The sequence below is a fragment of the Roseateles sp. GW821-FHT02E12 genome (genome assembly GCF_059421665.1).
Genome location: NZ_JBWKVK010000001.1, coordinates 389,868 through 1,269,788, shown reverse-complemented (window position 1 = coordinate 1,269,788; position 879,921 = coordinate 389,868). Strand labels below are relative to the sequence as shown.

Genomic DNA, 879,921 nt, shown 5'->3' with positions numbered 1-879,921 from the left:
ATGGACTTCAGGCGCAGCGTGTGGTTGCCGGCCGCCATGGTGAAGGGGGTGCTGGCCTGGGTGACCCAGGTTTGCCAGCCACCGGTGTTGGGCACGGCCATCACGTCCACGGCCTTCACGCCGTCCACCCAGACCTCGAAGCCGGTGCTGCCGTTGGCGGTTGCCAGGCGGTAGTCGAGGGTGAACTTGCCGGCGGTGGCGACGCTGATCTTGAACTCGATGTAGTCGTCCGGGTCGAAGTGGCCCACGTCCTGGCCGCCGCCGGTGTCGCTGCAGTTCTCCAGTTCCACGCCGCTCATGGCCGTGAAGGCTTCGGCCTGGATCGTTGCCGGCACCGCCACGTAGGCGATGGTGGTGCTGGCGGCGTCGCTGTAGAAGCTTTCGTTGGCGGCCGTGAGTGAGGTCACCACGTAGAAGTAGGTGGTGCCAGGCGCTGCGGAGGCGTCGGTGTACGTGCGGACGGCAACCTTGTCGGCGAGCTTGGTGTAGTTGCCTGCCGCGCCGGTGGCGCGATAGACGTTGTAGCCCGTGACCTTGGCGTCGGTGCTGGCGTTCCAGCTGAGCGCGTTGCCGCCGGCACCCTCGGTGAGCTTCAGGCCGGCCGGGCGTTCTGGCAGCTGGAAGACCTCCGGCGCCGTGGCGCTCACCAACCATTGGGCCAGGCCGGAATGCGGCTCGTTGGCCTGCGTGGCGTAGCTCTTGAACAGGCTCTCGATCTCCGCCACGGTGGCGGTGGTGAAGTCGACCTTGCCGTTCATGTCGATGACGTCCTTGCCTTGCACGGGCGGCTTGTCGAGCAGGTACATCTCGGCCCAGGTGTTGGCGCTGCCGTTGTCCTTGAACACGCCGCTGAGCGTGTAGCTCTTGCCGCCTTCGAGCGTGATGGCCTGGTAGACACCGCCGTTGACTTCACCGGTGGCGCCGGCCGGGCGCGTCACGCGCAGCACGGCGCCGTCGCTGCCGGTGGGGGCCTTGCCGGCGTTGGTGTCGTTGAAGTCGAGGTTCAGGCTGCCGCTGATGGTCAGCGGCGTCCAACCCGTGCTGGAACCGAAGCCGCCGTTGGTGACGACTTCCGCGTTGGTGGTGGTGTTGACGATGCTGATCTTGTCGAAGCTCACGTCCGGGTTGCTGCCCGCCACCGCGCCGCTCTTGATGACGAAGTAGTAGGTCTTGGTGCCCGTGCCGCCCACCTTGATGGTGGGCGCCTTCACGGCGCAGGCGTTGGCGAAGCTGACGTTCCAGCCGGCGCAATCCCAGGTGCTGGCCTTGGCCACCATGCCGACGCCGGTGTCGAAGTTGGCGTTGACCGCGTTGGTGACCATGCCCCACGTGCCCTTGCCGGAGCCACCGGCTGGGCTGACCAGCTTGTACGACCAGGAGGTGGAGGCCCAGCCATAGCTGGCGTAGGTGTCGTAGGTGGCGCGGCCGATCTGGCCGCCCAGGTCCAGGCCCGCGCCCTGCCAGGGCTGGAACTCGCCCACGAGCAGCGGGACTTTCAGGTCGCTCATCTGCTTGTTGTAGGCGCACACGCCGGTGGTGCCGCTAGCGCCGCAGCGCAGCCAGTCGCGGTGGATCATGTAGGCCGAGTCCCCGGGCCGGTCGCCGAAGAGGCCGGGGTAGGGGTGGATCTCGAAGGCGACGTTGGTGAAGCCCTTGGCGGTCGGGTTGCCGTAGGCGTCGATGCTGCCGTAATGGCTGGGCAACAGCACGATGTGCTTGGCGTCTGCGGCGCGGATGGTTTTGTAGAGATCCTCAACCCGCGTCACCATGGCCTCGGCCGTGGAGCCCCAGGGCTCGTTGAGCGGGTCGTAGGCGGCCACCACCGGCTCGTCCTTGTACTTGGTGGCGATCTGCTGCCACAGCCAGCGAGCGCGCTCCTGCGCGTCGGCATCGGTCCAGTACTTGTTCTGGCCGGCGCAGCCGGTGTGGTCGTTGGGCGTCTGGCCACCGGGGGCACCGTGCAGGTCGAGGATCACGTAGATGCCGCGCTTCTTGGCTTCGGCAATGCTCCAGTCCAGGTATTTCCAGGCATCGGCGCGCAGCGTCTTGGGCTTCTTCTCGTCTTCGATGACGCTCCACAGGATGGGCAGGCGCACGACGTTGAAGCCGAAGGCCTTGAGCTGATCCCAGTCGCGCTCGGTGATCCAGCTGTCGCGGAAGAGCTTGATCAGGCGTTCCTTCTCGTCATAGCCGAAGCGCTCGGTCAGCTTGGCTTCCAGCGTGCATTGGTCGGTCACGCCGTTGCCGCCCTGGCCCATCATCCAGAACTCCTGCACCAGCCAGTTGCCCAGGTTGGTGCCCTTCAGCAGCACCTGCTTGCCGCTGGCATCCACCCACTTCGTGCCGTCGGTCTTCAGCAGGGTGGGGCCCTCCGGGGCGGGGGTGGGGGTGGGGGCCGGTGTGACCGGCGACGCATTGGCGGCATCGCCGCCCGAGCCGCCACAGCCCACCAGAACTGCCGCGCCCATCAGGCTGCCCAGCAGCGCGCCGCGCACCGAACGCCCGATGCCGGCAGCAGCACCTTTCACGAACCATCGTTTCACCACGTCTTGTCTCCGTTGTTGATTTGGAACCGGTTCCAATTCAGTATCGGAGAGGCGCGGAGGGCGTGTCAACTTCCTGAACCCGTGCTTTGCTTCGGCAGCGCTTGATGCGGGTCAAGGGGAGCGCAGGTGCGGCCCTGCCTCCACAAACCTTGGGTCGGCGCCGTCACACGGAGCTGGCATGCTTCGCCCCTCCCGTCCGCAGTTCCAGACGACCATGTTGCACACCGCCCCCACCCCCGACCGCCCCCAGACCCTCGGCGAGGAGATCGCCAACGCCATCAGCCACGGCCTGGGCGTGGTGCTGGCCATCGCGGCCCTGCCCATCCTCGTGACGCGCGCCGTGGGCCATGGCGGCGCGGGCGATGTGGTGGCCGCGGCGATCTTCGCGGCGACGATGATCCTGCTCTACGGCGTCTCCACGCTGTACCACGCGCTGCCCGAGGGCCGCGCCAAGGCGGTGCTGCTGCGGCTGGACCATGCGGCCATCTATGTGTTCATCGCCGGCAGCTACACGCCGTTCACGCTGGGCGTGCTGCACACCGGCCCGGGCGTGACGCTGCTGATCGCCGTCTGGGCGGCGGCGGCTTTCGGCGTAGCGATCAAGCTGCTGAACCGGCTCAAGCACCGCTTCGTGTCCACGGGGCTGTACCTGGCCATGGGCTGGGTGGTGGTGTTTGCGGCCGGCCCGCTGATGGACCGCCTGCCGGCTGCGGGCCTGACGCTGCTGGTGGCCGGGGGCCTGAGCTACACGCTGGGTGCGTTCGTCTTCCTGCTGGACAACAAAGTGCGCTACTCGCACTTCGTCTGGCATCTGTTCGTGCTGGGCGGCACCGTGTGCCACTTCTTCGCGGCGCTCTGGTACGCCTACGGCTGAAGTCAGGCCGGTGCCAGCGCCGGCAGGGGCCCGAAGAAGCTCAGCACCGTGGCGATGCGCCCGTTGTCATCCAGCTCGACGACGTCGTAGCCGCTGAGCCTCCGGTCGCCGACGCGCAGCTCCCAGGCATAGCGGTGCAGGTGGTGGTGCGAGTCGATGCCTGAGGCCCAGGTGATGGTGGCGTCTGGCGACTCGGCACGGAAGGCCCACAGGCAGGCCGCGACCTCGTCGACGCCAGTTGCGCGGCGGTGCGGGTCGAAGTAGCGGGTGTTCTCGCCGAAGGCTTCACCGAGGTGGCGGTGGATGGAGGCGGCATCGCGCGCATTCCACGCGGCGAAGTAGCTGTCGAGACTGGCGGGGTGGGAACTCATGGGTCTCCTGACGTGAAAGGGTCATGCGGCTGCCTATGCTCGGTTTCAAGGCGACTTGAAGGTCAAGCAGGGCACACATGAAGATTGGCGAACTCGCGACGCGCACCGGCCTCGCCCCATCGGCGATCCGCTTCTACGAAAGCCAGGGCCTGCTGCCTGTAGCCAGGCGCGCGAGCAATGGCTATCGCGTCTATGGCGAAGACGCCGTGCAGCGCCTGCAGATCGTCACGCTGTCGCAATCGTTTGGCCTGTCGCTGGACAGCTTGCGCGCCGTGTTCGACGCCGGCCAGGGCTTCTCGAAGGAAATGATGCTTGCCAGGCTGGGGGAGCGCCTCGGGGAGATCGACGCGCTGATCCACATGCTCGTGGCCCAGCGCCGGGAGCTGCATGAGGTGCATGGCACGCTGCGCGACAGCTGGGCGGCCGGGCGGTGTGTGGCGCCTGCCTCCCTGGCTCGGCGCGGGGCGCGCAGGAACCCAAACCGGTTGCGCCCCGAGATCGCCGGCGGCGACGACCTGGCCCCGAAAGACCGGCCCGTGCGCCCGTGACGGGCTCAGGCGCACACTGCCGCCTGACTCAACCCGCCGACTGGACCCCCAATGCCCAAGGCCTACTGGATCGCCCGCGTCGACGTCAGCGACGCCGAGCAATACAAGCTCTATGTGCAGCGCAACGACGCGGTGTTCGCCAAATTCGGTGGCCGCTTTCTCGTGCGCGCCGGGCAGTTCGAGAACCCGGAGGGCACCAGCCGCAGCCGCCAGGTGGTGATCGAGTTCCCGAGCTACGAGGTGGCGCTGGCCTGCTACCGCTCGCCCGAGTACGCGCCCCAGATCACGCTGCGCCAAGCCTCGGCCGAAGCGGACATCGTCATCGTCGAGGGCTATGACGGGCCGCAGCCCGGTTGATTCGGCGCCCGCGGCGGCGGCGCAGCATCGCCAACCCGCCCAGACCGCCCAGCAGCAGGCCGCCGGCGAACCCGGCCAGGCGCATGCGCGTGTTGAATCTCATGTCGGCCTCCCTGGCCCGGCTAAAGAACCAACTTAGGCGGGGGCTGTAGCGGCCGCCATCCCCAGATGCACAGGGCCGGCCTGCCCCGCACGTTCCGGCCACAACCGTGACCTAACGACGCTGCAGGCAGGCCTGCTGCCCCCGTCCTACAAGGGATTTGGAGCGGCGTGGTACATTCGGCGCCATAGATTCGCACAAGACCGTTTCCTCAAGGTCTTATCTGCAGCCCCGCTGGCCACCCCCTGGCCCTTCTTGCGAGCGGCTCGCTACAGCTTCAACTCCCGGTGAGTGTTCTTGAGTGTTTCTGTCTCCGCGCGGCATGACGCCAGCGGAGGGTATTTATCCATCTACAAATTTCCTAAGGAAACTCCATGACTACAGAAACCGGCACCGTGAAGTGGTTCGACGACGGCAAGGGCTTCGGCTTCATTACGCCTGACAACGGCGGCAAGGACCTCTTCGCCCACCACAGCGAAATCAAGAACGCTGGCGGCTTCCGCTCGCTGGCCGAAGGCGCCAAGGTGTCGTTCGAAGCGACTCAAGGTGCCAAGGGCCCGCAAGCCTCGAACATCCGCACGCTGTAATTCGTGCAGGGCGCCTGGTGCGCCCACCGCCGCGACCGGCATGAGCCGGCGCGGCAACCACCTAAAAAGAAGAACAACATGCATACAAACAAGAACAGAATCGAGGTGGGACGTTTTCTCGTTTCGCCCATGACCCAGGCCCGCGAGGGTGGCGGTTTCGACGCATTGGTGTCGATCCGCTCCGGATGCGGCATGGCCAGCGTGGATCGCGTCATGCGCTTCACGCCGCAGTTCATCAGCCCGCAGGCAGCGTTGCGCTACGCCCGGGCCGAAGGCCTCGCCTGGGCAAGCTGCCATTGAGCAGCGTTCGCGGTCACCGGCCGCACTACGCGCCGGCACGGCCACGTGCCCGGCCTCCCGTCTAACTTTCGCAACGGAGCCCCACACTTGGCCAAAGAAGAACTGATCGAAATGCAAGGCGTCGTGGATGAAATCCTGCCCGACTCGCGCTTCCGCGTGACGCTGTCGAATGGCCACAAGGTCATCGCGTACACGGGCGGCAAGATGCGCAAGCATCACATCCGCATCCTGGCCGGCGACAACGTGTCGCTGGAAATGTCGCCCTATGACCTGAGCAAGGGCCGCATCACCTTCCGCCATCTGGAACGCCGCGGTCCGCCGCCGTCCGGTGGCGGCAGCCAACAGCGCCGCTGAGCCTCACGGCTCGCAACCCTCGATCGGCCGCCATGACATACCCTGGCGGCCGATTGCTTTGGCGGGTCGCATCCATGCGGGCGCGGCCTGCGTAGGCTCGGCATGGCTCTGTTGAAGATCGGCTTGGCCTTGCTCGCTGCCTGCGTGCTCGCAGGTGCACTGGTGGCCTGCTCGCCCGTGACGGCGCTGAACGCGCTCGCATCCAGCAACACGCACACGCGCACGGTCGGCGTGGCCTACGGGCCGGGCCCGCGCCAGCAGCTGGATATCTACCAACCCGCCCGCGCCGCACCGCGCGGTGGTTGGCCGGTGGTGGTGTTCTTCTACGGCGGCTCCTGGAACCGCGGCAAGCGAGGCGACTTCGCCTTCGTCGGCGAAGCGCTGGCTTCGCGCGGCATCCTGACGCTGGTGGCCGACTACCGCCTCTATCCGGAGGTGCGCTACCCCGACTTCCTGCGTGACAGCGCCACAGCCCTGGCCTGGGGCCTGAGCCATGCCGAAGGCCTGGGCGGCAACCCACGGCGGGTCTTCGTCATGGGCCACAGCGCTGGCGCCTACAACGCCGCCATGCTGGCGCTGGACGCGCGCTGGCTGCAACAGACTCCGGGCGGAGGCCGCACGCCGCGCGAACTGGCCGGCTTCATCGGCCTGGCCGGGCCCTACGACTTCCTGCCCATCGACAACCCCGACGCCAAACCGGTGTTCTTCCACCCCGACTACCCGCCCGGCACGCAGCCGCTGCAGCACGCCAGCAAGGCCGCGCCGCGCAGTTTTCTGGGGGCAGCCAAGGACGACACGCTGGTCAACCCACAGCGCAACACGCAGGGCCTGGCGACAAAGCTGCGGGGTCTAGGCACGCCGGTGACGCTGAAGTTCTACGACCGTGTCGGGCACGCGACGCTGATCGCCGCCTTCGGCGTGCCGCTGCGCTGGCTGGCGCCCGTGCTGGACGACGTGGCGGCCTTCGTCAACGGGCCGCCCGAGCTCTGATCAGGCCGACGCGGCCGCCACCGCCCGCCGCAGCGCATCCACGGCCTCGCCGTCGCGCCAGCCCTCGGCCGCATCGCCGATGACGACCTCCACCATCGCGCCGCCTTCCAGCAGGTGCGACGCCACGGCCCGCGCGCCGAGCCAGAAGCCGTCGCGCCGCGCCACTTCGAGAAGACCCTCGCGCAGCGCCTCGGGCGCGGCCGGCAGGTGCAGCTGGAAGGCGTTGACCTGGGGCACCTCCGGCGCCACGCGCCAGCCGGGCTCGGCCGCCAGCACGGCAGCCAATGCCTGCGCGCGCTCGCGGTAGGCGGGCATGCGTGGCAGCTGCGTGCGCAGGCCTTGCAGCGCGCTCAGCACGAAGGGGTAGGCGGTGAACAGATTGCAGGCCAGCCGCGTCTGCCAGGGCGCGATCTGGGCGATGAAGTCCTCGCTACCGGCCAGCACGCAACCAGCCAGGCCGCCCAGGCCCTTGTAGAAGGACACATAGACCGAATCGGCCAACGCCGCGATCTCGGCCAGCGGCCGGCCGTAGTGAGCTGAAGCTTCCCACAGCCGGGCGCCGTCGAAGTGCAGCGGCACGCCCGCCTCGCGGCACCAGCGGCTGATGTCCACCAGCTCATCCCAGGCGGGCAGCCGGTAGCCGCCACGGCGCAGCGGCAATTCGACGGTGACGACAGCCGGCCGGCCCGGCAGCGACGCCAGCTGCGCGGTGTTGAAGGGCGCGTCCGTCATGCCGACGCGCAGGCCGCGCAGGCCCAGCAGCTTCTCGAAGGCCTCGGCCTCGTCGATGGCGATATGGCTTTGCGGGTGCAGCGCCACCGGGCCATCGCCGTCGCCGCAGTACACGCGCAGTGCCGCGAGCTGCGCCGCCACGCCCTTGTGCATGAAGCGTGCGGCCGGTTTGCCCAGCAAGGCGGCCACCTCAGCCTCCAGCGCCTGGAAGGCCTGGCCCTGGCCGTAGACGTCCAGCGGCAGCTCGGCATCGGGCAGCTCGGCCAGCGCCAGCAACGACTCGCGCATGGACAGCGCCGGCCGGTGGCCGTTGAGCCAGCGGGTGCAGCGCTTGCGCAGTTCGACGTCGGCGTTGGGGGCAGTGTTGGCGTAGGGGGCGGTGGCCATCAGTGGTCAGCTTCGCATTGGTGAATTTCGATGGTGACGTGCACGATCTCCTCGTGCACGCTCAGCCAGTCGCGCACCTGGCGCGGCGTCAGCGCCGGTTGGTGGGTGACGAGGCTGATGGCACAGGCATAGGTGGCACGGCCAACGCGCCAGACATGCAGGTCGGCGATCAACGTCTCGCCGTCTGCGCCGTGCTGCTGGATGATCTCGCGGATCTCGTCGACGACGGGATGGTCCATCTCCCGGTCCAGCAGCACCTTCGCCGTCTCGGCGATCAGGCCCTTGGCCCAGACGGCCACGATGACGGCGCCGACGATGCCCATGACCGGGTCCAGCCAGGCCCAGCCCAGCCACCAGCCACCCGCCAGCGCCGCGATGGCGGCCACCGATGTGGCGGCGTCGGCCACCACATGCAGGTAGGCCGACTTCAGGTTGAGGTCGTGGTGGTGATGGTGCTCGTGCGAGTATTGGTGATCATGGCCGTGGTGGTGATGCCCATGGTCATGCGCCTTACCCAGGATCAGCGCGCACACGAGGTTGACGCCCAGCCCCAGCACGGCAATCGCCATCGCCTCGGGATAGTGGATGGGCTCGGGCCTGAACAGCCGCTCGACCGAGCCGTAGACCATCAGCGCCACGATGACGAGCAGGAAGACGGCGCTCGCGAAGCCGCCCAGCACCTCGATCTTCCAGGTGCCGAAGGCGTAGCGCGGGTCCTGCGCATGGCGGCGCGCGGTGGCGTAGGCAAAGGCGCTCAGGCCGATGGCGACGGCGTGGCTGCTCATGTGGAAGCCGTCGGCCAGCAGCGCCATGGAGTTGTAGAACCAGCCCGCGGCGATCTCGACGAGCATCATCGCGGCGGTGATCCACATCACCACCCGCGTGCCGCGCTCGCCGGCCGCGTTGCCGGTGTCGAAGACATGGTCATGCCGCCACTCGGCGAGGTCATGGGAGTGCATGCGGGGCATTCTGCGCCGGGCCCATGACGGCAGCTCGCGGCGCCACCGGATCGGGCCGCAAGGCCCGTCCCGACGGGGTTCACTAAACTCTCGCCCTTTTTCCTCGCGCGCCCGCATAGGCGCGCCAGCCCGATGCAAGCCCTCCAACCGCAGCAATCCGCACCCGAGCCGCTGGCCCGGCTGCTGCTGCAATGGGGCGTGGCGCCGGTGCCCGCCGCACCTGTCGCCCAGCGCCTGGGCGGCTGGCTGGGCTGGGCAGACGCCATCGGGCTGTCCCAGGTGCTGGCCACGCCGCCGGCGGCCGGCACCAACGCCACTGCACGCAGGGAAGCCCTGGACTGGGCCGGCGCCGCGCTGGAGCGGCTGCAAGCCGACCTGACCGCCGCCTTCGACGACGCGCTGCTGGCTCGCGAATCCGCCGAAACCGCGCCCGAGGGCGTGCCGCTCGCCGACCTGCTGGCGCCCTACCGCCTGCACCACGCCCAGCAGCAGCGCAGCATGGCCGCCCGCGTCGCCACGCTGCGCGAACGCCTGCGTCCGCGGCTGGCCGAAGCCTCGGGAGCGCTGGCCCGCCTGGCGCAGCTGGACGCGATGTTCGAGCGCGCCATTGCCGCGCAGGAGCGCCCGCTGCTCGCCACCCTGCCCGTGCTGCTGACCCGGCGCGCGGCCGACCACCACACCGCCGACCCGCGCCGCTGGCGCGCCCGCTTCTGGGCCGACCTGCAGCGTGCGCTGCGGGCCGAACTGGACCTGAGATTGCAACCGGTGCAGGGGCTCGTCGAAGCCCTGCGCCAAGCCGAAGCCTGATGAACCGTTTCCTGAACGCTCTCTACCCCCTCGCCCTGGCCGCCGGCCTCGCGGGCATTGCCGGCGCTGCGCTGGCCGCCGCCCGCCACCACCCGGTGGCGCTGGCCATGACCGTGCTGATCGCAGCCTTCTTCGTCATCGGCGCGTGGGAGCTGGCCGCCTTCCGCCGCGCCAGCCGCGAGCTGGGCACCGCGCTGGACGCCGAGCCGGGCGAAGCCTGGGTGGGCACGCTGCCGGCCGCGCTACGCGCCGCCGTGCAGCAGCGCCTGGATGGCCTGCGCGTGGCGCTGCCCGGCCTGGCGCTTGCGCCGGCGCTGGCCGGCCTGCTGGTGCTGCTGGGCATGCTGGGCACCTTCATCGGCCTCGTCATCACGCTGGGCAGCACGGCCAGCGCCTTGGGCGCCACGGCCGACCTCGCCGCGCTGCGCACGGCACTCGGCGCGCCGGTGCAGGGCCTGGGCCTGGCCTTCAGCGCCAGCGTGGCCGGCGTGACAGGCTCGGCCATGCTGGGCCTGATGGTGGCGCTGGCGCGGCGTGAGCGCGCCGCCGTCGCAGGCCTGCTGGACACCGCCGTGCTCGGCCGCCTGCGCCCGCTGACCGCGGCCTACCGCCGCGAACTGGCGCAGCAGGCTGCCGAGGCTGCCGCCGCCGAAGCTGCGCAGCGTCGCCAGCAGGAACTCGTCGCCCAGCTGCAGCAGTACGCTGAAGCGATGGCCGGCCAGCTCGCCGCGCAGAACACCCGCTTCAACGAGGCGCAAGCCGCCGCGCAAAACCGATTCCACGGCGAAACGCGCGAGGCCTACCAGGCCCTGGCCGCCAGCGTGGACACAACGCTGCGCACCAGCCTTTCCGAGAGCGCCCGCCTGGCCGGCGCGGCCATTCAACCCGCCGCCGAGGCCGCGATGGCCGGCATCGCCCGCGAGGCCGCGGCCCTGCACGAGCGCGTGGGCGCACAGGTGGGCCAGCAGCTCGGCGCCCTCGGCCAGCGCTTCGAGGCCGGCGTGGCCCAGATCGCCAGCCAAGGCGAAGCCGCCGCGCGCGCGCAGACCGAAGGCCTGGCCCTGCAACGCGAAGCCGCCCTGACGCTGATGGCCGACACGGGCATGGCAACGCAACAGGCCGTTGAACGCCTGGGTGACCGCTGGGCCGTCGAAGCCCAAGCCCTGCTGGCCGCACTGAACAGCGCCACCGCGCAACAGCAGGCCGCGCAGACGCAGGCCGACACCGCCCGCGCCGCCATGCTGCAGAGCCAGATCGACGCGCTGGCAGAACAGCGCGCCGCTGCTCAGCAAGCCGTGGCCGACACGGCCGAGCGCTTCGCCGTGCAGACGCAGACCCTGCTCGACCGTGCCGCCGAAGCGCAGGCCCGCCAGCAGGCCGCCCAGGCCGAGCAGGACACCCAGCGCCGCGCCGAGGCCCGCGCCGACAGCCTGGCCCTGGCCCAGCAGCGCGAAGCCAACGAACAGCTGCTTGCCGCCCAGCGCGACGCCGCACAACAGCTGCTGGCCGACAGCGGCGCCCGTGCCCAGAACGCGCTGACCGAGCTGACTACCGGCTTCGCCGCGCAGACCAAGGACTTGCTCGACCGCATTGCCGACACGCAGACCCGCCACGCGGCCCTGCAGGCCGAGCTGGATGCCCAGCAACGCGCCGAGGCGCGCGCCGAAGCGCTGGCCCTGGCCGAGCAGCGCGAGGCCAACGAGAAGCTGCTGACCGCCCAGCGCGAAGCCGCGCAGCAGTTGCTGGCCGCCAGTGGCCAACGCGCGCAGGACGCGCTGACCGAGCTGACGGCCGGCTTCGCCCACCAGACCCAAACCGCCATCACCGCGCTGGCGGAGGCGCATGGCCAGCTGCAATCCGCCCACGCCAGCCACGACGCCGAACGCCTGGCCACCTGGCGCGCCGAGTTGCAAGCCGCAGGCGCCGCGCAGACGGCCCAGCAGCAGCAGCTCGCCGACAGCCTGCTGCAGAACACGCGTGACCTGGTGGCGCAGACCGAAGCCCAGGCGAAAACGACGCTGACCGAAGCCGGCGCGCTGCTGAAGGCAGCCGGCGAGGCGCCGCGCGCCGCGGTCGAGGTCGTTGCCGCGATGCGCGAGCAACTGGCCCAGAGCCAGGCTCAGGACCGCACCGCCCTGGCCGAGCGCGCCGAGCTGATGCAGACCGTGTCGACGCTGCTGGCGTCGCTGCAGCAGGCCTCTGGCGAGCAGCGCGCGGCCATCGATGCGCTGGTCGGCAGCACGGCGTCGCAGGTGGACGCACTGGTCGGCAGCTCGGCCACCCAGCTCGACGCCCTGGGCCAGCGCTTCGCCGCGCAGGCCGACGCGACCGGCCAGACGCTGGCCGAGGCGGCCACGACGCTTGCGGCCAGCGCCGCCGAGATGGGCAGCCTGGGCGAGGGCTTTGGCGCCGCGGTGGAGCAGTTCCAAGGCGCCAACGCCGAGCTGGTGCGGCACCTGGCCGCGCTGGAGGAACGCCTGGCCGGCGCGATGACGCGCAGCGACGAGCAGCTGGGCTACTACGTGGCCCAGGCACGCGAGGTCATCGACCTGTGCATCGGCTCGCAAAAAGCAGTGCTGGACGCGCTGCAGACCACGGCGGCCGCGAATGGATGAGCCGCTGGACATGGAGCAGGAAGGCGTCGGGGCGCCCGCATGGGCGGCCTTTGGCGACCTGATGGCGGGCGTGCTCGGTGCCTTCGTGCTGGTGCTGGCCGCGGCCCTCGTCGGCCAGCTGGACCTGGCCACCAAGCTCGAAGCCGAGGTGGCGCAACGCCAGGCCGAGCAGGCTCGCCGCGAGGCGCTGGAGCGCGCACTCGCCGGCCCGCTGGCCGATGGGCGCATCACGCTCATCGAAGGCCGCATCGGCATCAGCGGTGCGGTGCTGTTCGCCATCGGCTCGGACCAGCTGCACGCCGACGGCCGCGCGCTGATCAAGAGCCTGGCCCTGCCGCTGCGCACCTATCTCGCGCAGCGGGACGAGATCCTGATGGTCAGCGGCTTCACCGATGACCGCGGCCTGATCGGCGGCAAGGGCGCGCCCAAGTTTGCGGACAACTGGGAGCTGTCGGCCCAACGGGCGCTGAACGTCGCGCGTGCGCTGATGGCCGAGGGCCTGCCGCCGGATGCCGTCTTTGCCGCGGCCTTCGGGCCGCAGCAGCCGGTAGCCTCCAACGACGACGCGGCCGGCCGCGCGCTGAACCGGCGCGTGGAGATCGCGCCCACGCCGCGGCCGCGGCGGGCGGCTGCATCGGCACCGTGATGACGGACGCGCTGCACGACCCGCTCGCCTGGCTGCAGGCCCGCGCCGAGGCCGACCCGGTGCGCCGGCGCGTGCTGGAAGGCCTCGCGCAGCGCGCGTCAGCGCAGTCGGGCGCGCTGCGCGAGCGGCTGGTGGCCAAGCTCGTGCAGCGGGCCGAAGCCGCGCCGATCGCACTGCCGGCGCCGCGGCCCGCGAGTGCGCCCAGTCCGCTGGCCGAACTGGTCGCCCAACTCCAGGCCGGCCCCGAGCTGCGCAACGTGCAGGTGCACCGCCGCACCTGGAGCGCGCTGCGCCTGACACGCCGCATGGCCGAGGTCAGCGCGCCGGTGCCCGAGCACCTGGGGCCGTTGAACAGCCAGGTGCTGGTGGCCCGCGCGCTGCAGCAGCTGAAAGACCTGTCGCCCGACTATCTGCAGCGCCTGCTGACCCAGCTGGACGCGCTGGCCGCCCTGGCGCCGCTGCAGGCCGCCGAAGCGGGGGCCGACAAGCCCGGCCGCAAGCCAGCCGCCCCGCGCCGACGCTGAAACGACGGCGGCCAGGTCACGCGCCGCGCGCCTTTGCCACCGCCAAGAAACGCCCCAAGCCGCCTGAACCTGTCTCAGGCAAATACTCATTGGAATGGCGTTTCAAAAAAATGAACATGCGTTTCGTTTAGCGCAATCCGCCTCACCTGGAGGCCTCGACCGTCCATGCCGACGGGCCGGAGTTGCTGTTCCAAGCTCCCGCTGACCTTGCTTGTTGATGCCCTGCTGGCCTCGACGCTGCGCTGACGCCCTGCCGCCGCTCCCGCGGCGGCCGACATCAAAAAGCATCGATAGGAGACAAGGTATGAACAGCACTCTGACGAGCCATCTGCTGCGCCGCAACATGCATCGCATCTGGCAAGGTTTTCTGGGTCTGGCCCTCGTGGCCGTGGCCGGCAGCGCCGCCGCCGCACCGGGCGTGCGCACGGTGCCAGCCTGCACCAAGGTCAACATCAGCGCCACCATCGACGTGCCCGCGGGCACGACCTGGGACGGCGTGGCGAAGTACGGCAAATGGGTCTGCCTGGTGGGCACGGCCTCCAACATGAAGGGCACGCAGAGCGAGAGCCAGGTCCCGATGTTCAAGCTGAACAACGGCGCGACGGTGAAGAACGTCGTCATCGGCGACGGATCCCTCGGCAGCGGCACCAACCTGGCCGCCGGCGGTGCCGACGGCGTGCACTGCTACGGCGTGTGCAACATCACCAACGTCTACTGGGCCGATGTGGGCGAGGACGGCGCCACGGTGAAGAAGCTCAGCGGCGTGACCAGCAAGCTGACCATCAGCGGCGGCGCGGCCTTCAAGGCGGCCGACAAGCTGTTCCAGCACAACGGCGACGGCACGCTGGTGATCCAGGACTTCTACGCCGACAACATCGGCAAGCTCTACCGCTCCTGCGGCAACTGCTCGACCCAGTACGCCCGCAAGCTGACGGTGACGGGCGTGCGCCTGGGCACGGTCAACTCGGCCGGCGTGGGCATGAACAGCAGCTACGACAGCAAGTCGGGCATCGCCGGCAAGTACGACGTGGCCACCATCACCGACCTGGTCTACGGCGGCTCCAAGACCAAGTGCGAGGGCTTTGTCGGCACCGGCTCGGGCAATGAACCGGTGAAGGACACCAACGCCAGCAACGTCGCCCGCGCCTGCGTGTTCAAGTGATGGCCACCCGTCCGCTGGCCTGGCTGCTCGCGGCGGCGGCTGGGCTGGCAGTGCTCGCATGGGCGCTGCCGGGCACCGAGCCCGCTCCGTTGGCAGCCGCGGCGGACGGGCCCACGGATCAGCGGCCCTTCCTGCCGCTGATCGCGCTGGCTGCACCGGCCGCCAATGCGGTCGCGCCCATCGACACCAATGCCCTGCTGCGCGAGTTGTTAGGGCGCGACGGCCAGGCCGCCCTGCCCAGGCTCGAAGCCCTAGCGGCCCAATGGCCCGACCGCGCCCTGCCTCTGTACGAACAGCTGCTGAATCGCTGGGCCGACCTGCGCCAGCACGCGCAGGCCATGCTGGCACTTGCGCGCGCGCCGCTGGACGCCGACGCCAAGGAGCGGCTGCAGCAACGGCTGCTGGGCCGCTGGGCGGAGGCCGCACCCGACCAGGCCGCGCGCTGGGCACTCAACACCCCCGGCCAGGCCGCGCTGCTGGCCCCGCTGCACGACCGCTGGCTGCAGCAAGACGCGCGCTCCGCCACCGTCTTCGCCAGCACGCTGCCGCGCGGTGAGCAGCGCCAGACGCTGCTGGACGAGGGCCTGTCGCGCTGGACGGCGCAGGACGGCCCCGGCGCGCGCGACTGGCTGCGCTCGATGGCCCCGCTGCCCGAGCTGGACGACGCCATAGCCCGCCACGCCAGCGCCGACGAACTGGCCCGCCACGCGCCCTACGAGGCCATGGACCTGGTGGCCCGCATCGCCGCGCCCGAACGCCGCTGGCAGGCTTGGCAGGCCCTGGCTCGCAGCCTGCACGACATCGACCCCGAACAGGTGGCGCCGCTGCTGGCCGGGGCACCCGGCCTCAGTCCGGCAGACCGCGCCCGCCTGCTCGACGAGCTTCAGTGAAGCGGCCACCTTGGCGCCGAGTACCGAAACGCCGAGACTGCGCGCCATGCAGCCCATCCTCTACTTCTCCCGCAACCCCAACCCGCGCCTGGCAGTTGCGGTGGCCAGGCATCTGGCGGCGCCGGTGACGTATGAATTCGCCGCGCCGCTGGCACCGGGCCAGGCGGACAAGTACCGCCACCTCAACCCCTCGCTGCGCCTGCCCATCCTGGCCGAGGCTGATGGCGGCTCGCTGTTCGAGGCGGACGCCATCGCCTGCCGGCTGTCGCAGCTGGTGGGCTCCGAGTTCTGGCGCACGGGGCCTGAGCTGCCGGACATGATTCGCTGGGTGAGCTGGAGCCGCGACAACTTCATGCAGGCCTGCGACAGGGTGCATTTCGAGCGCGGCACCAAGCAGCGCTATGGCATCGGCCCGCTGGACGAGGCCTTGGTCAAGAGCGGGCTGGAGCGCTTCCACGAGACGGCCACCATCCTGCAAGCCCATCTCGCCAGGCAGGACTGGCTGCTTGCCAGCGGCCTCAGCTATGCCGATTTCCGCATGGCCGTCTTCCTGCCCTACAACGATGTAGCCCGGCTGCCGCTGGCCGACTACCCGGCGCTGGCCGCCTGGCATGAAAGGCTGATGGCGCTGCCCGCCTGGGCCGATCCGTTCGAGGGCTTGAGCGCGCCGGAGCTGCCGCCGGTCTGAACGAGAGAAATGAAAAGGCCCGGCAGAACCGGGCCTTTGCAGTGCGTGGGGCCAAGGCCCCGGCCATCACTTGGATTCGGCGAGCTTGCTCTCGTTGACGCCCTTCTTGCCTTCGTCCTCGCCGACGAGGGACAGCTTGGTGCGTGCCGACATGATGCCCATCTTCACCTCTTGCCAGATGAAGTACAGCGCGCCCGGCTTGGCATCGACTTCAAGCTTGTCGGTGTTCTCGGCGCGGGACTCGATGGTGTGCTTGCCCGGTGCGACTTCCTTGTACAGGAAGGTCTTGGCCGCGGTCTCGCCCACGCGCTGGCCATCAACGGACACATCCATCTTGATGGCGGCGCCCATGGTCTCGTTGCGATAGACGTAGATCGCGGCCTTGTCGGCCGGGGCCTTGAAGGTCTTGGCAGCGGCGTCCTGCTGGGCGCTGCCCATGTTGACCGAGGCGCAACCGACGAGGTTCATCGCGATGACGCTGGCCAGCAAAAGCTTCTTCATTTTTCGAATTCCTGAGTTGAGTCGTTGTTTGCGTCGCCGCACGGCCCTGACCGTGCGGCGCCTCCTTCCGTTGACATCCTCCGCGCGCCCATGAAGGAGGCGCCCGAAACCGACGACGGAACGGGCGCGGATTGTGGCAACGCTTGATGAGGGTGCCGGGGCGCGTTTGCCATGACTGGTCAGATTCACCTGGGCCTGCTCTCGGGTCCAGGGCTCGGCGATCAGGAAGCAGCAGCTTCAGGCGGCAGGCCGCTTCCAGGCCATGCCCACCGTGCGGGGCGCCGTGTGCACAAAGCCGAACTGGGTGTAAAGGCCGTCGGCCGGCACATCGGCCAGCAGGCTCACGTAGCCGGTCTCCGGCACGTTGTCGCGCAGCCAGGCGGCGATCTCCGCCATGACGCGCTTGCCCAGGCCCTTGCCCTGGTGCTCGGGCAGCACGGCGATGTCGACAACCTGGAAAGCCGTGCCGCCGTCGCCGGTGACACGGCCCATGCCGACGGGCTCGTCGTCGCACAGGATCTGCACCGCGAACAAGGTGTTGGGCAGGCCACGCGCGGCGGCTTCGGTGGACTTGGGGCTGAGCCCGGAGGCCGTGCGCAGGCGCTGGTAGGTATCGACGTCGGGCGTGGCGTGCAGGGTCGTGTAGGGCATGGCGGAGCGGGCAAGCGGGAACACATTCTGTCGCCAGCTCCCCAAGGAGGCGGACACCTTTCGACACGAACGCCCGGTACATTGGCATTCGATCAGTCAGGGCGTCATGTTGAAAATGAATTGGCTCGGAAATGGCGCATGGGCGCTGGCGCTGCTGTCGCTGGCGGCGTGTGGCGGCGGTGGTGGTGGCAACGGCCCCCCCGAGCCGCCGGTCGCCGTGAATCACAACCCCGTGGCCAGCGTGGCCGCAGCGGCATCCGCCGTGTTGGGCGTACCGCTGGTGGTGGATGGCTCCGCGAGCAGCGACCCCGACGCTGATGCGCTCACCTACAGCTGGGCGCTCACGTCCTCCCCGCAGGGCAGCGCCGCAACGGTTGGCGACGCGACCGCGGCCAAGGCCACGTTGACGCCGGACCTGCCCGGCAGCTACGGCCTCTCGCTCACCGTGCGCGATGGCAAGGGCGGCACAGCGACGGCGGCCACCACGGCGACGGCCATCGCCGCGGCCACCGCCTTCAGCATCGCCGCCACACCTGACGCCCAGCGCCCGACCCTGCAGTCGCTGACCCTGACCCCTCTTGCGGGCATTGCCCTGCCGGCGCAGGTGACCTGGCTCGTCGACCTCCGCGAAATCGGCACCACCACGGCAGCCGGCGGCCACACCCTCAACTGGGATGCCACCTCGGCCGCCGCTGGCGATCACCAGGTGCTGGCCCGCCTGCGCACACCGGCCACGGCGGCGACCTTCCAGGATGTCATCCGCGTCGTGCGCCTGGAGAGCAGCGACATCACGCTGACCGGCGGTCCGTTGGGCTTTGTCGCGCCCTACTACGTGCAGGTGCGTGCCAGTGCGCCGTCGGGCATCCGCTCGGTCAATGCGCGCCTGGATGGCGTCGACATCGGCAGCCTGAGCGCCCCCAACGCCTGCGCCATCGGCTGCTACCAGCCGTACGACGTGTTCCGCTTCCCCGTCACCGCGGTGAGCGGCACGCACCGCGTGGACGTCGTGGCCACGGACATGAACGGGCTGACCCGCTCGATCAACTTCAGCATGAACGTCTACAACGCGCCCCAGCTGCAGCTGAGCAGCCCGGCCGACGGCGTGATGGTGTCCGGCAGCCTGCGGATCACCGGCACGATGAGCAGCGACGTGAGCGGAACGACCGTCACGGCGAAGTTCACCGGCGGCGGCCCGGACGCCGAGGTTTTCTCCACCAAGGAGAAGACCTTCGATACCACCGTGGACCTGAGCGGCCTGACCGCGGGCGAATATGTCCTGACGGTGAGTTCCGGGGTCGGTTTCGCCAACTCGGAAATCCGTCGCACCGTCTACGTCGCGCCGGACGCGGCCCATGCCTTCACACCCGCTACGACGCTGCCAGCTCCAACCACCGTGCTGGGCTTCGACGGCCGACGGATGCTGGCCCGCACGACCAATGGCGGCGGCGCCTATGTGCGCGACCTGGTGTCAGGCACCGAAGTAGCGCTGGCAGGCAGCGCCGCCCTGCCGACGCTGACGGACTGGCAGCTGACCGGCACCGACGTCTTCGCGAGCAGCACCGGTGCGAGTTGCGCTTCGACCTGCATCTATCGCTGGAATGCCAGCGGCACCCTCACCAATTTGACGGCGGCGAATCCGTTCTCTCGCAACACCGCGACGCCCGGCGGCTGGACCACTGACGTCGAGCCCATGGCCAAGGGCGACTTCGTGGTCTGGCGCAACAAGGGCGCAGTGAGCGCCGGCGGCAGCGGGACGGTCCAGTACACCGTCTATCGCCCGTCGACCGGCCTGTACAGCGTCGTCCAGGCACCAGCCGGCGTGAACGACGGCGTCTCGATCGGCGCGGACCTGTTCGTCAATGCGTCCGGCGTTGCACAGCTCCAGTTTGGAGCTCCGATCTACGTCAATTCGGGAGCCCAGGCGATCTACGACATCTACCAGTGGCGCTCCGACACGGGGGCCGTGCGCATGCTGACGGACAGCGCACGCAACAACCTTTTCCCCTTGACGGACGGTGCCCGCGTTGCCTGGCGTGCGATGCCGATCAGCACGGTCAACGCCCTGCCCTTCTGGCTGGTGTCGAAGACGCTGCCGGCCGGCACGGCCGGCATGGTTTCCAGCTCGGCCATCAAGTTCCTCTTGCAGGACGGCGTGCTGGCCTTTCAGGAAGGCAGCATCGTGGCGACGACACTGAAAGCCTCGGTGCTGGAGAACGGCGTCGAGAAAATCACCAGCATCTCGGCACAGCCACGCCTGCTGCTTCGCGCCGTTTCGAACGGCTACGTGCTCTACAGCGCCGGTGTCGTCGGCCCGGGGGTGGACAAGCTTTACAGCTGGAATGCGGCCACCTCGACCTCGGCGCTGCTGCTGCACACCATGCCGTCCTCCCTTTTCGTCAGCAACGGATGGCTGTTCTTCTCGATTGGCAGTTCGGCATACCGCGTGCCCCTGCAGTAGCCCGCCGCAGCGGCGCATAAGCCGGCGGCATACCCGTCGGCGTGTCAGGCATGGGAGCAAGAGCCGGCCGCACTGCAACAATCGCGCACTTCGCGATGACTGCCGTTCGATGAAACAAGCCGTTCTTGCCTTCAGCCTGGCCCTGCTGCTCAGCGCCTGCGCCAGCGTGGCCCCCACGCCGCCTGCCTCGGTGCCGTCCCAACAGCCAGCGCCGCCCATGCCTGCCGCGCCCGCGGCGCCCGGCATTGCCGTGCGCGCGCCCAACATCGACCGCAGCTACACCTCGCAGAACCAGGACAGCCGGGCCCTCTACATCGTGCTGCACTACACGGTGCTGGACTGGGAGAAGTCGCTCAAGGTGCTGACGACCGGCGGCCAGGTCTCGGCGCACTACCTGGTGCGCGACAACCCCGTGGCCAGCTACGCGCTGGTGGACGAGAACCGCCGCTCCTGGCACGCCGGCGCCAGCTTCTGGGCCGGCAACACCAACCTGAACTCGGCCTCCATCGGCATCGAGATCGTCAACGCGGGCTATGTGGACGGCCCCGGCGGCCGCGTCTACGCGCCCTTCCCGCAGGCCCAGGTGGAGGAAGTGGTCGCCCTGGTGCGCGACATCCAGAAGCGCCACAACGTGCGGCCCGAACGCATCATCGGCCACGCCGACATCGCCCCCGGCCGCAAGCAGGACCCCGGCCCCAACTTCCCGTGGAAGGCCTTGGCCGACGCCGGGCTGATCCCGTGGCCGGACGGCCCGTCGGTCATCGTCAAGACGCTGGAGCACGAGGTCGCGCCGCGCGACGTGGGTTGGCTGCAGGAGCGGCTGGCGCGCATCGGCTACAACGTGTCGCGCTCCGGCCAGCTGGATGTGCTGACGAAGGAAGTGATCTCCACCTTCCAGATGAAGTACCGGCCGCGCGACATCTCGGGCACGCCCGACGCCGAAACGGCCGCGCTGATCGAGGTGGTGTCCACGCCAAGCGTGATGCGCGTGGCCGGTGCGACCGACACCGAGACGCGGCCCTACACCTCGCGCTGGTAAGGATTCGTGCTCGCCTTCCTGCTCAAACGCCTGGCCACGCTGGTGCCGACGCTGATCGGCATCACCCTCGTCGCCTTCGGCCTGATCCGCCTCGTGCCCGGCGACCCCATCGAGGTGATGATGGGCGAGCGCCGGCTGGACCCGGAAGCCCACGCCGCGCTGGTCAAGCGCATGGGGCTGGACCGGCCGCTGCCGGTGCAGTACGCGGACTACGTCGGCAAGCTCTTGCACGGTGACCTCGGCCAGAGCCTGGTCAGCCGCGAGCCGGTCAGCAAGGAGTTCGCGGCGCTGTTCCCGGCGACGGTCGAACTGGCCACGGCGGCGTTGATCTTCGCGGTGGGCTTCGGCCTGCTGCTGGGCGTCAGCGCGGGGCTCAAACGCGGCTCGCTGCTGGACCAGGGCGTCATGGGTGTGGCCACCGTGGGCTATTCCATGCCGGTGTTCTGGTGGGGGCTGATCCTCATCATGTTCTTCTCGGTCAACCTCGGCTGGACGCCGGTGTCGGGCCGCATCGGCATCGAGTTCGACCCCGAGCGCGTGACCGGCTTCATGCTGATCGACGCCTGGCTCAGCGGCGAGGAAGGCGCGTTCAGGTCGGCGCTGATGCACCTCATCCTGCCCACGCTGGTGCTGGGCACCAGCACGCTGGCGGTGGTGGCGCGCATGACGCGATCCAGCATGCTCGAAGTGCTGCGCGAGGACTATGTGCGCACCGCCCGCGCCAAGGGCCTGTCGCCCACGCGTGTGGTCGTCGTGCATGCGCTGCGCAACGCGCTGATCCCGGTGCTGACCGTGGTGGGCCTGCAGACCGGCAGCCTGCTGGCGGGCGCCGTGCTGACCGAAACCATCTTCTCGTGGCCCGGCATCGGCAAGTGGCTGATCGACTCCATCGGGCGGCGCGATTACCCGGTCGTGCAGGCGGGCATCCTGATCTCGGCGCTGACGTTCATCGGCGTGAACCTGATCGTGGACGTGCTGTACGGGGTTGTGAACCCGCGCATCCGGGGAGGCGGTCACTGATGAGCGCCGTCCTCGACAAACCCATCGAGCCGCCCGGCCCGCTGCGCGAGTTCTGGCTCGGCTTCTCGGCCAACCGCGGCGCGTTGGTGGCGCTGATCGTGTTCGCGGTCATTGCCATCGCCTCCCTGTTCGCACCGCTGATCGCGCCGCACGACCCCATCGAGCAGTACCGCGACTTCATGCTGACGCCGCCCATCTGGGCCGAAGGCGGCAGCACGCGCTTCCTGCTGGGCACGGACGAACTCGGCCGCGACATGCTGAGCCGGCTGCTGCACGGCGGCCGCGTGTCGCTGGGCATCGGCCTGGCGGCGGTCACGATGTCGCTGCTGCCGGGCGTGCTGCTGGGCCTGCTGGCGGCCTTCTTTCAGCGCTGGCTGTCGCCGGCCATCATGCGCGTGATGGACATCGTGCTGGCGCTGCCGGCGCTGCTGCTGGCCATCTGCGTCATCACCATCCTCGGCCCCGGCCTGGTCAACACCGTCATCGCCATCGCCATCGGTGCGCTGCCGGGCTATGTGCGCCTCACGCGCGCCGCGGCGCTGGCCGAGACCGGACGCGACTACGTGACGGCCAGCCGCGTGGCCGGCGCCGGCGTGTGGCGGCTGATGTTCATCACCGTGCTGCCCAACTGCATGGCGCCGCTGATCGTCAACGCGACGCTGAGCTTCTCGTCGGCCATCCTGGAGACGGCGGGCCTGGGCTTCCTGGGCCTGGGCGTGCAGGCGCCGACACCCGAGTGGGGCACGATGCTGTCGGCCGCGCGGGACTACATCACGCGGGCGCCCTGGGTCGTCACGCTGCCGGGCCTGACCATCCTCGTGTCGGTGCTGGCGATCAACCTGATGGGCGACGGCCTGCGCGATGCGCTGGACCCGAAGCTGAAGAAGGTGGCCTGATGCCTTTGCTGAACATCAGGAATCTCAAGGTCCAGTTCGGCAACTTCCCCGCCGTCGATGGCGTGGACCTGACGCTGGACGCGGGCGAGCTGCTCGGCATCGTCGGCGAGTCGGGTTCGGGCAAGTCGGTCACGATGCTGGCGCTGATGGGCCTCATCGACGCGCCGGGCAAGGTCACCGCCGACGCGCTGGAGTTCCAGGGCCGCGACCTGCTCAAGCTCAACGCCACCGAGCGCCGCGCGCTGATCGGCCGCGACGTGGCCATGGTGTTCCAGGACGCGCTGAGCAGCCTGAACCCGAGCTACACCGTCGGCGCGCAGATTGCCGAGGTGCTGAAGGCGCATCTGGGCCTGCGCGGCGCGGCGGCGAAGCAACGCGTCATCGAGTTGCTGGAGCTGGTCGAGATCCCCGACGCGGCCAGCCGCGCCAGCGCCTACCCGCACCAGCTCTCCGGCGGCATGAACCAGCGCGTGATGATCGCGATGGCCATTGCCTGCGGGCCGAAGCTGCTGATCGCCGACGAGCCGACCACGGCGCTGGACGTGACCATCCAGGCCCAGATCATGGCGCTGCTCTTGAAGCTGCAGCGCGAGCAGGGCATGGGGCTGATCATGATCACGCACGACCTCGCCATCGTGGCCGAGATGGCCCAGCGCATCGCCGTGATGTACGCCGGCCAGATCGTCGAGACCGGCCCCGTGCCCGACCTGTTCGACGCGCCGCGCCACCCGTACACCAACGCCTTGCTTGCCGCGATCCCTGAGCACAACAAGGGCGCAAAGCGCCTGTCTGCGCTGCCCGGCATCGTGCCCGGCGCGCTGGACCGGCCCACGGGCTGCCTGCTGTCGCCGCGCTGCCCGCGCGTGCAGCCACGTTGCGTGGCCGAGCGGCCGGCCTTGGAGAGCGGCGTGCGCTGCTTCTTCCCGGTCGAGGAGGCGGCGCATGTCTGAGCTCCTCCTCGAAGCCACCGACCTCGCCCGGCACTACAGCGTCAGCCGCGGCCTTTTCAAAGCCAAGGCCACCGTCAAGGCGCTCAACGGCGTCAGCTTCACCCTCGCGCCGAAGAAGACGTTGGCCGTCGTTGGCGAATCGGGCTGCGGCAAGAGCACGCTGGCGCGGCAGTTGACGCTGATCGAGCCGCCCACACGCGGCTCGCTGAAGATCCGCGGCACCGACGCCGCGACCGCCGACAACGCCACGCTGAAGACGCTGCGCCGTTACGTGCAGATGGTGTTCCAGAACCCGTTCGCATCGCTGAACCCGCGCAAGACCGTGGCGACGACGCTGGCCGAGCCGCTGCTGATCAACACGCCGCTGAGCGCTGCCGAGCGCCAGGAGCGCGTCGAGGCGCTGTCCACCAAGGTGGGCCTGCGGCCCGAGCATCTGCGCCGCTACCCCCACATGTTCTCCGGCGGCCAGCGCCAGCGCATCGCCATCGCGCGGGCCATGATCCTGAACCCGGGCATCGTCGTTGCCGACGAGCCGGTGAGCGCGCTGGACGTGTCCATCCAGGCCCAGATCCTGAATCTGTTCATGGACCTGCAGGACGAGTTCGGCACGGGCTATGTGTTCATCTCACACAACCTCAGCGTCGTCGAGCACGTGGCCGACGAGGTGATGGTGATGTACCTCGGCGCGGCCGTGGAGGTGGGCGAAAAAGCCCGTCTCTTCAGCACCCCGCTGCACCCCTACACGCGGGCACTGATGAGCGCGACGCCGGCCCTGCGCAAGGCCGACCGGCGCGAGCGCATCGTCATCCACGGCGAGCTGCCCAGCCCGCTGAATCCACCGAGCGGTTGCGCCTTTCACAAGCGCTGCCCGCTGGCCGTGCCACGCTGCAGCGAAGAGGTGCCGCTGCTGCGCGAGGTGGATGGGCGGCGCGTCGCCTGCCACGTCGTGTGAGCTGACTCGCAGCGGGGCATAACCACGGCACATGCCCCGCCGCCATTCCGTGATGCGCGGAGTGTTGCTCCGGTGCCAACTTCGCGGGCTTGGCCCCTGATGGGGTGTGACTTGCATCGCAAGAATCTTTGCATTCGGCAACGCAAGGACAAGATCATGAGATTCCAGCCCACACCCATCGCCTGCGGCCTGGCCGGCCTGCTGTTGAGCCTGCAGGGCGCGGCGCTTGCCCAGCAGGACGCCGCCAAGGCCAAGGCCGATGCGCAGGCCCTGGAGAAGGTCGTCATCACCGGCATCCGCGCGTCCACCGAGGCCTCGCTGAACGCCAAGCGCGATGCGTCGGCCAACGTCGAAGTCATCACCGCCGTGGACGTGGGCAAGATGCCCGACAAGAACCTGGCCGACTCGCTGCAGCGCGTGGCCGGCGTGGCGGTGCGCACCGACTACGACGAGGCCGAGAAGGTGGCCATGCGCGGCACCAACCCGGACATGACGCTGATCCTGTTCAACGGCCACACGGTCAGCGGCGGCGACTGGTACATCTCCGACCAGACCTCCAGCAGCCGCTCCACGTCGCTGAGCCTGATGCCCAGCTCGGTGCTGAACTCGGCCACCGTCTACAAGACCTCGCAGGCCAACATCCTGGACGGCGGCCTGGCCGGCACCGTCAACGTGACCACGCGCAGGCCGCTGGACGAGAAGCAGCGCTTCGGCGGCGTCGTCAGCGTGGGCGGCGTGCACGCCACGCTGCCCGACAAGACCAGCCCGCAGCTCAGCGCCACGCTGAACTGGAAGAGCGACGACGACCGCATCGGCGTCATCGGCCAGGTGTTCGCCGAGAAGCGCTACGTGCGCCGCGACTCGGCCTCGCGCTTCGCCTACGGCGCCAGCAGCGGCTGGGACGTCATCAACACGGCGACGATGAAGGGCATCACCGACGCGTCGCTGGCCGGCACGCCCTACAAGGCCGCCGACCTGAACGGCGTGCGCCTGCCGGGCAGCATGTCCACCGAGTTCGTCGAAGGCGTGCGCGACCGCAAGGGCGGCATGCTGTCCGCCCAGTGGCGGCCCACGGAGAAGCTGGACATCGGCATCACGGGCTTTCACTCCAAGATGGACTCGGACAACTACGGCCGACTCACCGCAGGGGCGATGTACTCCATGCTGGTGGGCAAGGCCGAACCGTTTGGCGCGGTGACGGCCGCGGCGGCCAACACCAGCTCCAACGGCCAGCAGGTGTTCGCGTCCATCAAGAACCCGCAGATCGTCGAGGAGACGACGATCTACGGCGACAAGATCCGCGTGCTGCGCGGCGCCACCATCGCGTTCGCGCCGGGCACGACGCCGCAGTACGTCGGCAACTCCGAAGGCTTCTTCCGCAGCGGCGCCAGCGCCAGCAGCGGTTTCCTGGACCTGGACGCCACCTACAAGTTCAGCAACGACCTGAAGGTGAAGGGCTTGTTCAGCACCACGCGCGGCGTGGGCACGACCGACCAGGACCGCGGCGTCACCTACGCCCGCTACGGCACCGGCGTGACCTACCAGCTGCAGGGCGTCAACGAGGCACCGACCTGGAGCTACCAGGGCGCTGGCGACGGCAGCAAGCCCGTGCTGGCCGCCGACGGCAGCGGCTACGCGCTGATCGCGCGCTCCGTGCCGACCCGCTACCTCACCATCGACCGCGAGAAGAGCCTGGCGGTGGATGCCGAGTACCAGCAGAACAGCGGCATCTTCCAGAGCCTGGAGTTCGGCGCACGCCATGCCGACCACCGCCGCGACCACCGCCGCTCGGCGCCCGCACTCAAGAGCGCCTCCACCGTGGCGCCCGACCCGGCGCTGGCCGTGTCCTACCCGGGCGACTTCGGCGCCGACCTGGGGAGCGGCTTCGAGAACACCGGCTTCTACTACCCACGCGAGGTGCTGCGCTCGTTCTACAACGGCATCACCAAGGCCACCACGCCCGAGTTCGAGCGCCGTGTGGCCGCCGAGATCGAGATGCGCGAGCGCCAGAGCGCGCTGTACTTCCAGCAGAACCTGGAGACGGCCGACGGCATGCTGGGCGGCAACATCGGCCTGCGCTACACGCGCACCATCGTCGACGCGCAGATCGCCACGCCCGTGCCCACCGGCAAGTGCCTGCGCATCGAGCCCGGCAAGACCGAGGTGCCGTGCGCGGCCTTCCCGACGGCCATCGTCACGGCCGGTGACGGCGCGAACTACTTCGACGGCGTGCCCTTCAACCCCAGCACCGGCACCATCTACTACAAGGTGCCCAGCCACAAGGTGTTCGACGACATCCTGCCCAGCCTGAACCTGCGCTGGCAGGTGGCGCCGGGCTGGATTGCACGCCTGGGCCTGTCCAAGACCCTGGGCCGCCAGAACTACAACCTGTACGGCGCCGGCTTCACCGGCCAGGCCTGCGTCGCCGCCGGCTGCACGGTCAACGGCCCCAACCCGTCGCTGGAGCCGATGACGGCGGCCAACACCGACCTGTCGCTGGGCTGGTACTACGCCAAGCGCTCGGCCGTGGTGCTGAGCCTGTTCGACTCGCTGGTGCGCGGCTACGCCAAGACCGGCACGGTGCGGCAAGGCGTCACGGTCGACCTGCTGGACAACCAGAACGTGGTGCAGACCTACCAGATCAACTCCACCGGCCAGCAGCGTGCGCGCATCCAGGGCGCCGAGCTGAGCTGGGAGCAACCCATCTGGGGTGGCTTCGGCTTCCAGTCCAACCTCAGCTATGCCGACACCAGCGTGGAGGACGGCCGGCCGATGGTGGGGGCGTCGCGCAAGAGCGCCAACCTGGTGGGCTACTTCGAGACCGACACCTTCAGCGTGCGCCTGGCCTGGAACTACCGCAGCCAGTACATCAACAGCACGACGGCGCCGGCGCCCACGGCCAACAGCCAGGGCTTGTCGGTGGTGCAGGGCATCACGATGCCCACGGCGCCCACGATCCAGGCCCCCGTCACCAACGTCGCGCTGACGTTGAACTACACAGTGATGCCTGGGCTGGAGCTGTCGTTCAGCGGCACCAACCTGACCAACCCGTCCCGCGGCCAGTACCGCTACAGCGAACTGGAACCGCAGAAGGTGGACTCGTCCGGGCGCCAGTACTACGTGGAAGCCCGCTACAAGTTCTGAGCGCTGGCGACAGCACTCATCAAAGCCGGCTCACGCCGGCTTTTTTAGTGGCGCCTCAGCGGTCGCGCTTCTTCGCCACTTCGTTGCCGATGACGCCACCCGCTGCGGCGCCGACGGCGGCTCCGGCCGTCGTGCCGGTCACCACGCCGCCCACGACGGCACCGGCCGTCGCGCCGACAACGGTGCTCGTCTCACGCGCCGACATGCCGGCGCAAGCAGTCAGCGTCAGCGTGGCCGCTGCGGCGAGGGACAGCAGGGTCAGCCGAAAGTAGGCAGTGCCGGCGCTGGGGGTCATGTGGTGGTTGTTCATGGTGTGCTCCTGAAGGGTTGGCATCTCGTAAGTCAACTATCAGTGCTCGAGGCTCCGGCCGGAACCGGCGCACCACCCGCTGCGATGTCGGACACAACCTACCGCCCAAAGCAAAGAGCCACCCGTGGGTGGCTCTCGTCCTACAGGCTTTGTCGGCCGATCGGCTGGGTGATTACTTGGGCGCCGAGGCTGCGTCGGCCATGCATTTCTTGATGTGACTCTTGGCGGCGGCGCCGTGGAGCTTCTTGTCGGCGGCGGACTTCTCGCAGACGGGCGATGCCGGCGCAGCGGCAGCCGGCTTGGCGGCCAGGCATTCCTTCATGAAGGCCTTGCGGTCGTCGCCCTTCTTGTCCTTCTCCTTGGCCTCGACATTGCAGGCCTTCATCTTGTCCTGTTGCGGTGTGGCCTGGGCGCCGAAAGCGACGGCGGTACAAGCCAGCAGGATGGCGAATCGTTTCATCGGGGACTCCTTCCTCGGGAGGTGGGTGGGCGATTGATTCAAGCATGCCCCCATGACGGTGCCAAGCCGTGTTTCATCGGCGTCACAGAATTCTTCGCGGATGGTGCAAGGACTCGTGGGCGGCGTGCAGGCGGCGTACCAGCACCCGGATGAAGCCGCGGTCGAAGCGGTGCTGGCATTCGGGGCTCAACTGGCCGACGGACTCGGGCGTGAAGCAGATCGTCGTGCACTCCTGGCTGACCTTGATGTCGGCGCTGTGCAGGCGCAGGGCGGGGTTGGGCGCGAGGTAGGCCATCTCGCCCACCGACGTGCCCTGGCCCAGCTTGGCCACCAGCCGCCCCTCGCGGAAGACCTCGACCTCACCCTGGGCAATGATGTGAAAGCTGTTGCCCTCCTGGCCACGCCGGAACAGCGAATGACCCAGCGGGTAGCGCTTCCAGCGCGCACGCCGCACCACCTCCCACAGTTGCACGTCGCCGAAGTCGGCGAAGAACTCCAGCGAGCGCAGCAGGTTGAAACGCTCGGAGTCGCGCACCTCGCCCAGGCGGTTCAGCGGCACCTGCTGGCTGGCGACCAGCGCCGACAGGGCCTGCGCGAAGCTCTCCCAGTCGGCGTAGCGCTCGTGCGGGCTCTTGGCCAGCGCGCGCAGCACGACCGCATCCAGCCCGTCCGTGACGCCTTGGCGCTGGCCCACCAGGGGCAGCGGCGGCTGGTGGTAGATCTGATGCATCAGCGCCATCTGGTGCGGCGCGTCGAAGGGCGGGCGGCCGCTGATCAGGTGGTAGAGCACGGCGCCCAGCGCATAGATGTCGGCACGGCAGTCCACGTCGCCGCCTTCGATCTGCTCGGGCGGCATGTAGGCGAGCGACCCGACGCGGTGGATCTGCGTCGCATCGGCGTTCAGGTTCAACGCTGAGCCGAAGTCGCTGACCTTGACGTCGACGAGCTGGCCGCCGGGATCCAGCACGGCCAGCAGGTTGGCCGGCTTCACGTCGCGGTGGATGACGCCCTGGCGATAGACGTAGGAGAGCGCCATCGCGCACTTGAAACCCAGCTCGACGATCTGGTCCAGCGGCAGCAGGCGGTCGCTACGGCAGAAGTGCTTCAGCGTGACGCCGGGCACGTACTCCATGACGAGGTAGGGCGAGGCCTCCTCGGACACGGCGTCGAGGATGGCGACGACGTTCGGATGGTGCAGCCGCCCGGCCAGGGCCGCCTCGGCGCTGAAGAAGCGGTTGCTGAAGTCGCTCGAGGGCGCATCCGCCGGCGGTGCCCAGGCGCGCATGCGCTTGATGGCCACGTCCTTGTCCTGGAAGGGGTCGCGGGCCAGGAAGACATCACTGGTCGCCCCTTCGCCCAGGCGCTTGAGCACCTGGTAGCGGCCGATATGGGCGGGCAGATCATCGGCGGGAGCGGTCATCGCAGGGCATGATACGGGCCGCTCCCGGAGGTGCAGCGCCTTGTTCTCCCACGTATTTCTCGGCACGCGTGACTTCGAGCGCGCCTTGGCCTTCTACCGGCCGTTGATGGCCTTGCTGGGCCAGCCCGAGCGTTTCTGCAATCCGGCCGAGGGCTGGGCCGGCTGGCAGAGCACCCCCGGGCCACGCCCGCTGCTGGTGCTGGGCCGCCCCTTCGACGGCGAGCATGAACCCGGCAACGGCCAGATGGTGGCGCTGCTGGGCGCCAGTCGCACCCTGGTGGACCAGGCCCATGCGCTGGCCCTTGCCCATGGCGGCCGCTGCGAAGGCCCGCCCGGCCTGCGGCCGCATTACCACCCGAACTATTACGGCGCCTACTTCCGCGACCCGGACGGCAACAAGCTTTGTGTGGCATGTCACGACGCGCCCTAGCCTTGAGTCAGCCGAACGCGCGACCCATGCGTTCTGGATGGACGAGGCCCGCCTCCTAAAATCGCCCCCATGATCCAAGCCAAGCAGGCGCTGCTCGCCGCACTCGCCGACTCTCTCCAGGAAATCGCCCCCGGCTCCAACGCCGCCGTGGCCTTCGAATCCCCCAAGCAGGCCGCCCATGGCGACTTCGCCTGCACGGCCGCCATGCAGCTGGCCAAGCCGCTGAAGGCCAACCCGCGCGAGCTGGCCACCCGCCTGATCGCCGCCCTCGAAGCCAAGCCCGCTTTCCAGACCTGGGTGCAGGCGCTGGAAATCGCCGGCCCCGGCTTCATCAACATCCGCCTGAAGCCCGAGGCCAAGCAGGCCGTCGTCGGCGAGGTGCTGGCCGCCGGCACCAAGTTCGGCCACCGCCCAGCCACGGGCAAGCACGTGATGATCGAGTTCGTGTCGGCCAACCCGACCGGCCCGCTGCACGTGGGCCATGCCCGCCAGGCCGCCCTGGGCGATTCGCTGTGCTCGGTCTTCCAGAGCCAGGGCCACGACGTGACCCGCGAGTTCTATTACAACGACGCCGGCGTGCAGATCGCCACGCTGGCCAAGTCCACGCAGATGCGCCTGAAGGGCTTCAAGCCCGGCGACGCCGTCTGGCCGACCGATCCGGACAACCCGGAGAGCAAGAAGTTCTACAACGGCGACTACATCCAGGACATCGCCGATGCCTTCCTGAAGAAGGAAACCGTCAAGGCCGACGACCGCGAGTTCACGGCCTCGGGCGACATCGACGACCTGGACAGCATCCGCCAGTTCGCCGTGGCCTATCTGCGCCACGAGCAGGATCTGGACCTGCAGGCCTTCGGTCTGAAGTTCGACAACTACTTCCTGGAGACCAGCGTCTACGCGGGCGGCCAGCTGGAGAAGGCGGTCGAGCGCATCGTCGCCAGCGGCAAGACCTACGAGGAAGGCGGCGCGCTGTGGTTCCGCTCCACCGACTACGGTGACGACAAGGACCGCGTGATGCGCAAGTCCGAGGGCGGTTTCACCTACTTCGTGCCGGACGTGGCCTATCACGTCAACAAGTTCGAGCGTGGCTACACGCAGTGCATCAACATCCAGGGCACCGACCACCACGGCACCATCGCCCGTGTGCGCGGCGGCCTGCAGGCGCAGAACCTGGGCATCCCGCAGGGCTTCCCGGACTATGTGCTGCACAAGATGGTCACGGTGATGAAGGGCGGCGAGGAGGTCAAGATCTCCAAGCGCGCCGGCAGCTATGTGACGCTGCGCGACCTGATCGACTGGACCAGCCGCGACGCGGTGCGCTTCTTCCTGATCAGCCGCAAGGCCGACACCGAGTTCATCTTCGACATCGACCTGGCGCTGAAGGCCAACGACGAGAACCCGGTGTTCTACGTGCAGTACGCGCATGCCCGCATCTGCTCGGTGATCCGCAAGTGGGGCGGCGACGTGTCGACCATCGCCGGCGCCGACCTCAGCCTGCTGACCGCACCGACCGAAGAGGCGCTGATGCTCAAGCTCGCCGCCTACCCCGACATGCTGGCTGGCGCCGCCGCCGGCATCGCGCCGCACGACGTGGCCTTCTACGCCCGCGACCTGGCCGGTGCCTATCACTCCTACTACGGCGCCGAGCGCGTGATGGACCAGGCTCCCGAGCTCAGCCGCGCCCGCGTGGCGCTGCTGGCCGCCACGCGCCAGGTGCTGGCCAATGCCCTGGGCATGCTGGGCGTCAGCGCGCCTGAACAGATGAACCGCGACACTGCTGAAACCCATTCGGAAACCCCGGAGAACGAATGACTGCTGCCTCCAAACCCGCCGGCCACAAGAACCAGAAAGGCGGCTTCGTCCTCGGCCTCATCGTCGGCCTGCTGGTCGGCCTGGCCGTTGCGCTGGGCGTGGCCCTGTACATCACCAAGGTGCCCATTCCCTTCGTGAACAAGGTGCCCCAGCGCACCGCCGAGCAGGACGCGCAGGAAGCCGAGCGCAACCGCAACTGGGACCCGAACGCGCCGCTGGCCGGCAAGGCCGCCGCGCGCAGCGCGAGCGGTGTTGTCAACGCCCCGGCCTTGACCGCCCCGCCGCCGCCGAGCACCACGGCCAGCGCCGCTGCCGCAACGGCGAGCGCCGCGGCCACCGCGACGCTGCCGCCGGCCCAGCCCAAGCAGCCGGCCGCCAAGACCGAAGCGCCCGCCGCCACGCCGGCACCACCCGCGGCCACCGCCGGCGCCGAGGCCTACGTCTACTTCGTGCAGGCCGGTGCCTTCACCCGCCCCGAAGAGGCCGAGAGCCAGAAGGCCAAGCTGGCCATCCAGGGCTTCACGGCCAAGGTCATGGAGCGCGAGCAGAACGGCCGCACCGTCTTCCGCGTGCGCCTCGGGCCCATGGACTCGCGCGACGAGGCCGAAGGCCTGCAGCGCAAGATTGAGGGGGCTGGCTTCGAGGCCAACCTCGTTCGTGTACAACGTTGATCACGTCTGATATCTAAGGAAGCCTGACGCCATGAAGCGCCGCGATTTCTCCGCCCTGCTCGCCACCACCCCTCTCGCTGGCGCCGCCGGCACCGCCCTCGCCCAGGGTGGCCCCGTCGAGGGCCGCCACTACATGGTGCTGAACCCGCCGCTGGCAACCACGCCGGGCAAGATCGAGGTGGTCGAGTTCTTCTGGTACGGCTGCCCGCACTGCTTTGCCTTCGAGCCCGCCATCGAGGCCTGGGCCAAGCAGCTGCCGGCCGACATCGCCTTCCGCAAGGTGCACGTGGCCTTCCGCGCCAACGTCAAGATCCACCAGCGCATGTTCTACACGCTGGAAGCCTTGGGCAAGGAAGCCGCCACCCGGCCCGCCATCTTCAACGCCATGCACCAGCAGGGCCAGGCGCTGGACGACGCCAAGAGCCAGGCCAAGTTCCTCGCCCCCCTGGGCGTTGATCCGGCCAAGTACCAGGAGACCTACAACTCCTTCGGCGTGCAGACCAAATGCACCCAGGCCGAGAAGCTGTCCGAGGCCTACCGCATCGACGGCGTGCCCAGCATCGGCATCGGCGGCCGCTTCCTGACCTCGCCCGGCCAGGCCGGCGCCGGCCAGCGCGTGTCCGAGCTGGAACTGGGCCAGCGCGCCCTGCAGATCACTGACTTCCTGATCCAGCGCGCACGTAATAAGGCATGAGCGCCGCGCCGGGCCGTCCCAAGCAAGCTCGCTCCCGCTTGGCGAGACAGGCCGCAGGCCGAAGGGTGCACACATGAGGCGCCGCGACGCCACCCTTGCGCTGACGACGGCTGCTCTGGCACCCGCTGTCTGGGCGCAGGGCGGCCCGGTCGAAGGCAGGCACTACGCGCGCCTGGGCCAGTCGCTGCCAGGCACGCCCGGCAAGATCGAGGTCATCGAGTTTTTCTACTGCTACGCCCTTGATCCCTTGATCGAGGCGTGGGTGCACCAGTTGCCGGCTGACGTGAGCTTCCGACGCGTGCCGGTGGGTGCCCAAGCGGTGCTGAAGCTGCACCAGCGCATGTTCTACGCGCTCGAAGCTATGGCAGCACTGACGCCGGCCGTGCATGCCGGCATCTTCAACGCCTTCCACCGCGCCGGTGTCGAGGCCAATGACGAGGCGGCGGTCGTCGCCCTCGTCGGCAAGCTGGGCGTGGACACCGCCAAGTTCAAGCTGGCCCTCGGTTCCTTCGGCGTGCAGACCAAGGTGAGCCAGGGCATGAAGCTGGCCGAGCTCAGCGGCGCGGACACCGTGCCCGCCCTGGTCGTGGCGGGGCGCTGGCGCACCGGCCCAGGCATGGGCGGCACGCCGGGGCAGAGCGAGGCCGCTCAAGGCCAGCAGGCGCTGGCCGTGGCGGACTTCCTCATCAAACAGGCGCGCAGCGGCAAAACTTCATGAGCTTTTGCTGACGCACTTGCCGCGAAGGAAAGGCTGATGACGGCAGCAGGCCCCTAGAATGGCCTGCAACTTCCGTGCCGCCATGCAACGCCTCCTGATCCCGCTCGCTCTCGTGCTCGCCCTCCCTGCCGCCCAGGCAGAGAAGGCCGACCGGCTCAAGCCCATGATCTTCACGGCCGAGAAGCAGGGTCGGCTGGACGGCGTGAACCAGCGCACCGAGCTGCTGGGTAACGTCATCATCACCAAGGGCAGCCTGCTGCTGAAAGCCGAGAAGGTGGACGTGCGCGAAACCCGCGACGGCTACCACCAGGCCTATGCCAGCGGCGTCGCCGGCCAGCCGGTCAGCTTCCGCCAGGCGCGCGACCTGCCCGGCGAGGCCGTTGACGGCGTGGCCGACCAGCTCGAATACGACACCAAGACCGAGACCGTGCGCTTCATCGGCAACGCCACCGTGCGCCGCCTGCGCGGCACGGCCGTGGCCGAGGAAGTGACGGGCGCGGTCATCGTCTATGACAGCCGCACCGAGGTCTTCACGCTGGAGGGTGGCAGTGCGTCGCCCAACCCCAACGGCCGCACCCGCATCGTCATGATGCCGCGCCTGCAGCCGGGCGACGAAGCGGCCTCCGCGCCGGCAGCGCCCCTGCCGCTGAAGCCGTCGACGACGCTGCAGCCGGGCAAGCCTTCGTGATGGCAGACGCGTCCGTCAACCCCACGGGGGCGACGCCCGCCTGCGGCAGCCGGCTCGAAGCCGAGGGCCTGGCCAAGAGCTACGGCGTGCGCAAGGTCGTCAAGAACGTGCATTTGCGCGTCGACTGCGGCGAGGTCGTCGGCCTGCTGGGCCCCAACGGCGCCGGCAAGACGACCAGCTTCTACATGATCGTCGGCCTCGTCCGCTCGGACGCCGGCATCATCCGCATCGACGGTGCCGAGGTGCAGCGCCTGCCCATCCATTCGCGTGCACGCCTGGGCCTGAGCTACCTGCCGCAGGAAGCGTCCATCTTCCGCAAGCTGACTGTCGAGCAGAACATCCGCGCCGTGCTGGAGCTGCAGCAGGACGATCGCGGCAAGGCGCTGTCCAAGGGCCGCATCGACGAGCTGCTGAATGGCCTGCTGCACGACCTCTCCATCGAAGGCCTGCGCGACAGCCCGGCGCCGGCGCTGTCGGGCGGCGAGCGCCGCCGCGTCGAGATCGCCCGGGCGCTGGCCACACAGCCGCGCTTCATCCTGCTGGACGAGCCGTTTGCCGGCGTGGACCCCATCGCGGTGCTGGAGATCCAGCGCATCATCGGCTTCCTGAAGAGCCGCAGCATCGGCGTGCTGATCACCGATCACAACGTGCGCGAGACCCTGGGGATTTGCGACCGCGCCTACATCATCAGCGAGGGCGCCGTGCTCGCTGAAGGTACGCCCGACGAGATCGTGGCCAACGCCGACGTGCGCAAGGTCTATCTCGGCGAACACTTCCGCATGTGACCATGAAGCAAACGCTTCAGGTCCGCCTCAGTCAGCACCTTGCGCTGACGCCCCAGCTTCAGCAATCCATTCGCCTGCTGCAGCTGTCGACGCTGGAGCTGCACCAGGAAGTCGAGCAGATGCTGGCCAGCAACCCGCTGCTCGACACGGAGGAAGAGTTCTCCGTCAGCACGCCCGAGCTGGCCTCGAATGCGCCGGCCGAGAGTGGCACCGAGGCTTCTGCGGGTGAATCGGAAAGCAGCGGTGAGGTCGCCGAGGCGCCCGAACTGAGCGCCGAGGACTTCGGCGGCACCGAGCGCGAGGACTGGGAGAACGGCACCGAGCGTGACGACTTCGACGGCATCCGCGAGCTGCCCTCCAGCAGTGGCAGCGGCAGCGGCGAGGACGACGGCGAGCGCGAGAGCCAGGAGTCGGCCGAACTGACCCTGGCCGAGCACCTTGCCCAGCAGCTGGCGGGCCACTACCTGTCGGCCGAGGACCGCGCCGTCATCCAGGTTCTCATCGAATCCCTGAACGAAAACGGCTACCTCGAAGACCCGCTGGAAGAGATCGCCGCGGCCCTGACCGAGGACGACGAGATGCGCGAGGAGCTGCTGGACCGCCTGCGCATCGGGCTGCACCTGCTGCAGAGCCTGGAGCCCGCTGGCATCGGCGCGCGCAACCTGTCCGAATGCCTGGTGCTGCAGCTGCGCGCGTCACGCCCCTGCCCGGCCCAGGCCCTCGCCGTCGTGATCTGCAAGGGTCATCTCGAACTGCTGGCCCGCCGCGACATGCGCCGGCTGATGGCCGAGACCGGTGCCGACGAGACGCTGCTGCGCGAGGCGCAAGGGCTGATCACCAAGCTCGAACCCAAGCCCGGCCGCCGCTTCGCGCAGGGCGCCGCCGCGGCCATCGTGCCCGACGTCATCGTGCGCAAGGTGGGCCGCGAGTTCCGCGTCATGCTCAACCCCGAGGTGGCGCCCAAGCTGCGCATCAACGATCTCTACGCCAACGCGCTGCGCGCCACGCGCGGTGGCATCAGCAACTCGCCGCTGGGTGGGCAGTTGCAGGAGGCGCGCTGGTTCATCAAGAACATCCAGCAGCGCTTCGACACCATCCTGCGCGTCAGCACGGCCATCGTCGAGCGCCAGCGCGGCTTCTTCACGCATGGCGCACTGGCCATGAAGCCACTGGTGCTGCGCGAGATCGCCGACGAACTGGGCCTGCACGAATCCACCATCTCGCGCGTGACGACGGCCAAGTACATGGCCACGAGCTGGGGCACCTTCGAGCTGAAGTATTTCTTCGGCTCGGGGCTGTCGACGGAAGCCGGCGGCGAGGCCTCCAGTACGGCCGTGCGCGCGCTGATCAAGCAGTTCGTCGCGGCCGAGGACATCAAGAAGCCGCTGTCCGACAGCGCGCTGGCGGCGATGCTGGAAGAGCAAGGCATCCAGTGCGCGCGGCGCACGGTGGCCAAGTACCGCGAAGCGATGAAGATCGCGCCGGCGAATTTGCGCAAGGCGCTCTAGGCGCCGCTGCGGCTTCAGCCCTGCGGCATGGCCTCCTTGCGCCACTCCCGCGGCGACTGCCCCGTGTGGGCGCGGAAGGCGCGTGACAACGCAGCCTCGCCGCCGTAGCCCACATCCGCCGCGATGTGCTTGAGGGCCCGGCCCTCGCGCAGCCCCTTCTGCGCCAGGCCGATGCGCCAGCGCTGCAGGTAGACGCCCGGCGTGCAGCCCACCACGTCGCGGAAGGTGTTGGCGAACACGGTGCGTGACATGCCCGCCGCCGCCGCCAGCTCTTCCAGCGGCCACTCGCGTTGCGGCGCCTCGTGCAGGGCCACGAGGGCGCTGCGCAGCTTGGGATGAGACAGCCCGGCCAGCATGCCGGATTCCACCTGACCCTGCGTCATCAGCTCGCGCAGCACCCAGATCAGCAGCACCTCGAAGAGCCGGTCCAGCATCAGCTGGCGACCGCAGTGGGTGGCCTCAGCCTCCGCAAATAGTTGCTCCAGCACTGGCGCACAGCCAGGCACCGAGGCCAGCGGCAGGCAGACCCACGGCGGCAGCGCCGCTGCGATGGGGTGGCTGGCGCCGCCCTCGAAGGCCATGTGGGCACACAGGAACTGCGCGCCGCAGCTCGGGTCCGTCACGAAGCGGTGCGCCAGCGGGCGGGGGTAGAGCAGCAGGCTGGGCTCGGCGATGCGCAGCGGCTCGGGCGTGCCGTGGTGCACCTCCACGCCGCCCTCGCGGATCAGGTGCAACTGCCCGCGCCCCGCCTGGGGCTCCAGGCTGTTGACGCCGCACAGCGGCCCGGTCTGGAAGGTCTCGGCGCGCACGGCGAAGTGCGTGAACAGGGCGGCAAGTCGGTCGGCCATGGTCAGTACGGAATGCAAAGTTAAAAGTACTTTATGGCATTTCAGGTACGCGCATCGTCGGCACAGTTCGTTCTGTCGCAAGACCACTCGAACCCCCACCCTCAACGACGCCCCCCAGGAGCCCACCATGACCCGCCAACCCGCTTTCAACCGTGCCCTGCTGCAACTGCTGACCGGCGCCGCCGTGTTCGTCGGCGCCTCGGCCCAGGCCCAGTCCTATGTGACCGACCCCGAGTCGGGCCAGGGCGTCAGCGTGCAGTCCACCGTGTCGCGCGCCGAGGTGCTGGCCGACCTGAAGATCTACCAGGAGTCCGGCCTGGCTGCCGCCGAGCGCACGGCCGCCGAGACCGGCCACAACCCCGCCGAACTGCAGGCCGCCCGCGCGCGCTATGCCGCGCTGCGCCAAGGCGAGCGCTATGCCGCCCTGGTGGCCGAGTACGCCGCACGCCGCGGCGAGACCGTCCGCGCCCCGGCCAAGGCCTGATCGCCGCCACGCCATCGCACCCCATCACCCTCGGAGCCCCACCATGAACGCCTTCACCCGCCTCGCCCTCGCCGCCACCATTGCCATCGGTGGATTCGCCGTCCAGACCCAGGCCATCGCCGCCCCGACAGCCGCCGCCGCGGTGGCCAGCCAGTACGTGGCCGCCGCCGACGGCACGCCTCTCTACGTCAAGGACTGGGGCCCCAAGACCGGCCCGGTCGTCGTCTTCAGCCACGGCTGGCCGCTGAACGCCGACAGCTGGGAATCGCAGATGCAGTTCCTGGCCGAGCGCGGCTTTCGCGTCATCGCCCATGACCGCCGCGGCCACGGCCGCTCGGGCCAGCCCTGGGCCGGCAACACCATGGACCAGTACGCCGACGACCTCGACGCCGTGCTGCGCACCCTGGACGTGAAGCGCGCCACGCTGGTGGGCTTCTCCACCGGCGGGGGCGAGGTGGCCCGCTACATCGGCCGCCATGGCACGGCGCGCGTCGCCAAGGCCGTGCTGGTGAGCGCCGTGACGCCCATCCTGGGCGCGAGCCCCACCAACCCCAACGGCGTGCCCGAAGCCGTGTTCGACAGCCTGCGCAAGGCCTCGCTGGACAACCGCGCCCAGCTCTACAAGGACATCGCCGGCGGCCCCTTCTTCGGCTTCAACCGCCCGGGCGCCAAGCCGTCAGCGGGGCAGGCGGACAGCTTCTATGTGCAAGGCATGCAGGCCGGCAGCAAAGCCACCTACGACAGCATCGAGGCCTTCTTCCATTCCGACTTCCGCGAGGACCTGAAGAAGTTCACCATCCCGACGCTGGTCATCCATGGCGCGGACGACCAGATCGTGCCCATCGAGACCACCGGCCGCGCGACAGCCAAGCTGGTCAAGGGTGCCCGCCTGATCGAGTACGCCGGCGGCCCGCACGGCATCACCGACACGCACAAGGACCGCCTCAACCAGGACCTGCTGGACTTCGTGCGCCAGTAAGCAAGACGATGCCGCCGGACTGAACCCGGCGGCATTCAGTCCTTGGAAGGCCCAGTCTCCGGCGCCAGCGGCTCGAAGACGAACCGCATCCCCCGCGTGTAGCTCTCCGCCTTGGTCCCCGCATGCCGCTCGCCGTCGATGGTGCGGTTCTGGAACACCAGCCCCGGATGCTTCAGCTCCGGCAGCAGCGCCTGGTAGCGCTTGATGCCGGCCAGGAAGCCGGGCCACTCGTACTCCGCACCTGTCACATAAAGCCGTGCCTTGATGGGCTTGCCGGTGGCGGCATAGGCCTTGGCCTGGCCGATGATCCAGTCACCCCCCACCACCACCGCCGGGCTGGCCGCGATATAGCCCTTGAAGAGATCGGGCTTGGCATACATCGCGTGCAGCACGAACAGACCGCCCAGCGAGCTGCCGGCCACGTAGCGCTGGGCCGGGTCGGCGCGGTAGTCGCGCTCCACGAGCGGGAAGATGTCCTTCTCCAGCGACGCGATGAATTTGTCGGCGTTGCCGGTGCCGAAGGCCAGCGGCCCCAGGCGCACCGGCGACAGCTCCCAGCCGCGCAGGTCGCCGTAGTCGAGGTTGTCGCCCGCATAGCCCAAGCCCACGATGATGAACTCCGGCACCACCTTGTCGTAGTTCAAGTTGCTGTAGGAGCTGACGACTGTCGAGAAATCCCAGTAGCCGTCGGTCACGTAGAGCACCGGGTAGCGGCGCTTGGGGTCCTTGGCGAAGGACGCCGGCAGGTGGACGTGCAGCTGATAGCTGCGGCCATCGGCGTTCTTGGGCAGGGCGCGCAGCTGCGTGTTCGGAACCGCGTGCGGCGGGTAGCTCGGCGGGCTCTGCGCTTGCGCCTGGAACGCAGTGAACAGGAAGGCGAGGGTCAGGACGAATCGCTTCATGGCAGGCGGCGCACGCGGAGGATGGCAACGCTGTCAGTTTAGAGGGCGGCGACAATACGCTCGTGAGCCTGCCCAACAAACTTTCCCTGTTCGTGTCCTGTGCCGGTGGCGTCGAGCCGCTGCTCGAGGAAGAGCTGAAACGCTTCCTGCCGCCCGGCGTGCGCAGCAAGGTGGAACCTCTGCGTGGCGGTTGCGGCCTGGTCGGCAGCCTTGAAGACGCGATGCAGATCAACCTGGAGAGCCGCCTCGCGCAGCGCGTGCTCATCGAGCTGATCGAAGGCCCCTACCGCCACGAGGACGATCTCTACGTGCTCGCCGGTCGCGTCGACTGGAGCGACTGGATCACGCCCCGGCACACCATCCGCATCGACACCATCGCGCAGCGCTCACCGCTGAAGAGCCTGAACTTCACGACGCTGCGCATCAAGGACGCGATCTGCGACCAGCTGCGCGAGCAGACCGGCGAGCGCCCCAGCGTGGACACGCATTCGCCCGACCTGCCCGTGCTGCTGCACGTCGGCCCCGAGCGCGCGGCGCTGTACGTGGACACCTCGGGCGAGCCGCTGTTCAAGCGCGGCTGGCGCATCGACAAGGGCGACGCACCGCTGAAGGAGACGCTGGCCGCCGCGATGCTGGCCGCCGCCGGCTGGCGCGGTGAGAGCGCCCTGCACGACCCCTGCTGCGGCTCCGGCACCATTCCCATCGAGGCGGCGCTGATCGCCTGCGACTCCGCACCCGGCCTCACGCGCCGCTTCGCCTTCGAGCGCCAGATCCCGTTCTCGACGCCCGCGATGAAGACGACCTGGGCGGCGTTGACGCAGGCCGCCCGCGCGCGCATCCACGCGCCGGCCGTGCCGATTTACGCCAGCGACGTGGCCTTCCGCATGGTCGACTTCGCGCGCCGCAACGCCGAGCGCGCGGGCGTGGCCGCCTACATCCAGTTCAACGGCGGCGACGCGCTGGAGCGGCCCGCGCCCCAGTTGCCGGAAGGCATGGCCGGCAGCATCCTGATGAACCCGCCGTACGGCGAGCGCATCGAGGTGCGCGGCAAGGCGGCCATGTCCCGGGACGCGCAGGGTTCCGAAGAACTGGACGCCGGCGACGACTTCTTCCCGCGCTTGGCCTCCCACTGGAAGCGCCAGTACACCGGCAACCCGGCCGGCTGGACGGCCTGGATGCTGAGCCCCGACATGAAGCTGCCCAACAAGATGCGGCTGAAGGAGTCGCGCCGCGTGCCGATGTGGAACGGCCCCATCGAATGCCGCCTGTTCCGCTTCGACCTCGTGAAGGGCTCGGCGCGCAAGCCGACCGAAGGCGATGCGCCTGCGTGAGCTGATTGCCGCGACGGCACTGGCGCTCACGGCCGTCGCCGTGCAGGCTGAACCCTGCACGCTGGTCTTCGGCCAGGGCCGCAACCCACCCATGAAGGGCGGCCCAGACTGGGACGGGCTGAATCAGCGCTTCAACGCCGCCGTGGCCAACGCGCTGGATGCCGATGGCCGGCGCGTCATCCCGATGACGGCGTCTGCCGTGCAGATCGACCCCGAGGCCGCCGGCATCGCGCTGCTGCGGGAGGCCGACCGCCTGAACTGCGCCACCCTCGTGGAGACCGCCGCATTTGCCGACGAGCAGGACACGCTGGTGCTGCGCCTGCGCGTGTACCCGCTGCTGCCGACGCTTGGCGACGGCGGCGCCATCGTTGGCCTGCGCATCGGGACGCCGCTGTTCGTGACGCAGCGCGACCTGGACCTGAAGGCGCTGCTACGCCTGAAGCCTGAGCTGGTCGGCCAGCAGATGGCCGCCGAGTACGTTCAGCACGACCGTCGCTGATAAAGCGCCAGACCGGCAAGAGCCGCCGCGCACAGCGCGATGGGCACGAGGCTGGCCCAGTTCATCCATTGCCAGCCACCCGTCGTCACCAGCGCGCCGGATGAGAACGAGGTCAGCGTCATCGTTGCGTAGACGCCGGTGTCCAGCAGGCCTTGCGCACGCGTCTTCTCTTCCGGGCGATAGGCCTGCGTGAACAGCGTCGTGCCGCCGATGTAGAGGAAGTTCCAGCCCACGCCGAGCAGCAGCAACGCGCCGAGGAAGTGGTGCAGATCCTGCCCTGACAACGCGAAGGCGACGCAGCCCAGATTGAGCGCCACGCCGGCCCACATGACGGGGAGAACCCCCACGCGCTTGATCAGCGCCCCGGTGAAGAAGCTCGGCACGAACATGCCGAGCACATGCCACTGCAGCACCATGCCGGCATCCGAGAACGGCAGGCCGCACTGGCCCATCGCGATCGGCGTGGCCGCCATCAGCAGGTTCATGACGCCGTAACCCAGCGCACTCGCCGCCAGCGCCACCAGGAAGACCGGTTGCCGCGCCAGCTCGGCGCTGCTGCGGCCGCCGGCGCCAGGCGCGGGCTGGGCGAGCGCCGGGAAGTCGATCAACGAGATCAGCACCAGGCCGGTCAGCGCGACGCCCATCAGCAGCAGATAGGCACCCGCAAAAGGCGCCACGAGCAGGTTCTTGCTCGCCCCGGCCAGCCAGGGCCCGAGGATGGCACCCAGGCAGCCGCCGCCCAGTACCCAGGAGATCGCGGCCTCGCGCTTGGCCGGCGCGACGAGTTCGGTCGCCGCAAAGCGGTAGAGCGCGGCGTTGGCCGTGTAGTAGCCGGCGATCAGCGTCGCCAAGACCACGCCCCAGAACTGCTGGTTCAGCACGCTCCACAGCGACATCGCACAGCTGACGAGGGCGACGCACAACCCAATCTGAAAGCCACGCCGGCGCCCGAAGCGCAGCTGGTGGCGGCCGACCATGCGCGCCATCAGCGCGCCCCCGGTCACATAGGCGCAGATCGGCAGCGTCGCCATCCACGGCCGCGGCGCCAGCGACAGCCCCACGAGGCCATTGATGGCCATGAAGCAGATGTTGTTGGTGAGGAAGAGGCCCTGGGCGAGGACGAGAAGAGCCAGCTTACGGTTCACGCCAGCACCGCCCGGCCGCCCGAAGGCGCTGGAGCACTCCCTTGGGGGGCAGCGCGCGAATGCGCGCGTGGGGGCCTCATGTCAAAGCGAGCCAGGACAGGACGGCCAGCGGTGCCGTGTCGGCGCGCAGGATGCGCGGGCCGAGGGTGACGGCAGCAAATCCGCGGGCGCGGGCGGCGTCTTCTTCGGCATCACCCAAGCCGCCTTCGGGGCCGCTGAGAAAGAGGGCGCGCTGCTGCGGAAAGTTGCTCAGCGGTACGGCGGCACGCGGGCTCAGCAGGCCACGCCATTCGTCGTCGCGTTGTGGAAGCGCGGCAAGCCAGGCCGCCAAAGGCATGACGGGTTCGACGCGCATCGGCACGGTGCGCCCGCTCTGCTCGGCCGCGGCGATGGCCACGCCCTGCCAATGCGCGCGCTTCTTGTCGGCGCGCTCGCCGGACAGGCGCAGTACCGAGCGATCGGACACGAGCGGCTGCAGCGCCGCAGCGCCGAGCTCCGTGGCCTTCTCGACGATGAAGTCCATGCGGTCATTGGCCGGCATGACGACGGCCAGCGTCACCGCACGGGCCAGTTCGCGCTGCGGCTGCTCGGCCTGGATCAGCTTGACGCGCACCTCGCTGCGGCCCATGGCCGTGACCTCGGCCCGCCATTCAGGGCCGCTGCCGTCGAACAAGGTCAGCGCGTCGCCCGGCTGCAGACGCAGCACCTGGACGTGGCGCGCCGCACCGGGTGGCAGGGCGATGTCGCCATCGGTGGCGGCGAGGGGCTGATCGACAAAGAAGCGGGGCAAGGCGGAACGGGCTGGGCTGATGGCCCGCCAGTGTCCCAGATCAGCGCAGGCCGAGTGCGTCGCGCACGGCGGCGGCGGCAGCGTCGCCCTTGGCCTTCTGCACGCGCTCGACGAGCTGCAGCGCCAGCGCCTGGAGTGCCCCCAGGCTGTCGGCGCGCTCGACTTCCAGCGCGAAGGCGTAGCCCTTGAAGGGGCCGAGCAGCTTGGTCGCCTCGCCGCTCAGATAGGTGTACAGGGCGGCACGGTCCAGCAGCGGTGAACCGCCGGCAATGGCCGGGCTGCCCGATGCGGGCGCGGCGACGGGCGCCGCGGGAGCAGCTGCCGGCGCCGGTGCGGGCTGGGGCGCCAGCGGCTGGCCGCCCGCATTCTGCGGCGCGATCAGCCCGTGCTGGCGCAAGGTTTCGAGATCGGCCTCGGTCGCCCCGGTGACCATGCGCACCCAATCACCCGCCGCCTTGCTGGCATCCAGCACGAGCAGCAGATTGCGCGCGGTGCGGGACAGCGGGAGGGTGCGCGCGCGGATTTCCGCGCGGCCGGCGTCAGTTTTGGAATGCAGCTGGTCGAGCACGTTGTCAGACCTCGCCCACGGACGGGATCACCGGCCGCAGGCCATCGGGGGGAAGCTTCAGCTCTTGTCCCGCAATTCCCTGCGCAGGATTTTGCCCACGGGCGTCTTGGGCAGCTCGGTGCGGAACTCAACAATCTTGGGCCGTTTGTAGCCCGTCAGGTTGGCCTCGCAATAGGCCCGCACGTCGGCCTCGCTGACATTCGGGTCTTTCTTCACGATGACGACCTTCACGGCCTCGCCAGCCTTGGCGTCCGGCACGCCCACGGCGGCGCATTCGAGGATGCCGGGCATCTGCGTGAGCACATCCTCGACCTCGTTCGGATACACGTTGAACCCGCTGACGAGGATCATGTCCTTCTTGCGGTCGACGATCTTGAAATAACCGCGTTCGTCGACGGTGCCGATGTCGCCGGTGCGGAAATAGCCGTCGGCCGTCATGACCTTGGCCGTCTCATCCGGGCGCTGCCAGTAGCCGGCCATGACCTGCGGGCCCTTGATGGCGATCTCGCCGGGCTGGCCCATGGGCACTTCGTTGCCGTCGTCGTCCAGCAGCTGCAGCTCGGTCAGCGGCATGGGCAGGCCGATGGTGCCGCTGTAGGCGGTGCTGTCGGTCGGGTTGCAAGTAGCCGACGGCGAGGTCTCCGAGAGGCCATAGCCCTCGACGATGGGGCAGCCCGTCTTCTCGAGCCACAGCTTGGCCGTGGCCTGCTGCACGGCCATGCCGCCACCCACGGAGATGACCAGCTTGCTCCAGTCCACCGTGCCGAACTCGGCATGGTTGGCCATCGCCATGAACAGCGTGTTGACGGCCGGGAAGCTGTGGAAGCGGTGTTGGGCCAGTTCCTTGAACACGGCCGGCAGGTCGCGTGGGTTCGGGATCAACACATTGGCGCCGCCCATGTGCATGGACAGCATCATGTTCGTGTTGAAACCGAAGATGTGATAAATCGGCAGCGCGCAGATGGTGACGACCTGTTCGCCCTTCGGAATCTTCTTGAGCGCAGGCTGGTACCATGCTTCGCTTTGCAGGATGTTGGCGACGAGGTTGCGATGCAGCAGCACCGCGCCCTTGGACACGCCCGTCGTGCCGCCGGTGTACTGCAGCACGGCGATGTCCTCGGGGCCGAGCTTGGGCGCCTTGTAGGTCAGCCCGCGGCCCTTGGAGATGGCGTCGTTGAAGCGCACGGCGCCGGGCAGATCGAACGCCGGCACCATCTTCTTCACCTTGCGCACGACGTAGTTGACGATGCTGCCCTTGACCAAGCCCAGCATGTCGCCCATAGCGGCGAGGATGACGTGCTTCGTCGGCACGTTCTTGATGACCTGCTGCAGCACCGAGGCGAAGTTCTCGATGATGACGATGGCCTTGGCGCCGGAGTCCTTGAGCTGATGCTCCAGCTCGCGCGGCGTGTACAGCGGGTTCACGTTGACGACGACATAACCCGCTCTCAGCACGGCGGCCACGGCCACTGGGTACTGGAACAGGTTGGGCATCATCAGCGCGACGCGGTCGCCCTTCTCCAGGCCCAGGCTCTGCAGATAGGCGGCCAGCGCGCGCGAGGCCTCGTCCACCTGCGCGAAGCTGACGCTCTTGCCCATCATCAGATAGGCAGGCTTGGCGGCGTTCTTCTTGAACGAGGTGTCGAGCAGATCAACCAGGCTGGGGTACAGCGACAGGTTGATGTCACGCGGCACCTCGGCCGGGTAGTGCTTCAGCCAGATCGGCTCCATGCCTTGTCTCCTTCTATTTGTTGAGCCGATTCTGACCGAAGGCTGACAGTGGGCGGGTCAGGGGATTCGATAGCGCGGCCTAGGGGGCCGCGCCTAAGTCAGGCCGCGGTTGTTTATTCGACCGCCTTCAGCATGTCCTCGACGACCTTCTTCGCGTCGCCGAACACCATCATGGTCTTGTCCATGTAGAACAGCTCGTTGTCCAGGCCAGCATAGCCGGCCGCCATCGAGCGCTTGTTGACGATGATGGTCTTGGCCTTGTAGGCCTCGAGGATGGGCATGCCGTAGATGGCGCTGCCCTTCACGTGGGCAGCGGGGTTCACGACGTCGTTGGCGCCCAGGATGATGGCCACGTCGACCTGGCCGAACTCGCCGTTGATGTCTTCCATCTCGAAGACCTGGTCGTAAGGCACCTCGGCCTCGGCCAGCAGCACGTTCATGTGGCCGGGCATGCGGCCCGCCACCGGGTGGATGGCGTACTTGACGGTGATGCCCTTCTCGGTAAGCTTGGCGGCCAGTTCCTTCACGGCGTGCTGGGCGCGCGCCACGGCCAGGCCGTAGCCCGGCACGATGACGACGCTCTCGGCATTACCCAGCACGAAGGCCGCGTCGTCGGCGCTGCCGCTCTTGACCGGGCGGGCCTTGCCGTCACCCACGGCCGCCGTGCCGGCCTCGCCACCGAAGCCGCCCAGGATGACGTTGAAGAACGAGCGGTTCATCGCCTTGCACATGATGTAGCTCAGGATCGCGCCCGAGCTGCCCACCAACGAGCCGGAGATGATCAGCATGCTGTTGTTCAGCGAGAAGCCGATGCCTGCCGCCGCCCAGCCGGAGTAGCTGTTCAACATCGAGACGACCACCGGCATGTCGGCGCCGCCGATCGGGATGATCAGCAGCACGCCCAGCAGGAAGCCCAGCGCCACGATCAGTCCGAAGTCGATCGGCGACTGCGAGTGCCAGAAGCCGAACACAAAGAAGGCCGAGGCCAGGCCCAGCACGGCGTTCAGCGCATGCTGGCCCTTGAACGTGACCGGCGCGCCCTGGAACAGGCGGAACTTGCTGCCGCCGGACAGCTTGCCCCACGCAATGACCGAACCAGTGAAGGTGATGGCGCCGATGAACGCCCCCAGGGCCAGCTCGATGCGGTTGCCGCCGGGAATCGCGTGCCCGCCCGCCTCGGCGATGCCGAAGGCTGCGGGCTCCGCAACCGCTGAAACCGCGATCGCGACGGCGGCCAGACCGATCATGCTGTGGAAGAAGGCGACCAGCTCGGGCATCTTGGTCATCTCGACCGTCTTGGCCCGCCAGGCACCGTAGCCACCGCCGACCACCAGGCCCAGCAGCACCCAGGCCAGGCCCATGCCGTGGCCGGCCAGCTTGACGATGAGCGCCGCCGTCGTGAGCACGGCGATGGCCATGCCCACCATGCCGAAGAGATTGCCGCGGATGGACGTCGTCGGATGCGACAGGCCCTTGAGCGCCTGGATGAAGCAGATGCTCGCGATCAGGTAGAGCAGCGTGACGAGATTGAGGCTCATTGCTTGGCCTCCACGCTGGTCTTCTTTTCCTTCTTCTTGAACATCTCCAGCATCCGCCTCGTGACGAGGAAGCCGCCGAAGATGTTGACCGCGGCCAGCGCGACGGCCAGCACGCCCATGCCCTTGGCGAAGGGCGTTTCGGTCAGCGCCGCCGCCAGCATGGCGCCGACGATGACGATGGCCGAGATCGCGTTCGTGACGGCCATCAGCGGCGTGTGCAGCGCGGGCGTCACGGTCCAGACCACGTGGTAGCCCACGTAGATGGCCAGCACGAAGATGATCAGGTTGATGATGGTGTGGTCAACGATTTCCATGGTCAGTTCCTCGTGACTTGGCCGTCTTGCGTGACGCGGCAGGCCGCGACGATGTCGTCATCCAGCGGCACGTTGAACGTGCCCTCCTTGGTGATGACGAGCTTCAGGAAATCGAGCACGTTGCGCGCGTACAGCGCCGACGCATCGGCCGCGACCAGCGCCGGCAGGTTGGTCTCGCCGACGATGACGACGCCATGCTTGGTGACCGTCTTGCCGGCCTCCGTCAGCGGGCAGTTGCCGCCGGCAGGGGCCGCGATGTCGACGATGACCGAGCCGGGCTTCATGCTCTTCACCATGTCCTCGGTGACCAGCACCGGCGCCGCGCGGCCCGGGATCAGCGCCGTCGTGACAACGATGTCGGCCGCCGCTACGCGCTTGGCAACCTCGGCCTTCTGCCGGTCCAGCCAGCTCTGTGGCATCGGGCGCGCGTAGCCGCCCACGCCCTCGGCCGCTTCCTTCTCCTCGGCAGTCTCGTAGGGCACGTCGATGAACTTGCCGCCCAGGGACTCAACCTGCTCCTTCACCGAGGGCCGCACGTCGCTGGCCTCGATGACGGCGCCCAGCCGCTTGGCCGTCGCGATGGCCTGCAGGCCCGCCACACCCACGCCGAGGATGACGACGCGCGCCGCCTTCACGGTGCCGGCGGCCGTCATCAGCATCGGGAAAAAGCGCTGGTAGCGGTCCGCCGCGATCATGACGGCCTTGTAGCCGGCGATGTTGGCTTGGCTGGACAGCACGTCCATGCTCTGCGCGCGCGTCGTGCGCGGCGCGGCTTCGAGGGCGAAGCTCGTCAGCCCGGCGCCAGCCATGGCCGTGAGGCCGTCGCGGTCGAAGGGATTGAGCATGCCGACGAGGGCCGTGCCGGGCTTCATCAGCGGCAGCTCGTCGGCGCCGGGCGCGCGCACCTTCAGCACCAGCTCGCTGCCTAGGGCTGCGGCCTGGTCGACGATTTCGCAGCCCACGGCCTCGTAGGCGGCGTCGGTCACGCTGGCGCTGATGCCAGCGCCCGATTCAATGCGCAGCGTGTGGCCGGCAGCCTTCAACTTCTTGGCCGTCTCTGGCGTCACAGCCACACGGGTCTCTCCGGCCGCGCGTTCGCGCGGTACGCCGATCTGCATGGGGTCTCCTCCGAGGAACGGGGTCGCGGCAGCTTACACAATGCCCGTGCCCGCCCACTGCGGGAATTCGCGAGGAGGTTTCATGACTGCCACAGCCCGGTTTCGTCCCAGCGTCACTGTCGCCGCCGTGATTGCCCGCGCCGGCCGCTATCTGCTGGTCGAGGAAGAGACCCCCGAGGGCCTGAGGCTGAACAACCCGGCGGGCCATCTGGAGCTGGGCGAAACGCCGATAGCGGCCGTCGTGCGCGAGGCGCTGGAGGAGACGGCGCGGGCCTTCAGCCCCGAGGCTTTCCTGGGCGTCTACCTGGCCCGCTTCGTGCGGCCGGCTCGATTAGAGGATGTCACCTATGTGCGGCTGGCCTTCTGCGGCTCGGTTGGTGAGGAGATTGCCGGGCGCACGCTGGACGAAGGCATACGCCGCACACTGTGGCTGAGCCTGGACGAGATCCGAGCCAGCCAGGAGCGCCACCGCAGCCCGCTGGTGTTGCGCTGCATCGAGGATCACGCTGCAGGCCGCCGGCTGCCTTTGGACAGCGTGGACGCCGACACATCGCTGGGCGAGCCGCGGCAGCTGGGCTAGCGTCACAATCTTTCGCCCTCCCCGCCACACGATGCCCCACACGCCTTCCCGCTTTCACCGCCAGCGCGTGGCCGCCTGCCTGGCGCTGCTGGGCCATGTCGTGGGAGCGCCTGCCCAGCCGCAGCCGCTGCAGGTCGCGAGCTGGGACCGCAGCACCAACCCGCTGATCGGCGTCAGCGAAGCGGTGCTGACGCGCCTGTACGCCGACATCGGCCAGCCCATGCAGTTCATCGACCTGCCGGCCCGCCGCGCGGGCCTGATGCTGGCCAGCGGCGAGGTGGATGCCAACACGCACCGGGCGCGTGACTATCTGGACGCCAACCCGGGCGTTGTCGCCGTGCCCACGCCGCTGGGCCAGGCGGTGCTGCGCGCCTACACGCGCGACCCGGCTCTCAGGCTTTCGGGCTGGGCCGACCTGCCGCGCTGGCGTGTCGCCCACCTGCGCGGCATCGTGCGTGTCGAACAGCTGATGCCTGCCGGCGTGCAACGCGTCGAGGCCGGCAGCCTGCGCGAGCTGTGGCGGCTGCTGGCCAGCGAGGCGGCCGACGTGGCCATCCTCAGCGAACTGGCCGGCAGCCCCGCCCAGAGGCCCGTCGGCATCTCGGGCCTGCAGCGCCTGGACATCGTGCTGGACGAGCACCCCGTTCACCACGTGCTGGCCGGCCGCCACGCGGCGCTGGCCCTGAAGCTCAACGCCGCTTTGCTGCGCCTGCAGGCCAGCGGCGAGCTCGAGGCCCTGCGCCAGTCCACGCTGCAGGCCCTGCTCAAGCGCCAGGGCGGCGGCTGAAAATGCCGGCATGACGCAGCCCCCTGATTTCATCGAGGTCTACGACCAGACCCTGAGCCCCGAAGCCTGCCGCGCGCTGATCGAGCGCTTCCAGGCCAGCCACCGCCTGCAGCGCGGCGAGACCGGCAGCGGCGTCGACGTGACGATGAAGGACAGCTGGGACATCGCCATCAGCCGCCACCCCGAGTGGGCCGATGCCTGCGAGCAGCTCAACAACGCCGTCATCGCCGGCTTCAGGCACTACCTGCGCCGCTATGCGCATCTGGCGCTGGCGCCGCTGAAGCTGCAGATGCAAAAGCCCGACGGCAGCATGACGCTGCTGGATGCAGACGGTGTTGCCGCGCTGAACGACGACCTGCTGATGGGCCTGGTCGCCAAGGTCTTCCGCCCCGGTGCCATCAATCTGCAGCGCTACACGGCCGACCAGGGCGGCTACCCCTACTGGCATTGCGAGCAATACCCCAAGCTCGACCAGGGTGAAGCCTTGCACCGCGCGGTGCTGTGGACGATCTACCTGAACGACGACTTTGCCGAAGGCGAGACCGAGTTCCTGTACCAGGGCCGCAAGATTGCGCCGCGCACCGGCAGCCTCTTGATCGCGCCAGGTGGCTTCACGCACACCCACCGCGGCAACCGGCCCAAGGGCGGCGACAAGTTCATCGCCACCTCCTGGGTGCTCTACCAGCGCGCGGAAAGCCTGTTCGGCCCGGGTTGAAGGGGCGTTTGGGACAATCGGCCCCATGAGCTCCGCCAAGAAACATCGAGTCGTCGTCGGCCTGTCCGGCGGCGTGGACTCGGCCGTGACCGCCCACCTGCTGAAGCAACAGGGCCATGAGGTCATCGGCATCTTCATGAAGAACTGGGAAGACGATGACGACGACGAGTACTGCTCGACGCGGCAGGACTTCCTGGACGCCGCCTCCGTGGCCGACGTGCTGGGCATCGAGATCGAGCACGTCAACTTCGCCGCCGAGTACAAGGACCGTGTCTTCGAGAGCTTCCTGCGCGAGTACCAGGCCGGCCGCACGCCCAACCCGGACGTGCTGTGCAATGCCGAGATCAAGTTCAAGGCTTTTCTCGACCATGCGATGCGGCTGGGCGCCGAGAAGATCGCCACGGGGCATTACGCGCGAGTTCGTGAGCTTGATGGCGAGTTCCAGCTGCTCAAAGGCCAGGACCCGCTGAAGGATCAGAGCTACTTTCTGCACCGCCTCAGCCAGGCGCAGCTGAGCAAGACGATGTTCCCGGTGGGTGACCTGCCCAAGACCGAGGTGCGCCGCATCGCCGCCGAGATCGCGCTGCCGAATGCGAAGAAGAAGGACTCGACCGGCATCTGCTTCATCGGGGAGCGGCCGTTCCGGGAGTTCCTGAACAAATACCTGTCCCACCAACCCGGCCCGATCAAGGACGAGCGCGGCCGCAAGCTGGGCGAGCACGTGGGCCTGTCCTTCTACACGCTGGGCCAGCGCCAGGGCCTGGGCATCGGCGGCGTGAAGGACAAGGGCGCCCCACGCGGAGGTGGTGAGCACGAACCCTGGTTCGTTGCCGCCAAGGACATTCCGAGCAACACCCTCATCGCTGTGCAAGGCCACGACCACCCGCTGCTGCAGAGCCCGGCCCTCGTCGCCGACGACCTGAGCTGGATCGCCGGCCGTTCGCCTGCCACCCGCACCGCCGCAGCCAAGACACGCTACCGCCAGGCCGATGCGGCCTGCAACGTCAGCTTCGACGCAGCCGACCACCTGACGCTGCGCTTCACCGACCCGCAATGGGCCGTCACGCCGGGGCAGAGCGCGGTGGTCTACGACGGTGACGTGTGCCTGGGTGGCGGCGTGATCGCTGCGGCTCTCACTGAATGACGAAGTTCGACCGCCTGCTCGCCCGCCTCGCCGAACCCGGCGTCGTGCTGCGGCTGGCAGCCCTGGTCGTCTGCGCGATGGAGCTCGTCAGTGCCGGGGCGGCGTTGCTGGGCGCCCGCACCGAACCCTACGACGGCCTGGTCGCCTGGGTCTGGCGCGCGGGCGGCGGTGGCGCGAACGACCGCGGCCTGCTGCTGCTGTGTGTGGGCCTGCTGCTGGCCTTCGTCGCGCTGATGTGGCGCCTGGCCAGCCAGGGCGGCAGCGTCGTCACCGTGAACCGCCGCCTGGCCTGGCTGCTGCTCGTGGACCTGCTGGCCTTCGGCGTGACGCCAGGCCTCCCTTTCCTCGTCACGGCGCTCGCTGCCGTGCTGCTGCCGGCGCGGCTGGCGCTGGGCTTCGGCTTCGCGCAGGTGCTGCTGAACACGGGCATCTACGCCGTCCCTCAGGCTGCGGCCTGGCTGGATCAGTTCGGCCTGCTGTCCTCCATGCTGGCCCTGCACGGCCTGGCCTTTGGCCTGGGCCGCATGGCTGCCGCCGAGGGCGAGAAGCGCCGCTGGCTGCAGGCGGTGCTGGCCGAACAGATGTCCGGCGAGCATCTGCTGGCCGAGCAGATGCGCTACAGCGAGCGCATGCAGATCGCCCGCGAACTGCACGACCTGATGGGCCACCACCTGACCGCGCTGAACCTGCAGCTGCAGCTGGGCGGCGCGCTGCTGGCCCGCGAGGATGCCGGCGGCGCCGGCCAGGCGATGGGCCGGGCCGAGAGCGTGGCGGCGCAGTTGCTGGCGGACGTGCGCGAGGCCGTCTCGCAGCAGCGCAGTTCGCAGCGCATCGATCTGTCCGCTGCACTGCGGGCGCTGGCCGAAGGCATTGCCAGCATGCGCATCGAGCTGATGCTGGACGACGCCGCGCGTGACCTGGGGCCCCGTGCGGCCCACGCGCTGCTGCGCTGCGTGCAGGAGGGCGTGACCAACAGCGTGCGCCACGCCGGCGCGCGTCGCGTTCAGGTTGAACTGCGCGGCGAGGGTGATGAGATCGCCGTCAGCATCGACGATGATGGGCGAGGCGCGCCGAACTGGCACGAAGGCCGTGCTGGCAATGGCCTCTCGGGCATGGCAGAGCGCATGACCGAACTGGGCGGGCAGATGCGCGTGACGCGCACGAGCCCTGGATTTCGAATCGAGCTGAGATGTCCGCGATGGGTGTGATCAAGATCCTGCTGGTCGAGGACCAGCAACTGGTGCGTGAAGGCCTCAAGGGCCTGCTCGCGCTGCAGGGCGACGTGCAGGTCGTCGGCGAGGCCAGCGATGGCGCCGAGGCGCTGGAGTGGCTGTCCGCCGCCGCGGCCGACGATATGCCCGACGTCATCCTCTCCGACATGCGCATGCCGCGCCTGGACGGCATCGGCCTGATCCGCGCGCTGGCCGCGCGTGCGCTGCGCCTGCCGGTCATCCTGCTGACCACCTTCGACGACACCGCCGCCTTCGACGAGGCCGTGCGCGCCGGTGCCCGCGGCTTCCTGCTCAAGGCCATCAGCCCCGAGACGCTGGCCCAGGCGCTGCGCGACGTGCACGCCGGCGGCACGGCGCTGCGGCCGTCCCTCACCACGCGCATGGAAGCCAAGGGCGGCGAACGCGCCTTCACGGCGGCCGACCATCCCGATCCATTGAGCCCCAAGGAGCTGCAGGTGCTGCGCCTGGTGGCCAGCGGCCGCAGCAACACCGAGATCGCCGGCCTGCTGGGCAACAGCGAAGGCGTCATCAAGAACCATTGCTCGGCCATCTTTTCCAAGATGGGCGTGCGCGACCGCACGCAGGCGGTGCTCAGGGCGATTGATCTGGGCTGGATCTAGGCTGCCGAGCGGGCGCCGAGGCCGGGGCTGCAACATGCAGCACCCAGTAGCGCTGGAAGCGCCCCGGCCCGTTCACGCAAGCCAGGCCGAACTCCTGGAAGTCGGCCAGCATCAGGTTCTCACAGTGAGCCGGGCTCGCCAGCCACTGGGCCAGGGCCTCATCCAGGGTCTCGGGGCCACCGGCCAGGTTCTCGCCCGACAGGCGCATCGCATAGCCCACGTCGCGCAACCGTGCGCGTAGGGACGCGCCGGCCGAGGCCACGTGATCGACGCGGTCGCGCGCGGCAAGCTCCTGTGCGTAACGACGCGCCGAAGCCGCCAGCAGCGAGTTGAAGCGCAGCGCGGGTGCGGCCGGCCAGAGGCTCTCCCCGCACTGCTGGGCCTGGGCACGCAAGGCGTTCAGTGCCACCCGCGCTGCGTCGCTCGCAGGCTGGCAGTCGGGTTGGGCCAGAGCCACCGGTGCGAACAGCAGCAGGGACAGGCAGGCACGCATACCGGCATCCTAGTTGCCAAGCCGCGGTGGCGGCCGCAACATGGCCCACCATGAAACCACTTCAACATCTGCTGACGGCCCTGCTGGCCGCCTCTGCGCTGGCCAGCTGCGCCCAGACACCGGCCGAGCCGGAGTCGCAACGGCTGGCCCGCGAGCTGCGCACGCTGATCGGGCCGGCCGCCTGCACGACCGACAGCCAATGCCGCAGCCTGCCGGTGGGCGCCAAGGCCTGCGGCGGGCCAGCCGGGTATTGGGCCTGGTCCACCGAGGGCACGGACGCCAAGCGCCTGGCAGAGCTGGCCAAGCGCCAGTCTGAAGCGCACAAGCGCGAGATCGAGGCCAGCGGCATGCTCTCCAACTGCGCGATGGTGGCCGACCCGGGCGCGGCCTGCGTGGCGCGCCGCTGCGAGATCGCCAGCACGGCGGGCGCCTCGGCCCGCTGACGACGGCCAAACCCAACGAAAAAGGCCGCATAACTTTCGGCATGCGGCCATCGTGCTGAGACCGGGCGGCCGGAGCCGCCCTTTCATCGACGCTTACTGTGCAGCGACGGTGGTGGCCTTGGACTTGACGGACGTCGGGTTGGGCTCGTTGAGCACCGGCACGCTGCCGTCGGTCGAGATGCGCAGCGTCGTGGTGGCCTGCGTGGTACCGCCGGCATCCTGGAACTGCACACCGCCAACGTAGCGCTTGCCAGTGGCAAGGCCAGACCAGCTCAGGCCGACCGTGGACGAACCGCCCGCGTAGACCGTAGAAGGCACCAGGGCGTTCAGGCCAGCACCGTCACCGGTCTTGACGATCCAGCTCGACAGCGAGTGGGTCATCGCGGCGGCGCCGTCATAGGCCTGCACGCAAGCCTTGTAGTTGCCGGCTGCCGGGGCAACCAGTTGCACCTGCTCTTGCGAGGTCGAACCACCCGACGAGCCCAGCACGGTGTTGGCCGGACCGACGACAACGAGGTCGTGGTCGCTGGCAACCGGCAGCACGTCGGCATTGCGCAGAGCCCAGCGGGCGACGATGGTGCCGGCCGGCACGGCGAAGCTGTAGACCTTCACAGCAGCCGTGTCGGTACCAGCCTGGCAGGCAGCAACGAGGTCGGCGTTCTGATCGGACGTCAGAACCACCGGTGCACCCATCGTCACGTCCTTCATGCCACCCTTGGTCACGCCCATCTTGCCGGCGAAGCCGGTGCGGACCGTGAACAGCTTGCTGCCGGACGTCTTGGTGTCGGTGAACTCGGTCGGTGCCGAGATCGGCTTGCCGATCTTGGCCTGCACCGGGGCGCGGACGCTGTGCGTGCCATCGCTCCAGACCAGTTGGCCGTAGTTCCAGACGCCATCGGCGGCCGTCGTCGCGGTCAGCTTGACCGTGAAGGAGCCGGTCGCACCCGGGGCCAGGGTCAACGACGACGGCGTCACGACGGTCGTGAAGCCGGGCACGCTGGCGGTGGCCGTGTAGGTGGCGCTGGCGGCACCGACGTTGGTCACCGTACGCGGCACCGTAGCGCTGCCGAGCACGTTGCCGACGGTGATGCTGGCCAGGTTCAGCTCGTAGGAGTCATTCAGCGTGCCGATGGTCGTGCAGTCGCTGGCCGGCGAGACCGCTGCGCGGTTCACCTTGCACTGGTACTTGACCCAGTCGTTCTTGCCAGCGTTGTAGACCAGGCCAGGGTCCGTGGCCTTGTTCGGGTCGATGTGGCCGGCACCTTGCGACCAGGGCAGCAGGCCGTTGGACAGACCAGCAAGGCCGTCGTTCAGCGTGCTGTAGGCGGTCGTCATCAGCGCCGACTTGATCGCGGCGGGGCCCCAGGTCGGGTGAGCCTGCTTCAGCAGCAGTGCGATGCCAGCCACGTGCGGGCTGGACATCGACGTGCCCTGGTAGGAAGCCCAGGCCGGTCCCGGCACCAGCGTGCCTGCGGCGACGGCGTCGCGGTCGACTTGGCTCAGAGCCGGGGTCACCTGAGCGATGACGTCAACGCCAGGGGCGGTGAGGTCAGGCTTCAGGATGTTGCTGTCACCCTGGTTGGGGCCACGCGACGAGAAGTTGGCCATGATCGGCGCCGCGGTGGTGCCGATGTAGAACTGGCTGATGCTGGAGGTCGCGCCGGCCGTCTGGGCGTAGGCCTTGATGGCCGTGCCGTCGGCGGTCGTGACGTGAACTGTCGGCACCGAGTGGGCTTCGGCAACCAGGCCGCTGCCGTTGTCCATCATGATCATGCCAACGCCACCGGCGTTCAGCACAGCCAAGCTCTTGTCGACACGGGCGTTGTTGCCGCGCGTGCAGATCACGATCTTGCCGGCCACCTTGGCGGGGTCCAGTTCGAGCGGGTTGCTGAAGCACAGGTTCAGGTTGGCGCTGGCGCCGGCGATACCGGCGTCTTCCGCGCGGATCAGCGAGGCCGAGGCCAGGGCCGTCTGGTTCACCGAGGCGCCGGTGTACTTGGCGGCATTGCCCAGCGTCGCGTCGGCCGAGAAGGCGCGATCGTGCGTGGAGGCAGCGATCGTCGACAGCCACGGGCTGATGTGGGCGACGGCCGTACCCGGGCCGCTGTTGCCAGCGGAGGCGGCGACGAACACACCGGCCAGGGCGGCACGGTAGAAGGCCTGCTCGACGGGGTCGTTGACCGAAGTCTGCGAGCCGCTGATCGAGTAGTTGATGACGTTGACGCCGTCAGCCACGGCCGCATCGATGGCGGCGACCGAGTCGGAGTTGAAGCAGCTGTTCTGGCTGCCAGTGCCGTCGGTCGCGGCGGCGTTCACATACGTGTAGCAGACCTTGTAGGACGCAACGCGAGCACGCGGCGCCATGCCGGAAGCCTGGCCCAGCACGATGCCGTTCACGATGGCGCCGACATTGGAGTTGCCAGCCGCCGTCGAGGCGGTGTGGTCGCCGTGGCCGCCGTGGCCGGTGGCACCACCCAGGTCATCCCGGCCAGACGCGAAGGAGGTCCAGTGCGGGGTGTTGCCGGAAGCGATGAAGCCAGCGTTGAAGTGCTTGATGGCGACCAGCTTGTTGTTGCAATGCTTGGCCGGGTCGATGCCAGGGCCGGCCATGCAGCTACCGGTGAAGGTGGCGGGCTTGGGACCGAAAACCTGGGTGTCGGCCGGGTTGTTGCTCGGCACGCCATTGGCGTCAACGCGGTCGAAGAAGGCGGGGTTCTCGGGCCAGATGCCCAGGTCGACCACACCGATCACCATGTTCTCGCCCTTGTTGGCGAAGCCACCCACGGTCTGCGACCACAGGCCGCCCGGCGCCGTCAGGCCCAGGAACTTGCTGGTGGAGATGGTGTCGAGTTGACGGGCTTCGTCTTCCCAGATGCCGGCGACCTGGCTGTTGCCAACCAGTTGGCGGGCCTGGTCTTCGGTCAGGCTGAGCGCCATGCCGTTGAAGACGTTGGTGTAGCGGGCCAGCACGGGTGCGTTGCCGATGGCTGCAGCGACGGTGGCCTGGCTTTGCTCCAGGTAGGCCGTGTAGGCCAGCACTTCGGGGCGGGCGTAGCGGAAGGACTCACCGGCGGCGGGCGCGGTGGCATCCAGGCCAGCGACGGTGCCCTTGTAGGTGACGGCCGGCTCATCCTTGAGTTGGACGATGTAGGTCTTGCGGGCCTGGGCGTGTGCGCCGGCGGCCAGTGTGGACAGCAGCACCAGGGTGGCCAGAGCTGCGGGCTTGAGTTTCATCATGTTGGGTTCCTTTGCGTTTGGACGTGTCGACGGCTTAGGCGTCGCGACGACGGCGCGAATAGGCGAGCAGGCCAACCACGCCCAGGCCCATCAGGCCGAAGGTAGCGGGCTCGGGAACCGCGGTGACGTTGAGATCGTCCAGTGCGAACTGGGCCTTGTCATTGCCGTTGGCCAGGCAAGAGCCGGAAGCATCGCAAGCGTAGGCGCGGATGCGGATGAAGTCGGCTTGGGCGGCCTGCAGCGCGGCGTTGCCGGTCAGGGTCGCGAAGCTCAGCACGCCACCAGTGAGGCCGGCGATGTTGAAGTTCTGGGTTGCCAGCACGGTGCCGGCGTTGTTGTAGGCGGACACCTGCAGGAGGGCGGCCACGGCAGGAATCGTGTCGCCGGAGGCGCCGATAAACGAAGCCTTGACGCTCGAGAACTTGACCTTGTCACCGGTCATGGAACCGACGTAGAAGTAGCCGTCGTTCAGCATCGCCATGAAATGCGAGCTGTTGTTGGTCGGGCAGGTGATGCCGACGCAGGTGCCTGCCAGATCGGTGCCGTCGATCAACGCGCCGACGATGTCGGTGTCAACCGCGCCAGCCTTGGCCGACAGGGTGTCGATCCAGAAGTTGCCTTGGTAGAACTCGTTGTTGTGGGTGAACAGCGGCGCGAACGGCGCGAACGGCGAGTTGATCGGCTCCTCGAAATCGATGACGGCGGCCTGGGCAATGCCCAGACTCAAGAGGGTGACCGCGGCCAGCGCGGACTTTTTCCAGAAATGCTTCATGTGTGGGACCCCAATCGAAAACCAATGATGTTGGTGTTGCGCACCTTGATACGGTGGAGGCCAGGGGCCGGGCTGTACCCGAACACCGACCAGCAAGCCGCTTGCCGGCCAACTCCGTGAAGGAATGGACAGGGATCCGATTCTTCTGACGGGGGGCTAAGGGGGGCATCCCGACTTGCCCTTCCCGCGCTTGAGGGGGTCACGGGTATTCCCTGACCGACAAGCATCGCGAAGGGTTTTTCTTTCTAGTAAGACAGACCGTTAGCGGGGCACGGATGCAGGTGCGCTGGCACCCGGCGCGGCGACCGCGGGTTTCTGGCGCCCCTCAAGCGGAGGGGCAACGAACAACCAGTCGCTGGCCTTGCGCAACACCGTGCCGTCCGGCGCCTGCTCGCGCAGCAACGCGTGGGCGGAGCGGCTGCGCACTGCACCGAAGCGCGACTTGTCGGCATCCTGGGGCACGAGCTCCCAGTCCGCCTCGCCGGTGAAGGGGTCGACATAGCGCTGGCGCAGGTGATGCCGCACCGCAGCGCCGCGGCGGTCCTCGAGCAGATCGTCCAGGCTGCGCGGCAGCTCGGGCAGCGCCGTCACGCCTGCCTTCTGGTAACGCGTGATCGCGTCGGCAATCGCCTCGCCGCGGAACTGCAGCTCACGCTCGCGTTCACGCTGCGCCGCCGTGCTCCAGGCCTGGCCTAGGCCGGCCAGCGCGGCGGCCGTCACCGCGACGAGGAAAAGAACGGCCAAGTAGCTGTAGCCGCGCTGGCCCCCAGGAGTCTGCGCGGCAGAGAGCCTAGCCATCACCAATCAGCGTAAAGCCGCCCATCGGCGCTGCGCCCGGCGGCGCCGCTGCGCACGTCCCAGACGCGGCCGGTGGCCTGCATGTCGGCCGGCGGCGGCAATTCGACCCAACTCTCGCGGCTGGCTGTCAGCGGGTCCTCCGGGATGTCGCGGATGTAGCGCGCCGCGGCCAGCTCCTGCAGCGAGTCCGGGTAGCGGCCCTTGTCGGCGGCGTACTGGTCGATCGCGTCGCGCATCGTCGTCAGCGACTGCAGCAGCGCCGTCTCCTTGCTCTTGTGCAGCGACGCGAAATAGCGCGGCGCGGCGATGGAGGCCAGCAGGGCCACGATGGCCATGACGACGATGAGCTCGATAAGCGTGAAGCCACGGTTGCGCCGCATCACCAGTCCTTCAGGCGCGAGCCGTCCAGCGCCTTGCGCTCGGAGCGCGAGAACACGTCGAACACGTCCTTGCCCGCACGCGGGCCGTCGGGCGGGCTGTCGTAGGCGCGCAGGCCCCAGCTCTCCGCGGCACGCAGCTCCGGCGGCGCGAAGGGGTCGCGCGGCAGGCGGCGCAGGAAATAGAGCTTGCGGCCATTGGGCGACTTCGCATCGGCCACGCCGTCCACCAACTGCTCCAGCTTCTGCGGGTAGCCGCTGTCCTCCGGGCTTTGCGCGACGCTCCCGGCCTCGACGGCATGTTTGTAGGCGTCCAGGGCCTCGCGCAGCGTGCGCAGCGACTGCCGCAGCTCATGCTCACGGCTGCGCTGCACCGACAGCTCCAGCAGCGGCCGCGCCGCGGACGCCAGCACGCCCAGCATGGCCAGCACGACCAGCATCTCGATCAGCGTGAAGCCCCGGGTGCGCATGGCCTCGATCTACTTCGCCGCCTCGACGGCCAGCAGCCCCGTGCCATCCACCCGCACCGGTGCCGACTCGCCGTTCAGGCCCGAGGCGGACAGGCTGCTCAAGTTGATGTTGAGCACCTGGCCCGCGGCCGCCGGCAAGGCGCGCAGCGCAACGACGCGCTCGCCCCGCGGCGGCAGCTCGATGGGATAGCGGCCCGGTGCCGCGCCCGGCATCGGCTGCGCCGGCGCCAGCTTGGCCGGGTCATATTCCAGCTCGCCCTTGATCTGCAGGCCGCTGTCGTTCTTCAGCGCGACCGACACTGTGCCGCCGGCCGGCACCTGGGGCGTCACGTCCAGCTTCAGCGCGGCCTCGGCGGGTGCCGCAGCGGGCTGGGCCGCAGCCGCAGCAGGGGCCATCGGGGTCACCGTGCCGCTGCTCGGCGCCACACCCACCCTGGCCTCGCGCCGCAGCAGGCTGCTGAACGCGCCGGGGCTGCCGTCCGTGCCGCTGGCCAGGCGCGTCAGCGACGCATCCGGCACGGCCAGGTTGCGCACGACACGTGGCGTGATCAGCAGCACCACCTCGGTCTTGTTGCGCGTGTCGGTCTGCGTGCCGAACAGGCGGCCCAGCACCGGGATGCGCGACAGGCCCGGGATGCCGGCGCCGCTCTTGCGGTCCTCGTCATTGATGAGGCCGGCCAGCACCTGCGTTTCGCCATCGGCCAGGCGCAGCACGGTGGAGGTCTTGCGCGTGCCGATCTCGTAGGCTGTCGTGCCACCCGGGCCGGAGACCTGGCGGATCAGGTTGCTGACCTCCAGGCCGATCTTGATGACGACGTCGTTGTCGAGCTGGATGGTCGGCTCGACATCGAGCTTCAAGCCGACGTCCAGATAGTTCACCGATGCGGCGACTGAGGTCTGGCCGGTGAAGTTGGTGGTGGTGGTGAAGACGGGCAGCCTCTGGCCGATATGAACATTGGCCTTGTCGCGGCTGCGCACGCGGATCTTGGGGTTGGCCAGGATGTTGGAGTTGCCCGCCGTGCCGCGCAGCGTGGCAATGACGCTCGGGTTGGCAATGCTGGCGCGGAAGTTGATGGGGTTCCTGCCGCCGATGAAGACGCGCGACGGGACCGCGCCCGACGCATCGCTGATACCGAGCTGCACTTCCTCGGGCCACTGCAGACCCAGCGTGTCGACCTGGTCGGTGGCCAGCTCCATCACCTCGACCTCCAACATCACCTCGGGCTCGGGCAGGTCGACCGATGCGATCAGCTTCTCCACCAGGCGCAGCACCTCCGGCGTGTCGCGCACGACGAGCAGGTTCAGGCGCTCGTCGATGTGGATGTCGCGCACCTTGGCAATCGTGCGCACCAGCGCCTGCACCTGCTTCACGTCGGCGTTGGTGAGGTACAGCGTGCGGGTGATCAGCTCCTGGTGCTCGCGTTGCTTGGCGGCCGTGTTCGGGAAGATCAGCACCGAGGTCTCGTTGAGCAGCTTGCGGTCGAGCTGCTGGGTGTTGAGGATGACGCGCATGGCCTCGTCCATCGTCACGTTGCGCAGGAAAATCGTCACGCGTGCATCGGCGCGCACGTCCTTGTCGAAGACGAAGTTCACGCCGCTGGAACGCGCCAGCGCCTCGAACACCTGGCGCAGCGGCGCCTCGCGGAATTCCAGCGTGACCGGCTTCTGGAAGGCCGGACCCAGCTCGCCGACCGCCGACTCCAGCGGCCGCGACTGCGCGACCTGGCTGGCCAGCAGGCGGGCGCCGGGGTGCTGGGGCGACTCGGCCAGGATCTCGCGCGCCACGGCGTCGGCGCGCTCGATGCGGCCTTCCTTCAGCGCGGCGCGGCCGCTGGCGAGCTGCGCATCCTGGCGGCGGCTGCGTTCAACCTCGGCCGTCAGCGCGGCCAGGCGCGGGTGCCTGGCGTCGGCCAAGGCCAGCTGGCTCAGCAGCGCCGCGGCCTCGTCCCAGCGGCCGGCGCCGCGCAGCGCCTCGATCTGCAGGATGAGCCGGGCCGTGGCCTGCTCGCGAGCGCGCACCTGGGCGGCGCGCAGCTGCGGGTCGCTCGGGTCCTTGGCGCGGGCGTCATCCAGCACGCGCAGCGCGACCGGCCACTGGTTGCTGCGGCCGAGGTCTTCGGCCTCGCGCAGCGCCGGGTTGGCGCAGGCCACGAGCAGCACGACGCTGAAGAGAATGAGGAGCTGCTTCATGGGATGGGCCTGAAGACGATGTTCTGGGGGAGCTGGCCGGGCAGCCAGGTCAGGCGCACGCCGCTGTCGGACACCTGCTCGACGCGCCACTGGCCGTCGATGACGTCGCCGCGCTTGGCACTCAAGGCCTTGTTCGGGCCGGTCAGCAGCGCAACCTCGACGGCTTTGCTGCCCTCGCCTTCGACAACGCGGCCGATCATCTGGTAGGGCAGCGGCGGTGCGACGGGCGGCGGCGGTGGCCCGGCCACAGCGGGTGGCGGCGCAGGGGGCGGTGGCGGGGGAGGCGGTGGTTGCCAGGCCGCGAGCTGGGCGGCGGGCGCCTCGGCCCAAGGCTGACGGGTTCCGTCCACCGGCGCGGGCGCGGCGGGCGTGGATGAAGCGACGGCAGCCGGGCGGCGAGCCGGCGCGGCGACCGTGGTGGCTGCCTCGTCGTCGGGGCGTGTAGCGACCCAGGCAGTCGCCACCAGCGTCGCGACAAGGGCGCCGCCGAGCATGAGCTGACGTCGCTGAATCACGGCGCGGCCCTCCCGTGCAGCGACCACTGCAACTCAGCGTCCACATCGGCGCTCATCGGACTGACGCGGCGCAGCTTGATCGCGTCCAGGCTCAGCGCCGGGTCGTGCTCCAGCGCTGCGGCGATGAAGCGGCGCACCTGGGCGTAGCTGCCGGTCACCGGCATCGTCACGCGCAGCCTTTCCAGGCCCTCGCTGGTGGACAAACGGTGCTCGGTGCGGGCGCCGTTGAGGTCGAGGCGGATGCCAAGCTCCAGCAGGTCGGCCAGGCGCTGCTGACGGCCCGCGGAAGACGGCAAGGTGGCCTGCCATTGCTGCACGCTGATCGGCGCCGCCGTGGCTGCAGCGGCGGGCCGGGCCTTGGCACGCAACTCGCGGGCTTCGGCCTGCAGCTTGACGGCCTGGGCGTCCCAGCGCTGGCCCAGCACGACGGCGGCCACCGCGAGCAGCAGCGCGGCGAGGCCGGCGAAACCGGGCCATCCGAGGGCTTTGATGACGACAGCGGGCCGGTTCACGAGCCGCCTCCGTTCACCACGCGGGCATTGATCTCGAAGCGCTGGCCGGTCAGGCCCGTCTCGGCCGCCGAGAAGCGCGACAGCACGACCTGGCGCCAGCCCGGCGTGGTGCCGAGCTGCTCGGCCAGTTGCAGGGCCAGCAGCTTGTCGGGCGTCAGGCCTTCCAGGCGCAGCTCGCCGCGGCCGGCGCTGGCTTCCAGGCCAAGCCAGGCGATGGTCTTGGCGTCGGCGCCTGCGGTCTCGACACGGGTCAGCAGCGGCTCCCAGGGCATGGCCAGCAAGGCGCGGGCTTCGAGGGCGGCACGGTTCTCGGCAGGCTCGGTGCGGCTGCGTGCGGCGGGCTTGGGCGTTGCCGCAGGCCGCAGCGTGGCAACGCGGTCGCGCGCGGCCTGGGCGGCATCCAGCGTGCGGTGGCTGTCGACGGCGCTCCACGCGGCCGTGGCCAGCACCAGGGCGCCGGTCGCGGCCAGCGGCCAAGCCAGTGGCGACCGGCCCGAGCGCGGCAGGAAATCGGGCTGCGGCGTTGCGGGCCCGGGTTGGGGAATGAGTTCGTCGGCGGGCGTGCCGATGGCGAGTGGCGCGTCACTGCCGAGGTCGGCCAGGCTCTGCACGCGGCGCGATTGCAGGCCCGTCACCCGACCGCGGTCGAGCTGGATGACGACGGCAACGTCACCTTCATGCCAGACCGCGCGGCCGGAGCCGGCGCGGGTTGCGGCCGGCAGCGAAGCCAGCCACGCGCTCCAGGCGGGCCGCACAGCGGCGAGGCGCACGCGGGCGGCGTCGGCCTGGGCGCGCAGCGCGGCCAGGTCCAGGCCATGCAGAGCCGACGCACCGGCTGCCTCACCGAGCCGCCAAGGCGCGATGGCAAAGCGCTGCGCGGTGGCGCCAAAGTAGTGGGCGAACTGCTGCTGGGCATAGGCTTGCACGGCGTCCAGGTCGGCCAGCGGCAGGCCGGGCTCGGCGACCAATTCATGCAGCGCCTTGGCGCTGACGACCAGCTCGACCGCGGTGCCGGGCATGTCGCGACACCAGGCCGCGAACTCGTCCCCGCCGGGCGTGACGAAGAGCCGCCGCGGCTTGGCGAGCCGCGCGGAAAGTTGCTGGCGCAGGCGCTCACTCATCGAGGGTGACACGTTCCAGCTCCTCGAAAGTGGTGTCGCCGCGGCAGACGGCGGCCAGCGCCATCTCGCGCAGCGACTTCATGCCACGCGCCTTGGCGGCAGCCTTGATCTCGGACATCGGCGCACGCGCAGCAATCAGGTCGCGCAGGCCGTCGTCCAGCTTGAGCAGCTCAGCCACCGCGCGCCGGCCCTTGTAGCCGGTACCGCGGCAGTGGCCGCAGCCCTCACCCTTCAGGAAGTTGCCGTTGATGACACCGTGTCGGGCCAGGGTCACGGCGTCGGGCTCGAACGGCTGCGCGCAGTGCTTGCACGTCAAGCGCACGAGGCGCTGGGCCAGCACTGCGTTCAAGGCCGACACGACGTTGTAGAGGTCCAGCCCCATGTGCATGAAGCGGCCGATGACGTCGAAGGCGTTGTTCGCGTGGACGGTGCTGAACACCAGGTGGCCCGTCAGCGCGGCCTGCACGGCGATCTGTGCGGTCTCGGCATCGCGGATCTCGCCGACCATGACGCGGTCGGGGTCGTGGCGCAGGATGGAGCGCAGGCCTCGCGAGAAGGTCAGGCCCTTTTTTTCGTTGACGGGGATCTGCACGACGCCGCTGAGCTGGTACTCGACCGGGTCTTCGATCGTGATGATCTTGTCGGCACCGGTGTGGATCTCGGCCAGCGTCGCGTACAGCGTGGTCGTCTTGCCGGAGCCGGTCGGGCCGGTCACCAGCAGCATGCCGTGGGGCTGGCGGGCCTGGTGGCGGATGGCGGCGCGCTCGTCGTCGCCGAAGCCCAGCGAGTCCAGCGTCAGCGAGCCGGCGCGAGCGATGGCCGCGCGGTCCAGGATACGGATGACGGCGTCCTCGCCGAACACGCTGGGCATCACACTCAAGCGGAAGTCGATCTCGCGGCCCTGCACGCGCAGCTTGAAGCGGCCGTCCTGCGGCAGGCGGCGCTCACCGATGTCGAGTTCGGCCATCACCTTCAGGCGCGACACCAGCTGCTCGGCCACCTGCGGGCTCTCCACCTGGCGCACGACGGCCATCACGCCGTCGACACGGAAGCGGATCGCCGCGCCGCGTGCCGTGCATTCGATGTGGATGTCGGAGGCGGTGTCTTGCAACGCGTCGTAGATCGTCGCGTTGAGCAGGCGCACGACGGGGCTGGCCTGTTCGGACATCGCGAGAGCGGACAGCTCCTCGGTATGGTCCTCGACAGCGGTCAGTGCGTCCTCGACGTCGGACAGCGCGCGGAAGTCGGCCTCGCCGGCGCCGAGGAAGTGCGTCACGGCCTCGGCCGACGCACGCTGCCAGCCCACCGGCGCGTTCAGCCGCGACTCGACGCTTTGCAGCAGCATCGCGTCCTCATCGCGCTCGGCAAGCAGCACGCGCTTGTTGTCGGCACCCACGGCCAGCACGGCGCGCCAGCGCTGGGCCTGGGCTTGGGGCCATTGCTCGAAGTCGAGGTGCCAAGGGCCTTGCTCGGCCGGCAGCCAGTCCGCCAGGGAGGTCGTCATTGCACCTGCTCCACCAGCTGGAAGATCGGCAAGTACATCAGCACGATGATCCCGCCGATCAAGACACCCATGATCAGCATCAGCGCCGGGTTCACCAGGCGCGACAGCAGGTCGGTCAGCCGCGCCGCCTCTTCGTCGTGGAAGGCGGCAGCGCGCTCCAACATGGCCGCCACCTCGCCGCTGCGCTCACCCACGCGCAGCATGCGGCGCGCCACCGGCGTTGCGAGATCTTGTGAATCGAAGGCAGCCGACAAGCGCTCGCCGCGCTCGATCTGCGCGGCCGCGGCCTGCACGGCGGCGCGCCAGGGTGCGGCCACCACGTCGACAACGATGCGCAGCGCCGCCAGTGCTGGCACACCCGAGGCCAGCAGCATGGCCAGCGACCGGTAAAGCCGCGCCAGCGCCAGCACGCGCAGCCGCGGGCCCAGGCCGGGCAACGTCCACAGCGCCGCCTGTGCGCGCTGGCGCACCACCGGTTGGCGCAGCAGCGTGAAGATCGCAAAGCCCACGGCCACGATGCCGCCGATGACCAGGCCCGGATGCGCACCGGCCGTCTGGCCAAACTCGATCAGCACGCGCGAGGCCCAGGGCAGGTCGCCACTGGTCTGCTCCAGGATGCCGGCAAAGCGCGGCAGCACGTACAGCAGCAGGAAGAGGATGACGAGCGAGCCGACGCCCAGCAGCATCAGCGGATAGACCAGCGCCGCCACCAGCCGCGAGCGCAATGCGTCGACCCAGCCGAGGTAGCGCGCGTGCTGGGCCAGCGCGGTGGACAACTGGCCGGTGCGCTCGTTGGCCGCGACGATGGCGCAGATCAGCTCATCAAACGCCTGCGGTTGCTGGCGCAGCGCGACAGACAGCGGCTGGCCCTGCTCGATCTGACCGATGACGGCGTCCAGCGCGGCGCGCACGCCGGGCTGGCCTTCCTTTTCGCGCAGCGTGTTCAGCGCCTCGAGCAGCGCGATGCCGGCATCCAGCAGCACGGCGAGTTCCTGGCTGAAGAGCTGCAGCGGGAATCGGGCGTTGCGACGCCAGGGCTTCTTGCTCTCGACCGCCGCAACCTCGCGGACCTCCAACACGTGCTGGGGCGGCACGCCCAAAACCGCGGCCACGGCGGCGCGGTCGGGGGCCTCTACTCGTTCTGCGCTGACGGCGCCCGCGCGCAGCACGCGGGTTTGGAATTGAGGCACGGTCAGGGTCACCAGGAGGTGAGGTCGGCGTCCTCACCCTCGCCACCGGGGCGCCCGTCCTTGCCCAGGCTCAGCAGGTCGTATTCGCCATGTTCGCCAGGGCTGCGGTATTGGTATTCATTGCCCCAGGGATCCTTGGGCACCGCCTTGGAGAGATACGGCCCGGCCCACTTGGGCTCGTCGGCCGGCTTGGTGACGAGCACCGCCAGGCCCTGCTCGGTGCTGGGATAGCGGCCGACGTCCAGGCGGTACTGGTCCAGCGATTTGGTCAGCGCGTCGATCTGGGCCCGGGTCGCCTTGACCTCGCTCTTGCCGATCTGGCCGAAGAACTTCGGCCCGACGTAACCGGCCAGCAGGCCGATGATGATCATGACGACCAGCAGTTCAAGCAGGGTGAAGCCGCGCGGGCGAGCAAAGAAAGGGCGGGACATGGTCGGGCAGGGTACAGCGGGAGGGCGACTGTTCAACGGCAGGCGCCGCTGGGCAATCGGGATTTGACCGACCCGCATTCTCAGGGTCGGATGTGAACGGGTCTCAGGACGACTGGGCCAGCGTACAGGTATTGGCGGCGTTGTCCGGGCAGGGGCCTTGCCAGCGGATGCGCGTGGCCGCAGACGGCGGCAGCGGCGCGCGGCCGTCGAGAAGCTGGCCGCGCACGCCTGTAAAGCTGGCCAGCGTCGTCCAGGTCGAGCCCTGCAGGTATTGCAGGCTGTAGCGGCTGTTCGGGCGCAGGCTGCGCGTCTTGATCTGGTACTCGCCGGCCACGATGGCGAAGCTGGGCGCGTCGCGGAAGGGCTGGGCCAGCGGTTCGCCGACGAACAGGCCCTGCCCCGGCCACTGCACGGCCTTCCAGTAGGCCTCGATAGCCGTCGCGCCACGCCAGTACTGGTCGATGAGCACGGAGGCGCGCGAGAACTTCTGCTGCAGATTGCAGGGCTCCTCGACGGTGCCATAGCTGGCGGTGGCGCCGGCATCCAGCCAGGCGGTGATGGGCATCTGGCCGTTGCCGGCGGGCAGCACGCCGCCGCTGGAGGTCAGCGTGTCGGCCAGCGCGCCCGGGCGGAACTGCAGCGTCGACAGATTGCCGACGCTGGCCAGGCCCGTCAGATAGAAGAGCACGCCGCTCTTACCGGACAGCGAATTGGCGCTGGCCGGGCCGGCGCTGTTGTCGACGTAGTTCAGCGCCAGCGCGCCGCTCCAGGCCGAGGGCAGCCCGACGAAATCGTTCGAGCGCGCGCTGCGGTCGGTATCGGTCGTGCGCACCAGCCAACCCTCGCCGGCCGGGCGGCTGGCGTCGGCGGCAACACCACGGTTGATCAAGGCCTGGGCCGCCGCCAGCGTGCGCGCCCCCAGCAGCATGGACGGGCGCATCTGCAGTTCGCCCTGGGGCCGGCGCGCCTCGCTGTCGTAAAGCGGCGACGCAGCGGTGTTGGCGCACAGGTCAGTCGACGGGCTGGGGTTGCAGTAGCGGGCGTCGAAGCCAAAGGCCATCGCGCTCGTGATGCCCATGCTGCAGGTGCCAAAAACGCGGCTGGGCGCGGCCCAGGTCAGCAGGGTGGCCTGGGCGCCGGCCGGCAATTTGGCGTCGATGTCGGCTTTAAGCAACGCAAAGTCGGCGGCCGAGATCACGTCGAGGGCGGTGTTCACCCGTACGCGGACGAGGTTGGCGGCCGGCACGCCACGCGCCGCCAGGTAGGCCGCGCTCACCGCTTCGCTGAGGGCATCGCCCTCGGCCACGACGACCGCCAGATCGGCCGGCGCCAGGCCAGTGGCGGGCAGGGTCAACGTCAACGTCTGCCCTATGCCACCACCCCCGTCATCGCCTCCACCACTGCTGCCGCCTCCACCGCCCCCGCAGGCGTTCAGCAGGGTCAGCAACAGGGTCAGCAGCACAGGGAAGAAGCGGCGCATGAGCTGGATTCTCACAGCCCCGACGGCCCGCGGAATGCACTCATTTGGGGCGCAAACGCACCTTTCGTAGCCAGCGAACCCGGGCTTACCCCAGTTTCATGCACCGTGGCGGGGCAATACATTCTCGGCACTCGACGCGGTTCCGGACTCCGGTTCAGGACCGCCGGGCGGGTTGTGAGGAGACAAGACAAGCGACAAGCGCACAAGGTTGCTTCGTAACCCCGAAGACAATCACACCGGCCACCAAGGCACCCCTTGGTGGCCGTTTTCTTTTGGCCCCTCGTCCAGTCTCGCCCCGCTGAACGCGGGCGTGCCTAGCCGGTCCCCCGAGGGGACGGCGATTGACCTGGCATCGAGCCCGGTCAACATCGCCTGACGGGCCGGCTTGGGAGCGGCCCGGCGCTCGGCCCGATGAAGGCACGGCGGCCGCGTCGCACGTTCTGATAGAACCAAAGACATGCTCGATCTCGCTATCGTCGCCTTCGCCTCCCTGCTCGCAGGTTTCATCGACGCCGTGGCCGGCGGCGGCGGCCTTGTCCTCACGCCAGCCCTGTTCAGCACCTTCCCGAACGCGCCGCCAGCCACGCTGATGGGCTCGAACAAGGCCGCGGCTATCTGGGGCACGGGCTGGGCGACGGTGCAGTACGTGAAACGCGTCTCCCTGCCCTGGCGCCGCCTGATGCCCGCCGCCGTGCTGGCCGGCCTGGGCAGCTTCACCGGCGCCTGGGTGCTGACCCTCGTCAGCCCCGACGGCCTGCGCAAGGCGCTGCCACTGGTGCTGCTGGCGGTGTTCCTCTACACGCTGGCCAAGAAAGACCTCGGCCGCGAGCACCGCCCGCGCTTCACCGGCCGGGCCGAGGCCCTGGTGGCCGGCGGCATCGCGCTGACGGTGGGTTTCTACGACGGCTTCTTCGGCCCCGGCACCGGTAGCTTCTTCGTCTTCCTGTTCGTGCGACTGCTGGGTTACGACTTCCTGCACGCGTCGGCCACGGCCAAGCTGATGAACCTGCTGACCAATGCGTTCGCGATCGTGCTCTTCGTCAGCAAGGGCCACATCTGGTGGCACGTCGCCGGGGTGATGGCCGTCACCAACGTCATCGGCAGCCTGGCCGGCACGCGGCTGGCGCTCAAGCATGGCGCCGGCTTCGTGCGTGGCGTCTTCATCACGGTCGTCGGCGCTCTCATCCTCAAAACAGCCTGGGACGCCTTCTTCCGCTGATCTACCATCAAGCATTCCCCAGCGCCCCACATTCACCATGCCCGTCGATCCTCAACTGCGTAATCTGGACATCGAGATCCCGACCCAGCCCGAGGTCCTGGTCAAGCTCTCGCTGCTGATGGCAGCCGAGGACATCGACCTGCAGGCCATGTCCTCCCTGGTCGAGACCGACATGGCCTTGGCGGCCGCCGTCATGAAGGCGGTCAACTCCTCGCTCTACGGCCTGCGCGGCCGGGTGCAGACCGTGCACCAGGCGCTCACCTACCTCGGCATGCGCGAGGTGGCAGCCATCACCTTCGAGATGGGCCTGCGCGCCGCCTTCCCGGCCGCGGCCGAGCTGGAACAGGTCTGGACGCGCGCCTCGCAGCGCGGCCTGCTGATGGGCCGCATGGGCCAGATGCTGGGCGTGGACCCCTGGGCCGCCCACTCGGCCGGCCTGTTCGAGGAATGCGGCAAGGCGGTGCTGTACCGCCACGCACCGACCCACTACCCGGCCATGCTGCGCGCGGCGCCGCGCGACGCCGAGCTCGTGGAGCTAGAGCGGACTGCCTTCGGCGTCAGCCATGACGCGCTGGGCGCGGCGCTGTGCGAGAGCTGGGGCCTGGCCCCTGCGGCGGTGGCCAGCGTGCGCCACCACGTCGACATCCAGGCCTCGCTGACCATGCCCGAGGCCCTCGCGCGCCGCAGCGTCGCGGCGATCTCGACGGTGGCCTGGGCGCTGCTGAGCCACCCCGATCAGCTCGACGACATCGCCAGCCAGATCGCGCCCCAGGCGCAGCTCGACGAGACGCTGGTGCTGCGCGCGGCGCGGCGCGTCAACGAGCAGCTGATGGCCGCCCAGGAACACGGGCGCTGAATCTCAAGCTGCGAGGCTGAGGCGATCCCGCCCGGCGTGCTTGGCGATGTACAGCGCCTCGTCGGCCGCCTGCAGCAGCGCCTGAGCGCTCAGGTACGGGTGAGCCGGGCTGACGGCCGCCAGGCCGACGCTCAGCGTCAAGCCGCCCTGCCCATCCGGCAGCCGCAGCGCGCGCAGATCGTCGCGCAGTGACTCCAGCACGCCCTGGGCCTCGGCCATGCCGAAGCCGGGCAGCAGCGCGACGAACTCCTCGCCGCCCAGCCGGGCGACGACATCGGTGTCGCGCTTGAAGCGGTCGTTGAGCAGCGACGCCACGCGCTGCAGCGCCGCGTCGCCAGCAGCCGTGCCGTGGGCGAGGTTGAACTGCTTGAACTGATCCAGATCCAGCACGGCCACGGCCATCAGGCCGCGCAGCCGCTGGGCACGCTTGAACTCGCGGCGCAGGGCCTCGTCGAAGGCGCGCTGGTTGGCGATGCCGGTCAGCGCATCGGTGCGCGCCAGGCTGGCCAGCTCGCGCTGGTTGGCCTCCAGCGCCGCATGGGCCTCCTGCAGCTGATGCCGCTGCTGAGCCAGCTCGCGGCGCAACTCGCGGGCGTCCTGGTCCTGCTGCCACAGCGAGCCACGGGCGCGTAGCATGGCGTGGCCGATGCGGTCCAGCTCGACGGTGAGGCCGGGCGTCGGCACCGCGGCCTCGGGTGTCAACGGCACGGGGGCCGATTCCATCGCCTCGCAGCCGGCCGCCAGCTGGCGCAGCGGCCGCAGCAGCAGGGCTTCGATGAGCATGAGCTGTGCAGCGCTGATCAGCAGCACCAGCCAGGCCGTGCGGGCCAGGCCCTCAGTCGGCGACTCGTAGCCGCCCAGGCTCCACTCGAAGACGGCGACGATCAGGGCCGTCAGCAGCGGCACCGCCAGCGTCAGCCGCAACCGCAGCGAACCCAGCCTGCGCGGGCTGACGTGGCTCAAGGGTTCGGCGAGGGAATCGGTGCTCATCGGAGAGGCGGACTGCTGAACAAATTGTCACGGCCACAGCGCGCCCTGTGCGGGCTGTTGTCTCGGGGTTTGTCAGGGGGCGCGACGCTCGGCTCAATAAGGCACTTGATCCGAGGGGTATTTCCAGAAGTCCTTGAGCAGGTAGTTCATCGGCAGGTTGAGCGCCGTGTTCTTGGGCGGGATGGGCTTCATGAACCAGCGCTCGTAGAGCGCGTGCGCCTCGCGGCTGCCGATGAGGCGCTTCATCTCTTCGTCGACGATGGCCTTGAGCTCGGCGTCGCCCTTGGGCAGCACGATGGACAGGGGCTCGATGGTCAGGAACTTGCCGACGACGCGGAACTTGGCCGCGTCGGGGCGGCCGGCAACGATGCCGTAGAGCAGCACGTCGTCCATGACAAAACCATCGGCCTGGCCGGCGGCCAGCATCTCCATGGCCTTGGCGTGGTCCGGCGCCTCGACGATATTGATCCGCAGCCCGCGCTCATTGTTGGCCTGGGTGATGGACTTCAGGGGGGTCGTGCCCTTGCTGGACACCAGCGTCTTGCCCTCCAGCTGCGCCAGTTCGGTGATGCCGCTGTCGGCTCTGACAAGGTAGCGCGCGCCGGTGATGTAGTGGGGCACCGTGAAGGCCACCTTCTCGCGGCGCTCGGCGTTGTTGGTCGTCGAGCCGCATTCCAGGTCGGCCTTGCCGTCGGCCACCATCTGGATGCGGTTGGCCGGCGTCACCAGCAGGAACTGCGGGTTCAGCGTGCCCATCTTGAGCTTCTTGCGCACCGCTTCGGCCACCTTCAGGCAGAGGTCCACGGCGTAGCCGACCGGGCGGCCGTCCGGCAGCAGATAGCTGAAGGGCACGGAGGACTCGCGGTGGGCGAGCACGATGCGACCGCTTGACTGGATGCGTTCCAGCGCCGGGCCGGCATGGGCAGCGGCAGCAAGACCCATGGCGAGGAGGAACGGCGGCAGGGTTTTCATGGCCGAGCCATTGTGATTCAGCCCCCTAGAGTCTGCTCATGCGAAGTTGGCTTTGGTTGATGCTTGCAGCACTTTCCAGCCCGGCCGCGGCCGACCCTGGGTACTACATCGTCACGCCCTATGACCAGGCCGGCCGCGTCGGCACTGAGGCACGCTACTGGACCGTCAAGTCGCCGGGCGAGGAGGCCACGCTCTGGCCCGAGTTGGGCTTGAGCTACGGGGTCAACACGCGCTGGACGACACGGCTGCTGGCCAGCTGGATCGGCTACGGCGCGTCCGACCAGGTGCTGTCGACGCTGAACTGGCAGAACGTCGTGCTGCTGACCCAGGGCGAGAAACCCTATGACCTCGGCATCCACGCCCAACTGACGCGCAACCGCGGCGAGAGCAATGCGCTGGAGCTGGGCCCGGTCTGGCAGACCGACTTAGGGCGGCTCAAGCTCAATGCCGGCGTGTTCTGGGAGTACGACAGCGCCAAGCACGACACGCGGCTCAAGCTGCAGTGGCGCGGTGTCTACCGCGTGGCCCCGGGCTGGCGCGTCGGTGTCGAGGGCTTCAGCGAGGTGGGCCAGTGGAACCACTGGGCGCCGCGGGCGCGCCGCTCACACCGCGCCGGGCCGGCCCTGCTGGCCACGCTGTGGGACCAGGGGCCGGACACGGTGACGCTGAACGCGGCCTATGTGTTCGGCAAGACCTACGGCAGCCGCGGCGACATGTTCACGATGCAACTGCAGTGGCTGCGCTGATCGGCTCACCGCCTTCAGCGGCCACGGTGCGGTTGCGGCCTGCGCGCTTGGCCTCGTAGACAGCCCGGTCGGCCGCCGACAGCAGCTCGGCAAAACTCGTCGCGCCGGCCGGCAGCATGGCCAGGCCGACCGACAGCGTCGCGCCGACGGTGCCACCGTCCGGCGTGATGAACGGCGCCTCCTGCACCATCAGCCGGATGCGCTCCGCCACCTCGCAGGCACCGGTCAGGTCGGTGCGCGGCAGCAGCACGACGAACTCCTCGCCGCCATAGCGCGCGGCCAGGTCGCCGGTGCGCAGGGACCGCAGGATCAGCCCCCCGACCTGGCGCAGCACCTCGTCACCGGCCGGGTGGCCGTGTTGGTCGTTGATGGCCTTGAAGTGGTCGATGTCCAGGAACAGGCAGGCCAGCGGATAGCGGTGGCGCACGGCCTGGCTGAATTCGATGAGGCTGCGGTGGTCGAAGTAGCGCCGGTTGTGCACGCCGGTCAGGCCGTCAGTCATGCCGGCACGGCGCAGGCGCTCGCGGTTGAGCATGCTCTCGATGGCGATGGCAGCGATGGCGCACAGGCGATCCAGGAACTTGGTGCCCGAGGCGGCGTCGTAGCGCTCCGGGTCACGCGAGCCCAGGTGCAGGCTGCCGATCAGCAGGCCCTGGCGGATCAGCGGCAGCAGGGCCGCCGAGCGCACGCCGGCTTCCGGCGCGAAGGCCTTGGCGAGCAGCCCCTCGTCCGGCCCGGGGCCGATGAGGCGGGTCGTGCGCGCGGCGCCGAACAAGTCCTTCAGCGGGCCATGGCCGTCCAGCAGCTGGGGCGCCTTGACCATGGGCAGGGCCGGCAGCGCGCGGCGCAACTCCTCGTCGGGGTCCAGCAGCCAGAGCTCGGCGGCGTCCAGGCCGAAGTCGGCGCGGCAATCAACGAGCAGCAGGTTGACCAGCTCCTCCATCGACGTCACGGCGATCAGGCGGCGCTCCAGCGCGTCGAAGCGGTCCAGCTTGCGCTCGTTGGCCGTGGCAGCGTCGAGCAGGGACTGCAGCTGGCGGCGCAGCTCCTGGACTTGGGCTTGGGGGGTGGCGGCGGTCATGGCTGCGCGATTGTCGCGGTGCCGCGTTGGAAGGCTCGCGACAGGCCGGTGACGGGGTCCGTGAACGAGATCGCGCGGGCCACCAGCTGCAGCGGCGCGTCGAAGCTCGGCGGGTTCTCGTGCGGCTGCAGCACGGGGTAGATGCGGTCGCCCACCAGCGGCAGGCCCAGCGCATTCATCTGGGCGCGCAGCTGGTGGCGCAGGCCGGTGTGCGGGCGCAGCTCGTAGCGCGCCAGGCCGCCGGAAAGGGGCTCGATGAGATCGACCCAGGTTTCCGCGTTGGGCTCACCGTCGACGACCTGCATCTGCATGAAGCCCTCACCGCCGGGCTCCACGAGGCGATGGCGCAGGACGCGCGGCCAGGGTCCGGCGCCGAGCGGCGCGATGGCTTCGTAGACCTTCTCGACGGCACGGTCGCGGAACAGGCGGTGGTAGGCATCACGCTCCTCGCGCCGCAGGTTGAACACCACCAGACCGGCCGTCTCGCGGTCCAGCCGGTGCACGGGGTTGAGGTCCACCAGGCCGGTGGCGTGGCGCAGCCGGGACATCAGCGTCTGCCGGGCGTAGATGCCGCTGGGCGTGACGGGCAGGAAGTGGGGCTTGTCGGCCACCAGCAGGTGCTCGTCCTGGAAGACGATGCGCGCCTCGAACGGCACCTCGGGCTCCACATCGAGGTGGCGCCAGTAGTAGACGCGGCACCCAGCGACGTAGGGCGCCGCGGGCAGTGGCACGCCGGCATCGTCCACCACGTCGCCACGCGCGATGCGATCGGCCCAGTCCAGCACGCGCGGCAGGCGCTCGTCGAGGAAAGCCGTCAGCGTAGGCCAGGGGCCTGCGGGGCAGTACACCGCGCTGGCCGCCACGCCCTCGCGCAGCGGCAGCGCCGGCTTGGGGGGGCGGCTCACTCGATGCGAGCCCCGCCGCGGGCGCGCTCATCCATGTAGGCGTTCAAGCGCCTCATGTCCTGCGGGTCGGAGCGCTCGCCGCGCCACTCCCGCACCCAGGCCTCGCGTCTGGGCTCGCGCGCCAGTTCGCGCACGGCGGCGTCGATGGCCTCGATGTGGCGCCGGCCTTCGGGCGTGCGGCTGCAGGACACGGTGGCCAGCAGCGTGCTCAGGCCCTCGGCCACCGGCAGGGCCACCAACGCGCCGGGGTCGCCGACGCGGCCGAGGTAGTCCTTGACGACGGACGGGTACTCCAGCGTGTAGTCCATGCGGCCGGCACGCAGCATGTCCAGCAGCTGGCTGCTGAGCTGCGCGCCGACGGCCATGCGCGGCACGGTGTACTGGGACAGCAGGCTGTCGATCTGCGCACCGAAGGCGCGGTCGCGCGCCACCAGCAGGCGCAGCTCGGAGCGCTTCAGCAGCTCGGACAGCAGCAGGCGGCCATCCTGCGGCCGCCCCTGAGACAGCTTGTCCATCAGGTCGCGCCGCACGATGACGTGGAGCTCGCGCGAGATCAGCGGCGGGTAGAGGTGGGAGAAATAGGCCCACTGCAGGCGCTCGGGCGTGCGCACGTGCATGGTCGAGCACAGCGTCTGGCCGCGCCGGCTCTCGGCCTCGTAGCGGGCCGTGCTGGACTCGACGAACTCATGCCGGTACGCGGGCATGCGCGCCAGCAGCACGCGCATGAAGCCGTCCACCTCGCCATGCCCCAGCTCGGCGATGGAGCGCGGCGGGCGGCCCTGCACGAAGCTGAAGTGGGGCGGCACGTCCTGGGCCACCCAGCGGATGGTGTCGACGGGCGGCGCGGCCTCAGCAGCCGAAGCCACCAGGCATGCGGCCGCGAGCCAGCAGCGCAACACTCAATCTCCCTCGACCCACTCCATGCGCGCGCCCAGTTCGCCGATGTGCTCGACGAAGTTGGGGTGGGCGCGGCGGATCGGTGTCGCGTTCTTGATCACGCTCTTGCCCGGGATGCTGGCCGCCACCATCAGCAGCGCGATGGCGACGCGGATGATGTAGGGACTCTCGACCTCGGCCGGGCTCAGCGGCTTGCCGCCGAAGGTGATCATGCGGTGCGGGTCGCTCAGGAAGGCGTGCGCGCCGAACTTGGCCAGCTCGCTGGTCCAGCCCATCGCGCCGTCGTAGACCTTGTTCCAGAACATCACGCTGCCCTCGGCCTTGACGCCCAGCGCCACGAAGATGGGCAGCAGGTCCACCGGCACATAGGGCCAGGGCGCCGCCTCGACCTTTTGCAGGATGTTGCGCGTGAAGGGCTCCTTCACCTTGAGCGGGCCCGTCGTCACGCAGCGGCTCCAGCCGTCCTCGTGCACGATCTGCACGCCGAACTTGGCGAAGGTGCGGTCCAGCAGCGGGAACATCTCCGGCGCGCTGTTCTTCACGCGCACGTCGCCGCCCGTGATGGCGCCCAAGGCCAGGAAGGTGACGATCTCGTGGAAGTCTTCCGTGAAGGTGTAGTCCGCGCCACCGAGCGCTTCGACGCCGGTGATCTTCAGCTTGGACGTGCCGTGGCCTTCGATCTTCGCGCCCAGCAGCGACATGAAGTTGCAGAACTCCTGCACGTGCGGTTCGCTGGCAGCGTTGGTCAGCGTGGACACGCCGTCTGCCAGGGCCGCGCAGAGCACGAAGTTCTCGGTCGTCGTGACGGAGGCGTAGTCGGTCCAATGGGCATTGGCCGTCAGCGGGCGGTGAACGCGCAGCACCAGACCGTCCGGCAGGCGTTGCACCTGGGCACCGAAGCGCTCAAACACCTCCACGTGCGGGTCGATCTCGCGCGCGCCCAGCGTGCAGCCCTTGACGTCGTCCTCGATGCGCGCCGCGCCGAAGCGCGCCATCAGGCCGGGCACCAGCATGATGGACGAACGCATTTCCTCGGGCAGGCGGTCGGTCGCCGGGTCGAAGTGGGTGTCGCGGTGGTGCACGTCAAGGATGCCGGTCTTGAAGTCCAGCTCCACCTGGGAGCCGAGCTTGCGGAAGACCTCGACGATCTTCTTCACGTCGGTGATCTCGGGCACCCCGCGCAGGCGCACGGGCTGCCGGGTGAGCAGCGTTGCGCAGAGGATGGGCAGGACGGCGTTCTTGTTGGCCGAGGGGACGATGCGGCCGGACAGGGGTGTGCCGCCGTGGACGATCAGATGGGACATCGAATGACTGGATTTCAGTGCGCGCAAGCGGCGCGCAGTGGCATTGTCGGCGTTTGCGGCGCGGCGCATCGGCCGCGGCCCGGAAGCTTTGTTCCGAGCTGTGGGAATCATGCCGGCCGCCCTGCATGGCGGCCGTCCTTCGGCAGGCGTCGAACAGGCCGCAGGGCCTGTTCTCGGTCCAGCCTCAGTCCTCCGCAGCCGGGTCCAGCCGCCTGGCCCGCGCCAGCCGCCAGGCGTCCGCCGGATCGCTGAACACCTGCTCGGCCGTCGTGCCGGTCTCGCGGGCCTGGGCGTCGATCGCGATGCGCTTGTCGAAGACATAGCACTCGCCCTGCCAGTCCGCTGCGGCGTCGGGGAAGGCCTCAAGGAAGTTCAGGATGCCGCCATCGAGCTGCGCCACCTTCAGGCCGCGCTCCTGCATCCAGGCCGCCGTCTTCTCGCAGCGGATGCCGCCGGTGCAGTACATCGCCACCGTCTTGCCCTGCCACTCGTCGCGGTGCGCCTCGACATAGGCCGGAAAGTCGCGGAAGTGCGCCACGCCGGGGTCGATGGCGCCCCGAAAACGGCCGAGCTTGAACTCGAAGCTGTTGCGGTTGTCGAGGACGACGGTGTCGGGGTCGGCCAGCAGTTCACGCCAGCGCTGCGGGCTGACGTGGGTGCCCGTGTCCTCTCCGCTCACGCCGGGCACACCGAAGGCGACGATCTCGCGCTTGACCGAGACCTTCAGCAGGCTGAACGGCGGTCGTTCGCAGGCGTTGTGCTTGAAATGCAGGCCGGCAAAGCCCGGTTGCTGCTGCAGCGCGGTCTCGAAGCGGGTCAGCACCTCGGCCGGGCCGGCAACGGCGGCGCTCAGGCCCTCCCCGGCCACCAGCACCACGCCGCCCAGCCCCCGTGCCGCCTCGCGCACCCAGGCGGCAAACTGCACCGGATCAGCGATCAGGGTGAAGCGATAGAAGGAGCTGTGGACTTGACCGGGATTCACCCGGCCATTTTTACCGAAGGCGGCGCGCCAGCCTGCCCACGCCGACCAGGCCGGCGAACATGAGTCCCCACGTGGCCGGCTCGGGCACGGGGCTCGGCACATAGGTCAACGTCAACGCCGACGGGCTCGGCTTCGAGTCCGTGCAGTAGACCGGGTTCGGGCAGCTGGTGATGATCATCGAAGGCGCAACGACCTGCTGAAAACCGTTCGACGGCAGCCCTGGTGCGACCGGCCCGCCGAAGAAGAACCTGAATGCCTCGAAGGTCACCGACTGACCCGGCGCAACCAAACCGGAGCGGTCGCGGAGGGTCGCCGTCAGCACGCTGCCGTTGGACGGGTCGACAAGGACCCCGTACGTGCCAAGGGTCATGAAATCGATACGCGCATCGGTGATGCTTTCGTCCGACGTCGCCAAGTTGGTGAGCGTCAGATAGACCGAGGGGCTGAGTGCAAGATTGACGGTGGCCTGCGTGAACGACCATTCCCAGTCCACGCTCGCCCAGGTAGCGGGTGCCAACAAAAGGGCGCAGAAGCCTGCGGCGACTCTGTTTCGATACATCTGTGATCTCCCTGTGTTGCTTGTTTTCCGTGGCCCGTGAATGCAAGGGCAACCGGCAGCCAACAGGATAGCGGCCGGATCCTGCGTTGCCTTCTGGTTTCCTCGTGGCTCGGGGCACTCGGATTAGCGAGTGGCGCTCGGATAATCCGCACGCCCGCAGCAGCACCGTCGCGGTGCGCCGACCTTCATCGCCCATGTCCGACAGCCTCAAAGTCCTGCCCCAATACCTGATGCCCAAGCTGGCGATGACGCGCCTGGCCGGGTATTTGGCGTCCAAGCCCCTGGGCGGCGTGACGACGTCGACCATCCAACGTTTCGTTGCGCGATACGGCGTCAACATGGCCGAGGCGGCCGAGCCGGACATCACGACCTACGCGACCTTCAACGATTTCTTCACGCGGGCGCTGAAACCCGGCGTGCGGCCGCTCACGCAGGCGCCGTTGATCTGCCCGGTGGACGGCGCGATCAGCCAGGTCGGCCGCATCCAGGGCGACCAGATCTACCAGGCCAAGGGCCAGGCGTTCACGACGACGGCGCTCGTCGGTGGCGACGCGGCACTCGCTGCGCAGTTCCAGGACGGCCTGTTCGCCAACCTCTACCTCAGCCCCAAGGACTACCACCGCATCCACATGCCCGCCGCCGGGCGGCTGGTGCGCATGGTGCACGTGCCGGGTGAGTTGTTCTCAGTGAACCCGACGACGGCCCGCGGCGTGCCAGGCCTCTTCGCGCGCAACGAGCGCGTCGTCTGCGTGTTCGATGACGACACCTTGGGCCGTTGGGTGCTGGTGCTGGTGGGCGCCACCATCGTCGGCAGCATGGCCACGCCCTGGCATGGCCTCATCAAGCGCAGCGGCCCGGTGCGGGAGTGGGACTACGCCCCTGGCCAGGTCACGCTGGCCCAGGGCGACGAGATGGGCCGCTTCCTGCTCGGCTCCACCGTCGTCATGCTGTTCGAGAAGAGCGGCCTGCAGTTCAACCCGGCGTGGCAGCCGGGTGGCTCGATCCGGATGGGTGAGCTGATGGCGCGCTGAGCAAGGCCGCCGCCGCCTCGGCCAGCAAGGGCCGGGACAGCAGCCAGCCCTGCAGATGCGTGCAGCCCAGGGCCTCCACGGCGGTGGCCTGCACTTCGGTCTCCACGCCCTCGGCGACGATGGACAGGCCCAGCGCCTGGGCCAGCACGCAGGCCGCGCGCACGACGGCACCGGCCGAGGGCTCGGGCAGCGGGTCGATCATGCTGCGATCGAGCTTGAGCGTGGTGATGGGCAGGCGGCGCAGCAGCGTCAACGAGCTCTGGCCGGTGCCGAAGTCGTCAAACGCCACGCCCACGCCGGCCTCGCGCAGCCGCGCCAACTGGGGCAGCACGCGGTCCATGTGCGTCATCGCGGCGGTCTCGGTGATCTCGACCTCGATCAGCGTCGGGTCCACGCCATGGGCGCGCACCAGTGCCAGCAGCCAGTCGGCAAACCCGGCGTCCTCGAACTGCAGCGGCGACACATTGACGGCCACCGGCATCACGGCCAGGCCCTGCTGCTGCCAGGCGCGCAGCTGCTGGGCCGCCTGGCGCAGGATCAACGCGCCCAGCGGCACGATCTGGCCGGTGCGCTCGGCGGCGGGGATGAAGTCCGCCGGGCTGACACGGCCACGCCCGGGCCGCTGCCAGCGCACCAGGGCCTCGAAGCCGGTCAGGCGCCGGCTGACGGCTTCGAACTTGGGCTGGTAGTCGAGCTGGAACTCCTGCTGCTCGATGGCAGCGGCCAGGGCCTGCTCGATCTCCAGCAGGCCACCGGCGCTCGCGGCCATGCCGGGATGAAACACGACGACGGCCGCGCCGGCCTGCTGCTTGGCCTGGTGCATGGCCATGTCGGCCGCGCGCAGCAGGGCCGCGCCGTCCTGGCCGTGGGCCGGGAAGCGCGCCACGCCGACCGACAGATGGACATAGAGCTCCCGGTGCGCGACGGCGAACGGCGCATTCATCAGCGCCAGCACGCGCTGGCCGGTCAGCAGCGCGCCCGCGTCGTCGACAACGCCGGGCTGCAGCAGCAGGAACTGGTCTTCGCCCAGGCGCGCCAGCAGCGCCTCGGGCGGCAGGGCCTCGCGCAGCCGGGCGGCGATGGCCTGCAGCAGCGCGTCGCCGGTCTCGTGCCCCAGGCTCTCGTTGACGAGCTGGAAGCGGTCCAGGTCGGCCGACAGCAGCGCAAAACCCGGCGCCCCGGGCGCCGTCAGCTCGGTCAGGCGGGCCAGCGCCGCGTGGCGGTTGGGGAGGTCGGTCAGCTCATCGTGCAGGGCCTGGCGGCGCAGCGCTTCGGTGGCGCGCTGGCGCTCGGTCTCGTCCAGGATCAGCACGAGCAGGGCCGGGCCGCCCTCCCATTCGATGTAGCTGGAGCTGCCGCGCAGGTAGATGGCGCTGCCGTCGCGCCGGTAGCGCTCGCCTTCCCAGGCGATCTGGCCACTGCGCTCCTGCAGAAGGCGCTGATAGCGGCCCCGCGCGGCCTCGATGTCGGATGAGGCGATCAGCGGGCCGATGGCGCCAATGGCCTCCACGCCACTGAAGCCGAACATGGCCAGCGCGGCCGGGTTGGCGTAGACGGCCTGGCCCTCGCGCACCACCAGCAGGCCTTGCATGGACTGCTCGTAGAGCTGGCCCAGCCGCTCGCTCATGCGCTTGGCCTCGCGGTGCGCGCGCCGCACCGACAGCAGGATCAACGCCATCGCCAGCGTGCCCTGCACATAGGTGCCGACGACATGGGTGGCCGGGGAGCGCGCCAGCGGGTCCAGCAGCGGGCCGCTCAGGTGGACGAAGCCCAGGCCCGTGTAGCAGACGGCGACGAAGCGCTCGTCCGGTGCACCGCCGCGCCACAGCCACCAGGCCGCCAGCCAGGCGCCACCGGTCAGGATGGCCGCCGCCGCCAAGACGCCCAGCCGCTGCTGCACGATGGCCAGCGCCAGGATGAAGCCCAGCAGCGCGATGAAAAGCGGCGTGGTCTGCTTCCAGTGCCAGGGCCGGCCGCGGTAGTGGCTGGCGCCGGCCAGTTGCCAGGCCAGCGACGCGATGATGCAGGCGGTGGCCACCGTGGCCTGCAGCTTGTAGTGCAGGGACTGCGAGTCCGGCGGCACCAGGGCCACGCCCAGCGCCAGGCCGAAAGCGAGAAAGATCTGGCTCCAGCCCCAATCGCTGATGTGGTTATGCGCCGGCTCCAGCTTGGCCAGCACGAGCATTGCAACCCCGAGCATCAGCAGGAGGCTGGAGCTGATCAGCAGCAGCCAGGTCATCGCGCCATCCTAGCGAGGATGGGGCGTGGAACGCGAGCGTGTGCAGGCTCCGTGTCGTTAGAACTCCGGACGAATGTCACGCGTGGCCAGCGGCCAGGCGTCGCTGCGCCAGGGCGTGGCCGGCAGGCCGGCGCCGTCGACGAGGTTGGCTTGCAGCGGTGTGTCGCCCCAGGCGTAGCGCACGGCGGCGGGCCTGGGCACCGCCTCGCTCCAGACGCGGATGCGGTCCTTGCCGACGATTTCGGCCCGGGCCGGCACGAAGCGCTGGTCGTCGCCCGCGACGGCAAAACCCAGCACCGGCCCGCCACCCCGCGTGGCCAGGCCGCCGGCGATGTCGCCGAAGACCAGCTCGAAGCGGCCCTCCGGCAGCACGCGGCTCGTGCGCAGCGTCGGGCCCTTGAAAGGCATGGGCTTGCCGTAGGCCTGGGCCAGCGCGATGCGGGCCAGGCGCTCGCCCACCGTGCGCTTGTCGCGCGGGTGGATGTCGTTGGCGTCGCCCACGTCGATGCTGACGGCCATGCCGGTGGCGGGCAGGGCCAGCGTCTGGCGCTGGGCGTCGCGCAGCTCGGCGAAGGCGCTGCCTTCGGGCAAAGGCGGGCGCGGGCCGTAGGAAGAGAGCTGCACGAAGTAGAAGGGCATGGCCGGCTGCTGCCACTGCGCGCGCCAGTCCTCGATGAGACGCGGGAAGGCCTGGGCATAGCGGGCCGCGCGCGGCGCGTTGGTCTCGCCCTGGTACCAGATCACGCCCTTGGTTGCGAACGGCGTGAAGGGCTGGACCATGCCGTTGAAGAGCAGGCTGGGCAGATCGTTGGGGCCGGGTTCCTGCACGGGCTGCAGAGACTCGACGCGAGCCTGCCAGCGGCCGGCGAGGGGCTTGGAGCCGGCGGCCGTGTCCAGCCGCAGGTTCGCGGCGGAGCCGTGGATGCCGCCATCGCCGCCGGTGTCGGTCACGCGCACGGCGATGAGGTTGTCGCCCGCGCGCAGCAGGCCGGCGGCCAGGGCGTAGGCGCGTGGCGTCTCCCAGCCGCAGGTCTTGCCAACGGGCTGGCCGTTGACGAAGCTCTCGTCGCAGTCGTCGACGGCGCCGAGGTGCAGCGTGGCGACACCGGCGGCCTCCGCCGCTGTCAGCGTGACATGGCGGCGCAGCCAGACGCGGCCATCGATGCCGGGCAGGCCCTGCGTCTCCCAGACCTGGGGCGCATTCAGCGTCGGCCAGGCAGCATCAACCAGCGTGGGGTCGGCCCCGGCCACCTCGGACATCTCGCCCTGGAAGCGGCGCACGCGCGCCAGCATCAGGTCGCGGCGGCTTTGCACGAAGGCGGCCGCATCGGCCGGCATCGCGCGCAGGGTGTCGGCCAGATCGGGGTCTGTCGCTGCGGCACGCGGGCTGGTCCAGGTCTCGACATGGGTGCCGCCCCAGCTGAGGTTCAGGATGCCGATGGGCACCTTGACGTCCGCCTGAACGCGACGCGCGAAGTGCCAGGCCACGGCGCTGAAGTCGCCCGCCGTGGCGCGGCTGCTGACGTCCCAACGCAGCGGCGGCGCGTCGCGCAGCGGGGTGAGGCTGATGCGATGCGGCATCTTGGCGTGGCGGATCTGCGGATGCGCACCCGCAGCGGCGATCTCGGCGGCGGCGTTGCTGGAATCGGCCAGCCGCCATTCCATGTTCGACTGCCCCGAGGCGATCCAGACGTCACCGATCAGCACGTCGTCGAGGGCGCGCTGATCGCCGCCCGCGCTGACCTGCAATCGGTGCGGGCCGCCGGCCTTCAGCGGCGCGAGCGTCGCCTGCCAGCGACCGTCCTTGCCTGCCGTTGCGGCAGCTGCGCGGCCAGCGATCTGCACACGCACGTGCTGGCCCGGCTCCGCCTGGCCCCAGACGCGCAGTGGCGCGTCGCGCTGCAGCACCATGTGGTCGGCAAACACGCCCGCGAGTTCCAACGCCTGGGCCGTACTGCCGGCGGCCAGCAAAGCAGCGATGAGGAGCGTGCGCATGGGAGTCACCAGGTGAAGGTGACGACGCCACTGGCCGGCAGCTCATAGCTGAAGCGCTGGCCCGGTGCCTGCACCGTGAAGCGGCGCGGCTCGGCGGCGGAGTTGCTGACGATGAGGGCGCTGCTGCCGTCGGGATTGGTGAAGGCGACATGATCCAGCCCCTTGGCACCGCCTTCCGAATCGACGCGCCGCGCACCCTGCTGCACAAAGCGGCTGGCGTGGCCGAAGGCGTAGTACTCGATGTTGCGTGTGACCTTGCCGGTCTTGGGGTCGATGGTGACGACGCCACGGCAGTCCTTGCAGCCGCCCAGGTGCGGGCCGTAGGCCGGGTCCAGGGCGAGGTTCCACATCAGCACGCCACGCGCGCCATGGCGGGTGCTGCCGATGATGAGGTTGCGCGTGATCCAGGGCAGGGTCTCGTTCCACTGCGGCTTCCATTCGCCGCCGGAGCATTCGGTGAACCAGACGTCCAGCTCGGGAAAGTGCTGGGCCACCTGTGACTGCGCCGACACGTCGCCCGCGTAGCAGTGCCAGGCCACGCCCGACACGTATTTGCGCGCGGTGGCGTCGGACAGCATGGCCAGCGGGCTCCAGGGCTCGTCCCAGTTGTGGTCCCACTCCAGGATCTGCGTCTTCATGCCTTTGCTCTTCAGCAGCGGGCCGAGGTGCTGGCCGACGACGGCGGCGCGCGTGGCGGGCGGCACGCGCATGCCGGGGTAGTCCGGCGGCTCGAAGTGGGGCTCGTTCTGCAGCGTCAGCGCAAAGATGGGCACGCCCTCGGCCTGCATCGCCTCGACGTAGCGCACCATGTACTTCGCAAAGGCACCATAGAACTCGGGCTTGAGCTGCCCCTGCACGAGGCTGTCGGTCGTCTTCATCCAGCCCGGTGCGCTCCAGGGCGAAGCCATGACCTGCAGCTTGGGGTTCAGCGCCAGCGCCTGCTTGGTGGCGGGGACGACGTCGTCGCGCTCGGGCGCCAGCGAGAAGTGCTTCAGCTCGGGGTCGGTCTGGCCCGGCGGCATGTCGTCCAGGCTGTAGTGGCGACGCGAGAAGTCCGACGCGCCGATGGTCAAGCGCGTCAGCTCGAAACCGAGGCCATTGCCTTCGCGGGTGAACAGCTCGCGCATCAATGCGTCGCGCTGAGGTTGGCTCATGCCGTTCCTGATCAGCCAGGCCGAACCTTCGGTGATGGCGGCGCCAAAGCCGGCGATGCGCTGATGCTGACGCGCGGGGTCGATGCGGATGACGGCGCCGGCCTTGGCCGAGGCCGTGACGGCGCTGGGCGCGAGCAGGTGCTGCTGGTCGGCCGTGGTCAGGAAAGCCCGTACAGTTGCAGCGTTAGCAATGCCGGCGAGGGCGGCCGTCAGGGTCAGAAGCAGTGTCTTCATGGTCTCTGGCTTATGGAGCCGCGCAGTGGGCGGCGATGAAATCGGCGTGTGCGGGCATCACGTCCACGCAGCGGCGCACGACTCGGTGCGTGTCATCGATGAATGCCTGGGCCTGCTCGCGCGAGCAGGTGGCGGCCAACGGGTGGTGGCCGCGCGGCATCGAGCCCTGGCCGAGCAGCACCTGCAGCCAGCTCGGCTCGGAGAACAGCTCCTGGCCCTGGCGGTAGAGGCGCCCGTTGCTGGCGAACAGGTCCATGCGGTGCTGCAACGATTCAGGCACGGCCATCGCGCGGCAGTGGCGCCAGAAGGCCGAGTCGTCACGGCGCGTCAGCTTGTAGTGCAGGATGATGAAGTCACGCACCGCGGCCATCTCGGCGGCGGTCTGGCGGTTGTATTCGGCGATGTCGGCGGCGTCCAGACCTGCGCTGGGGAACAGCTCGATCAGGCGCAGCACGGCGCTCTGGATCAGGTGGATGCTGGTCGACTCCAGTGGCTCCAGGAAACCGCTGGAGAGCCCGATGGCGACGCAGTTGCCGGCCCAGGACTGCTGGCGGCGGCCGGTGCGGAAGCGGATCAACCTCGGCTCGGCGAGCGGCGCGCTTTCCAGGTTCTTCAGCAGCGTGTCGCGCGCCGTGGCCTCGTCGACAAAGGCGCCGGCAAAGACATGGCCGTTGCCGGTGCGGTGCTGCAGCGGGATGCGCCATTGCCAGCCGGCGTCGTGCGCCGTGGCGCGCGTGTAGGGCAGCAGCGGGCCGGTGTAGGGCGTCGGCACGGCCCAGGCGCGGTCGCAGGGCAGCCAGTTGGACCAGTCCTCGAACGGCACGCCCAGCGTCTTGCCGATCAACAGTGCGTGCAGGCCGGAGCAGTCGAGGAAGAAGTCGCCTTCGACCGCGGCGCCATCGTGCAGATGCAGTCGACGGATGCCGGCCTCATCGCGATCGACGCGGTCGATGCGGCCTTCGATGCGCTGAACACCCAGCTTTTCCGAATGCCGGCGCAACAGCGCGGCGTAGCGCGACGCGTCGAAGTGAAAGGCGTAGTTGATCTCCGCCAGCGGCGAGCCGGCCATGTCCGGCCGCGGCCGCATGAAGCGGCCGGCCAGCGCGGCCTGGTTGTTGATGGAGAACTCGGCCAGCGGCAGTGCAGCGCCCTGACGCAACCAGTGCTGGTGGAAGGGCAGGCCGTCCAGCGGCCGGCCGATGTCGCCGAAGGCGTGCATGTAGCGCTCGCCCTGCGCGCCCCAGTTCACGAACTCGATGCCCAGCTTGAACGTGCCGCCGGTCTCGCGCAGGAACTCGTCTTCGTCCAGCCCGATCAGCGCATTGAAGCCGCGGATGGGCGGGATGGTGGCTTCGCCGACACCGACGATGCCGATGTCATCGGACTCCATCAGCGTGATCTGCCAGCGCCCCTGCCCCAGCCGCGCCGCCAGCGCCGCCGCGCACATCCAGCCGGCGCTGCCGCCGCCCACGATGACGATGCGGCGCAGGGCGTCCATCAGGCCAGGCGCTGCTCGGTGGCGGCGTCGAAGACGCTGAGCGCGGTCTCGTCGATGTCGAAGGCCAGCTCGTCGCCCGCGGCGACACGGCGGCCGTCATGGATGAGGACGGAGAAGCCCTGCTCGCCCAGCTTCATCCAGACAACCTGGTGGTTGCCCATGGGCTCGACGAGCTGCACGGTCGCGCGCCAGCGGCCGTCGGATTGCAGGCGCACATGCTCGGGGCGCACGCCCAGCACGACGCTCTGGCCGGCCTTCACGCGGCCCTCGGCCAGTTGCAGCGGCAGCGCGCCTTCCAGGGACCGACCATCGGCACCGACCTTCGCAGGCACCAGGTTGATGGCCGGCGCACCGAGGAAACCGGCGACGAAGAGATTGGCCGGGCGCTCGTAGACCTCGCTGGGCGTGCCGATCTGCTGGATGACGCCGCTCTTCATGACGACGATGCGCGAGGCCAGCGTCATCGCTTCGACCTGGTCGTGGGTCACGTAGATCATCGTGTTGCCCAGCGTCTGGTGCAGCAGCTTCAACTCGCGGCGCAGCTCGGCGCGCAGCTTGGCATCGAGGTTGGACAGCGGCTCGTCGAACAGGAACACGCCGGCCTCGCGCACCAGTGCGCGGCCGATGGCGACGCGCTGGCGCTGGCCGCCGGACAGTTGCGCGGGCTTGCGGTTCAGCAGCTGCGTGAGTTGCAGCATCTCGGCTGCGCGCGTCACGCGGCGTTCGATCTCGGCCTTGGGCACACCGGCCACGCGCGGGCCGAAGGACATGTTGCGCTCCACCGTCATCGTCGGGTACAGCGCATAGCTCTGGAAGACCATGCCGATGCCGCGCTCGGAGGGCTCGGCGTCGGTCATGTCCTGGCCGCCGATGTGGATGCTGCCGCCGCTGACGTCGATGAGGCCGGCGATGCTGTGCAGCAGCGTCGACTTGCCGCAGCCCGAGGGGCCGAGCAGCACGAGGAATTCGCCTTCGATGACCTGGAGGTCCAGGCCCTTGATGACTTCGTTGTGGCCGAAGCGGATGCTTAAGGCCTGGATGTTCACGCCACTCATTTGACGGCTCCTGCCGCGATGCCCCGGACGAACCAGCGCCCGGAAATCAGATAGACCAACAGGGGCACCGCCGACGTCAGGATCGTGGCTGCCATGTTGAGGTTGTAGAGACGCTCGCCCGTCGTCGTGTTGATGACGTTGTTGAGCTGCACCGTCATCGGCTGGTTCTCGCGGCCGGCGAAGGTCAGGCCCAGGATGTAGTCGTTCCACACGCCGGTGATCTGCATGATGGCCGCGACGATCAGCATGGGCGTGGACATCGGCAGCACCAGCTGGATGAAGATGCGCCAGAAGCCGCCGCCATCCACGCGCGCCGCCTTGAAGAGCTCCATCGGCAGGCTGGCGTAGTAGTTGCGGAACAGCAGCGTCATCACCGGCATCGCGAACACGAGGTGGACGACGACGATGCCCGGCAGGCTGCTGTAGATGCCGACCGCGGCCTCCAGCTTCACGAGCGGGAAGATCATCACCTGGATGGGGATGAACGCGCCCATCATCAGGATGCCGAACAGCCACTGGCTGCCCTTGGGCTTCCACCAGCTCAGCGCATAGCCGTTGATGGCGCCGAGCAGGATGGGCAGGATGACCGACGGCACCGTGATGGCCACCGAGTTCCAGAAGCCGCCGCGGATGCCCTCGCAGCTGACGCCCGTGCAGGCCTCGCTCCAGGCGGCGCGCCAGGCGTCCAGCGTGACGGACGACGGCAGCGCGAAGATCTGGCCGAGCCGGATCTCTTCCATGCTCTTGAACGAGGTCGTCAGCATGACGTACAGCGGCAGCAGGAAGAAGGCCGCGGCGAACAGCAGGAAGGCGTAGACGCCCATGCGCGCCCATTGGGCTGTGGCCTTGCGCTTCATGCGTGGCCTCCCTTCGCCACTTGCCGGCTGCGCGCATAGGCGAGCGGCGCGACGAGTGCGAGCACGGTGATCAGCAGCACCACGGCACCCGCCGACGCCAGCGCCAGATTCGCGCGGCCGAACAAGTGGTCCATGATGAACTTGGCTGGCACGTCACTCGCCGTGCCGGGGCCGCCCTGGGTCATCGCGACGACGGTGTCGAAGACCTTCACCACGCCGGTGGCCAGCAGCGTGAAGACGGTGGCTAACGTCGGGCCCATCATCGGCAGCACGACGGACAGGTAGACGCGCCAAGTGGGGATGCCGTCCAGCTTGGTGGCTTTCCAGATCTCCTCGTCGATGCCGCGCAGGCCGGCCAGCATCAGCGCCATCACGAGGCCCGCGCCTTGCCAGGTGCCGGCGATGACGACCGTGTAGATGACCATGTCCTGGTCGACGATCCAGTCGAACTGGAAGTCTTTCCAGCCCATTTGCTGCATCGCGTTCTGCAGGCCGCTGTCGGGGTTGAGCACCCACTGCCAGACCAGGCCCGTCGCGACGAAGGACATCGCGTACGGGTACAGGAAGGCCGTGCGCAGCGCGCCCTCGCCACGCACCTTCTGGTCGATGAAGACGGCGAGCAGGAAGCCGATCAGCATCGCCGCGACGATGTAGAGCACGCCGTAGACGGCGAGGTTGTGGATGGCGTGCTGCCAGCGGTCGTTGTCGAGCAGGCGCTCGAACTGCTGCAGGCCGACGAAGTCGTCCTTGGGGAAGGTGCGCGAGCTGGACACCGAGGTGCGCAGCGTCCACAGCACCGTGCCGACATAGCCGACGAAGACGACGAGGGCCAGGGGCAGCAACGCACCCCAGGCCGCGAGAGAGCGGCGGCGCATGTCAGGACTTCAGTGCGTTGACGATGTCCTTCTGGACCTTCTCGACCGGCAGGTTGCGGTTCCAGTAGCTCGTCAGCACGTCCTGCAGGGCGCCGTTCTGGTCGGGCGTGATGTAGATCTCGCCGTTGCCGAGCTGGCGCGACTTGTCCTTCATCGCCGCCACGCCCATCTGCGCGCACAGGTCCATCTTGCTGACGTCCACGTCGGTGCGGATGGGAATGGAGCCCTTCTTCATGCTGAAGGCGACCTGCGTGGCCGGCTGCGTGATGACGCTGGCCAACAGCTGCTGAGCCTTGACCTGGTCGGGCTTGGTGGTCTTGGGGAAGACCATCACGTCGCCCTGGATGATGTAGGGCGCGTTCGGGCCGAAGCCGGGGGCGCAGCCGTAGTCCTTGCCGGCTTCCTGCTTGGCCTGGGCGAACTCGCCCTTGGCCCAGTCGCCCATGATCTGCACGCCGCCGCGGCCACTGATCAGCATGGCGGTGGCGTCGTTCCAGTTGCGGCCCGGCGAGCCCTTGTCGGTGTAGCTCTGCAGGCGCTTGAAGGCGAGCAGCACCTTCTTGAAGTCCTCGCCCAGGATGGCCTTGGGGTCGCGGTCGCGGAAGACCTTCAGGTAGAGGTCGCGGCCGCCGAAGTGGGCCAGCGTGGCGGTGAAGACGATGCCGTCCTGCCAGGGCTGGCCGCCATGCGCGAGCGGCACGAGGCCGGCGGCCTTGAGCTTGTCCAGCGCGGCGAAGAGCTCGTCGAAGTTCTTGGGCTCTTCCGCGATGCCGGCCTTCTTGAAGGCGGCCTTGGAGAACCAGAACCAGGTCATGTTGTGGATGTTGACCGGGGCGGCGTAGTAGTGGCCGTTGACGCGGATGGCGCTCAACACGGTCTCGGGCAGGAACTTGTCCCAGCCGTCGCGCTTGGCGACTTCGTCGACGTTGTTCAGCAGGCCCTGGTCGACGATGTCGCGGAACTGCTGGGTCGTGTTGAACTGCGCGGCGGTGGGCGGGTTGCCGCCGGCGATGCGGTTGATGGCGACCGAGCGCGCCTGCTCGCCCAGTGCGATGGCCGTGTCCACCCAGATGCCGCCCTGGGCCTTGTAGGCCTCGGCCAGGGTCTTGGCCGCGGCAGATTCACCGCCGGAAGTCCACCAGTGGATGACCTCGGCCTTGAGCGGCTGGGCGGGCTGGGCGAAGGCAGGGAAAGCCGCGGCGACAAGCGCAGCGGCAGCCAGGGCATGGCGGGGGAACTTCATCTTGTCTCCGGATCTTGTCGTTTGGCGAACGCAGTGTCGCGCGGTCAGCCTCGGCGCGCCTGAGGGCTGACCCTGTAATATTTCATTTAGAAACCGCCTGTACCCAGCATCAGGCGGCTTGCAGGCCGTTAATTATTTGTTCAGAAACCGGCCGTACCAGAGGCCGCTGTCCTTCAGCGTGCGCTGCTGCGTCGCGTAATCCACGTAGGCGATGCCGAAGCGGCGCAGATAGCCCTCGGCCCACTCGAAGTTGTCGAGCAGGCTCCAGGCGAAGTAGCCCTTGACCGGCACGCCGGCGTCCATGGCCTGCCGCACGGCGCTCAGGTGGCGCTGCAGATAGCTCAGGCGCTCGGCGTCGTGAACGCGGCCGTCGGGGGTCAGCACGTCCTCGAAGGTGGAACCGTTCTCGGTCAGCTGGACGACGGGCGGGTTGTAGTCGCGCTGGATGCGGGTCAGCAGGTCGACCAGGCCTTGCGGCGACACCTCCCAGCCGAAGCCCGTGCGCTCGACGCCTTCGCGCTCGACGAGGCTGGCACGCATCGGGCCGCCCTTGTCGCTGGGGTCGTTGCCCACCATCTCGGGGAAGTAGTAGTTCACGCCGAGGAAGTCGGTCGTCGTCGCAATGGCATCGAGATCGCCGGCCTCGACCTTGGGCGAGGCGTCGCCCAGCAGTTCCAGCGTGTCGGCGGGGTAGCCGCGGCCGAACAGCGGGTCGAGGAACCAGCGGTTGCGCAGGCCGTCGTGGCGCTTCAGCGCGGCAATGTCTTCGGCGCTGTCGGACGCCGCGGCGATGGGGTGCAGGCTCAGCGTGATGCCAACCTGGGCGTTGGCCGAGTTGTTGCGGATGACTGGAATGGCCTGGCCGTGGGACAGCAGCACGTGGTGGCAGGCCTGCATCGCGTCGGCCAGGCTCTTGCCGCCGGGGGCGTGCACGCCCTCCCAGTAGCCCATCATGCAGGAGCACCAGGGTTCGTTGTGCGTGATCCAGTGCTTGACGCGGTCGCCCAGGCGGCGGGTCACGACGTCGGTGTATTCGAGGAAAGCGCCGACGGTGTCGCGGTTGACCCAGCCGCCCTGCTCCTGCAGCAGCTGCGGCAGATCCCAGTGGTAGAGCGTGGCCCAGGGGTCCAGGCCGCGCTCCAGCATGCCGTCCACCAGGCGGTCGTAGAAGGCGAGGCCCGCTTCGTTCACGGCACCACGCCCTTGCGGGAGGATGCGCGGCCAGGCGATGGAGAAGCGGTAGGCGTTGACGCCCAGCTGCTTGGCCATGTCCAGATCCTGCGGGAACAGGTGGTAGTGGTCGCAGGCGACCAGCGCGTTGGAGCCGTCGCGGATGCGGCCGGGTTCGCTGCAGAAGCGGTCCCAGATGGACTCGCCCTTGCCATCCTCATGGCCGGCGCCTTCGATCTGGAAGGAGGAGGTGGACACGCCCCAACGGAAGTCGGCGGGGAAGTCTTGGCGTTTCGGGGCGGTGTGGGAGCTCATGCTTCGGATGTGAGGGCGCCGGCCACGAGAGCCGGCGCGGTTTCAGGAACTAAAAGACTCAGAACTTGTAGCTGCCACCGATCAGGTACTGGCGGCCATAGGACGTGTAGCGCTCCGGCAGGGTGGCCGTGGGATCGGCGGAACCTGTGGAGATGCCCACCCGGGTGCGGTAGGGCTCATCGCGCAGATTGTTGACCTGTAGCGTCAACGACAGGCCCTTGAACATGCCGGACTCGAAGGAATAGCCAATCTGCGCGTCCATGACGGTTTCGCTGGAGATCATGCTCGGCACGTTCTCGCCGAAGGTGCCCCGCACCGTCGTCACGAACGGCGAGCGGTGACGGCTGCCGATGCGCGCCGAGAAGTTGTCGCGTTCGTAGTAGACGGTGAAATTGGTCACCACACCCGACATGCCGTCCAACGGCTTGGTGAGGTCGTTGCCCTCGTGCAGCGAGCTGCGCGTCTTGGAGAAGCCCAACTGCACGCCGATGCCGTCCAGCGACTTGTTGATCAACGAGCCGTCGAGCACGCCGCTGACCTCGGAGCCGGCAATCATGCCGCCCGTGCCGTTGGACTGCGTGCTCAGCGTGCCGATGTTGCTGTAGGGCGTGAAGGCCGTCGGGTTGGGGAAGCCGGTGAAGTCGAAGTTGATGGACTGCGAGTAGACGAAGTTCTTGATGTTGCGATGGAAGGCCGCCAGCGCCACATAGCTGCGCTTGTCGATGTAATGCTCCAGCGACAGGTCCACCGCGTCCGCGCGCCAGGGTTCCAGCTTGGGATTGCCGCCGTTGGCCGACCACAGATGCGGCTCGGTCGTGCTGACGCCGATGCCCGCGAAGCCGGCGCGCATGTCCTCCATGTTCGGGCGCGCCATGACCTTGGCCAGGCCGAAGCGCAGCATGGTGTTGGGCGTCAGGTCGACCACGACGTTCAGGTTGGGCAGCACGTCGGTGTAGCTCGTGCCGCCGGAGGCCGGCTCGGTGGTGCTGGTCTTGCTGTTCCACAGCAGGCCGTTGCTCCACTGCTTGGCATGCACGGCACGCAGGCCCAGGTTGCCGTGGATGGGCAGGCCCCAATCAAACTCGAAGCCCAGCTTGGCGTAGGCCGTCGTGACCTTCTCGTGCACCTGCCAGATGCGACCCGGCGCCTGATCGGCGGCCGTCGGCACGACGTCGTACAGGCCCAGCGCGCTTGGCAGGTCGAAGTTCACCATGCGGATGTTGCTGCCGGCGAAGCTGAGGTCGGTCGGCTCGCGCAGCAGGTTGGACGGCACCAGCATCGGTGCGCGGCCGTTCTTGAGGTTGTAGTTCACCTCGGTGCGGTTCATGTCCTTGTCGCGCTCTGAGTAGAGCAGGCCGCCCTCGACACTGGAGAGCCAGCTGTCGAAGACGCGGCTGGCGCTGAGCCTGACCGCCTTGGCCTCATCGCTGACCTTGGGGAACTGGCTGCGGCCCTCGCGGCCCCAGTTGGCGGGGTCGCGCAGGTAGACGTTCTTGGCGTCGGCAAAGTCGAAGGTCGGCGCGAAGGTCGAGCGGCCGTCACCGGTGACGATGTTGACCTGACCCAGGCTCACGCGGTTCAGCGAACCCGCCTGCAGTTCGGCGTTCTGCTCGTCGCGCCTGGCCTTGGACCAGCTCAGGTCGCCCACCAGCTTCCAGTCCGCCAGCTTCAACTCGTTGTTCCAGCCAATGGCGCGCACGTCGTCCTGGCGCTTGTTGAAGGTCGTCAGCGCCACCGGCGTGGTGTTGTTGACGATGCCGCTGGTGACGATCTTGTCTCCGTTGACATTGGTCGTCTGCGCATTGGCCCAGGTCGCACCCGACCAGGTCGACATGTCCGACATCACCGTGCGGCGCGCCTCGGTCTGGTCGAACTTGGAGTAGTACAGGTCCAGCGTGCTGTGGAAGTCGCCGTTGGGCTTGTACTCCAGCACGCCCATCAGGCCGTCACGCTTCTGGCGCGACGAGGCCGCACCCAGCTCGAAGCCCTGCAGCGCGACGGCGTCCGTCGGCACCCCGGGCAGCGGCGCGCCCCAGTTGTTGGTGTTGGCCCACCACCAGCTCTTGTAGTGCTTCTCCTGGCTGGGCGAATCCAGGTGGGCGAAGCCGACGGCCACACCCCAGGTGCGGTCCGCCGACTGCGTCACATAGGAGGCGCTCAGCCGGTTGCCGGTGCCCGAGATCTCGGGGTTCAGCGAACCATTGGAATTGCGCTCCATGCGGCCGCTGACGACGGCTTGCGTCCTGCCGAAGTCCAGCGGGCGCAGCGTCTTCATGTTGATCGTGCCGGACAGGCCCTGCACGGACAGGCTCGGATCCGGCGTCTTCAAGACGTCCGCGCCGTTGATCAGCTCGGACGGAAACTGGTCGAACTCCACCGAGCGGTTGTCGCCGGTGCTGACGATCTCACGGCCGTTCAGCAGCGTCACGCCATAGCGCGGCGCCATGCCACGGATGCTGATGACCGAGGCGCGGCCGCCCACGCGCTGGGCGGTGAGGCCGGGCAGGCGCGAGATGGCATCGGCGATGGACACGTCGGGCAGCTTGCCGATGTCCTCCGCCGACACGGACTCGACGATGGAATCCGAATTGCGCTTGGTGCTGAGCGAGGACTCCAGGCTGGCGCGGAAGCCCGTGACCGTCACGGTCTCGAGCTTCTGGTCGTTGGCCGGCGCAGGCGCGGTTTGGGCCAACGCCAGCAGCGGCGCGCTCAGCAGGCCGGCGCAGACGGCGGCAACGGGCGTGAGGCGCCGTCGGGATGGGATGGACGTGAAGGCGCGCCCTGCGGCGTGCAGATTGAAGTTGGGCATTTTTCTGTCTCCTGGTTCGATCTTGTTCGCTGCTTGGGAGGCCCTCGATGACGTGCAACCACTGTTGGGCGCATCGCATAATGGAACCGGTTCCAAACGCGACGCAAATCTAATGCGTCACAGTTCGCGTTGTCAATCTCGTCGGCCCAGGGGTTGACGTTTTTTTGTCTCACCCACTACCGTCGCGCTCCCAACCGACCGCTCACGATGACCCGCACAACCCCCATCCTTGCTGCCCTGCTTGCCCTGGCCACCACCGCGGGCGCCGCGGAAACCGAAGCCATCGTGCAAGCCTGGCCCGCGCGAAAGCCTGTTCGTGACGCGGCGTTGGAGGCGCGTGTCGAAGCGGCGCTGAAGACATTGACGCTGCGCCAGAAGATCGGCCAGATGACCCAGCCCGAGATCCGCGCGATCACGCCGGAGCAGGTGCGCGAATACGCCATCGGCACCATCCTGAACGGCGGTGGCGGCTGGCCGGGGCAGGACCGCGCGTCCACGCCGGCGCAGTGGCGCGAGCTGTCCGAGAAGTTCCAGGCCGCGGCCCTGCAGGCCACGCCGGGCATCCCGCTGATCTGGGGCACCGACGCCGTCCATGGCCACAACAACGTGCGCGGCGCGACGCTCTTCCCGCACAACATCGCGCTCGGTGCCACGCGTGACGCCGACCTCGTGCGCGACATCGGCCGCGCCACCGCACGGGCCATCCGCGCCTCGGGCCTGCACTGGGCGTTCGCACCGACGCTGGCCGTCGTGCAGGACGTGCGCTGGGGTCGAACCTATGAGAGCTTCGGCGCTGACCCGGCGCTGGTGAAGCGCCTGGGCCAGGCCTCGGTCGAAGGCCTGCAGGACGGCATGAAGGAAGGCCGCGGCGTGCTCGCCACCGCCAAGCACTACATCGCGGATGGCGGCACCCGCCGTGGCATCGACCAGGGCGTCAGCGCCGCGACGCCGAGCGAACTCGCCCAGGTGCACGGCGCCGGCTACCTCGGCGCGCTGGACGCCGGCGTGCTGACCGTCATGGCGTCCTTCAACAGCTGGACTGACAGCGCTGGCTATGTCGAGCACGGCAAGATGCATGGCAACCAGGTCCTGCTGACCAGCGTGCTCAAGGAACGCCTGGCCTTCGACGGCCTGATCGTCAGCGACTGGGACGGCGTCGGCCAGGTGCCCGGCTGCCGCAATGACGATTGCCCGGCGGCCATCAACGCCGGCATCGATGTCGTCATGGTGCCCTTCCACTGGAAGGCCTTCTTCAACAACACGCTGCGCGATGTCGAGCAGGGCAAGATCCCGATGGCCCGCATCGACGACGCCGTGCGTCGCATCCTGCGTGTGAAGTTCAGCATCGGCATGCAGCCCGCCGCGCCGGCCACCGTCGAGGCCATGCAGGCGCCCGAGCTGGCGCGCCGCGCGGTGCGCGAGTCCCTGGTGCTGCTGAAGAGCACGCCGGGGCTGCTGCCGCTCAAGGGCACGGCGCGCGTGCTCGTCGTCGGCCCCGCGGCCGACAGCCTGGCCCACCAGAGCGGTGGCTGGAGCGTGACCTGGCAGGGCCGTGACACGACCAATGTCGACTACCCGCAGGGCACCTCGCTGCTGGCCGCCTTGCGCCAGCGCCTGGGTGCGGCCAACGTCAGCTTCGATGCCGATGGCAGCAAGAGCGACCCCAAGAACTTCGACGCCGTCGTTGCCGTGCTGGCCGAGACGCCGTACGCCGAGGGCGAGGGCGATGTGCGCATCACCGAAAACCTGCGCCACAGCCGCCGCCACCCCGCCGACCTGGCCGTGCTGCAACGGGTGGCCGGCCGCGGCACGCCGGTCGTCACGCTGCTGTACTCGGGCCGGCCTCTCTATGTGAACGACCTGGCCAACAAGAGCGACGCCTTCATCGCCGCCTGGCAGCCGGGCACCGAGGGTGCAGGCCTGGCCGATGTGCTCGTCGCGCCGGCCGATGGCAAGGCCTGGCCCGGCTTCACCGGCCGCCTCTCCTTCCCCTGGCCTGCCGGCCCCTGCCAGTTCAGCAGCCATGAAGCCAAGCCCTGGTGGCCCGTCGGCGGTGGGCTGAGCGGCAAGGAGCCCCAGGCAAACACCAAGCCCCTGCCCGAGCCGGCGGACCCCCAACCCATCTGCCCCCTGTGATTCAATCCGCCCCTGTAAAAGCAGAGGGCGAATGGCAACGATCAAGGATGTGGCGCGGCTGGCTGGCGTGGGCGTGGGCACCGCGTCCCGCGTCATCAGCGGAAACGGTTCCGTCGCACCGGCCACGGCCGAGCGCGTGCGCAAGGTCATCGCCCAGCTGAAGTTCCGGCCCTCGCACACGGCGCGGTCCCTGGGTGCCGGCACGTCCAAGCTGATCGGGGTCTACATCCCCTTCCTGCGCGGCACCTACTACACGCCCATCCTGCGCGCCATCGACCTGGTGCTGCGCTCGCAAGGCCTGCACATGGTGGTGGCCTTCGGCGAGGGCATCGAGGACGAGCGTGTCGAGACCAACGACGGCATGCGCTTCCTGCTGGACCGCGACTGCGACGGCCTCATCGTGCTGTCCAACGCGCTGCAGGACGAGGACATCAAGGCCCTCGGCCCGGCGGCCCGCCAGGTCGTCGTGCTGAATCGGCACTTCGACCGCATCAAGGACCAGTGCTTCACGGCCGACCACGTGCAGGGCGGCGTGCAGGCCGCGCGTGCGTTGCTGCAGCACAAGCACAAGGACATCGCCGTCGTCTCCGGCCCGTCCACCTCGCCCGACAACGTCGCACGGCTGGCCGGCTTCATGGGCGAGTTGGCGCTGCGCGGGCTGGACACCGCCAAGATCCTGACTGTGCCCGGCGACTTCTCCAACCAGGCCGGCTGGGACGCCGCCGACGTGTTGTTGAAGCTCAAGCGCCTGCCCACCGCGGTGTTCTGTGCCAACGACGAGATGGCCATCGGCCTGCTGGCCCACTTCCAGGAGCGCGGCGTGTCGGTGCCGCGCGAGGTTTCGGTGCTGGGCTATGACGACTCTCCCAGCGCCGAATTCGCTGCCCCTAGGTTGACCTCGGTGCACATCCCCAGCCACGAGGTGACGCTGGCCGGCCTGCACTGGCTGCTGAACCGCTGCTACGGGCAGGAGCTGCCCATTTCCCGGCAGTTCGACATCACCGTCACCTGGCGCGCCTCGGTAGCAGCACCCCCTTCGCGCAAACGAAGCTGAGGCCACAATCCGGTTTGGTTACTTTTCACCAAACCGAATTCCCTAGCCCCCACGCTCGTTGCACTCATGGCCCCCCGAGGGGGTGCGTCAGTGACTTCGGACGGCCGGGCGCCACTGACATGACCCAACGCGTCCTGACCGGTATTACAACGACCGGCACCCTGCATCTCGGCAATTACGTCGGCGCCATCCGCCCGGCGATCGAAGCCAGCCGCGCGCCCGGCGTGGAGAGCTTCTTCTTCATGGCCGACTTCCACGCGCTGATCAAGTGCGACGAGCCGGATCGCCTGGCCCACTCCAGCCGCGCCATCGCCGCCACCTGGCTGGCCGCCGGCCTGGACGCTGACCGTGTCACCTTCTACCGCCAGAGCGACGTTCCCGAGATCCCCGAGCTGACCTGGCTGCTGACCTGCGTCACCGCCAAGGGCCAGATGAACCGGGCGCACGCCTACAAAGCCGCCGTGGATGCGGCCGTGGCCGCCGGCGAGGAACCCGATGCCAACGTGACCATGGGCCTGTTCAGCTACCCGGTGCTGATGGCCGCCGACATCCTGATGTTCAACGCGCACAAGGTGCCGGTGGGCAAGGACCAGGTCCAGCACATCGAGATGGCGCGCGACGTGGCACAGCGCTTCAACCATCTGTTCGGCCGAGGCCAGGAGCTGTTCACGCTGCCCGAAGCCGTGACCGACGCCGAGATGGAGCTGCTGCCCGGGCTGGACGGCCGCAAGATGAGCAAGAGCTATGACAACGTCATCCCGCTCTTCGAAGGCGGCAGCGCGGCGCTGAAGGACGCGGTTGCGCGCATCGTCACCGACTCCAAGCTGCCCGGCGAGCCCAAGGATCCGCAGGGCCAGGCCCTGGTCACCATCTACGACGCCTTCGCGACGACCGAGCAGCGCGCCGCCTTCCGCGCCGCACTGCGCGGCGGCCTGGGCTGGGGCGAGGCCAAGCAGCAGTTGGTCGCGCTCATCGAAGGCCAGATCGGCCCGATGCGCGAGCGCTATGCCGAGCTGATGGCTCACCCCGAGAAGCTCGAGGCCACGCTGCAGGCTGGCGCCGCCAAGGCCCGCGCCGTCGCCGTGCCCTTCCTCAGGACCCTGCGCGAGGCCTGCGGCCTGCGGCCCTACACGTCCACCGCTACGACGGCCGTGGGCAAGGCCGAGAAGGCCGCGCTGCCGGTGTTCAAGCAGTACCGCGAGGCAGACGGCAAGTTCTACTTCAAGCTGCTGTCGGCCGGCGGCGAGCTGCTGCTGCAAAGCAGCGGCTTCGAGCAGGGCCGCGACGCCGGCCAATGGGTGGCACGCCTGAAGCGGGAAGGGCTGCCCACGGATGCCCCCGTGCAGCGCGAAGCCAGCGATGCCGACATCGCCGCGGCCCTGGCCGCCTTCCAGGACGCTTGAGCCGCTGACATGGCCGACATCACCCAACTGCTGATCGGCACCTCGCGCGGCGATGCGGCCTCGCTGCAGCAGCTCTACGCGCTGCTCTACCCCGAGATCAAGCGCGTCGCGCGCATCCGTCTCGCACAGTGCGGCCCCGGCGGCAGGTCGGCCGGCCTGAACACCACGGCCCTCGTCCACGAGGGCTTCCTGCGCATGGCCGACCAGCAAGGCCTGCAGGGCGAGACGCGCGGCCAGTTCTTCGCCTACGTCGGCCGCGTGCTGCGCTCCGTCGTCATCGACCACCTGCGCACGGAAGGGCGAGACAAGCGCGGCGGCGACGCCCTCATGGTCACGCTGTCTGCCGCCGACGACGTGGCCTCCGTGCAGAGCCAGGCCGTGGACATGATCGGCCTGGACCAGGCGCTGGAGCGCATGCGGGCGCTGGACACCGGGCTGTACGAACTCATCGAGATGATCGGCTTCGCCGGCCTGACCATCGCCGAGGTCGCGGTGCTGCGCGGCCTGTCCACACGCAGCATCAACCGCGAGCTGCTGAAGGCGCGGGCGCTGCTGCAGGAGCTCCTGGGCGACAAGCCTGACACGGTCTACTGATGGACTCGGGCTTGCAGGCCGACGACTGGCAGCGCCTGTCCGCGCTGTTCGACGAGTTCGCCGACCTGCCCACCCGCGAACGCGAGGCCCGCCTGGCCACCGTGCAGCCGCCCGAGCTGGCCGTGCGGCTGGCCCGCATGCTCGCCTCGCTGCCCGACGACGACGCCACCGTGCTGGCCGCGCTGCCGGGCTTCGACGCCCACCTGGCCGTGGCGCTGGCCGAGCCCACCGGCCTGCCACCGCCGCAGGCCGGCGACCGCTTCGGTGCCTGGTGCCTGGCTGAACTGCTGGGCGAAGGCGGCATGGGCCAGGTCTGGCGCGCCGAGCGGGCCGACGGCCTCTACCAGGGCGAGGCGGCCATCAAGCTGCTGCGCGACGACCTCGCCAGCCCCGGCCTGGCGGCCCGCTTCGCCCGCGAGCGCGCCCTGCTCGGCCGCCTGACCCACCCCGGCATCGCCCGCCTGCTGGACGCCGGCGAACAGAACGGCCGCGCCTTCCTCGTGCTGGAGTACGTGGCCGGCCGCACGCTGTCCGAGCATGTGCGAGAGAAGGACCTGCCACTGGCCGCCCGCGTGAAGCTGCTCGTCGACGTGGCACGTGCCGTCGAGCACGCCCACGCCCAGCTCATCGTGCACCGCGACCTCAAGCCCAGCAACGTCATGCTGGACGAGAGCGGCTGCACCAAGCTGCTCGACTTCGGCATTGCCGGCCTGCTGGACGACTCGGGCCTGCAGTCCGACCACCAGCTGACCATGGTCACCGGCCGGCGGCTCACGCCGGCCTACGCCGCGCCCGAGCAGATCACCGGCGAGGCGGTCGGCGTCGCCAGCGACATCTATTCGCTGGGCGTCATGCTCTACGAGCTGGCCAGCGGCGAACTGCCCTTCGGCAAGCGCGGCCTGGGCCGCACGGCGCTGGAGCATGCGGTGCTGCACGGCGAGGCCAAGCGCATTGCGCGCACCACCGTTGGCGATGAACCCGGCGCCGAAGCCGGCCCCGGGCCCGGCCGCCCGCTGGACGCCGGCCGCGCCAGCGGCGACCTGGAGGCCGTGGTCGCCAAGGCCATGCGCAAGAACCCGGCGGAGCGCTACGCCAGCGTTGGCAGCTTCGTCGACGACCTGGAGCACTGGCTGGCCCAGCGCCCGGTCAGCGTGCGCGCCGAGGACTGGCGCCACCGCGTGCGGCTGTGGACACGACGCAATGCCGCGCTGGCCTTCGGCAGCGCCCTGGTGCTGGCCGCGCTGAGCCTGGGCCTGGGCGTGAGCCTGTGGCAGCGCAACCAGGCCCAGTCCGCGGCACGCCAGAGCGAGGAGGTCACGCGTTACCTGACCGAGCTGCTGGCCTCGGCCAACCCCGACAAGCATGGCGGCCACATCCCGACCATCTTCGAGGTGCTGGAGAAGAGCCGCGCCGAACTGCGCCAGCGCTTTGCCGGCGACGACCTGACCTACGCCCGCGTGCTGGACGTGATGGTGGCGACCTACTCGGACATGAACCGCCACGACATCGCCATCCCGCTGGCCAAGGAGCTGATCGAGGTCAGCGGTCGGCACTGGGGCGAGGCCGACGAGCACACGCTGATCGCCAAGCTGCGCCTGGCGCGCATCTACACGGCGCTGAAATCGCCGCTGGAGGTCATCGCGCTGGGCGAGCCCATGCTGCCGGCCTTCGCCGCCGCGCTGCCAGGCACCGTGATGGAAGACGAGTACGAGAGCCTGCTCTACCAGCTCATCGTTGCCTACGCCGGCACGGCGCGCGTTGCCGACGCCGAGGCCATCCACGCACGCGCCTGGCCGATGGTGCAGCGCTTCTACAAGCCCAGCGACTACGAATACCCCTACTACAACAACTACCTCTACCAGCTGCGCGTCGCCGAGGGTCGGCTGCTGGAGGCCGAGAAGCTGGTCGAAGCGATGCGTGCCTCCTGGGCCACGGCGCCCGCGCACCGCGCGCGCTTCGTGCTGAGTTCCCGCCAGAACCTGTGGAACATCCAGGCCCGGCTCGGCCGGCCCGAGGGCAGCGTCGACAACGCACGCCAGCTGATCGCCGACATGGACGCGCTGCTGGGGCCCGGCAACTCCAGCAGCCAGCGCATGCGTGCTGACCTGGCCCGGCAGTTCGTCGAGTTGGGCGACTACGCCCAGGCCGTGCAGGCCTACGAGGACCTGGAGACCTGGCTGCCGCCCGAGGCCGCCGGCCACCCGACGCTGCGCCTGCCGCGCGAGAGCGCCGCGCTGCTGGCGCGGGCGCTGGCCCGGCCCGAACGGGCGTCCGACTGGCTGCCCCAGGCGCGCCGCATGGTGGACGAGCTCGCGCGCAGCCCCGACATCAGCGGCCCGCCCTGGGCCGAGGCCGGCCTGGCCCTCGTGCGGGTGGGCCTGCGTCTGGGTGACCTGCGCCTGGCCGAGCGGGCGCTCGCGCCGCTGCTGGACCTGCAGACCCAGCCCTGGCTGGCCGCACACCAGCAGCTGCGCAGCCGCATCGGCCAGCTGGCCGGCGAACTGGCCCGTGCCCGCGGCCAGCCCGAGGCCAGCCTGCCCGCGCTGCGCCAGCGCGTCGCCGTGCTCGACGCGCTGCCCTCGCCGCAAGGCCTGCCCCATTGGCGCGCCCAGCTCGACCTGGCGGCCAGCCTGGCCGGCACGCCGGACGCCGCCGAGGCCCTGAAGCGCGCCGACGCGCTGCGCCCCGACTGGCTGCAGCCCCACCCGCTGGACGGCCTGCGTGCCGAGCTGGGCCGCGGGCAGTGGAAGGCGCAGTGGGCCGGCCAGTTCTAGAGCCACCGCTCTAGGCGCTCTGGGCAGAGCATCACGCCGCAGGGTGTTTTCCCGTAGCAGCGGGCGGTTTACACGCGGTTAACTTTCGGGATCCGAAAAGATCCTCCGAGGAGACAGCCCATGGCCACCATCGCCGCCGACCAACTTGCATTGCAACGCCTCTATCACTGGGAGCGCACGGCAGGCAGTGCGGTCACGCTGACACAGCCCATGGGCGGGCCTGACGTCAAGAACTTCACCTGGGCCCAGGTCAGCGACCAGGTGCGCCGCATGGCTGCCTTCCTGAAGGCCCGCGGGGCTGCCGAGGGCTGGCCGGCAGACGCCAAGGTGGCGATGCTGTCCAAGAACTGCGCCTGGTGGCTGATGACCGACCTCGCCATCTGGATGGCCGGTTATGTGTCCGTGCCGCTGTACCCGACGCTGGCGGCCGAGACCATCACGCAGATCCTCACGCACAGCGAGGCGCGCTTCATCTTCATCGGCAAGCTCGACGGCTGGGAGGGCATGAAGCCCGGCGTGCCGCCCAGCCTGGCCGGTGCCAGCTACGCGCTGTCGCCCGACGACGTGAAGAAGAAGTACGAAGGCTGGGACGCCATCTGCGCCCGCACCGAGCCGCTGAAGGGCGAGCCCACGCGCGCCGCCGACGAGCTCTGCACGCTGATCTACACCTCGGGCACGACGGGCAACCCCAAGGGCGTGATGCACAACTTCGGCGCCTTCGCGTGGGCCATCGCCGAGGGCCTGGCGCGCTTCCCGATGAGCGCCAATGACCGCATGATGTCCTACCTGCCGCTGGCCCACGTGGCCGAGCGCGTGCTCGTCGAGCACAGCTGGCTGAAGGTCGGCCTCAAGGTGTTCTTCGCCGAATCCCTGGACACCTTCACCATCGACCTGCAGCGCTCGCGGCCCACCATCTTCTTCAGCGTGCCGCGCCTGTGGGTCAAGTTCCAGCAGGGCGTGCAGGCCAAGATGCCGCCGCAGAAGATGAACAAGCTGCTGCGCCTGCCCATCATCGGCGGCCTGGTGCGCAAGAAGGTGCTCAAGGCGCTGGGGCTGGACCAATGCCGCATCGCCGTCGGCGGCGCTGCACCCATGCCGGTGGCGCTGTTGGAGTGGTACGGCACGCTGGGCCTGCACATCAACGAGGGCTACGGCATGACCGAGAACCTGGCGCTGTCGCACATGACGATGCCGGGCAAGAACCAGCGCGGCACCGTCGGCCCGGCCTACGGCGGCGTGCAGACGCGCATCGACCCGGCAAATGGCGAACTGCAGATGCGCAGCCCCGCGCTGATGCTGGGCTACTACAAGGAGCCCGGCCTGACGGCAGACGCGCTGACGCCCGATGGCTGGCTGCACACCGGCGACAAGGTCACGCAGGACGCCGACGGCTGCGTGCGCATCACCGGCCGCGTGAAGGACTTGTTCAAGACGAGCAAGGGCAAGTACGTTGCTCCCGCGCCCATCGAGGACCGGCTGGGCATGAACCCCAACATCGAGGCCTGCTGCGTGGCCGGTGCCAACATGGGCCAGCCCCTGGGCATCGCCATGCTGTCGCCGCAGGGCTTGCAACGCGCCAGCTCCGAGGCCGAGCGCACCGCGCTGATGGCCGAACTGAGCAAGCACCTGGACGACGTCAACGCGCGGCTTGACCCGCACGAGCAGCTCGACACGCTCGTGCTGATCAAGACGCCCTGGACGGTGGACAACGGCTTCATCACGCCGACCTTCAAGGTCAAGCGCAACCGCATCGAGGAGGCCTATGCGCCCAAGTTCGACGCGTGGGCAGGCAAGCGCGCCAAGGTCCAGTTGGGGGACTGAGCAGGCACCGAGGACAAGCCCTGCGGCTTGTCCGACGGCCTGCGAAGGACTGCCGGCATGCAGGCCGGCAGGCATGAGTGAGCACCGAAGATCGGTATGCGCGAGCTAAGCTCGCCGCATGCCCTCGCCCACCCTGTTCTTCCTGTGCGGCAAGATGGCCGCGGGCAAGTCCACGCTGTCCCGTGAGCTGGCCACGCGGCATGACGCCGTGCTGCTGGTGCAGGACGACTGGCTGGAGAAGCTCTTCCCCGGCGAGATCCTGAGCATCCCGGACTACGTGCGCTGCTCGGCGCGGCTGCGCGATGTGCTGCAGCCGCACGTGCTGGCCCTGCTGGGCCGTGGCTTGTCCGTCGTGTTGGACTTCCCCGCCAACACGCGCGTCCACCGGGCCTGGTTCCGCGCGCTGTTCGAGCAGGCCGGCGTCACCCACGAGCTGCATTTCATCGATGCGCCGGACGAGCTCTGCAAACGACAGCTGCGCCGGCGCAGCCAGGGCCTGCCCGAGGGCGCGCCCTGGACCACGGAGGCGGAGTTCGACGCCATCACCGCCTATTTCCAGCCACCGGACGACGACGAGGGCTTCGTCGTCATCCGGCATTCACGCTAGACGGCTCAGTCGGGCACCGTGAAGGCGTAGAGCTTGCTGTTCGGCGTGCCGAAGCCGAAGTTGCTGTAGCCCGAGCCCCAGTAGAGCGTGCCGTCCGCGATGGCCGCACCCGACAGGCAGGAGCCGCCGCTCGGATAGCTCCACAGGACGGCGCCGTTCGCGCCGTTGAGCGCGTACATGCGGCCGCTGGCGTCCAGCGAGCAGCCGTAGACGACGCCATTGGCCGTCGTCACCGGACCCGAGGGGCCGCCGCCGATGCCGCCCGGCGGCAGCGGATCGGGCGTCTGCCACAGCATGGCGCCGGTGGCGGCATCCAGGCCGAACCAGGCGCCGCGTGTCGTCGACGCGCCGGCGCCCATGGGCACCCAGGGCACCCCGTTGCTGTTGGCATTGGCCGTGTAGATGCGCGTGCCATCGGTCGCCGAGCCCCACTGCAGGCCGCCCGCCGTGCCGCCCGGGCCGGCCTGGGTGACCCAGGCCACGGCGCCGGTGTCGGGGTTCAGCGCCCAGTACTGGCCACTCTTCTGCCCGAGGCCGAGCAGCTCCACCGGCTTGCCCTTGCCGGCCTTGGACTTGAACAGCGCCGGCGCCTGGCCGAAGTCGTAGTCGGGGCCTGCCGGCGACGGACAGTTGCTGCCGTCGCCGAAGAAGGGGATGCAGTCCACCGTCCAGGCGTCGTAGGGGATGGCGCGGGTCGCCCAGCGCACCGCACCTGTCTTCATGTCGAGGGAGAGGACGCTGTCGAAATAGTCGTTCGCCGGCAGGCAGGCGGCCTTGGCCACCGGATCGGCGCCTGCGGCCGACACGCAGGCCAGCACGGCCGGCGGCACCGAGTAGTTGTTGCCGGTGGCGATGAAGACCGCGCCGCGCGAGGTGTCGACGGCGGGCGAGCTGCCCCAGACCGCGTTGCCCGTGTAGCCGGCCGGCGCGAGCGTCGTCTTCCAGCGGATGGCGCCGGTGTTCAGGTCCAGGGCCAGCATGCTGCCGCGGAAGGACAGCTGGTAGCCCGGCACGAAGGCGGCCAGCGCCTCTTCCTGCGAGGCGACGCCGACGAAGACCTGGTTGCCGTGGATGGTGGCCGACTGCGTAATGATGGCCGCGATGTGCGGGTCCGCCTGCGTGCTCCACACGAGGGCGCCGGTGTCCTTGTCGAAGGCCAGCACCTTGCCGCCGGGGCCGCCGCCCGACAGGATGGACCCCTGGGTGCCGACGACCACCTTGCCGCCGCCCAGCGCCGGTGTGGCGCGGGCCTTGTCGCGCGGGATGCCCGTCACCGAGGGCAGGTAGACGGCCCAACGCACGCTGCCATTGCTGCGGTTGACGGCATAGAGATAGCCGGCCCAGTCGGGCACATAGACCGTGTCGCCATCGACGGCCGGCGTGGCCGACACATCGCCTGCCGTCGTCAACGCCCATTTGACGGCCAGCTGGTTGACATTGCCGACGCCGAGCTTGTGCTCGGACGGTTGGCTGCGTGTGTTCTCGCGGTCGCCCCCCGCATTGCTCCATTCACTGCCCTGCGCCGCTGCTGCCATCAGCGGCAGGGCCATGGCCACCGCCGCGAGGATGGTGCGCCGCGGCGCGGTCCGCTCTCGAAAACCGGTCGTCTTCTTCATGGAAATTCTCCGTTCCTTAGCTGCGACGCCCGATGCACGGGCCGTGGCAGGTGGGCATCGCGCAACCCGCCACAGCAGACGCCTGGTGCCACGTGGCCACCAGGCGAAAGGGCATCAGAGGACTCGGCAACAGCCGCTGCATCGGGGCATACCCGTCGCCGTCCCCAGGGTTGAGGACGGTGGCTAGCTGCGCCAGTAGTCGGCTCGCCCGTAGTGGGCGCGCAGATGCTCCACCCACAGCCGCGTGCGCAGCGGCAGATGGCGTGACTGCGGGAAGATGGCGTAGATGCCGTTGGGCGGCGCCGCGAAGTCGTCCAGCACGCTGACGAGCCGCCCGGCGGCCAGGTCGGCCTCGACCTCCCAGGTGCTGCGCCAGGCCAGGCCCAGGCCTTCCACGCACCAGTCGTGCAGCACCTGGCCGTCGCTGCAGTCCAGCCGGCCCTGCATCCTGGTCTCGGGCCGCAGATGCTGCACCGCACCGTCGATCTGGAAGGCCCAGCCGCGCGTCTGGCTGGCCTCCGAGCTCAGCGTCAGGCAGGCGTGGCGGCCGAGCTCGTCGGGATGCTTGGGCACGCCTGCACGCTTCAGATAGCTGGGCGCCGCCACGCACAGCCGGCGGTTGTCGGCCAGCCGGGTGCTGACGAGGCTGGAGTCCGGCAGGTCGCCCACGCGCACGGCGCAGTCGAAGCCCTCGTGGACGATGTCGACGACGCGGTCGCTGAGGTTGAGCGACAGGCTGAGATCGGCATGCTCGGCGAGAAAAGCGGGCACCAGCGGCGCGACATGCCGGCGGCCGAAGCCGGCCGGGGCCGTTACGCGCAGATGGCCGCTGGCCTTGAGGCCGCCGGCGCTGACCGCGGCCTCGGCGTCGGCCAGCGTAGCGATGAGGCGCTGGCAGTCCTCCAGGAAGGCCTGGCCCTCGGGCGTCAGCGTCAGGCGCCGCGTCGTGCGCAGCATCAGCTTGACACCGAGACGCGCCTCCAGCGCGTCCAGCCGCCGGCCCATGACGGCCGGCGCGAGCCCTTCCACCTGCGCCGCCGCCGTCAGGCTGCCCTTGGCGGCGACGAGGACGAAGGACTCCATCTGCTTGAGCTTGTCCATGCCGGCATTGTGCTGGGCCAGCGACGCAAAGACAGCGGTTTCAGCCCGCACCTTTGCGTTTTAGTCACAGATGAATGGCGCGGCGAACAACGAATCCGACACGCCGCGCAGCTAGATTGGGAGCATCTGTTCTTGCCTGGAGTCCGCCCCATGTCCACCACCAGCCGCACCACTCTCCACCGCCTGCAGGTCGATGCCAACCTGGCCCGCTTCATCGACACCGAAGTGCTGCCCGGCACCGGCATTGCGGCCGATGCCTTCTGGGCCGGCTTCAGCCAGCTGGCCCACGAGCTGGCGCCGATGAACCGCGCGCTGCTGGCCGAGCGCGACCGCCTGCAGGCAGAACTGGACGCCTGGCACGAGGCCCATCCCGGCCCCATCGCCGACATGCCGGCCTACCGCGCCTTCCTGACCCGCATCGGCTACCTCGTCGAGCCGCCGGCCCAGGTGAAGGCCAGCACCGCCAACGTCGACGCCGAGCTGGCCCTGCAGGCCGGCCCGCAGCTCGTCGTGCCCATCCTGAACGCCCGCTACGCGCTGAACGCGGCCAACGCACGCTGGGGCTCGCTGTACGACGCTCTCTACGGCACCGACGCCATCTCCGAAGCCGATGGCGCCACGCGTGACGGCGCCTACAACCCGGTGCGCGGCGCCAAGGTGATCGCCTTCGCTCGCCAGGTGCTGGATCAAGCCGCGCCGCTGGCCAGCGGCTCCCACGCCCAGGCGACCGGCTATCGCATCGACGGCGGCAAGCTCGCCATCACGCTGGCCTCCGGTGAGACGACCGGCCTGCAGGACCCGACCGCGTTTGCCGGCTACCAGGGCGACGCCGCCGCGCCGACCAGCGTGCTGCTGGTCCACCACGGCCTGCACCTGGACATCCGCATCGACCGCAGCACGCCCATCGGCAAGACCGACGCGGCCGGCGTGGCCGACGTCATCGTCGAGTCGGCGCTGTCGACCATCCTCGACCTGGAGGACTCTGTTGCCGCCGTTGACGCCGAGGACAAACTGCTGGCCTACCGCAACTGGCTGGGCATCCAGCAGGGCACGCTGACCGAGGAAGTGGCCAAGGGCGGCAAGAGCTTCACGCGCCGCCTGAACGCCGATCGCGTCTACACGGCCCCGAACGGCGGCACGCTGGCGCTGCATGGCCGCTCCCTCATGTTCGTGCGCAACGTGGGCCACCTGATGACCAACCCGGCCATCCTGCTGGCCGACAGCAGCGAGATCCCCGAAGGGATCATGGACGCCGTCGTCACGACGACGATCGCGATGCATGACCTGAAGCGCCGCGGCAACAGCCGCACCGGCTCGGTCTACATCGTGAAGCCCAAGATGCATGGCCCGGCCGAGGTGGCCTTCGCGTCCGAGCTGTTCAGCCGCGTCGAGCAGCTGCTGGGCCTGCCCGACAGCACCGTCAAGCTGGGCATCATGGACGAGGAGCGCCGCACGTCCGTCAACCTCAAGGCCTGCATCGCCGCCGCTGCCAGCCGCGTGGCCTTCATCAACACCGGCTTCCTGGACCGCACCGGCGACGAGATGCACACCGCCATGCGCGCCGGCCCCATGCTGCGCAAGGGCGATATGAAGACGTCGAGCTGGATCCAGGCCTACGAGCGCAGCAACGTGCTGACCGGCCTGGCCTGCGGCCTGCGTGGCCGTGCGCAGATCGGCAAGGGCATGTGGGCCATGCCCGACCTGATGGCCGCGATGCTGGAACAGAAGATCGGCCACCCCAAGGCCGGGGCGAACACGGCCTGGGTGCCCTCGCCCACGGCCGCGACGCTGCATGCCCTGCACTACCACCAGGTCAGCGTCGCCGCCGTGCAGCAGGAGCTGGAGAAGGTCGACTTCGCTGCCGAGCGCGACGGCATCCTGAACGCACTGCTGACCATCCCCGTGGCACCCGAGGCCAACTGGACGCCCGAGCAGCGCCAGCAGGAGCTGGACAACAACGTGCAGGGCATCCTGGGCTATGTGGTGCGCTGGGTGGACCAGGGCGTGGGTTGCTCCAAGGTGCCCGACATCAACGGCATCGGCCTGATGGAAGACCGCGCCACGCTGCGCATCAGCAGCCAGCACATCGCCAACTGGCTGCGCCACGGCGTCGTGTCAGCCGACCAGGTGCGCGCCACCTTCACGCGCATGGCCCAGGTCGTGGATGGCCAGAACGCAGGCGATACGGCGTACCAGTCGCTGGCTGCCAACCCGCAGGGCGCGGCCATGCAGGCGGCGCTGGACCTGGTCTTCAAGGGCGAGGCCCAGCCGAGCGGCTACACCGAGCCGCTGCTGCATGCCTGGCGCCTGAAAGTGAAGGCCGCGCACTGAGCCCGCGCGCGACGGTTCACGGCCGCCAATCCCAGTGTCTGGCGGCTCTTTCGTGGCCGACTGCTGCTAGGCTTGACCCATGCGTACCTTCACCTTGATCGCCCTTTCGCTCGCTGCCATGCCGGCCCTGGCGCAGGACAGCCTGCAACGCTGCCGCGCGATGACGGACGGCGCCGCCCGACTGGTTTGCTACGACGCGCTGGCCGACGCGGCACGCGTGCCCGTGCAGCCGGTACCTCCTGCCAAGCCCGCCGCACCGGCCGCAGTCGCGCGAACCGCGGCACCTGCAACGGCCGTGGCTACCGCAGCGGCGCCGGCCCGTGTGGGTGAGGCAACCTTCGGCCTGCCCGAATCCAGGCGCCCCGAGGCCGTGGAGTCGGTCGAGAGCTCGGTCGGCCCGAGCTTCGAAGGCTGGGGGCCCAACTCGCGCATCCGCCTTGCCAATGGCCAGGTCTGGCAGGTCGTCGACGGCACGTCCGTCTCGCTGCCTGAAGGCCCGCGCAAGGTCAGCGTGAAGCGCGGCGCGCTGTCATCCTTCTACCTGGACATCGAAGGCCTGAAGACCTCGCCGCGGGTGCGCCGCGTGGAGTGAGGCCCTAGTCGGGCAGCACGTCGAAGGCCACCGTCAAGCGGTAGGCCTCGTCCTGGAAGGGCGTGGTGCCATGCCACAGATAGGACGGGAACAGCGCGAGCCGCCCCGGTTGCGGCGCCTCCATGCGCCCCGCGGGCAGGCTTGAGCGCAGCGGCTCGGGCAGGTCGGGCTCGCCGAACTTGATCCAGCCGTCGCGGCTGCCCTCGCGCAAGGCGCTGGGCGGTGTCGAGACGTAGTAGCAGCTGCTCAGCCAGCCGTGGCTGTGGATGTGGTTAGTGTGGAAGCCGCTGCGGCGCAGCCGCGAACTCCAGCTGTCGGTGAAATGCCAGGCCTGCGGGGGCGACGGCAGGCGGCCGAGGAAGGGGTGGTCCGGCTCGGCCGGCAGGGTCGCCAGCCAAACCGTGATGGCAGCGGTGATCTGGCCTTTCAGCGCCTGCACCAGCGGCAGGTCGAGATCGAAGATGTCGCCACGCGTCTGCGTGCCGTGGCGCAGCGTCTGGTCGATGGGCGCCTCGGCGTCGGTGTGCAGCCGCGTGAGTTCCTCGGCCAGCGCGGCGTTGAAGCGGGCCATATCGGCCCAGCCCGGCGGCGGCTCGATGTCGATGACGGCCACGCAGCGGTCCAGGTCGTTCAGCCAGTCGGCACGCGGGTCGCCCGTCAGCCGCCAGCCCGTGCCAACGAGGGCCAGCGCATGCTGGTTTTTCGGTGCCAGCGCGAAGGCGCGCTCGGCCAGGGCCAGGCCCTCGGCGGACTGACCCGCCGTGTAGAGGCTGCGTGCGGCGTTGCCGAGCACGGCCACGTCTTCGGGCGCGAGCGAGACCGCCTGCCGGTGGGCGGCGCACGATTCCTCGTGGCGGCCCTGCAGGCACAAGGCCTGGCCCAAGCCGTCGGCATAGGCGGCATTGCCGGGCGCCAGCGCCGCGGCGCGGCGGTAGGCCGCGGCCGCAGCTTCGCCCCGTTCAGCGCGCAGCAGCAGCAGGCCGAGCAGGCTGGGCGGCACCTCGGACTCGGGCGCGATGTGCGCGGCGGTTTCCAGCTCGGCCGTGAAATCGGCGTGCCCCAGCGCCCAGCGCAACTTGGCCAGGTCGTAGAGGCTCAGGGAATGAAGCGGCTGCAGCGCGAGTGCACGGCGGTAGGCAGCGAGCGCCGCATCGGCTCGGCCCAGGGCTTGCAGCGTGTTGCCGAGGTTGTAGTGCGCCTCGGCGACGTCCAGCCCCAGCCCAAGCGCGCGTTCATGCGCCGCCAGCGCGTCGGCATGGCGGCCCAGGCGGTGCAGTACGACGCCGCGGTTGTGGTGCAGGGCGGGCCGTTCGGGTGCCAGCCGCAGCGCGGCGTCCAGCGTCGGCAACGCGGCCGCCAGCTCTCCGCCTTCCTCCTGCAGCATCGCCAGGAGTTGCAGCGCGTTGGCGTCCTGCGGCGCCAGGCGAACGGCCTGGTGGGCCGCCTGCAGTGCGCGCTCGCGCTCGCCCAGCTCGCGCCTCAACCTGGCGTGCTGGTAGTGCGCAGCGGCCAGGTCGGGTTGATGCTCGGCGGCCTGGGCGAAGGCCTCGGCCGCGGCGGCCGGGCGTTGCAGCATCTCCAGCATCTGGCCCCGCGCCAGCCAGACGCGCGGCTGGCGGGCATGCAGCTGCAGCGAGCGCAGGAACCAGGCCTCGGCCTGGGCCCATTGCTGGCGCTGGGCGGCCAATTGGCCCAGGGCGGCGGGCGCCTCGGGCGCGGCCGGTGATTCGCGCAGTGCGCGTTGCAGCAGGGTGTGGGCGGCGTCGGCTTGGCCGGCGGCCAGCGCGCGCAGGCCCTGGCCCAGCGAGGAGGCCGGATGGATGGCTGCCATGGGTCGGTGCAGGGATGAAGCCGGAATTGTCGGCGCCAATGAAAAACGGGCCCCGAAGGGCCCGTTCGACAACACCACCCCGAGGGGTGGCTAAGCCAGACTTGGTTTAGAAGTTGGCCTGGACGGTCGCGGTGTAGCGGCGGCCGATGATGTCGTAGGCGGTCGGGAAGGTGTTGCCGAAGTTGACCGAGCCCGGGCCGATGCCCGTGCCGACCAACGGAGGCGCCTTGTCGAACAGGTTGTTGACCGTCAGGGACAGCTTGAGGTTCTTCGTGACCTGCCAGGTACCGTTCAGGTCGAAGTAGTCGTAGGCCTTGATGGTCTCGTTCTGCGGCAGGTAGCTACCGGCGGCGTCAGGTTGAACCTTGGACGCGCCAATGTGACGCCAGCTCAGACCTGCCGAGTAGTCGCCCATCGTCCAGCTGGTGCGCTGGTTGAAGCGGACCTTGCTGTACGGGGTACCCACGTCGACGCCGTAGAAGCCGGCCTGCTCCAGGGTTGCCGTCGTCGGCAGCGACTTGAAGTCAGCGCGCTTGAGGTAGGCAAGCTGCATGCTCAGGTCGATACGACCCCAGTTGGCGAAGCCGATCTTCTTCAGCGGCAGGCGATAGTTCGCGCCCAGGTCGATACCCGAGAAGTTGTACAAGCCGAGGTTGGACGACTGGGTGCTCACGCCCTTGCTGCCCGTGCCGTTCAAGCCGCCGTTCAGCGGATCACGTTGGATCAGCTGGCAGAAGGCGTTGTAGGTCAGGCCCGGGTTCAGCGCGGCCGTGTAGCAGCCGTCGATCACCTGGTTGCTGGTCGGGGCCGACACAGCGCCATTGATCTTGATCTTCCAGTAGTCCAGGGTCACCGACAGGCTGTCGATGAAGTCCGGTTCCCACACGACACCCAGGGTGGTCGTGTTGGCCTTTTCAGGGCCAAGGTTGGGGTTGCCGCCGCCGGTGTTGTTGATCTGGTTGGACGAAGGAGCCGCCACATTGCCGATCTGAGAGACGGGAACGCCGGTCAGTTGGCAAAGGTTGGTCAGCGAGCCAGCCACGCCAGCCGAAGCCGCCGAGATCTGACCAGCCTGGCAGGGGTCATTGGAGCGGGTGGACAGGCCCGTGGTGACCGGAGCGTAGAGCTCGTTCACGTTCGGAGCGCGGGTAGCGCGCTGGCTTTCGCCGCGCAGACGCAGACCCTTGATGGGCGCGTAGTCGAAGGACTTCTTCCAGCTGCCGTAGCTCTTCACGCCGCCGATCGAGTCGAACTCGGTGTCGCGGTAGCCGTAGCCGACATTCAAGGCATGGATGAAAGGCTTGCCCTGGATCAGCGGCATCGTGGCTTCGCCGTACATCTCACGGAACTTCAGCGTACCGCTACGGTCAGGGGTCGGAGCGCCCGAGCCCAGCAGTTCGCCTTGGGTCTGCACGACCGCGTCGGACGCGTTGCCGCCGAACACCGTGCGGTCTTCGTAGCCGATAGCGACGCCCAGCGGGTTCTTGGCCCAGGGGCTCTTGGCGATAGCGACTTCACCGCTGGCGGAACCAGCCATGACCTTCTGGTCGACGCGCGTGGTCTGGAAGGTCGGCGTCGCGATGAACGCCAGCATTTCCGGCGTGATCGTGCCGGCAGCGCCGAACAGGTTGATCGGCACGCAACCACCGGTGGTCACCGTGCAGGCGCCAGCGGTCGTGGCGCGAGCAGCTTGCTGCAGCTTGGTGGCCGAGAAGCCGTTGCCGGTACGCTGGATCTGGTCCGAACGGCCAGACTGGAAGTAGGCGTCGTAGCTCCAGCCTTCGAACATCGGGATGTCGCCACGCACACCGGCGGTGTACTGGGTCGTCGCGTTGTCGTAGCTGTAGATACGCGGGCCGGCTTCGACGAAGCGGCGGGCGACGTTGGCACGGAACTCGGTGGCGCTGCCAGGCACGCAGTTGGCGGCCGAGATGTTGTAGGCCGCGCACAGCTGGGCGCGGACGGCCGGCGTGATGTACGGGTTGCCGATGGGGATGTTCAGCGCCACACCGAAGGTACCCGACGGCGCCAGGTTCAGCGTCACGTTGGACTTGGTGTGGAAGATTTCCGCGTAGACCTCGGCGTACTCGTTGATCTGGTAGCGGCCCAGAGCCGTGACCTGGGTGCGGGTCAGCGGCGTTTCGAAGTAGTTCGGCGGGTTGGTGTTGTAGCCATCCGGCGGGCCGGAGGTCACGGCGGCGCGCAGCAGACCGGTGGTGCCGTCGACAACGCGGCTGCCAGCGATCGGTGCGGGCATGCCCGAGAACACGGCCGGCACGGCGGTACCGGAGAAGCCGCCGGGGTTGCCGGTCGACGAGGAGATCACGGTGCCGGAGTAGTCGCGGTCGGCGAGCTTCAGCGGGCTGGTACGCGTGTTGCCGATGTGCAGCACGACGTTGCCCTTGCCGTCGGCCAGGTTGGCGCCAACGGTCAGGTCGTTCTTGTAGCGCTGGGCGTCACCCTTTTCAGAGGCGCTGTACAGCGAGGTGGCTTCAACGCCGGAGAAATTGCGCTTGGTGATGAAGTTCACCACGCCCGACACGGCGTCAGCGCCGTACACGGCAGACGCGCCACCGGTCACCAGGTCGACGCGCTCAAGCAGCGAGACCGGGATGGTGTTGGTGTCGACGACACCGCCCAGGGTGGCGGGCACGATACGACGGCTGTTGATCAGCACCAGCGTACGGTTGGAACCCAGGCCGCGCAGGTCGATCGACGCGGTGCCGTTCGAACCGTTGTTCACGTTCGGGCCGATGGCCGGGTAGGCGGAGGGCAGGCCGCGCACCAGTTCTTCAACAGCGACGGGCTGCTTGATGCTGATGTCTTCCTTGCCGACCGAGGTGATCGGGCTGCTGGATTCGGCGCCCACGGACTTGATCCGCGAACCGGTGATCTCGATGCGCTCGAGCTTCTCCGGCGAGGCCTCTTGGGCCATTGCCGAGACGGCGCTCAGCGTGCCGATCATCGCCAGCGCAGCTGCGCTTCGGGCGTTTCGTTTAAACATGACTACTCCTTCGTGAGGACGTTCTCGACGCTGTGTTGCAGGTGATTTGGAAGTACGAATCCCTCGCGGGGAAACGCGTTTTCGCGGGGCGAGTCTGGCGACTGCGGGCAACCCGGCCGATCCGGGTAGGCCCCAATAGACTCAGCAACCAGGGGGTCTGTGTGCTTTACATGGCGGAAACCTAGGGCAATCACCGCCCCAACCGGGGGGTGACGGACGGCACGGGCGTTGTCACATGACCACACAAATCCAAATCCCCTAAATGAGTCAGGGCAGCCCCGCGGGTGCTATTTGGGCTGCCGGCCACTTCCAGGAGGCTGTCGGGCTTTGGGCCGCGTGCGCGCCGGGGCGAGTTGCGGGGCGAGGCAAGGCGCCAGCGAGGACAGCCTCCTAGAATCGCCGACCTCCTCGAAATACCCCATCGAATTGACTGCTGAGACACAGGCGGGCGCCAAGCCCGCCGGACCGGGCTGCGAGGTCCTGATCGTTGGCGCCGGCCCCGCGGGCAGCGCGTGCGCCCGCTTGCTGGCTCGCGCTGGCGTCGATGTGCTGCTGGTTGACCAGCAGCCGCCCGGCCGGGACAAGATCTGCGGCGACGGCCTCATTCCCGATGCGCACAAGGCCCTGGCCCGCCTCGGCCTGCTGGACGAGGTCATGCGGCTGGCCCAGGCCGTGACCCATGTCGGCTGCATCGGCCCGCGCGGCGGGCGCATCGATGTGCCGGGGTCGCTGGCCGTGCTGCCGCGGCGCGAGCTGGACGCGCTGCTGCTGCGTGCGGCCCGTGACGCGGGTGCCCGCTTCGAGCAGGCGCGCTTCGAGGCGCCGCTGGAGCAGGATGGCCGCGTCATCGGCGCGCGGCTCAAGCGCGGTGACGAGATCGTCGAAGTGGCGGCGCGCTGGGTGGTGCTCGCCACCGGCGCGGTGCCCAAGGCGCTGACCGCGGCCGGCATGTGCGAGCGCCACACGCCCAGCGGTGTCGCGCTGCGCGGCTACGTGAAGGCGCCGCAGATGGTGGGCAAGATCAAGGCGCTGGAAGTCGTCTGGGACAAGTCGGTGCGGCCGGGCTATGGCTGGATCTTCCCGGCGCCGGACGGCCACTTCAACATCGGCGTGGGCGTCACCGACAGCCACAAGGACCTCGGCGGCGGCAAAGGGCAGAAGAAAGACATCAACCTGCGTGCCATCTTCGATGCCTTCGTCGCCAAGTACGCGCCGGCCGCCGAGCTGATGCGCGTGGGCGAACTGGTGGGCGAGCTCAAAGGCGCGCCGTTGCGCTGCACGCTGACCGGTGCCAAGTGGACCCGGCCCGGGCTGCTCGTCACCGGCGAGGCCGCGGGCAGCACCTATTCCTTCACCGGCGAAGGCATTGGCAAGGCGATGGAGACCGGCATGCTGGCGGCCGACGCCATCCTCGGGCACACCGATGACACGGCCGCACGCGCGGCGTACGAGGCCGGCCTGACTGCGCTCAAGCCGAAGTTCGATCTCTACGAGCGTGCCAACCGCGTCAACGCCCACCCCTGGCTGGCCGACCTGTTGATCTGGCGCGCCAAGAAGAGCCCGCGGCTGCTCAAGCGCATGAGCGGCGTGCTCAACGAGACCAGCAACCCGGGCAATCTGGTCAGCCTGAAGGGCATCTCCAGGCTGTTCTTCGAGTAGCTAGACCCGCTCGACGATGAGCGCGATCCCCTGCCCGACACCGATGCACATCGTGCACAGCGCATAACGGCCACCCGTCACTTCAAGCTGGTTGATCGCCGTCGTCACCAGGCGCGCGCCACTGGCGCCGAGCGGGTGGCCCAGCGCGATCGCGCCGCCGTTCGGGTTCACGCGGGCGTCGTCGTCCGCCAGGCCCAGGTCGCGCAGCACGGCCAGGCCCTGGGCGGCAAACGCCTCGTTCAACTCGATGACGTCCATCTGCGCCAGCGTCAGGCCCGTCAGCGCCAGCACCTTGCGCGTCGCCGGCGCCGGGCCGATGCCCATGATGCGCGGCGCCACGCCGGCCGTGGCCATGCCGACGACACGGGCGCGGGGCTTCAGTCCATGGCGCGCAGCCTCGGCCTCGCTGGCCAGCAGCAGCGCACAGGCGCCGTCGTTGACGCCGCTGGCGTTGCCCGCCGTCACGCTGCCGTCGGGCTTCACGACGCCCTTGAGCTTGGCCAGCGCCTCCAGGCTCGTCTCGCGCGGATGTTCGTCCAGCAGCACGCGCAACGGGTCGCCCTTCTTCTGCGGCACCTCGACCGGCACGATCTCGCGCTCGAAGAAGCCGCGCTTCTGCGCCGCGATGGCCTTCATCTGGGACGCCAGCGCCATGCGGTCCTGGGCCTCGCGCTCGATGCCGAAGTCGGCCGCGACGTTCTCCGCCGTCTCCGGCATGGCGTCCACGCCGTACTGCGCCTTCATCGCCTTGTTGATGAAGCGCCAGCCGATGGTGGTGTCGTAGATCGCGTTCGCGCGGCTGAAGGCGCTCTCGGCCTTGGGCATGACGAAGGGCGCGCGGCTCATGCTCTCCACGCCGCCGGCGATCATCAGCCCGGCCTCGCCAGCGCGGATGGCCCGCGCGGCCGTGCCGACCGCATCCAGGCCCGAGCCGCACAGGCGGTTCACGGTGCTGCCCGGCACATCCACCGGCAGGCCGGCCAGCAGCGCGGCCATACGGGCGACGTTGCGGTTGTCCTCGCCGGCCTGGTTGGCGCAGCCGTAGATGACGTCGGCAACCTGGGCCCAGTCCACGCCGGCATTGCGCGCCATCAAGGCCTTGATCGGCAGCGCCCCGAGGTCGTCGGTGCGGATGGAGGACAGCGCGCCACCGTAGCGGCCGAAGGGGGTGCGAATCGCGTCGCAGATGAAGGCGTGGGTCATGACGTGAGTCTCAGATAGGGGCTGACGCGGTAGCGTTCGCCACGGTAGTAGGTGTCGAGTCGGTCCAGCAGGGCCACGATGGGCCCGGCGCCCCACTGCCCCTGCCACTCGAACGGCCCGGCCGGGTAGTTGACGCCCAGCTTCATGGCCGCGTCGGCGCCTGCCTCGTCGCAGACACCTTGCTGCACGGCGTCGTTGGCCTCGTTGACCAGCATGGCGATGGTGCGGGCGACGATGAGACCCGGCGTGTCGACCATTTCGAGCGGCTTGAATCCGAGCGCCGCCAGCCAGCCCACCGGATCACTGAAATTGCCGGACTTGGCATAGGCCAGGTCCGAAGCAGCGCCCAGCGGCAGGTCGAAGACGACGACCGGCGCCTGCAGATCGCGCTCGGCGGCGATCTCCCGGGCCGTGCGCCCGTCCGTCAGCCGGATCTGGGCGCGATCGGCCTCCAGGCCGACCCAGTCGCTGGCGGGCTGACGCTCGGCCTGCGGAAAGGCGGCAGCGAAGCGCTCCGCGACAGCGCCCTGGCCATGCACGACCAGGCGCTTCGCGCTCGGTTGCGGATAGCTGTGGTGATGCACCGCTGGCGCGCCCTCGGGGTAGCGGTAGAAGCCGCGCCCGCTCTTGCGGCCCAGGAAGCCCGCGTCCACCAGCTCCTGCTGCACCAGCGACGGCGTGAAGCGGCGGTCGAAGAAGTTGGCGGCGAAGACCGAGTTCGTCACCGCGAAATTGGTGTCGTGGCCGATCAGGTCCATCAGCTCGCACGGGCCCATGCGGAAGCCCGCCGCGCGCAGGCAGGCATCGATGAGCTCGGGCGTGGCCGCGTGGTCCTGCAGCAGCATCAGCGCCTCGGCGTAGTAGGGCCGGGCGATGCGGTTGACGATGAAGCCGGGGGTGGAGCGGGTGTGCACCGCGGTCTTGCCCCAGCGGCCGGCGAGGTCGAAGACAGCCTGCGCGATGGCCGGGTCGGTGCCCAGGCCCGACACCACCTCGACCAGCTTCATCAGCGGCACGGGGTTGAAGAAGTGCATGCCCACCAGCCGCTCCGGCTTCTTCATGCCACGCGCCAGCGCCGTCACGGAGATCGACGAGGTGTTGGTCGCGATGACGGCCTCCGTCGGCAGCAGCGCCTCCAGCTCGGCGAACAGCGCACGCTTGATGTCGAGGTTCTCGACGATGGCCTCGACGACGAGGTCCACCGGCACCAGGGCCTCCACCGGCGTGATGCGGGCCAGCGTCGCGGCGGCAGCCTCGGCCGTCAGCTTGCCTTTGGCGACGAGGCCTTCCAGCGTCTGCACGAGCTTGGCCTTGGCAGCCTCGGCCACACCGGCGCGGGCGTCGAACAGGGCGACCTGATGGCCGGCTTGGGCGGCCACCTGGGCAATGCCGGCGCCCATCAGGCCGGCGCCGACGACGAGGATGCGGGAGTCGTTCAGGTTCATTCGTTCGATGTCCAGTTGGGCTTGCGCTTGCCAAGGAAGGCGGCAAAGCCTTCACGGGCCTCAGGCGTCTTGCGCACGCGGGCAATGGTGTGAGCCGTCAGCTCACGCACTTCCAATGTGACCGGGCCGGGCGCGAGCCGCGCGTAGAGCTGCTTGATCTCGGCCTGGGCGGCGGGGCCGCAGGCGAGCAGGTCGGCGACGAAGGCCTCCACCGCGGCATCCAGCCCCTCGGCGGGCACCACGCGCTGCACGAGGCCCACGCGCTGCGCCTCGGCGGCGTCGATGCGGGCAGCCGTCAGCGCCAGCCGTCGCGCCTCGCGCAGGCCCACGGCGTTGACGAGATGCGGCCCGATGACGGCGGGCAGGATGCCCATGCGGGCCTCGCTGACCGAGAAGCTCGCCGCGTCGGACGCGACGGCCATGTCGCAGGCCGCCGCCAGCCCCACGCCGCCGCCGAGCGCCGCGCCCTGCACGCGGGCGAGGGTCGGCTTCGGGCATTCGGCGATGCGGGCCAGCATGGCCGAGAAGCGGCGCGCGTCAGCCAGGTTGTCGTCCTGAGACGCGGCCGCCGCGCGCTGCATCCACTGCAGGTCGGCGCCGGCGCTGAAGTGCTTGCCGGCACCGGCCAGCACGATGACGCGCACGCTGGCGTCACCGCCGAGCAGCGCAAAGGCCGCGTCCAGTTCGGCGATCAAGGTCTCGTCGAAGGCGTTGAAGACGGCCGGCCGACTCATGGTCAGCACCGCCACGCCGGTGTCGCTGCGCTGGAGGTCGAGGGAGGTCCAGGAAGGCATGGGCGGCATTCTGCACTTTTCCCGACCGATCGGTCGACTGAGCCGTTCAGGCGTCCCAGCCTGCCATTCGCCGCCGCCCGCCGCCGTCGGCGTTGAGCGCCTCCTAGACTGTGTGCCATGTCAGCTTCAAGCCCCAAGCCGCGCCATTTCCTGCTGGACTGGCAGCAATGGCTCTACCCCGGCTCGCGCCGCGTCTTCACGCCGGACGAGCTGGCGCGTGCCGGCAATCAGCCTTGGCCGCAGGCCATCGACCAATGCGTCTACGGCAATCTCGTGATGCTGCTGGCGGTCAACACGGCGCCGATGATGCGTCATCACATCCCGTGGCTCTGGCCCATCGTGCTGGGGCTGGCCTGGGCCGTACTGACGGCGGCTCACTGGCTCTGGCGCAAGCCGACGCGCCACCGGCTCAATGCCGCTTGCTACGCCCTCTTCGCGGTGGTCATCGCCGTCTCCATCGCCGCCGCCAAGCTGGGCTGGCGCGAGCAGGTGCTGGAGCTGCTGCCGCTGCAGCTCGCCATCCTGACGGCCATCGTCTCGATCTGGTGGATCCTGACCCTCTACCGCGTCGACCAGATCGAGGCGCGGCTGCGCGAGCTGGCCGAGCAGGAAGCGGCGCTGCGGCTGCAGACCCGCCTGGCCGCCGCCCAGATCCAGCCGCATTTCCTGTTCAACACGCTGGCCTCGCTGCAGCACTGGGTGGACACCGGTGACGCCCGCGCGGCGCCGCTGCTGCGCGATTTCACGGCCTACCTGCGTGCCACGCTGCCGATGTTCGAACGCGAGCTGCAGCCACTGGCCGATGAGGCGGAGATGGTGCGCCGCTACCTGACCATCATGCAGGCGCGGCTGGGTGCGCGGCTGGCCTTCACCATCGACGTGCCGGCCGATCTGGATGCGCCGTTGCCGCCCGGCATCGTGCTGACGCTGGTGGAGAACGCCATCGCCCACGGCATCGAACCGCAGCTGCGTGGCGGCCATGTCGAGATCGCCGCACGCCGCGAGGCCGATCGCCTCGTGCTGACCATCCGCGACGACGGCCCGGGCCTGGCGCCCGGCTGGGCCGAGGACGTGGGCCTGTCCAACACCCGCCGCCGGCTGCTGAGCGCCTTCCCCAACGCCACGTTGACCCTGGCCGATGCCGCGCCCGGCTGCATCGCCACACTGACCCTGCCGACCCCCCCTCTCACATGACGACCCTCACCGCCCTGATTGCCGACGACGAGGAAGCCCCGCGCGAACAGCTGCGCGCCGCCCTCACCCGCCTCTGGCCCGAGCTGAACATCGTGGCCGCCAGCACCAACGGCGTCGAAGCCTGGGACGACTGCCTGGCGCACGAGCCGGCCATCGCCTTCCTCGACATCCGCATGCCGGGCCTCACCGGCCTGGAGGTTGCGCGCCGCCTGTCGGCCCTGGCCACGCCGCCGCTCATCATCTTCGTGACGGCCTATGACGACCACGCGCTGGCCGCCTTCGACGCCGGCGCCGTCGACTACGTGCTCAAGCCGGTCGACGACGAGCGGCTGGCACAGACGCTGGCCCGGTTGCGCGCCCGCCTGGCTCAACCGGCGCCCGACACGACGGCCCTGCAGCGCCTGCTCGCCAGCTTCGCGGCGCCGAAGCCCGCGCCCCGCCCCATCCAGGCCGGCGTCGGCCGCGAGGTGCTGCTGATCCAGCCGGACGAGGTCATCTATTTCGAGGCCGACCAGCGTTACACCCGCGTCGTCCACCAAGGCGGCGATGCGCTGATCCGCACGCCGCTGCGCGAGCTGCTGACGCAGTTCGACCCGGACCAGTTCTGGCAGATCCACCGCAGCGTGCTCGTCAACAGCCGCTGCATCGCGCGCGCCATCCGCATCGACGAGGGCAGCATGGTCGTCACGCTGCGCGGCCGGGACGAGAAGCTGCCGGTATCGCGGCAGTTCCAGGCTCTGTTCAAGGGTCAATAGACAGACGCCGAGGGCAAACCCTGGCCTGGGCGGCGGGGCGAGTTCCGACAATCCGCGCCACACAGAGACCCCTAGATCTTGGGACCCCGTACCCAGGACAACGCCGCCATGCCCACCCCATTGCCCAACCCGCGCTTCGACCACTTCTACCGCCACGACGAACTGACTGCCCTGCTGTTCGCCTATGCCGAGGCGCGGCCCAACCTGGTGTCCGTGCGCTCCATCGGCAAGAGCTACGAGGGCCGCGACATCTGGGTGGTCGTCGTCACGAATCTCGCCAGCGGCACGGACATCGACAAGCCGGCGCTGTGGGTGGACGGCAATATCCACGCGGCCGAGCTGACCGCGTCGACCACCTGCCTCTACTACCTGCACCAGCTGCTCAACCTGCACGGCAGTGCGTCGCCTGAGGCCGCCCAGGTCAACCGCCTGCTCGACACGCGCGCCATCTACCTCGTGCCGCGCCTGAATCCCGACGGCGCCGAGCTGGCGCTGGCCGACCGGCCGCGCCACATCCGCAGCTCCACGCGGCCCTACCCCTACACCGAGGAGCCGGTGGAAGGCCTGACTGCCGAAGACATCGACGGCGACGGCCGCATCCTGACGATGCGCGTGCCCGACCCGCACGGCGGCTACAAGAAATATGCCGCTGACCCGCGGCTGATGGTGGCGCGCGAGCCGGGCGAGTTCGGTGGCGAGTACTTCCGCCTCATCCCCGAGGGCTTCATCAAGAACCACGACGGGCTGACGGTCAAGGTCAACGCCGACCGCGAAGGGCTGGACCTGAACCGCAACTTCCCCGGCGAATGGCGCCAGGAGTTCGAACAGCTCGGCGCCGGGCCCTACCCCACCAGCGAGCCCGAGGTGCGGGCCATGGTGGACTTCATCACCCAGCATCCCAACATCGGCGCGGCCGTCAGCTTCCACACCCACAGCGGCGTCATCCTGCGCCCCTGCGGCACGCGCAGCGACAAGGACATGACGCCCGAGGACCTGTGGCTGATCCAGAACCTCTCGGCCCTGGGCGAAAAGCACACGGGCTACCCGGCCATCAGCATCTACGAAGAGTTCCGCTACCACCCCAAGGACGTCATCACCGGCACGCAGGACTGGGTCTACGAGCACCTGGGCGCGCTGTTCTGGGTCGTGGAGCTGTGGTCGCCGAACAAGGAGGCCGGCGTCGAGGCCGAGAAGTGGATCGACTGGTACCGCGAGCACCCCGTCGAGGACGACCTCAAGCTCTTGAAGTGGAGCGACGAGAAGTGCGGTGGCAAGGCCCACGTGGACTGGACGCCCTTCCAGCATCCGCAGCTCGGCTCGGTGGAGATCGGCGGCTGGGACAAGATGAACTACTGGCGCAACCCGCCGCCCGCCCTGCGCGAGCGTGAGGCCGCGCGCTTCCCTGGCTGGTTATCTCAGATTGCGATGAGCCTGCCCAAGCTCGAGCTGATCCGCACCGAGGTTCGGGCGCTGGGGCCGGACATGTGGCGGGTGCGCTTGGCTGTGGCCAATGCCGGCTATCTGCCGGCCTATGTGACGCAGCGGGCGCTGGAGCGCAAGACGGTGCGCGGCGTCATGTTCGAGATCCACATGCCCGTGAACGACCCGGCCATCAGCCTGGTCAGCGGCAAGGAGCGCATGGAAGGCCCGCAGCTCGAAGGCCATGCGCCCAAGCAAAGCCAACTCGCCTTCCTGTTCAACAAGCACCCCACCGGAGACCGCGCCGTGGCGGAGTGGGTGGTGCGCGCGCCCGTGGGCACGCGACTGGCGCTGTCGGCCAGCGCGGAGCGCGCCGGCGTGATTCGTACGGAAGTCGTGCTGGACTGAGCCGCGCAAACGGCTGGCTCAACCGGCTTGCCGCCGGTCAAGCCGCTTTTTGTTCGAGCACGTAGTTCGCGCCGTCGTACTGGCCCAGCTTCTCCACCAGCACCGGCAGGCATTCGGCCAGCTCGTCGTGCAGCGTGAACGGCGGGTTGGCGATGAACATGCCGCTGCCCAGCATGCCCAGGCCCTTGCCGTCCGGGCGGTCCGCGGGTGCGGCCACGGTCAGGCGGACATGCAGCCAGCCCTTCTTGGCGTTCGTGTCCGCGCTGCCCTTCAGTCGTGCGGCCAGCTGGCTCGACTCCAGCAACTGCAGTTGCGGGTACCAGACCATGACGACCGTGTCGGCCGCGCGCTCCAGCGCCTCGCGCAGCGCCGTCAGCACCTTGCCGTAGTCGCTCTTGATCTCGTAGGACGGGTCCATCAGCAGCGCGGCGCGGCGGGTGGGCGAGGGCAGCTCGGCCTTGATGGCGGCAAAGCCGTCGGTGTCCCGCACCTGGGTCTGCGGGCGGGTGTCGAGGTAGCTGGCCAGGATGCGGTGGTCCGTCGAGTGCAGCTCGTAGACGCGCAGCCGGTCAGTCTCGCGCAACAGCATGTTGGCGATGGCCGGCGAGCCGGGGTACTGGCGCAGCTGGCCGTCGGGGTTGAAGGCGCGCACCAGGTCCAGGTAGTCGGCCAGCGGCGCGGGCAGGTCCTTGCGGTCGTACAGCCGCGCAACGCCCTCGGCGTACTCGCCTTTCTTCTGCGCGTAGCGGCCCTCGACCGAGTAGCCGCCGGCGCCGGCGTGGGTGTCGATCAGCGTGAAAGGCTTGTCCTTTTCAGCCATGTAGCGCAGCACGCGGGTCAGCACCAGGTGCTTGAGAACGTCGGCATGGTTGCCGGCATGGAAGGCGTGGCGGTAGGCGAGCATGGGGCGATTGTCGCTAACACAACCCGGATCAACCCCGCCGAACCGGGGAAAGCGAGGCAGGACTAGCCTTGCAGTCATCGTTTCTGCCCCTATTTCACTGCCATGCCTACCCTTTTCGACCCCGTCCGCTTCGGCGATATCCAGCTCGCCAACCGCGTCGTCATGGCGCCCCTGACGCGCAACCGCGCGACGCGCCAGACACCGCACGACCTCCACGTCGAGTACTACCGCCAACGCGCCGGTGCCGGCCTGCTGATCACCGAAGCCACCCAGATCCGCCCCGACGGCCAGGGCTATTTCGACACGCCCGGCATCCACACGCCCGAACAGATCGCCGCCTGGAAGCAGGTGACCGATGCCGTGCACGCCGAGGGCGGCAAGATCGTCGTGCAGCTCTGGCACGTGGGCCGCATCTCGCTGAACAGCCTGCAGCCGGGCGGCCAGCAGCCGGTGTCGTCCACCAACCGCGCGGCCAAGACCAAGACCTACGCCGCCTACGGCGAGCTGGTGCCGACCGACGTGCCGCGCGCGCTCGCCACCCACGAGATCCCGCAGCTGATCGCCGACTACGTGCAGGCCGCCAAGAACGCCATCGCAGCCGGCTTCGACGGCGTCGAGATCCACAGCGCCAATGGCTATCTGCTGGACCAGTTCCTGCGCGACAGCGCCAACGACCGCACCGATGAATACGGCGGCTCCATCGAGAACCGCGCGCGGCTGCTGATCGAGGTGATGACGGCCGTGGCCGGCACCATCGGCGCCGGCCGCACCGCGCTGCGCCTGAGCCCGGTGACGCCCAGCAACGACATCGGCCAGGACAGCAATCCGCAGGCGCTTTTCAACTACGTGGCCGAGCAGCTCAGCCCGCTGAAGCTGGCCTTCCTGGAAGTGGTGGAAGGCGCCACCGGTGGCGCGCGCGACGTGGCCCCGTTCGACTACGCCGAGCTGCGCCGCCGCTTCAACGGCCCCTGGATCGTCAACAACGGCTATGACCGCACGATGGCGCTGGACGCCGTCGCCAGCGGCCATGCCGACGCGGTGGCCATCGGCCGGCCCTTCATCGCCAACCCCGACCTGGTCGAGCGCCTGCGCGACAACCTGCCCTGGGCCGCACCGCAGAAGGAGACCTTCTACGGCGGTGGTGCCGAGGGCTACACGGACTACCCCGTGGCGGCCGAGCTCCAGCGAGCCTGACGCTCGCGCCGCCCATCCTCAAGTTCGAGGATGGCGGCGACTCCCAGGCTCACTATCTTGCGCGCGAGCCGGCACGGTGCCGGCGCGAACGGAGATGCGCATGATCAGCCTGGGATGTGTGGACGATGGCGTGTCGGATGCGCAGTGCAGCGCCTACCTCAAAGAGGTCGAGACCCTGACGCGCCGGCCGCTGACCGAGATCCAGGCCGGCAGCGACCACCTCCAGGTGCAGCGCCTGCCTGCGGCAGCCGCCGGCACGATGAGCGTGAAGGAGGTGCAGCAGGCGCTCAAGACCCTCGGCTTCTTCCCCGGCGGCCAGGTGGACGGCATCTGCGGCTACCGCACGCAGTCGGCCATCCGGCTCTTCCAGGAGCAGGTGCGCAGCGTCGAGAAGCTGGCCTGCACGCCCGACGGCCAGTTCGGCCCCCAGTCGCAGGAGCACCTGCGGCGCTGGCTGGCCGGCGGCCTGCGCCCGAGCTGGGACGGGGCCGTCGCGGCCTGGGCGGCGGGCAAACCGACGGGAGAGTTCGACGACTGGCTGACGTGGCTGAACGCCGTCAAGGCCAAGTACCAGGCCGCACCCAGCCCCGTGCTGGCGCTCGTCAACGCCGCCAGCAGGACCGGCGACACGCGCAAGGTCGCGGACTGGGACTTCTCGCCCCAGGCGGGCATCCACCTCATCGGCATCCGCCGCGAGGTGATGTCCGGCAAGTTCGACGACATCTTCGTGCTGCTCATCAAGGGCCTGGTCTACAAGTTCCAGGGCACCACCGACCCCGGCGCCACCGAGAACCCCGCCGGCATGCCCTTCCTCGTGCCCGGCCAGCACAACTACCACTTTGGCTGGCACAAGAGCACCTACCTCGCGCTCAAGCCCGAGGGCGCGGGCGTGCTCGTCGTGCGCGCAGGCGCTGACGCCAAGCTCACGCCCGACGACCTGGCGCGCGGCCTGGAGGTCAACGCCACCATCAACGTCCACTGGGGCGGCCGCGGCCTGCTGGGGCAGGTGAACAACTGGTCCGAAGGCTGCCAGGTCATCACCGGCTCGGTCTACGTCGACCCCGCCAACCGTCTCGTCAGCTGCCAGCCCTTCGCCGCCGTCACGCCCGCCGAGCCGCGCGACCCGGCTTCGAAGAAGACGCGTGGCGCCTACAACATGCTGCTGGACCTCGTCACCGCGCTGGGCAGCGACGTGGGCGACGGCCGCGTGAAGTACACGCTGGTGGAGGCGGCGGACCTGGCGCTGCTGCCAGAGCAGCTCCGGCAGGACCTGGCGAGGGTGGGCAAGGAAGTGGTGGCCCTGGCGGGAGGGTGAGGGGGGCGGGGGCAGGCCCCTAGTCCAAAGCGCCGCCTTCATCACTGCTGCGGATGACCTCGGCCCACACCCGGCGCCTACTGCCAGCACAGCGGTAACGTGCCGCCTCGGCCGCCGCATCCGCCCCGAACTGCATCGCACCGACCAGGAGTTCACCATGGCCACAACCAAGCCCGCATCCAAGTCCGCGCCCAAGCCGGCGGCCAAGACCGTTGCAACGCCTGCCGCGGCCCCCAAGCCAAAACCCACGGCCGTGGCTGCGGCCACGCCCATGCCCGCAGCCAAGAAGGTCGTCGTCAACATCAAGGTCGACCTGGTGGTGAACACCGAGGACGACCTGCGCCAGATCGTCTTCGGGCTGGAGAAGAGCACCGACGAGAACGGCCTGCCGAAGTGGGTCATCCACTTCAAGCTCTTCAAGCGCAACAGCACGTCCGTCGACTACACCAAGCCGCGCGTGAGCCTGGATGTCGTGGTGGACAAGGACCTGCACGACAAGGCGGCCGAAACGGCCAAGAACGGCCTCAACACGGCCCAGGAGGCCCACCTGTCCGGCCCCGTCGCCGATGCCGCGGAGGAAAGCACTCAGCCCGGCGGCACGCCGCCCACGGAAGAGGTGAAGGACACCCTGAACCAGACGGAGTGAGGCCGGCGCACGGCTGCCACCCCACCCCGTACCGCGAGGGCCGCCCCATGCAACCTGCCGCGCGACTGATGGCGGCCGGCGTTCTGCTGGCCGCGCTGGCGCCCGCCCGGGCCGAGGGAGACGAGCCGCCCGAGCCTGCCGAAGCGAAGCAGGAAGACAAGGCCGTCATCCCGCAGGGCTGCCCGGCCAACAAGGCCTTCGGCGGCTGGCGCATCCAGTCGGTGGACGTGCGCACGCCGCTGGCCTTCCTGCCCTGGATCGCCGCCGACCTGAAGCAGGCCCGGGGGCTGGCCCAGCGCCTGGTCGGCCAGCCCTACGACGCCAATCGCATCAGCGAGGTGCAGGACCAGATCGGCGACCTGCCTTTCGCCCGGCTGGACCGCGAAGCCCGCGTGGGGGGGCGCGTGCTCGCAGCGGTGGTGACTTGCCAGCCCGGCGAGACGCTGGACCTGACGTTCCACGTGCATGCCATCAAGGCCTCGCTGTCCATCGCCACCACCTGGGAGGCGCGCCAGCGCGAGCTTGCCGCGCCCGAGCAGCAGGCGGGCCAGGAAGCGCTGCGCAAGGGCCTGCGCCTGCAGCCCCGCGCGGGCTATCAGGCCGGCGAAGGCCTGGGGGCCGGCGCGGCGGCGCTGTACAAGCGCATCGACGCCGGCGCCGACGCCTACTGGCGCACGCTGGCCGTCGACGGCTACGTCAGCGACCGGCTGCGCGACCTGAGCCTGGCGGCGGAGGGCTGGCACGACCCCAAGAGCGGCACCTGGGCCCATCTGTCCTGGCGGCTGGGCTATGCCGACCAATCCGCCCCCGCCAAGGCCGTGTCGCGCCTGGGGCAGAGCGGCCTGCAGGCGCAACTGCTGGCCCAGACCCGGCCCCTGGGCGACTGGAGCCTGCCTTTGCGCCTGGGTGCCGCACTGGACGCCGGCGAGCACCGCAGCGGCGGCCAGGACAACCCGGCGGCCGGCCTCACGGCCAACCAGCACACCCAGTCCCTCAAGCTCATGGCCGGCACCACCGCGCGGCTGGATCGCCAGAGCCTGGCGGCCAGCTACGCGGTCGAGTTCGGCGCCGGCAACGGCGGCGCGGGCAGCATCGACTGGGTCAAGCAGATCGTCGACGTCGCGCACCAGGGCCGCTGGCGCGTGGGAGACCACCGCTTCCTGTCGGTCGACACCCGGCTCAGCTTCGGCCAGCTCAGCGAGCGCGGCGTCGTGCCCCACAGCGCGCGCTTCTACGCCGGCGGGCGCGAGCAGCGCTTCATCGGCGGTGAGGAGTGGCAGATCCGCGCCGCCCCGCTGCTGCGCAGCCTGGGCACCAACGCGCTGGCCAACGTGGCCGCCAGCCCGGGCTACCAGCGCTTCGCGGCGCTCAACCTCACGGCCTCGGCACCCGTCTACAACACGCCGCTCGTGCCCAAGGAGCTTTACGACAGCCCCGATCAGGTCGAGGACCTGCTGCAAGGCCAGCTCAATTCGGCCGCGAGCTCGCTGGCCAACGACATGCGGCCCGACCTGCCCGCCTTCCGCCAAGCCATCGCCCACCTGCCGCAGGTGCAGCAGACGCTGGCCGCGCTGGACAGCGCCGCGGTGGCCGCCCAGCCGCCGGCGGGCGCCCCGGCCGGCGCGGCCTTCACCGCGTGCCGGGCCCAGGTGGCCAAGGCCCAGTCCAACACGGTGAAGGTGCTGGAGCGCACGGGCTCCGCCCAGGTGGGCTATTTCAGGATGCTGCTGCCCGCCGGGAGCAACCTGCTCGTGAAAGCGGCGGCGGCGTGCGCCGACGTCTTCAACGCCACGGCCCACAGCCCGCAGATTGCCCAACTGGGTGCCGCCCTGCGGGCTTCCGCCGATCAACTGGCGGCCTGGTTCGTCGCCGACACCGACGTGGCCAAGGCCGCGGCGGAGCGCGAGATCCAGCCCGTGCGCCGCATCGTCCACACGCTGTTCAACGAGATGAACATCGTCGCCGTCAGCCCCCTGCTGCTGCTGGACGTCGTCACCCTCGGCCCCCGCCCGGCCGGCGCGCCGCGCACCCGCATCGGCCTGGGCACGGGGCTGCGCGCCACGCTGGTGGACAGCGTGGACTTCAGCCTGGGCTACATGGTCAACATGCGTCGCCAGGCCGGCGAGGCCCGCGGCGCCTTCTTCCTCACGATGGAATTCAAGGACCCGTTCTGAACGCGGGCCATGCACGCACCGAAGACAACGACTGACGAAGGGAGGCCCCATGGCCCAGATCGACGACATGATTGCCAACGCCTCGCGGCTCGCGGCCTTTGCCCAGCAGCGCAACGTCCAGCTGACGCCCGCGCAACTGACGGCCTTGCTGGGTGCCACGGCCAACGCAGCGGCGCTGCAGATGCCCGGCGCCGCCCAGGAGGAGTTCTTCGCGGCCTACAACGCCACCATCCACGCCATCACCCTGCCCGTCTACGCCGGTTTCGTGCGCTGCGAAGTGGTGCGGCCGCTGCAGGCCGACGCCGACCTGCTGCTGGCCTTTGCCGGCGGCAACGGCAGGAAGATCGACGACACCATCCGCGACGGCATCGTCAACACGGGCGTCGCAGTGAACACGGGTGCGCTGACCGCCACCGACGAGCAGCAGTTCCGGGAGGCCTACGAGGGCCTCACCGTCGCGCTGGCCCCCGTCAACGTGCAGACGCTGGCCGCCTCCGAGACGGTGCTGCCCGGCTGGTCGAGGGCGATCCTCGATCTGCGGAGCTGGTCGTTTGGCCGCCTCTTCAACGTCGCCGTATTCCTGGTCGTGCTGATCGTCACCTGCGTCACGCTCAGCTACTACGCCGAAGGCACCTTCGGCCTGAACCGCTACCAGGAACTGACCAAGATCATTGCCGAAGCCAACAAGGACGTGACCGCCAAGACGAGCGCCAAGGCCGGCACCGCCCTGGCGCTGGCCGCCGCCGAGAAGAAGCCTGCCGACGGCGCCGCGCTGGCCGCGGCCAGGAAGGCCGATGACGACGCAGACGCCGCCCTGAAGCTCGCGCAGGACGCTCAGAAACTCGCCAAGGCCGAGCAGGACGCCATCCCCGACCGGGTCAGCACCTGGGCCGCCCGGCCCTGCAGCCCGAGCGCCACCTTGATACAGCAGTACTTCCTGTGCAGCGAATCCCAGAAGACGGCCGCGCAGTCCAAGCTCACCCTCGCCGACAAGCTCGACGCCGCCCGCGCCGTGGCTGCGCGGCTCAGCGGCGTGTACCTGCTGCTGCTGATGGGCTGGCTGGGCGCGCACGCCTTCATCCTGCGCAGCATGAGCAAGGCCATCGGCGAACGCAGCTTCGCGCCCAACGCCGGTTTCGGCCACATCGTGCGCGTCGGCATGGGTGCCCTGGCGGGCATCGCGTCCAGCTGGCTGCTCAAGCCCGAGGACGTGGGCGGCGCGCAATGGGCCAACCTGCCCGTGTGGGCCCTGGCCTTCGTGGCCGGCTACAGCACCGAGCTGGTGTTCGCCTTCATGGACCGCATCCTCGGCGCCTTCCTCGACAAGAAGACCTGAGCTTGCATTCCGGCCCTCAGGACTGGAAGGCGCCCGGGCTGGCCGCCGGCGCGGCAAGGGCCACCGTGCCGCGCGGGTGCCGGTACTCGCGCGTCGGCGTGAGCTTCATGCCCTCGGCCTCGCCCGCGTCCTGCGCCTTGCCGCGCAGCGATGAGCCGGGCTTGAGCCGGTAGTCGTCGCGCGCCGCGCGCACGAACTCGTCCCAATCGGCGCTGAAGTTGGCGCGCCGCGTCCAGTGCCCTTCGGCCGCAAGCTTGGGCGCACCGACGAGCAGGTTGTTGGCCAGCACCACCTCGGTCTGCGTCGGCGTCACGCGCAGCCAGATGCCGCCGCTGGGGCGTTGGTCCACCAGCGTGTTGTTGACGAGGTAGAGCGCCTGCCTTGGCCATTTCGCGCCTTCGACGCCAAAGGAGATGACGTGGGGGTTCTCCGTCGTCGAGCTCTGCATGATGAGGTTGCCCATGACGACGGCGACGCCCCCGTTGGCAAACTCCAGTTCATAGCTCGCGCGGCCGCCGATCTCGTCAGACAGGCGGTTGTAGAGGATGTGGTTCAGCGCCGCACGGCTCTTCAGCAAGTGGCCGTGCAGGCCGTGGTGGAAGTAGCTGCCGCTGACGGCCAGGCGCTTGATGGCACCGGCGTAGAGGTTATGCGTCTTGCCATCACGCGGCAGGATGGCACCGAAGTCGCAGTCGACGATGTCCAGCTCGATGCTCTCGTCGTTGGCCGTCAGCACGCCGTTCTCGTTGTCGCTGAACGTGCAGTCCACCAGCGTCAGCGAGCCGGCCTCCAGCCGGATGCCGGCGCCATTGCCGTCGGGCACCGCGGCGCCGGAGAAGTCGAAGCCCTCGATGCGCTGGCGCCGGCCCGTCGTCACGAACAGGCCCTTGCTCTGGGCATGGGCACCGGCCGCCACCAGCTTCACGCGACCGCCTACGGCGCGCAGCGTCAGCTCGTGCTGGGGCCAGGTGGCGGCGTCGGCCCGGTACTCGCCCGCATCCACCTCGACGAGCGTGCCGTCCTTCGCCTGGCGTGCTGCGGCGGCCAGCGACTTCACGGCGCGCCGCGGGCCCACCTGCAGCACCGGCCCGGCATGCGCCAGCGCGGGTGCCAGGCCGGCGATCAGCAGGGCACGTCGCCGCAGCGGCGAGACATCGAGACGGGGCATGCGCGGTGCACGTTCCAGCTGTTGAGGATGGCGGCGATTGAATCACGCACCCCACAATCGCCGGCATTCGTAACGCGAGGGCCCACGCCATGAAGGACTTGCTCGAAGACGCGGCCCGGCGTGCCATCGCCTATCTCGACGGCATGGCCGAACGCAGCGTGGCCCCCAGTGACGAGGCGGTGGCCGCCCTCGCAAGCCTGCGCGTGCCGTTGCCCGCGGGCCCGCAGCCGGCGCAGCAAACGCTGCGCGAGCTGGACGAACTGGGCTCGCCGGCCACGCTGGGCATGAACGGCGGACGCTTCTTCGGCTTCGTCATCGGCGCCTCGCTGCCGGTCAGCATCGCCAGCAACTGGCTCACCACCGCCTGGGACCAGAACGCCGCGCTGCATGCCGCGTCGCCCGGCGCCGCCACCCTGGAGAGCGTGGCCCTGGGCTGGCTGCTGGACCTGCTGCACCTGCCCGCCACGGCCGGCGGCGCCTTCGTGACCGGCGCGACGATGGCCAACTTCTCGGCACTGGCCGCGGCCCGCCATGCGCTGCTCAAACGCGAGGGCTGGAACGTGGAGGCCGAGGGCCTGTTCGGCGCGCCGCCCATCACCGTCGTCATCGGCGACGAGGCCCACCCGACGCTGCTGAAATCGCTCGGCATGCTGGGCCTGGGGCGCAGCCGCGTCGTGCGCGTGCCCGTGGACGGGCAGGGCCGCATGCGCGCCGACCAATTGCCTGCGTTGCGCGGCCCCACCATCCTGTGCACCCAGGCCGGCAACGTGAACACCGGTGCGTTCGATCCCTTCGAGCCGCTGGTGGCCGCCGCGCACGAGCGGGGCGCCTGGGTGCATGTGGACGGCGCGTTCGGCCTGTGGGCCGCAGCCAGCCCGGCGCACGCACACCTGGTGCGCGGCATGGCCGAGGCCGACTCCTGGGCCACGGATGCGCACAAATGGCTCAACGTGCCCTACGACAGCGGCCTGGCGCTGGTGCGCGATGCGCAGCCGCTGCGCGCGGCCATGGCCATCTCGGCCGACTACCTGCCCACCGAGAGCGAGTTCCGCAACCCGTCCGACTACACACCCGAGCTGTCGCGCCGCGCGCGCGGTGTGGACGTGTGGGCCGCGCTGCGCACGCTGGGCCGCAGCGGCGTGGCCGAGCTGGTGGCGCGCTGCTGTGCGCATGCGCGCCGCTTCGCCGAGGAGCTGTCGGCCGCCGGCTGCCCGGTGCTGAACGAGGTGGTGCTGAACCAGGTGCTGGTGAGCTTTGGCGATGCCGGCATGACGCGGCGCGTTATCGCGGCGCTGCAGCAGGAAGGCAGCTGCTGGGCCGGCCCCACCGTCTGGCAGGGGCAGACGGCGATGCGCCTGAGCGTCAGCTCCTGGGCCACGACGGACGAGGACGTGACGCGCAGCCTCGCCGCCGTCCGGCGCGTGCTCAGCGCTTGCGCATCTTCGCCTTGAACAGCTCGACGATGCCGACCTCGCGCGGCCCCGCGATCACCTCGAAGGCCTGGCCGGCCGCGATCGTGCCCTCGCGCTTCACGGCCAGATAGAAGCCGCAGTAGCCGCTCTGCACCATCAGCTTGGCGGCCTGGTTGAAACCCATGTGGGCGTTGAACTTGAAGCAGGGGTAGCGCGGCTCGGAGACGACGAGTTCGCAGTCCGGAAAGCGCAGCACGTCGCCGATCCACGCCTTGCTCTCCAGCAGGCCGGCGAGCGTCAGGTTCTCGCCGCAATCCCCCGGTTGAAGTTCCACGGGCACCTTGGCCTGGCCGCGCACCGTCTGCCAGAACGCGTAGTGCTCCTGCGGGTAGGCGTAGATGGCCTTGGCCAAGCCACCGTGCACCGTCGGGTCGGCCTGCTCGTCGCCCTCCAGGCCCAGCGGCCCGACGGCGACCGCACCCGCGCGCGGACGCTTGCGGATGGCAGAGGCGAGGGTCTGGCCATCGGTGGCGGTGAAGTGCTCGACGCGGGCCGTGTTGACGCTGAGAAGTTGCATGCCGCCATTCTCCGGGAGAGCGCTTTCAGCATGGTTTTCGGCGTCTTGGCCTACACGCCCCGTCACGGTGCCCCTCTAGGCTTATCCGCAAAACTTCAGAACCTCCAAGGGGAGACATGAACGCACTCGACACCGGTGCCCGGGTCTGGGCCGGCTTGGCCGTCCCGCCGTCCAGCGGGCTGATGTTCGTCGTCGGCGTGTTGCTGGCCGGCGCGCTGGCCGGCGAATTCATCGCCGCGACGACGCGGCTGCCGCGCGTGGTCGGCTACACGCTGGCGGGCTGCGTCGCGGCCGCCTTCGGCCACGGCGTTGCCATGCCGCTGGCCGGCGCCGCGCAGACCGTCACCGACCTGGCGCTGGGCCTGCTGCTGTTCGAGATCGGCAGCCGCGTGCACCTGCGCTGGCTGGCCCGCAACCCGGGCCTGGCCGTGACGAGCCTGGCCGAAGCACTGCTCAGTGCGGTGGCAGTGGCTTTGGTGCTCCGCCTGTTCGATCTCGGCTGGCAGACGGCCATCGCCTGCGCCATCCTGGCCATGCCGGCACCGGCCGCCGTGTCCGGCCGCGTCGCGATGGAGCTGGGCGCCGAGGGTCAAGTCACGCAACGGGCCTCGCTGTTGACGGCCTTGAACACGCTCTACGCCGTCGTCGCACTGACGCTGATGCGCACCTGGTGGGCCGCCGACGATGGCGGCAGCCTGTCGCAGGCGCTGGCCGGGCTGGCGATCTCGCTGCTGACGACGCTGGGCTTGGCCGCGCTGCTGGCGGGCGCCGTCTACCTCGTCGCACGGCGGCTGGATCTGCGCAATGAGAGCGCCGTGCTGCTGCTGTTCGGCCTCGTGGCCTTCGCCATCGTCGCGGCGCGCGCCATCGGCGTGTCCACGCTGCTGATGCCGCTGCTGGCCGGCCTCTTGCTGCGCAACACCAGTGAACGGCCGTGGGTGTGGCCACGCCACTTCGGCACTTCGGGCGGGGCGCTGGTGCTGATGCTCTTCGTCATCGTCGGCTCGGCCTGGTCGCCCAAGATCCTGGTGGCCGGCGGCTTTGCGGCGCTGGCCCTGCTGGCGGCGCGCTTCATCGCCAAGACCATCGCCATCGTGGCCCTCGCGCCGCTGGCCAAGGCGAGTTGGCGCCAGGGCCTGGCGCTGTCCATCACCATGACGCCGCTGTCGGCCACGGCCCTGGTCATGCTCAGCGAGCTGATGCGGGCCGAGCCCGAACTGGCCGCCGGCGCCGTGCCCATCATCCTGGCCAGCATCGCGGTGCTGGAGCTGATCGGCCCCATCGCCGTGCAGTTCGCGCTGCGCCTGGCCGGCGAGCTGCCGCCGGCGCCCAAACCCGCCTCGCGCAACAAGGAGGCCCGCGAATGAGCCTGGGTGCATTCTCCAAATCGCAACCGCTGACGCTGGGCGTCGAGCTGGAACTGCAGATCGTCAACAGCGCCGACTACGACCTGGCGCCCGTCTCGGCCGACCTGCTGCGGCTGATGGAAAAGCGCAGCATCCCGGGCGACGTGAAGCCCGAGATCACCAGCAGCATGATCGAGCTGGCCACCGGCGTGTGCGCGGGCTACGGCCAGGTGCTGTCGGAGCTGGGCCAGATCCGCGACGCGCTGGTGGGCTGCGCCGAGCAGCTGGACGTGGGCCTGTGCGGCGGCGGCACCCACCCCTTCCAGCACTGGAAGCGCCAGCGCATCTTCGAGACGCCGCGCTTTCACGAGCTGTCGTCGCTGTACGGCTATCTGTCTAAGCAGTTCACCATCTTCGGCCAGCACGTGCACATCGGCTGCCCCAGCGCCGACGAGGCCCTGGTGCTGCTGCACGGCATGAGCCGCTTCATCCCGCACCTGATCGCGCTGGCGGCCTCGTCGCCCTTTGTGCAGGGCGAGGACACCGGCTTCGACTCGGCGCGGTTGAACTCGGTCTTCGCCTTCCCGCTGAGTGGCCGCGCGCCCTTCGTGCAGACCTGGGACGACTTCGAGGCCTACTTCGCCAAGATGACCCGCACCGGCGTCGTCTCGGGCATGAAGGATTTCTACTGGGACATCCGCCCCAAGCCCGAGTTCGGCACCATCGAGGTCCGCGTGCTGGACACGCCGCTGACCATCGAGAAGGCCGCGGCACTGGCCGGCTTCATCCAGTGCCTGGCGCGCTGGATCACGGTGGAGAAGCCGTTCACGCTCAGCGAGGACGACTACCTGCCCTACACCTTCAACCGCTTCCAGGCCTGCCGCTTCGGCCTGGACGGCACCTTCGTCGACCCCGAGACCGGCGAGCACCGCGTGCTGCGCGACGACCTCATCACCGTGCTGAGCCGCCTGGACACCCACGCCGGCGACCTGCGCGCCGAGGCCGCGCTGCAACTGCTGCGCCGTGAGATCAATGGCATGGGCAACGACGCGACCTGGCTGCGGTGCATCGAGGAAGAAAACCACCTGCTGCCCGAGATGGTGCGGCGCGCCACCCGCCGCTGGCATGGCCGCTGACGTCAGGCCAGCAGGTAGTGGTCGCCCAGCAAGGCGGCGAACAGGCCGAACAGGTAGACGATGGAGAACCTGAAGGTGGGCATGCCCCAGCGGGCGTCCTGCTTCAGTCGCCAGGCGTGGCCGATGAAGCGCAGGCCCAGCAGCGATGCAGCCACGAGATAAGGCAGCCCGCTCATGCCGATGGCGACCGGCAGCAGGCTGATCGGCAACAGCGCCACGGCGTAGATGAACACGCGGCGGGCCGTGAACGGCACGCCGTGCGTGACCGGCAGCATGGGCACGTCGGCCTTGGCGTAGTCGTCGCGGCGGTGGATGGCCAGGGCCCAGAAGTGCGGTGGCGTCCAGACGAAGATGATGAGGAACAGCAGCAGCGCGCCGCCGTCGACTTGGCCCGTGATCGCCACCCAGCCGAGCAGCGGCGGCGCGGCGCCGGCGGCACCGCCGATGACGATGTTCTGCGGCGTGGCGTGCTTGAGGAACAGGCTGTAGACGACGGCGTAGCCGAGCAGCGAGGCGAAGGTCAGCAGCGCGCAGAGCAGATTGGTGAAGACCAGCAGCAGCGCCATGCCGGCCACGCACAGCGCCGCGGCGAACAGCGAGACGCTGCCCAGCCCGAGCGCGCCGCGCGGCAGCGGCCGGCCGCGGGTGCGGGCCATCAGCGCGTCGAGCCGGCGGTCCACCAGGTGGTTGATGGCCGCGGCGGCGCCGGCCACCAGCGCGATGCCCAGCGTGCCAAACAGCATCGGCTGCCAGGGCAGCAGCCCGCGCGAGGACAGCAGCATGCCGACGACGACGGTGAAGACCATCAGCGCGACGACGCGCGGCTTGGTCAGCTCCAGGTAGTCGCGCCAGCGCGGGCGGGCGGCCGGCAGCGGCTTGGCGAGTTCGGCGGTGGTCATGGGCTACTTGAAGAACAGCAGCCGGCTGAGCAGCGTGTGACTGGCCTCGGAGGCCATCAGCCCCACCAGCACCAGCAGCGCCAGCGGCGGCAGCAGGATGGCGCAGATCAGCGCCAGCCGCTCCCAGGCCATGTGCATGAAGATGGCCACGATGAAACCGGCCTTGAGCATCATCAGCACGAGGATGAGGCTCCAGCGCAGGAGGCCCTGGACGTGGAAGTAGTCGACGCCATAGGACATCGCGCTGAGCACGAACAGCAGCAGCCAGACCTTGAGGTACAGGCCAATGGGATGTTGCTGGTGTTGTTGAGGGGTTCCGGGGCTGCTCATGCTGCACCTCACCAGAGATAGAAGAACGCGAAGATGAAGACCCAGACCAGGTCGACGAAGTGCCAGTACAGGCCGGCGATCTCGACGATCTGGTAGTTGCCGCGCTTCTCGTAGCGCCCGCGCAGCAAGCGTGTCGCAACGACGCTGAGGTAGATGACGCCCGCGCTGACATGCAGGCCGTGGAAGCCCGTGATCATGAAGAAGCAGGAGCCGAACTGCGCGGCCCCCATCGGGTTGCTCCAGGGCCTCACGCCCTCCATGATGAGCTTGGTCCATTCGAAGGCCTGCATGGACACGAACACCACGCCGAACGCGGCCGTCGCGAACATCAGCAGCGCGGCCTTGCGGCGGTCACGCTGGTAGGCGAAGTTCACGGCCATGGCCATGGTGCCGCTGCTGCTGATCAGCACGAAGGTCATGATGGCGATCAGGATCAGCGGCAGGTTGGTGCCGCCTATGTGCAGCGCGAACACCTCGCTCGGGTTGGGCCAGGGCACCGTGGTCGACGCGCGCACCGTCATGTAGCCGGTCAGGAAGCTGCCGAAGATGAAGGTGTCGCTGAGCAGGAAGATCCACATCATCACCTTGCCCCAGGCGACGTGGAAGGCCTGGCGGTCGGACGACCAGTCGGCCACCAGGCCGCGCAGGCCGAGCGGCATGGCCGCTGAGCTGGGAATGGCACTCATGGTGGTGGGTCCTCCTCAGCGGGTGCCGCAGATCTGGGCGGCGATGGCGGGGTCGATGAAGCGCAGCATGGCGAACAGCGCGACCCAGACGAACAGCAGGAAGTGCCAGTAGCGCGCGCACAGCGCGATGCGCCAGGCCGCCGGCTCGGGAGAGCGCTGCACCCACGCCCAGGCCACCAGGCCGCCGGCCACGTGCAGCGCATGCAGGGCCGTCAGCACGAAGAAGAAACTGCCGGCCGGATTGCCGGCGAACGACACCTTGGCGCCGAGCAATGCCTGCCAGGCCCAGCCCTGCGTTGCCACGAAGGCCAGCGCGCAGGCACCACCGGCCAGCAGCGGCGCCCGCGCCGCCAGGCCACGCTGCGCGCGCCACGCAGCCCGCTGCAGCGCCACGCTGCCCGCCAGCAACCAGGCGGTGCTGAGCCAGAGCTGCCAGGGCATGCCGATGGCGGTGGCGTCGCTGGCGCTCAGCCGCATCACATAGGCCACACCGAACAGCGAGAACAGCGCCGTCGCGACGCCCATGAAAGCCCACAGGCCGATGCTCTGGGCCGCGCCCGGTCGCAGGCGCAGCGCCACCGGTGGGGTCAGGGCGGCGGCAGTCATGCGGGCGCTCCCTTCGAGGCTGTTGGTGTGCTCGCGGCGTGGTCCGCTTCGGGTTCGAGCCCGCCGGCCGCCAGCGGTGCGTTCTGCGGAATGAAGTCCTCGGCCGCGCCGGGCACGCTGTAGGCATAGGCCCAGCGGTGCACCACCGGCAGCCGCGGCCCCCAGTTGCCGTGCACCGGCGGCGTCTGCGGCGTGAACCATTCCAGCGACGCGGCGCGCCAGGGGTTGGGGTCGGCCACGCGGCCGCGGAAGGTGCTCCACACCAGGTTGAAGACGTACACCAGCTGCGCAGCGCCGACGACCAACGCGACGACGGTGATGAACGCGTTCAGGTCATGGGCCGACTGCGGGATGAACTGGTAGCCATCGAAGTTGTAGTAGCGCCGTGGCATGCCGATCATGCCGAGGTAGTGCATCGGGAAATAGATCAGATAGGTGCCGATGAAGGTGACCCAGAAGTGCAGGTGGCCGAGCCTGTCGTCCAGCATGCGGCCGGTGACCTTGGGGAACCAGTGATAGATGGCGCCGAACACCACCAGCAGCGGCGCCACGCCCATGACCATGTGGAAGTGGGCGACGACGAAGTAGGTGCCCGACAGCGGGATGTCGACGCTGACATTGCCGAGGAAGAGGCCGGTCAGCCCGCCCGACAGGAAGGTCAGGATGAAGGCCAGCGTGAACAGCATGGGCACCGACAGATGGATGTCGCCGCGCCACAGCGTCAGCACCCAGTTGTAGACCTTGATGGCGGTGGGCACCGCGATGATCAGCGTGCTGGTGGCGAAGAAGAAGCCAAACCACGGGTTCATGCCGCTGACGAACATGTGGTGGGCCCAGACGACGAAGCTCAGCGCGCCGATGATGACGATGGCCCACACCATCATGCGGTAGCCGAAGATGGCCTTGCGCGCATGCACGCTGATCAGGTCGGACACGATGCCGAAGGCCGGCAGGGCGACGATGTAGACCTCGGGGTGGCCGAAGAACCAGAACAGGTGCTGGAACAGCAGCGGGGTGCCGCCCTTGTAGCCGGCCAGCTGCCCCATCGACACCAGGGCCGGCATGAAGAAGCTGGTGCCCAGCGTCTTGTCCAGCAGCATCATCACGCCGCTGACGAACAGCGCCGGGAAGGCCAGCAGCGCCAGCACCGTGGCCGTGAAGATGCCCCACACCGACAGCGGCATGCGCAGCAGCGTCATGCCCTCGCAGCGCGCCTGCAGCACGGTGGTGACGTAGTTGAGTCCCCCCATCGTCGTCGCGACGATGAAGATCACCAGCGACACCAGCATCAGGATGATGCCCCAGTCATGCCCCGGCGTGCCGGGCAGGATGGCCTGGGGCGGGTACAGCGTCCAGCCCGCGCCGGTGGGGCCGCCGGGCGCGAAGAAGCTGGCCAGCAGCACGATGACCGACAGCAGATAGACCCAGAAGCTCAGCATGTTCATGTAGGGGAACACCATGTCCCGCGAGCCGACCATCAGCGGGATCAGGTAGTTGCCGAAGCCGCCGAGGAAGAGCGCCGTCAGCAGGTAGATCACCATGATCATTCCGTGCATGGTGACGAACTGGTAGTAGCGCTCGGGCGTGATGAAGGCGAAGTGGCCGGGGAAGCCGATCTGCAGCCGCATCAGGTTGGACAGCAGCACGCCGATCAGGCCCACGACGATGGCCGTGCTGGCGTACTGCACGGCAATCACCTTGTGGTCCTGGCTCCAGACGTATTTGGTGATGAAGGTGGTGGGCGCGTGGTGCCCTTCGTCATCGGAGTCGTCGGCAGCGTCGTGGGCCATGGCAGTCCTTCGCAAGCACTGGGTCTTCAACGGGGCTGGGCCTGGGTCTGGGCTTGGATGTACGCGACCAGCGCGTCGAGTTCATCGTCCTTGAGGTCGAGCTTGGGCATCAACGGCGAAAAGCCCTTGACCACGCGCGACTGCGGATCGCGGATCTCCTGCTTCAACCCCGCGGCGTCCATCAGCGCGGTCGAGCCGTCAACGAAGGCCTCCGTCCTGCCGGCCAGCCCCTTCCAGGTCGGGCCCACGCCCGCGCTGCCGTCCACCGAGTGGCAACCCACGCAGCCCTTGCCCTGCGCCAGCGCCTTGCCCAGGGCGATCAGGTCGCCGCCGGTCGCGTGGGCTGCTGGTGCAGCCGGTGCCAGCGTGGCCGCAAAGGTGGGTTGCGTCGCAAGCCAGGCCTTGAAGGCGGCCTCGTCCTCCACCACCACGGTGCCGCGCATGTTGGGGTGGCCGATGCCGCAGAGCTGGGCGCACATGGCCTCGTAGCGCCCGGCGACGGTGGGCGTGAACCAGAAGCTGCTCACCTGGCCGGGCACGATGTTCATGCGCGCGCGCATCGGCGGCACGAAGAAGTCGTGCAGCACGTCGTGCGAACGCGCCAGCACCTTGACCGGCACGTTCAGCGGCAGGTGGACCTCGTTGCCGGTGACCACGATGTTGGCGCGCGCCGCCGCGTCGTCGGGGTCCAGCCCGAGGGGATTTGCGCCGCTGACGAAACGGGCGTCGCTGGCGCCGAGCTTGCCGGCCTCGCCAATGAAGCGGAAGCGCCATTGCCACTGCTGGCCGACCACCTCGAGCACCAGCGCGTCGGCCGGCGGGTTCACATAGCTCGCGTAGACCGACAGCCCCGGCGCCAGCAACGCGGCAATGCCCACCGTCGTGACGCCGATCAGCCAGCGCTCCAGGCGTTTGTTCTCGGGCTGGTAGGCGGCACGCTGGCCTGCGCGGTGGCGAAAGCGCAGCAGGCAGTAGACGACGAACAGGTTGATGACGACGAAGAAGATGCTGGTGATGACGACCGTGATCGTCAGCGTGTCGTCCATCTGCTTCCAGTTCGAAGCCAGCGCGGTCGTCCACCACGGGCTCATGAAGTGGAACAACAGCGAGCCGCCGATGATGGCGAGCAGAACGATGACCATCCACATGAGCTGCTGCTCCTCGTTGATGGGTGGGGGGCGCTCAGGTCGTCGTTGGCGCGCGGCTCAGCTTGCGGTAGATCAGCGCAGCGCTGACCCCGAACGCCAGTTGCCCCAGGAAGGTGGCCTCGCCCCGCATTTCCTGGAACCACGGGAACAGCGACGCCAGCACGTAGAAGTTCACGATGTAGACGACGACGCCGAACACGTAGCCGATCACCTGCGTGATGACCAGGCCGGGTTCGCGGCCCACACCGGCGATGGCGGCGCCGATGACCAGGCCCGAGAAGATGCCCAGCGCGTAATGGATCAGCAACGCGGTGGCCACGACGTCGAACTCGAAGCCCGATGACTGCAAGGCCTGCTGGCCCAGCAGCAGCGCGGCGATCTTGTGCGACGTGGCCCAGGGGTTGCCGTCGCCGTACATCAGTGGCCAGAGCAGGTCCAGCACCATCAACACGGCGCCAGCGGCGAGGCCGGCCACCACCGCGGCCGTCCAATCGGGCGTACGCCGCGTCCAGTCGCGCAAAGGCAATTGGAGCTCCATGACTATCTCCTTCTCAAGCCGGGCCTCTATGGGAAGGCCGGGATGCTCGGTTCTCCTGCTTCAAGGCAGGGCTCAGGATGCGTAGCCTGTGCCGGCTTGACCTGGTGAGCGCCCGTGCGGCGCGTCAACCGTAGGCAAGACCTGGTGCTGTGCGAGCCGCAAAACCTCCCGGTTTCGCGCGCACTCTGGGCATTCGGCGGCAGCCTGTCGATGCGAGGAGTCATCGTGACCTCCCGTTACTCGCAATCAGTGAGACAAGGTGATGTTCCGGGGTTTTATACACCCGCCCCAACGGCGTCGCAACGCTCCGCGGTCTTGCCGCGAACCTGAGGCCCGAGGCAAGAACTCCGGCCCCAGGGCCTTGGGCAACTCATACCGACATCGGTAATTGAGCCCAAAAGTTGCGGCCAATTTCACGCTGACTTCGCGCAAACCCTAGGACGCCTTCGCAACTGCCGTGAGCCTCCCAGCCGCGCCAGCATGGCGTTATTCCGGTTTTGCATGACCCCACCGATCTCGGTGGTTACGGCGTGATTACATTGGATTCGACAATCCACCTCCCCAGGTTCGGTGTGCTTCGGCCAGCTTGCCAGCTGCCCCAAACACATTCCCATGATTGGAGCTTTCGCCATGAACCAACCCGCCATGCAGGGGCTGCGGCTGAACCTGCCCGCCTATGTCAAGAACGCCCGGCTGATCGCCTGGGTGGCCGAGATCGCGGCCCTCACCGAAGCCGCCGACGTCTACTGGTGCGACGGCAGCGCCGACGAGTACCAGCGCCTGTGCGATCAGCTCGTCGCGGCCGGTACCTTCAAGAAACTCAACCCCGCGCTGCGCCCCGGCAGCTACCTGGCCAATTCCGACCCGAGCGACGTCGCCCGCGTGGAAGACCGCACCTTCATCTGCTCGGCCAACAAGGAAGACGCCGGCCCGACCAACAACTGGATGGCCCCAGCCGAGATGCGCGACCTGCTGCAGACCGGTGACAAGGCGCTGTTCAAGGGCTGCATGCGCGGCCGCACGCTGTACGTGGTGCCCTTCAGCATGGGCCCGCTGGGCAGCCCCATCGCCCACATCGGCGTGGAACTGAGCGACAGCCCCTACGTGGCCGTCAACATGCGCACGATGACGCGCATGGGCCGTGCCGTCATCGAGCTGCTGGGCACGGATGGCGACTTTGTGCCCTGCGTGCACACGGTGGGCGCACCGCTTGAGGCCGACCAGACTGACGTGAGCTGGCCCTGCAACAAGACCAAGTACATCGTCCATTTCCCCGAAACGCGCGAGATCTGGAGCTATGGCTCGGGTTACGGCGGCAACGCGCTGCTGGGCAAGAAGTGCTTCGCGCTGCGCATCGCCTCGACCATGGGCCGCGACCAGGGTTGGCTGGCCGAGCACATGCTGGTGTTGGGCGTTGAAAGCCCTGCCGGCAAGAAGATGCACGTCGCCGCCGCCTTCCCCAGCGCCTGCGGCAAGACCAACTTCGCGATGCTGATCCCGCCCGCCGCGTTCGACGGCTGGAAGATCACGACCATCGGCGACGACATCGCCTGGATCAAGCCGGGCGCCGACGGCAAGCTGTATGCCATCAACCCCGAGGCCGGCTATTTCGGCGTCGCTCCGGGCACGAACTCGCACACCAACCCGAACTGCATGGACAGCCTGCAGCGCGACGTGATCTTCACGAACGTGGCGCTGACCGACGACGGTGATGTCTGGTGGGAAGGCATGAGCGACACGCCGCCTGCCCACGCCATCGACTGGCAGGGCAAGGACTGGACGCCGGCCATCGCCAAGGAAACGGGCGCCAAGGCCGCCCACCCCAACGCTCGCTTCACGGTGAGCGCGACCAACAACCCCGCGCTGGACGCCAACTGGGACAACCCGGCCGGTGTCGCCATCGACGCCTTCATCTTCGGCGGCCGCCGCTCGACGACCGTGCCGCTGGTGACCGAGGCGCGCGACTGGACCGAGGGCGTCTACATGGCCGCAACCATGGGCAGTGAAACCACTGCCGCAGCCGCCGGCCAGCAGGGCATCGTGCGCCGTGACCCGTTCGCGATGCTGCCGTTCATGGGCTACAACATGGCCGACTACTTCCAGCACTGGCTGGATCTGGGCGCCAAGCTCGAGGCCTCGGGTGCCAAGCTGCCCGCCATCTACTGCGTCAACTGGTTCCGCAAGGGCGCCGACGGCAAGTTCGTCTGGCCCGGCTACGGCGAGAACATGCGCGTGCTGAAGTGGATGCTGGACCGCTTGGAAGGCCAGGGCGGCGGCAGCGAGCACGTCTTCGGCGTGTCGCCCGGCTATGCCGACCTGAACTGGGACGGCCTCGACTTCTCGCAGGAGAAGTTCGAAACCGTCACCCGCATCGACGCCGCCGAATGGCAGGCCGAGATGAAGCTGCATGACGAGCTGTTTGCCCAGCTCGCCTTCCATCTGCCCGCCGCGCTGCCCGCCGTCAAGGCGCGCATCGAAGAGCGCCTCGCGAAAGAGGCCGGCTGAACGTGTTCCTTTGACCCTTCGGTAGCACCTTGAACGGGCGCCTTCGGGCGCCCGACTTTTTTCTAGCGGCGGCTACCGAACACCAGCAGCAGGCCGCCGATGGCGATGGCGCCCACGCCCAGCCAGACCGGCACGTTGACCTGCTCCTTCTCCTTGGCCGAGACCTCGAGCGAGCCGAGCTTCACGACGGTGGTGTCCTTGGTGTAGCTGAAACCGCCCATCGCGAGGCTGGCCGCGCCAACGACGAGCAGCAGGATGGCAATGATCTTGGTCGCGCCCATGGCGGTCTCCTTGGCTTTGAGGTGCGCTCAGGCTAAGGCCGGCAGCTTGTGACAAACGGTGTCCAACGGCGCAACCCGCTGTCAGACAAGGCCGACACCCCAACGCTCAGGGATAGTCCTTCAACGTGACCGTGTTGCTGCCGCCCTTGCAGCGCGCCGGCTCGCCGGCGTCGTTGATGACGCGCTCGATGCTGCCCTTGTCCACCAGGCACACGGTGATCATGTGGTGGAAGCGCACGCCCGGTGCCTTGGGTGCCTCGATGGCGCGGTCCAGCACCACGTCGGGCTTCAGGAACACGCTGTAGACGCCCAGGCCCCAGGCCTCGTGGCGCGTCACCGTGTCGGCCACCTTGTAGGCCGCGTAGCCGCGGCCCGTGGCGCTCGTCCACTCCGGCTGCGTGGGCGGGTCGTACGGGATCTCGGACTGGTAGAAGTAGACCCGCCCGCCGTTGCCCTGCCAGACGACCTGCTCCTTCTGGAAATGCTCGGCGAAGAGGCCGTAGATGGTCACGTCCTCGCCGTTGACCCACAGGCCGTGGGCCGACGGGTTGCTCGCCCAGCCGACGCCGGCGCCATGGTCGGCGCGCCAGAGCCAGGTGTGGTCCACCAGCGTGTCGTGCGCGTTGATGCGCAGCGCCGTCGTGACCTGTCCGGGCGCCGCGCCGCCGATGCGGAAGAACACGTCGTGCAGCACGATGGGGTCGGCCTTGTGCCGCGCCTTGGCGCCTGCGGGGGCCACCTCCATCAGCACGCCGGAATCCTCCTTGCCCGCATCCAGGAACAGGCCGGCAATCGTCAGCCCGTCCACGTCCGCCGTCTTCACCAGGGGCTGGCCGTTGTCGGAGCGCAGCGTCGGGAAGCCGATGCCCAGCACGACGGTGCCGGGGCGCTTGACCTGCAGCGTCTCGGTCAGCAGGTACTCGCCCGGTGTGAGCAGCAGGTGCTTGCCGGCGGCCAGTTGGGCGTTCATCGCGGCCGCTGTGTCGCCCGGCCTGGCAATGAAGAAGCGTGCGATGGGCAGCGTCTTGCCAGGCGCCGTGACAGGCTTCCCAGCGCCGTTCGCCCAAGACACCCCCACGCTGTCGCGCCGCAGCGCCGGCACGCGCACGGCGTACCGGCCCTTGGCGTCGACGAAGAGATACGGCTTCTCGCGCACCCAGGGCGTCTTCTCGACCTTGGTGTAGCGCTGGCCCGGCGTCGGGAACTCGCCCGCCGGCGGGTTGGGCACGCCGACGAAGACCATGTTCCAGTTCGAGCCCGTCCAGCTACCCCACTCGCTGTTGCGCGACAGCCATTGCTGCTGCGTGGCCGAGTTGACCTGGCCGTCCACCCGCACGTCCGAGAACCAGCCGCCGCTGGCCCAGCCATTGTTCTGGTTCAGCCGGATGTTGCCGCGCACATGCATGCGCCGGAACGGGATGGCCTGGGACACCGCCCACTGCATGGTGTTGTTGCCGATGCCCAGCGACGGCGTCACGGAGAAGTTCTCGGCGCCGCGCCAGAAGTTCTGCGTCGCGTTGTCGTTGTCCAGCAGCGCGGTGGAGCGCAGGTCGCCGATGACGTGGACATCGTCGGGGTGCGCGCCCAGGCCCAGCACCTGGGTGAAGAAGCCCACCGGGATGCGCAGGTCGGGGTAGGTGCCGGGCCGCAGCAGGATGGCATCGCGGCGCGCGCCGAAGTGGTTGGCCTGCTGGGTGGCGTAGACCTCGTCGATGCGTTGCTGCAGGCCCGGGGTTGCCGGGTCGAAGATGTGGACGTTGGGACCGAAGTCCGGCTGGTCAGCCGCCACGGCCACAGCCGTCAGGCCCACGGCCAGCACGGCCGCCATCGCTCGTTTGCACTGCATGTCTCATCCCCGCCAGACCTCTGGCTGTCGTTTGTTGGAATCGGTTCCACTTTCCCGATTGGATCACGCGCCACGAAGCACGGCCTTCAGGGTTACTCCTGCGCAGGGGCGGCGCACAATGGCTCGACTTGCGCAAGGAGCCCCGATGAGTCAAGGCTTTGGTCATGAAATGCCGGCACGGCATGTGCAGCAGGAGCACCGCAAGGTCTCCCGTTACCTGATCGTCATCGAGTCGGGTGCCGGCCCGGTTGCCAAGCTCTTTCTCGACAGCCGCGAGCCGGCGGGTGAATTCGACGTCGGCACCGAGGAGGTTGCCGTCATGACGCGCAGCGCCACGGCATCGTCGAGCGCCAGCGGTGCGGAGTGGGACAAGGCCCTCGCCGGCCACAGCGCCGAGGAACGCGCGGCCGCCACGGTCTATCTGCTCGACGTCTAGAAGCTCGACCCCGGCTGCATCAGGAAGACCTCTTCCTCCGGCGTCGACACGCGGCCGAGGATGGCGTTGCGGTGCGGGTAGCGCCCGAAGCGGTCGACTATTGTTTTGTGCTTGAGCTCGAACTCGTGCGTGTGCTGCGGCGCCCGCTCCTTCATCAGCGGCTCCCCCGCCGCGTGGATGGCGGCAGACTCGCTGTGCATGAAAGGCATGTAGAGGAAGGCTCGCTGCTCGATGGGCAGCTGGAGATCGTCACCGGCCGCGACGGCTTCCTGGGCCAACGCCAACGCCAGCGGATCGGCCGCGAAAGCCCCCGGCGCGCCGCGAAAGATGTTGCGGGCGAACTGGTCCAGCACGATGACCTCGGCCAGCCGGCCCTCGGGTGTCGTGCGCCAGGCGAAGAGCTCGCAGCGCTTGGCCTGTTCATGCAGCGCGCCGAAGCGGCTGCGGACCAGTTCGTCGAAAGCCGGGTCGACCTTCCACCACTGGGCGGGCTGGATCTCCTCGAACCAGAAGCGCAGGATGGCCTCGGGCACGGTCAACCCTTGCGCCCGCCGAACACCAGCAGCAGGCCGCCCACGGCAATCGCGCCCACGCCCAGCCACACCGGCAGGTTGACCTCCTCCTTCTGCTTGGCCGACAGCTCCAGCGGCCCGAGCTTCACGACGGTGCTGTCCTTGGTATAGCTGAAGCCGCCCGTGGCCAGACTGACGGCGCCGGCGATGAGGAACAGCACGCCGACGATCTTGGTGAAGTTCATAGCTCGCTTCCTGAATGCGGAAAAGCGCCGAGCTTAGGCGCTTCACCACGCGTAGCTCGCCCCCAGCAACCCGTAGTTCACGCTCTCGCCCTGGGGCCCGCGGCTGCGGCCGATGCCGGGCGTCAGCGTCCAGCCCGCGCCGGCCGCGATGGCTGCCTTCATCTGCACGCTGCGCAGATCGCCGCCGCCATGCAGGCGGTCCTGCTGCAGCTCGCCGTTCAGGGCGATGTTCTCGCTGACGCGATAGGTCACGCCGAGCTGGTGGCTGCGGTCCAGCGCCGCTTCGTCGCGGTTGACGGCGCTGACGCGGCTGCCCAGCAGCGGCACACCCGCCAGCAGGCCGCCGCCGTTCGTCGCCTGCGTCGTGGTGGTGCTGTAGCGGTTGTGCATCGTGGCGCCGTAGACGGTCAGGCGCTGCGTCACGGCCACGGCCCCATGCACACCCGCACCATGCCCCTTGACCCGCTGCTCAACCGGCGTTCCAGCACTCGTGCCGCGCGCGCGGGCCGTGCGCTTGACGGCTTCCACACCGATGTTCACGCCCTCGGCCGGCCGCCAATCCGCCGCCGCGGCCAAGTCTGTCTGGCGCAGCGCGTCGCCATCACGGCGCTGGCTGGCGTTCACGCTGGCCTGCCAGGCCTTGCCGGCCACGCCGCCGCCCACCGACACCTGCCTGGGCTTGTACGTGATGCCGCTGGCCGCATCACGGCTGCGCGACTGGCCGACGCCGGCCTGCACCCAGGCGCTCTGCCCCACCGGCAGGCTGACGGCAGCGGCGGCGCTCTGGTTGCGCTGGCCATCGCGCTGCACGGCGAGGTTGAGTGCGCGTTTGTCGGCGTTGGGCGCGGGCTCCTCGGCCTGGGCGAGGGTGGTCAGCAGCAGGGCGGTCAACAGCAGGGGCGATTTCATGGGCGGCTCGAGTTCTGTCGGAGGGCTGGCCGATCCAGCCCCTTCAACCCGACAACGCCGCCCGAGCCGGTTTCCTTCCCGCGCAGATGTAACCAGCCGCAGCGCGCCGCATACTTGCGCCAACCACTCATACGTGAGGCCCGCCGTGCTCGACCCCGCCCCGGCCAGCATCGACGCCATTGCCAACGGCCTGCAGGCCCAGGCCTATCTGCCTTCGCGCGAGCTCGCCACGGCCGCTTTCCTGGCACTGCGCCTGTCGCGCCCCCTGCTGCTGGAGGGCGCGCCCGGCACCGGCAAGACGGCCATTGCCGCCGCGCTGGCCGCGGCGCTGCAACGGCCGCTGATCCGCCTGCAGTGCTACGAAGGCCTGGACCTGGCCGCCGCCGCCTACGAGTGGAACTACGCGCGCCAGATGCTGGAGATCCGCCTGGCGCAGGCCGGTGAACACCAGCGCACGGCGGACGAACTCTTCGCGCGCCGCTTCCTCATCGAGCGCCCGCTGCTGCAGGCCCTCACCACCACGCCGGCGCCCGTGCTGCTCATCGATGAACTCGACCGCGCCGACGCACCCTTCGAGGCCTTTCTGCTGGAGTTCCTGGCCGACTTCCAGATCACCATCCCCGAGCTCGGCACGATCGCGGCCGCCACGCCGCCGCTGGTCATCCTCACCAGCAACCGCAGCCGCGAGGTCCACGACGCCGTCAAGCGCCGCTGCCTCTACCACTGGCTGGACTTCCCGGACGCCGCGCGCGAGCTGGCCATCGTGCGCGCCCGCCTGCCGCAGATCGACGCGCGCCTGGCCGCCCAGGTCGTCGCCTTCGTGCAGGGGCTGCGCCAGCTCGACCTCTACAAGCTGCCCGGCCTGGCCGAAACGCTGGACTGGTCGCGCGCGCTCGTCGAGCTGAACGCCGTCAGCCTCGACCCCGCCGCCGTGCAGTCCACGTTGGGCGTGCTGCTCAAGTACCAAGACGACATCGCCCGCGTGCAGGGCAGCGAGGCGGCGCGGCTGCTGACGGAGATGCGCGAGGTCGCCCGGGCCTGAAGCCATGGACAGGCTGGCCGAGAACGTCCTCCACTTCGGCCGCGTGCTTCGCACGGCCGGCTTGCCGGTGGGTACGGACCGCCTGCTGCTCGCCACCCAGGCGCTGGAGGCCGGCGGCCTGGCCTCGCGTGCCGACTTCAAGGCCACGCTGGCCGCCTGCCTTGTCGACCGCCCCGAGCACCGGCCGCTGTTCGACCAGGCCTTCCACGTCTTCTGGCGCGACCCCGATCTGCTCGGCCGCATCATGGCCTTGCTGCTGCCCCAGGCCCAGGGCCGCACGGCCGCGCCGCCACCGCCCGAGAACCGGCGCCTGGCGGACGCCCTCTTCCCCGCACCGGCGCAGGAACTCCAGCCGCGCACCGAGCAGATCGACATCGAGGCGCGGCTGGACGCCGGCAACCGCGAGCTGCTGCAGCGGCGCGACTTCGACACGATGACGGCCACCGAATGGGCTGCCGCGCGCCGCGCCCTGGCGGCGCTGCAACCGCGCCTGGCACAGCAGCTCACGCGCCGCCACGCGGCCGCTCCCCAGGGCCGCATTGCGTGGCGCGCCACGCTGCGTGCACAAGGCCGCAGCGACTTCGCGCTGCCCACGCGCGAACGCGCCCGCCGCCGCCCCACGCCGCTGGTGCTGCTGGCCGACATCTCGGGCTCCATGGGCCGCTACTCGCGCGTGCTGCTGCATCTGGCCCAGGGCCTGCTCAACCCTGGCGCAGGCCTGCGTGACGCGCCCGTCGTCGAGGCCTTCGTCTTCGGCACCCGCCTCACACGCATCACCCGCCAGCTGAAGAGCCGCGACCCCGACGCGGCCCTGGCCGCCGTGTCCGCCGCCGTGCCCGACTGGGCCGGAGGCACGCGCATCAGCCAGAGCCTGCACGCCTTCAACCGCGATTGGGCGCGCCGCGTGCTGGGCGGCGGTGCAGCTACGGTGCTGCTCGTCACCGACGGCCTGGAGCGTGATGCGCAGGACGGCTCACATCTGGCCTTCGAGGCCGAGCGGCTGCGCCTGAACTGCCGCGAGCTGATCTGGTTGAACCCGTTGCTGCGCTTCGACGGCTTCGAGCCCCGCGCCGCCGGCGTGAAGGCGCTGCTGCCCGAAGTGACTCGCCATCTGCCCGTGCACGACCTGAACAGCATCGGCCGGCTGCTGGACGCGTTAGGCCGGTAAGCCACCGTCCTACACACGGGCGGCGCACCGTCCGCCGCGTGCCACCCCGAGCCTTGCTTAGATTTCGGTTTCGGCGATGCGCATCCGGCGCTACCGCCTCCGCTGAAAGGAACTGCTATGAAGATCTCGAAACTCGCTTCCCTGGTTGTCATCGGCGCTCTGGCGGCTCCTCTGGCCAGCTATGCCGCGGACAAGCCCGCCGGCCCCGCCAAGGTCTGGGTCAAGGACTCGCTCGTCACCGCCAAGGTCAAGACCCAGCTGGCCACCAGCAAGGTCTCGTCGCTGGCCATGGTCCACGTCGAGACCGATGCCGACGGCTGGGTGCAGCTGACCGGCAAGGTCGCCAGCCAGGTCGAAAAAGACCGCGCCGAAGCCATCGCCAAGGCGGTCGAAGGCGTGAAGTCGGTCGACAACCAGTTGGTCATCACCGCCAAGTAATCGCGCGCCAGCCCTTCGAACCGCACGGCCCGCCAGGCCCGCCCTGGCGGGCCGTGTCTTTTTCCGCCGCCGGCCGTCAGAATGACACGATGAACCTGACCGGCCAGCAGACCCTGCCCGTCTCCCAGGCCCAGGCCTGGGCCGCGCTGAACGACACCACGGTGCTGCAGGCCGCCGTGCCGGGCTGCGAGGCCATCACGCCGGCGGGCGAGCACGCCTTCGACGTGCTGATGGCCGTGTCCATCGGCCCCGTCAAGGCCAAGTTCAAGGGCAGGCTGCAGCTGTCCGACCTGGTGCCACCGCAGCGCTACCGCCTCAGCTTCGAGGGCACGGGCGGCGCGGCCGGGCATGGCAAGGGCCAGGCGATGGTCGCGCTGGAAGCGCTGTCCGCCCAGCAGACGCGGCTGAGCTACGAGGTGACGGCCAGCGTCGGCGGCAAGCTGGCCCAGATCGGCTCCCGCCTCGTCGACCTGGCGGCACAGAAGCTGGCCGAGGACTTCTTCGCGCGCTTCCAGGCGGCGCTCGTGGAGCGGCATCCGCCGGCCCAGGCTGCACCTGCAGCGGAGCCTGCACCCACGCTGTCACCGAGCCGCCTGCGCCGCCTGCGCGACTGGCTGCGCCGGCTCTTCCGCTGAACTTGCCGTTCACCGCGCCGGCTGTCGATTCGTCGCCAGGCCGCTGACCCGGCGCGCCGCGTTGGCCAGACTGCGTCCATCGATTCCCAAGGAGACCCCGATGAGCACGCTGGACCAAGAACTCTCCCTGTTCCGCCAACGCCGTTTCCTGGCCATGCCGCTGGCCGGCACCCTCGCCTGGGGCGCTGTCGGCGTGGCCGGCGCGCTGCTGCCGCTGCAGGCGGCGTGCATCGCCCTCTTCATCTGCACCGGCTGCATCGTCTACCTGGGCATGGGGCTGTCCAGGCTGACCGGCGAGAACTTCATGGACAAGTCGCGGCCGAAGAACCGCTTCGACAGCCTTTTCATGACGGGCGTGGCCCAGGCCGTGCTGGTCTACGCCATCGCGTTGCCCTTCTACGCCCTGGACCGCAGTTCGCTGCCGCTGACGGTCGGCATCCTGACCGGGCTGATGTGGCTGCCCTTCGGCTGGATCATCGGCCACTGGGTGCCGGCCGCCCACACCCTCGTGCGCACGGTCGCCATCCTCGCGGTGTGGTGGGCCTTCCCGACCCAGCGCATGGTGCTCATCCCCCTCGTCATCGTCGCCGCCTACCTGCCCACGATGTGGTGGCTGGAGCGCCGTTGGCGCGGTGCCACGAGCCGCGAGGCCGTGTTGGTGACCACCTGAAACCGATGGGGTTTTCCCAGGGAGCACACCGGTACAATTTCACCAATCCGAAGCAACGGGCCTGCGCCGAGCAGGCCCGTTCCTTTTGTACCCACTCATGTCTACCTCTTCCCGCCGCCTGCCCCACATCGACGCCCTCAAGGCGTTCGCGGCCCAGGCCATCGTGCTGCACCACCTCGTCAGCTACGGGCCTATCGCCCGTGCCGCGCACGAGGTGTTGCCGTGGCTGGCCGGTGCCATGCATCAGTACGGGCGCATGGCGGTGCAGATCTTCCTCGTCGTCGGTGGCTTCCTCAGCGCGCGCGGCCTGTCGCCGCGCGGCAAGGCCCTGCAGGCCGCCGTGCCGGAGCTGCTGTGGCGGCGCTATCTGCGCCTGGTGCTGCCCTTCCTCGCCGCGCTGGCGTTGACGCTGGGCGCATCGGGCCTGATCGCCTCTTCCTCGCCCGAACTGGTGCCCACCGACATCAGCCTGGGCCAGCTCCTCGCCCACGCACTGCTGCTGCACGGCGTGCTGGGCTACGAGGCGCTCACGGTGGGCGCCTGGTATGTGGCCATCGACCTGCAGCTGTTCGCCCTGCTCGTCGGGCTGCTGTGGCTGGCGCGGCGCGGCTGGCGGCACCCGAGCCGGCTGGTCGTCGGGCCGGTGCTCGTCGCAGCGGGCGCGCTGGCCTCGGCCTTCGTCTTCAACCGCCAGCCGGAGCTTGACGCCTGGGCTCCTTATTTCTTCGCGGCCTACGGCCTGGGCGCGCTGGTGCACTGGCTGGGCCTGTGGCGCCACCGCCGCGCCGGCCTCCTGCTGCTGGCCGTGGCCATGGCCGCCGCGCTGATGCTGGACTGGCGCGACCGCCTGGCCCTGGCGCTGCTGACGGCGCTGTGCCTGGCCTGGGCGCAGCAGCGCCATGCCGAAGGCCGGCCGCTGGTGCCCACCGCCTGGGCGGCCAAGCTGGCCAGCGGCTCGACGACGTCCTACTCCCTCTTCCTGCTGCACTTCCCGGTGCTGCTGCTGACCAACGCGCTGCTGGCTCATCTTCCCGATGCGACGCCGGCCGTGGGCATGCTGCTGCTCGTGGCCACCTGGCTGCTGGCCAACTGCCTGGCCGTGCCCTTCCAACGCTGGGTGGAGGCGCCGGCCGCACGCCTGGATCCGCTGGCCTGGCTGCCGCGCCTGCGCACGGCCTGAGAAACCACGGGGCCTCCGGCCGCGACTGCGTGCTAATGTCGCGCGCAGCCAGTCAGCCAGCCTCAGGACGCGCTCCCATGACGACTCCCACCCAGGTCGCGCCGCCGAGTCGCGAGCAACTGCTGCACTGCCTCTATGAGGCCGCCGAGCTGGAGCACAACCTGATGTGCACCTATCTCTACGCGGCCTTCAGCCTGAAGCAGGGCGAGGCCGAGGGCCTCGAGCAGGGTGAAGCCGAGGCCACCGAGCGCTGGCGGCGCGAGATCACCGCCGTCGCCGTGGAGGAGATGGGCCACCTCGTCGCGGTCTGGAATATCACGGCCGCCCTGGGCGGCGCACCGCGCATCGGCCGCGGCAACTTCCCGCTGGACCCGGGCTATCTGCCGGCCAGCGTGGTCGTTAAGCTCGCCCCGTTCAGCGAGGCGACGCTGCAGCACTTCATCTTCCTGGAGCGCCCCGAGGGCAGCACCGAGCAGGACGGCGAGGGCTTCGCGGCGGACCGCCTGTTCACACGCGGCTCGGACGTGCCGCGCGTGACGCCCATGGCCTGCGACTACGACACCGTGGGCCACTTCTACCAGCAGCTCAGCGCGGACCTGCGCAGCTTCGTCGAGCTGCACGGCGAGGCTGCCGCCTTCAGCGGCGATCGCTGGCTGCAGCTGGGGCCGGACGAGCTCAACCTCTGCGGCGCCCGCCATGTGCTGTGCTCCAAGACGGCGCTGGCCGCCTTCGACGCCATCGTGCGCCAGGGCGAGGGTGCGCCCACCGACAGCGACCGCTCCCACTACCACCGCTTCGCCGCCATCCGCACCGAGCTGGCCGCGCTGCGCCAGGCCAACCCGGCTTTCGAGCCCGCCTGGCCGGCCGCCACCAACCCGGTGCTGCGCCGCCCGCCCCGGCCCGAGGGCCGGGTGTGGCTGGAGAACCCCGACGCCAGTGCCACCGTGGACGTGGCCAACGCCAGCTACGGCCTGATGCTTCGCCTGCTGGCCCAAAGCTATCTGATGCCCGGCCCCTCGGCCGAGAAGAGCCTCATCGTCGACCTCGGCATCGGCCTGATGCGCGCCTTCACGCCGCTGGCCGAGCATGCCGCACGTCTGCCAGCCGGCCCCAGCAACCCCGGTTGCCACGCCGGCGCCAGCTTCACCGCGCTGCGCGATGCGGCCGGCATGCCGCCGGGCCCGGCGGCGCGGCGCTACGTCATCGAAAGGCTGGGCCAGCTCTCTGACGCCGCCGCGAGCCTGCATGCCCAGCTGGGCGCCGACCGCAGCGGCCGCGCCGCGCGCCAACTGCAGGCGCTGCGCGAACGCGCCGAGCGCGGGCTGGACCTGAACGCGCCGGCCCCGGCGCCCGCCGCCAAGCCCGTTGCCGCACCACCTCCACCCGCACCGCCGACGGAGAACGTCGACGGCGTCGAGATCGTTCAGGGCGAGAAGCTCGAACTCCGCTTCGAGGCCCAGCGCTGCATCCATGCGCGCTTCTGCGTGACGGGCGCGCCCAAGGTCTTCCTCGCCAATGTGCAGGGGCCCTGGCTCCACCCCGACGCGATGCCGGTCGAGCGCCTCGCCGACATCGCCCACGCCTGCCCGTCCGGCGCCATCCAGTACCGCCGCAAGGACGGTGAGGCCGACGAAGCCGCGCCGCCGGTCAACCTGCTGTCGGTGCGCGAGTCCGGCCCCTACGCCATCCGGGGTGCGCTCACGCTGCGCGGCCAGGCCATCGGCATGCGCGCCACGCTGTGCCGCTGCGGCGCGAGCAAGAACAAGCCCTTCTGCGACGGCAGCCACCACGACATCCACTTCGCCGCCACCGGCGAGCCCGAGACCGGCATGCTGGGCCTCTCCACCGACATGCCCGCGGTACGCGACGGCGCCGTCGAGATCGAGCCCGAGCCCAACGGCCCGCTGCAGCTGCGCGGCCACGTCGAGGTGCTGAGTGGCACCGGCCGCATGGTCTGCCGCATCACGCAGGCGCGGCTGTGCCGCTGCGGCGGCAGCCAGACCAAACCCTTCTGTGACGGTACCCACGCACGCAATGGCTTCAGCGCGGACTGACCCCCTCGTCGGCCGCGAAGCGCTGCAGGACAAGGCCGCGCGCACGCTGGTCTGGATCCTCGCCAGCGTGGGCGCCATCACCTTGGTGGTGGGCATCGTCATGGCGAGCATGGGCGGCCGTGTGCCCTGGGAGAGCCAGCGCGTCATCGTCGGCGCCATGCTGCTCGGCCTGGGTGGCGTGGCCGAGCTGCTGCGCCGGGCCGGCCAGCAGCGCGCCGCGATGACGCTGGTGCTTGGTGGCACCCTGCTCGTGCTGATCGGCAACGCCGTGCAGGGCGGCCTGGGGGTGCACACCTTCGCGCTCGCGGCCGGGCCGGTGCTGGTGGCCGTGGCTGGCGGCGTGGCCGGCAACGCCGCGGCCTGCGCGCTGGCCCTGCTGCACATCGTCGCCATCTTCGGGCTGGCCGCGCTCGAGGCCCAGGGCGTGCTGCCCGGCCGGCTCGCCGCCGTGCAGCCCACGCTGGAAGGCCGCGTCAGCGCCCACCTGCTGCTCACCGTCGGCGGCCTGGCCTCGGCCCTGCTGCTCAACCGCATCCTCGGCGCGGCGCTGCGGCGCGCCATCGGCGAGGAAGCCCGCCTGGCGCGCCTCGTGCAGGCCGCGCACAACTGGGCCTGGGAGGCCGACGCCAGGTTCCGCGTGACGATGCTCTCCGACGAGTTCGAGGCGCTGTCGGGCCACAAGCGCGAGGACTACCTGCGCATGGGCGAGCCCGGCGGCGCCATGCTCGTGCGCGATGCCGAGTACCAGGCCCTGCTGGAGGACATCCGCGCCAAGCGCGCCTACCGCGACCGCATCAACGGCTTTCGCGCGCCCGACGGCCGGCTGCTGTGGACGCTGAGCTCGGGAGAGCCCGTGTTTGACGCCGCCGGCCGCCACACCGGCTGGCGCGGCGTCAGCCACAACATCACCGGCGAGCGCCTGGCGCTGCAGCAGCACCAGCGCACGGCCAACATGCTGGACCGCGTGCTGCGCGCCAGCCCCGACGCCATCTGCGTGGCCCACGCCGGGGACGGCCGTATCCGTTTCGCGAACTCGGGCTTCTGCACGCTGGTGGGCCTGAGCCGCGATGAGCTGATGGGCCGTTCGGGCCGCGAGCTGGGCTTGTGGCCCGACAGCAGCGAGCCGCTGCGGCTGGCTGCCGAGCTGGCCGAGTCGGGCCTGGTGCGCGACTTCCGCTCGGCCATCCTCGTCGACGGCCAGTGGCGCGACCTGCTCGTGTCGGCCGCGTCGCTGGACTGGGACGGCGAGCCCGCGACGATGCTGATCGCGCGCGACATTACCGAGCGCGAGCTCGCCCGCATCGAGGCCGAGGCCATCCTCGACCACGCCAGCGTCGGCATCGCGCTGACGCGCGGCGAGCGCTTCGAACGCGTGAACCGCCACTGGCAGGAGATCTTCGGCGGCACCGAGCCCCAGCTCGCCGACGCGCAGGCCAGCCTGCCCTCGGCCCAGCAGGTCGCGGGCGCCGCGCTGGCCTTCGAGCGCGACTTCATCCGCCCCGACGGCCGGTGCATCACCGTGCAGTTCAACGCGCGTGGCCTGCCGGCCGCGCTGCCGGGCCGCAGCGAAGGCCGCACCGACCCGGACAGCGACCGCGCAACGCTATGGGTGGCCGAGGACGTCACCGAGCGCCGTCGCCAGGAACGCGAGCTGCAGGACGCCAAGCTGCAGGCCGAAGGCGCCAGCCACGCCAAGAGCGCCTTCCTGGCCACGATGAGCCACGAGATCCGCACACCGCTGAACGGCGTGCTCGGCCTGGCGCGCCTGCTGCAGCAGGCCGGGCCCGACGAGCGCCGGCCGCAATACCTGGCCCATCTCGTCGCGGCTGCGGAGTCCCTCAACGAGATCGTCTCCAACGTGCTGGACCTGTCCAAGATCGAGGCAGGTCACCTGGAGATGGAGAAGATCGAGTTCGACCTGCATGCGCTGGCCCAGGCCAGCTTCGAGGGCAGTGCGGCACTGGGCCGCGAGCGCGGTCTGGACATGCAGATCGAGCTTGCGCCCGGCGTGCCGCGCCTCGTCATCGGCGACCCGCTGCGGGTGCGCCAGATCATGGCCAACTTCCTCGTCAACGCGCTCAAGTTCACCGAGCGGGGCTACATCCGCCTGAAGCTGTCGCGGGCCGACCATGACCGCGTGCGCATCGTGGTTGCGGACAGCGGCATCGGCGTGTCGGCGGAGCTGCAGGAAAGGCTCTTCCGCCCTTTCGCGCAGGCCGACGACTCGACGACACGCCGCTTTGGCGGCACGGGCCTGGGCCTGTCCATCTGCCGCGAGCTGGCCACCCGCATGGACGGCCGCGTCGGCGTGCAGAGCGACGGCGTGAACGGCTCCAACTTCTGGGCCGAACTGGCGCTGCCCACCGCGCTCACCATCGACGACACCGCCGCCCGCAAACGCATCCCGCTGCCGCCGCGCTACCCGCTGGCCGGCCAGCGCCTGCTGGTGGCCGAGGACAACCCGGTCAACCGCCTCATCATCACGGCGCTGCTGCAGCGCCTGGGCGCCGAGGTTGTCGAGGCCGAGGACGGCGAGCAGGCAGTTCGCCTCGCGCGCGACCAGGCCGGGCGCCTGGACGGCGTGCTGATGGACCTGCACATGCCCAAGGTCGACGGCCTGGAGGCGACGGCGCTGCTGCGCGCCGACCCCACCACCGCCCAGCTGCCCATCCACGCCTTCACCGCCGCCGTGCTCGACCAGGAACGCCAGGCGGCGCTGGCCGCGGGCATGAACGGCTTCATCGCCAAGCCGGTGGCCGAGGACGACGTCATCCGCGTGCTGGGCCGCCACTGAGCAGGAGAGCAGCCATGGCCATCCGCATCGTCAGGCTCGGCACCCCGCGTGCCGCAGACGAGGGCACCCGCATCGGCACCGTGCGCCGCCCACCGCGCGGCGTGCCCAAGGCCGAGTTCGCATCGCGCGACTTCTACGACGTCTGGTTCCCCAACCTCGCACCGAGCGTTGAGACGATGAAGCTGGGGCAGGCCGCCGAGAGCGCGGCCGACTGGACGGCCTTCACGAAGAAATACCGCACCGAAATGGCCGAGCCCGAGGCCCAGCACGCGCTGACCCTGCTGGCCACGCTGTCGGCGCAGACGAATTTCTCGGTGGGCTGCTATTGCGAGGACGAGGCGCGGTGCCATCGGTCGGTGCTGCGCGCGCTGCTGGCGGACAAGGGCGCGCACTTCACCTGACGGCTTCAACCGCCAGGGGATTTGAGCAGCTGACGAGCCATCCAAAGGAATATCCCGGCGCCGCCAAGGTAGAGCGCGATTCCCAAGCCAAATGGCCACCCGGCACGGATGGGAATCGTTGCGTCGCCCATGGCACGGGACGCGACAACGACCTCACCGATGAACAGCGCATAAGCGGCATAGGCGAGGAATCCCATGCCAACGGCAAGCGCTCCCCAGCCGACGAAAAAGAGCGCCCGTTTGAGATGCGCGGGTTGCATGGCGTTGCTGGATGGACTCAAGCGCCGCCGTTGTCCTGCGCCTCGCGCTGGCGATTCATGTCGGCCAGCGTCTTGCCCGGCTCGTCGCGGAAGGCGTCCTCCAGCACTTCCAGCGTCTCGACACGGTCGACGCGGAAGCTGCGGAAGTCGTTGCGCAGCTCGCACCAGGCGGCCAGCGTCCAGACCGGGCCCCAGAACAGGCAGGCCAGCGGGCGCACGATGCGCTCGCTCTTCACGCCGCCCAGGTCCAGATAGCCCACCTTCAGCTTGCGGCGGGCCTCGGTGGCTTCGCGCATGGCCGTCAGGTGGGCGCTGGTGGCCGGGTCCAGCGCGGGCAGCGGCGCGTACAGCGCCAGGCTCTCGGCCGCGGCGCGAGCGTCCAGCGGCAGCACGGCCAGGATCTTGGACAACGCGTTCTCGGCCTGGCGGGCCAGCGCCGCGTCCAGGCGCGACTCGGCCATGCGCACGGTGGCGACCAGGGCCTGGGCTTCCTGCTTGCTGAACATCAGCGGCGGCAGGTCGAAGCCGGCCCGCATGCGGTAGCCCACGCCAGCCTCGCCCTCGATGGGCACGCCTTGCTGGCCCAGCGCCGCGATGTCGCGGTAGACGGTGCGCATCGACACCTCCAGCCGCTGGGCGAGGTAGTCGGCCGTCGTGAGGCGGCGGCCGCGGATGAGCTGGACGATCTGGAAGAGGCGGTCGGCGCGGCGCATGGGTTGGCACTGTAGGGCAGCAGGCATGACCCTTGCAGAAGACACCCGTCACCGACAACGACGTCGAACATCATCATGGCCATCTACGCCTCCTTCCAGGCCCGCGGCACCCGCGGCGCCGAACTGGCCACGCTGGGCGCCATCAGCGCTCCGCTGGCTTCCCTGGCCCAAGACCAGCTCTTCACGGCACGCGCCGCGACGGGGCGGAGCCGCCCCGAAAAAGGGCAGGCAGAGCGAGGGAGGGCACCGGGCGCGGCCGAGCGGGTCGTCCAAGGCGGCTCCGTCTAGGCGCAAAGCACAGCCGTAGCTCAGGCTACGGCGAGCATTTGCAACGACGAGGGGGCTGGCTTGGGCGGCACGAGCGGGCGTGACAGGTGCCCTCCCACGCTCTTAGCCCATCGCTGTGCAGAGCTCCACCAGCGTGCCGTCCGGGCAGCGCACATAGGCCACGGTCTGGCCCCAGGGTTTGGTGACGGGCGCGGCCAGCGCGCGGGCGCCGGCGGCGATGGCCTTGTCATAGGCAGCCTGCACATCGCTCACCGTAAAGCCGATCTCCATGCCCAGCGGCTGCGGGCTGGCGTCGGCCGCAACGTAGTCGTGCTGCACGCTGTCGCGAGCGGTCGCGTGGTCGACGAAGGCCAGCGTCGTGCCGCTCGCGCCGGTGTCGACCTCGCCGTAGGCGCCGCTCTCATGCAGAAAGCGCTGCTTCAGGCCGAAGGCCTTGTCGAAGAAGGCGAGGGACGCGGCCACGTCGGACACGTAGACGAGGGTGTAGGCGAATTTCATGTGGGGCTCCTGAGGTTGGAAAGCCCGCATGCTGCGCTCGGTCGCCTGTCAGCGCGTGTCAGGAGCGCCTTGGACAATGCATCCCAATGCAAGCCTTCCTGATCGCCACCGGCCTGGTGGCACTCGCCGAGATCGGCGACAAGACCCAGCTCCTCGCCTTCATGCTCGCGGCACGCTTTCGGCAGCCGGCGCCCATCGTGCTGGGCATCTTCGTCGCGACCGTCTTCAACCATGCCGCCGCCGGCGCCCTCGGCAGCTGGTTGACCGGCCTCATCAGCCCGACGGCGCTGCGCTGGGGCTTGGGCCTGTCCTTCATCGCGATGGCGGGCTGGATGCTGATCCCCGACAAGCTCGACGAGGACGACACGCCCAAGCCCGGCCACGGCGTGTTCGTGACGACGGTCATCGCCTTCTTCCTCGCCGAAATGGGCGACAAGACGCAGATCGCGACCATCGCGCTGGCAGCGCGCTTCCCCGCGGACTTCATCGGCGTGGTTGCCGGCACGACGGCCGGCATGATGCTGGCCAACGTGCCGGCCGTGCTGGTGGGCGGCAAGCTCGCGCAGAAGCTGCCGGTGAAGCTGGTGCACACGGTGGCTGCCGTCATCTTTGCGGTGCTCGGCATCGCGACGCTGGCCGGCGCAGGCGATAGCCTGGGGTTTTGAGGGGCTGCGCCGGCGATGATCGCCGCCTAGCATCCGCGCAACTTCCACATCTCACGGAGAAGCCATGACCTTCCAGGAATCCATCGAGGTCTGCTTCAAGAAGTACGCCGACTTCTCGGGCCGCGCCAGCCGCCCGGAATTCTGGTGGTTCGTGCTCTTCATCTTCCTGGGCAGCCTCGTGCTGTCCTATGTCAGCTTCTGGCTCAATCTGCTCTTCGTGCTCGGCACGCTGCTGCCCCAGGTGGCCGCGGCGACGCGCCGGCTGCACGACACCGGCCGCAGCGGCTGGTGGCAGCTGATCGGCCTGATCCCGTTGATCGGGTGGATCGTCATGATCGTTTTCCTGGCCCAGGAAAGCAGCAGCGAGAGCTATTGAGCCAGCACCTGCCGCACGGCGCGCTCCCACTGCGCCATGTGCGCCCCCGCCTCGTCGCGCGACATGCGCGGCTCGAAGGCGCGGTCGAGCTGCCAGATCGAACCGATCTCCGCGGTTGACGCGTAGACGCCAGCGCCCAGCCCGGCCAGCAGCGCCGCGCCCAGGGCCGTCGTCTCGATGACGCGCGGGCGCAGCACCGGGATGCCGAGCAAGTCGGCCTGGAACTGCATCAGCAGGTCGTTGGCCGACGCGCCGCCATCGACGCGAAGCTCCGTGAGGCGCTCGCTGGCGCCAACGTCGGCATTCATCGCCGCCAGCACCGCCGCGCTCTGGAAGGCAATGCTCTCCAGCGCCGCGCGGGCGATGTGCGCCTGCGTCGTGCCGCGCGTGAGACCCAGCAGCGCGCCGCGTGCATCGGTCCGCCAGTAGGGCGCGCCGAGGCCGGCGAAGGCGGGCACGAACATCACGCCGCCGGCGTCCGGCACGCTGCTCGCGAGCGCCTGCACCTCGCCGCTGCCGCCGATGGCCTTGAGCCCGTCGCGCAGCCATTGCACAACGGCGCCGCCGACAAAGACGCTGCCTTCCAGCGCGTACTGCGCGGCCGCGTCAACCTGCGCAGCCCGCGTCGTGATGAGGCCCTGCGTGGAGGTGCGCGCCTGGGTGCCGGTGTGCATCAGCAGGAAGCATCCGGTGCCGTAGGTGTTCTTGGCCTGGCCGGGCTGCAGCGCCGCCTGGCCGAAGAGGGCCGCCTGCTGGTCGCCCGCGATGCCTGCGATCGGCACGCCGAACTCGGCGGCCTGGCCGAAGACGCCGGCCGACGAGCGCACCTCGGGCAGCAGGCTCTTCGGGATGTCGAAGGCCGCCAGCAACTCGTCGCTCCAGTCGCCGCGGTGGATGTCGTAGATCAGGGTGCGCGAGGCATTGCTGGCGTCGGTAGCGTGGACGTTGCCCCCCTTTCCGTCATCCGTGAGCTTCCACAGCAGCCAGCTGTCGATGGTGCCGAAGGCCAGCTCGCCACGGGCCGCGCGCTCGCGGGCGCCGGGCACGTTGTCGAGCAGCCAGCGCAGCTTGGTGGCCGAGAAATACGGGTCCAGCACCAGGCCGGTCAGCTCGCGCACGCGCGGCTCCAGGCCCTGGCCCTTCAGCTGCTCGCAGAAGGCCGCCGTGCGGCGGTCCTGCCAGACCAGGGCCTTGTGCAGGGGCTTGCCGGTCTTGCGATCCCACAGCACGACGGTCTCGCGCTGGTTGGTGATGCCGATGGCGGCCACCTTCACGCCGGCCTTGGCCAGGGCCTCGCGGGCGCATTCGACCTGGTGGGTCCAGATCTCCTCGGCGTCATGCTCCACCCAGCCCGGCCGGGGGAAATGCTGGGGCAGTTCGCGCTGCGCCGAGGCGAGCAGCCGGCCATCGCGGCCAAAAACTAGAGCACGTGAACTAGAAGTCCCCTGGTCCAGCGCGAGCAGTGCATCCATGGCTGTCGTTCACTTAGAGTCGTCGAATGGATGATTTTGACGTCGTGGTGGTGGGAGGCGGCATCAATGGCACGGGCCTGGCCCGCGACCTGGCCGGCCGGGGCTGGCGCGTGCTGCTGGCGGAGCGCGACGACCTGGCTTCGCACACCTCGTCGGCATCTACCAAGCTCGTGCATGGCGGCCTGCGCTATCTGGAGACCTATGAGTTCTCCCTGGTGCGCAAGGCCCTGCAGGAGCGCGAGGTGTTGCTGCGCAGCGCGCCTCATCTGATCCAGCCGCTGCGCTTCGTGCTGCCGCATGCGCCGCATCTGCGCCCGGCCTGGATGATCCGCATCGGCCTCTTCTTCTACGACCACCTGGCCCGCCGCGAGCTGCTGCCGGGCTCGCATGGCCTGCGCCTGACGGGCAGCGTCTATGGCGCGCCGCTCAAGCCCGAGTTCACGCGCGGCTTTGTCTATTCCGACGGCTGGGTGGACGACGCCCGCCTCGTTGTGCTGAACGCGCAGGACGCGCAAGCCCGTGGCGCCGAGGTGCTGACGCGTTGCGCTGTCACGCAGGCCATGCGCGGCAAGGACGGCTGGCAGGTCACGCTGCAGAACGGCCGCCAGCTGCGAGCCCGCGCCCTCGTCAACGCGGCCGGGCCCTGGGCCGAGCGTTTCCTGCGCGACCACACGCAGGCCGGCAACGGCCAGCCGCTGCCGGCGCGCGGCCTGCGCCTGGTCAAGGGCAGCCACATCGTCGTGGACCAGCGCTTCACCCACGACCACGCCTATATCTTCCAGAACGCCGATGGCCGCATCATCTTCGCCATTCCCTACCAGGAGCACTTCACGCTGATCGGCACGACCGACGTCGAGCTGCCCGAACACGAAGACCCGCCGTCGCGCGCGACCATCGCCGAGGACGAGATCGCCTATCTCTGCGAACAGGCCAGCCGCTACCTGGTCCAGCCGGTGAAGCCCGGCGATGTCTTGTGGACCTATGCCGGCGTGCGCCCGCTGCTGGACGAAGGTGGCTCGGCTTCGGCCGTCACCCGCGATTACCTGCTGGAGAGCGACAAGGATGGTGGCGCGCCGCTGCTCAATGTCTGGGGCGGCAAGCTGACGACCTATCGCAAGCTGGCCGAGGACGGCGCGACCCAGATCGGCGAACTGCTGGGCGATGCGCGCAAGCCGTGGACGGCGAGCACGATCTTGCCCGGCGGCGACCTCGGTGCGCATGGCGTCAATATCGAGGCGTTTGCCGCCGAGCTGCAAGCCGCGCACCCGGGCCGACCGGGTGTACGACGCATTACCCGCGCCTACGGCAGCAAAGCTCGCGAGCTTCTGGCTGCTCCACCCGGCGCCGAGATCGCGCCAGGCCTGTTCGAGTCCGAGCTGCACCATCTGATGGAGAACGAATGGGTGACGAGCGCCGAGGATGTGCTGTGGCGGCGCAGCAAGCTCGGCCTGCACTACACGGCCGAACAGCGCGAAGCCGTGGCGGCCTGGTTCAGAACGCGAGCTTGAAGCCCACCGTGGTCAGCCGCGCGCGCGGACCACTGAACTGGCGGCCATAGGACGCATCGACAAAGACGCTGTCGGGCAGCAAGGCCACACGCAAGGCCGCATTGGCCCAGGGCCGGCCGCGGTCATCGCCAAAGACCTCGGCCATGGGTTGCCAGCGCCCGCCCTCGCCGAAGCCGCCATGCTCGACGGCCAGCGCCCAGGTCGTGCTGCGCCGGCCCACCATCTCGTCGCGCTGGTGGCCCAGGTTGGCGTGAAGGGTCAGGTCACGCATCAGCGGCAGGCTGCCGACAAGAATCAGCCCCGCGCTGCTGCGCCGCCACACCGTGTCGACATGGCGGTGAGAGAGTGCCCAGGCCAGCGTGAGCTGGGCGTCGCCATCGGCCCAGCCGGCGCTGGCGAGCAGGGTCTTGCCGTTCAGCGCCAGCTCGCGCGGCCGGATGACGTTCAGCGCGACCTCGGTGCTCCAGCCGATGCCGCAGCCGAGTTGCAGGCTGGTCTGGCGCTGGCCGTCTCCGCCCAGGCGCCAGTCACCGTGGGCACCTTCGAGCTCGCAGGCCTTGGGGTCCATGACGGCGGCGTCCTCGGCCTGCAGCGGCCGGCCGGCCAGGGCGGCGCTGGCGGCAAGCAGCAGAGGCAGGGCGATGGCATGACGCGAGCGAGGCATGGGTGGCGAGAGCCTAGCGCCACTGTGTGACGAGGGCATGGGAGATGATGCCGGCCATGCTGTTTGGTCTGTTGTTCGCCCTCGCTGCCGGGCTGATGTGGGGGCTGGTGTTTGTCGCCCCTGTGATGTTGCCGGGTTATGCGCCCGCCTTGCTGACGGTGGGCCGTTACCTGGCTTTCGGGCTGATCGCCCTGCCGCTGGCGTTGGCTCTGGACCGGCGTGCGCTGCGCGAGCTGCAGCGGGCCGACTGGTGGGAGGCCGCCAAACTCAGCCTCATCGGCAACTTCCTTTACTACCTCTGCCTGTCGGCCGCCATCCAGCGCGCCGGCGCGCCACTGCCGACGATGATCATCGGCACCTTGCCGGTGGTCATCGCCATCTGCGCCAACCATCGCAACCGCGTACGTGACGGCCACCTGCCTTGGGCCAAGCTGGCACCCTCGCTGCTGCTGATCGCGGCGGGCCTGGCTTGCGTCAATCGCGACGAGCTGGCCGTGCTGCAGGCCGAAGCCGGCGACCCGCGCCGCTATGCCGAGGGCGCGCTGCTGGCCATTGCGGCCGTGGCCTGCTGGACCTGGTATCCGATCCGCAATGCCGACTGGCTGCGTGCCCACGGTGACCGCAGCCCGCGCGCCTGGGCGACGGCGCAGGGGCTGGTCACGCTGCCGATGGCCGTCATCGGTGCGCTGCTGCTCGCGCTCGTGCACCTGACGGCGCCGGGCACGCTGGTCCCCGCCGACCACACCTTTCCTTTCGGCGAGAGGCCGCTGGCCTACATCGGCCTGATGGTGGCCATCGGCCTGTGCTCGTCCTGGCTGGGCACGCTGTGCTGGAACGAGGCCAGCCAGCGGCTGCCGACCTCGTTGTCCGGGCAGTTGATCGTCTTCGAGACGCTGGCCGCGCTGGCCTACGCGTTCGCGTGGAACCAGCGCGTACCGCCGCCGACGACCTTGGCAGGGGTGCTGCTGCTGATCGCCGGCGTGGTCTGGGCTTTACGCATCAAGCCCGTCAAGCACAGTTAGAACCCGCTGTTGCCGGTGCCACGGTTCAGCACGAACCCGCCGGTATTGCTGAGCCCACCCTGCGCGGCGCCACTCACGGTCACGTTCTGGAAGGTCGCATTGCCAGCGGACTTGATCTGGATGCCGTAGGTGCCGGCCCCGCTGATCGTCACGCCGTCGAACAGCGCGCCCTGCACCTGGTTGGGTCCGCTGATGTAGATGCCCGAGTAGGTGCTGTCCTGGATGATGAGGTCCTTGATGATGAGCGGTGCCGTGATGCTCGACGTATCGGCGAACAGGAACAGCGCGCTGAACTGATCGTTCCAGTTCGGCTCGAAGCCACCGGTGCGAACCAGCGTGTTGCCAGTAATGCGCGTGGTGCCACTGAACGGGACCGGACTGAAGCGCGAGCTGACCGTGATGCCGGACGAGCCGACCACCGTGTCGGTGATGACGTTGTATTCCGCCCGGTTGCCGTTGCCGCCGTAGATGCCGATGCCGTTGGCCAGCACCGGCGACTGCACGGTGTTGCGCACAAAGGCGCTGTTGGTTACCGCGGCGCCTTCCGAGAACATGGCCAGCGCATCGTCACCGGTGTTGCGGACGACGCTCTGGTCCATCACCACGTTCTGCACGTTGGCGTGGATGTTGACGCCGTCGGCGAACACATTGCGGATGCGCAGGCCGCTGGCGTAGAGGCCGTTGGTGCCCGAGTCGATCCACATGCCGACCTTGGTGTGCTCGAACCACAGGTTCTGGAACTGCGAGCCGGTGCCGAAGTTGCCCTCCAGCGGCGCGTCGGTCATCACCTGGCCGTCGGGGTCGCGCAGCGTGACCTTGCCCAGCATCAGGAAGTCGGCCAGCTTGACGTTGCTGCCCGTGCCGTAAAGACCGCCGTGGCCGTCGTTGCCCAGCTCCACCGTCGAGTACCAGGGACCGGCGCCGCGCATGGTGACGCCGGAGATGTTGATGCGCGTATTCAGCTTGAAGGTGCCGGCGGGAATCCATACGACACCGCCGCTCGGTTGCGCCGCGGCAATGGCCTGCTGGAAGGCGGACGTGGCATCCCCGCCGCCGGACACCGCGCCATAGCTGGTGATGGAGAAGGCGCCGGCCGGCATGGCGTAGGCGGCCGGGACGACCTCGGTCTCGATGAAGTCGATGTCGTAATAGGCCGCGGTGTTGCCACCGTCCTTCTGCAGCTTGAACACGGTGCCGGCCGGGTAACTGGCCAGCGGCACGTGGATCTCGTCGTAGAAGTGGCGCGGCGTGCCGTCCGACGGCACGCCACGGAAGGGGTAGCCGCCGTAGACCCAGGCATAGGTCGAGGTCAGGTTGAGGTCCTGCACCTTGGCGCCGTTGGCGTACAGCGCCAGCGTGGCCGACTGGCCGCCGCCGCCCGGGGCGTCGGGGATGGAGTAGCGCAGCACCAGCGAGTTGGTCGGCTGGGTCGTCGTGAAGCTGACCTGATGGCCGGTGTTGGCCAGGCGCACCAGGCTGCGGCCGCTGGACTCGGCCTGCACGGTGAAGGGTGTGCGGCTGGCGGTCAGCACGGTGGCGTTGGTGGAAGCGGTTTCGGCTTCGTACAGCGTCGTGCGCACGGTGGCGCCACGGGCAGCCGCGGTCAGCTCGCCGGGCACAGTGAGGCTGTCGATGCCGATATCGGCGCCGGCGGATGCTGCTGCCAAGCCGACGGTGTTGTGGCCGGTGCGCAGCGTCAGCGGCAGGTTCATCGTGGCCCAGCCGGTGCCGGCCGGGATGCTGACGGTGCCGACCTTGGCCGCATTGACGATGACGTCCAGCACACGGGCGCTGCCGCTGGTGTTGCGGTAGCGCAGGCTGGCGGTGGCGCTGCCATCGCCGCTCATGAAGACGGTGCGGATGGCCCGCGCGCCGCCGCTGGAAAAGCCGGCCGCATAGCCGCTGCCGTTGTAGCCGGAGGCTGAGGTCGACACCGCAGCGCCGCCGGACATGAACCAGGTCTCGGCCTCGGCCGGCGTCACCGCCGGGTTGCCCGTGCCGCCCCCGGTCACCGCGGTGACGGCGAGCGCATCGAGGTTGACGTTGCCGCTGTCGGCCGTGGTGAACTTGTAGGCCACCGTGTGCGCGCCGGCGCTGAGCGTGACGGTGGACGTCTGGGTGGCCCACGAGTCCCAGTTGGTGGTGGCGGGCAACGTCACCTGGCCGGCGGAAGCGCCGTCGACAAACAGCGTCAGCGTCCTGGCCGCGCCGGTGCCGTTGGCATAGCGCAGCGCCAGCTCGTGGCTGCTGGCCGTGGCTGCCGTCACGCTGAAGGCAACCTGGGCATTGCCCTTGTTGCCGTCGGTGAAGCCGCCGACAAAACCGCTGCCCTGGTAGCCGGTGTGGTCGGTCGCCACGGTGGCGCCACCGCTCAGGGCGGCGTCCTCGGCCTGAGGGCTGCCGGGGGTGGTGACGACGGCATCGACATCCAGCTTGTCCAGGTTGATGTTGCCGCTGTCGGCGGTGGTGAACTTGTAGGCCACCGTGTGGTTGCCGGCGGTCAGCGCGACGGTCGTTGTCTGCACCAGCCAGTCATCCCAGTTGGCGGTGGCGCCGAGGCTGACCTGGCCCTTGGACACGCCATCGACATAGAGCGTCAAGCTCTTGGCCGAGCCGGTGCCGTTGGCATAGCGCAGCTTCAGCGTGTAGTTGCCGGCGGCGGCAGCGTTGACGGTGAAGCTCGTCTGCGCGTTGCCCTTGTTGCCGTCCACATAGCCGCCGACAAAGCCGCTGCCGGTGTAGCCGGTGTGGTCGGTGGCCGTCACGGTGCCCCCGCTCAGCGAGGCGCTCTCGGCCTGGAAGGTGGCAGCGTGGATGGTGGTTGCCAGGGCCAGGAAAGGCAGGCAGGCGATAAGGCGGCTGAATCTTGGCTTCTTGGCCGGTTGGGTATGCATCGGTTTGTCTCCGTAGTGGTCTTCACGAGACCCGTCTAGCGCGGGTCGAGAACCACTCTAGGGACGACGGCAGCGTCATTCGCGATGCCCCGGTGGGCGGCAAGGCCTGATTCTTCAAAGCCTTGCGAAGCCTTCAGGCCGGCTTCAGATTGGCCATAGGCCCGGCAGGCACCCCCGGGGTCGGCCCGCGGCAGCAGGACGTTTGGTAACGCGACCCGGGGACATTCACTGATGCGGCCACAGGAGCCGCGATGCTGGGCTCAGGCCGAGAAGACCTCGAACACCCTTTGGCCATCGAAGCCATCGGCCTCACCACGCTTGGTGTGGCCGCGCGCGTTGCTGATGACGCGCGTCTCGCCAATGCGGTAGTTGTGGCGGCAATGCAGATGGCCGTGGATCCAGAGGCTGGCGCTCGGCAGCAGGTCCTCGTCGTTATTGCAGAAGCTGGCCGTGCCGGGCTGGCGGCCGTAGCGCGGGTCGGCGCTCTTCAGGCTGGGTGCGAAGTGGGTGATGGCGACGGTGGCGTCCCAGTCCCCGGTGCGCTGAAGCTCATCAGCCAGCCAGGCGCGCTGCTCCAGCGCCAGTTCGCGCACGGCCTCCACGCCAAAGACTTCGCCATGGCGCGTGGACTGCATGACCTGCTGGAAATAGCCGCCGGCCCGCATCGCGCGCTCGCGGCCCGACGGACCGAAGGCATCGAAGTCGCACCAGCGCGTGCAGCCGATGAAACGCACGCGCCGGCCCTCGGCGTCGGTCATGACGATGGATTCGTCATCCAGCATGGTCAGCCCGACGGCCTTCACATGGGCACGCAAGGCCTCGCGTGCGTCGTCCACATCGCGCCGGTCGAACTCATGGTTGCCGGGCACGAAGAGCACCGGCACCGGCCAGCCGCGAAAGAACTCGAAGCTGCGCCAGGTGGTGTCGATGTCACCGGCCAGGATCAGCAGCTCGGCGCCGGGGGCGGGCACGGGCTGGTAGGACTCCGTTTCGAGGTGGAGGTCGGAGAGGAGCTGGAGTTTCAAGTCAGTTGAGGACAGCGCGGGACGCTGCGCGCCCACGGCCCGTCCTGCAAGTCATTAGTTGCTGCCGTGGCATTGCTTGTACTTGCGACCCGAGCCGCAAGGGCAGGGATCGTTGCGGCCCACCTTGGGGCCTTCGCGCACGATGGTGTCGACGCGGTAGCGCTCGGCTTCGGTCAGGTCGGCGAGGTCGGCCACGGTGGCGACGAGCTCCTCGATGGCGTCGTCCACGTCCTTGAGCGGATGCTCGCGGTTCAGCGTCGCGACGACTTCCTTCTCCTCGTCCGTCTCGGCGGGCAGATGGCGGTACAGCCGCGCCAGGGCCGTGGCGACGTCGTCATTCGGCATGTCGGCCAGTTCGGGGAAGCACAGGGCGGCGTGCTGGAAACCAGCAACCCAGGGCATCAGCGCGCGCGACACGGGGCCGAGCGCGTCGTAGCTGGCGCGGGCCGAGCGCTCTTCCTCGCTCGCATCCTCGGGCAGCGGGTCGGGCTCCTGGTCTTCCTCGATGTCGAGGATGACGGGGTCGAACCAGTTGTCTTCGACGAGGCTGCGGTTCAGCGCGGCATGGCGGCGCTCGACGAGCTGGGTCAACTTGTCCAGCCAGCCGGCGTCCACCGCCTCGGGCAGCAGGCCGCCGTCGTAGTCAAAGATGTTCGGCAGCCACTCGTCGGCCTCGATGAGGCGGGGCTGCACGATGACGCCACAGAGGTAGCCGTCCAGCATGGACGCGTCCAGCGGTTGCAGCGGCTCGGGCGTTGCGGCGAGGAGTTCGTCGAGTTCGGCGAACTCGGCGTCGGTGAGGTCTTGAGTGCTCATAGGCGCGGATTGTCGGGGTTTGCTCCACCAGCATGCGCCTTTTGCGAGCGGCATCGCACCGCCCGGTGCACCCGATGGGTGAAATCGATGTCATCGGCGGCCTGCTGCAACTCTAGGGAGCGGCGGTGCCTCGGGCCGTCACGGGCTCGGGCTAAGCTAACAGCCGATATGCCTGCCGACACGCCCGCGCTCACCCCCGCCGCCCTCGCCCGTTGCATTCCGTTCTTCGTCTTCATGGCCTTGCTGGCCCTGCGTGGCTATCTGCCCGCGGAAGCAGGCGTGGACGCGCGCTGGATCTACGGCGTCCAGACCGTCATCGTCGCCGGCCTGCTCGCCTGGTACTGGCGCGACTACGGCGAGCTGGTGCGGCAGAACCTGCCCGATGCGCGCGAGACCGGCTGGGCCGTCGTCGTCGGCATTGCCGTCTTCGCGATCTGGGTGCAGCTGGACGCGCCATGGATGCAACTCAGCACCGCGACAGCCAGCTTCGTGCCTCTGGATGGCAACGGCCAGCTGATCTGGCCGCTGGTGGCGCTTCGCCTGGCCGGGGCGGCCTTGGTGGTGCCGGTCATGGAGGAGCTGTTCTGGCGCAGCTTCCTGATGCGCTGGGTGCAGCACCCCGGCTTCGAGCGCGTCGACCCGCAGACGGTCGGCTTGAAGGCCGTCGTCATGTCCACCTTCGTCTTCACGCTGGCGCACACGCTGTGGCTGGCCGCGGTGGTTGCCGGCCTGGCCTATGCGCTGCTCTACCGCCGCAGCGGCAAGCTGTGGACGGCGGTCATCGCCCACGCGGTGACGAACGGGCTGCTGGGCATCTGGGTCATCTGGACCGGCCGTTGGGAGTTCTGGTAGCCGCAAGGCGGTGGTGTCGCCCGGCGCTACCGCGTGGTGCTTGTCACGCGCCTCGGCACTATTCCCAAGCTCGCCGCGCCCCGCTTCACGCAAGATCGCGGCCCATACACCACCACCGCAAGGAAACCACCTCATGGGCACCCGCTTCGTCATGCAACGCGACACCAATTCCTGGCGCCTCCAGGTCTGGACCTCGTTCGTCCTTGCATTGCTGGCCTGCGCATGGGGCGTGTTCGGCGCACCGGGCCAAGACCTGGACCGCGCCTTCCTCGCCATCGGCCTGTTCTTCTCGGTGTTCGCCTGCTTCGCCGTTGCCAAGACGCAGCGCGACAACCGCGACGGCCAGGTGGACACGCAGGGCTGGGTCATGATGGTCTGGATCGCGCTGGTCGCGGCGCTGGCCCTGACGGCCTGGGGCCTGTGGCGCATGCAGATGGACGACTGGATCAAGCGCTACCTGGCCGTGTCCTGGCTCTTCCTCGTCTCCAGCACCTTCACGCTGGCCAAGACGCTGCGCGACCGCCACGAAGCCGACCTGCTCGAGCAGACCAACGCCCGCGGCGGCCGCGAGCAGGACGCGTGACCTTGAAGCGGCCCGCTACTCGCGGGCCTTGACGTCCAGGAAGCGCTGTTGGCGCAGCAGCGCTTCACCGGCCTCGTCGTGCAGCGGGCGCAGGCGGCGCTGCAGCCCCTCCAGCAGCGTCGTCAGCTGCTGGGCCAGGGCCTCGTCGGCGCTGGGCTGGCCTTCCGACAACGGCTGCGCGCGGCGATCCGCCGGCACGCTCAGATAAGCCTCCAGGCTGTCGGGCAGATAGCGCGCCACGCTTTGCTGCACGAAGGCGACGTCCTGCATGCTCAGGCGCGCCGAAGCGCCGGGTTGCTGGGCCAGTTCCAGCGCCTGCTTGATGGCCTTCACGGCCGCCGTGGCGGGCGCCGGCAAGACCGGTGCGGCGCGGGCCAGCAGGGCGTCCAACGCATCCAGGGCCTGTGGTGACAGCAAGGCCTGCTGCAGCCCCGCCTCGCCCAGGCCGCGACGCTGGCGCCACACCCCACGCACGGCCCAGCCCAGGCCCGCCGTGCCGATGACGACGAGCACGCCCACCAACACCGGCTGGCTCACGAACAAGGCGCCCGACAGCGAGGCCACGCCGAGGCCCGCCTGCACCCGGGCGGCCACCGGCAACGGCGCTGCTGCCACCGGTCGCGGGCCGGCGGCCAATGGGCGGCCCAGCTCATGGCGGGCTCGCAATTGCTGCTGGCGCTGCTGAACCACCTCAGGCCGTTCGACAGGGTCTGATGGCTGGACGCGCCGCGTGCGCCGGTTGACGGGTTGGGAGCCGACGGCGAGGCGGGACGGATCAGGATCGGGGGCGGCCATGCGGCATCCTATCCAGCACGACCGGCGCGGCGCTGACCCAGGCCGGGCCGCTCCAGGTCCCTGAAGGCCTCGAAGACCCACGACCTCAGCCCGATGACGACGCTGTAGGGCCGCTTCTCGGAGGACGGCAGCTTCTGGTCCAGCAGATGCTGCCGCGCGAAATCATCGGCCGTGCGCTGCAGCCGATCGGCCAGTTCACGCGCATGGCCGGCGCCGAACTCGCCGTGCACCAGCGTCAGCAGCTCGCCCTCGCCGTCGAAACCACCGGCGAAGAAGTCGGCCATCACACGCTCGCGGAAGAACTGCATGACCGGCCCTTGCGGCCGCCAGCGCAGCGTCTTGGCCACCTTGAGCTTGTAGCGGTTGTGCGGCCGCAGCTCGATGACGCCGAGGCGGTCGAGCTGGGCCAGCGCGGCGACGGTATCCGCCTCGCTGATGCGGTAGCGCGACAGCACGTCCTCCACGGCCCAGTGGCTCAGGCAGCAGATGGCGACGAGCAGCAGCTTGGGGTCGGCGACAACGGCGCGCTCCTGCTCCAGGCTCAGCTCGCGCAGCTCGGGCGCCTGGGCTGCCAGGCGCGCGGCCAGCTCAGCGAACTCCAGCTTCAGCACACGGCAGATCTCGTCCACGCGCGACAGCGGCATTTCGCCACCCGGCGCCAGCATGCGCTTCACGCTGGACTCCGACAGGTCCAGCGCCTGGGCCAGCTCGGCATAGCTCAGCCCCTGCGTTTTCAGCTCGGCCTTGATGAGGGCCACCAGCGATTGCGTGCTCGACATGGGCATGAACGGTAGCGCATGACGCGTCCATCGGGCGCAGGCGCTGGCGTGTTCAACCCCAACCGGTGTCATGAAGCGCTACTTTGCGGCGCTTGCCACGCGCCTCGGCACTATTCCCGGGATGGCCACCCTGGCTTCACGCAAGATCGCGGCCGTCTGGCGCAGCCGGACCTTGTCACCCCAGGAGTCATTTCATGAAGCGCCTGCTTGCCGTCTCCAGCCTCTCCCTCGCCCTGTGCGCCTTCGCGCTGCCGGCGCAGGCCCAGCGTGGCCCCTCCGAGCTGAGCCTGGCCGTGTCGGCCGCACCTCTTGTCCTGTCCGTCGGCGCGATCAGCGCTGCTGGTGTCGCACTGAGCGCCGTTCCCGCGGGCCTGCTGTCAGCGGGAGCGACGCTGGTGGTGGTCAGCGTCGAGGTCATCGGCGGCGCGACGGTGTGGGTGCTGGAGCGCGTGTCCGACGGCGTGCGCATCAGCTTGCGCACGGCCGGCAAGCTGGCGGAGGGCATCGTCGTGTCCACGGGCGCCGCCGTGGCGGTGTCGGTCATCGGCGCCGGCACGGTGCTGTCGGCCGCCGGCCAAGTCATCGCCTTCATCCCCAGCGAGATCGGCAAGGCCCTGCTCTACAACGAGCAGGTGACGCGTTGAAGCGGCGTCGTCTGCTGGCCCTCGCGCCACTGGCCCTGGCCACCGCAGCCCACGCCGGCCGGACCTGCGACGAAAAGCCCCCCACGACGCGGCAGGTGGAGCAAGGGCTGAACCTCGCCGTCGCCACCGCCCAGCAGCTCGACGCCAGCGGTGCCCAGGTCGCCATGCTGGCCCGCGCGGGGCAGGACCTGTCCAAGTACGGCCTGCAGTGGTCACACCTCGGCTTCGTCTACAAGGACACGAGCCAGCAGCCCGCCGTCTGGCGCGTCGTGCACAAGCTCAACCATTGCGGCACCGACCACGCGGCGCTGTACCGCCAGGGCCTGGGCGAGTTCTTCCTCGACAACCCGGCGCGCTACGAGGCCGCCTTCGTCGTGCTCAAGCCCGAGCTGCAGCAGGCGCTGCTGCCCGTGTTGGCCGACAACGCCCGCGTGGCACGCTTCAACGAGCGCCGCTACAGCATGGTGGCCTATGCCTTCGGCACCAAATACCAGCAGAGCAACCAGTGGGTGCTGGAGACGCTGGCCGGCGCAGCCGCACCCGGCGTCGTCAGCCGTCGTGCGGCGCAGGACTGGCTGCAAGCCCAAGGCTACCAGCCCAGCGACCTGCACCTGTCCACGATGACCCGCCTAGGGGGCCGCCTGACTCGCGCCAACATCGCTTTCGACGATCATCCGAGTGCGCGTCGTTTCAGCAGCCACATCGACACGGTCACCGTGGACTCGATGTTCGCGTGGCTGCCGCGCGCCGGCCTGTCCCAATCACCCCAACTCGTCCAGCAATGAGCCAAGAACATCCGAACCAGTTCGCGCTGTTGAAGCAGCGCCGCTTTGCGCCTTTCTTCTGGACGCAGTTCCTCGGCGCCGCGAACGACAACGTCTTCAAGTTCGCGTTCACGCTGATGATCACCTACCAGCTGCAGCTGGACTGGCTGCCGTCCAAGATGGCGGGCCTGGTCATCGGGGCGCTGTTCATCCTGCCCTATGTGCTGTTCTCGGCCACCAGCGGCCAGCTCGCCGACAAGCACGACAAGGCACGGCTGATGCAGCTGGTGAAGAGCCTGGAGATCGCCATCATGGTGATCGCGTCCTGGGGCTTCTACGCCGCCAACGTGCCCGCCCTGCTGGGCTGCGTGTTCCTGATGGGCCTGCACTCCACGCTGTTCGGCCCGGTCAAGTACGCCTACATGCCCCAGCAGCTCAACGAGCGCGAGCTGACCGGCGGCAACGGCATGGTGGAGATGGGTACCTTCGTGGCCATCCTGCTGGGCCAGTTGCTGGGTGGCATCTTGGTCGACACGCCCGTCGTAGGCCCGCAGCATGTGGCCTGGGCCTGCCTGGCGCTGGCCGTGGCCGGCCGCGTCACGGCGCAGGCGATTCCCACGAGCCCGTCGACCGACCCCGATCTCGTCATCAACTGGAACCCCTTCACCGAGACCTGGCGCAACCTCAAGCTGGCGCACGAGGGCCTGGCGGTGTTCCGTTCGCTGCTGGGCATCTCGTGGATGTGGTTCTTCGGCGCCGTGTTCCTCAGCAACTTCCCGGCCTTCGCCAAGGAAGTGCTGCACGGCAGCCCGCAGGTTGCGTCTCTCTTGCTGGCGGTGTTCTCCATCGGCATCGGCATCGGTTCGCTGATGTGCGAGATGCTGTCCAAGCGCCATGTCGAAATCGGCCTCGTGCCGCTGGGCGCCATCGGCATGAGCGTCTTCGCCATCGACCTCTATTTCGCCGCCACCGGCCTGCCGGCCAGCGAGCCCTACAGCGTCAGCGCCTTCCTGGCCGTGACGGCGCACTGGCGCGTGTTGGCCGACCTGACGCTGCTGGCCCTGTTCGCCGGCCTGTACAGCGTGCCGATGTATGCGCTGATCCAGCTGCGCGCCCAGCCCAGCCACCGCGCCCGCATCATCGCGGCCAACAACATCCTGAACGCGGTCTTCATGATCGCCAGCTCCGTCATCGCCGGCGCCATGCTGGGCGCCGGCCTGACGATTCCGCAGATCTTCCTGGCCGTCGGCATCGCCAACGCCATCGTGGCGTTCTACATCTTCCTCATCGTGCCGGAGTACTTGCTGCGCTTCGTGGCCTTCGTGCTGACGCGCATCGTCTACCGCTTCCGCGTCATCAACGATGAACGCCTGCCCACCACGGGCGCTGCCGTGCTCGTCTGCAACCACGTGAGCTTCGTCGACGCCGTGCTGCTGATGGCCGCCAGCCCACGGCCCATCCGCTTCCTGATGGACCACCAGATCTTCAAGATCCCCGTGCTGGGCTGGATGTTCAAGCTCGCCAAGGCCATCCCCATCGCGCCCGCCAAGGCCGACCCGGCCACCTACGAAGCCGCCTTCGCGGCCGCGCGCGCGGTGCTGGAAGATGGCGAGATGGTCTGCATCTTCCCCGAGGGCGGCCTCACGCGCGACGGCGAGCTGCAGCCCTTCAAGGGCGGTGTCATGAAGCTCATCGAAGGCATGCCCGAGGTGCCCGTCATCCCGATGGCGCTGGGTAATCTCTGGGGCAGCTTCTTCTCGCGCGTCGAGGGCGGCAAGGCGATGGTCAAGCCCATGCGGCGTGGTGTGTGGAGCCCGGTGAGCCTGACGGTGGACCAGCCGATGCCGACGGCCGCCGTGTCGCCTGACGGCCTGCGCACGCGGGTGCAGGCCCTGCTGGCGGGAGCTGCATCATGAGCGACGACCGCAGCTCCGCCGTCGGCCGCTACCTCGTGCTCACGGTGCTGATGATCGCGACGCTGGGCTTCGGCGCCGCCGGGCTGTGTGGCGCAGCCGTCACCGTCTTCTCTCTGCCCGATGCGTTTTCCGGTGGCCCGGAGAACTACTCCGGCGCCTTTCTGGTCATCTCGGTACCCAGCCTGCTGATCGGCGGAGGCCTGGCCTGGCTTTGCGGGCGGGCGATGTACAGGCGCATCAGCGGCCCCGAAGACAAAACCGACGTTTGATCGCCGACGCCACCACAGCCGCCTGGGTCCACAGCGCCTTTGCCTACGCAGGCATGGCCATCGGCGCGGCGATGTGGCGGGCCACGCTGCGGCGCCAATCCACGGGCGGCGCGCTGACGCCGGGCAATTTCGGCGTTCTTGTCGGCCTGCTGCTTGGCGCGGCCCTGGGCAACAAGCTTGTCTTCCTCATCGAGCGACCGGACGTAGCGATGGCCATCTGGCAGGGCGGCCAGCTCATCATTCCCGGCCAGAGCATCGTCGGCGGCCTGCTGGGCGGCCTCATCGGCGTGGAGATCGCCAAGAAGCTCATCGGCCAGACGCGCAGCACCGGTGATGCAATGGTGCTGCCCATCGCCGTGGGCCTGGTCATCGGCCGCGTCGGCTGCTTCCTCGCCGGCCTGCATGACGACACCTACGGCCTGCCGACGACGCTGCCCTGGGGCGTGGACTTCGGCGACGGCGTCCCACGCCATCCGACCCAGCTTTACGAGATCGTCGCCGTGCTCGCTCTCGCCATCGCGCTGAGCCGTGCGCGCTTCTCCACGCCCGGCCTGGCCTTCAAGCTGTTCCTCAGCAGCTACCTGCTGTGGCGCTTCGCCGTCGAGTTCCTCAAACCGGTGCCCATCGCCTGGCCGCTGGGCCTGTCGGGCATCCAGTGGACCTGCCTCGTTGCGCTGGTCGTCTACCTGCCCCTCGTGCTGCGCGCCTGGCGCCGGCCGCTCCTGCTTGCCACGCCATGAACCGCAAAGTCCGCCCCTACCTGTTCTACGACACGACGCAGTCCGTCTGCACGACCTGCCTTCGCCACTGCGAGGCCAAGATCCTCATCAAGGACGACCAGGTCTACATGGACAAGTGGTGCCCCGCCCACGGTACCGAGCGCGTGCTCGTCAGCGATGACGCGGCTTACTACCGCCAGTGCCGCGAGGTATTCGTGAAGCCGCCCGAGATGCCGCAGCGCTTTGCGACACCGATGAAATACGGCTGCCCCTACGACTGCGGCCTGTGCCCCGACCACATGCAGCACAGCTGCCTGTCCATCGTCGAGATCAGCGACCACTGCAACCTGCGCTGCCCGACCTGCTACGCGGGCTCCGGGCCGGAGCGGCTCAGCCATCGCACGATGGACGAAGTCATCGCGATGCTGGACGCCATCGTCGCCAGCGAGGGCGAGGCCGACGTTGTACAGATCTCCGGTGGCGAGCCGACGCTGCACCCGCAGTTCTTCGACATCCTCGATGCCGCCAAGGCCAGGCCCATCAAGCATCTGATGGTCAACACCAATGGCCTGCGCATCGCCCAGGACGCCGCCTTCGCCGAGCGGCTGGCGGGCTACGCGCCGGGGCTGGAGGTCTATCTGCAGTTCGACTCGCTGAAGCGCGAGGCGCTGATGGACCTGCGCGGCGCCGACCTGCGCGGCCCGCACGACGCGGCGCTCGCGCGGCTGGACGCTTTAGGCATCTCGACGACGCTGGTGATGACCGTCAAGCGCGGCGTCAACGACGACGAGATCGGCGACGTCATCCGCCACGGCCAGAGCTACGCCTGCGTGCGCGGCGTGACGCTGCAGCCCATCCAGAACGCCGGCCGCGTGGAGGCCTACGACGCGGCCAAACATCGCCTGACGGTCAGCGAGCTGCGCCGCCGCATCGCCGAGCAGAGCGGCGTGTTCACGCTGGCCGACGTGCTGCCCGTGCCCTGCAACCCGGACACGCTGGCGATGGCCTACGCGCTGCGCAGCCCGGACAAAGAGAAGGGCCTGGTGCCGCTGACCCGCTATCTGGACGCCGCCACGCTGCTGAGCGGCGACCGCAGCACCATCGTCTTCGAGGGCGACCCGGCGCTGAAGGCCTCGGTCTTCAAGCTGTTCTCCACCAACCACTCGCCCGAGAGCCAGTCCAACTGCCTGTCCGAGCTGTTGTGCTGCCTGCCGAAGATCGACGCACCCCAGCTCAGCTACCGCGACGTTTTCCGCGTGCTCATCGTGCAGTTCATGGACGCGCAGTCGCTGGACATCCGCGCGCTGAAGAAGAGCTGCATCCACATCGCACGGCCGGACGGGCGCCTCATTCCGTTCGAGGCCTACAACCTCTTCTACCGCGACGAGCGCCAGGCGGAACTGGCCACCATCCGCGCCGAAATTGACGCGCAGCGCGAACAGCGCCTGCAGTTCAGACCGAAGGCGGCGGCGCCTCTCGTGCGCGCCTGAAGAGCCGCTTCACGCGCAGCTTGATGGCCCGCGCCGTGCGCCAGGCCGCGCTGGCGCGCACCCAGGCCAGCAGCTCGGCCTTCCAGGCCGTCCAGCGCGCGTAGACGCGGGCAAACCAGGGCAGCTGCATCAGCGCCGGCTGGATGAGCTGGAACAGCCAGGCCAGCAACGCCGTGCCGATCAGCTTGGCCGCGACGATGACGCCCAGGCCCAGCGTCACGCGGCCCTCCGCGATCAGCCACACGGCCAGCAGCTTGACCGGCAGGATCAGCAGGCTGGGCAGCAGCAGCACGACAAAGGCCCAGCGCGGCGGCAGGCGCTTGAGCAGGGCCTCGAACTGGCGGATGACCGGCAGCCTGGCCAGCAGCGCGAAGACGCGCTGCAGCGGCTCCCAGCCCCACTCCTCGAAGAGGATGAGCAGTGCGAAGACGACCCGGAAGAGCCAGCGCAGCGGAGCGAGCAGGGCTTTCAGCATGCCGCTATCTTGAGGCCGCTCAGGCGTTTACCAAGAAGTCAGACCCCGCGCGCCCGGTCCGCGTGGAACTGCGCCCGCCAGGCCTCGAAGCGGCCGGCATCCAGCGCGTCGCGCATCTCCTGCATCAGGTTCAGGTAGTAGTGCAGGTTGTGCACGCTGGTCAGCATCGGGCCCAGCATCTCGCCGCAGCGGTCGAGATGGTGCAGGTAGGCGCGGGTGAAGCCCTTGCAGCACTCGCAGCTGCAGGTCTCGTCCACCGGCTTCTCGTCGGACTTGTAGCGGGCGTTGCGCAGGCGCAGGTCGCCGAAGCGGGTGAACAGGTGGCCGTTGCGCGCGTTGCGGGTGGGCATGACGCAGTCGAACATGTCGATGCCCTGGGACACGCCTTCCACCAGATCCTCCGGCGTGCCCACGCCCATCAGGTAGCGCGGCTTGTTCGCCGGCAGCTGGTGGCCGGTGTGCTCCAGCACGCGCTGCATCTCGGCCTTGGGCTCGCCCACCGACAGGCCACCGATGGCATAGCCCGGCAGGTCCAGCTCGGCCAGGCCGGCCAGCGACGCGTCGCGCAGGTTGGTGAACATGCCGCCCTGCACGATGCCGAACAGCGCGTTGGGGTTCTCGAGGCGGTCGAACTCGGTGATGCAGCGCTTGGCCCAGCGCAGGCTCAGCTCCATCGACTGCTTGGCCTCGCGCTCGGTGGTGAGCACGCCCTTGCTCTCGTACGGCGTGCACTCGTCGAACTGCATGACGATGTCGCTGTTGAGCACCGTCTGGATCTGCATGCTGACCTCGGGGGTCAGGAAGAGCTTGTCGCCGTTGACGGGCGAGGCGAACTTGACGCCTTCCTCGGTGATCTTGCGCATCGCGCCCAGGCTCCAGACCTGGAAGCCGCCGGAGTCGGTCAGGATGGGCTTGTTCCAGCTCTCGAAGCGGTGCAGGCCGCCGAACTGCGTGACGACGTCCAGGCCCGGCCGCATCCACAGGTGGAAGGTGTTGCCCAGGATGATCTGGGCGCCCATTTCCTCCAGCGAGCGCGGCGTGACGCCCTTGACCGTGCCGTAGGTGCCCACGGGCATGAAGATGGGCGTCTGCACGACGCCGTGGTTGAGCGTGAGCGTGCCGCGGCGGGCGCGGCCTTCGGTCTTGAGGAGGTCGAACTTCAGCATGGGGATGGGATTGTCGCAGCGGGGAAGGGCACGCCTACACTGAATCGCGATGAGGATCCCCGCTACGGTCACATCCCGGCTGCTCCATCTGCTGCTGGCCTGCCTCATGCTGCCCACCGCGGCGCTGGCCTGCGGCCCTTACCGCGTGGCCTTCTACGAGTACGCCGTCCTCTATCACCGCGATGCCGATGGCCAGTACCGCGGCATCGACAAGGACGTGATCGACGAACTGGCGCGGCGCAGCGGCTGCCGCTTCGAAACGCGGCTGGAGTCGCGCGCACGCACCTGGGCCCTGCTCACCTCGGATGGCGTGGACATCACGGTCTCCGCGGTGATGAATGCCGAGCGCGGGCGCATCGTCGAGCTGGTGCCCTACATCCAGTCGCGTCGCGTCGTACTGCTGCACGACCGCACCGTGCCGAGCACGCCAGACGCCTTTCTGCAGGATGAGCGGCGCCGGCTGCTGAAGGTGAGGGCGGCGCGCGACGGCCCGCGCATGGAGGCCGTGCTGGCCCGGTTGCAGGAGCGCGGGCGCATCGTCGAGGCGCCCGATCAACCCACCGCCGTGCGCGCCTTCAAGGCCGGCCGCGCCGACGCCCTGCTGATCGGCGTCGCCAGCCTGGCGCGGCTGCGCCAGCTGGACCCCGACCTCCAGGCGTACGAAGCCGCCGTCTGGGCCCCTTCGGAGCGTGTCGTCGGTGCGTTGGCCATGTCGCGGGAGCGGGTCGCCGAGGCCGACCGCGAGCGGCTTCGCGAAGCACTGCTGGCCATGCGGCGCGATGGCAGCCTGGACGCCATCGTGCGTCGGCATGCCGGTGACAAGCTGGCCCCTGCCCTGCGCCTGCCTGACGGCGACAGCGGACCCTGAGTGCGTGAGAGGACACCCCTGATGCTGCGCCGCCGCCCCCTGCTCACACTCGCTGCGGCCCTGCCCCTGCCCGCAGCGGCCGCTCGAGCGCCGCTGCCGGCCTTCTGCCACGCGCTGCCGCCGCTGAGCTTCGAGCAGGAGGGCCAGGTGGCCGGCCTGGCCGTCGACCTGCTGCGCCGCATGGCCGAACAGGCCGGCCTGGAGCTGGGCCTGGCCCTGCAACCCCGTCTGCGTGCCGAGAAGTCCTTTCTCGACACTGCCGGCAGCCTGCTCTTCCCGCTGGCCCGGCTGCCCGAACGGGAGAACCGTTACCGCTGGGTCGGGCCGATCCTGCCGCGCCGCGTGGGCATCTACAGCCTGAGCCAACGCACGGACATCCGCTTCCGCGGCCTGCACCAGCTCGATGGCCTGCGCGTGGGCGCCACTGCCGGCACGGCCACGCTGGAACAACTGCTGGCCGAGGGCCTGAAGCCGGGCAAGGAGCTGGAGGTGTCGCCCAGCTACGAGGCGAGCGTGCGCAAGCTGATGGCCGGGCGCATGGACTTGCTGGTGATCGGCGACCTCAACGTCTACTGGCAGCTGCACCAGATGCGCGAACCATCGGACCGGATCAAGGAAGTGGCCGTGCTCGACGCCAGCGCCGACTACTGCTTCGGCCTGCGGGTGGACGGCGATCCCGCGCTGGCTGACGCACTGCAGCGCGCGCTCGATCAGCTGCGCCGCAGCGGCGCCGTCGAGCGGCTCCGGCAGGCCTACGGCCTGCCGGCCAGCGCCGCCTAGAACCGGCAAACCCGCCATCAGGGTTGCAATCGATGCCATGCAACCCCACACCGCCTTAGTCTGGGGCAACCTGCTGCATCACTCACAACATCGGCCCATGCCTCACGCGCCGATCTCCGCCCTGCTTGCAGGGTTGACGCTGGCCTCGATCAGCCTGGCCGCCCACGCCTGCGGCCCCTACACGGCCGCGCTGTACCCCTACGCCCGCTTCTACTACGAAGACCCGCAGACCGGGCCGGCCGGCATCGACAAGGACATGTTCGACGAACTGGCCCGCCGCTCCGGCTGCCAGCTGCGGACGGTGGTGGAGTCGCGCGTGCGCATCTGGGACCAGATGCGGCGCGGCGTCGTGCAGCTGACCTTGTCGGCGCTGATGAGCCCGGAGCGCCGCGAGATCGCCGAGATGGTGCCCTATGCCCAGGGCCGCTACCAGGTGCTGATGAGCCGCGAGCTGGCGGCGCGCATCTCCAGCATCGCCGCCTTCGAGGCCGACCCCAAGCTGAAGCTGCTGGACGTGCGCGGCTACGTCCACGGCCCGACCATCGACGCCTGGGTGCTGCGCATGCGCAGCCAGGGCCGGCTCGTCGAAACCGGCGACTTCGCCACGGCAGCCCGCATGCTGCGTGCCGGCCGCGCCGACGCGCTGCTGGCTTTGCCCAGTGGCTGGGGCATCGCCATGGCGGCCTTCGACGACCCGGATGAACTCGTAGCGGTGGACGTGACTCCCAACGAGCGCAACGCCGTCGCACTGGCCATGGTGCGCGGCATGCCGGAGGCCGACCGCCTGCGCCTGCGCCGCGCGCTGCAGGCCATGCTGGCGGAGGGCAAGGTCCACGAAATCCTGAAGCGCCATCTGGGCGACAAGGGCGCCAAGGCGGCGGCCTACACCGGCGACTGAACCGGGCCGGGGCGGCGGGACAATCCCGCGACATGCCCCTGACCCTCGCGGCGCCGGCCGAACACGAACTCGTCATCAAGAAGAGCCGCTTCCTCGGCCGCGTCGAGCCCTGCGCCGACCGCGCAGCCGCGCTGGCCCGTGTCGCCGAGCTGCGCGCCGCCCACCCCGGCGCCGCGCACGTCTGCTGGGCCCTGCTGGCCGGTGGGCATTCGGCCGCCAACGATGACGGCGAACCCGGCGGCACTGCCGGCAGGCCCATGCTGGAGGTGCTGCGCCACCAGGGCCTGGACGGCGTGCTAGCGACGGCCGTGCGCTACTGGGGCGGCGTCAAGCTGGGCGCCGGCGGCCTGGTGCGGGCCTACACCGACTGCATCGCCCAGGCGCTGCTGACGGCCGAGAAGGTCGAGCGTGTGGCCCAGGTGGAGTTGGGTTGCGAGCTGCCCTACGAGCTGGAGGGTCGGCTGCGCCGGCTGGCCGAGCAGCATGGTGCGCAGCTCGTCGATGTGGGCCACCAGGCGCGCGTCAGCATGCGCTTCAGCTTGCCAGTCACGGCGCGGGCCGCGTTCACGGCCGCTGTCGACGAAGCGGCTCAGGGCCGTGTGGTCTGGAGGCTCTGAGCAAGTCCCTCGCGCGCAGCGCATCCCTGCTTTGGGCGGTCTGCGGCGTTGCAAATCCTCGCCATAGCAGCGGCTATGGCTGTGGTTTGCGCCTGGCAGCCCATCCCAAACCAGGGCGCGCTGCATCACGGGAACTCACTCAGAGCCTCCAGTGCGCGAAAGCAGCATCGCGTCGCCGTAGCTGAAGAAGCGGTAGCGCTGCGCGATGGCATGCGCGTAGACAGCGCGGATGTGCTCGTAACCCGCAAAGGCGCTCACCAGCATCATCAGCGTGCTCTTGGGCAGGTGGAAGTTGGTGACGAGACGGTCGACGACGCGGAACTGGAAGCCCGGCGTGATGAAGATGTCGGTCTCACGCGCGCCGGCCTCCAGCTGGCCACCGCGAGCGGCCGATTCCAGCGCGCGCAGCGTCGTCGTGCCCACCGCCACGACCCGGCCGCCGCGGGCATGGCAGGCAGCCACGGCGTCCACCGTCGCCTGCGGCACCTCGAACCATTCGCTGTGCATCTTGTGGTCGGCCAACTGCTCGACGCGCACCGGCTGGAAGGTGCCGGCGCCCACGTGCAGCGTCACATGGGCGGTCGAAACGCCACGCTCGGCCAGCCGCGCGAGCAAGGCTTCGTCGAAATGCAGGGCCGCCGTCGGCGCGGCGACGGCGCCGGGTTCCTTGGCGAACACGGTCTGGTAGCGGCGCACGTCGTCTTCGCCGTCGGCATGGGCGATGTACGGCGGCAGCGGCACATGGCCGTGGGCCTCCAGCAGCGTGAAGGGGTCGCCGGCAAAGCGCAGATGGAAGAGCCCGTTGTCCGGCCCGCAGCGGCCCAGCACCTCGGCATCGAAGGCTTCGGCAAAGCGCACCCGGCTACCAGGCTTGGGGCTCTTGCTGGCGCGCAGGTGCATCCAGACTTCCTGCGTGCCGGGCAGCACGCGCTCGACGAGGGCCTCCACCGAGCCACCCGTCGCCTTGACGCCGAACAGCCGCGCCTTGATGACCTGGGTGTTGTTGAAGATCAGAAGGTCGCCGGCGTTCAGCAGGTCCGGCAGTTCGCGGAACACGCGGTCCACCAGATCGTCACCGCTGGCGTCTAGCAATCGCGAGCCGCTGCGCTCAGCAGCCGGGTGCTGGGCAATCAACTCGGGGGGGAGGTCGAAATCGAAGTCGGCGACCGCGTAGGCCGGCGGGGCGGATTGGGTCATGAACGCTTGAGGGCCTGACAGACCCGTGCCAAACCAAGGAGAAGGGATCCGGATTCTCCCATCGCCCCACCTTGATGCAGCTCAAGGCGGCGCCACCGGCGCGGTGCCAGCATGAGCGCCAGGAGGTTCCATGACCACTGCCCTCACCCCCGGACAACATGCGCTGCTGGAGAGCGAGCTGCGGCTGGCGCACCAGCGCGCGCAGACCGCCCTGCAGACCCAGCGCGACGGCAGCGACCGGCTGGCCCACGCCGCGGCGCTGGTGGCGGACGACCCGCGCGAACTGCGCGAGCACGGCTCAGACCGCGAGCTCGACCAGGCCCGCGATGACCACCTGTTGGCGGAGCTGCAGGCCATCGACGACGCACTGATGCGCCTGAAGACCCCTGGCTACGGCCGCTGCATCGACTGCGCAGCCGTCATCCCCTTCGACCGCCTGCAACGCCAGCCCCAGGCCCTGCGCTGCATCGACTGCCAGGCCGCCGCCGAAGGCGCACGCTGAACCTGCCCACCGCATCTATCCGCATTCCCAGGAGACCCCCGATGTTCCACGCCGTCGTCCACCTCGACCACCACCACGCCCAGGTGCTGCATTTCGATGCCCACCAGGTCCATGCAGCCCGCATCGAGCCGCATGACCGGCGAGCCCCTGGCCACGACGAGCACAGCGAGCATGCCCTCTTCGAGGCGATCTGCCAGGCCGTGCAGGACACGCCCGAGGTGCTGGTGACCGGCTCGCACCCGGTCATCGGCCAGTTCCGCCACTACGTCAACGAGCACCGGCCCAAGCTGGCCCCGCGCATCGCCGACTACCGGCCCGCCGCACCGCTGAGCCAGGGCCAGATGCTGGCCATGGCGCGCCTGTTCTTCCTCTCCCACGACCGCATGGCCGGCGTGCCCACGCCGGGCTGAGCGGCAGGTCGGCAGCGGCGGCAGCGCCGGCTGCGGGAAATCTCACACCTGGCCGCCCGGCTGGGCCGGACCTGTCATGTGCGCCACCTAGACTCGCGGCGCCCCAGATCCCGCCGCCGTGAAACGCCGCTCCTGCCTTGCCTTGCCAATCCTCCTCGGTGCGCGACTCCCGGTCGCCGCGGCCGACGATGCCGTGTTGCTGGGTGTCACCGAGAACCTGCCGCCGCTGAACTACCTGGACGACGGCGACGCGCAGGGCTTCAGCGTCGAGCTGCTGCGGCTGATGGCTGCCCATGCCCGCATGCGCCTGGAGCTGCAGGTGCTGCCCTGGCAGCGGGCCATGCAGGTGGCCGAGGCCAACGCCCACAGCGTGCTGTTCTCGCTGACGCGCACACCCGAGCGCGAGACCCAGTTCCAGTGGGTCGGGCCCATCGCGCAGCGGCGCATCCTGCTCTACAAGCTGGCCAGCCGAACCGACCTGGCGCTGACGCAGCTCAGCGAGCTGGGCGCGGCGCGCATCGGCGTCGTGCGCGACTCCGCGGCCGACCGCCAGCTGCAGGCCGCGGGCCTCAGGCCAGGCCCGCAGCTGGAGCAGGGCCTGGACGACGCCACCAACGTGCGCAAGCTGCTCGCCGGGCGCATGGAATACCTGGCCCTGCTGGACTGGGCCGCGGCCTGGAACCTGCGCCAGCTGCAGCTGCCCTACGGCACGCTGCAGCCTGTGATGGAGCAGGACACGACGCGCAGCTACTTCTACGGCCTGCACGCCGACGCCGACCCGGCCCTGGTGCGCCGGCTGCAAGCAGCGCTGGACGCCATGCGGCGCGACGGCCGCTACGAGCGCTTGAAGCAGCGGTATTTCCGATAGGGCCTGCGCTGCGCCGGCCGACAGGCTCGCTCCAGCGAGCCCCGCACGAGGTCGTCGGGGCCGGCAACCATCCCGTGCCGCCAGAATGCCGGCCATGACCGCGACAGCGCAGCCCCAGGACAAGCCGAAGTCCGCGCCCCAGAAGGCGATGGAAAAGCTCGGCCTGGTGCGCGACATCGACCTGGCCCTGCACCTGCCGATGCGCTACGAGGACGAGACCCAGCTGATCCCCATCGCCGCGCTGCGCGAGAACGAAGCGGCCCAGGTGGAGGGCGTCGTCGTGGACTGCCAGGTGGAGCTGCGCAGCCGCCGCCAGCTGCTGGTGCGTGTGAAGGACGACTCGGGCACGCTGCTGCTGCGCTTCCTGCATTTCTACCCGTCACAGCAGAAGCAGATGTCCGCCGCCAGCCGGCTGCGCGTGCGCGGCGAGGCGCGCGTCGGCTTCTTCGGCCGCGAAATGGTGCACCCGGTCGTCAAGGTGGTGGACGACGACACGCCGCTGGCGCAGTCGCTCACGCCCGTCTACCCCGCCTCGGCGCAGCTGCCCCAGGCCTATCTGCGCAAGGCGGTGGCCTCGGGCCTGGCGCGGGCCGACCTGCGCGAGCTGCTGCCGGCCGGCGTCGTGCCGCGCGGGCTGCCGGCGCTGAAGGACGCGCTGAACTACCTGCACCATCCGCCGCCCAGCGCGTCGCTGGCCGCGCTGGAAGACCACAGCCACCCCGCCTGGCAGCGGCTGAAGTTCGAGGAGCTGCTGGCCCAGCAGCTGTCGCAGCTGCAAGCCCAGCGCGAGCGGGCGCTGCTGGTGGCACCGGCTCTGCGCGCGCTACCCAGTGGCCTGCACGAGAAGCTGCTGGCGGCCCTGCCCTTCCAGCTCACGGCCGCGCAGCAGCGCGTGTCGGAAGAGATCGCGCAAGACCTGGCCCGGCCGCAGCCCACGCACCGGCTGCTGCAGGGCGACGTGGGATCGGGCAAGACGGTGGTGGCGGCCCTCGCCGCCGCCGTGGCCATCGACGCCGGCTGGCAGTGCGCGCTGATGGCGCCCACCGAGATCCTGGCCGAGCAGCATTTCCGCAAGCTCATCAGCTGGCTGGAGCCGCTGGGGCTGAAGGTCGCTTGGATCACCGGCAGCGTGAAGGGCAAGCAGCGCCAGGCCATGCTGGACGCGGCCGCGTCGGGCGAGGCCCAGCTCGTCATCGGCACGCATGCCGTCATCGAGGACAAGGTGAAGTTCGCCCGGCTGGGGCTGGCCATCATCGACGAGCAGCACCGCTTCGGCGTCGCGCAGCGGCTGGCGCTCAGGAACAAGCTCAAGGCGATGGACCTGGAGCCGCACATGCTGATGATGAGCGCCACGCCGATCCCGCGCACGCTGGCGATGACCTATTTCGCCGACCTGGACGTGTCCACCATCGACGAGCTGCCGCCCGGCCGCAGCCCCATCGTCACCAAGGTGTTCACCGAGTCCAAGCGCCACGACGTGCTCGACAAGATCCGCACCGCGGTGGCGGACGGCGCCCAGGTCTACTGGGTCTGCCCGCTGGTGGAGGAGAGCGAGGCGGTGGACCTGCGCAACGCGACCGAGACGCATGCCGAGCTGAGTGACGTTCTCGCTGGCACCTCTGTGGGCCTGCTGCACGGCCGCATGCCGCCAGGCGAGAAGGCCGCCGTGATGGCGCAGTTCTCCAGCGGCGCGATGAGCGTGCTGGTGGCCACGACCGTCATCGAGGTGGGCGTGGACGTGCCCAATGCCAGCCTGATGGTCATCGAGCATGCCGAGCGCTTCGGTCTGGCGCAGCTGCACCAGTTGCGTGGCCGCGTGGGCCGCGGCGCGAAGGCAAGCGTGTGCGTGCTGATCTACAGCCCACCGCTGTCCGACACCGGCAAGTCGCGCCTCAAGGCCATGGCCGAGACGACCGACGGCTTCGAGATCGCGCGGCGCGACCTCGACATCCGCGGCCCCGGCGAGTTCATGGGCTCGCGCCAGAGCGGCGCCGAGCTGCTGCGCTTCGCCGACCTGCAGGAGGACGCGCCGCTGCTCGTCGCCGCGCGCCAGCTCGCCCCCGAGCTGCTGGACCGCCACCCGGCCGCCGCGGCCGCGCAGGTGCGGCGTTGGCTGGGCACGAAGGCGGAGTTTTTAAAAGCCTGAACGGCGGCGGCGCGCCACGAAGCCGATGACCCCCAGGCCCGCCAACAGCAGCGCATAGCTTTCGGGCTCGGGCACGGCAGTGGTCACGACGATCTCGCCCGTGGTGTACAGCGCCGAGTAGTCCAGCTGCGTGCCGGCCGCCAGCTTGAAGCCGCTGGCGTCGATGCTGTTGAACGTACCGCTCACGGTGCCCCAGTCGAACAGGTCGAAGCGCTGGCCTGACTGGGCCGTGAAGCCGTTCCAGGACGTCAGCTTGAGCGTGCCGCCGAAGGTCAGGCTGCCGGCCACGCTGTACTTGTCGTAGCTGCTGTTCTTGACGACGTCGTCGCTGCCGCAGGCCAGCGTGCAGGCGGTGAGGCCACCGATCTCGGCGAAGTAGGTGTTGCTATCGCCGAACTCGACGTCGCCTTCGTCGGTGCCCAGGCCCGGCGAGGCGCCCACGGCCACGCCGCCCTCGAAGCGCTTGGCACCCGCACCGGTGAACTTCGAGCCGGTGCGCTGCTGCACCAGCTCGAAGAAGGTGGCCACCGAGCCGGTGGTGACGCGCAACTCGGCGCCGCTTTGCACGTCCACCGTGGCGTAGAAGGTGGTGTTGCTGTTGCCGGAGGCCACGATCTGGCTGCCGTTGCTGGTGACGATCGGCGTGTAGACGGCCGACGTGCCGCCGCTGAGCAGCATGCGGCCGTTGTTGGTCAGCAGCCCGCCGCGCAACGTGCCGTAGCCGCTGATGACGCCGGCCACCTCGTTGCTCAGCGTGTGGCCGTTGTTGTCCAGCGTGCCGCCGGCAAGCTGCACCTTGCCGGCATTGCTGGCCAGGCCCTGGCTGATGAGCAGCTTGGCGCCCGTGCCCGCGGCCAGGATGCCGCCGTTGGGGCTGACGATCTGCCCGCCGAGCGTCAGCGTGCCGCCCTGGGCCTCGATGACGCCGATGGCGTCGACGTTGGAGATGCTGCTGGTGATCTTGCCCAGGCCCTGGATCAGGCCGTGGTTGCCGATCTGGCCGCCGGCCAGCGTGGCGGCGTTGGAGCCCAGCAGGATCTGGCCGCGGTTGCTGAAGCTCGGGTCGATCTGCAGGCGGCCGGTGTCCACCACCAGGCTGCCCTGGTTGAAGAAGCCCGAGGCGATGCGCCCGCTGCCGCTGATGGTGCCGTCCGCCTGGTTGACGAGCACACCCGTGCCGCCGACGGTACCGCCGTTGAGCGCCAGCGTGCCGCCATTGTTCAGGTCGGCGTTCAGGGTCAGCGAACGCCCGGCCTGCATCTCCCAGGTGCCGGTGTTGAGGTTGGTGCCGCTGTTGCTCAGCACCAGGGCGCCGTCGCCCTGGCGCAGCAGGCCGCTGTTGACGAAGCCGCCCGAGCCGGCGATGACGCCGTAGCCGGTCACCAGGCCCGGGTTGTCCAGGCGGCCGACGCTGCTGATCGTGCCGCCGGCCAGTTGCAGGCTGCCGTTGATGACCCCGCCCCAGCTGCCGACGCTGAGCTGGCTGAAGCTGCCGATGGCCAGATCCCCGACGACGGACACGCCCAAGGCTTGCGCCTGGCCGCCATTGAGGCTGAGGTCATCGCCGGACTTGATGGTGAGCAGCCCGTTGACGTTGATGTTCATGCCCACGCCCAAGCCGGTGCTGTGCGCCAGCAGGCTGTCGCCCGTGGCAATCGAGCTGGGGAAGTTGACGGTGCCCGTGTTCCAGATCACCTGGCCCTCGTTGACGGTGGTCTCGCCCGCGTTGAGCGTGCCGCCGTCCAGGGTGAGCACGCCGCTGCGCCAGATGTGCAGGTCCGTGCCGACGCTCAGGGTGGCGCCGCTGCCGAGGTTCACGGCACCCGTGGTGCCCGTGCCGGTGGTGCTGCCGATGGTGAGGCGCCCCGACAAGGTTACGGCCGAGCCAGCGCCATTGAGGTTGACGCGGGCCAGGGCACTGTCGGTTTCGCCGAAGACGGCTTCATCGCCACTGATTGCGCCGCCGCTGGCCACCGTCAGCGTGCCGCTGTCCGTCCGCAGCTTGCCTGACCACTGCAAGCGCGAACCCGCGCCCGTCACTGTCACGGTGCTCGTGCCCGCGTCGCCGATCGTGCCGAGGGTGGCGCTGGCCGTGCTGACCAGGCCGCCCTGCTCGATGCTCAGGAAGCCCTCGCCCAGGTTGCCGATCTGCAATTGGCCGGCTGTCACCCAGTTGGACTGCGCGCCCGTGACCGTGGCCAGGCCGGCGCTGCCGGCCTGATGGCCCAGGGTGGCGTTCAAGCTGGAGACCTTGCCGCCCGCCTCCACCCGCAGGCTGCCCACGCCCACCTCGCCCACCCACAGCGAGTTGCTGGACGAGGTGGAGCCCGCACCCTTGACCAGCACCAGGCCGTCGCCGCCCAGGGCCGTGCCGATGAAGCTATCGCCGCTGGTGAGCGTGCCGCCGTTCTGCACGGTGACGGTGCCGGTGCTGGCGCGGCCCACTTCGATCACGCCGCTGACCGCCAGCTTTGACGCCGCGCCGTCGATCAGCACGGTGCCCTGGCTGCCGTAGTTCATGCCGATGAAGGCCTGGTTGCTGCTCGCCTGGCCCGGGCCGACGTTCAGGATGCCCTCGCCGGCAAAGCCCACGATCAGATTGCCAACCGCGCTGAGCTTGGCCGCGGCATGCGTGAGATTCACCGTGCCCTTGCTGCCGTAGTCCTTGCCGAGCATGACCTCCGGCGCCGCCAGGGAGCTCTCGATGCCGAGGGTCAAGACGCCGGTGCCCGTACTGCCCACCGTGGTGTTGACATTGCCCTCATTCACCATCGTGACCCCGGACTTCAGGTTCAACGAATAGTTCAGGTCGCCCGTGTTCCTGACCACCACCCCCTTCAGCGCGGTCGGGCCGCCATCCCAGGTTTGGTCACCCTGGGCGTCGATGCGGAATTTGAAAATCTGCTGTTTGCCGCTGGAATTGACAATCCCCCCCGAGAGACCGATCGCCCCGCCGCCGGCTATTTCGAAACTCGTGGCAGCGGCGCTGATGCTGAAGGTGATGCTGTCGAAACCATTGCCAGCGGGCACGCCATAGATCGTCGCAGGCACATTGTTATTGAAATAAACGGACGAATGTTCTGTTGGCGCCAGGTTGGTGATGGTGACTCCGTTGTTACCTGGAGAATTCCAATTATTCCCATTGCCCCAGGTGGCGTTACCCCCGTTACCCGTCCAGGTATAGGTCGTCGCGCCCGCGTCGCTCGGCGCGAGGAATCCGGCGCTCAACACCGCCGCCAGCGCCATACTCAGCGGCAAACGCCGGGGCGCCCGGGCGATACGGTAATGGGCCGCCACGCGACCGGTCGATTCAATGCAATGCTTGTTCATGTCAATCCCTGTGTATCGTGGTTTGGCTTAGTTGCTGGGGACGGTGTAGGAGAAGGTATTCACAACCCAGGAATAACCCCCAGTCAAACTCGCCTGGACACCCGCGCCCACGCCCGTGCCCACACCGATGCCGGGAATCGCGTTCTGCGCCCCGCGCATGCCCTTGGCCACGCTCCAGGTGATGCTGCCGTCCACGACGGTCGCCGCGCCGAGCAGGCCGACGTAACCGCCGCTTTGCTGGTCCACCGGCCCGGGGCCCCACTGCAGCCCCACGCCCGCGCCGGCGATGAAGGCATAGCCCACCGAGCCACCGACGCTGGCCACCACGGCGAACTTCATCTTGCCGTTGTCGAGCTTGCAGTTGTGCACCAGGCCGATGGAACCATCGACCCCGCCGACATACGCGCCGCCCACGCCGGCATAAATACCACCGGAGGAGTTGGTGAAATTCGACGGGAAATTCGAGGTCTGGGTACCGGGCGCCCAGCCGGTGCCGCACAACATGCCATATTTACCCGAGAGGCGGAGCATGGTGCTGCCCACGTCATTGATCTGGTCCGCCGACAGCGACTTGGTGCTGGAAACCACGCTCAGCACGCGTTTCATGTCGTTCAGATCAACACCGTCGGCGGCGTTGGCAGAGTCCTTGAATGCCTTGATGGTTTTCTGCAGCGAGGGGCCGAGATCGTTATTGCCCATGGCCACCTTGGCCGCCTGTTGAAACAGCCGCAAGGTCACCGCATCCAGCGCACTGTTCACGACGGCGAGGGTTTGGTCATAGCCGCTCTTGATTTGTCCGAGGGAGCTGCCGTAAGTGGCCTGCGCCGTCGAGGCAATCTGCGTGAAGGCGGCCGAGAAATCCGGGCTGATGCCGGGTTCACGGAAATAGGTATTGCGGGTGGTATCCCAGGCGCCCTTGTAGCTGCAGATACCGCAGACATCCATGCTGTAGCTGGCGCGGCAATTGCCGTAATACAGCGCCAGGCATTTATGCGGGTGGCCGCTGCTTTTCGTGAGATACGGGGGCTCGGTATAGGTCGTCGAGCCCCGGTAATGGCAGAACCCCGGCACGCTGGGCGAGTAGCCGCTCGGGCAGTCCTGCATGCAGGCCGCCGCCGTGCAGGTGTAGCCGGCGCGCGGCGGGTTGTAGCAAAGCCCGCCCTGCTCCACCTTTCCGGCGGGGCATGACAGGGCCAGCGCCGAGCCCGACAGCGCCAGCAGCGCGAGACAGGCCGCGGCACGGCGCAGCGCGGAAAACAGTGAGTTCTTCATGAGAGCACCTGGGGTTGATTCAGGGATGTCGGCCTCTGAGCGAGGCTTCCTACCTGGGTAGAACGCATTCGGCGGCCGATCGCGACAGGCCGGGATGGCGAGGCCCTAGCAGCCCTCGCCGCCTCCGAGCTGGGGCCCGTTGGCTTGACCGTGCAATCCTGCCGACGAAGAGGCGTTTCGAGCGCGACGTCGCTAGACGTTTGGCGTCACCGGGCGTCGCGGCACGACAAGGCAAGACGCTCTGCGACAAGGCTGTCGCAATTGCCGGCGCCCGCGAGGTTTGGCGGGACACTCGGGCGCCTTCCTCGCCTGCCGGCTCCCCTCATGTCGCCCCACCCACCTGCCCACCTGCTCGTCGTCGACGATGACGCCGAGCTGTCGGCCATGCTGGTCCAGCTGCTGCAGTCCGAGGGTTGGACGGTGGAGACGGCCGGCACCGGCGCCGACGCGCAGCGCGCCATCGAGCAGCGCATGCCCGACCTGCTGCTGCTGGACGTGCTGCTGCCCGACACCAACGGCATGGACCTGTGCCGCCACTGGCACCGCCGCTACCCCAGCCTCGGGATCGTCATGCTGACGGCGCGCGGCGACCCCATCGACCGCGTGCTGGGGCTGGAGCTGGGCGCCGACGACTACCTCCCCAAGCCCTTCGAGCGGCGCGAGCTGGTGGCCCGGCTGCGCGCCGTGCTGCGCCGCCGCCAGCCCGTGGCGGCGCCGGCGGAAGCGGTGTGGTCGTTCGGGTCGCTGGAGATCCACCTCACCCGGCGCGAGGCCACCGCGCACGGCGAGGTGCTGCCGCTGACCAGCATTGAATACAAGCTGCTCGTCTCGCTGGCACGCCAGCCTGGCCAGGCCGTGTCGCGCGAGGCCCTGAGCGAGGCGGTGCAGGCCGGCGGCTACCGGCCGCTGGACCGCAGCGTGGACGTGCAGGTGGGCCGGCTGCGCCGCCGCCTGAACGCCGCCATGCCCGGCATCGACTGGATCGACACCGTGCGCGGCGAGGGTTACGCCTTCGTGCCGCGCGGGCACTGACGGCACCGCATGACGATGCGTCTGCGGGTGACCGACTCCGTCACCACCCGCCTGGTGGCGGTGCAGGTGCTCATCGTGGTGCTGGTGGTCACCTGCCTGGCGGTGTTCTGGAACTACGAGCGCAACGCGCTGCTGGCCGAGCCGATGGCGGCGATGTGGGCACCGCGCCTGCAGCAGGCGCTGGCCGAGGACGCGCTCAGCAGCACCGAAGCAGATGCCCTTGCCCGCCAGCTGCGCATGCACGCCACGGCGCCGCCCCACGCGCTCGATGTGACCTCGTGGCCCGCCGCGCAGCTGCTGCGCGAGGCGCTGGTGCGCCACGGCGTGCCCGCCGACCAGGTGCTGCTGGCCCATGGCGCCAGCGGGCTGCAGCTGTGGCTGCGCCTGCCCGCCGCGGCGGCACGGCCGGCACCGCGCTGGCTCAGCCCCACCGATGCACCACTGGCCGGCCTGATCGGCTGGCGCGCGCTGCTGGGCCTGGCGCTGCTGATGGGGGTGGTGGTGCCGCTGAACCTGCGCTTCGTGCGCCGCCTCACCACGCCCATCGCGGTGCTGAGCCGGCGCTGGGCCGGCGCCAGCCCGGCCGCGCTGGATGCCGAGGCCTTGCCGGTGCTGGACGCCGCCGCGCCCAGCGAACTGCGCGCGCTGGACGCCGCCTTCGCCCGCTACGCCGGCCACCTGCTGCGCATCGAGCGCGAGCGCGCGCTGCTGCTGGCGGGGGTGTCGCACGACATGCGCAGCCCGCTGGCGCGCATCCGCCTGGCTGCCGAGCTGCTGCCCGAGACCCCGCCCAACGCCAACGGCGTGGCGACCATCACGCGCAACGTCGACCTGGCTGATCGACTGATCTCCAGCTTCCTCGAGTTCGTCCGCAGCGGCGACCAGCCGCTGGACGAGACCGTGGACCTGGCCGAGACCGTGCGCCAGGCGGTGGCCAGCTTCGGCCGCGCCGACGCGCTGCTGCACCTGGATGCGCCACCCCGCCTGGTGCTGCAGCGCGCCAACCGGCTGCTGCTGGAGCGCGTGGTGGTCAACCTGATCGACAACGCGCTCAAGCACGGCCGCCCGCCGGTGCGCCTGACGCTGCAACTGGACGGCGACACGGCCCTGCTGGGCATCACGGACCAGGGCGCCGGCATCCCGGCCGGCGAGGTCGACGGCCTGATGGCGGCCTTTGCCCGCGGCGACGCCAGCCGCGGCGTTCCCGGCTTCGGCCTGGGCCTGGCCATCGTGCAGCAGGTCGTGACGAGATTGCAGGGCAGCGTGAGCTTCATCCGCCAGCCGGTGGGCCAGCGGGTCGAGCTGCGGCTGCCGCTGGACCGCGGCGTTGACATGCCGCCGCCCGCCGGCGCGGCGCGGCCCTGACACCCTCCGGCAAGCCTTCGTCCATTGGAGCGCGGCCCTGGCCTCCATACTGCGCGCCAAATGCCGCCCAGCCCCCCACCCGCCGCACCCACCGTCACCGAGTTGCTGGCCAGCGCCGCGCGGGGCGAGGACGGCGCCTCCAACGCGCTGTTCGCGCGGCTCTACCCCGAGATCAAGCGGCTGGCCCACTCGCGGCTGGCGCGTTCGGGCGGGCTGCCGGGGCTGAACACGACGGCCTTGGTGCACGAGGGTTTTTTGCGCATGGCCGACGGCGAGGGCCTGCAGGACGCCTCGCGTGGCCAGTTCTTCGCCTACGTGGGCCGGGTGCTGCGCTCGGTGGTGATCGACCACCTGCGTGCCACCGGTGCCGACAAGCGCGGCGGCGATGCCGGCGCGCTGCTGACCCTGTCGGCCGCCGAGGATGAGCCCGCGCCGGTGACGCCCGCCATCGAGCTGATCGCGCTGGACCGCGCGCTGCACCAGCTGCAGCAGATGGACGCCGAGCTCTATGAGCTGCTGGAGATGCTGACCTTCGCCGGCACGCCACCGGACGAGGTGGCGCGCCTGCGCGGTGTGTCGCGGCGCACCGTGGAGCGCGACCTCGTCAAGGCCCGCGCCCTGCTCACCGACCTGCTCGGCGCCACACCCGCCACGTTGTACTGGTGAGCACGGACAGCCCCCTGGGCACCGCCCCGTGGGCCCGTGTGTCCGCGCTGCTGGACGAAGGCCTCGCCCTGGCCCCGCCCGAGCGCGCCGCGTGGCTGGCGGCACTGACTGACGCCGACCCCGCGCTGGCCGCCACCGTGGCCCGGCTGCTGGGCCATGCCGAGGCGGACGTGCCGGCGCCGCGCGGCGCCTTCGACGGCCTGCTGCTGGCCGCCCTGCAGCACGATGCCCGGCCCGCGTTGCCCGAGCCCGAGCTGGCCGGCCGCCAGCTCGGCGCCTGGCAGCTGCTGCACAAGATCGGCGAGGGCGGCATGGGCCAGGTGTGGCTGGCCCGACGCGGGGATGGACTGTACGAGGCCCAGGCCGCGATCAAACTGTTGCGCGGCGACCTGCAGCGCGCCCAGCTCTCCGAGCGCTTCGCGCGCGAGCGGGCCGCGCTGGCGCGGCTGAACCACCCCGGCATCGCGCGGCTGCTGGACGCGGGCATCGCCGACGGCCTGGCCTTCCTGGTGCTGGAGCATGTGGCCGGCCGCAGCCTCGCCGAGCACGTGGCCAGCGCCTGCCCCACGGTGGGGGCGCGGGTGCGCCTGCTGATCGCGATCGCCGACGCGGTGGCGCACGCCCACGCCCAGCTCATCGTGCACCGCGACCTCAAACCCTCCAACGTGATGGTGACCGCGGCCGGTGCCGTCAAGCTGCTGGACTTCGGCATCGCCGGGCTGCTGGACGACGAGGCGCTGGGCGAGCTGACCCGCCAGACCGGCCGCGGCCTGACGCTGGCCTATGCCGCCCCCGAGCAGCTCGGCGGCGGCGCCATCGGCGTCGGGGCCGATGTGTTCTCGCTCGGCGTGATGCTGTTCGAGATGCTGGGCGGCGTGCTGCCCTCCACCGCCCTGGGCAGCACGCGCGCCGAGGCCGAATTCGCGCTGCTGCACGGCGAGCCGCGCCGGCTGCGCGACGCCCTGCTCGACCCCGCCGGCGCGGCCGCCCGCCCGCTCGATGCGCCGCTGGCGCTCGGTGACCTCGAAGCCGTCGTCGCCCAGGCCCTGCGCCGCGCGCCGGCAGACCGCTACGCCTCGGTGGGTGCCTTCATCGACGACCTGCAGCGCTGGCTCGGCCACCGCCCGGTGCGTGCCCGCCAGCGCAGCTGGCGCCACCGGCTGGCCCTGGGGCTGCGCCGGCATGCGTTGGCCGCGAGTCTCTCGGCCACGCTGGCGCTGGCGGTGCTGGCCGGGCTGGCAGCCACCAGCTGGCAGTGGAAGCGTGCGGAAGGGGCCGCGCGCCAGTCCGACCAGGTCACCACCTACCTCACCGAGCTGCTCTCCAGCGCCAGCCCCGACGTGCACGGCGGCCAGTCGCCCAACGTCATGGAGCTGCTGGAGAAGAGCCGGCGCGAGGTGGCGTCCAAGTTCAACGACGAGCCCGAGACCAAGGCGCGCCTGCTCAAGGTGCTGGCCACCACCTACGAATCGCTGAACCGCTTCGACCTGGCCGCGCCGCTGGCCGAGGAGTGGATCGCGCTGAGCGCCGCGAGCTTTGGCGAGGACGACCGGCGCACCGTCGACGGCCGCATCAAGCTGGCCCAGCTCTACACGCCGGTGGGGCCTTACGAGCGCGCCATCGCGCTGCTGGAGCCGCTGCGCCCGCAGGTGGCCCGGCTGTACGGCCCGCAGTCCGAGAAGATGCGCGAGCTGCTGTACGCCCTGGTGGGCTGCTACGCAAAGATCGGACGGTTCGACGCGGCCACGCGGACGCTGGGCGAGGCCGGCCGGCTGACCGAGCTGAACTACGGCCCCGACAGCTTCGAGCGGGCCTTTCACCACAACATCGTGTCGGTGCTGTACGCCCGCCAGGGCCGGCTGAGTGAGTCGCTCGCCGAGCTGCGCCTGACCGAGCCCGCCTGGGCCCACCCCGCGCCCGATGCGCGCCGGCACGTGCTGGTACTGCGCCGCAACACCCTGGCCATGCAGATGCAGGTCGGCCAGTACGAGGGCCTGGCGGCACGCTGGCAGGCGATCGCCGTCGAGGCCGACCAGTTGCTGGGCCCCGGCAGCTCGATGCGGGCCTTCATGCATCCCGCGCTGGCCGGCTACCACGCCGACCGCGGCGAGCACGCGGCCGCGCTGGCCGAACGCGAAGCCTTTCTGGCCAAGGACACGGGGGCGCCCACCTCCGCCCGCACGGGGGCGCGGGCGGAACTGCTGCTGGCTCAGAGCCGGGCCCAGGCCCTGCCGGCCGCGGCGCTGCTGGCCGACGCGCGCGGCCTGCTGGCGCAGATCGACGCGGAGCACCGCCAGCTCGGGCCGGCGCGCGCCGAAGCCTGGCTGGCGCTGGCCCGTACCGGCCTGCTGCTTAGTGATGGCGAGCTGGCCGCCCAGGCCGTGGCCAGGCTGCGTGGCGACGCTGAATTGAATCTGCGTGAGAACCACGGCCTGGACAGCCGCGTGGCGCAGGTCGAAGGCGAGCTGTTGCGCGCGCGCGGCGACCTCGCACGCAGCCGGCAGCTGCTGGCCCAGCGCGTTGCGCTGCTCGCCACCAGCCCCGACCAGGCCGTGCCGGTGATCTGGCAGGCCCGGCTGGACCTGGCCGCCACGCTGGTGCTGCTGCGTGCGCCCGAGGCCAGCGAGGCACTGGCGCAGGCCGCGCGTGCCCGCCCGCCGCAGATGCCCGCCGGCCACCCGCTGGATGTCCTGCAGCGCGAGCTGCAAGACCGGTTGCAGGCGCCGGCGGCGCAGGGCCGGCCGCTGCGCCTCGAAGCACTCCTCTAGTCCAGCGAATCAGTGAAATCGGTGGACTAGGACCTTACTTGCAGGTGAAGCTCTTCGCGTTCACTTCCTTCACGTTGCCCGCACCGCAGGTGGCCAGGGCCTGGTCGCTCATCCGGGTGATGGCGGCGGAGTCGGTCGACGTCGTGATGGGCGGCGCAAAGACACAGGCGCTGAGCAGGGCGGAAGCGGTCAGGGCGAGGGTGAAGGCGGCGAAACGGTTCATTGGAGTTCTCGGGGTCAGGTGTTGAAGAGGCCGCATCGTCGCCGGCGCGGACCAACGGTTCGCGCGGCGGGCGACGGACTGCAGATCGCCTCGGACAGGCTGCATGCCGGCCCGACGGCTGGCCAGCGTCACAGCTCCAGCTTCTCGCGCAGCAGCTTGGCCTGCCGCCGCGACACCTCGACCTGGTGGCCGTCTCGCAGCGTGACGCGGTAGCCGTCGTTGCGCCAGGGCTCGATGCCCTGGACCCAGCGCAGGTTGATGAGGTGGCTGCGGCTGGCGCGGAAGAAGAGCTGGGGGTCCAGCTTCTCCTCCAGGCTGGTGAGCGTGCGGTTGATCAACGGGCGCTGGCCGTCGAACCAGGCCTGGGCGTAGTTGCCGCAGGCCTCGAAGCCGGCCACGTCGCCCAGGCGCACGAACCAGCAGCGCTCGCCGTCGCGCAGGAAGACCATGTCGTCGGCACCCTTCAACGCCGAAGCCGGCGCTGCGACCGGTGCGGGCCGCAGTCGCTCGCGGGCCTTGGCCAGTGCCGCTTCCAGCCGGCCGGCATCGATGGGCTTGAGCAAGTAGTCCAGCGCGTTGCGCTCGAAGGCGGCCAGCGCATGCTGGTCGTAGGCGGTCGTGAAGACGACCAGGGGCAGGTGCTCCAGCTGGTCGAGCAGGTCGAAGCCGGTCGCACCGGGCAGCTCCACGTCGAGCAGCAGCAGCTCGGGCTGCAGCGTTTCGATGGCCTCGCGCGCGGCGCTGAGCTCGGCGGCTTCGCCGACGATGTCGGCATCGGGGATGGCCGCCAGCAGGGTACGCAGCTCCTGGCGGGCGAGGCGCGAGTCCTCGACGATGAAGATCCTCATGCCATCAATTCCACACTGACTTTCACGCGGCCGTCGGCCGTGTCGATACGGCAACCCGCACCCTCGCCGCCGGCGCGTGCGAGGCGCTCGCGCAGGTTGGCCAGGCCCAGGCCGGTGCTGTCCGTCGACCCTGGCTTCCACTGGCCGGGGTTGTCGACGGCGATGCTCAGCTTGCCTCCTTCGCGCCCGATGCGGATGTCCACGACACCGCCGCCCGGCGTGCGCGCCACGCCGTGCTTGATGGCGTTCTCCACCAGCAACTGCAGCAGCATGGGTGGCAGGCTGGCGCCGGCCGTGGCGGGGTCGACCTGCCAGTCCACACGCAGCCGCTCCTCGTGGTGCAGCTGCTCCAGCGCCACGTAGTCACGCACGACGGCCAGCTCGTCGGCCAGCGGCACGCGCTCCTTGGCGCTGTGCTGCAGCGTGTGGCGCAGGGTGTTGGACAGGCGGCTCAGCATCTCGCGGGCGCGGGTTGGGTCTTCGTTGATGAGGGCGCGCAGGTTGTTCAGCGCGTTGAACAGGAAATGCGGGTTGATCTGGGCGCGCAGCACCTGCAGCTCCAGCGCGCGGGCGGCAGCCTCGGCCTGCCACTTGGCGATCTCGCCGGAGCGCCAGCGTTCGATCATGTGCAGCCCCACCCAGACGGCCATCCACAGCCACAGCAGGATGCTGGTGTTGAACGTGTAGACCAGCAGGACCAGCCAGTTCCTCGGCATGCCGGGCGGGAACTCCAGCAGGCCCAGCGCCACGCCGGCTTTGTTGACGAAGAAAACCAGGATCTGCAGGGCAACGGCAAACAGCGGCGGCACCAGCAGCAGGCGCAGCAGCAGGCCCTGCGGCGGTTGATCCAGCCAGGCCCGGCGCAGTGCCAGGGCGCGCAGCGCCTCGCTGACCACCCACAGACCCGCAGCGACCAACACCATGACGAACACCATGGAGCCGCTCAGCGGACCGAAGTTGGCAATCATCACGAGCGAGATGCCGACGTAGCCGCTCCACAGCAGCCCCTGGACGACTGCTCGCCTGCGCGTGTTCATGCCCTGCGGTTCCCTGGTTTATTTGGCGGCAGCCAGGAAGCCCTTGACCTCGCCGACCAGCCAGTCGGCATCGTCCCACATGAGGAAGTGGTAACCGCGCTGGCTCATGGACACCTTGGCGCCACTCAGGCCGGCGTACTGGGTCTCGAAGATCTTCTTCGTGCTTTCCAGCGTCGAGCCCATGGGCTCGTAGGCCGCCCAGGCACCGAGCACCAGCGTGGGTGCCGTGATGCGCGGCAGCAGCGGGCGCAGGTCGTCACCCCAGAGTTCGGACATGGCCTGGGCCGCCGTCGCGCGGTCGGTCGCCATGCTCCAGGCGAAGACGCGCTCGTTGTTGGCCGGCGTGCGGCTCATGCCCATGGCGCCCTGGCGGGCACCGGCCTCCCACTGCGCTGGTGTGGAGTTCAGCATCCCCTGGCGCATGGCCACCGCGGCGCCGCGCGCGGCCTCGGGCGTCATGCCGCGCAGGCCGGCAAGGAAGGGCAGGGAGTCGACGATGACCAGGCGCTCGATGCGGCCGGGCTTCTCGGCCGCCATCTGCAGGGCCAGCACGCCGCCCAGGCTGTGGCCCATGACGACGGGCTTGTCGAGCTTGCGGTCGTCCAGGTAGGCCAGCAGGCGGTCGCGCATGCCGTTCAGGAAGTTGTCCGTCACCACGGCCGGCGCGCCGGCAAAGCCGGGCAGCTGCACGATGTGGCATTGCACGCCGGGCTGCAGCGCGGCGCAGGTTTCGGTCCAGGTGGAAGCGGCGCTGTTCAGGCCCGGGATCATCAGCACCGGCCGGCCCTGCCCGACGACGTCGACGCGCAGGTCGCGAAACTCGGCCGGGGCGGCCTGGCTGTTGCTCACCCACAGCGCAGTGGCAATGCCCACGGCAGCACCGAACAGGCCGATCCAGGAACGCTTGGACATGCAGGTCTCCATCGAGGTTGTGATGGGACGCATGTTGCCGGCATTGCGGCGGGCACCCCGCCGCCGGATGACGAACGGCGGGCCGCGCAGACGAATGGCGAGACGCGGCGGCGAACGGCGCGCTACTTCAACCGCTGCGCCCAGTAGACGAGCACCTCGGTGCGCGGCTCGATGTCCGTCGGGCTGTAGGTGTAGGTGGGCACGACGTTGATCGCGTCCATCGTGTTCAGGCCCGAGATGATGCGGCCGAAGACGGCGTAGCCGGGGTTGGCGGCGCTCTGGTAGTCCAGGCTGGTGTTGTCCTGCACGTTGAAGAAGAACTGGCTGGTGGCCGAGTCGGCGTCACTGCGGCGGGCCATCGCGATGGTGCCGCGCAGGTTGGAGAGGTTGTTGTTGCTCTCCAGCTTGACGGGTGCGTACAGCGCAGTCTTGGGCACCATGCCGCTGGTGTAGCCGCCACCCTGGATGACGAAGTCGCGGTCGACGCGGTGGATGAGCGTGTTCGTGTAGAAGCCCGCGGAAACGTATTTGTAGAAGTTGGCGACCGTCTGCGGCGAGTAGGTGTCGTAGAGCTCGACGACGATCTCGCCGCTGCTCGTCAGCATGCAGACCGTGCCCCATTTGCTGGCCGCAGACGCGGCTAGGCCGGCCGCGCTGCAGGACAGCGTGGTGGGGTTCGGGTTGGGATTGGGCCGCGGGTACTGCGTGCCGCCACCTCCGCCCCCACCGCCGCCGCCACCGATTTCGACCTCAACGCCACCGCCGCAGGCGCTCAACAGGGCGGCCGTGCCGAGGGCCAGCACGAGGCTGGCGAGACGGGCGAGGTGGGCATTGCGGCGGGTAGGCAGGGACATGGGCAACTCCGGTAACTACTCGGCTCAACGGCTGCGGCGGCACGTTGTTGACTCTGCTTACATGCCTTTACGCGGGCTGGCTATAGTCCGCGCCGCTGCCACGAGTGGCTTTTTTTCACCCTTTGCCGTACCCGTCATGCCCATGTTTGCTTCCCGCCGTACCGCCCTCCTGCTCGCCTCCAGCGCGCTCATCGCCAGCCTTGGTCTCGTCGCCTGCGGTGGCGGCGGCGGCGATTCGGGCGCGCCCGTCAACACCGACCCCAACGGCTGGAACGCCGTGACCGCGCTGAAGATCGCGGAAACGACCGTGGGCACCGGCACCCAGGCCGAAACGAACCGGACCGTGACGGTGCACTACACCGGCTACCTGTACGACGTGCGCGTGACCAACACCAAGGGCACGCAGTTCGACACCTCGGTCGGCAAGACGCCGCTGTCGTTCAAGCTGGGCGCTGGCGCGGTCATCTCCGGCTTCGATACCGGCGTCACCGGCATGCGGGTGGGCGGCAAGCGCACCGTCACCATCCCGGCCACCCTGGGCTATGGCAGCACGGGCGCCGGTGGCGGCGTCATTCCGCCGAACGCCGCGCTGGTGTTCGACATCGAGCTGATCAGCGTCAGCTGATTTCCAGGTTGTCGATGAGCCGGGTGCTGCCCAGCCGGGCGGCACCCAGCGCGACGAGCGGCTGGCCGTCCATGGCCGCGCCCAGGTCGTGCTGGCGGCGCAGCGTCAGGTAGTCCGGCGCCCAGCCGGCGTCGCGCAGCGATTGCAGCGCGTCGGCCTCCATCGCGGCCAGGTCGCGCTCGCCGGCCTGCCAGCGGGCGATCAAGCTCTTCAGCGTGCGTGACAGGCGCAGCGCCTCCACCTTCTCAGCCTCGCTGAGGTAGCCGTTGCGCGAGGACAGCGCCAATCCCTCTTCGCTGCGGCGCGTCTCGCCGCCGCAAATCTCGATCGGCAGCGCCATCTGCGCCGTCATGCGGCGCAGCACCATCAGCTGCTGGTAGTCCTTCTTGCCGAACACGGCCAGCGTGGGCTGCACGATGTTGAAGAGCTTGTGCACGACGGTGCACACACCCGTGAAGAAGCCGGGGCGGAAATGGCCTTCGAGAATGTCGGCCAGCTCGGGCGGCGGCAGCACCTTGTAGCCCTGGGGCTCGGGGTAGAGCTCCTTCTCGCTCGGTGCGAAGACGATGTCGCAGCCCGCGCCTTCCAGCAGCTCGCAGTCACGCGCCAAGGTGCGCGGGTAGGTGTCGAAGTCCTCGTGCGGCGCGAACTGCAGCCGGTTGACGAAGATGCTGGCGACGACCGCGCCCGCCGGGCCGACCAGCTCACGAGCCTCCTTCACCAAGGCCAGATGACCTTCGTGCAGATTGCCCATCGTGGGCACGAAGCCGCGTTGGCGGTGGATGGCGAGCGCGTCGCGCAGCTGGCCGATGGTGTGGATCACCTGCATGTCAAAACCCGTGCACTTCGTTGACCGGGAAGCTCTTGGCCTTCACCTCGTCCACATAGCCCTTCACGGCCGCCAGGACGGAGTCCTTGCCGGCCATGAAGTCCTTGACGAAACGCGGCTTGCGGCCCGGCGTGACGTTGAGCATGTCGTGCAGCACCAGCACCTGGCCCGAGCAGTCGACGCCCGCGCCGATGCCGATGACGGGCACCGTCGAGGCGGCCGTGATCTCAGCGGCCAGCGCGGCGGGCACCATCTCGTAGAGCAGCATGGCGGCGCCGGCGTCCACCAGCTCCTGCGACTCGCGCTTGATGCGCGCCGCGCCGGCTTCGTCGCGGCCCTGCACCTTGAAGCCGCCCAGCGCGTTCACCGTCTGCGGCGTGAAGCCGAGGTGGCAGCAGACGGGGATGCCGCGTTCGCTGATGAAGCGCACGGTCTCGGCCGTCCAGCCACCGCCTTCGAGCTTGACCATGTGGGCGCCGGCCTTGATCAGCGCGGCCGAGCTCTTCCAGGCCTCCTCCTTGCTGACGTGATAGCTGTCGAAGGGCAGGTCGGCAATGATCCAGGCCCACTTGTGGCCGCGGGATACGCAGAACGTGTGATAGACCATGTCCTCCAGGCTGACCGGCGCCGTGGAGCCGCGGCCCTGCAGCACATTGCCCAGGGAATCGCCGATCAGCAGGATGTCGACACCGGCCTCGTCGAGCAGGCTCGCGAAGGCCGCGTCGTAGCAGGTCAGCATCGCGATCTTCTCGCCGCTGGCATGCATCTGCGCGAGGCGCGGCAGGGTCATCGGCTTGCGATCAGTCATGGCACCCTCTCGGTGAAAACCCGGGGGGCACCCCCGGGGCGGCCGCAGTGTAGCGTTCGCCTCTATGACCCTGACTGAGCTCCGCTACATCGTCGCCGTCGCCCGCGAGCGGCATTTCGGCCGTGCGGCGGAGGCCTGCTTCGTGTCGCAGCCGACGCTGTCCGTCGCCATCAAGAAACTGGAAGAGGAACTCGACCTGAAGATCTTCGAGCGCGGTGGCAGCGAGGTGTCGGTGACGCTGCTGGGCGACGAGATCGTGCGCCAGGCGCAGTCGGTGCTGGACCAGGCCGGCGCCATCAAGGAGATCGCCAAGCGCGGCAAGGACCCGCTGGCCGGCGCGCTGCGCCTGGGCATCATCTACACGATCGGGCCCTACCTGCTGCCCGAGCTGGTCAAGCACACCATCGAGCTCTACCCGCAGATGCCGCTGATGCTGCAGGAGAACTTCACCGTGAAGCTGCTGGACATGCTGCGCACCGGCGAGCTGGACTGCGCCATCATGGCCGAGCCCTTCCCTGAGGCCGGCCTGGCCACGGCCCAGCTCTACGACGAGCCCTTCGTCGTTGCGCTGCCGGCCACCCACCCGCTGGCCACGCGCGAGACCATCAGCGCCGAGGAGCTCAAGCGCGAGACCATGCTGCTGCTGGGCACGGGCCATTGCTTTCGCGACCACGTGCTGGAGGTCTGCCCCGAGTTCGCGCGCTTCAGCAGCGACGCCGAGGGCATCCGCCGCAGCTTCGAGGGTTCGTCGCTGGAGACCATCAAGCACATGGTGGCCTCGGGCATGGGCGTGACGGTGGTGCCGGCGCTGAGCGTGCCGCGCGAGCCGAGCCGGCACCTGCGCTTCGTGCCCTTCAGCGAGCCCATCCCGACTCGCCGTGTCGTGCTCGCCTGGCGGCGCAGCTTCACGCGCTACGAGGCCATTGCGGCGCTGCGTAATGCCATCTACGCCTGCGAGCTGGACAGCGTGGCCCGGCTGTCGCAATGAGCCCCTCAAGCCGCATTGCTGCGCTGCACAATGCAAAGCAACTCCAACCTCGCGCCGCGCGCGCCTTCCGCCATGAGCCACCCTCCCGTTGACCCCACGGCCGGCGCCATCCACTTCGTCGGCGGTGAAAAAGGCGGCGTCGGCAAGTCGCTGCTGTCGCGGCTGCTGGCGCAGTACCTGATCGACCGCGGCGTGCCGTTCACCGGCTTCGACACCGACCGCTCGCACGGCGCGCTGCTGCGCTTCTATGCCGACTACGCGTCGCCTGCGCTGGTGGACAACTTCGAGGCGCTGGACGCCATCGTCGAGAGCGCGCTGGCCGAGCCGGGCCGGCGCGTGCTGGTGGACCTCGCCGCGCAGACGCATGACCCGTTGGCGCGCTGGATGGACGAGTCGGGCGTGCTGGAGCTGGCCGCCGAGGCCGGCGTGGCCGTGAACTACTGGCATGTGATGGACGCCGGCCGCGACTCGGTGGACCTGCTGGCCCGCCTGCTCGACCGCTTCGGCGACCGGCTGCGCTACGTGCTGGTGCTGAACCAGTTGCGCGGCGACGATTTCTCGCAGCTGGAGCGCTCCGGCCAGCTCGCCCGCGCCCAAGGCCTGGGTGCGCGCACCATGCCGCTCAAGCACCTGCAGGACGCCGTGCTGCGCAAGATCGACGCGGCCGACGCGAGCTTCTGGTCGGCCCGCAACGCGCCGAGCAGCGAGGGCGCCAAGCTGGGCCTGCTGGAGCGCCAGCGCCTGCGCGTGTGGCTGGCCCAGGTCGAAGGCGAGCTGGCAAGGCTGGGCGTTTAGGGCGAGACGGCGCAACATCGGGCGCCGCCTACGCGGCGCTTGATGATGATTTTGGCTATTGGTAGGTTAGTTCTATTTAACGCCAATAACCAATAGTCGTCATTAAGCTTGGGTCTCCCCCCAGACACCAGGAGCCGACATGACCGACCCGACCCCCGAAGGCAAGTGCCCCTTCCACCACGCCGCAGGCAGCGGCACCAGCAACCGGGACTGGTGGCCCAACCAGCTCCGCGTCGACCTGCTGAACCAGCACTCCAGCAAGTCCAACCCGCTCGGTGACGAGTTCAACTACGCAGAGGCCTTCGCCAAGCTCGACTACAAGGCGCTGAAAGCCGACCTCGTCAGGCTGATGACCGACAGCCAGGACTGGTGGCCGGCCGACTTCGGCCACTACGGCCCACAGATGATCCGCATGGCCTGGCACGCGGCCGGCACCTACCGCACCACCGACGGCCGCGGCGGCGGCGGGCGCGGCCAGCAGCGCTTCGCGCCGCTGAACTCCTGGCCCGACAACGTCAACATCGACAAGAGCCGCCGGCTGCTCTGGCCCATCAAGCAGAAGTACGGCCAGGCCATCTCCTGGGCCGACCTCTTCATCCTGGCCGGCAATGTGGCGCTCGAGTCCATGGGCTTTCGCACGATGGGCTTCGCCGGCGGCCGCGAGGACGTCTGGGAACCCGACATGGACGTGGCCTGGGGCGCCGAGACCAAGTGGCTGGCCGACGACAAGCGCTTCGAGGGCGACCGCAACCTCATCGCCAGCGTCGGCGCCACCCACATGGGCCTCATCTATGTGAACCCTGAAGGCCCCAACGCCAGCGGCGACTACCTGGCCGCGGCCAAGGACATCCGCGCCACCTTCGGCCGCATGGCCATGGACGATGAGGAGACCGTCGCGCTGATCGCCGGCGGCCACACCTTCGGCAAGGCTCACGGCGCCGCGCCCGAGCACTACAAGACCGCCGAGCCCGAGGGCGCCAGCATCGAATCGCAAGGCCTGGGCTGGACCAGCGGCTTCGGCGGCGGCCACGGCAAGGACACCATCTCCAGCGGCCTGGAAGTCACCTGGACCCAGACCCCGGCGCAGTGGAGCAACCATTTCTTCGACAACCTCTTCAAGTTCGAATGGGAGGCCAGCACCTCGCCGGCTGGTGCCAAACAATGGGTGGCCAAGAACGCGCCCGAGGACATCCCCGACGCTCACATTCCGGGCAAGTTCCACAAGCCCACCATGCTGACGACGGACCTGACGCTGCGCTTCGACCCCGAGTTCGGCAAGATCTCGCAGCGCTTCCGCGACGACCCGCAGGCCTTCGCCAATGCCTTTGCCCGCGCCTGGTTCAAGCTGACCCACCGCGACATGGGCCCCAAGGCGCGCTACCTCGGCCCCGAGGTGCCGCAGGAAGACCTGATCTGGCAGGACCCGCTGCCGGCCGCCAGCCATCACCCCACGCCCGGCGACATCGCGGACCTGAAGGCGAAGATCGCTGCCTCGGGCCTGTCCGTTGCTGAGCTGGTCTCCGTCGCCTGGGCCTCAGCCTCGACCTTCCGTGGCGGTGACAAGCGCGGCGGCGCCAATGGCGCCCGCATCGCCCTGGCACCGCAGAAGGACTGGGCCGTCAACCGGCCCGTCGCGCAGGCCGTCGCCAAGCTCGCCGAAATCCAGCAGGCCTCGGGCAAGGCGTCGCTGGCCGACGTCATCGTGCTGGCCGGCGTCGTCGGCATCGAGCAGGCCGCCAAGGCTACCGGCGTGACGGTGGACGTGCCCTTCACGCCGGGCCGCGTCGATGCCACGCAGGCCCAGACGGATGTCGAGTCCTTCGCCCCGCTGGAACCCCTGGCCGACGGCTTCCGCAACTACAGCAAGGGCAAGCTCGGCGCCTCCACCGAAGCCTTGCTGATCGACCGCGCCCAGTTGCTGACGCTGACCGCGCCGGAGCTGACCGTGCTGGTGGGCGGCCTGCGTGTGCTGGGCAGCAATGTCGACGGCGGCAAGCATGGCGTGCTGACCGACAAGCCCGGCACGCTGAGCAACGACTTCTTCGTCAAGCTGCTCGACATGGGCACGGTCTGGAAGCCGACGGACGCCAGCGCCGAGATCTTCGAAGGCCGCGACCGCAAGACCGGCGCCGTCAAGTACACCGGCACGCGCGCCGACCTCATCTTCGGCAGCAACTCCGTGCTGCGCGCCTATGCCGAGGTCTATGCCAGTGCCGACGGCAAGGCCAAGTTCGTCAAGGACTTCGTCGCCGCCTGGACCAAGGTCATGAACCTCGACCGCTTCGACATCCAGTGAAGCCACGCGGCCAGCCCGCTAGCTGGCCTCACGATCCCACTGGGGCGAGCCGAATCCGTTAGGCTCGCCCCGTTATGTTTTTGGAGCCGTCATGGCCAAGAAATCCGCCGCCCCGTCCATCAGCATCGGCATCAGCGACAAGGATCGCGCCGCGATCGCCGCCGGCCTGTCCAAGCTGCTGGCCGAGACCTACACGCTCTACCTGACGACGCACAACTTCCACTGGAACGTCACGGGGCCGATGTTCAACAGCCTGCATGCGATGTTCATGGCGCAGTACACCGAGCTGTGGAACGCGGTCGACCCGGTTGCCGAGCGAATCCGCTCGCTGGGCCACCCCGCGCCGGGCAGCTACGCCCAGTTCACCAAGCTCAGCGGCCTGCCCGACGCGCCCGCCGTGCCGCCCAAGGCCATGAAGATGGTCGAGTTGCTGATGCAGGGCCACGAAGCCATCGCCCGCACGGCGCGCGCCATCTTCCCGCTGGTCGACAAGGCTGGCGACGAGCCGACGGCCGACTTGCTGACGCAGCGCCTCACGGTGCACGAGCAAACCGCATGGATGCTGCGCAGCCTGCTGGAAGAGTGAGGACGGCATGAAGGTCGCCATCCTGACCTTCGACGGCTTCAACGAGCTCGACAGCTTCATCGCGCTCGGCCTCATCAACCGGCTGTACGCCCGGGGCTGGTCGGCCGCCATCACCAGCCCGAGCGCGCAGGTCACGTCGATGAACGGCGTCGTCGTCACGGCCCAGCAGCCGCTGGAATTCGCCAATGAGGCCGACGTCGTGCTCTTCGGCAGCGGCATCCACACCCGCGCCATCGCCGCCGACAGCGCGCTGCTGGACCGTCTGCAGCTCGACCCGGTGCGCCAGCTCATCGGTGGCCAATGCTCGGGCACGCTGCTGATGGCCCGCCTGGGCCTGTTGGCCGACATGCCCGCCTGCACCGACTCGACCACCAAGCCCTGGGTCGTCGAAGCCGGCGTGCGCGTCATCGAGGAGCCCTTCCACGCCCGCGGCCCCATCGCCACGGCGGGCGGCTGCCTGGCCTCGCAATACCTGGCCGCCTGGGTCATGGCCTCGCGCGCCGGGCTGGACGCCGCGCGCAGCGCGCTGCACTACGCGGCACCGGTGGGCGAGAAGGACGCCTACGTCGATCGGCTGCTCGGCGTCGTCAAGCCGTTTCTACCGCCCGTCTGACAGCCATCGCTTGCGGTTTCACGACCTGTGGTCAGCGAGAGCGACAGGGTAGCCACGGATAATCCCGGGTTAGCCCGCTAGAAGAACTCCATGTCCGAACCCACCGCCAGCCGCATCGAGACGGAAGTCCGCCGCCGCCGCACCTTCGCCATCATCAGCCACCCCGACGCCGGCAAGACCACGCTGACGGAGAAGCTGCTGCTGTTCTCGGGTGCGATCCAGATCGCCGGCTCGGTGAAGGCGCGCAAGGCCAGCCGGCATGCGACGTCGGACTGGATGGAAATCGAAAAGCAGCGCGGCATCTCGGTGGCGTCGTCCGTCATGCAGATGGAATACCGCGACTGCGTCATCAACCTGCTGGACACCCCGGGCCACCAGGACTTCTCCGAAGACACCTACCGCGTGCTGACCGCCGTGGACGCGGCGCTGATGGTCATCGACGCGGCCAACGGCGTGGAACCGCAGACGCGCCGCCTGCTGCAGGTCTGCCGCGCGCGCAACACGCCCATCCTGACCTTCGTCAACAAGATGGACCGCGAGGTGAAAGACCCGCTGGCGCTGATGGACGAGATCGAGCAGGAGCTCGGCATGACGGTCGTGCCCTTCACATGGCCGGTCGGCATGGGCAAGCAGTTCCACGGCGTGATGGACCTGCGCCAGCAGCGCATGCGCGTGTTTGCGCCGGGCGAGGACCGCGCGGCCGGCACCGAGGAAGTGCTGGAAGGGCTGGACAACCCGGCCTATGCCGAGCGCTTCGGCATGCAGTACGAGCAGGCCGAGGGCGAGATCGAGCTGGTGCGCGAGGCCGCGCCCGAGTTCAACCGCGCCGACTTCCTGACCGGCAAGCAGACGCCGATGTTCTTCGGCTCGGCGGTCAACAACTTCGGCGTGCAGGAGGTGCTGGACGCCCTCGTCGAGCTGGCCCCGCCACCGGACGCGCGCGTCGCCATGCAGCGCACCGTGCAGCCGGAGGAGCCCAAGTTCACCGGCGTCGTCTTCAAGATCCAGGCCAACATGGACCCGGCCCACCGCGACCGCATCGCCTTCCTGCGCGTGGCCTCGGGCCGCTTCGAGCGCGGCATGAACCTGAAGGTGGTGCGCTCGGGCAAGACGCTGCGCCCCAACAGCGTGGTGACCTTCATGAGCCAGAAGCGCGAGCTGCTCGACGAGGCCTTTGCCGGCGACATCATCGGCATCCCCAACCACGGCGTGCTGCAGCTGGGCGACACCATCACCGAAGGCGAGGCGCTGCAGTACACGGGCCTGCCCTTCTTCGCGCCGGAAATGTTTCGCGCCGTCGAAGTGGCCGACCCGCTGAAGACCAAGCAGCTCAAGGCCGGCCTGCAGCAGCTGGGCGAAGAGGGTGCCATCCAGGTGTTCCGCCCCATCGCCGGCAGCGTGCTGCTGCTGGGCGCCGTCGGCCAGCTGCAGTTCGAGGTGGTCGCGCACCGGCTGGAGCACGAGTACGGCTGCAAGGCCCGCATCATGCCGAGCCGCTTCCAGGTTGCGCGCTGGGTCACCTGCGCGCCCGAGGATGGCGGCGAGAAGGAGCTCAAGCGCTTCATCGACGCCAACGACCACCGCATGGCCTACGACGCCGTCGACGCGCCGACGGTGCTGGTGGAGTACGCGCCCGAACTGCGTGCCATCGAGAGCAACTGGCCCAAGATCAAGTTCCACGCGCTGCGCGAGCACGCGGGCCTGGTTTTCCAGCAACGACTGGACGGCTGAACGACACGGGCGGGCGTCTAACATTTGACGATGCCGACTCCCGCCTCAAGACCCTGCCCCTCCTGCAGCGACGCGATGCAGGTGCAGACGCTGCCCGCGCACCACGGCGCGCAGGTGGAAATCGACTTCTGCTTCGGCTGCCAGGGCATCTGGTTCGACAGCATGGAGAACCTCCGGCTTGCTCCCGAGGCGATCGCGACGATGTTCAAGGAAATGCACCGGCACCGCGACGCACCGCATGCGCCGCTCGCCGGGCAGCTGCATTGCCCGCAATGCCGCGGCGGCCTCGTGCAAGGTTTCGACGTCGTGCGCAGTGGCCGCTTCATCACCCACCGCTGCGAGAACCGGCACGGGCGTTTCAGCAGCTTCTCGTCCTTCATGATCGAGAAGGGCTTCGTGCGCCAGCTCACCAAGCCCGAGATCGCCGACATCGCCAGGAAGGTGGGCGTCATCAGCTGCAGCAGTTGCGGCGCACCGGTGGACCTGCGCAAGGAAGACGCCTGCTCGCACTGCCGCTCGGCGCTGTCGCTGCTGGACCCCGAGGCGGTGGAGAAGGCGCTGCAAAGCTACGCCAAGGCGCCTGCGCAGCAGGCGGCCCCCTCGACCGCCGTGGCAGATGCCCTCGTCGCGATGGCTCGCGAACGCACGCGAACCGAACGGCGGGATGCCTGGCCAACCCACTCCAGGTTCACAGGTGCGGCAATTGCCGTGGACCTGTTCGCCGTCGGCCTCAACCTGGTCAGCAGCCTCTGGGAAGACTGATGCCCACCGACTTCGACAAGGGCCTCGCCCTGCACCAGCAGGGCCGCTTGGCCGAGGCCGAGCCGCTGTACCGCCGCATCCTGCGCACGGCGCCCAAGAACTTCGACGCCCTGCACCTGCTGGGCGTCCTCTGCGGGCAGACCGACCGCTTCGACGAGGCGTACACGCTGCTCACCCAGGCCCTGGCGCTACGACCCGACAGCGCGCCGGCGCTGAACAACCTCGGCAACACGCTGGGCAGCCTGGGCCGCCACCAGGAGGCCGTGCAGGCCTTCGAGCGCGCGCTGGCCGTGCGCCCCGAAGACGCCAAGGCCTTGCGCAACCGCGGCACCAGCCTGCGCGCGCTGGAGCGGCCCGTGGAGGCGCTGGCCAGCTTCGACGCCGCCCTGGCCCTGCAGCCCGACTACGCCGATGCGCTCATCGGCCGCGCCGAATCCCTGCTGACCCTGCACCGCCGTAGCCAGGCCATCGCCACCTTCCAGCAGGCGCTGGCCCTGGGCAAGGAGGTCGACCAGGTCCGCTACGCACTGGCCTCGCTGGGCGTGGGCGACGCGCCCACCACCGCGCCGGCGGACTACGTCGAAGCCCTGTTCGACACCTACTCGCACACCTTCGACGAACACCTCGTCCAGCGCCTGGGCTACCGCACGCCCGAGCTGCTAATGGCCGAGCTGCAGCGCGCCCACCCGCCCAGCGGCGTCGACGTCATCGACCTCGGCTGCGGCACCGGCCTGTGCGGCCCGCTGCTGCGGCCGCTGAGCCGCCGCCTGGTGGGCGTGGACCTGTCCGGCCTGATGCTGGCCAAGGCCCGCGAGCAGGGCCACTACGACGAACTCGTGCAGGGCGACATCGCCGGCGTGCTGAAGGAACGGCCGCAGCAGTTCGACATCGCCGTCGCCGCCGACGTCTTCGTCTACATCGGCGACCTGGACGCCGTCTTCGCCACCACTGCGGCCGCACTGCGCGCGGGTGGCCTGTTCGCCTTTTCCGTCGAGGCCTGCAGCGCCGATGCAAGCAGCGACTTCCGCCTCGGCCCCACGCGCCGCTATGCCCATTCCCTGGCCTATCTGCAGCGCCTGGCCGCCGCCCACGGCCTCGCCGTCGAGTCGTCGCAGCGCTGCGTCATCCGCAAGGAAAGCGACGAGGGCGTCGAGGGCTTGCTGGTGGTGATGCGCCGACCTTGAATTCCCCGGGCATCGCCCGCCCATGCCGCCCTCGCCCAACGCGCGGCGCCATGCACTGCGATGATGCCGACCCCTTTCCCCGCCTCCCCAGCCATCCGATGAGCAAGCGCCTCCTCCCCCTGGCCGTGGCCCTGAGCTGCACCCTCGCCCAAGCCGCCCCCGAACTCGAAACCGTCGTCGAAGGCCTCAAGACGCCTTGGGCCGTGGCCTTCCTGCCCGACGGCCAGTTGCTCATCACCGAGCGCGACGGCGCGATGCGCACCGCCAAGCCCGGTGGCAAGCCGAGCGCGCCCATCGCGGGCGTGCCGGCCGTGGACGCCGTCGGCCAGGGCGGCCTGCTGGACGTGCAGCTGGACAGCGACTTCGCGCGCAACCGCACGATCTACTTCTGCTACGCCGAGCCTGGCGCCGACAAGAAAACCAACAGCACGGCCCTGGCCCGCGGCCGCCTCAGCGACGACGCCAAGCGCCTCACCGACGTCAAGGTCATCTTCAGCCAGAAGCCCAAGGTCGAGAGCAAGCACCACTTCGGCTGCCGCATCGCCGAGGCGTCGGACGGCAAGCTCTTCCTGAGCCTGGGCGAGCGCTTCAGCGGCATGCAGAGCGCGCAGACGCTGGACAACCACCTCGGCAAGATCGTGCGCGTGGGCAAGGACGGCAGCGTGCCCACCGACAACCCCTTCGTGAACACACCCGGCGCCCTGCCCGAGATCTGGAGCTACGGCCACCGCAACTCGCAGGGCCTCGTCATCGACGCGCAAGGGCGCCTGTGGGAGCACGAGCACGGCCCGCAGGGCGGCGACGAGCTCAACCTCATCAGCCCGAAGCTGAACTACGGCTGGCCCGTCATCACCTACGGCGAGAACTACGGCGGCGGCAAGATCGGCGACGGCATCTTTGCCAAGACCGGCATGGAACAGCCCGTCGTGAAGTGGGTGCCGTCCATCGCGCCCGCGGGCCTCGCGCGCCTCAAGAGCGCCAAGTACGGCCCGGCCTGGCAGAACAGCTTCTTCATCGGCTCCCTGAAGTTCGGCCACCTGGAACGCGTGAAGCTCGATGCCGACAACCGGCCCGCCGAGCAGGAGCGCCTCTTCCCCGACGCCGGCCGCATGCGCGACGTGCGCGAGGGGCCGGACGGCCTGCTCTACCTTGTGCTGGAAGCGCACGGCCGCATCGTGCGGGTGAAGCCCTGAGCGGTGAATAGCGATCCCGCGGCCACCCCTGGCCGCGGGATGAATTCGCCACCTCGGTGAACTAAGTTTCTCCGTTGGCCCTGTTTGAACGCGTCTCCCTCGCCACGGCAGCGGGGCGAGGACGAGGGCGATGTTGGGTTGCGCTGCCTCAACAGGAGCACGCATGAGCATTCGAACCCTCTCCCGAGTTGGCGCGCTGACGCTGGCCGCCCTGTTGGCGCTGGTGCCGGCGGCCCTGCAGGCGCTGAGCATCGACGTGAAGTGCGGCGGCAGCCTCGTCGGCAGCATCACGGTGGCGGCCGATGGCAGCGGCGTCAAGGGCAGCTTCGTCAGCAGCGTTGGCGGCCCGCCCGCCACACTGGCGGCCGCCGCCGCTGCCTGCAATGAAGACCACTTCAACTGGTACCAGGTCCGCGTCGGCGGCGGTGCCCCGCCACCCGCGGCCGACGGCACCATCCCCACCATCCCCTTCGTCGACCCGCCTCCCGGCGGCTGGGGCTACGGCTGGGCCGACAAGCTGCCCTGGTACTGGGACGAGACCTCGCCCGCCAACGGCAAGAACCCCGACGGCACGCCCTACGACCCCGGCTACCAGCTCAAGAACCAGAGCGGCGGCAACACGCTGAAGTTCGAGGACTACCCGGCCGGCGGCAACAAGATCTTCAATACCTGGCTCGTGAGCCTGAACGCGGACGGCAGCTTCCACAGCTGGCACGAGGGTTTCAGCTGGACCTACACGGGCGGCGCCACCAACAGCGTGGGCGGCATCGCAGCGCTGGCTGCCTTCCCGGCAGACACCCAGTACAAGGACCTCATCGGCGGCTTCGCCACGGCGGTGCCCGAGCCCCATCCGGCAGCGCTGTTGCTGCTCGGGTTGGCGGCGCTGTCCTGCTGGCGCAGGCGCGCATGAAACGACTGCCTGCCTGGACCGCGCTGATGCTGGCCACCGGCTGCTGGGCAGGCACGGCCACCGTGCACCGTCTGCCGCGCGACAGCCCGCCCCAGCGGGAGATGGCCGCCGTCGTCGCGGCCGAAGCGGCGGCGCCCGCGGCCCTCGCCATGCAGCTGGCCGCGGCCGGGCCGGCAGAGTTCGTGGCGGGCACCCGGCTGATGCTGCTCAGCACCGGCCCTGTGCTGGACCAGCCCGACCAGGCCACCGCCCTGGGCTGGCAGCGCGAGGGTATGCGCCTGAGCATCACCGTCGAGCACAGCCGCGTGCGCGCCACCGGCCAGGAGCTGGAGCGCAACATCGGCTGGCGGCCGCTGCTGCAGGCCGCGCTGCCCGACGGCTTGCCGCCCGGCGACTACACGCTCAGCGTGCATTGGCTCATTCCCGGTGCGCCGCTGCCGCCCGAGTTCAGCCAGACGGTGGCGCTGCGCCTGCGGGCGCGCCCGCCCTAGAAAGTTCTGCGAGCATGCGGCCCTGAACCCAGGGAGGGCTCATGCTGCTGATTGCTCCGTTCGCACGCTCCATTCATGCCGGGCTGCTGGCGCTCGCCGCCGTGGCCGCTGTAGCCGCCCAAGCGGCGCCACTGACCCCCGCCGAGCTGCCCGCCACGGCACGCGACTGGCTGCCCTGGGCCGCGCAAGGCCATCCACCGCTGGGCTGCCCGACGCCGATGGATGCCGCCGAGCCGGCCGTCTGCGTCTGGCCCGGCCGGCTGCAGCTCGGCGCCGGCGCGCGTGATGCCACTTTCCGGCTCGAAGTGCAGGTGTTCGGCGCCCCGGCGCGCGTGGCCCTGCCCGGCGAGGCCGGCGCGTGGCCGCAGGACGTGAAGGCCGGTGGCAAGGCGCTGGCGGTCGTCGAGGCCGACGAGCACCCGGCCGTCTGGCTGGCGCCGGGCACGCATGTCGTCGAAGGCCGCATCGTCTGGGCGCAGATGCCGCAGAACCTCGCCGTGCCCGATGGCCTCGCCGCCATCGTCGTGACCAGCGACGGCGCCACGCAAGCCCGTGCGCCGGACGGTGAAGGGCGGCTGTGGCTGCGCGCCGTCGCCAGCCCCGCCGAGGCCAGCGACAGCGTCAGCATTCAAACCACGCGCCTCGTCGACGACGACCTGCCGCTGACGGTGACCACCGCCATCGAGCTGCGCGTGGCCGGCCGCGCCCGCGCCGTGGAGCTGCCACTGGCCCTGCTGCCAGGCCTGCGCGCGATGCAGCTGGACAGCCCCTTGCCCGCCCGCCTGGCCGATGACGGCCGCCTCGTCGTGCAGGCCCGGCCTGGCAACTGGCACATCGAGCTGCGCGCGCGGCTGAACGCGCCGGTGCAGGCGCTGACGCTGCCCAGCACGGCAGCGGACGAAGAGGTCTGGGTCGTCAAGGCGCAGCCCGCGCTGCGCCTGATCCGCCCCGAAGGCCCGGCCAGCGTGGACCCGCGCCAGGTCGAGATGCCCGCGGACTGGCGCGCGCTGCCGGCCTTCCGCCTCAAACCCGGCGAGGCACTGAAGCTGACCGAGCTGCAGCGCGGCAACGCCAAGCCCGCGCCCGACACGCTGACGCTGGCGCGCCGGCTGTGGCTGGACTTCGACGGCCGCGGCCTGACGGCGAGCGACCGGTTCGAGGGCCAGCTGTCGGCCAGCTCGCGGCTGTCCATGCCCGCGCCCGGCCAACTCGGCCGCGCGGCGCTTGCAGGGCAGGACCAACCCATCACCCGCCTGGCCACCGATGGCCCCGCCGGCTTCGAGGTGCGCCAGCGCAACGCGCGCATCGAGGCCGACAGCCGCTGGCCGCGCGACGGCGCCCTGCCCGCCAGCGGCTGGAGCGCGAGCGTGGATGCCTTGAGCGCCACGCTGCAGCTGCCACCCGGCTGGCGCCTGCTTCACGCGCAGGGGCCCAGCCGCGCCGACGGCGCCTGGGTGGCGATGTGGACGCTGTGGGACTTCTTCTTCGTGCTGCTGGCCGCGCTGGCCGCTTACCGGCTGCTGGGCTGGCGCGTTGGCGTGCTGCTGGGCGTGGCCCTGGCGCTGACCTGGCACACGCCCGGCAGCCCGCCGGCGGCGTTGTGGTTCGGGCTGCTGGCGCTGACGGCGCTGGCTCGCCTGCTGCCGGCGGGCCGGGCGCAGGCCGCGTTTGCGCGTGGCCGTTTGGCGGTGGCCCTCATGTTGGCGCTGGCATTGCTGGTGTTCGCGGTGGCCGAGCTGCGCCAGGCGATCTATCCGAGCCTGGAGCGAGACGGCCTGGCCTGGGGCATGGCCAAGCAGGCGGCGCCCATGGGGGTACGCATCGTCGAGGAAGAGATGGTGCCGCCGCCCGAACTGCAGGTGACCGCGCCAGCCCCAGCCCCGGCCGATCGCAAGGCGCCCGCTGCCGAACGGCGGCTGGAGTCCGTCGTCGTCTCGGGCAGCAGGGTTCGCAAGGACGCCTACGCTGGCAGCGACCTCGGCCGCGTCGACCCCGGTGCCCGCGTGCAGACCGGCCCCGGCCTGCCGACTTGGCGCTGGCGCGCCCACCAGCTCAGCTGGAGCGGCCCCGTCACGCCCGAAGAGACGCTGAACCTGTGGCTGCTGCCACCCTGGGCGACAGCCTTGCTCAAGCTCGTCGGACTGGGCCTGCTCGCGCTGGCGCTGGCGGCCGTGGCGGGCTGGAAGCTGCCTCGCCTGCCGTCCCTGCCGCGGGTTGGCGGCGCTGCGGCCGCGGCCCTGCTGCTGGGCTTGAGCCTGGCGCCGCAACCGAGCGAAGCCCAGGCCTCTTCATCGGCACCGTGGCCCAGCGACGAGCAGCTGCAGGCGCTGCGCGGCAAGCTCGCCGCGCCGCCCGATTGCCTGCCACGCTGCGCTGAGCTGGCGCGCCTGCTCGTCAGCGCGTCGGGCTCGGCGGTGCAACTGCGCGCCGAGATCCACGCCCAGGCACTGGTGGCCGTGCCGCTGCCCGGCCAGGGCACGGGCTGGCAGCCGGCCAGCGTGCTGCTGGACGGCCAGCCCGCCGCTACGCGGCGCGACGACGAAGGGCGCCTGCTGATCGCAGTGCCAGCCGGCGTGCACCAGGTAGTGCTGACGGCCGACGTCGGCAACGCCAGCGGCCTGGACATCGCGCTGCCGCTACCGCCGCGCACGCTACAGACGGAACTCAAAGGCTGGACGCTGGCCGGCCTGGACCCGCGCGGCCAGAGCACCGGGGCGATCACGCTAAGCCGCGAGGCCGTGGCCGGCAGCACCCGCACCCAGGACGCCGGCACCCAGCGCGACGCGCTGCCGCCGCTGGTGCGCGTGGACCGGCGCCTGGAGATGGGCCTGCGCTGGCAGGTGCAGACGCGCATCGAGCGCCTGGCCGCGAGCCGGGCACCGCTGCGCGTGCGCTGGGCGCTGCTGCCGGGCGAGGCCGTCAGCGACGCGCGCGTGACGGTGGACGACGGCGTGGCCAGCCTGCAGCTCGGCGGCGAGGAAACAGCCGAGGTCGCCAGCAGCCTGCCGCCTGCCGAGGCGCTGACGCTGGTGGCCGGCAAAGAGCCCCACCAGGTCGAGCGCTGGACGCTGGCCGCGTCGGCGCAATGGCATGTCGACGCGAGCGGCTTGGCCGCAACGGCGCTGCAGCAGGGCGGCGAATGGCTGCCCGAGTGGCGGCCCTGGCCCGGCGAGACGCTGAAGCTGGCCATCGCCAAGCCCGCCGGCGTGGGCGGCCAGACGCTGACGCTGGACGACGTGCACACCACCCTCAAGCCCGGCGAGCGCAGCAGCGACGGCGAGCTGTCCATGCGCCTGCGCACCAGCCTCGGCGGCACGCACGCGCTGAAGCTGCCGGCCGGCGCCGAGCTGCTGGAGGTACAGATCAACGGCCAGAAGCTGGCCCTGCAGCTGCGCGACGGCGCCCTCAGCCTGCCGCTGGCGCCGGGCCAGCAACTGGTCGACATCCGCTGGCGCGAGCCCGCCGGCATGGGCGCGCTGTGGCGCCACAGCGGCCTGGCCCTGGGCCTGCCCGGCGTCAACGACGCACTGACGCTGAACGTGCCTGAGGACCGCATCGTGCTCGCCGTGGGCGGCCCGCTGATCGGGCCGGCCGTGTTGATCTGGGGCGCCCTGGGCGTCGTCATCGTGCTGGCCTGGCTGGCGCCGCGTGGCCTGCCGGGGCTGATGGGCCGGCCGGCCTGGATGGTGCTGGCCCTGGGCGTGGCGCCGGTGTCGCTGGGCGCGCTGGCCGTGCTGGCCGGCTGGTTCGGCGCGCTGGAGGCCCGGCGCCGCTGGGGCCCGCTCGGCCGGCGCAGCCTGCGCATCGCCGTGCAGATCCTGCTCGTGCTGCTGACGCTGGCGGCCATCGGCGCGCTGCTGGACGTGCTGCGCACCGGCCTGCTGGGCTACCCGGACCTGCTCGTCGCCGGGCCGGGGTCGAGCAGCACGCTGCTGAACTGGACGAGCGACCGCTTCACCGAGCACACGGCCAGCGCCTGGGTGCTGAGCGCACCGGTGTGGCTCTACCGCGCAGCCATGCTGGCCTGGGCGCTGTGGCTGGCGGTGTCGCTGCTGCGCTGGGTCGGCTGGGCCTGGGCCGCGTTCAGCGCGGGTGGGGCGTGGCCGGCGAAGGTGGCCAAGGTGGTGGTGAGCGAGGAGAAGAGCGAGAAGGGGAGCGAGTGACGAGCAGTTCAGGAGTCAAGTGTTCGTCCGTCGCTTGGGTGACGGCAGACGGCCAGCAGCAGTCACCCTCGGGCGGCTGGTATGCGGAGGCCAGCATGGCCGATCGGCACAGGTTCGGTTGCCAGGTTTCCATGAGGGAAATTCCACCGTTGCGCCGGGGTCGAGCGGCCGGCAGAGTCGCGCCGATGAATGCCGCTTTTCACATCAATTTAATGGCGCCCAGTTTCGGTCTGTCGGACGAATTTCCCATGCTGCACAAGGCCTTACCGCGAGCCTCATGGACTTGGTTAAACAGCAGCCGATGGAGTTATGCGGCACGACGCGCTGGATTAACTAATAGTTCGGCCTCATGAAAAGACTGTTTGCCTCCCCGCAGGGTATCGGTCAAACGAGACTCTGGCTGTATGCGGCCCTATCGGCAGCGCTAGCTTGTGTGGCTGTGCCGTGGTTCGGTTCTGACGACGGCATTCCGAACGCTTCAGACCTTGCCGCTGCGACGGGCCAAGTCGCTTGGGTAGGTGCTCATAGATATGGCGTGAAATTCCGATTCGCAGGCGACCCTCGCGTATTCGACTATCCATCGAAGGCGCGTGCAAATGGGTTGGTTGAGAACTCCCTCTCCGCGGCAGCGAATCAGCCAGTCATTGTTCGCTTCAATCCAAAGCCTCGCAGGCCGTTGCTCGTCGACGGCGATGTCTTTGATGCATGGGAGATCGCTGTTGGTGGCAAGCTAGTCCGATCTTGGGCAGACTCGGCGGAGGGCTGGCGATCTGACAACGCAGTGAGGCCATGGCTTGCGGCCTCGTTCGGATTCGGTGCCGTTTACCTATCCCTGGCTGCACTGCGTAAGCGTAGATCGAGCGACTTCGTATGAGGCCGAACCAGTCGCTCGAGCCGACTCGCGTCGGCAAGCCGCCGCTCGCGGCTCAGCTTCAACGTTAGCCAGCATGGAAGAGCGTGAGGTCTTCACTTTCCGGAACCGTGGGATCGTAAGTTGGCTTGCGGGGGTTCTAGCCTTGGCGTCACTGATCGGTGCGCTGTCTCCACCCGCGTTCTGGCTCGCTCCTGTCGGCTTCCTCTTCATCTTTGTCGCTGCTATCGCGCACTCCTTTCGCACCGGCCAGTGGCTCTCATGGCAGCGATGGGAACCTCGCCTAAATTGGTTAGAGGGGTGGGCCGCTTCAACCGGTGGTGTGTTAGTCACGGCTGCTGTCGTGAGCTACCTTTTCGCAGGGTGAGCCATGCGGGCCAACCTTTCACTGCAGCGGATTGCTTCGCCGCCCGCTTAGCTTTCACGTTAGGCGGCTCAGCGGGACTCTCGGCCCAAATCAACCCTCTTGTATGCGCAACAACCACTCTCAAGACCCGTCAGTCATCAAGCAGAAGATGAGAGCCTTGCGAAGGTACTTCTACTTCAATGTTGCACTGGCGTTGGGTGGCTTGTTCGTCATAGGCGTTGCATGCCTGTACCTTCTGCCAAACAAGAGCCTTCTAGTCATCGCCTTCGCTGCACTCTTTCTTCTTGGCTTGTGGCACCAATCACACGTCCTAAAGAAACTGAACTGCCCAAGTTGCGACGCAAACCTATACGAACTAGATGGCATCGCTCTTTACGCAAAGAACTGCAGCCACTGTGGGGTCGAGTTGCGGTGAGTGCATCCCGTGGCGGTCATGCGGCGGCGTGCGAGCAGCCGCCCAACCCTTCCATCGAGAGGATGCTTTCCGGCCTTCGGCCTCCAAGCGCCTTTCATGTCAAACGTTGAACGTCAGCTTCGGGGCGTCTCATCAGGCCTTGTGCTGCTTGCGCTTTGGGCCGATAGCCGTCGACCCACGCCTCCCCCTCACGCCCGCCCCGCCATCTCCGCCGGCAACGGCATGAACTCCCGCACGTCCTGCGCGCATCGACACGCCACGGCGATCCTGGCAGCCCAGTGGTGGGCTGCCTCCCGGTTGGCCACTTCCACGATGGTGAACCCGCCGATGAAGTCCCGGTAGGCCGGGTTGGGGCCTGAGGTGATCGTGCCGTCCGTGGCCACAACGGTCGTCAGGGCGGGGTCCAGCAGCCCGCCGCCAAAGAGGAAGACGCCTGCGTCCATGGCGTCCAGCACGACCGCCACCGCGGCCTTGGACACGGCCGGGAAATCCTCCTGCGGGATGTGGTTCATCGCGCCGTCGTTGAACGAGATCAGGTATTGCGTCACTTCATGGCTCCTTGTTCGGGCGCGCTGCATGCGGCCAGCCCCACCAAACGACGAACGGGCATCGCTGAAATCGACAAGCTACCCAACAAGGGCACCCGCAGCAAGGTCACCCGGCACGCGCTAGGCTGGCGCCATGACCACCGACGCCCCACCCACCGGATCGCCCGCCATCGTCTCCATCTCGCCCCTGGGCATGCCCTGGGAGACGCTCGACCCCTTCCTGTTCTGCGTCCACCACGACGACGCCTACCCGCCCGGCAATGGCCGCCACGGGCCGGACGCGGCGCTGCTGAAGGGGCGCCAGATGGGCTCGGACTTCTCGGGGCAGGCCGGCTGGAGCATGTATCACGGCCAGCAGGTGCCCGGTTTCCCGGCTCACCCGCACCGCGGCTTCGAGACGGTGACCATCGTGCGCCAGGGCCGCATCGACCATTCCGATTCGCTGGGCGCCGGCGCGCGCTTCGGGGGCGGCGACGTGCAGTGGCTCACCGCCGGCAAGGGCATCGTGCACGCGGAGATGTTCCCGCTGCTGCACACGGACAAGCCCAACCCGCTGGAGCTGTTCCAGATCTGGCTCAACCTGCCGGCCGCCAGCAAGATGGTGGCCCCGCACTTCACGATGTTCTGGTCGCAGGACATTCCGCGGCACCGCTTCGTCGATGAGGCCGGGCACGCGACCGACGTCGTCTGCATCGCCGGTGCCCTGCCCACGCTGGGTGGGGTGACCCAGCCGCTTGCGCCGCCGCCCGACTCCTGGGCCTCGCGCCAGCAGGCGGACGTGGCGATCTGGACCCTGCGCCTGGCGCCGGGCGCGCGATGGGTGCTGCCGCCGGCGACGGGAGCGGGCACGCGCCGCAAGCTCTACTTCTTTGCTGGCGCACGCTTGGCCATCGACGGCCAGGCCGTGGCCGTGCGGCACGCGATCGAGGTGCGGGCCGGCGCCGCCGTCACGCTTGTCAACGACGGCGCCGAAGCGGCCGAGCTGCTGATGCTGCAAGGCCGCCCCATCGGCGAGCCCGTCGCCCAGTACGGGCCCTTCGTCATGAACACCCAGCAGGAGCTGCAGCAGGCCTTCGAGGACTACCGCCGCACCCAGTTCGGCGACTGGCCCTGGGGCGACACGGCGCCCGTGCATGGCGACGAGGGCGGCCGCTTTGCCAAGCACGCGGACGGCAGGACGGAGCGGTTGCCGTCGCAGGAGGCTTGAGCTCGCAGGCTGGGCTTCAGCCGCCCCGCTGCTGCAACTGGTAGTCGCGCAGCGAGCGCAACAGCGCCTGCTGGCGGGCGCCGGGCTGCAGCTCGCGGGCCACCTGCTCGAATCGCGCCACGTTGCCGGCGTTCAGGAAGGGGCCGACGTTCTCGGCGACCGACTGCGCCGCCTGCCAGCCGCCGGTGTGCACGAGGCCGACGAACATGTCGTCGTAGCCGCTCGTCAGGCCCAGCTGCTGCCACTGGCGCAGCACCGGGTAGGCCTTGCCGAGCAGCACGGCGTCGTAGCTCTTGCCCAGCGCCGAGACGGCCGCGGCCGTCGTTTCGGCCGAGGGGGGCAGCCTGGCTGCCAGCGCGAGGGCTGCGGCCTGCACATGGCCGTCGGGGAAGGCCAGCAGCTCACGCGCCCAGGCGGCTTGCTCGGCGGCGCTGCCCTGGGCGACGAGGCGGTCGAGCTGTTCGAGCAGCAGGCGCACCACCTCGAAGTGTTCGTCCATGCCCTCGCCACGGGTCAGGCGGCAGCTGTTGGCGGCGTAGCACTGCGTCAGCGTGCGCAGCGCCTGGGCGGGCGGCGCGGTCGTGAGTGATGCGACCGCGGCAGGCTCGATGCGGGCCGCAGGGATGGAAGCAGCCGAAGGCTGCGCCCAGGCCAGCGGCGAAGCGCTGGCGGGCAAGCCGGGCGAGGCCGCCTGGGGGGCTGCAAGCAGGGGCGCGGAGTCGCCGCGCTGCGCCCACCACAGCCCCGTCACCAGGGCTGCGGCAGCGGCAAGGACCAGCAGCGTTTTCATCCCTCAGGGCTGCAAGGCGAGGAAGGCCGACGCCGGCCAGCGGTTGCCGCGGCAGTAGGCGGCGTTGCCGGAGCGCGCCAGGCAGGCGTTGACGAGCGCCGTGCCGAAGGGGCCGTAGACGTCGGTCTCGGCGGCGCCGTTGCGCGTGACGCTCTCGGTGCAATGGAAGCGATGCGCCACGGAGCGCACCGCGCCGCGCGGGCAGTCGCCGTTGCCGGTGGCCGCTGCCGCGAGGGCCTTGCTCCAGATCGGCATGGCAACGGCAACGCCGTCGACGACCGTTGCGCGGTTGGCCATGCAGACCGCACCGCCGCCGCCATCCACGCAGGCCTGCACGGCCGCGGCGGTGAAGGGGCCGTAGGTCTGGCTGCCACTCATGCACTGGCGCAGGTGGTTGTCGTAGCGCGTGCCGTTGGGGCAGTGCGCGGGCTTGGCCGCACTGGGCGCCGCGGTCGGCACGGCCCAGCTCGCCAGCGTGGACGCCGGGTAGAGGTTGCCGGCAAAGATCCAGCCCTCGCGCAGCACGCCGTCAGTGTGCGTGTACTCGAGGCGGTAGTAGAGGTTGTTGGCCGAGGCGGTGCCGAACACTTCCTTGACCTGCACCGGCGAGCCGGCCGGGATGGCGATGAGCAGGGTGCCGCCGGGGGTGGCGCGCATGTTCAGGTTGGGCACGACCTTGACCCAGTCGCCCGCGTAGGCGATGGCCCCGGCACCGGTGGGCGCCGCGCCCACGGCCAGCGAGGCCTGCGTGGCCGCGGTGCCGGCGTCGATCCAGCCATCGGTCAGCACGCCGTTGATGGGGGCGCGGATGCGGTACAGGCGCCGCTGCTGCACGGCGCCGCTGACCATGAAGTCCAGCACCTGGTACGTGCCCGCCGCGGCCTGGCCCAGCACCATGCCGTCGGGCGCGGAGCGCAGGTCCAGCGGCTGCAGCGTGGCGATGGCGCTGGCCAGCGACTGCAGGCCCGGCACCTGGGCGCGGCAGAGCTGGTGGCGGTTGTGGTCGATGCGGCCGTAGCTGGCCGTCTGCGCCACGTAGACCTGGGTGATGCTGCTGTCGTCGAAGCTCGCGCGGCCGGCCAGGCAGGCGGCGTCGCGCACGTCATCCACGCATTCCAATGTGCTGCCGTTGAGCACGCAGGCGGCGCTGCCAACCTGCAGCAGCTTGCCGGCTTCGACGTTGCCGCCGGTGGGCACGGGGCAGGACGGGCCGTTGTCCATCAGGCAGGCCACGTCGATGCCGGCGGCCTTGTTGAGGTCGGCCACGTCGGGCAGCCACAGGCGGGTGTCGTAGTTGTCGCGGTAGCCGTTGTCCTTGGCGACGTTGGCATCGGCCGCGTTCTGCCAGCGGCAGACCTTGGTGGGGCCGCCGTTGTAGGCCGACCAGGCCGAGCGCGCGCGGCCGCGCCAGTACTCGTCGATCTGCGCCGTGGTGCCGGTGGGGGCGGTCACGCCGCCGAGGCAGGACGCGGGCGCCGACTCCCACGCGGCGTAGTAGATGTCGATGGCGTAGGTGAAGTTCTGCATCATGTTCCAGCCCTTGCCTTGCTGGAGCTGGACGAAGTGATAGCGGTCGTCGACCTGCATCATTCCGTGGCCATGGCCGCTGTCGCCGCGCATCATCTTCAGTGTGTAGGGCTGGCCGGCGGCAAGCTGAGCATCACGGTAGTGCGACCAGAAGGTCTCCTGGCGCAGCGTGGCATAGGTGCCGCGCTGGAAGGCCTCCAGCTCGCGCGCCGACACGGCCGGCTTGCGCGACAGCAGGTAGCGGCTGCTGGCGTCGCGGATCACCGGGTACATGGCCTGCATGTAGCGCTGGCGCTCGGTGACGAGGCTGCTCGATGCGTCGTTGAAGACGACGCCGGCGTAGTTGCCCCGCACGAAGCTGTCGGGGCCGAAGGCCGAGGCGTCGCAGCCCGAGGGCGCGCGGCCGTGCGTCCACGTGCCACCGACCTTGTTGGTGCAGGCCCAGTCGTTGGGTGTGGCGGTGTAGGCGGCGTGTGCCGTGCCGGCCAGGGCCAGGAGGGCCAGGCACAAGGTGATGAAGCGTCTTTTCATGGTGCCCCCTCAGAAGGAACGACGGCGGGCGATGCCCGCGACGGCAGCCAGGCCGGCCAGCATCAGCGCGAGGCGGCCGGGCTCGGGCACGGCGGCCACGTCACCCACGCGCACCGCCCAGGCCTGGGCCAGCGTGTCGGTGGACAGCTGGTCTTGCAGGCCCATGCCCATGAAGAAGCTCAAACCCCAACCGGGGTCGGTGGCCGTGCGGGTCCAGAACACCGGGCCGATGGCGTTGCTGGGATCGACGAGGCCGCTGAACGAGCCGGCCTGCGTGAGCCCGGCCGCCGTGTTGCCCAGGCTGGCGTAGAAGAGGTGGCCCAGCTCGGAGTTGGCGCCGGCGTTGTTGAGGCCGATGTCGGTGGAGGCGTCCTCCGAGTAGTCGAGCTGCAGCGCGACACCGTTGACCGGCGCAACGGTGGGCAGGCGCCAGTCGTCGAAACCGCCAAAGCTCAGGGCCTCGGCCCACAGCGTCGCATCGGCCTGGGTGCGCAGGCCGCCGGCGGCGGCATCGGCCAGCCAGGTCAGGTTGGTCTGCGTGTCGTAGATCATCGTGCCGTTGGCGCGCGGCTGGAGATCGGCACGGGCCGTGGCACCAATCAACAAACCGGTTATTGCCAGGCCGGCAAGCAGCGTCTTCTTGGTCATGGATGGGGGTGCGACGACGTCGCGTGAGCTGGAGGCGGGTCGCATGGTCTGCACAACGCTGTGCAGCGACCAGCGGGTTAGTCCGGCAACGTGCTGCCAATTCGGCTGGCCGGCATAACCGGCTGGAATGCGCCTCGGTGCCGCGCGAAGGGCGGCTTTCCCAGCGTCGGCAGGACAATCCGCGGCCCTGCCGAAACGCCTCCCTAGTTTTCGGGGGATGACCTCCGAACCACTCCGCCGCATGCCCGCCACCGACTGGCTCTCCCCCGCCCAACTCTTCGGCTACGTCGCCTTCGTGCTCGGCGTCGCCTGCTTCCTGCAGACCGACGACCGCCGCTTCAAGTGGTTCATGACGGGCGAGTGCATCGCCTACGTCGCCCACTTCGCGCTGCTGGGTAACCCGACGGCGGTGGCGAGTTCGCTGCTGTCGATGCTGCGTTCGGTGTTGTCGCTGCACACGCGCTCGAAGTGGGTCGCCGTTGTGGTCGTGGCGGCCAATATCGGGTTCGGCCTGGCCATTGCCACCCAGCCCAGCGACTGGCTGCCTCTGACCGCCTCGTGCCTGGGCACCATTGCCCTGTTCACGCTGCAGGGCGTGCCGATGCGGCTGCTGATGCTGTGCGGCACCGGACTGTGGATCGCCAACAACCTGATCGCCGGCTCCATCGGCGGCACGGCGCTGGAGGTGGTGGTCGCGGCGGTCAACCTGACGACGATCGCGCGGATGCTCAAGGCTCGCCGAGCCGCTCGAACTCCGCAATGACCTGGGCGCCGAACAGCAGCAGCGTGGCGCCGATCTCCAGGCTCAGCAGCACGGCGATGGCCGTGGTGAGCGACCCGTAGACGGTGCCGATCTGCGACAGCGTGCCGAAGTACCAGACCAGCACATGGCGCGACAGCTCCCACAACAGGGCCGCCGCCAGCGCACCGATCAAGGCCAGCGGCAGCGACGGCCGCCCGCCCGGCATGACCATGTAGACCGAGGCCAGCACGAACACCTCGCCGGCAAAGCCCAGCAGATAGAGCATGACGCCGGACACGCCGTCCAGCGACCAGCTCAGACCCAATAACTCCACCTCGCGCTGGCCCAGGGCCTGGAAGCGGCCGGCCACCAGCGTCACCAGCAGCAAGCCCAGGCTCAGGCAGAGGATGTAGACGTAGGGAATCAGCGCCGACATCAGGGCGTGCCGCCGCTGCAGCTTGTGCCGGTGATGAAAGATCACCGACATCGCACTCTCCAGCACCGAGAAGGCCAGCGAGCTGAAGAACAGCATGCTGACCAGCAGCACCCAGCCCATCACTTCGCGGTGCGCCAGGAAACGCGCCAGCTCGGCCACCACGGCGGCGGACTGCCCCGGCACCAGCCATTCCAGATAGCGGCCCACCGTCTGCAGCAGCAGCGCCTGCTCGACCCAGTGCGACAGCGTGATGACGCTGAGGATCATCAGCGGCACGATGGACAGCAGGGCGTAGTAGGCCACCGCGCCCGCCAGCAGCAGGCCCTGGTTGGCGCGGAAGGCCTTGAGCGTCTGCCAGAAGAAGCCCCAGGGGTTGTGCAGCACGCGGGCAGTCTGGCGAGCGAACCTGTGGGTGAAAAGTTGCATGCCGCCAGGGTCGGCCCCCGCAGCGGCTGCGGCTTGTCGGCGGGCACAACGCTCCCTTGTCGGACGGCGCCGTGACGCGCGCCGGAGCAAGCACAGACGGGTGTAACAGCGCGTACGCTGCTCAGCCATGAGCACACTGCCCTCCAGCACCGACCCCGCCCTGCCCGACGCGGCGCCGCTGCGCCTGCACATGCCGGTCGACGTGCGCAGCTTCTCGCTGGCGTTGCTGGCGCTGGTGGCCGTGCTGTTCACGCTGCACGTGGCCGCCGCGGTCTTCGTACCGGTGCTGCTCGGCCTGATGCTGAGCTATGCGCTGGCCCCGCTGGTGGAGCAGCTCCAGCGGCTGCGGCTGCCCCGCGCCCTGGCGGCGGCCCTGGTGCTGATGAGCCTGGTGGGCGGCGCAGGCTGGACGGGCTACGCGCTCTCGGACGACGCCAGCAAGCTGCTCGAATCACTGCCCGCCGCCACCGAGAAGGTGCGCGCGGCCGTGGCGGCCCGCCGACCCGGCGCGGACAGCGCGCTGGCCCAGGTGCAGAAGGCCGCCACGCAGCTGGAGCAGGCGGCCGAGGCCGGTGGGCCGGCGCCGGCCGCAGCCTCGCGCGGCGCCACCCGCGTCATCATCGAGCGGCCGCGCTTCAACCTGCAGGACTACCTCTGGACCGGCACGATGGGCCTGCTGGCCTCGCTCGGCGCGGCAACGGTGGTGGTGTTCATCGCCTTCTTCCTGCTCGCCTCGGGCGACACCTTCCGGCGCAAGCTGGTGCACCTGGCCGGCCCGACCTTCGCCAGGCGGCGCCTGACGGTCCAGACGCTGGACGAGATCGGCGCACAGATCCAGCGCTACCTGCTGGTGCAGGTGTTCACCAGCGCCATGGTGGGCTTGACGATCTGGCTGACCTTCTTCCTCGTGGGCATGGAGCATGCGGCCGTCTGGGGCGCGGTGGCCTTTGTGCTGGACTTCGTGCCCTACCTCGGCGCCGCCGTGCTGACCACCAGCGCCGGCCTGATGAGCTTCGTGCAGTTCGGCAACGTGGACATGGTGCTGCTGGTGTCGGGCATTGCTTTGGGCGTGCACACGTTGTCGGGCAACCTGCTGATGCCCTACCTGAGCAGCCGCAGCAGCCGCATGAACGCCGTCGTCGTGTTCGTCGGCGTGCTGGCCTTCGGCTGGCTGTGGGGCGTGTGGGGCCTGCTGCTGGCGGTGCCCATCCTGGCCAGTGTCAAGGCGGTGTGCGACCGGGTGGATGGGTTGCAGCCGGTTGGCGAACTGTTGGGCGATTAGCACCCGTCCGGCGAGGCCGGCGCCCGGATACTCCGACCCATGAGTGCGCCGCTGACGTCTCCTTCCCAGCCCCCCTCAACCGACGACGCCGAAGTGCAGCGCATCGCCTTTGCGCAGTGCGTGGCGGCGCTGGGCCGCACGCTGCGCACGACACCGCTGGGCTGGGCCCTGGTGGCGTGGGTGTGCTGGGAGCGCGTCGACTGGCCGGCGTTGCGCGGCTGGTTGGCCCTGGCAGTGGCCGGCTGGCTGCTTTGCCAAGGGCTGCTGGAACTCATTCGCCGCCAGGGCGCCGACGCCGCCCGCCACCAACCGCTGCTGCTGGCCGTGGCCGCCATCGACGGGGCCTGCTGGGGCGCTATCGCGCCGCTGTTGATGGGCCTGGACGGCATCCTCAACGCCGGGCTGGCCGCCATCCTGTGCGGGGTGTCGGCTGTCAACGCGCCGGTCTACATCACGCGCATCCAGGCCTACTTCTGCCTTTGCGCCGCGCTGTGGCTGTCGGTGCTGACGGGGCTGTTGGGCGTGCCCGCGCCGCCACTGGCCGAGGTGATCGCGCTGGGCCTGGCCCTCTTCCTGACACTGCTGTGCTTCTACATGCACGGCATCGGCGCACGCATCGTCGAGGGCATCCGGCTGCAGCTCGCCAATGCGGCGCTGGCGGCCCAGCTCGGCCAGGCGCTGGCCGCGATGGCGGAGCAGGCCGCGACGGATGCCCTCACCGGCCTGCCCAACCGCCGCTCGCTGGACCAGGCCCTGGCGGCCCAGCTCGCAATGGCGCAGCGCGAAGGGAGGCCGTTCTCCGTGCTGATGCTGGACCTGGATCACTTCAAGGCCGTCAACGACACCCACGGCCACGGCGTGGGCGATGCCGTGCTGCGCGCCTTTGCGCAGCGCATCCAGGGCCAGTTGCGGCGCTCGGACGTTTGCTTCCGCTACGGCGGCGAGGAGTTCGTCGTGGTGCTGGCGGGCACGGCGACCGAGTTGGCGCTGGACGCCGCCGAACGCCTGCGCCTGGCCGTGGCCGGCGCGCCGCTGGCACCCAGCGTGACGGTCACGGTGTCAGTCGGCGTGGCCACCTGGCGCACGGGCGAGGACGCGGCCGCGCTGCTGGCGCGTGCCGATGCCGCCCTCTACGCGGCCAAGCGCGCCGGCCGCGACCGCGTCATGGCCGGCTGATCCCGCTCAGCGATTGGCGCTGTAGTTCACCGGCAGCCAGTCATAGCCCTTGCCGTCGGCGCGCAGCTTGCCGATGCCGGGGAAGGACACATGGGTCACCGCCACGTAGTAGCCGTCCTTGGCGGCCGCGGCGTAGGCCTTCTCGCGGGCGGGTGCGGCGGCCTTGGGGTCGGAGTCGAACTGGATGGTCACGCCGGGCTCGGGGAACTGCACGGCGGCGACGTGCATCAGGTCGCCCCAGAACATCATCTTCTGGCCCTTGCTCTCGGCCACGTAGTTGCTGTGGCCGGGCGTGTGGCCATAGGCCGGATAGGCCTTGACGCCGGGCACGATCTCCACACCCGCGGCGCTGCCTTCGAAGGGCTTGAAGCGGCCCGCGTCGGCATAGGCCCTCACGTTGGCCGCGATGGCCTTGGCGCCGTCGCCCTTGGCCACCTGCTCGGGCGCCAGCCAGAAGTCGGCATCGCGCTTGTCGATGCGCAGCGTCGCGTTCGGGAAGTTGGCCTTGCCGTCGGCACCGGTGCCGCCGATGTGGTCGCCGTGCATGTGGGTGATGACCACCTCGTCCACCTGCTCCGGGCTGTAGCCGGCGGCCTTGAGGTTGGCGAGCACCCGGCCCAGCGTCGGGCCGAACAGGCCGGAGGCGCCGGTGTCCACCAGCACGATCTTGGAGCCGGTGTTGATCAGATAGGCGTTGACCGAGGTCTCCAGCGGCAGGCCCAGGTAGGCGTGCTGCAGGGCCTTGACGGTGTTGGGCGCGGGTTGCTGCAGCAGCTTGTCGACGGGCAGGTCCAGCGTGCCGTCGAGCAGGGCGGTGACCTCGAAATCGCCGAGCTGCATGCGATACCAGCCGGGCGCCTGGCCCTTGAGCTGCGGACCGGCGGCGAGAGCCGTCGTGGCACTGAAACCCATGGCGAGGACAGCGGGGAGCAGGCGGTTGAGCATCGTTCGTCTCCGGGGGATTGAGGGAAGCGGCGCAGGATAGCGGCGGCCTTGGCACCTTGCAGCCCCCAGGGTTGTTGCCTGCAAACTGGACACAGCCCGCGCCGGCAAATGACTGGAATCCGGACAGCTCTGCCGCTTTTGCGGCCCAAATCGCGGGTTAGCTCGCAAGGGTTTGCCTGGACTTCGCCCCTTGTTGGCGCGGGCATGGCTTTTGCGCTGAGAGGGGCTGGTACCCGAAGACAACAACCAGGAGACAAGCCATGCCCCGACGCCTACCGGCGCCTTCGCCGCTGCATTTCGCCATCCTCGCCGCGCTCGGCGCTGCATTGCCCGCCGGCGCGCAAACCGCACCGGCCGCTGAAGCCCAGGTGACGACGCTGGACGTCGTCAAGGTCACGGCGCGCAAGCGTGAGGAGTCGCTGCAGGACGTGCCGGTGGCCGTCACGGCGCTGACCGCCGACCAGCTGGACAAGCTGGCCATCAAGGACCTGGGCGACCTGCAAGGCCAGGTGCCCAACCTGACGATCTACGCCGCCCGCGGCAGCAACACGACGATCACGACCTTCATCCGCGGCGTGGGCCAGGCCGACCCGCTGTGGGGCGTAGACCCGGGCGTGGGCATCTATTTCGACGACGTCTACATCGCCCGGCCGCAGGGCGCGCTGCTGGATGTGTACGACGTGCAGCGCGTGGAAGTGCTGCGCGGCCCGCAGGGCACGCTGTACGGCAAGAACACCATTGGCGGCGCGGTGAAGTACGTGTCCAAGCCGCTGCCCCAGCAGACTGAAGGCTCGGTGACGCTGGCCATCGGCAGCTACGGCCAGGTCAACGCCAAGGGCGGCGCGGGCACGGCCGTTGCCGACGGCCAGTTCCGCTTCCGGGTCGCCGGCGCCAGCCTGAACCGAGACGGCTACGGCAAGAACCTGACCGACGGCAGCCCCGTCAGCGACCAGGCCACGACCAGCGGCCGCTTCTCGGCCGGCTGGTTCCCCACGGGCTCCACGTTCAACGCCCAGGTGTCGGTAGACCGCACGCAGGACGCCTCGCACATGCGCGGCTTCCAGCGCCTGAACGTCAGCGCCTTCGACCCCGCCAAGACGCCACCCACCCCCGGCCGCTACGACATTGCGTCAGGCATGCCCAACGCCAACCGCACCACCAGCGAAGGCGAATCGCTGACGCTGAACTGGGGCGTCAGCGAGGCCTGGAGCCTGAAGTACGTCCTGGCCCATCGTGCTTCAGACACGGCCACCTCCATCGACTTCGACGGCCTGCCCAACAAGATCGCCGACGTGCGCGCCGAGTACCACGACAGCTCGACGAGCCATGAGATCCAGGCCGCCTACGAAGGCAGCAGCAGCTCTGGCATCGTCGGCGCGTACTACTTCGACGGCCGCGCTGGCGGCACCGTGCGCAACAACTTCTTCAACGCGAGCTTCGGCACCACCAACGGCCTGGTCTACACCGAGGGCAAGGCCATCTTCGGCGACTGGAGCTGGCGCCTGACGCCGCAGTTCAGCGTCAGCACCGGCCTGCGCTACACCGACGAAACCAAGCGCGCCGTGGTGCTGAACCAGGCCTTCGCGAACGACCAGTTCAGCGGTGCCCCCATCGCCGTGCCGGCCAACTTCGACAACAGCCGCTCGGTGACCAACACCTCGCCGCGCCTGTCGCTGGAATACAAGGCCAGCAAGGAGATCAAGCTCTACACGACGGTCTCGCGCGGCTTCAAGAGCGGTGGCTACAACATCCGCGCCAACACGCTGGCCTTCCCGACGTCGAGCAAGCCCTTCGGCGACGAGAAGCTGGACTCGCTGGAAGTGGGCGCCAAGATGATCCTGGACAGTGGCCGGCTGGAGCTGAACACTGCCGTCTTCCACAACAAGTACAAGAACGTGCAGCTGTCGGTGTTCACCAGCTACACGCAGGCCAACGGCCAGCCCGGCTTCTTCGGCGACTTCACCAACGCCGGCAAGGCCACGGTGCAGGGCGCCGAGGTCGAGTTCCTGTGGATGCCCACCACCGCCTGGCGCATCAGCGGCAACCTCGCCACGCTGGACGCCAAGTACGACGAGTACTTCGACCGCGGCGTCAACGTGGCCGACCAGAAGAAGTTCACCAACACGCCCAAGTACCAGGCCGGCCTGAACATCGAGCACAACGCCAAGCTCGGCATGGGCACGCTGCGCTCGCGCCTGAGCCTGAGCCACCGCAGCAAGGTCTACCCGACGACCGATCTGGCCGAGACGCTGGCGCAGGATGCCTACACGCTGGTCAACGCCGGCCTGATCTGGGAGAAGGACAGCAAGCTGAGCTTCTTCCTGCAGGGCAGCAACCTGGGCAACAAGGCCTACAAGACCGACGGCTACAACATCGCCGCGCTGAGCGTGCTGGACGCCTACTACGGCCCGCCGCGCACGTTCACGATCGGCGGCACGTTGAAGTTCTAGGCGTGCGACTGAGCGGTTTCGGCCTTGCCGAAGGGAGCGGGCCGGCGCGGTACATTGCGCCAGTCATGCCCCTGTCCAAAAACCAGACACCCGCGCCCGCCGGCATCCCGCAGGATGTCGACGGGCTGCTGCGCCTGGCCGCGCAGTCGATGTTCGACGTGCTGGCCCGGTCGACGGAAGGGATGATGGTCATCGACCGCAACCACCGCGTCGTCTGGATCAGCGACGGCTACAAGCGCTTCCTGCCGGCGCTGGGGTTCAACGACGAGCACGAGTTCGTCGGCAAGCGCGTGGAGGACGTCGTCCCCAACACGCAGATGCTGCAGGTGCTGGAGAGCGGCAAGCCCGTGCTGGTGGACCTGTTGACGAACAAGGCCGGCACCTTCCTCGTCAGCCGCCTGCCGCTGAGGAGCGACGCGGGCGAGGTCATCGGCGCCCTCGGCCTGGTCCTGCTGGACCACCCCGAAACGACGATGCAGCCGCTGATCCAGAAGTTCGCGCGGCTGCAGCAGGAGCTGGAGGACACGCGCCGCCAGCTCGCCGCCCAGCGCCGGCCCAAGTACACGATCGCCAGCTTCATCGGCGCCAGCCCCGCGGCGCTGGAAGTGAAGCGCCAGGCCCGCCGCGTCGCGCAGACGGATTCGACCGTGCTGCTGCTGGGCGAGACCGGCACCGGCAAGGAGCTGATGGCGCATGCCATCCACTCGGCCTCGCGCCGCGCGCACCGGCCGCTGGTGGGCGTCAACATCGCCGCCGTGCCCGAGACGCTGCTGGAGGCCGAGTTCTTCGGCGTCGCGCCCGGTGCCTACACAGGCGCCGACCGCAAGGGCCGCGACGGCAAGTTCAAGCTGGCCGACGGCGGCACGCTGTTCCTCGACGAGATCGGCGACATGCCGCTGGCGCTGCAGAGCAAGCTGCTGCGCGTGCTGCAGGAGCAGGAGGTGGAGCCGCTGGGCAGCAACACCGTGCTGCGCATCGATGTGCGCGTCATTGCCGCCACCAGCCGCGACCTCGCCGCCATGGTCGCCGCAGGCACCTTCCGCGCCGACCTGTACTACCGCCTCAACGTGCTGCCCATCCGCGTGCCGGCTTTGAGGGAACGGCTGGACGACATCGAGGCGCTGGCCGAGGCGCTGGGCGAAGACATCGCCCGCCGCAGCGGCATGCCGCAAAAGCTCCTGAGCCCCGACGCCATCGAATGGCTGATGCAGCAGGCCTGGCCCGGCAATATCCGCGAGCTGCGCAACACGCTGGAGCAGGTCAGCTTGATGAGCGACGACATGCAGCTGACGGCGGCGCATTTTCAGGGTGGGGCGGCATTGCCGGCGACGACTGCCACTGCCGCACCGACCCCTGCGCCGCAGCTGACCGCGCCCGCCGTGACGACCGCCCAGGCCGTTGCCCCGTTACCCGAACTGATCGAGGCGCTGGAGCGCGACGCCATCGGCCGCGCCCTGCAGGCCACCGGCGGCAACCGCATGGCGGCGGCCCGGCTGCTGCAGATCTCGCGGGCATCGCTGTACGAAAGGCTGGCGCGCTGGCCGGATTTAGAGCAACTCTCCGACCCGCGCGCGTAGTTTCACGAGCGCTACGGGCTGATCGCAGCGCTGCGCTCCCTGGCATGCAACGGCGTGAACCTGCGGGTCCCGGTGATCCAGGTGATGCCGCTTCTCGAATGAGACATGGCGCGCAACTCGCGGGTTTTCTCGCGGCAACCCCAATGCTCTCGGATCGGATACTCGAAGTCGCGATCAATTCATCGTAGATGATCTTTTGAATCAACCAATCGCCGAGCTTCCGTCAAATGAAAGCAATCATTTTTTTACTGACCGTCTTTCTTTCTCCCACAGCGAACGCGGCACCTACGAAGTTCGTGGAAATCGCTTCCACCTCCATTGACACATCACGCGTCACTTTGCTTCGCTCCATTGATTTAGCCGATCAAAGAAAGAATGGCGACGGAAATCTGTTCTATCGAACGAAATACAAAGTCGCCTTGGAGAAGGAAGGGGGCCGCGGGCGCAGTGAACGCGTGCTGGCCACTGAGCTCTATACGCCACAGGACCTCAAATACAACGGTGACGGAATGCGTCCTGCATTCCTGATCGATCCGATTCAAAAGGCGCTAACGATCTTCGCCATCGGAAAAGGCCCAGACAACACTGACTACAACATGGTTGGCTATGCATTCAGACTCGATTCGAGTCGGGAATGGAGCAAAGAAGTTGTTTTCGACAGCGGGAATATCGGCTGGTATTCATATTTCGGCGGAGCCGACAATGGCAACCCCGAAATATGGCATTTTTCCTACCATGGGTATAGGCAGGCTCGCTCGACAAGAGGAAGCGATGGTCGTTGGCGCACCGAAGACATGGGCAGGATCCGCCCCGAGGCGGCCGTCCAGGAACTACAGGCGAAGAAGAACATCCTGATCAGCGGCACGCCAGCCACTCAGTACCCGGCTGGGCACGGCCCCAGTTCTTCCTCGACCGGGAAAGCCTATTCCGAGAGCGACGTTGCAGTCGGTAACTCGGATGGATCGGGCGATATTCTGTTTAGCGTCTTGAAATGGCTGTTGGCACCGCCTTCCGGAGGCGGGGGCTCCGGTTCGAGCTCGGGTTCCATTGGCGGGACTTTTGTCTGCACGGGAAAGTGCACTGGATCCTGGTTGAAAAACGGGAGCAGCTTCACGGTATCTGTCAACGCGTCTAGTCTCGATAAGGCACGGGAGAATGCTGCGGACGCGGCCAACCAAGATGTCTGCAAGGCAGATGCCAAACGCTACAACCAAGGCATGTCCGCCAACTGGGTGGACGTGCGCTGCCAAGCGCAGTGAATCTTCAAGCATGAGCGGTGATGATGGCCACGCTCATGCGCCAATCCCTGCCCAAGAACGCGGATCTGTCAGGTGACGAACAAGCGCTTGATTCGATTGCCACGCCGCCCAACCGATTGCGTCAGATGCTGAACTGGCGCAACCGCTCAGCATTGCCAAGCCAATGCAAGGCGTTGCGCGGCAAACTCAGCGCCCGCCATTGGCAATCGACAGTCCAATTTCCAGGCAGCGCCTGAATTTCAGACACTTGCGCGGTCCCTAACGGATAAAAACCTCGGGACAACCCGGACTAAATCCGGCCCAGGCGCCCCCTTCCCCGCCGGGCACGGCCCTTGCAAAAAGGGAAGACACCGTCTGCCGATAGAGCAGACCTGACGAACTTCAGGAGACAAGCCCATGCGCCTCACCACGCGCCGCTTCGCCATCGCCGCTGCCACCCTTGCGGTTGCCCTGCCCGGCCTCGCCCTGGCCGCCGACAGCAAAGAAATCCGCATCGCTCACGTCTACAGCAAGACCGGCCCGTTGGAGGCCTACGGCAAGCAGACGCAGACCGGCTTCATGATGGGCCTGGACTACGCCACCGGCGGCACGATGACCGTGGCCGGCAAGAAGCTCGTCATCATCGAGAAGGACGACCAGGGCAAGCCGGACGTGGGCAAGAGCCTGCTGGCCGCGGCCTATGGCGACGACAAGGCCGACATCGCCGTCGGGCCGTCGTCCAGCGGCGTGGCGCTGGCCATGCTGCCGGTGGCCGAGGAGTACAAGAAGATCCTGCTGGTGGAGCCGGCCGTGGCCGACTCCATCACCGGCGACAAGTGGAACAAGTACATCTTCCGCACCGGCCGCAACTCGTCGCAGGACGCCATCGGCAACGCCGTCGCCTCCGACATCGCCGGCCTGAACATCGGCATCCTGGCCCAGGACTACGCCTTCGGCCGTGACGCCGTGAAGGCCTACAAGGAAGCGCTGAAGAAGGCCAAGATCGTCCACGAGGAATACCTGCCCACGGCGACGACCGACTTCACGGCCGGCATCCAGCGCCTGGTGGACGCACTGAAGGACAAGCCCGGTCCCAAGGTCATCGCCGTCGTGTGGGCCGGCGCCACACCGCCCTTCGGCGCGCTGGCAGCCCTGGACCTGAACAAGCGCTACGGCATCGGCGTGGGCTCGGGCGGCAACATCCTGCCGGCCATGACGGCCTACAAGCAGTTCCCCGGCATGGAAGGCGCGACCTACTACTACTTCGGCATCCCGAAGAACCCGGTCAACGAGTGGCTGGTGGCCAACCACTACAAGCAGTTCAAGAACCCGCCCGACTTCTTCACGGCCGGCGGCATGAGCGCGGCGATCGCGCTGGTTGAAGCGCTGAAGAAGACCAACGGCGACACGGCCACCAACAAGCTCATCAAGACCATGGAAGGCATGAGCTTCGAGACGCCCAAGGGCAAGATGACTTTCCGCGCCGAGGACCACCAGGCGATGCAGTCCATGTACCACTTCCGCATCAAGGTGGACCCGGCCTTCCCGTGGGGTGTGCCGGAGCTGGTGCGCGAGATCAAGCCCGAGGAAATGCAGGTCCCGATCCGCAACAAGCGCTGATCCCGGACGGCCCGTGCTCGAAACCAAGAACCTGACGATCCGCTTCGGCGGCCATGTGGCCGTCGACGGCGTGTCGTGCGCCTTCCAGCCCGGCACGCTGACGGCCATCGTCGGCCCCAACGGTGCGGGCAAGACGACCTACTTCAACCTGATCTCGGGCCAGCTGCCCGCGAGCAGCGGCGAGGTGTGGCTGGATGGCGAGAACCTGACCCAGCTGCCCGCACCGGTGCGCACGCGCCGCGGACTCGGACGAGCCTTCCAGCTGACGCAGCTGTTCGCGCACCTGACGGTGCTGGAGAACGTGCGGCTGGCGGTGCAGGCAAGGCATGGCAAGGGGCTGCGCATGTTGTCGGTGTGGCTGTCGCACAAGGAGCTGATCGACGAGGCGCGGGCCATCCTGGAGCGCGTGCGCCTGGCCTCGCGCGCCGACGACCTCGCCGCCAGCCTGCCGCATGGCGACCAACGCAAGCTGGAGGTGGCGATGCTGATCGCGCTGGATCCGAAGGTCTACCTCTTCGACGAACCGACGGCCGGCATGAGCGTGGACGAGGTGCCCGTCGTGCTCGATTTGATCCGCGCGCTGAAGGCCGAGAAGAAGCACACGCTGCTCTTGGTGGAACACAAGATGGATGTCGTGCGCGAACTGGCGGACCGCATCATCGTGCTGCATCAGGGCAAGCTGGTGGCCGACGGCGACCCCGCCACCGTTATCGCCTCACCCATCGTGCAAGAAGCCTACCTCGGGGTGGCAGCATGAACCTGCTCGAGCTGAAGGGCGTGCACACGCACGTCGGGGCGTATCACATCCTCCACGGCGTGGACCTCGAAGTGCCCGCTGGCCAGGTGACCATGCTGCTGGGCCGCAACGGCGCTGGCAAGACCAGCACGCTGCGCACGCTGATGGGCTTGTGGACGGCCAGCAGCGGCTCGGTGCACTTCAAGGGCGAAGACATCACCCAGCTGGCCACGCCCGACATCGCATCGCGCGGCATCGCCTACGTGCCCGAGACCATGGGCATCTTCGGCGAGCTGAGCGTGGCCGAGAACCTGCTGCTGGCGGCCCGCTCTGCCAAGCGGTTAGGCGACCTGGACGCACAACGCCTGGAATGGTTGTTCGGCCTCTTCCCCGCGCTGAAGACCTTCTGGCAGCACCCGGCCGGCAAGCTCAGCGGCGGCCAGAAGCAGATGCTGGCCATTGCCCGCGCCATGATCGAACCGCGCGAGCTGCTGGTCATCGACGAACCGAGCAAGGGCCTGGCACCGGCCATCGTGCAGAACCTCATCACGGCGCTGCGCGAATTGAAGAAGACCTCGCAGACGACCGTGCTGCTGGTGGAGCAGAACTTCCGCGTTGCCGCCGAGCTGGGCGACAAGGTGGCGGTGATGGACGACGGCCGCATCGTGCACCGCGGCGCGATGCGCGAGCTGATCGAAGACTCCAGCCTGCAGCAGCGGCTGCTGGGCCTCTCCCTGGCAGCGCACCAATGACGAAGCTCGACCCCCGCCCCCTCGCGCTGCTCGCCGCACTGATGCTGCTGGCCCTGCCCCTCACGGGCAGCGCCAGCACCTGGTTGAACCTGACGCTGGCCGGCCTGGCCATGGGCCTGATCATCTTCGTCATCGCCTCGGGCCTGACGCTGGTGTTCGGCCTGATGGACGTGCTGAACTTCGGCCACGGCGTGTTCATCGCGCTGGGCGCCTTCACGGCAACCACCGTGCTCGCCTTCCTCGCGCCCTGGGCCACCAGCCCCGATGTCGCCTCCAACCTCGCCGCACTTGCCGCCGCCTGCCTGGCCGGCATGGCCATCGCGGCGGCTGTGGGCGTCGTCTTCGAGCGCGTGCTGGTGCGGCCGGTCTACGGCCAGCATCTGAAGCAGATCCTCATCACGATGGGCGGCATGATCATTGGCGAGGAGCTGATCAAGGCCACCTGGGGTGCGCAGCTGATCCCGCTGCCACTGCCCGATGCGTTGCGCGGCATCTTTCTGCTCGGCGATGTCGCGGTCGAGAAGTTCCGCGTGCTGGCCATGGTCATCGGCCTGGTCGTGCTCATCGCGCTGCTGCTGGTGCTGAACCGCACCAAGATCGGCCTGCTGATCCGCGCCGGCGTGCAGGATCGCGAGATGGTCGAGGCGCTGGGCTATCGCGTGCGGCGGCTGTTCGTGGGCGTGTTCGTCGCCGGCTCGGCGCTTGCCGGGCTGGGCGGCGTGCTGTGGGGCCTGGTGCAGCAGGGCGTCACGCCACAGATCGGCGGGCAGGTGAACCTGCTGATCTTCATCGTCATCATCATTGGCGGCCTGGGGTCGACGGTGGGCTGCCTGATCGGCGCGCTGCTGGTGGGTCTCGTCGCCAACTACGTGGGCTTCATCGCACCCAAGGCCGCGCTGTTCTCCAACATCGGGTTGATGGTGGCCATCCTGCTGTGGCGCCCGCAAGGCCTCTATCCGGTGGGTGCGAAATGATCCGCGCCTTGCTTTCGCATGACCTGCCACGCAGCAAGCTGCTCGCCGTGCTGCTGCTGGCCTGCCTCGTCGGTCTGGCCGGTGCGCCGTTCATCTTCCCCGGCACGCAGGCGCTGAATGTCGCGGCCAAGATCCTCGTGTTCATCCTGCTCGTGGCCAGCTACGACCTGCTGCTGGGCTACACCGGCATCGTCAGCTTTGCGCACACGATGTTCGTCGGCATCGGCGCCTACGGCATCGCGATCGCCTCGGCGCGGCTGGGGTCGGACTGGACATCGCTGGGCATCGGCTTCGTCGCCGCCCTGCTCTTGAGCGCCGTGCTGGCGCTGGCGATGGGCCTGGCCAGCCTGCGCGTGAAGGCCATCTTCTTCGCGATGATCACGCTGGCCGTGGCGTCGGCCTTCATGACGCTGGCCTCGCAGCTCTCCGATTTCACCGGCGGTGAGGACGGCCTGAACTTCCAGTTGCCCGAGGTGCTGCGGCCGTCGACCGAGTTCATGGACGACCCGTTCCTGGGCGTCATGCTCGACGGCCGGCTGCTGACCTACTACCTGCTCTTCGTCGCCGTCACGGCACTGATTGCACTGCTGCTGCGCATCGTCAACTCGCCCTTCGGCCGCGTGCTGCAGGCCATCCGCGAGAACGAGTTCCGGGCCGAGGCCATCGGCTACCGGACCGTCGTCTATCGCACCGGCGCCAACATCGTCGCGGCCCTGCTGGCCTGCTGCGGCGGCGCGCTGCTGGCGCTGTGGCTGCGCTACACCGGCCCCGAGACGGCCATGAGCATGGAGATCATGCTGGACCTGCTGCTCATCGTCGTCATCGGCGGCATGGGCACGGTCTATGGCGCGGTCATCGGCAGCGTGCTCTTCATCGTCGCGCAGAACTATCTGCAGGCGCTGCTGAAGTGGGCGGGCAGCTTGGTCGAGGGCGTGCCGGTCGTCAGCACGCTGGTCTCACCCGACCGCTGGCTGCTGTGGCTGGGCCTGCTGTTCGTGCTGGCCGTCTATCACTTCCCCGGCGGCATCGTCGGGCGGCTGCGGCTGGCGGCGTGGACGCGAGGGAGAAAAAACAAATGAGATCGCGCTACCTGAGTTGCCTGGGTCGCGAGATCCATTTAACCGAGTGGGGCGACCCGGCGGCGCCGACCGTCATCGCCTGGCATGGCCTGGCGCGCAGCAGCCGCGACTTCGACGACTTCGCCGCCGCCCTCAGCGCGCGCTGGCATGTCGTTTGCCCCGACACCCTGGGCCGCGGCCTGTCGCAATGGGCGATCTCCCCGGCCAACGAATACTGCCTGGAGTTCTACGTTGACCAGGCGGAGTCCTTGCTGGATCAGCTGAGCCTCGACAAGGTGCATTGGGTCGGCACGTCCATGGGCGGCGCCATCGGCACGCTGGCCGCCGCCACCAAGCTGCGCGGCCGCATCAAGCGCCTGGTGCTGAACGACAACGGCCCCGAGCTGGCCGCACCGGCGCTGGCGCGCATCAAGAGCTATGCCGGCCAGCCACCGAGCTTCTCGACGGTGAGCGAGCTGGAGAGCTACTTCCGCGAGATCTACGCCAGCTTCGGCCATCTGACGGACACGCAGTGGCGCCACCTCACCGAGACCTCGCTGCGCCGCCTGCCCGACGGCCGCGTGACCACGCACTACGACCCCGCCATGGCCGAGCAGTTCGAGCACCATCCCGAGGACTATCTGCTGTGGGACGCCTGGGACCAGCTCGACCTGCCCGTGCTCTGCCTGCGCGGCGAGGACTCGACGCTGCTGACCGCGGAGACGGCGCAGGCCATGCGCGAGCGCGGCCCTCGTGCGGCGGTCGCGCTCATCCCCGGCTGCGGCCACGCACCGGCGCTGAACACGCCCGAGCAGATCGGCCTCATCGAACGTTTCCTCTCCGCGGGCCAAACCCCGTGAATGCCCGTAAGCCAGCGTCATGCTTCAAGGCCTAGAGTCGCGCAGCTAACCCGGAAGTCCATGAGCGAATTCATCCTCGAGACCCAGGATCTGACCAAAGAGTTCAAAGGCTTCACGGCTGTGGACTCGGTCAACCTGCGCGTGCAGCGCGGCCACATCCATGCGCTGCTCGGCCCCAACGGTGCAGGCAAGACGACCTGCTTCAACCTGCTGACCAAGTTCCTGACGCCGACGCGCGGGCGCATCGTGCTTGCGGGCACCGACATCACCGGCGAGACATCGGCGCAGATCGCAAGGCGCGGCGTCATCCGGTCGTTTCAGATCTCGGCGGTGTTCCCGCACCTGACCGTGCTGGAGAACGTGCGCATCGGCCTGCAGCGTTTCACCGGCACGAGCTTCCATTTCTGGAAGGGGCTCACCGGCCTGAAGACGCTGGACGCCAAGGTGCTGTCGCTGCTGGAGCTCGTTGACCTGCGCGACATGGCCGGCGTCAAGGCCGGCGACCTGCCTTATGGCCGCAAGCGCGCGCTGGAGATTGCCACCACCATGGCCATGGAGCCGCAGCTGATGCTGCTGGACGAACCGACGCAAGGCATGGGCCACGAAGACGTGGACCGTGTGACGGCCCTCATCAAGCGCGTGGCCGAAGGCCGCACGGTGCTGATGGTGGAGCACAACATGAAAGTCGTGGCCAGCATTGCCGACCGCATCACCGTGCTGGCCCGCGGCGCCGTGCTGGCCGAGGGCGACTACGCGACGGTGTCCAAGCACCCCGCGGTTCTCGAGGCCTACATGGGCACCGAGGCGACCGAGCTGCAGGGAGCACATTGATGGCAACACCTGCCCTCGAGATCACCAACCTCCACGCCTGGTACGGCGAGAGCCACATCCTGCACGGCCTGTCCTTGAGCGTGCAGCCCGGCCAGGTCATCACGCTGCTGGGCCGCAACGGCGCGGGCCGCACGACGACGCTGCGCGCCATCATGGGCCTGACCGGCGCACGCAAGGGCTCGATCAAGATCCACGGTGAAGAGACCGTCAACCTCTCCACCCACCGCATCGCCCAGCTGGGCCTGGGCTACTGCCCCGAGGAGCGCGGCATCTTCGCGAGCCTGTCGACCGAAGAGAACCTGCGCCTGCCGCCGGTGCTGAAGGCCAAGCGTGGCAAGGTCATGAGCGAGGCCGAGATCTACGCGATGTTCCCCAACCTCGCGGAGCGCAGGAACAGCCCCGGCACGCGGCTGTCGGGCGGCGAGCAGCAGATGCTGGCCGTCGCGCGCATCCTGCGCACGGGAGCCGACATCCTCTTGCTGGACGAGATCTCCGAGGGCCTGGCGCCCGTCATCGTCCAGGCCCTGGCCCGCATGATCCGCGCGCTGAAGAGCCAGGGCTTCACCATCGTCATGGTGGAGCAGAACTTCCGCTTCGCCGCGCCGCTGGCCGACCATTTCATCGTCATCGAGCACGGCGAAGTCGTGCTGTCCTTTCCCGCAGCCGACCTACCGGCCCACCAGGCCAAGATGGACGAGCTGCTCAGCGTCTAACCCGACACATCACTGGAGACAACCATGAAAAAGACTCTCATTGCCGCCACCCTCGCTGCCTGCGGCCTTGCTGCCCATGCGCAGATCTCCGGCGACGTCATCAAGATCGGTTTCCTGACCGACATGTCCAGCGTCTACGCGGACATCGACGGTGCCGGTGGCGTCGAGGCCATCAAGATGGCGATTGCCGACCTGAAGGGCGTGACCGCCGGCAAGAAGATCGAGTTCATCTTTGCCGACCACCAGAACAAGGCCGACGTCGCCTCGGCCAAGGCGCGCGAGTGGATGGACACGCAGGGCCTGGACCTGCTGATCGGCGGCACCAACTCCGGCGCCAACCTGGCGATGGCCACCGTCGCGGCCGAGAAGAAGAAGCCCTTCATCTCCATCGGCGCCGGCAGCTCGGCACTGACGAACGCCAACTGCACGCCCTACACCATCCACTACGCCTACGACACCGTGGCCCTGGCCAACGGCACGGGTGCCGCGGTGACCAAGAGCGGCGGCAAGACCTGGTTCTTCCTGACGGCCGACTACGCCTTCGGCGCGGCGCTGCAGGCCGACACGGCGTCCGTCGTGGCCAAGAGCGGCGGCACGGTCAAGGGCAGCGTCAAGCACCCGCTGAACGCGAGCGACTTCTCCAGCTTCCTGCTGCAGGCCCAAGGCTCGGGCGCGCAGATCCTGGGCCTGGCCAATGCCGGGGGCGACACGATCAACACGATCAAGGCGGCCAACGAGTTCGGCATCACCAAGAGCATGAAGCTCGCCGGCCTGCTGATGTTCATCAACGACGTGCACTCGCTGGGCCTGAAGACCACCGAGGGCATGTACCTGACCGACTCCTGGTACTGGAACCAGACGCCGGAAGCCCGCGCCTGGAGCCGCCGCTTCTTCGAGAAGATGAAGCGCATGCCCTCGTCGCTGCAGGCCGCCGACTACTCGGCCGTGACCCACTACCTGAAGGCCGTCGAAGCGGGCAAGACCGACGACGCCGACAAGGTCATCGCCAAGATGAAGGAGCTGCCGATCAAGGACTTCTACACGACCGGCACCATCCGCAAGGAAGACGGCCGCGGCATCCACGACATGTTCCTGATGCAGGTGAAGTCGGCCAAGGAATCGACCGAGCCGTGGGACTACTACAAGGTCGTGACCCGCATCCCCGGCGACGAGGCGTTCACCAAGCTGGCCGACAGCAAGTGCCCGCTGGTGAAGAAGTGATCCTCTGAGGGCGCGATGACTGAGATCTTTGGTATTCCACTGCCCGCGCTGCTGGGGCAGCTGCTGCTCGGCCTGGTGAACGGCTCGTTCTACGCGATGCTGTCCCTGGGCCTGGCGGTCATCTTCGGCATGCTCAACATCATCAACTTCGCCCACGGGGCGCTGTACATGATGGGGGCCTTCTTCGCCTGGATGGGGCTGGAATACCTGGGGCTGAACTACTGGCTCATGCTCGGTCTCGCGCCTTTTGCCGTCGGCCTGGTCGGCATCGTCATCGAGCGCACGATGCTGCAGTGGCTCTACAAGCTGGATCACCTCTATGGCCTGCTGCTGACCTTCGGCATCACCCTCGTCATCGAGGGTGTGTTCCGCTCGGTCTACGGCGTGTCGGGCCAGCCTTATCAAGTGCCGGACGCGCTACAGGGCGCCACCAACCTCGGCTTCATGATCCTGCCCAACTACCGAGCCTGGGTGGTCGTAGCTTCGTTGATCGTCTGCTTCGCGGTGTGGGCGCTGATCGAGAAGACCTCGCTGGGCGCCAAGCTGCGCGCCGGTACCGAGAACCCCAAGCTCGTGCAGGCCTTCGGCATCAACGTGCCGCTGATGGTCACGCTGACCTACGCGGGCGGCGTGGCACTGGCCGCCTTCGCGGGCGTGCTGGCCGCGCCCATCCTGCAGGTGTCGGCGCTGATGGGCACCAACCTCATCATCGTGGTGTTCGCGGTCGTCGTGATCGGCGGCATGGGCTCCATCCTCGGCTCCATCCTGACCGGCCTGGGCCTGGGCATCGTCGAGGGGCTGACCAAGGTGGTCTACCCCGAAGCGTCCAACACGGTTGTCTTCGTCGTCATGGCCATCGTCCTCCTGGTGCGCCCGGCTGGCTTGTTCGGAAAAGAGAAATGAACAAGAAAGTCCTCGGCTACGCCGCGCTCTTCGTCGCCATCGCGCTGCTGCCAGCGTTCGGCGTCTATCCCGTCTTCGTCATGAAGGTGCTCTGCTACGCGCTGTTCGCGTGCGCCTTCAACCTGCTCGTCGGCTTCACCGGCCTGCTGTCCTTCGGCCACGCGGCCTTCCTGGGTACGGCGGCCTACGTAACCGGCCATGCGCTCAAGGTCTGGGGCCTGCCGACGCCGGTCGGGCTGATCGTCGGCATGCTGGGCGCGGGCGGCGTGGGCCTGCTGTTCGGCCTGCTGGCCATCCGCCGTTCGGGCATCTACTTCTCGATGATCACGCTGGCGCTGGCGCAGATGCTGTACTTCTTCTTCCTGCAGGCGCCGTTCACCGGCGGGGAAGACGGGCTGCAGTCGGTACCGCGCGGCCACTTCCTCGGCCTGGACCTGACGAGCGACCTGACGCTGTTCTACGTCGTGCTGGGCATCTTCATCGCCGCCTTCTGGCTCATCTACCGCATCGTCCACTCGCCGTTCGGCCAGGTGCTGACATCCATCCGCGAGAACGAGGCGCGTGCCACGTCGCTGGGCTACGACACCGGCCACTTCAAGCTGCTGGCCTTCGTGCTGTCGGCCGCGCTGGCGGGCCTGGCGGGCTCCACCAAGACGCTGGTGCTGGGCTTCGCCACGCTGACCGATGCGATCTGGACCACCTCCGGCCTCGTCATCCTGATGACGCTGGTGGGCGGCATGGGCACGCTCGTCGGGCCCATGGTGGGCGCGCTGGTCATCATCGCGCTGGAGAACAAGATCGGCGACTTCGGCAACTGGCTGGGCGAGCTGACCGGCATTGCCTGGTTCAACAGCCTGGGCGAGTCGGTCAGCCTGGTCACCGGGCTGATCTTCATCGTCTGCGTGCTGGCCTTCCGGCGCGGGCTGGTGGGTGAGGCGATGGCGCTGCTGGAGCGCAAGAAGGCCTGACCAGCGCTGGGCGGCAATCAAAGCTGCGCGGCAATCACCTCGGCCGAGATGAAATCTGGCCGGTTCAGCCGGTCCCGCCACCAGCTCAAGGCCGGCCCGTTGTCCGCCGTGCGCCAGGCCAGGTGAAAGCGCTGCGGCGGCCGGGCCTCGGCCAGGCTCTTGCAGCGCAGCCGGCCCGCGTCCAGGTGCGGCTGGGCGATGCAACGCGGCAGGTGGCCGCAGCCCAGGCCGGCGAGCTGGGCCTGCAGCTTGGCATCCAGGTCGGGCACGCTCAGCGCCGGCTGGCCGGCCGCCACGTTGAGGCTGCGCGCCGGCAGGCGGTGCGAGCTGTCCGCCATGCTGACGACGCGATGCGGCTGGATCTGCTCCCAGGTCAGCGGCTCGGGCGCGTCGGCCAGCGGGTGACCCGGCGCCACGCAGAAGGCCACCTCCAGCTCGCCCAGCGGCCGCACCGACAGGCCCACGCCCGCCGGCGGCTCGCCCACCGCGCCCACGGCCAGGTCGGCCCGGCGCGTGACGAGCGCATCCCAGCAGCCCCCCAAGCACCTCGCGGCTGAAGCGCAATTCCGTCTCGGGGTGGTCGCTCGCAAAGCGCGCGGCCTCTGACACCAGCAGCGCGAAGGGCACGGTCACGTCCACCGCGATACGCAGCGTCGTCTCCCAGCCGCGCTCCATGCGCAGCGCACGCACCTCCAGCGCCTGGGCCGCCCGCAGCAGCTGGCGGCCGTCGTCCACCATGAGCCGGCCGGTCGGCGTCAGCACGGCGCGGTGGCCGCTACGGTCGAACAGCGTCACGCCGAGGTCGGACTCGAGCTTCTGCACCTGGTAGCTGATGGCCGAGCTGACGCGGTGCAGCTCCTCGGCCGCCGCCGCGAAGCTGCCGCGGCGGTCGATGGCGTCCAGCACCAGCAACACTTCCAGGCTCAGTTTCATTGGTCAGATTATTTGATGAAGTCGATGAGAAAGCATCGCTATCTTCACCGAGGCGGTCTGCCTAGAGTAGCGACACGCCTGAGGAATTCCCGAAGGCAGCTCGCAGTTCAATTTTTTGACCAACTTCAGGAGATCGCCATGCCCACCGCCATTGCCCAACCCGCCAAGTCCCTGCTGAACCCGACCGACCACGCGCTGATCCTGATCGATCACCAGTCGCAGATGGCCTTCGCCACCCACTCCATCGACGCCACGCTGCTGCGCAACAACGCCGGCCTGGTGGCCCACGCCGCGGCCGAGTTCAAGGTGCCCACCATCCTGACGACGGTGGCCGAGAAGAGCTTCTCCGGCCCGATGTTCGACGAGATCAAGGCGGCCTTCCCCGGCCAGGCCGCCATCGACCGCACGTCGATGAACACCTGGGAAGACGTCAACGTCATCAAGGAAGTGAACCGCATCGGCAAAGGCCGCATCGTCTTCGCCGGCCTGTGGACCTCGGTCTGCATCGTCGGCCCGGTGCTGTCGGCCATCGACCAAGGCTTCGAGGCCTATGTCGTCGCCGACGCCTCAGGCGACGTGTCCGCCGAAGCGCATGAGCGCGCCATGCAACGCATGATCCAGGCCGGCGCCCGCCCGATCACGTCGGTGCAATACCTGCTGGAGCTGCAGCGCGACTGGGCCCGCACCGAGACCTATGAGCAGACCACCGGCATCGCCAAGAAGCTGGGCGGCGCCTACGGCCTGGGCATCACCTACGCGCAGACGATGTTTGGCGGCCACGAAGGCTGAGCACGCCACCCACAGCCAGGAGCCGGCACCATGAAGGTCTACCTCTTGTCCCTCGGTGCCGGCCTGCTGGTCGGCGTGATTTACGGCCTGATCAACGTGCGTTCACCGGCGCCGCCGGTCATTGCGCTGATCGGTCTGCTGGGCATCCTGGCCGGAGAGCAGGCTGTTCCCCTGGCCAAAAGGGTGATTCAGGGGCAGTCGCTCCAAACCATACTCAAAGACAACAGCCAGGAGTGACCCCATGCCCGCCGACCTGATCTTCGTCAACGGCCGCTTCACGACGCTGGACCGCGCCGTGCCCAACCCCGAGGCCGTGGCCATCACCGACGGCGTCTTCAGCGCCATCGGCGACCGCGCCGACGTGATGCGCCAGGCCGGCCCGGCCACCCGCGTCGTCGACCTGCAAGGCCACCGCGCCATTCCGGGCCTGAACGACAGCCACCTGCACCTGATCCGCGGCGGCCTGAACTACAACCTCGAACTGCGCTGGGAAGGCGTGCCGTCGCTGGCCGACGCGCTGGCCATGCTCAAGGCCCAGGCGCAGCGCACGCCGCACCCGCAGTGGGTGCGCGTGGTGGGCGGCTGGACCGAGTTCCAGTTCGCCGAACGCCGCATGCCCACGCTGGCCGAGATCAACGCCGCCGCGCCCGACACGCCCGTCTTCATCCTGCACCTGTACGACCGCGCGCTGCTCAACGCCGCGGCGCTGCGCGCGGTGGGCTACACCCGCGACACGCCCAACCCGCCGGGCGGCGAGATCCAGCGCGACGCGGCCGGCAACCCCACCGGCCTGCTGATCGCCCGGCCCAACGCGATGCTGCTGTACGCGACGCTCGCCAAGGGCCCGAAGCTGGAGCCCGAGGCGCAGATCAACTCCACGCGCCGCTTCATGCGCGAGCTGAACCGCCTGGGCGTGACCAGCGCCATCGACGCCGGCGGCGGCTTCCAGAACTACCCGGACGACTACCAGATCATCCAGAAGCTCGCCGACGAGGGCCAGCTCACCGTGCGCATCGCCTACAACCTGTTCACCCAGCGCAAGGGCATGGAGCTGGACGACTTCAAGAGCTGGACCTCACAGGTCAAGCCGGGTGACGGCAGCGACTTCCTGCGCCACAACGGCGCCGGCGAGATGCTGGTGTTCTCGGCGGCCGACTTCGAGGACTTCCTCGAACCCCGCCCCGAGCTCGCGCCCGACATGGAAGGCCAGCTCGAAGCCGTCGTGCGCCACCTCGTCGAGCACCGCTGGCCGTTCCGCCTGCATGCCACCTACGACGAGTCCATCTCGCGCATGCTGGACGTGTTCGAGAAGGTCAACCGCGACATCCCCTTCGACGGCCTGCACTGGATGTTCGACCACGCCGAGACCATCAGCACGCGCAACATCGAGCGGGTCAAGGCCCTCAACGGCGGCATCGCCATCCAGCACCGCATGGCCTTCCAGGGCGAGTACTTCGTCGAACGCTACGGCGCCAAGGCGGCCGAACAGACGCCACCCGTGGCCCGCATGCTGGAGATGGGCGTGCCGGTGGGCGGCGGCACGGACGCCACCCGCGTGGCCAGCTACAACCCCTGGACGGCGCTGAGCTGGCTGGTCACCGGCCGCACGGTCGGTGGGCTGACGCTCTACCCCGGTGCGCAGCGGCTGAGCCGCGAAGCCGCGCTGGAGCTGTGGACGGCCGGCAGCGCCTGGTTCTCCAGCGAACAGGGCAAGAAGGGCCGCCTCCAGGTGGGCCAGCTGGCCGACCTGGCCGTGCTGTCGGCCGACTACCTGCGCGTGCCGGAAGACGAGATCGGCGGCATCGAGTCGGTGCTGACCGTCGTGGGCGGCCGCGTCGTGCACGCGGCCGAAAAGTTCCGCGACCTCGACCCACCGGCCCTGCCCGTGCTGCCGAGCTGGTCGCCCGTCGCCACCGTACCGGGCCACTACCGCCGCCTCAAGTCGGTCAGCGCCGACTGCCTGTGCGCCAGCGCCTGTGGCGTTCACGCCCATGCCCACGGCGCGGCCCTGGCTCGTGAAACTCCGGCACGAGACGTGCGCGGCTTCTGGGGAGCGCTGGGCTGCAGCTGCTTCGCCTTCTGATCATGGCGCTGTCACCCGCTCGCGCCACCCCGCTGCTCGCCGCCGTGGCGGGCTATGTCGACACGCTGGGCTTCGTCGCCCTGTTCGGCCTGTTCACGGCCCACGTCACCGGCAACTTCGTGCTGATCGGCGCGGAGCTGGCCCGGCCCGGCCATGGCGTGCTGCTCAAGCTGCTGGCGTTTCCGGCCTTCATCGGTGCGGTGGTGCTGGCGCGGCTGATTGCGCTGGCCTGCGAGAAGCGCCAGCGCTCATCCCAGCCCTGGCTGCTGGGCACCCAGGCCCTGCTGCTGGCCGCCTTCATGGCTGCTGGCCTGGCAGCGCAGCCGGCGCAGCAGGCCGATGCGCCCTGGGTTCTGTTCGCCGGCTGCCTGGGCGCGGCGGCCATGGGCGTGCAGAACGCCGCCGGCCGCCTGCCGCTGGCCAAGCTGACGCCGCACACGGTGATGACCGGCAACGTGACCCAGCTCGTCATCGACGCCACCGACGTGGCGTTGGGCCGCGCCGAGCCCGGCACGCGCGAGCGGCTGCGCAAGCTGCTCTGGCCGGTGCTGGCCTTCGGCGCCGGCGCCATGGCCGGGGCGGCAGCGTTCATGCAGATCGGCTTCCTGGCGCTGGTGCCCGCCGTGCTCGTGGTTACGTGGCTTGCGGTGGTGCGGATCGATGTTGAGGAGCCTGCGCTGCAGCGCGCCGCTTGAACACGAGCACGTTGCCGGCCATCACCAGCAGCAAGCCCAGCAGCGCCGGCGCCGTCCACACATAGCCCTCAACCCAGGCCGACACGTTCAGCGCGACGACCGGGAACAGCACCGTGCTGTAGGCTGCGCGCTCCGGTCCCAGGCGCCCCACCAGCGTCAGGTAGGCCGTGAAGCCGATGACGGAGCCGGGAATGGCGAGATACAGCAGTGCGCCGACGTAGCGGGCACTCGCGTCGAACGCAAAAGGCACGCCGGCCAGCAGCGCATAGCCCGTCAGGATGGCCGTGCCGACGGCCATGCCCCAGGCGTTGGTCTGCACCGGCTTCAGGCCCTCGGCCTGCAGTGCCGCTGACAGCAGGTTGCCCGTGGAGAAGCACAGCGTGCCACCCAAGGCCCAGGCCAGGCCGGCCGCACTCGCATGCCCACCGCTGATCTCGGGCCAGAACAACAGCACCAGGCCACCCAGGCCCAAGGCGCCGCCCGCCAGCACCTGCGGCGCGATGGCGCGGCCGTGCACGACCCGCGCCAGCAGCGCGTTCCACAGCGCCGAGCTGGAGAACACCACGGCCACGAGGCCGCTGGCCACCGTCTGGCTGGCGTTCAGGAAGCAGACGAAGTTCAGGCAGAACAGGCACAGCCCCTGCGCCAGCACCCAGCCCAGCGCCTTGCCGCGCGGCACGACGAGCTGGCGCCGCCAGATGAGCCACGCGAACAGCACCAGCGCCGCGAGGCCAAAGCGGTAGGCGATGGACAGCGCGATGGGCACGGAGCCCAGCTGCCATTTCAAGGCGATCCACGTCGTGCCCCAGATGAGCACGACCAGCACGTACAGCAAAGCATTCATGCCGGCATCGTGACGCCGAGACCTGCCGCGCGATTGCACATTCCTGCGCATCGTCAACCCCGTCACGGCACGGAAAAGGGCATCGGCCCTAGCATCGCGGCATGCTCGATCTGACCGCCGGCGCGACCGATCACCAGCCCGTCTTCGACGTGCTGGGCCGCTCCAGCGCGCGCCGCGAGCGCGAGCTGGCGCTGGCCGACGGCCTGCGCCTGGTGCAGTGGTGCAACCACGGCGGCCGCATGGACTACCAGCGGCCCGGCCACCACACGCTGTCGGTCTACCTGCAGGGCGGGCACGACACCCACCTCGTCGAGACGCCGCGCGAGACCGGTCACCCCGGCTGCCACTGCGTGCTGCCTGCCGAGCATGAGTCGCGCTGGAACGTGGCCGGGCCGCTGCGCTTCGTGCACCTCTACCTGTCCGCCGACGCCTGGGCCGACCGCGTCGTGCGGCTGCTGGACGCCGAACCGCGCGCCATCACGCTGGAGCAACGCATCTTTGGCGAGGACGCCACGCTGGCCGCCTGGGCCCAGGGCGTGGCCGCGCGGGACTGGCAAGACCCAGCCGAGCGCCTGCGCATCGACACGCTGAGCCAGGCCGCGCTGGACCACCTCGTGCTGCAGGCCGCCCAGCCGCGGCAGCGCCAGCGCGCCGACAGGGCGGCCGGTGGCCTGGCCGGCGCCGCACGGCGGCGCGTGCTGGAATTCGTCGACGCCCACCTGGACAGCGCCGACCTCAGCCTGCCACGGCTGGCCGCCCAGGCGAATCTGTCGGAATTCCATTTCGCACGCATGTTCCGCGTCTCCATGGGCTGCACCGTGCACGACTGGGTGGCCGCACGCCGCCTGGCCCGCGCCCGCGCGCTGCTGAGCGAGACGGCGCTGCCGCTGGCCGACATCGCTGCCGCCTGCGGCTACGCCGGTGCCAGCCACCTCAGCCGCCACGTCAAGGGCGCCACGGGCGCCACGCCGGGCCAGTTCCGGCGCACGCTCGGCGGCCGCTGACGCCGCCGCGGGCGCAGCCTGCTGCCACTACGCCGTCAGCATTCACCAATGAGTTAGGGGGCGCGCGGCCGGCCGACTTGGCTCAGTATCTCGGCATGGCCACGTCAGCTCGCTTCAGGTTCAACGCCACCGTCCTGGTGTCGGTGCTGGCCGTCGTGCTGACGCTTTTCGTGCCCGGCGAGGACAGCTCGCCCGACAGCCCGATCGCCACCGCCAGCCTGCTGCCCCCGCCGCAGCGCTGAAGCTCGCGCGCCGTGGCGTGACAAACGACGCCACCTGGCCACGCGCCGAAAGGCCTGTTCGCGAAGCAGACACTCACTGGCGCGATGATGTGCGACTCTGATGTAGCACTTCCGTCCCGACGATGAACGAGCTGTTGACCTGGACCCTGGCCGCCGTGGCGGCTGCCGTCGTGCTGTTGCTGCTTTGGCTGGGCCGGCGCCGCCAGCACAACGCCCGCGCCGAAGCCGAGCGCCGCGAGGCCCAGCGCATCGCCCAGGAGCAGGCCGAACACGCCGCGCGTGCCCACCGCGTCGCGGCTGACCCCGCACGCGAAGAGGCCGATGCCCAGGCCTTGCGCGAGGTCGAGATCGGTCTTCATCAACGCCTGGCCCAGCAGCGTGCCGAGGAAGAGCACATCGAGGCCGAGCGAGCCCGCGCCGAGCGCGAGGAAACCGCCCGCATCGAAGCACATGCCCAGGCAGCACGCGAAGCCGAGGCAGCACGCGTTGCGCAACAGCGCGCCGAGGCGGAGCGGCTGGAAGCCGAGCGCCTGGCCCGCGAGGCCGAAGAACAGGCCGCCCGTGAAGCGGCCCAAGCCGCCGAAATCGAACGCCTCGCACAGGAGCGCGCCGAGGCGGAGCGTCTCGCCCAGGAAGCCGCCGCGCGCGAGGCCGAAGCCCAGCGCCTGGCTGAACAGCAAGCCGAGGAACAAGCCCGACAACAGGCCGAAGCCGAGCGCCTGGCGCGCGAGCAGGCCGCCCGGGAGGAAGCCGAGGCGGAGCGGCTGGAGGCAGAACGCCTGGCCCGCGAAGCCGAAGCCCTGCAACTGGCCGAGGCCGAGCGCGCGGCCGCCGAGCGCCTGGCGGAACAGCAGGCCGCTGAAGCCGAACGCGCTGCTATCGAAGCTGCTGCGGCTGCAGCGGCCGCCGCCGTTCAGCCCACCCGCGAGCTGCGTGCCGACGAAACCCTGGTGCTCGTCGCCGACGACTCCAAGATCGTCCGCGTCAAGATCAGCCGCCTGCTGACCGGCCAGGGCTATCGCGTGGCCCTTGCCGAGAGTGGCGAGCAGGCGCTGGAGCTGATGGCCGCCGAGCGGCCGCATCTGCTGGTCACCGACGTCGAGATGCCCGGCATCGACGGCTTCGAGCTGACTCGCCAGGTGCGCGCCGCCGCCGTCACGGCCGCCCTGCCCGTCGTGATGATCACGTCCTCCGACGACAAGCAGGCCCAGGCCCAGGCCGCCGGCGTGACCCAGTTGCTCGGCAAGCCCTACTCGGAGGAGACGCTGATCGCCGCCATCGAGAAGGCGCGGCTGGCCGCGCGTGTGCCGGCCTAGTTCGCCGAGGCCCGCTGCAGCAGCAGGCCACCCCGGCACAGCAGCGGCTCGACACGGCCGAACCCGGCATCCAGCAGCGCCTGGCGCTGCTCATCGACCGTCATGTAGAGCTGGTCGTTGCTCATGCTGCCCTCGCCGGCGAAGTGATCGCAGACGAGATAGACCCCACCCGGTGCCAGCAACGACAGCACCTGGGCATGCAGGGCAGGCGCGTGGCGCTTGTGGCGCAGTTCGTGGACGGCCTGGTTCGTCACGACGGCGTCGAAGCGGCCCAGCGCCTGCGGCCAGCCCTCGTCGCGGAAGCTGCGCTCGACGAACACCACACCCGCCGCGCTGTCGCCAAGACGCTCACGCGCCAGCTCGTGCATGGCGGCGGAGAAGTCCAGGGCCACGTAACTTAGCTGCGGCAGCCGTTGAAGCAGATGCTCGGCGAGGAAGCCCGGCCCCGAGCCCAGCTCCAGGACGCGCAAGCCGCTTGCCGCGCGCGCGGCCAATTCGTCGGCAAAGCGGGTGAAGAACTCGACCCGCCAGGGCCGCTTGCTCAGGGCCGTGGCCGCCCATTCGCGCGCGTCGGCCATGGAGCGCAGGTCAATCGGGCTGGGGACGTCGGCAATAGTCATGAGGCCTGGGTGGTTCGTTGGACATCGTGCGCCCACTGCGGCGCCCATTTCAGCAGCGGTGCCATCGCCACCAGCAGCGTGCGGCCCTGGGGTGCCAGCCGGTAGCCGCTGCCCGTGTCGTGCTCCACGAGCAGCGCCGCGCGCAAGTCGGCCAGCCGCTGGTTCAGCACCGAGGCCGACAGATCGCCGCAGGCGGCCTGCAGCGCGCGGAAGTTCAGGCTCGCGTCCTCGGCACGCAGCTCCCACAGGATGCGCAGCGTCCAGCGGCGGTGGAAGAGCTCCAGCGCGGCGTTGAGTGCGTCCTTCCCCGAAGGGGGCGCGTCGGCCGCGGCCAGTCGCGCCAGGCGTTTTGTCGTCATGCTTTGATTTTAGAAGCAACTCCGGCTAGAGTTCGCCCACCGCAACGCTTCTGATTTCGAAGCATGAACAACGCCACAGCCCCCACGCCCCGAATCGCCCCGCAAACGCTGCCGCTGCCGCCCGACCTGGCCGAGCGCATGAACCGCCTGCTGCCCGCCGGCCTGCCACCGCCGCAGATCTTCCTGACCGTGGCCCGCCACGGCGAGCTGTTCAAGGAGATGGTGGACAGCGGCTTCCTCGGCCCCACCGGCCTGGCGGACCGCAGGCGCCTGGCACCCGCGCTGCGCGAAGCCATCATCCTGCGCACCTGTGCCGCGGCGCGCTGCGACTACGAGTTCAACCTGCACGAGCAGACGATCTCGCGGCGCATGGGCCTGAGCGATGCGCAGATTGCGGACCTGCGCGTGGCCACGCCCGATGCGGCGCTGTGGGCGCCGGAACTGCTCGCCGTCTTCCGGCTCATCGATGGCCTCGTGCAGCGCCTGGACGTCGACGATGCGACCTGGGCCGGGCTGCGTGGCCACTTCGACGAAGCGGCGCTGATCGAGATCACCGAGCTGGTCGGCCACTACACCGGCGTGGCCATGCTGGCCGCGCTGGCCCGGCCCGCCTTGGATCGGTATCGGTAGCCCGCGGCGCTGAAACGCCGCTATCGTCAGGGCGCTTGGGCAACTTCGCTGCAGATATGGAATTCCAACGCTTCACCGCGCCCGACGCCGCGGCACTCGAAACCCGCATTGATGAGCACCGGCTCAAGCTGGCGGCGCTGCAGGCGGGCGACGACCTCGCCCTCGTCGACCGCACCGCTGACCTCGCCGGCCTGCTGACCACGGCGCGCCGCGAGGCCGAGGCCTTGCCGCTGTTGCAAGCGCAGCTCGATCGCGTCGAGCAGTTCTCCAGCTCGGAAGAGTCCGGCTGGTTCTGGAACACCTACGCCACGGCGCTGCAATACAACGGCCAGCGCGCCCAGGCCAACCCGGCCTTTGCCAAGGCGCTGGAACTGTCGCGCGCCGGCGGCTGGGTGCGGCTGCAATCCTTCGTGCTGCAGCACTGGGGTCGCAGCCTGGTGGAGCAAGGCGAACTGGATCAGGCGCAGCTCAGGTTCGAGGAAGCGCTCGCGATTCGCCAGCAGCTGAACGACCCTCTCCAGGCGTCGACCGAGCGCGCCCTGTCCGGCCTGGCAGAGCTGCGCGAGCAGGCTGCCCGCTCAGCCCGTTGAACCAAGGAACCACGCCATGGATGAATCCCTGCTCCAAGGTGCCTGCCACTGCGGCGCCGTGCGCCTCACCCTGCCCTTCGCGCCGGAGAAGGCGACGAAATGCAACTGTTCGCTGTGCCGCCGCCTTGGTGGCCTGTGGACCTATTACGAGTTCGGCACGGTGAAGATCGAAGGGCACCCTGAGCACACGGCCGAGTACGTCTGGGGTGACAAGACGCTGCGCACCGTGCGCTGCGCCCACTGCGGGTGCGCGACACATTGGGAGCCGTTGGTGCCGACGGCAGGCGCGCGGCACGGCGTGAACCTGAACAACTTCGATCCGCGGCTGCTGGAGACCGTCCAGGTGCGCCGGTTCGATGGCGCGGACACCTGGACCTTCCTGGATTGAGCCCGGCGGCCGCCCGCCGCGTCACTGCATCAACGCGTTACGGCGTGCCTACGCCGCTGCCAGCTGTCGACGACGTTCACGACGGCGTCCCAGGCACCACGGTCGTAGGTGACCGCCGCGAAGAGGTTGTCCTTGCTGGGCAGCTGCCGTACCGCGGTGCGGGCAAGGAGTTCCAGCGGCGCGCGCGCGGCCTCGACACAACCTTCCAGATCAGCGAACCCCGCACCCACGCGGTGGAACAGGATGGCTTGCTGAAGCTCCGTGGCCTTGAGTGAGGCCAATTCCAAGGCACGCAGGAATATGCGGGCGTGGCCATCGCCCACCAGCTCCACGCAAAATTCCCTGCGCCAGCCGGTCAAAGTCTGCGCCGAAGTCAGCGTCGGTTGAATGTCATCAATCTGAAGAGTCATCGGGCGAGTCTGCATCAATCACACCGGCTCAATGCTGCCGGATGTATCTGATGGCCGGCCTACAGCAGCGCCTTCGCCGCCTCGATGCGAAGAGCCAGCGGCACCGTCTCGTCGTTCAACACCTGCTGCAGAAATCGCCGCGGGTCCACGGCCGGCGCGTCGCCGGCCGGCTGATGCAGCCGCAGGTCTGCGCCGGTGCTCGGCACCGGAGAGTCCGGCACAACGGGCGCGAGGCGTTGCATCGCGGCCTCGAGAGCGGCCGGCTTGATGCTCTCCAACCGCGCAAGAAGGTCCGCCTGCCCGTCGTCGCCGGGCTGAATGTCCAGCCAGGGCGTGTCGGCAAACACCGGCGCGAGGTCGGGCGCCACGAAGGCCGACCAGTTGCCCGTTGACGCCTGTTGCTGGGGCACGAGCGGCTCTGTTGCCGACGGATTAAAACGCAGGCGTGCCGGTGCGATGCCGGCAAGGTAGCGCGCACGCAGTCGGGCCAGAAACTCCGCCGCGCTTGGTGCGCTCACCGGCTCTTTCAGGGAGAACCACAGCTGCAGCCCGTCGGTGCCCGACACGGCAATGGCGGGTGCCGGCAGCTGGAGGTCCGCCTGCACGCCGCGCCATACCTTGGACAGCACATCCCAATCAGCAGGGTGGCTCAGCTCCACTACCATCGCCCTGATCTGGTCTGGTGAGGCCGCCCGGTACAAGCGTTGCAACTCGGATTGAAGTCGATTCATGCTGGCTCCTCACTGCTTCACGGCGGCGAGTAGCCGACCGATGAACTCGTTCAACGCCGGCCCGTTGTCTATCCAGCGCACCACCGCGACGACGTCGTTCTCCCAGTCGATGTAGATGATGTTCTGCCCGTTGCCGCGGAAGGTCACGCTGCTCTCGGGTGCGGCGGGCAGGGCCTTGCGGCCGGTGTTCAGGAACCAGTTGCAGTAGCCGTACTCGGCATTCGCCGGCCCGGGCTGGCGGGCCTTGGCGATCCAGTCGCGCGACACCAGCTGGCGGCCATTCCACTCACCTTGGCGCAGATGCAGATAGCCGAAGCGCGCCATGTCCCAGGCATCGATGAACAGGCCGCCGCCCCAGTGGCCACCACCGGAGACGGACTGCATGCGCTGCCCGTCCAGCTCCACCCACGAGTTCTCGTAGCCATGCCAGCGCCAGCGGTTGGACGCGCCGATCGGGTCCATGACCTGCTCGCGCAGCACCTCGGGCAGCGGCCGGCGCCAGACCTGCAGGGCGGCCAGGGCCAGCACGTTCACGCGCACGTCGTTGTACTTGTAGTGGCTGCCCGGCTCGTACAGCGGGCGGTTGGGCCAGTCCTCTGGCGTCTTGCCCACGGGCCGGTCGGCCCAGTCGGGCTTGCCCCAGAGCGTGCCCTGCCAGTCGCTGGTCTGGCGCAGCAGGTGCTCCCAGGTGATGGGCGCGTTATGCGGCGCGGTGAAGAGATCGACACCGGGCGGCATGGCGTCGGCCGCGCGGTCATCGGTGCTGCGGATCAGGCCCTTCTGCCAGGCCAGGCCCACCACCGTCGACAGAAAAGTCTTGGTGATGCTGTGCGACATGTCCACGCGCCGCGTGTCGCCCCACTCGGCTACCACCTTGCCGCGGCGGATGACGAGGCCGTTGATGGCGGCGCGCTCGCGCGTGGGGCCGATCTGGCCGCCGAAGTAGGGCTCGTTCTTGCCGAAGCTCTGCACCAGGGCCAGGGCCTGGTCGCGCGGCGCCGGGTTGTCGTGTGCCTGGGCGTAGGCGACGGCCTCGGCCAGCTTGGCAGCGTCCAGGCCCATCGCGGCGGGCTCGGCGCGCTGCCAGTCGCCGCGCGGCGGGAAGTAGGCCGGCTCGGCGGCGGCGAGCGTCGAGGCGAGGGCAGCGAGAAGGACGAGGCGGCGGGGGAGGCTCATCGGGCCATTGTGGCCAGACGCGGCGTTGCTCGGCGAACTTGCGCAGCCCGCCCGGTACAGGCTCGGCCGGAACGAAAAAAAACCGGCTCAGGAGAGCCGGTCTTTCACAGGGAGCCGCTGGGTTCAGTAGCGACCACCGCCAAAGCCACCCGTGCCGTAGCCGACATCGGAACGCTTGGCTGCGGTGTACCCGGTCGCGCTGTAGCCGCTCGAGTCTTTGCCTGTCGCTTCGCGCGGACGGGCCAGGCTCACGACGATGGAGCGTCCATCGACGGTCATGCCGTGCAGGGCGGTAATGGCAGCCTGGGCGACTTCGGCAGAAGCCATTTCCACGAACCCGAAGCCCTTGGACGTGCCGGTTTCCCGGTCCATCATGACCTTGGCGGAGGACACGGTGCCGAACTCGGCAAAGTTGCTTTTCAGGCTGGAGTCGGTCACGGAGTAGGGCAGGTTACCCACGTAAATCTTGCTGCTCATGGACGAGCCTTTCTGAGTATTGGCGCACCGCGAAGATGCGGGCGCGGGTGCGAATCTGCGAATCGGGAGTCCGCAGCGGGTGGAATGTGTGGACGGGATCTGGCGGGACCAGATCGTCAGCACGCGGAAGGGGTCGGCTTGAATCGCCCGGCAGGAGTACTTTTTGGGTCGGTTGGCCGCTGCTCTGCCCGCCCGAAAAGTGTGGAAGGTCGCAAGCTGCGCCCTGGTTGGGCCGTGAACAGCTGGTCAGAAGCATTTTCACGACGCCTATCGGATTATATCTTTTTATCTATATTTTGGCGAATCGATATTTCTTGCGGTATTGAAGAAGCCGCATCGGGTGATCACGTGCAACGGACTTCGTCGCTCCTGTTCGGCTGCACGCCGCACAGCCGCCGTGACAGCGCGCCGCCACGCTCGAGCAAAAAGCTGCGCAGCCTTTCGGCATAGCCCTCTGAGACGGCCTCGCGCACCGAGGGCCGGCCGGCCAGTGCCGTGCGCCAGGCCTGCACGCGCGGCAGGCCGTCGAACAGGCCCTCGGGCGGGATGACGTCGAAGTAGCGGAACACCGGACCGAACACCGCGTCGACGAGTCCGAAGCGACGGCCGGCAAACCAGGGGCCGTCGCTCAGCACCGCCTCGAGTTGCTCGAAGCGCAGGCGCAGCACGGCATAGGCACGGTCCAGCGCCGCCTCGTCCGCCGCGCTGTAGAGCACCGCGATGCCACTCAGCACGGCCGAGCCGAACTCCATCCAGGCCCGCTCGCGCGCCCTCGCCAGCGGCTCCGCCGGGTGCAGGCGCGGCGCCTCGGTCTCGTCGAGGTATTCGCAGATGACGGCGGACTCGAACAACGCCTCGCCACCGACGCTGAGCACCGGCGTCTTGCCCAGCGGCGACAGGCGCAGGAACCAGTCCGGCTTGTGGGCCAGGTCCACATCCAGGCGTTCGAAAGCCACGTTCTTCTCCTTCAGCACGATGGCGGCGCGTTGCACATAAGGGCAGAGCGCATGGCTGATCAGCGTGAGCGCCCTCATGCCACAGCCCCCAGCGTGAAGCGCTCGCTGCGCGCGAGGGCGCCCGCACCATCGCCCGCCAGCCACAGCACAACGGACATCGCGGCCAGGAAGACCGGGTACTCCCAGCCACCGCCCGGTGCGTTGAAGACCCAGCCATTGGGCGCATGCACCCAGGCGGCACCGAGCAGGATGGGCAGCAGCGCCAGCGCCACCTGGCGCGGGTAGACGCCGAGCAGCAGCAGCGCGCCGCCAACGGCTTCCGCCGCGAACACCGCGTAGGCCAGCGCGCCCGGCAACCCCTGGCCAGCGAAGAACTGGGCCGTGCCCGGCAGCGTGAAGACGAACAGCTTGAGCCCGGCATGCGCCAGGTACATGAAGCCGAGGGACAGGCGCAGCAACAGCAGGCCGAGCGGGGTCGAGGCAGCCATGAGGCATCTCCAGAGAGTGGTTGATGCAGCCAATGTAGGTAGGCAAGGCACGCAGCAAAATACGCAACTCAGCCAACCTTGATTGCAGCCATGCAATACGAACTTGCCCCCGCCGACCTCGCCCTGGTGCTGGCCCTGCACCGCGCCGGCACGCTGGCCGCGGCCGGCGAGCGGCTGGGCGTCAATGCGTCCACGGTGTTCCGCATGCTGCAGCGCGTGGAGCGGGGCTTGAGCCAGCCGCTGTTCGAGCGCGGCCGGCGCGGCTACAAGGCCGGCGAGCTGGCACGCACCCTGGCCGCCCAGGCCGAACAGATGGAGGCCGCACTGGAGGCCGCCCGTGCCGCCGCCCAGGCCCAGCCCGGCCAGGCCGCCGGCACGGTGCGCATCACCACGACGGACACGCTGCTGCACGGCCTGCTGGCGCCCGCGCTGGCCGCCCTGCACCGCGAGCAGCCGCGCCTGCAGTTCGAGCTGCACACCGGCAACGAGCTGGCCAGCCTGACGCGGCGCGACGCCGACATCGCGCTGCGCGCCACGGCGAAGCCACCGCCCCACCTGATCGGCCGCCGCGTCGGGGCCATTCGCGTGGCGCTGTACGCCGCGCGCAGCAGCGCCATCAAGCACTGGAGCCAGGTCGAGGCCGGCGCGGCGGCCTGGGTCGCGCCGGACGACGGCCTGCCCGAGCACCCGTCGGTGCGCTGGCGGCAGAAGCACTTCCCGACGCTGCAGCCGGCCTTTCGCACCGGCAGCGTGCAGAGCGTGGCCGAGCTGGTGGCCCAGGGCCTGGGGGTGGGTGTGCTGCCGCTCTTCCTGGCCGAACCCAGGCGCGAGTTGCGCCGGCTGACCGAGCCGCTGGACGAGGCCGAGACCGAGCTCTGGCTGCTGACCCACCCCGAGACCCGCCACCTGCAGCGCGTGCACACCGTCTACAGCCACCTGGCCAAAGCACTGGTGCTGGTTTGATCCCGGTCAGCCTATTGACCTTGCCACGGTGGGAAGCTTGAGCATGGCCGCATCATCCGAACACCCAGGCCCGCCATGACTACCGCCTCCGTTTCTTCCCTCCATGACGTGACCCTGCAGGTCAGCGGCATGAGCTGCGCATCCTGCGTGCGGCGCGTGGAGAAGGCCTTGCAGGCCGTACCCGGCGTGCAGGAAGCCAGCGTCAACCTCGCCACCGAGAAGGCCTCGGTGAAGGCGCTGCCCAACGTGCCGGTCGCGGCGCTGACGGCGGCCCTGGCCAAGGCCGGCTACCCCGCCACGGCGGCCAGTACCAACGCCCCCGCGGCACCACCCGCCGCGGGCCTGCCGGCCTGGTGGCCGGTGGCGGCCGGCACCCTGCTGAGCCTGCCGCTGGTGCTGCCCATGCTGCTCAGCCCGCTGGGCATCGCGCTGATGCTGCCTGGCTGGCTGCAACTGCTGCTGGCCACCCCCGTGCAGTTCGGCCTCGGCGCGCGCTTCTACCGTGCGGGCTGGAGTGCGCTTCGTGCCGGCAGCGGCAACATGGACTTGCTCGTCGCGCTGGGCACGTCGGCCGCCTACGGGTTGTCGGTCTATCTGATGCTGAGGCATCCCGGCCACGCGCATCTCTACTTCGAGGCCTCGGCCGCCGTCATCACGCTGGTGCTGCTGGGCAAGTGGCTGGAGCAGCGCGCCAAGCGCCAGACGACCGACGCCATCCGCGCGCTGAACGCGCTGCGGCCGACCACGGCACGCGTGCTGCGCGGCGAGGTGGAGGTCGACATCCCCGTGGCCGACGTGCGCGTGGGCGACCTCGTCTCCGTGCGCCCCGGCGACCGCATCCCGGTAGATGGCGAGATCGTCACGGGCAGCAGCCATGTCGACGAGTCCCTCATCACCGGCGAAAGCCTGCCGGTGGCCAAGGCTCCGGGCGCACGCGTCACCGGCGGCGCCATCAACGCCGAGGGCGCGCTGACCGTGCGCACGACGGCCATCGGCGCCGAGACGACGCTGGCGCGCGTCATCCGCATGGTGGAGTCGGCTCAGGCGGCCAAGGCGCCCATCCAGCGCATCGTCGACCGCGTCAGCGCCGTCTTCGTGCCCGTGGTGCTCGGTATTGCCGCGCTGACCTTCGCCGGCTGGTGGCTGCACAACGGCGACGCTGAAGCCGCCCTCGTCAACGCGGTGGCGGTGCTCGTCATCGCCTGCCCCTGCGCGCTGGGTCTGGCCACGCCGACGACGCTGATGGCCGGCACCGGCGTCGCGGCGCGCCAGGGCATCCTCATCAAGGACGCCGAGGCGCTGGAGCTGGCGCATGGCGTGACGGTCGTCGCCTTCGACAAGACCGGCACGCTGACGGTCGGCCAGCCGACGTTGACCGCCGTGCTGCCAGCCGACGGCATGAATCGCGAGGACGTGTTGCAACTCGCCGCGGCGCTGCAGCGCTCCAGCAGCCACCCGCTGGCCCTGGCCGTGCTGGCCGAGGCCCAAGGCCTGGCCGCGCTGCCCGTGGAGCAGGCGCGTGCGCTGCCGGGCCGGGGTGTGGAAGGCGTTGTGCAGGGGCGCAAGCTCGCCCTGGGCAGCGCACGCTTGGCGCAGGAGCTGGGCGCAGACGCCGGCCCGCTGGCCCCCGAGGCGCAGCGGCTGGAGGCCCAGGGCCAGACGGTCTCCTGGCTCATCGCCGATGGCCGGCTGCTCGGCCTGCTGGCCTTTGGCGACCGCATCAAGGACACGGCCCCTGCCGCCGTTGCGCAGTTGCAGGCCCGTGGCATCCGCACCGTCATGCTGACCGGCGACAGCCGCGGCGCGGCGGCCGGCGTGGCCGCGGCCCTGGGCATCACCGAGGTCCATGCCGAGGTGCTGCCGGGCGACAAGGCGGCCATCGTGCAGCAGCTGCGCGAGGGCGGCGCGGTCGTCGCCTTCGTCGGCGACGGCATCAACGATGCGCCGGCGCTGGCAGCGGCATCGGTGGGCTTTGCGATGGCCGGCGGCTCCGACGTGGCCACCGAGGCCGCCGGCGTCACGCTGATGCGCGGCGACCCGCGCCTGGTGGCCGACGCGCTGGACGTGTCGCGCCGCACCTACGCCAAGATCCGCCAGGGCCTGTTCTGGGCCTTTGCGTACAACGTCGTCGGCATCCCGCTCGCGGCCCTGGGCTTGCTGAACCCGGTGATTGCCGGTGCGGCCATGGCCTTCAGCAGCGTCAGCGTCGTGGCCAATGCGCTGACGCTCAAGCGCTGGCGCGGCAAGGCCACGGAAGGCACCCAATGAACATCGGCGAAGCGGCCCGCGCCTCGGGCGTGTCGGCCAAGATGCTGCGGCACTACGAGAGCATCGGCCTGCTCGCGGCGCCGGCGCGCAGCGAGGCCGGCTACCGCGTCTATGGCGAGCGCGAGGTCCACCTGCTGCGATTCATCCGCCACTCGCGCGCCCTCGGTTTCTCGCTGGAGCAGATCCGCGCGCTGCTGGGCCTGTGGCAGGACCGTGCCCGGCCCAGCCGCCAGGTGCGCGCGCTGGCGCAGACCCACCTGGCCGAGCTGGAGGCCAAGCTCGCCGAGCTGCAGGCGATGAAGGCGACTCTCGAAGCCCTGGTGCACAGCTGCCACGGCGACGACCGGCCCGACTGCCCCATCCTCGAAAACCTGGAGGCCGGATCGCGGTAACAAAGCGCTGACACATCCGCGCTATCGTTGGCCACCCTCACCAGCCCGCGAGCCCACGATGCGCCTTGCTCTTCTCGCTTCTGCCGTTTCCCTCGCCTTGGCCGCCACCACCGCTGCCCAGGCCACCTCCTTCGCATCGTCCGCCGCGGAGGCCGGCTCGTCGGCGTCCGGCAGCGTGTCGGACTCGTTCAAGGCTTCGTCCAACAGCAGCGGCGGTGGCGAGCGCCGCGCCGAAGGCCGCTACCGCGTCACCGAAGTGGCCCAGGCCGACGCCGGCAAGCTGCGCCTGACGCTGGCGCGCGACGGTGCCGAGCCCGTCGAGCTGACGCTGCCGCAAAAAGCCCTGGCCGCCCGCGCCGTCAACGTGGGCGACGAGGTGCAGGCCACGCCCCAGGCCTATGGCGTCGCCTTCGCGCATGCCGACACCGGCCAGGCCTTCTTCCTCGTGCTGGAAGACGCCTGGCACAAGGAACTGGCCGCGCGCGTCGTCAAGCCTTGATCCGTGCGGCGCTGGCCGCGTCGCTGCTGACGGCAGCCGGCGCGGCCCAGGCGGCGTCACTGCCCCCCCGCGGCTGTGACCGGCCGGTGAACGTCACGGCCACGCAACAGGACCGCCTGCTGCGCTTCGCCGCCATCGTGCGCGAAGCCCTCGCCGCCTCGGGCACGCAGGCCGCGCTGATCTCGCGCTCGGGCACCGACCTGTCGCGCTTCGATCTGCGCTACTCGCATGCCGCCGTCGCGGTGGCCGATGGCCTGGACACGCCCTGGGCCGTGCGCCAGCTCTACTACGCCTGCGCCGAAGGCCAGCCCCGCCTCTTCGACCAGGGCCTGGCGGGCTTCGTGTCCGGCAGCGACGACGTCGACGTCGGCTACGTGAGCCTGTTGCTGCTGCCCCCCGAAGCTGCCGCGCCGCTGGCCAAGGCGGCGCTCGACAAGGAGCTCGCGCTGGGCCTGCTGAACCCGCGCTACAGCGCCAACGCCTACCCCTTCAGCACCAGCTACCAGAACTGCAACCAGTGGGTGGCCGAACTGCTCGCCTCGGCCATCGCGGGCGGCAGCGCCCGTGCGCAGGCCCAGGCCTGGCTGCGCGCCGAGGGCTATGCACCCGAGCCGGTGCATGCCTCGCCGTGGCTGATGCTGGCGGGCCGCTTCGTGCCCTGGCTGCACTTCGACGACCACCCAGACGAACAGCTCAACGCCGGCGCCGTGCAGACCAGCCTGCCCCAAAGCATCGAGGCCTTTGCGCTGCGCCGCTGGCCTGCCGCCCGCCACATCGAGCTCTGCCACGGGCCGCAGGGCGTGGTGCAGCGCGAGGGCGGTGCACCGCTGGCGGCGGGCTGCGTGGCGCAGGCGGGTGACCGGGTCACCGCGTTGAATTGAAGCGGCCGCGCGATGAAGCCCGACCCCACCGCCCGCCAGGTTGCCGACTGCATCGCCCGCTACACGCCCGAGATGGCCGACGCGATCACGACCTGCAGGCGCAAGCTCTGCGCCCGCGTGCCGCGCGGCTTCGAGCTGGTCTACGACAACTACAACGCGCTGGCCATCGGCTACGCCTGGGCGGACAAGGCCTCGGCCAGCCTCGTGTCCATGGCTGCCTATCCGCGCTGGGTGACGTTGTTCTTCCTCTACGGCAAGGACCTGCCCGACCCCGACGGCCTGCTCGAAGGCGAAGGCGTGCGCGTGCGCAGCATCCGCCTCGCGTCGCCGGACGACATCGACAAGCCCGCCGTGCAGCGCCTGCTGACGCTGGCACTCGCGCCGCACGAGGCCGACTTTGCCGCGGCACCCCCGCTGAAGACCGTCGTCAAGGCCGTGGCGGAGAAGCAGCGCGAGAGGCGCCCGGCCTGAAGCCCTGATCGCGAATTCGACAGAAGTGCGGATGCCAGGCGCAGCACGGCTGCGCACAGTCCGCCCCACAAGATCGATTGATTGACTGGGGCACCGACATGGACGAACTGCTGGACCGGGCTGCCGACGCGCCGCCCGCCGAAACCACGAACGACACCACCGACGGCGCCGAGCTGCGCGGCTCGTCCTTCGACTACCTGACCCAACCCGGCACCGACCTGGCCGCCAAGGCCCAAGCCTTCCATGCCTGGGCGCAAACGCGGGTGTCGCACGGCGTCTTCCCGTATGCCAAGCGCCTGGGTGGCCGGCCGGGTGCAACGGCCGAGCTGACGCTGCTGGACGGCCAGCGCCATGCGGGGCTGAACTTCTCGTCGCAGGAGTACCTGTCGCTGGCCCGCCATCCCAAGGTGTGCGCGGCGGCCCAGGCGGCGATGGAGCGCTACGGCGTGCACAGCGCCGGCTCCACGGCACTGGCCGGTAATGTCGAGGAAGCCGTGGCGCTGGAGGCGGAGCTGGGCGAGCTGCTGCGCATGCCCGAGGTGCTGCTCTTCCCGACCGGCTGGGCGGCGGGCTTCGGCGCGATCAAGGGCCTGGTGCGCGAGAGCGACCACATCATCATCGACCAGCTGGCCCACAACTGCCTGCACGAAGGCGCCCGCGCGGCCACGCCCAACATCCATCTGCACCGGCATCTGGACGTGGACCACGCCGAGCGCCTGCTCAAGCGCGTGCGCCAGCGCGACCCGCACAACGGCATCCTCGTCGTCACCGAGGGCTGCTTCTCGATGGACGCCGACGCGCCCGACATCGCCCGGCTGCAGGCCGTGGCGCGCGAGCACGGCGCGCTCCTGATGGTGGACGTGGCGCACGACCTCGGCTCCATGGGCGCGGGCGGTGGGGGCCAGCTGGAGCTGCAGGGGCTGCTCGGCCAGGTGGACCTGGTGATGGGCTCGTTCTCCAAGACCTTCGCGTCCAACGGCGGCTTCGTCGCCAGCCATGACCCTGCGATCAAGGAGTACCTGCGCTTCTACGCCGCGCCCAACACCTTCTCCAACGCGCTGTCACCCGTGCAGGTGGCCATCATCCGGGCCTGCCTCGCCATCGTGCGCTCCAGCGAGGGCGTGGAGCGGCGCGGGCGGCTGATGCGGGCCATCCTCGGCCTGCGTTCGGCACTGACCGAGCAGGGCATCATCGTGCTGGGCCAGCCATCGCCCATCGTGCCGGTCATGCTGGGCGCCGATGCGCTGGCCCGCGTGGCCAGCCGCGAGATGGCCCAGGCCGGCCTGCTGGCCAACCTCGTGGAGTACCCGGCGGTGTCGCTGAACAGCGCGCGGCTGCGCATGCAGGTCATGGCCGACCACACGCCGGCCCTGGCGCAGACGGCGGCCCATATCGTGGCCGACGCGCTGCAGCGCGCCAGAGCCACGACGGGCCTGCACTGAGCTTCAGTCCCGCGCCGGGATCTTCAGCCCGCGCTGCACGGCTGGCCGCGCCAGGAAGGCCTGCAGTACGCGCTTGACCTCGGCGAAATCATCGAAGCCGACGAGTTCCCCTGCACCGTAGAAGCCGATCAGGTTGTTGACCCAGGGCCAGGTGGCGATGTCCGCCACCGTGTACTCGTCACCCACCAGCCAGTCGCGGCCCTTGAGGTGCACGTTCAGCACGTTGAGCAGGCGGCGCGCCTCGGCGATGTAGCGGTCGCGCGGGCGCTTGTCCTCGTAGTCCTTGCCGGCGAACTTGTGGAAGAAGCCGACCTGGCCAAACATCGGCCCGATGCCGCCCATCTGGAACATCAGCCACTGGAGGGCCTCGTAGCGGCGCGCCGCATCCTTGGGCAGCAGCTGGCCGGTCTTGTCGGCCAGGTAGATCAGGATGGCGCCGCTCTCGAACAGCGCCAGCGGTTCGCCCCCGGGGCCGTCGGGATCGACGATGGCCGGGATCTTGTTGTTCGGGTTCAACGACAGGAACTCGGGGCTGAGCTGATCATTGGTGTCGAACCTCACCAGATGCGGCTCATAGGCCAGGCCGGTTTCCTCCAGCGCGATCGACACCTTGACGCCGTTGGGTGTGGGCAGCGAGTAGAGCTGCAGGCGTTCCGGGTGGGCGGCGGGCCATTTCTTCGTGATGGGGAAGGCGCTGAGATCGGTCATGACAGGGGTTCGGGGCGACGGGGAGCGCGACTTTAGGCGCGCCGGCCAAGACCTGAGACGGGCGAGGATTTCGGCGCGGGCGTAGGCGATGGCGAGGGGTCGGCGAGGAGGCCGCGAGATCAGCGCGCCCCGGCCGGCTTGCGCGTGGCCTGGCAGAACCGGGCCTGCGCGGCCTTGTCCTCGGGCTCGACGCGCGGCTCGAGGCCTGCCAGGGCTTCGCCCACGCGGGCGTTGCCCTTGTATTTCTGCTTCAGCCGGGCCAGTTCGGCATCGGTGCCGGGGCAGCTCTGGCAGGCCGACCAGTCGATGTCCTTCTGGCGCTCCGCGTCAAATCCGCGCTGGCCGCGGTAGTGATCGCAGGCCTCGCGCAAGTCGAGGAGGGTCTGGACCTCCTTGGGCAGCGGCGCCGGCGCGGCCCACGCGGCCAGCGAGACCGAGAGAAACAATGCTGCTGCAGACCGGCTCATGATCTTCAATATCGCTCGACATGCGCCGACGCCCGCGGCCCCGGCTCGTAGGGGTCAGGCCAGTAGTCGGTCACGCGCAGGATGAGGCCGTCCTTCACGTCAAAGAGTGTCAGGCCCATCATGGGCGGCGCGCTGCTGCTGAAGTTGATCTGGGTCATCGCACTGGCGTCATCGGCAATGCAACGGAGCACTTCGGCCCGCCAGGGCTGGGGCCAGGTGGCGAAGAAGTCCACGTAGCCCAGCGCACCGCGGATGCGTTCCCGGCTCTGCGGCGCCTCGTAGACCAGGTCGGCATGCAGCAAACGGCCCAGGCCCGCCCAGTCCTGGGCGTTGGCGAGCTGCCAGTGCAGCAGCACGAGGTCGCGGGTGGACAGGCTCATGAGACTGACTCCAGTTCAGTGGATTTCCTTGAGGCCGTGACGGCGCAGCACCTCATTGATCTCGCCGAAGGAAGCGAGCATGGCCCTCACCATCAATTCCATCATGCGTTGCCGGCCTTGGCGAGAGGCCATCAGCCGCCGGAACTTCTGGTGCACCGGATCGGCGAGCAGTTGAGCCAGCCGCGCCAACTCGGCGCCGTAGAGCGTCGATACACGCTGGATCGGCACGGCGGCAACAAGAGGATGCTTCAGGACCATTCAGGGGCCAGGCAAACGGGAGGGGCGAAAGACTATGCCCGGTGATGATTCACCAGTACCGCCGTGCGGCGTGAAAATGCGGCCATGTCCACCACCGCCCCCGCCGCCACGCCCCCGTCGCGGCTTGCGCTTTATCTGCAGCTGATCCGCTGGGACCGCCCGGCAGGCTGGCTGCTGCTGCTGTGGCCGACGCTGTCGGCGCTGTGGATCGCGGCGGACGGCTGGCCGGGCTGGCATCTGCTGGCCGTGTTCACGCTGGGCACGGTGCTGATGCGCTCGGCCGGCTGCTGCGTCAACGACGTGGCCGACCGCGAGTTCGACCGCCACGTGCAGCGCACCGCCCAGCGGCCGGTGACGACGGGCGCGGTGTCGGTGAAGGAGGCGCTGGTGCTCGGCGCGGTGCTGTCGCTGGTGTCCTTCGGCCTGGTGCTGACGACCAACCCGCCGGCCATCCTGCTGAGCTTCGCGGCGCTGGCCGTGGCCATCGCCTACCCGTTTGCCAAGCGCGTGCTCGCCATGCCGCAGGCCGTGCTGGGCGTGGCGTTCTCCTTCGGCATTCCGATGGCCTTTGCCGCGGCGCTGGGCGGGGTGGAGTGGCATCTGCATTCGGTGCCGCTGTCGGCCTGGGCGCTGCTGGTGGCCAATCTGTTCTGGGTGCTGGCCTACGACACCGAGTACGCGATGGTGGACCGCGACGACGACCTGCGCATCGGCGTGCGCTCCTCGGCCATCGCGCTGGGCCGCTGGGACGTGGCCGGCATCATGATCTTCTACGCGACCTACCTGGCGATGTGGGCGGGCCTGGGCCTGCGCCTGGGCCTCGGGCGCTGGTTCCTGCTCGGCATCGCGGCGGCTGCGGCCCAGGCCGCGTGGCACTTCACGCTGATCCGCCGGCGCAGCCGCGCGGGCTGCTTCACGGCCTTCCGGGCCAACCACTGGCTGGGCTTTGCGGTGTTCGCAGGCACGGTGGTTGACCTGGCCCTGCGCTGATGGACACGCGGCGCCGCTTTCTAGGCTGTGGCGGCGCGCTGCTGGCGCCGGGCTGGGCGGGCGCCGAGCCGGCCGCCTCCGCCCCGGCGGGCGGCCCGGCGGCCGGCCCGCTGGTGCTGGTGAACACCGTCTACCCGCCGCTGGTGAACCCGCAGGGCCATGCCAGTGGCGAGGGCATCGACATCGAGATCGCCCGCGAGGCGCTGAAGCGCGGCGGCCATGCGGCGGCGATCGAGGTTCAGTGGGTGCCGTGGAAGCGCGTGCTCTTCATGCTGGAGCGCGGCCTGGCGGACTTCACGACGACAGTCAACTACAGCACCGAGCGGGACCACTTCCTGCGCTGGAGCGTCAGCTACCGCGCGGGAAAGCACTACCACTTCTACACGCGGCACGGCTCCGGGCTGAAGCTGGAGCGGTTGGAGGATCTGCGCGGCCTGCGGCTGGCGGTGAGCGCGGGCTACATCTACCCGAAGCCGGTGCTCGATCAGGTGAACGGCCAGGTGGAGTACGCGCGAGACGTTGCCGCCGCGGTGCAGCTGGTGGAGCACGAACGCGCCGATGTCGTCATCGTGACCGCGCTGGTGGGGCTGTGGGAGGTGCGCCAGCTCGGCCTCGCCGGCCGGCTCGATCGCCAGCCGCTGCAGCATTTCAACCCCGAGCCCACCTTCATGGGCTTCTCCCGCGCCAGCCCGCGCACGCCGGCCGCGCTGGCGGCCATGGACGTGGGCCTGGCCAGCATGCAGCGCGACGGCAGCATCGCGCGCATCGAGAAGCGGTACGTGCGCTGAGACCGCGGCGGCCAGAACGTCGTGTACCGGGTTTGCGGGCCGAGCGCCGGGCCGCTCCCAAGCCGGCCCGCCTTGGCAATGTGCTTGCCGGTCGAGCCGGCAAGCATCGCCGTCCCCTCGGGGGACCGGCCAAGGTACTCCTTGGACGAGGGGCTAAAACCTCTCGCGAATCGCGTCCATCCAACCCAGCAGCGCCAGCGTCTCGGCGTGCGGCATGCGCGGGCTCTCGACCAGGCCCGCGCGGATGCAGGCCTGAGCCTCCGCGATCTCGCCCTCGAAGCCGTTGAGCACGAAGGGCGCCTCCTTGCGTTCGGGCTCTTGCCCACGGCGGATCAGCTCCACGGACTGCGCGTATGAGAAACCGCTCGGGAAGCGCAGGCAGCCTTCGCTGCCCAGGGCCTCGAAGGCGTTCACCGACGCGGCATCGAAGCCGCAGCGGAACTGCGAGGTCACGCCGCCGGGGAAGTGCAGCGTCACGTTGACCGCGGCGTCCACGCCGGTCGGCGCCATCTTGGCCTGCACGTCCATCGCCACGGGCTCGGGGCAGACGCCGCCGTTCATCTGCTGCAGCACCCAACGCGTCACGGCCAGGTTGTAGATGCCGATATCCCACAGGGCGCCACCGGCCAGTGCCGGGTTCCACAGCCGGTGCTGAGGGTCGTAGTTGGCCGCGAAGCAGAAGCTCGACTGCATGGCGCGCAGCTCGCCGATGGCACCCTCGCGCAGCCAGCGGCCCGCCAGGTCATAGGCCGGCAGGAAGCGCGTCCACAGCGCCTCCATCAGGAACACGCCCTGGGCGCGCGCGAGGTCCACCAAGGCCTGAGCCTCGGCGCGCGTCGTCACCAGCGGCTTCTCGCACAGCACCGGCTTGCCCGCCTGCAGCGCGGCGCGGATGTACTCGCCGTGGTTGGAGTGGGGCGTGGCGATGTAGACGGCGTCCACGGTCGGGTCGGCCAGCAGGTCTGCCAGCGCTGTCGTCACGCGCGCTGGGGCCTCGCCTTCGCGCTGCCACTGCGTGGCATAGGCCTGGCCCTTGGCCGCGTCGCGCGCGAACACGGCGGCCAGCCGTGCGCCGGGCGCTGCGGCCAAGGCGGCGGCAAAGTGGTTGGCGATGCCGCCGGCGCCAATCACGGCCCAGCGGAACATGTCGTTGTCACGAGTCATGTGAGGATGCCGACGAGCCAGGCCTGCGGATCAGGCCTTGTTGACGCCGCCCGGGAAGCGGGCGCGGATGGCATCCATCCAGCCCAGCAGCGCCAGCGTCTCGGCGTGCGGCATGCGCGGGCTCTCGACCAGGCCCGCGCGGATGCAGGCCTGGGCCTCCGCGATCTCGCCTTCGAAGCCGTTGACGACGAAGGGGGCCGCCACACGCTCGGCGGGCGCCTTGCGTGTGACGAGCTCCACCGCTTCGGCCTGCCAGAAGTCCACCGGAAAGCGCAGCCCAGCCTTGGAGCCCAGCGCCTCGAAGGCGTTCACCGAGGCGGCGTCGAAGCCACAGCGGAACTGCGACGTGACGCCGCCGGGGAAGTGCAGCGTCACGTTGACGGCGGCGTCCACGCCGGTTGGCGCCATCTTGGCCTGCACGTCCATCGCCACCGGCTCGGGGCAGACGCCGTCGTTCATCTGCTGCAGCACCCAGCGCGTCACGGCCAGGTTGTAGATGCCGATGTCCCACAGCGCGCCGCCGGCCAGCGCCGGGTTCCACTGGCGATGCAGCGGGTCGTAGTTGGACGAGAAGCAGAAGCTGGACTGCATCGCGCGCAGCTCGCCGATGGCGCCGTCGCGCAGCCAGCGGCCGGCCAGGTCGTAGGCCGGCAGGAAGCGCGTCCACAGCGCCTCCATCAGGAAGACGCCCTTGGCGCGCGCCAGGTTCACGAGGGCCTGGCCTTCATCCCGCGTCGTCACCAGCGGCTTCTCGCACAGCACCGGCTTGCCCGCCTCCAGCGCGGCGCGGATGTACTCGCCGTGGTTGGAGTGGGGCGTGGCGATGTAGATGCCGTCCACGGTCGGGTCGGCCAGCAGGTCTGCCAGCGCTGTCGTCACGCGCGCAGGCGCCTCGCCTTCGCGCTGCCACTGCGTGGCATAGGCCTGGCCCTTGGCCGCGTCGCGTGCGAACACGACGGCCAGCCGCGCCCCGGGCACGGCCGCGAGGGCGCCGGCAAAACGGTTGGCGATGCCGCCCGGGCCGATCACGCCCCAGCGGAAAACTTTGGTGTCGTCATGAGCCATGGTTGCCTAACGCTTTCACGAGGTCGGATTGGGTGAGGATGCCGACGAGCCTTGCCTGCTCGCCGACGATGGGGATGTGGTGGTGGCCGGTGTCGGAGAACAGCGGCACGAGTTCCGCGATGGGGCGCTCGGCGCTGGCCACGCGCACCTGGCGGCTCATGATCTGGCCGACCACCTCGGGCTTGGTGGAGTGCGTGGCCGGCGAGGGCTTCAGCAGCGTCTGCAGCCGGCCGCCCAGGCCCTCGCGCCGGTCGGCCTCGGCGGCGCGCATGAAGTCGGCGCGGGTCACGATGCCGACGATGCGCTGCACGCGGTCCACCACCGGCAGGGCCTTGATGCGGTGTTGCTGCAGCAGCGCCCAGGCCTCGGCCAGCGGCATGCCGAACTCGGCGGTGACGACGGGGCTGGACATGATGTCCGTGCAGCGCAGGCCGCCCAGGCGCCTGCGGTAGCTCATCAGCTCGGCCTCGTGCAGCAGGTCGGCGAGGTCGTCGCGCGGCACGTCAAGCACCTGGTTGTAGCGGGCCAGCACGGCGTCCAGCTCGGCGTCGCCGAAGCGCGGCTGCGCCATCTGCGCGCCGGTGGGCGCCTGCGCGTGCTGCGCATGCGGGTAGCGGCGGCCGGTCAGGCTGTTGTAGACCATGCCGGCCAGCACCAGCAGCAGCGAGTTCAGCGCGATGGGCACGAAGGCGAAGTGCCAGTCCTGCGTCGCCGTCAGCACCATCAGCAGGCCGGCTGCACCGCCGGGCGGGTGCAGGCAGCGCAGCAGGAACATCAGGCCGATGGCCAGCGCCACGGCGGCGGCGGCCACCACCAGCGGCGGCAACGGCAGCCAGTGCATGCAGGCAATGCCGACCAGGGCCGACACCGTGTTGCCGCCGACGACGGCCCAGGGCTGGGCCAGCGGGCTGGCCGGCACGCCGAAGACGAGGACCGCGCTCGCGCCCAGCGGTGCCACGAGCGCCACGACATGCCAGGGCAGCCCCGGCGCCATGGCGGCATGACTGAGCGCACCGGCCAGCAGCAGGCCGAGCCCGGCGCCCAGCACCACGCGCAGGCGCTCACGCGCATTGACGGCTTGCGGCGCGGGCCGCAGCGCGTTCAACCAAACGAGAACACGGTCAGGCAACAAGGCAGTGGACATGGGCGGCGGCAGGGCAGAAGAGCCGAGCCGCCGATTGTGTCCGCCACCGGCGCCCGCGCCGGATCAAGCGGGTTTCAGATAACTCTCAGGCCTTGCCGAGCAGCAACCCGCTCATCTGCACCTTCAGCACCAGGGCCTGGGCACGGCGCTCCTTGGTCGCGGCGCGCTGGTAGGCGGTCTCGGCCTTCTCGCGCAGGGCCACGGCGCGCTCCAGCGCCTCCTGGTAGCGCTCGACGGTGTAGGTGTTCTCGGTGCCGATGTAGACGCTGCGGGCCAGCGGCGTCTCGCCGAAGCGCGGCAGCGTCACGGCAAAACTGCAGTCACGCACACGGCTGCCGGCGCGCTGGCGCACGATGGGGCCGGAGATGCCGGAAGGCAGATCGCTCTGCTTCTTGCGGCTGGGCGTGCGGCGCAGGCGCGACGGCGCAGGCAGCGTCGCGATGCGTTTGAGCAGTTCCTTGGTTGCCATCGCCAGCGCCTTGCGTGCGCCGCTGCCGTCCTGGCTGTGGTCGGAATACAGCTTGGTGCCGCCGTAGCGCAGCTGCCAGCCGTGTGTCGACAAATGATCGATTCTTTGAATGCATTGCGGCACGACAAAGTGCTCGCCGCTGAAGATCATCACGTCTCGCGTGTTCATAACTGCCCCCAGTCACTCAGCTCGCCTTCGCGTCTTTGCGCGGCAAGTCTCTTTACTAACGCCTCTCTGGTACGGACTGAGTTTATGAGCGTTTATGGGCTTGTCGCGAATTTATGACTCCGTGAAAACACTTCCATCGCAACACCGTCAGCTCCGCGACAGCCAAGCGCCCGGGGCGGGTTTCCCAGGTTTTGCTGGCGCCTAGCGGCCGCGCCGCCCCGGCCGCTGGCCTGCCAGCGCGGGTGCAAACAGCTCCATCACGCGCAATTGCGTGCCGCTGCGGCTGAACACCGAGTTGCGCGACCACAGCATCTGCGGCGACATGGCCGCCCCCGTGGCCTCCAGCCATTGCCGCCCGGCATGCCGGTGCGTGTGGCCCTGGCGGGCCAGGCGGCGTGGCTGCAGCTCGCTGCGGCTGATGCGGTGGTCGTCATAGAGCAGATGCGCCAGCGGCCGTGCGCCCAGGCCCTTCAGCGCCCGCCAGGGGCCGGTGGTGGCGCGCTGGTGCACGGCCGAGCGGGCCCAGACCAGCGGCTCGCCATCCACCCTCAGGATGACCTCGCGCACCACGGTCAGCCCACGCGGCGGCAGGCCCAGGGCTGCGCGCTCCAGCGTCCGGAACGGCGTCACGCCCTGGCGCAGCACCTGCACCTCGAAGCGCTGGCCCAGCCGGGCCAGGCGGCGGCTCAACGAGCCCGGCGCCCGCAGCCAGTCGCGCAGGCTGTCTCTGGTCGCAATGCCCACTCAGCCGAACTCTTTGCCCAATTCCGCGGCGCGCTTATGGGCGGCCAGCACGGCACGCTGGATGGCGTCGTCGACGGCATCCGCCTGCATGGACGTGATGGCCGCGTGCGTCGTGCCGCCCTTGCTCGTCACGCGTTCGCGCAAGGTCGTCGGCGACTCGTCCGAAGCCAGCCCCAGCGCAGCCGCGCCGGCGCAGGTGGCCAGCGCCAGGCGCCGGCCCTGCTCGGCCGTGAGGCCCATGTCCACGGCCGCGGCCATCATGGCTTCAACGAAGAAGAAGAAATACGCCGGGCCCGAGCCCGACAGCGCCGTCACGGCGTCGAGGTCATCCTCGCGCTCGACCCACAGCGTCTGGCCGGTGGGCGCCAGCAGGCGCTCGACCGAAGCACGTTCGTCGGCCGACACCGCCGGCCGGGCGTAAAGGCCGGCGATGCCCTTGCCGACCAGGGCCGGCGTGTTGGGCATGCTGCGCACCACCCGCTCGCTGCCGGTGAACTTCACGAGCGAGGCCGACGGGATGCCCGCCATCACCGACAGCTGCAGCGCCCCGCCCAACCAGGCCTGCAGCGGCTCGGCCGCCGCGGTGAAGAGCTGGGGTTTCACGGCCCAGACGACGGTGGACGCCCGGGCCAGGCTGGCATCGCCCGCAGCCAGGGCCTGCACGCCGAGCTGGGCGACGAGCTTCTCGCGCTGCGGCGCGTACGGCTCGACGACGATGAACTGCGTGGCGGCCATGCCGGCACGCAGCAGGCCACCGATGACGGCGCTGGCCATGTTGCCGCCGCCGATGAAGGCGATCATTTCTGCACTCATGGTGCGGAAGTCTAAGGGTCGGGAATTTCACGCTGTGCGAACCCCGGGGACACGTCAACAATGCCCGCGCCTGAGCGGCAAGCCGGCCTCCACCGGCGAGACACAAACCAGTGACATCAACCGACTACCGTGCCCTGCGCACAGCCCCATGACCTTCTCACGCCTCGCCACCCTCCTGCTGCTCAGCGCCGCCCTGGCCGCCTGCCAGACGGCACCTACAACAGCGCCAGCGCCGCCGGCGCCCACTGTCCAGGCCCCGCCGGGCGTCGTGTTCGCCGGCAGCGACGGCAGCAGCATGGCCAACGCCGTCGTCGTCAACACCCAGCTCAAGGGCGGCGCCGGCGTGCGGGCCGAGTACGTCTGGCTGTCGCAGCGCTACCCGGGCTACAAGCGCAAACTCCAGGCCCTGATCCATCAGGGCGACAAGCACTACGACCGGCTCGACATCACGACCGCCGACGGCCGCGAGCTGTCGGTGTGGTTCGACATCACGTCCTTCTTCGGCAAGTTCTGACCATGCCCCTCGCCCGCCGCCCGCTGCTGCTTGTTGCCGCCCTCGCGCTGGCCGGCTGTGCCGGTGGCCCCCCGCCGCCCAAGCCCTGGGCGGAGACGGCGGCGCGCGAGCTGAACCTGGCGCTGAGCAGCTTCGAGCTGCAAGGCCGGCACCTGACGCTGACGCGCAGGGCGGGCGCCGCAGGGCCGCTGCCGGTCGTCGTCTACCTGCCCGGTATCGGCCAGGGCAGCGAGGCCGGCCAGCGCTGGGCCGCGGCCTGGGCGTTGGCGGGCTACGCGGTGCTGGCCGTGCAGCCGCTGGAAGAAGACGCGGCCGCCTGGCGCTCGGCGCTGGCGCGCACCGGCGAGTTTCGCGCGCTGGGCGAGCTGCACTACGGCGCGGCCATGCGCACCGCCCGGCTGGCCGCGCTGCGGCGCCTGGTTGCGTCGCTGCAGGCCCAGCCGGCGGCGGCCGGCGTGGCACTGGACTGGCAGCGTGCGGCGATGGCCGGCTACGAGATCGGTGCGCAGACGGTGCTGGACCTGGGCAGCGACGCCGATGGCTGGCTGCCCCGCGCCGTCATCGCCATCAGCCCGCCGCCCATGGACGCCGCTGCCGCAACGCCACCGGCCCTGCTGATCACCAGCGACAGCGACGGCGATGCCCTCGGCCTCGTCAAGCAACCGGCCGAACGCCGCCGCGCCTTCGACACGATGCGCCCCGGCGCCGGCTGGCTGCTGGCACTGCCCGCCATGTCGCACCCGGCGCTGGCCGGCACGCTGGCGCCGGAGGGCTGGCATGAGCAGGATCAGCACCGCGGGCGCGAAGCGCCGAGCGGGCAGCAGCGCGGCGGCATGGGCGGCGGCCAGGGGGGTCAGGGCGGCCAGCACGGGCCGGCCGGCGGCGTGCCGCGTGGCCCCCGCAGTGGCAGCGCCACCGAGGCGGCCCAGGCTGACCTGAACGAGGCCCTGCGGGTCAGCACCGGCTTCCTGGACTCTCAGCTGCGCAGCGCGGCGATGCCAGCCGGCGCATCGCTGACGATGCGCTGAGGTCGCTCGGTGCCAGTACGACATGTCGACACGCCCCACCTTCCAAACGGGAGCGTGCACCAAGCGGGCGCGATGGCCGGTCTCGACGTGTTCTGGCTTCGCGGCGCGACGGCCTGCGGGATCACTCCGCGTCGACAGTAGGCCCAACGGCGCCACTGTTGCCAACCGCGACATGCGGGCCTTTTGCGACGCGGCGATGGGTCCGGTCAGCGCGAGTTGATCGCCTTGCGGAACTGCTCCAGCGTGTCGCGGATCACCACGTCTTCGTTGGACACCATGTTGTCCCGTCCCTGGCCGGCGATGAAGAGCGGTTCCTGCGTCTCGTAGTCGAATGCCGCAAGCACGAAAACGCGGAAGCGATACCAGATGTCCCACATGCTCAAGTAGCTGAGATTCACGACCATCTTGTCGGCGCGCTCGGTGTCCGGACCGACGATGCCGGCCTGGATCTTGGCGACACCCTTGCTGGCGGCCTCCATCCCCGGTGCCCTGTCGTAAGTCAGCCGGCCGAAGCCGCCCTCATCGGCCGTCTTCATGAAACCCAGCACCTCGCCGCCCTTGATGGCGAAGTTGACGTTCTGAGGCAGCGCTCCCCCGTTGGCCTGCGCCACGCGGCTGGCATTCAGCGTCTTGTTGACGACGCCCACCACATTGCCTTCGCGGTCCAGCAGTGGACCGCCACTGTTGCCGGGCTGGATTTCGGCTGAAACCTGGAGTTCCTTGGGGTTGTCGCGCATGCCCGCCGTGGCCGACACGAGGCCGCGCGTCATGCGCGCCGCGTTGCCCAGCAGCCGCGACAGCGGGTAGCCGATCGTGAAGACTTCATCGCCCATGGCTGCCGGCTTGCTCGTACCGCGAAAAGGCAGCACCGCGCTGCCGGCAGGCAGAGGCTCGCGGAGCTTCAGCAGCGCCAGGTCGGCGTTCTTGTCGGACTTGACGACGTCGGCCAGCAGCCGCTGGCCATTGAGCGTGACCGTGGCTTCCTTGAGATCACCCAGCACATGGGCGCAGGTCAGCAGCAAACCATCGCTGCCAACGACGAAGCCCGTGCCCTGCGCCGCCTCAACCGGTTGGCCGGCCGGCATCACAGTGACGCGAAAGCCCATAGCCTGCAGGCCCGCCACAACCTTGGGCACCACCTCGCGCTTGTCTTCCTTGGGTGGAACGAGCAGGACTTCCTTGAAGGACTTGTAGCTCTTGGCCTGTAGCTCGGTGGAGGCGCTGGTGTTGGTGATCAGCTGCGTCGAGGAGGCACAGCCCTGCAGCCATGAACAGGCCAGCAGGCACAGCGCCAACCCCAACGGCCGCGCGTCGCGAAATAACCCGACCATCCCTGTCCTCCCTGTTTGGCGGCATGGTAGTGCCCGCTCCGGCATGACGCGACGCTGCCAGCGTCCGAGAAAACCCGGAAAGCGCAACGCACAGCCGTCAGTCGTCCAGCCCCAAAAAGCCGCCGCTCTGGTGCGCCCACAGACGCGCGTAGATGCCGCCCTGCGCCAGCAGCTCGGCGTGGCTGCCCTGCTCGACGATGCGGCCGGCGTCCATGACAACGAGGCGGTCCAGCGCCGCTATTGTTGACAGGCGGTGCGCGATGGCCACGACCGTTTTGCCCTCCATCAGCGTGTACAGGCTTTGCTGGATGGCGGCCTCGACCTCGCTGTCCAGCGCGCTGGTGGCTTCGTCCAGCAGCAGGATGGGCGCGTCCTTCAGCATCACGCGGGCGATGGCGATGCGCTGGCGCTGGCCGCCGCTGAGCTTGACGCCGCGCTCGCCCACGAAGGCCTCGAAGCCGGTGCGGCCCTTGGGGTCGGACAGCGTCGCGATGAACTCGTCGGCATGCGCCCGCACGGCGGCGCGCTGCATGTCGTCGGGGGTCGCGTCGGGGCGGCCGTAGAGGATGTTGTCCGCCACCGAGCGGTGCAGCAGCGAGGTGTCCTGCGTGACCATGCCGATGTGGCGGCGCAGCGAGTCCTGCGTGACGCTGGCGATGTCCTGGCCGTCGATGAGGATGCGGCCGCCCTTTTGCCCGCTCACTTCAGGCAGGTCGTACAGGCGCAGCAGCAGGTTCACCAGCGTGCTCTTGCCGGCGCCGCTGCGGCCGACGAGGCCGATCTTCTCGCCCGGCTTGATGCGGAGGTCCAGCCCGTCGACGACGACCTTGCCGTTGGGATAGGCGAAGCACAGGTTCTCGAAATGCACTTCACCGCGCGGCACGGTCAGCTCGGTGGCACCGCTCGCGTCGGCAATGGTCTGCGGCTTGGACAGCGTGGCCAGCCCGTCCTGCACGGTGCCGATGTGCTCGAACAGCGACGCCATCTCCCACATCACCCAGTGCGAGATGCCGTTCAGGCGCATCGCCATCGCGGTGGCCGCGGCAACGGCGCCAACGCCGATGGCGCTCACGCCCCACAGCCACAGCGCCAGCAGCGCCGTGCTGCCCACGAGCAGGGCCGACAGCAGCGTGTTGACGATCTCAAAGCCGGTGACGAGCCGCATCTGGCCGTAGGCGGTCAGCATGAAGTCCTGCATCGCCGACTTGGCGTAGCCGGCCTCGCGCCGGCCGTGGGCGAAGAGCTTGACGGTGGCGATGTTGGTGTATGCGTCGGTGATGCGGCCCGTCATCAGGCTGCGCGCGTCGGCCTGGGCCTGGGCGATCTTGCCCAGGCGCGGCACGAAGAAGCGCAGCGCCAGCAGGTACAGCGCGAGCCAGGCGGCAAAGGGCGCCATCAGCCAGGCGTCGAAGCTGGCGACGATGCCCACCAGCGTGCCGAAGTAGACGGCCACGTAGACGAGGATGTCGACGACGATGAGCCAGGTGTCGCGCACCGCGAGCGCCGTCTGCATCACCTTGGTGGCGATGCGGCCGGCGAACTCGTCGCCGAAGAAGGACAGGCTCTGCGACAGCATGCGGCGGTGGAAGATCCAGCGCAGCCGCATCGGGAAGTTGCCGAACACGCCCTGGTACTTCAGCAGCGCCTGGGCCGAGGCCAGCACGATGCTGACACCGAGCACGCCCAGCAGCATGTGCACGACGGGCTGCGGCTTGGCCCACAGCTCGGCGGGCTTCATGCCGGCCAGCCAGTCCACCAGCGAGGCCATCAGGCTGAACAGCAGCGCCTCGGCCGCCGCGATGCCGGCCGTGAACAACGTGACCGCGAACAGATGCGGCCGCACGCCATCGGCGCAGCGCCACAGGAAGGCGAAAAAACCGGTGGGCGGGGCGGCGCCGGTGGTCTCGGGATAGGGATCGACGAGGCGCTCGAAGCGCGCGGCCAGGGGCTGAAACAACGACATCCGGCTAGTGTCGCCGGACAACGTTGTCGGGCACAGGCCTCAACGTTTGCGGCGCCAGGCCGCGAGGCCCAGCACGCCACCCGCCAGCAGCAGCCAGCTCGATGGCTCGGGCACGCTGACGACGACCGCGCCGCGCGCGATGGCCGACTGCGTGTTGGCCAGGATGTCGGCCTGCACCGCGGCGCCCAGGGCCGGGTCGAGCTGGGTCGTGAAGGTGTGCGTCGCGTCGGCAAACGCACCGCGGTTGACCGGCAGCTGCATGCCGGCGACGACGAGCACCTCCTGCCCCGGCGCGAAAGTCAGCGAGCCCGCCGCGCACGCCGCGGTGCTGAGGCTGTAGCTCTGGGCGCCGCCTGGCAGCGCCACGGAGATCGTGCCGGTGCCGAGCACGCCGGGCGTGCTGCAGTCGGCGTAGAACAGGCCGTCGAAGAGGCTCTGCGGGTCGGTGCCGTAGCCGGCCAGGATGGCCGGGTCCCAGATGCCGACATAGGCGGTCAGGTGGGCGCCGCCGGGCAGGCCGGTGTCGACCGCGTTGCTGGACGAGTCGACGATGTGCACGCTGCCGGCCACCGAGAAGGGCGTGGGCGCGGCACCGCCGATCAGATACGACTGAAAGCCGAACACATTGATGTTCATGCGCACGTCGCCGCTGGCCTGGGTCCAGCCACGGATGACGGGCAGGTCGAAGCCGCCGAAGCCGACGTCGGACCAGGCACGGTTGCCGCTGCCGGCGTCGAGGTCGTTGATGCCTGCCACGCCGACCCCACCGCCGTAGCTGCGGCTGGCGATGGCCTGGCCCGGGCCGGTGCCGTCGCAGACATCGCCTGCGCCAACGCTGCTGCAATCACGCAGCGTGGCGAGCGACACCGAGCCCACGGTCTGCGCCTGGGCGGCCGAAGCGGCACAGCAGGCTGCCGCGGCCAGCGACAGGGCGGCCCACAGCGGGCGAGAAGTTTTGCGGCTGGCGAAGTTCATCGAGGCTCCAGTGGCGGCGGCTTGGGTATGCACGCCACTGTAGAGACTCGGCGCGCGGTGCGCCTCCGTCAAATTGGGGGACTGCCGGCGGCGCCTACTGGCTGGCGGCCGAGGCCGGTGCGGCCGGCGGCACGGGCACGACGACGCCGGGCGACAGCGAGATCTCGTCCACCAGCGTGACGCCGGTGACGAAGTAGCGCGTCTCGCCGAAGCAGGAGCCCGGCAGGCCGACCTTCTCCTCGTAGTGCAGGTTCACGCGGCGGCCCATGACCTTGTTGATGGCCTGGGCGGTGGCCTCGTCATGCACCGTGAAGTAGAACTTCTCGACACTGGCCGTGCCCGGCAGCGACACCAGGGCCTGCTCGCCCTCCCAGGTCTTGCAGACCCAGCCCTTGCGCGAGAACTTCTGCACCCAGCCGGCGCGTTCGCCGTCGGAATAGCTCCAGCGCCAGGCGAAGGCAAACCAGGCCGCAACCAGCAGCAGGAGTGCGATGAAGGACAGGGCGAGCTTCAGGCGCATGACGGTGTGGGTAGAGACGAGGCGCGCGGATTGTGCGTCAGACCATGCCCATGACCATCATGGCGAGACCGACGATGCTGACCGCCCAGACCCCCGTGCGCAGGAAGGAAATGCCGGCGAAGTAGACCGGCAGGTAGATGAGCCGCGCCCACAGGAAGACCTGGGCGCCGAGCAGCACCCGCTCGTTGGTGGCACCCGCCACCTGCGCGACGAGGGCCAGCGCGGCGAAGAACACCAGGTTCTCCAGGCTGTTGGCTGCCGCGCGCTGGGCGCGGCCGGCCAGCGGCGTTGCCTCGGGCAGGTTGTCGCGGTTGCCGAAGGCCAGCATCAGGCCCTTGGGCGTCCAGGCCTTGGCCCGGATCAGGCTCGCCGCGAGCACGGTCAGCCAGGTGAGCAGGGTCATGCAGATGACGAGGGACAGCAGCTTGGGCATGGTGATTTCCTCGGAAGTTGCCGCGTCAGGCCGACGCGCCGCGCATCATCCGCCTGCACTGCCGAAGCGCGCCTGAGAACGAACCCGCGCCTTCTCGGCCTCGATCTCGCGGTTCTTGGGCTCGGCCGTCGTCACCAGCGCCGCGATCAGCGTGCGCGCCTCGTCGGCGATGGCCGCGACGGCATGGTCAAACGCCGCCGCGTTGGCCTGCGACGGCACGTTGAAGCCGCTGAGCTTGCGCACGAACTGCAGCGCCGCGTCGCGGATCTCCAGTTCCGTCGCCGGAGGTTCGAAGTTGAAGAGGGTGCGGATGTTGCGGCACATGGCGGGGCCTTGTCAGCTGGCGTCCGGATGCCGCTCGCGCCAGGCCCGCAAGGCTTGGCGGTACTCATCCTTGGCCAGGTCGTAGAGGTCGAAGATGCAGGGGTCGCAGCCGTTGCCGCAGCAGGCGTCGAGGTCGGGCTGCGGGGGCGGCTGCGGCATGGGATCGGGGTCGACGGGCTCGGTCATCACCATCGATTCTGCGGCAGCGAAGATGGCGGCATCCCGCCCGGAGAGTTCCACGATGTTCGCCATCAAAGCCGAGATCCACGACACGCAGGCTGAGGACTTCGTGTTCGCCGCGCAGAAGACGATGTACGGCGGCAAGCGCATCGCCGCTGGTGACGTGGTCTATCTCTTCGCCAGCGAGAACGAGGGCGGCGCGGGGCTATTTGCGCGCGGCGTCGTGACGGCGGCCGAGCCCACGCCGCGACTGCCTGGCGTCGAGCGGCAGACGCCCCGCGTGAGCATCAAGGTCAAGCGCACGGCGCTCGTGAAACGCCGCCTCGGCCGCGCCGAACTCAAGCCTTTTTCGAACTGGGACGACGGCCGGCCCGAGACCGAGCTGAACTTCAAGTTCTACCGCCAGGCAACGAACAAGATCGTCGGCCTCAGCGACGCGGCTGCAGCCTTTCTCGGCCGCTTGTTCTGACAACGGCCCGGAGCACGAATCTGTCACACAAAACCGGCGCGGATTCGGTTATGCTGCATCGCAACATTGCAACGTCGCAATGACCGTTTGTCTCCTCCACCGCCCCTGGGTGGATTTGGCCCTCTTCAGGTGGCTTGCCGCCAGCAGAGGGCCTTTTCTTGTCCGGTGCACCGCCGCCGGCAATTGCCTCAAGCTGAGCCCTGCAGTCGCGCTGCAGGGCGGCGGCTTTCGAGGTGCCGGATTCGCGTCTGCAATTCGGCCAGCTCGCGCTCGAACTCCACGTCCTTGATGGCCGCGATGCGGTCTCGGATGTCGCGCAGCGCCTGCAGCGGCTTGGACGCCGCCTGAGCTTCGGCCGGCAGGCGCTCGGCCATCTCGATCAGCAAGTCGGTGATGACACCGAGCTGGTGGCCGTAGGTCGCTACGTCGAAGGCACGGGCCTCGATGCGAGCGTTGCCCGCCTCGGGCTTGATGCCGGCGAAGAACCAGTCGAGTCGCGGCTCGATGTCCTGCGCCACGTCACCGCTGAAAGGCAGGCGCAACTGGGGCGCCCAGAGCCAAAGCCAAGGAAACATGTTTGCTTCTCCCTGCACGCCCTGACCGCAGGCGTGTGGGCACATGTTGGCTCAGGCTGGCGGCAGCCGGCAAGACCTCAATGGCCGCCGGCCAACAACGCCGCATTCCCACCCGCCGCCGCCGTGTTGACCGTCAGCGTCTGCTCCGCCGTGAAGCGATAGAGCTGGCGTACATGGCCGGCGGCTGTCACCAGCGGCAGGATGGCGCCGGAACGTGTGGCCAGGGCTTGCGCGAGCACATGGGCGGCGGCCGCATCCGACGACGCCAGCGCGACGCCGGCGAGTTGAGGTGCGACGAGCAGGCCGGGCAGCGCCGCGTCGGGCAGCAGCGTCAATGCGCTGGCGGGCAGGCCGGCGCGCAGCAAGGCCTGGCAGGCGCGTTCGTCGCCGCCCAGCCAGATGGCGCTGTTGCCGGCCAGCAAGGCGCTGACAACGGCCGCCAGGCCCGCCTCGGCGCGGCCGACCACGGCGAAGATGCCGCGGGCGTGGTGGCGCAGCGTGTTGCTCTCACCCGTGGGGCCGGGCAGGACCAGGTCGGCGAACTGCGTCTGCGCGGCAGTGAAGAGGCTGCGCAGGGTCAGGGACGCAGGCGCATCCAGCGTGTCGGCGGCGCGGCGCAGCGTGGCGATGCGCTCGGCCAGCGGCGTGTCGCGCCAGCTGGCGTCAGCCGCCACGGCCAGGGCCTCGCTGCGGCCGTCCATCGTGAGCACCGGCAGCGGGGCGTCGAGCTGGGGCTCGGCGCAGAAGCGGCGCAGATAGTCCGGCCCACCGGCCTTGGGGCCGGTGCCCGACAGGCCTTCGCCACCAAACGGCTGCACGCCCACCACCGCGCCGATGATGTTGCGGTTGACGTAGACGTTGCCGATGCGCGCCTCGTCGGCCAGGCGCTGGGCGCGGCTGTCGATGCGCGTCTGGATGCCCAGCGTGAGGCCGTAGCCGAGGGCGTTGATCTCCTTGATGACCTCGTCCACCGAGTCCTCGAAGCGCACGACGTGCAGCACCGGGCCGAAGATTTCTTCGCCGAGGTGAGCGATGCGCGGCAACTCGAAGGCGACGGGGCGGATCTGGCGCGGCATGGCTTCGGCCACGGGTGCCTCGGCGATGAGCTTGGCGTCGCGCTTCAGGCGCTCGACGTGGCGGCTGATGCCGGCGTGGGCTTCGTCGTCGATGACGGGGCCGACGTCGGTCGCCAGATTCGCCGGCTGGCCAACGTGCAGCTGCGACAGCGCGCCGCTGAGCATCTCGATGACGCCCTCGGCGATGCTGGACTGCACGCACAGCAGGCGCAGCGCCGAGCAACGCTGGCCGGCGGAGCGGAAGGCGCTCTGCACGACGGCGTCGATGACCTGCTCGGGCAGGGCGGTCGAGTCGACCACCATCGCGTTCAGGCCGCCGGTTTCGGCGATCAGCGGGATGGGTGAGTTGGGCTTGACGGCCAGCGCCTTGTTGATGATCTGCGCGACCACCGTTGAGCCGGTGAAGCAGACGCCGGCCGTGTGGGCGTGGGCAACCAGCCCGGCGCCGACGGTCTCGCCCGGGCCGTGCAGCAGGGCCAGCGCATCGGCCGGCACGCCAGCGGCGTGCAGCAGCTCGACGAACTTCAGCGCGACGTAGGGCGTCTGCTCGGCGGGCTTGGCGGCGACGGTGTTGCCGACGACGAGCGCCGCGACGACTTGGCCCGCAAAGATGGCCAGCGGGAAGTTCCACGGGCTGATGCAGACGAAGACGCCGCGGCCTTGCGCTATGGCCGCATCGGCTTCGGCCTGGTCCGCGTAATAACGCAGGAAGTCCACGGCCTCGCGCACTTCGGCGACGCAGTCGGCCTGGGTCTTGAAGGCTTCCTTGACGAGCAGGGCGCAGAACTCGGCCAGGCGGGCGTCAAGGGCGTCGGCGGCGCGGCGCAGGATGGTGGCGCGCTGGGCGACGGGCGTGCCGTTCCAGGCGGCGAAGCCGGCGCGCAGGCGCTGCATGGCGGCGTCCACCTCGGCGGCCGAAGCCTCGGGCACGGCGTGCACCGGTGTCGTCTCCAGCGCGGTGTGCAACGCCAAACGCTGGGCGGGCGCGGTCAGGTCGGCGCCGGTGGAGTTGGCGCGGCCGCGGCCTTGGTCGTCCAGATAAAGGGCGGGTGGCAGCGGCAGCGCGCTGTTGCTGCGCACGTCGAGCATCGGCGAGCCGAGCAGCTCGGGCACCTGCACGCTCGGGTCGGCCAGCTGGTGGACGAACGACGAGTTGGCACCGTTCTCCAGCAGGCGGCGCACGAGGTAGGCCAGCAGGTCGCGGTGCTCACCCACCGGGGCGTAGACGCGGCAGGGGATGGTGCCGTCCTTCAGCACCTCGCGGTAGACGCCTTCGCCCATGCCGTGCAGGCGCTGCATCTCGAACTGCGCGCCGGTGGCGCGGGCCATTTGCACGATGGCCGCGATGGTGCCGGCGTTGTGGCTGGCGAACTGCGGGTAGATGACATCGGCATGCTGGATCAGCGCGCGGGCGCAGGCCAGGTAGCTCACGTCGGTGTGCTGCTTGTGCGTGAACACCGGGTAGTGCGTCAGGCCTAGCTCCTGGGCGCGCTTGATCTCGCCGTCCCAGTAGGCGCCCTTCACGAGGCGCACCATGAAGCGCAGGCCATGCTTGCGCGCGATGGCGGCCACTTCGTCGACGACAGCCAAGGCCCGCGACTGGTAGGCCTGAACGGCCAGGCCGAAGCCGCGCCACTGCGGGTAATGGGTGGCGATGCGCGCGGCCAGCGTGTCCAGCACGTCGAGCGACAGCTCCAGGCGGTCGACTTCCTCGGCGTCGATGGTGAGGTTGATGTTGGCTTCGGCTGCCAGTTCGATCAGCGCCCACACACGCGGCAGCAGCTCGGCGAAGACGCGCCCACGCTGCAGCACCTCGTAGCGGCTGAACAAGGCGCTGAGCTTGATGGAGATGCCGTCCGACGCCTCGGGCGACGCCGCGCGTTGGCCGGCGGCGATGGCCTTGATGGCGCCGACATAGGCCGCGTGATAGCGCAGCGCATCGGCCTCGGTGCGGGCGCCTTCGCCCAGCATGTCGTAGCTGAAGCGCAGCTGCTTTTGCTGCTTGCGCGCGGCGTCGGCCTCGCTCATCGCCTCGCCGATGTTGCGGCCCAGCACGAATTGCCGGCCCAGCAGCTGGATGGCGCGCACGGTGGCCGCCACGACGGTCTGCGCCCCCAGGCGCTTGAACAGGCCGCCGTCGTCGTCCGCACCGGGCAGGAAGCGCTTGGACATCGAGATGGCCGAGGCCGACAGCGCGGCCAGCATCTTGTGCGGGCTGCCCTCGCTGGCGCCATCGAAGTCGGCGCGGCCGAGCTGGTCGGCCGTCAGTGCGATGGCCGTGGGCGCGTCGGGCACGCGCAGCAGCGCTTCGGCCAGGCGCATCAGGGCCAGGCCCTCGGCGCTGGTGATGGGGTACTCGCGCAGCAGCGATTCCATGGCCCAGAACGGCGCCGGGTTCCTGCGCACCTGCTCGACCCAAGGGCTGGCCATCGCAATGACACCGGGCCAGTCCAGTGCGCCGCCGACACGGTCGGCCAGCGCCTGAACAACACCATGCTCGGCCACATAAGGGTCGGGCAGGCGCGGCTGTTCGATGGGCGCGGTAAAGGGCGTGGGCATGGCAGGGCTCCTGGTGAGATGCAGCAATGTATCCACGGTGTTCTTGGATTAAATTCCAAGAATCTCAAGAACAGCCGACGAAAATCCAGATGAGTGACGAAACCAGTCTCGACAAGATCGACGCCCGCATCTTGCGCGTGCTGCAGGCCGACGGGCGGATTTCCAACCTCAAGCTGGCCGAGACGGTGCACCTGTCGCCCACCGCCGTGCTGGAACGCGTGAAGCGGCTGACGCGCGACGGCTTCATCCTCGGCTACGAAGCGCGGCTGAACCCCAACAAGCTCGGCGCGGCCATGCTGGTCTTCATCGAGGTGCACCTGGACCGCACGGTGATGGACGTGATGGACAACTTCAAGGCGGCCGTCCAGGCCCGCGCCGAGATCCTGGAATGCCATCTCGTGGCCGGTGGCTTCGACTATCTGCTCAAGACCCGGGTGCGCGACATGGGCGCCTACCGCGAGTTCATCGGCAGCGTGATCTGGACCTTGCCAGGGGTGCGGGAGACGCGGACGTATGCGGTGATGGAGGAGGTGAAGGCGACGAACGCGCTGGCGTTCTGAGGGTGCGGGTCGCCGGCATGCAACTCTTGGCGCCCGTGACGGCGCGCGCCCACCAGCCCAGCGGCCAGGCGCCGCACAACGCGAGCTACGTGCGCTTCATTTAGTTGGCTGGATTGCCGTGACCGTGAAGGCGCCGTTCACCTTCTCGGCGGTGAACTTGACCTTGTCCCCATCCTTGAGGTCGTCCAGCATCCTTGGGTCCGCGACCTTGAAGACCATCGTCATGGGCGGCATGGCCAGGTTCTCGAGAGGCCCGTGGCGCAGGGTCACCTTGCCCTGGGCCTTGTCGACCTTGCGGACTTCGCCATCGCTCTGCGGCGCGACGGCGGAGGCTGGGTGATGGGCCGCATGGTCAACGCCGGACGCGGGTGCTGTCTGCGCATGGGCGCCAAGCACCGTGGCGAGCGAGGCGATGGCGAGGAGGGGGGTGAGCTTCATGTCGCGGTTCCTTTCTGGGCTGCGCAGGCGCTTCATTTCACGGTCAGCTTGCCGACCATGCCGGCCTCGAAGTGCCCGGGCTGCAGGCAGGCGAACTGGAACTCGCCAGGCTTGGTGAACTGCCAGACGATTGCGCCGTTCCTGCCGGGTTTGACGTGGGCCATGTTCGGATCGGAGTGCTCCATCTCCGGGAACTTCTTCATCAGCGCAGCGTGCTCCGCGATGGCCTTCTGGGTCCCGAGCACCATCTCGTGCAGCACCCTGCCGCCGTTGTGCACCACGAACTTGACGGTCTCGCCGCGCTTGACGGTGAGGTCTGCCGGCGTGAACCGCATGCTGTCCGCCATGTCGACCTTGATGGTGCGCGTCACCTTCCTGGGGTCGCCCTCCTGGCCAAAGTCGGTGGCCTCCACCTTGGAGGCGTCGAACGTGCGCGGCTTGGCATGCTCTTCGTCGCCATGAGCAACGGCAGCCGATGAGATGGCAACCAGCACAGCCAGGGTCAACGTGTGTCGTGTATTCATGGGGTCTTCCTTCAATGGCCTTGGTGGCCGCTGGGCTTGCGAACTTGCAGGGTCTTCGTATCGCTCGTCGGCGCTGCTGCGCGCGCGGGCTCGGGCATCTCGGCGGTGTATTCGTTGGCAAGCGTTCCAGCCGGGTGCTTGTAGGGGCCGGGGTCCGCGTAGTCGCCGCGCTTGACGTCGTCACGCACCTTCACGACGCTGAACATGCCACCCATGCCCACGGCGCCGAACGGGCCGGTGCCGGTCATCATCGGCAGCGTGTTGTCCGGAATGGGCATCTCCATCTCGGCCATGTCGTGCATGCCCTTGTCGCCCATGACCATGTAGTCGGGGATGAGCTTGGTGATCTTCTTGGCCACCTCCGTGTGGTCGACACCAATCATGGTCGGGACGTTGTGGCCCATGGCGTTCATCGTGTGGTGGCTCTTGTGGCAGTGGATGGCCCAGTCCCCAGCGGCAGCTTCGAACTCGAAGGCCCGCATCTGGCCGACCGCGACATCCGTCGTGACCTCGGGCCACCGGGCGCTCTTCGGAACCCAGCCACCGTCGGTGCCGGTCACCTCGAAGTGGGGACCGTGCATGTGGATGGGATGGTTGGTCATCGTCAGGTTGCCGACCCGGATGCGCACTCGCTCGCCCGTGCGCGCGACGAAGGGGTCGATGCCGGGGAAGGCGCGGCTGTTCCACGTCCACAGGTTGAAGTCGAGCATGGTGTTCACGCGTGGCGTCGCGCTGCCCGGCTCGATGTCGTAGGCGTTGAGGATGAAGCCGTAGTCGCGGTCGACGCGGTACTGCTTCGGGTCTTTGGGATGGATGATGAACAGGCCCATCATGCCCATGGCCATCTGGACCATCTCGTCGGCGTGGGGGTGGTACATGTGCGTGCCCGGCCGCTGCAGCACGAACTCGTACATGAAGGTCTTGCCCACGGCGATGGGCGGTTGGGTCAGGCCCGTCACGCCGTCCATGCCCGAGGGCAGCTGCACGCCGTGCCAATGCACGCTCGTCACCTCGGGCAGCTTGTTGGTGACGAAGATGCGGACGCGGTCGCCCTCGACGGCCTCGATGGTGGGACCCGGGCTGGAGCCGTTGTAGCCCCAGAGGTTGGCTTTCATGCCCGGGGCAATCTCGCGGACCACCGGCTCGGCGACCAGGTGGAACTCCTTGACGCCATCCTTCATGCGCCAGGGCAGTGACCAGCCGTTGAGGGTCACGAGCGGGTTGAAGGGCCGGCCATTCGGAGGGGCGGGAGGAATCTGCGTCGTTGCCGCGGTCTGGATCACGGCTTCCGGAAGGGAAGCCGCTCCGACCCGGCTGACTGCGGCTGAGCCAAGGAGGGTGGCGCCGGCCGTCTTGAAGAAGGTTCTGCGGTTGTTCATGTGGGGAGTCCTTCAGTGGCTGCCAGGTTCGGCGGCCGCGGCCTTCGCGGGGCCCATGGCGGGGCTGCCGCTGGGGGAACGCCCTGTCAGCGCCGTTTGCAGGTTGGTCTCGGCAACCCAGTAGTCGCGCTGAGCCTCGATGGCAGCGGTCACCGTCGTGACCTGGTCGCGGGCGTCGGCGAGCAGCTCGAACACGCTGGAGAGCATGCCGTTGTAGCGAAGCAGGTTCTCGTCGGAGATGCGCTTGCGCAAAGGGACAACCTCGTCGCGGTAGTGCCGCGCCAGGTCAAAGGCCGTCCGGTAGGCCGAGTACGACTCCCGGACTTCGGACCGCGCGTTCACGGCGACTTCCGCGGTGCGATGGACCGCCTGCATGTAGACGGCCTCGGCACGCGCCGTGCGGGTCGAACCGAAGTCGAACAGCGGCAACTCAAGCTGGATTTCGTAGCCGTTCTGGCGTGACTCGCCGGTCTGGCTCTTGTTGGCATAGCCTGCCTCGAGGACGTTGATGAAGCGCGTGCCGCGGGTGAGTCCCAGCGACTTGGCCGTGGCCTCGGCGTTGCGCCTGGCCATCAGCAAGTCCAGGCGCTTGTCGATGGCAGTCTGTTCGGCATCCTTCGGCTCAAGCGCTGCCTTCGGCAGGTCCGGCAAGCGCTCGGGGAGCTTGAAGGCCAGTTGGCCCCCCGAGAGCCCGAGCGCCCGGACCAGCCGCTCCCGTTCGGCAACGGCCTGATGCCGCGCCCGGGCCAGGTTCGCCGTCGCGTCGGCATAGAAGGCCTGCTCCCGCATCTGCGCGAGCTTGCTGAAGTTGCCTGCCAGAAGCATGCGGCGCGCGAGGTCGCTGGACGCATCGGCGGCATCCTTGACCTGCTCGTAGTAGCCCGCGAGGTCTTGCGCAGCTACCGCGCCGAAGAAGGCCTTGCGGGCCTCGGCGGCCACCCCCACGGCGTCGAACGCAGCCTGGTACTGCGCCTGTTCGAACTGGCGCTGGGCGACCTGGCTGGCGACCGGCATCGTCAACAGCCCCAGTACGTTGAACATCACCGAGCGGTCAATCTCGGTCACGCCGTGACCGCTGAGGCGACCAAAGCTGATGGAAGGATTCGCCAAGCGGCCCGCGCGCACGCGCTCGGCCTCGGCGATGCCGAGTTCCGAGAAGCTGGCTTGCAGGCCCCGGTTGTTCAGCAGGGCGAGCTCAACTGCGGTGTCTGCCGTCAGCGGCTGCTGAAGCAGCTCGGCCACCCGTGCATGGGCCGAATCAACGTCAGCGACGCTGCGCTGAAAGGTGACAGCCTGTCCGGTGCGTTCCTTGGTCAAGCCCGCAACCTTGTCTGCGCCGCCATCCGGCGAGAAGGAAGCGCAACCCGAAAGCACGAGCGCGGCGGCTGCGGCGGTTGCCAGTCTCATCATTGCTTGCCTCCATGCTTGTGATGGCCGCCATGCGCAGGTACGGCGGGTTGTGAGGCAGTTGGCGCTGGAGCAGATGCAGCCAATGCAGGCACAGCCGCCATGACATGGCCACCATGAGCGCCAACTGCACCGGCGTCGCCAAGCGCCTTGTTCAGTGCCCGCCAGTCGCCCGGCTGGGCGTCCTGCCAGGGCTTGTAGTCAGCGAAGGCCGACTGATAGCGAAGCGGAGGCGCCGGTGCCTTGGCGTCGGCGGGATTCGGGCGTCCCGCTTGGGCGAACGCAAGCAGCGGCAGGCACAGCGTCGCGACAGGCGCCAGCCTGGAGAAGAGGTTGTTCATCGTAGGAAACCATGTGAGTCATCGGCTCGGCGTTGCCACAGCCAGCAGAACCCCGTGTCGACCATCACGCGGACGCACGAGCCCCGTCAGGCCCCCCCGCGGAGGCCTTGCTGGGTCAGATGGTTCGGGGTGGCCGCTCTTCCCCATCCGAGACAAAGCTCGGTGGCGGAGCAGCGTGGCTGCAGAACTCGACCGCGCTGAGGTCGAGAGGTTCAAGCAGCGTCGGGATGGAGCTCAGCAAAGGCGTGAGCGAGCAGAAGGCCGAGCACGCATTGCATTTGTCCGACCCAGCCTGGTGGTGGGCGTCGCCATCGTGCTGGGGGCCATCGCCGGCGTGGCTGTGCGCGGCAGCATGGTCGTGAGGCATGGCGTGATCCATCGAGTGGCCCTGCATGCGCAACTCGGTCTGCATGCCACTGCTGCCCACCGGGCAAAGCATGGCTGCTGCGACCGCACCCCGGATGGGAAGCAGCACTGTCAACAGCAGCAGGAACCAGAGACGGACAGTTTTCACTTCGATCAGACCAGCGCACGCTGGATTCGCAGGTCGCGGACGCGCAACCTTGAGTCTTGCGGCAGCATCCTAAACCTTGTCACTGTGGCAAGGTCAAGCCGGAACCGCCCTCTCTCTGCGGGCACTGGGCCTGCCTACAGTGACGGCATGACCAAGCTCACCTTCATGCTTGCCGCAGGCGCCCTTGCACTTTGCGGAACAGCCTCCGCCCAGATGGTTCCCGTTGAATGGGACGCTGCCGGCCAGTTCAGCAAGGAGCTGGCGATTGCGCCAGGGAAATTCGTGGAAGCCTGCGAGAAGCTGCCCAAGGGCGTCAAGGTGGCCTGGACGTTCGAAGCGGCATCGCCGCTGGACTTCAACATCCACTATCACGAGGGAAAGAAGGTCCGGTTCCCGGCCAAGAAGAGCCAGGTCGCCAACGGTGCCGGCACGCTCAACACAAAGCTCAAGCAAGACTACTGCTGGATGTGGGCAAACAAGGGCGCCACTGAAGCGACGCTGAGCTTCAAGCTCAACAAGGACTAGCTGTTCTTGTGGGCACGTCGCCCAGGCCGCAAGCCCGTCGTCTTGCCATGGTCCTGGGGCGCCGATGCCGCCGAGTCTGCGGCGAGCGTCTCGATGATGGGGCAGTCTGGCCGGTCGTCGCCATGGCAGCAGTGCACGAGATGTTCGAGGGTTGACTTCATGGCCTGGAGTTCCCGAAGCTTCTCGTCCAACTCCTGAATGTGGGCTTGAGCCAGCGCCCGGACCTGGCGGCTGGGCCGCTTGCGGTTCTGCCACAGCCCGAGCAGGTCGCGAATCTGTTCGATGGAGAAGCCGAGGTCCCGGGAGTGGCGAACGAAGCGCAAGGTCTGGACATCCGACTGACCGTACTGGCGATACCCAGACTCGGTTCTGGAAGCAGCCGGCAGCAGGCCGACCTCCTCGTAGTGACGAATCATCTTGGCGGAGACGCCAGAAGCCGTAGCGGCTTGTCCAATGTTCAGCATGACATTCATCCTCGTCGAGCAGACGAACTCTAAAGGTTCCCACTGAGGGAAGGTCAAGGACTTCGCTGGCGACAACCTTGATTTGGCGCAACACCGAGGCTTGACCTTGCCACAGTGGGAAGGCCGAGACTGGGTGCATCAACTCAAGGAGTTCCACATGCTTACCTTTGAAGTCAATGACATGACCTGCGGCCACTGCGTCAGCGCGATCACGAACGCACTGAAGGCCATGGATAGCGACGTGAAGGTCCAGATCGACCTGGCGACGCATAGGGTGCGGGTGGAGTCGGCATCCGCTGAACCCGCCGAGTTGGCCGATGCAATCAAGAGCGCTGGCTACACGCCCGCGCCCATTCAAACGGAAGCTGCTGACGCGAAGCCGGTACAGGGGCAAGGTCGCTGCTGCGGTTGCTGCCGTTGAGTGGGGGCCTCTGACTGGCCCGCGCTTTGTTGACGCGCATCAAGCCTGTGTCCTTTGGTTCTGCCACGCTTGACGCAGCCACAGGAGCCTTGCATGCGTTCCACCACCGCCGCCCTTGTTCTCGCCCTCGCTGCAATGCCTCATCTTGCGTTGGCGCAAGGTACGAAGCCTGAGCAGGACCATGCCGCCCATCACCCAGCAGGTGCCTCGGCACCCGCATCAGGTGTCACGGCCAGCAAGCCTGAGAAGGCTGCCGCGCCTGACGAGACGATGAAGGCTATGCATGAGATGCACGCCAAGGTGATGGCGGCCAAGACCATGGAGGAGCGCCAGGCCTTGATGGCTGAGCACATGAAGGTCATGCAGGAAGGCATGGCCATGATGAGCCAGATGAAAAGGGAACCAGGCGGCACATCCTCAGAGGCAATGAGCAGGCGGATGGACCGGATGGAAATGATGATGCAGATGATGATGGACCGTGAAGCGGCCCGCGCACCTGCGGTGAAGTAGCCCACGGGTGGATATGCCATGACCGCAAACCAAACGCCCTCGTCTCGCTGGCGCACGCCGTCGGGCATCTTCATGCTCGTGGCGGGCGCGGTCGGTGTCTATTACCTGCTGACCGAGCACCTGACGCACGTCACGCAGGCCATTCCGTATCTCATCCTGCTGGCCTGTCCGTTGATGCATCTGTTTGGACACCATCACGGCGGGGGCGGCCACCATCACCCCAGGCCGGAACAGGATGAGCAGGACGCTGCCAAGCGGGAGTAGCGCGGCGAATGCGACGGCCTGGCAAAGCGAGTGGCATGGAGAGGGGCGCGGAGCTGGCATCCGGCCTTGGCGCCCTCGTGCTGGGCGCTGGGCTGGCCCTGGTGCTGCCGACCTGGCTGAGGGCGTATGCCTTTCCCCTTCTCATCGCTGGCCTGGTCGTGCACGGGGCCGGCATGACCCTCAAGCATCGGCTCCAGAGTCGGGAGGGCCTCACGTCCTGGTGGGAGCACGCCTTGTTCTGGCTGTGCTGGGTCTGCCTTGCCGCGCTCGGCATCTGGCTTGCCACCGCCTTCGTCACCGCTCGATAGCGCGCTCTTGACCTTCCCACGATGGGATGGTTGAGACTGCCCAACAACTACTGGAGAGCGCGATGCCGAACAGCCCCAGCCCTGAGCCGCACGACCACGCGCAGCAGCATCATCACCACGCGACCGACGGCACGGTGATGAAGGGAGCTCACCACGACCACAGCCCGCACGCCCGCGCGGCGGCCCCTGCCAAGCCTGGCGCCAATGGGGAACAAGGCCAGGTTGAGTACACGTGCCCGATGCACCCGCAAGTGCGCCAGCTGGGACCGGGCAACTGCCCCATCTGCGGCATGGCACTGGAGCCGCTCGTGGCAACGGCCGACCAAGGCGAAAGCCCCGAGCTGAGGGACATGACGCGGCGCTTCTGGATCGGGATGGCGCTGACGGCGCCGGTGTTCGCCCTCGAGATGGCGGCTCACCTGTTCAACATCCACCACATCGTCGCGCAGCACACGTCGAACTGGATTCAGCTGCTGCTGGGCACACCGGTCGTGCTGTGGGCCGGCTGGCCGTTCTTCACGCGCGCAGCAGCGTCGGTGAAGAACCGCAGCTTGAACATGTTCTCGTTGATTGCGCTCGGCACCGGCGCCGCGTGGCTGTACAGCATCGTCGCGACATTGATGCCGGCGTTGTTCCCGCAGGGCCTTCGCGGTGAAGAGGGTGCTGTCGCGGTGTACTTCGAGGCGGCCGCGGTCATCACCGTGCTGGTGCTGCTGGGGCAGGTGTTGGAGCTGCGGGCACGCGAGAAGACATCCGGCGCCATCAAGGCATTGCTTGGCCTGGCACCCAAGACGGCCGTGAAGGTCAAGGCCGACGGCGCCGACGAGACGGTGCAGGTGGACGCCATCCAGGTCGGCGACCTGCTGCGCGTGCGGCCCGGTGAGAAGGTGCCCGTCGACGGGGAGCTCACCGATGGCAAGGGCAATGTCGACGAGGCTATGGTGACAGGCGAGCCCATGCCCGTTGCAAAGGCCGTCGGCTCCAAGGTCACTGCGGGCACGCTGAATCAGACCGGTGGCTTCGTCATGCGGGCCGAGAAGGTGGGCGCGGACACCTTGCTTTCGCAGATCGTCCACATGGTGGCAGCGGCCCAGCGCAGCCGCGCGCCTATCCAGCGCATGGCCGACCAGGTCGCTGGCTGGTTCGTGCCGGCTGTCATCCTCGTGGCGGCACTGACCTTCGTTGCCTGGCTCGTGTGGGGCCCCTCGCCGGCCTTCAGCTACGCGCTCGTCGCCGCGGTGTCGGTCCTCATCATTGCCTGCCCCTGTGCCCTGGGCCTGGCAACGCCGATGTCCATCATGGTGGGCGTCGGCAAGGGCGCTCACCATGGCGTGCTCATCCGCGATGCCGAAGCCCTGGAGAAGATGGAGAAGGTCGACACGCTGGTGGTCGACAAGACCGGCACGCTGACCGAAGGGCGCCCCAAGGTGGTCCACATTGAGGCGGCGGGGGGCTTCTCGGCAGAGGAGGTCCTGCAGAAGCTTGCCAGCGTCGAGAGAGCCAGCGAGCACCCCCTGGCCATGGCCATCGTCATGGATGCCCAGGAGCGCAAGCTGGCCCTGTCGCAGGTCACCGACTTCGATTCCCCCGTCGGCAAGGGTGTGGTCGGGACCGTCGATGGACTTGCCGTCGCGTCGGGCAGCGCCAAGTTCCTGGCCGAGCAAGGCATAGCCACCGGCAGCCTTGCCGCGCTCGCCGAGCAGCAGCGCAAGAAGGCTGCCACGGTCATCTTCGTCGGCATTGGCGGCGCGCTGGCCGGGTTCGTGGCCATTGCCGACCCCATCAAGCCGACGACGCATCAGGCTCTGCAGGCCCTGCGGGCGGCTGGCGTACGCGTCGTGATGTTGACCGGCGACGGCAAGACCACGGCCGAGGCGGTGGGGCGTGAGCTTGGCATCGACGACGTCGTGGCGGAGGTCTTCCCGGTGGACAAGGCTGCCGTCGTGAAGCGCCTGCAGTCAGAAGGGCGCGTTGTGGCGATGGCCGGCGACGGCGTCAACGACGCACCGGCCCTGGCGCAGGCCACCGTCGGCATCGCGATGGGGACCGGCACGGATGTGGCCATGGAGAGCGCGGGCATCACGCTGCTCAAGGGCGACCTGATGGGGATCGTGCGGGCTCGGACCCTGTCGCGCGCGACGATGCGCAACATCCGCCAGAACCTCTTCCTCAGCTTCGCCTACAACGTGGCCGGGGTACCCCTGGCGGCCGGCGTGCTGTACCCCTTCTTCGGCGTGCTGCTGTCACCCGTGGTGGCCGCTGCTGCGATGGCGCTGTCTTCGGTCAGCGTCATCGGGAACGCGCTGAGGCTTCGAACGGTCAAAGTGGAATGACCATGGATCGCGCCCTGCAGCGAGGCATCGCCGAAGGGTTCTTCGCAGGCTGCGGGGCGTGGCTTGTTGGCCTGGACTGCTACTTCGTTCTCGTGCGGCCGCCTCTGCTGCCAGAGGACGTTCGCTTCATGGGGACGCGCGCTGAAGCTTTGCAAGCTGCGGCGCCTCACATCACCGACTGGCTCAAGTTCGTTTTCACGGTGATGGGCGGCAGCCATGGGCCTTCATCTTGACCAACAAAGCCACCCCGGCATTTCATGAACCCGTGCGTATCGGGGAACGTGGGCTCCAGGAGTTGCTCGGGCGCGCCGACGTCAGCACGCCCATGATCCCCACTCAAGGCCGGGTAAACAGGGCGCGAGGGGCACCGGCGCGGCTCGGAGAATGCGCGTTTTGAAGACCGCGTCGCCCATGATCCCCCGCACCCTTGCGCTGGCCGCGTGCCTGCTGGTCGCCCTGGCCCGCGTGGCCATGGCTCAGCCGGCTCCACCAGCACAAAGCGCACTGGAGCCGCAGTTCGCCGTCGTGCCGGTGCCGCGCGACGTGGTGGGCAGCCTGGCGCAGGACAAACAGGGCCTGATCTGGGTCGGCACCAGCGACGGCCTGGCCCGTTTCGACGGCTACCGGCTGCGCGCCATCGAGCGCGAAGGGGCCACGGCCGTGCAGCGCAACCTCGGCTGGGTGCGCTCGCTGGCCGCCGCGGCGGACGGCGGCATGTGGATAGGCACCGAGGTCAATGGCCTGGCCCGCTACGAGCCCGCCTACGACCGCGTGCGCATGCTGGGCTCCGGGGCCGGCGGCGAGCGCCCGACGCCCATCCGCGCGCTGGCGGAGGACGGCGCCGGCCGGGTCTGGGTGGGCACGCTGGGCCAGGGGCTGCTGCGCTTTGAGCCGCAGACCGGGCGCTTCGACTTCGAGCCCCTGCGCGTGGACGGCGGGCTGGAGCGCCGGGTGCTGGCGCTGGCCGTGGGCCGCGATGGCGCGTTGTGGGCCGGCCACTGGCGCGGCCTCGCGCGCCGCGCCGCGCAGGGCGGCTGGACGCAGCTGGCCTTGCCCGATGGCACGGTCGGCATCAGCTCGTTGCTGGAAGACCGCGAAGGCCGGCTCTGGTTCGGCAGCGTGGACGGTCGCGTGGGCCGCATCGAGGCCGACGGCCAGCCGCACTGGCTGGCACTGCGCTTCAAGGGCGGCGTGCAGGCGCTGTCGCAAGGCCAGGACGGCACGGTTTGGGCCGGCCTGACCGACGGCATCGCCTGGCTGGACGGCGCCAGCGGTGCGCTGCGGCGCCAGCTGCGGCACAACCCACACCTGCCCGGCGGCCTGGCCGGCAACGACGTCAACGTGCTGCTGCGCGACCAGACCGGCGCCATGTGGGTGGGCGGCTACGGCGTGGGGTTGCAGCGCCACCACCAGCACCCGGCCCTGGCCGTGCGCGGCCCCGACGCCGACCCCACCAGCCCGCTGGCCAGCAGCGACCTGCGCGGCCTGCTGCCCCGCCGCGACGGCCTGCTGATGGTGGCCACGCACAGCGGCCCGGTCGCCTTGCTGGACAACGAGCTGCGCACCGTTGGCCGCTGGCCACGCGAGGCCGACACGCCGGTGGACAACCTCGCCGAAGGCCCGGACGGCAGCGTCTGGCTGGTGGCCAACGGCCGCCTGGAGCGCCGCGAGCCGCGCACCGCCCGCCTGCTCGCCAGCTGGGCACTGGAGGGTGGGCGCGCGCACCGCCTGCTGGCCATGCCGGACGGTGAGGTCTGGGTGGGCATGCAGGACGGGCTTTACCGCCTGCCATCACCGCAGGCCCGGCGTGCCGAGCGCGTGCGCCGCGCCGACGGCGAGCCGCTGCGCGGCGGCGTGCACGCGCTGCAGGTGGCGCCCCGCGGCGGTCAGCTCTGGGTGGGCGCGCTGGCCGGCCTGTTCCGCTGGAACGGCGAGCGCCTCGCCGAGGTGCAGGGCGCGCCCGGCGAGGCGCTGGGCTTCCCGGCCGTGCTGGGGTTGCTGCACACGCGCGACGGCAGCCTCTACGTGGACACCGCCGTCAGCGGCCTGCACCGGCTCACGGGCTATGACGAGCAGGGCCGCGCGCGCTTCCAGCGCATCAGCGAGCGCCTGGGCGCACCGGGCCGGCCCTTCGGCGTCAACCTGCACGAGGACGGCAAGGGCCGCGTGTGGAGCCAGCAATCCGTCTACGACCCGGCGGCCGACCGCCTGGACGAGCTCAGCGGCGCCGAAGGCCCGCCAATGGGCACGCCGCGCTTCTTCGCCGACGCCGCCCTGCCGGACGGCCGCCTGCTCTTCTGCGGCAGCCGCGGCCTGCTCGTGCTCGACCCGCTGGCCTTCATGCCGTCGCGCTACGCGCCGCCCGTCGTCGTCAGCAGCCTGCGACGCGACGGCCAGCTCTTCCACCCGGAGCAAGACTTGGCCCAGGGCCTGAAGCTGCCGGCAGGCACGCGCAGCTTCGCCGTCGAGTTCGCCGCACTGGACTACACCGACCCCGCCAAGCTGCGTTACTCGATGCGCCTGGACGGCTGGGACCAGGACTGGACACCCACGGACGCCAGCGCCCGCTTCGCGAGCTACGGCGGCCTGCCACCGGGCCGCTACAAGCTGGAGGTGCGCGGCACCAACCACCATGGCCTGTGGAGCGACCGGCCGCTGAGCCTGGACATCGAGCTGCAGTCCGCCTGGTGGCAGACGCGCTGGGCCCAGGCCGCCGCCGCGCTTGCGCTGCTGGGCCTGGCCTGGGTGATGCTGCGCTGGGGCGTGGCGCGGCGCACGGCACAGCTGCGCCGCCGCGAGACGGCGCTGCAGGCCCTGGTGGAGCAGCGCACGGCGGAGCTGCGCGAGGCCAGCACCACCGACCCGCTGACGGGCCTGCGCAACCGCCGTTACCTGGACTCGCGGGTCGCCTCCGACCTGCAGCTCTCGCTGCGCCACTACACGGAGCCGCGCCACCGCAACCCCGACCGTCACCCCGACGACGAGGCCGACCTGCTCGTCATGCTGATGGACCTCGATCACTTCAAGCGCATCAACGACCGCCACGGCCACGCCGCGGGCGACCAGGTGCTGATCGAGTTCGCCCGGCGCCTGCGCACGGTGTTCCGCGAGAGCGATGTGCTGGTGCGCTGGGGCGGCGAGGAATTCCTGGCCCTGGCCCGCGGCGGCGCGCGCAGCGGCGCGGCCGAGCTGGCGGCGCGCTTCTGCGCCACCATGCACGATCAGCCCTTCACGCTGGCCGACGGGCAAACGCTACCGGTCACCGTGTCCATCGGCTTTGCCGTCTTCCCGCTCGACCCCCAAGCACCCCGTGCCTGGGACTGGGACGCCACGCTGAGCCTCGCCGACGCCGCCCTGTACGCCGCCAAGGCCCAGGGCCGCGACGGCTACGTGGGCGCGCTGCGCGCCGATGGGCTGCGGCCCGACGAACTGGGGCCGGAGACCGGCGCCTGGCTGAACGAGCCGAGGCTGCAGGTGCGGCGCAGCGGCTGAGCGGATGCACGGCAGGGCCGCGGCGGCACCGCAAAATGAGCGTCTTTCCAGACGCCCCACACCTATGCACCGCACCATCGCGCTGACGGCCTGCCTGCTGGCCAGCTTCGCCGCCGAAGCCGTCTCGACAACCGCCCAGATCACGGCCCAGTCGGCCTTACTGGGCGTGCAACTGGCTGCCAAGCAGCGCGAGGCCAAGGGCAGCCTGCAAGCCGCCCAGAATGCCTGCATCCAGGCCCTCAAGCCCAGCGAGTTCCACGAGACGACCGAGCGGGTCGCCAAGGCTGCCCTGAGCGCCGGCGAAATCGCGGCAGCCGACGAGTTCTTCAACTCCATCTCCGGGCGCAAAGTCGCCACGCAGGGGCTGCTGGGCATCTACACCGCGCTGGGAGAGAAGGCGCCCGAGCCTCTGCCCGCCATCACGGTGACAGACAAGCAGGCCATCGACGCCTTCTCCGCGTCGCCGGCCGGACAGGCCCTGTTCACCCGCCTGGTCCTGCAATCCCCGGCGGCCCGCCAGGCCTACGACGATCGCGCCCGTGAGCTGGTCACGCGCTGCCAGGCCGCCAAGCCCGATCGGGCGGACTGACACCTAAGCGCGGCTCACCCCAGCTCGCGCCCGAAGAAGCGCATCGCCCGGTCCCAGGCCTGCTGCGCCCAGGCCGCGTCGTACTGCGTCTTGGCGATGCGGCCCGGCCCCTGCGCCGCCTCGTTGGCAAAGCCGTGGTGGGCCAGGTAGCGATGGCCTTCGTAGCGCACGCCGGCTTCGGCGAGCTTGGCCTCCAGCGCACCCACCCCGGCGATGGCGAAGAACTCGTCCTGCTCGGCCCAGTGGGCCTGCAGCGGGATCTTGATCTTGCCGGCGTCCACGTACTCCACCGGCGGCATGCCATACCAGACGACGGCCGCGTCGGCCTCGGGCACCATCGTTGCGGACAGCACCGTCAGCGCGCCACCCATGCAGTAGCCGGTGACGCCCACCTTGCCGCTGCCGAGCTTGAGCCCCTTCAGATAGCTCACGGCGCCATACACGTCCTGCGAGGCGGCGTCGCCGAAGTCCAGGCCCGTCATCAGGTGGTGGGCCTCCTCGGCCTCGACGGTGCTCTTGCCCCGGTAGAGGTCGGGCACCAGCGCCGTGAAGCCCGCCAACGCAAAGCGCTGGGCAACGCCGCGAATCTGGTCGTTCAGGCCCCACCACTCCTGGATCACAACCACCGCACCGACGGGATTCGCAGCCTCGGCCAGGTAGCCAGGCACGCTGACGCCATCGGGACGCTGGAAGCTGACGGTGTGGGGCATGGTGCTCTCCTGTGACGAAGCCGAAAGCCTATCTTGCCCTGCCGCCACGGGTTTTCCCGCGCAGGGGGACAATGCAACCGCTCATGAAGATCGAACGCATCGTTTCCACCCGCCTGCCTACGCCTTACGGCGAGTTCGCCATCCACGGCTTTCGCGAGACCGAGGGCGGGCAGGAGCATGTCGTGCTCAGCATGGGCGATCTCACCGGCGACGAGCCGCCCCTGGTGCGCGTGCACTCTGAATGCATGACGGGCGAGGTCTTCGGCTCGCTGCGCTGCGACTGCCGGCCGCAGCTGGAGGGCGCGATGGAGCGCATCGCAAGCCAAGGCCGCGGTGCCATCGTCTACATGCGCGGCCATGAGGGCCGGGGCATCGGCCTGGTGCAGAAGCTGCGCGCCTACGCCGAGCAGGACGCAGGTGCCGACACCATCGAGGCCAACGCCCAGCTGGGCCTGCCCATCGACGCGCGCCGCTACGACGCCGCCGCCTGCATGCTGCGCGCCCTGGGCGTGCACCGCATCCGGCTGCTGACGAACAACCCGCTGAAGATGGCCGCGCTGGCCGAGTTCGGCATCGAGGTCGTCGAGCGCGAGGCCTCTCTCACCGCGCCGGGCCCGGACAACGAGAAATACCTGCGCACCAAGGCCGAGTCCATGGGTCACCACGACCTGGGCTATCTGTTCGAGTGAGCAGGAACACGCCCTGCCAACCCCTCGGGGGCAGGCAGGGCGCACGGTTGACGACAGTCAGGCCCGCCACCCAGCGGGCCGCGCTGCGTCAGCGGTTCCGGGAACCCTGCGGGCTGGACTTGCCGCCCTGCTGCTGATCCTGCTTGCCCTGGTTGCCGGTGTTGCCACCCTGCTGCGGCGTGTCGCGGCCCGTGCCGGACTGGTTTTGCTGGCCGGGGTTCTGGTCTCGGCTCTGACCGCCCTGCTGGACGTTCTGACCGCTCTGCGGCTGTTGCTTGTCGCTGGATTGGCGCTGGTTGGACATGGCTCTTTCCTTCAATCAAGTCGGGCGGCACACCATTGCGCCGCCACGTCTGCAACCTTAGGCCGGGCTGCGCGCGCACCCGTAGGAGAACGCGCCGCTTGCGCCGCGAATTCGTAAGCCGGAGCAGCGAGTTGTGCCGTTAGGTGGCATGCGGGCTGCAAGCGCTTCAACTGCAACCAACGGTGGCCCCGAGCCAGCCCGGCGCAAGCCTGGCGACAGCCCGCTTCACGCAGCGTTGACACTGGCCCCCTAGCCTGCCGGGCCTTGCCCAGCCCGCCCATGTCCGACCGTCGCTTCTTCCCCCGCCCCGCCGTCGAGGCCGCGTTCAATCGTTGGGATTGGGCGCTGCTGCCGCTCGTGCTCGCGGTGCTCATCCTGCTGGCGCTGGCGGCGAGCCAGATGACCCGGCCCTTTCACGTCGGCGAGTCGCTGCCGCTGAGCCTGGACGTCGCCTGGCTGCCCTACTACCTGCTGCGCACCACGCTGCGGATGTTCATCGCGCTCGCCGCGTCGGTCGTGTTCGCCTGCGTGTTCGCGGTGCTGGCGGCCAAGGTGCGCGCGGCCGAGAAGGTGCTGGTGCCGCTGCTGGACATCCTGCAGTCCATCCCCATCCTGGGCTTCCAGGCCATCGCGGTGGCACCCTTCATCGCGCTGTTCCCGGGCAACCTGCTGGGCGTGGAGCTGGCGGCGCTGTTCGCCATCTTCACGAGCCAGGCCTGGAACATGGCCTTCAGCCTCTACCAGTCGCTGCGCACGGTGCCCACCGAGCTGCAGGAGGCGGCGCGCATCTTCCAGCTGTCGGGCTGGCAGCGCTTCTGGCGGCTGGAGCTGCCGTTCGCGATGCCCGGCCTGCTGTGGAACATGATGATGAGCATGAGCGGCGGCTGGTTCTTCGTCGTCGCGGCCGAGGCCATCTCGGTGGCGGGGCAGGACATCAAGCTGCCGGGGGTGGGCTCCTACATCGCCGTCGCCATTCAGGCGCGCGACCTCGGCGCCATCGGCTGGGCCATCCTCGGCATGCTGCTGGGCATCCTGCTGTACGACCAGCTCTTCTTCCGCCCGCTGCTGGCCTGGGCCGACAAGTTCCGCTTCGAGGAGTCCGGCAGCGAGAACGCCCCGACGTCCTGGCTGCTGACCTGGCTGCGCCGCACCGCGCTGCTGCAAAAGCTCGGCGCCTGGCCGGGGCGTTGGATCACGGCCAGCTTCGCGCCGCTGAAGAAGAGCTACGACGGCCGCTCCATCCGCGCGCGGCCCACGCCGCCCAACCCGCTGTGGTCACGCGGCTGGGACGCGCTGATGGCAGCACTGGTGCTGTTCGCGCTGTGGCGGCTGGTGAGCTTCATCCACACCGAGGTGGGCTGGGGCGAGGCGGCGCATGTGTTCAAGCTGGGCCTGTACACGCTGGCCCGCGTGCTGGTGCTGATTGCCGTGGCGTCGCTGATCTGGGTGCCCATCGGCGTGTGGATAGGCCTGAACCCGCGCATCGCCGGCCGCGTGCAGGCGGTGGCGCAGTTCCTGGCGGCCTTCCCGTCCAACCTGGTGTTCCCGGTGGCGGTGCTCTTCATCGTCAAGTTCAAGCTCAACCCGGACATCTGGCTGTCGCCGCTCATCATCCTCGGCACGCAGTGGTATCTGCTCTTCAACGTGGTGGCGGGTGCGTCCACCATCCCGACCGAGCTGCGCCTGGCCGCGCAGAACCTGGGGCTGAAGGGCTGGCTGGCCTGGAAGCGCTACCTGCTGCCGGCCATCTTCCCGAGCTTCGTGACGGGCGCCGTCACGGCCAGCGGCGGCTCGTGGAACGCCAGCATCGTGGCCGAGTACGTGACCTGGGGCGACACCCACCTGCAGGCCGCGGGCCTGGGCAGCTACATCCAGCAAATGACCACCGCCGGCGACTTCCCGCGCATCGCGCTGGGCATCGGCGTCATGTGCGTCTTCGTCATGGCGATGAACCACTGGGTGTGGCGGCGCCTCTATCGCATCGCTGAGGAAAGGATGCACTTCTGATGACCACCTTGATCGAACTGAAGAACGTCGCCAAGGGCTTCAAGTCGGCGGACGGCAGCCTGCGCTCGGTGCTGGAAGGCGTGGACTTCCGGCTGGAGAAGGGCGAGATCGTTGCGCTGCTGGGCCAGAGCGGCTCGGGCAAGAGCACGCTGCTGCGCATCATGGCCGGGCTGATCCCGGCCGACGCGGGCGACGTGCGCTACGGCGGCCAGCCGCTGTTCGGGCCGGCGGCCGGCATCGCGATGGTGTTCCAGAGCTTTGCCCTCTTCCCGTGGCTGACCGTGCAGCAGAACGTCGAGCTGGGCCTGGAGGCCGCCGGCGTGGCCGCGGCGGAGCGCGAGCGCCGCGCCGAGGCCGCCATCGAGCTGATCGGCCTGGCCGGCTTCGAGGGCGCGCTGCCGCGCGAGCTGTCGGGCGGCATGCGCCAGCGCGTGGGCATGGCGCGGGCCCTGGTGATGCAGCCGGCGGTGCTGCTGATGGACGAGGCCTTCTCGGCGCTGGACGTGCTGACCGGCGAGCGGCTGCGCAACGAGATCCTGGCGCTGTGGGACGGCGGCCAGATGCCGACGCAGGCCATGCTGGTCGTGTCGCACAACATCGAGGAGGCCGTGATGATGGCCGACCGCGTGCTGATCTTCTCCAGCAACCCGGGCCGCGTGCGCGCCGAGCTGCCCATCACGCTGGCGCGGCCGCGCCGTGCCGACAGCCCCGAGGTGCGGCTGCTCATCGACGAGGTCTATCGGCTGATGACGAGCGCCTCGCCCGTTGCCGGTGCAGCGGAGGAGCCGGCCCGGCCGCATCTGTCCGACCGCCTGCCCGAGGCCGACGTCGGCCGCATGGAGAGCCTGCTGGAGCTGCTGACCGACGAGCAGTTCAGGGGCCGCGCCGACCTGCCGCAGCTCGCCGAGGAGAGCGAACTCACCGACGAGGCCTTGCTGCCGCTGGCCGACGCGCTGCACCGCCTGGGCCTGGCCCAGCTCAGCGGGGGCGACATCTTCATCACGCCGCTGGGCCAGCGCTATGTCGAGGGCGACCACGAGTTCCGTCGCGAGATCTTCGGCCAGCAACTGATGGCGCATGTCCCGTTGGCCGCCTTCATCCGCGCCAGCCTGGAGCAGGAGGCCCACGGCGAGCTCAAGGAAGAGCCCTTCCTGAAGCTGCTGATGGACAGCATGAACGCCGCCGAGGCCGAGCGCGTGCTGCGCGTGGCCATCGAGTGGGCGCGGTATGGCGAGGTGTTCGAGTACGATTTCCACACCGGGCTGATTCACCTGCCCGAGTCGGACGACGCCTGAAGCCGCGCCGGCATGAGCGTCAGCGCTTCGCGGATGGCTGCGACGACGACCTCGGGATTGCTGGTCTGGATCTGATGGCTCGAGTCGACGATGTGTTTGCGCGAGCGTGGGTAGAGCTGCCTGACGAAGATGCGCGTCGCCTCGTCGTCGTTGTTGACGCCGAAGTCCACCGCGATGGCCGTCTTGTCGGTGGGCACGTTGAAGAGCTGCACGACGCGGCTGTCGTCGAAGGCCGGCAGCGCCAGCATGGATTCACCGGTGGCGTGGATCTGGTCCACCTCGTCGGACACTGCGCGTGGCATCAGCCAGCGCTTGCCCAGGCGCGCGTACCAGGGGAAGTCCTCGGGCTTCTTGATGATGCGCGGGTAGAGCGAATCCACCAGCACCAGGGCCTGCACCTCCTGCGGGTAGCGGCGCGCGAACCACTGCATGTAGAGGCCGCCGAGCGAATGGCCGACCAGCACATAGGGCGGCTTCAGGCCCTTGTGGGCGAGCAGCGCGCGCAGCTCCTCGACGACGGCCTCGCCGCTGCGCGGTGCATCTCTCGCGGCGCTCTGCCCATAGCCGGCGCGGTTGTGCGTGAACACGGTGGCGTCGCGCGACAAGGCCTCGACGACCGCCGTCCAGGTGTCCAGCGTCAGGCGCGCACCGTTCTCGAAGACGATGACCGGCCCGCGCTGCGGCGCACCGGCCACGAGGGACTCGACTTGGCGACCTTGCACGACGTCCACCGACGCCGGCGGCGCGGCTTGCGCGGTGAACAGGGCCAGGGCCAGTGCGGCGAATGCGCCGGCGCGAACACGGGAGGAGAGTGGCATAAAGCGATGGGGTGGATGAGTCATCCCGCATGCTCGGCCGCGCCCCCCGCCCGCTTCAAGCCTGGCGCGATGGAACGACACGCGGGCGGGACAGGCCGTCGTTCGGGTTCGCCGCGATGCCCGGGCGAGCCCGTCTTGGGCAGACTCGACCCTGTCGCGTCGCTTCCACCGCCTCCAAAGGAATCTCCATGCGTGCCTTGCTGTCCGGCCTCTCCTTCGCGGCGCTGATGGGCGCCACCGGCGTTGCGCCGGCCGCCGTCGTCTACACGGCGCTGTCCACACCGCTGACGACCGCGTCCAACCCGGGCGGCGGCGGCAACGACGGCACCGGCGTCTGGTTCAACCCGCTGACCGGCTATGCCGAGGAGCGTGGCTTCTTCTTCCCCAACCCGTTGTTCGAGGACGGCAAGTTCTTCCTGCTGCTCGACGCCTCGCAGGCCACGCCCGAGGCGTTGATCTACACGCAGGGCTTCTTCTCGCGCGGCAACGGCGTCATCTACGCGTCCAGCAGCAACCTCAACCCGGCCTACTTCAGCGACGGCGCCACCATCGGTGCGGGCGTGGGCTACCAGAGCCCCGGCGCGGGCTACCCCGACCTGGGCCCGGTGTTCGGCAACTTCCCCAAGGGCCGCGGCTTCATTGGCCTGACGCTGCGCGACTCGTCAGGCGCCTCGGCCAGCGATGTGTTCTACGGCTTCGCCGACATCACCGTGGGCAAGGACTACAGCATCACGCTGAACGCCTTCGCCTACGAGAACGTGCGCGGCGCGGCCATCACCACCAGCCTCGCAGCACCCGTGCCCGAGCCGGCCACCTATGGCCTGATGGCCCTCGGCCTGGCAGCGCTGGGGTTGCGCCGCCGCCGCCGCTGAAGCGTCAGCTGCCGGCCTTGGGCGCGCGGGCGTAGCTCTGCGTCAGCGCCTCCCAGGCGTGGCCGTCGGGCTCGCGCCAGTAGACGATGCGCCCGCCCACCGAGGTGTTGACCTGGAAGTCGTCCGGCCCGATGGGCGTGCTGCGCCAGGCAATGCCCATGGCTTGCAGCCGCGCCATCAGCGCATCGAACTCCGCCTCGCTGACGCGAAACGCATAGTGCTGCAGCGGCACCGCCGCGCCGGTCGCCACCTCGTCGAAGTCCACCGTCAGGTCATCCGACACATAGACCGCGCTGAACGGCCCCACCGCCGCCTGCGCCGACCAGGGCACGCCGAGGATGGCGGCCAGGCGTTCGGCGGCGGCGCGGCGGTCTCGGGCGGGGATGAGCAGATGGTCGAGGACGGCGGGCATGGCGAATCTCCTCAGGCTTTGGCGCACTTCGCGACGGTGTCCCAGGTGCGCGTGGTGATGTTCTTGCTGAAGGTCTTCTCCAGCAACTGCATGAAGACGGGGCCCTTCTCGTTGGGCACATAGACGCAGAGCACCTCGCCGCCAATGCGCTTGAGGATGCTGGCGTCATGCTGGGCGATGGGCAGTTCGACCTCGTCCACTGCGTCGGGCTCGCGCAGAAAGGTCACGACGCGCTTGCCGCCGGCCGGCAGCTTGAACTCGGCAAAGGGATCGGCGTCGAGCAACTGCTGCAGATGCGCGGTCGAGCGCACCACGGTCGCAAAGCGGTAGCCCGCGCCGTCCAGCATCGCCTTCTCGACGCGCTTCTGCAGCGCCGCGGCCGACGCGGAGCGCGGTGTGGAGAAGACGACGTTGCCACTGCTCAGCAGCGTCTTCACATTGGTGAAGCCGGCAGCCTCAAGGCAGCGCTTGAGCTCGGGCATCTTGCAGTTCATCGGGCTGACGCCGCGCAGCAGGGCAACGTAACGGGGCATGGACAGAGACTCCCAGCAAGCGGCGAGACGATAGCAAACGCCGTCACTGCACGGCTTCGTGCGCCTGAATCCGCCCCCCGGCGCGGATCCCCTGCTAGCAACAGAGGTACTGCGTGAACGGGTGTAAGGTCGGATGCCCTTGGAGCACCTCATGAAACCCCGTTCTGGATCCGCGTTGCCGGCAGCAGGTCGCGTTCCTGCGCGTCGAACATGATCCGCCTCGAGATCGCCCTCGAACTCGATTACGTCATCGCGGACCCCGGCTGTGATTTCATCTTCAACATCCACGCCGCCAGCACGCCTCGGCAGCTGGTGGTGGAGGAATCGCTGACGCTGAGCCAGCAGCTGCAGGCCCGCGTCGAGATGGAACCGGTCACGCGCAACCGCTACCTGCGCGTGCAGGCTCATGCCGGGCCGTTGAAGGTGGCCTACCGGGCCACGGTCGACCTGACGCATCACTTCGCCGCGCCGGGCGATGTGGGCGAGGTGCCCGTCGCGCGCTTGCCGGCCGAGGTGCTGAGCTACATCTACCCGAGCCGCTACTGCCAGTCCGACCGGCTGCACCGCCTCGCCATGCGCGAGTTCGGCCAGCGCTGGCAGGGCTACGGCCGCGTGCAGGCCATCCGCGACTGGGTGCTGGAGCGAACGACCTTCACGTCCAACACGTCGGACTCCAACACCTCCGCCATCGACACGCTGCTCGGCCAGGTGGGCGTGTGCCGCGACTTCGCCCACCTGATGATCGCGCTGTGCCGCGCCATCAACATCCCGGCGCGCTTTGCCACCGGCATCGACTACGGCGCCGACCCGGCCCTCGGGCCCACCGACTTCCACGCCTACGTGGAGGTCTACCTCGGCGACCGCTGGTACATCTTCGACCCCTCCGGCACCGCCATCCCGATGGGCTTCGTGCGCTTCGGCACCGGGCGCGACGCGGCCGACGTCGCCTTCGCCACCATCTTCGGCACGGTCAACTCCAGTGCCCCGGTCATCCAGATCAGGGCCGTGGCGGGTGCCGATGGCCAGCTGCAGCTGCCCTACCACTGCACCGACGCCATCTCGACGGACGGTTGACGAGCCGTGAGCATCCGCACCGTCTTCATCCGCCACCCCATCCTGATCCCCCTGGCCTGCGCCGCGGCATTGGTCGTGGTGCTGGTTGGGGAGAGCTCCTACTGGCAGTCGGAAGGCGTGCTGGGCGAGCTCAGTGCCGTGCGGGCCGGCACCACCCGGCTGGAGGAATTGCGCGCTGCCCCCACCGAGCAGCAGGCCGACATCCACCGCACGCTGCTGCTCAACCGCATCGGCGTGGGGGTGCTGAGCGTGGCCAGCCTGGTGGCGCTGTTCCTGTATCTGCGCCGAGGCCTCGCGCTGGAGGAGCAGCGCGAGCGCGAGAAGGTGGAGCGCCAGCGCCTGGTGCAGATCGAACGCGAGCGGCTGGAGGTCGAGGTGGCGCGCCGCACCGAACAGCTCGTCAAGCTGGCGCACCACATCGAGACGGCGCGCGAGCAGGAGCGGGCCCGACTGGCGCGTGACCTGCACGACGAGATGGGCTCGCTGCTCATCTCCGCCAAGCTCGATGCCGCGCGCATCCGGACCCGCGTCACCCACCTTGCGCCCGAGGCGCTGGAGCCGCTCACGCGCCTGATCGAAAAGCTGAACAGCGGCATCGCGCTGAAGCAGGACATCATCGAAAACCTGCGCCCGTCCACGCTCGACACCCTGGGCCTGGCCGTCACGCTGGACATCCTGGCCGGCGAGTTCGCGAAGCGCTCCGGCGTGCAGGTGCACTGCGAGCTGGCGCCCGTGCGGCTTGCCGCCGACGCCGAACTCGTCGTCTACCGCGTGGTTCAGGAAGCCATCACCAACGTCAGCAAGTACGCGCGGGCGCGCCAGCTGTGGCTGACCCTCAGCGTCGCCCACGGCCAGGCCGAACTCAGCGTGCGGGACGACGGCATCGGCTTCGACACCGAGGCCGCCGCGGGCTCCGCCTACGGCCTGCTGGGGATGCGCTTTCGCGTCGAGGCCGAGCACGGCACGCTGTCGGTGGTGTCGGCGCCGAACCAGGGCACGCTGATCCGCGTGAGGTTGCCGGAGATCGCGTTGGCGCCGGCTGAGGAGCGGGCAGGTGCTCACTGACGGCGACGAGCGGGAACAAGAGGCGATCCCGGCGTTGCACGGGTCGCGTTGACTTGGTCAAGCAGCAGTCGACGGAGTTATGCGGCAACGCGTGCTGGATAAGCTGGTAGTTAGGCGTCAAAGGAACCACCATGAATCCGCTCAACCGCAGATGGTTTTCCCGCTTCCTGATAGTTGCCGCAAGCACTTTTGCCGCATGTGCAAGTCAACAGCCAGCAGAGTCAGTGGAAAAGTACATCGCGGATCGGTCGCGAGAATGGACCGATGCGTATGTCAGCGGCAATACACGCGTCTTGGAAGAAATCATCGCTGATGACTTTCTCGGCACATCGACCAAGGGCGAGCGATACACAAAGCAGAACGTCATTCAAGACGCGAAAGCCGGCTACTTTGTATCCAACCGGCTATCCAAGATAGAAGTCAGGGTCTACGGAACTACCGCCTTGGCTTTTGGAATGGACGTCATGGTCCTCAAGACGAGCCCCAATACAGAGGAACGTGCCGTGTGGACGGACACGTGGCTTTTGCGCAATGGGAAATGGCAAGTCGTGGCATCGCATGAATCCAAGCTGTCCTCGGCGGCGGCAAATTGACGCCTAACCCTCCGTTTAGCTCTACGTCAGGCGTCAAATCCAATGCCCACCTCAGTCACCCAACGCAATTGGCTCACTACGCCTGCGGGCATCCTTCTGTGTGTGGCCGTGCTCTCGGGCGGTCTCGCGTGGTGGTTGATAGCCCTGCCCGTGTTGAGCCTTTCCAACGTAAAAAGTCACCCCACGCACTTTCCCCAGGTGTTCGTGCATGCCGTAGGTGGAACGCTCATGCTTGCAAGCGGAGCGATCAATCTCTATCTGGGCGCGACTCGCCAGTTCTTTCGCCTGCACAGGCCCCTCGGGTTGACATACCTCATTGGCGGCAGCATCAGCGCCGTCAGTGCAATCGTCCTTGCGCTCAGCAACGGACATAGAAAGTCGGCCATCGAGTTTGCTGTCGAACCGCTCCGCTCCAACGATCTCGGCTGGGCGCTGGCAACACTTGGGGCAGCTTGGCTTGTGTGTGCAGCCATGGGCTATCGAGCCGCATTGAATCGGCGATTTTCGTCACACCAAGCATGGATGATTCGAAGCTACGTCTTGGTTTGGTCGTTTGTACTCTGTCGACTGGTTGGCCAGATACCTTCCTTCCCTGAGCTTGGTAGTGGAGGAACCATTGCATGGCTGTCATGGACAGTTCCCCTGATGCTCTGCGAGGTTGCACTTCAATGGCCAAGCGGTCGTCGACAGTAGGCCCGTGACCAAGCGTTGAGGCCTGACCCATCGCTCAAGCGGAGCGCCAACGCGGGTCGAGTGGGCGATGACATGGTGAAAATGACTTTTAACCAGTCGCTCGACCGGCCCATAGCGAAGTGCAGCCGCTTGCTTGAAGCGGCTGCGTCCCGAGCACCATCACCCCACAGCCAAGCGATCACCGGCGTCGGCCAACGCCCTGCGCGTTCCCTCATCCGTCGGAAACAGATGCTCCACCTTGAGCGACGCCAGCGTGATGTCCAGCGGCGTGCCGAAACTGGTGATGGTCGAGAAAAAGCTCAGCACCTGCCCGTCCGCCGCGCGCAGGCGGAAGGCGAGGACGGGTAGCTGGCTGCTGGCCTCGACGGCGGCCCAGGGTTCCAGCGTCGGGCGCAGGTCGTCGAGCAGGGCGCGCAGCCGCGGCAGGTGCTCGGCCTCGCGGCAGGCGCGGGCCCACATCTCGCCGCACAGCCAGGCCTCGTCCACGCACAGCGCGCGCAGGCCGCCAGGCGCGAAGATGGCGCGCAGCAGGTTCAGCGGCTGGGCCAGCAGCGTCTCGGCCGGCAGGCCCAGCAGCGAGAGCAGGCGCGCCAGGCCTTCGTTGGCCATGACGACGTTGTACTCACCATCCAGCACCAGCGCCGGCGTCGTCGGACCGCTGGCGTGCACCAGTTGCTCCAGCGCCTGGCGCACGGACGCCATCTCGGGCGCGTCCAGCGCGCGCTCGGTGTGGGCGGGCGCGTAGCCGGCGGCGAGCAGGGCTTGGTTGCGTTCCTGCAACGTGGCGCCGAGGGCGTCGAGCAGGGCGATCAGCGTCTCGCGGCCGGCGCGGGAGCGGCCGGTCTCGATGCAGCTGAGGTGGCGTTGCGAGACGCCGGCGCGCAGCGAGAGCTCGAGCTGGCTGACGCGGCGCGACTTGCGCAGGGTGGCGAGGGTGGCGGTCATGGCGTGGGGGTGGGCAGCAGGTGGACGATGCCAGCGGCCAGCAGCAGGATCAACGCGAGGATGTCCAGCTTGACGACGGTGCTGAGCGCCGCCCCCAGCGGGCCGGCTTGCAGCGCCAGCAGCAGGAAGGACGCAACGCTGACCAGGCCGGCGATGAGGCCCAGCCCGCGCAGCGCCGGTTGCCAGGCGGCCCAGGCCAGCAGCGCGGCGAGCAGGCCGAAGAGCACGGCGCGGTGGCGCAGCAGGAGCTCCAGCGCGGGGTCGCGGGCGTCGACGCCGTAGAGCACCGACAGCTTGGCGGCGCCCAGCACGCCAGCCAGCGGCAGCGCATGCAGCAGGGCGACGAGCGCGAGTGTGATGGGAACGAGCAGCTTCATGAGCCGTGACCTTAGGCCATCAACGACGGCGCGGCGATGACCTCGGAGGTCATTGCGGCCATGCGCGCCTGTGCCGAGCATGGCGCCATGTTCAACCCGCTGGAGAAACGCCATGCGACCCGTTCTGATCCTCGTCCTCGCCGCCTTCGGAGCCTTCTCGACCTATGTGATGTGGGAGGTGGGCTACCTGGGCATCTGGCAAGCCGGCATGAGCAGCCTCGGCGCCTGGCAGGTGCTGCTGGACCTGGTCATCATGTCGTGGATCGCGCTGGGCTTCATCTGGCGCGACGCTCGCCAGACCGGCCGTACGGTCTGGCCATTCGCGCTGATCACGCTGGCCGCGGGCTCCTTCGGGCCGCTGCTCTATCTGCTGCTCAAGCCCTCGGGCCGCGGCAGCTTCACGGCGACGTCGGCCGTGGCAGGGCGCTGAGGGCAGCCTGCAGATTGACGCGCGCCGCCGCCTCGAAGCGACCACGCAGGGCCGGCGTGCCGTAGAGCACGGGCCGCGCGAGAAAGCCGGCCAGGATGGCGCCGCGCTTCTCGTTGAAGAGAGCCGCCGGCACATGGGCGTACTCGTGGCGGATCTGCGCCTCGTACTCGGCAAAGCGTGCCGGTGCCGCGCCGAGGATGGCAAGGTCGATGTCGACGAGCAACTGCTCGTCGGGCGTGGCCGGCGCGACGCTGTGGCGGGTGGCCAGCACCAGGGCCGCGACGCGCTCGGCCACGTCCGCCGCAGCGCCCGCTTCCAGCAGCGCGCTGCGCGCCCAGTCGGCGCTCAGCGCCTCGTTGTCATGGCGATGCACGTCGTAGATCGCGTCGTGAAACCACAGCGCGATCGCGATCTCGGCGGGCCGCTCGGCCAGGTGGGAGAACTCGTCGAACAGCGCCAGGCATTCGCCCAGATGCTGCTGCGTGTGATAGCCGCGATGCGGCTCCGCATAACGGGCCAGCAGCTGGGCCTGCAAGGCCTCGCCATCGCGGGCGCCCAAAGCGGCCCAGGCCTTCTGCCAACGTGCGCTGACCGCTGGATTCATTCGACGATGACCGTGTAGCTGATCGCCTGCGCCAGGCTGGGCAGCATGCCGCCAAACTCGATGCGATGCTGCCCTTTCGTCAACGGCGGCAGGGCCACGTAGTAGCCGCTGGCGGCGGCATCCGGCGGGCCGCCGGGCACCAGGCTGAAGCAGGTCTTCGTCGTCTGGCGATGCGCCTGCAGGCCGTCGATGCGGTGGCCGTCGATGGACAGCACCAGCGCCATGGGGCCATCGGTCAGCGCCTTGACCTTCATCAGCAGGCCCTGGCAGTCGTCCGTCGGCCCCTCCGAACGGAAGTAGACGTAGTTGATCAGCGGAAAGAAGAGTTGCTTGCCGCTTGGCACGCGGCAGGTCCGCTCAACGCGCTGACTGCCATAGGCGCCAGCCAGGAACCAGACCGTCCCTTCTTGCCGGCTCGCACAACGCTCACCGGTGCGGTCCGCCACGGGGCTGCGCGCGCGATCGAAGGAGAAGGCCCATTGCCACCATCTCTGGGACCATTCGTGCTGCGAGACCCCGGCCAGCGGCGCGTCGGGCGGCAGCGGCGTCACGTCTTGCGCCAGAGCACCTGCCGCGCAAAGCAGCATGGACAGGGCAAGCATGTTTTGTTTCTGACGCGTCATGGCGTGGCACTCCCTTTGTGGGCCCACATGATGCCAAGGCGCCGGCTCTAACGCAGCCAGCCAGCGCAAACTTGCTCGCAGTTCCTCATGCCAGCGGCCGGCCGAACATCATGCGATGCCCGTCCAGCGTGCGCACGCCGAACTCACGCATGCCCCAGGACTCGTCACGCAACGGCTTCATGAACTCGGCGCCCTTGCCCGCGAACTCGGCATGCAGGCTGTCGATGTCGCTGACTTGCACGTAGGCGAAATAGCTGTGGTCGCCAAGCTGGGCGGGCGGCAGCGCATCCGGGCATTCGCCGGCCATGATGACGCAGGCATCGCGCTCCAGCCAGCACCAGCCGGGGTCGCCCATGTCGTGGACGGTGAAGCCGAGCACGTCGCGGTAGTACGCAGACGAGCGCGCAAGGTCGGGCACGGCGAGAACGTAGCGGGGCTGGGTCAGCATCTGGCCATGTTAGGTCGGCCGGGCGACGAGATGCGGCTGACGCTCAGACGGCCGCCTGGACTCCGATCGACCGCAGCCCCAGCCGCTGCTTGTCACGCCCGGGCGGAGCGCCAAACAAGCGGCTGTATTCGCGGCTGAACTGCGAGGGGCTGTCGTAGCCGACGCTGTAGCCGATGGCCGCGACGTCGCCAGCGTCCGCCAGGATGCGCGCCCGTGCCTCCTGGAGCCGGATCAGCTTCTGGTACTGCAGCGGGCTCATGGTCGTCGCGCCGCGGAAGTGGCGGTGGAAGGACGACTCGCTCATGGCCACCATGTCGGCCAGCATGGGGATGGAGATGGCTTCGGCGTGGTGGGAGCGGATGAAGCGGATGGCCCGCCCGATCTGCGACAGCCGGCTGTCGGCCAGGCCGATTTGCCGCACCATGGCGCCCTGCGCACCGTGCAGCAGCCGCCACACCAGCTCGCGCTCCACCAGCGGGCCTAGCACGGCGGCGTCGCGCGGCGAGTCCTTCAGTCGCAGCAGGCGCACCATGGTGTCGATGAGATCTTCCGAGGCATCGTTGACACCGTAACCGGCAGGTTCCGACGCAGCCGCCGCAGGCCCCATCTCCAGCAGCAGCGAGGAGATGGTCGACGCGCTCAGTGTCATGCCGGCGCCGAGATAGGGCTTCTCGGGGCTGGCCTCGATGACGCAGCCGGCGATGGGCAGCTCCACGCCCACAACCAGGAACTGGCCTTGGCCGTACTCGAACACCTCATCGCCCAGCATGGCGCGCTTGGCGCCCTGGGCGACGATCACGAAGGTCGGCTCCATCACGTGGTGAACCATCTCGGTGGGAGCCTCCACCGAGCCCGCGAAAACGCCACCCGCGTGGCGCTCGCCCACGGGGGTGGCGTGGCGCTGGATGAGCTGCCGCAATTCTTCGAGTGAACCCATGCCGCCACCGTAACCGCTGCGCCTTGCCCGCTCAAGGGGCGGGTGCACGATCCGGGCCGTATTGAGCGAATCGTGCAAGAGCTTGGCGGTTTTGGGCTATCGGCCCTGGGGCGGCCTCGGGGCTTGGTTTGAGTCAACCGCACGATGGGCGAATCGTGCAATCACATGACCGGAATTGACTGCTCGATTTGGCCGCCGGCCGATTCAATGCGGGCCTTCGCTCAAGGAGGTCGCAATGAGGATGCAAGGCAACACCCTGCTCGTGGCCGGCGGCACCAGCGGCATCGGCCGCGGCCTGGCCGAATTGCTGTGCCGGCTGGGCAACGAGGTGCTCATCTTTGGCGGCCAGCCCGGCGCCGCCCAGGCCGTCGCCCGCGCCAACCCCGGCATGCGAGCCGTCGACCTGGACCTGGCCGACCCCTGGAGCGTCGCCGGCTTCTCCGAGCAGGTCGCGGCGACTTGTCCGGGCCTCAACATGCTCGTCAACATCGCCATCGCCTTCCCGGCGAAGTACCTGCCCGGCCTGGATGCGCTGCTGGACGACGACGGCAGCTACGAGAAGCTGGAAGCCCACCGGCTGGGCATGCAGCAGCTGACCGGCGCGCTGTTGCCCCACTTCCGCAAGCGGACCCACAGCGCCATCTTGAACGTGCGCGCGGGGCCGATGCTGGCGTCGCCGCATGCACAACGGGGGAGGGGCTCGAGCAGCACGGCCATCGAGAGCGGCATGTCGGCCTGCGTCATGTCCGTCAGGAAGCGCTGGGCTGGCGCCTCCATCGACGTGATCGACATCGCCCGCCCGTCACGCGCGGAGCGCATGAGCCCGGACCATGCCCCCCGGCCCCACGAGGTACCCCGGGGCGAGTTCCTCTCCAGCGTGGCCCAGTTGCTCGCCGAAGGCCTGCCCGAAGCGGCGGCCCTGTCGCGGCTTCGGGCACTCTGGCCGGTGGCGCGGGCGGCGGCGAGAAAGACCCGGGACGACGATCTGGTCTCGCAGGCGCACTGATTCCGGGCGAATGGCGCGCGCGTTCGTCTGCTTCAGGCTGGCTGCTGTCGCTCACCAACGGCCGCTTTGCGGCGGTACGGATCCAGGCAGTGAGTCCCTAGACCTCTGGCATGAGGTCAATGGCATGGATCAAGGCCACGCCGCCACCTGAGTTGTGGCCCTGCCAGGGTAGCCTCCTGCTCTTGGTCAACCTGCGGAAGTATTGGGTTGACGGCGCGCCCAACAACCTAAGCACGAGTGAAAAATGCGCTTCATTCCGAATGGCCCAAGCATTCCCGATGAACTTCTGACAGCACGGGATGCTGGTCAGGTTCTCTTTTTCTGCGGTGCAGGAGTGTCGCGAGCCAAAGCCCGGTTGCCGGATTTCGTCACTTTGGCTGAGCGCGTACTCGAGACTCTAGGATCTGGCCTCGATAGTCCCGCTAGGCGGCTTTTCGATCAAGCAAAGGCGCAACCTGGAACGGTTGCTACTGACCGGATCTTCGGGCTCTTAGAGCGAGAGTTCGATTCCTCAGACGTTCGAGAGGCCGTAGCGATGGCCCTCCAGCCTTCGAACAACGTGAACCTAGGCGCGCATCGACTGCTACTCGACCTGGCGAGAGATAAGGCGGGGGTGCCTAGGCTTGTGACGACGAATTTCGACGCACTCTTCGAAGCCTGCGAACCAGGAATTGAGTCGTTCAATCCGCCGAAGTTGCCCGATCCTCGTCGACCGCAAGACTTCCGTGGCATCGTTCATCTCCACGGCTGTGTGAACGATGCCGGTCTAGGTGCTCGCGACGACGAATTCGTCCTCTCGAGCGCAGATTTCGGCCACGCCTATCTGGCCGACGGCTGGGCATCGCGATATATCCAATCCCTGCTGCAGCGTTTTCGCATCGTTTTCCTCGGTTATTCCGCGGACGACCCGCCCGTGCAATACCTGCTAGAGGCGTTGAACCGCTTCGAGACGCCTTCGCAGTCTCTCTATGCGTTCCAGTCTGGCAATGCGTCGGAGGCCTTGGCCCAGTGGGCACACAAGGGCGTTACGCCTATACCTTACGACAGTGCAGATCATCATGCCGCACTCTGGGACACGCTGACTGCCTGGGCAGCTAGGGCTCGCGACGTCGAAGGCTGGCATTCCCAACTCATCAAAGCCGCTTCCGAACGGGGCCCAGCCGGAATGGCTGCGCATGAGCGCGGCATGGTCGCGCACCTTTTCTCGACCGAGATCGGCGCGCGATTCCTTGCAGGTTCCGAAACACGCCTCCCGGCAACTTGGCTCAGCGTAATCGACCCGCATCTGAGGTACGCCCGACCACACCAGCGGGATCTGAACTCAGACGTCAGTAATCGCTTCGATCCCTTCGATGCGTACGGCCTGGACTTCGACGAGCCACCGGCGCCGATCGACCTGGCAAATCACTTTGCCTCGCGCAAGATTCCAGAGGATGCCTGGAATGGCCTGGACTGCGGAGTGAATGAGCACCCCAGCATCTATCGGTCACTGAATGGACGAAGACTTGGACTGGCGACGGAAGGCTCTATCGACCTTCCTAGCCGATTGGCGCAGATCGGCGCTTGGTTGACGAGCGTGGCCCACCAGCCTGCTGCGCTTTGGTGGGCGGCGAGGTATCCGACGCTTCACCCGTCCGTTCTCGACGGGATCGACCGCCGGCTGCTAACTGATAAGGGATTCACGCCGGCGCTTCGAGCCGGCTGGCGCATGGCAATTGCATGCATGCGAGGCCGGACGAGCAACGTCGATTACCGGTATCACAAGATTGCCGCCCAAGCAAAGGCAGAAGGATGGTCAACACCGCTGGTGCGTGAGGTAATGAATGTCTGCAGACCCCAGCTGACTCTGGATAGCTCATTCAATGCCATTGCCCCGGAGCCGAATGCAGAGGCAGAGCTGAACGCCCTGGCGCGCTTTGACGTTGATTATCCGCGTCCGCACGTTCCGATTGAGATTCCGGAAGACCTTCTCGCCTATGGTGTTGGTCAATTCCGGCAGCACTTGGACTACGGACTGGATCTGGAGCGCGAGGTCACGGGCGGGGACGTGCCGTATTTCGACACCATTCGCGCCGATGACGGAAAGGCGCTGCCGACGGACGCACACGGTCTAACTGGCCATCTTGTGCTGTTCACGAAACTGGTTTCCCAACTGGCGGAGCACGATATTGATGCCGCCAAGCGAGAGGTCGATCAATGGTCTCAGTTTCAGCACCAAGTCTTCATTCGACTGAAGATATGGGCTGCGGGGCGATCAGACCTCACGACACCGGAGCAAGCCTGCCAGACCGTACTCGAACTGGACGATGAGACGTTCTGGTCCTCGCGCCAAGAGCGAGATCTGCTGTTCAGTCTGCGAGACCGATGGCAAGAGTTTCCAGACGCGCTCGCGAGCCAGATCGAAGCGCGCCTACTCACTAGTGATGTCCCGTGGCTAAAGGGGCAACCGGATCACGCCGCAGGCATCGCGCACGAGCGGCTGGATAGGCTGCATTGGCTTTCATCTCGCGGGGTGAAGTTCACCTTTGACTACGGCACCGTAGCCGCCGACCTCCGAGCACTTGCGCCTCGATGGGACGAGCGATCGGCGCAGCACACCGCGCAGCCGCAGGTTTCAGAGGCCTTCTCCGTGACGACTGATGCGAATTCGACTGCAATCGATAGACTGCCGCTGGTGGAAGTTCTGGCTAAGGCGCAGGAACTTGCTGGAGACGACTTTTTTGCCCGTGTGCGCAGGAATCCGTTTCTGGGGTTAGCCAAGAGCCGCCCTTCGAGAGCGTTGAGCGTACTTACCCACGCCAAGAAAACTGGCGCGTTTCCAGCTTCGGCCTGGTGGTCCTTTCTGTCGGCCCAAGCGGAGTCGAGCCCTCCGAAGCGGCTGCTGATTGCCATCGCGGCTCGAACTGCGCGCCTGAGCCCTGGTGAGTTGGGAGAGATATTGCATCCGGTATCCACCTGGATGCACAACATGCATCAGCGGTTGGAACACGAATGTCTTGCAGCCTTTGAGGCCTTGTGGACCGCGATGCTGGAGGCAATGCGCCTGCCCAAGGCGGAGCTTCAGCGAAGCCCTCCCATACCCAGGCGTTGGGTCGATGAGGGCTTGAATAGTCCTGCAGGGCGACTCGCCATGGCCCAGCGACAGCAATTGGCCGACATAGCCAAGGCCGGCAATGGACTTCCGGGGGCATGGAAGCTCAGAACGGAAGAGCTGCTTGGCCTCCCGCAAGATCACCGGAATCATGTGATCGCGATGATCGCCGCAGAATTGGGTTGGCTCTTTCAGACCGACCCTGTGTGGACAGAGGAGCACCTACTTTCCGTGCTCACTGGTCATGATGAGGCAGCCGTTCGGGCCTTCTGGTCAGGATTTTTGTGGACCGCGAGTGGACTGCAGGCTGATCTGTTTCCGCATCTGAAGGCGGGGCTGATAAGGCTTGCGAAGACGCCGGAGTTGGCTGGCCGCGATCAAACCAAATCGATTGCCGGCTTGCTCTTGGTCACATGGAGCAACTGCAAGCGGCGGGGCGAGGAGCCGCCACAGCTATCCGACGTTGAGCTCCGAGAGGTGCTTATCCACGCGGACGACGGCTTTCGCATGCAAATGCTTTGGTACGTCGAGCACTGGTCCAAGGATAAGGATGAGGAGGCTGATTGGTCCGAGTTCCTCATCCCCTTCCTCACAAAGGTCTGGCCTCGGCAGCTTGCTGCCCGCACGCCGAGCGCATCGGGGCGGCTCGTGGATCTCGCGCTGGCACTGCCCGAGCGCTTTCTGGAGGTTGCCGAGGCAGTTCAGCGTCGCCTCGTCGTGTCGAGCAACTTCTTCATGAATTTGTTCGATGAGAGCCACACGCAGATCGCGCTGAAGCATCCGCTCGAGCTGTTGGCGCTTTTGTCTGCTTCTCTTGGCGAAGACCCGTCGAGCTGGCCATTCGAGACGGGCAAACTGCTCGCAGTTCTAGCTGAGCAGCCTCTGACGAGAACCGATCCCAGATTGATCCTGCTGCGGGAGCGAGAGCAGCGGCGCATGTGGCAGTGACCTGCCCGGGGTTTTCCCTCCGGACAAGATCAGTAGCCCGGCTCAATGGCGGCTTTGGGGTGACCCGTCTGGCTTTCGCGATGTCCGTTCCCGCTGCACACCAGCCCTTCACCGGCCCGGCGGCTACGCTGGACCCAGCGCAATGGCCCGCTCACCCACCCCGCGTCTTCTCACGCTCCTGCAGCGCCCGCCACATGACCTTGCCCGCGCCGCTCTTGGGCAGCGTGTCGACGAACTCGATGCGGGCCGGCACCTTGTAGGCGGCCATGTTGGCGCGGCACCAGTCGCGCAGGTCGGCTTCGGTCAGTGACTCATGCCCCGCGCGGCGCACGACGACGGCCTTGACGGTTTCGCCACGATAGGCGTCGGGCGCCGAGATGATGCAGGCCTCGGCCAGGCCGGGGTGGGCGTGCATCAGGTTCTCCACCTCGGCCGGCCAGACCTTGAAGCCACTCGCGTTGATCATCCGCTTGAGGCGGTCGGTCATGAAGAAGTAGCCGTCGGCGTCGACGAAGCCGATGTCGCCGGTGCGGAAGAAGCGCTTGCCTTCGAACTCGATGAAAGCGGCCCGGGTGGCGTCGGGCCGCCCCCAGTAGCCGTCGAACACCATGGGGCCGTGCGTGATGATTTCACCGGCCTCGCCCACGGGCAGTTCCTGCAGCGTGTCGGGGTCCACGACGCGGGAGTCGCAGCTCAGGTAGGGCACGCCCAGACATTGCTGCTTGGGTGCGTCGTAGGGGTTGCTGTGGCTGGGCGCGGCGGTCTCGGTCAGGCCGTAGCCTTCCATGTAGCGCAGGCCGTAGCGCTGCCACAGGCGCTCGGCAATGGCCTGGGGCATGGCCGCGCCGCCGCCGCCGATGGACACCATGCTGCTGAGGTCGAAGCTGTCGACCTCGGGGCTGGCCAGCATGTCGATGACCATGGTGGGGATGTTGGTCCAGCGCGTGACGCGGTGGGTGGCGATGAGGCGGGCGGCGTATTCGCGCTGCCAGCGCGGCATCAGCACCAGGGCCGCGCCGCAGGCCAGCGTGCCGTGCATGACGACGACCATGCCGGTGATGTGGAACATCGGCACGACGCCGAGCACCACGTCTTCATGGTTGGCATTGGCCCACAGGCCGCCGGCAAAGATGTTGTGCTGCAGGCTGCGGTGCTTGTGCATGCAACCCTTGGGGTGGCCCGTGGTGCCGCTGGTGTAGGGCAGCAGCGCCAGGTCGTCGGCGCCGACATCCACGGCCGGCATTGCGGCCGTGCAGGCCAGGGCCTCAGCCCAGCACGGGCTGCCGGCGGGCAGGGCGATGTCGGTGTTCAGCCAGTCGACCCAGGCGGCGGGCAGGCCGGCGCCGTCGGTCCGCCCACCCGGCAGCACTTCGGCCAGGCGGGTGACGAGCAGGTCCTGGGCCGCCATGCCAGCGGCCAGCCATTCGGCGCTGAGGTCGCTGCTGGTGACGGCGAAGACGGCGCCGCTGTCCTCGATGAGGTGCTTGAGCTCGGCCGCGCGGTTCATCGGGTTGACCGGCACGACAACGGCGCCCACGCGCAGGATGGCGTAGTGGGCGATGACGAGCTGTGGGCAGTTCTGCAGGCCCACCAGCACGCGGTCGCCCTTGGCAATGCCGCGCCCGGCGAGCCAGGCGGCCAGGCGTTCGACCTGGGCTGCCAGCTCGGCATACGTCGTCGTGTGGCCGAGGAAGACCAGGGCCGGCCGCTGCGGAAACCGGCGCGCGTTGACGAACAGGTTGTCGGGCAGCGCCGTGGCCGGCGGCTCGATGGCGTGCGGCACGCGGGCCGGCCAGAACTTGTGGTGTGCTCGGGGGGTCATGCACTTGTCTCCGGTTTCCTCGCGACGACGAGATAGACGCCGAGCAGCGTCACGCCCATGCCAGCGATGGCTTGTGCGCCAAGTGTCTCGCCGAACAGCAACCACGCCATCACCGAGGTGACAGAGGGCACCAGATACATCGTGCTGCTGACGGCCGTGACGCGGCCGTGGCGCAGCATGTAGAACATCAGGCTGATGCCGCCGGCCGTCAGCACGAGGATGCTCCAGGCCATCGCGACGAAGACGTGCGCGTTCCATTCGATGCGCATGGGCTCCAGCGCCCAGGCCAACGGCAGCGTCACGGCCAGCGCAGCGGCGAACTGCACGACCTGGCCGGTGCGCAGGTCGAAATGGGGCACGAAACGCTTCTGGTACAGCGTGCCGCCGGTGATGGCGAGCAGGGCCATCAGGCACAGCAGCAGCGGCGCGCCGTAGCTGCTACCCAGGTTGAGCTTGTGCCAGATGACGAGCACGACGCCGGCCAGGCCCAGGGCCACGCCCAGCCATTGGCGCGGCGAGACGCGTTCGCCGATCAGCGGCGCCAGCCCGGCCACCAGCACCGGCTGCAGGTTGACGATCAGCGCCGCCGTGCCGGCCGGCAGGCCCTGGCGGATGGCGACCCAGACGCCACCCAGGTACAGCGCCTGGATGCCGATGCCGGCGATGGCCAGGTGGACCATGTCGCGCCGCGCGGGCCAGGGCGCGCGCGCGGCAAAGGCCAGGCCCAGCATCAGCGCGACGACGCCGGCGTAGCGCCAGCTCAGGAAGGTCAGCGGGTCGGCATAGGGCGCCGCCAGCTTGGCGACGATGTAGCCGGTGGCCCAGATGAAGATGAAGAGCGGCGGGGCAACGCGGTCGAGGACGGATGACATTTGCCAGACATCATGCCTAAGCCCCCAAGACCTTGGCGCTCATCAGCCGCACCAGCTCCACGGGCTCGGGCAAGGGGCCCGCCAGAGGCAGGCCGGCGAAGGCCGAATCCAGGCTCAAGTGCGACAGGCCGTGGGCCAGGCTCCAGCCGGTCAGCGCGATCAGCGGGCCAGCAGCGGCGTCGAAGCGGGTGGCTGCGTCGAGCAGCACGCGAAACGATGCCTCGGCCGCGCGGTCCAGGCCTGGGTGGCGGCTGCGCGAGGCCAGCACGGGGCCGAACATCAACCGGAAGCGTGCCGGCCGGCGCCGCGCGAAGTCGACATAGGCCGCGGCGATGGCCAGCAGCTGCTCGCGCGCATCGGCCGGGTGGGCGTCGACGCCCGCCTGCATGGCTGCACCGAGCTGCTGGAAGCTGCGCTCGGCCAGCGCCGCCAACAGCTCGGGCAGGCCGGCGAAGTGGTGATACGGCGCCGCATGCGACACGCCAGCGCCGCGGGCGACGTCGCGCAGACTCAAGGCTTCGGCACCGCGCTGGGCCAACAACGCCTCGGCGGCGTCCAGCAGGGTCTCGCGCAGATCGCCGTGGTGGTAGGTGCCGGCCGGCTTGGCGCGCGGGCGCGGCGGGCGCTCGGTGGCAGGCTTGGCTTTGGCCGCCGAGGCGGGCGAGGCAAGCGAACGAGGGGTAGCGACCTTGGGCATGCGCTCGATCTTGCCACGCGCAAGATCAAGGTGGATACTGCGTTGATCTTGACACCGTCAAGATCAGGTCTGAGGGCGCACGTGGATGCACCCGCCAACGAGGAGCACGCCATGTATCACGCCATCGTTCGCCGCAAGCTGCTGGCGGCTTTTGCCGATCTGAACGCGGGGCGCTACGACGGCATCCCGGCGCAGTTCGCCGCCGCGCACCGCCACTGCATGGTCGGCGCGCACGCCCTGGGCGGCGAGCGCCGCAGCCTGGCAGCAACAACGCGCTGGTACGGCCGGCTGCAGCGCCTGCTGCCGGGGCTGCGCTTCGAGGTGGGCGGCGTGTGGGTCAGCGGCTGGCCCTGGCGCACGCGCGCCGTCGTGGCCTGGCGCGACGCTTTCCGGCTACCGGGCGGCGCCGAGGGCAGCAATGTCGGTATGCACGAGTTCGAGCTGCGCTGGGGCCGCGTCAGCGCGCTGACGGTGCATTGCGACACGGCCCGGCTGGCCGGCTACCTGGCCGAGGTGGCGGCCGCCGGTCAGTCCGAAGCGCTGGCGGAGCCGATCACGGGCTGACGTGCGTCGGCCTCGATCAGCTCGCGCAGGCAGGTCAGGCACAGGCAACCGCTGTACTTCGCGGCCAGCTCGGCACGCAGCGTGTCGGTCAGGCGGATGCCGAAGCAGGCGCAATGGCCGGCGTTGACGCCGCACTCGAAGCCGCCGCCGCAGCGCGGGCAGTTCATGTCGAGCAGGGGAGCGCTCACGGGTGCCCCCTTCGCGCTGCGCGCTGGGAATGAACCCCTTCGGGCGGCCGTGCGGGGCTCATGCGCGCCGCTCCCGGAGTGCCGCCATGCAGAGCTCCTCGAGCACGCCGAGGTCCACGTCGGCCAGGCGCTTCACGTAGACACAGCCCTTGCCCTGACGGTGCTTGCCGAGCCGGGCCAGCAGCGCCTCGCGTTCGGCGGGCATGCAGCCGACGTTGAGGTAGAGGCTGATGTCGCCCTTGCCGCCCGCGCCGCTGGCGAAGCCGATCTCGAAGATGTCGCCCTCGCGGCCGCTGTCGTAGACGTAGTGGTGGTGGCCGAAGCCGACCATGCGGCCCCACATGCGCGGCGGGTGGCCACTGGTGCGCTGCATCACTGCGGCGAGCTGGCGGCAGTCGGCCGCGCGCGCCTCGGGCTGGGCCGCGAAGTGCGCTTCGACATCGGCGTCGGTCGGGACGGTCTTGTTGGGCGCGGCCATGGCGAGCGGGGGTCAGAGTGGCGATTGTGGATCCTCAGGCGGCACCAGCGGCGTGGCGCGCGCCAGGGCCATCCAGGTCGCGAAGTCGGGCTTGCAGGCCCGCTTGGGCGCTGGGCGGGCGAGTTCGAGGTGCTTGTCGTGGCCGATCAGCACGCCGTACTCGGGCGGGATCTCGTCGGGCTCGGCAATGCCGGCCTTGATGACGAACCAGCACTGGCCACACAGCGCACGGTAGGCGGCGGACTTGGCCGGGCGGCGCAGCTCGCCGAGCAGGTCACTGCGGCTCACCTTGATCTCGTGGATGGCGGGTTCGAGGTAGTCCTCCACCGTGCTGTGGCGGATGGAATAGACGTCGGGCATGGCGTTGACCCACAGCGTTTTGCCCTCTTCACCAGGCAGCCCGGCACGCAGCGCGAGGCCGCGCCAGGCGATGCGGCCGGCGCGCTGCATCTCGACGGCAACGCGCTCGACCAGCGTCTCGTGCGCATCACGAGCGGCGCGGTTGCGGGTGAGCGAGGCGGCGATGAGGGCCACGCCGGCATCGGTCACGCGCAGACGCTCGCGGCCGCCCGGCTCCTGCAGGCGCTCGACCCAGCCGGCGGCGAGCAGCTCGACCTCGACGAGATCCTGGCTGGGCCAGCCGGCGCTGCGCCAGAGCAGGCGCAGGCGTTGCAGATGGATGCGGTTGGGCGCGGGCATGGCGCGATCTTCGCCGCGGCAGGACAAGAAAAAAGCCCCCGGCCGGTGGGCACGGGGGCTTTGCGAGAGGCGCAAGCCGGAGCTTACGGACGCTCGCGCTTGGGCAGGGCGGTCATGCCTTGGGCAGCGGTAGCGCTGGGCACCGCGAAGAAGGTCCAGACGCTGTTGGCCGGGAAGGCCAGCGTGGCGTTGGTGTAGATCGCCGTGGCCGACGTCGGCACCGTGACGTCCACCTGCGAGCTGGTGGTCGACGAGATGCTGTTGGGCACCGAGGTCGCACCGGGCGACACGTTGGACGCGATCGCGCTGAAGTCCACGTTCAGCGACGAGCTGACGGTCGGCAGCGCGTTGACGAGGCGGACCTTCACGTTGCCACTGACGGTGGGCAGGCGGTTGTCGTCGTCGAGCACGGAGATCTTGGGCGCGGCACCGTCGCCCCAGACCAGCAGCGTGTAGTCCTTGCCGGCCGTCAGCGTCGGGGCCGGGAAGGTGACCGCAGCGCCGTTGACGGTAGCCGTCAGCGTGCTGGCACCGGAGGCGGTGGTCACGTACTCGCTGATCAGCGGGCTGATGGCGGCCGAGCTGAACATGGCCTGGCCGTTGATGCTCGAAGCCACCGTACCGGCAGCCGTCAGTGCAGCGACGGTGCGCACGCGGCTCTGGGTGTTGACGAAGTTCTTGACGGCGCCCTTCTGGACCAGGCTGATGCCGTTGACGAGCACGCCGCCATCGGAAGCCGTCAGGATCAGCGTGTTGACGCTGGCCGTGTCCAGCGTGACGGCCGGGATGTCCAGGCGCAGGTCGGTGCGCTTGTTGTAGCCGGTCACGCGCACGCGGAAGGTGCCCGAGTTCAGGCCGATGTAGCCGCTACCCGCGCCGCCCTGCAGATTCGTCGTCAGCGGCGTGGCCGTGTCGATCGACTCGGTGGCGGTCGTCACGAAGATGTCCAGCGCACCGGCGTCCGGGGCCAGGTTCAGCACCAGCAGCTTGGCCTTGCCGGCTTCGGGCGCCACTTCGCCTTCCTGCAGCAGCGTGGTGCGCACGGCACCGGCGAAGCCGTAGGTGATGAAGGTGTAGTTGGTGCCCGAGGTGAGCGTGGGCGTCGTGGCCGACACGCTGGTGCCCACTTCGCTGGTGGTCACCTTGGTTGCCGTGGCATTGGTGTCCACGCTGCCGTATTCGCCGGCGGTGGCGTAGGCGATCTTGCTGTTGATGGTCTTGTCGTTGACCACCAGATCCAGCTGGGCGTAGGAACGCGTGGCATTGAGCAGGCGCACTTGGGTGTTGCTGTCGCCGCCGCCGCCGCCGCCGCAGGCGGTCAGGAATGCAGTGGCCGACAGGCTCAGCGTCAGGACCAGCCGAGTGGCCCAGGGGGTGAATCGCATCGATAACTCTCCGAAAAAACCAAACCGCCGGGCACTCATTGACAAGAGTGCGGCCAAGAACGCGGACTCGCGATTAGAACCCAAGCCAGCGATCCCGCCATTGCCACCATCTAGCGGCCGGTGAAGAACTGTTGCTGCGAACTGGCCGCCGGGGTGAGGAGAACACTCCAATTCTTGTGGGGCGGCCCTGGTTAGCATCCGCCGCATGAACTATCCCCACCTCCTCGCGCCCCTGGACCTCGGCTTCACGACGCTGAAGAACCGCGTGCTGATGGGCAGCATGCACACGGGCCTGGAGGACGGGCGCAAGCATTTCGAGCGCATGGCCGTGTTCTTCGCGGAGCGGGCCAGGGGCGAGGTGGGGTTGATCGTGACGGGTGGCTTCGCGCCCAACATCGAGGGCTGGGCCAAGCCGTTTGCCGGCACGCTCGCCACGAGCGGCGCGGCGCGGCGGCACAAGATCATCACGGACGCCGTGCACGCCGAGGGCGGCAAGATCGCGCTGCAGATCCTGCACACGGGCCGCTACGGCTACTCGCCGCTGTGCGTGGCGCCGTCGCGCATCCAGAGCCCGATCAGCCCGTTCACGCCGCGCGAGCTGGGTGCCCGCGGCATCGAGCGGCAGATCCGCGCCTTCATCCGCTGCGCCAAGCTGGCTCGCGAGGCCGGCTACGACGGCGTGGAGGTGATGGGCTCCGAGGGTTACTTCATCAACCAGTTCCTGGTGGAACACACCAACCAGCGCACCGATGAATGGGGCGGCTCCTACGAGAACCGCATGCGCCTACCGCTGGAGATCCTGGCACGCATGCGCGAGGCCGTGGGGCCGGACTTCATCATCATCTACCGCCTGTCGATGCTGGACCTGGTGCCCAACGGCAGCAGCTGGGAGGAAGTGCTGGAGCTGGCGCGGCGCGTGGCCAAGGGCGGAGCGACCATCATCAACACCGGCATCGGCTGGCACGAGGCGCGCATCCCGACCATCGCGACCAGCGTGCCTCGCGCGGGCTTCGCGTGGGTGACGGCCAAGGTGCGCGCCCAGTTGCGCGCCGAGGGCATCACGACGCCGCTGATCACCAGCAACCGCATCAACACGCCCGAAGTGGCGGAGGGCGTGCTGGCCGATGGCAGCGCGGACATGGTGTCGATGGCGCGGCCCTTCCTGGCCGACTCGGAGTTCGTCAAGAAGGCTCGCCAGGGCAGGGCGGACGAGATCAACACCTGCATCGCCTGCAACCAGGCCTGCCTGGATCACACCTTCGCCCAAAAGATCTCCACCTGCCTCGTGAACCCCCGCGCGGCCTACGAGCAGGAGATCGTGATCAAGCCGGTGAATGGCGCGAAGAAGCGCATCGCCGTGGTGGGCGCCGGCCCGGCGGGCCTGGCCGCGGCGACGACGCTGGCCGAGCGCGGCCACGCGGTGACGCTGTTCGACGCAGCCGCCGAGATCGGCGGCCAGTTCAACATGGCGCGGCGCATCCCGGGCAAGGAGGAGTTCAGCGAGACGCTGCGCTACTTCCGCCGCCGCATCGAGATCACCGGCATCGACCTGAAATTGAACTGTCGGGTCTCGGCCGAGGAATTGAAGGGCTTCGACGAGGTGCTGCTGGCCACCGGCGTCAGCGCGCGCGATCCGAAGATCAAGGGCCAGGCGGAGGGCGCAGAACGCGGCCAGGTGCTGAGCTATATCGATGTGCTGAGGCACGAGAAGCCGGTGGGCGCGCGCGTGGCCATCGTCGGCGCGGGCGGCATCGGTTTCGACGTGGCCGAGTACCTGCTGGAGGCGGGCCATTCGCTGACGCTGGACCCGGCCGCCTGGCGCCGCCACTGGGGTGTGGGTGACCCGGAGCAAGTGCGCGCCGGCCTGCTGCGCCCAGCGCCCGAGGCGCCCACGCGCCAGATCACGCTGCTGCAGCGCAAGGCCGGCAAGCCCGGCGCGGGCCTGGGCAAGACGACGGGCTGGATCCACCGCGCGGCGCTGAAGATGAAGAACGTCGACATGCTGGCCAGCGTCAACTACGAGCAGATCACGCCCGAGGGGCTGTGGGTCAGCTACGGCGAGAAGCGGGCAGACGCCCAGTTGATCGAGGCCGACACCATCGTGCTGTGCGCGGGGCAGGAGCCGCTGCGCGAGCTGGAGGCGCCTTTGAAGGCGGCGGGCGTCAACGTGCACCTGATCGGCGGCGCGCTGGAAGCTGGCGAGCTGGACGCCAAGCGGGCCATCCTGCAGGGCACGAAACTGGCCTGCACGCTGTAGCCCGGCTCAGTTCTGGGAGAGTTCCCAGAGCTGGTACAGGGTGTCGTTGTCCTGCTCCGAGACTTCAAGGCCGGTGGCCAGGTCGAAGCTGGAGTCGTACCAGCCGCAGATTTCCGACTTGAGCCCGGTGCGCGCCCGAGTGGGCATCGGCAGGGGCAGGGGCAGTTTGGAGTTGGACCAGGGCGATTGCGAGGAGTTGAAGAATTGCATGATGGGCTCCGTTTTTTGAAGGGGCGGCGTCGTGTTCAACGCCATGCCGTCAGCATCGGCGCCGGGCCTTTTTTCGGACATCACCCGGAGGGTGGAGCGAGGGGGGATGCCGGCATGGCGCATCCCCCGCCTCTCCCTCCGAAGAGGGATACAAAATGGGGTCGGAGTCAATTTATGCCCCATCGAAGCCGATCCGGACCGGCTGAGCTAGGCTGGCGCGCCTGCCAGGAGCCCACCCATGCCCACCGCCCCCATCACTGCGACCAGCCCCATCGACGTCGCCGCCAGCCTGACCGAGCTCTGGTCGCCGCGCGTCGTCGGCGCCTTCGACGACAACTACGTCAAGGTGGCCAAGGTGCAGGGAACCTTCGGCTGGCACCGCCATCCGGACGAGGACGAGCTCTTCCACATCCTGCGTGGCCGGCTGCGCATTGAGCTGCGCGACGGCGCCGTGACGCTGGAGGCCGGCCAGATGTTCGTCGTGCCGCGCGGCGTGGAGCACTGCCCCGTTGCCGAGGCCGAGTGCCTGCTGATGCTGATCGAGCGCAAGACGACGCTGCACAGCGGCGACTCGCCGAACGAGAAAACCCGCTCCATCGAAGAGCAGCTGGGCAGCTAGGAGCCGGCGCGGCTCAGCTCGCGGCGGGCATCGCTGCCAATCCAGCGTGCCGACTTCTCGCTGCGCTGACACAAGCGCTCCGCCACAGTGAGCGCAAGCTCACGTAGGCCCTCGCTGCGTTTGCCGATCTGGCGCAGCGCCCAGTTCACGGCCTTCTTGACGAAGTTGCGCTCGTCGTCGGCTGCGGCTTCGATGAGGGGCAGACGCGCCAGGAAGTCGCCATCCGGCCGCGTCTTCTGGTGCACCGCGGCCACCGCCAGCAGCGTGAAACCGGCACGTTTCTCGAACTCGGCCTCGCGCGCCACCCAGCGCGGGATGGCCTCCCAGGCCAGCGGGCTCTTCACGAAGGCGTTGGTGCAGGCCTGGTCGCAGACATCCCAGGCGCGCATGCCAGCCACCCAGTGGTCCATCTGCTCGACCGTCAGCCGGGCCGGCTCGGCCACCATGCCGGCGAGGATCTGTGCGTCCGGGATGCCGGTGTCCCACAGCGCCAGGGCCAACGCGTGGTCGCGCTTGAACTCGCGCGCCAGCGCGCGCAGCGTCGGCACCGCCAGGCCGAGGCGCCCGTCGCCGGTCAGGCCGAAGCGCGCCATCGCGTCGAGCTGATCCGGGCGGGCCGCGGCGCGCAGCTGGGCAAGGGCGAGATCGAGTCGGGGGCTGCTCATGAAACGGGTCCTTGACTTCGAGTGCACTCTAGGTCGTCCAATGCCTCCATGGCACCCCGAGACGACCCTCCCCTGCTGCTGATCGGCGCGCTCGCCGCGCGCTGCGGCAAGTCCGTCCACGCGATCCGCTGGTACGAGGCCCAGGGCCTGGTGCCGGGCGTGGCGCGCGACGCAGGCGGCCGGCGGCGCTACCGCGAGCAGCACGTCGCCTGGCTCGAACTGATGGAGAGGCTGCGCACGACCGGCATGTCCATCGCCGAGATGCGCCGCTACACCGAGCTCGTCACGCAAGGCCGCAAGAGCCTGGCCGCGCGCCGCGACATGCTGGCCGCTCACCGGGCCGACGTGCTGGCCACCATCTCCCGCTGGCAGGAAGCCCTGACCGCGCTGGACCACAAGCTGGATTTCTACGACGACTGGATCGCCACCGGCCAACGCCCTGCACGCGACCCGCTCAACCCGAGGAGCAAGCCATGACCGACACCTCCACCGCCGCCAACAAGGCCCTGCTGCAGTCCATCTACGCCGCCCTGGCCGATGGCGACGGCGCCCCCTTCGTCGCCGCGATGGACGAGGACTTCAGCTGGACCATTGCCGGCGTGTCGCCCTGGTCGCGCCGCTGGGCCGGCCGCGACGTGGTGCGCGGGCAGCTGCTGCAGCCGCTCTTCCAGCGCTTTGCCACGCGCTACCGCAGCCGCGCCCAGCGCTTCATCGCCGATGGCGACCATGTCGTCGTGCAATGCCAGGGCGAGGTGCAGACGCACGCCGGCGAGGCCTACGACAACCACTACTGCATGGTGTTCCGCCTGCAGGCCGGCCGGCTCAAGGAAGTGACCGAGTACATGGACACCGACCTCGCCTGCCGCGTGCTCGGCACGCCCGAGGCGGCGCCCTGAACTCAGCGGGCCGCGCGGCGCCCGCGCAGCCAGCCCGCCAGCGCCGCGCCACCGGCCAGCGCCAGCCAGCCGCTCGCGGGCTCGGGCACGGCGGTGACGGACACGTTGTCGATCAGGCCGCCGTACTGGTCGGACACACCCAGGGCCGCAAAGCGCAGCAGGGCGCTGCCGCTTTGCCCCAAGTCCACCGTGGCCGAGAAGTGCTGCCACTGCGTCGTCGAGCCGCCGGCCACGTTGTCGAGCAGGGTGCCCGACAGCGAACCCAGGCTGTAGCTCAGGGTGTTCGACCCCGCCGCCACATTCGTGCGCGGCGAATACCAGAAGCTCAGCTCGACCCAGCCCGTGGCGGCAATGGTCTGGCTCATCGCGCTGTTGCCGAAGGTGTCCAGCTCCACGTGATAGATGCCGTCCTGGGAGACGTTGCCCTCGAAGTTGTTCTGTACCTCGATGTCCGGCGCGCCGGCCCAGCCGGTCAGCGTCGGCACGATCAGCCAACTGCCCGGGTTGGCCGCATCGGCCTCGAAGCTGCCGTTGACGACCAGGTTCGGGCCCGCGGCGAAGGCGGGTGCCAGCAACAGGGCGAGGACGGCGGCGGCGATGGTTTTCATGGGCTTCCCCTGAAATGACCCACGCGAGTCTAGGCAGGGGCGCCCGCCGGCACCCTCCCTATGAACGCATCCGCCAAGGCTCATGCGGCCCGCTCATAAGCCCATTCGGCGATCGCGCGTGGCGCGCTGCAAAGCCTAGGACAATCACGCCACCCCATTTCGTCGCCTGCCATGAAGCTGCTACCCCTCTTCTCGACGCTTGCGCTTGCCCTCACCCTGAGCTGCAACCCCGCCCACGCCGCCACCGGTCCGGGCGTGTCCTGGCAGGCCGCCGCGGCCGATGCCGACATCGACCGCTACTTCGTCCAGGCCAAGGCCGAGAAGAAGCCGGTGCTGCTGTACTGGGGCGCCAAGTGGTGCCCGCCCTGCAACCAGCTCAAGGTCACGCTGTTCAACCGCGCGGACTTCATCGAGCAGAGCAAGGCCTTCGTGGCGGTGGGCATCGACGGCGACGCGCCCGGCGCGCAGAAGCTGGGCACGCGCTTCAAGGTGCGTGGCTACCCGACCATGATCCTGTTCAACCCGGCCGGCAGCGAGATCACCCGCCTGCCCGGCGAGGCCGACGCAGCCCAGGTCATGAAGGTGCTGCAGCTGGGCCTGTCCAGCGGCCGCCCGGTGAAGGCCGTGCTGGCCGACGCCAAGGCGGGCAAGAAGCTCGGCGCCAACGAATGGCGGCTGCTGGGCTTCTACGGCTGGGAGACGGACGAACAGCAATTGCTGCCGGTGGACCAGCGCGCCGCCACGCTGACCCAGCTGGCCAAGGCCAGCGAAGGCGTGGACGCCGAGACCACCACGCGGCTGTGGCTGAAGTCCATCGGCGCGATGGCCGAGGGCAAGACGGCGGACGCCGCTCAGCTGCCGCGCCTGCGCGCCGTGCTGACGGACGCCGCCCAGTCCCGCGCGCAGATGGACGTGCTGACCAACGAAGCGCCCGATCTCGTCAAGGCGCTGACGCCGCAGCCGGGCGAGGCGCGCAACGCCCTCGTCGCCGAGTTCGACACGGCGCTCAAGCGCCTCAACGAAGACACAACACTGTCGCGCGCCGACCGCCTGAACGCGCTGCAGGGCCGCATCGACCTGGCCCGCCTGGACTCGGCCAAGGACGACCCGCATCCGACCAAGATTCCCGCTGCGCTGCTGACCGAAGCCCGCGACCAGGCCGGCAAGGCCAACCGCGAGATCACCGACGGCTACGAGCGCCAGGCCGTGGTCACCGAGGCTGCCCATCTGCTGGGCCGCGCGGGGCTGTGGAAGGAGAGCGACGAGCTGCTGAAGTCGGCCCTGGCCCGCAGCCACTCGCCCTACTACCTGATGAGCCAACTCGGTGGCAACGCCAAGAAGCAGGGCAAGAAGGCGGACGCGCTGCGCTGGTACGAGGAGGCCTTCAGCAAGAGCGAGGGCCCGGCCACGCGCCTGCAGTGGGGCACGACCTACCTCGGCGCGCTGGTGGAGCTGTCGCCTGAAGACACACCGCGCATCGAGAAGGCCGCGGCCCAGCTCTTCAGCGAGGCCGAGAAGGATTCCGGCGCCTTCTACGAGCGCAGCGAGCGTTCGCTGAAGAAGGTGGCCAGCCTGCTCGCGGGCTGGAACCAGACGCCGGCCCAGGCCGCCGTGGTGGGCCGGCTCAAGACGCAGGTCGACGGCGTCTGCAGCAAGCTGGACGCCAGCGACGCCAAGGCCAGGTCAGCCTGCGAAGGGCTGATGAAGCCCGCCGCCAAGAAGGCCTGAGCCCATGGACGATGGACTGCTGGGCGGCGTGCCCGGGGGTGTGGCGGCGGTGGTGGCCTCGGCCGATCTCGCCAGCCTGGCCGCCGGCGGCGGTGCCCACGCCGGCGAGGGCCACGGCGCTTCGACCGCCTGCCTGAACTGCGGCACCGCGCTGGCGCCCGGCGCGCGCTTCTGCAGCCAGTGCGGCCAGGACACGGCCAACCACCCGCCGTCGCTGTTCGAATTCGTGCACGAATTCGTCAGCCACTACATCGCCGTCGAGGGCACGCTGTGGAAGAGCCTGTGGGGCCTGATGGCGCGCCCGGGCTTCCTGACCCGCGAGTACCTGGCCGGGCGCAAGCAGCGCTATGTGCTGCCGCTGCGCCTCATCCTGACGCTGGGCCTGTTGTTCTTCCTGGCGCTGAAGTTTTCTGGCGGCGGCGCGAATGTGCTGGACGCCGACGAGGCCGCCACCGACGACGTGGCCGTGTCCGCGCCGGCATCGAGCGCAGCCTCGGCGGCGGCCTCAAAGCGGGCCAGGAAGCACACCAACGGCAATCCCGTGGTGCTGAGCGAGGACCTGACCGCGCAGCTGCCGACCGGCATGCAGGCCCGGGTGCACCGCGCCCAGGACAACTGGCGCGCCGACCCCAAGGCAGCGGCCCACGCGATGGGCGCCACGATGCTCGGGCTGGCGCCCTATGCCGTGCTGTGCTCGCTGCCCTTCTTCGCCGGCCTGCTCAAGCTGCTGTTCTGGCGCCAGCCGTACGGCGCGCACTTCGTCTTCGCGATGCATCTGCATGCCGCCTGGTACGGCATGCTGCTGGTGGCCGTGCTGCTGCCCTGGGGCGTGGTGGCGTTCGCCGTCTGGGCCTGGTCCAACATCTACCCGGTGGTGGCCCTGAAGCGGGTGCACGCGGCCAGCTGGTGGACCACCCTGCTGCGCGCCGGCCTGCTGGCCATGCTGCACTGGGTGATCATCGGCCTGGGCCTGCTGGCCCTCGTCATGGCCGGGGCGCTGGCGGCGGGCTAGAAGTCCGACAACAGCGGCTCGCGCCGCAGGTCGGCATCCACATCCATCAGCACGCTGGCCAGTTCCAGTGTGCGCCACAGCCCCTCGGGCATGGCCAGGATGGCCTCGGGGGTGCGCGCCTGGCTGACCCAGGCACCGATCTCGGCATGCTGCTCGTCAGTGAGCAGGCAGCGGTCGCGCATCTCGTCGAGTGTCTGCACGCTCAGCCTTTCATCGCGGCGCGGATGCCGCAGTGGGGTTGCATTCGAGGGCGCCGGCCGTCACTTCTTGCGCGCCTTGGCGGTCTTGGCCGGCGGCGCCTTGGGCACGTCACCGATGACAGTCTTCAGTGGGCAGACCTTGTAGGCCGGGCACTTGGCGCAGCTGGCAACGATGGCGATGGGGCAAAGTGTCATGGCTGGCTTCCGTGGACGGTGGCTGGCTGAAGAGCGGCGCCAGCATACGCCGCCATTCATCACGCGTCAGGTGCCATTCAACGCGCCGAACTGCCAGCCGTCACCCGCACCGTGAGGGCGCGGCCCGACGGCCCGGATACTCGCAGCCATCCGATCCCTGGAGCCCTGCCATGCCCTTCCCCGCCCGGCGCGCCTGTGTGCTCGCCGCCGCCCTTTCAGTCGCGTTCGTACTCGCTGCGCTGCCGGCTCACGCAGCCGCGCCGCTCAAGCCCTGCCGCATCGACGGCATTCCCAACGAGCTGCAATGCGGCAGCCTGCAGCGCCCGCTGGACCCGGCCCGGCCGGACGGCGTGAAGGTCGACATCCACTACCTCGTCGTGCCGGCGCTGGCGCGCAACAAGCAGCCCGACGCCGTGCTGCTGCTGGCCGGCGGCCCTGGTCAGAGCGCGATCAAGGTGGCTTCGCGCGTGCTGCCGCGCCTGTCACGCTTGAACAACCGCCGCGACCTCGTCTTCATCGACCAGCGCGGCACCGGCAAGTCGGCGCCGCTGGACTGCCCCGACGACAGCAAGCTGCCCATCACCGAGCAGCTGGACAGCGCCGCACAGGCGCGCCGCATCGACACCTGCCGAGCCACGCTGGAGAAACTGCCCTATGGCAAGGACGGCGGCCTGCGCTTCTTCACGACGACCCTCGCCATGCAGGACATGGACGCCGTGCGTGAACAGCTGGGCGTGCCGCAGTGGAACCTCATCGGCGCGAGCTACGGCACGCGTGCCGCCGTGGAGTACCTGCGCCTGTTCCCGACCAAGGTGCGCCGCAGCGTCATCGACGGCGTGGCACCGCCGGACATGATCCTGCCCGCCAGCTTCTCCACCGACGGCCAGGCCGCGCTGGACAAGCTGATCGAGGCCAACGCCAAGACCTACCCCACTCTGCGCGCCGACTGGCAGAAGCTGCTCGCCTCGCTGCCGCGCCAGGTCACCGTGCAGCAGCCGCTGACGGGCGTGCCCGAGCGCTTCACCGTGGAGCGCGACCTGCTGCTGCGCGCGGTGCGCATGCCGCTGTACCAGCCGGCCCTGGCCGCCGCGCTGCCGGCGGCCATCCAGGCGGCCGCCAACGACGGCAACTTCGCCGGCCTCTTCGGCCTCAGCACGGCCTTCGGCAGCAGCCCGGCCATGCGCCTGGCGATGGGCATGCATTTCTCGGTCGTCTGCGCCGAGGATGCACCCCGCATCGGCGAATCCAAGGACGCGCCGGGCGCCGATTTCCGGACCACCGATGCCGAGATGTACGCCCGCGTCTGCAAGGCCTGGCCTCGCGGTGACGTGGCGGCGGACTTCTACAAGATCCCGCCCGCGCCGAGCCCCGTCCTCGTGCTGAGCGGCGGCGCCGACCCCGCCACGCCGCCACGCCACGGCGAGCATGTCGCCAAGGCCTTGGGCGAAGGCCACCCGGAACGCGTGCAGCATGTCGTCGTCGCCGAGGCCGGCCATGGCGTCATGCCTGTGGGCTGCATGCGCGACCTCGTGTTCCGCTTCATCGACGCCAAGGCGGATGCGGCGGCCCTGCCCCAGGACACCGCCTGCGCCACGCGCATTCCGCGCCCTGCCGCTTTCCAACCCGTTCAGCCTGTCCATGGAGGGACGGCCCAATGATCGAGATCCAGGACGTTCACAAGCAGTTCATCGCCCAGAGCGGCGGCAGCCTGTTCAAGCGCGGGGCCAAGCGGGTCGTGCACGCGGTGCAAGGCGTCACCGTGAAGGCCGCCAACGGCCGCATCACCGGCCTGCTGGGCGCCAACGGCGCCGGCAAGACAACGACGCTGCGCATGCTGGCTGGGCTGTTCCCACCGGACTCGGGCCACATCACGGTCGACGGCATCGCGGTCAAGGACGCGCCGCTGAAGGCCCTGTCCCGAATGGGCATCCTCGGCGACGCGCATGGCCTGTACCCGCGGCTGTCGGCGCGCGAGAACATCGTCTACTACGGCCGCCTGCAGGGCATGAGCACCGACGCCGCGAACGCGCGCGCCGAGACGCTGGCCCAGCTGCTCGACATGGGCAGCATCCTGGACCGCCGCGCCGACGGCTTCAGCCAGGGCGAGCGCATGAAGACGGCGCTGGCACGCGCGCTGGTGCACGACCCCGCCAACATCGTGCTGGACGAGCCCACCAACGGCCTGGACGTGCTGGCCACGCGCGCCTTGCGGGAAGCCCTGCGCTGGCTGAAAAGCCCCGCGGGCGGCGCCAAGTGCATCGTCTTCTCCACGCACATCATGCAAGAGGTGGAGCAGCTCTGCGACGAGGTCGTCGTCGTGTCCAAGGGGCGCAGCGTCGCGCACGGCAGCGTGCCCGACCTGCTGCAACTGGCCGGCGAATCCCGCTTCGAGGACGCCTTCGTCAAGCTCGCATTTCCTGAAGAGGTGGCCGCGTGAAGCAAGCCCTGATCGTCTTTGTCAAAGAGTTGGGCGACGCGCTGCGGGACCGCCGCACGCTGCTGCGCCTCATGATTCCCGCGCTGCTGATGGGCCCGCTGTTGCTGATGGCGCTGTCCGGCCTGATCGCGTCGCTGGAGGAGCGCGCCGACCGGCGCGAGGTGCTGGCCGTGGGCATCGAGGCCGCGCCGACGCTGAAGAACTACATCGAGCGCCAGACCTACACGCTCAAGGCCGCGCCCGAGGACTACGAAGCGCGGCTGCGTGCGACGACGCTGCTGGAGCCGGTGCTCGTCGTGCCCAAGGACTTCGAGGCCAAGCTGCTGGCCGGCGAGACGCCCACGGTGGAGGTCGTCAGCGACAGCGCCAACCAGCGGGCCAATGCCGGCATAGGCCCCATCAAGGGCCTGCTGTGGGGCTTCAACCGCGAGCGCTCGTCGCTCAACCTGGCGATGCGCGGCGTGTCCACCGAACTGCTGGAACCCGTGGACGTGCAGGAGCGCGACCTCGCCAGCGCCCAGGCTCGCGCCGCGCGGCTGACCGGCATCATCCCGATGTTCATCATCATGGCCGTGCTCTACGGCGCGCTGACTGCGGCGCTGGACAGCACGGCCGGCGAACGCGAGCGTGGCTCGCTGGAGCCGCTGCTGATGAACCCCGCGCCGCACGGCGCCATCGTGGCCGGCAAATGGGGCGCCGTGGCGCTGCTGGGCATGGCCGTGGCGCTGCTGTCCTCCTTGAGCTTCGTGCCGGCACAGTGGCTGCTGAAGAGCGACGTGCTGCAGGCCCAGTTCAGCTTCGGCGGGCCCGAGGTGCTGGCCTTCTGGCTGCTGCAGATCCCGCTCGCGGCCGGCCTGTCGGCGCTGCTGATGGCCATGGCCATCCGCTCCAAGACCTTCAAGGAGGCCCAGGCCAGCAGCACCCTGGTCATCACGGCGGTCACGCTGATGCCCATGGTCAGCCTGCTGAACCCGGGCGGCGAAGCGCCTTGGTATTTCTGGGTGCCAGGTCTTGCGCAGAACACGCTGATGATGAGCGTGCTCAAGGGCGAGGCGCTGCGCTGGAGCCAGGTGATGCCGGGCGTCATCGTCGGCTTCGCGCTGGCGGCCGTGGCGCTGGCCTATGTGGCGCGGTCGATGCGCGCGGCGGTGGCGCGATGAGGGCCGCCGCACTGGCGACGACGGCCCTGCTGCTGGCGGGCTGCTCCAGTTTCAGCGGCTTCCAGCCCGCCACGCCGGACGACTACGTCGGCCCCACCGTGAACGTCAGCGACCAGGCGGCCATGGTGAACGGCCAGTTGGTGCATGTGTTCGAGATGACGCAGGTGGACGGGCGGCGATTGCTCAGCACTAGCATCGCGACGCTGCAGGCCAACCAGGGTCGCGGCTTCAGCACGGAGCCGGTGGCGCTGAGCAACGAGGTGCCACCGCGCCCGGCCCGGGTGCGGCTGCAGGCAGTCACGCAGTACGCGGCGCCGCTGCTGGCGCTGCAGAACCCGACCTGCCGCGTGGAGGGCGACATCGCCTTCACACCGGTAGCCGGCAAGGCCTACCGCGTGGCGGGGCGCATCGCGGCCGAGGCCTGCGAGGCGTGGATCGAAGACCTGGCGACGAAGCAGCCGGTGACGGAAAAAGTCAGCGGCAAGGGCACGAAGTCCTAACGCCCCAATTGCCGGGCGGCTGCGGCCAGCAGTGCGCGCGAGTACCAGCGGTGAAAGCCAATCAGTGCGTGAAAGATCCAGCCGAGGCGGGCCTCACCGCCCGGCTCGCGGCGGCGCGGCACGACGGCCGAGCCGAACCACAGCGTCGTGCCACCACCCTCGCCCGCCTCGGCCCTGAACCACGAGCGCGTGGCGCCGCTGTCCTCGTGCATCAGCAGCTCGTCGCCCTCGCGGGCCTCGACCGTCCAGGCCGCCATGCGCTGGCCTTCGCCTCGCGCCAGCGCGCGGACGTCGGCATCGCTGGACGGCCGACCGGTGCGCGCAATGATCCAGCGCTCCAGCTTGAAGAGCCGCGTCGTGTAGAACGCCTCGACGAAATCGGCCAGGTTGACGCGGGCCGGCAGCTTCAACGAGTAGGCATCCGCAAACGCCCCACGGGCGCTGGCCAGGCGGCCCAGCAGGCTGTCGGGCGGGACGGCGGTGTCGGTAACGGCGGTCATGCGGGGATCAGTCCGGCTTGACCTTGGCCCGCAGCAGAACCGGCTTCCAGCGCTGCTGTTCCTGCGCGATGAAGGCGGCGAACTGTGCCGGCGTGTTGCCCACGGCCTCGGCCGAGTCGGCGCCCAGGCGCTCCTTGGAGCCCACCGAGCGGATGGCCTTGGCGGCCTCGACCGCGAGCTTATCGACCGAGGCTTGCGCCATGCTGGACGGCGCCAGCAGCCCGTACCACTGCGTCATCTCGAAGCCCGGGAAGCCCTGCTCGGCCACGGTCGGCACGTCGGGCAACTGGGGCAGCCGCTCGCGCGAGCCAGTGGCCAGGCAGCGCAGCTTGCCGGCCTTGATGAACTGCAGCACGGCCGGCGCGCCCACGGCCGCCGCTTCCAGCCGGCCGCCCAGCAGGTCGGTCAGCTGCGGGCCGGTACCGCGGTAGGGCACGTGCAGCATGAAGATATTGGCGGCCATCTTCAGGTATTCCATCGCCAGGTGGCCGGCGCTGCCGTTGCCGGCCGAGCCGTAGTTCAGCTGGCCCGGGCGCTTGCGCGCGTAGGCGACGAACTCCTGCAGCGTCTTGGCCGGCACGTCGGGGTGGACGACATAGAGGCTGGGCACCTTGGCCAGCAGCGTCACGGGCCGGAAGTCCTTGATCGGGTCGTAGGGCAGCTTGTCGAAGATGAAGGGGTTCACGGCCAGCGTGCCGATGTGGCCGAGCACCAGCGTGTGCTGGTCTTCCGCGCGGGCCACCTCGGCCATGGCGACGTTGCCGGCGCCGCCGGGCTTGTTCTCGACGTACATGGTCTGGCCGAGCGACTTGGTCAGCTCGGCCGCGACGGTGCGCGCGACGATCTCGCTGCTGCCGCCTGGCGCGAACGGCACGAGCAGGCGGATGGTGCGGCTGGGCCAGGGAGTGTCGGCCAGGCTGGGCAGGGCCAGACCGGCGGAGGACAGCAGCAGCAGGCGGCGTTGCAGATCGGTCATGGCGGCAGGCGGGGAAGTCGGCTTGGGGCCGACTTTAGGGCCTAGCCGGGTGCCGTCTCACGCTCCATCCAGCCCAGCCAGCGCATCGCCTGCTCGCGGCTGTCGCCACACATCTCCTCGTGCGGAGGCAGCGAGCCGCAAACGGCCGGGCGCTCGGGCTGCCCAAAAATGCGGCAGCGCAGATCGTCGTCGAGCTGCAGGCAGCGCACACCCGCCGGCTTGCCATTCGGGTGGCCGGGGATGGGCGAGCTGATCGAGGGCGCGATGCAGCAGGCGGCGCAGTGGGGGCGGCATTCCATGGAGAGCCGCAATTTTGCCTTCCAGGCACGCGATCACTTGGTGACGACGACGTCCCCGGTCTGCAGTTCGCGCAACTGATCCACATAAGGCAGCTCGATGTTGTCGAAGCTCGCGGGCACACCCGCGCAGCGCAGCGCCAGCGGCCGGTCGCAGACATGGAAGTGCAGATGCGGCTCGGTGGAGTTGCCACTGCTGCCCAGCAGGCCGATGACCTGGCCGGCGCGCACGGTGTCGCCGACCTTGACGCGCACGCTGGCCGTCTTGAGGTGGGCATACACGCTGGACTCGCCCTGGGCATGTTCGATCAGCACATAGTTGCCGATGAGGGCGTCCTCGCCCTGGGCCATGCGCTTGTCCTGCAGCACGCCGACGCGCTTGAGGTAGGCGGCCTGCTCCTCGCCCGGGCGCCGCAGGTCGTCCACGGATTCGGGCACATCCTGGCGCGCGACCCGCACGATGCCGTCGGCCGCCGCCAGCACGGGAGCGCCGTAGGCGAAGTAGTCCGCCAGCCGGCTGCCCTTGCCGCGATAGCTCAGCCCGCCCGCGCCGATGCGCGCGATGTCGAGCGCGAATTCCTGCGGCACCACCCAGCGGTGATGGGAGTGTGCGGTCGGGCCGGCACCGATGAACCAGGTGCCCGCGAGTGGAAATCGATACTTGTTCTTGGCGCCGCTGAGGATGGGCAGCGAAGCGACGGCACTGACCGCCTGCTGGCTGGCGTCGTGGCCCGCGACCTGCACCGTGACGGCCGGCCGCTTGCCGCGGTAGCTGAGGAACTGCTGCACCAGCATCAGCGTCTCGCCCGGAGCCAGCGTCGCCGAGGCCGCGAAGACCGGTTTCGGCCCCAGCAGCGTGGCGCCGCCGAACTGGAAGTCGAGCTGGTCGATCATGCCGGCGTCGGCCATCTGCTTGCCGCGGGCGGCGCTCTTGGCCAGGTCCGCGGCTTCCAGCAATCGAGAGTCGGTCGGCGTGCCAGGCCCCTTGACGGCCAGCGTCACCGAATCCAGCGTGACGGGCACGCTGCCCTCGTTGGCGATGGCGATGTTCTGCACCAGCACCCCTTGAACCCCGCGCACGGAGTCGATGGCATAGGGCTGGACGCCCTGCGCCGGATAGAAGCGCACCGCCAAGCCTTGCGACCAGGCCGGCAGGCTGCAGGACGCGGCCAGGCAGGCCGACAAAAACACATGGCGAGGAAGCATGGGGTCCTTTCAAGACGTGCCGCATTGTGGGCAGCAACGCCCGCCACCGCCTGCGCGGCGCGACCATCTGCATTCCCCGCGGCTTCAAGCGTTCGGATTGCGCCCATCGCGGCATGGGCGCCCGCGCGCCAAGGCCATATGGGATGACTTATCCACAGCCACTCTTTAAAATTCCGGGTTTGCCCGAGCGCTCGCGCGGGCAGCTGTTCTTTCCAGGATCGAGATGCTCTACCCCAAGGAATTCGATGTCATCGTCGTCGGTGGCGGCCATGCCGGCACCGAGGCCGCGCTTGCTGCTGCCCGCATGGGCGCGCAGACGCTGCTGCTGACCCACAACATCGAGACCCTGGGCCAGATGAGCTGCAACCCCAGCATCGGCGGCATCGGCAAGGGCCACCTCGTCAAGGAGGTCGACGCCCTGGGCGGCGCGATGGCCCTGGCCACCGATGAAGGCGGCATCCAGTTCCGCATCCTCAATGGCAGCAAGGGCCCGGCCGTGCGCGCCACCCGTGCCCAGGCCGACCGCATCCTCTACAAGGCCGCCATCCGCCGCATGCTGGAGAACCAGCCCAACCTGCAACTCTTCCAGCAGGCGGTGGACGACCTGATGGTGGAAGGCGACCGCGTCGTCGGTGCCATCACCCAGGCCGGTATCCGTTTCCGCGCCCGCGCCGTCGTGCTGACGGCCGGCACCTTCCTGGACGGCCGCATCCATGTGGGCCTCGAAAACTACGCCGCCGGCCGCGCAGGCGACCCGCCGGCGGTGTCGCTGTCGGCCCGGCTCAAGGAACTGAAGCTGCCGCAGGGGCGGCTGAAGACCGGCACGCCGCCGCGCATCGACGGCCGCACCATCGACTTCAGCAAGTGCGAAGCCCAGCCCGGCGACCTGGACCCGGTGCCCGTGTTCAGCTTCATGGGCAAGGCAGCGATGCACCCGCAGCAGATGCCCTGCTGGATCACGCACACCAACCTGCGCACGCACGAGATCATCCGCAGCGGCTTCGACCGCAGCCCGATGTTCACCGGCGTCATCGAGGGGGTAGGCCCGCGCTACTGCCCGAGCATCGAAGACAAGGTGAATCGCTTTGCCGACAAGGACTCGCACCAGATCTTCCTGGAGCCCGAGGGCCTGACGACGCACGAGTACTACCCCAACGGCATCTCCACCTCCCTGCCCTTCGACATCCAGCTCGCCGCCGTGCGCAGCATCCCGGGCCTGGAGAACGCCGACATCCTGCGCCCCGGCTATGCCATCGAATACGACTACTTCGACCCACGCGGCCTGAAGGCCAGCTTCGAGACCAAGGTCATCCAGGGCCTGTTCTTCGCCGGCCAGATCAACGGCACGACCGGCTACGAGGAGGCGGCGGCCCAGGGCTTGTTCGCCGGCCTGAATGCTGCATTGCAGGTGCGCGGCGACGGCCCGTGGACGCCAGCTCGTGACCAGGCCTATCTGGGCGTGCTGGTGGACGACCTCATCACCAAGGGCGTGACCGAGCCCTACCGCATGTTCACCAGCCGCGCCGAGTTCCGGCTGCAGCTGCGCGAGGACAACGCCGATGCCCGCTTGACCGAGACCGGCCGCCAGCTGGGTCTGGTCGACGACGAGCGCTGGGCCGCCTTCAACCGCAAGCGCGATGCTGTTTCACGTGAAACCGAGAAGCTGAAGAGCACCTGGGTGCATCCCGGCATCCTGCCTGCGGCCGACGCCGAACGTCTGGTCGGCAAGGCGCTGGAGCGTGAGTACAGCTTGGCGGACCTGCTGCGCCGGCCGGGCGTCGTCTTCGACACCGTTGCCGAAGTCGCTTCGATTGCACGCCCGGAGGCAGGTGTTTCACGTGAAACCTTGAATGCCGAGCTGGGTAACGAGCTGGCTGCGCTCGTCACCGAGCAGCTCGAGATCAGCACCAAGTACGCCGGCTACATCAACAAGCAGGTCGACGACGTCGCCCGCGCCGCCCACTTCGAGCACCTGAAGCTGCCCGACGAGCTGGACTACGGCCTCGTCCACGCCCTCTCCTTCGAGGCGCGCCAGAAGCTGAACAAGCACAAGCCCGAGACCCTGGGCCAGGCTTCGCGCATTTCCGGCATCACGCCGGCGGCGATCTCACTGCTGCTGGTGCACCTGAAAAAGGGCAAGTTCAAGGGCTTCACCGAGGCGGAAGCCGCATGAGGGACCAACTCCAAGCGGCAGCCACCGAACTCGGCCTCGAACTCACAGACATCCAACTCGACCAGCTGCTGGCCTACCTGGCCCTGCTGCAGAAGTGGAACAAGGTCTACAACCTGACCGCCGTCCGTGATCCGGCCCAGATGCTGAGCCACCACTTGGTGGACAGCCTGTCCGTCATCGCGCCGCTGAAGCGCCACGGCGCGCCGGCCCGGCTGATGGACGTCGGCGCCGGCGGCGGCCTGCCGGGTGTCGTCATCGCCATCTGCTTCCCCGGCACCGACGTCAGTTGTGTGGATGCCGTCGCCAAGAAAGCCACCTTCATCCAGCAGGTGGCGGCCGAGTTGAAGCTGCCCAATCTGCACGGCGTCCACAGCCGCGTCGAGCAACTGAAGACCGAGCCCTTCGGCGTCATCACGTCCCGCGCCTTCGCCTCCCTGGTCGACTTCACCAGCCTGACCCGCCAGCACCTGGCCGAAGGCGCCGTCTGGATGGCCATGAAGGGCCAGCACCCGGCCGACGAAATCGCCGCCCTGCCCGCCGACGTGGACGTGTTTCACGTGGAACAACTGGCCGTCCCGGGCCTGGACGCCCAGCGCTGCATCATCTGGATGCGGCCGCGCTGAGCTCGCTTCACGGGTCGCGCCTGAGGGTCGACCCGCCCTCTCCCCGGTACGATGCCGGCAGTCGAGAACTGGAACCCATGGCCAAGATTTTCTGCATCGCCAACCAGAAGGGCGGCGTCGGCAAGACCACCACCACCGTCAACCTCGCCGCCGGCCTGGCCCAGATCGGGCAGCGCGTGCTGGTGGTCGACCTGGACCCGCAGGGCAACGCCACCATGGGCTCCGGCATCGACAAGCGCAAGCTGGAGCTGACGGTCTACGACGTGCTGCTGGAGTCCGCCTCCATCGCCGAGGCACGCGTCAAGGCTGAAAAGTCGGGCTACGACGTGCTGGGCGCCAACCGTGAACTGGCCGGCGCCGAGGTTGATCTGGTGGCCCTGGAGCGCCGCGAGAAGCGCATCAAGACGGCCATCGCCGAGGTCTCGGCCGACTACGACTTCATCCTGATCGACTGCCCGCCGTCGCTGTCCATGCTGACGCTGAACGGCCTGTGCAGCGCCCATGGCGTCATCGTGCCCATGCAGTGCGAGTACTTCGCGCTGGAAGGCCTGACCGACCTGGTCAACACCATCAAGCAGATCCACGCCAACCTGAACCCCGACCTGCAGATCATCGGCTTGCTGCGCGTCATGTTCGACCCGCGCATCACGCTGCAGCAGCAGGTCAGCGACCAACTCAAGACCCACTTCGGCAACAAGGTGTTCGACACCGTCATCCCGCGCAACGTGCGGCTGGCCGAGGCGCCGAGCTACGGGCTGCCGGGCGTCGTGTTCGATCCCAGCTCCAAGGGCGCCGTGGCCTTCGTCGAGTTCGCCAAGGAGATGGTGAAGCGGATCGAGACGATGCGGTGAGCAACGCCGTGCTGCGCCCCATGCGTGCTGACGACGCCGACACGGTCGCCGCCCTGCACGCCACCAGCTGGCGCAGCGCCTACCGCGGCATCCTGGCCGATGACTATCTCGACCACGAGGTCGACGCCGATCGCCAAACCGTCTGGCGGGAGCGCCTGCAAGGCCCGACTGCCGAGCCCGCTATTCCCGCTTTCGGCATCGTGGCCGAAGACGCCAGCGGCCAGATGATCGGCTTCGCCTACGTGATGCTCGACAACGATCCCCAGTGGGGCACGCTGGTCGACAACCTGCATGTCCACCCCGACGCCAAAGGCGGCGGCATCGGCCGCCAGCTGCTGCAGGCCGTCGTTCGCGAACTCGGGCCCGAGCACCGCCAGCAGCCCCTCTTCCTCTGGGTGCTGGACGCCAACGAGCCCGCCAAGCGCTTCTATGCCCGGCTGGGGGCCGAGTTCACCGACCAGGCCATGAGCACGCCCTTCGACGGCCGGCCCAAGCTCAAGTGGCGCTGCGTCTGGCGCGACCCGGCCACGCTGCTCAACGATGACTGACGCCCTCGCCCTGCGCGCTGAACTCGCCGGCCTGGACGCCAGCGCGCCACCTCAGCAGGCCGACATCGACGGCTGGCTGATCCGCCTGTCGCCGGGCAAGGCCAAGCGCTCACGCTGCATCAACGCGCTGCGCCAGGGCACGCTGCCGCTGGACGACCTGCTCGCCCGCTGCAAGCAGGCCTACGACGCCGCCGGCCTGCCGCTGGCCGTGCGCGTGACGCCCTGGAGCCAGCCGGCCGACCTGGACGCGCTGCTGGCCGCCAAGGGCTGGGGCGCCTTCGATGCGGCCGATGTGATGGTGCTGGACGCCCTCGCGCCAGAACCCACACCCGTGGCCCTCCAGGCCCTCGACGCGGCCGCGTACGCCGCCACCGTCGGCGCGCTGCGCGGCTCGTCAGAGACGGCCATTGCCGCCCACGCCGAGCGCATCGCTAACGCCCCGGTCGCCTACCAAGGATTCGCGCTGAACGACGCCACCGGCGCGCTGCTGGCCTGCGGCCAGATGGTGGTCGACGGCGACATCGTGGGCCTTTACGACATCGCCTCGGCGGCCCCGCGCCAGGGCCACGGTGAGCGCCTGTGCCGTGCGCTGCTGACCCTCGCCCACGCGCAAGGCGCACGCCAGGCCTATCTGCAGGTGGGCAGCGACAACGCCGTCGCCCAGCGCCTGTACGCGCGCATGGGGTTCGTGTTCGCCTACCGCTACCACTACCGCAGCCCCGAGCAGGAGCTGACTTGAAATTGCGCCGGCTCGCGGCGACGGACCTCACCGTCTTCCAGGCCTACCGCGGCGACCCCGACGTCGGCCGCTGGCAGGGCTGGACACCCCAGCCCGCAGCCGAGGCGCTGGCCTTCCTGAACGAGATGGCCGCAATACCGCTGTTCGCGCCGGGCCAGTGGACTCAGCTCGGCATCGCCGATGACGCCAGCGACGAGCTGCTCGGCGACATCGGCATCCACGTCAGCGCCGATGGTCGTGAGGCGGAGTTCGGCTTCAGCCTGTCCAGCGCGGCACAAGGCCGCGGCATCGCAACGGCGGCCCTGCGCTCGGCCATCGCCCAGGTGTTCGCCCAGACCTCGGTCGAACGCATTCACGCGCAGACCGACTCACGCAACGCCGCCTGCATCCGGCTGCTGGAGCGCCTGAACGCGCAGCTGATCGAACACATCGCCACCGAGTTCCGTGGCGAGCCCTGCGTCGAGAGGCGCTACGAGCTGGCCCGGCGCCCGGGCTGATCCGCCACGCGTCAGGGTTTGCGGTCGGCCGTTACGGCCCGGCACAAATCAGCCCTGGCCGACCCGGTCATGCCCCCAGTTTGCAGGCCTCCCGCCTGACAGGCCCGCGCGTTGACTGCGGCAACATCGCCACTCCCGTCACACCCGCCTCGCCATGACGCTGCTCCGCGCCACGCTTGCCCTCCTCGCCTCTCTCACCCTCGCCACGGCGCACGCCGATGCCCCCAAGGCCGACGTCGCCAAGAGCGCCGACCACCCGACCATCAAGCGCTTTGCCGGCAGCGTGCTGGTGGGCTACGCGCAGCAGGACTGGGAGCAGCGCAGCTTCCCCGACGCCAGCGGCGTGTCCAAGACCGAAGACAAGTTCGCCCGGCCGGTCAACATCGAGGGCAAGGTGACTCGGCTGTTCTACCTCGCGCCGCTGGGCAAGAGCCCGCTGGAGGTCTGGCGCAACTACCAGCAGGCCCTGGCGGGCGCCGGCTTCAAGACCACCTGGCAATGCGAGAACGAAGCCCAGGGCTGCACCAAGGCCTACTTCGCGCTGGACGGCTCCGAGCGCGCCAAGGGCATGCGCTGGGCCGAGGGCAACCTGCCCGCGGCCCGTGGCGACAGCAGCTGGAACCTGGAGATGGCCCTCAGCTACGAGCAGGCCCGCATGATGGTGAGCACGTTGACCAGCGGCGGCCGCACGCTGAACCTGCTGCTGTTCACATCCATGGCCGAGAACGACCTCACCAACCGCACCGCCACCTACATCGAGATCGTCGAGCCCAAGGCCATGCCCACGGGCCAGGTCACGGTCGACGCCAAGGCCATCGGCCAGGGCCTGCAGGCTGAAGGGCGCATCGCGCTGTACGGCCTGTTCTTCGACACCGGCAAGACCGACGTCAAGGCCGAGAGCACCGCCCAGCTGGACCAGATGGCTGCCGTGCTGAAGGCGCAGCCGGCGCTGAAGGTGCTCATCGTGGGCCACACCGACAACGTCGGTGCCACCGACGCCAACCTCGCGCTCAGCCAGGGCCGCGCCCAGGCCGTGGTGGCGGCGCTGACGCAACGCGGCATTGCGGCGAGCCGGCTGCAGGCGCGCGGCGTCGCCAACTTCGCGCCCGTAGCGGCGAACGGCAGCGAAGACGGCCGTGCGAAGAACCGCCGCGTCGAGATGGTCCTGCAGTAAACCGATCAGCCCAAACCAAATTACCCATGAGCTTCATGCTTCACCGCGCTTTCTCTCCTATCGTCCTGCTTGTCGCTGCCTTCGCCGCCCATGCCGACAACCGGGGCGTCGACGTGCCAGGCGCCGCCGACCACCCGCTGATCAAGCGCTTTGCCGGCTCCTGGCTGGCCGGCCAGCGCGTGTCCGACTGGGATGCCGCCGCCGTGCCGGCCGCGCCCAAGTTCCAGAAGGCCGACAAGTACAAGTTCGAGGAACTGGTCGAGCTGGAAGGCAAGGTCACGCAGACCCTCTACATCGCCCCCCGCGGCAAGGCGGCGCTGGAGGTCTGGCGCAACTACCAGCAGGCGCTGGCGGCGGCCGGCTTCAAGCCGCGCTTCGCCTGCGAGCGCGACTGCAGCGACCTCTACTTCGCCTGGACCCGCCAGCTGCAGCCCACCAAGGGCTTTGTCTGGGCCAAGGGCGATGTCGACACGCCCACCGGCAGCCGCTACAGCCTGACCTCGGCGCTGGCCCCCGACGAGGGCCGCATGCTGGTCGGCACGCTGGGCAAGGCGGGCCAGGAGGCCACCGTGCTGCTCTACACCTCGCTGGCCGCGAACGCGACGACCGGCCTGGTCACGACCTATCTGCAGATCGTCGAGCCCAAGGCCATGGCCACCGGCCAGGTCAGCGTGGACCCCGCCGCGCTGCAGGCCGGCCTCGTGGCCGAGGGCCGCGTCACGCTGACGGGCCTGTTCTTCGACACGGGCAGGACCGAGCTCAAGCCTGAGTCCAAGGCCCAGCTCGATGCCATGGCCGAGCTGCTGAAGAACCAGCCCGCGCTGAAGGCCTGGATCGTCGGCCACACCGACAACGTCGGCGGTTTCGACGCCAACCAGGCGCTGAGCATGGAGCGCGCCCGCGCCGTCGTGCTGGCGCTGACTGCGCCGCCGTACAAGGTCGACGCCAAGCGCCTGGCGCCCAAGGGGCTGGCCAGCCTGGCCCCCATCGCCGGCAATGGCGACGAGGCCGGGCGAGCGCGAAACCGGCGCGTGGAACTGGTGGCCCAGTAGCCAGCGTATCGGGCACATCCTCACGGTTGCGCTCGACTGCCTTCGCCACCCTCAAGCGGTCGCTGGCATGCTCGCGATAGCTGGGCAGGACGAGGCCACGCCATTTCAACGCTGACCAGTGCCGGCGTTGCGACATGACAATCCCGCCCATGGAAATGCAGCAACCACCGGCTGAAATTCGTTGGCTACAAGCCATCGAGGCGGGTGAGCTCGGGGTGTGGGACCTTCGCCTCGACATCGAGACCGTTCACCATTCACCGCAGTGGAAACAGCAGCTCGGTTTCCCCGACCCGTACACCGCCGACAGCACCCACTTCTGGCGCTGCCGGGTCCATCCCGATGACCTTGCAGGCATGCTTGCAGCCATGGGCGCGCACGCTCGCGGCAGCCAGCCCAGCTACGAGGCCAGGTTCCGCCTGCGCAGCAATGGCTCGGGGTATCGCGTCGTCCACTCCCGCGGCCGGGTCATCGAGCGCAGCGCCGAGGGGCGCGCGGTGCGCATGGTCGGAACGATGGTCGACCTGACCGAACGCCCATTCACCCCCCAGGGCGGGTTGGCAGACGGGCCGCGCGGCTTGATGGAGGGTCTGCCGCTGGCGCTGCCATTCCACGTGCTGCTGAGCATCGACCGATCCGGCGTCGACATGCCCGACGCGACGAGGGCCCAGCTCGCGCTTGAACGGGCTCGCGTGCTCGGCCTGGTTGAAGACCTGCTGCACGCCTCCGTGGCGCAGCTTGATGGCCTGCGCACGACCCGGGCTCCGAGCACCTGAGGACCGCCCTCCAGGGCCGCTCAACGCAAGCGGGCCCGCTGCGGCGCCGCCTCGCCGCATGTTGAGGCCCGGTGGTAACCGCCAACAGGCGCCGCCGCGTCACCACCCGGTTAGAGTCCGCGCGCCCTCCTTGAAAGCGCCGCCATCAAGCCGCCCGCCATGAAATCAATGAACGCTTCCCTTGTGACGATGGCCGTGTTGATCGCTCTCGGCGCGGCCGCGCCGGTGGTGAGTGCGGCAGACGCCTCGGCCAGGCCTTGGGCGGACCCTGCCAGGACCTCCGCGCAGCGCACGGACCTGCTGCTCAAGGCGATGACGCTGGATGAAAAGCTGCTGCTGGTGTTCGGCTACGCGTCGGGCGACCAGCTGGCGCAGGTGGACAGCAGCGTGATTCCCGGCGTCAACACCAAGGACGTCATCGCCACGGTGATCCCCGGCTCCGCCGGCTACATCCCCGGCATCGAGCGCCTGGGGATCCCCGCCCAGCACCAGGCCGACGCCTCCATCGGCGTGCGCAACCCCTACTTGGAGCGCACCTCCCTGCCTTCATCGCTGGCCACGGCCGCAAGCTGGGACCCACGCGTGGCGGAGGCCGGCGGCAAGATGATCGGCCAGGAAGCGCGGCTGTCGGGCTTCAACGTCATGCTCGCGGGCGGCGTGAACCTGGCGCGCGAGCCGCAGAACGGCCGCAACTTCGAATACACCGGCGAAGACCCACTGCTCGCCGCCGAGATGGGCGCCGGGCTCATCCGCGGCGTGCAGGCCAACCACATCATCTCGACGGTCAAGCACTACCTGATCAACTCCCAGGAGACCGGCCGCACCCTCGTCAGCGCGCAGATCTCTGAAAGCGCGCTGCGGGGGAGCGACGCACTGGCCTTCGAGCTGGCCATCGAGAAGTCCAGCCCGGGCTCGGTGATGTGCTCGTACAACCGCATCAACGACGTCTATGCCTGCCAGAACGCCTTCTGGCAGAACAAGGTGCTGAAGGGGGACTGGGGCTACAAGGGCTATGTCATGTCCGACTGGGGCGCCGTGCATTCCACGGTGCAGGACGCCAACGGTGGGCTCGACCAGCAATCCGGCTTCCCTTTCGACAAGGTGCCCTACTTCGCCCAGCCGCTGAAAGACGCCGTCGCGGACGGCTCCGTCCCGCGCTCGCGCATCGACGACATGGCCCGCCGCATCCTGTGGGCGATGTTCGACAAGGGCGTGATGGACCACCCGCTCAAGGCCGGCCCCATCGACTTCGAGGCCAACGCCAAGGTCTCGCTCGCGGCCGCCGAGCAGTCGCTGGTGCTGTTGAAGAACGAGGCCGGTGTGCTGCCTCTTGCCTCGCTGGCCGCGCCCAAGCGCGTCGCCATCATCGGCAGCTACGCCGACAAGGCCGTGCTCGCGGGCGGCGGCTCCGCCGTCGTCACGCCCATTGGCGGCAACGCCGTGCCGGGCCTCGGCCCCGGCGGCTGGCTGACGCAGGTGTGGCAACCGTCGTCGCCGATGAAGGCCTTGCAGCAGCTGATGCCGACGACGCAATTTGCATTCGATGCAGGCACCCACGTCGACGCTGCCGGCAAGGCCGCCGCCGCGGCCGATGTCGCCATCGTCTTCGTCCACCAGTGGACGGCCGAATCGCTGGATGCGCCGTCGCTGAGCCTGGACGGCAACCAGGACGCCGTCGTCAGCGCGGTGGCCAAGGCCAACCCGAACACGGTCGTCGTCGTCGAGAGCGGCGGCGCAGTCCTCATGCCTTGGCACCGGGACGTGAAGGGCATCCTCGCGGCCTTCTACCCCGGCGCAGCGGGCGGCGAAGCCATCGCCCGGCTGCTCACCGGCGCGGTCAACCCGTCCGGTCGCCTGCCGATCACCTTCCCGGCCAGCACGGATCAACTTGTGCGCCAGCGGATCGGCGGCAAGTCCGACGGCCCGCCCTTCACCGTGCGCTACACCGAGGGCGCCGCGGTGGGCTACAAGTGGTTCGACCTGAAGGGCCACAAGCCGCTGTACGCCTTCGGCCATGGCCTGTCGTACACGAGCTTCGAGCTGGGCGGCCTCACGGCGGGCCAGGCCAAGGCGCAGGTGACGGTCAAGTTCTCGACCCGGAACGCCGGCCGCCGTGCGGGCGACTCCGTGGGCCAGGTCTATGTGCGTGCACCGCAGAGCGCCCACTGGGAAGCGCCCCGGCGTCTGGTCGGCTTCGACAAGCTGAAGCTGAAGCCGGGCGAAAGCGGCACCAGCGCGGTCAAGATCGACCCGCGGCTGCTGGCCACCTTCGACGAGTCGACCGGCGAATGGGTGATCGCACCCGGTATTTATGAAGTCCAGCTCGGCGCGGGCTCGGACGACATCCGTGCCACCGCCAAGGTGGTGCTGGCGGGGCGCAGGTTCACGTCGGCGCAGCTGCGGCGCTGAGGTGCGTCAGCCGCAGACACGGCTCAGCGTTCCAGCGATGCAATCAGCGCGGGCACGGCGCTGAGGCCGGCCTGGGCCTTGAGGCTCAGCGGCGTCTTGCCCGTCACCCAGCCGAGTCGCAGCGTCTCGGCCTCGGCTTTCTCGCCGGCCGTCAGCTGTGAGTCCAGTTGGGCGATGCGCTCCGTCAGCTGCGGGGGGATGCTCGGCATGGCTTGCTTGAGCACCAGTAACAGCGCATAGCCCTTGGGTTTGTTCGGCGACGCGTCGCCAGACAGCACATGGGCCAGGCGGGCCGTGGCATCCATGTTGCCCTGCCTGGACGCGCGCTCCCACCAAAGCAGCGCCTGGTCCATGTCGCGCTTCTTGGCGAAGTGCCGGCCCGCATCGAGCTGGGCCAGCTCATAGCCGGCCTCGGCCGCGCGCAGCTTGAACTTCAGGGCCTCGTCCTCATTGACGGCGACGACACCCCGGAACTGGCCGTCCAGATAGCAGCCGACCTTGTAGGCTGCCAGCTCGTGCCCGGCCGCAGCGGCTTCGGAGAAATACTTGTATGCCGCCTGGTTGTCGCGCGGCGTGCCGATGCCGTTGTTCAGGAACATGCCGAGGTTGTATTTGATCTCCGCATTGCCGGTCGAGGCGAGGGCGGACATCCGCGTGAACATCGCTTCCTGGGACAGCGTCTCCACGCCGAAGGCGGAGCAGGACAGGGCAGCGAAGGCGAGGGCAGCGACGAGGCGCTTCATGGCAGGCATGGATCTCCTGGGTTGTCAGAGCACGCGCGAGGTTACGTGCTCCTTTGTCGCACAACACCGGCCCACCGGTGCCTATTCACCGCGCCGGCCTCACCTCAGCCGCGCACCCGGCCGCCACCAGATCGTTGGAAGCCGGACAACGAGACCGCTCAGTTCTGAACCGACAACTGATCGCCCAGGTAGCCGATCACCCGCTCATCGCGGAAATAGTTGGTGTGGTGCGTCGTCGGGCCCACGCCGAGGGCCTCGAAGGTGATGTTGCCGCCCTCGCCCAGACGGAACATCGAGTCCACGTCCACCACCAGGTCGTTGGGGCCGGGGAAGACCAGGTCGGCCGCACCGTACTTGATCTGGTCGCCGATGTGGCTGAAGCGTCGCCAGAACTTCCAGATCGGCTGCGCGCTCTCGTCGGGCTGGAACGACGCGCCGATGCCGAACATCTGCGGCGTGCTGAGCCAGGGGTCGGCGAACAGCTGCCGCACGTCGCTGTTGTTCTTCACCAGCTGCTGCGTCGCGAGGCCCGGCACCAGGCCCACCGCCGCGTCGACGATGGGCGTGGTGCTGCCCAGGTGCAGCACCTTGCCGAAGATTTTCGCCAGCAGCGACACGCCCTCGGCGAAGGGCACGATGCCGGTGGCATGCGTGCCGACGCGCGCCACCGCATCGGCATAGCTCGCGATCATGTCGAGCGCGGCGCGCAGCTTGTCGGGCGCCGCGAGGCTGGTTCCCACCAGCGGCGAGGCGACGAACACCACGCGCTCCACCGGCACGGCGCGCAGGCGCATCAGCCAGCCCACGACCAGGCCGCCGCGGCTGTGGCAGACGATGTCGATGGGCGCGCTCACGTGCTGCAGCGCGCGGTGCAGGTCCAGCGCGTTGGACCAGGCCGCCACCGATAGCGTCGGATGGCCGAAGGCCAGGATGGCGCCGTACTTCTGCTGCCAGCCGGCGAGCAGCTTCTTGCCGTCGTCGGTGGCCTGCAGCTCGTCGAACCACATCTGCGACTTGCTGAAGGTGCCGTGCACCAGCAGCAGCACGCGGCCCTTGTCGATCGCGGGCTGGGCGTCGGCCACCAGTTGGCCGTCCTGCCAGCGCTGCATGCCCTGGTCGGGCGTCAGCCAGCGGTCGGCCGCGATCAGCTTGTCGGTGACCGCGTTGGCGCCGAAGTCGTTGAAGCGAAAGCTCTGCACCACATCGTCGGGCGCCACGCGGATGGAGCGGTAGGAGCGCCGCCCCGTGCCGCCGGGCGTCGTCGGCGGCGAATAGACCCAGCGCAGCAGGTCGTCCTCGTCGCGCACCAGCTCGACCTTGGCGCGGCCATCGGCGTCGCGCGCCGCGGCACGCCGGCGGCGCTGGCCGATGGGCAGGGTGCTGACGCCGGTCGCCTCCTCTTCGAGCACCAGACGGGCGCTCACATCGGCCCAAAGTTGGTTACCGCTCATGGCCTCTCCTCCACGATGGGCAAGGGCGTGATGCCGTTCATGCGCGCCGTCACGACGTCCAGCACCGAATGGAAGTCTTCCGCTTCGGACAGCGCGTCGATGCCCGCCTCCACTGCCTCCACGAAACCGCAGTGCTCGGTCAGCCGCACCGTCTCGATCGGCACCAGGCGTCGCGCGCGGATCAACTGCCTGACCTCGCGGTAGGGCGCATTGCCGATGGCCTGCCAGGCGTAGCGCTGCAGGCTGGCGGAGGAGTTGCGATCCGCCGCACCGGCCATGGCGCCATGCGCGCCCTCGCCGCTGACCGCCAGATAGTCCGCCTGGAAGCTGTTGTGCCGCCAATAGCCCGGCAGCGCATGGCCGTTGAGCAGGAAGATGACCGGGTAGACGTCGATCAGCTCCAGGCAGGCGGCAAACAGCAGGGCCAGGTCGATGCAGGTGCCGGCCCGTCCGCCGAGAATGGTGCTGGGCGTGCGCAGGCGCTGCGAATCGAGCTTGCTGCTGTACGACGGCGGCGGGTTGATGTAGCCAAGCCGCCATTCATGCAGCAGGGCGGCCCAGATCGCCTGCACCTGCAGGTCGACCTCGCGCAGCTGTTCTTCGTCGGTGCTGGGCGCGGCCTGGTAGCCCTCGAAACCGGCGGCGGGGTTGTCGCGCAGGACGCGCACATAGCGCTGCGCCAGTTCCACCGCGCTGACCACGGCCGGATCGCGCGGCAGCACGAAGGAGGGCAGCCACTGGCCGTCCTTGTCGTTGTCGCGCCACTGGTCCACGGGCAGCAGGCGCAGGCGATGGCTGTCGCGCGTCAGCACCTTGTCGTTGTGGCTGAGCTGGACCATCAAGGTGCTGTTGACCGCCTCCTGCAGCGAGCGCATGAGCGCGGCCGTGAGCGGCACATGCACCTCGTCGCTCAAGTCGAAGCGTGTCTCGCCGGCCACGAAGCGCTTGCGCCAGCGTGCCTGTTCAGGCCCAAGCTGCAGTTCCACGTCGACGCTCAAGCCATCGTCGGGCTTGGCGTTGCCTCGCTCCACGACGATCTGGCGGAACAGCCGCCCGTTGTTGTGCAGCACCGCGTAGTTGAGCTCTTCCTCGGGCACGGCCTGCAGGCGCGGCGGCGTGCCGGCGTCGCGCAGCTCGGCCGCGGCGGGCTCGCCCCGGGTGAAGGCGGCCTCGTTCAGCGGCGCGCCCATCCACAGCGTCACGCCGGTGGCCCGCGTGGCCTTGGGCTCCTTGCGGGCGCGCAGCCAGGCGCTCTCGAAGGCCAGCGGCAGGTTCCACACGGCCTGGTCGAGCTGGCTGTAGACCAGCTCGAAGAAGAAGTCCACCAGCTGGTTCTCGATCGCGTCCTGGAAGCCCACGGCCGACAGGGCCGCGCGCTCGGCCACGATGAGCGCCGCCGTGCGCGCGGCCGAATTTTCGAGGCTGAGCGAGACGAAATAGGCGCAGTGCTCGCCCCCCGCCCCCAGCGCCTCGGCCAGCCGCTGCGCACCGATGACGGCCGCGCCGCCGGTCTCGCCGGCCAGCAGCATGCCGTCGGGCACGCTGGCCTCCTTGGCCAGCACGTCGTCCAGCCGCATCGGGCCGAATTCGGCCTCCACCGCTTCGCCGTCCGGCACCAGATTGCGCAAGGCCTTCAGGCCCGACAGGTTGTCAAAGCCGCTCAGGTGGATGAGGTCGGGCTTGTGCTGCTTCACCACATCGTGCAGTTGCTGCCAACTCGGGTCCCGCAGTTCGATCAACTGGATGTCACCCAGCGCGCGTTTGAGCCGCTTGGTTTCTGCGCTGAAATCCCAGGTCTGCCGCAAGCCGCCAGGTGCGCTCTGCACATAGAGCAGGCTGCGCTGCCCGGGCTTTTTCCACGGGGCCGGCGCCTTCGACACCACTTCACGCATCACGGTGAAGCGGTGGTTGTCCACGATGCGATAGCGCCGCGTGGCCTTGGCCAGCAGGTATTCCCAGGGAAAGATGCGGCCCTGCCAGCCCTCGCGTTCCGACGTGTAAGGCATGCGCACGACGATGCGCGGCGCGCGGGCCAGCGCCTCGAGGTCGGCATCCTTCAGGCCGAAGCCCTTCAGCGTGCGGGTGGCCTGCTCCTCGCGGCTGTTGCTGGCGTCACTCGAACTGAGCCAGCGCTCACGCGCCCGCAGCACATAGGTCCAGCGCATGGCCTCGGTGTCGAGCCGGCACACGGGCACGTCCTCGGGCTCGCCGCCCAAGGCGATCACGCGCCCCGGAATGACCAACGAGATCCGGGCCAGAACAGGATCAGTGCCTGCAGTCTTCGACATCACGCCTCCCACCGAGAGGCGTCATCCTATGTCGCCGGGCTGCGCCTCAGCGCAAGGCCCCCGACTTCGGCTTCAGACCAGGCCGAGGCTTTCTTCCAAGCCCAGATGCACATTCATCGACTGCACGGCCGCACCGCTGGCGCCCTTGCCGAGGTTGTCCAGGCGGCTCATCAGCAGCACCTGGGTGTCGGAGGCGAACACGAACAGGTCGACACGGTTGGTGTCGTTGCAGGCCTGCACGTCGAAGAAGCCGGCGTCCAGCGCGGCCGCATCGCGCAGCGGCTTCACGTTGATGAAACGCTCACCCTCGTAGTGGGAGGCCAGCGCAGCATGGACCTGCTCAGGCGTGGTGCCGGCCTTGAGCTGGCTCAGGTGCAGCGGCACGCTGACCGCCAGGCCCTTGTAGAAGCTGCTGACAATGGGCTGGAAGACCGGCGGCGTCGCCAGCCCCGTGTGGGCCGCCATCTCCGGCAGGTGCTTGTGCTTGAGACCCAGCCCATAGGGCCGCGGCGCCTGCAGATGGGCCGGCAGCGGCTGCTGCTCGTACTCGGCAATCATGCTCTTGCCACCGCCCGAGTAACCGGTGATGGACGTGGCGCTGACGGCCGCGTCTCGCGGCAGCAGGCCGGCATCCACCAGCGGGCGGACCAACAGGATGAAGGCGCTGGAATGGCAGCCTGGGTTGGAGATGCGCTTGCTGGCCTGGATGGCGCCGCGCTGGCCGCGGGCCAGCTCCGGCAGACCGAAGGCCCAGCCCGGCGCCGTGCGGTGGGCCGTGCTGGCGTCGATGAGGCAGGTCTTGGGGTTGTTGACCATGAACGCCGCCTCGCGCGAAGCGACGTCGGGCAGGCACAGGAAGGCCACGTCGGCGGCGTTCAGCAGGCGCGAGCGCTCGGCCGGGTCCTTGCGGAGCTCAGCGTCGATCTTCAGCACCTCGATGTCGGTTCGGGCCGCGAGGTACTCGTGAATCCGCAAGCCGGTGGTGCCTTCCTGGCCATCCACAAACACCTTGAACGTCATTGCCGCTGCTCCACTGGCTGAAAATAAAAACGAACTGCAAAGGATAAGGGCAAACCATGAATCCATCGCGAGTACTGCTTCTCCCCGGCTGGCAAAACTCGGGCCCGGACCACTGGCAAAGCCGCTGGGAGCGGCTGCACGGCGACGAACGCGTGGAACAGCACGACTGGGACTGGCCCCGGCGTGGCGACTGGATGGCCCGGCTGGACGAGGTCATCCTGCAGGACGACGCCCCGGCCATCCTGGTGGCGCACTCGCTGGGCTGCCAGCTCATCGCCGCCTGGGCCGAGCATTCGCAGCACACCGCCCGCGTGAAGGGCGCCCTGCTCGTCGCCCCGCCCGACACCGAGCGCGAGGACATGCCGCCCCAGCTGCACAACTGGCGCCCCATCCGCCGCCAGCGCCTGCCCTTCCCGAGCATCACCGTCATCAGCAGCGACGACCCCTACGGCGCCGCCGAGCGCAGCACGCAGATGGCCGCCGACTGGGGCAGCAGCGTCGTCATCGCGGGGCCGCGGGGTCATCTGAATGCCGAATCCGGCCTGGGCGACTGGCCCGAGGGGCGGGAGCTGCTGATGAGCCTCTGAACGACAATCCTCGCTCATATGGTCACGAAGAAACCCAAAGGCCTCGGCCTCGGCCTGGAAGCACTGCTCGGCCCCAAGGTCAGCGAGGCGCCCGCCACCGAACTGCCCTCCACCCTCAAGCTGGACCAGCTGCAGGCCGGCAAATACCAGCCGCGCACGCGCATGGACGAGGGTTCGCTGTACGAGCTGGCCGAGAGCATCAAGGCGCAGGGGATCATGCAGCCGATCCTCGTGCGCCCGATCACGCCAAACGGCAGCGCAACCTACGAAATCATTGCCGGCGAACGCCGCTTCCGTGCGGCAAAACTTGCCGGCCTGCGCGAGGTGCCGGTGCTGGTGAAGGCGGTGCCCGACGAGTCGGCCGCCGCGATGGCGCTGATCGAGAACATCCAGCGCGAAGACCTCAACCCGCTGGAAGAAGCCCAAGGCCTCAAGCGCCTGACCGACGAGTTCGGCCTGACGCACGAGCAGGCCGCGCAAGCGGTGGGCCGTTCGCGCAGCGCTGCGAGCAATCTGCTGCGCCTGTTGAACCTTTCCGCGCCGGTGCAGAACATGCTGATGGCCGGCGACCTGGACATGGGCCATGCCCGCGCGCTGCTGCCGCTGGACGGCGCCACGCAGATCACGACGGCCAGCGAGATCGCCGCCAGGAAGCTCAGCGTGCGCGAGGCCGAGAAGCTCGTTGCCAAGCACCAGGGCGCCGCGCGCCAGACGCCGCTGCTGCGCGTGAAGAGCGACAAGAGCCGCGACGTGCTGCGGCTGGAAGAAGAGCTGGCCGATGCTTTAGGCGCCACCGTCGAGGTGCGCGTGAAGAAGCGCACCAAGCGTGGCGGCCAGAGCGGCGAACTGGCGATCCACTTCGACTCGCTGGACGCGCTGTCGGGCATTCTCGACAAGCTGCGCGCCGGCTGAAGGCAGCGCCGAACGCCGTCGCATTGCCCTGCGGCGGCGTCTGACAAAACGGCGCTGGGAAGCGCTCAACACTGATTCACCCGGCAGCGAAGCCAAGGCATTCCGGCCACGCTGCCGCAGCGATCGTGACACCCGTCACTCGCGCAACAGTTCTTCACCGACAACGCCTGTCTGAGGCTCGCCACAAGGCCCCCGCGTTCGTGTGGTTTGTCCTCCACGTGCCAGGTCTTGCCTGGATGGCGGGCGTATGCTGGCTTGGCACCCTGTCAACGAAATACCGAGCTGATTTGTTGGTAGGCTGTTGTTGGGTAGATAGCGGCTTATTCTTGAGATTGACGCGTGGTCCGCGGCGGCAAGCTGCAGATCAGTCGAGTGGAGAGTTCTGATGACGCCTTGCAGTTGAGGCGCGATCAGAACCCCCCAGTTCACCCGGGCACGGATCGTGCCTGTGGCCCTGTGGAGTTCAAACCGCAGGAGGTGGGGCATGGACGTCATCAGCCATTTCGCGAAGCGCTACGAGCGCAGCAAGGTCGAGGAGCTCTCGCTGGAGGACTACCTCGCGGAGTGCAAGAGAAACCCCCTGGCCTACGCCACAGCTGCCGAGCGCATGCTGCAGGCCATCGGCGAGCCGCAGATGCTCGACACGCGGAACGACCCGCGGCTGTCGCGCCTCTTCGCCAACAAAACCATCAAGATCTATCCGGCCTTCGCCGAGTTCTACGGGCTCGAAGAAGCGATCGAGCAGGTGGTGTCCTATTTCAGACACGCTGCGCAAGGGCTGGAGGAAAAGAAACAGATCCTCTACCTGCTCGGCCCCGTGGGCGGCGGCAAGAGTTCCATCGCCGAGCGGCTCAAGCAGCTCATGGAGCACGTGCCCTTCTACGCGCTGGCCGGCTCGCCGGTGAACGAGAGCCCGCTGGGCCTGTTCGACATCACCGAGGACGGCCCGCTGCTGGAACGCGACTACGGCATCCCGCGCCGCTACCTGAACCGCGTGCTGTCGCCCTGGGCCGTCAAGCGCCTGGATGAGTTCGGCGGCGACATCCGCAAGTTCAAGGTCATCAAGCGCTTCCCCAGCGTGCTCAAGCAGGTCGGCGTGGCCAAGACCGAGCCGGGCGACGAGAACAACCAGGACATCTCCAGCCTGGTCGGCAAGGTCGACATCCGCAAGCTCGAGACCTATGCGCAGGACGACCCCGACGCCTACAGCTACTCCGGCGGCCTGTGCCTGGCCAACCAGGGGCTGCTGGAGTTCGTGGAAATGTTCAAGGCGCCCATCAAGGTGCTGCACCCGCTGCTGACCGCCACGCAGGAAAGCAACTACAAGGGCACCGAGGGCTTCGGTGCGATTCCCTTCGACGGCATCGTGCTGGCGCACAGCAACGAGAGCGAGTGGAAGACCTTCCGCAACAACAAGAACAACGAGGCCTTCCTCGACCGCGTCTACATCGTCAAGGTGCCGTACTGCCTGCGCGTCAGCGAAGAGGTCAAGATCTACGAGAAGCTGATCCGCGGCTCGTCGCTGGCCGAGGCCAAGTGCGCCCCCGGCACGCTGAAGATGATGAGCCAGTTCGCGGTGCTCACGCGGCTGAAGGAGCCGGAGAACTCGTCGCTGTATTCCAAGATGCAGATCTACGACGGCGACAACCTCAAGGACACCGACCCACGCGCCAAGAGCTTCCAGGAGTACCGCGACTACGCGGGCGTGGACGAAGGCATGAGCGGCATCAGCACGCGCTTCGCCTACAAGATCCTGTCCAAGGTCTTCAACTTCGACTCGGCGGAAGTGGCTGCCAATCCGGTGCACCTGATGTACGTGCTGGAGCAGCAGATCGAACGCGAGCAGTTCCCCAAGGAGCTGGAGGAGAAGTTCGTCGGCTTCATCAAGGAGCAGCTGTCGCCGCGCTATGCCGAGTTCATCGGCAAGGAGATCCAGACCGCCTACCTGGAAAGTTATAGCGAGTACGGCCAGAACATCTTCGACCGCTACGTGACGTACGCCGACTACTGGATCCAGGACCAGGAGTACCGCGACACCGACACCGGCGAGGTCTTCGACCGCGTGTCGCTGAACGGCGAGCTGGAGAAGATAGAGAAGCCAGCCGGCATCTCCAACCCCAAGGACTTCCGCAACGAGATCGTCAACTTCGTGCTGCGCGCGCGCGCCAACAACGCGGGCAAGAACCCGCTGTGGACGAGCTACGAGAAGCTGCGCACCGTCATCGAGAAGAAGATGTTCTCCAACACCGAGGAGCTGCTGCCCGTCATCAGCTTCAACGCCAAGGCCAGCGCCGAGGACGCCAAGAAGCACGAGAACTTCGTGCAACGCATGGTGGACAAGGGCTACACGGCCAAGCAGGTGAGGCTGTTGTGCGAGTGGTATCTGCGCGTGAGGAAGTCCAGCTGAACATGAGCCCCTCGTCCGACGGGTACATCGGCCGATCCCCCGAGGGGATGCGGGCCGGCTTGGGACGGCCCGGCGCTCGGCCCGCGGAAAGGTAGCGATGTCCCTGCAACAAATCATCGACAGACGCCTCTCGGGCAAGAACAAGTCGATTGGCAACCGCGAGCGCTTCCTGCGCCGCCACAAGGACCAGATCCGCGAGGCGGTGAAGCGCGCGGTGGACGGCCGCGGCATCCGCGACATGGAGCGCGGCGAGGATGTGCACATCCCGAAGAAGGACCTCTCCGAGCCCGTCTTCGGCCACGGTGACGGCGGTGTGCGCGAGGTGGTGCGGCCGGGCAACCAGGAGTACGTGAAGGGCGACCGCGTGGCCAAGCCGAAAGGCGGCCAGGGCGGTGGCGGCGGTGGTGGGCAGGCCAGCGATTCCGGCGAGGGAGAGGACGACTTCGTCTTCCACCTCAGCAAGGAAGAGTTCATGCAGGTCTTCTTTGAAGACCTGGCCCTGCCCAACCTCGCCCGCACCACGCTGGCCGACACGCCCGAGTGGCGCAGCCAGCGCGCCGGCTACGTGTCCGACGGCACGCCCACCAACCTGCACGTCGTGCGTTCCATGCGCGGCGCGTTGGGGCGCCGCATTGCGCTGGGCATGGACAAGCGCCGCGAGCTGCACGAGCTCGAAGCCCGCGAGCAGGAGCTGCTGAAGGAAGACCGCCCCGAAACGCCTCGCCTGCTGATCGAGACTCGCGAGCGCATCCAGCACCTGCGCGAGCGGCTCAAGGCCATCCCCTTCCTCGACCCCATCGACCTGCGCTTCCGCGCCCGCGTGCGCATCCCGGTGCCGACGACGCGCGCCGTCATGTTCTGCCTGATGGACGTGTCCGGCTCCATGGACGAAGGCCGCAAGGACCTCGCCAAGCGCTTCTTCATCCTGCTCTACCTGTTCCTCACGCGGCACTACGAGAAGATCGACGTCGTCTTCATCCGCCACCACACCCAGGCGCAGGAGGTCGACGAGCAGAACTTCTTCCACGCCACCGAGACCGGTGGCACGGTCGTGTCGTCAGCCCTTGTGCTGATGGAGCAGATCATCAAGGAGCGCTACTCGCCGACCGAGTGGAACATCTACGGCGCCCAGGCCAGCGACGGTGACAACTGGCACCACGACAGCGGCCGCTGCCGTGAGCTGCTAGCCGACAAAATCCTGCCGCTGTGCCGCTACTTCGCCTATGTGCAAGTGGCCGAGCCCGAGCAGAACCTCTGGGAGGAATACCAGAAGCTCGCCGACGACGCGCGCCACTTCGCCATGCGCAAGGCCGTCGAAGCCTCGCAGATCTACCCCGTCTTCCGGGAGCTGTTCAAGAAGGAAGGGGCCTCCACATGAGCTGCAAGGAAGACCGCCGCCACCCCGAGCGCGCCGCCACCCCGCCGGCCGGCATACCCGACCGCCGCCAGCACCTGCCGCTGCGGCGCATGAAGCCGCTCGCCCAGCGCGCCAGCCAGCCCCTGCCCTCGCCGAACGACTGGAGCTTTGACCTCATCGACGAGTACCACACCGTCATCAAGAACACCGCCGAGCGCTTCGGCCTGGACACCTACGCCAACCAGCTCGAGGTCATCACCGCCGAGCAGATGATGGACGCCTATGCCTCCGTGGGCATGCCGGTGAACTACCGGCACTGGAGCTACGGCAAGGAGTTCATCAGCACCGAGCGCAACTACAAGCGCGGCCAGATGGGCCTGGCCTACGAGATCGTCATCAACTCCGACCCCTGCATCGCCTACCTGATGGAGGAGAACACGCTGGCCATGCAGGCCCTCGTGATCGCCCACGCCTGCTACGGCCACAACAGCTTCTTCAAAGGGAACTACCTCTTCCGCATGTGGACGGATGCCTCGTCCATAATCGACTACCTCGTCTACGCCAAGAACTACGTCGCCGACTGCGAGGAGCGCTACGGCGTCGATGCCGTCGAGACCCTGCTCGACTCCTGCCACGCCTTGATGAACCATGGCGTGGACCGCTACCGCCGCCCCGCCAAGCTGTCGCTGGCCGAAGAGCGCGCGCGGCTCAAGGACCGCGAGCAGCATGCCCAGTCGCAGATCAACGACCTCTGGCGCACGCTGCCCAAGAAGGCCGACCGCCCCGACGAAGCCGCCGAGAGCCGCCGCTTCCCCGACGAGCCGCAGGAGAACCTGCTGTACTTCATCGAGAAGAACGCCCCGCTGCTGGACCCGTGGCAGCGCGAGATCGTGCGCATCGTGCGCAAGATCGCGCAGTACTTCTACCCGCAGCGGCAAACCCAGGTCATGAACGAAGGCTGGGCCACCTTCTGGCACCACCGGCTGCTGAACCAGATGTATGACGACGGCCACTTGAGCGACGGCATGATGATCGAGTGGCTCAAGTCCCACACCAACGTCATCTACCAGCACCCGAGCGCCAACCTCAACCCGTATGCGCTGGGCTTTGCGATGTACACCGACATCAAGCGCATCTGCGAGAGCCCGACGGATGAAGACCGCGACTGGTTCCCCGACATCGCCGGCAGCGACTGGCTGCCCACGCTGGACCACGCGATGCGCAACTTCAAGGACGAGAGCTTCATCGGCCAGTACCTGAGCCCGAAGATCATGCGCGACTTCCGCCTCTTCTCCATCATCGACGACGAGGCCAAGAGCGAGTACGAGATCTCCGCCATCCACGACGAAGGCGGCTACCGCCACGTGCGCCAGGCGCTGTCGCGCCAGTACGACCTCTCCACCCGCGAGCCCAACATCCAGGTCTGGAACGTCAACCTGCGCGGCGACCGTTCCCTCACGCTGCGCCACGTGCAGCACCTCAACCGCCCGCTGCACGACAGCGCCCAGGAAGTGCTCAAGCACGTCGGCCGGCTGTGGGGCTTCGCGGTCAACCTGGAAAGCGTCAACACCCGCGGCGACGTGACGCGGCGCTGGAACGTGCCGGCGCAGACGACCTGACGGCGCCCCTCAGGATTCAGGAGGCGAGCTTCAGCCCGACGATGCCGGCCACGATCAGCCCGAGGCTGACCAGCCGGCCGACGCTGGCGAGTTCGCCGAACAGCACGATGCCCAGCGCCGCGGTACCCACCGCACCCACGCCCACCCACACGGCATAGGCCGTGCCCACGGGCAGCGTCTTCATCGCCACGCCCAGCAGGCCGACGCTGAGCACCATCGCACCCACGGTCAGCACCGTGGGCCAGGGGCGCGTGAAGCCCTCGGTGTATTTCAGGCCAATGGCCCAGCCGACTTCCAGAAGGCCAGCAACGACGAGCAACAGCCAAGCCATGGTTCGAATGCAGGAGTGCGATGGAGCGTCGCATTCTGCCGCCCGCCCCACGACCGCACGAGGCCCGGGGCTTCAGTGACGGTCACACCCACCGGCTGACCGGCTCACTTCTTCTTCAGCAGCCGCTCGAACTTGTCCTGGCGGAAGTCCTCAGGCGTGCTGTCGAGGGTGTTGAGATACATCAGCAGCCGGTACTCTGACTCGACGGGCTTGCCATCGACCAACTGCGGCTCGAACACCCAGCCGTCCAGCGAGGCCTTGGCATAGCGGCGCACGCTTTCCGGCATGCCCGCCTGCGCGACCACGTCGACCGCCTTGCACCGGCCATTGACACCCACCGTGCAGATGCCGAGGACCTGCCCTTCCCAGCCGCCGTTGGCGGCGATGTCAGCGGGATAGCTGGCCAAGGACTTGTTGAGAGGGATGGGCCCGACCGACAGCCCGTCGACCCGCACCGAGCCGCTGCCATCGGCATTGGGCGTCACGGTGAACCGCATCTCCACGCCCGAACGCATCGTGACCGGCTTGCCGTCCACCACCGGCGGCTGGATCTTGGCCTGCGCCACGCGCGATTTCACGTTCTCCACGAACTTGGCGGGGTACTTGTCCTCGTCGACCACCGTGTACTCGGCTGGCTTGCCATCGACGCCAAACAGCACCCGCGTCCACACCGACACCGGGTAGGGTGCCGTCGCGTCAGCCGCCACGGCCTGCAGTGCCGCCAGGCACAGCGCCGCCAAACACATCATCTTCTTCATCGGTACGCCCCCTTTTGGCCCGCATTCTCCAGCAGCGGCAAGCGGCCGGGGAAGTGGTTGCGGCGTCGGGTCGCGGCCGGCCGTCACCAAAGACCCAGGAACTTCCGGGTCACATCCCCGCGCGACGGGTCCACGATGTCAGACACGCGCTTCTCCCTTCAGATGGCCTTGCTTTTCATACGCATCGCACCACGCCGCATCAACAGCACGGCAGACGCCAGCAGCAAGGTCAGCCCCGTCACCGCCTCCGCCCAGATCGTCAGGTTGGCCAGCAGCGTGTGCTGCGAGCACAGGCCCAGCGTGTAGTGCAGCAGGCCGTCCAAGCCCAGCGCGCCGTAAACCCCGAGGGCCAGCAGCGCGATGGCCGGCAAACCCAGTCGCGCAAAGGCCAACGCGGCCAGCCCGACACCGGTGACGGCGAACCAGAACAACCAGACCTTGCCCGGCGTCAGCCAGGCAGGCATGCCGGGATAGAAGGCGATGTATTGGGCGTTGTGACTGAAATGGGCGAGGCTGGCCAGGAAATAGGCGGCCACGAGTGCGAGCAGAAGCCTGGGCATCTCAGGCCTCGACCTGCTTGCCGTACGCGTGATGGACCTCGTGCTGTGTGCGGTCGCGGATGAAGGACGTGACTGCAGTTGCATTGCGCGCCTGCTTGTAGAACTGGCTATTGGCGTCGAGGTCGGCCAGCTTCGCGTTGCGGGTGCGGATGGTGCTCATGGCCGATGTTGTACAGGCCAATCCCGGCATGGGCGGCAAGTCAAGCTGAGAGCAAGCCATCCACCAGCGCCAGCCGTCCCACGGGCGTGAGCGTCAGCTCCCGTGATTCGGCGGCACGCTGCATCCAGCCCCGTTGAACCATGGTCTCCAGCCACGCCACCGCCAAAGGCCCGGCGAAATGGTCGCGGCGTTCGGACCAGTCCACGCAGTCGTAGAGCGCGCGGCCCGGCAACGCCACGCCCGCAGGTGTCAACTCAGCCAGCGCCGCTCGCCCCGGCTCACTGAGTTCATATCGCCCATCCGGCGCCGCCCTTACCCAGCCTTTGCCCAACAAGGCCTCGCGCCACTGCACGCCCAGCTCGCCGGCCAGGTGGCCGTAGCAGCTGCGCGCATGCCGCAGCCCGCGCATCTCCGGCCGTTGCCAGCGCCGCAGATCGGCGGCAGGCTCGGCATCGCGCCCGTCGGCCACACGCAGCAGCGCCTCCAGTGCATGCGCCACATCACCGTCGGCCAGGCCGAAGTAGCGGTGCCGCCCCTGCGGCCTCACCCGCGCCAGCCCTTCGTCGACAAGCAGCTTCAGGTGGGCCGACATCGTCGCGGCGCCCACGCCGGCATGCGTGGCCAGCTCGCCGGCCGTGTGCAGGCGGCCGTCCAGCAGCCGCGCGAGGACACGCGCCCGCGTCGGGTCGGCAATCGCCGCGGCGACGCGAGCCAGGCGCGGCTCGGCGCTCATCGAGGCACCTGCTCCCGCTCGTTCAAGCCGTAGTCGCGCACCACATGGGCCACACGCAGCCGGTAGTCCTGGAACAAGCCGCCGCGGCCAGCAGCCTGGGCCTCGCGGTGCCGCTCCACCTCCCGCCAGCCGCGCACCGCCTCTTCATCGCGCCAGAAGGACAGCGACAGCAGCTTGTCGGGTTGCGTCAGGCTCTGGAAGCGCTCCACCGAGATGAAGCCGTCCATGCGCTCCAGCAGCGGCTTCAGCGCGGCGGCGTGGTCGAGGTAGGCCTGTCGGCCTTCTTCGGTGGGCTGGACTTCGAAGATGACGGCAATCATGGCTGCACATCCTCACAGAAAGTGCGGGCCTCGCGCAGGATGAAGCGCTGCCTTTGCGCGAACTCGAAGTTGGCGCGCGCCTCGGGGTCGGCCTTCAGCCGTGCTCGGTAGGCCTCGTAATCCGCCAGCGAGTCGAAACCGACCAGGCCCCAGGCCTCGTAGTTCGTGCCTTCGTGCGGCAGCCAGTAGCCCAGCAGCCGGCCACCCAGGCGCGGAATGATGCGGCCCCAGGCCTGGGCGTACTCGCGGAAGGCCTCGCGCTGGAACGGGTCGAGTTCGTAGCGGATGAAGCAGGTGATCTGGGGCATGGCGGTCCTCGCGTGAAGTGATGCAGTCAGTGTGGGCCGCACCGGCCCCGCAACGCTTCGCCGCGCAACGAACTGTGACGGCCGCTGCGGCGCGGGCACACCACCGCTATCCTCAGCGCCCCACCCACCTGAACGGCCCACCGTGTCGAACCCCGCGCGCCACCGCCCGCCACACCCCTCGCGCTGGGCCAACTGGGTGCTCGGGCCGGCGGAGCCGGGGCGAGGCGCCGTCAAGCTGACGCTGCTGGCGCTGGCCGTGTACGGCCTGTTCGCACTGAACGTGGCGGTGCAGGTGCGCCTGGGCCTCATGGCGGCCGGCCCCGGCCTGGTGCTCAGCGTCGTCAGCCTGGCCGGCATCGCGGGCTTCTATCTGCTGGTGCGCAGCGGCCTGAGCCGGCACCTGGGCGGCGACCCGTCGCTGACGCTGCCGCAGTCCGTCTTCGGCGTGCTCATCACGGCCTGGGGCTATGCCATCGACCCGCCGCTGCGCGGCGCCATCATTGCCATCATGCTGCTCAACCTCGTGTGGGGCATGTTCGTGCTGTCGCAGCGCCAGGCCTTTGGCCTGCATCTGTTCGGGCTGGCGGCGCTGGCTGCGGCAATGGCCTTTGGCGCCATCACCGACCCCGTGCGCTTCCCGCCCGCCGTCGAGGGCCTGCACTTCAGCTTCGCGGCCATCCTGATGACGGCGGTGTCGGTGCTGTCGGTCAACATGGCGCGGCTGCGCAGCAAGCTCGGGGCGCGCACGGCCGAGTTGCGGGCGGCGCTGGCGCGCATCCAGTACCTGGCCCATCACGACGAGCTGACCCAGATCAGCAACCGCCGCCACCTCAGCGAGCGCCTGGCCACCGAGCAGCTCAACCAGCGCCAGAGCGGCCAGACGATGAGCCTGGTGCTGATCGACATCGACCACTTCAAGGTCGTCAACGACAACCATGGCCACGCGGCTGGCGACGCGGTGCTGCGCCATTTCGCCGCCACCTTGCACGCCACGCTGCGCGCCAGCGACTTCGCCGGCCGCTGGGGCGGCGAGGAGTTCCTCATCGTCACGCCCCAGGCCAGCGCCGAGACAGCCGCCACGCTGGTGGATCGCCTGCGCGAGGCGCTGGCCGCAACCTCCTTCGACGCCATCGTGCCGGGCCTGCGCATCACCTTCTCGGCCGGCGTGGCCGAGTGCGCGCCGGGCGAAGACCTGCACCTGGCCATCGACCGCGCCGACCGCGCCCTCTACCGCGCCAAGATGGCCGGGCGCGACCGCACGGTCAGCGAGTTCGCACCGCTGGTTTAGGGCCTGGCCACAACGCGACCCACTGCCGCCGTGTGAACAGGCCCTAGCCCCAGGCCTTGACCAGCAACCGCATCGCGTCGGCGAGGTTGGCCGAGAGCTCTTCCGTCGATGCCCGCGAGTCCGACTGCAGCGCCGCCACGACCCAGGGCGAGCGGCCCTCCGGCGGGAACACCAGCGCCACGTCGTTGACCGCACCGCGGTAGCCCGTGCCGGTCTTGTCGATGACGCGCCAGGCTGCATCTGGCACGCCAGCGCGCAGCCGCTTCAGTCCCGTCTGCGAGGCCTGCAGGTCAGCCCACAGCCGCGCCTGGTTGGGCCGCGTCAGGCCCGTGCCGAGCAGCAGGTGCTGCAGCGTCCTGGCGAAGGCGCGCGGCGTGCTCGTGTCGCGCGGGTCACCGGGCGCGTTTTCGTTGAGCTCCAGCTCCCAGCGGTCCAGCCGTGTCACCTCGTCACCCTGCTGGCGCAGCCACATCGTCAGGCCCGCGGGCGAGTCGCAGCAATGGCGCAGCAGCACGTTCGCGCAAGGGTTGTCGCTCTCCACGACGATGCCCTGCACCAGCTCCCCCAGCGTCGCGCGGCCACGGGGCAGCAGGCGGTCGAAGGCGGGCGAGTGCGGCACGCGGTCGCTCTTGTGCAGGCTCAGCTCGTCGTCCCAACGCCAGCGCCCACCCTCCACGCCCTGGGCCACGCGGGCGGCCAGCAGGATCTTGAAGGTCGACGCGGTGGAGAAGCGCTCGTCGGCCCGGTGGGCCAGCGTGCGGCCGCTGCCGGTGTCGAGGGCGAAGAAGCCCAGCCGCCCCTGCACGTTGCGCTCCAGCGCGGCGAAGTCCGCGGTGGTGGCCGCAGCAACTGGCCATGCGGCGGAGCACAAGGCGGGCAGGGCGGCCAGCTGGCCGAGCAGGGTGCGGCGTTTCATGCGCCGCATTCTCGTGCGCACCGGCACAGCCCCGGTGCGGGGGCACCAGCATCGCCCGTCTGAAAACTGACTACCCCGTCAGACTTGCGCAACAACTCCGCCATGACGCCCGCCACCCCGCGGCACGGTGCGCACAATCGCCCGCGGCCCTGCAGTTGGGGCCGTTTTCCTTTCTGGAGTCGTTGTCCGATGAACGCACCGCGCCTGAGTCTCCTGGCCCTCGCCTTGAGCACCGCCCTTCCTGCCCTGGCTCAAGAAGCCCCGGCCAAAGACCGCAGCCAGCTTGAAACCGTCGTCATCACGGCCGAGCGCCGTGCCGAGAACATCAAGGACGTACCCAACGCCGTCTCCAAGATCAGCGGCGACAAGCTCGACGTGCTGGCCTCCGGCGGCCAGGACCTGCGCTTCCTGTCGGGCCGCGTGCCCAGCTTGAACATCGAGTCCAGCTTCGGCCGCGCCTTCCCGCGCTTCTACCTGCGCGGCTACGGCAACACCGACTTCCGCCTCAACGCCTCGCAGCCCGTCAGCGTCATCGTCGACGACGTGATCCAGGAGAACCCCATCCTGAAGGGCTTCCCCATCTTCGACACCGCCGCGGTGGAAGTCGTCGCCGGCCCGCAGGGCACGCTGTTCGGCCGCAACACGCCGGCCGGCGTCGTCAAGTTCGACTCCGTCAAGCCCAGCCAGAAGCAGGACGGCTACGCCAGCGTCACCGTGGGCAACTACGGCACGCTCAACCTCGAAGGCGCAGCCAACCTGCCGCTGAGCGGCGACTGGGCTGCCCGCATCTCCGCGCAAAGCCAGCGCCGCGGCGACTGGGCCGAGAACACTGCGCCGGGCGCCGTCACGCCCAAGACCGAGGGCTACCGCGATAGCGCCGTGCGCGCCCAGGTGCTGTACGAGCCGCACAAGCAGTTCAGCGCGCTGGCCAACCTGCACGTGCGTGACCTCAACGGCAGCCCGCGCCTGTTCCGTGCCAACGCCATCAAGCGCGGCACGAATGACCTGGCCGACGGATTCGACGCCGAGAAGGCCGCCTTCAACGGCGTGAACGACCAGACGCTCAAGCAGACCGGCGGCAGCCTGCGCCTGAAGTGGTCGCTGCCCGGCATCAACATCTACTCGATCACCGGCTACGAGCACGTCAAGCCGCTGTCCCGCGGCGACATCGACGGCGGCGTGCCCGGCCAGGCCGGCGTGCCCTTCCAGTCCGAAACCGGCAGCAGCATGAACGGCCACCGCCAGCTCACGCAGGAAGTGCGCCTCGAATCCAACACCCCCGGCCCCTTGAGCTGGCAGGCCGGCGTGTACCTCTTCGACGAGAAGTACACGATCGACAACATCACCTACAACACGACGACGCACGCCGACGTCGACCACATCTACAGCGCCCAGGCCAACAAGGCCGGCGCGGTGTTCGGCTCGGTCAACTACGCCGTCAGCGACGAGCTGAAGCTGCGCGCCGGCCTGCGCTACACCAAGGACAAGAAGGAGCTGTCCACCACCCATGCCGGCACGGGCCTGTTCAACACCTCCACCGGCACCTTCGCCAACACCGACGACGGCAAGTGGAGCGCCGACCTGTCGGCCACCTACAAGCTCGACGCCGACACCAACCTCTACGCCCGCTACGCCAACGGCTTCCGCGCGTCGTCCATGCAGAACGCGTCGGCCTTCGCCGGCCAGTCGCAGGCCAGCCCGGAAACGGTCAACTCCTACGAAGTGGGCTTCAAGAGCGAACTGCTCAAGCGCACGCTGCGCCTGTCAGGCTCGCTGTTCAGCTACACCGTGAAGGACCTGCAGCTGACGGCCGTGGGCGGCAGCGTCAACGCCACGCGCCTGCTCAACGCCAAGAAGGCCACCGGCACCGGCGCCGAGATCAACCTCGAAGCGCTGATCACGCCCGACGTGCTCGTCACCTTCGGCGGCTCGCTGAACAACACCAAGCTGAAGGACGCCGGCCTGGGCGTGCCCCCGGGTGGCTCGCTGAGGGTGGGCACCACCTTCCCGACGGTGCAGGACCCGATCGTGGGCGGCAACGCCATGGTGAACGGCAACGCGCTGCCCAACGCGCCCAAGTGGACCTACAACCTGACGGCCCGCTGGAGCATCCCGCTGGCCAGCGGCGACGAGGTCTACGTCTACACCGACTGGGCCTACCGCTCCAAGGTCAACTTCTTCCTGTACGAGGCCACCGAGTTCACGGGCAAGAGCCTGACTGAAGGCGGCGTGCGCGTGGGCTATCTGTGGGGCAACGGCAAGTACGAGGCCGCCGGCTTCGTGCGCAACGTGACCAACCAGATCCGCGTGACGGGTGCCATCGACTTCAACAACCTGACCGGCTTCATCAACGAGCCGCGCACCTACGGCGTGCAGCTCAAGGCGATGTTCTAAAACGGTCCTGCCTGAAAGCAAACGCCGCCCTCGGGCGGCGTTTTTCATGGTCAGGCGGCCTTCACGCGATGAATGGCACAGAGCTTGTTGCCGTCAGGGTCGCGCACATAGGACAGGTGCATCGGGCCCAGGGAACTGTCACGCAGGCCCGGTGGCTCTTCGATGGACTGGCCGCCATGGGCCACCGCCACGTCGTGGAAGGCCTTCACCTGCTCGGCCGACTCGCACTTGAAGCCGATGGTGCCGCCATTGGCATGGCAGGCCGGCTCGCCGTTGATGGGCTGGCTGACACCGAAGCTGTTGCCGGCATGGCGGTAGAACACCCGCAGGTGGCCCGACGGCGCCGGATTTCGAACACCCTCGGGCGCGCCGAGCACGGCCAGCACGGCGTCGTAGAAGCGCTTGCTGCGCTCGATGTCGTTGCTACCGACCATCACGTGGTTGAACATGGTTGTCTCCTCAGGAAGCGATGCGAAGCGCCGGATTGTGGCCAACCGCGCCGGGACACGAACTCAGCCGCGCGAGCGCAAGCGCATCGACAAGCCCACCGGCCCCATCGCCAGCTGCAGCAGCTCGCGCGGGGCCTGGCCGTCGGGTGTGTCCACGGCCGTGATGTCGAAGTGCCGCAGCAGCACGGCCACGGCGAGCTTGATTTCCATCAGCGCGAGATAGCGCCCCGGGCAGATGCGCGGCCCGGCGCCGAAGGGCATGCTCAGGCGCTTGGCCGTGCCGGCCTGCTTGGCATCCAGCAGCCAGCGCGCGGGGTCGAAGGCGGCGGCATTCGGCAGATACCGTTCACTGACGGCGTCGCGCCGCATGACGCCCATGACGACCATGCCAGCGGGCACCTGCACATCGCCCACGCGCGTGTCGTGCACGGCCTGCATGGTGTTGATGGGTGCCACCGGCCGCAGCCGCATCGTCTCGTGGGCGCAGGCCTCGACGAAGTCCAGTGCGCCCAGCTGCTCCAGGGTCGGCAGCGCGGCCTCACCACAAACGCGGTCCACCTCGGCCTGCGCCTGGGCCAGCGCCTCGGGGTGCTGCCACAGCAGCCAGATCATCCAGGCCAGCGTGTTGGCCGTCGTGTCCTCACCGGCCAGCAGCATCGTCAGCACATTGCCGGCCACCTGCTGGTCGTCGATGCCGCTGTCGGGCTCATCGGCAGCCACGAGCATGCCCTCCAGCAGATTGGCCGGCTCTTCCCGCAGCTTGGGGTTGGCCGCCATGCGCGCCCGCGCCTTGGCCACGAAGCCCTGCACCGCCACATTGACCTCGGCCACGCTGTGGGCCAGCGCGCGGTCATCGGCCGAGGGCCACCAGCGCCAGATCGGCAGGAACATGAAGATGCGCTTGAACAGCATCGGGAAGATGCGGTTCAGGTGCTGCTGGATGACGTCCTCGTCGGACTGCAGCGTGTTGACGTCCTCGCCGAAGGCCAGGCCCGCCACCGCGTCCACCGTGAAGCGCATCAGGTCGGCCTGCAGCTCGATGCGGCGGCCGTCGCGCGCGGCGATCTGCCAGCGGCCGACGAGGCGCTCGGCCACGCGCAGCAGGAAGGGGTAGTAGCGCTTCACATGCACCGGGTCCAGCCCGGCCATGACCATGCGGCGCTGGCGCTTCCACACCTCGCCGTTGACGCCGAACAGGCCGGCGCTCAGCCCCATCTCGCGGCCCACCTCCTCCAGCCGCTGCGTGCGCCTGAAACCATCCGGCCGGTCGCGCAGCGCCGTGGTGATCAGCTCGTGGTCGCCCACGATGACGAGCCGCCGCTTGCCCAGCTTGAGTTTGAAGATCGGCCCGAACTCCTCGCACCAGGCCTCCACCTGCTGATGCACCCGCGTCGAGTCGATCTGCAGCAGGTTGCCGAACACCGGCACGCCACGCGGGCCGGGCAGGTCATCGAACTGGCGCAGCGCGCCAACGGGAGGGGCGGCGGTGGTGTTCATCGGGGCAGTTTAGGAGCCGCGCTGGCTGGTGGCACCGTTCACTTTGTGGAGGCCCCGGCCGCGTCCGGCTTCATCGCACGGGGGGTGTCCGGCGGGGTCGGCAGGTAGACGTCCTTGAATCGCAGCATGTCGGCGAGCTTGGCCTCCTGCTGCCCGGGGAAGCCGCAGCGCTCTGCAAAACCATCGGCCTCCTTGAACGTGCCGAACAGGCGATCCCAGATCGTCAGGTCGCCATAGTTGAACGAGTGAACGCCCAGCTGATGGTGGATCGAATGGTGCTCGGGGCGCTGGATGATCCAGCCCACCCAGCGCGGCGTCTTGAGGTTGGAGTGATAAAAGTACTCGCCGACGGCACCGAAGAACGATGTCCACGCGCCGGCCTCTGCGGTGCCGCCGAAGACGCAATAGATGAAGAAGCCCGCGAGCGCGGCATCCGCCGCAATCTCCAGCGGGTGCTTGTAGAACGACGTCAGCACCTCGATGCGGCTCGGGCTGTGATGGATCTGATGCAGCACATGCCAGAAGCCATCCACATGGCGCAGGCGATGCCACCAGTAGAAGACGAAGGTGCCGGCAAACCAATAGAACGCCCCTTCGGCGACGGGGCTCGACCACCCGCCGAGCTGCATCAACGCGTGTCCACGAAAGAACTCGTTCCATGTCAGGCCGCCCAGGCCCAGCAGCGCCAGTTGGAGCAGATTCAACAAGACGGCACGGAGATACCAACCCGGTGAAGGCGGCAGCGGCCGCCCGGGCCGAAAGCGTTCCAGCGCAAAGAACACCAGCGTGGCAACGCAGATCAGCGAGGCAGGCAGGAACTGGTTGGAATAAGGCACGGCCGTGACCTTGAGGTGGAGAGGGCGGCAGTGTGTGAGGCCACCCCAACCCGCGTCAGCAAAGCGATGACAAGTCGCTTCCTGTGACCGTTTCAGTACCGCGCAGCGATACCGGTGGGCCGTTACCGCGAGTGCCTCGTTAGCCTCGCGATAGGCGGCTATTCGTCCCGAGTCGGTCCCAACGGCTCTGTTGGCTCAAATGCACTCGAAACGGGTGCTGACGAATCGTATGCAATCGCGGCAGCAACCGACGCAAACATCGCGCCCATCCAAAGATAGCCTCCAAGTCCAAAACCTACAGACAAGGCTGCAGCGCCCGCGCCATCACCACAACTCAGCGCAGGCAGCAAAGGGCTTCCGATGGCACCGACGACGGTGAGCAGCACGATAAAAGGTCTTGGCGGCGTCAATTTGAAGGTCACGCTTAGCAATATCCAAAGGAAGCCGAGATTCGCGTACCACCGGGGATCGAGAACGAGGATCCCAAGCCACCCCGTCAACAAGACGTGATAACCGAGCAACGCTTTGTCGTTGTTGCACATGAGTGCAGGGAGACTGAGTGACGCTAGATAGAGTCCCAGCGCAATCAACAACGTTGCAACTTGCCAACGTCTATTCATGGTGGTTATTGATCGTTGAACCTACTTGGGCAGCCTGCTCAAAGACTCAGGCCTGAAAGATCTTGCCAGGGTTCAAGATTCCCAACGGATCCAGCGCCTGCTTCACCGCCCGCATCAGCCCCACCGCCGCTTCGCCCGTCTCATCCAGCAGAAAGCCCTGCTTGTGTAGCCCGATCCCATGCTCCCCCGTGCAGGTGCCCTCCAGCGCAATCGCCCGCGCCACCATCTGCGCGCTCAGTCGCTCGGCCGTCGCCAGCTCCACGGGGTCAACCGGGTCCAGCAGATAGGCCATGTGGAAGTTGCCGTCGCCCACATGGCCAACAATGAAGTAGGGCAGGCCGGCGGCCTCGACCTCGGCGATGGAGGCGTTGATGTTCTCGGCCAGGCGCGAGATGGGTACGCAGGTGTCCGTCGTCACGGCGCGGCAGCCGGGGCGCATCTGCAGGCCTGACAGGTAGGCGTGGTGGCGAGCAGTCCAAAGCCTGGTGCGGGCCTCGGGCGTGGTCGCCCATTCGAAGGCCTCGCCACCATGATCCGCGGCCACGTCTTGAACGACAGCTGCCTGCTCGGCCACACCGGCCTCGCTGCCGTGGAACTCCATCAGCAGCATGGGCGCTTCCTTCAGCCCCAGCTTGTCGTGCGCGTTGACGGCCTTGATCGCGTTGGCGTCCAGCAGTTCGCAGCGGGCAATGGGCACGCCGATCTGGATGACCTGCATGGCCGTGCGCACGGCCGCGTCGATGCTGGGGAAGAAGCAGACCGCGGCCGACACGGCCTCGGGCAGCGGGTGGACCTTGACGGTCAGCTCGGTGATGACGCCCAGCGTGCCTTCGCTGCCGACGACGAGGCGCGTCAAGTCGTAGCCCGCGCTGCTTTTCCTGGCGCGTGAGCCGCAGCGCACCACCTCGCCGCTGGCCGCGACGAAGCGCAGCGCCAGCACGTTCTCGCGCATCGTGCCGTAGCGCACCGCGTTCGTGCCGCTGGCGCGCGTGGCGGCCATGCCGCCCAGGCTCGCGTCCGCGCCGGGGTCGATGGGGAAGAATAGGCCCTCGTGCTTGAGCACCTCGTTCAGCTGCTTGCGCGTGACGCCGGGCTGCACGGTGACGGTCAGGTCTTCGGCGTCGACGCGCAGGATGCGGTTCATGCGCGACACGTCCAGGCTGACGCCGCCCTGCACGGCCAGCAGGTGGCCTTCCAGCGATGAGCCGGCGCCGTAGGGGATGACGGGCACGCGAGCTTCAGCGCACAAGGCCACCACGCGCGCCACCTCGGCCTCGCTCTCGGCAAAGACAACGGCCTGGGGTGGCGGTACGTCGAACACCGATTCATCGCGGCCATGCTGCTCGCGCACGGCCAGCGCCGTCGAGCAGCGCTCGGCAAACTCCGCCTGCAAGGTAGCCAGCAGCGCGGCCGGCAGCGGCGGGGCAGGGAAGAAGGATTCGGGGGCGTTCATGGCCAACTCCGGGGGGGCGTGCATCAATTGTGTTGCAGTGGCCACGCCGTGGTGACAGCATGGGGGCACACCGCGAACCCGGGAGATCTGCATGGACCCCACCCTGACCCTGCTGCTGCTCATCGCCGCAGTCGTCCTCATCGCGTTCGGCGCTGTGCGCTTCGACCTGCTGGCTGCACGCTGGCGCGAGGTCTTCGGCGGCACGCCACCACCTCATGACGCGCCGCCCGCGCCGCGCTGGACGCCGGCCGAGGGCTTCAGGCCGCATGACGCGCCGGTGCACAAGCCCGCCTTCCATCGAAGCGGCCGCCGACATTGACGCGCAACGTCATCCCAGGCCTTGCAAACGAGGAGAGCGCCATGAGCACGAACACCCGGATGAACGGCCTGAATGGATTGACGATCAGCCGCAAGCTGATGCTGCTGACCCTGCTGGTGTTGGTGGCCATCAGCATCCCCTCGGCCTTCCAGGTACGGCAGGCGCGCGCATTGGCGCAGGCCGCGCAGGGCGAGCTCGACGGCCTGGCGCCGGCCCGCCAGCTCGTACGCCTGGCGCAGCTGACACAGCAGCACCGTGGCCTGTCGGCAGCCATGCTGGGCGGCAACGACTCGGTGCGGGCCGCGCGCGACACCAAGAACGCCGATGTCGCCAAACAGGTCAGCGGTGTCGACACGATGCTGAAGACCAGCGCGATGAGCGACAAGATGCGCCAGACCTGGCAAGACGCCCAGCAGCGCTGGACGGCGCTGTCGGGCCAGGTGGCGGCCAAGTCGCTGAAGGCCGCCGAGAGCAGCACGCTGCACGCCCAGCTCATCGCCGTCTACTTCAAGCTGCTGGACCAGCTCGTCGACCAGTCCGGCCTCATCCTCGACCCCGAGGCCGACACCTATTTCCTCATCAGCGCCACGCTGGCCCGCCTGCCCATGGCCACCGAGGCACTGGGGCAGGCGCGGGCCCGCGGCGCCGGCTTCCTGGCCGAGGGCAAGATCGGCCCCGAAGGCCGCACGCTGCTGGCCGGCCTCGTGCAGCAGGCCGCCGACCAGCACACCGGCATGGGCACGGCCTTCGACAAGAGCTTCACCGTCAACGCCGCGCTGAAGGCCCGCCTGGGCGGCAAGATCACCGCGCTGGACGAGCAGGTGCGTGGCTCGCTGAAGCTGACCCGCGACGAACTCATCGCCAAGGACGAGCTCAGCTACGCCGCGCCCGACTACATCGCCAGCTACACCCGCACCATCGACGCGATGTACGTCGTCGCCGAGGACGCGATGACGGCGCTGGACGAACTGCTGACCGAGCGGGTCACCAGCCTGCGCAGAAGCAGCTGGATCGTCTTCGGCCTGCTCGCCTTCATGCTGGCCGTCGTCTTCCTGTTCGCGCGCGCCATCTCGCGCAGCATCACGGTGCCGCTGCAGCACGCTGCGGGCCTGGCCCAGCAGATTGCCGAGCGCGACCTCAGCGGCAACGTCGTCGTCGGCGCCCGCGACGAGATCGGCCAGCTGACCACCGCCCTGCTGGCCATGCGCGACAGCCTGTGTGGCGTCATTGGCGAGGTGCGTGACAACGCCGGCGAAGTGGCCCAGGCCTCGCAGGAGCTGGCCACGGGCAACCGCGACCTGTCGCAACGCACCGAGCAGCAGGCCTCGGCGCTGGAGGAAACCGCCAGCTCGATGGAGGAACTGACCGCCACCGTGCGCAGCAATGCCGACCAGGCCGGCGACGCCAGCAGCCTGGCCCAGCGCGCCTGCACCATCGCCATCTCGGGCGGTGCGGCCGTCGAGCAGGTCGTCAGCACCATGGGCGCCATCGAGGCCAGCAGCCGGCGCATCGCCGAGATCATCTCGGTCATCGACGGCATCGCCTTCCAGACCAACATCCTGGCGCTGAACGCGGCCGTCGAGGCGGCGCGGGCCGGCGAGCAGGGGCGCGGTTTCGCGGTGGTCGCGTCGGAAGTTCGCGCGCTGGCCGGCCGCTCGGCCGAGGCCGCCAAGCAGATCAAGGAGCTCATCTCGGCCAGCGTCGGGCAGGTGGAGAACGGCGCCCGCCTCGTGCAGGGCGCGGGCTCGACGATGCGCGAGACCGTCGAGGCCATCCGCTCGCTGGCCGAGCTCGTCACCAGCATCAGCCGCGCATCCAGCGAGCAGAGCAGCGGCATCGGCCAGATCAGCGAGGCCGTCTCGCACATGGACCAGCTCACGCAGCAGAACGCCGCCCTGGTGGAGGAAACCGCAGCGGCCGGCATGAGCCTGCAGCAGCAGGCCGAGAAGCTGGCCGGCATCGTCAACACCTTCCGCATGCCGGTGGCCCACCGCTGAGGGCGGGGGTCAGCCGGGGCTGACCCGCCAGGCCGCCGCACCCAGCAGCACCACCTGCAGCTGCTGGACGAAGTTGTCCATCATCTCGGCCTCCAGCAGCGGCTGCTGGGGCGGCAGGTCCAGCATCTCGGGTGCGGCCGCCAGCATGGTGTTGACGATCAGCCCGCACACCATCTGCAGCGTGGCCGTCGGCATGTCGGGATAGGCGCCGATGGCGCGAAAGTCCTGCGCCATCTCGTTGGTGAAGTGGCGCACCTCGTTGCGGATGGCCAGGCGCAGGATGCGGCTGCCGCCACCGCGCTCGCTGCTGATGAAGAGGAAGAGCAGCCGGTGCTGCTGCACATAGCTGCAATAGACCTCCACCGACACGCGCACGCGGTCGGCCGGCGCCGCGCCACCCTGGCGTGCCTCGCGCAGCAGGCGGCGCAGGCTGATGCCGACCTCCTCCACCAGCGCCAGGCCCAGCTCGTCGGTGTTGCGGAAGTGCCGGTAGAAGCCGTTGGGCACCATGCCCGCCTCGCGGGCGATCTCGCGGATGCCCAGGCTGGTGAAGCTGCGCCCCTCGCCCATCAGCGCCAGCGCGGCCTGGGTGAGGCTGGCACGGGTGAGGTCCTTGCGTTCGGCGCGGGAGAGCTTGTCGGCGGCGGTATCGGACATGTCGATGCGTTTGTGAACACTCGTATCGTAGCTTCGCCCGGGTTGATTGCCTATTTTTGCACGGGCTTGCGACCCCTCCCTGCTTAAGTGGCTTGCCTGTTTGTGTACGAACGTACACAATAATGGCATGCAAACGCTCCACCCCACCCGCCTCGAAACCCTGATCCGCCCGCTGCGCACCGCGCTGCAGCACCCCTGGGTGGCGGCCATCGTGCGCGAGAGCGCCGTCGAGGACAGCCTGCAAGCCCTGCATCCGCTGCTGTCGCTGCACCAGGTGAAGGCCCGGGTGGTGAAGTGCATCGCCGAGACGGCCGACACCCGCACACTGGTGCTGCGCCCCAACGCGATGTGGCGTGGCGCGCGCGCCGGGCAGTTCGTCGGCCTGACCTTGGAGATCAACGGCCGCCGCCACGAGCGCATGTACTCGCTGACCTCGCGCCCGGGCTCGCGCCTGCTGGCGATCACGGTCAAGCGCCAGGGGCTGGTGTCCACGCATCTGCACGAAGGCGTGCGCGTGGGCGATGTGCTCACCCTCGGCCCGGCGATGGGCGATTTCGTGCTGCCCGCCGTGCTGCCGGACAAGATCCTGCTGCTCAGCGCCGGCAGCGGCATCACGCCGGTGATGGCCCTGCTGCGCGAATTGCAGGCACGTGGCGCGGCCGACCGCGTCGTCTTTGTGCACAGCTGCCGCAGCCCGGCCGAGCAGATCTTTGCCGCCGAGCTGGCGGCCATGCCGGGTCTGCGCCTGATCCAGCATTTCACGGCCAGCGCCGGCCGCCTCACGCCCGACCAACTGCAGGCCCTGGTGCCCGACCTGGGCGAGCGCGCCACCTGGGTCTGCGGCCCGGCCGGGTTGATGGATTCAGTGCACGCGCACTGGCAGGCCAACGGCTTCACCGCACCGCTGCACAGCGAGCGCTTTGCCGCCGCCCCGCTGGCGGCCGAGCCGCTGAGCGCGCCGGTGCGTGTGCAACTGCTGCGCAGTGCCAATCACTTCGCGTCGCTGGGTGCGGCCCCGCTGCTGAACCAGGCCGAGGCCGCCGGCCTGGCGCCCAAGCATGGCTGCCGCATCGGCATCTGCCGCTCCTGCCAGTGCATCAAGCGCAGCGGCACGGTGCAGCACCTGCACACGGGCGAGCTGTCCAGCGCGCCCAACGAATTGATCCGGCTGTGCGTCAGCGCCGCCCGCTCCGACCTCGAACTGGACCTGTGATGCATACCCTCACCCGCCCCCAAGTTGACGCGTTCCAGGCCGAGCTCGACGCCATCCGCGCCGGCGTCATGGACTCGCTCGGCCAGGCCGACGTCGACCACATCCGCAAGATGATCGCCATCTGCCGCGCCAGCGAAGTGGGTGGCCGCGCGCTGCTGCACTTCGGCGTTGGCCCGCTGAGCTGGATTGGTGGCGTGCTGGCGCTGGCCCACGCCAAGATCCTCGACAACATGGAGATCGGCCACAACGTCATGCACGGCCAGTACGACTGGACTGGCGACCCGGCGCTGAACTCCCAGACCTTCGAGTGGGACATCGCCTGCGACGGCGAGGCCTGGCGCCACTCGCACAACGTCACCCATCACACCTATACCAACATCCTCGGCAAGGACCGCGACCTGGGCTACTCCCTGCTGCGCATGACGCCCGAGCAGAAGTGGAAGCCGCGCCACTGGCTGCAGCCGCTGGCCAACCTGATGCTGGCGATGGGCTTCCAGTACGGCGTGGGCTCGCACGACCTGGAGATCGGCCGCTACAAGCATGGCGCGATTCCCAAGCCCGTGTTCAAGGAGCGCCTGAACCGCTTCCTCAGCAAAGTGGGCAAGCAATGGTTCAAGGACTATCTGCTGTTCCCGGCGCTGGCGCTGTGGAGCGCGCCGCGCGTGCTGGCCGGCAACTTCACGGCCAACCTGATCCGCAACCTGTGGACCTATGTGGTGATCTTCTGTGGCCATTTCACCGAGCACGTGGCCATCTACCGGCAGGAGGACTGCCTCAACGAGACCCGCGGCGACTGGTATCTGCGCCAGCTGGCCGGCTCCAGCAACCTGACCGGCGGGCGCTGGTTCCACATCCTCACCGGCCACTTGAGCCACCAGATCGAGCACCACCTCTTCCCCGACATGCCCGCCCACCGCTACGTCGAGATCGCGCCGCAGGTGCAGGCGCTGTGCCGCCAATACGGCCTGCGCTACAACACCGGCAGCCTGTTCAGGCAGTACCTCACGGTGATGAAGCGCATCCTGGTCAACACCTTGCCGCCCAAGGCCGCGGTGGCCTGAGATGGCCTGAACTCAGCGGCCACATGCCCCCTCGGGAGGGGGTTCGGCGGCCCCGTGGATTGAATACCCTGGACCGGGTTTCAAAAAAGCCAGGGAGTCGTCATGAGAAAGCTGTTGTCGATGCTGTCCGTCCTGCTGGCGGCCAGCGCCCCGCCCGCGCTCGCCACCGTGGCCTGCCAGGGCAACTGCGCCACCACGCCGCCCAGCCTTTACGTCGGCAGCAGTGGCGGCGGCCAAGGCTCGCTCAACGTCACGGGGGGGTCGGCGCTGTCCTTCGGTGGCCTGGGCGCGGTCGGCGCCTTCGGGCTCACCAACCCGAACGGCGTCACCGACGGCTTCATGTCCGTTCAGGGCGCGGGCACCAGCGTCGCCACGGGCGGCGTCAGCAACTCGCAGTTCTGGGTGGGCGGCGATGGCGGCAAGGGCGTGCTCAACCTGGGCACCCAGGCGCGCATGAGCGTTGACGCCTTCAGCAACCCGGGCGGCTTCGGGGATACGAGGCTCTACGTCGGGCGCGCCGGGCTGGGCTACGTCGACATCCGCTCCGGCGCCGAACTCATCGTGCAGGACCAGGGCGGCTGGGGCGCCGACGAAGACATCATGATCGGCCAGGGCAGCAACAGCTTCGAGGGCGAAGGCCACGTCGTCATCGCCACTGGCGGCCGGCTCGTGCTGCGCGGCAACAGCGCGTACCTGAATTTCGGCCGATCCAACCTCAGCGGCACCGGCACGCTGCGCGGCAGCGGCTTCGGCACGGTCGAGAGCGGCGGCCAGATCCTGATCGACGGCCGCAGCAGCGAGGCGGGCCTGCACATCGCCCGCGGCGACAACAGCAACGGGTCGCTCGTCATCCAGGGCGCCGGCAGCCGTGTCGACATGCGCGGCCGCTACACCACCGCCTGGATCGCCAGCGACTGGTACGCCACGACGCTCCAGGGCACCGGCCGGGCCGAGCTCATCGTGCGCGACCACGGCGTGCTGTCCCTGCAGAGCGACGCCGTGCCCGCCGGCCAGCTGCGCACCGACATGCACATCGGCTTCGGCCTGGGCCACGCCGAGGTCACGGTCGACAGCGACGGCCGCATCGAGCTGGCCAACGGCCTGAAGATCTCCACCGACGGCTCCACCGGCGAGCGCCAGCAGTTCGGCCGGTTGACGATCAACGACAGCGGCGTCGTCAGCGCCGGCGCCTACACCTTCATCGGCAATGGTGACGCCAGCCGCATCAGCGGCGTGCTGGCCGGCACCGGCACGCTGGTGAGCCCGCGCATCGAGCTGCGCCACGGCGGCATGATCGCGCCCGGCAACTCGCCCGGCACGCTGCACCTGCAGGGCGACCTGACGGTCAAGGGCGGCGTGCTGGAGCTGCAGGTGGCAGGCACGGGCGCGGGAGACTACGACGTGCTGGACGTGAGCGGCGCGCTGACCTTCACCGGCGGCACGATCCAGCTCGCCTTCATCGACGGCTTCCTGCCCAGGGCGGGTGACAGCTTCACGCTGCTGCACGCCAGCAGCATCCAGGGCCTGGCCCTGGCGCAGCTCAGCTTCACGGGCGTGGCGGCAGGCTTCCAGTACGACGTCAACCCCAGCGGCGGCCTGTTGACCTTCCAGGCCCTGAACGACGCCGTGCCGGTGCCCGAGCCCCAAGTCTGGATGCTGGCCCTGGTCGGCCTCATGGGCCTGGCTTTGAGGCGCCGCTGGCCTTGAGATTCAGGCAGGATGCGGGTCCGACCACCGACTCAGCATCCGCCATCATGGGCAACCGACTTTCACAGATCGCCACCCGCACCGGCGACGACGGCACCACCGGCCTGTCCGACGGCAGCCGCGTCCCCAAGGACCACCTGCGCGTGCAGGCCATGGGCGATGTCGACGAGCTGAACTCCAACCTCGGCCTGCTGCTGGCCGAGCCGCTGCCCGACGACGTTCGGGACCTCATCGTCACCATCCAGCACGAGCTCTTCAACCTCGGCGGCGAGCTGTCCTGGCCGGGCGGCGAGCTGCTGAAGGACGCCGCCGTGCTGCGCCTGGACGAGGCGCTGGAGCACTACAACGAGCATCTGCCGCGCCTCAAGGAATTCATCCTGCCGGCCGGCACGCGCAGCGCGGCCATCGCGCATGTGTGCCGCACGATTGCCCGCCGGTCCGAACGGGTCGTCATCACGCTGGCCGCCACCGAGCCCATCCGCGCCGCGCCGCGCCAATACCTGAACCGCCTGTCTGACCTGCTCTTCGTGCTGGCCCGCGTGCTGAACCGCGCCAACCTGGATGGGCTGGGCGGCGACGACGTCTACTGGCAGAGCGAGCGCATGAAGCGCCTGGACGCGGCAGACAACTGACGCTGGAGGACTCTCATGAAAATCACCGGCCAATGCCATTGCGGCGCCATCCGTTTCACGGCGACCGCGGATCCTGCCAAGGTCTTTGCCTGCCACTGTGCGGACTGCCAGATCATTTCCGGTGGCCCGTTCCGGGCCGTGATCGCTGTTCCCGCCGATCAGGTCGAGCTGCAGGGCTCGCCCAAGAACTACGTGAAGGTGGCGGCCAGCGGCAACCGGCGCGTGCAGGCCTTCTGCGGCGACTGCGGCACGCAACTGTTCGCCACGGAAGCCGACGTGCCCAAGACCCTGAACATCCGCCTGGGTTGCGTGAACGAGCGCGCGCAGCTCAAGCCCACGGTGCAGGTCTGGCAAGACTCGGCCATGCCCTGGCTGCATGAGCTGGCCGGCGTTCCGGCGCACACGCGGGGCCGCGACAGCCCGCTCGCCTAGCGCTTGCGCCCACCCCAGACCCGCCATGCCAGCCAAGCCCAGCGCAGGCCGCGCCAAAGCTTGCCGCGGCGTTCCTTCCCCGCGCTGGCAAAGAAGGCCGCACCACTGCCAGCCGCGGCCAGCACGACGGGGTTGGCCAGCACATCGCGCCAGGACAGGATGCGCCGCACCCAGCCGTCGGCACGCTGGCCCAGGTCCTCCACGCTCAACGCGGCCTGGCCGCGCAGCAGCTCGGAGGCCAGCAGCAAGTTGGCCTTGCGCTCGCTGCGCAACGCGGGGTCGGCCGGGATCTTGGGGATCATGGCCCCGGCCGGCGCCTCAGCGCCTCGGCGTCCTCACGCAGCTCGCCGATGCTGGACTGGAACAGGCTGGCCGGCTGAGCGATCAGCCCCTTGACCTTGAGCACGGCGACGATGGCCGCCACGACCATGACGACGGTACCGCCGCCGAGGGCCAGCAAGCGGTGGCTGTCCCACAGCGCCACGGTGACGAGCACCAGCAGCAGCAGCAGGCCGAAACCCGCCAGCAACGCGGCCAGCACGGCCCACAGCAGCAGGCTGGCGATGCGCTCCTTCTCCTCCTGGGCCTCGATGGCGAACAGCTCGAGCCGGATGCGGCCCAGCGTCAGCAGCGAGGTCCCGAGCCGCCGCAGCGGCGCGGAGACGGGTTCCTTGTCGTCGCTCAAGTGGCGCTCAACGACGGCCGATCAGCACGCCAAGGGCAAGTCCGACGGCTGCCGCAGCGCCAATGGCTTGCCAGGGGTTGGCATGCACATAGTCGTCGGTGGCGACCGCGGCGTCCTTGGCCCGCTGGACGGCTTCGTGCTGGGCGTCCAGCAGCTTCTCCTTGGCACCGGAGAGCCGGTCCTGGATGCGGGCGCGCAAGGCCTTGACCTCGCCGTCGGCCTTGTTGGTGGTGGCCGTCATCAGCGCGTCGATGTCATCCATCACCGCACGGAAATCTGACGCCAATTTTTCCTTCGCCTGGGTTGCTTCACTCATCGCTGGCTCCTCGAGCAGGGGATCAAACACGCTTCAAGCCTAACGCGATTGATCGTCGCCGACATGACGCAGCGCAATGACGCGCACTTGTCCTACAAAGCCGCGACAGCCTGCCGCAGGCGCTGCGCATAGGCCTCGCGCAAGGCCGCCGGCGCCACCACCTCGACCTGGCCGGCGTGGCGCAGCAGGTCCATCAGCAGCTCGGTGTCGTCCACGTACGGCAGGCGCAGGCGCCAGCGGCCGTCGGGCAGGAAATCGCTGCGCTGGGCGGGGTGCCATTCCTCGCGCGACACCCAGGCCGCAGCCTCAGCGCTGAACACCAGCTCGGCCTCGCGCGGCGTGCCGCCGGCAAAGATGCCGTAGCCCTGGTCCAGTTCGGCCTCCAGCTCGGCCAGGGGCACGGGCTTGGCCGCCGTGTCCAGCAGCGTCGCGCTCTCGATGCCATCCAGCGCGAAGCGGCGGTAGGCGTCGCTGGCGTGGCACCAGGCGTCCAGATACCAGGCATGGCGGTGATGCACCAGGCGCTGTGGCGACACCTCGCGCTCGCTGACTTGTGCGTCCGCTTTGTCGCGCTTCTTGCGGTAGCGAATGGCCAGACGCTTGCGCTTGACGACGGCACTGCCCACGGTCTCGAAGCTGTCGCTGGCCATGCGCCGGCGCGCCGTGCCAATGAGCTTCACGCGGCGGCGCAGCTCGTCGGCCTCGGCGGCGTCCACGCCCAACATGCCGGTGATCTTGTCGAACATGGGCTGCAGGTGGCGGCCGACGACCCCTTGCTCGTCCAGGCCGGCCAGCATCTGCTGCATGGTCAGCAGCGCGTGCAGCTCCGCCTCGTTGAACCAGACGCCCGGCAGCTCGTGCTTGCCGCCGCGCCATTGCTGGCCGAAGCGGTAGCCGTTGTCGGCGGCGTCGTACTCGATGGGCGCATCCAGCCGCTCGCGCAGGTAGGCCAGGTCGCGCTTGAGCGTGGCCGGCGACACCTCCAGCGCCTCGATCAGCTCGGCGAATGACACGCAGCCGCGGGAACGGATCAGGTGCTCGATCTTGTAGAAGCGTTCGGTACGGTCCATAGGAGGAAGCTGAAAATATTTACAGTGGTTTTCAAGGTGGATCATCTCATGAGCCACCAGGCTCACAAACTGCTTGCAAGGCCCGCGAACTTCATCGGCGAGCCCAAACGACAGGAGTCCGACATGCAAGCCGTCATCAACGCCACCCCAGCCAGCCGCCCCGCCCTCGTCCAGTTCGACCTGGACATGGACGACGCCCCCGCGCTGGTCAGCGCCCACGAGCACACCGGCCTGGCCCTGGGCCGCGACTACGCGCTGCACGGCATCACGCCGCCCATCGCCCACCTCTACCCGCAGTCGCCGCTGCAGCGCGGCTGGCTGTCGGCCCGCGGCCGTGCGGTACGCACCCCCGCCACCCCCCAGGTCGAGCTGTGGCTGGCCCTGCGCACCCACGCCTGGGCACGCGGCCGCAGCTTCGAGGACATCCAGCTCACGCCCCACCACCTGGCCCAGCTCGACACCTCGCACTGCCCCATCACCCGCGAGCTGCTCGGCGACGACAACCGCAGCATCGACCGCGTTCGCGACGACGCCGGCTATGCGGCCGGCAACCTGGCCGTCATGAGCCGTCGCGCCAACCAGGCCAAGGGCAGCCGCGGCCACGCCGCCCTGGCCGACATGGCCGCCAGCTGCGCGGCCGGCCCCATCACCCGCATCGGCGGCCTGACCGAGGCCGACTGGGAGCGCCTGGCCGTGCTGAGCAGCTTCGTCACGCCGCTGAGCCATGAAGAGGCCGCACAGATCCCGCTGCGCGTGCTGCCGCCCAACCGCCTGCGCCTGTTCAACCCCATCCAGGCCCTGCAGGCCTTCGTCACCCGCCAGCTCGCCACGCCGGGCTGGAGCGCCCGCCTGGCCCGGCTGGAGGCCCTGCTGCCGACCGACCCGCTGCGCACCGACTTCAACCGCTTCCTGCTCGCCCTGGCTCCGCGCGTGCTGGCCGCCAACGAGCTGCAGGAGCCGCATGAAATCCGCTGGGCCCTCGAAGACGCCTGGGCCTTGCCGCTGGTGCAGAAGCGTTGGGCCCGCTTTGCGCTGCAGCTGACGCCCGAGCAGGCCGAGAACCTGGTCGAGCGCGCGGCGGCCAAGAAGCTCAGCCCCGTGCACGTGCAGCGCCACGACGACGCTACCGACGGCTGGGCGCTGGCCACGGGCGGGTATATGGCCTGACGACCCGCGATCGAGGGGGGTTGGCACAACAAGCAGTGATCCGGATTCACGGCGCGGTCATCGACGACGGCCAGAGTCCATCTGCTCCGCCATTCCACTGGAACCGCTCATGACCAAGACCCTGCTCGCGCTGGCCGCCGCCGCGCTGACCCTGCCCTCGCACGCCGCACTCACCTCGGCCGGCGATCTGACGTTCACGTCCTTCAACGCCGACGAAGACGGCTTCGCGATGGTGGCCCTGGCCGACATCACGCCCAACACCAAGGTCTGGTTCACCGACAACGAGTGGACCGGCTCGGCCTTCAACACGGGCGAGAGCTACTCATCCTGGGTGTCCGGCACGGGCACCATCGCCGCCGGCACCGTGATCCGCTTCAGCAAGGTCGACAACGCCACCCTGCTGGCCGCGTCCGTCGGCACCTTCAGCCGCGCCACCGTCTCCGGCAGCGCAAACTGGGGCATCAGCACCACGGAAGACACCGTCTACGCCTACCTGGGCACCACCGCCACGGCGCCCACGCTGTTCCTGAGCGCCGTCACCACCGGCAGCTACGGCACGGCCTCCGCCGGCTTCCTGACGGGCACCGGCCTGACCGCCAGCAACGGCGCCATCACGCTGAGCAGCGGCTCCGACTACGCCGAATACAACGGCGCCCGCGCGGGCCAGGCCACGTTTGCCGACTACAAGAGCCTGGTCAGCAATGCCGCCAACTGGAACGACCTCGGCACGAGTGCCGACGGCACCAACCTGGTCCCGAACACGACGGCCTTCACGGTCAGCGCCGTGCCCGAACCCGAGACCTATGCGCTGATGCTGTCCGGCCTGCTGGCCGTCGGCTTCGTCGCACGCCGCCGTCGCGGCTGATCAACACCCGAGAACGACAAAGCGCCCCGCGGGGCGCTTTTTTCTTGGCTGAAGAAAATTCAGACCAGCGAACGGTGCAGGCGAATCTCTTCAACGCGGGCGCCGCCGACTTCCGTCGTGCGGGCGCTGCCCAGCTCGCGCTTGAAGCCGGCCAGCTCGAAGAAGCGCAGCGCGCGTTCGTTGCGCAAGTAGCACCACAGCGTGGCCTTGGTGCAGCCCTCTTCCTGCAGACCGTCGCGCGTGGCATCCCACAGCGCCAGGCCCACACCCTTGTCCAGGTGGACGGGGTCGGCAAACATGGCCCAGACCTCACCGGTCGTGGCGGGCGTGCCCTTGTCACGGGAACGGTCGAAACCGGCGAAGCCCATGATCTTGTTGTCCAGATGGGCAACGATGACCTGCGGCTCGCAGAGGTCGATGGCTTCACGCCAGAAGGCCTGGCGCTTTTGCACCGACATCGCATCCAGCGCGGCTGCGGGTAGCAGGGCCTTGTAGGCATCCTGGCTGGCAGCGACGTGGATCTCGGCGATGGCCTTGGCATCGCGCAGGGTGGCGGGGCGAACCTGGATCACGGACATGGAACTCTTGAGCAATGGCACAGAACGAAAGGGCGCGATTGTCCTAGCCCGATGCCGACAAGCGGGGCCTTGACAGAATTTTTTCTGGGCGTCTGCTCTCAGGCCATCTCTCGTTGCGCCTTCACATGCTCGACAAGCGCACGTCGCAACCAGCGCACCGGCGTGCGCTGCAACTGGGCCAGCAAGGCGTGGTCGACAGCCATGTCGCCGAGATCAAGGGCAAAGCGGCGGGCGATCTCTTGCTGAACTTTCAGTAACAACTCCGCCGTCACGCGGGCATCGGCCATCGCCCGGTGGGCGCGGCCCGTGAAGCGGATGTCGTGGAACTGCGTCATCGCGCCCAGGCCATGGCTCTTGGCCTCGGGCCAGAGCCGCCGCGACAGCAGCACGGTGCAGGCGAACGCGTGAGCCGGATCGGGCGTGACGGCGGCGCGCTCCATCTCGGCCTGCCAGAAGCCCCGGTCGAAAGCCGCGTTATGCGCAATCAGTGGACAGCCCTCGGTGAAACGGGCCAGTTCGCGCATGACGCTCGTCGAATCCGGCGCATCGGCCAGCATCGCGTTGCTGATGCCGGTCAAGGCCTGGATATGCGGCGGCACCCAGGCGCCGCTGTTGATCAGGCTGCTCCAGGCGTCGACGACCGCACCGCCGCGCACCAGCACGGCCGCGATCTCGGTGGCGCGGCCGCCGCTGGTGGCGCCAAGCCCTGTCGTCTCGAAGTCGATGACGGCGATGGTTTCCATGCCTGCGCCTCTCAAGACTTGGGCGGGTGCTTGATGGCGTTCATCGCCAGCTTGTGCTCCACGGCCGCCTCCAGGTCCACGCCGCCGTGGTCGGCGATCTGCAGCAGGTAGAGCAGCACGTCCGACAGTTCCTCGCCCAGGTGGCGGCGCTGGTCGTCGCTGAGGCTCATGGACTGCTCGGGGGTGAGCCACTGGAAGATCTCCAGCAGCTCGGCGGCCTCCACCGTCATGGCCATCGCAAGGTTCTTGGGGGTCTGGTAGGGCTGCCAGTCGCGGTCGGCGGCGAACTGGCGCAGGCGCTGCTGCAGGGCGGAAATATCCATGCGGAAGTGTCTTCTGTATTCCTAAACGGTATTCAAGATTTGAAAGGTAGTGGTCGTAGTAGAGGGCGCCCCGCGCTGTGGACAAGGCCAAAAAGTCCAGTCGTGGCAAGCGCTTGGTCGAGGCACAAGCCTGTGTGCCAGGCCGGGTACGGACGTGTCCGCGTTTGGGCACAACTTCGAAAACGGCCCTCGGCCTGTGGATATCTATGAGGTTGTCCCAGCACCATCCACAGACTTGCTCCAGCCCTTCTGCGTTGTTTCTTTACGCGAACCGAGGGGAAAAACGAACGACCGTTCTAAAAAGCTGCGGCTAGAGTTGCGCTCCCAGAATTTGATGCGACCGTGCAGTGCTGTCGCCTAGGAGACAACGATGAAACCCTTCCTCACCCGGATCGCCGCCGCCTCGGTGGCGCTGTTGGGCAGCCTGATGGTGGCGGGTTGCGGTGGCGGTGCCACTGCCGACACCACCCCGGCGATCAAGATCTCGGCCGTCAAGGTGTTCGGCGACTCCATCCAGGACAGCGGCACCTTCGGCTACAAGTTCACCGTCCAGAGCGCCGACAACCTGATCTACGCCGAGCGCGTTGCGGCCAACTACGGCCAGACGCTGTGCAACTTCTTCGTCTTCACCGGCACCACCTTCGCAGCCAACACGGCCAAGACGGGTTGCACCAACTACTCCATCGGCGGTGGGCGCATCACCTACACCGGCGCGGGCGGCGCAGCCAACCCGCTGAACGTGGGCACGCAGATGGCCACGTACGCGGCGGCCGGCAGCTACACGGCCAGCGACCTCGTCATCATCGACGGCGGTGGCAATGACGCGGCCGACCTCGTCGGTGCCTACCTGACCATTCCCAAGGACGCCGCCAAGACCTACTCGGCCCTGCTCGGCACCCTGCTGACGCCCGCCCAGATCGGCGCTGCGCTGCAAGGCGGCGCCGCAACGACGGCCCAGATCGGCGCCACCTACATGACCGCCCTGGCGGACAAGTTCGCCGCCCAGATCAAGGCCAGTGTGCTTGACAAGGGTGCCACCCATGTCGTGCTCATGAACATGCCCGACGTGACCTACACGCCGCGCTTCCAGATGGTGCTGGACAGCATCGCCGCAGCCAGCGGTGGTGGCGCCACCGGTGCCGCGGCGCGCGCGCAGTCGCAGACCGTGTTCCAGGGCTGGATGACCGCCTTCAACACCCAGCTGGCCTCCAAGTTCGCCGGCAACGACAACGTCGTCGTCATCGACTTCTTCAAGGCCTTCCAGGACCAGGTGGCCACACCGGCCCAGTTCGGCCTCAGCAACGTCAAGACGCCGGCCTGCCCGATCAAGGGCGTGGGCAGCGATGGCCTGCCGACCTACGACTTCCCGACCTGCACGGCCACGGCCCTGTCCGCCGCACCGCCCGCCGGTGTCAGCGGCGGCGGCGACTGGTGGAAGAGCTATGCCTTCTCCGACAGCTTCCACCCGACGCCCTACGGCCACCAGCTGACCCAGCAGCTGATCGGCAAGGCCCTGGCCACCAAGGGTTGGCTCTAAGCCGCGGCCCCACACTCGGAGACCACCCATGAAAACCAAGATCCTCTTCGGTGCCGCTGCTTCACTGGCTGCCCTCTTCGTCACCGGCAGCGCCCTGGCGCAATCGGCCGGCAGCATCGTCGTCTACGCCGGTGCCGCCCAGATCAACCCGAATGTCGAGAGCGGTGACCTGACCGCGCCCAGCCTGGTGGGCACCAAGGTCGACGTGAAGAAGGCCAGCTCCTTCGTTGGCGGCGTCACCTACTACTGGACCGACAACATCAGCATCGATCTGCCGATCGCGCTGCCGTTCAAGCACGACGTCGTTGGCGCCGGTGCTATCGACGGCGTGGGCAAGCTCGGCACGGTCAAGTCGCTGCCGATGACGCTGCTGGCCCAGTACCGCTTCGGCGAAGCCAACAGCACGTTCCGTCCCTTCGTCGGCGCGGGCGTCACCTACGGCTACTTCTTCAAGCCCAAGTCGACGGCTGTCCTGTCCGGCATCACCGGCGGCACGCCCAGCAACCCGACGACGCTGTCTATGAAGAGCCGCTTCGGCACGACGCTGGAACTGGGTGGCGCCTACAACGTCACCAAGGACTGGTCCGCCAGCCTGTCGGTCACCAAGACCTTCATCAAGACGACCGGCAGCCTGTCCACGGGCCAGACCATCGAAACCACGCTGGACCCGGTGTCCATCAAGTTCGGCGTCGGCTACCGCTTCTGATCGGGCTGAAGCCCTGTCACCGAAAGGGAGCCTGCGGGCTCCCTTTTTCTTTGGGTCGCGCTGTCAGGTTGAATCGGGTGCGCACGACTCAGCCGGCATGAAGCTGCATCTCATCCTGCTCGCCCTGGCCATCCCCGTCATCGTGTCCGCCCAGACCTGCCCCGGCGCCACCACCGTGCAAAGCGGCGCGACCGTGCCCCGCCTCGTCGAGCTCTACACCTCGGAGGGCTGCTCCTCGTGCCCGCCGGCAGACCGCTGGCTGAGCGGCCTCAAGAGCCAGCCCGGCGTCATCGCGGCGGCCTTTCACGTCGACTACTGGAACGGCCTGGGCTGGCCCGACCGCTTCTCCAGCCCGGCCTTCACGGAGCGGCAGAAGCAGGGCGTCGGCATCAACGGCGCGCGCTACGCGTACACCCCTCAGATCGTCATCAACGGGCGGGACTGGCGCAGTGCATCCCTGCCCGCAGCCAGCAGCGAAGCGGCGCGCGTGCGGCTGGCCTGGAGCCGTGGCAACAGTGGTGAGTTGAAGCTCAGTGCCGAGGCCCTGCCCGGCGCACCCTCACGCATCCAGCTCTGGTGGGCTCGCGTCGAGGATGGCCACCAGAGCCGTGTGCGCGCTGGCGAGAACCGCGGCGAGACCCTGAGCCACGACAGCGTCGTGCGCGAATACGCAAAGCTGCCGGCCTGGGAGGGCCAGTCCCCAGCGACATGGCCCGTGCCGGCGAATGCAGCCGAGCCAGGCCATGCCAGCCGCTGGATTGCTGTCGCCGTGGATGCACGTGATGGCCGAGTGCTGCAGGCGGTCGAGATCGGTTGCTGACGCGGCCTGGGGGTCGTGCATGACGGGCAGTCCTCTGACACGGCCCGACGCGGGCCGCGATCAGACTTGGTCACCCTGGTGAATTCCTATCGAGCCATGCGATTCCAGAACTTCGTGATGCTGATCGTCGGCGTTGCCGCCTTGAGCGCCTGCAGCCGGCCTGCCGATGCACCCACGGCACCGCCCAATCCCTCTTCGGCCGCGTCAGCGGCTTCGGCGCCCTCGGCGTCCAGCGCCTGGGTTGGCCGATGGCAAGGGCCTGAAGGCACCTATCTGGAGATCACCGGCGGACCCGGGACCTACAGCGTCACGGTGCAGAACCTGGATGGACCACGCAGCTTCGACGCCAAGGCGGGCACCGACATGCTCGCCTTCACGCGTGATGGGCGGCTCGAAACCATCCGTGCCGGCAGCGGCCCCGAGACAGGCATGAAGTGGCTGGCTGACAAGCGCGATTGCCTGATCGTGAAAGCCGGTGAAGGCTACTGCCGCGATTGACAGGCAAGCCGAGTCGGTCGCCTCTTACCATGGGCGCGTGCCCTGTCGGGCACAGGAGCCAGCGATGAATCCAGCCGATCCCGTGCAGCGCCAACTCGAGGCCTACAACGCACGTGACATCGAGCGTTTCGTGGCCGAGTACGCGGATGACATCCAGGTCTTCCTTCCGCCCGCAGCAGAGCCGTTTCTCTCAGGCAAGCCGGCGTTCGCGGCGCACTACGCGAAGAACCGCTTCACGCTGCCCGAGCTGAATGCACAGGTCGTCAATCGCATGGTCAGCGGCGATACGGTCGTTGATCACGAGCACGTCACAGGACTGCGGGAAGGCGTCGTTGAAGCGATCGCCGTGTACAAGGTGACCGAGGGGCTGATCCGAACCGTCTGGTTCTTCTAGCGCAGCGGGCTCAGGCGATCCCCACCACCTTGTGCATCTGCACCGACAGCCGCCACTGCGGATGGCTCATGCAGTAGGCCACCGCCGCCTTAGTGTGCTCGCGCTGAAGCACCGAGTCCATCGGCTGCAGGAAGAAGTTCTGGAAGTCCAGGTCTGCGAAGCGCTCGGGCTGGGCCAGCGGCTGCGGGTAGACCAGCTTCAGCTCATGCCCTGAGGTCAGCACCAGCGGCGCATCGGCCTTGGGGCTGACGCAGATCCAGTCCAGCCCCGGTGGTGCGGGCTGGGTGCCGTTGGTCTCGACGGCAACCTCGAAGCCGCGGGCGTGCAGCGCGTCGATCAGCGGGGTGTCGAGTTGCAGCAGGGGCTCACCGCCGGTGCAGACAACATACGGCTTCCCTCCGCCTGGCCACGCCTTGGCAATCGCGCCTGCCAAGTCATCGGCGGTGGCGAATTTGCCGCCGCCCTCGCCATCCGTGCCGACGAAATCCGTGTCGCAGAAGGTGCAGACCGCCGTCGCGCGGTCCTGTTCGCGGCCGGTCCACAAGTTGCAGCCGGCAAAGCGGCAGAACACGGCCGCGCGCCCGGCCTGGGCGCCTTCGCCCTGCAGCGTGAAGAACAGCTCTTTGACTGAATAGGTCATACGGGGATCAGCTCTTCAGAATCGGCACGGCTGACGATCGCCCCCGAGCCGCGAGTCTCGTACAGGTCCACGCGGTCGATCTGCGGCAGCATCGCGCCGCCCTCGCGCAGCACCCAAGCCGCCAGCGACGCCGCGTCGCCGTCCGGCAGGTTGGCAATCTCGAACAGCGGGTGGTGGTCCAGCCGCTTGAAGATGGGGTTGAACAGCGTCTTCACGTCGCCGAAGTCCACGGTCCAGCCCATGACCTGGTCCAGCGGGGCGGCCAGGTGCAGCCGCAACGTGAAGGTGTGGCCGTGGATGCCGGCCAGCGGATGGCCTGTGGGCGCGGCGGCCAAGCGAACGGCGCTGTCCAGCGTCATCTCCTTCCAGATGCGGTAGCTCTGGCCGTTGAAGTTGGCACCGCAGCTGCCGGTCTCGTAGACGGTGATCCAGCTCAGCTCCGGCAGTTCGGGCTTCAGCCTGTCCCACAGCCAGGCCGAGATGTTCTCGCTGGTGGGGTTCTGCAGGCCGGCAATGTCGTTCAGGCAGCGGTAGTTCAGTACGAAATGCAGTGGCGCCCAGACCTCGTCGAGGTGGTCGTAGTCGATGGCCAGGTCGCGCTCGCCGAGGTCCGCATTCGCGTGCAGGATGACTTCGAAGCCATGGCCATGCATGCGGCCGCACTGGTGGCCCGGTGGCACGTTGGGCAGCTGGTGGGCCGCCTGGAAGCGATAGCGGCGCCACACGTGGGCATGGCCGGCGCCGTCCAGGTCCACCCCGCTGTGCTGGGTGCTCTGCACGCCCACCTGGGCAATGCCGGGCACATCGGCGCTCAGCCGGCTGCGCACCCAGCGCGCGAGGTTCTCGTCGGTGGGTTCGGCCAGGTGGTCGTTCAGCAGCGCGTGGTCCAGCGGCGCGACCGTGTCGGCCATGCGTGCCCGCAGCGCCTCCACCTCGCCGCCGGGGAAGGCCGCCCAGCCGGCCGGCAGCGCCGTGCGCACGGTGGCGAAATAGCTGTGGCCGTGCAGCCCATGGCTGCGGTGAGAGGCGGGCAGGGCGGGAATGCGGCAGGCCGATTCGAAGCCGGCCGAGGCGCAGTGCAGAACGGAAACAGACATGGCCGAATTGTCGCGCCGCGGGGCGGCAACCCGGCGGCGGCCTGCCCGAGGGTCACATCTTGGCGATCAGCTTGCTGACCAGCTCCGCCTTGATGTCCATCTGCTTGACCGTGCCGTCGATCTGCTTGTGCCCGGCCATGATCTCCTTGAGCTTGTCGGCGATCTCCTTGTCCTTCACGTAGTCGCGCGTCTCCTGGGCCACCTGGCGCACGATGTTGCCGAGGTTGGTCAGGCCGGCGTCGATCATCAGCCGCTCGTCATCCACCTTGCGCGCCTTGGCGCTGAGCTTGCGCTTGTCCTCCTCGCTGAGCTTGGCCACGTCCAGCGCGATGAACTGGTTCAGCTGCTTGGTGACGTCGGCGATGCTGGCTGCCAGGTTGGTTGCGCCCTGCGGGCCGTCCCAGAACATCACCAGCTTGTTCTCCATGGAATCCAGCACCTGCTGGCGCGTCTTGACGGCCTTGGTGACCTGCTTGTCCGCCTCCTGGATGGCGACCGACAGCTCCGTGTACTTGTCCCGCAGGCCGCCTTCGGTGCGGCCGGCGCGCACGATGGCCTCGCGCATCGCCCGCATCTCCTTGTCGTACTTGCGGGTCTTGAGCTTGGCCTCGAGGTCGACGATGGGGTCCGCCAGGCGGGTGATCTGCGGCGCCTCGCGGTTGACGAACTTCTCCAGGCCCTGGAAGTTCTTCTTCAGCTCCTCCAGCGCCTGGGCGAGGTCGTCACGGCCGCCGTGCGAGCCCATCTGGTTGCGCGCCTTGGCGCGCTCCACCAGGTATTTGGCGGTCTCGCCCAACGCGCCCATCTCCTTGATGGCTGCGGTTATGCGCTCCTCCATCTTGGTCAGCAGCCCGATGACCTTGGGCTTGGCCGCCTGGATCTCCTTCCAGGTCGCGGCGTCGGCGACCGGGTCGGCCTCGGCGGCCACCAGCTTCTTGCGGTAGATCTCGATGGCCAGCAGATAGCGTTCGCAGCCGACCTTGGATTCCTTGGCCAGCGTGCCGCAGCTCTGCTTGGCCCGCGTCATGGCGGCCTTCAGGCGCTCCAGGGCGTCGTTCGCCACCTGCAGCTCGACGATGTCCTCCATGACCTCGGGGTCCTTGGGGCAGTAGCGCACCCAGTCGTCCAGCGCCTTGCCCACGCCCGAGTCCTTCATCGTGACGCCCCGGTGCGCGTCCCACCATTTCTTGGTGAACGCCGGGCCGCCCAGCTTGATCGCGTCCAGATCCTTCTTGTCCATGACCCGCCTTTCGGCGCCATACGGCGCAAAGCCTTGGCTTAGTGGCGGCGGCCGCGGCAGGAGTTCCCAAGGTTTTTAGGGGGCGCTTGACTTGAACCTGGCTTGAGCTTTTAGGCTACGTCCCATGAACCTTGCTGACCCCGTGGACGCGGCACCCGCCGCGGCCGAAAGCCTCTTTGCCCCCGGCCGCCGCGCCGCCTGCGTCGGCGCCATCGCGCTGATCTCCATGCTGGCCTTCGAGTCCATCGCCGTCGCCACCGCGATGCCGGCCGTGGCCGAGGCGCTGCAGGGCCTGCCCTACTACGCGTTGGCCTTCGGCGCGACGCTGGCGACGTCGGTGCTGGGCATGACGGCCGCCGGCCAGCTCTGCGACAAGCGCGGCCCCTACCGCGCGGCGCTGGCCGGCCTCGCGGCCTTCCTGGCGGGCCTGCTGCTGGCGGGCTTTGCGTCCTCCATGCCCGTGCTCGTGCTCGGCCGCGCGCTGCAGGGCCTGGGCAGCGGCGTGCTGGGCGTGACGCTGTACGTCGGCGTCGGCCAGGTCGTGCCGCCGCAGCTGCACCCCAGGATGTTCGCGATGTTTGCGGGTGCCTGGGTCGTGCCGGGCCTGGTCGGGCCGGCGCTGGCGTCCTTCCTCGTGCAGTTCCTCAGCTGGCGCTCGGTCTTCCTGGCGGTTGCGGTCGCGGTGCCGTTTGCGGCGGCCATGATCCTGCCGGCCCTCAAGCGCGTGGGCACGGGCACGGGGGAGGAGCTGCGCTGGGGCGCAATGCGCTGGGCGCTGCTGGCCAGCGCGGGCGCGCTGACGCTGCACAGCGCCAGCCAGCAGACCGGCACCTACTCGGCCCTGCTGTTCACGGCCGGCCTGGTGGCCGCCGGCATTGCCGCCCGTCTGTTGCTGCCCACGGGCACCTTGAGAGCGGCGCGGGGCCTGCCGACGGTCATCCTGCTGCGCGGCCTCATCGCGGCGACCTTTGCCAGCGCTGAAGCCTTCCTGCCGCTGATGCTCATCCAGCATTTCGGCTGGAGCCTGACGCAGGCCGGCATCGCGCTCAGCGCCGGCGCGGTGACCTGGAGCATCGGCAGCGCACTGCAGGCGCGCGTGCAGCGGCCCGAGTCGCGGCGCCTGCTGCTGCCGGGCGGCTTCGGGCTGACGGCGCTCGGCCTGATCGTCGTCATCGCGCCGCTGCTGTTCGCGCTGCCGTCGGGCCTGGTCTTCGCCGGCTGGACCGTCGTCGGCCTGGGCATCGGCCTGTCCTTCCCCATCCTGTCGGTGCTGCTGCTCAAGCTGTCGCCGCCGGAGCAGCAGGGCAGCAACACCTCGTCGCTGCAGCTCAGCGACGCGCTGACCAGCAGCGCCGCGCTGGCCCTGGCCGGCCTGCTGTTCGACCCCGCGACGCGCCAGGTCTTGCCGGTGCTGCTGCTGGCCTTGGGGCTGGTGACGGCGGCCGCGCTGATCAGCCCTCGAGCTCAACCGGCGAGCAACTGAAAACGCTTTCGGCTGGTGGCACACTGCGCCGTCTTCCCCGGGAGAGGTGCATGGGTTTCGTGACGACGCGCAGCATGGCCAAGGACTACGACGTCATCGTCGTTGGCTCGGGCGCCGGCGGGGGCCAGACGGCCTACACGCTGGCGCTGGAAGGTGTGAAGGTGTTGATGCTGGAGGCCGGCCGCAACTACGACTTCCGCACCGAGACGCCGATGTTCCAGACCAGCGCCGACGCGCCCCTGCGCGGCGCCGGCACGCCGGACAAGCCCTTCGGCTTTTACGATGCCACGGTGGACGGCGGCTGGCAGGTGCCGGGCGAACCCTACACGCAGGCGTCCACTGACCCGCAGCAGCGCTTCGACTGGTGGCGCTCGCGCATGCTGGGTGGCCGCACCAACCACTGGGGCCGCATCTCGCTGCGCAACGGGCCGTATGACTTCAAGCCCTTCAGCCGCGACGGCCTGGGCTTCGACTGGCCGATCGCCTACGAAGACGTCGCGCCCTACTACGACAAGGTCGAGATGCTGATCGGCATCTACGGCAGCGCGGAGGGCCTGGAGAACACGCCGGACTCGCCCGACGGCTGCCTGCTGCCCGCACCGGCCCTGCGCGTGGGCGAGCGCCTCATCAAGAAGCACGCGGCCAAGCTGGGCGTGCCCGTCGTGCCCATCCACCGCGCGGTGCTGACCAAGAAGCTCGACGACACCCGCATCCCCGCCCTGCTGCACCCTGGCAACCCGCGGGCGCAAGCGCTGGTGGCCCAATCCATGCGCGACCGCGCCGCCTGCTTCTGGGCCACGCCCTGCGGCCGCGGCTGCAGCATCGGTGCCACCTACCAGAGCCCGGCCGTGCACCTGCCGCCGGCCCTGGCCAGCGGCAAGCTCGACGTGCTGTGCGACGCCATGGTCTTCGAGGTGACCACCGCCGGCGGCAAGGCCAGTGGCGTGCGCTTCGTCGACCGCAAGACCGGCAAGCACATCGAAGCCAAGGCCCGCGTCGTCGTGCTGGCGGCCAGCGCCTGCGAGTCGGTGCGCATCCTGCTGAACAGCAAGCCGGGCGGCCTGGCCAACTCCAGCGGCAAGCTGGGGCGCTACATCATGGACACCGTGGGCAGCGACCTCAGCGGCCAGGTGCCGGGCCTGGAGGCCCTGCCCGCCCACAACGAAGACGGTGCCGGCGGCGGCCATGCCTATTCGCCCTGGTGGCTGTACCAGCAGCAGGGCCGCGGCTGGGAGCAGAAGCTGGGCTTCCCACGCGGCTATCACATCGAAATCAGCACCGGCAAACGCATGCCCACCTCGGGCACCGGCGCGGGCCTGGAGTGGCTCACCCAGGGCAGCTACGGCGCGCGCTTCAAGCAGGACGTGCGGCGGCTGTACGGCAGCTTCGTCTACTTCGCCGGCCGCGGCGAGATGATCCCCAACGAGCAGTCCTACTGCGAGCTGGACCCCACCACCAAGGACCGCTTCGGCATCCCCGTGCTGCGCTTTCACTGGCAGTGGGCCGAGCACGAGACGCGCCAGGCCGCGCACATGCAGAAGACCTTCGCCGACATCGTCACCGCCATGGGCGGCCGCGTGCAGGGCGGTGGGCCGGAGCTGGACGGCAAGAAGGCAATAGCGCCGGGCGGCTCCATCATTCACGAGGTCGGCGGCGCCATCATGGGCGCGGACGCGCGCACCTCGGTCACCAACAGCTGGGGCCAGACCTGGGACGTGCCCAACCTCTTCCTGTCCGACGGCGCGCCCTTCGTCTCCAACGCCGACAAGAACCCGACGCTGACCATCATGGCCCTGGCCTGGCGCCAGGCGGACCACATCGTCGATCGCCTGCGCAAGAAGGAGCTCTGAGCATGGACCGCAGACAGACCCTGCAATGGATGCTGGCCGCCAGCGCGGCCCTGGGCGCGGAGGTGTCGGCCGGTGCAACGCCCGCCGCGCGCAAGGCCAAGAGCTACGGCACCGACCCGCTGCTGACCAAAAGCTACCGCGGCGGTGAGCTGTGGCCGCTGACTTTCACGCCCGCGCAAAGCCGGTGCGCGCAAGCCCTGTGCGGCTTGATCATCCCGGCCGATGAGCACTCGCCGAGTGCCGCGCAACTGAAGGTGCATCTCTTCATCGACGAGTGGATCAGCGCGCCCTACCCCGACCAGGCCAAGGACAAGGACGTCATCGTTCCGGGCCTCGCATGGCTGGATGCCGAGAGCCGTTCGCGCTTCCACAAACCATTTGCCGAACTGGATATCGCTGCGCAATCGCAGATCGCCGACGACATCTGCTGGGCCGAGAAGGCCAAGCCCGAGCACGCCGCCGCGGCGCGCTTCTTCAAGCGCTTCCGTGACCTCACGGCCGGCGGTTTCTACACAACGCCCGAAGGCAGCAAGGACCTCGGCTTCGTCGGCAATGTCCCGTCCGTCACCTTCGACGGCCCACCCCTCAAAGTCCTGCAGATCGTCGGAGTCTCCTGATGCGACAACTCACCATCCTCGCCGCCAGCCTCGCCCTCGCCACCGCAGCCAACGCCGCCGACATGAACGTCAACACGCTGAGCCCCGAGGAAACCACCGCCGGCTGGAAGCTGCTGTTCGACGGTAAGACGCTGGAGAACTGGCGTGCCAGCGACGCGCCCGGGAGCTTCAGCGTCAAGGACGGCGCCATCATCGTCCAGGGCCCGCGCTCGCATCTGTTCTACGTCGGCCCCGTGCAGCAGCACGACTTCAAGAACTTCGAGTTCAAGGCCGACGTGATGACCTTCCCCAAGGCCAACTCGGGCGTCTACTTCCACACCCGATGGCAGGAGGTCGGTTGGCCCAACCTCGGCTACGAGGTGCAGGTCAACAACTCGCACAGCGACCCCAGCCGCACGGGCGGTCTGTGGGGCGTGCAGGACTTTCCGAAGGTCATCGCACCGGACGGGGGCTGGTTCACGCTGACCATCCGCGTCGAGGGCAAGCACGTCACCACCTTCGTCGGCTCCGAGAAGACGGCGGACTACACCGAGGAGTCCCCCCTCGTGCGCAAGAAGGGCCTGGAGCAGCGCTACCTCGCCAGCGGGACCTTTGCGCTGCAAGGGCACGACCCCGAGAGCACGGTGCACTTCAGGAACATCAAGGTCAGAGTGCTGCCCTGAGGGTTTGCGACGCAGAAAGAAAAAAGGCCGACGTCTGTCGGCCTCTCACGCGCTGGGCGGCGTAACTTCAGGCTGCGCGCCGGCGGCCGCCCCAGGCGGCCAGCCCCAGGCCGAGGCCGACCAAGGCGATGGAGCCAGGCTCGGGAATGCTGCCGGCCACGACGCTGCCGGTCCGCAGCAGCGTACGGTTGCCCGTGCCGCTGAGGCAGTCGGGGGCGCCGCAAACCCCTTCAAAGGTATTGAAATAACCACCCACCAGATTGATCGAGCCGCCGGCGTTGGTCAGCGCCGAGAAATAGGTCAGGCCGATCAGGTTTTGGCCGGTCAGGTCGGCAGCGCCCAAGCCGTCGATCAGCGTGAGGTGCAGATTGTTCGTGGTGAACGGGGCGTTGACCATCTCGCCGGTGTCGTAGGTGGCGCCTGGCAGCGCACCGCCACCGCTGGTGGTGATCAGCACGCTCGAATAGGTGTTGGTGTCCGCGTCAAACACGAAAGAGCCCGTGGCGCCGCCCCCATCGTCGAAGACGACATTGGTCAGGGTCCACAGCACCGGGCCTGCCAGCGCCAGGCTGCTGGCCATCAGCATCACGCTGCCGGCGACAAGTTGTGTGAGGGTGCGTGCCACCGTAGTTTTGAGCCTCATTTGCAGTCCTTCGGATGAATTGAGACGCTTTGAACGGGAGGCGCCGGGCTCCCGGCAGAGGATAAGCAAGGCTTGGGCCGTCGCGTCGAGGCGATGGGTTCTGCGCGCTGAATCAATCAGTTACACCGCAACCTAGGGGGGGCCACCTCGGCGAATGCGAGGCCGCTGTAAAGATTGCCGACGCCGCAAGCGCTACTCCCGGCCGTCATGCTGGCTGGCAGCGTCACCCCTGCCCGGTGATCTCGGGGAAAGGCACCGGCTCCGTCGCCGGCCAATCCAGCTGCGTCGGCGCGAAGCCGGGGTGGGGCTCGTAGTCCACCTTGCGCGCGACCAGCTTGGCGCATTGCCGCAGGCAGGCCAGCGCGCTTTGCTGCAGGGCGGGCTGGGCGGCGGCGCTGAAGCAGCAGATCGTGCCGTAGACGCGGCCGTCCGGCAGCACCACCGGCGTGCTCAGGTGGGCGCCGACCGGGATGCCCGGGTCGAACAGCTCGCCGCGCGCGACCAGCTCACGGGCGTCGGTCACCAGCTCCGGCATGCGGCCCTCGACGACGCGCTGGCAATAGCTCTCTTCCAGCGGTGCCGAGTCGCCCGCGTGCAGGCCCAGTGCCGCGCCACCGTTGACGAAGCGGAACACACGCTCGCCGTCGACGAACTCCGACACGAAGACCACATCCATTTGCAGCTGCTTGCGCAGCATCAGCAACACGTGGGTGATGCTGCGGTCCAGCTCGGGGTCGTAGCCGTCGGCGGTGGCCACCAGCAGCTCGGAAATCTTGACGTCCAGCGCGTGCTGATCCAGTGGGTCCAGGTACGACATTCGAACGGCTCCGGCAATGAGTTGCCTGGATCATCCTCGCTGGCTGCTTCTGTCGTCGAGTAACCAACGGCGACAGGGGTGAATTCATCCACGCGCCGGGCGGCGCCCGCGCCCAAGGCGGTAGCCCACGAAGAGCCACGCAGGAGCCATGGCGCTTGTCATGGCCGCTGGCTCCCCTGGGCGATGCGCGACCGGGCTGCGCGGCCGACGATGCCGGCCATCCCAGCCTTGCCGGAACCCCCCATGCCCACCTCAACGCCAACCTCCCCGCGCAGCGGCCTGACGCTGCTGCTCGCCCTCGCCGCCTTCTGGCTGCTGGCCGACGTCACCCAAGCCCAGCCCGCCCAGCAGCGCCGCCTCGTGCTCGACGTTGAACTGCAGCGCCAGGGCCCCGTGCAGGCCGGTGCCGACCGCGGCGAGCAGACCCTCAGCCAGCGCTGGCAGTTCAGCGCCCTGCTGCAGAGCGACGGCACGCCCATCCCCTACAACCCGCTGGACCCGGAAGACCACCGCCGCCAGGCCGAGGCCGCCCAGGTGGCCCAACGCAGCGCCACCGCCGCACCCATGCCCGACTGGCGCGCGATGCAAGCCAAGGCCCAGGCCCTGCAGGCGCGCTGCGGCAACGACAGCGCCTGCCTGATGCGCGAGGCCTCGGCCCTGAGCGCCGGCGCCATGCCCGGCGTCAACCCCGGCAGCCAGGGCCGCCTGCAGGCTTATGGCAATGCCGCGGCCGCCTGCGAACGCCAGCCCGCCGGCAAGGCCCGCGAAGCCTGCCGTGCCGACGCACGCCGCCAGGCCGGGGGCGGTGTCGATGCGCCGGAGGACAGTGGCCCGGCCACGCCGTATCTGCTCTTCACTGGCGTCATGGCCTGCAACCTGCAGCTGACGGCCAGGCTGGACGAGCGCGTGCAGGGCCGCTTCAACGACGTGCAGGGCGTCGTCAACTACACCGAGACCGCCCAGGGCCACGAGACGCGCCGCGACGACACGCCCTGCCCGACGCTGCAGGCCGTGCTCGACACCCGCAACGGCCGCGTCTGGACGGCGCTGGCCACCGTTGCCCAGGACGTGCAGGGTGTGCGCGTTCGCGAAGAAACCGGTCGGCGCGCCAGGCGGCAAGAGGGCCGGCTCGGCCTGCACTGGCTGGAGGCCCAAGCCTGGCTGCAGCAGCGCCTCGTGCAGCTCAGCGCCGAGGGGCAGGACCAGGCGCGGCTGCCGGCCGGCAATGGTCAGGCCGAGATCAAGCTGCGCTGGAGCTTCCGGCCCGCGTGATCAGGCCTGAGCGCCCCACGGCCTATCGTTGCCCCAAGCCCAGCAGCGGCATCGCCACCGCGTACACGGTCAGCACGATGGCAATCAGGCCCAGCCTGCGAACCATGATCCGGTGCTCGCCCAGGCTGCCCGGCCTGCGCCAGGCCTGCACGGCGAGGCCGATCAGGAAGCCCGGCAGCGTCGCCATCGCGGCGCCGAACCACAGGCTTTCGAACCAGGTGGAGAAGTGCGGCATCAGCAGGCCGGCAGCACCGCCCAGCGCCTGGGCGGCGATGACCACCCACATCAGCGGCCGGATGGGCTGGAGATCGGCCCAGCTGTACTCGAAGCCGGTGGCGGACTCTTTCAAGCGCTTGGCGGCGCGCGCAGGTCGCTGGCGCGGCGCCCGCGCCGGCTCGCCGCACTGCGCAGGTGCACCAGCGACTCCACACGCTTGAGCAGTTCGCGGTCGTTCCAGGGCTTCTTGAAGATGCCGTAGACGCCCTCGATCTGGCCGACGCGGCCGTGCAGCTCGTCGTGGCCGGTGATGGCGATGACGGGCAGGTCCTCGGTCGTGAGGCTGCCGTGCACGTCGGCGATCAACTCGAAACCGTCCTTGTTGGGCATCTCGAGGTCGGTGATCAGCACGGCGATCTCAGGCTTTTCTTCCAGCTGGGCCATGGCCTCGTTGCCGTCGTTGACCTGGACCACCGTGAAGCCGGCGCCTTCCAGCAGCCGCTTGAGCTTGGTGCGCACGACGGCCGAGTCGTCGGCGATCAGCACGGTGGGCGGGCCCTCGGGCACCACGGGCGCGGTGCTCGGGGGCTGCATCGGCGTGGGCGCGGTGACGAAGGCGCTGGCCATGGATGGCCCGGCGCCGGCGGAGCCGGGCAAAGGCGGCAGCACCACCGGTGCCGTGGCGCGCGGAATGCCTGCGGGCGGGCGCGGCGGCTGCGTGTACTCGCGTGACGGCCGATAGTCGTCACGCTTGAAGGCGGCGATGAGCACGATGATGGCCAGCGGTATCGCGATCAGCACCGGCATCAAGTAGGCGCCCAACAACTCCTGCAACTCGTGAAACATCTCCATCCCCGGGGTGTGACAGCGGGCAGCCTAACACCCACCACAGACCCGCACCACCGAGGAAAGCCGGCATATCCGCACGAATTGCCGGCGGTTTGCGCCCGTTTACTCAGTCCTTGCTGGTCACACAACCGCGGCCGTTGACCAGGCAGCGGGCGTAGCTGGGGTCGTTCTTCAGCAGGAACATGGCCCGCGCCACGAAGGCCGCGTCGGCGGAGTCGGCGAACACGCCGTCCACGCCCAGCTCGTAGAAGGCCAGGAATTCGTTGACCGGGGTGCCCTTGTAGTCGCTGGCCAGGCGCTTTTGCTCGCTGCGGAAGGTGTAGGGGTGCACCATCAGGCCGAGCTTGTGCGCGTTGGCGACGATGTCGCTCGGTGCCAGCAGCTTGCGGTCGCGCTCGTCGACGAGGCCGTCGCCATTCGTGTCGGCACAGCCGCCACCGGCCGCCAGCGTCTTGCAGGCGCTGGACAGCAGGTAGACCTTCCACGGCCCGACGCCGTCGGCATAGGTCTTGACCTCGGCCAGGCCGGCCGGCGTCAGCAGGTCCTTGAACAGGCCGGCGCGGCCGGAGACGACCCAGTCGTAAGGCTTGTCATAGGGCTTGTTGAAGGCCAGGCTGCCGTCGGCGTTGACGTCATCGGCATCCACCAGCTGCACCAGGCGCAGGCTGGACTTGCTGCGCAGGTACTTCAGGTTGGCCGTCTCGAAGGACTGCACGATGACCGGGGCGCCACGGTGGTTCCAGCCGGCGCGGCTCAGCACGCGCAGCAGGCGGTCCTCCAGGGCCAGGCCGATGCTCTGGTGGTAGGTCGGGTGCTTGGTTTCCGGGTAGATGCCGATGCGGCGGCCTTCCTCGGCCGACTTGCGCTTCACGAAGGTGATGACCTCCTCCAGCGTCGGGATCTCGAACTGGCCGTTGAAGCTGGCGTCGCGGTCGGCCAGCGGCTGGATGGCACGCAGCGTCTTGATCTCGGCCAGCGTGAAGTCGCTGGCGAAGAAGCCCACCTCGGAGGCGCCGTCGATGACGGCCGTGCGCTTGCGCGACGCGAACTGCGGCAGCGAGGCGACATTGGTGGTCGCAATGAGGTTGGGCTCGTGGCGGACGATCAGGTGGCCGTCCTTGGTCGCGACGAGGTCGGGCTCGACGTAGTCCGCGCCCATCGCGATGCCCAGCGCGTAGTTCTCCAGCGTGTGGTCGGGCAGGTAGCCGGTGGCGCCACCCCGGTGGCCGATGACCAGGGGCGCGTTCTCGGCGCGGGCGCGGGAGTAGTCGTGGGCCAGGGAAGGCTTGGTCACGGCGAGCGAAGCCGCGGCGAGCAGGCAGACGCCGGCCCAGCGAAGGTGTTTGGACATGGGAAGGGTGCTCCAGTCAGGCGCCAGGTTGGCGTAGCGCTGCAGGCTAGACAGCCGGGGTGACAACCCCGTGACCCCTGGGCCGTTCCGGCCCCCTAACTTGGCATCAAAACGTCAACACGAAGCAGGCACCGCCACCCGGCCGCTTGGCGTAGCGCACGGTGCCGCCCAGGCCGTGCACCAGCTGGCGCACCACGGCCAGGCCCACGCCGCTGCCGCCCTCGCGCGTGGTGAAGAAGGGCGTGAAGATGCGCGACTCCAGCCCCGGCGCCACGCCCGGGCCGTTGTCGGCCACCGTTAGCCGCAGGCGCGCACCGCGGCTCAGGCCCGCTTCGATGCTCAGCTTGGGCGCGGGCCGCCCGGCGCAGGCCTGCAACGCGTTCTGCGCGAGGTTGATCAGCACCTGCTCCAGCTGGGCCGCGTCGGTACGCAGCGCGAGGCTCGCGGGCTCGACGCTGACTTCGACACTGCCGCCCGCCTGGCTCCAGGCCGGCGCGACGAGGCGCTGCACCGCCTGCAGCAGCGGCAGCAATGGCATGTCGGCCAGCGTCGGCGCCGGCGGCTGGCTGACGCTGCGGTAGCGCTCGACAAAAGCCTGCAGATGCGCCGCCCGCCGCGCCAGCGTGGCCAGCGCCGCCTGCAGCTCATCCAGCTCGCCGGCCTCCAGCAGCGCCGGCGCGCTCGTGGCGAGCGACGCGATGGGCGTCAGCGAATTCATGATCTCGTGCGTCAGCACCTGCACCAGCTGGCGCCAGGCGGCCAGAGCCTCGGTCTCCAGCTCCGACTCGATGGGCGCCAGCGCCGCCAGCCGCCAGGCCTGGCCCTGCACGGTCAGGCTGGACACGGCCAGCACGGCGCGCTCCTGGCCGTGCTCCGTCGGCAGCGTCACGACGCGCCGGCCCGGCTCGGCGTCCAGCAGCGCCAGCAGGCCGGCGGGCTCGACCGCGCGGCCCGGCGCCGCGAGCCGGCGCGCGGCGGCGTTCAACGCCAGCGGCGGGGCGCCGGCGACGAGGCGCCACAGCGCGAGCGGGGCATGTTCGAGGGCCGCATCCAGGTCGGGCCGGGGCGCGGGTGGTGGGTCGGGCGGCAGCGGCGTGGGGCGGTGGGCGAGGCGGCCCAGCGCGGCCCAGCCGAAGGCGGCAGCGATCAGACCGGCCAGCAGGCAGGCGACGAGCAGGCGCGGCGAATCCAGCGAGGCGCCGGCAGCTGCGGCGCTCACGGCCAGCACCAGCGCCGCGGCAACGACGCGAGCGCGATCAAAGGCCATGCTTGTCCAGCTTCCGGTACAGCGCCGCGCGGCTCACGCCCAGCAGCTTGGCCGCCTGGCTGATGTTGCCCTCGGCCTGCGCCAGCGCAGCCTGCACGGCCTCGCGTTCGCGCTGGGCCAGGTCCAGTCCCGGCTCGGCCGGCGCGGGTGCGGCGACCTCTGCCAGGCCGAAGTCCGCGAACGTGAACACCGGCCCGCGTGCCAGCAGCGTCGCACGCTCGCAGGCCTGGCGCAGCTCGCGCACATTGCCAGGCCAGCGGTAGGCGCACAGCCGCGCCAGCGCATCGGGTGTCAGCTCGACCGTGCGCTTGGCGAACTGCGCGAGGTAGTGGCGCAGCAGCAGCGCCACGTCGCCCGCGCCGCGCTCGCGCAGCGGCGGCACGCGCAGCACCACGGTGTTGAGGCGGTAGAGCAGGTCGGGCCGAAAGCGCCGCGCATCGAACAGCTCGGCCTCGGGCGCGTTGGTGGCGGCCAGCACGCGCACGTCCACCGCCACGGGCTTGTCGCTGCCCAGCGGCGTCACCTCGCGGCGCTCCAGCGCGGCCAGCAGCTTGGCCTGGCTGGCCAAGGGCAGGTTGCCGATCTCGTCGAGAAACAGCGTGCCGCCCGCCGCCGCGACGAAGCGCCCGGGCCGCGACTCGCGCGCATCCGTGAAGCTGCCGCGGCGGTGGCCGAACAGTTCGCTCTCCACCAGCGCCTCGGGCAGCGAGCCCATGTCCACGGCCAGCAGCGGGCCGGCAGCGCGAGGCGACGCACGGTGCAGCGCGCGCGCCACCAGCTCCTTGCCGACACCGTTCTCGCCGAGGATGAGCACGCTGGCCTCGCTGGCGCCTACCTGGGCGATCTGCGCGCGCAGCGATTGCATCGCGGTCGACTCGCCCAGCAGCTCACCCACGGCAGGCGCCGGTGCGCGGCGCGCCAACGCGGCCTGCACACAGGCCACCAGCCGCTCGTTGGGCCACGGTTTGGTGATGAAGTCCACTGCACCAGCCTTCAGCGCCTGCACCGCCAGCTCGACTTCGGCATAAGCCGTCATGACGATCACCACTGGCGCATTGCGGCGAGCGACGACCTCTTGTAGCAGCGCCAGCCCCGCCGCACCGTCGCTGGCGCCGGGCGTGAAGTTCATGTCCAGCAGCAGCACGTCGGGCGCGATCTCGTCCAGCGCGGCCATCAGCTCCGCGGGCGAGTGCCGCACGGCGACCGGACCCAGCTTACGCAAGGCCAGGCGCGCGGCCAGGGCCACGTCGGGGTCGTCGTCGAGGATCAGCAGGCCACTCATGAGAGGGCGCGACTCTATGCGCGCCTTGTGCACCGGGCAAGGCGGTGTCCGGAAGCGGACACCGCAGGTGTTCGCAAGCGGACGTTCTGGGCATCACCCAGCCACCTTTCCCTGGGAAACGACGCTGGCCCGCCTCTTGCACAACAGCCTGCCATGAAGCTGCTCTCCTCCCCCACTCTCTGGCGCGGCGCCTGGCGCCAGTTGCGTGCCGAGCCCGGCCCTGCCGCCCTCGTCATCGCCGGCCTGGCCCTGGGCCTGGCGCTCACGCTGCTGACGGCGAGCTTCCTGCAGGACACCTTGTGGCCCGACGCTGGCCTGCCCGAGAGCGAGCGCCTCGCCGCCTTCGAGTGGCGGGCGCGCGGCCCCGGCGGCATCACGACCGAGTGGTCCGGCGACGTGCCCGCGGTGCCGCTGGCCGCCGCGCTGCGCGACACCGGCGCGCCGGTCGGCGCCATGAGCCGCGTGCTCTACACCCAGCTGCCGTCGCGCGCCGCCGATGCGCGAGGGCAGCAGCGCAGCACCCGGCTCGTCATCGCGATGGCCGATGCCGACTTGCCGGCCCTGCTCGGCCTGCACCCGCTGGCCGGCGACCTGGCCGCCGCGCTCGCGTCGCCCGAGGGCATCGCGCTGACGGCCGCCTCCGCCGAAAAACTCTTCGGCACCACGCAGGCCCTGGGCCGCACGTTCACGATCTCGCTGCCGCCCGACCCCGAAGGCCGGGCACCGGCCATGCAGTTCGCGCTGACCGTCAAGGCCGTGTTGCCCACGCCCAGGCTGAACGGCACGCTGAACTACGACGCCCTCGCCGGCTTCAACGCGCCTGCCGCCAAAGCCTACCTGGCGAGCTCGGACAGCTGGACCCGGCCCAGCGGTCGCCTGTTCGCCCGCCTGCAGCCCGGCGCCACGGCGGCGCAGGTGGGCGAGCTGGCCCAGCGCCTGCTGGAAAAACAGCCCGCGCCCCAGGGGCTCCCGGCCGACTTCCTGAAGGGCGGCGGGCACTGGGCCTATCTGCGCGCGCTGCCCGTGTCCGACATCGGCTTGCACGGCGCCGGCAGCCCGCAGCGCCGCCTGCAGCTCGGCAGCCTGGCGGCCGCGGCGGCCGGCGTGCTGGCGCTGGCCGTCATCAACTTCGTCAACCTGTGGAGCGTGCGCACGCTCAGGCGCCAGCGCGAGATCGGCCTGCGCAAGTCGCTGGGCGCGGGAGCTGCGGCCCTGGCCGCGCAGTTCTTCGTCGAGGCGCTGGCCGTGGCTGCCCTGGCCGGCCTGCTGGGCCTGCTGCTGGCCTGGTGGAGCACGCCGGCCGTGGCGGCGCTGATGCAGCACAGCTTCGAGGCACCGGTGCTTTCGCCGGGCATGGTGGCGCTCACCGGCCTGCTGTGCCTGGCCGTGGCGGCCCTGAGTGCGCTGCCGCTGACGGGCATCGCGCTGCGCGTGAAGCCGTCCGAATCCCTGGCCGGGCGCAGCCACAGCGAGGGCGGGGCCAGCCGCTGGCTGCGCCGGCTGATGACGACGCTGCAGTTCGGCGCCGCCGCGCTGTTCGCGGCTATGGCCGTCACCATCGGCTGGCAGACCGAGCATGCCGGCCGCGTGGACCGCGGCTTTGGCGTGGACGACCGCGTGGCCGTGGACCTGCCCTGGGACACCCAGCCCGCGCAGACGCAGTCGCTGCTGGCGCGCATCCGCAGCTGGCCCGAGGTCATCGCCGTGGCCGCGGCCGACGACGTGCCGGGGCGCGACTTCAGCAACTGGTTCTCCGAGTTCCGCGGCCCCAGCGGCCAGACGCTGAACCTGCGCACCGGCGTGGGCTTCACGCCGGGCTACCTGGACGTTTTTGGCATGCAGGTGCTGGCCGGGCGGCTGTCGGCCGACCACCGCGCCGAGGAGGCCCGGCATGGCGTCGTGCTGGACCGCAGCGCCGTCAAGGCCCTGGGCTTTGCCAGCCCCGAGAGCGCCATCGGCCAGACGCTGGGCGTCAGCCCCGTCTATGGCGACGGCCAGCCGGTCACGGTCGTCGCCGTCATCGCCGACATCCGGCTGCAAGGCCCGCGCGACCGCCCGATACCGCTGGTGATGACGCCCGTGGCCGAACGCGGCGCGGGCGCCATCAGCGCGCACAGCCGCGACCCCGCCGAGACGCGGCGCAAGTTGACAGCCCTCGTCAACGGCACCCTGCCCGACGCCCAGGCCCAGGCGCTGCCGGTGCGTGAGCAGCAGGCCGCCAAGGTGGCGGAGGACGCGCGGCTGGGCCGGCTCGTGGCCGTCACCGGTGCGCTGGCGCTGCTGCTGGCGGCCGTGGGCATCTACGCGCTGGCGGCCTACACGCTGCGCCGGCGCGAGCGCGAGATCGTGCTGCGCAAGCTGCATGGCGCCGGGGCCGGCGCGGTGGCGGGGCTGCTGGTGACCGAGTTCGTCGGCGTGCTGGCCGCGGCCTGCGTGGTGGCGCTGCCGCTCGCCGCCTGGCTGTCGCAGCTCTACCTGAGCGGCTTCGTCGAGCGCGCGCCCGTGGGCCCGTTCTCGCTGTGGGCGCTGCTGGCGGCCGTCGCGCTGCTGGCCGTGGTGACGGCGCTGGCTGTCGCCCGGCACCTGCGCGCGGCACTCGCGCTGCGGCCTCTGCAGGCACTGCAAGGATGAGTGCTGTGCTGACCTCCGGCGCCGCGATGGACCGTCGCGTCGTGCTGCCGCGCCGGTATGGCGTGGCCCTGCTCGCCGTGGCCGTGGCGCTCGCCGCGGCAGGCCTGCTGGCACGCCACTGGCCGCGCGGCGTGGCGGTGGCGCGGGCCGACGTGGAGATCGCTGCGGCGCGCAGCGGCCCCTTCCGCGACGTGGTGGTCGGCCGCGCGACGACGCTGCCGCTGCAGTCCGTGCTGCTGGATGCGACCGAGGACGGTCGCGTCGAGCAGGTGCTGGTGAAGGACGGCGCCAGCGTCGCGGCCGGCCAGCTGCTCGTCGTGCTGGCCAGCAGCCAGCGTGCGCAGGAGCTGATGGCGCGCTCCAGCGAGGCGGCCCAGCAGCTCGCCAACCTCGCCACCTTCCGCGCCGGCCTGGCGCAGGCCCTGGCGGCGCATCGCCGCGAGCTGACGCAGGGCCAGTTCGAGCTGGCGCGCGCCCGCCGCGCCCACCAGCGCGACCGCGAGCTGGCCGCCACGGGCTTTCTGTCGCCCGCCGCGCTGGAGGAGTCGGCCGACAAGCTCGGCATGGCCGAGCGCCTGCTCGCCCAGCTGCAGGCCGATGGCCGCGAGGAACTGGCCACGCGCGAGCAGTCGGTGCGGGCCATGCAGCGCGCCGTCACCGACCTCGACCAGCGCCTTACCGCCATGCGCGCCGCCAGCGAAGGCCTGGCCGTGCGCGCGCCGGTGGCCGGCCGCGTGACGGGCCTGGCGCTGCAGGTGGGCGAGAGCGTGAAGAGTGGCAGCCGCATCGCGCGGCTGGACAGCCTGGGCCTGTTCAAGCTGCAGCTGAGGCTGGACGAATTCCACCTCGCCCGCGTTCGTGAGGGCCTGGCCGCCGAGCTGGTGCACGAGGGGCGCAGCCACGCGCTGCACCTCACGCGCATCGACCCCCAGGTCAAGGACGGCCGCTTCGCCGTCGAGCTGGCCTTCGACGCCGACCCGCCGGCGCTGCAGGTCGGCCAGGGCCTGGACGTGCGCCTGACGCTGGGCCAGCAGCAGAACGCGCTGCTGCTGCCCGATGCCGGCTTCTACGCCGACACCGGCGGCGCCTGGGCCTTCGTGCTCGACGCCGACGGCCGCCACGCCGAGCGCCGCCCGCTGCAGCTGGGCCGCCGTGCCGACGGCGTCATCGAAGTGCTGGGCGGCCTGCAACCCGGCGAGCAGGTCGTCGTCTCCCCTTACCGCGCTTTTGCCGGCGCCACCTCACTCCAATTGCACTGAGCCATGTTCAAACTCAAGCATCTGACCAAGACCTTCCACACCGGCGACATAGAGACCACCGCTCTGGACCGCATCGACCTCGACATCGAGGCCGGCGAGTACCTGGCCATCACGGGGCCGTCGGGCTGCGGCAAGTCCACGCTGCTGGGCATCCTGGGCCTGCTGGACGCGCCGTCGGCCGGCGAGTACTGGTTCGACGGCCACAACGTGGCGGGCTGGACCGAGAAGCAACTCAACACGCTGCGCCGCGGCCGCATCGGCTTCGTGTTCCAGAGCTTCAACCTCATCGACGACCTGAGCGTGGCCGAGAACATCGCGCTGGCGCTGGAGTACGGCGAGCTGCCGGCGCGCGCCCGCCGCGAGCGTGTCGAAGAAGTCATGGAACGCCTCGGCCTCACCCACCGCGCCGGCCACCGGCCCAGCCAGCTCAGCGGCGGCCAGCAGCAGCGCGTGGCCATCGCCCGCGCCATCGCCGCCCGCCCGGCGCTGCTGCTGGCGGATGAACCCACCGGCAACCTCGACAGCGCCCACGGCGCCGAAGTCATGCGCATCCTGCGCGAGCTGAACGCCGAGGGGACGACGCTGGTCATGGTGACCCACTCGCTGGAGCATGCGGCGCAGGCGTCGCGCACGTTGCGGCTGCTGGATGGGCGGGTGGTGGTGGATGCCGTGAGCGCGGTGGCCTGAGGCGGGGCCGTCGCTGCACGGCCAACCGACCATTAGCGCATCACGCGGGCCTTCACGGCCGATCCCCGACGTGGGCCGCGTGACTTGTTCGCCGGATGAGGCCCGGGCGGCTGCCCCAGCCAGGCGGCACCGTCAATCGTCGCCTTTAGGATGCAGGCCTCATGCACCCCCTAGTTCGTGGCCTGGTGGCCCTGTTGGCGGCCTTTGGCCTGGGCTTTGCCCTGGCCGACGCCGGCGTGGGGCCGCTGGAGGTGCAGTTCCGCAGCGTGACGGTGCCGCAGAACTCGGTGCCGGCGATCGCCCAGGATCGCGCCGGTTTCATGTGGATCGCGACGAACAAGGGCCTGACGCGCTACGACGGCTACCGCCTGCGCCCCATCGAGCTGGCCGGCGACACGACCGCCAAGCGCAGCCTGGGCTGGGTCAAGGCCATGGCGCCGGCCGCCGACGGCCGCATGTGGATTGGCACGGAATTCCAGGGCCTGGTGGCCTACGACCCCGAGCAGGACCGCGTCGAGGCCCACGGCAGCGCTCAGGGCGGCAGCGGGCCGCACCCCACCATCCGCGCGCTGGCCGTGGCGCGCGACGGCGCCATCTGGGTCGGCACGCTGGGCCGCGGCCTGTACCGCTATGACCCGGCCGCCAAACGCTACGAGGCCCACGAGCTGCGCTGGCGCGACCAGCCCGAGAAGCGCGTGCTGGCCTTGCGCGTGGGCGGCGACGGCGTCGTCTGGGCCGGCCACTGGCGCGGCCTGAGCCGCCTCGTCAACGGGGCCTGGGAGAGCCTGGCCCTGCCTGGCCTGGAGCAGGGCATGCCGGTGCAGACCCTGGCCGAGGACCGCACCGGCCGCATCTGGCTGGGTACGCAGGACGGGCATCTGGGCGTTGTCGAGCAGGGCCAGGTGCGCTGGGTGCAGGCGCTGAACATGCCCATCAACGCGCTGGCCGAGGGCGCCGACGGGCGGCTCTGGGTGGGCGGCAAGGTGGGGCTGTTCTGGGTCAACCCGGCCAGCGGCGCCGTCGAGGCCGTGCTGCGCCAGGACCCGCGCCGCGCCATGGGCCTGGCCGGCAACGACATCAGCGGCCTGCTGCGCGACCGCAGCGGCGCGATGTGGGTCAGCGGCTATGGCCTGGGCGTGCAGCGCCACCTCAGCCACCCGGCCCTGGCCGTGCGCGGGCCCGACGCCGATCGCAACAGCCCGCTGGCCGAAGCCGATGTGCGCGCCGTGCTGGCGCTGAAGAACGGCGAGGTGCTGGCGCCGACGCAGACCGGCCACGTCGTGCGCCTGGACGGCCGCCCGGGCCGCGAGCTGGCGACGCTGGGCGAATGGCCACGCGAGCGGCAAAGCGTCGTCGAGATCATGGCCGAGGCGACCGACGGCAGCCTGTGGATGACCGCGGCGGGCCGCCTGGAGCACCGCGCCGCCTCGGGCCAGCTGCTGCGCGACTGGGCGCTGGACGGCGGCCGAGCCCAGCAGCTGCTGCTGCGCGCCGACGGCAGCATCTGGCTGGGCATGCAGGAGGGCCTGTACCGGCTGAGCAGCGCCACGGCGGCGGCGCCGGAGCGCGTGCATCCGCTAGGCGGCCTGCTGCTGCATGGCGGCATCTATGTGCTGAAGACAGCGCCGGACGGGCGGCTGTGGGTGGGTGGCCAGCAGGGCCTGTTCCGCGAGCGCGAGGCGGGCGCCGGTGGCCTGGAGGTGGTGCCGCAGTCGCCCACCGAAGCGCTGGCCAGCCCCATCGTCATGAGCCTGCTGTGGGGGCGCGACGGCCGCTTGTGGGTGGACACGCCCGTCAGCGGCCTGCACCGCCTCAAGGGCTGGGACGCCGAAGGCCGCGCGCGCTTCGAGCGCATCAGCGAACGCCATGGCGTGGAAGGCGTGTTCGGCGGCAATCTGCACGAGGACGGCCAGGGCCGCATCTGGAGCCAGCTCTACGTCTACGACCCCGCGGCCGACCGGCTCGACAGCTTCGGCAGCGCCGAAGGCGCCAACTTCGGCAGCTTCTGGTTCTTCGCCAGCACCGAGCTGCCCGGCGGCGGCCTGCTGTTCGGCGGCAGCCGCGGCCTGCTGCGCGTGATGCCCGATGTCTGGCGCGCGCAGCCGTCCAACCCGCCGCTGGTCATCAGCGGCCTGCGCGTGAACGGCCAGCCGCACGAGCCGCCGCGTTCGCTTCGCGAAGGCCTGCAGCTGCCGCCGGCCAAGCGCACGCTGTCCGTCGAGTTCGCGGCGCTGGACTACGCCGACCCGACGCGGCTGCGCTACGAATACCGGCTGGAGGGCCTGGACAGCGACTGGACCCGCGTGGACGCCAGCGGCCGCAACCCCAGCTTCGGGCCGCTCAAGCCCGGCCGCTACGTGCTGCAGGTGCGCGCCACGGCCCACCACAGCCTGTGGGGCACCGAGCAGCTGCAGCTGCCCATCACGCTGGAGCCGGAATGGTGGGAGACGGACTGGGCCCGCACCGGCGGCGTGCTGCTGACGCTGCTCGCCATCTGGGGCTGGATGCGCTGGCGCACCCGCTCGTTGCGCCTGCGCGAGACGGAGCTGAAGGCCTTGGTGGACGACCGCACCGCCGAGCTGCGCGAGCTGAGCCTGACCGACGCGCTGACCGGCCTGCGCAACCGCCGCTACCTGGAGCTGCGCCTGGACGACGACCTGCGCCTGTGCCTGCGCCGCTTCGAGACCACCGGCGACGAAGCCCAGGGCCAGAACATCGGACCCGGGGCCGACCTGCTGCTGCTGCTGCTGGACCTGGACCACTTCAAGCGCGTCAATGACGTGCACGGCCACGCCGCCGGCGACGCGGTGCTGGTGCAACTGGCCCAGCGGCTGCGCCAAGTCTTCCGCGAGACCGATTCCCTGGTGCGCTGGGGCGGCGAGGAGATCCTGGCCCTGGCCCGCGAGACCGACCGGCGCGACGCCGCCGAGCTGGCCGCACGCGTGTGCGCCGCGGTGCGCGACAAGCCTTTCGAGATCGGCCCCGGCGAGACCGTGCACGTGACGGTGTCCATCGGCTTCTGCGCCTTCCCGCTGGACCCGCGCCACCCGCGGCTGTGGGACTGGCGCGCCTGCCTGGCACTGGCCGACTCGGCGTTGTACGCCGCCAAGGCCCAGGGCCGCGACGGCTACGTGGGCGCCATCCGCGCCAACGGCTTGTCGCCGCGCGAGGCGCCCGACGGCCTGGCCGCGTGGCGGGCCGAGACGCGGCTGCAGATCGCCAGCAGCGTCTCCGCCCTCAACCCAGCCTGAACAAGGTTCTCAACGCCGCTGGCAGCTCCGCGCGCCAAGCCGCCTCGTTGTGGCCGGCGTCGGCCGCGATGTTCAGCGTCAGCCGCTCCGGCGGCAGCTGGCGGGCCAGCACGCCGTGCATGCGCCGGGCCGGCTCCACCATGCCACGGCCTTCCTTGCCGCCGCAGTACAGGTGGATGCGCGTGTCGGCCGGCAGCTGGGCCGCGGCCGTCGCGTCGAACAGCTGGGGCGCCGCCCAGTAGGACGGACTGAACAGGCCATAGCGGCCAAACACCTCGCCATGGCCCAGCAGCGCCGCGTGGCTGATGAGGCCGCCCAGCGAGCTGCCGATCAGCGCCGTGTGTTCGCGCTCGGGCCGGGTGCGCCAGCCGGCGTCGATGAAGGGCTTGACGGTGTTGACGATGAAGTCGAGGTAGGCCGGCCCTTCGGCCTTGCCCAGCTCCTTGTGGTCGTAGGGCGCCATCTCGCTGTTGCGCTTCTCCGCGCCGTTGTCGATGCCGACGACGAGGGCCTCGAAGCCGGTCTCCCTGGCGATGGCTTCCATCGTTTCGTCCACACCCCATTCGCCGGCAAAGCTGGTCGCCGCGTCGAACAGGTTCTGGCCGTCGTGCATGTAGATCACCGGGTAGCGGCGCTGCGGCTCGCTGTCGTAGCTGGGCGGCAGGCACAGGCGCAGCGTGCGGCTGCGGGCGAGGCCGGGCATGGCCAGCGGCTGCGGCAGCACGCGCACGCTCGGCAGGGCCGTGGATGGCGCGGCGGCCCGTGCGGGCAGACAGCTCATTAGGGGAAGGGTCAGCAGCAGGCGGCGTTGCATGGCGGCTCGTGGACACTCAGGGCATGAAGATGCCGCACGCTATCCGAACCACCCTCGCCCTGCTGCTCGTCACGTCTTCGGCCATGGCCGCCGGCCTCGACAGCCAGGAGCAGCAGATCGTCGCCAACGTCAAGCGCCTGACGCCCGATGCACTGAAGCTGCTGGAGCGCAGCGTCCTCATCAACAGCGGCACGCTGAACCCGGCCGGCGTGCGCGAGGTGGGCGCCGTCTACGCCAAGGAGTTCGAGGCCCTCGGCTTCGGCACGCGCTGGGTGGAGATGCCGGCGGAGATGAAGCGCGCCGGCCATCTGGTGGCCGAGCGCACCGGCGACAAGGGCAAGCGCGTGCTGCTGATCGGCCACCTCGACACCGTGTTCGAGAAGGACAGCCCCGTCGTGCCCTGGCAGAGCGACGGCAGCAAGGTGCGCGGCCAGGGCGTGTCCGACATGAAGGGCGGCGACGTCGTCATCCTGCTCGCGCTGCGGGCGCTGAACGACATCGGCGCGCTGCAGGGCCGCACGGTGAGGGCCGTGTTCACCGGCGACGAGGAGCGCGTGGGCAGCCCGGCCGAAGTCGCGCGTGCGGCGCTGATCGAGGCCGCGAAGCAGAGCGACGTGGCCCTGGCTTTCGAGGGCGCGGCTCGAGACGAGCAGGGCCGCGACACGGCCACCATCGGCCGCCGCGCCTCGGGTACCTGGCATCTGAACGTGACGGCGCGCACCGGCCACTCGGCGGGCGTCTTCGGCCGCGACGGCTATGGCGCGCTCTACGAGGCGGCCCGCGTGCTGAACGCCTTCCGCGAGCAGCTCATCGAGCCCGACCTGACCTTCAATGCAGCAACGGTGGTGGCCGGCACCAGCGCCAAGTGGGACGACGGCGAGAGCCAGGGCCAGGCCTTCGGCAAGACCAATGTCATCCCGCGCGATGCCCAGGCCCGCGGCGACCTGCGCTACCTCACGAACGAGCAGGGCAGGAAGGCCCGCGAGCGCATGCAGGCCATCGTCGAGCAGGCCCTGCCCGGCACGCGCTCCAAGATCAGCTTCCACGAGAGCTACCCGCCGATGGCGCCGACGCCCGGCAACCTCAAGGTGCTGGAGGTCTATTCACAGGCCAGTGCCGACGCCGGCCTGAACGCCGTCGTGCCCTTCCCGCCGGGCCAGCGCGGCGCGGGCGACGTGCAGTTCGTCGCGCCCCTGGTCGACAGCCTGGACGGCCTCGGTGCCGCCGGCGGCGGCGCGCACACGCCGGATGAGTGGCTGGAGATCGCGTCCATTGAACGCGGCGCCATCCGCGCGGCGCTACTGATCTACCGATTGACGCGCTGACTCAGGCAAAACCCCCGCCGGTTTGGCACGCTAGCGGCGCCAAACTCGCCATTCATTGCATGAATGGGAGGCAGGCGTGTCGGACAACTCGGCGACGACCCCAAACGGGCCATTCAGGCTGACCCGGCGGCGCGTCATCGGCGCTGGCGCCGGTGCCGTCACACTGCTGGTGCATGAGCTGGCCCTGGCCCTCAAGCCGCCCACACCGAGGCTGCTTGGCGCCAGCCCGCAGCCGGTCGACACTCCTGTGCAGCCGCACACGCCGCCCGGCGCGCCCGACTGGTCCGGCGGGCCGGGCAAGGCGCGTTTTCGCATCGACGGCCTGGCCAAGGTGACGGGCCAGAAGATCTATGCCCGCGACTTCCGCGCCGTGGACATGCCCGGCTGGCCGCGGACCGAGCGCATGGCCATGATCCTGCGCGCGACGCAGCCCGGCCTGGCCTTCGCGGGCCTGGACCTGAGCCGCCTGGCCGACGCCCAGGCCAAGCCGCTGCTGACGATCACGCAGACGCCGCTGGCCGGCTTCTCCTGGCCACAGCGCGACTTGGCTTCGCAGAATCTGGCGCTGCCCTTCTCCAGCGAGGGTGCCGATGGCGTCCGGCAGCTGCTGGTGCCGGTGGGCAAGGCGCCGCAGTTCTATGGCCAGCCAGTGGCCATCCTGATCTTTGCCGACAGCAACACCTACCGCCGCGCCAAGCGCGCGCTGCAGTTCGAGCCCGGCGTCGTGAAGACCGGCGCGCCCCCGCCCCCGCCGCCCGAGCCACCCGTCACGGCCTACGCCCCGGTCAACTATCTGACGCGTTATGAGGCCGCAGGTGTCGCGCCCTTCTCTCAGGTGCAGGTGGGTTGCACGTCCGACCCCTTCGCGAAGGACTCCAAGGAGCAGCCCTACAACACCACGGCCAAGGCCTTGCGCCAGCGCATCGACGCGGTGCTGAAGGAGCACAACCCCGCCGTGCTGCGCATGGGCGGCACCTACAAGACCCAGGTGCTGGACCCGATGTTCATGGAGCCCGAGGCCGGCCTGGCCTGGCTGGATCCGTCGGGCACTGGCACCATCAGCCTCGTGCTCGGCACCCAGGCTACCAATGGCGACTCGACCGACAGCCTGGCGATGTTCGGCGCCGAGACCTGCCCCATCAAGGTCAAGACCGTGGTGCTGAACTCCTGCTACCCCGGCGGCGGCTTCGGCGGGCGCGACGTGTCCACCTTCCCGCCGCTGCTGGCCGTGACGGCCGCGCTGGCCGACGGGCCGGTGCGCATCGCCCAGGACCGCTACGAGCAGTTCCAGGGTGGCTTGAAGCAGCTCGCCAGCAACATCAAGCAGCACATCGCGGTGGACAGGACGAGCGGCAAGTTCCTGGCCTTTGGTAGCCACCAGGTGCTGCCCTCAGGCGGGCAGAACAACTACAGCCAGTTCGTCGCCATGCTGGCGGCCTATTGCGGCCTCAGCGGCTACGACATCCGCCGGGCCTATGTGGACGCCGTCGCCCAGCCCAGCACCGGCGTCGTGGCCGGTTCCATGCGCGGCTTCGGTGGGCCGCAGGCCAGCTTCGCGGTGGAGACGCTGGTGGACGAGGTGGCCGTGGAGCTCAAGCGTGACCCCATCGAGCTGCGCGAGATCAATGCACTGCGCCAGTTCGACCGCACGATCACCGGCGCGCCGTTGACCCAGGTGATGACGCTGCGCGAGATCTGCCGCCGCGCCCGTGAGCACCCGCTGTGGCGCGACCGCGAGGCGGTCAAGGCCCGCAAGGCCAGGGAGGGCGTCCGCTACGGCGTTGGCTTTGCGCTGGCCAACCAGGCCTTTGGCACGGGCACGGACGGCGTCATGGCCGAGGTCGCCCTTGCACCCGACGGGCGCCTCACCGTGCGCACCAATTGCGTGGACATGGGCAACGGCTCAGCGACGACGCTGGCCATCTCCACGGCCACCTGGCTGGGCCGCAACGCGCACGACGTCGTCATGGGCGACGTGGGCAGCTTCAACGGGCTGGACATGAACAGCAAGAAGGACGGCAGCTGGAGTGATCCGCACTGGACGGCCGGCTTCTCGATGTCCAGCAGCGCCTGCCTCACCGCCTTCCACCAGGTGCATGTGACCGAACAGGCCAGCCGCGTGCTGTTCGAAGCCGGGCTGCTGCCCGCGGCCGCGGCGCAGTGGGGCGTGCCGCTGGCGCAGGTGCAGGGGCGCACGCGCTGGGAGGCCGGCCGGTTGGTGGCGCCCGGGCTTGATCCGCTGCCGCTGGCGCTGCTGGCTGCCCAGGTCCACTCGAGCAAGCTGACGGCCGCCGCGATGGTGCACGGCTTCTACGAAGGCGCGTGGGTGTCGGCCACCTACGAGATGCCGCGCGGGCCGGCGCTGCTGCTGCCCATCGACGGCTTGTCGCTGCGCCCCGCCGGCAAGTCGAGCTGGACGTCCGTGCTGCGGCAGGACGTCATTCCGCCCAACCCCGAGGCGGGGCTCTACGGCCGCAGCCTGTACGCGCCATCGGGTGTGCTCGTGGCCGTCGAGATCGGGCCCAAGAGCTTCGAGCCGCGCGTCGTCGACGTGCAGCTGCTGCTGGATGCCGGCAAGGTCTTGCAGCCCGACCTGCTGACGGGCCAGGCCCAGGGCGGCATCGCGATGGGCATCGGCTATGCGCTGCTGGAGAACCTGCCGTTGGAGGCCGGTGGCGCGGGCGATGGGCGCTGGAACCTGGACCGGTACCAGGTGGCCTTGTCGGCCGACGTGCCGCTGGCGCGCCTGGGCATCACGACGCTGCCCACCGACGAGCCCACGGCCAAGGGCATCGCCGAGGCGGTGCTCTGCCCCATCGCGCCGGCCATCGGCAACGCGATCGCGCATGCCACGGCCAAGCGCTTTCGCTCGCTGCCCATCACCGCTGCAGACATCGAAAAGGCTTTGTCATGAGCGACCTCGTCCCCGTCCAATTCCACGTCAACGGCCGGCCCGTGCGCGCCGACGTGCCGACCGACCTCCCCCTGGTCGACTTCCTGCGCGAGGAGCTGGGCCTGTCCGGCACCCGCCTGTGCTGCGGCATCGGTGTCTGCAAGGCCTGCACCGTGGCTGCGCGGCGCGCACCGTGCAGCCAGGCGCAACCCATGCTCGCCTGTTCCACGCCCGTCGCCCTGCTGCAAGGCCAGTTGATCACGACGGTCGAAGGCACCGGCAGCATGGAGAAACCCAGCGCCATCCAGCAGGCCTTTCTCGACCACTTCGCCTTCCAGTGCGGCTACTGCACGCCGGGCTTCGTCATGGCGACCGAGATGCTGATCGAGCGCCTGCGCGCCCAGCCCGTCCACCGTGACCGGCTCGACGCCGCCATCGAGGAGGCCGTGGGCCAGCACATCTGCCGCTGCACCGGCTACGCCCGCTACCACCAGGCGATACGCGCGGTGGTGCTGGCGCAGAAAGGCCTGGTGCGCGCATGAAAGCCTTGTTGCTGTTGCTGCTCATCGGCGCCGCGCAGGCCGAGACACAGTTCGAGTACGGCCGCCAATGCGCCCAGCAGATCACGGAGATCCCCGCGTTCAACTGCATGGCCGGCGAGGAGATTCCGATCACCGTCGACGGCAAGGCCGTGCCGCCGCAGCCGGCGCCCGCGCGCTGCGACAAGCCCTCGCTGCTGCCGCAGAACGATGCTGGCGGCCAGGGCCAGTGCGTGCCCGGCAGCCGCGCGCTGGTGCTGCGCGACGACAAGACCGCGCAGATCAGCGCCGTCTGCCGCAAGCAGGTGGCGCGGCCGGCGGGCAGCGCGCTGTTCGACGAGATCAACGTCATCTCGCACAACTTGCGCGACGGCAAGACCTGCTGGTTCACCGCCAAGGCCAAGGCACCGCTGACGGAAGGCGCCGGCATCGACGGCCGCTGGGTGCCCTCGCCCAGCACCCTCACACGCAAACCGCCTCCGCCCAGCGTGGAGGGCGTGAAGGCGCTGCCGGCCGACAAGGTCTGGCTGTCACCCTACGACGTGGCCTTCAAGCAGCCCGCTTGCATTGGCTGCCATGACAGCGGCCCCTTCATGTACAGCCCCTACATCGCACAGACGACGATGCTGCCCGGCGATCCCTTTGGCTATTACCAGCCCAAGGCCATCGGCGAGGACTTCAAGCGCGCCTGGGCCAAGCTCAACGCCTTCGGCATCACGACGCGTGGCAACACCTGCACGGCCTGCCACCGCATGGGCAACATGAACTCGTGCCAGGTCGCGATGAAGCAGTCCACCGGCAACGCGCCGCAGCAGGGGGGCGATGAATGGTCCAAGCGCTTCCCGCAATCGCACTGGATGAGCCCGGGCAACCTGCACAGCAAGGCGCAGTGGGACGAGCAGTTCAGCGATAGCCTGAAGAAGCTGGCCGCCTGCTGCGAGAACCCGCAGGGGGCGGGGTGCAGGGTGGTGGAGTACGGGCCGAAGGGGACATTGCCCAGGCCGTAGAGAAAGCATTCACTTGGAACGATCTGCACTCTGCGCCACGCTGCAGTCGGCGGACTTTGACGTGGTGTCCTTTGAAGTGCACACGCAGTTCTTCGGCAACTGGCTGGCGCACTTCAGCCGCGGGCTGCGCAGGTTCGAGCTTGTGGCGGACAACCGCGAAGGTTGGCTGGCGCTCTGGGGATATGGACCGGACGGCCGCGGCGCCCGGCTGCACGAGGTGCGGTCTCATACCTTCGATCAGGCGGACGAACTCGAAGTCATCGAGCGCTGGATTCAAAGCCTGGTGCGCTAGCTTTCAACTGCGCACGAAGCGCATCAACCGCCCTCGATAGTCCGGCCTCCCCGCCTCCGCACTCAGCAGCGTCTCGCTGAACTCAAACCCCAGCGCCGCCATCCGCTTGCCGAACGCTGAGCGGTTGCCGCGGTTGGGGTCGACGATCAGCAGCTCGCAGCTCGGCAGTGCGTGCTTCTCGATGAAGGCTGCCAGCGCGCCGCCGTCGTCGCGCTCGTAGAGCACATCGCTGCCGATGATGAGATCGAAGCGGCCCTGCACGCGCGGCGCACCGCCCTCAGCGGCGACGGCGTCCTCGCTCCAGTCGCCATGGCAATAGCGCATCGGCGCGAGTTCGTTCAGGCGCAGGTTCTCCAGCAGGAAGGCGCCGGCCAGCGGGTGGATGTCGCTGGCCGTGACCTCGGCGCCGCGGCGATGGCACACCAGGCTGGCCAGAGCCAGGCCGCAGCCGATCTCCAGGATGCGCTCACCGTCGGTCAGGGGCCGGACCGCCATCGCGGCGGCCAGGTGCAGCCCGGAGGGCCAGACCTGGCCGAACAACGGCCATTGCGCCGACGAGATGCCCAGGGCCTCGGCCGCACCGGCCGGGTCGGCGAACTGGTCGTTGTCCAGCAAAGAGCGAATCTGCAGATTCGTCGCGCCATCGATGGCGAGCGTCTGGACTTTGATTTCATAGCCGGGCATGAGAGCCCTCCGGGTGACCTGCGTGTCAGAGCGCAATGCGACACGGGGAGGTCAGCGCCGCTGGTTCACAGCGGCCGGGCGACAGGCCGGCGGGGCAAGACGGGAACGGGGCTGCGGAGTGCAGCCGTGGGCCAGTCTAGGGCCTAGCTCATCAGGCTGTACGGGCCGCCACGCTCCAAGGCCTTTTTGTACGCGGGCCGTGCGTGGATGCGCTGCAGGAAGTCGTGCAGCTTGGGGTAAGCGCTCATGTCGCCCCCACGTGCCGCTGCGGCCTCCACGGGGAAGCTCATCTGCACGTCCGCCGCCGAGAATTCCGCGCCGGCAAACCATGGCCGCGCGGCCAGCTCGCCCTCCAGGAACTTCAGCTGCGCGTCGATGTTGGGTTGCACGAAGCTGCCCAGCACCTTGTCGGCAATGCCCTTGGCGATGGGCTTCACGAAGAAAGGCATGGGCGAACGCTTGATCTTGTTGAACACCAGCTTCATCACCAGCGGCGGCATGGCCGAGCCTTCGGCGAAGTGCATGAAGTAGCGGTAGTTCAGCAGGTCCTGTTCGCCCGTGGGCTTCAGCTTGCCCTGGCCGTAGCGGTCCACCAGGTACTCCAGGATGGCGCCGCTCTCGGCCACGGTCAGGCCGCCGTCGGTGATGACGGGGCTCTTGCCCAGCGGGTGGACCTTGCGAAGCTCGGGCGGTGCCAGCGAGGTCTTGGCGTCGCGCTCGTAGCGCTTCACCTCGTAGGGCAGGCCCAGCTCTTCGAGCAGCCAGAGCACGCGCTGCGAGCGGGAGTTGTTGAGGTGGTGGACGGTGATCATGCGGTGCAGTTTAGGGACGAGCCGGCTCTTCGTCCGGCGCCAGCAGCTTGCCGAACACCAGCTTCACCGCCAGCAGCCCCACGCCGGCCGCGGCCACCAGCACGGCGTGCAGGCCCCAGAACTGCGAGCCCGGCATGGTTTCCAGCAGCCCCGCCAACCAGCCGACAAAGGTGTTGCCGAAGAAGAGGTGCAGGTAATAGATGCCGATCATGACGCCCTGCAGGCCGCGGGGTGCGGCGCGTGAGTACAGGGCCAACCCCACCGGCAGGATGTTGGCGAAGCCGATGTCGTTGACCAGCGTGTAGGCGAGGGTCCAGAGGATGCTGATCTTGCCGCCGCCGGCCTCCAGCGCAAAGGCCGGAATCAGCAGCAGCGCCGGCGCGCACGCGGCGACGAAGGACCCGAGCGCGATCTTCGTGATCTCGTCGGGTTCGCGGCGGCGCTTGGCCCACCAGGACCAGAAGGCAATCGAGCCCAGCATCGTGGCAAAGCTCACCGTGGCGTCAACGGATTGCAGCCAGCTCACTGGCACCTCGAAGCCGCCCACCATCATGTCCATATGCTGCTGCGACCACAGCGGGTAGGCGTTGTTGAACTGCTGGTTGCCGACGATGGACAGCATCAGCAGCGGCAGGATGGCCACGAGCAGCACAACCTGCATCACGCCGCGGCGGCCCAGCGGCGGCCGGGCTTCGGCCTTGGCCGCGCTGCGCGCGGGCTCCGGCGGCAGCCAGCGCCGGCCTGCCAGGTAGACGAACAGGCCGATCAGCATGCCCACGCCCGCCGCGCCGAAGCCCCAGTGCCAGCCCACCTTCTGGCCCAGCGTGCCGCACACGAGCGGCGAGACGATGACGGCGATCTGCACGGCCAGCATGAAGATCTGGAAGGCGCTGGCGCGGCGTTGGTCGCCCGGTGCGTAGAGGTCACCCACCTGGGCCGCGATATTGCCCTTGAAGCAACCGACGCCCATCAGCAGGCAGGCCAGGGCCGGCAGCAGCGCGGCTTCGAAGGCCATCAGGAAGTGGCCCGTGGCCATCAGCAGCGCGCCGATGACGATGGTGCGGGTGCGGCCCAGCAGGCGGTCGGCCAGCAGGCCGCCGAAGATGGGTGTCAGGTAGACGAGGCCGGTGTACAGGCCGAACACGATGGACGCGAGCTGCTGCGTCGAACGCGGGCCGGTCACGTTCTCGATGGCGGCACGGAAAGCGTCCATGCCGGCCACGTGGCCGATGTTGGCGGGCATGAACAGGTAGTTGCTCAGGTAGAGCACCAGCAGCGCCTGCATGCCGTAGTAGCTGAAGCGCTCCCACAGCTCGCAGAAGGACAGCCAGCCGAGGCCGATGGGGTGGCCCAGGAAGGCGCGGTCGTGGCGGGCGCGTGCGTCGCTTGTGGCGTCGGGGCCCGCGGTGAGGGTGGCGGAGGTCAAGGGGGTGGTTCCGAATTCGAAAAGCTGCGACTGTCCCCTCGCGCCGCTGAGGTGGCAATTCGCACTCGCCCGCGGGTGCCGCCGGTCATGGGTGCGGGTTTGCCGCGCGCCCACCAGCCCCGGCTTTTGGTGCAATGTGTTGAGAAGCCAACCAGGGAGCGTATGGACGCCGACAACACATCAGGCCAGGGCGCAGCTGCCCCTTTACCACCGGAACTGCAGCGCTGGAACTGGGGCGCCTTCCTGCTGAGCTGGATCTGGGGCATCGGCAACAACACGCTGATCGCGCTGCTGATGTTCGTCCCCTTCGTCAACATCTTCTTCGTGTTCGTCCTCGGCGCCAAAGGCAGCGAATGGGCGTGGCGAAACAAGCGCTGGGACAGCCTGGCTCAGTTCCAGTCGACTCAGCGCAGCTGGGCCAAGTGGGGCGTCATCGTCTGGTTGGCGTCGATCGTGCTGGCCTGCACGTTCGTCTTCGTCATCTTTGGTGTTCTGAAAGACTCCGAGGCCTACAAGCTGGCACAGGCCCGCCTGGATACGGATGAGCGCGTCGCCGAGATCGTCGGCAGACCCCTGTCGACGGGCATTCCCATGGGGCAGATCCAGGTGTCCGGGCCGCGCGGTGCGGCCAGCCTTTCCTTCAGCGTGGAAGGCCCCAAGGGCAAGGGCACCGTCTTTGTAGAAGCACGCAAGGACATGGGGCAATGGAAGATCGAGCGCATGGTGTTTGAGGAGGCGGGCACGGGTCGCCGGCTGGACCTGGCGCCGGAGCCACCAACGCGCGCCACGGAATCCGCCACATGAACTCGCCCCAACAACGCATCCTCGTCACCGGCGGCACCGGCTACATCGCCGGCGTCCTGATCCGCCAACTGCTGGCCGAGGGCTGGCAGGTGCACACCACCATGCGCGACCTCGCGCGAGAGCCGGCGCTGCGCGAGCTGCTCGGTGCGCAGCGCGGCGCAGAGAAGGATCAGCTGCGCTGCTTCGCCGCCGAGCTGATGCTTGATGCCGGCTGGGCCGAGGCGGCGGCGGGCTGCAGCCACATGGCCCATGTCGCGTCGCCGCTGCCGGTCGGCGTGCCGCGCGATGCCAACGAGCTCATCGTGCCCGCCCGCGATGGCGCGCTGCGGGCGCTGAAGGCCGCACGCGATGCCGGCGTGCGGCGCGTCGTGATGACCTCCTCCGTCGCCGCCATCTCCTACGGCCATGGCCCCGGCGAGCACCGCTTCACCGAGAGCGACTGGACGAACCTGGCCACACCCGGCATCCCGCCCTACATCCAGTCCAAGACGGTGGCCGAGCGCGCCGCACGAGACTGGGTGGCGCGCGAGGGCGGCGGGCTGGAGTTCTGCACCGTCAACCCGTCCGTCGTGCTGGGCCCGGTGGCCAGTGCCGACTACTCGGCCAGCGTCGTCATCGTGCGCAGCCTGCTCGAAGGCCGCATCCCAGCGCTGCCCAACATCGGCTTTGGCATCGTCGACGTGCGCGACGTGGCCGAGCTGCACTGGCGCGCATTGACGGCGCCCGGCATGGCCGACGAGCGCTTCATTGCCTGCGGCGGTTTCCACTGGCTGCACGAGGTGGCGGCCGTGCTGCGCACCGAGCTGGGCGAGCAGGCGCGGCGCGTGCCGACGCGGCGCATGCCCGACTGGGCCGTGCGGCTGCTGGCGAAGGTCAGCCCAACCTTGCGTGCGGTGGCGAGCGAGCTGGGCACGGTGCGGCACCAGGATGCGACGCATGCGCGGGAGAAGCTGGGGTGGGTGCCCAGGCCGCCGAGGGAGGCGATCTTGGCGACGGCGAGGGACCTGATTTCGCTGGGCGTGCTGCGAGGTTGAGCCGCAGCAACCCGGTGCACCCGCCTTACCGACTGCGGACCACGGCGAAGACCGTGACGATCAGCCCGACCGGAAACACCCAGGCAAACAGCCCGAGCAGGCTCTGCGTGTCCCGCAGGGCGAAGCCGACGATGCCGAACGCCATGCCGCCCAGGCCCATGACCAGAAGCAGAAAGTTGCCGGCGGAGCGGCTCGCGCGGCTTCGTGAGTCTTCATCGTCGTCGTTGAGAAACGCGCCGATGAACAAGGGCGCGGCTGACAGGAACAGCACCCAGCGCGAAACGCTGTGGCCGTGCCGTTCACTCCAGTGCAACAGCAGCAGCGGCGGCAGGCCGAGCACGAGCCAGACCAGAACCTTCTTCAAGGCTCACCGCCCCCGCCTCTGCCACAACGGCTTCTTCCCCTTCAAGTGCCGCTCGATCCCGTCGTTCAGGCGCGAGCGCAGGTCGATGACCGCCTCGACATGCCCGAACACCTCGGGGAAGCGCAGGTCCAGCCACAGCCACAGCGTGCACTGGCGCAGCGCCTGCTCCATCCGGTCCAGGCGGCTGTGTTCGTCCACGTCGTCCAGGAACCAGGGCGTGCCGGCCTTGCCGGTACGGGCGTGGCTGGCGGCCCAGGCCTGGAATTGCTCGACGACCTGGGGCAGGCGGTCGTCCACCGGCGCCTGCGCGTAGCGGAAGCGCTCCTGCAGCGGCAGCGAGCCGGCGTTGCGGTCCAGCATCTCGGCCAGGCCCAGCATCTGCTCCAGCTCGGCCACCTCGAAGTGGGCGTCGTCCAGGCGCAGCTGCTGCATGAAGACGGTCAGCACCTGGTGCAGGCTGGTCACGCCCAGGCGGGCCGAGATGGTCTGCACATGGCGCCAGTTGGGCGCCACCGGGCACTTGAAGTCGCGCGGCGCGCGGGGCTCCTTGGGCAGCAGGTCGCGCAGCGTCTTCATCGCGTCGGCCTCGGCCTCCTTCAGCACGCTGACGAAACCTTCGTCGTGCATGCCGTAGCGGCCCGCGCGGCCGGCGATCTGGTGCACCTCGCCAACGCTGAGTTCGCGGTCGCCCACGCCGTCGAACTTGGTCAGCGTCGAGAACAGCACGCGGCGGATGGGCAGGTTCAGGCCCATGCCGATAGCGTCGGTGGCGACCAGCACCTGGCTGGCGCCCACCGCAAAGCGCTCGGCCTCGCGGCGGCGCACCTCGGGCGGCAGCGCACCGTAGATGACGCTGACGACATGGCCGTTCTGCGCGATCTGGTCGCGCAGCATCAGTACGTCGCGGCGGCTGAAGGCCACCACCGCGTCGCCCGACTGCAGGTGCGTCATCGGCACCGGCGCGGGCATCAGCTGCACCTGCTGCTTGCGCTCGAACACGCGGCGCTCGGGCTTCTCGCCGCACAGCAGCAGCAGCCGCTCGATGGCGGGCGCGGCGTAGGCCGACGCGATGATGATGAGCTCGCGCGCCGGCACGCCGACGATGGCCTGCGTCCAGGCCCAGCCGCGCGAGTCGTCGAAGATCATCTGCGCTTCGTCGATGACGGCCACGTCGATGGTGTCGCGCGTGTTGACCATCTCGATGGTGCTGCTCACCACCCGTGCGCCGTTGGCCGGCACGTTCTCCTCGCCGGTCAGCAGCGAGCAGGGCACGCCGCGGCCCACGAGCCGGTCGCGCCCCTCCAGCGCCAGCAGCCGCAGCGGCGCGAGGTAGGCGCCGTCCAGCGCCTGCGCCAGCCGCTCGAAGGCCGAGTACGTCTTGCCGCTATTGGGCGGGCCGAGGTAGAGGGTGACCTTGCGGCCCAGCTTGCGCGCGGCGTCGAAGCTGTCCGGGTAGCCCTGGAAGGCCAGTTCGCGGCCCAGGCTGGCCAGCGTGTCCTGCTCCTCGACCTGCTGCTCCCAGCGGTCCTGCGCACGGGTCAGCGCGGCCTTCAGGTCGGTGAACGGCATGGGCACGCCGCACTCGGCCTGCAGCCGCGGCAGCAGCGACGCGAGCTGGCTGGCATGGCCCATCGCCTCGCTGCGCGCGAGGAGTTGGTTCAGGTGCAGGGCCAGCTCGGCGGTGTAGGAGTACTCGGGCGCCTGGCCCAGCGCATGCCGCAGCGCGGCCGCGTCGCCATCGCGGAAGAAGGCCCACACGGGGCCTTCCGGCACCGGCACGCGGTGCGACAGGTCGATGCGCCAGCCCTCGTGGGCCAGCAGGATGGGGTGCATGCACAGCCGCGTGAACAGCAGGCCCTCGCGGCGCAGCCCCAGGCTTTCGAGCTGCGACATGCGCTGCTGAAGCTGCGGGCGCAGCGTGTTGGTCTGCGGTGTCGCGTCCAGCTGCGCCATCGCGACGGCGATGTGGGCCGGCAGGATCCAGCGGCTGGGCCGCCCGCCGCCGGCGGCTCTGGAGATCTGGATGCAGCCGAGGCGGTCCAGCGAGTCATCGCTGCCGTCGTCGAAATCGGCCGGCACCAGCACCTGGGGCAGGGCATGGGCGGCCTGGCGCACGCGGGCCCAGTCTTCAGCCGCCAGGCCCGCGGGGAAGCGGGCGGCGTGGCGGGGCTGGGGAAGGGGAAAGGCCGGCGCAGGCGGCCGGGCAGCAGAGGATTCAGGGGTCTCGGACTTCACGCTGGAAGTGGAACACAGGCCGCACGCGACAGCGCTTCAGCGCCGGGCGGCCAGGGCGCGTTTGGCGCGGTACATCGCCTCGTCGGCTTTTTGCACCAGCACCCCCGGCGACTCGCCGTCATCGGGGAAGAGGCTGAAGCCGATGCTGGCCGACACCGCCATCACGTGGCTGGCCAGCGCGCAGGGTACGGCCAGGGCCTGGCCGATCTTGAGGGCCACCTGCTCGGCGTCCTCGCGCCGGCTGGCCGGGGCCAGCACGACGAACTCGTCGCCGCCGAAGCGGCAGACCGTGTCGCTGGCGCGCACGGCGGCGGTCAGCGCACGCGCCACATGCTGCAGCAGCAGGTCGCCCACGGCATGCCCGAACTCGTCGTTCACCTGCTTGAAGCCGTTCACGTCGAGGAAGTAGATCGCCAGCCGGCCGCCGTGGCGGCGCGCCAGCGCCAGGTCGTGGGCAAGGCGGTCCCACAGCACCTCGCGGTTGCGCAGGCCCGTCAGCGCGTCGGTCTGCGCGGCCTTGACGGCCACCTCCAGCGCGGCATGGGCGGTTTCGGCCTCCTGGGTCACGAGCAGGTTCTGCACGAGCAGGCGCTCGTTCTCGATGCGTGCATCCTGCGCTGCGGTCAGGCCCTGTTCGCTGTGGGCCTCCCGGATGGCCGCCTGCAGGGTCAGCAGCGTCGCCTCGGCCGCGGCGATCTCGCACCGCAGCGCGATCAGCCGGCGTTCGTCGGCGAGGTCGATGTGCGGCGTGTCCATGCGGGCTGGCCCATCGGTCCGGGTCAATCCTCGGCAGGCTCGGTCAGCGTCATGACGATGTCCGGGTACCAGGAGGCGTTCAGCCCCAGCGACTCATCGGCCACCAGGTCGCGGTCGCCCATGTCCAGGCGTGAGGAATGGATGCCCACCAGCAGCCAGGGCAGCGTCGCCCGGCCCGGCGCCCTCACCACCACCGGCGCGCCGCTGATGCCGCGGTGGGTGCGCGCGTCGGTCAGGAACCAGCCCATGCCCTGAAAGCGCCAGCCATAGGGCGAGGCCACGGCGCCTTGCCGCACGACGGGGAAGTGGTGCAACCCGTCGTGGAAGCCGAGCGGAAAACCGGGGATCAGCACCTGCTCGCCGATGGCGACCTCGTCGTCGTCACCGGGCAGGTTCTCCGGCGTGAAGGCGGCCAGCGCGGCCGCGGGCGGCAGAGCGTCGGCCTCGATCTCCATCACCGCCACGTCGATCTCGCCGCCGTCGTCCTGGCCCTGGCGCCAGTTGGCCAGGCCATCGCGGTAGAGCAGCATCGACAAGCCGATGGAGTCGGCGAGGTTCTCGGCGTCCGGGTGCAGCTCGATCTCGATACGGTCCGGGTGGTGGCCGCTGGGCTCGTCGATGAAGACGTGGCGGCTGCTGACGAGGTAGAGCCGTTCGTCGCGGCGGAAGAAGAAGCCGCTGGCGCTGGTCAGCCCTTTCGTACCCAGGAACGTGCCGATGCGGACCGTGGCCAGCAGCAGGGGGTCGATGGTGGCCACGGCGGCGCCTCCCCGGGCGGCGCTCAGAACGCCGGCCGCGGGGTGGAGCGGGCGAGTATCGAAGCCAGGTGCTTGCAGACGTTCTCGCCCGTCGTCGTCAGGCGCAGCGAGCCGCCGTGCCACTCCATCCAGTGCATGGCCACGTAGTCCTCGATATAACCCGCGTCGATCTCGGCGGCCCGTCGTCGCTTGAGCAGGTCGACGGTGGCGAGCAGTTCATCGCGAAGGGTGTCGCGGCGCGTGGTGGCGGGCGGCGTGACGGGCTGGGGTGCAGAACGCTTCATCGAGGTCTCCAAACGGGCAGGGATGGCATGCCTCTCGACGTGCAAGAAGCATGCCCTGGACGGGGTGGATGTCTCGGTGGTTTCCGCGAACCGGGCGGTGAGCGAGCGCTTCGCTGCAACGCAAGGGCGGACGAGCCGTGGCACCGTGGGGTGGGCCGCCTCGACAGGCTGTTCGAGAGGGTCCGGGTTGGGGCTCGCCGCTTGATGGAGGATGACGACCGATGCCAGCCGGCGGGAGCCGGCCAGGCTTGGGGGCGCGAAGAGGAATGCGCCGGCGTCCAGCCACCGATGTCGCGCCGTTGAGCAGATACGCGACGGGAAGACTGATTCTAGGGCGCGGGACGTGTCCGTTAGACGTGCGGGTCGACCAGGATGAACTTGCTGCCCGCAGCGCTTGAAGATCCGGCGGAACGGGAATTGCCACGTCGGACCTTCCCACCATCGCCGGAGCCGCCCATGCCACGCGAAATCAAAGTCGTCAGCGAAACCGTCGCCGCGCTGGCGCACAAGGTCTACGAGTTCGCTTGCCAGCGCAAGAACCTGCACCTCTGGGCTTCGGGCCTGGCGTCGGCCGACATCGAGCAGGAGGGCGACCACTGGGTGGTGGCCGACTCACCCATGGGCCGCATCCAGATCCGCATGGCGTCGCGCAATGACTTCGGCGTGCTGGACCATGACGTGACAACGCCCGATGGGGTGCACATGCGTCAGGCATCAAGCCATAGAAGTCGACGAAGAGTTCGCCAAGCGGGGCATGCTTGCGTACGTACTGGCACAGCAAGTGCACATGCTCATCAACGCTGGGCTTCTTCGGATCGATCGGCATTGCCTCTATCAGAGGTTTGACTCGTTCACGCACTTGGCGCGAGAGCTTTCCGATAGCGACTACGTCATTCAATTTCCCCTTGACGATGGGGACATACAGCGGGGGGTTCATTCATCCCTTCCTTCCTCAGGAAAAGCCTCTTGAAATTGCTTCTGCACTTCGCCTTGACCTAAGAACTCACGAAACTGGTTGTATTGCCCGGTCTCGAACTGCACTCGTCCCGCGACGATCGCGGGGTGGATATGTAGATGATCGGCAAGTTGTTGGATGCTCTCGCGAGAGGGGGCCAAACGCGCGGGACTTCGTTCCCAAACGGCACGTTTGATTAGCGCGTCCCTTGCGATCCGATTGGCTTCGTTCTCCTTAGCTTCAGGCGTACGTTCAGCGCTTGCAATACGCTCGACTCGATCAATGAAGGCTTCGCTCGAATCGTTCAAATGTCGCCAGACATGAGCGACTTCGTGCAGAAGTGTGAACCAAAAGTAGTCGACGCGGTCAACGCGAAGCGTTAGACCAATGACTGGCCGACCGGCTTCGGACATCAGCGCCGCGCCGTCGATGACGGCGTTCCTCAGCCGCTTTTCAACCACAACGACGATTCCGAGCTTTGCGAGGAATTCGACGGCCAGGACAGGGCCATTGGCCAGCCAGCTCAGGCGTGCCAAATCGCGTAGCGTGTCAGTAGTGATCTTCGCCGGATCGAACGAAGCCAACGATCCACTCACTTCGCGCGCTCGCATTAGCACCCGCGCGGTCCAGGCCAACGTCGAGTAATACGACTTGTCGTCGATCTCGACACCCAGAAATCGGCGACGGAAGAGCACCTCCGCAGACTCCTTCGGAAGAACTTGCTTAAGGAATGATTGGAGGCGCTCCGCTGTCGTCGCCCCTGACACTCGTACGCCGTTGAACCAACCTCGGCGCTCCATCTCCCCATACGGGAACTGTTTCCAGTCAATTTCCGCTGCGGCGGCAGGAGTGAGTGACGACGTTCGATGAGGCTCTACACCAATGAGCGCATCAGCAGACACGCCCAGCCCGACGGAGAGAGCCCGAATCATTTGAACGGTCAATGGACGCTTCCCTGCCAGCACTTCAGAAACGCGGCTGCGGCTGCCGATCATCGAGATCAGGTCCTTTTGGCGAAGACCTTGCTCGGCCATTCGAAACTCTATGACGTCGAGTGGATCCAGTACCTCAAAAGTGAAGGTGCGCTTCTCATAGTCTTCAATGAGGAGGGTAAGGAGTTCCAGACGCTCCGCGTCGTTCGTGCCGGGCGCGGGGTCGAGCGCAACAAGAGCTTCAGCCTCGTGAAGCGTTTGCTGATGCTCAGCCTCAGTCCTAAGGACTCTGTACGTCATTTCCTAGAACTTCCTCTTGTCGTACTCAGCGTGAGTACCGATCCACTTGATTGCAACGACGCCGATGCCAAAGGCAACCTGCGTTTCAAGTCTGTATTCGTTGCCCCGCACGTTAAAGATCACGACGTTGTCTACAAGGAAGCTCGCAGATGGGTAACGCAACTTGACGTCCTGAGGCGTCTTCCAAGCGAGCTGTTTGACATCGCGAAGCCAGTTCGCAATCCACTTGCGGCAGTCGGCGTGTTCTTCACAGAAGGCACTCAGAAGCCCTTGGCCAATGATTCTCATGAAGCAACTTCTCCGTTGACATGGCTGCCTCCGTGTTGGTCCCAAATTGGGACATAGATGGATTGTTCCCCGTTTGGGAACAGGTGTCAACAACGCAGCTAGCGCTGCCGATTCACAACGGCTTCGGCCGCGTCCCCTCCGATGGATTCGCAATCCACCCCTGCACCTCCGCCGCCCTCGCATGCTTGGGCGCCAGTTCCAGGAAGGTCTTGTAGGCCGCCATGGCCTTGCCCTCGTCGCCGGCCTGCAGCCTTGCATCGCCGAGGTTGAGCCAGGCCAGCGCCCGGCTGGCGTCCATGTCCACGGCCTTCTCGAACCATGTGGCAGCTTCGGCAAACTTGCCGCGCCGGTACAGCACAAAGCCCAGGTTGTTGGCCGCCAGCGCGAACTTCGATTGCAGCTGCAGCGCCTCCTTGAACGCCGCTTCGGCGTCGTCGTAGCGGCGCTCGCGGTAGAGCTGCAGGCCGCGGTCGTTGGCGCGTTGGGCGGCCACACGGGCGCCCGGGTCCACACGGGCGGTGGTGGCGGCCAGGGCCTGGTCCTTCCCGTCCAGTCCCTTGATAGTGACCTGCACGCCGCTCGCTGCGCCACTGGCCGCTACCGAAACCTGGCGGCCGGCGTTGCTGGCTTCGTCCAGCTTGGCGGCGAACTGGCTGGCCTTGTCGTCCAGCTGGGCCACGGCGCCGCTCAAGCCCGGTTCCTGCGCAGTCGGCAGCTCGAAGATGAACTCGCCACCCTCGCTGCCCGGCAGGCTGCCGAAGGCGGGCGTCTGGTGGGCGATGGCGGACACGGCGGGCGCGACGTAGGCGGCCAGCTCGGTGGCAGTGATGAGGCCGTCGCCGTTCAGGTCGGCCTTGCCGTTCAGCGCCTGCAGCAGCGTCCAGGTGAACACCGAATGGCCGCCCGGGCCGTCGTCGGCCACCTGCTGGTCGGCACCGCCGGCGGTCATCATCTGACGGCCGACGCGGCGGGCGTTGGTGCGGGCGAAGTTGCTGTCCGCCGCGGCTGAGCCGCCCCGGGTCAGGCCCAGGCCCGAGTAGCAGGCGTCGATAACGAAGAGCGCGTGCTTGGCCGTGATGGCCTCGGCCACTTCCTGCAGCTGGGGCATGGCGATGGCGTCGGCCTGCAGGTCGTTCAGCCCTGCGTCCACCGGCACGATGTAGCCCACTTCGCGGCCGCTGGGCAGCTTGCGTGTGCTGCCGTGGCCGGCGAAGAAGACGAACACGCGGTCGTCGCGCTTCACGCGCTTGGCGTCCCCGAAGCGCTCGTTGAGCGCCTTCAGGATGTTGGCCCGCGTGGCCTCGGCGTCGGTCAGCAGCGTGACGTTGTCGGCGTGGAAACCGAAGCGCGTGACCAGCGATTCGCGCACGGCCTGCGCGTCGCGCACCGCATGCGAGAGCTTGGGCCAGGCCGTGTATTGGTTGATGCCGATGACCAGCGCGTGGCTCTCGCGGTACAGCTCACCCGGCGCGGGCGGCGGCGCGGCGGCAGCGGTGCGCTCGGCGGACACGACGAACTGCCCGTCCTTGAAGCTCGCGAAGCGCCAGCCCTCGGCGGCGAGCTGGTCCAGCACCAGCGGCAGCGCCTGCACGGTGCGGGCGTGGATGTCGTGGAAGAGCACGATGCCGCGCTGCTGCTTGTCCAGCTCGGCCATCACCCGCGCGGCGATGCTCTTGGGGATGGGATCGCTCCAGTCCAGCGAGTCGACGTTCCACATCATCGAGCGTAGTTTCAGCGCCTCGATGGTGGTCAGCGCGCCATCATTGCGAGCGCCATAAGGAAAGCGAAACAGGGCGTCGCCATTGCGACCCGCCGCATCCAGCAGCGCCTCCGTGTTGGCGGCTTCTTCCTTGACCTTGACCAGCTCGAACTTGCTCATCAGCCCATGCGTGAAGCTGTGGTTGGCGAGCTGGTGGCCGGCAGCCAGCACCCGCTTGGCCACGGCGCTGCCGTTGCCCGGCTGCACCTTGCCGGCGGCGTCCAGCTTGCCGAGGTTCTGGCCGAGCTGAAAGAACACGGCCGGGGCGTTGTAGCGCTTCAGGATCTCCAGGATCTCGTCGGTGTAGCGCGCATGCGGGCCGTCGTCGAAGGTCAGCAGCACGGTCTTGGGCGGCAGCTTGTCGCCAAAGACCTCGCGCTCCTTGGCGGCCACGCCGCGCATGGCGCCTGATGCCGGTGGCTCGGGCGCCAGGTCGGCAGCGGCGGGCAGCTGGGCGCCGTGCTGCTTCATGACGGACTCGCGCGTGTGCAGCGCCTTCAGCTTGGCGACGTAGTCCGTCCAGCGCTCGCGCTTCAGCTCGATGCCGCGCTTGGCAAAGCCGCCGAACACCTCCTTCAGCTCCTGCTCATAGGCCTTCTCCACCTCGGCCAGCGTGTCCAGGTCATCCTGCGCGTGGCGGGCGAGCTTGATGCCGTCCAGCGTCTGCGCGTTCTTCAGGCCGGCGGCCAGCTGGCCCAGCACCTCCTTGAAGGCGAGGCGGTCGGCGTCGAACCAGCTCGGCTCGGCCTCGATGCGCGTCAGCAGCGCGGCCGTGGCTTCCAGCGCCTCGGGTTTGAGGGCGGCGTCGGCCAGCCGCTGTTGGCGCTGCAACAGTTCGTGGAAGAGCTGCTGCCCTAGCGACTGCACCGCGCGGCGCTGGGTGGGCGGCAGCGCGGCCTCGCCGTCCATCAGCACGACGATCTGGCGGTGCAGGGACAAGAGGCCGTCGGCCTCCTCGCGCAGCTTGGCCGTGGCGTTGGTGTCCTGCGGTGCGGACGCGGCCGGCAGCGCGGCGGGCACGTCGTTGACGCGCTGGCAGGCGCTCAAGGCTAGGAGGGCGGCGGTCAGCAGCAGGGCGGTCGGGGTGTGGCGCATTGCGGGTGAGAAAAGTCAGCGGCGCGATTGTGGGCCGGCTTGGGGGCCGACATGGGCTGCTGCCAGGTCTTGGCGGCAGCGGCTCGCAGAATCGCTCCTCCAAACGAATCCGCCCGCCGTCACCATGCGCCTGCTTGCCCTGACCTTCGCCCTCGCTCTGGCTTTGCCGGCCCAGGCGGCAACCCCCTCGCAGCGCCTGGCCGACCTGGCCACGCGCTACTACGACGCCCAGTCCCGCTTCGACCCCCTGACGGCGACGTTGAGCGGCGACAACCGCTTCGACGACCAGCTTGTGCTGACTCTGGCCCCGGCCGAGCGGACACGCCGCTTCGCCGCCTACCGCGGCTTCCTGAAGGAACTGGCCGCTGTGCCCGCCAAAGCGTTGCCGGCCGACCAACGCCTGACCCGCGAGCTGCTGGAGCGCAGCCTGCGCGGGCGGCTGGCCTTCGAGCGCTTTCCCGACCATCTGCTGCCCCTGCAGCAGATGGACGCCGTGCCCCTGCAGCTCGCCATCTTCTCCAGCGGCCAGGCCGAGCAGCCATTGAAGACGGCCGCCCAGCTGGATGCCTACCTCAAGCGCATCGCCGCTCTGCCTGCCTGGTGCGACCAGGCCATCACCAACATGCGTGAAGGCATGAAGCGCGGCGTCGTGCAGTCGAGGCCTGTCGTCGAGGCCACGCTGCCGCTGCTGCGAGACCTCGCCGAGCCCGACCTCGCACGCAACCCCTTCGCCGCACCCGCCCGTGCCCTTGCGGAAAGCCTGGCGCCCGACGATGCCCGCCGCATCGCCGACGCCTACCGTCGCGAAGTGGCCGAGCGCACCGTGCCGGCCCTGCAGCGGCTGCTGGCTTTCGTGCAGGCCGACTACCTGCCCGCCGCGCGCCGCGACGCCATCGGCGTGAGCGCCCTGCCCCAGGGCCCCGCCTGGTACCGCCACCTGGTGCGCGAGCAGACGACCACCGACTTCACGCCCGAGCAGGTGCACCAGCTCGGCCTGCAGGAGGTTGCGCGCATCCAGGGCGAGATCACGCGCCTGGCGCCCCAGCTTGGCTACACGGGTGACCCGCTGAAGAACGGCGGCCTGCTCGCCTGGGCGCGCACGGATGCGCGCTTCCTGCCCTTCAAGACCGAGGCCGAGATCCTCGACCGCTACCGCGCCATCAACGCTCGCATCGAGCCGCAGTTGCCCAAGCTCTTCGGCCAGTTGCCGCGCATGCCGCTGGACATCCGCGCCGAACCCGAGCTGACGCGCGCAACCGCGTCGGACCACTACACCCTGGGCCAGGCCGATGGCAGCGCGCCGGGCGTGTTCTGGGCCGTCATCACCGATCCCCAGATCTACAGCGTGGCGACGATGACGGCGCTGTTCCTGCACGAGGGCCAGCCCGGCCACCACTTCCATCTCGCACGCCAGCTCGAGATGCCGCAACTGCCCGAGTTCCGCCGCCGCACCTGGATCAACGCCTATGGCGAAGGGTGGGCGCTCTACGCCGAGACCCTGGGCCATGAGCTGGGCCTGTATGCCGGCGACCCCGTAGCCTATGCCGGCATGCTGCGCCTGGAGATCAGCCGCGCCGCCCGTCTCGTCATCGACACCGGCCTGCACGCCAAGGGCTGGAGCCGCGACCAGGCCCTGGCCTACTGGAAGGACGTGACCGGCGCCAGCGACCAGCAGGCGACGTCGCAGATCGACCGCTACCTCGCCTGGCCCGGCCAGGCCCTGGGCTACAAGATCGGCGCGCTGAAGATCCAGGAGCTGCGCCGCCGCGCCGAGCAGAAGCTGGGCCCGAAGTTCAGCCTCGCGGCCTTCCACGACCAGGTGCTGGGCGCGGGCTCGTTGCCGCTGTCGCTGCTGGAGAAGCGCATCGATGCGTGGATTGCGGCGCACGCTAAGGTGGCGCCATGAGCGACATCACGATCTTCCACAACCCCAAGTGCGGCACCTCGCGCAACGTGCTCGCGCTGATCCGCCATGCGGGCCTGGAGCCACGCATCGTCGAGTACATGAGCGCCCTACCCAGCCGCGACGAGATCCGCGCGCTGGCGACCGCCACCGGCCAGCCCTTGCGCGCGCTGTTGCGCGAGAAGGAGGCCGTCTTCACCGAACTCGGCCTGGCCGATCCGGCGCTCAGTGACGACGCGCTGCTGGATGCGATCCAGCAGCATCCCGTGCTGCTGAACCGCCCCATCGTCGTCACGCCGCTGGGCACCGCGCTGTGCCGGCCTTCGGAGGCGGTGCTGGAGTTGCTGCCGGTCGAGCCGTTGCCGCCGTTCACCAAGTCCGATGGCGAAGTGGTGCACGACAGCGGCAAGCGCCGCGGCTGAGGGCACAACATGCGCAAGCTTCGCTACAACTGCGCCGTCAGCCTGGACGGCTTCATCGCCGATCCGGACGGCGGCTATGGCTGGATCGTCGAGGACGCGAGCATCGACTTCGACGCGCTGTTCGCCGAGTTCGACAGCTTCGTCATGGGCCGCAAGACCTTCGAGGTCATGCGGGCCCAGGGCGAGGCCAATCCGCTGCGCGGCAAGCGCGTCATCGTCGCGTCGCGCACCTTGGATGCGACAGCGCATCCCGAGGTCACCGTCGTGCGCGACGACATCGCCGGCCATGTCGCCGCGTTGAAGGCCGAGACTTCGGAGCGCGATGTCTGGCTCTTCGGTGGCAGCGATCTGGCGGGCCAGCTCCTCGAGGCCGGCCTGGTGGACCGCCTCGAGGTGGCCGTCATGCCCGTGCTGCTGACGCGCGGCATCCCGCTGCTGCCGGCAGGCCGCGAGCAGCGGCTGGCGCTGGTGTCGTCGCGCAGCCTGGCCAGCGGCATCCAGATGCTGGTCTACGACGTCGTGCGCTGAATCACGCGGCCTGCAGCTTCGGGAAGTCCGTCGACGCCGCCACGCCGCGCCACTCGGCCGTCTCGCGCTCGACGAACGCGTGCTTGTCGGCAATGGCCTGCAGCGTGTCCGTGCCCAGGGGCAGGCGCAGCGGCGGGGTCTTGGCGTCGACCAGGGTGAGCATCGCCTGGGCCAGGCGCTCGGGGTCGCCGGGCTGGTTCAGACTGATGCGCTTGGCGGCTTCGCGCACCTGGCCGGCGCTGGCGGCGTAGTCGGCCAGCTCGCGCGGCGACGTGACCAGGGACTGGCCCTCCAGGAACTCGGTGCGGAAATAGCCGGGCTCGACGACGGTGGCATGGATGCCCAGCGGCGCGAGTTCGGCGTGCAGCGCCTCGGTGATGCCTTCGACGGCGAACTTGGTCGAGCAATACACGCCGAAGCCGGCCGCCGACCGATAGCCGCCCAGCGACGAGATGTTGATGACATGGCCACTGCGGCGCTCGCGCATCTGCGGCAGCACGGCCCGGGTCACGTTCAGCAGGCCGAAGACGTTGGTTTCGTACAGGCGGCGCACCTCGTCGGCGCTGGCCTCCTCGACGGCGCCGAGCAGGCCGTAGCCGGCGTTGTTCACGAGCACGTCGATGCGGCCGAAGCGCGAGATGGCGGCCTGCACGGCTTGCGCGCTCTGGGCCTCGTCGGTGACGTCCAGTGCGACGGCCAACAGGCCCGGGTGGGCGCCGAAGCGCTCGGTGATGGTGGCCGCATTGCGGGCCGTGGCAACGACGGCGTCGCCATGTTCCAGCGCGGCGGCCGCGATGCGTGCGCCGATGCCGCGCGAGGCGCCGGTGATCATCCAGACGCGCTTGAAGGTGGGGGTGGTGGTCATGTTGGGCTCCAGGGTGGTGGGTGAAAGTTGCGATCGGCCGATGGGATGAAATTTAGGACCGCGATTGAGATCCAACTAGCCCAGAATCCAGCCATTGATTCGCAAGGGAATCGTGACAATGGCTTTCAACGAACTCCGCGCCATCGCCACCTTCACCAAGGCCGCCGAGCTGGGCAGCCTGCGCCAGGCCGCCGTGGCGCAGGCCATCACGCCGCAGGCGGCCAGCCAGGCGCTGACGCAGCTGGAGACCTACCTCGGCGTGCGCCTCTTCCATCGCACCACGCGCAAGCTCAGCCTCACGGAGGAAGGTGCGCGCTTTCTTGAATCGGCCCGGCCGGGCCTGGAGAGCTTGCACCGCGCGCTGCTGGACGCGCGCCGCGACCGCGAGCAGATGGCCGGGCCGCTGCGCGTCGTGGCGCCACGCTTCATCGCCCGCGAGCTGCTGTGGCCGCTGCTGGACGAGTTCTGCGCCGCTCACCCCGGCATCGAGCCCGATGTGCGGCTGGACGACCGCTTGGGCAACTGGGTGGAAGACCGTGTGGACGTGGGCTTTCGCGCCGGCGGCCCGCCCGAGGAGGGGTTGATCGCGCGCCGGCTGTTGCCGTTGCAGCTCATCGTCTGCGCGTCGCCCGCCTACCTGCAGCGTCACGGTGCGCCGCAAAGCCTGGACGAGCTGGCGCGCCACCGCTGCAGCGGCTTTCGCCGCCCCGGCACCGGCAAGCTGATGCCGTGGGAGTTCATGGTCGACGGCGAGATCGTTGCGCGCGAACTGCCGGCAGGCCCGTGCATGAACGACATCGAGCTGGAGCAGCAGGCCGTCGAGGCGGGGCATTGCATCGGGCAGCTGGTGGGCCTCGTTGCCGCGCCGGCCATCCGCGCGGGGCGGCTCGTGCCGCTGCTGACGGCGCACGTCGCCGAGCATCTGGGCCTGTACCTGTACTACGGCAGCCGCGTTGCCCAGCCGGCGCGGGTGCGCGCCTTCATCGACCTGGCCGCAGCCCGCATCGCCGACAACCCGGCCTGGGTGCTGAGTGCCCAGGAGCTGGGCCGCGCCAAGGGTCAGACGCGCAGCCAGCCCAGCGCCAGGCACGCGACGGTGGGCAGGCCGAACAAGACCAGGAAGACGGGCACCTCCTCGGCCAGCGAGTAGCCCGCGCGGCTGACACCCACCCAGAGGTTGAAGAGGGTCAGTGCCGCCCAGGCCGCGACGAAGACGGCCCGCGCCGTCGGCCGCGCCTGCGGGAACTCGGCCTCGAAGAGCCGGCCGAGGATGAGGGCGGCGGCCAGCAGCAGGCCGCCCGCGAGCAGGAACAGAAGGCTTCTTATGGGTGGCCTCCTTCAGCCGGCAACGACGGTGGGCCTGAGCAGGTCGGCAATGCCGATGCGCACGGCGAAGTCCTCGCGCACGCGCTCGGCCACCTCCGTCACGGCGCCAGCGCCGTCGTCCATGAAATCGACGACGGAGCGGAAGGGCCGCTGGCCATGCGCCAGGCCGACGACGCGCACGACCTCGTCGGCCACGGCCTGCGGGTCGGCCTCGGGCGGCATCAGCGCGGTCAGGCGGGCGCCGATCTGGTCCATCAGGCCGACATAGCGACCGTAAGCCGAAGCCACCTCGCCATCGCTCGGCTTGCCGGCATTGGCGAAGTGATCCGTGCCGCTGGTGAAGGCGCCGGGCACGACGATGCTGGTCTCGATGCCGAAGCGGGCCAGTTCCCAGCTCATCGTCACGGCCAGCGAATCCATCGCCGCCTTGGCCGCCGCGTAGGGGCCGAGGAAGGGTGGGAAGCCGCCGCGCGTCGTCGTGCTGCCTATCCACAGCAGCAGGCCGCGCTCCTGCGCTCGCAGCTGCGGCAGGGCCGCGCGGTTGACGCGCTGGGCGCCCAGCACATTGGTGTCGAAGACGGCCGTGATCTCCTCCGGCGTGTAGGCCTCGGTGGGCCCGACGACGAGGTGGCCGGCGTTGTGCATGACGACGTCCAGGCGCCCCTGCTCGGCCACGATGGTGGCGATGGCCGCGTCGGCGCTGGCTTGCGACAGCACGTCCAGCTCGGCGACGCGCAGGTCCAGGCCGCGGGCAAAGCTCCAGTCGCGCAGATCGCGGGCCTTGGCCGCGTTCTTGCCCGTGACGCCACGCATGCTGGCGTAGACGGTGTGGCCGGCGGTGGCCAGGGCCAGGGCGCTCAGCTTGCCAATGCCGCTGGAGGCGCCGGTGACGAGGATGACTTGTGGGTTGTTCATGGTGTCCTCCTTCAGACGATGCCGCCGTTGACGCGCACGGTCTGGCCATTGACCCAACCGCCCTGCGGCCCGGCCAGCACGCCGACCATCGCCGCGATGTCCTCGGGCTGGCCCAGGCGCTCCAGCGGCGCCATCTTGGCCAGGCGTTCGACCTGCTCCGGCGTCTTGCCGTTCAGGAACAGGGCCGTCGCCGTCGGGCCGGGAGCCACGGCGTTGACGGTGATGTTCTTGCCGCGCAGTTCCTTGGCGAGGATGTTGGTCATGGTCTCGATGGCGCTCTTGGTGGCGGCGTAGACGGCATAGCCCGGCAGGCCCAGGCCGATGACGCTGGTGGAGAAATTGATGATGCGGCCGCCGTGGCGCAGGCGCTGGGCGGCCTCGCGCATGGCCAGGAAGCTGCCCTTCACATTGATGTCGAAGAGGCGGTCGAAGGTCTCGTCGCTGGTGTCGGCCAGGTGGGGCAGTTCGTTGGCCATGGCGCCGGCGTTGTTGACGAGCACGTCCACACCCCCGAAGGCCTCGGTGGCGGCGTCGAACAGCAGCCGGGCGGCACCGGCATCGGCCACGTTGGCCTGCACGGCGATGGCGCGGCCGCCGCGGCTGACGATGGCATCGACGACCTTTTGCGCTTCGACGGCATTGCCGGCGTAGTTGACGACGACGGCATGGCCATCGGCCGCCAGGCGCTGGGCGATGGCCGCGCCGATGCCGCGCGAGGCGCCGGTGACGATGGCGACGGGGGAAGAAGAAGTGGTGTTGCTCACGGGGTGCTCCAGTCGGTGGGGTTGGAAGGCAGGACCAGTGGCGGCCCTGTGAGTTCAATGTATTGTTCGAGCCTGTTCGGATAAATCAGACGAACAAGACATCACAATCCAATCCATCTAAACAATCTGGGCGAAAGCGCGATGGACCGACTCGATGCGATGCGCCTCTTCGTGCGCATCGTTGACCTGGCCAGCTTCACCAAGGCCGCCGACGAACTGCAGCTGCCGCGCGCCTCGGTCAGCCTGGCCTTGCAGCAGCTGGAGGCGCGCCTGGGCGTGCGCCTGCTGAACCGCACGACGCGGCATGTGAGCCCGACGCTGGACGGCCAGGCCTACTACCTGCGCTGCCAGCAGATCCTGCAGGACGTCGGCGAGGCCGAGGACTTGTTCCGCAGCGCCCAGCTCAAGCCGCGCGGCAAGCTGCGCGTGGACATGCAGGGCAACCAGGCCCAGCGCTTCGTGCTGCCCTATCTCGGCGACTTCCACGCCCGCTACCCCGACGTCGAGCTGGAGATCGGCCTGGGCGACCGCTTCGTGGACCTGGTGCGCGAGGGCGTGGACTGCGTGCTGCGCTCGGGCGAACCCAAGGACTCGTCCATGGTGGGCCGGCGCGTGGCCCAGCTGCGCCAGGGCACCTTCGCCAGCCGCGACTATTTGGCCCGCCGCGGCACCCCGCGCACGCTGGAGGACTTCGCCACTCATCAGGCCGTCAACTACATCGGCAGCAGCGGCCGCGTCCTGCCCTTCGACTTCGTCATCGATGGCGAGGAACGCAGCCTGACCCTGCCCGGCCCCGTCACCGTCAGCAGCGCCTCGGCCTACGGCGCCTGCTGCCTGGCCGGCCTGGGCTTCATCCAGGCGCCGCGCTACAACTTCGAGGATCAGCTGGCCAGCGGCGAGTTGGTCGAGGTCTTCGCCGATTGGCAGCCGGCGCCCATGCCGGTCTATGTGCTCTACCCCCATGCCCGCCAGCTGTCGTCGCGGGTGCGGGTGTTTGTGGATTGGTTGGCGGAGAGGATGGCGGTGGCGAGCTGAGCTGTACGGCCTAGGATGTGCGGTACAGGCTTGATCCTGGCAAGGGGCGCATTCGATGCCGATCTCCCGCACTCGCTTTGATCCTCTCCGTCGCGGCGCGTTGATCGCAGCAGCAATGCTCAGCCTGGCGCTCAGCCCGGTCCGGGCCGCCGAAGCGGTAGACCCGGTGATTGCCGAGGTCAAGGCGCGCGATGCCGAGCTGTCCGCGGCACATGGGCGCGGAGACATGGCCACCTATCTGCAAGGCCTGTCCAAACACTATGTCTACGTCGACGTCGGCGGCCGCCGCGTCACCGCCGACCAGCTGGCAATCCGGCGCGGCAACGACCAACTGCGGCAGGTCGCTTCCGAGACGCTGGAGGAAGAAAGCCTGCGCGTGTCGGACAGCGTGGTGCTGCTCAGCGGCCTGGAGCGCGGCAGCTTCACCTATTTCGGCGGCCTGCCCCGGCAGGGCAGCACACGGTGGACGGCGCTGTGGGCACGCGAGGACGATGGCCAGTGGCGGCTCGTCGCCGAGACCGCGACGCCGGTGACGGGTGATGGAGGCCTGCCCTTCACTGCTGCCAAGCGGCCTGAGGCCGAGGTTCGGTCCCGCCAAGGCGCATGGCTTCTGGACCTGCCTCAACCCATGCGGCTTGAGCTGAACGCCGAGCATGGCCGGCTGATCGGCAGCTTGCCGGGCCATTCAATCAAGCTGACTTTCGTGCCGGCTTCGCCGACGCACTATTACGCGCTGGAGCGCCCATTCGAACTGCGCTTCGGAAGCGATCGCCAGAAGCTCACCCTCGTCACCTGGGGCATCGAGACGGCCGCCCGGCGCGTTGCGCTGCCCCGCTGAGCCTGATCGTCAGCGACCCGAACCCGCCTTGAAGAGGCGGATGGCCGTCTCGGCCGCCGGCGCCAGCGTGCGGCCGCGCAGCCAGACGGCGTGGGCGTCCACGTAGAGATCGGCCATGGTCTTCAAGCCTTTGAGCCTTTGCAGGCCCAGGCCGGCAGCGGCGGGCAGGGCGTGGGGCAGCAGGGCCAGCATGTCGCTGTCGGCGGCCAGCCGCGCCAGCGTGCCGAGGTCATCGCATTCGACGGCCACCGGCAGCTCGGCCGGGCTCGCAAAGCCCAGGCCCAGGGCGACATAGGCATAGAGCTGGGGCGAGGTCGACACGATGCCCAGGCCGTGGCGCGTGAGGTCGGCCGTCGTCAGGCTGGTGGTGCCCGTCAGCGGGTGGCCGGCGCGGGCATAGACGCCGCCGCGGATCTGGCCCACGGGGGTGGTCTCCAGGCGGTTCTTTTCGTCCTGCAGCATGCGCCGGTCGGCGACGAAGAACTCGATGGCCTCGTCGGCCAGCAGCGTCATCAGGCTGTCCACATTGCCGTAGCGCACGCGGGCGACGATCTGCGGCGCCTGGCGGCGCAACTCGGCCAACAGTGGTGGCACCAGCACGGCGGCCGGCACCGGCCCGGCGCCAAAGGCCAGTTCGCCCAGCAGGCCGCCGCGCAGCAGGGCGGCATCGCGCTCCAGGCAGTCGGCGTCGAAGACGAGGCGTCGCGCTCGCTCCACCAACGTGCGGCCCGCCGGCGTCAGCACCGCGCCCAGCGGCCCGCGCTCGAACAGGCGCAGGCCCCAGTGCTCTTCCAACGCCTGGATGCTGCGGCTGAACGCGGCCTGGCTCAGGTGAACGCGCTCCGCCGCGGCGACGAAGCGGCCTTCGTCGGCCAGGGCGATGAGATGGCTCAGTTGGCGCAGGTTCATATGCAGAAAACGCAATGAATGGCGACTAATTATGCGTTGGACGTAATGGCCCTCGGCTTCCATCCTTCGGCCCCTGCAACGCAGGCAAGGGGCAAAGCAAGTGGAGTTCGATTACGTCATCGTGGGCGCCGGTTCGGCCGGCTGCGTGCTGGCCGCGCGCCTGAGCGAGGACCCGGCCGTGTCCGTCTGCCTGCTGGAAAACGGCGGGCCGGACAGCAGCGTGCTCATCCATGCACCGGCCGGCGTCGTCGCCATGGTGCCCACGCGCATCAACAACTACGCCTACCAGACCGTGCCGCAGCCCGGCCTGAATGGCCGCCGCGGCTACCAGCCGCGCGGCAAGACGCTGGGCGGCAGCAGCTCCATCAACGCCATGCTCTATGTGCGGGGCCACCGCCACGACTACGACCATTGGGCGGGCCTTGGCAACAGCGGCTGGAGCTACGACGACGTGCTGCCCTATTTCCGCCGCGCCGAGCACAACGAGCAGTTCGGCGACGACCCGTTGCACGGTCGCGGCGGCCCGCTGAACGTGACGCTGCCGCGCAGCCCCAGCCCCATCAACCAGGTCTTCCTGGCGGCTGCAGCGCTGCAGGGCCTGCCCCATGTGGGCGACTGCAACGGCGCCGAGCAGTTCGGCTCCTTCATCTACCAGGTCACGCAGCGCAACGGCGAACGTTGCAGCGCGGCCAAGGCCTACCTCACGCCCAACCTGGACAGGCCCAATCTGCAGGTCATCACCCACGCCCAGGCGACCAGGCTGCGCCTGGCGAACGGCCGCGCGGTGGGCGTGGACTATCGCGTCCATGGCCAGTCCCGTTTGGTGCGTGCGCGCCGCGAGGTCATCGTCAGCGCCGGCGCCTTTGGCTCACCCCAGTTGCTGATGTTGTCGGGCATCGGCCCCGGCGCCCATCTGCAGCGCATGGGCCTGGACGTGCAGCGCGACCTGCCCGGCGTTGGCCAGAACCTGCAGGACCACATCGACTATGTGCAGACCTGGCGCTGCCACTCGGCCACGCCCACCTTTGGTGTCTCGCTGCGTGGCGGCGTGCGCCTGGCCCGCGCCGTCGGCGAGTGGCGCCGCCAGCGCACCGGCCTGCTGACGAGCAGCATCGCCGAGTCCGGCGCCTTCATGCGCTCGGGCCTGGAAGTGGCCGTGCCCGATCTGCAGCTCGTCTTCGTCATGGGCATCGTCGACGACCATGCCCGCAAGCTGCACTGGGGCCATGGCATCTCCTGCCATGTCGATGTGCTGCGGCCGTACAGCCGCGGCACCGTCGAGCTGGCCGGGCCTGACCCGCTGGTCGCGCCGCGCATCGACCCGCGCTTCCTGAGCGACGAGCGCGACCTGGCTCTGCTGGTGAAGGGCGCACAGCTGCAGCAGCGCCTTGTCGAGTCCAAGCCCTTCGACGGCATCCGCGGCGACATGCTCTACCCGGTGCGTGCCGACGACGCGGCCAGCCTCGCCGCCGACATCCGCGCCCGCGCCGACACGCAGTACCACCCGGTGGGCACTTGCAAGATGGGGCACGACGCGATGGCTGTGGTCGACGACCGCCTGCGCGTGCATGGCGTGGGCGGCCTGCGTGTCGTCGACGCTTCCGTCATGCCGACGCTGATCGGCGGCAACACCAACGCACCCACCATCATGATCGGCGAGAAGGCTGCCGATCTCATCCGCCACGACGCGCGGCACTGAACCGGACGAGACAACAGATGAAGACGACGACCCTCTTGATGGCGGCCCTGCTGCTGGCCGGCTGCAGCCGTGAATCGGCCGCGCCCGCTGGCGACGCCAGCTCGACAACGGTGCAGGCCAATGCCGCCTTTGCCGCCAGCCTGCCGCTGGCCGATCAACAAGGTTTCGAGGACGCCAAGCGCGGCCTCATCGCCCGGCCTACGGGCAAGATCCTCGCGGCCGACGGCAGCGTCATCATCGACTTCGACGCCTTCAAGTTCGTCGACGGCGCCGCACCGCCCACTGTCAACCCCAGCCTGTGGCGCCACGCCAAGCTCAACGCCCAGATCGGCCTCTTCAAGGTCGTCGACGGCGTCTACCAGTTGCGCGGCTTCGACATCGGCAACATGACGCTGATCGAGGGCCAGACCGGCTGGGTCGTCGTCGACGCGTTGACCTGCCGCGAGACCGCTGCCGCGGCGCTGGCCTTCGCGCGCCAGCACCTGGGCAACAAGCCCGTCACGGCGCTGCTGTTCTCGCACAGCCACATCGACCACTTCGGTGGCGCGCTCGGCGTGCTGACGCCCGAGCAGGTGAAGGCCGGCGTGCCCGTCATCGCGTCCGTCGGCTTCATGGAAGAGGCCACCAGCGAGAACGTGCTCGTCGGCACGGCCATGGGCCGGCGCTCGGCCTATCAGTTCGGCAAGAACCTGGAGCGCTCGGCCAAGGGCTTGGTGGACACCGGCCTGGGCAAGGGCGTGGGCTACGGGACCTTCGGCGTGCTGGCCCCCACGGACCTCATCACCAAGCCGACGGAAGAGCGCGTGCTGGACGGCGTGCGCATCGTCTTCCACAACGTGCCGGGCGCCGAGGCGCCGGCCGAGATGAGCTTCTCCATCCCGGCGCTCAAGGTCTACGGCGGCGCCGAGAACCTGGCCCAGACCATGCACAACCTGCTGCCGGTGCGCGGCGCCAAGGTGCGCGACGCGCTGCGCTGGGCCGGCTATATGCAGGACGCGCTGGACCAGCTCGGCGATGCCGAGGTCTACGTCGGCCAGCACAACTGGCCCATCTGGGGCCATGAGCGCATTGCCGAGTTCATCACCAAGCACCGCGACGTCTACAAGTACACCCACGACCAGACCGTGCGCCTCATCAATGCCGGCCTCACGCCGGCCGAGATCGCCGATCAGGTGCGCCTGCCCAAATCGCTGCAGAACTACTTCGGCACCCGCGGCTACTACGGCGACCTGCGCCACAACGTGAAGGCCGTCTACCAGTTCTACCTCGGCGCCTACGACGGCAACCCCGCCCACCTCGACCCGCTGCCGCCGGTGGAGATGGCCAAGCGCTACGTCGCCCTGGCCGGCGGCGCCGACAAAGCCGTGGCCGCGGCCCAAACCGCGTTCGACACGGGCGACTACCGCTGGGCCGCCGAGCTGCTCAACCACGTCGTCTTTGCCGACGGCGGCCACAAGGCGGCGCGCGAACTGCTGGCCCGCAGCTACGACCAGCTCGGCTATGCGGCCGAAGCCTCCACCTGGCGCAACAGCTATCTGACGGCCGCCACCGAGCTGCGCGGCGGGGCTCCGAAGCAGGGCATCAACCGCGCCGCCTTTGTCGACATGCTGGCGCAGACGCCCGTCGAGCGCTTCCTGGAGGCCATGGCCGCCGGCCTCAATGGCCCGGCCGCCGAGGGCAAGGACTTCAAGATCAACCTCGTGCTGACGGACACGAAAGAGAGCTACGTGCTGTGGATCGAGAACGCCGTGCTGCACCACCGCCGTGCCGAGCCGGCCGCCGATGCGAACGCCACATTGACGCTGACACAGGGCTTCTTCGTGCGCATGATGGCCGGCACGGCAGGCGCCAAGGACATGCTGACTTCAGACGAGATCAAGGTCAGCGGCAGCAAGATCGACCTGGCCCGCTTCCTGGGGCTGATCGACAAGGCGCAGGGCACCTTCCCCATCGTTACGCGTTGACCAACGGAGCGGGTTCAGGACTTGTTCGCTGGCAGGCTGTCCACCGTGTAGAACTCGCTGGCGATCTTCCAATCGCCTCGGACCTTGAGCAGGTGCAGGATCTTCCAGCCCTGGCCGCCACCGCCCAGCTCGACGAGGCGGGTCTCGAACTTCAGCGACACCTGTGCGAGGTCGCCATCGCGTTCGATGTGGATGTCGTGGAAGCGCTGCGCGTACTTGCGGCCGCTCTCGAAGACCGACTGCCGAAAGCCCGCGTAGCTCTGAACCGCTTGCAACCCCTGGCCGAAGTTGGCGGGCAGCGAGCCCCGCACGCCGAGGAAGGGGATGGCCGTGTCCAGCAGCAGGCGCTCGAAGCCCGCGCGGTCGCCCTGGCTGACGCAGCGGGTGTAGGCCTGCAGCAGCTCGTTGATGCGCTGGTTCTCGGCGTCGGTGGGATCGGTGATGGTGGCGGTCATGGTCTTGGGGTCGGCCGCGAGGGCGGGGGTCGCCAGGCCGGCGCAGGCCAGCAGCAGGGCGGCGGCCATGCCGGAGTTCAGGGTCTTGCGCATCTCGGCTCGGGCGGTGAAGGGAGGCTCACTCTAGGAAGGCCGCCGCTCCACAACAAGCGAGAGTTTTTCGTCGGATGCTTAAGCGATGCTCAAGTGTTCGGCAGGCCCAAGCGGGCGCGCACGTCGTCGCGCACGATGCCCGCCAGCGCCGTCACGGCGGGGCGGTGTTCCTCGGCCTGGCGACGCAGCGACACCGTCACGGCCGGCAACTGCGGCAGGGCCAGGGCCGGGCCGACCGAGCGCACTTCGGGCGGCCGGTGCAGGCCTGCGCGCGGCAGCACGCCCAGGCCGGCGCGCGCCGCGGCCCACAGCGCCGAGACGCTGGTGCTCGTCAGCGCCACCTGCCAGGCGCGGCCCTCGCGCTGCAGCGCGTCCAGCGCTAGGCGGCGGAACACGCAGGGCGACTCGTACAGCAGCAGCGGCACCGGCTCGCCCGGGCGAACCGCCAGCGTGGGCGCGCCAAACCACTCGATGGGCAGCTGGCCGATGGCGTCGGGTGCGTCCGCCGGCTCGTCGCCAAAGGCCAGGCCCAGGTCCAGCCCGCAGGCGGCCACGCGCTCGCGCACCTCACCGCTGCTGCAGACCGACACGTCCAGCCGTACCGCGCGGTGGCTGGCCGAAAACTGCGCCAGCGTGTCGGGCAGCCAGCCGTCGGCAAAGTCCTGCGGCATGCCGAAACGCACCTCGCCCACCAGCTCGCCGGCCTGCAGGGCCAGCAGCGCCTCGTCGTTGAGCTGCAGCATGCGCCGCGCGTAGGCCACCAGGCGCTCACCCGCTTCGGTGGGCAGCTGCTGCCGGCCCACCTTGCGGAACAGGGCCTGGCCCAGCCGCTCCTCCAGCGTGCGCATCTGCAGGCTGATGGCGGCCGGCGTGCGGTGCAGCCGCTCGGCCGCCTTGCCGAAGCCGCCGAGGTCGACGGCCAGCACCAGGGTGCGCAGGGCGGCCAGGTCGAGGATCATGGTTGGGGTCAGTCGCGTCAGTCCAGGGGCCAGGGCATGGCCTTGGGCATCCTGCTTGGGTCGTCGGGCTCCACGGGCTTGGCGCGTTTGTGGCCGGGCGCCTCGGCCTCGCGCCACCAGGGCGTGGCCGGCTTGCCATGCGCCGGCTCCACGGCCTCGCCCAGGCGCGGCATCAGCAGCTGGGCGCCCTGCTTGGGGCCCAGCTCCAGCAGCGTCTCGGCCGGCGCGTCCCAGTCGTGCAAGGCCAGCGAGAAGGTGCCCCAGTGCACCGGCAGGAGGGCGCCGCCGCCCAGGTATTGCAGGGCCTTCAGCGCGTTCTCGGGGCCGAGGTGGATGTCGCCCCAGGACGGATGGAAGGCGCCCACCTCGAGCATGACGAGGTCGAAGGCGCCAAAGCGTTCGCGGATGGCGGCGTACTCGCTCGTCAGGCCGGTGTCGCCGCTGAAGAAGACGCGGTGTTTCGGCGTCTCGATGACGATGGACGACCACAGCGTGGCGTTGCGGTCGGTGAGTGAGCGGCCCGAGAAATGCTGCGACGGCGCCGCATGGATGCGCAGTTCGCCCTTGGGCGCCTGCCAGTGCTCCCACCAGTCCAGCTCGACGATGCGCTCGGCCGGGATGCCCCAGGCTTCCAGGTGAGCGCCCACGCCGAGTGAGGTGATGAAGGGCACGTCCTGCAGCTTCACCAGCTCCTTGACCGTGCCCATGTCCAGATGGTCGTAGTGGTCGTGGGAGATGACGACCGCGTCGAGCTTGGGCAGGGCCTTCAGCGCCAGCGGCACGGGCTGGAAGCGCTTGGGGCCGGCCAGTTGCGACGGCGAGGCGCGCTTGCCCCAGACCGGGTCGGTCAGCACGCGAAAGCCATCGATCTCGATCATCACCGTGGAGTGGCCCAGCCAGGTGGCGCGCAGGCCGGTGTCGGTGGGCTTGAGCCAGGCGTCCAGCGGGTTGACCGAGGGCAGCGTGCCGCCGGGTGTGCGGCGGCCTTCGGAGCAGAGAAAGTCACCGAGCGACGGCCGCTCGGTGCTGTCGCGCAACCCCGGCTGGATGGGGTGGACGTTGCGAAACCCCTCGCCCCCTTCGCGCACCAGGTATTGCTTTGAGCCCCGCATGCGTTCGAGACGGAGGCCGGTGGCGCGTTTGCCGAGTGATTTCATCGGGGATCGGAAGAGGGGCAGGCCTGCCCAGTTGGTAGCACGGTGCGGGCTTTCAAGGCGGGCCTGCGTCTTTAGCGCCGTCTTTAGCGCGAATCGCGGCGCAGCCGGGCCAGCAGCTCCCGGGCCATGACTTGCGCCTGGTCGACGGCGGTGAGTGATTGCGCGTCGTCGTTGTCCAGCCGCCCCAGGAGCTTGTCGCAAAGCTCGCGCGCCTGCGGGTCCCGCGCCTCTGCCAGGCCGCCGAGTATCCAGACGGTGCCCATGGTGCGCAGGGCCAGCAGTTCTTCCTGCGTCAGCCCTGCGGCTTCGGGTGCGGACCGCACGGCAGCCGACAGCTGGGAGTCGAGCTCACGGAGGTCGGCCAGCAGCGCGGCATGGCGCGTCTTCCAGGCCGACAGCGATGTGGTCCAGCGGGCTGCCTCGTCGGGAAAGCGCCGCGAGCACGCACGGACGGCCGTGTTGTAGCCCCCTTCCCCATAGAGGTTGCTCAGCATCAGCAGCTTGCCGGGGTCGTTCGGAGGCTGCGCCCAGGTGGGCAGGTTCATCGCGAGGCCCAGGCCAACCAGCAGGCCGATGGCTCGCAGCACGGTCATGTCAAGCCTCGGCAATCGCCGCGATCAGGGACGCGCGCTGGCGGCTTGGCGGCCTTCGGCGTGTAGACGCCGCCGCCGCCGTTGAGCAAGGCATACACCTCGTCGGGCAGGAACTTCATTCGCGACTCCTGGGGCTGCTGCGCTGATTGTGCGGGGCCGGCGTGCGCCATGCCGAACGCCACGGCCTTGAAATGCCGCCCGGCGGCGGCATCTGCGCTGGGTAGCCGATCACCGGATGAATCATGCCTTCTGTCGTCCAGCTCACCGTCCCGTCCGAACTGCTGTCCCTGGCCCGGCTTGCGCACCTGCTGCAAAGCCTCGAAGGCCTGGGCCGCGCGGCGGACCCGCATCAGTACCAGCTGCTCGTCCAGAAGCTGGCCGCCGAGCTGCATGAGCAGCAAGGCCACGAGGCTTTGGCTGGCCTGCTGGATCACTTTCCCGCCGCGGCCGAGGTCTACGAGAACCTGCAGTACGCCCACGCCGGGCTGTGCCGGGCGCCGCTGGAGATGTCGCTCAGCTCGGAGTTGGCGGCACGCGAGCTGTTGAGCCGTGTGGGCGCCTAGGAGCGCCTCAACCCGATCCCGAACACGACGCCATCCACCGCGTTGCGCGCCGTGATGCTGCCGCCCATCTTGGCCAGATAGGTCTTGGCCACAAACAGCCCCTGGCCGCGCCGTTGGCCGTCCTGCGGCTCGGCATCGCTGACGCCGTAGTCGAAGATGCGCGCGAGCTGGTCGTCGGCGACCTGCGGCCCCTGGTTGTGGATGTCGACGGTCGCAAGCTCGCCCTCGGCGTGCAGGGCCAGCGTGATGGGCGTGCCGGCCACGCGGTAGCGGTCGGCGTTGGTCAGCACGTGGGTGATGGCGTCCTCCAGCGGGTACTCGTCGGCCTGCACCCAGACGGGCTCCGGCGCGGGCATGTAGGTCACGCCGGCGATGCCCGCGTAGGCGGCGTTCTCGGCCACCTGGCGCAGGAAGGCATCCAGGTCCAGCCGGCCCACCGCCAGCGTCGCGGCAGCCAGGGCCTCGCTGGGTGAGGCCTGGCCGTACAGCACCTTCACGGCCTGCTGCATGCGCTGCACATAGCGCCGGCTCGGGTCGGTGTCGGCCGCGTGCAGCAGCATCAGCGACTGCAGCGGCGACATGATCTCGTGGCCCACGGCGTGCCACTGGTCGTGCTCGCGCTCGGCGCGCAGCTGCTCGCGGCGCAGGCTGTCACGGGCGTGCTGCAGCAGGTCGGCCAGGCTGCCGGCCAGGATGCCCAGCTCGTCGCGGCCGCGCAGGTCGGCCACGTCCAGCGTGCCCAGCTCGAAGCGCTCAGGCTTTTGCAGCTGGTGGGACAGCGCCGCGGCCCGCTTCGTCAGCACGGCCACGCGACGGATCAGGCCGATCTCGATGATGAGCCAGGCCAGGGCTATTGATCCCAGCATCGCGCCCACCGGCCAGGCCAGGCGCGCGGCGCTGGCGCTCAAGGACCGGTCCAGCCCCTGCAGGTCGCCCGTCAGCGTCACGTCGAAACGGCCGGCCGGCGTCGTGACGCTGTCCTTGGCCATCAGCGTGCGCGGCGTGGCCGGTGCGGGCAGGTGCTGGATCAGCGCGGTCAGCCAGGGCGAGGGCGGCGCGCCGGCCTCTTCGGCACCCTGCAGCAGCGCGACGACATTGGCGCCACGCGTGATCTGCAGCGTCTCGCCCGGGGCCAGCGTGCCGGCCAGGCGGGGCAGCGTCAGCGGAGGCTGCGCGCTTGCGGAGGCGCTGTCGAACAGCGTCGTGCCACCGGGGCCGAGCAGCGCCAGGCGCAGGCCGGTGCGGGCCAGGTCGGCGGGCGGCCACTGCGGGCCGCCGGGGCGGAACAACGCCTCGCGAAAAGCCTCGACCGGCAGGCGGATGGACACCGTCGTGCGGCGCGGGCAGGGCTCGGCCGCGCTCAGGCAAGGCCCCTCGCGCCAGACCCAGCCGCGAAAGTCCCGCTGCGGGCGGGCCTTGGCGCGCAGCGTGGCCGTGTTGTCGCCGCCGTCCACTGTGAAGCCCGGCAACTGGCCCCGCTGCGCGTCCAGCATCTCGACGGGCGCGAGCCAGTGCTGCTCGGTGCCGCCCTGCTTCAGGCTGATGCGCACGCGGTGCACGTCGGCCAGGTCCAGCGCACCGCGCTCGCGGCTCTGCAGGGGTGGCGCGTCGAGGGCGGCGACGAGGTAGACGAAGCCCCCCGCGTAGGCATTGCTGCCCACGGCCGCGCACAGGCTGGCGCCGCCCGGGTATTGCAGCGCGCAGCCGGTCATCTCCACGGCGCGCTGGGCCTTGGTCGCGTCGTCGAAGTCGATGGCCGCGAAGGGCAGCAGCAGCGGCGCCACCCAACCGGCGTCGACCTGCGCGGCCTCGGGGTTCAGCAGCGCGAGCTGGCCCGACGGATGGCGCAACTGGGCCACGATCTCGGCCAGCGACTTGGCGAAGGTCTGCTCGTAGCGCTGCGCGTTGCGCTGGCGCTCCTCGTTCAGCAGCGCGACGGCCAGCGCCAGCGTGGCCAACGCCAGCGCAATGAAGACGAGGTGGAAGACGATGCGGTTGCGGAAGGCCGCGACGCCGAGGCGCGGCATGTCGAAATCGACGCGGCCGAGCTTCATCCGTGGGACCTGATAGCGCTACGGGAATCGGTGCGAGAAGGTCTGCGCGGGTGCAGGGCTAGGCGACGCGCTGAAGCCCGGGCTGGGTGCCCGGGCAAGGCGCGCAACGACGCCATGCGCCCGCGCAGACCTTCTCCCGAAGGGTTGTCACTCAAAAACCCGCGCGCGGCGTTGCGAAGCCTCGCTGGGGACGACCCCAGCTTCGACTTCGCGCCTTGCTCGCGGGCTTTTGAGTGGCAACGCATCCGATCCCCGTAGTGCTATCAGGCCCCAGTCCAGCGGAAACCGCGCATGGGAATGTTCTCGATGCCGTCGAACGTCGGGTCCACGTCCCGGAAGGCATCGCGGATGGTGGCCACATGTTTGCGCACGTTGTCGCGGTTGCGGCCGCTCTTGACGACGTCGAACAGCTCCTCGTAGCTGACCACCTCGCCCGTGCGCGCATGCAGCGTCGCGAGGATGCGCTGGGCCGTCAGCGGCAGGTTGATGCGCTGGCCGCGCCACATCGGCGTGCGCTGCTTCAGTGGGTCGAGCTGCAGCGTCTCGTCATTGACCTTCGCGCTGGGCTTCGGTGCCGGCTCACGCAACCGCGCGGTGCGCAGGATGTCGAGAAACGTCTCGACGAACTCGGCCTCGTCGAAGGTCGTCTTCTGCAGATAGTCCCAGGCGTCCAGCGCCTTCATGATGCTGCGGTAGATGGCAGCCGGCATGGCCGATACCACCAGCACCGGCGTGCCCAGGCCCTGCTTGTTGATCTCGTTGATCAGCGCCACGCCGGCATTGCGCTCGCGGCCCAGCTCGATGTCGAGCACGACCAGGTCGTAGCGTTCGCGCAGCAGCGCGGCTTCCGCCAAGTCGCGGTCGAACCACTGGTCGACGGTCAGTTCGGGGCGGGCGTTGCGAATCCAGCCGGCCAGCTGTTCGCTGGTGGTGGGGTCGTCTTCGATGACGGCGATGCGGGGCATGGCGGGGATTATCTGGAGCCCTGCCGGGCCGGCCCTGGAAGGATTCTTCCGCCGTGCCGTGCAGGCCTCAGACGTGGTGGATCCAGTCCTTCAGCAGGACCTGCAAGGCAGGCAGCCTGGCTGCGAAGTCGGCGGCGGAGGCGAATTCGACCTGAGCGCGATCACGACCCAGCCACTTCAGCAGGCCGCTCGGGTCCGCAATGGCCAGCCCGCCCTCAGGCAGATCGCGTGCCTTGGCGCCCAGATGCAGGATCAGCCCGAGGCCGGTCTTGCTGCGCAGATGCGTGGTGGCGAAGTACTCGGTGGTGCGCCAACTCGGCGCATTCCACTTGATGCCTTCGGCGATGGACGGGTCCACGGCGAGCATGGCCTGGCGCAGCGTCTCGATCTCGGCCTTGAAGGGGTGAACGAGGGGCGCCATGAACTGGTCGACGGCTTGCGAGGTGTCGGCGGAGGTCAGCTTCGGCATCGTGATCCTGATGTTGGGGCTGTAACGCCCAGTGGCGCCTCCAGGCTTTTCGGCGCACCGCTTTTTGCTGATGGTATGCAGCAGTGACCGTCGCGCAAGACCACGTTAGCCTCGCTTATGGGCTTGAAAATCGAACTCGCAATTGGAGCGTCCGCCGTTTTCATCGGCCTAGCGCTCATGATCTCTGGCAAGCAGCTGTGCCGCACTAGCTGCTGGGTAGATGACATCTTTCGATTCTTTCTACCGGAGCGCATGGCATCACTCGCAGGCGGTATGCCCTGGGTATTTGCGGGCATTGCGATCATTGGCTGGTCACTCTGGAGGCGTCTGAAGTGAACCTGGTGTCCCATCTCAGACGAACCCATCGCGCTAGCTGACTTCCCTCATTAACGTGAGTGAGGAGCGTGCTCGATGTGGAGGACCGCTTGCGCAACCTCGGATAGCTAGCCTCATTTACCGGAGCCTGCACGGCTTCTAGGGCTGCGCGCACCTCCACGCAACGCAGAATCCGTGCGTCACCGACCCACGACCCGCTTCATGATCACCTGCTACCTGCGCTACGTCATCGATCCCAACAAGGTTCAGGAATTCGAGCACTACGGCAAGCTCTGGCTGCCGCTGGTGGCGAAGTTCGGTGGCACGCACCACGGCTATTTCCTGCCGTCGGAGGGCGCCAACAACATCGCACTGGCCTTGTTCTCTTTCCCGTCCCTGGCGGCCTATGAGGACTACCGCAACCGGTCATTGCAAGACCCGGAATGCCAGGCCGCTTTCGCGTATGCGAAGCAGACGCAGTGCTTCCTGAGCTATGAGCGCAGCTTCTTCAGGCCCGTCCTGGCAGGCGACGCCTAGCCTTCCCATCCTGGTGGCGCCGGCTGGGCTCCCGTCCTATGCTCGATGCCCGGCCAGCCTCCAGCGTGACCGGGTCGAGCGAAAGGACTGCAAATGCTGAACAGCGCTCCCGTCACGACCATGCTCCCCGTGGCCGACATGGCCCGCGCCCGGGCCTTCTACGAGGGCTGCCTGGGCCTGGTGCCCGGCGGCCTGAAGCCGGACGGCAAGTTCGTCTACAGCGTCGGCGGCAGCACGCTGGCGCTCTTCCCCAAGCCCGGTGGCACCAAGGCCGACCACACGGCCATCAGCTTCAAGGTGGACGACATCGCCGCCAGCATCGCCGAGCTGAAGCGGGCCGGCGTGGTGTTCGAGGACTACGACTACCCGGACTTCAAGACGGTCGACCACGTCTGCGTGCTCGGGTCCGAGAAGGCGGCGTGGTTCAAGGACACGGAGGGCAACTACCTCTGCATCCACGAGGATCTGGCCTAGCCGCCCGTCACCTCGTGGATGTGATGCGGGCTCTTATGGGCTGCGCCGACGTTTCATGACGCCCAGCAGGCCCAGGCCCAAGACGAGATACAGCACCGTCGCCGGCTCGGGGACCGGTGTCAACAGCAGTGCCGTGCAACGGGAGCCATTGCATCCCGTGGCTGCGATCTGACCGCTGTCATTGATGCCCTGGACAACATTGACCGTCCAGCCACTAGTCGGATCAATCAGGGAATTCAAATCCACGGTTGTTCCATTGGTGTAGAGGAAGCCGTGAAACTCGGCACCGCCAGGGAAGCCGCTGAAATTGAAGGAGAAGGTGCCGACGACCTGACCGGCCGAATTTACGCCCGCAGCGCTGCTGCCTTCAGCGCCAGCCGGATGGATATCCAGCATTTGATGGTTGGTATACAAGAATGCATGCATCTTGCCATTCGAAGTGAATGATTCGCCAGCGATCTGGCCCAAGTCATTGACATCGATGCCTCTTGCGTACGTGCCGCCGAGCGTACCCAAGCCTAACGTCGTGCCATCCTTGTACAGGAATGGCTGCTGGTCATTGGCAGTTGCGGCAGCACCGGTGATATAGCCCGAGTTGCTGATGGCCGATGCCCCGATGGACGTGCTACCCAAGGGGGCAGGCAGCCACGTCATATGCCCGGCTTCATACAGGAACGCCCCTTGACCAGTACCGCCTACCACCTGACCGGCATTGTTGATGCCGTAGGCACCACTACCGCCGGTATCGCCGACCAGCAGATTGGCAAGCGTCCCTTGGTGATAGATGACGGCGTGGCCACCTGAATTTCCGACGACGTCCCCGGAATCGTTGATACCCGTCGGTAAGAAATCACCCAGGTAAGTCGTGGCGTGGGCGTCGAAATAAAACGCCTGAGTTTGATTCTGCGAGATGGGGCCCCAGCCGAGTACCTGCCCACTGGCATTGATGCCGGTGACCTGGCTGCTGAGGAGTTGTGGCGCATTCAGCGCGGTGACCGTATATTGGGTCGCGGCCTGAGCAATATTGAAAATACCCGCTGCCAATAGGACTGCGCCCCCCAGGGCCATCTTCTTGTAACTCTTCAAAATCCCCTCCATCAAATATCTAATAGAAGCTTTGGCAGCATATTGGTAGCGAGCCGACTGCCGCCGCTGCCGCCCCCCCGATCCGCGGGGGGAGGCTGCGGCAGAGCGCTTAGGAAGATTCCTTCCACCCTCGCGGAAGACACCCACCCCGACGTCCCCTCGTTCCTTCCCGCAGCAATGGGAACCATGGCCGCCATGCATCGCAACAACAACCCAGCGATGCAGAACGCCCAGGAGCCCTCCATGCTGCAACGCCTCAAGACCCTCGCTGCTTCTATCCGCAACGCCTTCGGCCGCGCCGCCGACAACGGGTTTGATGTCGACCCCGATGCCACGCGCTCCCTGCGCCGCGTCCTGCCCCCGCTGCTCGCCCTGACGGCCGTCACCGCCGTGGGCTATGCCGTCGTCATGCACCCGCCCGTCCAAGCCGTGCCCCACGGCCAGGCGGCGCTGCGAACCAACCAGTTCAGCGGTGGCGTGACCGAGTTCCGCGACGGCAGCTTCGTCCGTGTCCCGGGCCTGCATGAAGTTCGCTTCTTCCCGCTGCGCGACCAGAGCTTCCACCCCGGCTCGCTGGCCAAGGCCGGCGGCCCGTCGCCGTTGCAGTCGGTCGAAGGCCTGTCGCTGGGCCTGGACATGACGGTGCGCTGGGGCGTGGACGCCAGCCGCCTGGCCGAGCTGTCGCGCAAGCTGCCCGATGACATCGAGGCCGATGTCATCGCACCGGCCGTGCAGGCCGTCGTCTACAAGCAGATCGCCAAGCGCACCGTGCGCGAGATCTTCTCCAGCCAACGCGCCGAGATTGCCACAGCGCTGGAGGCCGAGCTGCGCACCAAGCTGGCTGCCGATGGCATCGTGTTGAAGGGCGTGCAGATCGGCTCCGTGGACCTGCCGCCGGACTACCGCCGCGGCATGGACCAGATGCTGTCGGACAGCCTGGCCAGCGAGCGCATGCGCTACACGCTGGAGATTGCCGACAAGAAGGTCAAGGAGACCGAGCTGCAGGCCGCCGCCGACAAGGTGCGTCGCGAGACGGCCGCCGAGGCCGCCGGGCGCGAACAGATCATTGCTGCCAAGGCGCAGGAGGAGGCCATGAAGCATGTGCTGCCCTTCAAGCAAAAGCAGATCGAGCAGCGCGCGCTGGAAGCCCAGGCCGACAGCGCCGCGCGCATCCAGCAGGCGGAAGGCCAGGCCAAGGCACGCCGCATCGAGATCGACGCCGAGGCCGCTGCGCGCCAGAAGCTGGCCGATGCCGAGGCCTACCGCGTGGTGCAGGTGGGCAAGGCCAACGCCGGCCAGATGGCCACCGAGGGTGCGCTGCTGACCAAGCACCCGCTGCTGATCCAGAAGGCGATGGCCGACAAGCTCTCGGACAAGGTGCAGGTCATCATCGCGCCACCGGGCTCGGGCGGCTTCATCGGCAACGCGCTGCTGGGTGGCGTGGCGCCCAAGGCCACGCCGGCCGGCGCCGCGGCCGAAGGCACCGAAGCGGAGAAGGAGTAAGCCATGCGCCGCTTTGCCCTGATCGTCGTGGCTGCCGCGGCTGCGGCCCTGGTCATCACGAAGGCGGACGCTGCGCCTGCTGAGTTTCCGCGTGCCGGCCTGGTGTCGCAGGACTCGCCGCTGCGCGGTGCGCCGCGCGACACGGCTTCTCTGCAGGCCCAGATGGGCCGCGGCGAGGCGTTGGAGATCCGCGCTGAGCGCGGCGACCACTGGCAGGTGTGGGACTACCGCCGCGAGCGCGGCGGTTGGCTGCGCAAGAGCCAGGTCTTGCTGATGCCGCGTGGTGAGGGCGCCAGCACCGAGCTGCTGTCGCAGCTGCGCCTGGCCCGCCAGCAGTTCGGCACCGAGGGCCTGGGGCTGGGTCTGGCCGCGGCGTATGTGCAGGTCGCCACGCCGCAGGAGCTCGCCAGCCCCGGCGGCGCCGAGGCGCTGGATGCGATGGGCACGTTTGCCGAGCGCATGGCCGACCGTGCCTCGCTGCCGGCCGCCAAGCCCACCGAGGGCCAGCTCGCTGCGCAGATGGACGTGGCGGCGCGCTACGGCCTGAAGTTCGACCAATACGAGGCCGAGGACGGCCGCGTGCAGGTCTGCTACGACGGCGAGGCCTTCCGCCGCGTGCTCGTCACGGCGGCCACGCCGGAGCAGCGCGTGCGCGCGGCGCTGGCCCTCACGCGCGCCGACTGCCTCAACCCCCGCGCCACGGTGCGCGAGCAGGAGGCGCGCGACGCGTGGCGCCAGCAGGTGCTGGCCCAGGTCGACGCGGCCACGCTCGCCAGCCACTGGAAGAACCGCCTGCTGATGCGCCGCGCGGCGGTGGCTGCCAGCCTGGCCTTTGCGCAGGCTCGCCGTGGTGCTGCTGGCGAAGCCGTACCGGCCCTGGCCGAGTTCGCCGGCATCGCACCCACCGAGCTGACCGAGGACGATCAGGCCGCGTATGCCGACACCGCCATGCGCGTGAACGCCGCGCGCTGGCTGGGCACGAGCGTCGCGTCGCGCGATTTCGGCAGCATCACGCTGACGCTGCAACCCGGTGCCGAGGGCGAGCGCTGTGTCGAGCTGAAGGAGGCAGGCAAGCTGGCCGTGCGCCGCTGCAGCTTTGGCCAGGTGGCGCTGGCCTCGGCGTCGCTGAACCGTGAAGGCCGCGCGCTCGCCCTGGCCGTGCAGCCGCTGGATGGCTGGCGCGAGCTGTGGGTGTTCCAGAAGAACCCGGGCAAGGACGGTGGCTGGCGCATCGAGGTCATGCCGCCGGCGCCGGCTCAGCCGGGCCTGGGCGTGGCGGAGTTCGCCGGCTGGGTGCCGGGCGGCACGCAGATGCTGCTGGCGCGTGAGTTCCGTGCCGAAGGCAAATACCGCCGCAGCTTCGAGGTCGTGTCGCTCAGCAGCCTCGCCACCGAGCGCCAGTCGAGCGAGCCCGCGTTGATGGGGGCCTTCCAGCGCTGGTCTGACCCCGCCTGGCGTGGTGGCTCGCCGATCCGGCGCTGAAATGGAACCTCTCGCCCAGGCCAGCGCCGCTGAACGCGCGCGTTCCTGGTCGGTCCCCGAGGGGACGGCGATGCTCGCGGCATGGAGCCGCGAGCACATCGCCTGCGGGCCTGCTTGGGGTGGCCCGGCGCCGGTCCGCGTGAGGGAAGTCAGGCGGCCAGCGCCAGCGCGGTATCGCGGTGCAGCGGCAGGTCCAGCCGCGCGACGGTGCCCTGGCCGGGTGCGCTGTCGAGCTCCAGGCTGCCGCCCAGCATGCCGCTGACGAGGCTGTGCGCGACGAACAGGCCCAGGCCGCTGCCGCCCTGGCCGAAGGTCGTCGTGAAGAAGGGTTCGAAGGCGCGCGCCAGATCCGCCGCCGGCATGCCGGCGCCGTCGTCGCGCAGCTCCAGCGTCAGCCGCTCCGCGCCAGGGCTGCCGGCGCTGTGCGCGGTCACGCGGATCCGGCCGGCGCCGTCGTCGCGGAAGGCGTGCAGGCAGGCGTTCTCGAGCAGCTGCTCCAGCACCTGCTGCAGCACCTCGCGATAGCCGTCGAGCACAAAGCCCTCGGGCAGTTCGCAGGCGAGCTGCACGCGGTCGACGCTGAGGCGGCTCTGCACGCGCGCCCAGGCCTGCAGCACGGCCTCGCGCAGGTCGAAGGGCGAGCGCACGGCGCGGCTGCTGCCTTCGGTCAGCTGCTTGAAGCGGCTGACGAGGCGCAGCGCGCGGTCCACGTTCTGCTCGACGAGCTGGGTGCCGGCCTGCGTCTGCGCCACCCAGTCGATGAGTTCCTGGCGCTTCAGCGGCGCGCCGCCAGCCATGCGCTCGGCAAAGTCCGCGCTGCCGGCACGCAGCGCGCCGGCGCTGAGCAAGGCGTTGCCCAGCGGTGTGTTCATCTCGTGGGCGATGCCGGCCAGCAGCTGGCCCAGCGCCGCGAGCTTGCGGCTGTTGACGAGCTCGTCCTGCGTGGCCAGCAGCTCGGCGGTGCGCGCCTGCACCTGCTCTTCCAGCCATTGCGCGGTGCGGCGCCTCTCCTCGTCGCGGCGGGCCTGGTCGATGGCGATGCCGGCCAGATGGCTGGCGGCGTTGAGGGCGCTGAGCTCCTCAGGGCTGGGCCGGCGCACCTCGCGGTAGTACATCGCGAAGCTGCCGATGACGCCGTGGTTGGCCGCGTGGATGGGGGCCGACCAGCAGGCCTTGAAGCCATAGGGCAGGGCCAGGTCACGGTAGGCCAGCCACAGCGGGTGGGTGGCGATGTCGTCGACGATGACCAGGCGGTCGTCGAACATCGCGGTGCCACAGGAGCCGGCCGTCGGCCCGATCTCGGCGCCGTCGAGCGCCCGCATGTAGTCGGGCGGCATGCGCGGCCCGGCGCCGACGCGAACGTGGCGGCCGTCCAGGTCCAGCAGCAGCACGGTGCAGTACAGGCCTTCGAACTGCGACTCGATGAGGGCCGTCAGCCGGCCCAGCACGGGCGTGAGCGGCTGGCCGGTTGCCACCATCTCCAGCAACTCGTTCTTGGCCTGGTTCAGCACCTCGGCAAACTGCATGCGGCTCACGTCCACCATGCAAACGGCCACCTGCGGTTCGCCGTCGCGCTCGGTCAGCGTCAGGTGCAGCTCGTGGGGCCGGGTCTCGCCGGTGCGGGTCTGGAAGCTCCAGGGCAGGCTCAGCGCGCCGCTGCTCTGCAGCTGCGTGACCAGGCTGGCCAGCGTGTCGGCCGAGGGCCGGCCGTCGGGCTGGCGCAGCGGGCACAGCAGGGACAGCGGCATGCCTTGCAGGGCCTGCGGGTCGTAGCCCAGCACCTTGGCCCGGCCCGCCGCCGTGCCGACGATCGGCAGCTCAGGCGTTGCCTTCACGAGCAATATCGCGACATGGGTCATGTCGTCCATCTCGGCCTCCGCTGTCTTTTTTGACCTGAGATTCCTAAGAACCCAACTGTGCCGCATCTTGGCCGCGGACCCAACTGCCAAATCCGGGGCGGCGCTGGCGCCAGAATGCCGGCTTGTCGCCAACCGACCGCAGGCCCTGACCATGCCCCAACTGCTGCTCATCGTCGAACCCATCGGCCAACGCGCCGAACGCGGCCGCACGGACGGCGAGACCGTCTACCAGCGCATGCTCGACTTCGCCGGCGAGCTGCAAGACGCAGGTCTGCTGCTCGGCGTCAATTCGCTCGGCACAGCGGCCAAGCGCCTGACCAAGCGCGACGGGGGTGCGCAGGTCTGGGACGGGCCGTTTGCCGAGGCCAAGGAAATGGTGGGCGGCTATTTCCTGCTCGATACCGACGACGAAGCCGTCGCCATGGCCTGGGCCGAGCGCTGCCCGGCCGCCGAGTGGGCCACCGTGGAGATCCGCGGGGTCGGACCCTGCTACACGTGAGCCCCTCGCCCAGTTGCGCCGCGCTGGACGCGGGCGCAGCTGGTCGGTCCCCCGAGGGGACGGCGACGCTTGCGGCATCGAGCCGCAAGCACATCGCCATAGGGGCCGGCTTGGGGCGGCCCGGCGCTCGGCCCGCGGACCCCCACGTTTCGAAATATCGGTAGATACCCGGGTCGTGTCGAAACGCCGTCACATGGATCGTCGTGGGGATGAAGGCAGCAAAAGATCGCCGCCTCACCCAACCCAGGAGATCTGCCATGCGATTCATGATCCAAGTCCGCGCCCGGGCCACCAGCGAGCGCGGCGACCCGCCCGGCCCCGAGTACGCCAAGCTGTTCGAGGAGATGGGCGCCTTCCACGAGGAGATGGCCCGTGCCGGCGTGCTGCTGGACGGCGCCGGGCTGCGCCCCAGCCGCGACGGCTGGCGCCAGCGCTATCACGCCGATGGCCGCATCGAGCAGATCGACGGCCCGTTTGCCGAGACCAAGGAGCTGATCGCCGGCTACACGCTGATCCAGGTGCGCTCGGTGGAAGAAGCGCGGGCCTGGGTCAGCCGCTTCCCGCGGCCCTTCCTGAGCGAGGACTGCGAGATCGAGGTGCGGCAGCTGTACGAAGACGCCGACTTTGCGCCCGGCGGCGACATGGCCTTCCGTCTCGAGTGAGGAGCGCGACATGAGCAACCTGTCCATCATCCTCATCTGTCTGGGCGTGGCCCTCCTCGCGCTGCTGGCCTATGCCTCCACCCGGCCCGACGAGTTCCGTGTCGAGCGCCGTGCGCGCATCGCAGCACCCGCAGACAAGGTCTGGCCCCTGATCAGCGAGCTGCGTGCCTTCAACCGCTGGAACCCCTATGAACGCAAAGACCCGCTGATCAAGGGCCAGTACGCCGGCCCGGCTGGCGGTGTCGGCTCCCGCTACGCGTGGGAGAGCGACAAGGTCGGCGTCGGCAGCCTGGAGATCACCGGCCAGCAGCCCGGCCAGGCCGTGCAGATGAAGCTGGACTTCGTGAAACCCTTCGAGGCCCACAACGCCGCCGAGTTCGCACTGCAACCCACGGCCGACGGCGCCACCGAGGTGCGCTGGACGATGCACGGCCCCGCCAACTTCGTGTCCAAGCTGATGGGCGTGTTCATCAACATGGACAAGATGGTGGGCAGCGACTTCGAGGATGGCCTGCAGAACCTGCGCCAGCTCGCGGAGGCTCACCCATGAAAGACCTGAGCTTCAACATCGACGTCGCCGCCCCGGTGGCGCGGGTGTGGGACTGCATGTTCGACGCAACCGCTTACCGCGACTGGACCAGCGCCTTCGCCGAAGGCTCCTACTACGAAGGCGTCTGGGCGACGGGCCGGCGCATCCGCTTCCTCGACCCCCAGGGCTTCGGCATGGAAGCCATCGTCGACGAATGCATGCCGCACGAGCGCCTGTCGCTTCGGCTGGTGGGCGAGATCAAGGACGGCCGGCCCGTGGCCGACAGCCGCCTCACCCAGGAGCCTGCCCACGAGCGCTATGTGTTCGGCGCCACGCCCGGGGGCGGCACCCACCTCGTCGTGCACCTGCAGAGCTGGGACGACGGCTTCACCGAGTTCCTGAACGACAGCTGGCCCAAGGCGCTGCAGCGCCTGAAGGCCCTGGCCGAATCCATCCACTGAAAGGCCGCGCCATGCAGATCAAGATTTCCAGCGTCATGGTCGACGACCAGGACAAGGCCCTGGCCTTCTACACGGGCAAGCTCGGCTTCACGAAGATGGCCGACATCCCGATGGGCCCCACCTACCGCTGGCTGACAGTGGTGTCGCCCGAAGGCGTTGCCGGTGTCGAGCTGGCGCTGGAGCCCATGGGCTTTGCGCCGGCCAAGGTCTATCAACAAGCCTTGTTCGAGGCCAACATCCCCGCCACCGCTTTCGTGACGAGCGATGTCGATGCCGAGGCGCAGCGCTTGCGCGACCGCGGCGTCGTCGTGCGCGGCGAGCCGGTGAACATGGGGCCCATCAAGGCCGTCATGTTCGAAGACGGCTGCGGCAACCTCATCCATCTCGTCCAACCCCTCATCAAGCCTGAGTGACCACCATGCACAAGCAGATCTACGTCAACCTGCCCGTCAAGGACCTGGCCGCCAGCAAGGCCTTCTTCGAGGCCGTGGGCTACACCTTCAACCCGCAGTTCACCAACGACAAGGGCGCCGGCATGGAGCTGGGCGAGAACCTCTACGCCATGCTGCTGGCCGAGGACTTCGCGCGCACCTTTACGCCCAAGACGTTTCCCGACGCCAAGACCAACACCACCGGCTGGGTGTGCCTGAGCTGCGAAAGCCGCGAGGAGGTCGACGCCCTCGTCGCCAAGGCCAAGGTCGCCGGCGGCAACATTCCGAGCGAAGCGCAGGACCATGGCTTCATGTACGGCCATGGCTTCGAGGACCTGGACGGCCACCACTGGGAGCTCGTCCACATGACCGGCATGCCGCCGCAGGCTTGATCAGGAGACCATCATGAACTTCCAGCACAAGCTTTCTCCCTTCGTCTGGTACGAGCGCGGCGCCGAAGACGCGGTCGCCCACTACTTCAAGGTGTTCGGCGCCGACAAGGGCCGCATCATTCACACCCAGCGCTGGGGCGAGAACGCGCCCGGCGAGGCCGGCACCGTCATGGTCGTGCACTACGAGCTGATGGGCGTGGGCATGACCGCATTCAACGGCGGTTCCCACTTCAAGCTCAACGAGGCCTTCTCACTGACCGTTGCCTGCGAAGACCAGGCCGAGATCGACCACCTCTGGGAGCAGCTGCCCGCGGGCGGCGGCGGGCCCCAGGCCTGCGGCTGGGTGAAGGACGCCTGGGGCCTGTCCTGGCAGCTCATTCCGAAGGTCTGGTTCGACATGATCTACGACCCCGACCCGGCCCGCGTGCAGCGTGTCTTCCAGGCCGTCTGGCAAATGGAGAAGATCGACATCGCCGCGCTCAAGCGCGCGTATGGATGAGGCCCCTCGTCCAGTCGCGCCACGCTGAACGCGGGCGTGCCTGGCCGGTCCCCCGAGGGGACGGCGATGCTTGCCGGCTCGACCGGCAAGCACATCGCCCAAGGCGGGCCGGCTTGGGAGCGGCCCGGCGCTCGGCCCGCGAAGAACAGCCCGTCGTCGCCATAACGGCATAGGCACCGATATGAAACCTCACTCTCCCGCGCCGTGAACCATGCAGACATCGCTGCCGGCGTCTGGCGCATCGAGCGCAGCCGGCTCGTCGGCGCGGCGGCCAAGCTGCTGCGTGACCTGGACGAAGCCGAGGACTGTGCCCAGGACGCCCTCATCGCCGCCATGGAGCACTGGCCGCGCGACGGCCAGCCCGCCAACCCCGCCGCCTGGCTGATGACTGCCACCCGCAACAAGGCCCTGGACCTGCTGCGCCGCCGCGCGATGCTGGCGCGCGAGCACGAGCACCTGGCGGCCGACGACGAGGCCGCCGGCGCCCACGTCGTGCCCGATTTCGTCGACCACCTCGACGCCGCCCGCGACCAGGCCGAGATCGGCGACGAGTTGCTGCGTCTCATCTTCATCGCCTGCCACCCGGTGCTGCCGCGCGACGCCCAGGTGGCGCTGACGCTGCGCCTGCTGGGCGGTTTGGAGACGGCCGAGATCGCGCGTGCCTTCCTGCAGCCCGAGGCGACCGTGGCCCAGCGCATCGTGCGGGCCAAGAAGGCGCTCAACGGCCAGGCCTTCGAGCTGCCCGGCGCGGAGGAGCGCGAGCAGCGGCTGGGCGCCGTGCTGGCCGTTGTCTACCTGATCTTCAACGAGGGCCACAGCGCCGGCAGCGGCGCGAGCCTCTTGCGCCCGGCCCTGTGCGACGAGGCCCTGCGCCTGGCGCGCCAGCTGCAGCATCTGCTGCCGCTGGACTCCGAGGTGCACGGCCTGGCTGCGCTGCTGGAGATCCAGGCGTCACGCCTGCCCGCGCGCCTGGACGCCCAGGGCCGCCCCGTGCTGCTGCCCGACCAGGACCGCCGCCGCTGGGACACGCTGCTGATCCGCCGTGGCCTCGCCGCCCTGGACCGCGCCCTGGGCCTGGGCGAGCCCGGCCCCTACACGCTGCAAGGTTCAATCGCTGCATGCCACGCCCGGGCCGCCCGGGCCGAGGACACCGACTGGCGCGCCATCGTGGCCGGCTATGACCGGTTGTTTGCGCTCAACCCCTCGCCCGTCATCGCGCTGAACCGCGCGGTGGCCATCAGCTTCGCCCAGGGCCCCGCCGCGGCCTGGCCGCTGCTGCAGGCGCTGGCGGCCGAGCCACAGCTGCGGCGCTACCCCTGGCTGGCCGGCGCCCAGGCCGACGTGCTGGAACGCCTGGGCCGGCCTGCCGAGGCGCGCGCGGCCTATCTGCACGCGGCCGAGCTGACCGACAACGAGGTGCAGCGCGGCCTGCTGCAGGAGCGCGCCGCGCGGTTGGCGAACTGAGGTGGCGCGGCGCTACTTGCGGCGGATGAACTTCACCGCCACCAGCACGCCCAGGGCCAGGGCCACCAGCGGCCAGGTGCCAGGTTCGGGCGTCGGGCAGGGTGCGGTGCTGCCGGGCTGGCCGCAATTCACCTGGGCGCTGGCCAGCATGGGGGCGAGGGCCAGTGCGGCCACAGCCACGCGGGCCGTCAGGGTGGACAGTGTTCTCATGATGTCTCCTTGTCCGGAATCCCTCCGGTGCAAAGAGCTTGGGCGGCGCAACGCCGGCTTTCAACCCGCCTGGTGTCTGAAACCAGTGACACGCCCCGCGGATCGGGGGTGGGTCGTCAGCGATCGGTGGTGTTCTCGCGCAGCATGCGCTGCATCAGCGTGAAGAAGCGGTCGTAGAACTCGCCGGCGGGGATGGTCTCGGACGCGACCTTGACGAGGGAGTCGTCGCTGGACGACAGCGGCACCGAGATCGAGCCCAACGCGCTGACGCCAAGGCTGGCGGCCTGGTTGCTTTTCTTCAGCGCGTAGCGGTCCTGCTGGGCGCTGACGTAGGCGGTGGCGATCTGCAGCTTGGGGCCGTCGCCAACGCAGACGACATTGAAGGCGATCTCCACATGCGCCTCGCCCCCGGGCTGGAAGTGTTTGCTGCCACGCACGACGCCGCTCTCGGCCTTGCTGATGACATAGCCCTGGCTCAGCAGCGCGCGGCGGGCGGCCTCGCAGGTGGCGTCGACATTGGCGTCGAACAGGCGCGAGAAGGTCTCTTCGGCGGCAAAGCTCTCGCCCTGGTAGACCGACTTCTCGGCTTTCGTCGACCTGGACGGCAGGCCGCCGCAGCCGGCCAGCAGCGCGGCCAGCAATGCGGGCAGGACAAGGGAGGGGATGCGAGGCATGGGGGGATTATTCCGTTGTCGAGGGCCGCGGGGGCGGGACGCTCGGCAACGCAGCCGCAGTGGCGCGCGATGACAGGGATTTCAGAGTGCTGCCATCAGGCCCGCCAGCCAGCTGCTGGCCGTCGCCGGGCGCCACACCAGATGGACCTGCTCGACGCATTCGTAGGGGCAGTCGGGCACCGTCAGGCGCACCAGGTCGGGTGCTTCAGCGAGGGCGAAATCGGGCAGATAGGCCAGGGCCTGGCCGCTGCGCACCAGGCTGATCAGCAGTTGCAGGTCGTCCAGCCAGAAGCGGATGCGCCGCGGCAGGCGGTCGTCGCGCCAGCCGTCGGCGCGGCTGCCGCGCTCCAGCCCGCAGAACATCGAGCGCTGCGGGCAGGCGAAGTCGTGGTGCAGCACATCGGTGGTCGGCACCGCGGCGCGGTCGGCCAGCGGATGGCCGCGGCCGGCGGCGAGCTGCATGCGGATCTCGCCGAGGGGTTTCGCTTCCAGACCGGCCGGCAGCGCGGCGCCCAGGGCCACACCGGTGACCAGGGCCAGATCGCCCTCGCCGCGGGCCAGGGCGGCCAGGGCCGCGTCTTCGAACAGCGTGACGAAGGCCAGGCTGGCCTGGGGTTGCCGGGCCGACAGCTGGGCAGCCAAGCTGCTGCCAAAGCCCCACTGCAGTACAGCGGGTGCCAGCAAGCGGCAATGTGAGCGCAGGCTCACGCCGCGGAATTCGGCCTCGGTCTGGTCGGCCAGCGCCACCAGGGCCAGGGCCCGTTCGCGCAGCCGTTCGCCTGCCGCGTTGAGGCGGATGGCCTTGCCGATGCGGTCGAAGACGGGCGTGGCCAGCGAGGTTTCCAGGCGCTTGAGGGCCTTGGACAGGGCCGATGGCGTCTGGTGCAACTCGTCGGCGGCAGCGCGCAGATTGGCGTGGCGGGCGATGACGAGGAAGCTGCGCAGGTCGGCAATATCCATGGTGTTCGTGTCTTATTGGGCATCGATTGTCGACTTTGTTTTGCTTCACAGGCACAAGCCGCGGGAGAAGAATCGGGGCCATGGACGCCTTCATCGACAACCGCCAGTGGCTTTACCGCCGCCACCCCGAGGGCCTGATCGGCCCCGAGCACTACGAACTCGTCACCACGCCGCTGGCCACCGCGCCGTCGGCCGGCGAGGTGCTGGTGGAGGCGCGCTGGTGGTCGGTGGACCCGTATATGCGCATCAACCAGTCGCTCAAGCCCACCTACAACGAGCTGCCGCATGCACTGGACACCGTGCAGACGGCCGGCGTCGTCGCCCGCGTGCTGGCCTCGGCCGTGCCGGGCCTTGCGGTGGGTGACTGGGTCGAAGGCATGCTGGGCTGGCAGACGCATGCCCGCGTGCACCACTCGGTGCTGCGCAAGCTCAACCCGGCGCTGGCGCCGCCGTCCACCGCCATCGGCGTGCTCGGCATGCCGGGCCGCACGGCCTGGTTCGGGCTGATGGAATCGGGCCGGCCCAAGGCGGGCGAAGTCGTCGTCGTCTCTGGCGCTGCCGGGGCCGTGGGCTCGCTGGTGGCGCAGTTCGCGTTGAGGAACGGCTGCCGCGTGCTGGGTATCGCCGGCGGCGCGGCCAAGTGCGAATGGCTGCGCGACAAGCTCGGCTTGACCTGGGCGGTGGACTACAAGGCTCACGCCGATACGGAGTCGCTCGCGAACGAGATCAAGAGGTTGACCGGCGGCGTGGACGTCTATTTCGACAATGTCGGCGGCTGGATCACCGACGCCGTCATTCCGCTGATCAACCGCCGCGCCCGCATCGTCATTTGCGGCGCCATCAGCCAGTACTCGGGTGGCCTGGACGCGCCCGAGCTAGGCCCGCGATTCCTGCACCACATGCTCTACCAGCGCGCCACCATCCAGGGCATGCTGGCCCGCGACTATCTGCACCGCATGGACGAGATGCTGCGCGTCGTCGGGCCCATGGTGCAGCGGGGCGAGATCGTCTTCGAGGAGACCGTCGTCAAGGGCTTCGAGAAGTTGCCGGCAACGCTGCAGAGCCTGTTCACCAGCGACCACCGCGGCAAACTCATCGTGGAGGCTCAAGCATGAAGCGCCGCGCACTGTTGACCCTGGCAGCCTTGCCGCTGCTGGCCCGTGCTGAAGAGACCGCTGAATCCGCATTCGGCGGCCACGGCATGGCCGTGTTCGGCGGCCGCGAGGGCCTGTATGCCTCGCACCTGCCCATGTTCCACACGCCGCACGACAGCCAGGTGCTGCTGCGCTTTCACCTGGCCGATTTGGCCGCCGACAAAGCGCTGCGCGAGACGCTGGCGCGCAAACCCAGGCTGTGGACCTTTGACCCCGAAGCCTTCGACCTGCTGCGCTTCACGCCGGGCCATGCCAAGCCGCTGCGCGAGTTCAAGGCGCGCTTCTTCGAGGGCCATTTCGAGCGCGGTGGCAAGCCGCAGGCCGCCGAGCAGCGCGTCGTCGTCGACGAGGTGCTGCTGTTCCGTCGCCTCAGCGCCGCCGAGCGCGAGGCCCCGAACGGGCGCTACCGATTGATCGGCAAGGGTAGCGAATGGTTCGCCTTCAAGACCATCGACCGCCGGCCTGATTTCGATCACATCGTGCGCCTGGATGCACCGCAAGTCCGCGGCGAGGTCGATGTCGCGCTGCAGGGCGTCAAGAGGCCTAACGCTGCTGTCCAGCGCGCCTTCAAGGCCAGGGGACTGACGTCGATCTACTTCGAGACCGACGACCTGCGCTGAGCGGCGTGATGCCGTTGCATGGCAACGCGCACGTCACAGTTCTGCAGCGTCCTCCTCGACAGAGCGCAACGCGGTTCGCTGTGAAAAGACCTGGCCGCCGGTCTTGATCCATTCGACGGCGAGCACGGCCGTGTTCACGCCCTGCTCGACCCGCACGCGCGCGAAGCCGTCGCCCGCGGGCGCGAAATGCGTGCAGACAGCCACGTCCACCGAATGCAGCGAGAACACTTCCTGCGCCTGCATGTCGTCAGGACGGCCGTTCGCGAACGGATACGGCGCGTAGAGCCCCGAGCTGTGCACGGACACGATCTTGACGGGGGGCTTTGCCGGGGCCGTGCGCGACACCAGGATGGCTTCCGCGATCATGGAATGGTGCTCGTCACCGGACAGGAACACCGTGTTCGTGATCTGGTGGTCGACGATGAACGCGAACAGCTCGTCCATGGACACCGGGAAGGCGTCCCAGGAATCGCTGTGGGCGCTGCCGCCCGGGCCGGCCGCCGTCGTGCGCCGGCGCGGCAGCAGGATGGAGGGCGTCACGATGAACTTGACCTTGTCGCCCTGGGCCAGCAGCCATCGCTGGAGGCTCTGCCACTGGTACTTGTTCAGGATCGTCCTGTCCTGCCGCCGGGTGGTCGATCCGCGCGCCGACCGGCCGGTGCGCGTGTCGGTGAACCGGAACGGCAGGCCACCGGCCATGAATTCGAGGTCTCCCGCGCCGTAGCGAGGGACCTGGCACTTCTTGAACGGCAACTTGCGCCTCTTGAGCGGCTGCATGCGCTGGAACTTCGCCCAGGCGCGCGTGCCCCGATCGAGCATCTCGCGGTTGCTGCAGTCGGCATCGCGCCGCAGCCGCGCCACCTTGCGCGGCAGTGGTTCCCAGTTGTCGTTCACCTCGTGATCGTCCAGCAGCATGCGCGCCGGTATGCGGCGCAGCACCGCGCGCATGCCCGAGGCGCGCATCGCCTTGTCGTTGGGCTGGTCGTAGCGCTCGTCGCGGCGGGTCGGGTCGATGAGGCCGGCGGTGGCGTCCGCGTAGATCTGGTCGCCGATGAAGAGCGCCAGGTCGCATCGCCCGTCCGGGGTGTCGATCACCTGGGCCAGCCGGTCCAGGCTGGCTTGGCCCACCTTGGCGTCCACCAAACCGGTTACGTACTGGCAGCTGCCGAACGCGAATGCGAAGCCGGCCTCGGGTGTGTCGGCCTTGGCGGTCGCTTCCGCCGACTCCACGTTCGACAGCTCGACGAACGCAAGTTCGACGTCCGCGCTGCGCTGGCGCTCCAGCCAGTCCCCGACGCACTCCAGCACGGTGCGTGCGTGCTCGGTGAAGCCCGTGGTGTCCAGCGTGGAGAGGAAGTCATCCCGCGACTTGTCCCCGAACTGCTTGCCGATCTCGGGAACCACCTTCCGCCTCTCCGGGGCCCCCGCCTTCGAGCGAAGCACCGGGCCGGCGTCCGAATCGTCGCCCGTGTCGCCCACCGGACCCGGTGCAGGCGCCTTGTCCAGGGCCGTCAGCCGAGCCGTCGTCTCTCCGGGCGGGTAGATCACCAGTGCCAGCCAACCCAGCACCTTGTCCGGCGCCTTGTGAACGGCCATCCCGCCTACATTGGGCTTGGCAAACATCCAGCGCGCGCTGCTGCCGCGGCGCCAGGATGAGCCCAGGCAGGCGACGTCGTCGACGATCTTGTACTGGCGCTCGCCCTTGGGGCCTGTCAAGCGCCGCACCGGCACCAGGTACAGCCGGCCCTCGCCTTGCGTCGGGTCCGAGAGGCAGCCGATGCGGACGGGGCCATGCCTGCGATGCGGCAACGCCAGGCGCGGCCCCGACCAGGGCAGCGAGACTACAGCGGGCCACTCCTCCTCACCCTTTTTCACCTTGACCGGCTCGCTCTCGAGGAAGACCTGCAGATCGTCGAAGACGGCGCGCGAGCTGGTGCCCATCAGCACGTCCTGGTGGCCCAGGTGGGCGTACACCGGCGAGTCCGCGGGAGGCTCCGAAAACGGCACGCCGGCCCCGCTGAGGTGCTCGCTCAGCAGCGTCTGCGTCAGCACATCCACGAGGCCGTTGTTCTTGCCGTGTATGGCGTAAGTGTCGATGCTGCCCCAGCGGTCGCGCAGGCGGTCGCGCGTCACGAACTCGCCGCGGCCGGCCTGGTTGGTGATGGCGTCGACACGCGCGAAGTGGATGGTCTGCGACACCGTCTCCAGGTTGATCGGGCCGAAGATGTCGTTGATGGCATCCAGCGTCTTCGGGCTCATGTTGCTCGCATCGAAGGCGCGGCCGTACAGCGCATCCATGCGATGGCGCGTGGCCGTCCACGGCGTGCGGGCGAGCGGGCAGAACGGGTTCTCGACGTCGTAGTCGGCATCCGGATAGGGAATGCTTGCAAGCAGCCGGTCCAGCAGTTCCTCGGTGACGCCGGGGTCGTCGCTGGGCTGGAACTGGTAGTCGTCCTGCATCAGCCAGCGCCGCGCCGACTGCAGCACGAAGGCGCGGAAGATGTTGTCGTCGGTGTAGCGCAGCACCGGGCCCTTCTGGCTCAGGATCAGCTTGCGGATGACCGGGTGCTCCTGGCCGGGGACCTGGTTGTTGAACGCCTTCAGCTGCCCCAGGTGATGGCGGGTGAGCCAGGTATCAGGGCCGAGTTCGATCTTGCTGCTGCGCACCTCGCTGGCGTCCGTCAGCAGCGCCATGCTCAGCATCACGCAGCCGATGCAATGGGCCAGCACGTCGACCTGCTGGTTGGTCACGCTGCGGATGTGCAGCAGCGCGGCCGGGATGTCGATCAGGCCCACCTGCTCCATGGCCCAGGGATAGGTGCTGCTCGGCATCCCGGAGCTGGTGCGCAGGTCCACCACCCAGACGTCACGCCCGAGTTCGCAGAAGTACGCGGCCGCGCTGGTGGGCAGGCTGGCGTGCGTGAACGTATTGCCGCTGGCGCTGTAGCCGTGGATCATGACCAGCGGCCGGCCCAGCTCCGCGATGTTCTCCGCCGTGCGCCCCGGCTTCGGCTTGATGGGCTGCCGGTAGCGCGTGAGCCGTATCGTGACGGGCTTGTCGGTGTCGGGATAGCGGTCCACCACCAGTTCGGTGATCTCCGGCTCGACGAGGCCAGCGATCGGGCCTGGCAGGCGATCCGGCTTGCGCCGGGGCTGGGTGTCCGGCTTGCGGAACGTCCACAGGTGGATGCTGGCGAGCACGCGCGTCATGTACAGCCCGAACGAGGCCAGATCGGCCAGCGCGACGGCGGAGTTCCGCTGGCGGGTGATGCGCAGCAGCGGGAATCCCTGGCCAGCCAGGAAGCGGCCGTCCAGCTCCAGCACGGGCGGTGGCACGTCGGCCATCGCGGGCATCTCGTCGATGGGGAGCAGCGTCAGCTGGCGCCAGGGGTTGGCACGCAGCCCGTAGGTCAGGCGCTTGCCACCGCGGATCACGTCGCCGGCGCTGATCCGCAGGCCGCTGGTGTCCACCGCCGTGCGGTCCCCCTTCCTCGTCAGCACTTCGGCAATCGCCAGGTCGTAGTCCAGCCGGCGCACCTCGCCCGCGCGCGTGCCCATGCGCAACAGCGAGAGGATGTAATCCGCGATGTCGTGCAACGTGGTGGTCTGCTGGGTTTGTGCGGGGTCGGTAAAGCGCTGCCAGGAGTCGCGCGCCCCCCGGTTCACGATCCAGGCCGTCACCGAGTTCAGGATGCGCACCCAGGGCCGTGAGGGCTCGCGCCCCAGCACGGCCAGCGAGCCGCCGAGGCGTCCCTCGAAGAGCACCCAGTGGCGGCGCACCTCGTCGCTCTCCAGCTTGAGGTGGTTCTCGTTCCACTCGTGCTCGTCGAAGATGCGGATGCGGCTGGCCTCGTTGTGCGCATCGACGGTCATCCGGCGCCGCAGCTTGCCCATCAGCCGGCCGATGGGCAGCGGGCGGTAGGCCAGCGTCAGCTCGACGATGCACTTGTGCGTCCTGCCGCCGAAGTTCAGCGGCACCGGGCCGCGCAGGCGTTCGACGATCTGGATCTCGGTGGTGCCGCGCCCGGCGGGCGGCTCCGGCAGGTTGGCGGGCTTGGGCACCTCCGCTTCAGGGGCGCGACGGCGGGCCCAGATGACCGTGCTGGGTGGCTGTTCCACGGCCTGATAGCGCCAGACCTTGCGCAGCCGGTCCATCGCGCGCATCGCGGTCGCGGTGATCGTCAACGACGGATTCACGCCCAGCGAGCCCGGAATGATCGAGCCATCGAGCACCACCAGCGTGTCGAACAGGCCCGTGGACGAAGGCGAGAAATTGCGCACCCGGCCGCTGCCGTCGACGACACCGGCATTGCCGCGGGCCATGCCGCGCGGGCCGATGCGGCAGCCGCCCAGCGGATGCACCGTCAGCACCGGCCCGCGCGGTTGGGAAACCAGCGACTCCAGCTTCTCGGGCAGCAGCCGCCACATCGGGTTGGCCACCAGCATGGGCGTGGTCGCTCCCTCCTTCTTCAGGCTCGCAACGGCCTCGTCGACGCGCTGGTGCGCGCCTTCGAGCCACGCGCCCTTGCGGGCGGCCTGCCAGCGGATACCGACCGTGCCCTGCTGCGCCGGTTCCGTCAGCGGTGGCAGCGGGTGCGGCAGGTACAGCACGCCGTCGGCCTCATCGTGGCCGATCATGCCCACCAGCAGCGTGCGGGCCATCGCCGCGTCGTCCACCGCCAACGGGTCCAGCGCGTCGGGCTCCTCATCGCCGTGCCGTGTCGAGTCGCACAACGGCAGTTCGTTGAGCGCCTTCGCGGTGGTGACGAGCTCCTCGAATATCCGCTTCATCGGACCCGGGATGGAGAACTCCTGCAGCTGGAAGCTGCGCTTGGGCGGCGTTCCCGGCGTGTCGGCCGTGGTGCGCATCGTCACGCTGCCGGTGATCGTCGGGCCGACGAAGCGCTTGCCCAGCGGCATGTCCTCGTCCGCGCAGCCGTTGGTGGCGCTGCCCAGGTCATAGACGGCCGCAAGGTTGTCGCCGTTGCAGGAGAAGCCCTGCCCCAGCCGCGGCGAGAACACCAGCTTGTCGGTGCGCGAGCGCAGCAGAATCTCGGTGCTGCCCAGCGTGCCGGCCGCCAGGATCACGTGCCGTGCCTTGATCTCGGCAGGCCCGGTCTCGCGCTTTTGCAGGCTGGGGTCGGTGTGGCACACGTGCAGCGTCCAGAGGTCGCCATGGCGACCGCGCTCTAGCGACAACACGCTGGCCCCGGTATAGACCTTGGCGCCGGCACGCACCGCGAGGTCCAGCAGGTTCGCGTCCAGCGAGTCCTTGGCGCCGACGTTGCACCCGGTCATGCAGTCGCCGCACAGTTCGCACTCGCTGAGCTGCACATCCGCGCTGTTCGGCCCGTTGGCCATGGCCACGCTGATGCTGGGCCGGTCCATGTTGGCGCCCAGGGTGCCGAGCGCCGCCGTCTTCCTGACGTAGGCGGCGTTGCGATGCAGGGCGATGGTGTTCTTGCCCCCCGCGCCGCCCTTCGCAAGCCCCCCCAGCGCCCTGAGCGCCTTGGCGTACCACCCGCCGCGCTTCAATGCACTGACGAGCGCGTGGGTATCGGACGCCGGATCGAAGTCGCTCAGGTCGGGCTCCAGCAGCACGCCCGCGTTGATCAGCGAGCCGCCGCCCACGCCGTTGGCGAGCAGTGTTGCGACGTCCGGGCCCATGCGCACGTCGAACAGCCCCTGCGGGTCGCCGGTGACCAGGCCCGTCGCCTCGTTGGTGCGGCGCATGTGGCCCGGCAGGTCCTCGAAGCGCTTGGGGAACTCGCCCGGCAGGTATTCCTTGCCGCGCTCCAGCACGCAGACCGACACGCGCGTGCCGTCCTGTTTCACCGACCGCGCCAGGGTCTCAGCGGCGACGCTGCCGCCGTAGCCGCTGCCGACGATGACCACGTCGTGGACAAAGCCCGGCTTCTGGGAAGCGACCAGCAGCTCGCCGAACTCGCGCGCCAGGCGTGGGCGTTCGGGAGGTACCGCGGGTTCCGGTGTCGGTTGGGCGTTGTTCGTCATCTGACTCACTCCCTTGCCGCCTGCGGCGGCTTATGTGCGGGCCTCGTGCTGCGGCCCACCGTGGCCGTTCAATCGGTGCGCGCGACGAGTTCCGCCAGGGCTCGCCTGAGCTGTTCGGGGGGCACCGGCTTGTGCAGCAACCGCAACCCGCTGTCGTGCGCCTCGCGCAGCCGGTCGGGCCCGGTGTCGCCACTGATCAGCAGCGCCAGCAGCCCCGGGTGGTCTTCGCGAAGCTGCGCAACGGCTGCGATGCCGTTGTCGGCGTTGCCCAGGCGGTAGTCCGCCAGCACGACGTTAGGCTCGAAGGCTTTCGCCGTGGCGCGTGCCTGCGCCGTCGTCAGCGCGGTTGCCACTTCGCAGTCCCACCCCCGCAGCAGCTCGGCCTCGGCGTTGCAGATCTTCTGTTCGTCGTCCAGCACCAGCACGCGCAGGCCCTTCAGGCTCATTTCCTGGCTGGTATCCGCAGCGGGTACGGTCGGCTGGTGATCCTCCTCGCTGCGCGGGATGCGCAACGTGACGGTCGTTCCGACGTCGGGTGTCGACTCGAGCACCACGGACATTCCCAGCAGCTCGGACAGCCGGCTCACGATCGACAGCCCGAGCCCCAGGCCCTGCGTATGCCCCTGCGCGTGCCGATCGATCTGGTAGAACTCGTCGAAGACCTTGCCTTGAGCGTCCGCCGGTATGCCCACCCCGGTGTCGCTCACGGACAGCTCGAAGTGATCCGGCAAGCGCACCATGGCCAGCCGCACCCTGCCGCGCGGCGTGAACTTGATGGCGTTGTCCACGAGGTTGCGCAGCACACGCTCCAGCAGGATCGGATCGGTCAGGGCGATCTGCTCGGGCACGACGTCCAGCTCGAAGCGCAGGCCGCGCGATTCGACCGAGGCCCGGAACGACCGCCCGAGCGACTCCAGCATCCGCGACAGGTGGATGGGCCGCCGGTCGGCCAGCAGCGTGCCGGCATCCAGCTTGGAGATGTCCAGCAGTGAATTGAGCAGGGCGTTGACGTCCGAAATGGCTTCCGCAATGGCACTGGCGATGGCGGGCGTGTCTTCTGCGCGGGGGTTGCGCAGCAATGCGCCGCTTTGCATCGACAGCGCATGCATCGGCTGGCGCAGGTCGTGGCTCGCCGCCGCCAGGAAGCGCGTCTTCGCGACGCTCGCGGCGTGCGCCCGGTCGCGGGCGACCGTCAGCTGTTCGACGAGGGCTTCGTTCTCGCGCCGGATCAGGAACGACTCGTTGAAGGTCTCGCTGACCTTGTGCGTGAAACGGTACTGCAGCGAAACGAACATGCCCATCAGCACGGCCAGCGCGACGCCCAGCAGCGTGCCGCTGAAGGCCCAGACCGCGGCGAAAGGAACCATGATGCCCAGCGTGTACGCGAGGTAGACGCGCGGCAGCGTGCCGCTGATGGCCACCGCACCGGCCGCCGACGACACGGCGATGGTGGTGAGCACGGCGGAGGCGGTCTGGTCCAGCACCAGCATGAACAAGGCGGACACCCCGTAGCCTGCGCCCAGCACCAGGTTGGACACCAGCGCCCCGTGCACCTTGCGCGCGGCGGGCACGCTCATGTCGGCAACCTGCCGCGACAGCCAGGCATTGCGCAACGCAAACACCACCAGCACCACCGCCAGCCATCCCGCCACGATGGGCAGCGGCACTGCGCGCGTGGCCACGGCGGCCATCACGCTGCTGATCACCACGAACGGCCAGCGCACCGTGTGCACCTGCGCCACCATGATCCCGAAGCAGCGCAGCGTGAGCGCCTCGTTGAGGTCTTGCGCATCGTCCACGGGGCGGGTCATGGGCAGCCACCCGCGACGTGACAGCCGGCGCGGTGCCCGAAGATCATGGCGCTCGCGAGCGTCACGCCGTTGGTGGGGTACTTGCCGCCCATCACGGCCGCCATGTCGTTGCCGCAGGCGTACAGCCCGGGGATGGGCTGGCCCGAGGCGTCCAGCACGCGGGCGTGCTCGTCGGTGTGCAGCCCCGCCAGCGTGCCCAGGCTGCCCGCCTGCAACCTCACCGCGAAAAACGGCGCCCTCATCCGCCCGACGCAGGGGTTGGGCCGCGTCAGCGGATCACCCTGCGAGCGGTCGTAGGCCGTCTCGCCCCGCCCGAACTGCGGGTCGCTTGCCGGGGCTCCTGCGTTGTTGCGCTCGACCTGCTCGCGCAATGCGGTCATGGGCATCCCGCAGTGCCGGGCCAGGCCTTCTATCGTCCAGCCGGCCTTCAGGTAGCCGCTGGACAGCGAGCCCAGCGGCAGCAGGCTGAACGGCTTCACCATGCCCAGCCCGAAGCGCACCAGCGACCACCAGCCGCAAACCAGCCACGCCTGCGGGCTCTCGCCCGGCGGCGAATTGACGAGCCAGTCCTGCACGAAATCGTCATAGCCCACGGCCTCGTCGCCGAACCGGCGGCCATCGCGCTGCACGGCGATCACGCCCGGCCTGGAGCGTTCCACGAAGTGCGGATAGGTCGCCAGGCTGCCGTCCCGGCGCCGCCGCACGGACACCGGCACGAAAGCCGCGGATGCGGCCGGGGCGAACGTCGGGGCGACCCGGCCACCCACGCACTCGCCCAGCCGCAGGCCGTCGCCGGTGTTCTGCTCGGGTGCCGCCGAGCGGTGCCCGCTGTAGGCCAACTCTTGGGGAAACAGTTCGTGGATGCGTTGCATGTCGTGCGGGAAGCCGCCGCACGCCAGCACCACGGCCCGGGTCGCCTTCACCTCGCGGGTGCCGGCGGGCGTGCGCACCGTCAGGCCGTCCACGCCCGACGCGCCTCGGCTCAGCTTCACGACGGCATGGTCGGTGTACAGGTTCACTCGGTCGCCGCCCAATTCCTTCGTGCACGCCATCATCCGGGCGACCAGTGCGTTGCCGTTGACGAGCCGCATGCCGCGGCCGCGCGTGATCAGGTCGTAGACGTAGCCCAGCGAACGCCGGATCACGCGGCCCAGCCCGCGCAGTCCGCGCAGCGAGCACCAGAAACGGGATGAGGCCAGGAATGCGCTCAGGTCGGCGCCCGCCTCGATCGCCATGCCGAGGAAGGTGAACTCGGGCAGCGGGTGCCGCAGGCGCTCGATGCTGCTGCCCAGGTGCCGCCCGTCGAACGCGGGCACGCGCACCATGCGCCCGCCCAGGTGCTGGCCCGGGCTGGCGTGGAAGTCCGGCGTGTCGACGTCCTTCTCGAACTCCATCGTGCCCGGGAACCGGGAGCGGAAGAACTGCAGCATCCGCGGGCCGCTGTGCAAGAAGGCCGCCACCTTCACCTGCTGGGCGGCGAACACGGCGGGGCCGAGTTCGACCCGCAGGTAATCCAACGCTTCGCGGGGGTCGCCGGAATCATCGGTGTCGCCATGCTTGCAGGGGTCGCTGCCCTCCGCGGGCATGGCGCCGCTGCCCGGGATCCACATCCAGCCGCTGCACCAGGCCGACGTGCCACCCAGCTGCCCGTCCTTCTCGAACACCGCCACCTTCAGGCCCAGCGCCGCCGCCGTCAGCGCGGCTGACAGGCCTGCCGCACCCGAGCCGACGACCGCCACGTCGACATCGAGCGGCGGCAATTGCGCGGCGGCGTTGCCCGGCTCGCTCATAGCGGCGCCAGCGCTCCCTGCGCATTGGCCATCATCACGCGGTACATCGCCTCGGTGCGGTTGCGCACGCCCAGCGCGCGGAACGCCATCGCCAGGTGCACCTTGACCGTGCCCTCGGCAATGCCCAGCTCGCGGGCGATGACCTTGTTGGGCTTGCCGCGCAGCGCCCGCGTGAAGACCTCGCGCTGCCGCGGCGAGAACTCGGCACGCAGGAAGTCCTCGATCGCGTCGTGCGGCAGGCAGGACTCGGGGGAGGCGTCCGGGATGACTTCGAACTCCAGCAGGGGCGGCAGGAAGACTCCCGTGGTCAGCACCTGTGCCAGTGCCTCGCGGGTCTCCCGTTCGGTGGTGCTCTTGGGGATGTAGCCGGCGGCGCCGTGACTGATGGCCTCGCGTACGCGGCGGGCGTCCGTGTCGCCCGAGAAGAAGACGATGGTGGAACCTTCGAACGATTCGCGCATCTGTGCCAGCGCAGCCAGGCCGGACAGGCCGGGCAGGTGGTAGTCCAGCAGGATCAGGTCGAAGGCGCGGTCCGTGATCGTCAGCGCGGTCTCGACCGAGCGGCGGCACTCGATGAGCGGCCGTTCGCAATTCACCTGGGCAGCGGCGTACTCCAACGGGGACCGGATGCCGCTCCAGACGACTTCGTGATCATCGACGACCAACACTCTCATATGCCTCCCGTTTTCATCGAATTACAGCACCCAGGCCGGCGGCTGCCCACCTAAACCGCGGGCCTAGGCCTATCGCGTCGGCCATCGGTGCAATGGCGCAACGGCGCCGCCGCTCGCAGACTTCTTCGGCGCCTCAGGAGCTGCCTGCCCGCTCGGTCGACGACCCTGCGATCGGCAACGCGGCACAGCGGTGCGCGGTGTCGTGTACCAGGGAGCAAAACATGGAAATTGATTTTGAAACAGCAAGAGTTGGTCAGATCGTCGCCGGCCGCATGCCGATGCCGGCCGTGCGCAGCGGCGTGACGGCCCTGCCTGCCCGGTTGCTCGAGCATGTTCTCGATCACATCGACTACGGCATCGCCTGCGTCGACGACTCGGGGCGCCTGCTGCACGCCAATCACGCGGCGCGTGAATCGTGGCCGGCGGTGCATCCTGAATGCGAGCCGCTGCGCAGCGCGATCCGCGCGGCCGCAAGCCGCGGCATCCGCCGCCTGGTCGAAGCCGGCGTCGCCGGTGGGCGCTTCACGGTTGCGGTGATCCCGCTCGCCGAGTTGGCGGGTGGTGGCACCGAGGTACTGCTGGTGCTGGGCAAGCGCTCCGTCTGCGAGAGGCTGTCGTCCTATTGGTACGGCGTCGCACGCGGGCTGACCGCCGCCGAACAGGGGGTGCTGGAAGAGATCGCCGCCGGTTGCTCGCCGCGCGACATTGCCGAACGCCGCAGCGTGTCACTGGCGACCGTGCGTTCGCATATCGCCAGCCTGCGGGGAAAGACGGGCACCGACAACCTCTATGCGCTGCTGCGGGAGATGGCCCAGTTGCCGCCCATACGGTGCACGCCCATGGACGGCTCGGCAGGCTGAGCGCCAGGGCAGCCGTCAAGCCTCCTTGCACACCTGCAGCGCAAATGGCGCCCGGTTGTAGCCCCTGGGCATGGGTGCCAGCCAGTAGTGACCGGCGTTGCAGGCCAGCACCTGGTGGCCGGCGTAGCCGCGCGGCGGCGTGACGGGGTGCTCCTGGCCGTCGGCCAACGTGACGACGGTCTGCTTGCCCTTGCGCGGGCCGTTCTTGTGCAGGGGGCTGACGATGAGACGGTCCAGCGAGGCGGCGATGTCGCCATGGCTGGGCTCGCCGGCATGGAAGACGGGTGCGAGCACGCCGAGGTCCACGAAGTTGCGCGTCAGCACGCTGAGCGGCATGCCGAAGCGGTTGTAGTTCTTGCTGTAGCCGGCGGCGTAGACGAGGTAGTCCTGGCCCGTCCAGGCGCAGTCGTAGATCAGGGGCGCGGCGCTTTGCTGATCGATCTGAGACAAGCTGGCGGTCGCGCCAGGTTTGGCATCGAAGCCGGCGTAGTCGGCCCCGGCCAGCATGCGCGGGCTGCCGTCGGGCTGGGTGTGCAGCCAGCGGGCGCTCCCGGCCTCAGCGTCGATCTCCAGCAGCGCGAGGTGCCGGCCGGCGCCGCGGCCGGTGGGCGAGGCGAGCACGACGGGGATGCGCTGGCCATCGCCAAAGCCGCAATGCACGACCTCGTAGTGGCTGTCGGCGGCGTGGCTGCTGTGGGCCAGTTCGCCGAGGCCCGAGAAGTGGCCGCTGATGGCGATGCGCCGGGGTTCTGCGTGGATGCCGTCGAACAGCAGCAGGGCCTCGGGCGTGAGCAGGATGCCGAAGCGTTCGCCGAGCTGGAAGGCCTGCAGGAACACGCCGGGCTGCGGGGGCACGAGCAGGCCTTCGCCGCCGTGCGTCAGGGGCTCGGGCAGCACGCGGGTGGTGGCGCCTTCGCGCGTGAGCTCGGCCAGCCAGTAGCCGTGGGGGAAGGGCACCGTCTGGCCCGATTTGCTGCCCCAGCCGAAGACGATGGCGCGCCCGTCCTTGAAGGGCAGGATGTGGCTGGTGCCCACGCCCTGGTCGAAGGCGCCGCTGACGGCGGGGAGGGTGACTTCGAAATCGAGCTTGAGCTTGAGCATGCGCGAGGCTGGCGGGCTGCGGAGGTGGCGCGGTTTTAGCCTATCGGGTCCACGCGGAGGTAGCGCAGCCCAGGGGATTATTTGCATGTCGCGACTCTCGAGGACCCGTTCGATACATTGCCCTCTACTTCGGAACTCAGCTACCGGCTCTCGTCGCCGACCCAGGAGGCTTCAATGGACAACCCCAGCGTCACCCTGACCCAGAGGCAGGGCTACCAGTTCGAACACCGTTACGCGCCGGACATCCCGGTGCTGCTGTCCGACGAGCCCGTGCCCTTCGGCACCGGCCTCGGCCCCGACCCTGTCGAGCTGCTGGCCTCGGCCGTGGGCAACTGCCTCAGCGCCTCGCTGTGGTTTGCCTGCCAGAAATACAAGGACGACCCCTCGCCGCTGCGCACCGAGGTGAAGGCCACCGTGGGCAAGAACGAGCGCGGCCGTAGCCGGGTTCAGGGCTTGGCCGTGGACCTGCACCTGGGCAAGCCGGCCGCCGAGCTGGGCCATATCCAGCGCGTGCTCGACACCTTCGAGGACTTCTGCACCGTCACGCAGAGCGTGGCGCCGGCTGTTCCGGTGACGCTGCGGGTGCTGGACAGCACGGGCGCCGTGCTCAAGGAGTAGCGCCGTTCTCGAAGAGTTACGGACTCTCTGACACCCTCAGCTGCCTCCCTCACGCTAGGTCGACGCGCAACGTCGCTGCATCCACCTATCGCGTTGAGATGACCCGTATCACAGCGGCACCGGCCCCAGATCGTCGTCCTCTGACTTCAGCGTCACGTGTTCAAGCCGCCAGTGCATCAGCAGCCGCGCCTGGCTTACGGTGATTTCCTGCTCCGACAGTGCGAAGCAGCTCTTAAAGGTCACTAGTTCGGAGGGCAGACCGTCCTTGTCGAACAAGCGGTCCTGTGCCGCCTTGTGGACCTTTTCGACGACCTCATCGATCGCGTCTTCCGTGTCGAGCGGTTCATCGCCCGGTGGGTAGACCAGCACGATGGTCAGCTCGTAGGGCATACCTTCGGGCAGCTCTTGTTGATCGAGCCCAGCCAGGTCGAAGTAGACGAACGAGATGAGCTCGCCGTGAGCTGCAAGAATCTTGGCGAGGCGCTTATCGAAGCCCGTTGTTTCCAGACGCTTGTTGAAGGTGTCAGGAAACGCCGCTCGGTTGTAGCGAGAGCTCAGCCAGCTCCGAAGCACTGCCAACCCCGTGGGGTCGAGGGCAAAGTTCTCCCTCGGCGCCCAGGCAGCTAACTCTGACTTTGGGAGGGTGAGCTTGCGACGCCCCTGGAGTTCAACGAACGCCTGGGCACCGTCACACGCCACTGCGAGGTGCAGCGTCTTGGGCGTCTTTCCCCAGGCATAGTTGCCGTCAGGCTTCGGTATCGAGCGACCTACGATGACTTCAACATCCGGTTCGACCTCCAGATTGGCGTTTGCTACGTCGCAGTCATGGCTGACGACGATTACCAACGTGTCTTCAGGATAGGAGTAATGCGCCAGACCGAACGCCGCGGCGGCCGCCGACGGCAACGCATGGCCTTGGCGCCATGGCATATCGCGCGTCCACTCGGGGGCAGCCTGCGGCATTGATGGTCAGGCGTCCTCGCGGAATGCCGGCGTTCCCATTTCTCCGACTTGCGGTCGCCCGATGCGACCGGCGAGCAGGGTATCGAGCTTGCCGCGGGACTCGGCGGTGCGCTTTTCCATGCGGATGAGCTTGCGCGCAGCCTCGGCCCCGTCGGCACCATCGCGCACGTGCGCGAGAAGCGACTTCCCGCCAGATACTGTCTTGTCGAGCATCGCCGAGGTTGGCTTGAAGCTCTGCTCGGTGAACACGGCCGCTGCTGCAGCGAGTTGCCGCAGGCGATGCTGGTGAACTTCCTTGGGTGTCTCGCCGGCGAGCCAGTTGTACAGGGTCTGGCGCGACACGCCGAAGACCTCGGGAAGGCGGCTCATCGTGCGGCCGAATCCCAACTTGACCTCGGCCATCTTGTCCGCCCATGGGCCGGCTGAAGGCTCCTCCACGCGCTCTTCGATGGCGAACGGCTGGTAGCCGTTGCGCAGACGGTAGAACGATTCGCTGGCCAAGCCGCCAGTGCCTACGTCGCCAATCAGGAACTGAACAGGCGGACGCTCTTCCACCATCACCCGGAGATGGTGGGCAGGGACTGCTTGATAGAAGTTGGCGTACGCGTCAGCAGCGCTCGGCATCATTGGTTCCAAACTGCGAAAGCGTGTTCGGTCGCTGAGGCTCGAAATGAGTCTCCGATGACCACGTGGATAGCGTCCAACTGTTTCGCAACGACGTCCAGATTGAACTCCGACCGTTCCGTTATGGCGCCATCATTGTCGAGGATAGCGTGCCGTCCAGAGAAGGTCACCACGGGGCTCGTGTCGAATGTCATCTCACCAGGTGATAGGTCGGGAGGAAATGACAACGGTCCTTCTTGAATCACTACTCGAGACCGCAGCACGATGTTGTCGACCTGAGAGAGCGTCTCCGAGTACGACTGAATCGCCTTGCCTTTGAGGCGCGCGCTGAGTCCAAGAACTTCCGGCTGGAGATATGCCTCCAGGGTGTCATCAGCGAGCGGGACAACGCGGTCCAGGTAGCGAAGCCCCACTCGCTCAACGAATGACAGCTGGACGGCGTCATGCACCACACCCAAGCCTTGGATGAAGTTCTTGCAGAATTCTTCGAACTGGCCGTAACGGGTCGATTGCAGAGTTAGCGAGTCTTGGTCCAGGACGAACGCGTGCCTGCGGTCCACCGACCCAAACGTGAAACGCTCACGTGGTATGGGTGTCGGCGCCGACTTGCCGTCGAGGCTGAACTGCAGGACGAAGGATGTTTGGGTGCTGAAGTCCGGAAATCCGTCCTTTCGCATCTGCTCCTGGATTGCCGGGACGAACTCCTGCAACTTGAGCAGCGGATTGAATCGAACCTGGGCAAGGGTTAAGTACACCGGCGGATTTTTCAGTGGCGTGCCCATCGCTACTCCCGTGACGGCGGTTTACAGTTCGGTTGACAATATAGCGCAACTTGCTTATGCCTCTGGAGAAAACGACCGGATTTACATAGCTTCGTCGGGCTTTCGACCGCGCTTGCTGTCAGCAAGCGTCGAACACTGCGGCTGCGATGGAGCCCAGCAGCATTCCGGCCTTGGTTAAAGCTCTAGCGCAGAAACAAAAGCCCGCAGAGATGCGCCGCACCCAAAACGTCCTTGAGGGCAAGAACGGCTTAACCGGCCCCTACATCTAGCCAATTTGAAATCAATCAGAAGCTGCCGACCTCAGCGTCCTCTTCCGCCTTGCATGCGGCGTGCACAACAGCCTCGCTGAGCGCGCGAGGCCGGGTTGAGCAGCGCTACAACGTCTCGCTCGACTAGGCGGGCATCTCCAGACCCAGTTCCTTCAGGATGGCCTCACGGAGCTGATCCATCTCCGGGCTGATCAAGCGCCGTGGATGCGGCATGTCCAGCTCGAAGCGGGCCTGGATGCGCGTCGGCCGCGGTGACAACACCAAAATGCGGTCGGCCATGTAGAGGGCCTCGTCGACGTCGTGGGTGATGAGCAGCACGGTGTGCTTCTCTTCGGCCAGGATACGCAGAAGCTCATTGCGCATGCGCAGGTTCATCAGCGCATCCAGCGCCGAGAAGGGCTCGTCGAGGTACAGGATTTCGGGCTTGACGATGAAGGCCCGCGCCAGCTCCACGCGCTTGAGCATGCCGCCCGACAGCTCGTGCGGGTAGGCACCCTCGAAGCCCTTGAGGCCCACCATGGCCGCGTAGTGGTCGGCCAGCTTGACGCGCTCGGTGTCGACGCCATGCTCCTGGCCGGTCAGGCCGAACATCAGGTTCTGCTGCACGGTCAGCCAGGGGAAGACCGAGCCGTACTGCGAGATGACGATGCCCTGCGGGCTGGGGCCGGGATGGGGCTGTCCGCCGATGAGCAGGCTGCCGCCATCGGGCTTCTCGAAGCCGGCGAGGATGTTCATCAGCGTCGACTTGCCGCAGCCCGACGGGCCGACGATGGCGACGAACTCGCCTTCGGCGACCTCGAAATCCACGCCCTGGATGACGGGCAGGTTACCGCCCTTGGCGGCCTTGAAGCTCTTGGTGAGGCCGCGGACGGCGATCTTGGGCATCTTGTTATCGGACATAGCGCCACCGCACGGTCTTGAGTTTTTCCAGCAGACGGGTGAAGCCGTCCAGCAGCAGGCCGATGACGCCGATCAGGATCATGCTGGCGATGACGAGGTCGTAGCGGTTGCCGGCGTTGCGCGAGTCCATGATGAGATAGCCCAGGCCCGAGCGCAGCGCGATCATCTCGGCGGCCACGACGACCAGCCAGGCCACGCCGATGCCGATGCGCATGCCGATGATGATTTCCGGCAGCACGGCCGGGATGACGACGCGGCGGAACATCACCGAGCGCGACACGCCGAAGTTGGTGGCGGCGCGCAGGTAGCGGCGGTCAATGGTGTGCACGCCCGAGGTCGTCTGCACGATGAGCGGGAACACCGAGGAGATGAAGATCAGGAAGATGGGTGACACGTCGCCGACGCCAAACCACAGGATGGCCAGCGGGATCCACGCGATCGGCGAGATGGGCCGCAGCATCTGGAAGATCGGGTTGAAGGTGCGGTAGGCGCCACCCACCCAGCCCATCCACAGCCCCAGCGGGATGCCCACCAGCATGGCCAAGCCGAAGCCGATGCCGACGCGGAACAGCGACGACGTGATGTGCTCCCACAGCGTGCCGTCCTCGGCCAGCTCCAGCGTGCCGGTGACGACGGCCCAGGGCGTGGGGAAGATGGGGCTCTGGGTGTAGACAACGATGCCCCACCAGGCGGCGATGAGCAAGGCAATGACCGCCAGCGGCGGCAGGATGCGACTCAGGCGCAGATTCACCGACTTTCCTTCCAACGTTTCTTCCACTTTTGCAAGCGCCACTGCAGCGTCTGCCAACCGCGCTCGGGTGTCGGCGCGACGACGATGCTCATCTGCCCGCTGGCATGCGCGCTGCACGCGAAGCTGTAGCTCGACGCGACCTCGAAGGGCAGGCGAAAACTCTGCCCCGGCATGATGAGTACGGGCCCGAACTGCTGCGGTACCTCGTCGTGGTTGCGCAGCAGCAGCACGTCGTTCAGGCCCAGCGTCAGGTCGATGCGGTCCGGCAAGATCTCGACCTTGTCACCGGCCATGCGGCGGGCATAGGTGCCGGGCGGGATCTCGAAGAGTTCGTCGCGGGAAGCCAGTTCGATCGGAGCCAGCGCGGCCCAGGCCAGCGGTGCCAGCACGATGACCGGCAGGATCCAGAGCCAGCTCCTGCTCACTTCGCGGCCAGCAGCAACTTGAGGTCGTGCACGAAGTCCTTGGCCTCATGGCCGTAGGGCATCATGGCCCGCAGCTTGCCGGCGCGGTCGATCATCCAGACCGACGTGGAGTGATTCATGCCGTAGGCGTTGCCCTGCTTGGGCGCGATCTTCTCGGCCACGACGCCGTAGCGCTTGCGCATCGCGGCCAGCGTGGCGGGCGCCTCGGTGCCGCCGATGAAGCTGATGTCGAAGGCCGCGAGGTACTGGCGGATGCGCGCAATGTCGTCGCGCTCCGGGTCCACCGTCACGTAGACGACCTGCACATCGGCTGCGTCAGCGCCCAAAGATTTGCGCGCCTGGGCGAGCGTGGCCAGCGTCGTCGGGCAGACCTCGGGGCAGTTCGTGAAGCCGAACACCAGCAACACCAGCTTGCCCTTGAAGCGAGCGAGCTTCAGCTCGGCGCCGTCGCTGCCCTTGAGGGCGAACTCGGGCGCGGGCTGGGCAGGCTCGAAGACGCCGGCCTTCAGGCGCTGCGCGGTCGCCGCTAGGGCGGACAACGGCAGGGTGGCGAGCAAAAGGGCGCGGCGCTTCATATCGGAATGGGCGCCGCCTTGGCGGCCTTCACGAAGCTCTCGTCGACGTACTTCTCGTAGGCCACCGGGGTCTTGAGCGTGCCGGCCTCGATGGACAGCTGCATCAGCTCGTCGAACTCGGCGCGGATCATGCGCAGGTCGCCGTAGGTCACGCGGTCCGTCGGGTTCTCCATCACGAAGCGCAGGATGTTGGGGTCCTGGTTGAAGAACTTGCGGCCGGCCGCGATCTGGATGGCCTTTTCGCGGTTGGCGGCCTGCAGATCCAGCCAGTTGCCGGCGCCCTGCACGTGGTCGACGAGGTTCTGCACCAAGGGGCGGTTGTCCTTGATCAGCTCCTCGCGCACGGTCAGCACGCAGCAGATGTAGTTGCGCCACTCGTCGCGCGTCATGCGCAGCGGCCTGGCGTAGCCGGCGCGCTGGGCCGAGGCACCGAAGGGCTCGCCGGTGCAATAGGCGTCCACGGCCTTGGCGAACAGGGCCGCCGGCATGTCGGGCGGCGGCATCTCGACGATCTTGATGTCCTTGGGTGTCATGCCTTCCTGGGCCAGCATCTTGCGCAGGAACAGGAAGTCCACCGCGAAGCGGCTCGGGATGGCGATGCGCTTGCCCGTCAGGTCCTTGAACTTCTTGTGGGGCGAATCGGTGCTCACCATGATGACGGCGCCCGAGCGATGGCCCAGCGAGACGATCTTGACGGGGATCTTCTTGTCCGCCAGGTCCATGACCAGCGGCGCCAGCATGTAGGCCGCCTGGATGCGGCCCGTCATCAACGATTCCTTGATCTCGGGCCAGCCGTTGTACTTGCTGTACTCGAACTCGAACGCCTTGCTGCCCGATGCCTTGTTGGAGGCCATGCGCGCCGTGCAGGCGATGGGCAGCGTCAGATTGCAGGTGACCGGCAGGCCGCCGACGATGAGCGGGTCGGGCGCGGCGGCCACGGGAAGGCCGAGCACCGGCAGCGTGGACGCCAGTGCGCCACGCAGCAGTTGCCGGCGGTCAAAGCCGGCCGACGAGGATTCAAGAGGTTCGGAAGTCATGACGTGGGTCAGCCACTGTGCCTGCTGCGGATGGGCTGTCTATCCGTGCACGCCGAATTGTGCCTATGTACCTACATGTCCTGAGCAGTTCCGGGCCTCGGATGAAAAACGCCGGCACAAGCCGGCGTTCCGTCGTTCGGCATGGACTCGCACTGGAGGCGAGTCCTGCTTGCCGCTTTTACGGGTACAGGCCGCGCTCTTCGCGCGCCTGCAGCACCCGCGTGCAGGCCACCGTGAAGGCGGCCGTGCGCAGCGTGACCTTGTGCAGCTCGCTGGTTTCCCAGATGTGCTTGAACGCGCCGATCATGATCTTGTCCAGGCGCACGTTGATCTCGTCCTCGGTCCAGAAGAAGGACGAGAAGTCCTGCACCCACTCGAAGTAGGACACCGTCACGCCGCCGGCGTTGGCGATCACGTCCGGCACGACGACGATGCCGCGGTCGGCCAGCACGGCTTCGCCGTCGGGCGTCGTCGGGCCGTTGGCGCCTTCCAGCACGAGGCGGGTGCGGATGCGCTTGGCGCGCTCGGCGGTGATCTGGCCTTCCAGTGCGGCCGGGATCAGCACGTCGCTGGCCACGTCCCAGAAGTTCTCGTCGTCGATCCTGTCGGCGCCGGCAAAGCCCGCCACACCCTTGTAGGTGGCCACGTGCTCCAGCAGGCTCGTCATGTCGAAGCCGTTCTCGTTCAGGATGGTGCCGGTGTGGTCCTGCACGCAGACGATCTTGGCGCCGTTGGCGGCGAACAGCTTGGCGGCGATGGAGCCGACATTGCCGAAGCCCTGCACCGCGACGCGGGCGCCGTCCAGCGGCTGGCCCAGGCGGCGCATCGCTTCACGGCCGACGACAAACACACCACGGCCCGTGGCGGCCACGCGGCCGAGCGAGCCACCCAGCTCGATGGGCTTGCCGGTGACGACGCCGGTCGCGGTGGCGCCGGTGTTCATCGAGTAGGTGTCCATCATCCAGGCCATGATCTGGCCGTTGGTGTTGACGTCCGGTGCCGGGATGTCCTGCTGCGGGCCGATGATGATGCCGATCTCGCTGGTGTAGCGGCGCGTCATCTTCTCCAGCTCTTTCAGGCTGAGCAGCTTGGGGTCGACACGGATGCCGCCCTTGGCGCCGCCGTAGGGCAGGTTGACGGCGGCGTTCTTGATCGTCATCCAGGCCGACAGGGCCATCACTTCTTCCAGCGTCACGTCCGGGTGGTAGCGCACGCCGCCCTTGCCCGGGCCGCGCGTCAGGCTGTGCTGCACGCGGTAGCCCTCGAAGTGGGCGATGCTGCCGTTGTCCAGCTCGATGGGGATGTCCACGATCAGCGCGCGCTTGGGGCGGCGCAGCGTTTCGACCCAGCGGGCCAGGTTGCCGAGGTAGGGTTCCACGGCGTCGATCTGCGACAGATAGGTGCCCCACGGGCTGTTGCGCGTGGGCGAGACAAAGGACAGGTTGGGCACGAAACGCTCCGTAACTTTGAGTGGGGCGAACGGTAGCGCGAAGGTTTGGTGGCCCGCCAGAACTTGTCTAGCCAAGTGCGTATGCGCCCATGCATGCAATGCATAGCTGGCGGTTTTCAGCGGCGTCGGTGTGCCAATCCGCACAGTCCGAGGGCCAGAAGCAGGCCCGTTGCAGGCTCCGGTACGGCGGTGGTCACCCAGCCCAGCACCTGGACGTCTGCGGCGTCAGCGGCCAGCGTGGCATCCAGCCAGGAACGGTAGCTGGACAGCTGCACATAGCCTGAGCGCGGGTTGATATCGTTGTCGTTGGCGTCCTTGTCGGTGATGTAGGCCGACGCGATGCCCCACAGCGGCGCACCGCTTGCCAAGCTGGTGACATGACCCATGAAGAGCCCGCCGCCGCTGTCGCCGCCCTGGACATAGGGTGTCGTGTAGCCGTCCGTGTAGACGACCAGCCAATTGGCCGATACGTCCGTCAGTGGCCCGGTGTCGTCGGGGTCCACCAGCGGCCAGAACTCCCGTACCTGGCTGAAACCATAGCCCCGCGGAACCTGGTTCAGCCCCGTCGTCAGCGTCGCGTCCAGGGCGTAGCTGCCGCCGGCTGCCAGCAGGTCGGCCACCAGGTTGAGCGACGGCGCCGCGATGGGCGTGTCCAGCCTCAGCAGCGTCAGGTCGTCCAGCGGGAAGGCACCCGAGGCCGCGTCATAGCGCGCCGCGATGGTGGCGCTGCCGTAACCGTTGCTGAAGGTGTCGCCGACGCCCAGGCCCACGTGCCGCGCGGTGATGACCCAGTTGGGCAGCACCTGCACGCCGTTGGAAACCTGGCCGAATTCGGTCGTGGCTGTGCCGCCGACGATGGCCGAGGCCGGCACCACCGCCAAGGCGCAGAACGCGGCGGCAAAAGACGCAGCCCAAGGGCGGATCGTACGGATCATGGAGGGTCTCCCAATCGAGGCACTTGCAGTGTGTCTCGGCGGCGTGGCGGCCGTCTACTATCCCGCCGGTGACCTCCCTAGACCTTGCCCTGCTCTATCTCGTAGCCGCCGTGCTGGGGGTGGTGGTCTGTCGTTCGCTGAAGCTGCCGCCCATGCTGGGCTACCTGGCCGTCGGCGTGCTGATCGGCCCGAATGCGCTGGCCTTCGCGCACGACTCGGCCAGCATCCAGTACCTGGCCGAGTTCGGCGTCGTCTTCCTGATGTTCGCCATCGGGCTGGAGTTCAACCTGCCCAAGCTGCGCGCGCTGAGGACGGCCGTGTTCGGCCTCGGCATGTCGCAGGTGTTGCTGACCATTGGCGGCTCGCTGGTGGGCAATCTGCTGCTGACCACCGGCTTTGCACTGCTGGGCCGAGCCTGGGACCTGAGCTGGGAAGGTGCGCTGGTGCTGGGCGCGGCCATGGCGATGAGCTCGACGGCCATCGTCGTCAAGCTGATGGCCGAGCGGCTGGAGCTGGAGAGCCCGCACGGCAAGCTCGTCATGGGCGTGCTGCTGTTCCAGGATCTGGCCGTGGTGCCGCTGCTGGTGCTCATCCCCGCGCTGAACAGCAGCGGCGGCGAGATGGCCGAGGCGCTGGCCTGGGCCGGGCTGAAGGCGGCCGTGCTGCTGGGCCTGCTGCTGTACGGCGGCCAGAAGGTCATGCGCTGGTGGCTCACGCTGGTGGCGCGGCGCAAGAGCGACGAGCTCTTCATGCTCAACCTGCTGCTCGTCACGCTGGGCCTGGCCTGGCTGACGGAGCACGCCGGCCTGAGCCTGGCGCTGGGCGCGTTCGTGGCCGGCATGCTGATCGCCGAGACCGAATACAAGCACCAGGTGGAGACCGACATCCGGCCCTTCCACGATGTGCTGCTCGGCCTGTTCTTCATCACCATCGGCATGAAGCTGGACTGGCGGCCGCTGGTGGACACCTGGTGGCTGGTCATCATGCTGACGGCGCTGCCGGTGGTCGCCAAGTTCGCGCTCATCGCCGGCCTGGCGCGCCTGTTCAAGTCGCCGCCCGGCGTGGCCCTGCGCACGGGCCTGTACCTCGCGCAGGCCGGCGAGTTCGGCTTCGTGCTGCTGACGCTCGGCGCCCAGCACAAGCTCATCGCCGCGCAGTGGGTCAGCCCGGTGCTGGCGAGCATGGTGCTGTCCATGCTGGTGACGCCCATCATCGTCATGTACAGCAACCGGATCGTCATGAAGCTGTCCAGCAGCGACTGGCTGATGCAGTCCGTGCAGCTGACCAGCATCGCCAAGAAGTCCATCAAGACCGAGGCCCACGTCATCATCTGCGGCTACGGCCGCTCGGGCCAGAACCTCGCGCGCCTGCTGGACGGCGAGCACATCCCCTACATGGCGCTGGATCTGGACCCCGACCGCGTGCGCCAGGCCGCGGCGGCCGGCCAGAGCGTCGTCTTCGGCGACGCGGCCAAGGTGCAGAGCCTGATGGCCGCGGGCCTGGCGCGCGCCAGTGCCGTCGTCGTCAGTTATCACGACACGCCGTCGGCGTTGAAGATCCTGCACCTCGTGCAGGCGCACGCACCGCAGGTGCCGGTGGTGGTGCGCACCATCGACGACAGCGACCTGGAGAAGCTCAAGGCCGCCGGTGCCACCGAGGTGGTGCCCGAGGCCATCGAGGGCTCGCTGATGCTGGCCTCGCACGCGCTGGCGTTGGTGGGCGTGCCGATGCGCCGCGTCATCCGCATCACGCGTGACGCCCGCGACAAGCGCTACGGCCTGCTGCGCGGCTACTTCCACGGCGCCGACGACGACACCTCGGACGAGATCGACCAGGCCCGCCTGGCCTCTGTCACGCTGCCCACCGCCAGCGCGCTGGCCGGCCACCCGCTGGACGACCTCGCGCTGCAAGCCATGGGTGTCGCCGTGGTGTCACTGCGGCGCGCCAATGGCAAGGCGGTGCTGGTCGATGGCCAGGCAGCCCTGGCCGGTGGCGACACGCTGGTCATCAGTGGCATGCCGGCCGCGCTGGCATTGGCCGAAGCCAAGCTTCTGGCCTGAGAGGCTGAGAGCCTTTCGGGCACGACCGAAAAGCCCTCAGCCTCTGATGCCACCTGCGCGACAAGCGCTGCGGCCTGGCTGCGCCAAACTGGCGGCACCCCAATCGAAAGCTGCGCCATGAACTTCGACTACAGCCCCAAGGTCCAGCAGATGCGCGAACGCCTGCTGGCGTTCTTCGACGAGCACATCTACCCGAACGAGCGCCGCTATCTCGAAGAGGTCGAGGCCAACCGCCGCGCCGGCAACGTCTGGGTGGCCACCAAGGTCATCGAGGAACTCAAGCCCAAGGCGCGCGCCGCCGGGCTGTGGAACCTCTTCCTGCCCAAGTCCAGCCGTGCGCCCGAGGGCTTGTCCAACCTCGAGTACGCGCCGCTGTGCGAGATCATGGGCCGCGTGTTCTGGGCGCCCGAAGTCTTCAACTGCTCGGCGCCCGACACCGGCAACATGGAGACGCTGGAGCGCTATGCCTCCGAGGCGCTGAAGGACAAGTGGCTGGAGCCGCTGCTGCGCGGCGAGATCCGCTCGGCCTTCCTGATGACCGAGCCCGCCGTGGCGTCGAGCGACGCGACCAACATCGAATGCCGCATCGAGCGCGACGGTGACGACTACGTCATCAACGGCCGCAAGTGGTGGAGCTCCGGTGCCGGCGACCCGCGCTGCGCCGTCTACATCGTCATGGGCAAGACCAACCTGGAGGCCGGCCGCCACGAGCAGCAGTCCATGATCGTCGTGCCGGCCGATGCGCCCGGCATCACCGTCATCCGCCCGCTGTCCGTGTTCGGCTACGACGACGCGCCCCACGGCCACATGGAGGTCGAGCTGAAGAACGTGCGCGTGCCCGCCAGCAGCATCCTGCTCGGCGAGGGTCGTGGCTTCGAGATCGCGCAGGGTCGCCTTGGCCCCGGCCGTATCCACCACTGCATGCGCAGCATCGGTGCGGCCGAGCGCGCGCTGCAGCTGATGTGCGAACGCGCCATTGCGCGCACCGCCTTCGGCAAGACGATTGCGCAGCAGACCGTCACGCAGGAGCGCATCGCCGAGTCGCGCTGCATGATCGAGCAGGCGCGCCTGTTGACGCTGCGGGCCGCCTACATGATGGACACGGTGGGTAACAAGGTCGCCAAGGCCGAGATCGCGATGATCAAGATCGTCGCGCCCAACATGGCCTTGCAGGTCATCGACTGGGCCATCCAGGTGTTCGGCGGCGCGGGCGTCTCGCAGGACACGCCGCTGGCCATGATGTGGGCCCACCAGCGCACGCTGCGTCTGGCCGACGGCCCGGACGAGGTGCACCGCAACTCGCTGGCCAAGCTGGAGCTGGCCAGCCACATGAAGCTGCCAACCGACAAGATGCAGATGCCGGTGACGCGCGGGGCCTGAAACAGGAGCCCCTCGCCCGTGCATGCCTCGCTGAATGCGGGCATGCCCGGTCGATCCCCCGAGGGGACGGCGATGCTCGCGGCATCGAGCCGCAAGCACATCGCCCCAGGCGGGCCGGCTTGGGAGCGGCCCGGCGCTCGGCCCGCAAGCTCAGCTGCGCGCTGTCGCCAGGACGAAGTCCGGGTGGATGTCGCGCTGGCCGTGGCGCGGGAAGGCGATGCGCACGGCGTCGGCGCTGCAGGCCTGCACCTCGCCCCAGCCAAAGCGGCGTACGCGCACGCGCTGGCCGGGCTCGAAGGCCGGCGCCGGCGAGGGTGATGCGGCGGCTTGCGGCTCGGCGGGCGTTTCGCGTTCGGTAGCCAGCAGGCGCTGGAAGCGAATGCAGCTGTCGCAGTGGCCGCAGCGCGCGGCACCGTCGTCCAGCGCCTCGCCGAAATGTGCCAGCACGCCGGCCCAGCGGCAGTTGCCGCCCTTGGCATAAAGCACCATGGCCGCCAGGCCGTCGCGGTCGTTGCGCTGGCGCTGCTGCGCCGCGGCCTCGGCCGCATCGATGACGGCATCGGCCCCGCGCCGCGTCGAGGCGCGCAGCCCACCGGCCTCGCTGCCCCGGAGTGCGCGCACCGAGCGCAGCGCGGCCAGCACCTGCTCCAGCCGGCGCTGGGGCAGCCTCGCCATCTCGGCCAGCGCCGCCGGCAGCCAGCCGCGCTGCGGCGTGTGGCTGGCCAGCGCACGCCAGACCGTGCTCAGTTCCTCGCGGCTCGGGATCTGGCCACTGGTGAAAAACTGCTGCAGCGCGCGGTCGCCCTCGCGAAACAGCAGCACGCAATCCGCCGCCTCGCCGTCGCGGCCCGCGCGGCCGAACTCCTGCACATAGGCCTCGATGGAGGCGGGCATCTGCGCGTGCAGTACGAGGCGGATGCCGGGCTTGTCGATGCCCATGCCGAAGGCATTCGTCGCGACCATGATGCGGCTCTCGTCCGCCATGAAGGCCTCCTGCGCGGCTGCGCGAGCCTTGGCCGGCAGCTTGCCGTGGTACAGCCCGGCGGGTAGATCGGCGTCGCGCAGCTGGCGCTGCAGGGCGGTCGCCTCGCGCACGGTGGCGCAGTAGACGATGGCGCTGCCTTCGCAGGCCTGCAGCCGGCGCAGGATGAAGGCACGCCTTTCATCTTCCGTCTGCGGCAGCTCGACGGCCAGGCGCAGGTTCGGCCGGTAGACGCCGTGGCAGAGCACGCCGTCGCGCGGGATGCCCAGGGCCTCGGCGATCTCGCGCTGCACGGGCACCGAGGCGGTGGCCGTCAGCGCCAGCACGGGCGGGCGGCCGAGCGCGCGGCGGGCGTCGCGCAGGGCGCTGAAGGCGGGCCGGAAGTCGTGGCCCCACTGGGCGATGCAGTGCGCCTCGTCCACGACCAGCAGGCCCACGCGCTGCTCCTGCAGCAGGCCCTGCGTGCGGGCGTCGGCCAGGCGCTCGGGTGTGGTGAACAGCACACGCACGGCGCCACGTATCAGCAGCGCCTCGGTCTCCAGCCGGGTGTTGGCGTCCAGCCCGGAATGCAGCTGGCGCGCGGCCACGCCGAGGGCACTCAGCGCGTCGCATTGGTCCTTCATCAGCGCAATCAGTGGCGAGATGACGACGGTGAGCGCGCCGCTCAACACGGCCGGCAGCTGGTAGCACAGCGACTTGCCGGCGCCCGTGGGCATGACGGCCAGCGTGTTCTGCCTGGCCAGCACACGTGCGATGACCTCGCCCTGGCCGGGGCGCAGCGCCTGCAGGCCGAACACCCGCTTCAGGGTGGTGCGCAGCTTGGCCGGCGGGATCGGCTCGTTCAGGGGTTCGCGCGGTGGCAGCTTCTCGGGCGGCGGGGCGGGGCTGGGTGAGTCTTCACGCGGCCCCAGGCGGTTCGGCAAGGTCACCGCTGCGCTCATGCCGGCACTCCGCGGCGGCAGGCGAGCACGCCTGTCACGCGGTTGAGCACCTCGGGCGCCCAGCCCATGCCCATGTGGCTGGCCTGCACCTCGATGTCGCGCGCCAGCGGCCAGCGGCGCGCATGCGTGCAGGCCTCCCAGGAGACGACGCCGTCGCGGCGGCTGTACAGCGAGATCGTCGGCACCGGCGGCGGCTCGGCCAGGCGCTCGCGCAGCGCGGCCTCGTTGGGCGCGTGCCGGCCATTGAGCAGGCGGAACAGCCAGCCGACGTTGGTGTCGTCGACGCTGCCGTTGAAGGGCGTGCCGATGGTGACGACGTGGTGCACGCGGTCCTGCCAGCGCTTGGCCAGTTCTCGGGCATAGAAGCCGCCCAGGCTCCAGCCGACGAAGCTCACCTCGCGTGCCGGGGCAACGCGCGAATGCAGCGCGTCGGCCAGCTTGTCCAGCCAGGCATCGACATCACCGCGCGGCCCGGTGTTCATGCCCTGGCCCCAGTCCATCGCCCGAAAGCCCGAGCGCTCCAGGTGGCGGCGCAGCGGCCACAGCGTCAGGCCATCGGTGCCCAGGCCGGGGAAGAGCACCACCGTGTGGTCCCGCCCGACCTGCTCGGGCTTCTTGCGCCAATGCCCGAGGGCCTGCACGGCCTCCAGCGTCGCACGCAGGGGCTCCGAGGCCAGCAGCGACAGGGCAGGCCGCCGGCTGGGCGCGGCGGCGGGCGTGGGTGTCAAGGTGACGGCGGGCGTGGAGGTGGTCATGGTTGTGAGCGGCGGAGCCGGGTTCATTCCGTGGCCCGATGCTGGCGCGCTGTGACCCCGCGCCGTGCCAGTGCGACGGCTGAGCCGCTGTAGGACAAAGCACAGACGCGGTGGCTTCCTACGCGGCCGGCAGCGCGGCAGCGGGCACACTGCCAGCGCCATGAACGCCTTCCTCAAGCCCTATCTCGCCGCCCTGCTCGTCATGGGTGTGCTGGACGCCCTCTGGCTGGGCGTGCTGGCCAAGGACTTCTACCGCCAGGAGATGGGCGCGCAGATGGCCGAGCAGATCCGCTGGGCGCCGGCCCTGGCCTTCTATTTCGCCTACCCGGCCGCGCTGGTGGCGCTGGCGCTCTTCCCGGCCGGCCAGCCCATGGGCCAGCAGATTGCCCGCGCCGCGCTCGTCGGGCTGGTGGCCTACGGCGTCTATGACCTGACCAACCTCGCCACGCTGCGCCACTGGCCGCTGCGCCTGGCGCTGGTCGATACCGCCTGGGGAACTTTCGCCAGCACGGTTGCCGGCGCCTGCGCCGCCTGGGTGGGGGAGCGCTTCAGCTAAGAAGACCTGCAAAATCGCGGGCATGGCCAAACCCGCACCCAAACTCAGCCCCGACGAAGTCAAGCGCGTCATCGCCACCGCTTTCGAGGACGCGCCGCCCTACACCAAGGTGCTGCTGATGCATGGCATCGGCCATGGGGAGCTGGTGGCCTTGCTCAAGCGTGAGCTGACGCCGGCGGCCTACAAGCTCTGGGCAGCGCGCGGCAAGGCCAGCAAGGGCCCAACGAAGAGGGCGACCTGGCCCCACGGTCGCTGAGAGGAGTGCTGAGATGGATGCAGGCGTGAAGATCGGCCGCCGCCCCCTGCTCGCCTTGCTGGCCGGGCTCGCCGGTTGCAGCGACCCCGACGGCAGCTACCGCAACCGCATCGACACCGGCTGGCACCGGGACGACCTCGAAGCCCTGCTGCTGCGCTGGCACAGCCACGCGCCACGGCCGGATGGCAGCTTCCAGGTGCTCTTCGACCGCGCCTGGAAACCCCTGCCCCAGCCCGAGCTGGAGCTGACCGGCCAGGCCCGCCTGGTCTACGCCTTCGCGGCCGGCCACGAGTTTTTTCCGGACGCGGGTTATCTCAAGGTTGCGCGGCGCGGCGCCCACTTCATGCTGGAGCGCTATCGCGACGGGATCGGCGGCGGCTTCTTCCACACCGTGGGCGCCGATGGCCTTCCGCGGGCCGCGGTCAAGCGCGCCCACGACCACGCCTTCGTGCTGCTGGCCCTGGCCGAGCTTTACCGCGTGAGCGCCGATGTGCGCTACCGCGACGCGGCCCAGCAGGCCTGGCGCGACATCGATATGGGGTTCACCGACCCTGCCGGCGGCCTCTACGCCGAATGCGACCGCGACTTCAAGCCCATCCCAGGTGTGCGCATGCAGAACCCGGTCATGCGCATGTTCGAGGCCCTGCTCGCCCTGCGCGAGGCCAGCGGCGACAAAGTGGCCGAGACCGGCGCACGGCGCCTGGGCGACTTCGCCGCCTACAAGCTGCTGCAAGGCCAGGCCGACGGCGGCGCCTTCATCCCCGAGTCTTACGACGATGCCTGGAAGCCGCTGCCCACGAAGGAGGCCGGCGGCTATGTCGACCTGGGGCACCAGTTCGAATGGAGCCATCTGCTGGCCACGGGGGCCGTCGTGTCGCCGGTGTATGCGCAGGTGGCCGAGCGTCTGCTGAGTTATGCCGTCGCGGCCGGCTATGACGAGATCGACGGCGGCTGCGGCCAGCGTGCCTTCCCCGACGGCGCCAAGACCGATGCGCGCAAGGGCTGGTGGCAGCAGGCCGAATGCCTGCACGCCCTGCTCGTTGCGGCCCAGGCGACGGGCCGCACCGACCTGTGGCGACGCTACGAGCAGACGCAAGGCCTCATCAAGGCCCAGCTCGTCGATGCCGAGCAGGGCGGCTGGCGCGCTGCAGAAAGCCTGCCCTGCAAGAGCGGCACCTGCAAGGACGAGCAGCCCGACCCGTATCACATGGTGCGCCTGCACCAGGCGGCGTTGAAGGTCGCGAGCTGACCGCCGGGCTGTCGCGCTAGACCATGCCGGCATAGCGCCGCAGCGCGCCGGACAGCGCGATCAGCAGCAGCCCACCGGCGACGCACACCGCGGTCAGCACCAGGTAGAGCGACAGCCCCGTCGGCAGCAGCCAGCCGTAGAGCTGGCCGGCCAGCAAGCCGGCCGTGGCCTTGGCCAGCATCCAGGCGCCCATCAGCGTGGCGCCCCAGCCGGCCGGCGCGTAGCGCGACACCACGGCCAGCCCGATCGGGATGACCAGCAGCTCCGCCACGGTCTGCACCCCGATGACGGCCACCATCATCCAGGCCGGCACCGTGCCGCGCCCCTGCGCCAGCTCCTGCAGGGCCTGCAGCATCAGGAAGCTCACTGCCAGCACCAGCATGCCCAGGCCCTGGACGCGGAACTCCGGCCAGTTCAGCCGCGACAGCAGCCGCGCCGACAGCGGCGCCAGCAGGATGACGAGGATGGGGTTCACGGCCAGGAACTGCGCGGCCGTCAATTCAAAGCCGAGGAAGCTTGGCGAGACATGGTCGCGCACGAACAGCGTCATCACGCCGGCCGCCTGTTCGTAGCCCAGGTAGAAGCAGATGGCCACCAGCGACATCAGCAGGATGACCTGGATGCGGCGTCGCGCCCGCGCATCAGTCCAGGTGGCGCGCGCCGGTTCGGGGGCGGGCGCGGCGACAGCCGGCAGAAAGCGCCAGCCGGCCATGAAGACCACCACGCCGATGGCCATGCCCACCGCCGCCGCCATGAATCCATAACCCCAGCCGTGGCGCTGGGCCAGATATCCACCAATCAACGCCGACAAGGCCGCGCCGATATTGATGCCCATATAAAACACCGTATATCCGCCCTGGCGCCTCGCATCGTCCGGCAGATATAGCGCGCCGACCATGGCCGTCGTGGTGGGTTTGAACAAACCGGTGCCCACCGCCAGCAAACCCAGGGCCAGTGCGATGGGCTGGCCCATGCCCAGCACGACATGGCCCGCCATCATCAGCAGCATGCCCAGCACCACGGCACGGCGCTGGCCCAGCAAACGGTCGGCCAGCCAGCCCCCGAAGATGGCGCAGAAAAATGCCGAGCCGGTATACATGCCATATGCCGAAAGCGCATCGGCGCGTGAATATTGCAGCGCTTCGACGAGATACAGCACCAGTAGCGAGCGCACGCCGTAGAAACTGAATCGCTCCCACATTTCTGCACCGGCCAGCACGAACAGGCCGGCTGGTTGGCGGGGGTTTTTGGTGGGCGGAGAAACAGCCTCAGCGGACATGGAATCAGGCGTCTGAAAAGCGGTTTTCGATAATACGGGTGCGCCTCGACCGCGCCGTTAGGGCATTCGCGGCAACCCCAGGGGATACCCGCGGTGGCGATGCGAAAAGCGGCATCGAGAAGTCCAAAAATGTGATTAGTCGCGGATCGGTCGGGCTCATAGCATGAATTCAGACCCCAGCCCACGGCCCGCTCTAGAGGCCCAGAACGGCTCAGGGTTGGCCGATCCCTATAACGATTCCGGAGACACGATGAACAAACCAGCCCTGGTGCCGCTGCGCGCGGCCGCCTATTCCACCCACTCCCGCTTCGCCCTCAGCCTGACCGCCGCCGCCGCACTGGCCGCGCTGTCGTCCTCCGCGCTGGCCCAGCAAGCGGCCGCCGGGAATTCGCTGGAGACGGTGGTCATCACCGGCGCCCGCGCCTCGGCCGAGACGGCCCAAGCCATCAAGAAGAATTCCGATCAGGTCGTCGACTCCATCGTTGCCGAAGACATCGGCAAGTTCCCGGACAAGAACGTCGCCGAGCTGCTCGGCCGCGTCACCGGCGTGCAGATCCAGCGCGGCAACGGCGAGGCCGGCACGGTCATCGTGCGCGGCCTGGGCGGCATCGTCACGCTGCTGAACGGCCGCGAGTTCTTCTCCGACTCGGGCCGCAGCCTGTATCTGGCCGACGTGCCGGCCACGATGCTCAAGCGCATCGACGTCTACAAGACCCAGGAAGCCAGCCTGCCCGAAGGCGGCACCGCCGGCGTCATCGACGTGCGCACCAACCGCCCGTTTGACTTCAAGGGCGCCCAGCTCGTCGTCAACGGCCGCCTGGAGCACCGCGACAAGGCCGACGTCAACAACCCCGACCTCAGCGGCATGGCCTCCAACCGCTGGAATACTGACCTCGGCGAGGTTGGCGCGCTGTTCGGCCTGTCCTACCAGCGCGGCAAGTACCACGACGAGCGCGCCTGGGTGGGCGACCCGCTGACCTTCACGAACGCCGGCCGCAGCATCGTCGGCTCCGACGCCGTCGGCCGCGTGCTGGACCTGGGCGACCGCAAGCGCCTGGCCGGCAACTTCGCGCTGCAGTGGAAGCCCAGCGCCGACAAGGAGGTCTACCTGGAAGGCTTCGGCACCAGCATCGACCACCGCTTCCAGCAGTCCTTCCTGGTGGCCGGCGCGCCCGTCTTCGAGCCGACCTCAGTGGTGACGGTCAAGCCCGGCACCAACTTCATGGACACGGTCACCAACACCAACTACAACGGTTGGGGCTTCACCTCCACCCAGGCCAAGCACGACACGGTCAGCAACGCCCAGGTGGCGCTGGGCGGCCACTGGGATGTGACGGACCGCCTGCGCCTGTCCACCGAGCTGGCCCGCACCAACAGCCAGATCGACTGGGTCAATCGCATCCTGGACACCGGCTACTCGCCCACCAGCACGGTGGCCAAGGTGCAGGACGGCGGTGGCTACATCAACTACCCCAACCTCGACCTGACCAACAAGGCCAACTTCCGCATCAACGGCGGCGTGGACGTGCGCGGCGAGCGCGATGGCCACAACACCGACTGGCGCGGCGACGCGACCTATGAGCTGGGCGACGGCTTCTTCCGCGAGGTCAGCGGCGGCGTGCGCCTGGCCAAGCGCACGGCCATGTCCATCGGCACCACGATGCCCTGGACGACCAGCTTCTCGGCCGTGGGCAAGTCGACGGCTGACCCTGCACTGGCCGACATGTTCTCGGTGTCGCCGGCGACCTGGGGCGACTACGGCGTCAAGCAATACGTCTATGCCGACCGCGACTGGCTGCTGAACAACGGCGAGGCCTTCCGCAAGCTGCTGACCAACGGCAACGGCGCGCTGACGCCGTATGACCCGATGACGCTGTTCGACGACTCGGAGACGACGCAGGCCGTCTATGGCCGCACCAAGTTCGGCTTCGACGCCGGCGGCGTGCCGGTGACCGGCGTGTTCGGCCTGCGCGTCGTGCGCACCGCGCAGAAGCTGATGGGCAACTCCCGCAATGCCAGCACCGGCGTCATCACGCCGGTCAACATCGACACCTCGCGCACCGACGCGCTGCCCACGCTGTCGCTGAAGGCCGAGCTGACTTCCAAGCTGATCGCACGCCTGGTGACCGGCAAGGCCATCGAGCGCCCCAACTTCGTCGACTACAACCCCGGCCAGACCATCACCCCCCCGGGCGGCGGCGTCACCTTCGGCACCATCTCGGGCGGCAATCCCGACCTGAAGCCGACCGAGTCCACCAACCTGGACGCGGCGCTGGAGTACTACTTCGCCCGCACCGGCTCGGTGACCGGCACGCTGTTCGAGCACAAGTTCAAGAACCGCGTGTTCTCCCAGACCGTCTCGACCACGATCAACGGCGTGAAATACAACGTCACGCAGCCGATCAACGTCAGCAACGCCAACCTGCATGGCTACGAGCTGAGCTACCGCCAGTTCTACGACTTCCTGCCGGGCTGGCTGAGCGGCTTCGGGCTGGAGGCCAACTACACCTACATGACCGGCAAGCAGACCGACCCGAACACCGGACTGGAAGGCCCCTTCCTCGGCCAGTCGAAGTCGGCCTACAACCTGGTGGGCCTGTACGAGCAGGGCCCCTTGTATGCCCGCCTGGCCTACAACTGGCGCGCCAAGTTCCTGGCGGAGAAGCCTTACCGCAGCACCGGCCGCGAGCTGTGGGTGGCGCCGCTGCGCACGCTGGACGCGTCGTTCGGCTACACCATCAACAAGCAGCTGACGCTGTCGGTGGACGTGACCAACCTGCTGAACCAGTCGTACCACGACTACTTCGACCAGACCCCGGCGCTGGTGCGTGACGTGCGCTATTACGACCGCACGGTGGGCGTGTCGGTGCGCTGGAAGCTGTAAGCCTTTCGGTGTTCTGAATGAGGGGCGTTGCCGTGTCGAAGCGGTTACGCCCCTTTCTCTTTGTTCGCTGGATCGGGCCGCCTGCGCACCCTGCTCCGCTCGTGTCCCCCGGCCCGGGCTGCGCCCGAACCTCCTCCTTTACCTCGCTACGCAGGGCGCCCAGCCGTCCCGCTCCGGCTTCGGTGTCCTTCGTCGAACCAAGCCGGTGGTGCAGGCTGAGAGCAGTGGGTGAGGGGTGCAGCGAAGTAAAGGAGGAGGTCCGGGCTTGCCCGGGCCGGGGGACATGAGCGGAACCCCTCACCCGCTGATCTCAGCCTCCGCCCAATCGACAACGTAGTACTCATGACTGACCCGATCCAGCCTCTGATCCGCCAGCGCGCCGACCCCCACATCAGCCGCCACGCTGACGGCTTCTATTACTTCACCGCCTCGGTACCGCAGTACGACCGCATCGAGGTGCGGCGCGCGACCAGCATCGAAGGCCTGGTGAACGCACCCGTCTTCGACGTCTGGCACAAGCCCGACACCGGCCCCTACTCCGAGCTGATCTGGGCCCCCGAGCTGCATTTCAACGACGGCGCCTGGTACGTCTACTTCGCCGCCGCGGCCACCCGCGCGCTGGACCACCAGGGCATGTTCCAGCACCGGATGTTCGCGATCAGGAACACCGCCAAGGACCCGCTCGGCGGCCCGTGGGAGTTCCTGGGCCAGATCGATTCCGGCATCGACAGCTTCTGCCTGGACGCGACGACCTTCACCCACCACGGCCAGCTCTACTACCTGTGGGCGCAGAAGGACCCGGCCATCCCTGGCAACTCCAACCTCTACATCGCGCCGATGAAGACGCCCTGGCAGCTGGCCGGCGCGCCGGTGCTGCTGAGCAAGCCCGAGTTCGACTGGGAATGCCGCGGCTTCCTCGTCAACGAGGGCCCGTCGGTGCTGATCCGCCACGGCCGTGTCTTCATCAGCTACTCGGCCAGCGCGACGGACGAGAACTACGCGATGGGCCTGCTCTGGGCCGACGAGGGCGCCGACTTGCTGAACCCGGCCAGCTGGCACAAGTCCGCCGAGCCCGTGATGCGCAGCGCGGCGGAGGACAGCGTCTTCGGCCCCGGCCACAACAGCTTCACCGTGGGCGATGCGCCGGACGACGTGCTGCTGGTCTATCACGCCCGCACCTACACCGAGATCGAGGGCGACCCGCTGTGGAACCCCGACCGCCACACCTTCGTGAAGCCGTTGCGCTGGAATTCGGACGGCATACCGCTGTTCGGCAAGCCTTCCCGCCGCGACTGATATCAAAAACAGCATCGGTACACCGTGGAAATTGATTGGATTGCAATTCCCCGGCTGCCTAGCATCGGTTCAAGCGGCTCACCTCTGCAGCGCCGCAAGAACGACATCGAGACAAGACATGACGACTGAGGACAAGAAGAGCAAGGTCAAGCTGCGCTCGGCCGAATGGTTCGGTACCCAGGACAAGAACGGTTTCATGTACCGCTCCTGGATGAAGAACCAGGGCATCCCGGACCATGAGTTCAACGGCAAGCCCATCATCGGCATCTGCAACACCTGGAGCGAGCTGACGCCCTGCAACGCCCACTTCCGCAAGCTGGCCGAGCACGTCAAGCGCGGCATCATCGAAGCGGGTGGCTGGCCGGTCGAGTTCCCGGTGTTCTCCAGCGGCGAGAGCAACCTGCGCCCCACGGCCATGCTGACGCGCAACCTGGCGAGCATGGACGTCGAGGAAAGCATCCGCGGCAATCCGATGGACGCCGTCGTGCTGCTGGTGGGCTGCGACAAGACCACGCCGGCCCTGCTGATGGGCGCGGCCAGCGTCGACGTGCCGGCCATCGTCGTCACCGGCGGCCCCATGCTCAACGGCAAGCTCAAGGGCAAGAACATCGGCTCGGGCACGGCCGTGTGGCAGCTGCACGAGCAGGTCAAGGCCGGCGAGATCAGCATGCACGACTTCATGGCCGCCGAGGCCGGCCACTCGCGCTCCGCCGGCACCTGCAACACCATGGGTACTGCGTCCACGATGGCCTGCATGGCCGAGGCGCTGGGCACCTCGCTGCCGCACAACGCGGCCATTCCAGCGGTCGATGCGCGCCGTTATGTGCTGGCCCACCTGTCCGGCATGCGCATCGTCGAGATGGTGTGGGAAGAGCTGACCCTGTCCAAGGTGCTGACCAAGGAAGCCTTCGAGAACGCCATCCGCGTCAACGCGGCCATCGGCGGCTCCACCAACGCCGTCATCCACCTGAAGGCCATCGCCGGCCGCATCGGCGTGGACCTGGAGCTGGAAGACTGGACCCGCATCGGCCGCGGCACGCCCACGGTGGTGGACCTGCTGCCCTCGGGCCGCTTCCTGATGGAAGAGTTCTATTACGCCGGTGGCCTGCCCGCCGTCATCCGCCGCCTGGGCGAAGCCGGCAAGCTGCCCAACCCGGAGGCGCTGACCGTCAACGGCAAGAGCCTGTGGGCCAACTGCGTGGACGCACCCATCTACGACGACGAAGTCATCCGCCAGCTGGACAACCCGCTCATCGAAGACGGCGGCATCTGCATCCTGCGTGGCAACTTGGCACCTCGCGGCGCCGTGCTCAAGCCCTCGGCCGCCACGCCCGAGCTGATGAAGCACCGCGGTCGCGCCGTCGTGTTCGAGAACTTCGACGACTACAAGGCCCGCATCCTGGACCCCGATCTCAACGTCGACGCCAGCTGCATTCTCGTCATGAAGAACTGCGGCCCCAAGGGCTACCCCGGCATGGCCGAGGTCGGCAACATGGGCCTGCCGCCCAAGCTGCTCGCCGCCGGCGTGAAGGACATGGTGCGCATCTCCGACGCCCGCATGAGCGGCACCGCCTACGGCACCGTCGTGCTGCATGTGGCGCCCGAGGCGCGCGCCGGTGGGCCGCTGGCAGTCGTGCAGGAAGGCGACTTCATCGAGCTGGACTGCGCCGCCGGCCGCCTGCACCTGGACGTGCCCGAGGCCGAGCTGGAACAGCGCCTGGCCGCCTGGGCCGCCGCCCAGACCGTGGACCCGCAAGACGCCAGCGGCTACCGCCAGCTCTATGTGCAGCACGTGCTGCAAGCCGACGAAGGCTGCGACTTCGACTTCCTGCGCGGCAAGCGCGGCTCCGCCGTCCCGCGCCACTCCCACTGAGATTCATTCATGACCAACACCATCCAAGGCCTGGCGCTGATCGGCGGCTTGGCCGTACGCGGCGCCGGCAAGCCCTTCCAGGCTTTCGACCCGGGCAAGAACGAAGCCCTCGGCCCCGACTTCAATGCCGTTGACGCCGCCCAGGTCGCCGAGGCCTGCGCGCTTGCCGGCGCCACGTTCGACACCTTCCGTGCCACGACCGACCAGGAGCGTGCCGACTTGCTGGAGCAGATCGCCGCGCAGATCCTGGCGCTGGGCGACGACCTGATCGTGCGCGCGATGGCCGAGACCGGCCTGCCGCGTGTCCGCCTCGAAGGCGAGCGTGGCCGCACGATGAACCAGCTCAAGCTCTTCGCCGAGTTGCTGCGCGAAGGCAGCTGGCAGGACGCCCGCATCGACACCGCCCTGCCGCAGCGCACGCCGCCGCGGCCGGACCTGCGCCTGCGCTTCGTCGGTGTCGGCCCCGTGGCCGTGTTCGGCGCCAGCAACTTCCCGCTCGCGTTCTCCGTGGCCGGTGGCGACACCGCCGCCGCGCTGGCCGCCGGCTGCCCGGTCGTCGTCAAGGCGCACTCGGCCCACCCGGGCACATCGGAGCTCGTCGGCCGCGCGGTTGTCGAGGCCGTGCGCCTGAGCAACCTGCCCGCTGGCGTCTTCGCCTTGCTGACCGGCAGCGGCCACGGCATCGGCGACACGCTGGTGCGACACCCGGCCATCCAGGCTGTCGGCTTCACCGGCTCGCGCAGCGGTGGCATCGCGCTGATGGCCGCTGCGGCCGCGCGCCCGCAGCCCATCCCCGTCTACGCCGAGATGAGCAGCATCAACCCCGTCGTCCTGCTGCCTGGCGCCTTGGCCAAGCGCGGCGCGGACATCGCCACCGGCTTTGCCGGCTCGCTGGTCATGGGCGTCGGCCAGTTCTGTACCAACCCCGGCCTCGTGCTGGGCCTGGCTGGTGCCGACTTCGATCGCTTTGCCGCCGCCGCTGCCGAGGCGCTGAAGCCCGTGGCCGCCGGCACCATGCTGACGCCCGGCATCGCCAGCGCCTACCAGCGCGGTGAAGACCAGCTCGCCGCCCAGGCCCAGGTCGCCACGCTGACGCGAGGCGAATCGAGCGGTTGCCAAGGCGCGCCCGCATTGTTCAAGACGACCGGCGCGGCCTTCCTCGCCAACCACGCGATGTCCGCCGAAATCTTCGGCCCGGCCTCGCTGCTCGTCGCTTGCCGCGACATCGATGAGCTGCTCGCCGTCATCGAAGGCCTGGAGGGCCAGCTCACCGCCACGCTGCAGCTGCAGGACGACGACGAGGCCGACCTCGCCACCGCCCGCCGCCTGCTGCCCGCGCTCGAGCGCAAGGTCGGCCGCATCCTGGCCAACGGCTATCCCACGGGCGTCGAGGTGTCGACGGCCATGGTCCATGGCGGCCCCTTCCCGGCCACCAGCGACGGCCGCAGCAGCTCGGTCGGCACAGCCGCCATCCAGCGCTTCCTGCGCCCGGTCTGCTACCAGAACATGCCTCGCGCGCTGCTGCCCGCGGTGCTGCGTGAACCGAATGAGCGCGGCGTCTGGCGGCGCCGCGACGGGGCACTGACGCGCAACTAAGACGCGCAGGCCCGAACAGAACAACGAAGGAGACAAGACGATGAAGAAACAACTGCTGGCCCTCGTGGCCACGCTGGCGGTAAGCGCAAGTGCGCTGGCTGCCGACATCAAGCTGGTCGTCAAAGCCGACCAGCCCGGCCCGGTCATCCACCGCAACATCTATGGCCAGTTCGCCGAGCATCTCGGTACCGGCATCTACGAGGGCATGTGGGTCGGCCCCGACAGCAAGATTCCCAACGTGCGCGGCTGGCGCAAGGACGTCATCGGCGCGCTGAAGGACCTGAAGGTGCCGCTGGTGCGCTGGCCCGGCGGCTGCTTCGCCGATGAATACCACTGGCGCGAAGGCATCGGCCCGCGCAACAAACGCCCCGTCAAGGTCAACACCCACTGGGGTGGCGTGCAGGAGAACAACGCCGTCGGCACGCACGAGTTTTTCGACCTCGTCGAGCAGCTTGGCGCCGAAGCGTATGTGAACGGCAACCTCGGCACCGGCAGTGCCCAGGAGATGGCCGAGTGGCTGGAGTACATGACGGCCGAGGGCAAGTCCACGCTGACCGACCTGCGCCGCAAGAACGGCCGTGACAAGCCCTTCCGCGTCCACTACTTCGCCGTCGGCAACGAGACCTGGGGCTGCGGCGGCAACATGCGCCCCGAGTTCTACGCCGACCAGTACCGCCAGGTCGCGACCTTCCTGAAGACGCCCGAGCACAACCGGCCCAAGTTCATCGCCAGCGGCGGCAACGACCAGGACACCACCTGGACCGAGGTGCTGAGCAAGAACATCCGCCACAACTTCGACGCCATCGCCCACCACGCCTACACCTTCCCCAGCGGCAAGTGGGAAGGCAAGGGCTCGGCGGCGGGCTTCCCGGAAAGCGAGTGGATCTCGATGCTGCAGCAGGTCAGCAAGATCGACAGCACGCTGACCAAGAGCACGGCCGTGCTGGACAAGAACGACCCGCAGAAGAAGCTGGCGCTGTACTTCGATGAGTGGGGCAGCTGGTACGACCCCGAGCCCGGCAGCAACCCCGGCTTCCTCGTCCAGCGCAACACGCTGCGCGACGCACAGCTGGCGGCCCTGCACTTCCACGTCTTCCACGCCCATGCTGACCGCGTGAAGATGAGCAACGTTGCGCAGATGGTCAACGTGCTGCAGGCCATGATCCTCACCAGCAAGGACAAGCTGGTGCTGACACCGACGTACCACGCCTTCGCGATGTACACGCCCTTCCAGGACGCGACCTCGCTGCCCGCCACCCTAGAGAACAACCCGGTCTACAAGGTCGGCGCGACCGAGATGCCCGGCCTGTCCGCCACCGCCGCGCGCGGCAAGGACGGCAAGGTCTACATCGGCCTCGTGAACTCCAACGCCACGCAGGCCACGGAGCTGACGCTGCAGGTCGGTGCCTCGGCACCCAAGGCTGTGAAGGGCAAGCTGCTGACCGCCGCAGCGATGGACGCGCAGAACGAACTCGGCAAGCCGGCGCAAGTCGTGCCCGTGGCGTTTGAAGCCCAGGCCGTCGACGGCAAGCTCACGCTGAAGCTGCCGGCCAAGTCCATCGTCGTTGTCGCCATCGAGGGCTGATCGCCCTCGCACGGCAGGCATCTTTGCTGATCCGCAACCCCTGGGCCCGCCGTGTTGCTTGCCCAGGCGTTGCGCTGCATCCGTGGTCAGCACGGGGCATATCAAAACCGGGATCGACCGTGTCTGCAATGTCATTGGTGCGCTGCCGCCGAGCCTCCTAGGCTGCGCCGGCCACCACCATCAGACCCGGAGACAAACACATCATGGCCTTCCAGAACCGACGCAACTTCCTTGCGGGCTCTGCCTCCTTCGCGCTGACCGCCTGCGGCGGCGGTGGTGGCAGTGCGCCTGCACCCAGCCCCGCTCCCGCGCCAACCCCAGCACCTGCACCTGCACCTGCACCTGCACCCGCTCCTGCACCCGCTCCTGCGCCGGCCCCCGCCCCGGCACCTTCGCAGGCGCCCGTCACCTTCAACAACGCCTCGGTGCATGACCCTTCGGTCATCCGCGTCGACGGCACGTTCTACGTCTTCGGCTCCCATCTCGCGGCCGCCAAGACGACGGACCTGATGAACTGGACCAAGCTGGCCGATGGCGTCAACGACGCCAACCCGCTGTTCACCAAGGTCACGACCGACCTGTCCGCCGCGCTGACCTGGGCGCAGACCACCACGCTGTGGGCGCCCGACGTCACCAAGCTCGACGACGGCAAGTTCTACATGTATTACTGCGCCTGCAAGGGCGACTCGCCGCTGTCGGCGCTGGGCATCGCCGTGGCCAGCAAGGTCGACGGGCCTTATGCCAACAAGCAGCTGCTGCTGAAGTCCGGCATGGTGGGCACGTCCGAAGACGGCACCAACTACGACGCCACCAAGCACCCCAACGTTGTCGACCCCGCCGTGTTCAAGGACGCGACGGGCAAGCTGTGGATGGTCTACGGCTCCTACTCGGGCGGCCTCTTCGTGCTGCAGCTGGACCTGACGACCGGCCTGCCGCTCGCGGGCCAGGGCTATGGCAAGCGCCTCATCGGCGGCAACCATTCGCGCATCGAAGGTGCCTACGTCCTGTACAGCCCACAAAGCAAGTATTACTACCTCTTCATGTCCTTCGGCGGCCTGGACGCCGCGGGCGGCTACAACGTGCGCGTGGCGCGCTCGCTGCAGCCGGACGGCCCCTACCTGGACGGTGTCGGCACCGACATGGCCACCGTCAAGGGCGCCAACGGCAGCTTCTTCGACGACGCCGCCATCACCCCCCACGCGATGAAGCTGATGGGCGGCCACCAGTTCGCGCTGGCCAACGGCGAAACTGGCACGCCCCTGGGCTATGTGTCGCCGGGCCACAACTCGGCCTACTACGACGCGCTAACGGGTCAGTACTTCATCATCTTCCACACGCGCTTCCCCAACACCGGCGAAGCGCACGAGGTGCGCGTGCACGAGATGCACCTGAGCGAAGACGGCTGGCTGGTCGTCGCACCGCTGCGTTATGCACCGCTCAGCCTGGCGACGCCGGCGCAGACGGCCGATGTCAGTTCGGCACAGGCGGCTGGCACTTACAAGCTCGTCAATCACGGCAAGGACATCACGGCCGTGAGCAAGGCGTCCATCGTCGTCACGCTCAATGCCGACGGCACGGTCAGCGGCGGCATGACGGGCACGTGGACGCACAAGGGCAGCAACAAACTCAGCGTCGTGAGCGGTGGATCGACCTATGCCGGCGTACTGTCCCGGCAATGGAATACCAACGCCGGCGCGTTCGTCGTGAGCTTCAGCGCGCTGTCGTCGGGCGGCGTGTCGCTGTGGGCCGTGCGCACGGGGGCCTGATGCGCGCGCTGCTGCTGGCCCTCGCCTTCGCCGTCACCGGCGCAGGTGCGGCTACGCAGCAGTTCCCGCTGAACAGCGTGCGTCTGCTCGACGGCCCCTTCCTCGACGCGCAGACCACCGACCTGCACTACCTGCTGGCGCTGGACGCCGAGCGCCTGCTCGCGCCCTTCCGCCGCGAGGCCGGCTTGCCGGTGCCGACGCCGAGCTACGGCAACTGGGAGTCCAGCGGCCTGGACGGTCACATGGGCGGGCACTACGTGTCGGCGCTGGCGCTGATGGTGGCGTCCACCGGCGACCCGGAAGCGAAGAAGCGCCTCGACCACGTCATCGCCGAACTCAAGCGCTGCCAGGACAAGCTGGGCACGGGCTACATCGGCGGCATCCCCGACGGCGCCAAGGCTTGGGGCGAAGTGGCCGCGGGTGAACTCAAGGTCGACAGCTTCTCCGTCAACGGCCGCTGGGTGCCTTGGTACAACATCCACAAGATGTTCGCGGGCCTGCGTGATGCCTGGGTGCACGCCGGCAATGCCGATGCCAAGGCCATGCTCATCCGCATGAGCGACTGGGCGCTGCGCCTGACCACGCCGCTTTCTGAAGCGCAGATGCAAGACATGCTGCGCGCCGAGCACGGTGGCATGAACGAGGTGCTGGCCGACGTGGCCGAGATGACCGGCGACCTGCGCTACCTGGCGCTGGCGCGGCGCTTCTCGCACCAGGCCATCCTGCAGCCTCTTGCCGCCGGCCAGGACAAGCTCACCGGCCTGCACGCCAACACGCAGATCCCCAAGGTCATCGGCTTCGCGCGCATCGCGCAATTGGGCGGCGAGGACGAGGGCCGACGTGCCGCCGAGTTCTTCTGGCGCACGGTGACGGACAAGCGCACGGTGGCCATCGGCGGCAACAGCGTCAAGGAGCACTTCCACCCGGCCGACGACTTCCGGCCCATGCTCAACGAGGTGGAAGGCCCCGAGACCTGCAACAGCTACAACATGCTCAAGCTGACCGCGCTGCTGGCGCAGGCCCAGCCGGAGAACGGTAGCTACAGCGACTTCTACGAGCGCACGCTCTACAACCACATCCTCGCGTCGCAGCACCCGGGCGAGGGCGGCTTCGTCTACTTCACGCCGATGCGGCCGCAGCACTATCGCGTCTACTCCAGGGTGGACGAGGGCATGTGGTGCTGCGTGGGCTCCGGCATCGAAAGCCACGCGCGCCACGGCGAGTTCATCTACGCGCACGATGGCGACTCGCTGTACGTCAACCTCTTCATCGCCTCCAAGCTGGACTGGCGCGAGCGCGGCATCCACGTCACGCAGAGCACCCGCTTCCCCGACGAGTCGCGCACACGGCTGACGGTGCACGACGCCGGCGCCTTCGCGCTGAAGATCCGCTACCCCGGCTGGGTCGCGCCCGGCGCGCTGAAGGTCAGGCTCAACGGCAAGCCCATCAAGGTGACAGCGAAACCGGGCGGCCATGTCGAACTGCGCCGTGCGTGGACGGTGGGCGATCAGGTCGACGTCGAGCTGCCGATGCGCACGACGTTGGAGCCCATGCCCGGCCTGAAGAACTACGTGGCCGTGCTGCACGGCCCCATCGTGCTGGCCGCCAAGACGCCGCAGGCCGGCGAGAAATTGAACTTCACCGCCGACGGCTCGCGCATGGGCCACATCGCGCAGGGCGCCGTCTGCCCGCAGGACGCGGCACCCGTGTTCGTCAGTCCGAACCTGAGTCAGGCCGACTTCATCCGCCGCTTCAAGCCCGTGCCCGGCCAGCCGCTGACCTTCACCGCGCCCGGCCTCATCCAGGGTCGCAAGGACGCGGACCGCCTGCAGCTCATCCCCTTCTTCCGCCTGCACGACTCGCGCTACATGGTCTATTGGGCGCGGTCCACGCCGGCCCAGCAAAGCCTGCTGCGCGTGGAGCTGGCCAAGGCCGAGGAGGCCCGCCTGGCGCTGAACGCGCAGACCATCGACCAGGTCGCGCCCGGCGAACAGCAGCCCGAGTCCGACCACGGCTTCAAGGGCGAAGGCGCCGAGAACGGCATCGCGCCGGCCGGCCGCTGGCGGCATGCAAAGCAGTGGTTTAGCTACGACCTGAACGACGTCAAGGCCGAAGCCCGCACGCTGCGCCTGAGCTTTGCCAAGGGCGACGCAGGCCGCCGCTTCGACCTCCTCGTCAACGGCCAGCTCATCGCGGAGATCGAGCTGGGCAAACCCGACACGCCCGATGAGGTCTACACGCGCGAGCTCCCGCTGCCTGCCGAACTGGTGCGCGCCGCAGGCGGCAAGCTCAACGTGAAGTTCGTCGCCAAACCAGGCTCCATCGCCGGCGGGCTCTACGGCCTGCGGCTGCTGCGCTGAGGTCACACATGAAACGTAGGCATCTCCTCCAACAGCTCGGCTGCCTCGCGTCATTGAGCGCTGCCGGCCGCCTGCACGCTGCCCCGAGTACCGGCTTCAAGCCCAGCTGGGACTCACTCGCCAGCTACCAGACCCCTGACTGGTTTCGCGACGCCAAGTTCGGCATCTGGGCGCACTGGGGGCCGCAATGCCAGCCCGAGGCGGGCGACTGGTACGCCCGCGAGATGTACATCGAGGGCAGCGCCAAGAACCGCCACCACATCGCCACCTACGGCCATCCGTCGGTCTACGGCTTCAAGGAAGTCATCCGCGATTGGAAGGCGGAGCGCTGGGAGCCGGAGGAGCTGGTCTCGCTCTACAAGCGGGCCGGCGCGCGCTACTTCATGGCGATGGCCAACCACCACGACAACTTCGACCTGTTCGCCAGCCGCCACCACGCCTGGAACTCGACGCGCATCGGCCCGCGCCAGGACATCATGAAGCGCTGGGCCGCCGCCGCGCGGGCGCAGGGCCTGCCGCTCGGTGTGAGCGTGCACGCCGCCCATGCCTGGACCTGGTACGAGCCAGCCCAGCGCGCCGACGCCAAAGGCCCGAAGGCCGGTGTGCCGTACGACGGCCGGCTGCGCAAGGAAGACGGCCGCGGCCAGTGGTGGGAGGGGCTGGACCCGCAGGCCCTCTACGCGCAGGACCACGCACCCAGCGCCGACGCGCAAGACCCCAAGGCCATCCACAAGCAATGGGACTGGGGTGACGGCGCCAGCAAGCCCAGCGAGGCCTACTGCCGCAACTTCCTGGCCCGCACGCTGGACCTGCTGGACCAGCATCGCCCCGAGCTGGTCTATTTCGACGACACCGCGCTGCCGCTGTGGCCCGTCAGCCCCGTGGGCCTGGACATCGCCGCGCACCTCTACAACCAGCACCTGGACGTGGCCGGACGCACGCAGGCCGTGCTGTTCGGCAAGATCCTCGACGAGCAGCAGCGCCGCTGCATGGTCTGGGACATCGAACGCGGCCAGGCCCAGGGCATCGAGCCCCTGCCCTGGCAGACCGATACCTGCCTGGGTGGCTGGCACTACGACAAGCGCATCCTGGAGCGGCAGCAGTACAAGTCCGCCGAGACGGTGGTGCGCATGCTCATCGACGTGGTCAGCAAGAACGGCAACCTGCTACTCAACGTGCCGGTCAAGGGCGATGGCCGCATCGACGACGCCGAGCGCCGCGTGGTGGAAGCCATCGGCGTCTGGTTGCAGCGCCACGGCGAAAGCATCTACGGCACACGCCCCTGGCGGGTGTTCGGTGAAGGCCCGGCGCTGGCCAGCCAAGCGCCGTTGACGGCCCAGGGCTTCAACGAAGGCAAGGGTGCCGCTTTAGGCGCGGCGGACTTCCGCTTCACCGCGCGCGGCGACATCGTCTACGCCAGCGGCTTCGGCGCGCCCGAGGGTGGCCGCGCGCTCATCCGCAGCCTGGCGCGCGGCCAGCACCGGCCGGTGCAACGCGTCGACCTGCTGGGCGGCGCCGAGGCGCTGCGCTTTGAACAACGCGGCGACGGCCTGACGGTACAGCTGCCTGCCGACGGGATCGCAGCGCTGCCGGCCTATGTTCTTCGCATTGCCTGAGAAACGTATGCCCTCAGCCCTCCTGAAATCGACATGCGTTGCACCTGCATCGCTACGCTTCCCAGCATCCGCCCACAACAAGGAGACCACCGAATGATGATCAAGCTCGTTGCCCGCCGCACCCTGCTCGCGGCTGCACTGTCGCTGGCCGCTACCAGCGCCTTCGCCGCGCCCCTCGTCCTGGGCTTCTCCCAGGTCGGCGCCGAGAGCGAGTGGCGCACGGCCAACTCCGCCTCCATCAAGGCCGCGGCCAAGGAGGCCGGTGTCACGCTGAAGTTCGCAGACGCGCAGCAGAAGCAGGAGAACCAGGTCAAGGCCATCCGCAGCTACATCGCGCAGAAGGTCGACGTCATCGCCTTCTCGCCGGTCGTGGAAAGTGGCTGGGACACGGTGCTCAAGGAAGCCAAGGCCGCCGGCATCCCCGTCATCCTGACCGACCGCGCCGTCAAGGTTGCCGACCCGTCGCTGTACGTCACCTTCATCGGCTCCGACTTCGTCGAGGAAGGTCGCAAAGCAGCGAAGTGGCTGCTGGAGCGCGCGGCCAAGACGCCCGCCGCAGCGCTGAACATCGTCGAGCTGCAAGGCACCGTGGGTTCGGCCCCGGCCATCGACCGCAAGAAGGGCTTCGAGGAAGTCATCAAGGCCAACCCCAAGCTGCAGATCATCCGCTCGCAGTCGGGTGAGTTCACGCGCGCCAAGGGCAAGGAAGTGATGGAGTCCTTCCTGAAGCAGCGCGACAAGAAGATCGACGTGCTCTACGCGCACAACGACGACATGGCCATCGGCGCCATCCAGGCCATCGAGGAAGCCGGCCTGAAGCCGGGTGTCGACATCGTCATCATCTCCATCGACGGCGTGCGTGGCGCCTTCGAGGCGATGAAGGCGGGCAAGCTGAACGTGACCGTCGAGTGCAACCCGTTGCTGGGCCCGCAGCTGATGCAGCTGGCCAAGGACGTCGTCGCCAAGAAGCCGATTGAGAAGCGCATCACGGTGACGGAAGGCGTGTTCCCGGCCGAAGTGGCCGCCAAGGAACTGCCGAATCGGAAGTACTGAACCAGGACCGAGGACAGGACCTGCGTCCTGTCCGACGCCTGGTGAAGGACACGGCGCATGCAAGCGCCGTGGCATGAGATGAGAGCTATGAACCTCGATCAATCGGCCCCGGTGCTGGCGTTGTCCGGCATCCACAAAGGCTTTCCGGGCGTGAAGGCCCTCAGCGACGTGAGCCTGCGCCTGTTCCCGGGTGAGGTGCACGCGCTGATGGGCCAGAACGGCGCCGGCAAATCCACGCTGATCAAGGTGCTGACGGGGCTGTACGCGCCCGACGCCGGCGAGGTCACGCTGGAAGGCCAGGCCATTGCGCCGCGCCGCACCGAGGATGCCCAGGCGTTGGGCATCCGCACCGTCTATCAAGAAGTGAATCTCTGCACCAACCTCAGCGTGGCGGAGAACATCTGCGCGGGGCGCTTCCCACGTCGCTGGGGTCGCATTGATTGGTCTGCGGTCAACGCCGAAGCCAAACGCGTCCTCGCGCAGATGGACCTGGACATCGACGTGACCGCGCCGCTGTCGCGCTACTCGCTGTCCGTGCAGCAGATGGTGGCCATCGCCCGCGCGCTGCGCGTGCAGGCGAAGGTGCTCATCCTCGACGAGCCTACGTCCAGCCTCGATGACGCGGCCGTGCAGCGTCTCTTCACTGTTCTGCGCCGCCTGCGCGACCAGGGCCTGGCCATCCTCTTCGTCACCCACTTCCTCGACCAGACCTATGCGCTGGCCGACCGCATCACGGTCATGCGCAACGGCGAGACCGAGGGCGAGTACCTGGCGAGCGACCTCAGCCGCCTGGCCCTCGTCAACAAGATGGTGGGCGCGCCGCCCGACCAGCAACCCACCCGCCTGGACAGCCGCGCCCCGAACACCGGCGCCCCTGTGTTGAAGGTAGAGGGGCTGACCCGGCGCGGCGCGCTCCACCCGCTCGACCTGGAGCTCAAGCGCGGCGAGGTGCTGGGCCTGGCCGGGCTGCTGGGCTCGGGCCGCACCGAGGCCGCGCGCCTGCTGTTCGGCGCGGACGCGGCCGACGCGGGTCACGTTGCCACCGAGGGCCGTAGCGGCCGCTGGCACTCGCCGCGCGAGGCCATCGCCGCCGGCGTGGCCTTCTGCTCCGAGGACCGCAAGCACGAAGGCGCCATCCTGGACCTCTCCGTGCGCGACAACATCGTGCTCGCGCTGCAAGCCCGCCACGGCCTGCGCCTCGTCATGAGCTTTGATGAGCAGCAGGCACTGGCCGACGACTACATCCAGCGCCTCGGCATCAAGACGCCGAACGCCGACACGCCCATTGGCCAGCTCAGCGGCGGCAACCAGCAGAAGGCCTTGCTGGCCCGCTGGCTGGCCACGCAGCCCGCCGTCCTCATCCTGGACGAGCCCACGCGCGGCATCGACGTGCGCGCCAAGGAGGACTTGATGGACCTCGTGCGTGCCCTCGCCCATCGTGACGATGGCCAAGGGATGGCCATCGTCTTCATCTCGTCCGAGTTGCCCGAGGTCCTGCACTGCAGCGACCGCGTCCTCGTGCTGCGCGACCGCCGCGCTGCTGGCGAATACCGCCGCGGCGAGCTGGACGAACGCAGCGTGCTCGAGGTCATCGCCGCCGAGCCCGCCACTGCAGCCGCATGAATCAAAGTCTCGCCATGTCAACGCCAAGCGCCCGATCAAGGGCCTGGAACCACCCCCTCGCGCGGCCCCTCGCCGCGCTCGCGCTGCTGCTCGCTGTTGCGGCCCTCTTCGTGCCCGGTTTCCTGCACCTGGAGATCAAGGACGGCCACCTCTACGGCAGCCTCGTTGACATCCTGCACCGCGCGGCTCCCTTGATGCTCGCGGCCCTGGGCATGACGCTGGTCATCGCCACGCGCGGCATCGACGTGTCGGTGGGCGCCGTCGTCGCCATCGCCGGCACGGTCGGCTGCGTGCTGGTCGGCTCTCATGGCCTGGCCGTCGCGTTCGCCGCAGCCCTCGGCGCCGCGCTGCTGTGCGGCCTGTGGAACGGCCTGCTCGTGTCGGCGCTGGGCCTGCAGCCCATCATCGCCACGTTGATCCTGATGGTCGCCGGCCGTGGCCTGGCGCAACTGCTGACCGACGGCCAGATCATCACCGTCTACGAGCCCGCCAGCTTCTTCTGGCTGGGCGGTGGTTACCTGCTGGGCCTGCCGGTGTCGTTGTTCGTCGTCGCCACCGTGGGCGGCCTCACCGCGCTGCTGATGAAGCGCACGGCGCTGGGCCTGTTCATCCAGACCGTCGGCATCAACCCCGTCGCTGCCCGCCTGGCCGGCGTGCGCACCGCGGCCATCGTCTTCTTCGTCTACGTCTACTGCAGCCTCGGCGCGGGCCTGGCGGGGCTGATGATCTCGTCCAACATCAAGAGCGCCGACGCCAACAACGCCGGCCTGCTGCTGGAGCTGGACGCCATCCTCGCCGTCACCCTCGGCGGTGGCCAGCTCAGCGGCGGCAAGTTCAGCCTGGCCGGCAGCCTCATCGGCGCGCTCATCATCCAGACGCTGACGTCCACCATCTACGCGCTGGGCGTGCCGCCGCAGGTCACGATGGTCGTCAAGGCGGTGGTCGTGTTCGCTGTGTGCATCTCGCAGTCGTCGTTCTGGTCGGCACGGAGGTCCGCATGAAGCGCCTGCTCTCCGCCCCGTCGTTCACCGCCTGGGTCAGCGTTGCGCTGATGGCCCTGCTTTTCATTGCCGGCGCCAGCAGCTACACCGGCTTCGGCTCCACGCAGGTGGTGCTCAACCTGCTCATCGACAACGCCTTTCTGCTTGTCATCGCGGTGGGCATGAGCTTCGTGATCCTGTCTGGTGGCATCGACCTGTCGGTGGGCTCGGTGCTGGCGCTGACGACGATGGTCGCCGCCTGGCTGCTGCAGGTGGCGCAGTGGCCGGCGGAGCTGGTCATCGTCGTCGTGCTGCTGGGCGGCGCGGCCTTCGGCGCGCTGCAGGGTGTCGTCATCCACGTGTTCAAGCTGCAGGCCTTCATCGTCACGCTGGCCGGCATGTTCCTGGCGCGCGGCCTGTGCTTCCTGATCAGTGTGGACAGCATCACCATCGACGCGCCGCTGTTCGTCACGCTGTCGCAGACGCAGATCCCGCTGTTCGGCGGCGCCTTCCTGTCGCCAGGCGCGGTCATCGCGCTGCTCGTGCTGGGTGCCGGCCTGTGGGTGGCGCACTGCACCGCCTTCGGCCGCACCGTCTACGCGCTGGGCGGCAGCGAGGCCTCGGCGCTGATGATGGGCCTCAATGTCGGCCGCGCCAAGGTGGCGGTCTACGCGCTCAGCGGCTTCTGCGCCTCGCTGGCCGGCCTGTTGTTCGCGTTCTACATGCTCAGCGGCTACGGTCAGCACGCGCAAGGCGTGGAGCTGGACGCCATCGCCGCTGTCGTCATCGGCGGCACCGTGTTGACGGGTGGTTATGGCTACGTGGCCGGTGCGCTGTCCGGCGTGCTGGTGCTCGGGCTCATCCAGACGTTGATCGCCTTCGACGGCACGCTCAGCTCCTGGTGGACCAAGATCGTCATCGGCGCGCTGCTGTTCGTCTTCTGCGCCGTGCAGCGGCTGCTGTCCCTGAAGAAGGTTCAAGCCTGATGAAGAAGCTTCTGACTGCCGCCGCCCTCGTGTGCGGCCTGGGCTTGGCGCATGCCGCACCGAACCCGCTGTTCGCCCCGCTCTACACCGCCGACCCGGCCGTGCTGGTGGATGGTGGCCGCGCTTACCTCTACGTCGGCCGCGACGAGGCCCTGCCCGACGGCAAGGACTACGTCATGCACGAGTGGCGCGTGTTCTCTACCTGCGACATGGTGACCTGGCGCGACGACGGCGTGCCGCTGAAGGCCAAGACCTTCACCTGGGCCAAGGGCCGCGCCTGGGCGTCGGACGTGGTGAAGCGCCACGGAAAGTATTGGTTTTATTCAACGGTCGAGCACGCGACGGTGCCGGGCTTCGCGGTGGGTGTGGCGGTGTCGGACTCGCCGACCGGCCCCTTCGTCGATGCGCGCGGCTCCGCGCTCATCACCAACGACATGACCAAGCAGACCGACATCGCCTGGGACGACATCGACCCCGCGGTGTTCATCGACGACGACGGCCAGGCCTATCTGTACTGGGGCAACACGGTCATGAAGTACGCCAAGCTCAAGGCCAACATGACCGAGCTGGATGGCCCGATCACGGCCGTGCCGGTGGCCAACTTCGTCGAGGCGTCCTATCTGCACAAGCACAAGGGCACTTACTACCTCAGCTACTCGCAGCACTTCCCCGAAGAGACGGCCTACATGACTGGCCCGTCACCCACCGGCCCCTGGACGCCGCAGGGCGTCGTCATGGAGCGCAACCTGAAGACGAAGACGATCCATCAGGCGTTCTTCGAGTTCAACGGTCGCAGCTATGTGGCGTATCACAACGCGGAGCTGCCGGGCGGCGGGGAATTCCGGCGGTCGGTGGCCGTCGAGGAAATCTCGTATCGGGCGGATGGGACGATTCCGTTCATTCATCAGACGAAGACGGGGCCGAGGGCGAATCCTTCTTCGGCTTGCAAGCCTTGATGGTTTGAGGAGGCTCTGGGAAGATCCTCATTGCTCGGTGCTGTGGTTGCCGGGAGTCCCGCCCGGCGGCGGGGTAACTTTCTTCTGCGGCGCCAGAAGAAAGTCACCAAAGAAGAGGCGCTGAACTGCACACGAGCATCACAACGCCAGTAGCGGCGCGCGAAAACACTTGATCGCTTTGTGCCCAGACGCGACCCGCTTCGCTCTCGCTGCTGTCCCTGTGACGAGCACCAGCCCTCGCACCACCTGCCCGCTTAACGCCGGCTGCACGCCGGACTCATCAGAAAAACGAAGTCAGCGTCGCTCGGGCGACGCTCGCGGTATTTGCGAACTCCACAGTTGCGTGGAGAAATCGTTGGTGTTCACTGCGTTCATCCCAACCTACGAGCTGCCAGGCGGTGGCTCCGCAGATTGCAGGACGATGAAATGGCCTTCCTTGCTGTACTTCTCTTTCAGTTGGTCCAACACGGGCTCAAGAATTTGCGGGGCGATGCTTCCAAAGACTACGAGGCCGAAAGCTACGCCGAACCTTGCTTGCAGTATGAAGAGATGGTTTTCGGGCGTTATAGACAGCTTGTACTGAAACTGCTCATCGAGGTATTTGCCTCCACGTCGAAGCGGTACTGCTCGCCCGGCAACATCCTTGAGCAAATCAAAGAGCACGTACTTCCCATGCTGAACTACCTCGGCATTGGTGAACCAATTGAGTAGCAGCGTTCCCTGTGTAGGAAAAATCGCACCGACCTCTCGGACGTACACCGCCTTGGCGAGCTTGCGAGCGAACGTCGCAACTGCTTGGCTCATTTCTTCCGGAACTAGGAGGGGCGCTACGTCTTGATGTGTTTGCCCTGGGCCAGGCTTGATACCGAGAATCCGATTCTTCTGTCGCGCCTCGAGGGCGGACGGAAGCATCTTTGGAATCATGTTTGGGAACTGGTTGGCAACATTCTTGATAAGCCCTGGAACCCGACCGTCATCATTCCCCGACAGATCTTCTGGGTCCATGCGCGCGAGCATTGAAACGATCGCATCTTGATCTGCCGTGCCGTGGTTGCATGCATCACAAGATGCAAACTCAAACCCCTCTGGCCAGTGCTTGTGCTGAAAGAGCGCACGTGGCGGGCAGTGCTCAATGGTCGTGGCAGACACTGCCCCGCCGCAAAATACACAGAAGGGATTCGCCGCGAGGAAACGTTCTCGATTGTTCACTGTGCATCTGGGCGGTCTTTGCGCAGTCGATCTTCACATGACGGCTCAGGTGAATGTCAGCGTATGTGGGATCCGCAGACACTTCGGGTATGCGCCACCTCACCTTCGACCTCACCGACAGCTCCGACGGCATCCTCACGCTGGAAGCGATGGCCTCCACGCGCGAAAGCGAGCATGCGGCTGTGATGGCTGAGGTGGAGCAGGTGCTGGCCTGGGCGCGCGGCGAGTTCGGCGGCCGGCAGGGGCCGGTGGAGGATGGCAATGCCTGGGACCACGAGCTGCTGGTGCAGCACGAGGCGGGCGGGTGGGTGACGGTGACGTTGACGTTCAGCGCGTCGGCCGAGTTCGCCGAGGCGTTTCAGGCCAGGTTCGCCGAATCCGACGAAGACTGAAGCCACGCGCCAGAGCGGCGCTGCATTGGCTTCCTGATGAGCCCGGCGTGCAGCCGGCGTTAACGGGCGTGAAGTGGCGATGGATGGTGCTCGTCACAGGGACAGCAGCGAGAGCGAAGCGGTTCGCGTCTGGGCGCAATCCCGCCGGCTGTTATCGCGCGCCGCTCATGGCGTCGTCGCGACGGTGTGCGGTTCAGGGCCTCTTCTTTGGTGACTTTCTTCTGGCCCCGCAGAAGAAAGTTACCCCGCCGCCGGGCGGGACTCCCGGCAATGCAGCGAGCAGACACGCTCCCCGCCAAAACAACCAAACCCAAACCAACCCTCAGTACAAATCCCGCGCCGCCAACCGCACTTCATGCAGCAGCTGCCTCGCCCCCGGCGACATCAGATGCCCCTCACGCGTGATGATCCCAAACGCATCCATGTGACACGGCAACTCAATTGGCAGGATCGCCAAAACGTTCAGCGACGCGTAATACCGCGCCACCTCCACCGGCATCACATGCAACGAATCCGTTTGCTGCAACAACGCCGTGATCAACAGCAACGCCGTCGTGTCCACCACATTGCCCGGCGGCTCCAACGCCGCGCGCCGGAACATCACCTCCCACCGATGCCGCAACACACTCCCCTGCGGCGGCAAGATCCAGGGCTGATTCGCCAAATCGGCCAGCTTCAGGTTGTCCGCCTTCAACAGCGGATGCCCCACGCGCGCCACCGCGCAGGCGGGCTCCACCGTCAGCTCTTCGTAGTGCAGGCCGGCCGCGCCTTCCTCCTCGACGATGCGGCCAATCATGAAGTCCAGCTTGCCCCGCTGCAGCATGTCCAGCAGCACCTTGCTGCTCTCCATGTGCACGCCGATGCGCAGCTTGGGTGCCTGCAGCTTGATGCGCGAAATGGCGCGCGGCAGCAGGCCCATGGCCGGCGTCATGATGACGCCCACCTCGACCTGGCCCGACAGACCATGCTTCAACGCGACGATGTCGTCGTGTGCGGCCGACAAAGAAGTTAGCGCCATCCGCGCATGGCGGATCATGGTCTCGCCGTAGAGCGTGGGCTCCATGCCGCGCGGGTGACGCTCGAAGAGCTTCACGTCCAGCATGTCCTCCAGGTCCTTCAGCTGCTTGGACGCGGCCGGCTGGGTCATGCACAGCACCTCGGCGGCGCGGTGGATGTTGCGCTCGTCGTCCAGTGCGATCAGCAGCAGCAGCTGGCGAGTCTTCAGGCGAGCGCGCAGGAACCAGTTGGGGTTGGGGCTGGCGTCGGTCAGGCTGCCGTCGTCATCGTCGTCGCGAGCCATGGCAACTTTCTTAAGCAAGATTGACTCGTCCGTCGTTGGCCAAGACGCTGTTGATGTCGTCGCCGGTTTCGTCCAGCTGCACCAGCGTGGCCTGGCGCGCGCCCAGCGGGTCGCGGGCCTGCAGTGCAGTCAGGATGGCCTTGTGGCGCGGCAGCGAGAGTTCGTGCGTGTTGGGCAGCTGGCTAGACAGCGTGATGGACTCGCGCAGTGCCAGCGACAGCATGTTGCCGATGTAGGCCAGCAGGTCGTTGCCCGTGGCCTCGGCGATGCGGCGGTGGAAGGCCAGGTCGGGCTCCAGCAGCTCCTCGGTCGTCTTGGCGGCAGCCATGCCTTCGTAGGCGGTGGCGATAGCCGTCAGCTGCTCGTCCGTGGCGGCGCGGGCTGCCAGCGCGGCGGCGGCGGGCTCGAAGATCTGGCGCACTTCCAGCAGCGTCTGCACGAAGTCGCGCTGCGGGCGGGACTGGATGAGCCAGTACAGCACGTCGGGGTCCAGCAGATGCCACTCGTTGCGCGGGCGCACGATGGCGCCGGCGCGCTGGCGCGACACGACCAAGCCCTTGGCCACGAGCACACGCACGGCCTCGCGCAGCACGGGGCGGCTGATCTCGTAGCGCTCCAGCAGTTGGGCTTCGGGCGGCAGCTTGTCGCCGGGCTTCAGCTCACCGCCGACGATGGCCAGGCCCAGCTCGCTGACGATGCGGCCATGCTGGCTCTTGCCCTCGGTCTGGGCGCTGTAGGTGGAGTGGTCCGCTCGGGTTCGCATGGGCGCGAGGCTAGCCGCAAAAGCCTTCATTATCGAAAGCGGGCGACAAAGCCGCCGTGGGGTGCCAGCGTCAGCTTGGCCGCGGGTGCGGTGAGCTTGAGCTCAGCGAACTCGCGCTCACCGGCGCCGTCCGTGATGAGCTGGCCTTCACGGGCGCCCAGCCAAGTCAGGTCCAGTTGCACATCGCGTGGCGTTTCGTCGGCGTTGATGCCGGCAACGAACCACTGCTTGCCGGCGCGGCGGGCCAGCACGACGAACTTGCCGGGCTCGCCGTCCAGGAAGCGCACCTCGTCCCAATGCCGCGGCAGCTCGCGCAGCAGGCCCTTCACGTAGGCCGGCACGGTGGCCATGCCCTCGGGCGTCTCGGCGAAATGCTGGATGCCCGACAGGAAGACGACGCTCTCCGCCAGCTCGAAGCCGTTGCGCGTGGCGCGCTTGATGTTGGGGATGCCGGCAAACACCATGGGCGTGAAGTCCATGGGGTCGAACAGGTTGCGCGCGAACGGCAGCATGGCCGCGTGGCCGACGACCTTGTCTTGGTCCTTCTGCTCGAAGGTGGCGAACTCGAAGCCCTTCACAGCCTCGACGGTCAGCAGGTTGGGGTAGGTGCGGCTCCAGCCGCGCGGCAGCGTGGCGCCGTGGAAGTTCAGCAGCAGGCCGGCCGCGGCCGTTTCCTTCAGCAGGTCCACGTAATAGGCCTGCATGGAGGCGCCGTCGCCACCGAAGAAGTCGACCTTGAGGCCTTTCACCCCGATGGCCTTCATGCGCGCAAACTCCTTGGCGCGGTCGGCCTTCGTCAGCAACGCGCTCTTGGGGCTGTACTCGGTGTCGTTCCAGGCGCCCGAGGAGTTGTACCAAGCCAGGATGGCGACGTTCTTCGTCTTCGCGTAGTCGGCCAGCTCCTTCATCTTGGCGTCGCCGATCTTGCGGTCCCAGTCCGCGTCCACCAGCGTGTAGTTCCAGCCCATGTCGGCGGCGTAGTCGACAAAGCGCTTCTGCACGTCGAAGACGGTCGCGTCGTCCTTCAGGATGGCCCAGCTCCACGATGCGTGGCCGGGCTTGAGCTTGGCTCTATCGAAGGCGACGGCGGGTGCGGCGAGGTCGGTGCCGAGGGTGGACTCCATGACCGTCTTCAGCGGGCCGATGGCCAGCACGCGCCAGGGCGTCGTCAGCGGGCCGTCGATGTCGGCCAGCAGGTGGCCGTTGGTGTTGACCTCGCTCGCCTCGGGCAGGCCGATGCGGTAGGTGCCGCCGGTCGAGTCACTCGCGAGACGCGACGCGTGGAAGCGCCCGTCCATGCCGGCTTCGGTCAGCGCCACCCAGTTGGCGCCCGAACGGAACAGCGCGGGGAAGACCCAGCCCGCGTGCGACGGCGCGGCGGCGCCGACGGGGATGTCGGTCTGGTAATGCTCTTCGTAGGAGGGGTTGGTGCGCTTCCAGCCCGTCTTGGCGACGGACATGGGCTGCAGCCAAGCGCGGGCTTCTGCAGGGAACGCAAAGCTGGTCAGCTCGTCCTTGAAGGTCTTCTGGCCCGCGCCGTCGACCGTGTAGCGCAGCGCCAGGCCGTCGTTGGAGGCGCGCAGCGTCAGGGTGAACTTCTGGCCGGCGGCGTTGGCGGCGGTGAAGCGCTGCTCGTTGGCGCGGTAGTCCACATTGCTTTTCTTGCCTGCGGCCAGCGTGTACTGCTCGCGGTGGGCCTTCACGGGCGACGTGGTGACGAGCTTGAGGCCGTTGGCGTAATCGCCCTGCTCCAGCACCAAGCCGAGTCGCGAGGCCAGCAGCACGGGCTGTCCGGCGCGCTGCACCGTGTAGACCAATTGCTGCTGGGCGTTGACCGACACGTCGACCTGCAGCTGGCCATCGGGGCTGCTGAGGGCTTGGGCGAGGGCGGGTACTGCGAGCAGGAACGAGGCAATGAGCTTCATGGTTTCAGATCGGGGGGATTTGATAGAGACCATCAGCCACGGGCGTGCCGAAGTCGGGGAAGCCGTCGTCGCGCCAGCCGAAGGCCTGCACACGGGTATGGCGGTTGGGGTCGTTCAGCGGGTCGCCGACGATGTCGCGGTAGTTGCGGGCGTGATAGACCAGCAGGTCCGTCTGGCCGTCGGGCGTCGTCGTGAAGCTGTTGTGGCCGGGGCCGAACTGGCCTGCCGACTCATCCGTCGTGAACACCGGCGTGGGCGATTTGTGCCAGCTCGCCGGGTCCAGCAGGTCGGAGTTCTCGTCGGCCCACAGCAGGCCCATGCAGTAGTTGGCGTCGGTCGCCGCGGCTGAGTAGGCGATGAAGACGCGGCCGTTGCGCTTCAGCACGGCCGGGCCCTCGTTGACGCAGAAGCCGATGCGCTCCCAAGCCAGGTCGGGCCGCGTGATGACAACGGGTGCGCTGGCCAGCGTCCACGGGTTGGCCATCTCGGCCAGGTAGAGGTTGCTCTCCGTCGGCGGGCTCTTCTGCGCCCAGCACAGGTAGCGCTTGCCGCCATGCTCGAAGGGCGTCGCGTCCAGCGAGAAACCTTCCTCGAGCGTCGCGATCTGGCCGCGCTCCACCCAGGGGTCGCGCAACGGGTCGTCGCCTTCGCACTCGAGGACGTACATGCGCAGCTTCCAGATGTCGCCACGCTCGCTGGCTGCGAAGTAGACGAACCAGCGGCCGTCGATGCGGTGCAGCTCGGGCGCCCACACGTGAAAGCTCGCCGGGCCGCTCTCGTGCTTGTGCCAGATGGTCTTGGGCGATGCGGTCGAGAGACCGGCGATGCTGTCGGCGCTGCGGATCTCGATGGCGTCGTAGCTGGGCACCGACGCGGTGAACCAGTAGCGGCCGTCGACCAGGCTGATCTGCGGGTCGGCGCGCTGGGGCATGAGGGGGTTGTTCCAGGTCATGCTGCGCGAATCGCTTGGGTGACGATGACGTTCCAGGAGGTGGGCTTGAGCCGCACGCTCAGCTGCTCGTCGAGGATGGCGATGCCATCCAGAGGCTGAGGCGCGACGTGGTCGGGTGCGTCGGCGGTGTTGGTGGCGTTCAAGTCGGCGCTGTAAAGCTGCTCGGCCTGCACGAGGCGGCGCTCCACACCGAGACCGCGCAGCGTGATGGACAGGTCCATCTCTTCGCTCAGGTGGCGGTTCAGCAGGAAGACGGCCGTGCGGCCCGTCGCCGGGTCGTCGACGACGCTGGCGCACAGATAGGGCAGCTCGCCGTGCCTGGCGTTGGCATAGCCGGGCGACTTGACGACTGAGCGCAGCACGTCGCCATGCGCCCAGCGCGCGGCCTGCGCGAAGGGGTGGAAGATCGTCTGCCGCCACGCCGCGCCGCCGGGCTCGGTCATGATGGGCGCGATGACGTTGCACAGCTGGGCCATGCAGGCGACCTTGAGCCGGTCCGCATGGTTCATGAACATCGTCAGCATGCCGCCGATGAGCAGGGCGTCTTCCGCCGTGTAGACCTCTTCCAGCAGCCGCGGCGCCTCGGGCCAGCCCGCTTGCTTCAAGTGCTCGCCGTGGCGGGCGCGGTACCAGACGTTCCACTCGTCGAAGGACAGCTTCAGGCGCTTCGTCGAACGCTTGCGCGTGGCGACCGAATCCGCAATCGCCACCGTGTCCTCGATGTAGCGTGCATTCGTCTCGATCTGCGCGAAGAAGCTCTCGGTGCTCGTGTCCGCTGGTGGCTTGATGAAGTAGCTGTGCAGCGACAGGTAGTCGACGAACTCGAAGCAGTGCTCCAGCACGCGGTCTTCCCATGCGCCGTAGGTCGGCATGTCGTAGGCCGACGAGCCGCAGGCGGCCAGCTCGATGCTCGGGTCCGCCCAGCGCATCAGCTTGGCCGTTTCTTTGGCGGTGCGGCCGTATTCGTCCGGCGTCTTCTGGCAGATCTGCCAGGGGCCGTCCATCTCGTTGCCCAGGCACCAGAACTTGATGCCCAGCGGCTCCTCGGCGCCGTGGCTGCGCCGCAGATCCGACAGCGCCGTGCCGCCGGGGTGGTTGCAGTATTCGAGGTAGTGGCGCGCTTCGTCAGGCCCGCGCGTGCCGAGGTTGACGCCGAACATCGGCTCGATGCCGACCTTCTTGCACCAGGCCATGAACTCGTGCGTGCCGACCTGGTTGGTCTCGGTCGAGAACCAGGCCAGGTCCAGCCGGCGCGGGCGCTGGTCCTTTGGCCCAACGCCGTCTTCCCAGTTGTAGCCCGACATGAAGTTGCCGCCGGGGTAGCGAACGATGGTGGCGCCCAGCTCCCTCGTCAGCTCGGCCACGTCACCGCGAAAGCCATGCTCGTCGGCGGTCGGGTGGCCCGGCTCATGGATGCCGTTGTAGACGCAGCGACCGAGGTGTTCGACGAACACGCCGAACAGGCGGCGGTCCAGCGGCGCGATGTCGAAATCGCGGTCGACGATCAGTGAGGCTTCAAACGTCATCGCCTTGCCTTCTTGAGTGCCTTGTTAACGCGCTTCTCGACACTGGCCTGCACCTCGGCGATGGGCTTGCCCGAGATCATCACGTTGGCCACGTCCTCGCCGATCAGCAGTTCGATGGCGCGCTGCGTCGGCACATTGCCTGGCATGCCGGCGCCGGTCTGCGTGATCTCGGTCAGCGCCTCGCGCATGGGGAGCGCGCGGAAGGCGGCGCTCTCGGCCACCGTCTTGCTGACGGGCAGGTGGCCGGTGCGCGACCACTCGGCGCTGCGGTCCCAGATGAACTTCAGGAACTTGACGCTCGCCTCGTGGGCCTTGGCATCCTTGGCGCCGCCCTTGAACAGCGCCCAGGAATGGCCGTCGGCGAACACCGCGGGCTTCTCATAGAGCTGCGGGAAGGGCTTCACCGTGTAGGCACCCTGCAGCTTGGACTCGGGCTTTTGCGACTCGCGCAGGAACTGATCGATGGTCCAGGTGCCGACGACGACGACACCGGCCTCACCGTTCAGGAAGGCCTGATTGGCGGCGGCGTAGTCGAGGTTGGGCCGCACATGGCCTTCGCGGTACAGCGTCTGCATCAGCGTCAGCGCGTTGACGACGGCCGGCTGGTGCATGTCGATGGTCTTGCCATCGTCGGAGAACAGCTTGGCGTTCTGCTGCGCGACCAGCGTCAGGAAGGTGCGGTCATTCGCCGCCGTCTCGTTGGCCACGGCCCACGCGAAATAGGGCTTGCCGGTGCGCTGCTTGAACTGCCGCGCCTGGGCCAGCAATTCCTCCGGTGAACGCGGCAGCTCGCTGAGCCCCGCCTTCTTCATCAAGCCGGTGTTGATGTGCCAGAGCCAGGCCCAGGTGTCGAAGGGAAGCGCGTAGGTTTCGCCGTTGAACGAGGTGCCGCGGCGCGCATGCGCGGTGAAGTCGTCCACCGGAACGCCGATGCGCTTGAAGTCCTCGTCCAGCGGCAGCACCAGCTTGCGGCGCACGTAGTCGCCCAGGGCGGACTCGTGCATGACGGCGATGGTCGGGATGTCCTTGGCGACGAGGCGGGCGGTGAGCTGGTCGTAGTAGGGCCCCCACTCACCGATCTGCGTCTTCACGACGATGCCGTCAGCGTTGGTCGCGTTGAACTCGTTGACCAGGGCCGTGACGATGCCGCACTCGCCCACGCCTTCGGACGTCTTCACCACCTGGCCGTACTGCGCCTCGCAGCTGCCGAAGAAGCGCATCAGCGTGATCTCGGTCTTGCCCGAGTTGTCCTTGCTGGCGCCGCAGGCGGCGAGCAGAACCGTACAAAGGAGAACTGCAAGGCGCTTCATGACTTGCCCGTCCCGGCCACGGCGGTGACGAGGTGACGTTGGAAGAAGAGATACAGCATCAGCGCCGGCATGCCGGCGAACACGGCTTGTGCCATCAGGAAGCCCAAGCCTTCCGACTGTGCGAAGTTGGTCTGCGTGGACGCGAGGCCGCGGGTCAGCGTGTACATGTCTGGCTGGGTCGCGATGACCAGCGGCCAGAGGTAGTCGTTCCAGCAGCCCAGGAAGGTGAAGATGCCGAGCGTCGCCTGCGCCGGCAGGCTCAGCGGCAGGATGATGCGGACAAAAGTCTTGAAGCGCGAGGCGTTGTCCAGCAGCGCAGCCTCTTCCAGCTCGGTGGGGATGGCCTTGAAGTACTGCGTCATCAGGTAGACGCCGAAGGGCGCCGACAGGCCCGGCAGCGTCAACCCGGCGATGGTGTTCTGCAGGTTCCACTCCGAAAACAAGCGGTGCAGCGGGATGAACACCGACTGCGCCGGCACGGCCAGGCCGAACATGACGAGGGCGAACAGCCACTTGCGGCCCGGGAACTCGCAGCGCGCAAATCCGTAGCCGGCCAGCGACGACAGCACCAGCACGCCCACCGTCTGCAGCAGCGCCACCAGCGCGCTGTTGCCCAGCCAGCGGAACACCTGCGAGGTCTGCAGGATGTCCAGGTAGTTGGCCAACGTGTAGGGCGGCGCGAGGAAGACGTCGGTGTGCGTCAGCAGGAACTCGTTGGGCTTGAAGGACAGCGCCAGCACCCACAGCAGCGGCGCCATCCAGGCCAGGGCCAGCAGCGTGAGAGCTGCCATCACGAAGCGGTCGAACCAACCGCGTCTCAGCAGCGGATTCATCGCTGGCCTCCTCTGTCACGTTCCAGCCAGAGCTGCGTCGACACGCCCACCAGCATGATGGCCAGCAGCACCTGCGAGGCGGCCGTGGCATAGCCCAGCGAGAGCTGCATGAAGGCCTGTTCGTAGATGAACTGCACGACGGAGCGCGTCGTGTTGTTTGGGCCGCCGTTGGTCATCAGCATGATCTGCGGGAAGACCTGGAACTGGCGGATCACCTCGATCAGCGCGACCAGCACGATGGCGCGCTTGAGGCTGGGCAGCGTGATGTGCGTCAGCACGCGCCAGCGCGGCGTGTTGTCCAGGGCCGCGGCCTCGTAGATGTCCGACGGGATCTGCTGCAGCGCCGACAGGAACATGATCATCGGCAGGCCGATGATCCACCACACGGTCACGAGCGCCACGGTCAGCAGCGCGAGGTTGTCGCTCGTCAGCAGGGGCAGCTCGGGCAGGCCCAGGGCCGTGAAGAACTGGGCAATGAGGCCGCGTTCGGGCATCAGCGCCAGCTTCCACACCAGCGTGATCAGCGTGACGGAGAACACCGACGCGCAGAAGAAGGTGGCGCGCAGCAGGGTCGCGAGCTTGCCGGGGCGGTTGAGTGCCAGCGCCAGCATCAGCGACAGCACGACAAAGATGGGCGTGCTGATGGCGACGAAGCGGATGGTGTTCCACACGACCTGGTGGAAGACCTCGTCGCTCCACAGCTCGCGGTAGTTGGCCAGGCCCACCCACAGGCTGTCGTCGGACAGCAGGTCGTGGTCGTGAAAGCTGATCCACACACCCTTGGCCAGCGGCCACAGCAGCAGCAGCGCATAGAGCGCCACGAAGGGCAGCACGAAGAGGGCGTAGGCCGGGCGCGAGGCGCGCAGCCCGACGGTGCTGGTGCTCATGCCAGCGACTCCTGGGCGTGGTGGGCGCGGCCGGCCTCGTCGAAGAGATGGGCCTCGGCCACGTCCACGCTGATGGCAACATACGCGCCCAGCTTGGGCGAGGTGCCAGCCGGCACCGTGACGATGAGCGGGGTGCCGCCTTCAAGCTTCAAGTGGGCCAGCGTGCGCTCGCCGAGGAACTCCACCAGCTCGACGCGGCCGCGCAGCGGGCCTTGCTCGGCCACGCGCAGGTTCTCGGGCCGCACGCCCAACGTCAGGCCCTGCGCCGGCAGGCCTTCGGTCGCGACGCGCGTGGTGACCCATTGCCCACCCGGCACCGTCACGACGACGCGGCCGCGGTCATCCGGCGCGCGCTGCACCGGCACAAAGCCCATGCCCGGCGTGCCGATGAAGCTTGCGACGAAGCGCGTGGCCGGCCGGCGATACAGCTCGGCCGGCGTGGCGACCTGCTCGATGGCGCCGCCCTTCATGACGACGATGCGCGTCGCCAGCGTCATCGCCTCGATCTGGTCGTGGGTGACGAACACCATCGTTGCGCCGAGGCGCTGGTGCAACTGCGCCAGCTCCAGCCGTGTGCGGCCACGAAGCGCCGCATCCAGATTCGACAGCGGTTCGTCGAACAAGAAGATGCCGGGCTCCTTGACCACCGCGCGGCCGATGGCCACGCGCTGGCGCTGGCCGCCGGACAGCTGACCGGGCTTGCGGTCCAGCAGCGTGTCCAGCTCCAGCATGCGGGCCGACTCCTGGATGCGCCTGGCAACTTCATCAGCCGGCACGCCAATGTTCTTCAACCCGAACGCGAGGTTCTCGCGCACGCTCATGTGCGGATACAGCGCGTAGTGCTGGAACACCATGGCCAGGTTGCGCTGGCCGGGTGGCGCGACCGTCACGTCGCGGTCGCCGATGAGGATGCGCCCGCCGCTGACTTCTTCCAGCCCGGCCACCATGCGCAGCAGGCTCGTCTTGCCGCAGCCCGACGGGCCGAGGAAGACGACGAACTCGCCTTCGGCGACGTCCAGCGACAGGTTCTCGATGACCTGCACCGCGCCGTAGCGCTTGCAGACGTTCTCCAACTTCAAGCCAGCCACGGTGGATATCTCCGGTTCATTCTTCTTGGGGGATCACGGGCCAGCCATCGTCGGACCAGCTCAGGCGCTTGATGCGCAGATGCGGCTTGCCGCCGCGTTCGGTGTCGTAGGCGTGGTGGACGATCCAGTCGCCGACGACGTCCTGGTGGCCCGGGCCTTTCCAGCGCGCGCCGCCCGCGAGCAGCGGCGAGGCGCCCGCGTCCATCATGTCCTTGCCGTCGCGGTCGAGGTAAGGCCCCGTCACGCTGCGGGCGCGGCCGACGCGGACGTTGTAGCTGCTGTCGGCGCCCTTGCAGCACAGGTCGTAGGAAGCGAACAGATAGACCCAGTCGCCGCGCCGCACGATGGTGGGCGCCTCGATGCCGCCCTTGCGGCGGGCAATGAACTTGCTCTCACCGACGGGGCGCAGCGTGTCGGCGCTCAGCTCGGTCAGGCGGATGCCGCCCCAGAACGAGCCGTAGCTGAGCCACAGCTTGCCGTCGCGCTCGACGAAGAGGTCGGGGTCGATGGCGTTGAAGTTGTCGGTCGCCATGCTCTGCACGACCAGGCCTTCATCGCGCCAGTCGCTGCCGTCCGGCTTGTCGCTGCTGGCCAGGCCGATGGCCGAGCGGTTCTTGCCGAAGGTGGAGATGGAGTACAGGGCCCAGAAGCGGCCGCGGTGCGCGAAGAGCTTGGGTGCCCAGACGTCCAGGCCCTTGTGCTCGGGTACGGCTTCGGCCCACCAGTCGGGCGCCTGGCTGAACACCGGCGCCAGGCGACGCCAGGTCTTGCCAGCGTCGGTGGACTCCAGCCGTTGCAGGCCCTTGCCCGTCGTGAAGACGAACCAGCGCTCGCCCTGGATCAGCAACGTCGGGTCGTGCGCACCCGTGTCGCCCTGCGGCTCCACGGCGTACGCGGGTACGGCCAGACACAGCGCGAGCAGCGCTGCGAACAGCGCACGCATCACTTGCCCCAGCGGAGAACCAGGGGATCGAGGCGTTTGGCCGCGTCCAGCAGGCCGGCGCGCGTCTCGGGGCTCATCTCGGGGAAGGGGTGGCGCGGCGCATCGCTGTGGATGACGCCGCCGGCCTTCATCAGCGCCTTGGCGGTCAGGATGCCGCCCTGGCGGTTCTCGTAGTTGATCAGCGGCAGCCAGCGGCCGTACTGCACCACGGCTTCCTCGCGGTCGCCGGCGTGGAAGGCGTCGAAGATCTTGCGGATGCCGTCCGGGAAACCGCCGCCCGTCATCGCGCCGGTGGCGCCGGCATCCAGGTCGGCCAGCAGCGTGATCGCTTCCTCGCCGTCCCACGGGCCTTCGATGGCCGCGCCGCCGACGCGGATCAGCTCGCGCATCTTGCTGGCGGCCTGCGGCATCTCGAGCTTGAAGTACTTCACGTTGGCGATGTTGGCCGCCATGCGGGCCAGGAAGGGCACCGACAGCGGCGTGCCGGCCACCGGGGCGTCCTGGATCATGATCGGAATGCCGATCGCGTCGGACAGGCGCTGGTAGAAGCTCTCGATCTGGCCTTCAGACACGCGGAAGGTGGCGCCGTGATACGGCGGCATGACCATGACCATGGCTGCCCCAAGCGACTCGGCCAGCTGGCTGCGCTCGATGCAGATCTGCGTCGAGTAATGCGTCGTCGTGACGATGACCGGCACGCGGCCGGCCACGTGTTCGAGGATGGCCCGCGTCAGCGTTTCGCGCTCAGCGTCCGACAGCACGAACTGCTCGGAGAAGTTGGCGAGGATGCACAGGCCGGTGGAGCCGGCGTCGATCATGAAGTCGATGCAGCGCAGCTGGCCGGGGATGTCCAGCGTGCCGTCGGCGTGGAAGATGGTCGGAACGACGGGGAAGACGCCGCGGTACGGCCGGGTGGTGGAGGCGCTCATGATGCGGTCCCTTGTCTCTGTGGGAAGTTGGATCCAGCGCCGACGCGCGGCGCATGGCCGGCTGTGCCGCCGGCATGGCGCTCATTAAAGTATGACTATTTATCGTTGATCATCGGGGTTAACCCGGAATTCAGCGACTTTGCAAACAAAAAAGTATGACTAATAATCTCGCCATCGTCCGGCCAAAGCAGCCGGCCAGCTTTCGACCGGAGACAGTTCGATGAGTTCCTACGCCCTCTACCCCAGCCTGCAGGACCGGGGTGTCCTGATCACTGGTGGGGCCACCGGCATCGGCGAAACGCTCGTGGAATCCTTCGCCGCCCAGGGCGCCAAGGTGGCCTTCATCGACCTGGCTGCCGACGAAGGCAACGCGCTGGCCGCCCGCCTGGCCGCCACGTCGCGCTACGCGCCGCAGTTCGCGGCTGCGGACCTCTCCAACATCGAATCGCTGCGGGCTGCCATCGCTGCACTTCGTGAACGCACGGGCCCCTTCACCGTGCTGCTCAACAACGCCGCCAACGACAAGCGCCACGCCGTTGAAGACACCACGCCCGAGTTCTGGGACGCCAGCGTCGCCGTCAACATCAAGCACCAGTTCTTCACTGCCCAGGCGGTGCTGCCCGACATGAAGGCAGCGGGCGGCGGCAGCATCATCAACTTCGGCTCCATCAGCTGGATGCTCAAGCAGGGCGGCATGCCGGCGTACACGGCCAGCAAGGCGGCGGCGCAAGGCCTCACACGCTGCCTGGCGCGCGATTTCGGCCCGCACAAGATCCGCGTCAACACGCTGGTGCCCGGCTGGGTGATGACCGAGAAGCAGTTGAAGCTCTGGGTCACCGAAGAGACCAAGCAAGAGATCGCCAAGGGCCAGTGCATCAACCAGCCGCTGATGCCCGACCACATCGCCCGCATGGCGCTGTTCCTGGCGGCCGATGACAGCGCGATGTGCACGGCGCAGGACTTCATCGTCGACGGTGGCTGGGTTTGAGCATGAACTGCGTCGAGTACGGGCGGCTGCCCGACGGCCGAGCCGTCCATGAGTACACGCTGAGCAACGGCCTGGGCCTGAAGCTGACCGCCATCACGCTGGGCGGCATCGTCACCGGCCTGTGGGTGCCGGACTCGCAAGGCCGGAGCGGCAACGTCGTGCTGGGCTTCGACAACCTCGACGACTACGTCTACCGCAACCCGTCCTTCGGCATCATCGTCGGCCGCTACGGCAACCGTATTGCCGGCGCCAGCTTCGCGCTGGATGGCGAGACTCACACGCTCGCCCGCAACGACAGCCTCAACTGCCTGCACGGCGGCACCGAGGGTTTCGGCCACCGGCTGTGGAACGCCGAGCCCGCGGAGCCGCGCGCCGGTGAGGCCGAGGCGCTGCTGTTCAGCTACACCAGCCCGCACGGCGAGCAAGGTTTCCCCGGCGAGCTGACCGTCAGCGTGCGCTACTCGATCAGCGCGACGGACAACAGCTGGCGCATCGACTACGAAGCCACGACCGACCGCGCCACCGTCGTCAACCTGACCCACCACGACTATTTCAACCTCGCCGGCGACGGCAGCGTGCTGCGCCACCGCCTGACGATTCCCGCGTCGCGTTACAGCGAGGTCGACGAGCACCTGATCCCGCTGCGCCATGCCTCGGTGGAGGGAACGCCCTTTGACTTCCGCCAGTCGACGGCGATCGTGGCGCGCATCCGCAAAGCCCACCCGCAGCTGCTGCGCGCCAAGGGCTACGACCACAACTGGCTGCTCGACGGCGAACTCAATGCCGAAGGCCTTCGCCCAGCGGCCACGCTGGAAGACCCCCACTCCGGCCGCCGCATGGACGTGCTGACCAGCGAGCCAGCCCTGCAGTTCTACTCCGGCAACTTCCTCGACGGCAGCCTGGCCGGCCCGAACGACCGCATCTACCGCCAGGGCGACGGCCTGTGCCTGGAGACCCAGCACAACCCCGATTCGCCGCATCACGAAGCCAGCAACGACTGGCCTTCGACCATCCTTCGGCCCGGTGACACTTGGCGCAGCACGACGCTGCATCGCTTCACCTGATTGCCTGAGGAGCCCCGCCATGGACCTGCCCGCCCACCAACTGACGATGACGGTGTTGATGACACCGGACACCGCCAACTTCTCCGGCAACGTTCATGGCGGCAACATCCTCAAGCTGCTGGACCAGGTCGCCTATGCCTGCGCCAGCCGCTATGCCGGCCGCTACGTCGTCACGCTGTCGGTGGACCGGGTGATCTTTCGCCAGGCCATCCACGTTGGCGAGCTGGTCACCTTCCTGGCCAGCATCAACATGACGGGCTCTTCGTCGATGGAAGTCGGCATCAAGGTTGTGGCCGAGAACATCCGCACGCAGGAGACGCGGCACGTCAACAGCTGCTACTTCACGATGGTGGCGGTGGGCGACGACAACAAGCCCGTGCCTGTGGCGCCACTGCGCCCCGTCACCCCCGACGAGCGCCGCCGCCACGCCGGCGCCATCGCCCGCAAGCAGGCCCGCGCGGCCCTTGAAGTCCGACCCGATGAGCACTGAACACCCCTTCGCCCTCGCACTCGCCCAAGCCAACAACCTCGGCGAAGGCATTCAATGGCATGCCCCCAGCGGCCGCTGGTGGTGGACCGACATCGAAGGCGCCTGCATCTACGCCTGGACGCCCGGCGCCAGTACCACGCTGCAGGTGCGCCTGCCCGAACGCGTCGGCTGCTTCGTGCACAGCCGCTCCGGCGCCATCGTGCTGGCCATGGCCAAGCGCCTGGCGCGCCTGACGCTGCCCGACCTGCAGGCCACCGGCAGCATCGCCGGCGAGCCCGAAACCCTCACGCCGCTTGAGGCCCACCTGCCCACCACGCGCGCCAACGACGGCCGCTGCGACCGCAGTGGCAACTTCGTCTTCGGCACGCTGGATGAAGCCAACCCGCGCCAGCGCATCGGCAGCTTCTACCAATACTCATTGGCTCATGGCCTGCGCCGGCTGGCGCTGGATGGTGTGGGCATCTCCAACAGCATCTGCTTCAGCCCCGATGGCAAGCGCATGCACTACTGCGACACGACCACCACCCGCATGATGGTCTGTGACTACGACGCCGACAGCGCCCGTGTCAGCGAGCCGCGCCTTTTCGCGAAGAAGGAGTTCGACGACGACTGCTGGCCCGACGGCTCCACCATCGACGCCAAGGGCTGCCTGTGGAACGCCGAATGGGGCAACGCCGCGGTGGCCCGCTATGCGCCGGATGGCCGGCTGCTGGGGCGCTACTCGGTGCCCGTCAGCAACGTCACCTGCCCTGCCTTCGGCGGCCCGGATGGCGAGCACATCCTCGTCACCACCGCCCGCGAAGGCCTCAGCACCGCCGACCTGATGGCCCGGCCGCTGTCGGGCAGCCTGTTCGGCATGGCGGTCGAGCCGGGGCTGTATCTGCCCGAGGCGTTGTTCAACGACGCCTGATCAGCGCCGCCCGGGCTTCTGCACCCAGGCGTCCATCCAGTCCGAACCCGACAGCACCCGGCGCGAGCGCCACATCTCGTCGCGCGGTTGCGGGTTGGCGGAGGCGCCGACCCGAGCTTGCGGCTCGGCTCTGCGGGCGGCCGGCGCGGGGTCGGTCGTGAAGCTGAAGTGTTGAAGGCGTCGCATCCGACCTCCTCATGCGTTGCAGGCCACTCTAGGCAACGCGGTATCAAGCCGGTGTTGAGCTTGACGCCGCGTGCATCAAGAACGCATCAGGACGGCCGGCGGACTACTTGCCAATGCAAAAACTGCTGAAGATGACGCCCAGCAGTTCATCCGCCGAGAACGCGCCGGTGATCTCGCCAAGTGCGTCGTGCGCCAGGCGCAGTTCCTCGGCCAGCAGATCCAGCGCCGCATCACGCTGGGTGGCGACTTCACGGGCCAGCGCCAGGTGCTCGGCCGTGCGAGCCAGCGCCTGCACGTGGCGCTCGCGGGCGATGAACAAACCCTCAGGCACGGCCTGCCAGCCGGTGGTCTGCAGCAGGCGCTGGCGCAGCGCTTCCAGCCCGCTGCCGGTCTTCAGGCTCAGCGCGATCTCACCCTCGGGCGCCGTGGCCAGATCGGCCTTGTTGAAAACCTGCACGATGCGGCTGGCATCAACGCCTGCCAATCGCGCGCGGATGCGCTCGTCCTCGGCCTCGTAGTCGGGCTGACCGACGCGGCCCAGGTCGTGCAGGAAGAGCACGACGTCAGCGTCGGCAATCGCGTCCCAGGACCGCGACACGCCGATGCGCTCGACCTCGTCGGCCGTCGCGTCGCGCAGGCCGGCGGTGTCGGTGATGTGCAGCGGCACGCCTTCGATCTGGATGGTCTGGCTGACCTTGTCGCGCGTGGTGCCGGGGATGGGCGTGACGATGGCCAGCTCGGCGCCGGCCAGCGCGTTCAGCAGCGAGCTCTTGCCCACGTTGGGCTGGCCGGCGAGCACGACCTTGAGGCCGTCGCGGAGCAGGGCGCCCTGGCGTGTGCGGGCCTGCACGGCCTGCAACTGTGCGGTGAGGCGGTCCAGCCGGCCGAAGGCGTCGGCTTTTTCGAGGAAGTCGATCTCTTCCTCAGGGAAGTCCAGCGTGGCCTCCACCAGCATGCGCAGCTGGATCAGCTGGTCTCGCAGCACGCCGACTTCGTGCGACAGCGCGCCGCCGAGCGCCCGGCTCGCGCTGCGCGCGGCGGCCTCGGTGCTGGCGTCGATGAGGTCGGCCACGGCCTCGGCCTGGGCGAGGTCGAGCTTGCCGTTCAGGAAGGCGCGCTGCGTGAACTCACCGGGCTCGGCCAGGCGAAGGTTGCCGCCTGCCTCGATGACTCGGGCCAGCAGCAGCTGCATGACGACAGCGCCGCCGTGGGCCTGGAGTTCCAGCACGTGCTCGCCGGTGTAGGAATGCGGCGCCGGGAAGTGCAGCGCCAGGCCCTGGTCGATGGCCGCGCCGCCAGCGTCACGGAACGGCAGATAGGTTGCCTCACGGGCTTTCAAAGCCCGGCCGCAGACGGCTTCGATGAGCGGTGCCAGGTCTTGCGGCGACGACACGCGCACGATGCCGACGGCGCCGCGCCCCGGGGCGGTGGCGATGGCGGCGATGGGGTCGGCGTGGCGAGACAGCATGTCGGCAATTGTCGCGGCGCAATGCAAACAGCCACCCGTAGGTGGCTGTTTGCGGAATTGGCGCGGGGGAGGCTCGGTTCGGAATCTCTCGTGAGCCCCGTCCGGGCCGGTGTTCTCTGCCCCGCGAAGCTATTGAACTGCTGACGGCACCAAGAAAAAAGCCCCCGGCTGCGGGGGCTCATCCAGGGGGTGTGAATCAGTTCACGCCCAACCGTTTGTTGATCATCCACTGCTGGGCGATGGACAGGATGTTGTTCGTCAACCAGTACAGCACCAAGCCGGCGGGGAAGACGAAGAACATGACGCCGAAGGCCACGGGCATGATCCACATCATCTTCTGCTGCATGGGATCGGCGGCCGGCGGGTTGAGCCAGACCTGGAACAGGCTGGACGCCATCATCAGCAGCGGCAGGATGAAGTAGGGGTCGCGCACCGACAGGTCGGTGATCCACAGCATCCACGGCGCCTGGCGCATCTCGACGGTGGACAGCAGCACCCAGTACAGCGCCATGAAAATCGGCATCTGCAGGAAGATGGGCAGGCAGCCGCCGATGGGGTTGATCTTCTCCTCGCGGTAGATCTTCATCATCTCCTGCTGCATTTCCTGCGGCTTGTCCTTCAGGCGCTCCTTCATGTCGTTGATGCGGGGCGCGACGGCCTTCATGCGGGCCATGGACTTGTAGGCGCTGGCGTTCAGGCTGTACAGCGCGATCTTCAGCAGCAGCACGAGGGTGACGATGGTCCAGCCCCAGTTGCCGATGAAGCCGTGCAGCTTGTCCAGCAGCCAGAACAGTGGCTCGGCCAGGATGGTCAGCATGCCGTAGTCCTTGACGCGCTCCAGGCCAGGTGCCAGCTTGGAGAGGTTGTTCTCCTCCTGGGGGCCGGCGAACAGCGTGGCCTGCTGGGTGGCGGTGGCGTCGGGCGCCAGGGTGGGCAGCGTGAAGACCATGCCGGTGGCATAGGCGTCGCCGCGCACGCCGGCCTGGCCGGGCAGCTTGCGCACGAAGAACTCGCGGTTGCCCGGTTCGTTGACGATCCAGGCGCTGGCGAAATAGTGCTGAACCATCGAGACCCAGCCGTCATTGGCCTGCTTCTCGATGTCGACCTTGTTCTTGTCGATGTCCTCGAACTTGATCGTGTGGAACTTGGTCTTGTCGTTGTAGACCGCCGGGCCGGTGAAGCTGGGCGTGAAGGCCGCGCCACCGGTGACCGTGCTGCCGTCGCGCACCAGTTGCAGATAGACCTGGGGCGTGACCGGTGCCGTACCGGTATTGATCACCTCGTGCGTGACGCCCACCGTGTAGGCGCCGCGCGTGAAGGTGAAGGTCTTGATGAGCTTGACGCCACCGACCTCGGCCGATTCCAGGCGCAGCTTGACCTCGTTCTGACCGTCTTTCAGCTCGCGCTCACCGGCCACCGCCGTCATCGGCGTCGTGTGAGCCGGCAGCGGGCCCTGGGCGCTGACCAAGCCGGTCTGTGCGCGGTAATGCTGGGCGGCGTTGAAGAGAACGACGGGTTCGGGCGTGAACTCGGGCTTCTTCTGCAGATGCACCATCTGCAGCAGCTGATCCGTCACCGTGGGGTCCGGCGAGGTCAGGTACTTGGGCAGCTCGGTGCGGACGATGTCGCCGCCCAGCGTGTCCACGGTGACGGTCAGCACATCGGTGCGGATGGTGACTTTCTCGGACGGAGCGGCGGCCGGCGCGGCAGCTGTTGTGGGGGCCTGGCCCGCCGCGCCCATGGCTGCGGGTACGCCGGCCGAAGCCGGCATGCCCGGCGCCGTCGAGACGGCCTTGGGCGCCGAGGGGCTGAACATCGAAGGATGCCCGTTGTGCTTTTGCCAGCCGTCCCAGAGCAGGAACAGGGACATCGTGAACACCACCCACAGCACAGTGCGGCGAATATCAGTCATGAGAAGACTCGGACGAGGAAGACGACGCGCTAGCGCGCGCGATGGAGGGGGAGACCAGGCAGGAAAACAGCCGCGGCGCATTGTCAGGCACGGGGTCGTGCCCGCCATCACACAGCGGCTGGCAGCGCAGGATGCGGTGAACGGTCAGATAGCTGCCCGCCAGCGCGCCATGGCGTTCCAGGGCCTGGAGCGAATAACGCGAGCAAGTCGGCTCGAAGCGGCAGGCATTGCCCAGCCAGGGGCTGAGCATGAGCCGGTAGCCGCGCACGAGGGCCATCAGCGCGCGGGCGGGCCAACTCGGGTTCATGCCGCCGTCACCGGTTTGGGCGACTGAGGCTTCAGCGCGCGGTCCAGCAATTGCGCCAACTCGGCCCGCGCGGCCTGGCGCAGCGCGTCGGACGCGGCGCTGGGGAACTTCTGGCGGTCAAACGGCGAGCGCAAGCGGACGACCCACAAACCCGGCGGCATGCCGGGACGCTCCGCAAATGCGGCGCGGATCTGCCGCTTCAAGAGCGCCCGCGTCACCGAGCGCTTCGCGTGCCGTTTGGGAACAACGATGCCCACCCAGCAGCCTTCAGGCGCAGCGGGCGGGTCATGGTCCACAGCGTTGTGGGCAGGCTGTGAGTCGCCTGTTGATAACTCGGCTGAGGCTGTGAGTAACTTGGCGGCGTGCCAGGCGCTAGGCGCCGGATTGGCCGACAGGTGGTGCAGCGCGAAATGCGCGCTGCGCACCCGGCTTTGACGGCCGAGCACACGCTCAAAGTCCACCGGGCGGTTCAGCTTTCCGATCATCGGGTGCCCGGGGGCTGACGACGCACGCAGGCGCGGTCGTCAATCACCGGCGCGGCTTAGACAGCCAGGCGCTTGCGGCCCTTGGCGCGGCGAGCAGCGATGACGGCACGGCCGCCACGCGTCTTCATGCGCACGAGGAAGCCGTGGGTGCGGGCGCGGCGGGTCTTGGAGGCTTGGTACGTACGCTTCATGAGAAACCTCTTTGGAGGGTTTGTGCAGGCTGGGCGCAGCGGTTGGCACCCGGCAGGACGGCCGGTGCTCTCAAGGAACTCCGGCGAAAAAAGCGCATGGCGATCAAGTCGCAATGCGCGAAAACCCGGCATTACAGCAGAAGCAGCCGGCTCGGTCAATAAGTCGCCAGTCTCAAGCCGGGTTTGCCAGGGATTGACCCCCTTCCAAATTCTGTGGATAACCCGTCTTTCGGTGGCCTCGGGTCCGTACAATCTGGCCGCTCGAAAAGAAGTTTTCCACAATGAGCGAAGAAGAACACAGGGTGGATGGGGTGCAGGCTTTGAAGACGGGCGAGATGACTGGCGCAGGGGGCGTGAATTCCGCGGAATGGGCATCCGAGCTCTGGCGGCGCGGCTGCGAGCGCCTGGCCACCGAGCTGCCTGAGCAGCAGTTCAACACCTGGATCCGCCCGCTGCCGCCCGCCACTGTTTCGGGCGACGGTGCCGACGCCGCGAGCGCGCTGGTGGCCACGCTGAAGGTGCCCAACCATTTCAAGCGCGACTGGATCCGCCGCCAGTACGCCGCCCGCATCGAAGCCATCCTGACCGAATTGGCCGGCCGCCCGACGCGGCTGGAGCTGGCCCTGGTGGCGCGCGATGCGTCCAGCGCGCCCATCACCATGCCCAGTTCGATGTCGGGTGCTGCCGCGGCGCCGCAGCCGCTGCCGGGCCAATCGGCAGCGCCGGCCGAGCCCAGCGCCGCACTCCGGCCGGTCAGCGCGCCGCCCGCCAGCGCCATCATGCTGCCCTCGCAGGCGCCCGCCTCGGCCAAGCACCGCATCAACCCGCAGCTCACGTTCGACACGCTGGTGCCCGGCCGTGCCAACCAGATGGCCCGCACCGCCGCGCTGCACGTGGCCGGCGCACCGGGCATCACCTACAACCCGCTGTTCATCTACGGCGGCGTGGGCCTGGGCAAGACCCATCTGATCCACGCCGTCGGCAACGCGTTGCTGAAAGACCGGCCGGACGCCCGCGTGCTCTACCTGCATGCCGAGCAGTTCATCTCCGACGTCGTCAAGAACTACCAGCGCAAGACCTTCGACGAGCTGAAGGCCAAGTACCACTCGCTGGACCTGCTGCTCATCGACGATGTGCAGTTCTTCGCCGGCAAGGACCGCACGCAGGAAGAGTTCTTCAACGCCTTCGAGGCGCTGCTGGCCAAGAAGGCCCACATCATCATGACGTCGGACACCTACCCCAAGGGGCTGGTGGACATCGACGAGCGCCTCACCTCCCGCTTCGACGCCGGCCTCACGGTCGCCATCGAGCCGCCCGAGCTGGAAATGCGCGTGGCCATCCTGATCAAGAAGGCCATCGCCGAAGGCGCACCCATGCCCGAGGACGTCGCCTTCTTCGTCGCCAAGAACGTGCGTGCCAACGTGCGCGAGCTGGAGGGCGCGCTGCGCAAGGTGCTGGCCTATGCCAAGTTCTCGCACAAGGAAATCAGCATCACGCTGGCCCGCGAGGCGCTGAAGGACCTGCTGTCCATCCAGAACCGCCAGATCGGTGTGGAGAACATCCAGAAGACGGTGGCCGACTTCTACAAAATCAAGATCGCCGACATGTACTCCAAGAAGCGCCCGGCCAGCATCGCCCGGCCGCGCCAGATCGCGATGTACCTGGCCAAGGAGATGACGCAGAAGAGCCTGCCCGAGATCGGTGAACTCTTCGGCGGGCGCGACCACACCACCGTGCTGCATGCGGTGCGCAAGATCGGCGGCGAGCGCCAGAAGAACACCGAGCTGAACCAGCAGCTGCACGTGCTGGAGCAAACGCTGAAGGGCTAACCCCCGAACGGGTCGCCTTCGGGTTGACCCGTAGCTCCAACCAAGCCCCTGTCGACCGGTCGTGCACCCATTCCGGGCGACAATCGCAGCTTCACGCGCGCGCGCGTTTTTTGGGCTTGGCCCCAGCTGAAATCTCTCCCCCCAAGAGGTCCTCATGATCGTTTTGAAAGCTCCCCAGGATCAGGTGCTCGGCGCGCTGCAAGCAGTGGCCGGCATCGTTGAGCGGCGCCACACGCTGCCCATCCTGGCCAATGTGTTGATCCGCAAGACCGGCAACCAGGTGGAGCTCACGACCAGCGACCTCGAGATCCAGGTGCGCACCACCGTGCAATTCGATGGCGACACGGGCAACCTGTCCACCACCGTCGGCGCGCGCAAGCTGATCGACATCCTGCGCTCCATGCCGACCGACCAGGTCGTCAGCCTGACGAGCAACCAGAACAAGATGACGCTGCAGGGCGGCAAGAGCCGCTTCACGCTGCAAACCCTGCCGGCCGACGACTTCCCCCTCGTGCAGGAAGCTGCCGACTTCGGCCCCGCGTTCAGCGTGCCGCAGAAGGCGCTCAAGGGCCTGATCAACCAGGTGCACTTCGCGATGGCGGTGCACGACATCCGCTACTACCTGAACGGCATCCTGTTCGTTGCCGAAGGCAAGAACCTGACGCTGGTGGCCACCGACGGCCACCGCCTGGCCCTGGCCCAGGCCGAGTTGGACACCGACATCCCCAAGCAGGAAGTCATCCTCCCCCGCAAGACCGTGCTGGAACTGCAGCGCCTGCTGAAGGACGGCAAGGAAGACGACGCTATCGAGATGCGCTTTGCCGGCAACCAGGCCAAGTTCAGCTTCAGCGGCATGGAGTTCGTCACCAAGCTCGTCGAGGGCAAGTTCCCCGACTACAACCGTGTCATCCCCAAGAACCACAAGTTCCGCCTGACGCTGGGCCGCGCGCCGCTGCTGAGCAGCCTGCAGCGCGCCGCCATCCTGACCAGCGAGAAGTTCAAGGCCGTGCGCCTCACTTTCGAGCCGGGCCTGCTCTCCATCGCGTCCAGCAACGCCGAGCAGGAAGAGGCCAAGGAAGAGATCGAGATCGACTACGCCGGCGACAAGATCGAGACCGGCTTCAACGTCACCTACCTGATGGATGCCCTGGCCAACATGAGCCAGGACATGGTCTGCGTCGACCTGAACGACAGCGCCAGCAGCGCCTTGCTGACCATCCCCGACACCACCGGCTTCAAGTACGTCGTGATGCCGATGCGAATCTGAGTCAGCACCCCTGGCTTGGACACAGCGGGCTTCGGCCCGCTTCAGTGCTTTTAAAGGGTGATGAGTTTGTCGCCCGCGAGTGAGAGAGAGTTCCCGATGAGTGATGTTTCCAGCAGCGCCGAGCACCCCGATGGCCTGAACGCCAACCAGCAAGCGGCCGCCGCGGCCGAGGCCAAGTCGGGCGCGGTCTACGACGCCGACTCCATCCAGATCCTCGAAGGCCTGGAAGCCGTCCGCAAGCGCCCGGGCATGTACATCGGCGACACGTCGGACGGCACCGGGCTGCACCACCTCGTGTTCGAAGTGGTCGACAACTCCATCGACGAGGCCCTGGCCGGCCACTGCGACGACATCGTCGTCACCATCCACACCGACAACTCCATCTCCGTCATCGACAACGGCCGCGGCATCCCCACCGGCGTCAAGATGGACGACAAGCACGAGCCCAAGCGCTCTGCCGCCGAGATCGCGCTCACCGAGCTGCACGCCGGCGGCAAGTTCAACCAGAACAGCTACAAGGTCTCCGGCGGCCTGCACGGCGTGGGCGTGAGCTGCGTGAACGGCCTGTCCAAGTTCCTGCGCCTGACCGTGCGCCAGAACGGCAAGGTCCACTTCATCGAGTTCGCCAAGGGCGTGCCGCAGGACGGTGAAAGCGTCATGGTCAACGGCTTCGAGACCCGCCCGATGAAAGTCATCGGCGACACCGACAAGCGCGGCACCGAAGTGCACTTCCTGCCGGACACGGAAATCTTCCAGCAGAACAACGACTTCCACTACGACATCCTCGCCAAGCGCCTGCGCGAGCTCTCGTTCCTGAACAACGGCGTCAAGATCCGCCTTGTCGACGAGCGCAACAACAAGGAAGACAACTTCGCCTACGCCGGTGGCGTGAAGGGCTTCGTCGAGTTCATCAACAAGGGCAAGACCACCCTGCACCCGAACATCTTCCACGCCCAGGGCGACAAGATGAGCGACCAGCAGACCAACATCGGCGTTGAAGTGGCGATGCAGTGGAACGACGGCTTCAACGAAAACGTCCTCTGCTTCACCAACAACATCCCGCAGCGCGACGGTGGCACCCACCTCACCGGCCTGCGCGCCGCGATGACCCGCGTCATCAACAAGTACATCGACGACAACGACCTGGCCAAGAAAGCCAAGGTCGAAGTTGCCGGTGACGACATGCGCGAAGGCCTGGCCTGCGTGGTCTCCGTGAAGGTGCCCGAGCCCAAGTTCAGCTCGCAGACGAAAGACAAGCTCGTCTCTTCGGAAGTGCGCGGCCCGGTGGAAGACATCGTCTCCCGCCTGCTGACCGACTACCTGCTCGAGAACCCGCTCGACGCCAAGATCATCTGCGGCAAGATCCTCGACGCCGCCCGCGCCCGCGAAGCCGCCCGCAAGGCCCGCGAGATGACGCGCCGCAAGGGCGTGCTCGACGGCCTGGGCCTGCCCGGCAAGCTGGCCGACTGCCAGGAAAAAGACCCGGCGATGTGCGAGATCTACATCGTCGAGGGCGACTCCGCCGGCGGCTCCGCCAAGCAGGGCCGCGACCGCAAGTTCCAGGCCATCCTGCCGCTGCGCGGCAAGATCCTGAACGTCGAGAAGGCCCGCTACGAGAAGCTGCTCACCAGCAATGAAATCATCACGCTGATCACCGCGTTAGGCACCGGCATCGGCCGCGGCGCGGGCAGCGACGACTTCAACCCCGACAAGCTCCGCTACCACCGCATCATCATCATGACCGACGCGGACGTGGACGGCGCCCACATCCGCACCCTGCTGCTGACCTTCTTCTACCGCCAGATGCCCGAGCTCTGCGAGCGCGGCCACATCTACATCGCCCAGCCGCCGCTCTACAAGGTCAAGGTCGGCAAGCACGAGCAATACCTGAAGGACGCGCCCGAGCTCGACAGCTTCCTGCTCAAGGTCGCGCTGCAAGACGCCAGCCTCGACACCGGAACGGGCAACACGATCAAGGGCGACACGCTGGACACGCTGGCCCGCAAGTACGTTGCAGCCCAGTCCGTCATCGGCCGCCTGTCCAACTGGATGGACATCGAAGCCCTGCACATCCTGGCCAACGGCCTGGCGCTCAAGCTCGACACCCGCGAAGACGCCGACGCCAGCGCCACCGACCTCAAGGGCCTGCTGCACGACGCGCTGGTGACGGTCGAGACCGACCCGCGCACCGACAAGTTCTTCCTGAAGATCGCCCGCACCCATCACGGCAACGTGCGCGCCAGCGTCATCCACGCCGACTTCGTGCACGGCGCCGACTACGAAGTGCTGGCCGACGCCGGCCTCAGCTTCCAAGGCCTCATCCAAGCCGGCGCCATCGTGCGCAAGGGCGAGGGCGAGAAGGCCAAGGAAAGCAAGGTCGACGACTTCCGCGCCGCCATGGCCTGGCTGATGCAGCAAGCCGAAAGCGCCGTCGGCCGCCAGCGCTACAAGGGCCTGGGCGAGATGAACCCGGAGCAGCTCTGGGAAACGACCATGGACCCCACCGTGCGCCGCCTGCTGCGCGTGCAGATCGACGACGCCATCGAGGCGGACAAGGTCTTCACGATGCTGATGGGCGACGAGGTGGAGCCGCGGCGCGACTTCATTGAGACGAATGCGTTGAGGGCGGGGAATATCGACGTTTGAGGCGTCGAGCGGCGGCAGTGCAATGCGAGCCATGGCTCACACGCTGCCCCGCTTCATCACCGATCGCCACGCCGCGCTCGCGGCGCTTTGCGAGCGCACCCACACGCGGCGGCTGGCGTTGTTTGGCTCAGCCACGCGTGCTGACTTCGAGCCGGAGCGCAGCGACCTCGATTTCGTCGTCACCTTCGACGACCTGCCACCGGTCGACTACGCGAACGCCTTCTTCGAGCTGAAGCAGGGCTTGGAAACGCTGTTCGAGCGGCCTGTGGATCTGCTGACTTCCAACAGCCTGCGCAACCCCTATCTGCGCCAGCGCGTCGAGGCCGAGCAGGTCGCTCTCTACGGCATCTAAATCGGCTTCGCAGCCCCAAAGCCTGACCGCGCCGCAGCGCCTCGTACAGCTGCGCCAGCACCGGCCGCCGTGCAGCGGGAAACAGCAGGTCCATCACGGACGAGTCGTTGCTCATTGGGCGACGGTTGTTGCCATAAAGGCGACGTTTTGCAAGCTTCATGGTGGGCACACAATCCAGCTTCTAGCGAAACGACAGCAAGCCACGACTGCTCGAACGCGGCGAGGGAGCCCCATGACCCCAGAGGCCCAGGCCCGACAAGTCATCGATGAACGCCTGCAGGCGGCCGGCTGGCTGGTGCAGGACTACCGCCAGCTCAACCTCGGCGCGGCGCTTGGCATTGCGGTGCGCGAGTACCCCACCGACACCGGTCCGGCCGACTACGTGCTGTTCGTCAACCGCGACGCAGCCGGCGTCATCGAGGCCAAGCGCGACGACGCCGGCGAACAACTCGTCGTCACCGAAACCCAGACGAAAGCTTGTTCTTGCTGGATGAGCCCGACACCCACTTGAATCCGAAGTGGAGCGTGGACTACATCGGCTACCTCAAGCAGTTCGTGACGGGTGGGCTGCAGCGGGAGGAGACAAGTCACATCTTGTTGACCACTCACAACCCGCTTGCTGTCGCGGAGCTGGTTCGCAATCAGGTGCAGATACTTCATCTTCAACAGTCGGAAGATCAACGGCGCATCGTGGCCTGCCATCCCGAATTGGATCCGCGCGGTATGGGTTACGCGGCCATCGTGACCAGCGAAATGTTCGGTATTGCTTCGACGTTGGATCGCAGTACGCAGGTGCTTCTGGAGGAGCAGCGTGCGTTGGCTAGCAAGGAGCGATTAAGCTCCGAAGAGCTCGCCGAACTTGACAAGCTCAACCTTGAACTGAATCGATTGGGATTTCGCTTCTTCCACCCCGATGATGAGTTCTCCCGCTTTCTGCGTTTGCGGAATGCCGCCCTGCAGGAGATGTTCGACGAGGCTGATCATCGATTGCTCGCGAGGCACGCTGTGGCGCTCAGCCGCGATGCCCGGGAACAACTAGCGAAGCGCTTGATCGACCAGCTGCAGCTTCGCGGCGAAGCGTGAGGGGTGTTGATGTGAGGCACATTGACGTCGCAAACCTACCGCTTCCGACGGGGTGGACTGCCAAGGCTAGTGCGGCCACGGCCGCAGTAGCCGCTGGCGCCGACCCCAAAGATTACGAATCGGTCTGGCGTGACCTGAAGGATGCGCTCGGCGCGTACTTTCACGATAAGTGCTGGTATTGCGAGACAAAGATCGCTAGATCTGACAACGCCGTCGACCACTTTCGACCGAAAGGTCGGGTGGCAGAGGCGCCTTCGCATCCGGGCTACCGTTGGTTGGCGTTCGAGGTCAAGAACTTCCGGTATGCCTGCACCTTCTGCAATAGCCGGCGCAAGGATGTCGATGGCGGCACCGCCGGTGGGAAAGCAGATCGGTTTCCCTTGCTGAACGAGGCCAGGCGCGTTTACGCAGCTGGGCCATTGGGCATGGAGGGGCCCGTCCTTATCGATCCGTGTCACATCAGAGATCACCTGCTGATCGGCTGCAAATGGGAAGACGGCTCGCCTTGTCCGGCGAGCAATACGGCACAGGACGCCGAGCGAGTCCTGGCGTCCATAGAAATTCTTCACTTGGACTACGGGCCCTCATGCTTGCAACGGCATGGAATCGCAGTTCAGTTCCGGGAAGATGTGGAAGAGGGCAAGCGCTTGTGGGACTTGATCACGCGTGGTGGAGGCGATGAAGAGTCTTTCAATAGGGTTTTGGAGCGCATCAAACGAGTCATCGACACGACCGCTCAATTCAGTGGAGACATGCGCTTCGTTCTCAAAGGTTTGCGAAGCGCAGACCACGAGTGGATCGAACAACTTTTGATGAGTTGACCGGATGAACGACATAACACTCTCCCGATCCGATGCGTTGATCACCGCCATGCACCGGGCCGCATTGCAGGCCCTGGCTGCCGCACCGAGCGGCCAGCTCAAGGCCAGCGCGCTGAAGCAGGCCATCGAGGCGACCGTGCCGCTGGACGACTGGGCGCGCGAGACCTACGCCACCACGGGGCATACGCGCTGGCGCTCCATCCTCGCGTTCTCGTCGGTAGGCATGGTGAAGGCAGGCTACGTGAGCAAGGAGCGCGGCGTGTGGACGCTGCTGCCCGAGGGCCGTGCGGTGCTGGAGCGGGGCATCGAGCCCAAGGCCTACCTCGCCGAGCTGGACCGGCGCTACCGCGCGTGGAAGACTAGCCAGATCGCCGTCGCCGCTGCGCCGGGGGTCGCCGCCGTTGTTGCGCCGGGTGAGGACGAGGAGGACGACGACAGCCTGGAGGCGCCGGACGAGCGCATGGACCGCACGCTGAAGGCCGCGCACGCGGCGCTGGCAGCCGAGTTGATCGCCACGATCAAGACTTGCGAGCCGGAGTTCTTCGAGCGCCTGGTAGTGCAGCTGCTGCTGAGGATGGGCTACGGCGGCAGTCGCCAGGAGGCCGGGCGCGCGGTGGGCCGCTCGGGGGACGGCGGCATCGACGGCATCATCAACGAGGACCGCCTCGGCCTGGACGCGATCTACCTGCAGGCCAAGCGCTGGGAGGGCTCAGTGGGCGAGGGCCCTGTACGCGACTTCAAGGGCGCGCTCGATGCCAAGGGCGCGCAAAAGGGCGTGTTCATCACGACCAGCAGCTTCACGCCAGCGGCCATCGAGGCGGCGCGGGTCAGCCGTTCGTATCGCATCGTGCTGATCGACGGCGCGCGGCTGGCCGAGCTGATGATCGAGCACGACCTGGGCGTGTCCGTATCGGCGACCTACCAGCTCAAGCGGCTGGATTCCGATTTCTTCGCAGAGGAGTGACGGCCCAGCCGCGCTCCTGAACTGCTGCCGCGATGGCGGCCTCTCGATAGCTTGAAATGAATACTTCGACCCTGATCCAGAAAGTCTGGAGCCGGGGTGGGCGGCGGGGTCGGTCATCGTGATGACGGGGTAGACGAGGACGGCGAAGTCGGGCCGGGCGCTGACGCTGTTGTCCAGCGCGGCACCGGTGCGGCCGTCGGCGTGGTCGAACAGCGTGCTGGCGCTGGCCGCCAGATGGCCGCCGGCGGAGCTGCCCATCACGCCGATGCGCTGCGGGTCGACACCGAACTCGGCCGCGCGCGAGCGCACCAGGCGCAGCGCGCGCAGCACGTCCTGCAGCGGCGCGGGGTGGCCCCACTCCTGCAGGCGGCTTTTCAGGATGAAGGTGGTGATGCCCAGAGTGCTCAGCCAGGCCGCGTACTGATGCCCCTCGCGGTTCATCGACAGGTAGCTGTAGCCGCCACCCGGGCACAGCACGACGGCGGTGCCGTTGGGGCGGTCGACAGCGGGCGGTACCGCGGTCAGGGTGGGCTGCGACACGTTGGCGATGCTGCCGTTCGCGTCTACACGTTCGGAGCCGAGGTCGCCCCGCGCTGCTGGCGCATCCGCCCGCACGGCGGCGGGCACGCCCTCGGGCCAGAGCGGCAGCACGTTCGGCGCGGGCGCGGCCCGGCTGATCGTCGGCAGCAGGGTCAACAAGGGCGACAGGATCAGTGGGCGGCGCTGCATGCGTTCGGCGGGCCGGTGTTCAGGCCCTTCAGAGTCTTTGCGGTGCAGTTTGCCTTTGCAGGCTGCTCACGGCGGTGAGTGATTGGAGGCCGGCGCAGTTGTAGAGATTCGTGAGATCGCCGTCGCCTGCCCAGCTTGTGAAGGTGCAAGCGGAGACAATTGGCTCCGAGTCGCTTGGCGCGATCCCGTGTCGATGGCATTCCAGGCGCGTTTCGCCGTCCCTGGCCGGCCCACCCGATGGGAAACCTCGGGTGCGCTTCGCGCCAGCACAAACAACTGCCCTTCTCAGTGATCAAGGAATTGATCGTGAGCGACATACCGCCTTCTTCAGCAAGCATTTCTCAATGACCCGCAAACTGCGCATTTCCCATCTGCTCCCTTCCGTTCTTGCCAGCGCGATCCTGATCGCTTCGGCTGGGGCCGCCAGCGCCGCGACGCATGCCAAGTCCAAGCCCCACGCAGCTGCGGCCCGCAAGGCCAAGTCCGCCCCCGCCGAGCAGGCGATGACGACAGACGCGAACGGACAGTCGGTGCCGGTCCTCGACAACAAGGCGTGGGTGCTGCTGGACTACAACACCGGGCAGGTCCTGGCGTCTTCCAATGCGGATGAACCGCTGCCGCCCGCGTCGCTGACGAAGATGATGACCAGCTACCTGGTGGAGCAGGGGCTGAAGAGCGGCAAGTTCAAGCCCGACGAGATGGTCACCATGAGCGAGAGCGCGTGGTGCCGCGGCGGCAAGGACGGCGACAGTTGCATGTTCGTGCCGCTCAACGAGAAGGCCTCCTTGATGGACATGCTGCGCGGCGTGGTCATCGCCAGCGGCAACGACGCGTCCAAGGCGTTGGCTGAACACGTCGGCGGCTCGGAGGCCGGCTTCGTCACGCTGATGAATGCCGAAGCCGCCAAGCTCGGCATGACGAAGACGCACTTCGCGAACGCGGCCGGCCTGCCCGACCCCAACAACAAGGCCTCGGCGAAGGACCTGGCCGTGCTGGCCGCGGCCATCATCCGCAACAGCGCCGAGTACTACCCGATCTATGCCGAGCGCGAGTTCACCTACAACAAGATCAAGCAGGGCAATCGCAACGCTCTGCTCTACACCGATTCGACGGTCGACGGGCTCAAGACGGGGCACACGGAGGACGCAGGCTATTGCCTGACCGCCTCGTCCAAGCGCAATGGCATGCGCCTGATCTCGGTCATCATGAACGCGAACAGCAAGCAGGCTCGCGCTGATCAGACCCGGGTGTTGTTCAACTGGGGTTACGCCAACTTCGAGGAGGCCACCCCCGCCCAGGCAGGCGCGACGTTGGCGACGGCCAAGGTGCTGTACGGCGTGGCGCCTGAGGTCGCGGCTGGCACTGCGCAACCGTGGACCTTGGTGATCCCGAAGGGCCAAGGTGCCGCGGTCAAGACCGAGGTGTCGCTGAACCCAGGCCTGGAGGCGCCGATCGCCAAGGGTGCCGTGATCGGCAAGGTCGTGGCCACGGCCAACGGCAAGCAGCTCGGGGAGCAGCCGGTCGTCGCGCTGGCCGACGTGGAGCGCGCCGGATTCTTCCTGCGCATCAAGCAGCGCATCGTCGGCTGGTTCTCGAAGTAACGCGCAGCGGGGTGGTCAGCGCCCCGTGGCGGCCCACCACACGCCGCCCCACAGGTGGTCGAGATACCGCGGGTCCTTGTACATCTCGACGTTGTGCCCCAGCGCCGTGACGAACACGCGGCCTTTCTCGTAGGGGTGCCACCAACTCACCGGGTGGTCGGCGCCCATGCCCTTGGCGACCTGGCCGGGCCAGATCTTGGTGGGGTCGTACGTGCGCTCGTCCACGGCCAGCACGGGGTTGATCTTCACGCCGTGCGGGTTGCTGAACTCGTACCACTCGTCTGACCAGAGCCAGCGGTCCGGCAGGCCGAAGGTGGCGGGGTGGCTGGCGTCGGCCTTGGTGACGACCGCCGTCTGCAGCATGGGGTGGATGACGAAGCTGCGGCCGACGAGCTTCTCGTACCAGGGCCACAGGCCGGGCTTGCTGATGATGGCGCGGTGCACGACGACGGCGTTGCCGCCGGCCTTCATGTAGCGCTCCAAGCCCGCGCGCTGGGCCTCGTTGAACTCCTCGCCCGAGCTGTTCAGCAGCACCACCGCGGCGTACTTGCTCAGGTCACCCTCGAAGGCATAGGGTTGCGCCGCCCAGGTCAGCTCGAAGGAATGCAGCTTGGCGAGCTTCTCGAAGCTGTCGCGCGCGACGGGGATGTACTCGTAGTGGTACTTGGTGGGCATGGCCAGCACCAACAGCTGGAACTGGCCGTCGCCCGCGAGGGCGGTGCTGGAGATGGCGGCGGCGGCCAGGGCCGGCAGGGCGTGGGTGATCTTCATGGGCCGCGATTCTTCCAGCCCGGCGGCGTTCAGCGCCTATGCCTAACCCTGCAGGCGAGCGCGCCGCCCGCCTGCAGGGGCGCTGGGCTTCAGGCCGCGCGCTGGCGGCGCCGCGCCATCACGCCGATGACGCCCAGGCCCAGCGCCATCAGCCCGTAGGTTTCGGGCTCGGGCACGGCGGCGATGGCTGCTGCGCCCATGAATTGGTGCGACAGGGCCGAGGGGTGCAGGGCGTCGGAGAACTGCGAGACGCTGCACGAGACGCCGACCGAGCCCTGGAAGGCGCCGCAGGGTGTGAGGACGTTGGTGATGCCGTAGACCGCGCCGCCGTTGTTGAGCGCGTCGTTGCGCACCGCGGCGCCCAGGGCCGCGAAGTCGAAGAAGCTCATGTTCAGGCCAATACCCTGGCCGTAGCCGACCACGCCGCCCATCAGCGCGTTGAAGGCGTTGGTGGCTTGCGTGGACACACCGGTCACCCCAAGCCCCACGGCCTCGGGCGTTGCGCCGAGGTCGGGCAGGTTGGCCACGAGCACGTTCTTGGCGCCCTTGGCCGCCAGCAGGCCGAGCGCAGTCTTGAGGTTGTCGGTGGCGGTGACGGCGGCCGCACCGATGTTGGCGGGGTTGCCGCTGCGCGCGTCGCGCATGTCATTGCCGCCGGCCACGACGACGTACAGCGCGTTCGGGTCAACCGCCGGCAGGGCGCTGGTGAAGCTGCCGATCTGCACGAGCAGGCTGGGGATGCTGCCGCCGGCCGTGCGCGCGCCGCCCCAGGCGAAGTTGTTGCCGCCCAGCAGGCTGGCCTTGGACGCGTCGGCATGGCCGATGCCGGCGGCCAGGTATTCCACCCAGACCGGGCCGTCGGAGAAGCGCCCGTTGTAGTAGGGCGCCACAGGCAGCGCGCCGCCGTAGTAGGTGTAGATGTTGCCGGTGTCGGACAGGCTGTCGCCAAAGAAGTAGGCGTTGCTGAAGCCGGCGGCACTGGCGGGGCCAGCGAACAGGACTGCGAGCGCCGCTGCAGCCAGGGGGCCGCGAACAGGATGTGTCATGTCGTCTCCATTGCTTTTGTGGGAGACCGACGCTAGGCACCTGCCCCCGCGCTGGCAAGAGGGTTAGCCAGCGAGGCGAGGGTGTGTGGGGGGTGGGCGGGCGGCTGCGTCAGCGCGCGGTGGGTGCGCTCTGCAGCCAGCCGCCCAGTTGCCGCATTGCCGCCGGCGTGCGCGCCAGGCTGCGGTGGTTGGTGCCGGCAAGCTGGTGCACGGTCACGGCCGAGCCCGCGCCGCGCAGGGCCTGCACGAGGGTGTGCGAATGCGCGTGCGGCACCTGCGTGTCGCGCTCGGCCAGCAGTACCAGCACCTCGCAGTTCAGCGCCCGCGCGGCGGCGACGCTGTCCAGCGGCGAGCGCAGCCAGGGCGTCAGCGGCGCCAGCAGCAGGTTGCGCCGCAGCACCGCCCGCAGGCTCTTCAGCGGCGTGATCAGCGCGACGCTGGCCACCGGGCGCCCGGCCGCGGCCAGCCGGGCCGCGAGCTGCATGGCCACGCCGGTGCCCAGGCTGCGCCCGGCCAAGTGCAGCGCATCCGGTGGCAGCGCCAGCCGCGCCAACCCCCAGGCTGCGGCGGCTTCGGCATCCGCCACGCAGGCGGCCTCTGAGGGCCAGCCGCCGCTGGCGCCCAGGCTGCGGTAGTTGAAGGCCAGCAGCGCGCAGTCGTCGGGCAGCCAGCCGGCGAGGTCGGGCGTCCAGGCCACGTTTTCGTTGCGCCCGCCAAACCACAGCAGCAGGCGGCGCGGCGGCGGGGCGTCCACCGGCAGGGTCAGCCAGCCCTGCAACTGCACGCCACCCGGGCGCGCCAGCCAGACGGCCCCGGCGCGTCGCCGGGCCGCGGCGGGGCCGGGGTCGGTGCGGCGGATGACCCAGGTGCGGCCGAACAGCAGCTTGCCCTGCAGGCTGATGAGGCCGGCCGACAGCGCCAGCACCGCAAACAGGCCCCAGGCCCAGGTCGGGAGAGAGGGCAGACCGGAAAGGGGCATGGCGTGGGCTCGGCGGCGTGAAGCGCCGAGCCTAGGCCGCCCGCGTGACAACCTCGTGAGGCGCCACGCCCTGCTTGCTCTTAACGAGCCCTGGGCTTGAAGGAAATGCCCAACGCCACCAGCGCCAGCAACACCAACGCCAGGCTGGCCGGCTCGGGCAGCGGCGCGGCCAGGCCTTGGCCGCCCAGGTAGAAGCTGCCGCCACGGTTCCAGTCGTCGAAGGCGCCTTGGGTGGCAAAGCTGAAGTTCAGCGTGATGTCGTAGAGCACCGTCGCGCCGGCGGCCATGGTGCCGAAGTCGAACAGCGGCACGACCCAGTCGGCTTGCGTGGCGATGCCGGCGGCCGGGGCGCCGGGCGTCCAGGGGGTGCCGATCCAGGTGTCATTGCCCACGTCGCCGAGCTTGATGCTGCCGTTAGCTCCACCAACGCTCAGCTTCACGCCACCGCCCACAAAGGCAGCATCGGCATTGCTCCACAACAGCGAGGTGGCTGCGTTGCTGGAGTCATAGCTCCACGCCCAGCCCAGGTACATGCCGAGGTGGGCGGTGCTGGCGCTGCTGTTGGTGGCGTGCTGGTTGTGGAAGCTGACCGTGGCCGTGCGGGTGCCGGCGTCGGAGGCGTAGGTGAAGTTGTTGTCCAGCGTGCTTTGCAGCGCGTTGGACTCGACCCAGGCCGGTGCAGCGCTGGCTGCGGCAGCCATGCTGGCCATCAGCAAGCCCATCACGCCGCGGCGCAGCCAGGCGGCGAGAGTTGCAGATCCGTTCATGAAGTCTCCTAGGTTGAGGGTGGGTAGAAAGCAAGTCGCGCACCCGGACAAGAACGTTAGACCGAACAGGCACTTGCACGCGGCGGCCGGGCCATCCCACGGCGTTGCGTCAAGTTTCCCGACACCGGGTCATCCCGCGGTCATGCAGTCGCCACCGCGGCAGCGCACACTTCGCGCATGGCCTACACGCACACCCTCGGCGGCGAGCGATACAGCTTTGCTGACCTGCGCACGCTGCTCGCCAAAGCCAGCCCGCGGCGCTCGGGGGACGAGCTGGCCGGCGTGGCGGCGGCCAATGCGCGCGAGCGGGTGGCGGCGCAGCTGGCGCTGGCCGACCTGCCGCTGAAGGCATTCCTCAACGAAGCCGTCGTGCCCTACGAAAGCGACGAGGTCACGCGCCTCATCGTCGACACGCATGACGCCGCCGCCTTCGCGCCCATCGCCCACCTGACCGTGGGCGGCCTGCGCGACGCGCTGCTGGCCGACGCGGTGGACCCTGCAGAAACAGCCCCGGGCCTCACGCCCGAGATGACCGCCGCCGTCAGCAAGCTCTGCCGCGTGCAGGACCTGATGCTGATCGCGCGCCGCTGCGAGGTCGTCACGCAGTTCCGCTCGACGCTGGGCCTGCGCGGGCGCCTGGCCACGCGGCTGCAGCCCAACCACCCGACGGACGACGAGGCCGGCATCGCCGCCAGCCTGCTCGACGGCCTGCTGATGGGCGCGGGCGACGCCGTCATCGGCATCAACCCGGCGACAGACAACCTGCCCCAGGTCATGCGCCTGGTGCAGATGCTGGACGCCGTCATCGCCCGCCACGAGATCCCGACGCAGAGCTGCGTGCTCACCCACGTCACGACGACGATCGAAGCCATCAACCGTGGCGCGCCGGTGGACCTGGTGTTCCAGTCCATCGCCGGCACCGAGGGCGCCAACCGCGGCTTCGGCATCACGCTGGCCTTGCTCGAGGAGGCGCAGCGGGCGGCGCTGCAGCTCAAGCGCGGCGGGCGGCAGGTCATGTACTTCGAGACTGGCCAGGGCAGTGCCCTCTCCAGCGGCGCGCACCATGGTTGCGACCAGCAGACGCTGGAGTGCAGGGCCTACGCGGTGGCGCGGCGCTTCGAGCCGCTGCTGGTCAACAGCGTCGTCGGCTTCATCGGGCCGGAGTATTTGTTCGACGGCAAGCAGATCCTGCGCGCGGGCCTGGAAGACCACTGCTGCGGAAAGTTGCTGGGCCTGCCGATGGGCGTGGACGTGTGCTTCACCAACCATGCCGAAGCCGATGTGGACGACGTCGACAGCCTGCTCACGCTGCTGTGCGCGGCGGGCTGCAACTACATCATGGGCGTGCCGGGGTCGGACGACATCATGCTGGGCTACCAGAGCACCAGCTTTCACGACGCGCTGGCGATGCGCCGGCTCCTGGGCCTGCGGCCGGCGCCGGAGTTCGAGGCCTGGCTGCAGCGTGTGGGCGTGTTCGAGGCCGGCCCGGAGCCGCGGCTGGCGGATGGGCTGCCGGCGCGTTTTGCCGCGCTGCTGGCGCAGTCATGAAACCGCCCGTCGTCGACCAACCCTGGGCCAGCCTGCGCCGCTACACGGCCGCGCGCATCGGCCTGGGCCGAGCCGGCGTCAGCGTGCCGACGAGCGCTCACCTGGCCTTCCAGCAGGCGCACGCCGAAGCGCGCGACGCCGTGCATGCGCCGTTGGATGCCGAGGCGCTGCTGGCCGGCCTGCGCACGCTGGGCGAGGCCCCGTTGCTGGTGCAAAGCCAGGCCGCCGACCGCGCGAGCTACCTGCAGCGGCCCGACCTTGGCCGCCGCCTCAGCAAGCCCTCGGCCGAGGCGCTGGCCGCGCTGCAGGCCCCGGCGAGCGACCTCGCCTTCGTCCTTGCCGACGGCCTCTCCGCGCTGGCCCTGCAGCGCCAGGCCTTGCCGCTGTTCACCGCGCTGCGCGAGCGGCTGCTGTTGGAAGGCGGCTGGGCCTGGGCGCCGCCCGTCATCGCAACCCAGGCCCGCGTGGCGCTGGGCGACGAGATCGGCACGCTGCTGAACGCGCGCTGCGTGGTCGTGCTGATCGGCGAGCGCCCCGGCCTGTCGGCGCCGGACAGCCTGGGTGTCTACTTCAGCTGGGCGCCGCACCCGGGTCTTGTCGATGCGCAGCGCAACTGCATCTCCAATGTGCGCCCCGAGGGCCTGCCGTCGGGCGTCGCGGCGGCCAAGCTGCATGCGCTGCTGCGCGAAGCGCGAACGCGCCGGCTGAGCGGCATTGCACTGAAGGACGAGCAGGATGAGCATGCCCCGGACCGCGTCGCGTCACCGCTGATGCGCTTGCTGGGCGGCTAGCGTTCGGCCTTGGGCCTGGGCGCCATCGTGTCTATGCCGGCGCCGGGGTCTTCCTCACCTGCCACGGAGCCGTCATCGAAGGCGCCGTCCTTGACCTGGCGCGCTGTCTGATCCTTGTTGGCCGGCCGGTCAGGTTCGACGGGCAGGGGCGGATGGTCGGGCGGTGTGCTGCGGGCGGGGTCGTGCATGGCGGTCTCCAGGAAAAAGGGGCGGCAACGCCGCCCCTGAACTCAACTCACGAAACGACCGGGCTTACATCCACCAGCTCGAGCCGTAGTAGTCGTAGACCTTGCGGCCGTACTCGTCGTTGTAGGTGGGCGCTTCGTCCGCGGTGTAGCGCGGTGCGCGCTCCAGCTGGCTCTTGTCGACGTTGACGACATAGCCGTCCTTGCTGGTGTCGTACTTCAGTTGATCCCAGGGCAGCGGGTAGCGGTCGGTACCCATGCCGAGGAAGCCGCCGAACTCCAGCGCCGCGTAGCGGACCTGGCCGGACTGCTTGTCGATGACGAGATCGTCGATGGAACCGAGCTTGTCGCCGCTGGGGCTGTAGACCTTGGTGCCTTCGACCTTGGACGAGGAAATGGTGGGGCTGATGCTGGCCATGATGGAACTCCTGGAAGGGTTGAACACGGGTCACGGGGCAGGCGTTTTGCGGCCCCGCCAGGTGCTGAGCACCATGCATTCAATGTGCGCGCTTGGCGGCCCCGGCACAGTCGGGCTGAGCCCCCCGGCGCTGTAGGAGTTGACCGACCGCGAGGTGACTCGGTTATGGGCCGGCCAGCACCACGGCAACAGGCCCTGGATCCGATGTTCGATCACGAGGTCTTACGGATCGAGGCTTGACTGACAAGTTGACAGCAATCAATCCGATCATTTGTCCAACAAAGTAGGCAAATAAATAAGTTTTGTCTAAAATACCGGACAAATGACTGCGGCCAACCTTTCCATGCTCGATCGCCAGCTGCTGCTGCAACTGAGCGATCGTCTGAAGCGCCTTCGCCAGGAAAAGGGGTTGGGCACGGTTGAGATGGCGAAGCGTGTCGGGGTGTCTCGCTCAACGCTCAGCGCGGTTGAAGCCGGCGACCCAGGCACTGCCATCGGAACGTACTTGCGGGTCATGTCCGTGCTGGGCGTGAGCGGCGAGCTTGCATTGCTGGCTGGAGATGCGCTGCAGCCTGCGCCTTCAGGATCTGCGGCGGCTCGCTCCAAGCGCAGAAAACCTGTCGTGCAGGTGCTCGTTTCTGCCGACGAGTCCCGTCACCAGATCCAAGACCTCCAAAGCATTGCGCTGCACGAGGAGGCAATCCGGACAGTGCAACAGAACCCGGCGCTGCTCGACAAAGCCAAGGAGACGCTACAGCTTTGGCTGAGCACCAAGCCCTCTTCTCGCTCAGCGAGCCTATGGGAGGAGTGGCGGAACATACTTCAAGGCCGCAACTGGCGCAAAGTGCTAAGCCGCACGCGGCGTGCGCAGGAGCTGCGCCAAGCCTCGCCGCTGCCGACCATCCTGCCTGAGGCTGCGCGACAGAACATACTGGCTGCAGTCAGCGAACTCAAAAGCGGCGTACGACTGGGTGGCGACATCGAGAGGGAAGCGCCGTGACTCGCGAGGAACTGGAACACATCATCCGCGCGAGTGCGGACGTGACCGATCAGTACGAATTCGTCATCGTAGGAAGCCAGTCCATCCTTGGCGCTGTTCCCAACCCTGACTCGGTCTTCACTGCTTCGGCTGAAGCAGACATCTACCCGCTCCAGGCACCTGAACTGGCCGACAAAATCGATGGCGCCATCGGTGAAGGCTCGCAGTTCCACGAACAGAACGGCTACTACGCGCAGGGCGTTGGCCCCGACACCGCGATCCTGCCGGACGGCTGGTTCCGCCGCGTACATCGAGTTCAGAACGGCAACACCAACGACCGCGTCGGCTACTGCCTGGACCTGCCAGACCTGTTCATGTCAAAGGCGGTGGCAGGCCGAGACAAGGATCGCGAGTTCTGCATGGCCATGCTCGAGCACCACTACCTGCGCCCGAACCAAGCCCTGAATCTGGTCCAACAAATGCCGCTGGATGATCAGCAGCAACGCAGCCTGCGCGCAACCATCCGTCGCTGGGTCAAGGCGCTGCGTGATGCAGGCCATGAGATACCGGAGAGTTAGTTCTCATCCAGGCTGATCAGCCCCTCGCGGATGGCCCATTTCACGAGGCTGGCGATGTCGTTAAGCCCGAGCTTCTTCATCAGCCGGCTGCGGTAGGTGTCCACGGACTTGGGCGACAGGTGCAGGGCCTCGCCGATGGCGCTGCTCGTGGCGCCCTGGGCCACCATCAGCAGGATCTGGCGCTCGCGTGGCGACAGGCCGTCCTCGTCCTGCCGCGTTGTGCCCTCGGTCAGCATCGAGGCCGCGAACTCGGCCGCCTGCGGGCTGAGGAAGCGCTTGCCCGCCGCTACGGCGTCCACGGCCTGCAGCACCTCGGAGCTGGCCGACCCCTTGAGCAGATAGCCCCAGGCGCCCAGGCGCAGCGCCTCGGCCACGTGGCGGGGTTGGTCGGACATGGTCAGCACGATGACGCGCAACTGCATGCCGCGCTTGCGCAGCTCCTCCAGCAGCTCGAAGCCCGAGCGCTGGCCCAGGCGCAGGTCCAGCAGCACCACGTCGGGCAGCAGCCGGCCCAGGTCGGCCAGCGCGGGCGTGGGGCCGGCGGCCTCGCCGATGACCTCGTGGCCCGCGCTTTCCAGCACGACGCGCAGGCCATCGCGCATGATGGCGTGGTCGTCAACCAGGTAGATGCGGCTCATCCAGGGCGTCCCATGTCAGTGTGACCATGGTGCCATGCATGGGAGAGCCGTCAATGCGCAATTGGGCACCGATGGCCAGCGCCCGTTCGCGCATGCCCACCAGCCCGATGCGGCCCGGGCGGCTGCCGCGCATGCCCGGCTCGATGCCCACGCCGTCATCGCGGATGCCAAGCACCAGCCGGTGCTCGTCGCCGGCCAGGCTCACGGTGATGTGCTGCGCCGAGGCATGCCGCAGCGCGTTGAGCAGCGCCTCGCGGGCGACCATGAAGGCGGCGTACTCCACGTCGGGCAGCCAGCGCTGCAGCTGGGCCTCGTCGCTGGCCTCCAGCCTGGCCACGGCCTCGCCCTCGGCGGGGTGCAGCTGGCGGATCTCGTTGTCCAGCGCCGCGGCCAGGCCCAGCTCGTCCAGCAGCGGCGGGCGCAGCTCGGCCAGCACGCTGCGGATCTGTCGGTTGGCCAGCACCACGAGGTTGGCGACGCGCTCGTCCATGCGCGCCTTCTGCGCGGTCTCGGCAGTGCTGTAGGCCTCCCAGTGCAGGCGCAGCGCGGCCAGCGTCTGGCCCAGCTCGTCGTGCAGGGACTGCGCAAGCTTGCGGCTGGTGAGCTTCTCCTGCTCCAGCAGGCGGCGGTTGAGCTGGGCGAGTTCGTCGCGCGTCTGCTCCAGCAGCGCTTGCTGGCCCGCGCGCTCGGTCACGTCGCGCAGGATGACGCCGAAGCGCGCCGGGCCCGGCGCCAGGCCCAGGGTGTAGATCGAGCCCTCGAGGCGGTGTGTGCCGGTGTGCACGGTCACCGCGCAGCGGCCGTCGTCGCCCGCGCAGCGCAGCCAGCCGGCCCAGTCGGCGGCGCCAGGCAGCAGCGTGTTGATCGGGTGGCCCAAGGCCTGCGCACTGGCGTGGCCGCTCAGCCCTTCGGCGCCGCGGCTCCAGTCCAGCACGTGGCCCTCCAGGTCCAGCGTCGCAAGCAGCGTGTCCAGCGCCGCGTCGGCCAGCGCGTGCAGCCAGTTCAGCTGGGCGGCGGCAGCGATCATGCGGTCACTGTAGCGGCGCCGCCAACGCCGCCAACGTCGCCTCTTGCTGATGCCTTCACGCTGATCCTCGCTGATCGTTGGGCCCAGGCTGCACTTTGGGCGCACATCTGTAACAGCGCCATGCGGGTTGTGTAGGGGATTCTTGTTTCGCGCTGTCGGGGATGCCCGAAACCCCCCGTCGCCCCCTCGCCATGTCGGCACCGGGCGGCCAAGATGACGCCATGTCCACCCCAACCCCGTCCGACGGCGCCCTCATCCTGCTGGCTGGCACGGCGCCCGAAAGCGCCGCCGAGCTGCTCCGCGAGGCTGGCTGCCGCGTGCGCAGCGCCGCCTCGCCCGCCGCCTTGCTGCGCCTGGCCGGCGCCGAGCCCGCACCCCGCCTCATCCTGCTGGGCGAGACCGTCGGCGACGAGCAGGGCCTGAGCCTGCTGAGCCGGTTGCAGGACGACGATGCCACGCGCGCCATTCCGCTGCTCTTCGTGTCACGCGGCGGTGACGAGGAACTGGCCTTGGCGCTGGGCGCGTCGGACTGCCTGAGCCTCCCGCTGCGCCCGCTGGTGCTGCTGGCGCGCGTGCAGGCCCAGCTGCGCCTGGCGGCGCTGGCGGGCCTGGCCGGCGTGATTTCATGACGGCGCTGTTCATGCCCGCGTCGCGCCCGGTGCGCTGGTGGCGGCGCCTGCTGGATGCCAGCCGCTTCAGTCGCATGGGCAAGCTGCGCCGCCGCGTGCGGCCGCTGGGCGACCAGGCCCTGCAGATGCTGGACGCCGTGCTGGCCGAGGCCGGCGTCATCGTCGTCGTGCGCGACGCCGACGACCATTGCCTGCTCTGCAACGCCGAGGCGGCTCGCGTGGCGGGCCTGGCCGTGGCGCCGCTGCCGGGCAGCAGCCTTGTCGGCCGCCTGCCCGACGCGATGCTGCACGGCCCCGCCGAGCCCGTCGACGCCGAGCTCTGGCAGACGCCTTCGGGCCCGCGCCTGTACCGCGTGCACCGCGGGCGCCTGGCCGGCAATGCGCCGGGCGACGTCGAGCCGCGCTACCTCGTCGCCCGCGACGTGACCGAACAACGCCAGGACGCCTCGCGCCTGGCCAGCAACGAGCAACAGCTCTCGTTGGCCATGCGTGGCGCGGCGCTGGGCCTGTGGGACTGGCAGATCACCAGCGGGCGAGTGCAGGTCAACGAGCGCTGGGCCGAGATGCTGGGCTACCGCGTCGAAGAGATCGAGCCGCACCTGGACAGCTGGCGCGCTCTCGTCCACCCCGACGACTGGTCGGCCATCGACTCGGCCCTGCTGCCGCATCTGCGCGGCGACACCGACAGCTACCGCTGCGAGCACCGGCTGCGCCACCGCGCCGGCCACTGGATCTGGGTGCTGGACGCCGGCCAGGTCGTCGAGCGCGACGCGCAGGGCCACGCGGTGCGGGCGCTGGGCATCCACCTGGACGTGACCGACCGCCGCTATGCCATCGACGCGCTGGAGGCCTCACGCCGCGAGCTCGAGGCGCGCGTGCAGGAGCGCACCCGGGCGCTGGAGCACGCCACGGCCGAGGCGCGTGCGGCCAGCGAGGCCAAATCGGCCTTCCTGGCCAACATCAGCCACGAGATCCGCACGCCGATGAACGCCATCGTCGGCATGACCCGGCTGCTGGCGCGCTCGGCCGTCGAGCCCGAGCAGGCCGGGCGTGTCGCCAAGATCGAGGTCGCTGCCGACCATCTGATGACCTTGATCGGCGATGTGCTGGACCTGTCCAAGATCGAGTCCGGCCGCATGACGCTGGAGCAGCTGCCGCTGGCCCTGCCCGAGCTGCTGGACCAGGCCCTCGGGCTGTTCGGCGTCCAGGCGCAGGCCAAGGGCATCGCGCTGCGGCTGTGCGCCACCGGCCTGCCCGAGCGCCTGCTCGGCGACCCGACGCGGCTGCGCCAGGCGGTGCTCAATCTCGTCGGCAATGCCGTCAAGTTCACCGAGCACGGCGAGGTCGTGCTGCGCGTCGGCGTGCTCGACGCCACCGCAGACAGCGTGCGCCTGCGCTTCGAGGTCAGCGACACCGGCCCGGGCTTCGGCCCGGAGGTTGCGCGCCGCCTCTTCAGCGCCTTCGAGCAGGGCGACGCGTCCATCGCGCGCCGCCACGGCGGCACCGGCCTGGGCCTGGCCATCACGCGGCGCATCGCCGAGATGATGGATGGCGAGGTGGGGCTGGCCAGCGAGCCGGGGTGCGGCGCGCGCTTCTGGTTCACGGCCCGCTTCGCGCTCGACAAGCGCCCCCGCGGCTTCGAGGAAGGCCGTTCGCTGCGCCTGTCGGCCGCCGAGCGGCTGCGCCTGCGCTGCCATGGCCGGCGCGTGCTGCTCGTCGAGGACAACCCGGTCAACCAGGAGATTGCGCTGGCCATGCTGGCGCAGGGCGCGCTGGACGTCACCGTCGCGCCCGACGGCGCAAGCGCCCTGCGCGAGGCCGCGGCCACCACGTTCGACGCCGTGCTGATGGACCTGCAACTGCCCGACATGGATGGCTTCGAGGTCACGCGCCGCCTGCGCGACGCCGGCCTCAGCGCGCCCGTGCTGGCGCTGACGGCCAGCGCCATGCCGCTGGAGCGCGAGCAGTGCGAGCGCCTGGGCATGGCCGCCTTCCTGACCAAGCCGATCGACATGGACGCGCTGCACGAGGCGCTGCTGGCGGCCTTCGCGCAGCCGGAGCTGTCGCCGGCCTAGGCCCGCCTAAAAGCAGGCTCAGTGCATCGCCGGGGCCGCGTCGCGCTCGGCGCTGTCCTGGTTGCGGCGCTCCTCCAGCCGCAGCGCCAGGCGTTGCACCTGATTCATCGACAGCAGCTGGGCGTAGGCGAAGCCCAGCCAGCCGCGCGCCGCCAGGTCCTGCAGCGCCGCGCCGTCCAGCGCCCGCAGACGCGCCTCGTTGATGGTCTTGAAGCCGCGCAGCGTGCTCGTTGCGCCGTCCACCACGTAGTCGATGCCGCCGTCCTGCAGCAGCTCCAGCGCGGCCAGATGGTTGGCGAAGTCGCGGCTGTCGAGCATCTCCTGGCGGAAGTTCAGCAGGAAGCGCTTGATGTCCTCCAGCCAGGGCGTCTCGCGGCCCTCGGCGTCGAACAAGGCCTCGCCGTGGTCGACATTGAAGCCCGGGTAGGCGCGGTCCAGGCAGACCGTCAAGCTCGGGTTGCCCTCGGCCTCGGCCAGCACGAACGGGTAGCGGCGGAAGAAGGCCGGCAGGTAGGCGCCGCGCGCCCAGGCGCCGTCGGGCTGCACGAAGAGGTTCTCGTGGTCGCGCAGCCCCACGATGGCCGCCAGGCTGTGGCCGCCGTCGGCCTCGACGAACACGCAGGGAACGTCCAGCGCGGCCAGCGGCAGCTCGCTCGCCGCGATCAGCACCGAGTTCGTGCCGCGGGCGAATGCGAACGCCCCCGGGGCCTGCGCCAGCTTGAGCTGCCGGTGCTGGTCGCGGTTCAGCGACACCAGGTCGTCGTAGATGAGCAGGGTCTTCATGGTGGGCGTCCTCGGCTGGGCCTTCGATTCTGATGATGTTGGCGCAGTGCTGGGGCCGCACATCCCCGATTGAAGGGACGCGCCGTGGTGATCGGCGCCCGCCTACAGCGGGCCAGCCGCGGCGCTGACGGCAGCGGCGGGGCGCAGCTCCGATAGTGGTTTGACACCCCACCCCGGAGCCCCGCCATGAGCCTGCATCCCACCATCTCTTCGTCCAAGGTCGAAGGCACGAACGTCTACAGCCTCGCCGGCGAGAAGCTCGGCGCCATCGACGACCTCGTCATCGACAAGCGCAACGGCCATGTGCGCTACGCCGCGCTGGAGTTCGGCGGCTTTCTGGGCCTGGGCACGGACCGCTTCCCGCTGCCCTGGAGCATGCTGACCTACGACATCGAGAAGGACGGCTACGTCGTCAACCTCGACATGGAGCAGCTCAAGAGCGGGCCGCGCTATGCCAAGGATGCCGAGCCCACGTACTCGGAAACCTACGGCCGCGGCGTCTACGACTACTACGGCGCGCCCTGGGGCATCTGAGCCGCGAGCAAGCTGCCATGGCGCCGCGACTGCTTCAGCTGATGACGGGCGCGGTGCTCGCAGCGGCCGCGCTGTCGGCCTGCCGCAAGGAGGTGCCGCTACCGTCGCGGCCCGACGAGGTGCCCAAGCCCAAGGCGGCGCTGGCAAATTACGCTGCTGCTGCAAGCGTGGTCGTGCGGCCTGGCGGCTTGGTTTTTATGGAGCAGCGAAATGCCTAGCAAGAACACCCTTTGCCTCTGGTTCGACGGCACCGCCGAAGACGCCGCGAGGTTCTATGCCGCGACCTTTCCCGACAGCACCGTCGGCGCCGTCCACCGCGCGCCGGGTGACTACCCCGACGGCAAGCAGGGCGACGTGCTGACGGTCGAGTTCACCGTCTGCGGCATCCCCTGCATCGGCCTGAACGGCGGCCCGGTGTTCAAGCACAGCGAGGCCTTCTCCTTCCAGATCGCCACCGACGACCAGGCCGAGACCGACCGCCTGTGGAGCGCCATCGTCGACAACGGCGGCCAGGAGAGCCAGTGCGGCTGGTGCAAGGACCGCTGGGGCCTGTCCTGGCAGATCACCCCGCGCGCGCTCGTCGCAGCGATCTCCGACCCCGACCGGGCGGCGGCCAAGCGGGCCTTCGAGACCATGATGACCATGCGCAAGATCGACATCGCCGCGATCGAGAAGGCGCGAGCGGGCTGAGCTGCCCGCCGCGGGCTTTCTGCCCGTTCGCCATGACTTTCGGCAATTTGCATAAGCGCTTATCAAATTCGCTGCATGACACGCCCCGGCCTTGGCACTCAGCTGCGCACCCTGCTCGAACTGCTCGACGGTGAACTCGAATCCATCTACACGGCAGAGGGCCTCGACTACCGGCCGCGCTTCACGCCCGTGCTGCGCGCGCTGCTGGATGAGTCGCCGCTGACCGTGGGCCAGATCGCCGCCAAGGCCGGCATCAGCCAGCCGGCGGCCACGCAAACGCTGAACCTGATGCTGGCGCGCGACTGGGTCACGCCGCAAGCCGACCCGGCAGACGCACGCCGACGCCTCTTCGCGCTCAGCGCCAAGGCTTACGCGGCACTGCCGCAGCTGCGGGCCATTTGGGCCACCACTGCAGGCGCGGCCCGCGGGCTGGACGCCGAGCTCTCCACGCCGCTGTCCGCCTTGCTGGACGAAGCCATCGCCGCACTGCGCGCCCGCTCCTTTCCCCAGCGCCGCCGCGATGCCGCGGCCGCACGTTCCCCTCACCACACGACCGAAAAGCAATGAAAACTCTGGCTCTTGCCGCCCTGCTCGCCACCTGCCTGACCGCCTGGAGCCAGCCCGCCCCGGAGGGCCCTTCCAGCCCGCCGCTGGATGCCACCACCCGCACCCAAGTGGCCCGCGAACTGGCGCGCCACCTGCGCGACCGCTACATCTTTCCCGAGCGCGTCAAAGACATCGAGCCCAAGCTGCAAGCCGCCGCGGCCGACGCCACCGACCCGCCCGCCCTGGCCCAGAAGCTGAGCGCCGTGCTCGCCGAGGCCACGCAGGACAAGCACCTGCGCGTGGACGTGAGGCCTGAGATGCCCGGCGCCGCCAAGGCCGAGGCCGCCGAGATGATGGAAAGCTTTCGCTACGGCAACTACGGCGTGGCCCGCGTGGAGCGCCTGCGCGGCAACATCGGCTATCTGGAGCTGCGCCAGTTCGCCCCCGTGCGCCAGGCCGGCCCGGTGATTGCCGCCGCGATGACGCTGCTGGCCAACACCGACGCGCTCATCATCGACCTGCGCCGCAACGGCGGCGGCGAGCCCGAGACGGTGGCGCTGCTGGCCAGCTACCTGTTCGACAAGCCCACGCGGTTGATCGACATCCGCTGGCGCGCCGGCAACCGCCTGGAGCAGCACTGGACGTCGGCCAAGGTGGCCGGCCCCCGCTACGGCCAACGCCGCCCGGTCTACGTGCTGACCGAGCGCGAGACCTTCTCGGCCGCTGAAGACTTCTCCTACGGCATGAAGGCCCGCCAGCGCGCCACGCTGATCGGCGAAACCACCGCCGGCGGCGCGCACCCGGGCGACATCTACCGCCTGAGCCCGTTGTTCACCGCCTTCATCCCCACCGGCCGCTCGGTGGACCCGGTGGGCGGTGGCAACTGGGAGGGCAAGGGCGTCACGCCCGACCATCAGGTTCCTGCTGCCGACGCCTTCACGCTCGCCCAGCGGCTGGCCATCGAGCAACTGTTGCCCGTGACCGCGCACCCGATGAAGAAGGGCGCGCTGGAGCGTGCGCTGAAGGCGCTGGACGCGCCACCGCGGCCGTGATGCCGGGCAGGCCCCAGGGCTAGGCCGCTAGCATCAGGCGGTGGTTCAGGCCGACGCTTTCGCAACAGCACGCGGGCCGTGGCGCAGCGTCAGCAGCGTGCCCAGCGTCAGCGCGACAACGGCGAAGGCCGGGCCGCCGAGCGCCCCGAAGCGGTCCACCAGCAAGCCGCCGCCGATGGCGCCGCTGGCGATGGCGATCTGGAAACCCGCCACGAGCAGGCCGCCCGCGCCTTCGGCCTGGTCGGGCGCGGCCCGCACGATCCAGGTCTGGAAGCCCACCGGGAACGCGCCGAACGCAAAGCCCCACAGCGTGACGGCCACCGCCGTGACGATGGGCGAGCCACCCGCCACCAGCAGCAAGCCGGCCAGCCCGGCGATCAGCACGCCGCCAGCGACGATGGCCGCGCGCTCGCTGTGCCCGGCCAGCCAGCCGCCCGCAAAGTTGCCCAGGAAGCCGCCGATGCCATAGCCCAGCAGCACGCCCGAGATGGCGCCCACGGACAAGTGCGTCACCTGCTCCATCAGCGGGCGGATGTAGGTGAAGCCGGCGAAGTGCCCTGAGATCACCAGCAGCACCGCCAGCAGCGCCACGCGCACCGGCGGGCGGCGCAGCAGCTCGGCCAGCACGCGCAGGTCGGGCTTGTCGCGCGGCGGCAGCGCGGGCAGCGTCATCGCCTGCACGGCCAGCGTGACGAGGCTCACCGCCCCCGCCGCGATGAAGGCGCTGCGCCAGCCCCACACGTCGCCCATCCACGCACCCACCGGCGCCGCGCAGACGGTGGCGATGGACACGCCGGCCAGGATGAAGGACATGGCCCGCGCGAACTGGCCTTCAGGCACCAGCCGCATCGCCAGCGCCGCGGACATGGACCAGAACCCACCCAGCGCCACGCCCAGCATCACCCGCGCCGCCAGCAGCACAGCCAGGGTGCTGGCCGTGGCGGCCAGTGCGTTGGACAGCAGCAGCAACAGGCTGAAGGCGAGCATCACGCGCTTGCGGTCCAGCTTGCGCGTCTGCAGCGGCAGCGAGGGGGCGGCGATGGCACCCACCAGGGCCGTCGCCGTGACGGCCTGGCCGGCCGCGCCGTCGCTCACGCCCAGGTCGGTGGCCATGGCCGTCAGCAGGCTGGCCGGCAGGAACTCGGCCATGACGAGGCCGAACACGCCCATCGTCAGCGAGGCGATGGCGGGCCAGTTCGAGGTGGGGGTGGCTGGGGCGGGTGTGGGCGGCAGGGCGCCAACGGCGGGGCAGGCAGAGCAAGACGAGGAGGACAACACAAACCCCTTCAGGGAAACGGAAGGGGATGCTAGGGCTAGGATTTCGGCGTTTGAATGCCGAAAGAGACCAAATGCTTGACCAATCCTCCAGCATCGCCGCCTTACCCAGCGGGCCGGATTCGCTGACGCAGATCCTGCTGGGCCTGCGGCTCGACGGCGTGGAGTACGGCCGTTGCATCATGCGCGCGCCCTGGGCGGTGGCCTTCCCGGCACAGCGCGCGGCGCGTTTTCACTTCGTCGGCAGCGGCGGCTGCTGGCTGCGCACCGCCGGCACGGACTGGGTGCGCCTCAAGCCTGGCGACGCCGTGCTGCTGCCCCACGGCAGCTTCCACGTGCTGGCCAGCGCGCCCGACGTGCCCACGGTGGACATCGACACGCTGGCCCGCGTGCCGGTGTCCGACAACATCTATCTTGTCGGTGGCCCGCCGGGTAGCGACAACATCCAAGGCCCGCCGGCCGACGTGATGTTCAGCGGCGCGCTGCGCTTCAACCTCGACCCGTTGCACCCGCTCATCGCCATGATGCCGCCGCTGATGCTGACCGGCGATCTGGCCGCCAAGGACGCCACTGTGCCCGCGCTGCTGGACGCCATGGAGCGCGAGGTGGCGCTGGACCGCATCGGCGCCTGCGGCATCCTGGCCCGGCTGGCGGATGCGCTGGCCGCCAGCCTCATCCGCGCCTGGGTGGAATGCGGCTGCAACGACTCCACCGGCTGGGTGGCTGCCGTGCGCTGCCCCAAGATCGGCAAGGTCATCGCCGCCATCCACGCCGAACCCGAAGGCGACTGGAGCGTGCCGCGCCTGGCCGGGCTGATGGGCGCCTCACGCTCCCGCTTCGCCGACGCCTTCACCCGCACCATGGGCGAAAGCCCGGCCAAGTACGTCGCCAAGGTCAAGATGTTCCAGGCCCGCCGCTGGATCGCCCAGGACGGCATGCGCGTCGCCACGGCGGCGGACCGGCTGGGCTATGAGTCGGAGGCGTCGTTCAGCCGGGCGTTCAAGCGGGTGATCGGGCATGCGCCGAGTGCGGCGCGGGGCGGGTAACGACGAAGCAATTCCGCTTCAGGTTCTCGGCGGGCGTCGGTATGCGCTGCCCGCATATTTAATCCATCCGTCAGGTTGAGGACAGAAGAGCCCTGTGACGCTATGTTCCCTGCGAGACTCGCCCGTCTCGACTTAAGGTGAGCGTCGTGAACTCAATTGCGCAATTCCCTGGAATTTCTCGCAAATTCTTGCGGTCAGTGGGTATTTTTTTTGCGGCCTTGCTTCAAATAAATGACGCGTCTGCGCAACTTGAACTAAGCGGAATAGTCACCAATCCGGTTATCTCGGCAACAGATCAGCTGAACATAGTTTGGACATTAAACAATACATCTCCCAACTCCTACAGTTTCGGCTCGTGGACCATGCTTCAGCAGTTATATCTCGGTAATCCGAATATAAATGGGCAGCCAGATCCTTATGGTCTTCGGTATCTTGGTGGTGGCGGCTGGAACCTTCCTCCGGTTCTTACGCCAGGCTCCAGTTTATTTGCAAGTCCAATCTCTTACGTTAGTGCAAACCCCGCTGGTTTCAATGCTGGCCACTATTCTTTGGAAAGTGTGGTGCAGTTGGCAAGATGGAGTTCCGATGGTCAAATTATCGTTCCTGGGCCATATATCGCAAGAGGCTCCGTCGAATGGGATGTTGTTCCAAAAAACATCGTAGTCCTAACTCATGGTTGGAGAGGTTCAAGCTCTGGACTTCCTGAGATTAAGTCTGCGATAACAGACGCACTACCATCCCTTGGGCACTCGCTAAAAGACACTGCGTTCATTGACTTTAGGTGGAAAGAGGCCGACACGCCTTTCACGTCAGGTGACTATTACTACGCGAAATCTAACGTGCAACAAGCAGGTTGGCGGCTCGCAAAACAAATCCAAAGTATCGTCGACGCCGGTCGAGCTCTTGATTCCAGCTATGATCCGGTTATTCACTTCATTGGGCATTCCTTAGGGGCGGGAGTAAATGCGGAGGCTGTGAGTAAGTTGTCTGATTCAATAAGTGTTGAGCAATTTACTATATTAGATAGTCCATTTAGAGAGAAGTTTTTTCATGGTAAATTGCTGGCTGGCAAGGTGGATTACGTTGACAATTACTACAGTGGCCAAAGCGGCGCGCAGCTGAACCTATTTGGCGCGCCGATTACTGGTGCGAATCCTTGCACAACTGATCCAGACAATGCCGCCATATGTCAAGGCTCCAAGGTGGAGTGGGCTAATCATGAAACTATCCATAGTGTCTACTATGTTGGACAGGTTGAGTCGGTAGTCAATTGGATTTCCCCATTGGCTTCAATAAATTCACAGGCCATCTGGAATCCAACTGCATATTCCACCTCTTTTTCAGATCCAAGAATTGCGCCGGAGTCGATCCGAGCTTTGCAAGGTGGCGTGGCACCAGTTTTGCAGAACGGCGTCTTGAGCATTCGCATGACCCCGCATTCCCCTGTGGAATTCGAATTTGATCTTGCAGTGCCGAACGCCGTTGATTATCTTCTTTTTGATATAAGCGCAACGCCAGAATCGCTCGCGGAAATTCACGTGTATTTCAATGGCACTATGATTTGGACATATTACAGCAGAAACATGGATTCCGGTTCAGTAACTGCAGAGGTTGATGTCGCAAGTTTCGCAGGAGGCGTTGGGGTATTTCGAGCGCTGTACGTTCCCCAAGGGATACTCTCGGAAGCATCGATAGGGGGCTTCAGGTTTGCGGCGCTGACACCTGTTTCAGAAATCAGTACATTCGCCTCTCTATTATTGGGGCTTATGTTTCTAACCATTCTTCGAATGGCGCAAGCGCGTTGGAGCTCCACTGATATTCAAAACGTGCCCGTCGGCTGAAGGGCGGCAAATCGAGATATCTTCCTGTGCGATGGCTCTCTGACTTGCAGTTGTAGCAATGGTTGGTGGAAGCCGTTTCCACGGCTACGGATAGATGGGCAGCTTCCGCTGCTATTCGGTCTAGCACGCGAATACAAAAACCTGCGACGAATGAATAAGGCCCGCGACGTTGCCGTCCGGGCCTTTGTTTACGAATTGACTAAGTTCGATCCTAGAACGGAATATCGTCATCCATATCGTCAAACCCCGTCGACGCCTTGGGCGCCGGGGCAGGTGCACGCGGTGCGGGCGGACGCTGAGCCGCCGCCGGACGCGCCGCCGGGCGGCCACCGCCCTCGTCGCCACCGCCGCGGCTGTAACCACCGCCGCCGCCTTCACCACCGCCAGCACCCGCACCACGGCTGTAGCTGCCGCCACCGCCGCCTTCGTCGCCACCACCACCATCACGGCCGCCGAGCAGCTGCATTTCGCTGGCGATGATCTCGGTCGTGTAGGTGTCGCGGCCTTCCTTGTCCTGCCACTTGCGGGTCTTCAGGCGGCCCTCGACGTACAGCGGGCGGCCCTTCTTGACGTACTCGCCGACGATTTCGGCCAGGCGGTCGTTGAAGACGACGCGGTGCCATTCGGTCTCTTCCTGGCGCTCGCCGCTCTCGCGGTTCTTCCAGTTGCGGGTGGTGGCCAGGCTGAGGGTGACCCATGCGCCGCCGCTGGGGTTGTAGCGAACTTCGGGGTCTTTGCCGACGTTGCCGATGATGATGACTTTGTTGACGCTGGCCATGACGCTCGTCCGAATTCGATGGGGAAGGGTGCGAATTATGCCGGGGAGGGTCTGCGGGCCTTGTCAGCAACACCCCGGAGACCGCATCCCGCACCTCGGGGCCCGCACTTCGTCTCCCCACCCGCCGCCGGGCTGGCGCCCCTCCCTAAGATGAAGCCATGAACTCCTCGGGCCACCCCCACAGCAACCGCCGCCTCTGGCTGGCGTATGCCGGTGGCTGCGCGCTGGCCTGGTGCCTGTTCGTGCTGGCTGGTAGCGAGTTCGACCGGGGCCTGGACCCCTTCTGGCTGGCCGTCTACCAGGCCACCACCATGCTGTGGGCGCCGATGCTGCTGGGCGTTGCCGTCTGGCCGGTGGCGCGCCGCCTGCATGCCAACGACGCCGGCCCGGCCGCGACGGCGCTGGCGCATGGGATGGCGGCGCTGTCCTTCGCGGCGCTCTGGCAGGCGGGCGAGTTCTGCGTCAACGCCGCGCTGTTCGGCACCGACCACGCCGGCGCCGTGCTGCTGGCCGGCCTGCTGTGGCGCTCGGTCTGGGGCTTTGTGGTCTACGCCACCATCGCTACCGCCTTCACGGCCGTGCTGCAGTCCCGCGCGGCGCGCTCGGCGGCCGTGCATGCCGCGCAGGCCGAGAGCGCGCTGGCCAAGGCCGAGCTGTCGGCCATCAGCGGCAAGCTGAACCCGCATTTCCTGTTCAACACGCTGAACTCGCTGATCGCGCTGACCCGCAAGGACCCCGCCGCCGCCGAGGCCTCGCTGCTGAAGTTCGCGTCCATGCTGCGCTACGTGCTGGACACCAAGCGCGGCGCCGACGACCGCGTGATGCTGTCCGACGAGATCGATTTCCTGCGCGACTACCTGGCCCTGGAAGCCCTGCGCCTGGGCTCCCGCCTGCGCGTGGACTGGGACCTGGAGGAGCGCGTGATGGCCGACGAGTTGCCGCCGCTCACGCTGCAGCCGCTGGTGGAGAACTCCATCCTGCACGCCGTGGCCAACCGCAAGGGCGGCGGCCGCGTGACGATCACCGCGCGCCGCAACGCGCTCAACCATGGCCTGGACCTGGCCGTGGCCGATGACGGCCCGGGCTGCGAGCCCGAGGCCCTGGAACCCAAGCCAGGCCAGCGCCGCGGCGTGGGCCTGGCGGCGCTCAAGAAACGCTTCGCGCTGGACTACGACGGCCAGGCCCGCCTGCGCATCCACACCGCTCCCGGCGCCGGCTTCCGCGTCGACCTCTTCATTCCACAGCTATGAACACGACCACCGTTCTCATCGCCGAAGACGAACACCTGGCTGCCGAGGCGCTGGCCGACTGGGTGAAGGCCACGCCGGGCCTGCAGCTCGTGGCCGTGTGCGAAGACGGCGAAGACGCGCTGGAACAGATCCGCGCGCTCAAGCCCGCCCTCGTGCTGACCGACATCCAGATGCCCGGCCTCACCGGCCTGCAGGTGGTGCAGGCGCTGCAGGGCGACGCGCACCAGCCGCGCATCATCTTCACGACGGCCTATGACCAGCACGCGCTGACGGCCTTCGAGCTGCACGCGGTGGACTACCTGCTCAAGCCCTTCTCGCGCGAGCGCTTCGACGAGGCGGTGGCCCATGTGCTGCGCGACGCCGCCCCCAGCCCCGCCGACGTGGCACAGGCCCTGGGCGCGCCGGCCGACGCCCCGCTGACGCGGCTGCTGGTGCGCGACCAGGGCAAGATCTTCCCGCTGCAGGTGGACGCCATCGAGTGCCTGCGCTCCGACAACAAGTACACCGCCATCACCAGCAAGGGCCGCAGCTTCCTCGTGCGCCTGCCCATCGCCGATTTCGAGACGCGGCTGGACCCGGCCCGCTTCCTGCGCGTGCAGCGCGGCTGCATCGTCAACCTCGACTTCGTCGAGAGCATGACGCCGGACGAGAACTCCCAGCTCGTCGTGCAGCTGCGTGACGGCACGCGCATCACGGCCAACCGCGAGGTGTCCAAGATGTTGAGGGAGCAGTCGCTATGAACAAGCTTCGTTTGTTGCCGCTGCTGTTGGCCGCTGGCCTGGCCCAGGCCCAGACAGCGCCTACGGCACCCGTGGCCCCGGTTGCACCCATGGCTCCAGCCCCGCTGCCGGCGCCGCCAGCGCCACCCGCCGGGCCGGGCAAGGTCTACGCCCCGGGCGCCTTCGACCGCCTGGAGCTGGCTGGCGCAGCCCGCGTCGTTGTCGTGCAGGGCGAGCGAGACCAGGCCTTCATCGCCGGTGACGCCGAGGTGCAGAAGACGGTCGAGGTCGAGCTGGCCGACCGCCAGCTCGTCATCCGCCCCACCGGCGGCTGGAAGTTCTGGCACAGCCACAAGCTCTTCGTGCAGGTGGAGATGCGCGACCTGCGCCAGCTGTCCATCTCCGGTGCCAGCGACGTGCACGCGCCCGGCCCGCTGCGCTGCGACCAGCTCAAGCTCAGCATCAGCGGCGCCGGCACGGCGCGGCTGGACCAGCTGCAGGCCAAGCAGCTCATCTTTGCGATCTCGGGCGCCGGCGACGGCCAGCTCGGCGGCCGCGTCGACGACCTGGCGCTGCAGATCTCCGGCAAGGGCAAGGTCATTGCAGACAGGCTGCAGGCCCAGCGTGCGCGCGTCAGCGTCAGCGGTATCGGCAATGTCGTGCTCTGGGTGACGGACGACCTCTCGGCCCACATCTCGGGCATCGGCTCGGTGGACTACTTCGGCAACCCGCAGGTGCAGCGCTCGGTGTCGGGCATGGGGTCGATCAGCGCCAAGGGTGAAAAGACCGGCGAGAAGAAAGCTTCCGTGGACGGCCGCTGATCGCTGCCTAAACTCCCCGGCACATTGCAGGGAGTGCTTTCATGGTTGCGTGGAAGAAGGCCGTCATGGCCTTGGTGGGTGCGGGCGCCGTGGTGGGCGGTGGCTGGTGGGCGTCGCAGAAGCTGGGCCAGCCAGCCCCGCCCAGCAGTGCCGAGATCGGTGGCGAGCAGGCAGCCTTCGCGCTGCTGGACTGCAAGGCCCGCCTCTTCGACGGCGCGCCGGCCATCGCGCTGAGCTTCACGCAGCCGCTGGACGGCAAGCAAGACTTCGGCGCCCTCGTCACCGCCCAGGAAGGCGCTGCGCCCACCGTGGAAGGCGACAAGAAGACGCCGCCCCCCGACGCCAGCTTCAAGCCGCTGGCCGCCCGCTGGGTGCTGGGCGACAACCCCCGCGTGCTCTACCTGCCCTTCGTCACGCCGGACCGCAGCTTTCGCTTCGCGTTCAACGCCCAGCTGGCGGCAAAGGCCGGCGCCAAGCTCGCGACCGCGCAGACCTGCGACGCCGTCAGCGAGGCCATGCCCGACAGCTACTACTTCGCCAGCCGCGGCCTCGTGCTGCCGGCCGGCCAGAACGGTGGCCTGCCGGTCGTGACCATCAACACGCCCGAGGTCGACGTGCAGTTCCTGCGCATCAAGCCCGCGTCGCTGCCGGCCTTCCTGGAGCAGGTGGGCGGGCGCCGCGAGCGCAACGTCAACTCGGGCGAGGAAGACGGCGAGGGCGGCTACTACCAGGACGGCTACAGCGACAACCAGCGGCGCCTGAAGGGCACCGTGGGCGGCTGGGTGCTGGATGAGCTGCGCGCGATGAGCGACAGCGTCTACATCGGCCGCTTCACGACCGACACCCGCTCCAACCGCCGCAACGTCAGCTTCCTGCCTGTGGAGGGCATCAAGGAGCTGCAGGAGCCCGGCATCTACGTGGCCATCATGAACCAGCCGGGTCGCTTCGGCTGGGACTACCAGGTCACGCATTACTACGTCACCGACATCGGCCTGCATCTGCGCCGGCATGCGGCGCAGATGGACGTGTTCGCCACGTCGCTGAAGAGCGGCGGCGCGCTGTCGGGCGTGGAGCTGAGCCTCGTCGACGAGGCCGGCAAGGCGCTCGCGCAAGCGCAGACGGACGGCGACGGCCATGCCGTGTTCACCGGCCGCAGCGACAAGGCCCGCGCCGTGCTGGCGCGCCGAGGCGGCAAGGAAATGTCCATCCTGTCGCTGCGCGACGCCGCGCTGGACCTGAGCGAGTTCGACGCCACCGGCCACCCCTCGCGCAGCAACAAGCTCTTCGTCTACGCCGGCCGCGACCTCTACCGGCCGGGCGAGAACTTCCAGGTGTCGGTGCTGGCGCGCGATGCCGACGGCAAGCCGCTGCCCAAGCCGCTGCCCGTCACGCTGACGGTCAAGAAGCCCGATGGCAGCAAGCTCGTCGAGCAGTTGGTGCAGCCCGGCAAGACAGGCGCCGGCTACTACCAGCAGGCCATCACGCTGCCCGCCGACGCCCCCACCGGCGGCTGGACCGTGCAGGCCCGCATCGACCCCGGCGCCAAGCAGCCTGATGCGCAGTGGGCCTTCAAGGTCGAGGAGTTCCTGCCCGAGCGCATGAAGCTCGCGTTGACGGCGCCCGAGGGCACGCTCACGGGCACGGCCGGCGTGGCCGTGCAGGCCCAGGGCGACTATCTCTACGGCGCCCCCGCCGCGGGCAACCGCCTGCAGGGCAGCGCGTACTCCGAGCGGCTGCTGATGCCGCTGCCGGCCAAGCTGCCGGGCTTCATCTTTGGCGACCTGGCCGACGACAAGGCCAAGAACCGGCAAGACCTGGACGAACAGGAGCTGGACGCCGAAGGCAAGGCCGGCATGACCATCGCCACGGCCTTTGGCGAGCGCAAGAGCCCCATGCGCATCCGCGCGGCCTTCAGCCTGCTGGAGAGCGGCGGGCGGCCCGTGGTGCGCACGCTGGAGCGCAGCTGGTGGCCCGCGCCGGTGCTCGTCGGCGCGCGGCCGCTGTTCGACCGCAACGTGTCGCCCGAGAACGGCCTGGCCGAGTTCGAGCTGGTGCGCGTGGACGCCACCGGTGCCTTCAAGCCCGCCAAGGAAGTGCAGCTCAAGCTCATCTACGAAGAGCGCCAGTGGTATTGGCGTTATGACGACGGCCGCGGCTGGAACTCCGGCTTCAACGTCAACGAGGAGTTGGTGGAGGCGCGCACCCTGGCGCTGAAGGAGCGCACCAAGATCGCCCTGCCCGTGCGCTGGGGCCGCTACCGCCTGGAGGTGATGGACCCCGATACCGGCCTGGCGCTGCGCTACGGCTTCTACGCCGGCTATGGCGCGCAGGACGCCGACGACATCGGCAACCGGCCCGACCGCGTGCAGCTCAAGCTGCAGGGCGCGCCCTTCAAGCCGGGCGACGTGGCCAAGCTGGCCATCAAGCCGCCGCATGATGGCGAGGCCATCGTCACGGTGGAAGGCGACCGCGTGCTGTGGACCAAGCGCATCGGCGTGAAGGCCAGCGGCACGGACCTGGACATCCCGGTGGATGCGAGCTGGGCGCGGCACGACCTCTACATCACCGTCGCCGCCTTCCGCCCCGGCAGCCAGGGTGACAAGGTCACGCCCGCCCGCGCGCTGGGCCTGGTGCACCTGCCGCTCAACCGCGAAGACCGCAAGGCCAAGGTGGCGCTCACCGTGCCGGCCAAGACGCAGCCGTCCACGGCGCTGCCCGTCACCGTGAAGGTGCCGCAGCTCGCGGGCAAGGGCGCCATCGTCACCGTGTCGGCGGTGGATGTGGGCATCTTGAACATCACCAACTACAAGACGCCCGACCCGCAGGACTACTTCTTCGGCAAGCACCGCTACGGTGCCGACATGCTGGACCTCTACGGCCGCCTCATCGAGAAGATGGAAGGCAACACGGCCAAGCAGCGCTTCGGCGGCGACGCCGGCAAGCGCGACACCCAAGCCATGCCGCGCAAGGTGCTGCTGGTGGACCTGTTCAGCGGGCCGGTGCTGCTCGATGCCAAGGGCGAGGCAACGATTCAGCTGAAGCTGCCCGACTTCAACGGCACGCTGCGGGTGATGGCCGTCGTGTCGAGTGCGGACAGCTATGGCTCGGCGCAGGCCGAGACCGTGGTGGCCGCGCCGCTGGTGGCCGAGCTGAACATGCCGCGCTTCGTGTCGCCGGGCGACAAGGCGACCATCGCGCTGGATGTCACCAACCTCAGCGGTGCGCCGCAGGATGTGAAGGTGTCGGTCACGTCGAGCGGGCCGGTGCGCATCACGGGTGCGGTGGAGTCGATCAAGCTCGCCGACAAGCAGCGCCAGATCCTGCGCTTCCAGGCGGAGGCACTGGACGCCTGGGGCCTGGCGCCCATCGAGGTGAAGGTGACGGCAGGCCCGCTGAGCATCACGCGGGAAGCCGCGCTGCAGGTGCAGCCCGCCACGCCGCTGGTGCGCGAGAGCCGCCGCATCCGCCTGGAGCCCGGCACCACGCAGGCGCTGGACAAGGCGCTGCTCGACGCCTTCTGGGCCGGTTCGGCCAGCGTGGCCTTGAGCGTATCCAACACGCCGCCCATCGACATCAAGGACCAGGTGCAAGGCCTGCTGATGTACCCCTACGGCTGCCTGGAGCAGACGACGTCCAGCGCCTACCCGCTCGTGTTTATCGACGACGAGGCCGCCAAGCGCTGGGGCCTGAAGCCGGGCTCTCGAGAAGAACGCGCGAAGCGCCTGGACAGCGCCTTCGCCCGCCTGGCCAGCATGCAGCAGCCCAAGGGCGGCTATGGCCTGTGGGCGGCCAGCGGGTCCTACGAGGGCTGGCTGAGCGCCTACGTCACCGGCTTCCTGCAGGACTCGCGCGACGCCGGCTTCGCCGTGCCCGAGGCCATGCTCAAGCGTTCGCTGGACAACCTGCTGGAGCAGTTCCAGCGCGCCCCCGCCCAGCAAACCGCGCCGGCCAAGGACCCCAAGCGCGATGACAAGGGCCGCATCGCCGACTGGCGCGACGCCGAGACGCTGCGCATCGCCCACCAGCGCTTCGCTGAAGGAGCGCATGCCGGCTACATCCTGGCCCGCGAGCAGAAGGCGCCGCTGGCCACGCTGCGCACGCTGCACGACCAGTACCGCAGCCATGCGCTGTCGCCGCTGCCGCTGGTGCAGCTCAGCCTGGCCTTGAAGCTGATGGGCGACGAGGCCCGCGCCAAGGTGGCGTTGGACGACGCCATGCAGCGCGGCTACGGCTACCAGCCCGACGACCCGAACAACTACTGGTGGAGCCAATGGCTGGGCGACTACGGCTCACGCGTGCGCGACCGGGCGCTGGCCTATGCGCTGCTGCTGCGCCACAAGGTTGCGCACGAGAAGCGCGAGAACCTGCTGTTCGATTTGTCCGACGACTTCAGCCGCCGCAACTACTACTCCACGCAGGAGCGCCTGGCCCTTTTCCTCGCCGTGCAGGCCGCCACCAACGGCTCGGCGAAGGACGAGGGTTGGAAGACCGCGTTGAGCGTGGGCGCCAAGGCCGACCCCTGGACCGGCAGCGGCGTGGGCCAGCAGAGCTTTGCGCTGGCCCAGCTCAAGTCCGGCATCGCGCTGAAGAACGACGGCACCGCGCCGCTCTACCTCGACGTGACCGCCCAGGGCTACCCGACCAAGCCACTGGCGCCCACGAGCGACCGCATCTCGGTCGAGCGCGCGATGTTCACGACCGACGGCAAGCCGGTGACGGCGCGGCAGTTCACCACCGGCGAGATGTTCGTGGTCCGCCTTCGCGTGAAGGCCTCGCAGTCCATCAAGGACGGCCTGGTGGTGGACCGCATCCCGGCCGGCTTCGAGATCGAGAACCTCAACCTCAGCCAGGGCCCCAAGGCCGGCGAGTTCACGGTGGAGGGGGTCAACATCGCCCAGGCCAACGCCAACGAACGCATCGTCCACATGGAGTACCGCGACGACCGCTTCGTGGCCGCCGCGGCGCTGGGCCAGACGCTGGACGTCTTCTACCTCGTGCGCGCCGTGACGCCGGGCAAGTACGTGGTGCCGGCGACGTTTGCGGAGGATATGTATAGGCCGGAGGTGAGGGGGATTGGGAAGGCGGAGGGGGAGATCACGGTGGTAGACAAGAAGTGACGTTGCCCGCTTGCAGCAGCATGCCTTGGCCAATAGAAAAACCGGCCAAGCAGGTACTGCAAGGCCGGTGAAGTAAAGTTGAACAGCTGCGCTTCGCAACGGCGCAGTCAGCGATAGGACCTCCTGATAGTCACTGACGTCACCCATCCTTTCGCTCGATCAAGCGCACGAACTGCGCTGTCCTCGCGGGACAAAGTTGCACTAGAGGGGCCGATCGGTGGAACGATCGGCCCTTCGCCTTTCAGAGTCACTGGCTGCCCCCGGTGGACGCGGGAGCGTCATGTCCAAGCGCTTGGATGAATACGCTCAGGCGTTTGGCCTCGTCGGTGCTGAGATTGCGCGGTATGTGAATTTGCGCAACAAAGTCAGGCCGAAGCGGGAAGGGAATGTGAAGCCCGGGGTCAACGGGTTTTCCTACGTGAAGGTTCGGAGGATGGCCGCTCGACGCGGCGCCGTTGCCGGAAGGCGCAACTGCCTTTGACTCAACGGATTTCTTTTTTGCTTTCGCTTCGCCGCCGGTTCCGCTCTTAATGCCACGAGAGGGCGACCGGTAGTTCATCGGATCGGTTTTGTACTTCACGAACTGCTCGATGGCCATCGACGCACGCTGCTCGTACTTCTTCAATGAATCCGGTGTTAGGTCCCCTGGAAACTTGTTGTTGTAGCGGATCACTGCGTCGTGCACATCGATGTTCTGAACGTCGTCATCGTCGGTGAGATCACCCAGGACTTTGTTTACCGCTGCCTTCCATGCGCCGCCGGTGTTCGTGTTCACCAAGCCCTTCAGCACAGCCATGTCCAAGAACTGGTTGAGGTTGAGTTTGCTGAAGTTGGTCATAAAGGTCCCCAAGCGTTGACCAAGTCTAAAGCTGGCCGACGGGATGGCGCAAGCTTTTTCTTCAGCACATCCCATCCATTTTGTATTTTTATCTGGGAAATTCAATTAAATCAACTAGATAGAGATGATTGTTAAGGATGGGATGTGAAATATCGAGCTTCTTCTGCCATGTAGGTGAGATTGTCTTGGGATGGCGGGGCATGCGCTGACGATCGACGGGTGAGTACTGACCTTGGTGGCGGCCCTTGCCGAGAGGCGTCTAATTCCTTACGATCTTCTTATTCGAAAGGAATAGCTATGGCCGACGCCACTCTCACCGCCAAGGGCCAGACCACCATCCCCAAGGAAATCCGAGAGCGCTTGGGGTTGGAGGCGGGTGACAAGCTCGTGTTCACTGCGCTCAGCGATGGCACCGTTGTCATGCGCGCCAAGACGCGCCGCCTGCTAGACCTCGCCGGCAGCCTGACGCGACCTGGCCAGCCGGCGGTCGGCGTGGATGAGATGAAGCGTCTTCCACGGTTGATGCGGTAAGTGCCCCTTGAGCATCGCCATCGACACCAATGTCCTCGTGCGCCTGCTGGTGCGCGACGACGTGGCGCAGTTCAACGCGGCCAAGCGCCTTGTTGAGCAGGCCGAAGCTGCTGGTGAGTCGCTGCTGATCGTGCTCGGCGCGCTGCTCGAAACCGAGTGGGTGCTGCGCAGCCGCTACAAGCTCGACAAGGCCTCGATTGCCGCGGCTTTTGCGCAGTTGCTTGAAAGCGAGGGCGTCGACTTCGAGCACGAACCCACCGTCGAAGAAGCGCTGTATATCTGGACCCAGCACCCTAGCGCCGACTTTGCCGATTGCCTGCTCAATGCTCGCGCGGCTCAGATGGGGCGGACGAGATTCGTGACCTTCGATGCCGGCGCTGCGATGTTGCCGCGTGGCGAACTGCTGGTTTGAGGCGGCCCCAGGAGCACCATGAAACTGAAGAATCAGACCGAGGCTTATCTGCTGGCGGAAGCGACCCAGGCTTGGACGCACTACCGGCACATGGAGGAGACGCGGACGAAATATCTCGCCTTCTTCGCCACAGTCGTTCTGACCTCCGGCGGCTTCCTGGTCACGCTGCTGAAGGATCTCGACAAGTTCAAGCCGTCGTTGTTGACCGGTGCGCTGTCTGTCTTCTGCGTGCTGCTGTTCGTCTTTTCCTTCTTCATCTGGGCCAACATCGTCCGCATCGGCTTCGTCCTCAACGCCTACGGCGACATCATGGTCGAGACCCGCAAGTACATGCTGGGTGCCGACAGCGCGGGCTATCGGTTGTGGAACATCAGGACCCGCATTCCGCCAACGGTCAGTCGCGGCGCATTCACGATTCAGTGGACTGCTGGCGCCATCGTGCGGGGTGTCTGCCTGCTGCTGGCCCTGGCCGAGGCCGGCATGGGTGTCGCAGTGATCGCTGAGTGGATCCCTGCGCCGGCTTGGCTGGGCATTGTGATCGCCGGCATGGCGGTGGCGCTGCTTGGGCTTGTGCTCTACACGTCCGTCCGGATCCGACAGGCGCACAAGTACCAGGTGCCCACGCCCGAGCTTTCTCTGCTCGCCCTGTATCAGGGCGAACACGAGATCGACCTGCAGCAAGGAATGGCTGCGTCCAAATCAGGCGCCGGATAGCGGCGCCATCAGCTTCACCCCGCCATCGCCCGCCCAATCAACCGATGAAAGTGATGCACCCCCTGCTCCCTCGTCGGCGAGTAGCGCCCGTGTTGATAGAAGCGTGAGCGCAGCCCCTGCTGCACCGTCATGACGACGGCCTCGTCTTCCATCTCGACCTCATCCAAAGCGCCACCGGCGCCGCTGCCCAGCAGTTCGGGCTTCCACACGTAGCTGCGAAAGCGCACCCGCGTTCTCGCCGGGCCGATGGGCGTGACCTGGTTCAGCGACAGCCCCCAGGGGTAGAAGTTCAGCATCAGGTTGGGGAACACCCACCAGTAATAGGCGGCGATGCGTTGACCGAATTCCGCGGCCTCGGGCGGCAGGTCGAACGCCGTCTCATCGGCCCGCGCCACCGCCAGCTGCAGGTTGCTCCACTCGTGCAGTTCGTAGCGGTACTGGCTCAGGTCCAGCGTCTGCGTAAGGCCCGGGTGCACGAAGGGGATGTGCAGGCCTTCGAGGTAGTTCTCCACGTAGAGCGCCCAATGCGCGTCGAACTCGTAGTCGCGGCTGCGGCTGGCGTCCAGGCGGAAGTCCTGCAGCGGCAGCCAGTGCAGGCGCTGCATGGCCGGGCCGAAGAAGGCGTCAAACGTGTCCAGCGGCTCCTCCAGCGCGACGAAGCCCTGGCCGCCCCAGTCCTGCAGCGCGACGCGCGGCAGGTTGTCGCAGGGGCGAGGGAAGTCCAGCGCCTGCTGGAACTCGGGCATGAAGCTCATGCGCCCGTCCAGCTCGAAGCGGCGCGAGTGGTAGCCGCAGCGGATCTGCGCCGCGTCCTGGCAGGGCTGCTGTACGAGCAGGTTGCCGCGGTGGGTGCAGACGTTGCTGAGGCAGCGCAGCGCACCGGCCGCGTCACGTGCCAGCAGCAGGGGTTCGTCCAGGCTGCCGGGCAGCAGCGTCTCGGGTTGCAGGCTGCCGGGCGCCTGCACGCCATGCAGGTCGGCGAGCCACTGCCAGCTGCGCGCCAGCACGCGCTCGTGCTGCAGGCGCTGCGCGGCGGGGTCGAGGTAGAAGGCCTTGTCCAGCGTCTCGGCGCGGGCGACCTCGGGGTGGACTTGCCAGCGGTGTTGCGTGTCGCTCATGCACCGGTTTTACGCCCGTGGCGGCTGTGGCCGGGCACGTGTTTGTCCTCGTGCGGAACTCGTAGCATCCGGAGCATGCGCACCGTTCTCGCCCTGCTGATTTCATTCGCCGCCGTCACCGCAACCGCCGCCCCGCTTCCGCCCGCCGCGCGTGCCGAGGTCGATGCGCTGCTGACGCGACTGCAGTCCTCCGGTTGCGAGTTCAACCGCAACGGCAGCTGGTATGCCGGCGCCGAAGCCAAGGCGCATCTGCTGAAGAAGCTGGACTATCTGGAAGGCAAGGGCATGGTGCAGACGGCCGAGCAGTTCATCGAGCGCGGCGCGGCCACCAGCAGCGTGAGCGGCAAGCCGTATCAGGTGCGCTGCGCGGGCAAGGCGCCGGTCGAGAGCGCCAAGTGGTTGACGGCCGAGCTGCAGGCGGTGCGCGCGGCCTCGGCGCCAACGCGCTGAGTATTCCGGCGCCACTGCAACGGAAAAGGGCGGCCGCAGCCGCCCCCTGAACGACGCCGTGCAGGTCAGCGGCGTCGGCGCGCTGCCGCGATGAGCAGCAGCCCTGCACCCGCCAGCATGAAGCTGCCCGGTTCGGGCACCGTGCTGATGTTGTCGAGTGCAAAGCCGCCGGTGGCGGAGAAGCTGACGGATGTCAGGTTGGCCCAGCTGCTGTCGAACGACACGCTGCCCGGGCTGGCCAGGTCGACGCTGAGGGAGGCCACCTGCGTGCCGCCCAGCAGGCCGGAAACGAACAGCATGCCGGGGCCGAAGCCCAGGTCATAGGCCGCCACGTCCAGCGACTGCAGCCCGAAGGCGCCGCCGCCGAGCAGGCTGAGCGTGAAGGGCGTCGTGTCGAAGCCGCCGACCAGCCCACCGTCCAGCGGCAGGAAGCTCGCGGCCGGGCCGCTGAAGACGAAGCCCGCCTCGCCGTAGGTGGCGATGCCGGTGTTGTTGTCGATGTCGACCACACCGGGGTTGTCGAAGTTGATGAGGCCGGCGTGTGCCGCCCCACCGCTGCACATCGCGGCCGCGAGGGCCACGGCACCGAGGAAACGATTCATGGCTGTGCTCCTGGTGGGTGTGCTCATCGCGCCGCGCGACGCATGGCGTTGGCGGTGGCCGCAGTGCTTGCAGCGGCGCCCGCGCCCGGGTTCGGCGTGTTGAGGTAAGGGAAGCCGGGCAGCAGCGGCACGACGGCCTGGTCGACGGCGTCGTGCAGCTCCAGCGACGTGGCGCCCAGCGGCACCGCGGCGCGGTTGCAGGCAGCGCCGAACAGCGCGCCGCCGTTGTTCAACCAGCACAGGCCACCCATGACGGCGGCGAGCGACACGTCGACGACGTCGTCCTTGGGCCGGCGGCCGTTGGGGAAGCCGGCCAGGTCGGCCGGGCTGTCGCCGTCACGCAGCGTGCCGACGATGCCCAGGCGGTTCTGCATCGCAAACGGTCGCGGCGCGATCGCCGTGTTCAGGCGCAGCATCTCCGAGCCCACCACGTTGGCCGGCTGGTTGACGCCGGGGATGCCGGTCAGGAAGGTGGTCACCAGATCCAGGCGCGGCAGGTTCGTGGGGGCGGCGTTGCCGATGGGCAGCACGGCCGACAGCAGCGCCGGCAGCGTCGGGTTGGTCACGTAGGTGGCGAACTGCCCGTCGCCCGAGGGTGAGGAGGCGTTGAACTTGTCCTTGTCGGGCAGGCCGATGACGACTTCGTTGACCAGCGGGTTGCCCAGCCGCGAGACCTGCACCCAGGCGCCGCCGGTCTTCACGGCCGTGTCGTAGCCGCTGGGCGGTGCGGCGTTGACGATCTGGCTCTGGCGCACGCTGGCCGTCGTCCACGCGCCGATGACGGTCTCGTTGCCCTGCGTGAGGCAGCTCTTGTGCACCTCCAGCGCCAGCGACGTGACGTTCTTGTCCTGGATGGAATTGGCCGCCGCGGCGTTGATCGCGGCGCGGTCGATGAGCACGCCCACCGGCGCGTTCACCAGGTCGAAGATGGTGCCCAGGTTCACCGCGAACGCCTCCTGGCGCTGGCCGACGAAGACCTTGGCGGGCATGGCGCAACCGGGCAGGCTGACGGTGTAGATGTGCTGGGCCGCGTAGGCCGGGTAGTCGGCAATCGTCTTGGTGCCGATGTTGTCCACGGGCTTGTCGAACAGCGTGCCGCCGGCCGGGTTGGCGACAGGGGTGGCCGTGCCCGTGCGGCGGTCACCGCGCACGAGGGTGAGGCTGAACTTCTCGTTGACGTTCAGATTGGCCGCGTTGGGCGAGCTGACGGTGCCGGCCTGGGTCAGCGGGATGGGCACCATCTGGTTGCCGATGGGCAGGGCAATGCTCTTGAGCGTGTTGGTGAACTTGAACTGGAAGGTGAGGTCTTCGCGCGCGTCGCCGTTGTTGTCGATGTGGATCTCGTAGATCGCGTTCGGGTCCAGCTTGAAGTAGTTGGGGCCGCCGTAGGCGTCCTGCAGCGGCAGGTAGTTGGCAATCAGCGTCACGTAGCCGGCACGGCCACCCGTGCCGTTGGCGGCCACGCCTTCATAGCTGTTGAACATGTAGAAGTCGGTGCCATCCAGGCGCGGCATGCCGCCGATCGACGGGGCTTCGCGGTGGCTGGAGGCATGGGCCGGCAGAGCGGCGATGCTGGCGAGGACGCCTGCGGCGATGAGCGCTACGGTGGGCGCGCGAGATGAGAGTTTCATGGAGGCTCCTGTTCGTGATGGGCCGCAAACAGATGGAAACAATCAGCGCTGCGGCTCCTCTCATACGCAGCGCATGGCGCGTGGATGCAAGGCCGCTTGGGTCAAGCTAGGGGGGTCAGGTCGGCTATCGTCTTCGGCATGCCGATGCGCATCACCCGCCGCCGCGCCGAGCTCGCGCTCGCCGGCCTGCTCACCACCGTCCTCGTGCTCGATCTCGCCTGCCCGCTGCCCCAGCCGGCGGCGGAGTCGCCCACGCTGACCGTCCTCGCCGCGGACGGCACGCCGCTGCGCGCCTGGCCGGGTGACGACGGCGCGCAACGTCAACCGACGACGCCCGAGGCGGTGTCGCCGAACTACGTCGAGGCGCTGCTGCATTACGAAGACCGCTGGTTCCGCTGGCACCCGGGCGTGAACCCGGTGGCCCTCGCGCGCGCGGGCTGGCAATGGGCGCGGCATGGGCGCATCGTGTCGGGCGGGTCGACGCTGACGATGCAGGTCGCTCGGCTGGTGGACGACAAGGCTGCCGGCCGCAGCATCCCGGCCAAGCTGCGCCAGATCGCCCGCGCGCTGCAGCTGGAGCTGCACTTGAGCAAGCGCGAGATCCTGGCGCTCTACCTGAACCTCGCGCCCATGGGCGGGCCGCTGGAGGGCGTGGAGACGGCCAGCCGCGCCTACCTCGGCAAAGGTGCGGCCGACCTGTCCAAGGCCGAGGCCGCGTTGCTCGTTGCGCTGCCGCAGTCACCCACGCGGCTGCGACCGGATCGGGCCGTTGCAGCTGCGCAGACGGCGCGCGACAAGGTGCTGACGCGCATGCAGACGCTGGGCATCTGGAGCGAGGCCGACGTAGCCGACGCCAAGCTGGAGCGCGTCTTCGCGCCGCCGCTGCGCGCACGCTGGCTGGCACCGCTGGCGGCCGAGCGCCTGCGCCAGGACGCCAGGCGCCAAGGCCACACGGCCGCCGTCATCCAGACGACGCTGGACGCCGGCCTGCAAGCTCGCCTGGAGCAGCTGCTGACGGACCGCCTCAACAGCCTGCCCGACACCGTCTCGCTGGCGGCCCTGGTGGTGGACAACCGCACGCTGGAAGTGCGCGGCTATGTCGGCTCGGCCGACTTCACCGACGCCCGCCGCGGCGCCCATGTGGACATGGTGCGCGCCAAGCGCTCGCCGGGCTCCACGCTCAAGCCCTTCCTGTACGGCATGGCGCTGGACGAAGGGCTGATCCATTCCGAGAGCCTGCTCATCGACGCGCCGCAGAACTTCGGCGGCTATGCGCCGGGCAACTTCCAGGCCGACTTCTCCGGCCCGGTCAGCGTCAGCGAGGCGCTGCAGCGCTCGTTGAACGTGCCGGCCGTCGACCTGCTCGACCGCCTCGGCCCCGAGCGCTTTGCCGGCCGGCTGCGCCATGCGGGCCTGCGGCTGCGCATGCCGGCCAACGCGGCGCCCAACTTGAGCCTCATCCTCGGCGGCGGCAGCACGTCGCTGGAGGAACTCGTTGGCGCCTACACGGCGCTGGCGCGCGGCGGCATCGCGGCCCGGCCGCGGCTCACGCCGGACGAGCCGCTGAAGGAAGCGCGGCTGATGAGCGAGGGCGCCGCTTTCATCGTGCGCGAGATCCTGGAGAGCGGTGGCCGGCCCGGCAGCCCTTTCCGCGAAAGCGCGCAGCGTGTGGCCTGGAAGACGGGCACCTCCTTTGGCTTTCGCGACGCCTGGGCGCTGGGCGTGACGGACCGCTACACCTTCGGCGTGTGGATAGGCCGGCCCGATGGCACGCCCAATCCCGGCCACTTCGGCGCCAACTCGGCAGCGCCGCTGCTGCGCGACCTGGCCGCCGCACTCGGCCCCGCCGAGGCGCGCCAGCAGCTGGGCCCCCGCCGCCGGCCCGACAGCGTGGCCGCCGTGCCCATCTGCTGGCCGCAGGGCCTGGCGGAATCGGCCACCGAGCCCGCGCTATGCCTGCAGCGCCGCACCGCCTGGACGCTGGACGGCGCGGTGCCGCCCACGCTGCCCGACCGCCTGCGCCCCGGGCCGCTGGCCGAGCCCGTCTGGGTTGAAGCCGGCCAGCGCGTGCAGCCCAGCTGCGCGCCCATGGCCGAGCGCCAAGAGGCCGTGCGCTGGCCGGCGCTGCTGGGGCCCTTCCTGGATGCCGAGCAGCGCCACCCGCTCGAGCGCCTGCCCTGGCGTGCCGGTTGCGCCGGGCAGCAACTGGTGGCCAACCGCCTGCGTGTCGTGGGGCTGGAGCCCGGCACCGTGCTGCGCCCGGCGCCGGGCCAGCGGGAGGTCGTGCTCAAGCTGCAGGCCATCGGCGCGCAGCAGGGCCTGACCTGGCTGCTGGACGGCCAGTGGATGGCCGCCAGCACCACGGCCGCCGCCGCGCAGACGCTGCGCGTCGAACGCGCGGGCCCGCACCGGCTCACGGTCATGGACGGCCTGGGGCACTGGGCGCGGGTCGAATTTCAGCTTCTGGCCCAATAGCGTCCATGGACACCTTGCAAGCCCTGGAACAGCGCATCACCGATCTTGAGATCAAGGCCAGCTTCACCGAGGACACGGTCGAGCAGCTCAACCAGGTCATCGTGCGCCAGCAGGATCAGCTCGAACGCCTGATCCGAGAACTTGTGGAGCTGCGCAACCAGGCGGCGTCGGCCGAGCCGGGCGGTTTTCGCAGCCTGCGCGACGAACTGCCCCCCCACTATTGAAGTGGAACCAGCAGCGCTGGCGCGTGACCAACGGGGCCCAAGGAGCCCCTCATGACGACCGCAAAACTGGACCTGTTGCTGCCGGCGAACTACGCCCGCCTGCTCAAGACCGAACTCAAGGACAGCGCGGGCGCTGCGGTGCCGCTGCGCTACATCTACGACCGCGCTGACAAGCAGCCGGCCGTCGTCTTCGTGGGCGACGTCGGGGCCGGCATGGTCACGCTGATGAAGAAGGAAGACTCCGGCATCAAGGTGCTGATCGGCAAGATCGCCGAGACCGAGAAGGCCTTCCTGTTCGAGATCGGCAGCCAGCTCACTGACAAGGCGATGACGGTGCAGCTGCTGGACGCCAGCATCCGCAAGCCGGTGCTGCGGGTGAAGGACGTGGATGCGGCGCTGGAGCAGCTCAGCAAGGTCGCTTCGTCCGGCAAGGGCGCTGCGCCGAGCAAGGACGACACGGCGCTGATCGACAAGGCGCAGAAGGCGTACGAGGGCTTGAAGGATCGCGTGGCCATTGGGCTCAAGCGCGCCGCGGACAACCACAAACTGCGCCTGACCACACTCGTCAAGGAGTATGACGAACTGGTCAAGGCGAAGTCGGGCAAGGAAGCCGCCACGGCGGTGGTCGGCGTCATCAAGGTGCTGGAGCTGATCGAGCATGAACATGCCGCGACGGCGGAGGCCCTGGAAAAGCGCATCAAGGCGTTGGAGATCCAGCGCGACCGGTTCAAGAAGCCGCCGCTGCATGCCAAGCACATCAAGGCCGTCAACGAGGCCTTCGAGTCGGTGCGCACGGCCGTGGAAGCCTCCGAACCCCTCAACGAGACCACGCAGGGTGCCAAGCTCGACGTCGTCGAGACCCTGCTGGACACCGCCTCGGACCTCGCGCAGATGTTCCGCGACCAGAAGGCGGAGCATGAGGCGCTGGCCAAGGAGATTGCCAAGAAGGACCGCGTGGCCGTGGCCCGCGTCAAGCGCAAGGAGCTGGACACGCTGGAGAAAGCGGTCAAGCAGTTGGCCGACAAGGCGCCCGACACCGTGCTGATCGCTGATCGCTACGAGCCCTTTGTCGCCCTCATCGACGCCGAGGACAAGCTCCTGACGCTGATGCTCGACGCCCTCAAGCCCACCACGGCCGTCGACCTGAACACCGTGGCCGGCCGCAAGTCGGTCTACGTCTACAACCTGGCGCACACCTGGGTGATGAATGCGGTGGTCTACCGCAACGGCACCTCCAGCTCCAGCATGAGCTCGCAGCAGCTAGCCCTGCTGAAGAAGGGCCAATTGAAATCGAACACCATCGGTGGCTCGGTGCTCAAGGTGGGCTTCGAGGGGCATGCCCACGTCGACGGTGGCAGCGGCGGCGTGGCCTTTGTCTACCAGCTCGACGAGTCCGAATACAAGGTCACGCCCATCGTCGTGGACACCGCGAGTTCACGGGGCAACAACAAGGACAAGAACAAGTACAACTGGAATACCGGCGGGCTGGACTACTTCCCGACCAACGCCAAGTACTGAGTCCGGACCGAGGACAGACCCTGCGTGCCTGAGCCAGAGGCTCAGGCCTTCGCCAGGCACATCCAGTCCTCAGGACTGAATGAGTCCGGGCTCAGTCTGTCCGACGCCGGACGAAGGACGGGCTGCATGCAGGCAGACCGGCATGAGTCCTGAAAGCCCGTCAGGCCTCGCCGTCCCAGTAGTCCAGCCCGGCATCCTGGCGCTGCAGCAGGCGCAGCCCGGGCGCGAAGCTGCCGACCTTGCCCGAGTCCGGGTAGACGCAGATCTCCGGCTCCTTCTGGGTGCTGATGGACAGGTAGTGCAGCGGCGCGCCAGAGGTGTTGATGATGTGGTGCGGGTACTCCGGCCCCGCCGGGATGGTGATGACGTCGCCGGCCTTGATCGGCACCAGCTCGCCAGCCACGCGCAGCGTGCCCTCGCCCTGGATGACGATGAACATCTCCTCCTCGGCGTAGTGGTAGTGGTAGGGGCAGCTCTGCTGGCCGGGCGCGACGATGTCGAAGCTGGCGCCCATCTGCTGGGCGACCGTGCCTTTGGTCATCGAGGCGGTCTCGCTGTCGTAGCGCGGCGCGCGCAGGAAGCGCTCGCGCGGCGCGTCGTTGAAATTGCGGATCAATCGCTCACGCAGTTCGGCGGGTGTGGTCACGGGGAAGCTCCTGGGACAATGGCGGTCGAATGAATCCGCCCCTGCATCTTCCAAGCCCCACCGACGACCTGCAATCCGCAGCTCACCAGGTCCTGTCAGCAGTCTTCGGCTACACGGCCTTCCGCGGCCAGCAGGCCGACATCGTTCAGGAAGTGGCCGCCGGCGGCGACGCGCTGGTGCTGATGCCCACCGGCGGCGGCAAGAGCCTGTGCTACCAGGTGCCGGCCATCGTGCGCCACACGCGCCAGCAGGGCGTGGCCATCGTCGTCAGCCCGCTGATCGCGCTGATGCACGACCAGGTCGGTGCGCTGGAAGAGGCCGGCGTGCACGCGGCCTTCCTGAACTCCAGCCAGACGGGCGAAGAGTCCAGCCGCATCGAGCGCGAAATGATGAGCGGGCGCCTCACGCTGCTGTACGCCGCGCCGGAGCGGCTGACGACACCGCGCTTCCTGGCTCAGCTCACGTCGCTGCACGAGCGCGGCCTGCTGTCGATGTTCGCCATCGACGAGGCGCATTGCGTCAGCCAGTGGGGGCACGACTTCCGCTCGGAGTATCTGCAGCTCAGCCTGCTGCACGAGCGCTTCCCCGATGTGCCGCGCATCGCGCTGACCGCTACCGCCGATGACCTGACGCGCGCCGACATCATCGAGCGGCTGCAGCTGCAGGACGCCCGCGTCTTCATCAGCAGCTTCGACCGGCCCAATATCCGCTATCTCATTGCCGAGAAGAGCGCCTCGCCGCGCGAGCAGCTGCTGCGCTTCGTGCGCGACGAGCACGAGGGCGAGGCCGGCATCGTCTACTGCCAGAGCCGCAAGAAGGTGGACGAGACGGCGGTGTGGCTGGAGAGCGAGGGCATCAAGGCCCTGCCGTACCACGCCGGCCTGGACGCCGACGTGCGCCGCCGCCACCAGGACCGCTTCCTGCGCGAGGAGGGCCTCGTCATGGTGGCCACCATCGCCTTCGGCATGGGCATCGACAAGCCCGACGTGCGCTTCGTCGCCCATCTGGACCTGCCCAAGAACATCGAGAGCTACTACCAGGAGACCGGCCGTGCCGGGCGCGACGGCGCGCCGGCCGAGGCCTGGATGACCTACGGCCTGGCCGACGTCGTCAACCAGCGCCGCATGATCGACGACAGCCCGGCTGACGAGGTCTTCAAGCAAGGCCAGCGCGGCAAGCTGGATGCGCTGCTGGCGCTGGCCGAGGCGACGGACTGCCGGCGTGTGCGGCTGCTGGGCTACTTCGGCGAAGAGAGCACGCCCTGTGGCAACTGCGACAACTGCCTGAACCCACCGCAGACCTGGGACGGCACCGAAGCGGCGCGCAAGCTCTTGAGCTGCATCTACCGCTTCCACCAACGTGGCGAGCGCTTCGGCGCCGGCCACCTGATCGACGTGCTGCGCGGCAAGGAGACGGACAAGACGCGGCAATACGGCCACGACAAGCTGTCCACCTGGGCTTGCGGCACCGACCTGTCCGAGCAGCAATGGCGGGCCGTGCTGCGCCAGCTGATCTCGCTGGGCCACGTGGCCGCCGAGGGCGAGTTCAACACGCTGGCCCTGCAGGACAGTGCCCGGGCGGTGCTCAAGGGTGAGGTGGAGTTGCGGCTGCGCGAGGCCGAGGAGAAGAAGCCGCGCGGCAAGTCAAAGACTTCGCGCGCCGGTGCCAAGCCCAAGACGGACCCGGCGCTGGGCCTGGATGCCGAGGGCCACGAGCGCTTCGAGGCCCTGAAGGCCTGGCGCTCCGAAGTGGCCAAGGAGCATGGCCTGCCGGCCTATGTGATCTTCCAGAACACGACGCTGGCCGAGATGGCGCGCGTGCTGCCGGCTGACCTGGTGGAGCTGGGAGAGATCAGCGGGGTGGGGGCGAAGAAGCTCGAAGCCTATGGCCGCGAGATTCTTCGGGTACTCGGTAGGTGAAGCCCCTCGTCCAAGGAGTACCTTGGACGGTCCCCCGGGGGGACGGCTATGCATGCGGCATCGAGCCGCATGCACATCGCCAGTGCGGGCCGGCTTGGGAGCGGCCCGGCGCTCGGCCCGCCGCGCTCATCACCGCAAGCTGATTCAGCAGACGGCCGGGGCGACGCAGGCGCTGGCCACTTGGGTGCCCGCATTGCGGCGGCCTTCGATGACGACGCGGGGCAGCTGGGCGACCGTGGCTTCCGGCGTGTGCACGCCGCTGATGACGACGCGCTCCAGTTGCACGACTTCGGATTCGGCGGCCGGGACCGTGATGGTCATCCAGGCGGCGCCGGTCAGGGCGATCAGCGCGACGAGGGCGGCGGCGCTGACGGCTTGCAGGCGGGTGGTGCGGGCGGTGGTGGTGCTGATGCGGTTCATGATGTTTACCTCTCTGTCTGTGCCGCCAGTGTGTTTCGGAGAGGCCTCTCGATCTAAGGGTTTGCGATAGGTCGCTGCTTTTCGCGGATGAAATGCGGCTGGCGCGGATCAACAGAATCCGTCGTCAAACTTGAGGGCCGACCCTGACGCCGCCGTCGGGCGGTGCCGGGATACTTCCCCGCTAGGCCCAGGGGAGAAAAGTCATGGCACGCGGCAACGACGTCCAACTCGGCGGCATCACCGATCTGGTGCTGCTGGCCGACATCAAATCCGGTTTCGTCGACGCGCTCGAAGTCGTCACCTACGTGGACCGGCTGCGCAAGGTGCTGCGCACACTCAACGGCCTGCGCCTGGGCTCGCGCGAGTCCAGCTCGCCGGCCTCGCCCTACACCGACATCGTCGCCCGCTGGCGCATCGTCCACTCCTTTCGCTGGGCGGTGGTGGAGGGCAAGAACGGCGCGCCCGACCGGCTGCTGCTCAGCGTCAACTTCGACGGCGGCTGGGAGCCCTACATGCGGGTCATCTGGGACCAGCTCGGCTCCACGCTGGACCTGATGCTCTGCCACACCGAGGGCTATGAGCTGTCCTGCCGCTGCAGCTTCGAGGCCTACGCGCGTTGGGTGCGGGCGCACGAGATCTCGGCGGACTTCCTCTTCATCGAGTCCGGCCGCACGGTGGCCGACGCCGAGTACCTGGCCCTGCTGGAGGCCGCCCAGCGCGGCCATGCCGACGAGCTCAAGGCCGACCGCCAGCGCGCGCCCTCGTCCGGCCAGGTCAGGCCCCTGCCCCCGCTGGACAAGCCGGAAGAGCGCTTTGCCATGGCCGCCCGCGGCCTGGTGCCGCTGGCCGGCCTGTTCACGCTGCAGCGCTTCTTCCGCCCGGGCGCGCCCGACGGCGCCTGCCTGCTGCGCGCCACGCAGGATGTGCTCTTCGAGCTGGCCCAGCTCGGCACCGGCACCCAGTTCCCCACGCCCGCGCCGGGCAAGCCGCCCGAGCAGGTCACGCCGGGCGAGCGCCTGCGCCTGCGCCACCACGAGATGCTGGGCTGGTTCGAAACCAAGCTGCCCGTGGCCGACGAGCCCCCCGCCCGGCTGAAGCTGGACCGCGCCCAGCTGCAGGCCGGCATGCTGAGCAAGCTGCCCACCAACCGCGGCGCGCTGCTGCTGCTGCGCATCGAGCAGCCGGCACGCGCCCTGGCCTGGCTGTCCACGGCGCAGGTCGAGGCCGAGGGTGGCAAGGCCGGGCCCGGTGGCGTCTGGCGCCAGCTGGCGCTGACGCTCGCCGGCCTGAAGGCCCTGGGCATCCCCGAGTCGCGCCTTGCGCGCTTCCCGCAGGCCTTCAAGGAGGGCATGGCCGCCCGTGCCGGCCTGCTGGGCGACGTGCGCCACAACCACCCGGCGCACTGGGCGCTCAGCGCCCACGTCAACAACCGCGACCGCTTCGACCCCGCCGGTGCCCATCTGCTGGTGCAGATCCGCTTCGAGAACCCGGCCGGCGGCGAGGCGCTGACGGACGAAGACCGCACCCGCATCGCCGCCGCCGCCAAGCTGCTGACCGACGGCACCGGCCTGTCCGTCATGGCCATCGAGCCCATGCGCAGCAACCTCGCCGACAAGGAGAACTTCGGCTTCAAGGACGGCATCAGCCAGCCCAGCCTGGACCCCGTCGCGCACAAGCATTGGAACGACCAGGTGCCCGAGGGCGAGATCGTGCAGGGCTTCGCCACGCTGCGCGACAAGGGCTGGCCGGTGCCCGAGAAGGCCGACGCGCTGCTGGACTGCGGCAGCTTCCTCGTCGTGCGCAAGCTGCGCCAGTACGGCGGCCGGCTGCACGACCGCGTGGAGCGCGAGTCCAAGCGCATGAACCTGCCGGCCGACCTGCTGATGGCCAAGCTCATGGGCCGCCGGCTGGACGGCAAGGCGCTGGCCGACGAGAGCACCGACGGCAACGACTTCCACTACGAGCAGGACGGCCGCGGCTCGCAATGCCCCTTCCACGCGCACATCCGCCGCGCCAACCCGCGCGACAAGGCGGAGGACTCGGCGCTGAAGGACCGCATGCCGCGCATCCTGCGCCGCGGCATGAGCTACGGCCCGCCGCCCGACCGCCTCAGCCCGAACGACAAGGAAGACCGCGGCCTCGTCTTCATGGCCTACAACGCCCACCTGGCCGAGCAGTTCGAGGTGGTGCAGCGCTGGATGGCCGGCGCGAATGCCAGCGGCGGCTACTCGGCGCAGAGCGACCCTCTCCTCGGCGTGGTCGATCCCAGCCAGGAAAAGCGCCTCTACCCCTTCGAGCACGCCGGCAAGCCCTACGAGATCGACCTGGGCAACCAGCCCTTCGTCACGCTGCAGTGGGGTGCCTACTTCTTCGTGCCCTCCATCCCGGCGCTGCGGGCGCTGCCTGGCTTGGCCGAGCTGCCCCTGCCGCTGCCGGCCCCCACGCCCGTGCCGCTGCGCGCGCCCGACCCGCAGGACTTCCCCGCCTGGCGGAGCTGGCTCGAAGACACCAACACCCGTGACGCCGCCTGGGCCTGGGTGCGCGCCCAACCGGGCGGCGTCGTCAGCACGAAATACGGCGTGCTCGTTGGCGCGCCGGAGCGCGTCTGCGACGTGCTGCGCAACCAGGGCGAGCGCTACTCCGTCAAAGGCTACGGCGAGCGCATGCGCAGCTCCATCGGCGAGGGCTTCCTCGGCATGGACGACGACAACGGCCACAAGGAGCAGGCGCCCGAGATCAACAAGGTGCTGGAGCAGATCAGCGAAGCCGAGTCCTTCGCCAAGGCCTACGAATACGCCAGCGGCGGCATGAAGCAGCTCAAGGCCGAGGCCCGTGCACTGCTTGCCGCCTTCCCGCCCGGCCAGAAGCCCGACGGCATCCCGGCCGACACGCCGCTGGACCTGGAGCGCCTCAGCGAAGGCGTGCTGGCCGCGCTGTGCCGCTACTGGTTCGGCATGCCGGATGGCAAGCTGGTCTGGGGCACGGAGCTGCACCCGCCCGCGGCGCCTGCCGCCGCCGAGCCGCCGCGCTGCCCGCGCGCCCTGTTCCAGGTGTCGCGCCACGTCTTCGGGCCGTATCCCAGCAAGTTCGTCAGCGACACCGGCTCCAAGGCCGGCAAGAGCTTCCTGGACGCCACGACCGCCTGGCTGCAGCAGACCCCGCGCGCGCAGTGGCCCGCGCTGACCGAGAAGATCGTCAAAGTCGCTGAAGGCCTGCCCGGTGCGCCCGCCGACCTGCCCGCCCGCACGCTGGCCGGCGTCATGCTCGGCTTCCCGCCGACGACGCACGGCAACCTGCTGACCGTGCTGGGCGGCTGGGTGCTGACGCGCAAGCTGTGGGAGCTGCAGCCCGTCTGGCACGAGGTGCCCGAGGCCGTGACCGACGCCCAGCGCTACACCGAGGCCGTCGCCCGCCTGCGCCCGGCGCTGGTCGCGACGATCAACCTGCGCCCCACACCCTTCCAGATCTGGCGGCTTGCATCGGCCGCCCACCGCCTGGGCGAGGTGGACGTAGCCATCGGCGACACCCTCATCGTCGGCCTGGGCTCCGCCACCCAGCAGGACCCGCTGCGCCACCACGTCGCCTTCGGCGGCGACCGCGCCGACCCGCTGGGCGCACCGCCCCACGCCTGCCCGGGCTACGGCATGGGCATGGGCGTCATGCTGGGCGTCATCGCGGCGGTGCTGGATGCGGGGGTGATGCGCTTCACGGGGGCGCCGACGGTGGTGGCGTTGGCTGTGTGAAGACCCGCATCATGTACATCGAGTGCAAGGCCGGCGGCTTGGCGGGGTCGGCCCGCATCGGGCTCGTCTCGTTCTCCAAGACTGGTGCGACGCTGTACTACGCCGGCAAGTCATTCCAGAGCCTGAAGGGGAGCGGTTTCAAGTCGAACTACTTCGACGTCGAGACCGGTGAACGCTACTGGATCTCAGGGCCGCACAAGAATGGTCGGGACGCTCTCTACGCCACGCATGTGAAGCCGGAGGTCGACGCGGACGTGCACGATGAATACTGGGGAGCAATCCGCGGGCTGCCGGCGCCACCCGTCAATGCTTGACCCGTATGAACGTCGAGATGACGTACTTGTTGCCCGATTCCGGTTTGTGCCCGCATGCATGTAATTCCATCCGGCCGGGAACAGGACGAGCTGCCCGGCCTTGGGCGCTATCTTCAGCCCCTGGTGGAAGAACTCGGTCTCGCCGCCACGCTCCACATCGTTCAGGTACAGCACCATCGCCACCACGCGTTCGCCGCTGCCGCCGCCGACTGAATCGGCATGCCAGCGGAAATGGCCTTCGTTGCGGGCGTACATCTGGATCTTGTAGCCCGTCGCCTGCAGCGGGAAGGACTGCAGGATGGGGCTGCGCGACAGGTACTCGGCGATGCAGGCCTGGATCGGCCCGTGGATGTCGCGGAAGACGTGGCCCCAGGCGCCTTCGTGGCCGATTTCGAGGTCCCAGGAAACCTTGGTGTCCTGCGCGTAGCGGGCGTTGCCCGCAGCGCCGATGCGGCCACGGTGCTTGGCCGGGTCGCCGTCGAACTTCTGCACGATGGCGTCGCAGACGGCGGGGTCCAGCCCGCGGTAGATGACGATGAAATCGCGGTCGTAGACGAGGTCCGTCGGGCGGGTCGGCGCGTGGGTTGCGGTGTCCATCCTCGGCCAGGGTGGGTGAGCAAAGCCGGGGAATGTAGGGCGGCGGCGTTCGCGCGCTTGCGCTGTTTTCGTTCCGTGCCGAGCGCTTTCCGCGCAAGCGGCCAAGCAACCAGGCGGCCCGGGCGCTAGAGCTGCAGCGCCCGCTCCACGAAGCCGGTCATCCCCAGCCGCTCGAACTCCCGCGCGGCGCGGTCGCGCGCGGCCTGCCAGCGGTCGTCCAGGCGCAGCTCGGCTTCCAGCAGCGCCGTGACGGCGGCTTCGTGGGCCGAATCCCGCTGCTCGCCAGCGCCGCGGGCCAGGCCCAGGTAGCGCTTGGCGCGGTCGCCGTCGCCCACGCTGGCCGCCAGCCGGGCGGCCGCGCGGTAGGCCATGGCGCCGCCGATCCAGTCGTGCTGGCGGCCGCGCCTGAGGGCCAGGGCGACGTGGTGGCGGGCCGCGCCGGCATCGCCCTGGGTGGCCAGGATGTCGGCCAGCCAGCCGTGGTTGAAGCTGCTGTACAGGCCGCCGCCGCGCGGCGCGAGCCAGGCGGTGGCGTCGAGGATGTGCTGGCGCGCGGTCGCGTCGGCGTCCTGCATCCAGGCGCCGTAGGCTCCGGCCGCATGGCCCATGGCGCAGGTGAACATGCTGCGCACCTGGGCGCCGACGCGGTGGGCCACCGCCGCGGCCTCGCGGGCCTCGGCCCAGCGGCCCTGCCACAGCAGCACGGCGGCGCGCCAGCCCTGGATGCTGGCCTCGACCGCATGGCCGCTGCCGTCGAAGGGGGCCAGCGCCTCGGCGAAGACCTCATGGGCCTGGGCGAAGTGACCCTGGTCGCCCAGCACGTAGGCGCGGCAGCACAGCGAGTAGGACAGGCCGATCTGGTTGGCCGCACTCTTGCTGGCGCGGGCGCGCTGGCGGGCGATGGCCAGGTCCAGCATGGGCAGGGCGTTGGCGTAGTCGGCCGCGGCGGCCTGCAGCTGGCCGACGGTGCCGGGCAACTGGGCCAGCAGCGCGTGGTCGCCGCATTCCTGGGCGGTCTGGACGGCCGCGCGCGCATGGCGCAGGCTGTCGCGCGTTTCGCCCAGCGCATAACCGACATAGGACAGCCAGTACTCGGTGCGGGCGACGAGGCCGGGGTCGCCATCGGCCTGGGCCAGGCTGGCGGCATGCCGGAGCACGCGCAGGTCGTCCTGCGAGGCGTCGAAGACACAGGCCATGCCCAGGCGCTGCGCGATGCCGATCCAGCGGCGCCGGCGGGCGCGCCCCTCGTCGTCTCCGTCGGGCAGGAATTCGAGTGCCGCCAGTGCGGCGCGGAACTGCTTCTTGGCACGGTCCAGCGCCGAGGCGGCCAGCGCCTGGTCGCCGGCGGACTCGGCGTGGTGGGCGGCGGCGGGCCAGTCGTTGGCGGCGGCGGCGTGATAGGCCAGCTGCTCGTGCAGCTGATCCTCGGCGCCACCGTGCGCGATCAGCGCGGCGCTGATGTGGCGATGCAGGGCCTGGCGCTCGTGCAGGCCGGTGGCCTCGTAGACGACGTCGCGCGTGATGCCGTGCTTGAAACGCAGGCGGCCGGGGCGCTGGTCCGGAAAGATGAAGTCCTGCGCGGCCAGCGCCTGCACGGCCGGATGCTGCTCGCCGCAGCCGGTCAGGGTTTCGAGCAACCAGGTCGGGATGACGTTGCCGATGACGGCGGCGATGCGCACGAGCTGGGCCTGCTCGGGTGGCAGCCGGCCCACGCGTGACTCGACGAGGGCGGCCAGCCAGGCCGAACTGCTCTGGCCGGCAACGAGGCCGCCCCCGCTGTCGGCCGCGGCGTGGCAGAGCTCCTCGATGAAGAGGGGGTTGCCGCCGGCGTGGCGCTGCACCTCGGAGGCGATGAAGGGGTCGGTCTGCGGCAGCAGTTGCTGCACGGCGCGGGCGGCCTCGGTCTCGGTCAGCGGTGGCAGCTCGATGATGTCGGCATCACCGTCGTTGGCGCCGGGCAATGCAGGCTGGGGCCGGCTGGCCGTCAGCAGCAGCAGGGGCAGGCCTTGCGCCTGGGCGGCGGCGCGCAGGCGGTGCAGCAGGCGCAGCGAGGCGTCGTCGGCCCATTGCAGGTCGTCGATGCAGACGAGCTGGGGCGTGCGCCGCGCCAGCGCCAGCAGCAGGGCCAGCAGCGCATCGGCGCGCTGGGCCGGGGCGCTCTGCTGGGCGGCGAAGAGCTCGGGTGGCGCGTCGTTCAGGCCGTCCAGCGCGCGCAGCATCTGCACGAAGGGCTGCAGCGGCTCGGCGCTCAGGTAGCTCTCGCAGTAGCCGCGGTGGATCTGGCAGTGCTGATCGGCGGCGTGGCGCAGGAATTCCTCGGTGAGCCGGGTCTTGCCCACGCCGGCACCGGCGCGCAGGCCCAGCCACAGCGACCGGCCGGCCAGTGTGCGGGCGAGGGCCGTGTACAGCGCCGTCAGCTCGCTGCCGCGGCCGACGAAGGGCGCCAGTCCCCGGCGTACGCTGGCCTCGAAGCGCCGCCCCACCGCCGCGCGGCCATGGATGCGGTAGGCGGCCAGCGGCGTCGCGCGGCCGCGCAGCTGCAGCGAGAAGCGCGGGCCGGTCTCGAAGAACTGGCTCTGCAGGCCCAGGCTTTCTTCGCTGGCGATGATCTCGTCGCGCTTGGCGGCCTCGGACAGGCGGGCGGCGATGTTGGGCGCGTTGCCCAGCAGCTCGAAGCGGCCGCGCATCTGGTCGCCCTCGTTGACGAGGACGATACCGGCATGGATGCCGCTGTGCAGCGTCAGGCCCGCGAAATCGGCCGGCTTGGGCCCCGGCGGCAGCAGGCCGCGCACGGCGGTGTGCAGTTCCAGCGCGGCCTCGGTGGCGCGGCGGCCGTCGTCCTCGCGCACCTCGGGGTGGCCGAAGACAGCCAGCATGCCGTCGCCCTGGATGCGGGCGATGACGCCGCCGTGGTGGGGCACGATGCGGTCGTACAGCTCGCGCAAGCCCCCCAGCATGGCCGCGTAGTGCTCGGCCTCCATCCACTCGGCCATGGCCGTGGAGCCGCTCAGATCGACGAAGAGCAGGGTCAGCAGCCGGCGCTGGCCGACGGCAGGAGGACTGGCGGCGGTGGAGGCGGGGGACTCGGTCACGACGCCGGTGATCCTAGCCGCTGCGGCTCTGGGGAGAAGGCCGGAACAAGCCCATTTGGAGCGCCGGCTCTAGTCAGAACTGTTTAGCCTAGCCCTGCATGGGCGCGAAGTCGGTGTCGGCCACGGTGCGCGGCGCCTCCGGCGGCAGGTCTTCCTCGCGCAGGCCGAGGTAGATGGGCTCGCCGTTGCGGCGGTGGATGTTGATCTTGGCGTTGTAGACGCGGTGGATCAGCCCGTGCTTGTCGGCCATCTGGTACTCGCTGATGCCCCACAGGCCCGTCGCGTCGCGACGGCCGGTCAGGTAGCAGGCGATCTCGTCGACCTCGGAGCCGGCGAGCTTGAGGCCGTTCAGGCTGCGCAGCGGCGCGCGCGTGCGCTCGACGAAGTCCAGGCTGTCGATGCGCACGTCTTCGCCGGTGGTCGCGTCGTGCATCAGCGTGTTGAACTTGCCGACGAGGATCTGGCCCGGTTCGGCGCGCTCGATCATGCGGGCGAGCTCGATGGTGACCTGGCCGACCAAATAGCTGAACGAGGTCGGGTTCAGGCCCTCGGATTGGTAGAACTCGTAGTGCGAGCCGACGTGGAAGCAGGCGCGCAGCTTCGGGACGGACTCGGGCCGCGTGGCGCGCTCCTGGGCCAGCGCGTTGTCGGCCAGGATGAACTGCATCAGCTGATACAGCTCGATGTTGGCCTCCACGCCGCGCATGCGGTTCCAGATGTAGAAGCCGTCGCCGGTGGTGGTGCGCGCGAAGTTGATGTTGATCTCGCGGTCCAGCAGCTTGGCGTAGGCGGCGTTCACCGAGCAGGACAGGCTGTTGAGCTGCACCACCTGCTGCAGCGCTGTCAGCAGCGAGAAGCCGACGGCGTCGAACAGGATGACGGCGCGGTCTTCGACGAGGCGGATGCCGTAGCGTGCGGTGATGGCCGCGATCAGCGGCAGGCCCAGGCCGCGCTCGGGCGCGAAGGGCAGCGTGATGAGGCGCGGCGTGATGCCCAGCGCCGCGCTGACGGCGTCGAAGGCGTGCTTGTCGAGGTGTTCCTGGTTGGACAGCAGCTTGTCCAGCAGGCGTGCGCGCCGCGTCAGCTCCTCGGACGACAAGGTGCCGTCGCCAAGGGCGAACTCGGTCAGCATGGGGTGCGGCGCGACCAGCACGCGCAGGCCACGGGGCTCGGGCGTCCAGCCGTAGATGAGGTTGTCACCCAGGTTCCACAACGCGTACAGCGCCTGGTCGAGCAGGATGATGTTGTCGCGCAGCTGGGTTTCGCTCAGGCCTGCCGGGGCGGGGTAGGCCATGAAGCCATCCAGCCAGGACCGGCGTTTGCGCAGCTCTTCTTTCACAAGCGGGCTCCAATCAGAAGCCCGGATTGTCTTTCAGAGCACGGTCTGTTGCTGACGCCAAGCCGACTCGTCGACACAGCGGTGGCTGGCGCCCCGCTGCGCCGGCGACTCGGCTCGGCTGTTTTCGGTGATTCGCATCGTCATGCGGGGCTCAGGCGCGGCGGGCGGTGATGGTCACGCGGGGCAGTTGAGCGACTTCACGGACGGCGTAACCGGTGACGACGACGCGCGGCAGCTGGGCGACTTCCTGCGTGGCCTTGCCGGTGATGACGACGCGGGGCAGCTTCTGCACTTCTTGGGGGGCGGCGCTGGCGGCGAAGGCGGTGAACGCGAAGGCGGCGACGGCGGCGGCTTGGATCAGGACGGTGGCTTTCATGATGCTTCCTTGGGGTTTCGTTCAGCGGTATTGCTGTGTCGATGGAAGCAGTTTCGTCACTGGACCCAGGCGCCGCCACGGCGCTGCGATGAATCGCCGGACGCGGGCCGCGAGCTGCATGCGGCCGCGATAAACGGTCAGTTCTTCGGCGCCAGATGCGTGGCCAGGAAGGCCTCGATGCGGCGCCAGTAGTCTTGCTGGTGCTCCCATTTATAGAAGCCATGGCCTTCGCCGGGGTAGGACACCCACTCGGGCGGGCGCCCAGCGGCGGTCAGCGCGTCGCGCAGTGCGGTGCCGTGGATCAGAGGGACGCGTTCGTCGCGTTCGCCGTAGACCAGCAGCAGCGGGCCCTGCAACTTGTCGACGAGGCGGATGGGCGAGGTGCTTGCCAGCATGGCGGCGTCGGCCTGGGGGTCGCCTACATGTTTGGGAATGCTGAAGTTCATGGCGTCCGCGGACACGTCGGACCAATGGCGCGACGTGAGCTTGGCGAGGTCGGTGGGCGCCAGCGCCGCGACCGCGCAGCTCACGCCACCCCGGGCCAGGCCCATCAGCGCCGCGTAGCCGCCGTAGCTGGCGCCGACGATGCAGACGCGCTTGGGGTCGGCCAGGCCCTGCTTGACGGCCCAGGCGAGGGCGTCGTCGAGGTCGTCCTGCATCTTCAGGCCCCATTGCTTATCGCCTGCATGCAGGTGGCGGTGGCCGTAGCCCGTGCTGCCGCGGAAGTCCACCTCCAGCACGAGGTAGCCGCGCGAGGCATAGAACTGCGGCTCGGATTGCCAGGCCCAGTGGTTGCCGCGCACCCAGGGGCCGCCGTGCACGAGCAGCACCGTGGGGGCCGGCCCGGGCGTGCCGGGGTGGGTGACCACCATGGGCAGGCGCAGGCCGTCGCGGGCCGCGGTGCTGGCGGTCTGGCGCGGCTGGCCCTCGGGCATCCACGGCATGGAGCCTGCCAGCGGCGTCAGCTCGCGGCTTTCGCGGTCGAACAGGAAATAGCGCGTCGGGCGCCGGTCGCTCATCGAGGTGACGAGCAGCCTGGGCACGGCCAGGCAGCGCCGGCACTGGATCATGTTCGCCGCGCCGGGCAGGCGGCGGTCGATCTCGGCCTGGGCCTCGGCCAGGACGGGCGAGAACCAGGCGGTCTGCGGCACATCGGTTTCGAAATGCACGCCCAGCAGCTGGTCGTCGTCGGCATCACGCAGCAGGCGGGGGTTGATGTCGTGCGTGCCGGAGGCGACGACGCGCGTGGTCGGGGCGTCGGGCGAGACGCTGTCCGCCCGGTGCAGGGCCTTGCGGCCCTGCTCGCTGACCAGCAGGTACAGCCGCCCGGCGCGATCGATGGCCAGCGGCCAGCGCTCAGGCTCGCCCTGCCCGGACTCGTGCCAGAGCTTCCAGCCCGCATCGCCGTCGCGCCACTGGATACGGGTGCCGCCGCGGCCGTTGCTGCCGGCGGCGAAGGTCGGGTTGCCGGCGGCGTCCAGCACCCAGTGGGTGATGCCCTTGGGGGCGCCTTCGGTCAGCGGCTGGCGCTGGCCGGTGGCGATGTCCAGGGTGGCCAGGTCGATGTGGGCGACGTAGCGCTGCAGGTCACCGATGTTGAGCCGCATGACGAGGCGGCCCGGGCGGTCCAGCGCCGGGGGCTGGAACAGGCTCCAGTTGCCCTGCAGCACGCGCTTGTTCTGCGGGGTGCTGTCAACGCTGCCAAAGCCTTCCCTGCTTTTCTGGACGGTGCGGCCGCCTTGCGGCGTGTCGACCAACTTCCAGAGGACGTCCTGAGGTCCGGCATCGACCCACTGCTTGAAGCCGCTGCCATCACGGTTGAGCGTCCACAGGCCCGGCGTGACGCGCCAGCCCTCGCCGTCCACGCGCGCCCTCACCGTGAAGGCCAGGCGCTCGTTGTCGATCCAGAAGATCTCGCGGATGTCGGCCCGGCCGAAGGCCTTGATGGGCGTGGCCTCGTTCGGCTTGTCGGTGGCGATGATGGCCAGGCTGGTGGTCTTGCCGTCGGGGTTGATGATGGCGGCGACATGGCGGCCGTCCGGCGACAGCACCGGGCCCGAGAAGGCCGGCGGGCGCTGGAAGTCCTCGATGCTGGGTGGTGCCGCAGGGGCGGCCGAAGCGAGGGAGGTGACAGCCAGCAGGGCGAGGATCAGTGCTTTCATCAGGGTTTCGGGGTGGTGCCGATGTTGCGGGCCAGGAAGCGCTCGACGCGTCCCCAGAAGTCTTCATTGGTCTTGAGGTTGAACCAGCCATGGCCTTCCTCGGGGTAGACGACCCATTCCAGCGGCTGGTCGGCCCGCAGCGCGGACTTCATATCGGTGCCGTGCTTGAGCGGCACGCGCCGGTCCTCGCCGCCATAGGCCATCAGCAGCGGCATGCGGATCTCGCTGGCGCGCGCCAGCGGTGAGGTCTTCTTCATCTGCTTGGCGTCGGTCTCGGAGTCGGCCACGAGGCGCTTCATGCCGTAGTCCTTCCACTCGTCGGACATGTCGCTCCAGTGGAGGTTGCTGAGCAGTCCGATGTCGGTCACGCCGACCCAGTTGACGGCGCACTTGAACAGGTCCTGCTGCGTGACGGCGGCCATCATGGCCGCGTAGCCGCCGTAGCTGGCGCCCATGATGCAGGCGCGCTTTGGGTCGGCCCAGCCCTGCTTGACGGCCCAGGCCAGCGTGTCGGCGATGTCGTCCTGCATGGCCAGGCCCCACTGCTTCCAGCCGGCCTGGAAATGCTTGAAGCCATAGCCGGTGCTGCCGCGGAATTCGGGCTCCAGCACGAGGTAGCCGCGGCTGGCCAGGAACTGGGCGTCGGGCTCCCAGCGCCAGTGCGTGCCGCGCACATAGGGCCCGCCGTGCACGAGCACGATGGTGGGCGTGGCGGCCTTGATGCCGCCGGCGGGCTGGGTGACGAGCACCGGCAGCACCAGCCCGTCGCGGGCCTTGATGCGGTGATAGTCGCGCTGGCCCATGGCGGCGGCGGGCAGGTCGGTGCGGGTGCCGGCCAGCGGCTGCAGGTCTTTGTCGGCTGGCTTGTAGAGGTAGTACAGCGGCGGGCGCACGTCGGACAGCGAGGTGACGATGAGGTGGCTCGCGTCCACGCAGCGCAGGCATTCGATCAGGTTGACGCTGCCGGGCAGGCGGGCGTCGATGTCGGCCTGGGTGGCCTTCATCGTCTTGTCCAGCCACACGGTGCCGGGCGCGTCGGTCTCGAAGCGCACACCCAGCAGCCGGCCCGTGCCGGGCTCGGTGATGAGGTCCCCGGTGAAGTCGTAGCCCGGCGTGGAGATCAGCGGTTCGCCGTCCGCCTGGCCGGTCTTGGGGTCGATGCGGAAGACAGCGTCGTAGCCGCCGTGGCCGCGCTCGCCCAGCATCAGGCCGTCCGGTCCGGCCCAGATCGGCCAGGGGTGCTTGCGCGCATGGGGGTCGTCCTCGTACCAGAATTGCCAGCGGCCCGCCTCGTCGCGGCGGAACAGCCGGCTGCGACCCTGGTTCTGCGTGTCGATGACGCGCGGCTGGCCCCGCCAGTCGAGCAGCCAGTGCGAGGTGTGGTCGGGGATGCCTTCGCTGAGCGTGCGCGTGAGGCCGGTTCGCGTATCCAGCCGGGCCAGTTGCACTCCGCTGGAGCCGGGTTCGTGCGACCAACGGCGTCGCAGCACGATGACGTCGTTTCCGGCTTCACTCGGGACGCTGTGCAGCGTCCAGATCAACTCAAGCCGCCGGTCGACCATGGCGATGCTGCTTGTGTAGCCAGAGCTGAATTGCGCATTGATGAGCTGACGTTTTTGGGTGCCATCGCGGTCTACCGCCCACAGTCCTTCCGCTTCGACGCGGCTGGAGCCGTCGGGGCTGTTGGACGCCTGGTAGACGAGCCGGTCATCGCTCACCCAATGGTGCTGGGCGATATCGGCGTCGTTGAACCCAGCGATGAACTTAGGCTCGGCCATCGTCTGCAGGTCGATGACGGCCAGCCACATGCGGTCGCCCTTGCCTGCGGCCTGGATGGCGAGAAAGCGGCCGCTGGGGCTGAGCTTGGGCGTACGCACCGCGGCGCGCTTGAAGAAGGCGGTGGCGGACGGCGGCTCGGCCGCGCCAGCGTTCGGGGCCATGACGGTGGACAGGGCAAGAAGGGCAGCGGCCAGGCAGTTCTTCATGAGGGCGGAGCTGTCGGTTTGGAGCGCGGAATTGTGGCGGCCTATCATGTCCGGTTCGCTTGTGAAAACTGCCATGGCCCTCCCGGATTTGCCCGCGCCCCCCGAGTCCAGATTCATCCGCGTGCGCGGTGCGCGTACGCACAACCTGAAAAACATCGACGTCGACCTGCCGCGGCATGCGCTGGTGGTCATCACGGGGCTGTCCGGTTCGGGTAAATCGTCGCTTGCCTTCGACACGCTGTATGCCGAGGGTCAGCGGCGTTATGTGGAGAGCCTGTCCAGCTACGCGCGGCAGTTCCTGCAGCTGATGGACAAACCCGATGTGGACATCATCGAGGGCCTGTCGCCCGCGATCTCCATCGAACAGAAGGCAACCTCGCACAACCCGCGCTCGACGGTCGGCACCGTCACCGAGATCCACGATTACCTGCGGCTGCTCTACGCCCGCGCCGGCACGCCCTTCTGCCCCGACCACGATCTGCCGCTGGAGGCGCAGTCCGTCAGCCAGATGGTGGACGCCGTGCTGGCCATGCCCGACGAGTCCAAATTGATGCTGCTGGCGCCCGTCGTGCGCGACCGCAAGGGCGAGTTCCTGGACCTGTTTGCCGACCTGCAGGCCCAGGGCTATGTGCGTTTTCGCGTCGATGGCGCGACGGTGGAGGCGCCGGACATCCCGGCACTGAAGAAGGCCGAGAAGCACGACATCGACGTCGTCATCGACCGCATCAAGCTGCGCCATGACGCGGCGGACAGCCTGCGCCAGCGCCTGGCCGAGAGCTTCGAGGCGGCGCTGCGGCTGGCCGACGGGCGGGCCCTGGTGATGAACATGGACACCGAGCAGACGACGCTGTTCTCCAGCAAGTTCGCCTGCCCGGTCTGCTCCTACTCGCTGCCCGAGCTGGAGCCGCGCCTGTTCTCGTTCAACTCGCCGGTGGGCGCCTGCCCGAGCTGCGAGGGCCTGGGCCAGGTCACGGTGTTCGATGCGGACCGTGTCGTCGCCTTCCCGACGCTCTCCTTGGCCAGCGGCGCGGTCAAGGGTTGGGACCGGCGCAACCCCTACACCTTCTCGCTGCTGGAGTCAGTCGCGGCCCACTACAAGTTCGATGTCGAGGCGCCGTGGGAGGGCCTGCCCGCCACCGCCCAGGGCGTGCTGCTGCACGGCTCGGGCACCGAGGACATCAGCTTCGTCTACCAGGCCGAGACGGCGTCGGGCAAGAAGCGCTCGGTGAAGCGCCAGCATCCCTTCGAGGGCATCCTGCCCAATCTGCAGCGGCGCTTCAAGGAGACCGACTCGGCGGCGGTGCGCGAGGACCTGGCCCGCTACATGGCCGCCAAGCCTTGCGTCGCTTGCGAAGGTTCGCGGCTGCGGCGCGAGGCGCGCAACGTCGTGCTGCAGCCGGCCGACGCGCCGGCGGGTGTGCGCGGCCGGCCCATCTTCGAGGTCGAGCATTCGACGCTGCGCGAATGCCTGGACTACTTCGAGGGCCTCAAGCTCAAGGGCAACAAGGCCGAGATCGGCGACAAGGTCATCCGCGAGATCGCGTCACGGCTGCGCTTCCTGAACGACGTGGGCCTGAACTACCTGAGCCTGGACCGCAGTGCCGACACGCTGTCGGGCGGCGAGGCGCAGCGCATTCGCCTCGCGTCGCAGATCGGCTCGGGCCTCACGGGCGTGATGTATGTGCTGGACGAGCCCAGCATCGGCCTGCACCAGCGCGACAACGACCGCCTCATCGCCACGCTGCGGCGGCTGCGGGATCTCGGCAACTCGGTGCTGGTGGTGGAGCACGACGAGGACGCCATCCGCGCGGCCGACTGGGTGCTGGACCTGGGGCCTGGCGCCGGCGTGCATGGCGGGCGCGTCATGTCCCAAGGCACGCCCGACCAGGTGGCGGCCGACCCGAACTCGTTGACCGGCCGTTATCTGAGTGGTGCGGCGCGCATCGAAGTGCCCAAGGAGCGTCACAAGGCGACGGGCGAGGCGAGGCTGCGCATCGTCAACGCGCGCGGCAACAACCTCAAGGGCGTGACGGTCGAGATCCCGGTGGGGCTCTTCACCTGCGTGACCGGCGTGTCCGGCTCGGGCAAGAGCACGCTGGTCAACGACACGCTCTACACGGCCGTCGCCAAGAAGCTTTACCAGAGCCATGCCGACCCGGCGCCTTATGACGAGATCGAGGGCCTGGACGCCTTCGACAAGGTCATCAACGTCGACCAATCGCCCATCGGCCGCACGCCGCGCTCCAACCCGGCGACGTACACGGGCCTGTTCACGCCCATCCGCGAGCTGTTCGCCGAGATGAACACGGCGCGCGAACGCGGCTACGGCCCGGGGCGCTTCAGCTTCAACGTGGCCGGCGGCCGTTGCGAGGCCTGCCAGGGCGATGGCGTGTTGAAGGTGGAGATGCACTTCCTGCCGGATGTGTACGTGCCCTGCGATGTCTGCCAGGGCCGGCGCTACAACCGTGAGACGCTGGAAGTGCTCTACAAGGGCAAGAACATCACCCAGGTGCTGAACATGACGGTGGAGGACGCCTTCGAGCTGTTCAACGCCGTGCCCACGCTCGCGCGCAAGCTGCAGACGCTGCTGGACGTGGGCCTGGGCTATGTGAAGCTGGGCCAGAGCGCGACGACGCTGTCGGGCGGCGAGGCGCAGCGGGTGAAGCTGGCGCTGGAGCTGAGCAAACGCGACACCGGCCGCACCCTCTACATCCTGGACGAGCCGACCACCGGCCTGCACTTCGCCGACATCGCCCTCTTGATGAAGGTGCTGCACCAGTTGCGCGACGCGGGCAACACCATCGTCGTCATCGAGCACAACCTGGACGTCATCAAGACGGCCGACTGGCTCATCGACATGGGGCCGGAAGGCGGCGCCGGCGGCGGCACGCTGCTGGTGGCCGGCACGCCGGAGGATGTGGCGGCCTGCGAGGCCAGCCATACGGGGCGTTATCTGGCGCCACTGCTCAGGCGCTGATTGGTAATTCGCGGGCCGAGCGCCGGGCCGCTCCCAAGCCGGCCCGGCCGGGCGATGTGCGTGCGGCTCAATGCCGCATGCATCGCCGTCCCCTCGGGGGACCGGCCAAGGTACTCCTTGGACGAGGGGCTTAGCCCCGGCGCTGGCGGGCGCGGAAGATGACGACGAGCAGGCCCAGGGCGATCATGGCCCAGGTGCCGGGTTCCGGCACGGCCGGGACGCTGTCGCCGGGCAGGCCGGCGTCGGCCGTCGACACGCGGCCCGGCGGCAGCGCCGGCATGCCGAGGTTGACCAGGCCCACGCTGCCGCCGGGGGCGGCTGCCGTCGTGGGTGCGCTGCCGCCGGGCAGGCTGAAGCCGCCACCTTCGGCCGGGGCGCCGCCCAGCGAGGGCACGCCGGATGCGCGGGCAAAACTGTCCGGTGCCGCGGCGGCCATCGGGCCGGCGGCCGGGGCTTCGAACTCCAGCGGTGTTTCTTCGCCCTCGCGCGTCGATGAGGCGACGTTGGCGGCCTGGGCCGGCGCGACGGCGCTGGGCTTGTCCAGGCGGCGGATGCGGCTGACGTTGCGGCAGACTGTGGGCACCAGGATGCACTGGCCGTCCTCGCAGTAGACGAGGCCGCGCTCCTGCGTGGTCGCCGTCCACTTGGTGCGCGTCACCGTGGTGCAGACAGCGCCGGGGCCGAAGTGCATGTCGCGGATCTCGGGCGCGTAGGTCGCCTTGCCCTTGATGCCGTCGCGCTCGATGACGGCGATGTCGTCATAGTTGCGCACCTTCATGCGGGCCTTGAGCTTTTCGCGCGTCGCGGCGGGGATGTCCTGATAGCGATCGACGGCGGCCACCACGTCGCCCATGAAGGGGTTGACGCCCGGGCGGTCCCAGCTGCATTGCGGCAGCGTGGAGCCGGCGGAAACGGCGAGGGCGAGGATGGCAATCAGGGACATTTGGCGGTCCGAAAAAAGAAGGCGCCCGGGTTTGGACGCATGGACGCAATACTAGGGATTCCTAGGGTTTATCCGCGTTGAAGACCCGCAAAGAGGGGGTGTCAAGCGGGTGAGATAAATCACGCAAAGGGCTGAAAACGTTTGTCAGAGCGACCTCGGCGGCCCGGCCCGGCATTGCTGCTATCGTGCCGACCGCTTCCTGCAGTCCCCCCGAACCCGCCATGCCCGACCGCGCCCCGCCGCTGGTGCTTTACGTCGAAGACGACCGCATTCACCTGATCCTGATGGAGGAGGTGTTCCGGCTGCTGCCGGGCTGGGAGCTGCGCTGTGCCGAGACCGGTGCCGAGGCGTTGGCGGCGCTGGGCGAGTGCCGGCCCAGCCTCGTTCTCGTCGACATGAACCTGCCGGACATGACGGGGCTGGAGCTCATCGCCAGGGCCAAGACCGATGCCGAGCTGGCACCTCGGTTCGATGCATTGCGCTGGGTGGCCTTGTCGGCGGACGACCCCGGCAGCGTCGTGCGCGCCGCGCGCGCGGCGGGCTTCCAGGACTACTGGCTCAAGCCCATCGACGTGCCGCAGTTGCAGACCACGCTGCACAAGCTGCTGGCCTGAACCGGTGGTTCGCCGCTGCCGAATGCAGTGGCTGAAAACGCGGCGGCTGAAAACGCGACGGTCAAAAAAAAGCCCGGCAGCGCCGGGCTTCGTTCCGCAGGCCGCTTGCGCGGCACTGCATCACTTCAGGTGGCTGTTGATCAGCTTGGTCATCTCGAACATGTCGGCCTTGGCCTTGCCGAAGATTTCCTTCAGCTTGGCGTCGGCGTTGATGACGCGCTTCTGCAGCTCGTCCTGCAGCTTGTTCTTCTTGATGTACTCCCAGACCTTCTTGGTCACGTCGGTGCGCGGCAGCGGGCTGGCGCCAACGATGGCCGCGAGAGCGGCGCTGGGGGTCAGGGCCTTCATGAAGGCGGCGTTGGGCGTGCGCTTCTTGGCGGGTGCAGCGGCCTTCTTGGCCGGAGCTGCCTTCTTCGCAGGTGCAGCCGCCTTCTTGGCCGGAGCTGCCGCCTTCTTTGCTGCAGGCGCCTTCGCGGGCGCTGCCGCCTTCTTCGCCGGTGCGGCCTTCTTAGCCGGTGCCGCCGCTTTCTTCGCGGGCGCGGCCTTCTTCGCAGTTGCCATGTCGATTCACTCCATCAAAAGTTGTTGATGTGCCGGGCCTGGGTGAAGGCCGCGTAAGCCTTCAATACTCGCTAGCACCCTGCGGCAGCGATGGTACTGCTCTCCCTAGGGGAAGAGAAGGCTTTCATAGAGGGGATGACCCGCAGTGGCCCATGAAATCGACCCTTTGAGGCCTTGCTTGTCGCGGGGCCGCATCACTTGGGCCTTCCAGAGCCTTGCACTCAGTCGATGTCGCTGCCTTCGGGCGCGCGCTTCATGCCGCTCAACATCGCGCCAACGAGGTTCTCGCGATGCCGCCAGCTCGTCAAAACGACGCCGCCGAGATGGCCCACGACGAGGGTCATGACGAGCCAGGCGAGTGCCGCGTGCAGGTCCGACAGCCACTCGTAGCCCCACAGCCAATCGGTCGTGTAGAGCCAACCGCTGATGACGAGGGCCGCGGCGGTGCTCCACAGCGCCAGCACCATCCAACCGCCCAGAGGGTTATGGCCAACGTAGCGCGGCTCGCCGCCCGAGCGCATCGCGCGGGCATAGGCCAGCACTGTGCGCGGGCCACGCACGAACTGCGCGAGGCGGGCATAGCGCGAGCGTGGGCCGCCCGCAAAGCCCCAGAGAAGCCGCAGCGCCACGGCCGCACCGGCCACGTAGCCGGCGGTGTGGTGCACGGCGTCGAAGGCGCGCGACGGCCAGTGGCCGCTGATCCAGCACGTGGCGACCGTGGCCGCGAGCGTCCAGTGCAGCACGCGCACGAGGACGTCCCAGACGCGGATGCGCGCGGCACCGGTCATTGCGCGGCTTTACTTCTTGTCAGCCGGCTGCTCGCCTTCGGGGTAGACGCGCTCGAAGGTCTTGGGGTGGAAGAAGGCCTCGGCCTTGGCGCCCTTGTCGTCGAAGCCATAGACCTCGTAGCAGCCGTTGTAGTTCTGGACCTTGCGGACCTTCCAGCCTTCGGCCTCCAGCTTGCGCTGCAGTTCCATCTGCGGCTTCTTCTCTTCCTTGGGCACGACGGGGCAGGAGACGGCGCCGTGGGCGAACGCGCCGCCGGCGGCGATGGCGAGGGCGATGGTGGTGAGGATGCGTTTCATCGGGGTGTCCTTTCGGAACAGCTGCCGGGCCACAACAGTGCCGGGCCGGCGTCGGCGAGAGTCTTGCAGCCGGAGAGCGCCATCGCGATCTCCAGTTCGTCGCGCAGCAGGCGCAGCGCGTGGGCCACGCCCAGGGCGCCGCTGGCGGCAAGGGCATGGATGTAGGGGCGGCCGAGCAGCACGGCGTTGGCGCCCAGGGCCATGGCCTTGAGCACGTCGGTGCCGCGGCGGATGCCGCCGTCGACGAGCAGCGGCACGTCGGGCCCGAGGGCGGCGCGCAGCGGCGGCAGCAGCTCGGTGGTGGGTGGCAGCGTGTCCAGCGCGCGGCCACCGTGGTTGGAGACGACGAAGCCGGTGACGCCGCGGGTCAGCGCCTCGCGCGCATCGTCGGCATGCGTCACACCCTTGAGCAACAGCGGCAGCTTGCTTTCGGCGCGCAGCCAGTCGACCTGCGCCCAAGTGGCGGCGCGCGGCATCAGGCCGTCGAACAGCGCGCTCTGGCCGGGCTGCAGGTTGAGGGGCTTCTTCAGACCGCCCAGGTTCACCGCGCGGATGTCGTCCGGCAGCTTGAAGCCGGTGCGGCGCTCGCGGTCGCGCGCGCCGTGCACGGGGGCGTCGACGGTCAGCACCAGGGCCTGGTAGCCGGCGGCTTCGATGCGCTTGAGCAGGGCGCGCATGAAGTCGCGGTCGTCGCGCCAGTAGAGCTGGAACCACAGCGGGCCGGCTGCGGCGTCGCCCAACATCGGCGCGGCCACGGCTTCCATGTCGATGCTGGCCTGGGCGCTGAGGATGAGGCCGGCCTCCTGCGCGGCAGCGGCGTGGGCGATGGCCAGCTCGCCGTCGGCGTGGAAGAGGCGCTGGTAGGCGATGGGCGCGAGCAGGATGGGGTGGCGCAGCTCGCGGCCGAGCAGGTTCACGCGGGTGTGGCCGTTGCCGAGGTCGCGCAGTACGCGCGGCTGCAGCTTGATGGCATCCCAGGCGGTGCGGTTGGCGCGCAGCGTGATCTCGTCGGCCGCGCCACCGTTCAGATAGGCCCAGGCGGCTGCGTCGACGCGGGCCTTGGCGGGCGCCTCGAAGTCGGTCAGGTTGGCCAGGCCATCCGGCAAGGATTCAATGCGCGGGGCGCTCACGTGTCGGCCCACATCCGCAGCAGGTTGTGATACGTGCCCGTCAGCTGCACGAGCTCGGGCGTTTCGCCATGCTCGCCGCGCAGCTTCATCAGGCTCATGTCCATCTCGTAAAGCAGGCGGCGCTGTTCGTCGGCGCGCACCATGCTCTCGATCCAGAAGAAGCTGGCCAGCCGCTCGCCGCGCGTGACGGGTTCGACGCGGTGCACGCTGGTGCCGGGGTAGACGACCATGTCGCCGGCCGCGAGCTTGACGCGCTGTTCACCGAAGGCGTGCTCGATGACGAGATCGCCGCCGTCGTAGTCGGCCGGTTCGTTCAGGAAGAGGGTGCAGGAGATGTCGGTGCGCACACGCTGCAAGCCGCCGGGCAGGTAGCGCACGGCTTGGTCGACATGGCTGCCGTAGGCATTGCTCGCGCCGGCGTAGCGGTTGAACAGCGGCGGCAGCACGCGCTTGGGCAGCGTGGCCGAGAAGAACAGCGGGTGCTTCTCGAGCGCCTGCAGCACCAGGGCCTGCAGCTCGCGGTGCTGCTCGCTGCCGGGCTGCAGCTGCTGGTTGTTCTTGACCTGCGCGGCCTGGCGGCCGGCGGTGCTGCGACCATCGGCCCAGGGGGCCGTGGCCAGCAGCTCGCGGGCCCGGGCCACGCCGGCAGCGTCGAGGATCTGGGGGATCTTCAGCAGCATGGCGTGGCGCGGGTCTCCGTCGGGGGGGTCAGAACTTGTAGGTGCCCGTCATCGTGACGTTGCGGCCCTTGCCCGGCACGTAGTGGCCTGTGTAGAGCGAATCGGCGTAGAGCTTGTTGGCCACATTGTCGACGTTGAGGCGGAACAGCAGCGCGTCCTCGATGACCGTGTACTCGGCCATCAGGTTGGCGATGATGAACTTGGGCACGTAGAAGCCGGGGTTGCGCAGCGGCTGCTGGCTGCTGCGCGCATTGAAGCCGCCGCCGACGCGCCACTGGGCGTTGAGCTTGTAGGTCGTCCACAGGCTGCCGGAGTACTGCGGCGTCAGCGACGGGCGCGAGCCCTGGCCTTCCGCGCCCTCGGCGCCGATGTCGATCTTGGCGACCGGCATCCAGGTGAAGGTGCCGAAGATCTCCCACTCGGGCGTGATGCGGCCGGTGATGTCGACGTCGATGCCCGAGGCATGACGCTTGCCGGACAGCTCGACCAGGTTGCTTAGCGGATCGGTGTTGCGCTCGTGCAGCTTGGTGGCGCGGAAGATGCCGAAGCGCGTCGTCAGCTTGCCGTCCGCCGAGTCGTACTGGCCGCCCAGCTCGAGGTTGACCGACTTCTCGGGCGGGATGTTCTGGTTGGCGGCGCTCAGCGAGTACGTGTCGCCCGAGGTGTTGAAGGACGTCGCGCCCATCAGGTGGAAGGACAGCTGCGCGCTCGGCTGGAACAGCACAGCGGCGCGCTTGCTCCACTCCGAGACGTTCATCGCGTAGGGCTGGGTCGTCGTGGGCGACGGGGCGTTGTTGGGGATGCTGTAGACCTTGTAGTCGCCGTCGAGCTTGTCGTAGCGCAGCCCGGCCAGCACCTTCCACATCGGCGCGACCTGGATCAAGTCCTGCAGATAGGCGCCGTAGCCCTTGGAGACGTAGTCATTGTTGGTGCGGAAGCTGCGCAGGCCTTCGTTGATCGATGCGCCGTCATCGGGGCGGCCGATGGTCGTTGTCGGCTTGGTCGGGACGACGCCACCCTGGTTGGCCGAGTAGGCGGCGTAGACCTGCTTCTTCTCCTGCGAGAAGTCGGCGCCGGTGGTGATGTTGTGCTCCATACCCGCGAGCTTCAGCCTGGCGTTCAGGTCGCTCTGCGCCGTCACCGTCTGCATGTCCTGCACCTTCAGCTGGGTGCCGCGGTTGATGACGGTGTTGGGGCCGAAGGTAGCAAGCGACGCGGCAATGCCACCGGGCTGCAGGTTCGCAGCGGCGAAGCGCACGGTGCCGGCGCGTTGGTCACGGGTGTAGCTCGCGTAGCGGGCCTTGGTGACCAGCTCCACGTCGGGGCTGAACTTGTGCGTGTGCTGGCCCATCACGTAGCGGGCCGAGCCCTTGTTGCGGTCGCTGGCCATGCCGTAATAGGCGGTCGGGTCCAGTGGCAGCAGCGTCGTGGCGCTGGTGGGCGAGGTCAGCGAGGGCCGGATGAAGGGCATGCCGTAGTTCATGCCGTTCTCGTTCTCGAGCGCATACAGCGTGAGGGAGAACTCGTCGTCTTCGCCGATGCCCGTGCGCACCGAGCCGGCGACGCCGGCCTTGTTGATCATGCTGCCGGCGCCGTCGTTGTCGCCGCGGTTGACCATGGTGCCGATGCGCCAGGCCGTCGTCTCGCCGCTGCGGCGGTTGAAGTCGCCGACCGCGCGGAACTGCGAGTGGCTGCCGATGCCGATGTTGATCTCGTTCTGGTCGGCCAGCAGCGCCTGTTTGGTGACCTGGTTGACCGCGCCGCCACTGGAGCCGCGGCCGAACATCAGGGCACCGGAGCCGCGCAGCAGTTCGATCTTGTCGAGGAAGAAGGTGTCGCGGTCGTAGAAGGCCGGGTCGCGCATGCCGTCGATGAAGATGTCACCGGTGCTCTGCAGCGAGATGCCGTGGATCTTGATGTCTTCCTCGCCGCCCTCGGCGGCCTGGAAGGTGATGCCCGCCGTGTTCTTCAGCACTTCCTTGACGTTGTCGAGGTTGCGGTCGTCGATCAGCTTCTCGGTGACGACGGTCAGAGACTGCGGGATGTCGCGGATGTCCTGCTTGCCCTTGCCGATGCGCGTCTCGGTGGTCTGGTAGCCGTCCTTGCCCTGGGGTTCGGCGGTGGCCTTGGCGCGCACGGTGGGCAGCACGCTTTCTTCCTTGGCGGGCGCCTTCTGAGCGGGGGCGGTCTGGGCCAGGGCAGCCGTGGCCAGGCCGAAGCCAGCGGCCAGTGCGCCCAGGGGCAGCAGCGCTGCCTGCGCCTTGTTCGATTTGTTCTTGCGGGACATGGATTTCTCCGATGGATCGTGAATGGGCATGGCTTTGCCCACGACAGCGCAAAGCGCTGCCCACGGCATGGCTACTCAGGGAAAGGAGACGGGATCAGCGGTCGACTTCGTAGGACATCGGTGCGATGACCTCCCACTCGACGGCCTGACCGTTTTCCGTGTACGGCGCGAAGCGGGCGCTGCGCATGTCCTGCAGCGCCTGCTCGTCCAGTCGGGCGAAGCCGGAGGACTTCGCCAAGGTGATTTCACGTGGCTGGCCGCGCACGTCGACGACGACGCGCAGATGCACGACGCCGGACTCGCGCAGCCGCTTGGACATCAGCGGCACCGTCATGCGCGGCTCTTTCAGATAGCGCACCGCGCTGGCGGGGATCTGCTTGATCTGCGGCGTGGGCGGCGGCGTGATGGGAATGACGGGCGTCGGCGCCGCCACCACCGGTGTGGGCGATGGCGGTGGCAGGGGAATCGCCGCGAAGACCGGCGAGGGGGCAGGCGCCGTGGCGACGGCGATCAGTGGCGGGTCGATCATCGCCAGCGCCGGCACCTTCAACTGCGGTATCGCCACGGGGGGCGGCGGCAGCGGCTTGGGCGGCTCGGCCGGCGCCACCAGGCGCACGACGACGGGGGCGATGCGCGCCACCGCGCGGTGCAGGTCCTGCACTTGGCTCAGACCCCACAGGCCCAGCAGATGCAGCGCAACGATGCCCACCATCAGCCCGCGCTGCTTGCTCGTGGGGCGCGACATGTCGGCAAAGCTTGGCCGCGGTTCTTGCAGCCGCAACGGCACCACCAGCGCGGGTCGCGACGGCGCGACGACCGGCGCGGGAGCGGCCGAACTGGGGGCAACAAAGGCGAGGGCGGGCTTCACGAGCAAGACGAGACGTGTGGGACTGAAAGAATCTTAACACGAATGCGAACGATTCCTATTTGATGCATGTCAAGCTGCGGCGGCTGTACGACAGCCTCGGCGGGCGGCGCCCGATATGCTTCACGGCCATGAAGACCCTCACCCGTTGGTTGCTGCTGGCCGGGGCGTTGCTGCTCGTGGCCCATCTCTACCCTGGCGTCGTCGTGACGAGCTTCACCTCGGCGCTGATCGCGGCCCTGGTGCTGGGCCTGCTGAACACGCTGTTGCGGCCCATCCTCGTGCTGCTGACGCTGCCGGTGACGGTGCTGAGCCTGGGGCTCTTTCTCTTCGTCATCAACGCGCTGATGTTCTGGGCCGCCGCCTCGCTGCTGACGGGCCTGGCCGTGACCGGCTTCTGGGCGGCGCTGATCGGCTCGCTGATCTACAGCCTGTGCGGCATGGTCATCGACGTCGTCATCGAGCGGATCTTCCCGAGCGACTAGCCGCAGGCCATCTCGACGCCGGCCCTGGCCAGCGCGGCCAGCGCCTCGCGCGGATCTCCGGCGCGGGCACGCAGCGCCATCGAATGCAGCACCGCCGACGCGAGCTGGGCGCGCATCGTCACATCCGTGCCGGCCGGTAGTTCGCCGTCGTCCACCGCACGCTTGAGCCGCGCCTCGAAGGCGGCATTGAAGCCGCGCAGCGAATCGCCGAGCTGGCGGCGGATGGCCTCGTCGCGCGGCGCCTCGGTGGCGGCCGTGCCGATCAGCAGGCAGCCGCGCCCGGCCTCGTCGGCAGGGCAGTAGAGCTGCAGTGCCAGCTCGTAGACGCGCTGCAGGCCTTCGCGCAGCGGGCGCCCGTCCAGTGCTGCCGCGATGGCCGCATCGGACTGCTCCGTGTAGAGCCGCAACGCCTGCAGATAAAGCGCGTGCTTGTCGCCGAACGCGCCGTAGAGGCTGGGCCGGTTCAGGCCGGTGGCCGCGCTCAGGTCGTCCAGCGAGGTCGATGCATAGCCGCGCTGCCAGAAGGTCAGCGTCGCGCGGGCCAACGTGGCCTCGGTGTCGAAGCTGCGGGGCCGGCCGCGGGGCCGCGGGGCGGGCTTGCCGGCCTCTTCTTCAGATTTTTGTACCACGATGAATGAAATTCATTGACGTCATTGAATTCTGTTCAATATAGTACAGAAACACTGTTGGAGACCTTGATGGAGCTGTTCTTTTCCCCGATGGCCTGTTCGCTGGCAAGCCGCACCGTGCTCTACGAAGCGGGAGCCGACGCCCTGTTCACCCAGGTGGACAGCAAGGCCAAGCGCACGCTGGATGGCCGCGACTATTGGCAGATCAATTCCATGGGCCAGGTGCCGGCCCTGCGTACGCAAGACGGCTGGGTGCTGACCGAGAACGCCGCGGTGCTGCAGTACCTGGCCGAGGCCTGGCCGGCCGCCGGCTTGCTGCCTGAAGACGCCGCGGCGCGCGCCCGCGTGCGCCAGTGGCTGGGCTTCATCGGCACCGAACTGCACAAGGCCGTCTTCGTGCCCCTGCTGGACCCCAAGGCCAGCGCCGACGTGAAGACCTATTCGATGGAGAAGGCCGCGCTGCGCCTGGACACGCTGGAAGCGCATTTGCAGCGGCACGAGCACCTGGAGGGCGGCTACGGCATCGCCGACATCTACCTCGCGGTCGTGCTGAACTGGGCGCCCTATGCAGGTGTGGAGCTGGCGGCGTGGCCGGCGGTCAAGGCGTATCACCGTCGCATCAGCCAGCGTGAGGCGGTGGCGCGCGCACTGCGCGAGGAGTTCGTCCTCTATCAGGAAGAGCAGCGCCTGCGCGCTGCCTGAAGTTCAGTTGGGCAGTTCGACGTCGGGCGGGATGTAGCGTCCGCGGTACATCTCGCCGAGGAGGGACTGGCGCTCGTAGACGAGGGCGCGCAGCCGGGCGTCGATGACCGAGGCCTCGACCTGGTCGGCATCAGGCCCGCGCGACTGGCGCAGGCCCGAACGCATGCGGTCGATGGCGCCGTTGAGGTCGCCGGCGGCGGCATGCACCTCGGCTTGGGCCCGTACGGCCCGCAGCGGTTGGCCCAGCTTCTGCCAGATCAGCGCGAGTTGGGCCCAGGCCAGGGAGTCCCGGGGATCCAGGCTCACATGGGTCTGCAGCGCATCCGCGGCGTCGCGCAAGGCGGGCGACGCCGGGCCGGTCGCCAGCGCCAGGCCCACCCGCTGCATCAGCATGGGGCGGGACTTCTCGCCCGCCAGTGTGTCCAGAGCGGCCGTGCCCTCCATCGGCCGGCCGCGAGCCTGTGCCAGCTCGGCACGCAGATAGGTCAGCTGCCGGCTGGCCGCCACGGTCTCGGCAGGGCTGGGGTTGATGAGTTGCAGCGTCACCTCGGCGCTGCGCAGCGTGGTCTCGGCGCGGTCGAAGTTGCGCAGCTTGATGGAGGCCAGCGCCGCGGCATAACGCGCGCCGAGCTGTTCGTAGCCGCCGCTCTCGCGGATGTTGCGGGCGCCGGCGTCGTAGTTCTCGAGCACCTTCCAGGCCTCGACACGCGGGTCCATCAGCACGCGGGAGCGTGCCGCCATCAGCGCGTGCTCGGCGAGGCCCCGCGGCCGCGCGAACGACTCGAGCGCCAGACGCGTGCGTGCGTCGCCGATGCGCTCGCTGGTCAGCGGGTGGGAGCGCAGATACGGGAAGGCGCCGTTGTCCATCAGGTGGTAGGCCTGCTCCATGCGCTCGAACATGCTGACCATGCCACTGCCCGCGAAACCGGCCTCGACGAGCACGTTGAAGCCGACGCGGTCGGCCTCGCGTTCCATGTCGCGCGAGAAGTTCAGCGACAGCTGCGTGGCCGCCGCCTGGCCGCCGACGATGCCGGCATTGGCCAGCTCGATGTTGCCGCGCGACGCGGCCAGCACGCCCAGCAGCAGGCCGGCGATGGCGACCATGCTGTTCTTGGAGTCACCGGCGATGCGGCGCGCGATGTGGCGCTGCGTCACGTGCGAGATCTCGTGCGCCAGCACCGAGGCCAGCTCGTCGCGCGACACCGTCATGGCGATGAGCCCCAGGTGGGTGCCGACGAAGCCGCCCGGCAGCGCGAAGGCGTTGATGCTCTTGTCCTCGACGAGGAAGCTCTCCCAGGCGAAGCGGGTCTGGATGTCTTCGCCGATGTGGCCGAGCTTGCGCGACGCAGCCACCAGGGGCTCGAAGATGCTCGCCATGTATTCCGTCAGCAGCGGGTCCTGCACAACGGCCGGGTCGAGGCGGATCATGCGCATATAGCGTTCACCGAGTGCCCGCTCGGCGCCGACATCGAGGTCTTGCGAGACCGAGTCGCCCAGGGCCGGCAGGTTGACCTGGGCCTGGATCGGGGCGGTGGTGATGAGGCAGGCGGCCGCAACCAGGGTCAGCAGGGCGCGAGAGGCAAGGGACTTCTTCATCGAACAGGAACTCCGGCCGGCGGGAGCCGGCTGTCTATGATGCCTGCAACTCGGTTTCCTGAATGTTTCTTGGCATGACAACCCCCCTGACGCATTTCGACGCCCAGGGCCAAGCGCACATGGTGGACGTGTCGGCCAAGGCCGAGACGCACCGCGTCGCGGTCGCCGCCGGCGAGATCCGCATGAAGCCCGAGACCTTCGCGCTGATCGCCAGCGGCACGGCCAAGAAGGGCGATGTGCTGGGCGTGGCGCGCATCGCCGCAATCCAGGGCGCCAAGCGCTGTTCGGACCTGGTGCCGCTGTGCCATCCGCTGCCGATCACGCGCGTGGCGGTGGACTTCCAGCTCGACGAGGCGGGCAGCCGCGTGCTGTGCCGCGCGCAGGTCGAGACGCTGGGCCGCACCGGTGTCGAGATGGAGGCGCTGTGCGCCGTGCAGGTGGGCCTGCTGACCATCTACGACATGTGCAAGGCCGCGGACCGCGGCATGGTCATCTCGAACGTGCGCGTGCTGGAGAAGCAGGGCGGCAAGTCGGGCGACTGGCACGCCGTCGTCGAGCCCGCCTAGGCTCAGCGCAGGGCTCGCCAGTCCCGCACACCCGATGCCGGCTGGCATTGCGGCATGGCCGGCGCTGAGGCTGCGTCCTCGCAGGTGGTGAACCAGGTCTCGCCCGTCGGGTTGCGGAATTCGCGCAACCGGTCCGCCAGGTAGCGCGCGCCTTCCAGGTCGCCCGTGTTTTCCAGCGAGCGCGACCAGTGCATCAGCAGGCGCGCGTCGATCAGGCTGAAGGCCGTGCGGCGCGTGGCGGCGAGGGCCAGCTTGCCGGGCGGGAAGCTGGTGGCCGCGGCGTAGTCGGCCTGGTGGCTGAAGAAGATCGAGTGCTGGCCGGTGGCGATGCGCTGGTTCAGCGGCGCGGCATCGGCAGTTGGTGCGTAGATGACGACGATGCGCTGGTAGTCCCACACGGCGAAGGCGCTGCCGGCGATCAGCAGGGCGCCGATGCCCTGCCAGGGTGTTGCCGACGCTGGCGTGGCGTCAGCATCGGCCGGCAGCGTGAGGCCCAGCGCGAAGCAGGCCGGCAGCAGGAAGTAGGCGTACCAGAGCGGGTACTCCAGCAGGCTGTGCAGCGCGATGGTCAGCACCAGCATCAGCGCGGCGCGGCGCAGTGGCGCGTCCGCTTCGGCGCGCACGGCGCCAAGCGTGGCCTTCCACAGCGCCCAGCCCAGCAGGCCCAGCACGGCGCCGGCCCAGGGCAGGCCGAGTTCGACGGCGAGCTGCGAGGGCAGGTTGTGGGTGTGGTCGAAGAAGGCGATGGGGCGGGTCGGGAAGGGCGTCAGGCTCCAGGCGAAATTGAACTCGCCCCAGCCGACGCCCAGCAGCGGATTGGCCATCGTCAGCGCCCAGGCGTCACGCAGGATGGCCAGGCGCGTTGGCGAGCCGGCGCCTTCGGCCAAGCGGGACGCGGCGCCGAAGGCATGGCCGCTCTCGGCCGACCACAGCGAGATCAACCACCAGCTGAAGCCCAGCATCAGCGGCGTGGCGAGCAGGAGCAGGCGTGCACTGCGCGACAGCTTGCGGTCGACGAGGCCCCAGATAGCCAGCATCGCGATGCCGATGAAGCCGGTGCGCGAGGCGCTGAGCACGACGGTGAAGACGCAGGCGAACAGCAGCGGCGCCAATGCCATGCGCCAGCCGCTTTTATGCCAGCCACGCTTTTCGGTGATGTACACGGCGGCGACGGCGGCCCACATCATCAGGCTCGCCAGGTGGTTGGGCTGGCGCAGGTTGCCGACGGCGCGGCCCGCGATGCCCGAGCGCGCGATGAAGCTGCCGTCGGCCCAGTCGGGCAGGAAGACCTGCACCAGGCCGATGGCGATGCTGGCCAGGCCGGCCGAGAGCAGGCCCCAGCACAGGCCCTCGGCCGCGCGGCTGCGCTGCTCGCGCGACAGGCCCTGGGCGATGAGCAGCACGGCCAGGCCGGTGCCGATGATGGCCGTGGCACCGAGACCGAGCGATGCGGGCAGGCCGCGCCAGGCCATGGAGCTGAGCGGCGCGGCGAGCAGCAGGGCCAGCGCGATGGCGGCAGGGCTCTTCAGGCCGGCGGGCCAGCCGGGCGTGAAGCGGGCCCACACCAGCAAGGCCAGGCCCCAGCCGGCGAGGGCGAGCAGCTGGTTGTAGAGGGTGGCGGCCGGCGTCTGGTTGAAGGCCAGCAGCGGCGGCAGGGCGGCGGCGAGGACGAGGCCGAAGAAGGCGGCCTGCTCAGCGGGGGAGGACGTCGCGGAAGACATGGGCGCGCATCATGGCACGTGCAGCCTTCAGCTTTTCGTCGGCGCTTCCTCGTGATAGTCGTCGTCGATGTTGACGGCCCAGATCGCGTCGCGGCCGGCGCCGTTGTTCATGATGGCCTGCGCGGCCAGGCGCGCGGACAGCATGGAGTGGTCCTGGTTGTTGTAGCGGTGCATGCCGTTGCGGCCGCACAGATACAGGTTGTCCAGGCCGTCGAGCCAGCCACGAAGTTCGTCGAAGCGCTGGAAGGCGGCGCCGAAATAGCCCGGGTAGGCCTTGGGCTGGCGCAGCACGGTGCCATCGAGCAGCTCGGCTTCGTCGGCCAGGCCCAGCTGCTGCATCTCGCGCACGGCCAGGCTTTTCAGCGCGTCTTCGCTCATGGCCCACAGCGCGTCGTCGTCGCGCGCGAAGAACTCCAGGCCGAGCCAGACGGTGTTCGGGTCGGCCACCATGTACGGGCTCCAGTTATTGAAGACCTGCACGCGCCCGACCTTGACGCCAGGTTCCTGGATGTAGATCCAGTTGTCGTTCACCTGGCGGGCCTTGCCGGCCACCTTCGGCGACATGCGGCGGTAGAGCAGGCCGACGGTGATGAAGTCGCGGTACTCGAGGCCGGAGGCGATGGCCAGCGCCGGCGCGTCGGCCGCGGGGCGCAGCGCCTGGGCGAGTTCGCGGATGGGCATGGTCGAGACGACGGCGCTGGCGTCGAAGGCCAGGCGCTGGCCGGCGTCGTCGCGCGCCAGCACGCGCGTGATGCGCCGGTCCTCGCGGTGGATCTCGTCCACGCGCAGGCTGCGCAGCAGCTGCCCGCCCAGGCGCTCGAACTCGCGCGCGGCCGTTTCCCACATCTGGCCGGGGCCGTACTTGGGGTAGAGAAAGCTCTCGATCAGCGAGGTGTGCTGGGTGTCGGTCTTGCCGGTGACGATCTTCTTCAGCGCCTGCTTGGCCGCGCTGCCGATGGACAGGCTCTTGATTCGCTGTGCGCCCCAGTCGGCGCTGATGTCGCGGCAGGGCACGCCCCAGACCTTCTCGGTGTAGTCCTTGAAGAACTGCAGGTAGAGCTGGCGGCCGAAGCGGTTGATGAAGAAGTCTTCCAGCGTTTGCTCGGGTTGGATGGGGCTGGCCGCGGCGGCCATGTAGCTGCCGGCGAACTGCATGCAGCGGCCGACGCCCATGTTGCGCACCAGATCCAGGCTGGGCTTGAGCGGGTAGTCGAAGAAGTTGCCGCCGAAGTAGATGCGCGACTGGCGGCTGCGGATCAGCATGACGGCGTCGTCCGCCTCGCTTGCCGTGGCCGCGTGGCTGCCAAGCAGGCGCTGCTGGCCCTGGTAGCCCAGCAATGCCTCGCCATTCCCGTTGGCGGGCTTGGCCACCGGCAGCACGTCGCGCCACCAGTCCATCACCCAGTCGGACTTGGAGAAGAAGCGGTGCCCGCCGATGTCGATGCGGTTGCCCTTGTAGTTGACCGTCTTGGAGATGCCGCCGATGGCGTCGGTGGCTTCCAGGATCGTGACCTGCGGGTAGCCCGCGCGCAGCAGCTCCAGGCCGGCGGTGAGGCCGGCGGGGCCGGCGCCGATGATGAGGGTGGACGTCATGGGGCCTGTGTCGGTGGGGCAGGGTGTCGGGTGAACAACAGCCCTCGTCGGAGGAGGAAGTTCGACATGAAGGTCGCCCCCGCACTGATCATTTTGGCGGGCAAGGCGGGCATGCCGGCCTGGGTGATCGTCAGCCAGAGGATCAGCTCCGTCAGCCCCAGCCCGGCCATGCCTATCGCTGCAAAGCCGAGGAACTCCATGCGCCGGTCTGCGATGCGGTGCTGTGCGAAGACGTGGCGTGTGCTGAGCGTGTAGATCAGGCCCAGCCCGCTCAGAAATCCGGCGGCGGATGCGGCAGGTACGCTGGCGCCCCACCGCAGACTGCACGTGAAGAGGGTGGTATCCAGCGCCAGCGCCAGCGCGCTGGCAGCGACGTACCGCCAGAACTCTTGGAAGGCACGGGGCATGGTCAAGGCTGTAGCGCGGCGAGTTGCTGGCACGAATAGAGCGCAAACGTCTGCGGCGAGTCGCGTTCAGCAGGGGGCTGCCACGTGGCGAGGGGCGCCGGTTTCAGCAGGCCTGGCAGCACGATGGCGGTTGGTGGATCCGCTGTGCGACACAGTTCGACGAGCGCGGCGCTGGAGGGGGTGTCGCAGGCCACCAGGCCTTGTCGATCGCGCGTTAGTGAGGCAGCCATCGTGCAGGCTGAGCGATCCCGTGCAATGGCCCGGTACTGCTCGCGGCGCTCGCCAAAGGCCATCGCGTTGCCCCGGTTGAAAAGCATGCCGGAGCCCTGCTGCGGCGCGAAATGACTGCTGCGTTCCAACAGTCCCCAGACAGCAGCCAACTGGTCAGGCCAATAGACACTGGCCCCGGGAGGCAGATGGGCTTGAAACTGATGAGGAGCAGCCCTGGGCGACTCCACGGCGCGTGCAAGGTCGGATCGCTGATCCCAGGCCTGAATGGCGAGCGCAAGCAGGGCTGTGCTCAGGCATACAGCCCCCCACCGGCCCACCTGGCCCATGCGGCTGAGCCATAGCAGCGCGCCGAAGCACGGCAGTGCCATCACCGGGAACGAAAGCACGGTCTGGGCAGGGGTGCTCCAACCGGAAGTGGGAAAGCGCCATTGCAGAAGCAGCAGCAAGTCGTTGAGCCGTGCGGCAGAGAGCATCAACAGAACGGCCATGACCACGAGGCACACCAGAAGGGTCGTTGTCCGGGAGACGGAGCCGGCCGGCAGTTTCCAGGCGAGCGCGGTGGTCAGGGCCAGCAACATGCACGTTGCGGGTCCGTGCAAGCCCCCGACATGCACATTCACTATCGCCAGCGCCAACGCGCAGGCACTGGCGCGCCACAGGCCGCCCCGCTTCCACAGCTGAAGGGCCAGCCAGGGAGACGTGGCGACGGCCAGCAGGTGGGCGATCCAGTGCACGCGCCAAAGCTGCAGTTGCGTCGGGAGCACGCCATGCAGGCCGTCCACCAACACCAGTGCGAGCACCAGCAACAACACCATGGCACCAGCTGTGGCACTCAGCAGTCGAGAAAATCTTGCCGAGGGGCTGAGGTAAGCCGCGCCCAGCAGGACGCCCGCGTCCAGGGCGACACCAGACCAGTCCAGTACAGACCAGTTCTGCAGCAAGACTTGCGGGCTGGCGGTGTCGAAGAGTGACCACCAATAGGCGTCGTAGCGTTTGAACAGGTTGCCCCAGGGGGGCAGGTCAGCGGTGCCAGCGATCAACGGCAGCGCAAACGCTGCGAGCAGCCAGAGCCATCGCCTGTCCTGCCGGGCGAGGTAGACGTACAGCGCCGCGAGGACGGGTAGCGTCATCAGCGGGTGAATCAGAGCCGCCGAAATGAGCAGCGTCACCAGCAACTTGTATTGCCCGCGTAGCATGGCCACCAGGGCCCAGACCAGCAGCGGTTCCGCGGCACTACGTGCTGTCAGGAACTGTTCGCTGTAGCTGAAGGCCCAGCCGCCGCCATACATCGGCGAAATGACCGCAAAGGCCATCAGGCCCCACAGCGCTGTCGAACGGTTTTGATCCAGCAGGGTCAACAGCGCGAACACGGCGCTGCCGGTGCAGAGCCAGCAGGCCAGCACCACCGCCATGTGCGTGACGCCCTCTCCCAGCAGCCCATAGAGCGGCATCACCAGTTGCGAATAGATGGAGAAGCGATCCTGTGAGCCGCTCGCGAAGAAGATGTCGTGCGCGAGTTCCGGCACACGTGAGTGCCGAAGCACCTGGCCGAAGTAGAGGCTGCCGTCGTGCCAGATCCCGAGGTAGGGACGCGCCGCCAACGCAAAAGCTGCGATGGTGATCAGGCCCGCCAGGACGCTCCACCGGTCGATCTGGCGAGGTGTGGACGCGGCAGGCATGCGGTCAATCATGGATGCAAGAGGCCAAGCTCGATGGCTGGGAGCTGCGCAGGGTGAGTGAAGGTGCCTGACTCGTTGAGCTGCATTTGCGGGTCAGCGTGTGTGGGCCCGGCGATGCATGTGAAAAACGGGGCACCAAAAGAAAGCAGGGGCCCGAAGGCCCCTGCTCGCAGGATCTCAAATCGATCAGGTGTTGTTCTTGCGCAGGGCAGCCAGCAGCACCGCATTGGTGATGTTGGCGGAATCGGTCTTCCAGGTGACGGCCGAGCTGCCCAGGGTGGGGGTGAAGGTGATGGTGTTGCCGCCCAGGTCGTTACCAACCTTGGTGGCGGGATTGAACTGGATGGTGATCAGGCCGTTGGTGCCGATGGTTGCGGACGCAACTTCTGCCGTGGGCGTGAACGTGTAGTTGGACAGCACACCCGTGCCGGTGCAGGTCGACAGGCCACCTTCTTCCTGCGCGCACAGTGAGACGGCTGCCTTGGCCGTGTCAGCTGCAGACAGGGCGTTGCCCAGCTTGGCCTTGGCGGTGTAGTCCTTGTACTGCGGGATCGCCACAGCAGCCAGGATGCCGATGATGGCCACGACGATCATCAGTTCGATCAGGGTGAAACCCTGTTGGGCGCGTTGCTTCAGGTTCATGTCGGTACTCCAGCGAAGGTGAGTGTGAGGGGAGGGCACACCCCCTGAATGCAGGTGCCGTGCCAGCTTTTTCTGGCCTTTGGCGCGTGCGAAAGCGCACGGATCGGTGCTGGAAGGGTTGGCGGCTGACAAAAAACGTCACTTTTGGCTGACGCGTTCTGTCATCACCGCCCGCCGGGCCGAGAAACGTCAGGCGAAAAAATGGCGCCTCGAGGGCGCCGGTGGAGGGGGGCGGGTTCAGAGCCGCATTTCTTGTCCGGCCTGCAACGCGCTGATCCGGTGCGGGCTGTTCAGCGCCTGCACGCCCTGCATGACCGCCTCGACCTCGCCGGGCTTGATGTGCGTGATGCGCACGTCGACGCTGCCGGCCAGCTGGGTCAGCTCGTGGCCGAGGTCGCTCGGGCAGAGGTGCCGGCTGACGTGGGCGACCTCGGCTTCGTCGTCGCTGAAGGCGGTTTCGATGACGAGGTGGGACAGGCGCAGCTCGGCCAGGCGGCGCCACAGCGCCGGGTTGGGGCCGGTGTCGCCGGTGAAGATCCAATGGGCGTGGCCAGCGGTGGCACCTGCATCCACGGCAAAGCCGACTGCAGGAACGGTGTGGACGGCTGGCAGGACTTCGATGACGCGGCCACCGAGGTCGAGGCGGTCGCCGATCTGGAAGGCATGCATCGACAGCACGGGGGCCTCGGCGGTCGGCAGCGCGGTGAAGTCGGGCCAGATGACGCCGTTGAAGACGTGCTGGCGCAGCGCGGCCAGCGTCTCGGGCAGGGCGTGAACCTGGATGGGCGGGCGACCGGCAGCCACCCGCAGGCGCAGCACCGCATCGGCCAGCAGCGGAATGCCCAGCACGTGGTCCAGATGGGAGTGGCTGAGCAGGATGTGGTCGATGGCCGCCAGGGCGTCCAGTGGCAGGTCGCCCACGCCCGTGCCGGCGTCGATGAGGACATCGTCGTCAAGCAGGAAGGCAGTGGTCTTGTAGCCGGCGGCAATGGCGCCGGAGCAACCCAGGACGCGGATGTTCATGCGGGGCGTGGCTCTGATTGGGTGCCTCGCGTCAGGCGAGGCAGAGCCAAGAATGTACGCACCCGCCCAGGCGGTCGGACGGTCGGATTACCGAGTTGGGGGCATCCCTTCCGTGAGGAAGTCACAGCAGCCGCGAGGTGGGCTGCGCTCCCGGCAAAGCCCGTCAATCGGGCTTTGCCGGCAAGGCCTTCAGCCCTGGATGAACTGCATCTGCGTGCCGGCCAGCTCGATCAGATCGCCGGTGCGCAATGCAATCGATTCGCCCGTCAGCGGGATGCCGTTGACGCTGGGGCGCTGGGCGCCTTCGACATGGGCGAAGACGTAGCCGGTGGGGCGCTTGGTGATGGAGGCCACCTGCACGCCGGGCTTGCCCAGCGTGGTGACGACCTTGGTCAGCGCCACCTCGCGGCCGGCGGCGGCGCCGGTCAGCACCTTGATGGACGCCGGGCCGATGACGACGCCGTTGCCCAGCGAGCCAAAGGACGAACTCAGCCCCAGGTTCGGCGGTGCGCCGGAACCAGGCTTGAGGATCATCGTCTTCTCGTAGTCGCCACCATCGTTCAGCAGGAACTTGATCTTGTACTTGCCGATCTCGACGGTGTCGTTGTCGGCCAGCAACTGCTTCTTGATCGCCTTGCCGTTGATGTAGGTGCCGTTCGTGGAGTTGAGGTCTTCTATGAAGACATCGGCCCCGACCATCTGCAGCACGGCGTGCTCGCCCGACACCGCAAGGTTGTCGATGACGATGTCGTTGTACGGCCGCCGACCGAGCGTGGTCTTGTCCTTGGTGATCTGGACCTCCTTGATCACCACGCCGTCGAGCGAAACCACCAGTTTGCCCATGTATGACCTCAAGTTCTGTTGTGCGTGCCGCGACTCTTCAGGCAACGGAGTCTTTGCCGCCACGTCGACCGAAGGGCCACCAGCCCCGTCCTTCGGTACGTTGGCGGCCCTCGGCGCGGGCCAGGATGAGCGCGATGTTATCGCGACCGCCGGCGTCATTGGCCGCGTTGATCAGAGCGCGTGCGGCCTCGGGCAAGGCCGGATTGCCGTTGAGCAGATTGGCGAGGCTGTCGTCGTCGAGCATGTCGGACAGGCCGTCGGAGCAAAGCAGGTACGTGTCGCCGGGCTGGACCTCGTGCAGATGCAGCTCCAGCAGCACCGTGTCTTCGACGCCCACGGCGCGCGTGACGAGGTTCTTGTTGCTGGAGAAGGCGGCCTCTTCGACCGTCAGCAGGCCGGCGTCGATCTGCTCCTGCAGCAGCGAATGGTCGCGCGTGATCTGCATGAGGCGGCCGGCGCGCAGGCGGTAGGCGCGCGAATCGCCGACGTGGCCCAGCAACAGGCCCTCGGGGCGGAAGACGCCCAGCACCAGCGTCGTGCCCATGCCGGCGTAGCGCGGGTTGGTGTTGGCGGCATTGAAGATGGCGCGGTTGGCGTTGTCCACGCAGATGTCCATCGCGCGCTTGACCTCGCCGGCGCGCGCCTCGCGGCCGGCGTCCTTCAACCAGCGGCCGAGTTCGGTGTTGACGAAGCTGGTCAGCATCTGGCTGGCCACCTCGCCGGCGTTGTACCCGCCCATGCCGTCGGCCAGCACGGCCAAGCCGGCGGCCTCGTCGAGGGCGACCGAGTCTTCGTTGTTGTCGCGCGCACGGCCCACGTCGGTGGCGCTGAAGAACTCCAGGGTCATGAGGCTTGGCGTGGGTCTGGCGGCTCGGCGCCGGGTGCAGGGGAGCGACGATTCTGCCCTGCTTCCTCGGGCGTCAAGCGCAGTGTTTGTGCGAAGGCCTCGGCCTGCACTTGGGGGCTCTCGGGTGCAGCGGACTCGGCAGGCTCAGCCTGCAGGCTCATGACGAGCACGGCGTCGAGGTCGCGGGCCATCTGCTCGCCCGAGGCGTAGCGCAGCTCGGGGCGTTTCTCCAGCGCGACGGCCAGCACCAGGGCCAGTGACTCGGGCAGGCTGGGGCGGTGGCTGCGGATGTCGGCCGCGGGCTCCGTGGCGATCTGCTGCATCAGCCGGGCCATCGAGTCGCTCTGGTGCGGCAGCCGGCCGCAGAGCAACTGGTAGAGCAGGACGCCCAGGGAATACAGGTCGCTGCGGCCGTCCACCGTGAGGCCAGCCAGCTGCTCGGGCGACATGAAGGACGGCGTGCCCAGGACCAGGCCGGTGCGGGTGCGGCTGCCGTCGCCGACGCGGGCGATGCCGAAGTCCATCAACCGGAGGCTGCCATTGACGCGGTCCAGCATGACGTTGGCCGGCTTGATGTCGCGGTGGATAACGCCCTGGCTGTGCGCATAGTGCAGCGCACGCGCCAGGCGGGCGCCGAGCTGCACCACTTCGCGCGCCGGCAGCAGCTGGCCGGCCTTGGTGAACAGGCTGAGGTCGCGGCCCAGCACGTACTCGAGCGCGATCCAGGCGTCGGCGCCGTCCTGGCCGGCGTCGACGACCTGCAGGATGTCCGGGTGTTCCAGCGCTCCTGCGGCCCTGGCCTCGCGCATGAAGCGGTCACGCACGTCGGCCAGGTCTTCCGCCGAGAACTCGCGGCTCAGCGCCAATCGCTTGATGGCGACCTGGCGGCCGGTGGAGCGTTGCGTGGCCTTGTAGACGATGGCCATGGCGCCACGGCCGATCTCGGCACCGATGTCGAAATCGGTCAGGTCGGGTGGCGGCGGGCCGCTCTTGGTCTGTGCCGGGGGCTGCTGCAGCGTCGACGCTTCGTCGCGCGGCTCGTCGCCCGCGTCGGCCACACGGCCGATGAGGCGCTGCCAAAAGCCGCCCGCTTTGCCCGGACTACCTGGTTTGCCGCCGCTTGCCATGCAGTCGATCTTAGGGGGCCTCGCGCTTGGCGCGGCGGGAGAGTGCCAGGCCGATGGCAACGACGAGGACGGCGCAGCTGAGGCTGACAGCGTAGTCAAGGCCATGCATGTGGGCCTCGAACCATTCGTGGACGGCGGCGTCCGTCGTGGCCATCTCGCCGGCCACGAAGCCCAGCAGCGCGGCACCCAGCGTGATGATGGCCGGGAAGCGCTCCATCAGCTTCAACAGCAGCGTGCTGCCGAAGATGATGAGCGGAATGGACAGGCCCAGGCCGATGACTAGCAGCAGCACGCGAGAACCCTCGGGCGCGCTGTTGGCGGCCGCTGCAACGGCGATGACGTTGTCCAGGCTCATGACGAGGTCGGCGATCAGGATCGTGCGCACGGCCGTCCACAGGTTGCCGCTGGCATGCACGTCGGCGTCGTCATCGCTGTCGGCCAGCAGTTGCACGCCGATCCACAACAGCAGCACGGCGCCCACCAGTTTCAGCCAGGGCAGCTGCAGCAGCTGCACGGCAAACAGCGTCAGCACGACGCGCAGCACGATGGCGGCGCCGCTGCCGAAGACGATGGCCTTCTTCTGCTGGCTGGCCGGCAGGTTGCGCGAGGCCAGCGCGATGACGACGGCGTTGTCCCCGGAGAGCAGGATGTTGACCCAGATGATCTTCAGCAGCGCGATGAAGAAGGCGGCGTTCAGCAGGTCCATGGCGGCGATGAGGGTGGAGCGCCCGAGTGTCGGTCTGCCCGGGCGGGCTGCGCCTGCGTGCAAGTACGCAGGCGGCAAAAAGAAAAGGGCCGCTCAAACGAACGGCCCCCGTCGGTCAGGCAGCGCGGTTTAGAGCAATGCCTTCAGCAGCTTGGCCATCTCGCTGGGGTTGCGCGTGACCGTGAAGCCGCACTCTTCCATGATGGCGAGCTTGGCGTCGGCCGTGTCGGCACCGCCCGAGATCAGCGCGCCGGCGTGGCCCATGCGCTTGCCTGCCGGAGCCGTGACGCCGGCGATGAAGCCGACGATGGGCTTCTTCATGTTCAGCTTGCACCAGCGGGCGGCTTCCGCCTCGTCCGGGCCGCCGATCTCGCCGATCATGATGACGGCGTCGGTGTCCGGGTCATCGTTGAAGGCCTTCATCACGTCGATGTGCTTCAAGCCGTTGATCGGGTCGCCGCCGATGCCGACAGCCGACGACTGGCCCAGGCCGATCTCGGTCAGCTGCGCCACGGCTTCATACGTCAGCGTGCCGGAGCGCGAGACGACGCCGATGCGGCCCTTGCGGTGGATGTGGCCCGGCATGATGCCGATCTTGATTTCTTCCGGCGTGATCAGGCCGGGGCAGTTGGGGCCCAGCAGCAGCGTGCGCTTGCCGCCGGCGGCTTCCTTGGCCTTCATCTTGTTGCGCACTTCCAGCATGTCCCGGACCGGGATGCCTTCGGTGATGCAGATCGCCAGGTCCAGGTCGGCCTCGACGGCTTCCCAGATCGCGGCGGCCGCGCCGGCGGGCGGCACGTAGATGACGGAGACGGTCGCACCGGTCTGCGAGGCGGCTTCCTTGACGGTCGCGTAGATGGGGATCTCGGAGAACTTTTCGCCGGCCTTCTTGGGGTTCACGCCCGCCACGAAGGCGTTCTTGCCGTTGGCATAGGCCTGGCAGCCCAGCGTGTGGAACTGACCGGTCTTGCCGGTGATGCCCTGGGTGATGACCTTGGTGTCTTTGTTGATGTAGATCGACATGTCTTGTACTCCTGGGCTTTAAGCGACGGCGGCGACGATCTTCGTGGCCGCTTCGGCCATCGTGTCGGCCGCAATGATGGGCAGGCCGGACTCGGCCAGCATCTTCTTGCCCAGTTCTTCGTTGGTGCCCTTCATGCGCACGACCAGCGGCACGGACAGGTTCACGGCCTTGCAGGCGGTGATGACGCCCTCGGCGATGGTGTCGCACTTCATGATGCCGCCGAAGATGTTGACCAGGATGCCCTTCACGCTCTTGTTCTTGAGCATGATCTTGAAGGCCTCGGTCACCTTCTCGGCCGTGGCGCCGCCGCCGACGTCCAGGAAGTTGGCCGGCTCGCCGCCGAACAGCTTGATGGTGTCCATCGTGGCCATGGCCAGGCCGGCACCGTTCACCAGGCAGCCGATGTTGCCGTCCAGGCTGATGTAGGCGAGGTCGAACTTGCTGGCTTCGACTTCAGCAGGATCTTCTTCGTCCAGGTCGCGGTAGGCCACGATCTCGGGGTGGCGGAACAGCGCGTTGGCGTCGAAGTTGAACTTCGCGTCCAGCGCCATCAGGTTGCCCTTGCTGTCACGGTTCAGCGGGTTGATTTCCACCAGCGACGCGTCGGTGTCCATGTAGCACTTGTAGAGCTTGGCGAACACGTCGACGGCCTGGTCGACGGTGTGGCCTTCCATGCCGATCGCCGCGGCGATCTTCTTGGACTGCTCGGTCGTGATGCCGGTCAGCGGGTCGATGATCTCGGTGATGATCTTCTCGGGCGTGCTGTGGGCCACCTCTTCGATGTCCATGCCGCCTTCGCTGGACGCGATGAAGGCGACGGCCTGCGTCGCACGGTCGGTGACCAGCGAGACGTAGAACTCCTTGCCGATGTCGGCGCCGTCCTCGATGTAGAGGCGGCGGACCTTCTGGCCTTCGGGGCCGGTCTGGTGGGTCTTGAGCTGCATGCCCAGGATGCCCTCGGCCTTTTCCTTCAGCTCATCGATGCTCTTGGCGACCTTGACGCCACCGCCCTTGCCGCGGCCACCGGCGTGGATCTGGGCCTTGACCACCCAGACCGGGCCGCCCAGCTTCTGGGCAGCCTCGACGGCCTCCTGCACGGTGAAGGCCGGGATGCCGCGCGGCACCGGCACGCCGAACTGGCGCAGGATTTCTTTGCCCTGGTATTCGTGGATTTTCATGGCTGGTCTTTCGGGTCGGGAAGTCAGGAAAAGGAAGTGGCTGGCTCGGGGGCCTTGAGGAGCGAAGGGCTGCTTCCGAGTGCCTCGCCCCCTTCGGAGGGCGTGCCGAGCGCTGGCTCAGCCTCGGAGGGGCTGATGTGCCAGAGAGGATAGAACTTGGCGACGGTCGCGCCGTCGCGGCGCAGCGCATGGCAGCGATCGAGCTGGAAAGGCGGGTTGCCGGCGGCGTCGCCCTCTCGCGTGTCGATGACGGAGCCGGCCATCGCCTGGATGACAGCCGTTGGCAGCACCTGGCAGAGCTCGGTCAGGTGGGTGCACCCGCGTGTGCCGCCGAGGCGGGCGATGACGGCCTGGCGGAAGCCCTTCATCAGATTCAGGCCGACCAGCTGGGCGTAGGCGTCACCGTGACCACCGCAGGCGTCCTCGTAGGGCATCCACAGGGTGTCGGACGAGGCGGCGGTGACCGTCAACGCGGCATCGACCGTCAGATGCAGGCGCATGTCATGGATGGGATCGCCCGCCTTGCGCGGCACGCCGGCCAGCGGGACGTCATGCGACTTGGTGTCGACGAGGCTGGCTTCGACATCGAACAGGCCGTCATCGCGCGCAAACACCTGCACATCGAGGGCGCGGCGATGCAGCGGGCGGCGCGTGATGGTCGGTTGGGCGGGGGGCATGGGCGGGAGGCAAGCAAAACAACCCGGCCGGTGCCGGTACGGCAGCTCTACCGAGGCTCGCAACCACTTTGCCGCAAGGCGCAGAGGGCATGTAACCGGGTGAACCACCGTTTTCGGGGCAGCCGGCAATGTAGCACGGAGGGTGAAATTCACCCCTGCGCGCTCGGTCAAGCAGCCCTTAGGCCCTGAGCAAGCGGTGCACCACTTCGGGGGCAAACCCCCGTGCCAGCAGAAAACGAGTCTGGCGCGCCCGCTCCGTGGCGTCGCGGGGTGGTTCCGCGCCGAAACGCCGGAGCCAGACCTCGCGAGCGCGGTCCAGCTCGGTTTCACGCAAGGTGGCTTGTTGCTCGGCGTCCAGCTTCAGCCCGTGGCGGGCCAGCTCCTGCTGGATGCGCTGTGCGCCGAAGCGGCCCGAACGCACATGCAGGCGAGATTCGACAAAGCGGGTTTCGTCGAGATAGCCCTGGGCGGCGAGGGCGTCGAGCAGCGCGTCGACCGCGGATTCGCCAACATCGGCGTCCACATCGCAGTCTTCGGGCGCCAAGTCGCCGTCAACTGCGTCCTTGTTGTCTTGCGGCGAATTAAGGCGCGCAAGTTGCTGCTGCTCAATGCGCAGCAACTTGCGTCTCAGTTCGGCCCGGCTGTGCTCGCGCTGGGCCAGCAAGCCGATGGCGCGGGCCTTCAGCGACAGGGGCGCACGCGCCATGGCCGCCAGCCGTGCGGGCTTATTCCGGTGCTGCCGTTGTCAGCAGAGCCACGCCCAACGATTCGCGGATCTTGTTCTCGATCTCGCGGGAGACATCGGGGTTCTCGCGCAGGAATTCGCGGGCGTTGTCCTTGCCCTGGCCGATCTTTTCGCCCTGGTAGGCGTACCAGGAGCCGGACTTCTCGACGATCTTGGCGATGACGCCCATGTCGACGATCTCGCCCTCGCGGCTGATGCCTTCGCCGTAGAGGATGTCGAACTCGGCGGTCTTGAACGGGGGGCTGACCTTGTTCTTGACGACCTTGACCTTGGTCTCGGAGCCGATGACTTCCTCGCCCTTCTTGATGGAGCCGATGCGGCGGATGTCCAGGCGCACGGAGGCGTAGAACTTCAGCGCATTGCCGCCGGTGGTCGTTTCGGGCGAGCCGAACATGACGCCGATCTTCATGCGGATCTGGTTGATGAAGATGACCATGCAGTTGGTCTTCTTGATCGTGGCGGTCAGCTTGCGCAGGGCCTGGCTCATCAGGCGAGCCTGCAGGCCGGGCAGGCTGTCGCCCATTTCGCCTTCGAGTTCGGCCTTGGGCGTCAACGCCGCAACCGAGTCGATGACGATGAGATCCACCGAGCCGGAGCGCACCAGCGCGTCGACGATCTCGAGGGCCTGCTCGCCCGTGTCGGGCTGGCTGATCAGCAGCTCCTGCAGGTTGACGCCCAGCTTCTGGGCGTACTGGATGTCCAGCGCGTGCTCGGCATCGATGAAGGCGCAGGTGCCTTGCAGCTTCTGCATCTCGGCGATGACTTGCAGCGTCAGCGTCGTCTTGCCGGAGGATTCCGGGCCGTAGATCTCGACGACGCGGCCGCGCGGCAGGCCGCCAACGCCCAGCGCGATGTCCAGGCCCAGGGAGCCGGTGGAGACGACCTGGATGTCTTCGATGACCTCGCCTTCACCCAGGCGCATGATGGAACCCTTGCCGAATTGCTTTTCGATCTGGGCGAGGGCGGCCTGCAGGGCCTTGGCTTTTTCGGTGTTGAGGGCTTTGACCGGGGCGTCCATGCGAATCTCCGTGGGGAATGGCTGAATTATGGGGCAATCTGTATGTTTGTACAGTGGTTTGTCCCCCGATGTGCGGCGGCTTGCCGTCTCAGGATTGGGGACAGCTTAGGCATGAGGTGGCTCATGACGTGAGCCAGGCTTGCGCTGCCGCAAGCCGTCTGCATCGCCGCCGCACATAACATCGGAGCAGGAGACAAGACGATGCGCATCCTGATTGCGGAAGACGACCAAGTGCTGGCTGACGGGCTGTTGCGTGCGCTGCGCGCCTCAGGTTATGCCGTGGACCGTGTCAGCAGCGGCACCGAGGCCGATACGGCGCTGGCCACACACGAGTTCGACCTCGTCATCTTGGATCTGGGCTTGCCGCGCCTGCACGGGCTGGAGGTGTTGCGCAAGCTGCGCGCGCGCGGGTCGACGATGCCTGTGCTGATCCTGACCGCGGCGGACAGCGTGGAGCAGCGCGTCAAGGGGCTGGACCTGGGCGCCGACGACTACATGGCCAAGCCGTTCTCGCTGCAGGAACTGGAGGCGCGGGTGCGGGCATTGACCCGGCGCGGCCTGGGAACGGCCAGCAGCATCATCAAGCACGGGCCGCTGAGCTTCGACGCCACCGGCCGCGTGGCCTACATCAACGAGCAGATGCTGGAGTTGTCGGCGCGCGAGCTGTCGCTGCTGGAAGTGCTGCTGCAGCGCGCCGGGCGGCTGGTCAGCAAGGACCAGCTCGTCGAGCGCCTGTGTGAGTGGGGCGAAGAGGTCTCGAACAACGCGATCGAGGTCTACATCCACCGGCTGCGCAAGAAGATCGAGCAAGGCCCCATCCGCATCGCGACGGTGCGCGGTCTCGGCTACTGCCTCGAAAAGATCGCCTCTTGATCGATGCCCAGTAAAGACGGCGCCAGCCCCGAGCAGGGCTCGATGGCCCGGGCTGGCGCCCCTGCTGCGCAGGGCTCGCTGTTCGGCGAGATCCTCGACTGGATGCTCGCCCCGCTGCTGCTGATCTGGCCGATCAGCGTCGCGCTGACCTGGCTGGTAGCGCAGGGCATCGCCAGCCGGCCCTATGACCGCGAGCTGGGCGAGATGGCGCGCAGCCTGGGGCTGCAGGTGGCGGCGGCTTCAGTGCCGGCGCCGGCACCCCTTGGCAAAGGCAAGGACCGCTATGCCCTCGCGCCCGAGGCCGCGGCGCTGCTGCGGGCTGATGCGTCGGACACGGTTTTCTACCAAGTGCTGGGCCTGCGTGGCGAACTGCTGAGCGGGGACGCGGCGCTGCCCGTGCCGGCCGAGGACGCACCCACCGTGCCCTGGGAGCTGCATTTCCGCGACGACGAGGTCGGCTCGGACGCCGTGCGCGTCGCCTACCTCTGGATTGCGCCGGAGGGTCAGGCCGGGGCGAGCAGGACCATGCTCGTGCAGGTGGCCGAGACGCTGGGCAAGCGGGCGCGGCTGACGAACGAGATCATCAAGGGCGTCATCCTGCCGCAGTTCGTCATCCTGCCGCTGGCGGTGCTGCTGGTGTGGCTGGCGCTGGCGCGCGGCATCTCGCCGCTGAACGAACTGCAGCGGCGCATCCGCTCGCGCGAGAGTTCGGACCTCAGCCCCATCGACGAGCAGCGCGTGCCCGATGAAGTCGCGCCGCTGGTGCGCGCCATCAATGACCTGCTCGCGCGGCTGGACTTGTCGATGAGCCGGCAAAAGCATTTCCTCGCCGACGCTGCCCACCAGCTGAAGACGCCACTGGCCGGCCTGCGCACCCAGGCCGAGCTGATCCAGCGCGAGATCGATGCCGGCCGGGCGTCCCCCGAGGAGCTGAAGCGCTCGCTCTCGCACATCGCGAGGGCCAGTGAGCGCGCGGCCCACATGGTCAACCAGTTGCTGGCGATGGCGCGTGCCGAGGACGCCGAGCAGGCGCTGCGGCGCGAGCCGGTCGACCTGGCGGCAATCGCCATCGACACGGTGCGCGACTTCGTGCCGCGTGCGCTGGAGCGGCGCATCGACCTCGGCTATGACGGCGTCGTGCCCGACGACAGCCGGCTGCGCGTGCATGGCCAACCGGTGCTGCTCGGCGAGCTGATCCGCAACCTGGTCGACAACGCGCTGCTGTACACGCCGGCGGGCGGGCTGGTGACGGTGCGTGTCGTCGAGGACCCATTCGGCCAGGTCGTTGTGCTGCAGGTCGAGGACACGGGGCCGGGCATCGCGCCGACCGAGCGCGAGAAGGTCTTCCAGCCGTTCTACCGGTCTCTCGGCAGCGGCGCGGAAGGCTCGGGCCTGGGCCTGGCCATCGTGCAGGAGATCGTGCAACAGCACGAGGCCGAGCTGACGCTGGACGACACCCGCGTGCGCCGCGCGGCGGGCGGCGAGTCGCCCGACGGCCAGGGGCCGGGGGCGAGGTTCACGATCCGCTTCCCGGCCGGGGCTGTGTCTACGTCTTGACGAGCTTCTTGACTCGGGCGATCGACAACAGCAGGCCCAGCGACAAGCCCAGCGTCACCATGGCCGTGCCGCCATAGCTGACGAAGGGCAGCGGCACGCCGACGACGGGCAGGATGCCGCTGACCATGCCCATGTTGACGAAGACGTAGGTGAAGAAGGAGAGCGTCACCGCGCCGGCCATCAGCCGCGTGAACAGCGTCGGTGCGTCCGACGCGATCATCAGCCCGCGCAGGATCAGCGCCGTGAAGCCGGCCAAGAGCGCCAGCGCCCCCATCAGGCCGAATTCCTCGCCGAAGGCCGCGAAGATGAAGTCGGTCGTGCGCTCGGGGATGAACTCCAGGTGAGTCTGCGTGCCCTGCATGAAGCCCTTGCCGGTCACGCCGCCGGAGCCGATGGCGATCTCGCCCTGGATGATGTGGAAGCCCTTGCCGAGCGGGTCCTTGGACGGGTCCAGCAGCGTGCAGATGCGGTGCTTCTGGTAAGGCTTGAGCACCGGCCAGGTCACATCGGGCTGGCAGATCTTGTCTTCACTGAGCACCAGCGTTGTCGCGCCGGCGGCGGCCAGCACGACGGCCGGCACGATGAGCTTCCATGGCAGGCCGGCGAAGAAGATCACGTACAGCCCCGCGGCCAGCACGAGGATGCCGGTGCCGAGGTCGGGCTGCTTGGCGATCAGGAAGAACGGCAGCAGCAGCAATGCGAACGCGGCGATGAAGTCCGGCCAGCGCAGCAGGCCCTCGCGTTTCTGGAACCACCAGGCCAGCATCAGCGGCGTGGCGAGCTTGAGCAGCTCGGACGGTTGTATCTGCGTGACGCCGATGCTGAGCCAGCGCGTCGCGCCCTTCTTCGTGACGCCGAACAGCGCGGTCGCGACGAGCAGGGCCACGCCGAAGGCGTACAGCGGGATGGCCAGCGCCATCAGCTTTTGAGGTGGCACCTGGGCGACGATGAACATCAGCCCCAAGGCCAGCGCCATGTTGCGCGCATGGTCGACAAAGCGCGTGCCGTGGTCGTAGCCGGCCGAGTACATGCACAGCAGGCCCCAGGCGCACATCCACAACACCGCGATCAGCAGCGGGATGTCGAAACCGCTCAACCAGGGCCGCAGGCGTTGCCAGAGAGGCGGGCGCTCGATGACAGTCATTTGGAAGCTCCCGAAGCGGCGGCCTGGGCCGGTGCCGAGGCTGCCTGACCCATCAAAGGCACATCCACGGCCTTGCGCGGCGTGCCGATGGGCGCGAAGGTCTGGCCCAGTTGCGTCTTGGCGATATCTTCCTCGCTGGGGTAGTTGCCCATCAGCAGGTAGTCGAACACGCGACGCGCGATGGGCGCGGCCGACATGGAGCCGAAACCAGCGTTCTCGACGATGACGGCCAGCGCCACGCGTGGCTGGTCCACCGGCGCGAAGGCGACGTACAGGGAATGGTCGCGCTTGCGCTCGTCGGCCTTGATGTTGCTGTACTTCTCGCCCGCCTTCAGGCCGATGGCCTGGGCCGTGCCGGTCTTGCCGGCGCTCTGGTAGCCCGCGTTCAGGAAGGCCAGGCGCGAGGTGCCTTCCAGCGTCACGCCGTTCATCGCGTTGTGGATGATGGCGACGTCGGAGGCTTTAAGCGGCAGCGGCTCCAGTGCATCGCTGGCGATGCGGCGCTGCTCGTGCTTCACCACGTCCTCGATCTCGCGCACCAGGCGCGGCTTGTAGCGCTGGCCGCCGGACGCGATGGTGGAGTAGGCCGTGGCCATCTGCAGCATCGTGAAGTTGTTGTAGCCCTGGCCGATGCCCAGCGAGATCGTCTCGCCGGCGAACCACTTCTGGTTCGCCGGGCTCTTGCGGAAGTAGTTGCGCTTCCATTCCTGCGAGGGCAGCACGCCGGTGACCTCGCCCTGCACGTCGATCTCGGTCTTGCGGCCCAGGCCGAAGGGCATCAGCTGGTCGTGGATCAGGTCCACGCCCATCTCGTTGGCGAGGCTGTAGAAGTAGACGTTGGACGAGGTGACGATGGCCAGGCGCATGTCCTTGGGGCCGGCACGGTCGGTCTCGGGGCTGCCGAAGGTGCGGCCGCCGAAGCTGTAGGTCAGGTTGTCCATGATGACCGTGCTAGGCGAGCGCTTGCCGCTGTTCAGCGCGGCCATGGCCATCAAGGGTTTGAAGGTGGAGCCGGGCGGGTAGGTGCCGCGCAGCGCGCGGTTGAGCAGCGGCTTGTCGATGTCTTCGTTCAGGTCGCGCCAGGAGTCGGCGTCGATGCCGTCGACGAAGAGGTTGGGGTCGAAGGTGGGCTTGGAGACGAAGGCCAGCACCTCGCCGTTGCGCGGGTCGATGGCCACCAGCGCGCCGCGGCGCTCGCCGAACAGCTGCTCCACCAGCGCCTGCAGCTTGATGTCGATGGACAGGTTCAGCGTGTTGCCGGGTGTGGGCGGCTTGTGGTCCAGCCGGCGCACGGCGCGGCCGCCGGCGCTTGTTTCCACCTGCTCGAAGCCGGTGGCGCCGTGCAGCTCCTTCTCGTAGGCCTGCTCCAGGCCCAGCTTGCCGATGTACTCGGTGCCGCGGTAGTTGGCGAGGTCTTCCTCCTCCCAGTCGTCCATGGCCTTCTTCTCGGCCTGGTTGATGCGGCCGATGTAGCCGATCAGATGGGCGCCAACGTCACCCAGCGGGTAGGAGCGGAACAGCCGCGCCTTGATCTCCACGCCGGGGAAACGGAAGCGCTGGGCCGTGAAGCGCGCCACTTCCTCGTCCGTCAGCTTGGTGCGGATGGGCAGGGAGTCGGTGTGCTTGGCCTCTTCCAGCAGGCGCTTGAAGCGGCGCTTGTCGCGCAGCTGGATCTCGATGACCTGGCCCAGCGCCTCGATGGTGGCGTCCAGGTCGGTGACCTTCTCGGGGTTGATCTCCAGCGTGTAGGCCGAGTAGTTGCTGGCCAGCACGACGCCGTTGCGGTCCTTGATGAGGCCGCGATTCGGCACGATGGGCACGACGGCGATGCGGTTGGACTCGGCCCGCTCTGCGAAGCTGTCGTACTGCGCCACCTGCAGCCACAGCAAGCGCGCCACCAGCAGGCCGAAGCAAAACAGCACGAAAGCGCCCGCGGCCAGCACGCGCAGCCGGAAGCGGGACAGCTCCTGGTGGAGGTTCTTGAGGACGACCACTTGGGTTTACAGGGGTCGATGCGCGTCGCGGTCGGGCGCGCGGCGCTGCGGCGCGAGCAGCAGCACGCTTGCGACGGGCCACAGCGCAGCCTCGAAGACCGGCGCCAGCAGCATGCCCCAGCCCGGCCACATGCCGCCGACGATCATCCGCACGATCAATGCCAGCGCATGGGCGCCGAAGAACAGCGGCAGCACCTGCACGGCCTGGGCGCCGAGGGGGAACCAGGTCAGGCGGCGGTGCAGCGAGATCGCGCCAAAGCTCAGGCCGCTGTAGGCCAAAGCGTGCTGGCCGAGCAGCGCGCCGTCATGTACGTCGACGAGCAGGCCGAAGACGAAGGCCCACAGCACGCCGATGCGACGCGGCTGGTGCACGCCCCAGAACACCAGCACCACGGCCAGCACGTCAGGCATGGCCGCCAGCCGGCCGGCGGGCACCATGTCCACCATCAGCGCGACGATCAGCGTGAAGCCGATGAACCAGGGGTTGGCCGGCAGCAGCAGCTGGTCGGCGGCGCGCGGCATGATCATTGGGAGGCTCCCGAGGCCTTGGCAGCGGCTTTTTCAGCGCGCTCGGCCTTCTTGGCGGCGCGGATGGTGGCCTTCGTGGCGGCGGCGGAGGCGGCTTCCGCGGCGGCCGCAACCTCGGCTTCCTTCTTGGCCGCCAAGTGCCGGTCCTGCGGCAGCAGGATGAGCACATGGCGGGCGCTGTCCGGCTGCGCGATAGGTGCGAGCAGCACCTGCGCGAAGCTGGAGTCGCCGCGCCGCTCGACGATGGCGACCTTGGCCACCGGCAGGCCCGGCGGGTAGACGCCGTCCAGTCCGGATGTCGTCATCAGGTCGCCGACCTTGATGTCCGCGTTCGCGGCCAGGAAGCGCAGTTCCATGCCGGCACCGTCCGAGCGGCCTGCGGCGGCGTTGCGCATCTGGGTGCGCGAGTTCAGCAGCGGGATGGCGGCGTCCTTGTCGGTCAGCAGCGTCACCTCGCTGGACAGGGGGTAGACCCGCGTCACCTGGCCCAGCACGCCGGCCTCGTTGATGACGGGCGAGCCCGCTGCCACGCCCTGTGCCGCGCCGCGGTCGATGACCACGCGGCGGGAGAAGGGGTCGGGTGCCTCGAACAGCACCTCGGCCGGCATGGAGGATGCACTCAGCGAGGGCTGCAGGCCCAGCAGTTTGCGCAGGCGGTCGTTTTCGGCCTGCAACGCCTCGGCGCGGGACAAGCGCTCGGCCTGTTGGGCGAGCTGGCGCTTGGCCTGATCCTCCGCCTCCATGGCGCGTTTGGTGCCGCGCAGGTAGTCGCCGGCTGTCTCCCAGGCGTCCACCGGTGTCAGCAGCAGGCGCTGCACCGGGTGCAGCACCAGCGCCAGCGCGGCGCGCGCCGGGGCCATCAGTCTGAAGCGGGCGTCCGCCACCATCAGCAGCAGCGCCAGCGCCGAACACAGCGCGAGCTTGGTCAGCGCCGACGGACCTTGGCGGAAGAACGGCGGTGGGGAGCGGTCGAGGGTGCCGAGGGGCATTGCGCGCCTGGCGGGTTTAGCGGCTTATTCCGACGTGAAGATGGAGCCCAGGCGCTCCATGCGCTCCAGGGCCATGCCACAGCCGCGCACGACGCAGGTCAGCGGGTCTTCGGCAACGAGCACCGGCAGGCCGGTTTCCTCGCCCAGCAGGCGGTCCAGGTCGCGCAGCAGCGCGCCGCCGCCGGTCAGCATCATGCCGCGCTCGGCGATGTCGGCGCCCAGCTCGGGCGGCGTCTGCTCCAGCGCGTTCTTCACGGCGGAGACGATCTGGTTGAGCGGGTCGGTGAGCGCCTCCAGGATCTCGTTGGACGAGATCGTGAAGCTGCGCGGCACGCCTTCGGAGAGGTTGCGGCCCTTGACCTCCATCTCCTTGACCTCGGAGCCGGGGAAGGCGCTGCCGATGTTCTTCTTGATCGACTCGGCCGTGGGCTCGCCGATCAGCATGCCGTAGTTGCGGCGGATGTAGTTGATGATGGCTTCGTCGAACTTGTCGCCGCCGACGCGGACTGAGCCCTTGTAGACCATGCCGCCCAGCGAGATGACGCCCACCTCCGTGGTGCCGCCGCCGATGTCGACGACCATGGAGCCCGAGGCCTCGGACACCGGCAGGCCGGCACCGATCGCGGCGGCCATGGGTTCCTCGATCAGGTAGACCTCGCTGGCGCCGGCGCCGAGTGCCGATTCGCGGATGGCGCGGCGCTCGACCTGGGTCGAGCCGCAGGGCACGCAGATGATGATCCTGGGGCTCGGCTTGAAGGTCTTCGAGTCGTGGACCATCTTGATGAACTGCTTGAGCATCTGCTCAGTGACAGTGAAGTCGGCGATGACGCCGTCTTTCATCGGGCGGATGGCCTCGATATTGCCAGGCACCTTGCCCAGCATGGCCTTGGCCTCGCGGCCGACGGCCTGGATGGTTTTCTTGCCGTTGGGGCCGCCTTCGTGGCGGATGGAAACGACCGAGGGCTCGTCGAGGACGATGCCTTTGCCACGCACGTAAATCAGGGTGTTGGCGGTGCCGAGGTCGATGGCGAGGTCGGTCGAGAAATAGCGGCGCAGGGAGGCGAACATGGATGTGGCGCAGGGGGCCTCGCCGGCGGGCGCGGCTTGAAAATCGGGGTCTGGATAAGCAACGAGGCCGCCCGGCCTGCGACGAATCGCGTCGCTGAGTGGGCAGCCTCGAAGGCTTGGAAGATGGGCGGCGATAATAACCGATCACCTTTGTTTTGAGCCCGCCGCCACTGGGTTTTCGGCTCAATCCTTACACCTGAAAACGACCCCATGAGCCTCACCCCCGACGACGTGAGCCGCATTGCCAACCTGGCCCGGCTGGAGCTGAAGCCTGCCGAATCCGCCAGCCTGCTCGGCAACCTGAACGATTTCTTCAAGATCGTGGACCAGATGAGCGCCGTGGACACCGCCGGCGTCGAGCCGCTGTACACGCCGCTGTCGGCCATCCAGCAGGTGCAGCTGCGCCTGCGCGAGGACGTCGTCACCGAGAGCAACCAGCGTGAGCTGAACCAGCGCAGCGCCCCGGCCGTCGAGGACGGCCTCTTCCTCGTTCCCAAGGTCATCGAATGAAGTCCGTTCACGACATGGGCGTGGCCGAACTGGCCACCGCCCTGAAAAGCCGTGCCCTGTCCAGCCGTGAGGCCACGCAGGCCCTGCTGGATCGCGTTGCCGCCCACGACCAGCAGCTGGGTGCCTTCCTGCACATCGACGCCGACGGCGCCCTGGCCCGCGCGGCCGCAGCCGACGCGGCGCTGGCAGGCGGAAATGCCGGCGTGCTGACCGGTATCCCGCTGGCGCACAAGGACATCTACGTCACGGCCGACATGCCCACGACGGCCGGCTCCAAGATTCTGGCCGGCTACCGCAGCCCCTTCGACGCCACCGTCATCGCCAAGCTCAACGCTGCCGGCACGGTGGCCCTGGGCAAGCTGAACTGCGACGAGTTCGCGATGGGCTCGGCCAACGAGAACAGCGCCTACTTCCCGACCCACAACCCCTGGGACCTGGGGCGTGTGCCCGGCGGCTCGTCGGGTGGCTCGGCAGTCGCCGTCGCCGCGCGCCTCGTGCCCGGCACGACCGGCACCGACACCGGCGGCTCCATCCGCCAGCCGGCCAGCTTTACCGGCATCACCGGCATCAAGCCCACGTACGGCGTGTGCTCGCGCTACGGGATGATCGCCTTCGCCTCCAGCCTGGACCAGGCCGGCCCCATGGCCCGCTCGGCCGAGGACTGCGCGCTGCTGCTGTCGGCCATGAGCGGTTTCGACGAGCGCGACGCGACCAGCGTGCAGCAGCCGCCGCAGGACTTCCATGCGCAGATGCTGGCAGCCCGCGACGGCGCGACGGCCACCCAGCCGCTGAAGGGCCTGCGCATCGGCCTGCCCCAGGAGTTCTTCCCGGCCGGCTTGTCGGCAGACGTCAACGCCGCCGTGCGCGCCGGCTTGGCCGAGCTGGAAAAGCTCGGCGCCACGCTGGTGGACGTCAGCCTGCCCCGTACCGAGCTGGCCATCCCCGTCTACTACATCATTGCCCCGGCCGAGGCGAGCTCGAATCTCTCCCGCTTCGACGGCGTCAAGTTCGGTCACCGTGCCGCGCAGTACGACGACCTGCTGGACATGTACAAGAAGACGCGCGCCGAGGGCTTCGGCCCCGAGGTCAAGCGCCGCATCATGATCGGCAGCTACGTGCTCTCGCACGGCTACTACGACGCCTACTACCTGCAGGCCCAGAAGCTGCGCCGCATGATCGCGGACGACTTCCAGCAGTGCTTCGCGCAGTGCGACCTGATCGCCGGCCCGGTGGCGCCCACCGTCGCCTGGAAGCACGGTGAGGGCAAGGACGACCCGACCCAGGCCTACCTGGCCGACATCTTCACGCTGCCCGGCTCGCTGGCCGGCCTGCCTGGCATGAGCGTGCCGGTGGGCTCTGGCGCCGGTGGCATGCCGGTCGGGCTGCAGCTCATCGGCAACTACTTCAAGGAAGGGCAGCTGCTGCACACCGCGCACGCCCTCCAGCAGGCGACCGACTGGCACTTGGCCAAGCCCGCAGGATTCTGATCATGCCCACCACGCCCAAACTCATCCGCGGCTACGAGGTCGTCATCGGCCTGGAAAACCACGTCCAGCTCTCCACGCAGAGCAAGATCTTCAGCGGCAGCTCCACCGCCTTCGGCGCGGCGCCCAACACCCAGGCTTCGCCGGTGGACCTGGCCCTGCCCGGCACGCTGCCGGTGCTGAACCGCGCCGCCGTCGAGCGTGCCATCCGCTTCGGCCTGGCGGTGGGTGCCAAGGTGGCGCCGCTGTCCATCTTCGCCCGCAAGAACTACTTCTACCCGGACCTGCCCAAGGGCTACCAGATCAGCCAGTTCGAGATCCCGGTGGTGCAGGGTGGCTCGGTGGAGTTCTTCGTCGGCGACGTGAAGCACAAGGTCAACCTGACCCGTGCCCACCTGGAAGAAGACGCGGGCAAGAGCCTGCACGAGGACTACCACGGCCAGTCGGGCATCGACCTGAACCGCGCCGGCACGCCGCTGCTGGAGATCGTCTCCGAGCCCGACATGCGCTCGGGCGCGGAAGCCGCCGAGTACGCCAAGACGCTGCACGCGCTGGTGATGTGGCTGGACATCTGCGACGGCAACATGCAGGAAGGCTCGTTCCGCTGCGACGTCAACGTGTCGGTGCGCAAGCCCGGCGAGCCCTACGGCACGCGCCGCGAGATCAAGAACCTCAACAGCTTCCGCTTCCTGGTCGACGCGGTGAACTACGAGGTGAACTGGCAGATCGACGAGATCGAGGACGGCCGCAAGATCCAGCAGGCAACGATCCTCTACAACCCCGACACCGGCGAGACCCGCGCGATGCGCAGCAAGGAAGACTCGGCCGACTACCGCTACTTCCCCGACCCCGACCTGCCGCCGCTGGTGATTGCGCCGGAATGGGTGGAGCGCGTGAAGGGCGAGATGCCCGAGCTGCCGCGCGTGATGGCGGCGCGCTTCGAGAGCGTGGACGGCCTGCCGGCCTATGACGCGACCATGATGACGCAGAGCCTGGCGACGGCGCGCTACTACGAGGCCGCCAAGGCCGCGGGCGCGGCGCCCAAGTTGGTGGCGAACTGGGTCATGGGCGAGATTTCGCGCCGGCTGAACGCCGAAGACCGCGGGATCGACGCGGCGCCGGTCAGCTCCGAGCTGCTGGCCCAGCTGATCGCCCGCATCACCGACGGCACGATCTCGAACAACGCCGCCCGGCAGGTGTTCGAGTCGCTGTGGAGCGGTGAAGCGAGTGACGTCGATGCCGTCATCGAGTCCAAGGGCCTGAAGCAGGTCAGCGATACCGGTGCCATCGAGGCCATCCTCGACGAGGTGCTGGCCGCCAACCCCAAGTCGGTGGACGAGTACCGCGCGGGCAAGGACAAGGCCTTCAACGCGCTGGTCGGCCAGGCGATGAAGGCGACCAAGGGCAAGGCCAACCCGGCGCTGGTGAACGAACTGCTGAAGAAAAAGCTGGGCTGAAGCCGAGACGGCGCCCGGGCGCTGTCAGCGCTTGGGCGTCGGAGCCGGTGCCGTCATCGGCAATTCGCCCAGTGGCGGCATCGAGCCTGGCGTAGCGCCGGCCCAGAGCTTCTTCAGCCGTGCGAATTCGGCGTCGAAAGTCTTGTTGATGCGCACGAGCTCGGCCTTCTGGTTCTCGATGAGCACGTGCTGGGCCTCGACGCCGGCGTCATTGGCGTCCAGCGCCTGCTTGAGCTTGGCCGGCAGGGGCTTGCCCTTGTAGAACTCGGCTTCGTCCAGCAGCGGCTTGCGCTCGGCGGTCAGGTCCTTGATGCGGCGCTCGGAGATGCGCATGGCCTTGTTGGCGTCGTCCAGCGAGGCGTTGCGAGCGCGCTGGTGAGCGGCCTCGGTGGGGTAGCGCAGCATCAGCGAGCGGTCGCGACGGATGGCGTCCTGCTGGGCAAGGCGGTCTGCCGCAGCGCGCCGGTCGGCGGCCTCCTTGGCCGCGCGGTCCTCGGGGCTGAGAAAGGGCGGCAGCGTCGTGCGCTGCGAACCATCGGGGTTGAGCACACGTTGCTCGCGCGACGTGCATTCGGGAATGGGACGGTCGCTCGTCAACTTGCGGCCATCGGCCGTCGTGCAGGTGTAGATGCCCTTGCCGGGCGTGGTGTCCTGCGCCAGCGCGGTGCTGGCGATGAACAGTCCGACAACGACGGGTAGCGTGCGCATCACAGCCAGTCAGACCCCGTAACGCTCTCGGTAGGCCAGCACGGCGGGGCGGTGGGCGGCGAGTTCCGGCGCGCCATCCAGGAAGCCCAGCAGGTCGGCCAGGCCGGCGATGGCGACGACCGCCAGGCCGTAGCGCTGCTGCACCTGCTGCACGGCGGACTGCGGGCTGTCGACACCGCCCTCGGCCGCCTTCTCCTGCCGATCCAGCGCGATGCTCACGCCGCAGGGCGTTGCGCCGGCGGCTTCGATCATCTGGATGGACTCGCGCACCGAGGTGCCGGCGGAGATGACGTCGTCGATGATGAGCACACGGCCCTTGACCGGTGCGCCGACGAGGGTGCCACCCTCGCCGTGGTCCTTGGCTTCCTTGCGGTTGTAGGCAAAGGGCACGTTGTGGCCGCGCCGCGCCAGCTCCATCGATACGGCGGCCGCCAGCGTGATGCCCTTGTAGGCCGGCCCGAAGATCATGTCGAAGGCAAGACCCGACGCGATCAGGCGCTCGGCGTAGAAGCCGGCGAGGCGGCCGAGCTTGGCGCCGTCGTCGAACAAACCGGCGTTGAAGAAGTAGGGGCTGAGCCGTCCGGCCTTGGTTTTGAACTCGCCGAAACGCAGTACGCCCGCCTCCACGGCAAACGAGACAAAGGACTGGGCGAGGGAGTCAACGGGCGCGGCGGACATGTCCAAAGATTCTAGGGGTCAAAAAAACAGGCCCGACCCCTAGAAGGGGCCGGGCCATCAGCTGGTTTTCACCAAGTCGCGGGCGAGGCCCGCATGACGTCTAGCGCTGAGTCAGTTGGGGACCGAGCTGTCCAGGAGTACCTGGCCAGGTCCGTCCCGCAAGGAACCCACTGAGTCAGGTGAGGACAGAGCAGTCCATGAGTACATGGCCTGGTCTGTCCCGCACTGTCAGAAGCTGGCCTTGAACTGAACGCCGTAGCTGCGCGGCTCGTTGACGATGCCGGTCAGGTTGTCGAAGTCGATGGCGGCGACGACCTGGCGGTGGTTGGTGATGTTGCGGGAATAGGCAGCCACTTCGTACTTGCCGTTGTTCCAGCCGTAGCCCACGCGCAGGCCACCTTCCAGAGCCGACTTGGCCTTGTACTCGACGGCCTCGTACAGGAACATGTTGTACTTGTCCTTGTAGGCCCAGTCGGTCAGCACGGTCAGTTCGCCGTCGCCGATCTCGGTGCTGTACTTCAGCGTCCAGTTCCACACCACCTTGGGTGCGCGCGGCAGCGGGTTGCCGTTGATGCTGACGGTGCCAGCCAACGGGCCGGCAGGGTCGAGCACCGTGCAACCGGTGTTGGGCGTCAGGAACTGGAAGCCCGCATTGCCGCAGGGCAGCACGAAGAGGTTGGCGTCCTTGATCTTCGTGTCGTTGTACGAGAAGCCCAGCGTCGTGCGCCAGTCGCGCGCAATGATGGCCTGCGCATCCAGCTCGAAGCCCTGGCCCTCGGCCTTGGCTGCGTTGACGAGGCGGTTCTGGTTGGTCGAACCCGAACCGGCCGTCAGCTGCATGTCCTTCACGCGGTACTTGAACACCGTGCCGCTGATGCGGGCGGTGTTGTCCAGCAGGTCGGCCTTGAAGCCGGCCTCGACGGACAGCACCTTCTCCGAGTTGGCCACCGAGATGGAGTCACCGAACAGCACGCGGCCCTGGATGGACGGCGCGCGGTAGCCGGTGGCAACGCGTGCGAACAGGCTGGTGGCCTTGTCGACGTTGTAGTTGGCGCCCAGGTCCCAGCTCCAGTTCGTGGACTTCGGCGAGGTGTAGAACGGGCCGATGACGTCGACGTTGTTGGCCTTGCCCGGCGTCCAGGTGCGCACCGCGTCGAAGTCCTTCTTGTCGTTCGTGTAGCGCAGGCCACCGCGGATCTTGAAGTCGGGCGTGACAGCGAAGTTCACGTTGCCGAACGCGGCCCAGGACTTGGCCGTCTGGTGCTGCACGGCGTAGCCGTTCTGCGGGTCGCCGACGGCGAAGCTGTCGAAGTTGAAGCTGTCCACCTGCAGCTTCTCGTTGAAGTAGTACAGGCCGGCGATCCACTGCAGCGGGTCGCTGGTGTTGGACTGCAGGCGGAACTCCTGCGTCGTCTGGCGCAGCGTGGGGATGCCGTCGGCCGTCTGGGCGTCGAAGGGGATGACGGACGGGTACGGCGTCGTCGAGCCGGAGGGGTAGTACTTCGGGCCGTCGGGGATGTTGCAGAAGCGGCAGCCGAAGCCGCCGTCCACGTCGCCGCGGCTGTAGAACTTGGCGCGGTCGTGGGCGGTGATGGAGTACAGCGACATGCCGTCGAAGTCCCAGCGCAGGCGCGCGCTGACTTCGCTGGACGTCAGCGTCTGCGAGTTGTAGCCGTCGGTCGGGTAGCTGGCGTCGTCGTAGCCGTCGACCAGGTCGTTCGAGCCGCGCTTGATGATGTTGGCGCGGAAGGTGGTGGCCGTGCCCTTGAAGTCACGCGCCTGGACCTTGAACAGGCCCGAGAAGTTGCCGTTCTTGTAGGCGGCCTGCAGGCGCAGCGCCTTGTCGTTGTAGCCCTCGAGGTCGGCCGTCGCGTTGGGCAGCGGGTTGTGCACGCGGTTGTCCTGGCGTTGCACGATGCCGGCGACGCGCATCTGCCAGTCGTCGTTCAGCGGCACGTTGACGGCGGCTTCCAGGTTGGCCGAGTTCCAGCGGCCGTAGCTGAAGTTGGCAAAGCCTTCCAGGCGCTTGCCCGGCTTGGCCGAGTCGAACTTCATGACGCCGGCGGGCGAATTGCGGCCGAACAGCGTGCCCTGGGGGCCGCGCAGCAGCTCGACCTGCTCCATGTCGAAGACCGGGAAGCCCTTCAGCGCGATGCTTTCCTGCACGACGTCGTCGTACACCAAGCCCACGGGCTGGGACGCGTTCATGTCGAAGTCGGTGTTGCCCAGGCCGCGCACGTAAAAGCGCGGGAAGGTGCGGCCGTAGTCCGATTCGATGTTCAGGCTGGGCACGCGGCCCGACAGCGCGCGAACGTCCTGGCCGCTGGCGTTGTAGGCGTCGAGCTGCTCGCCCTTGATCGCCGAGATCGACAGCGGCACGTCCTTCAGGTTCTCGGCCCGGCGGCTGCCGGTCACGATGACGGCCTCCAATTGACTCACGTCCTTCTTGGCCTCCGGCGCCGGCGCGGTCTGCGCCACGGCGGCCTGCATCGGGAAGGCCGCACCCAGTGCTAGCGCGAGCAGGGTCGGGTAAATGCGTTGTTTCGGCATGAGAAATCCTCGGGTTGGCGGGGGGAAAGGCATGCGGGGACGAAAAAATGGGCGCTCGTAACGCCTCTGATTCCTACGGGATCGTAAAGATCACGTGACGTTTCCGTGATGAAAGCGCACTGCTTGTGTTGTTCATTTGCTGCACTGCGATACTTCTCCAGGTCAAACCCTCTCCCTAATCCCGATGCGCTTCATCACCGCCAACCTCAACGGCGTGCGATCCGCCGCCAGCAAGGGCTTCTTCGACTGGCTCGACCAGCAGCAGGCCGACGCCGTCGGCGTGCAGGAACTCAAGGCGCAGGCGGATGTGGTGGAGGCCAAGTTCCGCCATTGCGACAAGCTCAGCGGCCACTTCCACTACGCCGAGAAGAAGGGCTACTCGGGCGTGGGCCTGTACACCAAGGAAGAGCCCAGCGACCTCATCACGGGCCTGGGGATCACCGAGTTCGACAGCGAGGGTCGCTGGGTCGAGAAACGCTTCGACAAGCCCGGCCGCAAGCTCAGCCTCATCAGCGTCTACTTTCCGAGCGGCACCAGCGGCGAGGAGCGCCAGGCGGTCAAGTACCGCTTCCTGGCCGCGATGCATCCTCACCTGATGGCACTCAAGGCCGAGCGCGAGTTCATCCTCGTCGCCGACGTCAACATCGCGCACAAGGAAATCGACCTGAAGAACTGGCGTGGCAACCAGAAGAACAGCGGCTTCCTGCCCGAGGAGCGCGCCTGGCTCACCAAGCTCTTTGACGATGGTGCCGAAGGGGGCGGCCTGGTCGACGTGTTCCGCACGCTGAACGACAAGGCCGAGCAATACACCTGGTGGAGCAACCGGGGCGCCGCGCGCGCCAACAACGTCGGGTGGCGGCTGGACTACCACCTCGCCACGCCCGGCATCGCCGCGCTGGCCCGGCGCGAGGCCATCTACACCGGCCAGATGTTCAGCGACCACGCGCCGCTGGCCATCGATTACGACTTTTCCCTGTAAGTCTCTCCCCCAGCCTGTGACCCCCGCGTAGTGCTGCGTAACCGGCGGCTACGGGGTGGGGGTGCCTCCTACAGCGGGTTGGACAGTGGGCCGACGCCGCGCGAGATGACCGCGCCCTAGAGTGGATTCCAGCCGGTGGAAACGCCCGGCCTCGCCGCCCGGCCCCCCGCCGGTCCCCCGCTTTGAAGGAGTCCCCCCATGTCCAGCCTCAAGACCGCCACCAGCGCACTGACCGCCGCTCTCCTCGTGGCCGGCATCGGCCTGGCCGTCGCCCAGACCGAAGACCAGCAGCAGCCGGCCGACCCGATGGTTGCCGCGACCGCCGTGCCCACCAGCGAGCAGACGCCCGCCGACCCCAACGCCGTGATGCCGGCCGACAACACCGCGCAGATCCAGGAGCAGCAGCAAACGCCGCCGGTTACGGACCCGGCTCTCGCCACGCCGCCGGCCGACGCCACGGCACCACTGCCCAGCACGAGCCCGGCCCAGCCCGCCACGGACAACTCGTACCCGACGCCCGCCCCCACGGCCAGCCCCCGCTACGAGCCCGCACCCCGCGCCGACCGCAACTGATCGCGTGGGCTGAGCACTTTCTCCGTCATCCGCCATGCGTTTCGGAGAAAGCGCTGACCTCGCTGCCGCGGCACGGCGGCGTGACGTTCTTTCCGGCCTGTTCCAGGGTGGCCTGATCGCCGCCCTGGTGCTGGCCGTCCTCTTTCTGTTCTTCGGCGACAGGCTCAAGCGCAAGCCCGCACACCCTCCGCAGCCCGCTCACGTCGCCGCAGTTGCACCGGCCAAAGCGCCGGCGCCGGCCGTCATCGAACGCCGCCTGGACTTCGGCGGCATCCGCACACCCCCCAGCGACGTCACCCGCGTCGCCGCCTGGGCCGTGCGCGAGGCCGACAACGGCGCCGCCCCCTTCGCCATCGTCGACAAGCGCCGCGCCCAGGTTTATGTCTTTGCCGCCGGCGGCCGCCTGCTGGGCACCAGCCCCGTGCTGCTGGGCTATGCAGCGGGCGACATGTCTGTCGCCGGCATCGGCCAGAAGGCCATCGACGAGATCAAGCCCCAGGAGCGCACCACGCCGGCCGGCCGCTTCGTGTCGGAGCCGGGCCGCAATTCGCTGGGCCACGACGTCGTCTGGGTGGACTACGGCGCCGCCGTGTCCATGCACCGCGTGCGCGCCACCAACCCCAAGGAGCGCCGCCTGGAGCGCCTGGCCACGCCGACGCCGGCCGACAACCGCATCAGCTGGGGCTGCATCAACGTGCCGGTCGACTTCTTCGACCGCACCGTCTGGCCCAACCTGGGCCGGGGCCGCGCCATCGTCTACGTGCTGCCCGAACGCCGCCCGCTGACGGCGTTCTTCCCCGCCGCCGCGCCGCAGCTGCTGGCGCAGGCCGGTTCCAGGTCAGGTAACAACGCCAAACCGTGAACTACTGATCTGTTGGTTACAAGAACCCCTTCCTAGACTGCCTCGCAAGGCAGGCGCGAGGGTTGCGCCGCCCAGGACAAGGGGCGTCGAGTGGGCAGCAGTTGGGCAGTTCGTGCCAGGGCAGGGGTGTGCGGCATCGCCACCGCGTGCAGCGTTCTTGCAGCGTCGGCCGCGGGCGCGCAGGGCATGTCGCGGCCATTGGCGGCGGACGCCCAGGACGGCCGGCCCTTCGCCATCGTCGACAAGCGCCAGGCAACGCTGTCCGTCTACGCCGCCGACGGCAGCCTCGTCGGCCGCACGCCCGCCCTGCTCGGCCTCACGCCTGGCGACACCGAGCCGCCCAGCTCGCGCGGCAAGGCGCCGTCGGCCCTGCAACTGCACGAGCGCGTGACGCCGGCCGGCCGCTTCGAGGCCCAGCCCGGCCGCAATCTGAGCGGCGAGCGCATCGTCTGGATCGACTACGAAGCCAACCTCGCCATCCACCGCCTGCGCCCCGCGCCGGCCAGCCAGCACCGCCCCGAGCGGCTGGCCTCCGCCAACCTGCAGGACCGCCGCATCACGCTCGGCTGCGTCGTCGTCGACCCGGCCTTCTTCGACCAGGTCGTGCTCCCCACGCTGGGCGGCGGCAAAAGCCTCGTCTACATCCTGCCGGAACGCGAGCCCGTCGTCGCGTCTGCCGGCGGTACGTCACACGCTGCGGCACCCTGAGTTCCCCGGCCATGCGCTCTGGCCCTAGGATGCCCGCGCATGACCCTGATCAGCATCGTCACCAGCTGCCTGAACGAGGCCGACAACGTCGCCGAGTTGCACCAGCGCATCAAGGCCCAGTTCGAGCCTGGCGGCCCCGCGGCTGACTTCGAGTTCGAGCACATCTACGTGGACAACGGGTCCACCGACGAGACCGTCGCCCAGGTGAAGGCGATTGCCGCTGTCGACCCGCGCGTCAAGCTCATCGTCAACGCACGCAATTTCGGCCATGTGCGCTCGCCGCTGCACGGCATGTACCAGGCCAGTGGCCAGGCGGTCATCTGCATGGCCTCCGACCTGCAGGACCCACCGGAGCTGATCGGCCAGTTCATCGCGCACTGGCGCGCCGGTTATCTGATCGCGCTGGGCGTGAAGCCGCACTCGCGCGAGACCTGGGCGATGGCGGTCATCCGGCGCTTCTACTACCGGGCGCTGGGCCGCATGGCCGACGTGCCGCTGATCGCCAACTTCACCGGCTTCGGCCTGTACGACCGCTCGGTCGTCGACATGATCCGCGCGCTGGGCGACCCCTATCCCTACTTCCGCGGCCTGATCGCCGAGCTGGGCATCCGCTACGCGACGGTCGAGTTCGAGCAGCCGGCGCGCATGCGCGGCATCACGAAGAACAACTTCTACACGCTGTACGACCTGGCCATGCTGGGGCTGACCAGCCACTCCAAGCTGCCGCTGCGGCTGGCCACGCTGGCGGGCTTCTCCTTGAGCGCGCTCAGCCTGCTGGTGTCGCTGGGCTATCTGGTTGCCAAGCTGATCTTCTGGGAGCAGTTCGCCATCGGCACGGCGCCCATCATCATCGGCCTGTTCTTCTTCGGCGCGGTGCAGCTCTTCTTCATCGGGCTGGTGGGCGAGTACGTGGCGGCCATCCACACCCAGGTCAGCAAGCGGCCGCTGGTGGTGGAGAAGGAGCGCGTGAACCTGCCGCCGGGCGACGCACTGCCGCGCCACTCCGGCGAGCCGCGCGCGTGAGCGAGGCCAGCGATCCTCGCCAGCTCGACCGGCTGGAGCTGGCGGCGCTGGGCTATCTGCTCGCGCCCATGCTGCCGTTTGTAGGGGGGTGGTGGCGCTTGCCCGTCGCCCTGCTGCTCAGCGGTCTGCTGGCGCTGACCGGCCATGCGGTGTGGTCGCGCCGCCGGCGAGGGCGGCAACCGCTGAGCACCGGGCTGTGGCTCGCGCTCGCAGGCGTTGCGCTGGCCTGGGTCGCGTCCAGCGGCCTGCTGGGGTGGCTGCCGCTGATGAATGACTGGAGCGTGCGCATGGTCGCGCTGCACGACCTGGCGGTCGGTGCGTGGCCTGTGGGCTACGGAGCGCTGCCCGGCGGCGAGGGCGTGCTGCGCTTCTCCGTGGGCTACTACCTGGTGCCGGCCGGTCTGGGCAGCCTGATCGGTGGCGTGGATGCGGCGCGGCTGCTGCTCGGGGCCTGGACGGCCTTGGGCGTGCTGCTGTTTCTGGCCCTCGTCGTGCAGTCCTGGCCCAGCCGCCGGCCCTTGGTCGTGGCCGGGCTGCTGGCGGTCCTCGTGCTGTTCAGCGGCATGGACCTGCCAGGCTTCATGCTGGAGAAGGCGCGTACACCGGATCTCGGCGAGCACATCGAATGGTGGGCGCCCTGGCTGCAGTACTCGTCGCAGACGACGCTGCTGTTCTGGGCGCCCAACCATGCGCTGCCCGCTTGGCTGGGCGTCACCCTCGCATGGCGGCACCGCGAGGCGGGGCTCGCGCTCGCGCCGGCGGCCTTGCTGCTGCTGGCCGCAGCGCTCTGGTCGCCACTGGCCTGCGTCGGGCTGCTGCCGGTGCTGGCCATGGCGACGCTGCACCGGCTGCCGTTGAGCGCCTGGTTGCGCGAGTTGTGGCGGCCGGCCGTGCTCGCAGTGCTGCCAGTGATGGCGTTGTTGGCCGCGTTCGTCAGCTTCGGCATCGTCACCGAGGCATTGCCGGCGGAGCGACGCGAATCGGCCGACGTGGTGGCCTCGGTGGTCACCTGGTACCAATGGATCTGGTTCCAGCTGTTCGAGTGGGGCTTCCTCGCCGGCGCGCTGCTGGCGATGGGGCCACGCCGCTTGGGCTGGACGTTCTGGACGGCCTGTGCACTGTTGTTCGCGTTGCCGCTGCTGCGCTTCGGGCCGGGCAACGACCTGGTCATGCGAGCCGGCATCGCGCCGGTCACGCTGTTGATGTTGTGCGCGGCGCGAGCCATCGGCGATGCCGCAACGCCGGCGCGCTGGCGGTTCGCCGTGGTCGTGATGCTGCTTGTCGGCGTGGCCACGCCGGCACAGGAGCTATGGCGTCAGACGCGGCCGGGTTCGCGCTGGCCCGATGACGGACGCAGCATGGCGAGCTACGAGGGGCAGGCTTGGCACTACGTGGGCCGATTGGCACCGGGGCCCATGGCCAACCTGCTGCGTCAGCCGCAGGATTTGCCGCAGAGCAAGGCCAGAGCCTCGGCACCCTGACTGCCCAGCGCCAGGCGCGTCTCGGCCTCGACCTGGAGGCCGCAGCCCTCCAGCAGCCGGCGCAGGCCGGCCGCGCTGAAGAAGTTGATGTGCTCGTGCCAATGGCGCTTGCGCCGCCAGGCCGCCGCATCGGTCTCGGCGGCGCACATCAGCGCCTCGAAGGGCACTTCGACGTAGAGCCGGGTTCCGGGGGCCATGACCTTGCGAATCTCGTCGACCAGCGTCGCCGGCTCGGGCACATGTTCCAGCACATGGGCCAGCACGATGAGGTCGTAAGGCGCTTGCGGCGCGGCGACAGCGAGCGCGCCTTCGACGAGCGGCCGGCCCGAGATGTCGAGCACGTGGTGCAGCGCCGCCTCGTGCCGCAGCGGCGTGTTGCGGCCCGTGTCGCCGCCCCAGTCCAGCACGACGGGCCTTGCCGGCAGGTGCGGGCGCAGGAAGGCCTCGACCTGCGGAATGTGGCCGTCGCCGGCCAGCAGCGCACGGTTGCGGGCGGCATAGCCGGGTTCGAAGCGCTCGCGCTGGGCTTCGTACTCCGGGCCGCGGTAGTCGCGGTACAGCCGCGCCATCTCGGCGTCGTCGAAGCGCATGTCGAGAAACAGCACGCCGCAGCCAGGGCAATGCAGGCTGGCGCACAGCGCCTGGGCATGGCCCAGTGGCAGGTCGCGCAGGCCCCAGTCGGCTGTGATTTCGCAGGGCTCCCAGCCGAGCGTGCGCAGCGCGACGAAGGGCATCAGCACGGCGCTCTGGCGTTCGAGCGCCGTCGAGCCGCAGCAAATGCAATGAGTGGCGATGCGGGGCATGGTCAGGCCTGCAGGGAGTGCCAACGCGCCGTGCGCTGGATGGCGAGGTCCAGCGGCGTCCAGGCCTTCAGGCCCAGGCTTGCCGCGCGGTCGATGTGGGGCAGGTAGAAGCGACGCGCTTCGCCGGGTTGCTCGGGGCCTACCGAGATATCGGCCTGCGGCGCCAGCAGGTCGCGCACGCGCCTCGCGAGGTCGACGACCCGGATGCCTTCGCCGCCCCCGACATTGACGGGCCAGGCGGCGGGTGCCTTCAGCAACAGCAGCAGCAGCCACCAGGCCAGGTCGGCGCCGTAAAGGTAGCTGCGCACGGCCTGCCCGGCCGAATTCAACTGCAACGTGCCGCCAGCCAGCGCATCGCGGATGAAGTTGCCGATCGCGAAATGACTGTCCAGGTCCAGCCCGGGGCCGACGAAGGCGAAGCAGCGCGTCAGCACCGCAGTGCAGTCGTGGCTTTGCGCATGCATGACGGCCAACAATTCCGATGCGCGCTTGGCCTCGCCATAGGCGCTGCCGGGGCTGGTCGGGTCGCAGGCCAAAGAGGCATCTTCGGCGACGGGCTCGGGCGGCAGCGCGCCGTACTGGGCGCCGGAACCGGTCAACAACAAGCGACGCACGCCATGCGTGGCTGCGAAAGCCAGCGCCTGGCGTGAGCCGGCCAGCACGCCATCGAAGACGGCTTGCGGGAGCACATGTGCGCTCGCGTGCGTGTCGGTGGCTGCATGCAGCAGCAGGTCGAAGGCGCCGTCGCCCGGCCAGGGCTCGCGAGCGTCGCCCGGTACCAGTTGCAGCCACGGCAGCCGTGCGGTCCAGGGCTGGGCCTTGAGGAAGCGCTGCGGGTCACGGCTGAGGGCCACGACCTCGAAGCGCAGGCCGCGCGCGTGTTGGTGGGCCAGCAGGGCCAGCAGGTTCTTGCCAAAGAAGCCCGTGGCGCCGCTCAGGAACAGGCGCTGCCCATCCAGCGCGTCGAGACCGGGGGCAACGGCCGCGATGCGCGAGAAGTCTTCGGCCAGGTAGGCCGCCAGGTCGCTCACAGGCCGCGGTTGTAGATCAGCTGGCGCAGCGCGGGCGTGCTGGCGTAGGGACTCTCAAGGTCGTCGATCATCAGCGGCGCGTCGGCCTTGAGCTCGCGGGTGGCGTGCTGACCGTTCATGACTTCGCGGCATGACAGCTGGCCCTTCTGCAGCGGGATGGCCAGGTAGAAGTCGCGGTCCACGCTGTTGTGGTGGAACTCGTAGCCGGCCGGCAGGTCGCGCTTGAGGTAGACGCCGCGCACCAGCTGGTCCAGGTACTCGATCTCGCGCCGGCTCGGGATGCGCTTGCTCTGGCCGCTGGCGCCACACATCTCGCGGGCCTGGTGGAAGGCCTTGAACCAGGTGTCGATCTGGTGCGGCAGCGAGCAGTAGGGCGACACCGCGATGCCGCCGTCCTCGATGTCGATGTGGCGCTCCCAGGTGCGCGCGCCCTTGGCGTAGGACATCAGCATGGAGCTGCTCCAGTCGCTGTACTCGTGCGTGGAAAAGCCAATGACGAGGCCAGGGTAGCGGCTGCGCAGGTAATCGATCTGGTTGAGCTCCAGCTCGTCGTCCTCCGACGGGTAGAGCGACACGCAGTGGTTCAGCGACAGCGGGATGTGGCGGTTGGCGAAAAAGGTGACGAGGTCGTCCAGGTCCTTCTCCGACGAGCCGCCGGTCGAGACGATGACGGGCTTGCGCGTCTTGGCGATGCGGTCGAGCAGGAACCAGTCGTTCAGGTCGGAGCTGGCCACCTTGATGATGGGCAGGTCGAACTCCTCGCACAGGTCCACCGAGGCTTCGTCGAAGGCCGTGGCCATGGGGATGCAGCCCTGGTCACGGATCGCGGCGATCAGCGTCGCGTACTCGTGTTTCTCGAGCTTGGTGGCCTCGGTCTTCTTGACGTAGCGCAGGTCCTCGCGGCCTTTGAAGGAGGGGGAGATAAAGTGATCGACGTCACGGAACTGCAGCTTGATGGCGGCGCGCACGTTGTTGAAGCGCACGACCTGGGCAAAGGCATTGATGATCTTCAGGCCCCGCTCGACGCTGCCCCAATGGTTGTTGGCCAGTTCCAGGACAAACAGGTCACTGAATATCTTGTTCATGCAATGCCTCAAAAGCGGCGGGAATTCCAGGCGCCCGGATTGTGCGCTCCGCCGGCTGATGGTGACGCCATGCCGCCTCCCATGACGGACCCGGCGGCGGCCGTTTCGTCATTTCTCGCACGCGGCGGCCAGGTTGTGACCTTCGATGTGTTCGACACCTTGCTGTGGCGACGCGTGCTGTTCCCGGCCGATGCGTTCGGATTGATGCGTGGCGGGCGGCACGCCCGCGCCTGGCGCATCCTGGCGGAGATGGGGGCCACGGCCTGGTGCCGCCGTGTGTTGCGGCGCGAGCCGCGGCTGGCTGACATCTACCGCCTGTTTCCGTTCGATCCCGAGGACGAGATGGCGCTGGAGGTTTCTCTCTGCCGTCCCAACACCCGCTGCCTGAACCTGGTCAGGCGGCTCGTCGCCGACGGCGTGCGGCTGGCTGCCCTGTCGGACATGTACCTCAGCGGCGCGCAGATTGCCCGGCTGTTGCGTCACGCCGGATTTCCGGATGTTCCGGTCTACGCCTCATCCGATGTCAATCGGAGCAAGTCCGCCGGAGGCGCCCTGTTCGCTCATGTGGGTGCTCAACTCGGGGTGCCGCCCGCATCGTGGCTGCATGTAGGCGACAACCCGCATGCCGACATCGCGATGGCCGAGCAACACGGCCTGCAAGCCTGTCAGGTGCGTGCGCCACGCGACCTGCTTCTGGGGCTGCTCCCCGCGCTCGCCACGAAGCCGCGGACGGCGTTCGAGTCGAGTTTCCTGGGCGAAGTCGCAATGGCGCTTTACGAGCGTTTTGGCGCAGATGACTTGCCCCCCCAGGCGCTGGCCGCGCCTCTGGAACATGCGATGGCATCGGCCCGGCGGGACGACCCGCGAGGCGCCTGGGGAGCCGTTGATCAGGCCTTCGCCGAGGTGGGCGCATGAGGTTGCCACACGGGCTGACGGTGGTGCTGGTGGAAGGTGTCGTCTTTTCCGCCTTCGGTGCGGTGCTCGGCCTGCTCTGCGCCCGCCATTGGGGCCCGCAACTGGCGGGGGTGACGGCCCTGTCGTTCTCCATGGCGGCGCTTTGCGCCATGGTGGCTCAACTGGGCACGGACCAGATCGTCATCACTCGCTTCGTCGGCGAGCGCGACCCGGCGCGGCTGGCCCGGGTCGTGCTGCTGCTGAGGGTTTCGTCGACGTTGCTGGCGCTGGGAGCGCTCGCCGTGGGCACGGCGGCCATGACCCAGGCCCTCGGGCCCTGGTGGTTGCTGCCGCTGCTGGCATTTCTGCAATCGGCCGTCGGGGTGGTGGATGTGTGGCGGCTGCGCTCGCAGGCGCTGAACAGTCTGCACCGACAGTCGCCCTGGCGAATTCTGGCGGCCAGCCTGTTTTTTGCGGCCAAGCTGGGGGCACTTACCCATTGGCCGGCGACCGTCAGCGTCTGGTGGGTCACGGGCTTGAGTGTGGTCGAGGCGCTGGTGATGCTGACCATCTCCGTGGTCGTCAGCCGCAGCAACGACCCTTGGCCCGGCGCGGGCGGCGCGTTACCGCATGCGTGGCGGGAGGAACTCCGACAGCTGGTGCGAGCAGCTTTGCCGCTGTTCGCGGCAGGTTTCGCGGTGACAGCCTTTCTGCGGCTGGACTACTTCATGCTCGCGCGCTTGACCAATGACTACGAGTTGGGCCTTTACGCGTCAGCGATGCGCGTGCTCGAGCTCTACATGGCGGTCGGCAACCTCGCGCTGATGCAGTTCCTGCCCCAGCTGGTGCAGAGCCATCGAGAGTCGCCGGGTGCCTACGCCGACCACCTCCGATCGGCTTTCGGGCTGGCCTACCTGATCGCCCTGGCCATCATCGGGTTCAACGCGCTGGCAGGGGAGGCCTTGATCGTTTGGGTTCTCGGGGCGGCGTACGCGCCGGTGGCCACAGCCTCGACGCTGATCTGCCTGCTCGGTGTGCCGCTGCTGTCAGGCACGGTGCGTGGCTTTGCGATTTCCATCGAAGGCCTGCATGCCTACCACCTCCTGTGCGCGCTACTTGGCCTTGCGCTGGGCGTGCCCATGCTGGCGCTGCTGTTGCCGGCGTACGGTTTCCGGGGGGCGCTCTGGTCGGACGGGTTCACCTATGTGGCCACGGCCATGTTGACGTCGGTGGCGTTTCCGGCCCTGCGTCCCATCGCGTGGGCGCAGTGGTGTCCGCGCTTGCCCCGCCTGTACAGGGATGTTCGGCCATGACGACGCTGGCGCCAGAGTTGCAACCCATGGCCCGCCAGGCCAGCGCGCTGCTCGCCTGGCTGAGCATCGAGCTGGATGCGCACGCCCGCAGCCTTGGGGTGGCGCAAGTGCTGTTCATGACGCGGGAAGGCCTGCTCTTCAAGCCGTACTTCGAGCGGTTCCAGGCGGCGCGTGGCGCGGCCGTGCCTGGCGCGGAGTTGCTGCAGGTCAGCCGACTCTCCACGTTTGCCGCCTCGCTGCATGGGCAAGGCGCCGAGGGTTTGGCGCGCCTCTTCTCCCAGTACCCGCAGGCTGGTACGGCACAGCTCCTGGCCTCGCTCGGTGAGCCTGGAATATGGCCCGGGCCATCCATGGCGGCCTGCGGCGAGGCGCTGGGTCAACTGGTGGCGGGCACCCCCGCCTTGCGTGCCTGGCTGGCCGAAGTGGCCGCCCGGCGCCACGCCGAGTTGTCGGCCTATCTGCAAGCCGCGCATGCGCACATCCAGCGTGATGGGCGTGCCCTCGTGGTGGACATCGGCTGGCGCGGCACCATCCAGGACAACCTCGCGCTGGCCTTGCCCGGCGTGCGCTGGGAAGGCGTCTACATCGGCCTCTACCCCTTCATGAACCCACAGCCCGCGAACGCGGTCAAGCGGGCGCTGCTCTTCGATGCCGTCAGCTCGGCCCGCATGCCAGGCGACAACCTCATGCCGATCGAATATCTGTTCCACCAGGCCGTCGGCACGGTGGCTGGCTACCAGGAGGGCCAGCCCAGGACCCTGGGGCGCGAGGCAGACGACCCCGTGAGCACGGCCTTCCAGGCTGCGGTGCTGGAGGATGCCGCTGCACGCGCGGCGCAATGGCAGGCGGTGCCCGACGAGAGCACGCTCGTCAGCTGGCGCCAGGAGGCCATGGACTTCTGGCGCAACTGCCAGCAAATGCCGTTGCCCTTGTTCCAGGCCTTGTGCCGCTACCGGCACGAGGAGACTTTCGGGCTCGGGCAGGTGGTGAACATGGCCGACGCCGTGTCGCCGCGCGCGGCGCTGCGCAGCCTGGCCTCACGGCGCGATCGGGCACTGTTCCTCCAATACGTGGCCGCCTTGCCGCTGGGCTTGCGGCAGGAGCCCGGCCTGGGGCCGTGGTTGCGCGCCTGGCTGTACCTGCGGCATGTGTTGCGGCGGTTACGCTCCAGCGTGGGGCAATGAGGGCGTGATGGGCATTTCGTACAGCGATCTTTACGGGCAGGTGCAGGGTGAGCGCAGCATTGCTGTGCGCCAGATGCACAAGTATGTGGATCTGCTGGCCATGCCGGTTCAAGGCGAGGTGCTGGACTTCGGCTGCGGATGGGGCTTCTTGCTGGAGGCCCTGCAACAGCGTGGCGTGGCCTGCCTTGGCGTCGACATCTGCCTCGAGCAGGTCGAGGCGGCATGCGGGTTTGGCGTGCCCGCCCAACACGTGCCGGATTCGTTGGCCTGGCTGCGGGATCAGGTCGCTGGCGGGCGGCGATGGGCTGCCATCTTTTTGCTGGACGTGATCGAGCATCTGTCAGCGCCCGACCAGATTGATCTCGTCGCGTTGCTGTTTCAGGCACTGGAACCGGGCGGGCGCTTGATGCTGCGCAACCCGAATCCGGACAGCCTGGTGGGCATGCGCATGATGTACGGCGACTACACCCACCGCTTCACCCCTACCGTAGATGCACTGGAAGGCCTGCTCAAGGCCACCGGGTTCAGTGCGGTGCAGACGCGCGACGAACTGCCGTGGCAGGAGCCCTGGTCGAAAGTCTGGTGGCGATTCCTTCCCTACCCGCGCGCGCTGCTCAAAGAGGCGTTCTATCGGCTCGGTACGCCGTTGTTCCGTGGATGGCGGCGGATTCTCATCGCCAGTGAGCTCGGCCTGGAGACAGCCGCGCGCCTGCCGCTGGCGCCCAACTACCTCTGCATCGCCACCCGATGAAAGTTGCCGTCCTGAGCAAGGCCGACGCCTTCGGCGGCGGGGCATCGCGTGTCGCCGCCGAGATGACGGCGGCACTCGCTGCGATGCGTGTGGACGTTCGCCACTACGCCGGCTGGGGCGGCCAGGCACGCCTGCGTGACCGCTACCCTGCCAACGTCACGCCGGTCTTCGGCACCCACCGGGCCGTGCGGGTGGCGGTCAAGGTGGGTCTTGCGGCGCAATGGTTCCTGGGAACGCCGGAGGCCTTCTCCGTGGAGCGCCCTTCGCTGGCTTGCTCGGGGCTGCTGGACGCCGATTTGATTCATGTCCATGACATCACCGAGCTCATGTCGGCGCGCAGCCTCTTGTGGCTGAGCCGCCGCAAGCCCGTCGTCTGGACCCTGCACGACTATTCACCGCTGACCGCTGGCTGCATCACGCCGTTCGAAGGCGAGCCGCTGGGCTGCACGCGTTGGCGCGCCGACGGTCCGGGCTGCAATGCGAGTTGCCCGTTGCGGGCCGGCCGTGGGTATCCCTTCTGGGGCTTCATGAACGGTGTCCCCTTGCTCTGGCGCGCCAAGTCCCGACTGGCCAGTCAGGGGCGGCTGACGATGGTGTCGCCGTCCAGCTGGATGGCCGACGAGACGGCCCGCTCGGCGCTTTACACGGGCCGCCGGCCTGAGGTCATCTTCAATGGCATCGACGTGACGGGCGATTTCGTCCCGCATGACAAGGCGGCCGCGCGAGCGCGTGCGGGCATCCCCGCCGAGGGGCCGCTCATCGTCATGATGGCCGGCAACCTGACCGACAGAAACAAGGGCTTCGCCTGGGGCGTGCAGGCTCTGGAGCAACTGCCCGACGCTCTTCGCGCCCAGGCCCGGCTGCTGTGCATCGGCGTGATGCCGCCTGATGCACCCGCGAGCCTTGCGGGCATGCCGGTGCACTGGGTCGGCTATGTGAACAACGGGCCTGCCCTGGCCGAACTGCTCGCCGCCGCCGACCTGATGCTCTACCCCTCGCTGGCCGACAACCAGCCGCTGGCCGTCATCGAAGCCATGGCCTGCGGCACGCCCGTGTTCGCCTTCGAGACCGGTGGCATCCCGGAAATCCTGGGCGGCGAGGGCGGCGTGGTCGTCGCCCGCAAGGACACGGCCGCGCTCGCCTTCGCCGTGGCCCAAGCCGTGTCGCAGCAAGCCTTGCCCGCGCTGGGCCGGGCGGCGCGTGAGCGCGCCGTGGCCCTGTTCAGCCGGGAACGCATGGCGGCGAACTTTCTGGACCTGTACCGGCGCGTGCTTGCCCAGCACACGGCATGAACCTGCCGGCCACTCCGCAGCAGCGCCGCGACTTCGGGCGTGAGCAGCTCGGCCCGGTCTTCGCGGCTTTCGCCAGGCTGCTGGACGCGGCCGCCCGGCGCGATGGCGTTCACCGCCTCGTGTTCATCGCGCGCGACGGTGAGTTCCTGCGTGAGGTGCAGCGCTGCTGGCAATCGACCGCAGGCGTGTCGCCGCAACTCCAGCTGCACTACGCCCGGTTGTCGCGGCGCTCGACCAACCTGCTGCGGCACGAGCGGATCGACGCGGCCGCCGTGAACGAGGCGCTGGCCGTCCGCGGCGGCCGCCCGACGGCGGCGTCGCTGCTGCGCTTCCTGGGCATCGATGTGGACGCGCTGCCCGAAGCCCTGCAGGCGCAGATCGCCGCCACCGCGCCGCAGGCGCTGCCGCAACTGGCTGCGTCCGCGACCTTCCAGCAGCAGCTCACCGCGCAGCGCGAACGCCTGTTCCAGCAACTGCGCAGTTACCTCGGCACGTGGGACCTGCCCGGGGCGCCGGACGTAGCCTTGGTCGACATCGGCTGGCAGGGCAGCATCGTGCGCACGCTGCAGCAAGCCTTGTGCGCGCCGGGCGAGCGGGTGCGCTTGTACCAACTCGGCCACTGGAGCGAGGCCCTGCCGCTGCCCGAAACGCCCGCTCGCATTGAAGGCCTGCTTGGCGACTGGCGCCGCGCGCGCAGCCTGCGCGAGGGCGCCGTCTACCAACTGGCACTGTTGCTGGAGGCCATCTGCCGCGAGCATTCGGCGCCGGTCATCGGCTATGACGGCATGGACCCCGTCCAGCCGCGGCTCGCGGATGCGGCGCCGGATGCTGACAGCGAACGCGAGAACGCCGCATGGCGCGAACCCATCCGCGAGGGCGTCCTGGAAGCTGTCGTGGCTGCGGCCCGCCAGCCGCAGATCGGCGAGCCGGCGATGTGGCGTCGTCAGGCGCAAGCCCATCTGCTGGGCTTGGCCTACTTCCCGAACGCCGCTGCCCGGCGGGCCGCGATGGGGTTGCGCCACGCCGAGGGACATGCAGCGGGCTGGAGCGCAGCGCTCATCGTGTCACCACTGCCTAGCCTCTGGCGTTCGCCGCGGGCCTGGGTCGCGGGGCTGGCCTCGCCCTGGCGAGCCGGCTACCTGATGGCGACCGGCGGTGTGCTGCTGGCCGGGCTCTATGCCTTGCTGGAAGCGGGCCTGCTCGCGGCACCACCGAGTTGGCGCACGGGGCTGCGCGACCTGGCGCGGCGCTTCGGCGGCATCGCCTGACTCAGCGCTGCACGGCGGCTGCACTGTCGCGCAAGGCCTGCAGCTCTTCGGCCGGCAGGAAGGGATGCATGTCGTCCAGTTCCGGTGTCAGGAACTTGCCGTGCTCGTCGACGCGCGACTTCAGCTTCGGCGCGAAGCCCTGGGTCGGGTCGACGTGGATCTGCACGAGCAGCGGACCGCTGCCCTGGATCAGCTCGGGCAGGCGGGCAAGGTCTTCCGGTGTCGCGATGTCCACCGCCTGAAGCCCGTAGGCGCGGGCCAGCGCGACATAGTCCGGGCAGTCCACGCCCGAGGCGCGGTCGGCGCCGACGACGCGGCCGAAGAAGTTCTCGTGGCTGAGGCGGATGGACAGGTAGCCGTCGTTGGCCAGCACGACGACGGCGACGTTGAGCTGCTGTGTCTTGAGGGTCTGCAGCTCCTGCACATTCATCTGCAGGCTGCCGTCGCCGGCCAGGCAGACGACGCGACGCTCGGGGGCTGCGATGGACGCGCCGAGCGCCGCGGGCAGGTCGTAGCCCATCGATGCCGAGCCGGAGTTGCTGAAGAGCCGCTGGCCACGCTTCAGCCGGCTGATCTGGAAGGGCAGGATGCAGGCCGAGGCGTTGCCGCTGGCGACGATGCCGTTATCGGGCAGGGCCTCGAACAGCGCAGCGACCGCGCTGTAGGGGTTGATGACGCCAGGTGCGCTGGCGTTGTCGGCTTCCAGCGCCGGGTAGCGAGCGGCGATGTCGCGGCACCAGGCGGCCCAGGGCGTGAAGGCGCGCGCCGTGATGCCGGCGCGCAGGGCCTGGATGAACGCCTTGGCGTCGGCGGTGATCGTCAACGTGGGCTTGACGAGGGGCTTGTCGAATTCGGCCGGGTCGATGTCGACCTGCACGACGCGGGCATCCTTGGCGAAGCTGCCCCAGTTGTAGCTGACCTGGCGGATGTTGAGCCGCGAGCCGATGACGATGACGAGGTCGGCCGCCTGCAGGCAGAGGTTGCCGGCGCGCGTGCCGATGGTGCCGGGGCGGCCGGCGAAGAGCGGGTGGTCGGACTCGATGAGGTCGTGCGTCCAGGCGGTGGTCAGCGGGATGCCGCTGGCTTCCACCAGGTCGCGCAATTCGTCCACCGCGCCGGCCAAGCGCACGCCGGTGCCGCCGAGGATCAGTGGGCGCCTGGCCTCGCCCAGCCATCGGAGGACCGAGCTCACGTCTGGTGCGGCCGGGGTAGGCGCGGCGGCGGGCTCGATGAAATCGAAGGCTTCGGTCGAGGACTGCAGGTCGATGGGGATGTCCAGCCAGACGGGACCCGGGCGGCCTGCCGTGGCCAGTGCCACGGCCTCGGGCAGTGCGCGCGCAAGTTCGTCGAGCGAGCCGATGGCCCAGGCGCGCTTGACGACCGGCCCGACCATGGCGGTGATCGGCACCTCCTGGTCGCCCAGTTGTCGCAAGCCCGGCACCGGCGTATGCGCCAGCGCCGTGGCGCGCTTGACCTGGCCGGACAGCACCAGCATCGGGATGGAATCGGTGAACGCACCGAACACGCCGTTCAGCGCGTTCAGGCCACCGGGGCCGGTCGTCACGTTGACGATGGCTGGGCGGCCGTCGATGCGCGCGTAGCCCTCGGCCGCCATCGCGCAGGCCTGCTCGTGGTGCATGAAGCTGCACTTAAGGCCTGCTTGAGTCGCCAGCGCCTGGTTCAGGAACATCGCGCCGCCGCCGGTGACGGCGAAGACCTGGGCCAGGCCCTTGGAAGCGAGATAGGCGGCAATGCGCTCCGCCGCGTTCACAGGCCGCCCCCCACGAAGCCGGCGATCTCGTCGGCGGCGTAGTCCAGCTGGTCGTCGGACAGCCCCGGGTACAGGCCGATCCAGAAGGTGTCGTTCATGACGATGTCGGTGTTGGTCAGCGGGCCGGCAACGCGGTAGTTGCGGCCTTGCATGTAGGGCTGGCGCGTCAGGTTGCCGGCGAACAGCAGGCGTGTGCCGATGCGGTGGTGGTCGAGGTGGGTCAGCAGGTCGACCCGGCGCAGGTTGGCCTCGGGGCGGAGCGTGATGGGGAAGCCGAACCAGGACGGGTCGCTGCCGGGCGTGGCCTCGGGCAGCATGAGGAACTCCTCGCAGCCCTTGAGGCGCTCGTGCAGCCGCGCGAAGTTGCGCTTGCGCGCGGCGATGAAGCCGTCGAGCCGGTCCAGCTGCGCCAGCGCGCAGGCGGCCTGCATGTCGGTGATCTTCAGGTTGTAGCCGAGGTGGCTGTAGGTGTACTTGTGGTCATAGCCTTCGGGCAGGGCGCCGAGCTTCCAGCAGTAGCGCTGGCCGCAGGTGTTGTCCTTGCCGGGGGCGCACCAGCAGTCGCGGCCCCAGTCGCGCAGCGATTCGGCGGCGCGCTTCAAGGTGTCGTCGTTCATGAACACCGCGCCGCCTTCGCCCATGGTGATGTGGTGGGCGGGGTAGAAGCTCAGCGTGCCGATGTCGCCGAAGGTGCCGACGAGGCGGCCGTTGTAGGTGGAGCCGAGCGCGTCGCAGCAGTCTTCCACCAGCCACAGGCCGTGCTCGCGGCAGAGCTTGGTCACGGCATCCAGGTTGTACGGATTGCCCAGGGTGTGGGCCAGCATGATGGCCTTGGTGCGCGGCGTGATCGCGGCTTCCAGCTGGGTGACGTCGATGTTGTAGGTCGGCAGGTGCACGTCCACCAGCACGGGCACGGCGCCGCACTGCAGGATGGGGTTCACCGTCGTCGGGAAGCCGGCTGCCACGCCGATGACCTCGTCGCCCGGTTTGATGGCGCGCTCGCCCAGCAGCGGCGAGGTCAGCGCCGAGAAGGCGAGCAGGTTGGCCGACGACCCGGAGTTGGTCGTCAGCACATGCTTGACGCCCAGGCGCTCACCGAGCCGCGCCTCGAAGGCGGCGTTGAAGCGGCCGGTCGTCAGCCAGGCGTCCAGCGACGCCTCGACCATCAGCTTCATCTCCGGCGCGCCGACGACCTTGCCGGAGGGCGGGATGACGGTCTGGCCAGGCTGGAAGGCGCCAGGTGCAGGCGCAGCGGCGGCGTACTGCTCGACGAGCTGCAGGATCTGGTGGCGCAGCTTGAGTTGGTCGGGGTTCATGCGAAAGAAGAAACGTAGGAGTCAATCTGCTGGAGCGTCAGCGCCTGCAGGTCCTGGCCGGCGCGGTGGGCCTGGTGCCATTGCCAGGTGAGGCGCAGGGCCTCGGAGAGTGTCAGCCGGCCCTGCCAGCCCAGCTGATTGGCGGCCTTGCTGGAGTCCAGCAGCAGCACGCCGGCCTCGTGCACGCCGCCGCCGTTGCCGAAGCTCAGCTCGGGCAAGGCGGCCCCGTCAGCACGGGCATGGGCCAGGAGCATGCTGGCCACGTTGCGCACGGGCTGGCCGTGCAGGTCGGCGGGGCCGAAGTTCCAGGCGCCGCCGAAATCCCTGGCGTCTGCCAGCAGGCCCTCGGCCAGCTGCAGATAGCCCGCCAGCGGCTCCAGCACATGCTGCCAGGGCCGCACGGCGTCGGGGTGGCGCAGATGCAGCGGCGCGCCGGCGTCGATGGCGCGCAGCAGGTCGGGCACGAGGCGGTCGGTGCTGATGTCGCCGCCGCCGATGACATTGCCCGCGCGTGCCGTGGCCAGCGGCAGGCTGTAAGACGCCGCGTAGCTGGCCGCGACGATCTCGGCGCCGGCCTTGCTGGCGCTGTAGGGGTCGTGGCCGCCGAGGGCGTCGGTCTCGCGGCAGGGCGGGCCCAGGTCGCGGTAGCACTTGTCGGTGGTGACGACGACGGTGGCGCGCACACCGCCGACCTGGCGCACGGCGTCCAGCAGGTTCGCCGTGCCCATCACGTTGGTGGCGAAAGTGCCCAGCGGGTCGGCGTAGGAGGCGCGCACCAGCGGCTGGGCCGCGAGATGGAAGACGACCTCGGGCTGGGCGGTGATCAGCGCGTTCAGCAGCGTGGGCGCGTCGCGCACGTCGGCCGCCCAGTCGGCCTGCAGCGTCTGCCTGACACCGGCGAGGTCATGAAAACCACCGGCTTCGGGCGCCAGCGCATAACCGCTGACCTGCGCGCCCAGCTTCTTCAGCCACAGCACCAGCCAGCCGCCCTTGAAGCCGGTATGGCCGGTGACGAAGACGCGCCGGCCGGCCCAGGCGGATGCATTCACCACTGCTTCCACGGCGCTCGGCCTTCAGCCCAGAGCCGTTCCAGATGGGTGCGGTCGCGCACGTTGTCCATGGGCTGCCAGAAGCCCGGATGCTCGTAGACGCCCAATTGGCCGCGCTCAGCCAGCGTTTCCAGCGGCCGGGCTTCCCAGGCGTCGGCGTCGCTGTCGATCAGGTCCAGCACCTCGGGCTTGAGCACGAAGAAGCCGGCATTGACGCCGGCGCTCTCGCTCTGCGGCTTCTCGCGGAAGCGCCGCACCAGGCCGGTGTCGGGGTCCACGTCCAGCGCACCGAAGCGGGCCGGCGGGATGGCCGTGGTGATGGTCGCGGCCAGGCCGCGGGCGCGGTGCTGGGCAATCAGCGTGGTGATGTCCACGTCGGCCACGCCATCGCCGTAGGTAAAGCAGAAGTCCTGCTCGTCCTTCAGGTAGCTGGCCACGCGCTTCAGGCGGCCGCCGGTGCCGCTGTCCTGGCCGGTGTCCACCAGCGTCACGCGCCAGGGCTCGGCGTGGCGCTCGTGCACCTCCATGCGGTTGTGCGCGAGGTCGAAGGTGACGTCCGAGCTGTGCAGGAAGTAGTTGGCGAAGTATTCCTTGATGACGTAGCCGCGGTAGCCGCAGCAGACGATGAAGTCCTGGATGCCGTGGGCGGCGTAGATCTTCATGATGTGCCACAGGATGGGCTGGCCGCCGATCTCGATCATGGGCTTGGGCCGCAGATGGGTTTCCTCGGCGATGCGGGTGCCCAGGCCCCCGGCAAGGATCACGGCTTTGGTCATCAAGTCAGTTTAGGCCGACACAGGGCAATCCCTGGGCCACTCGTCCGTGGAAAACGCCCTGCCGGCGGGACAATTCCGGCCTTCAGCGCGGGCTACCGCCCGCCTCCTGCGGTTTACCTGGAACGACAGACGTGACTACCACTGCCCCCGTGTCCGGCCGAGCGGCGACCCCGCAAGCCGGCACCGCTATCCTCGGCCAGCCCAACCAGCTGTTCGTGCTGTTCTTCACCGAGATGTGGGAGCGGTTCTCCTACTACGGCATGCGAGCGCTGCTCGTGCTCTTCCTGGTGACCGAAGCCAGCAAGGGCGGCTGGGGCTGGAGCCGGGCCGACGCGACCAACCTCTACGGCTGGTACACCGGCTTGGTCTATCTGACGCCCATCCTGGGCGGCTACATCGCCGACCGCCTGCTGGGCACGCGGCGCTCGGTGCTGCTGGGCGGCTTCATCATCGCGGCGGGCCACATCGCCCTCTTCATGGACACGGTACCGAGCTTCTACGCTGGCCTGGGCCTGGTGGTGCTGGGCACGGGCCTGTTCAAGCCGAATATCTCGGCCATCGTCGGCCAGCTCTACAACAAGGACAACGAGAACGCCCGGGATGGCGGCTACACGCTGTTCTACATGGGCGTGAACGCCGGCGCCTTCTACGGCATCCTGCTCTGCGGCTATATCGGCGAGAAGATCTCCTGGAACCTGGGCTTTGGCCTGGCCGGCGTCTTCATGATCCTGGGCGCCATCCAGTTCTGGCTCAGCCAGGGCATCTTCGGTGCCGTCGGCGACAAGATCGATGCCGCCAAGAAGATCGTCGAGAAGAAGCTGGACGACACACCCGAGCATGTCGTGGCCGACCGCCTGAAGGCCATCGTCGTCTTCTCCTTCTTCACGATCTTCTTCTGGTTCGCCTTCGAGCAGGCCGGCGGCTCCATGACCATCTTCGCGGCCGACTACACCGACCGCACGCTGGTCGGTACCGCCGGCTTCGCTTTCAAGATCCTCAACACGGCGATGACGCTGATCCCGGCGGCCATCCTGTCCTGGCTGCTGTTCAAGCTCTACCACTCCACGCGCGGCCAGCTTGCCATGGCCAATCTGTCGCTGGCCGCCGCCTTCGCCATCATCTGGGGACTGAGCCTGTGGATGCTGGGCCGCGAGTTCGCCCTTGACCAGAGCGAGGTGCCCGCCACCTGGTTCAGCGTGCTGAACAGCCTCTTCATCGTCGTGCTGGCGCCGCTGTTCTCCAAGATGTGGGAGAAGCACTGGAACCCGTCCGGCCCGGTCAAGTTCGGCGTCGGCCTGGTGCTGCTGGGCCTGGGCTTTGCCGTGCTGTCCTACGGTTCGGCCGGCATCCCGCAGGGCGCCAAGACGGCGCAGGTCAGCATGCTCTACCTGAGCGTGGCCTACCTCTTCCACACCATGGGCGAGCTCTGCCTGTCGCCGGTCGGCCTGTCCTATATCTCCAAGCTGGCACCGACGCGCCTGCTGGGCCTGATGTTCGGCGTCTGGTTCCTGAACACGGCCATCGCCAACAAGATCGCCGGCTCCACCGGCGCCTTCATCGACCAGATTTCCAACCAGTACTCGATGTCGGTGTTCTTCCTGATCTTCACGTTCATCCCCATCGGTGCCGGCGTGGTGCTGATGGCCCTGAGCCCGCTGATGAAGAAGTGGATGCACGGCGTGCACTGATGACGCCGAGTCCGCACGGGGTCATGAAACCCGTGCGTTACGCCAAAAGCCGCTCGGCCTCGTGCCCGGCGGCTTTTTTGTTCACAGTTCCGACCTGTTGACAAGTAATGTCAGCAGGCTGAATGGGCTTTCAGGTTCGGGGTGATGGCGCAGGGGCGAAGTGCTTACAGTCGCCCGCTTGCATTCGGAGCCCCCCATGACCAAGAAGAGCCTGGCACTGTCGCTGACTCCCCTCGTTGCCCTCCTGCTCGCCGCCTGCGGCCAGAAACAGGACGGCGCCGGCGGCCCGGGCGGCCACGGTGGCCCGCCGCCTGTGTCGGTCGCGCCGGCCACGCAGCGCGAGGTGCAGGAGTTCGACGAATTCACGGCCCGCCTGGAGGCGCCCGACACCGTCGACGTGCGGCCCCGCGTGGCCGGCACCGTCGAGGCAGTGCGCTTCAAGGAAGGCCAGCTCGTGAAGAAGGGCGACCCGCTCTTCACCATCGACACCCGCGCCTTCAAGGCCGAGGTGGCCCGTGCCGAGGCGCAGATCGCCGCGCTCAAGACCCAGGCCGACCTGGCACGCACCGATCTGGCGCGCTCCGAGAAGCTGGTCAGCGTCAACGCGGTCAGCCAGCAGGAGATCGACCAGCTGCGCTCCGCGCTGCGCAGCGCCGAGGCCAACCAGAAGGGCGCCGAGGCCGCCCTCGTGCAGGCCAAGCTCAACGTCGAATACGCCAACGTGACGGCACCGGTCAGCGGCCGCACCTCGCGCGCCAACGTGACGCCGGGCAACCTCGTCGGCGTGGGCGACCCGGTGCTGACCACCGTCGTGTCCAGCGACAAGGTCTATGCCTACTTCGACGCCAGCGAGGCGACCTATCTCAAGTACATGCGCTCGGCCAAGCCCGTCTCGACGGTCGTGCAGCTGGGCCTGTCCAACGAGCAGGGCTTCCCGCACACCGGCAAGCTGGACTTCGTCGACAACCGCCTGAACGCGGCCACGGCCACCATCCGCGCCCGCGCGGTGTTCGACAACAAGGGCGGCCAGTTCACGCCCGGCCTTTATGCCCGCGTGAAGCTCGGCGGCAGCGGCAGCTACCAGGGCGTCGTCGTGCCCGACCGCGCCATCACGACCGACCAGACGCACAAGATCATCCTTATCGTCGGCCCCAACAACATCGTGCAGCCGCGGCCGGTCAACCCGGGCGCGCTGATCGACGGCATGCGCGTCGTCGACGGCGTCAAGCCGGGCGAGCTGGTCATCGTCGACGGCCTGCTGCGCGCCTTCCCCGGTGCGCCGGTCACGCCGCAGGTGCTGAAGGTGGACGACAAGGGCATGCCGATTCCCGCCGCGCCGCAAGGCCAGCAAGGCGCCGCTCCCGCTCCCGCTCCGGCCCCGGCTTCCGCCGCCTCCAAGTAAGCAGGCGGTTCGGTCATGGACATCTCACGCTTCTTCATCGACCGGCCGCGTTTCGCGACCGTGTTGTCCCTCTTCATCTTCCTGATCGGTGCGCTGGCCATCCCGCTGCTGCCGATCTCCGAGTACCCCGAGGTCGCGCCGCCGCAGGTCGTCGTGCGCGCCCAGTACCCCGGTGCCAACCCGCGCGTGATCTCCGAAACGGTGGCCACGCCGCTGGAAGAGCAGATCAACGGCTTGGAGAACGTTCTCTACTTCGAGAGCCAGGCCACCGGTGACGGCGGCATGACGCTGACGGTCACGTTCAAGATCGGCACGCACCCGGAAGCCGCCGAGACCGCGGTGCAGAACCGCATCAACCGTGCGCTGCCGCGCCTGCCCGAGATCGTGCGCACTATCGGCGTGACGACCGAGAAGGCCGCGTCCAACCTGACGATGGTGGTCCACCTGGTCAGCCCCGACAACTCGCGCGACGCGCTCTACCTGCGCAACTACGGCACGCTGAACGTGCGTGACGACCTGCTGCGTGTGCCCGGCATGGGCTCGGTGCTGAGCTTCGGCGCGGGCGACTACGCCATGCGCATCTGGCTGGACCCGCAGAAGCTTGCCGCCCGCAGCATGACGGCGTCCGAAGTCGTCGGCGCCATCCGCGAGCAGAACACGCAGGTCGCGGCCGGCGTGGTCGGCGCGTCGCCGTCGCCCAAGGGCACGGACTTCCAGCTCGCCATCAACGCGCAGGGGCGCCTGGCCAGCGAGGAGGAGTTCGGCAACATCATCGTCCGCAGCGACACCAAGACCGGCGCCATGGTGCGCGTGAAGGACATCGGCCGCGTCGAGATCAGCGCCAACACCTATGCGCTGCGCAGCCTGCTGAACAACAAGGAAGCCGCGGCCATCGCCATCTTCCAGGCGCCCGGCTCCAACGCGCTGGCCATCTCCGACAACGTGCGCGCCACGATGGAGCGGCTCAAGCCCAGCTTCCCCAAGGGCGTGGACTACGCCATCGTCTACGACCCGACGCGCTTCGTGCAGACATCCATCGAGAAGGTCGTGCACACGCTGTTCGAGGCCGTCGGCCTGGTCGTGCTGGTCGTCATCATCTTCCTGCAGACCTGGCGCGCCTCCATCATTCCGCTGGTGGCCGTGCCGGTGTCCATCGTCGGCACCTTCGCCGTGCTGCTGCTGCTGGGCTTCTCCATCAACACGCTGACGCTGTTCGGCCTCGTGCTGGCCATCGGCATCGTCGTGGACGACGCCATCGTGGTGGTCGAGAACGTCGAGCGCAACATCCAGGACGGATTGACGCCGCATGCCGCGACCGTCAAGGCCATGCAGGAGGTCTCGGGCCCCATCATCGCCATCGCCTTGGTGCTGTGCGCGGTGTTCATCCCGCTCACACTCGTGCCGGGCCTGTCGGGCCAGTTCTACAAGCAGTTCGCCGTCACCATCGCCATCTCCACGGTGATCTCGGCCTTCAACTCGCTGACCCTCTCGCCGGCGCTCGCCGCGATCCTGCTGCGCCCGCACGACGCGCCCAAGGACGCGCTCACGCGTGGCATGGACAAGGTCTTCGGCCGTTTCTTCCACTGGTTCAACCGCGTCTTCCACCGTCGCTCCGAGGACTACGGCCGCGGTGTGAACGGCATCCTGAAGCGCAAGTCGGTGGCGCTGGTCGTCTACGCGCTGCTGCTGGGCGCCACCGCGCTGGTGTTCACGCGCATCCCCAGCGGCTTCGTGCCCGCGCCGGACAAGCAGTACCTGATCGGCGTGGCCCAGCTGCCCGCCGGCTCCAGCCTGGACCGCACGGAAGAAGTCATCCGCCGGATGAGCGCCATTGCGCTGAAGGTGCCGGGCATCGTCGACTCGGTGGCCTTCCCCGGCCTGTCGGTCGCCGGCTTCTCGGCCTCGCCCAACGAGGGCATCGTCTTCTTCGCGCTGGACAGCTTCGACAAGCGCACCACGCGCGACCTGAGCAAGGAAGCCATCCTTGGCCAGGTCAACGGCGCCATCCAGCAGATCCAGGGCGCGCGCATGTTCGTCGTGCCGCCGCCGCCGGTGGACGGCCTCGGCATTGCCGGCGGCTTCAAGATCCAGGTGCAGGACCGCAGCAGCCAGGGCGAGCAAGCCTTGTACGGCGCCACCTGGGGCTCGCTGGGCCAGATCTACGGCAACCCCAACACGACCATCGGCACGCCGTATTCCAACTACGACATCAACGTGCCGCAGCTGTTCGCCAACGTCGACCGCACCAAGGCCAAGCAGATGGGCGTGCCGCTGGGCTCCATCTACGACACGCTGCAGATCAACCTCGGCTCGCTGTACGTCAACGACTTCACCAAGTTCGGCAAGACCTACCAGGTCATCGTGCAGGCCGACGCTCCCTTCCGCGCCAAGGCCGAGGACGTCGTGCAGCTCAAGACCCGCAACGACGCCGGCCAGATGGTGCCGCTGGGCTCGCTGATGAGCGTGGAGCCCACCTTCGGCCCCACGCGCGTGACGCGCTACAACGGCTTCCCCAGCGCCGACATCAACGGCGCGCCCAAGCCCGGCTTCTCGTCGGGCCAGGCCGAGGCCGAGATCGAGCGCATCCTGAAGACTCTGCCACGCGGCTTCGGCTACGAGTTCACCGACCTGAGCTACCAGGACCGCCTGACCCGCAACGTCACCGTGCCGGTGCTGAACATCCAGGTGCCCACGCTGGCCGCGGTGCTGGCCTTCTCGGTGCTGCTGGTGGTGCTGGTGCTCGCCGCGCAGTACGAGAGCTGGAGCCTGCCGCTGGCCATCATCCTGATCGTGCCGATGTGCATCCTGTCGGCGCTGTTCGGCGTGTGGCTGTCGCACTTCCCGCCGTTCGGGCAGAGCGGTGACTTGAACATCTTCACGCAGGTGGCGCTCGTCGTGCTGGTCGGGCTGGCGTGCAAGAACGCCATCCTGATCGTCGAGTTCGCCAAGGAGCTGGAGGAGCAGGGCCGCAGCATCCGCGACGCCGTCATCGAGGCCTGCCGCCTGCGGCTGCGCCCCATCCTGATGACGTCCATCGCCTTCTGCGCTGGCGTCATTCCGCTGATCCTGGGCTCCGGCGCCGGCAGCGAGATGCGCCGTGCGATGGGCATCGCCGTGTTCGCCGGCATGCTGGGCGTGACGCTGTTCGGCATCTTCCTGACGCCGGTGTTCTACAGCCTGCTGCGCGCCAGCACCGAGAAGCGCCGTGCCCGCGCCGCCGCGCTGCGCGCCCAGGTCGAGGCCTCGGCCCATGCCTTCCACCCGGGCATCGACGACGATGTCCCCACGACCAAGAAGGAGGGCCACTGACATGATTGCCCGCCTCACTCCGCTCGCCCTTGCCGCGCTCGTCGGCTGCGCGGCCCCCGGTCTTTCGTCGGGTCCGAAGAACCTGGCGCCCGAGAAGTTCGCCCAGCTTCCTGCAATCGACGCTGGAGCCAACCCTGGCGCCGCGACGATGACGGCCGCCTTCGTCGACAGCGCCCAGCTGCAACGTATCGTCGACGAAGTGCTGGCCAACAACCGCGACCTGCGCGCCGCCGCCTCGCGGCTCAAGCAGGCGGAGGCTTTGGCCGACGCGGCCGGCGCCCGCCGCCTGCCCTCGGTCAGCACCGGCGCCAGCGCCAGCCGCCAGCGCGCACCCAACGACCAGGGCCAGTTCAACAACTTCAGCAGCTACGGCGTCAATGCGACGGCAGGCTGGGAGGTCGACCTCTGGGGCCGCGTGTCGGCCACCGCCCAGGCGGCCGGTTATGACGCCCAGAGTGCCGCGCTGGACCGCGACGCCGCCGCGCTGAGTCTGGCCGGCACGGCACTCAACCTGCAGGCCCAGCTCATCGGCCTCGGCCATCGCCTGAAGTTCGCCAAGGAGGCGCTGGTCGTGCAGAACCAGTTGCTCGACCTGGTGAAGGCCCGCGTCGGCGCCGGCCGCGGCACGGCGCTGGACCAGGCCCGCGCCGAGGCGTTGGTGGCGCAGACCTCCACCACCGTGCCCGCGCTGCGCAACGCCGCCTGCCTGACCCGCCTGCAGCTCGACGTGCTGCGCGGCCAGCCGCCCGCCGATTGCGACAAGGCCGACAGCGACCCGCTGCCCGCCATGCCCTCGCCGCGCCTCATCAGCCTCGGCACGCTGCCCGACCCGGCTGGTTTGCTCAGCGCACGCCCCGACGTCAAGGCCGCCGCCGTGCGCGCCCAGGCCGCCGCGTCACGCGCCCATGTCGCCTGGGCCGCGCGCTGGCCCACGCTGGGCCTGACGGGCCAGATCGGCTGGAGCGCCGGCAGTGCCGGCGACCTGTTCAAGAGCGGCACGCAGATCCACAGCCTGGCGGCCGCGCTGAACTGGAACTTCCTGGACTTCGGCGCCCGCAAGGCCGAAGAGTCGGCCGCCCGTGCCGGCTTCGAAGCGGCCGTGGCCAGCGCCGAGCAGGCCCAGCTGACGGCACTGCAGGACGCCCAGGGCAGCCTGTCCACGCTGCGCGAAACCGAGTTGCAGGCCACGGCCCAGGCCACCGCCGCCGAGGCGACGGCCCGCGCCCGCGAGCTGGCGCTCAAGCGCTACGAAGCCGGTGTGGCCGACTTCTACTCGCTGCTCAACGCCGAGCAGGAGCGCCTTGCGGCGCAGGACGCGCTCATCCAGGTGCAGACCGGCCGCGCGACCGCGCTGCTGGCGGTGCACAAGGCGTTCGCTGCGAAGCTGACCGCGCCCTAGGACGCGGCCACGATGCGTGCCGCCAGCAGCATCACGCTGCGGCGGTAGGCATCGGCCAGCGCATCCGCCTGGGCTGAGCAGGGCACGACCAGCTCGGCAGCTCCGGCGGCGGGCAGCGTCGTGTTGACCGGCGCATGCAGCGGCGCCCAGTGCCAGCGTGCGCGCAATGTCAGTTGCAGGCCGCCGCCATCCGGGCGAGCCAGCCACTCGTCTACCCGCACGATGAGACGCAGCGATTCGGCGCCGTTGGCCGCTGCCGTGCCGAGCGTGACCGGGTAGGGCTGGCGCAGCCGCCACAGGTCTTCGGCCAGCACGCGTGGCAGCGCGTCGCGCAGCGGCTCGGCCCAGCGCGACTCGGGCCAGGGCCTCAAGCCGGCGCTGCCTTCGCCGACGAGCATCTCGTCGCGGTCCAGCAGTTCGGGCAGCGCGATCTGCTGGCTCAGCACCCAGGCGCGGCCGTCCTGGCCGGGCTTGGCGTCGGGCGGCAGCGGCGGCGTGCCGGTCAGCGCGTAGAGGCGGCGTGGCGGCGTGTCGCGCGTGGCGCAGCCGGCCAGGGCCGCCGCGGCAATCAGCAGCAAGGCATCGCGGCGACTCGTTGGGGCGGGCTTCATCGTGCGGGCTCCCTGGCAGTTGTGGCTGAGGGCGCGGGATCGGGCTTGCGGCCGCGCAGCAGCGCCTCGGGCTGCGCTTCCAGCGAGGTGGCCAACTGGCGCAGTGCCTTTGCCGCCAGGGACAGATCGCGCATGGTCTTCTCGGTCTGTTGCAGCAGCGGGCCGTCGCCGTCGGCGGCCTCGCGAAGCTGGCTGCTCGCGCGCTGCAGTTCGGCCAGTGTCTTGCGCAGATCGGGCACGACCGGGCCGTTCGGGTCGAGCAGCGCGCTGGCCTTGTCGGCGCCCAAGCCCAGCTTGTCGGCGGTGCTGGCCACCTTGTCGCCCGCGCGGTCCACGCTGGCCATGGCGCGCTCGGCGCCGCGCGTCAGCGGCGTGGCGCGCTGCTCGAGCTGGGCGGCCAGCTTGCGGGCATGGCCGGCCGTGGCGGCGAAGTCCTTCATGCCCTGCTTCAACTCCGGCGAGGCGACGAGGTTGCGCGTGGAGTTGGCGATCTGGCTCAGGTCTTCCAGGATCTTGCGCAGATCCATCCCCTCGAGCTGGTCCTTCAGCGCCTGGAAGGCGGTGGCGGTGGTCGGGATCTCGGTCGCGTCGCCCTGGTAGCCGCCGTGCAGCACGGCAGGCTGCTTCTTGCGGATGTCCAGGTCCACGTAGAGCTGGCCGGTCAACAGGCTCTGCGTGCCCAGCTGGGCGCTGAAGCCGCGCTTGATGAGTGCGGGCAGCGCATGGCCGATGTCGTCGTTGTCGAAGCGCCCATCCAGGCCGCGCACGGCGTCGGCGTCGAGCTGGGCGACGACGGGGATGGCGAAGCTGTCGGTCTTGCTGTCGTAGTGCACGCTGATCTCCGTCACGTCACCGATGCGCACGCCGCGGAACACGACCGGCGCGCCCTTTTGCAGCCCGAACACCGAGCCGGAGAAGAACATCACCACGCGCTGCGGCCGCTTGAACCAATGCTGGCCCGGCAGCGCGATGAGAGCCACGACGAGCAGGGCCAGCGCGCCGACGACGAAGGCGCCGATGACGAAGGGGCTGGTGCGGCGCCGGGTCATGCTGCTTTCCGGTCGGGTTCGTACTGGCCACGCGTCAGGAACTCGCGCACCGCGTCGGGCCCGTGGTCGCGCAGTTCCGCCGGCGGTCCCAATGCGGTGGCGGTGTGCGCCTCCACGTCGAGAAAGAGCAGCCGGTCGGCCACGGCGAACAGGCTTTCCAGCTCGTGCGTGACGAGGACGATGGCCGTGCCCAGGTCGCGCTTGAGCTGCATGATGAGTCCGTCCAGCCGCGCGGAGGTCAACGGGTCCAGGCCGGCCGAGGGCTCGTCCAGGCACAGCAGCGGCGGGTCCAGCATCAGCGCGCGGGCGATGGCGGCGCGCTTTCTCATGCCGCCCGAGAGCTGGGCCGGTTCGGCGTCGAAGGTGGCGGGGTCGTCCAGCCCGGCCAGCGCCAGCTTGAAGCGTGCCTGGCGCTCGCGCTCGGCCTCGTCGAGCTCGGTGTACAGCTCCAGCGGCAGCATCAGGTTCTCGCCCACGGTCATGCTGCTCCACAGCGCGCCGGCCTGAAAGGCCACGCCGATCTCGCGCCGCGGCGGGTCGTCGCCCTGCACATCGCGCTCGGTGCCGCCGGCCGTCCACAGCACGCGGCCGGTCCTGGGCGTCTGCAGGCCGATCATGTGGCGCAGCAGCGTGCTCTTGCCGCAGCCGCTGGCGCCGACGATGGCCAGCACCTCGCCGGCACGCACGTCGAAGGTGAGTCCATGCTGCAGCTCGCGGCCGCCGGCATGCAGGCTCAGGTTCTCGACGCGCATCAGCACCCCGTCTGGCTGCTTGTTCTGTTCGGGCATCAGATGTCCAAGCGTTGGAAGATGACGGTCAGCGCCGACGCGGCGACCACCATCCAGACAATGGCCTGCACGACCGCTGCCGTCGTCGCCTCGCCCACCGCCTGCGCGCTGCGCCCGGCGTTCAGCCCCTGGCGGCAGCCCGCCAGTGCGACGAGCACGGCGTAGACGCTGCCCTTGAGCAGGCCCACGAACAAGTCCCAGCCGGCCAGCGCCTCGCGCGTGGTCGTGAGATACGCCGCAGCCGGCACGTCGTAGAGGACGACGGCGACGCCGCAACCCACGGCCAGGCCCGCCACGCCGGCGCACAGCGTCAACAGCGGGCCGGTGACGAGCAAGGCCAGCATGCGCGGCAGCACCAGGTGCTCGACCGGGTCCACGCCCAGCGTCGTCAGCGCGTCGATCTCCTCGCCCGCGCGCATGCTGCCGATCTGCGCCGCGAAGGCCGCGCCCACGCGGCCGGCGAGCACGATGCCGACGACCAACGCCGCGATCTCGCGCACGACGCCGATGGTGACGAGGTTGGCGATGAAGCTCTGCGCGCCGAAGCGCTGCAATTGCTGGGCGCCCATGTAGGCCACGATGAGGCCCACCAGGCTGCTGACCAGCAACACGATGGGCAGGCTGCGCGGCCCGGTCTGCTCGATCTGCCACAGCCAGTCGCTCATGCGCATCGCGCTGCGGCCCCGCGCCAGGCGGCCGACGGCAGCCAGCGTGTCGCCGATGAAGACCAGGGTCTTGCGCCACTCGGGGTCGGGCTCGTCCTCCGCCTCGGCGGTCGATGGCTTGTTCTTTGCGGCTTCGGGCTGCGGCAGGCTCAAGGTCAACAGCGGCTGCAGCCCGCGCGGCAGGCCGCTCAGGTCCAGCGCGACGCCGCCGCGTGCCAGCGGTGCCAGCGCCTGCCACAGCGCCCCGGCAAAGGGCGGCTGCCAGTGCGCCAGCGCCGCGCTGTCGAAGCTCAGCTGGGTGCCTGGCTTGACGGGCATGTCGGCAGGCGGTTTGGGCAACTCGGCATCGGCCGCGCCCCAGTCGCCCGCCAGCACGAGACGCCACTGCTGGCCCTCGCCCTCCCAGCGCGCGTTCGCCATCGCGCCGCCACGGCGGGCGTCGTCGGGCGGCATCAGCGCAGGGGCGGGCAGGGCATGAGACATGACAGCGTCATGCTCTGCTGCGTCGGCTGCTTCGCAGCCCGGACGCGAACGATGCGCGTTGTAGGACGGTGCGCCGCGGCAGCCGTGGCGCGGCGCCTGTCGGCATGCGCTGACGCGCCGGCGGCGGTGCGGACGACGGCGGCGCTCCGTGCTGGCGCGCAAAGTTGTTGGACCGACATTGAACGAGTCCGCCATGAAGCCCAACGACCTGCCCCGCCCGGAAGACGCCACGCAACGCGGTGTCGCGGTGCCCGACGGCAAGCCGTCGCTGCCGCATGAGCGCGATCAACAAAACCATGCCACCAACGCCACGCCCGATCCGAAGATCAAGCGCGCGGCGCGCGACCTGCAGCAGGGCCAGGTGGACACCGACCTGCGCGCCACGCCCGGGCTGGACGCCGACCGCCGCGGCGACATGGTGAAGGGCGGGGAACGCGGCGCGGCGCAGCCGCCACGCACCCGTCGCTAGCGCGCGCTAGGACGCCGCCAGCCGCTGCACGACCTGGTTGCGCCCCTGGGCCTTGGCCTGGTACAGCCCGGCGTCGGCACGGTTGAGCAGCGAGTTCAACGTGTCCTCCGGGCGCGCTGTGGCCAAGCCGATGCTGACGTGGCAGCGGGGCAGCGCCGCGTCTTCGCCGCCGCTGGTGCGGATGCGCTCGGCCACAGAGAGCGCCTGGGCGGCATCGGTGTCGGGCAGCAAGGCGACGAACTCCTCGCCACCATAGCGGCCCAGCACCGATGGCCGGCGCAGCACGGCGTGCGCACGTTCCACGAAGTCCGCCAGCACGCGGTCACCCACGAGGTGGCCGTGCTCGTCGTTGATCTGCTTGAAGTGATCCAGGTCCAGCATCAGCACCGACAGCGGGCGGCCCTGCCGGCGGGCGCGCGCCAGCTCCGCCTCGCCGGTGGTGAACAGTGCGCGGCGCGTCAGGGCGCCGGTCAGGCTGTCGTGCGTGATGAGCCGCTCCAGCTCCTGGCGCAGATGTTCTGAGGCCATCAGCACCGTGCCGATGCTGGTCAGCAGCGTGCCGAAGGCCAGGCCCACCAGGTAGATAACCTGCATGGGCGACGGCGTGAACAGGCCTTCCTGCGGCGTCATGAAGGGCGCACTGAAGGCGCGGGCCAGCGTGATGGCGCTGGTCAGGCCCAGCACGATGCCGGTGAAACGGGTTGCGAAGCTCTGCGCCATCTGGCTCCAGATCAGGCCGGCATGCCAGGCACTCACGGTACCGAGCAGCACGCCCATGAACAGCACGCGATAGCCGTAGGGGCCGCTGAAGAACTGCATGAAGAGCACGATGGCCAGCCCGGTCAGCCACAGCAGCACGGTGGCGCGCACCGACAGCGGCCGCTCGAAGAATCGGTAGCTGCCGGCCAGAAGCAGCGCGGCGCTGGCAAACATCAGCGCATTGGCCAGCCCCGCGGACAGCAGCCCCGGCAGCACGCCGCGCAGCGTGAACAGCAGCGCCGACGCGAACCCCACCAGCGGCGCGGCCGCCCAGTGGCCCAGACCGTGGATGGAGGGCGGATAGCTGCGGCGCTGGAAGAACATGACCAGCGCCATCAGGCAGCCCATCACCCCGGTGACGCCGCTGATGGTGCGAAGCTCCAGCATGTCCAGCACGGTTTGGCCTTCCCCCGTCGAACTGCGAGTCTAGGGGCGCCGGCCTGGGGTGGATGGCGGGCCGGCGGGGGCGAATGGCGGCGGAACGTGCAGGTTCCACGGGCACACTGAGGCCATGTCCATCCTGCCGCGCCGCTGGCGCCTGCCTTATGTCGGGCTGCTGACCGCCGTCGCCCTGCTGCTGAGTGCGTCGGCGCTGGATGCCTACGTCAGGGGCGGCGGCCAGCGGCCGTGGGAGCCCTTCCTGTGGGAGTTCAGCTCCATCGTCGTCATCGGCGTGCTGGCGCTGGGCGTGCATGCCGTGGTTGGTGCACTGCGGGGCCGGCCGTGGCCGCAGCAGCTGGCGGCCCATGCGCTGGCGCTGCCGGTGTTCAGCGTGCTGCACATCGCCGGCATGTTCGGCCTGCGCCTGCTCGTCTATGGCCTGGCGGGCGTTGGCTACCGGCCCGACGACGTGCCGACGCTGCTGGTCTACGAGGGCGGCAAGGACGCCGTCAGCTACATCAGCTTCTGCCTGATCTCGCGCGGTGTGTGGATGGCGCAGGCCGCCACCGCGCGGGCGCAGGAGCTGGACCGCGCCCGCCGCGAACTTGCCGAGACGCGCCTGGCCCGCCTGGCCGACCAGGTGCAGCCGCACTTCCTGTTCAACACGCTGAACCTGATCTCGTCGGTCATGTACGAGGACGTGCCCCGCGCCGACCGGCTGCTGTGCCAGCTGGCCGACCTGCTGCGCCAGACGCTCGCTGCCCAGCAGCGCGCCGAGCACACGGTGGGTGAGGAGCTGGCGCTGGTGCAGCCCTTTCTGGCGCTGATGCAGGCGCGTTTCGGGCCTGAGCGCCTGGTGGTGCAGATCGAGGCGGACGATGCCGCACGTGCCTGCCGGCTGCCGGCACTGCTGCTGCTGGCGCCGGTGGAGAACGCGGTCAAGCATGACGTGGCGCGGCACCGCGGGCGTGTGACGGTCAGCGTCGTCGCGCGGCGCGTTGGAGAGCGCCTGCACCTGAGCGTCAGCAACCACGGCGACACGCCGGTGCCCGAGGCGTCGCCCGACCCTGAGGGAGGCCTGGGCCTGCGCAATCTGCGCGAGCGCCTGGATGCGCGCTACGGCGATGCGGCCCGCGTCGAGTTCGGCCCCGACGACGGCGGCATGGCTTTGAGACTGGACCTGCCATGCGCGTGCTGATCGTCGACGACGAGCCCGCCGCGCGCGCCAAGCTGCGCCGGCTGCTGGCGGCCGAGAAGGATGTTGCCGAGCTGCTGGAAGCACCCGACGCACCAGCGGCGCTGGCCCTGGTGCGTGCGCTCGCGCAACCGCCTGACCTGGCCATGCTCGACATCGAGATGCCCGGCGGCAACGGCGTGCAGCTGGCCGCTGCGCTGCGCGAGGCCGGTGTGCGCTGCATCGTCTTCTCGACGGCCCATGCCGAGCATGCGCTGCAGGCCTTCGAGCTGGCTGCGCTGGACTATCTGCTCAAGCCCTACACGCCCGAGCGCCTGGCCGCCGCGCTGGCCCGCGTGCGCGAACTGCTGGCGCGCCCGGCCGCGCCGGTGGGCGAGTGGTGGGTGGACGGCGAGCGCCTGCTGCTGGCTGACGTGCAATGGCTTTCGGCGGCCGACAACTACATCGAGCTGCACCTGCCACCGCGCAGCCTGCTCGAACGCGTCACGCTCGCCGACGCGTTGCAGCGCCCCGGCTGGGCGGCGCGCTTCCTGCGCGTGCACCGCAGTCATGCGGTCAACCCGGCGCATGTGCAGCGCATCGAGCGGCTCTCCAGCGGCGAGGCCGTGCTGAGCTTGAGCTGCGGGGAGACGCTGCGCGTGTCGCGCGGGTATCGCGCGGTGCTGGACGCCATTGCCCGTTGACGTCCGATACGTGTGCTAACGAAGCCAGCCGCTGACCAAGCTAGCATCCGCACCCAAAGATAGGCCGACAGGCCGGGAGGATGTGATGGGTATGCGCGCGTGGTGGGTGCTGGCCGTCTGCACGGGCTTGGCCGCCTGTGGCGGTGGTGGTGGTTCGGCGGCGCCTGGCGGCACGGCGACTCCGGCCACCCCAGTGAATGACATCGGCGCTCACATGTCTGTGGCCAGCATCACCGTCGAGCGCGACGTTTACCGGCGCAGCCAGGTCGAGAAGGTCGAGCTGGCGTTGCTGGTCGATCGCCCGCCGGCTGAGGGCTACTACTACCGCGTGGCTTATACGCAGAAAGCCTTGAACTTCGTGGGCCAGTCGCCGCGCGGCACCGATCCGGGCCTGGATCTGCAGGTCGGCCTGTCGTCGCCCGGCGTGCTCGGCCTGGGGACCTATGACGACACGATCACCGTCGAAGTCTGCGTCGATGCGAAGTGCGTTACGCCGGCGCGAGGCAGCCCGTTCGTCGTGCCGGTCACGCTCAAGGTGGGCTACTTCGCCGAGCCCGAGGCGGGCCAGCCGCAGCAGACGCTGACGGACGCGGTCACGCTGCCGCACGATCTCGTCGCCGCCGCCTACAGCGCGAGCCTGGATGCCATCGTCTCGGTGTCCAAGGCGCCAGCCGCGGCGTTGAACGTGCGCTCGCTCGCCGATGGGCAGACGCGCAGCGTGGCCCTGGCCTCGGTGCCAACCTCCGTGTCGCTCTCGCCTGACGGCCGCCGCGCGGCGGTGGGCCATGACGCGGCCGTTTCTCTTGTCGACCTCGTGCCGGCCACGCCCGGTGCGGCCATGGCGGTCAGCCGGTTCGCGGTCAGCCTGCCGGTCGGCGCCGTGGTGCTGGACGGCCAAGGCCGGATCTACGCCTTCGGCTCGGCGTCCACCTGGGCGAACCTGCACTGGGTCGACACGGCCAATGGCGTCGACAAGACCGTCAGCGCCAACATCTATGGCGGGGTGCGGCCCGTGCTGCACGCGGCCGGCGATCGCATCTACTTCTCTACCCGCGACACGTCGCCCAACGACATCTACAACATCACGCTGCAAGCGGCCGGCCCGCGCGATGCGGTCGATTCGCCCTATCACGGCGACTACGAAATCTGCGGCCAGGTGTGGGCCTCGGCAACGGCCGCGCGCCTGTACACGGCCTGCGGCAAGACGTTCACGTCGTCTGCCGACGCCACGCAGGACATGCGCTATGCCGGGAGCTTCGCGATGTCGCCGCAGACGAGCGTGGGCAGCTTCGGTTATGCGGCGCTCTCGCTCAGCGACAGTCTCGTGAGCAACCAGCTCGTCGTGCTGGAGCAGGAAAAGTACAACTGCGAACCCCGCTCGGACTCGCTGTTCGCCTGCTTCACGCGGCTCGGGGTTTTCAATGCCACCGACCTGTCGCTGCAGAGCCGCGCTTCGCTGCCACCCGTCACCGTGGGGGCGGACCGCTTCGCCCAGGTGGGCCGCTACGTCTTTCACCGCAGCAACGGCAAGGCAGTGCTGCTGACGGAACTGCGCGGCGCACCGAACGCGGCGGCCAGCATCAGGCTCAGCACCTTGCCCTAGACGTTCGCCCCTCGCCAGGCGCCACTCGCCCCAGCGCGCTGGCTTGCGCGCCGCCCGGCCGCGAAGCTGGCGGCCATGAACACCTCATCCGCCCGACTGCCTTTTCTCGACGGCCTGCGCGTCGCCGCCTTCGCGCTGCTGATCCCGTACCACGTGGGCATGTACTACGTGACCTGGGACTGGCATGTGAAGAGCCCCGCGGCCAGCAGCGCGCTGAAGCCCTTCATGATGATGAGCTCGCCCTGGCGACTGGGCCTGCTCTTCCTGATTGCCGGCGCAGCGATGCACGGCCTGTTCGCCAAGCGCGGCGCCGTCGGCCTGCTGAAGGACCGCTCGCTGCGGCTGCTGTTGCCGCTGATCTTCGGCATGGCCGTCATCGTCACGCCGCAGGCCTATTTCGAGGTGCTGACCAAGGCGCCTCACCTCTTGCCGGGCGACGGCGGTTATCTCGACTTCTGGCAGGCCTACCTGAAGGGCGGCAAATACTGCCGTGGCCAGGACTGCATGGACGTGCCGACCTGGAACCACCTGTGGTTCCTGCCCTATCTGTGGGTGTACGCGGTGCTGGGTGCGCTGGCGGCGCGCTTCATCCGCATCCGCGGCGAGTTGCGTCTGCCGACCTGGGCCTGGCTGCTGCTGCCGGCCGTGCCGCTGGCGCTGCTGCGCGTGTTCATCAAGCCGCTGTTCCCGATCGAGCACGACCTGGTGCACGACCTCTACAACCATCTGCAATACGGCCTGCTGTTCGCCATCGGCTGGGCCAGCCGCACGCCGCTGGCTGGCGGCCTGTGGGCGGCTGCGCTGCGGTTGCGTTGGGTGGCGCTGGGCGTGTCGCTCGCGGCCTGGGCGGTGCTGCTCGTCTATATGAATCACTACAGCAGCAGCGAACCGCCCGCTGCCGTGATGACCGCCGCGCGCACGCTGCGCGGCTCGTTGACCTGGTGGGCCATCGTGGCCGCCTGCGGCTGGGCGCAGCGCGCCTTCACGCGGGAGTCGCCGTTGTTGCGGCAGGCCAGCGCGGCGGTGTTCTGCCTCTACATCCTGCACCAGAGCGTCATCGTCGTGCTCAGCCAATGGCTGAAGCCGCTGGGCATGCCCTGGGGGCTGGAGGCGCCGCTGCTGATCGTGCTGACCTTCGCCGTCAGCGGCCTGGCTTACCTCGGCCTGCGGCGCGTGCCAGGCCTGGCGCTGCTCGTCGGCATTCAGCGCACGCCGCGCAGCGCGCCGCCATCCACGCCGCGCGTGATGGGGCAGTTCACGACGATGCCGGTCACGGCCACCTCGACCTCGCCCGCGCTTTCGGCGGCCAGCAGCGCTTCTTCGGAGCGCAGCTCGTGAGCTGACGCGCCGGCCTTCCAGCGCACCAACACCAGCCGCCACAGCGGGCTGTAGTTCGGGTCCGGCCGCGCGGATGCCACCGGCGCCGGGCCCGACGCGAACACGCTGATCTGCGCGCCGTCGGTGAACTTGTAGACCCGCTCGGTCAGTGAGGCCTGGCCCGCACCGAGCGCATCGGCCAGGCGCGGTACGTGGTTCACGCCGCCCTGCGCGGCCATCGCGGCGTCGGAAATGTCCGTCGTCACGTACTCGACGCGGCGCCCCTCCACCCAGGCCAGCTGCTTGGGCAGCACCACCTCGTCGGGGCGGACGGACGCGCAGGCGCTCAGCAGCGCAGCGAAAGTGGGGAGCAGGACGAGACAGGTGAAGAGGGGGCGGGCCATCCGGAGCAGTCGCCGTGAAGGGCGCTGGCATTACACCGGAATGCCGGCCTCAGGGGTGGCTCAGTACCAGTACAGCGGATACGCCCGCCGCGTGGCGCGGTGATACAGCACCGCGACGACCACCATCGTCAGCGCACCGAACAGCGTCGGAAAGAGCAGGAAGCCCCACTTGGGTGCGGCCAGGAACACGATGATGGGGTTGGAGCCGGCGGGTGGGTGCATCGAGCGCGTCAGCATCATCAGCGCCACCGACGCGGCCGCGGCTGACGCGAGCGACCACCAGGTCGGGCCGAACAGCGCCAGCGCCGCCAGGCCGACCGCCGTGCAGATGAAGTGGCCGCCGATGACGCTGCGCGGCTGGGAGAAGTGCAGCTCCGGGAAGGTGAACACCATCACCGCCGTCGAGCCGAAGGAGCCCAGCAGCAGCAGCACGCCCAGGTTGTAGGAGCCGATCGCCAGCACGGCGATGATGGTGAACACGCCTGCGCAGGCGATGGCACCGCTGCGCAGCGCGTAGCGCGGTGCGCGCGAGGGCGGCATGCTGCCTGGGGCCGCCTGGGGCGCCTGCGCAAGGGTGCTGGGGGCGAGTTCGCTCATGGAAGGTCTCACGAAGCCTGCAAGCAAAAAAAGGGCCGAGTCGCGAGACTCCGCCCTTCAAACACCGCTGACACCTCTCAGCAGCGGCGGCTTTCAACGGGGGGCCAGGTGCCTCAGGCCGGGTTGCCGGCCGGGGTGGCGCCTGAGGTGCCAGGAATGGCATCCAGCTCGCCCGACGCGCGTGCCTTGCGGCCGTAGAAGATCTCGAACAGCGGCGTGGCCATCATGGTGGTCACCACGGCCATCAGCACCAGCATGGAGAACAGGGCCGGGCCGATGATGCCCTTCTGCAGGCCGATGTTGATGATGATGAGCTCCATCAGGCCGCGGGAGTTCATCAGCGCGCCGATGCCCAGGGCCGTGCGGTTGTCTTCACCCGCCATGCGGGCCGCCAGGTAGCAGGCGCCGAACTTGGCCAGCACCGAGGCCACCAGCACGCCGGCGGCGATCAGCAGCAGCTGGACCGAATTGATCATGTCCAGGCGCGTGTTCAGGCCGGAGTACGTGAAGAACATCGGCAGCAGCAGGATCACCGTGAGCGGCTCGACCTTCTTCTTCAGCTCGGTGGCGAACAGGCCGCGCGGCATGACGGCGCCGAGGATGAAGCCGCCGAAGATGGCGTGGATGCCGACGGCGTCCATGATGAAGGCGGACACGCAGAAGCAGATCAGCGTGATGCCCAGCACCGTGTTGCTCATGTGGCCGTCACGCTCCACCATGCGGCCCAGCGGCGCCAGCAGCTTGCGGCCGAACAGCATGACGAAGGCCGCCCACAGCACGCCGCCGCCGATGGCCAGCACGGCCACGCCGGGGCCGGCGCCGAAGGCCGCCAGCACCAGGGCCAGCACGCACCAGGAAGCCGCGTCGTCAAAGGCGCCAGCCGTCAGCGTGAGCGTGCCCAGCGACGTGTTGGCCAGGCCTTGCTCATTGATGATGCGGGCCAGCATCGGGAAGGCCGTCAGTGCGATGCAGGCGCCCATGAAGAGCGTAGCATTGGCCGTGGAGATGCCTTCGGCGAACAGGCCCGGGATGGTCAGCAGGATGGGCGTGATCAGGAAGGCGATGAAGAACGGTGCCGCGATGCCGGACACTGACACCCCGATGGCGCTCTTGGCCTTGGTGGCGAAGTGGTCCAGCCGCAGCGTCGTGCCGACCAGGAACATGTAAAGGCCCACGCCGAGCTGCGCGCCGCTGTATAGCACGCTGCGCATTTCCTTCGGGAAGATGGCCGCCTGCAGCTGCGGGAAGAACAAGCCCAGCAGCGACGGGCCAAGGATGACGCCCGCGATCATTTCGCCGACGACCTGGGGCTGGCCCAGGAACTTGCGGCCGGCCCAGCCGACGACCCGGCAGGCCAGCATGATGAGGGCCAGCTGCAGGAAGAAATGGACGCTGAAGTCGCCCGGCGCGTAGGTTTGTGCCACCGCGGGCGCGGCAGCGCCATGCTTGGCGAACACGTCGCCCAAGATGGCTAGAAGGTCGAATTCCATGGCGGTTCCTCTGGATGTTTTTTGTCGTTGCCCCGAGTCGTGCCGGGTCATGTACAACGTTGTCTGCCTCTTTTGGTGAAAGCGCTCTCACCACGTAGAACACTTTGCCAGTCGGGTTTCTGATGTCCATTGGGTCGAACAGATCCGAGCCTATGTACCTACATCCCAATTGCGCGGCTGAAGGTACGTAGGTACATTTGCAACGCCATGAAACTGCTCACCAGCCGCGACTTCAACCGCGACGTCAGCCTCGCCAAGCGGGCTGCGCAGGTCGGGCCCGTCGTCATCACCGACCGCGGCCAGCCCACCCATGTGCTGATGAGCATTGCCGAGTACCGCCGCCTGACCGGCGAGGGCGAGAGCATCCTGGAGCTGCTGGCCATGCCCGAGGTCGTGCCGATCGAAGCGGCCGACGCCGCCGCCGACGGCGCGTGGGATCACCGCGAGAACCTCTGATGTTCCTGCTCGACACCGGCATCGTTCTGGAGCTGCGCAAGGCCAAGGCCGGCCAATCCGATGCGGGCCTGTCCGCCTGGGCCGCCGGCCTGCCGCGCCAGAAGCTCTTCATGTCGGCGCTCAACCTGCTGGAGATCGAGAACGCCGCTGCCCGCCTGGGCCGCAAGGACCGCGCGGCCGGCCTGGTGGTGCGCGACTGGATCGACAACCGCGTCATGCCCGCCTTCGAAGGCCGCGTGCTGCCGGTGGACGCCGCCGTCGTGCGCCGCCGCGCGCAGCTGCCCTACGCCAACACGCGCGACGGCCTGCTCGCCGCAACGGCGCTGGAGCACGGCCTGACCTTCGTGACCCACCGCGTCTCGGCCTTCCGCGCCGGCCGCGTCAAGCTGCTCAACCCATCCGGCTACGTGGCCCAGCCCAGCGAGGACGATGAGGACTGGGCCCACGGCGCCCAGACCGGCCATCAATGGCTGAAGAATCTCTACACCCGAGCATGAACAAGCGACGCATCCTCATCGTTGGCGGCGGCACGGCCGGCTGGCTGACCGCGGCCTACCTGGCCAAGGCTCTCAAGCTGAACGAGCGCAGCCACCTCGAAGTGACCGTGCTGGAGTCGCCGGACATCAGCAGCGTCGGCGTGGGCGAAGGCACCTTCCCCACCATCCGCACGACACTGCAGTTCCTCGGCATCGATGAAACGCGCTTCATCCGCGAGACCTCGGCCACGCTCAAGCAGGGCATCCGCTTCACGGACTGGGCGCGCACGCCCACCGGCGGCCAGCACCACCAGTTCTTCCATCCCTTCGAGGCGCCGTTCTACACGGAGGACCTCAACCTCGTGCCCTACTGGCTGCTGCAGGACGAGGCCACGCGCGCACCCTTCGCCGAGGCCATGACGCTGCAGGTGCGCGTGGCCGAAGCCCATCGCGCGCCCAAGCGGGCCGGCGAGGCGCCCTATGCCGCGCCGCTGAACTACGCCTATCACTTCGACGCGCTCAAGCTCGCCAAGCTGCTGGCTGAGCGCGCCCTCCAGCTCGGCGTGCGCCATGTCCAGGGCACGGTCACCCATGTCGCGCTGGACGCCACCGGTGCCATCTCCCACCTGGACACCGACCGGCAGGGCCGCTTCGAGGCCGACCTGTACATCGACTGCAGTGGCTTCCGCGCCGAGCTGATCGGCCGCGCGATGGGCAGCCCCTTCAAGTCGGCGCGTGGCCAGCTCTTCGCCGACCGTGCGCTGGCCTGCAAGCTGCCGTTCGACGACCCCACCGCGCCGATGGAGAGCTCCACCATCGCCACCGCCCACGAGGCGGGCTGGCTGTGGGAGATCGGCCTGAACGGTGCGCGCGGCGTCGGCTGCGTCTACTCCAGCGACCACCTCAGCGACGACCGCGCCGCCGACATTCTGCGCGCCTACTGCGGCGCCGGCCACGAAGACATCGGGTTGCGCAGCATCCCCTTCACGCCCGGCTACCGCGAGCAGCAGTGGGTGAAGAACTGCGTGGCCGTCGGCCTGTCGGCCGGCTTCCTGGAGCCGCTGGAGGCCACCGGCCTCGTCCTCATCGAGGCGGCCGTCGGCATGATTGCCGAGATGCTGCCGCACAGCGGGCCCATGCATGCACCGGCGCGCCGCTTCAACGAGCTGATGACGGCGCGCTTCGAGAACATCATCAACTTCCTGAAGCTGCACTACTGCGTGAGCCAGCGCCAGGAGCCGTTCTGGCGCGACAACGCTGCGCCGTCCTCCATCCCCGACCGCCTCGCCGGCCTGCTGGAAGAGTGGCAGGTGCGCCCGCCCGGCCGCTTCGACTTCGTGCTCGACACCGAGACCTTCGCCTTCTTCAACTACCAGTACATCCTCTACGGCATGGGTTTCCGCACCGACCTCAGCGCCGGCCGCGACGACTTCCCGCGTGTTGACGATGCCGCCAAGTTCTTCGCCAAGATCCAGCGCTTCGCCGACCGCGCCGTGGCCGACCTGCCCACCCACCGCGCGCTGATCCAGCAGATCAACGCGGGGCGCTGAAGGCCCCTGGGTGTCGTCGGCACAGGCACAGCGATACCATCCGGCCATGCGCAAGCTGCTTGCCGTGTTCATCGTGCTGCTCGGTTGCCTCGCCTTCGTCGGGCAGGCGGTTGCGAGCACGTCGGCCGTCTACAGCGACTGCTGCCTGCACGGCTGCAAGGGCATGACGCAATGCGCCAGTGCCGGCTGCCAGACCTGCGCGGCCCCGCAGCTCGCGCCCACAACGCAGAAACCGCTGGCGATGACGGCCAACGAGCCGACCTGGCGCCTCGCGACGGCACCCTTCGATGCGGGCCTGCAACCTGAGCCCTGGACGCCTCCCGACTAGGTGGATGACTGCTCCTCAGCATTCATCAACCGTCGAAAGGAAACCCATGAAATCCAGACTCTTCAAGCTCTGCGCGGCTGTCGCCCTGCTGGGCGGCTCCGCCGCCGCCTTGGCCTCTCAGGCCTGCTGCGGCGACATCGCCTGCTGCCTCCAGCAGCTGCTGTGCTGCCTGTAAGGTCTCACTGAGCTGAGACCGGGCCGGCGCGGTGCGCCGGCCTTTTCATTGGGCCGCGGGCAATGCGTTGAAGGTGCCGGGCGCGGTCGGTACAGCCAGCGGCTTGAGACTGCGTTGCCACCAGCCCACGTCCCGCCATTCGCCGTTCTTGAAGCCGACATTGCGGTAGACGCCCAGCGCCTCGAAGCCCACCGCCTCGTGCAAGCCCACGCTGCCCGCGTTGGGCAGGGCGATGCCGGCAAAGGCCTGGAAATAGCCCAGCTCCGCCAGCAGCGGCAGCAACCGCCCGTACAGCGCCCGGCCCACGCCCTGGCCGCGCATGTCCTCGCGCACGTAGACCGTCGTGTCGACCGACCATTGATAGGCCGCCCGTTCGCGGTGCTTGCTGGCGTAGGCATAGCCGCACACGGCGCCCGTGGCGTCCTCGGCCACCAGCCAGGGCAGGCTGGCCAGCGTCTTCTCGATGCGGGCGCGCATCTCCTGCGCATCCGGCGGCTCCGTCTCGAAGGAGATCGTCGTGTGCTGCACGATGGGTGCGTAAATCGCGGCCACGGCAGTGGCGTCGGCCAGGGTGGCGGTGCGGACCTTCATGTGGTGTTCTCCAAGGGGGTGTTCGGTGCGTGCGCGGGCACCCGGATAAGCAGCAGAGCCGCCAGCGCGCTCAGCGCAAGCGCGGCGGAGAACCACAGCACGCGCGTGCCGAACTCGGCCAGCAGCAGGCCGAACAGCCACGGCGACAGCGCCTGCCCCAGCCGCGCCGGCAGCATCAGCAACCCCTGCCGCTGCCCGTAGCCTTGTGGCCCGAACAGCGCCAGCGGCAGCGTGCCCTTGGCGATGGTCAGGATGCCGTTGCCCGCGCCATGCAGCAGCGCAAAAGCGGCCACCGCCGGCGCCCCCAGCGTCGCCAGCAAGGCGGCGCCCAGCGGGTGCATCAGCGCCGCAGCACGTGCCGAGTACAGCGGATGCAGGTGGCGCAGGAGGCCGAACTCCGCCAGCCGCCCGGCCACCTGGGCCGGCCCGACGAGGGCGCTGACCAGGATGACCGCCGTCGGTGCCGCACCGACGGCGCCGAGCAGCCGCGGCAGATGGGCGGCCATCGCCGTGCTGATGAACCAGCCCACGGCGAACACCCAGGCGAGCAGCGCTGCCGTCAGCACCGGAGGCGCTTCTCCCGCGGCGGGAGCCGGCGCGTGGGTCGACGTCGTGGGCCCCAGGCCCGCCTTCGGCAGCCAGGCATTCAGCGGCAGGCCGATCAGCAGATGCAGCCCGGCCCAGGCCCAGCAGGCGCCGCGCCAGCCGAAGGCGTGTTCCAGGGCGGCCGTCAGCGGCCAGCCCACCGTGCTGGCAAAGCCCGCGATCAAGGTGATGCCGGTGATGGTGCCGCGCGCCTCGTGCCCGTACAGGCACACCAGCGACGCAAACGCGGCCTCGTACAGCCCGCTGCCCATCGCGACACCCATCACCAGCCAGGCCGCGATCAGCCCGAGCGGCCCGCTCGCCAGGGCCATGGCCGCCAGCCCCAGCGCGAACAGCCCGCTCGTGGCCATCAGCACCGGCCGGCCGCCCCAGCGGTCGATGCGCCGGCCGGCCTGCGGCCCCACGAGGGCCGACATCACCAGAGCGGCCGAGAAGGCGGCGAACACCGTCGGCTCCGCCACGCCCAGCTCGGCCGCCATCGGCTGCGCCAGCATGGCCGGCAGGTAGTAGGACGAGGCCCAGGCCAGGGTCTGGGCGGTGCCCAGCGTGGCGACGACGCGCAGGCGGGCAGTGGCCATCGTCAACCGCAGCAGCGGGCCGGCCGCGCTTCGGCTTCGGGAGCGGGCTTGGGCGCGCAGCTCTTGGGACCGCAGCCGGAGGTGGGCACAGCCACTGCCGCCGCCGGCGCCGGGTTGACCGAGCAGACGCCGGTCTCCGGCAGATCCAGCTCGACGCGGTCGGCTGCGGCCAGGTCACCTGCGATGGCCGCGACGACCGAGCGGGCCTGCTCGAAGCCCGTCGCCATCAGGAAGGTGGGCGCACGGCCATAACTCTTCACGCCCACGGTGTAGAAGCCGGGCTCGGGGTGCGCCAGTTCGCGGTGCCCGTGCGGCCGCACGGTGCCGCAGCTGTGCAGATTGGGGTCGATCAGCGGGCCTAGCGCCTCGGTCGACTCCAGCCAGGGGTCCAGCTTCACGCGCAGCTCGCTGGCCAGGTTCAGGTCGGGGCGCTGGCCGGTCGCGCAGATGATCTCGTCGATGCCGTCGACGACGACCGGCTGCTGCGTCGCGTCCAGGCCGCTGACCCGCAACTGCTCGCCCACGTGTTCGATTCGCGTGATGCGCAGCCCGCCGAAGAACTCCAGCGCGCCGCCGTCGCGCAGCCGGCGCAGCGAGGCGCCCAGCGCACCGCGGGCCGGCAGGGCGTCGGCGCTGCCGCCGCCGAACACACGCTGCAGCGCGGGCGAGCGCACGGCCCAGGCCAACTGCGTGCCGGGCGACTGTCTGGCCAGCTCGGCCAGCGACAGCAGAGCGTTCGCAGCCGAGTGGCCGGCCCCGACGACGAGGGTGCGCCGGCCTTCATAGCGCGAGCGCAGCATGCCCATCACGTCCGGGATGCCGTAGAAGATGTGCTCGCTCGCCTCGGCCTCGCCGATGGCCTGCAAGCCGTTGGCGCCCACCGGGTTGGGCTGGTTCCAGGTGCCCGTCGCGTCGATGACGGCGCGGGCGCGCAGCTCGTGCAGCTGCCCCTGCTGCGCGTAGCGCACGAGGAAGGCGGCCTGGTCACGCCCGGCACTCTTGACCTTGTCGAAGCCTTCGCGGCTGATGGCCACCACGCGGGCGCCCAGCTTCAGCGAAGCCGCCACCTGCGGCAGGGCCGCGAAGGGGAGCAGCACGCGCTCGACCACCTCGCCGGCGCGCGGCAGCTCTGCGGCGGCCGGCGCCGTCCAGCCGGTGGGTGCGAGCAGGCGCGCCATCGCGGGGTCGACGTCGAACTGCCACGGCGAGAACAGCTGCACATGGCCGTAGTCGGCGAGATTCGCACCGACCGAGGCACCCGCCTCCAGCGCGATGAACGGCAGGCCACGCTCGATGAGCTGGGCCACGGCCGCCAGCCCCACCGGCCCGGCACCGAGCACGGCCACCGGCAGCAGGCCATCCGCCGCCGGCGCCTCGCGCAGCGTCAGCGCCATCAGCGCTGCACAGGCCGGGCAGGCGCCCTGGAACTCGGCCGAGGCCTTGAGGGCCTGCGGCGCGTCCTCGATCTTCATGCGCTTGAAGCCGTACTGCGCGAAGTATTCGGGCGCCGTCACCGTCAGCAGGTACAGCGCCGCGATGTCACGCGAGCTGGCTTCCTGCAGCAGGCGCTCGACGAGCAGCCGACCGATGCCCTGCTTGTGCAGCCCGGGCGCAATCGCCACTGATCGCAACAGTGCGACAGAGCCATAGACCTCGGCGCCGGCACAGCCGACGACCTCGCCGCCCTGCGTGGCGAGCAGGTAGGTTGAAAGATGGCCCTGGGCGCCCTCGGTGGGCAGCTTGTTCGCCAGCAGCAGGGTTTGCACGGCGGGCCAGTCGGACGGGCCGGCCTGGCGCAGGGAGACGGGGTGGTTCAGCAACATGGTTTGGAATCCTGGGTGGGCTCCCGAGGTGCAGCAGGCGATGTAGGCGGCAGGCAGCAAGTGGCGGCCGGGTCTTCGCGCAAGGCCTTCAGGAGCGTCAGCAACGAGGTCTCGACGGCGGCGCGCTCGCGCTCGCTCAAGGACGCCAGCAGTTGCTGGGCATGGTCGTCGAGGGTCTGGTTCAGCTCACGCACGGTGCGTTCGCCGTCGGCGGTGAGCGTGACGAGCCAGCTCCTTGCGTCGAGCGGGTTCGGCTCCTTGCTCACCAAGCCACGGGCTGCCATGGCCTCCACGGCACGCGACACCCAGCTCTTCTCCAGGCTGACCCGCGTGCCCAGCTCCGACAGCGGCAGCGGCCCCGAGCGCCCGAGCTCGGTCAGCAGATGGCACTGCGTGCTGGTGGTGCGGCAGCAGTCGGCCACCACGCGCTGGGCGCGGGTGTACAGGCGCGCCACTTCGCGCAACAGGCTGCCTGGGGCTGATTCGGTCATTTGGATGTGAATAGCAACTATCTGGGTGCATGTTGGCGTTCACTGGTTTCGTTGTCAATAGCAACTACATGAAGCAAACAAACGGGGCCGCGGCCCCGTCGGCTGTCGTCAGATGGCGCGCTGGTTCACGCGTTTCGAGAGTTCCTCGGCGCTTTCCTTGCGCTCGCTGTAGCGGTCTACCAGGTAGGGCCCGAGGTCGCGCGTCAGCAGCGTGAACTTGAACAGCTCCTCCATCACGTCCACGACACGGTCGTAGAACGCCGACGGCTTCATGCGGCCGTCGTCTGTGAACTCGGCGAAAGCCTTGGCTACGGAAGATTGATTGGGGATGGTCAGCATGCGCATCCAGCGGCCCAGCACACGCATCTGGTTGACGGCGTTGAAGGACTGCGAGCCGCCCGACACCTGCATGACGGCCAGCGTCTTGCCCTGCGTTGGCCGCACCGCGCCGGAGGTCAGCGGAATCCAGTCGATCTGCGCCTTCATGACGCCCGTCATCGCACCATGCCGCTCCGGCGAGCACCACACCATGCCCTCGGACCAGGCCGCCAGCTCGCGCAGCTCCTGCACCTTGGGGTGAGTCTCGGGCGTGTCGTCTGGCAGCGGCAGGCCGCTCGGGTTGAAGATGCGCACCTCGGCGCCCATCGCCTCCAGCAGGCGGGCGGCCTCAAAGATCAGCAACCGGCTGTAGGAGCGCTCGCGCAGCGAGCCGTAGAGCATCAGGAAACGTGGCCGGTGTTGCGAAGGCGCGGGCGCAGCCAGCCGGTCCTGAGTCGGCACGTCGAAAAGCTCGGCTCGCAGCGCCGGGAACGTGGCGTCGGGAAACAGCGGCTCAGACATGACGGGCCTCCACTGCCGGCGTGCTCAGCAGCCGATGAACACTTACCGCGATGGCCGCACCGGCCAGCTCGGCCAGCACGAAGCCCGGCGCGCTCGCCGGTGCGATGCCCGCGAAGCTGTCGCTGAACATGCGGCCGAACACCGCGGCCGGGTTGGCGAAGGACGTGGACGCGGTGAACCAGTAGGCCGCACCGATGTAGGCCGCCACCATGGCGGGTGCCCGGTCGGCAGGTGCCCGCAGGATGACGAGCAGCAGGCCGAAGGTCGCGACGCCCTCCGCGATCCACTGCCCCGTGCCGCCGCGCAGCTTGGTGGAGAACTGCAGCAGGCTCATGTCGAACATCGCGTGCGCCAGCCAGGCGCCCAGCATCGCGCCGAGCAGTTGCACGGCGATGTAGGGCGGCAGCGCCGCGGCCGGCAACTCGCCGCGCCAGGCCATCACGGCGCTGACGGCCGGGTTGAAGTGGGCGCCGCTGACGGGGCCGAACACCTCGATCAGCACATACAGGCCGCCCACCGTGGCCAGCGTGTTGGCCAGCAGCGCGATGGCGACGTTGCCGCCGGACAGGCGCTCGGCCATGACGCCGGAACCGATGACGACCGTCAGCAGCAGCGCGGTGCCCAGGCCTTCGGCGAGCAGCTTGCGGGGCAGGCTCATGGTCAGGCCTTGCCGATCTCGGCCAGGGCCTGCTGCAGCTCGGCGCGGCTCATCGTGGCGAGCGGCAGTTGCAGCAGCTGCAGCATGCGGTAGCCGATGGCCTGGCGTGTCAGCTCGAAGGCGCGGCGCTTGCCTTCGTCGCCGCCCTCGGCGTTGGACGGATCCGGGTAGCCCCAGTGCACCTTGACCGGTTGGCCTCCCTTGTCGCTCGCGCCAAAGAAGACCGGGCACGCTTCAGCAGCCGCGCTGTCGCAGACGGTGATGACGATGGACAGCGGCGGTGCGCCGTCCTGGCTGAACTCGTCCCAGCTCTTGCTGCGGTAGCCGGCGGTGTCCACGCCGGCGTTCCGCAGCGCTTCGAGGGCGAAGGGGTTGATGCGGCCGCTGGGCGCGCTGCCGGCGCTGTGGGCCTGCACATCCTTGCCGAGCTGCCTGGCCCAGTGGTTGAGCATGCCCTCGCTGAGGACGCTGCGCGCGGAGTTGTGGGTGCAGAGGATGAGGACGTGGGTGGTCATGGCGGTCTCAGCTGCAGCAGGCGGTGGCGCTCGGCAGCGCGCACGCGGCGCCCTGGCAGCAGTTCTCGGTCAGATAGCCCAGCAGCGAGTTCATGCTGCTGTAGTGGGCACGGTAGATCAGGTTGCGGCTGGCGCGCTCCTGGGTCACGAGGCCAGCGTTCACCAGTTCCTTCAGGTGGAAGGACAGCGTGGCCGGTGCCACGCCCAGGCCTTCCTGGATGGCACCGGGCGTCAGGCCCGCATCGCCCACCACGACGAGGGCGCGGAACACCTGCAGCCGCAGGGGCTGGGCGAGGGCGGCGAGCGCCTTGATGACGGCTTGTTCATCCATGATTCCATTATTATCGAATAATGGATTTGAGCGCAAGCGCACGGCTTGCTGCGGCTCAATCGCGTGGCGTGCTCACAAGCCTGAGCGCGTCGAACTGCCGCGCCACGAAGCGCCACACCATGCGCGAGGCGTCCGGGCCTTTCGCGTCGCTGAAGCGCTGGCGCGCCGCGCCGCCGCTCCAGGCATGGCCCAGGCCGCCCACCTGCACCAGCGTCGCCACCAGCCGGCGCGAGCGTTTGAAGTGGGTCACCGTCATCGGGTAGCGCGCACCGCGCTGCTGGGCCTGCGGCTCGCCCGCGTCCGCGCCACCGGCCTGAGACCACATCAGCGCCGCCGCGTCCGCGTTGCGGGCCGACACGACACCGTCCGCATCGCCGTGGATGACCATCAGCGGCGGCCAGTCGTCGCCCGACCTGGGTGACGCCGGCTGACGCCGCCCCTGCATCGCGCCGACGGCCGAGGCCGGGGAGCTTGCCGCGCCGGGCGGGATGCCGGAGTGCATGACCAAGGCCTTGAAGCGCTGCGGATAGCGCGTGGCCAGCAGCGCCGCCATGCTGGCGCCGGCCGACAGCACGGCCACGGCGGTGCGCTCGCGGTCCGCGGCGTAGAGCAGGCCGACCTGGTCGACGGCCTTCATGATCCATGCGGCCTCGGCGAAGGCGCGGCCGGACTGGGTGTCGAACCAGTTCCAGCAGCCCTGGGCGTTGGACAGCCGCGGCTGCTCCGGGTAGAGCACGAGAAAGCGCTCGCGCGTGGCGAGGGCATTCATGCGCGTGCTGTCCGCAAAGCTCTTGGCGTCCTGATGGCAGCCGTGCAGCATGACGAGCAGCGGCAGCTTCTCGCCGAAGCGCACGCCCGCGGGCCGGAACAGGTAGTAGCGGCGCGGCCCGTCGGCGGCCATCACCAGGCCCATCAGCCAGCTGCCGGTGCCGGCGGGTGGCCGCTGGCGCTCGCGCAGCGGGCGGATGGCCTGCTTGAAGAGGGCAGCGTTGCGGTTGAGCAGCGCCGCCCACGAGGGCGGCTTCATCCCGCCGTGGCGGCGTCCGTCGCCTGCGCCAGCTCCGACGGGTCCGGGTGCGCGCGCAGCAAGGCGTTCAGCTGGTCGATCTGGCCGCACCAGTCGCCATCGTCCTGGTGCCATTGCTCGCGCAGGAAGGCCACCTGGCTGGCGTTCCAGAACGGTGCTTCGGAGAGATTGAGCGTCTGCGGCAGCGGCCGGTGCAGGCGGATGAACTGCTTGATGTCGGCGGCCGAGTCCGGCAGGCCGAGCTGGGCGAAGAGTGCAGGCAGATCGTGGTGGGTGGTGGTGTCCATGGCGAGTCCTTTTCACAGGAGGCTGTGAGGTGCTGACCTTAGGGTCGGCCGCGGCGCCGTGGTGTCAGCCAAGGCCTCGTCCGGCCGTACGGTGCTGTCAGCCAAGGCCCACAGGCCTGGCTGCCGCCCGCTGACAGACGGCCGGGCGCCGCCGGCCTACGGTCATGGGATGACGACTGCAGGAGGCTCCGATGACCTGGAGTGATTTCCTCGCCCGCGCCGAGGCCGCCTGGCCCGACGTGGGCTTGACTGAGGTGCTGCCCGCCGTGCTGGCCGGCATGCTGACCATCATCCTCATCAAGGCCGGCCTGCGCCTGGCCGTGCAGCGGCTGCGCGCGCTGTCCACCCGCACCCGTACCTCGCTGGACGACAACCTCGTCAGCGTGCTGGAGCGCACCCACGGCGCGCTGATCTGGGTCGTCGGCCTGCTCGTGGGCCTCACGCTGCTGCCGCTGGACGACCGCTGGCACGCCCGCGTGGGGCAGCTGTGGTTCGCCGTCGTGGCGCTGCAGCTGGGGCTGTGGGCGCAGCAGGCGGTGGCGCAACTGCTCACGGCCCATCAGCTGCGCCACGGCGGCAGCGGCACCGCGCTGTCGGCCTCGGCCACGCTGTTGAGCTGGGGCCTGCGCGGCGCGCTGTGGGTGGTGGTGGTGCTGGCCGTGCTGTCCAACCTGGGCGTCAACATCACGGCCTTCGTCGCGAGCCTGGGCATCGGCGGCATCGCGCTGGCGCTGGCCGTGCAGAACATCCTCAGCGACCTGTTCGCGTCGCTCGCCATCGCGGTGGACAAGCCCTTCGAGGTGGGCGACTCCATCACCGTGGGCGACGTGACCGGCACCGTCGAGCGCGTGGGCCTGAAGACGACGCGCATCCGCAGCCTGGGCGGCGAGCAGATCGTCATGTCCAACGCCGAACTGCTCAAGCGCACGGTGGCCAACTTCAAGCGCCTGCAGACACGGCGCGTGCTGTTCACGTTCGGCATCACCTACGACGCCTCGGCCGACGACGCGGCCGCCGTGCCGCCGCTGGTGAAGGAGCTCATCGCCGCCGACCCGCTGCTGGAACTCGTGCGCGCCCACTTCAAGGGCTTCGGCGAGAGCTCGCTGAATTTCGAGGTGGTCTACCGGGTCAAGGATCCGAGCTACGACGTCTACATGGACCGCCAGCAGGCCCTGAACCTGGCGCTGATGCGCGCGCTGCAGCAGCGCGGCATCCGCTTCGCCTTCGTGACCAACACGGTCAATGTCGTGGGGTTGTCGCCCACGCACCAGGGCGCCATGCCCGACGCGCCCGACATCGTTCCTGCTGCCGCTGGCTGAAAACGATGTTGCACAGCGTCGCCGCCGGCCCCGAGTTGCTGACGGCGGCCGTTGCCGCGCTGGTGCTGGTTGCCATTGCCGGCGCCCTCTACACGCACCGGTTCGGCCTGTCGCATCTGCTCGTCTTCATGGCGGTGGGCATGTTGACCGGCGTGGACGGGCCGCTGGGCCTGCCCTTCGACAACCACCGGCTGGCCGTCAATGTCGGCAACCTGGCCCTGGCCCTCATCCTGTTCGACGGTGGCCTGCGCACGCGCTGGGCCGAGGTGAAGCGCGGCATGTTCCCGGCCGTTCTGCTGGCCACGGTGGGCGTGGCCGCCACGGCGGCCATCGTCGCGGGCATCGCGCGGCTCGTGCTAGACATGCCGTGGACGGAAGGCCTGTTGCTCGGCGCGGCCGTGTCGTCCACCGACGCCTCCGCCGTGTTCGCGCAGTTCAGCGCCAGCAAGCTGCGCCTGGAGCCGCGGCTGTCGGCCACCATCGAGGTCGAGTCGGCCATGAACGACCCCATGGCCATGGTGCTCACGCTGGGCCTGATCGCATGGCTGGCGCCACTGGGCCAGCCCGACGGCGAGCAGGTGTCCGGCCTGGCCGACCTGCTGCCGCTGCTGGGCGAGCAGCTGGGCCTGGGCCTGCTGATGGGCGGGGCGGGCGGCATGCTGGCCGCCTGGTGGGTCAAGCGGCTGCCCATCACGGACGACCACGACGGCCTGGCCGCGCTACTGATGGCGGCGCTGGGCTTCCTGCTGTTCTCCGTCACCAACCGCTGTGGCGGCTCGGGCTTCCTGGCCGTCTACATCGCCGGCCTGCTGGTGCGCCACCGTGCCGAGCGCGTGGCCCTGCTGAGCCTGCCGGGGTTGAACGGCTACACCTGGCTCGCCCAGGCGGTGCTCTTCCTGCTGCTGGGCCTGCTTGTCACGCCGCACGAGGTCTGGCGCCTCATCGGGCCGGCCCTGCTGCTGGCCGCCGGGTTGATGCTGGTGGCGCGGCCGGCGGCCGTCTTCCTGTGCCTGGCGCCGCTGGGCTTCAGCTGGCGCTCGCAGTGCTTTGTCGCCTGGTCGGGCCTGCGCGGCGCGGTGCCCATCGTGCTGGCCACCTACCCGGTGCTGGCGGGCCTGCCCGACGGCTGGCGCTTCTTCGACGTGGCCTTCGTCGTCGTGCTGCTGTCGCTGCTCATCCAGGGGCCGACGCTGGCGCCGCTGGCGCGCAAACTGGGCCTGGACGAATCACGCGCAGCCGACTGAATCCGCCTGCGTGACGATGCTGCCCGGCGGCACGCTGCGCGTCAGCCACACATTGCCGCCGATGACCGAGCCGCGGCCGATGGTGACGCGGCCCAGCACGGTGGCACCGGCGTAGATGACCACCTCGTCCTCCACCACCGGGTGGCGAGGCTGCCCCTTCACGGCCAGGCCGTCGCCGTCGGTGGGGATGCTCTTCGCGCCCAGCGTGACGTTCTGGTAGATGCGCACGCCGCACCCAAGGATGGCCGTCTCGCCGATGACGACGCCAGTGCCGTGGTCGATGAAGCAGCCGCTGCCGACCGTGGCGCCGGGGTGGATGTCGATGCCGGTGTCGGCGTGCGCCAGCTCGGCCACCACGCGGGCCAGCAGCGGCAGGCCCAGGCCGTAGAGCTCGTGGGCGATGCGGTGGCTGATCAGCGCGCGCAGGCCCGGGTAGCACAGCAGCACCTCGTCCACGCTGCGCGCGGCGGGGTCGCCCTGGTAGGCGGCAAGCACGTCGCTGTCCAGCAGCTGGCGCAGCCGGGGCAGCGTGCGCAGGAAGCGGCCCGCCAGCTCGGCGGCGTCTTGTGTTGGCGCGTCGTCGCCGCGTTGGCGGGCATCGTGGCGCAGCTCCAGCGCGGCCTGCTGGCGCAGCGTCGTCATGGCGGCACCGAGGGTGTGGCCGACGTAGAAGTCCTCGTTCTCGGGCTGCAGCGTGGGTGGGCCCAGGCGCATCGGGAAGAGGGCGCCCGACAGGCACTGCACCATGCCGGCCAGCAACTCGCGCGACGGCAGCTCGCGCCCGTCGCCGCCGCGGCGGTGGGCTTCGCGCCATTGCTGGCGCACGCCGCGCAGCGCCTCGACGACGGCGCTCAGTTCATCGCTGGGGATGGGTGCGGGGGCGGGTGCTTGGCTCATGGCGTTCGAGTATAGGAATCCACCGTCGCCAGGCCCGCCAACAGGCCCGACTGCCCATGGCCAGCACCGCCGTCACGGCCAGCATGGCCGCCATGTGCACGGCCACGGCCGCCAGCGCCAGCAGCAGCGAGCCCGAGGCCGTGATTTCGCGCGCCGGCGAGGCGCTCAGGCACAGCGGCACCAGCGCCGGCACCAGCATCAGCCCGCTGCCATGCAGGCTGGCCATCAGGCACGACCACAGCGCCATGCCCGCCTGGGCGCGCCGGCGCAGCAGCGCCGCAAGCAGCAGCACGCCGCACAGCCACTGCCCGGCGCTCAGCGAAGCGCCGAGGGCCACGAGAGCCGCCACGCCGCCCACGGCCGCGGCATGCCCGAGCGCAATCGGCAGCAAGGCCCGGCGCGCGTCGCCCGAGCAGGCGGCCAGGCCCCAGCCGGTGGCCGGGTTCAGGCCGTGCAGGGCGCCGGCACCGGCGAGGGCCAGCCAAGGCCAGAGACTGGCCACGCTGCTCATGGCGCCTCAGGCCTTGGCGCCGCAGCAGGCCGCCGGCGCGGGCGCCTGGGACTCGTAGCGGTCGTGGTGGCGCACCCATTCCATCGTGTAGCTCAGGGCGGCCTCGTCGCGGCCCTTGGGCGTCAGGTCGATCAGGTTGTACGTGCCCATCATCACTTCCACGCCGCGGCCGAAGGTCGAGTAGGTGTGGAAGACCTCGCCGGCCTCGTCCTTGCAGAAGATGCTGATGCCGGGCGCTTCCTCCTGGGGGAAGGGCGTCATGTGGAAGTTGTAATAAACCTCGCCGTCGACGCGGTCCTCGGGCTTGAAGCTGACGTGGAAGTCGCGGTTGAAGTCGTTGCCGTGGGACGAGGCCCAGGCGAACTGCCAGCCCATGCGGCGCTTGAAGGCTTCGATCTCGGCCAGCGGCGCGCGCGACACGGCCAGCAGCGTGATGTCGCGCTGGGCCAGGTGCGGCGCCATGCCGTCGAGATGGTCGGCCATGAACGAGCAGCTCTTGCAGCCCTGCTCCCAGCCGGGCGCCAGCATGAAGTGCTGCACCAGCAGCTGGCGCCGGCCCTGGAAGAGCTCGGACAGGCGGCGCGGGCCGGCGGGCGTGTCGAACACATAGGCTGGGTCGTCGACGCGCACCCAGGGCAGTGCGCGGCGCTCAGCGGCGAGGCGGTCCTGCTGCTGGGTCAGTTCCTTCTCGCGGGCGAGCAGGCTCTTGCGTTCGGCGATCCAGCGGTCGCGCGAGACAACGGGATGGGGAGTGGGGGCATTCATCGAGATCTCCTGGGGGCGGTGAAGGCAATGCAGCGGCTCCACCCGGCATGGGTGGGCATATGCACAGGGGGATTCGGGGGGCTAGGCGCGCTTGGGGCGGCGCACGGCGCGGACCTTGCCCGTGCCGCCACCGCCGGCGTAGAACAGGTCGGCGCCGTCGGACTCGAGGCCGCTGACGTTGGTGCCCGCGGGCATCTGCAGGCTCTGGAGCACGGTGCCGTCTGCCGGGTCGATGCGGCGGATCTCGCTCGCGTCGTCTTCCCAGGTGCCGTGCCAGAGCTCGCCGTCCACCCAGGTCACACCGGTGACGAAGCGGTTGGATTCGATGGTGCGCCGGATGGCGCCCGTGGCGGGGTCGATCTGGTGGATCTTGCGGCTGCGGTGCTGGCCCACCCACAGGCTGCCCTCGGCCCAGGCCATGCCCGAGTCGCCACCCTGGCCGGGCGCGGGGATAGACGCGACGACCTCGCCGCTGGCCGGGTCGATCTTGTCGATGCGGGTCTCGGCGAGCTGGTAGAGGTAGCGGCCATCGAAGGCCGTGCCGGCATCGCAGGGGCGATCGATGCGCCGCTGCGCCTCGCCGCTGGCGGGGTCGAAGGCGATCAGGGCCGCGCCCGTGGCGGCCCAGACGCGTTGGCCGTCGTGCGTGACGCCGGCGACGCGGTCCGTGCCCTCGAAGGGGCCGTATTCGCGCACGATCTCGGCGGGCTGGGTCTCGATGCGGGTCTCGGTGTTCATGGGGCGGCTCCTTGGCGACTTGCGATGGCGCAACCTTAGCCAAGCGGCAGCGCGGCGGGGAGTAACAAGATCGTCGTGAATCCGGTCAGTGGCGGCGCCAGCCAGCGGCGCGCGCGCGTCTGGCCCACCGCTCGGACGCGGCCGCCGGCCTCCAGCTCGGCCAGCTCGCGCTGCACGGTGCGCTGGCTGTCGCCCAGGGCCAGCGCCAGGGCCGACGTGGACCAGGCCGCGCCATCGGCAAGCAGCGCCATCAGCTCGCCGGCATCGCCGTCGACGGGCGGTGCGAGCACGGCCACGGGGCGCTCCTGCAGCGGCCGCAGCACGAAGCCGCTGGCGGTGGCCTCGATGCCGGCGACCGGCGCGACGAGCTTGCGCAGCCGGCCGATCTCGACACGCAGCCGCGCGCGGTGCGTCTCGTCGGCATCGCGCAGCCGAAAGGCGCGGGCGATCAGCGCGTCGCGGTCGGCATCGCCCGGCCAGGCCTCGGCCAGCGCGCGCAGCAGCGTGAACAGGATGGGCCGGCGCGCCAGTGGCAGCAGCAGGTCGCCCGCGCGCAAGACGTGCCGGCAGGCGTCGACGACGAGGGCGCCCGAACCCATCAGCGCGGCCACCTCGTGCAGGCGCAGCGGCTGCCACTGGCCCCCCACCAGCCGGCGCGCGGCCGTGCGTTCGAGCGCGGCGCCCGCCTCGGCGATCTCCGCCTGCAGGGCCGGCACGTCGGCCCGCGCGGCGGCCTGGGCCGCGTGTTGCAGCGCCGCGTGAACGTCGGCGATGCGCAGCGACCGCAGCGCCAGCTCCACGGCCGCCAGCGCCGCGACGGCCGCGAGCAGCGGTGGCAGGGCCTGGGTGTCGACCGGTTCGAGCAGCGCGGCCGCAGCGTCAAGCCGGCCGAGCAGCAGCTGCCGGCGCGCCGCAATCAGCCGTGCCTGCAGCGCATTGGCGCGGTCGGCGCGCGCCTCGAGCACGGCCATCGCAGCCTCCAGCGCGCGCGGTGCGGCGCTGAAGTCGCGCAGGGCCAGTGCCACCTCGGCCTCGGCCACCACGCAGCGCGCCCGCGCCAGCTCCTCCTGCGTGCCGAGCCCGCGCGCCGCGCGCCGCAGCAGCTCGCGGGCACGTGCCAGCTCGCCGAGCTGGGCCATGGCGATGCCGCGCAGCGCCAGGGCCGGTGGGTCGTCGCGCAGGGCGACGTGCTTGAGGGCGGCGAGTGCATCGCCCGAGGCCAATGCCCGTGCGGCGGCGGAGATAAGCGAGTCCATGGGCGCGAGGTTAGCTGTGCAGGTCCTGCGGCTGATACAGCACGCCGCGCGGTGGCCCCCGCTGTAGCTTCACGCCGCCGCTGCCGGGCGCTGCAATGGCCGCATGAACGAAATGCTGCCCCTGCTGAGTTACTGCGCGCTGATGTCGAGCACGCCCGGCCCCAACAACATGATGCTGGTCGCCAGCGGCGCCCACCACGGCTACCAGCGCACGCTGCCCGCCATCCTGGGCATGGTGTGCGGCGTCGCCACGCTGACCTTCGCGTCCTGCATGGGCCTGGGTGCCCTCTTCGTGGCCTGGCCGGCCCTGCACACCGCGCTCAAGCTGGCCGGCACCCTCTACATGCTGGTGCTGGCCTGGCGCCTGGCCGGCAGCCCGGTCGCCCAGGACCGTCCGCCCGAGGAGCTGGGCTTCGCGCGGGCGGTGCTCTTCCAGGCCGTCAACCCGAAAAGCTGGATCCGCGCGGTGACGGTGGCCTCGGTCTTCATGCCCACGCAGCTCGGCCTGACGGCGGGCGCGCTGCTGGTCAGCGGGCTGGGCGCGATCGTCGGCTTCCCCTGCATCTCGATGTGGGCGCTGTTCGGCACCGGCATCGGCCGCTTCCTGTCCAACCCGGCACGGCGGCGGGCCTTCAATGTCATCATGGCCGCCTCCCTGGTCGTGCTCGCCTTGATGCTGCTGCGCTGATGTTCTCTCTCGACCGTGATTCGCCCACGCCGCTGGCCGACCAGATCGAGCAGCGGCTGCACGGCCTCATCGCCACGCAGCAACTGCCCCCCGGCGCGCGGCTGAACTCCATCCGCCAGCTCGCGTCGCGCCTGGGTGTCAGCCCCAACACCGTGGTCGTCGCCTATGACCGCCTCGTGGCCGCCGGCCTCGTCGATTCACGCGGCACGGCCGGCTTTTTCGTCACCGAGGGGCCGGCCGACGCCATGCCCGACGCGGCGCGCGTGGAGGCCGGCGAGGAGCAGGAGGCTGTCTGGCTGGCCCAGCAGGCCAACGACCAGAAAGCCGGTGTGCTGCTGGCTAGCAGCGGCGCGCTGCCGGCCACTTGGCTGGAGGACGCCATCCCCGCCGCTGCCGTGCAGCGCGGCCTGGCGCGCGCCAGCGCCGGCATGGCCTCGCGCTGCCCGCCGCAGGGGCTGCCCGAGCTGCGTGAGCGCATCGCGATGCTGCTGCGGGGGCAGGGTATGGCGGTGGACGCCGGCCGCATCCTGACGACCTATGGCGGCACCCAGGCCATCGACCTGATCTGCCGCGCCTTCCTGCGCCCGGGCGATTCCGTGGCCGTGGAGACGCCGGGTTATTTCCTGCTCTTCGACCGCCTGCGCCAGGCCGGCGTGACCATCGTGCCCGTGCCCCGCCGGCCCGACGGCATCGACCTCGAAGCGCTCGACGCCGCCTGCACCCGGCACCGCCCGCGCCTGCTCTTCATCCAGAGCGTGCTGCACAACCCCACCGGCTGGGGCAGCACGGCAGCCAACCTGCACCGCGTGCTGATGCTGGCCCAGCGCCACGACCTGCTGATCGCCGAGGACGACGTGCAGGGCCACTTCCACCCCGGCGCGCCGACGCGCCTGGCGCAGCTGTCGGGGCTGGACCGCGTCATCTACTACTCCAGCTTCTGCAAGGCCATGAGCCCGGCGCTGCGCCTGGGCTACATGGCCGCCGAGCCGGCGCTCATCAAGGCGCTGATGCGCGAGAAGATCATCTCGGTGCTGACGACTGCTGCGCTCAACGAGTTCGTGCTGCTGGAAGTGCTGGCCGCCGGCCGCTGGCGCAAGCACCTGGACCGTTTGCAGCAACGCCTGGCCGGTGCCCGCGCGGCCGCCACGCAGCAGCTGCGCCAGGCCGGCGTGCTGCTGGAGCACCCGGGTGAGGGCGGCCTCTTCCTGTGGGGCGCGCTGCCGGCTGGCGTCGATGTGGATGGTGTCGTGAAGGAGGCCTTCCGTAGCGGCATCCTGCTCGTGCGCGGCGCCACCTTCGCCGCCGACGGCGCGCGTGACGCCCACATCCGCTTCAATGCTGCCTTCAGCCAGCAGCCGCGGCTGGCGGAGTTTTTGCAGAGTCAGCTCAGCGCGGCCACCAGCGTGCAGCGGGTGCTGGAGCGGGCGCGCAGCCGGGTCAGCTGACGCTCACCGTGTCGCCCACGCGGATGGCACCGCCTTCGAGGATGCGCGCCGTCATGCCGCCATGGCCGCGCATCGCGGCATAGCCACCCGGGCCGATGACCTCCTCCATCCGCGAGCACGGCGCGCAGGGGCCGACGATCTCGATCAGCGCCTCGCCGATGCGCACCTTGGCGTTCTTCAGCGTCAGCAGGTTGATGCCGGAGATGACGAGGTTGCGGCGCAGGTCCACCGGGTCGATGGGGCCGCTGCGTGCAAATGCCGCGATCAGTGGCAGGTGCTCCTGCTGGATCAGCGTGACCTGGCGCGTCGACAACTCGGCCTCGCCGCGCTTGCCGAGGCGGTCATCGGCCAGGCCGATGCCGGCCAGCGCCGTCGTCTGTTCGATGCACCGGGCCGGATCGCGCGGTGTGCCGCGCACGACGATGGCCTCGACACGGCCCTGGATGTGGGCCGGCGGCGTCATGAGGTCGCGCATGGTTTTCATGGAAACACCTTAGCGCAGCTTTCGTCCGCATAGTTCACGGATGCCCGGCGCAGCGCCGTCAAGACTCGGCCGCTCCCATCCGAAGATGCTCGCAAGGAGTGTCTGCTGTGTTGAGACGTCTGATTTCCACCTTTGCTTTTGTATCCGCCGCGCTGTCGCAGAGCGCTCAAGCCGCCGATCTGACTGCCCTGGAAACGCGCTGGCTGCAGGGCATCGCGCCCGTCGTTGCGCATGCCCGCCAGGCGCTGGCCTTGCCGCTGGACATCGTCGTGCAGCCCCAGGCCGAGCCCGGTACGGCGCCGCTGGCGCTGGGCTTTGTCGAGGGCCGCTGCAAGCTGGTGCTGTCGATGCGCGGCAACCCGGAAGGCCAGCGTCAGATCGATGCCATCGACCCCGCACTGCGCGGCCCGGCCCTGGAGCTGATGGCCGCCCATGAACTGGGCCACTGCCGCCGCTATCTGGATGGCGCCTGGCATGGCCTGCCGGCCGGCTTCGTCGCCGCCAAGCCGCCGGACGGCCTGGCGCCGGATCTGCAGCAGGCCTGGTTGAACATGCGCTCCACGCGCCGCGAGGAAGCCTATGGCGACCTCGTCGGCCTGGCCTGGGCGCAGGCGCGTCATCCGGCGCTTTATGCCCAGCTGCACGCCTGGCTGGTGGCCGAGCGATCAGCCGACCTGATTCCCGGCAGCCACCACGACACGCTGGATTGGCTGGCCCTCGTCCGCGACCCGGTCATGCTGAACGGCCGGACGATGTTCGAGGCCGCGGACCGCGTCTGGGCGCGTGGCCTGAGGGACTGAGTCAAGCCCACTGCCGCGCGACGCCTTGGCTGCGCCGCGGCCTACGCCTGCCACACCGCATAGCCCGCTTCCCGCAGGCCGATGGCCAGCTCCACCTCCATGTCGCGGGCCGCGTCATAGGGCATGGGGTTGTAGAACTCATAGAGCTCGGGCATCAAGCGCACGCCGTACTTCAGGACGAAGCGATTGGCCTGCACGCCGGCCATGTGGCGGTCAAAGCGCAGGTCCGGGTCCAGGCCTGTCATGCCGACGTAAAGGCAGGGCTTGACGATGTCGTGGCTGGGGTTGGCCTTGCGGAAGGCCGGTTCATTCCACACGCGCTCCGACAGCAGCACGACGTAGACGTGGTGGTGATCGCGGGAGGGGCGGCGCGGCATGGAAGGCGGATTGTCTGGCGGCGCCTCGATGCGGCCGCGAGCACAAAAAAAGCCCAGCGACCCTCAGGCCGCTGGGTTGAAACGCCTGGGTGTGCACCCTGACAACTGCGATGCCGCATGATACTGTTTATTTGTACAGTATCTTGGGTGCCTGAAGCGTGTCGGAGTCCTCATGCTTGATGACGGGTCCCCCGATCCGGGCCTCGTCATCGGCGGGGTCCGCCGCTAAAACAGGAACTCGAAGTTGCAGTCGGAGATGTCCATGAACGCTCAACACGCTTTCGTATCGCTGCTGCTGGGTGCCGCGCTCATCGGCCTGGCCTTCCTGGGCCTGTCGTTCGGCCATGCGCTGAAACACCATGACCTGGCCCTGTGGGGCCACCATCCGCTGTTCGGGTCGGGCATGGCGTCGCTGATCACCGCCTTGCTGGGCGGCTTCCTCATGTTCAGCCTGCGGGATCGCCAGCACTGACCGCTTGGCAGCCGGGCAGAAGCCCTAGCTGGCCATCATGGCGGTGTAGCGCCGCTGCATTTCCTCAGGCGCCAGTTTCTCGATTGAATGGCCAAGCAGCCACGCGTGGCCGAAAGGATCGCGCAGCCGGCACGAGCGTTCGCCGTAGAACTGATCGGTGGGTGGCATCACCACGGTCGCCCCAGCCGCGACCGCGCGTTCGGCCATCACGTCGGCGTTGTCGACGTGAAGGTGGATGGTGCAGCCGGTGAACCGGTCGCCTTGCGGTCCCACCATGCCGTACTCCGGGAACTCGTCGCACACCATCAGCACCACCGGGCCGAGCTGAAGTTCGACGTGTCCGATCCGGCCCGACGGCTCGACAAGCCGGAAGAGCTCGGTTGCACCGAACGCTTGGCTGTAGAAGGCGATCGCGGCCTTGGCGTCGCGCACCATCAGGTAGGGGAACACTTCGTGGATCTCGCTCATGGAACCTCTCCTTCGTGCGGCGACCTGCCGCGAGGAGCGCAGCCTAGGCGGCGAGGGTGGGCGGTGTATTGGATATTTTTTCAGCGTGCCAGCGCCACATGCGCCAGCTGATCGGCTTGCACGGGCGCATAGCTGCCGGGTGCCATGCCCGCGATCTGCCGGAACTCGCGAATCAGGTGCGACTGATCGAAGTAGCCGGCGCCCGCGGCGATCTGCGCCCAGTCGCGCGGCCCGCAACGCACCAATGACGGCAGCAGCAGGTTGAAGCGCAGCACCCGCGCGTAGCGCTTGGGCGTGAGCCCCACGGCCTGCTCGAAACGACGGATGAACTGTGCGGGGGAGCAGCCGCTTTCGCGCTGCACGGGCTGCACCCGTGCGCCGGCCGGATCGCGCCGAAAGGCCTCGATCGCGAAGGCGGCGAGGGGGTCTGGTGGCGCGCTCGCGTCCAGCCGCTGCAGCAGGAAGTCGTTCAAGCGTTGCAATGCCTGCTGCGGCGATCCCGTGGCTTGCAGCCGCTCTCGCAACTCGCGGGATGCGGGGCCCCAGACATCCTCGAGTAACTCCGTGCGGTTGCGAAGTTCTGGCAACGCGCCACCGAAGAACGCCGCCGCGCCAACGGGCGTGAAGTGCACGCCGACCACGGCCGAGGGGCCTTCGGTGCCGCGCACGCCGAATCGATCGGACGGGCCCTGCACGATGGCGCCACGCAACCGGCGCGCATGGGCGTCCTGCTCGCTGTCGTAGCGGATCAGGTGGTCCTGCAGCAGTGGCACGACGATGTCGGCGCAGCCGGTCGGCAGGCTGCGTTCGCGGGTGTGCGGCAGCGCGCCGCGCTCGCTGTACCAGAGGCTGTCGACGTAGGCCGCCAGCGGCGGGGAGGGGCGTTGGCGAACGAACATGCGCTGCCTTGTAGAGCGGACTCAATCGGGATGCAAGCGCCGATACATTGGCATCCCGTTCGCAAACCTCGCCAGCCGTCGCCGGCACCGCCATGGCCCTGCAGTACCTGACCCTCCCCGTCACCCAGTTCCAGCAGAACTGCTCCCTCGTCTGGTGCGACATCACGAAGGACGCCGCCGTCATCGACCCCGGCGGCGAGTTGCCGCGGCTGCTGGCGGCCGTGCAGGAGCGCGGCCTGAACCTGAAGGCCATCTGGCTGACCCACGCGCACATCGACCACGCCGGTGGCACCGGCCAGCTCGCACGCGAGCAGGGCCTGCCCATCATTGGCCCCCACCCGGGCGACCAGTTCTGGATCGATGGCCTGGCGCAGCAGAGCAAGATGTTCGGCTTCCCGCCGGCCGAGGGCTTCGCGCCCGACCGCTGGCTGGACGACGGCGACACGGTGCAGATCGGCCAGGAGACGCTGGCCGTGCGCCACTGCCCTGGCCACACGCCCGGTCATGTCGTCTTCCACTCGGCCTCGGCCCGGCGCGCCTTCGTGGGTGATGTGTTGTTCGCCGGCGGCATCGGCCGCACGGACTTCCCCGGCGGCAACCACCAGCAACTGCTCGACGCCATCCGAGGCCGGCTGTGGCCGATGGGTGACGACACCATCTTCATTCCGGGCCATGGACCGGAAAGCAGCATCGGAAGGGAGCGCCGGAGCAATCCCTATGTTGCAGATGGCGCCTGAACGACGGTCCGCTGTAATTCGTTCACAAACACATCCCGCAACATTTACGCCTCAGGCCAAACGTGCTCTCCTACGCTTTAAGGATGGCTCGCATGGGGTGGGCCGAGGAGTGCTTCGATGTGGATGTCCGAGTTTGTACAGCCGGGCCAAGTCCCCGGCTCTCGTCCCCGTGAACGCCGTGCGGCGGCCTCGCTATCCAACCAGTGGATGAGCCTGGTGCTGGAGGAGCTGGACCATGGCGTCCTGCTGCTCAACGGCACTGGCCGCGTGCTGCACACCAATCTCGCGGCACGTGCGTCGCTGGATGACAACCACCCGCTCGAGCTCGTCGGCCAGCATCTGCGCGCGCGCCTGCTGACCGACGCGGTGCCCTTGGCCGAGGCGCTGGAGGGCGCCGAGGCCAGCGGCCGCCGCTGCCTGCTGCGCCTGGGCGACGACCGCGCTGAATGCGGCCGCGCCAACGTCGTTGTCGTGCCGCTCAACCGCGACGTCAGCCAGGCCGCCGTGCTGCTGATCCTGGAGCGTCGCCAGCTCTGCGGCGATCTGGCCGCGCAGTGGTTCGCGCTGCGCTACCAGCTGACACCGGCCGAGACCGAGGTGCTCAAGGCCTTGTCCAACGGCGTGAAACCCACCGAGGTTGCGCAGCGCCAGGGCGTGGCCATCTCGACGGTGCGCAGCCAGATCCAGAGCATCCGCGCCAAGAGCGGCGCTGACAGCATTGGTGAGCTGCTGCGCCAGCTCGCGTTGCTGCCGCCGCTGGTGTCGTCGCTGCGCCCCGCCAAGCTGGTCAATTGACGTGAACTAACATCCTGGCGCGCCGTGGGCCTCATGCCCCGGCGTTGCTCGGATGGCTGACGACTCCCTCGACAACGAACTCCTGGCCCTGCCGCCCTCGCTGCGGCTGCTGGCCGTGCGCGGCATGGCGCGCAGCTACCGCAAGGGCGTCGTGCTGATCGAGGAGAGCTCGATCGGCGACAACCTCTACCTGATCCTGTCCGGTTCGCTGCGCGCCTTCGCCAGCGACGTGCGCGGCCGCGAGATCACCTATGGCGTCTACGGCCCTGGCGAATACGTCGGCGAGATGAGCCTGGACGGCGGGCCGCGCTCGGCCAGTGTCATCACCGAGGAAGGCAGCCGTCTCGTCATGGTCACGCGGGCCAGCCTGCTGACCCACATCAGCGAGCACCCCGAGTTCGCCTTCGAGCTGCTGACCAAGGTGATCCGCCGCGCACGGGCGGCCACGTTGTCGACCAAGCAGTTGGCGCTGAACGACGTCTATGGCCGCCTGAAGAACCTTGTCGACGAGTCCACCGGCGATGGCCGCCACCTGGCGCTGACCCACCAGGGCATGGCCCAGCGCCTGGGCTGCTCGCGCGAGATGGTGTCCAAGCTCGTCAAGGATCTGGAGCTGGGCGGCTACCTGAAGCGCGTGGCCGCCGGCGAATACAAGCGCCTGAAGAATCTACCTGCCCGTTGGTGAGCGGCAGTCAGCCGTTGGCTTGCGGTGCTGCCTTGAGCGGCGGCGCAAGGGGGAAGCGCTTGTCCGGCCGCGGCGCGCGCGCGTAGAGGCCTTCCACCTTGGGCAGATTGGCCTGGATGTCGCGGATGCGGGTGCCGCTGGCCGGGTGGGTGGACAGCCACTGCGGCGGCGCCCCCTTGTTGGCGGCCATCATCTTTTCCCACAGCCGCACGGCCGCTGCCGGGTCGTAGCCGGCGCGGGCGGACAGCTCGATGCCCACCAGGTCGGCCTCGGTCTCGTCGTCGCGGCTGAACTTCAGGCTGAACAGCTGCGCGCCCATGCCCGCCGCGGTGCGGCCCAGGTTGCCCAGGCCCAGCAGCGCCGAGCCGAGCTCGACGACCGCGTTCGTCGCGGCCGTCTTGCCGACCCGCTCGCGGGCATGTTCGCGCAGCGCGTGCGCCACCTCGTGGCCCATGATGGCGGCGACCTCGTCGTCCTCCAGCTTGAGCTTTTCGAGAATGCCGTAATAGAAGGCGATCTTGCCGCCGGGGATGCAGAAGGCGTTCAGCTGCGGGCTGCCCAGCAGGTTGACCTCCCACTTCCACTGCCGCGCGCGGTCGTTCCATTCGTAGCTGAAGGGAATGATGCGCTGGGCGATGTAGCGCAGCCTCTGCAACTGCGGGTGTTCCATGGGGGCCAGGCCGCGCTGCTGGCTGGCCTCGCGCATCATCTGCGTGTACTGCTGGCCGCCGGCGTTCTCCAGCTGCTCGGCCGACACGAAGCCGGTGAACTTGCTCTTGGGGCCGACGTCTACGCCCTCGCGCGCCCAGGCCGGCGTGAAGGCGGGCGACAGCGCCGCAGCGCCGAGCAGGCCGGTGAACAGGCGCCTGCCGCGCTGGGCGGGCGGCGCGCAGCGGCCGGCGGCGCAATCCGCACAGGCGCCGAACATCCGGGCCGGCGGGTTCGTGAATTGAAGGTCGTCGTTAACGATGAAGTCGGCGGCATCCATGCCGGCATTGTGCGATGACGATCGCGGCCGTTTCGTAGGACGAGGACGAGCCCTCGTGCCGTAGCGACAATCACCCTCATGGACAGCCAGCAATTCCGCGCCGCCCTCGGCATGTTCGCCACCGGCGTGACCATCGTCACCGTGCGCTCGGCGGACGGCGGCCTCGTGGGCCTCACCGCCAACTCCTTCAATTCCGTCTCGCTGGACCCGCCGCTGGTGCTGTGGAGCCTTGCGCGGCGTGCGGGTTCGCTGCCGGTGTTCTCGCGCGGCACGCACTACGCGATCAACATCCTCGCGGCTGACCAGATGCAGCTCGCCCAGCGCTTCGCCATGCGCGACATCGACCGCTTCGCCGGCGTGCCCTGGCGCGAGGGTGCGGGCGGCGCGCCGGTGCTGGACGGCGCCGTGGCCACCTTCGAGTGCGCCAACCGCAGCCAGTACGAGGAGGGCGACCACGTCATCTTCGTCGGCGAGGTGGAGCGCTGCACGGCGCGGGCCGGCGCCCAGCCGCTGATCTTTCACGGCGGGCGGTACTTCACCGAGTTGCCGCTGTGACAGCGGGTAAGTCCTGGGTTTGCGTTGTCGATCCGGGCAGGCTCTGATCGTCGTCATGGCAGAGGATCGTCCTCTGACCCTTCAGGAAACGCACCATGAGCACCACCAACACCATCACGCTGCACCGCGTGCTGCGCTGCCCGCCCGAGCGAATCTGGCGCGCCTTCACGACGCCCGAGGCCTTTGCCAAATGGCTGCCGCCGCACGGCTTCTTCGCCACCGTGCATGCGATGAACCCGGTGGTGGGCGGCGAGTGGCGCATGTCCTTCACCAACCTCACCACCGGCAACGGCCACAGCTTCGGCGGCCGCTATCTGGAGCTGGAGCCGGGCCGCAAGCTGCGCTACACGGCCACCTTCGACGACCCCAACCTGCCTGGCGAGATGACGACGACGGTCTGGCTGGAGCCGGTGTTCTGCGGCACCGAGATGCGCGTCGAGCAGAGCGGCATCCCGGCCCTGATCCCGGTACAGGCCTGCTACATGGGCTGGCAGGAGTCGTTGACGCTGCTGGCCCAGCTGGCCGAGCCGGAAATCCAGCAGTAGGGCGACTTACTTGACGCCTGGCGTCGGCACGACGGCTGCCATCGCGGCCTTGAAGGCGGGGTCGGCCAGCAGCGCGTTCCACGCCGCCATCAGCGAGCCGTACTCGCCCGACGCGATCTTCTTGGCGTTGATGGCGGCCGTGAGGGTGGCGTTCAGGCGCACCAGCGCGTCGTACTTGGCGTAGCCCTTGCCCTTGAGCTGGGTCACCGCGTAGTTGCTGTAGCCCCAGGCGTTGTTCAGGTTGTTCCAGTCACCGGAGCCGGGCTGGATGTAGACGACGGGTGCCGGCGTTGGCGCCGGAGCAGGCGCAGGCGCCGAGGCCACGGGCGCCGGGGCCGGCGCGGCGACGGGCTTGCCGCAGGTGCCCGTCACGTTGATGCGCACCCAGCCCGTGCTCGGCACACCGTCGACGTTGACGACGACCTTCACGTTGTTGGCGCCGGCGAAGAGATAGGGCTGCGTCCAGATCGTCTTGACGACCTTGGGCACCAGCGCGATCTGCGTGTTCTGCGCGATCAGTGTGTCATTGCTGTAGATGCGGTTGGCGCTGGTGGCGACGGCCGTGTTGCTGACCTCGTCGTACTTGAAGTTGAAGGCGCAGCGACCGAGGCTGGAGATGAAGGCGTCCTTCTCGCTGACGGTGATCTGCGGCATCGCGCCCGAGGCGGTGCCGTTGGCGGCGACGAGCATCGGTGCGGCCTGGGCGATGACGGTCTGGCCGTCGCTCTTGACGATGCGCACGAGGCCGGTGAGCTGGGCCGTCGGGTCAGCGGCGAAGCTGGCCTGGGCGAACAGAGCGAGGGCAGCAGAAATTGCGCTGAGGGCAGTGGCTTGGAACTTCATGGCGTGGTCTTTCGGGTTGATGCAAAGGGTGGGGCTACGAGGCAGTAGCCGGCACCTCCCCGTGTGCCACGCTGCGGACATGTCCTTGTCCGCCTAGGGCGGCCCCGCTATCTGTTGCCCTGGAAAGGCACGAAGACCGGAGGCTTTGCGTCCCCGTCTTTCAACGGGTTTGCCGACTGCATGGACGTCAGTGTGCGGATGTAAGCCGTGTTTTGTCCGTGCGCCAGTTCACGAACAAACACCCCCGCCCGGCGAGCGGTGCGAGGCTCGCGACGAGCGGTTTTTTGAAGCTTGCGGCCGGCTTGCTCAGGCCGCGCGACCGGCCGGCAGGGCCGATGGTGCTTGGCTGAGCGCCCGCCAGCGCCAGGCCAGCAGCGCGGCACTCAGCACCAGGCTGATGCCGGCCAGCAGCCAGACCAGTCCGTCCAGCCAAACGCACAAGCCCCACAGCACCGCGTTCAGCAGGAAGAAGCCAAGCACCGGCTTCGAGGTTGTCCAGGGCGTGGGCGCGCGCATGGTGGCGGGTGCGCGTGTCAGGTTCAGGATGCCCATCGGCAGGGCCGCTACGGACAGGCTCAGCAACGCTGGACTGCCGGTCAGCAGCAGCAGGCCGCCCAGCAGCAGCGTCGTCACGCCCCAGGCGAGCAGGAAGTGGCGCAGCTGGATGAATGCCACCGCGCGGTTCAGCTGGCGGCCCTGAGGCATGCCGGGCAGCAGCACCAGCAGCGCTTGTTCGCGCCGGGTATGCCAGAGCATGTTGCGCAGCCCGAAGCCGGGAGTGAAGCCGGTGAGGGCCAGCACAAAGCCGATGGCGCCCGTCGCGTTGCCGAAGATGGCGTTCGGCCCAACGTTCAGCAGCGCGAAGAACAGTGCGAAGCCCAAGCCTATGCATGGCAGCGACAGGGCCGCACCCACCCCTTGGCGCAGCCAGTGCTGGAGGCCGTGCAGCGCAAGTTCGGCGCGCGCCATCACGCTGGCCTGTCGCGGCTGCGCCCGGGCCAGCAGCCGCGAGAGCCACTTGGCCGCGAGCGTGTCGACCGGCCGGGCGAACCATTCGCCGGCGCGTCCGGGCGTGCTGACGCTGCCGCGGTTGCCGGCCATGCCGCTGCGTGCCAGCTTGAGCGCGCTCTGCCGCCGCGCGTAGGTGTTACGGTGGTCGACGTCCCCGGTGCCGTAGATCCGCGCCAGCAACGCACCCAGCACGACCAGGCTCAGCGCCAGCCAGACCCAGGGCTGGATCTGCCAGAAGTCGACCAGCGCATGCCACTGCGGTGCCAGGCGCTCGTGCAGACGCAGCGGCGCGATGAAGGACGGGGTCACGTACAGCACGATCGCCCAAAGCCAGTGGCGCTGGCCCCAGGCGGCGACGACCCCGATCACGGCGGCCGCCAGCAGCAGGGGTGGCAGCGGCACGTTGCCCGCGAGCGCTAGCCACGCCAGCACACCCTGCACGCCACTGATCAAGAGCCAGACGATCAGCGTGGCCTGGCGCAGCCGCCGCAGGTGCCCGGGCACGAGGCGGGTGGTGGTGGGGTGGTTCTGCTCCAGCAGGTTCACGAGCAGCATCACCCACAGCCCGAACGACGCGAGGACGAGCACCGTGCCGGCGATGGCGATGCGCAACTGCATGACCGGCATGAACCACAGCGCGACGCACAGGCCGGCCAGCACCACGCCGTAGAACAGGGGGCGGAACCAGCGGCTGCTGTCCATGTTCGACTGGCGCCAGAACGCCAGCAGGATCTGGTTGAAGCTTGCGGTCATGGTCAGGTCAGTTCGGCGAACAAGTCGTCCAGGTTCACGCGGTCGGCGGCCACGTCGGCCGGCAGCGCGGCATTGGCCGGCAGCCGCGCCAGCACGCGCTCGCGGCCGGCCTCCAGCGGCGTGCGCTTGAGGGGCTGTGCGCCCAGGCGGCCCATCAGGCCGGCCATCTCGGACACGCTGCCGGTGAAGGCGCGCACCTGGTCCAGCAGCTCGTCCAGCGGGGCCTGCAGCGCGATGCGGCCCTGGCTCATGAAGGCGAGATTGAAGGCCACGCGTTCCAGGTCCGACAGGATGTGGGTGGAGAACACGACGGTGGTACCGCGGTCCAGCACCTGGTCCACCAGCTCGCGCAGGAAGTCGCGCCGGCCCACCGGGTCCAGGCTGGCGACGGGCTCGTCCAGCACCAGCAGGTCGGGCTCGTGGGCCAGAGCCCGGATGATGGACAGGCGCTGCTGCTGGCCGCCCGAGAGCTTGCGGATAGGCCGGTCGCGCGGGATCTCCCAGCGCGACAGCAGGCCCTCCACGCGCGACTCGTTCCAGCGCGGGTAGAAGCTCCTGAAGTAGGCCAGCAGCTGCGTCGCCGTGAAGCCTTCGAACAAGTCGTTCTGCTGCGGCACATAGCCGATGCGCGCGCGCGCCGTGTCGTCCAGCCGTGCAGCATCCTGGTCGAAGACCTTCACGTTGCCGGCCTGCGGCTCACGCAGGCCCAGCAGCGTTTCCAGCAGCGTCGTCTTGCCGGCGCCGTTGCGACCCAGCAGGCCCACGACCTGGCCGGGCAGCAGCTGCCAGTCCAGGTTGCGCAGCACGCTGCTGCCTTCGGCGTAGGACAGGCTCACGCCGCTCAGTTGGGCGCTAGGGGATTCGGTATGCGGAAAGTGAGTCATCAGGCTTGCTCGTCGAGGATGGTCTTGAACAACTGCAGGGTCTGCGCCTTCGTTAGCTCCAGCTGGTGCGCTTCGGCAGCGGCTTTTTCCAGCGTCGGGCGCAGCAACTCGACGCGGTCGGCGGTGGGCTGGGCCTTCTGGTGCTGGGCCGCCACCACCATGGACAGGCCACGCCGGCGCTCCAGCACGCCCTCCATCTCCAGCATCGAATAGGCCTTGGAGATGGTCATGGGGTGCACGGCCAGTGCCTGGGCCAGCTCGCGCACGGAGGGGATCTCGTCGCCCGCCTTCAGCTGCCCCGCCGCGACGCGCCGCCTGACCTGCTCGATGAGCTGGCGGTAGATCGGCTCGGGCGAGCCGGTGTTGATGTGGACGAAGTGGGTGGGATCCATGTGTACTGCCAACGTGTACTAGTACGATAGTACACATGGACAGTTGCCGTCAAGCCTTTGCACGAAACGGTGGAGCGGGTGCTGGCGTTGAGCGGCATCGCTCGGGCGCAGCCGAAGGCCCGGGCGGGGCTTTGGCCGATCTGTGCCCGTCGCGCTGTAGTGCGGAACGGTAAGGCTTTGTTCAGCCCGGTTAACGGCGCAAGGATTGCTCACAGCTCGGTACGTTTGCCCCGGAGGGACTGCCTAGAGTCGCGCCTCTTCTTCCTTCACGAGCCTACCGATGTCGAGACTTTCGCCCCTGATCGTTGCCAGCAGCGTCCTGTTGCTGAGCGCTTGCGCCACCAAGGATTTCGTCAAGGAGACCGTCGCGCCGGTGCAGACCAGCGTGGACGGCCTCGGCACCCGCGTGCAGGCGCATGACGACGGCCTCAAGGCCCTGGATGGCCGTCTGCAGGGCAGCGAGGCGCGCATGCTGGCCCTGCTGCAGCAGGAGGCTGCGGCGCGAACCCAGGCCTTCAACAATCTGCCCAAGCCACCCGGCCTGCTGATGAGCGCCGTGCTGACCGATGACAAGATCAAGTTCAGCTCGGGCCGCGCCCAGCTCACCGAGCAGGCCGGCCAGGAACTCGATCAGATCGTCGCCAAGCTCAAGGCCGACAACCAGCCGGTGTTCGTCGAAATCCAGGGCCACACCGACGCGACCGGCAGCGACACGATCAACCAGCAACTGGGCCTCAAGCGGGCCGAAGCCGTGCGCCTGCACCTGGCCCGCGCCGGCCTGCCGCTGGCGCGCATGGCAACCATCAGCTACGGCGAATCTGCGCCCCTGGCCGACAACAACACCCGCGAAGGCCGCAGCACGAACCGGCGTGTTCAGCTGATCGTGATGCGCTGAGCTGGGGGGGAGCCGCTCGGCTCTCGCCCGGTATCAACCGCTGCCTGCCCGACGCGAATACCGCGCTCGGGTACTCCGGCCAGCCGTAGCCCACGCTGCAAGGGGTTGGGATGCCCATGTGCAGCCTGGCTGCCTGAGGGGTGCGCCTGGGGGCCCTCGACGGCGTGCTGAAAATTGCCGAAGCGCGCGATGCGCGGGCGTAGGATGGTTCGCAGTCTCGGCTCCGCGGGGACCTTCATGATGCAGACCCACCGTCGGCGCTGGCTGGTGATCGCGATGCTTGCTGCCGCGGGCGCCGGGGCCGAGCCCATCGACGAAGACCTGGCCCTGGTCTATGGCGACAAGGCCACCGTCAGCATCGCGACCGGCAGCGCCCAGCCCCTGCGCCGCGCGCCGGCCGTGGCGACCGTCATCACGGCCCAGGACATCGCGGCGATCGGCGCGACCGATCTCGACGAAGCCCTGGCCACCGTGCCGGGCCTGCATGTCAGCTACGGCCCCATCATGTACACGCCGCTCTACGGCATGCGCGGCCTGCTGAGCCAGCCGCTCAACGCGCAGGTGCTGCTGATGCTCAACGGCCAGCCGATGAAGACCGCGTACACAGGCGACAAGGGCAATACCTGGGCCGGCCTGCCGCTGGAGAACGTCGCGCGCATCGAGGTGCTGCGCGGCCCCGGCTCGGCCCTCTACGGCGCCGACGCCTTCGCCGGCGTGATCAATATCGTGACCAAGGGCCCGGCCGATCTGCGGGGCACCGAGGCCGGCCTGCGCGGCGGCTCCTTCCGCGGCCGCGATGCCTGGCTCCAGCATGGCGGCAATCTCGGGCCGCTGGCGCTGGGCGCCTACTTGCGCGTCGGCACAACCGATGGCCATGGCGCGACGGTCACGGCCGACGGTGCGACGCGGCTGGACAACCTGTTCGGCACCCATGCGAGCCGCGCTCCCGGGCCAGCCAATGTCGGCCACGATGCGCTGGATGCGGGCCTGGACCTCGGCTGGGACAAGTGGCGGCTGCGCGTCAACAAGGTCGTGCGCCGCAATGCCGGCACCGGCGCCGGCGTCAACTCGGCCCTCGATCCCGACAGCGTGATCGACATGGACCGGCTGATGGCCGACCTGGGCTGGGCCGACGCGCAGTTCGCGCCCGGCTGGGCCGCCGGCTTCAGCGCGGCGCTGCACAACTATCACGAGCAAACGCCGCGCGGCCTGATCCTGTTTCCAGCCGGCATCCGCGTCGGGCCCAACCTGTTTCCGGACGGCATGATCGGCGGCCCGGCGCGTTGGGAGCGCATGTGGCGCCTGGACGCGCATGCGGTCTATGGCGGCTTCCACGGCCACAGCCTGCGCATCGGCGTCGGCCACGACGACACCGACCTCTACCGCGCCGACACGCACAAGAACTTCATCCTGACGCCGACCGGCGTGCCGGTGCCGACAGGGCCTGTCGTCGACTACAACGCCATCCAGCCCCACATCCGGCCTTCGCAGCGCCACAGCAACTATGTTTACGGCCAGGACGAATGGCGCGTCGCGCCCGACTGGACGCTGACCGCCGGCGTCCGCCACGACCGCTACTCCGATTTCGGCGGCACCACCAACCCGCGCCTGGCCCTGGTCTGGGAGGCCGCCTACAACGTGACGGCCAAGCTGATGCACGGGCGTGCGTTCCGCGCACCGGGCTTCAGCGAGCAGTACACGATCAACCCGGTCAGCACCGGCAACCCGGACCTCAGGCCCGAGCGCATCAAGACGACCGAGTTCGTGCTCGCCTGGGCGCCGCGCGCCGAGCTGCAGCTCAATCTGAGCTTGTACCGGCTCGACGCGGTCGACATCGTGCGCGTTGTTGCCAACCCGGCGCCGGCCACCGGCGCGACCTACCGCAACGCTGGCCGGCTCACGGGCCGCGGCGGTGAGCTCGAGCTGCGGTGGGATGCGCTGCGCCAGCTGAGCGTGACGGGTCATCTGGCCTTCCAGCGCGCCACCGACCGCGCGACCCAGGCCGATGCCGGCTACGCGCCGCATCAGCATCACTACTTGCGCGTCGACTGGCGTTTGCCTGCCGAGTGGCTGGTCAGCGGCCAGACCAACCGTGTTGCCGACCGCAAGCGCGCGGCTGGCGATGCGCGGCCGCCGGTGGCCGACTACACAACCTTCGACCTGACCGTGCGGCGCCTGGCCGCGACCCTCGGCTGGGAAGCCTCGGCCTCGCTGCGCAATGCGTTCAATGCCGACGCCCGCGAGCCGACCCTGCCCGGCGGCGTGCTGCCCAACGATCTGCCGCTGGCCGGGCGCTGGTTCTGGCTGCAGGCCCTGCACCGTTTCTAGGACTGCGCACAATGCAGGCTTTCACGTTCCCGCCCTCCACCATGCGCCGCCTGCTGATTGCCTCCGCCCTGTTCCTGTCCTTTGCCGCTCAGGCTCAGGTCAAGGTCGACGACCCCTGGGTGCGCGCCACCGTCGCGCCGCAGAAGGCCACCGGCGCCTTCATGCAACTGACCTCGGCCAAGCCGGTCAAGGTCGTCGCGGCCAGTTCGCCGGTGGCGGCCGTGGTGGAGATCCACGAGATGAAGATGGACGACGGCGTCATGAAGATGCGCGCTGTGGACGCGCTGCCGCTGCCGGCCGGCCAGGCCGTGGCGCTCAAGCCTGGCAGCTATCACGTCATGCTGATGGGCCTCAAAGCCCCGATCAAGGCCGGTGAGACCGTGCCGCTGACGCTGACCGTCGAGGGCGAGGACAAGCAGCGCGCCACGGTCGAGATCAAGGCCGAGGCGCGGGCGCGTTGAATCCCGGCGCAAACCGCTCAAGTCCGGGGCGGGGCTGCCGAAAACACCGTTAAGTCTTGAAAGGCCGCCATGGTGAACGCCGTCAACTCCACTCCCAGCGCCGCGACGGCTGCCGTGGCCGCGAAGACTGCCGCGGCACCATCAGCCACAGCTCCACGGCCGGCCGCCGAAGCGCCGGCGGCGGCGGTGGTCAGCGTGTCGACCGCTGGCGCCGAGCGTGCCCGCGCGGCAGCCGCCCGTGCCCCGGTGGAGGCGCCCACCAGCAAAGTGTTTGCAGAGGCCGACACCAACCAGGACGGCACCGTCTCCGACCAGGAGCGCCTGACCGAAGCCGCCCAGCATGCGGCCCAGCAGGCCCTGCTGCAGGGTAGCAGCAATCTGGACGAGGCCTTGCAGGCCTACCAGGCCATCGCGTCCCTGGCCGACGTCCAGCGCTGAGGACGCTGGCGCGCCTCAGGCCTTGACGGCCTTGGCAGCCTTGGCGGCGTTGGCCGCGACGGCATCCGCCAACCGGGGCCACAGCGCCTCGGGCAGGTCGTGCCCCCAGCCATCGATCAGCTCCAGCTGGGCGCCGGGAATCCGGCGCGCCAGGTCGTGTGCGGCCGCCACCGGGATCAGCGCGTCATGCTCGCCGTGGATGACCAGCGTCGGAGCCGTGATGCGCGACAGGCGCTCGGCCCGGTGACTGTCCGCCGCGATGGCCACCAGCTGGCGCGCCACGGCCTGCGGGCGAAACGAGCGCTTCACACCGCGGCCGATGCGCTCGCGCAGAGAGGCCGGCTCGGGCGGATAGCCGGGGCTGCCGATGACGCCGTACAGCTTCACGTAATGGTCCAGCGTGTTCTCGAACTTCTGTTCGGGTGTGCTGGAAGGCTTGGGCCGCGTCAGCATCGCGCGGCGCACCTTCAGGCTTTCCTTGGGCAGGCTGCGGTGTCCGCTGGTGGTCATCATCAGCGCCAGGCTCTTCACCCGCTGGCCGTGGGCGAAGCCCAGGTGCTGGGCCACCATGCCGCCCATGGAGGCGCCGCAGATGTGGGCCTTGGGCAGCCCCAGGGCATCCAGCACGCCGACGGCGTCGCGCGCCAGGTCGGCGATCTGGTAAGGCGCCTTGACCGGCAGGCGCAGCGTGTGCAGCAGCGCCGCCAGCGGGATGTTGGGCACGCCGAGGCCATCGAAGGACTGGGACAGCCCGACGTCGCGGTTGTCGAAGCGGATGACGCGAAAGCCCTTGGCGACGAGCTGCTCGACGAGGCCCTCGGGCCAGGCGATGAGCTGCATACCCAGGCCCATGATCATCAGCAGCGGCTCGCCGCTGTCCGGGCCGTGGATGTCGACTTCGATCTGGACCCCGTTGGCGCTGAGCTGCATCGGATCAGCCGAGTTCGGACTGTTTCTCGATGACGCGCGACACCAGGCCGTACTCGATGGCCTCGCCGGTGCTCATCCAGAAGTCGCGCTCGATATCCACGGCCACGCGTGACAGCGGCTGGCCGGTTTCCTTGGCGATGACGGCGGCGATGCGCTCGCGGGTGCGGATGATCTCGCGGGCCTGGATGGCGATGTCGCTGGCCTGGCCGCCGGCGCCACCGGCGGGCTGGTGGATCATGAAGCGCGTGTTGGGCAGCGCCACACGGCGCTCCTTGGGCACCGCCAGGTAGATGTGCGTGCCGGCGCTGGCCACCCAGCCGGTGCCGACGATGGTGACCGGCGCGCGCACGAAACGGATCATGTCGTGGATGGCGTCGCCGCTCTCCACATGGCCGCCGGGCGACGAGATCAGCAGCGTGATCGGGGCGTCGGACTCCTGCGAGAGCGCCAGCAGGCGGCGGCAGGTGGCGTGCGCCATCTTGTCGTCGATCTCGCCGAAGACCATGACGAAGCGGCCCTTGAAGAGCAGCTGCTCTTCGTGTTTCTCGGGGGCGTCTTTCTTGGCGGCCTTGTCTTCGGCGGCGAGGGTGTGGTGTTGCATGGTCGGAGTCCGGGTTAAGGGCGATACCTTACCGCGAGAACGGATGTGACTGGGTGGGTGAGGGCGTTGGCCTCGGCGAGGGCGGCTCGGGGCTAGTGCGTGTCGGGCCACAGCACGACATCGCCGGTCTCGTCGTAAGCCGGGAACATGGTGAAGTTGACGATCACGCCGTCCACCTCCCAAAAGAGCAGGCCATGCTGGTCGCTCTCGTGCGATTTGCCGAACTCATCGAAGTCCTGCGGCACCAGATCTGCGATCCCGGCTTTCGCGGCCAGGTCCGGTAGCGCCACGGCCGAAACACCGATGAGCTGGACGCCGCCGAGGGTCGCGGAGCCATCGAGCACATCGATCGCCTCCAGCTTCCACTGCTCATCCTCGCCAAAGGTGATCTGGACTTGGCGCAGCGAATAGTCCCATCGCTCCGCGGTGCCCGCGAAGTCGGATTCGACCTTCTCGATCAAATCGGGCTCGCCGGCTGCGGCGCGCACCTCGGCGCGGGTCATGCCGAAGATAAACGGCGGAAATCCTCTCAGCGGGAAAGCGGCACTCATGGATTCAGCGAGCTGGATTGATGGCAGAGCCGCAAGTGTGAGGCCGCCGACGCGGCGCCCCTGCCAGCTCACTCCGCTTGCGTCGGCGTCCTGTAAAACCACCGCCGCGCCCCCTTGGGCTCAAACGGTTTCCAAGCCCCATCCGGCTGCGCCAGCCGATCCGCCAGCGCGTACAGCGCGATCGGGTTCACGCCCAGGCCGATGTGGCTGGCCTGCACCTCGATGTTCTCGGCCAGCGGCGAGGGCTCGTTGACGCTGCAGCGCCAGGCGACGACGCCGTCGCTCTTGGAGTAGATGGACGTCGTCGGCACCGGCGGGGCCTGGCGGATCTGGGCCATCAGCTCGGGGTCGTTGGACGCGTGGCCGCTGACCATCTCGAAGAAGCGCCAGGCATTCGTTGCGCGCGGGTGGCCGGTGAAGGGCGTGCCGAGCGTGACGACGCAGCGCGTGATGTCCGGGCATTCCTTGGCCAGCTCGCGGGCGTAGATGCCGCCCAGACTCCAGCCCAGCAGGCTGACCTTGCGATGGTGGCGGCGGTGCAGGGCCTGCAGGTCGTGCGTGATCTGCTCCAGCACGCCGGCGCGCGGGCCGAAGTTGAAGCCCTGGCCCCAGGGCTGGGTCGCGTAGCCCAGCGAATCCAGCATGGCGCGCAGCGGCGCCGTCGTCAGGTCGTTGGCGCCCAGGCCGGGGAAGACGAGCACCGGATGGCCGTCGCCGCGCGGCAGCTTCCTCAGCCAGGGCGTGGCGGCCAGCAGCGCGGCGTATTCCCACGGCGCGCGGCCCTCCAGCATCAGCAGCCAGGCGTTGGGCGCGCGCAAGTCGGACCAGTCGGGGTGAGGGGTGGTGGGGGTCTGTTGCCAGCGCGAGAAGCGCGGCGAGCGGATGGCGGGCATGCGGAAAGCGGTTTCAGGCGAGGCACGGCGATGTTAGCCAGCTGTCGCCTGTTTTCGGGGCGTGCTTGCCCGGGGCTGCGGTGTCGCGTTGGCGACGCGGCCGTCATTTCAAAGGGGTCTTGGAGCACTGGGTGGCGCTGAGCTTCTTCCAATTGCCTTCGGTATCAAAAGTCTGGGCCAAGGAATAGGTCAGGTAGAACAAGACGGCCACCATCAGGGGCATTACTGTCAGAACCAGCCAGGCGTGGAGCCTGGCGCGCCACCCGGTCACTGCAATGGTGTCGTGAAACACGACCGTGTCCAAGGGCGGCGCATAGCCGCCGCGCAGCACACGCACGGCCCAGAGGACCGCCAATCCGGCGGCAACGGCAAGCACTGCCGGCAACCCGGGGAAAAACATTCGCAATAGCCAACGCACCGCTTGCGTGGGACCGATGTGGTCGCACAGCCATGCGACGGCGGTGTATCTCGGGACAAATTGCACCGTCAGGACCACTGGCAGAGCCAGCAGGAAGGCAGGCACCATCCGCTTTAGTGCACGTTTGCGCTGGGCCTTGATTACGACGGCGCCTGCGCTGGCTGGGTAACGCGCGAGACGCTCCTCAATCGAGGGCTGACTCAGTTGCAGTTTGATCTTGCCATTCGTGACACCCCACAAGACGGCGGCTCCGCCCAGCAGCAGCGCTCCGATGCCTATCCAATCCCAATCGAGCTCGCCCATCGGCGATCAAGCCGCCTTGGCCACTCGCCGCTTCGCTGGCGCCTTCTTCACCACTGTCTTCTTGGCTGCCACCTCCTTAACCGTTGCTTTCTTCGCCGGCGCCTTCTTCACCGCCGGCGCTGGCTCAGGCTCGACGACCTCAGCCACCGGCAACGCCTGGAACTCCATGAACGCCGCCTCGACATAAGCCGACAACTCCGCCGTCTCCGGCAGCGCCTCGCCGCAGGCCATCAGGCCGATGTCCAGCGACTGGTTGTAGGTCTGCACCGTCACGTTCAGCGCCAGGCCGTGCACGGCGATGGAGGTGGGGTAGTTGGTCAGCATCTGCGCGCCGGCCAGGTACAGCGGCAGCTGCGGCCCCGGCACGTTGGAGATGACGACGTTGGCGATGACGGGCAGCTTCTCGGCCACCTTGGCGCGGCCGTAGAGCATGGCGCCGGCCTGCATCAGCCAGGGGATGCCCAGGCTCGGGAAGTCGGTCGGCATCAGGCTCTTGAGCTCGCTCATCTGCGCCTTCATCGCCTTGCTGGAGGCCATCACGTGGGCCAGGCGCTCGGAGGGGTTGCTGAGCTGGGTGCCCAGGCTCATGAAGGTCATCGTGGCCTGGTTGTTGGACGTGGTGTCACCGGCCGCGCGCGTGGACACGGGCACGGCGGCGATCAGGCTCTTGCGCGGCAGCGGGCCGTGCTTGGCGAAGTAGCGCCGCAGCGCGCCGCCGATGACGAAGAGCACTGCGTCGTTGACGCTGGCGTGGTGGCGCTTGCGTGTGCGGTGCAGCTCGGCAAGCGGCAGCGTGACGCCGGCGAAGGAGCGGGTGTCCGACAGGCTGACGTTGAAGCGCGTGCGCGGCGCCGGGCCGAGGCTGGAGACGGCCTTCTTGCCGCGCACCACCGCCGTCGTCTGCGAGGCCACGCCCGAGAGCAGCGCGCGCAGCTTGTCCACCGAGGCCTCGGCCGCCGCGCCGCCCAGCGACTTGACCGCCATGCCGCCGAGGATGGTGGCCGCGTTGGGCAGGGAGCGGGCGAGCTTGACGGTCTGCTTCCACTGCTGGGACACGGCTGCGCGCAGCATGCCGACGGTGCCGAGCTGGCCGCGCTTCTTGCCGCGGGCGGCGATGGCGTCGATGGCGCGCGGCTCGGGGCTCAGGTCGAGGATGACCTGGGCCAGCGCGACGGCGGCCTGGCCGTCCACCGCGGCGTGGTGGAGCTGGGTGTAGAGGGCCACGCGGGGCTGGCCGTCGGGGCCGGATTCCAGGCCGGTGAAGACATGGAACTTCCACAGCGGGCGGGTGCGGTCCAGCAGCACGGGGTGCAGGGCACCCACCTGGGCTTCCAGCTCGGCCATGCCGCTGCCTTCGGGCAGGGGGATCTCGACGATGTGGTCTTCGAGGTCGGGGTCGGCGTCCACCCAGCCGGGGTTGGACAAGCCCAGCGGCATCGCGATGAGGCGGCGGCGCAGGGCCGGCAGCAGCGGCATGCGGGCCCGCATGTGCTCGCGCAGGTCTTCGACGTAGTCGCCGTCGTAGCCGACGGGTAGTTCCAGCAGGTGCAGGGCGCCGACATGCATCGGCATCTGCGGCGTTTCCAGGTAGAGGAAGCTGGCGTCGAGGCCGGCGAGCTGTTTCATCGGGCTGTCTCCTGGGCTTTTGTCAGCCCAGCATACCCGCGCTGCCGGCCCCGAGGGTCTCGGGGGCGACCCTCCCGGGTCGCCTTTCAATCACTCTTCAGGAACAAAGATCCACAGCAGGATGTAGAGCAGGATGCCGCTGCCGAAGGCCAGGAAGAGCACCGTGAAGATCAGGCGCCAGACCCAGGAGTCCAGCCCCGTGGCGCGGGCCACGCCGCCGCAGACGCCGCCGATCCAGCGGTCCACCCGGGCGCGGCGCAGGCCGTTGACGGCACCGACGTTCGGGCTTGCGGCGCCGCTCGCGCCGTAGGCGGCCTGGCCGCCCAGCAGGCGGGCCTTGGCCTTGGCGAATTCCTCGTCGCTGAGCACACCGCGGGCGTGCAGGTCAGCCAGTTTGTTGAGTTCGTCGGCGTCGTTCATTTTGGGCTCCTTTCGGTGTTGATGGGGTGAAGCCTAGCGGCACCGCCCGTGGAGGCGAGGGGCTTGCGACAGTCGGTCGAAATCGTGGGACGCGGCCGCGGAAATCAACGGACAGGCTGTTTGCTCGGATCGATGTCGACGAACTGCCAGAAGTCCTGCCAGAACAGCGGTCGGCGAAAGCCGCTCATCCAGGGCTGCTCGATGTCGGTCAGGATGCGGTGCACGTGCACCTTGTAGGCCATGTAGGTGATGGCCAGGCGCTTGGACTCCTTGAACAAGGCCTCGCGCTCCGGGCCATCGGGCATGGCCTGCATGCGGTCGTACAGGGCATCCAGGCGGGCGTCCTTGAAGCGCGGCAGGTTCTGCGTGCCACTGGCGGGGCCGTAGTAGCGCTGCAGGGCTCCCTGGCCGTCCGGCTGTGCGGCGGTCGAGCCCACTGGCCACATCTGATAGTTGCCGGCCTGGGCGGCCTTGAGGTTCTCCGGCCATTGCTGGATCTTGAGCTGCAGCTTGATGCCGATGGCGCGCAGGGCCTTGTCCCACAGTTCGTCGATGGAACGGTTCAGCGAGTTGGGCTCGGTGTTGCGGGTGATGACCAGGGCGCTGCCATCCGGCAGGTCGCGCCAGCCGTCGCCGTCCTTGTCGACGTAGCCGTACATGTCGAGCAGGGCCTTGGCGCGCGCCGGGTCGTAGTCGCTCATCTCGCTCTTGAAGGTGGGGTCGTAGCCCGTCGTGTGCGGCACGATGGGTGCCTGCGCCGGCACGGCGCGGCCGCGGCGGGCCAGCAGGATCTCGCGGTTGACGTCGTAGGACAGCGAGATCGCGCGGCGCAGCGCCACCTTCTCGGGCGCCATGCCGCCAATGACCGGATCCTCCATGTTGAAGCAGGTCAGCGTCATGTCCGGCGCCAGCGTGAACACGGCCTGCATGCCGCGCCGGGCGAGGTTGGGGGCGATCTTGCCGCCGGGTGCGGCCTGGGTGATGAACTCCTCGGGCACGCGCTCGATGAAGTCGTGCTCGTTGTTCAGGAAGGCCAGCCAGCGCGGCTGGCGCTCGACGATGACGTCGATGACGACGCGGTCGACCATCGGGATGCGGCGACCCTTGAACTTGGCGAGGATGGCCTGGGCTTCGGCATCGTCGGCCGCGGGTTGCGACTCGTAGTGGCGCTCGCGGTAGGCGGGGTTGCGCTCCAGCACCATCTGCGAGCTGCGCCGCCATTCCTTCAGCACGAAGGGGCCGGTGCCGACGGGATGCTCCGAGATCTTGTCGCCGTAGAACTCGACGACCTCGCGCGCCATGGCGCCGTAGAGGTCGTTGCCGGCAAAGATGGACTCGACCAGCCGCGGCCGCGGGCCCACGGTCTTGATCTGCAGCGTGTAGCGGTCCAGGGCCTTCACGCCTTCGACTTCCGCGTCGTAGGGGAAGGGCTTCTTGGATTTGATGATCTGGTTGCGCAGCTCGTCCAGGCCGACGAGGCCGGCGTCCTCGTAGCTGATCCAGCCCTGGGCGTTGTTGGCCGGGTCGGCGTAGCGCTTGATGCTGTAGACGAAGTCCTGGGCCGTGACCTCGCGCTTGTTGCCCTTGAAGGCGGGGTCGTCGGCGAAAAAGATGCCGGGGCGGATCTTGATCCGGAAGGTCTTGAAGTCGGCGCTGATCTCGGGCTCGCCGTCGGCGATCAGCGGCACGATGCGGGTGGGCCGGGCTAGCGGGTCGTAGGTGTAGAGCGACTCGAAGATGTGGGCGGTGACGGAGCGCGAGTAGATGTCGCTCAGCCGCACCGGGTCGAAACCCGTCTCGGCGATCAGGAACGCGTAGCGCAGCGTCTTCACCTGGTCAGCGGCCTGTGCCGGGCTTCCCAGCGACAGGCAGACGGCCAATGCGGCGAGCAGTTGTTTCATCGGGGCCTCGGGTGGCTTACTTGGCTTTGGGTGCGGCGGGTTCGACGTCGACGTACTTCCAGAAGTCGCGCACGAAGATGTTGCGGCTGTAGCCCTTGACCCAGGGGTGGGCCATGTCCGTCCAGATGCGGTGGACGTGGAACTTGTAGGGCGCGTAGGCAATGAGCAGGCGCTGGGCCTCGGTCATCAGCGCCAGGCGCTCTGGGCCGTCGGGCAGGGCCTTCTGCTTCTCGTAGATGGCCTCGAAGGCTGGCAGATCGAAGCGCGGCTTGTTGGCCTTGCCCTTGGCCGCGCTGGAGCCCAGCGCCAGGAAGGTGTCGCCGTCGGGGGTGGAACCGACCCAGCCGACACCCCACATCTGCAGCTTGCCGCCGTTGGCGGCCTTGAGCTGCTCGGGGAACTTGCCGATCTTGAAGGTCATGCGGATGCCGAGCGCGGCCATGTTCTTCTGCCACTGCTCGGCGAGCTGGCGGCGCTCGCCGTCGGCCAGCGTCGAGTACTCGATCGCCAGCGGCTTGCCGTCGGGCTGCTCGCGCCAGCCGTCGCCGTCGCGGTCGATGTAGCCGTACATGTCCAGCAGCGCCTTGGCCTTGGGCAGGCTGAATTCGGTCATCTCGGACTTGAAGGCCGGGTCGTAGCCGAACACCGTCGTCGGCACGGGGCCCTGGCTCTTGAGCGCCTGGCCGCGGCGCACGAGGCGGATCTCCTTGTCCAGGTCCACGGCCAGGTTGATGGCGCGGCGCAGCGCGATGCGCTCCGGCGTGTAGCCGCCCACGACCGGGTCTTCCATGTTGAAGTAGCTCAGGGAAATGTCGGCGCGCGGATAGCGCGTCATCGTGATGCCCTGCTTGGCGAGGTTGGGCGCCAGGTGGTTGCCGGGTATCGCCACTGACGCAAAGTCGATGGGCACCTCCTCGATGACATCGGCTTCGCCGCGCAGGAAGGACAGCCAGCGCGGCTGGGCTTCTTCGATGATGTCGATCTCGACGCGGTCCACCAGCGGCAGTTTCCTGCCTTGCAGCGCGGCTACCTCGGCCTTGAGCTTGTCGCTGGCGTCGGGCGGCGCGGTCTCGACGTAGCGCACGTCGCGATAGTTGGGGTTCTTCTCGAGCACGACGCGCGAGCTGCGCCGCCACTCCCCCAGCTGCCAGGCATTGGTGCCCACCGGGTGCTCCATGATCTTGTCGCCATAGAACTCGACCACCTCGCGCGCCACGGCGCCCAGGAAGCCGGCATCGGCAAACTGGTGGATGAAGCGCGGGTCGCCCAGGCCGAGCTTGATCTGCAAGGTGTAGCGGTCCAGCACCTTCAGGCCCTCGACCTCGCGGTCGTAGTCGAAAGGTTTCTTCGCCTTCATCAGCTGCTGGCGCAATTCCGACAGGCCGAGGATCTTGACGTTCTCCAGCAGGTAGAGGTTGCCGCTCTTGAGCTTGGGGTCGTAGTGGCGCTTGATGCTGTAGGCGTAGTCGGCCGCCGTCAGCTCCCGCTTGGCGCCCTTGAAGGCCGGGTCGTCGGAGAACAGGATGCCCGGCTTGACCTTCATCGTGATGGTCTTGAAGTCGGCGCTGATCTCGGGCATTTCCGACAGCGTCGCGGGGCGCAGCTTGAAGGGACGGGCGCCGAAGTCGTATTCCAGCGGCGAGTCCAGGATGCCGGCGACGATGGCCTTGGAGTAAAGATCGGTGATCTGAGCCGGGTCGAAACCGGTCTCGGCCACCTTGAAGGCGTAGCGCAGCACCTTCTGTGGCGAGGGGCTCTGGGCCTGGACGCAGAATGCGGCGCAGGCCAGCAGCAGGCCGGTCAGCTGGGGGAGAAGCTTCATCTCGGATGGGCGCAGGCTCGAAAGAAGGGCGGAGTCTAGTGAAACCGTCAAGCCACGCGGCAAGTCAGCTCGCATAGACTCCGGCGCGTTTTCTGGTGTAACCCCGCCCGCTGCGGGGTTTGTGGTTTCTTGGAGCCCCGATGGCGGCCTATCTCGTTCGACGCCTGTGGCAGATGATCCCGACCCTGCTGGGCGTCGTGCTGCTGGTGTTCTTCCTGTTCAAGTACTTCGGCAGCGACCCGGCCATCATCCTCGGTGGCCTGAACGCGAGCCCGGAGCAGATCGAATCCATCCGCGAACAGCTCGGCCTGAACAAGCCGGTCTGGGAGCAGCTGTGGATCTTCATCAAGCAGATCGTCACCTTCGACTGGGGCAAGAGCTGGGCGACCAATGAGTCGGTGGCCAACCTTTTCGCCACCCGCCTGCCGGCCACGCTGACGGTGACGGTGCCCATCCTCATCCTCGAGGTGATGCTGGCCATCCCCTTCGCGCTGGCCGTGGCCACCGTGCGCGGCAGCCTGACGGACCGCAGCGTGATGATCTGCACCACGGTGGCCGTTTCCATCTCGCTGCTGGTCTACGTCATCCTGGCGCAGTACATCTTTGCCTTCCGCCTCGGCTGGTTCCCGGTGCAGGGCTGGACGAGCAAGCACTGGACGAACCTGACGACCTACGCGCCGCTGCCGGTGCTGGTGGCGGTGGCTGTCTCGATGGCGCCGCAGATCCGCCTGTACCGCAGCTTCTTCCTCGACGAGATCGGCCACGACTACGTGCGCACCGCGCGCGCCAAGGGCATGACCGAGGGCACCGTGCTGCTCAAGCATGTGCTGCGCAACGCGATGATCCCCATCCTGACCAATGTCTCGGTGCTGCTGCCGGGCGTGCTGGTGGGCAGCTTCCTGATCGAGGTGTTCTTCTCCATCCCGGGCCTCGGCCGCGAGCTGCTGCTGGCCGTCAACCGTGGCGACTACCCGGTCATCCAGGCCTTCGCCATCTACCTGGCCGCGCTGACGATGACGGTCAACCTCGTCGTTGACCTGCTCTACAAGCTGGTCGATCCCCGGGTGGTCCTCAAATGAGCGCCGTGTCCAACTCCTCCGGCGGCGTCTGGGCCGCATCCTGGCGGCGCCTGCGCACCGACCGCGTCGGCGTCGTGTCGATGTGGGTGGTCGGCGCCTTCCTCGTCCTCGTGCTGCTCGCGGCCACCAAGCTGGTCGCGTCCGGCTGGCAGCAGGAGGTCGGCGTGCCCAACGCGCCGCCGACGCTGCTCGGCCCCCAGCCCCAGGAAGACACCGGCACCATTGCCGTGCCCAAGGGCCCCAATGTCGACCTGTCCGACATCGACCCGCTGGCCCCCCGCTACGGCGAATGGGCCGAGCGCGCCAAGGCCTTCAAGACCGACGAGGCGGCCAAGGCCGAGACGCTGCCGCTGGGCGGCGACCGCCTGGGCCGCGATGTGCTGGCCAAGGTCATCAAGGGGGCCGAGGTCTCCATCGTGGTCGGCCTGGCGGCAGCCCTGGTCGCCACGCTGATCGGCACCGTGCTGGGGGCCCTGTCGGGCTTCTTCGGCGGCAAGATCGGCGACTTGCTGGAGTGGGTCTACAACGTCTTCACGGCCATCCCCAGCATCCTGCTGATCTTCGCCTTCGCGGCCATCTTCCCGCGCGGCGTCGGCGCGGTCGTGTCCATCCTGGCGCTGACGGGCTGGACGGGCATCTACCGCCTGATCCGCGCCGAGTTCATGAAGCACCGCGTGCGCGAGTACGTGCGCTCGGCCGAAGCCATCGGCGCCAGCCAGTGGTCGCGCATGTTCAAGCACATCCTGCCCAACGTGTCGCACGTCGCGCTGGTGCAGTTGTCGCTGCACGTCGTCAGCTTCATCAAGAGCGAAGTCATCCTGAGCTACCTCGGCCTGGGCGTCGGCGTCGACCAGGTGAGCTGGGGCACGATGCTGGCCGAGGCGCAGAACGAGATGATCCTGGGCTACTGGTGGCAGCTGGCCGCCGTGACGGCCTGCATGGCCGTGTTCGTCACCGCGTTCGCGCTGTTCACCGATGCGCTGCGCGATGCGCTCGACCCGAAACTGCGAGGCCTGGAGTGACCATGCTGCTCAGCATCCAAGACCTCAAGGTCGCCTTCCGCATGGGCAAGGTCGACGGCGTCATGCAACGCCAGCTGGCCGTCAAGGGCGTCAGCTTCGACGTGCCGGAGAACAGCACCGTCGCCCTGGTCGGCGAGTCGGGTTCGGGCAAGAGCGTGACGGCCATGTCCGTGCTCAACCTGCTGCCCAGCAACGCCGAGCGCGAAGGCCGCATCCTGTTCCAGGGGCGCGATCTGCTGCAGGCCGGCCTGCGCGACCTGCAGGCCATCCGTGGCCGCGACATCGCCTGCGTCTTCCAGGACCCGATGAGCTCGTTGAACCCGGTCTTCAACGTGGCGTCCCAGATCTGCGAGCCGTTGATGAAACACATGGGCATGAGCCGCCGCCAGGCGCTGGTGCGTGCCGAGGAGCTGCTCAACGAGGTCGGCATCCCCGAGCCCAAGCGGCGCCTGAAGGCCTATCCACACGAGATGTCGGGTGGCCAGCAGCAGCGCGTGATGATCGCCGTGGCGCTGGCCTGCAGCCCGAAGCTGCTGATCGCCGACGAGCCCACCACGGCGCTGGACGTGACCATCCAGCGCCAGGTCATGGAGCTGATGGCCAAGCTCAAGCAGACCCACAAGATGAGCCTGCTGTTCATCTCGCACGACCTCGGCGTCGTCGGCGAGATCTCGGACCAGGTCGTCGTCATGCGCCACGGCCAGGTGCGCGAGAACGCGCCGGTCGCGCAGATCTTCAACGATCCGCAGGACGCCTACACCAAGGCCCTGCTGGCCTGCCGGCCGTCGCTGACCGAGAACCCGGCGCGGCTGATGGTCATCGATGACCACATCGCCGGCCGCGGTGCGGGCAACAACGCCGTGGTCAAGGACGACAGCGCGCCCGTCATCATGGAGGTCACCGGCCTGCAGAAGAGCTTCTGGCTCAAGGACGGCCTGTTCGGCAAGCGCGAGTTCAAGGCCGTCAAGGGCGTCAACTTCAAGCTGCGCAAGGGTCACACGCTGGGCGTCGTCGGGGAGTCCGGCTCGGGCAAGACGACGATGGGCCTGACGCTGCTGCGCCTGCATGAGCCCACCGGTGGCCAGGTGCTGTTCGAGGGCCAGGACCTGCTCAAGATGAGCGGCGCCGACTGGCAGCAGATGCGCCGCCGCATCCAGGTCGTGTTCCAGAACCCCTACGCCTCGCTGAACCCGCGCTTCACGATCGGGCAGACGCTGCGCGAGCCGATGGAGATCCATCGCATCGGCGCGAACACCGCCGACCGCGAGGCACGCGCCGTGGCACTGCTGCAGAAGGTGGGCCTGGACGAGTCGGCGATGGGCAAGTATCCGCACGAGTTCTCCGGCGGCCAGCGCCAGCGCATCGCCATCGCGCGCTGCCTGACGCTGCAACCCGAGGTGCTGGTGCTGGACGAGGCGGTGTCGGCGCTGGACGTGTCGGTGCAGGCCCAGGTGCTGAACCTGCTGAAGGACCTGCAGGACGAGTTCGGCCTCAGCTACATCTTCATCAGCCACGACCTGGCCGTCGTTAAGTTCATCTCGGACGAGGTGCTGGTCATGCAGAACGGTGACGTCGTGGAGCAGGCGGCCACGCAGGCCCTGATTGCGGCGCCGCGTGAGGATTACACGCGCCGCCTGTTGGGGGCGGTGCCCCGCGGCTACCAGGGTGCGGTCGCCCGGTCGGTCTAGCCGGGCGATTCTTACGGTTGCGTGCAATTTCAACGGTCTTGGGCGTGGTTACCGCGACAGTTCCTGCGAACCGCGCTGAAATCTCCCGCGCCGGGCGGCACAACCGCCTAACTGTCGACCTGATGCTCCCAACCCTGGCTTCACGATCCACGCTGTGCGCGGTGCTGGCCGCGCTGGCGCTGCTGTGCGCCTGCACCCCTGGCGGGGGCGGCGGCGCCGATGCGCCCGCCGCGGCCGCATCGGCGGCGCTGGATGCAAGCCTGGCGCGCGACCTGGAACGCATCGAGCGTGCGGCCCGCGCCAAGCCGGCCCAGCTTGAACTGGAATTGCGCGCCCGCGGGCAAGGCCTGGCGCCCGGCAGCGCCGCCCAGCTCGACGTGCTGGCCCTGCGCGGCTGGCTGGTGGCCCTGGCGCGGGACCGCGGCTTGAGCGACCAGATCGCCCAGCAGCTGCGCGAGTGGCCTGCCGGCGAGCTGCGCCCGGCCGCGGTCGTGGCCGCCGCCAGCATCAGCGCCGAATACCTGCGCGCCCATGGCGACCTGCGCGAGGCGCGCAAGCAGTTGCTGGCGGTGGACGCAGCGCATCTCAAGGCCGCCGGGCCCGTGTTCCGCTGGCGCTATTACGACCAGCTCGCGTCCATCAGCAGCGACTCCGGCGAACTCGATGCCTCGCTGAACTACGGCCACACGGCCCAGCGCCTGGCCGAGCAGGCGGGCCAGCCCTGGCGCGTCGCGCTGACGCTGGTGGACCTGGCCTTCACGTCCGACCGCGCCGACACGCCGGCGCGTGCCCGCCAGCTCATCAATCAGGCGCTGGCTGAGGCCCAGAAAGACCCCGACCCGATGACGCTGAACCGCGTCTACACGATGCGCGGCATCGTGTACGCCGGCGACAGCGACTCCAGCATCACGCTGCAGGCCAATACCGACGCGCTGGAGCAGGCCACGCGCGCTGGCGCTGACTCCGTGCGCGCGCTGGGCCTGGCCAATTTCGCCGACTACCACCTCCGCCAGGGCCACTGGGCGCGCGCGCTGGAGCTGGCCGAGCAGGCCCTGCCGTTGGCGCGCGCCACGCGCAACATCGGCGCTGAGAGCGTGGCCCGCTCCAACATCGGCCTGGCCAAGATCGCGATGGGCCGTGTGGCCGAGGGCCGCGACGACGTGCGCGCCGGCATCACGCTGGACGAGCAGCAGGGCGCGCTGTCCTATGCCTCCGCGGGCTGGGAGGAGCTGGCCGGCTACCTGGAGAAGGCCGGCGACCTGGCTGGCGCCGTCACGGCCTACCGCGAGCATCGCCGCGTGGGCGAGCGCGTGCTGCGCGACGAGACGCGCAAGCTGCTGCTGGAAGCCCAGGAGCGCCAGGACGCCGAGCAGCGCGCGCGCGACATCGAGCTGCTGAACCGCGACAACGCGCTCAAGGCCGAGCAGGTCCACCAGCGCAACCTGGCGCTGGTGCTGTGGGCCGCGCTGGGCGGCTGCGTGCTCGTGTCGCTGGGCCTGCTCTACCAGTCCTTCCGCCGTGTGCGCCGCACGAATGAGGCGCTCGCGCACAGCAATGCGTCGCTGAAGCGCCAGAGCGAGACCGACCCGCTCACGGGCCTGGCCAACCGCCGCCACTTCCTGGCTGCCATCAAGAGCCTGGCGAGCGCCGAGGGCCTGGCCGCCAGCGTCTTCCTGATCGACATCGACCACTTCAAGCGCATCAACGACAGCTTCGGCCACGCGGCGGGCGACACCGTCCTTATCGACATCGCGGGCCGGCTGCGCCAGGCGGTGCGCGACGACGATCTCATCGTGCGCTGGGGCGGCGAGGAATTCCTCATCGTCGCGCGCAGCCGCGAGGGTATGTTCGCGCCCCAGCTGGCGCAGCGCCTGCTTGACCTCATCGGCGGCAAGCCCGTGTTCCAGGACGGCCGCGACATCCCCATCACCGCCTCCATTGGCTTCGTCAGCCTACCCGTGCCGCCGCATGGGCTGCGCCTGTCGTGGGAGCGCGCCATCGACCTCGTCGACACCGTCATGTACCTGGCCAAGGCCCATGGCCGCAACAAGGCCTACGGCGTCGAGCGCATCGACGCCGAGGACGCACTGGCTGCCGCGCAGATCACGGCACGGCTGGAAGCCGCCTGGAGCGAAGGGCGCGTCGGCCTGCAGGTGCTCACCGGCCCCGGCGCCTTTCGTTCGAGCCAGCCCGGCGAGCTGAGCGACCGTGGGGCCAGCGCATGAGGAAGATGGCGCTCCTTTTGCTGCTGGCGCTGGCCGGTGCCCAGGCGGCGCCCGTGACGGCGCCCGACCCGGTGGCCGAGGACACGCTGCTGGCCAACATCACCCGCCGCGCCTTCGACGACCCCGAGGCCATGCTGGCCGAACTCAAGCAGCGCTGGCCCACCCATGCCGAGCCCGGCCAGCCCCGCGAGGCGGCCTGGCTGATGGCGCGCGGCCGCGTGCTGCTGCACGCGGGCCAGGTTGAAGCCGCCGACGCCGTGGCCGCGCAGCTGATGGCCCGCGAGGACGGCGCGGACCGCAGCTGGCTGCTGCGGGCGCTGGCCCAGGAGCGCGCCGGCAAGTCCGGCGGTGCCTTGGCCGCGCGTGCGCTGGCCGGCCTGGACAAGCGCTGCCCGGTGGGTGACGAGAAGCGCGCCGTGCGCGAGCTGGGCTGCGACTTCCGCAGCGCCTGGGAGGCTCTGCGCCTGCTGCAGCGCGAGCAGTACAACCAGGGGGCCTTCCCCGTCTCCGAGGCCAGTGTCAGGCGCGCACTCGCGCTGGCGCGTGCCGGCGAAGACAAGCACCTGACCGCGCTCAGCCTGGGCATGCTGGCGTCTGCCTTGCAGGCCCAGGACCGGTTGGACGCCGCGCGCGCCGAACTGCGCGCTGCCGAGGTCGAGGCCGCGGGCGATCTCGTTGCCGGTGCGCGCGTGCGCAACTACGAAGCCAGTGTCGAGCGCCGTGCGCGCGACATGCTGGCCTCGCGCAGTGCGGTCGAGGCGGCCCTGCTGCTCGCCGAGCAGGCCGAGGCGCCCCATCTGGCCGCTCAACTGCGCTCCAACCTCGTCGACTCCTACATGCACCTGGGGATGCTGAAGGAGGCGCTCGCCGCCGGCCAGCGCGCCATGCCGGTGCTGCAGCGCTTTGGTGACCGCTTCTACGAACGCAGCCTGCATCACAACCTGGCCGTCGCCTACATCAAGCTGCGCCAGCTGGACCAGGCGCGCCAGGAGCTCGCCAAGGTCAGCGAGTTCGGCACCGACCCGAGCGACCTCGTGCTGCGCGCCCGCGAGCTGCGCGAACTGGCCGACACCTGGGCCGAGGCCGGCCAGCACAAGGAGGCGCTGGCCGCCCTGCACGCCGAGCGTGAACTCAATGCGCGCGCCAACGAGCGCAACCGCGCTTCGGAGCTGGAAGCGCTGGGCCGCAAATACGACAGCGCCGCCAAGCAGCGCGACCTCGACCTGCTGGCCCGCGATGGCCAGCTCAAGGACCAGCAGCTGGAGAACCAGCAGCTCGCGCAGAAGGTGGGCTTCGCCGTCGGCGCGCTGCTGCTGCTGTCCATCGCGCTGGTCGGCGTCACGCTGGTGCGCATGCGCCGCGCCCAGGCGCGCTTGACGGCCAACCAGAGCCTGCTGCGTGCGCAAAGCGAGCGAGACCCGCTGACCGACCTGTCCAACCGCCGCCACTTCCTGGCGGTCATGGACCAGCGCACCCGGGATGCCGACAGCAGCGACCGGGTGGAGGGCTTCCAGGGCGCGCTGATGATGATCGACATCGATCACTTCAAGAACGTCAACGACTGGCATGGCCATGCGGCCGGCGACGCCGTCATCATCGAGATCGCCCGCCGCATCCGCGCGGCGGTGCGCGACACCGACCTCGTCGTGCGCTGGGGCGGCGAGGAGTTCCTCGTCTTCGCGCCCTCGCTGCCCGGCGACGACCTCGCGCTGATGGCCGAGCGCGTCCTGCGCGGCATTGGCAGCCAGCCGGTCGAGACGCCCGAAGGCCCGCTGCGCGTCACGGCCTCCATCGGCTTCGCGAGTTTCCCGCTCGGCGGGGCGTGCGGCCCCGGGCTGCGCCTGCACTGGGAACAGGCTGTCAACTGGGCCGACATGGTGCTCTACAAGGCCAAGGCCGAAGGGCGCAACCGGGGCGTCGGCATCACGGCCGTCGAGGCGCCCAACGCGGATATGCTGGCCGCCCTCCTGCAAGACTTCGATGCTGCCTGCATCAACGGCCAGGTCCAACTCAGACAATTGCCCGGTCCGACATGAGTGTTCTTCTGCAGCGTCGCGGCCTGCTGCTCTGGCTGGCTGCCTCGTCGGCCTCGGCCCAGCCCGGCAATCCGCAGCCCTGGCCCACGCGGCCACTGCGCATCGTGGTGCCCTACGCGGCCGGTGGCGCCAGCGACGTCGCCGCGCGCCTGCTGGCGCCCGAACTGCAGCGCAGCCTGGGCCAGCCCGTGCTCATCGACAACAAGCCCGGCGCCGACGGCAACATCGGCAGCGCCGAGGTCGCCGGCTCGACCGACGGCCACACGCTGTTGATGGGCAGCGTCGGTACCCACGTCATCAACCCGCTGCTGTCGCGCCGCCTGCCCTATGACGCGGTGAAGGATTTCGCGCCGGTCTGCCTGGTCGCGACCGTGCCGCTGGTGCTGGTCATCAATCCCGCCGTGGCCCAGAGCCTGGGCGTGCGCAACGTGAGCGACCTGGTGCACGCCACCACCGCCCAGCCCGGCCGCCTGCACATCGCCTCCGGCGGCAACGGCACACCGACGCATCTGGCCGGGGAGCTCTTCAAGCGCCTGACGCAGACCTACATGCTGCACTTTCCCTACCGCAGCACGGCCTCGGCCCAGCAGGACGTCATCGCCGGCAACATGGACCTGATGTTCGACTCCCTGCCCGGCGCCCTGCCGCAGATCAAGGCCGGCAAGCTGCTGGCCCTGGCCGTCACCAGCGGGCGGCGCAGCCCCAGCCTGCCGGAGCTGCCCACCGTCGAAGAAGCCGGCGGCCCGGCGCTGAAAGGCTACGAAGCCAGCGCCTGGATCGGTCTGTTCGCGCCCAGCGGCCAGCCGGCCGAGCAGCTGGCGCGGCTGCAGCGCGACAGCGTCGCCGCGCTCGCCGGCCCGGCGCTGCGCGAACGCCTCACCAACCGTGGCATGCTCGTGCAAGGCAGCGGCGGCGCAGGGTTTGCCGCCCTCATCGCCGCTGAATCAGCCAAGTGGGCACGCGTGGTGCAGCTGTCTGGCGTCAAGGTGGACCGCTGACCCGTCTATAACGACAGGAGACAGGCATGAGATTCAACCGCCGCCAGGTCACCGCCCTGGCGGGCAGCCTTGCGCTGCCCGCTGCCGCCCAAGGCACCTGGCCGAATCGGCCCATCCGCCTCGTCGTGCCCTTCACGCCCGGCGGCACGACCGACCTGCTGGCGCGCGCGATCGCGCCCGAACTGCAGCAGCGCTTGGGCCAGGCCGTCGTCGTCGACAACAAGCCCGGCGCTGGCGGCAACATCGGCTCGGCCGAGGTCGCTAAGGCCACGGACGGCCACACGCTGCTGATGGGCACGGTCGGCACGCACGCGATCAACGCGGCCCTCTACCCCAAGCTGCCCTACGACCCGGTGAAGGACTTCGCGCCGATCACGCTGGTGGCCGCCGTGCCCAATGTGCTGGTGCTCAACCCTGCCAACGCGGCACGCTATGGCATCCACAACGTGGCCGACCTGATCCGCGTCGCGCGCGCCAACCCGGGCAAGCTCAACATGGCGTCCAGCGGCAACGGCACGTCCATCCACCTCGCCGGCGAGCTGTTCAAGAGCATGACGGGCAGCTTCATGCTGCACTTCCCCTACCGTGGCTCGGGCCCGGCGCTGCTGGACCTCATCGCCGGCAACACGGACCTGATGTTCGACAACCTGCCGTCGGCCTTGCCGCAGATCAAGGCGGGCAAGCTGCTGGCCCTGGCCGTCACGAGCGGCCAGCGCAGCCCCGCCGTGCCCGATCTGCCCACGGTGACCGAGGCCGGTGGCGTGGCGCTGAAGGGCTACGAGGCCAGCTCGTGGTTCGGCCTGCTCGCGCCCAGCAGCCAGCCGCCCGACCAGGTGGCCCGGCTGCAGCGCGAAGCCGCGGCGGCGCTGAACACGGCGGCGCTGCGCGAGCGCATGGCGGGGCAGGGCGCGGTGGCAGGCGGCGGTTCGTCGGCCGAGTTCGCGGCGCTGATCGCCAGCGAAACGGCCAAGTGGGCCAAGGTCGTGAAGGTGTCGGGCGCCAAGGTCGATTGACCCCGGGTTTTCGCGGCCCCGCGAACGGGTGGCCGTGAGAAATGTCACGCAATGGCGTCGCTAGCATCTGCCTTCTTAGCAGGGAGGCTGCATGCAAAAGTTTCTGACCGCCGCGACGTTGGCGATCGTCGCCGCGTTGCCGGCGCAGGCCGCGACCACCGCGTCCATTTCCACCGGCCCGCTGATGCTCGGCCTGACCGACCTCAACGCCGGTGACGGCGTGGCGCCGAGCTTCCAGTGGGGTTCGGACTGGGTCTTCAACTACATCTCGAACGACGCAACGCAGACCGGCTGGCACGTGCAGTCCTTCGGCGGGGGCAGCAATGGCCTGGCGGCCGACTGGGCGCCGCTGCAGGGCGCGTCCCAGGGCGTGCTGAACCAGAGCCTGGTGACGGCAAGCTCGGCGCTGGGCTACGGCCACATGGTGATGCAGGGCGACTCCACGGGCCTGCAGGGCATGCAGGCCGACGTGACGGTGCAGGCCGGCCAGCGGGGCTTGGCGCTGACCTATTTCGACCGCGACTTCACGCTGGGCGCCTACACGCAACTGACCTTCAGCGTCGTGGTCAACGGCATCGCGTCGAACGACGGCTCTGTCGCGCCGTGGGCGCTGCCTTCGGGCATCTCGTCGGTGGACACGCGCGCAGCCGCGTACGGCGGCGTGGCCATGTACGTGGGCGACCTGAACAAGCGCAGCGAGATCGGCGGCATCAACAGCTGGACGGCCGCCACGCCCTTCGAGGTGATCGCCGACGGCGACGTGCTGCGCTTCACGCTGCGGAACAACAGCGCCCTGAGCACGTCCTACCACCTGACCATGCTGACCTCGGTGCAGGCCTTCGAGACGATCGACCCGATCTCGGCCGTGCCTGAACCTGGCAGCTATGCGCTGATGGCTCTGGGCCTGCTCGCCGTGGGCGCCGCAGCCCGCCGCCGCAAGGCCTGAGGCACGCCCGCCCGACGAACCCGCCGCGCTCCGGCGGGTTTTTTGCTTTTCGGGCCGCCGATACTTGCGCGCGATGCTGCACAAACTCCCCGCCACCTGGCGCGACGACCTGATGGCCGGCGCCGTCGTGGCCGTGCTGCTGATCCCGCAGAGCCTGGCCTACGCGATGCTCGCCGGCCTGCCGCCGCAGGTGGGGCTGTACGCCAGCCTGCTGCCGCTGCTGGCCTATGCCGCCTTGGGCTCCAGCCCGGTGCTGGGCCTGGGGCCGGTGGCGGTGCTGGCGCTGATGATCGCCCAGGCGCTGGGCGCGCTGCCCGCGGGTGTGACGGCCACCGAGGGCGCGCTCGTGATGGCCGCCGAGGTCGGTCTCGTGATGGGCGTCGCGGCCCTGCTGAGGCTGGATGCACTGGCTTCGCTGTTATCCGTGCCTGCGCTGCGCGGCTTCGAGAACGGCGCCACGCTGATGATCGCGGCCGGGCAGTTGCCGGTGCTGCTGGGCAGCGCGGCGGCGGGCTTCACCTTGCCGGACCTGATCGCGTCGGCCCCGCAGGGCGGCTTCGGGCCGGCGAGCGCCGCCTGGGGCGGCCTCGCGATCGCGCTGCTGCTGCTGTCGCGCCGCACCGGCCCGCGGCTGCTGGCGCGCCTGGCACCCTTGCTGCTGCTGGTGGCCGCGATGGCGGTGTCGGCGTTCACGCCAGCGGCGCGCAGCGTGGCCCAGGTGGGCGCACTGCCGGGGCTGGCCTTGCCACTGGGCCTGCCGCTGCTCGACGTTGCGCTGTGGCTGCAGCTGCTGCCGGCCGCGGCGCTGGTGGCGCTGATGGGTTTCGTGTCCAGCCTGGCCGTTTCCGAGTCGCTGGCGCAGCGGCGCGGCGAGAAGCTGCTGCCGGCGGCCGAGCTGCGTGGCCTGGCGGCGGCCAACCTGGTGGCGTCGCTGAGCGGTGGCATGCCGGTGGCGGGCAGCTTCTCGCGCAGCATCCTGCTGCACGAGGCCGGGTCGCGCAGCCGCTGGAGCCTGGTCTTCGTCGCTGTCTTCATGTTCCTGGCCATGCTGCTGCTGGCCGAACCGCTGGCCCATCTGCCCAAGCCTGTGCTGGCGGCGACCATCGTCGTGGCGGTGCTGGGCGGCTTCTCGCTGCGGCCTTACCGCGAGGCCTGGCGCTACGCGCGGGAGGAGGGGCTGTTGATGCTGGCCGTCACGGCCGCGGTGCTGCTGTGGAGCGTGGCGGCGGCGCTGGCCATCGGTGTCGTCGGCTCCATCGCGCTGCTGATCCAGCGCACGGCCCAGCCCCACGTGGCCCGCATCGGCCGCGTGCCGGGCACCCAGCACTACCGCAACATCGAGCGCTATGCCGTCGAGTGCCGGCCCGAGGTGGTGGGGCTGCGCGTCGACGAGAGCCTGGTGTTCACGAACGCGCGGGGCCTGAGCGACGCCGTGCTGGCCCATGTGCGCGAGCACCGCGAGCACGTCGGCATGCCGGAGCGGGTGCTGATGCTGATGGCGCCCGTCAACCACATCGACGTGTCCGGCCTCACGGCCCTGCAGGAGCTGCACGCGGCGCTGGCGGTCGAGGGGCTGCGGCTGGAGTTCTCGGAGGTGAAGGGCCCCGTGCTGGACAAACTCAAGGCCGTGGGCTGGCTGGAGCGCTACGACGTGTCGCTCTACCTCAGCCACCACGAGGGCATCCAGGCCGGCGAACATGCCCTGAGGCCGAGTCTGGCCGACATGGACGCGCCTGGGCAGCTGTAGCCCTTCTCTGCTACCGTCTCGGCCCAATTAGCGGTCTGCGGACGCCATGAATGACAAAGAGACATTGCTCGGCATCCGCCGCGGCATCGAAAAGGAAAGCCTGCGCGCACTGCCGGGGGGCGGCCTTGCGCTGACGCCGCATCCCGTCGCGCTCGGTGCGGCGTTGACGCACCCACACATCACGACCGACTACAGCGAGTCCCAGCTCGAGCTCATCACCGGCGTGCATGCCGGCGTCGAGGACTGCCTGCAGGAGCTGACCGAGGTCCATCAGGCCGTCTACCGCGCGCTGGCCGACGAGCGGCTGTGGGTGGGCTCCATGCCCTGCGGCCTGCCGGCCGACGAGACCATCCCCATCGGCCGTTACGGCAGCAGCAACGTCGGCCGCGCCAAGAGTGTCTACCGCATGGGCCTGGGCCAGCGCTATGGCCGGCGCATGCAGACCATCTCGGGCATCCACTACAACTGGTCGCTGCCGGGCGTGGGTACCGACGCCTACCTGGGCGCCATCCGCAACTTCCGCCGCGAGGGCTGGCTGCTGCTGTATCTGTTTGGTGCCAGCCCGGCGCTGTGCAGCAGCTTCGTCGCCGGCCGCGACCACGGCCTGCAGCGCCTGTCCGGCCACACCCTCTACCTGCCGCACGCCACCTCGCTGCGCATGGGGCGGCTGGGCTACCAAAGCGACGCGCAGGCCAGCATCGCCGTCAGCTACAACTGCCTGGAGAGCTACGCGGCCTCCCTGCAGGAAGCGCTGAGCCGGCCCTATCCCGGCTACGAAGCCATCGGCGTGCAGACGCCCGGCGGCGACTACAACCAGCTCTCCACCAGCCTGCTGCAGATCGAGAACGAGTTCTACAGCACCATCCGCGCCAAGCGCGTGATCCGCTCCGGCGAGCGGCCCCTGCATGCGTTGCGCGAGCGCGGGGTCGAATACATCGAAGTGCGGCTGATGGACCTCGATCCTTTCGAGCCGGTGGGCATCGGCGCCGACACCATCCGCGTGCTCGACGCCTTCCTGCTGCACTGCCTGAACAGCGACAGCCCCGACGACACGCCCGACGAGATCGCCGCGAACGCGCGCAACCAGCACAGCGTTGCCGCCCGTGGCCGCGAGCCCGGGCTGGTGCTGGAGCACTGGCGCGGTGGCGAGCGCGGCCTGGCCGACTGGGCGGCCGAGATCCTGGCCGCCTGTGCGGTGCATGCCGAAGCGCTGGACGTGGCCCATGGCGGCAATGCCTACCGTTCGGCTTTGAAGCGCGTGGCCGAGCGGCTGCAGCGGCCTGAGCTGTGTCCGTCTGCCCGGGTGCTGGCCGTGATGCACCAGGACTTCGACGACAGCTTTGTCGGCTTCATCCGGCGCCAGAGCGACGCGACGCGTGCGGCCCTGCTGGCCATGCCCTTCCCGGAGGCGCTGCAGCGCCGGTTCGAGAAGCTGGCGGCAGAGTCGCTGGCCGAGCAGGCGCGCATCGAGGCGGCCGACACGATGGACTTCGAGGCGTTCCGGCGCCACTACGTCGCGCCGGAACGCATGGCCGTCTAAAAAACCGGCCTCGCGCCACCCTGGGTGGCGCGGACGGGCCTCACGGCGTGGGACCGAATGGCCCCCGGCGCCGTAGCGCCGAGCGGCTCGCCTTGCGAGACGCATGCCGTGTGACCGACAAAAAAAGACCCGGTCAGCGGGCTGCCGGGTCGTGAAGCCCTCTGGGTAGAGGGCGTCGTTGGGATGAATTCACTTTAGGCCGCTGGCCAGCGACGTGGTGGGCAATATTTACGGCGCACTGCCGATAATCCCCAACATGTCGATCCCAGTGCACCCCAACGCCGAAGCCCTGTCCGAAGCCGATCTGGAGCGCCTGCAGGCGTTGCTGGACGCCTTGCCCGCGCCGCTGGAGCCGCTGGACGTCAGCATGGCCGATGGCTACCTCTGCGGCGTGCTGCTGCAGCCTGAAGCCGTGCCGCTGGAGCGCTGGCTGCCGCCGCTGCTCGACAGCGAAGGCCGGCCACTGCCGCCGCGCATCAGCGACGAGCTGATTGCGCTGCTGCGCCGCCGCCACAAGGAACTCAACCTCGCCATCATCGGCCGCCAGTGGTTCGACCCCTGGGTGTTCGAACTGGACGAGGACGCCAGCCCGAGCGAGACGGTGCTGCCCTGGGTGGCCGGCTTTGCGCATGCCTTGGATGCCCATCCGGCGCTGATGAAGCTGCCCGAGGAACCGATGCTGGAGCCGCTGGCCGCGATCTACCTGCACCTGGATCCGGACGATCTCGAGGACGCCGACACGCTGCTGGAAGAGATCGAGGCGCTGGAGCCGCCGGCGGACCTGGAGGCAGCTGTCGAGGGCCTGGTCAGCGCGGTGCTGATGCTGGCCGACGTGTCCCGCCCCCTCAAGCCCCAGCCGGCGCAAAAATCCGGCGGGCGTGCAGGCCCAGGCCGGTCGCGACCGAGGCAAACCGGTCGCCGGTGACCCGCGCCGCGTTCGGGAAGCCGGCAGCCATGCCGTCCACCAGCAGGCGCAGGCCCGTCGAGCCGCCGGTGAAATAGAGGGCGTCGATCTGCTCGGCCTTCAGGCCGGCCAGGGCGACAGTCTCGTGGGCCGTGGAGATGATGCGGTCGAGGTCGGCCCGCAGCGCGTCTACCGCCGTCTTCTCGCTCAAGGGCAGCACGAGGCCGGGCTCCACATGGCTCAGGTCCACCGTCGTGTCGGCGCCGCCGGAGACGGCGATCTTGGCGCCTTCGGCGCGCGCGGCCAGTTCGTGGCCCAGGCGCTCCTCCAGCACCGTCATCAGCCGCGCGTGCTGGCGCACGTCGCTGAACCAGCTCTTCATGCCGCGCCATTCGGCCACGCGCAGTGGCGCGTAGCAGGTGTTGATGAGGTGCCAGGTGGCCAGGTCGAAGTAGATGCCGCTGGGCAGCTCGCGGCCAGGTTGTCCAGGCTTCGACGGACCGGTTGAGCGGTAGCCGAATTCCTGCAGCAGGCCTGCGAGCTCGATGTGGCGGTCGAAGTCGGTGCCGGCGATGTGGATGCCGTGGCTGGCGAGGATGTCGTCGCGGCGCGCCAGGCGCTGCACGCGCTCGGGGCCGACGCGCACGATGGAGAAGTCGCTCGTGCCGCCGCCGATGTCGGCCACCAGCACGATCTGCTCGCCCTTTCCTTCACGGATGGCCTGCTGCTCGAAGTCGAAAGCCGCGGCGATGGGCTCGTACTGGAACTGCACCTCCTTGAAGCCGACTGCACGGGCGCAGGCCGCCAACTGGGCCTGGGCGGCCGCGTCGCGCTCGGGCTCGCCGTCGACGAAGAACACCGGCCGGCCGAGCACGGCCCGCTCCGGCTCGCCGGCCAGGCGGCGCAGCCGCTTCAGGTAGCCGGCGACGATGTCTGAATACTTGGCGCCACGGCCACCCCCCACGTCGGTGGTCTGCTCGATGAGCGGCGAGCCGAGGATGCTTTTCATCGACCGCATCAGCCGGCCGTCGTGACCCTCCACGTAGGCGGCCACGGCGGCGCGACCAAAGGCGCGCGGCGGCCCGTCGGCGTCGTGGGTGCCCTCGGTGAAATAGAAAACTGCGGTGGGCATCGTGCGCTGGCCGGGTTCCAGCTCGACGAGATGCGTCTCGCCGGCGGCGGTGCCGGCGTCAGGTACCGCCACGGCTGAATTCGACGTGCCGAAGTCAATCGCGCAATAAGGGGGAGGGGCATTCATTCGAATTACCGGCCCTGGGGGGCCAGTCCTGACAAGTCCTGAGAAGGGGCGCGGATTCTAGGAACACAATCCGCGCCGACAAGGAGACCCCATGAAATCGCGCCGTGCCCTCGCCCTGATCATGCTCGCCGTTTTGGCGGCCTGCGGCCAACGCTCAGAGCAGGATCTGCTCGCCGCCGCGCAAAAGCGCATCGAGCAAAAAGATGTCGGCGGTGCCGTCATCGAGCTGAAGAACCTGCTGCAGCACAACCCCGAGAGCGCCAAGGGCCGGCACATGCTGGGCAAGGCGCTGCTGGATACCGGCGATATGGCGGGTGCCGAGATCGAGCTGCGCCGCGCCTGGGAGCTGGGTGCGCCGCGCGACGAGCTGGCGCCGCTGTTGGCCCAGGCGCTGCTGAACTCGGGCCAGTCGCGCAAGGTGATCGGCGAGTTCAGCGACCAGAGCCTGGCCGATCCGTCAGCCATGTCGACGCTGCAGCAGCATCTGGCCATGGCCTTCCTGGCCCAGGGCAACGTGACCGAAGCCAAGGCGGCGGCCGTGCGGGCGCTGCAGCTCAAGCCAGATTCGGAAGATGCCGTCGTCGTCAGCGCGCGTACCAAGCTGGCCGGTGGCTTCCCCGACGAGGCGCTCGGCGCGCTGGACGGGCTGCTGCTGAAGAACCCCAAGGCCGTCAAGGCGCTGCAGCTCAAGGCCGAGGTGCTGCTGTCGCGCGGCAAGCTGGAGGAGGCCGAGCCGCTGCTGCGGGAAGTCGTCGCCCTGGACCCGAATTCCTACGACGCGCGCTCCCTGCTGCTGCGCCTGGCCTTCGGCAACCAGAAGCTCGACGTTGCCACCAAGCTCATCGACGACATGCCACCGGCCCTGGCCAAGAAGCCCCAGGGCCGCTTCCTGCAGGCCCAGCTGGCGCTGGCCAAGGGTGATGCCGCCAAGGCGCGCGAGCTGGCCTTGCCGCTGCTCAAGCTGATGCCCAATTTCCTGCCGCTGCTGCGCCTGGCCTCGGGCGCCCACCAGCAGCTTGGCGAGCTGGCCGACGCGGAGAACCTGCTCAACCAGGCCCTCAAGCTCGCCCCCGAAGACCTGGCGCTGCGCCGCCAGTTCGCCGGCTTGCAACTGCAGCGCCGCGCGCCGGCCAAGACGCTGGAGACGCTGCGCCCCGTGCTGGAGTCGGCCAAGGCCGACGTCGAGTCCCTGCTGCTGGCCGGCAAGGCCCAGCTGATGCAGGGTAATTTCGAAGCGGCCGACCAGGCCTTCAGCGCGGCCGCCAAGCTGCGCCCCGACGATGCCAAGACCGGCGCCGCGCTCGCGCTGTCGGCCATTGCGCGCGACAGCGCTGCGCCCGGTGGCGCCAGTCGTGCCAAGGCCGATGCGGCTATCGGCCAGCTGCGCGACATCGCCGCCAAGGACAGCGGCAGCAACTACGACCTGATGCTGATCAATTCGCTGCTGCGCCGCAACGAGCTGCCCGCTGCGCTGGCCGCCATCGACAAGCTCGCACCCAAGATGCAGGGCAGCCCGGTGCCGGAAGGGCTGCGCGGCCGCATCCATCTGGTCCGCAAGGACAACGCCGCCGCCCAGGCGTCTTTTGAAGCGGCGCTGAAGGCCGATGCCGGCTATCTGCCGGCCGTGCTGGGGCTGGTCGCGCTGGACGTGATGGGTGGGCGTGGCGAGGCCGCTGTGAAGCGCCTGGAAGGCTTCGTCACCAGCCAGCCGCACTCGCCGCAGGCCCGCCTTGCGTTGGCCGAGCTGCTGGCGCAGACCGGCGCGCCCGCCGATCGCATCACCGACGTGCTGGCCGCCGGCGTGCGCGAGGAGCCGACCGACGCTGGCCTGCGCATGGCCTTGATCGACCACTATTCGCGCCTGGGCAACGTGGCCAAGGCGGCCCAGTCCGCGCAGGAGGCCTCGGTGGCCTTGCCGCTCAACCCGGACCTGCTGGAGCGCCTGGCGCGCACCCAGCTGGCGTCGGGCGACAAGTCCCAGGCGGCCAAGACCTATTCGCGCCTGACCTCGCTGGCGCCCACGCGTGCCTCGGGCTGGATGGGCTTGGGCCAGCTGCGCTTTGTGGAAAAGGACTTCGTTGGCGCCGAGCGTGAGGTCAAGCGCGCGCTGGAGGCCGAACCGGGCTCGGTGGTCGCGCAACGCCTGCTGATCCAGCTCGCCCTGCGCCAGGGCCGCACCGAGGAGGGCCTAGCCGCGCTGCACGAGCGCCAGAAGAAGTATCCGCAGGAGGCCTATGCGCTGATCGCCGAGGCCGAGGTGGAGGCCAACCGCCAACACCCCGACATCGCCCTCGCTTCGCTGCGCAAGGCCGCCGCACTGCGCGACCCGGCCGACGCGGCGCCGCGCCTGTTCACGCTGCTGCTGGCCCTCAAGAAGCGTGACGAGGCGCTGGCCTTCGAAACGCAGTGGCAGACAACCCATCCGCAGGACACGACCTTCGCCGGTGCCGTGGCTGACGTGCTGCTGTCTCGCGGCGACTTCGAGGCCGCGCTGACGCGCTACGAAGTGCTGCTCAAGCGCAGCCCCGATGCGCTGCCCATCCTGAACAACGTGGCCTGGCTGCGCAGCAGGTTTGGCAAGCCCGGCGCGCGTGAGCTGGCCGAGCGGGGTCTCAAGCTCAACCCCGATTACGCGGCCCTGCGCGACACCTATGCCACCGTGCTGGCCAACGAGAAGGAATTCGGCAAGGCCATCAACCAGTTGCGCCAGCTCGTCAGCGACCAGCCCGACCAGCCGGCCTTTCGTTTCAATCTCGCCGAGATCCTGATCCAGTCGGGCGACAAGGCGGCCGCCAAGGTCGAGCTGGAAGGCCTGGCCAAGCTGGGGCCGAAGCTGCCGCAGCAGGCGCAGGTGCAGGCGCTGCTGAAGACGCTCTGATTCCGGCCCGCTTGGCGATGTGCATGCCGGTCAATCCGGTAGGCGCATCGCCAACCCCTTGGGGCCAGGGGCCTCAAACCTGGCCATAAAACCCGAAGGCCATGTCCGGCCGGCGCCCGGCGATGAGCTCGGCCATCGCGTGGCCCGAACCGGCGCCATGCGTCCAGCCCAGGGTGCCGTGGCCGGCGTTGATCCACAGGTTGCGCGCCTTCTTGCTGCGGCCGATGTAGGGGATGTTGGTCGGCGTGCTGGGGCGCAGGCCGGTCCAGTAGTTGGGCTCGCTGGTGTCGGCCACGCCAGGGAAGAGTTCCTCGTAGCGCTTCACCAGCGCGGCGCAGCGCACCTTGGCCGTCGGTGAGTCCAGGTTGAGGTCGAAGCCCGACAGCTCGGCCGTGCCGGCGATGCGGATGTGGTCGCCCAGGCGCGAGATGGCGATCTTGCGGGTGTCGTCCAGCAGGCTGACGACGCTGGCGGCCTCGGGCTTCTTCAGGCGCAGCGTGGCCGAGTAGCCCTTGGCGGGGTAGATGTTGAGGTGCTCGCCGAGCGGCTTCACCAGCGCGGGCGTGTAGGAGCCCATGGCCGCGATGAAGGCATCCGCCTTCACCGTCTTGCGCTCGCCGCTGCGCGTGTGGGCGATCTGCACGGCCTCGATGCCGTCGCCGCCCTTTTGCAGGCCGAGGATGTCGTGCTCGTACAGGAACTGTGCGCCGCGCTCGGCACACAGCCGGGCCAGCTTCTGCGTGAAGACCATGGCGTCGCCGCTCTCGTCGCTGGGCGTGAAGGTGCCGCCGAAGATGCGGCTGCCGAAGCTGGCCAGCGCCGGCTCGACCTTCAGCACCTCCTCGCGCCCCAGCACACGGCGGTCCACGCCGTGGCGGCGCATGATCTCGGCGCCGGCCGCGCCGTTGTCGAAGTCGGCCTGGCTGGAGAAGAAGTGCAGGATGCCGCGCTCCAGGCGGTCGTACTCGATGCCGGTGCGCGCGACGAGCTCCTTCAGCGAGGCGTGCGAGTAGCGGCCCAGCTGCACCAGCTCCTCGACATTGCGTTCGAAGGCCGCGGTCGTGCACTGCATCAGGAAGGCCAGGCCCCAGCGCCACTGGTTGGGGTCCAGGCTGGGGCGGAACAGCAGCGGCGAGTCGTCGCGCAGCAGCCACTTCGCCACCTTGAAGGGCGCGCCGGCATTGGCCCAGGGCTCGCAGAAGCTGACCGAGATCTGCGCGCCGTTGGCGAAGCTGGTCTCCAGAGCCGCATCGGCCTGGCGGTCGACGACGATGACCTCATGCCCCTCGTCGAGCAGGTACCAGGCAGTGGCAATGCCGATGATGCCGGCGCCGAGAACGACGATCTTCATGGCGATCCTTTGGTGTTCTTAGAGGGGTTGGAGGAGGAGTTGTAAACCCAGGCCGGTCATCAGCAAAGCGACGAGGGCATCGACGACCCGCCAGGTGTTGGGGCTGCGCAGCTTGGGCGCCGCAGCCGCCGCGCCAAAACCGAGCAGGCCGAACCACATTGCCGACGCGAGGCCGGCGCCGGCCGCGAAGGCCGCGCGCAGCTCGGGCGGCTGGCGGGCGCCCAGGCCTCCCAACAGCACGACGGTGTCCAGGTAGACGTGCGGGTTCAGGTAGGTGAAGGCAAAGGCGGCCGACAGCGTCGCGCCGAGGCCGGCGGCTTTGTCGGCGGCGTCCAGCCCCGCGGCCGGCCGCCAGGCGCGCCGGGCAGCGAGCAGGGCATAGCCGAGCAGGAAGGCCGCGCCGCCGAAGCGGAAGGCTTCCAGCAGCAGGGGTTGGCCCTGGATGAGCGCCCCAAGGCCGAACACGCCCAGCGCGATCAACAGCCAGTCCGACAGCGTGCACACGGCGACGACGGCGCCCACATGCTCGCGCCTCAGTCCCTGGCGCAGCACCAGGGCGTTCTGGGCGCCGATGGCCAGGATCAGCCCGGCACCCATGGCCCAGCCCTGTGCGAAAACGGCGGGCGCTTGGGCATGGGCCAGGATGGAAGCGGGCATCGGCGGATTCTCCGCAGTCGCTCCTGATTCAAGAAGTGGCATTCATATTCTTCGCCATACATTAGCGTTGCTTATGAACGAGTTCGATCCCGCTGCGCTGGACTGCCTGGCCGCCCTGGCTGACGAGCAGGGTTTCGAGCGCGCCGCCCAGCGGCTCTCCATCACGCAGAGCGCTGTCTCCCAGCGGCTGCGAGCGCTGGAGACGCAGGTGGGCCAGCCGCTTGTTGTTCGCTCGCGGCCGCTGCGCCTCACCGAGGCCGGCAAGGTGCTGTTGCGCTTTGCCCGCCAACTGCAGGCGCTGCGGGTGGATGTGGCCCGCGAACTGGGTGAGCGTGTGGCGCCGCAGTCGCGCCTGGCCATCGCCGTCAACGCTGACAGCCTGGCCACCTGGGTGCTGCCGGCGTTGGACGGCCTGGTGCAGCAGGGCCTGCGCGAGGGCTATGGGCTGGAACTGGTCGTCGATGACCAGGACTTCACCCATGACAGCCTGCGCCAGGGCGCCGTGCTGGGTTGCGTATCCACCGTGGCCGAGGCCCTGCAGGGCTGCCGCGTGCAGCCGCTGGGAGTCATGCGCTACGTGGCGGTGGCCAGCCCGGGATTCCTGGCGGCCCAGTTGCCCGAGGGTCTGCATGCGGGCAACTTTGCCGATGCGCCCTTCCTCGTCTTCAATCGCAAGGACGACAGCCAGTCGCAATGGGTGTCACAGGCCTTCGGCGTGCGCGCGCCGCGGCTGCGCGAGCGCTTCGTACCGTCCAGCGAGGCCTATGTGCGCGCCGCAGCCATGGGCTGGGGTGTCGGCGTAGCGCCTGAGATCCAGGTTCGTTCGTTCGTGGAGGCTGGCCAGCTGGTCGTCTTGAAGCCCGACATCGGCGTCGATGTGGCCCTTTACTGGCACCAGTGGCAACTGCAGGGCCGCGACGCCCTGCTGAACCGGATCGGCCAAGCCCTGGCAGACGGCGCCAGACAGGCCCTGGGCTGATCAGCGGGTGGCCGTGACGGGTGCCGATGCGGCAGCCGCCGCCGGGACGACCTGGGCGACCAGCAGGCTGGGACCGCTTTGCTCGGGATGAATGGCGTGCGCCATCCACAGCGTACTGGTCAGCACGACGGCAATCAGGCCGCTGGCGACCCATTTCAACAGTTCTGAACTCATGCAGGAGCCGGGGGGGCTTGGAGAGTGGCGCAGCTTAAGCGCCGGACTGCCGGACCCTATCCTCAGCTCTAGGGAGTGGGGGAAAGGAATTGCAAAACAGCAACGCCCCCTCGAAATGAGGGGGCGCCGGCCGGAGAGCCCCGTCACCACTGGGAAAAACAGGCCTTGCGCCCGTGCGGTAGTGCCAGTAGAGGCAATATTTACTCACAGATGAGGGGTTCGCTTGTCACATGAATCCCGCACACTGTGTCCACAGCGCCGATGTGGTTGTTGGCGCTGTCAAGCAAAGAGGTTGGTTATGCGATTCGTTCCAGCGCTGCGTTTCTTCCGCCGTGACGTCGCTGTGCGCAGTGAGCCGGACCCGGCCGACCTCGGTACCGCCTTCGGTTTGGAGGCCTGCCTTGATGGCGGTGGCTTCAGCGAATACCGCAGCCAGCCGCCGAGCGACTTCCTCGAGTCCAAATCGGGTCAAGCTGCCCAGGAATCGCCGTTGAGCTGGCTGTCGCGCCGAACAGCTTAAAGCTTGGGAATCCGGAGCCGGCTCACCATCAGCGAGCCGGACACCGCGAACATCAGCACCAGCGGGTGCAGCCGAAAACCCGCGAACCACCAAACGCCGCCCCATAGAGCGCCCCCGATGGCGCCCTGAGCTGCTGCCACCCACAGCACGGCAACGAGCAGCATGGACGTCGGGATTGGCGTCCCCTCGAAATAGGCCACCTTGCCGGTACCGCCGCTGAGTTTCTCGGCAGTCACGTTGTAGCGCGCCAGCCGGCTGACGCCACAAGCCACGAAGAACACCAGCACGATGCGGTCGTAGAGACCCTGCATGCCGCAGCCGTATGCGATGACCGCCGGCGCGACGCCGAACGAGATCACGTCGGCCAAGGAGTCCAGTTCGCGACCCAGTGCCGAGCTTTTCTGGCGCCAGCGCGCGATGCGGCCGTCCAGCACATCGAAGGCCAGGGCCAGTGGGATCAGCGCGCAGGCGTATTGCAAATGTCGGGGCTCACCGCTTTGCAGAAAGCTCATCACGGCGAACAGCGCACCCATACCGGCGCAAGCGTTGCCCAGCGTGAACCAGTCGGCGAGGTGGAACTCGCGGATCATTGAAAAGGGCTTGGGTCTGTCCATGGCGGACCGGATTGTCTGCCTTGTCAGGCCGCCGGCGCCTCTGCTGGAGGTTGCAGGCGCAACCAGGCTTTGCGGGCAAGATGGCGCGCCAGCAGGCCGACCGGCATGCGCAGCCAGTGCGAGCGCACATACAGCGCCAGCCGGGCCGTACCGGTCAGGGTGTCATCGCAGCTCGCATGCACTGGCATCAGCGCCCGCTCGTAGCAGGCGTCCAGCAGGCCTTGCCATCGGGGCGCGTCTGCCGCGGCCTGTTTCATCACCTCGGGGGGCACCGGTGTGCCAAGCAACCGGGTTGTGTAGCGCAGCGCGTGGAATAGCGGGCGGGTCAGGCCGAGCACGCGTGCGCGAGGCACCAGGGCAGTCCAAAAGTCCGGCTGAGTGCCGAAGTCGCGCAGCAGTGCGTCCAGGTCGAAGAGATCGCGCAGACCGTTGTCCAGTTCACCTTCGTGGAAGAGGTGGGCGGCGCTGTGCAGAAACATCGTTACCGGCGCGAGCACGCGCAGGCCAGGCAGCCCGGGCAACTCGCGCGCGTCCTCAAACAGCGCAGCCGTGTTGACCTGCACGCGTGCGGTCGGCGGCAGGATGCTGTGGTGCAGATCCAGGGCAGTGTCGCGCTGCTGGTGGTACAGCGGCGGGATCTCATGCATCCACTGGCGGTAGTAGCGGCTGTCGTAGTCGTTCAGTTCGGCGTCGAAGGCCCATCCGGCCGCAATCAACCCTGCCTCCGCTGCGTCGATCTGAGCCTTGGGCACGAGCAGGTCGACGTCGCCGAACAGCCGGCCTCGCGCCGCCGGCAGGTCGGACAGCAAATAGGCTGCACCCTTGAGCAGGATGGGTTGAATGCCAAGAGGCCCCAGCGCCCGGCGTATGCACTCGGCCTCCCAGCGGGTCGCGATGCGCTGACGGCGTGCGATCAGCAAGGCGGCGCGCAGGTGGCGGGCCGGACCGGCAGGCAATGCATCGAGCTGAGGCTCCAGAGCCCCGGCCAGGTGGGCGATCAGATTGGCGCGGCGGGCCTGGCGGATCAGCAGATCCCAGTCGGCCGGGCTCAGCCGGGCGGCCCGATCCGATGCCAGCAGCACTTCGACGAGCAGAGGCCTTTTCATGACGCGGCTGCCAATGCGTCGAAGACTCGCACGGCGTCGTCCAGGCGCGAATAGCTGAACGCCCAGCAGCCGGCGTTGTCTACCAGATCGGCCGTGGCCTCGAAGCCATCGACGCCGTGGATGTCGTAGTTGAAGGCCTGATCGGCCAGCAACAGATGCGCCTGGGCCTTGGGCAGGGGCTCAAGCCTGGCCTCGGCGCCAGGCTCGAAGCTGGGCACGACGACCCAGGCAGGCTGCGCGCCTTCGCGCACGCGCGCGATCGAATCGCCCGGGGCCTTCATTAGCGAAAGCGTGCCCTTGAGCGTGTCGGGCACGGGTTCGGTCAGTACGGCGTCTGGCGCGAAGTCCCGCATCACCGCGATGGCCTGGTTCTTCAGGTTGACCGGCCGTGCCAGGCCGTAGAGCCGGCCGTCGTGCGGATCCAGCAGCGCGAGTTCATCGGACAGCAGCCGCCAGCCTCGCTGGGCCAGCGCCGCCGTCAAAGTGCTCTTGCCCGAGCCCGGCGGCGCCGGCAGCACCAGGGCACGGCCGTCGCGCTCCAGCACGGCAGCGTGATAGACGACGTAGTGATGGGCATGGGCCGTGACGGCCCAATTCAGCCCCCACTCGACCATGTGGAAAGCCTGGGTTGCCGGCAGCGTTGTGAAGGCGGCCAGGCCGTCGGTCGAAAAGCGAGCCTGGCGCCGCCCCGCGAGGCGCCGCCACAGCGCATGCAGGCCGCGGTCGTAGTTGACGGCAAGATGAAAGTCGACGAAGTCGTCGCCCCGGCCCAGGCTGAATTCGCCGTAAAGGCGCTGTAGGTCCGCGGCGACCCGTGGCACGTCGGAATGCAAGCGGGCGACGAATGGCGGCAGGCGCAGCGTCAGCCCTGGGCCGCACAGGCGTCGGCGCAACTCCCCTTCGCCGAGGGCGGCGAGGGTGTCCTTCATGCCACGGCTGCGACCAGATCCAGCCGGGCGAGCTGCTCAAGCTTGGCGCTCAGCAACTGCGGTACGGCTTCGGCGTCGAGGTCTTCGGGCAGCGAGTCGCGCAACTCGGTGACGAGATCCGCCAAATTCCAGGGGCGCTGGCGCAGCAGATCCAGCAGCTCCAGGCCCAGAGCGTCGATGAGGTGGGTATTGCCGCTGAAAGCGTCGTAGATCACGCCGGCATCATCCCATTCCCGTACGCGCACGGCATCAGCGCGTATCAGTTGCCAGCGCGTAGGCACGTCAGCGTGGAGCCGAGGCCAAGCCGGCCTCGCTCAGAGGCAGGCGTCGTCGGCGCAGGCGATGAAGTTCTTCTTCAGATACTTGACGACGTCGGCCTGGGTCCATTGCGCGCCCGTCGGCCCGTAATAGGTCGTGGTGCCCAACTTGATCAGCACGTTCGTGGAGCCGGGCATCAGACACTTGTTCAGCGTCGAGTTGAGCACCTTGAAGTTCAACCAGGCCACCAACATCAGCTTCTGGAAATCGCCGCAGGTCGAACTGCCGGCGATGAAGTTGCCTGTGGATTTGGTGGGGTCCTGCTTCTTGGAAGCGCCGTTCAGGATGCTCCAAACGGTATCAGCGTTTGTGACTCCGGAGATGGTGGAGGCGCCTGTGCCGGCTAGAAGCTGAGCGACGGTGTAGTTCTTGTAATGGGTCGCGTCAGACAGCGTAACCGTCGTGCGGCTCAGCGGTGTCTGCTTCCAAGGATAGGCTGCCAACCCTTGGCGGGTCGTGTTGCCCACCCAGCAGGCCGTCGTGTAGGTCTCGTCCGGAAACAGTCGGACGTTGAGATCCTGCGATCGCGTGTAGGCGCTGTTGGACATGCCTTGGGCAGAGCCCCAGGTCGACGCCGTGTTGCAGTGCCAGGCCATCACAGGCCGGCTGGCCAGGGTCAACGCGGTCGGGACAGCCGCACCGCCCAGTTTGATGAAGCGGCGGCGGCGTTCGGAGGCCAACTGGCGGGTGGCCGCGTCGACTGAGGCCGGCGCCTGGGGCGTCGACTGCGGGTCGTTGATCTGGCGTTCGCTCATGACAGTGGGCCTCGTGAATCCTGTTTTGGTTGCACCGAATTGGGGCGCAACTGGCTCTGAGTCTCAGAGCGCGCCGATGCTAATGGAGGGCTCGGCGGTTTGGATGTGAGTGTTTCACACAAAGCCTTTTGAGAGCCACCCTGCGCCCCCTTGATTGGGTGGGCCTGAATAAGGGACTCAGAGGGTGGCTGACGAAAAGGTGTCACAAGACTTCAGATCGCCGGCGTCCAGGCCCCGCTTGAACCAGCGCACGCGCTGGGCACTGCTGCCGTGGGTGAAGCTTTCCGGCACGACGCTGCCTCGGGACCGCTTTTGCAGCGTGTCGTCGCCGATCTGGGACGCGGCATTCAGGGCTTCCTCGATGTCGCCCTGCTCCAGCCAACCTTTGCTGCGCTGCGACAAACTGGCCCAGACGCCGGCAAAGCAGTCGGCCTGCAGTTCCAGCTTGACGCTCATGGCGTTCATTTCGCGTTCCGAAATCCGCCCGCGTGCCTGGTCCATCTTGGCCGTTGTGCCCATCAGGTTCTGCAGATGGTGGCCCACCTCGTGGGCGATGACATAGGCCTGGGCGAAGTCCCCGGGCGCGCCCAAGCGTTGGCGCAAGGTGTCGTAGAAGCTCAGGTCGATGTAGACCTTGCGGTCGGCCGGGCAGTAGAACGGGCCCATTGCGGCCTCGCCGGTGCCGCAAGCGGTGGGCTCGCTGCCGCGGAAGACGCGCAGCTTGGGCATGGGGTATTGCTGGCCGCTGCGTTGGAAGTAGGCGCCCCAGACGTCCTCGGTGTCGGCCAGGACGACCTTGACGAAGCGGTAGGCGGGATCCTGGGCATGGGAGTCGCCGGCCTGCGTCTGGGCGGGTGCGCTACCGCCCCCGCCGCTCAGCAGGCCGAGCACCGTCAGCGGGTTGACACCCAGCACCCAGGAGGCCAGCAGCGCGATGACGATGCCGCCCAGTCCGATGCCGCGCCCCCCGATCGGCAGACCTCTGCCGCCGCCACCGCCGCCGCCCCGGGCGTCTTCGACGTTGTCACTCTCGCGCTGGCCTTCCCACTTCATGCTGGTCTCCTGCTGGTCGGCCCATCCTACGGCCCGTCACCGCGAAAACGCAGTCTGTCGCCCGCCGCGGGCGTTACCAGACTTGGCTGGACACACTGCCGCCGCATTGACGAACCGGGAGCCCCGCATGAAACGCCTCGCCCTGCTGACCCTCGCCGCGGCCCTTGCCACCAGCGCCGCCTTTGCCGGCGACAACGACTGGCGGCTGCGCATCAAGAAGGAGGGCGACGGTTGGACGGCGAGCTTCAGCGGCCCCATCGACTACGGCAGCGGCAAGAACCGCGTGCGCGGCTCGGGTGTCAAGGTCGAGAAGGCGCGCGCGCTGACCTCGTTCAGCAAGCTGCGCATCGACGGGCCCTTCGACGTGACGCTGACCCAGGCTAGCAGCGACCAGGCCACCATCGTTGCCGACGACAACATCGAGCCGCTGATCGAGACGGCCGTCGAGGGCGACGCCCTCGTCATCCGCATGAAGCGTGAAGCCGGCTTCACGACCCGCTCGGCGCCCACGGTGCGCGTCAGCGCCCGCGCGCTGCAGGCGATCGCCGTCAATGGCTCGGGAGACCTGAGCGTCGACAGCTTCAAGGCCGACAGCCTGGGCCTGAAAGTCATCGGGTCGGGCGACGTGCATTTCGGCCTCGTCGAGTTGAAGGACCTGAACGTCAGCATCAGCGGCTCGGGCGATGTGCGCCTGGCCGGCCGGGCGGATCAGCAGAGTTGGAGCATCAGTGGCTCGGGCGACGTCGACGCGCGCGCGCTGGCCGGGCGTGCGGCCAAGGTCAACATCAACGGCTCGGGCGACGTGTCCCTGGGCGTGACGGAACAGCTGGACGTGCAACTGAGCGGCTCCGGCGACCTCAGCTATGCCGGCCGGCCGCAGTTGCGCCAAAGCGTCAGCGGTTCGGGCGAGATCCATCGGCGCTAGGTCGCGCCGGCCCAGAATCGGGGTCGTGAATCAAGACGACCTCTGGTGGCAGACGCTGACCGAGGGCCCGCTGCTGCTGGCCCTGTTTGATGCGGACGACCTCCTGCTTCGCGCCAACGCCGCCTATCGCCAGGCCTGGGGCCTGGACGCGGACGAGGCGCCGGCCTGGGCCGAGATGGTCGAGGCAGCGAGGCGCGGCGGCACCGGCCCGGTCGACGCCCCCGAGCGGCGCAGCCGCATCGCCCAGCGCGGCTACGAGCAGGCCTGGCGCGACGGCCGGCGGCTCTGGTGGGTCGAGCAGCGCACGCCGGACGGCGGCCTGGCTCTGACGGGGGTGGACATCAGCGCGCTGGCCGGGCCGCGCCCGTTGACGGGGCAGTTGCTGTCGGCCCAGGCTGGCCGGGAGCTGCTGCAGGCTTTGCTGGCCGATCCACGCGCCTGGCCGCTGTCCGTCGCCACGCTCGCGATCGCGGCGGATCCGGCCGAGCTGCTGGCCCGCATCCGCGGCGAGGACGGCTGCATGCGCCTGGAGGATGGCCGGCTGCTCGTCATGCTGCCGTCCACCGGGCCGGCCCAGGCGACGGCGCTGGGCGAGCGCCTCGGCGCCATCGCGTTGACCGAGGCGATCTGGGGCGAATCGGCCGCCGCCCTTCTCGCTAGGGCTTGAGCTTCAGATCCCGACCCTGGGCCTGGGCCGGCGCGGGCAGGCCGGCGATGGCGGCCAGCGTCGGTGCCAGGTCAGCCACCTCGACGCGGGCCTTCATCTCTCCCTTGCCAACATAGCCCGGCCCCCAGAACAGCAGGGGCACGTGGGTGTCGTAGTCATGCGGGCTGCCGTGGGTGCTGCCGCCCGGGCGGTAGCTGGCGATCCAGTTGCGCTTCAGCACGATCTGCAGCTGGGCGGCGCGCGTGGGGTCGAAGGACTTGCGCATGGCTTCCAGATACGGGGTCGTGGTGTCACTGCCCAGCAGCTGCTCGCGCGTGAAGACCGTGGCGACACCGGGCAGCTGCAGCAGCGCCTCGCGGGCCGTGGCCTGCACGTCGGCGAAGTTCAAGCCCTTCTCGGCGGCGAGCTTGTCGTTCAGCAGCAGGCCGGCGGCGGAGAAGTCTCGCGCCAGCTTTTCGACACCGAACTTCGCGCTCAGCGCCGTGTTGACGGCCGCCAGCGACGGCGCGCTGTTGAATCGGCCGGCGTCGCGGCCCTGGGTGATGGCCCATTCCGGCGTGTCGGTGAAGCCGTGGTCGGCCGTCAGCGCCAGCACGTAGTTGCCGGCGCCGACCTCCTTGTCCAGGAACTGGAAGAAGGCCTGCAGATGGCGGTCCAGGTGCAGGGTGTGGTCGTGCGACAGCCGCGACTCCGGGCCAAAAGCGTGGTTGATGTAGTCGTGGCTGGACAGGCTGACCGACAGCACGTCCTGCACGCCGCGCTGGCCCAGCTTCTCGTTCTTCACGGCGGCGCGGGCGAAGGCCAGCGTCAGCTCGTCGCCGAAAGGCGAGGCCAGCAGGCCACCGTAGAAGCGCGGGCCGGGGCCGTCCATCTTGTCGCCGATGACGGCCGGGAGCCTGTTGCCGTTGCCGCTGGCGACCTGCCAGGTCTGGCCATCCGGCACCGAGCGGGCGTAGGCCGTCTCGGGAAGGAGTGGCGCCCAGGTCTTCTTGAAGAAGGCGTCGGCCGGCTTGGCGGCGTTGAAGTCCGTGACCCATTGCGGGTGCGCGGGCATGTAGTAGGTGCTGGAGGCGAAGCGGCCCGTCTCCGTCATGTACATGTACGCCGTGCCTTTGTGGCCGGCCGGCAGGATGGCGCCGCGGTCCTTGCCGGAGATGCCGATGACCTTGGACTGCGGTGAACGCCCGCGCAGCACGTCGCCCAGCGTCTCGACCTTGAGATTGCGCGGGCTGGTGCCGGACAGCGGCGCGGTCGGGCTGTCGATGTATTGGTAGTCCGGGTCGCCGGTGTTGTAGACCTGCTCGCCAGTGGCCGGGTTGCGCCATTCATTGCTGATGATGCCGCTGCGCTGCGGGTAGGCGCCGCTCAGCATCACCGAGTGACCGGCGGCCGTCACTGTGTGGCCATGGCCGTAGTGCGCGTCCGCGAACCAGCGGCCGCGGTCCAGAAAACGGGCAAAGCCGTCGGGCGCGAGCTGGTCGCGGTAGCCGGTGACCTGGCGCATTGGCAGGCCATCGATGACGACGAGGACGATCAGCTTCGGGTTCTGCGGCGCCGCGGCGGCGGGCGGCGGAGTCGTCGTGCAGGCGCTGACAAAGGGCAAGGCGCTGGCAAGGGCCAGGCTCAGCAGGCGGCGGCGGGTGGGCAACATGACGGTTTTGTGACAAGGGGTGCGTGAGCTTACGTCGTCACAATGTCTGGCTTGTAAAGCCATGGCAGAGCCCGACAACTTCGATCCCACGCACGCGCTGGACGGCTGGCGCCCGCTCGAGCCCGCGCCCCTGTCGCTGGATCTGGACCTTGGGGCACTGCGGCAGCGTGACCCCTTACGGCAGGACGATGCCGAGATCCGCCTGGTCATCGCCAAGCCGGACGCTTTCGACCCCACCCATGTGCTGGACGGCTGGCGCGCGCCGGCGCCGGCTTCGCTGGACCTGGAGCTCAGGTCGCCGCGGCACACTGGCCGCAGCGCGCCCGATGAGGCCAAGAGGGCGCGGTTGAAGGCGCGCGGCTACGAGATGCTGGACGTGGAGGACATCGAGCTGACCGACAGGCCACCGCCGCGCGTCGTGGTCGTCGAGGCGCTGGTGGAGCCGGTCTCGCCGCAGATCGCCGAAACGTGCGAGCCAGTCGAGGCAGCGCCGGCGCCTGCGGTCACGAAAGACATTGAATTGGCTGACGTGCCGCTGCCGGCTGCCGTCGAGGCGCCGCAGGCGCTTGCGGCCGAGGAGGACACCGAGCCGGCTGAAGCGCCCGCACTGGACTTCCAGGCCGCCCCGCCGCCGGCCGAGATCGATCCACAGCATTTCATCGACAACATCCAGTTGCCCGAGGTGCCGCGTCCGCCCGACAACGTCGAAACGCCGGTGCTGGACTTTCACGCGCCGCCGCGGCCGGCCGAGCCCGACCCGCAGCAGGTCATCGATGACATCAGGCTGCCCGAGGTGTCGCCCATATCCGCCGCCGTCGACGTGCCGATGCTGGACATCGCCGCCCTGACCGCACGCGTTGAAGCCGACCCGCGATTGATCGCCCATTGGCAGCCGCTGGCCTGGACGGCGCTGGCTCGCCGCGTCTCGGATGCGAGCACCGAGGTATCGCAGACGTCGGCCGGCGTGCGCGTGGAGAGCCGTGCGCCGCAATGGCTGTGCGCCGTGTGGCCGCCGCAGAGCGAGGAGGCGCAGCCGCTGGGCCGATGGCCTGACCTGGCCGCCCTGGTCGCCGCCGAAACCGCGGCCAACGCCTTGCAGCAGTTGCTCGTCGAGCTGCCACCCGAGGCCAGGCTGTGGTCGGCCGAGCTGGAGACGGACTGGGATCTGGTGGCCGAACTCGTGCTGCATCAGGACGCCGATCTGCGGCCGGCGCAGGCGCGGGCGCTGCGCGAGCTGGCTGCCGCGGAGCGCGATGCGCGCCTGGCGCGGCTCAAAGGGGGCTATGTGCTGCAAGGGCGTGTGGCGAGGCGGCGCACATGAGCAGCGGGCAGGCGCCCTTGCTGCAGATCGACGGCGGCGTGGCTCGCATCACGTTGCGCCGGCCGCGCCAGGCCAATCGCTTGGCCGTGGAGGACCTGGGCGTGCTGCTCGGGCTCATCGACGCAGTCAATGCGAATGAAGCCGTGCGTGTCCTGGTGCTGCATGGCGAGGGCAAGCACTTCTGCAGCGGCTTCGACCTTGGCGCGTTGGGTGCGATCGACGCCGGCGCGCGCTTCGGCGAGCTGGCCGATGCGCTGGAGGCTGCTCGGCCCATCACCATTGCGCGGCTGCACGGTGGCGTCTACGGCGGCGCGGCTGACTTGGCGCTGGCCTGTGACTTCCGCCTCGGCGCGCCGGCGGTCGAGATGTTTGTGCCGGCGGCGCGCATCGGCCTGCACTTCTATGCCGGCGGCCTGCAGCGCTTCGTCAATCGTCTGGGCCTCGCGACGGCCAAGCAGGTGCTGCTGGCCGGCCGCACGCTGGATGCCGCAGCCCTGCTCGGCTGCGGCTACCTGGACCAGCTGCTGCCCGACGTCGGCACGCTGGACGCTGCGCTGCAGGCCCTGGTCGACGAACTGATGGGCATGGCGCCGCTCGCGCTGCTGCCGATGAAGCAGCATCTGAACGCGATTGCCGCCGGCCGGCTCGACGTGGCGCGGCTCGGGGCCGACATCGCCGTGGCCCGCGATTCGGCCGATCTCGCCGAGGGCCAGGCCGCCTGGGCAGGCAAAAGACCGGCGCAATTCAAGGGGGGTTGAAAGCCCTAGGCCGGGGCATTCGCCACATCGTGGAAAATACGGGGCCCAAGCGCCTGCCCGGCGCCACCCTTTACAACTCTTCGACAGGACCAGTGTGGCCAAAGAAACCACCAAGACCACCATCGAAGCGGATGGTCTGCGCTACCGCTCCAAAGCCCCGGGCTCGCCGTTCGCGGCGACCTCCTCTTTCGGCGCAGCAACGATGTCCTGCTTCCTTTGCGGCAAGCACCGCCCTCGAGCGATGCTCAAGTCCAAGAAGCTGCTTGGCAAATCGCAGCCCGTCTGCTCGCCGTCCTGCAAGGAGCTGGACGCGCAGATCGCTGCCAAATAGTTTGCCCCCGGCCCGCAGGTTCGCGGGCTGACCCCCGAGGGGGTCGATTCATTGAGAGGCCTTGGCCTTTCAATGAATCGAGCGGTGCCGACTTGGTGTGGCCCGACGGCCCGGCGGTCGGCGCTATTGAGGCACCACGCCTTGCTCGTGAACATGGGCGGCCTTTGGCCGCCTTTCGTTTTTATCCCTGGTGGAAGCAGCGGCCGCAGACCGAGCGATAGCGCGCGTTGCCGCCGATCTCGACCTGGGCGCCCTCGGTGACCTTGCGGTTGTTGGCGTCGACACGCATGTTCATCGTCGCCTTGCGGCCGCAGTCACAGATGGTCTTCATCTCATCCATCTCGTCGGCCAACGCCAGCAGCGTGGCCGAGCCAGGGAAGAGTTCACCCTGGAAGTCCGTGCGCAGGCCGTAGCAGATGGCCGGCAGATTGCGCAGGTGCGCCATCTCGTGCAGGGCCTGGACCTGGCTCTTGGTCAGGAACTGGGCCTCGTCGATGAGGATGCAGGCGATGCCGGGGCCGGCTTCACTCTGGCCGATCAGCGCGAGGAAGTCGGTGTTCGCGTCGAACTGCTCCACCTCGCGCTTCGGTCCGAGGCGCGACGTGACGAAGCCGTGGCCGTAGCGGTCGTCCAGGCGGGCCGTGAAGATGCGCACACGGTGGCCACGCTCCTCGTAGTTGTGCGCCACCTGCAGCAGGGCGGTGGATTTGCCGGCATTCATTGCGGCGTAACGGAAGAAGAGCTTGGCCATGGGGTCGTTCCGAACGGAGCGGCATTGTCCCCGCAGGCCGACCCCGCAGATCGGGGTCGGGAAAGCCCGTGGTTTCTGCCTTTTTATGGCAGCAACCTCGGGCTTGCGAGATGGCGTTGTCATCTTCGCCATGAGTCAATAGGCGCTTCGTCCCGACCTGTCTGCAGAATGAGCAAAGACTCCGTCACCGCGGTCCGCCAGGATGGCTTGCGCTACCAGTCGAAGGTGGGTGGTTCGCCCTTCCTCGGTAGCGGCCACACCCGCTCCTGCTTCAAGTGCGGCAAGCACCGCGCGCCGGCCAGCCTGCAGTCGATCCGGCTGCTTGGCCGTAACGAGGTGGTCTGCAAACCCAACTGCAAGACGCTTCCGTAGTCATTTCACGGAAGGCGTTGGCTGAAGCGGCCGCCTGAGCTGCATCGGCCCTGTTGACGGCTCTCGATCTAATGCATAGCATGATATGCATATTGATGGAGAGCCGGCATGGTGGAAGACGTCGTCAAGGAACTGGGCCATCTGAGCCTGGGCACGCGGCTCAAGCGCATCGGCGAGACGCTGCAGGCGCAGACGCAGGCCGTGCTGGCGGCGCATGGCTTCGAGCAGCCGGCGGCCTGGTTTCCGTTGCTGGCCGCACTGGACAGGCTCGGCGCCTTGAGCATTGGCGAGCTGAGCCAGGCGGTGGGCGTCAGCCAGCCCGTCGTCACGCGCTCGCTGCGTGGGCTGGAGGACGATGGCCTCGTCGAGTCCGAGGCGTCCGAAGAAGATCGACGGGTGCGCCGCGTCGCACTGAGCCGCAAGGGCCGCGGCCTTGTGGAGCGCTCGCAGCGCGAGGCCTGGCCGGCCATCGAGGCCGCCGTCGCCCAGGCGTGCGCAGGTTTGCAGGGCGATCTGCTCGCCCAGCTCACGGCGCTGGAAGACGCGCTGATCGCGGCGCCGCTGCTGCAGCGAGGTCAGGCATGAGCGAACTCGACCGACCCGTCTGGGCCAGCCTGAAGCATCAGCCGCATTGGGGCATTGGCGACGAACGTGCGCGGCGCTTCAAGGCGGACATCAATCGCTTTGCCGCCACGCCTGAGGAGGGCGCCGGGAGCCTGGCTGCGCTGACTGAACTCGTGCAGTCGGGCGACGACGCGGTCTACCTGCTGCAGGTGCCCCGCATCGTCGTGCCGGCCGGCCTGGAAGCCGTCAAGGAGGCGCCAGGCGTGCAGATGATTTCGACGCGTCCACTCGATGTCGATGACGGATTGCAGGTGCTTGGCGATGCGGATGCGGCCGACATGCTGGCGCTCGCGACGTTGACCGAGCCTGGCCCGTTCCTGGCGAGGACGCACACGATGGGCCGCTTCATTGGCCTGCGCATCGCCGGCCAGCTGGTGGCCATGGCCGGCGAGCGCATGCGCTTCCCGGGCCATGTCGAGGTCAGCGGCGTCTGCACCCACCCCGACTTCCGCGGCCAGGGCCTTGCACGCCGGTTGTCGGCCGCCGTGACGGCCGAGATCCAGCGCCGCGGCGAGCAGCCCTTCCTGCACGCCTGGACGACGAACACCGTTGCGATCGCGCTCTACGAAAGCCTGGGCTTCGTCGTGCGCACGGCGGTGAACGTCGCCATGCTCAAGCGCCGGTAGCCCAGCCGCCACCGAGGGCGCGGATCAGCCCCACCGTCGCCTGGTACTGCGCCGACCGCACCTGCAGCGCGGCGCGCTTGTTGGCGAGCTCGCTGCGGCGCGCGTCCAGCAGTTCGAGCTGGCTGACGAGGCCGTTGCGGTAGCGCGTGTCCGACAGCTTCAGCGCCTGGCCCGCCGCGCTGACGGCGCGGGCATTGGCCTCGCCCTGCAGCTGCAGCAGCGTGAGCGCCCCGAGTTGATCCTCCACGTCCTTCAGCGCCAGCAGGAACTGCTCGCGGAAGGCGATCGCCGAGCCATCGAGCTGGGCCTTGGCCGTGTTGACACCCGCCTCGCGGCGGCCGCCGTCGAAGATGGGCAGCGCGGCCAGCAGGCCGATGCCCCAGGTGCTGGCCCCGCTCTTCAGCAGGTCGGACAGCTCGTTCGACACACCGCCGCCCTGGGCCGTCAGCGACAGGCTGGGCCACCAGGCGGCCTGGGCGACGCCGACGCGGGCCTGGGCGGCCTGCAGCTGGCTGCGCGCGGCGGCCAGGTCGGGGCGGCGTTGCAGCAGTTCGCTCGGCAGGCCGGCCGGCACGGCGGGCAGCGCGGTCGACCACGTGGTGGGCGCCAGGCGGAAGTTGGAAGCCGGCTCGCCCAGCAGCACGGCCAGCGCCGTTTCCAGCTCCAGGCGGCGGCGGTCCAGCGCGAGCGCCTCGGCCTCGTTGGCGGCCAGCTCGGTGCGCACGCGGGCCAGGTCCAGGTCGGCCACGTCGCCGGCGCGGGCGCGCTTCTCGGTCAGCGACAGCGTCTCGCCGTAGGCGGCGACGGTGCCCCTCACGATTTCACGCTCGGCATCCAGCGCGCGCAGCGCCAGGTAGCCGCGGGCGACGTTGGCTTGCACCAGCAGGCGGGCGTCGGCCAGCAGTTGTTCGCGGGCACGCACGTCAAGTGCGCTGGCATTGCGCTCGTGCAGCAGGCGGCCGCCCAGGTCCAGCTCGTAGGCCAGGTTCAGGCCGGCGCTGTATTGCGTGGTGCCTCGCGCGCCCGGGTCGGCCGCACGGCCGGCACCGGCCGCCACGCCCAGCTGCGGCAGCCGCGAGGCCTCGGCGCCGCCCAGCACCGCGCGGGCTTGCGCCAGGCGGTTGGCCGCAGCCTGCACGCTCGTGTTGGCTGCCATCGCCCGGCCGACGAGGTCGTCCAGCACGGGGTCGGCGAAGGGCTGCCACCAGCTGGCGGTCAGCGCGGGGGCGTTGTTGGCAGACGTGGCCTTGTAGGCAGCGGGCGCCTGCGGCAGCTGGGCCGGGTCGACGCTGCCGATCGATGCGCAGCCGGCCAGCAGCAGCGCGGCAAAAAGTGGGGTCAGGTTCAATTTCATGATGATCACTTGCCTCGTTGCGGCAGGGCGTCGACCACAGGGGCGACGTGCTGCGTGGGAGCGGTGGGGGCGGCGGGAGCGGCAACCTGGCCACCGTGGTGGCGCAGCGGTGCGTTGCCGGTGAGGCGGCGCACGATGACGTAGAACAGCGGCGTCAGGAACAGGCCGAACAGCGTCACGCCGATCATTCCTGAGAACACCGCGATGCCCATGGCCTGGCGCATCTCGGCGCCGGCACCGGTGCTCAGCACCAGCGGCAGCACGCCCATCACGAAGGCCATCGACGTCATCAGGATGGGGCGCAGCCGCAAGCGCGCCGACTCCAGCGCCGCCTGCATCGGTGTGCGGCCGGCGAACTCCAGCTCGCGGGCGAACTCGACGATCAGGATGGCGTTCTTGGCGCTCAGGCCGACGAGCACGATGAGCCCGATCTGCGTGAACACGTTGTTGTCGCCGTGGCTGAGCCACACGCCGGCCATGGCCGCCAGCAGACCCATCGGCACGATGAGCAGGATGGCGATGGGCAGGGTCAGGCTCTCGTACTGCGCGGCGAGCACCAGGAACACCAGCAGGATGGCCAGCGGGAAGACCCAAGCAGCCGAGTTGCCGGCGATCTTTTCCTGGTAGGTCAGGTCGGTCCACTCGAAGCCGACGCCCGGGGGCAGCGTCTCGGCGGCGATGCGCTCCACCGCAGCCTGGGCCTGGCCCGACGAGAAGCCGGGCGCGGCGCCGCCGTTGATGTCGGCCGCCAGGAAGCCGTTGTAGCGCATGGCGCGCTCGGGGCCGAAGCTGGGCTTGACCTTCATCAGTGCGGCCAGCGGCACCATCTCGCCCGACGACGAACGCACCTTCAGCGAGCCGATGTCTTCAGCCCGGGCGCGGTAGGGCGCATCCGCCTGCACGCGCACGGAGTAGGTGCGGCCGAACTTGTTGAAGTCGTTCACGTACAGGCTGCCGAGGTAGATCTGCATCGTGTCGAACACGTCCGTCACGGCCACGCCAAGCTGGCGGGCACGCGTGCGGTCGAGGTCGGCGAAGAGCTGCGGTACGTTGACCTGGTAGCTGGAGAACAGGCCGGCCAGCTCGGGCGTCTTGTAGGCCTTGGCCATGAAGGCCTTGACCGCACCGTCCAGCGCCTCGTAGCCCACGCCGCCGCGGTCTTGCAGCTGCAGCTTGAAGCCGCCCGTCGTGCCCAGGCCCTGCACGGGCGGCGGCGGGAACATGACGATGAAGGCGTCTTCGATCGCGCCGTACTGCGCGTTCAGCGACCCGGCAATCGCGCCGGCCGACAAGTCCTTGCTCTTGCGCTCGTCAAAGGGCTTGAGCGTCGCGAAGACGATGCCCGAGCTGGAGCTGTTGGTGAAGCCGTTGATCGACAGGCCGGGGAAGGCCACCGCGTGTTCGACACCCGGCGTCTTCAGCGTGATGTCGGTCATGCGGCGGATGACGTCCTCGGTGCGGTCCAGCGTCGCGCCGTCGGGCAGCTGGGCGAAGCCGATCAGGTACTGCTTGTCCTGCCCCGGCACGAAGCCGCCGGGCACGGCCTTGAACAGGCCCGCCGTGGCCGCCACCAGCACCAGGTAGACAACCATCATCACGGCCTTGCGCGACATCAGCGTCTTCACGCCGCTGCCGTACTTGCTGGAGCCGCTGGCGAAGAGCTTGTTGAAGCCGCCGAAGAAGCGGCCGAGCACGGCGTCCATGCCGCGGGTCAGCGCGTCCTTGGGTGCGTCGTGGCCCTTCAACAGCAGCGCGGCGAGGGCCGGCGACAGCGTGAGCGAGTTGATCGCCGAGATGACGGTGGAAATCGCGATGGTCAGCGCGAACTGCTTGTAGAACTGGCCCGTCAGGCCGGTGATGAAGGCCAGCGGCACGAACACCGAGATCAGCGTCAGCGCGATGGCGATGATGGGGCCGGAGACTTCACGCATCGCACGGTAGGTCGCCTCGCGTGGCGAGAGCCCGGACGCGATGTTGCGCTCCACGTTCTCCACCACGACGATGGCGTCATCCACCACGATGCCGATGGCCAGCACCAGGCCAAAGAGGCTCAGCGCGTTGATCGAGAAACCGAAGCCATGCATCACCGCGAAGGTGCCGATGATGGACACCGGCACGGCCAGCAACGGGATGATGGAGGCGCGCCAGGTCTGCAGAAACAGGATGACGACGAGCACCACCAGCGCGACGGCTTCGAGCAGCGTGTGGATGACGGACTCGATGGAGGCGCGCACGAACTGCGTCGGGTCGTAGACGATGGTGTAGTCCACGCCCTCGGGCATGGCGGCCTTCAGCTCGGCCATGGTGGCGCGCACGTTCTTGGAGATGTCCAGCGCGTTGCCGCCCGGAGCCTGGAACACCGGCACCGCCACGGCGGGCTTGTTGTCCAGCAGCGAGCGCAGCGCGTATTCGCTGGCACCCAGTTCGAGGCGGCCCAGGTCACGCAGACGCGTGACTGCACCGTTGGCACCGCTCTTCACGATGATGTCGCCGAACTCCTCAACCGACTGCAGCCGGCCTTGCGCGTTGACGGACAACTGCAGGTCGATGCCCTGCAGGCCGGGCGATGCGCCCACCACGCCGGCCGCGGCCTGCACGTTTTGCTCACGGATGGCGCGCACCACGTCGTTGGCCGACAGGCCGTGCTCGGCGACCTTCTGCGGGTCCAGCCAGATGCGCATGGAGTAGTCGCCCGAGCCGAACAACTGCACCTGCCCGACGCCCTGGATGCGCGCGAGGCGGTCCTTCACGTTGAGCAGCGCGTAGTTGCGCAGATAGGTCATGTCGTAGCGCTCGTTGGGCGAGGTCAAGTGCACAACCATGGTCAGGTCGGGGCTGCTCTTGACGGTCGTCACGCCCAGGCGCTTGACCTCCTCGGGCAAGCGCGCCTCGGCCTGGCTGACGCGGTTCTGCACCAGCTGCTGGGCCTTGTCGGGGTCGGTGCCCAGCTTGAAGCTGACGGTCAGCGTCATCAGGCCGTCGGTGGTGGCCTGGCTGCTCATGTAGAGCATGTCCTCGGTGCCGTTGATGGCTTCTTCGAGCGGCGTGGCCACCGTCTCCGCAATGACCTTGGGGTTGGCGCCGGGGTACTGGGCACGCACGACGACCGAGGGCGGCACGACGTCGGGGTATTCCGAGATCGGCAGCGCGCGGATCGACAGCAGGCCGCCGATGAAGATCAGCAGCGACAGCACGCCCGCAAAGATGGGACGGTCGATGAAGAATTTGGAGAGATTCATGGTGCTTCCTTCGGCGAGTTCGTTTTTGGCGGCAACACGCCCCCTGCGGGCCGGCTGAACCGGCCCGCAAACGAGGCTCGCGGGTGAGGTGGGGCTAGATCAGGCGCTGGATCAGGACGTCTTGGCGGCGGCTTGCTGTGCAGCGAGTTCAGGCTTGGCGTCCATCGCGACGTCCTTGGGCGCGAGGACTGAACCCGGCCGCACGCGCTGCACGCCGCCGACGACGACACGCTCGCCAGCCTTCAATCCACTGGTCACGACGCGCAGGCCGTTCACGTTGGCGCCCAGCGTCACCGGCCGCCATTCGGCCTGGTTGCCCTGGCCGACGACGATGACGTAACGCTTGTCCTGGTCGGTGCCCACGGCGCGCTCGTTCACCAGCAGCGCGGCTTCGTTCTTGGCCTGGCCCATGCGCAGCTTGGCGAACTGGCCGGGGATCAGGCCACCGTCCTTGTTGTCAAAGACGGCACGCACGCGCAGCGTGCCGCTCTTGGCGTCGACCTGGTTGTCGACGAGCTGCAGGCGGCCGGTCGTGGCCTTGTCGCTGCCGGCCAGCATCTCGACGGGGATGCGCTCCATGCCCTTGCGCTCGGCGGCACCGCCTGGCAGCGACGCCAGCGCCTCACGCACGACCTTCTCGTCGGCGTCAAAGCTGGCGTAGATGGGGCTCACCGACACCAGCGTCGTCAGCACCGGTGCGCCGGCGCCCGCGGCGACCAGGTTGCCCTGCGTCACTTCGATCCTGCCAACGCGGCCGGCAACCGGTGCACGCACTTGCGTGTAGCCCAGGCTGAGCTGGGCCGACTGCAGTGCGGCTTGCGCGGCGCGCAGGTTGGCGGCACCTTCACGGGCGGCGTTGTCCTTCTCGTCGAACTCGCGGCGGGCCACGGCGCGCTCCTCGAGCAGCGACTTGGCACGCTGGGCCTCGCTCTGCGTGTAGGTCACGCGGGCCTGGGCGGCGGCCACCTGGGCTTCCAGGCGTGCCACCTCGGCCTGGTAGGGCGCGGGGTCGATGGTGACGAGCAGGTCGCCTGCCTTCACCAGGCTGCCTTCACGGAAATGCACGGCCTGCACGGCGCCGGAAACGCGGGCGCGCACGTCCACGCGCTCCACCGCTTCGAGGCGGCCGGAGAACTCGTTCCAGGCGGCCACGTCCTGGCTGACGACCTGGGCGACCGAGACCGGCGTGGCCGGCGGCGCCGCGGAGCCGGAGTTGGCCAGGGCTGGCTGGCTGAACTGGCCGAAGCCGATGGCGCCGAGGGCCACGAGGGCGGCAGCGCCCGCGATGAGACCAAAGCGGTGGTTGAAGCGGGGGGTGGTGGTGGACTGCATTTCTAGTTCTCTCCGAAGGTCAAGCATTGATCAGGCAGGAAGGGCCAGCGCGCGGCGAGCCGCCTCACGCAGGAATTCGTGGATGGGGTTCAGCACCAACTCGGGCGCGATGGCGGGCAGCGTCAGGTCCTTCGCGCTGCCGCCGTGCTCGCGCAGCGCATCGGCATAGCGGCGGGACTCGTCGTTCAGCGGGTGGCCCGCCAGGCTCAGCACCAGCGCTGGCGCCAGGCCGGCCAGGCGGCTGGCGTTGATGGGCGCGGCGTAGGGATGGTCGGCACGGATGCCGTCGCCGAGGTAGGCCTGCCAGCCCTTGGCGTAGATGCATTCGCAGCCGCCGCATTCGCCTTCGCGCATGGAGGCGCTGCCCAGCTGCGGGTCCAGCATGGGCGAGATCAGCAGCTGGCCGGCGAGCGACGGCGCGTGCTGGTCGCGGGCCATCAACGCGAGGGCTGCGGCGATGTTGCCGCCGGCCTCCTCGCCGCCCACGAACAGCGCCGTGTTGGCCGAGCCGGTCAGCTTGGCCGGCTTGGCGGCGATGGCCTGCAGCGCCTCGAAGGCGGCGCTCAAGCCCGCGGGGAAGGGGTGTTCAGGCGCCAGCGGATAGTCCAGCGCCACCACGTCGGCACCGGCTTCGGCCAGCATCTCGTTGCGAGCCTGGCAGGAGGCCAGCGAACCGCTGTTGAAGCTGCCGCCGTGCAGCCACAGCAGCAGGGCACGTGTGTCACCGCCCAGCGGGCGCCGCGCCGTGTAGACCTGGGCCACCAGGCCCGGCGCGGGGCCGAGTCGCAAAGTGGCAGGGGAGGCAATCTTGTCCATGGGGCGAAAGATAGAGATGAACGGCCTAGGGATAAACGGGCTGAAAAGCGACTCACTTTTCCTCAACATGGAACAATCTGCGGCTTCAGCAACAGCGGTTGACCGCTTGCCAGCGCAAGTCCCCGACATGTCTCTCCCGCCACCTGCACCCACGACAACCAGCGCGCCTTTGCGGCCGACGCTGCGCGCCCGTGGCGACCGCGCTGACGCACGCCTGCTGCGTTGCTCGTCGTTGCGGGCATGCGGCCCGCTGCCTCCTCGCGCCTTGCCGGCGCACCCCATCGCGGCCCCCTCGGGCACGCTCAACCACTGCCGCTGAAGCCCATGGACCGACTCACCGCGATGCAAGCCTATGTCCGGGTCGTCGAGGCCGGCACCTTCACCAAGGCTGCCGACTCGCTGGACCTGCCCAAGGCCACGGTCACGCGCCTGATCCAGACGCTGGAAACCCACCTGCGCACCAAGCTGCTGAACCGCACGACGCGCCGCGTCACGGTCACGCCCGATGGCGCCGCCTACTACGAGCGCGCGATGCGCCTGCTCTCCGACCTGGAGGAGCTGGAAGGCAGCATGAACCAGGCGCGCGTGACGCCGCGCGGCCGCATCCGCATCGACGTGCCGGGCGTGGTGGGCCGCGAGATGATCATTCCGCACCTGCCGGACTTCTACGCCAAGTACCCCGACATCCAGATCGAACTCGGCGTCAGCGACCGCACGGTGGACCTCATCAGCGACAACATCGACTGCGTCATCCGCGGCGGCGAGCTGACCGACCAGAGCCTGGTGGCACGGCGCATCGCCGAGTTCCGCTTCATCAGCTGCGCCACGCCCGAATACCTGCGCCGCCACGGCACGCCGGCGCATCCGCGCGAGCTGGCCGAGGCGCCGCATCGCATGGTGGGTTACTTCTCGGCGCGCAGCGGCAAGGTCATGCCCGACGCCTTCCAGCGTGGGGACGAAAAGGTGGAGATCGTGGGCAACCACGTCATCGCCGTGAACGACGCGAACGCCTACCTGAACGCGGGCCTGGCCCACCTCGGCGTGGTGCAGGTGACCTGCTTCATGGCCGCGCCGCTGCTCAAGAGCGGCGAGCTGGTGCGTGTACTGGAGGACTGGGACGCCGAGCCGATCCCGGTCTACGTGGTGTATCCGCCCAATCGCCACCTCAGCAGCAAGCTGCGGGTGTTCGTCGACTGGGTCGTCGAGCTGATCGGCCGCGAGGCGCTGGGCGGGATGAAGCTGCGCTGTACGAGCTGAGGCTCGGAGCGGGTCAGACTTTGTCGCTGCTGGCCGTGGCGACGACGGCCTGGCCGAAGTCTTCGGCAGCCGGCGCCGGCGCGCTGATCGCCAGCAACATGCCCGCCGCCAGCGCCGTGACGGCCGTCGCGGCGGTGATCAGCGTGAAAAAGGATCGGGTGCTGTTGTTCATGGTGACTCTCCTGGTCGGCGCCCTCTTGGTGGGGATGGAGTGTGCCGATAGGTTGTCACTGTAGGTATTCAGCGCCGCGAGAAAAAGCCACCGGAATAGAACGGCGAGTTGCTGTCAGCGGAACAATCCAGGCCTTTGGCGATGCCCACCGGGCGGGCTCAAGACAACCCTTTATCGACATGAAGCCCGACAGCGCGCCCCCTTCGGAAGTCAATGCGGCGGAGTTCGCCTGGCAGACGGACGACGTGTTCGGCCGCATCGCCGGCCGCTACGACCGGCTCTGTGATCTGTTCAGCCTCGGCATCCACAGGCTGTGGAAGCGGCGCGTGGCGCAGGCCATTGCCCGCGAGGCCTGGGGCACGTTGCTGGACGGCGCCACCGGCACGGGCGACATCATCCTGCGCGTGTTGCCCCAGGTGGCTGGCCAGCGGCGCACGATCATCGCGTCAGACATCAGCCCCAAGATGCTTGCCATCGGGGCAGACCGTCTCGGCGGCCACCGGGACTCGGTGGACCTGAGGCAACTCGACGCCGAGGCCATGCCGACGATTGCGAGCGGCAGCGTCGACGCCTATTCGATGTCGCTCGCGCTCAAGATCTGCAATCGCCGGCTGGCGATGCAGGAGGCGTGGCGCGTGCTGCGCCCGGGTGGACGGTTGATCGTGCTGGAGGCGTCCAACATCGCGTGGGCGCCGTTGCAGCGGGCCTACCTGCTCTACATGTCGCTGTGCATGCCGCTGCTGGGCTGGCTGGCGACGGGCGGCGACGCGTCGGCCTACAAATACCTGCTGCACGGCATTCGCGACTTTCCGACGGCCGAGGCGCTCGCAGAGGAACTGCGTGCGCAAGGCTTTGACGACGTGGCGTTCGAGCGCCTCTCGCTGGGCATCGTCGCCATCCACACGGCCCGCAAGCCGGCGCAATAGCGGGCGAACTAGCGGGCTTCAGTCCGCCTGCGGTTTGGCGGCTGCCGGCCGGCCGCGCCCGCGCTCTTCCAGCCACGCCTTGGCCGTCGAGAAGTGCCCGCAGCCGATGAAGGGCCGCGGCGGCTTCAGCGCCGACAGCGGCGACGGGTGGTTGGCCTTCAGCACGAGGTGGCCTTGGCGCGCGGCCTCGATCAGCGGGGCCTTGGCCTGGGCGTAGGCGCCCCAGAGCATGAAGACCTTGGGCGCGGCATCCTCGGCGGCTGCCTTGATGAGGGCGTCGGTCAGCACCTCCCAGCCTTGGCCCGCGTGGCTGGCGGGCTGGCCGTCTTCCACCGTCAGCACGGCGTTCAGCAGCAGCGTGCCGCCCTCGGCCCAGCGCACCAGGCTGCCGTTGGGCGGGAAGGGCTTGCCCAGGTCGCGCTGGATCTCCTTGAAGATGTTGCGCAGGCTGGGCGGCAGCGGCACGCCGGGTGGCACGCTGAAGGACAGGCCTTCGGCCTGGCCGGGGCCGTGATACGGGTCCTGGCCAAGGATGACGACGCGGGTGCTGACCAGCGGCGTCAGCGTCAACGCACGCAGCGGCTCGGGCGGGTAGATCGTGGCGCCGGCGGCGACACGTTGCTCCAGAAAGGCTTCCAGCCGCTGGCCCGCCGGCGAGGCCACCCAGGCCTCCACGACGGGAAGCCAGTCGGTGTCGGGGAGGTCAAGAGGCAGTCTCATATCCGTGGTCCCATGAAACTTTCGGGCCGAGCGCCGGGCCGCTCCCAAGCCGGCCCGCGCTGGCGATGCGCGCGCGGCTCGATGCCGCGAGCATCGCCGCCCCCTCGGGGGACCGACCAGACGCGCACGCGTCCAGCGATGCGAGGTTGGGCGAGGGGCGTTCTCACTCGAACAAGTTTGCCAGCGCCTGGCCGGGGTCGGGCGCGCGCATGAAGGCCTCGCCGACGAGGAAGGCGTGTACGTTGGCGCTGCGCATCCGTTTCACGTCCGCCGCGCCCAGGATGCCGGATTCGGTCACCAGCAGCCGGTCGGCTGGCACGCGGGGCAGCAGGCCCAGCGTGGTGTCCAGCGTCACGTCGAAGGTGCGCAGGTTGCGGTTGTTGATGCCCACCAGCGGCGTCTTCAGCTTCAGCGCCCGGTCCAGCTCTTCGCCGTCGTGCACTTCCACGAGCACGTCCAGGCCGAGCGCATGGGCGGTGGCTTCGAGGTCGGCCATCTGTGAGTCGGCCAGGCAGGCGGCGATCAGCAGGATGCAGTCGGCGCCCATCGCGCCGGCTTCCATGACCTGGTATTCGTCCACCATGAAGTCCTTGCGCAGCACCGGCAGCTCGCAGGCGGCGCGCGCTTCCTCCAGGTAGGCCACGGAGCCCTGGAAAAAGCGTTCATCGGTCAGCACGCTCAGGCAGGCCGCGCCGTTGCGGGCATAGCTCTCGGCGATCTGCGCCGGCTTGAAGTCCTCGCGCAGCACGCCCTTGCTGGGGCTGGCTTTCTTGATCTCGGCGATGACGGCCGCACGGCCGGCGGCGATCGACGCGCGCAGTGAGCGCTCGAAGCCCAGGCGTTCGCCCTTGCGCGCTTCGGCCTCTTCACGCTGCGAGGCCAGCGAACGCTTCAGCTTCGCCGCCGAGATCTCCTCCCACTTGACCTCGACGATGCGGTTCAGGATGTCACTGCTCACACTTTCGCTCCCAGGCCCTGCGTGGCCTTGACGAAGGCGTCCAGCTTGGCGCGCGCCGCACCGCTGTCCAGCACCACGCGGGCGCGGGCGATGCCGTCGGCCAGCGTCGGCGCCACGTTGGCGGCGTAGAGCGTTGCGCCGGCGTTCAGCAGCACGATGTCGCGGGCCGGGCCGGGCACACCGTCCAGCACGCCGATCAGCATCACGCGCGACTGCTCCGGGCCTTCCACCTTCAGGCTGCGGTTGCTGGCCATGGCCATGCCGAAGTCCTCGGGATGGATCTCGTACTCGCGCACGGCGCCGTCCTTGAGCTCGCCGACCAGCGTCGTCGCGCCCAGCGAGATTTCGTCCATGCCGTCCTTGCCGTAGACGACGAGGGCGTGCTCGGCGCCCAGGCGCTGCAGCACGCGCACCTGGATGCCGACGAGGTCGGGGTGGAAGACGCCCATCAGGATGTTGGGCGCGCCGGCCGGGTTGGTCAGCGGGCCCAGGATGTTGAAGATGGTGCGCACACCCAGCTCGCGCCGCACCGGCGCGATGTTCTTCATCGCCGGGTGGTGGTTGGGCGCGAACATGAAGCCGATACCGCATTCGGCCACGCTCGCAGCCACCGCGCGCGGCGTCAGCTGGATGTTGGCGCCCAGCGCCTCCAGCACGTCGGCGCTGCCGGTCTTGCTGCTGACGCTGCGGTTGCCGTGCTTGGCCACCTGGGCGCCCGCTGCGGCGGCGACGAACATCGAGCAGGTGGAGATGTTGAAGCTGTGCGCGCCATCGCCGCCGGTGCCCACCACGTCGACGAGGTGGGGCAGCGGCCCGAGCGGCACCTTGTTGCTCAGCTCGCGCATGACCTGCGCCGCGGCGGTGATTTCGCCGATGGTTTCCTTCTTCACGCGCAGGCCGGTCAGCAACGCGGCCGCGATGACGGGCGACATCTCGCCAGCCATGATGCGACGCATCAACGTCAGCATCTCGTCGTGGAAGATCTCGCGGTGCTCGATGACGCGGGTCAGGGCTTCGGTGTCGGTGATGGGCATGTCAAACCTCAGGCGGAACGGCGTTCGGGCTGGCTCTGGTGCAGGTAGCGGGTCAGCAGGTCGCGCGGTGGCGGCACATCGGCCTGGCGCATCAGCATGCCGACGGCACCGCGGTGGTAGCTGCCGTGGTGGATGACGTGGGCCAGGATTTCCTCGCGGCTCATGCGGCCGGTGTCGCCGTCGGTGAAACGAAAGCTCAGGATCTCCTCCAGCTGCTGCGGCTGCAAGCTGCGCAGGTGGTCGAGGTACCAGCCGTCCACGCGCTCGACCGAAGCGCGTAGCTCGTCAAGCGTCGGTGTCGCATCGGTGTTCGTGGCCAGGAAGCCATGCGGCTCACCACGCAGGTGGGCCGCAAAGATCTGGTCCACCACGTGGATGTGGTTGAGGATGCGGATCGCCAGATGGCGGCGCTCCGGATGGGCCTGCGCATCGACCTTGGCCATCTCTGCGAACAGCTCGCGGTTGATCGAAGCCTTCTGCTCGTACAGCGAGATCAGCAGCGTGGATGTCGACATGTCAGGGCCGCCCGGCCGCCCGAAGGCACTGACGCGCCCCCTCGGGGGGCAGCGAACGGAGTGAGCGTGGGGGTCGGTTCATTCAAGCCTCCAGGAACTCGCGGGCCGCCGCGATGGCGTGGTCAATGCCGGCGGCATCGACGTCCAGGTGGGTCACAAAGCGCAGGCCGATCAGGCCGGTGGCCAGCACGCCGCGCGACTTCAGGTGTTCCAGCAGCGCCGGCGTGCGGCCATCGCTGACCTGGGCGAAGACGATATTCGTCTGCGGTGGCGTGACCGTGACACCCGGCAGCGCAGCCAGGCCTTCGGCCAGGCGCTTGGCCAGCGCGTGATCGTCGGCCAGGCGCTCGACGTGGTAGGTCAGCGCATGGTCGGCCGCCGCCGCCAGCAGGCCCACCTGGCGCAGGCCGCCGCCGAGCATCTTGCGGGAGCGGTAAGCCTTGGCGATCAGCTCGCGCGTGCCCACCAGCATGGAGCCGATGGGCGCGCCCAGGCCCTTGCTGAAGCAGATGGAGACGGAGTCGAAGGGCCGTGCCAGGTCGGCCACGCTGCGGCCGGAGGCGACTGCGGCGTTGAAGAGGCGGGCGCCGTCCAGGTGCGTTGCCAGCCCGCGCGAATGCGCCAGCTCGCAAGCGGCATTGGTGTACTGCGTGGACAGCACCTGGCCACCCCAGGTGTTCTCCAGCGCCAGCAGCCGTGTGCGCGCGAAATGCGGGTCGTCGGGCTTGATGGCGGCCGCGATGTCTGCAAGCGCCAGCGTGCCGTCGGGCTGGTTGTTCAGCGGCTGGGGCTGGATGCCGCCCAGCACGGCCGCGCCGCCGCCCTCGTAGCGGTAGGTGTGGGCGAGCTGGCCGACGATGTACTCGTCGCCGCGGCCGCAGTGGGCCAGCAGGCCGCAGAGGTTGCTCTGCGTGCCGCTGCTCATGAAGAGGGCGGCCTCCTTGCCCAGCAACGCCGCCACGCGCTCCTGCAGCGCGTTGACGGTCGGGTCGTCGCCGAAGACGTCGTCGCCGACCTGGGCGGACGCGATGGCCGCGAGCATGGCCGGCGTCGGCTTGGTGATGGTGTCGCTGCGCAGGTCGACGACATGGCCGGTCGCCGCGCCGCCCGAGCCGGGTGCGTAATCACTCATGCCTTCAGCTCCAGGAAGTTGCGCAACATGGCGTGCCCGTGCTCGCTGAGGATGGACTCGGGGTGGAACTGCACGCCTTCCAGCGGCGTGACCGTGCCGGCCAGCTCGCGGTGGCGCACGCCCATGATCTCGCCGTCCTCGCTGCGCGAGGTGATCTCCAGCACGGCCGGGCAACTCGCTTCCTCGATGACGAGGGAGTGGTAGCGGATCACCGAGAAATCCTTGGGCAGGCCGGTGTAGACACCGCGCTGGTCGGTTGTGATGGTGCTGGCCTTGCCGTGCATCTGGCGCTGGGCCCGGATGATCTTGCCGCCCAGCGCCTGGCCCATGGATTGGTGGCCCAGGCACACGCCCAGCAGCGGCTTCTTGCCGATGAAATGCTGGATGGCCTCCACACACACGCCCGCTTCGTTGGGCGTGCAGGGGCCGGGCGAGAAGACGATGTGGGCCGGATCCAGCGCGGCCATCTCGGCCACGGTGATCTCGTCGTTGCGCACCACCTTCACGTCGGCGCCCAGTTCACCGAAGTACTGGACGAGGTTGAACGTGAAACTGTCGTAGTTGTCGATCATCAAGAGCATTTAGAAGCCCTCCTCAACCAGCTCGGCAGCGCGCAGCAGGGCGCGTGCCTTCGCTTCCGTTTCTTGCCATTCCAGCTCAGGCACAGAGTCCGCCACGACACCCGCCGCCGCCTGCACGTAGAGCATGCCGTTCTTGATGATGCCGGTTCGAATGGCAATCGCCAGGTCCATGTCGCCGGCAAAGCTCAGGTAGCCGCAGGCACCGCCGTAGATGCCGCGCTGCACGGGCTCCAGCTCGTCGATGAGTTCCATGGCCCGCACCTTGGGCGCGCCGGTCAGCGTGCCGGCGGGGAAGGTGGCCTTGAGCACGTCGAGTTGGCCGACCTCGGGGCGCAGCACGCCCTCGACGTTGGAGACGATGTGCATCACGTGCGAGTAGCGCTCCACGGCGAAAGACTGCGTCACCTTGACGCTGCCCACGCGGGCGATGCGGCCGATGTCGTTGCGTGCCAGGTCGATCAGCATCAGGTGCTCCGCGCGTTCCTTGGGGTCGGCCTGCAGCTCGGCTTCCAGTTCCAGGTCTCGCTCAGTGGTCGAGCCACGCGGGCGGGTGCCGGCCAGCGGGCGGATCGTGACCTTGCGTGAGCCGTCGCCCGCATGCTCCTCGCGCACCAGGATCTCGGGGCTGGCGCCAACGATCTGGAAGTCGCCCAGGTCGTAGAAGTACATGTAGGGGCTGGGGTTCAGCGCCCGCAGTGCGCGGTACAGCGCGATGGGCTCGGCCTTGTAGGGCTTGGAGATGCGCTGGCCTACCTGCACCTGCATCAGGTCGCCGGCGGCGATGTATTCCTTGGCCTTGGCGACGGCGGCCAGGTAGTCGGCCTTGGCAAAGCCGCGGGTGACCGGGTGCGATTCGCCGCGGGTGACGCGCGGCACGCTGACCGAGTAGGTCAGCTTGTCGCGCAGGCCGGACAGGCGCTTCTTCGCGCGGAAGTAGGCCTCGGGCTGGCGCGGGTCGGCCCAGACGATGAGATAGAGGCGCCCGGAGAGGTTGTCGATGACGGCGACTTCCTCGGACAGCAGCAGCAGGATGTCGGGCGTGCCCAGGCCTTCGCCCGGGTGGACGTGGTCCAGGCGCTTCTCGATGGCGCGCACGGCCTCGTAGCCGAAGTAGCCCGCCAGGCCACCGCAAAAGCGCGGCAGGCCGGCCGGGATCTTGGGCTTGATGCGCTCCTGGTAGGCGGCGATGAAGTCCAGCGGGTTGCCCTCGTGCGTCTCGACGATGGCGCCGTCCGTGACGACCTCGCAGTGCGGGCCTGTCGCGCGGATCAGCGTGCGGGCCGGCAGGCCGATGAAGGAGTAGCGCCCGAAGCGCTCGCCGCCGACGACGGACTCCAGCAGAAAGCTGTTGCGGCCATGGCCGGAGCCTGAGCAGAGCTTGAGGTAAAGGGACAGCGGGGTTTCGAGATCCGCGAAGGCCTCGCTGATGAGCGGGATGCGGTTGTAGCCCTCGGAAGCGAGGCTCTGGAATTCGAGTTCGGTGATCACGACGTCAAACCTTGAAAGACAAGTTTCAGGGCTTGGCGTGCAGCCCGGTGGAGAACGGGCAACGCGGAAAAATGCGCGTCAGGGCGCGCCAAGCAGCATCAGGCCAGGGCTGACCAGCGACGCCAGGGCCAGGCTCCCCGGTCGCTCGACCCCGTGATGTACTTCCGCGTGATGAACATGATCGGGTCAGTGTATCAGCGGGGTTTTCATCGTGTCGCGCCATACTTCGGCTCACGAAGATGCCGCCATCGCGGCACAGCAACGGAGCGAGACATGCGCGCATTCATCGTCGCGGCCCTGGTGGCCGTGGGGAGTCTGGGAGGGGCGGCGGCCTGGGCCGAGACGGTCGAGGTGGCCAATGTGAAGTACGAGACGGCCATGGACCTGGCCGGCCAGAAGCTGGTGCTCAACGGCGCCGGCATCCGCTACAAGTTCGTCGTCAAGGTCTACACGGCAGGGCTGTACCTGACCCACAAGGCCGGCACGACGCCGGAGGTGCTGGCGGCGCCCGGCCCCAAGCGCATCCACATCCAGATGCTGCGCGACATCGACGGCAACGAACTCGGCAAGCTCTTCACCAAGGGCATGGAAGCCAACTCGCCGCGCGAGGAGTTCATCAAGTGCATCAACGGCGTGCTCAAGCTGAGCGAGGTGTTCGCCAGCCGCAAGCAGTTGAACAACGGCGACAGCTTCTCGGTCGACTACGTGCCCGGCCTGGGCTCGACGCTGCTGCTCAACGGCAAGCCGCTGATGACGGAGCCCATCAAGGAGCCCGAGTTCTTCACGGCCCTGCTGCGCATCTGGCTGGGTGACAAGCCAGCCGACGACGGCCTGAAGGACGCCCTGCTCGGCATCAAGAAGTCGCGTCGGGGATCCTGACCTCGTCCAAGCGGCCCAGGTGCTGCAGGGCCGGCACGGCGAGGATGTCCTCGCCGTGGTTGTAGCCGTAGGTCATCAGCACCAGCGGGCAACCGGCCGCACGCGCCGCCTCGGCGTCGTTGCGCGAGTCACCCACCATCCAGGTGGCTGAAGGCGGCGTGCCCAGCGCCTCGCAGGTCTTGAGCAGCGGCAGCGGGTCGGGCTTCTTGCGCTCGAAGGCATCGCCGCCGAAGACGTGGGTGAAGTACCCGTCCAGCCCCTTGCGCTTGAGCAGCTCGCGCGCCGGCTCGCCGGGCTTGTTCGTCAGCACGGCTAGCGGCAGGCCCATCGACCGCAACAGCTCCAGCCCTTCGACAACGCCGGGGTAGACGGCCGCATGCTCGCCGTTCAGCGCGGCGTAGTGCTGCTGGTAGAGCGCCCAGGCGCGGTCGAACAACTCGGGTGCGCCGCCGACGTGAGTCAGCGTCGTACGCACCAGATGCTCGCTGCCACGGCCGATGGTGTGCTCGATGAAGTCGCGTGTGACGCCGGGCAGGCCCAGGTCGGCCAGCACCTGGCCGAGCACGGCGACAAAGTCGCCCAGCGTGTCGATCAGCGTGCCGTCGAGGTCGAGGATGCAGGCCTGGGGAGGGGGGAGCGGGGCGTTCAAGGTGCGGCGGCAGGAAGTGGCCGCGCATTGTCGCCACGCTCGATGAGCGCTCAGGACGCTAGCATCAGATAGTCCGCCGTGTAGGGCACCCGCTCCACCGCACCGGCGACGCTGGCATCACAGGCGCGCTGCGGCGCGGTGCCGCCCTGCGTGTTGACGCGCTGGATGGCGGTGACCGAAGCGAAGCGGCCAGCCGGACCGACCGAGCGCGCCGACAGCAGCAGCCAGGGAATGGCGCCGGGCTGGGCGGCATCGGCCTTGGCGTCCACCGCGCCACGCACGCGGCTGCCGTCCGCAGCCTGCCAGTGCGGGCCGGCGTCGTGGTTGCCGATCTGCGTGCCGCTGGCGTCGAACAGCGCCGCCTGAGGTGCCACGAATTGCCAGGCGTCGGCGCGGCATTCGTAGATCTGCACGCCACGGGCACTGATGCGCTCCAGCACTTTGGCGCTGCCGCTGGCCGAGATGGCCACCGGCAGGCCGGCATTGGCAGGCGCCGTGGCCACGCGCTGCGCCGCCAGCGCGCCGACGCGCCGCCCCATGTCCAGCCCGACCTGCGTCGACGTGCGGTAGTGGATGCCCGCCCAGATGCGCGCCAACGACACCTCCTCGGTGAAGGCCTCCACGGTGGCCCAGCGGTGCGTCGCGCCGTTGGCCGTCGGGCTGCTGGTCGCGAGTTCGGGCAGGCGGCCACCTGCCACGTCGGCCTTCACCACTTCGCCCAGCGACGCCGCGAGGACGCTGTGGGCACTGGGGTACTCGGGGTGCATGGGCGTGTCGATCAGCGGCGCCCAACCGGCCTCGACCGCCGTGTCCTCCCGGGCATCGCGGTCGCCGTTGCGGATGGCCGTGACGGGGCGCCAGAAGCCGTAGTGGTACTTGGCATCCATGATGGCGATGAGGCCGTCGTCCATGGCCTGGGCGGCGGCGGCGAACAGCTTGGCGTTTTGCGCCGCGCTGCGGCCGGGCGTGTCGGCCACGGAGCGCAGCACGCCCATGTAGATGGACGGCAGCGAGAACTCCCAGAATTTCGCAACCTCGGTCTGGGCGGCGGTGCGCTGGGTGCTCGCCTTGCCGCCCAGGGCCTTCACCTCGTTGAAGTCGCGTGCCCAGGCCTCGCTGTCCAAGGCAGGCGGCGGCGCGGGGCGGAACTGGGCGCCGTCATTCATCAGCCAGGGCTTGCGCTGGCCCCAGTGCGGCGTGGCCACGGGCACCGTCGGCACGTACTGGCCCGACGTGGTGTGGGGCCGGTAGGCATCCTTGGCCGCGGCGCCGTCGCCCGCGCGCCAGGCCAGCACGCGGCGGGCGGCATGTTCGCCGGCGGCGGCGCCTTCAGTCACCGCGGTGGCGTTGCCGAGCTTGTCCATGGCCTTGCGGTAGGCCGCGGTGATGTCGGCCTCCTGCTGCGGCATCAGTTGCAGGAGGGTGGTGCGGCTGGCAGCGGCCACGGCGGCGTCGGGGCTGGCCTGCAGGCGCTGCGCGTCGGCGACGGCTTCGTGGACGGCGGTTTGCACGATGGCCATGGCGCGCACGGCGGGCGGTGTGCCCATGCGGGCCTGCACCATCAGCTCGCCGGCGGTGATGTTCCAGGCGGTGACGACGTCGGCTTGTGCCGCCGACGCGGCGGCCAGCAGGGCCAGGGTGGGGAGAGAAGTTTTCATGATGAGCATGCGTTGAAGCCATGCGGCGGCCAGGCCCGGTGGCCCGGGCCGCATGGAGGTTCGTGGAATCAGGCGGTGGTGACGACGATCTCGGCGTATTCGCTGGGCACGACCAAGCCGCGTCCGCCGCCGATGTCGTGGTCCTTCGTCAGCGCGAGGATGTCGCGCTCCAGCGCAGCGCCGGCCTCTGCGTCCAGGGCAGCGAAGGCCTTGTGCGTGGGGCCGTAATAGGTCTTGAACACCTGCAGGAAATGCTCGGCCGAGCGGTAGCGGAAGTTGAAGTGCTTGCGCTCGACGCGCAGGTCGCTGGCCGACGGGCCGAACAGCGCCGTGATGTGGGCTTCCGAGCCCCACAGCGCCGGCGAGCGCAGGCCCGCGGGCGGCGGCAGATGCTTGCCCAGCGTCTTGAACAGCTGGCCGATGAAGCCCTCGGGCGTCCAGTTCGCCAGCGCGATGCGGCCACCGGGGCGCACGACGCGCAGCATCTCGCGCGCCGACGTGGCGTGGTCGGGGGCGAACATGACGCCGAAGGTCGACATGACGACGTCGAAGCTGCCGGCCTCGAAGGGCAGGGCTTCGACGTCGGCGACCTCGAAATGCACGGCCAGGCCCTCGGCTTCGGCGCGCTGGCGGCCCTTGTCGAGCAGGGCGCCTACGTAGTCCGTCGAGGTGACACGGGCGTAGCGGCGCGCGGCGGCCAGCGTCGCGTTGCCATTGCCGGCAGCGACGTCGAGCACCAGTTCATCGGCGCGCACATCGGCAGCCTCGGCGAGCTGCTCGCCGACGATCTGCAGCGTGGTGCCGACGACGGCATAGTCGCCGCTGGCCCAGGTGGCCTGCTGGCGTTGCTTGATGGCGGCATAGTCGGGGGCTGCCGCGGTGGGGTTCAGGGTGGTCATGATGAGCAATTCCTTGACGGTGAAGAGAGAAGGCCGATGTCGTGTGGATCGGTCTGCCAATGGTTGGTTTTTGGTTGATTTCGCGCTTCACCGTGCGTCGCCCGCGCTTGCTCGCGCGTCCGTGCAAATTACCGGGAGGCGCTCATGAGCACGATGGACCCGCTGTCCGACGTGCTGCGCAGCGTGCGGCTGCGTGGTGGCGTGTTCTTCCACGTGAGCTGCCGCGACGAGTGGTCCGCCCAGGCCGCGTCGGCGAGCGAACTGGGCCCGGCGGTGATGCCGGGCGCCGAGCACGTCATCGAGTACCACCTGTTCGTCAAGGGCGCCGGCTGGGTGGCCGTGGACGGCGAGCCGCCGATGCGCCTGGAACCCGGCGATCTCATCATGCTGCCGCATGGCGACGCGCATGTGGTGTCGAGCGCGCCCGGGCTGAAGCCCGTCGAGGATGACGGCGGCTGGCTGCTGGAGATGCGCGATGCGCCCAAGCCGATTCCCATCACCTACCGCGGTGGCATGTTCCTGCCGGGCCAGGGGTTGCCGAGCGAGGAGGCCTCCACCGTGCTGATGTGTGGCTTCGTGGCCTGCGACCTTAAGCCCTTCAACCCCTTGATCGACGCGCTGCCGCGGTTGCTGCGGCTGCGCGCGGCCGATGTCGGGGCCTGGGTGGCGCCCATCATGGAGCAGGCGGTGGCCGAGTGGGACACCCCGCGCGCCGGCGGTGGTGCGCTGCTGCAGCGGGTCAGCGAAATGGTGTTCGCGGACGCCACGCGTCGCTACCTCGACTCGTTGCCGGAACAGGCTCAGGGTTGGCTCGGCGGCCTGCGCGACCGGCAGGTCGGCCGCGCCCTTACCCTCATGCACGCCGAGCCCGCGCAGCCCTGGACGATGGACGAGCTGGGGCGCCGCGCCGGGCTGTCACGCTCAGCCCTGCACGAGCGCTTCGTGGCCTTTACCGGCCTGCCGCCGATGCAATACCTGACCAACTGGCGCATCCAGTGCGGCGCCCGTCTGCTGCGCGAGAGCCCCGCCAACGTCGCCGACGTGGCGGTGCAGGTGGGCTATGAGTCGGAGGCGGCGTTCTCGCGTGCCTTCAAGCGCGCAACGGGTTCACCGCCCGCCGCGTGGCGCCGCGAGCAGGCCGCAGTGGCGAACTAGGCCTTCAGCAGCCCATCGGCCTTGAACATCGCCTTGATGCCGCGCACCGCCTGGCGGATGCGCGACTCGTTCTCGATCAGCGCAAAGCGCACATGGCCGTCGCCGTGGTCACCGAAGCCGATGCCGGGCGACACGCAGACCTTGGCCTTCTCCAGCAGCTGCTTCGCGAACTCCAGCGAGCCCAGCTCGCGGTAGGGCTCGGGGATGGGCGCCCAGATGTACATGCTGGCCTTGGGGCAGTCCACCGCCCAGCCGGCTTCGATCAGGCCCTTGTAGAGCACATCGCGGCGGCTCTGGTAGCTGGCGGTGATGTCCTTCACGCATTGCTGGTCGCCCTCCAGCGCAGCGATGGCCGCCACCTGCAGCGGCGTGAAGGTGCCGTAGTCGTGATAGCTCTTGATGCGGGCCAGCGCCGCAACGAGATCGGGGTTGCCCACCATGAAGCCGATGCGCCAGCCGGCCATGTTGTAGCTCTTGGACAGCGTGAAGAACTCGACCGCCACGTCCTTGGCGCCAGGCACCTGCATGATGGACGGCGCCACATAGCCGTCGAAGACGATGTCCGCATAGGCCAGGTCGTGCACGACGAGGATGTCGTGCTTCTTGGCCAGCGCCACGACGCGCTCGAAGAAGCTCAGCTCCACGCACTGCGCCGTCGGGTTGGATGGGAAGCCGAACACCATCATCTTGGGCTTGGGGTAGCTGCCGCGGATGGTCTTCTCCAGCTCGGCGAAGAAGTCCACCTCGCTGCTGACGGGAATGGCGCGGATGTCGGCACCGGCGATGACGGCGCCGTAGATGTGGATGGGGTAGCTGGGGTCGGGCACCAGCACGGTGTCGCCGCGGTCCAGCGTGGCCAGCATCAGGTGGGCCAGGCCTTCCTTGGAGCCGATGGTGACGATGGCCTCGTGGTCAGGGTCGATGGCGACGCCGTAGCGGCGCTCGTACCAGTGCGAGATCGCGCGGCGCAGGCGCGGGATGCCCTTGCTGGCCGAGTAGCCGTGGGTGTCAGGCCGTTGCGAGACCTCGTTGAGCTTGGCGACGATGTGAGCCGGCGTGGCCCCGTCGGGGTTGCCCATGCTCATGTCGATGATGTCCTCGCCACGCCGACGGGCCGCGAGCTTGAGCTCGGCCGTGATGTTGAAGACGTAGGGCGGGAGGCGATCGATGCGCGCGAAACGGCGCTTGCCGCCGGAAGCGGAAGAAGAGGAAGTCATTGGCAGTGTCACGTGAGCGCCCGGAACCGTCCGAGCGACGTGGGCGGCTTGGCGCCGCACCGCGGTCGACTCTAGCGCACTAAGCTGCGCGAATGAGTCCTCCCGAACTCCTCAAGTTGAAGGTCGATGACGACACCACCGTCTCGGCCCTGTGGCTGCAGCCACCGCAGCCGCAGGCCACCTATGTCTTCGCCCACGGCGCGGGCGCCGGCATGCACCACAGCTTCATGGCAGAGCTGTCGCAGGCCTTGTTCGACCGGTCGGTGGCGACGCTGCGCTACCAGTTTCCCTACATGGAGCGCGGCTCCAAGCGGCCCGACACGCCTGCCGTGGCCCACGCCGCCGTGCGTGCTGCGGCGGCGACGGCGCGCAGCCGCCTGCCCGACACTCCGCTGTTCGCGGGCGGCAAGTCCTTTGGCGGCCGCATGACCTCGCAGGCCCAGGCCGCCGAGCCCATGCCCGGCGTGCGTGGGCTGGCGTTTGTCGGCTTTCCGCTGCACCCGGCCGGCAAGCCGGGTATCGAACGCGCCGCACACCTGGCCCAGGTTCGCGTGCCCATGCTGTTCCTGCAGGGCACACGCGACGAACTGGCCGAGCTGGCCTTGCTGCAGGGCGTAATCCAGGGCCTGGGTGACTGGGCCGAGCTACACGTCGAGGACGACGCGGACCACGCCTTCCATGTCAGGGCGCGCAGCGGGCGCAGCGATGCGCAGGTGGTGCTGGCGCTGGCGACGACGGTTGCCAGGTGGAGCACCCAGCGAACCTAGCGCAAGCCGGTGCAGCTTGCCGTGGTGCGCGGCGCGAGCAGCGGCATCAGCCCGTCTGGCCGGTCAGCAATGCGCTCCAGCACCGGGTAGCGCAGCCCGCCGCGCCAGTCGATCTGCAGCGTCTCCTGGCGGTCGTCAACCTGCATCGTCAGCTGCACGCCGGGCGCGGCCTCGGTGCGTGCCACCGCGTCGACCAGTGCCGCCGCACTGAAAGGGCTCTCGCCGACCTGCAGCACGCGCATTCCCGGCACCAGCCCGGCGCGGAAGGCCGGGCCCTGCCACGCGACGGACTTGACGACGCCCTTGGCCGTCACCGTAGCGCCGATCGAGGCGCTCAGGTCGGTGATGCCGTCGTTCTTCTCATGCTGCAGGAACAGGGGTGTGGGTTGGGCCCGGTAGGCCAGCCGCCAGCCGTGCGAGGCCAGGCCATCGAGCACCGGTCCGTTCTCGTGCCCCTCCACCCGCCCGCGCAGTTCGCGTCGCCAGTCGCCCGGCACTCGCCGCGCCAGCGTGCGGGCAATGTCGTCAGCGGTGTAGGTCTGTGTCGCGGTGGCGGGTGTGGTGTGGCCGAAGAAATCCGCGGCGAAATCGTCCAGCCCGTGGCGGCCGCCGGAGCGTTCACGCAGACGGCCGTCGATGGCCAGCCACAGCAGCACGCCTTCGACGTAGTAGTCCTCGCGGCGCTGCCAGTCCCGCCACGACATGCTCAGCCCACGGTACAGCGTGGTGGGATCCAGCGCGCTGTCGGCCAGGTTCTTCCAGGCGCGGCCGGCGCGGGTCTCGACGCTGGCCGCATCGATCGCCAGCAGGTCCCGCGTGTCCTGCACGGAGCGCAGGCCGGCGCGGGCGGCGATCACGCGTGACCAGAACTCGGTCTGGCCCTCGTACATCCACAGCAGGCTGTTGCGCATCGGCGTGTTGGGCGTGGGCGCCCACAGGTCGGCCGGCACGCGCTGCATGCCGTTCCAGGCGTGGATCAGCTCATGCGCTAGCACGTCGATCTCGGGCAGGTAGGACGCCGGCGCGCTCAGGAAGTCCGCAGGCAGGAAGACCTCGCTGGACTCGCGATGCTCGATGCCGCCGGGGCCCGGCAGCCGGTCATCGAGCGCGATCAGGAAGTCGTAGCGTGCAAACGGGTCGGCACCGAACACGCGGCGGGTTTCGGCGAGCAGCCTTGCCATCGGGCAGTCGAGCGCCTCGGCCCGCTGCAGCGCGGCGGCATCGGTGGCCAGCCAGTGGGCCTGGACGGTGCTACCCGGCCCGCCCACCGCCCGCCGCGCCACCTGGGGAGCGGCGAAGACGGGCGAGTCGATCAGCCGCTCCAGCGACGTGGTCTCGAAATCGACCTGATCGCCGCTCGCCGCACTGCGCAAGGCCGACGCATGCTGGAAGCCGGCCGGCAGCGTCAGCCGGGGGTGGACGGCAATCTGGCGCACGAAGTGGCCGGCCGGATACAGCAGCAGGCGGTTCCAGTCCAGCCCGACGAAATCGCGCAGCAGCTTGGCCGACGCGTCGCGCGTCAGCGGGGCGAGGTACTGGAAGTTGATGTCCAGTGCCTGCGTGCCGGCCGGCACGTCGACGTGGAAGGCGTGCGGGTCCAGCGGGTCGCGAGTCCAGGCCAGGCGTTGGTTGCCGGCGTGGATGACGAGGCCGGCTAGCTGCTGCACGGCGATGGTGGGCGCGTGGCTGGCCATTTCCCAACGCGGATAGAACAGCACCAGGGCGCCGGCCGCGTTGACGGGCAGCTGCTCGTGGACGGTGACGATGCGGCGGCGGGTGTCGGAGGCATCGACCTGCAGCTCAATGGTGCCCGGCCAGCGGACGTCGCGTGGCGTGGGCAGTGCCTGTGGCGGGGCCAGGGGTTGGGGAGGCGGTGTGGCGGCCAGCGCCAGGGGTGCGGCCAGCAGCAAGGCCAGCAGCATCGTGGGTTGTGTCATGTCGATGAGGATGCCCGGTATGGCGCCGGAACTTAAGCGGCAACGCCGGCGTTGGCTGGAAGTCACGCGCCGCGCTGCCGAGTTCCTAGAATCCGACGATGAACGCATCTGCCGCCCCCATCGTTTGCATCGGCGGCCTCAACATCGACCGCAAGCTCAAGCTGCTGGCCAGCGCGCTGCCTGGGTCGTCCAACCCCTGTGAATCGCACGAGACGCCCGGCGGCGTCGTGCGCAACGTAGCCGAGAACCTGGCGCGCCTGGGCCTGCCCGTGGCGCTCGTCGCGGCCGTGGGCGACGACGCGGGCGGGCGCATGCTGCTGGAGCAGGCCGCCGCCGTCGGCATGGACACGCGCGCCGTCATCCGGTTGCGCCGCCACGCCAGCGACAGCTACACGGCCGTGCTCTCACCCGACGGCGGCCTGGAGCTGGGCCTGGCCTCGATGCCCCTCGTCGAGAGCCTGAACCCCTGGGCGCTGGAGTCCAGCAAGGCGTTGCGCGCCAGCGCTGCCCTCGTCGTGGCCGACGGCAACCTGCCCACCGATGCCTGGCCGCTGCTGCTGGGCGAGGCGCGTGCCAGCGGCATTCCGCTGGTCTGCGTGGCCGTGTCCGAGGCCAAGATGGGCCGGCTGCCGGAGCGCCTGGAAGGGCTGCACCTGCTGGTGATGAACGCGGGTGAGCTGGCCACCATCGCGGCCGATGCGAACGAGGCGTTCGATGTGCTGCACGCCCGCGGCGTGGGCTGCGTGCTGGTGTCCAAGGGGCCTGAAGGCCTGCTGCTCAGCACGCCGGACCGCGCGCCGTGCCACTGGCCGGCGCCGCAGGTGCACGTCGTGGATGTGACCGGTGCGGGCGACGCACTGTCCGCCGGCGTCTGCGCGTCGCTGCTGAAGGCGCCCGACGATTTCGATGCCGCCGCCCGCCTGGGCCTGGATCTGGCTGCGCTGACGCTGCAGACCGAGGACAGCGTCCACCCCGAACTGACCCCGCGATTCCTCAGCGATCGATGAACAACCCATGAACGACCTGATCCAACTCTCGCCCGAAGTGGCCGCCGCCCGTGAGCAGGGGCGCCCCATCGTCGCCCTCGAATCGACCATCATTGCCCACGGCATGCCCTGGCCGCAGAACCTGGAGACGGCCCGCCAGGTCGAGGATGTCATCCGCATCGAGGGCGCCGTGCCGGCCACCATCGCCGTCATCGGCGGGCGCATCCGCGTGGGCCTGACGGATGCCGAGCTGCAGCAGCTCGCCCAGGCGCCCGACGCGATGAAGCTCAGCCGCCGCGACCTGCCCTTCGCCATCGCGACCGGGCGCCTTGGCGCCACCACCGTGGCCGCGACGATGATCTGCGCCCACCTGGCCGGCATCGAGGTGTTCGTGACCGGTGGCATCGGCGGCGTGCACCGCGGCGGGCATGAGAGCTTTGACATCTCGGCCGACCTGCAGGAGCTGGCGCGCACGCCGGTGGCCGTCGTCTGCGCGGGCGCCAAGTCCATCCTCGACCTGGGCCTGACGCTGGAGTACCTGGAGACGCACGGCGTGCCGGTGCTGTCGGTTGGCCAGGACAACTTCGCCGCCTTCTTCACGCCCGACAGCGGCCTGAAGGCCGACTTCCGCATGGACGATGCCGAGCAACAGGCGCGCTTCATCCGCGCCAAATGGGCGCTGGGCCTGAACGGCGGCGTCGTCGTCAGCAACCCGGTGCCGGCCCACGATGCGATGCCCCGCGAGGAGATCGATGCGATCACGGCTCAGGCGCTGGCTGAAGCCGACGCGCAAGGCATCGTCGGCAAGGCCATCACGCCCTTCCTGCTGGGGCGCATCAAGGCGCTGACGGGCGGGCGCAGCCTGGCCACCAACATCGCGCTCGTGAGGAACAACGCCGTCGCGGGCGCACGCCTGGCTCGCGCGCTGCAGAACTAAAGCCGAAAAACGCGCAAGCTGGGGGTGGCCAGCAAACTGCGAGCAAAACAGGCCGGTTAAGCTGATCTGTTTTTCAAGTCAACCCCTATTACTTTCAGCAGGCTTGCATGCGCGCGACCTCCCCCCTGTTTCTTTGTGGCCTGGTGCTGGCCCTTCTGGCCGGCTGTGGGCGCAAGGACGATGCCGGTGGCGCGTCGGCACCGGCTGGGGCGGCCAGCGCACCGCCGGCGCAGAACGTCGGCGTCGTCAAAGTGAAGCAGGCCGACGTGCCGATCACGGTGGAGGCCAGCGGCACCGTCACCGCGCTGCAGAGCGTGGACGTGCGCGCGCAGACGACCAGCATCGTGGCCCAGGTGCTCGTCAAGGACGGCCAGAACGTCCGCAAGGGCGACCTGCTGTTCCGCTTCGATGACCGTGGCGACCGCGCCGCGATGGAGAAGGCGCGCGCCCAGCTGGCCCGCGACCGCGCCAGCCTGAACGACCTGGAGCGCCAGCTCAACCGTGCCAAGGAGTTGAAGGCGCAGAACTTCATCGCCCAGAACGCGGTGGACACGGCCCAGGCCAACTTCGACGCCGGCCAGGCCCTGATCCGCAGCGACGAGGCCGCGATCCAGGCGACCCAGGTCACGCTGGGCTACAACGAGTTGCGCGCCCCCATCAGCGGCCGCGTCGGCATCGTCAGCGTCTACCCCGGCAGCCTGGTGCAGGCCAACGCGACAGCGCTGCCGCTGGTCAACATCGCGCAGCTGGACCCCATCGCCATTAGCTTCACGGTGCCCGAGACCCAGCTCGGCTCGCTGCTCGCGGCCACGCGCGCCGGTGAGCTGGATGTCGAAGCCCTGCCGCCGCCGGGCTCGCTGCGCGGCGCGACGTCCATCAAGGGCCGCGTCTCGGCGGTGGACAACCTCGTCGACAGCAGCACCGGCACGATCAAGGTCAAGGCCGAGTTCGACAACAAGGCCCAGGCGCTGTGGCCGGGCCAGTACCTGCGCGTGCGCGTCACGCTGCGCACGCTCAAGGGCGTGACGGTGGTGCCCCAGGCCGCCATCATCATCCGCGGCAACGAGCGCTCGGTCTACGTCGTCGGCCCGGGCGACACGGCCAAGCTCGTGCCGGTGCAGTTGCGCCAGGCCATGGGCGAGCAGGCCGTGGTGGAGGGCCTGGACGCCACAGCCCAGGTCGTCATGGAAGGCAAGCAGAACCTGCGGCCCGGCACGCCGCTGCGCATCCAGGCCAGCAGTGGTAGCGGCGCGGCCTCGGCCGCATCGGCCGCATCTGCAGCAGCTTCGGGCGCTGACAAATGAGGTTGACGGAGATGTTCATCCGGCGGCCGGTCATGACCGTGCTGCTGAACCTGTCGCTTGTCATCGCCGGCCTGGCTGCCTGGAGCAAGATCCCGGTCGCGGCGCTGCCGTCGTACAACACGCCCATCATCAACGTGGGCGCGTCGCTGCCCGGGGCGTCGCCCGAGACGATGGCGTCGTCTGTGGCGCTGCCGCTGGAGAAGCAGTTCGCCACCATCGCGGGCCTGCAGACCATCTCGTCGACCAACACGCTGGGCAGCACCTCGCTGACGCTGGAGTTCGATCCTTCACGCAACATCGATGCGGCGGCGGTGGACGTGCAAGCGGCGCTGTTCCGCTCCCTGCGCGCGCTGCCGGCCGAGATGACCTCGCCACCGAGCTACCGCAAGGTCAACCCGGCCGATGCGCCGGTGCTGCTGGTGGCGCTGACGTCGCCCTCCATCGACCTGACCGAGCTGAACGACTACGCCGAGAACCTGCTGTCGCCGGGCCTGTCGACCATCGACGGCGTGGCCCAGGTGTCCATCTTTGGCCAGAAGCGCTATGCCGTGCGCATCAAGGTCAAGACCGACCTGCTGAACCAGCGCAACATCACGCTCGACGAACTGCAGACGGCCGTGCGCGCCGCCAATGCCAACACGCCGGTGGGCGTGCTGGACGGCTCTCGCCAGACGCTGACCATCCAGGCCAACCGCCAGCTGCGCAATGCCACCGAGTTCGGTCGCATCGTCGTCGCCTCGCGCAATGGCGCGCCGGTGCTGCTGCGCGACGTGGCCGACGTGCAGGACAGCGTCGAGACCAGCAAAACCTACTCCACCTACCAGGGCGAGCGCTCCATCGTGCTGGCCATCCAGCGCCAGCCCGACGCCAACACCGTGCAGGTCGTCGACAAGGTCAAGGCCCTGCTGCCGCGCTATGCGGCGCAGATGCCGGCGTCCATCAAGATGGACACGCTGAACGACCGCTCGGTGTCCATCCGCGAGTCGCTGCACGATGTCTATGTGACGCTGGCGCTGACGGTGGGCCTGGTGGTGCTGGTGATCTTCATCTTCCTGCGCCGCGCGGTGGCCACGCTGATCCCGACGGCCTCGCTGCCCATCTCGCTGATCGGCGCGCTGACGCTGCTGTTCGCGCTGGGCTACTCGCTGGACAACATCTCGCTGCTGGGCATCACGCTGGCCGTGGGCCTGGTGGTGGACGACGCCATCGTCATGCTGGAGAACATCGTCCGCCACGTCGAGGACGGCATGAAGCCCTTCGACGCGGCCGTGCGCGGCGCGCGCGAGATGGCCTTCACCATCCTGTCCATCTCGGTCTCGCTGGTGGCGGTGCTCATCCCCATCTTCTTCATGCCGGGTGTCATCGGCCTGCTCTTCCACGAGTTCGCCGTCGTCGTCGGCCTGTCCATCCTCGTGTCGGCCGTCGTGTCGCTGACGCTGGTGCCCATGCTGTGCAGCCGACTGCTGAAAGCCGACGAGCACCACGAAGACGGCCCGATGGGGCGACTCTTCGAGCGCGGCTTCACGGCCACCTTGAACGCCTACACGCGCACGCTGGACCTGGCGCTGCGCCACCGCCCCTGGGTGCTGGGCGTGGCGGCCTTGAGCTTCGTCGCGACCATCTGGTTCTACACAACCATCCCCAAGGGTTTCTTCCCCGAGGAGGACATCGGCCAGATCTCTGCCAGCACCGAGTCCGCCGAGGACACGTCGTTCGCCGCGATGACCGTCCTGCAGGACCGTGTGGCGGCTATCGTGCGCGGCGACCCCAATATTGCCGCCGTCAGCTCGGCCGTCGGCGGCGGGCCGTCGGGCAGCGCCACCAACACTGGCCGCATGTTCATCAACCTGAAGGCGCGTGGCAGCCGCGAGCCCATGCCCAAGGTGCTGGAAGGCCTGCGCAAGAAGCTGCGCGCGGTGCCCGGCATCCAGGTCTATCTGCGCCCGATACAGAACCTGCAGCTCGGCGGCCGCCAGAGCAAGAGCCGCTACCAGTACACGTTGCAATCGGTGTCGACGGGCGAGCTCAATACCTGGTCAACCAAATTGCAGGAGAAGCTGCGCAGCGACGAGCGCTTCCGCGATATCACGAGTGACTCGCAGCTGCGTGGCCTGCAGGCCAGTCTCGTCATCGACCGCGAGCGCGCGGCCATCCTGGGCGTGCAGATGCAGGACCTGCGCAACGCGCTGTACGGCGCCTTCGGCGAGCGCCAGGTGTCCAGCATCTATGCCGAGAGCAACACCTACCAGGTCATCATGGAGGCCGGCGAGGACGACCGCAGCAGCGAGGCCGCCTTCGACAAGATCTATCTGCGCGGCAAGAACGGCGCGCAGGTGCCGCTGACGGCCTTCGCCACCGTGCAGCGCACGCTGGGCCCCACGGCGGTCAACCACCAGGGCCAGTTGCAGGCCGTCACGATCAGCTTCAACCTCGCGCCCAACGTGCCGTTGGGCGACGCCACCAAGCAGATCGACACCTTCACGCGCGACATCAAGCTGCCGCCCAGCATCATCACCAGCTACGGTGGCGACGCCGCCGTGTTCCAGGATTCGCAGGGCGGCCAGCTGCTGCTGATCGGCCTGGCCGTGGCCGTCATCTACGTGCTGCTGGGCGTGCTCTACGAGAGCTATATCCACCCGCTGACCATCCTGGCCGGCCTGCCGTCGGCCGCGGTGGGCGCGCTGATCACGCTGCAGCTGTTCGGCATGGAGCTGACGATCATTGCCACCATCGGCATCGTCATGCTGATCGGCATCGTCAAGAAGAACGCGATCATGATGATCGACTTCGCGCTGGACGTGCAGCGCAGCCAGGGGCTGCCGCCCGCCGAGGCGATACGCCAAGCCTGCATCCTGCGCTTCCGGCCCATCATGATGACGACGCTGGCCGCGCTGATGGGCGCGCTGCCCATCGCGCTGGGCCTGGGTGCCGGCGCCGAGCTGCGCCAGCCGCTGGGCCTGGCCGTGGTGGGCGGCCTGATCCTGTCGCAGGCGGTGACGCTTTACATCACGCCGGTCATCTACCTGGCGCTGGACCGCTTCAGCGGCACGGGGCCGGACGTCCGCGAGGTTGCGGACTTCTCCAGCAAGGCCGCCTGATTCAGCTGAGTTTCAGCCGGCCTTCGCGGCTCTCGGTGAGCAGCCGCTGGGCCGCACGCTCGATCATGCCGATGACGGCATCGAAGCCCGCAACGGGGCCGAAGTAGGGGTCGGGGATGTCCTCGCCGGCCAGTTCGGGCACGAAGTCGGTCAGCAGCAGGATCTTGGCGTGGTGCTCGGGCGCGGCCTTCTTGCGCAGGGCATCGACATGCTCGGACTCCATGGCCAGCACCAGGTCGTACTGGCCGAGCTGCTCCGGCTCGACGCGGCGCGAGCGCCATTTGCGGTCGAGGCTGTACTTGTGCCGCTCCAGTGCGGCGGCGGCACGCGCATCCACCGGGCCGCCGCGCGGGTCGGCATGCACGCCGGCCGAGGCGATGGTCTTGAACACATCGCCCAGCTTGGCCTTGAAGATGGCCTCGGCCATCGGCGAGCGGCAGATGTTGGCGGTGCAGACGAGCAGGATGGCGGCCATCGTGGTTTCCTCAGGCCTGAGCCAGTTCAGTGCGCATGGCGTCGATGACGGCCTTGTAGTCGGGCTTGCCGAAGATGGCCGAGCCGGCGACGAAGGTGTCGGCACCCGCTGCGGCGATCTCGCGGATGTTGTCGACCTTCACGCCGCCGTCGATCTCCAGGCGGATGTCGCGGCCGCTGGCCTGGATGATCTCGCGCGCCTTCTTGAGCTTCTGCAGCGCGGTCGGGATGAAGCTCTGCCCGCCGAAGCCCGGGTTCACGCTCATCAAGAGCACCACATCGACCTTGTCGATGACCCACTCCAGCACGTCCAGCGGCGTGCCCGGGTTGAACACCAGGCCGGCCTGCTTGCCCTCGGCCTTGATGAGCTGCAGCGTGCGGTCCACATGGGCGCTGGCCTCGGGGTGGAAGGTCACCACGTCCGCGCCGGCGCGGCAGAAGGCCTGGGCCAGGCTGTCGACCGGTTGCACCATCAGGTGCACGTCGATGACGGCCGGCTTGCCGTCGGGGTGCACCGCGTGCTTGCGCAGCGCCTCGCAGACCATCGGGCCGAAGGTCAGGTTGGGCACGTAATGGTTGTCCATCACGTCGAAGTGGATCCAGTCGGCGCCAGCGGCCAGCACGGTCTTCACTTCCTCGCCCAGGCGGGCGAAATCGGCGGACAGCAGGCTGGGGGCGATGCGGTATTGAGGGGCGGCCATAGCCATCGATTCTAGATTCGGGGTGTCAGGCGCCCGGCCGCTTGAAGCTGTCGCGCGCCTTCTGCGCCTCGGCCCAGTGGTGGCAACCGGGCTGGTGGTCGTTGATGAGGCCCATGGCCTGCATCAGCGCATGCATGGTCGTCGGGCCGACGAACTTCCAGCCGCGCTTCTTCAGGTCCTTGGACAGCGCCTCGGACGGCGCCGACGTCGCCAGGTTGTGGGCCACCGAGTTCTTGGGTGGCTCGAAGCGCCACAGATAGGCGGCCAGCGACCCTTCCGCCGCCACCAGCTCTACGCAGCGCCCGGCGTTGTGGATGGCCGCCTCGATCTTGCCGCGGTGGCGCACGATGCCGGCATCCAGCAGCAGGCGGTTCACGTCGGCAGTGCCGAAGCGAGCCACCTCGTTGTAGTCGAAGCCCGCAAAGGCTGCGCGAAAGGCCTCGCGCTTGTTCAGGATGGTCCGCCACGACAGGCCGCTCTGGAAGCCCTCCAGGCAGAGCTTCTCGAAGAGCCGGAAGTCGTCGCCCACCGGCCGGCCCCACTCCTCGTCGTGATAGCGCAGATAAGTCTCGTCGCCGGGCGCGGCGGCGCACCAGGCGCAGCGCGGCCGGCCATCGGGCGGCAGGTAGAGCGGCTTCAACGGTATTTCTCGGCCAGTTGGCGCAACACGCCGTCGCGCTCCAGGCGGCGCAGGGCTTCGGTCAAGCGCTCGACGATGGGCGCGGGCAGGTCGTTGCGCACGGCCACGTACTGCGATTCCTCCTGGAAGGACGTCCTGCCCAGCTTGACCTTGTCGCCCATCCGGGAGTCGCGGATGTGGCGCAGCAGGTTGATGTCCTGACCGTAGATCGCGTCGGTGCGGCCCAGGGTCAGCATCTGCAGGGCCTCGCGCTCCGAGCCGACCTCGGCCAGGTTCACGCCCGCCGTGTCCAGCTTGCGCGCCAGCGCGGTGCCGCGCGCCACCAGCACGGGCTTGACCTGGCTCATCGTGGCCAGGTCCAGCAGGGTGTCGACGGGCCGCAGGTCGTCGACCCGCTGCACGATCACATGGCGCACGCCGTACAGCGGCACGGGCACATAACGCCATTGGCGCTCGCGCTCCGGCGAGCGCAGCAGGCAGAAGAACACGTCCACCTGGCTATCGGCCAGCAGGCGCTCGACGCGGCGCAGCGGCAGATGCTGGTCCAGCCCGCTGAAGCGCAGGCCGGGGTCGACACGCTCGACTGCGCGCAGCACTTCCATGCAGATGCCGGGCTTCTGGGGGGGGGCCGTCGGGGTCGTACTTGACGATGGAACTTGCCTGCTGGACTGTGCGCAGCGACAGTTCTTGCGCGTGGCTGGTCAGCAGCGCGAGCAGGCAGATCAGCCCGCAGCCGGCGCGCAGCAGCATTTAGGATCACGCGGTCCAGGGAACATGCGTGGAGCATAGCGCTCGACGCCGGCAGAATGCGCTGATGGCCAACCCTCGTTTCAGTTGCACCGTTGCAGTCCAGGCCCTGCCCGAGCAGACCCATCTCGAGCAGGGGCTGTATGCCTTCAGCTACACCGTCACCATCGAGAACAGCGGTGATGTGCTGTCCCAGCTCGTCGGCCGGCATTGGGAGATCACCGACGCCCGCGGTCAGGTGCAGATCGTCGACGGCCTGGCCGTTGTCGGCCACCAGCCCGTGCTGGCGCCGGGCCAGAGCTTCCAGTACAGCTCCTGGGCCCAGATCACCACGCCACAGGGCACGATGTGCGGGCGCTTCCTGTGCGTCACCGAGGGCTGCGAGGTCTTCTACACCGAGGTCCCCGAGTTCCTGCTCGCTGACAGCGCCTCTCTCCATTGACCTGGGACCTCACCGCCCTCCTGAACGCGGCCGACCCGCAGGCGGCGCTCGCCGAGCGCAATCTGTGGCTGGTGCGCCTGCTCGAATGGCTGCGCCACGCGCCGCGTGAGGAAGCCGCCGCGGGCACGCCGCGGCCCCTCGTGCGCCTCAAGCACCTGCTCAACGTGCTGGAGCGCCACCCCGAGCACGCCTGGGCGTTCGCCAACGTCATCGGCGGGGTCTGGAACGATGTCGACGCCGTCTCGCTGTTCGCCGAGGTGGGTTTTGCGCCGCGCATGGCGCTGTGGCACGAGTTCCTCGGGCGCCTGCGCCGCCGCCTGCTGCCGGCCACCACCGACACGCGCGACCTCGCGGCGCTGTTCGAGCTGCTCTTTGGCAGCGAGACCGACGAGGACTGGATCGCCGCCATCGACGACGAGCTGCTGGCACGGCTGAGCCTGTTGTTCGCCGCCACGCCCGACGACGGCTGGCGCGTCGAGGCGCGCGCCGCCATCACCGTCCTCATCAGCCATGTGCAGGCCGCCGGCCTGGCCGGGCCGCTGCGCGTGCGCATGGACGAGCCGCTGCTGCAGGACAAGCCCTTTCACCAGTTGCCCACCGCCTGGGCAGCCGTCGAGGGCGCGCTGGCCGGCACCGGTGGAGACACCGCCGCGCTGGACTCGGCCCTGCAGTACCTGCACGCGCTGCTGGACCGCTGCCGCGCCGCTGCACAGTCCGTGCCCGAGCACCTGGAGATCCACGGCGTGTCGGTGGACCTGATGTTCTCCGTCGAGCAGCTCACCGCACGGCTGGAGCGCATCGAGGCGCTGCTGGCCTGCCTGCTGTCGCACGAACCCCAGCGCGAGCTGCTGCGCCTGGTGGCCGGCCTGGTGCGCGTCGTGCACGAGAGGCGCAGTCTGCGCATGCTGTTCGCGCGCCACTACTCGCTGCTGGCGCGCAAGGTGGCCGAGCGCAGCGCCGAGACGGGCGAGCACTACATCACCCGCAGCCGCGAGGAATACCTCGACATGCTGAAGCGCGCGGCCGGCGGCGGCGCCGTGCTGGCGGGCACCACCTTCCTCAAGTTCGGCATCGCCCTGCTCGGCTTCACGGCCTTCTGGGGCGGTTTCTGGGCTGGCGTGAACTACGCGTCCTGCTTCGTCCTCATCCACCTGCTGCACTGGACGGTGGCGACCAAGCAGCCGGCCATGACCGCCCCGGCCATGGCCGACAAGCTGCAGCACATCGACCGCGACGACGGCGTGGTGGGCTTCGTCGACGAGGTGACCCATCTCGTGCGCTCCCAGGTGGCCGGCGTCATCGGCAACCTCAGCGTCGTCGCGCCGCTGGTGCTGGCCGTGCAGGGGCTGTGCTGGGCCGTGTTTGGCGCCCCGCTGGTGGGCGAGAAGGACGCCCACTACGTGCTGCACTCCCTGAGCCTGTTCGGCCCCTCGCTGCTGTTTGCCGCCTTCACCGGCACGCTGCTGTTCGCGTCCAGCATGATTGCCGGCTGGGTGGAGAACTGGTTCGTCTTCCACCGCCTGGACAGCGCCATCGCGTGGAACCCGCGCATCGTTGCAACCGTCGGCCAGGCGCGCGCGCAGCGCTGGTCGGCCTGGTGGCGAGCCAATATCTCGGGCCTGACGGCCAACATCAGCCTGGGCCTGATGCTGGGCCTGGTGCCGTCGCTGTTCGGCTTCCTCGGCATCGGCCTGGAGGTGCGCCATGTGACGCTGTCCACCGGCCAACTCGCCGCCGCCGTGGGTGCGCTTGGTGTCGGCGTCATGGCGACCTGGGCCTTCTGGTCCTGCGTGCTGTGCGTTGCCGGCATCGGCATGCTGAACGTCGGTGTCAGCTTCTTCTGCGCCTTCAAGGTGGCGATGCGCTCGCGCGGCATCCGATTGGCCGACCGCAAGCGCGTTTACGCCGCCATCCGCGCGCGGCTGCGGCGCCAGCCGCTGAGCTTCTTGATCGCGAAGAGCTAGTCGTCCTTGCGCTCGCCCTTGTTGCGGCCCGAGAACATGGTCCACCAGATGATGAAGACAAAGATCAGCAGCGCGCCGAGGGCTTCGAGGACGAGGAGCAGCATGGGATGGTGGGCGCGTGGGGTGTTGGCTGCGATTCTAGGAAGCCTGGCCGCCTGCTCTTCACCGCCGCTGCAGCCGCCTTCGCCACCCCAACCGCGGGACACGGCGCCGGTCTCACCCTCTACGCCACGGCCTGCGCCGCAGCGCTGGGTTGCCGCCGACTGGAAAGACCTGCCCGGCTGGGGCGGCGACGACCTGCTCGCCGCCTGGCCGGCCCTGCTCGCCGGCTGCCAGCGCCCCGCACCCGGCTGGGCCGAGTTCTGCGCCCGCGCCGCGCTGCAGGCCCCCGGCGATGCGATGGAGGCCGCGCTGCTGCTGATGAAGCATCTGCGCCCCTGGCGGCTGGCCGCCGACGACGGCGAGGCGACCGGCCTGCTGACCGGCTATTTCGAGCCCCAGCTCACCGCCAGCCGCACGCGCCAGGGCGCCTTCCAGTGGCCGCTGCATGCGCTGCCGGCCGATGCCACGCTGCGCCGCACGCCGCGCCGCGACATCGAGGCCAACCCGCGCTTCACGATGCTGGAGCTGGCCTATGTCGACGACCCCTTCGGCCTGTTGCAGCTGCAGATCCAGGGCTCGGGCCGCCTCGTCGTGCGCGACGCGGCAGGCGCCGAGCGCCTCAGCCGGGTCGCCTTTGCCGGCCACAACGACCAGCCCTTCCAGTCCGTCGTGCGCGTGCTGCTGGACCGCGGCGAGGTGGGTGACGCCACGCCGCGCACCCTGGGCGACTGGGCGCGCCGCAACCCGGCCAAGGTGCGTGATGCGCTGGCGGTGAACCCGCGCGTCGTCTACTTCCGCGAGGAGGCCCTGCCCGATGCGAGCCAGGGCCCGCGCGGGGCCCAGGGTGTGCCACTGACGCCGGGCCGCTCCGTCGCCATCGACCGGGCCTTCATCACCCTGGGCACGCCGCTGTGGCTGGACAGCACCGAGCCGCTGTCCACGACGCCGCTGCGCCGCCTCGTGCTGGCTCAGGACTCCGGTGGCGCCATCCAGGGCGCCGTGCGTGCCGATCTGTTCTGGGGCTGGGGCGAGGCTGCCGCGTTGCAGGCCGGCCGCACCAAGCAGGCGTTGCGGCTGTGGGCGCTGTGGCCCGAAGGGCTTATTCCGAAACCTTGACGCCCTTCCAGAAGGCGTAGCGGCCCTTGATCTCCGCTGCGGCGGGCAGCGGGTCGGCGTAGTACCAGACGGCGTCCGGGTTCATCTCACCGTTGACGAACAGGCTCAGGTACTGCGCCTGACCCTTCCAGTGGCAGCCGCTGCGGTGGTTGGAGAAGGTCGTGTATTCCTTCTTCAGTGACTCGGCCGGGAAGTAATGGTTGCCTTCGACGACCACGGTGTCGTTGCTTTCGGCGAGGGTCACGCCATTCCACACTGCCTTCATCGTCTGCTCCGGGAGAATCGAGGGATGCGACGCTACCACTCCCACCTTGGCCGAGACATCGTCGTCACCGGCGGCAGCTCCCGGGACCTGGAACCTGGGCAGTTCGGCGTGCTCGCCATCGATGGCGGCGCAGGCGGCTGGTCGGTTGTGCACAAGGGGCCGGACGGCGACGTGGACGAACTCAACAACGAGATGCACTTCGAGACGCCGGAGGAAGCGCTGGCGTTTGCGAAGGAGTTGATCGGGATGCTTCAAGGCTAGGTCCGATTCACGCGCTCGGCGCTCCCGGCACACGTGTAATTTGTGACAGCGTCTAGGGATTGGTGCTGCGGTGCTGCACGACAGAATGAGCGGCACTAACCGCACGAGTGCTTGGATGCAGTCGGGTTCTTGCCTGGCGTGACCGACCCCCGTCCGACGCTCGATCCAGACGAGGGTGACACCTTGTCGCCAGGGAGATCGTTTTGAAGTTCTTGTTGTCTGCCCGCTCGCGGGCTGCCCTGTATGGTTTGCCGCTCGCATTCGGCCTGAGTGCCTGCGGCGGCGGTGGAGGGGGTGGGGCCAGCACGCCGCCGCCTGCCACGCCCGCGTCCGCGGCGCCGTCCTGCACCAATGGCGCGACCGATCCGCCGTTCTGCACCACGTTTCCGGCGCCAACCGCGACGGTCGCCAGCTTCACGCCGACAGCCAGCGCCAAGGATGTGTCCATCACCGGCGAGCTGACCGTGAACCTCATGCTCGCCAACGTGCAGAGCATCGACGCCAAGGCCACGTATTGCGGCCGGACGGCCCTGTCGGCGAACGTGAGGGTCGCCCTCCTGGACAACAGCGGGACAGTCACCGTGCGCTACCCGGATGCGCTGCCCTACAGCACGGATTGCACCTGGGAGATCCAGGGCACGGCCTACGGCAAGAATGCGCAGACGACGACGTGGTCGCAAAGCAGCCGCTTCACGACGGAGGCGCTGGGTGTGCTTCACTACGGCGAAAAGGTCTACGCCCTGCATGGCCTCACGCCGCTGGCCGTGGAGCGCAAGGCCGACGGCAGCTTCAGCCTCACGCAGGTGGGCAACGAGAGTTCGCATCGCACCACGGCGTTCTCCGGCACGTCCATCACCGACTGCGTGCGCAACCTTCGCAAGACCTCCACCGGGACGATCTGGCTGAGTTGTGTAACCAACGATGACGGGCTGCGCCGCAATCTGGTCATGAACCCCGCGCGGCAAATCGTGCGGGATCCCGTGCCGCAGGACGGCGCCGAGCCGGCACTCACGGATGCCGGCTGGGTGCAGAGCGCCCCGTACGACGCGGCGACGCTGCCGGAGTGGCGCTTCAAGGCCAAGGCCTCCACAGGCTGGTTCGTGGCGAACAACCCGCCGACCACGGCGAGGTTCATCGACAACGCGGGCAATGTGACCACGATCTGGAATGAAGATTCGGTGAGCGTCCCGGCGCGCGAAGTCTTCTTTGTCGTCGAGAACTAGAGGCGGTGGCTTGTGGGGGCCATGACGGCCGCGCAGCGGTAACCTGCCGTCATGCCTCATGAGCTTTCTCCGCTGACGCTGTATGGCGCGCAAGCCTCCGGCTCGGTCGCCGTGGAGGCCGCGCTGACCCTGCTGGGCCAGCCCTACACGTTGATCGAAGGCGCCACCTGGGCTGAGGCGGCTGCGCGCGAGCGCGTGGCGCCAACCAACCCGATGCGCCAGATCCCGACGCTGGTGCTGGCGGGCGGCGAGGTCATGACCGAGAGCGCGGCCATCCTGATCTATCTGGCCGACCTGCATCCCGAGGCGCGGCTGGCGCCGGCTGCCACCGACCCGCGGCGGCGGCAGTTCCTGCGCTGGATGCTCTACGTGTCGTCGGCGATCTACTCGCTGCATTGGATCAAGCCGGACGTGAAGCGCATCGGTGCGCCCGAGGCCTCGCGCGAGTCCGTCGTCGCTGCCGTGCATGACCGCATCGCGTTCTGCTGGGCCAACATGGACCGGCAACTCACGCCGGGCGACTACCTGCTGGGTGGCGAGCTGACGGTGCTGGACCTCTACGTCGCCGTCGTCTCGCGCTTCGGGCCGTGGCGCGAGCGCTTTGCCGAGGTCGCACCAGGCATGGCGGCGGCCATCCGCCGGGTGGACGAGGAACCGAGGTTGGCGGCGCTGTGGCGGGAGCGGTTTCCGCAGGACTGAAGGCGTGCATCTTCACCTCTGGCCTTGGTGGAGCCCTGAAGCACAACATTTCCTTGGCATAGTCGCCGCGCCCGCAACCGCTGCGGTCCCGAGACCCCAAGAAGGAGTTGCCCTTGTTCAGGTTCCTCTTCCGGTGCTGCCTCTTCCTCGCCGGGCTGACGCTGATCGCCGACACCGGGCTGCCCACCCGTGTCGAGCAACTTCGGGTTGACCGGCACACCAGCAGTTTCAATAGCGATCGCCACGGCCCCGGGAGCGGCGACACCAGCTACACGCTGCATCTGATCGACGGCAGGGTGTCGACATGCTCCGTCGGCTATGCGCTCTACACGCGGCTGAAGGACGGCGACCGTATCGAGGTCCGCTCCACCCGGCTCTTCAAGAACTGCATCCGCATCTCGCAGGGCGACGACGTCATCGAGGACGACAAGCACTGGAAGTACCTCGGGCTCATCTTCGGAGCGCTGCTGATCGCCTCCGCCGTGGGCTGGCTGCGTAGCGACGATGACGACGACCGGGGCGGGTTCGGCATACGCCTGGGATAGCCTCGGGCTGACGGTTCATTTCACAGGAGGCCTGCCACCGATGCCTGCACAACGCTTCAACGTCTTTGGCCGCCTCTTCGACATCGAGCGCGGCGGTGACCGCTGGTTGGTGCTGGCGGTAGGCAACGACGGCAAGCGGGCGCCGGCCGGGTTTGTCATTCCGGAGTTCGTGGCGCCCGAGGAACTGGAGCAGTTCCTGTTCGACCTGTTTCATGAGCAGGCGGCGTACAAGAAGGGTGGGATATTTCGGATTGAACGAACGACCTAGGTTCACCAATGGCACTTCCCATCGCAACTCGGAAAACTGCATTCCTTGCCGGGATGTCGCTGTTTGTGCTGGTCATGCTTCTTGGCCAGCTCAAGCTGCGCGGCGTCATCCCGTATGACGCGGACAGTCCTGAGCTGTTCCCGTTTGTCGTCGGCTATTTTCTGGTGACGGCATGTGTCTTTGTCATCGGCCTGAACAGCTTCACGTCAAAGGCGCTTAAGACCCGAATCCCGATGGTCTATTTCCCGACCAACAGAGAAGGCGCTCGCTTTCTGTTCACCGTGTGGGGACGGATGCTCATATGGTTCATTGGCGCTGTGGTCGGGGGCGCCATGTTCGCTCTGATTGAGGGCGTGCTGCAGTGACCCAACCTTAGGGTCGGATGCCCGCGCTCAAACCTGCCCACCCGCCTTCGCACCCTTGCCCTGCAGCACCGGCGCATCTGGCATCCCGAGCAGATCGGCCGCCAGCGCCTCGGCCACCTCGATGCCGTCGACCCCGGCCGACATGATCCCTCCTGCATAACCCGCGCCCTCGCCGGCCGGGAACAACCCGCGCACATTGACGCTCTGGTAGTCCCGCCCGCGGTTGATGCGCAGGGGGGACGACGTGCGTGTCTCCACACCGGTCAGCACCGCATCCGGCCGGTCGAAGCCGCGGATCTGGCGGGCAAACGCCGGCAGGGCTTCGCGGATGGCCTCCAGGCAGTAAGGCGGCAGCGAGCCGCGGCCCTTCTGCTGCAGGTCTGTCAGCGTGACGCCGGGCTTGTAGCTGGGCGCCACGCCGCCGAATTCCTTGCTGACCTGGCGCTTGACGAAGTCGCCCACCAGCGAGCCCGGGGCCAGGTAGCCACCGCCACCCAGCTCGTAGGCGCGGCTTTCCCAGATGCGCTGGAAGGCCATGCCGTCCAGTGGGTTCACGAGGCTGCCGTCGCGCTTGCCGTCCTGGCGGTAGTCCTCGGGCGTGAGGCCCACGACGATGCCGGCGTTGGCGTTGCGCTCGTTGCGCGAGTACTGGCTCATGCCGTTGGTGACGACGCGGTCGGGCTCGCTGGTGGCCGCCACCACCGTGCCGCCAGGGCACATGCAGAAGCTGTAGACGGCGCGGCCGTTCTTGGCGTGGTGGACGAGCTTGTAGTCGGCCGCACCGAGGATCTCGTTGCCGGCCGCCGCGCCGAAGCGGGCCGCGTCGATCAGCGACTGCGGGTGCTCGATGCGGTAACCGATGGAAAAGGGCTTGGCCTCCATGTGCACGCCGCGGGCGTGCAGCATCTGGAAGGTGTCGCGCGCGCTGTGGCCCAGCGCAATGACGACGTGGGTCGTGTCAATCTGCTCGCCGGACTCCAGCGTCACGCCACGCACGGCACCGTCCTCGATCAGCAGATCAGCCATCTTCTGCTGGAAGCGGATCTCGCCGCCCAGCGCTTCGATGTCGGCCCGCATCTTGATGATCATGCTGACCAGGCGGAAGGTGCCGATGTGGGGCTTGCTGACGTAGAGGATCTCGTCGGGCGCGCCGGCCTTGACGAACTCGGTCAGCACCTTGCGCGTCAGGTGGCGGGGGTCTGTGATCTGGCTCCACAGCTTGCCGTCGGAGAAGGTGCCGGCGCCGCCCTCGCCGAACTGCACGTTGCTCTCGGGGTTGAGCTTTTGCTCGCGCCACAGGCCCCAGGTGTCTTGCGTGCGCTCGCGCACGGCCTTGCCGCGTTCCAGCACGATGGGGCGCAGGCCCATCTGCGCGAGGATCAGCGCGGCGAACAGGCCGCAGGGCCCGAAGCCGACGACGACGGGGCGCGGGCCGGTGTGCTCACTTAACCGGGCCAGGAAGTGGTAGCCGGTGTCGGGTGTGGGGCGGATCTGGTGGTCGCCGGCGAAGCGGGCCAGCACGGCGGCTTCGTCGGCACCGTCCACCAGCGTGCAGTCCAGCGTGTAGACGAGCTGGATGTCGCTGCGCTTGCGGGCGTCGTAGCCGCGGCGAAAGACCTGGATGCTGGCCAGCTCGGCGTCGGTGAGCTTGAGCCGCGCCAGCACGGCGGGGCGCAGGGCGTCTTCGGCATGGGCCAGCGGCAGGCGGAGTTCGGTGATGCGGATCATGGTTTGGTCGATATCTAGCCGACAAAAACAAACAGGCCCCGCGGGGCCTGTGTGATGGAAACCGTCAGGGGGTCAGCCCGAGGATTTGCCTGAAGCTCAACCCGAATGGGGGCGCTTGCCCGGGTTCTTCTTGGAGCGGGTGTGGGCACCGCGCTCCAGGCTGCTCAGCTGGCCCTTGCCAGCGGTGAAGGTCACGCCCTTGGGGGCTTCGGGACGGGGGGTGGCGCGGCGAGCCGCTTCGGTGATGATCTTGTTGCCCATGAGTGGCTCCAGTGAAACTTAAGCCCACAGCAGGGGCAAAACGACGAAAGGGGCGGATTTTAGCCTGTCCGGCCTAGCCAGGTCTCAAAGTCCGGCAGATCCATCGGTTTGGCCAGCAGATAACCCTGAATCAGGTCGCAGCCGCAGGCCTTGATGCAGGCCAGTTCGGCCTCGTTCTCGACGCCCTCGGCCGTCACCGTCAGGCCCAGCCCCTGGCCCACGCCGACGATGGATTTCAGCAGCGCCTGGCGGCGTGGGTCGACGTTGACATCCTGGATGAAGCTGCGGTCGATCTTCAGCTCGTCCACCGGCAGGTGCTGCAGATAGGCGAGCGATGACTGGCCGGTGCCGAAGTCGTCGATGGCCAGGCGCACGCCCCAGCTCTTGAGCGCATGCAGCACGGCGATGGGGTCGGCGCCGCTGGCCATCAGCCCGGTCTCGGTCACCTCCAGCTGCAACTGGCCGGGGTCGACGCGGTACTCGGCCAGCAGGGCTGCCAGGCGGGCGGGCAGGGCCTGGTCCTGCAGGTCCAGCGTCGAGATGTTGACGGCGATGGACAGCGGCTCGCGGCCCTCGGCCTCCCAGGCGGCCAGCGTGCGCACGGCGCGGGCCAGCATCCAGTCGGTGATCTGGCGGATGCGGCCGCTGCGTTCGGCAAACGGGATGAAGTCGCCCGGCGGCAGCCAGCCGCGCTGGGGGTGTTGCCAGCGCACCAGGGCCTCGGCGCCGCTGATGCGGCCGGTCCGCAGGTCGCGCTTGGGCTGCAGGAACTGGCGCAGCTGGTCTTGCTGGATGGCGGTGGCGAGGTCGGACAGCAGGCTCAGGTGCAGGGTCCGCGCGGCCTCGGCGCCGGGGTTGAAGATGGCCACGGCCTGGCGCAGCCGCTTGGCCTCGAACATGGCCTGCTCGGCGCGGCGCAGCAGGGCCTCGGTGTCGGCCGCGTGCTCGGGCCAGTGGGCCACGCCCAGCGACACCGACAGGTCCAGCGACTGGCCCTGCCAGCTCAGCTTGTGCTCCACCTCCTCGCGCAGCTGGGTGGCCAGGGCCGTGCCGTGGTCCAGCCGCAGCACGGGTGCCAGCGCCGCAAACGTGCCGCCGGCCAGGCGGCCGTAGGCGGCCACGCCCTCGAACAGCCCTTCCAGCTTGGCCGCCGCTCCCTTCAGCAGCGCGTCGCCGGCGTCGAAGCCGAGCACGCCGTTGACGGCCTTGAGCCGGTCCACGTCGATGCAGATCAGCACGGCCAGCCGCTCACCCTCGGGCAGGTTGGCCAGCAGCCGGTCGCCGTCGGCGATGAAACGGGCGCGCTGGGGCAGGCCGGTCAGCAGGTCGACGTCGGCCAGGCGGCGCAGCTCGGCCTCGCGCTCGCCGACGGCCGCAGCCATGGTGTTCATCGCCGTGGCCATGTGGCCGAGCTCGTCGGCCGAGTCGACCTCGATGCGGTGGCCGTACTGGCCCTGGGCGATCAGCTCGGCGCCGTCCTCGGCGCGCTTGAGGGGCAGGATGATGGAGCGCGTCACGCCCACGGCCAGCAGCGCGCCGCCGATGAGGGCGCCGATGCACAGCGCCAGCACGCCGGTGCGGTCGACGTCGATCTGGTCACGCAGCTCGCGGGCCTGGGCCGTGCCGGCGCGCTCTTCGCTGGCGGCCAGCTGGTGGATGGCGCCGACGAACATGGACAAGGCCGATTCGGTGTCGCTGCCGAGCAACGCGCGCGCGGCATTGAAGTCGTCGCTCTCGATGAGGTTGCGCACGTCGACATAGCTGGCGCGGTAGTCGGCCAGCCGCTGGCGGACTTCGGCCAGGCGCTCGCTGCGCGGGCCCGCCGGCAGCACCAGGGCCAGGCGCTGCATCGCGTCGTCGAGCCGGTTGTTGGCCGACGCGATCTCCGGGTAGGCGGCCACGCGCAACTCGGAGTCGGGGCTCATCAGCACCAGCAGCTTGCGGGCGACGGCCTCGGCATTGCGGTTGATCTCGTTGACCGAGTCGCGGATGACGGCCTGGTCATCGACGATGCGGTTCAGCGCATCCGACAGCCCCGTCAGGCGATAGGCCGACAGCGCCGCCAGGCCCAGCAGCAGCAGCAGCAGCAGGCCAAAGGCCAGGCCCAGGCGGGTGCGGATACGCAGCCGCCTTGCCAATTTCATTCGGCGCTCCAGCGCGTTAGCAGCAGCCGGGCCGTGGAGACATTGGTCGCGCAGGGCACGTCGTGCACGTCGCAGGCGCGCACCAGGGCATTGATGTCGGGCTCGTGGGGCTGGGGCGTCATCGGGTCGCGCAGGAAGATGACCCCGTCCAGCTCGCCCACCGCCAGGCGCGCGCCGATCTGCAGGTCGCCCCCCATCGGGCCGCTCAGCATGCGCTCGATGTCGAGGCCATGGGCCGCGGCAAGGCGCGTGCCCGTCGTGCCGGTGGCCAGCAACTGGCAGCGGCGCAGCAGGGGCAGGAACTCGGCGGCCAGGGCGATCATGGCGTCCTTCTTGCCGTCATGGGCGATCAGAGCGAGTTTCATTGTCAGCAGGGCTTTCAGGACCGCAAAAGATTGACGTTACACGCAAGGCGTCGTCATAAACACGCAAGACTTGGCACATTGGCACATTGCCGGGTGCTGTTACTCGACTGATCCCCGGCTGTTCCTGCGCGCGCTGCTGCCAAGCCCTGGCAGTGGCCGGGTGCAGCATCGCAAACTCAATTCGCCAATCCACAACGCCATGAACTTCCGCCAGCTTCATCAAGGCCCCGAGCTCCTGAAGATCGCCAACGTCTGGGACGCCGGCAGCGCCGTCCTCGTGCAAGCCCTGGGCGTGCCGGCACTGGCCACCACCAGCGCCGGCCTGGCCTGGGCCCTGGGCTATGCCGACGGCAACCACCTGCCCATCGCCGAGCATGCCGCCGCCATCCGGCGCATTGCCCGTGTGGCTCGCGTGCCGTTGAGCGTCGACAGCGAGGCCGGCTACAGCGACGACCCGGCCGCGGCGGCCGACAACATCATGCGCCTCGTCGAGGCCGGTGCCATGGGCATCAACCTGGAGGACGGTGCCGGCGCGCCCGCCCTGCTGTGCCGCAAGATCGAAGCCATCAAGGCCGCGGCGGCGAAGGCCGGTGTCGACCTCTTCATCAACGCCCGCTGCGATGTCTACCTGAGGAACCTGGCACCCGGCCGCGCGGCGGAGGAGGTGCTGCTGCGCGCGCGCGACTACGCGGCGGCCGGTGCCGACGGGTTGTTCGCGGCCGGCGTCACGGCGGTGGCGGACATCGAGGCCCTGGTGGGCGGCCAGCCGCTGCCGCTGAACGTGATGGCGCGGCCGGCCCTGCCCAGCCTGGGCGAACTCCAGCGCCTGGGCGTGCGCCGCATCAGCGCCGGCAGTGCCGTTGCCGAGGCCGCCTGGGGCCGGGCGCAGCGCGCGGCGGCGGGCTTCCTGGCGGAAGGCGGCGGCGCCGAGTTGTTCGACGGCGCGGCGCCGTATCCGCAGATCAATGGCGCGCTGAGCGCCGCCACCCCAGCTCAGGGCTGAACGGAGACCCTCAGCTGTAGCTCCCGTTCGGGCTGGCCGGCCGCATCGCGGCTGCTGAGGGTGCCGCGCGGTGCAGGTGCCGCCGTGCCGCCGCCGCTGCGCGCGACGGTCTGCCAGCGCTCCAGCGGCAGGTCCAGCGTGGACTGGAAGGCGTTGCCGTCCTCGTCGACGCTGAACTCGACCCGCACCGGCGCGCGGCCGCCGGCCCAGGTCGGCGTGACGGTGAAGCTCTGCGACACCCGGCGCTCCTGCGGGCGAGGGCTGGCGTAGATGCGGCGCTGGCTGCCGTTGGGGTCGAGTTCGACGACGGCGTCCACCCATTGCAGCGGCTCGCGCGTCGTCAGTTGCATGGCGGCACGCTGGCCGTTGCGCACCAGCAGGCGCTGGGCCGGCTGGGGGGCGGCCTGAGCCGTGGAGGTGACAACGCCCGGCCCACGCGGCGACACCGTACCGGCCGTGCCGACGACTACCGCGCCGTCGCGCACACCGGCCTGGGCGGCGGGCGGCAGATGGCTCTCCACCCAGCGCAACTCGACGAGCAGGGCCACCGCCGGCGGTGCGGCCATGGCGGTTACTGCGGGCAGGGCCAGCAGGCTCAGCAGGAGCAGGGGGCGGCGCTTCATGCGCCTGAGCTTAATCCGCGGCGGCCTTGGCCCTGAGCTGCAAAAGCCGTGGTCCGAACAGGTTGATCGCCAGACCCGCCATCACCAGCGCCGCAGCCATCAGCTTCCAGGCCGGCAGCGGTTCGCCCAGCAACAGGCTGGCCGACCCCATGCCGAACACCGGCACCAGCAAGGCCATGGGCACGATGCGCCCGGCCGGGTGGCGGGCCAGCAGCCAGCTCCAGACGCCGTAGCCGAACAGCGTGTTGCCCACCGACTGCCACAGCACGGCGCCCCAGGTGCCGGCATCGGCGGCTGCCAGGCCTGCGGCGACCTGCTGTGGCCCGTCGACCAGCAGGGCCAGCACCACCAGCGGCGGCACGGCGAAGGCGCTGCTCCAGACGACATAGGCCAGCATGTCGATGCGGCCGGCGCGCTGCGTCAGCAGGTTGGCGCAGGCCCAGGAGAAGGCGGCTGCCAGGATCATGGCCAGGCCCAGCGGCGTCGTCGAGCCGTCGGTATGCGAGGCGATGACCACCACGCCGCCGGCCGCCAGCAGCAGGCCCAGCCACTGGGCGCCCAGCACCTTTTCCTTGCGGATGCGCACGGCCAGCAGCAGCGTGAAGAAGACCTGGGTCTGCACGACGAGCGAGGCCAGGCCCGGCGAGATCTGGCTGCGCATGGCCAGGTACAGCAGGCCGAACTGGCCGACGCCGATGAACAGGCCGTAGCCCGCCAGATTGCGCCAGTCCACCTGCGGCCGGCGCAGGAAAAAGCAGGCCGGCACGAAGGCGATGGTGAAGCGCAGCACGGCCAGCGTCATTGGCGGCAGCGTGTGCAGCGCGTACTTGATGACGACGAAATTGCTGCCCCAGATGGCGACGACGGCGAGGGCGAGCAGGAAATGGCGCAGCGGCAGGGCGCCGGTGGTGGGGGAGGGCGGCATCGGCCCAGTCTAGGCGGGGCGGGCTTCTACAATTTTGCGTGGACTATCTGGTGCCCGGTTCATCGCTGGCTGGCCTTGAAGCCGCCGCCGAGGCTGGCGGGGCCGAGGCTTGGGCGGCGCTGGCCTGGCACTTGCGCCAGCGCGACGGTGCCCGTGCGCTCGCGCTGTGCGAGAAGGCCCTGGCCGAGCCCGACCTGACGCCGGCGCTGCAGGCCAGGCTGGCCTTGGCGCGCTGCGAGATCGCGGCGCTGCAAGGGCGACTCGACGAGGCCGAGGCTTTGCTGGCGCAGGCGCGTCGCGACCCCGGGCTGGAGGGCGATGCGCTGCTGGCCGAAGCCTGTGTCGCCAAGGCCCGCGGCCAGCGTGAGCGCGAGCTGGAGGCCCACGCCCGCGCGGCGGCCTGCCACGCGCGCGGCCCGGATGGCCGCCGCCAGGCCATTGCCGCTGCCTGGCTGGCCTACGAACAAAGCTTTGCCAGCCCGGCCGATGGCAGCGACGCCGCCCACGACCCGGCCGCGGCCGCCTTTGCCGACGCAGCCCTGGCTCTGCCGCTGTCGCGCCGCGACCCGGTGCGCGCGGTCGAGCTCTTCCTGCGCGCCGCCGACGCGGCCCGCCACTGGGGCCTGCTGCGCCATGCGCTGATCTGCACCATCAATGCCGGCACGGCCCTGCAGGGCCTGAGCGAATTCGACCGCGCCGCCGCCTGCTACGACCAGGCCACGCTGGACTCGCGCGCCACCGGCTGGCCCGCGCTGGTCGGCGCCTGCGAGACGCGGCTGGGCGCCTTCCTGAAGGAGATCGGCCGGCTCGATGAGGCCCTGGTGCTGCTGGGCGACGCGCTGGCCTCGCTGGCCGGCGTGCCGCCGGGCATCAACAAGGCCAATGCCTGCGCCGAGCTGGCCCAGACCCTGCTGTTGCTGGGCCGCGGCGTCGAGGCCGTCGGGCCCATGACCGAGGCGATCACGATGTACCGCGTGGCGCGCTCGACCGACAACCTGACGGTCAACCTGATCGGCCTGGCGCGGGCGCTGTCGGCGGCCGGCCAGGTGGAGGCCGCGCTGGCGGCGCTGGCGGAAGCCGAGGAGTTGATTGCGCGCCACGGCTTCAACGCCCTCGTCGTCGGCGTGCAGGAGGCGTTGACCGAGATCCATCGCCGTCACCCGCGCCTGCCCCCGCCGCCCGGCCTGGCGCTACCCAGCGCGGCCCTGCATCACGGTGAGGCGACGCTGTCCGAGGGGCTGAAGATCGCCGGCTGGAAGGCGCCCGCCGCCTTGCACGTCGCCCTGGCCGACGACTGGGCCGCGGCTGGCGACATGGGGCGCGCCTATGCGCATGCGCGCCGCGCGCTGGTCGTCAAGGACCGTGAGGCCGAGCGCATGCGGCTCAGCCACCCGCTGGCGGCCCTGCGCCGCGGCCCGGCGCCACCGCTCGCTGCCGGCGCCACGGCTGCCGAGCGCCTGCTCAGCCCCAAGGAGCGCGAGGTGCTGGTGCTGGTGGCGCGCGGCTATGCCAACAAGGAGATCGCCACGGCCCTGGCGGTCAGCGACGAGACGGTCAAGTCCCACCTGAAGCGCATCTACGCCAAGCTGGAAGCGGGCTCGCGCAAGCATGCGGTGACACGGGCTCGGGCCTTGGGGGTCATCGCCATCGCCGGTTAAGGGAATTCCAGCGGCGGGTTTGTGCTCCCCGCGCTCGGGTGTCCCCCGCCGCGGGGGATGGGCGGGCCGGCGAGGGCGCCGCACAGTGGCCTCACCCCGGACACGACGACCACCAAGCGGGGCCGGCGACATGAACGCAGGCCCGGCAGGCGGAGCGCTGTCCGCCCGCAAACACTCATCCCTTCCGCCATGAACCGAGAACCCTTCTCCGCGCTGCGGCGCCTGGCCCTGCTGGGGGGCTTCGCCGCCCTGCTGGCGCCGGCCCACGCCACCCAGCTGGTGCACCAGAACCTCAAGCAGATGATCGCGGCCGCCGACGTCATCGTCAGCGGCGACGTCGCCAAGGTCAGCGATGGGCTGGACCGTGGCGTGCCCTTCACCGAGGTGACGCTGAAGGTCAAGGGCAGCGTCAAGCGCGAGCTGGCGGCCGACAGCGCCTACCGCTTCCGCCAGTACGGCCTGCTGAAGAACCGCCGCATGGCCGACGGCAAATTCCTGCTGGCCACGCGCATCGAAGGCCTGCCGTCGTGGACCGTGGGTGAAAAGGTCACCGTCTTCATGAACAAGCCGTCGGCCCGCACGGGGCTGACCAGCCCGGTCGGCCTGGCCCAGGGCAAGTTGACCGGCAGCGGCGCCAAGCTGGCCAACGCCTTCGACAACCGCGGCCTCTTCCAGGGCATGAGCGTGGACCCGGCGGTACTAAGCCCGCTGGAGGCCGACATGCTGACCCGCAACAGCGGCGCCGTGGACGGCGGCGTGCTGAACCAGCTGGTCAAGCGCGCGGTGCGCGAGGACTGGATTGCCAAGGGAGTGATGCGCTGATGAACGCCTTTGCCTTCAAATTCCCGCTGGCCGCCGCGCTGCTGGCGGCCGCCTCGCTGGCTCAGGCCGCCGGCCCGCTGATGCTGACCGAGCACCCGCGCAACCCGCAGCCCATGCGCTGGGACACGGCCAAGCCCATCCAGGTCTACACCGACATCGGCCCGCTGACCTACCGCAACGACGGCTCGGTGTTCTTGAGCAACGCCCAGGCCGACAAGATCACCGCCTTCGCGCTGAAGCAGTGGAGCGATGTGCCGACGTCGACCTGGAAAGCCGTCACCGATCCGGCCAAGTTCAAGAAGTTCAGCCAGCTTGCCGGCGTGGGCGTGGACGTGAAGGACGGCGAGACCGCCAAGCGCGTCTACGGCCAGCCGCTGGAGGGCGGCCTCTACGTCATCTACGACCAGAACGGCCAGGTCATCGAGGAGTATTTCGGCGTGCCCAAGGACCAGGTGCTGGGCATCGCCTTCGCCGAGATTGCCGAGGACCGCGACGGCGATGGCTACCCCGAGACCATCGTCAAGGCCACCGCCGTCATGAACGGCTATGTTGTGCCGCACGAGCCGGCCGACCCCAACCAGCCCTGGATGCCGCCGCCCGACGTGGACGGCAAGCGCATCGCCGGCGTGTTCACGCACGAGTTCGGCCACGCCATCAACCTGTCGCACTCGCAGGTCAACGGCGCCATGGCCTACTTCAGCGAGCCGGGCTATTACGAGGCCTACCCCGGCGTGCCCGGCTGCGTGCCGGCCATGCACTCCTGGGGCAGCGCCGACCCGTCGGCCCGGCGCATCGACCCGAAGTACATCGAGACGATGTTTCCCTTCATCGATCCGACCTACCCCGATGCCAACGGCCGCAACGCCGGTTACGAGCAGAGCACGGTGGACCGCAGCGACGACATGGCCGGCATCTCGGACCTCTACCCGAGCGCGAGCTACGCCAAGACGCGCGGCTCCATCGCCGGCACGCTGTTCCTGAAGGACGGCCGCACGCCCTATGGCGGCATCAACATCATGGCCCGCAACATCGCCGACCCGCTGGGCGACGCGATCTCGGCGATGAGCGGTGACAAGACACAAGGCCTGGTCGGCCCCGACGGGCGGTTCCGCATCAACAACCTGAAGCCGGGCGCGAAATACCTGGTCTACCTCGAGGAGATCGTCGCCGGTGGCTACCCGACGACGCCGACGGCGCTGGTCTCGGAAGCCGAATACTGGAACAGCAATGAGCAGTCCAACGCGTCCCGGGACAAGGCCTGCACAGCCAGCACGATCACGGCCGAGGCGGGCGTCACCAAGACGGCCAACTTCTACTTCAATGGCTACAAGGACGGCGTGCAGTACACGCCCATCGTCTACGGCTTCCTGGGCAGCATGTCCAAGGACGGCGAGCGTGCAGCCGGCTGGATCGACAACAAGCCCTTCGTCTGGGATTCACGCACGGGCGTCGAGTGGGCGCCGGACGGCGTCGTCGGCGTCAACACCAGCATCACGCGTGACGGCCGCAAGCTCATCGTGCAGGCCGACCTGGACGGCCGCGTCATCGGCACCGACTGGGAGGGCCTGCCGATGAAGACCAACTCGGCCACCATCTGGGACACGCGCACCGGCGGCCTGACCGACCTGGGCACCCTCAACCGCGACCGCTGCGGCGGCAGCAGCCAGATCGGTTACTCCAGCAGCTACGGCTGGGCGCTGGACTCGACCGGGCGCACGGCGGTGGGCACGGCCTATGTGGACCGCAACGGCGACGGCAGCTGCGAGGGCGGCTGGTCGGGTGACAGCACGATTGGCGGCGAGATCATTCCCTTCATCTGGACGGCCGGCCGCGGCATGCGGGCGCTGAGCCTGGAGGGCGTGGACCTCACGACCGAGCCCTGGCACCGGGCGCATGCGGTGTCGGCCGACGGCCGCGTCGTGCTGGGCAACAGCAACTTCTCCAAGGCCTATGCCTGGGTGGACGAGGGCAAGCCCATCGACCTCTACAAGGCCATCGGCGCGGTCGACGGCTACGCGATGACGCCCGACGCCGGCCGTGTGGCGCTGATGACCGAGAAGGACGGTGTGGTGCTGTGGAATGCCAACAAGGGCAGCAAGGCCGGCGCGTTCACGAAGATCCGGCAGATGCAGTGGTGCGTGGACATGCCGCTGCTGGGCCTGGACATCAGCTGCGAGAGCGAGGGCGCGGCGTCCATCCAGCAGCAGTTCGGGCCGATTCCCGTGCAGGTGGCCGACATCAGCGACGACGGCAAGGTCATGATCGGCTCGGCCGGCCTGTGGTTTGGCGGCCTGCGCGGCGTCATGTGGCTGGAGGACATCGGCTGGATCCAGCTGGCCGATTTCTTCCGCACCCAGGGCGTGGCCGAGGCCTACCGCTACGGCCTGGACGGCCCGGGCTCGATGAACGCGGCCGGCAACGAGATCGTCGGCGGCATCCCCGGTTATCCGATGAGCTGGTACGTCGACCTGAAGAAGGCCTTCGTCTGCAAGCACGGCAACTCGACGGAAGTCAGCTTCCCGAGCGAGTTCGTCGATGAAGTGAAGCGCGGCGCGCGCATGGGGCGCTGCGAACACCTGCGGACAACCACTCGCTGACACGATGCATGAAGCCTGCGGGGCGAGCGCCGGGCCGCTCCCTAGCCGGCCCGCGCTGGCGATGTGCTTGTGGCTCAATGCCGCAAGCATCGCCGTCCCCTCGGGGGACCGGCCAAGGTAATCCTTGGACGAGGGGCTTCAGTCAATACAGGTGCGGTTGCGCCCTTCGGCCTTGGCTTTGTAGAGCAGGCGGTCGGCGCGCTCCAGCGTTTGCGCCAGCGTGTCGCCACGGCGGTGGCCGGTCAGGCCGATGGAGACGGTGATGGCGACCTGCACGCCGCCGCCGACGTCGATGCGCAAGGCAGCGGTCTGCTGGCGCAGCCGCTCCATGCCGGCCACGGCGGGCGGCATGGCGGTGTCGGGCAGCAGCACGAGGAACTCCTCGCCGCCCCAGCGGGCCAGCACGTCGGTGCCACGCATGGCGGTCTGGCCGCCCTGGGCGAAGGCGCGCAGCACGGCGTCGCCGGCCGCGTGGCCGTGCTCGTCGTTGACGCGCTTGAAGTGGTCCAGGTCGACGACGGCAACGCAGAAATCGTGGTGATGGCGCAGGGAGCGGAGCATCTCCTGGTCCATCAGCGCCTGCATCTGGCGGCGGTTGGGCAGGCCGGTCAGTTCGTCGCGCGTGGCAATGGCCTGCAGCTGCGCCAGAGCGCGGGCCAGTTCCTCGCGCTGGTCAGACAGACGCCGGCGGATGCGGCTCAGCCGTGCCGTCAGCGTGGCGACGGCGGGCAGCATGCACGCCAGCATCAGGAAGTGGCCGATCTCGACGGCGGGCGGATAGCCCAGCGGCTCGCGCACGGCCATGACTCCCATGACGCCGCCGAACAGCGCCAGCGCGAACAGGCTCAGCACATAGGCGTTGCGCGCGCGCAGCTGGAACATGCCGAACATCAGGATCAGCGTCAGCACCGGGAAGACGGCGCCGCGCAGCGGGCCTGCCTGTGCGTAGCCCAGAGCCCCGGCGGTGATGGCGAAGGCGATCTGTACGCTGGTCAGCGAGGGGTCGCTGAAGCGCAGCGACCAGCCGCTGCGGATGGCGGCGTAGATCAGGGCCATGCCGCCCAGCGACCCGGCCGACCAGGCCCACAGGAACAGGCCGCGCTCGCCGTGGGCAACGCCCACCGCGTAATGCAGCATGGGCACGCACAGGCACATCAGTGCCATCGCCAGCGATGTCTGGCGCAGCCGCAGCCGTTGGGCCGACTCACTGCCCAGCCACAGATCGCCCAGCCGTCGGAGGTGCGACATCGCCATGACGCAAGCCTAACGCGGCCGCGGTGCCGGGCCTTGCCTCCAGGCGTGCGGGTTCACACGCGGCCGCCGACTTCAGCCCACGTAGCCGTGCAGCAGCGCCCTGGCCCAGTCGGGCCGGGCGTTGCGCTCGGCCAGCGCGGCCATCGCGCGGTGGTCGTAGGGCACGGCGTGCTGGCTGCAATGCCAGGCGCCGTCGATCTGTTCAACGACGGCGTAGTTCGCGTCCGGCGTGCCGCGCTCGACGACGTAGCGCTCCGGTTCGTCGTCCACATAGGCCTGCAAGCCGACGCTGCCGGGGTTGACGAGGAACTGGCCGCTGGCCGTGCGCAGGCTGCGCGGCAGGTGGCTGTGGCCGCAGGCGACCAGCCCGCTGCGTTGATCGCCCAGGCGCTCGGCGATCTCGGCGGCGGTGGCCAGGCCCAGCACGCCGTGGCGCGGGGTTTCGAGGAAATGCTCGTCGTCCTGGCGCGGCGTGCCGTGGCACAGGTAGATGTCGGGCGCCCACTGCCACATCGGCTGCAGTGTTCGCAGCCAGTCCAGCTCGGCCGCGCCCAGCGTGGACAGCGCGTAGCCGTCGGACGCGCCGCCCGCATCGGGCCGCCATTCGAGGATCTGGCGCTCGTGGTTGCCGGCCAGCACCGGCCAGCCGGAGGCCATCAGGAACTGCGCCGTCTCGCGCGGCAGCAGCGGGCCGGAGAGGTTGTCGCCCAGGCACAGGATCTGGTCGACGCCGCGGCGGCGGATGTCGGCGGTGACGGCTTCGAGGGCGGGCAGGTTGCCGTGGATGTCGGAGACGAGGGCGAGGCGCATGGCGTCATCCTCCCAGATGCCCGAGGGGCAGTACGCCGCTGGCCTTGACCTCACCGAGCGAGAAGCTGGTGTGGATGTCCTTCACGTTGGGCAGGTTCAAGAGCGTGTCGATGGAGAAGCGCGAGAAGGCGTCCAGGTCGGTGGCCATGACCTGCAGCTCGAAGGTGCCGGTGCCCGAGATGTAGTGGCAGGCGATGACCTCGGGCAGCTGGCGGATGGCGTCTTCCAGCGGCTTGGTGGCCGCACCCGCGCTGCGCTCGGCGTCCAGCCGCACGAAGGCCAGCACGCCCAGGCCGAGCTTGCGGCGGTCGATCTCGGCGCGGTAGCCGGTGATGTAGCCCTGGTCCTCCAGCCACTTGACGCGCCGCCAGGTGGGCGCGGCGGACAGGCCGATGCGCTGGGCCAGCTCGGCGTTGGACAGGCGGGCATCGGCCTGCAGCTCGGCCAGGATGGCGATGTGGTGGCGGTCGAGCGCCTCGGAAGTGGCGTCTTCAGAACTCATGGTTTGCCCTGATCGGCGAAGTGGCGATGCAATTGGAAGCGAATTTTGCGACTTTGAGCAAGAAGCTTGCTGAGCCGGTTGATTTCGAGCGCAATTGAGAAAGCACTGCTCGCGCCCATTTCCCTACACTGATCGGTCCGGCCATACTGGCCCATGGCCCGCGCGCCTGCCTCACAAGGGCTGGCTTCTCGGGTCGCCACTCTGGAGCTCCATCCGATGAACGCCCCGCTGCCTGAACACATCCTGCGCGCGCTGCAAACCGTCTCCCTTGACGACAAATACGCGCTCGATTCCGGCCGTGCCTTCATGAGCGGCGTGCAGGCCCTGGTGCGCCTGCCCATGCTGCAACGCACGCGTGACGCGCTGGCCGGCCTGAACACCGCCGGCTTCATCAGTGGCTACCGCGGCTCGCCGCTGGGCACGTATGACCAGGCGCTGATGGCGGCCAAGAAGCATCTGGCCAAGCAGAACATCGTCTTCCAGCCGGGCGTCAACGAGGAACTCGGCGCGACGGCCGTGTGGGGCACCCAGCAGCTCGACCTCTTCCCCGAGAAGGCCAAGTTCGACGGTGTCTTTGGCCTCTGGTACGGCAAGGGCCCGGGCGTGGACCGCTGCATCGACGTGTTCAAGCACGCCAACATGGCGGGCACGAGCAAGCATGGCGGCGTCATCGCCATCGCCGGCGACGACCACATCGCCAAGAGCTCCACCGCCGCCCACCAGAGCGACCACGTCTTCAAGGCCGTGGGCTTCCCGACCTTCTTCCCCAGCAGCGTGCAGGACATCCTGGACATGGGCCTGCACGCCTTTGCCATGAGCCGCTTCTCGGGCGTGTGGGCGGGCATGAAGACCATCCAGGAGATCGTCGAGAGCTCCAGCTCCGTCAGCGTCGACCCCGACCGCGTCAACATCATCCTGCCGGAAGACTTCCAGATGCCGGCCGGTGGCCTGCACATCCGCTGGCCGGACCCGCCGCTCGAGCAAGAGTCGCGGATGATGAATTACAAGTGGTACGCCGCCCTCGCCTACATCCGCGCGAACAAGCTGAACTACAACGTCATCGAAGGCCAGAACGACCGCTTCGGCATCATCACCAGCGGCAAGGCCTTCAACGACACGCGCCAGGCGCTCAACGACCTGGGCCTGGACGACGACACCTGCCGCCGCATCGGCATCCGCCTGCACAAGGTCAACGTCGTGTGGCCGCTGGAAGCGCAGATCACGCGTGACTTCGCCAAGGGCCTGCAGGAGATCCTGGTCGTCGAAGAGAAGCGCCAGATCATCGAATACCAGGTCAAGGAAGAGCTCTACAACTGGCGCGCCGACGTGCGCCCCAATGTGCTCGGCAAGTTCGACGCCGGTGACGGCGGCGAGGGCGGCGAGTGGAGCGTGCCCAACCCCAGCGACCACTGGCTGCTGCGCCCGCAGGCCGACCTGACGCCGGCCATCATTGCCCGCGCCATCGCCAAGCGCCTGAAGAAGCTCGGTGTGGACGGCGACATCGCGGCCCGCCTGGACGCCCGCCTGGCCATCATCGACGCCAAGGAAAACGCGCTGAAGGCCGAGGAAAAGACCGCCGGTGGTGCCGACCGCACCCCCTGGTTCTGCTCGGGCTGCCCGCACAACACCTCGACGCGCGTGCCCGACGGCTCGCGTGCAGTGGGCGGCATCGGCTGCCACTACATGGTCACGTGGATGCCCGGCCGCAACACGGCCACCTTCACGCAGATGGGCGGCGAGGGCGTGCCCTGGGTCGGCCAGGCGCCCTTCACCGACGAGAAGCACATCTTCTCCAACCTCGGCGACGGCACCTACTTCCACAGCGGCAGCCTGGCCATTCGCCAGAGCATCGCCGCGGGTGTCAACATCACCTACAAGATCCTCTACAACGACGCCGTCGCGATGACCGGCGGCCAGCAGGTCGGCGAGCGCCCTGAAGGCCACACCGTCATCCAGATCATGAACAGCGTGATCTCGGAAGGCGTGAAGAAGCTGGTCATCGTCACCGACGAGCCTTTCAAGTACGAGGGTGTGGCCCTGGCACCGGGCGTGACCGTGCATCACCGCGACGAGCTGGACGAGATCCAGCGCCAGTTCCGCGAGCTTGAAGGCGTCACGGTCATCATCTATGACCAGACCTGCGCCACCGAGAAGCGCCGCCGCCGCAAGCGCGGCAAGCTGGTGGACCCGGCCAAGCGCGTCGTCATCAACGAGCTGGTCTGCGAAGGCTGCGGCGACTGCTCGGTGCAGTCCAACTGCCTGTCCATCGAGCCGCTGGAGACCGATTTCGGCCGCAAGCGCCAGATCAACCAGAACACCTGCAACAAGGACTATTCCTGCGTGAAGGGCTTCTGCCCCAGCTTCGTCACGGTGGAAGGCGGCGAGCTGAAGAAGCCCAAGAAGGAAGCACGCAAGAGCCCCTTCGACGCGGCGCTGCCGCCGCTGGCCATGCCGGTCGTGCCCAACCCTGAAAAGGCCTGGGGCATCGTCGTCGGCGGTGTCGGCGGCACGGGTGTCATCACCATCGGCCAGCTGCTGGGCATGGCCGCCCACCTGGAAGGCAAGGGCGTCATCACCCAGGACGCCGCGGGCCTGGCCCAGAAGGGCGGCGCGACCTGGAGCCACATCCAGATCGCCAACACGCCCGAGGCGATCTTCTGTACCAAGGTGGGTACGGCAGAGGCCGACCTCGTCATTGCCTGCGACGCCATCGTGGCCGCCAACAAGGCCACGCTGGCCGTCATGCGCGAAGGCCGCACCTATGTGGCGCTGAACACGCATGGCTCGCCGACGGCAACTCTCGTCAACGACGCCAACTGGAGCTTCCCCGGCGCCGCCTGCGAGCAGGCCGTGGGCAACGCGGTGGGCCGCGACCATCTCGGTTCCTTCGACGCCGAGGAAGTGGCCGTCAAGCTGGTGGGCGATTCGCTGTACACCAACCCGCTGATGCTGGGCTATGCCTGGCAGCAGGGCCGCATCCCGCTGAGCTACGACGCGCTGATGCGCGCCATCGAACTCAACGGCGTGCAGATCGACAACAACAAGATCGCCTTCGAATGGGGCCGTCGCTGTGCGAGCGATCTGAAGAGCGTGCAGTCGCTGTACGCGGCGCAGCAGGTTATCCAGATGGTCAAGCGCCAGGGTGTCGACGAGATCGTCGCCAAGCGCGTGGAGTTCCTGACCGGCTACCAGAACGCCGCCTATGCGGCCGAGTACAAGGCCTTCGTCGACAAGGTGCGGGCTGCCGAGGCCAAGGTGGGCGGTACGACCAAGCTGACCGAGGCCGTCGCCCGCTACCTGTTCAAGCTGATGGCCTACAAGGACGAGTACGAAGTCGCCCGCCTGCACACCGACGCGTCGTTCATCAACAAGATCGCCAACCAGTTCGAGGGTGACTACAAGCTGGTGCATCACCTCGCGCCGCCGCTGCTGGCCAAGAAGAACAACAAGGGCGAGCTGGTGAAGCGCCCGTTCGGCAGCTGGGTGCGCCCCGCCTTCGGCCTGCTGGCCAAGATGAAGGGCCTGCGCGGCACGGCCTTCGACATCTTTGGCATGACCGAGGAGCGCCGCATGGAGCGCCGCTGGATCGCAGACTACCGTGCCGGTATCGACAAGGCGTTGAGCCGCCTGAGCGCCGACACGCTGCCCACGGCGGTGGACCTGGCCCGCGTGCCCGAGGACATCCGCGGCTACGGCCATGTGAAGGAGCGCCACGAGAAGGCTGCCAAGGCCAAGTGGGACGCGTTGCTGGCAAGCGTCTGAGCAGTGGCGCCCCCCGTGCGGTAGACATGGTGGGGCGGCGACCACTCGCCTAAAGTCGCGGCCATGCGCCGACGTCTTGCCTTGTCTCAGGGTCTGCTGCTCGGTTGGCTGCGGCCCGCGCGGGCCGAGTCGCTGTCGTTGCGCTCGGCCGCCCAAGGAGGCTTCCCTCACAAGTACAACGTGGGCGGCGCGGGGCAGCCGGGCTTCTGCATCGAGTACATCCAGGCGCTGAGCCAGATCGACCCCGGGTTGGGGTTCAGCGGCTTGGACGAGATGCTGCCCACCCTGCGCATCGAGCAGGAGCTGGCAACGGGCCGTGTCGAGGTCTTCTTTGCCATGCAGAAGACACCGGAGCGAGAGGCTATGTTCCGCTTCGCGGACAGCCCGAGGATCTACACCATCCACCACCAGGTCGCCGTGCTTGCTTCAGACGCACAGGCCGATCAGGTACGCAGCTTCGACGAGCTGCGGGCCGCGACCGGCGGCCGCATCGTCCTGGCCACCCGCGGCAGCGGCTACGCCAACTTTCTCAGGGAGCAGGCGGGGCTCAACGTTGACGACGGTGCGACGAGCGTGGACCAGAACCTGCGCAAGCTGATCACGGGCCGCGCCCGGTTTCTCTACGACTCCGAGTTTTCGCTGCGCCGCGCAATACAGGCCAACGGGTTGCAGGCCCAGGTCCGCATCCTGCCCACCATCTTTCGCCGCCAGGATCTGTTGCTGGCCTACGCGCCGGCGTTGCCCGCCGAGCGGCTGGCGCGCGTGCTGGCCGTCATGCGGGCGCTGGAGGCGAGTGGCGGTGCCGCCAAGCTTCGGATGGCCTATGACCTGCGTTGATGGGGTGTGCCTGGCTGCCACGGCGAGCATGAACGCTGGCATTCCCTGAACAAGGCCTGGCCCGGCCTTGCCTAGACTGCGGCCCTTTCAAGGGAGAGACCATGAACAACATCCTGCGCGGCCTGCTCGCCGCTGCCACCTGCCTGTGCCTGAGCCTGAGCCTGTCGACCCAGGCCGCCGACGCACCCGAGAACCCCGCCTGGACCGAGGCCAAGGCCGCGGCCCAGACCGGCCCGACCGACATCGCCATCGCCGGCCAGGCCACGCTGCACCTGCCGGCCGACCGCGTCTTCATCCCCCAGCCCCAGGCCGGCAAGCTGCTGCGCGCCATGGGCAACCCGGGCGAGCACAACGAACTGGCCGGGCTGGTCTTCCCCAAGGGCGAGGGCGAGTGGTTCGCCACGCTGCGCTACATCCCTTCGGGCTATGTGAAGGACGGCGATGCCAAGGAATGGAAGGCCGACGAGCTGCTGGCCAGCTACAAGGAAGGCACCGAGGCCAGCAACGAAGAGCGCAAGAAGATGGGCGCTACGCCGCTGGAGATCACCGGCTGGGCCGAGCCGCCAGCCTATGAAGCGACCCAGCACCGCCTCGTCTGGGCCATGAGCTCCAAGGAAAAGGGCGCGCCCGCCGACGCCAACCTGGGCGTCAACTACAACACCTATGCGCTGGGCCGCGAGGGCTATCTGAGCCTGAACTTCATCACCGACCTGAAGGACCTGCCAGCGCAGAAGCCCGATGCCAAGGCGCTGCTGGGCGCGCTGGAGTTCGACAAGGGCAAGCGCTACGAAGACTTCAACTCGGCCACCGACCACGTCGCGGAGTACGGCCTGGCAGCGTTGGTGGTGGGCGTGGGCGCCAAGAAGCTGGGCCTGCTGGCCGTCGCTTTTGCCTTCATCGCCAAGTTCGCCAAGATCATCCTGCTGGCCGTCGTCGGCGTCGGCGCGGCGTTCACCAAGTTCTTCAAGCGCGACAAACCCAACGGCCCCACCGCCTGATGTTCAAGCTCCTTGCGCTGCTGTTCACGGGCGCCAAATTTGGCAAGCTGTTCGTTACCGGCGGCAGCATGCTGGTCTCGCTGGTCGTCTACGCGTGGATCTATGGCTGGCGCTACGCAGCCGGCTTCATCGTGCTGCTCTTCGTGCACGAGATGGGCCACTTCATCGCGGCGCGCTACAAGGGGCTCAATGTCGGCGCGCCGACCTTCATCCCCTTCGTGGGCGCCTGGGTCGAGTTGAAGGACATGCCGCATGACGCGCAGACCGAGGCCTTCGTCGGCCTGGCGGGCCCGCTGCTCGGCACGGTCGGCGCCACGGTCACCTATCTGATGGCGCGCAGCTGGGGTGCCGACTGGCTGCTGGCCGTGGCCTACAGCGGCTTCTTCCTGAACCTGTTCAACCTGATCCCGATCTCACCCTTCGACGGTGGCCGCATCACCGCCGTGCTGTCGCCGCGCATCTGGCTGCTGGGCGCACCGCTGCTCGTCGCCTTGTTCTTCTGGCGGCCCAGTCCCATGTTGATCCTGATGGCCGTGCTGGCCTGGCCCCAGCTCATAAAGGCCTGGCGCCACCGCGCCGACAGCCCCGAGGCGCTGACCTACTACGCCGTGCCCGCGGCCGTGAAATGGGAGTACGCCACCTACTATCTCGCGCTGGCTGCCTACCTCGCCGTCATGTGCCACGACGTGCACGAGATGCTTGCCGTAGCGCGCGCCTGAGCTTCGCGGCACGCGCAGAGTTGCCGGCCTAGACTGGCTCATGCCTACCCCTTCCGTCGCGCGGTGACGCCGCGCCGAATCTGGCCCGGCCTGCTGCTTGCGGTGCTGGGCGCCATCGGCTTCTCGGGCAAGGCCATCATCGTCAAGCTGGCCTACCGCCACGGCGTCGACGCCGTCACGCTGCTGATGTGGCGCATGCTGCTGGCCCTGCCTTTCTTCCTCGCCATGGCCTGGTGGGCCGGCCGTGGCAAGCCAGCACTGACGCGCCGGGACTGGCGCGACATCGCGGTGCTGGGCTTCACGGGCTACTACCTGGCCAGCTACCTGGACTTTGCCGGCCTGGCCTACATCACGGCGAGCCTGGAGCGGCTCATCCTGTATCTCAACCCGACGCTGCTGCTGCTGCTCTCGGTGGTGTTCTTCCACCACCGGCTGCAGTCCCGCCAGGTGATCGCGATGGCCATCAGCTACGCCGGCGTCGTGGCGGTGTTCGCGCACGAGCTGCGCTTCGACGGCAGCAACACCGCCCTTGGCGCGGCGCTGGTGTTCGGCAGTGCGATCAGCTACGCCGTCTACCTGGCGCTGAGCGGCAAGGTCGTGCAGCGCCTGGGCGCGTTGCGGCTGGCCGGCCTGGCCAGCAGCGTGGCCTGCGCGCTGTGCATCGCGCAGTTCCTGCTGCTCAGGCCGCTGTCGGCCATCGCGGTGCCCGAGCCGGTGCTGTGGCTGTCGCTGCTCAACGCCACGGCCTGCACGGTGGCGCCGGTGCTGATGGTCATGCTGGCCATCGCCCGCATCGGCGCACCGCTGTCGTCGCAGGTGGGCATGGTCGGGCCCATGAGCACGCTGCTGATGGGCTATTTCATCCTCGGCGAGCCGATGAACGGCTGGATCGCGCTGGGGACCGTGCTGGTGCTGGCCGGCGTCTTCCTCGTGGGCCGCAAACCTGCCGCACACTGAACAGGATTGACCCCTCAAGGCCTGTCGTGTTCAAAATCGCTGAACATTGGCGACAAGCTCGATGAACCGAGCCCCCACCAGCGAGGAACACACTGCATGCCCATGACGAGCACCGCCCGCTACACCCCCATCGCCATCGTGCTGCACTGGCTGCTCGCGTTGGCCATCGTCGGCGCCTTCTGCGTGGGCCTGTACATGGCCGACCTGCCGTTCTCGCCGACGCGGCTCAAGCTCTACAACTGGCACAAATGGGCCGGCGTGACGATCCTCACGCTGTCCGCCCTGCGCCTGCTGTGGCGCCTGACGCATCGCCCGCCGGCCGACTTCCCGATGCCCGCCTGGCAGGCGCGTGCGGCGCATGCCACGCACGGCCTGCTCTACGTCGCCTTCTTTGCCGTACCGCTGCTGGGCTGGGCCTACAGCTCCGCGGCCGGCTTCCCCATCGTCTGGTTCGGCGTGCTGCCGCTGCCCGACTTCGTGTCCAAGGACAAGGAGCTCGCCGAGCTCTTGAAGATGCTGCACAAGTTCGCCGCCTACGGCCTGGCCGCGCTGGTGCTGGCCCACGTGGCCGGCGCGCTCAAGCATCAATTCATCGACCGCGACGGCCTGCTGGCCCGCATGTCACTGCGCCGCCCCTGAACGAGAGGATTCCTTCATGACCAAACTGTTCGCTTCCCTGCTGCTCGCCGCGGCCCTGCTGCCGGCCCAGGCCGCCACGCTGCAGCCCGAGAAAAGCGACCTGAGCTTCACCTTCAAGCAGATGGGCGTGCCCGTTGACGGCAAGTTCAAGAAGTTCGAGGCGCAGCTGGACTTCGACGCCAAGAAGCCTGAGGCCGGCAAGATCGCCTTCACGGTGGACCTGGGCAGCGTGTCGTTGGGCGACCCGAGCTTCGACCATGAGCTGGCCGGCACGCCCTGGTTCGACACCAAGCGCAACGGCAAGGCAACGTTTGTATCCACGGGCATGAAGCCGACGGGGCCGTCCAAATACGACGTGGCCGGCAAGCTCACCATCAAAGGTGCCAGCCGTGACGTCGTCGTGCCCATCACCGTGGCCTCCGGCATCGCCAGCGGCAGCGTGGCCATCAAACGTCTCGATTTCAAGATCGGCGACGGCGAATGGGCCGATACATCGGTCGTTGCCAACGACGTGATCATCAAGTTCAAACTCTCTTTCTCTGGCCTCTGAGCCGCACTTTTCACCCCCACCCCCCGGAGCACCTCCCGATGAACAAAGCCCTGCTGATCACCGCCCTGCTTGCCGCCATCGGCGCCGCCCAGGCTGAGCCCGCCACCTACGCCATCGACAAGAACCACACCGCGGTCATCTTCGAGGCCAAGCACTTCGGCACCAGCACGCTGCGCGGCCGCTGGGACAAGAAGGAAGGCACCGTCACGCTGGACAAGGCCGCCAAGACCGGCAAGGTTGAGTTCACCCTCGACATGGCCTCCATCTCCACCGGCTCGCCCCAGTTCGACGGCCACCTGAAGAGCAAGGACTTCTTCGCCGCCGACGAGTTCCCGACGGCCAAGTTCGTCGGCGACAAGTTCACCTTCAACGGCGACAAGGTCACCAGCGTCTCCGGCGAGCTGACGCTGCGCGGCAAGACCAACCCGGTCACGCTGACGGCCACCGGCTTCAACTGCTACGAGAACCCGATGCTCAAGCGCGAGGTGTGCGGCGGTGACTTCGAGGCCACCATCCCGCGCAGCCAGTTCGGCATCACCTACGGCGCGCCGGTCAGCCCGGATGCCGTGCGCCTGCTGATCCAGGTCGAAGCCATCAAGCAGTAAGCAGCCTGCCAAGACCCCTTCGAAGCCCGCCATTGGCGGGCTTTTTACTGGGCGGATGAACAGCGCCCAGGCTGCGATCCGTGAACTATTGCCAGGCCTTTCACACAGGTGTCATCCCAGGCCGCGCGGACTGTCGCGCGCTCCTGCAGTTCGTCCCCCGGGCCGGCCGGCGTGTCGCTTCCGCCCCACGGCGCCCGGACCGCCTGCTTACAGTGGCTCCAACGACGACAAACCGGCCATGAGCACCTCCTTCACTCCCAGCCCCCAGCAAAAGCTCTGGATCGAGCGCTGGCAGCGCTTTGCCACCACGGTGGTGCGCTACTTCCACATCTACGCCGGCTGGCTGGTAGGCATCAGCTGGAAGCGCTTCGTGCTGCTGGCGCTGGCGCTGCTGATCGGCGTCAATGTGCTGAAGAACCTGCCCCCCTTCACCTGGCGCATCAGCGAGCAGATCGAGGACCATGACCACGGCGCCGTGCGCCGCCAGGCCAAGCTGGAAGCCGAGGCCAAGAAGGCCGCTGACCAGGCCCGCAGGGTGGCCGACAAGGCCGCAAAGTCTGGCAAGCAGGACGCTGGCAAGGGCGTCCGCTACGAGGTCAAGATCGACGACCGCGGCGTGCGCATCCAGCCGGTGCGCTCGGCGGCATCGGCCGCCAGCGGCACCGATGGCGAGGACGGCGAGCCCAAGGCCGACGACGCGCCCGCCATCGCCATCGATTTCCCCAAGAGCGCCAAGCCCGAGGACATCCGCGCCGCCATCGAGCAGGCCAAGGAGCAGCTCAGCCAGCTCAAGCAGGAGGCCGAAGAGGTCAAGCAGGCCCAGGAGGCTGCCACGGTGGCCCAGCAGGCGGCGCAGGAAGCGGCCGAGGAAGCCACCAACGCCCAGAGCCGCAAGCGCGTCACCATCGTGCATGCCGGCGACTCCCTGGTCGACCTGGCCATCCTGTGGATCCTGGCCTCGGCCGTCATCAAGGCCATGTACAAGGGCCGCATCCAGGCCGAGGTCAAGGCCGCCCAGGCGGCCGAGAACGCCGAGAGCGAGGCGCTGAAGCGCCAGGTCATCGAGGCCCGCATGGCCGCCATGCAGGCCCAGGTCGAGCCGCACTTCCTGTTCAACACGCTGGCGTCCATCGACCACCTGATCGAGACCGACCCGCCGCGTGCCAGCCAGATGCAGAAGAACCTCATCGCGCTGCTGCGGGCCTCCATGCCCACCATGCGCGAGGCCAATGCCAGCGGCGCCGTGCGCGACCTGGGCCGCGAGCTGGCCGTCATCCGGCCCTACCTCGAGATCCTGAAGGTGCGCATGGAAGAGCGCCTGCAGACCGAGATCGCCGTGCCCGAGGGCCTGCTGTCCGCCGAATTCCCGCCCATGATGATCCAGGGCCTGGTCGAGAACGCCATCAAGCACGGCCTGGAGCCCAAGGCCGAAGGCGGCAGCCTGACCGTCAAGGCCGAGATCGTGCACGGCAAGCTGGCCGTCACGGTGGCCGACACCGGCCTGGGCTTCGGCCGGGCCGCCACCTCCGGCACCGGCGTGGGCCTGGCCAACATCCGCGAGCGCCTGCAACTGCTGCATGGCAGCAAGGCCAGCGTCACCGTCACCGAGAACCAACCCAGTGGCACGATCGTCACGATCACCGTGCCTTATCGCAGCCGCAACGACGAAGGAGTCGCAGCATGAAGACCTTGTTCAAGATCCTGTTCATCGGCACTGCGCTGATGGTCCTGATGGCGATGTTCGGTGGCTTCGCGCTGCTGCACCACCATGGCGGCCCCGACATGCACATCGTGCTGGACGACGGCGAGTTCTTCCTCGGCGGCAGCGACGTCGGTGACTGGCTCGGCGCCACCATTGGCCTGTTCGTCGCGGGGGCGGTGCTGTGCCTCGTCATCCCGCTGGTGCTGCTGCTGGGCGTGGCCCTGCCGCTCTTCATCGTCGCCGCCGTCCTGGGCGTTGGCCTCGTCGCGATGCTGGGTGTCGGTGCGGTCGTCGGCTCGCCGCTGATCCTGCTCGGCCTGCTGCTCTTCGTCGTGCTTCGCAACCGCCGCCGCGCCAACGCCGCCCGCTCGACCCCGGTCTGAGCCAGGGCCTGTCAGCATGGCGGCAATGGGTCGCGAAGGCTCGTCACACCGGGCCAATCAAGGCGCAGCGCTTGCCCGCACTCATGTGCGGGCAAGCGCTGCAACGCGGAGTGGCCCGGTGTGACGGGCCTTCCCGAAGGGTTGTAGCCAAAAGGGCCGCGCGCGGCGTTGCAAATCCTCGCCGGGTGTACAACCCGGCTGCGGTTTGCGCCTTGCTCGCGGACCTTTTGGCTACAACGCGACCCGTTGCCGCCGTGTTGGCAGGCCCTGTAGCATCGTCGGCATGAACACAGCAGCACCCATCCGCGCCGTTCTGGCCGACGACGAACGACTGATGCGCGAACAGCTGCGCAGCCGCCTCACCGAGGTCTGGCCCGAGCTGGAGATCGTGGCCGAGGCCAAGAACGGCCTCGAAGCTGTCGAGCTGACCCGGGAGCACAAGCCCGACCTGGTCTTCCTCGACATCCGCATGCCGGGCCTGACGGGCGTCGACGCCGCCCGCCAGATCGCCCAGCTGCCCGAGGACGACGACTGGCTGGTGCCCGAGATCGTCTTCATCACCGCCTACGACCAGTACGCCGTCGAGGCCTTCGAGCAGGGCGTGGCCGACTATGTGCTGAAGCCGGCCGAGCGCGAGCGCCTGCAGCTCACCGTGGCGCGCATCAAGAAGCGCCTGGCCCAGCGCGAAGGCAGCGAGACGGTCGAGACCTCCTCCGCGCCGCTGCAGCAGCTGCTGCACAAGCTGTCCTCCCAGGTCAGCGGCGGCGGCACCAAGCCCAGTTATCTGCAGTGGATTCAGGCGACGGTTGGCCAGGCCATCCAGATGATCCCGGTCGACGACGTGCTGTTCTTCATCAGCGACGAGAAGTACACCCGCGTGCAGACGGCCAAGGTCGAGGCGCTGATCCGCAAGCCCATCAAGGAGCTGGTGGACGAGCTGGACCCGCAGGTGTTCTGGCAGGTGCATCGCTCGACGCTCGTCAACGCCCGCGCCATCGACGGCATCACGCGCGACTTCCGTGGCCGCCAGCTGGTGGGCGTGAAGGGCCTGACCGAGAAGCTGGAAGTCAGCCGCAGCTACACGCACCTGTTCAAGGGCATGTGAGCGCAGCGGCCGCTGGCCGCAGCTCATCGCGCCCAGATGCGTGGTGTTGATCAGAACCCGTAGCTCGTCGGCCCGCGGCAACGCGCGGGCTCCGGGCTTCCTAGCATGGGGCTCACCATCAACACCCACTGAGGAGAGCCCGCGATGAAAGTCACTCGAACCCTGGGCCTGTTCATCTGCAGCCTGATGCTTGCGGCATCGGCGGCGGTGCAGGCGCAAGCCACCGACAAGCCGCCGGCCAAGGTCATGCTGCTGGGCTTGTTCCACTTCGACAACCCGGGCCTGGACGCCGTCAAGTACACGCCGCGCGACGTGATGCAGCCGGCGGAGCAGGCCTATCTGGTGGGTTTGTCGGAGCGCCTGGCCCGCTTTGCGCCCACCAAGATCCTGCTGGAGTACCCCGCCAAGAACGACGCGGTCATCAACCAGCGCTACGCCGACTACCTGGCCGGCAAGTTCGAGCTGCGCAAGAACGAGATCTACCAGATCGGCTTCCGCGTCGCCAAGCTCACGGGCCACACGCGCGTTCATGGCTTCGACGTGCACGTGCCTGGCGAGGTTGCGCTTTGGGGCTATCTGTCCAAGGCACCGGAGGCCGAGCGCAAGATGATGGCGCTGATCGCCACCGAGTCCCAGCGGCTGAACGAGATGCACCGCACGCTGAGCCTGAAGGACATCCTCAGGCAGAGCAATTCGACGCCTGAGGACCTGCGCAACAAGGGCTTCTACATGCTGCTCAACGACGTTGCCGCCGAGGAAGGCCTCTTCCACGGCGCCGATGCGTCGGCGGACTGGTGGCACCGCAACATGCGCATGTACGCCCTGGTGCAGACGCAGGCCCAGCCGGGTGAGCGCGTGCTGGTGATCGCCGGCTCCGGGCACACGGCCATCCTGCGTGACCTGCTGCGGGCCGATGCCGCCCGCGTGGCCGAGGACGTGGTGCCCTTGTTCTGAGCGCCTGAATCAGGCCTGGCGGGCCTGGACCTGCTTCTCCACGAAGGACTCCAGCGTCGTCAGGCGCACGCCGTGGTCTCGCTCCAGCGCCGCGGCGCCGTCGAAGCGTTCGCTGAAGGCCGTGTCAGGCAGGCTCATCAGGTGCATCACGCGCGCCATGCCAGGGTGCAGTGGCCGCATCAGCACCGACAGCACGCGCGCTGCGCCGGCCGGGATGCTGGACACGCGTTCGGGAACGCCCGCCAGCCGCGCATACAAGGCTGTGACCTGGCGGTTGCTGTAGTGGCCCGGCCCACCGATTTCCAGTTGCCGGAAGGGCAGTGGGTCCTCCATCAGCGCGCGCACGGCGAACACCGCCACATCCTCGGCGCAGACGAAGTTGCGCGGCTTGGTGCCAGTGCCGATGAGCTGCGCCTTGCCCTTGTCGAGCAGGCCACGGCCGTTGAAGTTGTGCGCGTGATGTTCCATGAAGGCCGTGGGGCGCAGCACGGCATGCTCCATGCCGCTGGCGGCCAGCGCCTGTTCGATGGCGTGCTTGGTGCGGAAGAAGTCGACCGGATGCTGTGGGCCGGCGCCGGCTGCGGAGGTGTAGACGAAGCGCTGGACGCCGGCGGACTGCGCCGCCCGGATCAGGGCCCGGTGGCCGAGGTCATCGACCTGCTCTGAGCGCCAGCGGCCGCGCCCCAGCAGCCCGTGCGCGCAGGCCAGCACGCATTGCATGCCCTCGCAGGCTCGTGCCAGCGAGGCCTCATCGGTCAGGTCCGCCGCCACGACGCTGGCGCCCAGCGCTTGCAGGTCTGCGGCTTCAGCGGGGTGGCGGCAGGCCGCCCGCACATCCACGCCGCGCTCGCGCAGCAGCCTGACCACCGGGCGACCCAGGGCGCCGGTGGCACCCACGACAAGGATCCGCTTCATCGGCCGCCCTCCTGCGAGGGCGATTCTGGCCGGCTTTACTTCTCGACGAAAGCCCGCTCGATGACGTAGTCGCCCGGTGTCGTCGTGCTGCCTTCCTTGAACTTGCGGATCTCCAGCATCTCCTGCATGTCCTTCAGCAGCGCCGGGCTGCCGCACAGCATGATGCGGTCGGTCTCGGGGTCCAGCGGCGGCAGGCCCAGGTCGGCCTGCAGCTTGCCGGTCTGGATCAGGTCGGTGATGCGGCCCGTGTTCTTGTAGGGCTCGCGCGTGACCGTCGGGTAGTACAGCAACTGCTCGCTGGCCAGCTCACCCAGGAACTCGTGCACGTGCAGGTCGTGGGCCAGGTGGTCGTGATAGGCCAGCTCGTTCACATGGCGCACGCCGTGCACGATGATGACCTTCTCGAAGCGCTCATAGGTCTCTGGGTCACGCACGACGCTGATGAAGGGCGCCAGGCCCGTGCCGCTGCCCAGCAGGTAGAGGTTCTTGCCCGGCAGCAGGTAGTCGATCAGCAGCGTGCCCGTGGGCTTGCGGCCGACGACGATCTTGTCGCCCGGCTTGATGTGCTGCAGCTTCGAGGTGAGCGGGCCGTCCGGCACCTTGATGCTGAGGAACTCCAGGTTCTCTTCGTAGTTGGCGCTGACGATGCTGTAGGCGCGCAGCAGCGGTTTCCCGTTCTCGCCCTTCAGGCCGATCATCGTGAAATGGCCATTGGAAAAACGCAGGGCCTGGTCACGCGTCGTCGTGAAGCTGAACAGGCGGTCGGTCCAGTGATGGACGGTGAGGACGGTCTCTTCGTGGAAGGCACTCATGGGCGTTGATCTGGACGGGGTTAACCCCTGGATTTTCACCGGGAAGTGATATGCGTGCGTCGCATAAGGGTCAACGCGTCGTTTCGATGCGCAGAAGCCTGGCCCCGGCGCCCTCGCTGCACACCTTGTCCCCGGGGTTGTAGAGCGCACAGGCCTTCAGCGACAGGCAGCCGCAGCCGATGCAGCCCGTCAGCCGCTCGCGCAGCTGCTGCAGGGCCGCGATACGCGCATCCAGCAGCGGCGCCCAGCTGGCGGAAAGCCGCGTCCAGTCGGCCTTGGTGGGCGTTCGGCCATCGGGCAGCGTGGCCAGCGCGGCCTTGATCTGCGGCAGCGTCAGCCCCACCGTCTGCGCTGCGCGGATGAAGGCGACGCGGCGCAGCACGTGGCGTGGGTACTGCCGATGGCCGCCGGCGCTGCGGCTGCCGGCGAGCAGCCCCTCGGCTTCGTAAAACCGCAAGGCACTCGTCGCGATGCCGGCCCGCTGGGCCAGCTGGCCGATCGTCAGCGGTGCCGTCGGCTTCGATTCAGTGCTTGACTTCAAGTTAGCTTCAACTTCGAGCATGGCGCCATATTCCCACAGACGAGGCCTTCCATGCTGATGAAAACCGCCACCCCGGCGCCGGCGACGATTGCACAGCTCCACCACCTGCTCGACGCCGGCCAGGCGCTGTCCGCCACCTACCGCGGCCAGCTGAGCAACCACCTGCCCATGGCGCAGCAGGCGCTGCTGGAGCTGGGGGCGTCGGCCGCGCGGCTGCAGGCCTGGACCGAGGCGCACGAGGCCCTGCTGGAGCCGCGCAGCGCCGCCCGGCCGGGGCGCATCGTCATCGAGCGCGACCTGGGCAGGCCCGACAGCGACGCCGCCTGGCGCGCGCATTTCGCAGCCCGCATCGCCGAGCTCGGCTCTGCCGGTGCCGTGCGGGAGGCCCTGGCGCTGCTGCTACCCGGTGCCGGCGCCATCGCGTTCCACGGCGTGATCCGCACGGGCCATGCCGTGCTGGCCGGCCACGACGGCGAATTGGCGGCGGGCCTGGCGCATTGGGCGTCCCACTTCATGCCGCTGCCGACGGCGGACGACGGCCCGCCGCTGGAGCTGGCCGGCTGGCTGCGCGCGCTGACGGCGCTGCCGCGCCCGGCCTACCCGGCCGGCAGCTTCATCGCCGGCCGCATGCAGGCCTGGGGAGATTCCCCGGGCTTCGCCGCCGTCGCCGGGCGCCTGCGCCACGGGCCGGACACGCTGCGCGACCTGGCCCTGTTCGCCGCCCGCACCTACGCCGCCACTGGCAACTTCACCGTGCTGCACCTGCTGACGGCCAGCCACGCTGTCGCCCTGCTGGAGCCCTGGTGGCCTGCGCAGGAATTGGCCCGCGGCTTCAGCGTCGCCGCCGCGGCCGGCCTGCTCGCCAGCGGCGCCGAACCCGCGCTGATGCTGGACCGCCTGCCCAGCCGGCCCTGGCCCGCGCTGATCTCTGCCGCCTGCGAGCAGGACGACGCCCACGTCATCAAGCTCACCCACGCGGCCTGGCGCCTCGGCCGGCGCTGGCCCGACCCGGCATGGCGTCGGGCCGTCGAGCGTGCAATTCCATTTTGATGGAAAACAAATTCCATTAAACTGGATGAATGGACATCACACAACGCATCGGCCGCCGCCTGCATGAACTGCGTTCGGCCGCCGGCCTGTCGCTGGACGCGCTGGCGCAGAAGAGCGGCGTCAGCCGTTCCAACATCTCGCTGATCGAGCGCGGCCAGAGCAGCCCGACGGCCGTGGTGCTGGACAAGCTCTCCTCGGCACTGGGTGTCAGCGTCGCGTCGATGTTCGAGGCCGGCCCGGCGCCAGCAGCACCCTCGCCGCTGGCCCGCGTGGCCGACCAGCCCGTCTGGGACGACCCGGCCTCCGGCTACCGCCGCCGCAACGTGTCGCCCGCTGGCGTGTCGCCGCTGCAACTCGTGGACGTCGTCTTCCCCGCCGGCCAGCGCGTGTCCTTCGAGACCTCGGAGCGCGACGCCGACATCCACCAGCTCGTCTGGATGATCGACGGCGTCATGGAGATCGGCCACGGTGCCGACCAGTGGCAGCTGAGCCCCGGCGACTGCCTGGCGATGCGGCTGGATGCGCCCATCCGGTTCCACAACCCCGGCGCCAAGCCGGCCCGCTACCTCGTCGCGCTCACGGGAGCACGGCCATGAACATCCGCGAGCTCGACGGCGCCGAGGCCTTGGCGCGCGTGGACGAACTGGCCGAGGTGCTGCGCGACTGCGTCGAGGGCGGCGCGTCGGTGGGCTTCATGCTGCCGCTGGCCGAAGGCCGGCCTGAGGTCTTTTGGCGCAAGGTTGCTGCTGGCGTCTCGGTCGGCGAGCGGCATCTCTTCGTCGCCGAGGACGAGGCCGGCCGCATCTGTGGCACGTTGTCTCTCGTCGTCGACATGCCGGACAACCAGCCCCACCGCGCCGACGTCAGCAAGATGCTTGTTCACCGCCGCATGCGCCGCCAGGGCGTGGCCGAGCGGCTGCTGCGGGCGCTGGAGGCGAGGGCGCGGGAGCTGGGCAAGACGACGCTGGTGCTGGACACCGTCACGGGCAGCGATGCGTCACGGGTCTATGAGAGGACGGGCTGGCAGAAGGCCGGGGATATTCCGAACTATGCGTTGATGCCCGACGGGCCTTTCTGTTCAACGACTTACTACTTCAGGACGCTCTGAAGCCAATCCCCCGCCGCTCCCTCACCTCCGGCTTCGCCCGATGCTCCGCCTCCAGCTGAGCCAGGAACTCATCTGGCGTGAAGGCTTCGCCGAGGATCTCGACCTGGTTCCTCACCGCCGCGAAGTCGCCATGCGTCAGGCAGTCCATGGCCACCAGCCGTGAGCGCTGCTCGTCGGTGGGCGCAGCGCCCGCTTCACGCTCGAACATCGCCACGCGCTGCTCGGGCTTCAATGCCTTGAAGCGGATCTTGAACGCGAAGCGCCGCAGCGCCGCCTCGTCCAGGTCGTCGAAGAGATTGGTCGTGCAGATGAAGAGGCCGCTGAAGCGTTCCATGCCGGCCAGCATCTCGTTGACCTCCGACACCTCATAGTTGCGCTCCGCATGCTTGCGGCTGCGCAGGAAGCTGTCGGCTTCGTCCAGCAGCAGCACGGCGCCTTCGGTCTGCGCCATCTCAAACATCCGCGCCATGTTCTGCTCGGTCTCGCCGACGAACTTGCTGGCGATGTCGCTGGCGCGCTTCACCATCAGCGGCCGGCCCAGCGCCTGGGCGATGTGCTCGGCCAGGGCCGTCTTGCCGCTGCCCGGCGGGCCGTAGAAGCACAGCTGGCCCGCGCCCTTGCGGCGCAGCGCCTCGACGATGCGCGGGATCTCGAAGCGGCTTTCGCAGTTCAGCAGGTCCAGCGCATAGCTCGTCACGCACGGGCGGGCGATGCTGTTGCCATCGTCGCGGCCCAGCGCCTTGTCGGCGTTCTGCAGTTGGCGCTCGATGAGCTTCTCGGCGTCGTCGGCAGCACCGGCCAGCTGGGCGAAGCGCACTGCGGTGCGGATCTGCGCCGGTGTCAGCCCGGGGCGTTCGGCCAGCTTGGCGACAAAGCCTTCGCTGACGGCCACTTCGCCCAGCGCCTTGGCCACCAAGCCCTTGCGCGCGCCCGGCGGCGGCGACTTCAGCTCCAGGTGGTACTGGAAGCGGCGGCGAAAGGCGGGGTCGATCTGCTCGATGCGGTTGGTCACCCAGATGACGGGCACCGGGTTGGTCTCCAAGATCTGGTTGACCCAGGCCTTGCCGCTGACCGAATTGCCCGCGCCGCCGTCCACGCTGGCGTCCAGCCGGCTCAGCAGCGAGGCGGTGTCGCTGGACAGCGGCGGGAAGACGTCCTCGACCTCGTCGAACAGCAGGGCGACGTTGGCACTGGCCTTCAGGAAGACCTGGCTGATCTGCAGCGAGCGGTAGCGGTCGCGCCCGGACAGCGAATTGCCGTCGCGGTCGGCGTACTCCACCTCGTAAAGGTCCAGGCCCGCGGCCGTGGCGGCCACCTTGGCCAGCTCGGTCTTGCCCGTGCCCGGCGGGCCGTAGAGCAGCACGTTGACGCCGGCCGTGTGCGTGGCGACGGCCTGGCGCAGCAGGCCCTGCAGCAGGCCCAGGTCCTCGGCCACGAAATGGAAGTCCTGCATGCCCAGCGTGCTGAGCGTGGCCGGCCGTGTGAACACGGCCATCAGGTCGTGCGGGCCCTGGTACTCGCGCATCAGCACCGGGGGCAGTTGGTCGCTGACCTTCATCAGGTCGGCGAGGTCGGTGATGTTGTGTTCGGAGATCAGGTTCTCGACCATGCCGATGCGCTCGAGTCGCGAACCCGCGCGCAGCGCCTCGGCCACCTCGCGCTCGTCGACACCCGCGACCGCGGCGATGGCGGCAAAGGCCTCCTGGGCCGTGTTGACCTTGAACTCCACCAGTGCCCCGCGCAGCTCGCGCTGGTAGCGGGCCAGCGTGCCGTAGAGCAGGATGGCGCGCTCGGCGGGGTTTAGCTGCAGCAGCGTGCCCAAAGCGGCGATGTTCTTCTCGACCAGCGTCGACTCGCGCTTGAGCTGGCGGTCCAGGTGCTCGCAGGTGGTGGCGAGCAAAGCCATCATGTCCTTGGGCGCGTCCTTGACGTATTCGTCGAGGTAGAAGAACAGCGTGCCTTCGGAGAAGGGGCCGCTCCATTGGCCGAAGCGGTCGAGGAAGGCCTCGTCGCCCAAGCCCTCGTGGCCGCGCCACAGCTCGTTGCCGGCGCAGCGCTGCCCCAGATAGCCGCGCAGCCTCTGCAGCACCCGAGTGGGCCAGACGAGGTGGCGGCCCGTGAAGGACAGCAGGCCGTTGAAATCGCGCCGCAGGTTGAAGCGGCCGGCGTGCCTGACGGTCAGCGTCAGCACGAACTGCGAGCACATGCGGTCCAGCACCGGGGCGCTGTCCAGGCCGGGCGAGGGCAGCACCCGGGTCGATGCCCGGGAGGCTGTCTCTGCGGCGGCTCGCTTCACCATCGATGGACTCCTTGCGCGGCTTTCGGCAGCCAGCGCGAACCCATCTTGTATCAGGGTTGGCGGCGAATCAATGCGTCCGCAACCCCATAAATCGTTCAGTGCATCACGACGGGCTGCTGCCCCATCACCGCGTAGCGCTCGATGAAGGCGTCGAGTTCGTCTTCCGACGGCTCGCCTTCGTTGATGAGGGCCTGCACGCCTTGCTGGAAGGATTCCGCCAGCGCGCCCTCGATGAAGATTTCCTTGCGGGCGAACTTGTCGACGATCTCGAAGCCACCGCGGTTGATCTGCGGGCCCTCTTCGACGGCTTGCAGTTCCGCGGTCGGAACATCGAACTGGACGACGATGAAGCTGTCGGAGTTGTAGAGCATGTGCATGGAGTTCTCCTCTAGGCTTCAACTGCGGGTGGCAACCGGGGTTTCAAGCCTCGGTTGGTTCAGATACTGGCAGAACGCCCCGCAGTTCGGGTCATCCCCCGCGCCGGCAACGTGTAGGAAGCGTCAGGAGTTCACGTAGGAGGCTGATCCCCCTGGCGCGACGCTACCGAGCGGCGGCCTCTGGCAGCCGGATCTCGAAACCGCGTGTTTCAGGGTCGCCCTGGCGCAGGCGCACCGGCCAGTAGCCGCGCGCGGGGTCCAGCCACAGCTCGACGCCGGGGTCGCGGTCACCCAGCGGCTGGCGGCGCAGATGCAGAGTGCCGCCGTCCGCGGGCTCGGCGTCCACGACTTCGAAAACCCATTCCCGCAGCTCACCGCGCAACCCCGCCACCCAGACCCGCCAGCGCCCGCCGGGTGCCGCACTTTGAGGATTTGCGGCCTGCACCAGGGCAGCGAGCTGCAGCCACCAGGACAGGCGGTCCTGCGTGCCCTCCGGCAGATCCAGCCGGGCCGGGCTGGCCGAAAAGCTGACGCGCCTCTCTTCCGTGTCGAAATTGACAGCCTGCCGGTCCTGGCCGCCGCGCTGCAACGCGAAGCGTTCGGGTGCGAGGCCCGCGCTGCCCGTGTGGCCCAGGCTCTCCCAGGCGGGCAGGGCGCGTTCGCCGATGCGCCGCGTCAGGCGCAGGCTGTAGCGGCCGTCGGCTTCGGGGCGCCAGTCCAGCAGGGCCTCGCCGTCCTGGCCGCCCTGGCGCAGCCGGTATTGCCAGGCCGCCGGGCCGGTCAGGCGCAGCAGCGGCGCCTCTGGCGCCATGGCGGGGGCGTCTACCGCCGGCAAGGGCGGTCTGGCGCTGGGCCGCGGCGAGCGGGCCTGGGGTGTCGGCAGCACCGGTGGCGCTGGCTCGGGCAAAGCCATCGGCAGGTTGGGCGGCTGCAGCAGCGCGACGCTGACGGCCCGCGCGGGCCGGGCCGCGTCCTCGCGCACCCGCTCGCCGCCCAGCAGCGCCGCATGGGCGAGCAGGCTGGCCGCCAGCGCGAGCAGGGCGGCGCGGGGCGGGGTCAGGCGGGCGCGCATCGCACAATGCTGCCATCACCCAGACCCTCCGCTCATGAAACTCGCCAGCTACGCCGACGGCTCGCGCGACGGCCACCTCGTCGTCGTGTCGCGCGACCTGACCCAGGCCCACTACGCCACCGGCATCGCCACGCGCCTGCAACAGGTCCTGGACGACTGGGGCTTCATCTCGCCCCAGCTCGAAGACCTCGCCGTGCAGCTCAACCACGGCAAGCTGCGCCACGCCTTCGCCTTCGAGCCCGACAAATGCCTGGCGCCGCTGCCTCGCGCCTACGGTTGGGCGGTTCTCGACCCCGAGGGCGGCGTGCAGCGTGAAGCCGGCAGCTTCTCGGCGCCGGGCCAGCCTTTGCGCGTGCCGGCCCAAGGCCAGGCCGTGCTCGCAGCCATCAGCGGCGACCTGGCCGCCGCCAGCGACACCGCCGCGGCGCTGGATGCGTTGCGCCTGCTCACACTCGCGGTGGATTGGCGCATCGACGGCGAGCTGGTTGCCACGCAGTGCGCGCCGCTGGCCGTCACGCCCGACGAACTCGGCAGTGCCTGGAACGCCGGCCGCCTGCAGGCGCGCTTGCATGTGCTGCACAACGGCAGCAAGCAGGAGCCGCGCGACGTGGCGGCCGCCGCTGGTGAGGCCCTGGCCCGCCTGGCAAGGCTGCGCGCGCTGCGGGCCGGGCAGGTGGCTGGCGCGGCCCTCGGCCCGCTCGACCTGGCGCTTTCAGCCGGCGACAGCCTGCTTCTGGACCTCAAGACCGCCGAGGGCGCCAGCCTGTTCGGCGCCATCGACCTCGACATCGCTCCCCCACCGCTATGAGCCGCCTGCCCATCATCATCGACACCGACCCCGGCCAGGACGACGCCATCGCCCTGCTGCTGGCCGCCGCTTCGCCCGAGCTGGAACTGCTGGGCGTGACCACCGTCGCCGGCAACGTGCCGCTGGCGCTGACCACGCTGAACGCCCGCAAGGTCATGGAGCTGGCCGGCCGGCGCGACGTGCCCATCTGCGCGGGCGCCGACCGGCCGCTGGACGTGCCGCTCGTCACCGCCGAGCATGTGCACGGCGACACCGGCCTGAACGGCGTCGAGCTGCCCGAGCCGACGCTGGCGCTGGACCCGCGCCACGCGGTCGACTTCATCATCCAGACGCTGCGCGAACGCGAGGCCGGCACGGTGACGCTGTGCCCGCTGGGCCCGCTGACCAACATCGCGCTGGCGCTGCGCCAGGCGCCCGACATCGCACCGCGCATCCGCCGCATCGTGCTGATGGGCGGTGGCTTCTTCGAGGGCGGCAACGTGACGCCGGCGGCCGAGTTCAACATCTACGTCGACCCCCAGGCCGCGCATGAGGTGTTCACCAGCGGCGTGCCCATCACGATGGCGCCGCTGGACGTCACGCACGAGGCGCTGACGACGGCCCGGCGAATCGATGCGATCCGCGCCCTGTCCAACCGCGTGGGCTCCGTCGTCGCCGCGTGGATGGAGTTCTTCGAGCGCTTCGACGAAGAGAAGTACGGCCAGGACGGCGGCCCGCTGCACGACCCCTGCGTCATCGCCTGGCTGCTGAAGCCCGAGCTGTTCACCGGCCGCGACTGCAATGTGCGCGTCGAGACGCAGAGCGAACTCACGCGCGGCATGACCGTCATCGACTGGTGGGGCGTGACCGGCCTGTCCGCCAACGCCCAGGTGCTGCGCCATGTTGACTCGGATGGCTTCTTTGCGCTGCTGACGGAACGCCTGAAAAAGCTCGGATAAAGCCATTCCTGATGGGCAAATCCCGGTCGACATCATTTATGTCTGGATGTAAAAACGAGCCCTGAACAGGGATTGACCCGAAAGAGAGCATCGCTCCGCGGGGCCGCATCCAAGGCGATGCAGGCGGGAGAACCAGGTGCCGAGCAGAGAAAAGCTGCTGGAGGTGATCGCCATCCAGACCGAGGTGGCCCGGCTCGGGCTCGACCTGGGTGGGCTGATGAGCCTTGTCGTGCAGCGCACATTGACCCTGGTGGGTGCCGATGGCGCGGCCGTCGAGCTGGCCGAGGGCGAGGACATGGTCTACCGCGCCGCGGCCGGCATGGCCCACGGCAGCCTGGGCCTGCGGCTCAAGCGCGGCGCCAGCCTGTCGGGCCTGTGCGTGCGCGAGGGCCACGCCCTGCATTGCGACGATGCCCTGGCCGACCCCCGCACCGACCGCGCCGCCTGCGAGAGGCTGGGCCTGCGCTCCATGGTCGTGGTGCCGCTGCGCCACCAGGGCGAGACGGTGGGGGTGCTCAAGGCCATGTCGGCCCAGGTGGCTCATTTCAATGACCGCCACTTCGCCCTGCTGGAGCTGCTGTCCGACCTGGTCGCCGCGTCCATGTATTTCGCGACCCGCTACGCCCCGGGTGAACTCTTCCACAAGGCCACCCACGACGGCCTGACCGACCTGCCCAACCGCTCGCTCTTCCTCGACCGGCTGCGCTCCTCGCTGGCCCAGGCCGTGCGCGATGGCCAGCCACTCGCCGTGCTGATGCTGGACATGAACGGCCTCAAGCCCATCAACGACCGCCACGGCCACCGCGTCGGCGACGCGGCGCTGCTGGAGTTCGCGCGCCGCCTCAACGGTGGCGTGCGCCAGTCCGACACGGCTGCGCGCCTAGGTGGCGACGAGTTCGGCGTGCTGCTGCGCCCGTTGGCGCCCGAGGGCGGCCTGGCCGCGACGATGGACCGGCTGGCCCGGCAGCTCAACGGCGGTTTCGAGTTCGAGGGCCGGCAGCTGTCGGTCTGCGCCAGCATGGGTGCGGCCTGCTTCCCGGAGGATGGCAGCGAAGTCGTGCAGCTCATCGATCTGGCCGACCAGCGCATGTATCGCCACAAGCGCTCGCTGCAGCACGCCGCCGCCTGATTGCCCCGTAGACCGTCTGCGGCGGTGGGAAGATGGGCGTCCCGTTCCCTCGGAGACCGTCATGCAACGCCGCCTCATCGTCGCCAGTGCCCCAGCCTTGTTGCTGCTGCGCCCCGCCTGGGCGCTGAACCTGAGCGAGGGCGACGCCAACGCCGGCATCCGCACGGCGCTGGAGCGCGGCGCGAACGCGGCCGTGGCCTTGCTGGGCCGGCCCGACGGTTTCCTCAACAACCCCCTCGTCAAGATCGAGCTGCCGGGTTATCTGAAGGACGCGGCCAAGCTGCTGAAGGCCACCGGCCAGGGCGCGAAGCTGGATGAGCTCGTCATGGCGATGAACCGCGCCGCCGAAGCCGCCGTGCCAGCGGCCAAGCCCTTGCTCGTCAAGGCCGTGAAGGACATGAGCGTCGAGGACGGCCTGAAGATCCTCAAGGGCGGCGACGACTCGGTGACCCAGTTCTTTGCCGGCAAGACCCGCGAGCCGCTGGGCCAGCAGTTCCTGCCCATCGTGACCAAGGCGACTGAGAAGGTGTCGCTGGCCGACAAGTACAACGCCGTCGCCAAGAAGGCGGGCGGCTTCGGCCTCGTGAAGGGCGACGAGGCCAACATCCAGCAGTACGTGACGGCCAAGGCGCTGGACGGCCTCTATCGCATCATTGGCGAGGAGGAGAAGAAGATCCGCCAGGACCCGGTCGGCACCGGCAGCGCCATCCTGAAGAAGGTCTTCGGCGGGCTCTAGCACTCGCGCCGGCGGCAGCTTTCGGCCGGCCTTTCGAGGGGCGGCGTACGGGGTCGCTCAAGGGATGGCGTGCTGGGCGGCCTGATGGCCGACAATCTCGGCCCTTGCCTGTTTGCTGCTGCCTCGGCGGCTTTGCGATGAATTCCGATCTTCCCGATCCCGTTACCCCGTCCGAAGAACCGGCAGCCGCTGCCCCCGCGCCTGTGTCCGAGCCCGAGGCCACGCCTGAAATCGAAACCTCGCCAGAGGCCGCACTCGAGGCTCAGCCGGAGGGCACGCCCGCTGCTGCGCCCGCCGCAGCGGCCACGCCCGCCGTGGACGCCACCGCCGAGTTGAAGGCCATGTTCCCGGCGCTGTTCACCGGCAAGCCCAAGCCCGTCAAGCTGCGCGTCCAGGCCGACATCCAGGAGCGCGCGCCCGGCAAGTTCAGCAAGGCCCAGCTCAGCGCCTTCCTGCGCCGCCACACCGGTGGCACGAGCTACCTGATCGCGCTGACCCAGGCCAAGACCCGTTTCGACCTCGACGGCAACCCGGCAGGCGAGATCACCGAAGAGCACCTGACGGCCGCCAAGGAAGAGCTGGCGCGCCGCAAGGGCGTGCAGCAGGAGCGTCAGCAGGCGGAGCAGGAGCGCCACCAGCTGGAGTTCCAGCAGCGCCGCAACCGCGCCCAGCTGCTGTGGGACTTCGAGCGCACGACGCTGACCGAGGCCAATTTCTGCGTGCTCAAGGGCGTTGTGGCCGAGGAGCTGCCGGGTCTGCTGGAGATCGCGCGCAAGGAGCGCGCCGAGGCACCGCCGGCCCCGCCCCAGGACGCACGCCGCGACGGCCCGCGCCGCGACGACCGCCGGCCCGGCGGCGGCCGGCCGGATAGCCGTGGCGAGCGTCGCCCGGACCAGCGTTCAGAAGGTCGGCGTGACCAGCCGCGTCGCGAAGGCGGCCGGCCGCCACAGCCGGGCCGCCAGCCCGATCAGGCGCGTCGCGACCCGTCGGTCAAGCGGCAGGCGCCCCAGGCAGCCAAGGCCGAACCCGCGGCCGCAGAGCAGCCGCCGGCAACCAAGGATCAGACGCCTGAGTAATCAGGCCGCTCCGTCAGGCCGAGTAACGCTGCTCCAGGTAGGCGAGCAAGGTGCGGATCGTCTGCGCCTCGCCACCCACTGGCCGGCCGGCGCGGGGCGCGTCGTTCCAGGCGAACAGGTCGACGTGCAGCCAGTCCTGCTGCGCCGGCAGGAAGTCTTCCAGGAACAGCGCCGCGTTGATGGCGCCGGCCAGCGGGCTCTTGCCCGTGTTGACGATGTCGCCGATCGTGCTCTCGATGCCGGCGTGATACGGCGCCCACAGCGGCATGTGCCACAGCGGGTCGTCCAGCTTCATGCCCAGGTCGACGAGGTCGCGGGCCGTGTCCATGTGCTTGGCGAACAGCGCCGGCAATTGGGCCCCCAGGGCCACGCGGGCGGCGCCGGTCAGCGTCGCCAGGTCGATGACGAGGTCGGGCTTGCCCTCGGCCGCGTAAGCCAGCGCATCGCACAGGATCACGCGCCCCTCGGCGTCGGTGTTGCCGATCTCGATGTGCAGGCCCTTGCGCGTCTTGATGACGTCGCCCGGCCGGTAGGCGTTGCCCGAGATCGAGTTCTCGACCGCCGGGATCAGCAGCTGCAGGCGCACCGGCAGCTTGAAAGCCATGATGAGGCCGGCCAGGCCCAGCGCGTTGGCTGCGCCGCCCATGTCCTTCTTCATCTGGCGCATGCCTTCGCCGGGCTTGATGTTCAGCCCGCCGGTGTCGAAACAGACGCCCTTGCCGACCAGCGCCAGCTTGGGGTGCTTGGGGTTGCCCCAGTTCACCTCGATCAACCGAGGTGAGCGCGTGCTCGCGCGGCCAACGGCGTGGATGCTGGGGAAGTTCTTCTTCAGCAGCGCGTCGCCGACGGTTTCGGTGAAGGTCGCACCGTATTGCTTGGCCAGCGCCTTGGCGGCACCAGCCAGCTCGGCGGGGCCCATGTGCTCGGCCGGCGTGTTGACGAGGTCGCGCGTGGCGGTGATGGCCGTCGCCAGCGCAATGCCGCGCTCGGCGTCGCTGCCCTGCTTCAGCACCAGCGTTGCCGGCGCCCGTTTGGCGGGCTTGTAGAGGTCGAAGCGGTAGCCACCCAGCTCCCACGACATGGTCGCCGCCTCGGGCAGCAGGGCCAGGCCGGCGTCGTCGAGCTTGTAGACGCCTTCAGGCAGGGCCAGCGGCAGGTGGCTCAGCGCGAACGGGTGGGCGGAGTGGGCGACGCCGGCGAAGACCTGGGCCAACCGGCCATCGGCGCCGGGCACCAGGGCGTGGCTGTCGGCGGCGCCGACGAAGCCGACCGTCGCCAGCCAGGCGCGGGTGGCCTCGGGCAGGCCGGGGGCCAGCGCCTGGAAGGCGGCGCGGTCGACGACCGTGATGGGGGTGGCCTTGGCCGGGAGGGTCTTTTTCAGCTGGACGGTCATTGCGCGAGTCCTGGATTCCAAAGCCGGCATTCTGCACAGACGAGAGTGCAAAGAAGTGTGTTCGGCCTGTCAACCGCCGCCGCCGAGCCCGCGTTGTGCCTCTCAATCGCGCCGCAATCGGCGTGAGACGGCCCCGAAAAGGCCAAGCAAACACCATGAAGATCCAGACCCGCACCGAAACCCAGCATCGCCGCCTCCCCGTGCCCGAGATGGGCCTGGCCTGGAGCGCCGAGGAGTCCGTCGACAAGGGCCGCAAGCACGAGGCCTTCGACACGGGCTTCTACAGCGGCGAGCGCCGCGGCCTGGCCCGCGCCATGCGCCTGGACCGCAAGCGTTAATTCGCGACCGGCGGCGACCCGCCGCCCGGCACACAAGCCGGATGGCCTGAGCCTCACCCCTTGCAGCCCGCCGCCCGGCCTCCGGACGGCGGGCTTCGTTTTTCGAGCTGTCGGGAAATCCTCCCGAA

General features: G+C 68.9%; 847 protein-coding genes, 4 pseudogenes and 1 riboswitch (1 of these 852 cut by a window edge). Of the genes and pseudogenes, 433 read left to right on the top strand and 418 right to left on the bottom strand.

Annotation, left to right across the window (positions count from 1 at the left end; all coding sequences use genetic code 11):
- A protein-coding gene (locus tag AC07V5_RS06045; protein WP_495114729.1) for a cellulase family glycosylhydrolase crosses the window boundary here: on the bottom strand, positions 1–2,546 show its 5' portion. Its footprint begins 46 nt before the window's first position; 2,546 of the gene's 2,592 nt are visible here — the first part of the coding sequence; its start codon is at positions 2,544–2,546; its stop codon lies beyond the left edge, outside the window.
- 214 nt (positions 2,547–2,760) lie between these two features.
- Here AC07V5_RS06045 and trhA point away from each other — a divergent pair, with 214 nt between their 5' ends.
- On the top strand, positions 2,761–3,420 hold the full coding sequence (trhA, locus tag AC07V5_RS06040) for a PAQR family membrane homeostasis protein TrhA (RefSeq protein ID WP_495115662.1): 660 nt from the start codon (positions 2,761–2,763) through the stop codon (positions 3,418–3,420).
- A gap of 2 nt (positions 3,421–3,422) precedes the next feature.
- Here the strand turns inward: trhA and AC07V5_RS06035 are convergent, their stop codons facing one another.
- A complete protein-coding gene (locus AC07V5_RS06035) occupies positions 3,423–3,791 on the bottom strand; it encodes a hypothetical protein (RefSeq protein WP_495114728.1) in 369 nt (122 codons plus the stop codon).
- A 77-nt stretch (positions 3,792–3,868) separates the two neighbouring features.
- Between AC07V5_RS06035 and AC07V5_RS06030 the strand changes: the two genes are divergently transcribed.
- The 6 genes from AC07V5_RS06030 to AC07V5_RS06005 all read left to right on the top strand — a co-directional run bounded on the left by AC07V5_RS06030 (position 3,869) and on the right by AC07V5_RS06005 (position 7,027).
- The gene (locus AC07V5_RS06030; protein ID WP_495114726.1) at positions 3,869–4,339 is read left to right on the top strand and encodes a MerR family transcriptional regulator; all 471 of its coding nucleotides are present in this window, start codon (positions 3,869–3,871) and stop codon (positions 4,337–4,339) included.
- A gap of 51 nt (positions 4,340–4,390) precedes the next feature.
- A complete protein-coding gene (locus AC07V5_RS06025; protein ID WP_495114725.1) occupies positions 4,391–4,696 on the top strand; it encodes a DUF1330 domain-containing protein in 306 nt (101 codons plus the stop codon).
- A 474-nt stretch (positions 4,697–5,170) separates the two neighbouring features.
- Complete coding sequence (locus AC07V5_RS06020; RefSeq protein WP_477931663.1) at positions 5,171–5,383, top strand: cold-shock protein; 213 nt, start codon at positions 5,171–5,173, stop codon at positions 5,381–5,383.
- Between the two features lie 3 nt (positions 5,384–5,386).
- Positions 5,387–5,683 carry a hypothetical protein gene (locus tag AC07V5_RS06015; RefSeq protein ID WP_495114724.1) on the top strand — a complete coding sequence of 99 codons (297 nt, stop codon included), beginning with the start codon at positions 5,387–5,389 and terminating at the stop codon, positions 5,681–5,683.
- A gap of 87 nt (positions 5,684–5,770) precedes the next feature.
- Positions 5,771–6,037, top strand: a complete 267-nt coding sequence (gene infA / locus AC07V5_RS06010) for a translation initiation factor IF-1 (protein ID WP_056200396.1) — start codon at positions 5,771–5,773, stop codon at positions 6,035–6,037.
- Positions 6,038–6,139: 102 nt separating this feature from the next.
- Positions 6,140–7,027: an alpha/beta hydrolase gene (locus tag AC07V5_RS06005; protein WP_495114723.1), complete on the top strand. Its 888-nt coding sequence runs from the start codon at positions 6,140–6,142 to the stop codon at positions 7,025–7,027.
- Here the strand turns inward: AC07V5_RS06005 and AC07V5_RS06000 are convergent, their stop codons facing one another.
- The gene (locus AC07V5_RS06000) at positions 7,028–8,146 is read right to left on the bottom strand and encodes a threonine aldolase family protein (RefSeq protein WP_495114722.1); all 1,119 of its coding nucleotides are present in this window, start codon (positions 8,144–8,146) and stop codon (positions 7,028–7,030) included.
- Positions 8,146–9,105, bottom strand: coding sequence for a CDF family Co(II)/Ni(II) efflux transporter DmeF (dmeF, locus tag AC07V5_RS05995; protein WP_495114721.1), 960 nt, complete (start codon positions 9,103–9,105; stop codon positions 8,146–8,148). Before dmeF ends, AC07V5_RS06000 begins: the two co-directional genes overlap by 1 nt.
- 132 nt (positions 9,106–9,237) lie before the next feature.
- Between dmeF and AC07V5_RS05990 the strand changes: the two genes are divergently transcribed.
- The 7 genes from AC07V5_RS05990 (at position 9,238) to AC07V5_RS05960 (ending at position 16,437) form a co-directional block, all read left to right on the top strand.
- Positions 9,238–9,912 carry a DUF3348 family protein gene (locus AC07V5_RS05990; protein ID WP_495114720.1) on the top strand — a complete coding sequence of 225 codons (675 nt, stop codon included), beginning with the start codon at positions 9,238–9,240 and terminating at the stop codon, positions 9,910–9,912.
- Positions 9,912–12,527, top strand: a complete 2,616-nt coding sequence (locus tag AC07V5_RS05985) for a hypothetical protein (protein WP_495114718.1) — start codon at positions 9,912–9,914, stop codon at positions 12,525–12,527. Before AC07V5_RS05990 ends, AC07V5_RS05985 begins: the two co-directional genes overlap by 1 nt.
- Positions 12,520–13,173 carry an OmpA family protein gene (locus tag AC07V5_RS05980; protein WP_495114717.1) on the top strand — a complete coding sequence of 218 codons (654 nt, stop codon included), beginning with the start codon at positions 12,520–12,522 and terminating at the stop codon, positions 13,171–13,173. The genes AC07V5_RS05985 and AC07V5_RS05980 overlap by 8 nt, the downstream gene beginning before the upstream one ends.
- The gene (locus AC07V5_RS05975) at positions 13,173–13,697 is read left to right on the top strand and encodes a DUF2894 domain-containing protein (protein ID WP_495114715.1); all 525 of its coding nucleotides are present in this window, start codon (positions 13,173–13,175) and stop codon (positions 13,695–13,697) included. The genes AC07V5_RS05980 and AC07V5_RS05975 overlap by 1 nt, the downstream gene beginning before the upstream one ends.
- Positions 13,698–14,001: 304 nt before the next feature.
- Positions 14,002–14,859: a pectate lyase gene (locus AC07V5_RS05970; protein ID WP_495114713.1), complete on the top strand. Its 858-nt coding sequence runs from the start codon at positions 14,002–14,004 to the stop codon at positions 14,857–14,859.
- A complete protein-coding gene (locus tag AC07V5_RS05965) occupies positions 14,859–15,749 on the top strand; it encodes a hypothetical protein (protein WP_495114711.1) in 891 nt (296 codons plus the stop codon). The genes AC07V5_RS05970 and AC07V5_RS05965 overlap by 1 nt, the downstream gene beginning before the upstream one ends.
- Before the next feature lie 46 nt (positions 15,750–15,795).
- Positions 15,796–16,437 (top strand): glutathione S-transferase family protein, encoded by a 642-nt coding sequence (locus tag AC07V5_RS05960; RefSeq protein ID WP_495114710.1) that lies wholly within the window; start codon positions 15,796–15,798, stop codon positions 16,435–16,437.
- 66 nt (positions 16,438–16,503) lie between these two features.
- Here AC07V5_RS05960 and AC07V5_RS05955 read toward each other — a convergent pair whose 3' ends face one another.
- Both AC07V5_RS05955 and AC07V5_RS05950 read right to left on the bottom strand, forming a co-directional pair.
- On the bottom strand, positions 16,504–16,938 hold the full coding sequence (locus AC07V5_RS05955; protein ID WP_495114708.1) for a DUF2846 domain-containing protein: 435 nt from the start codon (positions 16,936–16,938) through the stop codon (positions 16,504–16,506).
- Between the two features lie 237 nt (positions 16,939–17,175).
- Complete coding sequence (locus tag AC07V5_RS05950) at positions 17,176–17,589, bottom strand: GNAT family N-acetyltransferase (protein ID WP_495114707.1); 414 nt, start codon at positions 17,587–17,589, stop codon at positions 17,176–17,178.
- Positions 17,590–17,704: 115 nt separating this feature from the next.
- Here AC07V5_RS05950 and AC07V5_RS05945 point away from each other — a divergent pair, with 115 nt between their 5' ends.
- The 7 genes from AC07V5_RS05945 to AC07V5_RS05915 all read left to right on the top strand — a co-directional run bounded on the left by AC07V5_RS05945 (position 17,705) and on the right by AC07V5_RS05915 (position 28,048).
- Positions 17,705–20,047 (top strand): PKD domain-containing protein, encoded by a 2,343-nt coding sequence (locus AC07V5_RS05945; RefSeq protein WP_495114705.1) that lies wholly within the window; start codon positions 17,705–17,707, stop codon positions 20,045–20,047.
- Positions 20,048–20,156: 109 nt separating this feature from the next.
- On the top strand, positions 20,157–21,086 hold the full coding sequence (locus AC07V5_RS05940) for an N-acetylmuramoyl-L-alanine amidase (protein ID WP_495114703.1): 930 nt from the start codon (positions 20,157–20,159) through the stop codon (positions 21,084–21,086).
- Positions 21,087–21,092: 6 nt separating this feature from the next.
- Positions 21,093–22,106 carry an ABC transporter permease gene (locus tag AC07V5_RS05935; RefSeq protein ID WP_495114701.1) on the top strand — a complete coding sequence of 338 codons (1,014 nt, stop codon included), beginning with the start codon at positions 21,093–21,095 and terminating at the stop codon, positions 22,104–22,106.
- Positions 22,106–23,002 (top strand): ABC transporter permease subunit, encoded by an 897-nt coding sequence (locus AC07V5_RS05930; RefSeq protein ID WP_495114700.1) that lies wholly within the window; start codon positions 22,106–22,108, stop codon positions 23,000–23,002. The genes AC07V5_RS05935 and AC07V5_RS05930 overlap by 1 nt, the downstream gene beginning before the upstream one ends.
- Entirely contained in the window at positions 23,002–23,952 is a 951-nt protein-coding gene (locus AC07V5_RS05925) for an ABC transporter ATP-binding protein (RefSeq protein ID WP_495114699.1), read from the top strand. Before AC07V5_RS05930 ends, AC07V5_RS05925 begins: the two co-directional genes overlap by 1 nt.
- The gene (locus tag AC07V5_RS05920; protein WP_495114698.1) at positions 23,945–24,904 is read left to right on the top strand and encodes a peptide ABC transporter ATP-binding protein; all 960 of its coding nucleotides are present in this window, start codon (positions 23,945–23,947) and stop codon (positions 24,902–24,904) included. The genes AC07V5_RS05925 and AC07V5_RS05920 overlap by 8 nt, the downstream gene beginning before the upstream one ends.
- Before the next feature lie 156 nt (positions 24,905–25,060).
- Positions 25,061–28,048 carry a TonB-dependent receptor gene (locus AC07V5_RS05915; protein ID WP_495114697.1) on the top strand — a complete coding sequence of 996 codons (2,988 nt, stop codon included), beginning with the start codon at positions 25,061–25,063 and terminating at the stop codon, positions 28,046–28,048.
- Positions 28,049–28,103: 55 nt separating this feature from the next.
- Here AC07V5_RS05915 and AC07V5_RS05910 read toward each other — a convergent pair whose 3' ends face one another.
- The 3 genes from AC07V5_RS05910 to AC07V5_RS05900 form a co-directional block, all read right to left on the bottom strand.
- Positions 28,104–28,358, bottom strand: coding sequence for a YMGG-like glycine zipper-containing protein (locus tag AC07V5_RS05910; RefSeq protein WP_495114696.1), 255 nt, complete (start codon positions 28,356–28,358; stop codon positions 28,104–28,106).
- A gap of 172 nt (positions 28,359–28,530) precedes the next feature.
- A complete protein-coding gene (locus tag AC07V5_RS05905) occupies positions 28,531–28,818 on the bottom strand; it encodes a PsiF family protein (protein ID WP_495114695.1) in 288 nt (95 codons plus the stop codon).
- A gap of 82 nt (positions 28,819–28,900) precedes the next feature.
- On the bottom strand, positions 28,901–30,238 hold the full coding sequence (locus AC07V5_RS05900; RefSeq protein WP_495114694.1) for a serine/threonine-protein kinase: 1,338 nt from the start codon (positions 30,236–30,238) through the stop codon (positions 28,901–28,903).
- Positions 30,239–30,278: 40 nt separating this feature from the next.
- Here AC07V5_RS05900 and AC07V5_RS05895 point away from each other — a divergent pair, with 40 nt between their 5' ends.
- From AC07V5_RS05895 to AC07V5_RS05860, 8 genes are all read left to right on the top strand, one after another.
- Positions 30,279–30,668, top strand: a complete 390-nt coding sequence (locus AC07V5_RS05895; protein ID WP_495114693.1) for a VOC family protein — start codon at positions 30,279–30,281, stop codon at positions 30,666–30,668.
- Between the two features lie 69 nt (positions 30,669–30,737).
- Positions 30,738–32,480 carry an arginine--tRNA ligase gene (gene argS / locus AC07V5_RS05890; RefSeq protein WP_495114692.1) on the top strand — a complete coding sequence of 581 codons (1,743 nt, stop codon included), beginning with the start codon at positions 30,738–30,740 and terminating at the stop codon, positions 32,478–32,480.
- Positions 32,477–33,151: an SPOR domain-containing protein gene (locus tag AC07V5_RS05885; RefSeq protein ID WP_495114691.1), complete on the top strand. Its 675-nt coding sequence runs from the start codon at positions 32,477–32,479 to the stop codon at positions 33,149–33,151. Before argS ends, AC07V5_RS05885 begins: the two co-directional genes overlap by 4 nt.
- 31 nt (positions 33,152–33,182) lie before the next feature.
- A complete protein-coding gene (locus AC07V5_RS05880) occupies positions 33,183–33,845 on the top strand; it encodes a thiol:disulfide interchange protein DsbA/DsbL (RefSeq protein ID WP_495114690.1) in 663 nt (220 codons plus the stop codon).
- A gap of 73 nt (positions 33,846–33,918) precedes the next feature.
- Complete coding sequence (locus tag AC07V5_RS05875; RefSeq protein ID WP_495114689.1) at positions 33,919–34,563, top strand: thiol:disulfide interchange protein DsbA/DsbL; 645 nt, start codon at positions 33,919–33,921, stop codon at positions 34,561–34,563.
- 82 nt (positions 34,564–34,645) lie between these two features.
- A complete protein-coding gene (lptA, locus tag AC07V5_RS05870; RefSeq protein WP_495114688.1) occupies positions 34,646–35,251 on the top strand; it encodes a lipopolysaccharide transport periplasmic protein LptA in 606 nt (201 codons plus the stop codon).
- Entirely contained in the window at positions 35,251–36,036 is a 786-nt protein-coding gene (lptB, locus tag AC07V5_RS05865) for an LPS export ABC transporter ATP-binding protein (protein ID WP_495114687.1), read from the top strand. Before lptA ends, lptB begins: the two co-directional genes overlap by 1 nt.
- A 2-nt stretch (positions 36,037–36,038) precedes the next feature.
- Complete coding sequence (locus tag AC07V5_RS05860; RefSeq protein ID WP_495114686.1) at positions 36,039–37,544, top strand: RNA polymerase factor sigma-54; 1,506 nt, start codon at positions 36,039–36,041, stop codon at positions 37,542–37,544.
- 14 nt (positions 37,545–37,558) lie between these two features.
- On the opposite strand, the gene AC07V5_RS05855 is transcribed toward AC07V5_RS05860, so the two are convergent.
- On the bottom strand, positions 37,559–38,392 hold the full coding sequence (locus AC07V5_RS05855) for an AraC family transcriptional regulator (RefSeq protein WP_495114685.1): 834 nt from the start codon (positions 38,390–38,392) through the stop codon (positions 37,559–37,561).
- Between the two features lie 127 nt (positions 38,393–38,519).
- Between AC07V5_RS05855 and AC07V5_RS05850 the strand changes: the two genes are divergently transcribed.
- Together AC07V5_RS05850 and AC07V5_RS05845 are read left to right on the top strand one after the other, a co-directional pair.
- A complete protein-coding gene (locus AC07V5_RS05850) occupies positions 38,520–38,876 on the top strand; it encodes a hypothetical protein (protein WP_495114684.1) in 357 nt (118 codons plus the stop codon).
- 43 nt (positions 38,877–38,919) lie between these two features.
- Positions 38,920–39,855, top strand: a complete 936-nt coding sequence (locus AC07V5_RS05845; RefSeq protein ID WP_495114683.1) for an alpha/beta fold hydrolase — start codon at positions 38,920–38,922, stop codon at positions 39,853–39,855.
- Positions 39,856–39,890: 35 nt separating this feature from the next.
- On the opposite strand, the gene AC07V5_RS05840 is transcribed toward AC07V5_RS05845, so the two are convergent.
- Complete coding sequence (locus tag AC07V5_RS05840) at positions 39,891–40,757, bottom strand: alpha/beta hydrolase (RefSeq protein ID WP_495114681.1); 867 nt, start codon at positions 40,755–40,757, stop codon at positions 39,891–39,893.
- 62 nt (positions 40,758–40,819) lie between these two features.
- On the opposite strand from AC07V5_RS05840, the gene AC07V5_RS05835 reads away from it, so the two are divergent.
- Complete coding sequence (locus AC07V5_RS05835) at positions 40,820–42,088, top strand: THUMP domain-containing class I SAM-dependent RNA methyltransferase (protein ID WP_495114680.1); 1,269 nt, start codon at positions 40,820–40,822, stop codon at positions 42,086–42,088.
- Entirely contained in the window at positions 42,075–42,587 is a 513-nt protein-coding gene (locus AC07V5_RS05830; RefSeq protein ID WP_495114679.1) for a hypothetical protein, read from the top strand. The genes AC07V5_RS05835 and AC07V5_RS05830 overlap by 14 nt, the downstream gene beginning before the upstream one ends.
- Here AC07V5_RS05830 and AC07V5_RS05825 read toward each other — a convergent pair.
- From AC07V5_RS05825 to AC07V5_RS05795, 7 genes are all read right to left on the bottom strand, one after another.
- Positions 42,569–43,732, bottom strand: coding sequence for an MFS transporter (locus AC07V5_RS05825; RefSeq protein ID WP_495114678.1), 1,164 nt, complete (start codon positions 43,730–43,732; stop codon positions 42,569–42,571). The genes AC07V5_RS05830 and AC07V5_RS05825 overlap by 19 nt on opposite strands.
- A 76-nt stretch (positions 43,733–43,808) precedes the next feature.
- A complete protein-coding gene (locus AC07V5_RS05820; RefSeq protein WP_495114677.1) occupies positions 43,809–44,522 on the bottom strand; it encodes a 16S rRNA (uracil(1498)-N(3))-methyltransferase in 714 nt (237 codons plus the stop codon).
- A 40-nt stretch (positions 44,523–44,562) separates the two neighbouring features.
- Positions 44,563–45,090 (bottom strand): hypothetical protein, encoded by a 528-nt coding sequence (locus tag AC07V5_RS05815; RefSeq protein ID WP_495114675.1) that lies wholly within the window; start codon positions 45,088–45,090, stop codon positions 44,563–44,565.
- A gap of 57 nt (positions 45,091–45,147) precedes the next feature.
- Positions 45,148–46,821 carry a long-chain-fatty-acid--CoA ligase gene (locus tag AC07V5_RS05810; RefSeq protein WP_495114674.1) on the bottom strand — a complete coding sequence of 558 codons (1,674 nt, stop codon included), beginning with the start codon at positions 46,819–46,821 and terminating at the stop codon, positions 45,148–45,150.
- A gap of 113 nt (positions 46,822–46,934) precedes the next feature.
- A complete protein-coding gene (locus AC07V5_RS05805) occupies positions 46,935–48,359 on the bottom strand; it encodes an NAD(P)(+) transhydrogenase (Re/Si-specific) subunit beta (protein WP_495114673.1) in 1,425 nt (474 codons plus the stop codon).
- Complete coding sequence (locus AC07V5_RS05800; RefSeq protein WP_495114672.1) at positions 48,356–48,673, bottom strand: NAD(P) transhydrogenase subunit alpha part 2; 318 nt, start codon at positions 48,671–48,673, stop codon at positions 48,356–48,358. Before AC07V5_RS05800 ends, AC07V5_RS05805 begins: the two co-directional genes overlap by 4 nt.
- Positions 48,674–48,675: 2 nt before the next feature.
- Positions 48,676–49,791 (bottom strand): Re/Si-specific NAD(P)(+) transhydrogenase subunit alpha, encoded by a 1,116-nt coding sequence (locus tag AC07V5_RS05795; protein WP_495114671.1) that lies wholly within the window; start codon positions 49,789–49,791, stop codon positions 48,676–48,678.
- 82 nt (positions 49,792–49,873) lie between these two features.
- Between AC07V5_RS05795 and AC07V5_RS05790 the strand changes: the two genes are divergently transcribed.
- From AC07V5_RS05790 to AC07V5_RS05765, 6 genes are read left to right on the top strand one after another with little or no spacing between them, the layout of a single operon-like run.
- Positions 49,874–50,371 (top strand): NUDIX hydrolase, encoded by a 498-nt coding sequence (locus AC07V5_RS05790; RefSeq protein WP_495114670.1) that lies wholly within the window; start codon positions 49,874–49,876, stop codon positions 50,369–50,371.
- Positions 50,372–50,402: 31 nt separating this feature from the next.
- A complete protein-coding gene (locus AC07V5_RS05785; protein ID WP_495114669.1) occupies positions 50,403–51,158 on the top strand; it encodes a hypothetical protein in 756 nt (251 codons plus the stop codon).
- Between the two features lie 10 nt (positions 51,159–51,168).
- On the top strand, positions 51,169–51,873 hold the full coding sequence (locus AC07V5_RS05780; RefSeq protein WP_495114668.1) for a 2OG-Fe(II) oxygenase: 705 nt from the start codon (positions 51,169–51,171) through the stop codon (positions 51,871–51,873).
- Positions 51,874–51,898: 25 nt separating this feature from the next.
- On the top strand, positions 51,899–53,017 hold the full coding sequence (gene mnmA / locus AC07V5_RS05775; protein ID WP_495114667.1) for a tRNA 2-thiouridine(34) synthase MnmA: 1,119 nt from the start codon (positions 51,899–51,901) through the stop codon (positions 53,015–53,017).
- Positions 53,014–54,225, top strand: a complete 1,212-nt coding sequence (locus AC07V5_RS05770) for a sensor histidine kinase (RefSeq protein ID WP_495114666.1) — start codon at positions 53,014–53,016, stop codon at positions 54,223–54,225. The genes mnmA and AC07V5_RS05770 overlap by 4 nt, the downstream gene beginning before the upstream one ends.
- Positions 54,216–54,869, top strand: coding sequence for a response regulator transcription factor (locus tag AC07V5_RS05765; protein ID WP_495114665.1), 654 nt, complete (start codon positions 54,216–54,218; stop codon positions 54,867–54,869). The genes AC07V5_RS05770 and AC07V5_RS05765 overlap by 10 nt, the downstream gene beginning before the upstream one ends.
- On the opposite strand, the gene AC07V5_RS05760 is transcribed toward AC07V5_RS05765, so the two are convergent.
- Entirely contained in the window at positions 54,841–55,362 is a 522-nt protein-coding gene (locus AC07V5_RS05760; protein ID WP_495114664.1) for a CAP domain-containing protein, read from the bottom strand. The two genes, AC07V5_RS05765 and AC07V5_RS05760, sit on opposite strands and share 29 nt — an antisense overlap.
- 50 nt (positions 55,363–55,412) lie before the next feature.
- Here AC07V5_RS05760 and AC07V5_RS05755 point away from each other — a divergent pair, with 50 nt between their 5' ends.
- Positions 55,413–55,805, top strand: a complete 393-nt coding sequence (locus AC07V5_RS05755) for a hypothetical protein (protein WP_495114663.1) — start codon at positions 55,413–55,415, stop codon at positions 55,803–55,805.
- Positions 55,806–55,898: 93 nt separating this feature from the next.
- Here the strand turns inward: AC07V5_RS05755 and AC07V5_RS05750 are convergent, their stop codons facing one another.
- The 13 genes from AC07V5_RS05750 to AC07V5_RS05690 form a co-directional block, all read right to left on the bottom strand.
- Positions 55,899–59,042 carry a S8 family serine peptidase gene (locus tag AC07V5_RS05750; RefSeq protein ID WP_495114662.1) on the bottom strand — a complete coding sequence of 1,048 codons (3,144 nt, stop codon included), beginning with the start codon at positions 59,040–59,042 and terminating at the stop codon, positions 55,899–55,901.
- Positions 59,043–59,076: 34 nt separating this feature from the next.
- Positions 59,077–59,910 carry an NF038120 family PEP-CTERM protein gene (locus tag AC07V5_RS05745; protein WP_495114661.1) on the bottom strand — a complete coding sequence of 278 codons (834 nt, stop codon included), beginning with the start codon at positions 59,908–59,910 and terminating at the stop codon, positions 59,077–59,079.
- A gap of 165 nt (positions 59,911–60,075) precedes the next feature.
- Positions 60,076–60,612, bottom strand: a complete 537-nt coding sequence (locus tag AC07V5_RS05740) for a type II secretion system protein (protein WP_495114660.1) — start codon at positions 60,610–60,612, stop codon at positions 60,076–60,078.
- Positions 60,612–60,992, bottom strand: a complete 381-nt coding sequence (locus AC07V5_RS05735; RefSeq protein ID WP_495114659.1) for a type II secretion system protein — start codon at positions 60,990–60,992, stop codon at positions 60,612–60,614. Before AC07V5_RS05735 ends, AC07V5_RS05740 begins: the two co-directional genes overlap by 1 nt.
- Positions 60,992–61,459, bottom strand: a complete 468-nt coding sequence (locus tag AC07V5_RS05730; RefSeq protein ID WP_495114658.1) for a prepilin-type N-terminal cleavage/methylation domain-containing protein — start codon at positions 61,457–61,459, stop codon at positions 60,992–60,994. The genes AC07V5_RS05735 and AC07V5_RS05730 overlap by 1 nt, the downstream gene beginning before the upstream one ends.
- 9 nt (positions 61,460–61,468) lie before the next feature.
- On the bottom strand, positions 61,469–63,649 hold the full coding sequence (locus tag AC07V5_RS05725) for a secretin GspD/PilQ domain-containing protein (protein WP_495114657.1): 2,181 nt from the start codon (positions 63,647–63,649) through the stop codon (positions 61,469–61,471).
- A complete protein-coding gene (locus AC07V5_RS05720; protein WP_495114656.1) occupies positions 63,646–64,164 on the bottom strand; it encodes a hypothetical protein in 519 nt (172 codons plus the stop codon). Before AC07V5_RS05720 ends, AC07V5_RS05725 begins: the two co-directional genes overlap by 4 nt.
- Positions 64,161–64,676, bottom strand: a complete 516-nt coding sequence (locus AC07V5_RS05715) for a hypothetical protein (RefSeq protein ID WP_495114655.1) — start codon at positions 64,674–64,676, stop codon at positions 64,161–64,163. The genes AC07V5_RS05720 and AC07V5_RS05715 overlap by 4 nt, the downstream gene beginning before the upstream one ends.
- Positions 64,673–65,797: a hypothetical protein gene (locus AC07V5_RS05710; RefSeq protein WP_495114654.1), complete on the bottom strand. Its 1,125-nt coding sequence runs from the start codon at positions 65,795–65,797 to the stop codon at positions 64,673–64,675. The genes AC07V5_RS05715 and AC07V5_RS05710 overlap by 4 nt, the downstream gene beginning before the upstream one ends.
- A complete protein-coding gene (locus AC07V5_RS05705) occupies positions 65,790–67,301 on the bottom strand; it encodes a GspE/PulE family protein (RefSeq protein WP_495114653.1) in 1,512 nt (503 codons plus the stop codon). The genes AC07V5_RS05710 and AC07V5_RS05705 overlap by 8 nt, the downstream gene beginning before the upstream one ends.
- The gene (locus tag AC07V5_RS05700; protein ID WP_495114652.1) at positions 67,298–68,491 is read right to left on the bottom strand and encodes a type II secretion system F family protein; all 1,194 of its coding nucleotides are present in this window, start codon (positions 68,489–68,491) and stop codon (positions 67,298–67,300) included. The genes AC07V5_RS05705 and AC07V5_RS05700 overlap by 4 nt, the downstream gene beginning before the upstream one ends.
- 8 nt (positions 68,492–68,499) lie before the next feature.
- Positions 68,500–68,922, bottom strand: a complete 423-nt coding sequence (gene gspG / locus AC07V5_RS05695; protein WP_495114651.1) for a type II secretion system major pseudopilin GspG — start codon at positions 68,920–68,922, stop codon at positions 68,500–68,502.
- A 103-nt stretch (positions 68,923–69,025) separates the two neighbouring features.
- Positions 69,026–70,402, bottom strand: a complete 1,377-nt coding sequence (locus AC07V5_RS05690; RefSeq protein WP_495114650.1) for a TIGR03790 family protein — start codon at positions 70,400–70,402, stop codon at positions 69,026–69,028.
- Positions 70,403–70,859: 457 nt separating this feature from the next.
- Here AC07V5_RS05690 and AC07V5_RS05685 point away from each other — a divergent pair, with 457 nt between their 5' ends.
- Positions 70,860–71,621 carry a TSUP family transporter gene (locus tag AC07V5_RS05685; protein WP_495114649.1) on the top strand — a complete coding sequence of 254 codons (762 nt, stop codon included), beginning with the start codon at positions 70,860–70,862 and terminating at the stop codon, positions 71,619–71,621.
- A gap of 37 nt (positions 71,622–71,658) precedes the next feature.
- Complete coding sequence (locus AC07V5_RS05680; RefSeq protein WP_495114648.1) at positions 71,659–72,477, top strand: HDOD domain-containing protein; 819 nt, start codon at positions 71,659–71,661, stop codon at positions 72,475–72,477.
- Positions 72,478–72,480: 3 nt separating this feature from the next.
- Here AC07V5_RS05680 and AC07V5_RS05675 read toward each other — a convergent pair whose 3' ends face one another.
- On the bottom strand, positions 72,481–73,467 hold the full coding sequence (locus tag AC07V5_RS05675; RefSeq protein WP_495114647.1) for a GGDEF domain-containing protein: 987 nt from the start codon (positions 73,465–73,467) through the stop codon (positions 72,481–72,483).
- Between the two features lie 93 nt (positions 73,468–73,560).
- On the bottom strand, positions 73,561–74,439 hold the full coding sequence (locus AC07V5_RS05670; RefSeq protein WP_495114646.1) for an amino acid ABC transporter substrate-binding protein: 879 nt from the start codon (positions 74,437–74,439) through the stop codon (positions 73,561–73,563).
- Positions 74,440–74,477: 38 nt separating this feature from the next.
- Here AC07V5_RS05670 and AC07V5_RS05665 point away from each other — a divergent pair, with 38 nt between their 5' ends.
- The gene (locus AC07V5_RS05665; protein WP_495114645.1) at positions 74,478–75,185 is read left to right on the top strand and encodes a hypothetical protein; all 708 of its coding nucleotides are present in this window, start codon (positions 74,478–74,480) and stop codon (positions 75,183–75,185) included.
- Here the strand turns inward: AC07V5_RS05665 and AC07V5_RS05660 are convergent.
- The 6 genes from AC07V5_RS05660 to AC07V5_RS05635 all read right to left on the bottom strand — a co-directional run bounded on the left by AC07V5_RS05660 (position 75,157) and on the right by AC07V5_RS05635 (position 80,913).
- Positions 75,157–76,266: a GGDEF domain-containing protein gene (locus tag AC07V5_RS05660; protein ID WP_495114644.1), complete on the bottom strand. Its 1,110-nt coding sequence runs from the start codon at positions 76,264–76,266 to the stop codon at positions 75,157–75,159. The two genes, AC07V5_RS05665 and AC07V5_RS05660, sit on opposite strands and share 29 nt — an antisense overlap.
- Positions 76,263–77,171 carry a pseudouridine synthase gene (locus AC07V5_RS05655; protein WP_495114643.1) on the bottom strand — a complete coding sequence of 303 codons (909 nt, stop codon included), beginning with the start codon at positions 77,169–77,171 and terminating at the stop codon, positions 76,263–76,265. Before AC07V5_RS05655 ends, AC07V5_RS05660 begins: the two co-directional genes overlap by 4 nt.
- On the bottom strand, positions 77,168–78,070 hold the full coding sequence (locus AC07V5_RS05650) for a TIGR02285 family protein (protein WP_495114642.1): 903 nt from the start codon (positions 78,068–78,070) through the stop codon (positions 77,168–77,170). Before AC07V5_RS05650 ends, AC07V5_RS05655 begins: the two co-directional genes overlap by 4 nt.
- Positions 78,071–79,372, bottom strand: a complete 1,302-nt coding sequence (locus AC07V5_RS05645; protein WP_495114641.1) for a UDP-N-acetylglucosamine 1-carboxyvinyltransferase — start codon at positions 79,370–79,372, stop codon at positions 78,071–78,073.
- A gap of 184 nt (positions 79,373–79,556) precedes the next feature.
- On the bottom strand, positions 79,557–80,354 hold the full coding sequence (gene trhO / locus AC07V5_RS05640; protein ID WP_495114640.1) for an oxygen-dependent tRNA uridine(34) hydroxylase TrhO: 798 nt from the start codon (positions 80,352–80,354) through the stop codon (positions 79,557–79,559).
- Between the two features lie 10 nt (positions 80,355–80,364).
- Positions 80,365–80,913 carry a PEP-CTERM sorting domain-containing protein gene (locus AC07V5_RS05635; protein WP_495114639.1) on the bottom strand — a complete coding sequence of 183 codons (549 nt, stop codon included), beginning with the start codon at positions 80,911–80,913 and terminating at the stop codon, positions 80,365–80,367.
- A gap of 194 nt (positions 80,914–81,107) precedes the next feature.
- Between AC07V5_RS05635 and asd the strand changes: the two genes are divergently transcribed.
- Positions 81,108–81,944: an archaetidylserine decarboxylase gene (gene asd, locus AC07V5_RS05630; RefSeq protein WP_495114638.1), complete on the top strand. Its 837-nt coding sequence runs from the start codon at positions 81,108–81,110 to the stop codon at positions 81,942–81,944.
- On the opposite strand, the gene AC07V5_RS05625 is transcribed toward asd, so the two are convergent.
- The 10 genes from AC07V5_RS05625 to AC07V5_RS05580 all read right to left on the bottom strand — a co-directional run bounded on the left by AC07V5_RS05625 (position 81,886) and on the right by AC07V5_RS05580 (position 97,388).
- A complete protein-coding gene (locus AC07V5_RS05625) occupies positions 81,886–84,183 on the bottom strand; it encodes a putative bifunctional diguanylate cyclase/phosphodiesterase (RefSeq protein ID WP_495114637.1) in 2,298 nt (765 codons plus the stop codon). The genes asd and AC07V5_RS05625 overlap by 59 nt on opposite strands.
- A 57-nt stretch (positions 84,184–84,240) precedes the next feature.
- Positions 84,241–86,178: a sialate O-acetylesterase gene (locus AC07V5_RS05620; protein ID WP_495114636.1), complete on the bottom strand. Its 1,938-nt coding sequence runs from the start codon at positions 86,176–86,178 to the stop codon at positions 84,241–84,243.
- A gap of 5 nt (positions 86,179–86,183) precedes the next feature.
- Entirely contained in the window at positions 86,184–87,566 is a 1,383-nt protein-coding gene (locus AC07V5_RS05615) for a glycoside hydrolase family 30 protein (protein ID WP_495114635.1), read from the bottom strand.
- Positions 87,567–87,576: 10 nt separating this feature from the next.
- Positions 87,577–89,064, bottom strand: a complete 1,488-nt coding sequence (locus AC07V5_RS05610) for a tryptophan halogenase family protein (RefSeq protein ID WP_495114634.1) — start codon at positions 89,062–89,064, stop codon at positions 87,577–87,579.
- Positions 89,064–90,119, bottom strand: a complete 1,056-nt coding sequence (locus AC07V5_RS05605) for an ABC transporter ATP-binding protein (protein WP_495114633.1) — start codon at positions 90,117–90,119, stop codon at positions 89,064–89,066. Before AC07V5_RS05605 ends, AC07V5_RS05610 begins: the two co-directional genes overlap by 1 nt.
- Positions 90,116–90,976, bottom strand: coding sequence for a carbohydrate ABC transporter permease (locus tag AC07V5_RS05600; RefSeq protein ID WP_495114632.1), 861 nt, complete (start codon positions 90,974–90,976; stop codon positions 90,116–90,118). Before AC07V5_RS05600 ends, AC07V5_RS05605 begins: the two co-directional genes overlap by 4 nt.
- Positions 90,973–91,851, bottom strand: a complete 879-nt coding sequence (locus AC07V5_RS05595) for a carbohydrate ABC transporter permease (protein ID WP_495114631.1) — start codon at positions 91,849–91,851, stop codon at positions 90,973–90,975. Before AC07V5_RS05595 ends, AC07V5_RS05600 begins: the two co-directional genes overlap by 4 nt.
- Position 91,852: 1 nt before the next feature.
- Positions 91,853–93,094, bottom strand: coding sequence for an ABC transporter substrate-binding protein (locus AC07V5_RS05590; RefSeq protein ID WP_495114630.1), 1,242 nt, complete (start codon positions 93,092–93,094; stop codon positions 91,853–91,855).
- 132 nt (positions 93,095–93,226) lie between these two features.
- Entirely contained in the window at positions 93,227–94,579 is a 1,353-nt protein-coding gene (locus AC07V5_RS05585) for a GH1 family beta-glucosidase (protein WP_495114629.1), read from the bottom strand.
- Between the two features lie 58 nt (positions 94,580–94,637).
- Positions 94,638–97,388: a TonB-dependent receptor gene (locus tag AC07V5_RS05580; RefSeq protein ID WP_495114628.1), complete on the bottom strand. Its 2,751-nt coding sequence runs from the start codon at positions 97,386–97,388 to the stop codon at positions 94,638–94,640.
- A 207-nt stretch (positions 97,389–97,595) separates the two neighbouring features.
- Here AC07V5_RS05580 and AC07V5_RS05575 point away from each other — a divergent pair, with 207 nt between their 5' ends.
- The 7 genes from AC07V5_RS05575 to AC07V5_RS05545 all read left to right on the top strand — a co-directional run bounded on the left by AC07V5_RS05575 (position 97,596) and on the right by AC07V5_RS05545 (position 107,777).
- A complete protein-coding gene (locus AC07V5_RS05575) occupies positions 97,596–99,524 on the top strand; it encodes a glycoside hydrolase family 3 protein (RefSeq protein WP_495114627.1) in 1,929 nt (642 codons plus the stop codon).
- Positions 99,525–99,555: 31 nt separating this feature from the next.
- Positions 99,556–100,578, top strand: a complete 1,023-nt coding sequence (locus AC07V5_RS05570; protein WP_495114626.1) for a LacI family DNA-binding transcriptional regulator — start codon at positions 99,556–99,558, stop codon at positions 100,576–100,578.
- A 119-nt stretch (positions 100,579–100,697) separates the two neighbouring features.
- Positions 100,698–101,981: a tryptophan--tRNA ligase gene (locus tag AC07V5_RS05565; protein WP_495114625.1), complete on the top strand. Its 1,284-nt coding sequence runs from the start codon at positions 100,698–100,700 to the stop codon at positions 101,979–101,981.
- 9 nt (positions 101,982–101,990) lie between these two features.
- Positions 101,991–102,575, top strand: coding sequence for an ECF-type sigma factor (locus tag AC07V5_RS05560; RefSeq protein WP_495114624.1), 585 nt, complete (start codon positions 101,991–101,993; stop codon positions 102,573–102,575).
- Positions 102,575–105,349 carry a serine/threonine-protein kinase gene (locus AC07V5_RS05555; RefSeq protein WP_495114623.1) on the top strand — a complete coding sequence of 925 codons (2,775 nt, stop codon included), beginning with the start codon at positions 102,575–102,577 and terminating at the stop codon, positions 105,347–105,349. Before AC07V5_RS05560 ends, AC07V5_RS05555 begins: the two co-directional genes overlap by 1 nt.
- A gap of 120 nt (positions 105,350–105,469) precedes the next feature.
- Positions 105,470–107,170 (top strand): AMP-binding protein, encoded by a 1,701-nt coding sequence (locus AC07V5_RS05550; RefSeq protein ID WP_495114622.1) that lies wholly within the window; start codon positions 105,470–105,472, stop codon positions 107,168–107,170.
- Between the two features lie 118 nt (positions 107,171–107,288).
- Positions 107,289–107,777 carry a P-loop nucleotide/nucleoside kinase family protein gene (locus AC07V5_RS05545; RefSeq protein WP_495114621.1) on the top strand — a complete coding sequence of 163 codons (489 nt, stop codon included), beginning with the start codon at positions 107,289–107,291 and terminating at the stop codon, positions 107,775–107,777.
- Positions 107,778–107,782: 5 nt separating this feature from the next.
- Here AC07V5_RS05545 and AC07V5_RS05540 read toward each other — a convergent pair whose 3' ends face one another.
- Both AC07V5_RS05540 and AC07V5_RS05535 read right to left on the bottom strand, forming a co-directional pair.
- Positions 107,783–109,393: an outer membrane protein assembly factor BamB family protein gene (locus AC07V5_RS05540; protein WP_495114620.1), complete on the bottom strand. Its 1,611-nt coding sequence runs from the start codon at positions 109,391–109,393 to the stop codon at positions 107,783–107,785.
- A 183-nt stretch (positions 109,394–109,576) separates the two neighbouring features.
- Positions 109,577–110,494 carry a LysR family transcriptional regulator gene (locus AC07V5_RS05535; RefSeq protein ID WP_495114619.1) on the bottom strand — a complete coding sequence of 306 codons (918 nt, stop codon included), beginning with the start codon at positions 110,492–110,494 and terminating at the stop codon, positions 109,577–109,579.
- Positions 110,495–110,644: 150 nt separating this feature from the next.
- Between AC07V5_RS05535 and AC07V5_RS05530 the strand changes: the two genes are divergently transcribed.
- Both AC07V5_RS05530 and AC07V5_RS05525 read left to right on the top strand, forming a co-directional pair.
- Positions 110,645–112,825 (top strand): malate synthase G, encoded by a 2,181-nt coding sequence (locus tag AC07V5_RS05530; protein ID WP_495114618.1) that lies wholly within the window; start codon positions 110,645–110,647, stop codon positions 112,823–112,825.
- Positions 112,826–112,904: 79 nt separating this feature from the next.
- Positions 112,905–113,417 carry a hypothetical protein gene (locus AC07V5_RS05525; protein WP_495114617.1) on the top strand — a complete coding sequence of 171 codons (513 nt, stop codon included), beginning with the start codon at positions 112,905–112,907 and terminating at the stop codon, positions 113,415–113,417.
- Positions 113,418–113,421: 4 nt separating this feature from the next.
- Here AC07V5_RS05525 and AC07V5_RS05520 read toward each other — a convergent pair whose 3' ends face one another.
- Together AC07V5_RS05520 and AC07V5_RS05515 are read right to left on the bottom strand one after the other, a co-directional pair.
- Positions 113,422–115,248: a tetratricopeptide repeat protein gene (locus AC07V5_RS05520; RefSeq protein WP_495114616.1), complete on the bottom strand. Its 1,827-nt coding sequence runs from the start codon at positions 115,246–115,248 to the stop codon at positions 113,422–113,424.
- Positions 115,249–115,354: 106 nt separating this feature from the next.
- Positions 115,355–118,252 carry a TonB-dependent receptor domain-containing protein gene (locus AC07V5_RS05515; protein ID WP_495114615.1) on the bottom strand — a complete coding sequence of 966 codons (2,898 nt, stop codon included), beginning with the start codon at positions 118,250–118,252 and terminating at the stop codon, positions 115,355–115,357.
- A 426-nt stretch (positions 118,253–118,678) separates the two neighbouring features.
- Here AC07V5_RS05515 and AC07V5_RS05510 point away from each other — a divergent pair, with 426 nt between their 5' ends.
- Positions 118,679–119,911, top strand: coding sequence for an NAD(P)/FAD-dependent oxidoreductase (locus tag AC07V5_RS05510; protein ID WP_495114614.1), 1,233 nt, complete (start codon positions 118,679–118,681; stop codon positions 119,909–119,911).
- Here the strand turns inward: AC07V5_RS05510 and pcaF are convergent, their stop codons facing one another.
- The 3 genes from pcaF to AC07V5_RS05495 are packed head-to-tail and all read right to left on the bottom strand — an operon-like array spanning position 119,912 to position 123,353.
- A complete protein-coding gene (pcaF, locus tag AC07V5_RS05505; protein WP_495114613.1) occupies positions 119,912–121,114 on the bottom strand; it encodes a 3-oxoadipyl-CoA thiolase in 1,203 nt (400 codons plus the stop codon).
- On the bottom strand, positions 121,111–122,559 hold the full coding sequence (locus tag AC07V5_RS05500) for a 3-hydroxyacyl-CoA dehydrogenase (protein WP_495114612.1): 1,449 nt from the start codon (positions 122,557–122,559) through the stop codon (positions 121,111–121,113). The genes pcaF and AC07V5_RS05500 overlap by 4 nt, the downstream gene beginning before the upstream one ends.
- A complete protein-coding gene (locus AC07V5_RS05495) occupies positions 122,556–123,353 on the bottom strand; it encodes an enoyl-CoA hydratase-related protein (protein WP_495114611.1) in 798 nt (265 codons plus the stop codon). Before AC07V5_RS05495 ends, AC07V5_RS05500 begins: the two co-directional genes overlap by 4 nt.
- A gap of 117 nt (positions 123,354–123,470) precedes the next feature.
- Between AC07V5_RS05495 and AC07V5_RS05490 the strand changes: the two genes are divergently transcribed.
- The 3 genes from AC07V5_RS05490 to AC07V5_RS05480 all read left to right on the top strand — a co-directional run bounded on the left by AC07V5_RS05490 (position 123,471) and on the right by AC07V5_RS05480 (position 127,129).
- Positions 123,471–124,547 carry a sensor histidine kinase gene (locus tag AC07V5_RS05490; RefSeq protein WP_495114610.1) on the top strand — a complete coding sequence of 359 codons (1,077 nt, stop codon included), beginning with the start codon at positions 123,471–123,473 and terminating at the stop codon, positions 124,545–124,547.
- Positions 124,544–125,302, top strand: coding sequence for a LytR/AlgR family response regulator transcription factor (locus tag AC07V5_RS05485; protein WP_495114609.1), 759 nt, complete (start codon positions 124,544–124,546; stop codon positions 125,300–125,302). The genes AC07V5_RS05490 and AC07V5_RS05485 overlap by 4 nt, the downstream gene beginning before the upstream one ends.
- A gap of 108 nt (positions 125,303–125,410) precedes the next feature.
- Positions 125,411–127,129 carry a M14 family metallopeptidase gene (locus AC07V5_RS05480; RefSeq protein WP_495114608.1) on the top strand — a complete coding sequence of 573 codons (1,719 nt, stop codon included), beginning with the start codon at positions 125,411–125,413 and terminating at the stop codon, positions 127,127–127,129.
- Between the two features lie 37 nt (positions 127,130–127,166).
- Here AC07V5_RS05480 and AC07V5_RS05475 read toward each other — a convergent pair whose 3' ends face one another.
- Positions 127,167–128,033 (bottom strand): 23S rRNA (adenine(2030)-N(6))-methyltransferase RlmJ, encoded by an 867-nt coding sequence (locus tag AC07V5_RS05475; RefSeq protein ID WP_495114607.1) that lies wholly within the window; start codon positions 128,031–128,033, stop codon positions 127,167–127,169.
- A gap of 102 nt (positions 128,034–128,135) precedes the next feature.
- Here AC07V5_RS05475 and AC07V5_RS05470 point away from each other — a divergent pair, with 102 nt between their 5' ends.
- The 5 genes from AC07V5_RS05470 to AC07V5_RS05450 all read left to right on the top strand — a co-directional run bounded on the left by AC07V5_RS05470 (position 128,136) and on the right by AC07V5_RS05450 (position 134,698).
- Positions 128,136–129,227, top strand: coding sequence for an alkene reductase (locus tag AC07V5_RS05470; RefSeq protein ID WP_495114606.1), 1,092 nt, complete (start codon positions 128,136–128,138; stop codon positions 129,225–129,227).
- Between the two features lie 100 nt (positions 129,228–129,327).
- Complete coding sequence (locus tag AC07V5_RS05465; RefSeq protein ID WP_495114605.1) at positions 129,328–130,542, top strand: peptidoglycan-binding domain-containing protein; 1,215 nt, start codon at positions 129,328–129,330, stop codon at positions 130,540–130,542.
- Positions 130,543–130,699: 157 nt separating this feature from the next.
- Positions 130,700–131,188 carry a hypothetical protein gene (locus AC07V5_RS05460; protein WP_495114604.1) on the top strand — a complete coding sequence of 163 codons (489 nt, stop codon included), beginning with the start codon at positions 130,700–130,702 and terminating at the stop codon, positions 131,186–131,188.
- Positions 131,189–131,235: 47 nt separating this feature from the next.
- Positions 131,236–133,362 carry a hypothetical protein gene (locus AC07V5_RS05455; protein WP_495114603.1) on the top strand — a complete coding sequence of 709 codons (2,127 nt, stop codon included), beginning with the start codon at positions 131,236–131,238 and terminating at the stop codon, positions 133,360–133,362.
- Between the two features lie 49 nt (positions 133,363–133,411).
- Positions 133,412–134,698: a hypothetical protein gene (locus AC07V5_RS05450; RefSeq protein WP_495114602.1), complete on the top strand. Its 1,287-nt coding sequence runs from the start codon at positions 133,412–133,414 to the stop codon at positions 134,696–134,698.
- 16 nt (positions 134,699–134,714) lie between these two features.
- On the opposite strand, the gene AC07V5_RS05445 is transcribed toward AC07V5_RS05450, so the two are convergent.
- Positions 134,715–135,866 (bottom strand): hypothetical protein, encoded by a 1,152-nt coding sequence (locus AC07V5_RS05445; protein WP_495114601.1) that lies wholly within the window; start codon positions 135,864–135,866, stop codon positions 134,715–134,717.
- Positions 135,867–135,955: 89 nt separating this feature from the next.
- On the opposite strand from AC07V5_RS05445, the gene AC07V5_RS05440 reads away from it, so the two are divergent.
- Positions 135,956–137,317 carry a pyridoxal phosphate-dependent decarboxylase family protein gene (locus tag AC07V5_RS05440; protein ID WP_495114600.1) on the top strand — a complete coding sequence of 454 codons (1,362 nt, stop codon included), beginning with the start codon at positions 135,956–135,958 and terminating at the stop codon, positions 137,315–137,317.
- Here AC07V5_RS05440 and AC07V5_RS05435 read toward each other — a convergent pair.
- Complete coding sequence (locus tag AC07V5_RS05435; RefSeq protein WP_495114599.1) at positions 137,292–137,855, bottom strand: MOSC domain-containing protein; 564 nt, start codon at positions 137,853–137,855, stop codon at positions 137,292–137,294. The two genes, AC07V5_RS05440 and AC07V5_RS05435, sit on opposite strands and share 26 nt — an antisense overlap.
- 116 nt (positions 137,856–137,971) lie before the next feature.
- Between AC07V5_RS05435 and AC07V5_RS05430 the strand changes: the two genes are divergently transcribed.
- On the top strand, positions 137,972–139,222 hold the full coding sequence (locus AC07V5_RS05430; protein WP_495114598.1) for a cation:proton antiporter: 1,251 nt from the start codon (positions 137,972–137,974) through the stop codon (positions 139,220–139,222).
- Positions 139,219–140,337: a YbdK family carboxylate-amine ligase gene (locus AC07V5_RS05425; RefSeq protein ID WP_495114597.1), complete on the top strand. Its 1,119-nt coding sequence runs from the start codon at positions 139,219–139,221 to the stop codon at positions 140,335–140,337. The genes AC07V5_RS05430 and AC07V5_RS05425 overlap by 4 nt, the downstream gene beginning before the upstream one ends.
- A 2-nt stretch (positions 140,338–140,339) precedes the next feature.
- Here AC07V5_RS05425 and AC07V5_RS05420 read toward each other — a convergent pair whose 3' ends face one another.
- Genes AC07V5_RS05420 through AC07V5_RS05390 form a run of 7 tightly spaced genes read right to left on the bottom strand, consistent with a single transcriptional unit; the run spans position 140,340 to position 146,334 of the window.
- A complete protein-coding gene (locus tag AC07V5_RS05420; RefSeq protein ID WP_495114596.1) occupies positions 140,340–141,236 on the bottom strand; it encodes a heme o synthase in 897 nt (298 codons plus the stop codon).
- A gap of 3 nt (positions 141,237–141,239) precedes the next feature.
- The gene (locus AC07V5_RS05415) at positions 141,240–141,566 is read right to left on the bottom strand and encodes a cytochrome C oxidase subunit IV family protein (RefSeq protein ID WP_495114595.1); all 327 of its coding nucleotides are present in this window, start codon (positions 141,564–141,566) and stop codon (positions 141,240–141,242) included.
- Between the two features lie 8 nt (positions 141,567–141,574).
- Positions 141,575–142,252 carry a heme-copper oxidase subunit III family protein gene (locus tag AC07V5_RS05410; protein WP_495114594.1) on the bottom strand — a complete coding sequence of 226 codons (678 nt, stop codon included), beginning with the start codon at positions 142,250–142,252 and terminating at the stop codon, positions 141,575–141,577.
- 15 nt (positions 142,253–142,267) lie between these two features.
- A complete protein-coding gene (locus tag AC07V5_RS05405; protein ID WP_495114593.1) occupies positions 142,268–142,858 on the bottom strand; it encodes a cytochrome c oxidase subunit 3 family protein in 591 nt (196 codons plus the stop codon).
- Complete coding sequence (locus tag AC07V5_RS05400) at positions 142,855–144,648, bottom strand: cytochrome c oxidase subunit I (RefSeq protein WP_495114592.1); 1,794 nt, start codon at positions 144,646–144,648, stop codon at positions 142,855–142,857. The genes AC07V5_RS05405 and AC07V5_RS05400 overlap by 4 nt, the downstream gene beginning before the upstream one ends.
- Positions 144,649–144,674: 26 nt before the next feature.
- Positions 144,675–145,796 (bottom strand): c-type cytochrome, encoded by a 1,122-nt coding sequence (locus tag AC07V5_RS05395; RefSeq protein ID WP_495114591.1) that lies wholly within the window; start codon positions 145,794–145,796, stop codon positions 144,675–144,677.
- A 34-nt stretch (positions 145,797–145,830) separates the two neighbouring features.
- The gene (locus tag AC07V5_RS05390; RefSeq protein ID WP_495114590.1) at positions 145,831–146,334 is read right to left on the bottom strand and encodes a hypothetical protein; all 504 of its coding nucleotides are present in this window, start codon (positions 146,332–146,334) and stop codon (positions 145,831–145,833) included.
- 630 nt (positions 146,335–146,964) lie between these two features.
- Between AC07V5_RS05390 and AC07V5_RS05385 the strand changes: the two genes are divergently transcribed.
- Positions 146,965–148,839 carry a phosphoenolpyruvate carboxykinase (GTP) gene (locus tag AC07V5_RS05385; protein WP_495114589.1) on the top strand — a complete coding sequence of 625 codons (1,875 nt, stop codon included), beginning with the start codon at positions 146,965–146,967 and terminating at the stop codon, positions 148,837–148,839.
- A 62-nt stretch (positions 148,840–148,901) separates the two neighbouring features.
- On the opposite strand, the gene AC07V5_RS05380 is transcribed toward AC07V5_RS05385, so the two are convergent.
- Together AC07V5_RS05380 and AC07V5_RS05375 are read right to left on the bottom strand one after the other, a co-directional pair.
- Positions 148,902–149,120: a hypothetical protein gene (locus AC07V5_RS05380; protein WP_495114588.1), complete on the bottom strand. Its 219-nt coding sequence runs from the start codon at positions 149,118–149,120 to the stop codon at positions 148,902–148,904.
- 106 nt (positions 149,121–149,226) lie between these two features.
- Positions 149,227–150,966 carry a pectate lyase-like domain-containing protein gene (locus AC07V5_RS05375; protein ID WP_495114587.1) on the bottom strand — a complete coding sequence of 580 codons (1,740 nt, stop codon included), beginning with the start codon at positions 150,964–150,966 and terminating at the stop codon, positions 149,227–149,229.
- 145 nt (positions 150,967–151,111) lie between these two features.
- Between AC07V5_RS05375 and AC07V5_RS05370 the strand changes: the two genes are divergently transcribed.
- Positions 151,112–151,402 carry a hypothetical protein gene (locus tag AC07V5_RS05370; RefSeq protein WP_495114586.1) on the top strand — a complete coding sequence of 97 codons (291 nt, stop codon included), beginning with the start codon at positions 151,112–151,114 and terminating at the stop codon, positions 151,400–151,402.
- On the opposite strand, the gene AC07V5_RS05365 is transcribed toward AC07V5_RS05370, so the two are convergent.
- The 3 genes from AC07V5_RS05365 to AC07V5_RS05355 are packed head-to-tail and all read right to left on the bottom strand — an operon-like array spanning position 151,399 to position 153,068.
- Entirely contained in the window at positions 151,399–151,935 is a 537-nt protein-coding gene (locus AC07V5_RS05365) for a DUF924 family protein (protein ID WP_495114585.1), read from the bottom strand. The genes AC07V5_RS05370 and AC07V5_RS05365 overlap by 4 nt on opposite strands.
- Positions 151,936–151,937: 2 nt before the next feature.
- Positions 151,938–152,159, bottom strand: a complete 222-nt coding sequence (locus AC07V5_RS05360; RefSeq protein WP_495114584.1) for a hypothetical protein — start codon at positions 152,157–152,159, stop codon at positions 151,938–151,940.
- A 42-nt stretch (positions 152,160–152,201) separates the two neighbouring features.
- Positions 152,202–153,068, bottom strand: coding sequence for a hypothetical protein (locus AC07V5_RS05355; protein WP_495114583.1), 867 nt, complete (start codon positions 153,066–153,068; stop codon positions 152,202–152,204).
- Between the two features lie 145 nt (positions 153,069–153,213).
- Between AC07V5_RS05355 and AC07V5_RS05350 the strand changes: the two genes are divergently transcribed.
- The 9 genes from AC07V5_RS05350 to AC07V5_RS05310 all read left to right on the top strand — a co-directional run bounded on the left by AC07V5_RS05350 (position 153,214) and on the right by AC07V5_RS05310 (position 163,450).
- Positions 153,214–154,110, top strand: coding sequence for an AAA family ATPase (locus AC07V5_RS05350; RefSeq protein ID WP_495114582.1), 897 nt, complete (start codon positions 153,214–153,216; stop codon positions 154,108–154,110).
- Between the two features lie 4 nt (positions 154,111–154,114).
- Positions 154,115–155,278 (top strand): vWA domain-containing protein, encoded by a 1,164-nt coding sequence (locus tag AC07V5_RS05345; RefSeq protein ID WP_495114581.1) that lies wholly within the window; start codon positions 154,115–154,117, stop codon positions 155,276–155,278.
- Between the two features lie 117 nt (positions 155,279–155,395).
- Positions 155,396–155,716 (top strand): BON domain-containing protein, encoded by a 321-nt coding sequence (locus tag AC07V5_RS05340; protein WP_495114580.1) that lies wholly within the window; start codon positions 155,396–155,398, stop codon positions 155,714–155,716.
- Positions 155,717–155,805: 89 nt separating this feature from the next.
- On the top strand, positions 155,806–156,351 hold the full coding sequence (locus AC07V5_RS05335) for an SRPBCC family protein (RefSeq protein WP_495114579.1): 546 nt from the start codon (positions 155,806–155,808) through the stop codon (positions 156,349–156,351).
- Positions 156,352–156,451: 100 nt separating this feature from the next.
- Positions 156,452–157,021, top strand: coding sequence for a DUF7010 family protein (locus AC07V5_RS05330; RefSeq protein ID WP_495114578.1), 570 nt, complete (start codon positions 156,452–156,454; stop codon positions 157,019–157,021).
- Between the two features lie 97 nt (positions 157,022–157,118).
- On the top strand, positions 157,119–158,201 hold the full coding sequence (locus AC07V5_RS05325) for an acyltransferase family protein (protein ID WP_495114577.1): 1,083 nt from the start codon (positions 157,119–157,121) through the stop codon (positions 158,199–158,201).
- Positions 158,202–158,278: 77 nt separating this feature from the next.
- Positions 158,279–160,255 (top strand): ferritin-like domain-containing protein, encoded by a 1,977-nt coding sequence (locus AC07V5_RS05320; RefSeq protein ID WP_495114576.1) that lies wholly within the window; start codon positions 158,279–158,281, stop codon positions 160,253–160,255.
- The gene (locus AC07V5_RS05315; protein ID WP_495114575.1) at positions 160,236–163,049 is read left to right on the top strand and encodes a PAS domain-containing hybrid sensor histidine kinase/response regulator; all 2,814 of its coding nucleotides are present in this window, start codon (positions 160,236–160,238) and stop codon (positions 163,047–163,049) included. Before AC07V5_RS05320 ends, AC07V5_RS05315 begins: the two co-directional genes overlap by 20 nt.
- 14 nt (positions 163,050–163,063) lie before the next feature.
- Positions 163,064–163,450 (top strand): DUF488 domain-containing protein, encoded by a 387-nt coding sequence (locus AC07V5_RS05310; RefSeq protein WP_495114574.1) that lies wholly within the window; start codon positions 163,064–163,066, stop codon positions 163,448–163,450.
- A gap of 5 nt (positions 163,451–163,455) precedes the next feature.
- Here the strand turns inward: AC07V5_RS05310 and AC07V5_RS05305 are convergent, their stop codons facing one another.
- On the bottom strand, positions 163,456–163,710 hold the full coding sequence (locus AC07V5_RS05305; protein ID WP_495114573.1) for a hypothetical protein: 255 nt from the start codon (positions 163,708–163,710) through the stop codon (positions 163,456–163,458).
- Positions 163,711–163,727: 17 nt separating this feature from the next.
- Positions 163,728–164,423, bottom strand: a complete 696-nt coding sequence (locus AC07V5_RS05300) for a helix-turn-helix transcriptional regulator (protein ID WP_495114572.1) — start codon at positions 164,421–164,423, stop codon at positions 163,728–163,730.
- 75 nt (positions 164,424–164,498) lie between these two features.
- Between AC07V5_RS05300 and AC07V5_RS05295 the strand changes: the two genes are divergently transcribed.
- A complete protein-coding gene (locus AC07V5_RS05295) occupies positions 164,499–164,711 on the top strand; it encodes a hypothetical protein (protein WP_495114571.1) in 213 nt (70 codons plus the stop codon).
- A gap of 102 nt (positions 164,712–164,813) precedes the next feature.
- On the opposite strand, the gene AC07V5_RS05290 is transcribed toward AC07V5_RS05295, so the two are convergent.
- A complete protein-coding gene (locus tag AC07V5_RS05290; protein ID WP_495114570.1) occupies positions 164,814–165,209 on the bottom strand; it encodes a VOC family protein in 396 nt (131 codons plus the stop codon).
- A gap of 86 nt (positions 165,210–165,295) precedes the next feature.
- On the opposite strand from AC07V5_RS05290, the gene AC07V5_RS05285 reads away from it, so the two are divergent.
- Positions 165,296–165,874: a TMEM165/GDT1 family protein gene (locus AC07V5_RS05285; RefSeq protein WP_495114569.1), complete on the top strand. Its 579-nt coding sequence runs from the start codon at positions 165,296–165,298 to the stop codon at positions 165,872–165,874.
- 64 nt (positions 165,875–165,938) lie between these two features.
- On the top strand, positions 165,939–166,250 hold the full coding sequence (locus AC07V5_RS05280) for a DUF805 domain-containing protein (RefSeq protein WP_495114568.1): 312 nt from the start codon (positions 165,939–165,941) through the stop codon (positions 166,248–166,250).
- On the opposite strand, the gene glpK is transcribed toward AC07V5_RS05280, so the two are convergent.
- On the bottom strand, positions 166,244–167,722 hold the full coding sequence (glpK, locus tag AC07V5_RS05275; protein WP_495114567.1) for a glycerol kinase GlpK: 1,479 nt from the start codon (positions 167,720–167,722) through the stop codon (positions 166,244–166,246). The two genes, AC07V5_RS05280 and glpK, sit on opposite strands and share 7 nt — an antisense overlap.
- A gap of 26 nt (positions 167,723–167,748) precedes the next feature.
- Here glpK and glpD point away from each other — a divergent pair, with 26 nt between their 5' ends.
- Positions 167,749–169,230, top strand: coding sequence for a glycerol-3-phosphate dehydrogenase (glpD, locus tag AC07V5_RS05270; protein ID WP_495114566.1), 1,482 nt, complete (start codon positions 167,749–167,751; stop codon positions 169,228–169,230).
- Here glpD and AC07V5_RS05265 read toward each other — a convergent pair.
- Positions 169,214–169,894, bottom strand: a complete 681-nt coding sequence (locus AC07V5_RS05265) for a hypothetical protein (RefSeq protein ID WP_495114565.1) — start codon at positions 169,892–169,894, stop codon at positions 169,214–169,216. The two genes, glpD and AC07V5_RS05265, sit on opposite strands and share 17 nt — an antisense overlap.
- 56 nt (positions 169,895–169,950) lie before the next feature.
- Here AC07V5_RS05265 and AC07V5_RS05260 point away from each other — a divergent pair, with 56 nt between their 5' ends.
- Positions 169,951–170,916, top strand: coding sequence for a DMT family transporter (locus tag AC07V5_RS05260; protein ID WP_495114564.1), 966 nt, complete (start codon positions 169,951–169,953; stop codon positions 170,914–170,916).
- Here the strand turns inward: AC07V5_RS05260 and AC07V5_RS05255 are convergent.
- The 3 genes from AC07V5_RS05255 to AC07V5_RS05245 form a co-directional block, all read right to left on the bottom strand.
- Positions 170,913–173,810, bottom strand: a complete 2,898-nt coding sequence (locus AC07V5_RS05255; protein WP_495114563.1) for a carbohydrate-binding protein — start codon at positions 173,808–173,810, stop codon at positions 170,913–170,915. The two genes, AC07V5_RS05260 and AC07V5_RS05255, sit on opposite strands and share 4 nt — an antisense overlap.
- 260 nt (positions 173,811–174,070) lie before the next feature.
- Positions 174,071–174,835 (bottom strand): metallophosphoesterase, encoded by a 765-nt coding sequence (locus AC07V5_RS05250; RefSeq protein WP_495114562.1) that lies wholly within the window; start codon positions 174,833–174,835, stop codon positions 174,071–174,073.
- 54 nt (positions 174,836–174,889) lie between these two features.
- Positions 174,890–175,651 carry a UPF0149 family protein gene (locus AC07V5_RS05245; protein ID WP_495114561.1) on the bottom strand — a complete coding sequence of 254 codons (762 nt, stop codon included), beginning with the start codon at positions 175,649–175,651 and terminating at the stop codon, positions 174,890–174,892.
- A 168-nt stretch (positions 175,652–175,819) separates the two neighbouring features.
- On the opposite strand from AC07V5_RS05245, the gene AC07V5_RS05240 reads away from it, so the two are divergent.
- Positions 175,820–176,503, top strand: a complete 684-nt coding sequence (locus AC07V5_RS05240) for a CAAX prenyl protease-related protein (RefSeq protein ID WP_495114560.1) — start codon at positions 175,820–175,822, stop codon at positions 176,501–176,503.
- A 133-nt stretch (positions 176,504–176,636) separates the two neighbouring features.
- Positions 176,637–177,086 (top strand): YiaA/YiaB family inner membrane protein, encoded by a 450-nt coding sequence (locus tag AC07V5_RS05235; protein WP_495114559.1) that lies wholly within the window; start codon positions 176,637–176,639, stop codon positions 177,084–177,086.
- Between the two features lie 15 nt (positions 177,087–177,101).
- On the opposite strand, the gene AC07V5_RS05230 is transcribed toward AC07V5_RS05235, so the two are convergent.
- Both AC07V5_RS05230 and AC07V5_RS05225 read right to left on the bottom strand, forming a co-directional pair.
- Positions 177,102–177,881 (bottom strand): hypothetical protein, encoded by a 780-nt coding sequence (locus tag AC07V5_RS05230; protein WP_495114558.1) that lies wholly within the window; start codon positions 177,879–177,881, stop codon positions 177,102–177,104.
- An 8-nt stretch (positions 177,882–177,889) separates the two neighbouring features.
- Positions 177,890–178,660: a helix-turn-helix domain-containing protein gene (locus AC07V5_RS05225; protein ID WP_495115661.1), complete on the bottom strand. Its 771-nt coding sequence runs from the start codon at positions 178,658–178,660 to the stop codon at positions 177,890–177,892.
- 194 nt (positions 178,661–178,854) lie between these two features.
- Here AC07V5_RS05225 and AC07V5_RS05220 point away from each other — a divergent pair, with 194 nt between their 5' ends.
- Genes AC07V5_RS05220 through AC07V5_RS05195 form a run of 6 tightly spaced genes read left to right on the top strand, consistent with a single transcriptional unit; the run spans position 178,855 to position 184,462 of the window.
- A complete protein-coding gene (locus tag AC07V5_RS05220; RefSeq protein ID WP_495114557.1) occupies positions 178,855–179,304 on the top strand; it encodes a hypothetical protein in 450 nt (149 codons plus the stop codon).
- Positions 179,301–180,089 carry a DUF2145 domain-containing protein gene (locus tag AC07V5_RS05215; RefSeq protein ID WP_495114556.1) on the top strand — a complete coding sequence of 263 codons (789 nt, stop codon included), beginning with the start codon at positions 179,301–179,303 and terminating at the stop codon, positions 180,087–180,089. The genes AC07V5_RS05220 and AC07V5_RS05215 overlap by 4 nt, the downstream gene beginning before the upstream one ends.
- Entirely contained in the window at positions 180,086–181,984 is a 1,899-nt protein-coding gene (locus tag AC07V5_RS05210; protein WP_495114555.1) for an MFS transporter, read from the top strand. Before AC07V5_RS05215 ends, AC07V5_RS05210 begins: the two co-directional genes overlap by 4 nt.
- Entirely contained in the window at positions 181,981–182,253 is a 273-nt protein-coding gene (locus tag AC07V5_RS05205; protein WP_495114554.1) for a hypothetical protein, read from the top strand. The genes AC07V5_RS05210 and AC07V5_RS05205 overlap by 4 nt, the downstream gene beginning before the upstream one ends.
- Positions 182,250–182,993, top strand: a complete 744-nt coding sequence (locus AC07V5_RS05200; protein WP_495114553.1) for a prolipoprotein diacylglyceryl transferase — start codon at positions 182,250–182,252, stop codon at positions 182,991–182,993. The genes AC07V5_RS05205 and AC07V5_RS05200 overlap by 4 nt, the downstream gene beginning before the upstream one ends.
- Positions 182,990–184,462, top strand: a complete 1,473-nt coding sequence (locus tag AC07V5_RS05195; RefSeq protein ID WP_495114552.1) for a radical SAM protein — start codon at positions 182,990–182,992, stop codon at positions 184,460–184,462. The genes AC07V5_RS05200 and AC07V5_RS05195 overlap by 4 nt, the downstream gene beginning before the upstream one ends.
- Here the strand turns inward: AC07V5_RS05195 and AC07V5_RS05190 are convergent.
- Together AC07V5_RS05190 and tgt are read right to left on the bottom strand one after the other, a co-directional pair.
- Complete coding sequence (locus AC07V5_RS05190) at positions 184,425–184,937, bottom strand: hypothetical protein (RefSeq protein ID WP_495114551.1); 513 nt, start codon at positions 184,935–184,937, stop codon at positions 184,425–184,427. The genes AC07V5_RS05195 and AC07V5_RS05190 overlap by 38 nt on opposite strands.
- Positions 184,938–184,975: 38 nt before the next feature.
- Positions 184,976–186,103: a tRNA guanosine(34) transglycosylase Tgt gene (gene tgt / locus AC07V5_RS05185; protein WP_495114550.1), complete on the bottom strand. Its 1,128-nt coding sequence runs from the start codon at positions 186,101–186,103 to the stop codon at positions 184,976–184,978.
- Between the two features lie 49 nt (positions 186,104–186,152).
- On the opposite strand from tgt, the gene AC07V5_RS05180 reads away from it, so the two are divergent.
- From AC07V5_RS05180 to AC07V5_RS05165, 4 genes are all read left to right on the top strand, one after another.
- Positions 186,153–186,971: a substrate-binding periplasmic protein gene (locus tag AC07V5_RS05180; RefSeq protein WP_495114549.1), complete on the top strand. Its 819-nt coding sequence runs from the start codon at positions 186,153–186,155 to the stop codon at positions 186,969–186,971.
- A 21-nt stretch (positions 186,972–186,992) separates the two neighbouring features.
- On the top strand, positions 186,993–187,751 hold the full coding sequence (locus AC07V5_RS05175; protein WP_495114548.1) for a substrate-binding periplasmic protein: 759 nt from the start codon (positions 186,993–186,995) through the stop codon (positions 187,749–187,751).
- A 97-nt stretch (positions 187,752–187,848) separates the two neighbouring features.
- Positions 187,849–188,649, top strand: a complete 801-nt coding sequence (locus AC07V5_RS05170; protein WP_495114547.1) for a substrate-binding periplasmic protein — start codon at positions 187,849–187,851, stop codon at positions 188,647–188,649.
- A gap of 32 nt (positions 188,650–188,681) precedes the next feature.
- On the top strand, positions 188,682–189,266 hold the full coding sequence (locus tag AC07V5_RS05165) for an IMPACT family protein (RefSeq protein WP_495114546.1): 585 nt from the start codon (positions 188,682–188,684) through the stop codon (positions 189,264–189,266).
- A 135-nt stretch (positions 189,267–189,401) separates the two neighbouring features.
- On the opposite strand, the gene queA is transcribed toward AC07V5_RS05165, so the two are convergent.
- Positions 189,402–190,463, bottom strand: a complete 1,062-nt coding sequence (gene queA, locus AC07V5_RS05160; RefSeq protein ID WP_495114545.1) for a tRNA preQ1(34) S-adenosylmethionine ribosyltransferase-isomerase QueA — start codon at positions 190,461–190,463, stop codon at positions 189,402–189,404.
- A gap of 130 nt (positions 190,464–190,593) precedes the next feature.
- On the opposite strand from queA, the gene AC07V5_RS05155 reads away from it, so the two are divergent.
- From AC07V5_RS05155 to recG, 4 genes are all read left to right on the top strand, one after another.
- On the top strand, positions 190,594–190,965 hold the full coding sequence (locus AC07V5_RS05155; RefSeq protein WP_495114544.1) for a TraR/DksA family transcriptional regulator: 372 nt from the start codon (positions 190,594–190,596) through the stop codon (positions 190,963–190,965).
- A gap of 41 nt (positions 190,966–191,006) precedes the next feature.
- Positions 191,007–191,375 (top strand): hypothetical protein, encoded by a 369-nt coding sequence (locus tag AC07V5_RS05150; RefSeq protein ID WP_495114543.1) that lies wholly within the window; start codon positions 191,007–191,009, stop codon positions 191,373–191,375.
- 142 nt (positions 191,376–191,517) lie between these two features.
- The gene (locus AC07V5_RS05145; RefSeq protein WP_495114542.1) at positions 191,518–192,243 is read left to right on the top strand and encodes a substrate-binding periplasmic protein; all 726 of its coding nucleotides are present in this window, start codon (positions 191,518–191,520) and stop codon (positions 192,241–192,243) included.
- A gap of 85 nt (positions 192,244–192,328) precedes the next feature.
- The gene (gene recG / locus AC07V5_RS05140) at positions 192,329–194,389 is read left to right on the top strand and encodes an ATP-dependent DNA helicase RecG (RefSeq protein ID WP_495114541.1); all 2,061 of its coding nucleotides are present in this window, start codon (positions 192,329–192,331) and stop codon (positions 194,387–194,389) included.
- Here the strand turns inward: recG and AC07V5_RS05135 are convergent.
- Both AC07V5_RS05135 and AC07V5_RS05130 read right to left on the bottom strand, forming a co-directional pair.
- A complete protein-coding gene (locus tag AC07V5_RS05135) occupies positions 194,378–197,440 on the bottom strand; it encodes a beta strand repeat-containing protein (protein WP_495114540.1) in 3,063 nt (1,020 codons plus the stop codon). The genes recG and AC07V5_RS05135 overlap by 12 nt on opposite strands.
- Before the next feature lie 306 nt (positions 197,441–197,746).
- Positions 197,747–198,991 (bottom strand): hypothetical protein, encoded by a 1,245-nt coding sequence (locus tag AC07V5_RS05130; RefSeq protein ID WP_495114539.1) that lies wholly within the window; start codon positions 198,989–198,991, stop codon positions 197,747–197,749.
- A 324-nt stretch (positions 198,992–199,315) separates the two neighbouring features.
- Between AC07V5_RS05130 and AC07V5_RS05125 the strand changes: the two genes are divergently transcribed.
- The 4 genes from AC07V5_RS05125 to AC07V5_RS05110 are packed head-to-tail and all read left to right on the top strand — an operon-like array spanning position 199,316 to position 204,822.
- Positions 199,316–200,023, top strand: coding sequence for a response regulator (locus AC07V5_RS05125; protein WP_495114538.1), 708 nt, complete (start codon positions 199,316–199,318; stop codon positions 200,021–200,023).
- A gap of 9 nt (positions 200,024–200,032) precedes the next feature.
- Positions 200,033–201,388 carry a sensor histidine kinase gene (locus AC07V5_RS05120; protein WP_495114537.1) on the top strand — a complete coding sequence of 452 codons (1,356 nt, stop codon included), beginning with the start codon at positions 200,033–200,035 and terminating at the stop codon, positions 201,386–201,388.
- Positions 201,389–201,448: 60 nt separating this feature from the next.
- A complete protein-coding gene (locus tag AC07V5_RS05115; protein WP_495114536.1) occupies positions 201,449–202,054 on the top strand; it encodes an ECF-type sigma factor in 606 nt (201 codons plus the stop codon).
- Positions 202,051–204,822 carry a protein kinase domain-containing protein gene (locus AC07V5_RS05110; protein ID WP_495114535.1) on the top strand — a complete coding sequence of 924 codons (2,772 nt, stop codon included), beginning with the start codon at positions 202,051–202,053 and terminating at the stop codon, positions 204,820–204,822. Before AC07V5_RS05115 ends, AC07V5_RS05110 begins: the two co-directional genes overlap by 4 nt.
- Before the next feature lie 34 nt (positions 204,823–204,856).
- Here the strand turns inward: AC07V5_RS05110 and AC07V5_RS05105 are convergent, their stop codons facing one another.
- The 5 genes from AC07V5_RS05105 to AC07V5_RS05085 form a co-directional block, all read right to left on the bottom strand.
- Positions 204,857–205,045 (bottom strand): hypothetical protein, encoded by a 189-nt coding sequence (locus tag AC07V5_RS05105; RefSeq protein WP_495114534.1) that lies wholly within the window; start codon positions 205,043–205,045, stop codon positions 204,857–204,859.
- Between the two features lie 128 nt (positions 205,046–205,173).
- Complete coding sequence (locus tag AC07V5_RS05100) at positions 205,174–205,893, bottom strand: LytR/AlgR family response regulator transcription factor (RefSeq protein WP_495114533.1); 720 nt, start codon at positions 205,891–205,893, stop codon at positions 205,174–205,176.
- Complete coding sequence (locus tag AC07V5_RS05095) at positions 205,890–206,930, bottom strand: sensor histidine kinase (RefSeq protein ID WP_495114532.1); 1,041 nt, start codon at positions 206,928–206,930, stop codon at positions 205,890–205,892. The genes AC07V5_RS05100 and AC07V5_RS05095 overlap by 4 nt, the downstream gene beginning before the upstream one ends.
- Before the next feature lie 18 nt (positions 206,931–206,948).
- Positions 206,949–207,842, bottom strand: coding sequence for an alpha/beta fold hydrolase (locus AC07V5_RS05090; protein WP_495114531.1), 894 nt, complete (start codon positions 207,840–207,842; stop codon positions 206,949–206,951).
- A gap of 122 nt (positions 207,843–207,964) precedes the next feature.
- Positions 207,965–208,696 (bottom strand): peptidylprolyl isomerase, encoded by a 732-nt coding sequence (locus AC07V5_RS05085; RefSeq protein ID WP_495114530.1) that lies wholly within the window; start codon positions 208,694–208,696, stop codon positions 207,965–207,967.
- 142 nt (positions 208,697–208,838) lie between these two features.
- Between AC07V5_RS05085 and AC07V5_RS05080 the strand changes: the two genes are divergently transcribed.
- Complete coding sequence (locus AC07V5_RS05080) at positions 208,839–209,321, top strand: FKBP-type peptidyl-prolyl cis-trans isomerase (protein ID WP_495114529.1); 483 nt, start codon at positions 208,839–208,841, stop codon at positions 209,319–209,321.
- Here AC07V5_RS05080 and panC read toward each other — a convergent pair.
- Together panC and panB are read right to left on the bottom strand one after the other, a co-directional pair.
- Positions 209,314–210,150: a pantoate--beta-alanine ligase gene (gene panC, locus AC07V5_RS05075; protein WP_495114528.1), complete on the bottom strand. Its 837-nt coding sequence runs from the start codon at positions 210,148–210,150 to the stop codon at positions 209,314–209,316. The two genes, AC07V5_RS05080 and panC, sit on opposite strands and share 8 nt — an antisense overlap.
- Position 210,151: 1 nt before the next feature.
- Positions 210,152–210,958 carry a 3-methyl-2-oxobutanoate hydroxymethyltransferase gene (gene panB / locus AC07V5_RS05070; protein ID WP_495114527.1) on the bottom strand — a complete coding sequence of 269 codons (807 nt, stop codon included), beginning with the start codon at positions 210,956–210,958 and terminating at the stop codon, positions 210,152–210,154.
- A 64-nt stretch (positions 210,959–211,022) separates the two neighbouring features.
- Here panB and AC07V5_RS05065 point away from each other — a divergent pair, with 64 nt between their 5' ends.
- The 12 genes from AC07V5_RS05065 to AC07V5_RS05010 all read left to right on the top strand — a co-directional run bounded on the left by AC07V5_RS05065 (position 211,023) and on the right by AC07V5_RS05010 (position 226,670).
- Entirely contained in the window at positions 211,023–211,946 is a 924-nt protein-coding gene (locus AC07V5_RS05065) for a hydrogen peroxide-inducible genes activator (protein ID WP_495114526.1), read from the top strand.
- A 72-nt stretch (positions 211,947–212,018) separates the two neighbouring features.
- On the top strand, positions 212,019–212,741 hold the full coding sequence (locus tag AC07V5_RS05060) for a P-loop NTPase family protein (RefSeq protein ID WP_495114525.1): 723 nt from the start codon (positions 212,019–212,021) through the stop codon (positions 212,739–212,741).
- Positions 212,742–212,880: 139 nt separating this feature from the next.
- Entirely contained in the window at positions 212,881–215,037 is a 2,157-nt protein-coding gene (gene katG / locus AC07V5_RS05055) for a catalase/peroxidase HPI (RefSeq protein ID WP_495114524.1), read from the top strand.
- Positions 215,038–215,128: 91 nt separating this feature from the next.
- On the top strand, positions 215,129–215,623 hold the full coding sequence (locus AC07V5_RS05050) for a Dps family protein (protein ID WP_495114523.1): 495 nt from the start codon (positions 215,129–215,131) through the stop codon (positions 215,621–215,623).
- 7 nt (positions 215,624–215,630) lie between these two features.
- Positions 215,631–216,236, top strand: coding sequence for a type 1 glutamine amidotransferase family protein (locus AC07V5_RS05045; RefSeq protein WP_495114522.1), 606 nt, complete (start codon positions 215,631–215,633; stop codon positions 216,234–216,236).
- Positions 216,237–216,326: 90 nt separating this feature from the next.
- The gene (locus tag AC07V5_RS05040; protein ID WP_495114521.1) at positions 216,327–217,967 is read left to right on the top strand and encodes a peptide chain release factor 3; all 1,641 of its coding nucleotides are present in this window, start codon (positions 216,327–216,329) and stop codon (positions 217,965–217,967) included.
- A gap of 30 nt (positions 217,968–217,997) precedes the next feature.
- The gene (locus tag AC07V5_RS05035; protein WP_495114520.1) at positions 217,998–218,729 is read left to right on the top strand and encodes a zf-TFIIB domain-containing protein; all 732 of its coding nucleotides are present in this window, start codon (positions 217,998–218,000) and stop codon (positions 218,727–218,729) included.
- A complete protein-coding gene (locus tag AC07V5_RS05030; protein ID WP_495114519.1) occupies positions 218,729–219,913 on the top strand; it encodes a tetratricopeptide repeat protein in 1,185 nt (394 codons plus the stop codon). The genes AC07V5_RS05035 and AC07V5_RS05030 overlap by 1 nt, the downstream gene beginning before the upstream one ends.
- 98 nt (positions 219,914–220,011) lie before the next feature.
- Positions 220,012–221,106 carry a PQQ-dependent sugar dehydrogenase gene (locus AC07V5_RS05025; RefSeq protein ID WP_495114518.1) on the top strand — a complete coding sequence of 365 codons (1,095 nt, stop codon included), beginning with the start codon at positions 220,012–220,014 and terminating at the stop codon, positions 221,104–221,106.
- Between the two features lie 163 nt (positions 221,107–221,269).
- Positions 221,270–222,016 (top strand): hypothetical protein, encoded by a 747-nt coding sequence (locus AC07V5_RS05020; RefSeq protein ID WP_495114517.1) that lies wholly within the window; start codon positions 221,270–221,272, stop codon positions 222,014–222,016.
- Positions 222,013–222,507, top strand: a complete 495-nt coding sequence (locus tag AC07V5_RS05015; RefSeq protein ID WP_495114516.1) for a hypothetical protein — start codon at positions 222,013–222,015, stop codon at positions 222,505–222,507. The genes AC07V5_RS05020 and AC07V5_RS05015 overlap by 4 nt, the downstream gene beginning before the upstream one ends.
- A gap of 41 nt (positions 222,508–222,548) precedes the next feature.
- Positions 222,549–226,670: a hypothetical protein gene (locus AC07V5_RS05010; RefSeq protein ID WP_495114515.1), complete on the top strand. Its 4,122-nt coding sequence runs from the start codon at positions 222,549–222,551 to the stop codon at positions 226,668–226,670.
- 1,841 nt (positions 226,671–228,511) lie between these two features.
- On the opposite strand, the gene AC07V5_RS05005 is transcribed toward AC07V5_RS05010, so the two are convergent.
- On the bottom strand, positions 228,512–228,871 hold the full coding sequence (locus AC07V5_RS05005) for a YciI family protein (protein ID WP_495114514.1): 360 nt from the start codon (positions 228,869–228,871) through the stop codon (positions 228,512–228,514).
- 133 nt (positions 228,872–229,004) lie between these two features.
- On the opposite strand from AC07V5_RS05005, the gene AC07V5_RS05000 reads away from it, so the two are divergent.
- Positions 229,005–230,078: a pirin family protein gene (locus AC07V5_RS05000; RefSeq protein ID WP_495114513.1), complete on the top strand. Its 1,074-nt coding sequence runs from the start codon at positions 229,005–229,007 to the stop codon at positions 230,076–230,078.
- 16 nt (positions 230,079–230,094) lie between these two features.
- Here AC07V5_RS05000 and AC07V5_RS04995 read toward each other — a convergent pair whose 3' ends face one another.
- From AC07V5_RS04995 to AC07V5_RS04985, 3 genes are read right to left on the bottom strand one after another with little or no spacing between them, the layout of a single operon-like run.
- Positions 230,095–230,868, bottom strand: a complete 774-nt coding sequence (locus AC07V5_RS04995; protein ID WP_495114512.1) for a hypothetical protein — start codon at positions 230,866–230,868, stop codon at positions 230,095–230,097.
- A gap of 3 nt (positions 230,869–230,871) precedes the next feature.
- Positions 230,872–232,926 (bottom strand): hypothetical protein, encoded by a 2,055-nt coding sequence (locus tag AC07V5_RS04990; protein WP_495114511.1) that lies wholly within the window; start codon positions 232,924–232,926, stop codon positions 230,872–230,874.
- Between the two features lie 9 nt (positions 232,927–232,935).
- Positions 232,936–233,574 (bottom strand): PEP-CTERM sorting domain-containing protein, encoded by a 639-nt coding sequence (locus AC07V5_RS04985; protein WP_495114510.1) that lies wholly within the window; start codon positions 233,572–233,574, stop codon positions 232,936–232,938.
- Positions 233,575–233,815: 241 nt separating this feature from the next.
- On the opposite strand from AC07V5_RS04985, the gene AC07V5_RS04980 reads away from it, so the two are divergent.
- Positions 233,816–234,337, top strand: coding sequence for a YgjV family protein (locus AC07V5_RS04980; protein WP_495114509.1), 522 nt, complete (start codon positions 233,816–233,818; stop codon positions 234,335–234,337).
- On the opposite strand, the gene AC07V5_RS04975 is transcribed toward AC07V5_RS04980, so the two are convergent.
- Positions 234,303–235,178 carry a YihY/virulence factor BrkB family protein gene (locus AC07V5_RS04975; RefSeq protein WP_495114508.1) on the bottom strand — a complete coding sequence of 292 codons (876 nt, stop codon included), beginning with the start codon at positions 235,176–235,178 and terminating at the stop codon, positions 234,303–234,305. The genes AC07V5_RS04980 and AC07V5_RS04975 overlap by 35 nt on opposite strands.
- Positions 235,179–235,305: 127 nt before the next feature.
- Here AC07V5_RS04975 and AC07V5_RS04970 point away from each other — a divergent pair, with 127 nt between their 5' ends.
- Complete coding sequence (locus AC07V5_RS04970) at positions 235,306–236,460, top strand: AI-2E family transporter (RefSeq protein ID WP_495114507.1); 1,155 nt, start codon at positions 235,306–235,308, stop codon at positions 236,458–236,460.
- A gap of 39 nt (positions 236,461–236,499) precedes the next feature.
- Positions 236,500–237,636 carry a GGDEF domain-containing protein gene (locus AC07V5_RS04965; RefSeq protein ID WP_495114506.1) on the top strand — a complete coding sequence of 379 codons (1,137 nt, stop codon included), beginning with the start codon at positions 236,500–236,502 and terminating at the stop codon, positions 237,634–237,636.
- 6 nt (positions 237,637–237,642) lie between these two features.
- On the opposite strand, the gene AC07V5_RS04960 is transcribed toward AC07V5_RS04965, so the two are convergent.
- A complete protein-coding gene (locus tag AC07V5_RS04960; protein ID WP_495114505.1) occupies positions 237,643–238,581 on the bottom strand; it encodes an MBL fold metallo-hydrolase in 939 nt (312 codons plus the stop codon).
- A gap of 260 nt (positions 238,582–238,841) precedes the next feature.
- Here AC07V5_RS04960 and AC07V5_RS04955 point away from each other — a divergent pair, with 260 nt between their 5' ends.
- The 15 genes from AC07V5_RS04955 to AC07V5_RS04885 all read left to right on the top strand — a co-directional run bounded on the left by AC07V5_RS04955 (position 238,842) and on the right by AC07V5_RS04885 (position 254,482).
- Entirely contained in the window at positions 238,842–241,031 is a 2,190-nt protein-coding gene (locus AC07V5_RS04955) for a TonB-dependent receptor (RefSeq protein WP_495114504.1), read from the top strand.
- A 65-nt stretch (positions 241,032–241,096) separates the two neighbouring features.
- A complete protein-coding gene (locus tag AC07V5_RS04950) occupies positions 241,097–242,608 on the top strand; it encodes a sigma-54 interaction domain-containing protein (RefSeq protein ID WP_495114503.1) in 1,512 nt (503 codons plus the stop codon).
- Positions 242,609–242,835: 227 nt separating this feature from the next.
- Positions 242,836–243,867 (top strand): hypothetical protein, encoded by a 1,032-nt coding sequence (locus AC07V5_RS04945; RefSeq protein WP_495114502.1) that lies wholly within the window; start codon positions 242,836–242,838, stop codon positions 243,865–243,867.
- Positions 243,868–243,887: 20 nt separating this feature from the next.
- On the top strand, positions 243,888–244,103 hold the full coding sequence (locus AC07V5_RS04940; RefSeq protein ID WP_495114501.1) for a hypothetical protein: 216 nt from the start codon (positions 243,888–243,890) through the stop codon (positions 244,101–244,103).
- A 160-nt stretch (positions 244,104–244,263) separates the two neighbouring features.
- Entirely contained in the window at positions 244,264–245,466 is a 1,203-nt protein-coding gene (locus AC07V5_RS04935; RefSeq protein WP_495114500.1) for a substrate-binding domain-containing protein, read from the top strand.
- 13 nt (positions 245,467–245,479) lie between these two features.
- The gene (locus AC07V5_RS04930) at positions 245,480–246,223 is read left to right on the top strand and encodes an ABC transporter ATP-binding protein (protein WP_495114499.1); all 744 of its coding nucleotides are present in this window, start codon (positions 245,480–245,482) and stop codon (positions 246,221–246,223) included.
- Positions 246,220–246,954, top strand: a complete 735-nt coding sequence (locus tag AC07V5_RS04925; protein ID WP_495114498.1) for an ABC transporter ATP-binding protein — start codon at positions 246,220–246,222, stop codon at positions 246,952–246,954. The genes AC07V5_RS04930 and AC07V5_RS04925 overlap by 4 nt, the downstream gene beginning before the upstream one ends.
- On the top strand, positions 246,951–247,928 hold the full coding sequence (locus tag AC07V5_RS04920) for a branched-chain amino acid ABC transporter permease (protein WP_495114497.1): 978 nt from the start codon (positions 246,951–246,953) through the stop codon (positions 247,926–247,928). The genes AC07V5_RS04925 and AC07V5_RS04920 overlap by 4 nt, the downstream gene beginning before the upstream one ends.
- On the top strand, positions 247,925–249,007 hold the full coding sequence (locus AC07V5_RS04915) for a branched-chain amino acid ABC transporter permease (RefSeq protein WP_495114496.1): 1,083 nt from the start codon (positions 247,925–247,927) through the stop codon (positions 249,005–249,007). The genes AC07V5_RS04920 and AC07V5_RS04915 overlap by 4 nt, the downstream gene beginning before the upstream one ends.
- Positions 249,004–249,846 (top strand): alpha/beta fold hydrolase, encoded by an 843-nt coding sequence (locus AC07V5_RS04910; protein ID WP_495114495.1) that lies wholly within the window; start codon positions 249,004–249,006, stop codon positions 249,844–249,846. Before AC07V5_RS04915 ends, AC07V5_RS04910 begins: the two co-directional genes overlap by 4 nt.
- 60 nt (positions 249,847–249,906) lie before the next feature.
- A complete protein-coding gene (locus tag AC07V5_RS04905; protein ID WP_495114494.1) occupies positions 249,907–250,677 on the top strand; it encodes an ABC transporter ATP-binding protein in 771 nt (256 codons plus the stop codon).
- Positions 250,677–251,390 (top strand): ABC transporter ATP-binding protein, encoded by a 714-nt coding sequence (locus AC07V5_RS04900; protein ID WP_495114493.1) that lies wholly within the window; start codon positions 250,677–250,679, stop codon positions 251,388–251,390. The genes AC07V5_RS04905 and AC07V5_RS04900 overlap by 1 nt, the downstream gene beginning before the upstream one ends.
- 24 nt (positions 251,391–251,414) lie before the next feature.
- A complete protein-coding gene (locus AC07V5_RS04895) occupies positions 251,415–252,611 on the top strand; it encodes an ABC transporter substrate-binding protein (protein ID WP_495114492.1) in 1,197 nt (398 codons plus the stop codon).
- Between the two features lie 15 nt (positions 252,612–252,626).
- The gene (locus AC07V5_RS04890) at positions 252,627–253,514 is read left to right on the top strand and encodes a branched-chain amino acid ABC transporter permease (RefSeq protein ID WP_495114491.1); all 888 of its coding nucleotides are present in this window, start codon (positions 252,627–252,629) and stop codon (positions 253,512–253,514) included.
- On the top strand, positions 253,511–254,482 hold the full coding sequence (locus tag AC07V5_RS04885) for a branched-chain amino acid ABC transporter permease (RefSeq protein WP_495114490.1): 972 nt from the start codon (positions 253,511–253,513) through the stop codon (positions 254,480–254,482). The genes AC07V5_RS04890 and AC07V5_RS04885 overlap by 4 nt, the downstream gene beginning before the upstream one ends.
- Positions 254,483–254,499: 17 nt before the next feature.
- Here AC07V5_RS04885 and AC07V5_RS04880 read toward each other — a convergent pair whose 3' ends face one another.
- Positions 254,500–255,024, bottom strand: coding sequence for a LysR substrate-binding domain-containing protein (locus tag AC07V5_RS04880; protein WP_495114489.1), 525 nt, complete (start codon positions 255,022–255,024; stop codon positions 254,500–254,502).
- A gap of 259 nt (positions 255,025–255,283) precedes the next feature.
- Positions 255,284–255,415: pseudogene (locus AC07V5_RS04875) on the bottom strand (LysR family transcriptional regulator); the annotation flags it as partial.
- A 138-nt stretch (positions 255,416–255,553) separates the two neighbouring features.
- On the opposite strand from AC07V5_RS04875, the gene AC07V5_RS04870 reads away from it, so the two are divergent.
- The 4 genes and pseudogenes from AC07V5_RS04870 (at position 255,554) to AC07V5_RS04855 (ending at position 258,982) form a co-directional block, all read left to right on the top strand.
- A complete protein-coding gene (locus tag AC07V5_RS04870; RefSeq protein WP_495114488.1) occupies positions 255,554–256,204 on the top strand; it encodes a hydrolase in 651 nt (216 codons plus the stop codon).
- Positions 256,205–256,234: 30 nt separating this feature from the next.
- Positions 256,235–256,414, top strand: a pseudogene (locus AC07V5_RS04865) (DUF1427 family protein); the annotation flags it as partial.
- A gap of 31 nt (positions 256,415–256,445) precedes the next feature.
- The gene (locus AC07V5_RS04860) at positions 256,446–258,287 is read left to right on the top strand and encodes an amidohydrolase (RefSeq protein ID WP_495114487.1); all 1,842 of its coding nucleotides are present in this window, start codon (positions 256,446–256,448) and stop codon (positions 258,285–258,287) included.
- A 2-nt stretch (positions 258,288–258,289) separates the two neighbouring features.
- On the top strand, positions 258,290–258,982 hold the full coding sequence (locus AC07V5_RS04855; protein ID WP_495114486.1) for a YoaK family protein: 693 nt from the start codon (positions 258,290–258,292) through the stop codon (positions 258,980–258,982).
- Here the strand turns inward: AC07V5_RS04855 and AC07V5_RS04850 are convergent.
- Positions 258,921–259,826: a DMT family transporter gene (locus AC07V5_RS04850; protein ID WP_495114485.1), complete on the bottom strand. Its 906-nt coding sequence runs from the start codon at positions 259,824–259,826 to the stop codon at positions 258,921–258,923. The genes AC07V5_RS04855 and AC07V5_RS04850 overlap by 62 nt on opposite strands.
- 101 nt (positions 259,827–259,927) lie before the next feature.
- Here AC07V5_RS04850 and AC07V5_RS04845 point away from each other — a divergent pair, with 101 nt between their 5' ends.
- The 3 genes from AC07V5_RS04845 (at position 259,928) to AC07V5_RS04835 (ending at position 262,388) form a co-directional block, all read left to right on the top strand.
- Positions 259,928–260,830 (top strand): helix-turn-helix domain-containing protein, encoded by a 903-nt coding sequence (locus tag AC07V5_RS04845; protein ID WP_495114484.1) that lies wholly within the window; start codon positions 259,928–259,930, stop codon positions 260,828–260,830.
- 95 nt (positions 260,831–260,925) lie between these two features.
- Positions 260,926–261,072, top strand: coding sequence for a hypothetical protein (locus AC07V5_RS04840; protein WP_495114483.1), 147 nt, complete (start codon positions 260,926–260,928; stop codon positions 261,070–261,072).
- Positions 261,073–261,194: 122 nt separating this feature from the next.
- A complete protein-coding gene (locus AC07V5_RS04835) occupies positions 261,195–262,388 on the top strand; it encodes a response regulator (protein ID WP_495114482.1) in 1,194 nt (397 codons plus the stop codon).
- Here AC07V5_RS04835 and AC07V5_RS04830 read toward each other — a convergent pair.
- Complete coding sequence (locus AC07V5_RS04830) at positions 262,385–263,008, bottom strand: class I SAM-dependent methyltransferase (RefSeq protein ID WP_495114481.1); 624 nt, start codon at positions 263,006–263,008, stop codon at positions 262,385–262,387. The genes AC07V5_RS04835 and AC07V5_RS04830 overlap by 4 nt on opposite strands.
- The gene (locus tag AC07V5_RS04825; RefSeq protein WP_495114480.1) at positions 263,005–263,367 is read right to left on the bottom strand and encodes a winged helix-turn-helix transcriptional regulator; all 363 of its coding nucleotides are present in this window, start codon (positions 263,365–263,367) and stop codon (positions 263,005–263,007) included. Before AC07V5_RS04825 ends, AC07V5_RS04830 begins: the two co-directional genes overlap by 4 nt.
- 63 nt (positions 263,368–263,430) lie before the next feature.
- Here AC07V5_RS04825 and AC07V5_RS04820 point away from each other — a divergent pair, with 63 nt between their 5' ends.
- Genes AC07V5_RS04820 through AC07V5_RS04810 form a run of 3 tightly spaced genes read left to right on the top strand, consistent with a single transcriptional unit; the run spans position 263,431 to position 264,975 of the window.
- Entirely contained in the window at positions 263,431–263,997 is a 567-nt protein-coding gene (locus AC07V5_RS04820) for a carboxymuconolactone decarboxylase family protein (protein WP_495114479.1), read from the top strand.
- 56 nt (positions 263,998–264,053) lie between these two features.
- Entirely contained in the window at positions 264,054–264,587 is a 534-nt protein-coding gene (locus tag AC07V5_RS04815) for a hypothetical protein (RefSeq protein WP_495114478.1), read from the top strand.
- A gap of 16 nt (positions 264,588–264,603) precedes the next feature.
- Positions 264,604–264,975, top strand: a complete 372-nt coding sequence (locus AC07V5_RS04810) for a GFA family protein (RefSeq protein ID WP_495114477.1) — start codon at positions 264,604–264,606, stop codon at positions 264,973–264,975.
- A 29-nt stretch (positions 264,976–265,004) separates the two neighbouring features.
- On the opposite strand, the gene AC07V5_RS04805 is transcribed toward AC07V5_RS04810, so the two are convergent.
- The 6 genes from AC07V5_RS04805 to AC07V5_RS04780 form a co-directional block, all read right to left on the bottom strand.
- A complete protein-coding gene (locus tag AC07V5_RS04805) occupies positions 265,005–265,385 on the bottom strand; it encodes a hypothetical protein (protein ID WP_495114476.1) in 381 nt (126 codons plus the stop codon).
- A 59-nt stretch (positions 265,386–265,444) separates the two neighbouring features.
- Positions 265,445–266,116, bottom strand: coding sequence for a hypothetical protein (locus AC07V5_RS04800; RefSeq protein ID WP_495114475.1), 672 nt, complete (start codon positions 266,114–266,116; stop codon positions 265,445–265,447).
- 9 nt (positions 266,117–266,125) lie between these two features.
- Positions 266,126–267,292, bottom strand: a complete 1,167-nt coding sequence (locus AC07V5_RS04795; RefSeq protein ID WP_495114474.1) for a serine hydrolase domain-containing protein — start codon at positions 267,290–267,292, stop codon at positions 266,126–266,128.
- A 123-nt stretch (positions 267,293–267,415) separates the two neighbouring features.
- Entirely contained in the window at positions 267,416–267,769 is a 354-nt protein-coding gene (rbp, locus tag AC07V5_RS04790; protein WP_495114473.1) for an RNA-binding regulator, read from the bottom strand.
- A 344-nt stretch (positions 267,770–268,113) separates the two neighbouring features.
- Positions 268,114–268,803, bottom strand: coding sequence for a glutathione S-transferase family protein (locus AC07V5_RS04785; protein WP_495114472.1), 690 nt, complete (start codon positions 268,801–268,803; stop codon positions 268,114–268,116).
- A complete protein-coding gene (locus AC07V5_RS04780) occupies positions 268,800–269,213 on the bottom strand; it encodes a DoxX family protein (protein ID WP_495114471.1) in 414 nt (137 codons plus the stop codon). The genes AC07V5_RS04785 and AC07V5_RS04780 overlap by 4 nt, the downstream gene beginning before the upstream one ends.
- A gap of 90 nt (positions 269,214–269,303) precedes the next feature.
- On the opposite strand from AC07V5_RS04780, the gene AC07V5_RS04775 reads away from it, so the two are divergent.
- The 7 genes from AC07V5_RS04775 to AC07V5_RS04745 all read left to right on the top strand — a co-directional run bounded on the left by AC07V5_RS04775 (position 269,304) and on the right by AC07V5_RS04745 (position 276,129).
- Positions 269,304–270,176: a LysR family transcriptional regulator gene (locus AC07V5_RS04775; RefSeq protein ID WP_495114470.1), complete on the top strand. Its 873-nt coding sequence runs from the start codon at positions 269,304–269,306 to the stop codon at positions 270,174–270,176.
- Between the two features lie 75 nt (positions 270,177–270,251).
- Positions 270,252–272,444, top strand: a complete 2,193-nt coding sequence (locus AC07V5_RS04770; RefSeq protein WP_495114469.1) for a heavy metal translocating P-type ATPase — start codon at positions 270,252–270,254, stop codon at positions 272,442–272,444.
- Complete coding sequence (cueR, locus tag AC07V5_RS04765) at positions 272,441–272,836, top strand: Cu(I)-responsive transcriptional regulator (protein ID WP_495114468.1); 396 nt, start codon at positions 272,441–272,443, stop codon at positions 272,834–272,836. The genes AC07V5_RS04770 and cueR (AC07V5_RS04765) overlap by 4 nt, the downstream gene beginning before the upstream one ends.
- 58 nt (positions 272,837–272,894) lie before the next feature.
- Entirely contained in the window at positions 272,895–273,335 is a 441-nt protein-coding gene (locus tag AC07V5_RS04760) for a hypothetical protein (RefSeq protein WP_495114467.1), read from the top strand.
- A complete protein-coding gene (locus AC07V5_RS04755; RefSeq protein ID WP_495114466.1) occupies positions 273,332–274,216 on the top strand; it encodes a DUF2145 domain-containing protein in 885 nt (294 codons plus the stop codon). The genes AC07V5_RS04760 and AC07V5_RS04755 overlap by 4 nt, the downstream gene beginning before the upstream one ends.
- 12 nt (positions 274,217–274,228) lie before the next feature.
- Positions 274,229–274,687, top strand: coding sequence for a hypothetical protein (locus AC07V5_RS04750; RefSeq protein WP_495114465.1), 459 nt, complete (start codon positions 274,229–274,231; stop codon positions 274,685–274,687).
- Between the two features lie 98 nt (positions 274,688–274,785).
- Positions 274,786–276,129 (top strand): aminotransferase class I/II-fold pyridoxal phosphate-dependent enzyme, encoded by a 1,344-nt coding sequence (locus AC07V5_RS04745; RefSeq protein WP_495114464.1) that lies wholly within the window; start codon positions 274,786–274,788, stop codon positions 276,127–276,129.
- Positions 276,130–276,132: 3 nt separating this feature from the next.
- On the opposite strand, the gene AC07V5_RS04740 is transcribed toward AC07V5_RS04745, so the two are convergent.
- The 4 genes from AC07V5_RS04740 to AC07V5_RS04725 all read right to left on the bottom strand — a co-directional run bounded on the left by AC07V5_RS04740 (position 276,133) and on the right by AC07V5_RS04725 (position 277,942).
- The gene (locus AC07V5_RS04740) at positions 276,133–276,837 is read right to left on the bottom strand and encodes a glutathione S-transferase N-terminal domain-containing protein (protein ID WP_495114463.1); all 705 of its coding nucleotides are present in this window, start codon (positions 276,835–276,837) and stop codon (positions 276,133–276,135) included.
- A gap of 119 nt (positions 276,838–276,956) precedes the next feature.
- A complete protein-coding gene (locus AC07V5_RS04735; RefSeq protein ID WP_495114462.1) occupies positions 276,957–277,313 on the bottom strand; it encodes a hypothetical protein in 357 nt (118 codons plus the stop codon).
- Complete coding sequence (locus AC07V5_RS04730; RefSeq protein ID WP_495114461.1) at positions 277,310–277,684, bottom strand: nuclear transport factor 2 family protein; 375 nt, start codon at positions 277,682–277,684, stop codon at positions 277,310–277,312. Before AC07V5_RS04730 ends, AC07V5_RS04735 begins: the two co-directional genes overlap by 4 nt.
- Positions 277,685–277,699: 15 nt before the next feature.
- Positions 277,700–277,942 (bottom strand): hypothetical protein, encoded by a 243-nt coding sequence (locus tag AC07V5_RS04725; RefSeq protein WP_495114460.1) that lies wholly within the window; start codon positions 277,940–277,942, stop codon positions 277,700–277,702.
- A gap of 84 nt (positions 277,943–278,026) precedes the next feature.
- Between AC07V5_RS04725 and ubiA the strand changes: the two genes are divergently transcribed.
- Both ubiA and AC07V5_RS04715 read left to right on the top strand, forming a co-directional pair.
- Complete coding sequence (gene ubiA / locus AC07V5_RS04720; RefSeq protein ID WP_495114459.1) at positions 278,027–278,932, top strand: 4-hydroxybenzoate octaprenyltransferase; 906 nt, start codon at positions 278,027–278,029, stop codon at positions 278,930–278,932.
- On the top strand, positions 278,932–279,720 hold the full coding sequence (locus tag AC07V5_RS04715; RefSeq protein WP_495114458.1) for a substrate-binding periplasmic protein: 789 nt from the start codon (positions 278,932–278,934) through the stop codon (positions 279,718–279,720). Before ubiA ends, AC07V5_RS04715 begins: the two co-directional genes overlap by 1 nt.
- A gap of 153 nt (positions 279,721–279,873) precedes the next feature.
- On the opposite strand, the gene AC07V5_RS04710 is transcribed toward AC07V5_RS04715, so the two are convergent.
- The 6 genes from AC07V5_RS04710 to proC all read right to left on the bottom strand — a co-directional run bounded on the left by AC07V5_RS04710 (position 279,874) and on the right by proC (position 285,287).
- Positions 279,874–280,884: a Gfo/Idh/MocA family protein gene (locus AC07V5_RS04710; RefSeq protein ID WP_495114457.1), complete on the bottom strand. Its 1,011-nt coding sequence runs from the start codon at positions 280,882–280,884 to the stop codon at positions 279,874–279,876.
- A 30-nt stretch (positions 280,885–280,914) separates the two neighbouring features.
- Positions 280,915–281,949, bottom strand: coding sequence for a Gfo/Idh/MocA family protein (locus AC07V5_RS04705; protein ID WP_495114456.1), 1,035 nt, complete (start codon positions 281,947–281,949; stop codon positions 280,915–280,917).
- Entirely contained in the window at positions 281,939–283,093 is a 1,155-nt protein-coding gene (locus AC07V5_RS04700; protein ID WP_495114455.1) for an HPP family protein, read from the bottom strand. Before AC07V5_RS04700 ends, AC07V5_RS04705 begins: the two co-directional genes overlap by 11 nt.
- A gap of 85 nt (positions 283,094–283,178) precedes the next feature.
- On the bottom strand, positions 283,179–283,730 hold the full coding sequence (locus tag AC07V5_RS04695) for a hypothetical protein (RefSeq protein ID WP_495114454.1): 552 nt from the start codon (positions 283,728–283,730) through the stop codon (positions 283,179–283,181).
- A gap of 201 nt (positions 283,731–283,931) precedes the next feature.
- A complete protein-coding gene (locus tag AC07V5_RS04690; protein ID WP_495114453.1) occupies positions 283,932–284,474 on the bottom strand; it encodes a chorismate--pyruvate lyase family protein in 543 nt (180 codons plus the stop codon).
- On the bottom strand, positions 284,475–285,287 hold the full coding sequence (gene proC / locus AC07V5_RS04685; RefSeq protein ID WP_495114452.1) for a pyrroline-5-carboxylate reductase: 813 nt from the start codon (positions 285,285–285,287) through the stop codon (positions 284,475–284,477).
- Between the two features lie 148 nt (positions 285,288–285,435).
- On the opposite strand from proC, the gene AC07V5_RS04680 reads away from it, so the two are divergent.
- Both AC07V5_RS04680 and AC07V5_RS04675 read left to right on the top strand, forming a co-directional pair.
- Positions 285,436–285,801, top strand: coding sequence for a hypothetical protein (locus AC07V5_RS04680; protein ID WP_495114451.1), 366 nt, complete (start codon positions 285,436–285,438; stop codon positions 285,799–285,801).
- 2 nt (positions 285,802–285,803) lie between these two features.
- On the top strand, positions 285,804–286,829 hold the full coding sequence (locus tag AC07V5_RS04675) for a hypothetical protein (RefSeq protein ID WP_495114450.1): 1,026 nt from the start codon (positions 285,804–285,806) through the stop codon (positions 286,827–286,829).
- A gap of 206 nt (positions 286,830–287,035) precedes the next feature.
- Here the strand turns inward: AC07V5_RS04675 and AC07V5_RS04670 are convergent, their stop codons facing one another.
- The 7 genes from AC07V5_RS04670 to AC07V5_RS04640 all read right to left on the bottom strand — a co-directional run bounded on the left by AC07V5_RS04670 (position 287,036) and on the right by AC07V5_RS04640 (position 292,567).
- A complete protein-coding gene (locus AC07V5_RS04670; RefSeq protein WP_495114449.1) occupies positions 287,036–288,160 on the bottom strand; it encodes a S1C family serine protease in 1,125 nt (374 codons plus the stop codon).
- A gap of 97 nt (positions 288,161–288,257) precedes the next feature.
- Positions 288,258–290,123, bottom strand: a complete 1,866-nt coding sequence (locus AC07V5_RS04665) for an ABC transporter ATP-binding protein (RefSeq protein WP_495114448.1) — start codon at positions 290,121–290,123, stop codon at positions 288,258–288,260.
- Positions 290,124–290,162: 39 nt separating this feature from the next.
- The gene (locus tag AC07V5_RS04660; RefSeq protein WP_495114447.1) at positions 290,163–291,098 is read right to left on the bottom strand and encodes a PEP-CTERM sorting domain-containing protein; all 936 of its coding nucleotides are present in this window, start codon (positions 291,096–291,098) and stop codon (positions 290,163–290,165) included.
- Positions 291,099–291,192: 94 nt separating this feature from the next.
- Complete coding sequence (locus AC07V5_RS04655) at positions 291,193–291,618, bottom strand: hypothetical protein (protein WP_495114446.1); 426 nt, start codon at positions 291,616–291,618, stop codon at positions 291,193–291,195.
- Between the two features lie 37 nt (positions 291,619–291,655).
- Positions 291,656–292,051: an MAPEG family protein gene (locus tag AC07V5_RS04650; RefSeq protein WP_495114445.1), complete on the bottom strand. Its 396-nt coding sequence runs from the start codon at positions 292,049–292,051 to the stop codon at positions 291,656–291,658.
- A gap of 45 nt (positions 292,052–292,096) precedes the next feature.
- Positions 292,097–292,375 carry a DUF2277 domain-containing protein gene (locus tag AC07V5_RS04645; RefSeq protein WP_495114444.1) on the bottom strand — a complete coding sequence of 93 codons (279 nt, stop codon included), beginning with the start codon at positions 292,373–292,375 and terminating at the stop codon, positions 292,097–292,099.
- 12 nt (positions 292,376–292,387) lie between these two features.
- Positions 292,388–292,567 (bottom strand): oxidoreductase-like domain-containing protein, encoded by a 180-nt coding sequence (locus tag AC07V5_RS04640; RefSeq protein ID WP_495115660.1) that lies wholly within the window; start codon positions 292,565–292,567, stop codon positions 292,388–292,390.
- Positions 292,568–292,616: 49 nt separating this feature from the next.
- Between AC07V5_RS04640 and AC07V5_RS04635 the strand changes: the two genes are divergently transcribed.
- Complete coding sequence (locus AC07V5_RS04635) at positions 292,617–293,024, top strand: hypothetical protein (RefSeq protein ID WP_495114443.1); 408 nt, start codon at positions 292,617–292,619, stop codon at positions 293,022–293,024.
- A gap of 188 nt (positions 293,025–293,212) precedes the next feature.
- Here the strand turns inward: AC07V5_RS04635 and AC07V5_RS04630 are convergent, their stop codons facing one another.
- Positions 293,213–293,599, bottom strand: coding sequence for a hypothetical protein (locus AC07V5_RS04630; RefSeq protein WP_495114442.1), 387 nt, complete (start codon positions 293,597–293,599; stop codon positions 293,213–293,215).
- Between the two features lie 77 nt (positions 293,600–293,676).
- A complete protein-coding gene (locus AC07V5_RS04625) occupies positions 293,677–297,234 on the bottom strand; it encodes an L-glutamate gamma-semialdehyde dehydrogenase (protein WP_495114441.1) in 3,558 nt (1,185 codons plus the stop codon).
- Between the two features lie 89 nt (positions 297,235–297,323).
- Between AC07V5_RS04625 and AC07V5_RS04620 the strand changes: the two genes are divergently transcribed.
- Positions 297,324–297,794, top strand: coding sequence for an Lrp/AsnC ligand binding domain-containing protein (locus tag AC07V5_RS04620; RefSeq protein ID WP_495114440.1), 471 nt, complete (start codon positions 297,324–297,326; stop codon positions 297,792–297,794).
- Between the two features lie 96 nt (positions 297,795–297,890).
- Here AC07V5_RS04620 and AC07V5_RS04615 read toward each other — a convergent pair whose 3' ends face one another.
- The 4 genes from AC07V5_RS04615 to AC07V5_RS04600 are packed head-to-tail and all read right to left on the bottom strand — an operon-like array spanning position 297,891 to position 301,545.
- On the bottom strand, positions 297,891–298,268 hold the full coding sequence (locus tag AC07V5_RS04615) for a copper-binding protein (RefSeq protein ID WP_495114439.1): 378 nt from the start codon (positions 298,266–298,268) through the stop codon (positions 297,891–297,893).
- Entirely contained in the window at positions 298,265–298,756 is a 492-nt protein-coding gene (locus tag AC07V5_RS04610; protein ID WP_495114438.1) for a cupredoxin domain-containing protein, read from the bottom strand. Before AC07V5_RS04610 ends, AC07V5_RS04615 begins: the two co-directional genes overlap by 4 nt.
- A gap of 11 nt (positions 298,757–298,767) precedes the next feature.
- A complete protein-coding gene (locus tag AC07V5_RS04605) occupies positions 298,768–300,135 on the bottom strand; it encodes a multicopper oxidase family protein (protein WP_495114437.1) in 1,368 nt (455 codons plus the stop codon).
- Between the two features lie 12 nt (positions 300,136–300,147).
- A complete protein-coding gene (locus tag AC07V5_RS04600) occupies positions 300,148–301,545 on the bottom strand; it encodes a TolC family protein (RefSeq protein WP_495114436.1) in 1,398 nt (465 codons plus the stop codon).
- A gap of 513 nt (positions 301,546–302,058) precedes the next feature.
- Here AC07V5_RS04600 and AC07V5_RS04595 point away from each other — a divergent pair.
- Entirely contained in the window at positions 302,059–302,922 is an 864-nt protein-coding gene (locus AC07V5_RS04595; protein WP_495114435.1) for a hypothetical protein, read from the top strand.
- Here the strand turns inward: AC07V5_RS04595 and cueR (AC07V5_RS04590) are convergent.
- A complete protein-coding gene (gene cueR / locus AC07V5_RS04590; RefSeq protein WP_495115659.1) occupies positions 302,919–303,383 on the bottom strand; it encodes a Cu(I)-responsive transcriptional regulator in 465 nt (154 codons plus the stop codon). The genes AC07V5_RS04595 and cueR (AC07V5_RS04590) overlap by 4 nt on opposite strands.
- A 160-nt stretch (positions 303,384–303,543) precedes the next feature.
- Here cueR (AC07V5_RS04590) and AC07V5_RS04585 point away from each other — a divergent pair, with 160 nt between their 5' ends.
- The 8 genes from AC07V5_RS04585 to AC07V5_RS04550 all read left to right on the top strand — a co-directional run bounded on the left by AC07V5_RS04585 (position 303,544) and on the right by AC07V5_RS04550 (position 311,303).
- Positions 303,544–303,807, top strand: coding sequence for a heavy-metal-associated domain-containing protein (locus tag AC07V5_RS04585; RefSeq protein WP_495114434.1), 264 nt, complete (start codon positions 303,544–303,546; stop codon positions 303,805–303,807).
- Between the two features lie 93 nt (positions 303,808–303,900).
- The gene (locus AC07V5_RS04580) at positions 303,901–304,317 is read left to right on the top strand and encodes a hypothetical protein (RefSeq protein ID WP_495114433.1); all 417 of its coding nucleotides are present in this window, start codon (positions 303,901–303,903) and stop codon (positions 304,315–304,317) included.
- An 18-nt stretch (positions 304,318–304,335) separates the two neighbouring features.
- A complete protein-coding gene (locus tag AC07V5_RS04575) occupies positions 304,336–304,581 on the top strand; it encodes a DUF2933 domain-containing protein (RefSeq protein ID WP_495114432.1) in 246 nt (81 codons plus the stop codon).
- A 35-nt stretch (positions 304,582–304,616) separates the two neighbouring features.
- On the top strand, positions 304,617–304,889 hold the full coding sequence (locus tag AC07V5_RS04570) for a hypothetical protein (RefSeq protein ID WP_495114431.1): 273 nt from the start codon (positions 304,617–304,619) through the stop codon (positions 304,887–304,889).
- Positions 304,890–304,951: 62 nt separating this feature from the next.
- A complete protein-coding gene (locus AC07V5_RS04565; protein ID WP_495114430.1) occupies positions 304,952–307,222 on the top strand; it encodes a copper-transporting P-type ATPase in 2,271 nt (756 codons plus the stop codon).
- 2 nt (positions 307,223–307,224) lie between these two features.
- A complete protein-coding gene (locus AC07V5_RS04560) occupies positions 307,225–307,455 on the top strand; it encodes a hypothetical protein (protein ID WP_495114429.1) in 231 nt (76 codons plus the stop codon).
- Between the two features lie 178 nt (positions 307,456–307,633).
- Positions 307,634–310,714: a diguanylate cyclase domain-containing protein gene (locus tag AC07V5_RS04555; RefSeq protein WP_495114428.1), complete on the top strand. Its 3,081-nt coding sequence runs from the start codon at positions 307,634–307,636 to the stop codon at positions 310,712–310,714.
- Positions 310,715–310,778: 64 nt separating this feature from the next.
- Entirely contained in the window at positions 310,779–311,303 is a 525-nt protein-coding gene (locus tag AC07V5_RS04550) for a hypothetical protein (protein ID WP_495114427.1), read from the top strand.
- Between the two features lie 14 nt (positions 311,304–311,317).
- Here AC07V5_RS04550 and AC07V5_RS04545 read toward each other — a convergent pair whose 3' ends face one another.
- The gene (locus AC07V5_RS04545) at positions 311,318–312,013 is read right to left on the bottom strand and encodes a dienelactone hydrolase family protein (protein WP_495114426.1); all 696 of its coding nucleotides are present in this window, start codon (positions 312,011–312,013) and stop codon (positions 311,318–311,320) included.
- Positions 312,014–312,096: 83 nt separating this feature from the next.
- Here AC07V5_RS04545 and ribA point away from each other — a divergent pair, with 83 nt between their 5' ends.
- The gene (ribA, locus tag AC07V5_RS04540) at positions 312,097–312,702 is read left to right on the top strand and encodes a GTP cyclohydrolase II (protein WP_495114425.1); all 606 of its coding nucleotides are present in this window, start codon (positions 312,097–312,099) and stop codon (positions 312,700–312,702) included.
- Positions 312,703–312,790: 88 nt separating this feature from the next.
- Here the strand turns inward: ribA and AC07V5_RS04535 are convergent, their stop codons facing one another.
- Positions 312,791–313,006, bottom strand: coding sequence for a hypothetical protein (locus AC07V5_RS04535; protein ID WP_495114424.1), 216 nt, complete (start codon positions 313,004–313,006; stop codon positions 312,791–312,793).
- Positions 313,007–313,285: 279 nt separating this feature from the next.
- Between AC07V5_RS04535 and AC07V5_RS04530 the strand changes: the two genes are divergently transcribed.
- Both AC07V5_RS04530 and AC07V5_RS04525 read left to right on the top strand, forming a co-directional pair.
- Positions 313,286–315,013: an ABC transporter permease gene (locus AC07V5_RS04530; RefSeq protein WP_495114423.1), complete on the top strand. Its 1,728-nt coding sequence runs from the start codon at positions 313,286–313,288 to the stop codon at positions 315,011–315,013.
- Complete coding sequence (locus tag AC07V5_RS04525) at positions 315,013–316,308, top strand: ABC transporter ATP-binding protein (protein ID WP_495114422.1); 1,296 nt, start codon at positions 315,013–315,015, stop codon at positions 316,306–316,308. The genes AC07V5_RS04530 and AC07V5_RS04525 overlap by 1 nt, the downstream gene beginning before the upstream one ends.
- Here the strand turns inward: AC07V5_RS04525 and AC07V5_RS04520 are convergent.
- On the bottom strand, positions 316,281–317,126 hold the full coding sequence (locus AC07V5_RS04520; protein ID WP_495114421.1) for an alpha/beta fold hydrolase: 846 nt from the start codon (positions 317,124–317,126) through the stop codon (positions 316,281–316,283). The two genes, AC07V5_RS04525 and AC07V5_RS04520, sit on opposite strands and share 28 nt — an antisense overlap.
- A 188-nt stretch (positions 317,127–317,314) precedes the next feature.
- On the opposite strand from AC07V5_RS04520, the gene AC07V5_RS04515 reads away from it, so the two are divergent.
- A complete protein-coding gene (locus AC07V5_RS04515; RefSeq protein ID WP_495114420.1) occupies positions 317,315–317,998 on the top strand; it encodes a PEP-CTERM sorting domain-containing protein in 684 nt (227 codons plus the stop codon).
- A 4-nt stretch (positions 317,999–318,002) separates the two neighbouring features.
- Here AC07V5_RS04515 and AC07V5_RS04510 read toward each other — a convergent pair whose 3' ends face one another.
- Together AC07V5_RS04510 and AC07V5_RS04505 are read right to left on the bottom strand one after the other, a co-directional pair.
- Positions 318,003–318,410 (bottom strand): VOC family protein, encoded by a 408-nt coding sequence (locus tag AC07V5_RS04510; RefSeq protein WP_495114419.1) that lies wholly within the window; start codon positions 318,408–318,410, stop codon positions 318,003–318,005.
- Positions 318,411–318,421: 11 nt separating this feature from the next.
- Positions 318,422–318,943 (bottom strand): DUF1697 domain-containing protein, encoded by a 522-nt coding sequence (locus AC07V5_RS04505; protein ID WP_495114418.1) that lies wholly within the window; start codon positions 318,941–318,943, stop codon positions 318,422–318,424.
- A gap of 210 nt (positions 318,944–319,153) precedes the next feature.
- Here AC07V5_RS04505 and AC07V5_RS04500 point away from each other — a divergent pair, with 210 nt between their 5' ends.
- From AC07V5_RS04500 to AC07V5_RS04485, 4 genes are all read left to right on the top strand, one after another.
- Positions 319,154–320,017 carry a transglutaminase-like domain-containing protein gene (locus tag AC07V5_RS04500; protein WP_495114417.1) on the top strand — a complete coding sequence of 288 codons (864 nt, stop codon included), beginning with the start codon at positions 319,154–319,156 and terminating at the stop codon, positions 320,015–320,017.
- Between the two features lie 6 nt (positions 320,018–320,023).
- On the top strand, positions 320,024–321,082 hold the full coding sequence (locus AC07V5_RS04495) for a sensor histidine kinase (RefSeq protein ID WP_495114416.1): 1,059 nt from the start codon (positions 320,024–320,026) through the stop codon (positions 321,080–321,082).
- 131 nt (positions 321,083–321,213) lie between these two features.
- Positions 321,214–321,675 carry a nuclear transport factor 2 family protein gene (locus AC07V5_RS04490; RefSeq protein WP_495114415.1) on the top strand — a complete coding sequence of 154 codons (462 nt, stop codon included), beginning with the start codon at positions 321,214–321,216 and terminating at the stop codon, positions 321,673–321,675.
- Between the two features lie 42 nt (positions 321,676–321,717).
- Entirely contained in the window at positions 321,718–322,368 is a 651-nt protein-coding gene (locus AC07V5_RS04485; protein ID WP_495114414.1) for a DUF2306 domain-containing protein, read from the top strand.
- Positions 322,369–322,527: 159 nt separating this feature from the next.
- On the opposite strand, the gene AC07V5_RS04480 is transcribed toward AC07V5_RS04485, so the two are convergent.
- Together AC07V5_RS04480 and AC07V5_RS04475 are read right to left on the bottom strand one after the other, a co-directional pair.
- The gene (locus AC07V5_RS04480) at positions 322,528–323,313 is read right to left on the bottom strand and encodes a helix-turn-helix domain-containing protein (RefSeq protein WP_495114413.1); all 786 of its coding nucleotides are present in this window, start codon (positions 323,311–323,313) and stop codon (positions 322,528–322,530) included.
- On the bottom strand, positions 323,310–323,690 hold the full coding sequence (locus tag AC07V5_RS04475) for a phosphopantetheine adenylyltransferase (protein WP_495114412.1): 381 nt from the start codon (positions 323,688–323,690) through the stop codon (positions 323,310–323,312). The genes AC07V5_RS04480 and AC07V5_RS04475 overlap by 4 nt, the downstream gene beginning before the upstream one ends.
- A gap of 112 nt (positions 323,691–323,802) precedes the next feature.
- Here AC07V5_RS04475 and AC07V5_RS04470 point away from each other — a divergent pair, with 112 nt between their 5' ends.
- Entirely contained in the window at positions 323,803–324,120 is a 318-nt protein-coding gene (locus tag AC07V5_RS04470) for a DUF2834 domain-containing protein (protein ID WP_495114411.1), read from the top strand.
- Here the strand turns inward: AC07V5_RS04470 and AC07V5_RS04465 are convergent.
- From AC07V5_RS04465 to AC07V5_RS04450, 4 genes are all read right to left on the bottom strand, one after another.
- Positions 324,089–324,724 (bottom strand): HD domain-containing protein, encoded by a 636-nt coding sequence (locus tag AC07V5_RS04465; protein ID WP_495114410.1) that lies wholly within the window; start codon positions 324,722–324,724, stop codon positions 324,089–324,091. The genes AC07V5_RS04470 and AC07V5_RS04465 overlap by 32 nt on opposite strands.
- Positions 324,721–325,326, bottom strand: a complete 606-nt coding sequence (locus AC07V5_RS04460; RefSeq protein ID WP_495114409.1) for a hypothetical protein — start codon at positions 325,324–325,326, stop codon at positions 324,721–324,723. Before AC07V5_RS04460 ends, AC07V5_RS04465 begins: the two co-directional genes overlap by 4 nt.
- Positions 325,327–325,432: 106 nt before the next feature.
- Entirely contained in the window at positions 325,433–325,795 is a 363-nt protein-coding gene (locus tag AC07V5_RS04455; protein WP_495114408.1) for a VOC family protein, read from the bottom strand.
- A 43-nt stretch (positions 325,796–325,838) separates the two neighbouring features.
- Positions 325,839–326,732 (bottom strand): AraC family transcriptional regulator, encoded by an 894-nt coding sequence (locus tag AC07V5_RS04450; RefSeq protein WP_495114407.1) that lies wholly within the window; start codon positions 326,730–326,732, stop codon positions 325,839–325,841.
- Between the two features lie 235 nt (positions 326,733–326,967).
- Here AC07V5_RS04450 and AC07V5_RS04445 point away from each other — a divergent pair, with 235 nt between their 5' ends.
- The gene (locus AC07V5_RS04445; protein WP_495114406.1) at positions 326,968–327,738 is read left to right on the top strand and encodes an SDR family NAD(P)-dependent oxidoreductase; all 771 of its coding nucleotides are present in this window, start codon (positions 326,968–326,970) and stop codon (positions 327,736–327,738) included.
- Between the two features lie 535 nt (positions 327,739–328,273).
- Positions 328,274–331,777, top strand: a complete 3,504-nt coding sequence (locus AC07V5_RS04440) for an SIR2 family protein (protein WP_495114405.1) — start codon at positions 328,274–328,276, stop codon at positions 331,775–331,777.
- A 151-nt stretch (positions 331,778–331,928) separates the two neighbouring features.
- Here the strand turns inward: AC07V5_RS04440 and AC07V5_RS04435 are convergent, their stop codons facing one another.
- The 3 genes from AC07V5_RS04435 to AC07V5_RS04425 are packed head-to-tail and all read right to left on the bottom strand — an operon-like array spanning position 331,929 to position 335,168.
- On the bottom strand, positions 331,929–333,599 hold the full coding sequence (locus AC07V5_RS04435) for a long-chain-fatty-acid--CoA ligase (RefSeq protein WP_495114404.1): 1,671 nt from the start codon (positions 333,597–333,599) through the stop codon (positions 331,929–331,931).
- Complete coding sequence (locus AC07V5_RS04430) at positions 333,596–334,471, bottom strand: DMT family transporter (protein ID WP_495114403.1); 876 nt, start codon at positions 334,469–334,471, stop codon at positions 333,596–333,598. The genes AC07V5_RS04435 and AC07V5_RS04430 overlap by 4 nt, the downstream gene beginning before the upstream one ends.
- A gap of 16 nt (positions 334,472–334,487) precedes the next feature.
- Complete coding sequence (locus AC07V5_RS04425; protein WP_495114402.1) at positions 334,488–335,168, bottom strand: TetR/AcrR family transcriptional regulator; 681 nt, start codon at positions 335,166–335,168, stop codon at positions 334,488–334,490.
- A gap of 81 nt (positions 335,169–335,249) precedes the next feature.
- Between AC07V5_RS04425 and AC07V5_RS04420 the strand changes: the two genes are divergently transcribed.
- Entirely contained in the window at positions 335,250–335,732 is a 483-nt protein-coding gene (locus tag AC07V5_RS04420) for a nuclear transport factor 2 family protein (RefSeq protein ID WP_495114401.1), read from the top strand.
- On the opposite strand, the gene AC07V5_RS04415 is transcribed toward AC07V5_RS04420, so the two are convergent.
- The 4 genes from AC07V5_RS04415 to AC07V5_RS04400 form a co-directional block, all read right to left on the bottom strand.
- The gene (locus AC07V5_RS04415) at positions 335,696–335,920 is read right to left on the bottom strand and encodes a cysteine-rich CWC family protein (RefSeq protein WP_495114400.1); all 225 of its coding nucleotides are present in this window, start codon (positions 335,918–335,920) and stop codon (positions 335,696–335,698) included. The two genes, AC07V5_RS04420 and AC07V5_RS04415, sit on opposite strands and share 37 nt — an antisense overlap.
- A 58-nt stretch (positions 335,921–335,978) precedes the next feature.
- The gene (locus AC07V5_RS04410; RefSeq protein ID WP_495114399.1) at positions 335,979–336,398 is read right to left on the bottom strand and encodes a DUF1801 domain-containing protein; all 420 of its coding nucleotides are present in this window, start codon (positions 336,396–336,398) and stop codon (positions 335,979–335,981) included.
- Positions 336,399–336,410: 12 nt separating this feature from the next.
- On the bottom strand, positions 336,411–337,097 hold the full coding sequence (locus tag AC07V5_RS04405; protein ID WP_495114398.1) for a hypothetical protein: 687 nt from the start codon (positions 337,095–337,097) through the stop codon (positions 336,411–336,413).
- An 83-nt stretch (positions 337,098–337,180) separates the two neighbouring features.
- Entirely contained in the window at positions 337,181–338,482 is a 1,302-nt protein-coding gene (locus AC07V5_RS04400) for a DUF4397 domain-containing protein (RefSeq protein WP_495114397.1), read from the bottom strand.
- 205 nt (positions 338,483–338,687) lie between these two features.
- Between AC07V5_RS04400 and AC07V5_RS04395 the strand changes: the two genes are divergently transcribed.
- Positions 338,688–340,739 (top strand): oxidoreductase, encoded by a 2,052-nt coding sequence (locus tag AC07V5_RS04395; protein ID WP_495114396.1) that lies wholly within the window; start codon positions 338,688–338,690, stop codon positions 340,737–340,739.
- A gap of 6 nt (positions 340,740–340,745) precedes the next feature.
- On the opposite strand, the gene AC07V5_RS04390 is transcribed toward AC07V5_RS04395, so the two are convergent.
- Positions 340,746–340,949: a hypothetical protein gene (locus AC07V5_RS04390; RefSeq protein WP_495114395.1), complete on the bottom strand. Its 204-nt coding sequence runs from the start codon at positions 340,947–340,949 to the stop codon at positions 340,746–340,748.
- A gap of 238 nt (positions 340,950–341,187) precedes the next feature.
- On the opposite strand from AC07V5_RS04390, the gene AC07V5_RS04385 reads away from it, so the two are divergent.
- Positions 341,188–341,568, top strand: coding sequence for a cupin domain-containing protein (locus AC07V5_RS04385; RefSeq protein ID WP_495114394.1), 381 nt, complete (start codon positions 341,188–341,190; stop codon positions 341,566–341,568).
- On the opposite strand, the gene AC07V5_RS04380 is transcribed toward AC07V5_RS04385, so the two are convergent.
- Positions 341,565–342,233, bottom strand: coding sequence for a DNA alkylation repair protein (locus AC07V5_RS04380; protein ID WP_495114393.1), 669 nt, complete (start codon positions 342,231–342,233; stop codon positions 341,565–341,567). The genes AC07V5_RS04385 and AC07V5_RS04380 overlap by 4 nt on opposite strands.
- Positions 342,234–342,281: 48 nt before the next feature.
- Here AC07V5_RS04380 and AC07V5_RS04375 point away from each other — a divergent pair, with 48 nt between their 5' ends.
- Complete coding sequence (locus tag AC07V5_RS04375; protein WP_495114392.1) at positions 342,282–342,710, top strand: MerR family transcriptional regulator; 429 nt, start codon at positions 342,282–342,284, stop codon at positions 342,708–342,710.
- Positions 342,707–343,129, top strand: coding sequence for a nuclear transport factor 2 family protein (locus AC07V5_RS04370; RefSeq protein WP_495114391.1), 423 nt, complete (start codon positions 342,707–342,709; stop codon positions 343,127–343,129). Before AC07V5_RS04375 ends, AC07V5_RS04370 begins: the two co-directional genes overlap by 4 nt.
- Before the next feature lie 2 nt (positions 343,130–343,131).
- Here AC07V5_RS04370 and AC07V5_RS04365 read toward each other — a convergent pair whose 3' ends face one another.
- Positions 343,132–343,737 (bottom strand): hypothetical protein, encoded by a 606-nt coding sequence (locus AC07V5_RS04365; protein WP_495114390.1) that lies wholly within the window; start codon positions 343,735–343,737, stop codon positions 343,132–343,134.
- Between the two features lie 171 nt (positions 343,738–343,908).
- On the opposite strand from AC07V5_RS04365, the gene AC07V5_RS04360 reads away from it, so the two are divergent.
- Both AC07V5_RS04360 and AC07V5_RS04355 read left to right on the top strand, forming a co-directional pair.
- Positions 343,909–345,465, top strand: coding sequence for a thioredoxin family protein (locus tag AC07V5_RS04360; RefSeq protein WP_495114389.1), 1,557 nt, complete (start codon positions 343,909–343,911; stop codon positions 345,463–345,465).
- Positions 345,466–345,469: 4 nt separating this feature from the next.
- A complete protein-coding gene (locus AC07V5_RS04355) occupies positions 345,470–346,477 on the top strand; it encodes a DUF3667 domain-containing protein (RefSeq protein ID WP_495114388.1) in 1,008 nt (335 codons plus the stop codon).
- Here the strand turns inward: AC07V5_RS04355 and AC07V5_RS04350 are convergent.
- Together AC07V5_RS04350 and AC07V5_RS04345 are read right to left on the bottom strand one after the other, a co-directional pair.
- A complete protein-coding gene (locus tag AC07V5_RS04350; RefSeq protein WP_495114387.1) occupies positions 346,474–346,677 on the bottom strand; it encodes a hypothetical protein in 204 nt (67 codons plus the stop codon). The genes AC07V5_RS04355 and AC07V5_RS04350 overlap by 4 nt on opposite strands.
- A gap of 60 nt (positions 346,678–346,737) precedes the next feature.
- Positions 346,738–346,872 (bottom strand): hypothetical protein, encoded by a 135-nt coding sequence (locus AC07V5_RS04345; RefSeq protein WP_495114386.1) that lies wholly within the window; start codon positions 346,870–346,872, stop codon positions 346,738–346,740.
- A gap of 170 nt (positions 346,873–347,042) precedes the next feature.
- On the opposite strand from AC07V5_RS04345, the gene AC07V5_RS04340 reads away from it, so the two are divergent.
- The 4 genes from AC07V5_RS04340 to AC07V5_RS04325 are packed head-to-tail and all read left to right on the top strand — an operon-like array spanning position 347,043 to position 350,969.
- Positions 347,043–348,530, top strand: coding sequence for an alpha/beta hydrolase (locus AC07V5_RS04340; RefSeq protein WP_495114385.1), 1,488 nt, complete (start codon positions 347,043–347,045; stop codon positions 348,528–348,530).
- Complete coding sequence (locus tag AC07V5_RS04335) at positions 348,527–349,309, top strand: ABC transporter ATP-binding protein (protein ID WP_495114384.1); 783 nt, start codon at positions 348,527–348,529, stop codon at positions 349,307–349,309. The genes AC07V5_RS04340 and AC07V5_RS04335 overlap by 4 nt, the downstream gene beginning before the upstream one ends.
- Entirely contained in the window at positions 349,306–350,469 is a 1,164-nt protein-coding gene (locus AC07V5_RS04330) for an ABC transporter permease (protein WP_495114383.1), read from the top strand. Before AC07V5_RS04335 ends, AC07V5_RS04330 begins: the two co-directional genes overlap by 4 nt.
- A complete protein-coding gene (locus AC07V5_RS04325) occupies positions 350,466–350,969 on the top strand; it encodes a hypothetical protein (protein ID WP_495114382.1) in 504 nt (167 codons plus the stop codon). Before AC07V5_RS04330 ends, AC07V5_RS04325 begins: the two co-directional genes overlap by 4 nt.
- Here AC07V5_RS04325 and AC07V5_RS04320 read toward each other — a convergent pair.
- From AC07V5_RS04320 to AC07V5_RS04305, 4 genes are read right to left on the bottom strand one after another with little or no spacing between them, the layout of a single operon-like run.
- A complete protein-coding gene (locus AC07V5_RS04320; RefSeq protein ID WP_495114381.1) occupies positions 350,966–351,469 on the bottom strand; it encodes a hypothetical protein in 504 nt (167 codons plus the stop codon). The two genes, AC07V5_RS04325 and AC07V5_RS04320, sit on opposite strands and share 4 nt — an antisense overlap.
- A 7-nt stretch (positions 351,470–351,476) precedes the next feature.
- On the bottom strand, positions 351,477–352,445 hold the full coding sequence (locus AC07V5_RS04315) for a Bug family tripartite tricarboxylate transporter substrate binding protein (protein ID WP_495114380.1): 969 nt from the start codon (positions 352,443–352,445) through the stop codon (positions 351,477–351,479).
- Between the two features lie 41 nt (positions 352,446–352,486).
- On the bottom strand, positions 352,487–352,744 hold the full coding sequence (locus tag AC07V5_RS04310) for a YkgJ family cysteine cluster protein (RefSeq protein ID WP_495114379.1): 258 nt from the start codon (positions 352,742–352,744) through the stop codon (positions 352,487–352,489).
- Positions 352,745–352,777: 33 nt separating this feature from the next.
- A complete protein-coding gene (locus tag AC07V5_RS04305; protein ID WP_495114378.1) occupies positions 352,778–353,947 on the bottom strand; it encodes a M23 family metallopeptidase in 1,170 nt (389 codons plus the stop codon).
- 223 nt (positions 353,948–354,170) lie between these two features.
- Here AC07V5_RS04305 and mnmG point away from each other — a divergent pair, with 223 nt between their 5' ends.
- The 10 genes from mnmG (at position 354,171) to AC07V5_RS04255 (ending at position 364,786) form a co-directional block, all read left to right on the top strand.
- A complete protein-coding gene (mnmG, locus tag AC07V5_RS04300; protein ID WP_495114377.1) occupies positions 354,171–356,120 on the top strand; it encodes a tRNA uridine-5-carboxymethylaminomethyl(34) synthesis enzyme MnmG in 1,950 nt (649 codons plus the stop codon).
- Positions 356,117–356,743: a 16S rRNA (guanine(527)-N(7))-methyltransferase RsmG gene (rsmG, locus tag AC07V5_RS04295; protein WP_495114376.1), complete on the top strand. Its 627-nt coding sequence runs from the start codon at positions 356,117–356,119 to the stop codon at positions 356,741–356,743. Before mnmG ends, rsmG begins: the two co-directional genes overlap by 4 nt.
- Positions 356,744–356,820: 77 nt before the next feature.
- A complete protein-coding gene (locus AC07V5_RS04290) occupies positions 356,821–357,594 on the top strand; it encodes a ParA family protein (RefSeq protein ID WP_495114375.1) in 774 nt (257 codons plus the stop codon).
- A 20-nt stretch (positions 357,595–357,614) separates the two neighbouring features.
- Positions 357,615–358,142, top strand: coding sequence for a GNAT family N-acetyltransferase (locus tag AC07V5_RS04285; RefSeq protein ID WP_495114374.1), 528 nt, complete (start codon positions 357,615–357,617; stop codon positions 358,140–358,142).
- The gene (locus tag AC07V5_RS04280; protein ID WP_495114372.1) at positions 358,135–358,881 is read left to right on the top strand and encodes a GNAT family N-acetyltransferase; all 747 of its coding nucleotides are present in this window, start codon (positions 358,135–358,137) and stop codon (positions 358,879–358,881) included. Before AC07V5_RS04285 ends, AC07V5_RS04280 begins: the two co-directional genes overlap by 8 nt.
- Positions 358,878–359,378, top strand: a complete 501-nt coding sequence (locus AC07V5_RS04275; RefSeq protein ID WP_495114370.1) for a GNAT family N-acetyltransferase — start codon at positions 358,878–358,880, stop codon at positions 359,376–359,378. The genes AC07V5_RS04280 and AC07V5_RS04275 overlap by 4 nt, the downstream gene beginning before the upstream one ends.
- Positions 359,379–359,532: 154 nt before the next feature.
- Positions 359,533–360,552, top strand: a complete 1,020-nt coding sequence (locus AC07V5_RS04270) for an OmpA family protein (protein WP_495114368.1) — start codon at positions 359,533–359,535, stop codon at positions 360,550–360,552.
- A 26-nt stretch (positions 360,553–360,578) separates the two neighbouring features.
- Entirely contained in the window at positions 360,579–361,604 is a 1,026-nt protein-coding gene (locus AC07V5_RS04265; protein ID WP_495114366.1) for an OmpA family protein, read from the top strand.
- A gap of 149 nt (positions 361,605–361,753) precedes the next feature.
- On the top strand, positions 361,754–362,377 hold the full coding sequence (locus AC07V5_RS04260) for a PAS domain-containing protein (protein WP_495114364.1): 624 nt from the start codon (positions 361,754–361,756) through the stop codon (positions 362,375–362,377).
- Positions 362,378–362,545: 168 nt separating this feature from the next.
- A complete protein-coding gene (locus AC07V5_RS04255; protein ID WP_495114362.1) occupies positions 362,546–364,786 on the top strand; it encodes a beta-glucosidase family protein in 2,241 nt (746 codons plus the stop codon).
- A gap of 23 nt (positions 364,787–364,809) precedes the next feature.
- Here the strand turns inward: AC07V5_RS04255 and AC07V5_RS04250 are convergent, their stop codons facing one another.
- The 4 genes from AC07V5_RS04250 to argC form a co-directional block, all read right to left on the bottom strand.
- Positions 364,810–365,538 (bottom strand): tetratricopeptide repeat protein, encoded by a 729-nt coding sequence (locus tag AC07V5_RS04250; RefSeq protein ID WP_495114361.1) that lies wholly within the window; start codon positions 365,536–365,538, stop codon positions 364,810–364,812.
- Positions 365,539–365,687: 149 nt separating this feature from the next.
- The gene (locus AC07V5_RS04245; protein WP_495114359.1) at positions 365,688–366,980 is read right to left on the bottom strand and encodes an esterase/lipase family protein; all 1,293 of its coding nucleotides are present in this window, start codon (positions 366,978–366,980) and stop codon (positions 365,688–365,690) included.
- Positions 366,977–369,268, bottom strand: a complete 2,292-nt coding sequence (locus tag AC07V5_RS04240; protein ID WP_495114357.1) for a hypothetical protein — start codon at positions 369,266–369,268, stop codon at positions 366,977–366,979. Before AC07V5_RS04240 ends, AC07V5_RS04245 begins: the two co-directional genes overlap by 4 nt.
- A gap of 72 nt (positions 369,269–369,340) precedes the next feature.
- Complete coding sequence (gene argC, locus AC07V5_RS04235; protein ID WP_495114355.1) at positions 369,341–370,288, bottom strand: N-acetyl-gamma-glutamyl-phosphate reductase; 948 nt, start codon at positions 370,286–370,288, stop codon at positions 369,341–369,343.
- 56 nt (positions 370,289–370,344) lie between these two features.
- Here argC and AC07V5_RS04230 point away from each other — a divergent pair, with 56 nt between their 5' ends.
- The 5 genes from AC07V5_RS04230 (at position 370,345) to AC07V5_RS04210 (ending at position 377,170) form a co-directional block, all read left to right on the top strand.
- Positions 370,345–370,875, top strand: a complete 531-nt coding sequence (locus AC07V5_RS04230; RefSeq protein ID WP_495114353.1) for an RBBP9/YdeN family alpha/beta hydrolase — start codon at positions 370,345–370,347, stop codon at positions 370,873–370,875.
- An 18-nt stretch (positions 370,876–370,893) separates the two neighbouring features.
- Entirely contained in the window at positions 370,894–371,787 is an 894-nt protein-coding gene (locus AC07V5_RS04225) for a ParB/RepB/Spo0J family partition protein (RefSeq protein WP_495114352.1), read from the top strand.
- A 484-nt stretch (positions 371,788–372,271) separates the two neighbouring features.
- A complete protein-coding gene (locus AC07V5_RS04220) occupies positions 372,272–374,194 on the top strand; it encodes a PrkA family serine protein kinase (protein WP_495114350.1) in 1,923 nt (640 codons plus the stop codon).
- A gap of 97 nt (positions 374,195–374,291) precedes the next feature.
- A complete protein-coding gene (locus tag AC07V5_RS04215) occupies positions 374,292–375,572 on the top strand; it encodes a YeaH/YhbH family protein (RefSeq protein WP_495114348.1) in 1,281 nt (426 codons plus the stop codon).
- A gap of 89 nt (positions 375,573–375,661) precedes the next feature.
- Positions 375,662–377,170 carry a SpoVR family protein gene (locus tag AC07V5_RS04210; RefSeq protein WP_495115658.1) on the top strand — a complete coding sequence of 503 codons (1,509 nt, stop codon included), beginning with the start codon at positions 375,662–375,664 and terminating at the stop codon, positions 377,168–377,170.
- 16 nt (positions 377,171–377,186) lie between these two features.
- On the opposite strand, the gene sugE is transcribed toward AC07V5_RS04210, so the two are convergent.
- From sugE to AC07V5_RS04175, 7 genes are all read right to left on the bottom strand, one after another.
- Entirely contained in the window at positions 377,187–377,501 is a 315-nt protein-coding gene (gene sugE, locus AC07V5_RS04205) for a quaternary ammonium compound efflux SMR transporter SugE (protein ID WP_495114347.1), read from the bottom strand.
- 104 nt (positions 377,502–377,605) lie between these two features.
- Complete coding sequence (locus tag AC07V5_RS04200) at positions 377,606–378,259, bottom strand: energy transducer TonB (RefSeq protein WP_495114345.1); 654 nt, start codon at positions 378,257–378,259, stop codon at positions 377,606–377,608.
- 158 nt (positions 378,260–378,417) lie between these two features.
- Entirely contained in the window at positions 378,418–378,819 is a 402-nt protein-coding gene (locus tag AC07V5_RS04195) for a hypothetical protein (protein WP_495114343.1), read from the bottom strand.
- A 1-nt stretch (position 378,820) separates the two neighbouring features.
- Positions 378,821–378,979, bottom strand: a complete 159-nt coding sequence (locus AC07V5_RS04190; protein ID WP_495114341.1) for a hypothetical protein — start codon at positions 378,977–378,979, stop codon at positions 378,821–378,823.
- Positions 378,980–379,019: 40 nt separating this feature from the next.
- Complete coding sequence (locus AC07V5_RS04185) at positions 379,020–379,712, bottom strand: ArsR/SmtB family transcription factor (protein WP_495114339.1); 693 nt, start codon at positions 379,710–379,712, stop codon at positions 379,020–379,022.
- Positions 379,709–380,032 carry an antibiotic biosynthesis monooxygenase family protein gene (locus AC07V5_RS04180; protein ID WP_495114337.1) on the bottom strand — a complete coding sequence of 108 codons (324 nt, stop codon included), beginning with the start codon at positions 380,030–380,032 and terminating at the stop codon, positions 379,709–379,711. The genes AC07V5_RS04185 and AC07V5_RS04180 overlap by 4 nt, the downstream gene beginning before the upstream one ends.
- On the bottom strand, positions 380,029–380,340 hold the full coding sequence (locus tag AC07V5_RS04175) for an NIPSNAP family protein (protein ID WP_495114335.1): 312 nt from the start codon (positions 380,338–380,340) through the stop codon (positions 380,029–380,031). The genes AC07V5_RS04180 and AC07V5_RS04175 overlap by 4 nt, the downstream gene beginning before the upstream one ends.
- Positions 380,341–380,482: 142 nt before the next feature.
- Here AC07V5_RS04175 and AC07V5_RS04170 point away from each other — a divergent pair, with 142 nt between their 5' ends.
- A complete protein-coding gene (locus tag AC07V5_RS04170; protein ID WP_495114333.1) occupies positions 380,483–381,628 on the top strand; it encodes a GGDEF domain-containing protein in 1,146 nt (381 codons plus the stop codon).
- 43 nt (positions 381,629–381,671) lie between these two features.
- Here AC07V5_RS04170 and bla read toward each other — a convergent pair whose 3' ends face one another.
- Positions 381,672–382,544, bottom strand: a complete 873-nt coding sequence (gene bla, locus AC07V5_RS04165; RefSeq protein WP_495114331.1) for a class A beta-lactamase — start codon at positions 382,542–382,544, stop codon at positions 381,672–381,674.
- A gap of 225 nt (positions 382,545–382,769) precedes the next feature.
- Here bla and AC07V5_RS04160 point away from each other — a divergent pair, with 225 nt between their 5' ends.
- On the top strand, positions 382,770–384,938 hold the full coding sequence (locus AC07V5_RS04160; RefSeq protein WP_495114329.1) for a TonB-dependent receptor: 2,169 nt from the start codon (positions 382,770–382,772) through the stop codon (positions 384,936–384,938).
- A 50-nt stretch (positions 384,939–384,988) separates the two neighbouring features.
- Here AC07V5_RS04160 and AC07V5_RS04155 read toward each other — a convergent pair whose 3' ends face one another.
- The 5 genes from AC07V5_RS04155 to AC07V5_RS04135 all read right to left on the bottom strand — a co-directional run bounded on the left by AC07V5_RS04155 (position 384,989) and on the right by AC07V5_RS04135 (position 389,793).
- Complete coding sequence (locus tag AC07V5_RS04155) at positions 384,989–385,387, bottom strand: VOC family protein (RefSeq protein WP_495114328.1); 399 nt, start codon at positions 385,385–385,387, stop codon at positions 384,989–384,991.
- Between the two features lie 63 nt (positions 385,388–385,450).
- The gene (locus AC07V5_RS04150) at positions 385,451–386,884 is read right to left on the bottom strand and encodes a cytochrome P450 (RefSeq protein WP_495114326.1); all 1,434 of its coding nucleotides are present in this window, start codon (positions 386,882–386,884) and stop codon (positions 385,451–385,453) included.
- A gap of 38 nt (positions 386,885–386,922) precedes the next feature.
- Complete coding sequence (locus AC07V5_RS04145; RefSeq protein WP_495114324.1) at positions 386,923–387,666, bottom strand: sterol desaturase family protein; 744 nt, start codon at positions 387,664–387,666, stop codon at positions 386,923–386,925.
- Between the two features lie 212 nt (positions 387,667–387,878).
- Positions 387,879–388,340, bottom strand: coding sequence for a hypothetical protein (locus AC07V5_RS04140; RefSeq protein WP_495114323.1), 462 nt, complete (start codon positions 388,338–388,340; stop codon positions 387,879–387,881).
- Positions 388,341–388,386: 46 nt separating this feature from the next.
- Positions 388,387–389,793, bottom strand: coding sequence for an FAD-binding oxidoreductase (locus tag AC07V5_RS04135; protein ID WP_495114322.1), 1,407 nt, complete (start codon positions 389,791–389,793; stop codon positions 388,387–388,389).
- A gap of 91 nt (positions 389,794–389,884) precedes the next feature.
- Between AC07V5_RS04135 and AC07V5_RS04130 the strand changes: the two genes are divergently transcribed.
- Together AC07V5_RS04130 and AC07V5_RS04125 are read left to right on the top strand one after the other, a co-directional pair.
- Positions 389,885–390,112, top strand: a complete 228-nt coding sequence (locus AC07V5_RS04130) for a hypothetical protein (protein ID WP_495114321.1) — start codon at positions 389,885–389,887, stop codon at positions 390,110–390,112.
- 41 nt (positions 390,113–390,153) lie between these two features.
- Positions 390,154–392,109: a methyl-accepting chemotaxis protein gene (locus AC07V5_RS04125; RefSeq protein ID WP_495114319.1), complete on the top strand. Its 1,956-nt coding sequence runs from the start codon at positions 390,154–390,156 to the stop codon at positions 392,107–392,109.
- A gap of 9 nt (positions 392,110–392,118) precedes the next feature.
- Here AC07V5_RS04125 and AC07V5_RS04120 read toward each other — a convergent pair whose 3' ends face one another.
- Positions 392,119–392,766 (bottom strand): TetR family transcriptional regulator, encoded by a 648-nt coding sequence (locus tag AC07V5_RS04120; RefSeq protein WP_477933302.1) that lies wholly within the window; start codon positions 392,764–392,766, stop codon positions 392,119–392,121.
- A 127-nt stretch (positions 392,767–392,893) separates the two neighbouring features.
- On the opposite strand from AC07V5_RS04120, the gene AC07V5_RS04115 reads away from it, so the two are divergent.
- From AC07V5_RS04115 to AC07V5_RS04095, 5 genes are all read left to right on the top strand, one after another.
- Positions 392,894–393,979: a ferredoxin reductase gene (locus tag AC07V5_RS04115; protein ID WP_495114318.1), complete on the top strand. Its 1,086-nt coding sequence runs from the start codon at positions 392,894–392,896 to the stop codon at positions 393,977–393,979.
- A complete protein-coding gene (locus AC07V5_RS04110; RefSeq protein ID WP_495114317.1) occupies positions 393,979–395,040 on the top strand; it encodes a fatty acid desaturase family protein in 1,062 nt (353 codons plus the stop codon). Before AC07V5_RS04115 ends, AC07V5_RS04110 begins: the two co-directional genes overlap by 1 nt.
- A gap of 102 nt (positions 395,041–395,142) precedes the next feature.
- On the top strand, positions 395,143–396,747 hold the full coding sequence (locus AC07V5_RS04105) for a hypothetical protein (protein WP_495114316.1): 1,605 nt from the start codon (positions 395,143–395,145) through the stop codon (positions 396,745–396,747).
- A gap of 47 nt (positions 396,748–396,794) precedes the next feature.
- Positions 396,795–397,379: a cob(I)yrinic acid a,c-diamide adenosyltransferase gene (locus tag AC07V5_RS04100; protein WP_495114315.1), complete on the top strand. Its 585-nt coding sequence runs from the start codon at positions 396,795–396,797 to the stop codon at positions 397,377–397,379.
- Between the two features lie 15 nt (positions 397,380–397,394).
- Entirely contained in the window at positions 397,395–397,811 is a 417-nt protein-coding gene (locus tag AC07V5_RS04095; protein ID WP_495114313.1) for a GFA family protein, read from the top strand.
- Here AC07V5_RS04095 and AC07V5_RS04090 read toward each other — a convergent pair.
- The 4 genes from AC07V5_RS04090 to AC07V5_RS04075 all read right to left on the bottom strand — a co-directional run bounded on the left by AC07V5_RS04090 (position 397,808) and on the right by AC07V5_RS04075 (position 399,882).
- Positions 397,808–398,113, bottom strand: coding sequence for a hypothetical protein (locus AC07V5_RS04090; RefSeq protein WP_495114312.1), 306 nt, complete (start codon positions 398,111–398,113; stop codon positions 397,808–397,810). The two genes, AC07V5_RS04095 and AC07V5_RS04090, sit on opposite strands and share 4 nt — an antisense overlap.
- The gene (locus tag AC07V5_RS04085) at positions 398,110–398,496 is read right to left on the bottom strand and encodes a phage holin family protein (protein WP_495114311.1); all 387 of its coding nucleotides are present in this window, start codon (positions 398,494–398,496) and stop codon (positions 398,110–398,112) included. The genes AC07V5_RS04090 and AC07V5_RS04085 overlap by 4 nt, the downstream gene beginning before the upstream one ends.
- A 7-nt stretch (positions 398,497–398,503) precedes the next feature.
- Positions 398,504–398,812, bottom strand: a complete 309-nt coding sequence (locus tag AC07V5_RS04080) for an ElaB/YgaM/YqjD family protein (protein ID WP_495114310.1) — start codon at positions 398,810–398,812, stop codon at positions 398,504–398,506.
- A 92-nt stretch (positions 398,813–398,904) separates the two neighbouring features.
- Complete coding sequence (locus AC07V5_RS04075; protein ID WP_495114309.1) at positions 398,905–399,882, bottom strand: helix-turn-helix transcriptional regulator; 978 nt, start codon at positions 399,880–399,882, stop codon at positions 398,905–398,907.
- Positions 399,883–400,005: 123 nt separating this feature from the next.
- Here AC07V5_RS04075 and AC07V5_RS04070 point away from each other — a divergent pair, with 123 nt between their 5' ends.
- Both AC07V5_RS04070 and AC07V5_RS04065 read left to right on the top strand, forming a co-directional pair.
- Positions 400,006–401,049 (top strand): hypothetical protein, encoded by a 1,044-nt coding sequence (locus AC07V5_RS04070; protein WP_495114308.1) that lies wholly within the window; start codon positions 400,006–400,008, stop codon positions 401,047–401,049.
- A 109-nt stretch (positions 401,050–401,158) separates the two neighbouring features.
- Positions 401,159–401,914 (top strand): PEP-CTERM sorting domain-containing protein, encoded by a 756-nt coding sequence (locus AC07V5_RS04065; protein WP_495114307.1) that lies wholly within the window; start codon positions 401,159–401,161, stop codon positions 401,912–401,914.
- 59 nt (positions 401,915–401,973) lie between these two features.
- Here AC07V5_RS04065 and AC07V5_RS04060 read toward each other — a convergent pair whose 3' ends face one another.
- The 3 genes from AC07V5_RS04060 to AC07V5_RS04050 form a co-directional block, all read right to left on the bottom strand.
- A complete protein-coding gene (locus tag AC07V5_RS04060) occupies positions 401,974–402,492 on the bottom strand; it encodes a GNAT family N-acetyltransferase (protein WP_495114306.1) in 519 nt (172 codons plus the stop codon).
- Positions 402,493–402,590: 98 nt separating this feature from the next.
- Positions 402,591–403,235, bottom strand: a complete 645-nt coding sequence (locus tag AC07V5_RS04055) for a 3'-5' exonuclease (RefSeq protein ID WP_495114305.1) — start codon at positions 403,233–403,235, stop codon at positions 402,591–402,593.
- An 11-nt stretch (positions 403,236–403,246) separates the two neighbouring features.
- Positions 403,247–403,558 (bottom strand): nucleotide pyrophosphohydrolase, encoded by a 312-nt coding sequence (locus AC07V5_RS04050; RefSeq protein WP_495114304.1) that lies wholly within the window; start codon positions 403,556–403,558, stop codon positions 403,247–403,249.
- A 370-nt stretch (positions 403,559–403,928) separates the two neighbouring features.
- Between AC07V5_RS04050 and AC07V5_RS04045 the strand changes: the two genes are divergently transcribed.
- The 5 genes from AC07V5_RS04045 (at position 403,929) to AC07V5_RS04025 (ending at position 407,513) form a co-directional block, all read left to right on the top strand.
- The gene (locus AC07V5_RS04045) at positions 403,929–405,095 is read left to right on the top strand and encodes an SGNH/GDSL hydrolase family protein (protein ID WP_495114303.1); all 1,167 of its coding nucleotides are present in this window, start codon (positions 403,929–403,931) and stop codon (positions 405,093–405,095) included.
- Positions 405,096–405,123: 28 nt separating this feature from the next.
- Positions 405,124–405,801 carry an OmpW/AlkL family protein gene (locus AC07V5_RS04040; protein WP_495114302.1) on the top strand — a complete coding sequence of 226 codons (678 nt, stop codon included), beginning with the start codon at positions 405,124–405,126 and terminating at the stop codon, positions 405,799–405,801.
- A gap of 97 nt (positions 405,802–405,898) precedes the next feature.
- Positions 405,899–406,621, top strand: coding sequence for a DUF1223 domain-containing protein (locus AC07V5_RS04035; protein WP_495114301.1), 723 nt, complete (start codon positions 405,899–405,901; stop codon positions 406,619–406,621).
- Between the two features lie 96 nt (positions 406,622–406,717).
- On the top strand, positions 406,718–407,119 hold the full coding sequence (locus AC07V5_RS04030; protein WP_495114300.1) for a hypothetical protein: 402 nt from the start codon (positions 406,718–406,720) through the stop codon (positions 407,117–407,119).
- Positions 407,120–407,183: 64 nt separating this feature from the next.
- Positions 407,184–407,513, top strand: a complete 330-nt coding sequence (locus tag AC07V5_RS04025; RefSeq protein WP_495114299.1) for a nuclear transport factor 2 family protein — start codon at positions 407,184–407,186, stop codon at positions 407,511–407,513.
- A gap of 10 nt (positions 407,514–407,523) precedes the next feature.
- Here AC07V5_RS04025 and queE read toward each other — a convergent pair whose 3' ends face one another.
- From queE to AC07V5_RS04010, 3 genes are read right to left on the bottom strand one after another with little or no spacing between them, the layout of a single operon-like run.
- On the bottom strand, positions 407,524–408,153 hold the full coding sequence (gene queE / locus AC07V5_RS04020; protein WP_495114298.1) for a 7-carboxy-7-deazaguanine synthase: 630 nt from the start codon (positions 408,151–408,153) through the stop codon (positions 407,524–407,526).
- Positions 408,150–409,250 (bottom strand): 6-carboxytetrahydropterin synthase, encoded by a 1,101-nt coding sequence (locus AC07V5_RS04015; protein WP_495114297.1) that lies wholly within the window; start codon positions 409,248–409,250, stop codon positions 408,150–408,152. The genes queE and AC07V5_RS04015 overlap by 4 nt, the downstream gene beginning before the upstream one ends.
- A gap of 52 nt (positions 409,251–409,302) precedes the next feature.
- Positions 409,303–410,490, bottom strand: a complete 1,188-nt coding sequence (locus AC07V5_RS04010) for a hypothetical protein (RefSeq protein ID WP_495114296.1) — start codon at positions 410,488–410,490, stop codon at positions 409,303–409,305.
- Positions 410,491–410,614: 124 nt separating this feature from the next.
- Here AC07V5_RS04010 and AC07V5_RS04005 point away from each other — a divergent pair, with 124 nt between their 5' ends.
- The 4 genes from AC07V5_RS04005 to AC07V5_RS03990 are packed head-to-tail and all read left to right on the top strand — an operon-like array spanning position 410,615 to position 415,102.
- Complete coding sequence (locus tag AC07V5_RS04005) at positions 410,615–411,973, top strand: MFS transporter (protein WP_495114295.1); 1,359 nt, start codon at positions 410,615–410,617, stop codon at positions 411,971–411,973.
- A 50-nt stretch (positions 411,974–412,023) separates the two neighbouring features.
- On the top strand, positions 412,024–413,823 hold the full coding sequence (locus AC07V5_RS04000) for a GMC family oxidoreductase (RefSeq protein WP_495114294.1): 1,800 nt from the start codon (positions 412,024–412,026) through the stop codon (positions 413,821–413,823).
- A 2-nt stretch (positions 413,824–413,825) separates the two neighbouring features.
- On the top strand, positions 413,826–414,440 hold the full coding sequence (locus AC07V5_RS03995) for a gluconate 2-dehydrogenase subunit 3 family protein (protein WP_495114293.1): 615 nt from the start codon (positions 413,826–413,828) through the stop codon (positions 414,438–414,440).
- Positions 414,440–415,102 carry a 3-keto-disaccharide hydrolase gene (locus AC07V5_RS03990; RefSeq protein WP_495114292.1) on the top strand — a complete coding sequence of 221 codons (663 nt, stop codon included), beginning with the start codon at positions 414,440–414,442 and terminating at the stop codon, positions 415,100–415,102. The genes AC07V5_RS03995 and AC07V5_RS03990 overlap by 1 nt, the downstream gene beginning before the upstream one ends.
- A gap of 67 nt (positions 415,103–415,169) precedes the next feature.
- Here the strand turns inward: AC07V5_RS03990 and AC07V5_RS03985 are convergent, their stop codons facing one another.
- Positions 415,170–415,745, bottom strand: coding sequence for a PEP-CTERM sorting domain-containing protein (locus AC07V5_RS03985; RefSeq protein WP_495114291.1), 576 nt, complete (start codon positions 415,743–415,745; stop codon positions 415,170–415,172).
- A gap of 223 nt (positions 415,746–415,968) precedes the next feature.
- A complete protein-coding gene (locus AC07V5_RS03980) occupies positions 415,969–416,562 on the bottom strand; it encodes a GAF domain-containing protein (RefSeq protein WP_495114290.1) in 594 nt (197 codons plus the stop codon).
- Positions 416,563–416,805: 243 nt separating this feature from the next.
- Between AC07V5_RS03980 and AC07V5_RS03975 the strand changes: the two genes are divergently transcribed.
- Positions 416,806–417,834, top strand: a complete 1,029-nt coding sequence (locus AC07V5_RS03975) for a hypothetical protein (protein WP_495114289.1) — start codon at positions 416,806–416,808, stop codon at positions 417,832–417,834.
- Between the two features lie 22 nt (positions 417,835–417,856).
- Here AC07V5_RS03975 and AC07V5_RS03970 read toward each other — a convergent pair whose 3' ends face one another.
- The 5 genes from AC07V5_RS03970 to AC07V5_RS03950 all read right to left on the bottom strand — a co-directional run bounded on the left by AC07V5_RS03970 (position 417,857) and on the right by AC07V5_RS03950 (position 422,799).
- Positions 417,857–418,183 (bottom strand): hypothetical protein, encoded by a 327-nt coding sequence (locus AC07V5_RS03970; RefSeq protein WP_495114288.1) that lies wholly within the window; start codon positions 418,181–418,183, stop codon positions 417,857–417,859.
- Entirely contained in the window at positions 418,180–418,902 is a 723-nt protein-coding gene (locus AC07V5_RS03965; protein ID WP_495114287.1) for a response regulator, read from the bottom strand. The genes AC07V5_RS03970 and AC07V5_RS03965 overlap by 4 nt, the downstream gene beginning before the upstream one ends.
- A gap of 103 nt (positions 418,903–419,005) precedes the next feature.
- Positions 419,006–420,250: a glycerophosphodiester phosphodiesterase gene (locus tag AC07V5_RS03960; RefSeq protein ID WP_495114286.1), complete on the bottom strand. Its 1,245-nt coding sequence runs from the start codon at positions 420,248–420,250 to the stop codon at positions 419,006–419,008.
- A 106-nt stretch (positions 420,251–420,356) separates the two neighbouring features.
- Entirely contained in the window at positions 420,357–421,517 is a 1,161-nt protein-coding gene (locus AC07V5_RS03955) for a sensor histidine kinase (RefSeq protein WP_495114284.1), read from the bottom strand.
- The gene (locus AC07V5_RS03950) at positions 421,507–422,799 is read right to left on the bottom strand and encodes a sigma-54-dependent transcriptional regulator (RefSeq protein WP_495114283.1); all 1,293 of its coding nucleotides are present in this window, start codon (positions 422,797–422,799) and stop codon (positions 421,507–421,509) included. Before AC07V5_RS03950 ends, AC07V5_RS03955 begins: the two co-directional genes overlap by 11 nt.
- 153 nt (positions 422,800–422,952) lie before the next feature.
- On the opposite strand from AC07V5_RS03950, the gene AC07V5_RS03945 reads away from it, so the two are divergent.
- From AC07V5_RS03945 to AC07V5_RS03930, 4 genes are all read left to right on the top strand, one after another.
- On the top strand, positions 422,953–425,430 hold the full coding sequence (locus AC07V5_RS03945) for an ABC transporter permease (RefSeq protein ID WP_495114282.1): 2,478 nt from the start codon (positions 422,953–422,955) through the stop codon (positions 425,428–425,430).
- A complete protein-coding gene (locus AC07V5_RS03940; RefSeq protein ID WP_495114281.1) occupies positions 425,427–426,689 on the top strand; it encodes an efflux RND transporter periplasmic adaptor subunit in 1,263 nt (420 codons plus the stop codon). The genes AC07V5_RS03945 and AC07V5_RS03940 overlap by 4 nt, the downstream gene beginning before the upstream one ends.
- Before the next feature lie 3 nt (positions 426,690–426,692).
- The gene (locus AC07V5_RS03935) at positions 426,693–427,376 is read left to right on the top strand and encodes an ABC transporter ATP-binding protein (RefSeq protein ID WP_495114280.1); all 684 of its coding nucleotides are present in this window, start codon (positions 426,693–426,695) and stop codon (positions 427,374–427,376) included.
- A gap of 161 nt (positions 427,377–427,537) precedes the next feature.
- The gene (locus AC07V5_RS03930; protein WP_495114279.1) at positions 427,538–430,627 is read left to right on the top strand and encodes a two-component regulator propeller domain-containing protein; all 3,090 of its coding nucleotides are present in this window, start codon (positions 427,538–427,540) and stop codon (positions 430,625–430,627) included.
- On the opposite strand, the gene AC07V5_RS03925 is transcribed toward AC07V5_RS03930, so the two are convergent.
- Positions 430,614–431,441 (bottom strand): alpha/beta hydrolase, encoded by an 828-nt coding sequence (locus tag AC07V5_RS03925; protein WP_495114278.1) that lies wholly within the window; start codon positions 431,439–431,441, stop codon positions 430,614–430,616. The genes AC07V5_RS03930 and AC07V5_RS03925 overlap by 14 nt on opposite strands.
- A gap of 23 nt (positions 431,442–431,464) precedes the next feature.
- On the opposite strand from AC07V5_RS03925, the gene AC07V5_RS03920 reads away from it, so the two are divergent.
- From AC07V5_RS03920 to AC07V5_RS03900, 5 genes are all read left to right on the top strand, one after another.
- Complete coding sequence (locus tag AC07V5_RS03920) at positions 431,465–432,766, top strand: M20/M25/M40 family metallo-hydrolase (RefSeq protein WP_495114277.1); 1,302 nt, start codon at positions 431,465–431,467, stop codon at positions 432,764–432,766.
- 76 nt (positions 432,767–432,842) lie between these two features.
- Positions 432,843–435,680, top strand: coding sequence for a xanthine dehydrogenase family protein molybdopterin-binding subunit (locus AC07V5_RS03915; RefSeq protein ID WP_495114276.1), 2,838 nt, complete (start codon positions 432,843–432,845; stop codon positions 435,678–435,680).
- Positions 435,677–436,201: a (2Fe-2S)-binding protein gene (locus AC07V5_RS03910; protein WP_495114275.1), complete on the top strand. Its 525-nt coding sequence runs from the start codon at positions 435,677–435,679 to the stop codon at positions 436,199–436,201. The genes AC07V5_RS03915 and AC07V5_RS03910 overlap by 4 nt, the downstream gene beginning before the upstream one ends.
- Positions 436,198–437,205: a hypothetical protein gene (locus AC07V5_RS03905; RefSeq protein ID WP_495114274.1), complete on the top strand. Its 1,008-nt coding sequence runs from the start codon at positions 436,198–436,200 to the stop codon at positions 437,203–437,205. The genes AC07V5_RS03910 and AC07V5_RS03905 overlap by 4 nt, the downstream gene beginning before the upstream one ends.
- Positions 437,206–437,218: 13 nt before the next feature.
- Complete coding sequence (locus tag AC07V5_RS03900) at positions 437,219–437,497, top strand: hypothetical protein (RefSeq protein WP_495114273.1); 279 nt, start codon at positions 437,219–437,221, stop codon at positions 437,495–437,497.
- A 3-nt stretch (positions 437,498–437,500) separates the two neighbouring features.
- On the opposite strand, the gene AC07V5_RS03895 is transcribed toward AC07V5_RS03900, so the two are convergent.
- The 3 genes from AC07V5_RS03895 to AC07V5_RS03885 form a co-directional block, all read right to left on the bottom strand.
- On the bottom strand, positions 437,501–438,181 hold the full coding sequence (locus AC07V5_RS03895) for a class I SAM-dependent methyltransferase (RefSeq protein ID WP_495114271.1): 681 nt from the start codon (positions 438,179–438,181) through the stop codon (positions 437,501–437,503).
- A gap of 143 nt (positions 438,182–438,324) precedes the next feature.
- Complete coding sequence (locus AC07V5_RS03890) at positions 438,325–438,993, bottom strand: glutathione S-transferase family protein (protein ID WP_495114270.1); 669 nt, start codon at positions 438,991–438,993, stop codon at positions 438,325–438,327.
- 10 nt (positions 438,994–439,003) lie between these two features.
- On the bottom strand, positions 439,004–440,419 hold the full coding sequence (locus tag AC07V5_RS03885) for a peptide MFS transporter (protein ID WP_495114269.1): 1,416 nt from the start codon (positions 440,417–440,419) through the stop codon (positions 439,004–439,006).
- 162 nt (positions 440,420–440,581) lie between these two features.
- Here AC07V5_RS03885 and AC07V5_RS03880 point away from each other — a divergent pair, with 162 nt between their 5' ends.
- Both AC07V5_RS03880 and AC07V5_RS03875 read left to right on the top strand, forming a co-directional pair.
- Complete coding sequence (locus tag AC07V5_RS03880; RefSeq protein ID WP_495114267.1) at positions 440,582–441,223, top strand: cytochrome c oxidase assembly factor Coa1 family protein; 642 nt, start codon at positions 440,582–440,584, stop codon at positions 441,221–441,223.
- On the top strand, positions 441,220–442,257 hold the full coding sequence (locus tag AC07V5_RS03875) for an NAD-dependent epimerase/dehydratase family protein (RefSeq protein WP_495114266.1): 1,038 nt from the start codon (positions 441,220–441,222) through the stop codon (positions 442,255–442,257). Before AC07V5_RS03880 ends, AC07V5_RS03875 begins: the two co-directional genes overlap by 4 nt.
- Before the next feature lie 25 nt (positions 442,258–442,282).
- Here AC07V5_RS03875 and AC07V5_RS03870 read toward each other — a convergent pair whose 3' ends face one another.
- From AC07V5_RS03870 to AC07V5_RS03830, 9 genes are all read right to left on the bottom strand, one after another.
- Positions 442,283–442,621 carry a hypothetical protein gene (locus AC07V5_RS03870; RefSeq protein ID WP_495114265.1) on the bottom strand — a complete coding sequence of 113 codons (339 nt, stop codon included), beginning with the start codon at positions 442,619–442,621 and terminating at the stop codon, positions 442,283–442,285.
- 3 nt (positions 442,622–442,624) lie between these two features.
- Positions 442,625–444,856: a helicase-related protein gene (locus AC07V5_RS03865; protein ID WP_495114264.1), complete on the bottom strand. Its 2,232-nt coding sequence runs from the start codon at positions 444,854–444,856 to the stop codon at positions 442,625–442,627.
- Positions 444,857–444,892: 36 nt separating this feature from the next.
- Positions 444,893–445,612, bottom strand: coding sequence for a GGDEF domain-containing protein (locus tag AC07V5_RS03860; RefSeq protein WP_495114262.1), 720 nt, complete (start codon positions 445,610–445,612; stop codon positions 444,893–444,895).
- Positions 445,613–445,635: 23 nt separating this feature from the next.
- The gene (locus AC07V5_RS03855) at positions 445,636–446,370 is read right to left on the bottom strand and encodes a S1 family peptidase (protein WP_495114261.1); all 735 of its coding nucleotides are present in this window, start codon (positions 446,368–446,370) and stop codon (positions 445,636–445,638) included.
- 23 nt (positions 446,371–446,393) lie between these two features.
- Complete coding sequence (locus AC07V5_RS03850; RefSeq protein WP_495114259.1) at positions 446,394–446,654, bottom strand: hypothetical protein; 261 nt, start codon at positions 446,652–446,654, stop codon at positions 446,394–446,396.
- A gap of 478 nt (positions 446,655–447,132) precedes the next feature.
- A complete protein-coding gene (locus AC07V5_RS03845; protein WP_495114258.1) occupies positions 447,133–447,591 on the bottom strand; it encodes a beta family protein in 459 nt (152 codons plus the stop codon).
- Positions 447,588–448,841 (bottom strand): helix-turn-helix domain-containing protein, encoded by a 1,254-nt coding sequence (locus AC07V5_RS03840; protein WP_495114257.1) that lies wholly within the window; start codon positions 448,839–448,841, stop codon positions 447,588–447,590. Before AC07V5_RS03840 ends, AC07V5_RS03845 begins: the two co-directional genes overlap by 4 nt.
- Before the next feature lie 3 nt (positions 448,842–448,844).
- Positions 448,845–449,129, bottom strand: a complete 285-nt coding sequence (locus AC07V5_RS03835; RefSeq protein ID WP_495114256.1) for a type II toxin-antitoxin system HigB family toxin — start codon at positions 449,127–449,129, stop codon at positions 448,845–448,847.
- 112 nt (positions 449,130–449,241) lie between these two features.
- Positions 449,242–451,983, bottom strand: coding sequence for a polysaccharide deacetylase family protein (locus AC07V5_RS03830; protein ID WP_495114255.1), 2,742 nt, complete (start codon positions 451,981–451,983; stop codon positions 449,242–449,244).
- Between the two features lie 124 nt (positions 451,984–452,107).
- Here AC07V5_RS03830 and AC07V5_RS03825 point away from each other — a divergent pair, with 124 nt between their 5' ends.
- Genes AC07V5_RS03825 through AC07V5_RS03815 form a run of 3 tightly spaced genes read left to right on the top strand, consistent with a single transcriptional unit; the run spans position 452,108 to position 454,836 of the window.
- Positions 452,108–453,889 (top strand): DUF885 domain-containing protein, encoded by a 1,782-nt coding sequence (locus AC07V5_RS03825; RefSeq protein WP_495114254.1) that lies wholly within the window; start codon positions 452,108–452,110, stop codon positions 453,887–453,889.
- Complete coding sequence (arsC, locus tag AC07V5_RS03820) at positions 453,886–454,308, top strand: arsenate reductase (glutaredoxin) (protein WP_495114253.1); 423 nt, start codon at positions 453,886–453,888, stop codon at positions 454,306–454,308. The genes AC07V5_RS03825 and arsC overlap by 4 nt, the downstream gene beginning before the upstream one ends.
- 9 nt (positions 454,309–454,317) lie before the next feature.
- A complete protein-coding gene (locus AC07V5_RS03815) occupies positions 454,318–454,836 on the top strand; it encodes a dihydrofolate reductase family protein (protein WP_495114252.1) in 519 nt (172 codons plus the stop codon).
- A 1-nt stretch (position 454,837) separates the two neighbouring features.
- On the opposite strand, the gene AC07V5_RS03810 is transcribed toward AC07V5_RS03815, so the two are convergent.
- The gene (locus AC07V5_RS03810) at positions 454,838–455,701 is read right to left on the bottom strand and encodes an oxidoreductase (RefSeq protein WP_495114251.1); all 864 of its coding nucleotides are present in this window, start codon (positions 455,699–455,701) and stop codon (positions 454,838–454,840) included.
- A 118-nt stretch (positions 455,702–455,819) separates the two neighbouring features.
- Between AC07V5_RS03810 and AC07V5_RS03805 the strand changes: the two genes are divergently transcribed.
- Positions 455,820–456,851 (top strand): LysR family transcriptional regulator, encoded by a 1,032-nt coding sequence (locus AC07V5_RS03805; protein WP_495114250.1) that lies wholly within the window; start codon positions 455,820–455,822, stop codon positions 456,849–456,851.
- A 188-nt stretch (positions 456,852–457,039) separates the two neighbouring features.
- Here AC07V5_RS03805 and AC07V5_RS03800 read toward each other — a convergent pair whose 3' ends face one another.
- Positions 457,040–457,942 (bottom strand): SDR family oxidoreductase, encoded by a 903-nt coding sequence (locus AC07V5_RS03800; protein WP_495114249.1) that lies wholly within the window; start codon positions 457,940–457,942, stop codon positions 457,040–457,042.
- Between the two features lie 11 nt (positions 457,943–457,953).
- Positions 457,954–458,706 carry an SDR family oxidoreductase gene (locus AC07V5_RS03795; protein WP_495114248.1) on the bottom strand — a complete coding sequence of 251 codons (753 nt, stop codon included), beginning with the start codon at positions 458,704–458,706 and terminating at the stop codon, positions 457,954–457,956.
- Between the two features lie 141 nt (positions 458,707–458,847).
- Between AC07V5_RS03795 and AC07V5_RS03790 the strand changes: the two genes are divergently transcribed.
- Positions 458,848–459,741: a LysR family transcriptional regulator gene (locus tag AC07V5_RS03790; RefSeq protein ID WP_495114247.1), complete on the top strand. Its 894-nt coding sequence runs from the start codon at positions 458,848–458,850 to the stop codon at positions 459,739–459,741.
- Between the two features lie 55 nt (positions 459,742–459,796).
- Positions 459,797–460,579 (top strand): YybH family protein, encoded by a 783-nt coding sequence (locus AC07V5_RS03785; RefSeq protein ID WP_495114246.1) that lies wholly within the window; start codon positions 459,797–459,799, stop codon positions 460,577–460,579.
- A 9-nt stretch (positions 460,580–460,588) separates the two neighbouring features.
- Here AC07V5_RS03785 and AC07V5_RS03780 read toward each other — a convergent pair whose 3' ends face one another.
- Positions 460,589–461,488, bottom strand: coding sequence for a LysR family transcriptional regulator (locus tag AC07V5_RS03780; protein WP_495114245.1), 900 nt, complete (start codon positions 461,486–461,488; stop codon positions 460,589–460,591).
- A gap of 100 nt (positions 461,489–461,588) precedes the next feature.
- On the opposite strand from AC07V5_RS03780, the gene AC07V5_RS03775 reads away from it, so the two are divergent.
- Positions 461,589–463,187 carry a GMC family oxidoreductase gene (locus tag AC07V5_RS03775; RefSeq protein WP_495114244.1) on the top strand — a complete coding sequence of 533 codons (1,599 nt, stop codon included), beginning with the start codon at positions 461,589–461,591 and terminating at the stop codon, positions 463,185–463,187.
- Positions 463,188–463,204: 17 nt separating this feature from the next.
- Positions 463,205–465,151 (top strand): alkyl/aryl-sulfatase, encoded by a 1,947-nt coding sequence (locus tag AC07V5_RS03770; protein WP_495114243.1) that lies wholly within the window; start codon positions 463,205–463,207, stop codon positions 465,149–465,151.
- Between the two features lie 14 nt (positions 465,152–465,165).
- Here the strand turns inward: AC07V5_RS03770 and AC07V5_RS03765 are convergent, their stop codons facing one another.
- From AC07V5_RS03765 to AC07V5_RS03745, 5 genes are all read right to left on the bottom strand, one after another.
- Positions 465,166–465,699, bottom strand: coding sequence for a nuclear transport factor 2 family protein (locus AC07V5_RS03765; RefSeq protein ID WP_495114242.1), 534 nt, complete (start codon positions 465,697–465,699; stop codon positions 465,166–465,168).
- Between the two features lie 89 nt (positions 465,700–465,788).
- Positions 465,789–466,658 (bottom strand): LysR substrate-binding domain-containing protein, encoded by an 870-nt coding sequence (locus AC07V5_RS03760; protein ID WP_495114241.1) that lies wholly within the window; start codon positions 466,656–466,658, stop codon positions 465,789–465,791.
- A gap of 17 nt (positions 466,659–466,675) precedes the next feature.
- Positions 466,676–467,815 (bottom strand): MBL fold metallo-hydrolase, encoded by a 1,140-nt coding sequence (locus tag AC07V5_RS03755; RefSeq protein ID WP_495114240.1) that lies wholly within the window; start codon positions 467,813–467,815, stop codon positions 466,676–466,678.
- 83 nt (positions 467,816–467,898) lie between these two features.
- Positions 467,899–468,408 carry a hypothetical protein gene (locus AC07V5_RS03750; protein ID WP_495114239.1) on the bottom strand — a complete coding sequence of 170 codons (510 nt, stop codon included), beginning with the start codon at positions 468,406–468,408 and terminating at the stop codon, positions 467,899–467,901.
- Positions 468,405–468,527, bottom strand: coding sequence for a hypothetical protein (locus AC07V5_RS03745; RefSeq protein ID WP_495114238.1), 123 nt, complete (start codon positions 468,525–468,527; stop codon positions 468,405–468,407). The genes AC07V5_RS03750 and AC07V5_RS03745 overlap by 4 nt, the downstream gene beginning before the upstream one ends.
- Before the next feature lie 123 nt (positions 468,528–468,650).
- Between AC07V5_RS03745 and AC07V5_RS03740 the strand changes: the two genes are divergently transcribed.
- On the top strand, positions 468,651–468,971 hold the full coding sequence (locus AC07V5_RS03740) for a hypothetical protein (protein WP_495114237.1): 321 nt from the start codon (positions 468,651–468,653) through the stop codon (positions 468,969–468,971).
- On the opposite strand, the gene AC07V5_RS03735 is transcribed toward AC07V5_RS03740, so the two are convergent.
- The 3 genes from AC07V5_RS03735 to AC07V5_RS03725 form a co-directional block, all read right to left on the bottom strand.
- Positions 468,968–471,025, bottom strand: a complete 2,058-nt coding sequence (locus tag AC07V5_RS03735; protein WP_495114236.1) for a sensor histidine kinase — start codon at positions 471,023–471,025, stop codon at positions 468,968–468,970. The genes AC07V5_RS03740 and AC07V5_RS03735 overlap by 4 nt on opposite strands.
- A 263-nt stretch (positions 471,026–471,288) precedes the next feature.
- Complete coding sequence (locus AC07V5_RS03730) at positions 471,289–471,990, bottom strand: response regulator transcription factor (RefSeq protein WP_495114235.1); 702 nt, start codon at positions 471,988–471,990, stop codon at positions 471,289–471,291.
- A 67-nt stretch (positions 471,991–472,057) separates the two neighbouring features.
- Positions 472,058–472,459, bottom strand: a complete 402-nt coding sequence (locus AC07V5_RS03725; RefSeq protein ID WP_495114234.1) for a DUF1801 domain-containing protein — start codon at positions 472,457–472,459, stop codon at positions 472,058–472,060.
- A 537-nt stretch (positions 472,460–472,996) separates the two neighbouring features.
- Here AC07V5_RS03725 and AC07V5_RS03720 point away from each other — a divergent pair.
- Complete coding sequence (locus AC07V5_RS03720; RefSeq protein WP_495114233.1) at positions 472,997–473,311, top strand: NIPSNAP family protein; 315 nt, start codon at positions 472,997–472,999, stop codon at positions 473,309–473,311.
- Positions 473,312–473,404: 93 nt separating this feature from the next.
- The gene (locus tag AC07V5_RS03715) at positions 473,405–473,785 is read left to right on the top strand and encodes a VOC family protein (RefSeq protein ID WP_495114232.1); all 381 of its coding nucleotides are present in this window, start codon (positions 473,405–473,407) and stop codon (positions 473,783–473,785) included.
- A 33-nt stretch (positions 473,786–473,818) separates the two neighbouring features.
- Here AC07V5_RS03715 and AC07V5_RS03710 read toward each other — a convergent pair whose 3' ends face one another.
- The gene (locus tag AC07V5_RS03710; RefSeq protein ID WP_495114231.1) at positions 473,819–474,871 is read right to left on the bottom strand and encodes a PEP-CTERM sorting domain-containing protein; all 1,053 of its coding nucleotides are present in this window, start codon (positions 474,869–474,871) and stop codon (positions 473,819–473,821) included.
- Between the two features lie 186 nt (positions 474,872–475,057).
- Between AC07V5_RS03710 and AC07V5_RS03705 the strand changes: the two genes are divergently transcribed.
- Both AC07V5_RS03705 and AC07V5_RS03700 read left to right on the top strand, forming a co-directional pair.
- Positions 475,058–476,374 carry an SPFH domain-containing protein gene (locus AC07V5_RS03705; RefSeq protein ID WP_495114230.1) on the top strand — a complete coding sequence of 439 codons (1,317 nt, stop codon included), beginning with the start codon at positions 475,058–475,060 and terminating at the stop codon, positions 476,372–476,374.
- A gap of 3 nt (positions 476,375–476,377) precedes the next feature.
- On the top strand, positions 476,378–477,856 hold the full coding sequence (locus AC07V5_RS03700; RefSeq protein ID WP_495114229.1) for a hypothetical protein: 1,479 nt from the start codon (positions 476,378–476,380) through the stop codon (positions 477,854–477,856).
- A 149-nt stretch (positions 477,857–478,005) separates the two neighbouring features.
- On the opposite strand, the gene AC07V5_RS03695 is transcribed toward AC07V5_RS03700, so the two are convergent.
- A complete protein-coding gene (locus AC07V5_RS03695; protein ID WP_495114228.1) occupies positions 478,006–479,724 on the bottom strand; it encodes a sensor histidine kinase in 1,719 nt (572 codons plus the stop codon).
- A gap of 142 nt (positions 479,725–479,866) precedes the next feature.
- Between AC07V5_RS03695 and AC07V5_RS03690 the strand changes: the two genes are divergently transcribed.
- The 8 genes from AC07V5_RS03690 (at position 479,867) to AC07V5_RS03655 (ending at position 484,652) form a co-directional block, all read left to right on the top strand.
- Positions 479,867–480,214, top strand: a complete 348-nt coding sequence (locus AC07V5_RS03690) for a YciI family protein (RefSeq protein WP_495114227.1) — start codon at positions 479,867–479,869, stop codon at positions 480,212–480,214.
- Between the two features lie 257 nt (positions 480,215–480,471).
- Entirely contained in the window at positions 480,472–480,876 is a 405-nt protein-coding gene (locus tag AC07V5_RS03685) for a YciI family protein (RefSeq protein ID WP_495114226.1), read from the top strand.
- 10 nt (positions 480,877–480,886) lie between these two features.
- Complete coding sequence (locus tag AC07V5_RS03680; protein ID WP_495114225.1) at positions 480,887–481,426, top strand: SRPBCC family protein; 540 nt, start codon at positions 480,887–480,889, stop codon at positions 481,424–481,426.
- A complete protein-coding gene (locus tag AC07V5_RS03675) occupies positions 481,423–481,866 on the top strand; it encodes an SRPBCC family protein (RefSeq protein ID WP_495114224.1) in 444 nt (147 codons plus the stop codon). The genes AC07V5_RS03680 and AC07V5_RS03675 overlap by 4 nt, the downstream gene beginning before the upstream one ends.
- A gap of 11 nt (positions 481,867–481,877) precedes the next feature.
- Positions 481,878–482,279: a VOC family protein gene (locus tag AC07V5_RS03670; RefSeq protein WP_495114223.1), complete on the top strand. Its 402-nt coding sequence runs from the start codon at positions 481,878–481,880 to the stop codon at positions 482,277–482,279.
- 5 nt (positions 482,280–482,284) lie between these two features.
- Positions 482,285–482,689 carry a VOC family protein gene (locus AC07V5_RS03665; protein ID WP_495114222.1) on the top strand — a complete coding sequence of 135 codons (405 nt, stop codon included), beginning with the start codon at positions 482,285–482,287 and terminating at the stop codon, positions 482,687–482,689.
- Positions 482,690–482,702: 13 nt separating this feature from the next.
- The gene (locus AC07V5_RS03660; RefSeq protein ID WP_495114221.1) at positions 482,703–483,188 is read left to right on the top strand and encodes a VOC family protein; all 486 of its coding nucleotides are present in this window, start codon (positions 482,703–482,705) and stop codon (positions 483,186–483,188) included.
- Positions 483,189–483,392: 204 nt separating this feature from the next.
- Complete coding sequence (locus tag AC07V5_RS03655; RefSeq protein ID WP_495114220.1) at positions 483,393–484,652, top strand: RNA polymerase sigma factor; 1,260 nt, start codon at positions 483,393–483,395, stop codon at positions 484,650–484,652.
- Between the two features lie 12 nt (positions 484,653–484,664).
- On the opposite strand, the gene AC07V5_RS03650 is transcribed toward AC07V5_RS03655, so the two are convergent.
- The 3 genes from AC07V5_RS03650 to AC07V5_RS03640 all read right to left on the bottom strand — a co-directional run bounded on the left by AC07V5_RS03650 (position 484,665) and on the right by AC07V5_RS03640 (position 486,496).
- Positions 484,665–484,862, bottom strand: coding sequence for a PEP-CTERM sorting domain-containing protein (locus tag AC07V5_RS03650; protein WP_495114219.1), 198 nt, complete (start codon positions 484,860–484,862; stop codon positions 484,665–484,667).
- A gap of 116 nt (positions 484,863–484,978) precedes the next feature.
- Positions 484,979–485,536, bottom strand: a complete 558-nt coding sequence (locus AC07V5_RS03645) for a DUF2242 domain-containing protein (protein ID WP_495114218.1) — start codon at positions 485,534–485,536, stop codon at positions 484,979–484,981.
- 81 nt (positions 485,537–485,617) lie between these two features.
- Positions 485,618–486,496, bottom strand: coding sequence for a LysR family transcriptional regulator (locus AC07V5_RS03640; RefSeq protein ID WP_495114217.1), 879 nt, complete (start codon positions 486,494–486,496; stop codon positions 485,618–485,620).
- 80 nt (positions 486,497–486,576) lie between these two features.
- On the opposite strand from AC07V5_RS03640, the gene AC07V5_RS03635 reads away from it, so the two are divergent.
- The gene (locus AC07V5_RS03635) at positions 486,577–487,611 is read left to right on the top strand and encodes an NADP-dependent oxidoreductase (protein ID WP_495114216.1); all 1,035 of its coding nucleotides are present in this window, start codon (positions 486,577–486,579) and stop codon (positions 487,609–487,611) included.
- A complete protein-coding gene (locus AC07V5_RS03630) occupies positions 487,608–488,270 on the top strand; it encodes a hypothetical protein (RefSeq protein ID WP_495114215.1) in 663 nt (220 codons plus the stop codon). Before AC07V5_RS03635 ends, AC07V5_RS03630 begins: the two co-directional genes overlap by 4 nt.
- A gap of 33 nt (positions 488,271–488,303) precedes the next feature.
- Here the strand turns inward: AC07V5_RS03630 and AC07V5_RS03625 are convergent, their stop codons facing one another.
- From AC07V5_RS03625 to AC07V5_RS03610, 4 genes are all read right to left on the bottom strand, one after another.
- Positions 488,304–494,282 carry an alkaline phosphatase D family protein gene (locus tag AC07V5_RS03625; RefSeq protein ID WP_495114214.1) on the bottom strand — a complete coding sequence of 1,993 codons (5,979 nt, stop codon included), beginning with the start codon at positions 494,280–494,282 and terminating at the stop codon, positions 488,304–488,306.
- A 68-nt stretch (positions 494,283–494,350) separates the two neighbouring features.
- A complete protein-coding gene (locus AC07V5_RS03620) occupies positions 494,351–496,093 on the bottom strand; it encodes a hybrid sensor histidine kinase/response regulator (protein ID WP_495114213.1) in 1,743 nt (580 codons plus the stop codon).
- The gene (locus AC07V5_RS03615; protein WP_495114212.1) at positions 496,090–497,883 is read right to left on the bottom strand and encodes an FAD-dependent oxidoreductase; all 1,794 of its coding nucleotides are present in this window, start codon (positions 497,881–497,883) and stop codon (positions 496,090–496,092) included. The genes AC07V5_RS03620 and AC07V5_RS03615 overlap by 4 nt, the downstream gene beginning before the upstream one ends.
- Positions 497,880–498,557 carry a response regulator gene (locus AC07V5_RS03610; protein WP_495114211.1) on the bottom strand — a complete coding sequence of 226 codons (678 nt, stop codon included), beginning with the start codon at positions 498,555–498,557 and terminating at the stop codon, positions 497,880–497,882. The genes AC07V5_RS03615 and AC07V5_RS03610 overlap by 4 nt, the downstream gene beginning before the upstream one ends.
- Positions 498,558–498,778: 221 nt before the next feature.
- Between AC07V5_RS03610 and AC07V5_RS03605 the strand changes: the two genes are divergently transcribed.
- Positions 498,779–499,417 carry a helix-turn-helix transcriptional regulator gene (locus AC07V5_RS03605; protein WP_495114210.1) on the top strand — a complete coding sequence of 213 codons (639 nt, stop codon included), beginning with the start codon at positions 498,779–498,781 and terminating at the stop codon, positions 499,415–499,417.
- Between the two features lie 15 nt (positions 499,418–499,432).
- Here AC07V5_RS03605 and AC07V5_RS03600 read toward each other — a convergent pair whose 3' ends face one another.
- Positions 499,433–500,518, bottom strand: coding sequence for a hypothetical protein (locus tag AC07V5_RS03600; RefSeq protein ID WP_495114209.1), 1,086 nt, complete (start codon positions 500,516–500,518; stop codon positions 499,433–499,435).
- A gap of 174 nt (positions 500,519–500,692) precedes the next feature.
- Between AC07V5_RS03600 and AC07V5_RS03595 the strand changes: the two genes are divergently transcribed.
- Positions 500,693–501,136 carry an OsmC family protein gene (locus AC07V5_RS03595; RefSeq protein WP_495114208.1) on the top strand — a complete coding sequence of 148 codons (444 nt, stop codon included), beginning with the start codon at positions 500,693–500,695 and terminating at the stop codon, positions 501,134–501,136.
- Between the two features lie 108 nt (positions 501,137–501,244).
- Here AC07V5_RS03595 and AC07V5_RS03590 read toward each other — a convergent pair whose 3' ends face one another.
- From AC07V5_RS03590 to AC07V5_RS03545, 10 genes are all read right to left on the bottom strand, one after another.
- Positions 501,245–502,066, bottom strand: a complete 822-nt coding sequence (locus AC07V5_RS03590; protein ID WP_495114207.1) for a hypothetical protein — start codon at positions 502,064–502,066, stop codon at positions 501,245–501,247.
- Between the two features lie 39 nt (positions 502,067–502,105).
- The gene (locus AC07V5_RS03585; protein WP_495114206.1) at positions 502,106–502,723 is read right to left on the bottom strand and encodes a hypothetical protein; all 618 of its coding nucleotides are present in this window, start codon (positions 502,721–502,723) and stop codon (positions 502,106–502,108) included.
- Positions 502,723–503,505, bottom strand: a complete 783-nt coding sequence (locus tag AC07V5_RS03580) for a TIGR04255 family protein (protein WP_495114205.1) — start codon at positions 503,503–503,505, stop codon at positions 502,723–502,725. The genes AC07V5_RS03585 and AC07V5_RS03580 overlap by 1 nt, the downstream gene beginning before the upstream one ends.
- A 392-nt stretch (positions 503,506–503,897) precedes the next feature.
- The gene (locus tag AC07V5_RS03575; RefSeq protein ID WP_495114204.1) at positions 503,898–504,674 is read right to left on the bottom strand and encodes an ABC transporter ATP-binding protein; all 777 of its coding nucleotides are present in this window, start codon (positions 504,672–504,674) and stop codon (positions 503,898–503,900) included.
- Positions 504,664–505,425, bottom strand: a complete 762-nt coding sequence (locus AC07V5_RS03570) for an ABC transporter permease (RefSeq protein ID WP_495114203.1) — start codon at positions 505,423–505,425, stop codon at positions 504,664–504,666. Before AC07V5_RS03570 ends, AC07V5_RS03575 begins: the two co-directional genes overlap by 11 nt.
- The gene (locus tag AC07V5_RS03565; RefSeq protein WP_495114202.1) at positions 505,422–505,850 is read right to left on the bottom strand and encodes a cupredoxin domain-containing protein; all 429 of its coding nucleotides are present in this window, start codon (positions 505,848–505,850) and stop codon (positions 505,422–505,424) included. The genes AC07V5_RS03570 and AC07V5_RS03565 overlap by 4 nt, the downstream gene beginning before the upstream one ends.
- Positions 505,847–506,425, bottom strand: a complete 579-nt coding sequence (locus AC07V5_RS03560; protein ID WP_495114201.1) for an SCO family protein — start codon at positions 506,423–506,425, stop codon at positions 505,847–505,849. The genes AC07V5_RS03565 and AC07V5_RS03560 overlap by 4 nt, the downstream gene beginning before the upstream one ends.
- Positions 506,422–507,462 (bottom strand): ABC transporter substrate-binding protein, encoded by a 1,041-nt coding sequence (locus tag AC07V5_RS03555; protein WP_495114200.1) that lies wholly within the window; start codon positions 507,460–507,462, stop codon positions 506,422–506,424. The genes AC07V5_RS03560 and AC07V5_RS03555 overlap by 4 nt, the downstream gene beginning before the upstream one ends.
- A 178-nt stretch (positions 507,463–507,640) precedes the next feature.
- Positions 507,641–508,912, bottom strand: coding sequence for a Glu/Leu/Phe/Val family dehydrogenase (locus AC07V5_RS03550; protein ID WP_495114199.1), 1,272 nt, complete (start codon positions 508,910–508,912; stop codon positions 507,641–507,643).
- 116 nt (positions 508,913–509,028) lie between these two features.
- Positions 509,029–509,847 (bottom strand): PEP-CTERM sorting domain-containing protein, encoded by an 819-nt coding sequence (locus tag AC07V5_RS03545; protein ID WP_495114198.1) that lies wholly within the window; start codon positions 509,845–509,847, stop codon positions 509,029–509,031.
- 68 nt (positions 509,848–509,915) lie between these two features.
- On the opposite strand from AC07V5_RS03545, the gene AC07V5_RS03540 reads away from it, so the two are divergent.
- Both AC07V5_RS03540 and AC07V5_RS03535 read left to right on the top strand, forming a co-directional pair.
- Positions 509,916–511,907 (top strand): cation:proton antiporter domain-containing protein, encoded by a 1,992-nt coding sequence (locus AC07V5_RS03540; RefSeq protein ID WP_495114197.1) that lies wholly within the window; start codon positions 509,916–509,918, stop codon positions 511,905–511,907.
- A gap of 117 nt (positions 511,908–512,024) precedes the next feature.
- Positions 512,025–513,287 (top strand): acyl-CoA dehydrogenase family protein, encoded by a 1,263-nt coding sequence (locus tag AC07V5_RS03535; RefSeq protein WP_495114196.1) that lies wholly within the window; start codon positions 512,025–512,027, stop codon positions 513,285–513,287.
- Positions 513,288–513,437: 150 nt separating this feature from the next.
- On the opposite strand, the gene AC07V5_RS03530 is transcribed toward AC07V5_RS03535, so the two are convergent.
- Both AC07V5_RS03530 and AC07V5_RS03525 read right to left on the bottom strand, forming a co-directional pair.
- A complete protein-coding gene (locus AC07V5_RS03530) occupies positions 513,438–515,210 on the bottom strand; it encodes a RecQ family ATP-dependent DNA helicase (RefSeq protein WP_495114195.1) in 1,773 nt (590 codons plus the stop codon).
- Positions 515,207–515,965 (bottom strand): esterase/lipase family protein, encoded by a 759-nt coding sequence (locus AC07V5_RS03525; RefSeq protein WP_495114194.1) that lies wholly within the window; start codon positions 515,963–515,965, stop codon positions 515,207–515,209. Before AC07V5_RS03525 ends, AC07V5_RS03530 begins: the two co-directional genes overlap by 4 nt.
- Before the next feature lie 160 nt (positions 515,966–516,125).
- Here AC07V5_RS03525 and AC07V5_RS03520 point away from each other — a divergent pair, with 160 nt between their 5' ends.
- From AC07V5_RS03520 to AC07V5_RS03510, 3 genes are read left to right on the top strand one after another with little or no spacing between them, the layout of a single operon-like run.
- Complete coding sequence (locus AC07V5_RS03520; RefSeq protein ID WP_495114193.1) at positions 516,126–516,521, top strand: DUF2177 family protein; 396 nt, start codon at positions 516,126–516,128, stop codon at positions 516,519–516,521.
- Positions 516,522–516,543: 22 nt separating this feature from the next.
- Positions 516,544–516,777, top strand: coding sequence for a DUF2805 domain-containing protein (locus tag AC07V5_RS03515; RefSeq protein WP_495114192.1), 234 nt, complete (start codon positions 516,544–516,546; stop codon positions 516,775–516,777).
- Between the two features lie 13 nt (positions 516,778–516,790).
- Complete coding sequence (locus tag AC07V5_RS03510; protein ID WP_495114191.1) at positions 516,791–518,026, top strand: AGE family epimerase/isomerase; 1,236 nt, start codon at positions 516,791–516,793, stop codon at positions 518,024–518,026.
- A gap of 16 nt (positions 518,027–518,042) precedes the next feature.
- On the opposite strand, the gene AC07V5_RS03505 is transcribed toward AC07V5_RS03510, so the two are convergent.
- Positions 518,043–519,305 carry a peptide MFS transporter gene (locus tag AC07V5_RS03505; protein ID WP_495114190.1) on the bottom strand — a complete coding sequence of 421 codons (1,263 nt, stop codon included), beginning with the start codon at positions 519,303–519,305 and terminating at the stop codon, positions 518,043–518,045.
- 250 nt (positions 519,306–519,555) lie between these two features.
- On the opposite strand from AC07V5_RS03505, the gene AC07V5_RS03500 reads away from it, so the two are divergent.
- The 13 genes from AC07V5_RS03500 to AC07V5_RS03440 all read left to right on the top strand — a co-directional run bounded on the left by AC07V5_RS03500 (position 519,556) and on the right by AC07V5_RS03440 (position 539,879).
- Positions 519,556–522,189, top strand: a complete 2,634-nt coding sequence (locus tag AC07V5_RS03500; protein WP_495114189.1) for a TonB-dependent receptor — start codon at positions 519,556–519,558, stop codon at positions 522,187–522,189.
- A 342-nt stretch (positions 522,190–522,531) separates the two neighbouring features.
- Positions 522,532–523,485, top strand: a complete 954-nt coding sequence (locus AC07V5_RS03495) for a glycoside hydrolase family 43 protein (protein ID WP_495114188.1) — start codon at positions 522,532–522,534, stop codon at positions 523,483–523,485.
- 118 nt (positions 523,486–523,603) lie between these two features.
- Positions 523,604–525,358: an IlvD/Edd family dehydratase gene (locus tag AC07V5_RS03490; protein WP_495114187.1), complete on the top strand. Its 1,755-nt coding sequence runs from the start codon at positions 523,604–523,606 to the stop codon at positions 525,356–525,358.
- Positions 525,359–525,367: 9 nt separating this feature from the next.
- Positions 525,368–526,954 carry an aldehyde dehydrogenase (NADP(+)) gene (locus tag AC07V5_RS03485; protein WP_495114186.1) on the top strand — a complete coding sequence of 529 codons (1,587 nt, stop codon included), beginning with the start codon at positions 525,368–525,370 and terminating at the stop codon, positions 526,952–526,954.
- 40 nt (positions 526,955–526,994) lie between these two features.
- On the top strand, positions 526,995–528,539 hold the full coding sequence (locus tag AC07V5_RS03480) for an alpha-N-arabinofuranosidase (protein ID WP_495114185.1): 1,545 nt from the start codon (positions 526,995–526,997) through the stop codon (positions 528,537–528,539).
- 203 nt (positions 528,540–528,742) lie between these two features.
- Positions 528,743–530,305 (top strand): glycoside hydrolase family 43 protein, encoded by a 1,563-nt coding sequence (locus AC07V5_RS03475; protein ID WP_495114184.1) that lies wholly within the window; start codon positions 528,743–528,745, stop codon positions 530,303–530,305.
- Positions 530,305–532,665, top strand: coding sequence for a beta-L-arabinofuranosidase domain-containing protein (locus tag AC07V5_RS03470; RefSeq protein WP_495114183.1), 2,361 nt, complete (start codon positions 530,305–530,307; stop codon positions 532,663–532,665). Before AC07V5_RS03475 ends, AC07V5_RS03470 begins: the two co-directional genes overlap by 1 nt.
- 8 nt (positions 532,666–532,673) lie before the next feature.
- Positions 532,674–534,281, top strand: coding sequence for an alpha-L-fucosidase (locus AC07V5_RS03465; RefSeq protein ID WP_495114182.1), 1,608 nt, complete (start codon positions 532,674–532,676; stop codon positions 534,279–534,281).
- Between the two features lie 93 nt (positions 534,282–534,374).
- Positions 534,375–535,334, top strand: a complete 960-nt coding sequence (locus AC07V5_RS03460) for an ABC transporter substrate-binding protein (protein WP_495114181.1) — start codon at positions 534,375–534,377, stop codon at positions 535,332–535,334.
- Positions 535,335–535,421: 87 nt separating this feature from the next.
- Positions 535,422–536,957, top strand: a complete 1,536-nt coding sequence (locus AC07V5_RS03455) for a sugar ABC transporter ATP-binding protein (RefSeq protein ID WP_495114180.1) — start codon at positions 535,422–535,424, stop codon at positions 536,955–536,957.
- A gap of 14 nt (positions 536,958–536,971) precedes the next feature.
- Positions 536,972–537,958 (top strand): ABC transporter permease, encoded by a 987-nt coding sequence (locus AC07V5_RS03450; protein WP_495114179.1) that lies wholly within the window; start codon positions 536,972–536,974, stop codon positions 537,956–537,958.
- Positions 537,955–538,923, top strand: coding sequence for a galactofuranose ABC transporter, permease protein YjfF (gene yjfF / locus AC07V5_RS03445; protein ID WP_495114178.1), 969 nt, complete (start codon positions 537,955–537,957; stop codon positions 538,921–538,923). The genes AC07V5_RS03450 and yjfF overlap by 4 nt, the downstream gene beginning before the upstream one ends.
- Positions 538,923–539,879 (top strand): glycoside hydrolase family 43 protein, encoded by a 957-nt coding sequence (locus tag AC07V5_RS03440; RefSeq protein WP_495114177.1) that lies wholly within the window; start codon positions 538,923–538,925, stop codon positions 539,877–539,879. Before yjfF ends, AC07V5_RS03440 begins: the two co-directional genes overlap by 1 nt.
- 381 nt (positions 539,880–540,260) lie before the next feature.
- Here AC07V5_RS03440 and AC07V5_RS03435 read toward each other — a convergent pair whose 3' ends face one another.
- Positions 540,261–541,028, bottom strand: coding sequence for a hypothetical protein (locus AC07V5_RS03435; protein ID WP_495114176.1), 768 nt, complete (start codon positions 541,026–541,028; stop codon positions 540,261–540,263).
- A gap of 149 nt (positions 541,029–541,177) precedes the next feature.
- Here AC07V5_RS03435 and AC07V5_RS03430 point away from each other — a divergent pair, with 149 nt between their 5' ends.
- Entirely contained in the window at positions 541,178–541,480 is a 303-nt protein-coding gene (locus AC07V5_RS03430) for a hypothetical protein (protein ID WP_495114175.1), read from the top strand.
- A 322-nt stretch (positions 541,481–541,802) separates the two neighbouring features.
- On the opposite strand, the gene AC07V5_RS03425 is transcribed toward AC07V5_RS03430, so the two are convergent.
- Genes AC07V5_RS03425 through AC07V5_RS03375 form a run of 11 tightly spaced genes read right to left on the bottom strand, consistent with a single transcriptional unit; the run spans position 541,803 to position 553,936 of the window.
- On the bottom strand, positions 541,803–542,780 hold the full coding sequence (locus tag AC07V5_RS03425) for a LysR family transcriptional regulator (RefSeq protein ID WP_495114174.1): 978 nt from the start codon (positions 542,778–542,780) through the stop codon (positions 541,803–541,805).
- 10 nt (positions 542,781–542,790) lie between these two features.
- Positions 542,791–543,543, bottom strand: coding sequence for a FadR/GntR family transcriptional regulator (locus tag AC07V5_RS03420; RefSeq protein WP_495114173.1), 753 nt, complete (start codon positions 543,541–543,543; stop codon positions 542,791–542,793).
- Positions 543,544–543,572: 29 nt separating this feature from the next.
- A complete protein-coding gene (locus tag AC07V5_RS03415; RefSeq protein ID WP_495114172.1) occupies positions 543,573–545,468 on the bottom strand; it encodes a glycoside hydrolase family 97 protein in 1,896 nt (631 codons plus the stop codon).
- Between the two features lie 4 nt (positions 545,469–545,472).
- Positions 545,473–546,399, bottom strand: coding sequence for a glycoside hydrolase family 43 protein (locus AC07V5_RS03410; RefSeq protein WP_495114171.1), 927 nt, complete (start codon positions 546,397–546,399; stop codon positions 545,473–545,475).
- 17 nt (positions 546,400–546,416) lie between these two features.
- Complete coding sequence (arfA, locus tag AC07V5_RS03405; protein ID WP_495114170.1) at positions 546,417–547,946, bottom strand: arabinosylfuranosidase ArfA; 1,530 nt, start codon at positions 547,944–547,946, stop codon at positions 546,417–546,419.
- Positions 547,943–549,256: an extracellular solute-binding protein gene (locus tag AC07V5_RS03400; protein ID WP_495114169.1), complete on the bottom strand. Its 1,314-nt coding sequence runs from the start codon at positions 549,254–549,256 to the stop codon at positions 547,943–547,945. Before AC07V5_RS03400 ends, arfA begins: the two co-directional genes overlap by 4 nt.
- Complete coding sequence (locus tag AC07V5_RS03395) at positions 549,253–550,089, bottom strand: carbohydrate ABC transporter permease (RefSeq protein ID WP_495114168.1); 837 nt, start codon at positions 550,087–550,089, stop codon at positions 549,253–549,255. The genes AC07V5_RS03400 and AC07V5_RS03395 overlap by 4 nt, the downstream gene beginning before the upstream one ends.
- On the bottom strand, positions 550,086–550,976 hold the full coding sequence (locus AC07V5_RS03390) for a carbohydrate ABC transporter permease (RefSeq protein WP_495114167.1): 891 nt from the start codon (positions 550,974–550,976) through the stop codon (positions 550,086–550,088). Before AC07V5_RS03390 ends, AC07V5_RS03395 begins: the two co-directional genes overlap by 4 nt.
- Positions 550,973–552,064 carry an ABC transporter ATP-binding protein gene (locus AC07V5_RS03385; RefSeq protein ID WP_495114166.1) on the bottom strand — a complete coding sequence of 364 codons (1,092 nt, stop codon included), beginning with the start codon at positions 552,062–552,064 and terminating at the stop codon, positions 550,973–550,975. The genes AC07V5_RS03390 and AC07V5_RS03385 overlap by 4 nt, the downstream gene beginning before the upstream one ends.
- Before the next feature lie 16 nt (positions 552,065–552,080).
- Positions 552,081–553,007 carry an arabinan endo-1,5-alpha-L-arabinosidase gene (locus tag AC07V5_RS03380; RefSeq protein ID WP_495114165.1) on the bottom strand — a complete coding sequence of 309 codons (927 nt, stop codon included), beginning with the start codon at positions 553,005–553,007 and terminating at the stop codon, positions 552,081–552,083.
- Positions 553,007–553,936 (bottom strand): dihydrodipicolinate synthase family protein, encoded by a 930-nt coding sequence (locus tag AC07V5_RS03375; RefSeq protein ID WP_495114164.1) that lies wholly within the window; start codon positions 553,934–553,936, stop codon positions 553,007–553,009. Before AC07V5_RS03375 ends, AC07V5_RS03380 begins: the two co-directional genes overlap by 1 nt.
- 220 nt (positions 553,937–554,156) lie before the next feature.
- On the opposite strand from AC07V5_RS03375, the gene AC07V5_RS03370 reads away from it, so the two are divergent.
- From AC07V5_RS03370 to AC07V5_RS03355, 4 genes are read left to right on the top strand one after another with little or no spacing between them, the layout of a single operon-like run.
- Positions 554,157–554,924: an SDR family NAD(P)-dependent oxidoreductase gene (locus tag AC07V5_RS03370; protein WP_495114163.1), complete on the top strand. Its 768-nt coding sequence runs from the start codon at positions 554,157–554,159 to the stop codon at positions 554,922–554,924.
- Positions 554,925–554,926: 2 nt separating this feature from the next.
- A complete protein-coding gene (locus AC07V5_RS03365; protein ID WP_495114162.1) occupies positions 554,927–555,988 on the top strand; it encodes an aldose epimerase family protein in 1,062 nt (353 codons plus the stop codon).
- Between the two features lie 19 nt (positions 555,989–556,007).
- On the top strand, positions 556,008–556,478 hold the full coding sequence (locus AC07V5_RS03360; RefSeq protein ID WP_495114161.1) for an acyl-CoA thioesterase: 471 nt from the start codon (positions 556,008–556,010) through the stop codon (positions 556,476–556,478).
- Positions 556,468–557,388, top strand: coding sequence for an SMP-30/gluconolactonase/LRE family protein (locus tag AC07V5_RS03355; protein WP_495114160.1), 921 nt, complete (start codon positions 556,468–556,470; stop codon positions 557,386–557,388). Before AC07V5_RS03360 ends, AC07V5_RS03355 begins: the two co-directional genes overlap by 11 nt.
- Here the strand turns inward: AC07V5_RS03355 and AC07V5_RS03350 are convergent, their stop codons facing one another.
- From AC07V5_RS03350 to rpmH, 6 genes are all read right to left on the bottom strand, one after another.
- Positions 557,389–557,574: a hypothetical protein gene (locus AC07V5_RS03350; RefSeq protein ID WP_495114159.1), complete on the bottom strand. Its 186-nt coding sequence runs from the start codon at positions 557,572–557,574 to the stop codon at positions 557,389–557,391.
- Between the two features lie 103 nt (positions 557,575–557,677).
- Positions 557,678–559,042, bottom strand: a complete 1,365-nt coding sequence (gene mnmE / locus AC07V5_RS03345; protein WP_495114158.1) for a tRNA uridine-5-carboxymethylaminomethyl(34) synthesis GTPase MnmE — start codon at positions 559,040–559,042, stop codon at positions 557,678–557,680.
- A 196-nt stretch (positions 559,043–559,238) separates the two neighbouring features.
- The gene (gene yidC, locus AC07V5_RS03340) at positions 559,239–560,954 is read right to left on the bottom strand and encodes a membrane protein insertase YidC (protein ID WP_495114157.1); all 1,716 of its coding nucleotides are present in this window, start codon (positions 560,952–560,954) and stop codon (positions 559,239–559,241) included.
- Positions 560,947–561,261, bottom strand: a complete 315-nt coding sequence (gene yidD / locus AC07V5_RS03335; RefSeq protein ID WP_495114156.1) for a membrane protein insertion efficiency factor YidD — start codon at positions 561,259–561,261, stop codon at positions 560,947–560,949. The genes yidC and yidD overlap by 8 nt, the downstream gene beginning before the upstream one ends.
- Positions 561,258–561,746, bottom strand: coding sequence for a ribonuclease P protein component (locus tag AC07V5_RS03330; RefSeq protein WP_495114155.1), 489 nt, complete (start codon positions 561,744–561,746; stop codon positions 561,258–561,260). The genes yidD and AC07V5_RS03330 overlap by 4 nt, the downstream gene beginning before the upstream one ends.
- A gap of 56 nt (positions 561,747–561,802) precedes the next feature.
- Entirely contained in the window at positions 561,803–561,937 is a 135-nt protein-coding gene (gene rpmH, locus AC07V5_RS03325) for a 50S ribosomal protein L34 (RefSeq protein ID WP_054021782.1), read from the bottom strand.
- 353 nt (positions 561,938–562,290) lie between these two features.
- On the opposite strand from rpmH, the gene dnaA reads away from it, so the two are divergent.
- From dnaA to AC07V5_RS03285, 8 genes and pseudogenes are all read left to right on the top strand, one after another.
- Positions 562,291–563,766 (top strand): chromosomal replication initiator protein DnaA, encoded by a 1,476-nt coding sequence (dnaA, locus tag AC07V5_RS03320; protein ID WP_495114154.1) that lies wholly within the window; start codon positions 562,291–562,293, stop codon positions 563,764–563,766.
- A gap of 154 nt (positions 563,767–563,920) precedes the next feature.
- Positions 563,921–565,033, top strand: a complete 1,113-nt coding sequence (gene dnaN / locus AC07V5_RS03315; RefSeq protein ID WP_495114153.1) for a DNA polymerase III subunit beta — start codon at positions 563,921–563,923, stop codon at positions 565,031–565,033.
- Between the two features lie 96 nt (positions 565,034–565,129).
- The gene (gene gyrB / locus AC07V5_RS03310; protein ID WP_495114152.1) at positions 565,130–567,679 is read left to right on the top strand and encodes a DNA topoisomerase (ATP-hydrolyzing) subunit B; all 2,550 of its coding nucleotides are present in this window, start codon (positions 565,130–565,132) and stop codon (positions 567,677–567,679) included.
- Between the two features lie 31 nt (positions 567,680–567,710).
- Positions 567,711–568,031 (top strand): nucleotidyltransferase family protein, encoded by a 321-nt coding sequence (locus tag AC07V5_RS03305; RefSeq protein ID WP_495114151.1) that lies wholly within the window; start codon positions 567,711–567,713, stop codon positions 568,029–568,031.
- Positions 568,032–568,263: 232 nt separating this feature from the next.
- Positions 568,264–568,542 carry a hypothetical protein gene (locus AC07V5_RS03300; protein ID WP_495114150.1) on the top strand — a complete coding sequence of 93 codons (279 nt, stop codon included), beginning with the start codon at positions 568,264–568,266 and terminating at the stop codon, positions 568,540–568,542.
- A gap of 14 nt (positions 568,543–568,556) precedes the next feature.
- Positions 568,557–569,114, top strand: a complete 558-nt coding sequence (locus AC07V5_RS03295) for a hypothetical protein (protein WP_495114149.1) — start codon at positions 568,557–568,559, stop codon at positions 569,112–569,114.
- Positions 569,115–569,125: 11 nt separating this feature from the next.
- Positions 569,126–569,935, top strand: coding sequence for a hypothetical protein (locus AC07V5_RS03290; RefSeq protein WP_495114148.1), 810 nt, complete (start codon positions 569,126–569,128; stop codon positions 569,933–569,935).
- 4 nt (positions 569,936–569,939) lie between these two features.
- Positions 569,940–570,758: pseudogene (locus tag AC07V5_RS03285) on the top strand (restriction endonuclease); the annotation flags it as partial.
- Here AC07V5_RS03285 and AC07V5_RS03280 read toward each other — a convergent pair.
- Complete coding sequence (locus AC07V5_RS03280) at positions 570,645–571,595, bottom strand: alpha/beta hydrolase (protein WP_495114147.1); 951 nt, start codon at positions 571,593–571,595, stop codon at positions 570,645–570,647. The pseudogene AC07V5_RS03285 and the gene AC07V5_RS03280 overlap by 114 nt on opposite strands.
- A 170-nt stretch (positions 571,596–571,765) precedes the next feature.
- On the opposite strand from AC07V5_RS03280, the gene AC07V5_RS03275 reads away from it, so the two are divergent.
- Positions 571,766–573,229, top strand: a complete 1,464-nt coding sequence (locus AC07V5_RS03275; RefSeq protein ID WP_495114146.1) for a D-alanyl-D-alanine carboxypeptidase family protein — start codon at positions 571,766–571,768, stop codon at positions 573,227–573,229.
- A 15-nt stretch (positions 573,230–573,244) separates the two neighbouring features.
- On the opposite strand, the gene AC07V5_RS03270 is transcribed toward AC07V5_RS03275, so the two are convergent.
- The 4 genes from AC07V5_RS03270 to AC07V5_RS03255 all read right to left on the bottom strand — a co-directional run bounded on the left by AC07V5_RS03270 (position 573,245) and on the right by AC07V5_RS03255 (position 576,792).
- Positions 573,245–574,000: a ThuA domain-containing protein gene (locus AC07V5_RS03270; RefSeq protein ID WP_495114145.1), complete on the bottom strand. Its 756-nt coding sequence runs from the start codon at positions 573,998–574,000 to the stop codon at positions 573,245–573,247.
- An 89-nt stretch (positions 574,001–574,089) separates the two neighbouring features.
- Entirely contained in the window at positions 574,090–575,046 is a 957-nt protein-coding gene (locus tag AC07V5_RS03265; protein WP_495114144.1) for an SGNH/GDSL hydrolase family protein, read from the bottom strand.
- Positions 575,047–575,155: 109 nt separating this feature from the next.
- A complete protein-coding gene (locus AC07V5_RS03260) occupies positions 575,156–576,025 on the bottom strand; it encodes a prolyl oligopeptidase family serine peptidase (RefSeq protein ID WP_495114143.1) in 870 nt (289 codons plus the stop codon).
- An 80-nt stretch (positions 576,026–576,105) separates the two neighbouring features.
- Positions 576,106–576,792 (bottom strand): hypothetical protein, encoded by a 687-nt coding sequence (locus tag AC07V5_RS03255; RefSeq protein WP_495114142.1) that lies wholly within the window; start codon positions 576,790–576,792, stop codon positions 576,106–576,108.
- Positions 576,793–576,969: 177 nt separating this feature from the next.
- On the opposite strand from AC07V5_RS03255, the gene AC07V5_RS03250 reads away from it, so the two are divergent.
- Together AC07V5_RS03250 and eutC are read left to right on the top strand one after the other, a co-directional pair.
- Positions 576,970–578,340 (top strand): ethanolamine ammonia-lyase subunit EutB, encoded by a 1,371-nt coding sequence (locus AC07V5_RS03250; RefSeq protein WP_495114141.1) that lies wholly within the window; start codon positions 576,970–576,972, stop codon positions 578,338–578,340.
- Positions 578,337–579,131 carry an ethanolamine ammonia-lyase subunit EutC gene (gene eutC / locus AC07V5_RS03245; protein WP_495114140.1) on the top strand — a complete coding sequence of 265 codons (795 nt, stop codon included), beginning with the start codon at positions 578,337–578,339 and terminating at the stop codon, positions 579,129–579,131. The genes AC07V5_RS03250 and eutC overlap by 4 nt, the downstream gene beginning before the upstream one ends.
- On the opposite strand, the gene AC07V5_RS03240 is transcribed toward eutC, so the two are convergent.
- Positions 579,128–579,319, bottom strand: a complete 192-nt coding sequence (locus AC07V5_RS03240; RefSeq protein ID WP_495114139.1) for a hypothetical protein — start codon at positions 579,317–579,319, stop codon at positions 579,128–579,130. The two genes, eutC and AC07V5_RS03240, sit on opposite strands and share 4 nt — an antisense overlap.
- Positions 579,320–579,383: 64 nt before the next feature.
- The gene (locus AC07V5_RS03235; RefSeq protein WP_495114138.1) at positions 579,384–579,734 is read right to left on the bottom strand and encodes a PRC-barrel domain-containing protein; all 351 of its coding nucleotides are present in this window, start codon (positions 579,732–579,734) and stop codon (positions 579,384–579,386) included.
- 322 nt (positions 579,735–580,056) lie between these two features.
- Between AC07V5_RS03235 and AC07V5_RS03230 the strand changes: the two genes are divergently transcribed.
- Positions 580,057–580,734 carry a helix-turn-helix transcriptional regulator gene (locus tag AC07V5_RS03230; RefSeq protein WP_495114137.1) on the top strand — a complete coding sequence of 226 codons (678 nt, stop codon included), beginning with the start codon at positions 580,057–580,059 and terminating at the stop codon, positions 580,732–580,734.
- Positions 580,731–581,291 (top strand): DUF6036 family nucleotidyltransferase, encoded by a 561-nt coding sequence (locus tag AC07V5_RS03225; protein ID WP_495114136.1) that lies wholly within the window; start codon positions 580,731–580,733, stop codon positions 581,289–581,291. Before AC07V5_RS03230 ends, AC07V5_RS03225 begins: the two co-directional genes overlap by 4 nt.
- Here AC07V5_RS03225 and AC07V5_RS03220 read toward each other — a convergent pair.
- Together AC07V5_RS03220 and AC07V5_RS03215 are read right to left on the bottom strand one after the other, a co-directional pair.
- Positions 581,288–581,929 carry a response regulator gene (locus AC07V5_RS03220; protein WP_495114135.1) on the bottom strand — a complete coding sequence of 214 codons (642 nt, stop codon included), beginning with the start codon at positions 581,927–581,929 and terminating at the stop codon, positions 581,288–581,290. The two genes, AC07V5_RS03225 and AC07V5_RS03220, sit on opposite strands and share 4 nt — an antisense overlap.
- The gene (locus tag AC07V5_RS03215; protein ID WP_495114134.1) at positions 581,907–582,956 is read right to left on the bottom strand and encodes a sensor histidine kinase; all 1,050 of its coding nucleotides are present in this window, start codon (positions 582,954–582,956) and stop codon (positions 581,907–581,909) included. Before AC07V5_RS03215 ends, AC07V5_RS03220 begins: the two co-directional genes overlap by 23 nt.
- Before the next feature lie 221 nt (positions 582,957–583,177).
- Here AC07V5_RS03215 and AC07V5_RS03210 point away from each other — a divergent pair, with 221 nt between their 5' ends.
- The gene (locus AC07V5_RS03210; protein WP_495114133.1) at positions 583,178–583,585 is read left to right on the top strand and encodes a response regulator; all 408 of its coding nucleotides are present in this window, start codon (positions 583,178–583,180) and stop codon (positions 583,583–583,585) included.
- A complete protein-coding gene (locus tag AC07V5_RS03205; protein ID WP_495114132.1) occupies positions 583,582–585,660 on the top strand; it encodes a hybrid sensor histidine kinase/response regulator in 2,079 nt (692 codons plus the stop codon). The genes AC07V5_RS03210 and AC07V5_RS03205 overlap by 4 nt, the downstream gene beginning before the upstream one ends.
- Positions 585,661–585,678: 18 nt before the next feature.
- On the opposite strand, the gene AC07V5_RS03200 is transcribed toward AC07V5_RS03205, so the two are convergent.
- Complete coding sequence (locus tag AC07V5_RS03200; protein WP_495114131.1) at positions 585,679–586,443, bottom strand: SapC family protein; 765 nt, start codon at positions 586,441–586,443, stop codon at positions 585,679–585,681.
- A gap of 186 nt (positions 586,444–586,629) precedes the next feature.
- On the opposite strand from AC07V5_RS03200, the gene AC07V5_RS03195 reads away from it, so the two are divergent.
- From AC07V5_RS03195 to AC07V5_RS03175, 5 genes are all read left to right on the top strand, one after another.
- Positions 586,630–586,977, top strand: a complete 348-nt coding sequence (locus tag AC07V5_RS03195) for a PRC-barrel domain-containing protein (RefSeq protein ID WP_495114130.1) — start codon at positions 586,630–586,632, stop codon at positions 586,975–586,977.
- A 17-nt stretch (positions 586,978–586,994) separates the two neighbouring features.
- Positions 586,995–587,195: a hypothetical protein gene (locus AC07V5_RS03190; protein WP_495114129.1), complete on the top strand. Its 201-nt coding sequence runs from the start codon at positions 586,995–586,997 to the stop codon at positions 587,193–587,195.
- On the top strand, positions 587,188–587,667 hold the full coding sequence (locus tag AC07V5_RS03185) for a VOC family protein (RefSeq protein ID WP_495114128.1): 480 nt from the start codon (positions 587,188–587,190) through the stop codon (positions 587,665–587,667). The genes AC07V5_RS03190 and AC07V5_RS03185 overlap by 8 nt, the downstream gene beginning before the upstream one ends.
- A 75-nt stretch (positions 587,668–587,742) precedes the next feature.
- The gene (locus AC07V5_RS03180; protein WP_495114127.1) at positions 587,743–588,234 is read left to right on the top strand and encodes a MarR family winged helix-turn-helix transcriptional regulator; all 492 of its coding nucleotides are present in this window, start codon (positions 587,743–587,745) and stop codon (positions 588,232–588,234) included.
- A complete protein-coding gene (locus tag AC07V5_RS03175) occupies positions 588,231–589,265 on the top strand; it encodes a S41 family peptidase (protein ID WP_495114126.1) in 1,035 nt (344 codons plus the stop codon). The genes AC07V5_RS03180 and AC07V5_RS03175 overlap by 4 nt, the downstream gene beginning before the upstream one ends.
- Positions 589,266–589,310: 45 nt before the next feature.
- Here AC07V5_RS03175 and AC07V5_RS03170 read toward each other — a convergent pair whose 3' ends face one another.
- The gene (locus AC07V5_RS03170; RefSeq protein ID WP_495114125.1) at positions 589,311–590,543 is read right to left on the bottom strand and encodes an MFS transporter; all 1,233 of its coding nucleotides are present in this window, start codon (positions 590,541–590,543) and stop codon (positions 589,311–589,313) included.
- Positions 590,544–590,614: 71 nt separating this feature from the next.
- Between AC07V5_RS03170 and AC07V5_RS03165 the strand changes: the two genes are divergently transcribed.
- A complete protein-coding gene (locus tag AC07V5_RS03165; RefSeq protein WP_495114124.1) occupies positions 590,615–591,586 on the top strand; it encodes an AraC family transcriptional regulator in 972 nt (323 codons plus the stop codon).
- 146 nt (positions 591,587–591,732) lie between these two features.
- Positions 591,733–593,427: an alpha/beta hydrolase gene (locus AC07V5_RS03160; protein ID WP_495114123.1), complete on the top strand. Its 1,695-nt coding sequence runs from the start codon at positions 591,733–591,735 to the stop codon at positions 593,425–593,427.
- A gap of 211 nt (positions 593,428–593,638) precedes the next feature.
- Here AC07V5_RS03160 and ssb read toward each other — a convergent pair whose 3' ends face one another.
- Positions 593,639–594,205, bottom strand: a complete 567-nt coding sequence (gene ssb, locus AC07V5_RS03155; protein ID WP_495114122.1) for a single-stranded DNA-binding protein — start codon at positions 594,203–594,205, stop codon at positions 593,639–593,641.
- 158 nt (positions 594,206–594,363) lie between these two features.
- On the opposite strand from ssb, the gene AC07V5_RS03150 reads away from it, so the two are divergent.
- The 4 genes from AC07V5_RS03150 to AC07V5_RS03135 are packed head-to-tail and all read left to right on the top strand — an operon-like array spanning position 594,364 to position 602,112.
- Complete coding sequence (locus tag AC07V5_RS03150; protein ID WP_495114121.1) at positions 594,364–595,455, top strand: sensor histidine kinase; 1,092 nt, start codon at positions 594,364–594,366, stop codon at positions 595,453–595,455.
- On the top strand, positions 595,452–596,195 hold the full coding sequence (locus tag AC07V5_RS03145) for a LytR/AlgR family response regulator transcription factor (protein ID WP_495114120.1): 744 nt from the start codon (positions 595,452–595,454) through the stop codon (positions 596,193–596,195). Before AC07V5_RS03150 ends, AC07V5_RS03145 begins: the two co-directional genes overlap by 4 nt.
- Entirely contained in the window at positions 596,192–596,995 is an 804-nt protein-coding gene (locus AC07V5_RS03140) for a head GIN domain-containing protein (RefSeq protein WP_495114119.1), read from the top strand. The genes AC07V5_RS03145 and AC07V5_RS03140 overlap by 4 nt, the downstream gene beginning before the upstream one ends.
- Before the next feature lie 41 nt (positions 596,996–597,036).
- A complete protein-coding gene (locus AC07V5_RS03135; RefSeq protein ID WP_495114118.1) occupies positions 597,037–602,112 on the top strand; it encodes an alpha-2-macroglobulin family protein in 5,076 nt (1,691 codons plus the stop codon).
- Positions 602,113–602,359: 247 nt separating this feature from the next.
- Here the strand turns inward: AC07V5_RS03135 and AC07V5_RS03130 are convergent, their stop codons facing one another.
- Entirely contained in the window at positions 602,360–602,950 is a 591-nt protein-coding gene (locus AC07V5_RS03130) for a hypothetical protein (protein WP_495114117.1), read from the bottom strand.
- Between the two features lie 297 nt (positions 602,951–603,247).
- On the opposite strand from AC07V5_RS03130, the gene AC07V5_RS03125 reads away from it, so the two are divergent.
- From AC07V5_RS03125 to AC07V5_RS03115, 3 genes are read left to right on the top strand one after another with little or no spacing between them, the layout of a single operon-like run.
- Complete coding sequence (locus AC07V5_RS03125; RefSeq protein WP_495114116.1) at positions 603,248–603,481, top strand: AbrB/MazE/SpoVT family DNA-binding domain-containing protein; 234 nt, start codon at positions 603,248–603,250, stop codon at positions 603,479–603,481.
- A gap of 7 nt (positions 603,482–603,488) precedes the next feature.
- Complete coding sequence (locus tag AC07V5_RS03120) at positions 603,489–603,893, top strand: type II toxin-antitoxin system VapC family toxin (protein WP_495114115.1); 405 nt, start codon at positions 603,489–603,491, stop codon at positions 603,891–603,893.
- Between the two features lie 18 nt (positions 603,894–603,911).
- Entirely contained in the window at positions 603,912–604,607 is a 696-nt protein-coding gene (locus tag AC07V5_RS03115; protein WP_495114114.1) for a hypothetical protein, read from the top strand.
- A 14-nt stretch (positions 604,608–604,621) separates the two neighbouring features.
- Here AC07V5_RS03115 and AC07V5_RS03110 read toward each other — a convergent pair whose 3' ends face one another.
- On the bottom strand, positions 604,622–605,725 hold the full coding sequence (locus tag AC07V5_RS03110) for an aromatic ring-hydroxylating oxygenase subunit alpha (RefSeq protein WP_495114113.1): 1,104 nt from the start codon (positions 605,723–605,725) through the stop codon (positions 604,622–604,624).
- Positions 605,726–605,800: 75 nt separating this feature from the next.
- Here AC07V5_RS03110 and AC07V5_RS03105 point away from each other — a divergent pair, with 75 nt between their 5' ends.
- Positions 605,801–606,175, top strand: a complete 375-nt coding sequence (locus tag AC07V5_RS03105) for a YfeK family protein (protein ID WP_495114112.1) — start codon at positions 605,801–605,803, stop codon at positions 606,173–606,175.
- Positions 606,176–606,240: 65 nt separating this feature from the next.
- On the opposite strand, the gene AC07V5_RS03100 is transcribed toward AC07V5_RS03105, so the two are convergent.
- Complete coding sequence (locus AC07V5_RS03100) at positions 606,241–606,777, bottom strand: PEP-CTERM sorting domain-containing protein (RefSeq protein WP_495114111.1); 537 nt, start codon at positions 606,775–606,777, stop codon at positions 606,241–606,243.
- Positions 606,778–606,800: 23 nt separating this feature from the next.
- Entirely contained in the window at positions 606,801–608,408 is a 1,608-nt protein-coding gene (locus tag AC07V5_RS03095; RefSeq protein ID WP_495114110.1) for a DUF4331 domain-containing protein, read from the bottom strand.
- Positions 608,409–608,552: 144 nt separating this feature from the next.
- Here AC07V5_RS03095 and pbpC point away from each other — a divergent pair, with 144 nt between their 5' ends.
- From pbpC to AC07V5_RS03080, 3 genes are read left to right on the top strand one after another with little or no spacing between them, the layout of a single operon-like run.
- Positions 608,553–610,883 (top strand): penicillin-binding protein 1C, encoded by a 2,331-nt coding sequence (gene pbpC / locus AC07V5_RS03090; RefSeq protein ID WP_495115657.1) that lies wholly within the window; start codon positions 608,553–608,555, stop codon positions 610,881–610,883.
- A 5-nt stretch (positions 610,884–610,888) separates the two neighbouring features.
- Complete coding sequence (locus AC07V5_RS03085) at positions 610,889–611,107, top strand: SlyX family protein (RefSeq protein ID WP_495114109.1); 219 nt, start codon at positions 610,889–610,891, stop codon at positions 611,105–611,107.
- A gap of 51 nt (positions 611,108–611,158) precedes the next feature.
- Complete coding sequence (locus AC07V5_RS03080) at positions 611,159–612,625, top strand: hypothetical protein (RefSeq protein ID WP_495114108.1); 1,467 nt, start codon at positions 611,159–611,161, stop codon at positions 612,623–612,625.
- A 160-nt stretch (positions 612,626–612,785) separates the two neighbouring features.
- Here the strand turns inward: AC07V5_RS03080 and AC07V5_RS03075 are convergent, their stop codons facing one another.
- Complete coding sequence (locus tag AC07V5_RS03075) at positions 612,786–613,271, bottom strand: cupin domain-containing protein (RefSeq protein ID WP_495114107.1); 486 nt, start codon at positions 613,269–613,271, stop codon at positions 612,786–612,788.
- A 29-nt stretch (positions 613,272–613,300) separates the two neighbouring features.
- Here AC07V5_RS03075 and recQ point away from each other — a divergent pair, with 29 nt between their 5' ends.
- Positions 613,301–615,190 (top strand): DNA helicase RecQ, encoded by a 1,890-nt coding sequence (gene recQ, locus AC07V5_RS03070; RefSeq protein WP_495114106.1) that lies wholly within the window; start codon positions 613,301–613,303, stop codon positions 615,188–615,190.
- A gap of 144 nt (positions 615,191–615,334) precedes the next feature.
- Here recQ and AC07V5_RS03065 read toward each other — a convergent pair whose 3' ends face one another.
- Complete coding sequence (locus AC07V5_RS03065; protein ID WP_495114105.1) at positions 615,335–615,610, bottom strand: hypothetical protein; 276 nt, start codon at positions 615,608–615,610, stop codon at positions 615,335–615,337.
- Positions 615,611–615,813: 203 nt separating this feature from the next.
- Here AC07V5_RS03065 and AC07V5_RS03060 point away from each other — a divergent pair, with 203 nt between their 5' ends.
- Positions 615,814–619,353: a Dyp-type peroxidase gene (locus tag AC07V5_RS03060; RefSeq protein WP_495114104.1), complete on the top strand. Its 3,540-nt coding sequence runs from the start codon at positions 615,814–615,816 to the stop codon at positions 619,351–619,353.
- A gap of 185 nt (positions 619,354–619,538) precedes the next feature.
- Here AC07V5_RS03060 and AC07V5_RS03055 read toward each other — a convergent pair whose 3' ends face one another.
- From AC07V5_RS03055 to AC07V5_RS03030, 6 genes are all read right to left on the bottom strand, one after another.
- A complete protein-coding gene (locus AC07V5_RS03055) occupies positions 619,539–620,264 on the bottom strand; it encodes a 2OG-Fe(II) oxygenase family protein (RefSeq protein ID WP_495114103.1) in 726 nt (241 codons plus the stop codon).
- A 125-nt stretch (positions 620,265–620,389) separates the two neighbouring features.
- Entirely contained in the window at positions 620,390–623,356 is a 2,967-nt protein-coding gene (locus AC07V5_RS03050) for an ATP-binding protein (RefSeq protein WP_495114102.1), read from the bottom strand.
- An 88-nt stretch (positions 623,357–623,444) separates the two neighbouring features.
- Positions 623,445–624,650: a hypothetical protein gene (locus AC07V5_RS03045; RefSeq protein WP_495114101.1), complete on the bottom strand. Its 1,206-nt coding sequence runs from the start codon at positions 624,648–624,650 to the stop codon at positions 623,445–623,447.
- A gap of 196 nt (positions 624,651–624,846) precedes the next feature.
- On the bottom strand, positions 624,847–625,071 hold the full coding sequence (locus AC07V5_RS03040; RefSeq protein WP_495114100.1) for a hypothetical protein: 225 nt from the start codon (positions 625,069–625,071) through the stop codon (positions 624,847–624,849).
- A gap of 137 nt (positions 625,072–625,208) precedes the next feature.
- Positions 625,209–627,233, bottom strand: coding sequence for an alpha/beta hydrolase family protein (locus tag AC07V5_RS03035; protein ID WP_495114099.1), 2,025 nt, complete (start codon positions 627,231–627,233; stop codon positions 625,209–625,211).
- The gene (locus AC07V5_RS03030; RefSeq protein WP_495114098.1) at positions 627,233–629,218 is read right to left on the bottom strand and encodes an alpha/beta hydrolase family protein; all 1,986 of its coding nucleotides are present in this window, start codon (positions 629,216–629,218) and stop codon (positions 627,233–627,235) included. The genes AC07V5_RS03035 and AC07V5_RS03030 overlap by 1 nt, the downstream gene beginning before the upstream one ends.
- 73 nt (positions 629,219–629,291) lie before the next feature.
- On the opposite strand from AC07V5_RS03030, the gene uvrA reads away from it, so the two are divergent.
- The gene (gene uvrA / locus AC07V5_RS03025; protein WP_495114097.1) at positions 629,292–632,195 is read left to right on the top strand and encodes an excinuclease ABC subunit UvrA; all 2,904 of its coding nucleotides are present in this window, start codon (positions 629,292–629,294) and stop codon (positions 632,193–632,195) included.
- Positions 632,196–632,325: 130 nt separating this feature from the next.
- Here the strand turns inward: uvrA and AC07V5_RS03020 are convergent, their stop codons facing one another.
- Positions 632,326–633,138, bottom strand: coding sequence for an MHFG family PEP-CTERM protein (locus AC07V5_RS03020; RefSeq protein ID WP_495114096.1), 813 nt, complete (start codon positions 633,136–633,138; stop codon positions 632,326–632,328).
- A 221-nt stretch (positions 633,139–633,359) separates the two neighbouring features.
- Between AC07V5_RS03020 and AC07V5_RS03015 the strand changes: the two genes are divergently transcribed.
- Entirely contained in the window at positions 633,360–633,752 is a 393-nt protein-coding gene (locus AC07V5_RS03015) for a response regulator (RefSeq protein ID WP_495114095.1), read from the top strand.
- A gap of 120 nt (positions 633,753–633,872) precedes the next feature.
- On the opposite strand, the gene AC07V5_RS03010 is transcribed toward AC07V5_RS03015, so the two are convergent.
- The 7 genes from AC07V5_RS03010 to AC07V5_RS02980 form a co-directional block, all read right to left on the bottom strand.
- Positions 633,873–634,313, bottom strand: coding sequence for an SWIB/MDM2 domain-containing protein (locus AC07V5_RS03010; RefSeq protein WP_495114094.1), 441 nt, complete (start codon positions 634,311–634,313; stop codon positions 633,873–633,875).
- A 221-nt stretch (positions 634,314–634,534) separates the two neighbouring features.
- Positions 634,535–635,101 carry a cytochrome b/b6 domain-containing protein gene (locus AC07V5_RS03005; protein WP_495114093.1) on the bottom strand — a complete coding sequence of 189 codons (567 nt, stop codon included), beginning with the start codon at positions 635,099–635,101 and terminating at the stop codon, positions 634,535–634,537.
- A gap of 9 nt (positions 635,102–635,110) precedes the next feature.
- The gene (locus AC07V5_RS03000) at positions 635,111–635,398 is read right to left on the bottom strand and encodes a PepSY domain-containing protein (protein ID WP_495114092.1); all 288 of its coding nucleotides are present in this window, start codon (positions 635,396–635,398) and stop codon (positions 635,111–635,113) included.
- Complete coding sequence (locus AC07V5_RS02995) at positions 635,395–636,528, bottom strand: alpha-hydroxy acid oxidase (RefSeq protein ID WP_495114091.1); 1,134 nt, start codon at positions 636,526–636,528, stop codon at positions 635,395–635,397. Before AC07V5_RS02995 ends, AC07V5_RS03000 begins: the two co-directional genes overlap by 4 nt.
- Positions 636,525–637,208: a Fe2+-dependent dioxygenase gene (locus AC07V5_RS02990; RefSeq protein WP_495114090.1), complete on the bottom strand. Its 684-nt coding sequence runs from the start codon at positions 637,206–637,208 to the stop codon at positions 636,525–636,527. The genes AC07V5_RS02995 and AC07V5_RS02990 overlap by 4 nt, the downstream gene beginning before the upstream one ends.
- Before the next feature lie 28 nt (positions 637,209–637,236).
- Positions 637,237–639,495, bottom strand: a complete 2,259-nt coding sequence (locus AC07V5_RS02985) for a TonB-dependent receptor (protein ID WP_495114089.1) — start codon at positions 639,493–639,495, stop codon at positions 637,237–637,239.
- A gap of 94 nt (positions 639,496–639,589) precedes the next feature.
- Positions 639,590–640,240 carry a TonB family protein gene (locus AC07V5_RS02980; RefSeq protein ID WP_495114088.1) on the bottom strand — a complete coding sequence of 217 codons (651 nt, stop codon included), beginning with the start codon at positions 640,238–640,240 and terminating at the stop codon, positions 639,590–639,592.
- 251 nt (positions 640,241–640,491) lie between these two features.
- On the opposite strand from AC07V5_RS02980, the gene AC07V5_RS02975 reads away from it, so the two are divergent.
- Positions 640,492–640,845 (top strand): phage holin family protein, encoded by a 354-nt coding sequence (locus tag AC07V5_RS02975; RefSeq protein ID WP_495114087.1) that lies wholly within the window; start codon positions 640,492–640,494, stop codon positions 640,843–640,845.
- Here AC07V5_RS02975 and AC07V5_RS02970 read toward each other — a convergent pair.
- A complete protein-coding gene (locus AC07V5_RS02970) occupies positions 640,842–641,474 on the bottom strand; it encodes a TetR/AcrR family transcriptional regulator (RefSeq protein ID WP_495114086.1) in 633 nt (210 codons plus the stop codon). The genes AC07V5_RS02975 and AC07V5_RS02970 overlap by 4 nt on opposite strands.
- A gap of 69 nt (positions 641,475–641,543) precedes the next feature.
- Between AC07V5_RS02970 and AC07V5_RS02965 the strand changes: the two genes are divergently transcribed.
- Entirely contained in the window at positions 641,544–642,176 is a 633-nt protein-coding gene (locus AC07V5_RS02965; protein WP_495114085.1) for a glutathione binding-like protein, read from the top strand.
- Between the two features lie 3 nt (positions 642,177–642,179).
- Here AC07V5_RS02965 and AC07V5_RS02960 read toward each other — a convergent pair whose 3' ends face one another.
- Complete coding sequence (locus AC07V5_RS02960; RefSeq protein WP_495114084.1) at positions 642,180–643,772, bottom strand: M48 family metalloprotease; 1,593 nt, start codon at positions 643,770–643,772, stop codon at positions 642,180–642,182.
- Between the two features lie 74 nt (positions 643,773–643,846).
- On the opposite strand from AC07V5_RS02960, the gene moaC reads away from it, so the two are divergent.
- Positions 643,847–644,338, top strand: a complete 492-nt coding sequence (gene moaC / locus AC07V5_RS02955; protein ID WP_495114083.1) for a cyclic pyranopterin monophosphate synthase MoaC — start codon at positions 643,847–643,849, stop codon at positions 644,336–644,338.
- Between the two features lie 2 nt (positions 644,339–644,340).
- Here the strand turns inward: moaC and AC07V5_RS02950 are convergent, their stop codons facing one another.
- The 15 genes from AC07V5_RS02950 to recA all read right to left on the bottom strand — a co-directional run bounded on the left by AC07V5_RS02950 (position 644,341) and on the right by recA (position 659,799).
- The gene (locus AC07V5_RS02950) at positions 644,341–646,059 is read right to left on the bottom strand and encodes a PglL family O-oligosaccharyltransferase (RefSeq protein ID WP_495114082.1); all 1,719 of its coding nucleotides are present in this window, start codon (positions 646,057–646,059) and stop codon (positions 644,341–644,343) included.
- A 27-nt stretch (positions 646,060–646,086) separates the two neighbouring features.
- Positions 646,087–647,652 carry an NAD(P)/FAD-dependent oxidoreductase gene (locus AC07V5_RS02945; protein ID WP_495114081.1) on the bottom strand — a complete coding sequence of 522 codons (1,566 nt, stop codon included), beginning with the start codon at positions 647,650–647,652 and terminating at the stop codon, positions 646,087–646,089.
- On the bottom strand, positions 647,649–648,059 hold the full coding sequence (locus AC07V5_RS02940) for a GtrA family protein (RefSeq protein WP_495114080.1): 411 nt from the start codon (positions 648,057–648,059) through the stop codon (positions 647,649–647,651). The genes AC07V5_RS02945 and AC07V5_RS02940 overlap by 4 nt, the downstream gene beginning before the upstream one ends.
- A 2-nt stretch (positions 648,060–648,061) precedes the next feature.
- Positions 648,062–649,981 carry a hypothetical protein gene (locus AC07V5_RS02935; RefSeq protein WP_495114079.1) on the bottom strand — a complete coding sequence of 640 codons (1,920 nt, stop codon included), beginning with the start codon at positions 649,979–649,981 and terminating at the stop codon, positions 648,062–648,064.
- A 174-nt stretch (positions 649,982–650,155) separates the two neighbouring features.
- The gene (locus tag AC07V5_RS02930; protein WP_495114078.1) at positions 650,156–650,611 is read right to left on the bottom strand and encodes a pilin; all 456 of its coding nucleotides are present in this window, start codon (positions 650,609–650,611) and stop codon (positions 650,156–650,158) included.
- A gap of 237 nt (positions 650,612–650,848) precedes the next feature.
- On the bottom strand, positions 650,849–651,634 hold the full coding sequence (locus AC07V5_RS02925; protein WP_495114077.1) for an MBL fold metallo-hydrolase: 786 nt from the start codon (positions 651,632–651,634) through the stop codon (positions 650,849–650,851).
- A gap of 189 nt (positions 651,635–651,823) precedes the next feature.
- Entirely contained in the window at positions 651,824–652,477 is a 654-nt protein-coding gene (locus AC07V5_RS02920) for an FHA domain-containing protein (protein ID WP_495114076.1), read from the bottom strand.
- Positions 652,478–652,514: 37 nt separating this feature from the next.
- On the bottom strand, positions 652,515–653,324 hold the full coding sequence (locus tag AC07V5_RS02915; protein ID WP_495114075.1) for a Stp1/IreP family PP2C-type Ser/Thr phosphatase: 810 nt from the start codon (positions 653,322–653,324) through the stop codon (positions 652,515–652,517).
- Positions 653,321–654,451, bottom strand: a complete 1,131-nt coding sequence (locus AC07V5_RS02910) for a serine/threonine-protein kinase (RefSeq protein WP_495114074.1) — start codon at positions 654,449–654,451, stop codon at positions 653,321–653,323. Before AC07V5_RS02910 ends, AC07V5_RS02915 begins: the two co-directional genes overlap by 4 nt.
- A gap of 10 nt (positions 654,452–654,461) precedes the next feature.
- Positions 654,462–655,157 (bottom strand): TerC family protein, encoded by a 696-nt coding sequence (locus tag AC07V5_RS02905; protein WP_495114073.1) that lies wholly within the window; start codon positions 655,155–655,157, stop codon positions 654,462–654,464.
- Positions 655,158–655,286: 129 nt separating this feature from the next.
- Positions 655,287–656,180 (bottom strand): succinate--CoA ligase subunit alpha, encoded by an 894-nt coding sequence (sucD, locus tag AC07V5_RS02900; protein ID WP_495114072.1) that lies wholly within the window; start codon positions 656,178–656,180, stop codon positions 655,287–655,289.
- A gap of 18 nt (positions 656,181–656,198) precedes the next feature.
- Entirely contained in the window at positions 656,199–657,359 is a 1,161-nt protein-coding gene (sucC, locus tag AC07V5_RS02895) for an ADP-forming succinate--CoA ligase subunit beta (RefSeq protein WP_495114071.1), read from the bottom strand.
- A gap of 23 nt (positions 657,360–657,382) precedes the next feature.
- On the bottom strand, positions 657,383–658,036 hold the full coding sequence (locus AC07V5_RS02890) for a DUF2889 domain-containing protein (RefSeq protein ID WP_495114070.1): 654 nt from the start codon (positions 658,034–658,036) through the stop codon (positions 657,383–657,385).
- Between the two features lie 178 nt (positions 658,037–658,214).
- A complete protein-coding gene (locus AC07V5_RS02885) occupies positions 658,215–658,742 on the bottom strand; it encodes a regulatory protein RecX (protein WP_495114069.1) in 528 nt (175 codons plus the stop codon).
- A 19-nt stretch (positions 658,743–658,761) separates the two neighbouring features.
- On the bottom strand, positions 658,762–659,799 hold the full coding sequence (gene recA / locus AC07V5_RS02880; protein WP_495114068.1) for a recombinase RecA: 1,038 nt from the start codon (positions 659,797–659,799) through the stop codon (positions 658,762–658,764).
- Positions 659,800–660,000: 201 nt separating this feature from the next.
- On the opposite strand from recA, the gene AC07V5_RS02875 reads away from it, so the two are divergent.
- Both AC07V5_RS02875 and AC07V5_RS02870 read left to right on the top strand, forming a co-directional pair.
- Positions 660,001–660,672 carry a response regulator gene (locus AC07V5_RS02875; protein ID WP_394384754.1) on the top strand — a complete coding sequence of 224 codons (672 nt, stop codon included), beginning with the start codon at positions 660,001–660,003 and terminating at the stop codon, positions 660,670–660,672.
- A 42-nt stretch (positions 660,673–660,714) separates the two neighbouring features.
- Complete coding sequence (locus AC07V5_RS02870) at positions 660,715–662,229, top strand: sensor histidine kinase (protein ID WP_495115656.1); 1,515 nt, start codon at positions 660,715–660,717, stop codon at positions 662,227–662,229.
- Here the strand turns inward: AC07V5_RS02870 and rodA are convergent.
- From rodA to AC07V5_RS02845, 5 genes are read right to left on the bottom strand one after another with little or no spacing between them, the layout of a single operon-like run.
- Positions 662,219–663,373, bottom strand: a complete 1,155-nt coding sequence (gene rodA, locus AC07V5_RS02865) for a rod shape-determining protein RodA (protein WP_495114067.1) — start codon at positions 663,371–663,373, stop codon at positions 662,219–662,221. The genes AC07V5_RS02870 and rodA overlap by 11 nt on opposite strands.
- Positions 663,370–665,367: a penicillin-binding protein 2 gene (gene mrdA / locus AC07V5_RS02860; protein ID WP_495114066.1), complete on the bottom strand. Its 1,998-nt coding sequence runs from the start codon at positions 665,365–665,367 to the stop codon at positions 663,370–663,372. Before mrdA ends, rodA begins: the two co-directional genes overlap by 4 nt.
- A gap of 6 nt (positions 665,368–665,373) precedes the next feature.
- Complete coding sequence (gene mreD / locus AC07V5_RS02855) at positions 665,374–665,895, bottom strand: rod shape-determining protein MreD (RefSeq protein ID WP_495114065.1); 522 nt, start codon at positions 665,893–665,895, stop codon at positions 665,374–665,376.
- A complete protein-coding gene (gene mreC / locus AC07V5_RS02850) occupies positions 665,892–666,884 on the bottom strand; it encodes a rod shape-determining protein MreC (RefSeq protein ID WP_495114064.1) in 993 nt (330 codons plus the stop codon). The genes mreD and mreC overlap by 4 nt, the downstream gene beginning before the upstream one ends.
- 24 nt (positions 666,885–666,908) lie before the next feature.
- Positions 666,909–667,952: a rod shape-determining protein gene (locus AC07V5_RS02845; RefSeq protein ID WP_348009276.1), complete on the bottom strand. Its 1,044-nt coding sequence runs from the start codon at positions 667,950–667,952 to the stop codon at positions 666,909–666,911.
- Positions 667,953–668,162: 210 nt separating this feature from the next.
- Between AC07V5_RS02845 and gatC the strand changes: the two genes are divergently transcribed.
- Genes gatC through gatB form a run of 3 tightly spaced genes read left to right on the top strand, consistent with a single transcriptional unit; the run spans position 668,163 to position 671,403 of the window.
- Positions 668,163–668,462, top strand: coding sequence for an Asp-tRNA(Asn)/Glu-tRNA(Gln) amidotransferase subunit GatC (gatC, locus tag AC07V5_RS02840; RefSeq protein ID WP_495114063.1), 300 nt, complete (start codon positions 668,163–668,165; stop codon positions 668,460–668,462).
- Positions 668,459–669,949: an Asp-tRNA(Asn)/Glu-tRNA(Gln) amidotransferase subunit GatA gene (gatA, locus tag AC07V5_RS02835; protein WP_495114062.1), complete on the top strand. Its 1,491-nt coding sequence runs from the start codon at positions 668,459–668,461 to the stop codon at positions 669,947–669,949. The genes gatC and gatA overlap by 4 nt, the downstream gene beginning before the upstream one ends.
- Before the next feature lie 2 nt (positions 669,950–669,951).
- Positions 669,952–671,403, top strand: coding sequence for an Asp-tRNA(Asn)/Glu-tRNA(Gln) amidotransferase subunit GatB (gene gatB, locus AC07V5_RS02830; protein ID WP_495114061.1), 1,452 nt, complete (start codon positions 669,952–669,954; stop codon positions 671,401–671,403).
- A 24-nt stretch (positions 671,404–671,427) separates the two neighbouring features.
- On the opposite strand, the gene AC07V5_RS02825 is transcribed toward gatB, so the two are convergent.
- The 3 genes from AC07V5_RS02825 to AC07V5_RS02815 form a co-directional block, all read right to left on the bottom strand.
- Complete coding sequence (locus AC07V5_RS02825; RefSeq protein ID WP_495114060.1) at positions 671,428–672,111, bottom strand: hypothetical protein; 684 nt, start codon at positions 672,109–672,111, stop codon at positions 671,428–671,430.
- A gap of 9 nt (positions 672,112–672,120) precedes the next feature.
- On the bottom strand, positions 672,121–672,789 hold the full coding sequence (gene pyrE, locus AC07V5_RS02820; protein ID WP_495114059.1) for an orotate phosphoribosyltransferase: 669 nt from the start codon (positions 672,787–672,789) through the stop codon (positions 672,121–672,123).
- Between the two features lie 228 nt (positions 672,790–673,017).
- Positions 673,018–675,339, bottom strand: coding sequence for a TonB-dependent receptor (locus AC07V5_RS02815; RefSeq protein WP_495114058.1), 2,322 nt, complete (start codon positions 675,337–675,339; stop codon positions 673,018–673,020).
- 184 nt (positions 675,340–675,523) lie between these two features.
- Between AC07V5_RS02815 and AC07V5_RS02810 the strand changes: the two genes are divergently transcribed.
- The 6 genes from AC07V5_RS02810 to AC07V5_RS02785 all read left to right on the top strand — a co-directional run bounded on the left by AC07V5_RS02810 (position 675,524) and on the right by AC07V5_RS02785 (position 680,965).
- The gene (locus AC07V5_RS02810) at positions 675,524–676,318 is read left to right on the top strand and encodes an exodeoxyribonuclease III (RefSeq protein WP_495114057.1); all 795 of its coding nucleotides are present in this window, start codon (positions 675,524–675,526) and stop codon (positions 676,316–676,318) included.
- Between the two features lie 198 nt (positions 676,319–676,516).
- On the top strand, positions 676,517–676,891 hold the full coding sequence (locus tag AC07V5_RS02805; RefSeq protein ID WP_495114056.1) for a hypothetical protein: 375 nt from the start codon (positions 676,517–676,519) through the stop codon (positions 676,889–676,891).
- 34 nt (positions 676,892–676,925) lie between these two features.
- Positions 676,926–677,753: a hypothetical protein gene (locus AC07V5_RS02800; protein WP_495114055.1), complete on the top strand. Its 828-nt coding sequence runs from the start codon at positions 676,926–676,928 to the stop codon at positions 677,751–677,753.
- Positions 677,754–677,939: 186 nt separating this feature from the next.
- The gene (locus AC07V5_RS02795) at positions 677,940–678,461 is read left to right on the top strand and encodes a L,D-transpeptidase (protein WP_495114054.1); all 522 of its coding nucleotides are present in this window, start codon (positions 677,940–677,942) and stop codon (positions 678,459–678,461) included.
- A 39-nt stretch (positions 678,462–678,500) separates the two neighbouring features.
- Positions 678,501–679,484 carry a glycosyltransferase family 2 protein gene (locus tag AC07V5_RS02790; protein ID WP_495114053.1) on the top strand — a complete coding sequence of 328 codons (984 nt, stop codon included), beginning with the start codon at positions 678,501–678,503 and terminating at the stop codon, positions 679,482–679,484.
- Positions 679,481–680,965, top strand: a complete 1,485-nt coding sequence (locus AC07V5_RS02785) for a hypothetical protein (RefSeq protein ID WP_495114052.1) — start codon at positions 679,481–679,483, stop codon at positions 680,963–680,965. Before AC07V5_RS02790 ends, AC07V5_RS02785 begins: the two co-directional genes overlap by 4 nt.
- Here AC07V5_RS02785 and AC07V5_RS02780 read toward each other — a convergent pair.
- Genes AC07V5_RS02780 through AC07V5_RS02770 form a run of 3 tightly spaced genes read right to left on the bottom strand, consistent with a single transcriptional unit; the run spans position 680,917 to position 683,884 of the window.
- Positions 680,917–681,768, bottom strand: a complete 852-nt coding sequence (locus AC07V5_RS02780) for a class I SAM-dependent methyltransferase (RefSeq protein ID WP_495114051.1) — start codon at positions 681,766–681,768, stop codon at positions 680,917–680,919. The two genes, AC07V5_RS02785 and AC07V5_RS02780, sit on opposite strands and share 49 nt — an antisense overlap.
- A 2-nt stretch (positions 681,769–681,770) precedes the next feature.
- A complete protein-coding gene (locus AC07V5_RS02775; protein ID WP_495114050.1) occupies positions 681,771–682,799 on the bottom strand; it encodes an NAD-dependent epimerase/dehydratase family protein in 1,029 nt (342 codons plus the stop codon).
- Positions 682,796–683,884, bottom strand: coding sequence for an N-acetylneuraminate synthase family protein (locus tag AC07V5_RS02770; protein ID WP_495114049.1), 1,089 nt, complete (start codon positions 683,882–683,884; stop codon positions 682,796–682,798). The genes AC07V5_RS02775 and AC07V5_RS02770 overlap by 4 nt, the downstream gene beginning before the upstream one ends.
- Positions 683,885–683,953: 69 nt before the next feature.
- Between AC07V5_RS02770 and AC07V5_RS02765 the strand changes: the two genes are divergently transcribed.
- Genes AC07V5_RS02765 through AC07V5_RS02740 form a run of 6 tightly spaced genes read left to right on the top strand, consistent with a single transcriptional unit; the run spans position 683,954 to position 690,586 of the window.
- Entirely contained in the window at positions 683,954–684,799 is an 846-nt protein-coding gene (locus tag AC07V5_RS02765) for an HAD family hydrolase (protein WP_495114048.1), read from the top strand.
- Positions 684,796–686,091 (top strand): oligosaccharide flippase family protein, encoded by a 1,296-nt coding sequence (locus AC07V5_RS02760; protein ID WP_495114047.1) that lies wholly within the window; start codon positions 684,796–684,798, stop codon positions 686,089–686,091. The genes AC07V5_RS02765 and AC07V5_RS02760 overlap by 4 nt, the downstream gene beginning before the upstream one ends.
- Positions 686,088–687,275: a hypothetical protein gene (locus AC07V5_RS02755; RefSeq protein ID WP_495114046.1), complete on the top strand. Its 1,188-nt coding sequence runs from the start codon at positions 686,088–686,090 to the stop codon at positions 687,273–687,275. Before AC07V5_RS02760 ends, AC07V5_RS02755 begins: the two co-directional genes overlap by 4 nt.
- 7 nt (positions 687,276–687,282) lie before the next feature.
- A complete protein-coding gene (locus AC07V5_RS02750; protein WP_495114045.1) occupies positions 687,283–688,026 on the top strand; it encodes a class I SAM-dependent methyltransferase in 744 nt (247 codons plus the stop codon).
- The gene (locus AC07V5_RS02745) at positions 688,023–689,318 is read left to right on the top strand and encodes a glycosyltransferase (RefSeq protein ID WP_495114044.1); all 1,296 of its coding nucleotides are present in this window, start codon (positions 688,023–688,025) and stop codon (positions 689,316–689,318) included. Before AC07V5_RS02750 ends, AC07V5_RS02745 begins: the two co-directional genes overlap by 4 nt.
- Entirely contained in the window at positions 689,315–690,586 is a 1,272-nt protein-coding gene (locus AC07V5_RS02740) for a hypothetical protein (RefSeq protein WP_495114043.1), read from the top strand. The genes AC07V5_RS02745 and AC07V5_RS02740 overlap by 4 nt, the downstream gene beginning before the upstream one ends.
- A gap of 1 nt (position 690,587) precedes the next feature.
- Here the strand turns inward: AC07V5_RS02740 and AC07V5_RS02735 are convergent, their stop codons facing one another.
- From AC07V5_RS02735 to rfbF, 4 genes are read right to left on the bottom strand one after another with little or no spacing between them, the layout of a single operon-like run.
- Positions 690,588–692,357, bottom strand: coding sequence for a thiamine pyrophosphate-binding protein (locus AC07V5_RS02735; RefSeq protein ID WP_495114042.1), 1,770 nt, complete (start codon positions 692,355–692,357; stop codon positions 690,588–690,590).
- Positions 692,354–693,673 (bottom strand): lipopolysaccharide biosynthesis protein RfbH, encoded by a 1,320-nt coding sequence (rfbH, locus tag AC07V5_RS02730; protein WP_495114040.1) that lies wholly within the window; start codon positions 693,671–693,673, stop codon positions 692,354–692,356. The genes AC07V5_RS02735 and rfbH overlap by 4 nt, the downstream gene beginning before the upstream one ends.
- Positions 693,670–694,722 carry a CDP-glucose 4,6-dehydratase gene (rfbG, locus tag AC07V5_RS02725; RefSeq protein WP_495114038.1) on the bottom strand — a complete coding sequence of 351 codons (1,053 nt, stop codon included), beginning with the start codon at positions 694,720–694,722 and terminating at the stop codon, positions 693,670–693,672. Before rfbG ends, rfbH begins: the two co-directional genes overlap by 4 nt.
- Positions 694,719–695,498 (bottom strand): glucose-1-phosphate cytidylyltransferase, encoded by a 780-nt coding sequence (rfbF, locus tag AC07V5_RS02720; protein ID WP_495114037.1) that lies wholly within the window; start codon positions 695,496–695,498, stop codon positions 694,719–694,721. Before rfbF ends, rfbG begins: the two co-directional genes overlap by 4 nt.
- Before the next feature lie 131 nt (positions 695,499–695,629).
- Between rfbF and AC07V5_RS02715 the strand changes: the two genes are divergently transcribed.
- The 4 genes from AC07V5_RS02715 (at position 695,630) to AC07V5_RS02700 (ending at position 703,296) form a co-directional block, all read left to right on the top strand.
- A complete protein-coding gene (locus AC07V5_RS02715) occupies positions 695,630–697,186 on the top strand; it encodes a peptide MFS transporter (protein WP_495114036.1) in 1,557 nt (518 codons plus the stop codon).
- 196 nt (positions 697,187–697,382) lie between these two features.
- Entirely contained in the window at positions 697,383–698,588 is a 1,206-nt protein-coding gene (locus tag AC07V5_RS02710) for an efflux RND transporter periplasmic adaptor subunit (RefSeq protein ID WP_495114035.1), read from the top strand.
- A 15-nt stretch (positions 698,589–698,603) separates the two neighbouring features.
- On the top strand, positions 698,604–701,897 hold the full coding sequence (locus AC07V5_RS02705) for an efflux RND transporter permease subunit (protein WP_495114033.1): 3,294 nt from the start codon (positions 698,604–698,606) through the stop codon (positions 701,895–701,897).
- A 1-nt stretch (position 701,898) separates the two neighbouring features.
- Positions 701,899–703,296, top strand: coding sequence for an efflux transporter outer membrane subunit (locus AC07V5_RS02700; protein ID WP_495114031.1), 1,398 nt, complete (start codon positions 701,899–701,901; stop codon positions 703,294–703,296).
- Here AC07V5_RS02700 and AC07V5_RS02695 read toward each other — a convergent pair.
- From AC07V5_RS02695 to AC07V5_RS02680, 4 genes are read right to left on the bottom strand one after another with little or no spacing between them, the layout of a single operon-like run.
- Positions 703,293–703,907 (bottom strand): PqiC family protein, encoded by a 615-nt coding sequence (locus AC07V5_RS02695; protein ID WP_495114029.1) that lies wholly within the window; start codon positions 703,905–703,907, stop codon positions 703,293–703,295. The two genes, AC07V5_RS02700 and AC07V5_RS02695, sit on opposite strands and share 4 nt — an antisense overlap.
- The gene (locus tag AC07V5_RS02690) at positions 703,904–704,956 is read right to left on the bottom strand and encodes an MlaD family protein (protein ID WP_495114027.1); all 1,053 of its coding nucleotides are present in this window, start codon (positions 704,954–704,956) and stop codon (positions 703,904–703,906) included. The genes AC07V5_RS02695 and AC07V5_RS02690 overlap by 4 nt, the downstream gene beginning before the upstream one ends.
- Positions 704,953–705,744: an ABC transporter ATP-binding protein gene (locus AC07V5_RS02685; RefSeq protein ID WP_495114025.1), complete on the bottom strand. Its 792-nt coding sequence runs from the start codon at positions 705,742–705,744 to the stop codon at positions 704,953–704,955. The genes AC07V5_RS02690 and AC07V5_RS02685 overlap by 4 nt, the downstream gene beginning before the upstream one ends.
- Complete coding sequence (locus tag AC07V5_RS02680; RefSeq protein WP_495114023.1) at positions 705,744–706,892, bottom strand: MlaE family ABC transporter permease; 1,149 nt, start codon at positions 706,890–706,892, stop codon at positions 705,744–705,746. The genes AC07V5_RS02685 and AC07V5_RS02680 overlap by 1 nt, the downstream gene beginning before the upstream one ends.
- 193 nt (positions 706,893–707,085) lie before the next feature.
- Between AC07V5_RS02680 and AC07V5_RS02675 the strand changes: the two genes are divergently transcribed.
- Positions 707,086–707,361, top strand: coding sequence for a hypothetical protein (locus AC07V5_RS02675; protein WP_495114021.1), 276 nt, complete (start codon positions 707,086–707,088; stop codon positions 707,359–707,361).
- 6 nt (positions 707,362–707,367) lie between these two features.
- Here AC07V5_RS02675 and AC07V5_RS02670 read toward each other — a convergent pair whose 3' ends face one another.
- Positions 707,368–708,507 (bottom strand): GGDEF domain-containing protein, encoded by a 1,140-nt coding sequence (locus tag AC07V5_RS02670; RefSeq protein WP_495115655.1) that lies wholly within the window; start codon positions 708,505–708,507, stop codon positions 707,368–707,370.
- 124 nt (positions 708,508–708,631) lie between these two features.
- On the opposite strand from AC07V5_RS02670, the gene AC07V5_RS02665 reads away from it, so the two are divergent.
- From AC07V5_RS02665 to AC07V5_RS02650, 4 genes and pseudogenes are all read left to right on the top strand, one after another.
- Positions 708,632–709,699, top strand: coding sequence for a sensor histidine kinase (locus AC07V5_RS02665; protein ID WP_495114019.1), 1,068 nt, complete (start codon positions 708,632–708,634; stop codon positions 709,697–709,699).
- Complete coding sequence (locus AC07V5_RS02660) at positions 709,687–710,379, top strand: LytR/AlgR family response regulator transcription factor (RefSeq protein ID WP_495114017.1); 693 nt, start codon at positions 709,687–709,689, stop codon at positions 710,377–710,379. Before AC07V5_RS02665 ends, AC07V5_RS02660 begins: the two co-directional genes overlap by 13 nt.
- 85 nt (positions 710,380–710,464) lie before the next feature.
- Positions 710,465–711,982 (top strand): hypothetical protein, encoded by a 1,518-nt coding sequence (locus AC07V5_RS02655; RefSeq protein WP_495114015.1) that lies wholly within the window; start codon positions 710,465–710,467, stop codon positions 711,980–711,982.
- Positions 711,983–712,057: 75 nt separating this feature from the next.
- Positions 712,058–713,128 (top strand): annotated as a pseudogene (locus AC07V5_RS02650) (acyltransferase family protein); the annotation flags it as partial.
- Positions 713,129–713,184: 56 nt separating this feature from the next.
- On the opposite strand, the gene AC07V5_RS02645 reads toward AC07V5_RS02650, so the two are convergent.
- The 3 genes from AC07V5_RS02645 to AC07V5_RS02635 form a co-directional block, all read right to left on the bottom strand.
- Positions 713,185–713,703 carry a DUF7482 domain-containing protein gene (locus AC07V5_RS02645; protein ID WP_495114013.1) on the bottom strand — a complete coding sequence of 173 codons (519 nt, stop codon included), beginning with the start codon at positions 713,701–713,703 and terminating at the stop codon, positions 713,185–713,187.
- A 60-nt stretch (positions 713,704–713,763) separates the two neighbouring features.
- Positions 713,764–714,300, bottom strand: coding sequence for an HPP family protein (locus AC07V5_RS02640; protein WP_495114011.1), 537 nt, complete (start codon positions 714,298–714,300; stop codon positions 713,764–713,766).
- A 113-nt stretch (positions 714,301–714,413) separates the two neighbouring features.
- Entirely contained in the window at positions 714,414–715,790 is a 1,377-nt protein-coding gene (locus AC07V5_RS02635) for a cation:proton antiporter (RefSeq protein ID WP_495114009.1), read from the bottom strand.
- Positions 715,791–715,997: 207 nt separating this feature from the next.
- Between AC07V5_RS02635 and AC07V5_RS02630 the strand changes: the two genes are divergently transcribed.
- The 5 genes from AC07V5_RS02630 to AC07V5_RS02610 are packed head-to-tail and all read left to right on the top strand — an operon-like array spanning position 715,998 to position 718,775.
- A complete protein-coding gene (locus AC07V5_RS02630) occupies positions 715,998–716,246 on the top strand; it encodes a type II toxin-antitoxin system Phd/YefM family antitoxin (RefSeq protein WP_495114008.1) in 249 nt (82 codons plus the stop codon).
- A complete protein-coding gene (locus AC07V5_RS02625) occupies positions 716,246–716,743 on the top strand; it encodes a PIN domain-containing protein (protein WP_495114006.1) in 498 nt (165 codons plus the stop codon). Before AC07V5_RS02630 ends, AC07V5_RS02625 begins: the two co-directional genes overlap by 1 nt.
- Positions 716,740–718,272, top strand: coding sequence for a tryptophan halogenase family protein (locus tag AC07V5_RS02620; protein WP_495114004.1), 1,533 nt, complete (start codon positions 716,740–716,742; stop codon positions 718,270–718,272). Before AC07V5_RS02625 ends, AC07V5_RS02620 begins: the two co-directional genes overlap by 4 nt.
- Positions 718,273–718,318: 46 nt before the next feature.
- A complete protein-coding gene (locus AC07V5_RS02615) occupies positions 718,319–718,600 on the top strand; it encodes a hypothetical protein (protein ID WP_495114003.1) in 282 nt (93 codons plus the stop codon).
- 46 nt (positions 718,601–718,646) lie between these two features.
- A complete protein-coding gene (locus tag AC07V5_RS02610; RefSeq protein ID WP_495114002.1) occupies positions 718,647–718,775 on the top strand; it encodes a hypothetical protein in 129 nt (42 codons plus the stop codon).
- Positions 718,776–718,820: 45 nt separating this feature from the next.
- Here AC07V5_RS02610 and AC07V5_RS02605 read toward each other — a convergent pair whose 3' ends face one another.
- From AC07V5_RS02605 to AC07V5_RS02560, 10 genes are all read right to left on the bottom strand, one after another.
- Positions 718,821–719,366, bottom strand: coding sequence for an arsinothricin resistance N-acetyltransferase ArsN1 family B (locus AC07V5_RS02605; RefSeq protein ID WP_495114000.1), 546 nt, complete (start codon positions 719,364–719,366; stop codon positions 718,821–718,823).
- Positions 719,363–720,550 carry an MFS transporter gene (locus AC07V5_RS02600; protein WP_495113998.1) on the bottom strand — a complete coding sequence of 396 codons (1,188 nt, stop codon included), beginning with the start codon at positions 720,548–720,550 and terminating at the stop codon, positions 719,363–719,365. Before AC07V5_RS02600 ends, AC07V5_RS02605 begins: the two co-directional genes overlap by 4 nt.
- 2 nt (positions 720,551–720,552) lie before the next feature.
- A complete protein-coding gene (arsN2, locus tag AC07V5_RS02595) occupies positions 720,553–722,373 on the bottom strand; it encodes an arsenic resistance N-acetyltransferase ArsN2 (RefSeq protein WP_495113996.1) in 1,821 nt (606 codons plus the stop codon).
- Positions 722,364–722,864, bottom strand: coding sequence for a MarR family winged helix-turn-helix transcriptional regulator (locus tag AC07V5_RS02590; RefSeq protein WP_495113994.1), 501 nt, complete (start codon positions 722,862–722,864; stop codon positions 722,364–722,366). The genes arsN2 and AC07V5_RS02590 overlap by 10 nt, the downstream gene beginning before the upstream one ends.
- A gap of 108 nt (positions 722,865–722,972) precedes the next feature.
- A complete protein-coding gene (gene arsH / locus AC07V5_RS02585) occupies positions 722,973–723,704 on the bottom strand; it encodes an arsenical resistance protein ArsH (RefSeq protein ID WP_495113992.1) in 732 nt (243 codons plus the stop codon).
- Positions 723,697–724,362 carry an aquaporin gene (locus tag AC07V5_RS02580; protein WP_495113990.1) on the bottom strand — a complete coding sequence of 222 codons (666 nt, stop codon included), beginning with the start codon at positions 724,360–724,362 and terminating at the stop codon, positions 723,697–723,699. Before AC07V5_RS02580 ends, arsH begins: the two co-directional genes overlap by 8 nt.
- A 2-nt stretch (positions 724,363–724,364) precedes the next feature.
- Positions 724,365–724,877: an arsenate reductase ArsC gene (locus AC07V5_RS02575; RefSeq protein ID WP_495113988.1), complete on the bottom strand. Its 513-nt coding sequence runs from the start codon at positions 724,875–724,877 to the stop codon at positions 724,365–724,367.
- A gap of 7 nt (positions 724,878–724,884) precedes the next feature.
- Positions 724,885–725,208, bottom strand: coding sequence for an ArsR/SmtB family transcription factor (locus AC07V5_RS02570; protein ID WP_495113986.1), 324 nt, complete (start codon positions 725,206–725,208; stop codon positions 724,885–724,887).
- Between the two features lie 55 nt (positions 725,209–725,263).
- Positions 725,264–726,235, bottom strand: coding sequence for an extracellular catalytic domain type 1 short-chain-length polyhydroxyalkanoate depolymerase (locus AC07V5_RS02565; protein ID WP_495113984.1), 972 nt, complete (start codon positions 726,233–726,235; stop codon positions 725,264–725,266).
- Positions 726,232–726,522 (bottom strand): DUF2789 family protein, encoded by a 291-nt coding sequence (locus tag AC07V5_RS02560; protein WP_495113983.1) that lies wholly within the window; start codon positions 726,520–726,522, stop codon positions 726,232–726,234. Before AC07V5_RS02560 ends, AC07V5_RS02565 begins: the two co-directional genes overlap by 4 nt.
- Before the next feature lie 191 nt (positions 726,523–726,713).
- On the opposite strand from AC07V5_RS02560, the gene AC07V5_RS02555 reads away from it, so the two are divergent.
- Both AC07V5_RS02555 and AC07V5_RS02550 read left to right on the top strand, forming a co-directional pair.
- Positions 726,714–727,841 carry a mechanosensitive ion channel family protein gene (locus tag AC07V5_RS02555; RefSeq protein ID WP_495113982.1) on the top strand — a complete coding sequence of 376 codons (1,128 nt, stop codon included), beginning with the start codon at positions 726,714–726,716 and terminating at the stop codon, positions 727,839–727,841.
- A gap of 5 nt (positions 727,842–727,846) precedes the next feature.
- Positions 727,847–729,085: a potassium/proton antiporter gene (locus tag AC07V5_RS02550; RefSeq protein WP_495113980.1), complete on the top strand. Its 1,239-nt coding sequence runs from the start codon at positions 727,847–727,849 to the stop codon at positions 729,083–729,085.
- On the opposite strand, the gene epsC is transcribed toward AC07V5_RS02550, so the two are convergent.
- From epsC to AC07V5_RS02525, 5 genes are all read right to left on the bottom strand, one after another.
- Complete coding sequence (gene epsC / locus AC07V5_RS02545) at positions 729,068–729,982, bottom strand: serine O-acetyltransferase EpsC (RefSeq protein ID WP_495113978.1); 915 nt, start codon at positions 729,980–729,982, stop codon at positions 729,068–729,070. The genes AC07V5_RS02550 and epsC overlap by 18 nt on opposite strands.
- The gene (locus AC07V5_RS02540; protein ID WP_495115654.1) at positions 729,942–730,484 is read right to left on the bottom strand and encodes a hypothetical protein; all 543 of its coding nucleotides are present in this window, start codon (positions 730,482–730,484) and stop codon (positions 729,942–729,944) included. The genes epsC and AC07V5_RS02540 overlap by 41 nt, the downstream gene beginning before the upstream one ends.
- A gap of 15 nt (positions 730,485–730,499) precedes the next feature.
- Positions 730,500–731,258, bottom strand: a complete 759-nt coding sequence (locus AC07V5_RS02535) for a DUF899 domain-containing protein (RefSeq protein WP_495113976.1) — start codon at positions 731,256–731,258, stop codon at positions 730,500–730,502.
- An 81-nt stretch (positions 731,259–731,339) separates the two neighbouring features.
- Positions 731,340–731,996, bottom strand: a complete 657-nt coding sequence (locus tag AC07V5_RS02530; protein WP_495113974.1) for a Vgb family protein — start codon at positions 731,994–731,996, stop codon at positions 731,340–731,342.
- Positions 731,997–732,031: 35 nt separating this feature from the next.
- Positions 732,032–733,252, bottom strand: coding sequence for a helix-turn-helix domain-containing protein (locus AC07V5_RS02525; protein WP_495113972.1), 1,221 nt, complete (start codon positions 733,250–733,252; stop codon positions 732,032–732,034).
- A 103-nt stretch (positions 733,253–733,355) separates the two neighbouring features.
- Here AC07V5_RS02525 and AC07V5_RS02520 point away from each other — a divergent pair, with 103 nt between their 5' ends.
- The gene (locus AC07V5_RS02520) at positions 733,356–733,940 is read left to right on the top strand and encodes a LysE family translocator (protein ID WP_495113970.1); all 585 of its coding nucleotides are present in this window, start codon (positions 733,356–733,358) and stop codon (positions 733,938–733,940) included.
- Positions 733,940–735,385, top strand: coding sequence for an aminotransferase-like domain-containing protein (locus AC07V5_RS02515; RefSeq protein ID WP_495113968.1), 1,446 nt, complete (start codon positions 733,940–733,942; stop codon positions 735,383–735,385). The genes AC07V5_RS02520 and AC07V5_RS02515 overlap by 1 nt, the downstream gene beginning before the upstream one ends.
- Here AC07V5_RS02515 and AC07V5_RS02510 read toward each other — a convergent pair.
- Complete coding sequence (locus AC07V5_RS02510; protein WP_495113966.1) at positions 735,378–735,869, bottom strand: MOSC domain-containing protein; 492 nt, start codon at positions 735,867–735,869, stop codon at positions 735,378–735,380. The two genes, AC07V5_RS02515 and AC07V5_RS02510, sit on opposite strands and share 8 nt — an antisense overlap.
- 110 nt (positions 735,870–735,979) lie before the next feature.
- Here AC07V5_RS02510 and AC07V5_RS02505 point away from each other — a divergent pair, with 110 nt between their 5' ends.
- Positions 735,980–736,669, top strand: a complete 690-nt coding sequence (locus AC07V5_RS02505; RefSeq protein WP_495113964.1) for a hypothetical protein — start codon at positions 735,980–735,982, stop codon at positions 736,667–736,669.
- A gap of 41 nt (positions 736,670–736,710) precedes the next feature.
- Here the strand turns inward: AC07V5_RS02505 and AC07V5_RS02500 are convergent, their stop codons facing one another.
- Positions 736,711–737,046 (bottom strand): hypothetical protein, encoded by a 336-nt coding sequence (locus AC07V5_RS02500; protein ID WP_495113962.1) that lies wholly within the window; start codon positions 737,044–737,046, stop codon positions 736,711–736,713.
- A gap of 262 nt (positions 737,047–737,308) precedes the next feature.
- Here AC07V5_RS02500 and AC07V5_RS02495 point away from each other — a divergent pair, with 262 nt between their 5' ends.
- Entirely contained in the window at positions 737,309–737,518 is a 210-nt protein-coding gene (locus AC07V5_RS02495) for a hypothetical protein (protein WP_495113960.1), read from the top strand.
- A gap of 24 nt (positions 737,519–737,542) precedes the next feature.
- Here AC07V5_RS02495 and AC07V5_RS02490 read toward each other — a convergent pair whose 3' ends face one another.
- Both AC07V5_RS02490 and AC07V5_RS02485 read right to left on the bottom strand, forming a co-directional pair.
- Positions 737,543–737,986, bottom strand: a complete 444-nt coding sequence (locus AC07V5_RS02490; protein ID WP_495113958.1) for a VOC family protein — start codon at positions 737,984–737,986, stop codon at positions 737,543–737,545.
- Between the two features lie 80 nt (positions 737,987–738,066).
- Entirely contained in the window at positions 738,067–738,885 is an 819-nt protein-coding gene (locus AC07V5_RS02485; protein WP_495113956.1) for a DUF6597 domain-containing transcriptional factor, read from the bottom strand.
- Between the two features lie 92 nt (positions 738,886–738,977).
- Between AC07V5_RS02485 and AC07V5_RS02480 the strand changes: the two genes are divergently transcribed.
- The 3 genes from AC07V5_RS02480 (at position 738,978) to AC07V5_RS02470 (ending at position 741,102) form a co-directional block, all read left to right on the top strand.
- The gene (locus AC07V5_RS02480) at positions 738,978–739,622 is read left to right on the top strand and encodes an MBL fold metallo-hydrolase (RefSeq protein WP_495113954.1); all 645 of its coding nucleotides are present in this window, start codon (positions 738,978–738,980) and stop codon (positions 739,620–739,622) included.
- 207 nt (positions 739,623–739,829) lie between these two features.
- Complete coding sequence (locus AC07V5_RS02475; RefSeq protein ID WP_495113952.1) at positions 739,830–740,417, top strand: helix-turn-helix transcriptional regulator; 588 nt, start codon at positions 739,830–739,832, stop codon at positions 740,415–740,417.
- 52 nt (positions 740,418–740,469) lie between these two features.
- Positions 740,470–741,102, top strand: coding sequence for a Crp/Fnr family transcriptional regulator (locus tag AC07V5_RS02470; protein WP_495113950.1), 633 nt, complete (start codon positions 740,470–740,472; stop codon positions 741,100–741,102).
- 7 nt (positions 741,103–741,109) lie between these two features.
- Here AC07V5_RS02470 and AC07V5_RS02465 read toward each other — a convergent pair whose 3' ends face one another.
- On the bottom strand, positions 741,110–742,030 hold the full coding sequence (locus tag AC07V5_RS02465) for a M48 family metallopeptidase (RefSeq protein ID WP_495115653.1): 921 nt from the start codon (positions 742,028–742,030) through the stop codon (positions 741,110–741,112).
- 138 nt (positions 742,031–742,168) lie between these two features.
- Here AC07V5_RS02465 and AC07V5_RS02460 point away from each other — a divergent pair, with 138 nt between their 5' ends.
- The gene (locus AC07V5_RS02460; RefSeq protein WP_495113948.1) at positions 742,169–742,645 is read left to right on the top strand and encodes a flavin reductase family protein; all 477 of its coding nucleotides are present in this window, start codon (positions 742,169–742,171) and stop codon (positions 742,643–742,645) included.
- 95 nt (positions 742,646–742,740) lie between these two features.
- Positions 742,741–743,190: an SRPBCC family protein gene (locus AC07V5_RS02455; protein ID WP_495113946.1), complete on the top strand. Its 450-nt coding sequence runs from the start codon at positions 742,741–742,743 to the stop codon at positions 743,188–743,190.
- A 6-nt stretch (positions 743,191–743,196) separates the two neighbouring features.
- Here the strand turns inward: AC07V5_RS02455 and AC07V5_RS02450 are convergent, their stop codons facing one another.
- The 4 genes from AC07V5_RS02450 to AC07V5_RS02435 form a co-directional block, all read right to left on the bottom strand.
- Complete coding sequence (locus tag AC07V5_RS02450) at positions 743,197–744,033, bottom strand: hypothetical protein (RefSeq protein WP_495113944.1); 837 nt, start codon at positions 744,031–744,033, stop codon at positions 743,197–743,199.
- 94 nt (positions 744,034–744,127) lie between these two features.
- Positions 744,128–744,217, bottom strand: a riboswitch (cyclic di-GMP riboswitch).
- A gap of 122 nt (positions 744,218–744,339) precedes the next feature.
- On the bottom strand, positions 744,340–745,797 hold the full coding sequence (locus AC07V5_RS02445; protein ID WP_495113942.1) for a hypothetical protein: 1,458 nt from the start codon (positions 745,795–745,797) through the stop codon (positions 744,340–744,342).
- Between the two features lie 2 nt (positions 745,798–745,799).
- The gene (locus tag AC07V5_RS02440) at positions 745,800–746,681 is read right to left on the bottom strand and encodes an ABC transporter ATP-binding protein (protein ID WP_495113940.1); all 882 of its coding nucleotides are present in this window, start codon (positions 746,679–746,681) and stop codon (positions 745,800–745,802) included.
- Entirely contained in the window at positions 746,681–747,073 is a 393-nt protein-coding gene (locus AC07V5_RS02435) for a GntR family transcriptional regulator (protein WP_495113938.1), read from the bottom strand. The genes AC07V5_RS02440 and AC07V5_RS02435 overlap by 1 nt, the downstream gene beginning before the upstream one ends.
- 280 nt (positions 747,074–747,353) lie before the next feature.
- Here AC07V5_RS02435 and AC07V5_RS02430 point away from each other — a divergent pair, with 280 nt between their 5' ends.
- The 4 genes from AC07V5_RS02430 (at position 747,354) to AC07V5_RS02415 (ending at position 751,195) form a co-directional block, all read left to right on the top strand.
- Positions 747,354–747,968: an OmpA family protein gene (locus AC07V5_RS02430; protein ID WP_495113936.1), complete on the top strand. Its 615-nt coding sequence runs from the start codon at positions 747,354–747,356 to the stop codon at positions 747,966–747,968.
- A gap of 240 nt (positions 747,969–748,208) precedes the next feature.
- Positions 748,209–750,296, top strand: a complete 2,088-nt coding sequence (locus AC07V5_RS02425) for a TonB-dependent receptor plug domain-containing protein (RefSeq protein ID WP_495113934.1) — start codon at positions 748,209–748,211, stop codon at positions 750,294–750,296.
- An 11-nt stretch (positions 750,297–750,307) separates the two neighbouring features.
- Entirely contained in the window at positions 750,308–750,757 is a 450-nt protein-coding gene (locus AC07V5_RS02420) for a copper chaperone PCu(A)C (RefSeq protein ID WP_495113932.1), read from the top strand.
- 69 nt (positions 750,758–750,826) lie between these two features.
- Positions 750,827–751,195 carry a hypothetical protein gene (locus AC07V5_RS02415; RefSeq protein ID WP_495113930.1) on the top strand — a complete coding sequence of 123 codons (369 nt, stop codon included), beginning with the start codon at positions 750,827–750,829 and terminating at the stop codon, positions 751,193–751,195.
- A 15-nt stretch (positions 751,196–751,210) separates the two neighbouring features.
- Here AC07V5_RS02415 and AC07V5_RS02410 read toward each other — a convergent pair whose 3' ends face one another.
- The 9 genes from AC07V5_RS02410 to AC07V5_RS02370 form a co-directional block, all read right to left on the bottom strand.
- Positions 751,211–752,125 carry an alpha/beta fold hydrolase gene (locus tag AC07V5_RS02410; RefSeq protein WP_495113928.1) on the bottom strand — a complete coding sequence of 305 codons (915 nt, stop codon included), beginning with the start codon at positions 752,123–752,125 and terminating at the stop codon, positions 751,211–751,213.
- 4 nt (positions 752,126–752,129) lie between these two features.
- Positions 752,130–752,726, bottom strand: coding sequence for an ATP-dependent Clp protease proteolytic subunit (locus AC07V5_RS02405; RefSeq protein ID WP_495113927.1), 597 nt, complete (start codon positions 752,724–752,726; stop codon positions 752,130–752,132).
- Positions 752,727–752,818: 92 nt separating this feature from the next.
- Complete coding sequence (locus tag AC07V5_RS02400; RefSeq protein ID WP_495113925.1) at positions 752,819–753,277, bottom strand: hypothetical protein; 459 nt, start codon at positions 753,275–753,277, stop codon at positions 752,819–752,821.
- A 68-nt stretch (positions 753,278–753,345) separates the two neighbouring features.
- Complete coding sequence (locus AC07V5_RS02395) at positions 753,346–754,170, bottom strand: esterase/lipase family protein (protein ID WP_495113923.1); 825 nt, start codon at positions 754,168–754,170, stop codon at positions 753,346–753,348.
- A gap of 103 nt (positions 754,171–754,273) precedes the next feature.
- Positions 754,274–754,891 carry a hypothetical protein gene (locus tag AC07V5_RS02390; RefSeq protein ID WP_495113921.1) on the bottom strand — a complete coding sequence of 206 codons (618 nt, stop codon included), beginning with the start codon at positions 754,889–754,891 and terminating at the stop codon, positions 754,274–754,276.
- Between the two features lie 6 nt (positions 754,892–754,897).
- Entirely contained in the window at positions 754,898–756,517 is a 1,620-nt protein-coding gene (locus tag AC07V5_RS02385) for a wax ester/triacylglycerol synthase family O-acyltransferase (protein ID WP_495113919.1), read from the bottom strand.
- A 90-nt stretch (positions 756,518–756,607) separates the two neighbouring features.
- Positions 756,608–756,937 (bottom strand): PspC domain-containing protein, encoded by a 330-nt coding sequence (locus AC07V5_RS02380; RefSeq protein WP_495113918.1) that lies wholly within the window; start codon positions 756,935–756,937, stop codon positions 756,608–756,610.
- A 104-nt stretch (positions 756,938–757,041) separates the two neighbouring features.
- Positions 757,042–758,838 (bottom strand): ABC transporter substrate-binding protein, encoded by a 1,797-nt coding sequence (locus tag AC07V5_RS02375; RefSeq protein ID WP_495113916.1) that lies wholly within the window; start codon positions 758,836–758,838, stop codon positions 757,042–757,044.
- Between the two features lie 16 nt (positions 758,839–758,854).
- The gene (locus AC07V5_RS02370; RefSeq protein ID WP_495113913.1) at positions 758,855–760,660 is read right to left on the bottom strand and encodes an ABC transporter substrate-binding protein; all 1,806 of its coding nucleotides are present in this window, start codon (positions 760,658–760,660) and stop codon (positions 758,855–758,857) included.
- A 140-nt stretch (positions 760,661–760,800) separates the two neighbouring features.
- On the opposite strand from AC07V5_RS02370, the gene AC07V5_RS02365 reads away from it, so the two are divergent.
- The 11 genes from AC07V5_RS02365 to AC07V5_RS02315 all read left to right on the top strand — a co-directional run bounded on the left by AC07V5_RS02365 (position 760,801) and on the right by AC07V5_RS02315 (position 775,879).
- Complete coding sequence (locus AC07V5_RS02365; protein WP_495113911.1) at positions 760,801–761,739, top strand: ABC transporter permease; 939 nt, start codon at positions 760,801–760,803, stop codon at positions 761,737–761,739.
- The gene (locus AC07V5_RS02360) at positions 761,736–762,761 is read left to right on the top strand and encodes an ABC transporter permease (protein ID WP_495113909.1); all 1,026 of its coding nucleotides are present in this window, start codon (positions 761,736–761,738) and stop codon (positions 762,759–762,761) included. Before AC07V5_RS02365 ends, AC07V5_RS02360 begins: the two co-directional genes overlap by 4 nt.
- Before the next feature lie 2 nt (positions 762,762–762,763).
- Entirely contained in the window at positions 762,764–764,449 is a 1,686-nt protein-coding gene (locus tag AC07V5_RS02355; RefSeq protein ID WP_495113907.1) for an ABC transporter ATP-binding protein, read from the top strand.
- A gap of 122 nt (positions 764,450–764,571) precedes the next feature.
- Positions 764,572–766,674 carry a GGDEF domain-containing protein gene (locus AC07V5_RS02350; RefSeq protein WP_495113905.1) on the top strand — a complete coding sequence of 701 codons (2,103 nt, stop codon included), beginning with the start codon at positions 764,572–764,574 and terminating at the stop codon, positions 766,672–766,674.
- A gap of 5 nt (positions 766,675–766,679) precedes the next feature.
- Complete coding sequence (locus AC07V5_RS02345) at positions 766,680–768,710, top strand: GGDEF domain-containing protein (RefSeq protein ID WP_495113903.1); 2,031 nt, start codon at positions 766,680–766,682, stop codon at positions 768,708–768,710.
- Positions 768,707–769,708 (top strand): Bug family tripartite tricarboxylate transporter substrate binding protein, encoded by a 1,002-nt coding sequence (locus AC07V5_RS02340; RefSeq protein ID WP_495113901.1) that lies wholly within the window; start codon positions 768,707–768,709, stop codon positions 769,706–769,708. The genes AC07V5_RS02345 and AC07V5_RS02340 overlap by 4 nt, the downstream gene beginning before the upstream one ends.
- Positions 769,709–769,734: 26 nt before the next feature.
- A complete protein-coding gene (locus tag AC07V5_RS02335; protein ID WP_495113899.1) occupies positions 769,735–770,721 on the top strand; it encodes a Bug family tripartite tricarboxylate transporter substrate binding protein in 987 nt (328 codons plus the stop codon).
- Positions 770,722–770,812: 91 nt separating this feature from the next.
- Positions 770,813–771,667, top strand: coding sequence for a PEP-CTERM sorting domain-containing protein (locus tag AC07V5_RS02330; protein ID WP_495113897.1), 855 nt, complete (start codon positions 770,813–770,815; stop codon positions 771,665–771,667).
- A 73-nt stretch (positions 771,668–771,740) separates the two neighbouring features.
- A complete protein-coding gene (locus AC07V5_RS02325; RefSeq protein WP_495113895.1) occupies positions 771,741–773,414 on the top strand; it encodes a SulP family inorganic anion transporter in 1,674 nt (557 codons plus the stop codon).
- Positions 773,415–773,460: 46 nt separating this feature from the next.
- Entirely contained in the window at positions 773,461–774,954 is a 1,494-nt protein-coding gene (gene gshA / locus AC07V5_RS02320; protein ID WP_495113893.1) for a glutamate--cysteine ligase, read from the top strand.
- A 256-nt stretch (positions 774,955–775,210) separates the two neighbouring features.
- Positions 775,211–775,879 (top strand): YecA/YgfB family protein, encoded by a 669-nt coding sequence (locus tag AC07V5_RS02315; protein WP_495113891.1) that lies wholly within the window; start codon positions 775,211–775,213, stop codon positions 775,877–775,879.
- On the opposite strand, the gene AC07V5_RS02310 is transcribed toward AC07V5_RS02315, so the two are convergent.
- Positions 775,800–777,116 (bottom strand): Hsp70 family protein, encoded by a 1,317-nt coding sequence (locus tag AC07V5_RS02310; RefSeq protein ID WP_495113889.1) that lies wholly within the window; start codon positions 777,114–777,116, stop codon positions 775,800–775,802. The two genes, AC07V5_RS02315 and AC07V5_RS02310, sit on opposite strands and share 80 nt — an antisense overlap.
- 91 nt (positions 777,117–777,207) lie before the next feature.
- Here AC07V5_RS02310 and prsT point away from each other — a divergent pair, with 91 nt between their 5' ends.
- On the top strand, positions 777,208–779,994 hold the full coding sequence (prsT, locus tag AC07V5_RS02305; RefSeq protein WP_495113887.1) for an XrtA/PEP-CTERM system TPR-repeat protein PrsT: 2,787 nt from the start codon (positions 777,208–777,210) through the stop codon (positions 779,992–779,994).
- 73 nt (positions 779,995–780,067) lie between these two features.
- On the opposite strand, the gene AC07V5_RS02300 is transcribed toward prsT, so the two are convergent.
- Complete coding sequence (locus tag AC07V5_RS02300; protein WP_495113885.1) at positions 780,068–781,345, bottom strand: D-amino acid dehydrogenase; 1,278 nt, start codon at positions 781,343–781,345, stop codon at positions 780,068–780,070.
- 18 nt (positions 781,346–781,363) lie between these two features.
- The gene (locus tag AC07V5_RS02295) at positions 781,364–782,002 is read right to left on the bottom strand and encodes a LysE/ArgO family amino acid transporter (RefSeq protein ID WP_495113883.1); all 639 of its coding nucleotides are present in this window, start codon (positions 782,000–782,002) and stop codon (positions 781,364–781,366) included.
- Positions 782,003–782,075: 73 nt separating this feature from the next.
- On the opposite strand from AC07V5_RS02295, the gene AC07V5_RS02290 reads away from it, so the two are divergent.
- Positions 782,076–782,981 (top strand): LysR family transcriptional regulator ArgP, encoded by a 906-nt coding sequence (locus AC07V5_RS02290; RefSeq protein ID WP_495113882.1) that lies wholly within the window; start codon positions 782,076–782,078, stop codon positions 782,979–782,981.
- On the opposite strand, the gene AC07V5_RS02285 is transcribed toward AC07V5_RS02290, so the two are convergent.
- Positions 782,982–783,155 carry a hypothetical protein gene (locus AC07V5_RS02285; protein ID WP_495113880.1) on the bottom strand — a complete coding sequence of 58 codons (174 nt, stop codon included), beginning with the start codon at positions 783,153–783,155 and terminating at the stop codon, positions 782,982–782,984.
- Between the two features lie 298 nt (positions 783,156–783,453).
- Here AC07V5_RS02285 and AC07V5_RS02280 point away from each other — a divergent pair, with 298 nt between their 5' ends.
- Entirely contained in the window at positions 783,454–783,675 is a 222-nt protein-coding gene (locus AC07V5_RS02280) for a hypothetical protein (RefSeq protein WP_495113878.1), read from the top strand.
- On the opposite strand, the gene pssA is transcribed toward AC07V5_RS02280, so the two are convergent.
- The 6 genes from pssA to ypfJ form a co-directional block, all read right to left on the bottom strand.
- On the bottom strand, positions 783,672–784,289 hold the full coding sequence (pssA, locus tag AC07V5_RS02275) for a CDP-diacylglycerol--serine O-phosphatidyltransferase (protein WP_495113876.1): 618 nt from the start codon (positions 784,287–784,289) through the stop codon (positions 783,672–783,674). The genes AC07V5_RS02280 and pssA overlap by 4 nt on opposite strands.
- A gap of 23 nt (positions 784,290–784,312) precedes the next feature.
- Positions 784,313–785,395: a nucleotidyltransferase domain-containing protein gene (locus AC07V5_RS02270; RefSeq protein ID WP_495113874.1), complete on the bottom strand. Its 1,083-nt coding sequence runs from the start codon at positions 785,393–785,395 to the stop codon at positions 784,313–784,315.
- Entirely contained in the window at positions 785,392–786,324 is a 933-nt protein-coding gene (locus AC07V5_RS02265; protein WP_495113872.1) for an HprK-related kinase A, read from the bottom strand. Before AC07V5_RS02265 ends, AC07V5_RS02270 begins: the two co-directional genes overlap by 4 nt.
- The gene (locus AC07V5_RS02260) at positions 786,321–786,569 is read right to left on the bottom strand and encodes an HPr-rel-A system PqqD family peptide chaperone (RefSeq protein ID WP_495115652.1); all 249 of its coding nucleotides are present in this window, start codon (positions 786,567–786,569) and stop codon (positions 786,321–786,323) included. Before AC07V5_RS02260 ends, AC07V5_RS02265 begins: the two co-directional genes overlap by 4 nt.
- A gap of 69 nt (positions 786,570–786,638) precedes the next feature.
- On the bottom strand, positions 786,639–787,397 hold the full coding sequence (locus AC07V5_RS02255; RefSeq protein WP_495113871.1) for a hypothetical protein: 759 nt from the start codon (positions 787,395–787,397) through the stop codon (positions 786,639–786,641).
- Between the two features lie 177 nt (positions 787,398–787,574).
- On the bottom strand, positions 787,575–788,450 hold the full coding sequence (gene ypfJ, locus AC07V5_RS02250; protein WP_495113870.1) for a KPN_02809 family neutral zinc metallopeptidase: 876 nt from the start codon (positions 788,448–788,450) through the stop codon (positions 787,575–787,577).
- A gap of 127 nt (positions 788,451–788,577) precedes the next feature.
- Between ypfJ and AC07V5_RS02245 the strand changes: the two genes are divergently transcribed.
- Together AC07V5_RS02245 and AC07V5_RS02240 are read left to right on the top strand one after the other, a co-directional pair.
- Positions 788,578–789,375 (top strand): head GIN domain-containing protein, encoded by a 798-nt coding sequence (locus AC07V5_RS02245; RefSeq protein WP_495113868.1) that lies wholly within the window; start codon positions 788,578–788,580, stop codon positions 789,373–789,375.
- 25 nt (positions 789,376–789,400) lie between these two features.
- Positions 789,401–790,042: a hypothetical protein gene (locus tag AC07V5_RS02240; RefSeq protein WP_495113867.1), complete on the top strand. Its 642-nt coding sequence runs from the start codon at positions 789,401–789,403 to the stop codon at positions 790,040–790,042.
- Here AC07V5_RS02240 and AC07V5_RS02235 read toward each other — a convergent pair.
- Complete coding sequence (locus AC07V5_RS02235) at positions 790,032–791,693, bottom strand: alkaline phosphatase family protein (RefSeq protein ID WP_495113866.1); 1,662 nt, start codon at positions 791,691–791,693, stop codon at positions 790,032–790,034. The two genes, AC07V5_RS02240 and AC07V5_RS02235, sit on opposite strands and share 11 nt — an antisense overlap.
- 61 nt (positions 791,694–791,754) lie before the next feature.
- Here AC07V5_RS02235 and AC07V5_RS02230 point away from each other — a divergent pair, with 61 nt between their 5' ends.
- The 3 genes from AC07V5_RS02230 to AC07V5_RS02220 all read left to right on the top strand — a co-directional run bounded on the left by AC07V5_RS02230 (position 791,755) and on the right by AC07V5_RS02220 (position 794,103).
- Positions 791,755–793,014: a hypothetical protein gene (locus AC07V5_RS02230; RefSeq protein ID WP_495113864.1), complete on the top strand. Its 1,260-nt coding sequence runs from the start codon at positions 791,755–791,757 to the stop codon at positions 793,012–793,014.
- A complete protein-coding gene (locus tag AC07V5_RS02225) occupies positions 793,011–793,772 on the top strand; it encodes an enoyl-CoA hydratase/isomerase family protein (RefSeq protein ID WP_495113862.1) in 762 nt (253 codons plus the stop codon). The genes AC07V5_RS02230 and AC07V5_RS02225 overlap by 4 nt, the downstream gene beginning before the upstream one ends.
- A gap of 94 nt (positions 793,773–793,866) precedes the next feature.
- Positions 793,867–794,103, top strand: coding sequence for a hypothetical protein (locus AC07V5_RS02220; RefSeq protein WP_056266878.1), 237 nt, complete (start codon positions 793,867–793,869; stop codon positions 794,101–794,103).
- Positions 794,104–794,284: 181 nt separating this feature from the next.
- Here AC07V5_RS02220 and AC07V5_RS02215 read toward each other — a convergent pair whose 3' ends face one another.
- Positions 794,285–794,854 carry a thymidine kinase gene (locus tag AC07V5_RS02215; RefSeq protein WP_495113859.1) on the bottom strand — a complete coding sequence of 190 codons (570 nt, stop codon included), beginning with the start codon at positions 794,852–794,854 and terminating at the stop codon, positions 794,285–794,287.
- 168 nt (positions 794,855–795,022) lie between these two features.
- On the opposite strand from AC07V5_RS02215, the gene AC07V5_RS02210 reads away from it, so the two are divergent.
- The 3 genes from AC07V5_RS02210 to AC07V5_RS02200 all read left to right on the top strand — a co-directional run bounded on the left by AC07V5_RS02210 (position 795,023) and on the right by AC07V5_RS02200 (position 796,476).
- The gene (locus AC07V5_RS02210; protein ID WP_495113857.1) at positions 795,023–795,226 is read left to right on the top strand and encodes a hypothetical protein; all 204 of its coding nucleotides are present in this window, start codon (positions 795,023–795,025) and stop codon (positions 795,224–795,226) included.
- A 108-nt stretch (positions 795,227–795,334) separates the two neighbouring features.
- Positions 795,335–795,811 (top strand): MarR family winged helix-turn-helix transcriptional regulator, encoded by a 477-nt coding sequence (locus AC07V5_RS02205; protein WP_495113855.1) that lies wholly within the window; start codon positions 795,335–795,337, stop codon positions 795,809–795,811.
- Positions 795,808–796,476 (top strand): GNAT family N-acetyltransferase, encoded by a 669-nt coding sequence (locus AC07V5_RS02200; protein ID WP_495113853.1) that lies wholly within the window; start codon positions 795,808–795,810, stop codon positions 796,474–796,476. Before AC07V5_RS02205 ends, AC07V5_RS02200 begins: the two co-directional genes overlap by 4 nt.
- On the opposite strand, the gene AC07V5_RS02195 is transcribed toward AC07V5_RS02200, so the two are convergent.
- The 4 genes from AC07V5_RS02195 to AC07V5_RS02180 form a co-directional block, all read right to left on the bottom strand.
- A complete protein-coding gene (locus tag AC07V5_RS02195) occupies positions 796,463–797,830 on the bottom strand; it encodes an efflux transporter outer membrane subunit (RefSeq protein ID WP_495113851.1) in 1,368 nt (455 codons plus the stop codon). The genes AC07V5_RS02200 and AC07V5_RS02195 overlap by 14 nt on opposite strands.
- Positions 797,831–797,835: 5 nt before the next feature.
- Entirely contained in the window at positions 797,836–801,069 is a 3,234-nt protein-coding gene (locus tag AC07V5_RS02190; protein WP_495113850.1) for an efflux RND transporter permease subunit, read from the bottom strand.
- A gap of 111 nt (positions 801,070–801,180) precedes the next feature.
- On the bottom strand, positions 801,181–802,401 hold the full coding sequence (locus tag AC07V5_RS02185) for an efflux RND transporter periplasmic adaptor subunit (RefSeq protein WP_495113849.1): 1,221 nt from the start codon (positions 802,399–802,401) through the stop codon (positions 801,181–801,183).
- Between the two features lie 30 nt (positions 802,402–802,431).
- Positions 802,432–803,217, bottom strand: a complete 786-nt coding sequence (locus AC07V5_RS02180) for an alpha/beta hydrolase (RefSeq protein WP_495113847.1) — start codon at positions 803,215–803,217, stop codon at positions 802,432–802,434.
- Between the two features lie 324 nt (positions 803,218–803,541).
- On the opposite strand from AC07V5_RS02180, the gene AC07V5_RS02175 reads away from it, so the two are divergent.
- Positions 803,542–804,474 carry a LysR family transcriptional regulator gene (locus AC07V5_RS02175; protein ID WP_495113845.1) on the top strand — a complete coding sequence of 311 codons (933 nt, stop codon included), beginning with the start codon at positions 803,542–803,544 and terminating at the stop codon, positions 804,472–804,474.
- A 13-nt stretch (positions 804,475–804,487) separates the two neighbouring features.
- Here the strand turns inward: AC07V5_RS02175 and AC07V5_RS02170 are convergent, their stop codons facing one another.
- A complete protein-coding gene (locus AC07V5_RS02170; RefSeq protein WP_495113843.1) occupies positions 804,488–804,646 on the bottom strand; it encodes a hypothetical protein in 159 nt (52 codons plus the stop codon).
- A gap of 179 nt (positions 804,647–804,825) precedes the next feature.
- On the opposite strand from AC07V5_RS02170, the gene AC07V5_RS02165 reads away from it, so the two are divergent.
- Positions 804,826–805,572, top strand: a complete 747-nt coding sequence (locus tag AC07V5_RS02165; RefSeq protein WP_495113841.1) for a ubiquinone/menaquinone biosynthesis methyltransferase — start codon at positions 804,826–804,828, stop codon at positions 805,570–805,572.
- A gap of 18 nt (positions 805,573–805,590) precedes the next feature.
- On the opposite strand, the gene AC07V5_RS02160 is transcribed toward AC07V5_RS02165, so the two are convergent.
- The 7 genes from AC07V5_RS02160 to trpE all read right to left on the bottom strand — a co-directional run bounded on the left by AC07V5_RS02160 (position 805,591) and on the right by trpE (position 812,000).
- Positions 805,591–806,292, bottom strand: a complete 702-nt coding sequence (locus tag AC07V5_RS02160) for a uracil-DNA glycosylase (protein ID WP_495113839.1) — start codon at positions 806,290–806,292, stop codon at positions 805,591–805,593.
- 163 nt (positions 806,293–806,455) lie between these two features.
- The gene (gene trpC / locus AC07V5_RS02155) at positions 806,456–807,250 is read right to left on the bottom strand and encodes an indole-3-glycerol phosphate synthase TrpC (protein WP_495113837.1); all 795 of its coding nucleotides are present in this window, start codon (positions 807,248–807,250) and stop codon (positions 806,456–806,458) included.
- A complete protein-coding gene (gene trpD, locus AC07V5_RS02150) occupies positions 807,247–808,284 on the bottom strand; it encodes an anthranilate phosphoribosyltransferase (RefSeq protein ID WP_495113835.1) in 1,038 nt (345 codons plus the stop codon). Before trpD ends, trpC begins: the two co-directional genes overlap by 4 nt.
- Before the next feature lie 8 nt (positions 808,285–808,292).
- Positions 808,293–808,799 (bottom strand): DinB family protein, encoded by a 507-nt coding sequence (locus tag AC07V5_RS02145; protein WP_495113833.1) that lies wholly within the window; start codon positions 808,797–808,799, stop codon positions 808,293–808,295.
- 82 nt (positions 808,800–808,881) lie between these two features.
- Complete coding sequence (ltaE, locus tag AC07V5_RS02140) at positions 808,882–809,931, bottom strand: low-specificity L-threonine aldolase (protein WP_495113831.1); 1,050 nt, start codon at positions 809,929–809,931, stop codon at positions 808,882–808,884.
- The gene (locus AC07V5_RS02135; protein WP_495113829.1) at positions 809,928–810,512 is read right to left on the bottom strand and encodes an anthranilate synthase component II; all 585 of its coding nucleotides are present in this window, start codon (positions 810,510–810,512) and stop codon (positions 809,928–809,930) included. The genes ltaE and AC07V5_RS02135 overlap by 4 nt, the downstream gene beginning before the upstream one ends.
- Positions 810,513–812,000, bottom strand: a complete 1,488-nt coding sequence (trpE, locus tag AC07V5_RS02130) for an anthranilate synthase component I (RefSeq protein WP_495113827.1) — start codon at positions 811,998–812,000, stop codon at positions 810,513–810,515.
- 273 nt (positions 812,001–812,273) lie between these two features.
- Between trpE and AC07V5_RS02125 the strand changes: the two genes are divergently transcribed.
- On the top strand, positions 812,274–812,879 hold the full coding sequence (locus AC07V5_RS02125) for a chalcone isomerase family protein (protein WP_495113825.1): 606 nt from the start codon (positions 812,274–812,276) through the stop codon (positions 812,877–812,879).
- On the opposite strand, the gene AC07V5_RS02120 is transcribed toward AC07V5_RS02125, so the two are convergent.
- The 3 genes from AC07V5_RS02120 to AC07V5_RS02110 all read right to left on the bottom strand — a co-directional run bounded on the left by AC07V5_RS02120 (position 812,854) and on the right by AC07V5_RS02110 (position 816,085).
- Positions 812,854–813,528, bottom strand: a complete 675-nt coding sequence (locus AC07V5_RS02120) for an HAD family hydrolase (RefSeq protein WP_495113823.1) — start codon at positions 813,526–813,528, stop codon at positions 812,854–812,856. The two genes, AC07V5_RS02125 and AC07V5_RS02120, sit on opposite strands and share 26 nt — an antisense overlap.
- A 50-nt stretch (positions 813,529–813,578) precedes the next feature.
- Positions 813,579–815,186 carry a DUF3455 domain-containing protein gene (locus AC07V5_RS02115; protein WP_495113821.1) on the bottom strand — a complete coding sequence of 536 codons (1,608 nt, stop codon included), beginning with the start codon at positions 815,184–815,186 and terminating at the stop codon, positions 813,579–813,581.
- 68 nt (positions 815,187–815,254) lie between these two features.
- Complete coding sequence (locus AC07V5_RS02110; RefSeq protein ID WP_495113819.1) at positions 815,255–816,085, bottom strand: class I SAM-dependent methyltransferase; 831 nt, start codon at positions 816,083–816,085, stop codon at positions 815,255–815,257.
- A gap of 144 nt (positions 816,086–816,229) precedes the next feature.
- Between AC07V5_RS02110 and AC07V5_RS02105 the strand changes: the two genes are divergently transcribed.
- On the top strand, positions 816,230–817,240 hold the full coding sequence (locus AC07V5_RS02105; protein WP_495113818.1) for an AraC family transcriptional regulator: 1,011 nt from the start codon (positions 816,230–816,232) through the stop codon (positions 817,238–817,240).
- On the opposite strand, the gene alaC is transcribed toward AC07V5_RS02105, so the two are convergent.
- The gene (gene alaC, locus AC07V5_RS02100; RefSeq protein ID WP_495113817.1) at positions 817,237–818,457 is read right to left on the bottom strand and encodes an alanine transaminase; all 1,221 of its coding nucleotides are present in this window, start codon (positions 818,455–818,457) and stop codon (positions 817,237–817,239) included. The two genes, AC07V5_RS02105 and alaC, sit on opposite strands and share 4 nt — an antisense overlap.
- A 92-nt stretch (positions 818,458–818,549) precedes the next feature.
- On the opposite strand from alaC, the gene AC07V5_RS02095 reads away from it, so the two are divergent.
- Entirely contained in the window at positions 818,550–819,224 is a 675-nt protein-coding gene (locus tag AC07V5_RS02095) for an alpha/beta hydrolase family protein (RefSeq protein ID WP_495113816.1), read from the top strand.
- On the opposite strand, the gene AC07V5_RS02090 is transcribed toward AC07V5_RS02095, so the two are convergent.
- Positions 819,221–821,161, bottom strand: a complete 1,941-nt coding sequence (locus AC07V5_RS02090) for a M61 family metallopeptidase (RefSeq protein WP_495113815.1) — start codon at positions 821,159–821,161, stop codon at positions 819,221–819,223. The two genes, AC07V5_RS02095 and AC07V5_RS02090, sit on opposite strands and share 4 nt — an antisense overlap.
- Positions 821,162–821,259: 98 nt before the next feature.
- On the opposite strand from AC07V5_RS02090, the gene AC07V5_RS02085 reads away from it, so the two are divergent.
- The 4 genes from AC07V5_RS02085 to AC07V5_RS02070 all read left to right on the top strand — a co-directional run bounded on the left by AC07V5_RS02085 (position 821,260) and on the right by AC07V5_RS02070 (position 827,486).
- Positions 821,260–822,168, top strand: coding sequence for a carbohydrate kinase family protein (locus AC07V5_RS02085; RefSeq protein WP_495113814.1), 909 nt, complete (start codon positions 821,260–821,262; stop codon positions 822,166–822,168).
- Positions 822,169–822,175: 7 nt separating this feature from the next.
- Positions 822,176–823,084, top strand: coding sequence for a pseudouridine-5'-phosphate glycosidase (locus AC07V5_RS02080; RefSeq protein WP_495113813.1), 909 nt, complete (start codon positions 822,176–822,178; stop codon positions 823,082–823,084).
- A gap of 107 nt (positions 823,085–823,191) precedes the next feature.
- Entirely contained in the window at positions 823,192–824,388 is a 1,197-nt protein-coding gene (locus tag AC07V5_RS02075; protein ID WP_495113812.1) for an efflux RND transporter periplasmic adaptor subunit, read from the top strand.
- Entirely contained in the window at positions 824,385–827,486 is a 3,102-nt protein-coding gene (locus tag AC07V5_RS02070; RefSeq protein ID WP_495113811.1) for an efflux RND transporter permease subunit, read from the top strand. Before AC07V5_RS02075 ends, AC07V5_RS02070 begins: the two co-directional genes overlap by 4 nt.
- Position 827,487: 1 nt before the next feature.
- On the opposite strand, the gene AC07V5_RS02065 is transcribed toward AC07V5_RS02070, so the two are convergent.
- From AC07V5_RS02065 to AC07V5_RS02050, 4 genes are read right to left on the bottom strand one after another with little or no spacing between them, the layout of a single operon-like run.
- Positions 827,488–827,961: a low molecular weight protein-tyrosine-phosphatase gene (locus AC07V5_RS02065; RefSeq protein ID WP_495113810.1), complete on the bottom strand. Its 474-nt coding sequence runs from the start codon at positions 827,959–827,961 to the stop codon at positions 827,488–827,490.
- Between the two features lie 10 nt (positions 827,962–827,971).
- Entirely contained in the window at positions 827,972–828,661 is a 690-nt protein-coding gene (rpe, locus tag AC07V5_RS02060; protein WP_495113809.1) for a ribulose-phosphate 3-epimerase, read from the bottom strand.
- Positions 828,662–828,686: 25 nt separating this feature from the next.
- The gene (locus AC07V5_RS02055) at positions 828,687–829,301 is read right to left on the bottom strand and encodes a DNA-3-methyladenine glycosylase I (RefSeq protein ID WP_495113808.1); all 615 of its coding nucleotides are present in this window, start codon (positions 829,299–829,301) and stop codon (positions 828,687–828,689) included.
- Positions 829,298–829,903 carry a substrate-binding periplasmic protein gene (locus AC07V5_RS02050; RefSeq protein WP_495113807.1) on the bottom strand — a complete coding sequence of 202 codons (606 nt, stop codon included), beginning with the start codon at positions 829,901–829,903 and terminating at the stop codon, positions 829,298–829,300. The genes AC07V5_RS02055 and AC07V5_RS02050 overlap by 4 nt, the downstream gene beginning before the upstream one ends.
- A gap of 212 nt (positions 829,904–830,115) precedes the next feature.
- Between AC07V5_RS02050 and apaG the strand changes: the two genes are divergently transcribed.
- From apaG to mltA, 3 genes are all read left to right on the top strand, one after another.
- Positions 830,116–830,490, top strand: coding sequence for a Co2+/Mg2+ efflux facilitator ApaG/CorD (apaG, locus tag AC07V5_RS02045; RefSeq protein WP_495113806.1), 375 nt, complete (start codon positions 830,116–830,118; stop codon positions 830,488–830,490).
- The gene (tlpB, locus tag AC07V5_RS02040) at positions 830,487–832,454 is read left to right on the top strand and encodes a transporter-like protein TlpB (protein WP_495113805.1); all 1,968 of its coding nucleotides are present in this window, start codon (positions 830,487–830,489) and stop codon (positions 832,452–832,454) included. Before apaG ends, tlpB begins: the two co-directional genes overlap by 4 nt.
- A gap of 123 nt (positions 832,455–832,577) precedes the next feature.
- The gene (gene mltA, locus AC07V5_RS02035; RefSeq protein ID WP_495113804.1) at positions 832,578–833,672 is read left to right on the top strand and encodes a murein transglycosylase A; all 1,095 of its coding nucleotides are present in this window, start codon (positions 832,578–832,580) and stop codon (positions 833,670–833,672) included.
- Here the strand turns inward: mltA and AC07V5_RS02030 are convergent.
- A complete protein-coding gene (locus AC07V5_RS02030) occupies positions 833,656–833,937 on the bottom strand; it encodes a DUF427 domain-containing protein (protein WP_495113803.1) in 282 nt (93 codons plus the stop codon). The two genes, mltA and AC07V5_RS02030, sit on opposite strands and share 17 nt — an antisense overlap.
- Before the next feature lie 24 nt (positions 833,938–833,961).
- On the opposite strand from AC07V5_RS02030, the gene AC07V5_RS02025 reads away from it, so the two are divergent.
- The 6 genes from AC07V5_RS02025 to AC07V5_RS02000 all read left to right on the top strand — a co-directional run bounded on the left by AC07V5_RS02025 (position 833,962) and on the right by AC07V5_RS02000 (position 837,298).
- Positions 833,962–834,198 (top strand): hypothetical protein, encoded by a 237-nt coding sequence (locus AC07V5_RS02025; RefSeq protein ID WP_495113802.1) that lies wholly within the window; start codon positions 833,962–833,964, stop codon positions 834,196–834,198.
- 203 nt (positions 834,199–834,401) lie between these two features.
- Entirely contained in the window at positions 834,402–835,421 is a 1,020-nt protein-coding gene (locus tag AC07V5_RS02020; protein WP_495113801.1) for an Ig-like domain-containing domain, read from the top strand.
- Between the two features lie 51 nt (positions 835,422–835,472).
- Positions 835,473–836,120 (top strand): glutathione S-transferase family protein, encoded by a 648-nt coding sequence (locus AC07V5_RS02015; RefSeq protein WP_495113800.1) that lies wholly within the window; start codon positions 835,473–835,475, stop codon positions 836,118–836,120.
- A 113-nt stretch (positions 836,121–836,233) separates the two neighbouring features.
- Complete coding sequence (locus AC07V5_RS02010) at positions 836,234–836,665, top strand: hypothetical protein (RefSeq protein ID WP_495113799.1); 432 nt, start codon at positions 836,234–836,236, stop codon at positions 836,663–836,665.
- 40 nt (positions 836,666–836,705) lie between these two features.
- Entirely contained in the window at positions 836,706–836,933 is a 228-nt protein-coding gene (locus AC07V5_RS02005; protein WP_495113798.1) for a DUF7661 family protein, read from the top strand.
- An 8-nt stretch (positions 836,934–836,941) separates the two neighbouring features.
- Entirely contained in the window at positions 836,942–837,298 is a 357-nt protein-coding gene (locus AC07V5_RS02000) for a hypothetical protein (RefSeq protein ID WP_495113797.1), read from the top strand.
- Positions 837,299–837,325: 27 nt separating this feature from the next.
- Here the strand turns inward: AC07V5_RS02000 and AC07V5_RS01995 are convergent, their stop codons facing one another.
- The 4 genes from AC07V5_RS01995 to AC07V5_RS01980 form a co-directional block, all read right to left on the bottom strand.
- Positions 837,326–839,026 carry an NAD(P)/FAD-dependent oxidoreductase gene (locus AC07V5_RS01995; protein ID WP_495113796.1) on the bottom strand — a complete coding sequence of 567 codons (1,701 nt, stop codon included), beginning with the start codon at positions 839,024–839,026 and terminating at the stop codon, positions 837,326–837,328.
- Positions 839,027–839,122: 96 nt separating this feature from the next.
- The gene (locus AC07V5_RS01990; RefSeq protein WP_495113795.1) at positions 839,123–839,287 is read right to left on the bottom strand and encodes a hypothetical protein; all 165 of its coding nucleotides are present in this window, start codon (positions 839,285–839,287) and stop codon (positions 839,123–839,125) included.
- A 59-nt stretch (positions 839,288–839,346) separates the two neighbouring features.
- Entirely contained in the window at positions 839,347–841,431 is a 2,085-nt protein-coding gene (locus AC07V5_RS01985; RefSeq protein ID WP_495113794.1) for a putative bifunctional diguanylate cyclase/phosphodiesterase, read from the bottom strand.
- Positions 841,428–841,802, bottom strand: coding sequence for a methylglyoxal synthase (locus AC07V5_RS01980; protein WP_495115651.1), 375 nt, complete (start codon positions 841,800–841,802; stop codon positions 841,428–841,430). The genes AC07V5_RS01985 and AC07V5_RS01980 overlap by 4 nt, the downstream gene beginning before the upstream one ends.
- Before the next feature lie 193 nt (positions 841,803–841,995).
- On the opposite strand from AC07V5_RS01980, the gene AC07V5_RS01975 reads away from it, so the two are divergent.
- Positions 841,996–842,799 carry an isocitrate lyase/PEP mutase family protein gene (locus AC07V5_RS01975; protein WP_495113793.1) on the top strand — a complete coding sequence of 268 codons (804 nt, stop codon included), beginning with the start codon at positions 841,996–841,998 and terminating at the stop codon, positions 842,797–842,799.
- Here the strand turns inward: AC07V5_RS01975 and AC07V5_RS01970 are convergent.
- On the bottom strand, positions 842,790–843,422 hold the full coding sequence (locus AC07V5_RS01970; protein WP_495113792.1) for a hypothetical protein: 633 nt from the start codon (positions 843,420–843,422) through the stop codon (positions 842,790–842,792). The genes AC07V5_RS01975 and AC07V5_RS01970 overlap by 10 nt on opposite strands.
- A 10-nt stretch (positions 843,423–843,432) precedes the next feature.
- Positions 843,433–844,320 carry an EamA family transporter gene (locus tag AC07V5_RS01965; RefSeq protein WP_495115650.1) on the bottom strand — a complete coding sequence of 296 codons (888 nt, stop codon included), beginning with the start codon at positions 844,318–844,320 and terminating at the stop codon, positions 843,433–843,435.
- A 65-nt stretch (positions 844,321–844,385) separates the two neighbouring features.
- On the opposite strand from AC07V5_RS01965, the gene AC07V5_RS01960 reads away from it, so the two are divergent.
- The 3 genes from AC07V5_RS01960 to AC07V5_RS01950 all read left to right on the top strand — a co-directional run bounded on the left by AC07V5_RS01960 (position 844,386) and on the right by AC07V5_RS01950 (position 849,424).
- Entirely contained in the window at positions 844,386–846,005 is a 1,620-nt protein-coding gene (locus AC07V5_RS01960; RefSeq protein ID WP_495113791.1) for a response regulator transcription factor, read from the top strand.
- Positions 846,006–846,194: 189 nt separating this feature from the next.
- Positions 846,195–846,827 carry a hypothetical protein gene (locus tag AC07V5_RS01955; protein ID WP_495113790.1) on the top strand — a complete coding sequence of 211 codons (633 nt, stop codon included), beginning with the start codon at positions 846,195–846,197 and terminating at the stop codon, positions 846,825–846,827.
- Positions 846,827–849,424 carry a hypothetical protein gene (locus AC07V5_RS01950; protein ID WP_495113789.1) on the top strand — a complete coding sequence of 866 codons (2,598 nt, stop codon included), beginning with the start codon at positions 846,827–846,829 and terminating at the stop codon, positions 849,422–849,424. Before AC07V5_RS01955 ends, AC07V5_RS01950 begins: the two co-directional genes overlap by 1 nt.
- Positions 849,425–849,562: 138 nt before the next feature.
- Here the strand turns inward: AC07V5_RS01950 and AC07V5_RS01945 are convergent, their stop codons facing one another.
- The 3 genes from AC07V5_RS01945 to AC07V5_RS01935 all read right to left on the bottom strand — a co-directional run bounded on the left by AC07V5_RS01945 (position 849,563) and on the right by AC07V5_RS01935 (position 851,990).
- A complete protein-coding gene (locus AC07V5_RS01945; RefSeq protein ID WP_495113788.1) occupies positions 849,563–850,672 on the bottom strand; it encodes a GGDEF domain-containing protein in 1,110 nt (369 codons plus the stop codon).
- A 78-nt stretch (positions 850,673–850,750) separates the two neighbouring features.
- Positions 850,751–851,488, bottom strand: a complete 738-nt coding sequence (locus AC07V5_RS01940) for a metallophosphoesterase family protein (protein ID WP_495113787.1) — start codon at positions 851,486–851,488, stop codon at positions 850,751–850,753.
- Positions 851,489–851,492: 4 nt separating this feature from the next.
- Complete coding sequence (locus AC07V5_RS01935) at positions 851,493–851,990, bottom strand: Lrp/AsnC family transcriptional regulator (RefSeq protein ID WP_495113786.1); 498 nt, start codon at positions 851,988–851,990, stop codon at positions 851,493–851,495.
- Positions 851,991–852,206: 216 nt separating this feature from the next.
- Here AC07V5_RS01935 and AC07V5_RS01930 point away from each other — a divergent pair, with 216 nt between their 5' ends.
- The 12 genes from AC07V5_RS01930 to AC07V5_RS01875 all read left to right on the top strand — a co-directional run bounded on the left by AC07V5_RS01930 (position 852,207) and on the right by AC07V5_RS01875 (position 865,201).
- The gene (locus AC07V5_RS01930) at positions 852,207–855,752 is read left to right on the top strand and encodes an indolepyruvate ferredoxin oxidoreductase family protein (RefSeq protein ID WP_495113785.1); all 3,546 of its coding nucleotides are present in this window, start codon (positions 852,207–852,209) and stop codon (positions 855,750–855,752) included.
- Between the two features lie 63 nt (positions 855,753–855,815).
- Complete coding sequence (locus tag AC07V5_RS01925; protein WP_495113784.1) at positions 855,816–856,589, top strand: substrate-binding periplasmic protein; 774 nt, start codon at positions 855,816–855,818, stop codon at positions 856,587–856,589.
- Positions 856,590–856,690: 101 nt separating this feature from the next.
- Positions 856,691–857,587 (top strand): DUF2167 domain-containing protein, encoded by an 897-nt coding sequence (locus AC07V5_RS01920; protein WP_495113783.1) that lies wholly within the window; start codon positions 856,691–856,693, stop codon positions 857,585–857,587.
- Positions 857,587–858,306, top strand: coding sequence for a site-2 protease family protein (locus tag AC07V5_RS01915; RefSeq protein ID WP_495113782.1), 720 nt, complete (start codon positions 857,587–857,589; stop codon positions 858,304–858,306). The genes AC07V5_RS01920 and AC07V5_RS01915 overlap by 1 nt, the downstream gene beginning before the upstream one ends.
- Before the next feature lie 63 nt (positions 858,307–858,369).
- Positions 858,370–859,263, top strand: a complete 894-nt coding sequence (locus tag AC07V5_RS01910; RefSeq protein WP_495113781.1) for a DMT family transporter — start codon at positions 858,370–858,372, stop codon at positions 859,261–859,263.
- A gap of 102 nt (positions 859,264–859,365) precedes the next feature.
- Positions 859,366–859,902: a cytochrome b gene (locus AC07V5_RS01905; protein WP_495115649.1), complete on the top strand. Its 537-nt coding sequence runs from the start codon at positions 859,366–859,368 to the stop codon at positions 859,900–859,902.
- Between the two features lie 16 nt (positions 859,903–859,918).
- On the top strand, positions 859,919–860,452 hold the full coding sequence (locus AC07V5_RS01900) for a YceI family protein (RefSeq protein ID WP_495113780.1): 534 nt from the start codon (positions 859,919–859,921) through the stop codon (positions 860,450–860,452).
- A gap of 38 nt (positions 860,453–860,490) precedes the next feature.
- Positions 860,491–861,057, top strand: a complete 567-nt coding sequence (locus AC07V5_RS01895) for a YceI family protein (RefSeq protein WP_495113779.1) — start codon at positions 860,491–860,493, stop codon at positions 861,055–861,057.
- Between the two features lie 238 nt (positions 861,058–861,295).
- Positions 861,296–862,741 (top strand): sensor histidine kinase, encoded by a 1,446-nt coding sequence (locus AC07V5_RS01890; RefSeq protein WP_495113778.1) that lies wholly within the window; start codon positions 861,296–861,298, stop codon positions 862,739–862,741.
- Positions 862,738–863,142 (top strand): hypothetical protein, encoded by a 405-nt coding sequence (locus tag AC07V5_RS01885; protein WP_495113777.1) that lies wholly within the window; start codon positions 862,738–862,740, stop codon positions 863,140–863,142. Before AC07V5_RS01890 ends, AC07V5_RS01885 begins: the two co-directional genes overlap by 4 nt.
- A 283-nt stretch (positions 863,143–863,425) precedes the next feature.
- Positions 863,426–864,247, top strand: coding sequence for a LytR/AlgR family response regulator transcription factor (locus AC07V5_RS01880; RefSeq protein WP_495113776.1), 822 nt, complete (start codon positions 863,426–863,428; stop codon positions 864,245–864,247).
- 144 nt (positions 864,248–864,391) lie between these two features.
- Positions 864,392–865,201: a DUF5694 domain-containing protein gene (locus AC07V5_RS01875; protein WP_495113775.1), complete on the top strand. Its 810-nt coding sequence runs from the start codon at positions 864,392–864,394 to the stop codon at positions 865,199–865,201.
- 9 nt (positions 865,202–865,210) lie between these two features.
- Here AC07V5_RS01875 and AC07V5_RS01870 read toward each other — a convergent pair whose 3' ends face one another.
- From AC07V5_RS01870 to soxR, 3 genes are all read right to left on the bottom strand, one after another.
- Positions 865,211–866,116 (bottom strand): SDR family oxidoreductase, encoded by a 906-nt coding sequence (locus tag AC07V5_RS01870; protein WP_495113774.1) that lies wholly within the window; start codon positions 866,114–866,116, stop codon positions 865,211–865,213.
- Positions 866,117–866,151: 35 nt separating this feature from the next.
- Positions 866,152–866,928: a ferredoxin--NADP reductase gene (locus AC07V5_RS01865; RefSeq protein WP_495113773.1), complete on the bottom strand. Its 777-nt coding sequence runs from the start codon at positions 866,926–866,928 to the stop codon at positions 866,152–866,154.
- Between the two features lie 70 nt (positions 866,929–866,998).
- A complete protein-coding gene (gene soxR, locus AC07V5_RS01860) occupies positions 866,999–867,490 on the bottom strand; it encodes a redox-sensitive transcriptional activator SoxR (protein WP_495113772.1) in 492 nt (163 codons plus the stop codon).
- Between the two features lie 30 nt (positions 867,491–867,520).
- Between soxR and AC07V5_RS01855 the strand changes: the two genes are divergently transcribed.
- Genes AC07V5_RS01855 through AC07V5_RS01845 form a run of 3 tightly spaced genes read left to right on the top strand, consistent with a single transcriptional unit; the run spans position 867,521 to position 869,627 of the window.
- Positions 867,521–868,519, top strand: a complete 999-nt coding sequence (locus AC07V5_RS01855; RefSeq protein ID WP_495113771.1) for a questin oxidase family protein — start codon at positions 867,521–867,523, stop codon at positions 868,517–868,519.
- Positions 868,520–868,548: 29 nt separating this feature from the next.
- Positions 868,549–869,115 carry a helix-turn-helix domain-containing protein gene (locus AC07V5_RS01850; protein WP_495113770.1) on the top strand — a complete coding sequence of 189 codons (567 nt, stop codon included), beginning with the start codon at positions 868,549–868,551 and terminating at the stop codon, positions 869,113–869,115.
- The gene (locus AC07V5_RS01845; RefSeq protein ID WP_495113769.1) at positions 869,112–869,627 is read left to right on the top strand and encodes a GNAT family N-acetyltransferase; all 516 of its coding nucleotides are present in this window, start codon (positions 869,112–869,114) and stop codon (positions 869,625–869,627) included. Before AC07V5_RS01850 ends, AC07V5_RS01845 begins: the two co-directional genes overlap by 4 nt.
- Here AC07V5_RS01845 and AC07V5_RS01840 read toward each other — a convergent pair.
- The 3 genes from AC07V5_RS01840 to AC07V5_RS01830 all read right to left on the bottom strand — a co-directional run bounded on the left by AC07V5_RS01840 (position 869,614) and on the right by AC07V5_RS01830 (position 873,375).
- The gene (locus AC07V5_RS01840; RefSeq protein WP_495113768.1) at positions 869,614–871,926 is read right to left on the bottom strand and encodes an ATP-binding protein; all 2,313 of its coding nucleotides are present in this window, start codon (positions 871,924–871,926) and stop codon (positions 869,614–869,616) included. The genes AC07V5_RS01845 and AC07V5_RS01840 overlap by 14 nt on opposite strands.
- A gap of 95 nt (positions 871,927–872,021) precedes the next feature.
- Positions 872,022–872,303, bottom strand: coding sequence for a BTH_I0359 family protein (locus AC07V5_RS01835; protein WP_495113767.1), 282 nt, complete (start codon positions 872,301–872,303; stop codon positions 872,022–872,024).
- A gap of 163 nt (positions 872,304–872,466) precedes the next feature.
- The gene (locus tag AC07V5_RS01830) at positions 872,467–873,375 is read right to left on the bottom strand and encodes a hypothetical protein (RefSeq protein ID WP_495113766.1); all 909 of its coding nucleotides are present in this window, start codon (positions 873,373–873,375) and stop codon (positions 872,467–872,469) included.
- Between the two features lie 34 nt (positions 873,376–873,409).
- Here AC07V5_RS01830 and AC07V5_RS01825 point away from each other — a divergent pair, with 34 nt between their 5' ends.
- From AC07V5_RS01825 to AC07V5_RS01805, 5 genes are all read left to right on the top strand, one after another.
- Positions 873,410–874,183: a fumarylacetoacetate hydrolase family protein gene (locus AC07V5_RS01825; RefSeq protein WP_495113765.1), complete on the top strand. Its 774-nt coding sequence runs from the start codon at positions 873,410–873,412 to the stop codon at positions 874,181–874,183.
- Entirely contained in the window at positions 874,180–875,121 is a 942-nt protein-coding gene (locus AC07V5_RS01820; RefSeq protein WP_495113764.1) for a nucleoside hydrolase, read from the top strand. The genes AC07V5_RS01825 and AC07V5_RS01820 overlap by 4 nt, the downstream gene beginning before the upstream one ends.
- A 136-nt stretch (positions 875,122–875,257) precedes the next feature.
- On the top strand, positions 875,258–876,250 hold the full coding sequence (locus tag AC07V5_RS01815; RefSeq protein ID WP_495113763.1) for a diguanylate cyclase domain-containing protein: 993 nt from the start codon (positions 875,258–875,260) through the stop codon (positions 876,248–876,250).
- Between the two features lie 61 nt (positions 876,251–876,311).
- Positions 876,312–876,986, top strand: coding sequence for a DUF4197 domain-containing protein (locus AC07V5_RS01810; protein ID WP_495113762.1), 675 nt, complete (start codon positions 876,312–876,314; stop codon positions 876,984–876,986).
- A 137-nt stretch (positions 876,987–877,123) separates the two neighbouring features.
- A complete protein-coding gene (locus tag AC07V5_RS01805; RefSeq protein WP_495113761.1) occupies positions 877,124–878,062 on the top strand; it encodes a ProQ/FINO family protein in 939 nt (312 codons plus the stop codon).
- 13 nt (positions 878,063–878,075) lie between these two features.
- On the opposite strand, the gene AC07V5_RS01800 is transcribed toward AC07V5_RS01805, so the two are convergent.
- The gene (locus AC07V5_RS01800) at positions 878,076–879,455 is read right to left on the bottom strand and encodes a leucyl aminopeptidase family protein (protein WP_495113760.1); all 1,380 of its coding nucleotides are present in this window, start codon (positions 879,453–879,455) and stop codon (positions 878,076–878,078) included.
- Between the two features lie 155 nt (positions 879,456–879,610).
- Between AC07V5_RS01800 and AC07V5_RS01795 the strand changes: the two genes are divergently transcribed.
- Positions 879,611–879,793: a hypothetical protein gene (locus AC07V5_RS01795; protein ID WP_495113759.1), complete on the top strand. Its 183-nt coding sequence runs from the start codon at positions 879,611–879,613 to the stop codon at positions 879,791–879,793.
- Positions 879,794–879,921: the final 128 nt, after the last annotated feature.

What these genes read in the sequence shown, in the direction of transcription:
- AC07V5_RS06035 (WP_495114728.1), bottom strand. Translation starts at nt 3,791, where the DNA reads ATGAGTTCCCACCCCGCCAGTCTCGACAGCTACTTCGCCGCGTGGAAT.
- recG (WP_495114541.1), top strand. Translation starts at nt 192,329, where the DNA reads ATGCCGGCCATGACCGCGACAGCGCAGCCCCAGGACAAGCCGAAGTCC.
- AC07V5_RS05235 (WP_495114559.1), top strand. Translation starts at nt 176,637, where the DNA reads ATGGGCACCCGCTTCGTCATGCAACGCGACACCAATTCCTGGCGCCTC.
- AC07V5_RS02795 (WP_495114054.1), top strand. Translation starts at nt 677,940, where the DNA reads ATGTCGCGGCCATTGGCGGCGGACGCCCAGGACGGCCGGCCCTTCGCC.
- AC07V5_RS05575 (WP_495114627.1), top strand. Translation starts at nt 97,596, where the DNA reads ATGACCCGCACAACCCCCATCCTTGCTGCCCTGCTTGCCCTGGCCACC.
- AC07V5_RS05930 (WP_495114700.1), top strand. Translation starts at nt 22,106, where the DNA reads ATGAGCGCCGTCCTCGACAAACCCATCGAGCCGCCCGGCCCGCTGCGC.
- AC07V5_RS03625 (WP_495114214.1), bottom strand. Translation starts at nt 494,282, where the DNA reads ATGACGAACAACGCCCAACCGACACCGGAACCCGCGGTACCTCCCGAA.
- AC07V5_RS03880 (WP_495114267.1), top strand. Translation starts at nt 440,582, where the DNA reads ATGGACGCCGACAACACATCAGGCCAGGGCGCAGCTGCCCCTTTACCA.
- AC07V5_RS02930 (WP_495114078.1), bottom strand. Translation starts at nt 650,611, where the DNA reads ATGAACCTGAAGCAACGCGCCCAACAGGGTTTCACCCTGATCGAACTG.
- AC07V5_RS02295 (WP_495113883.1), bottom strand. Translation starts at nt 782,002, where the DNA reads ATGCCCGCTTCCATCCTGGCCCATGCCCAAGCGCCCGCCGTTTTCGCA.
- AC07V5_RS02890 (WP_495114070.1), bottom strand. Translation starts at nt 658,036, where the DNA reads ATGCCCCCCGCCCAACCGACCATCACGCGCCGCCCGCTGCATCGCCGC.
- AC07V5_RS05810 (WP_495114674.1), bottom strand. Translation starts at nt 46,821, where the DNA reads ATGGAGCCGATCTGGCTGAAGCACTACCCGGCCGAGGTGCCGCGTGAC.
- AC07V5_RS04660 (WP_495114447.1), bottom strand. Translation starts at nt 291,098, where the DNA reads ATGAACTTCGCCAGCCGCAAAACTTCTCGCCCGCTGTGGGCCGCCCTG.
- AC07V5_RS03735 (WP_495114236.1), bottom strand. Translation starts at nt 471,025, where the DNA reads ATGAAGCTCGGCCGCGTCGATTTCGACATGCCGCGCCTCGGCGTCGCG.
- AC07V5_RS05730 (WP_495114658.1), bottom strand. Translation starts at nt 61,459, where the DNA reads ATGCGCACCCGGGGCTTCACGCTGATCGAGATGCTGGTCGTGCTGGCC.
- prsT (WP_495113887.1), top strand. Translation starts at nt 777,208, where the DNA reads ATGAAATCGCGCCGTGCCCTCGCCCTGATCATGCTCGCCGTTTTGGCG.
- AC07V5_RS03835 (WP_495114256.1), bottom strand. Translation starts at nt 449,129, where the DNA reads ATGAGAATCATTGGCCAAGGGCTTCTGAGTGCCTTCTGTGAAGAACAC.
- AC07V5_RS03470 (WP_495114183.1), top strand. Translation starts at nt 530,305, where the DNA reads ATGCGCGCGCTGCTGCTGGCCCTCGCCTTCGCCGTCACCGGCGCAGGT.
- AC07V5_RS03195 (WP_495114130.1), top strand. Translation starts at nt 586,630, where the DNA reads ATGAGCCTGCATCCCACCATCTCTTCGTCCAAGGTCGAAGGCACGAAC.
- AC07V5_RS05040 (WP_495114521.1), top strand. Translation starts at nt 216,327, where the DNA reads ATGTCCGAACCCACCGCCAGCCGCATCGAGACGGAAGTCCGCCGCCGC.
- AC07V5_RS03620 (WP_495114213.1), bottom strand. Translation starts at nt 496,093, where the DNA reads ATGACCCGCCCCGTGGACGATGCGCAAGACCTCAACGAGGCGCTCACG.
- AC07V5_RS03660 (WP_495114221.1), top strand. Translation starts at nt 482,703, where the DNA reads ATGAACTTCCAGCACAAGCTTTCTCCCTTCGTCTGGTACGAGCGCGGC.
- AC07V5_RS04230 (WP_495114353.1), top strand. Translation starts at nt 370,345, where the DNA reads ATGAATCCATCGCGAGTACTGCTTCTCCCCGGCTGGCAAAACTCGGGC.
- AC07V5_RS04425 (WP_495114402.1), bottom strand. Translation starts at nt 335,168, where the DNA reads ATGCCCAAGGTCGCTACCCCTCGTTCGCTTGCCTCGCCCGCCTCGGCG.
- AC07V5_RS02985 (WP_495114089.1), bottom strand. Translation starts at nt 639,495, where the DNA reads ATGTCCCGCAAGAACAAATCGAACAAGGCGCAGGCAGCGCTGCTGCCC.
- AC07V5_RS05540 (WP_495114620.1), bottom strand. Translation starts at nt 109,393, where the DNA reads ATGAAGAAGACGACCGGTTTTCGAGAGCGGACCGCGCCGCGGCGCACC.
- AC07V5_RS05340 (WP_495114580.1), top strand. Translation starts at nt 155,396, where the DNA reads ATGAAGATCTCGAAACTCGCTTCCCTGGTTGTCATCGGCGCTCTGGCG.
- AC07V5_RS02565 (WP_495113984.1), bottom strand. Translation starts at nt 726,235, where the DNA reads ATGAAGCCGCCCTCGTGGGCGGCGCTGCTCAACCGCAACGCTGCCCTC.
- AC07V5_RS03475 (WP_495114184.1), top strand. Translation starts at nt 528,743, where the DNA reads ATGGCCTTCCAGAACCGACGCAACTTCCTTGCGGGCTCTGCCTCCTTC.
- AC07V5_RS06025 (WP_495114725.1), top strand. Translation starts at nt 4,391, where the DNA reads ATGCCCAAGGCCTACTGGATCGCCCGCGTCGACGTCAGCGACGCCGAG.
- AC07V5_RS01955 (WP_495113790.1), top strand. Translation starts at nt 846,195, where the DNA reads ATGAACCGAGAACCCTTCTCCGCGCTGCGGCGCCTGGCCCTGCTGGGG.
- AC07V5_RS03920 (WP_495114277.1), top strand. Translation starts at nt 431,465, where the DNA reads ATGAAGATGCCGCACGCTATCCGAACCACCCTCGCCCTGCTGCTCGTC.
- AC07V5_RS04255 (WP_495114362.1), top strand. Translation starts at nt 362,546, where the DNA reads ATGAACGCTTCCCTTGTGACGATGGCCGTGTTGATCGCTCTCGGCGCG.
- AC07V5_RS02610 (WP_495114002.1), top strand. Translation starts at nt 718,647, where the DNA reads ATGAAATCCAGACTCTTCAAGCTCTGCGCGGCTGTCGCCCTGCTGGGC.
- alaC (WP_495113817.1), bottom strand. Translation starts at nt 818,457, where the DNA reads ATGACTTCCTCTTCTTCCGCTTCCGGCGGCAAGCGCCGTTTCGCGCGC.
- AC07V5_RS04995 (WP_495114512.1), bottom strand. Translation starts at nt 230,868, where the DNA reads ATGAAAACGCTGCTGGTCCTTGCCGCTGCCGCAGCCCTGGTGACGGGG.
- AC07V5_RS04910 (WP_495114495.1), top strand. Translation starts at nt 249,004, where the DNA reads ATGAGATCGCGCTACCTGAGTTGCCTGGGTCGCGAGATCCATTTAACC.
- AC07V5_RS04135 (WP_495114322.1), bottom strand. Translation starts at nt 389,793, where the DNA reads ATGAACGCCCCCGAATCCTTCTTCCCTGCCCCGCCGCTGCCGGCCGCG.
- AC07V5_RS04475 (WP_495114412.1), bottom strand. Translation starts at nt 323,690, where the DNA reads ATGAAGCTGCTCGTTCCCATCACACTCGCGCTCGTCGCCCTGCTGCAT.
- AC07V5_RS02445 (WP_495113942.1), bottom strand. Translation starts at nt 745,797, where the DNA reads ATGACCGCAAGCTTCAACCAGATCCTGCTGGCGTTCTGGCGCCAGTCG.
- AC07V5_RS05245 (WP_495114561.1), bottom strand. Translation starts at nt 175,651, where the DNA reads ATGAGCACTCAAGACCTCACCGACGCCGAGTTCGCCGAACTCGACGAA.
- AC07V5_RS04630 (WP_495114442.1), bottom strand. Translation starts at nt 293,599, where the DNA reads ATGTTTCCTTGGCTTTGGCTCTGGGCGCCCCAGTTGCGCCTGCCTTTC.
- AC07V5_RS05585 (WP_495114629.1), bottom strand. Translation starts at nt 94,579, where the DNA reads ATGAGCTCCCACACCGCCCCGAAACGCCAAGACTTCCCCGCCGACTTC.
- AC07V5_RS01835 (WP_495113767.1), bottom strand. Translation starts at nt 872,303, where the DNA reads ATGCACATGCTCTACAACTCCGACAGCTTCATCGTCGTCCAGTTCGAT.
- AC07V5_RS03760 (WP_495114241.1), bottom strand. Translation starts at nt 466,658, where the DNA reads ATGATCCTCGACCTGGCCGCCCTGCGCACCCTGGTGCTGGCCGTCGAC.
- AC07V5_RS03705 (WP_495114230.1), top strand. Translation starts at nt 475,058, where the DNA reads ATGGCCGCCATGCATCGCAACAACAACCCAGCGATGCAGAACGCCCAG.
- AC07V5_RS01830 (WP_495113766.1), bottom strand. Translation starts at nt 873,375, where the DNA reads ATGCGCGCCCGCCTGACCCCGCCCCGCGCCGCCCTGCTCGCGCTGGCG.
- AC07V5_RS04385 (WP_495114394.1), top strand. Translation starts at nt 341,188, where the DNA reads ATGCCCACCGCCCCCATCACTGCGACCAGCCCCATCGACGTCGCCGCC.
- AC07V5_RS05960 (WP_495114710.1), top strand. Translation starts at nt 15,796, where the DNA reads ATGCAGCCCATCCTCTACTTCTCCCGCAACCCCAACCCGCGCCTGGCA.
- AC07V5_RS04215 (WP_495114348.1), top strand. Translation starts at nt 374,292, where the DNA reads ATGTCCCTGCAACAAATCATCGACAGACGCCTCTCGGGCAAGAACAAG.
- AC07V5_RS05580 (WP_495114628.1), bottom strand. Translation starts at nt 97,388, where the DNA reads ATGCCCAACTTCAATCTGCACGCCGCAGGGCGCGCCTTCACGTCCATC.
- AC07V5_RS04560 (WP_495114429.1), top strand. Translation starts at nt 307,225, where the DNA reads ATGGATCGCGCCCTGCAGCGAGGCATCGCCGAAGGGTTCTTCGCAGGC.
- AC07V5_RS06020 (WP_477931663.1), top strand. Translation starts at nt 5,171, where the DNA reads ATGACTACAGAAACCGGCACCGTGAAGTGGTTCGACGACGGCAAGGGC.
- AC07V5_RS05190 (WP_495114551.1), bottom strand. Translation starts at nt 184,937, where the DNA reads ATGCTGAAAGCCCTGCTCGCTCCGCTGCGCTGGCTCTTCCGGGTCGTC.
- AC07V5_RS03040 (WP_495114100.1), bottom strand. Translation starts at nt 625,071, where the DNA reads ATGAAAGCCACCGTCCTGATCCAAGCCGCCGCCGTCGCCGCCTTCGCG.
- AC07V5_RS02870 (WP_495115656.1), top strand. Translation starts at nt 660,715, where the DNA reads ATGGCCCGGGCTGGCGCCCCTGCTGCGCAGGGCTCGCTGTTCGGCGAG.
- AC07V5_RS03505 (WP_495114190.1), bottom strand. Translation starts at nt 519,305, where the DNA reads ATGTCCGCTGAGGCTGTTTCTCCGCCCACCAAAAACCCCCGCCAACCA.
- AC07V5_RS05680 (WP_495114648.1), top strand. Translation starts at nt 71,659, where the DNA reads ATGCCCGTCGATCCTCAACTGCGTAATCTGGACATCGAGATCCCGACC.
- AC07V5_RS05300 (WP_495114572.1), bottom strand. Translation starts at nt 164,423, where the DNA reads ATGCGCCGCGCCGACCGCCTCTTCCAGATCGTCCAGCTCATCCGCGGC.
- AC07V5_RS05455 (WP_495114603.1), top strand. Translation starts at nt 131,236, where the DNA reads ATGCAACCTGCCGCGCGACTGATGGCGGCCGGCGTTCTGCTGGCCGCG.
- AC07V5_RS02760 (WP_495114047.1), top strand. Translation starts at nt 684,796, where the DNA reads ATGAGGTTGCCACACGGGCTGACGGTGGTGCTGGTGGAAGGTGTCGTC.
- AC07V5_RS03400 (WP_495114169.1), bottom strand. Translation starts at nt 549,256, where the DNA reads ATGAAGCGCCTTGCAGTTCTCCTTTGTACGGTTCTGCTCGCCGCCTGC.
- AC07V5_RS04710 (WP_495114457.1), bottom strand. Translation starts at nt 280,884, where the DNA reads ATGACTCGTGACAACGACATGTTCCGCTGGGCCGTGATTGGCGCCGGC.
- AC07V5_RS05325 (WP_495114577.1), top strand. Translation starts at nt 157,119, where the DNA reads ATGTCTACCTCTTCCCGCCGCCTGCCCCACATCGACGCCCTCAAGGCG.
- AC07V5_RS04640 (WP_495115660.1), bottom strand. Translation starts at nt 292,567, where the DNA reads ATGGTGATGACCGAGCCCGTCGACCCCGATCCCATGCCGCAGCCGCCC.
- AC07V5_RS02920 (WP_495114076.1), bottom strand. Translation starts at nt 652,477, where the DNA reads ATGGGCAAACTGGTGGTTTCGCTCGACGGCGTGGTGATCAAGGAGGTC.
- AC07V5_RS01850 (WP_495113770.1), top strand. Translation starts at nt 868,549, where the DNA reads ATGGACATCACACAACGCATCGGCCGCCGCCTGCATGAACTGCGTTCG.
- AC07V5_RS02365 (WP_495113911.1), top strand. Translation starts at nt 760,801, where the DNA reads ATGGCGGCCTATCTCGTTCGACGCCTGTGGCAGATGATCCCGACCCTG.
- AC07V5_RS03720 (WP_495114233.1), top strand. Translation starts at nt 472,997, where the DNA reads ATGATCACCTGCTACCTGCGCTACGTCATCGATCCCAACAAGGTTCAG.
- AC07V5_RS03030 (WP_495114098.1), bottom strand. Translation starts at nt 629,218, where the DNA reads ATGAAGAACTGCCTGGCCGCTGCCCTTCTTGCCCTGTCCACCGTCATG.
- AC07V5_RS04055 (WP_495114305.1), bottom strand. Translation starts at nt 403,235, where the DNA reads ATGGAAACCATCGCCGTCATCGACTTCGAGACGACAGGGCTTGGCGCC.
- AC07V5_RS04840 (WP_495114483.1), top strand. Translation starts at nt 260,926, where the DNA reads ATGGCCACGTCAGCTCGCTTCAGGTTCAACGCCACCGTCCTGGTGTCG.
- AC07V5_RS03495 (WP_495114188.1), top strand. Translation starts at nt 522,532, where the DNA reads ATGACTGACCCGATCCAGCCTCTGATCCGCCAGCGCGCCGACCCCCAC.
- AC07V5_RS02990 (WP_495114090.1), bottom strand. Translation starts at nt 637,208, where the DNA reads ATGCTGCTGAAGATCCCCCAGATCCTCGACGCTGCCGGCGTGGCCCGG.
- AC07V5_RS04305 (WP_495114378.1), bottom strand. Translation starts at nt 353,947, where the DNA reads ATGCTTCCTCGCCATGTGTTTTTGTCGGCCTGCCTGGCCGCGTCCTGC.
- rodA (WP_495114067.1), bottom strand. Translation starts at nt 663,373, where the DNA reads ATGACTGTCATCGAGCGCCCGCCTCTCTGGCAACGCCTGCGGCCCTGG.
- AC07V5_RS04615 (WP_495114439.1), bottom strand. Translation starts at nt 298,268, where the DNA reads ATGAAGCGCCTGCGCAGCCCAGAAAGGAACCGCGACATGAAGCTCACC.
- AC07V5_RS05555 (WP_495114623.1), top strand. Translation starts at nt 102,575, where the DNA reads ATGGACTCGGGCTTGCAGGCCGACGACTGGCAGCGCCTGTCCGCGCTG.
- AC07V5_RS03815 (WP_495114252.1), top strand. Translation starts at nt 454,318, where the DNA reads ATGCGCAAGCTTCGCTACAACTGCGCCGTCAGCCTGGACGGCTTCATC.
- AC07V5_RS05690 (WP_495114650.1), bottom strand. Translation starts at nt 70,402, where the DNA reads ATGCGCCGCTTCTTCCCTGTGCTGCTGACCCTGTTGCTGACCCTGCTG.
- AC07V5_RS01810 (WP_495113762.1), top strand. Translation starts at nt 876,312, where the DNA reads ATGCAACGCCGCCTCATCGTCGCCAGTGCCCCAGCCTTGTTGCTGCTG.
- AC07V5_RS04485 (WP_495114414.1), top strand. Translation starts at nt 321,718, where the DNA reads ATGCCCACCTCAGTCACCCAACGCAATTGGCTCACTACGCCTGCGGGC.
- AC07V5_RS02005 (WP_495113798.1), top strand. Translation starts at nt 836,706, where the DNA reads ATGCCTGCACAACGCTTCAACGTCTTTGGCCGCCTCTTCGACATCGAG.
- uvrA (WP_495114097.1), top strand. Translation starts at nt 629,292, where the DNA reads ATGGCCCTCCCGGATTTGCCCGCGCCCCCCGAGTCCAGATTCATCCGC.
- AC07V5_RS04000 (WP_495114294.1), top strand. Translation starts at nt 412,024, where the DNA reads ATGGGTTTCGTGACGACGCGCAGCATGGCCAAGGACTACGACGTCATC.
- AC07V5_RS03895 (WP_495114271.1), bottom strand. Translation starts at nt 438,181, where the DNA reads ATGCCCGGCTATGAAATCAAAGTCCAGACGCTCGCCATCGATGGCGCG.
- AC07V5_RS02360 (WP_495113909.1), top strand. Translation starts at nt 761,736, where the DNA reads ATGAGCGCCGTGTCCAACTCCTCCGGCGGCGTCTGGGCCGCATCCTGG.
- AC07V5_RS04490 (WP_495114415.1), top strand. Translation starts at nt 321,214, where the DNA reads ATGAATCCGCTCAACCGCAGATGGTTTTCCCGCTTCCTGATAGTTGCC.
- pcaF (WP_495114613.1), bottom strand. Translation starts at nt 121,114, where the DNA reads ATGACCCACGCCTTCATCTGCGACGCGATTCGCACCCCCTTCGGCCGC.
- AC07V5_RS03330 (WP_495114155.1), bottom strand. Translation starts at nt 561,746, where the DNA reads ATGATCGGAAAGCTGAACCGCCCGGTGGACTTTGAGCGTGTGCTCGGC.
- AC07V5_RS04785 (WP_495114472.1), bottom strand. Translation starts at nt 268,803, where the DNA reads ATGAGGGCGCTCACGCTGATCAGCCATGCGCTCTGCCCTTATGTGCAA.
- AC07V5_RS04530 (WP_495114423.1), top strand. Translation starts at nt 313,286, where the DNA reads ATGTCCGACCGTCGCTTCTTCCCCCGCCCCGCCGTCGAGGCCGCGTTC.
- AC07V5_RS05645 (WP_495114641.1), bottom strand. Translation starts at nt 79,372, where the DNA reads ATGTCCCATCTGATCGTCCACGGCGGCACACCCCTGTCCGGCCGCATC.
- AC07V5_RS01875 (WP_495113775.1), top strand. Translation starts at nt 864,392, where the DNA reads ATGAAAGTCACTCGAACCCTGGGCCTGTTCATCTGCAGCCTGATGCTT.
- AC07V5_RS04245 (WP_495114359.1), bottom strand. Translation starts at nt 366,980, where the DNA reads ATGAGCGGTAACCAACTTTGGGCCGATGTGAGCGCCCGTCTGGTGCTC.
- AC07V5_RS04360 (WP_495114389.1), top strand. Translation starts at nt 343,909, where the DNA reads ATGAAGCTGCTACCCCTCTTCTCGACGCTTGCGCTTGCCCTCACCCTG.
- mnmE (WP_495114158.1), bottom strand. Translation starts at nt 559,042, where the DNA reads ATGCTGTCTCGCCACGCCGACCCCATCGCCGCCATCGCCACCGCCCCG.
- AC07V5_RS04370 (WP_495114391.1), top strand. Translation starts at nt 342,707, where the DNA reads ATGACCGACACCTCCACCGCCGCCAACAAGGCCCTGCTGCAGTCCATC.
- AC07V5_RS03985 (WP_495114291.1), bottom strand. Translation starts at nt 415,745, where the DNA reads ATGAGGCTCAAAACTACGGTGGCACGCACCCTCACACAACTTGTCGCC.
- AC07V5_RS05830 (WP_495114679.1), top strand. Translation starts at nt 42,075, where the DNA reads ATGCGCCTGCGTGAGCTGATTGCCGCGACGGCACTGGCGCTCACGGCC.
- AC07V5_RS02070 (WP_495113811.1), top strand. Translation starts at nt 824,385, where the DNA reads ATGAGGTTGACGGAGATGTTCATCCGGCGGCCGGTCATGACCGTGCTG.
- AC07V5_RS05355 (WP_495114583.1), bottom strand. Translation starts at nt 153,068, where the DNA reads ATGAAATCGCCCCTGCTGTTGACCGCCCTGCTGCTGACCACCCTCGCC.
- AC07V5_RS04310 (WP_495114379.1), bottom strand. Translation starts at nt 352,744, where the DNA reads ATGGAATGCCGCCCCCACTGCGCCGCCTGCTGCATCGCGCCCTCGATC.
- AC07V5_RS02600 (WP_495113998.1), bottom strand. Translation starts at nt 720,550, where the DNA reads ATGGCCACTGCCCGCCTGCGCGTCGTCGCCACGCTGGGCACCGCCCAG.
- AC07V5_RS02740 (WP_495114043.1), top strand. Translation starts at nt 689,315, where the DNA reads ATGAACCTGCCGGCCACTCCGCAGCAGCGCCGCGACTTCGGGCGTGAG.
- mreD (WP_495114065.1), bottom strand. Translation starts at nt 665,895, where the DNA reads ATGATCATGCCGCGCGCCGCCGACCAGCTGCTGCTGCCGGCCAACCCC.
- AC07V5_RS01825 (WP_495113765.1), top strand. Translation starts at nt 873,410, where the DNA reads ATGAAACTCGCCAGCTACGCCGACGGCTCGCGCGACGGCCACCTCGTC.
- AC07V5_RS05670 (WP_495114646.1), bottom strand. Translation starts at nt 74,439, where the DNA reads ATGAAAACCCTGCCGCCGTTCCTCCTCGCCATGGGTCTTGCTGCCGCT.
- AC07V5_RS05620 (WP_495114636.1), bottom strand. Translation starts at nt 86,178, where the DNA reads ATGCGCACGCTCCTCATCGCTGCTTTGCTGGCCGCCGGCAGTACGGCC.
- AC07V5_RS03240 (WP_495114139.1), bottom strand. Translation starts at nt 579,319, where the DNA reads ATGCACGACCCCGCCCGCAGCACACCGCCCGACCATCCGCCCCTGCCC.
- AC07V5_RS02980 (WP_495114088.1), bottom strand. Translation starts at nt 640,240, where the DNA reads ATGTCGCGCCCCACGAGCAAGCAGCGCGGGCTGATGGTGGGCATCGTT.
- AC07V5_RS02555 (WP_495113982.1), top strand. Translation starts at nt 726,714, where the DNA reads ATGACCTGGAGTGATTTCCTCGCCCGCGCCGAGGCCGCCTGGCCCGAC.
- AC07V5_RS03750 (WP_495114239.1), bottom strand. Translation starts at nt 468,408, where the DNA reads ATGACCGTGCTGCGAGCCATCGGCCTGCTGGTTGGCCTGGGCCTCGCG.
- AC07V5_RS03045 (WP_495114101.1), bottom strand. Translation starts at nt 624,650, where the DNA reads ATGGCCTACCCCGCCCCGGCAGGCCTGAGCGAAACCCAGCTGCGCGAC.
- AC07V5_RS03095 (WP_495114110.1), bottom strand. Translation starts at nt 608,408, where the DNA reads ATGAAACTCTCATCTCGCGCGCCCACCGTAGCGCTCATCGCCGCAGGC.
- AC07V5_RS05610 (WP_495114634.1), bottom strand. Translation starts at nt 89,064, where the DNA reads ATGGACGCCCTGCGCCGCATCGTCATCGTGGGCGGCGGCAGCGCCGGC.
- AC07V5_RS04250 (WP_495114361.1), bottom strand. Translation starts at nt 365,538, where the DNA reads ATGCCTGCCATGAAGCGCCTCGTCGCTGCCCTCGCCTTCGCTGCCCTG.
- AC07V5_RS03600 (WP_495114209.1), bottom strand. Translation starts at nt 500,518, where the DNA reads ATGCTCAAGCTCAAGCTCGATTTCGAAGTCACCCTCCCCGCCGTCAGC.
- AC07V5_RS03730 (WP_495114235.1), bottom strand. Translation starts at nt 471,990, where the DNA reads ATGCCCCGCATCGCCGTCATCGAAGACGACCCCACCACCAGCGAACAG.
- AC07V5_RS03115 (WP_495114114.1), top strand. Translation starts at nt 603,912, where the DNA reads ATGAAACTGAAGAATCAGACCGAGGCTTATCTGCTGGCGGAAGCGACC.
- AC07V5_RS02455 (WP_495113946.1), top strand. Translation starts at nt 742,741, where the DNA reads ATGAGCACCACCAACACCATCACGCTGCACCGCGTGCTGCGCTGCCCG.
- AC07V5_RS04140 (WP_495114323.1), bottom strand. Translation starts at nt 388,340, where the DNA reads ATGAATAGACGTTGGCAAGTTGCAACGTTGTTGATTGCGCTGGGACTC.
- AC07V5_RS02315 (WP_495113891.1), top strand. Translation starts at nt 775,211, where the DNA reads ATGTCGATCCCAGTGCACCCCAACGCCGAAGCCCTGTCCGAAGCCGAT.
- AC07V5_RS02655 (WP_495114015.1), top strand. Translation starts at nt 710,465, where the DNA reads ATGGGTATGCGCGCGTGGTGGGTGCTGGCCGTCTGCACGGGCTTGGCC.
- AC07V5_RS05050 (WP_495114523.1), top strand. Translation starts at nt 215,129, where the DNA reads ATGGCCAAGAAATCCGCCGCCCCGTCCATCAGCATCGGCATCAGCGAC.
- AC07V5_RS03955 (WP_495114284.1), bottom strand. Translation starts at nt 421,517, where the DNA reads ATGGCCTTTGATCGCGCTCGCGTCGTTGCCGCGGCGCTGGTGCTGGCC.
- AC07V5_RS05570 (WP_495114626.1), top strand. Translation starts at nt 99,556, where the DNA reads ATGGCAACGATCAAGGATGTGGCGCGGCTGGCTGGCGTGGGCGTGGGC.
- AC07V5_RS05755 (WP_495114663.1), top strand. Translation starts at nt 55,413, where the DNA reads ATGAAACCACTTCAACATCTGCTGACGGCCCTGCTGGCCGCCTCTGCG.
- AC07V5_RS04665 (WP_495114448.1), bottom strand. Translation starts at nt 290,123, where the DNA reads ATGTCGTTGTTTCAGCCCCTGGCCGCGCGCTTCGAGCGCCTCGTCGAT.
- AC07V5_RS04855 (WP_495114486.1), top strand. Translation starts at nt 258,290, where the DNA reads ATGGCGCTGTCACCCGCTCGCGCCACCCCGCTGCTCGCCGCCGTGGCG.
- AC07V5_RS04290 (WP_495114375.1), top strand. Translation starts at nt 356,821, where the DNA reads ATGGCCAAGATTTTCTGCATCGCCAACCAGAAGGGCGGCGTCGGCAAG.
- AC07V5_RS05360 (WP_495114584.1), bottom strand. Translation starts at nt 152,159, where the DNA reads ATGAACTTCACCAAGATCGTCGGCGTGCTGTTCCTCATCGCCGGCGCC.
- AC07V5_RS02450 (WP_495113944.1), bottom strand. Translation starts at nt 744,033, where the DNA reads ATGAAGTTCCAAGCCACTGCCCTCAGCGCAATTTCTGCTGCCCTCGCT.
- AC07V5_RS04870 (WP_495114488.1), top strand. Translation starts at nt 255,554, where the DNA reads ATGCCCACCGCCATTGCCCAACCCGCCAAGTCCCTGCTGAACCCGACC.
- AC07V5_RS01880 (WP_495113776.1), top strand. Translation starts at nt 863,426, where the DNA reads ATGAACACAGCAGCACCCATCCGCGCCGTTCTGGCCGACGACGAACGA.
- AC07V5_RS03440 (WP_495114177.1), top strand. Translation starts at nt 538,923, where the DNA reads ATGAAGAAGCTTCTGACTGCCGCCGCCCTCGTGTGCGGCCTGGGCTTG.
- AC07V5_RS02345 (WP_495113903.1), top strand. Translation starts at nt 766,680, where the DNA reads ATGGCGCTCCTTTTGCTGCTGGCGCTGGCCGGTGCCCAGGCGGCGCCC.
- soxR (WP_495113772.1), bottom strand. Translation starts at nt 867,490, where the DNA reads ATGCTCGAAGTTGAAGCTAACTTGAAGTCAAGCACTGAATCGAAGCCG.
- AC07V5_RS05010 (WP_495114515.1), top strand. Translation starts at nt 222,549, where the DNA reads ATGCTGCTGATTGCTCCGTTCGCACGCTCCATTCATGCCGGGCTGCTG.
- AC07V5_RS03110 (WP_495114113.1), bottom strand. Translation starts at nt 605,725, where the DNA reads ATGAGCGACACGCAACACCGCTGGCAAGTCCACCCCGAGGTCGCCCGC.
- AC07V5_RS05480 (WP_495114608.1), top strand. Translation starts at nt 125,411, where the DNA reads ATGCCCACCCCATTGCCCAACCCGCGCTTCGACCACTTCTACCGCCAC.
- AC07V5_RS04410 (WP_495114399.1), bottom strand. Translation starts at nt 336,398, where the DNA reads ATGGCCGCGCCCAACAAGACCGTCCCGACCGACGCCGATGTCGAAGCG.
- AC07V5_RS02810 (WP_495114057.1), top strand. Translation starts at nt 675,524, where the DNA reads ATGCGCTTCATCACCGCCAACCTCAACGGCGTGCGATCCGCCGCCAGC.
- AC07V5_RS02325 (WP_495113895.1), top strand. Translation starts at nt 771,741, where the DNA reads ATGCTGCACAAACTCCCCGCCACCTGGCGCGACGACCTGATGGCCGGC.
- AC07V5_RS05030 (WP_495114519.1), top strand. Translation starts at nt 218,729, where the DNA reads ATGCCCACCGACTTCGACAAGGGCCTCGCCCTGCACCAGCAGGGCCGC.
- AC07V5_RS05490 (WP_495114610.1), top strand. Translation starts at nt 123,471, where the DNA reads ATGTCAGCTTCAAGCCCCAAGCCGCGCCATTTCCTGCTGGACTGGCAG.
- AC07V5_RS03680 (WP_495114225.1), top strand. Translation starts at nt 480,887, where the DNA reads ATGAGCAACCTGTCCATCATCCTCATCTGTCTGGGCGTGGCCCTCCTC.
- AC07V5_RS03020 (WP_495114096.1), bottom strand. Translation starts at nt 633,138, where the DNA reads ATGTCCCTGATTGCCATCCTCGCCCTCGCCGTTTCCGCCGGCTCCACG.
- AC07V5_RS05310 (WP_495114574.1), top strand. Translation starts at nt 163,064, where the DNA reads ATGGCCATCCGCATCGTCAGGCTCGGCACCCCGCGTGCCGCAGACGAG.
- AC07V5_RS04200 (WP_495114345.1), bottom strand. Translation starts at nt 378,259, where the DNA reads ATGAAGAAGATGATGTGTTTGGCGGCGCTGTGCCTGGCGGCACTGCAG.
- AC07V5_RS01845 (WP_495113769.1), top strand. Translation starts at nt 869,112, where the DNA reads ATGAACATCCGCGAGCTCGACGGCGCCGAGGCCTTGGCGCGCGTGGAC.
- AC07V5_RS04605 (WP_495114437.1), bottom strand. Translation starts at nt 300,135, where the DNA reads ATGAACAACCGCAGAACCTTCTTCAAGACGGCCGGCGCCACCCTCCTT.
- AC07V5_RS04180 (WP_495114337.1), bottom strand. Translation starts at nt 380,032, where the DNA reads ATGATTGCCGTCATCTTCGAAGTCCAGCCCACCGAAGAAGGCCGACAG.
- AC07V5_RS04185 (WP_495114339.1), bottom strand. Translation starts at nt 379,712, where the DNA reads ATGAGCGCCGAGCCGCGCCTGGCTCGCGTCGCCGCGGCGATTGCCGAC.
- ssb (WP_495114122.1), bottom strand. Translation starts at nt 594,205, where the DNA reads ATGGCCAGCGTCAACAAAGTCATCATCATCGGCAACGTCGGCAAAGAC.
- AC07V5_RS03520 (WP_495114193.1), top strand. Translation starts at nt 516,126, where the DNA reads ATGAACGCCTTCCTCAAGCCCTATCTCGCCGCCCTGCTCGTCATGGGT.
- AC07V5_RS03555 (WP_495114200.1), bottom strand. Translation starts at nt 507,462, where the DNA reads ATGACTTCCGAACCTCTTGAATCCTCGTCGGCCGGCTTTGACCGCCGG.
- apaG (WP_495113806.1), top strand. Translation starts at nt 830,116, where the DNA reads ATGGCCAACCCTCGTTTCAGTTGCACCGTTGCAGTCCAGGCCCTGCCC.
- AC07V5_RS05415 (WP_495114595.1), bottom strand. Translation starts at nt 141,566, where the DNA reads ATGAGCAGCCCCGGAACCCCTCAACAACACCAGCAACATCCCATTGGC.
- AC07V5_RS02965 (WP_495114085.1), top strand. Translation starts at nt 641,544, where the DNA reads ATGGAGCTGTTCTTTTCCCCGATGGCCTGTTCGCTGGCAAGCCGCACC.
- AC07V5_RS02190 (WP_495113850.1), bottom strand. Translation starts at nt 801,069, where the DNA reads ATGAATCTCTCCAAATTCTTCATCGACCGTCCCATCTTTGCGGGCGTG.
- AC07V5_RS05205 (WP_495114554.1), top strand. Translation starts at nt 181,981, where the DNA reads ATGAGCGACGACCGCAGCTCCGCCGTCGGCCGCTACCTCGTGCTCACG.
- AC07V5_RS05195 (WP_495114552.1), top strand. Translation starts at nt 182,990, where the DNA reads ATGAACCGCAAAGTCCGCCCCTACCTGTTCTACGACACGACGCAGTCC.
- AC07V5_RS04045 (WP_495114303.1), top strand. Translation starts at nt 403,929, where the DNA reads ATGAAACCCTTCCTCACCCGGATCGCCGCCGCCTCGGTGGCGCTGTTG.
- AC07V5_RS03500 (WP_495114189.1), top strand. Translation starts at nt 519,556, where the DNA reads ATGAACAAACCAGCCCTGGTGCCGCTGCGCGCGGCCGCCTATTCCACC.
- AC07V5_RS03975 (WP_495114289.1), top strand. Translation starts at nt 416,806, where the DNA reads ATGCCCACCTCAACGCCAACCTCCCCGCGCAGCGGCCTGACGCTGCTG.
- AC07V5_RS05175 (WP_495114548.1), top strand. Translation starts at nt 186,993, where the DNA reads ATGCTGCGCCGCCGCCCCCTGCTCACACTCGCTGCGGCCCTGCCCCTG.
- AC07V5_RS05840 (WP_495114681.1), bottom strand. Translation starts at nt 40,757, where the DNA reads ATGAAGCGATTCGTCCTGACCCTCGCCTTCCTGTTCACTGCGTTCCAG.
- AC07V5_RS02230 (WP_495113864.1), top strand. Translation starts at nt 791,755, where the DNA reads ATGGCAGAGCCCGACAACTTCGATCCCACGCACGCGCTGGACGGCTGG.
- AC07V5_RS04830 (WP_495114481.1), bottom strand. Translation starts at nt 263,008, where the DNA reads ATGACTATTGCCGACGTCCCCAGCCCGATTGACCTGCGCTCCATGGCC.
- AC07V5_RS05940 (WP_495114703.1), top strand. Translation starts at nt 20,157, where the DNA reads ATGAAACAAGCCGTTCTTGCCTTCAGCCTGGCCCTGCTGCTCAGCGCC.
- AC07V5_RS03165 (WP_495114124.1), top strand. Translation starts at nt 590,615, where the DNA reads ATGCTTGACCAATCCTCCAGCATCGCCGCCTTACCCAGCGGGCCGGAT.
- AC07V5_RS03130 (WP_495114117.1), bottom strand. Translation starts at nt 602,950, where the DNA reads ATGACCAACTTCAGCAAACTCAACCTCAACCAGTTCTTGGACATGGCT.
- AC07V5_RS05405 (WP_495114593.1), bottom strand. Translation starts at nt 142,858, where the DNA reads ATGACTGCCGCCGCCCTGACCCCACCGGTGGCGCTGCGCCTGCGACCG.
- AC07V5_RS04575 (WP_495114432.1), top strand. Translation starts at nt 304,336, where the DNA reads ATGACCGCAAACCAAACGCCCTCGTCTCGCTGGCGCACGCCGTCGGGC.
- AC07V5_RS04070 (WP_495114308.1), top strand. Translation starts at nt 400,006, where the DNA reads ATGCAAGCCGTCATCAACGCCACCCCAGCCAGCCGCCCCGCCCTCGTC.
- AC07V5_RS02575 (WP_495113988.1), bottom strand. Translation starts at nt 724,877, where the DNA reads ATGACCACCCACGTCCTCATCCTCTGCACCCACAACTCCGCGCGCAGC.
- AC07V5_RS04625 (WP_495114441.1), bottom strand. Translation starts at nt 297,234, where the DNA reads ATGCCCACGCCCTTTACCGCGCCCATCGAACAGCCGCGCCTGCCCGAC.
- AC07V5_RS04005 (WP_495114295.1), top strand. Translation starts at nt 410,615, where the DNA reads ATGAACCTTGCTGACCCCGTGGACGCGGCACCCGCCGCGGCCGAAAGC.
- AC07V5_RS05080 (WP_495114529.1), top strand. Translation starts at nt 208,839, where the DNA reads ATGTTTGCTTCCCGCCGTACCGCCCTCCTGCTCGCCTCCAGCGCGCTC.
- AC07V5_RS02805 (WP_495114056.1), top strand. Translation starts at nt 676,517, where the DNA reads ATGTCCAGCCTCAAGACCGCCACCAGCGCACTGACCGCCGCTCTCCTC.
- AC07V5_RS03015 (WP_495114095.1), top strand. Translation starts at nt 633,360, where the DNA reads ATGCCCGACCGCGCCCCGCCGCTGGTGCTTTACGTCGAAGACGACCGC.
- AC07V5_RS05230 (WP_495114558.1), bottom strand. Translation starts at nt 177,881, where the DNA reads ATGGCCGCCCCCGATCCTGATCCGTCCCGCCTCGCCGTCGGCTCCCAA.
- AC07V5_RS03365 (WP_495114162.1), top strand. Translation starts at nt 554,927, where the DNA reads ATGAACTGCGTCGAGTACGGGCGGCTGCCCGACGGCCGAGCCGTCCAT.
- AC07V5_RS03465 (WP_495114182.1), top strand. Translation starts at nt 532,674, where the DNA reads ATGAAACGTAGGCATCTCCTCCAACAGCTCGGCTGCCTCGCGTCATTG.
- AC07V5_RS03525 (WP_495114194.1), bottom strand. Translation starts at nt 515,965, where the DNA reads ATGACCACCTCCACGCCCGCCGTCACCTTGACACCCACGCCCGCCGCC.
- AC07V5_RS04975 (WP_495114508.1), bottom strand. Translation starts at nt 235,178, where the DNA reads ATGCAACTTTTCACCCACAGGTTCGCTCGCCAGACTGCCCGCGTGCTG.
- AC07V5_RS03860 (WP_495114262.1), bottom strand. Translation starts at nt 445,612, where the DNA reads ATGGACACGCCGCACATCGACCTCGCCGACGAACGCCGGCTGATCGCG.
- AC07V5_RS04655 (WP_495114446.1), bottom strand. Translation starts at nt 291,618, where the DNA reads ATGCGCCTGAAGCTCGCCCTGTCCTTCATCGCACTCCTGCTGCTGGTT.
- AC07V5_RS05435 (WP_495114599.1), bottom strand. Translation starts at nt 137,855, where the DNA reads ATGCAACTTCTCAGCGTCAACACGGCCCGCGTCGAGCACTTCACCGCC.
- AC07V5_RS05150 (WP_495114543.1), top strand. Translation starts at nt 191,007, where the DNA reads ATGTTCCACGCCGTCGTCCACCTCGACCACCACCACGCCCAGGTGCTG.
- AC07V5_RS03395 (WP_495114168.1), bottom strand. Translation starts at nt 550,089, where the DNA reads ATGAATCCGCTGCTGAGACGCGGTTGGTTCGACCGCTTCGTGATGGCA.
- AC07V5_RS04470 (WP_495114411.1), top strand. Translation starts at nt 323,803, where the DNA reads ATGCGACCCGTTCTGATCCTCGTCCTCGCCGCCTTCGGAGCCTTCTCG.
- AC07V5_RS03990 (WP_495114292.1), top strand. Translation starts at nt 414,440, where the DNA reads ATGCGACAACTCACCATCCTCGCCGCCAGCCTCGCCCTCGCCACCGCA.
- AC07V5_RS03630 (WP_495114215.1), top strand. Translation starts at nt 487,608, where the DNA reads ATGAAGCGCCGCGCACTGTTGACCCTGGCAGCCTTGCCGCTGCTGGCC.
- AC07V5_RS04695 (WP_495114454.1), bottom strand. Translation starts at nt 283,730, where the DNA reads ATGAACACGCGAGACGTGATGATCTTCAGCGGCGAGCACTTTGTCGTG.
- AC07V5_RS02380 (WP_495113918.1), bottom strand. Translation starts at nt 756,937, where the DNA reads ATGAACGACGCCGACGAACTCAACAAACTGGCTGACCTGCACGCCCGC.
- arfA (WP_495114170.1), bottom strand. Translation starts at nt 547,946, where the DNA reads ATGACGTTTGAAGCCTCACTGATCGTCGACCGCGATTTCGACATCGCG.
- AC07V5_RS04645 (WP_495114444.1), bottom strand. Translation starts at nt 292,375, where the DNA reads ATGTGCCGCAACATCCGCACCCTCTTCAACTTCGAACCTCCGGCGACG.
- AC07V5_RS03645 (WP_495114218.1), bottom strand. Translation starts at nt 485,536, where the DNA reads ATGCCTCGCATCCCCTCCCTTGTCCTGCCCGCATTGCTGGCCGCGCTG.
- AC07V5_RS03450 (WP_495114179.1), top strand. Translation starts at nt 536,972, where the DNA reads ATGTCAACGCCAAGCGCCCGATCAAGGGCCTGGAACCACCCCCTCGCG.
- AC07V5_RS05330 (WP_495114578.1), top strand. Translation starts at nt 156,452, where the DNA reads ATGAGCACGCTGGACCAAGAACTCTCCCTGTTCCGCCAACGCCGTTTC.
- AC07V5_RS05380 (WP_495114588.1), bottom strand. Translation starts at nt 149,120, where the DNA reads ATGGGCGCGACCAAGATCATTGCCATCCTGCTGCTCGTCGTTGGCGCG.
- arsH (WP_495113992.1), bottom strand. Translation starts at nt 723,704, where the DNA reads ATGTCTGAGCCGCTGTTTCCCGACGCCACGTTCCCGGCGCTGCGAGCC.
- AC07V5_RS02175 (WP_495113845.1), top strand. Translation starts at nt 803,542, where the DNA reads ATGGACCGACTCACCGCGATGCAAGCCTATGTCCGGGTCGTCGAGGCC.
- AC07V5_RS04015 (WP_495114297.1), bottom strand. Translation starts at nt 409,250, where the DNA reads ATGTCTGTTTCCGTTCTGCACTGCGCCTCGGCCGGCTTCGAATCGGCC.
- AC07V5_RS03180 (WP_495114127.1), top strand. Translation starts at nt 587,743, where the DNA reads ATGACACGCCCCGGCCTTGGCACTCAGCTGCGCACCCTGCTCGAACTG.
- AC07V5_RS02480 (WP_495113954.1), top strand. Translation starts at nt 738,978, where the DNA reads ATGGCCCTGCAGTACCTGACCCTCCCCGTCACCCAGTTCCAGCAGAAC.
- AC07V5_RS04550 (WP_495114427.1), top strand. Translation starts at nt 310,779, where the DNA reads ATGCACCGCACCATCGCGCTGACGGCCTGCCTGCTGGCCAGCTTCGCC.
- AC07V5_RS05925 (WP_495114699.1), top strand. Translation starts at nt 23,002, where the DNA reads ATGCCTTTGCTGAACATCAGGAATCTCAAGGTCCAGTTCGGCAACTTC.
- AC07V5_RS03230 (WP_495114137.1), top strand. Translation starts at nt 580,057, where the DNA reads ATGACTGCGGCCAACCTTTCCATGCTCGATCGCCAGCTGCTGCTGCAA.
- AC07V5_RS04260 (WP_495114364.1), top strand. Translation starts at nt 361,754, where the DNA reads ATGGAAATGCAGCAACCACCGGCTGAAATTCGTTGGCTACAAGCCATC.
- AC07V5_RS01920 (WP_495113783.1), top strand. Translation starts at nt 856,691, where the DNA reads ATGAACAACATCCTGCGCGGCCTGCTCGCCGCTGCCACCTGCCTGTGC.
- katG (WP_495114524.1), top strand. Translation starts at nt 212,881, where the DNA reads ATGACCGACCCGACCCCCGAAGGCAAGTGCCCCTTCCACCACGCCGCA.
- AC07V5_RS04345 (WP_495114386.1), bottom strand. Translation starts at nt 346,872, where the DNA reads ATGACACTTTGCCCCATCGCCATCGTTGCCAGCTGCGCCAAGTGCCCG.
- AC07V5_RS05105 (WP_495114534.1), bottom strand. Translation starts at nt 205,045, where the DNA reads ATGAACCGTTTCGCCGCCTTCACCCTCGCCCTGACCGCTTCCGCCCTG.
- AC07V5_RS04600 (WP_495114436.1), bottom strand. Translation starts at nt 301,545, where the DNA reads ATGATGAGACTGGCAACCGCCGCAGCCGCCGCGCTCGTGCTTTCGGGT.
- AC07V5_RS03925 (WP_495114278.1), bottom strand. Translation starts at nt 431,441, where the DNA reads ATGCAACGCCGCCTGCTGCTGACCCTTCCCCTAATGAGCTGTCTGCCC.
- AC07V5_RS02470 (WP_495113950.1), top strand. Translation starts at nt 740,470, where the DNA reads ATGGCTGACGACTCCCTCGACAACGAACTCCTGGCCCTGCCGCCCTCG.
- AC07V5_RS05475 (WP_495114607.1), bottom strand. Translation starts at nt 128,033, where the DNA reads ATGCTCGCCTACCGCCACGCCTTCCATGCCGGCAACCATGCCGACGTT.
- AC07V5_RS02560 (WP_495113983.1), bottom strand. Translation starts at nt 726,522, where the DNA reads ATGGACACCACCACCCACCACGATCTGCCTGCACTCTTCGCCCAGCTC.
- AC07V5_RS04520 (WP_495114421.1), bottom strand. Translation starts at nt 317,126, where the DNA reads ATGCCACTCTCCTCCCGTGTTCGCGCCGGCGCATTCGCCGCACTGGCC.
- AC07V5_RS03995 (WP_495114293.1), top strand. Translation starts at nt 413,826, where the DNA reads ATGGACCGCAGACAGACCCTGCAATGGATGCTGGCCGCCAGCGCGGCC.
- AC07V5_RS02000 (WP_495113797.1), top strand. Translation starts at nt 836,942, where the DNA reads ATGGCACTTCCCATCGCAACTCGGAAAACTGCATTCCTTGCCGGGATG.
- AC07V5_RS01865 (WP_495113773.1), bottom strand. Translation starts at nt 866,928, where the DNA reads ATGAGTGCCTTCCACGAAGAGACCGTCCTCACCGTCCATCACTGGACC.
- epsC (WP_495113978.1), bottom strand. Translation starts at nt 729,982, where the DNA reads ATGAGCCAAGCACCCGCCCCCGCACCCATCCCCAGCGATGAACTGAGC.
- AC07V5_RS02550 (WP_495113980.1), top strand. Translation starts at nt 727,847, where the DNA reads ATGTTGCACAGCGTCGCCGCCGGCCCCGAGTTGCTGACGGCGGCCGTT.
- AC07V5_RS03685 (WP_495114226.1), top strand. Translation starts at nt 480,472, where the DNA reads ATGCGATTCATGATCCAAGTCCGCGCCCGGGCCACCAGCGAGCGCGGC.
- AC07V5_RS02640 (WP_495114011.1), bottom strand. Translation starts at nt 714,300, where the DNA reads ATGAGCGAACTCGCCCCCAGCACCCTTGCGCAGGCGCCCCAGGCGGCC.
- AC07V5_RS01940 (WP_495113787.1), bottom strand. Translation starts at nt 851,488, where the DNA reads ATGCGCCTCGCCCTCGTCTCCGACATCCACGGCAACCTGCCCGCCCTC.
- AC07V5_RS05295 (WP_495114571.1), top strand. Translation starts at nt 164,499, where the DNA reads ATGGCCATCTACGCCTCCTTCCAGGCCCGCGGCACCCGCGGCGCCGAA.
- AC07V5_RS04920 (WP_495114497.1), top strand. Translation starts at nt 246,951, where the DNA reads ATGACGAAGCTCGACCCCCGCCCCCTCGCGCTGCTCGCCGCACTGATG.
- AC07V5_RS05805 (WP_495114673.1), bottom strand. Translation starts at nt 48,359, where the DNA reads ATGAGCCTCAATCTCGTCACGCTGCTCTACCTGATCGCGAGCATCTGC.
- AC07V5_RS05265 (WP_495114565.1), bottom strand. Translation starts at nt 169,894, where the DNA reads ATGCCTCGCTCGCGTCATGCCATCGCCCTGCCTCTGCTGCTTGCCGCC.
- AC07V5_RS05470 (WP_495114606.1), top strand. Translation starts at nt 128,136, where the DNA reads ATGCCTACCCTTTTCGACCCCGTCCGCTTCGGCGATATCCAGCTCGCC.
- AC07V5_RS02290 (WP_495113882.1), top strand. Translation starts at nt 782,076, where the DNA reads ATGAACGAGTTCGATCCCGCTGCGCTGGACTGCCTGGCCGCCCTGGCT.
- AC07V5_RS03265 (WP_495114144.1), bottom strand. Translation starts at nt 575,046, where the DNA reads ATGACACATCCTGTTCGCGGCCCCCTGGCTGCAGCGGCGCTCGCAGTC.
- AC07V5_RS02340 (WP_495113901.1), top strand. Translation starts at nt 768,707, where the DNA reads ATGAGTGTTCTTCTGCAGCGTCGCGGCCTGCTGCTCTGGCTGGCTGCC.
- AC07V5_RS01805 (WP_495113761.1), top strand. Translation starts at nt 877,124, where the DNA reads ATGAATTCCGATCTTCCCGATCCCGTTACCCCGTCCGAAGAACCGGCA.
- mreC (WP_495114064.1), bottom strand. Translation starts at nt 666,884, where the DNA reads ATGCCCCTCGGCACCCTCGACCGCTCCCCACCGCCGTTCTTCCGCCAA.
- AC07V5_RS03535 (WP_495114196.1), top strand. Translation starts at nt 512,025, where the DNA reads ATGAACTTCGACTACAGCCCCAAGGTCCAGCAGATGCGCGAACGCCTG.
- AC07V5_RS05495 (WP_495114611.1), bottom strand. Translation starts at nt 123,353, where the DNA reads ATGCCTTCCTGGACCTCCCTCGACCTCCAGCGCAGCGACACCGGCGTG.
- AC07V5_RS04555 (WP_495114428.1), top strand. Translation starts at nt 307,634, where the DNA reads ATGATCCCCCGCACCCTTGCGCTGGCCGCGTGCCTGCTGGTCGCCCTG.
- AC07V5_RS04110 (WP_495114317.1), top strand. Translation starts at nt 393,979, where the DNA reads ATGCATACCCTCACCCGCCCCCAAGTTGACGCGTTCCAGGCCGAGCTC.
- AC07V5_RS03785 (WP_495114246.1), top strand. Translation starts at nt 459,797, where the DNA reads ATGCCGATCTCCCGCACTCGCTTTGATCCTCTCCGTCGCGGCGCGTTG.
- AC07V5_RS05615 (WP_495114635.1), bottom strand. Translation starts at nt 87,566, where the DNA reads ATGAAGACACTGCTTCTGACCCTGACGGCCGCCCTCGCCGGCATTGCT.
- AC07V5_RS03765 (WP_495114242.1), bottom strand. Translation starts at nt 465,699, where the DNA reads ATGCGCAAGACCCTGAACTCCGGCATGGCCGCCGCCCTGCTGCTGGCC.
- AC07V5_RS05675 (WP_495114647.1), bottom strand. Translation starts at nt 73,467, where the DNA reads ATGAGCACCGATTCCCTCGCCGAACCCTTGAGCCACGTCAGCCCGCGC.
- AC07V5_RS04375 (WP_495114392.1), top strand. Translation starts at nt 342,282, where the DNA reads ATGGCACCCCGAGACGACCCTCCCCTGCTGCTGATCGGCGCGCTCGCC.
- AC07V5_RS04675 (WP_495114450.1), top strand. Translation starts at nt 285,804, where the DNA reads ATGCCCCTCGCCCGCCGCCCGCTGCTGCTTGTTGCCGCCCTCGCGCTG.
- AC07V5_RS04670 (WP_495114449.1), bottom strand. Translation starts at nt 288,160, where the DNA reads ATGGTCGGGTTATTTCGCGACGCGCGGCCGTTGGGGTTGGCGCTGTGC.
- AC07V5_RS04225 (WP_495114352.1), top strand. Translation starts at nt 370,894, where the DNA reads ATGGTCACGAAGAAACCCAAAGGCCTCGGCCTCGGCCTGGAAGCACTG.
- AC07V5_RS03300 (WP_495114150.1), top strand. Translation starts at nt 568,264, where the DNA reads ATGACCCCAGAGGCCCAGGCCCGACAAGTCATCGATGAACGCCTGCAG.
- AC07V5_RS04845 (WP_495114484.1), top strand. Translation starts at nt 259,928, where the DNA reads ATGCTCGATCTGACCGCCGGCGCGACCGATCACCAGCCCGTCTTCGAC.
- AC07V5_RS02405 (WP_495113927.1), bottom strand. Translation starts at nt 752,726, where the DNA reads ATGCAACACCACACCCTCGCCGCCGAAGACAAGGCCGCCAAGAAAGAC.
- AC07V5_RS04715 (WP_495114458.1), top strand. Translation starts at nt 278,932, where the DNA reads ATGGACACGCGGCGCCGCTTTCTAGGCTGTGGCGGCGCGCTGCTGGCG.
- AC07V5_RS03425 (WP_495114174.1), bottom strand. Translation starts at nt 542,780, where the DNA reads ATGGCTCGCGACGACGATGACGACGGCAGCCTGACCGACGCCAGCCCC.
- AC07V5_RS02465 (WP_495115653.1), bottom strand. Translation starts at nt 742,030, where the DNA reads ATGTTCGGCGCCTGTGCGGATTGCGCCGCCGGCCGCTGCGCGCCGCCC.
- trpD (WP_495113835.1), bottom strand. Translation starts at nt 808,284, where the DNA reads ATGCCCATCACCGACACCGAAGCCCTGACCCGCGTCATCGAGCACCGC.
- AC07V5_RS02915 (WP_495114075.1), bottom strand. Translation starts at nt 653,324, where the DNA reads ATGACCCTGGAGTTCTTCAGCGCCACCGACGTGGGCCGTGCGCGCGAC.
- AC07V5_RS04435 (WP_495114404.1), bottom strand. Translation starts at nt 333,599, where the DNA reads ATGACCCCCCGAGCACACCACAAGTTCTGGCCGGCCCGCGTGCCGCAC.
- AC07V5_RS02410 (WP_495113928.1), bottom strand. Translation starts at nt 752,125, where the DNA reads ATGCAGCTCAGCGCCAACGGGGTCCAGATCGAAGTCGACATCCACGGC.
- AC07V5_RS03755 (WP_495114240.1), bottom strand. Translation starts at nt 467,815, where the DNA reads ATGAAATCACTCGGCAAACGCGCCACCGGCCTCCGTCTCGAACGCATG.
- AC07V5_RS03370 (WP_495114163.1), top strand. Translation starts at nt 554,157, where the DNA reads ATGAGTTCCTACGCCCTCTACCCCAGCCTGCAGGACCGGGGTGTCCTG.
- AC07V5_RS02165 (WP_495113841.1), top strand. Translation starts at nt 804,826, where the DNA reads ATGAAGCCCGACAGCGCGCCCCCTTCGGAAGTCAATGCGGCGGAGTTC.
- AC07V5_RS02080 (WP_495113813.1), top strand. Translation starts at nt 822,176, where the DNA reads ATGAACGACCTGATCCAACTCTCGCCCGAAGTGGCCGCCGCCCGTGAG.
- AC07V5_RS04270 (WP_495114368.1), top strand. Translation starts at nt 359,533, where the DNA reads ATGACGCTGCTCCGCGCCACGCTTGCCCTCCTCGCCTCTCTCACCCTC.
- AC07V5_RS05285 (WP_495114569.1), top strand. Translation starts at nt 165,296, where the DNA reads ATGCAAGCCTTCCTGATCGCCACCGGCCTGGTGGCACTCGCCGAGATC.
- lptB (WP_495114687.1), top strand. Translation starts at nt 35,251, where the DNA reads ATGGCAGACGCGTCCGTCAACCCCACGGGGGCGACGCCCGCCTGCGGC.
- AC07V5_RS05410 (WP_495114594.1), bottom strand. Translation starts at nt 142,252, where the DNA reads ATGAGTGCCATTCCCAGCTCAGCGGCCATGCCGCTCGGCCTGCGCGGC.
- AC07V5_RS03640 (WP_495114217.1), bottom strand. Translation starts at nt 486,496, where the DNA reads ATGGATATTGCCGACCTGCGCAGCTTCCTCGTCATCGCCCGCCACGCC.
- AC07V5_RS01975 (WP_495113793.1), top strand. Translation starts at nt 841,996, where the DNA reads ATGAACTTCCGCCAGCTTCATCAAGGCCCCGAGCTCCTGAAGATCGCC.
- AC07V5_RS04570 (WP_495114431.1), top strand. Translation starts at nt 304,617, where the DNA reads ATGGAGAGGGGCGCGGAGCTGGCATCCGGCCTTGGCGCCCTCGTGCTG.
- AC07V5_RS03935 (WP_495114280.1), top strand. Translation starts at nt 426,693, where the DNA reads ATGTTCAAACTCAAGCATCTGACCAAGACCTTCCACACCGGCGACATA.
- AC07V5_RS02815 (WP_495114058.1), bottom strand. Translation starts at nt 675,339, where the DNA reads ATGCCGAAACAACGCATTTACCCGACCCTGCTCGCGCTAGCACTGGGT.
- AC07V5_RS03965 (WP_495114287.1), bottom strand. Translation starts at nt 418,902, where the DNA reads ATGGAGATGTTTCACGAGTTGCAGGAGTTGTTGGGCGCCTACTTGATG.
- AC07V5_RS05115 (WP_495114536.1), top strand. Translation starts at nt 201,449, where the DNA reads ATGCCGCCCAGCCCCCCACCCGCCGCACCCACCGTCACCGAGTTGCTG.
- AC07V5_RS02780 (WP_495114051.1), bottom strand. Translation starts at nt 681,768, where the DNA reads ATGCCCCGCATCGCCACTCATTGCATTTGCTGCGGCTCGACGGCGCTC.
- AC07V5_RS04355 (WP_495114388.1), top strand. Translation starts at nt 345,470, where the DNA reads ATGGACGATGGACTGCTGGGCGGCGTGCCCGGGGGTGTGGCGGCGGTG.
- AC07V5_RS05900 (WP_495114694.1), bottom strand. Translation starts at nt 30,238, where the DNA reads ATGACCGCTCCCGCCGATGATCTGCCCGCCCATATCGGCCGCTACCAG.
- AC07V5_RS02675 (WP_495114021.1), top strand. Translation starts at nt 707,086, where the DNA reads ATGAAGCCCAACGACCTGCCCCGCCCGGAAGACGCCACGCAACGCGGT.
- AC07V5_RS05180 (WP_495114549.1), top strand. Translation starts at nt 186,153, where the DNA reads ATGAGGATCCCCGCTACGGTCACATCCCGGCTGCTCCATCTGCTGCTG.
- AC07V5_RS02285 (WP_495113880.1), bottom strand. Translation starts at nt 783,155, where the DNA reads ATGAGTTCAGAACTGTTGAAATGGGTCGCCAGCGGCCTGATTGCCGTC.
- AC07V5_RS05770 (WP_495114666.1), top strand. Translation starts at nt 53,014, where the DNA reads ATGACGAAGTTCGACCGCCTGCTCGCCCGCCTCGCCGAACCCGGCGTC.
- panC (WP_495114528.1), bottom strand. Translation starts at nt 210,150, where the DNA reads ATGCAGGTGATCCACACCATCGGCCAGCTGCGCGACGCGCTCGCCATC.
- AC07V5_RS05460 (WP_495114604.1), top strand. Translation starts at nt 130,700, where the DNA reads ATGGCCACAACCAAGCCCGCATCCAAGTCCGCGCCCAAGCCGGCGGCC.
- AC07V5_RS04960 (WP_495114505.1), bottom strand. Translation starts at nt 238,581, where the DNA reads ATGCTCAACCGCCTGCTCCCCGCTGTCCTCGCCATGGGTTTCAGTGCC.
- ltaE (WP_495113831.1), bottom strand. Translation starts at nt 809,931, where the DNA reads ATGAGTGATTACGCACCCGGCTCGGGCGGCGCGGCGACCGGCCATGTC.
- AC07V5_RS01915 (WP_495113782.1), top strand. Translation starts at nt 857,587, where the DNA reads ATGTTCAAGCTCCTTGCGCTGCTGTTCACGGGCGCCAAATTTGGCAAG.
- AC07V5_RS04915 (WP_495114496.1), top strand. Translation starts at nt 247,925, where the DNA reads ATGATCCGCGCCTTGCTTTCGCATGACCTGCCACGCAGCAAGCTGCTC.
- AC07V5_RS02590 (WP_495113994.1), bottom strand. Translation starts at nt 722,864, where the DNA reads ATGACCGAATCAGCCCCAGGCAGCCTGTTGCGCGAAGTGGCGCGCCTG.
- AC07V5_RS06000 (WP_495114722.1), bottom strand. Translation starts at nt 8,146, where the DNA reads ATGGCCACCGCCCCCTACGCCAACACTGCCCCCAACGCCGACGTCGAA.
- AC07V5_RS03005 (WP_495114093.1), bottom strand. Translation starts at nt 635,101, where the DNA reads ATGACCGGTGCCGCGCGCATCCGCGTCTGGGACGTCCTCGTGCGCGTG.
- AC07V5_RS05375 (WP_495114587.1), bottom strand. Translation starts at nt 150,966, where the DNA reads ATGCAGTGCAAACGAGCGATGGCGGCCGTGCTGGCCGTGGGCCTGACG.
- AC07V5_RS03135 (WP_495114118.1), top strand. Translation starts at nt 597,037, where the DNA reads ATGGTTGCGTGGAAGAAGGCCGTCATGGCCTTGGTGGGTGCGGGCGCC.
- AC07V5_RS05705 (WP_495114653.1), bottom strand. Translation starts at nt 67,301, where the DNA reads ATGACGACCTCCCTGGCGGACTGGCTGCCGGCCGAGCAAGGCCCTTGG.
- AC07V5_RS05750 (WP_495114662.1), bottom strand. Translation starts at nt 59,042, where the DNA reads ATGATGAAACTCAAGCCCGCAGCTCTGGCCACCCTGGTGCTGCTGTCC.
- rpmH (WP_054021782.1), bottom strand. Translation starts at nt 561,937, where the DNA reads ATGAAGCGTACGTACCAAGCCTCCAAGACCCGCCGCGCCCGCACCCAC.
- AC07V5_RS02615 (WP_495114003.1), top strand. Translation starts at nt 718,319, where the DNA reads ATGCGCAAGCTGCTTGCCGTGTTCATCGTGCTGCTCGGTTGCCTCGCC.
- AC07V5_RS05945 (WP_495114705.1), top strand. Translation starts at nt 17,705, where the DNA reads ATGAATTGGCTCGGAAATGGCGCATGGGCGCTGGCGCTGCTGTCGCTG.
- AC07V5_RS03635 (WP_495114216.1), top strand. Translation starts at nt 486,577, where the DNA reads ATGGACGCCTTCATCGACAACCGCCAGTGGCTTTACCGCCGCCACCCC.
- AC07V5_RS03850 (WP_495114259.1), bottom strand. Translation starts at nt 446,654, where the DNA reads ATGAAGCGTTCTGCACCCCAGCCCGTCACGCCGCCCGCCACCACGCGC.
- AC07V5_RS01855 (WP_495113771.1), top strand. Translation starts at nt 867,521, where the DNA reads ATGCTGATGAAAACCGCCACCCCGGCGCCGGCGACGATTGCACAGCTC.
- AC07V5_RS03360 (WP_495114161.1), top strand. Translation starts at nt 556,008, where the DNA reads ATGGACCTGCCCGCCCACCAACTGACGATGACGGTGTTGATGACACCG.
- AC07V5_RS01795 (WP_495113759.1), top strand. Translation starts at nt 879,611, where the DNA reads ATGAAGATCCAGACCCGCACCGAAACCCAGCATCGCCGCCTCCCCGTG.
- AC07V5_RS04380 (WP_495114393.1), bottom strand. Translation starts at nt 342,233, where the DNA reads ATGAGCAGCCCCCGACTCGATCTCGCCCTTGCCCAGCTGCGCGCCGCG.
- AC07V5_RS05385 (WP_495114589.1), top strand. Translation starts at nt 146,965, where the DNA reads ATGAACCAACCCGCCATGCAGGGGCTGCGGCTGAACCTGCCCGCCTAT.
- AC07V5_RS03080 (WP_495114108.1), top strand. Translation starts at nt 611,159, where the DNA reads ATGACGACCGCAAAACTGGACCTGTTGCTGCCGGCGAACTACGCCCGC.
- AC07V5_RS04440 (WP_495114405.1), top strand. Translation starts at nt 328,274, where the DNA reads ATGGCCCTCCAGCCTTCGAACAACGTGAACCTAGGCGCGCATCGACTG.
- AC07V5_RS04010 (WP_495114296.1), bottom strand. Translation starts at nt 410,490, where the DNA reads ATGGACAAGAAGGATCTGGACGCGATCAAGCTGGGCGGCCCGGCGTTC.
- AC07V5_RS02960 (WP_495114084.1), bottom strand. Translation starts at nt 643,772, where the DNA reads ATGAAGAAGTCCCTTGCCTCTCGCGCCCTGCTGACCCTGGTTGCGGCC.
- AC07V5_RS04155 (WP_495114328.1), bottom strand. Translation starts at nt 385,387, where the DNA reads ATGTTCAACCACGTGATGGTCGGTAGCAACGACATCGAGCGCAGCAAG.
- AC07V5_RS05875 (WP_495114689.1), top strand. Translation starts at nt 33,919, where the DNA reads ATGAGGCGCCGCGACGCCACCCTTGCGCTGACGACGGCTGCTCTGGCA.
- AC07V5_RS04195 (WP_495114343.1), bottom strand. Translation starts at nt 378,819, where the DNA reads ATGCCCAGGCTTCTGCTCGCACTCGTGGCCGCCTATTTCCTGGCCAGC.
- AC07V5_RS01885 (WP_495113777.1), top strand. Translation starts at nt 862,738, where the DNA reads ATGAAGACCTTGTTCAAGATCCTGTTCATCGGCACTGCGCTGATGGTC.
- AC07V5_RS03410 (WP_495114171.1), bottom strand. Translation starts at nt 546,399, where the DNA reads ATGCCCCAGCGCGCCGACCCGCAGATCAGCCTGGTCGACGGCCGCTAC.
- AC07V5_RS02605 (WP_495114000.1), bottom strand. Translation starts at nt 719,366, where the DNA reads ATGAAGGTCCGCACCGCCACCCTGGCCGACGCCACTGCCGTGGCCGCG.
- AC07V5_RS03415 (WP_495114172.1), bottom strand. Translation starts at nt 545,468, where the DNA reads ATGAAGCTCATTGCCTCGTTCCTGCTCGCAGTACCCGCCCTCGCCCAA.
- AC07V5_RS05660 (WP_495114644.1), bottom strand. Translation starts at nt 76,266, where the DNA reads ATGACCGCCGCCACCCCCCAAGCCCAAGTCCAGGAGCTGCGCCGCCAG.
- AC07V5_RS03035 (WP_495114099.1), bottom strand. Translation starts at nt 627,233, where the DNA reads ATGAAAGCACTGATCCTCGCCCTGCTGGCTGTCACCTCCCTCGCTTCG.
- AC07V5_RS05390 (WP_495114590.1), bottom strand. Translation starts at nt 146,334, where the DNA reads ATGGAGCTCCAATTGCCTTTGCGCGACTGGACGCGGCGTACGCCCGAT.
- AC07V5_RS03700 (WP_495114229.1), top strand. Translation starts at nt 476,378, where the DNA reads ATGCGCCGCTTTGCCCTGATCGTCGTGGCTGCCGCGGCTGCGGCCCTG.
- AC07V5_RS06030 (WP_495114726.1), top strand. Translation starts at nt 3,869, where the DNA reads ATGAAGATTGGCGAACTCGCGACGCGCACCGGCCTCGCCCCATCGGCG.
- AC07V5_RS04795 (WP_495114474.1), bottom strand. Translation starts at nt 267,292, where the DNA reads ATGAGCCTCCCCCGCCGCCTCGTCCTTCTCGCTGCCCTCGCCTCGACG.
- AC07V5_RS04650 (WP_495114445.1), bottom strand. Translation starts at nt 292,051, where the DNA reads ATGCCCAAGCTGCTGTCCCTCGTCATCTGCATGACCCTGCTCACCTGG.
- rfbF (WP_495114037.1), bottom strand. Translation starts at nt 695,498, where the DNA reads ATGACCAAAGCCGTGATCCTTGCCGGGGGCCTGGGCACCCGCATCGCC.
- AC07V5_RS02950 (WP_495114082.1), bottom strand. Translation starts at nt 646,059, where the DNA reads ATGTCTTCCGCGACGTCCTCCCCCGCTGAGCAGGCCGCCTTCTTCGGC.
- AC07V5_RS03845 (WP_495114258.1), bottom strand. Translation starts at nt 447,591, where the DNA reads ATGAACCCCCCGCTGTATGTCCCCATCGTCAAGGGGAAATTGAATGAC.
- panB (WP_495114527.1), bottom strand. Translation starts at nt 210,958, where the DNA reads ATGACTGATCGCAAGCCGATGACCCTGCCGCGCCTCGCGCAGATGCAT.
- AC07V5_RS05220 (WP_495114557.1), top strand. Translation starts at nt 178,855, where the DNA reads ATGAAGCGCCTGCTTGCCGTCTCCAGCCTCTCCCTCGCCCTGTGCGCC.
- AC07V5_RS02940 (WP_495114080.1), bottom strand. Translation starts at nt 648,059, where the DNA reads ATGCCCCGTGCCTTCCAAGAGTTCTGGCGGTACGTCGCTGCCAGCGCG.
- AC07V5_RS05975 (WP_495114715.1), top strand. Translation starts at nt 13,173, where the DNA reads ATGACGGACGCGCTGCACGACCCGCTCGCCTGGCTGCAGGCCCGCGCC.
- AC07V5_RS05990 (WP_495114720.1), top strand. Translation starts at nt 9,238, where the DNA reads ATGCAAGCCCTCCAACCGCAGCAATCCGCACCCGAGCCGCTGGCCCGG.
- AC07V5_RS02135 (WP_495113829.1), bottom strand. Translation starts at nt 810,512, where the DNA reads ATGCTCTTGATGATCGACAACTACGACAGTTTCACGTTCAACCTCGTC.
- AC07V5_RS05785 (WP_495114669.1), top strand. Translation starts at nt 50,403, where the DNA reads ATGCCCCACACGCCTTCCCGCTTTCACCGCCAGCGCGTGGCCGCCTGC.
- AC07V5_RS05315 (WP_495114575.1), top strand. Translation starts at nt 160,236, where the DNA reads ATGGCTTCAGCGCGGACTGACCCCCTCGTCGGCCGCGAAGCGCTGCAG.
- AC07V5_RS03205 (WP_495114132.1), top strand. Translation starts at nt 583,582, where the DNA reads ATGACGGCGCTGTTCATGCCCGCGTCGCGCCCGGTGCGCTGGTGGCGG.
- AC07V5_RS02330 (WP_495113897.1), top strand. Translation starts at nt 770,813, where the DNA reads ATGCAAAAGTTTCTGACCGCCGCGACGTTGGCGATCGTCGCCGCGTTG.
- AC07V5_RS05550 (WP_495114622.1), top strand. Translation starts at nt 105,470, where the DNA reads ATGGCCACCATCGCCGCCGACCAACTTGCATTGCAACGCCTCTATCAC.
- AC07V5_RS05600 (WP_495114632.1), bottom strand. Translation starts at nt 90,976, where the DNA reads ATGAAGCGCAAGGCCACAGCCCAATGGGCGCGCATGGGCGTCTACGCC.
- AC07V5_RS02705 (WP_495114033.1), top strand. Translation starts at nt 698,604, where the DNA reads ATGGACATCTCACGCTTCTTCATCGACCGGCCGCGTTTCGCGACCGTG.
- AC07V5_RS02265 (WP_495113872.1), bottom strand. Translation starts at nt 786,324, where the DNA reads ATGAAGGACACCCTCGCCGCCCTCGGCGAAGGGGAGTTGCGCCGACGC.
- AC07V5_RS03305 (WP_495114151.1), top strand. Translation starts at nt 567,711, where the DNA reads ATGGCTCACACGCTGCCCCGCTTCATCACCGATCGCCACGCCGCGCTC.
- AC07V5_RS05860 (WP_495114686.1), top strand. Translation starts at nt 36,039, where the DNA reads ATGAAGCAAACGCTTCAGGTCCGCCTCAGTCAGCACCTTGCGCTGACG.
- AC07V5_RS05965 (WP_495114711.1), top strand. Translation starts at nt 14,859, where the DNA reads ATGGCCACCCGTCCGCTGGCCTGGCTGCTCGCGGCGGCGGCTGGGCTG.
- AC07V5_RS03375 (WP_495114164.1), bottom strand. Translation starts at nt 553,936, where the DNA reads ATGAGCGCCTCCACCACCCGGCCGTACCGCGGCGTCTTCCCCGTCGTT.
- AC07V5_RS02495 (WP_495113960.1), top strand. Translation starts at nt 737,309, where the DNA reads ATGAACGCTCAACACGCTTTCGTATCGCTGCTGCTGGGTGCCGCGCTC.
- AC07V5_RS02270 (WP_495113874.1), bottom strand. Translation starts at nt 785,395, where the DNA reads ATGAAAAGGCCTCTGCTCGTCGAAGTGCTGCTGGCATCGGATCGGGCC.
- AC07V5_RS05710 (WP_495114654.1), bottom strand. Translation starts at nt 65,797, where the DNA reads ATGAGTGAGCGCCTGCGCCAGCAACTTTCCGCGCGGCTCGCCAAGCCG.
- yidD (WP_495114156.1), bottom strand. Translation starts at nt 561,261, where the DNA reads ATGAACCCGAGTTGGCCCGCCCGCGCGCTGATGGCCCTCGTGCGCGGC.
- trhA (WP_495115662.1), top strand. Translation starts at nt 2,761, where the DNA reads ATGTTGCACACCGCCCCCACCCCCGACCGCCCCCAGACCCTCGGCGAG.
- AC07V5_RS03745 (WP_495114238.1), bottom strand. Translation starts at nt 468,527, where the DNA reads ATGAAGTTCCTGCCCGACGAGGTGTATGCCTTGCTCAACGGCGGCGGC.
- AC07V5_RS03910 (WP_495114275.1), top strand. Translation starts at nt 435,677, where the DNA reads ATGAGCGACCTCGTCCCCGTCCAATTCCACGTCAACGGCCGGCCCGTG.
- AC07V5_RS02765 (WP_495114048.1), top strand. Translation starts at nt 683,954, where the DNA reads ATGCCGCCTCCCATGACGGACCCGGCGGCGGCCGTTTCGTCATTTCTC.
- AC07V5_RS04990 (WP_495114511.1), bottom strand. Translation starts at nt 232,926, where the DNA reads ATGAAAAGACGCTTCATCACCTTGTGCCTGGCCCTCCTGGCCCTGGCC.
- gatA (WP_495114062.1), top strand. Translation starts at nt 668,459, where the DNA reads ATGAAGTCCGTTCACGACATGGGCGTGGCCGAACTGGCCACCGCCCTG.
- AC07V5_RS04535 (WP_495114424.1), bottom strand. Translation starts at nt 313,006, where the DNA reads ATGTCCAACCAGCGCCAATCCAGCGACAAGCAACAGCCGCAGAGCGGT.
- AC07V5_RS03950 (WP_495114283.1), bottom strand. Translation starts at nt 422,799, where the DNA reads ATGAGTGGCCTGCTGATCCTCGACGACGACCCCGACGTGGCCCTGGCC.
- AC07V5_RS02710 (WP_495114035.1), top strand. Translation starts at nt 697,383, where the DNA reads ATGACCAAGAAGAGCCTGGCACTGTCGCTGACTCCCCTCGTTGCCCTC.
- AC07V5_RS05210 (WP_495114555.1), top strand. Translation starts at nt 180,086, where the DNA reads ATGAGCCAAGAACATCCGAACCAGTTCGCGCTGTTGAAGCAGCGCCGC.
- AC07V5_RS01950 (WP_495113789.1), top strand. Translation starts at nt 846,827, where the DNA reads ATGAACGCCTTTGCCTTCAAATTCCCGCTGGCCGCCGCGCTGCTGGCG.
- AC07V5_RS03610 (WP_495114211.1), bottom strand. Translation starts at nt 498,557, where the DNA reads ATGAGAGTGTTGGTCGTCGATGATCACGAAGTCGTCTGGAGCGGCATC.
- AC07V5_RS03065 (WP_495114105.1), bottom strand. Translation starts at nt 615,610, where the DNA reads ATGAACCGCATCAGCACCACCACCGCCCGCACCACCCGCCTGCAAGCC.
- AC07V5_RS02105 (WP_495113818.1), top strand. Translation starts at nt 816,230, where the DNA reads ATGAGCACGATGGACCCGCTGTCCGACGTGCTGCGCAGCGTGCGGCTG.
- proC (WP_495114452.1), bottom strand. Translation starts at nt 285,287, where the DNA reads ATGAGTGCAGAAATGATCGCCTTCATCGGCGGCGGCAACATGGCCAGC.
- rfbH (WP_495114040.1), bottom strand. Translation starts at nt 693,673, where the DNA reads ATGAACCCCGACCAACTCAAGCTGCGCCACCAGATCCTGCAGCTCGTC.
- AC07V5_RS01970 (WP_495113792.1), bottom strand. Translation starts at nt 843,422, where the DNA reads ATGAAGCGCCGCCCCCTGCTCCTGCTGAGCCTGCTGGCCCTGCCCGCA.
- AC07V5_RS03790 (WP_495114247.1), top strand. Translation starts at nt 458,848, where the DNA reads ATGGACCGACTCGATGCGATGCGCCTCTTCGTGCGCATCGTTGACCTG.
- AC07V5_RS03675 (WP_495114224.1), top strand. Translation starts at nt 481,423, where the DNA reads ATGAAAGACCTGAGCTTCAACATCGACGTCGCCGCCCCGGTGGCGCGG.
- AC07V5_RS05590 (WP_495114630.1), bottom strand. Translation starts at nt 93,094, where the DNA reads ATGAAGTTCCCCCGCCATGCCCTGGCTGCCGCTGCGCTTGTCGCCGCG.
- AC07V5_RS03545 (WP_495114198.1), bottom strand. Translation starts at nt 509,847, where the DNA reads ATGATCCGTACGATCCGCCCTTGGGCTGCGTCTTTTGCCGCCGCGTTC.
- AC07V5_RS05565 (WP_495114625.1), top strand. Translation starts at nt 100,698, where the DNA reads ATGACCCAACGCGTCCTGACCGGTATTACAACGACCGGCACCCTGCAT.
- AC07V5_RS03560 (WP_495114201.1), bottom strand. Translation starts at nt 506,425, where the DNA reads ATGAAGCGCCGCGCCCTTTTGCTCGCCACCCTGCCGTTGTCCGCCCTA.
- AC07V5_RS05395 (WP_495114591.1), bottom strand. Translation starts at nt 145,796, where the DNA reads ATGTGGATGGTCATCGTTCTGCTCGCCATCATCGGCGGCTCGCTGTTG.
- AC07V5_RS05850 (WP_495114684.1), top strand. Translation starts at nt 38,520, where the DNA reads ATGACCCGCCAACCCGCTTTCAACCGTGCCCTGCTGCAACTGCTGACC.
- AC07V5_RS03140 (WP_495114119.1), top strand. Translation starts at nt 596,192, where the DNA reads ATGAACAAGCTTCGTTTGTTGCCGCTGCTGTTGGCCGCTGGCCTGGCC.
- AC07V5_RS04395 (WP_495114396.1), top strand. Translation starts at nt 338,688, where the DNA reads ATGAACTATCCCCACCTCCTCGCGCCCCTGGACCTCGGCTTCACGACG.
- AC07V5_RS02620 (WP_495114004.1), top strand. Translation starts at nt 716,740, where the DNA reads ATGAACAAGCGACGCATCCTCATCGTTGGCGGCGGCACGGCCGGCTGG.
- AC07V5_RS05980 (WP_495114717.1), top strand. Translation starts at nt 12,520, where the DNA reads ATGGATGAGCCGCTGGACATGGAGCAGGAAGGCGTCGGGGCGCCCGCA.
- AC07V5_RS02975 (WP_495114087.1), top strand. Translation starts at nt 640,492, where the DNA reads ATGAAGACCCTCACCCGTTGGTTGCTGCTGGCCGGGGCGTTGCTGCTC.
- AC07V5_RS02580 (WP_495113990.1), bottom strand. Translation starts at nt 724,362, where the DNA reads ATGAGCCTGCCCCGCAAGCTGCTCGCCGAAGGCCTGGGCACCGCGCTG.
- AC07V5_RS04405 (WP_495114398.1), bottom strand. Translation starts at nt 337,097, where the DNA reads ATGCCCGCGCCCAACCGCATCCATCTGCAACGCCTGCGCCTGCTCTGG.
- AC07V5_RS01930 (WP_495113785.1), top strand. Translation starts at nt 852,207, where the DNA reads ATGAACGCCCCGCTGCCTGAACACATCCTGCGCGCGCTGCAAACCGTC.
- AC07V5_RS04620 (WP_495114440.1), top strand. Translation starts at nt 297,324, where the DNA reads ATGAGTGACGAAACCAGTCTCGACAAGATCGACGCCCGCATCTTGCGC.
- AC07V5_RS04825 (WP_495114480.1), bottom strand. Translation starts at nt 263,367, where the DNA reads ATGACGACAAAACGCCTGGCGCGACTGGCCGCGGCCGACGCGCCCCCT.
- AC07V5_RS05065 (WP_495114526.1), top strand. Translation starts at nt 211,023, where the DNA reads ATGACCCTGACTGAGCTCCGCTACATCGTCGCCGTCGCCCGCGAGCGG.
- AC07V5_RS03270 (WP_495114145.1), bottom strand. Translation starts at nt 574,000, where the DNA reads ATGAAGATCACCCACGCCCTGCCGGCCCTGGCCGCCGCCGCCATCTCC.
- AC07V5_RS04730 (WP_495114461.1), bottom strand. Translation starts at nt 277,684, where the DNA reads ATGAGCCTGTCCACCCGCGACCTCGTGCTGCTGCACTGGCAGCTCGCC.
- AC07V5_RS03940 (WP_495114281.1), top strand. Translation starts at nt 425,427, where the DNA reads ATGAGTGCTGTGCTGACCTCCGGCGCCGCGATGGACCGTCGCGTCGTG.
- AC07V5_RS04700 (WP_495114455.1), bottom strand. Translation starts at nt 283,093, where the DNA reads ATGTCCACTGCCTTGTTGCCTGACCGTGTTCTCGTTTGGTTGAACGCG.
- AC07V5_RS03980 (WP_495114290.1), bottom strand. Translation starts at nt 416,562, where the DNA reads ATGTCGTACCTGGACCCACTGGATCAGCACGCGCTGGACGTCAAGATT.
- AC07V5_RS05425 (WP_495114597.1), top strand. Translation starts at nt 139,219, where the DNA reads ATGAGCCTGGGTGCATTCTCCAAATCGCAACCGCTGACGCTGGGCGTC.
- AC07V5_RS04095 (WP_495114313.1), top strand. Translation starts at nt 397,395, where the DNA reads ATGAAAATCACCGGCCAATGCCATTGCGGCGCCATCCGTTTCACGGCG.
- AC07V5_RS02350 (WP_495113905.1), top strand. Translation starts at nt 764,572, where the DNA reads ATGCTCCCAACCCTGGCTTCACGATCCACGCTGTGCGCGGTGCTGGCC.
- AC07V5_RS01995 (WP_495113796.1), bottom strand. Translation starts at nt 839,026, where the DNA reads ATGATCCGCATCACCGAACTCCGCCTGCCGCTGGCCCATGCCGAAGAC.
- AC07V5_RS05880 (WP_495114690.1), top strand. Translation starts at nt 33,183, where the DNA reads ATGAAGCGCCGCGATTTCTCCGCCCTGCTCGCCACCACCCCTCTCGCT.
- AC07V5_RS02085 (WP_495113814.1), top strand. Translation starts at nt 821,260, where the DNA reads ATGAACGCATCTGCCGCCCCCATCGTTTGCATCGGCGGCCTCAACATC.
- AC07V5_RS03690 (WP_495114227.1), top strand. Translation starts at nt 479,867, where the DNA reads ATGCCCCAACTGCTGCTCATCGTCGAACCCATCGGCCAACGCGCCGAA.
- AC07V5_RS02115 (WP_495113821.1), bottom strand. Translation starts at nt 815,186, where the DNA reads ATGAAAACTTCTCTCCCCACCCTGGCCCTGCTGGCCGCCGCGTCGGCG.
- AC07V5_RS05910 (WP_495114696.1), bottom strand. Translation starts at nt 28,358, where the DNA reads ATGAACAACCACCACATGACCCCCAGCGCCGGCACTGCCTACTTTCGG.
- AC07V5_RS05525 (WP_495114617.1), top strand. Translation starts at nt 112,905, where the DNA reads ATGCGTACCTTCACCTTGATCGCCCTTTCGCTCGCTGCCATGCCGGCC.
- sugE (WP_495114347.1), bottom strand. Translation starts at nt 377,501, where the DNA reads ATGGCTTGGCTGTTGCTCGTCGTTGCTGGCCTTCTGGAAGTCGGCTGG.
- AC07V5_RS02570 (WP_495113986.1), bottom strand. Translation starts at nt 725,208, where the DNA reads ATGGATGAACAAGCCGTCATCAAGGCGCTCGCCGCCCTCGCCCAGCCC.
- AC07V5_RS05625 (WP_495114637.1), bottom strand. Translation starts at nt 84,183, where the DNA reads ATGACCTGGCTGCTGCTGATCAGCTCCAGCCTCCTGCTGATGCTCGGG.
- AC07V5_RS02375 (WP_495113916.1), bottom strand. Translation starts at nt 758,838, where the DNA reads ATGAAACAACTGCTCGCCGCATTGGCCGTCTGCCTGTCGCTGGGAAGC.
- AC07V5_RS03190 (WP_495114129.1), top strand. Translation starts at nt 586,995, where the DNA reads ATGGCGCCGCGACTGCTTCAGCTGATGACGGGCGCGGTGCTCGCAGCG.
- AC07V5_RS05535 (WP_495114619.1), bottom strand. Translation starts at nt 110,494, where the DNA reads ATGGACAAGCTCAAGCAGATGGAGTCCTTCGTCCTCGTCGCCGCCAAG.
- AC07V5_RS03575 (WP_495114204.1), bottom strand. Translation starts at nt 504,674, where the DNA reads ATGTCCGATAACAAGATGCCCAAGATCGCCGTCCGCGGCCTCACCAAG.
- AC07V5_RS04970 (WP_495114507.1), top strand. Translation starts at nt 235,306, where the DNA reads ATGAGCACACTGCCCTCCAGCACCGACCCCGCCCTGCCCGACGCGGCG.
- AC07V5_RS03200 (WP_495114131.1), bottom strand. Translation starts at nt 586,443, where the DNA reads ATGAAGACCCTGCTCATCTACGACGACCTGGTGTCGCTGAACCGCGAC.
- AC07V5_RS04740 (WP_495114463.1), bottom strand. Translation starts at nt 276,837, where the DNA reads ATGACCGATCTCAGCGCCTTCCCCATCACGAAGAAATGGCCCGCCGCC.
- AC07V5_RS04890 (WP_495114491.1), top strand. Translation starts at nt 252,627, where the DNA reads ATGACTGAGATCTTTGGTATTCCACTGCCCGCGCTGCTGGGGCAGCTG.
- AC07V5_RS04030 (WP_495114300.1), top strand. Translation starts at nt 406,718, where the DNA reads ATGCGATTCCAGAACTTCGTGATGCTGATCGTCGGCGTTGCCGCCTTG.
- AC07V5_RS05000 (WP_495114513.1), top strand. Translation starts at nt 229,005, where the DNA reads ATGACCACCGACGCCCCACCCACCGGATCGCCCGCCATCGTCTCCATC.
- AC07V5_RS04390 (WP_495114395.1), bottom strand. Translation starts at nt 340,949, where the DNA reads ATGCAATTCTTCAACTCCTCGCAATCGCCCTGGTCCAACTCCAAACTG.
- AC07V5_RS04900 (WP_495114493.1), top strand. Translation starts at nt 250,677, where the DNA reads ATGGCAACACCTGCCCTCGAGATCACCAACCTCCACGCCTGGTACGGC.
- AC07V5_RS03185 (WP_495114128.1), top strand. Translation starts at nt 587,188, where the DNA reads ATGCCTAGCAAGAACACCCTTTGCCTCTGGTTCGACGGCACCGCCGAA.
- AC07V5_RS05515 (WP_495114615.1), bottom strand. Translation starts at nt 118,252, where the DNA reads ATGTTTAAACGAAACGCCCGAAGCGCAGCTGCGCTGGCGATGATCGGC.
- AC07V5_RS02910 (WP_495114074.1), bottom strand. Translation starts at nt 654,451, where the DNA reads ATGGCAAGCGGCGGCAAACCAGGTAGTCCGGGCAAAGCGGGCGGCTTT.
- rbp (WP_495114473.1), bottom strand. Translation starts at nt 267,769, where the DNA reads ATGAGCAGCAAGATTTACGTGGGTAACCTGCCCTACTCCGTGACCGAC.
- AC07V5_RS02245 (WP_495113868.1), top strand. Translation starts at nt 788,578, where the DNA reads ATGAAACGCCTCGCCCTGCTGACCCTCGCCGCGGCCCTTGCCACCAGC.
- AC07V5_RS05260 (WP_495114564.1), top strand. Translation starts at nt 169,951, where the DNA reads ATGCTGTTTGGTCTGTTGTTCGCCCTCGCTGCCGGGCTGATGTGGGGG.
- AC07V5_RS03455 (WP_495114180.1), top strand. Translation starts at nt 535,422, where the DNA reads ATGAACCTCGATCAATCGGCCCCGGTGCTGGCGTTGTCCGGCATCCAC.
- AC07V5_RS01935 (WP_495113786.1), bottom strand. Translation starts at nt 851,990, where the DNA reads ATGAGTTCTGAAGACGCCACTTCCGAGGCGCTCGACCGCCACCACATC.
- AC07V5_RS01990 (WP_495113795.1), bottom strand. Translation starts at nt 839,287, where the DNA reads ATGGGCAACAAGATCATCACCGAAGCGGCTCGCCGCGCCACCCCCCGT.
- AC07V5_RS02205 (WP_495113855.1), top strand. Translation starts at nt 795,335, where the DNA reads ATGGTGGAAGACGTCGTCAAGGAACTGGGCCATCTGAGCCTGGGCACG.
- AC07V5_RS05760 (WP_495114664.1), bottom strand. Translation starts at nt 55,362, where the DNA reads ATGCGTGCCTGCCTGTCCCTGCTGCTGTTCGCACCGGTGGCTCTGGCC.
- AC07V5_RS05015 (WP_495114516.1), top strand. Translation starts at nt 222,013, where the DNA reads ATGAAACGACTGCCTGCCTGGACCGCGCTGATGCTGGCCACCGGCTGC.
- AC07V5_RS02415 (WP_495113930.1), top strand. Translation starts at nt 750,827, where the DNA reads ATGGTGAACGCCGTCAACTCCACTCCCAGCGCCGCGACGGCTGCCGTG.
- AC07V5_RS04945 (WP_495114502.1), top strand. Translation starts at nt 242,836, where the DNA reads ATGAAAGCAATCATTTTTTTACTGACCGTCTTTCTTTCTCCCACAGCG.
- AC07V5_RS05725 (WP_495114657.1), bottom strand. Translation starts at nt 63,649, where the DNA reads ATGAAGCAGCTCCTCATTCTCTTCAGCGTCGTGCTGCTCGTGGCCTGC.
- AC07V5_RS05165 (WP_495114546.1), top strand. Translation starts at nt 188,682, where the DNA reads ATGCCCCTGACCCTCGCGGCGCCGGCCGAACACGAACTCGTCATCAAG.
- AC07V5_RS04545 (WP_495114426.1), bottom strand. Translation starts at nt 312,013, where the DNA reads ATGCCCCACACCGTCAGCTTCCAGCGTCCCGATGGCGTCAGCGTGCCT.
- AC07V5_RS04505 (WP_495114418.1), bottom strand. Translation starts at nt 318,943, where the DNA reads ATGCCCCGTTACGTTGCCCTGCTGCGCGGCGTCAGCCCGATGAACTGC.
- AC07V5_RS03585 (WP_495114206.1), bottom strand. Translation starts at nt 502,723, where the DNA reads ATGCCGAGCGCTGCTGACGCGTACGCCAACTTCTATCAAGCAGTCCCT.
- AC07V5_RS05095 (WP_495114532.1), bottom strand. Translation starts at nt 206,930, where the DNA reads ATGAACACGCGCAGGCGAGCAGTCGTCCAGGGGCTGCTGTGGAGCGGC.
- AC07V5_RS03590 (WP_495114207.1), bottom strand. Translation starts at nt 502,066, where the DNA reads ATGCCATGGCGCCAAGGCCATGCGTTGCCGTCGGCGGCCGCCGCGGCG.
- AC07V5_RS03460 (WP_495114181.1), top strand. Translation starts at nt 534,375, where the DNA reads ATGATGATCAAGCTCGTTGCCCGCCGCACCCTGCTCGCGGCTGCACTG.
- AC07V5_RS03055 (WP_495114103.1), bottom strand. Translation starts at nt 620,264, where the DNA reads ATGGACACCGCAACCCACGCGCCGACCCGCCCGACGGACCTCGTCTAC.
- AC07V5_RS02110 (WP_495113819.1), bottom strand. Translation starts at nt 816,085, where the DNA reads ATGACCACCCTGAACCCCACCGCGGCAGCCCCCGACTATGCCGCCATC.
- gshA (WP_495113893.1), top strand. Translation starts at nt 773,461, where the DNA reads ATGAATGACAAAGAGACATTGCTCGGCATCCGCCGCGGCATCGAAAAG.
- AC07V5_RS02200 (WP_495113853.1), top strand. Translation starts at nt 795,808, where the DNA reads ATGAGCGAACTCGACCGACCCGTCTGGGCCAGCCTGAAGCATCAGCCG.
- AC07V5_RS01870 (WP_495113774.1), bottom strand. Translation starts at nt 866,116, where the DNA reads ATGAAGCGGATCCTTGTCGTGGGTGCCACCGGCGCCCTGGGTCGCCCG.
- AC07V5_RS02170 (WP_495113843.1), bottom strand. Translation starts at nt 804,646, where the DNA reads ATGAACAACAGCACCCGATCCTTTTTCACGCTGATCACCGCCGCGACG.
- AC07V5_RS05845 (WP_495114683.1), top strand. Translation starts at nt 38,920, where the DNA reads ATGAACGCCTTCACCCGCCTCGCCCTCGCCGCCACCATTGCCATCGGT.
- AC07V5_RS04280 (WP_495114372.1), top strand. Translation starts at nt 358,135, where the DNA reads ATGACTGACGCCCTCGCCCTGCGCGCTGAACTCGCCGGCCTGGACGCC.
- AC07V5_RS05905 (WP_495114695.1), bottom strand. Translation starts at nt 28,818, where the DNA reads ATGAAACGATTCGCCATCCTGCTGGCTTGTACCGCCGTCGCTTTCGGC.
- AC07V5_RS03250 (WP_495114141.1), top strand. Translation starts at nt 576,970, where the DNA reads ATGGCCTACACGCACACCCTCGGCGGCGAGCGATACAGCTTTGCTGAC.
- AC07V5_RS05045 (WP_495114522.1), top strand. Translation starts at nt 215,631, where the DNA reads ATGAAGGTCGCCATCCTGACCTTCGACGGCTTCAACGAGCTCGACAGC.
- AC07V5_RS04940 (WP_495114501.1), top strand. Translation starts at nt 243,888, where the DNA reads ATGATGGCCACGCTCATGCGCCAATCCCTGCCCAAGAACGCGGATCTG.
- AC07V5_RS03740 (WP_495114237.1), top strand. Translation starts at nt 468,651, where the DNA reads ATGCCTTCTGTCGTCCAGCTCACCGTCCCGTCCGAACTGCTGTCCCTG.
- AC07V5_RS04515 (WP_495114420.1), top strand. Translation starts at nt 317,315, where the DNA reads ATGCGTGCCTTGCTGTCCGGCCTCTCCTTCGCGGCGCTGATGGGCGCC.
- AC07V5_RS02685 (WP_495114025.1), bottom strand. Translation starts at nt 705,744, where the DNA reads ATGCCCGAACAGAACAAGCAGCCAGACGGGGTGCTGATGCGCGTCGAG.
- AC07V5_RS04705 (WP_495114456.1), bottom strand. Translation starts at nt 281,949, where the DNA reads ATGGCTCATGACGACACCAAAGTTTTCCGCTGGGGCGTGATCGGCCCG.
- AC07V5_RS04190 (WP_495114341.1), bottom strand. Translation starts at nt 378,979, where the DNA reads ATGAGCACCATCCGCACCCGCAACGCGAAGCTGGCCGACCTCGACGCC.
- AC07V5_RS03060 (WP_495114104.1), top strand. Translation starts at nt 615,814, where the DNA reads ATGGCACGCGGCAACGACGTCCAACTCGGCGGCATCACCGATCTGGTG.
- AC07V5_RS02665 (WP_495114019.1), top strand. Translation starts at nt 708,632, where the DNA reads ATGTCCATCCTGCCGCGCCGCTGGCGCCTGCCTTATGTCGGGCTGCTG.
- AC07V5_RS04090 (WP_495114312.1), bottom strand. Translation starts at nt 398,113, where the DNA reads ATGATCCCCAAGATCCCGGCCGACCCCGCGTTGCGCAGCGAGCGCAAG.
- AC07V5_RS03235 (WP_495114138.1), bottom strand. Translation starts at nt 579,734, where the DNA reads ATGGCCAGCATCAGCCCCACCATTTCCTCGTCCAAGGTCGAAGGCACC.
- AC07V5_RS04150 (WP_495114326.1), bottom strand. Translation starts at nt 386,884, where the DNA reads ATGAACACCACCGCCGCCCCTCCCGTTGGCGCGCTGCGCCAGTTCGAT.
- AC07V5_RS03480 (WP_495114185.1), top strand. Translation starts at nt 526,995, where the DNA reads ATGAAGAAACAACTGCTGGCCCTCGTGGCCACGCTGGCGGTAAGCGCA.
- sucC (WP_495114071.1), bottom strand. Translation starts at nt 657,359, where the DNA reads ATGAAAATCCACGAATACCAGGGCAAAGAAATCCTGCGCCAGTTCGGC.
- AC07V5_RS04905 (WP_495114494.1), top strand. Translation starts at nt 249,907, where the DNA reads ATGAGCGAATTCATCCTCGAGACCCAGGATCTGACCAAAGAGTTCAAA.
- AC07V5_RS06005 (WP_495114723.1), top strand. Translation starts at nt 6,140, where the DNA reads ATGGCTCTGTTGAAGATCGGCTTGGCCTTGCTCGCTGCCTGCGTGCTC.
- AC07V5_RS04460 (WP_495114409.1), bottom strand. Translation starts at nt 325,326, where the DNA reads ATGCTTGCCCTGTCCATGCTGCTTTGCGCGGCAGGTGCTCTGGCGCAA.
- glpK (WP_495114567.1), bottom strand. Translation starts at nt 167,722, where the DNA reads ATGGATGCACTGCTCGCGCTGGACCAGGGGACTTCTAGTTCACGTGCT.
- AC07V5_RS02750 (WP_495114045.1), top strand. Translation starts at nt 687,283, where the DNA reads ATGGGCATTTCGTACAGCGATCTTTACGGGCAGGTGCAGGGTGAGCGC.
- AC07V5_RS02790 (WP_495114053.1), top strand. Translation starts at nt 678,501, where the DNA reads ATGACCCTGATCAGCATCGTCACCAGCTGCCTGAACGAGGCCGACAAC.
- AC07V5_RS05445 (WP_495114601.1), bottom strand. Translation starts at nt 135,866, where the DNA reads ATGCCCCGTCTCGATGTCTCGCCGCTGCGGCGACGTGCCCTGCTGATC.
- AC07V5_RS04500 (WP_495114417.1), top strand. Translation starts at nt 319,154, where the DNA reads ATGATCCGCCTCGAGATCGCCCTCGAACTCGATTACGTCATCGCGGAC.
- AC07V5_RS03215 (WP_495114134.1), bottom strand. Translation starts at nt 582,956, where the DNA reads ATGATCGCTGCCGCCGCCCAGCTGAACTGGCTGCACGCGCTGGCCGAC.
- AC07V5_RS04335 (WP_495114384.1), top strand. Translation starts at nt 348,527, where the DNA reads ATGATCGAGATCCAGGACGTTCACAAGCAGTTCATCGCCCAGAGCGGC.
- AC07V5_RS03010 (WP_495114094.1), bottom strand. Translation starts at nt 634,313, where the DNA reads ATGGCAACTGCGAAGAAGGCCGCGCCCGCGAAGAAAGCGGCGGCACCG.
- AC07V5_RS01945 (WP_495113788.1), bottom strand. Translation starts at nt 850,672, where the DNA reads ATGTCGCACCTCCGACGGCTGGGCGATCTGTGGCTGGGCAGTGAGTCG.
- AC07V5_RS02420 (WP_495113932.1), top strand. Translation starts at nt 750,308, where the DNA reads ATGCAGGCTTTCACGTTCCCGCCCTCCACCATGCGCCGCCTGCTGATT.
- AC07V5_RS05545 (WP_495114621.1), top strand. Translation starts at nt 107,289, where the DNA reads ATGCCCTCGCCCACCCTGTTCTTCCTGTGCGGCAAGATGGCCGCGGGC.
- AC07V5_RS02520 (WP_495113970.1), top strand. Translation starts at nt 733,356, where the DNA reads ATGAACGAAATGCTGCCCCTGCTGAGTTACTGCGCGCTGATGTCGAGC.
- AC07V5_RS02525 (WP_495113972.1), bottom strand. Translation starts at nt 733,252, where the DNA reads ATGGACTCGCTTATCTCCGCCGCCGCACGGGCATTGGCCTCGGGCGAT.
- AC07V5_RS05035 (WP_495114520.1), top strand. Translation starts at nt 217,998, where the DNA reads ATGCCGACTCCCGCCTCAAGACCCTGCCCCTCCTGCAGCGACGCGATG.
- AC07V5_RS05280 (WP_495114568.1), top strand. Translation starts at nt 165,939, where the DNA reads ATGACCTTCCAGGAATCCATCGAGGTCTGCTTCAAGAAGTACGCCGAC.
- AC07V5_RS02195 (WP_495113851.1), bottom strand. Translation starts at nt 797,830, where the DNA reads ATGAAATTGAACCTGACCCCACTTTTTGCCGCGCTGCTGCTGGCCGGC.
- AC07V5_RS02075 (WP_495113812.1), top strand. Translation starts at nt 823,192, where the DNA reads ATGCGCGCGACCTCCCCCCTGTTTCTTTGTGGCCTGGTGCTGGCCCTT.
- AC07V5_RS01800 (WP_495113760.1), bottom strand. Translation starts at nt 879,455, where the DNA reads ATGACCGTCCAGCTGAAAAAGACCCTCCCGGCCAAGGCCACCCCCATC.
- AC07V5_RS02945 (WP_495114081.1), bottom strand. Translation starts at nt 647,652, where the DNA reads ATGACGTCCACCCTCATCATCGGCGCCGGCCCCGCCGGCCTCACCGCC.
- AC07V5_RS05090 (WP_495114531.1), bottom strand. Translation starts at nt 207,842, where the DNA reads ATGTCCAAGCGTTCCTGGATCGGCCTGTTCGGTGCTGCCGTGGGCATT.
- asd (WP_495114638.1), top strand. Translation starts at nt 81,108, where the DNA reads ATGTCCGACAGCCTCAAAGTCCTGCCCCAATACCTGATGCCCAAGCTG.
- AC07V5_RS05985 (WP_495114718.1), top strand. Translation starts at nt 9,912, where the DNA reads ATGAACCGTTTCCTGAACGCTCTCTACCCCCTCGCCCTGGCCGCCGGC.
- AC07V5_RS05790 (WP_495114670.1), top strand. Translation starts at nt 49,874, where the DNA reads ATGACTGCCACAGCCCGGTTTCGTCCCAGCGTCACTGTCGCCGCCGTG.
- AC07V5_RS04965 (WP_495114506.1), top strand. Translation starts at nt 236,500, where the DNA reads ATGAGTGCGCCGCTGACGTCTCCTTCCCAGCCCCCCTCAACCGACGAC.
- AC07V5_RS02695 (WP_495114029.1), bottom strand. Translation starts at nt 703,907, where the DNA reads ATGAAGCCCGCCCCAACGAGTCGCCGCGATGCCTTGCTGCTGATTGCC.
- AC07V5_RS04340 (WP_495114385.1), top strand. Translation starts at nt 347,043, where the DNA reads ATGCCCTTCCCCGCCCGGCGCGCCTGTGTGCTCGCCGCCGCCCTTTCA.
- AC07V5_RS05635 (WP_495114639.1), bottom strand. Translation starts at nt 80,913, where the DNA reads ATGTATCGAAACAGAGTCGCCGCAGGCTTCTGCGCCCTTTTGTTGGCA.
- AC07V5_RS05100 (WP_495114533.1), bottom strand. Translation starts at nt 205,893, where the DNA reads ATGAGGATCTTCATCGTCGAGGACTCGCGCCTCGCCCGCCAGGAGCTG.
- AC07V5_RS01900 (WP_495113780.1), top strand. Translation starts at nt 859,919, where the DNA reads ATGACCAAACTGTTCGCTTCCCTGCTGCTCGCCGCGGCCCTGCTGCCG.
- AC07V5_RS02300 (WP_495113885.1), bottom strand. Translation starts at nt 781,345, where the DNA reads ATGAAGATCGTCGTTCTCGGCGCCGGCATCATCGGCATTGCCACTGCC.
- AC07V5_RS04125 (WP_495114319.1), top strand. Translation starts at nt 390,154, where the DNA reads ATGAGCACGAACACCCGGATGAACGGCCTGAATGGATTGACGATCAGC.
- arsN2 (WP_495113996.1), bottom strand. Translation starts at nt 722,373, where the DNA reads ATGTTGCTGAACCACCCCGTCTCCCTGCGCCAGGCCGGCCCGTCCGAC.
- AC07V5_RS03255 (WP_495114142.1), bottom strand. Translation starts at nt 576,792, where the DNA reads ATGAACGGATCTGCAACTCTCGCCGCCTGGCTGCGCCGCGGCGTGATG.
- AC07V5_RS05025 (WP_495114518.1), top strand. Translation starts at nt 220,012, where the DNA reads ATGAGCAAGCGCCTCCTCCCCCTGGCCGTGGCCCTGAGCTGCACCCTC.
- AC07V5_RS05885 (WP_495114691.1), top strand. Translation starts at nt 32,477, where the DNA reads ATGACTGCTGCCTCCAAACCCGCCGGCCACAAGAACCAGAAAGGCGGC.
- AC07V5_RS05155 (WP_495114544.1), top strand. Translation starts at nt 190,594, where the DNA reads ATGACCACTGCCCTCACCCCCGGACAACATGCGCTGCTGGAGAGCGAG.
- AC07V5_RS04750 (WP_495114465.1), top strand. Translation starts at nt 274,229, where the DNA reads ATGAAGCCCGACCCCACCGCCCGCCAGGTTGCCGACTGCATCGCCCGC.
- AC07V5_RS02235 (WP_495113866.1), bottom strand. Translation starts at nt 791,693, where the DNA reads ATGTTGCCCACCCGCCGCCGCCTGCTGAGCCTGGCCCTTGCCAGCGCC.
- AC07V5_RS04805 (WP_495114476.1), bottom strand. Translation starts at nt 265,385, where the DNA reads ATGACTCTTCAGATTGATGACATTCAACCGACGCTGACTTCGGCGCAG.
- AC07V5_RS03905 (WP_495114274.1), top strand. Translation starts at nt 436,198, where the DNA reads ATGAAAGCCTTGTTGCTGTTGCTGCTCATCGGCGCCGCGCAGGCCGAG.
- AC07V5_RS02515 (WP_495113968.1), top strand. Translation starts at nt 733,940, where the DNA reads ATGTTCTCTCTCGACCGTGATTCGCCCACGCCGCTGGCCGACCAGATC.
- AC07V5_RS05420 (WP_495114596.1), bottom strand. Translation starts at nt 141,236, where the DNA reads ATGACCACCGCCGAACTCGCCAAGCCGCTGCCGGCCGCCCGCCCGCGC.
- AC07V5_RS04985 (WP_495114510.1), bottom strand. Translation starts at nt 233,574, where the DNA reads ATGACCAAGAAGACGCTGCTTGCCGGCCTGGCAATAACCGGTTTGTTG.
- AC07V5_RS04585 (WP_495114434.1), top strand. Translation starts at nt 303,544, where the DNA reads ATGCTTACCTTTGAAGTCAATGACATGACCTGCGGCCACTGCGTCAGC.
- yidC (WP_495114157.1), bottom strand. Translation starts at nt 560,954, where the DNA reads ATGACTGATATTCGCCGCACTGTGCTGTGGGTGGTGTTCACGATGTCC.
- AC07V5_RS03800 (WP_495114249.1), bottom strand. Translation starts at nt 457,942, where the DNA reads ATGAACAACCCACAAGTCATCCTCGTCACCGGCGCCTCCAGCGGCATT.
- gspG (WP_495114651.1), bottom strand. Translation starts at nt 68,922, where the DNA reads ATGTCCCGCCCTTTCTTTGCTCGCCCGCGCGGCTTCACCCTGCTTGAA.
- AC07V5_RS02700 (WP_495114031.1), top strand. Translation starts at nt 701,899, where the DNA reads ATGATTGCCCGCCTCACTCCGCTCGCCCTTGCCGCGCTCGTCGGCTGC.
- AC07V5_RS02635 (WP_495114009.1), bottom strand. Translation starts at nt 715,790, where the DNA reads ATGGAATTCGACCTTCTAGCCATCTTGGGCGACGTGTTCGCCAAGCAT.
- AC07V5_RS04365 (WP_495114390.1), bottom strand. Translation starts at nt 343,737, where the DNA reads ATGAAAACCATCGCCGCCGCCGTCCTCGCCCTGTTGCTGGCACCCGCC.
- AC07V5_RS05520 (WP_495114616.1), bottom strand. Translation starts at nt 115,248, where the DNA reads ATGGCAGCCATCCATCCGGCCTCCTCGCTGGGCCAGGGCCTGCGCGCG.
- AC07V5_RS03390 (WP_495114167.1), bottom strand. Translation starts at nt 550,976, where the DNA reads ATGAGCACCAGCACCGTCGGGCTGCGCGCCTCGCGCCCGGCCTACGCC.
- AC07V5_RS04610 (WP_495114438.1), bottom strand. Translation starts at nt 298,756, where the DNA reads ATGAATACACGACACACGTTGACCCTGGCTGTGCTGGTTGCCATCTCA.
- AC07V5_RS05795 (WP_495114671.1), bottom strand. Translation starts at nt 49,791, where the DNA reads ATGCAGATCGGCGTACCGCGCGAACGCGCGGCCGGAGAGACCCGTGTG.
- AC07V5_RS03890 (WP_495114270.1), bottom strand. Translation starts at nt 438,993, where the DNA reads ATGATCACCGTCCACCACCTCAACAACTCCCGCTCGCAGCGCGTGCTC.
- AC07V5_RS02015 (WP_495113800.1), top strand. Translation starts at nt 835,473, where the DNA reads ATGCCTCATGAGCTTTCTCCGCTGACGCTGTATGGCGCGCAAGCCTCC.
- AC07V5_RS03145 (WP_495114120.1), top strand. Translation starts at nt 595,452, where the DNA reads ATGAACACGACCACCGTTCTCATCGCCGAAGACGAACACCTGGCTGCC.
- AC07V5_RS04815 (WP_495114478.1), top strand. Translation starts at nt 264,054, where the DNA reads ATGGAATTCCAACGCTTCACCGCGCCCGACGCCGCGGCACTCGAAACC.
- AC07V5_RS02335 (WP_495113899.1), top strand. Translation starts at nt 769,735, where the DNA reads ATGAGATTCAACCGCCGCCAGGTCACCGCCCTGGCGGGCAGCCTTGCG.
- ypfJ (WP_495113870.1), bottom strand. Translation starts at nt 788,450, where the DNA reads ATGAAGTGGGAAGGCCAGCGCGAGAGTGACAACGTCGAAGACGCCCGG.
- AC07V5_RS04760 (WP_495114467.1), top strand. Translation starts at nt 272,895, where the DNA reads ATGCGCCTTGCTCTTCTCGCTTCTGCCGTTTCCCTCGCCTTGGCCGCC.
- gyrB (WP_495114152.1), top strand. Translation starts at nt 565,130, where the DNA reads ATGAGTGATGTTTCCAGCAGCGCCGAGCACCCCGATGGCCTGAACGCC.
- AC07V5_RS04980 (WP_495114509.1), top strand. Translation starts at nt 233,816, where the DNA reads ATGCCCGCCACCGACTGGCTCTCCCCCGCCCAACTCTTCGGCTACGTC.
- pbpC (WP_495115657.1), top strand. Translation starts at nt 608,553, where the DNA reads ATGCGCATCACCCGCCGCCGCGCCGAGCTCGCGCTCGCCGGCCTGCTC.
- AC07V5_RS03840 (WP_495114257.1), bottom strand. Translation starts at nt 448,841, where the DNA reads ATGACGTACAGAGTCCTTAGGACTGAGGCTGAGCATCAGCAAACGCTT.
- AC07V5_RS04130 (WP_495114321.1), top strand. Translation starts at nt 389,885, where the DNA reads ATGGACCCCACCCTGACCCTGCTGCTGCTCATCGCCGCAGTCGTCCTC.
- AC07V5_RS02185 (WP_495113849.1), bottom strand. Translation starts at nt 802,401, where the DNA reads ATGCAGTCCACCACCACCCCCCGCTTCAACCACCGCTTTGGTCTCATC.
- AC07V5_RS03810 (WP_495114251.1), bottom strand. Translation starts at nt 455,701, where the DNA reads ATGACCACCACCCCCACCTTCAAGCGCGTCTGGATGATCACCGGCGCC.
- AC07V5_RS03485 (WP_495114186.1), top strand. Translation starts at nt 525,368, where the DNA reads ATGACCAACACCATCCAAGGCCTGGCGCTGATCGGCGGCTTGGCCGTA.
- AC07V5_RS04525 (WP_495114422.1), top strand. Translation starts at nt 315,013, where the DNA reads ATGACCACCTTGATCGAACTGAAGAACGTCGCCAAGGGCTTCAAGTCG.
- AC07V5_RS03220 (WP_495114135.1), bottom strand. Translation starts at nt 581,929, where the DNA reads ATGAGCCGCATCTACCTGGTTGACGACCACGCCATCATGCGCGATGGC.
- AC07V5_RS05170 (WP_495114547.1), top strand. Translation starts at nt 187,849, where the DNA reads ATGCCTCACGCGCCGATCTCCGCCCTGCTTGCAGGGTTGACGCTGGCC.
- AC07V5_RS05290 (WP_495114570.1), bottom strand. Translation starts at nt 165,209, where the DNA reads ATGAAATTCGCCTACACCCTCGTCTACGTGTCCGACGTGGCCGCGTCC.
- AC07V5_RS03605 (WP_495114210.1), top strand. Translation starts at nt 498,779, where the DNA reads ATGGAAATTGATTTTGAAACAGCAAGAGTTGGTCAGATCGTCGCCGGC.
- AC07V5_RS05305 (WP_495114573.1), bottom strand. Translation starts at nt 163,710, where the DNA reads ATGCAACCCGCGCATCTCAAACGGGCGCTCTTTTTCGTCGGCTGGGGA.
- AC07V5_RS03725 (WP_495114234.1), bottom strand. Translation starts at nt 472,459, where the DNA reads ATGCCGAAGCTGACCTCCGCCGACACCTCGCAAGCCGTCGACCAGTTC.
- AC07V5_RS03350 (WP_495114159.1), bottom strand. Translation starts at nt 557,574, where the DNA reads ATGCGACGCCTTCAACACTTCAGCTTCACGACCGACCCCGCGCCGGCC.
- AC07V5_RS04080 (WP_495114310.1), bottom strand. Translation starts at nt 398,812, where the DNA reads ATGAGTGAAGCAACCCAGGCGAAGGAAAAATTGGCGTCAGATTTCCGT.
- AC07V5_RS05595 (WP_495114631.1), bottom strand. Translation starts at nt 91,851, where the DNA reads ATGCGCCGCCGCTCTCTCGCGGCCTGGGGTGCGTTGCTGCCCCTGGCC.
- lptA (WP_495114688.1), top strand. Translation starts at nt 34,646, where the DNA reads ATGCAACGCCTCCTGATCCCGCTCGCTCTCGTGCTCGCCCTCCCTGCC.
- AC07V5_RS05225 (WP_495115661.1), bottom strand. Translation starts at nt 178,660, where the DNA reads ATGTCGAGCACGCAATCGCTGGTGGCCCTCATCAAGGCCGAGCTGAAA.
- AC07V5_RS03000 (WP_495114092.1), bottom strand. Translation starts at nt 635,398, where the DNA reads ATGAAACGCATCCTCACCACCATCGCCCTCGCCATCGCCGCCGGCGGC.
- AC07V5_RS05400 (WP_495114592.1), bottom strand. Translation starts at nt 144,648, where the DNA reads ATGGCCCACGACGCTGCCGACGACTCCGATGACGAAGGGCACCACGCG.
- AC07V5_RS02435 (WP_495113938.1), bottom strand. Translation starts at nt 747,073, where the DNA reads ATGGATCCCACCCACTTCGTCCACATCAACACCGGCTCGCCCGAGCCG.
- AC07V5_RS04780 (WP_495114471.1), bottom strand. Translation starts at nt 269,213, where the DNA reads ATGGCTGCCTCGACCCCGCTCGGCCTGCTGTTGCTGCGCCTGTCCCTC.
- AC07V5_RS05855 (WP_495114685.1), bottom strand. Translation starts at nt 38,392, where the DNA reads ATGGCCGACCGACTTGCCGCCCTGTTCACGCACTTCGCCGTGCGCGCC.
- AC07V5_RS05345 (WP_495114581.1), top strand. Translation starts at nt 154,115, where the DNA reads ATGGACAGGCTGGCCGAGAACGTCCTCCACTTCGGCCGCGTGCTTCGC.
- AC07V5_RS03175 (WP_495114126.1), top strand. Translation starts at nt 588,231, where the DNA reads ATGAAAACTCTGGCTCTTGCCGCCCTGCTCGCCACCTGCCTGACCGCC.
- AC07V5_RS05530 (WP_495114618.1), top strand. Translation starts at nt 110,645, where the DNA reads ATGTCCACCACCAGCCGCACCACTCTCCACCGCCTGCAGGTCGATGCC.
- AC07V5_RS04925 (WP_495114498.1), top strand. Translation starts at nt 246,220, where the DNA reads ATGAACCTGCTCGAGCTGAAGGGCGTGCACACGCACGTCGGGGCGTAT.
- AC07V5_RS02395 (WP_495113923.1), bottom strand. Translation starts at nt 754,170, where the DNA reads ATGCCCGCCATCCGCTCGCCGCGCTTCTCGCGCTGGCAACAGACCCCC.
- AC07V5_RS02390 (WP_495113921.1), bottom strand. Translation starts at nt 754,891, where the DNA reads ATGGGCGAGCTCGATTGGGATTGGATAGGCATCGGAGCGCTGCTGCTG.
- AC07V5_RS03105 (WP_495114112.1), top strand. Translation starts at nt 605,801, where the DNA reads ATGCGCACCGTTCTCGCCCTGCTGATTTCATTCGCCGCCGTCACCGCA.
- AC07V5_RS04895 (WP_495114492.1), top strand. Translation starts at nt 251,415, where the DNA reads ATGAAAAAGACTCTCATTGCCGCCACCCTCGCTGCCTGCGGCCTTGCT.
- AC07V5_RS05500 (WP_495114612.1), bottom strand. Translation starts at nt 122,559, where the DNA reads ATGAACCTGAACGACTCCCGCATCCTCGTCGTCGGCGCCGGCCTGATG.
- AC07V5_RS05560 (WP_495114624.1), top strand. Translation starts at nt 101,991, where the DNA reads ATGGCCGACATCACCCAACTGCTGATCGGCACCTCGCGCGGCGATGCG.
- AC07V5_RS02905 (WP_495114073.1), bottom strand. Translation starts at nt 655,157, where the DNA reads ATGGACCTGCTGAACGCCGCCTTCTTCATCGCGCTGCTGAAGATCATC.
- AC07V5_RS01820 (WP_495113764.1), top strand. Translation starts at nt 874,180, where the DNA reads ATGAGCCGCCTGCCCATCATCATCGACACCGACCCCGGCCAGGACGAC.
- queA (WP_495114545.1), bottom strand. Translation starts at nt 190,463, where the DNA reads ATGACCCAATCCGCCCCGCCGGCCTACGCGGTCGCCGACTTCGATTTC.
- arsC (WP_495114253.1), top strand. Translation starts at nt 453,886, where the DNA reads ATGAGCGACATCACGATCTTCCACAACCCCAAGTGCGGCACCTCGCGC.
- AC07V5_RS04935 (WP_495114500.1), top strand. Translation starts at nt 244,264, where the DNA reads ATGCGCCTCACCACGCGCCGCTTCGCCATCGCCGCTGCCACCCTTGCG.
- AC07V5_RS04955 (WP_495114504.1), top strand. Translation starts at nt 238,842, where the DNA reads ATGCCCCGACGCCTACCGGCGCCTTCGCCGCTGCATTTCGCCATCCTC.
- cueR (WP_495114468.1), top strand. Translation starts at nt 272,441, where the DNA reads ATGAACATCGGCGAAGCGGCCCGCGCCTCGGGCGTGTCGGCCAAGATG.
- pssA (WP_495113876.1), bottom strand. Translation starts at nt 784,289, where the DNA reads ATGGACAGACCCAAGCCCTTTTCAATGATCCGCGAGTTCCACCTCGCC.
- AC07V5_RS03665 (WP_495114222.1), top strand. Translation starts at nt 482,285, where the DNA reads ATGCACAAGCAGATCTACGTCAACCTGCCCGTCAAGGACCTGGCCGCC.
- AC07V5_RS02210 (WP_495113857.1), top strand. Translation starts at nt 795,023, where the DNA reads ATGAGCAAAGACTCCGTCACCGCGGTCCGCCAGGATGGCTTGCGCTAC.
- AC07V5_RS02125 (WP_495113825.1), top strand. Translation starts at nt 812,274, where the DNA reads ATGCGCGCATTCATCGTCGCGGCCCTGGTGGCCGTGGGGAGTCTGGGA.
- AC07V5_RS02090 (WP_495113815.1), bottom strand. Translation starts at nt 821,161, where the DNA reads ATGACACAACCCACGATGCTGCTGGCCTTGCTGCTGGCCGCACCCCTG.
- AC07V5_RS05920 (WP_495114698.1), top strand. Translation starts at nt 23,945, where the DNA reads ATGTCTGAGCTCCTCCTCGAAGCCACCGACCTCGCCCGGCACTACAGC.
- AC07V5_RS05120 (WP_495114537.1), top strand. Translation starts at nt 200,033, where the DNA reads ATGACGATGCGTCTGCGGGTGACCGACTCCGTCACCACCCGCCTGGTG.
- AC07V5_RS05335 (WP_495114579.1), top strand. Translation starts at nt 155,806, where the DNA reads ATGAACCTGACCGGCCAGCAGACCCTGCCCGTCTCCCAGGCCCAGGCC.
- AC07V5_RS04120 (WP_477933302.1), bottom strand. Translation starts at nt 392,766, where the DNA reads ATGTCCGATACCGCCGCCGACAAGCTCTCCCGCGCCGAACGCAAGGAC.
- AC07V5_RS04050 (WP_495114304.1), bottom strand. Translation starts at nt 403,558, where the DNA reads ATGGATATTTCCGCCCTGCAGCAGCGCCTGCGCCAGTTCGCCGCCGAC.
- AC07V5_RS03930 (WP_495114279.1), top strand. Translation starts at nt 427,538, where the DNA reads ATGCACCCCCTAGTTCGTGGCCTGGTGGCCCTGTTGGCGGCCTTTGGC.
- AC07V5_RS05465 (WP_495114605.1), top strand. Translation starts at nt 129,328, where the DNA reads ATGATCAGCCTGGGATGTGTGGACGATGGCGTGTCGGATGCGCAGTGC.
- ribA (WP_495114425.1), top strand. Translation starts at nt 312,097, where the DNA reads ATGAAGATCGAACGCATCGTTTCCACCCGCCTGCCTACGCCTTACGGC.
- AC07V5_RS04220 (WP_495114350.1), top strand. Translation starts at nt 372,272, where the DNA reads ATGGACGTCATCAGCCATTTCGCGAAGCGCTACGAGCGCAGCAAGGTC.
- AC07V5_RS02510 (WP_495113966.1), bottom strand. Translation starts at nt 735,869, where the DNA reads ATGAAAACCATGCGCGACCTCATGACGCCGCCGGCCCACATCCAGGGC.
- AC07V5_RS02690 (WP_495114027.1), bottom strand. Translation starts at nt 704,956, where the DNA reads ATGACCCGGCGCCGCACCAGCCCCTTCGTCATCGGCGCCTTCGTCGTC.
- AC07V5_RS03650 (WP_495114219.1), bottom strand. Translation starts at nt 484,862, where the DNA reads ATGAGAACACTGTCCACCCTGACGGCCCGCGTGGCTGTGGCCGCACTG.
- AC07V5_RS04400 (WP_495114397.1), bottom strand. Translation starts at nt 338,482, where the DNA reads ATGCGATTCACCCCCTGGGCCACTCGGCTGGTCCTGACGCTGAGCCTG.
- AC07V5_RS02145 (WP_495113833.1), bottom strand. Translation starts at nt 808,799, where the DNA reads ATGTCGACATCCACGCTGCTGATCTCGCTGTACGAGCAGAAGGCTTCG.
- AC07V5_RS02490 (WP_495113958.1), bottom strand. Translation starts at nt 737,986, where the DNA reads ATGAGCGAGATCCACGAAGTGTTCCCCTACCTGATGGTGCGCGACGCC.
- AC07V5_RS04800 (WP_495114475.1), bottom strand. Translation starts at nt 266,116, where the DNA reads ATGAATCGACTTCAATCCGAGTTGCAACGCTTGTACCGGGCGGCCTCA.
- AC07V5_RS02530 (WP_495113974.1), bottom strand. Translation starts at nt 731,996, where the DNA reads ATGAACACCGAGACCCGCATCGAGACCCAGCCCGCCGAGATCGTGCGC.
- AC07V5_RS02425 (WP_495113934.1), top strand. Translation starts at nt 748,209, where the DNA reads ATGCAGACCCACCGTCGGCGCTGGCTGGTGATCGCGATGCTTGCTGCC.
- AC07V5_RS03355 (WP_495114160.1), top strand. Translation starts at nt 556,468, where the DNA reads ATGAGCACTGAACACCCCTTCGCCCTCGCACTCGCCCAAGCCAACAAC.
- AC07V5_RS05955 (WP_495114708.1), bottom strand. Translation starts at nt 16,938, where the DNA reads ATGAAGAAGCTTTTGCTGGCCAGCGTCATCGCGATGAACCTCGTCGGT.
- AC07V5_RS02160 (WP_495113839.1), bottom strand. Translation starts at nt 806,292, where the DNA reads ATGAGACTGCCTCTTGACCTCCCCGACACCGACTGGCTTCCCGTCGTG.
- AC07V5_RS02800 (WP_495114055.1), top strand. Translation starts at nt 676,926, where the DNA reads ATGCGTTTCGGAGAAAGCGCTGACCTCGCTGCCGCGGCACGGCGGCGT.
- AC07V5_RS02770 (WP_495114049.1), bottom strand. Translation starts at nt 683,884, where the DNA reads ATGAACAAGATATTCAGTGACCTGTTTGTCCTGGAACTGGCCAACAAC.
- AC07V5_RS02310 (WP_495113889.1), bottom strand. Translation starts at nt 777,116, where the DNA reads ATGAATGCCCCTCCCCCTTATTGCGCGATTGACTTCGGCACGTCGAAT.
- rsmG (WP_495114376.1), top strand. Translation starts at nt 356,117, where the DNA reads ATGAGGGACCAACTCCAAGCGGCAGCCACCGAACTCGGCCTCGAACTC.
- AC07V5_RS03490 (WP_495114187.1), top strand. Translation starts at nt 523,604, where the DNA reads ATGACGACTGAGGACAAGAAGAGCAAGGTCAAGCTGCGCTCGGCCGAA.
- AC07V5_RS04725 (WP_495114460.1), bottom strand. Translation starts at nt 277,942, where the DNA reads ATGGTCCTGAAGCATCCTCTTGTTGCCGCCGTGCCGATCCAGCGTGTA.
- AC07V5_RS04065 (WP_495114307.1), top strand. Translation starts at nt 401,159, where the DNA reads ATGACCAAGACCCTGCTCGCGCTGGCCGCCGCCGCGCTGACCCTGCCC.
- AC07V5_RS03530 (WP_495114195.1), bottom strand. Translation starts at nt 515,210, where the DNA reads ATGAGCGCAGCGGTGACCTTGCCGAACCGCCTGGGGCCGCGTGAAGAC.
- AC07V5_RS04775 (WP_495114470.1), top strand. Translation starts at nt 269,304, where the DNA reads ATGCAATACGAACTTGCCCCCGCCGACCTCGCCCTGGTGCTGGCCCTG.
- AC07V5_RS04315 (WP_495114380.1), bottom strand. Translation starts at nt 352,445, where the DNA reads ATGACCGATCTGCAACGCCGCCTGCTGCTGCTGTCCTCCGCCGGTCTG.
- AC07V5_RS03125 (WP_495114116.1), top strand. Translation starts at nt 603,248, where the DNA reads ATGGCCGACGCCACTCTCACCGCCAAGGGCCAGACCACCATCCCCAAG.
- AC07V5_RS04580 (WP_495114433.1), top strand. Translation starts at nt 303,901, where the DNA reads ATGCGTTCCACCACCGCCGCCCTTGTTCTCGCCCTCGCTGCAATGCCT.
- AC07V5_RS04860 (WP_495114487.1), top strand. Translation starts at nt 256,446, where the DNA reads ATGCCCGCCGACCTGATCTTCGTCAACGGCCGCTTCACGACGCTGGAC.
- AC07V5_RS05450 (WP_495114602.1), top strand. Translation starts at nt 133,412, where the DNA reads ATGGCCCAGATCGACGACATGATTGCCAACGCCTCGCGGCTCGCGGCC.
- AC07V5_RS02630 (WP_495114008.1), top strand. Translation starts at nt 715,998, where the DNA reads ATGAAACTGCTCACCAGCCGCGACTTCAACCGCGACGTCAGCCTCGCC.
- AC07V5_RS02925 (WP_495114077.1), bottom strand. Translation starts at nt 651,634, where the DNA reads ATGAACATCCGCGTCCTGGGTTGCTCCGGCGCCATTGCCGCCGGCTAC.
- AC07V5_RS05735 (WP_495114659.1), bottom strand. Translation starts at nt 60,992, where the DNA reads ATGCGGCGCAACCGTGGCTTCACGCTTATCGAGCTCATCGTCGTCATG.
- AC07V5_RS02885 (WP_495114069.1), bottom strand. Translation starts at nt 658,742, where the DNA reads ATGGCGCGTGCGCCCCTGTCGCTGAAGGCCCGCGCCATCGGCTTGCTG.
- AC07V5_RS02935 (WP_495114079.1), bottom strand. Translation starts at nt 649,981, where the DNA reads ATGATTGACCGCATGCCTGCCGCGTCCACACCTCGCCAGATCGACCGG.
- AC07V5_RS04115 (WP_495114318.1), top strand. Translation starts at nt 392,894, where the DNA reads ATGCAAACGCTCCACCCCACCCGCCTCGAAACCCTGATCCGCCCGCTG.
- AC07V5_RS02355 (WP_495113907.1), top strand. Translation starts at nt 762,764, where the DNA reads ATGCTGCTCAGCATCCAAGACCTCAAGGTCGCCTTCCGCATGGGCAAG.
- argC (WP_495114355.1), bottom strand. Translation starts at nt 370,288, where the DNA reads ATGACGTTCAAGGTGTTTGTGGATGGCCAGGAAGGCACCACCGGCTTG.
- AC07V5_RS04465 (WP_495114410.1), bottom strand. Translation starts at nt 324,724, where the DNA reads ATGAATCCAGCGGTCAGCGCACGTTGGCAGAAGGCCTGGGCCGCTTTG.
- AC07V5_RS05970 (WP_495114713.1), top strand. Translation starts at nt 14,002, where the DNA reads ATGAACAGCACTCTGACGAGCCATCTGCTGCGCCGCAACATGCATCGC.
- AC07V5_RS05430 (WP_495114598.1), top strand. Translation starts at nt 137,972, where the DNA reads ATGAACGCACTCGACACCGGTGCCCGGGTCTGGGCCGGCTTGGCCGTC.
- AC07V5_RS02225 (WP_495113862.1), top strand. Translation starts at nt 793,011, where the DNA reads ATGAGCAGCGGGCAGGCGCCCTTGCTGCAGATCGACGGCGGCGTGGCT.
- gatB (WP_495114061.1), top strand. Translation starts at nt 669,952, where the DNA reads ATGCCCACCACGCCCAAACTCATCCGCGGCTACGAGGTCGTCATCGGC.
- AC07V5_RS02370 (WP_495113913.1), bottom strand. Translation starts at nt 760,660, where the DNA reads ATGAAGCTTCTCCCCCAGCTGACCGGCCTGCTGCTGGCCTGCGCCGCA.
- AC07V5_RS02385 (WP_495113919.1), bottom strand. Translation starts at nt 756,517, where the DNA reads ATGAAACAGCTCGCCGGCCTCGACGCCAGCTTCCTCTACCTGGAAACG.
- AC07V5_RS04320 (WP_495114381.1), bottom strand. Translation starts at nt 351,469, where the DNA reads ATGACCGCCGTTACCGACACCGCCGTCCCGCCCGACAGCCTGCTGGGC.
- recQ (WP_495114106.1), top strand. Translation starts at nt 613,301, where the DNA reads ATGAATCCGCCCCTGCATCTTCCAAGCCCCACCGACGACCTGCAATCC.
- AC07V5_RS02535 (WP_495113976.1), bottom strand. Translation starts at nt 731,258, where the DNA reads ATGAATGCCCCCACTCCCCATCCCGTTGTCTCGCGCGACCGCTGGATC.
- AC07V5_RS03945 (WP_495114282.1), top strand. Translation starts at nt 422,953, where the DNA reads ATGAAGCTGCTCTCCTCCCCCACTCTCTGGCGCGGCGCCTGGCGCCAG.
- AC07V5_RS03780 (WP_495114245.1), bottom strand. Translation starts at nt 461,488, where the DNA reads ATGAACCTGCGCCAACTGAGCCATCTCATCGCCCTGGCCGACGAAGGC.
- AC07V5_RS05485 (WP_495114609.1), top strand. Translation starts at nt 124,544, where the DNA reads ATGACGACCCTCACCGCCCTGATTGCCGACGACGAGGAAGCCCCGCGC.
- sucD (WP_495114072.1), bottom strand. Translation starts at nt 656,180, where the DNA reads ATGTCGATCTACATCAACAAAGACACCAAGGTCATCACCCAGGGCATC.
- ubiA (WP_495114459.1), top strand. Translation starts at nt 278,027, where the DNA reads ATGTCCACCACCGCCCCCGCCGCCACGCCCCCGTCGCGGCTTGCGCTT.
- AC07V5_RS05740 (WP_495114660.1), bottom strand. Translation starts at nt 60,612, where the DNA reads ATGGCTAGGCTCTCTGCCGCGCAGACTCCTGGGGGCCAGCGCGGCTAC.
- AC07V5_RS03830 (WP_495114255.1), bottom strand. Translation starts at nt 451,983, where the DNA reads ATGCGCCACACCCCGACCGCCCTGCTGCTGACCGCCGCCCTCCTAGCC.
- AC07V5_RS02215 (WP_495113859.1), bottom strand. Translation starts at nt 794,854, where the DNA reads ATGGCCAAGCTCTTCTTCCGTTACGCCGCAATGAATGCCGGCAAATCC.
- AC07V5_RS02745 (WP_495114044.1), top strand. Translation starts at nt 688,023, where the DNA reads ATGAAAGTTGCCGTCCTGAGCAAGGCCGACGCCTTCGGCGGCGGGGCA.
- AC07V5_RS05255 (WP_495114563.1), bottom strand. Translation starts at nt 173,810, where the DNA reads ATGCATACCCAACCGGCCAAGAAGCCAAGATTCAGCCGCCTTATCGCC.
- AC07V5_RS03715 (WP_495114232.1), top strand. Translation starts at nt 473,405, where the DNA reads ATGCTGAACAGCGCTCCCGTCACGACCATGCTCCCCGTGGCCGACATG.
- queE (WP_495114298.1), bottom strand. Translation starts at nt 408,153, where the DNA reads ATGACCTATTCAGTCAAAGAGCTGTTCTTCACGCTGCAGGGCGAAGGC.
- AC07V5_RS03670 (WP_495114223.1), top strand. Translation starts at nt 481,878, where the DNA reads ATGCAGATCAAGATTTCCAGCGTCATGGTCGACGACCAGGACAAGGCC.
- AC07V5_RS03960 (WP_495114286.1), bottom strand. Translation starts at nt 420,250, where the DNA reads ATGTCCAAACACCTTCGCTGGGCCGGCGTCTGCCTGCTCGCCGCGGCT.
- AC07V5_RS05605 (WP_495114633.1), bottom strand. Translation starts at nt 90,119, where the DNA reads ATGAGTGGCGTGAACATCCAGGCCTTAAGCATCCGCTTCGGCCACAAC.
- AC07V5_RS04680 (WP_495114451.1), top strand. Translation starts at nt 285,436, where the DNA reads ATGACCTTCTCACGCCTCGCCACCCTCCTGCTGCTCAGCGCCGCCCTG.
- AC07V5_RS03510 (WP_495114191.1), top strand. Translation starts at nt 516,791, where the DNA reads ATGGATGCAGGCGTGAAGATCGGCCGCCGCCCCCTGCTCGCCTTGCTG.
- AC07V5_RS04040 (WP_495114302.1), top strand. Translation starts at nt 405,124, where the DNA reads ATGAAAACCAAGATCCTCTTCGGTGCCGCTGCTTCACTGGCTGCCCTC.
- AC07V5_RS03595 (WP_495114208.1), top strand. Translation starts at nt 500,693, where the DNA reads ATGGACAACCCCAGCGTCACCCTGACCCAGAGGCAGGGCTACCAGTTC.
- AC07V5_RS02645 (WP_495114013.1), bottom strand. Translation starts at nt 713,703, where the DNA reads ATGGCCCGCCCCCTCTTCACCTGTCTCGTCCTGCTCCCCACTTTCGCT.
- AC07V5_RS04240 (WP_495114357.1), bottom strand. Translation starts at nt 369,268, where the DNA reads ATGTCGAAGACTGCAGGCACTGATCCTGTTCTGGCCCGGATCTCGTTG.
- AC07V5_RS04770 (WP_495114469.1), top strand. Translation starts at nt 270,252, where the DNA reads ATGACTACCGCCTCCGTTTCTTCCCTCCATGACGTGACCCTGCAGGTC.
- mnmA (WP_495114667.1), top strand. Translation starts at nt 51,899, where the DNA reads ATGAGCTCCGCCAAGAAACATCGAGTCGTCGTCGGCCTGTCCGGCGGC.
- bla (WP_495114331.1), bottom strand. Translation starts at nt 382,544, where the DNA reads ATGAAACGCCGCACCCTGCTCGGCCAGCTGGCCGCCCTGCCCGCCTTG.
- AC07V5_RS05060 (WP_495114525.1), top strand. Translation starts at nt 212,019, where the DNA reads ATGAGCCACCCTCCCGTTGACCCCACGGCCGGCGCCATCCACTTCGTC.
- AC07V5_RS05125 (WP_495114538.1), top strand. Translation starts at nt 199,316, where the DNA reads ATGTCGCCCCACCCACCTGCCCACCTGCTCGTCGTCGACGATGACGCC.
- pyrE (WP_495114059.1), bottom strand. Translation starts at nt 672,789, where the DNA reads ATGTCCGCCGCGCCCGTTGACTCCCTCGCCCAGTCCTTTGTCTCGTTT.
- AC07V5_RS03210 (WP_495114133.1), top strand. Translation starts at nt 583,178, where the DNA reads ATGTCCACCCCAACCCCGTCCGACGGCGCCCTCATCCTGCTGGCTGGC.
- AC07V5_RS03615 (WP_495114212.1), bottom strand. Translation starts at nt 497,883, where the DNA reads ATGAGCGAGCCGGGCAACGCCGCCGCGCAATTGCCGCCGCTCGATGTC.
- AC07V5_RS02065 (WP_495113810.1), bottom strand. Translation starts at nt 827,961, where the DNA reads ATGGCCGCCATCCTGCTCGTCTGCACCGCCAACATCTGCCGCTCGCCG.
- AC07V5_RS04450 (WP_495114407.1), bottom strand. Translation starts at nt 326,732, where the DNA reads ATGGGTTCACTCGAAGAATTGCGGCAGCTCATCCAGCGCCACGCCACC.
- AC07V5_RS04455 (WP_495114408.1), bottom strand. Translation starts at nt 325,795, where the DNA reads ATGCTGACCCAGCCCCGCTACGTTCTCGCCGTGCCCGACCTTGCGCGC.
- AC07V5_RS04510 (WP_495114419.1), bottom strand. Translation starts at nt 318,410, where the DNA reads ATGCCCGCCGTCCTCGACCATCTGCTCATCCCCGCCCGAGACCGCCGC.
- AC07V5_RS04480 (WP_495114413.1), bottom strand. Translation starts at nt 323,313, where the DNA reads ATGACCGCCACCCTCGCCACCCTGCGCAAGTCGCGCCGCGTCAGCCAG.
- AC07V5_RS04210 (WP_495115658.1), top strand. Translation starts at nt 375,662, where the DNA reads ATGAAGCCGCTCGCCCAGCGCGCCAGCCAGCCCCTGCCCTCGCCGAAC.
- AC07V5_RS02030 (WP_495113803.1), bottom strand. Translation starts at nt 833,937, where the DNA reads ATGAAGGCAGTGTGGAATGGCGTGACCCTCGCCGAAAGCAACGACACC.
- AC07V5_RS02430 (WP_495113936.1), top strand. Translation starts at nt 747,354, where the DNA reads ATGTCGAGACTTTCGCCCCTGATCGTTGCCAGCAGCGTCCTGTTGCTG.
- AC07V5_RS02400 (WP_495113925.1), bottom strand. Translation starts at nt 753,277, where the DNA reads ATGAGTGCCGCTTTCCCGCTGAGAGGATTTCCGCCGTTTATCTTCGGC.
- AC07V5_RS04075 (WP_495114309.1), bottom strand. Translation starts at nt 399,882, where the DNA reads ATGGACCGTACCGAACGCTTCTACAAGATCGAGCACCTGATCCGTTCC.
- AC07V5_RS02755 (WP_495114046.1), top strand. Translation starts at nt 686,088, where the DNA reads ATGACGACGCTGGCGCCAGAGTTGCAACCCATGGCCCGCCAGGCCAGC.
- moaC (WP_495114083.1), top strand. Translation starts at nt 643,847, where the DNA reads ATGACAACCCCCCTGACGCATTTCGACGCCCAGGGCCAAGCGCACATG.
- AC07V5_RS04445 (WP_495114406.1), top strand. Translation starts at nt 326,968, where the DNA reads ATGAGGATGCAAGGCAACACCCTGCTCGTGGCCGGCGGCACCAGCGGC.
- argS (WP_495114692.1), top strand. Translation starts at nt 30,738, where the DNA reads ATGATCCAAGCCAAGCAGGCGCTGCTCGCCGCACTCGCCGACTCTCTC.
- mnmG (WP_495114377.1), top strand. Translation starts at nt 354,171, where the DNA reads ATGCTCTACCCCAAGGAATTCGATGTCATCGTCGTCGGTGGCGGCCAT.
- AC07V5_RS04820 (WP_495114479.1), top strand. Translation starts at nt 263,431, where the DNA reads ATGAACAACGCCACAGCCCCCACGCCCCGAATCGCCCCGCAAACGCTG.
- AC07V5_RS02500 (WP_495113962.1), bottom strand. Translation starts at nt 737,046, where the DNA reads ATGCCGCGCCGCCCCTCCCGCGATCACCACCACGTCTACGTCGTGCTG.
- AC07V5_RS04885 (WP_495114490.1), top strand. Translation starts at nt 253,511, where the DNA reads ATGAACAAGAAAGTCCTCGGCTACGCCGCGCTCTTCGTCGCCATCGCG.
- AC07V5_RS04430 (WP_495114403.1), bottom strand. Translation starts at nt 334,471, where the DNA reads ATGTCATCCGTCCTCGACCGCGTTGCCCCGCCGCTCTTCATCTTCATC.
- AC07V5_RS04835 (WP_495114482.1), top strand. Translation starts at nt 261,195, where the DNA reads ATGAACGAGCTGTTGACCTGGACCCTGGCCGCCGTGGCGGCTGCCGTC.
- AC07V5_RS03770 (WP_495114243.1), top strand. Translation starts at nt 463,205, where the DNA reads ATGAAGACGACGACCCTCTTGATGGCGGCCCTGCTGCTGGCCGGCTGC.
- AC07V5_RS02025 (WP_495113802.1), top strand. Translation starts at nt 833,962, where the DNA reads ATGCGACGCTACCACTCCCACCTTGGCCGAGACATCGTCGTCACCGGC.
- eutC (WP_495114140.1), top strand. Translation starts at nt 578,337, where the DNA reads ATGAAACCGCCCGTCGTCGACCAACCCTGGGCCAGCCTGCGCCGCTAC.
- AC07V5_RS03875 (WP_495114266.1), top strand. Translation starts at nt 441,220, where the DNA reads ATGAACTCGCCCCAACAACGCATCCTCGTCACCGGCGGCACCGGCTAC.
- gatC (WP_495114063.1), top strand. Translation starts at nt 668,163, where the DNA reads ATGAGCCTCACCCCCGACGACGTGAGCCGCATTGCCAACCTGGCCCGG.
- AC07V5_RS05240 (WP_495114560.1), top strand. Translation starts at nt 175,820, where the DNA reads ATGCCTGCCGACACGCCCGCGCTCACCCCCGCCGCCCTCGCCCGTTGC.
- AC07V5_RS01890 (WP_495113778.1), top strand. Translation starts at nt 861,296, where the DNA reads ATGAGCACCTCCTTCACTCCCAGCCCCCAGCAAAAGCTCTGGATCGAG.
- AC07V5_RS03150 (WP_495114121.1), top strand. Translation starts at nt 594,364, where the DNA reads ATGAACTCCTCGGGCCACCCCCACAGCAACCGCCGCCTCTGGCTGGCG.
- AC07V5_RS03085 (WP_495114109.1), top strand. Translation starts at nt 610,889, where the DNA reads ATGGACACCTTGCAAGCCCTGGAACAGCGCATCACCGATCTTGAGATC.
- AC07V5_RS02845 (WP_348009276.1), bottom strand. Translation starts at nt 667,952, where the DNA reads ATGTTCGCCTCCCTGCGCCGCTATTTCTCGACCGACCTCGCCATCGAC.
- AC07V5_RS02280 (WP_495113878.1), top strand. Translation starts at nt 783,454, where the DNA reads ATGCGATTCGTTCCAGCGCTGCGTTTCTTCCGCCGTGACGTCGCTGTG.
- AC07V5_RS02670 (WP_495115655.1), bottom strand. Translation starts at nt 708,507, where the DNA reads ATGCTGGAGCTTCGCACCATCAGCGGCGTCACCGGGGTGATGGGCTGC.
- AC07V5_RS05020 (WP_495114517.1), top strand. Translation starts at nt 221,270, where the DNA reads ATGAGCATTCGAACCCTCTCCCGAGTTGGCGCGCTGACGCTGGCCGCC.
- AC07V5_RS02095 (WP_495113816.1), top strand. Translation starts at nt 818,550, where the DNA reads ATGAGTCCTCCCGAACTCCTCAAGTTGAAGGTCGATGACGACACCACC.
- AC07V5_RS03260 (WP_495114143.1), bottom strand. Translation starts at nt 576,025, where the DNA reads ATGCCCCTTTCCGGTCTGCCCTCTCTCCCGACCTGGGCCTGGGGCCTG.
- AC07V5_RS05800 (WP_495114672.1), bottom strand. Translation starts at nt 48,673, where the DNA reads ATGGAAATCGTTGACCACACCATCATCAACCTGATCATCTTCGTGCTG.
- AC07V5_RS04810 (WP_495114477.1), top strand. Translation starts at nt 264,604, where the DNA reads ATGGATGAATCCCTGCTCCAAGGTGCCTGCCACTGCGGCGCCGTGCGC.
- AC07V5_RS02180 (WP_495113847.1), bottom strand. Translation starts at nt 803,217, where the DNA reads ATGGACAAGATTGCCTCCCCTGCCACTTTGCGACTCGGCCCCGCGCCG.
- AC07V5_RS02875 (WP_394384754.1), top strand. Translation starts at nt 660,001, where the DNA reads ATGCGCATCCTGATTGCGGAAGACGACCAAGTGCTGGCTGACGGGCTG.
- AC07V5_RS05085 (WP_495114530.1), bottom strand. Translation starts at nt 208,696, where the DNA reads ATGTCCCTGCCTACCCGCCGCAATGCCCACCTCGCCCGTCTCGCCAGC.
- AC07V5_RS05665 (WP_495114645.1), top strand. Translation starts at nt 74,478, where the DNA reads ATGCGAAGTTGGCTTTGGTTGATGCTTGCAGCACTTTCCAGCCCGGCC.
- AC07V5_RS01925 (WP_495113784.1), top strand. Translation starts at nt 855,816, where the DNA reads ATGCGCCGACGTCTTGCCTTGTCTCAGGGTCTGCTGCTCGGTTGGCTG.
- AC07V5_RS04060 (WP_495114306.1), bottom strand. Translation starts at nt 402,492, where the DNA reads ATGTCCGTGATCCAGGTTCGCCCCGCCACCCTGCGCGATGCCAAGGCC.
- AC07V5_RS01985 (WP_495113794.1), bottom strand. Translation starts at nt 841,431, where the DNA reads ATGAAATTGGCAAGGCGGCTGCGTATCCGCACCCGCCTGGGCCTGGCC.
- AC07V5_RS04265 (WP_495114366.1), top strand. Translation starts at nt 360,579, where the DNA reads ATGAGCTTCATGCTTCACCGCGCTTTCTCTCCTATCGTCCTGCTTGTC.
- AC07V5_RS03380 (WP_495114165.1), bottom strand. Translation starts at nt 553,007, where the DNA reads ATGCGTGCGCTGTTCGCAGCGCTGCTCGCGCTGTGTCTGGCCGTACCC.
- yjfF (WP_495114178.1), top strand. Translation starts at nt 537,955, where the DNA reads ATGAAGCGCCTGCTCTCCGCCCCGTCGTTCACCGCCTGGGTCAGCGTT.
- AC07V5_RS05130 (WP_495114539.1), bottom strand. Translation starts at nt 198,991, where the DNA reads ATGAAGAACTCACTGTTTTCCGCGCTGCGCCGTGCCGCGGCCTGTCTC.
- dnaN (WP_495114153.1), top strand. Translation starts at nt 563,921, where the DNA reads ATGATCGTTTTGAAAGCTCCCCAGGATCAGGTGCTCGGCGCGCTGCAA.
- tgt (WP_495114550.1), bottom strand. Translation starts at nt 186,103, where the DNA reads ATGCTGAAGTTCGACCTCCTCAAGACCGAAGGCCGCGCCCGCCGCGGC.
- AC07V5_RS04025 (WP_495114299.1), top strand. Translation starts at nt 407,184, where the DNA reads ATGAATCCAGCCGATCCCGTGCAGCGCCAACTCGAGGCCTACAACGCA.
- AC07V5_RS03100 (WP_495114111.1), bottom strand. Translation starts at nt 606,777, where the DNA reads ATGAATCGTTTCCTCGGTGCCGTGGCCCTCGCGGCCGCGATGTGCAGC.
- AC07V5_RS02825 (WP_495114060.1), bottom strand. Translation starts at nt 672,111, where the DNA reads ATGCGCACGCTACCCGTCGTTGTCGGACTGTTCATCGCCAGCACCGCG.
- AC07V5_RS04105 (WP_495114316.1), top strand. Translation starts at nt 395,143, where the DNA reads ATGAGAAAGCTGTTGTCGATGCTGTCCGTCCTGCTGGCGGCCAGCGCC.
- dmeF (WP_495114721.1), bottom strand. Translation starts at nt 9,105, where the DNA reads ATGCACTCCCATGACCTCGCCGAGTGGCGGCATGACCATGTCTTCGAC.
- AC07V5_RS04175 (WP_495114335.1), bottom strand. Translation starts at nt 380,340, where the DNA reads ATGCCCCAGATCACCTGCTTCATCCGCTACGAACTCGACCCGTTCCAG.
- AC07V5_RS01905 (WP_495115649.1), top strand. Translation starts at nt 859,366, where the DNA reads ATGACGAGCACCGCCCGCTACACCCCCATCGCCATCGTGCTGCACTGG.
- AC07V5_RS03420 (WP_495114173.1), bottom strand. Translation starts at nt 543,543, where the DNA reads ATGCGAACCCGAGCGGACCACTCCACCTACAGCGCCCAGACCGAGGGC.
- AC07V5_RS01895 (WP_495113779.1), top strand. Translation starts at nt 860,491, where the DNA reads ATGAACAAAGCCCTGCTGATCACCGCCCTGCTTGCCGCCATCGGCGCC.
- AC07V5_RS02660 (WP_495114017.1), top strand. Translation starts at nt 709,687, where the DNA reads ATGCGCGTGCTGATCGTCGACGACGAGCCCGCCGCGCGCGCCAAGCTG.
- AC07V5_RS03805 (WP_495114250.1), top strand. Translation starts at nt 455,820, where the DNA reads ATGGCTTTCAACGAACTCCGCGCCATCGCCACCTTCACCAAGGCCGCC.
- AC07V5_RS01840 (WP_495113768.1), bottom strand. Translation starts at nt 871,926, where the DNA reads ATGGTGAAGCGAGCCGCCGCAGAGACAGCCTCCCGGGCATCGACCCGG.
- AC07V5_RS03580 (WP_495114205.1), bottom strand. Translation starts at nt 503,505, where the DNA reads ATGGGCACGCCACTGAAAAATCCGCCGGTGTACTTAACCCTTGCCCAG.
- AC07V5_RS05780 (WP_495114668.1), top strand. Translation starts at nt 51,169, where the DNA reads ATGACGCAGCCCCCTGATTTCATCGAGGTCTACGACCAGACCCTGAGC.
- AC07V5_RS03430 (WP_495114175.1), top strand. Translation starts at nt 541,178, where the DNA reads ATGCGCCACCTCACCTTCGACCTCACCGACAGCTCCGACGGCATCCTC.
- AC07V5_RS05765 (WP_495114665.1), top strand. Translation starts at nt 54,216, where the DNA reads ATGGGTGTGATCAAGATCCTGCTGGTCGAGGACCAGCAACTGGTGCGT.
- AC07V5_RS05685 (WP_495114649.1), top strand. Translation starts at nt 70,860, where the DNA reads ATGCTCGATCTCGCTATCGTCGCCTTCGCCTCCCTGCTCGCAGGTTTC.
- AC07V5_RS02460 (WP_495113948.1), top strand. Translation starts at nt 742,169, where the DNA reads ATGGACAGCCAGCAATTCCGCGCCGCCCTCGGCATGTTCGCCACCGGC.
- AC07V5_RS05320 (WP_495114576.1), top strand. Translation starts at nt 158,279, where the DNA reads ATGACGACTCCCACCCAGGTCGCGCCGCCGAGTCGCGAGCAACTGCTG.
- AC07V5_RS02475 (WP_495113952.1), top strand. Translation starts at nt 739,830, where the DNA reads ATGAGCCTGGTGCTGGAGGAGCTGGACCATGGCGTCCTGCTGCTCAAC.
- AC07V5_RS04745 (WP_495114464.1), top strand. Translation starts at nt 274,786, where the DNA reads ATGGACGAACTGCTGGACCGGGCTGCCGACGCGCCGCCCGCCGAAACC.
- AC07V5_RS04635 (WP_495114443.1), top strand. Translation starts at nt 292,617, where the DNA reads ATGTTCGCCATCAAAGCCGAGATCCACGACACGCAGGCTGAGGACTTC.
- AC07V5_RS02255 (WP_495113871.1), bottom strand. Translation starts at nt 787,397, where the DNA reads ATGAGCGAACGCCAGATCAACGACCCGCAGTCGACGCCCCAGGCGCCG.
- AC07V5_RS04565 (WP_495114430.1), top strand. Translation starts at nt 304,952, where the DNA reads ATGCCGAACAGCCCCAGCCCTGAGCCGCACGACCACGCGCAGCAGCAT.
- AC07V5_RS04100 (WP_495114315.1), top strand. Translation starts at nt 396,795, where the DNA reads ATGGGCAACCGACTTTCACAGATCGCCACCCGCACCGGCGACGACGGC.
- AC07V5_RS05440 (WP_495114600.1), top strand. Translation starts at nt 135,956, where the DNA reads ATGAAGGACTTGCTCGAAGACGCGGCCCGGCGTGCCATCGCCTATCTC.
- AC07V5_RS05915 (WP_495114697.1), top strand. Translation starts at nt 25,061, where the DNA reads ATGAGATTCCAGCCCACACCCATCGCCTGCGGCCTGGCCGGCCTGCTG.
- recA (WP_495114068.1), bottom strand. Translation starts at nt 659,799, where the DNA reads ATGGACGCCCCGGTCAAAGCCCTCAACACCGAAAAAGCCAAGGCCCTG.
- AC07V5_RS02625 (WP_495114006.1), top strand. Translation starts at nt 716,246, where the DNA reads ATGTTCCTGCTCGACACCGGCATCGTTCTGGAGCTGCGCAAGGCCAAG.
- AC07V5_RS02680 (WP_495114023.1), bottom strand. Translation starts at nt 706,892, where the DNA reads ATGTCTCATGCCCTGCCCGCCCCTGCGCTGATGCCGCCCGACGACGCC.
- AC07V5_RS02050 (WP_495113807.1), bottom strand. Translation starts at nt 829,903, where the DNA reads ATGGAAGTGCTGCGCGCAGTCGAGCGTGTCGACCCCGGCCTGCGCTTC.
- AC07V5_RS05370 (WP_495114586.1), top strand. Translation starts at nt 151,112, where the DNA reads ATGAGTCAAGGCTTTGGTCATGAAATGCCGGCACGGCATGTGCAGCAG.
- AC07V5_RS03825 (WP_495114254.1), top strand. Translation starts at nt 452,108, where the DNA reads ATGCGCCTGCTTGCCCTGACCTTCGCCCTCGCTCTGGCTTTGCCGGCC.
- AC07V5_RS04325 (WP_495114382.1), top strand. Translation starts at nt 350,466, where the DNA reads ATGAGGGCCGCCGCACTGGCGACGACGGCCCTGCTGCTGGCGGGCTGC.
- AC07V5_RS02485 (WP_495113956.1), bottom strand. Translation starts at nt 738,885, where the DNA reads ATGTTCGTTCGCCAACGCCCCTCCCCGCCGCTGGCGGCCTACGTCGAC.
- AC07V5_RS05950 (WP_495114707.1), bottom strand. Translation starts at nt 17,589, where the DNA reads ATGCCCTACACGACCCTGCACGCCACGCCCGACGTCGATACCTACCAG.
- AC07V5_RS02440 (WP_495113940.1), bottom strand. Translation starts at nt 746,681, where the DNA reads ATGACTCACTTTCCGCATACCGAATCCCCTAGCGCCCAACTGAGCGGC.
- AC07V5_RS04035 (WP_495114301.1), top strand. Translation starts at nt 405,899, where the DNA reads ATGAAGCTGCATCTCATCCTGCTCGCCCTGGCCATCCCCGTCATCGTG.
- AC07V5_RS04950 (WP_495114503.1), top strand. Translation starts at nt 241,097, where the DNA reads ATGCCCCTGTCCAAAAACCAGACACCCGCGCCCGCCGGCATCCCGCAG.
- AC07V5_RS03515 (WP_495114192.1), top strand. Translation starts at nt 516,544, where the DNA reads ATGGCCAAACCCGCACCCAAACTCAGCCCCGACGAAGTCAAGCGCGTC.
- AC07V5_RS04285 (WP_495114374.1), top strand. Translation starts at nt 357,615, where the DNA reads ATGCGTGCTGACGACGCCGACACGGTCGCCGCCCTGCACGCCACCAGC.
- AC07V5_RS03695 (WP_495114228.1), bottom strand. Translation starts at nt 479,724, where the DNA reads ATGGACGACATGACCCATGTCGCGATATTGCTCGTGAAGGCAACGCCT.
- glpD (WP_495114566.1), top strand. Translation starts at nt 167,749, where the DNA reads ATGGATGATTTTGACGTCGTGGTGGTGGGAGGCGGCATCAATGGCACG.
- rpe (WP_495113809.1), bottom strand. Translation starts at nt 828,661, where the DNA reads ATGGCCGCCCCTCAATACCGCATCGCCCCCAGCCTGCTGTCCGCCGAT.
- AC07V5_RS04850 (WP_495114485.1), bottom strand. Translation starts at nt 259,826, where the DNA reads ATGAATGCTTTGCTGTACGTGCTGGTCGTGCTCATCTGGGGCACGACG.